At 39.1% G+C, this 922,746-nt stretch carries 755 protein-coding genes, 10 tRNA genes, 1 other RNA gene and 3 pseudogenes (1 of these 769 running past the window's edge); 409 read left to right on the forward strand and 360 right to left on the reverse strand.

All coding sequences use genetic code 11. The features are described 5' to 3' along the window. Window positions 1-1,402: 1,402 nt before the first annotated feature. The 3 genes from SJY45_RS14080 to SJY45_RS14090 all read left to right on the forward strand — a co-directional run bounded on the left by SJY45_RS14080 (window position 1,403) and on the right by SJY45_RS14090 (window position 5,684). Window positions 1,403-1,789 carry a tail fiber domain-containing protein gene (locus SJY45_RS14080; RefSeq protein WP_400074359.1) on the forward strand — a complete coding sequence of 129 codons (387 nt, stop codon included), beginning with the start codon at window positions 1,403-1,405 and terminating at the stop codon, window positions 1,787-1,789. Between the two features lie 289 nt (window positions 1,790-2,078). Further along, complete coding sequence (locus tag SJY45_RS14085) at window positions 2,079-3,065, forward strand: ribonucleotide-diphosphate reductase subunit beta (RefSeq protein ID WP_215436347.1); 987 nt, start codon at window positions 2,079-2,081, stop codon at window positions 3,063-3,065. Between the two features lie 126 nt (window positions 3,066-3,191). Continuing rightward, window positions 3,192-5,684, forward strand: a complete 2,493-nt coding sequence (locus SJY45_RS14090; protein ID WP_289038068.1) for a ribonucleoside-diphosphate reductase subunit alpha — start codon at window positions 3,192-3,194, stop codon at window positions 5,682-5,684. Window positions 5,685-6,503: 819 nt separating this feature from the next. Here SJY45_RS14090 and SJY45_RS14095 read toward each other — a convergent pair. The 3 genes from SJY45_RS14095 to SJY45_RS14105 all read right to left on the reverse strand — a co-directional run bounded on the left by SJY45_RS14095 (window position 6,504) and on the right by SJY45_RS14105 (window position 9,876). Beyond that, entirely contained in the window at window positions 6,504-7,421 is a 918-nt protein-coding gene (locus tag SJY45_RS14095; protein ID WP_215436342.1) for a hydroxypyruvate isomerase family protein, read from the reverse strand. Window positions 7,422-7,516: 95 nt separating this feature from the next. Then, entirely contained in the window at window positions 7,517-8,164 is a 648-nt protein-coding gene (locus SJY45_RS14100; protein WP_215436341.1) for a gluconate 2-dehydrogenase subunit 3 family protein, read from the reverse strand. Next, window positions 8,164-9,876: a GMC oxidoreductase gene (locus SJY45_RS14105; protein ID WP_289063611.1), complete on the reverse strand. Its 1,713-nt coding sequence runs from the start codon at window positions 9,874-9,876 to the stop codon at window positions 8,164-8,166. Before SJY45_RS14105 ends, SJY45_RS14100 begins: the two co-directional genes overlap by 1 nt. A 140-nt stretch (window positions 9,877-10,016) precedes the next feature. Here SJY45_RS14105 and SJY45_RS14110 point away from each other — a divergent pair, with 140 nt between their 5' ends. The 4 genes from SJY45_RS14110 (at window position 10,017) to SJY45_RS14125 (ending at window position 13,940) form a co-directional block, all read left to right on the forward strand. After that, window positions 10,017-11,012 (forward strand): sugar phosphate isomerase/epimerase, encoded by a 996-nt coding sequence (locus SJY45_RS14110; RefSeq protein ID WP_215436337.1) that lies wholly within the window; start codon window positions 10,017-10,019, stop codon window positions 11,010-11,012. Window positions 11,013-11,034: 22 nt separating this feature from the next. Further along, a complete protein-coding gene (locus tag SJY45_RS14115; RefSeq protein WP_289063615.1) occupies window positions 11,035-11,478 on the forward strand; it encodes a damage-inducible protein DinB in 444 nt (147 codons plus the stop codon). An 11-nt stretch (window positions 11,479-11,489) separates the two neighbouring features. After that, entirely contained in the window at window positions 11,490-12,716 is a 1,227-nt protein-coding gene (locus SJY45_RS14120; protein ID WP_400071501.1) for an MFS transporter, read from the forward strand. Window positions 12,717-12,800: 84 nt separating this feature from the next. Then, window positions 12,801-13,940: a Gfo/Idh/MocA family protein gene (locus tag SJY45_RS14125; RefSeq protein ID WP_215913296.1), complete on the forward strand. Its 1,140-nt coding sequence runs from the start codon at window positions 12,801-12,803 to the stop codon at window positions 13,938-13,940. A gap of 89 nt (window positions 13,941-14,029) precedes the next feature. On the opposite strand, the gene SJY45_RS14130 is transcribed toward SJY45_RS14125, so the two are convergent. The 3 genes from SJY45_RS14130 to SJY45_RS14140 all read right to left on the reverse strand — a co-directional run bounded on the left by SJY45_RS14130 (window position 14,030) and on the right by SJY45_RS14140 (window position 19,668). Further along, window positions 14,030-17,242 (reverse strand): glycoside hydrolase family 2 TIM barrel-domain containing protein, encoded by a 3,213-nt coding sequence (locus tag SJY45_RS14130; RefSeq protein ID WP_400071503.1) that lies wholly within the window; start codon window positions 17,240-17,242, stop codon window positions 14,030-14,032. Window positions 17,243-17,372: 130 nt separating this feature from the next. Next, entirely contained in the window at window positions 17,373-17,837 is a 465-nt protein-coding gene (locus tag SJY45_RS14135) for an ASCH domain-containing protein (protein ID WP_215436325.1), read from the reverse strand. A gap of 127 nt (window positions 17,838-17,964) precedes the next feature. After that, window positions 17,965-19,668, reverse strand: a complete 1,704-nt coding sequence (locus tag SJY45_RS14140; RefSeq protein WP_400071505.1) for a GMC oxidoreductase — start codon at window positions 19,666-19,668, stop codon at window positions 17,965-17,967. Between the two features lie 156 nt (window positions 19,669-19,824). Here SJY45_RS14140 and SJY45_RS14145 point away from each other — a divergent pair, with 156 nt between their 5' ends. After that, the gene (locus SJY45_RS14145; protein WP_215436321.1) at window positions 19,825-20,880 is read left to right on the forward strand and encodes a sugar phosphate isomerase/epimerase; all 1,056 of its coding nucleotides are present in this window, start codon (window positions 19,825-19,827) and stop codon (window positions 20,878-20,880) included. Window positions 20,881-20,976: 96 nt separating this feature from the next. Continuing rightward, window positions 20,977-21,732: a DUF1080 domain-containing protein gene (locus SJY45_RS14150; protein WP_400071507.1), complete on the forward strand. Its 756-nt coding sequence runs from the start codon at window positions 20,977-20,979 to the stop codon at window positions 21,730-21,732. 10 nt (window positions 21,733-21,742) lie between these two features. On the opposite strand, the gene SJY45_RS14155 is transcribed toward SJY45_RS14150, so the two are convergent. After that, entirely contained in the window at window positions 21,743-23,050 is a 1,308-nt protein-coding gene (locus SJY45_RS14155) for a TolC family protein (protein ID WP_400071509.1), read from the reverse strand. A gap of 410 nt (window positions 23,051-23,460) precedes the next feature. On the opposite strand from SJY45_RS14155, the gene SJY45_RS14160 reads away from it, so the two are divergent. From SJY45_RS14160 to SJY45_RS14240, 17 genes are all read left to right on the forward strand, one after another. Beyond that, a complete protein-coding gene (locus SJY45_RS14160) occupies window positions 23,461-25,281 on the forward strand; it encodes a helix-turn-helix domain-containing protein (RefSeq protein WP_400071511.1) in 1,821 nt (606 codons plus the stop codon). A gap of 472 nt (window positions 25,282-25,753) precedes the next feature. Then, window positions 25,754-25,921 (forward strand): hypothetical protein, encoded by a 168-nt coding sequence (locus SJY45_RS14165; protein WP_400071513.1) that lies wholly within the window; start codon window positions 25,754-25,756, stop codon window positions 25,919-25,921. A gap of 47 nt (window positions 25,922-25,968) precedes the next feature. After that, the gene (locus SJY45_RS14170) at window positions 25,969-26,118 is read left to right on the forward strand and encodes a hypothetical protein (RefSeq protein WP_400071515.1); all 150 of its coding nucleotides are present in this window, start codon (window positions 25,969-25,971) and stop codon (window positions 26,116-26,118) included. 54 nt (window positions 26,119-26,172) lie between these two features. After that, window positions 26,173-26,505 carry a hypothetical protein gene (locus tag SJY45_RS14175; RefSeq protein ID WP_194532979.1) on the forward strand — a complete coding sequence of 111 codons (333 nt, stop codon included), beginning with the start codon at window positions 26,173-26,175 and terminating at the stop codon, window positions 26,503-26,505. Window positions 26,506-26,839: 334 nt separating this feature from the next. Beyond that, entirely contained in the window at window positions 26,840-26,983 is a 144-nt protein-coding gene (locus tag SJY45_RS14180; protein ID WP_400071517.1) for a hypothetical protein, read from the forward strand. A 46-nt stretch (window positions 26,984-27,029) separates the two neighbouring features. Next, window positions 27,030-27,182: a hypothetical protein gene (locus tag SJY45_RS14185; protein WP_400071519.1), complete on the forward strand. Its 153-nt coding sequence runs from the start codon at window positions 27,030-27,032 to the stop codon at window positions 27,180-27,182. Window positions 27,183-27,215: 33 nt separating this feature from the next. Beyond that, entirely contained in the window at window positions 27,216-27,371 is a 156-nt protein-coding gene (locus tag SJY45_RS14190; protein ID WP_400071521.1) for a hypothetical protein, read from the forward strand. Between the two features lie 383 nt (window positions 27,372-27,754). Then, window positions 27,755-27,892, forward strand: a complete 138-nt coding sequence (locus SJY45_RS14195) for a hypothetical protein (protein WP_400071522.1) — start codon at window positions 27,755-27,757, stop codon at window positions 27,890-27,892. Between the two features lie 198 nt (window positions 27,893-28,090). Beyond that, a complete protein-coding gene (locus SJY45_RS14200) occupies window positions 28,091-28,225 on the forward strand; it encodes a hypothetical protein (protein WP_400071524.1) in 135 nt (44 codons plus the stop codon). Window positions 28,226-28,282: 57 nt separating this feature from the next. Beyond that, window positions 28,283-28,432 (forward strand): hypothetical protein, encoded by a 150-nt coding sequence (locus SJY45_RS14205; protein ID WP_400071525.1) that lies wholly within the window; start codon window positions 28,283-28,285, stop codon window positions 28,430-28,432. A gap of 522 nt (window positions 28,433-28,954) precedes the next feature. Continuing rightward, window positions 28,955-29,116, forward strand: a complete 162-nt coding sequence (locus SJY45_RS14210) for a hypothetical protein (protein ID WP_400071527.1) — start codon at window positions 28,955-28,957, stop codon at window positions 29,114-29,116. Between the two features lie 18 nt (window positions 29,117-29,134). Next, on the forward strand, window positions 29,135-29,272 hold the full coding sequence (locus tag SJY45_RS14215; protein WP_400071529.1) for a hypothetical protein: 138 nt from the start codon (window positions 29,135-29,137) through the stop codon (window positions 29,270-29,272). Beyond that, window positions 29,266-29,421, forward strand: coding sequence for a hypothetical protein (locus SJY45_RS14220; protein ID WP_400071531.1), 156 nt, complete (start codon window positions 29,266-29,268; stop codon window positions 29,419-29,421). The genes SJY45_RS14215 and SJY45_RS14220 overlap by 7 nt, the downstream gene beginning before the upstream one ends. A 446-nt stretch (window positions 29,422-29,867) precedes the next feature. Further along, window positions 29,868-30,440, forward strand: coding sequence for a hypothetical protein (locus SJY45_RS14225; RefSeq protein ID WP_400071533.1), 573 nt, complete (start codon window positions 29,868-29,870; stop codon window positions 30,438-30,440). 33 nt (window positions 30,441-30,473) lie between these two features. Beyond that, the gene (locus tag SJY45_RS14230; RefSeq protein WP_400071534.1) at window positions 30,474-31,550 is read left to right on the forward strand and encodes an HlyD family secretion protein; all 1,077 of its coding nucleotides are present in this window, start codon (window positions 30,474-30,476) and stop codon (window positions 31,548-31,550) included. Window positions 31,551-31,570: 20 nt separating this feature from the next. Then, window positions 31,571-33,727 (forward strand): peptidase domain-containing ABC transporter, encoded by a 2,157-nt coding sequence (locus SJY45_RS14235; RefSeq protein ID WP_400071536.1) that lies wholly within the window; start codon window positions 31,571-31,573, stop codon window positions 33,725-33,727. A gap of 197 nt (window positions 33,728-33,924) precedes the next feature. Continuing rightward, on the forward strand, window positions 33,925-34,305 hold the full coding sequence (locus SJY45_RS14240; protein WP_400071538.1) for a hypothetical protein: 381 nt from the start codon (window positions 33,925-33,927) through the stop codon (window positions 34,303-34,305). A gap of 40 nt (window positions 34,306-34,345) precedes the next feature. Here SJY45_RS14240 and SJY45_RS14245 read toward each other — a convergent pair whose 3' ends face one another. Continuing rightward, a complete protein-coding gene (locus SJY45_RS14245) occupies window positions 34,346-37,387 on the reverse strand; it encodes a lantibiotic dehydratase (RefSeq protein ID WP_400071540.1) in 3,042 nt (1,013 codons plus the stop codon). A 183-nt stretch (window positions 37,388-37,570) separates the two neighbouring features. Here SJY45_RS14245 and SJY45_RS14250 point away from each other — a divergent pair, with 183 nt between their 5' ends. From SJY45_RS14250 to nadD, 3 genes are read left to right on the forward strand one after another with little or no spacing between them, the layout of a single operon-like run. Then, a complete protein-coding gene (locus tag SJY45_RS14250) occupies window positions 37,571-38,428 on the forward strand; it encodes a YicC/YloC family endoribonuclease (RefSeq protein WP_303407012.1) in 858 nt (285 codons plus the stop codon). A gap of 26 nt (window positions 38,429-38,454) precedes the next feature. After that, a complete protein-coding gene (gene gmk, locus SJY45_RS14255) occupies window positions 38,455-39,042 on the forward strand; it encodes a guanylate kinase (protein WP_215436315.1) in 588 nt (195 codons plus the stop codon). A gap of 29 nt (window positions 39,043-39,071) precedes the next feature. Beyond that, window positions 39,072-39,656 (forward strand): nicotinate (nicotinamide) nucleotide adenylyltransferase, encoded by a 585-nt coding sequence (nadD, locus tag SJY45_RS14260; RefSeq protein WP_215913290.1) that lies wholly within the window; start codon window positions 39,072-39,074, stop codon window positions 39,654-39,656. A gap of 2 nt (window positions 39,657-39,658) precedes the next feature. Here nadD and SJY45_RS14265 read toward each other — a convergent pair whose 3' ends face one another. The 4 genes from SJY45_RS14265 to SJY45_RS14280 all read right to left on the reverse strand — a co-directional run bounded on the left by SJY45_RS14265 (window position 39,659) and on the right by SJY45_RS14280 (window position 44,729). Beyond that, the gene (locus SJY45_RS14265) at window positions 39,659-40,726 is read right to left on the reverse strand and encodes an amidohydrolase family protein (RefSeq protein ID WP_400071542.1); all 1,068 of its coding nucleotides are present in this window, start codon (window positions 40,724-40,726) and stop codon (window positions 39,659-39,661) included. Window positions 40,727-40,909: 183 nt separating this feature from the next. Then, window positions 40,910-41,308: a hypothetical protein gene (locus SJY45_RS14270; protein ID WP_215436307.1), complete on the reverse strand. Its 399-nt coding sequence runs from the start codon at window positions 41,306-41,308 to the stop codon at window positions 40,910-40,912. Between the two features lie 107 nt (window positions 41,309-41,415). Then, window positions 41,416-42,360 (reverse strand): CAP domain-containing protein, encoded by a 945-nt coding sequence (locus SJY45_RS14275; protein ID WP_400071544.1) that lies wholly within the window; start codon window positions 42,358-42,360, stop codon window positions 41,416-41,418. 119 nt (window positions 42,361-42,479) lie between these two features. Then, the gene (locus SJY45_RS14280) at window positions 42,480-44,729 is read right to left on the reverse strand and encodes an inorganic phosphate transporter (RefSeq protein WP_215436301.1); all 2,250 of its coding nucleotides are present in this window, start codon (window positions 44,727-44,729) and stop codon (window positions 42,480-42,482) included. A 357-nt stretch (window positions 44,730-45,086) separates the two neighbouring features. Between SJY45_RS14280 and SJY45_RS14285 the strand changes: the two genes are divergently transcribed. Beyond that, on the forward strand, window positions 45,087-45,446 hold the full coding sequence (locus tag SJY45_RS14285) for a nicotinic acid mononucleotide adenyltransferase (protein WP_215436298.1): 360 nt from the start codon (window positions 45,087-45,089) through the stop codon (window positions 45,444-45,446). Between the two features lie 84 nt (window positions 45,447-45,530). Here SJY45_RS14285 and SJY45_RS14290 read toward each other — a convergent pair whose 3' ends face one another. After that, window positions 45,531-45,920 (reverse strand): carboxypeptidase-like regulatory domain-containing protein, encoded by a 390-nt coding sequence (locus tag SJY45_RS14290; RefSeq protein ID WP_215436295.1) that lies wholly within the window; start codon window positions 45,918-45,920, stop codon window positions 45,531-45,533. A 161-nt stretch (window positions 45,921-46,081) separates the two neighbouring features. On the opposite strand from SJY45_RS14290, the gene SJY45_RS14295 reads away from it, so the two are divergent. After that, complete coding sequence (locus SJY45_RS14295; protein WP_400071547.1) at window positions 46,082-47,425, forward strand: deoxyguanosinetriphosphate triphosphohydrolase; 1,344 nt, start codon at window positions 46,082-46,084, stop codon at window positions 47,423-47,425. On the opposite strand, the gene SJY45_RS14300 is transcribed toward SJY45_RS14295, so the two are convergent. After that, window positions 47,422-48,558: a DUF3078 domain-containing protein gene (locus SJY45_RS14300; RefSeq protein WP_400071549.1), complete on the reverse strand. Its 1,137-nt coding sequence runs from the start codon at window positions 48,556-48,558 to the stop codon at window positions 47,422-47,424. The genes SJY45_RS14295 and SJY45_RS14300 overlap by 4 nt on opposite strands. Beyond that, on the reverse strand, window positions 48,551-50,326 hold the full coding sequence (locus tag SJY45_RS14305; RefSeq protein ID WP_400071551.1) for a 1-deoxy-D-xylulose-5-phosphate synthase: 1,776 nt from the start codon (window positions 50,324-50,326) through the stop codon (window positions 48,551-48,553). The genes SJY45_RS14300 and SJY45_RS14305 overlap by 8 nt, the downstream gene beginning before the upstream one ends. A 522-nt stretch (window positions 50,327-50,848) precedes the next feature. On the opposite strand from SJY45_RS14305, the gene SJY45_RS14310 reads away from it, so the two are divergent. Beyond that, complete coding sequence (locus SJY45_RS14310; RefSeq protein WP_289038157.1) at window positions 50,849-51,298, forward strand: nucleoside deaminase; 450 nt, start codon at window positions 50,849-50,851, stop codon at window positions 51,296-51,298. Window positions 51,299-51,366: 68 nt separating this feature from the next. Here SJY45_RS14310 and SJY45_RS14315 read toward each other — a convergent pair whose 3' ends face one another. The 4 genes from SJY45_RS14315 to aspS form a co-directional block, all read right to left on the reverse strand. Then, window positions 51,367-51,561, reverse strand: coding sequence for a cold-shock protein (locus SJY45_RS14315; protein WP_215436285.1), 195 nt, complete (start codon window positions 51,559-51,561; stop codon window positions 51,367-51,369). Window positions 51,562-51,647: 86 nt separating this feature from the next. Continuing rightward, complete coding sequence (locus tag SJY45_RS14320; RefSeq protein ID WP_400071553.1) at window positions 51,648-51,905, reverse strand: hypothetical protein; 258 nt, start codon at window positions 51,903-51,905, stop codon at window positions 51,648-51,650. A gap of 32 nt (window positions 51,906-51,937) precedes the next feature. After that, on the reverse strand, window positions 51,938-53,722 hold the full coding sequence (locus tag SJY45_RS14325; RefSeq protein ID WP_400071555.1) for a chloride channel protein: 1,785 nt from the start codon (window positions 53,720-53,722) through the stop codon (window positions 51,938-51,940). A 60-nt stretch (window positions 53,723-53,782) separates the two neighbouring features. Next, entirely contained in the window at window positions 53,783-55,537 is a 1,755-nt protein-coding gene (aspS, locus tag SJY45_RS14330; protein ID WP_400071557.1) for an aspartate--tRNA ligase, read from the reverse strand. Between the two features lie 193 nt (window positions 55,538-55,730). Here aspS and SJY45_RS14335 point away from each other — a divergent pair, with 193 nt between their 5' ends. Next, window positions 55,731-58,409, forward strand: coding sequence for a TonB-dependent receptor domain-containing protein (locus SJY45_RS14335; RefSeq protein ID WP_400071559.1), 2,679 nt, complete (start codon window positions 55,731-55,733; stop codon window positions 58,407-58,409). A gap of 67 nt (window positions 58,410-58,476) precedes the next feature. On the opposite strand, the gene SJY45_RS14340 is transcribed toward SJY45_RS14335, so the two are convergent. The 6 genes from SJY45_RS14340 to SJY45_RS14365 form a co-directional block, all read right to left on the reverse strand. Further along, the gene (locus SJY45_RS14340) at window positions 58,477-61,983 is read right to left on the reverse strand and encodes an efflux RND transporter permease subunit (protein WP_215436269.1); all 3,507 of its coding nucleotides are present in this window, start codon (window positions 61,981-61,983) and stop codon (window positions 58,477-58,479) included. Next, window positions 61,973-63,157 (reverse strand): efflux RND transporter periplasmic adaptor subunit, encoded by a 1,185-nt coding sequence (locus SJY45_RS14345; protein ID WP_400071561.1) that lies wholly within the window; start codon window positions 63,155-63,157, stop codon window positions 61,973-61,975. The genes SJY45_RS14340 and SJY45_RS14345 overlap by 11 nt, the downstream gene beginning before the upstream one ends. A gap of 27 nt (window positions 63,158-63,184) precedes the next feature. Beyond that, window positions 63,185-64,549 (reverse strand): TolC family protein, encoded by a 1,365-nt coding sequence (locus SJY45_RS14350; RefSeq protein WP_289038170.1) that lies wholly within the window; start codon window positions 64,547-64,549, stop codon window positions 63,185-63,187. After that, on the reverse strand, window positions 64,550-65,155 hold the full coding sequence (locus tag SJY45_RS14355; RefSeq protein WP_215913275.1) for a TetR/AcrR family transcriptional regulator: 606 nt from the start codon (window positions 65,153-65,155) through the stop codon (window positions 64,550-64,552). It abuts the gene before it with no gap. A gap of 85 nt (window positions 65,156-65,240) precedes the next feature. Then, on the reverse strand, window positions 65,241-65,663 hold the full coding sequence (locus tag SJY45_RS14360) for a hypothetical protein (protein ID WP_215913274.1): 423 nt from the start codon (window positions 65,661-65,663) through the stop codon (window positions 65,241-65,243). A gap of 13 nt (window positions 65,664-65,676) precedes the next feature. Further along, a complete protein-coding gene (locus SJY45_RS14365; protein WP_289063646.1) occupies window positions 65,677-66,219 on the reverse strand; it encodes an RNA polymerase sigma factor in 543 nt (180 codons plus the stop codon). Window positions 66,220-66,363: 144 nt separating this feature from the next. Here SJY45_RS14365 and SJY45_RS14370 point away from each other — a divergent pair, with 144 nt between their 5' ends. Beyond that, window positions 66,364-67,338: a polyprenyl synthetase family protein gene (locus tag SJY45_RS14370; protein WP_400071564.1), complete on the forward strand. Its 975-nt coding sequence runs from the start codon at window positions 66,364-66,366 to the stop codon at window positions 67,336-67,338. Here SJY45_RS14370 and SJY45_RS14375 read toward each other — a convergent pair. Together SJY45_RS14375 and SJY45_RS14380 are read right to left on the reverse strand one after the other, a co-directional pair. Beyond that, window positions 67,335-68,486 carry a lycopene cyclase family protein gene (locus tag SJY45_RS14375; RefSeq protein WP_215436252.1) on the reverse strand — a complete coding sequence of 384 codons (1,152 nt, stop codon included), beginning with the start codon at window positions 68,484-68,486 and terminating at the stop codon, window positions 67,335-67,337. The genes SJY45_RS14370 and SJY45_RS14375 overlap by 4 nt on opposite strands. A 61-nt stretch (window positions 68,487-68,547) precedes the next feature. Further along, complete coding sequence (locus tag SJY45_RS14380) at window positions 68,548-70,818, reverse strand: TonB-dependent receptor domain-containing protein (RefSeq protein WP_400071567.1); 2,271 nt, start codon at window positions 70,816-70,818, stop codon at window positions 68,548-68,550. A 78-nt stretch (window positions 70,819-70,896) separates the two neighbouring features. Here SJY45_RS14380 and SJY45_RS14385 point away from each other — a divergent pair, with 78 nt between their 5' ends. The 3 genes from SJY45_RS14385 (at window position 70,897) to SJY45_RS14395 (ending at window position 73,811) form a co-directional block, all read left to right on the forward strand. Then, window positions 70,897-71,553: a metal-dependent transcriptional regulator gene (locus SJY45_RS14385; protein WP_303407039.1), complete on the forward strand. Its 657-nt coding sequence runs from the start codon at window positions 70,897-70,899 to the stop codon at window positions 71,551-71,553. A gap of 1 nt (window position 71,554) precedes the next feature. Then, window positions 71,555-72,376: a ZIP family metal transporter gene (locus SJY45_RS14390; RefSeq protein ID WP_215436244.1), complete on the forward strand. Its 822-nt coding sequence runs from the start codon at window positions 71,555-71,557 to the stop codon at window positions 72,374-72,376. Window positions 72,377-72,581: 205 nt separating this feature from the next. Further along, window positions 72,582-73,811: an ATP-binding protein gene (locus SJY45_RS14395; RefSeq protein WP_400071569.1), complete on the forward strand. Its 1,230-nt coding sequence runs from the start codon at window positions 72,582-72,584 to the stop codon at window positions 73,809-73,811. Between the two features lie 22 nt (window positions 73,812-73,833). Here the strand turns inward: SJY45_RS14395 and SJY45_RS14400 are convergent, their stop codons facing one another. Further along, the gene (locus tag SJY45_RS14400; protein WP_400071571.1) at window positions 73,834-76,467 is read right to left on the reverse strand and encodes an MGH1-like glycoside hydrolase domain-containing protein; all 2,634 of its coding nucleotides are present in this window, start codon (window positions 76,465-76,467) and stop codon (window positions 73,834-73,836) included. A gap of 229 nt (window positions 76,468-76,696) precedes the next feature. Between SJY45_RS14400 and SJY45_RS14405 the strand changes: the two genes are divergently transcribed. The 3 genes from SJY45_RS14405 to SJY45_RS14415 all read left to right on the forward strand — a co-directional run bounded on the left by SJY45_RS14405 (window position 76,697) and on the right by SJY45_RS14415 (window position 78,097). Next, window positions 76,697-77,128, forward strand: coding sequence for a hypothetical protein (locus SJY45_RS14405; protein ID WP_289038194.1), 432 nt, complete (start codon window positions 76,697-76,699; stop codon window positions 77,126-77,128). 115 nt (window positions 77,129-77,243) lie between these two features. After that, window positions 77,244-77,612, forward strand: coding sequence for a SnoaL-like domain-containing protein (locus tag SJY45_RS14410; RefSeq protein WP_400071573.1), 369 nt, complete (start codon window positions 77,244-77,246; stop codon window positions 77,610-77,612). 98 nt (window positions 77,613-77,710) lie between these two features. Next, the gene (locus SJY45_RS14415; protein ID WP_400071575.1) at window positions 77,711-78,097 is read left to right on the forward strand and encodes a DUF423 domain-containing protein; all 387 of its coding nucleotides are present in this window, start codon (window positions 77,711-77,713) and stop codon (window positions 78,095-78,097) included. Here the strand turns inward: SJY45_RS14415 and SJY45_RS14420 are convergent. The 4 genes from SJY45_RS14420 to SJY45_RS14435 all read right to left on the reverse strand — a co-directional run bounded on the left by SJY45_RS14420 (window position 78,094) and on the right by SJY45_RS14435 (window position 83,268). After that, a complete protein-coding gene (locus SJY45_RS14420; RefSeq protein ID WP_400071577.1) occupies window positions 78,094-79,632 on the reverse strand; it encodes a carboxypeptidase-like regulatory domain-containing protein in 1,539 nt (512 codons plus the stop codon). The two genes, SJY45_RS14415 and SJY45_RS14420, sit on opposite strands and share 4 nt — an antisense overlap. A 291-nt stretch (window positions 79,633-79,923) precedes the next feature. Beyond that, window positions 79,924-82,161, reverse strand: coding sequence for a ferrous iron transport protein B (gene feoB, locus SJY45_RS14425; protein WP_400071579.1), 2,238 nt, complete (start codon window positions 82,159-82,161; stop codon window positions 79,924-79,926). Continuing rightward, the gene (locus SJY45_RS14430; RefSeq protein WP_215436224.1) at window positions 82,158-82,403 is read right to left on the reverse strand and encodes a FeoA family protein; all 246 of its coding nucleotides are present in this window, start codon (window positions 82,401-82,403) and stop codon (window positions 82,158-82,160) included. Before SJY45_RS14430 ends, feoB begins: the two co-directional genes overlap by 4 nt. 187 nt (window positions 82,404-82,590) lie before the next feature. Beyond that, complete coding sequence (locus SJY45_RS14435) at window positions 82,591-83,268, reverse strand: SCO family protein (RefSeq protein WP_400071581.1); 678 nt, start codon at window positions 83,266-83,268, stop codon at window positions 82,591-82,593. A gap of 178 nt (window positions 83,269-83,446) precedes the next feature. Here SJY45_RS14435 and rseP point away from each other — a divergent pair, with 178 nt between their 5' ends. After that, the gene (gene rseP / locus SJY45_RS14440) at window positions 83,447-84,805 is read left to right on the forward strand and encodes an RIP metalloprotease RseP (RefSeq protein ID WP_215436218.1); all 1,359 of its coding nucleotides are present in this window, start codon (window positions 83,447-83,449) and stop codon (window positions 84,803-84,805) included. A gap of 76 nt (window positions 84,806-84,881) precedes the next feature. Then, window positions 84,882-84,955 (forward strand) — tRNA-Asn (locus SJY45_RS14445). Window positions 84,956-85,167: 212 nt separating this feature from the next. Here SJY45_RS14445 and SJY45_RS14450 read toward each other — a convergent pair. Continuing rightward, the gene (locus tag SJY45_RS14450; RefSeq protein WP_400071583.1) at window positions 85,168-85,734 is read right to left on the reverse strand and encodes a VOC family protein; all 567 of its coding nucleotides are present in this window, start codon (window positions 85,732-85,734) and stop codon (window positions 85,168-85,170) included. A gap of 307 nt (window positions 85,735-86,041) precedes the next feature. Between SJY45_RS14450 and SJY45_RS14455 the strand changes: the two genes are divergently transcribed. Further along, window positions 86,042-86,941 carry a DUF1080 domain-containing protein gene (locus tag SJY45_RS14455; RefSeq protein ID WP_400071585.1) on the forward strand — a complete coding sequence of 300 codons (900 nt, stop codon included), beginning with the start codon at window positions 86,042-86,044 and terminating at the stop codon, window positions 86,939-86,941. A 29-nt stretch (window positions 86,942-86,970) separates the two neighbouring features. Beyond that, entirely contained in the window at window positions 86,971-87,969 is a 999-nt protein-coding gene (locus SJY45_RS14460) for a beta-agarase (protein ID WP_400071587.1), read from the forward strand. Between the two features lie 292 nt (window positions 87,970-88,261). Here SJY45_RS14460 and SJY45_RS14465 read toward each other — a convergent pair whose 3' ends face one another. Further along, window positions 88,262-89,506 (reverse strand): glycoside hydrolase family 117 protein, encoded by a 1,245-nt coding sequence (locus SJY45_RS14465; protein WP_400071589.1) that lies wholly within the window; start codon window positions 89,504-89,506, stop codon window positions 88,262-88,264. A gap of 167 nt (window positions 89,507-89,673) precedes the next feature. Beyond that, window positions 89,674-90,891 (reverse strand): glycoside hydrolase family 117 protein, encoded by a 1,218-nt coding sequence (locus tag SJY45_RS14470; protein WP_400071591.1) that lies wholly within the window; start codon window positions 90,889-90,891, stop codon window positions 89,674-89,676. Window positions 90,892-91,380: 489 nt separating this feature from the next. Here SJY45_RS14470 and SJY45_RS14475 point away from each other — a divergent pair, with 489 nt between their 5' ends. Next, complete coding sequence (locus SJY45_RS14475; protein ID WP_400071593.1) at window positions 91,381-92,964, forward strand: hypothetical protein; 1,584 nt, start codon at window positions 91,381-91,383, stop codon at window positions 92,962-92,964. Between the two features lie 140 nt (window positions 92,965-93,104). Here the strand turns inward: SJY45_RS14475 and SJY45_RS14480 are convergent, their stop codons facing one another. The 3 genes from SJY45_RS14480 to SJY45_RS14490 are packed head-to-tail and all read right to left on the reverse strand — an operon-like array spanning window position 93,105 to window position 99,497. Then, window positions 93,105-94,703, reverse strand: coding sequence for a hypothetical protein (locus tag SJY45_RS14480; RefSeq protein WP_400071595.1), 1,599 nt, complete (start codon window positions 94,701-94,703; stop codon window positions 93,105-93,107). 11 nt (window positions 94,704-94,714) lie between these two features. Next, complete coding sequence (locus tag SJY45_RS14485) at window positions 94,715-96,433, reverse strand: RagB/SusD family nutrient uptake outer membrane protein (RefSeq protein ID WP_400071596.1); 1,719 nt, start codon at window positions 96,431-96,433, stop codon at window positions 94,715-94,717. A 19-nt stretch (window positions 96,434-96,452) separates the two neighbouring features. Then, window positions 96,453-99,497, reverse strand: coding sequence for a SusC/RagA family TonB-linked outer membrane protein (locus SJY45_RS14490; protein WP_400071598.1), 3,045 nt, complete (start codon window positions 99,495-99,497; stop codon window positions 96,453-96,455). Window positions 99,498-100,640: 1,143 nt separating this feature from the next. On the opposite strand from SJY45_RS14490, the gene SJY45_RS14495 reads away from it, so the two are divergent. The 7 genes from SJY45_RS14495 to SJY45_RS14525 all read left to right on the forward strand — a co-directional run bounded on the left by SJY45_RS14495 (window position 100,641) and on the right by SJY45_RS14525 (window position 110,798). Further along, a complete protein-coding gene (locus SJY45_RS14495) occupies window positions 100,641-102,032 on the forward strand; it encodes an exopolysaccharide biosynthesis polyprenyl glycosylphosphotransferase (protein ID WP_400071600.1) in 1,392 nt (463 codons plus the stop codon). Window positions 102,033-102,120: 88 nt separating this feature from the next. Then, window positions 102,121-102,942, forward strand: a complete 822-nt coding sequence (locus tag SJY45_RS14500; RefSeq protein ID WP_400071602.1) for a polysaccharide biosynthesis/export family protein — start codon at window positions 102,121-102,123, stop codon at window positions 102,940-102,942. Between the two features lie 96 nt (window positions 102,943-103,038). After that, window positions 103,039-105,555, forward strand: coding sequence for a GumC family protein (locus SJY45_RS14505; protein WP_400071604.1), 2,517 nt, complete (start codon window positions 103,039-103,041; stop codon window positions 105,553-105,555). Between the two features lie 57 nt (window positions 105,556-105,612). Continuing rightward, window positions 105,613-106,986 carry an O-antigen ligase family protein gene (locus tag SJY45_RS14510; protein WP_400071606.1) on the forward strand — a complete coding sequence of 458 codons (1,374 nt, stop codon included), beginning with the start codon at window positions 105,613-105,615 and terminating at the stop codon, window positions 106,984-106,986. A 13-nt stretch (window positions 106,987-106,999) separates the two neighbouring features. Then, entirely contained in the window at window positions 107,000-108,361 is a 1,362-nt protein-coding gene (locus tag SJY45_RS14515) for a lipopolysaccharide biosynthesis protein (protein ID WP_400071608.1), read from the forward strand. 99 nt (window positions 108,362-108,460) lie between these two features. Beyond that, the gene (locus tag SJY45_RS14520) at window positions 108,461-109,339 is read left to right on the forward strand and encodes a DUF354 domain-containing protein (RefSeq protein ID WP_400071610.1); all 879 of its coding nucleotides are present in this window, start codon (window positions 108,461-108,463) and stop codon (window positions 109,337-109,339) included. Window positions 109,340-109,493: 154 nt separating this feature from the next. Continuing rightward, window positions 109,494-110,798 (forward strand): nucleotide sugar dehydrogenase, encoded by a 1,305-nt coding sequence (locus SJY45_RS14525; protein ID WP_400071612.1) that lies wholly within the window; start codon window positions 109,494-109,496, stop codon window positions 110,796-110,798. An 89-nt stretch (window positions 110,799-110,887) separates the two neighbouring features. Here the strand turns inward: SJY45_RS14525 and SJY45_RS14530 are convergent, their stop codons facing one another. Then, a complete protein-coding gene (locus SJY45_RS14530) occupies window positions 110,888-111,994 on the reverse strand; it encodes a glycosyltransferase (protein ID WP_400071614.1) in 1,107 nt (368 codons plus the stop codon). A 227-nt stretch (window positions 111,995-112,221) separates the two neighbouring features. Here SJY45_RS14530 and SJY45_RS14535 point away from each other — a divergent pair, with 227 nt between their 5' ends. Beyond that, window positions 112,222-113,412 (forward strand): glycosyltransferase, encoded by a 1,191-nt coding sequence (locus SJY45_RS14535; RefSeq protein ID WP_400071616.1) that lies wholly within the window; start codon window positions 112,222-112,224, stop codon window positions 113,410-113,412. A gap of 20 nt (window positions 113,413-113,432) precedes the next feature. Further along, window positions 113,433-113,993, forward strand: a complete 561-nt coding sequence (locus SJY45_RS14540) for a serine O-acetyltransferase (RefSeq protein ID WP_400071618.1) — start codon at window positions 113,433-113,435, stop codon at window positions 113,991-113,993. Window positions 113,994-114,037: 44 nt separating this feature from the next. On the opposite strand, the gene SJY45_RS14545 is transcribed toward SJY45_RS14540, so the two are convergent. Then, window positions 114,038-115,132 (reverse strand): glycosyltransferase family 4 protein, encoded by a 1,095-nt coding sequence (locus tag SJY45_RS14545; RefSeq protein ID WP_400071620.1) that lies wholly within the window; start codon window positions 115,130-115,132, stop codon window positions 114,038-114,040. Window position 115,133: 1 nt separating this feature from the next. Beyond that, window positions 115,134-117,134 (reverse strand): alginate lyase family protein, encoded by a 2,001-nt coding sequence (locus SJY45_RS14550; RefSeq protein WP_400071622.1) that lies wholly within the window; start codon window positions 117,132-117,134, stop codon window positions 115,134-115,136. A gap of 589 nt (window positions 117,135-117,723) precedes the next feature. On the opposite strand from SJY45_RS14550, the gene SJY45_RS14555 reads away from it, so the two are divergent. Both SJY45_RS14555 and SJY45_RS14560 read left to right on the forward strand, forming a co-directional pair. Continuing rightward, window positions 117,724-118,749: a heparin lyase I family protein gene (locus tag SJY45_RS14555; protein ID WP_400071623.1), complete on the forward strand. Its 1,026-nt coding sequence runs from the start codon at window positions 117,724-117,726 to the stop codon at window positions 118,747-118,749. Window positions 118,750-118,919: 170 nt separating this feature from the next. Then, window positions 118,920-122,354 carry a PKD domain-containing protein gene (locus SJY45_RS14560; RefSeq protein ID WP_400071625.1) on the forward strand — a complete coding sequence of 1,145 codons (3,435 nt, stop codon included), beginning with the start codon at window positions 118,920-118,922 and terminating at the stop codon, window positions 122,352-122,354. Window positions 122,355-122,875: 521 nt separating this feature from the next. Here SJY45_RS14560 and SJY45_RS14565 read toward each other — a convergent pair. The 5 genes from SJY45_RS14565 to SJY45_RS14585 all read right to left on the reverse strand — a co-directional run bounded on the left by SJY45_RS14565 (window position 122,876) and on the right by SJY45_RS14585 (window position 128,718). Beyond that, window positions 122,876-124,138 (reverse strand): ArnT family glycosyltransferase, encoded by a 1,263-nt coding sequence (locus tag SJY45_RS14565; protein ID WP_400071627.1) that lies wholly within the window; start codon window positions 124,136-124,138, stop codon window positions 122,876-122,878. A gap of 16 nt (window positions 124,139-124,154) precedes the next feature. Continuing rightward, window positions 124,155-125,219, reverse strand: a complete 1,065-nt coding sequence (locus SJY45_RS14570; protein ID WP_400071629.1) for a glycosyltransferase family 2 protein — start codon at window positions 125,217-125,219, stop codon at window positions 124,155-124,157. 193 nt (window positions 125,220-125,412) lie between these two features. Beyond that, the gene (locus SJY45_RS14575; RefSeq protein ID WP_400071631.1) at window positions 125,413-126,378 is read right to left on the reverse strand and encodes a polysaccharide deacetylase family protein; all 966 of its coding nucleotides are present in this window, start codon (window positions 126,376-126,378) and stop codon (window positions 125,413-125,415) included. 1 nt (window position 126,379) lies between these two features. After that, complete coding sequence (locus SJY45_RS14580; RefSeq protein ID WP_400071633.1) at window positions 126,380-127,714, reverse strand: NAD(P)/FAD-dependent oxidoreductase; 1,335 nt, start codon at window positions 127,712-127,714, stop codon at window positions 126,380-126,382. 5 nt (window positions 127,715-127,719) lie between these two features. Then, on the reverse strand, window positions 127,720-128,718 hold the full coding sequence (locus SJY45_RS14585; protein WP_400071635.1) for an NAD-dependent epimerase/dehydratase family protein: 999 nt from the start codon (window positions 128,716-128,718) through the stop codon (window positions 127,720-127,722). Between the two features lie 389 nt (window positions 128,719-129,107). On the opposite strand from SJY45_RS14585, the gene SJY45_RS14590 reads away from it, so the two are divergent. The 12 genes from SJY45_RS14590 (at window position 129,108) to SJY45_RS14645 (ending at window position 149,060) form a co-directional block, all read left to right on the forward strand. Then, entirely contained in the window at window positions 129,108-129,785 is a 678-nt protein-coding gene (locus SJY45_RS14590; protein ID WP_400071637.1) for an NUDIX hydrolase, read from the forward strand. A 100-nt stretch (window positions 129,786-129,885) separates the two neighbouring features. Further along, window positions 129,886-131,580, forward strand: a complete 1,695-nt coding sequence (locus SJY45_RS14595; protein WP_400071639.1) for a ribulokinase — start codon at window positions 129,886-129,888, stop codon at window positions 131,578-131,580. Continuing rightward, entirely contained in the window at window positions 131,573-132,277 is a 705-nt protein-coding gene (locus SJY45_RS14600; RefSeq protein WP_400071641.1) for an L-ribulose-5-phosphate 4-epimerase, read from the forward strand. Before SJY45_RS14595 ends, SJY45_RS14600 begins: the two co-directional genes overlap by 8 nt. Window positions 132,278-132,298: 21 nt before the next feature. Then, a complete protein-coding gene (locus SJY45_RS14605) occupies window positions 132,299-133,864 on the forward strand; it encodes a solute:sodium symporter family transporter (RefSeq protein WP_289038263.1) in 1,566 nt (521 codons plus the stop codon). A gap of 20 nt (window positions 133,865-133,884) precedes the next feature. Continuing rightward, the gene (araA, locus tag SJY45_RS14610) at window positions 133,885-135,387 is read left to right on the forward strand and encodes an L-arabinose isomerase (RefSeq protein ID WP_400071643.1); all 1,503 of its coding nucleotides are present in this window, start codon (window positions 133,885-133,887) and stop codon (window positions 135,385-135,387) included. A gap of 178 nt (window positions 135,388-135,565) precedes the next feature. Continuing rightward, on the forward strand, window positions 135,566-136,141 hold the full coding sequence (locus SJY45_RS14615; RefSeq protein WP_400071645.1) for an RNA polymerase sigma factor: 576 nt from the start codon (window positions 135,566-135,568) through the stop codon (window positions 136,139-136,141). Window positions 136,142-136,290: 149 nt separating this feature from the next. Beyond that, complete coding sequence (locus tag SJY45_RS14620; protein ID WP_400071647.1) at window positions 136,291-137,412, forward strand: FecR family protein; 1,122 nt, start codon at window positions 136,291-136,293, stop codon at window positions 137,410-137,412. Between the two features lie 166 nt (window positions 137,413-137,578). Continuing rightward, the gene (locus SJY45_RS14625) at window positions 137,579-141,040 is read left to right on the forward strand and encodes a TonB-dependent receptor (protein WP_400071649.1); all 3,462 of its coding nucleotides are present in this window, start codon (window positions 137,579-137,581) and stop codon (window positions 141,038-141,040) included. 10 nt (window positions 141,041-141,050) lie between these two features. Further along, window positions 141,051-142,781, forward strand: a complete 1,731-nt coding sequence (locus SJY45_RS14630) for a RagB/SusD family nutrient uptake outer membrane protein (RefSeq protein WP_400071651.1) — start codon at window positions 141,051-141,053, stop codon at window positions 142,779-142,781. Window positions 142,782-142,856: 75 nt separating this feature from the next. Next, window positions 142,857-145,550 carry a GH116 family glycosyl-hydrolase gene (locus SJY45_RS14635; protein WP_400071653.1) on the forward strand — a complete coding sequence of 898 codons (2,694 nt, stop codon included), beginning with the start codon at window positions 142,857-142,859 and terminating at the stop codon, window positions 145,548-145,550. Between the two features lie 99 nt (window positions 145,551-145,649). Further along, window positions 145,650-148,472 (forward strand): GH116 family glycosyl hydrolase, encoded by a 2,823-nt coding sequence (locus tag SJY45_RS14640; RefSeq protein WP_400071655.1) that lies wholly within the window; start codon window positions 145,650-145,652, stop codon window positions 148,470-148,472. Between the two features lie 6 nt (window positions 148,473-148,478). After that, window positions 148,479-149,060, forward strand: a complete 582-nt coding sequence (locus SJY45_RS14645; protein ID WP_400071657.1) for a hypothetical protein — start codon at window positions 148,479-148,481, stop codon at window positions 149,058-149,060. Window positions 149,061-149,077: 17 nt separating this feature from the next. On the opposite strand, the gene SJY45_RS14650 is transcribed toward SJY45_RS14645, so the two are convergent. Next, entirely contained in the window at window positions 149,078-150,268 is a 1,191-nt protein-coding gene (locus tag SJY45_RS14650; protein ID WP_400071659.1) for a hypothetical protein, read from the reverse strand. A gap of 116 nt (window positions 150,269-150,384) precedes the next feature. On the opposite strand from SJY45_RS14650, the gene SJY45_RS14655 reads away from it, so the two are divergent. The 9 genes from SJY45_RS14655 (at window position 150,385) to SJY45_RS14695 (ending at window position 160,579) form a co-directional block, all read left to right on the forward strand. Further along, complete coding sequence (locus SJY45_RS14655; protein ID WP_400071661.1) at window positions 150,385-153,618, forward strand: DUF1553 domain-containing protein; 3,234 nt, start codon at window positions 150,385-150,387, stop codon at window positions 153,616-153,618. 10 nt (window positions 153,619-153,628) lie between these two features. Beyond that, window positions 153,629-155,119 carry a DUF1501 domain-containing protein gene (locus tag SJY45_RS14660; protein WP_400071663.1) on the forward strand — a complete coding sequence of 497 codons (1,491 nt, stop codon included), beginning with the start codon at window positions 153,629-153,631 and terminating at the stop codon, window positions 155,117-155,119. Window positions 155,120-155,145: 26 nt separating this feature from the next. Further along, the gene (locus SJY45_RS14665) at window positions 155,146-156,192 is read left to right on the forward strand and encodes a 6-bladed beta-propeller (protein ID WP_400071665.1); all 1,047 of its coding nucleotides are present in this window, start codon (window positions 155,146-155,148) and stop codon (window positions 156,190-156,192) included. Between the two features lie 118 nt (window positions 156,193-156,310). Next, window positions 156,311-156,847: a RidA family protein gene (locus SJY45_RS14670; protein WP_400071666.1), complete on the forward strand. Its 537-nt coding sequence runs from the start codon at window positions 156,311-156,313 to the stop codon at window positions 156,845-156,847. Between the two features lie 3 nt (window positions 156,848-156,850). Then, on the forward strand, window positions 156,851-157,861 hold the full coding sequence (locus tag SJY45_RS14675; RefSeq protein WP_400071668.1) for a TRAP transporter substrate-binding protein: 1,011 nt from the start codon (window positions 156,851-156,853) through the stop codon (window positions 157,859-157,861). After that, window positions 157,851-158,315: a TRAP transporter small permease gene (locus SJY45_RS14680; RefSeq protein WP_400071670.1), complete on the forward strand. Its 465-nt coding sequence runs from the start codon at window positions 157,851-157,853 to the stop codon at window positions 158,313-158,315. Before SJY45_RS14675 ends, SJY45_RS14680 begins: the two co-directional genes overlap by 11 nt. Continuing rightward, window positions 158,312-159,586 (forward strand): TRAP transporter large permease, encoded by a 1,275-nt coding sequence (locus SJY45_RS14685; protein ID WP_215436109.1) that lies wholly within the window; start codon window positions 158,312-158,314, stop codon window positions 159,584-159,586. Before SJY45_RS14680 ends, SJY45_RS14685 begins: the two co-directional genes overlap by 4 nt. A gap of 11 nt (window positions 159,587-159,597) precedes the next feature. Continuing rightward, window positions 159,598-160,413 (forward strand): alpha/beta hydrolase, encoded by an 816-nt coding sequence (locus tag SJY45_RS14690; protein ID WP_400071671.1) that lies wholly within the window; start codon window positions 159,598-159,600, stop codon window positions 160,411-160,413. A gap of 94 nt (window positions 160,414-160,507) precedes the next feature. Then, window positions 160,508-160,579: transfer RNA gene (locus tag SJY45_RS14695), tRNA-Arg, on the forward strand. Window positions 160,580-160,831: 252 nt separating this feature from the next. On the opposite strand, the gene SJY45_RS14700 is transcribed toward SJY45_RS14695, so the two are convergent. Then, window positions 160,832-161,563, reverse strand: coding sequence for a hypothetical protein (locus tag SJY45_RS14700; RefSeq protein ID WP_400071673.1), 732 nt, complete (start codon window positions 161,561-161,563; stop codon window positions 160,832-160,834). A gap of 452 nt (window positions 161,564-162,015) precedes the next feature. On the opposite strand from SJY45_RS14700, the gene SJY45_RS14705 reads away from it, so the two are divergent. From SJY45_RS14705 to SJY45_RS14750, 10 genes are all read left to right on the forward strand, one after another. Continuing rightward, window positions 162,016-163,473, forward strand: a complete 1,458-nt coding sequence (locus SJY45_RS14705; RefSeq protein WP_400071675.1) for an arginine decarboxylase — start codon at window positions 162,016-162,018, stop codon at window positions 163,471-163,473. 16 nt (window positions 163,474-163,489) lie between these two features. Further along, a complete protein-coding gene (speB, locus tag SJY45_RS14710; protein WP_400071677.1) occupies window positions 163,490-164,431 on the forward strand; it encodes an agmatinase in 942 nt (313 codons plus the stop codon). After that, on the forward strand, window positions 164,418-165,395 hold the full coding sequence (locus tag SJY45_RS14715) for a deoxyhypusine synthase family protein (protein ID WP_303407109.1): 978 nt from the start codon (window positions 164,418-164,420) through the stop codon (window positions 165,393-165,395). Before speB ends, SJY45_RS14715 begins: the two co-directional genes overlap by 14 nt. After that, a complete protein-coding gene (locus SJY45_RS14720) occupies window positions 165,392-165,721 on the forward strand; it encodes a hypothetical protein (protein WP_215436098.1) in 330 nt (109 codons plus the stop codon). Before SJY45_RS14715 ends, SJY45_RS14720 begins: the two co-directional genes overlap by 4 nt. An 81-nt stretch (window positions 165,722-165,802) precedes the next feature. Continuing rightward, window positions 165,803-167,332, forward strand: coding sequence for a bifunctional GNAT family N-acetyltransferase/carbon-nitrogen hydrolase family protein (locus tag SJY45_RS14725; protein WP_400071679.1), 1,530 nt, complete (start codon window positions 165,803-165,805; stop codon window positions 167,330-167,332). Between the two features lies 1 nt (window position 167,333). Further along, a complete protein-coding gene (rimK, locus tag SJY45_RS14730; protein ID WP_289063726.1) occupies window positions 167,334-168,704 on the forward strand; it encodes a 30S ribosomal protein S6--L-glutamate ligase in 1,371 nt (456 codons plus the stop codon). Between the two features lie 457 nt (window positions 168,705-169,161). After that, complete coding sequence (locus tag SJY45_RS14735; RefSeq protein ID WP_289038293.1) at window positions 169,162-169,656, forward strand: CAP domain-containing protein; 495 nt, start codon at window positions 169,162-169,164, stop codon at window positions 169,654-169,656. 351 nt (window positions 169,657-170,007) lie between these two features. After that, a complete protein-coding gene (locus SJY45_RS14740; protein ID WP_400071682.1) occupies window positions 170,008-173,031 on the forward strand; it encodes a gliding motility-associated C-terminal domain-containing protein in 3,024 nt (1,007 codons plus the stop codon). Between the two features lie 42 nt (window positions 173,032-173,073). Beyond that, window positions 173,074-173,997: a type IX secretion system membrane protein PorP/SprF gene (locus tag SJY45_RS14745; protein WP_400071684.1), complete on the forward strand. Its 924-nt coding sequence runs from the start codon at window positions 173,074-173,076 to the stop codon at window positions 173,995-173,997. 12 nt (window positions 173,998-174,009) lie between these two features. After that, window positions 174,010-175,962 (forward strand): OmpA family protein, encoded by a 1,953-nt coding sequence (locus tag SJY45_RS14750; RefSeq protein ID WP_400071685.1) that lies wholly within the window; start codon window positions 174,010-174,012, stop codon window positions 175,960-175,962. Window positions 175,963-176,015: 53 nt separating this feature from the next. Here the strand turns inward: SJY45_RS14750 and SJY45_RS14755 are convergent, their stop codons facing one another. Beyond that, window positions 176,016-176,957, reverse strand: coding sequence for an NAD-dependent epimerase/dehydratase family protein (locus SJY45_RS14755; RefSeq protein ID WP_215913203.1), 942 nt, complete (start codon window positions 176,955-176,957; stop codon window positions 176,016-176,018). 63 nt (window positions 176,958-177,020) lie between these two features. Here SJY45_RS14755 and SJY45_RS14760 point away from each other — a divergent pair, with 63 nt between their 5' ends. Continuing rightward, a complete protein-coding gene (locus tag SJY45_RS14760) occupies window positions 177,021-177,515 on the forward strand; it encodes a hypothetical protein (protein WP_215436073.1) in 495 nt (164 codons plus the stop codon). A 62-nt stretch (window positions 177,516-177,577) separates the two neighbouring features. Here SJY45_RS14760 and SJY45_RS14765 read toward each other — a convergent pair whose 3' ends face one another. The 5 genes from SJY45_RS14765 to SJY45_RS14785 form a co-directional block, all read right to left on the reverse strand. After that, window positions 177,578-178,879: an esterase-like activity of phytase family protein gene (locus SJY45_RS14765; protein WP_400071688.1), complete on the reverse strand. Its 1,302-nt coding sequence runs from the start codon at window positions 178,877-178,879 to the stop codon at window positions 177,578-177,580. Between the two features lie 162 nt (window positions 178,880-179,041). Further along, window positions 179,042-179,752 (reverse strand): tetratricopeptide repeat protein, encoded by a 711-nt coding sequence (locus tag SJY45_RS14770; RefSeq protein WP_400071690.1) that lies wholly within the window; start codon window positions 179,750-179,752, stop codon window positions 179,042-179,044. A gap of 155 nt (window positions 179,753-179,907) precedes the next feature. After that, the gene (locus tag SJY45_RS14775) at window positions 179,908-180,279 is read right to left on the reverse strand and encodes a hypothetical protein (RefSeq protein WP_215436070.1); all 372 of its coding nucleotides are present in this window, start codon (window positions 180,277-180,279) and stop codon (window positions 179,908-179,910) included. Window positions 180,280-180,396: 117 nt separating this feature from the next. After that, window positions 180,397-181,200 carry an SDR family oxidoreductase gene (locus SJY45_RS14780; protein WP_215436069.1) on the reverse strand — a complete coding sequence of 268 codons (804 nt, stop codon included), beginning with the start codon at window positions 181,198-181,200 and terminating at the stop codon, window positions 180,397-180,399. Beyond that, window positions 181,193-183,478, reverse strand: coding sequence for a M28 family peptidase (locus tag SJY45_RS14785; RefSeq protein WP_400071692.1), 2,286 nt, complete (start codon window positions 183,476-183,478; stop codon window positions 181,193-181,195). Before SJY45_RS14785 ends, SJY45_RS14780 begins: the two co-directional genes overlap by 8 nt. A 206-nt stretch (window positions 183,479-183,684) precedes the next feature. On the opposite strand from SJY45_RS14785, the gene SJY45_RS14790 reads away from it, so the two are divergent. After that, entirely contained in the window at window positions 183,685-184,152 is a 468-nt protein-coding gene (locus SJY45_RS14790) for a CBS domain-containing protein (RefSeq protein ID WP_215436065.1), read from the forward strand. Between the two features lie 91 nt (window positions 184,153-184,243). Here the strand turns inward: SJY45_RS14790 and SJY45_RS14795 are convergent, their stop codons facing one another. The 4 genes from SJY45_RS14795 to SJY45_RS14810 all read right to left on the reverse strand — a co-directional run bounded on the left by SJY45_RS14795 (window position 184,244) and on the right by SJY45_RS14810 (window position 186,025). Next, window positions 184,244-184,594, reverse strand: coding sequence for a hypothetical protein (locus SJY45_RS14795; RefSeq protein ID WP_400071694.1), 351 nt, complete (start codon window positions 184,592-184,594; stop codon window positions 184,244-184,246). Between the two features lie 4 nt (window positions 184,595-184,598). Next, window positions 184,599-185,087, reverse strand: coding sequence for a DUF6265 family protein (locus tag SJY45_RS14800; protein ID WP_289038315.1), 489 nt, complete (start codon window positions 185,085-185,087; stop codon window positions 184,599-184,601). A gap of 62 nt (window positions 185,088-185,149) precedes the next feature. Further along, window positions 185,150-185,725, reverse strand: a complete 576-nt coding sequence (locus tag SJY45_RS14805) for a pentapeptide repeat-containing protein (RefSeq protein WP_400071697.1) — start codon at window positions 185,723-185,725, stop codon at window positions 185,150-185,152. Window positions 185,726-185,812: 87 nt separating this feature from the next. Then, window positions 185,813-186,025 carry a DUF2945 domain-containing protein gene (locus tag SJY45_RS14810; RefSeq protein ID WP_215436048.1) on the reverse strand — a complete coding sequence of 71 codons (213 nt, stop codon included), beginning with the start codon at window positions 186,023-186,025 and terminating at the stop codon, window positions 185,813-185,815. A 409-nt stretch (window positions 186,026-186,434) separates the two neighbouring features. On the opposite strand from SJY45_RS14810, the gene SJY45_RS14815 reads away from it, so the two are divergent. Next, window positions 186,435-186,974 (forward strand): hypothetical protein, encoded by a 540-nt coding sequence (locus SJY45_RS14815; protein WP_400071699.1) that lies wholly within the window; start codon window positions 186,435-186,437, stop codon window positions 186,972-186,974. 16 nt (window positions 186,975-186,990) lie between these two features. Here the strand turns inward: SJY45_RS14815 and SJY45_RS14820 are convergent, their stop codons facing one another. Next, complete coding sequence (locus SJY45_RS14820; RefSeq protein ID WP_400071701.1) at window positions 186,991-187,608, reverse strand: CatA-like O-acetyltransferase; 618 nt, start codon at window positions 187,606-187,608, stop codon at window positions 186,991-186,993. A gap of 128 nt (window positions 187,609-187,736) precedes the next feature. Then, window positions 187,737-188,579, reverse strand: a complete 843-nt coding sequence (locus SJY45_RS14825) for a helix-turn-helix domain-containing protein (protein WP_215436042.1) — start codon at window positions 188,577-188,579, stop codon at window positions 187,737-187,739. A 229-nt stretch (window positions 188,580-188,808) separates the two neighbouring features. On the opposite strand from SJY45_RS14825, the gene hxlB reads away from it, so the two are divergent. Both hxlB and hxlA read left to right on the forward strand, forming a co-directional pair. Further along, window positions 188,809-189,393, forward strand: a complete 585-nt coding sequence (gene hxlB, locus SJY45_RS14830; RefSeq protein WP_400071703.1) for a 6-phospho-3-hexuloisomerase — start codon at window positions 188,809-188,811, stop codon at window positions 189,391-189,393. Between the two features lie 40 nt (window positions 189,394-189,433). After that, window positions 189,434-190,063, forward strand: a complete 630-nt coding sequence (hxlA, locus tag SJY45_RS14835; RefSeq protein ID WP_215436034.1) for a 3-hexulose-6-phosphate synthase — start codon at window positions 189,434-189,436, stop codon at window positions 190,061-190,063. 155 nt (window positions 190,064-190,218) lie between these two features. On the opposite strand, the gene SJY45_RS14840 is transcribed toward hxlA, so the two are convergent. The 6 genes from SJY45_RS14840 to SJY45_RS14865 form a co-directional block, all read right to left on the reverse strand. Further along, window positions 190,219-190,962 carry a GNAT family N-acetyltransferase gene (locus SJY45_RS14840; protein WP_215436033.1) on the reverse strand — a complete coding sequence of 248 codons (744 nt, stop codon included), beginning with the start codon at window positions 190,960-190,962 and terminating at the stop codon, window positions 190,219-190,221. Further along, on the reverse strand, window positions 190,959-191,408 hold the full coding sequence (locus tag SJY45_RS14845) for a DMT family transporter (protein ID WP_400071706.1): 450 nt from the start codon (window positions 191,406-191,408) through the stop codon (window positions 190,959-190,961). The genes SJY45_RS14840 and SJY45_RS14845 overlap by 4 nt, the downstream gene beginning before the upstream one ends. After that, entirely contained in the window at window positions 191,405-192,034 is a 630-nt protein-coding gene (locus SJY45_RS14850) for an NAD(P)H-dependent oxidoreductase (RefSeq protein WP_400071708.1), read from the reverse strand. The genes SJY45_RS14845 and SJY45_RS14850 overlap by 4 nt, the downstream gene beginning before the upstream one ends. A 71-nt stretch (window positions 192,035-192,105) precedes the next feature. After that, window positions 192,106-192,705, reverse strand: a complete 600-nt coding sequence (locus SJY45_RS14855) for a Crp/Fnr family transcriptional regulator (RefSeq protein WP_289063748.1) — start codon at window positions 192,703-192,705, stop codon at window positions 192,106-192,108. 177 nt (window positions 192,706-192,882) lie between these two features. Continuing rightward, window positions 192,883-193,590, reverse strand: coding sequence for a hypothetical protein (locus tag SJY45_RS14860; RefSeq protein ID WP_400071710.1), 708 nt, complete (start codon window positions 193,588-193,590; stop codon window positions 192,883-192,885). A gap of 228 nt (window positions 193,591-193,818) precedes the next feature. Further along, a complete protein-coding gene (locus SJY45_RS14865; RefSeq protein ID WP_400071712.1) occupies window positions 193,819-194,358 on the reverse strand; it encodes a hypothetical protein in 540 nt (179 codons plus the stop codon). A 260-nt stretch (window positions 194,359-194,618) separates the two neighbouring features. Here SJY45_RS14865 and SJY45_RS14870 point away from each other — a divergent pair, with 260 nt between their 5' ends. The 3 genes from SJY45_RS14870 to SJY45_RS14880 all read left to right on the forward strand — a co-directional run bounded on the left by SJY45_RS14870 (window position 194,619) and on the right by SJY45_RS14880 (window position 197,535). Continuing rightward, window positions 194,619-194,951 carry a single-stranded DNA-binding protein gene (locus tag SJY45_RS14870; protein ID WP_038237398.1) on the forward strand — a complete coding sequence of 111 codons (333 nt, stop codon included), beginning with the start codon at window positions 194,619-194,621 and terminating at the stop codon, window positions 194,949-194,951. A 111-nt stretch (window positions 194,952-195,062) separates the two neighbouring features. Further along, the gene (gene recQ / locus SJY45_RS14875; RefSeq protein ID WP_400071714.1) at window positions 195,063-197,159 is read left to right on the forward strand and encodes a DNA helicase RecQ; all 2,097 of its coding nucleotides are present in this window, start codon (window positions 195,063-195,065) and stop codon (window positions 197,157-197,159) included. 61 nt (window positions 197,160-197,220) lie between these two features. Then, window positions 197,221-197,535 carry a GIY-YIG nuclease family protein gene (locus tag SJY45_RS14880; protein WP_289038350.1) on the forward strand — a complete coding sequence of 105 codons (315 nt, stop codon included), beginning with the start codon at window positions 197,221-197,223 and terminating at the stop codon, window positions 197,533-197,535. 80 nt (window positions 197,536-197,615) lie between these two features. On the opposite strand, the gene SJY45_RS14885 is transcribed toward SJY45_RS14880, so the two are convergent. From SJY45_RS14885 to hutH, 33 genes are all read right to left on the reverse strand, one after another. Then, entirely contained in the window at window positions 197,616-198,905 is a 1,290-nt protein-coding gene (locus tag SJY45_RS14885; protein WP_289038352.1) for a phenylacetate--CoA ligase family protein, read from the reverse strand. After that, window positions 198,905-200,581, reverse strand: coding sequence for a C45 family autoproteolytic acyltransferase/hydolase (locus SJY45_RS14890; RefSeq protein WP_400071716.1), 1,677 nt, complete (start codon window positions 200,579-200,581; stop codon window positions 198,905-198,907). The genes SJY45_RS14885 and SJY45_RS14890 overlap by 1 nt, the downstream gene beginning before the upstream one ends. 54 nt (window positions 200,582-200,635) lie before the next feature. Further along, on the reverse strand, window positions 200,636-201,517 hold the full coding sequence (locus tag SJY45_RS14895) for a cupin-like domain-containing protein (RefSeq protein ID WP_400071718.1): 882 nt from the start codon (window positions 201,515-201,517) through the stop codon (window positions 200,636-200,638). Next, window positions 201,517-203,064 (reverse strand): phytoene desaturase family protein, encoded by a 1,548-nt coding sequence (locus SJY45_RS14900; RefSeq protein WP_400071720.1) that lies wholly within the window; start codon window positions 203,062-203,064, stop codon window positions 201,517-201,519. The genes SJY45_RS14895 and SJY45_RS14900 overlap by 1 nt, the downstream gene beginning before the upstream one ends. Then, on the reverse strand, window positions 203,061-206,750 hold the full coding sequence (locus SJY45_RS14905) for a 1-acyl-sn-glycerol-3-phosphate acyltransferase (protein ID WP_400071722.1): 3,690 nt from the start codon (window positions 206,748-206,750) through the stop codon (window positions 203,061-203,063). Before SJY45_RS14905 ends, SJY45_RS14900 begins: the two co-directional genes overlap by 4 nt. Next, on the reverse strand, window positions 206,743-207,912 hold the full coding sequence (locus SJY45_RS14910; protein WP_400071724.1) for a DUF2062 domain-containing protein: 1,170 nt from the start codon (window positions 207,910-207,912) through the stop codon (window positions 206,743-206,745). The genes SJY45_RS14905 and SJY45_RS14910 overlap by 8 nt, the downstream gene beginning before the upstream one ends. Window positions 207,913-208,004: 92 nt before the next feature. Beyond that, window positions 208,005-208,508 carry a ubiquitin-like protein Pup gene (locus SJY45_RS14915; RefSeq protein WP_215913164.1) on the reverse strand — a complete coding sequence of 168 codons (504 nt, stop codon included), beginning with the start codon at window positions 208,506-208,508 and terminating at the stop codon, window positions 208,005-208,007. 5 nt (window positions 208,509-208,513) lie between these two features. Beyond that, window positions 208,514-208,882 carry a 3-hydroxyacyl-ACP dehydratase gene (locus SJY45_RS14920; RefSeq protein ID WP_400071726.1) on the reverse strand — a complete coding sequence of 123 codons (369 nt, stop codon included), beginning with the start codon at window positions 208,880-208,882 and terminating at the stop codon, window positions 208,514-208,516. Window positions 208,883-208,886: 4 nt separating this feature from the next. Next, window positions 208,887-209,474 (reverse strand): porin family protein, encoded by a 588-nt coding sequence (locus SJY45_RS14925; RefSeq protein WP_289061199.1) that lies wholly within the window; start codon window positions 209,472-209,474, stop codon window positions 208,887-208,889. Continuing rightward, a complete protein-coding gene (locus SJY45_RS14930) occupies window positions 209,471-210,082 on the reverse strand; it encodes a hypothetical protein (protein WP_400071728.1) in 612 nt (203 codons plus the stop codon). Before SJY45_RS14930 ends, SJY45_RS14925 begins: the two co-directional genes overlap by 4 nt. Then, window positions 210,063-210,680, reverse strand: a complete 618-nt coding sequence (locus tag SJY45_RS14935; protein ID WP_400071730.1) for an outer membrane lipoprotein carrier protein LolA — start codon at window positions 210,678-210,680, stop codon at window positions 210,063-210,065. The genes SJY45_RS14930 and SJY45_RS14935 overlap by 20 nt, the downstream gene beginning before the upstream one ends. After that, window positions 210,673-211,449, reverse strand: a complete 777-nt coding sequence (locus SJY45_RS14940) for a polysaccharide deacetylase family protein (RefSeq protein ID WP_400071732.1) — start codon at window positions 211,447-211,449, stop codon at window positions 210,673-210,675. Before SJY45_RS14940 ends, SJY45_RS14935 begins: the two co-directional genes overlap by 8 nt. After that, window positions 211,443-212,507 carry a beta-ketoacyl synthase N-terminal-like domain-containing protein gene (locus tag SJY45_RS14945; RefSeq protein WP_400071733.1) on the reverse strand — a complete coding sequence of 355 codons (1,065 nt, stop codon included), beginning with the start codon at window positions 212,505-212,507 and terminating at the stop codon, window positions 211,443-211,445. The genes SJY45_RS14940 and SJY45_RS14945 overlap by 7 nt, the downstream gene beginning before the upstream one ends. Then, window positions 212,504-213,709, reverse strand: a complete 1,206-nt coding sequence (locus tag SJY45_RS14950; RefSeq protein ID WP_400071734.1) for a beta-ketoacyl-[acyl-carrier-protein] synthase family protein — start codon at window positions 213,707-213,709, stop codon at window positions 212,504-212,506. Before SJY45_RS14950 ends, SJY45_RS14945 begins: the two co-directional genes overlap by 4 nt. Window positions 213,710-213,834: 125 nt before the next feature. Next, window positions 213,835-214,092, reverse strand: coding sequence for a phosphopantetheine-binding protein (locus SJY45_RS14955; protein ID WP_038237427.1), 258 nt, complete (start codon window positions 214,090-214,092; stop codon window positions 213,835-213,837). Beyond that, a complete protein-coding gene (locus tag SJY45_RS14960) occupies window positions 214,089-214,697 on the reverse strand; it encodes a 3-oxoacyl-ACP synthase (RefSeq protein ID WP_400071736.1) in 609 nt (202 codons plus the stop codon). Before SJY45_RS14960 ends, SJY45_RS14955 begins: the two co-directional genes overlap by 4 nt. Then, window positions 214,694-215,842, reverse strand: a complete 1,149-nt coding sequence (locus SJY45_RS14965) for a beta-ketoacyl-[acyl-carrier-protein] synthase family protein (RefSeq protein ID WP_400071738.1) — start codon at window positions 215,840-215,842, stop codon at window positions 214,694-214,696. Before SJY45_RS14965 ends, SJY45_RS14960 begins: the two co-directional genes overlap by 4 nt. Continuing rightward, entirely contained in the window at window positions 215,835-216,272 is a 438-nt protein-coding gene (locus SJY45_RS14970; protein ID WP_400071740.1) for an acyl-CoA thioesterase, read from the reverse strand. Before SJY45_RS14970 ends, SJY45_RS14965 begins: the two co-directional genes overlap by 8 nt. Continuing rightward, the gene (locus tag SJY45_RS14975; protein ID WP_400071742.1) at window positions 216,262-217,530 is read right to left on the reverse strand and encodes an ABC transporter permease; all 1,269 of its coding nucleotides are present in this window, start codon (window positions 217,528-217,530) and stop codon (window positions 216,262-216,264) included. The genes SJY45_RS14970 and SJY45_RS14975 overlap by 11 nt, the downstream gene beginning before the upstream one ends. Continuing rightward, on the reverse strand, window positions 217,523-218,266 hold the full coding sequence (locus SJY45_RS14980) for an ABC transporter ATP-binding protein (protein WP_400074361.1): 744 nt from the start codon (window positions 218,264-218,266) through the stop codon (window positions 217,523-217,525). The genes SJY45_RS14975 and SJY45_RS14980 overlap by 8 nt, the downstream gene beginning before the upstream one ends. A 77-nt stretch (window positions 218,267-218,343) precedes the next feature. Further along, the gene (locus SJY45_RS14985) at window positions 218,344-219,339 is read right to left on the reverse strand and encodes a BtrH N-terminal domain-containing protein (protein ID WP_400071744.1); all 996 of its coding nucleotides are present in this window, start codon (window positions 219,337-219,339) and stop codon (window positions 218,344-218,346) included. Window positions 219,340-219,347: 8 nt separating this feature from the next. Further along, complete coding sequence (locus SJY45_RS14990) at window positions 219,348-219,746, reverse strand: hypothetical protein (RefSeq protein WP_215435973.1); 399 nt, start codon at window positions 219,744-219,746, stop codon at window positions 219,348-219,350. Window positions 219,747-219,784: 38 nt separating this feature from the next. Then, window positions 219,785-220,225: an ABC transporter permease gene (locus SJY45_RS14995; protein WP_400071746.1), complete on the reverse strand. Its 441-nt coding sequence runs from the start codon at window positions 220,223-220,225 to the stop codon at window positions 219,785-219,787. A gap of 13 nt (window positions 220,226-220,238) precedes the next feature. Continuing rightward, entirely contained in the window at window positions 220,239-220,676 is a 438-nt protein-coding gene (locus SJY45_RS15000; protein WP_400071748.1) for a hypothetical protein, read from the reverse strand. 1 nt (window position 220,677) lies between these two features. Further along, window positions 220,678-221,811, reverse strand: a complete 1,134-nt coding sequence (locus SJY45_RS15005) for a beta-ketoacyl-ACP synthase III (RefSeq protein WP_400071750.1) — start codon at window positions 221,809-221,811, stop codon at window positions 220,678-220,680. Window positions 221,812-221,820: 9 nt separating this feature from the next. Continuing rightward, window positions 221,821-222,744: a dialkylrecorsinol condensing enzyme DarA gene (locus SJY45_RS15010; RefSeq protein WP_400071751.1), complete on the reverse strand. Its 924-nt coding sequence runs from the start codon at window positions 222,742-222,744 to the stop codon at window positions 221,821-221,823. Window positions 222,745-222,815: 71 nt separating this feature from the next. Then, window positions 222,816-223,175 carry a hypothetical protein gene (locus SJY45_RS15015; RefSeq protein ID WP_400071753.1) on the reverse strand — a complete coding sequence of 120 codons (360 nt, stop codon included), beginning with the start codon at window positions 223,173-223,175 and terminating at the stop codon, window positions 222,816-222,818. Continuing rightward, entirely contained in the window at window positions 223,159-223,704 is a 546-nt protein-coding gene (locus SJY45_RS15020; protein WP_400071755.1) for a hypothetical protein, read from the reverse strand. The genes SJY45_RS15015 and SJY45_RS15020 overlap by 17 nt, the downstream gene beginning before the upstream one ends. Window positions 223,705-223,727: 23 nt before the next feature. Next, complete coding sequence (locus tag SJY45_RS15025) at window positions 223,728-223,970, reverse strand: acyl carrier protein (RefSeq protein ID WP_038237449.1); 243 nt, start codon at window positions 223,968-223,970, stop codon at window positions 223,728-223,730. A 12-nt stretch (window positions 223,971-223,982) separates the two neighbouring features. After that, window positions 223,983-225,200, reverse strand: a complete 1,218-nt coding sequence (locus SJY45_RS15030; RefSeq protein WP_400071757.1) for a beta-ketoacyl-[acyl-carrier-protein] synthase family protein — start codon at window positions 225,198-225,200, stop codon at window positions 223,983-223,985. 15 nt (window positions 225,201-225,215) lie between these two features. Further along, entirely contained in the window at window positions 225,216-225,971 is a 756-nt protein-coding gene (gene fabG, locus SJY45_RS15035) for a 3-oxoacyl-ACP reductase FabG (protein ID WP_289061223.1), read from the reverse strand. 107 nt (window positions 225,972-226,078) lie between these two features. Next, a complete protein-coding gene (locus SJY45_RS15040) occupies window positions 226,079-227,206 on the reverse strand; it encodes a WG repeat-containing protein (protein ID WP_400071759.1) in 1,128 nt (375 codons plus the stop codon). Then, the gene (gene hutH / locus SJY45_RS15045) at window positions 227,203-228,741 is read right to left on the reverse strand and encodes a histidine ammonia-lyase (RefSeq protein WP_400071761.1); all 1,539 of its coding nucleotides are present in this window, start codon (window positions 228,739-228,741) and stop codon (window positions 227,203-227,205) included. The genes SJY45_RS15040 and hutH overlap by 4 nt, the downstream gene beginning before the upstream one ends. Window positions 228,742-228,949: 208 nt before the next feature. On the opposite strand from hutH, the gene SJY45_RS15050 reads away from it, so the two are divergent. Then, on the forward strand, window positions 228,950-230,203 hold the full coding sequence (locus tag SJY45_RS15050) for an NAD(P)/FAD-dependent oxidoreductase (protein ID WP_400071763.1): 1,254 nt from the start codon (window positions 228,950-228,952) through the stop codon (window positions 230,201-230,203). Window positions 230,204-230,257: 54 nt separating this feature from the next. Here the strand turns inward: SJY45_RS15050 and SJY45_RS15055 are convergent, their stop codons facing one another. Both SJY45_RS15055 and SJY45_RS15060 read right to left on the reverse strand, forming a co-directional pair. Beyond that, window positions 230,258-230,677 (reverse strand): hypothetical protein, encoded by a 420-nt coding sequence (locus tag SJY45_RS15055; RefSeq protein WP_215435943.1) that lies wholly within the window; start codon window positions 230,675-230,677, stop codon window positions 230,258-230,260. 113 nt (window positions 230,678-230,790) lie between these two features. Continuing rightward, a complete protein-coding gene (locus SJY45_RS15060; protein ID WP_252735727.1) occupies window positions 230,791-231,204 on the reverse strand; it encodes a hypothetical protein in 414 nt (137 codons plus the stop codon). 180 nt (window positions 231,205-231,384) lie between these two features. On the opposite strand from SJY45_RS15060, the gene SJY45_RS15065 reads away from it, so the two are divergent. Then, complete coding sequence (locus SJY45_RS15065; RefSeq protein WP_400071766.1) at window positions 231,385-232,257, forward strand: DMT family transporter; 873 nt, start codon at window positions 231,385-231,387, stop codon at window positions 232,255-232,257. A gap of 292 nt (window positions 232,258-232,549) precedes the next feature. Here SJY45_RS15065 and SJY45_RS15070 read toward each other — a convergent pair whose 3' ends face one another. Together SJY45_RS15070 and SJY45_RS15075 are read right to left on the reverse strand one after the other, a co-directional pair. Beyond that, window positions 232,550-234,619, reverse strand: coding sequence for a M16 family metallopeptidase (locus SJY45_RS15070; RefSeq protein WP_400071768.1), 2,070 nt, complete (start codon window positions 234,617-234,619; stop codon window positions 232,550-232,552). A gap of 73 nt (window positions 234,620-234,692) precedes the next feature. Then, window positions 234,693-236,015: a M16 family metallopeptidase gene (locus SJY45_RS15075; RefSeq protein WP_400071770.1), complete on the reverse strand. Its 1,323-nt coding sequence runs from the start codon at window positions 236,013-236,015 to the stop codon at window positions 234,693-234,695. A 168-nt stretch (window positions 236,016-236,183) separates the two neighbouring features. Here SJY45_RS15075 and SJY45_RS15080 point away from each other — a divergent pair, with 168 nt between their 5' ends. The 6 genes from SJY45_RS15080 to SJY45_RS15105 all read left to right on the forward strand — a co-directional run bounded on the left by SJY45_RS15080 (window position 236,184) and on the right by SJY45_RS15105 (window position 243,631). Then, window positions 236,184-236,648: a DUF4199 domain-containing protein gene (locus SJY45_RS15080; RefSeq protein ID WP_215435929.1), complete on the forward strand. Its 465-nt coding sequence runs from the start codon at window positions 236,184-236,186 to the stop codon at window positions 236,646-236,648. A 186-nt stretch (window positions 236,649-236,834) separates the two neighbouring features. After that, the gene (gene rplU / locus SJY45_RS15085) at window positions 236,835-237,482 is read left to right on the forward strand and encodes a 50S ribosomal protein L21 (protein ID WP_289061239.1); all 648 of its coding nucleotides are present in this window, start codon (window positions 236,835-236,837) and stop codon (window positions 237,480-237,482) included. Window positions 237,483-237,560: 78 nt separating this feature from the next. After that, a complete protein-coding gene (gene rpmA / locus SJY45_RS15090; RefSeq protein ID WP_013992723.1) occupies window positions 237,561-237,821 on the forward strand; it encodes a 50S ribosomal protein L27 in 261 nt (86 codons plus the stop codon). 141 nt (window positions 237,822-237,962) lie between these two features. Further along, window positions 237,963-239,540, forward strand: a complete 1,578-nt coding sequence (locus SJY45_RS15095; protein ID WP_400071773.1) for a tetratricopeptide repeat protein — start codon at window positions 237,963-237,965, stop codon at window positions 239,538-239,540. A gap of 155 nt (window positions 239,541-239,695) precedes the next feature. Next, window positions 239,696-242,560 (forward strand): TonB-dependent receptor, encoded by a 2,865-nt coding sequence (locus tag SJY45_RS15100; RefSeq protein WP_400071775.1) that lies wholly within the window; start codon window positions 239,696-239,698, stop codon window positions 242,558-242,560. A gap of 54 nt (window positions 242,561-242,614) precedes the next feature. Further along, window positions 242,615-243,631, forward strand: a complete 1,017-nt coding sequence (locus SJY45_RS15105) for a phytase (protein WP_400071776.1) — start codon at window positions 242,615-242,617, stop codon at window positions 243,629-243,631. Between the two features lie 150 nt (window positions 243,632-243,781). Here SJY45_RS15105 and ahcY read toward each other — a convergent pair whose 3' ends face one another. Further along, the gene (gene ahcY / locus SJY45_RS15110) at window positions 243,782-245,098 is read right to left on the reverse strand and encodes an adenosylhomocysteinase (protein WP_215435924.1); all 1,317 of its coding nucleotides are present in this window, start codon (window positions 245,096-245,098) and stop codon (window positions 243,782-243,784) included. A gap of 82 nt (window positions 245,099-245,180) precedes the next feature. Between ahcY and SJY45_RS15115 the strand changes: the two genes are divergently transcribed. The 11 genes from SJY45_RS15115 to SJY45_RS15165 all read left to right on the forward strand — a co-directional run bounded on the left by SJY45_RS15115 (window position 245,181) and on the right by SJY45_RS15165 (window position 253,134). Then, window positions 245,181-245,813, forward strand: a complete 633-nt coding sequence (locus SJY45_RS15115) for a 4'-phosphopantetheinyl transferase family protein (protein ID WP_400071779.1) — start codon at window positions 245,181-245,183, stop codon at window positions 245,811-245,813. A gap of 60 nt (window positions 245,814-245,873) precedes the next feature. Beyond that, window positions 245,874-246,134, forward strand: a complete 261-nt coding sequence (locus SJY45_RS15120) for a thiamine-binding protein (RefSeq protein ID WP_215435918.1) — start codon at window positions 245,874-245,876, stop codon at window positions 246,132-246,134. After that, entirely contained in the window at window positions 246,118-246,756 is a 639-nt protein-coding gene (gene pnuC / locus SJY45_RS15125) for a nicotinamide riboside transporter PnuC (RefSeq protein WP_215435917.1), read from the forward strand. Before SJY45_RS15120 ends, pnuC begins: the two co-directional genes overlap by 17 nt. Next, window positions 246,711-247,298 (forward strand): AAA family ATPase, encoded by a 588-nt coding sequence (locus SJY45_RS15130; protein WP_215913140.1) that lies wholly within the window; start codon window positions 246,711-246,713, stop codon window positions 247,296-247,298. Before pnuC ends, SJY45_RS15130 begins: the two co-directional genes overlap by 46 nt. Next, window positions 247,279-248,817, forward strand: a complete 1,539-nt coding sequence (locus SJY45_RS15135) for a DUF4301 family protein (RefSeq protein WP_400071782.1) — start codon at window positions 247,279-247,281, stop codon at window positions 248,815-248,817. Before SJY45_RS15130 ends, SJY45_RS15135 begins: the two co-directional genes overlap by 20 nt. Before the next feature lie 230 nt (window positions 248,818-249,047). Then, entirely contained in the window at window positions 249,048-249,353 is a 306-nt protein-coding gene (locus tag SJY45_RS15140; RefSeq protein WP_215435913.1) for a hypothetical protein, read from the forward strand. A 358-nt stretch (window positions 249,354-249,711) separates the two neighbouring features. Continuing rightward, window positions 249,712-250,017 carry a hypothetical protein gene (locus SJY45_RS15145; protein ID WP_215913138.1) on the forward strand — a complete coding sequence of 102 codons (306 nt, stop codon included), beginning with the start codon at window positions 249,712-249,714 and terminating at the stop codon, window positions 250,015-250,017. 484 nt (window positions 250,018-250,501) lie between these two features. Then, window positions 250,502-250,810, forward strand: a complete 309-nt coding sequence (locus SJY45_RS15150; protein WP_215913137.1) for a hypothetical protein — start codon at window positions 250,502-250,504, stop codon at window positions 250,808-250,810. A gap of 72 nt (window positions 250,811-250,882) precedes the next feature. Continuing rightward, window positions 250,883-251,188 carry a hypothetical protein gene (locus tag SJY45_RS15155; RefSeq protein WP_215913136.1) on the forward strand — a complete coding sequence of 102 codons (306 nt, stop codon included), beginning with the start codon at window positions 250,883-250,885 and terminating at the stop codon, window positions 251,186-251,188. A gap of 78 nt (window positions 251,189-251,266) precedes the next feature. Beyond that, window positions 251,267-251,572: a hypothetical protein gene (locus tag SJY45_RS15160; RefSeq protein WP_215438724.1), complete on the forward strand. Its 306-nt coding sequence runs from the start codon at window positions 251,267-251,269 to the stop codon at window positions 251,570-251,572. Between the two features lie 179 nt (window positions 251,573-251,751). Next, window positions 251,752-253,134: a sigma-54-dependent transcriptional regulator gene (locus SJY45_RS15165; protein ID WP_400071785.1), complete on the forward strand. Its 1,383-nt coding sequence runs from the start codon at window positions 251,752-251,754 to the stop codon at window positions 253,132-253,134. Here SJY45_RS15165 and SJY45_RS15170 read toward each other — a convergent pair. Next, complete coding sequence (locus SJY45_RS15170; protein WP_400071787.1) at window positions 253,109-255,604, reverse strand: ATP-binding protein; 2,496 nt, start codon at window positions 255,602-255,604, stop codon at window positions 253,109-253,111. The genes SJY45_RS15165 and SJY45_RS15170 overlap by 26 nt on opposite strands. A 366-nt stretch (window positions 255,605-255,970) precedes the next feature. Between SJY45_RS15170 and SJY45_RS15175 the strand changes: the two genes are divergently transcribed. From SJY45_RS15175 to SJY45_RS15190, 4 genes are all read left to right on the forward strand, one after another. After that, window positions 255,971-258,199 (forward strand): TonB-dependent receptor, encoded by a 2,229-nt coding sequence (locus SJY45_RS15175; RefSeq protein WP_400071789.1) that lies wholly within the window; start codon window positions 255,971-255,973, stop codon window positions 258,197-258,199. A 51-nt stretch (window positions 258,200-258,250) separates the two neighbouring features. Then, a complete protein-coding gene (locus SJY45_RS15180; RefSeq protein WP_400071791.1) occupies window positions 258,251-258,922 on the forward strand; it encodes a hypothetical protein in 672 nt (223 codons plus the stop codon). Between the two features lie 194 nt (window positions 258,923-259,116). Then, entirely contained in the window at window positions 259,117-260,097 is a 981-nt protein-coding gene (locus SJY45_RS15185; RefSeq protein ID WP_400071793.1) for a Gfo/Idh/MocA family protein, read from the forward strand. Between the two features lie 51 nt (window positions 260,098-260,148). Then, window positions 260,149-260,808 (forward strand): hydrolase, encoded by a 660-nt coding sequence (locus tag SJY45_RS15190; protein WP_400071795.1) that lies wholly within the window; start codon window positions 260,149-260,151, stop codon window positions 260,806-260,808. Window positions 260,809-260,814: 6 nt separating this feature from the next. Here the strand turns inward: SJY45_RS15190 and SJY45_RS15195 are convergent, their stop codons facing one another. Beyond that, window positions 260,815-261,225 (reverse strand): hypothetical protein, encoded by a 411-nt coding sequence (locus SJY45_RS15195; protein ID WP_215438718.1) that lies wholly within the window; start codon window positions 261,223-261,225, stop codon window positions 260,815-260,817. A gap of 172 nt (window positions 261,226-261,397) precedes the next feature. Here SJY45_RS15195 and greA point away from each other — a divergent pair, with 172 nt between their 5' ends. Together greA and SJY45_RS15205 are read left to right on the forward strand one after the other, a co-directional pair. Continuing rightward, on the forward strand, window positions 261,398-261,874 hold the full coding sequence (gene greA, locus SJY45_RS15200; RefSeq protein WP_215438717.1) for a transcription elongation factor GreA: 477 nt from the start codon (window positions 261,398-261,400) through the stop codon (window positions 261,872-261,874). An 11-nt stretch (window positions 261,875-261,885) separates the two neighbouring features. Next, window positions 261,886-262,278, forward strand: coding sequence for an HIT family protein (locus SJY45_RS15205; RefSeq protein WP_215913129.1), 393 nt, complete (start codon window positions 261,886-261,888; stop codon window positions 262,276-262,278). Window positions 262,279-262,281: 3 nt separating this feature from the next. Here the strand turns inward: SJY45_RS15205 and SJY45_RS15210 are convergent, their stop codons facing one another. Further along, entirely contained in the window at window positions 262,282-262,623 is a 342-nt protein-coding gene (locus SJY45_RS15210) for a hypothetical protein (RefSeq protein WP_215913128.1), read from the reverse strand. Between the two features lie 49 nt (window positions 262,624-262,672). Further along, window positions 262,673-263,821, reverse strand: a complete 1,149-nt coding sequence (locus tag SJY45_RS15215) for a sensor histidine kinase (RefSeq protein WP_400071798.1) — start codon at window positions 263,819-263,821, stop codon at window positions 262,673-262,675. 157 nt (window positions 263,822-263,978) lie between these two features. Between SJY45_RS15215 and SJY45_RS15220 the strand changes: the two genes are divergently transcribed. The 4 genes from SJY45_RS15220 (at window position 263,979) to aat (ending at window position 266,854) form a co-directional block, all read left to right on the forward strand. Beyond that, the gene (locus SJY45_RS15220; RefSeq protein WP_400074364.1) at window positions 263,979-264,851 is read left to right on the forward strand and encodes a flavin reductase family protein; all 873 of its coding nucleotides are present in this window, start codon (window positions 263,979-263,981) and stop codon (window positions 264,849-264,851) included. 86 nt (window positions 264,852-264,937) lie between these two features. Beyond that, window positions 264,938-265,348 carry a hypothetical protein gene (locus SJY45_RS15225; protein WP_400071800.1) on the forward strand — a complete coding sequence of 137 codons (411 nt, stop codon included), beginning with the start codon at window positions 264,938-264,940 and terminating at the stop codon, window positions 265,346-265,348. A 355-nt stretch (window positions 265,349-265,703) separates the two neighbouring features. Continuing rightward, entirely contained in the window at window positions 265,704-266,081 is a 378-nt protein-coding gene (locus SJY45_RS15230; protein WP_215438712.1) for a DUF3127 domain-containing protein, read from the forward strand. A gap of 92 nt (window positions 266,082-266,173) precedes the next feature. After that, the gene (gene aat / locus SJY45_RS15235; protein WP_400071802.1) at window positions 266,174-266,854 is read left to right on the forward strand and encodes a leucyl/phenylalanyl-tRNA--protein transferase; all 681 of its coding nucleotides are present in this window, start codon (window positions 266,174-266,176) and stop codon (window positions 266,852-266,854) included. Here aat and SJY45_RS15240 read toward each other — a convergent pair. Genes SJY45_RS15240 through SJY45_RS15250 form a run of 3 tightly spaced genes read right to left on the reverse strand, consistent with a single transcriptional unit; the run spans window position 266,825 to window position 268,664 of the window. After that, complete coding sequence (locus tag SJY45_RS15240; RefSeq protein ID WP_400071804.1) at window positions 266,825-267,511, reverse strand: DUF2490 domain-containing protein; 687 nt, start codon at window positions 267,509-267,511, stop codon at window positions 266,825-266,827. The two genes, aat and SJY45_RS15240, sit on opposite strands and share 30 nt — an antisense overlap. After that, window positions 267,492-268,079 carry a hypothetical protein gene (locus SJY45_RS15245; protein ID WP_400071806.1) on the reverse strand — a complete coding sequence of 196 codons (588 nt, stop codon included), beginning with the start codon at window positions 268,077-268,079 and terminating at the stop codon, window positions 267,492-267,494. Before SJY45_RS15245 ends, SJY45_RS15240 begins: the two co-directional genes overlap by 20 nt. Window positions 268,080-268,100: 21 nt before the next feature. Next, window positions 268,101-268,664: a DNA-3-methyladenine glycosylase I gene (locus SJY45_RS15250; RefSeq protein WP_400071808.1), complete on the reverse strand. Its 564-nt coding sequence runs from the start codon at window positions 268,662-268,664 to the stop codon at window positions 268,101-268,103. A 201-nt stretch (window positions 268,665-268,865) separates the two neighbouring features. Between SJY45_RS15250 and SJY45_RS15255 the strand changes: the two genes are divergently transcribed. Both SJY45_RS15255 and SJY45_RS15260 read left to right on the forward strand, forming a co-directional pair. After that, complete coding sequence (locus SJY45_RS15255; RefSeq protein ID WP_400071810.1) at window positions 268,866-272,030, forward strand: carboxypeptidase regulatory-like domain-containing protein; 3,165 nt, start codon at window positions 268,866-268,868, stop codon at window positions 272,028-272,030. Window positions 272,031-272,109: 79 nt separating this feature from the next. After that, window positions 272,110-273,468 carry an alkaline phosphatase family protein gene (locus SJY45_RS15260; RefSeq protein ID WP_400071812.1) on the forward strand — a complete coding sequence of 453 codons (1,359 nt, stop codon included), beginning with the start codon at window positions 272,110-272,112 and terminating at the stop codon, window positions 273,466-273,468. Here SJY45_RS15260 and SJY45_RS15265 read toward each other — a convergent pair. Then, window positions 273,451-274,077 carry a Crp/Fnr family transcriptional regulator gene (locus tag SJY45_RS15265; RefSeq protein ID WP_400071814.1) on the reverse strand — a complete coding sequence of 209 codons (627 nt, stop codon included), beginning with the start codon at window positions 274,075-274,077 and terminating at the stop codon, window positions 273,451-273,453. The genes SJY45_RS15260 and SJY45_RS15265 overlap by 18 nt on opposite strands. Before the next feature lie 208 nt (window positions 274,078-274,285). On the opposite strand from SJY45_RS15265, the gene SJY45_RS15270 reads away from it, so the two are divergent. Both SJY45_RS15270 and SJY45_RS15275 read left to right on the forward strand, forming a co-directional pair. Further along, on the forward strand, window positions 274,286-275,416 hold the full coding sequence (locus SJY45_RS15270) for an esterase-like activity of phytase family protein (protein WP_400071816.1): 1,131 nt from the start codon (window positions 274,286-274,288) through the stop codon (window positions 275,414-275,416). Between the two features lie 180 nt (window positions 275,417-275,596). After that, a complete protein-coding gene (locus tag SJY45_RS15275; RefSeq protein ID WP_400071818.1) occupies window positions 275,597-276,223 on the forward strand; it encodes a thioredoxin family protein in 627 nt (208 codons plus the stop codon). Here SJY45_RS15275 and SJY45_RS15280 read toward each other — a convergent pair. The 5 genes from SJY45_RS15280 to SJY45_RS15300 form a co-directional block, all read right to left on the reverse strand. Beyond that, window positions 276,200-276,883 (reverse strand): hypothetical protein, encoded by a 684-nt coding sequence (locus tag SJY45_RS15280; RefSeq protein WP_368506673.1) that lies wholly within the window; start codon window positions 276,881-276,883, stop codon window positions 276,200-276,202. The genes SJY45_RS15275 and SJY45_RS15280 overlap by 24 nt on opposite strands. A gap of 117 nt (window positions 276,884-277,000) precedes the next feature. After that, entirely contained in the window at window positions 277,001-277,714 is a 714-nt protein-coding gene (gene truB / locus SJY45_RS15285; protein WP_400071820.1) for a tRNA pseudouridine(55) synthase TruB, read from the reverse strand. Window positions 277,715-277,755: 41 nt separating this feature from the next. Further along, window positions 277,756-278,550: an undecaprenyl-diphosphate phosphatase gene (locus tag SJY45_RS15290; protein WP_400071822.1), complete on the reverse strand. Its 795-nt coding sequence runs from the start codon at window positions 278,548-278,550 to the stop codon at window positions 277,756-277,758. Window positions 278,551-278,552: 2 nt separating this feature from the next. Then, window positions 278,553-278,822, reverse strand: a complete 270-nt coding sequence (locus SJY45_RS15295; RefSeq protein ID WP_215438700.1) for a DUF3098 domain-containing protein — start codon at window positions 278,820-278,822, stop codon at window positions 278,553-278,555. An 85-nt stretch (window positions 278,823-278,907) separates the two neighbouring features. Beyond that, on the reverse strand, window positions 278,908-279,786 hold the full coding sequence (locus SJY45_RS15300; protein WP_215438699.1) for an ABC transporter permease: 879 nt from the start codon (window positions 279,784-279,786) through the stop codon (window positions 278,908-278,910). Between the two features lie 80 nt (window positions 279,787-279,866). Here SJY45_RS15300 and SJY45_RS15305 point away from each other — a divergent pair, with 80 nt between their 5' ends. From SJY45_RS15305 to SJY45_RS15315, 3 genes are all read left to right on the forward strand, one after another. After that, entirely contained in the window at window positions 279,867-282,824 is a 2,958-nt protein-coding gene (locus SJY45_RS15305; RefSeq protein WP_400071825.1) for a leucine--tRNA ligase, read from the forward strand. A gap of 29 nt (window positions 282,825-282,853) precedes the next feature. Then, window positions 282,854-283,108, forward strand: coding sequence for a SemiSWEET family sugar transporter (locus SJY45_RS15310; protein ID WP_215438697.1), 255 nt, complete (start codon window positions 282,854-282,856; stop codon window positions 283,106-283,108). Between the two features lie 214 nt (window positions 283,109-283,322). Then, the gene (locus SJY45_RS15315) at window positions 283,323-284,021 is read left to right on the forward strand and encodes a zinc metallopeptidase (protein ID WP_400071827.1); all 699 of its coding nucleotides are present in this window, start codon (window positions 283,323-283,325) and stop codon (window positions 284,019-284,021) included. 79 nt (window positions 284,022-284,100) lie between these two features. On the opposite strand, the gene SJY45_RS15320 is transcribed toward SJY45_RS15315, so the two are convergent. The 4 genes from SJY45_RS15320 to SJY45_RS15335 form a co-directional block, all read right to left on the reverse strand. Then, window positions 284,101-284,613 (reverse strand): ferritin, encoded by a 513-nt coding sequence (locus SJY45_RS15320; protein WP_215438695.1) that lies wholly within the window; start codon window positions 284,611-284,613, stop codon window positions 284,101-284,103. Window positions 284,614-284,715: 102 nt separating this feature from the next. Further along, window positions 284,716-285,042: a hypothetical protein gene (locus SJY45_RS15325; RefSeq protein ID WP_215438694.1), complete on the reverse strand. Its 327-nt coding sequence runs from the start codon at window positions 285,040-285,042 to the stop codon at window positions 284,716-284,718. Between the two features lie 40 nt (window positions 285,043-285,082). Further along, window positions 285,083-285,553, reverse strand: coding sequence for an Lrp/AsnC ligand binding domain-containing protein (locus SJY45_RS15330; protein ID WP_400071829.1), 471 nt, complete (start codon window positions 285,551-285,553; stop codon window positions 285,083-285,085). Window positions 285,554-285,646: 93 nt separating this feature from the next. After that, window positions 285,647-287,026, reverse strand: coding sequence for a saccharopine dehydrogenase family protein (locus SJY45_RS15335; RefSeq protein ID WP_400071831.1), 1,380 nt, complete (start codon window positions 287,024-287,026; stop codon window positions 285,647-285,649). Between the two features lie 81 nt (window positions 287,027-287,107). Between SJY45_RS15335 and SJY45_RS15340 the strand changes: the two genes are divergently transcribed. Then, entirely contained in the window at window positions 287,108-287,494 is a 387-nt protein-coding gene (locus SJY45_RS15340; protein ID WP_400071833.1) for a DUF423 domain-containing protein, read from the forward strand. Between the two features lie 86 nt (window positions 287,495-287,580). After that, complete coding sequence (gene pckA, locus SJY45_RS15345) at window positions 287,581-289,179, forward strand: phosphoenolpyruvate carboxykinase (ATP) (RefSeq protein ID WP_400071835.1); 1,599 nt, start codon at window positions 287,581-287,583, stop codon at window positions 289,177-289,179. An 86-nt stretch (window positions 289,180-289,265) separates the two neighbouring features. Here pckA and SJY45_RS15350 read toward each other — a convergent pair. The 6 genes and pseudogenes from SJY45_RS15350 to SJY45_RS15375 form a co-directional block, all read right to left on the reverse strand. Next, a pseudogene (locus SJY45_RS15350) lies at window positions 289,266-289,403 on the reverse strand (uroporphyrinogen-III synthase); the annotation flags it as partial. A 23-nt stretch (window positions 289,404-289,426) separates the two neighbouring features. Continuing rightward, on the reverse strand, window positions 289,427-290,347 hold the full coding sequence (locus SJY45_RS15355; protein WP_400071837.1) for a hypothetical protein: 921 nt from the start codon (window positions 290,345-290,347) through the stop codon (window positions 289,427-289,429). A 2-nt stretch (window positions 290,348-290,349) separates the two neighbouring features. Further along, complete coding sequence (locus SJY45_RS15360; RefSeq protein ID WP_400071839.1) at window positions 290,350-291,804, reverse strand: MBOAT family O-acyltransferase; 1,455 nt, start codon at window positions 291,802-291,804, stop codon at window positions 290,350-290,352. A 377-nt stretch (window positions 291,805-292,181) separates the two neighbouring features. Further along, the gene (locus tag SJY45_RS15365; RefSeq protein ID WP_289038475.1) at window positions 292,182-292,928 is read right to left on the reverse strand and encodes a uroporphyrinogen-III synthase; all 747 of its coding nucleotides are present in this window, start codon (window positions 292,926-292,928) and stop codon (window positions 292,182-292,184) included. 6 nt (window positions 292,929-292,934) lie between these two features. Continuing rightward, window positions 292,935-293,591 carry a DUF4271 domain-containing protein gene (locus tag SJY45_RS15370; protein ID WP_400071841.1) on the reverse strand — a complete coding sequence of 219 codons (657 nt, stop codon included), beginning with the start codon at window positions 293,589-293,591 and terminating at the stop codon, window positions 292,935-292,937. Beyond that, entirely contained in the window at window positions 293,591-295,258 is a 1,668-nt protein-coding gene (locus tag SJY45_RS15375; RefSeq protein ID WP_400071843.1) for an ArnT family glycosyltransferase, read from the reverse strand. The genes SJY45_RS15370 and SJY45_RS15375 overlap by 1 nt, the downstream gene beginning before the upstream one ends. Window positions 295,259-295,420: 162 nt before the next feature. Here SJY45_RS15375 and SJY45_RS15380 point away from each other — a divergent pair, with 162 nt between their 5' ends. From SJY45_RS15380 to SJY45_RS15390, 3 genes are read left to right on the forward strand one after another with little or no spacing between them, the layout of a single operon-like run. After that, window positions 295,421-296,149 (forward strand): polyprenol monophosphomannose synthase, encoded by a 729-nt coding sequence (locus SJY45_RS15380; protein ID WP_303404876.1) that lies wholly within the window; start codon window positions 295,421-295,423, stop codon window positions 296,147-296,149. Between the two features lies 1 nt (window position 296,150). Beyond that, entirely contained in the window at window positions 296,151-297,485 is a 1,335-nt protein-coding gene (locus SJY45_RS15385) for a dihydroorotase (protein ID WP_400071845.1), read from the forward strand. Between the two features lies 1 nt (window position 297,486). Next, complete coding sequence (locus tag SJY45_RS15390; protein ID WP_289061283.1) at window positions 297,487-297,906, forward strand: DUF4296 domain-containing protein; 420 nt, start codon at window positions 297,487-297,489, stop codon at window positions 297,904-297,906. Here the strand turns inward: SJY45_RS15390 and SJY45_RS15395 are convergent. Further along, entirely contained in the window at window positions 297,887-298,894 is a 1,008-nt protein-coding gene (locus SJY45_RS15395; RefSeq protein WP_400071847.1) for an NAD-dependent epimerase/dehydratase family protein, read from the reverse strand. The two genes, SJY45_RS15390 and SJY45_RS15395, sit on opposite strands and share 20 nt — an antisense overlap. A gap of 103 nt (window positions 298,895-298,997) precedes the next feature. Here SJY45_RS15395 and tyrS point away from each other — a divergent pair, with 103 nt between their 5' ends. Then, window positions 298,998-300,293, forward strand: a complete 1,296-nt coding sequence (gene tyrS / locus SJY45_RS15400; protein ID WP_400071849.1) for a tyrosine--tRNA ligase — start codon at window positions 298,998-299,000, stop codon at window positions 300,291-300,293. Window positions 300,294-300,379: 86 nt separating this feature from the next. Next, entirely contained in the window at window positions 300,380-300,910 is a 531-nt protein-coding gene (locus tag SJY45_RS15405) for a hypothetical protein (protein ID WP_400071851.1), read from the forward strand. On the opposite strand, the gene SJY45_RS15410 is transcribed toward SJY45_RS15405, so the two are convergent. Continuing rightward, the gene (locus tag SJY45_RS15410; RefSeq protein ID WP_289061292.1) at window positions 300,907-301,884 is read right to left on the reverse strand and encodes an acyl transferase; all 978 of its coding nucleotides are present in this window, start codon (window positions 301,882-301,884) and stop codon (window positions 300,907-300,909) included. The two genes, SJY45_RS15405 and SJY45_RS15410, sit on opposite strands and share 4 nt — an antisense overlap. A gap of 265 nt (window positions 301,885-302,149) precedes the next feature. On the opposite strand from SJY45_RS15410, the gene SJY45_RS15415 reads away from it, so the two are divergent. After that, window positions 302,150-302,581: a peptidylprolyl isomerase gene (locus tag SJY45_RS15415; protein WP_215438679.1), complete on the forward strand. Its 432-nt coding sequence runs from the start codon at window positions 302,150-302,152 to the stop codon at window positions 302,579-302,581. A 107-nt stretch (window positions 302,582-302,688) separates the two neighbouring features. Here SJY45_RS15415 and SJY45_RS15420 read toward each other — a convergent pair whose 3' ends face one another. After that, window positions 302,689-303,012 (reverse strand): T9SS type A sorting domain-containing protein, encoded by a 324-nt coding sequence (locus SJY45_RS15420; protein WP_215438678.1) that lies wholly within the window; start codon window positions 303,010-303,012, stop codon window positions 302,689-302,691. Between the two features lie 228 nt (window positions 303,013-303,240). Then, a complete protein-coding gene (locus tag SJY45_RS15425; RefSeq protein WP_215438677.1) occupies window positions 303,241-303,549 on the reverse strand; it encodes a T9SS type A sorting domain-containing protein in 309 nt (102 codons plus the stop codon). A 330-nt stretch (window positions 303,550-303,879) separates the two neighbouring features. Here SJY45_RS15425 and SJY45_RS15430 point away from each other — a divergent pair, with 330 nt between their 5' ends. The 4 genes from SJY45_RS15430 to SJY45_RS15445 all read left to right on the forward strand — a co-directional run bounded on the left by SJY45_RS15430 (window position 303,880) and on the right by SJY45_RS15445 (window position 310,423). Next, on the forward strand, window positions 303,880-305,811 hold the full coding sequence (locus tag SJY45_RS15430) for a hypothetical protein (protein ID WP_400071854.1): 1,932 nt from the start codon (window positions 303,880-303,882) through the stop codon (window positions 305,809-305,811). Window positions 305,812-305,823: 12 nt separating this feature from the next. Continuing rightward, window positions 305,824-306,489: a DNA-binding response regulator gene (locus SJY45_RS15435; RefSeq protein WP_400071856.1), complete on the forward strand. Its 666-nt coding sequence runs from the start codon at window positions 305,824-305,826 to the stop codon at window positions 306,487-306,489. Between the two features lie 108 nt (window positions 306,490-306,597). Further along, window positions 306,598-306,807: a hypothetical protein gene (locus SJY45_RS15440; protein ID WP_400071858.1), complete on the forward strand. Its 210-nt coding sequence runs from the start codon at window positions 306,598-306,600 to the stop codon at window positions 306,805-306,807. Between the two features lie 217 nt (window positions 306,808-307,024). Continuing rightward, window positions 307,025-310,423 (forward strand): LamG-like jellyroll fold domain-containing protein, encoded by a 3,399-nt coding sequence (locus SJY45_RS15445; RefSeq protein ID WP_400071860.1) that lies wholly within the window; start codon window positions 307,025-307,027, stop codon window positions 310,421-310,423. Window positions 310,424-310,615: 192 nt separating this feature from the next. On the opposite strand, the gene SJY45_RS15450 is transcribed toward SJY45_RS15445, so the two are convergent. The 4 genes from SJY45_RS15450 to dnaE all read right to left on the reverse strand — a co-directional run bounded on the left by SJY45_RS15450 (window position 310,616) and on the right by dnaE (window position 316,706). Further along, a tRNA-Asp gene (locus SJY45_RS15450) sits at window positions 310,616-310,689 on the reverse strand. A gap of 72 nt (window positions 310,690-310,761) precedes the next feature. Next, window positions 310,762-311,691, reverse strand: a complete 930-nt coding sequence (locus SJY45_RS15455) for a DUF58 domain-containing protein (RefSeq protein ID WP_400071862.1) — start codon at window positions 311,689-311,691, stop codon at window positions 310,762-310,764. A gap of 119 nt (window positions 311,692-311,810) precedes the next feature. Then, window positions 311,811-312,128, reverse strand: coding sequence for a thioredoxin (gene trxA / locus SJY45_RS15460; protein ID WP_038237640.1), 318 nt, complete (start codon window positions 312,126-312,128; stop codon window positions 311,811-311,813). Window positions 312,129-312,269: 141 nt separating this feature from the next. Beyond that, window positions 312,270-316,706, reverse strand: coding sequence for a DNA polymerase III subunit alpha (gene dnaE / locus SJY45_RS15465; protein WP_400071864.1), 4,437 nt, complete (start codon window positions 316,704-316,706; stop codon window positions 312,270-312,272). Between the two features lie 307 nt (window positions 316,707-317,013). On the opposite strand from dnaE, the gene SJY45_RS15470 reads away from it, so the two are divergent. Both SJY45_RS15470 and rimM read left to right on the forward strand, forming a co-directional pair. Then, window positions 317,014-317,550: a 30S ribosomal protein S16 gene (locus SJY45_RS15470; RefSeq protein WP_215438663.1), complete on the forward strand. Its 537-nt coding sequence runs from the start codon at window positions 317,014-317,016 to the stop codon at window positions 317,548-317,550. A 15-nt stretch (window positions 317,551-317,565) separates the two neighbouring features. Beyond that, complete coding sequence (gene rimM, locus SJY45_RS15475) at window positions 317,566-318,096, forward strand: ribosome maturation factor RimM (protein ID WP_400071867.1); 531 nt, start codon at window positions 317,566-317,568, stop codon at window positions 318,094-318,096. A 38-nt stretch (window positions 318,097-318,134) separates the two neighbouring features. On the opposite strand, the gene SJY45_RS15480 is transcribed toward rimM, so the two are convergent. Continuing rightward, window positions 318,135-319,178 carry a sugar phosphate isomerase/epimerase family protein gene (locus SJY45_RS15480; protein ID WP_400071869.1) on the reverse strand — a complete coding sequence of 348 codons (1,044 nt, stop codon included), beginning with the start codon at window positions 319,176-319,178 and terminating at the stop codon, window positions 318,135-318,137. A gap of 470 nt (window positions 319,179-319,648) precedes the next feature. Here SJY45_RS15480 and SJY45_RS15485 point away from each other — a divergent pair, with 470 nt between their 5' ends. The 6 genes from SJY45_RS15485 to SJY45_RS15510 are packed head-to-tail and all read left to right on the forward strand — an operon-like array spanning window position 319,649 to window position 328,878. After that, window positions 319,649-322,000: a PSD1 and planctomycete cytochrome C domain-containing protein gene (locus SJY45_RS15485; protein WP_400071871.1), complete on the forward strand. Its 2,352-nt coding sequence runs from the start codon at window positions 319,649-319,651 to the stop codon at window positions 321,998-322,000. A 2-nt stretch (window positions 322,001-322,002) separates the two neighbouring features. Beyond that, the gene (locus SJY45_RS15490) at window positions 322,003-323,496 is read left to right on the forward strand and encodes a DUF1501 domain-containing protein (protein WP_400071873.1); all 1,494 of its coding nucleotides are present in this window, start codon (window positions 322,003-322,005) and stop codon (window positions 323,494-323,496) included. After that, window positions 323,496-324,530, forward strand: coding sequence for a 6-bladed beta-propeller (locus SJY45_RS15495; RefSeq protein WP_400071875.1), 1,035 nt, complete (start codon window positions 323,496-323,498; stop codon window positions 324,528-324,530). Before SJY45_RS15490 ends, SJY45_RS15495 begins: the two co-directional genes overlap by 1 nt. Then, complete coding sequence (locus tag SJY45_RS15500) at window positions 324,527-325,333, forward strand: chitobiase/beta-hexosaminidase C-terminal domain-containing protein (RefSeq protein ID WP_400071877.1); 807 nt, start codon at window positions 324,527-324,529, stop codon at window positions 325,331-325,333. Before SJY45_RS15495 ends, SJY45_RS15500 begins: the two co-directional genes overlap by 4 nt. A 1-nt stretch (window position 325,334) precedes the next feature. After that, entirely contained in the window at window positions 325,335-327,392 is a 2,058-nt protein-coding gene (locus SJY45_RS15505) for an FN3 associated domain-containing protein (RefSeq protein ID WP_400071879.1), read from the forward strand. 52 nt (window positions 327,393-327,444) lie between these two features. Next, window positions 327,445-328,878: a sulfatase gene (locus SJY45_RS15510; RefSeq protein WP_400071881.1), complete on the forward strand. Its 1,434-nt coding sequence runs from the start codon at window positions 327,445-327,447 to the stop codon at window positions 328,876-328,878. On the opposite strand, the gene SJY45_RS15515 is transcribed toward SJY45_RS15510, so the two are convergent. The 5 genes from SJY45_RS15515 to SJY45_RS15535 all read right to left on the reverse strand — a co-directional run bounded on the left by SJY45_RS15515 (window position 328,879) and on the right by SJY45_RS15535 (window position 339,367). Beyond that, the gene (locus SJY45_RS15515) at window positions 328,879-332,217 is read right to left on the reverse strand and encodes a VCBS repeat-containing protein (protein WP_400071883.1); all 3,339 of its coding nucleotides are present in this window, start codon (window positions 332,215-332,217) and stop codon (window positions 328,879-328,881) included. It lies immediately after the preceding gene. Window positions 332,218-332,337: 120 nt separating this feature from the next. Then, window positions 332,338-333,909 (reverse strand): SusD/RagB family nutrient-binding outer membrane lipoprotein, encoded by a 1,572-nt coding sequence (locus SJY45_RS15520; RefSeq protein ID WP_400071884.1) that lies wholly within the window; start codon window positions 333,907-333,909, stop codon window positions 332,338-332,340. A gap of 9 nt (window positions 333,910-333,918) precedes the next feature. Beyond that, on the reverse strand, window positions 333,919-337,023 hold the full coding sequence (locus SJY45_RS15525; protein ID WP_400071886.1) for a SusC/RagA family TonB-linked outer membrane protein: 3,105 nt from the start codon (window positions 337,021-337,023) through the stop codon (window positions 333,919-333,921). A 147-nt stretch (window positions 337,024-337,170) separates the two neighbouring features. Continuing rightward, complete coding sequence (locus tag SJY45_RS15530; protein ID WP_400071888.1) at window positions 337,171-338,301, reverse strand: family 10 glycosylhydrolase; 1,131 nt, start codon at window positions 338,299-338,301, stop codon at window positions 337,171-337,173. After that, complete coding sequence (locus SJY45_RS15535; RefSeq protein ID WP_400071890.1) at window positions 338,285-339,367, reverse strand: carbohydrate-binding family 9-like protein; 1,083 nt, start codon at window positions 339,365-339,367, stop codon at window positions 338,285-338,287. Before SJY45_RS15535 ends, SJY45_RS15530 begins: the two co-directional genes overlap by 17 nt. A 649-nt stretch (window positions 339,368-340,016) precedes the next feature. On the opposite strand from SJY45_RS15535, the gene SJY45_RS15540 reads away from it, so the two are divergent. From SJY45_RS15540 to SJY45_RS15555, 4 genes are read left to right on the forward strand one after another with little or no spacing between them, the layout of a single operon-like run. Continuing rightward, on the forward strand, window positions 340,017-340,811 hold the full coding sequence (locus SJY45_RS15540; RefSeq protein WP_400071892.1) for a sensor histidine kinase: 795 nt from the start codon (window positions 340,017-340,019) through the stop codon (window positions 340,809-340,811). Further along, the gene (locus SJY45_RS15545; RefSeq protein WP_215438649.1) at window positions 340,808-341,515 is read left to right on the forward strand and encodes a LytTR family DNA-binding domain-containing protein; all 708 of its coding nucleotides are present in this window, start codon (window positions 340,808-340,810) and stop codon (window positions 341,513-341,515) included. Before SJY45_RS15540 ends, SJY45_RS15545 begins: the two co-directional genes overlap by 4 nt. Before the next feature lie 32 nt (window positions 341,516-341,547). After that, window positions 341,548-342,261 carry a tRNA1(Val) (adenine(37)-N6)-methyltransferase gene (locus tag SJY45_RS15550; RefSeq protein WP_400071894.1) on the forward strand — a complete coding sequence of 238 codons (714 nt, stop codon included), beginning with the start codon at window positions 341,548-341,550 and terminating at the stop codon, window positions 342,259-342,261. A gap of 55 nt (window positions 342,262-342,316) precedes the next feature. Continuing rightward, window positions 342,317-343,495, forward strand: a complete 1,179-nt coding sequence (locus tag SJY45_RS15555) for an acyl-CoA dehydrogenase family protein (protein WP_400071895.1) — start codon at window positions 342,317-342,319, stop codon at window positions 343,493-343,495. Window positions 343,496-343,819: 324 nt separating this feature from the next. Here the strand turns inward: SJY45_RS15555 and SJY45_RS15560 are convergent, their stop codons facing one another. Continuing rightward, entirely contained in the window at window positions 343,820-346,657 is a 2,838-nt protein-coding gene (locus SJY45_RS15560; RefSeq protein ID WP_400071897.1) for a glycoside hydrolase family 2 TIM barrel-domain containing protein, read from the reverse strand. A gap of 165 nt (window positions 346,658-346,822) precedes the next feature. Between SJY45_RS15560 and SJY45_RS15565 the strand changes: the two genes are divergently transcribed. Then, window positions 346,823-347,974, forward strand: coding sequence for a hypothetical protein (locus SJY45_RS15565; RefSeq protein ID WP_400071899.1), 1,152 nt, complete (start codon window positions 346,823-346,825; stop codon window positions 347,972-347,974). A 7-nt stretch (window positions 347,975-347,981) separates the two neighbouring features. On the opposite strand, the gene SJY45_RS15570 is transcribed toward SJY45_RS15565, so the two are convergent. The 3 genes from SJY45_RS15570 to SJY45_RS15580 are packed head-to-tail and all read right to left on the reverse strand — an operon-like array spanning window position 347,982 to window position 353,288. Next, complete coding sequence (locus tag SJY45_RS15570) at window positions 347,982-349,487, reverse strand: sulfatase (RefSeq protein ID WP_400071901.1); 1,506 nt, start codon at window positions 349,485-349,487, stop codon at window positions 347,982-347,984. Between the two features lie 6 nt (window positions 349,488-349,493). Continuing rightward, a complete protein-coding gene (locus tag SJY45_RS15575; RefSeq protein WP_400071903.1) occupies window positions 349,494-351,767 on the reverse strand; it encodes a sulfatase-like hydrolase/transferase in 2,274 nt (757 codons plus the stop codon). A gap of 45 nt (window positions 351,768-351,812) precedes the next feature. Next, window positions 351,813-353,288 (reverse strand): arylsulfatase, encoded by a 1,476-nt coding sequence (locus tag SJY45_RS15580; protein WP_400071905.1) that lies wholly within the window; start codon window positions 353,286-353,288, stop codon window positions 351,813-351,815. Between the two features lie 272 nt (window positions 353,289-353,560). Between SJY45_RS15580 and SJY45_RS15585 the strand changes: the two genes are divergently transcribed. Then, entirely contained in the window at window positions 353,561-356,287 is a 2,727-nt protein-coding gene (locus SJY45_RS15585; RefSeq protein ID WP_400071907.1) for an outer membrane beta-barrel protein, read from the forward strand. A gap of 70 nt (window positions 356,288-356,357) precedes the next feature. On the opposite strand, the gene SJY45_RS15590 is transcribed toward SJY45_RS15585, so the two are convergent. From SJY45_RS15590 to SJY45_RS15715, 26 genes are all read right to left on the reverse strand, one after another. After that, window positions 356,358-357,830, reverse strand: coding sequence for a sulfatase (locus SJY45_RS15590; RefSeq protein WP_400071909.1), 1,473 nt, complete (start codon window positions 357,828-357,830; stop codon window positions 356,358-356,360). Window positions 357,831-357,872: 42 nt separating this feature from the next. Further along, window positions 357,873-359,213, reverse strand: coding sequence for a sulfatase (locus SJY45_RS15595; RefSeq protein ID WP_400071911.1), 1,341 nt, complete (start codon window positions 359,211-359,213; stop codon window positions 357,873-357,875). Between the two features lie 15 nt (window positions 359,214-359,228). Continuing rightward, the gene (locus SJY45_RS15600) at window positions 359,229-361,325 is read right to left on the reverse strand and encodes a sulfatase-like hydrolase/transferase (RefSeq protein ID WP_400071913.1); all 2,097 of its coding nucleotides are present in this window, start codon (window positions 361,323-361,325) and stop codon (window positions 359,229-359,231) included. Between the two features lie 31 nt (window positions 361,326-361,356). Continuing rightward, window positions 361,357-363,240 carry a right-handed parallel beta-helix repeat-containing protein gene (locus SJY45_RS15605; protein WP_400071915.1) on the reverse strand — a complete coding sequence of 628 codons (1,884 nt, stop codon included), beginning with the start codon at window positions 363,238-363,240 and terminating at the stop codon, window positions 361,357-361,359. A gap of 161 nt (window positions 363,241-363,401) precedes the next feature. Beyond that, window positions 363,402-365,228 carry a right-handed parallel beta-helix repeat-containing protein gene (locus SJY45_RS15610; RefSeq protein ID WP_400071917.1) on the reverse strand — a complete coding sequence of 609 codons (1,827 nt, stop codon included), beginning with the start codon at window positions 365,226-365,228 and terminating at the stop codon, window positions 363,402-363,404. Window positions 365,229-365,237: 9 nt separating this feature from the next. Beyond that, window positions 365,238-366,719, reverse strand: a complete 1,482-nt coding sequence (locus SJY45_RS15615; RefSeq protein WP_400071918.1) for a sulfatase — start codon at window positions 366,717-366,719, stop codon at window positions 365,238-365,240. Window positions 366,720-366,884: 165 nt separating this feature from the next. Continuing rightward, on the reverse strand, window positions 366,885-370,268 hold the full coding sequence (locus tag SJY45_RS15620) for a VCBS repeat-containing protein (RefSeq protein ID WP_400071920.1): 3,384 nt from the start codon (window positions 370,266-370,268) through the stop codon (window positions 366,885-366,887). Window positions 370,269-370,292: 24 nt separating this feature from the next. Further along, window positions 370,293-371,819 (reverse strand): arylsulfatase, encoded by a 1,527-nt coding sequence (locus tag SJY45_RS15625; RefSeq protein ID WP_400071922.1) that lies wholly within the window; start codon window positions 371,817-371,819, stop codon window positions 370,293-370,295. Between the two features lie 154 nt (window positions 371,820-371,973). Beyond that, window positions 371,974-373,512, reverse strand: a complete 1,539-nt coding sequence (locus SJY45_RS15630; protein WP_400071924.1) for a RagB/SusD family nutrient uptake outer membrane protein — start codon at window positions 373,510-373,512, stop codon at window positions 371,974-371,976. A gap of 21 nt (window positions 373,513-373,533) precedes the next feature. Next, a complete protein-coding gene (locus SJY45_RS15635; protein WP_400071926.1) occupies window positions 373,534-376,653 on the reverse strand; it encodes a SusC/RagA family TonB-linked outer membrane protein in 3,120 nt (1,039 codons plus the stop codon). Between the two features lie 303 nt (window positions 376,654-376,956). Further along, a complete protein-coding gene (locus SJY45_RS15640; protein ID WP_400071928.1) occupies window positions 376,957-377,877 on the reverse strand; it encodes a hydroxypyruvate isomerase family protein in 921 nt (306 codons plus the stop codon). A 48-nt stretch (window positions 377,878-377,925) separates the two neighbouring features. Continuing rightward, window positions 377,926-378,489, reverse strand: a complete 564-nt coding sequence (locus SJY45_RS15645; protein WP_400071930.1) for a gluconate 2-dehydrogenase subunit 3 family protein — start codon at window positions 378,487-378,489, stop codon at window positions 377,926-377,928. A 2-nt stretch (window positions 378,490-378,491) separates the two neighbouring features. Further along, window positions 378,492-380,204 carry a GMC oxidoreductase gene (locus tag SJY45_RS15650; RefSeq protein WP_215438629.1) on the reverse strand — a complete coding sequence of 571 codons (1,713 nt, stop codon included), beginning with the start codon at window positions 380,202-380,204 and terminating at the stop codon, window positions 378,492-378,494. A 34-nt stretch (window positions 380,205-380,238) separates the two neighbouring features. Then, a complete protein-coding gene (locus tag SJY45_RS15655) occupies window positions 380,239-381,741 on the reverse strand; it encodes an alpha-L-fucosidase (protein WP_400071932.1) in 1,503 nt (500 codons plus the stop codon). Window positions 381,742-381,755: 14 nt separating this feature from the next. After that, complete coding sequence (locus SJY45_RS15660) at window positions 381,756-383,357, reverse strand: sulfatase (RefSeq protein WP_400071934.1); 1,602 nt, start codon at window positions 383,355-383,357, stop codon at window positions 381,756-381,758. An 87-nt stretch (window positions 383,358-383,444) separates the two neighbouring features. Continuing rightward, window positions 383,445-384,887, reverse strand: coding sequence for a twin-arginine translocation signal domain-containing protein (locus tag SJY45_RS15665; RefSeq protein ID WP_400071936.1), 1,443 nt, complete (start codon window positions 384,885-384,887; stop codon window positions 383,445-383,447). Window positions 384,888-384,968: 81 nt separating this feature from the next. Continuing rightward, window positions 384,969-386,477: a sulfatase gene (locus SJY45_RS15670; protein ID WP_400071938.1), complete on the reverse strand. Its 1,509-nt coding sequence runs from the start codon at window positions 386,475-386,477 to the stop codon at window positions 384,969-384,971. A gap of 12 nt (window positions 386,478-386,489) precedes the next feature. Next, window positions 386,490-388,046: a sulfatase gene (locus tag SJY45_RS15675; protein ID WP_400071940.1), complete on the reverse strand. Its 1,557-nt coding sequence runs from the start codon at window positions 388,044-388,046 to the stop codon at window positions 386,490-386,492. Between the two features lie 73 nt (window positions 388,047-388,119). After that, window positions 388,120-388,581, reverse strand: a complete 462-nt coding sequence (locus SJY45_RS15680) for a DUF5018-related domain-containing protein (protein ID WP_400071942.1) — start codon at window positions 388,579-388,581, stop codon at window positions 388,120-388,122. Window positions 388,582-388,608: 27 nt separating this feature from the next. After that, window positions 388,609-390,417, reverse strand: coding sequence for a RagB/SusD family nutrient uptake outer membrane protein (locus SJY45_RS15685; protein WP_400071944.1), 1,809 nt, complete (start codon window positions 390,415-390,417; stop codon window positions 388,609-388,611). Between the two features lie 12 nt (window positions 390,418-390,429). Further along, on the reverse strand, window positions 390,430-393,525 hold the full coding sequence (locus SJY45_RS15690; protein WP_400071945.1) for a SusC/RagA family TonB-linked outer membrane protein: 3,096 nt from the start codon (window positions 393,523-393,525) through the stop codon (window positions 390,430-390,432). A 376-nt stretch (window positions 393,526-393,901) separates the two neighbouring features. Continuing rightward, the gene (locus tag SJY45_RS15695; protein WP_400071946.1) at window positions 393,902-398,032 is read right to left on the reverse strand and encodes a two-component regulator propeller domain-containing protein; all 4,131 of its coding nucleotides are present in this window, start codon (window positions 398,030-398,032) and stop codon (window positions 393,902-393,904) included. Window positions 398,033-398,193: 161 nt separating this feature from the next. After that, entirely contained in the window at window positions 398,194-399,189 is a 996-nt protein-coding gene (locus SJY45_RS15700; RefSeq protein ID WP_400071948.1) for a phosphotransferase enzyme family protein, read from the reverse strand. A 68-nt stretch (window positions 399,190-399,257) separates the two neighbouring features. Then, the gene (locus tag SJY45_RS15705) at window positions 399,258-400,148 is read right to left on the reverse strand and encodes a sugar phosphate nucleotidyltransferase (protein WP_215438620.1); all 891 of its coding nucleotides are present in this window, start codon (window positions 400,146-400,148) and stop codon (window positions 399,258-399,260) included. 176 nt (window positions 400,149-400,324) lie between these two features. Beyond that, window positions 400,325-401,293 carry a YafY family protein gene (locus SJY45_RS15710; protein WP_215913994.1) on the reverse strand — a complete coding sequence of 323 codons (969 nt, stop codon included), beginning with the start codon at window positions 401,291-401,293 and terminating at the stop codon, window positions 400,325-400,327. A gap of 164 nt (window positions 401,294-401,457) precedes the next feature. Next, window positions 401,458-402,483 carry a LacI family DNA-binding transcriptional regulator gene (locus SJY45_RS15715; RefSeq protein ID WP_400071950.1) on the reverse strand — a complete coding sequence of 342 codons (1,026 nt, stop codon included), beginning with the start codon at window positions 402,481-402,483 and terminating at the stop codon, window positions 401,458-401,460. A gap of 194 nt (window positions 402,484-402,677) precedes the next feature. On the opposite strand from SJY45_RS15715, the gene SJY45_RS15720 reads away from it, so the two are divergent. From SJY45_RS15720 to SJY45_RS15760, 9 genes are all read left to right on the forward strand, one after another. After that, window positions 402,678-405,356: a TonB-dependent receptor domain-containing protein gene (locus tag SJY45_RS15720; RefSeq protein ID WP_289061384.1), complete on the forward strand. Its 2,679-nt coding sequence runs from the start codon at window positions 402,678-402,680 to the stop codon at window positions 405,354-405,356. Between the two features lie 100 nt (window positions 405,357-405,456). Then, on the forward strand, window positions 405,457-406,767 hold the full coding sequence (locus SJY45_RS15725) for an MGH1-like glycoside hydrolase domain-containing protein (RefSeq protein ID WP_400071953.1): 1,311 nt from the start codon (window positions 405,457-405,459) through the stop codon (window positions 406,765-406,767). Window positions 406,768-407,066: 299 nt separating this feature from the next. Continuing rightward, complete coding sequence (locus SJY45_RS15730; protein WP_400071955.1) at window positions 407,067-408,671, forward strand: sodium:solute symporter; 1,605 nt, start codon at window positions 407,067-407,069, stop codon at window positions 408,669-408,671. Between the two features lie 10 nt (window positions 408,672-408,681). Further along, window positions 408,682-409,806: a glycerate kinase gene (locus tag SJY45_RS15735; RefSeq protein ID WP_400071956.1), complete on the forward strand. Its 1,125-nt coding sequence runs from the start codon at window positions 408,682-408,684 to the stop codon at window positions 409,804-409,806. A 41-nt stretch (window positions 409,807-409,847) separates the two neighbouring features. Further along, complete coding sequence (locus SJY45_RS15740) at window positions 409,848-410,399, forward strand: hypothetical protein (RefSeq protein WP_400071958.1); 552 nt, start codon at window positions 409,848-409,850, stop codon at window positions 410,397-410,399. Between the two features lie 193 nt (window positions 410,400-410,592). After that, window positions 410,593-411,099 carry a DinB family protein gene (locus SJY45_RS15745; protein ID WP_400071960.1) on the forward strand — a complete coding sequence of 169 codons (507 nt, stop codon included), beginning with the start codon at window positions 410,593-410,595 and terminating at the stop codon, window positions 411,097-411,099. 9 nt (window positions 411,100-411,108) lie between these two features. Beyond that, window positions 411,109-411,318, forward strand: a complete 210-nt coding sequence (locus tag SJY45_RS15750) for a hypothetical protein (RefSeq protein WP_215438613.1) — start codon at window positions 411,109-411,111, stop codon at window positions 411,316-411,318. Between the two features lie 73 nt (window positions 411,319-411,391). Beyond that, window positions 411,392-412,753, forward strand: a complete 1,362-nt coding sequence (hemN, locus tag SJY45_RS15755) for an oxygen-independent coproporphyrinogen III oxidase (protein ID WP_400071962.1) — start codon at window positions 411,392-411,394, stop codon at window positions 412,751-412,753. Between the two features lie 31 nt (window positions 412,754-412,784). After that, window positions 412,785-413,606 carry a universal stress protein gene (locus SJY45_RS15760; RefSeq protein WP_400071964.1) on the forward strand — a complete coding sequence of 274 codons (822 nt, stop codon included), beginning with the start codon at window positions 412,785-412,787 and terminating at the stop codon, window positions 413,604-413,606. A 63-nt stretch (window positions 413,607-413,669) separates the two neighbouring features. On the opposite strand, the gene SJY45_RS15765 is transcribed toward SJY45_RS15760, so the two are convergent. Further along, on the reverse strand, window positions 413,670-415,061 hold the full coding sequence (locus SJY45_RS15765; RefSeq protein ID WP_400071966.1) for a Gfo/Idh/MocA family protein: 1,392 nt from the start codon (window positions 415,059-415,061) through the stop codon (window positions 413,670-413,672). A 234-nt stretch (window positions 415,062-415,295) separates the two neighbouring features. Between SJY45_RS15765 and SJY45_RS15770 the strand changes: the two genes are divergently transcribed. Beyond that, window positions 415,296-415,766, forward strand: a complete 471-nt coding sequence (locus SJY45_RS15770; RefSeq protein ID WP_400071968.1) for a pyridoxamine 5'-phosphate oxidase family protein — start codon at window positions 415,296-415,298, stop codon at window positions 415,764-415,766. Here the strand turns inward: SJY45_RS15770 and SJY45_RS15775 are convergent. The 13 genes from SJY45_RS15775 to SJY45_RS15835 form a co-directional block, all read right to left on the reverse strand. Then, window positions 415,763-416,164 (reverse strand): group III truncated hemoglobin, encoded by a 402-nt coding sequence (locus SJY45_RS15775; RefSeq protein WP_215438608.1) that lies wholly within the window; start codon window positions 416,162-416,164, stop codon window positions 415,763-415,765. The two genes, SJY45_RS15770 and SJY45_RS15775, sit on opposite strands and share 4 nt — an antisense overlap. 24 nt (window positions 416,165-416,188) lie before the next feature. Further along, complete coding sequence (locus SJY45_RS15780) at window positions 416,189-417,457, reverse strand: acetyl-CoA hydrolase/transferase family protein (RefSeq protein ID WP_215438607.1); 1,269 nt, start codon at window positions 417,455-417,457, stop codon at window positions 416,189-416,191. Window positions 417,458-417,597: 140 nt separating this feature from the next. Next, window positions 417,598-419,052 carry a vanadium-dependent haloperoxidase gene (locus SJY45_RS15785; RefSeq protein ID WP_400071970.1) on the reverse strand — a complete coding sequence of 485 codons (1,455 nt, stop codon included), beginning with the start codon at window positions 419,050-419,052 and terminating at the stop codon, window positions 417,598-417,600. Between the two features lie 66 nt (window positions 419,053-419,118). After that, entirely contained in the window at window positions 419,119-419,607 is a 489-nt protein-coding gene (locus SJY45_RS15790; protein WP_215913043.1) for a GTP-binding protein, read from the reverse strand. A 27-nt stretch (window positions 419,608-419,634) separates the two neighbouring features. Continuing rightward, window positions 419,635-420,339 (reverse strand): sulfite exporter TauE/SafE family protein, encoded by a 705-nt coding sequence (locus tag SJY45_RS15795; protein ID WP_400071973.1) that lies wholly within the window; start codon window positions 420,337-420,339, stop codon window positions 419,635-419,637. 7 nt (window positions 420,340-420,346) lie between these two features. Continuing rightward, on the reverse strand, window positions 420,347-420,793 hold the full coding sequence (locus SJY45_RS15800; protein WP_400071975.1) for a FixH family protein: 447 nt from the start codon (window positions 420,791-420,793) through the stop codon (window positions 420,347-420,349). Between the two features lie 17 nt (window positions 420,794-420,810). Beyond that, a complete protein-coding gene (gene ccoG, locus SJY45_RS15805; RefSeq protein ID WP_400071977.1) occupies window positions 420,811-422,229 on the reverse strand; it encodes a cytochrome c oxidase accessory protein CcoG in 1,419 nt (472 codons plus the stop codon). Between the two features lie 47 nt (window positions 422,230-422,276). Next, a complete protein-coding gene (locus SJY45_RS15810; protein ID WP_400071979.1) occupies window positions 422,277-423,212 on the reverse strand; it encodes a cbb3-type cytochrome c oxidase N-terminal domain-containing protein in 936 nt (311 codons plus the stop codon). Beyond that, complete coding sequence (locus SJY45_RS15815) at window positions 423,209-423,400, reverse strand: CcoQ/FixQ family Cbb3-type cytochrome c oxidase assembly chaperone (protein WP_215438600.1); 192 nt, start codon at window positions 423,398-423,400, stop codon at window positions 423,209-423,211. Before SJY45_RS15815 ends, SJY45_RS15810 begins: the two co-directional genes overlap by 4 nt. Before the next feature lie 5 nt (window positions 423,401-423,405). Next, window positions 423,406-425,610 carry a cytochrome-c oxidase, cbb3-type subunit I gene (ccoN, locus tag SJY45_RS15820; protein WP_400071981.1) on the reverse strand — a complete coding sequence of 735 codons (2,205 nt, stop codon included), beginning with the start codon at window positions 425,608-425,610 and terminating at the stop codon, window positions 423,406-423,408. 2 nt (window positions 425,611-425,612) lie between these two features. Continuing rightward, window positions 425,613-425,822 carry a cbb3-type cytochrome oxidase assembly protein CcoS gene (gene ccoS / locus SJY45_RS15825; RefSeq protein ID WP_289061415.1) on the reverse strand — a complete coding sequence of 70 codons (210 nt, stop codon included), beginning with the start codon at window positions 425,820-425,822 and terminating at the stop codon, window positions 425,613-425,615. A gap of 195 nt (window positions 425,823-426,017) precedes the next feature. Then, window positions 426,018-426,398, reverse strand: coding sequence for a doxx family protein (locus SJY45_RS15830; RefSeq protein ID WP_400071983.1), 381 nt, complete (start codon window positions 426,396-426,398; stop codon window positions 426,018-426,020). 190 nt (window positions 426,399-426,588) lie between these two features. Then, entirely contained in the window at window positions 426,589-428,985 is a 2,397-nt protein-coding gene (locus SJY45_RS15835; RefSeq protein ID WP_400071985.1) for a heavy metal translocating P-type ATPase, read from the reverse strand. A gap of 124 nt (window positions 428,986-429,109) precedes the next feature. Here SJY45_RS15835 and SJY45_RS15840 point away from each other — a divergent pair, with 124 nt between their 5' ends. From SJY45_RS15840 to SJY45_RS15850, 3 genes are all read left to right on the forward strand, one after another. Continuing rightward, window positions 429,110-429,799 (forward strand): Crp/Fnr family transcriptional regulator, encoded by a 690-nt coding sequence (locus tag SJY45_RS15840; RefSeq protein ID WP_246560369.1) that lies wholly within the window; start codon window positions 429,110-429,112, stop codon window positions 429,797-429,799. Window positions 429,800-429,889: 90 nt separating this feature from the next. Then, on the forward strand, window positions 429,890-430,792 hold the full coding sequence (locus tag SJY45_RS15845; RefSeq protein ID WP_400071987.1) for a universal stress protein: 903 nt from the start codon (window positions 429,890-429,892) through the stop codon (window positions 430,790-430,792). A gap of 125 nt (window positions 430,793-430,917) precedes the next feature. Further along, on the forward strand, window positions 430,918-432,195 hold the full coding sequence (locus SJY45_RS15850; RefSeq protein WP_400071989.1) for an NAD(P)/FAD-dependent oxidoreductase: 1,278 nt from the start codon (window positions 430,918-430,920) through the stop codon (window positions 432,193-432,195). A 233-nt stretch (window positions 432,196-432,428) separates the two neighbouring features. On the opposite strand, the gene SJY45_RS15855 is transcribed toward SJY45_RS15850, so the two are convergent. Beyond that, complete coding sequence (locus SJY45_RS15855) at window positions 432,429-432,554, reverse strand: hypothetical protein (protein ID WP_256439076.1); 126 nt, start codon at window positions 432,552-432,554, stop codon at window positions 432,429-432,431. A 280-nt stretch (window positions 432,555-432,834) separates the two neighbouring features. Here SJY45_RS15855 and SJY45_RS15860 point away from each other — a divergent pair, with 280 nt between their 5' ends. Together SJY45_RS15860 and SJY45_RS15865 are read left to right on the forward strand one after the other, a co-directional pair. Continuing rightward, window positions 432,835-433,992, forward strand: coding sequence for a homogentisate 1,2-dioxygenase (locus SJY45_RS15860; protein WP_400071992.1), 1,158 nt, complete (start codon window positions 432,835-432,837; stop codon window positions 433,990-433,992). Window positions 433,993-434,079: 87 nt separating this feature from the next. Then, window positions 434,080-434,634 (forward strand): nitroreductase, encoded by a 555-nt coding sequence (locus SJY45_RS15865; protein ID WP_215438592.1) that lies wholly within the window; start codon window positions 434,080-434,082, stop codon window positions 434,632-434,634. A 14-nt stretch (window positions 434,635-434,648) separates the two neighbouring features. Here the strand turns inward: SJY45_RS15865 and SJY45_RS15870 are convergent, their stop codons facing one another. Next, window positions 434,649-435,965 (reverse strand): serine hydrolase domain-containing protein, encoded by a 1,317-nt coding sequence (locus tag SJY45_RS15870; RefSeq protein WP_400071994.1) that lies wholly within the window; start codon window positions 435,963-435,965, stop codon window positions 434,649-434,651. 8 nt (window positions 435,966-435,973) lie between these two features. Continuing rightward, complete coding sequence (locus SJY45_RS15875; protein ID WP_400071996.1) at window positions 435,974-436,489, reverse strand: DUF456 domain-containing protein; 516 nt, start codon at window positions 436,487-436,489, stop codon at window positions 435,974-435,976. A gap of 199 nt (window positions 436,490-436,688) precedes the next feature. Between SJY45_RS15875 and SJY45_RS15880 the strand changes: the two genes are divergently transcribed. From SJY45_RS15880 to SJY45_RS15950, 15 genes are all read left to right on the forward strand, one after another. Further along, complete coding sequence (locus SJY45_RS15880; protein WP_155598441.1) at window positions 436,689-437,069, forward strand: BlaI/MecI/CopY family transcriptional regulator; 381 nt, start codon at window positions 436,689-436,691, stop codon at window positions 437,067-437,069. A gap of 11 nt (window positions 437,070-437,080) precedes the next feature. Next, window positions 437,081-439,045 carry a TonB family protein gene (locus tag SJY45_RS15885; RefSeq protein ID WP_400071998.1) on the forward strand — a complete coding sequence of 655 codons (1,965 nt, stop codon included), beginning with the start codon at window positions 437,081-437,083 and terminating at the stop codon, window positions 439,043-439,045. Window positions 439,046-439,047: 2 nt separating this feature from the next. Next, window positions 439,048-440,187, forward strand: a complete 1,140-nt coding sequence (locus SJY45_RS15890; RefSeq protein ID WP_400072000.1) for a tetratricopeptide repeat protein — start codon at window positions 439,048-439,050, stop codon at window positions 440,185-440,187. Between the two features lie 128 nt (window positions 440,188-440,315). Continuing rightward, on the forward strand, window positions 440,316-440,786 hold the full coding sequence (locus SJY45_RS15895; protein ID WP_289061430.1) for a hypothetical protein: 471 nt from the start codon (window positions 440,316-440,318) through the stop codon (window positions 440,784-440,786). Between the two features lie 10 nt (window positions 440,787-440,796). After that, window positions 440,797-441,351, forward strand: a complete 555-nt coding sequence (ruvC, locus tag SJY45_RS15900) for a crossover junction endodeoxyribonuclease RuvC (protein ID WP_215438585.1) — start codon at window positions 440,797-440,799, stop codon at window positions 441,349-441,351. A gap of 244 nt (window positions 441,352-441,595) precedes the next feature. Further along, a complete protein-coding gene (hemW, locus tag SJY45_RS15905; protein ID WP_400072003.1) occupies window positions 441,596-442,729 on the forward strand; it encodes a radical SAM family heme chaperone HemW in 1,134 nt (377 codons plus the stop codon). A gap of 99 nt (window positions 442,730-442,828) precedes the next feature. Next, entirely contained in the window at window positions 442,829-443,581 is a 753-nt protein-coding gene (locus SJY45_RS15910; protein WP_215913027.1) for a cyclase family protein, read from the forward strand. Then, complete coding sequence (locus SJY45_RS15915; RefSeq protein ID WP_400072005.1) at window positions 443,578-443,928, forward strand: DUF4260 domain-containing protein; 351 nt, start codon at window positions 443,578-443,580, stop codon at window positions 443,926-443,928. Before SJY45_RS15910 ends, SJY45_RS15915 begins: the two co-directional genes overlap by 4 nt. Before the next feature lie 2 nt (window positions 443,929-443,930). Further along, window positions 443,931-444,554: a DUF4230 domain-containing protein gene (locus SJY45_RS15920; protein ID WP_289061436.1), complete on the forward strand. Its 624-nt coding sequence runs from the start codon at window positions 443,931-443,933 to the stop codon at window positions 444,552-444,554. Window positions 444,555-444,579: 25 nt separating this feature from the next. Continuing rightward, the gene (locus tag SJY45_RS15925; protein WP_400072007.1) at window positions 444,580-444,978 is read left to right on the forward strand and encodes a Dabb family protein; all 399 of its coding nucleotides are present in this window, start codon (window positions 444,580-444,582) and stop codon (window positions 444,976-444,978) included. 5 nt (window positions 444,979-444,983) lie between these two features. Then, window positions 444,984-445,517, forward strand: coding sequence for a GNAT family N-acetyltransferase (locus tag SJY45_RS15930; RefSeq protein WP_400072009.1), 534 nt, complete (start codon window positions 444,984-444,986; stop codon window positions 445,515-445,517). Between the two features lie 16 nt (window positions 445,518-445,533). Beyond that, complete coding sequence (locus SJY45_RS15935) at window positions 445,534-445,893, forward strand: MmcQ/YjbR family DNA-binding protein (RefSeq protein ID WP_303405534.1); 360 nt, start codon at window positions 445,534-445,536, stop codon at window positions 445,891-445,893. 39 nt (window positions 445,894-445,932) lie between these two features. Then, entirely contained in the window at window positions 445,933-447,705 is a 1,773-nt protein-coding gene (locus SJY45_RS15940) for a MutS-related protein (protein WP_400072011.1), read from the forward strand. A gap of 21 nt (window positions 447,706-447,726) precedes the next feature. Then, the gene (locus SJY45_RS15945) at window positions 447,727-448,728 is read left to right on the forward strand and encodes a metal-dependent hydrolase (protein WP_400072013.1); all 1,002 of its coding nucleotides are present in this window, start codon (window positions 447,727-447,729) and stop codon (window positions 448,726-448,728) included. A 230-nt stretch (window positions 448,729-448,958) separates the two neighbouring features. Beyond that, window positions 448,959-449,309, forward strand: coding sequence for an Hpt domain-containing protein (locus SJY45_RS15950; protein WP_289038708.1), 351 nt, complete (start codon window positions 448,959-448,961; stop codon window positions 449,307-449,309). A gap of 1 nt (window position 449,310) precedes the next feature. Here the strand turns inward: SJY45_RS15950 and SJY45_RS15955 are convergent, their stop codons facing one another. The 3 genes from SJY45_RS15955 to SJY45_RS15965 form a co-directional block, all read right to left on the reverse strand. Further along, window positions 449,311-450,411, reverse strand: a complete 1,101-nt coding sequence (locus tag SJY45_RS15955) for a DUF4407 domain-containing protein (protein ID WP_400072015.1) — start codon at window positions 450,409-450,411, stop codon at window positions 449,311-449,313. 126 nt (window positions 450,412-450,537) lie between these two features. Continuing rightward, window positions 450,538-452,223: a M56 family metallopeptidase gene (locus SJY45_RS15960; protein ID WP_400072017.1), complete on the reverse strand. Its 1,686-nt coding sequence runs from the start codon at window positions 452,221-452,223 to the stop codon at window positions 450,538-450,540. A gap of 2 nt (window positions 452,224-452,225) precedes the next feature. Beyond that, a complete protein-coding gene (locus SJY45_RS15965; protein WP_215913018.1) occupies window positions 452,226-452,591 on the reverse strand; it encodes a BlaI/MecI/CopY family transcriptional regulator in 366 nt (121 codons plus the stop codon). Between the two features lie 272 nt (window positions 452,592-452,863). On the opposite strand from SJY45_RS15965, the gene SJY45_RS15970 reads away from it, so the two are divergent. Beyond that, window positions 452,864-453,442, forward strand: coding sequence for an alkylphosphonate utilization protein (locus SJY45_RS15970; protein ID WP_303405101.1), 579 nt, complete (start codon window positions 452,864-452,866; stop codon window positions 453,440-453,442). Between the two features lie 37 nt (window positions 453,443-453,479). Here the strand turns inward: SJY45_RS15970 and SJY45_RS15975 are convergent, their stop codons facing one another. Beyond that, window positions 453,480-454,868 carry a dipeptidase gene (locus SJY45_RS15975; RefSeq protein ID WP_400072020.1) on the reverse strand — a complete coding sequence of 463 codons (1,389 nt, stop codon included), beginning with the start codon at window positions 454,866-454,868 and terminating at the stop codon, window positions 453,480-453,482. Between the two features lie 113 nt (window positions 454,869-454,981). Here SJY45_RS15975 and SJY45_RS15980 point away from each other — a divergent pair. After that, window positions 454,982-455,063: transfer RNA gene (locus tag SJY45_RS15980), tRNA-Leu, on the forward strand. 69 nt (window positions 455,064-455,132) lie between these two features. Here the strand turns inward: SJY45_RS15980 and SJY45_RS15985 are convergent. From SJY45_RS15985 to SJY45_RS16015, 7 genes are all read right to left on the reverse strand, one after another. Continuing rightward, window positions 455,133-455,636 carry an SHOCT domain-containing protein gene (locus SJY45_RS15985; protein WP_400072022.1) on the reverse strand — a complete coding sequence of 168 codons (504 nt, stop codon included), beginning with the start codon at window positions 455,634-455,636 and terminating at the stop codon, window positions 455,133-455,135. Window positions 455,637-455,817: 181 nt separating this feature from the next. Continuing rightward, entirely contained in the window at window positions 455,818-456,966 is a 1,149-nt protein-coding gene (locus tag SJY45_RS15990) for a PepSY-associated TM helix domain-containing protein (protein WP_400072024.1), read from the reverse strand. A gap of 45 nt (window positions 456,967-457,011) precedes the next feature. After that, the gene (locus tag SJY45_RS15995; RefSeq protein ID WP_400072026.1) at window positions 457,012-459,435 is read right to left on the reverse strand and encodes a TonB-dependent siderophore receptor; all 2,424 of its coding nucleotides are present in this window, start codon (window positions 459,433-459,435) and stop codon (window positions 457,012-457,014) included. Window positions 459,436-459,593: 158 nt separating this feature from the next. Further along, complete coding sequence (locus SJY45_RS16000) at window positions 459,594-460,682, reverse strand: adenylate/guanylate cyclase domain-containing protein (RefSeq protein WP_400072028.1); 1,089 nt, start codon at window positions 460,680-460,682, stop codon at window positions 459,594-459,596. A 39-nt stretch (window positions 460,683-460,721) separates the two neighbouring features. Next, window positions 460,722-462,065: a TolC family protein gene (locus tag SJY45_RS16005; protein WP_400072030.1), complete on the reverse strand. Its 1,344-nt coding sequence runs from the start codon at window positions 462,063-462,065 to the stop codon at window positions 460,722-460,724. 16 nt (window positions 462,066-462,081) lie between these two features. Then, window positions 462,082-465,201 (reverse strand): efflux RND transporter permease subunit, encoded by a 3,120-nt coding sequence (locus SJY45_RS16010; protein ID WP_400072032.1) that lies wholly within the window; start codon window positions 465,199-465,201, stop codon window positions 462,082-462,084. An 8-nt stretch (window positions 465,202-465,209) separates the two neighbouring features. Beyond that, on the reverse strand, window positions 465,210-466,304 hold the full coding sequence (locus SJY45_RS16015) for an efflux RND transporter periplasmic adaptor subunit (RefSeq protein WP_400072034.1): 1,095 nt from the start codon (window positions 466,302-466,304) through the stop codon (window positions 465,210-465,212). Between the two features lie 158 nt (window positions 466,305-466,462). Here SJY45_RS16015 and SJY45_RS16020 point away from each other — a divergent pair, with 158 nt between their 5' ends. Further along, the gene (locus SJY45_RS16020; protein WP_400072036.1) at window positions 466,463-467,359 is read left to right on the forward strand and encodes a helix-turn-helix domain-containing protein; all 897 of its coding nucleotides are present in this window, start codon (window positions 466,463-466,465) and stop codon (window positions 467,357-467,359) included. A 109-nt stretch (window positions 467,360-467,468) separates the two neighbouring features. Here the strand turns inward: SJY45_RS16020 and SJY45_RS16025 are convergent, their stop codons facing one another. Both SJY45_RS16025 and SJY45_RS16030 read right to left on the reverse strand, forming a co-directional pair. After that, window positions 467,469-470,477: a TonB-dependent receptor domain-containing protein gene (locus SJY45_RS16025; RefSeq protein WP_400072038.1), complete on the reverse strand. Its 3,009-nt coding sequence runs from the start codon at window positions 470,475-470,477 to the stop codon at window positions 467,469-467,471. A gap of 61 nt (window positions 470,478-470,538) precedes the next feature. Continuing rightward, the gene (locus SJY45_RS16030) at window positions 470,539-471,711 is read right to left on the reverse strand and encodes a FecR family protein (RefSeq protein ID WP_400072040.1); all 1,173 of its coding nucleotides are present in this window, start codon (window positions 471,709-471,711) and stop codon (window positions 470,539-470,541) included. Between the two features lie 95 nt (window positions 471,712-471,806). On the opposite strand from SJY45_RS16030, the gene SJY45_RS16035 reads away from it, so the two are divergent. Further along, window positions 471,807-472,358 carry an RNA polymerase sigma factor gene (locus SJY45_RS16035; RefSeq protein WP_400072042.1) on the forward strand — a complete coding sequence of 184 codons (552 nt, stop codon included), beginning with the start codon at window positions 471,807-471,809 and terminating at the stop codon, window positions 472,356-472,358. On the opposite strand, the gene SJY45_RS16040 is transcribed toward SJY45_RS16035, so the two are convergent. Continuing rightward, window positions 472,344-473,543: a fumarylacetoacetate hydrolase family protein gene (locus tag SJY45_RS16040; protein ID WP_400072044.1), complete on the reverse strand. Its 1,200-nt coding sequence runs from the start codon at window positions 473,541-473,543 to the stop codon at window positions 472,344-472,346. The genes SJY45_RS16035 and SJY45_RS16040 overlap by 15 nt on opposite strands. A 337-nt stretch (window positions 473,544-473,880) precedes the next feature. Between SJY45_RS16040 and SJY45_RS16045 the strand changes: the two genes are divergently transcribed. After that, a complete protein-coding gene (locus SJY45_RS16045; protein ID WP_400072046.1) occupies window positions 473,881-474,093 on the forward strand; it encodes a hypothetical protein in 213 nt (70 codons plus the stop codon). 226 nt (window positions 474,094-474,319) lie between these two features. Here the strand turns inward: SJY45_RS16045 and SJY45_RS16050 are convergent, their stop codons facing one another. Further along, window positions 474,320-475,555 carry a 3-deoxy-D-manno-octulosonic acid transferase gene (locus tag SJY45_RS16050; protein ID WP_400072048.1) on the reverse strand — a complete coding sequence of 412 codons (1,236 nt, stop codon included), beginning with the start codon at window positions 475,553-475,555 and terminating at the stop codon, window positions 474,320-474,322. A gap of 91 nt (window positions 475,556-475,646) precedes the next feature. Between SJY45_RS16050 and SJY45_RS16055 the strand changes: the two genes are divergently transcribed. From SJY45_RS16055 to SJY45_RS16065, 3 genes are all read left to right on the forward strand, one after another. Beyond that, a complete protein-coding gene (locus SJY45_RS16055; protein ID WP_400072050.1) occupies window positions 475,647-476,801 on the forward strand; it encodes a DegT/DnrJ/EryC1/StrS family aminotransferase in 1,155 nt (384 codons plus the stop codon). A 102-nt stretch (window positions 476,802-476,903) separates the two neighbouring features. Further along, on the forward strand, window positions 476,904-477,920 hold the full coding sequence (gene galE / locus SJY45_RS16060; protein WP_400072052.1) for a UDP-glucose 4-epimerase GalE: 1,017 nt from the start codon (window positions 476,904-476,906) through the stop codon (window positions 477,918-477,920). A gap of 81 nt (window positions 477,921-478,001) precedes the next feature. After that, entirely contained in the window at window positions 478,002-478,355 is a 354-nt protein-coding gene (locus tag SJY45_RS16065; protein ID WP_215438556.1) for a hypothetical protein, read from the forward strand. Here SJY45_RS16065 and SJY45_RS16070 read toward each other — a convergent pair. Together SJY45_RS16070 and SJY45_RS16075 are read right to left on the reverse strand one after the other, a co-directional pair. Next, window positions 478,352-478,723, reverse strand: a complete 372-nt coding sequence (locus SJY45_RS16070) for an alpha-ketoglutarate decarboxylase (protein WP_400072054.1) — start codon at window positions 478,721-478,723, stop codon at window positions 478,352-478,354. The genes SJY45_RS16065 and SJY45_RS16070 overlap by 4 nt on opposite strands. Further along, complete coding sequence (locus SJY45_RS16075) at window positions 478,704-478,889, reverse strand: hypothetical protein (RefSeq protein ID WP_400072056.1); 186 nt, start codon at window positions 478,887-478,889, stop codon at window positions 478,704-478,706. The genes SJY45_RS16070 and SJY45_RS16075 overlap by 20 nt, the downstream gene beginning before the upstream one ends. A 97-nt stretch (window positions 478,890-478,986) precedes the next feature. Here SJY45_RS16075 and SJY45_RS16080 point away from each other — a divergent pair, with 97 nt between their 5' ends. Further along, window positions 478,987-481,800: a 2-oxoglutarate dehydrogenase E1 component gene (locus tag SJY45_RS16080; RefSeq protein ID WP_400072058.1), complete on the forward strand. Its 2,814-nt coding sequence runs from the start codon at window positions 478,987-478,989 to the stop codon at window positions 481,798-481,800. Window positions 481,801-481,848: 48 nt separating this feature from the next. Next, window positions 481,849-483,072, forward strand: coding sequence for a 2-oxoglutarate dehydrogenase complex dihydrolipoyllysine-residue succinyltransferase (odhB, locus tag SJY45_RS16085; RefSeq protein WP_400072060.1), 1,224 nt, complete (start codon window positions 481,849-481,851; stop codon window positions 483,070-483,072). A gap of 101 nt (window positions 483,073-483,173) precedes the next feature. Here the strand turns inward: odhB and SJY45_RS16090 are convergent, their stop codons facing one another. Beyond that, complete coding sequence (locus tag SJY45_RS16090; RefSeq protein ID WP_400072062.1) at window positions 483,174-483,614, reverse strand: TIGR02281 family clan AA aspartic protease; 441 nt, start codon at window positions 483,612-483,614, stop codon at window positions 483,174-483,176. Between the two features lie 37 nt (window positions 483,615-483,651). Here SJY45_RS16090 and SJY45_RS16095 point away from each other — a divergent pair, with 37 nt between their 5' ends. From SJY45_RS16095 to SJY45_RS16130, 8 genes are all read left to right on the forward strand, one after another. Beyond that, window positions 483,652-484,419, forward strand: a complete 768-nt coding sequence (locus SJY45_RS16095) for a TatD family hydrolase (RefSeq protein WP_400072064.1) — start codon at window positions 483,652-483,654, stop codon at window positions 484,417-484,419. Window positions 484,420-484,459: 40 nt separating this feature from the next. Further along, entirely contained in the window at window positions 484,460-485,494 is a 1,035-nt protein-coding gene (locus SJY45_RS16100; protein ID WP_400072066.1) for an asparaginase, read from the forward strand. Between the two features lie 111 nt (window positions 485,495-485,605). Further along, a tRNA-Ser gene (locus SJY45_RS16105) sits at window positions 485,606-485,693 on the forward strand. Between the two features lie 244 nt (window positions 485,694-485,937). Next, the gene (locus tag SJY45_RS16110; RefSeq protein ID WP_215438550.1) at window positions 485,938-486,684 is read left to right on the forward strand and encodes a MotA/TolQ/ExbB proton channel family protein; all 747 of its coding nucleotides are present in this window, start codon (window positions 485,938-485,940) and stop codon (window positions 486,682-486,684) included. A gap of 24 nt (window positions 486,685-486,708) precedes the next feature. Next, the gene (locus SJY45_RS16115) at window positions 486,709-487,149 is read left to right on the forward strand and encodes a hypothetical protein (protein WP_215438549.1); all 441 of its coding nucleotides are present in this window, start codon (window positions 486,709-486,711) and stop codon (window positions 487,147-487,149) included. Window positions 487,150-487,164: 15 nt separating this feature from the next. After that, window positions 487,165-487,791 carry a biopolymer transporter ExbD gene (locus SJY45_RS16120; RefSeq protein ID WP_215438548.1) on the forward strand — a complete coding sequence of 209 codons (627 nt, stop codon included), beginning with the start codon at window positions 487,165-487,167 and terminating at the stop codon, window positions 487,789-487,791. Window positions 487,792-487,815: 24 nt separating this feature from the next. After that, window positions 487,816-488,298 carry a biopolymer transporter ExbD gene (locus SJY45_RS16125; RefSeq protein WP_215438547.1) on the forward strand — a complete coding sequence of 161 codons (483 nt, stop codon included), beginning with the start codon at window positions 487,816-487,818 and terminating at the stop codon, window positions 488,296-488,298. A gap of 73 nt (window positions 488,299-488,371) precedes the next feature. Beyond that, window positions 488,372-489,061: a porin family protein gene (locus SJY45_RS16130; RefSeq protein WP_400072070.1), complete on the forward strand. Its 690-nt coding sequence runs from the start codon at window positions 488,372-488,374 to the stop codon at window positions 489,059-489,061. A gap of 8 nt (window positions 489,062-489,069) precedes the next feature. On the opposite strand, the gene SJY45_RS16135 is transcribed toward SJY45_RS16130, so the two are convergent. The 6 genes from SJY45_RS16135 to pyrH form a co-directional block, all read right to left on the reverse strand. After that, entirely contained in the window at window positions 489,070-489,675 is a 606-nt protein-coding gene (locus SJY45_RS16135; RefSeq protein WP_400072072.1) for a hypothetical protein, read from the reverse strand. After that, entirely contained in the window at window positions 489,675-491,135 is a 1,461-nt protein-coding gene (rpoN, locus tag SJY45_RS16140; protein WP_400072074.1) for an RNA polymerase factor sigma-54, read from the reverse strand. Before rpoN ends, SJY45_RS16135 begins: the two co-directional genes overlap by 1 nt. Window positions 491,136-491,177: 42 nt before the next feature. Then, the gene (gene asnS / locus SJY45_RS16145; RefSeq protein WP_215438543.1) at window positions 491,178-492,611 is read right to left on the reverse strand and encodes an asparagine--tRNA ligase; all 1,434 of its coding nucleotides are present in this window, start codon (window positions 492,609-492,611) and stop codon (window positions 491,178-491,180) included. Between the two features lie 77 nt (window positions 492,612-492,688). Then, window positions 492,689-495,085, reverse strand: coding sequence for an RND family transporter (locus tag SJY45_RS16150; protein ID WP_215912988.1), 2,397 nt, complete (start codon window positions 495,083-495,085; stop codon window positions 492,689-492,691). A gap of 136 nt (window positions 495,086-495,221) precedes the next feature. Beyond that, the gene (frr, locus tag SJY45_RS16155; protein ID WP_215912987.1) at window positions 495,222-495,779 is read right to left on the reverse strand and encodes a ribosome recycling factor; all 558 of its coding nucleotides are present in this window, start codon (window positions 495,777-495,779) and stop codon (window positions 495,222-495,224) included. 42 nt (window positions 495,780-495,821) lie between these two features. Further along, window positions 495,822-496,529 carry a UMP kinase gene (gene pyrH, locus SJY45_RS16160; protein ID WP_215438540.1) on the reverse strand — a complete coding sequence of 236 codons (708 nt, stop codon included), beginning with the start codon at window positions 496,527-496,529 and terminating at the stop codon, window positions 495,822-495,824. A 179-nt stretch (window positions 496,530-496,708) separates the two neighbouring features. On the opposite strand from pyrH, the gene SJY45_RS16165 reads away from it, so the two are divergent. After that, window positions 496,709-498,580 (forward strand): peptidase M61, encoded by a 1,872-nt coding sequence (locus SJY45_RS16165; protein ID WP_400072077.1) that lies wholly within the window; start codon window positions 496,709-496,711, stop codon window positions 498,578-498,580. Between the two features lie 197 nt (window positions 498,581-498,777). On the opposite strand, the gene tsf is transcribed toward SJY45_RS16165, so the two are convergent. The 8 genes from tsf to SJY45_RS16205 form a co-directional block, all read right to left on the reverse strand. Beyond that, complete coding sequence (gene tsf, locus SJY45_RS16170) at window positions 498,778-499,743, reverse strand: translation elongation factor Ts (RefSeq protein ID WP_215438538.1); 966 nt, start codon at window positions 499,741-499,743, stop codon at window positions 498,778-498,780. A 104-nt stretch (window positions 499,744-499,847) separates the two neighbouring features. Then, window positions 499,848-500,894 carry a 30S ribosomal protein S2 gene (rpsB, locus tag SJY45_RS16175; protein WP_289038765.1) on the reverse strand — a complete coding sequence of 349 codons (1,047 nt, stop codon included), beginning with the start codon at window positions 500,892-500,894 and terminating at the stop codon, window positions 499,848-499,850. A gap of 255 nt (window positions 500,895-501,149) precedes the next feature. After that, the gene (rpsI, locus tag SJY45_RS16180; protein ID WP_215438536.1) at window positions 501,150-501,536 is read right to left on the reverse strand and encodes a 30S ribosomal protein S9; all 387 of its coding nucleotides are present in this window, start codon (window positions 501,534-501,536) and stop codon (window positions 501,150-501,152) included. Continuing rightward, on the reverse strand, window positions 501,536-501,991 hold the full coding sequence (gene rplM, locus SJY45_RS16185; RefSeq protein ID WP_215438535.1) for a 50S ribosomal protein L13: 456 nt from the start codon (window positions 501,989-501,991) through the stop codon (window positions 501,536-501,538). The genes rpsI and rplM overlap by 1 nt, the downstream gene beginning before the upstream one ends. Before the next feature lie 222 nt (window positions 501,992-502,213). Further along, window positions 502,214-503,116: a hypothetical protein gene (locus SJY45_RS16190; protein ID WP_400072080.1), complete on the reverse strand. Its 903-nt coding sequence runs from the start codon at window positions 503,114-503,116 to the stop codon at window positions 502,214-502,216. A 214-nt stretch (window positions 503,117-503,330) separates the two neighbouring features. Then, window positions 503,331-503,678 carry a T9SS type A sorting domain-containing protein gene (locus tag SJY45_RS16195; RefSeq protein ID WP_215438534.1) on the reverse strand — a complete coding sequence of 116 codons (348 nt, stop codon included), beginning with the start codon at window positions 503,676-503,678 and terminating at the stop codon, window positions 503,331-503,333. A gap of 103 nt (window positions 503,679-503,781) precedes the next feature. Then, on the reverse strand, window positions 503,782-506,622 hold the full coding sequence (polA, locus tag SJY45_RS16200) for a DNA polymerase I (RefSeq protein WP_400072082.1): 2,841 nt from the start codon (window positions 506,620-506,622) through the stop codon (window positions 503,782-503,784). A gap of 58 nt (window positions 506,623-506,680) precedes the next feature. After that, window positions 506,681-507,670, reverse strand: a complete 990-nt coding sequence (locus tag SJY45_RS16205) for an isoaspartyl peptidase/L-asparaginase family protein (RefSeq protein WP_400072084.1) — start codon at window positions 507,668-507,670, stop codon at window positions 506,681-506,683. Between the two features lie 64 nt (window positions 507,671-507,734). On the opposite strand from SJY45_RS16205, the gene SJY45_RS16210 reads away from it, so the two are divergent. The 3 genes from SJY45_RS16210 to SJY45_RS16220 all read left to right on the forward strand — a co-directional run bounded on the left by SJY45_RS16210 (window position 507,735) and on the right by SJY45_RS16220 (window position 510,123). Continuing rightward, window positions 507,735-508,457: a copper homeostasis protein CutC gene (locus tag SJY45_RS16210; protein ID WP_400072086.1), complete on the forward strand. Its 723-nt coding sequence runs from the start codon at window positions 507,735-507,737 to the stop codon at window positions 508,455-508,457. A gap of 48 nt (window positions 508,458-508,505) precedes the next feature. Then, the gene (locus SJY45_RS16215; protein ID WP_400072088.1) at window positions 508,506-509,729 is read left to right on the forward strand and encodes a metallophosphoesterase; all 1,224 of its coding nucleotides are present in this window, start codon (window positions 508,506-508,508) and stop codon (window positions 509,727-509,729) included. Window positions 509,730-509,826: 97 nt separating this feature from the next. Next, entirely contained in the window at window positions 509,827-510,123 is a 297-nt protein-coding gene (locus tag SJY45_RS16220; protein ID WP_215438529.1) for a co-chaperone YbbN, read from the forward strand. 115 nt (window positions 510,124-510,238) lie between these two features. On the opposite strand, the gene SJY45_RS16225 is transcribed toward SJY45_RS16220, so the two are convergent. Beyond that, window positions 510,239-513,625, reverse strand: coding sequence for a DUF2723 domain-containing protein (locus SJY45_RS16225; protein ID WP_400072090.1), 3,387 nt, complete (start codon window positions 513,623-513,625; stop codon window positions 510,239-510,241). A 298-nt stretch (window positions 513,626-513,923) separates the two neighbouring features. On the opposite strand from SJY45_RS16225, the gene SJY45_RS16230 reads away from it, so the two are divergent. After that, a tRNA-Gln gene (locus tag SJY45_RS16230) sits at window positions 513,924-513,995 on the forward strand. Between the two features lie 53 nt (window positions 513,996-514,048). On the opposite strand, the gene SJY45_RS16235 is transcribed toward SJY45_RS16230, so the two are convergent. Then, a complete protein-coding gene (locus SJY45_RS16235) occupies window positions 514,049-515,422 on the reverse strand; it encodes a cation:proton antiporter (protein ID WP_400072092.1) in 1,374 nt (457 codons plus the stop codon). A gap of 192 nt (window positions 515,423-515,614) precedes the next feature. Between SJY45_RS16235 and rimP the strand changes: the two genes are divergently transcribed. From rimP to infB, 3 genes are all read left to right on the forward strand, one after another. After that, entirely contained in the window at window positions 515,615-516,076 is a 462-nt protein-coding gene (rimP, locus tag SJY45_RS16240; RefSeq protein ID WP_400072094.1) for a ribosome assembly cofactor RimP, read from the forward strand. Between the two features lie 16 nt (window positions 516,077-516,092). Then, window positions 516,093-517,325, forward strand: a complete 1,233-nt coding sequence (gene nusA / locus SJY45_RS16245) for a transcription termination factor NusA (RefSeq protein ID WP_215438525.1) — start codon at window positions 516,093-516,095, stop codon at window positions 517,323-517,325. 120 nt (window positions 517,326-517,445) lie between these two features. Further along, window positions 517,446-520,313 (forward strand): translation initiation factor IF-2, encoded by a 2,868-nt coding sequence (gene infB / locus SJY45_RS16250; RefSeq protein WP_400072096.1) that lies wholly within the window; start codon window positions 517,446-517,448, stop codon window positions 520,311-520,313. Window positions 520,314-520,374: 61 nt separating this feature from the next. On the opposite strand, the gene SJY45_RS16255 is transcribed toward infB, so the two are convergent. Beyond that, window positions 520,375-520,746 (reverse strand): SPOR domain-containing protein, encoded by a 372-nt coding sequence (locus tag SJY45_RS16255; RefSeq protein WP_215438523.1) that lies wholly within the window; start codon window positions 520,744-520,746, stop codon window positions 520,375-520,377. Window positions 520,747-520,980: 234 nt separating this feature from the next. Between SJY45_RS16255 and SJY45_RS16260 the strand changes: the two genes are divergently transcribed. From SJY45_RS16260 to SJY45_RS16300, 9 genes are all read left to right on the forward strand, one after another. After that, window positions 520,981-522,348, forward strand: a complete 1,368-nt coding sequence (locus SJY45_RS16260; protein ID WP_400074366.1) for a c-type cytochrome — start codon at window positions 520,981-520,983, stop codon at window positions 522,346-522,348. A 34-nt stretch (window positions 522,349-522,382) separates the two neighbouring features. Beyond that, window positions 522,383-525,541 (forward strand): TAT-variant-translocated molybdopterin oxidoreductase, encoded by a 3,159-nt coding sequence (locus SJY45_RS16265; protein WP_400072099.1) that lies wholly within the window; start codon window positions 522,383-522,385, stop codon window positions 525,539-525,541. A 37-nt stretch (window positions 525,542-525,578) separates the two neighbouring features. After that, window positions 525,579-527,330: an NrfD/PsrC family molybdoenzyme membrane anchor subunit gene (gene nrfD, locus SJY45_RS16270; RefSeq protein WP_400072101.1), complete on the forward strand. Its 1,752-nt coding sequence runs from the start codon at window positions 525,579-525,581 to the stop codon at window positions 527,328-527,330. A 2-nt stretch (window positions 527,331-527,332) separates the two neighbouring features. After that, window positions 527,333-527,863: a DUF3341 domain-containing protein gene (locus SJY45_RS16275; protein WP_215912972.1), complete on the forward strand. Its 531-nt coding sequence runs from the start codon at window positions 527,333-527,335 to the stop codon at window positions 527,861-527,863. Window positions 527,864-527,865: 2 nt separating this feature from the next. Then, window positions 527,866-528,426: a c-type cytochrome gene (locus SJY45_RS16280; RefSeq protein WP_400072103.1), complete on the forward strand. Its 561-nt coding sequence runs from the start codon at window positions 527,866-527,868 to the stop codon at window positions 528,424-528,426. A gap of 16 nt (window positions 528,427-528,442) precedes the next feature. Then, on the forward strand, window positions 528,443-529,777 hold the full coding sequence (locus SJY45_RS16285; protein WP_400072105.1) for a quinol:cytochrome C oxidoreductase: 1,335 nt from the start codon (window positions 528,443-528,445) through the stop codon (window positions 529,775-529,777). A gap of 30 nt (window positions 529,778-529,807) precedes the next feature. Further along, on the forward strand, window positions 529,808-530,911 hold the full coding sequence (locus SJY45_RS16290) for a cytochrome c oxidase subunit II (protein WP_215438517.1): 1,104 nt from the start codon (window positions 529,808-529,810) through the stop codon (window positions 530,909-530,911). A 67-nt stretch (window positions 530,912-530,978) separates the two neighbouring features. After that, a complete protein-coding gene (locus tag SJY45_RS16295; RefSeq protein ID WP_215912969.1) occupies window positions 530,979-532,805 on the forward strand; it encodes a cbb3-type cytochrome c oxidase subunit I in 1,827 nt (608 codons plus the stop codon). A gap of 158 nt (window positions 532,806-532,963) precedes the next feature. Further along, entirely contained in the window at window positions 532,964-533,785 is an 822-nt protein-coding gene (locus tag SJY45_RS16300) for a GIN domain-containing protein (RefSeq protein ID WP_400072108.1), read from the forward strand. A gap of 13 nt (window positions 533,786-533,798) precedes the next feature. On the opposite strand, the gene SJY45_RS16305 is transcribed toward SJY45_RS16300, so the two are convergent. Continuing rightward, window positions 533,799-536,063, reverse strand: a complete 2,265-nt coding sequence (locus SJY45_RS16305; RefSeq protein WP_400072110.1) for an acyl-CoA dehydrogenase — start codon at window positions 536,061-536,063, stop codon at window positions 533,799-533,801. Window positions 536,064-536,182: 119 nt separating this feature from the next. Here SJY45_RS16305 and ruvB point away from each other — a divergent pair, with 119 nt between their 5' ends. The 26 genes from ruvB (at window position 536,183) to tsaB (ending at window position 567,461) form a co-directional block, all read left to right on the forward strand. Further along, on the forward strand, window positions 536,183-537,205 hold the full coding sequence (gene ruvB, locus SJY45_RS16310; protein ID WP_215438513.1) for a Holliday junction branch migration DNA helicase RuvB: 1,023 nt from the start codon (window positions 536,183-536,185) through the stop codon (window positions 537,203-537,205). A 1-nt stretch (window position 537,206) separates the two neighbouring features. Then, window positions 537,207-538,127 carry a tRNA epoxyqueuosine(34) reductase QueG gene (gene queG / locus SJY45_RS16315; protein WP_400072112.1) on the forward strand — a complete coding sequence of 307 codons (921 nt, stop codon included), beginning with the start codon at window positions 537,207-537,209 and terminating at the stop codon, window positions 538,125-538,127. Between the two features lie 121 nt (window positions 538,128-538,248). Further along, complete coding sequence (locus SJY45_RS16320) at window positions 538,249-539,574, forward strand: MFS transporter (RefSeq protein ID WP_215438511.1); 1,326 nt, start codon at window positions 538,249-538,251, stop codon at window positions 539,572-539,574. 110 nt (window positions 539,575-539,684) lie between these two features. Continuing rightward, window positions 539,685-541,982 (forward strand): NADP-dependent malic enzyme, encoded by a 2,298-nt coding sequence (locus SJY45_RS16325; RefSeq protein WP_215438510.1) that lies wholly within the window; start codon window positions 539,685-539,687, stop codon window positions 541,980-541,982. A gap of 57 nt (window positions 541,983-542,039) precedes the next feature. Next, on the forward strand, window positions 542,040-542,621 hold the full coding sequence (gene ruvA / locus SJY45_RS16330; protein ID WP_215438509.1) for a Holliday junction branch migration protein RuvA: 582 nt from the start codon (window positions 542,040-542,042) through the stop codon (window positions 542,619-542,621). A 5-nt stretch (window positions 542,622-542,626) separates the two neighbouring features. Continuing rightward, a complete protein-coding gene (gene sprA, locus SJY45_RS16335) occupies window positions 542,627-549,823 on the forward strand; it encodes a cell surface protein SprA (RefSeq protein ID WP_400072115.1) in 7,197 nt (2,398 codons plus the stop codon). Window positions 549,824-549,979: 156 nt separating this feature from the next. Then, entirely contained in the window at window positions 549,980-550,360 is a 381-nt protein-coding gene (gene gcvH / locus SJY45_RS16340) for a glycine cleavage system protein GcvH (RefSeq protein WP_215438507.1), read from the forward strand. Next, window positions 550,332-550,754: a VanZ family protein gene (locus SJY45_RS16345; RefSeq protein ID WP_400072117.1), complete on the forward strand. Its 423-nt coding sequence runs from the start codon at window positions 550,332-550,334 to the stop codon at window positions 550,752-550,754. The genes gcvH and SJY45_RS16345 overlap by 29 nt, the downstream gene beginning before the upstream one ends. Before the next feature lie 53 nt (window positions 550,755-550,807). After that, complete coding sequence (locus tag SJY45_RS16350) at window positions 550,808-551,512, forward strand: energy transducer TonB (RefSeq protein ID WP_215438505.1); 705 nt, start codon at window positions 550,808-550,810, stop codon at window positions 551,510-551,512. Window positions 551,513-551,689: 177 nt separating this feature from the next. Continuing rightward, window positions 551,690-552,589: a heme o synthase gene (gene cyoE, locus SJY45_RS16355; RefSeq protein ID WP_400072119.1), complete on the forward strand. Its 900-nt coding sequence runs from the start codon at window positions 551,690-551,692 to the stop codon at window positions 552,587-552,589. An 8-nt stretch (window positions 552,590-552,597) separates the two neighbouring features. Then, window positions 552,598-553,179 (forward strand): cytochrome c oxidase subunit 3, encoded by a 582-nt coding sequence (locus SJY45_RS16360; RefSeq protein WP_289038815.1) that lies wholly within the window; start codon window positions 552,598-552,600, stop codon window positions 553,177-553,179. A 97-nt stretch (window positions 553,180-553,276) separates the two neighbouring features. Further along, window positions 553,277-554,266 (forward strand): cytochrome c oxidase subunit 3, encoded by a 990-nt coding sequence (locus SJY45_RS16365; protein ID WP_400072121.1) that lies wholly within the window; start codon window positions 553,277-553,279, stop codon window positions 554,264-554,266. Window positions 554,267-554,316: 50 nt separating this feature from the next. Then, entirely contained in the window at window positions 554,317-554,703 is a 387-nt protein-coding gene (locus tag SJY45_RS16370; protein ID WP_215438501.1) for a cytochrome C oxidase subunit IV family protein, read from the forward strand. Window positions 554,704-554,802: 99 nt separating this feature from the next. Continuing rightward, a complete protein-coding gene (locus tag SJY45_RS16375) occupies window positions 554,803-555,441 on the forward strand; it encodes a hypothetical protein (protein ID WP_400072124.1) in 639 nt (212 codons plus the stop codon). 25 nt (window positions 555,442-555,466) lie between these two features. Beyond that, on the forward strand, window positions 555,467-556,189 hold the full coding sequence (locus SJY45_RS16380) for an SCO family protein (protein ID WP_400072125.1): 723 nt from the start codon (window positions 555,467-555,469) through the stop codon (window positions 556,187-556,189). Next, window positions 556,190-556,723 (forward strand): DUF420 domain-containing protein, encoded by a 534-nt coding sequence (locus SJY45_RS16385; protein WP_215438498.1) that lies wholly within the window; start codon window positions 556,190-556,192, stop codon window positions 556,721-556,723. A gap of 38 nt (window positions 556,724-556,761) precedes the next feature. Further along, on the forward strand, window positions 556,762-556,995 hold the full coding sequence (locus SJY45_RS16390) for a hypothetical protein (protein ID WP_215438497.1): 234 nt from the start codon (window positions 556,762-556,764) through the stop codon (window positions 556,993-556,995). Between the two features lie 100 nt (window positions 556,996-557,095). Beyond that, complete coding sequence (locus SJY45_RS16395; RefSeq protein WP_303405185.1) at window positions 557,096-558,340, forward strand: ABC transporter permease; 1,245 nt, start codon at window positions 557,096-557,098, stop codon at window positions 558,338-558,340. 32 nt (window positions 558,341-558,372) lie between these two features. After that, window positions 558,373-559,632, forward strand: a complete 1,260-nt coding sequence (locus SJY45_RS16400; RefSeq protein ID WP_400072128.1) for an ABC transporter permease — start codon at window positions 558,373-558,375, stop codon at window positions 559,630-559,632. Between the two features lie 60 nt (window positions 559,633-559,692). Beyond that, entirely contained in the window at window positions 559,693-560,805 is a 1,113-nt protein-coding gene (locus tag SJY45_RS16405) for an efflux RND transporter periplasmic adaptor subunit (protein ID WP_215438494.1), read from the forward strand. Window positions 560,806-560,913: 108 nt separating this feature from the next. Beyond that, a complete protein-coding gene (locus tag SJY45_RS16410; RefSeq protein ID WP_215438493.1) occupies window positions 560,914-561,618 on the forward strand; it encodes an ABC transporter ATP-binding protein in 705 nt (234 codons plus the stop codon). After that, window positions 561,608-562,837 (forward strand): ABC transporter permease, encoded by a 1,230-nt coding sequence (locus SJY45_RS16415; protein ID WP_400072131.1) that lies wholly within the window; start codon window positions 561,608-561,610, stop codon window positions 562,835-562,837. Before SJY45_RS16410 ends, SJY45_RS16415 begins: the two co-directional genes overlap by 11 nt. Before the next feature lies 1 nt (window position 562,838). Next, window positions 562,839-564,101 carry an ABC transporter permease gene (locus tag SJY45_RS16420; protein ID WP_215438491.1) on the forward strand — a complete coding sequence of 421 codons (1,263 nt, stop codon included), beginning with the start codon at window positions 562,839-562,841 and terminating at the stop codon, window positions 564,099-564,101. 63 nt (window positions 564,102-564,164) lie between these two features. Further along, on the forward strand, window positions 564,165-565,304 hold the full coding sequence (locus SJY45_RS16425; RefSeq protein WP_215438490.1) for an efflux RND transporter periplasmic adaptor subunit: 1,140 nt from the start codon (window positions 564,165-564,167) through the stop codon (window positions 565,302-565,304). A gap of 31 nt (window positions 565,305-565,335) precedes the next feature. Further along, window positions 565,336-566,688 carry a TolC family protein gene (locus tag SJY45_RS16430; protein ID WP_400072133.1) on the forward strand — a complete coding sequence of 451 codons (1,353 nt, stop codon included), beginning with the start codon at window positions 565,336-565,338 and terminating at the stop codon, window positions 566,686-566,688. Between the two features lie 98 nt (window positions 566,689-566,786). Beyond that, entirely contained in the window at window positions 566,787-567,461 is a 675-nt protein-coding gene (gene tsaB, locus SJY45_RS16435) for a tRNA (adenosine(37)-N6)-threonylcarbamoyltransferase complex dimerization subunit type 1 TsaB (protein ID WP_215438488.1), read from the forward strand. A gap of 15 nt (window positions 567,462-567,476) precedes the next feature. Here tsaB and SJY45_RS16440 read toward each other — a convergent pair whose 3' ends face one another. The 3 genes from SJY45_RS16440 to SJY45_RS16450 all read right to left on the reverse strand — a co-directional run bounded on the left by SJY45_RS16440 (window position 567,477) and on the right by SJY45_RS16450 (window position 569,755). Next, window positions 567,477-568,313, reverse strand: a complete 837-nt coding sequence (locus SJY45_RS16440) for a mechanosensitive ion channel family protein (protein ID WP_215438487.1) — start codon at window positions 568,311-568,313, stop codon at window positions 567,477-567,479. Between the two features lie 243 nt (window positions 568,314-568,556). Then, window positions 568,557-568,757, reverse strand: coding sequence for a dodecin family protein (locus SJY45_RS16445; RefSeq protein WP_215438486.1), 201 nt, complete (start codon window positions 568,755-568,757; stop codon window positions 568,557-568,559). 83 nt (window positions 568,758-568,840) lie between these two features. After that, entirely contained in the window at window positions 568,841-569,755 is a 915-nt protein-coding gene (locus tag SJY45_RS16450; RefSeq protein WP_400072136.1) for a NifU family protein, read from the reverse strand. Between the two features lie 133 nt (window positions 569,756-569,888). Here SJY45_RS16450 and SJY45_RS16455 point away from each other — a divergent pair, with 133 nt between their 5' ends. After that, complete coding sequence (locus SJY45_RS16455) at window positions 569,889-570,905, forward strand: type IX secretion system membrane protein PorP/SprF (RefSeq protein WP_400072138.1); 1,017 nt, start codon at window positions 569,889-569,891, stop codon at window positions 570,903-570,905. 78 nt (window positions 570,906-570,983) lie between these two features. Here the strand turns inward: SJY45_RS16455 and SJY45_RS16460 are convergent, their stop codons facing one another. Beyond that, complete coding sequence (locus SJY45_RS16460; RefSeq protein ID WP_400072140.1) at window positions 570,984-572,171, reverse strand: VWA domain-containing protein; 1,188 nt, start codon at window positions 572,169-572,171, stop codon at window positions 570,984-570,986. Between the two features lie 245 nt (window positions 572,172-572,416). Between SJY45_RS16460 and SJY45_RS16465 the strand changes: the two genes are divergently transcribed. The 7 genes from SJY45_RS16465 (at window position 572,417) to SJY45_RS16495 (ending at window position 583,426) form a co-directional block, all read left to right on the forward strand. Beyond that, window positions 572,417-574,372 carry a histidine kinase gene (locus SJY45_RS16465; RefSeq protein ID WP_400072142.1) on the forward strand — a complete coding sequence of 652 codons (1,956 nt, stop codon included), beginning with the start codon at window positions 572,417-572,419 and terminating at the stop codon, window positions 574,370-574,372. A gap of 29 nt (window positions 574,373-574,401) precedes the next feature. Continuing rightward, window positions 574,402-575,130, forward strand: coding sequence for a LytR/AlgR family response regulator transcription factor (locus SJY45_RS16470; protein WP_400072144.1), 729 nt, complete (start codon window positions 574,402-574,404; stop codon window positions 575,128-575,130). Between the two features lie 31 nt (window positions 575,131-575,161). Then, window positions 575,162-575,671 carry a gamma carbonic anhydrase family protein gene (locus SJY45_RS16475; RefSeq protein ID WP_400072146.1) on the forward strand — a complete coding sequence of 170 codons (510 nt, stop codon included), beginning with the start codon at window positions 575,162-575,164 and terminating at the stop codon, window positions 575,669-575,671. A 69-nt stretch (window positions 575,672-575,740) separates the two neighbouring features. Then, window positions 575,741-576,628, forward strand: coding sequence for an ACP S-malonyltransferase (gene fabD, locus SJY45_RS16480; RefSeq protein WP_400072148.1), 888 nt, complete (start codon window positions 575,741-575,743; stop codon window positions 576,626-576,628). A 151-nt stretch (window positions 576,629-576,779) separates the two neighbouring features. Further along, a complete protein-coding gene (locus SJY45_RS16485; RefSeq protein ID WP_400072150.1) occupies window positions 576,780-580,487 on the forward strand; it encodes a gliding motility-associated C-terminal domain-containing protein in 3,708 nt (1,235 codons plus the stop codon). Window positions 580,488-580,495: 8 nt separating this feature from the next. Further along, window positions 580,496-581,479 (forward strand): type IX secretion system membrane protein PorP/SprF, encoded by a 984-nt coding sequence (locus tag SJY45_RS16490; protein ID WP_215913990.1) that lies wholly within the window; start codon window positions 580,496-580,498, stop codon window positions 581,477-581,479. Window positions 581,480-581,488: 9 nt separating this feature from the next. Further along, window positions 581,489-583,426, forward strand: coding sequence for an OmpA family protein (locus SJY45_RS16495; RefSeq protein ID WP_400072152.1), 1,938 nt, complete (start codon window positions 581,489-581,491; stop codon window positions 583,424-583,426). 15 nt (window positions 583,427-583,441) lie between these two features. On the opposite strand, the gene SJY45_RS16500 is transcribed toward SJY45_RS16495, so the two are convergent. The 3 genes from SJY45_RS16500 to SJY45_RS16510 are packed head-to-tail and all read right to left on the reverse strand — an operon-like array spanning window position 583,442 to window position 585,735. Beyond that, window positions 583,442-584,695 carry an NRAMP family divalent metal transporter gene (locus SJY45_RS16500; protein WP_400072154.1) on the reverse strand — a complete coding sequence of 418 codons (1,254 nt, stop codon included), beginning with the start codon at window positions 584,693-584,695 and terminating at the stop codon, window positions 583,442-583,444. Between the two features lie 51 nt (window positions 584,696-584,746). Continuing rightward, the gene (locus tag SJY45_RS16505; protein ID WP_215912940.1) at window positions 584,747-585,382 is read right to left on the reverse strand and encodes a vancomycin high temperature exclusion protein; all 636 of its coding nucleotides are present in this window, start codon (window positions 585,380-585,382) and stop codon (window positions 584,747-584,749) included. A 56-nt stretch (window positions 585,383-585,438) separates the two neighbouring features. Beyond that, window positions 585,439-585,735: a hypothetical protein gene (locus SJY45_RS16510; RefSeq protein WP_400072156.1), complete on the reverse strand. Its 297-nt coding sequence runs from the start codon at window positions 585,733-585,735 to the stop codon at window positions 585,439-585,441. A 726-nt stretch (window positions 585,736-586,461) separates the two neighbouring features. On the opposite strand from SJY45_RS16510, the gene SJY45_RS16515 reads away from it, so the two are divergent. Further along, complete coding sequence (locus tag SJY45_RS16515; protein ID WP_400072158.1) at window positions 586,462-605,085, forward strand: malectin domain-containing carbohydrate-binding protein; 18,624 nt, start codon at window positions 586,462-586,464, stop codon at window positions 605,083-605,085. Window positions 605,086-605,144: 59 nt separating this feature from the next. Here SJY45_RS16515 and ablB read toward each other — a convergent pair whose 3' ends face one another. The 8 genes from ablB to mutS form a co-directional block, all read right to left on the reverse strand. Beyond that, on the reverse strand, window positions 605,145-605,999 hold the full coding sequence (gene ablB, locus SJY45_RS16520; protein WP_400072160.1) for a putative beta-lysine N-acetyltransferase: 855 nt from the start codon (window positions 605,997-605,999) through the stop codon (window positions 605,145-605,147). Between the two features lie 31 nt (window positions 606,000-606,030). Further along, window positions 606,031-607,230 carry a glutamate-5-semialdehyde dehydrogenase gene (locus SJY45_RS16525; protein WP_400072162.1) on the reverse strand — a complete coding sequence of 400 codons (1,200 nt, stop codon included), beginning with the start codon at window positions 607,228-607,230 and terminating at the stop codon, window positions 606,031-606,033. Continuing rightward, complete coding sequence (gene proB, locus SJY45_RS16530) at window positions 607,231-608,016, reverse strand: glutamate 5-kinase (RefSeq protein ID WP_400072164.1); 786 nt, start codon at window positions 608,014-608,016, stop codon at window positions 607,231-607,233. Beyond that, a complete protein-coding gene (proC, locus tag SJY45_RS16535; protein ID WP_215438470.1) occupies window positions 608,009-608,824 on the reverse strand; it encodes a pyrroline-5-carboxylate reductase in 816 nt (271 codons plus the stop codon). The genes proB and proC overlap by 8 nt, the downstream gene beginning before the upstream one ends. 56 nt (window positions 608,825-608,880) lie before the next feature. After that, on the reverse strand, window positions 608,881-609,072 hold the full coding sequence (locus SJY45_RS16540; protein WP_215438469.1) for a hypothetical protein: 192 nt from the start codon (window positions 609,070-609,072) through the stop codon (window positions 608,881-608,883). Window positions 609,073-609,479: 407 nt separating this feature from the next. Next, window positions 609,480-609,563, reverse strand: a tRNA-Leu gene (locus tag SJY45_RS16545). A 75-nt stretch (window positions 609,564-609,638) separates the two neighbouring features. Next, window positions 609,639-609,711 (reverse strand) — tRNA-Gly (locus SJY45_RS16550). 133 nt (window positions 609,712-609,844) lie between these two features. Beyond that, window positions 609,845-612,427: a DNA mismatch repair protein MutS gene (mutS, locus tag SJY45_RS16555; RefSeq protein ID WP_400072167.1), complete on the reverse strand. Its 2,583-nt coding sequence runs from the start codon at window positions 612,425-612,427 to the stop codon at window positions 609,845-609,847. 199 nt (window positions 612,428-612,626) lie between these two features. Between mutS and SJY45_RS16560 the strand changes: the two genes are divergently transcribed. After that, the gene (locus tag SJY45_RS16560) at window positions 612,627-613,166 is read left to right on the forward strand and encodes an RNA methyltransferase (RefSeq protein ID WP_400072169.1); all 540 of its coding nucleotides are present in this window, start codon (window positions 612,627-612,629) and stop codon (window positions 613,164-613,166) included. On the opposite strand, the gene folK is transcribed toward SJY45_RS16560, so the two are convergent. Beyond that, complete coding sequence (folK, locus tag SJY45_RS16565; RefSeq protein WP_215913989.1) at window positions 613,163-614,308, reverse strand: 2-amino-4-hydroxy-6-hydroxymethyldihydropteridine diphosphokinase; 1,146 nt, start codon at window positions 614,306-614,308, stop codon at window positions 613,163-613,165. The two genes, SJY45_RS16560 and folK, sit on opposite strands and share 4 nt — an antisense overlap. Window positions 614,309-614,379: 71 nt before the next feature. On the opposite strand from folK, the gene sppA reads away from it, so the two are divergent. Then, on the forward strand, window positions 614,380-616,143 hold the full coding sequence (sppA, locus tag SJY45_RS16570; RefSeq protein WP_400072171.1) for a signal peptide peptidase SppA: 1,764 nt from the start codon (window positions 614,380-614,382) through the stop codon (window positions 616,141-616,143). A 74-nt stretch (window positions 616,144-616,217) separates the two neighbouring features. Here the strand turns inward: sppA and SJY45_RS16575 are convergent, their stop codons facing one another. Continuing rightward, entirely contained in the window at window positions 616,218-618,317 is a 2,100-nt protein-coding gene (locus SJY45_RS16575; protein WP_400072173.1) for a DUF5723 family protein, read from the reverse strand. A 106-nt stretch (window positions 618,318-618,423) separates the two neighbouring features. On the opposite strand from SJY45_RS16575, the gene SJY45_RS16580 reads away from it, so the two are divergent. Continuing rightward, window positions 618,424-619,134: a queuosine precursor transporter gene (locus SJY45_RS16580; RefSeq protein WP_215438463.1), complete on the forward strand. Its 711-nt coding sequence runs from the start codon at window positions 618,424-618,426 to the stop codon at window positions 619,132-619,134. Window positions 619,135-619,312: 178 nt separating this feature from the next. Further along, complete coding sequence (locus SJY45_RS16585) at window positions 619,313-622,033, forward strand: AsmA-like C-terminal region-containing protein (RefSeq protein WP_400072175.1); 2,721 nt, start codon at window positions 619,313-619,315, stop codon at window positions 622,031-622,033. Between the two features lie 7 nt (window positions 622,034-622,040). On the opposite strand, the gene SJY45_RS16590 is transcribed toward SJY45_RS16585, so the two are convergent. Next, window positions 622,041-622,739, reverse strand: a complete 699-nt coding sequence (locus tag SJY45_RS16590; protein ID WP_400072177.1) for a TVP38/TMEM64 family protein — start codon at window positions 622,737-622,739, stop codon at window positions 622,041-622,043. A gap of 114 nt (window positions 622,740-622,853) precedes the next feature. Beyond that, the gene (locus tag SJY45_RS16595; RefSeq protein WP_400072179.1) at window positions 622,854-623,648 is read right to left on the reverse strand and encodes a DUF2797 domain-containing protein; all 795 of its coding nucleotides are present in this window, start codon (window positions 623,646-623,648) and stop codon (window positions 622,854-622,856) included. 77 nt (window positions 623,649-623,725) lie between these two features. Here SJY45_RS16595 and SJY45_RS16600 point away from each other — a divergent pair, with 77 nt between their 5' ends. Together SJY45_RS16600 and SJY45_RS16605 are read left to right on the forward strand one after the other, a co-directional pair. Continuing rightward, window positions 623,726-625,240, forward strand: a complete 1,515-nt coding sequence (locus SJY45_RS16600; protein WP_400072181.1) for a GH3 auxin-responsive promoter family protein — start codon at window positions 623,726-623,728, stop codon at window positions 625,238-625,240. Window positions 625,241-625,312: 72 nt separating this feature from the next. Further along, window positions 625,313-625,876: a hypothetical protein gene (locus tag SJY45_RS16605; protein ID WP_400072183.1), complete on the forward strand. Its 564-nt coding sequence runs from the start codon at window positions 625,313-625,315 to the stop codon at window positions 625,874-625,876. 96 nt (window positions 625,877-625,972) lie between these two features. Here SJY45_RS16605 and clpX read toward each other — a convergent pair whose 3' ends face one another. The 6 genes from clpX to SJY45_RS16635 form a co-directional block, all read right to left on the reverse strand. Next, entirely contained in the window at window positions 625,973-627,208 is a 1,236-nt protein-coding gene (gene clpX, locus SJY45_RS16610; RefSeq protein WP_215438457.1) for an ATP-dependent Clp protease ATP-binding subunit ClpX, read from the reverse strand. A gap of 98 nt (window positions 627,209-627,306) precedes the next feature. After that, the gene (gene clpP, locus SJY45_RS16615) at window positions 627,307-627,987 is read right to left on the reverse strand and encodes an ATP-dependent Clp endopeptidase proteolytic subunit ClpP (RefSeq protein ID WP_215438456.1); all 681 of its coding nucleotides are present in this window, start codon (window positions 627,985-627,987) and stop codon (window positions 627,307-627,309) included. A gap of 104 nt (window positions 627,988-628,091) precedes the next feature. After that, window positions 628,092-629,414, reverse strand: a complete 1,323-nt coding sequence (gene tig / locus SJY45_RS16620; protein ID WP_289061586.1) for a trigger factor — start codon at window positions 629,412-629,414, stop codon at window positions 628,092-628,094. A 96-nt stretch (window positions 629,415-629,510) separates the two neighbouring features. Next, window positions 629,511-629,861, reverse strand: a complete 351-nt coding sequence (locus SJY45_RS16625; RefSeq protein ID WP_215438454.1) for a phage holin family protein — start codon at window positions 629,859-629,861, stop codon at window positions 629,511-629,513. A 133-nt stretch (window positions 629,862-629,994) separates the two neighbouring features. Next, entirely contained in the window at window positions 629,995-630,768 is a 774-nt protein-coding gene (locus SJY45_RS16630; protein WP_400072186.1) for an alpha/beta fold hydrolase, read from the reverse strand. Continuing rightward, on the reverse strand, window positions 630,765-631,481 hold the full coding sequence (locus SJY45_RS16635; protein WP_400072188.1) for a pyridoxine 5'-phosphate synthase: 717 nt from the start codon (window positions 631,479-631,481) through the stop codon (window positions 630,765-630,767). The genes SJY45_RS16630 and SJY45_RS16635 overlap by 4 nt, the downstream gene beginning before the upstream one ends. A gap of 72 nt (window positions 631,482-631,553) precedes the next feature. Between SJY45_RS16635 and SJY45_RS16640 the strand changes: the two genes are divergently transcribed. The 7 genes from SJY45_RS16640 (at window position 631,554) to SJY45_RS16670 (ending at window position 639,126) form a co-directional block, all read left to right on the forward strand. After that, complete coding sequence (locus SJY45_RS16640) at window positions 631,554-632,231, forward strand: CBS domain-containing protein (protein ID WP_317195431.1); 678 nt, start codon at window positions 631,554-631,556, stop codon at window positions 632,229-632,231. 106 nt (window positions 632,232-632,337) lie between these two features. After that, window positions 632,338-633,219 carry an NAD kinase gene (locus SJY45_RS16645; protein WP_400072190.1) on the forward strand — a complete coding sequence of 294 codons (882 nt, stop codon included), beginning with the start codon at window positions 632,338-632,340 and terminating at the stop codon, window positions 633,217-633,219. 101 nt (window positions 633,220-633,320) lie between these two features. Further along, on the forward strand, window positions 633,321-634,019 hold the full coding sequence (locus tag SJY45_RS16650) for a DUF6089 family protein (protein WP_215438450.1): 699 nt from the start codon (window positions 633,321-633,323) through the stop codon (window positions 634,017-634,019). A gap of 175 nt (window positions 634,020-634,194) precedes the next feature. Further along, window positions 634,195-634,935, forward strand: coding sequence for an isoprenyl transferase (locus SJY45_RS16655; protein ID WP_303405247.1), 741 nt, complete (start codon window positions 634,195-634,197; stop codon window positions 634,933-634,935). A gap of 4 nt (window positions 634,936-634,939) precedes the next feature. Continuing rightward, on the forward strand, window positions 634,940-637,564 hold the full coding sequence (locus SJY45_RS16660) for an outer membrane protein assembly factor (RefSeq protein WP_289061595.1): 2,625 nt from the start codon (window positions 634,940-634,942) through the stop codon (window positions 637,562-637,564). Window positions 637,565-637,655: 91 nt separating this feature from the next. Continuing rightward, on the forward strand, window positions 637,656-638,474 hold the full coding sequence (locus SJY45_RS16665; RefSeq protein WP_215438447.1) for an OmpH family outer membrane protein: 819 nt from the start codon (window positions 637,656-637,658) through the stop codon (window positions 638,472-638,474). A 142-nt stretch (window positions 638,475-638,616) separates the two neighbouring features. Continuing rightward, the gene (locus SJY45_RS16670) at window positions 638,617-639,126 is read left to right on the forward strand and encodes an OmpH family outer membrane protein (protein WP_215438446.1); all 510 of its coding nucleotides are present in this window, start codon (window positions 638,617-638,619) and stop codon (window positions 639,124-639,126) included. Between the two features lie 75 nt (window positions 639,127-639,201). Here SJY45_RS16670 and SJY45_RS16675 read toward each other — a convergent pair whose 3' ends face one another. From SJY45_RS16675 to gcvP, 4 genes are all read right to left on the reverse strand, one after another. After that, a complete protein-coding gene (locus SJY45_RS16675) occupies window positions 639,202-640,053 on the reverse strand; it encodes a glycosyltransferase (RefSeq protein ID WP_400074368.1) in 852 nt (283 codons plus the stop codon). 59 nt (window positions 640,054-640,112) lie between these two features. Beyond that, window positions 640,113-640,637 carry a methyltransferase gene (locus tag SJY45_RS16680; RefSeq protein WP_400072194.1) on the reverse strand — a complete coding sequence of 175 codons (525 nt, stop codon included), beginning with the start codon at window positions 640,635-640,637 and terminating at the stop codon, window positions 640,113-640,115. Window positions 640,638-640,682: 45 nt separating this feature from the next. Beyond that, window positions 640,683-641,738, reverse strand: coding sequence for a 3-oxoacyl-ACP synthase III family protein (locus tag SJY45_RS16685; protein WP_400072196.1), 1,056 nt, complete (start codon window positions 641,736-641,738; stop codon window positions 640,683-640,685). Between the two features lie 165 nt (window positions 641,739-641,903). Then, complete coding sequence (gene gcvP, locus SJY45_RS16690) at window positions 641,904-644,756, reverse strand: aminomethyl-transferring glycine dehydrogenase (protein ID WP_400072198.1); 2,853 nt, start codon at window positions 644,754-644,756, stop codon at window positions 641,904-641,906. Window positions 644,757-644,881: 125 nt separating this feature from the next. Between gcvP and SJY45_RS16695 the strand changes: the two genes are divergently transcribed. Next, complete coding sequence (locus tag SJY45_RS16695; RefSeq protein ID WP_303405256.1) at window positions 644,882-645,706, forward strand: hypothetical protein; 825 nt, start codon at window positions 644,882-644,884, stop codon at window positions 645,704-645,706. A 227-nt stretch (window positions 645,707-645,933) separates the two neighbouring features. Here SJY45_RS16695 and SJY45_RS16700 read toward each other — a convergent pair whose 3' ends face one another. Then, a complete protein-coding gene (locus SJY45_RS16700; RefSeq protein WP_215438731.1) occupies window positions 645,934-646,488 on the reverse strand; it encodes a sigma-70 family RNA polymerase sigma factor in 555 nt (184 codons plus the stop codon). Between the two features lie 120 nt (window positions 646,489-646,608). Between SJY45_RS16700 and SJY45_RS16705 the strand changes: the two genes are divergently transcribed. Next, complete coding sequence (locus tag SJY45_RS16705) at window positions 646,609-646,968, forward strand: rhodanese-like domain-containing protein (protein WP_215438441.1); 360 nt, start codon at window positions 646,609-646,611, stop codon at window positions 646,966-646,968. Here SJY45_RS16705 and SJY45_RS16710 read toward each other — a convergent pair. The 5 genes from SJY45_RS16710 to SJY45_RS16730 form a co-directional block, all read right to left on the reverse strand. Next, the gene (locus SJY45_RS16710) at window positions 646,965-647,486 is read right to left on the reverse strand and encodes a 5' nucleotidase, NT5C type (protein WP_215438440.1); all 522 of its coding nucleotides are present in this window, start codon (window positions 647,484-647,486) and stop codon (window positions 646,965-646,967) included. The genes SJY45_RS16705 and SJY45_RS16710 overlap by 4 nt on opposite strands. Before the next feature lie 247 nt (window positions 647,487-647,733). After that, a complete protein-coding gene (locus tag SJY45_RS16715; protein WP_400072201.1) occupies window positions 647,734-649,752 on the reverse strand; it encodes a M3 family metallopeptidase in 2,019 nt (672 codons plus the stop codon). A 22-nt stretch (window positions 649,753-649,774) separates the two neighbouring features. Further along, a complete protein-coding gene (locus tag SJY45_RS16720) occupies window positions 649,775-650,176 on the reverse strand; it encodes a hypothetical protein (protein ID WP_215438438.1) in 402 nt (133 codons plus the stop codon). 33 nt (window positions 650,177-650,209) lie between these two features. Beyond that, the gene (gene purE / locus SJY45_RS16725; RefSeq protein ID WP_215438437.1) at window positions 650,210-650,698 is read right to left on the reverse strand and encodes a 5-(carboxyamino)imidazole ribonucleotide mutase; all 489 of its coding nucleotides are present in this window, start codon (window positions 650,696-650,698) and stop codon (window positions 650,210-650,212) included. A 4-nt stretch (window positions 650,699-650,702) separates the two neighbouring features. Then, window positions 650,703-651,875: a 5-(carboxyamino)imidazole ribonucleotide synthase gene (locus SJY45_RS16730; RefSeq protein WP_400072203.1), complete on the reverse strand. Its 1,173-nt coding sequence runs from the start codon at window positions 651,873-651,875 to the stop codon at window positions 650,703-650,705. Window positions 651,876-651,985: 110 nt separating this feature from the next. Between SJY45_RS16730 and SJY45_RS16735 the strand changes: the two genes are divergently transcribed. From SJY45_RS16735 to SJY45_RS16750, 4 genes are all read left to right on the forward strand, one after another. Then, on the forward strand, window positions 651,986-653,092 hold the full coding sequence (locus SJY45_RS16735; RefSeq protein ID WP_215438435.1) for an adenylate kinase: 1,107 nt from the start codon (window positions 651,986-651,988) through the stop codon (window positions 653,090-653,092). A gap of 187 nt (window positions 653,093-653,279) precedes the next feature. Beyond that, on the forward strand, window positions 653,280-654,281 hold the full coding sequence (gene obgE, locus SJY45_RS16740; protein ID WP_289061827.1) for a GTPase ObgE: 1,002 nt from the start codon (window positions 653,280-653,282) through the stop codon (window positions 654,279-654,281). Window positions 654,282-654,384: 103 nt separating this feature from the next. Then, window positions 654,385-654,903, forward strand: a complete 519-nt coding sequence (locus SJY45_RS16745) for a DUF4136 domain-containing protein (protein WP_215912912.1) — start codon at window positions 654,385-654,387, stop codon at window positions 654,901-654,903. A 208-nt stretch (window positions 654,904-655,111) separates the two neighbouring features. Next, a complete protein-coding gene (locus tag SJY45_RS16750) occupies window positions 655,112-655,477 on the forward strand; it encodes a hypothetical protein (protein ID WP_289061610.1) in 366 nt (121 codons plus the stop codon). A gap of 19 nt (window positions 655,478-655,496) precedes the next feature. Here SJY45_RS16750 and SJY45_RS16755 read toward each other — a convergent pair whose 3' ends face one another. The 7 genes from SJY45_RS16755 to SJY45_RS16785 form a co-directional block, all read right to left on the reverse strand. Continuing rightward, window positions 655,497-661,550, reverse strand: coding sequence for an alpha-2-macroglobulin family protein (locus SJY45_RS16755; RefSeq protein WP_400072206.1), 6,054 nt, complete (start codon window positions 661,548-661,550; stop codon window positions 655,497-655,499). Between the two features lie 319 nt (window positions 661,551-661,869). Continuing rightward, window positions 661,870-662,655, reverse strand: coding sequence for an SDR family oxidoreductase (locus tag SJY45_RS16760; protein ID WP_400072208.1), 786 nt, complete (start codon window positions 662,653-662,655; stop codon window positions 661,870-661,872). Between the two features lie 35 nt (window positions 662,656-662,690). Then, entirely contained in the window at window positions 662,691-663,002 is a 312-nt protein-coding gene (locus tag SJY45_RS16765) for a cupin domain-containing protein (protein WP_215438430.1), read from the reverse strand. A gap of 147 nt (window positions 663,003-663,149) precedes the next feature. Further along, window positions 663,150-665,294: an OmpA family protein gene (locus SJY45_RS16770; RefSeq protein ID WP_400072210.1), complete on the reverse strand. Its 2,145-nt coding sequence runs from the start codon at window positions 665,292-665,294 to the stop codon at window positions 663,150-663,152. A 2-nt stretch (window positions 665,295-665,296) separates the two neighbouring features. Next, window positions 665,297-666,235 (reverse strand): type IX secretion system membrane protein PorP/SprF, encoded by a 939-nt coding sequence (locus SJY45_RS16775; RefSeq protein ID WP_400072212.1) that lies wholly within the window; start codon window positions 666,233-666,235, stop codon window positions 665,297-665,299. Window positions 666,236-666,238: 3 nt separating this feature from the next. Beyond that, window positions 666,239-667,207, reverse strand: coding sequence for a gliding motility-associated C-terminal domain-containing protein (locus SJY45_RS16780; RefSeq protein WP_400072214.1), 969 nt, complete (start codon window positions 667,205-667,207; stop codon window positions 666,239-666,241). Then, entirely contained in the window at window positions 667,194-669,107 is a 1,914-nt protein-coding gene (locus tag SJY45_RS16785; RefSeq protein ID WP_400072216.1) for a hypothetical protein, read from the reverse strand. The genes SJY45_RS16780 and SJY45_RS16785 overlap by 14 nt, the downstream gene beginning before the upstream one ends. Before the next feature lie 275 nt (window positions 669,108-669,382). Here SJY45_RS16785 and murC point away from each other — a divergent pair, with 275 nt between their 5' ends. The 7 genes from murC (at window position 669,383) to SJY45_RS16820 (ending at window position 676,577) form a co-directional block, all read left to right on the forward strand. Then, window positions 669,383-670,741 (forward strand): UDP-N-acetylmuramate--L-alanine ligase, encoded by a 1,359-nt coding sequence (murC, locus tag SJY45_RS16790; RefSeq protein ID WP_215438426.1) that lies wholly within the window; start codon window positions 669,383-669,385, stop codon window positions 670,739-670,741. A gap of 110 nt (window positions 670,742-670,851) precedes the next feature. Then, window positions 670,852-671,550: a DNA repair protein RadC gene (gene radC / locus SJY45_RS16795; RefSeq protein ID WP_289038929.1), complete on the forward strand. Its 699-nt coding sequence runs from the start codon at window positions 670,852-670,854 to the stop codon at window positions 671,548-671,550. A gap of 125 nt (window positions 671,551-671,675) precedes the next feature. Continuing rightward, window positions 671,676-672,923: a polysaccharide deacetylase family protein gene (locus tag SJY45_RS16800; RefSeq protein ID WP_400072218.1), complete on the forward strand. Its 1,248-nt coding sequence runs from the start codon at window positions 671,676-671,678 to the stop codon at window positions 672,921-672,923. Next, window positions 672,916-673,605: a YjjG family noncanonical pyrimidine nucleotidase gene (locus SJY45_RS16805; protein WP_400072219.1), complete on the forward strand. Its 690-nt coding sequence runs from the start codon at window positions 672,916-672,918 to the stop codon at window positions 673,603-673,605. Before SJY45_RS16800 ends, SJY45_RS16805 begins: the two co-directional genes overlap by 8 nt. 55 nt (window positions 673,606-673,660) lie before the next feature. Then, window positions 673,661-674,206: a hypothetical protein gene (locus SJY45_RS16810; RefSeq protein WP_400072221.1), complete on the forward strand. Its 546-nt coding sequence runs from the start codon at window positions 673,661-673,663 to the stop codon at window positions 674,204-674,206. Further along, the gene (locus SJY45_RS16815) at window positions 674,203-675,633 is read left to right on the forward strand and encodes a DUF5723 family protein (protein WP_400072223.1); all 1,431 of its coding nucleotides are present in this window, start codon (window positions 674,203-674,205) and stop codon (window positions 675,631-675,633) included. The genes SJY45_RS16810 and SJY45_RS16815 overlap by 4 nt, the downstream gene beginning before the upstream one ends. 83 nt (window positions 675,634-675,716) lie before the next feature. After that, entirely contained in the window at window positions 675,717-676,577 is an 861-nt protein-coding gene (locus SJY45_RS16820; RefSeq protein WP_400072225.1) for a hypothetical protein, read from the forward strand. Here the strand turns inward: SJY45_RS16820 and SJY45_RS16825 are convergent. Then, window positions 676,574-677,851, reverse strand: coding sequence for a replication-associated recombination protein A (locus SJY45_RS16825; RefSeq protein ID WP_400072227.1), 1,278 nt, complete (start codon window positions 677,849-677,851; stop codon window positions 676,574-676,576). The two genes, SJY45_RS16820 and SJY45_RS16825, sit on opposite strands and share 4 nt — an antisense overlap. 145 nt (window positions 677,852-677,996) lie before the next feature. Between SJY45_RS16825 and SJY45_RS16830 the strand changes: the two genes are divergently transcribed. Further along, window positions 677,997-678,740: a rhomboid family intramembrane serine protease gene (locus tag SJY45_RS16830; protein ID WP_400072229.1), complete on the forward strand. Its 744-nt coding sequence runs from the start codon at window positions 677,997-677,999 to the stop codon at window positions 678,738-678,740. A gap of 35 nt (window positions 678,741-678,775) precedes the next feature. Here SJY45_RS16830 and rlmB read toward each other — a convergent pair whose 3' ends face one another. The 6 genes from rlmB to SJY45_RS16860 form a co-directional block, all read right to left on the reverse strand. Further along, a complete protein-coding gene (gene rlmB / locus SJY45_RS16835) occupies window positions 678,776-679,522 on the reverse strand; it encodes a 23S rRNA (guanosine(2251)-2'-O)-methyltransferase RlmB (RefSeq protein ID WP_215912896.1) in 747 nt (248 codons plus the stop codon). Between the two features lie 91 nt (window positions 679,523-679,613). Continuing rightward, window positions 679,614-680,411 carry a prolyl oligopeptidase family serine peptidase gene (locus SJY45_RS16840; RefSeq protein WP_400072231.1) on the reverse strand — a complete coding sequence of 266 codons (798 nt, stop codon included), beginning with the start codon at window positions 680,409-680,411 and terminating at the stop codon, window positions 679,614-679,616. Between the two features lie 8 nt (window positions 680,412-680,419). Beyond that, window positions 680,420-683,146, reverse strand: coding sequence for a T9SS type B sorting domain-containing protein (locus SJY45_RS16845; protein WP_400072233.1), 2,727 nt, complete (start codon window positions 683,144-683,146; stop codon window positions 680,420-680,422). Between the two features lie 160 nt (window positions 683,147-683,306). Continuing rightward, window positions 683,307-684,212, reverse strand: coding sequence for a SusD/RagB family nutrient-binding outer membrane lipoprotein (locus SJY45_RS16850; protein WP_400072235.1), 906 nt, complete (start codon window positions 684,210-684,212; stop codon window positions 683,307-683,309). Then, entirely contained in the window at window positions 684,187-684,771 is a 585-nt protein-coding gene (locus tag SJY45_RS16855) for a SusD/RagB family nutrient-binding outer membrane lipoprotein (RefSeq protein WP_400072237.1), read from the reverse strand. Before SJY45_RS16855 ends, SJY45_RS16850 begins: the two co-directional genes overlap by 26 nt. Before the next feature lie 10 nt (window positions 684,772-684,781). Beyond that, the gene (locus SJY45_RS16860; RefSeq protein WP_400072239.1) at window positions 684,782-688,045 is read right to left on the reverse strand and encodes a SusC/RagA family TonB-linked outer membrane protein; all 3,264 of its coding nucleotides are present in this window, start codon (window positions 688,043-688,045) and stop codon (window positions 684,782-684,784) included. 650 nt (window positions 688,046-688,695) lie between these two features. On the opposite strand from SJY45_RS16860, the gene rpsL reads away from it, so the two are divergent. The 38 genes from rpsL to ctlX all read left to right on the forward strand — a co-directional run bounded on the left by rpsL (window position 688,696) and on the right by ctlX (window position 713,765). After that, window positions 688,696-689,070, forward strand: a complete 375-nt coding sequence (rpsL, locus tag SJY45_RS16865) for a 30S ribosomal protein S12 (RefSeq protein WP_010519393.1) — start codon at window positions 688,696-688,698, stop codon at window positions 689,068-689,070. A 74-nt stretch (window positions 689,071-689,144) separates the two neighbouring features. Beyond that, a complete protein-coding gene (gene rpsG, locus SJY45_RS16870; protein WP_013993855.1) occupies window positions 689,145-689,621 on the forward strand; it encodes a 30S ribosomal protein S7 in 477 nt (158 codons plus the stop codon). A 6-nt stretch (window positions 689,622-689,627) separates the two neighbouring features. Continuing rightward, window positions 689,628-691,763 carry an elongation factor G gene (gene fusA, locus SJY45_RS16875; protein ID WP_215438413.1) on the forward strand — a complete coding sequence of 712 codons (2,136 nt, stop codon included), beginning with the start codon at window positions 689,628-689,630 and terminating at the stop codon, window positions 691,761-691,763. A gap of 12 nt (window positions 691,764-691,775) precedes the next feature. Next, window positions 691,776-692,081 (forward strand): 30S ribosomal protein S10, encoded by a 306-nt coding sequence (rpsJ, locus tag SJY45_RS16880; RefSeq protein ID WP_007094989.1) that lies wholly within the window; start codon window positions 691,776-691,778, stop codon window positions 692,079-692,081. Window positions 692,082-692,268: 187 nt separating this feature from the next. Further along, on the forward strand, window positions 692,269-692,886 hold the full coding sequence (gene rplC, locus SJY45_RS16885) for a 50S ribosomal protein L3 (protein ID WP_215912891.1): 618 nt from the start codon (window positions 692,269-692,271) through the stop codon (window positions 692,884-692,886). Beyond that, window positions 692,886-693,515 (forward strand): 50S ribosomal protein L4, encoded by a 630-nt coding sequence (gene rplD / locus SJY45_RS16890; RefSeq protein WP_400072242.1) that lies wholly within the window; start codon window positions 692,886-692,888, stop codon window positions 693,513-693,515. The genes rplC and rplD overlap by 1 nt, the downstream gene beginning before the upstream one ends. Before the next feature lie 6 nt (window positions 693,516-693,521). Beyond that, window positions 693,522-693,812, forward strand: a complete 291-nt coding sequence (gene rplW, locus SJY45_RS16895) for a 50S ribosomal protein L23 (protein WP_215438410.1) — start codon at window positions 693,522-693,524, stop codon at window positions 693,810-693,812. A gap of 9 nt (window positions 693,813-693,821) precedes the next feature. Continuing rightward, window positions 693,822-694,646 (forward strand): 50S ribosomal protein L2, encoded by an 825-nt coding sequence (gene rplB / locus SJY45_RS16900; protein WP_215438409.1) that lies wholly within the window; start codon window positions 693,822-693,824, stop codon window positions 694,644-694,646. Window positions 694,647-694,659: 13 nt separating this feature from the next. After that, window positions 694,660-694,938, forward strand: coding sequence for a 30S ribosomal protein S19 (gene rpsS, locus SJY45_RS16905; protein ID WP_215438408.1), 279 nt, complete (start codon window positions 694,660-694,662; stop codon window positions 694,936-694,938). 3 nt (window positions 694,939-694,941) lie between these two features. Next, entirely contained in the window at window positions 694,942-695,349 is a 408-nt protein-coding gene (gene rplV, locus SJY45_RS16910) for a 50S ribosomal protein L22 (protein ID WP_215438407.1), read from the forward strand. 1 nt (window position 695,350) lies between these two features. Then, a complete protein-coding gene (gene rpsC / locus SJY45_RS16915; RefSeq protein ID WP_038238165.1) occupies window positions 695,351-696,073 on the forward strand; it encodes a 30S ribosomal protein S3 in 723 nt (240 codons plus the stop codon). A gap of 19 nt (window positions 696,074-696,092) precedes the next feature. After that, window positions 696,093-696,524 (forward strand): 50S ribosomal protein L16, encoded by a 432-nt coding sequence (rplP, locus tag SJY45_RS16920; RefSeq protein ID WP_215438406.1) that lies wholly within the window; start codon window positions 696,093-696,095, stop codon window positions 696,522-696,524. Window positions 696,525-696,532: 8 nt separating this feature from the next. Continuing rightward, window positions 696,533-696,724, forward strand: coding sequence for a 50S ribosomal protein L29 (gene rpmC / locus SJY45_RS16925; RefSeq protein ID WP_215438405.1), 192 nt, complete (start codon window positions 696,533-696,535; stop codon window positions 696,722-696,724). A gap of 13 nt (window positions 696,725-696,737) precedes the next feature. Then, complete coding sequence (gene rpsQ, locus SJY45_RS16930; protein WP_013993866.1) at window positions 696,738-696,998, forward strand: 30S ribosomal protein S17; 261 nt, start codon at window positions 696,738-696,740, stop codon at window positions 696,996-696,998. Between the two features lies 1 nt (window position 696,999). Further along, on the forward strand, window positions 697,000-697,368 hold the full coding sequence (gene rplN / locus SJY45_RS16935) for a 50S ribosomal protein L14 (RefSeq protein WP_013993867.1): 369 nt from the start codon (window positions 697,000-697,002) through the stop codon (window positions 697,366-697,368). A gap of 13 nt (window positions 697,369-697,381) precedes the next feature. Beyond that, complete coding sequence (gene rplX, locus SJY45_RS16940) at window positions 697,382-697,696, forward strand: 50S ribosomal protein L24 (RefSeq protein WP_215438404.1); 315 nt, start codon at window positions 697,382-697,384, stop codon at window positions 697,694-697,696. A gap of 3 nt (window positions 697,697-697,699) precedes the next feature. Next, complete coding sequence (gene rplE / locus SJY45_RS16945; protein WP_215438403.1) at window positions 697,700-698,251, forward strand: 50S ribosomal protein L5; 552 nt, start codon at window positions 697,700-697,702, stop codon at window positions 698,249-698,251. Between the two features lies 1 nt (window position 698,252). Continuing rightward, window positions 698,253-698,522, forward strand: coding sequence for a 30S ribosomal protein S14 (gene rpsN, locus SJY45_RS16950; protein ID WP_013305180.1), 270 nt, complete (start codon window positions 698,253-698,255; stop codon window positions 698,520-698,522). Between the two features lie 65 nt (window positions 698,523-698,587). Beyond that, the gene (rpsH, locus tag SJY45_RS16955) at window positions 698,588-698,986 is read left to right on the forward strand and encodes a 30S ribosomal protein S8 (RefSeq protein ID WP_215438402.1); all 399 of its coding nucleotides are present in this window, start codon (window positions 698,588-698,590) and stop codon (window positions 698,984-698,986) included. Window positions 698,987-699,004: 18 nt separating this feature from the next. Beyond that, complete coding sequence (gene rplF / locus SJY45_RS16960) at window positions 699,005-699,547, forward strand: 50S ribosomal protein L6 (protein WP_215438401.1); 543 nt, start codon at window positions 699,005-699,007, stop codon at window positions 699,545-699,547. A 9-nt stretch (window positions 699,548-699,556) separates the two neighbouring features. After that, on the forward strand, window positions 699,557-699,913 hold the full coding sequence (rplR, locus tag SJY45_RS16965; protein WP_215438400.1) for a 50S ribosomal protein L18: 357 nt from the start codon (window positions 699,557-699,559) through the stop codon (window positions 699,911-699,913). 8 nt (window positions 699,914-699,921) lie between these two features. After that, complete coding sequence (rpsE, locus tag SJY45_RS16970) at window positions 699,922-700,446, forward strand: 30S ribosomal protein S5 (protein ID WP_215438399.1); 525 nt, start codon at window positions 699,922-699,924, stop codon at window positions 700,444-700,446. 11 nt (window positions 700,447-700,457) lie between these two features. Continuing rightward, window positions 700,458-700,640, forward strand: a complete 183-nt coding sequence (gene rpmD / locus SJY45_RS16975; RefSeq protein WP_215438398.1) for a 50S ribosomal protein L30 — start codon at window positions 700,458-700,460, stop codon at window positions 700,638-700,640. Between the two features lie 13 nt (window positions 700,641-700,653). After that, window positions 700,654-701,106 (forward strand): 50S ribosomal protein L15, encoded by a 453-nt coding sequence (gene rplO / locus SJY45_RS16980; protein WP_215438397.1) that lies wholly within the window; start codon window positions 700,654-700,656, stop codon window positions 701,104-701,106. 12 nt (window positions 701,107-701,118) lie between these two features. Beyond that, window positions 701,119-702,462 (forward strand): preprotein translocase subunit SecY, encoded by a 1,344-nt coding sequence (gene secY / locus SJY45_RS16985; protein ID WP_215438396.1) that lies wholly within the window; start codon window positions 701,119-701,121, stop codon window positions 702,460-702,462. Between the two features lie 2 nt (window positions 702,463-702,464). Further along, window positions 702,465-702,680, forward strand: a complete 216-nt coding sequence (gene infA / locus SJY45_RS16990; RefSeq protein WP_013751343.1) for a translation initiation factor IF-1 — start codon at window positions 702,465-702,467, stop codon at window positions 702,678-702,680. A 24-nt stretch (window positions 702,681-702,704) separates the two neighbouring features. Then, window positions 702,705-702,821 carry a type B 50S ribosomal protein L36 gene (gene ykgO, locus SJY45_RS16995; protein WP_013305171.1) on the forward strand — a complete coding sequence of 39 codons (117 nt, stop codon included), beginning with the start codon at window positions 702,705-702,707 and terminating at the stop codon, window positions 702,819-702,821. A gap of 2 nt (window positions 702,822-702,823) precedes the next feature. Then, complete coding sequence (rpsM, locus tag SJY45_RS17000) at window positions 702,824-703,198, forward strand: 30S ribosomal protein S13 (RefSeq protein WP_194524636.1); 375 nt, start codon at window positions 702,824-702,826, stop codon at window positions 703,196-703,198. Window positions 703,199-703,211: 13 nt separating this feature from the next. Further along, on the forward strand, window positions 703,212-703,616 hold the full coding sequence (gene rpsK, locus SJY45_RS17005; RefSeq protein ID WP_038238201.1) for a 30S ribosomal protein S11: 405 nt from the start codon (window positions 703,212-703,214) through the stop codon (window positions 703,614-703,616). Window positions 703,617-703,702: 86 nt separating this feature from the next. Then, window positions 703,703-704,308 (forward strand): 30S ribosomal protein S4, encoded by a 606-nt coding sequence (gene rpsD, locus SJY45_RS17010; protein ID WP_215438395.1) that lies wholly within the window; start codon window positions 703,703-703,705, stop codon window positions 704,306-704,308. Window positions 704,309-704,326: 18 nt separating this feature from the next. Then, a complete protein-coding gene (locus SJY45_RS17015) occupies window positions 704,327-705,319 on the forward strand; it encodes a DNA-directed RNA polymerase subunit alpha (RefSeq protein WP_215438394.1) in 993 nt (330 codons plus the stop codon). 61 nt (window positions 705,320-705,380) lie between these two features. Then, on the forward strand, window positions 705,381-705,947 hold the full coding sequence (rplQ, locus tag SJY45_RS17020; RefSeq protein ID WP_215912888.1) for a 50S ribosomal protein L17: 567 nt from the start codon (window positions 705,381-705,383) through the stop codon (window positions 705,945-705,947). Window positions 705,948-706,040: 93 nt separating this feature from the next. Further along, window positions 706,041-707,162, forward strand: coding sequence for a glutamine-hydrolyzing carbamoyl-phosphate synthase small subunit (gene carA / locus SJY45_RS17025; RefSeq protein ID WP_400072253.1), 1,122 nt, complete (start codon window positions 706,041-706,043; stop codon window positions 707,160-707,162). Window positions 707,163-707,281: 119 nt separating this feature from the next. After that, window positions 707,282-708,574, forward strand: coding sequence for a phosphopyruvate hydratase (eno, locus tag SJY45_RS17030; protein ID WP_400072255.1), 1,293 nt, complete (start codon window positions 707,282-707,284; stop codon window positions 708,572-708,574). Between the two features lie 133 nt (window positions 708,575-708,707). Further along, the gene (locus SJY45_RS17035) at window positions 708,708-710,243 is read left to right on the forward strand and encodes a glycogen synthase (protein ID WP_400072257.1); all 1,536 of its coding nucleotides are present in this window, start codon (window positions 708,708-708,710) and stop codon (window positions 710,241-710,243) included. A gap of 130 nt (window positions 710,244-710,373) precedes the next feature. Beyond that, window positions 710,374-711,660 carry a citrate synthase gene (locus tag SJY45_RS17040; RefSeq protein ID WP_215438389.1) on the forward strand — a complete coding sequence of 429 codons (1,287 nt, stop codon included), beginning with the start codon at window positions 710,374-710,376 and terminating at the stop codon, window positions 711,658-711,660. Between the two features lie 123 nt (window positions 711,661-711,783). After that, window positions 711,784-712,698, forward strand: coding sequence for a dimethylarginine dimethylaminohydrolase family protein (locus SJY45_RS17045; RefSeq protein ID WP_400072259.1), 915 nt, complete (start codon window positions 711,784-711,786; stop codon window positions 712,696-712,698). Between the two features lie 134 nt (window positions 712,699-712,832). After that, entirely contained in the window at window positions 712,833-713,765 is a 933-nt protein-coding gene (ctlX, locus tag SJY45_RS17050) for a citrulline utilization hydrolase CtlX (protein ID WP_400072261.1), read from the forward strand. 7 nt (window positions 713,766-713,772) lie between these two features. Here the strand turns inward: ctlX and SJY45_RS17055 are convergent, their stop codons facing one another. Both SJY45_RS17055 and SJY45_RS17060 read right to left on the reverse strand, forming a co-directional pair. Continuing rightward, window positions 713,773-715,029, reverse strand: a complete 1,257-nt coding sequence (locus tag SJY45_RS17055) for an OmpP1/FadL family transporter (RefSeq protein ID WP_400072263.1) — start codon at window positions 715,027-715,029, stop codon at window positions 713,773-713,775. Next, complete coding sequence (locus SJY45_RS17060; protein ID WP_400072265.1) at window positions 715,013-716,326, reverse strand: DUF4270 family protein; 1,314 nt, start codon at window positions 716,324-716,326, stop codon at window positions 715,013-715,015. The genes SJY45_RS17055 and SJY45_RS17060 overlap by 17 nt, the downstream gene beginning before the upstream one ends. Before the next feature lie 239 nt (window positions 716,327-716,565). On the opposite strand from SJY45_RS17060, the gene SJY45_RS17065 reads away from it, so the two are divergent. The 4 genes from SJY45_RS17065 to SJY45_RS17080 all read left to right on the forward strand — a co-directional run bounded on the left by SJY45_RS17065 (window position 716,566) and on the right by SJY45_RS17080 (window position 719,744). Then, window positions 716,566-717,561 carry a Kelch repeat-containing protein gene (locus tag SJY45_RS17065; RefSeq protein ID WP_400072267.1) on the forward strand — a complete coding sequence of 332 codons (996 nt, stop codon included), beginning with the start codon at window positions 716,566-716,568 and terminating at the stop codon, window positions 717,559-717,561. A gap of 70 nt (window positions 717,562-717,631) precedes the next feature. After that, on the forward strand, window positions 717,632-717,964 hold the full coding sequence (locus SJY45_RS17070) for a DUF4907 domain-containing protein (RefSeq protein ID WP_400072269.1): 333 nt from the start codon (window positions 717,632-717,634) through the stop codon (window positions 717,962-717,964). A 4-nt stretch (window positions 717,965-717,968) separates the two neighbouring features. Continuing rightward, window positions 717,969-719,006, forward strand: a complete 1,038-nt coding sequence (locus SJY45_RS17075) for a sensor histidine kinase (protein WP_303405278.1) — start codon at window positions 717,969-717,971, stop codon at window positions 719,004-719,006. A gap of 3 nt (window positions 719,007-719,009) precedes the next feature. Then, window positions 719,010-719,744, forward strand: a complete 735-nt coding sequence (locus SJY45_RS17080) for a LytR/AlgR family response regulator transcription factor (protein WP_400072271.1) — start codon at window positions 719,010-719,012, stop codon at window positions 719,742-719,744. Between the two features lie 85 nt (window positions 719,745-719,829). On the opposite strand, the gene SJY45_RS17085 is transcribed toward SJY45_RS17080, so the two are convergent. The 5 genes from SJY45_RS17085 to SJY45_RS17105 are packed head-to-tail and all read right to left on the reverse strand — an operon-like array spanning window position 719,830 to window position 722,942. Further along, window positions 719,830-720,585, reverse strand: a complete 756-nt coding sequence (locus SJY45_RS17085) for a hypothetical protein (protein WP_400072273.1) — start codon at window positions 720,583-720,585, stop codon at window positions 719,830-719,832. Between the two features lie 6 nt (window positions 720,586-720,591). Then, a complete protein-coding gene (locus SJY45_RS17090) occupies window positions 720,592-721,269 on the reverse strand; it encodes an SCO family protein (protein ID WP_400072275.1) in 678 nt (225 codons plus the stop codon). Then, entirely contained in the window at window positions 721,247-721,816 is a 570-nt protein-coding gene (locus tag SJY45_RS17095; protein WP_400072277.1) for a toxin-antitoxin system YwqK family antitoxin, read from the reverse strand. The genes SJY45_RS17090 and SJY45_RS17095 overlap by 23 nt, the downstream gene beginning before the upstream one ends. 41 nt (window positions 721,817-721,857) lie before the next feature. Further along, window positions 721,858-722,628, reverse strand: a complete 771-nt coding sequence (locus SJY45_RS17100; RefSeq protein WP_400072279.1) for a YHYH protein — start codon at window positions 722,626-722,628, stop codon at window positions 721,858-721,860. 35 nt (window positions 722,629-722,663) lie between these two features. Then, on the reverse strand, window positions 722,664-722,942 hold the full coding sequence (locus tag SJY45_RS17105; protein ID WP_400072281.1) for an EF-hand domain-containing protein: 279 nt from the start codon (window positions 722,940-722,942) through the stop codon (window positions 722,664-722,666). Window positions 722,943-723,135: 193 nt separating this feature from the next. Here SJY45_RS17105 and SJY45_RS17110 point away from each other — a divergent pair, with 193 nt between their 5' ends. Both SJY45_RS17110 and SJY45_RS17115 read left to right on the forward strand, forming a co-directional pair. After that, the gene (locus SJY45_RS17110; protein WP_400072283.1) at window positions 723,136-724,164 is read left to right on the forward strand and encodes a sensor histidine kinase; all 1,029 of its coding nucleotides are present in this window, start codon (window positions 723,136-723,138) and stop codon (window positions 724,162-724,164) included. Then, a complete protein-coding gene (locus SJY45_RS17115) occupies window positions 724,151-724,840 on the forward strand; it encodes a LytR/AlgR family response regulator transcription factor (RefSeq protein ID WP_400072284.1) in 690 nt (229 codons plus the stop codon). Before SJY45_RS17110 ends, SJY45_RS17115 begins: the two co-directional genes overlap by 14 nt. A 136-nt stretch (window positions 724,841-724,976) precedes the next feature. Here the strand turns inward: SJY45_RS17115 and SJY45_RS17120 are convergent, their stop codons facing one another. From SJY45_RS17120 to SJY45_RS17140, 5 genes are all read right to left on the reverse strand, one after another. Next, window positions 724,977-725,126, reverse strand: a complete 150-nt coding sequence (locus SJY45_RS17120; RefSeq protein WP_289061648.1) for a hypothetical protein — start codon at window positions 725,124-725,126, stop codon at window positions 724,977-724,979. A 250-nt stretch (window positions 725,127-725,376) separates the two neighbouring features. Beyond that, window positions 725,377-726,867, reverse strand: a complete 1,491-nt coding sequence (locus SJY45_RS17125; RefSeq protein ID WP_400072286.1) for a BCCT family transporter — start codon at window positions 726,865-726,867, stop codon at window positions 725,377-725,379. A 9-nt stretch (window positions 726,868-726,876) separates the two neighbouring features. Then, on the reverse strand, window positions 726,877-727,785 hold the full coding sequence (locus SJY45_RS17130; RefSeq protein ID WP_400072288.1) for a hypothetical protein: 909 nt from the start codon (window positions 727,783-727,785) through the stop codon (window positions 726,877-726,879). Continuing rightward, on the reverse strand, window positions 727,782-729,209 hold the full coding sequence (locus SJY45_RS17135; protein ID WP_215438371.1) for an SDR family oxidoreductase: 1,428 nt from the start codon (window positions 729,207-729,209) through the stop codon (window positions 727,782-727,784). The genes SJY45_RS17130 and SJY45_RS17135 overlap by 4 nt, the downstream gene beginning before the upstream one ends. A gap of 15 nt (window positions 729,210-729,224) precedes the next feature. Further along, complete coding sequence (locus tag SJY45_RS17140) at window positions 729,225-729,650, reverse strand: hypothetical protein (protein ID WP_215438370.1); 426 nt, start codon at window positions 729,648-729,650, stop codon at window positions 729,225-729,227. 141 nt (window positions 729,651-729,791) lie between these two features. On the opposite strand from SJY45_RS17140, the gene argS reads away from it, so the two are divergent. Both argS and SJY45_RS17150 read left to right on the forward strand, forming a co-directional pair. Continuing rightward, on the forward strand, window positions 729,792-731,576 hold the full coding sequence (gene argS, locus SJY45_RS17145) for an arginine--tRNA ligase (protein WP_400072291.1): 1,785 nt from the start codon (window positions 729,792-729,794) through the stop codon (window positions 731,574-731,576). Between the two features lie 77 nt (window positions 731,577-731,653). Further along, complete coding sequence (locus SJY45_RS17150; protein ID WP_400072293.1) at window positions 731,654-732,457, forward strand: zinc-dependent peptidase; 804 nt, start codon at window positions 731,654-731,656, stop codon at window positions 732,455-732,457. 7 nt (window positions 732,458-732,464) lie between these two features. Here the strand turns inward: SJY45_RS17150 and SJY45_RS17155 are convergent, their stop codons facing one another. The 4 genes from SJY45_RS17155 to SJY45_RS17170 form a co-directional block, all read right to left on the reverse strand. Further along, the gene (locus SJY45_RS17155) at window positions 732,465-733,454 is read right to left on the reverse strand and encodes a serine/threonine dehydratase (protein ID WP_400072295.1); all 990 of its coding nucleotides are present in this window, start codon (window positions 733,452-733,454) and stop codon (window positions 732,465-732,467) included. Between the two features lie 85 nt (window positions 733,455-733,539). After that, window positions 733,540-736,059, reverse strand: a complete 2,520-nt coding sequence (locus SJY45_RS17160; protein WP_400072297.1) for a TonB-dependent receptor plug domain-containing protein — start codon at window positions 736,057-736,059, stop codon at window positions 733,540-733,542. After that, window positions 736,040-736,951 carry a FecR family protein gene (locus tag SJY45_RS17165; RefSeq protein WP_400072299.1) on the reverse strand — a complete coding sequence of 304 codons (912 nt, stop codon included), beginning with the start codon at window positions 736,949-736,951 and terminating at the stop codon, window positions 736,040-736,042. The genes SJY45_RS17160 and SJY45_RS17165 overlap by 20 nt, the downstream gene beginning before the upstream one ends. A gap of 140 nt (window positions 736,952-737,091) precedes the next feature. Next, window positions 737,092-737,604: an RNA polymerase sigma factor gene (locus SJY45_RS17170; protein WP_215438365.1), complete on the reverse strand. Its 513-nt coding sequence runs from the start codon at window positions 737,602-737,604 to the stop codon at window positions 737,092-737,094. A gap of 108 nt (window positions 737,605-737,712) precedes the next feature. On the opposite strand from SJY45_RS17170, the gene SJY45_RS17175 reads away from it, so the two are divergent. The 5 genes from SJY45_RS17175 (at window position 737,713) to SJY45_RS17195 (ending at window position 744,089) form a co-directional block, all read left to right on the forward strand. Continuing rightward, on the forward strand, window positions 737,713-739,083 hold the full coding sequence (locus SJY45_RS17175; RefSeq protein WP_400072301.1) for a hypothetical protein: 1,371 nt from the start codon (window positions 737,713-737,715) through the stop codon (window positions 739,081-739,083). A 174-nt stretch (window positions 739,084-739,257) separates the two neighbouring features. Further along, entirely contained in the window at window positions 739,258-740,595 is a 1,338-nt protein-coding gene (gene ffh / locus SJY45_RS17180; protein ID WP_400072303.1) for a signal recognition particle protein, read from the forward strand. Between the two features lie 51 nt (window positions 740,596-740,646). Next, window positions 740,647-741,528, forward strand: coding sequence for a bifunctional methylenetetrahydrofolate dehydrogenase/methenyltetrahydrofolate cyclohydrolase FolD (gene folD / locus SJY45_RS17185; RefSeq protein WP_215912861.1), 882 nt, complete (start codon window positions 740,647-740,649; stop codon window positions 741,526-741,528). A gap of 152 nt (window positions 741,529-741,680) precedes the next feature. Beyond that, the gene (locus tag SJY45_RS17190; RefSeq protein WP_400072305.1) at window positions 741,681-742,760 is read left to right on the forward strand and encodes an ATP-binding protein; all 1,080 of its coding nucleotides are present in this window, start codon (window positions 741,681-741,683) and stop codon (window positions 742,758-742,760) included. A 243-nt stretch (window positions 742,761-743,003) separates the two neighbouring features. After that, window positions 743,004-744,089: a PAS domain S-box protein gene (locus SJY45_RS17195; protein ID WP_400072307.1), complete on the forward strand. Its 1,086-nt coding sequence runs from the start codon at window positions 743,004-743,006 to the stop codon at window positions 744,087-744,089. Window positions 744,090-744,113: 24 nt separating this feature from the next. Here the strand turns inward: SJY45_RS17195 and SJY45_RS17200 are convergent, their stop codons facing one another. Continuing rightward, entirely contained in the window at window positions 744,114-744,266 is a 153-nt protein-coding gene (locus tag SJY45_RS17200) for a hypothetical protein (RefSeq protein WP_215438359.1), read from the reverse strand. A 134-nt stretch (window positions 744,267-744,400) separates the two neighbouring features. On the opposite strand from SJY45_RS17200, the gene SJY45_RS17205 reads away from it, so the two are divergent. The 6 genes from SJY45_RS17205 to SJY45_RS17230 all read left to right on the forward strand — a co-directional run bounded on the left by SJY45_RS17205 (window position 744,401) and on the right by SJY45_RS17230 (window position 750,053). Further along, window positions 744,401-745,705 carry an MFS transporter gene (locus SJY45_RS17205; protein WP_400072309.1) on the forward strand — a complete coding sequence of 435 codons (1,305 nt, stop codon included), beginning with the start codon at window positions 744,401-744,403 and terminating at the stop codon, window positions 745,703-745,705. A 236-nt stretch (window positions 745,706-745,941) separates the two neighbouring features. Continuing rightward, the gene (locus tag SJY45_RS17210; protein WP_215912858.1) at window positions 745,942-746,700 is read left to right on the forward strand and encodes a DUF1080 domain-containing protein; all 759 of its coding nucleotides are present in this window, start codon (window positions 745,942-745,944) and stop codon (window positions 746,698-746,700) included. A 41-nt stretch (window positions 746,701-746,741) separates the two neighbouring features. Next, window positions 746,742-748,163, forward strand: a complete 1,422-nt coding sequence (locus SJY45_RS17215) for a Gfo/Idh/MocA family protein (RefSeq protein WP_400072311.1) — start codon at window positions 746,742-746,744, stop codon at window positions 748,161-748,163. Window positions 748,164-748,174: 11 nt separating this feature from the next. Beyond that, window positions 748,175-749,035 carry an alpha/beta hydrolase gene (locus SJY45_RS17220; protein WP_400072313.1) on the forward strand — a complete coding sequence of 287 codons (861 nt, stop codon included), beginning with the start codon at window positions 748,175-748,177 and terminating at the stop codon, window positions 749,033-749,035. A 46-nt stretch (window positions 749,036-749,081) separates the two neighbouring features. Continuing rightward, window positions 749,082-749,777 carry an aldo/keto reductase gene (locus SJY45_RS17225; protein WP_400072315.1) on the forward strand — a complete coding sequence of 232 codons (696 nt, stop codon included), beginning with the start codon at window positions 749,082-749,084 and terminating at the stop codon, window positions 749,775-749,777. Window positions 749,778-749,858: 81 nt separating this feature from the next. After that, complete coding sequence (locus SJY45_RS17230) at window positions 749,859-750,053, forward strand: hypothetical protein (RefSeq protein WP_400072317.1); 195 nt, start codon at window positions 749,859-749,861, stop codon at window positions 750,051-750,053. Between the two features lie 46 nt (window positions 750,054-750,099). Here SJY45_RS17230 and SJY45_RS17235 read toward each other — a convergent pair whose 3' ends face one another. The 5 genes from SJY45_RS17235 to SJY45_RS17255 are packed head-to-tail and all read right to left on the reverse strand — an operon-like array spanning window position 750,100 to window position 754,500. Continuing rightward, window positions 750,100-750,525, reverse strand: a complete 426-nt coding sequence (locus tag SJY45_RS17235) for a VOC family protein (protein WP_400072319.1) — start codon at window positions 750,523-750,525, stop codon at window positions 750,100-750,102. A gap of 12 nt (window positions 750,526-750,537) precedes the next feature. Beyond that, the gene (locus SJY45_RS17240; protein WP_400072321.1) at window positions 750,538-751,377 is read right to left on the reverse strand and encodes an alpha/beta fold hydrolase; all 840 of its coding nucleotides are present in this window, start codon (window positions 751,375-751,377) and stop codon (window positions 750,538-750,540) included. A gap of 12 nt (window positions 751,378-751,389) precedes the next feature. Next, window positions 751,390-752,355, reverse strand: a complete 966-nt coding sequence (locus SJY45_RS17245) for a YitT family protein (RefSeq protein WP_215912853.1) — start codon at window positions 752,353-752,355, stop codon at window positions 751,390-751,392. 40 nt (window positions 752,356-752,395) lie between these two features. Beyond that, window positions 752,396-752,944: a hypothetical protein gene (locus SJY45_RS17250; protein ID WP_215438350.1), complete on the reverse strand. Its 549-nt coding sequence runs from the start codon at window positions 752,942-752,944 to the stop codon at window positions 752,396-752,398. 47 nt (window positions 752,945-752,991) lie between these two features. Beyond that, the gene (locus SJY45_RS17255; RefSeq protein ID WP_400072324.1) at window positions 752,992-754,500 is read right to left on the reverse strand and encodes a helicase HerA-like domain-containing protein; all 1,509 of its coding nucleotides are present in this window, start codon (window positions 754,498-754,500) and stop codon (window positions 752,992-752,994) included. Window positions 754,501-754,692: 192 nt separating this feature from the next. On the opposite strand from SJY45_RS17255, the gene SJY45_RS17260 reads away from it, so the two are divergent. After that, window positions 754,693-755,325, forward strand: a complete 633-nt coding sequence (locus SJY45_RS17260; protein WP_400072326.1) for a 7-carboxy-7-deazaguanine synthase QueE — start codon at window positions 754,693-754,695, stop codon at window positions 755,323-755,325. Between the two features lie 7 nt (window positions 755,326-755,332). On the opposite strand, the gene SJY45_RS17265 is transcribed toward SJY45_RS17260, so the two are convergent. Together SJY45_RS17265 and SJY45_RS17270 are read right to left on the reverse strand one after the other, a co-directional pair. Further along, a complete protein-coding gene (locus SJY45_RS17265) occupies window positions 755,333-756,259 on the reverse strand; it encodes a hypothetical protein (RefSeq protein ID WP_289039066.1) in 927 nt (308 codons plus the stop codon). Between the two features lie 50 nt (window positions 756,260-756,309). After that, window positions 756,310-757,017, reverse strand: coding sequence for a class I SAM-dependent methyltransferase (locus SJY45_RS17270; protein WP_400072328.1), 708 nt, complete (start codon window positions 757,015-757,017; stop codon window positions 756,310-756,312). Between the two features lie 75 nt (window positions 757,018-757,092). On the opposite strand from SJY45_RS17270, the gene SJY45_RS17275 reads away from it, so the two are divergent. From SJY45_RS17275 to SJY45_RS17285, 3 genes are read left to right on the forward strand one after another with little or no spacing between them, the layout of a single operon-like run. Next, window positions 757,093-757,587, forward strand: coding sequence for a YkgJ family cysteine cluster protein (locus tag SJY45_RS17275; RefSeq protein WP_215438345.1), 495 nt, complete (start codon window positions 757,093-757,095; stop codon window positions 757,585-757,587). Window positions 757,588-757,618: 31 nt separating this feature from the next. Further along, entirely contained in the window at window positions 757,619-758,101 is a 483-nt protein-coding gene (locus SJY45_RS17280) for a GyrI-like domain-containing protein (protein WP_400072330.1), read from the forward strand. A 52-nt stretch (window positions 758,102-758,153) separates the two neighbouring features. Further along, window positions 758,154-759,002, forward strand: a complete 849-nt coding sequence (locus SJY45_RS17285; RefSeq protein WP_400072332.1) for a sterol desaturase family protein — start codon at window positions 758,154-758,156, stop codon at window positions 759,000-759,002. 11 nt (window positions 759,003-759,013) lie between these two features. On the opposite strand, the gene SJY45_RS17290 is transcribed toward SJY45_RS17285, so the two are convergent. Then, window positions 759,014-760,276, reverse strand: coding sequence for an exo-beta-N-acetylmuramidase NamZ domain-containing protein (locus SJY45_RS17290; protein ID WP_400072334.1), 1,263 nt, complete (start codon window positions 760,274-760,276; stop codon window positions 759,014-759,016). 3 nt (window positions 760,277-760,279) lie between these two features. Between SJY45_RS17290 and SJY45_RS17295 the strand changes: the two genes are divergently transcribed. The 9 genes from SJY45_RS17295 (at window position 760,280) to SJY45_RS17335 (ending at window position 770,266) form a co-directional block, all read left to right on the forward strand. Then, window positions 760,280-761,521 (forward strand): ABC transporter permease, encoded by a 1,242-nt coding sequence (locus tag SJY45_RS17295; protein WP_400072336.1) that lies wholly within the window; start codon window positions 760,280-760,282, stop codon window positions 761,519-761,521. 78 nt (window positions 761,522-761,599) lie between these two features. Continuing rightward, window positions 761,600-762,580, forward strand: coding sequence for a PLP-dependent cysteine synthase family protein (locus SJY45_RS17300; RefSeq protein ID WP_400072338.1), 981 nt, complete (start codon window positions 761,600-761,602; stop codon window positions 762,578-762,580). Between the two features lie 59 nt (window positions 762,581-762,639). Then, window positions 762,640-763,416, forward strand: a complete 777-nt coding sequence (locus SJY45_RS17305; RefSeq protein WP_400072339.1) for an aldose 1-epimerase — start codon at window positions 762,640-762,642, stop codon at window positions 763,414-763,416. 11 nt (window positions 763,417-763,427) lie between these two features. After that, window positions 763,428-764,060, forward strand: coding sequence for a Crp/Fnr family transcriptional regulator (locus tag SJY45_RS17310; protein ID WP_215438338.1), 633 nt, complete (start codon window positions 763,428-763,430; stop codon window positions 764,058-764,060). 94 nt (window positions 764,061-764,154) lie between these two features. Next, a complete protein-coding gene (locus tag SJY45_RS17315) occupies window positions 764,155-764,706 on the forward strand; it encodes a TetR/AcrR family transcriptional regulator (protein WP_400072342.1) in 552 nt (183 codons plus the stop codon). Between the two features lie 65 nt (window positions 764,707-764,771). Then, window positions 764,772-765,632 carry an SDR family oxidoreductase gene (locus SJY45_RS17320; RefSeq protein WP_400072344.1) on the forward strand — a complete coding sequence of 287 codons (861 nt, stop codon included), beginning with the start codon at window positions 764,772-764,774 and terminating at the stop codon, window positions 765,630-765,632. A 111-nt stretch (window positions 765,633-765,743) separates the two neighbouring features. Then, complete coding sequence (locus SJY45_RS17325) at window positions 765,744-766,925, forward strand: cytochrome-c peroxidase (RefSeq protein WP_400072346.1); 1,182 nt, start codon at window positions 765,744-765,746, stop codon at window positions 766,923-766,925. Between the two features lie 76 nt (window positions 766,926-767,001). Then, a complete protein-coding gene (locus SJY45_RS17330; RefSeq protein WP_400072348.1) occupies window positions 767,002-768,732 on the forward strand; it encodes a SulP family inorganic anion transporter in 1,731 nt (576 codons plus the stop codon). 124 nt (window positions 768,733-768,856) lie between these two features. Beyond that, a complete protein-coding gene (locus tag SJY45_RS17335; protein ID WP_400072350.1) occupies window positions 768,857-770,266 on the forward strand; it encodes a rhodanese-like domain-containing protein in 1,410 nt (469 codons plus the stop codon). Between the two features lie 84 nt (window positions 770,267-770,350). Here SJY45_RS17335 and SJY45_RS17340 read toward each other — a convergent pair whose 3' ends face one another. From SJY45_RS17340 to SJY45_RS17360, 5 genes are all read right to left on the reverse strand, one after another. Then, window positions 770,351-770,779: a hypothetical protein gene (locus SJY45_RS17340; RefSeq protein WP_400072352.1), complete on the reverse strand. Its 429-nt coding sequence runs from the start codon at window positions 770,777-770,779 to the stop codon at window positions 770,351-770,353. A 22-nt stretch (window positions 770,780-770,801) separates the two neighbouring features. Beyond that, on the reverse strand, window positions 770,802-771,341 hold the full coding sequence (locus SJY45_RS17345; RefSeq protein WP_400072353.1) for an ASCH domain-containing protein: 540 nt from the start codon (window positions 771,339-771,341) through the stop codon (window positions 770,802-770,804). Between the two features lie 139 nt (window positions 771,342-771,480). Next, window positions 771,481-772,536: a hypothetical protein gene (locus SJY45_RS17350; RefSeq protein WP_400072355.1), complete on the reverse strand. Its 1,056-nt coding sequence runs from the start codon at window positions 772,534-772,536 to the stop codon at window positions 771,481-771,483. Then, a complete protein-coding gene (locus SJY45_RS17355; RefSeq protein WP_400072357.1) occupies window positions 772,536-773,894 on the reverse strand; it encodes a DNA cytosine methyltransferase in 1,359 nt (452 codons plus the stop codon). The genes SJY45_RS17350 and SJY45_RS17355 overlap by 1 nt, the downstream gene beginning before the upstream one ends. Before the next feature lie 2 nt (window positions 773,895-773,896). Further along, window positions 773,897-774,205 (reverse strand): helix-turn-helix domain-containing protein, encoded by a 309-nt coding sequence (locus SJY45_RS17360; RefSeq protein ID WP_400072359.1) that lies wholly within the window; start codon window positions 774,203-774,205, stop codon window positions 773,897-773,899. Window positions 774,206-774,550: 345 nt separating this feature from the next. Here SJY45_RS17360 and SJY45_RS17365 point away from each other — a divergent pair, with 345 nt between their 5' ends. Continuing rightward, entirely contained in the window at window positions 774,551-775,150 is a 600-nt protein-coding gene (locus SJY45_RS17365) for a hypothetical protein (RefSeq protein WP_400072361.1), read from the forward strand. Window positions 775,151-775,174: 24 nt separating this feature from the next. Here the strand turns inward: SJY45_RS17365 and SJY45_RS17370 are convergent, their stop codons facing one another. Next, the gene (locus SJY45_RS17370) at window positions 775,175-775,894 is read right to left on the reverse strand and encodes a suppressor of fused domain protein (protein WP_400072363.1); all 720 of its coding nucleotides are present in this window, start codon (window positions 775,892-775,894) and stop codon (window positions 775,175-775,177) included. 680 nt (window positions 775,895-776,574) lie between these two features. Next, complete coding sequence (locus tag SJY45_RS17375; RefSeq protein ID WP_400072365.1) at window positions 776,575-777,960, reverse strand: exonuclease domain-containing protein; 1,386 nt, start codon at window positions 777,958-777,960, stop codon at window positions 776,575-776,577. Between the two features lie 195 nt (window positions 777,961-778,155). On the opposite strand from SJY45_RS17375, the gene SJY45_RS17380 reads away from it, so the two are divergent. Continuing rightward, window positions 778,156-779,673 carry a GH3 auxin-responsive promoter family protein gene (locus SJY45_RS17380; protein WP_400072367.1) on the forward strand — a complete coding sequence of 506 codons (1,518 nt, stop codon included), beginning with the start codon at window positions 778,156-778,158 and terminating at the stop codon, window positions 779,671-779,673. A gap of 21 nt (window positions 779,674-779,694) precedes the next feature. On the opposite strand, the gene SJY45_RS17385 is transcribed toward SJY45_RS17380, so the two are convergent. Continuing rightward, a complete protein-coding gene (locus SJY45_RS17385) occupies window positions 779,695-780,273 on the reverse strand; it encodes a hypothetical protein (protein ID WP_400072369.1) in 579 nt (192 codons plus the stop codon). 213 nt (window positions 780,274-780,486) lie between these two features. On the opposite strand from SJY45_RS17385, the gene SJY45_RS17390 reads away from it, so the two are divergent. The 3 genes from SJY45_RS17390 to SJY45_RS17400 all read left to right on the forward strand — a co-directional run bounded on the left by SJY45_RS17390 (window position 780,487) and on the right by SJY45_RS17400 (window position 782,840). Further along, window positions 780,487-782,070 (forward strand): hypothetical protein, encoded by a 1,584-nt coding sequence (locus SJY45_RS17390; RefSeq protein ID WP_400072371.1) that lies wholly within the window; start codon window positions 780,487-780,489, stop codon window positions 782,068-782,070. 74 nt (window positions 782,071-782,144) lie between these two features. Continuing rightward, the gene (locus tag SJY45_RS17395) at window positions 782,145-782,555 is read left to right on the forward strand and encodes an arsenate reductase family protein (protein WP_400072373.1); all 411 of its coding nucleotides are present in this window, start codon (window positions 782,145-782,147) and stop codon (window positions 782,553-782,555) included. A gap of 99 nt (window positions 782,556-782,654) precedes the next feature. Continuing rightward, window positions 782,655-782,840 (forward strand): CsbD family protein, encoded by a 186-nt coding sequence (locus SJY45_RS17400; protein ID WP_215438324.1) that lies wholly within the window; start codon window positions 782,655-782,657, stop codon window positions 782,838-782,840. 173 nt (window positions 782,841-783,013) lie between these two features. On the opposite strand, the gene SJY45_RS17405 is transcribed toward SJY45_RS17400, so the two are convergent. The 12 genes from SJY45_RS17405 to SJY45_RS17460 form a co-directional block, all read right to left on the reverse strand. Then, window positions 783,014-783,175: a DUF1328 family protein gene (locus SJY45_RS17405; RefSeq protein WP_194524557.1), complete on the reverse strand. Its 162-nt coding sequence runs from the start codon at window positions 783,173-783,175 to the stop codon at window positions 783,014-783,016. 191 nt (window positions 783,176-783,366) lie between these two features. Next, on the reverse strand, window positions 783,367-784,635 hold the full coding sequence (locus SJY45_RS17410) for an NRAMP family divalent metal transporter (RefSeq protein WP_400072375.1): 1,269 nt from the start codon (window positions 784,633-784,635) through the stop codon (window positions 783,367-783,369). An 81-nt stretch (window positions 784,636-784,716) separates the two neighbouring features. Continuing rightward, window positions 784,717-785,934 carry a 6-phosphofructokinase gene (locus SJY45_RS17415; RefSeq protein WP_400072377.1) on the reverse strand — a complete coding sequence of 406 codons (1,218 nt, stop codon included), beginning with the start codon at window positions 785,932-785,934 and terminating at the stop codon, window positions 784,717-784,719. Window positions 785,935-785,951: 17 nt separating this feature from the next. Beyond that, the gene (locus SJY45_RS17420) at window positions 785,952-786,992 is read right to left on the reverse strand and encodes a sugar kinase (RefSeq protein WP_289061718.1); all 1,041 of its coding nucleotides are present in this window, start codon (window positions 786,990-786,992) and stop codon (window positions 785,952-785,954) included. A 55-nt stretch (window positions 786,993-787,047) separates the two neighbouring features. Next, window positions 787,048-787,803, reverse strand: coding sequence for an SDR family NAD(P)-dependent oxidoreductase (locus SJY45_RS17425; protein WP_400072379.1), 756 nt, complete (start codon window positions 787,801-787,803; stop codon window positions 787,048-787,050). Between the two features lie 37 nt (window positions 787,804-787,840). Further along, on the reverse strand, window positions 787,841-789,121 hold the full coding sequence (locus tag SJY45_RS17430) for an MFS transporter (RefSeq protein ID WP_400072381.1): 1,281 nt from the start codon (window positions 789,119-789,121) through the stop codon (window positions 787,841-787,843). Window positions 789,122-789,348: 227 nt separating this feature from the next. After that, entirely contained in the window at window positions 789,349-790,077 is a 729-nt protein-coding gene (locus SJY45_RS17435) for a FadR/GntR family transcriptional regulator (RefSeq protein WP_215438318.1), read from the reverse strand. Between the two features lie 267 nt (window positions 790,078-790,344). Then, window positions 790,345-791,682, reverse strand: coding sequence for a RagB/SusD family nutrient uptake outer membrane protein (locus SJY45_RS17440; protein ID WP_400072384.1), 1,338 nt, complete (start codon window positions 791,680-791,682; stop codon window positions 790,345-790,347). Between the two features lie 9 nt (window positions 791,683-791,691). Beyond that, window positions 791,692-794,904, reverse strand: coding sequence for a SusC/RagA family TonB-linked outer membrane protein (locus tag SJY45_RS17445; RefSeq protein ID WP_400072386.1), 3,213 nt, complete (start codon window positions 794,902-794,904; stop codon window positions 791,692-791,694). A 540-nt stretch (window positions 794,905-795,444) separates the two neighbouring features. Continuing rightward, a complete protein-coding gene (locus tag SJY45_RS17450; protein WP_303405389.1) occupies window positions 795,445-795,798 on the reverse strand; it encodes a cupin domain-containing protein in 354 nt (117 codons plus the stop codon). Between the two features lie 10 nt (window positions 795,799-795,808). After that, complete coding sequence (locus SJY45_RS17455; RefSeq protein WP_400072388.1) at window positions 795,809-798,064, reverse strand: alginate lyase family protein; 2,256 nt, start codon at window positions 798,062-798,064, stop codon at window positions 795,809-795,811. A 139-nt stretch (window positions 798,065-798,203) separates the two neighbouring features. Beyond that, window positions 798,204-798,701, reverse strand: coding sequence for a shikimate kinase (locus SJY45_RS17460; protein ID WP_400072390.1), 498 nt, complete (start codon window positions 798,699-798,701; stop codon window positions 798,204-798,206). 101 nt (window positions 798,702-798,802) lie between these two features. Here SJY45_RS17460 and SJY45_RS17465 point away from each other — a divergent pair, with 101 nt between their 5' ends. From SJY45_RS17465 to SJY45_RS17480, 4 genes are all read left to right on the forward strand, one after another. Then, entirely contained in the window at window positions 798,803-799,771 is a 969-nt protein-coding gene (locus SJY45_RS17465; protein ID WP_400072392.1) for a sugar phosphate isomerase/epimerase family protein, read from the forward strand. 21 nt (window positions 799,772-799,792) lie between these two features. Then, a complete protein-coding gene (locus SJY45_RS17470) occupies window positions 799,793-800,515 on the forward strand; it encodes a ribonuclease activity regulator RraA (RefSeq protein WP_215438309.1) in 723 nt (240 codons plus the stop codon). 412 nt (window positions 800,516-800,927) lie between these two features. Further along, window positions 800,928-810,077, forward strand: a complete 9,150-nt coding sequence (locus SJY45_RS17475) for a gliding motility-associated C-terminal domain-containing protein (RefSeq protein WP_400072394.1) — start codon at window positions 800,928-800,930, stop codon at window positions 810,075-810,077. 9 nt (window positions 810,078-810,086) lie between these two features. Continuing rightward, complete coding sequence (locus SJY45_RS17480; protein ID WP_400072396.1) at window positions 810,087-811,010, forward strand: type IX secretion system membrane protein PorP/SprF; 924 nt, start codon at window positions 810,087-810,089, stop codon at window positions 811,008-811,010. 422 nt (window positions 811,011-811,432) lie between these two features. Here the strand turns inward: SJY45_RS17480 and SJY45_RS17485 are convergent, their stop codons facing one another. Beyond that, window positions 811,433-812,326: a DMT family transporter gene (locus tag SJY45_RS17485; protein WP_400072398.1), complete on the reverse strand. Its 894-nt coding sequence runs from the start codon at window positions 812,324-812,326 to the stop codon at window positions 811,433-811,435. A gap of 87 nt (window positions 812,327-812,413) precedes the next feature. Between SJY45_RS17485 and SJY45_RS17490 the strand changes: the two genes are divergently transcribed. The 10 genes from SJY45_RS17490 (at window position 812,414) to SJY45_RS17535 (ending at window position 828,617) form a co-directional block, all read left to right on the forward strand. Beyond that, on the forward strand, window positions 812,414-812,881 hold the full coding sequence (locus SJY45_RS17490) for an Lrp/AsnC family transcriptional regulator (protein WP_400072400.1): 468 nt from the start codon (window positions 812,414-812,416) through the stop codon (window positions 812,879-812,881). Window positions 812,882-813,291: 410 nt separating this feature from the next. Next, entirely contained in the window at window positions 813,292-816,369 is a 3,078-nt protein-coding gene (locus SJY45_RS17495) for a SusC/RagA family TonB-linked outer membrane protein (protein ID WP_400072402.1), read from the forward strand. A gap of 48 nt (window positions 816,370-816,417) precedes the next feature. Further along, a complete protein-coding gene (locus SJY45_RS17500) occupies window positions 816,418-818,163 on the forward strand; it encodes a RagB/SusD family nutrient uptake outer membrane protein (protein WP_215438305.1) in 1,746 nt (581 codons plus the stop codon). Between the two features lie 118 nt (window positions 818,164-818,281). Continuing rightward, complete coding sequence (locus tag SJY45_RS17505; protein ID WP_400072404.1) at window positions 818,282-819,352, forward strand: phosphatidylinositol-specific phospholipase C1-like protein; 1,071 nt, start codon at window positions 818,282-818,284, stop codon at window positions 819,350-819,352. 6 nt (window positions 819,353-819,358) lie between these two features. Continuing rightward, entirely contained in the window at window positions 819,359-821,182 is a 1,824-nt protein-coding gene (locus SJY45_RS17510; protein ID WP_400072406.1) for a metallophosphoesterase, read from the forward strand. Window positions 821,183-821,611: 429 nt separating this feature from the next. Continuing rightward, window positions 821,612-822,367 carry a trypsin-like serine peptidase gene (locus SJY45_RS17515; RefSeq protein WP_400072408.1) on the forward strand — a complete coding sequence of 252 codons (756 nt, stop codon included), beginning with the start codon at window positions 821,612-821,614 and terminating at the stop codon, window positions 822,365-822,367. 43 nt (window positions 822,368-822,410) lie between these two features. Then, entirely contained in the window at window positions 822,411-823,427 is a 1,017-nt protein-coding gene (locus SJY45_RS17520) for a peptidoglycan-binding protein (RefSeq protein ID WP_400072410.1), read from the forward strand. A 24-nt stretch (window positions 823,428-823,451) separates the two neighbouring features. Next, entirely contained in the window at window positions 823,452-826,202 is a 2,751-nt protein-coding gene (locus tag SJY45_RS17525) for a S8 family serine peptidase (RefSeq protein ID WP_400072412.1), read from the forward strand. 10 nt (window positions 826,203-826,212) lie between these two features. After that, complete coding sequence (locus SJY45_RS17530) at window positions 826,213-828,117, forward strand: hypothetical protein (RefSeq protein ID WP_400072414.1); 1,905 nt, start codon at window positions 826,213-826,215, stop codon at window positions 828,115-828,117. Between the two features lie 11 nt (window positions 828,118-828,128). Next, window positions 828,129-828,617, forward strand: coding sequence for a hypothetical protein (locus SJY45_RS17535; RefSeq protein ID WP_400072415.1), 489 nt, complete (start codon window positions 828,129-828,131; stop codon window positions 828,615-828,617). Between the two features lie 3 nt (window positions 828,618-828,620). Here SJY45_RS17535 and SJY45_RS17540 read toward each other — a convergent pair whose 3' ends face one another. The 10 genes from SJY45_RS17540 to SJY45_RS17585 all read right to left on the reverse strand — a co-directional run bounded on the left by SJY45_RS17540 (window position 828,621) and on the right by SJY45_RS17585 (window position 842,983). Continuing rightward, complete coding sequence (locus SJY45_RS17540) at window positions 828,621-829,949, reverse strand: hypothetical protein (protein ID WP_400072417.1); 1,329 nt, start codon at window positions 829,947-829,949, stop codon at window positions 828,621-828,623. Window positions 829,950-829,980: 31 nt separating this feature from the next. Continuing rightward, complete coding sequence (locus tag SJY45_RS17545) at window positions 829,981-830,754, reverse strand: matrixin family metalloprotease (protein ID WP_400072419.1); 774 nt, start codon at window positions 830,752-830,754, stop codon at window positions 829,981-829,983. 106 nt (window positions 830,755-830,860) lie between these two features. Beyond that, window positions 830,861-835,432, reverse strand: coding sequence for a hypothetical protein (locus SJY45_RS17550; protein WP_400072421.1), 4,572 nt, complete (start codon window positions 835,430-835,432; stop codon window positions 830,861-830,863). A 325-nt stretch (window positions 835,433-835,757) separates the two neighbouring features. Further along, entirely contained in the window at window positions 835,758-836,066 is a 309-nt protein-coding gene (locus tag SJY45_RS17555; protein ID WP_215438294.1) for a hypothetical protein, read from the reverse strand. Between the two features lie 351 nt (window positions 836,067-836,417). Further along, entirely contained in the window at window positions 836,418-838,169 is a 1,752-nt protein-coding gene (locus SJY45_RS17560) for a S8 family peptidase (RefSeq protein ID WP_400072423.1), read from the reverse strand. A 117-nt stretch (window positions 838,170-838,286) separates the two neighbouring features. Continuing rightward, window positions 838,287-838,529 (reverse strand): hypothetical protein, encoded by a 243-nt coding sequence (locus SJY45_RS17565; protein WP_215438291.1) that lies wholly within the window; start codon window positions 838,527-838,529, stop codon window positions 838,287-838,289. Window positions 838,530-838,933: 404 nt separating this feature from the next. Then, complete coding sequence (locus tag SJY45_RS17570; protein WP_400072425.1) at window positions 838,934-840,571, reverse strand: FAD-binding protein; 1,638 nt, start codon at window positions 840,569-840,571, stop codon at window positions 838,934-838,936. A gap of 4 nt (window positions 840,572-840,575) precedes the next feature. Next, entirely contained in the window at window positions 840,576-840,938 is a 363-nt protein-coding gene (locus SJY45_RS17575; RefSeq protein WP_400072427.1) for a hypothetical protein, read from the reverse strand. Window positions 840,939-841,243: 305 nt separating this feature from the next. Next, window positions 841,244-841,915, reverse strand: a complete 672-nt coding sequence (locus SJY45_RS17580; RefSeq protein WP_400072429.1) for a VOC family protein — start codon at window positions 841,913-841,915, stop codon at window positions 841,244-841,246. Window positions 841,916-841,921: 6 nt separating this feature from the next. Then, complete coding sequence (locus SJY45_RS17585) at window positions 841,922-842,983, reverse strand: ATP-grasp domain-containing protein (RefSeq protein WP_400072431.1); 1,062 nt, start codon at window positions 842,981-842,983, stop codon at window positions 841,922-841,924. A gap of 391 nt (window positions 842,984-843,374) precedes the next feature. Between SJY45_RS17585 and SJY45_RS17590 the strand changes: the two genes are divergently transcribed. The 3 genes from SJY45_RS17590 to SJY45_RS17600 are packed head-to-tail and all read left to right on the forward strand — an operon-like array spanning window position 843,375 to window position 847,016. After that, entirely contained in the window at window positions 843,375-845,309 is a 1,935-nt protein-coding gene (locus SJY45_RS17590; protein WP_400072433.1) for a hypothetical protein, read from the forward strand. Between the two features lie 2 nt (window positions 845,310-845,311). Continuing rightward, window positions 845,312-846,142, forward strand: coding sequence for a DUF2490 domain-containing protein (locus SJY45_RS17595; protein ID WP_215438286.1), 831 nt, complete (start codon window positions 845,312-845,314; stop codon window positions 846,140-846,142). 31 nt (window positions 846,143-846,173) lie between these two features. Further along, window positions 846,174-847,016 (forward strand): MORN repeat-containing protein, encoded by an 843-nt coding sequence (locus SJY45_RS17600; RefSeq protein WP_400072435.1) that lies wholly within the window; start codon window positions 846,174-846,176, stop codon window positions 847,014-847,016. A 153-nt stretch (window positions 847,017-847,169) separates the two neighbouring features. On the opposite strand, the gene SJY45_RS17605 is transcribed toward SJY45_RS17600, so the two are convergent. Then, window positions 847,170-848,399, reverse strand: coding sequence for a hypothetical protein (locus SJY45_RS17605; RefSeq protein ID WP_400072437.1), 1,230 nt, complete (start codon window positions 848,397-848,399; stop codon window positions 847,170-847,172). 933 nt (window positions 848,400-849,332) lie between these two features. Here SJY45_RS17605 and SJY45_RS17610 point away from each other — a divergent pair. Next, the gene (locus SJY45_RS17610; protein WP_400072439.1) at window positions 849,333-849,929 is read left to right on the forward strand and encodes a hypothetical protein; all 597 of its coding nucleotides are present in this window, start codon (window positions 849,333-849,335) and stop codon (window positions 849,927-849,929) included. A 216-nt stretch (window positions 849,930-850,145) separates the two neighbouring features. Here the strand turns inward: SJY45_RS17610 and SJY45_RS17615 are convergent, their stop codons facing one another. After that, window positions 850,146-852,641 (reverse strand): ABC transporter permease, encoded by a 2,496-nt coding sequence (locus SJY45_RS17615; protein WP_400074371.1) that lies wholly within the window; start codon window positions 852,639-852,641, stop codon window positions 850,146-850,148. 47 nt (window positions 852,642-852,688) lie between these two features. Further along, window positions 852,689-853,378, reverse strand: coding sequence for an ABC transporter ATP-binding protein (locus tag SJY45_RS17620; protein ID WP_400072441.1), 690 nt, complete (start codon window positions 853,376-853,378; stop codon window positions 852,689-852,691). Between the two features lie 22 nt (window positions 853,379-853,400). Between SJY45_RS17620 and SJY45_RS17625 the strand changes: the two genes are divergently transcribed. Further along, window positions 853,401-854,147, forward strand: coding sequence for an arylesterase (locus SJY45_RS17625; RefSeq protein ID WP_400072443.1), 747 nt, complete (start codon window positions 853,401-853,403; stop codon window positions 854,145-854,147). Window positions 854,148-854,201: 54 nt separating this feature from the next. Here SJY45_RS17625 and ssrA read toward each other — a convergent pair. Further along, window positions 854,202-854,599, reverse strand: a transfer-messenger RNA (tmRNA) gene (gene ssrA / locus SJY45_RS17630). A 324-nt stretch (window positions 854,600-854,923) separates the two neighbouring features. On the opposite strand from ssrA, the gene SJY45_RS17635 reads away from it, so the two are divergent. Both SJY45_RS17635 and SJY45_RS17640 read left to right on the forward strand, forming a co-directional pair. Next, entirely contained in the window at window positions 854,924-856,123 is a 1,200-nt protein-coding gene (locus SJY45_RS17635) for an NAD(P)-dependent oxidoreductase (RefSeq protein WP_400072445.1), read from the forward strand. Between the two features lie 81 nt (window positions 856,124-856,204). After that, on the forward strand, window positions 856,205-856,474 hold the full coding sequence (locus tag SJY45_RS17640) for a hypothetical protein (RefSeq protein ID WP_215912793.1): 270 nt from the start codon (window positions 856,205-856,207) through the stop codon (window positions 856,472-856,474). Here the strand turns inward: SJY45_RS17640 and SJY45_RS17645 are convergent. Together SJY45_RS17645 and SJY45_RS17650 are read right to left on the reverse strand one after the other, a co-directional pair. Next, a complete protein-coding gene (locus SJY45_RS17645) occupies window positions 856,471-857,583 on the reverse strand; it encodes an Sb-PDE family phosphodiesterase (protein ID WP_400072447.1) in 1,113 nt (370 codons plus the stop codon). The two genes, SJY45_RS17640 and SJY45_RS17645, sit on opposite strands and share 4 nt — an antisense overlap. Before the next feature lie 68 nt (window positions 857,584-857,651). After that, on the reverse strand, window positions 857,652-858,323 hold the full coding sequence (locus SJY45_RS17650; protein WP_289061776.1) for a DUF1361 domain-containing protein: 672 nt from the start codon (window positions 858,321-858,323) through the stop codon (window positions 857,652-857,654). Between the two features lie 77 nt (window positions 858,324-858,400). Between SJY45_RS17650 and SJY45_RS17655 the strand changes: the two genes are divergently transcribed. Beyond that, window positions 858,401-858,760, forward strand: coding sequence for a DUF1801 domain-containing protein (locus SJY45_RS17655; RefSeq protein WP_289061777.1), 360 nt, complete (start codon window positions 858,401-858,403; stop codon window positions 858,758-858,760). A 19-nt stretch (window positions 858,761-858,779) separates the two neighbouring features. On the opposite strand, the gene SJY45_RS17660 is transcribed toward SJY45_RS17655, so the two are convergent. Together SJY45_RS17660 and kdsA are read right to left on the reverse strand one after the other, a co-directional pair. After that, window positions 858,780-860,747 (reverse strand): hypothetical protein, encoded by a 1,968-nt coding sequence (locus SJY45_RS17660; RefSeq protein ID WP_400072450.1) that lies wholly within the window; start codon window positions 860,745-860,747, stop codon window positions 858,780-858,782. A gap of 119 nt (window positions 860,748-860,866) precedes the next feature. Beyond that, window positions 860,867-861,685 (reverse strand): 3-deoxy-8-phosphooctulonate synthase, encoded by an 819-nt coding sequence (kdsA, locus tag SJY45_RS17665; protein ID WP_215912788.1) that lies wholly within the window; start codon window positions 861,683-861,685, stop codon window positions 860,867-860,869. Between the two features lie 176 nt (window positions 861,686-861,861). On the opposite strand from kdsA, the gene SJY45_RS17670 reads away from it, so the two are divergent. From SJY45_RS17670 to SJY45_RS17685, 4 genes are all read left to right on the forward strand, one after another. Next, window positions 861,862-862,335 carry a hypothetical protein gene (locus SJY45_RS17670; RefSeq protein ID WP_400072452.1) on the forward strand — a complete coding sequence of 158 codons (474 nt, stop codon included), beginning with the start codon at window positions 861,862-861,864 and terminating at the stop codon, window positions 862,333-862,335. 118 nt (window positions 862,336-862,453) lie between these two features. Further along, window positions 862,454-862,993 (forward strand): hypothetical protein, encoded by a 540-nt coding sequence (locus tag SJY45_RS17675; RefSeq protein ID WP_215438256.1) that lies wholly within the window; start codon window positions 862,454-862,456, stop codon window positions 862,991-862,993. A 191-nt stretch (window positions 862,994-863,184) separates the two neighbouring features. Next, the gene (gene typA / locus SJY45_RS17680) at window positions 863,185-864,987 is read left to right on the forward strand and encodes a translational GTPase TypA (RefSeq protein WP_215438255.1); all 1,803 of its coding nucleotides are present in this window, start codon (window positions 863,185-863,187) and stop codon (window positions 864,985-864,987) included. A gap of 100 nt (window positions 864,988-865,087) precedes the next feature. Further along, window positions 865,088-865,990, forward strand: coding sequence for a hypothetical protein (locus SJY45_RS17685; RefSeq protein ID WP_400072455.1), 903 nt, complete (start codon window positions 865,088-865,090; stop codon window positions 865,988-865,990). 49 nt (window positions 865,991-866,039) lie between these two features. Here SJY45_RS17685 and ppgK read toward each other — a convergent pair whose 3' ends face one another. From ppgK to SJY45_RS17710, 5 genes are all read right to left on the reverse strand, one after another. Beyond that, entirely contained in the window at window positions 866,040-866,789 is a 750-nt protein-coding gene (ppgK, locus tag SJY45_RS17690; RefSeq protein WP_215438253.1) for a polyphosphate--glucose phosphotransferase, read from the reverse strand. Between the two features lie 78 nt (window positions 866,790-866,867). After that, complete coding sequence (locus tag SJY45_RS17695) at window positions 866,868-868,352, reverse strand: sulfatase (RefSeq protein WP_400072457.1); 1,485 nt, start codon at window positions 868,350-868,352, stop codon at window positions 866,868-866,870. A 40-nt stretch (window positions 868,353-868,392) separates the two neighbouring features. Beyond that, on the reverse strand, window positions 868,393-869,208 hold the full coding sequence (locus tag SJY45_RS17700) for an NUDIX domain-containing protein (protein WP_400072459.1): 816 nt from the start codon (window positions 869,206-869,208) through the stop codon (window positions 868,393-868,395). Window positions 869,209-869,301: 93 nt separating this feature from the next. Then, window positions 869,302-870,375 (reverse strand): hypothetical protein, encoded by a 1,074-nt coding sequence (locus SJY45_RS17705; RefSeq protein WP_400072460.1) that lies wholly within the window; start codon window positions 870,373-870,375, stop codon window positions 869,302-869,304. Between the two features lie 161 nt (window positions 870,376-870,536). Further along, window positions 870,537-871,220, reverse strand: a complete 684-nt coding sequence (locus SJY45_RS17710) for a cell division ATP-binding protein FtsE (protein ID WP_215438249.1) — start codon at window positions 871,218-871,220, stop codon at window positions 870,537-870,539. Window positions 871,221-871,509: 289 nt separating this feature from the next. On the opposite strand from SJY45_RS17710, the gene SJY45_RS17715 reads away from it, so the two are divergent. From SJY45_RS17715 to SJY45_RS17730, 4 genes are all read left to right on the forward strand, one after another. Further along, a complete protein-coding gene (locus SJY45_RS17715) occupies window positions 871,510-874,527 on the forward strand; it encodes a tetratricopeptide repeat protein (protein ID WP_400072463.1) in 3,018 nt (1,005 codons plus the stop codon). Window positions 874,528-874,623: 96 nt separating this feature from the next. Further along, window positions 874,624-876,378, forward strand: a complete 1,755-nt coding sequence (locus tag SJY45_RS17720) for a TonB-dependent receptor (RefSeq protein ID WP_289061796.1) — start codon at window positions 874,624-874,626, stop codon at window positions 876,376-876,378. 147 nt (window positions 876,379-876,525) lie between these two features. Continuing rightward, window positions 876,526-877,971 carry a hypothetical protein gene (locus tag SJY45_RS17725; protein WP_400072465.1) on the forward strand — a complete coding sequence of 482 codons (1,446 nt, stop codon included), beginning with the start codon at window positions 876,526-876,528 and terminating at the stop codon, window positions 877,969-877,971. A gap of 106 nt (window positions 877,972-878,077) precedes the next feature. Continuing rightward, on the forward strand, window positions 878,078-879,187 hold the full coding sequence (locus SJY45_RS17730) for an OmpA family protein (protein WP_400072467.1): 1,110 nt from the start codon (window positions 878,078-878,080) through the stop codon (window positions 879,185-879,187). A 9-nt stretch (window positions 879,188-879,196) separates the two neighbouring features. On the opposite strand, the gene SJY45_RS17735 is transcribed toward SJY45_RS17730, so the two are convergent. Then, window positions 879,197-879,985, reverse strand: a complete 789-nt coding sequence (locus SJY45_RS17735) for an NIPSNAP family protein (protein ID WP_400072469.1) — start codon at window positions 879,983-879,985, stop codon at window positions 879,197-879,199. Between the two features lie 159 nt (window positions 879,986-880,144). On the opposite strand from SJY45_RS17735, the gene SJY45_RS17740 reads away from it, so the two are divergent. From SJY45_RS17740 to SJY45_RS17750, 3 genes are all read left to right on the forward strand, one after another. Beyond that, window positions 880,145-880,909, forward strand: coding sequence for an NYN domain-containing protein (locus SJY45_RS17740; RefSeq protein ID WP_215438243.1), 765 nt, complete (start codon window positions 880,145-880,147; stop codon window positions 880,907-880,909). An 88-nt stretch (window positions 880,910-880,997) separates the two neighbouring features. Beyond that, window positions 880,998-881,426 carry a hypothetical protein gene (locus SJY45_RS17745; RefSeq protein ID WP_400072471.1) on the forward strand — a complete coding sequence of 143 codons (429 nt, stop codon included), beginning with the start codon at window positions 880,998-881,000 and terminating at the stop codon, window positions 881,424-881,426. A 98-nt stretch (window positions 881,427-881,524) separates the two neighbouring features. Then, window positions 881,525-883,141: an amidohydrolase gene (locus SJY45_RS17750; protein ID WP_400072473.1), complete on the forward strand. Its 1,617-nt coding sequence runs from the start codon at window positions 881,525-881,527 to the stop codon at window positions 883,139-883,141. Between the two features lie 76 nt (window positions 883,142-883,217). Here the strand turns inward: SJY45_RS17750 and SJY45_RS17755 are convergent, their stop codons facing one another. Then, window positions 883,218-883,766, reverse strand: a complete 549-nt coding sequence (locus tag SJY45_RS17755; RefSeq protein ID WP_400072475.1) for a DUF2911 domain-containing protein — start codon at window positions 883,764-883,766, stop codon at window positions 883,218-883,220. A gap of 239 nt (window positions 883,767-884,005) precedes the next feature. Here SJY45_RS17755 and asnB point away from each other — a divergent pair, with 239 nt between their 5' ends. The 6 genes from asnB (at window position 884,006) to SJY45_RS17785 (ending at window position 891,933) form a co-directional block, all read left to right on the forward strand. Then, window positions 884,006-885,670, forward strand: a complete 1,665-nt coding sequence (gene asnB, locus SJY45_RS17760) for an asparagine synthase B (protein WP_215438239.1) — start codon at window positions 884,006-884,008, stop codon at window positions 885,668-885,670. 358 nt (window positions 885,671-886,028) lie between these two features. After that, entirely contained in the window at window positions 886,029-887,981 is a 1,953-nt protein-coding gene (gene gyrB / locus SJY45_RS17765; protein ID WP_215438238.1) for a DNA topoisomerase (ATP-hydrolyzing) subunit B, read from the forward strand. 85 nt (window positions 887,982-888,066) lie between these two features. Further along, window positions 888,067-888,819, forward strand: coding sequence for a hypothetical protein (locus SJY45_RS17770; RefSeq protein WP_289039247.1), 753 nt, complete (start codon window positions 888,067-888,069; stop codon window positions 888,817-888,819). A 164-nt stretch (window positions 888,820-888,983) separates the two neighbouring features. Further along, window positions 888,984-889,946, forward strand: a complete 963-nt coding sequence (locus tag SJY45_RS17775) for a hypothetical protein (protein WP_400072478.1) — start codon at window positions 888,984-888,986, stop codon at window positions 889,944-889,946. A 32-nt stretch (window positions 889,947-889,978) separates the two neighbouring features. Beyond that, on the forward strand, window positions 889,979-891,079 hold the full coding sequence (locus SJY45_RS17780; RefSeq protein ID WP_215438236.1) for a hypothetical protein: 1,101 nt from the start codon (window positions 889,979-889,981) through the stop codon (window positions 891,077-891,079). An 11-nt stretch (window positions 891,080-891,090) separates the two neighbouring features. Beyond that, window positions 891,091-891,933 (forward strand): universal stress protein, encoded by an 843-nt coding sequence (locus tag SJY45_RS17785; protein WP_215438235.1) that lies wholly within the window; start codon window positions 891,091-891,093, stop codon window positions 891,931-891,933. 123 nt (window positions 891,934-892,056) lie between these two features. Here the strand turns inward: SJY45_RS17785 and SJY45_RS17790 are convergent, their stop codons facing one another. Then, on the reverse strand, window positions 892,057-892,434 hold the full coding sequence (locus SJY45_RS17790; protein ID WP_215438234.1) for a hypothetical protein: 378 nt from the start codon (window positions 892,432-892,434) through the stop codon (window positions 892,057-892,059). 354 nt (window positions 892,435-892,788) lie between these two features. Here SJY45_RS17790 and SJY45_RS17795 point away from each other — a divergent pair. Next, window positions 892,789-893,716 (forward strand): annotated as a pseudogene (locus SJY45_RS17795) (malate dehydrogenase). 157 nt (window positions 893,717-893,873) lie between these two features. Next, window positions 893,874-896,870 (forward strand): protein translocase subunit SecDF, encoded by a 2,997-nt coding sequence (gene secDF, locus SJY45_RS17800; RefSeq protein WP_400072480.1) that lies wholly within the window; start codon window positions 893,874-893,876, stop codon window positions 896,868-896,870. Window positions 896,871-896,990: 120 nt separating this feature from the next. Here secDF and SJY45_RS17805 read toward each other — a convergent pair whose 3' ends face one another. Beyond that, window positions 896,991-898,232 (reverse strand): ATP-binding cassette domain-containing protein, encoded by a 1,242-nt coding sequence (locus SJY45_RS17805; protein ID WP_400072482.1) that lies wholly within the window; start codon window positions 898,230-898,232, stop codon window positions 896,991-896,993. 206 nt (window positions 898,233-898,438) lie between these two features. Between SJY45_RS17805 and SJY45_RS17810 the strand changes: the two are divergent. Next, window positions 898,439-898,872: pseudogene (locus SJY45_RS17810) on the forward strand (ATP-dependent DNA helicase RecG); the annotation flags it as partial. A gap of 70 nt (window positions 898,873-898,942) precedes the next feature. On the opposite strand, the gene SJY45_RS17815 reads toward SJY45_RS17810, so the two are convergent. Continuing rightward, window positions 898,943-901,888 (reverse strand): immunoglobulin-like domain-containing protein, encoded by a 2,946-nt coding sequence (locus tag SJY45_RS17815; RefSeq protein WP_400072483.1) that lies wholly within the window; start codon window positions 901,886-901,888, stop codon window positions 898,943-898,945. A gap of 753 nt (window positions 901,889-902,641) precedes the next feature. Between SJY45_RS17815 and SJY45_RS17820 the strand changes: the two genes are divergently transcribed. Next, window positions 902,642-902,908: a hypothetical protein gene (locus SJY45_RS17820; protein WP_400072485.1), complete on the forward strand. Its 267-nt coding sequence runs from the start codon at window positions 902,642-902,644 to the stop codon at window positions 902,906-902,908. On the opposite strand, the gene SJY45_RS17825 is transcribed toward SJY45_RS17820, so the two are convergent. The 7 genes from SJY45_RS17825 to SJY45_RS17855 form a co-directional block, all read right to left on the reverse strand. After that, window positions 902,909-903,097 carry a hypothetical protein gene (locus SJY45_RS17825; protein WP_400072487.1) on the reverse strand — a complete coding sequence of 63 codons (189 nt, stop codon included), beginning with the start codon at window positions 903,095-903,097 and terminating at the stop codon, window positions 902,909-902,911. 84 nt (window positions 903,098-903,181) lie between these two features. Further along, a complete protein-coding gene (locus SJY45_RS17830) occupies window positions 903,182-903,700 on the reverse strand; it encodes a GNAT family N-acetyltransferase (protein ID WP_400072489.1) in 519 nt (172 codons plus the stop codon). A gap of 6 nt (window positions 903,701-903,706) precedes the next feature. Beyond that, the gene (locus SJY45_RS17835; protein WP_303407792.1) at window positions 903,707-904,195 is read right to left on the reverse strand and encodes a DUF192 domain-containing protein; all 489 of its coding nucleotides are present in this window, start codon (window positions 904,193-904,195) and stop codon (window positions 903,707-903,709) included. A gap of 103 nt (window positions 904,196-904,298) precedes the next feature. Then, window positions 904,299-905,261 carry a prolipoprotein diacylglyceryl transferase gene (gene lgt / locus SJY45_RS17840; protein WP_215441350.1) on the reverse strand — a complete coding sequence of 321 codons (963 nt, stop codon included), beginning with the start codon at window positions 905,259-905,261 and terminating at the stop codon, window positions 904,299-904,301. Window positions 905,262-905,342: 81 nt separating this feature from the next. Continuing rightward, a complete protein-coding gene (yidD, locus tag SJY45_RS17845) occupies window positions 905,343-905,552 on the reverse strand; it encodes a membrane protein insertion efficiency factor YidD (protein ID WP_215912582.1) in 210 nt (69 codons plus the stop codon). Between the two features lie 157 nt (window positions 905,553-905,709). Beyond that, the gene (locus SJY45_RS17850) at window positions 905,710-906,081 is read right to left on the reverse strand and encodes a DUF779 domain-containing protein (RefSeq protein WP_215441354.1); all 372 of its coding nucleotides are present in this window, start codon (window positions 906,079-906,081) and stop codon (window positions 905,710-905,712) included. 1 nt (window position 906,082) lies between these two features. Next, window positions 906,083-907,603, reverse strand: a complete 1,521-nt coding sequence (locus SJY45_RS17855) for an aldehyde dehydrogenase family protein (protein ID WP_215441356.1) — start codon at window positions 907,601-907,603, stop codon at window positions 906,083-906,085. A 221-nt stretch (window positions 907,604-907,824) separates the two neighbouring features. Between SJY45_RS17855 and SJY45_RS17860 the strand changes: the two genes are divergently transcribed. Further along, window positions 907,825-908,748, forward strand: a complete 924-nt coding sequence (locus SJY45_RS17860) for an AraC family transcriptional regulator (RefSeq protein WP_215441358.1) — start codon at window positions 907,825-907,827, stop codon at window positions 908,746-908,748. Window positions 908,749-908,750: 2 nt separating this feature from the next. Here the strand turns inward: SJY45_RS17860 and cysS are convergent, their stop codons facing one another. Together cysS and folE are read right to left on the reverse strand one after the other, a co-directional pair. Then, window positions 908,751-910,229: a cysteine--tRNA ligase gene (cysS, locus tag SJY45_RS17865; RefSeq protein WP_400072492.1), complete on the reverse strand. Its 1,479-nt coding sequence runs from the start codon at window positions 910,227-910,229 to the stop codon at window positions 908,751-908,753. 15 nt (window positions 910,230-910,244) lie between these two features. Then, entirely contained in the window at window positions 910,245-910,925 is a 681-nt protein-coding gene (gene folE / locus SJY45_RS17870; protein ID WP_215441361.1) for a GTP cyclohydrolase I FolE, read from the reverse strand. A gap of 201 nt (window positions 910,926-911,126) precedes the next feature. Between folE and SJY45_RS17875 the strand changes: the two genes are divergently transcribed. Both SJY45_RS17875 and SJY45_RS17880 read left to right on the forward strand, forming a co-directional pair. Beyond that, window positions 911,127-912,929, forward strand: coding sequence for a T9SS type B sorting domain-containing protein (locus tag SJY45_RS17875; RefSeq protein ID WP_400072494.1), 1,803 nt, complete (start codon window positions 911,127-911,129; stop codon window positions 912,927-912,929). A 120-nt stretch (window positions 912,930-913,049) separates the two neighbouring features. Beyond that, window positions 913,050-914,474 carry a T9SS type B sorting domain-containing protein gene (locus SJY45_RS17880; protein ID WP_400072496.1) on the forward strand — a complete coding sequence of 475 codons (1,425 nt, stop codon included), beginning with the start codon at window positions 913,050-913,052 and terminating at the stop codon, window positions 914,472-914,474. A 48-nt stretch (window positions 914,475-914,522) separates the two neighbouring features. Here SJY45_RS17880 and SJY45_RS17885 read toward each other — a convergent pair whose 3' ends face one another. After that, a complete protein-coding gene (locus tag SJY45_RS17885) occupies window positions 914,523-916,040 on the reverse strand; it encodes an OmpP1/FadL family transporter (protein WP_400072498.1) in 1,518 nt (505 codons plus the stop codon). Between the two features lie 40 nt (window positions 916,041-916,080). Further along, complete coding sequence (locus SJY45_RS17890; RefSeq protein WP_400072500.1) at window positions 916,081-917,328, reverse strand: hypothetical protein; 1,248 nt, start codon at window positions 917,326-917,328, stop codon at window positions 916,081-916,083. A gap of 95 nt (window positions 917,329-917,423) precedes the next feature. Here SJY45_RS17890 and proS point away from each other — a divergent pair, with 95 nt between their 5' ends. The 4 genes from proS to rpsT all read left to right on the forward strand — a co-directional run bounded on the left by proS (window position 917,424) and on the right by rpsT (window position 919,456). Continuing rightward, window positions 917,424-918,902, forward strand: a complete 1,479-nt coding sequence (gene proS / locus SJY45_RS17895) for a proline--tRNA ligase (RefSeq protein WP_400072502.1) — start codon at window positions 917,424-917,426, stop codon at window positions 918,900-918,902. 69 nt (window positions 918,903-918,971) lie between these two features. Further along, window positions 918,972-919,043 (forward strand) — tRNA-Glu (locus tag SJY45_RS17900). Between the two features lie 38 nt (window positions 919,044-919,081). Next, window positions 919,082-919,153: transfer RNA gene (locus SJY45_RS17905), tRNA-Glu, on the forward strand. A 51-nt stretch (window positions 919,154-919,204) separates the two neighbouring features. Then, the gene (gene rpsT / locus SJY45_RS17910) at window positions 919,205-919,456 is read left to right on the forward strand and encodes a 30S ribosomal protein S20 (RefSeq protein ID WP_215441368.1); all 252 of its coding nucleotides are present in this window, start codon (window positions 919,205-919,207) and stop codon (window positions 919,454-919,456) included. A gap of 793 nt (window positions 919,457-920,249) precedes the next feature. Here the strand turns inward: rpsT and SJY45_RS17915 are convergent. Both SJY45_RS17915 and rho read right to left on the reverse strand, forming a co-directional pair. After that, window positions 920,250-920,996, reverse strand: coding sequence for a hypothetical protein (locus tag SJY45_RS17915; RefSeq protein ID WP_400072504.1), 747 nt, complete (start codon window positions 920,994-920,996; stop codon window positions 920,250-920,252). Window positions 920,997-921,272: 276 nt separating this feature from the next. Next, on the reverse strand, window positions 921,273-922,746 hold the 3' portion of the coding sequence (gene rho / locus SJY45_RS17920; RefSeq protein WP_400072506.1) for a transcription termination factor Rho. The gene runs 146 nt beyond the window's last position; the window shows 1,474 of its 1,620 coding nt (coding positions 147-1,620); its start codon lies off the right edge, out of view; it ends in the stop codon at window positions 921,273-921,275.

Consider the following 922,746-nt stretch of genomic DNA (forward strand, 5'->3'; position numbering starts at 1 on the left):
TACGGGAACGGGACTTGCAGCTGCCGATACCCAAGCGGCAATTGAGGAATTAGCTGCGGGTGGGTTGATAGATACAGATGATCAGAATTTATCACTTTCAGGAACCATGCTACAGATAGAAGATGGAACGGGTGTTGATCTTTCTACGATTATCCCACCGGGAGGAACAGATGACCAAAACGCCTCCGAAGTTCCTTTTGATAATACGGGAACGGGGCTTGCAGCTGCCGATACCCAAGCGGCAATAGAAGAATTGGCAGCTGGTGGGTTGGTAGATACGGATGATCAAGGACTTATAATGACCGGAGATGTGTTAAGCATTGAAGATGGTACGGGTTCGGTTGATTTAAATGATTATGTGGATGTTACAGGGGAAAGCGGATTGCTTTTAGGTGATGGCACGAATATAAGCGGACTTGAGGGTACGGCAGATGGTCAAGTAGCTAAATGGGATGCGGGTACAAGCAAGTGGGTGGCCGGTACTGATGAAGTTGGTGGTGGAAGTGCCTTATGGACAGATAATGCAGGTGATATTTATTTTAATAGTGGTAAGGTGGGTGTTGGTACAGATTCACCAGATACAAATTTTGAAGTATCAGGTATAGGAACTTTACGTAATAGAATGACATCTACAGATGCCGGAAGTGTTAGTTTACAATGGATGCGGACTGGAGCTGCAAATACTGATTGGGCATTTACGGCAGGAGAAGGAAGAATGGAATTAATGTATTCTTCTACAGATTTGACGGGTGGAAGTGTACATACTCGATTGCTTGATGATGGAACGTTAGATGTTGTAAAGGGAATTCGCTCAGGTGATTTGGCTGGAACGGGAGAACGCAACGTCATGGCCGATGCTGACGGAAATTTTATAATTGGGACGGGTAGTGGAGGAAGTTCTCTTTGGGAGGAAGATGAAGATAACATATATAGATCTAGTGGAAATGTAGGTGTTGGTGTTAGTAATCCTGAAAAGAAAATGCATGTTGGAGGTAATCTCTTTGTTCAGACAAATTTAGGGGGACTAATATTTGGTTTTCCAAATAACGGTAATCAATGGCGGTATAGTACCCGTTCACAAGGGGCAGATTTGCAGTTAGAAACTAAGCTAGACGGATCTAGTTCTTTTTTAACGCGCTTTAGGATGTTTCAAGGGGGGGAATTTCAGTTTGGGCCTAGTTCAAATATTTCTTCTTGGGTTCATGTTCTCAATAATTCAACGATAACCAAGCCTTTGCTCAAACTAGAGGAAGACGGAGATGATTTTTCAAGACTTGAATTCAAAAATACAGAAAGCGACGCTTTCTGGCACATAGCAGGTATTGCAAAAGACGGAGCAAATGGGGGGCAAAATAGTAGATTAAATTTTTATTTCCGAAATGATCAAGGCGCATCTAACCGAATGGCAATTACCGGTGACGGGGATGTATTTGTAAATGGATCTTTAGTCCATAATTCAGATGCTAGATTAAAGAAAAACATAAAAAATCTAGATTACGGTCTTGATGAGGTGTTAAGGCTTCAGCCAAAAAGTTATTTGTGGTTGGATGATAGAAGCTCGGGGAAAAGGTGTCTAGGTCTTATTGCGCAGGAAGTGCAGCAAATAATTCCCGAAATTATTTATGAAGAAGTAGATGCTGAAAATACCTTAAGTCTCAGTTACACCCAGTTAATACCTGTAGTTGTCACGGCTATTCAAGAACAACAACTGATAATTGAGCAACAATCAGGAAAAATTGCAAACTTGGAAGAAAGGTTGCAGAGGTTAGAGGCTATAATTACAAAATAGCCGTTTAGTTGATGTTATAATTTTTAAACCAAAAAGTATATTAAAAACATACTTTTTGGTTTAATTTTTTGTGTTCAACTTTCATGTAAAATTTACGTTAACTGTCGATCCCCGTTAACGTCAGTGTATATACAATGCGAGCATACATTTCAACAATTTGTGTTAAAAACTTTGTGACCGAAATGATCGAACAGCACGCATATTTTGGTGCTTTTTTGCCATCTTTGTTATCCCATCACAAGGGGAGAATTTTCTTCCCAATACACGAATTTTTTAAAAATAATTTGATATGTCCGCAGCTTTAGAGCCTATTTTGGAAGAAAACAACGACCGCTTTGTAATCTTTCCTATTAAACATCATGATTTATGGGAATGGTACAAGAAATGCGAAGCCTGTTTTTGGACGGCTGAGGAAATAGACCTTGGTGAAGATTTAAATGACTGGAACAATAAGTTGAGTGATGACGAGCGTTACTTCGTGAAGCATATACTTGCCTTTTTTGCAGCTTCGGACGGTATCGTAAACGAGAATTTGGCAGAGAACTTTGTTAGTGAAGTGCAATATGCCGAAGCTAAGTTTTTCTACGGGTTCCAGATTATGATGGAGAATATACACTCGGAGACCTATTCGCTTTTGATTGATACTTACGTAAAGGATGAAAAGGAAAAGAACCTTCTTTTTAGAGCAATAGAAAACTTTCCTGCCATTAAGAAAAAGGCAGATTGGGCATTGAATTGGATCGAGTCTCCAAGTTTTGCAGAAAGGTTGATAGCCTTTGCAGCTGTTGAAGGTATATTCTTCTCCGGTGCATTCTGCTCTATTTTCTGGTTAAAGAAAAGAGGTTTGATGCCAGGGCTTACTTTTTCCAATGAGTTGATCTCAAGAGATGAAGGTATGCACTGTGATTATGCGGTACACCTTCATAACAAACACTTGATCAATAAAGTTCCAAAAGAACGTATTACCGAGATTTTGACCAATGCATTGGATATTGAACGTGAGTTCATTACAGAGTCGCTTCCGGCAAGTTTAATCGGGATGAACTCAAAATTAATGACACAATACCTAGAATTTGTAACGGATAGGCTTCTTGTTGAGCTGGAGTGCGATAAAGTGTACAACGCAACCAATCCGTTTGATTTTATGGATATGATTTCCCTACAAGGAAAGACCAACTTCTTTGAAAAACGTGTTTCTGAATACCAAAAAGCGGGCGTTTTGAACAAGGATAATGATGAGGACGCACAGAAGATAAGCTTCGACGCAGATTTTTAGATAATATATAAAATAGAGGACCCTTTCTCAGAAAGGGTTTTTGTTCCCAATTTTAAAATTGTTAATTTTTTTAACAATTCAGCATAAACAAACCAACGTATCACACCCCACTAAAAAAGTATTCACATGTTTGTAGTTAAAAGAGACGGCAGAAAAGAAGTGGTCATGTTCGATAAGATCACGGCTCGAGTAAGAAAATTATGTTATGGCCTAAACGGGCTTGTAGACCCTTTAAAGGTTGCTATGCGCGTTATAGAAGGATTGTATGACGGTGTAACCACATCTGAGCTAGATAATTTAGCGGCGGAGATTGCGGCCACTATGACCACGACCCACCCGGATTATGCAAAGTTAGCAGCCCGTATTTCGGTCTCAAACTTGCACAAGAATACTAAAAAGTCGTTCTCAGAAACAATGAAGGACCTTTATGAGTATGTAAACCCACGTACGAACAAAGAGGCGCCACTTTTATCCGATGAGGTCTATAAGGTAATTTCGGAAAATTCAGAAAGGTTGGACTCCACGATTATCTATAACAGAGATTTTGGATATGACTACTTCGGTTTTAAAACACTTGAGCGTTCGTATCTTCTAAAATTGAACGGTAAGATTGCAGAGCGTCCTCAGCATATGCTTATGCGTGTTTCCGTAGGTATTCACCTAAATGATTTGGATGCGGCCATTGAGACGTACGAGCTCATGTCCAAAAAATATTTCACCCACGCTACACCTACACTTTTTAACTCAGGAACACCAAAACCACAGATGTCTTCTTGCTTCTTATTGGCAATGAAAGATGATAGTATAGATGGTATTTATGATACGTTAAAACAAACGGCTAAGATTTCTCAGTCTGCGGGTGGTATTGGTTTATCTATACATAATGTACGTGCAACAGGCTCTTATATTGCAGGAACAAATGGTACATCTAACGGTATAGTTCCTATGCTACAGGTGTTTAATGATACGGCACGTTACGTAGATCAAGGTGGTGGAAAGCGTAAAGGAAGCTTTGCTATTTACATGGAGCCATGGCATGCAGATATTTACGCATTCTTAGATTTGAAAAAGAACCATGGTAAAGAAGAAATGCGTGCACGTGATCTTTTTTATGCCATGTGGATTTCAGATTTATTCATGAAAAGGGTTGAGGCTAACGAAGATTGGACGTTAATGTGTCCTAATGAATGCCCAGGATTGTTCACCCACCATAGTGAAGAGTTTGAAGCATTATATACCAAATACGAAGCGGAAGGAAAAGGAAGAAAAACCGTTAAGGCTCGTGAACTTTGGGAAAAAATATTGGAGTCTCAAATAGAGACCGGTACACCTTACATGTTGTACAAAGATGCGGCTAACCGTAAGAGCAACCAGAAAAACTTAGGTACTATACGTTCTTCTAACTTGTGTACCGAGATTATGGAATATACCTCTCCTGATGAGGTAGCGGTGTGTAACTTGGCATCCATTGCTTTACCAATGTTCATTAAGAATGGGGCCTTTGATCATAAGGAACTGTTCAAGGTAACCAAAAGGGTAACCAGAAACTTAAACCGTGTAATCGATAGAAATTACTATCCGGTAAAAGAAGCGGAAAACTCCAACATGCGTCACAGGCCAATTGGTCTAGGAGTACAGGGGCTTGCAGATGCTTTTATTCTGTTGCGTTTGCCTTTCACAAGTGACGGTGCCAAGAAATTGAACCAAGAGATTTTTGAAACCTTATATTTTGCTGCTGTTACCGCTTCTATGGAAATGGCAAAAGAAGAAGGAGCATATTCTACTTTTGAAGGTTCGCCTATTTCTCAGGGAGATTTTCAGTTCAACCTTTGGGGTATTAAGGACGAAGAACTATCAGGAAGATGGGATTGGAACAAACTGCGTAAGGAGGTTAAGAAAAACGGAGTTCGTAACTCACTTTTAGTAGCGCCTATGCCAACAGCTTCAACGTCTCAGATTTTGGGTAACAATGAGTGTTTTGAGCCTTATACTTCTAATATTTACACGAGAAGGGTGCTTTCTGGTGAGTTTATTGTTGTGAACAAGCATCTATTGGAAGATTTGGTAAACCTAGGTCTTTGGAACGAGAACATGAAGCAAGAGTTAATGCGTGCAAACGGTTCTATCCAACATATAGAAACCATACCACAGGACATACGTGACTTGTACAAAACGGTTTGGGAGCTTAGTATGAAAGATATTATAGACATGAGCCGCCAAAGAGGATATTTCATTGATCAAAGTCAGTCTTTGAACTTGTTCATGGAAAACGCAAACTATTCTAAATTGACCTCAATGCACTTTTATGCATGGAAAAGTGGCTTAAAAACAGGTATGTATTACTTGCGTACAAAAGCTGCTGTAGATGCTATTAAATTTACATTGGATAATAGCAAGAAGAACGCTGCTCCGGTAAGTGTTGCTGCAGAAGCAGAAGCGGCCGCAACTACACCGCCAGTAGAGGCAGCTGTTGCAATGGAAGTAAACACTACTTCTAGTGCGCCACAGGCACAGGCAGAGTTGGACATTCAGCCAATGACTCCTGAAGAAATGAAAGAAATGATTGCCCGGGCCAAAGAAGGTCAAGCAGATGATGATTGCTTAATGTGCGGTTCTTAATCAAAGAAGTTTTTATACTTATAAAACCCTGTCCGTTTGGTCAGGGTTTTTTTATGCGTATTTCGGATGGATTTTAATAACCCATTAAGGATGTATGCTTTTCAATAATAGAGCAAAGTTGGCCCTAAACAGTAACGGCTTAGTCACGATAGGTTAAAGGAAAATTTTGAGAAAGTATGGCACAAAAAGGCACTACCTGAGAGGTAATGCTATATACATGGGAAATGGCTATTTCTCCAAGTACGGTCTTGCTACTACAGAAAAGATGTATGCAGCAATATAAACGATGAGTATTATAATATATTTGTCCATTGTGCCCCAATAAAACGTTGTATACTATATACGTAGTAAAATGGATGAAAAGATTACATAAAAGTGACGAAAACTTAAAAAATTGGGAGAGTTTTAAGATAAAATCGCACTTGTAAAGTAATTTTTCTGTTTTTGTGCGCAAGATAGCATCATCATGGAGTTAAGAAATTCCATTGATGCGATATTCAAAGCTTTGCCTTCAATCTAATTATTTACTTGCTTTCGTTTAAAATAATGAAACGCAAGTTTAGATAAAAGCATTAGCGATGCGTAGGCGATAAGTAGGTATATGTATGAGGTCATATAAAACTAACGCCTTCACTAGAAGGTATCTTACCTCTTTAGTATGTAGAACGTCGAAAAAGGTTAAAAAACTCGTTAAAATGCGCTATTTGCATCAATATGCCGATGAAACACCCCTTTTTTACTTTTGAAGATTGGATTTGAAGCAAAAAATAAGTCCTACTTCTTTTAAAAGTAGGACCTATCAAATAAAGACTTTATGTTTTACAGGAATGAATCCTCTTGAATATAGGCGTCAATAACGGCTTGCTCTCCTGCTTTTCCGTCTTTGGAGTTGCCATGTTCCATACCAAGTACCCCTTTAAATCCTTTTTCGTGTATCCATTTAAATACATTTTTATAATTGATTTCCCCTGTAGTGGGCTCTTTACGCCCCGGATTGTCACCAATTTGAATATAGGCTATTTCATCCCAAGTAAGGTCCATATTATGGATAAGGTGCCCTTCGGTTTTTTGCATATGGTAGATATCGAACAATATTTTACAGGCCGGACTATCAACTCCTTTACAAATCATATAGGTTTGGTCCGAGTTCTGTAAGTACAGGTCAGGTGAATCGGATAGGGGTTCCAGAACCATCGTAAGCCCATGAGGTTCTAAAATCTCGGCACCTCTTTTCAAAGCTTCAATTACATTGCCATCTTGTACACCAATAGGTAGTTTTCTTTCAAATCCACCGGGTACAACGGTCATCCATTTGGCATTGACACGTTTTGCAGTTTCCACGGCTCTTTTACATCCATCTAAAAAAATATCAATATATTCTTGTTTTCCGGCGGCTAGCGTATTTTTCATGTTGCCCCCTTTGTCTATAACAAAAACACCCATGGTCATACCTCTTTTGGCCAAGGTTTCGCCCATTTTGGTCTGTAGGGCTACATCTCGCTTCATCATACCGTTATCTTCAAAAGCGGTAAAACCTTGATCGGCCATAAAGTTGATCTGATCAATAGGGTCTTCGCCCGCTAATTCTTTGAACATACCCAAATGTGGGGCATATTTAAGATTGAACTTATGAGGTTTAACAAGATTGTTAGTTGGGCTGGAGTAGGCAAAATTGCCTCCTAGTGAAATGGCTCCACCGGTAAGGGCGGTTTTTTGAATGAAGTTTCTTCTTTTCATTGTGTATATAGGTTGGATGAGTAATCGTAAAATAGAAAAGAGCCGCAAGTAAACAGTAATTTACCAGCGACTCTTCAATAGGCTCTATTGCTTTATTAAAGCGACCAAGCTTTGCCGCCTGTCAGCTCTTGCGTGTCCGCGCAAGCAATATATTCTCCGGGAACAGGTAAGTAGGCCAGGACCTTCTCACCAACATATTCAGAAGTTTTGTAACCCCAAATAGTCATTCCTCTAAGGTTGTTTGCAAAAGCAAAGCGAGCAATACCGTCATCAAGTAGCGCTTCTTTACCCTCGGCCACAGCCTCGTTGTATTGTTTTATAGATTCAAAGTTCTGTACTTCATCCTCTTTGGTGACTTTTAAGGATTCGGCAAGAACCGGTTCTAAATCTTCGGCAGTTAAGTCTGCTCCTTTTTCTTTTCCGGAATCTTTCAACGCCTTTTCAATAAATCGGTCCATAGACATTTTAAGGAAATCTTGTTGACCTTTTTCCATAACCTGATCGGCAAACCGATCAATGAAAATATTTACTTGAGTTTCCGAAGCGGAAGGCGTATCTGTTTTAGGAAGAATGATATCAACTAATTTAGTCAATACCGCCCCTTGGTCTTTTGTAAAAAAGTCTGGGGTCCATTCAAGTACGGTCTCGTTTTTGCAACTTTGAACAATGCTGAGCAGAGTTGGGGTGGCTACGGTGTAACCCAGTGCCATACCCATATTCTTGAGTGCTTTTCTCCTATCCATTATATATTTCCTTTTTTAAGTTCGTTTACGGCGTGGTTAGCAGCTCTTGCTGTAAAGGCCATATAAGTTAAAGATGGGTTTACACAACTTGCAGAAGTCATGAACGAACCATCTGTTACGTAAACGTTTGGTACATCATGTATTTGGTTGTTGCCGTTCAATACAGATGTTCTACGGTCTCTACCCATACGTGCTGTACCCATTTCATGAATACCTAGACCTAAGCCCGTTTCGCGATCATGACCTTTAACGTCTTTTACTCCTGCTTTTTCAAGCATTTCAATAGCAGACTGCATCATGTCTTTACGCATGTTCAATTCGTTTTCCTTAAAACCGGCATCAAAAGTTACGGTTGGTAATCCCCAATCATCCAATTTATCGTAATCAAGGGTCATGCGGTTATCTTCGTAAGGAAGTACCTCTCCAAAACCACCAATACCAATGGTCCATCCGCCTGGTTTTAAAATAGCATCTTTTAGGTCTTTACCATAGGATAGTTCCGCAACTAGTTCTTCCCAATCGCCTCTACTTGCGCCACCTTGATAACCAAACCCGCGCTTGTAGTCTTTTCTATTGGTGTCTCCTCCTAAGTTTCTAAACCTTGGAATATAAACTCCGTTAGGTCTTCTACCTTTATAATATTTGTCCTGAAAACCATCAAATTTACCTGAGGCACCAACACCTAGGTGGTGGTCCATAATATTACGGCCCAATTGGTCCGAGTCATTACCCATGCCGTTAGGGAAACGGTCAGATTTTGATTGCATTAAAATTGATGTAGAAGCTATGGACGAAGCACAAAGGAAAATAACCTTTGCTTTAAATTCGTACGCCTCTTTGGTAACGCGATCTATAACTTTTACACCAGTTGCTCTTTTTGTTTCTGGGTCATAAATAACCTCATGAACAATTGAATCTGGGCGTAGCGTCATATTTCCTGTTGCTTCGGCAGCAGGTAACGTAGAAGAAAGGCTACTAAAGTAACCTCCAAAAGGACACCCTCTAATACATCTATTTCTGTATTGACATTTGGTACGCCCATCAAAGTTTTTAGTTCCTGTAATATGGGCAACTCTACCAACGGTTACGGCACGACCATCAAATTCCTCACCTACTTTTTCCTTAAAGTGCTCTTCCACACAATTAAGTTCCATTTGCGGAAGAAAGTTACTATCCGGTAGTTGTGGAAGGTTTAGCGCCTCACCACTAACACCAATGTAATCTTCAACTTTTGCATACCAGGGTTCTATATCTTTATAACGTACCGGCCAATCTACGGCAATACCATCTTTTTTATTTGCTTCAAAGTCAATGTCGCTCCAGCGGTAACTCTGCCGCCCCCATTGTAATGAACGTCCACCTACGTGATAACCTCGCATCCAGTCAAAACGCTGTATTTCGTTATACGGATGTTTGAGATCGTTTACGAACCACATTTTACTTGCGGCATTGGTGGTATAGCCGGTTCGGTTCTGTTTTTCCTGTTTTGCGATGTCCTCTTTTGTTGGTTTTCCTCCGTTAGGGAAATCCCAAGGGTCCATGTTCGCAGTTTCATAGTCTTCGATGTGCTTCACCATACGTCCGCGCTCCAGCACCAAGGTTTTTAGTCCGGCCTCGCACAGCTCTTTTGCTGCCCAGCCACCACTTATACCTGTACCCACCACAATCGCGTCGTAAGACTCTTGCTCTTCGTTGTAATAAAATTTGCTCATGTACAAAATTGTTTAGTCCATAAATTTATTAAATATTAAATTAATTTTCTACATTTATTCGCTATACATCTTGTTAAGGTGACACATTTGCAGGTGGTCTATCCTCAAATCCTTAAAATTCAATAAACTAATCTTACATAATGAAAAGAAGAAACTTTATAAGGAATAGCTCTCAGGCCGGTTTGGCACTTTCAATTCTAGGTGTTGCCGCTTGTAAAGAGACTAAAAAAAGTGAAAAAGTTGGTGATGTAGCTCCTGAAACGGAAGAGACAATGGCAGAACCTTTCTTTAAATTGTCTTTGGCGCAATGGTCTATTCATAGAATGATAAAAGAGGATGGTGTAGATCCTTATACTTTTGCGGAAAAAGCAAAGAATTGGGGTTTTTCCGGTTTGGAATATGTTAGTCAATTATATAATCCTGAATTAGCGGATGCCGGTTATTCCGATGAGGCTATGGCCGCCTTTGTTGAAAAATCCAATGCAGAGGCTAAAAAACACGGAATGCAAAATGTCTTGATCATGATCGATGGTCAAGGAAACCTTGCCGTAAGTGATGAAAAAGAAAGAAACGAAACCGTAGAAAAACATAAAAAATGGGTAGATGCAGCAGCTGCAATGGGCTGCCATTCCATTCGGGTAAACCTTAACGGCAGCAGTGAACCGGAGGAATGGAAGAAAAACTCCATAGATGGCCTTACCAAACTATCTACTTATGCCAAAACCAAGAACATAAATATTTTAGTAGAGAACCATGGTGGTCTGTCTTCCAACGGAGCCATGCATGCAGAGGTTATGAAAGCCGTGGCAATGGATAATTGCGGGACACTTCCTGATTTTGGAAACTTCTGTATTACACGCAAACAAGGAAGTCGCGATTGTGAGGTTATGTATGACAAATACAAGGGTGTAAAAGAATTAATGCCGTATGCCAAGGCGGTCAGTGCCAAAACGCATGATTTTGATGCAGATGGAAACGAAACCGACATAGACTATGTTAAAATGCTCCAAATGGTAAAGGACAATGGATATACCGGTTTTGTTGGTGTTGAGTACGAAGGCAGCATATTGAGCGAGGAAGAGGGTATCATAGCGACTAGAGAATTGCTATTGAATGCAGCAAAAGAAGTAAGTTAAATTTTAATAGATACCCGTTGCCGTGAAAGTATTTTTCAATCAACTATTCGACTATAATTTCTATTGCAACAAGAAAATAATAGAGGCCAGTACGGCACTTAATGTTGTTCCACAGAATAGCATTGCCCTGTTTTCGGATATTTTGAACATGCACCATATTTATAATGAGCGTATTGCCAAACGTGTGCCTAAATACGCATTTGGTCAATTGCACGAAGTAAGTACATGGGGCGACATTCATTATGAAAACCAGCGGAACTCTTTTGATATTACTTCTGAAAGCGAAGATTTTGAGAAGCGCATAGACTATGAAGATAGTAAAGGTCAGTTACTGATCCATACCATGCAGGACATGCTTTTTCATATCATTAATGAATCTACCCATTACAGGGCTCTAATAGACATGGACTTTAAAGCGAATGGGCTGGAGCCGCTCAGAACAAATTATATTACCTATAAACATTAGCGCAAATAGACATGACGGTAAAGATCAAGACACAGCTTTCTATAATGATGTTTTTGGAATTCTTTATCTGGGGCGGTTGGTTCGTTACTCTGGGAATTTATCTTCCAAATACCTTAGGTTCAACAGGAAGTGAAATAGCATTGGCATATTCAACACAATCATGGGGCGCAATTTTGGCGCCCTTTATTATTGGTCTTATTGCCGATAGGTATTTTAATGCCGAACGCATTTTAGGAGCCCTCCATTTAATAGGCGCGGCGCTCATGTATGTAATGTATCAAGCCACGGATTTTTTCGGATTTTTTCCATTTCTGCTGGCATATATGATTATGTATATGTCAACTTTGGCTTTGGTAAATTCGGTTTCTTTCAATCAAATGAAAGATCCAGCTAAAGAGTTTTCTCTAGTACGTGTTTTTGGAACCGTTGGATGGATAACTGCTGGACTGCTGATAAGCTTTTTTAATTGGGACTCCCAAGAAGGCATAACCCAAGGTTTTTTGAGAAATACCTTTTTAATGGCTTCGGTTTCATCGGCTATATTGGGAATCTTTAGTTTTACATTGCCCAAAACTCCGCCCACGGCAGACAAATCGCAAAAAATAAAATTAGCCGATATTTTAGGCCTTGATGCATTGGCGCTTTTAAAGAACCGTAATTTCTTGATTTTCTTTCTGGCCTCGGTGCTAATTTGTATTCCATTGGCCTTTTATTACCAACATGCCGGTCAGTTTTTAGGGGAAATAGGAGTGGCCAACCCGGCCGGAAAAATGACTATTGGACAAATTTCGGAAATTCTATTTCTATTGCTCTTGCCGTTCTTTTTTAAACGGTTCGGGTTTAAAATGACCATTGTGGCGGCTATGCTGGCATGGGGTTTAAGATATTTGATGTTCGCTTACGGAGATACCGGAGAATTGGTTTTTATGTTGTTGACCGGTATTGCTTTGCACGGTATATGCTATGATTTTTTCTTTGTTTCGGGCCAAATCTATACAGATAGTAAAGCTGGTGCAAAGTATAAAAGTGCAGCGCAAGGGTTAATTACTTTGGCTACTTATGGTGTGGGAATGCTCATTGGGTTTTGGGTGGCAGGTACCATTACCGATGCCTATGTATTAGAAGGCGGGCAACATGATTGGAGTACCATTTGGTTGTATCCATCAGCTTTTGCGTTTCTCGTGTTACTCCTGTTCGTCATTTTGTTCAAAAATGAAAAAATAGCTTATAAATCTTAGTTATTTTATTAAATTCAAACTCTTAAAAAATAAGGAACACAAAAAGACCCTAACAAGGTTTTTACTAATTAAAAGGATTACAAAATGCCAAAAAAAATCAGACTCGGAATTTTAGGAGGAGGAGGAGACTCTTTAATAGGTGTACTACATCGTGTAGCATCGCATATAAATGATAACTATCAAATTGTAGGGGCTGTTTTTAACCCGGATTTTGATCAGAATATGGCTTTCGCCAAAGAAATAGATGTGCCTACAGATCGTATCTATAAAGATTTTGATACGATGGTGGAAGAAGAAATGAAGTTGCCAAAAGATGAACGTATTCAGGTATGTTCCGTTCTTACCCCAAACTTTCTTCACTTTCCAATGGCATTAAAATTGTTGGAAAACGGTTTTAGTGTTATTTGCGAGAAACCAATGACTACTACATTGGAAGAAGCTAAAAAACTACAGGCCGCACATGAAAAGGCAGGTACTGTTTTTGCTTTAACTCACACATATACCGGTTACCCAATGGTGCGCCAAATGCGTGAAATGATAAAGAACGGAGAACTAGGCCGAATTCATAAAGTTGATGCGGTTTATTATCAAGGGTGGATCAATGAAATTATCCATGATCAGGAAAAACGTTCATCAGTTTGGCGTTTGGATCCTAAAAAAGCGGGAATCAGTTCTTGTATCGGAGATATAGGTGTGCATGCTTTTAATATGGTAGAATATACCACAGGTCTAAAGATCAAGTCTATTTTGAGCGATTTCAATTATCTGTATGAAGACAACCAGATGGATGTAGATGGAACGGTGCTTATTAGAATGAGCGATCATGTTAAAGGTGTGATTAGAAGTAGCCAAGTTGCTACAGGTGAGGAAAACGGTCTTGGGATTGCCATTTATGGTGAAAAAGGAGCTTTCAGATGGGAGCAGGAGAATCCTAACTACCTTTACGTAATGAGCGATACCAAACCTACTCAAGTGTACAAACCTGGACACGCTTACAATAGTGAGCTTTCTTTAGGCGGAACCAAACTTCCTCCAGGACACCCAGAAGGTATTTTTGATTCTATGGCTAATATCTACCTTGGTGTGGCAAAAGCTATTAGAGGAGAGCAATATGACAGCGGTGAGTATCCAACAATGACCGATGGTGTTCGTGGTATGAACTTCATTGAAGCAACAGTTGAATCCAATAAAAACGGAAATACTTGGGTAGAATTAGAGGACTAGTCTTTCTAAAGTACCTATAAAACAAAACCCCCGAAAGTATTTTACTTTCGGGGGTTTTTATTGTTAATCGATTTGGTTCATACTAACTCTTATTCCACGGGTTGTATCATAAAACTAAAGGATAGGTTACCCGGTTTAATTTGATATGCTTCGTGCGGTAAAAGCCCCCAGCTGTTGTCGCCTCCAACGCCCATTTGGCTATAATCAATATTGATGTTGATGAGGTCTCTTTGAGGAATATCATAGGTATGACGCTGTTGCTTTTCCATGCCTTCGTCAAAGTCGGAATTATATTGGTTGTGGGCACTAAACCCAAACAGTTTTGATGCCGAAACTTCAATTCCTTTGCCTTCCGCATTTAAAAATGATACGGTACGGATGTCGGTTCGGTAACCGTTTTCTTGTGGGCGTATGTATTCAAAATACAAGTCCTTCACCTTTGCATTATATACACCAACCAGTGCCGAAGTTTTTCGGTCTTGGTAATTCTCATGTGGTCCTCTACCGTACCAACTTACATTGTCATAGGCTGGGTCTATAATAAAGTTGTTACCAAAACGGGGCACGATGGGCAAACTACCCTTAATGTTGGAAAGGTCCGTACTCACTAGAATCTCTCCCTTGTTGTTGATTGCATAGGTCACCGTGGCTTCACCTTGTACGGAAGGTAAACTGTAAGTGGCCGTAAGCTGTAAATCGTTTTTTATTTTAAACGGATTCTTGCTCAATTTTACGGCGTCTATAACTTTCTTTCCATCATTGGAATTCAGCTGAAAGCTAGTTAAGTTTTGCGTTACCGTAGCCTCTTTCCATACCTGCAATAATTTTGGCATGTTGTAGCCATAGTCATTATCGGTTGGTGCTCGCCAGAAGTTTACGCTCGGTCCGTTTTTGATTAAATTTCCTTGGCCGTAATCGAGTGTGGTCAAGCTACCATCGGTACTATTAAAGCCCACTTCAAATCCATCACCTTTAATTTTTACGGTGCCATCTATATTGGTAACCGAAAGTCCACTAGTTTCAATTTCAAAAACGCTTGGGGTGTAATTGGTAAGTTGAAATTGTTCATAGGCCAACATATAATCTTGGGGTATAAGGACATCTGCATTTTTAGTAGATGCATAAACATTCAAGAAATATTCGGCTTTATCATCGGTCAATTCCGGTAGGGTAATCTGAACTTCTTTAGATCCGTAAGGAGCTATGGCAATATCAGGAATGGTTCCGGCCTGTACCTCAATGCCGTCCTTGAACAATTTCCATGTAAAATTATATTCTGAAAGGTTAGTAAAATCATACTTGTTGGTAATGGTGATTTTACCTGATTTAGGATTCTCGGATTTAAACTTTATATATTGATACACCTTTTTTACTTCGTGTAGGGCCGGGTGTGCGGAGCGATCAGGATTTACCAATCCATTTAGGCAAAAATTATTATCGTTTTGAAGATGCGATGCGCCAAAATCGCCTCCAAAGGCATAGAATTCTACGCCGTCTTCATTTTTGGTTTTTAGGCCTTGATCTACCCAATCCCAAATAAAGCCACCTTGTAACACATCATACTTTTCAATAACATCCCAGTAATCCTGAAGGTTGCCAACACTGTTTCCCATGGCATGTGCATACTCACATTGAATAAGGGGCCTTTTGGGGTTGTTTTCTGCATATTTAATCGTCTGTTCTATAGTTGCATACATGGGTGCCTGAATGTCCGTATTGGCGTATTGAGTGGCCCCTTCATATTGCACCGGGCGCGTATTGTCCTGATTTTTGAGCCAGTCATACGTGGCGAAGAAATTTTCTCCGTTACCCGCTTCATTACCTAAAGACCAAGTAACAATAGAAGTGTAGTTTTTATCACGTTCGTACATACGCTTTGTGCGGTCTAAATGCATGGCTTTCCACTCCGGTCTATAAGCTGGGTGAATTTTCTTGGCCTCCTCATCATTATCAAGACCTTGGTTGGTAGTGCCCATACCGTGAATCTCAATATTTACTTCATCAACCACATAGAAACCGTATTTGTCCGCCATGCGGTAGAAGAACTCATTTTTAGGATAATGACTGCAACGTATGGCGTTTAAGTTGTTGCGCTTCATTACCTCCATATCTTTAAGAGTTACCTCTCTACTGATAACATGACCCGTGTTTTCATCATGGTCATGAAGGTTGGCACCTTTAATAAGTACAGGTTGGCCGTTGACCAAGAACTGATTGTTCTTAATTTCAATTTTTCTGAAGCCTATTTTTGAACTTACGGCTTCGGTTACTTCTCCTTTTCTATTTTTAAGAGCGAAAAGCAAAGTGTAAAGGTTCGGTTTTTCGGCATTCCAGGTTTTTATGTTTTCCAGGTTTTTTTCAAAGTTTACCTCGGCTGATTTTCCAATGAAAACCACATCTTTTTCTTCGGAATAAAGTTCCTTGTCGCCGTCCAAAAGTTGCACGGTAACTTTATAGCCTTTGGCTTTTTTGGCTGTATTTTCAAGTTCAAGATTCACTTTTAAAAGCCCGTCCTTATAATTATTCTGCAAGTCGGCAATAGCGCGGTAGTCTTTAATGGTGGTTGCTTTGGTGGCATAGAGATAAACATCTCGGTCAATACCGCTCAGACGCCAAAAGTCTTGGTCCTCCATATAGCTGGCATCGGACCAGCGTAAAACTTGTACGGCCAAGCTGTTCTTTCCGGGCTGTATGTATTTGGTAATATTGAATTCGGCTGGGGTTTTACTGCCTTCGCTGTACCCCACTTTTTGTCCGTTTACCCAAACGTACATGGCGCCACTTACGCCTCCAAAGTGTAAATAAATGTTCTTACCGTTCCAGTCCTCCGAAATGTCAAAATCACGCTTATAACTTCCTACGGGGTTTTGATCATGAGGAATAAAAGGAGGATTCTTTGGGAATGGATATACAATATTAGTGTAGATAGGGGTTCCGTGCCCTTCAAGCTCCCAATTGGACGGTACGGGAATGGTGCTCCATGCGGAAGTGTCAAAACCTGCGTCTTGAAAATTCAGAGGTCGTGATGTTACATTATCGGCATAATTAAAAAGCCAATCTCCATTTAAGGATGCATAGAAAGGGGAGTTTTCCCAACTGTCATTTTTTAATGCATTTTGGGTGGTTTCATATCGATAAAAAGAAGCTGTTGGCGCTTCACGATTAATTTGAAATATTTCAGGATTTTCCCATTCCGGATTCTCCCATTTTGGAGCTTGACCTTGTACGGAAATACACAGAAATAAAGTAAATAAAGAAAGAGTTAAGCCTAACAGAGGCTTTTTTGGCGTTGAGATGCGCATAGTTGAGTTTGTTTACATTGATGTCGTACAAGGTAAACAAACTTTAGAATAAACCAGTGTCAAGTAATATAATATAGAATAGGCTCAATAACGGCCTATTTTATGGAAAAGTAAATTTAGATAATGGAATTTACCTATCAAAAACCTTTTCGAACTCTTGACAGACAATAATCATGCTTTCGTTGGGCTTGCGGTTAAAGGCGGCCAATTCCTTAGTGTAATAGTCCCAATGAACTTTTTTCCAGTAGGCCAAGCTCTTATCGCCCTCGCCTTCTAAACGGGCATACGCTTCATCAATACTAAAATACGGTCTTAGTTTTACGGCCGTGGTTCTAACAATGCATTGTGCTTCCCCTTCCCAGTCCGTAACAATCATAAAATCACCAATCTTTGGCAGAGGTTCTTTCATATACTGTAATCCCAATAAACTGGGAGATGTGGCACGTTTGATGCCTTTTTTTACCAGAGCGGCGCATTCGTTGGCATCCAATTCGTTATTACAAAAGTGAACTACTTTGGGAGCGTCTACAAAAGCATGTTCTAGGTGCTTATCCAAATAATCTCCCCATAAATTTCGGGCTGAAGCGTTTTCCATATAGTTATTGCGGTTAGCTAATTTTTCACGCTATACGTGAGAAACATAGTTCAACAAGATACGAACGACTAAACAATTTTAGTGATATTTTAGAATATCAGGTTGATTTATCGGTCGTTATACATCATTATGAAAATTTTCCGGCTTTAAATTGTTCTGCGGCGTGGTTGGCCGCCCTTGCAGTAAATGCCATATAGGTCAACGAAGGATTAACACAACTAGATGATGACATAAAAGCGCCATCCGTAACGTATACATTAGGCACGGTATGAACTTGATTGTTTTTATTGATAATAGAAGTTTTAGCACTGTGCCCCATACGTGCACCACCCATCTCATGGATGCCTAAACCGGGACCGGTGGTTTCATCATAAGATTGAACATCCTTAAAGCCAGCTGCTTCAAACATTTTTACAATCTCTTTTTTAATGTCTTCACGCATGTTGTACTCGTTTTCTTTAAACTCAACATCAAAATCTAATTGAGGGAGGCCCCATTTATCTTTTTTAGTTTCGCTCAAGGTTACTCTGTTGTCATCATAGGGCAAGAACTCCCCAAAACCGGTAACCCCAATTTGCCAGTGACCTGGTTTTAAAATAGATTCCTTAAGTTCCTTGCCATAACTCATTTCTGCAATGGAAGCTGACCAATCCTCCCTACTGGCGCCACCTTGATAGCCAAAACCACGCAAGTATCCTTCGCGTTTGGTCTTTTCGTTTAGATTAACAAATCTAGGAATGTAAAAACCGTTAGGTCTTCTACCTTGATAATATTTGTCTAAATGTCCGTCTACGTTAGCAGAGGCTCCCAGTTTATAATGATGGTCCATAATACCACGACCAAGTGCATCGGAGTCATTACCCAGGCCGTTGGGAAACCGTTTGCTTTTAGATTGTAAAAGAATACCAACAGATGCCATTGCGGACGCGCAAAGGAAAATCACTTTTGCTTTAAACTCCATTTTTTCGTTGGTTTCGGCATCAATAATCTTAACGCCTATAGCCTGTTTCGTAGTATCATCGTACATTACTTCATAAACGATGGAGTTGGGTCGTAACGTCACGTTTCCTGTGCGTTCTGCGGCAGGTAGTGTAGAGGAGTTGCTGCTAAAATATCCGCCAAAAGGGCAACCTCTCCAGCATCTGTTCCTGTTTTGACAAGTTCCCCTGCCTTCAAAATCGGCTTCAGGATCGGTAATATGCGCGGCGCGGCCTATGGTTATCAAACGGCCATCTTCAAATTTCTCAGCAACGGAAGCTTTAAAATCTTCCTCAACACAGTTTAAGTCCATTTTAGGCTGAAAAATACCATCAGGTAAATGCGGAAGTCCTAAATTTTCACCGCTAACCCCAATATACTTTTCAACTTTGTCATACCAAGGGGCAATATCCTTATAACGTACAGGCCAGTCAACACCAATACCTTCTTTTTTATTCGCTTCAAAATCAAGATCGCTCCAGCGGTAACTTTGTTTGCCCCAAGTCAAGGATCGGCCACCTACTTGGTAACCTCTGATCCAATCAAAACGTTTGGTCTCTACGTAAGGGTGATCAAGGTCGTTCACAAAAAAGTGCTTAACATCTTCTTTGGGGGCCCAACCTACTCTAGATTGTACATGGTATTTTTCTTTGTCTTCTTTGGAAAGTTCTCCTTTTAGTGGGTAGTCCCAAGGATCATCGTTCATAGTAGGGTAATCTACTACGTGCCGTACCATAGGGCCCCGTTCAAGTACCAAGGTTTTTAATCCGTTCTCACATAATTCCTTAGCGGCCCATCCGCCACTAATTCCGGTGCCGACAACAATAGCGTCGAATATTTCTTCTTTATTCACGGTCTTATTTCTTGTATTAAACGTGTTGTATTCCCTATATTTATAACTTCTCTAGAAGATGACATTTTGAGATGTTTACGAATTTAAATATAGGGTTTTTCTTTATAGGGAATTTAAAAAAAAGGAAGCCCAATACTAAAGACAAATAATAACAGCATGAAAACAATTAAAGGACCTGGCGTTTTTTTAGCGCAATTTGTAGACAATAAAGCTCCGTTCAATACGCTGGACGGTATGTGTAAATGGGCTGCAGATTTAGGTTACAAAGGAATTCAGATTCCTACTTGGGAGAGTTTTTTAATAGATTTGGATAAAGCTGCCGAAAGTCAAGATTATTGCGATGAGCTTAAAGGAAAAGTAAACTCATACGGTCTAGAAATCACGGAACTTTCCACTCACCTTCAGGGGCAATTGGTAGCGGTTCATCCGGCGTACGACCTCATGTTTGATAATTTTGCACCCGATGCTGTAAAGAATAACCCAAAAGCACGTACGGAGTGGGCGGTAGATGTAGTTAAAAAGGCGGCAACGGCCAGTAGAAGATTGGGACTAAACGCGCATGCTACTTTTTCAGGAGCCTTACTTTGGCATACATGGCACCCATGGCCACAAAGACCAGCAGGTCTTGTAGAAATGGGCTTTGAGGAATTGGCTAAGAGATGGATGCCGATTTTAAATCATTTTGATGAGCAAGGTGTAGATGTTTGTTACGAAATTCACCCTGGTGAAGATTTACATGATGGCGATACTTTTGAGCGTTTTCTTGCTGCAACAGGCAATCATAAGCGCGTAAATATCCTTTATGATCCAAGTCACTTTGTTTTACAACAATTAGATTATATTGAATACATAGACCATTATCATGAATTTATAAAGTCATTTCATGTTAAGGATTCTGAATTTAACCCAACCGGAAAGAAGGGTGCCTTTGGGGGGTATAATGACTGGGGCGATCGTGCCGGTAGATACCGTTCTTTGGGTGATGGTCAAATCGATTTTAAAACCATTTTCTCCAAACTTACGCAATATGGCTGCGATGTTTGGGCAGTAATGGAATGGGAGTGTTGTATTAAGAGCCCTGAGCAAGGTGCTCGCGAAGGTGCGATTTTTATCCAAGACCATATTATTGAGGCAACGGAGAAAACTTTTGATGATTTTGCAGGTGCTGCAGTAGACAAAGAAATGCTTAGAAAAATATTAGGTACTTCATAATTGAAGGAACATCATTAAGCTATAAATAATATAAAACGATTCTCTTGTTGCAAAGGCCAGGGAATCGTTTTTGTTTAATACTAAAAACAAAGACTCATGAAAAATTTACTATTAATTGTTTGTATGGCGACTGTTGTTTTCGGTTGCAAGGATAAAGCTGAGAAAACCCAGAAAGAAATGGAATCTGAGCGTATAGCCGAAGCGGAAGCGGAGAAACCACCGAAAGAGTGGACCCTTCTCTTTGACGGTTCTTCTTTTGATGGTTGGAAAGAGTATAATAAAGAAGGTGTTTCCGAGAACTGGAAGATAGAAGACGGGGCCATGGTTTTTAATCCTCCTGCGGACAGAAAAAAAGGAGATGCATTTAACCTTGTTACAAAAAAGGAGTATACAGATTTTATTCTTTCGTTGGAATGGAAAATTTCAGAAGGAGGTAATAGTGGGGTGTTTTGGGGCGTAAACGAAACCCCTGAATTATCCGAAGCGTACCAAACGGGTCCGGAGGTGCAGGTTTTGGATAACGAAAAACATCCAGATGCTAAAAATGGCACCACTCATCAAGCAGGGTCGTTGTACGATATGGTGGCGCCCTCAGAAGATGTTACCAAACCTGTTGGGCAATGGAATACCATGGTAATTACGGTAAACCATAAAGAGCAAAAAGGCAGTATTTCTTTTAACGGAACCGATATTGTAGATTTTCCTGTTGGTAATGAAATGTGGAATGTTATGGTGTCCAAATCCAAATTTGCAGATTGGGACCATTTTGGAAAATTCACTACAGGCAAGATTGGTTTGCAAGACCATGGAGATAAGGTCGCTTTTAAAAATATAAAAATTAAGGAGCTTTAGGGGTTAGAGTTTAGTTTAAGCTAAAATCGTTTCCTGCATAAAACTGAAGCACTTTAACTTTAAAGATATAATCATATTTAGATTGGGCCACGCTAGATTGAGAACTGATAAAATTATTTTTTGAAGTTTCAAAATCAAAGTTATTGACGGTACCCGTTTTAAATCGTTTTTCGGTGAAGTCTAGGGAAATTTCTCTAGACTTTAATGTTTTTAGAGAAGCTTCATATGCTTTTCTAGCATTTAGGACATCAAGATATGCCGTTTCAATATTCTGTCTAAGATTAAATTTTTCGTTTGCTAAGTCCAGCTCTGCATTTTCTATGTTTAGCTTTGCTATTTCTACATTGGTCTTATTACTGAATCCGGTAAAAATAGGAATACTTAATGATGCAGTTATAGCATGGCCTATGTTATCATCTAACTGTTTGCTAAAGTTGTCATGTTGTACTCCTTTTATGTAAGAATAAGTAGCTCCATAGCCATAACCAAGGGTTAGGCTTGGTAAATAGTTAGCTAAAACAATCTTTAAATTCTTGGAAATACTTTCTATGCCTAGCTCAGCCGCTTCAATTTCAGGTCTACTTTTCTCGGCTTCTTGATAAACAGTAGCTGGTGTTTTCACCTCTAGTTTATTAAGTAGTTTATCTGCTAAAAGCTCCGCTACGTCAAAAGGCTCTTCAACAGGAAGCTGTAATTGTTGTCTTAACAATAATAATGATGATAGGAGTGTGTTTTCCTGTTGCACTAAGGTTTGTTCATCTCTAGCTACTGTAGCCTCTACATCGTACACGTTAGCTTCTGAGGTAACACCTGATTTTAACTGCTGCTTGCTAATGTCCAATTGTCTTTTTGACAGTTCTAATTGATTTTTCGCAACATTCAGTAACTCTTTATTGAGTAGTACCTGTAAGTAGGTATTTGCAATATTAAGAGCGACGTCATTAGACAAGATTTCAATATTTTTAGAGGCAATTTCGCCATCTATAAGAGACTTTCTATAATTGTTCAAGTTTTTAAACCCGTTAAAAACCGTCCAATTTGCATCAAGGAAATTTAAGGTAGTAGAGAAATTATCTCCTCTGGTACTAACGCTTCCAAAATAGTTGTTCTGCTGGCTGGCACCGGAAGATAGAGTTGGCATTAGAGAACCTTTATTTGCTTTAATAGATTGTGTTTGGATATCTGCATTTACTCTTAATTGATTGATTGAGATGTTATTTTCAAGTGCATAAGAAATACATTCTTCTAAGCTCCATTTTTTTTGAGCACGTAATGTAACTACAGAGAGGGCTACTATTATAAAAAAAATTTTTTTCATTTGGTTTAGTTGGAACATGGAAAAAAGCGAAGATATAGTATACAATCTCCGCTTTTGGTAATAATAGTTTTACCGGATGTTTATAAAAGGGCAAATAAGTGAACTTCTATTTACAGTTGGCGGGCAATTCTTTCCTCCCCCATTTATTTCTCTCAACGAATTTTGGTTTAATTCTAAAAGTGTGTTTTTGTCGAATTTCAATAATCCATTGTCAAAATTATTTTTCTTGGTTTTCATAATGCTTGAGATATTATGTGGTTATTAATTATTTGATATCATGAAAGTATAGTGATTGGCAAGGATTTCAAAATAAGAATAACGGATATTTATAAAAATAGGTTATGTTTTATTAACTTAAACCTCTGTAATAAAAGGGTGTTGGTGTAGTTCATATTTTAAATGTATAAATTTTGCAAGAACAAGTGCTTAAGAAGATTATAACAGTGTTTCTCATTTTATTTATGATAAATTTTTCTTTTGGACAAGAAATTTCTGATGATATAAGGAAGAAAATTAATTTTATATATGAACTTTCTAGTATTAATTTAAATCAAGCTTTGGAAGAATCCTATAAGCTTGAAGATAAATTTGAACAGTATGATTCATTCAATCAAGTTAGTATTTACCTTCTAATAATTGATTTAGAGATTACTAATTCGCAATTTGAAATGGCAGTTAAACACTGTAAAGAAGCACTTGAAATCTCAGAAAAGAATAAGTTTAACCGCTATAGTCTTAATATATATTATTACTTGGCCATAGCTTATGATAATTTAAATCAAATAGAAAACGCCTTAGCAATCTATAATAGTGTGTCTTCAGAAATGGATAAAACGGATTTATCCTACATCTATAACTTGATGCAAATAGATTTTGGATTGTTAAATAAAAAATTTTTAAATAATAAAAAGGCACTTTCTATTTTTAAATCACTTTTTCGCGATAGTAATAGGATTTTTAACGGTAATATTGAGCAGCATCAGATACTATTACTGAATTTGGCTGATTTATATAATAAATTGGAAAATTCAGACTCATCTAAATTATATTTAGAAAAATTTGAAAAACTACATCTAGAGAACCCTGAAGCGGCAAACTATTATTCTCTTAAGATTAAAGGCGATATGGCTTTTGATAATAAAGAGTATAATGCTGCAATAGATTATTATAACGGGTGTATGACTATCTTAAAAGATTCTTACGATTATGATGATTTAGAGGTAATTTTGAAAAAGAGTCAATCTTTTTTCTATTTGAATAATCTAGATAGTACCATCTATTATAGAGACCATATTAGAAACGATGAAAATTTTTCTCAACAACTTTCTGCGAAGGATTTAATGGATTTTTATGAACTAAATTTGGAAATTTCTAAAAGTCAAAATAAAACGGAAGAAGCAGATTTGTTTTATAAAAAGTATTTGTCAGCTAAAGAAGATTTTAATAAGCTTAGATTTAAAACGCAAGAAGGGCTTAATGAAATTAAAACTCAGGAAATTATAGCTGAAGGTAAACAGACTGAGAAAAAATATAAAAATTATATAGTTTACATATCTTCTACATTAGGATTTTTATTAGTCGTAGGCATTATGCTATATATCATAAATAATCAAAAAAATAAGAAGAAATTTGCTCAATTAATGGCTACGGTTCAGACTTATGAAGAAAAAAAGAGTCTTGAACCGGCAAATAAAAAAGTTTCTATTGTTGAAGAACTGCCTCAAAATATAGAAAAAGAACTTATCAAAAAGGAAGTGGCTAAGAAACAGCCGGTTATAATTGTAGAAGAAAAGGAAGCTGAAAAAATAGAGAAACAATCTAATTCTTCTACCAATACAATTGATGATGATAGTACCTCTCCTATAAAGGATGAAAAAATTCAAGAGCTTTTAGATAAGTTAGATAAGCTCAAAGATAGTGGCTATTTCTTGCGTCAAGATAGTTCTTTGTATAATACGGCCAAAAAACTAAAGACCAATACTTCATACCTTTCTAGTGTAATAAATAATACTATGGATACAAATTTTAATAGATTCGTTAATGATATTAGAATGGATTATATCATCTTAGAATTAAAGAATAATAAACGTATGCGCTCGTATTCCGTAAAAGGTATTGCAGAAGAGATAGGATATAAAAGTGCAGATTCCTTTAGTAAATATTTTAAAGAAAGTACGGGTTTAACTCCATCTGCATACGTTAGAAATCTTAATAAAGAGTTCAAAGTATAGCATAAATACTTAAAAGTAGCTTTTAGAAAATTTTCTTTTAGAATTGTTTATGTGCATGTTTAACGTGCTGTAATACAGTGTTTTATTTTTATTTTTTTATTGCTTCATTTATAAAAATGGGGCTTCTTCATTTGTTTTTTACCCTTTTTCCTTCTTTTCTTTGCCGGTGAATGGCAGGTACCAATCTGCTTTCAACCTCAATTTGCTTTTTAAGATTGTGCGCTCACACAAAAGCTTGCTTGAGAGTAAAGAAAGGGGGCAAAAGGAGAAATACCTCCCCTTTCTTTTACATTAATAATTATTAGGATTTGATATTAAAATATAGCCTACTGAAGCTTAACTATAAAGACTTCTAATATAGGGCCATCAACAAAAGGAGTGGGAAAGTCTGCATAAAGTTTTTAGAACCGACCAATAAACGCCTTGCTCCTTTTGTTTTTAACCACCACGTAATCAATTAAATTATATAATTATGAAAGACAAAAATGGAACACAGCGTAATCTTCTTTTTAAGAAAAAGGAATTAACTGAACTTCAAAACCCAGAAAATGTTTTACTAAACGGAGGGCAGGCTCGCAAAGACACTCAATATTATGATTATGAGAAATTCATGAATATTAAGTTACCTGCTCCGAATTAAAAAGAGAGCATTCACAAACTTTAGATTAAACTATTAAAAACAAAAACATGAAAAATGTATCAGAATTAACACGGAAAGAATCCGTAGTACTTAATGGAGGAGTTTGGATTGGTCTTCATGGATATGGTTGCATACCCATTCCTAGAGTTCCAAAAATGCCGGTACCACTTCGGGTTCAAGAACTTCGTATAGAATAGGTGTATCTCAAAAGATGGTAATAAGTAATAAGAGATAACCTTAAAATCATAATTATGCAGCAATTAACCAAACAAATTTCTTTGATTGAGCGCATAGATCAATTGGTAAGATTACATGCTACCGGTACACCGGAAGAATTGGCAGCCAGATTAAATATATCCAGGGCCAAGTTATATAGGGTCATAGATGTAATGAAAGCATTAGAAGCTCCTATAGTGTATGATATAAGCAGGCAAAGCTTTATGTATGAAGATGAAGTACGTTTTAAATGTGGTTTTTATGTAAAATCGCTGCGTGAAAATGAAGCCATTAGTATTAATGGTGGTACAATTGTTATGTCTTCTACCATTGCCTTTTTATTCTACCACCACAGAATTAGTTGTTGAGCGCATAGCAACTTTTTAAGTCCAAAGAGCCCAAGAGAAATCTTGGGCTTTTTTTATGGAAAATTTTAAGGGTCTCAAAAAATGAGACACATCGGTGCTAGGTTTAAAACATGAAAGGGAATCAGCCCTTTAAGGATTGAAAAAGTAATTGTTTTTGGAATTTATAAAAATGTTGAAGTCTCAAAAAATGAGACAGACTAAATCTAAATTCGAATCAGTAAAAGAAATAGATAAGGGTATAAGAATAATAATTTTTTTTTAAAAAAAGTAAGGGTCTCAAAAATTGAGACAAGTCAAAACTAAGTTTGAATCAGAAACATAAACCAAAAAGAAGATGAAAAAATTAAATCTATTTACAGTTGTCGCATTACAAACTAATGAGCTTATCTCAATTGATGGAGGAGGTGTAGATCCCGATGCTTTAAAGGAGTATATAGAACATAGGTATCCAGAAGAGGCCGGCTTTGGCCCTAACTAGTAACATATATAGCGCTTCTATTTAACAAATAATAAAATTTAGAAAGATGAAAGATTCAAAAAACACAAAGAATTTAAAAGTAAAAGCATTGGCTCTTGAGATGCTTAAAAAAACAGAAGGTGGCCTTAATAGAATTGATATAGGTATTGGACAAACCTTAGGCATGATTGGGACAGGACACGACCAAATTAAATTCTAGAAATAGAGATGATTATTTAATCAATAAAAAGACATGAAAAATCAAAAAAAAAAGAACATAACCAAGGCCAATGTAAAAGAGTTGGCCCTGGATAAATTAAGAAAAACTGAAGGAGGAAGGAATATTATTGACCAAATAAAGGGAATTATTTTTTTGGGAGGATTTTTTGGGAATCCACCTTCACTCTAGTAGTCTTTAGGTAATAATCGCATTTAAATAACCTACAAAATAAAGTTATATGAAGAATTTAAAAGAAATAACAGATTTATCTCTCGATGAGATGCGAAGCATAGAAGGAGGTTCCATAAATTTTAATCCCATACATATTTACATACCAAGAGAACCTGTAATTATAAAGTGGAGTCCACTAAAGTTTAACAATATGATTTTGTGGTCTTAATCTAAAAACTGATAACATGAAGTTAGAGAATTTAAAAGACCAAGAACTTATACAAATTACTGCAGGATCATCATGTCCTAAGAGGTATTTAGATGAAGCTTATGTGAGAATTGTATTAGGCTATTTAAGTAAATAGAAACTAATTAAATAAATAATTGTAAAACTGTTCAGCATGCATAATATTAAAGAATTGACTCAATACGAAAAAAAAGATATCCAAGGAGGTGGCGGTATTATTAGCGATATACATGATGTTATTAGGGCTTATAAAAGAATTAAAGATTTTTTTAGCGGAAGACCCCAAGTTTAAATGATTGGAATTACAGCTATTATTAATTAGCAAAGAAACAATTTATGAAATTTGAAAGATTAGGATTAAACGAATTAACTAATAAAGAATCCGTTACAACCGAAGGAGGAAAAAGTGTTTTTGGGAATCCTATAATAGATTAGATATGGGAATGGCTCAAGGATTGTTTTAGGTAAAAAAATATTAAAAATTAAAGAGATGAAAAAATTTACAGAATTAAGTCAAGCAGAAGCAAAGGACTATAACGGCGGTAATCTTTGGGTAAAACTATTTAATTATCTTCTAGAAAAGAATGAAGATTATCAGGATTTTAAATATCATACTGGGCAGTAATTGTAATAAAACACAAAGAATAAAATAATAATTAACCAATTCATAAAAATCAAAATTATGATATTACAGAATTTAGAATTAGAAGAATTATCAATTAAAGAAAAGTTGAATAATCAAGGAGGGGATTGGTTGGCTGATGAATTTGCGAATCTATTTTGCGGTTGCCCTCAAAAAAGACATACTCATGGAAGAACGTATCCAAGATAATTAAAGAATAATAACTTATAAATAATAAATTATGAAAACTGAAAAATTCGAAGAGTTGACCGATAGTGAATTACGCTTAAATAATGGAGGCTTAATTCTTGCGTTCATCGCAGGTTACGTTCTAAAGGAAGCTATACATGGTGCTTACCTTGCCAGTAGTGGCAAACATTCTTGTCTATAATATCTAATTACAATACAATTGATGTGAAAAACTTAGAGCAATTAAAAATGGAAGAGATTCCTGAATATGAGAAACAACAAATTGATGGAGGTCTATGGTATCCAAGGTTTACGGGTCCTGTGATACTCTTACCACTACTAATTTATAAAGCGATTACATAATAATTTTTTTGAAGAGAAATATAGGTCTGAAACGTATTACCAAAATCATAAAACCAAATGAGAATAATCATTTGTTGCTAAAAGGGTAATCGACCAATCTTATTTAAAAGAATTATCTAGAGTGAACTTGCATCTCTTAAAAAAGCAAATAAATAATTAACCGATTTTAAAGTAAATATTATGAACTTATTCAATACTGAATTAAAGGAGTTATCATTAAGTGAAAAAATGATTGTCGAAGGAGGACAGTTGTCAGTTAATCAAGAAAGAGTTATTGCTTTTGCTTGTTTTGGACTTTTCGGATTAGCTGTGTATGAATTGAGTAGAAATCAATGTAATTAATAAGTTAAAATTAACAATATGAAAGAACTTAGTTATAAAGAAAAGGTTGGAACTGATGGGGGTATACTTTTGGCTGTTGCAGGTCTAGCTTTGGGCTGGATGGCCATTGGGGCAACAATTTGTTGGGAAATGGCCAAAGATAATAGGGAATGTTGAAATTAAACAATATGGAAGAACTTAGTTATGTAGAAAAAGTTGAAACTGCTGGAGGTATACTTTTGGCTGTTGCAGGTTTAGCTCTGGGTTGGATGGCAATTGGAGCTTACGTTTGCTGGGAAATGGCGGCGGATAATAGAGAATGTTAGTATAAAAAAAGGGGGGATATGTATCCCTTCTTTTTTTTAGTTATTCTAGTGTAATGTGTAAAAGAAATCAAAAAGCAAAAATTTTTACTTGGACTGGAATTTTTACTTCATCATTAGGTATGTTAATAGGGATAGTGCATGATGGTTTGAATTTAGTATTAACAGTATTATGCCTTGGATTAATTTTTAGTCTTATAGGGGTTGTCATAATTTTTAATTCTAAGTGAATAACATATTCTCTATCAACGCGCATAGCTTTATAATTAAATTTATATTCTACTCCGTAATATGATTATTAAACAAAATCTTTAATTCTTGCGCCAATTAAACGAAAGCACCCCGTTTTTTATAAAAACGGGGTGCTTTCGTTTGTTTGGTAGTGGTTTGATAACGTTACTTTACAAAAGTTAGAGAGCCATAATTATTCATTTATATATCAATATTATATGATTCGTATTAAGAAAAACATCGTCACCCAAAGTCAAAAAGTACAACTGGAAATTTACTTCGAAAATAATTTTTCGGTAACTATAGTTAATAATGTGCAAAAAGTACTTTTTAGAGCAGATAGTATGCAATCCTTAAGAGTGAATGAAAATCAAAAAAAGTTACTGCCGATGTCTAGTTCCTGGGAACAACTTAATCAATTAAAAGAAGTTTTAGGGGAAGTTTGGTTAGATGAAGCTTTTTCCTTACCAACAAAGTTTAGAAATCGCTCGTACCATATCACTAATAACTTTATTATGTCGTCGGCTAAATTATCAGGAGAGGTTTCTGTCTGTTCGGATGATAGACTTTTAGGTACTGTAAATAAAGCTCAAAATACTATTGAATTACAAAATCAACTTTTTGAGCTACCACTTGCTGAAAATGAAATCATTTCTCATTTAAGAACTGAGATAGAAGTTAGCGGTCAAAAAATTATTTCTGAAATGGAGGTTACCGCAATAGAAGAAGTTATTATGCCAAAAGCTTACTACGAATTTCTTAACTATACGTTTACCCCAGAAGCAGCATAATTTCAATTTACAAACTTTTAAACCAATTTAACTATGCGTATAACTTACGTAAGCACCTTAGCGTTTTTGGTAGCAGTTTTTATTGCCAGCTTTTTTATATATGTAAATGTTACTACCCAAAGTAGATCGGTAGTAAGAAGCGCGGGAGAAAATACGCAACTGGTATCTGTAGTAAGTGGTAGAATTACTTTTATAGACCTAGAGAATAATCAAGTAGTAAAAAGAGGTGATACCTTGTTACTTGTAGAAAGTGATAACCTTAACCTTCAGAACCGTTTAAAAGAAGAGCTACTAGAAAATTATTTGTCTCAGCTATCTGATTTACAAAAACTGGCAACAGGGCAGGTAAAGAACTTCAGCCAATTGGAAACAGGTATTTACCAAAAACAGTTTATTAGTTTTCAAGAACAGTTGCGTGAGCTTCGCTTAAAAGTGAACCAGGCAGAAACGGTGTATTTGAGGTATAAGGAACTTTTTGAAACAGGGGTTATCGCAGCAGTTGAATTTGACAATTATAATAGTAGTTGGGTAAACGCTAAAGCTTCTCTAAACAGTTTTAGAAATCAACAAATTAGTTCATGGCAAGCAGAAAACAGAAGCCTTGAAGATTTAATAACAAATACAACCTCCGAAAAACAGCAAATTCTAGAGGAAAAAGAGAAGTATGCCATTATTGCACCTATAAACGGTACGGTTATGAACTACAGTGGTCTTAGAGAACAGAGTTTCTTGTCGGCAGGGCAACAGATAACAGAAATATCTCCTGATGATAATTTGGTAATAGAGTCTTATGTTCTGCCCAAAGATATTGGCTTTATAAAAGAAAATCAAGATGTAAAGTTGCAGCTGGACGCCTATAATTATAACCAATGGGGTTTGGCAACCGGAAAAGTAATTCAGATTGACCGAAATATTACGATAAGTGATCAAATGTCATACTTCAGGGTATTGAGTAGTATTGATCAGAGCTATCTGGAACTAAAGAATGGTTACAAAGGAGATATCAAGAAGGGTATGACTTTAACCGCTAGATTCAAGTTAACTGAAAGAACCTTATTTCAGTTATTGTACGATGGCGTAGATGATTGGATGAATCCTAAGCGAAATTAATAACCCACCAAGACAAAAGAATGAGCATAAAAGTAAAACAGCACGATATTAGAGATTGTGGGGCAGCTTGTCTAGCATCAATATCTTCATACTACAATTTAAAGATTCCTATTGCGCGTGTGCGCCAAATGGCACATACGGACAAGAGAGGAACAAATGTTTTAGGTCTTATTAAAGGGGCAGAGGCCTTGGGTTTTGATGCGAAAGGAGTGCGTGGAGCCTTAGACGCATTACCAAATATACCGCTGCCAGCTATTGCACATATTATTGTAAATCAAAATTTGCATCATTTTGTGGTAATCTATAAGGTGACCGACAAATATGTACAAGTGATGGATCCAGGCGTAGGAAAAATGGAAAAATATACGCTAGATGATTGGGAAAAAACATGGACAGGTGTTCTGGTTCTCATGCAACCCAATAATAACTTTGAAGCAAGAGATGAGAAAACCAGTATGTTGTCTCGTTTTTGGACCTTGGTTAACCCGCATAAGTCTATTCTTTTTGAAGCTCTGTTTGGTGCCATAATATATACTATACTAGGTTTGTCTACCTCTATTTATATAGAAAAAATTACAGATTATGTTTTAGTAGATGGTAACACCAATTTATTAAACCTTATGAGTATTATTATGATACTCTTGCTACTATTTCAGATATTCATAGGTAGTGTACAGAAAATTTTTGTACTCCGAACAGGGCAGAAAATAGATGCACAGCTAATTCTTGGCTATTATAAACATCTCTTGAAATTACCGCAGCGCTTTTTTGATACCATGAAAGTAGGGGAAATAACATCTAGAATTGGAGATGCGGTAAAGATTCGAGCCTTTGTCAACGATGCTTCTATAACATTGTTTGTAAATATCTTTATTGTGATTTTTTCTTTCGCTCTAATGTACTCGTATTACTGGAAGTTAGCATTGATTATCACTTTAATTATTCCTCTTTACTTAGGAATATATTTTCTAATGGATTATCTCAATAAAAAGATTGAGCGTAAATTGATGGAAAACGCGGCAGATTTAGAATCTCAGCTGGTAGAATCTTTAAACGCGGTTAAAACGATAAAGCAGTTTGGGGTAGAAGATTTTGCGAATTTTAAAACGGAGATCCGTTTTACAAAGCTATTAAAATCTATTTACTCATCAGGTATGAACACCATTTTTAGTGGTAATTCTACTGAGTTCTTATCGCGCCTGTTCACAATTGTATTACTCTGGTCGGGATCTTATTTTGTAATAGATCAAGAAATCACCCCAGGTGAACTACTTTCTTTTTATGCCTTGATAGGATATTTTACAGGGCCTTTTACCTCCATAGTAGGTATGAACAAGACTATACAGAATGCTATGATTGCTTCTGATCGTCTTTTTGAGATTATGGATTTGGAAAGGGAAGCGGTAGAGAATAAGATGGATATTACTGCAGATGATATAGGTGATATTGCATTACGAAATATTGATTTTAGTTACGGCACCCGCGTTGATGTATTCGAAAATTTTAGCATGACTTTTAAGAAAGGTAAGGTGTCAGCTATTGTTGGGGAGAGTGGTTCTGGTAAAACAACTTTGATTTCCTTACTACAAAATTTATATCCTATAAAAGGGGGGAAGATTACTATGGGTGAATATGATATTGCACAAATTACACCTAAAAGTTTACGTGATCTTGTAGCGGTAGTTCCTCAAAAAGTAGACCTTTTCTCGGGTAACGTAATAGATAATATTGCTCTTGGCGATTACGAGCCAGATATCAAAAAAGTCATTAGTATAAGTCAAAAATTGGGTATAACAGAATTCATTCAAACTTTACCCAATGGCTTTGAAACGCATTTAGGTGAAAATGGAGCTATGTTATCCGGTGGGCAACGACAACGTATAGCTATTGCAAGGGCGTTATATAAGGAGCCAGAGGTCTTGGTTCTCGATGAAGCCACAGCTTCTCTTGATACAATTTCAGAACAGATGGTTCAGGGCACATTAAGGGCTCTTAAAAACCAAGGAAAGACATTAATAATTATTGCACATAGATTAAGCACGGTTGCTTTTGCCGACGAGATTTTTGTGCTTGAGAAAGGAAAATTAATAGAGCAAGGCTCGCATACAGATTTGCTTAAGAAGAAAGATGGGAAATATGCAGACCTATGGGGAAAACAAACTTTAGTACTAGAATAATATAAAATGAATTGAATAACCTTAAAACCTTAAAATTATGGAAAATGAAACTGAATTTGATAATGGGTACTTATTACCTGGTGAAGAAGGCAGTCCGATATGGGATGATCTTCATGAATTTTTTCAAGATCAGGATGATGAATTCCTTGAACTGTAATTTTTGACTCTATTGATTGTTTAACTCTAAAACTAGCACCATGAAAAAATTTGATTGTCCCAGCTCTCCTCCAATGCCAAACAGTAAATTGTTGGGAGTATTTAACGAAGAGACCAACCGAATGGAAATTTTGCCAGAACCTGTTCCGGTGGATGAAGATATTCGCAAAGAGTTAGAGCGGTTTGGAGATAAAACTATGAAAACCGTAAGGTTGACCAACACGTGCGCTACTAAAGCTTGTGGTCAATGGGATGGACACAAATGTACTTTAATAGGTGGTATTCTTGAAAAAATTGAGGAAAAGAAAAGAGAAAAAGGTTTACAAGACTGTAGTATCAGGCCTACATGTCGTTGGTATGCTCAAGAGAAGGAAGAAGCTTGTAAGGTCTGTACATTGGTGCAATATGACCAGGCTAGTTAACCAAAACAACGCATAGAAACAAGTAGCTATGCGTTGTTATCTACTTTTTTCTATAACTCTTTCTTTTATAGTGTTGATATAGAAGGTCATATATGATGGCTTCTTGTTCACGTTGCTTGGTAATGAAGATACGATTACAAATCATATGAATGTGGCTTCCTATAATTTGATGTCTTTTAATCTGATGTTTTTTCAGGTATTTATTGATACTACCAATAGCTTGTTTGCTTTGTGATGATCTATTCTTTACCAATTTCAACAAAGGAAAGTAGATGTGATTTGGTTCCTGCACTTCAATTATATCAGAAATCTCATTTTCATGTTCCTTAAAGAATATATTTATTTTTTTGTTTGCGGACTTGTCTTTATTGAATTCACTACCAAAACCGTCTTTCAAACTTTGCATCAAAGCCAGTTTTTCGGTATCCGTTAGCTTAAAGTCGTTTAAATAATAATCGATTGATAATAAAGAAAACAACCATCTTATTTTTTCTCCCTCATCCCCTTCAATCAAATGTAAAAATGCCAAAGTACAATCACTATCATTTTGAAAAGTAGTTTCGGTTTCTTCCATTATTTCAAAACCATATCTTTCATATTCCGGTAAATAGTTTTCAGTTTGAAATTTCCAAACTGTCTTTGAATTTTTGAAGGGTTTGATGTGATTTTGGATTATGCTAAAAACCTCAGAGTTTTTTTCGTTGTGATATAACTTAACGCGTAGCCTTAAGTGATGTCCATCGGTATCATTATATCTAATAAAGAACCATTTTTTAATAATACTTGTACTCTTTAAAATTTTAAGAGCTGGTGTTACTACTTCTTTTAAAACTTCTTCGGCTGTTGAAGGGCCACAGTAAAGCTTAAAGAAAATCCAGTCTTGATTCGTAGATGACTGATTTATGGAAATGCTATGATTTGAACGGGAGTCTACCGAATGTTTTTGTTTTACATTGTTCCCAAAAGCTAAGAATTCGTTGGCATAACCCTTTGTGTCGCTCAGATTTGACATTAGGTATTCTTGTAGAATAACTGTTTTTTTGTTTTTGAGTAAAGCCAGAAATACTTGGCAGCTCAAGTCATTTTTAAAATTGATTAAAACCTCATTGTCTCCTTCCGTAAATACTACCAGTTGGGGTAGCGTATAGTCTTTAGCGAAATTTTTGACATCTGTTTCTGTAGCGTTCTTGTTTAAAAGAAGTTTATTGATGTCTTTTTTAGTCAAATTCCATTGTGCTTTCGAAAGAATGCAGTTTTCATATTCCAGCCGGGGTAGGAAAGGGAATGACATTCCAAGTTCTCCCCAGTTAAAAGCAAATCCTGAACTGTATTGATTTTGTATATCGCACAGAAAGTTATAAACGGGTAAAGCCATAAAAGAATAATTATGGGCGTTGCCTAACCTGGGAATTACTTCTTTACCATAAGTTTTTGAATATAACTTAACCTTGTCATTTTTTACAGTAACATATAAATCTGTTATAAGAATTTGGTTTTCTAGAGGTAACGAAGATTTGGCCAAGTAAGGAATTTCATAATCACGTTGATATTTACGATACAGAATATTACCTGTTCTCGCCTCAGGTAGATGAACAATTTCAGCTATTAAGGCGTCAGAATGATTTATCTGTTCTAATTCACAAATTTCTTTTGAGATATTCAAAATATCTTCATGCAAATAACTAAAACGTCCTATTAAATTATTTGCCGATGGCCCGGATATGGACTTGATATCTATTTTTTGTTCTTCATTGTTAGTCAAAAGACTAAAAAGTACAGAAAAAGTATCTGGGTATAGCTGAATATCTTCTTTAAAAGAATCTAGTTCTTCAGACTTTAGTTTAATGCTTTTTACATTTTTTTGATAGGAGAATATAACTTTCTTGAGAAGGAATTCATCACGACTACTATAACTGATTTTTCTATTATTACTATTCTTAGCTGATAAGGGTATTTCGTTTAAAAGTGGTGTTTTCGCCTGAGAGATATTTATATAGTTTATGCCGGAATCTGGATCTAGGACGTCGCAAAGAGACATCATTTCGTGTCCATATCGATTGACAAATTCAGATTTAAACTTTTCTAATTTTTGATTTTTTGGTTTGTGATAAAGCTTATTAAGTGCGTACATCCCCTTACGTAGTTTCTTAAGGGTGTCATTACTAAGCGTGCTATTAGTTAAGTCTTTAAACGTATCGATTTGAAAAAGCCTGTTTAATTGAAGATTATTGTCTTTAATTAAATCTTTTATATTTCCAAACAGGATCGAATAATCCTGTGGTTCAGTGTTTTTGGTTTCAAGTTTTGTTAATTCAAGTTTTAAAAAATTAAGGTTGTTCCTTATTAATTCTCCTTCTGGAAAACTGAAACGAGTTTGCTCAAATGTCTTAATAATGGAATCCAAATAATCGGGACCAGTAAGAGTTATATCAAATTCACTTACCAAAAATTGAGCATCTATAATATTTAATATAAACTCGTTTGCTTCTTCAAACGATATAGAATCATCGGTTAAACTAGAGCATAACTCGTCTATCGTTGCTCCGTTTTTTGAGTTAAGTAAAATTTCATCTAGGTACTGATTGTGAGAGACCTCAGCTAGTCTATGAAACCGTTTGTCATTAGTATAATAAAACTCAACATATCTAAAATTGTCCATATTTTGATATAGAGAGTTGTTTGGAAAATATCGGAGCCGTTTTCTTATTTCCAAATTATTATTAATTTGATCATTCAGTAACCCTAGAAATAACATATCATACCTAACATGTTTTCTCATGCCTGTTTGGTCAATATCTATATTCGTTTCAGAAGATATATTAATGACTCCGACTGATGCGAAAAGCCCAAAAGGTGTACATCTGTTGCTGAATCTTGAATAATATTTATATAGGGTAAGTAGTTGTTTTTCGGTCAGGTCTTCCTTTAATAAATTGTAAAAGACTGGGGAAGCAATGAAAAGGGCTTCTTGTATTTCAGAGTTGGTTAGCTTTTTTGTGATTTTCTCATAGGTGATATCGGTTTCGCTAGGAATAAGAGGTGATCGGAGTATAACTTTGGGTAGAAATGATATGTCTTGCATGTAGTTCAATATGAGGGGTGTTAAAGTAATTTATATGTACTTAAAACACAACAGGAATTTTGTGTTCCTCTAATATTTAGTACCGTATATCTTAGTAAATTAGGAAAATGAAAACTTCATAGCTTAGGTTAGGCATAATGAAGTTTCAAATTTGACTACCTTTGCCAAAATTCATAGCAATTTATGATTCAGTCCATGACCGGTTTCGGTAAGCACGTTATTCAGCTACCGACAAAAAAGATTACCGTAGAGCTCAAATCCCTAAACAGTAAAAGTCTTGATTTAAATGCACGTATGCCATCGGCCTATCGTGAAAAGGAACTAGAACTACGTAAGACCATTGCAAGTTCTTTAATGCGTGGCAAGGTAGATTTTGGACTGTATTTGGAGCTTACCAGTGGCGAAACTTCCACAGAGGTGAACGAGTTGGCCGTAAAGAATTATATGCAGCAACTAAAGGCCATTGCAGACGGTGATGACATAAAGTTACTGGACATGGCCCTGAGAATGCCAGATTCATTAAAGACTGCCCGTGAGGATATTGATGAGACCGAATATGAGTCCATAAAACTTGCGCTTCAAGAGGCCTTAAAGGAAATAAACAACTTTCGTTCTGAGGAAGGGGAGGTTCTTGAAAAGGATTTTATAGAACGAATTCAAAACTTGCAAGCTTTACTTGATCAGGTAAAAGCTATGGATCCAGACCGTCAGTCCGATGTACGGGAACGTTTGAACAAGGCCGTTTTGGATTTGAAAACAGAATTGGATGCCAATAGGTTTGAGCAAGAATTGATTTACTATTTGGAAAAATATGATATCACGGAAGAAAAAGTACGTTTGGCAAATCACCTTGAGTATTTTGCCAGCACTTTAAAATCAGAAGATTCCAATGGTAAAAAGCTTGGTTTCATTGCTCAGGAAATAGGCCGTGAAATTAATACAATCGGTTCTAAGGCCAATTATGCCCCAATGCAACAGTTGGTGGTTCAGATGAAAGATGAACTTGAAAAGATAAAGGAACAGATGCTCAATGTTCTCTAACGTACCCATACAAATTAAGTGAACTCATGAAAGGCGGTAAACTAATTATATTTTCGGCACCCTCTGGAAGCGGTAAGACAACCATAGTGCGGCATCTTTTAAAGCAAGAGGAACTTAACCTTGCATTTTCGGTATCGGCTACCTCAAGACCCAGAAGGGCCAAGGAAAAAAACAAGGAGCATTATTACTTCATGTCTATTTCTGAGTTTAAGAATCATATAAAGCAGGATGATTTTTTGGAGTGGGAAGAAGTATACCGGGATAATTTCTACGGAACCTTAAAAACGGAAATAGAACGACTATGGGCCGAAGGAAAGAATGTTATTTTTGATATTGATGTAGCAGGTGGCTTGCGGATCAAACGAAAATTTCCGGATAAAACCTTGGCCGTTTTTGTAAAACCACCAAGTGTTGACGAGTTGAAAATAAGACTTAAAAAACGGAGTACCGAAAGTGAGGATAAAATCAATATGCGAATCGCTAAAGCTTCCGTAGAACTGGCAACAGCTCCGCAGTTTGATAAGATTATAAAGAATTATGATTTGGATACGGCCTTAAAGGAGGCTTATGATCTTGTAGCGGATTTCGTAGGAGTTGAAACTAAAGAATCATAGATAGGCAACCCAGATTAGTTTTATAGCTTATGAAAAAGGTAGGTCTCTATTTTGGTACTTTTAACCCTGTACACATAGGTCATATGATTATCGCTAACCATATGGTGGAATTCTCTAATCTGGATGAGGTTTGGTTCGTGGTAACTCCACAGAGTCCGTTCAAGACTAAAAAAACCTTACTTGCGGATAACCATAGATACCAAATGGTTTATGAGGCAACAAAGGATTATCCTAAGCTAAAACCTAGTAAAATTGAATTTGGGCTTCCACAACCCAACTATACGGTTAACACCTTGGTTCACCTGCGTGAGAAATACGGAACTGATCATGAGTTTGCATTAATTATGGGTGAGGATAATTTAAAAGGACTTCATAAATGGAAAAATTATGAGGTAATTTTAAGCGATTACAACCTTTACGTCTACCCAAGAATTTCAGAAGGTGAAATTGAACATCAGTTTAAGGGACACGCTAAAATCCATAAAGTAAACGCTCCAATTATGGAAATCTCTTCTACTTTCATCCGCAAAAACCATAAAGAGGGAAAAAATATTCGTCCGTTGTTACCTAACAGTGTTTGGAAGTATATGGATGAGATGAATTTTTATCGATAAAATCAACGCTTCAGTATTTTTTGGCCATTTTCATGATATATCTTTTTTAGGACTGCGTCGTCTAAATCCAGTCCATTCAGTGCCCAGTGATATGAAAACAAATCCCATGCATAGAAATGTTCATCTGTAGTTTCTAAAATTCTAAAGGTGGTTTGGTACATGGATGCATCCATGCCCATGTCGGTTCCATATAATAATCGGTCCTGATATTTTTCAAAAAAACTTTTGGTGCGTCTAGGAACCGTTGCTACTTCGGCATATCGTGCTGAGATATCCGCATAAAGATTTGGGTGTTCATCTAGTAATTTACCTAGAATGCTTAGGTCGTGACTGGTATTTGCTAAATGGCAGGCTATAAACGTTGTGCCCCTATTGTTTTTAACTGCGTTAGATAATGTTGTGAGTAGCTCTTTATGAGATAGGATACCTTCTTGTGAGGAATCTACTTTCCAGGTGTAAGCATTCATTAACCCATCATTTTTCTCATTCATTGGTAAGTACATCCAATAAGGGTCAGCTACATGAACGCTAATGGGCATGTCTAATTCTCCGCACCTTTTTAGAAGTGGCTGTAAACGAGGGTCGTCTATATGAAGTTCAGGGGCTTCGGAAGGTTTGGAGTAAAATAGTCCTAGTCCTTTATCTCCAAGTTCGCCTACTCCTTTGGCACCTTTGTCAATACATCTTTCTAGTTCCTTGATTGCCTTCTTTGTCCACCCCTTTTCATTGTATCCGGTATAATCAAAACCGCACCAAACCTCTATTTGATTACCATATTTGGCATACATATCGTAAATACTGTCAAAGCGTTTTCCTGTTGAATAGGTTAGAATAATGGATTTTTCTATGTTCCGCTTGCGCATCGTACTTATCCAATTTTCAATTTCCTTTTCTGATTTAGCATAGGGGTGAGAGTGAAAATCTATAGCAGGGAATTTTGCTTTAGGAACCAGTGTTTTGGTAGTATTGTAAATACTTTCCGGTCTGTAGTCTTTTAAGAGAAGGTCTTCTTGTGCAATTAGCAGATATGGTAAAGACAACAGGAGAAGAAGTGATATCCGCTTGTTCATAACAGTATGGTTTTAATTCAAAATGATTAGGTCCGTTCAGCTTAATGAAAAGATACGCTATTTTCTTAGATGTAAGAACCGTTCATAAAGCGGATAGCAGAAACGTTTGCTATTAAATGATTAGATAGATAAGAGTAGTGTAGTAGGTAAAATTAGGAACGAAAAGAGTGATTCTGTTTTGTTTTATATCTGTTGACCGGCCCATTCGTAAGCATCTTCGAGCCTATGAAAAACACCAATTGGTTTTTTAATGAACATTTTTTCTAGGGTTGCAATCATACGACGGTATTTATTGTCCGATACAATTGCCATACCCATTAGGTTAGGAAACATGTCTACTATGTCCTTATAGCCCATGGGATCCATTGAGTATGAGTTTTTTCTATTGGAGATGTATACGAATGGAGTAGATGTGCCGTATACCCGCTTTAATACCTCAATAGGACCCAGCGAATTTTCTCTAGTTACATGCACGCCTTCAGCAAACTCACCGACTAAAAAATTAGGAAAGAACCAAAATTTGGCAAAACCAAAATCTTGCTCTTCCAATAGTTTATGCTGTAATGGTAATGATGTCTCCATAGCGTATCTATGAAGGTAAGATACAATTTTAACTTACGAAAACGAACAGGTTGTTATAAAATAAACAAAATGTAACAGCTATTTGGTTTTTAAAGGTAAAGACGTTTCTACTGGTTTGGGTCAAAAATGGTTACATCATATTGAAATTCTTGTGGTTCTGAGTCAATTAGAACATTTTTAATGGTTATACTGTATGTTCTATCTTCTGTAGGGTTGTTATCAATTTCTGGTACCCAAACTATGGTATTATCTCCATAAATACCCGTAAGTTCTTCTATTTGAACCGGAATTGAATTTCCATTAGCGGCCCTCATTTCAATTTTGGTATCCGAAAAATCGGCATTAGCAATGGAGAACGACCATCTGGAGTAGACGAGATTAGCTGGCAGGTAACCTTCTGGTGGCCAAGCAATGAAATCGGGTGCGTCCTCAGGAACGTTACCTGGATTTCCTATCACCCAAATAGCATTATACCGACTAGTATTTCCTATACCTATTTCTTGTAATCTTGGCCATAGTAACCATCTTCTGTGTCCAACAGGATAGTTTTCATTGCCTTGATCACGAATATAAGAGTCTATTGATGCAGAGTTTTTTGTGGAAGTCAATAGGGCATTTGCAGCAGCTTCTTTTCCATCGTTTGTAAAGCAGTTCCAAGATTCAGGTGGAAAGTGGTTTAAAGTGCCGTTAGCGTGCATCATAAGTGCTGCTTGCTGTGATTTTTCGCTCTTAGAGATGCGTTCTTCTATGGTGTTGTTTAAACCAGCTGCTTTGCGAAAATACTGTAACCGCATTAAGATTTTTGCTTTTGTAGATTCCGGAACGGTTCCAGGGTCACAAGTTTGCTCGTCTCCAGTCCATGAAACATCTGAAGTAGTATTGCTAGAAGCTAAGTAATAGTCTTCATATAGTTTCTTGGCTTCTGCCCTTGCATTAACATCCAACTTGGTCGTTAATTCTTCTTCCTGTATGGAATCTGTGTCTTCTTTGCTACAGGATAGGAATAAGGAAATACTACATAACGTTAGTATGATATAATTCTTGAAACGCATTAGATAAAGATTTGGGTATCTTTTTACTAACGGTTAAATCTGTGGAAAGGTATTTTTTTTTCGATGAAGTGACAACGGAACTAGTGCCGTATTTAACTAGGCAATAACTCCATAGTCCATTAAACTTTAGTGTTTGCGTGTTGGTCGTAGGTTTCCAACAAATTCATGGTTGCCACTAAAAGGTCTTTGGTTTCTAACAATAGACTAAAGTATAAAGCCGTGTTTTTAGGGCTAGATTCATCACTTCGAGTACGCTCTACCTGCTTGTGAATTTTCATATCCACTTTTGCGAATAGCTCTTGTTTGTGAATAATGAGCTCGGTGAGTTTTAAGAAATCCTTCGTTTCAAAAATAGTTTCAATTTCTTTAAAAAGTTCATCTAGATAACCATCGGTTTCTTTTAAATCCTTGATTTGGTTGAACCTTAGTTTTTTATGATTGTTGTGTACATGCTTATGTCCAGCTTTAGCTATATATTCTAAGGACTGGGTCATGTCTTGCAAATAGCTCAGTATGGAAATATAGAAGTTACTAGTGCTAACACTGGATTCGTCTAGATTTTTAATAAAGTAGAAAATATTGTCCCGTAGGTCTTCTACTTCTTTATCAAACTTGCTTATACCTTTTTTACTTCTCTTAAGTGTTTCTATATCGTGCTTGGCCAAGCCATCAATACTTTGTGTATATATTTTGTTGGCTCTTCTTATAGCTAGAGAGATGTTAGCGGCACTTTCATCAATAACACCAATGATAGAATTGCTTTCCGCTCTTTCAAGCTTTTGCTCTAGCTTGGTTTCTTTCATTTTTTTGGTGTGCGAAAGGTAATTTTTTCCTATTAGGAAAAAAGCAACGATCAATAGGGCACCAATGGCCCAAATACCTCCTAAATGAATGATATATGCAATAAGTGCAGCAGCTGTAAATGCGCTTATGGCCGTAAAAAACCATCCACCAATAACATTAAGTACTCCGGCTACACGGTAAACGGCACTTTCCGCACCCCAAGCCCTATCCGCCAAAGAACTTCCCATAGCAACCATAAATGTTACGTACGTGGTAGATAACGGAAGCTTCATGGAAGTAGCCAAAGAAATAAGTACACTGGCAACCATTAGGTTAACTGAAGCACGAACCAAATCGAATGCAGGTAAATCCTGTACACGGCTTTTTGGCACGTATACGTAAGGTTTTTCAAAACGCGTGTCCATTTTTTTCAAAAGGGAGTCGGGAATAAGACCTGCTATATTTTCAGATGCCGATATGGTTAATTTTACAATCTGTCTGGATAGAAAATTAGGTTGAAAGCGCTCATCACCTTCGTCTTGTCTAGATAAGTCTACGCTGGTTTTAACCACATTCTTTGCTTTGGAGGAAAACCATAGGGTTACCACCATTATCATACCGGACAATAGTAATAGGTATTGTGGTGTTTGTACGGCAGAGGCTAATCCCTCCATTGTGTATTTATCCGCATCTATACCTGATGCACTCCATGTAGTGTAGGATTCCATAGCGGCCAACGGCACGCCAATAAAGTTTACCAAATCATTACCGGCAAAGGCCATGGCCAATGCAAATGTTCCCATTACGATAACTATGGTGTATACATTAATTTTAGTTAGTGTTGAAATCATCCAAGAAACTAAGGTCCACACCACAAAATTGCTCAAAATGAACAAGAACTGTTTGTTGGCGATCATATCTAGCACCTCTGGACTAAAAACAGAGGCACTTTTAAGACCTTTTACAAGGATAAAATAGATAATAGATGTTAGTGCAAACCCTCCAAAAATAGCACCTACCCATTTTGGCTTTTCTTGAAACTTGAAAGATATTAGAAGTCGGGAAACAAATTGAACCAAAGCTCCAATACTAAATGCGATAATTACTGAAAGGAGAATGCCAAGAATAATTTCGGTGGCTTTATCTGTGTTTATATACGTCCATAAGTCGGACACACCTCCTTCATCACCCATGATTTTAACCAAAGAAATAGCCACAGCGGCACCTAAAAGTTCAAAAACTATGGAAACCGTTGTGGAAGTGGGCATTCCCAGAGTATTGAAGAAATCCAATAATAGGATATCGGTTATCATTACCGCCATGAAAATAATCATGATTTCGGCAAAAACAAAGTGCTCAGGATTAAAAATACCCTTTCTAGCAACCTCCATCATACCGCTAGATGATATGGCTCCAAAAGCAATACCAACGCTCGCCACGATCATGACGGTCCGGAATGAAACAGCTTTAGAGCCTATAGCGGAGTTCAAAAAGTTAACAGCATCGTTACTTACCCCAACTACCAAATCGGTAATGGCAAGTACTGCCAATGCAATAATCATAAAAAGGTAAAGGTTCTCGCCCATCAAAAATAAAATGTGCACAAAAATGCTACTATAATTTATTAATTGCGTTAAAATAAGGTTATGAAGTAACTTTCTGTATCATGACCAATTCAGTAACATAATTAAATACAAGAATTTGAGTCGTTCTAAACGTAAGACGACCAAGCGTCGTATTTATCGGGTAAATTAGTGTATTTAGGGCAGTTTGGGACTGGAAAATTGTAATAAGATGAAATTTAATTGTGGTGTTTAGGCAATATTTTACAAACTACATCGTTTTCAATGTAAATTTAATGTTAAGTAATAGTGTTTTTAACGTAAATTTATTTATCTTTGAAATAACAAACAGGTACAGAATCATATTTAAAATCAACACACATGAAAAATTCAATTATACTTTTAGCCCTTTCATTAACAATGACCATAGGGTATGCCCAAAAAGAAAAGGAAGTAAAATTAAATAAGGAGACAAACTTGGTTGAAGCTACTTATTTTCATGATAATGGAGAAGTGAGCCAAAAAGGAACTTTTGATCTTGCAGGTAAATTACACGGTCAATGGATCAGCTTTGATGAAATGGGCGAGAAAGTGTCCAAAGGAAATTACAATAAAGGTATTAGAACCGGAAAGTGGTATTTTTATAATGAAGGGACTGTAAAGGAGGTGGAGTTTGATAATAACGTTATTGCTAATGTTATTAATAAGGAGAAAAAATCTGCTGTCGTTTCTAAGGACTAGTGCAATTATTGTATAAAAAAAAGGGAGTTTTCACTTAGTGAAAACTCCCTTTTTTATTTTAACGATAGGATTGGTTAAAATATGTTACTTTATACTGGTCAATGCTGTCTCTTGGTTTTGCAATGTGCCGTTATCCGTGAAGGACACGTCAGATAAGCTTAAGGTTTTCGCCTGTAATCCTTGTGTTACTTCAACTGTATTATGAGCAGTTACTTCAACCGGAATTTCATGACTTTCATATCCCAAAAAAGTTACTTTAAGAATATAGTTTCCTGGTTCTACATTTGATATTTCAAAATTACCCCTAAAATTGGTCTGCGTCTTAAATTTAGTATCCTTGATTTGAACGTCCGCAAACAAAAGAGGTTCGTTATTCATTTCCAGGTCATAAATAGTGCCTCTAATTGCTCCTTCGTCTTGGGCGAAAAGGTTTAGGGTGCATATAAATGCCAGAAAAAATAGTGTCGTTTTCATTGGTTCTTATTTTCTTGGCAAAGAAAACCGTGGTGTGTTAAGTTATGGTTACGTGAAGTTTAATTGTTGATATTTTTAAGGTTAAATAATGAGGTGTTCTTTTGGCTTTAAAATGATACTAAAATTGAAAAAATGTAACTTGCGAGACTTAAAGAACTGTTATGAACTGGGAAAATTTATTGTCTCTTAAGCGTCAAGGAGATACACACAAAAGGTTGCGGAAAGAGCAAGATGAAACGCGATTAGGATTTGAGGTAGATTATGACCGCATCATTTTTTCCAGCGCTTTTAGAAGTTTACAGGACAAGACACAAGTCATACCCCTTTCAAAGACAGATTTTGTTCATACCCGCTTAACACATAGTTTAGAGGTTTCTGTGGTTGGTAGAAGCTTAGGCCGTATTGCAGGGAAGAAAATTCTGGAAAAACATCCCTTCCTAAGTGAAACCTATGGTTATAGGTTTAATGATTTCGGGGCTATAGTTGCAGCAGCGGCTTTGGCCCATGATATTGGTAACCCACCTTTTGGACATAGTGGGGAAAAGGCTATAGGTGAATATTTTATTACGGGCAATGGCCAAAAATATCAATCGGTTTTAACTGAAAAGGAATTTCAGGATATAGTAGATTTTGAGGGAAATGCCAATGGCTTTCGTTTATTGTCACAATCTAGGGAAGGTGTTACGGGAGGTTTGCGATTAAGCTATGCCACCCTTGGGGCTTTTATGAAGTACCCCAAAGAGTCACTTCCTAAAAAGCCAACCAAACATATTGCCGATAAAAAATTCGGGTTTTTTCAAACGGAAAAGGAGGCTTTTAAAGAAATAGCGCATGATTTGGGTTTGATACAGACTAGAGACGGAGAAGATATTTCGTTTTCTAGACACCCCTTAACTTTCTTGGTAGAGGCTGCGGATGACATTTGCTATACAATAATAGACTTTGAGGATGGTATTAACCTAGGGCTTATATCTGAAGATTATGCTTTGGAATACCTCATAAAACTGGTGAAAAATTCAATAAATACCAAAAAGTATAATTCTCTAAAGTATAAGGAAGATAGGTTAAGTTACTTACGAGCGCTGGCTATAAATACATTAATAAGTGATGCTATTTCTGTATTTATTGAAAATGAAGATAAAATACTGAATGGTAGTTTTGATAGTAGTCTTCTGGACCAAAGCGCATTTAAGGCCCAAATTGAGGATATCATTTCTTTAAGTGTGGAAAAAATATATCGTTCTCAGGAGGTAATAGAGAAAGAGATTGCGGGTTATAAGATTATTTCGGACATTTTGGATGTATACATAAATGCTCTTATCCGAAAAAAGGAGAACAAGGCGTCTAATTATGATATGCTAATGCTCAAGACGCTTCCTGAGTTTTATAGGAATATGGACAGTTCTATCTACCATATACTTTTGAATACGTGCTGTTATGTAGCTAGCTTATCGGACAGTGCCGCAGTGCATATCCACAATAAAATTATGGGAAAACAACTTTAAAAGGCATAGGAAACCCCAACGCCAAGAAGTTGTTTAAACTGTATTTTGGGTCGGCCTGCATCGGTAATCGTTCCGTTGGCATCCTTTACTTCATCAAAAAGGATATCATCATCATAAATAACCTGAGTACCTATGGTGGTTATAACGTATTTATTGACCTTAAGGTCAAAATTAAGCTCCCAGTCCACATCAATATTTCCAAACTTTTGGAGGTAATCCGTGTACAAGCTTAACCGGTGTTTCAACACCATATTTTTAAATACTTCCTTTTCCAATTGGTTGGTAACCAAGAATCCAAATTCCAAAAATATTTTTTCGCCCTTTTCAACGACATTGCCATCTGCATCCAAAACCGCTTTCTTAACACCAAAAGCACCTTTATTCGCTAATTCTTCGTCCAAAACAAATGTTGCTTTTTGGGTGATAGGCGAGATGTACAGGTTAAACTTTTGGTCTTTGGTAATATATGACGTACCAGCACCTAAAAATGAGTAACCTGGTGCCATAAATCGTGAAATAGGAGATGATCTGTCCGGATATTTATAACCGTTTGAAAATTGAGTGTTGAAGTTGGCTTTCGCCGAATAATACCAATTACTAATTGTGTCTCGCTGAAGTCCGAAAGTAGAACTAAAACGAATAGCATCGTCCGTTTTTCTTAGTTTTTGCTCATCTTGAATGTTGAGGCCGTAACGCATCTCCATATAATTGTCCCATTGAATGTACCGAAACTTATAATTACGTTCAAAACGGGCGTTTCCAAGGGCAGATATGGAATTGTTACCCCCTGCGTTCCAGTTAACAAAGGCAACTTCACTAAAATTGGCACCTAGTTTATTTACTTTGGTCCAGAAGGAGGGCACTCTAAATCTGTTAGGCTTTTCATTAAGAGCCTTGGTACGTTTAAAGGAAATAACGGGATTCATTAAATCTACACTGCGAGGAACGAATTTTATCTTGTCCTGTGTTTTTCTTATCACTACGGTATCAACAATAACCGTGTCAACAACCATAGAATCAATTTCCATTTCGCGGCCTGGAGGCAACGAATCTTGGGTTTGACCAAAAATAGAGGTAATACACACGCTAAATAAAAGAATACATAAGAACGGTGTGGCTGGGGAGTTATTCATTTAATAGCATTTTTATATGTTCTGTTAAACTTATGGGGTCAATTTTAGCTTGTTGGTGCAACTGTTCTACGGTTCCGTGCTCAATAAAGGTATCGCCAATGCCTAGAATATGAATTTTATTTTTATAACCTAATTCGTTAGCAAGTTCTAGGACTGCTGATCCAAAACCACCCATTTTAGAGCCATCTTCAACCGTGATGATGTGTTTATAGCGTTTAAATATATTTATAAGTAAATCTTTATCCAACGGTTTAACAAATCGCATATCTACCTGGCCTATTTTTTCATACTCCGCAATATCGTTTATGACGTCTGCAACCGTATTGCCAATAGGTCCCAAGGTTAATACTACCAGTTCCGATCCGGTTTTTAGCTCTCTTGCCTTACCAATATCTATTTTTTCAAAAGGCATCCTCCATTCTTCTTGTACCCCTTTTCCACGAGGATACCTGATCGCTATGGAGTGCTCTAAGCCCAATTGGGCCGTGTACATCATATTACGAAGTTCACTCTCGTTCATTGGTGCAAAAATATACAGATTGGGAATGCACCTCAAATAAGCAATATCATAAACACCGTGATGAGTAGCTCCATCCTGCCCGACCATGCCGGCCCTGTCCAAGCAAAATACAACGGGAAGATCTTGTATGGCTACATCATGTATAACTTGATCGTAAGCTCTTTGTAAAAAGGTGGAATAAATGGTGCAGAATGGGATAAGCCCTTCTGAAGCCATGCCTGCTGATAGGGTTACGGCATGTTGTTCTGCGATGCCCACATCAAAAGCCCTATCCGGTAGTTGCTCCATCATATATTTTAGGGAGCTTCCTGTTGGCATAGCAGGGGTTATGCCCACAATATTTTTATTCTTTAGCGCCAGTTCTACTAATGTATGGCCAAATACATCCTGGTATTTTGCGGGTTCGTTGGCTAAGACCGGTTTTTTGTATAACTCCCCTGTAAGTTTGTTAAATTTACCGGGAGCATGGTAAGTTACCTGGTTCTCCTCGGCTTTTTTTAAGCCTTTTCCCTTGGTGGTTATGACATGTAATAATTTTGGTCCGGATACCAATTTTAAATGATTTAGTTCATCGATCAATGCCTCCGTATTATGCCCGTCTAACGGACCGGTATAATGAAAGTTGAGACATTCAAATATGTTCTCGTCCTTCGCCGTACCCTTTTTTACATTGGTCAAATATTTTTTAAGGGCACCAACACTTGGATCTATACCAATGGCATTGTCATTAAGTATTACCAATACATTGGAATTTGTAGAACCAAGATGGTTCAATGCCTCAAAAGCCATACCACTTGCTATGGACGCATCACCAATTACGGCAATATGCTGTCTGCCATTTTTGTTGTGGAGTTGCGCGGCCATGGCCATGCCTAGAATTGCTGAAATTGATGTAGAACTGTGTCCTGTGCCAAAAGCATCATATTCGCTTTCGGAACGTTTTGGGAATCCGCTTATTCCACCTAATTGCCGATTGGAGTGAAAAATCTCTTTCCTGCCCGTTAATATTTTATGTCCATAGGCTTGGTGACCCACGTCCCAAATAAGTTTGTCATCTGGCGTATTAAAGACATAATGTAGAGCAATGGTGAGCTCAACTACCCCTAAGCTTGCTCCTAAATGTCCTTCTTTGGTAGCCACAATATCAATTATAAACTCCCTTAGTTCTTGGGCAAGTTGGGGAAGTTGGTCCAATGCCAACTTGCGCAAATCTTCGGGGTAGGTAATATGGCTTAAAAGTGATTCCAAACTAGCGGTGTAAGTTGCAAAAATAGGTGTTTAGCAGTGCTAAGACAATTCTTTTTGGCACTTCAAAAAAAATCAACAAAAAAATCTTATCTTGTTGAGACCTAACCATTACCAACCAATTTATGCTTTCCCTTTACAAGGTGAGTAATCCTTTGTATAATAGTACGCAATCTAATTTTAAGCCAATTACGGTAGTACTTCTTCATGGAAACTCACAAAGTTCCGTAGTCTGGAAAAACCAATTATCCTCTGATTTGTTCGGTTCTATGCACCTAGTAGCAATGGATTTGCCAGGGCACGGAAATTCTCCTGAACCAGTCTTTGACACATTAGTATGGGTACTAAAAAGTATTAAATTTTCTTTCAAGCTTCATTTTTCTTTGATAAAAATTAATCAATATTTTTTTTCGGTCTCGTCCTTTTCGGGGGAGCTGGGCGGGACCATTTTTATAACTTCAAAATTTCATTGTTACAAGGGTTGTTCTAAAAATGGTATTTTTGGCATCAATTAAACTTTAGTACATGTTGCAACCCTTTGATGATACCTATTATATGAAAAAAGCGCTTCAAGAAGCAGAGGCGGCTTATGAAAAAGGGGAGGTGCCCATAGGGGCCGTTATCGTAGTTCAAGATCGGGTGATTGCCAGGGCCCATAACCTAACGGAACAATTAAATGATGTTACCGCTCATGCAGAAATGCAGGCCATTACGGCCGCGGCTAACTTTTTAGGGGGCAAATACCTGCAGAACTGTACGCTTTATGTAACCTTGGAGCCTTGTCAGATGTGTGCGGGAGCCCTATACTGGAGTCAAATATCTAAAATAGTATATGCGGCCAAAGACCCTCAGAGAGGTTGTGGCGTAATGGGAACTAAACTCCACCCAAAGACAGAAATAGTGGGCGGACTCCTAGAGGAAGAAGCAAGCAACCTGTTAAAGCGCTTTTTTGTTGAAAGAAGAAACCTGAATTAGAATTCCAATTTGTTTTGGGCATAAAAAAACCCTGAACTTCGTCAGGGTTGAATGTCATAGCTTATATATTAGCCTACAACTTGAACCTGTGCGGCTACAATGCCTTTTCGGCCTTCTTCTTCTGCGTATTCTACTTTATCACCTTCATTAAGAATTGTACCGTTCAATGCGGTAGCATGTACAAAAATGTCCTTTCCCGTCTCGTCGTTTGTAATAAATCCATAACCTTTGGATTCATTGAAAAATTTTACTGTGCCAATCATGATAAATTAAAATTAGTTGATAATAGTTTCCAACTAAATTATAAATTTTTTAATTAGGCGAAGTTAAAATGAACTAATATTTCCAATTAACCGTCTTGATTATCAGTCTTTTCGGGTTTGCTTGCTCTCATTTTTTTGATGTTCTCCTCGGTTAGCATATAGTCTTTCATTTTTTTGCCTTTGCTATATGTAAACAGGAATAGGGGCATTGCAACAAGAAAAAGACCAAGGGTGCCAGAGCCAATATATTTGTGGCTCAGCGCAATATTTTCCTCTTGAATGTTGAAGCCGTAAATAATGGCGGCAAAACACCCTAAAGTAATTATGGATATAAGGTATTTCATAGTAACGGTAAAATTACAAAACCTTTTAGACCTTATCTTGTAAAATTGATGAGTTCTCTACGGTAGGCGGTTAAAAGTTTGGATTTTGAAACAAACCCAATGTACTTTCCGTCTTTTATCACCGGAAGGTTCCAGGCACCACTGTTCTGAAACTTTTGCATTACTTTTTGCATAGTGTCCTTTCCATAAAAAATGTGCTCTGGGGCATTGTGCATAAAGGTTTCTACCTTGGTAGTCCCGTATAGGGAAGTATCGAACATAAACTCCCTAATATCATCCAACAGAACAATTCCCACAAGGGATTGATTTTTATCAATGACCGGAAAAATATTCCTAGCGGATTTTGCAACGGATTTGTGTAACATGTCTCCCAAAGTCATATCTGGATTTACGGTCTTAAAGTCTTTTTCAATTACATCATCTAGCTTCATCAGCGTTAATACCGATTGGTCTTTATTGTGCGTCAGCAAATCTCCGCTTTGGGCCAGTTCCCTAGTATAAATAGTGTAGTCGATAAAGTTCTTGGTAATGAGATAGGATATGGATGCGGTTATCATCAAGGGAACAAAAAGTTCATATCCGCCGGTAATTTCGGCTATCAAGAATATTGCCGTTAACGGGGCATGAAGTACTCCGGATATAAGACCGGCCATTCCAATTAAGGTGAAGTTACTCTCAGAAACGGCAAAACCTAACCCCGAATGATTTATAATTTTGGCCATAACATTGCCCAATGCACTGCCCATAACCATGGTAGGAATGAAAATTCCACCAGCGCCACCTGCCGCTAAAGTAGTGGTCATGGCCACAGCTTTAAAAATAGTAATACCGAATAATAGTGCAATAACCACCCAAATATTCTGCGTGTACTTGTCAAAGGGAGTTTTGCCCAGTGCTTTTATATGGTCTCCATGCAAAAGGTCGTTAATAAAACTGAAGCCTTCCCCATAGAGCGGTGGTATTAAATACAACATGATTCCTATGGCCAGACCGCCAACAAGAAGCTTGTATTTTGGGGTTTTTAATCTGGCAAATAGTTTTTGTATGCCAAAGTACATTCGTGTAAAATATATCGATGCAAATGCCGTGCCTATTCCCAATGCAATATAAAAGAGGGTGTCCTTTACCTCAAAATTCTGTGTTAACGTAAAGTTGAAAAGCACTTCATTGCCCAGAAAGAAATAGGAGGTAAGAACTCCGGAAATTGAAGCTAATAAAAGCGGAAGCATAGAAAGCATGGTAAAGTCCAAACTAAAGACTTCAACTGCAAAAATAATAGCTGCAATAGGGGATTGAAATATAGAGGCAATGGCTCCGGCCGAAGCACAGGCAATCAGAAGAGAGCGGGTCTTGGCATTAATATGAAAGAAACGCCCAAGGTTAGAGCTTATAGCGGCACCAGAAGCTACCGCCGGACCTAATAGCCCCGTAGAGCCACCAAAACCAATAGTAAGCGGTGCGGCAATTAATTGGGTGTAAATATGCTTCGGCTTTATAACTCCTTTTTTCTTGGAAAGCGAGAAAAGAATGGAGGAAACGGCATGTTGTAATTGTTCCTTATGTATGTATTTTACATAGAGATATACCAAGGTCAGCCCAATTATGGGCAAGATAAAATAAAGTCCGTTGTTAGAGATGAAGATTCCGCGCTCCAAGGAGACTTCTATAAAATATACAATGTTCTTTAGGGTAACCGATGCCAAACCGGCCAAAAGACCTACCAGAACGCTCATGATGTGCGTAAAGGTTTTGTTGGAGATATTTTTATATCGCCACTTTAAAAGTCGGGTAGATAGTCTTTTTAGTTTGGTGGGCATTAGAAAGGTTTGCTACCTAAAAGTATTAAAAAAATCCCGCCTATTAGCGGGATTTGGTTTCTATGCTTTGATATCTATTTTTAAGTTCAGTTCATGTAGTTGCTCTTGGTCAATAGGTGCAGGGGCATCTATCATAACATCTCGTCCGCTGTTGTTTTTTGGGAAAGCAATGAAATCCCTAATAGTTTCTTGTCCTCCAAGGATGGATACCAATCGGTCTAAACCAAAGGCGATTCCTCCGTGCGGTGGAGCTCCGTACTGAAAAGCATCCATTAGGAAACCAAATTGCGCCTGAGCTTCTTCGGGAGAAAAACCAAGATGTTTGAACATAACACTTTGCACATCCCTATCATGGATACGTATAGAACCTCCGCCTATTTCATTTCCGTTCAATACCAAGTCATAAGCATTGGCACGTACTGCACCAGGGTCTGTTTCAAGCAATTCTAATTGACCTGGTTTTGGTGATGTAAACGGGTGGTGCATGGCGTGATAGTTCCCGGTTTCTTCATCAAGTTCCAACAATGGGAAATCTATAACCCATAACGGGGCAAATTCATCAGCCTTTCTTAAGCCAAGTCTTTCGGCAAGCTCCATTCTAAGTGCACTTAATTGAGCACGTGTTTTGTTGGCATCTCCGGAAAGCACACAAATTAGGTCGCCCGGTTTGGCTTGTGTAGCTTCTGCCCACTTTGCCAAATCCTCTTGGTCATAAAATTTATCTACCGTAGACTTAAAGCTGCCGTCTTCATTATATTTTGCATAAACCATTCCCTTGGCGCCTACTTGGGGTCTCTTTACCCAATTTACCAGTGCATCCAGTTCTTTGCGAGTATAGCTTGCTGCACCCGGAACCGCAATACCAACTACCAATTCTGCGGAGTTGAATACGCCAAAATCCTTATGTTGCGCAACGGTGTTCAATTCGCCAAATTCCATTCCAAAACGAATGTCAGGTTTATCATTACCATAAATGCGCATGGCATCATCATAGGTAATTCTTGGGAAGGCGGATATCTCTACCCCCTTAATTTCTTTCAACAAGTGTTTGGTAAGACCTTCAAAAGCATCAAGGATATCTTCCTGCTCTACAAAAGCCATTTCACAATCAATCTGCGTAAATTCAGGTTGTCTGTCCGCTCTAAGGTCCTCATCGCGGAAGCACTTTACAATCTGGAAATACTTATCCATTCCCCCTACCATAAGAAGTTGCTTAAAGGTTTGGGGAGATTGAGGTAAAGCGTAAAACTGACCTTCGTTCATACGGCTGGGAACCACAAAATCTCTAGCCCCTTCTGGAGTAGATTTTATTAAGTACGGAGTCTCAACCTCTATAAAACCCTGATCGCTTAGGTACTTGCGTACTTCCATAGAAACCTTACTTCTAAAAATAAGGTTGCTTTTAACAGGATTTCTGCGGATATCCAAATACCGATATTTCATCCTAAGGTCCTCACCACCATCGGTTTCATTTTCTATGGTGAAAGGGGGTGTTTTGGATTCGTTTAGAACAATGACCTCGTCTACTAAAACCTCTATGTTGCCAGTAGCAAGGTTTAGGTTTTTTGAAGATCTTTCAATGACTTCACCCGTTACTTGAACAACAAATTCGCGTCCTAAATGTCTAGCTTGCTCCAATAATTTAGAAGAGGTACGGTCTTCATCAAAAACCAATTGGGTTATGCCGTAGCGGTCACGAAGGTCTACCCAAACAACAAACCCTTTATCACGAGTTTTTTGTACCCATCCAGATAGGGTAACTTTTGTGTTTATATGAGATTCGCGCAATTCTCCGCAAGTATGGCTTCTGTACATAAGTAAATGTTGATTTATGAAAGAGCAAATGTAAGAAGATATGATGGTATCGGCTAAAAAAATATGATGGTGAATGTTTTTGACAATAGCGGAATAGAGCGCTAATATAAATGCTAAAATTTAACACAAGTTTTAGTTTTATGATAATTCTTAACTATATTGCTTTGAAATTAACTAATTCAAAATTTTGAAAATGAAACAAACTTTACTTAGAAAGTTGTATTTCCTAGCGTTTTTGACATTGCCCATTTCGGTTTTTGCTCAAGGAACGATTTCGGGAAATATTACGGACCAAAATTCAGAACCGCTTCCTGGTGTCAATGTCGTGGTTAAAGGAACAACGAATGGTACCACCAGTGATTTTGATGGAAATTATACTATAGATGTAGCTGCGTTTCCAAGTGTTTTAATTTTCTCTTCCATTGGTTATAACACTAAAGAAGTTAAAGTCAATGAAGCTTCAACTGTTAATGTAATTTTACAGGAAGGGGTTGCTCTTGACGAGGTGATATTGGTGGGCAATAGGTCAAAACCGAGAACAATTTTGGATTCGCCTGTACCAATAGATAACATTGGGGTTTCGGAATTACGTAATACCGGTCAGCCTTCGGTTGATAAAATGTTGACGTATAAAGTACCATCCTTTAATTCAACTACTCAAACAGTATCTGATGCAACTGCGCATTTTGATCCTGCAGACCTTAGAGGCTTGGGGCCAAGTAGAACTTTAGTTCTTGTTAATGGAAAACGAAAAAACCAAAGTGCTTTGGTGTATGTTAATGATACACCAGGAAAAGGGGAAGTTGGAGTAGACCTAAAAAGTATACCAGCTGCTGCTATATCTAGAATTGAAGTTCTAAGAGATGGGGCTTCTGCACAATATGGGTCTGACGCCATTGCTGGTGTAATAAACATGGTCTTGAATAAAAATGTTGAGTTTACTACGGTTAACGTAAACTCTGGAATTACTACAGAGGGCGATGGATTTAAATTAGGAGCAGATGTTAATACCTCTGTTAATATTGGAAATAATGGCGGGTATCTTAATTTGACTGTGGGTTATTATCAGCAAGAAGAAACTAATAGGGCAGGTACGCCAGGTAATGATTTGCTTTTTGGCGTTTCAGCAGATGACCCACAATGGTCGTCTTGGTTAGCCGCTAACCCAGATTTAGGGATGACAATTGGTCAGCCTGAACTCTACAAGGGAGATATTTTCTTTAATGCTGGAGTGCCGTTTAAAAATGGAAAGGGAGAATTTTATACCTTCGGTGGCTTAACTTATCGAAAAGGGAAAAGTTTTGCTTTATACCGCGCACCTTACTGGGTTTCCGATCCGTTTAATTTATTACATGAAGAAGGTTCCGAATATCAAGGGTTTCAGCCAACATTTGAGACTGATATACGAGATAATAATGCTACAGTAGGTGTTACAAGTGAGGTCCTTGGTTTTGATTTCGACCTGAGCGGAACTTATGGAAGAAATGCAGTAGACTATGAGGTTAACAATAGTTTAAATACTGCTTTAGGAGCAAATAGTCCTACATCTTTTGACGTGGGGGCTTATTCCTTTAGTAATATGCTTGCGAATTTGGATGTTTCTCGCTCTCTAGGTCAAGTAAATATTGCTTTTGGCGCAGAGATAAAGGAGGAGCGATTTACTGCAGAAGCGGGAGAACCTGCATCCCATACTGTAGGACAATCCGAGTCCTTCCCAGGGTTACAGCCTGCTAATGCTGTTATTGCGAAGAGAAATAACTACGGTATTTATGGGGATTTAGAGTGGGAGCCAACTGAAAAACTTTTAGTAGGTGGAGCCATTAGATATGAAGACTTTAGTGATTTTGGAGATAATGTTTCTTGGAAGGTAAGCGGTAGATATTCTTTAGGAGATAAAGGAGCGATTCGAGGTTCTTATAGCACTGGCTTTAGAGCTCCTTCATTACATCAGATTTATTTGAGTAATATCCAGACATTAGTATCTGGGGGCACCGTTTCAAACCAAGGTACGTTTAACAATGTTGATCCTATCATTCGTGATGGTCTTGGTGTTCCAAAGCTTACTGCGGAAACTTCCAAAAATATATCGGCCGGTATAACTTTTGAATTAGCCCAAAACTTTACTGCTTCAGTTGATTTTTACAATGTAAAAGTAGATGATAGGGTCCTTTTTACTGGAGAGATAGGTTTAGATGGAGATGATACTACAATTAATCCGGTTGAGCAAATTCTTGAGGATAATGATGTTACCAGTATTAGGTTTTTTATTAATGCGGTAAATACCAGTACTACAGGAGCTGATATTGTTTTGAACTACAGGGGAGTTTCGCTTGGTGCGGGTTCTCTGTCAGCGACCTTGGCTGCTAACTTTAATGAAACCAAAATAAAGGGGCAAATAGACACTCCTCCTTTATTAGCAGCAAACGATTATATTATCTTCAATAGAAAAGAGCAATCTAGGATAACATCTGCTAGGCCTAAGAGCAAAGTGTTATTGGGCTTAGATTATGAAATTGGGAAGCTTAATTTGTCCTTGAACAATACTTATTTTGGTGAAGTAAGTTGGATGCATAGTAGCAATGGCCTTAATGGCGTTGATTTAGGTAATGGCCCATTGCCAACAGAAGACGAAGCTTTTGACCAGACCTTTGCGGGGAAAGTAATAACGGATTTAATCATAGGATATGATTTTACAGATAAGATTTCGGGTTCTCTTTCAGCTAATAATCTTTTTAATGTATACCCGGATGAGATAGATACCAAAGGAGATTTTGTAACAGATTTAGGTGGTAGGTTTAGATATCCATGGGAAGTAAATCAGTTTGGATTTAATGGAACCGTCATTAATGCAGGATTAACATTTAAGTTTTAGTAGAAATCGATAAAAAAATCAAAAACCCGCCAATTGGCGGGTTTTTTTATGTAATGAAGATTGGTTTTTAAACCGATGCTTCCAAATTATTTTCGGTTTGTATTGGGCGTTCCTTTTTTCTTCCCCAAACGGCAATCTTTATTCTATAGATAATATTGAATAATACCGGAACAATAATCAGGGTTAAGAAAGTAGCAACTATCAACCCAAAGATAACCGTCCATGCCAATGGTCCCCAGAAGACTACGTTATCTCCTCCCATATAGATTTTTGCGTCAAACTCAGAGAACAATGAGAAGAAGTCAATATTAAGTCCAATAGCCAAAGGAATAAGCCCTAAAACGGTAGTAATAGCCGTAAGAATTACTGGGCGTAACCTTGCCTTACCACCCTTGGTAATGATTTCAGTAACCTCTTCTAACGAGATAAGGTCTTTGTCCTCCAGTCCTAGAGTCACCTTTTTACGGTCAATAAGAATCTGTGTATAATCCAGAAGTACCACACCATTGTTCACCACAATACCGGCAAGGGAAATAATTCCCATCATGGTCATCATGATTACAAAAGACCACCCGGTAATCATTAACCCTCCAAAGACTCCAATAAAGCTTAAGAAGATGGCAATCATAATAATAAGGGGTTTTGAAATTCCTCCAAATTGGAATATCAAAATAAGCATGATCAACCCAAGTCCTGAGAAGAAGGCACCTACTAAAAATTGCATTTGCTTATTTTGCTCTTCAATCTGACCGGTAAAATCAATTTTTACGTCCGCAGGAAGTCCTTTAAAGTTTTCCATTTCTTTTTGGATTTCCGCTACAATAGCTCCTGCATCACTAAATCCTGGTTTTAACTGGGAATAAACCGTAACCACTCTCTTTTTGTCCTTGTGCTTAATAGCACTAAAACCTGAAGAATTCTGTTGTTTGGCTACTGCCGAAACAGGAATTTCCTTAATCTGGCCATTTGCAGGATCTCTAAAAATAATATTCTGATTGAACAGGGCATTTTTATTATATCTGATGTCTTCGTTAAAACGAACGTTAATATCGTAATCCTCACCATCTAGCTTATACACACCTGCTTTTTCACCAAAAAGAGAACGTCTTAACTGTAGTCCTACTTGACCCACGGAGACACCTAGTTCACCCGCTTTTTCTCGGTCTACCACAACTTGCATGGAGGGCTTACTCTTATTCACATCAATTTTTAACTCCTCAATACCAGCAATATTTTTGGTGTTGATAAAGTTTCTAACATCCTCGGCGGTACTGATCAATTCTGTATAGTCCTTACCTTCCAATTCAATGTTAATAGGGTAACCTGCTGGTGGTCCATTGGCCTCTTTTTCTACTGAAATGGCAACGCCGGGGTAAATTCCCGTAAGGGCTTCCTGTATTTCTCCACGCAATTTTTCCGTGTCACGACCTTTTCTATACTTAAACTCGCGCATAGATACAGTTACTTTTCCACGGTGAGGCATTTCCGCTGCAGAACCACCATCGGTCTGGGGATTACCCGCTCCCTCTCCTACTTGGGATACCGCTGATTCTACCAAATAGTTGTAATCACCATCGGTATATTTATCTTGATTAGCAACGGCAAAAACCCTTTCCTCTATTTCTTTGGTAAGCCTATTGGTCTTTTCAATGGCCGTACCTTGTGGGTATTCTATATACGCATATATCTCATTGGGTTTGTTGTCAGGGAAAAACTCCACTTTAGTTCGCCCACTGCCTAGTGATGCTCCAAAGGCCATGAAAACCCCGATCAATAAAAGAAAGGTGATTCCAAAATACCAATATACGTTCTTGCCCCTTAACGCATGCGAAATGCGTCTTTCATACCAGTTCTCAAAACGTACCATGGCACCGTTCTGGAAGCTAATGGCCCATTTTTTAAGAGCATATTTGTATATCCAGAACATTAAGGCGGTAATAATCATAACCGAGCCAAGGCCTCTCATGGTTCCGCCAAAAATCAGGATAAAGAGTCCAAACCCTCCCAATATGGCGCTAATACGTATCAGCTGCTTTACTGTGAGTTCTTTTTCCCCTATTTCCATAAACTGCGATACCAACATGGAGTTCATGAAAATTGCTACGAAAAGTGATGACCCCAGTACAACCGATAATGTAATAGGGAAGTAGATCATGAACTGCCCAAATATACCTGGCCATAGTCCTAACGGGACAAAGGCGGCTACGGTTGTTAAGGTTGAAATAATAATTGGAAATGCGATTTCTCCAATACCTTTCTTGGCGGCTTCGGTGCGGGACATGCCTTCGCTCATTAAGCGGTACACGTTCTCAACCACCACAATACCGTTGTCTACCATCATACCAAGACCCATAATCATACCGAACAGTATCATGGTGTTTAGAGTATAGCCCAGGTTGTTCAAAATCATAAAGGACATGAACATAGACATAGGAATGGCAAAACCAACAAAAAGGGCATTTCTAAATCCTAAGAAGAACATAAGAACGGTAACCACTAGGATAATACCAAAGATGATATTGTTTACAAGGTCATCTACTTGGTTAAGTGTTCTTCCCGAAGAATCATTGGCAATGGTAATGTTCAGATCTGCGGGGAAATAGTTTTCTTGTTCCTTTTTGACAATTTCCCTAACCTTTGTTGTGGCTTCGATCATGTTTTTGCCCGAACGTTTTTTGATGTCCAGCATTACCACGCTAGTTCCAAATTCTCGGGCATAGGTTGTCTTTTCCTCTTCGGAAAAAGTAACCTCGGCAATGTCCTTCAAATAAACTGCTCCGTTTTCGGATTTCACTACAAAATCATTCAGCTCTTTAGGGTCTTTGACTTCTCCTAAAATACGGATCGTACGCCGTTGCCCACCAGAAAGAATGTTACCTGCGGACATGGTAGAGTTTCCATTGCTTATAGCATTGATAACATCCTGAAAACTTACCTTGGAAGCCATCATTTTATAGACATCCACAGCAATTTCAACCTCCTTTTCTTGAGCTCCCCTAATGTTCACTTCCTTAACTTCGGGAAGATCTTCAATTTCATCCTGTAGATATTCGGCAAACTCCTTTAGCTTTTCAACAGGGTAATCTCCCGTGAAGTTCACGTTCATGATAGGGAACGATTCGGAAAGGTTCAGGTCAAAAACATTGGGTTCAACTTTTGCGTTGTTAAACGTGGGCCAATCTTCACTGGCCTTTTCACCATCTACTTCGTCCTTTATCTTTTGTTTGGCCTGTTCTACGGAAAGTTCTTCATCAAACTCAACGGTAATAATGGAATAATCCTCTTGAGAAGTTGAGGTTACCTCTACCACATTGCTCACGTTTTTTAAACGGTCTTCAAGCGGGTCGGTTATCAATCGTTCTACATCTTCCGCGGTGTTACCCGGGTAAACTGTACTTATGTAAATTTTTGTCTCTACAATTTCAGGAAAATCTTCCCGAGGCATAGCAAAGTATGACTTTAGCCCCAACCATAGGAATATGGCGATCATTACATAAATGACCGAAGGGTTGTCTATGGCCCAAGAAGATAGGCTAAACTCTTTATTAGCGTTTTTTTGCTGTTTACTGCTCATCGGTCTGGTCGTTTAAAATTTTAACCTTCTGGCCATCTTTCACACTTCTGGCACCTTCCTCTATAATATGGTCCCCATCGTTTATACCGGATAGTACTTCAATATGGCTTCCTTGGGTTTTTCCGGTCTTGATTATGCTCTTTTTCAAGATAGCTTCGTTCTCTCCATCAGTAGGTTCTGCAATGTAGACGTATTGATCGCCTTCGGCATTTTCAGATATGATACTTTGGGGAATAACTATAGCCTCTTCATTTGTGTAGTCGTTTATATTCACCTTTGCCGTTAGGTTAGGTTTAATATTCCCTTTTTTATTGGGAACCGAAATTTCTACAGTAAATGCTCTGTTGCTTGGATTAATGAAATTACCGGTCTGTCTAACCTTGGTGGTTACGGTATCTCCTAAAACCGGGAAATATACCTGAGCCTGTTTCCCAACTTTAATACCGGATAAGTAGGTTTCTGGAACATCTACTTCAATATACATGTCAGACAGGTTTACGATACGGAACACTTCCGATCCTGGCCCTGGTGAAACCACCGTACCTTGATCTTTTATTACATCATCTATAATACCCGAAAACGGAGCTCTTATGGATGATTTGCCCAATTGACTCTGTGTTTGTTTTACGGCATCTTCAGCAGCTTCGTAATTGGTTTTTGCGGATAAGTATTCCAATTCTGAACCAATTTTTTGTTCCCACAGGCGCTTTCTACGCTCAAAAGTGGTTTTGGCAAGCTCTGCCTGTGTTTTAAGCTGAGATAGTTGGCTGCTCATGCCTCCGTCATCAATAGTTGCTAAAATCTGCCCAGCGGCTACCCTTTGACCTTCTTTTACATATACACGCTGCAAAGTACCAGACATTTCAGGATATACAAGAACGTTCTGTTTGGTCTTGACATTACCTTGAAGTTCTAAGAAATGATCAAACTTTTCCGCCTTGGCGGTTACCGTGGTAACTAGAGGTAGTTTTTCGTCATTGCTCATAGTAGCAATGACGGAATCAAGCTTTTTAAGTTCCGATTCCAGCGATTTTTGTTTTTCCGAAAGCTCACTTTTTTTGGCTCGTATACTTTCTAAATTACCCTGTGAAATGATATCGCTAACAGATGCTTCCTTCTCGCCGCAAGCGGAAAAAAGTAAGGCAGTAGTTGCTAAGTATAGTATTTTTTTCATCGTAAAAAGTTTGTTATGTTATTTATCTTATTGCTTAAGATCAGATACGGGTTCGTTTATAATGACCTCTAATTCAGTTTTCTTGTTAATGACTTCAACCATAGATTGCAAATAGCCCTGTTGTGCATCATAGAGTTGGGTCTGTGCTTGGCGAAGGTCAAAACTAGTGGCAATACCTTCGGCGTATTTGATTTGATTTTTGTTCTCTATACGTTCTGCCAAACCTAGATTTTGTTTTGCGGTCTCGTATTCCTCAATAGATAAGATATAATCGCTTTTGGCTTTTTCAAGTTGAAGTCGTATTTGCTCTTCGGCCTCGGATAATTGGGTCTTTGCTTTTTCCATTGCAATTTTGGCCCGTGCCGTACTTGCACTACGCTTACCTGAACTGAACAATGGAATACTGAGGTCTAGGCCTAAAACGGATGAGTCAAACCAATCTTGTTCACTTTTAAAGAAAGTAAAACTGTCCGAATAAGCGGTAGAGCCATAGTTTATAAAAGTGCTAAGTGTTGGTAATGCGCGGCTTCTTGCCAATTTCCACTCAAAGAACCTTTGTTCCGTTAGATTTATGGCCAACTTATAGTCTACGTTATTTGCCATATTGAACTCGGATTCCATGAGGGCAAAATCTATCTGTGATTCGGCAAGGTCATCCAGGTCTTCTTCCAGCTTTGTAGGTGCGTCTATAGCAATGCCCATTACAAGGTTTAGCATTTGGCGCGTAATATTCTCTAGCCGAACCGTATTTTTTAATTGGCTTTCTATGGAAGACAGGGTAATCTGTAATTGTTCTACACTTTCTTCATCGCCCAGGCCGTTTTCGTACAATTTGTTCGTTTCAAAAAGATTTTTTTCCAGATTGGCTTTGTTCTTTTCTAGAATGGCTACACTTTCTTTGGCCAATAAGACGTTTCCGTAGGCTTCTACAACGGACTTCCTTACCTCTTGATCCGTTTTCTCTTCGTTATTGGCGCTATAGCTTAAGAATGATTTTGTTGCCTGTACCCCAACTATATAGGAGCCATCAAAAATTTTCTGTGTTAAAGTGGCCGTAGCCGATGCTTGGTGGGCTTGCCCAAAAACTATGGGTACAAACTCTCCCGGTGTTCCTCCGGCAAATTCAGCGGGAATTAATGAAACCGGTTGTTTTAACTGATTTTGATAGCTAACGGAACCATTTATTTGAGGCAGTCCGTCCGCAATGGTTTCCCATTTCTGTTTTCGGGCATCAACAATATCCCGACCCGCATTAATGGCGCTGTAATTATTTTCTAGCGCAAATTCTATGGCTTCCTCTAACGTAAAGCTATAGGTTTTTTCGGGTGGATCTTGAGAAATTCCGAGCACAGCGGTTAGCAATGCTAGTGAAGTCAAATATATATTTCTCATTTATTCTTGGTTTGAATTGATAATTTCATTTAACACTTTTCTTCCTTTTGGAGTAACAATACCCCGTATATGGTACTCTAGATAATTGTCCATTAAATCTTGCATGGGAAACTTTTCCATTGGAAAAAGGCGATGGTCTTTAATGCTTGTTATTCCGGAAAAATAAATTCTTGAAATAAACTCTACATTTAGGCCTTCCCTATAAATACCTTTTTCAATACCCCTATTTATATTATCCAACACACAATCTTGCATTACCTCAAATTGCTTATCCCTAAGGGTAGCATGGATTTTTGGATAGTATTTTTGCAATTGATACTGTGGAGATGATTTTTCATCTTTTAGGTTGACCATCACAAATTTTTTAATGTCATAAAGTTCTTCTATTGGGTTTTTGTTTAGGGAACAGATTTGGTTTATACCTGCTGAGATGGCACTAAAAAGATGGGCGGTACATTCCTGTACCAATGTCGTTTTATTTGCGTAATGTGTATATATAGTTTTTTTTGAGATGCCCATCTCTTGGGCAAGATCGTCCATTGTAACACTCTTGAACCCTAGGCTCAAGAACATATCTGTTGCTTTATCTAAAATTTTTTCTTTCATAGATGGCGCAAAGATAAGTTAGGAAACTTTAAAAACATTAAAAGTTTCCAAAGTTTTACAGTTATTTAACATATCCTTAGGACGCTCAAATTTCCTTTTCGTTACGCTTACGTTCAACATATTTGTCATATGCCTGTTCTCCTTCTTCTTTCCAGAATTCATCGTAGAATTTCCATTTAGAAAAATCATCATTACACATCCTGCTAAACTTGCTCTTGCCGGGCCGGTTAGATTTCCTTTTCTTTCCTTTTTTCTTACCACCACCACCTCCGTTGCCGAAGCCACCAAAGATTATTTTTGATAATAAAAGAAGTCCGGCTGCCTGCCAATAGGTTAGGGTGGTCAATCCAAATAGTTCTGGCATCAACCAATTCCATAGGTACATAAAGACGTAGGCAAATAGCAGTACAAAGGCTATTCCTGCTATGATGTAGAACAAGACCTTAACAAACTTTGTTACATATTTTTTGGTTTTGCTCTTTACTTTTTGTTCTATATAGTCTTCCATAATTCGTTTATTTTTAGTTTATATTCTGTTTTTTCAATTCCAATTGTTTTAACAATAGTGCTAGAGCTCGGTGCCGGCGCGACATTAAAGTTCCTGCAGGTATGTCTGTTTCTTTAGATAGTTCTTGATAGGTATACCCTTCAAAATCTATGGCTACAATTATACTTCTGTAATGGGGTTTAAGTTGGGCAATAGCTTTTTTAAGCTCGGTTTTCATTTCTTCGGAATATGAATTGTCTACTGACCCATAGAGGAGCTCGGTAAAGTCGGCCAACTTGTTTTCCATTTCGGATTCAATACTAACCGCCGGCTTTTGGGTTCGCATTAAATCCACAATTTTATTGCGTAGGGAATGGTAAACAAAGCCTGCAATATTGTTAATAGGCAGAGCACTATCTGAACGAGAGAATAGCTTTAAAGCAACATCTTGGACAATATCATCAGCATCTCTATCCGCTGCATTATCTATTCTAGATTTTGCATACGCCTTTAGCGAACGATATTCTTCGTCAAAGAAGGTTTTTAGGTTTTTATAGTTTTCTGTGTCCGAAGTCATTAAAATGCTTTTTGCAGCTATTCTTCACAAGTAAAGACGATGGTTTTCAAATCTATTGCATTTTTTTTAGGTTATTTTTTTACAAAAGCTTCTAAACTGGCATTCTTTATATAAATGGTCTTATTTTTGAAAAAATTTTCTTGAATGCATTCCATAGAATTTTACCGTTCAGAGTTTATTTCATTTTTAGAACAGAAGTCCGTTAAAAGAGAACCAAACAACCTTTACGCTCCTATATCCTATATTTTGGGTCTGGGGGGTAAGCGTTTAAGGCCAGTTCTTACATTGTTGTCCGCCGAATTGTTTGAAAGCGATTATAAGAAGGCTCTAGAGGCGGCCCTGGCAGTAGAGACTTTTCATAACTTCTCTTTGGTTCACGATGATATTATGGACGATGCTCCGTTGCGTAGGGGAAAAGCAACGGTACATGAAAAGTGGGATATAAATACGGGAATCCTTTCTGGGGATGCCATGTTAATCACGGCGTATCAGCTATTCGAAAACTATGAAGGGGATACCTTTAAAAACTTGGCAAAGCTTTTTAGTAAGACCGCTTTGGAAGTGTGCGAAGGTCAGCAGTATGATATAGACTTTGAGGAACGTGACGATGTAACCCTACCGGAATACCTTAAAATGATCGAGTTTAAAACGGCGGTACTCGTTGCGGCTGCTTTGCAAATGGGAGCAATTATTGCTGAAGCCTCGGAAAAGGAACAGGAAGATATTTATAATTTTGGATTGAATTTGGGTATCGCTTTTCAGTTGCAAGATGATTATTTAGATGCCTTTGGCGATCCCAAGACTTTTGGAAAACAAGTGGGGGGAGATATTATTGAAAACAAAAAAACCTATTTATACCTTAATGCTTTGGAGCTAGGTACGGCAGATCAAAAGAAAGATTTGTTGGATATGTATTCCATTCAGCCTAAAGACCCTTCAGCTAAAATTGAAACCATAAAAGAAATTTTTATAAAAAGCGGCTCTGCGGAGCATACTCAGAAGGCCATTGAGGAATATACCCAACGGTCATTTAGGCTTTTGGATGTTCTAAATATCTCATCCGATAAAAAGCAGATTCTTCAAGAGTTTGGTGAAGGGCTTATGCGCAGGAGGGTTTAGGTTATTCTCCCCAACAACGCTTTAACAAAGGGTTTTGTTGGACTGGAAGATATAAATCTGAGGTCTTCTAAGAAGGTAGTGTCCTCGTCCAAAAATTTGAGTATAAGTTGTGGAGGGCATTTTTTGAAAAGCGATTCAAATATGGAATGTCCTTTTTCATTATGTTGGGATAAGACATCTAAGAACAGTAAATCGTAAAACCAAAATCGGTTTTTAAAACTTAGTTCATTTAACGGTTTTTCGGTTTTAATAAAATCAACAAGTACAGGAATTTTCTTGGCAGTACTCATAAAAGTATAGCCCGTACTGGGTTTGGCCCATCCGCCAGCTGTACCTATATAACGAATATTTTTGGTGTGGTGCTCGCTAAAATCATACGAAGTCATGGGTATACTTCCTTGTTCTATTTCGGTTATTCTATAGGAATCACCTTTTAGAAGGTCTCCGAGATAGTTTATCAAAGCTTCTTCGTATTCTACTTTTTCCAAGCGATTTTTTGAGAATAGTGTGTATTCAACAAGAGCTTCATATTTGGAAAACGGAAGAATGTACATAAAACGGGTATTTCCTTTCTGCGGAACGGAAAAATCCATGTATGTTACTTGAAGGGGATTGAAAATCGGCTTTTCAGTCTTTACGGTCCACCCTAGAAAATGCTGTTGCAGTACTGGATATTTCTCTTGATGCGTAGCCATTTTGTAATCAAAACTACTGCTAAAGACTTTGGAAGCTGAATAGGTATTATTATCCGTAAGGACTATAACTTTAGAACCTTGATCCGCTATTTTGGTAACCTGTTCTTGTTTAAAGGTAACATTAGATTGCTGCTTTAAAGCATCAAAATAGGCCCTATAAAAATCAATGCCTTGCACCATTTTATACTGGTATGGAGCAATGGAGTAATCTTTGGAAAATTGTTTACTTCCAAAATATATACGGTCCCATTTTTTGGAAACGATGGAATCAAACTTCCCATCACCCTTTTCCCAAAAACACCATGTTCTATCATTTGTTTTTTTGGCATCTTTATCTAAAAGTAAAATGGACTTGCTCTTGAAAAAATCATCTTTGACCATGGCATTGGCAAGCATTAGACCGGCCGCTCCAGCACCAATGATGATGTAGTCAAAATGTTTTGTGTTTTCCAAGGGCTAATATAGAATCGTTACTTTTTCAAAAGTAGCGATTCTACTCGAGCGTATTTTATTTTTAATTGATGCGATACCTCAAACCAAAAAATCCTCGAATACCTTGGTTGGGGCCATATACGTAAGATGGGTCAAAAGTTAATGCATTAGGATTGTTGGGTGTTGCCACCACATTTCCGTTGGGGTCAAAGGTGACATTCTTGTCAAAAGGGTCATGGGCGCGGGCGATGATAAAGGGATTGCCGCGGTTGGGAGTCCAATCTAATAGGTTTTTGATTCCGCCATAAAATTCAAAATTTTCAAGGCCCTTCCAAGTAAACTGAATGTTTTGAATGCTCCATGTAGGCGAATAATCGCTTCTGGGGTCGCTTTTGCCAAGAGTGGGTAAACGCATGGGGCCATAAACATTTCCGGTATAATCTATTGATAGGTCTATGTTCTTAATTTCATATGATGCATTCCATGTTCCCGTGAAGCTTTCGGTTAATATTTGACGTTCCTTAACCCCGTTTTCGGTTTGACTCACATCTTGAAGCGTGGCACCCAGTAAGAACTTAAATCCACTGGGAAAAGAAAAATCAACATTGGCGCTTACTCCCTTTGAAACAGATTTTCCATTAAGGTTGTCGTAAATGATTTTATTCGGGTCCGTATCATAATCGGGTAAAATGGCATTGCTAAAATTCGTGTAAAATACCGAAGCATCTATGCTAACAAAAGTACCATTGTCCGCATATATTTTTTTAAGGTAATTTAGATTCACGTTAAATGATTGTTCGGGTTTGAGTTCTTCCGTTACGACAACATCACGGGCACCTGTTAGCGCGGCATGTTCTTCGGTAAATAGGTTCACGACCCTAAAACCTGTGCCTGCATTAAGACGTATGATATCATTATCCGTAATTTTAAATCTATAAGCTGTTCTTGGGGTGTAAATGCTGCCATGCCTCTTGTCATAATCATAGCGCATGCCCAATAAAAGGGAATGTTGTTTGGCCAATGAAATTTCGTCCTGAATGAATAAGCTAGGTATGACTACTTCGTCTACGGAAGTGGTTGCTGTGGTATTGTCATCGTAATAATTATAGCGTATGGCTGAACCAATTAGGAGGTCATGAGACCCTAAGGACTTATCCCAAGTAAACTGGCCAAAACCTATGCGCTGATCAGCAATATAGGGCGTATCTCCGTAAACGGAGTTTTGACTGTGGTCATTATATGAGAAAGAAAAAAGCACTTTTTCCTTAATAGGTAGTTGATACTTTCCTAAAACCTCCCATCTACGGGTGTAGATACTTTCCCCATAAATTTCATTGCCCTCTCTAAATTCCGGAGTCCATTGCATTTCACCGCCCCAGCGGTCTTCATAGAAAAATCGCCCTGCAAGAGAGAAAATACGGTTCTCTTTTCGTTGAAAGTTCCATTTTTGAAATACAGAAATACGATCTTGTAAAGTTAGGTCGGTAAAGTTGTCACCGTTATTATCAATTGGGTTATCGTAATTAAAGTAGTTGATGCCTAGAAGCATATCGGTCTTTTTTCCCAAGTTAATTTTGGCCCCAACATCAATGTTAAATTCACCCCAGCCGGTTACAAAGGCATCTGCGAAGAAATCAGGGGTCTCTAAGGTGTTTTTAGTGATAATATTGATTAATCCTCCCACTGCTTCACTGCCGTAAAGTGTAGAGGCAGGCCCTTTAATAATTTCAATCTGTTCTATGAGCGAATTGGGTATTCCGGAAAGACCGTAAACCGTACCTAAGCCACTAACAATAGGCATTCCGTCTATTAAAACCAAGGTGTAAGGGCCCTCAAGTCCGTTAATGTGAATATCACCCGTATTACAAACATTACAATTGATTTGCGGGCGTACGCCATTAACGTTTTGTAGAGCTTCAAAAATGCTGGCGGTGGGGTTCTTTTTTAGAAAAGTAGGACTGTAAACTTCTACAGGAACAGGGCTTTCCGATCGGCTAACTGCCTTTAGGGTTCCAGTTACCACCATTTCTTCTAATTGCTCGGAAGCCGGATTTATTGTTATGTCAAGTGTTTTATCTTCGTTGTTTTTGAAAGTAACCTTTGTGGAGAAATCTTGATATCCCAATACCGAAACCTGCAATTTGTAAGTCCCCGCAGGTATATTCTTTAAAACATAAGAGCCATCTTCTAATGTAGAAGTGCCAATTTTGGTGCCTTTTAGATAAATGTTTGCGAACGGAACGGTCTCACTGTTATCCGAAATGGTTCCGGCAATTGTATTGTTTTGGGCATATGCGAGTCCGGTTATCAGGAAACATATGAAATATAGACTCGGCTTTAAATTTATTTTCATCAGCTTAAACTAAAATTTAGACAAAACTAAATATTTGTTTTTGGATATAAAAATGTATTTTTGTGTGATTGAAATTTTATGACACTTTCAGAAGAAGATTACATAAAGGCCATTTATCACCTGGGAAAGGGTGAAAACAGCTTGGTTTCTACCAACGAGGTAGCGGAACAGATGAATACAAAACCCTCTTCCGTTACGGATATGGTGAAGAAACTTTCTGATAAGGGAGTGGCCAACTATAGGAAATACAAAGGTGTTTGCCTTACGGAATATGGCCTGAAGGTAGCACTTACCCTTGTGCGGAAGCATAGGTTGTGGGAGGTTTTTTTAGTTGAAAAGTTGAATTTTGCTTGGGACGAGGTACATGAGGTGGCTGAACAATTGGAACACATTAAAAGCGAAAAATTAACGGATAGACTGGATAAACTACTTGGTTTTCCTCAGGTTGACCCACATGGAGACCCTATTCCTTCTAAAAGTGGCGAGTTTAAGAAAGCGGTAAAAAAATTGTTAAACGAGGTACCTGTTGGTGCAAGTGGTACATGTGTTGGTGTAAAAGATTCATCAGCCCCATTTCTTAAATTTTTGGATAAAAATAAAATAGCCTTGGGAGATACCATTTTGGTAATGGAGAGGGAGGAGTTTGACGGGTCGTTGCATATTCAGGTCAAAGGAGATGATATTCGAATTTCGGACCAAATTGCAGCAAACCTGTATCTTAAAATAACAGAATAATATGCAAGAGATTATTACTTATTTTGAATCTATTGATCCCGTTTTAGCGGCTTTTTATGCTACGCTTTTTACTTGGGGCCTGACTGCAGCTGGTGCAGCTTTGGTTTTTCTTTTTAAAGGTATGAACCGTGCACTCTTGGACGGTATGTTGGGCTTTACCGGAGGGGTTATGGTGGCGGCCAGTTTTTGGAGTCTGTTGGCTCCGGGTATAGAAATGAGCCCTGGCGAGGGTTTTGTAAAAGTGATTCCCGCCGCTGTTGGGTTTCTTTTAGGTTCGTTCTTTATTTTTGGTTTAGATAAGGTGCTGCCCCATCTGCATATCAATTTTAAGGAAAGCGAAAAAGAAGGAATTAAAACCCCTTGGCACCGTACTACCTTGTTAACATTGGCAATTACACTTCATAATATTCCTGAAGGTTTGGCCGTAGGTGTATTATTTGGTGGTGTTGCCGCTGGTTTTGAAGGCGCTAGTATTGGAGGTGCCGTAGCTTTGGCCTTGGGAATAGGTCTACAAAATTTTCCTGAAGGTTTTGCGGTGGCAATGCCATTACGAAGACAGGGGCTGAGTAGGACAAAAAGCTTTATGTACGGGCAAGCTTCCGCAATTGTTGAGCCCATTGCTGCTGTTTTGGGGGCATGGGCGGTTTTAACTTTTCAACCTATATTACCGTATGCTTTGTCTTTTGCAGCCGGGGCGATGATTTTTGTTGTAGTTGAAGAGGTCATACCAGAAACCCAGCAAGATAAGTATACAGATATAGCCACAATGGGTTTTGTTGCGGGATTTATTGTTATGATGACCTTAGATGTTGGTTTGGGATAACTGCTCCGTTGATGCTTCGGTTTTTAGTTATTAGCAAAAATAAATGCTTACTTGGCGCGTACGTTTCGCATAATTATGTTAAATGTAGGAATAGTTCTACGTTTATTTTTTAACTTTAATCTTCTATAAGATTCGCGAATGAATTCCGTTTAGATTAAGGACCGTTATTCTATTCGATATCTTTGGTCCGTAAAAACTTGCAATTATGATAGCCCCCAAAAATCATGACCGTGAAGCAGAGCGTCTTGAGCTTCTTGAGTCCTATGCTATTCTGGATACACAGCTAGAGGAAGATTATGATAATTTGGTTTTACTGGCTTCCGAAATTTGCGGAACACCTATTTCTGTAATTACCCTTTTAGATAAAGATAGACAGTGGTTTAAAGCGCATCATGGTTTAGACGTAAGTGAAACGGAAAGAAAGTATTCCTTTTGCGGCCATACAATTCATGAACCGAGCAATTTATTTGTAATTGAGGACGCAAGAGCTGATGAGCGTTTTCATGATAACCCCATAGTTGTGGGCGACCCCAATGTAATTTTTTACGCCGGTGTTACCCTTAAAGGAGCTAGCGGATTACCATTAGGAACACTTTGTGTCATTGACCATGAACCAAAACAGTTAACAAAAAGCCAGCTAAGTGCTTTAAAGATACTTTCCGATCAGGTAATGAACCTGCTTAATCTTCGTAAGAAGAAAATGGAGTTGGAAAAAGCAAATAAAGATTTGCAACTCGCGAATAGAGAACTAGATAATTTTGCTGCCGTGGCGGCCCACGATTTAAAATCTCCTTTAAATAATATCATTACATTGTCTAATTGCTTAAAAGATGTGTATGCCCCTAAAATGGATGATGAGGGCAAGCAAATTATTGGATTCATAAAAAGTTCTTCGGAAACACTTAAAAAGTTGATAGAGGGCTTGTTGAGTTACAGTAAATCCGGTCAGTACAAAATGGAGGATAAGACCAACATACAATTAGCCGATTTGCAGCAAACCATTAACGAACTTTTTGGCGGTCAAAAGGAATGTTCTATAAATGTAACGAGTGAACTGACTGAAATCCGTGCCAATAAAGTTGCCGTTGAGCAAATTTTGATAAATCTAATAGCTAATGCTATCAAGTATAATGATAAGCCCAAGATTAAAATTGATTTGCTAATTAAAGAAGAGAATGGATTTTATGAATTTGCAGTAAAGGATAATGGTCCCGGTATTCATAAGGATAACCAAGAAAAAATCTTTAAGATATTTGAGGTTGTATCAGAGAAGGACAGATATGGGGAAAAAGGGACGGGAATTGGTTTGGCTACCGTAAAAAAGGTTGTAGAAGGCTTAGGAGGTAGCATACATGTTACATCCCAAGTTGGCGAAGGCGCAACTTTTACCTTTACCATTAAAAGCCCTATTGTTTTAGAGTCCTCTCTGGCTTAATTCGGTTCCTTTAATGCCTAGCTTATCTATTGATTTCTTCAATTAGGTTGGCTACCAATGCAGTCCAACCGGTTTGGTGAGATGCTCCTACACCACGACCATTATTTCCATCAAAATATTCATAGAACAAGATAAGTTCTTTAAAATGCTCATCGGTATATTTTTCTTTTTCCAATTCGTTCACGGGTCTATTTCCGTTTTCGTCCTTTCTAAAAATACCAATTAGTCTTTTACTTATTTCAAATCCTATCTCTTTCAAGTTGAGCTGGTTGCCGCTTCCTGTAGGGTAGTCAAATTTTAAATTATCCTCAAAATGATTATGATATTCCTTAAAAGAACTTATAAATAAATAGTTCATAGGCATCCATATAGGTCCGCGCCAGTTAGAGTTTCCTCCAAACAAATCTGTTGATGATTCTGCGGGCTCGTAATTTATACCGTAGGTTGAGCCATTAATCTCTATCTCATATTTGGTTTCATGAATTTTGGATAAGGACCTAATGCCATAGTCACTTAAAAATTCAGATTCATCCAATATACTGTGAATAAGTATACTTAACCGTTCTTGGGGAACTAAGGATAGCAGCACGTCCTTATCTGGGCTAAACTCCTCAATAACTTGATATTTTTGAGTTTCCATACGGTAAGTACGGTACCAGTCCATACTGGCTTTGAACCTTGGTAACTTATCCAGACATTCTTTTCTAATATTTAAAACTGCCGCTAACGACAAAAGACCTGATATGGAACGCACCTTAATTGGAATTTTTTTACCATCTGGTAGAATAAGAGTGTCATAGAAAAAACCTTCTTTTTCATCCCAAGAACTCATGGAGCCCTCGGTAATTTTGTTCAAGGCTTCGGCTATAAAAACAAAGTGCCCAAAGTATTTAAGGGCCATATCTTCAAAAGTATCATCATGAATGGCAATTTCAAGGGCCATTTCCAGCATATTCAAACAGTAAAGCGCCATCCAAGAGGTGCCATCTACCTGCTCCAAGATACCGCCACCGGGAACACCGTTACTACGGTCAAACACCCCAATATTGTCCAAACCTAGAAATCCGCCTTCAAAAACATTGTTGTTCAGGCTATCTTCCCTATTTACCCACCATGTAAAGTTTAGGGCTAATTTGTTGAACATCCGTTTTAAGAAACTCAGGTCTCCCGTTCCTGTCTTGCGCTGTTCCATCTGATATATCTGAATGGCCGCCCACGCTTGAACGGGTGGGTTAACATCGCTAAAATTCCATTCGTAGGCAGGTATCTGACCGTTTGCGGCCATGTACCATTCCTTAGTGAAAAGCAAGAGTTGTTTTTTTGCAAATTCATGGTCAACCATGGAGAACGTAACGCAGTGGAATGCTGAATCCCATGCTGCAAACCAGGGGTATTCCCAAGCATCTGGCATGGAAAGAATATCATGGTTTCTAAATGTTGTCCAAGTGCTGTTACGGCCATGTTTCCTTTCTTGAGGGGGCGTGGTGCCCGGGTCGCCGTTCAGCCATTGTTCTACTTCGTAGTTGTAATATTGTTTTGTCCAGAGTAAGCCCGCAAAAGCTTGTTTTTGAATTTCTCTTTCTTCCTGGGAAGATTTTTCGGTTATAGAATTTAAAAACTCATTGGACTCCTTTATCCTTTCCTCAAAAACCGATTCAAAGGAATCGTCAATAGGTGAGTTGATATCCTGTGTTGAAAGCCTTAATCTAATCGTTTTGGTTTCACCGGTAGCTATATTCAACTCGTACACGGGGGCACATTTGGTGCCTTTGGTATTTTTTTCGGCCAGTGAGAAATCACTATTTATCACGGCATCATGAAATAGGTCTTTTTTAAAAGGATGCTCGTTGGTGCCGTTAAAGACGCGTTCCATATTGGTTTCGTTCTCAGTAAAGAGCAGTCGGTCTGGAGCATCAAAATAGAGGTTGTACTTGCCCACGTAACTGTGGTCTATACTTAGGTGGGGAGCTTTTTTGTTTCCTTTTTTCTTGATGACCGGTTTTTCTTCCATGCCGGTAAAACTCCAAAAATTCCGTATCCAAATAGTTGGTAGAACCACAGCTAATGCTTCTTTAGGTCCACGGTTACTAACGGAAATCTTTACTAAAATATCCTCTCCTTCCGCCTTGGCATATTCGGTATGGACATCAAAATATTCATTATTGTCAAAAATTCCCGTATCCAGAAGTTCAAACTCAGTATCATGCTTGCCCCTTTTTTGGTTTTCTGCTACCAATTGATTGTAGGGAAATTCATTTTGAGGGTATTTATAGAGATGTTTCATGTACGAATGAGATGGTGTGTTCTCTAAATAATAGTAGAGTTCCTTAACATCTTCGCCATGGTTTCCCTGCGGACCGGTAAGCCCAAAGAGACGTTCCTTTAAGATGGGGTCCTTACCGTTCCAAAGCCCCACCGAAAAACAGATGTTGCAATAACGGTCAGAAATACCGGCAATACCATCTTCTCCCCAGCGGTAGGTTCTACTCCTGGCATGGTCATGTGGCAAATAGTTCCAAGCATCTCCGTTAGCACTGTAGTCTTCACGTACCGTTCCCCATTGACGTTCACTTAAGTATGGCCCCCATTTAAGCCAATCTTTTTTCTTGCTATAATGGTCTTCCAGTCTTTGGTTTTCTTTGGTATTTTGGGTCATAAACAAATAATATGAAACATGTTAATAGTCTGGGGTAGCAATTCTCTTAAACTGCTTTGAAACGATAAACTAAATTAGGTATATAAAGAGGTCTTAGCAAGTGATAAACGCTCTTGGGAATAAAATATTAAGGGCTATCCGAAATTTTCACCACTTTTGTGCGTTCATAGAGTAATTGGTACTGGTATAGAACACTTACCAAGCTACAAAATGAAAAATTACTACTGACATGCAGAAAAAAGGACATGTATTCTGGAATATTTTGGGCGTACTAACGGTGATCATTTGTCTGTTCGCCTTTGTTCTTCATTTTAAAAATTGGACCAAAACAGACGCTACCGGTTTAAGGGTCGTGTCAGGGTTTTATTGGCAAGAAGTTCCGTTTTCCGCTTTAGACAGTGTAGACCTTGTACCTAAAATTCCGCCCATGGTTCGTCTTAACGGTTTTTCGGCATTGGAAAAGGAGAAAGGGATTTTTCAGGAATTCAAGGATTCACTTACGGACAAAAAGGTGTATGTCTATGTAGATAATTTAGAAAATCAAAAAATCAAGATTGTGCACCATGATTCTTTAAAGCTCTTCATTAATCTTAAGGACTCTATAGAAACCCAGCAGTTGTTCAATTTACTTTCCAGCAAATTAGCGGTAGAACCCAACTAAATTAACGCAATTCAGCTCTTTTTTAAGATTAACATCAGTTTAAATTATTTCTAGTGTTTTGCTATTCAGAGGTCTGTGTTGTATTTTGTTGACATAATCAATAAAACAAACAGTTATGGAAACAAATGAAATAGCTTCAAAATTAGTAGCATGGTGCAATGCGGGTGATTTTGAAAAGCCGTATCAAGAATTGTACAGCGATAAAATCGTTAGTATTGAAAACGATGGAAAGGCCGAGGGCGCTTATGTTGAAGGCTTTGAAGGTATCAAGAAAAAAGGGGAGTGGTGGCAAGAAAATTTTGAGGTGCACAGTAGTAAGGCTTCAGATCCAGTGGTAGCGGATAATTGGTTTTCCGTAAAGTTTACCATGGATACGACCCATAAACCATCTGGACAACGTTCTACCATGTCCGAAATAGCCGTATATGAAGTTCAGAATGGCAAAATTGTAAAAGAGCAGTTCTTTTATGATGATAAAGGATAAATAAATATAGAAGTTTACAGGCTATAGGGCCGCTCAACTATTGGGCGGCTCTTTGTTTTTAGAAAGACCAAGACCTATCTTTGTTTTAAAATATATGTATGGTTCTATTAGCTCAGGTTCTTGGCGCGTTATATGGTCTTTTAGCAGTTATATTTGGCGCTTTTGGTGCTCACGCTTTAAAGAAATTGCTTTCTGAAGACCAGCTTAAAAGTTTTGAAACAGGGGTTAAATACCAAATATACCATGCCTTGGTACTGCTTTTAATAGGTTTCAATTTTAATATGGATGTTGTCTCTCAGCAGTATATGGTGTACTGTTTTGCTATTGGGACTTTCCTGTTTTCTTTTAGTATTTATGCTTTGGTGATCAGTTCTGCAAAAGGAAAGAAAATGCGGTTTTTGGGCCCAATTACTCCGTTGGGCGGGTTATTACTGGTCTGTGGTTGGGCACTGTTACTGTTTAGCTTTATTGGAAACCTTGTCTAATTTTCTAGTTGTACTTCCGAAGTAAATTCTTTTATGGCCTGATTGGGTTCTATAATGTCATATCCTTTCCAAAAATTAGGGTCGTAGTCTGGCATATAGGTTGGTAAAACACCGGTTTTTTCCTTAAAGGCTTCAAATTGCCCGGAATTGATTGGTTCTTCGTCAAAGACTATAAGTTCATATTGATTTATGTTCCCAAAAGCAGCATCAACTTTTAGGGCCAATTCATTCTGTTTACGTCTGCCTTTTACGTTCTTATTTTTTTCAATGATGGTCAGCGGTCTTTTAAAACCGGCCCTTATACCTTTTATAATGTTGTAGTATCGTAAATGGTACTTCTGGTCAGCTCCTTTATCGAACAGAATACTTCCTTTTGCCAAATATTCGTTCACGGAAACCCCAAGGAGTTTAAAATCCCGAAGCGATTCCGTATTCTCAAAATCCATCCGAATCAATGCAAAATCATCCGAATTGATATAGAGCACTCCACCAAATTCCGGAGAACCATCGGGTACAAACCGGATAACATAAACGGCTTGATCACCTAGGTACGTGTGGTTTTCGAGCGTTAGTTCATAGCGTCTAGGCTTAAAAATAACATTGTAATCCGTATCATCAAAAATGGGAAGATTCTCAAAAAGGTTGCCCAGTGTTTTGCGCTTGTATTCCAAGAAAAATTCACGGCGCTCCTCTTTCTTTTTCTTTTCTTCCTCAAGCTGTTTGTTTAGGGCGGCAATATCGGTAGAATCTATCTCTTCCTTAAAAATATCGCCCATGTCTTCGGCATCTACCTTGGTTCCGAACAATCCTGATTTCACTTTAAAATAAGAATCGGTTTTAATATTTTCTTTTACGATTTTGTTGAACTTTTCCTCCAAGAGTTCAACATCTAGCTCCTTACTTTTATCATAAAGCTCAGAAGCTTTTATGAGGTCTAGTTTTTGTTCATCGGCATCATCTGCACCATAGAGGTCGCCCAACATCTCAGTATAATAAATATTGTTCTTGGGAATGGTCTGAATAACACTATCCAAGAAATTCTTGTTGAAAGCTTCAATGGAAGATTTCTTAATTTCGTATTGGGTCTTGATGATATTATTCTGGTAGGTTTCCCTTAGAAAAAGTCTTTTTTTAGAAAATTGGGTGATGTAATTTTTCTGTATGTTTTCTTCTACAAATTCAATAATTTCCCTTGGGGTATAATTTTTATTGGAAACGATAACCTCCCTTAATTCTATAGCCTTTGGCCTTAAGTAAATGAGGCTGTCCGTAAATTCGGAAATGGGTTTGCCCATAGATTCGTAACCAATGCACGAAATAAAAAGTGAATCTGTGGCCTTAATACCATCCTTTAGTAGAAACTTGAACCTGCCTTCTTCATTGGTAATTATTCCTTTGTTGTTCAATTGAACCGTTGCATACGGAACAGGCTTTTTTGAAACGGAATCGACAATTACTGAAGTTAAGCTTTGTGCATGTTGCACGGTAGATGAAAAAAGAAAAAAAGCGAAGAGGTAAAAAAATGGCTTTTGCATATTCACGGCTAATGGCTATTCAAAAAAAGCAATAGCATTTGAAGTAAGCACGGTTTTTTTGATTTATTTAATACCAATTTATTCTTTTATTAACGAATAGACTTACAAAAAGGGTAAGGTACAGGAAATTTTTCTAAAAATTAATGGCAGCCACAACCATCTTGTCCGCAAGCTTTGTTGCTGCTTTTTTTACTTGAAAACAATGCTTTTGGCAAAAGGAATTTCTTAACCAAATAACCTATGGAGATTGCTAGAACAATATAAACCAATATGGGTTGAAGTACACTCATCTTATTTTAATATTTGATAGGCAACTAGAGCTACAATATAAGCAAAAGTGCTCATAAATACCAATTGTGCCGCAGGCCATTTCCAAGTATTGGTTTCGCGTTTCACCACTGCCAAGGTACTCATACATTGCATGGCGAAGGCATAGAATAGCAATAATGAAATACCAGATGCCAAATTAAATAATGGTTTCTTGGTTTTTGGGTTTATTTCTGCTGCCATTCGGTTTTGGATGGTTTCTTCCTGATCGTTTCCAACGCTGTAAATAGTGGCCAAAGTACCCACAAATACTTCGCGTGCGGCAAAGGATGTAAGTACCGCAATACCAATTTTCCAGTCGTAACCCAGTGGGTGTACAATAGGTTCTATAGCTTTCCCCATATAGCCCATATAAGAATTCTCTAGCTTGTAGCTGGATATTTCTTGGCTAAGTGCCCTCTGCTCAAGTAGGTTCTGTTTTTGGGCAAGTGAATCGGTCAGGGCGGTATTATCTATACGGTAGACATTGTTTCTTATACTGTCCTTTAAAGCTATTTTGTAAGCGGATAGGTCATTGGCAATACTAACTTGATTAAAATCCGAGAATCCTTCGGTTTTAACTCGGTTGGATACAATTTCGTCTGCATTGTTAAAATTATCGCCATAGCCATTGGAGCCTAAGAACCAAAGTACTACGGATATGGCCAAAATTATTTTACCGGCACCCAAAACAAAACTTTTGGTCTTTTCCCAAACCGTATAGGCAACGTTTTTTGGTAATGGCAGCTTATAGTTGGGCATTTCTACCACAAAAAAGGACCTACCCTTAATCTTTAAAATTTTATTAAGTATTAAAGCGGATATAATAGCTGCCCCAAAACCTAGTAGATAGAGCAACATAAGGGTCAAGGCTTTGTAACCAAAGCCCAAGAAACTACCTTCAGGTATTACTAGGGCAATAATAATAATGTAAATGGGAAGCCTTGCCGAACAGGTTGTAAATGGCGTAACAAGAATAGTTATTAATCGCTCTTTCCAATTTTCAATGGTTCGGGTGGCCATTACCGCGGGTATGGCGCATGCCGTACCGGACATTAGGGGCACAACACTTTTACCGCTTAGGCCAAAGGGGCGCATCAGACGGTCCATTAGGAACACCACACGGCTCATATAGCCCGTTTCTTCCAGCAAAGAAATGAACAGGAAAAGAAATGCGATTTGCGGAATGAACATGGCTATACCACCAATACCCGTTAGTATACCTTCTGCAATGAGGTTGGTAAATACACCGGGAGGCAAAGTGTCCTTTACCCACGAGCTGGCGGAGGCAAAAAATGTTTCGATGAGGTCTTGAGGGTAGCCACTCCAGTCGTAAATACCTTGAAATATAACCAGAAGGATGGCAAAGAAAATTATATATCCAAAAACCTTGTGGGTTAGAATCTTATCCAGCGAAGCCCTAAATCCTTTGGCTATGGCCAAATCTACTTTGTAGGTCTCTTTTAGAATGCCGTTTATAAACTGGTACCTTAAAATGGTTTCCTTCTGCTGCAAGCGCTTCAGTTCTGATTTTGATTTGGTAGCAAAAGAAGAGGCATCTTTGAACAGTTTTTTCTCAATGGGCATAAAATTTACGTCTTGCGTAATCACAAGCCACAACTTATACAGGTCCTCATTAGGAAAAGCGTCCTTTAATTTTTTAAAATACCCAGGGTCAATAACCGTAATATCTACATTTTGTTCAGTTGAAAGGTTTTTATAATCGGAAATGAGTTCTTTCAGCTTGTCAATACCAATGCCCTTTCTGGTGCTCACCAAGGCAATTTTGGTATTCAACTTTTCTTCCAAAAGCGGAATATCTACGGATATACCTTTGCGGGACATACGATCTGCCATGTTAATGACAAGAATGGCCGGTATTTTAAGGTCTTTTATTTGCGTGAATAGAAGAAGGTTTCTCTTCAGGTTTTCTACATCGGATACGACTATGGCCACATCTGGGTGGTTCTTGTCATTTTTGTTCAGTAGAAGTTCTACGGCAACACTTTCGTCCAAAGAAGTGGTGTTCAAACTATATGTTCCCGGTAAATCCAGTATATGTGCCTTTACGCCTCTGGGAAGCTTGCACACACCCTCCTTTTTTTCAACGGTGATACCTGGGTAATTACCAACTTTTTGTTTTAAACCGGTAAGTTGATTGAAAACGGAAGTTTTACCAGTATTAGGGTTTCCTATAAGGGCAACGTTAATTTGTTTGCTCATAGAACGGAAGTGTCTTCTAAAATTTCCAGCTCAATGAGCTGTGCGGTCTCACGCCTAATGGCAATATGGGAGCCGTTTACATTTACATAAATAGGGTCTTTAAAAGGAGCTATTTGGACCAATTCTATCTCGTTGCCGGGCAAACAGCCCAATTCTAACAATTTAATGGGTAGGGAATCGTCAGAGAATTCTTTGATGATTCCTTTTTGTCCTTTTTTTAGCTGTGCGACCGTTATTACCAACGTTTATTTAGATTGATTATAAGTAAGGCAAAAGTAGCATAATTTATCCTAAAAGCCGTGTGTTGAATCCCAAAAAATCATAAAACTTTAGGATGTTTGCGTGCTACAGTGGCCGATGCGGAAAATGGAGAGGCCCGTAAGTTGAATCCAAGAATATACTTTTGGGAATTTGGTAGTGCCCTGTAGTTTATTCTTCTTGGTTAGGGGTCATTAGAATTTTTAAATCGGCCATCAGTTTTTCAACCTCTTCTTCATTGGTACCATCGTAAAAGCCGCGAATGCGCTTTTTCTTGTCCACTAGAATAAAATTTTCGGTATGGATCATATCAAAAGGTCCGCCATCGCCATCGTCTTTTACGGCTAGGTATGATTTACGGGCCAACTCGTATATCTGTTTTTTATCGCCTGTAACAAGGTTCCATTTAGAATCATCTACACCTTTTTCTATTGCATATTTTTTTAGTTGTGCCACAGAATCTATCTCCGGTGTAACTGAATATGATAGCAACATTACGTCATCAAAACCCTTAATTCTTTCCTGTATACTGGCCATATTCTTGGTCATTATGGGGCATATAGTTGGGCAGGTGGTAAAAAAGAAATCGGCAATATAGATTTTGTTGTTGTAATCGGCTTGGGTTATGGTTTTTCCATTTTGGTTGATCAAGGAGAAATCTGCAATGGTATGGTATTTTCTTTTGTATTGAAGCGTACTGTCCACCAGTTCCGGGTTAACCATGGTAGGTTGGTAAATTGTTAGGATTTTGGGGGGTTGCAGGGCGTTATAAAACAAATACATGATTACCGCGGAGAGCCCCAATAACACGAGGCCAAAAAATTTATATTTGGCAAAAAATGTGCGCATAATCTTTTTGGTAAAGATACGTTAGTCAGTACAAGCATTCAAGTCTTAACTGCTAAGAGCGCTGCTAAATGTTTCTTAAAAATAAATGGCGGTTATCAGTAATTTTTTTTAAGCGGCCGTAAAAGTGTACTTTTGTCGGCTGAATTCAATAAGAGTTCATTAATTATAGAAAACATAGATGAGTCCGTTCCTTATTAAGGCCATACAATTTTTTTTAAGCCTTTCACTATTAATAGTGCTTCACGAAATGGGGCATTTTATCCCGGCAAAATTATTTAAGACCCGCGTAGAAAAGTTCTACCTATTCTTTGATGTAAAGTTCTCGCTTTTCAAAAAGAAGATAGGCGAAACCGTTTATGGTATTGGGTGGCTTCCTTTAGGAGGTTATGTAAAGATTTCCGGTATGATAGACGAAAGTATGGATACCGAGGCTATGCAAGAAGAGCCAAAGGAATGGGAATTTAGAAGTAAGCCGGCTTGGCAAAGACTTATTATTATGTTGGGCGGTGTTACCGTTAACTTTGTTTTGGCATTGGTTATCTATATTGGTATGGCCTATGCTTACGGAGATCAATATATTCCGGGAGATAGTTTAAAAGACGGTGTTCATGTAACGGAAAAGACCATTGGTGATGAACTTGGTATTGAGACCGGAGATAAAATTGTTGCTGTAGACGGCCAAAAGATAAAGGACTTTAATACGGTCTTTATGGACATTATTAATGGGAGTAGCATTACTATTGAACGAGACGGACAAACCATTGAGAAGGAAATTCCTGTTGATTTCATAGCCACTTTAATAGAAGATAAGGACCGTGCTAGGTTTTTGGGACCACGTATCCCTTTTGTTATAGCCGAAGTTTCTCCCGAGTCCTTGAATAAGGATGCCGGACTTGAGCCAAAAGATGAAATAGTTGAGATTGCCGGAAAGAAAATATCATATTTTGATGAGGTAAAGCCTATTTTGGAGCAGTATAAAGGCGAAAAAATTAACCTGACCGTTGTTCGTGACAATAGCGTTCGTAAAGTTGTACCAGTAGTAATAAATGACTCTGCCCAAATAGGAGTGCGCCCCGGTATGGTTTCTATGGACGAAATGGAAAAAAGAGGTCTTTTGCGTTTAGAGACCGAAAAATATACGTTTGCCGAATCTATTCCTGCAGGGATCAACAAAGGGGTAAATACCCTTACGGGATATCTGAAGCAATTAAAAAAGATATTTAACCCAGATACGGGAGCATACAAAGGTGTGGGTGGTTTTGCGGCCATTGGCGGACTTTTTCCTGAAACATGGAACTGGGAGGTGTTCTGGGGCACAACGGCTTTCTTGTCCATTATGTTGGCCGTTCTAAACCTATTGCCAATTCCGGCTTTAGATGGGGGTCATGTTATGTTTTTGTTGTACGAAATGGTTTCCGGGCGTAAGCCAAGCGATAAATTTTTGGAATATGCACAAATGATAGGATTCTTTATGTTGCTGGCTTTGATACTGTTTGCCAACGGAAATGACCTATATAGATACTTAATGGGAAAATAGATTGCAAAATTTATTTGGGACAATAAAAAAAACAATTATATTTGCACCCGCTTAGATAAACAAAGCGAAAATATTTTCCTCCTTAGCTCAGTTGGTTAGAGCATCTGACTGTTAATCAGAGGGTCCTTGGTTCGAGCCCAAGAGGGGGAGCAACAAAAAGCTAGTCGAAAGACTGGCTTTTTTTGTTTTAGGCCATGTTCGTTGGGTTTCAGGCCAATTAGACCGTTGGTTACTTCTCTTCTGAAAAACTAACTTGTATGTAATTATTTAATGCTTAAGGTCTAGGTAAGACGCATAAAAAAAAGGTCCTGATGTTTTTATATCATCAGAACCTTCATCTTTGTTAGGCAATTTTGTTTAAATCAATCCCAACCCGAAAGGCCAATAATTTCGCCATTTGGTCCTACAAAAAAAGTGTATTTGTCACGAGCGTAGTTTTCATTTTCCAATTCGTAACCTTCTTCTTTTAGTTTATCGCCAATTGGGACAATGTCGTTTACTTTTAGCATAAAGTGGTTGTGGTTGGTGTTTCCTATAGGACCTATTGTATCTATAAATTCAGGAGCCGTTAGTGATAGCCCAATAGTCAAATCATCGGCCTTTAGTTTCATTACAAGCATTCCTTCAAGTCCAGGACCGTGAAGTACTTCGGCATCGGCCATTTTAAAACCCAATATTTCACGGTATAACTTTAGGGTCTTTTCAAGTTCCAATACGTGCACACTAATGTACTTTAAGCCTGTAACCCTTGCTTCTTCCGTGCTAGCTGCTTCAATAGCTTTAGGAGAAGAATCTGATGTTTGTGCAAAGCCGTAATTAGTGCCTGCTAATACAAAAGCTACTAAGAAGCAGATTTTATAAAGTGAATTTAGTGAACTGTGGTTTTTTTTTGTTCTGTGACTAGTAGTAGCCTTCATAATAACTTTCATAATAAATATCGTTTTGTTAAAACTATGATATTATATCATAATCTTAACCTCAATATAGCTTAACAAAAACTGAACATTTGCAATGTTCAAGACCTGCAACCATAGACATTTTGCACTGCGCTTCAATAAAAACTGAACAATTAATTATTGGTCGGAAATTCACAGGTTATGGTAAATATTTCTTTGTAAAATTACAATACATGCATGCTTTGTGTAGCCCTAAAACCTGCTTGTCAGAATGGTTTTAACCGTTTGAATTCAGCTGAAAACTTAATAGGGTAAACGGCAATAACCAACAATAAATAATATGAAACATTTTACACTTTATTTACCACTTTTCTTTCTTGTGATTTCCTGTTATGAGGTAAAAAATGAGGAGCAAAAAAATCTTGAAGAAACATACGAGTGGGAAGAATTAATAGATAAGGATTTAACCCAGTGGGACAATTATTTGAGCTATCAGCACCAACCCGGTTACGACGGTTCCGTACCACTAGATGAAAATGGGGAAGAAATAGCTCCAATAGGTTTAAACAATAGCGACTATACCGTTTTTTCAACGGTGAAAGAGGGCGAGGAAACCATTATCAAGAATACGGGAGAATACTATGGTTGCCTGATTACTAAAAAGGAGTATAAGAATTATCATTTTCAGTTAAAGTACAAATGGGGAGATAAAAAATGGGCCTACCGAAAAGATTTACTGAAAGACTCTGGAATATTGTACCATTCCGTGGGGCCAATGGCTGTTGAGTACTGGCGTTCATGGATGCTTTCTCAAGAATTTCAGATAATGGAGGGGCATACGGGAGATTTTTGGAGCCAGGCTAATTCTGCCATAGACATTAGGGCGTACAAACCGGAATCTGTTTTGGATCCATTGGCGCATGAGTCACAGGATTATTTACCAATTGGTATGGGTAGTCCGTATAACAATTATTGTTTACGAAGCGGAAATTATGAAAAACCACATGACGAGTGGAATACGCTTGAGTTGATCTGTTATGAGGGCAAAAGTCTTCATATCGTAAACGGAGAGGTTGTTATGATTTTGAAGGACTCAAGATATATAGATGAAAACGGTAAGGAAGTGCCGTTGATCCAAGGGAAAATTCAATTGCAAAGTGAAGCTGCAGAGGTGTTTTTTAAAGATATCAAGATAAGACAGATTGATTCGCTTACACAGCAGCAAAAAGCACTTTTCTAAATTAAGGCAAATTATAAAGACAGTATCATATGAAGATTAACGTGTTTCTGGTATGTAGTATTATAAGTGCATTTATTGCGTGTTCGTCAAATTCTGACGATGATGAAGAAATGGATAAAGGTCCTGAAGACTCCATGCAAGTAGATGATAAGGAGGAAGACAAGGAAGATGAGATAGCACCTTTTCAACTTTCTGATTTGGACCCTGATTTGCCTTCGTTTGTTTCTGTAGTTGATGATACCCCGGAGGGAATGGAGTGGGTAAAGGTAGAAGCCATGTCCGATGAATTTGATTCGTGGGACGATGATAAGTGGTTTAATTCTTTTTGGAACTACGGTAACACCCCGGTTTCTATGCGAAGTGAAAACTCTAGCGTGGTAGATGGCAAACTAAATATTCAGGCCACGTTGGATGAGGGTAGTTCCCAATGGTTTCAAACGGCAAGAGTTCACTCCAAAACTAAAATAAGTTACCCTATGTACACGGAGTGTAGTATGAAAACCTCAAGTATTTCTGCGTTCAATACGTTTTGGCTGAACAATGGCGATATTGATGATAGGGATGAGATAGATATTGTTGAGAGCAATGCAAACCCAACTCCTGAGTGTAGTGATCAAACTACGAAACCAAGTAACTACCCGTGGGCTCCGTGGGATTTTCCAACGCAGATGAACTCACAGTATTTTATTGCTAAAAGTGGTGTTACGGAAAGGCATGAGGATAATTTTGATACGAGAATGTTATCGGATGCAAATCCTAACAAAGGAAAAACGTGGGATGAAACCTACCATATTGTTGGTGCTTGGTGGAAAGATGCTAGAACGGTTCAGTTTTATTTAAATGGAGAGCCAGCTGGTGTTGTTACCACTAACCAAGACTTTACAAGAGAGCTAGAGTTAATATTTGATTTATGGACTTCCGAAGAATGTTACCTAGGAGGTTTACCACAAAAAGAAGAGCTAAATGACGATTCTAAGAATACCATGCGTGTAGATTGGGTACGCACTTGGAAACTTGAAGAGAAATAGTATTACTTAACCTATTGGCATAGGATTATGTTTTAAATATAATGTGCAGAGTTTGTTTAAATTGAGTTAGTTTTCAGTTAGTTTAGTATGGGTTAGGGGCGTGGTTAAAACCAGGCCCCTTCCTTTTTTAGCTGCCTTTTGTAGTTGTATTTTGCAGATTTATTGTTGTTTGATATCAAAGGTAAAAACGAATTTACCCTATTCACTGTCCTAGTGGAAATTCAATTTCCATTTCAGGTGGTATTAAAAATCAGGTGTAGTGTTGGAGACGCAATAAGTAGGTTGGTGCCCTTTATCTGGTGCCGGTATTCAATTTGAGGTTATAGTCATAGGTGTCATTTTTCATGTAGTCTTTGACCATTTGGTATTCTTCGTTTACCCTGTTGCCTTTTTCTAAGGACAAGTCGCATTCAAAACGCACAAAATGATAATTGGGGTACAATTCGTGACTAATTCCCCACGTTATGCCTTGTCCAAGGCTTGTGTTTACATCGGTAAAATTCCCTGGTCGGTAAGCACCGCCACCCTTGGGAATGGTTAAACCTTGAATTTTTGGGTAAAAATTTACTCCGTCTTCAGAAAATAGGATGCTGTTTCTTTCAGGTCCTTCAGGCAATGTAGCGCATACACCGTTACGATAGGGCCATACCATGCTGCCATGTCCGCCCATTAAAACAGGGTTGTACTTAGATTTAATATACGGGCCTTCAGGGTTATTGGCTATTGCAACCCCTGTAGCTAAGGGTATATCGGCATGTTCTTTATTAAATTTACCCGATGATACATTGGGGGTCCATGGTAAGCGGCCATGACTTTTGTAGTATAGAAAATATTGTCCTCCCTTAACAAAAAAGGTGGGTTCGTGTATAACCTCGGCATCCCAACTTTCTTCAGAACCGGGCTTTAAAATTGGTTCGTCCAAAGATTTCCAAGGTCCCGCCGGAGTGCTGGCTACGGACATGCCAATTACGTTAGGCGTAAAATCTCCGGATGTTTTAAATTGTTTTGACCAGCGTGCATCTTCAATGCTTCTTGCTGCTTGATACACTAGATAATACTTGCCATTTGCAAACAAAATATCAGGATTAAATACACTGCGGTGGTCATAACGCCCAGCTGTGCCACGCGAAATTGCCACTCCCTGTTCTTCCCAATTTAAGCCATCGGTAGAGGTTGCGTACCAAACATCGCACAAATCCCAGTGAAAAGCTCTTAGTGAATCGGTAGCGTCATTGGGGCCTACCACTTCGCTGTTAGATAGAGGTTTTGAATACCACATGTAATATTTACCATCAGTCTCTATTACACTAGAGGGGTAATAACGTTCTGCGCCGTCTTCCAACCCCTGCAGTTTTTTAAATGTAAATTGGGTATTGAATTCGTTGTACTTTTCGTAAGAAATCTGATTTTCGCGAAAACGCTTGTAAGAGGCGCTTTCGTACGTTTCTGGTTCTTTGTGCTGGCACGAAGATAAACTTACTAGTATCAGTGCTAAAACAATGTTTGTTCCAGTTATAATTATAGCCTTTGCTGTCATAAAACAGTGGGTTTTATTATTTTCTTAGCGATATCTTTATGTTCAAATGGTGTTACATTTTTACGAAAAATGAGGTTTAAGTAATATTCAACTTATTAAAAAGGACAGTAGCTACATGTAACATACTGTCCTTGCTTAATCAAACTCAACTCAACTCAACTCGTATTTTATTCTCCTTTGGCCCTATGTTGGGTCTTTCTTTCTGATGTAAAGCTCATAATACTTTGATAATCCCAGCTATTGTACATATGAGAAAGTCCCCAACGTAATATTTCTGTAGGTTCTTTTTCATTGTCCGCAGTTCTATTTAAGCCAATGGCATGTGCAGTAACTCCGGGAATGACGGACATTATTTCAAAATTAATACCGTCAGGTGCCCATTGAATGGTGTTTTTTTCTGGCCCGTCTGTAGTAATTAAGGCCGCAACACCACCATTGTATGGCCAAACACAAATTTCATGGCCGCTATTGCTAATTGGGTTGTATGGTGATTTTATGTATGGTCCTTCAGGTTTGTCTGCAATGGCAAGACCATGACGGATTTGTCTTCCGCCAAATGTAATTTCTTCTCCCATCTGTTCACCTTTGTAGTATAGATAAAACTTGCCATCAAAAGGAATAATACAAGGGTCATGAACCTTATGGCTGTCAAAGTCGCCTTTTCTTTCAACAGCAAATCTATCTTGTTCTTCACCTTTCCAAATACCATTGTCGGCAGGACTTAATATAGGTTCTTTACTTTTCGTCCAAGGACCGTCAGGAGAATTGGACCAAGCTAGGCCAATTTGGTTTTTTACACGTACCGTATAGGGCGATTTTACGGTTTGGTAGCTCAAATAATATTTGTCTTCATGTTTCATGATTTCTACGGTAAATACCGATCTGTCATCATATTCCCCAGCTTTACCTCTAGGTACCGCTAAGCCTTCTTCTTTCCAAGTCTCTCCGTCTTCCGAAGTTGCATACCAAATGTCGCAACGGTCCCAAGGAAATACCTTGTCGTTTTCAACGTCGCCCCCAAAACCTTGTGTTGGTCCAGTACTTTTGGAATACCATACATAGAACTTACCATTTTCTTTTATGACAGCACTAGGGTCTCTACGTACAACACCTTCTTCATAGGCTAAATCTCCTTTCAACGGTTTTAAGTTAGAAAACTGAATAAACCATTCGTTTCCTAAATCTACGGGCCATTTTAAGGCCCTTTTAGAAGCGGTACTTAAATGATCTATATCTGTAATGCCCAAATGGTCTATTTGGGCCTGAGTTATCCCTAAAGAGTCTAGTTTTTTCTGGTCATATGTCGTAACCTGGGCATAGCTATGATATGAAAGCATAGCGAAAAAGAGAAACGAATATAGGATTGTTTTGGTTCTAGAAATCATTGTAATAAGCGTTATTTAATTTATATGAATTTTGATGTTTCGTTTAAAGTGGGGCCGGTAAAATAGTTGTATTTAATTTTTGCCCATGTTTTGTTTCGTAATAATACTTTTTATGAAATGTTTGGAAATAGACTAGTACGTTTATACTTGCATATTTACCTTTTCTAAGTTTTTGTTGGGTTTATTTTTATACTCACACTTAAAATCATGTGTTTAGGTTCAATTTTTTCTATTTGAGAAATCTGAACGAAAAATTGATGTATCAGTAATTTTTCCATTGTTATTTTGACAAATATTGGTTAATCGTGGGTAAAATCTTTGGTTTTCTTATGAATAAAAACTGAACATTCTTAAAAACTGGTTCAATTTTCATGAATTTCAACTAAGCAAATATTATATTGACTTTGACTAGGAAAAATAGACCCATGTTCAGTCTTGTATTTTCTAATGTTTAGTTGATTTTTAATTAGTGAGCAATAATTTTTAGATATGATGAAGCGTAGGAGTTTGCTAAAAATGCTTAGTGCTGTTATTATTTTGAGCAGTTTGTTTGTAAAGGCGCAAGAGCCTTATGGCACAAATAAGTATATAGACAAGGCAAACCAACTCACGGCAAAAAAATTAGATAGTGCTATCTATTACCTGAAAGCGGGTATTGATTATTATTCTGAACAAAAGGATACCATAAACTTAATCAACAATCTGTGTCAGTTATCTGCGGTTTATGATAATGTGTTGGATTACGGAAAATCTTATGATGGATATTGGGAAGCGTTAATTTTAGCCGATCTATCCGATGATGATATTTCAAAATCCCGTATTTATCAAGAATTGGGTTGGTTGTATACCGCCTATAGAAGGGAAGAAGAATCATTGCGTTATTTTAATATGTCCCTTAAGCTAAAAAAACAGCTTTTTAAAGAGAAAAAGATAAGTCAGGATTATCTGGTCAGTAACTACTTTGCTATTGTAAATTGTTATAGGGTAAACCATAATTATATAATGGCAAAGACGTATCTAGATAGTTGTGAGCTGTCCTTAAAAAAGATAGACCCCAATAAAAAATCATATTACGTAGAAACGGAGAAGGGCTATTTTGATGCCATTGCAGGAGATTATGAAAATGCATTGAACACGTTAAACGAATCTAAACTCTTTTTTGAAAAGAAGAGCCCTTCATACCTTACTATTGTCTATTTTTTATTAGGAGAGGTGTATAAACTAAAGGGAGATTTTGAGGAGGGAATAAAGTACTATAAGGAATCTCTTAAGTTCTCGGAAATGTATAATAAGCATTTGGGTTACAAGCTATTCAACTATGAGGTTTTGTCCGAGCTGTATTATAATCAAAACAATTTTAAAGAAGCCTTTTTCTACAATGATAAGGCACAAGAATTAAATGAAAATATTTTCGGCAGAAAAAGTAAAAATCATAAACATTTATTTGAAATAAAAGATCGTTACAGACTTCAAAAAGAAAAAGAAAAGGCACTACTTAAAGAAGTACGAATTGAAAAGCTGGAAGACCAAAAAAGAATAGGTTTCTTACAAAATATATTAATGGGCGTAATAGTGGTCTTTATGTTTTTATACGGGGTTCTTTTGTTTAGAAACCTAAGAAGAAAACACAAACTAGAAAAGCAAAAGACCAATGAGGTTATGATGTTAAAAAACAGGGAATTAACTGCGTCTGCCCTTCAACTGATCGAAAAGGAAGAATTTATTGCTAAACTAAAGCAGAATATTTCCAAAAGTGATGCCATAGACGCAAAGGCCATTCATAATATGCTCAAAGGTTTTCAAAATTCCCCAGGTGGAAATTGGAAGGAGTTTGAAGCACGGTTTACTTCTATAAACCAAAGCTTCTATGAAAAAATAAGGACAAAATATCCAGACTTGGGACAAACAGATTTAAAGCTTTGCGCTCTAGTAAAGTTAGGGTTTTCAAGTAAGGAGATGTCTTCTTTATTGGGCATTACAATAGAAAGTGTACATACTTCGAGATATAGGTTAAGAAAGAAACTTGGATTAGAAAAAGGGGAGAATCTTATAGATTTTATGTCTACAATTTAAAAGTGCTATATCTTCTAATATGTGGTATAAATAATACTTAAAAGAGTTAATACATGTCTTGCAATTAAAAATGGGCAGCCTATTTAAAGACTGCCCATTTTACTATTTAACATAGCGGTTAAGATTCGGGGGTTATACCTTTATGGTCTAACAGGTACTTCTGCTAAGAACATATCATCTATATGAAATTTAATAGCTTGTGGGTAAAACTCGTTATACCCTCTAATGAACCAACTTACTTCACCAGTAAAACCTGCATCAAATTCTTGTTTTTGATATACCCATTCTCCGGTAGGTAGGTCAGGAGTGAATACGGTAGGTATCAGTTCAAAAGCCCAGTTTGAAGGATATATCCTAATATCCGAGGATTCAGTACCTGAAGGAACACCTGATAAGTCACTTTCTATATATATCCAGTAGCCAAACTCATATCTTTTACCTTCTTCAAGGGTTATTACCACAGGATTTCCACCGGCATCTCTATGTTCAACGATCATACCACCGTTGGGTCTAAAGTTGATATCGAGGCTCTTGGTTCCGGTGCGTGTGTTAACCACACCAATATCCAAATCATATTCGCCCCAATGACCTCCCCAACCTAGGTAAGCCCAATTATCAGGAGTTGATGTTTCTAATCCATAATCATATGGGGTAGAAGGGTAAAGGTTGGCCAGTTGGTCAAAATCTGTCAAAAGAACATCGGTAAATGCTTCTGACTCCACTTCATCAACGGTTGTAAGTTTCCCGGGCGTATAGCTTACGTAAACTTGGTCATCATTATAAAGTTGTTCTCCACTTAAATCAAGAATAACAATATTGGCTTCGTTCTTGTCTATAGTCGCCGTAGATATAACAGGATTGATCAGAATAGGATTCATTTCATCTCTGTTATTTTCTATTCTAACGGTAAAATCGGCTGGATCTACCGTGCTTCCATCTATTTCTCGGCTGAATTCTAATGCGATCTTGTCTTCACGTTCGGCCACTCTATCCAAAGTTACCGGAGCGGAAGATGGTATTACTTTTATCACTTTCTCAAAAGAAAGGGTATCCGCATCCGTTGGTCTAAACCTTGAGGCAATAAATTCAAGATTCCAAGACCCTAATCTATTGAACCGCATGTCTACCTCTTCTTCTGCACCGGAGTTTATAGTGGCAGGTTTTCCTCCATCCGAAGACCATGCAATTGCTTCCGGTTCGCCTATTGCGGTGTAGGTTAAACGAACGGAGTTACTGGCTTCTATTTCATTTTCTGCTCCGTTGGACAAATTCAATTCAGCTCCTACACTTCCATCAGGGTTTACATGATAGGCCCTTAGGACAGATTTGATAGAATCAATTACAGTGATCACGATGGTGGTGTCCAACTGCTTGGTGTCGCTTGGAACCGTACTATCATCATTTCGAAAAACATTGCCCTTAAAAGTTTGGCTTAGTTTAACGTCATATACTCCGGCCTTGTTAAAAACACCTTTTACTACCTCTTTGGATGACGTATTGGCTTTCTCTCCTGAAATACGAGAGTTTTCGGGGAATGTCCATGTTCTGGTTTCAACTCCTCTAGAGATATCGCCAAAATCTATATGACCTCCAACAATTACTTTGTTTTGGAAATCCATTTCGGATGTTACGATAATTCTATGGTTCACATCGCTTATGTTCAGCTCCTCTTCTTTTTCGCAACTGAAGACAAGCAGAGCTAGGATGAAGAGTGCACTTAAGATATTATATTTTTTCATGTCTAGCGGTTTTAGTTGTTTAAATTAGGATTGTTTAATACTTCTCCAGTAGGAATAGGAAAATAGTCATGTTGCGCCGAGCGATAATTTTGTGAGGATTGAATAAAGTCCGGTCTAACTCTTCCTGATATAAATAGAGGGGCCTCACCTTGTCCGGTCACATCTAAATTAGCTTCGCGCCAAACTTCATCGGCACGTAAATCATCAAAAACCTCTTTAACAATACCCCAACGTACCAAGTCTTTATAACGGTGTCCTTCAAAGCATAATTCTATTGCTCGTTCCACACGTTGAATATGCGTTAATACAGTTTGCGCATTTGCAACTACCAAAGGATGGTCTCCATGAACTTGTTTGCTTACGTGCAGCTGTGGAAACATACCACCGTTCATATCCATATACTGTTGTAAGGTATAGACACCGGCTCTACTTCTTACCATGTCTATATATTCTATGGCAGTCATAAAGTCTCCGCTATCATTAAGTACGGCTTCGGCATACATTAATAAAACATCTGCATAACGGATATGTCTGAAATTAATACCACTACGTCCTCTTGGCGGTTCTGCATCTAGATGGTACCAGTTAGAGTGTTTTTTTAGATAGGCACTTTGTCCGCCTCCCCAACTTGCCTTTGCTTCTGCAAAAGGAGCAAGGTACCAGTCGCCTTCACCATTTCTAGGTGCAATGGTAGCATTCATTCTTCTGGACTCTAAGTTGGTGTCGTTTATAGAATTGTTGGGGTCTACTTCATCGTAAACCAACATTTCGTGCAAGTTGTAAGAAGCGATTACTGTATTAAAAGCTCCGTATTGTAGGTGCCCAACTTCTGTACTAAGGGTGGTAGATTCAGCACCCGCTCCACCATTGGTAGTATCATCTTCTGCAAAACCGCTATTACCAGGTTTTATATCAAAAGAATAATTTACTTCAAAAATAGATTCTTCATTAAATTCATTTTCGTGCCAGAAATTATCTTCAATATTTCTTGTTAAGCTATATATTCCAGAATCTATTACTTCTTTAAACAAAGTGGCTGCTTGCCCCCACTGTTCATCATAGAGGTATGTTTTACCTAATAACGAAGCTGCAGCACCCCAAGTGGCTCTACCTACATCATTAGCTTCCCAAGATTCTGGTAAATTATTCATGGCAAACTCTAAATCTGGAATAATTATTTGCGTATTTACTTCTTCCATAGTAGATATGGACTTACTCAATTCTTCAATAGATTCTGCTACTCCATCATGTATCATAGCTCCTCCATAAGTATGAACAACTTGGAAGTAAAAGAAAGCCCTTAAAAAACGAGCTTGGCCCTCTATTTGCGCTTTGGCTTCATCATCAAGAGTCTCTTCGTCTACTTCTTCTAGTTGAGAAATAATAGTGTTTGCCCTAAAAATGCCAACATACAGTTCTTCCCATTTGTTGGTTAAGTGAATTTGCCCGTTTGTATAGGTTAGATTTCTAAACGGATAAGGCCTATACCAAGATTCAGTACCAGCAATATCTCCTAACACAAATTCCTGCACTAACTCGGCACCACTAACGGAACGATATTGTAGAGCGCCATAAACCGCCGCGAGAGCAGCGTTAAAATGTCCTTCGTTTTTCCAAAAATTTGTCTCTGTAAGAGCATTTGGATTTTCTTCGTCTAAAAATGTACTTTCATTACAGCTAGCAATAATTAGTGCAAGAAGTACAAGACTTTTTGTTATTATTTTGTTCATTGATTTCATAGTTATTTTTTTAAAAACTTAATTGAACTCCTAGCATAAACTGGCGAGCAATAGGGTAGTTGCCATTGTCCACACCTCTTTGAAATAGACTATCACCACCTACTTCAGGATCATACCCCGTATAATTCGTAAAAGTGAAAGGGTTTACAGAGTTTAAATAGAGTCTTATTTTGTCTACTCCGTAGTCTTGAGTGTTTGGAATCGTATACCCTAAGGATATGGACCGGATACGTAGGTAAGTTCCGTCTTCTAAGAACCAATCTGAAAACCCTCTTACATTAGAATGCCCTTCATTTTGTCTAAATGTTGGAATATCTGAGTCTGGGTTTTGTGGTGTCCATTGGAAAACTTGATCTTGATGGCGCCCACCTATATAGGCTAAGTTTTTATTACCATTGTATACTTCAGTACCATAAGCCATATAGCTTTGTACGGATAAATCCCAATTGTTATAATCTAGATTTAGATTTAGACCGGCTTCCCATTGTGGAATACCAGAACCAGAGAATACACGGTCATTGTCATTAATAGCTCCATCTCCATTTACATCTTTAAAACGTAAATCACCTAATTGTGGAGAGCTAATAGCACTTAAATCTAACTGTTGGTATTCCGTCAATTCTTCTTCGGTTTTAATTACACCATCGTTTTGTAATAAGAAGAAAGAACCGGCCGGATTATTTAAGGCTAAGAAGGTGGTGTTATCTCTATTAATAGTTCCTCCGGACTGCCCAAGTGTTTTACCATTTAAATTGGTGATTTTATTATCATTAAGAGTCCATGTTCCTGATATGCCAAAGTTTAATTTGTCTCCTATTTTTCCTTTGTAGTTGGCAGCAAACTCCACACCTTTATTTACCATGTTACCGGCATTAAGGGCTACACTACCGTAAGTACTTTGAGCACGAGGTTGCCACAAACCGGAAGAAGGAGCGGTCTGCTCGTTAATTAACATGTCTTGTTTATCATTTTTATAGACATCGGCAGTTATATTTAATTTGTTTTGAAAGAGACCCAGCTCAAAACCAATGTTTTTAGAAACAGTTGTTTCCCATGCCACATTTGGATTGGCATATCTACGTTGAACTTGACCGTTTACTAGATTTTCGTCCGTTCCAAAAGGGTAATTAACCCCCGCTTCTATGGATGGAATAAAGGCATAATCCGGTATTCCATTAAAGCCTGTTTGGGCCCAGCTTCCTCTAATTTTTAGATTGTTAATGGCATCTACATTAAACCATTTTTCATCAGTAACATTCCAACCGGCAGAAAATCCATAGAAGTTACCATATCTTGTTTCTGGGGAGAACTTGGAAGAACCGTCACGTCTAAAACTTGCCGTTAATAAATATTTTCCATCATAGTTGTACTGTAATCTGGCCAATTTACCGGCAAGCGTATAACCGTTTTGGAATTCATTAGGGGATTTAGGGTCCGCTCCTGCATTTAATACTTGAACATCGTTTGATGCGTCATCGGCAAATACAGTTCCTACGTTAAGACTTCGCCACCTATATTTTTCATAAGAAGCGGCTCCTAAAAGATCAAAGTTGTGTAGCCCAAAAGATTTTTTATAATTTAAAATATGCTCAATGGTTTCTCTTTTGGAGAACCAATAGTTATAGTCTAATTCTGCGTTAAGGGTAGAGGCTGCAGGACTTAAATTTCCATTTCTATCTAAAGCAAGGTATTGTGGCTGAAAGAACTTTCTAAAATACTGTCCCTCATTACGACCTAAATTTAATTTATAACTTAAGCCATCAAAAACCTCATATTCTAAATTAAGAGATATACTATTGCTCTTATTTTCTCTTTCATCAATATTATCTAATTGCCTTGAAAGAAAGCCATAGAAGATTTCATTGGCAGCAGATATGAGTACGGTATTTTCACCAGTTCTATTTATTTGATCAAAAGGAGCACTATGCGGTACATTTTGTATGGCAAAACCGAATAAATTCCATGGTTCTTGTTTTCTGTTTTCAGTAGTTAAACTAGCAGAACCAAAAGCTTTAAATTTACCCTTGGTAAATTGTCCCGTAATTCTGTTTGTTAACCGGTCAAAATCAGAACTTATTAAAACCCCTTCTTGTTTGTAGTAAGTGGTGTTGAAATTATAAGTCAAATTTTCTGCACCGCCAGATAAGTTGAAAGAAACGTTTTGAATTATAGCATTGTCATTTTGAACTTCATCAACAAAATTCGTATCCCAGTCCAGTGCGTTTGCATCCAATAAAAATGTCTGTGGCTCATCTCCTCCTACTTCTGCAGTAGTTTCTCTGTTATAGAGAAAATCTACCGTATTGGATAAGGGTGTTCCTGAAGTAATGTTTTGAATCCCGGTAAAGGTATTCAGGTCTATTTTCATTTTACCTTTCTTACCTCTCTTGGTTGTAATTAGGATTACTCCACCAGCTGCACGAACCCCATAAACAGAAGCTGATGCTCCATCTTTCAGGATATCTATGGATTCTATTTGTTCTGGTGCAAGGTTAGGATTTTCTTCTTGAGGAATATTATCTACCACATAAAGGGGCTCTCCGCCATTTATAGACACCAAACCTCTAATTTGAACGTTGGCAGCTTCTCCCGGACGTCCACTAACAGCTTGAATGTTTACCCCGGAAACTTTTCCTTGAATGGCGGCTCCAATATCAGATACAGGAATTTTAACCAATTCTTCGGACGCGACTTGCGCAACGGCCCCGGTTACCTCTTTTTTCTTTTGAGTTCCATACCCTACAACAACCACCTCCTCTAGAAGTTGAGAATCCTCTTCCATAGATAGGCTTATAGTTTTGTTGTTGGCAGAAACCGAACGTTTTTCGGTTTTAAAACCTAGGTAAGAGAACACCAATGTTTCACCCGGCGAGGCGGTAATTGAATATTTACCGTCAAAATCTGTTACTGCACCCTTGCTAGTGCCATCTACAACAATAGAAACCCCTGGCAGTGGAGTTTTTTGTTGGTCTGTTACAACACCTGAAATGGTTTCTTGTGCGTACGCCCAGCTTATTCCTAACAGGAAGTAGAGCAGAAGGGCGCTCATTTTCATAAATCTTGGTTTTTGTCCTTTCATAATAATGAATTAGGTAGTTGGCATTTTAACGACAATAGTAATATGTCATTGAAATGGATTAAGTATTTAATTATTGAAAAAAATTCAAGGATAAATTTATCAGATTATGAATTTGGGTAATAAAATACGCCCTCAATAAAAACTGGACATAGCTTTTCTATTTTCAAATTATTTATTGGTTTTAACTGAACTATGAGGATATTGGGAGAGTTTTAGAACGTATTTTATAGGGGGTGAGCAATTTTTATGAAGTCTACATTTTCATTATGAAAAAGTTCTGGGGTAAATTACCTTATTCCTGTATTTTAGGTTGATTCCAAGGGGTGTTAAGAACCAAAGGAGCTTAAGGGTATTTGCTGAGATAACCAGTTTGTTCAGGTTTTGTTCAGCTCTTAAACTTAAATGAACAAGATATTTTTACCGTTCAGATATTGCTGTACAGGTAATGAATGATTATAGCATAATTCATAGAAAAAGTATGTTGATATCTATTGGGGAAATGTTAATCATGACAATTAAAGTAAATAATGGCTAAAACTTTTGGATTGTCCTTTCCATAATGCTCGGTCTATTACAAACAGTGGAGTAGTAGCCAGTTATCTTTATTGGAAAGTTATAGTCATTTTTTAGAGGCTTATAGTATTAGATAGAACTAGCGGGTTCTTGTGATTCTTGACATTTCTAAAGATGAAAATAAGATTCAAGAAAGAAAGTGAACCTTGAATATTTGCGTCTTATAAATAGCATACTGTAGAATAATACTGTAGGAACATCCTGATTTTTCATTAGTGAATTTATTTTTGGTCTAATAGTTTGATTAATAGTTAAATAAGTGTGTTAAATATGCTATCTTGTTTCGGTTGGAATTTTGCGTAGTACCCGTTCTGGAATTTAAGGAAACTGTAGTGAGATATTTGTCATGTTCGAATTCAATACACTAAATATCCATTAAAGTTTTGCCTAATAAAATGTCGATTGACTAATATTTAGGTCAATTGCCGCAGAAGATGTGATATTTGTGAAATGTTAATTATTTGATTCATATATTTGGCCGCTGTTGGATAAGATGCTAGTTATAGGATTGATTTTATAAACTATTAAAACCGACATAATCCCCCCATGAATTCAAAAAATAGATTTATTCTAATAAATTTACTTGCCTTTGAGTTTGTTCTGCTCAATGTGGTTTTGACCATATGCTTTATGTTTAAACTACCAGATTTTTCATTTAGCGATACAGCTATTCTTTGGAATATGGTTCGTTTAATGGTTATTTACAACGTTACATGGTTGGTAATCATTATGTACATACGTAATAGTGAGTTCTATTTTAATCCGGATTTTGGGTACTTTAAGAGCATTGTAACTTCCTTATTTTTCTTCGTGGGCTTTGTGATTAGTGTGGTTATCTTGTTGAAAATCAGATATTTTAATAGGTCGACATTTATTATTCCAATATTTATTTTTTCATATCTTAATCTGGTTAGTCACAAATATTTGTTGAGATATTTGAAAAGAAGGGCTTCTCATCTGTTTTCGGACACTTTGCTTATAGGTTCAGGTTATGATGAAAACAATATTCAGAGCTTTACCAATGCAATGACCCAGTATGGCTATAACATCATGGGGTACTTGGAGAATAAACAGCGGAAACCTAATAATATTTTAGATTTTAGTGTTTTTGGCAATGTTGAGGACTTAACTGAAGTGTTATCAAACAACCGTGTGGATGATATTTTCATAGCGATGGCCGGAATGAAACATGATAAAATCATGGAAACCATTCAAATAGCGGACAGTTTTGGGGTTCGGGTAAAATTGATTCCCAAAAATCCATTGCTTAAATCAAAGAATTATAAAGCGGTTACCATGGGTGACCTTGCTGTTTTTAAGCTCAGGGAGTCGCCTTTAGATCATTTTAGCACAACAATTCTAAAACGTTTATTTGATTTTTGTTTTGCTTTCATAGTGTTGGTGCTGTTGTCTCCTGTTTTCTTGATTATAGCAGCTCTTATTAAAATTGATTCAAAAGGCCCAATTTTTTATACTCCCTATAGGAAGGGTGAGGCAGGTAAGACTTTTAAATGTTACAAGTTCAGGACTATGTCCGTAACCGAGGACCCTTTACATGGAGCGAAGTCCACAGTTGTGAACGATCCGAGAATTACGCGTATAGGTAAATATTTAAGAAAGGGAGATTTGGATGAATTGCCACAATTTTACAATGTGCTTGTAGGTGAAATGAGTGTAATAGGACCACGGCCTCATAGAATAAATCTACAAAACGACTTTAGGAAAAGTGTAAACCATTATATGGTGCGGAGTTATATTAAGCCAGGTATTACAGGCTGGGCACAAGTTAATGGTTGGCGAGGGCCTACTGTAACAGATGAGCAGAAAAATCAACGGGTAAACCATGATCTATGGTATATAGAAAACTGGAGCCCTTGGTTAGATGTAAAAATTATCTTCTTAACACTTTTTGGAAGCCATCATAAAAAAGCTTTTTAGCTATAGTCTTTTCCATGTGATGTTGAACCAAGATTTACAAACATGTTAGTCCCAATTAAAAAAAATAGACAAAAGTAAACTTTGCAATATGGTAATTAAATCAAGTATAAAAAACTCAGGGCATTTCTTTTTGAAAAGTGAATATGGGGCTTTATCATTCAAGCGAATTAGTATAGCGTTAGTTGCGTTGGTTTTGACTTCTTGCTATACCTCTAAAGGTGTAAATTATATTCAAAGCCCGGATAGTGAAATGACCATAAGATTGCGTCCAACCGAATATGGTGTTCAACCAAATGATGTGTTAGATATAAAGGTTCAAAGTAGAGATCCGGATCAGGCGGCATTTTTTAATATTAGTACAGTTGAAAATAGAAATTTACAGGCAAACCCGGCGTCACTATTTTTAAATGGATATACGGTTGACAAAGAAGGTAAAATTAATTTAGCAATAGTAGGGGAGCTTGAAGTTCGTAATTTAAGAGTAGAGGAAATTAGGGATATCGTACAGAAGGAAATAGACAAATATCTGCTAAATGCTATTGTCTCGGTTAAACTAACTAGTTTTAAAGTTTCGGTCTTAGGTGATGTTAAGAATCCCGGCACCAACTATATTTATAATAATCAGGCTACCATATTTGAAGCGTTAAGTGCTGCGGGAGATTTAAATATTTCAGCAAAGAGAAAGAATGTAAAATTAATTCGTCAGAAAGGAGATAAATCAATTGTGGTTGATTTGGATTTAACAAGCCCTGAAATTATACGATCACCCTACTACTTCTTGCATCCTAATGACGTACTGTACGTAGAAACTTCTAAGGAGAATCTATTCCAGAAAAATTTAGGTGTGTTCAGTCTTGTTTTATCTGCAATTTCAACTACTATATTGGTTCTTAGTTTTAATTCAAATTAATTTTTAAAAATCTTATTGCTTGAGGTTATAATTTTGCGTAAGAAGGCGGTAGCTCATTACGGTAATTGAACCTCAGGAAAAAATAATTTTATAAAAATGAAAGAGCAAAAGAATAATATGGTTAATACTCAACAAGAGATTAACCTAAAATTATTTTTCCGTAAAATTTATAAGAACAGAATGTTCTTCATGGCAAGTATTGGTTTTTTTGTAATCTTGGCATTAATTTATATTGTACTGTCTACGCCTGTTTACGAGGTTTCTACATCTGTGTTGGTAGACTCCAAGGGCAGGAATAGAGCCTTAGGGAATAGTAAATATGTTGAGGGGGGGGTTAGTTTAATTGAGATTGAAAAAAATCTATATAATGAAATTGGGATTTTAAAATCTTTTAGTTTGATTAAGCAGACTATTGAGGATTTAAATTTCGACGTTACCTATCACAAGAAAAGTTTTTTTTCCGAAAGTGAAGAGTACGGATATTTTCCGTTTGAAGTAGAACTAAATAGGGCTAAACCTCAGCTTTTTGGAGTGCCTTTTGAAATAGAGTTGCTTACTGATTCTACTTATGAACTTAAAATTGATGCCGATGATTTTTTCGTGTCCAACCCCGTTAATGGTACAACTAGGGATGTGAAAAGGAGGTTCAGGTTTTCTGGGGAGTTTAAGTTTGGAGAGTCTGTAGAGCATGAGTTTTTTTCCTTTAGCTTAAGCAAGCCTGAGTATTCTGTAAGTTTAGAAGATTTTGATGGAGATGACCTAAGTTTTGTAATTAGTGACGTTGAAGATGTGGCCAAAAGCTACATGGATAAAATTGAAGCAAATAATATAGATATAGAGGCTAGTATATTTAAGATAGTATCTGTAGGTCCAATTGTTAGTAAAGAAGTTGATTTTTTGAAAAAATTGACAGAAAACTATGTGCAGAACGAACTTTTTTCCAGAAATGAGATTGCAGCAGGTAAAGAGGCATTTATTCGAAATCAGTTAAGGGTTATTTCGGACTCTTTAACAAAGTTCGAAGTAAAGTTAGAAGCTTTTAAAATTGATAAAAAGGCGGTAGATCTAGGGGCAACGGCTTCCAATGCTTTGGACCAAACCAATAATTTACAAGTTGAGGCGGCCAAGATTAAAATGAATATCAATTATTATAACTCCATTATTCGTAGTGTTAGGAACAATAAAAATAGTGATGAATTTATAATGCCATCGGGTATTGGCATTGAGGACCCATCAATCAATCAAAACATTTTAGAGTTAAAAGAACTTTATGCGGAAAGATCAAGGAAGAAGTTTTTTGTTACTAGCAATAACCAAGAGATGACCATTCTAAATGGTCAGATTAAGGAGTCTACGGAGATTTTGCTCAGCAATCTAAAGAGCGCGGTTCGGTCATCTCAAGCGGGATTGGCGAGTATAACTTCACAGTTATCTAGTATTGATGAAGAAATAAGCTCATTACCTACACGAGAAATACAATTATTGAACATTCAGCGTGAAAATACACTTTATGAAAATCTATACAAGTATTTGAGCCAAGAATTGGCTAAAACGGGTATAGCTAGGGCAGAAAGTACATCTGATACCAGAGTTTTGGATGAAGCTAGAATGGAGGGTAATGGTCCCATTGCACCTCAAAAATCATTGTTGTTGGTAATGGCAGTGACTTTAGGGGCTTTGGTGCCCTTGGGGAAATTGGTGTTTTTTCCTGAGGAAGAAGTTATTGAAAATGCACATCAAATTGTTGCTAATTGTGAGATGCCCATTATTGCTAGTATAGTGCATTATGATAATGGTCCTTCTAAAAAATCATATACCGTACCTTATATTAATTTTAATGCTGAGAAATGGATAAGGAAATTTAAGGGGGCGAATACGTTGTTAGATTATGTCAATGAAAGTTTTAAACCGACTGATTCTTATTTTGAGGTATCGCTTTGGAAACTTAAAGAATCTTTTCGTGATTTAAGTACAAATCTTAAGCTGGTGAACCCTAGTAATAAAGGAGTCATTGGAATAACCTCAATTATGCCTGAAGAAGGTAAAACTTACAGCGCTATTAATTTGGGAATAACACTTGCTGAAACGGGTAAAAAAACCATCATAGTAGATGCGGATTTAAGAAACCCTAGTTTGGTAGGTGAAATTAGTGAGGTAAAAGGTCAGGGCTTATCAAATTATTTAAAAGGAGAAATAGATGAGGTTAAAAAGATTATCTATTCTCATAAGACGATTGATAATTTAAAATTTATTCCTACTTCAGTAATAGAAGGTAATGTACACGAACTACTTTCGGGAGATAGAATAATTACGTTAATTCAAAATCTTAAAGAACAATATGACTATGTAATTCTTGACACTCCGGCAGTTGGTTTGGTTTCTGATTTTTTACTGCTTCTGGATGTGATGGATATTAATTTGTTTGTTGTGCGTCGTAACGTTTCTAAGATTAGCTTTTTGAGAGATTTAGAGAATTTGATTCCAAGAGAAAAAAGAAAGAAAAGTTATATAATTTTCAATGACGCGTTAACTGATAACCATAAATACGGTTATAGGTCAAAATACGGAGTAAATGATGAGGAACAGATAATTAGTAAATCTCTATCAGTGTAATTTATGGACTTTGGAATTTAATCACATAGGTGCAAAGAAATAAGATATTTATTTTCCATGAATAAATTCGAACGATATTTTAAATACGACTTCCATAGTGTTAAACTTGAGTATTTTTATCTCTATATAGCCATTGCCGCGATTGTTGCATTCGTAATCGTATTAAGAAGTGAGTCTAAGTATAAATTAGAAATGTTCTTTTTATCGTTGTATTTATTAACCGGTAGTTTGAACGTTTTGTTGAATTTTAAGATTCCTGGAATCAGTTTCTTTGAAATGCAACCTATACGAGTCGTTTATTTATTATTATTGCTACGAATTATTAGAAATAGACTTTTTTCAAAGACAAAAACAAGCTTATCGGATACAGTTAAAATACCTTGGTTTGTTTTTGCTTTAATAGGGTATATATTATTTCTAACTATATCTGTTCTATACACTCAGGTTGAAAAAGGGTATGTTACAATTATTGATTCAGTTGCTTTTATCATTCTTGTTTATGGGGTTCGGGAATTGAAAGACCAAGCATCTTATGATTTGATTGGCAAATCAATAGTTATTGGCGCGATAGTTTCTAGCGTTGTCAGTATAATTCAAATCACCATAGACCCTTATTTTCTTCGTATTGGAGATGATAGAGCAGCTTTTGGTTCTTTAATTAGATCTAATGGAATTTTTAATACTGAATATTTTAATTCTTATTATTTAATAATTGCGATATCTTGGGTGCTGGCAACTACAAAGAGAAACTCTCTTAAATTAGTTTTAGTTACACTTTTTGCTATAGGGGTAATCACTTCATTTCAACGAATGAGTTGGGTTATCCTTTTTTTAGTCTTAGTAGCGTACCTGGTGTATATACAAAAGATTTCTTTTGAAAAACTCTTCTTTGGAGTTTTTCTTGGTCTTAGCTTTATCTTGTTTGTATCGGTTTTTTATTATCAGGATATTATGAAAAGTTCGCTTGTCAAAGAACGTCTAACGGATTCTGTTGATGGTAGACAGGGATACTACTCGTTTGTGTTAAATAGTATCGGGGACAAACCCGTGCTGGGTTTTGGAGATTTACACAACGAAGTATATTATGAAAATCTTCTAAGAATTACAGGGCACAGAGAGCGTGCTACTGCTGAGGAAGGTGATTTGCATAGTGGATATTTTATGGCAATGTTTCAATATGGCATTCCCGCTTTTATTTGTTTTCTAACTTTTGTAATCTTGGCCCTGTTATATTATGCATCATTAGTAAAACAGGGTATATATTTTATGGTGCCTTTTATGGTTAGTATATTGTTTTTTATAGGGAACCTTACTAATACTTTTTTGTTCTTAAAATATCTGGCAATACTCTTTGCAATTCACATAGGTATTGGCATGGGAATTAAGCAGATACAAGTTGATCAATTAAAGAATATTAATCATACCAGTTAGGTTATTTATTTTAATGAAAGGATTAGATAGGGTCAAAGAAAAAATTTTAAGGGGAGATTCCCGCTCTGCTCGAGCTAAGAAAAATATCCTTCAAACTATTATAGTTAAGGGTCTTGGGGTTTTAATAGGTTTTCTATATTTCCCTTTGTCCTTAGATTATCTTGGGGCTGAGAAGTTTGGAATTTACCTTACACTTCTTTCAATTGTTGATTGGTTTCTGAATTTTGATGTTGGTATTGGGGCGGGTCTTAGGAATAAATTTGGAGAGTCTGTAGCCGAGGGAGATGATATTAAAGCTGTGCGGTACGTAAGTACCGCCTATTTCGTTTTAGGAATTGTTATTTCGATAGTAACGGTAATTCTTCTTGTGTTGAATTTCGCTTTACCATGGACGAATTGGATTAATATACCTCCCAATCTTAAAGAAGAGGTAGTATCGTTAAGCGCCGTAATAATAGTGGCTTTTGGGGTTAGGTTTGTGGCCCGTAATATTTATGAGATTTTCTTTGCTACCCAACAAATGGCATACGTAGAGTTTTTTACTTTTGTCACTAAGATTTCGTTTCTTATATTAATATTGATTTTACCTTATGTTGTAAAAGATTCACTTTTTTTCTTTGGTACAGCTAAGGCCTCGACCTTTGCTTTGGTTCCTCTTGGCGTGGGACTTTTTTATTTCAACAAAAAGTTTCAAAAATATAAACCTCATTTAAAGGAAGTCCGCAGGGATTATTTTAAAGATCTCTTTTCTTTGGGATCTAAGTTTTTTCTTATAAAAATAGCTATGCTTATTATTCATCAAACCAATAATATGCTTATTGCTGGTTTGGTTTCTCTTGAGGGAGTTCCCCAATATGAAGCAGCTTATAAATACCTGTCTATTTTTATGCTCTTGTTCGTTATAATGAACAATCAACTTTGGCCCTCAAATATAGAAGCTTATGCCAAAGGAGAGTTTAATTGGATGAAAAAGTCAATTAGGACTGTAATGAAGGTATGGTTGGCCACTGTGGTCTTGGCCACGGTCATGGTCTTGGTTTCGCCCTTTGTATATGGTTTTTGGTTGCAGCAAGGATTGGAGGTGCCTATGGAAATTTCAATTGTGGTAGCTGTTTCAATATGCTTTACTACATGGGTGAATATGTTCAATATTGTATTGAACGGAACCGGTAAAATTGCGTTGCAGATGTACGCTTGGCTCTTTGCGGCGTTGATTAATATTCCAGCCTCTGTTTTTTTTGTAAAAGTTCTTGATTTGGGTGTGGTGGGAATTGTTTTAGGGACTGTGGCAAGTCTTGTTCCGTTAGTTATTATTTCACCAATTCAAGTAAGTAGAATATTATCCCAAAAAGATACCGGTATATGGGCCAAATAACACCCTTTAGCTGGTATTTTTTTCAATGAATTATTGATTGAGAATAAGTAGGTTTTAGAGAAACACTATGATTAGGTTATTGAAAAAGAAAAATAAAAAATGAAAAAAGTTTTAATTGATATTTATCACTTACCCCAATATAATTTATTCAGAAACACCATAAGAAGTTTTGATCCTTCTGAAGTGGATATATGTTGTGTTAACAGGGGTAAGCTTTTGCCTATAATGAAATATGAATTGCCAGAATACAATATTATCAGCATAGGAGATTATAAACATAACAAAGGAATGTTTACAATGATCTTTAAGATTATTATTCCTAGGATTTTTACTTTGTTTAAATTAATCAAAGCTTCGAAGTATAGATATGTAATCACGGCCCATTATCAAGCAAACTTTGTAGCCAAACTTCGCGGTATTCCCAATGTTGCCTTTATAGATGATCCTAGAAGGTTTGTTTTTCCTCTTTTAAAGTTTTCGGCAGATGATGTGTACTTGCCTCCTTTTGACCAGAAATTTGAAGGGGTTAAGTATTTTAACGCATTAAAAGAATGGTCTTATTTATCCCCTAAATATTTTGAAGCAAAGATTTCTGCTTTAGATGAGTATGGCTTGAAAGCCAAAGATTACATTTTTATTAGAGAAGTGTCTACGGAGACCTCTAATTATCTGTCTCAAAATCTAGGGGCTATTTTATCCGTAGCGGATAAGTTTCCCAAAAATTTAAAAGTAGTACTTTCTTTGGAAAATAAGGAATTGATAAATCAGTTTCCCAAAAGTTGGATTATTTTAAAAGAACCCGTAGAAGATATTCATTCGTTAATGTATTTCAGTGAGGTTGTCATTTCTTCTGGAGATAGTGTAGCTAGGGAAGGGGCTATGTTAGGTGTGCCAGCAATTTATGCCGGTATTCGTGATATGCCGGCGAATGTTATAATGATTAAAAAAGATATGCTTTTTAAATTAAATCCATTCTGAAATTGTTGAGACGGTTTCAAAAATCCGTAATGGGGAAATTCGTTTTCCATTGCAAGATGTTTTTAGACAGGAGCTTCTAAACGAGTGGGATGATGTTACCACGCTTTTATTGAATAAATTAAAAAATTAGTAATTATTGAAAATTAATTTGAAAATGAAGATATCAATATTTGGATTAGGGTATGTAGGTTGTGTTAGTTTGGCCTGTTTAGCGGAAAATGGTCATAATGTGACCGGGGTTGATGTAGTGCCCCATAAGATTGACCTTATCAATAAGGGAAAGGCAACTATAATCGAAAAAGATATAGATGAGATACTTTTGGCCAATTGGGAGAAAGGGAAGATTTCTGCTACTTCAAATTTTAAGGAAGCAGTACTTAATACTGAAATATCAATTATTTGCGTAGGAACTCCCTCTGACGTAAACGGACATTTGAATCTTAATGCAATATATCAAACAGCAGAGCAGATAGGTGCGGCTTTAAAAGAAAAAGATGGATTTCATATCGCCATTATTCGTAGCACTGTTCTGCCGGGAACAAATGAAAAAATAGGAAATATTATAGCGGAGCATAGCGGTAAAAAAAGGAATGAAGGGTTTGCAGTAGTTTCTAATCCGGAATTTTTGAGAGAAGGGTCTGCGGTAAAAGATTATTACAATCCGCCAGTTACAGTCATTGGTACTGATAGTGATTTTGCGTCTCAAAAGATATCCGAAATGTACGAAGGAATCAATGCGCCAATAAAAAAGACTAATATAGAAATAGCAGAATTGATCAAGTACGTGAATAATTCCTTTCATGCGCTAAAAGTATCTTTTGCTAATGAGGTGGGTAATATTTGTAAAAAAATGAATATCGACTCCCATGAGCTTATGGATCTTTTTTGTATGGATAAGCAATTAAACTTATCTCCTTACTACTTAAAACCAGGTTTTGCGTTTGGAGGTTCTTGCTTGCCAAAAGACCTTAAAGCGTTTAAGACTATGGCTCATGATTTTTATTTAGAAAGCCCAGTTTTGAACTCAATATTGGATTCTAATGAAAGTCAAAAAAATCAAGCACTTAATTTAATTTTAAACAAAAAATCTAAGAAGGTGGGTATCTTAGGTTTAAGTTTTAAAAAGGGCACGGATGATTTGCGCTATAGTCCAGTGGTAGAATTGGCGGAGTCTTTACTTGGAAAAGGGTTTTCAGTATCAATTTATGACAGAAATGTAAATATTTCAAAAATTTCAGGAACCAATAAAGCTTATATAGATAAGCATATTCCTCATTTGTCAGAACTTATCTCAGATGATTTGGAAAAAGTAATTGAAGATTCAGAAACAATTATTATTTCTCATAACGTTCCTGAGTTTAAAGACGTTAATTTGAGGTTTTCCAATAAGCACTTTATAGATCTTGTTAAGGTAAAAGATATTGTGCCGAGTGCGAATTACGAAGGTATTTGTTGGTAATTCAGTAGATAAGTTAAAAGAGGCCGAGACATAAAGTATTTATGGCTCGGCCTCTTTTAATACAATTAATAAAACATCACTACAAATTATTAGGTATTCTGAAGGAGTTTGTTATAAACACTGAGGTAAGTATCAGTCATGTGATCTAGATTAAAGAGTTGTTCTATACGCTCTTTTCCCTTAAACCCCATCTTTTTGGATAGTTTAGGATTATCCAATACTTTGTGGATTTTATCAGCCATAATCTGTGGGGATTTTGAAGGTATGAGATATCCTGTATGTTGGTCTACGACAATTTCATCTGTTCCTCCACCTTTAGTTGCTATAACGGGCTTTGATAATGCCATATACTCTAATATAGAATTAGAAATACCTTCGCCGTGTACAGAATTGTTGGTTGAAAGTATGCCAACATCAATAATACTTACTAAAGATTCAATATCTTGAATTGCCCCGGTGAAAATTACATTATTTAATGTTTTGTTAGATATACTATTTCTTGTTTTTTCTAGGTTAGGACCATTTCCTATGGCTAGAAATGTTACATCATTTCTAGCAGATAAAACTAACTGGGCAGCTTTAATATAAGTGGCATAATCTTTCCGGTCTGCAAAAGCTGCGACCTTGGCAACAACAAAATCGGTAGTAATATTGTATTTCTTCCTAATGTAGAGAGGGTCTTTAAGATTTTTAAGCCTTTTAAAATCAAACCCGTTCTTAATAGCAATGCTTTTAGATACAGGAGCTTTGTAAGACTTTAGACCGGCGCTTGAATTACCAATTACTATATCTGAAAATATAAATGAGAACTGGGCTAAAGCAAAGTCAATATTTAATATGTTAAAATTAAGAGGAGCCTTGGCAATATTTCCGTTAACTAGTTTTATATTCAATAATTGAGCAGTTGGAATTGCAAAAATAGTGCACATGGTAGACCAAGAATGTATAATATCTGGATTAAACTGCTTGCATATAGCATAGAGTTTAAAAAAAGAGTTTGGAGAATACTTAGGTTTCCTCTTGATTATATGAACTTTTAAGTTTAATTCCTGTACAATCTTATATTCTATTTGATTTTTAAATATGACTATTTCAAAATCAATATTGTCGGTTTTTGATAACCCTTTAACGAGTTCTAACATCCGGCGTTCTTTGCCACCTTTTCTCAAATTGTCTATCAGAAAAATAACTTTCATAAATCTTTAAGTTTCGGCTAAAATATTAGTTGGGTAATGTGGGTTAAATTAGGCCTAAATATACCTATCTCTTCAATAAAAATACCTAATGATTTATAATTAAAATATAATGTCATTTTGAATTCGTTTTAGTTCAAAGAAAGACATGTATTGTAATGCTCAAATGTTAAATTAATTTAGCTTAACTGGGGCCTATCCTCTATTTTTACATCAAATTTATTTAATTGATGGAAGAAAAATCTAAACATATTATCTTCTTAGGAGAAAGCAGATTTCCATACGGATTAGCATCCGTTCAGAGAATGCTGTTAATGAGCAAAGCTTTAGTTTATACTGGAGCCAAGGTTACCGTGGTGTGTCGTAAAGGAGGCTGGAAGCAAAATCAATATCCTGACTTTGAGCCCAAGGGTAATTTCGAAGGGGTGAATTATATTTATACTTCGGAAAGTACTTTTAAACCAAAGGGTTTTGTAAATAGAAATATTCAAAAGTTAAAGGGTTTGTGGGGTGAATATCAATTTATAAAAGCAGCAGTTAAAACGCGGGGAGTTAATATGGCTATTGTGAGTGAAAGAAAGAATATTCACATTCTACGATATTACTTTTATTCTAGATTTTTTAATTTTCCTATTGTGGTTAACCTAGTTGAAATGGCTTCGTCAGTTCAAAATAAGGTTTCATTTTTCAGAAGAATAAACTACCATATTTTGGATATGTGGACGCTCAAATTATTTAGTGGAGCTTTGCCTATAAGTGATGTTTTATTAACACATTATCAAACAATCGTCCCGTCAAAACCAACTCTGAAAATACCAATATTATGTGATTATATTAAATTCGATATTCCTAAGGTAACTGAGAAACCCTATTTTTTGTATTGTGGTAGTATTAATTATATGGAAATCATCAATTTTATTTTGGAATGTTATAAAAAGCTGAACATCGAAAAGGCCAGTATGTACATGATTGTTAGTGGCGGGTCTGCAAAAAAAACCCAAGAACTACAAGATAAAATCAATTCTCAATTTGAAGGAAACCCGGTAAAACTCTTTACTAATATACCTTATAATCAACTAATTCATTTGTATAACCATGCAATAGGCTTGCTTATTCCCTTGAGACCAACTTTACAGGATACATCGAGATTTCCACATAAAATTGGTGAATATTTGGCTTCTGCGAACCCTGTAATTACGACCAATGTTGGTGAAATAAAAAGTTACTTTGTTGATAAAGAAACCGCTTTAGTTGCAAAGTGCTATGATGTTTCGGATTTTTCGGAAAGCATGAGGTATGTATTAGATTATCCTATAAAAGCCAAAGAGATTGGGCTAAAAGGGCAGGAATTGGGATTAGGAAATTTTGATTATAAAATACATGGTGAAAGATTGGTGACTTTTATGAATGATTATTTTTGATATCGTAATTTGTAATTTTGATGAGGTTAAATAATATGGGTCTTAAGAACACAATACAGTCTGATTTATACCGGTATGATAAAGAAACATCTTTGCTTAAAGGTTTATTTATACCTGGCTTCAGGTTTACATTTTTTTTTAGAAAATCTTCTGCAAGTAAAAATCCTTTTCTAGGTTTATTCTACCGATTAATCACACGTCATTTAAAAATAAAATACGGGTTTCAAATACCAGTTGGAACGGAAATTGGCAGAGGTTTATTTATGGGGCACTTTGGTTCAATTGTAATTAATAAAAAGGCCAAAATTGGAGACAATTGTAATATTGCACATACAATAACTATTGGGCAGGCAAATAGGGGTAATACTAAAGGTTGCCCTGTAATAGGTAACAATGTATGGATTGGAACAGGGTCTGTTATTGTTGGGAAAATTATTATAGGGGATAACGTATTGATAGCCCCAAACACATTCGTTAATGGTGATGTTCCTTCAAACTCTTTAGTAATCGGTAATCCCTTTAAAATAATACCAAAGGAGAACCCTACCGAGGGTTATATAAACAATATAAAAAGTGATTAGATTTTTTCAATCAATGTCTATATTGTCCATATATTTTATTGATTTCAACTATTAATTGTACTAGAATATATTTTCTCAAGTTCGTGACTCACTTTTTCAGGAGTAAATCTGTTATGGGCATAGCTTATATTATATTGTCCCATAGTTTTAATGTTATCAAGATTGTCAAGTAAAAGAGTCAATTTTTCCGTTATTTTTTCTGGATTTTTCATAGGAACTAGATAGCCCATTTTTCCGTCTTCAAAAAAGTCCTTTATACCTCCTACGTCTGTAGAAATAACAGGAAGGCCAGAGGCCATTGCTTCTAAAATTGAACAAGGAAGACCTTCGCCGTGGTAGGAAGGAAGTAGATAGATATCTGACTCATAAAATGCTTTAGCTTTACCTTCTCCGGTTATCCAACCTAATAATTCAATATTCTGCATACCTCGGGAGGAAATATATTTTTCAGCAGCAGCTAATTCACCACCTGTACCCGCTATTTTTAAATTAATATTGGGGTAGTTGATTTGTAAAGCCTCAAAACTTTCCAAAGCTTCATAAATGCCTTTTACACGCTCTATACGAGATAAAAACAATAGAGTTATTGGATTAGTGGAAATTTTCTTGGTGTCTGCATCATCAAATTTGTTTTTTAATTTAAAGAAAATAGGATCAGCTACCGTGGTTATAGGTAAAATTGGATTTTTATACCCGTAGTTTTTTAGCTGATCGGCAAATTCTTTACCAAGAACAATCATAGAATCAGCCTTGCCAAAGGTTAGACGAAAATAAGGTAAAATTCGCTGTGTAATTTTTTTTTCAAATTCCCATTGCCAGCCATGCCAAAATATTGTCATCTTAGTTCCATTTATTCTGCATATTAATGCAAAAACACTATCTCGGAAAAAAGATTTCATATTCATAGAAGGGTTTAGGTGAACCAAGTCAAACTTGTTTTTTTTAAGTTTTCGATGAAACTGCCAAAAATCTGAAATTAGTCTTGTTAAAACTTTAAATTTCCCTTCTTTTTTGCCTTGGGCTCCATAAAAGAAAAAGTCAATTTCACTGGTGAAATGATGTAATAGAGATGTAAAGTAAGTTTGTTTACCCCCAGGTGTTGAAAGATTAGGAGCGTGTATAAGTATCTTATTTTTCATTTTATGCTAGATATATGGTTGTTTCCAATTCTAAATCACCTGTGGCCTCAAATTTGCTATAGAGGACGGATGTAGGTTGTTTTTGCAAAAAGGAGGGGGAGAACCATCCTAGGATTGGATTTTCGGCACCTTTTACTACACTTGGGATTAGACGCTTATCAAATTCAATAACTACAGTCCTCTTCTCAGGATGGGAAATACTAAATTTATTTGGAGACAACTGGGCAATAATTATTTCTGGATGTAAATGTATGGGATATTCGTAATAGTGGACCTGATTATCTTGGGCACTTAATTTATCATGTATTGTAATGCAATCTTTCAACTTATTGAAGTTATAAGTTCTTACGTGCTGAACTCCTAATTTCTCATAGCCATTGTGGGATCCTTTCAGGATGGTTTCTTTGGCAGTGTCTTTTACCTCTAGTACCTTTGTGGTATAGTGGTCAACCCATAAACATGGTCCTCCATTAACTGCCTGGTCAATGCCATCTACACGAATAGTATTATGAGCCAAAGTGCCTTTGAAATAAGCTCTCCATTCAGGAAATGAATGGTAAGTATATGTGCCTGGGTCTATGATATAAGGTTTGCCATCTATATTAAGAAAGAAAGATAGGGCATCAGCATGACCATGAGCGGCTATGGATAGATATCCTAGAGGAGCAATATCTACATGTAAATACACCTCATTATTATCCTTTCTTTTTTTAATTAGAAAATGACCTTCATTTTTGTATAATTTGCTTTCAACGGTAACTTGTTTAAATGTTAATTCATTAAATCGTTTTTCTCCTTCCTCACCAAACAGCACCCTGTTTTTTAAATCAAAAATACTTTCTTTATTTTTAAATATAGGATTTTCGAAAAGTATAGCGGCAGTTGTAAGCAGTGACCTAAAATTGTCATTGTAAATATCAACATTTAATGATAGTACCTTTCCGTCATCGTCATCGCCATAATATGGTACGTTTCCTGACAAGTCCATCATATGTTTGATATAAAGAAATATCTTTTCTAAAGTCTTTGTGTAGTTTTTGTTAAAGTTGTGCCCAGAACGCTTTCCTATTAACAACGCGAGCATAAAAAAGTCAGTAATAAATTGAATGTATTCAGAAGCTTCTTCCTTATTTATGCCGTTTTCAGAATGTTGCTTTATGATTTCACGTTCTAAGATATGTTGCCCTTTCCTAATCCATTTATGTGAGTCTTTAAAAGACCAATAGCATCCTGCAATGAAAAGGCCGCTAGCCTCTGCTATTAAGTGATTGTTAGAAGAAGAATATTTTGATTCATAACGGTAGGCGTGTTGCGCATGTAACTCAATTAATGGAAGCCAAGTAATCTCTACGAAATTTTTAAAAGAATGATTTTGAGCAATGAGTTCGTTAACATTTAGAATTTCCCAACAGATAACCCAATTAATAATTCTAATGTTCACCTCAATATTAGAGTACCAGTTTACACCTTCTAAGTAAGGATTTTCTTTTTTCCAACTCTCAATTATGTTAATAAATCGGTTTAAATATTTGTCTTCTCCGCTTTCTAAGAATTTAAGACAAATATGTGTCAGGTATTGTAAACGGTTTATTTCCCAAACAATTTTTACATTACCATTTTTACCGCTTCGCGTATCAATATCAAAAGAGTAAGCCTTAGGGAAGTGTTTTTTATTTGAAATATCGTAATGCCAGTCAATAGCATTTTCGTAATTCAATGTATTTCCAAAAATGGAATAATTTTTTGGTTCAAGAATTTTTATCTCTTTAGGGATAAAAAGAAGACTCTTGGGGAGATGGTCTATCTTGCCTTTGGGTAAATATCCGATTTTAGTATGCTTATCAATTTTCTTGTTTATAGCTGTACGAACTCTATAAAAAAATTCTGGAATTGACATGGTCCGAAGCCTTCTCATGTACCATAATAAACGACTATTTTTTTTTTTATTTTTCGGCAAGGGGAATTTTTTTGGTTTGAAATATAAGACTTTATAGTTATGCAAATTTAGCGGTTAATGGCGGATTACACCTAATTTCTCAGAAGTTTCATAATGTCAATTTTTTATTTGTTATAAAGGTTTTTTGTAAATTATATTGACTTAGAAGATTGAAATCTATGAGAAAAAAACTGAAATTTTCAAATAATAATGTTATTGATACAGCGATTGTAGTAGGAATAAGTAATTCAATTATTCTATACGGTCTATATATGCCTAAAGTTTGTTTTTATAAATAATGATTTAATTCTAAGTTCCATTCAAATAATCGGAATATGCTACTTAATCTACTTGTATACGTATTTTTTGGGTTAAAAGTTTATTTATGTAGTGTTTTTGAGCTGCGAAAATTATTGTCCAAGGAAGTTTTTTTTAGTACAGAATTCTGATTATTTCTATGAAACATACCGTTTATCGATAAAAATTAAGAACTTCAATTTTTTGTGAAGGGAATGGAGTATTTCATCGAAAAAAATAAACATCTAATCGTAATTGCCGTTTGGGGTACGAATTCTTTCGTTCCTAAGCCTAGATTATGAGACATTTAACCGTAATAAATTTTAATAATAAAGTGTTTTTAGTTCTATATTTAACCATGTCGTTTTCTTGCTCTGATGAGGATTTACTATCTGATGTAGGTTTTTTAAATCAAGAGCCTTTAGAAATATCATCAAATCAAGTATCTACAGACAAACAGAAATTTGAGACTGATAAAAAATCCGAAACTGTGACAGATTATGATGAGGTGAGCAGTGGTGAGTTTCCGGCACAGCTAAGTCTTGATAAAGTAAACAATCTCCCATGCTCAACAGGTAGTACATCTGCTAGTGAAGCAGGGGCTAAGGTTTGGTGCTGGGGAGATGTTAGTATACCTAGTAATGGTTTTTTTGATGATTATAAGTTATATGTTAGTAGTCACTGTAGTTCAAATATGGTGAAGAGCGCAGGTGGTCGAGTTCATTTCAAAGTAAACCCAATTAGTCCAATAGCACCCACAGAGTGCAACTCTGATTATAATTATCGAGCAGAAATTAGAGAACATCCTTCAGATGTTGACTATCCTATTGGTACTGAACAATGGTGGGGTTTTGATTATGAATTTGGTAAGGATTATGTAGCCGATGAGCTACCTTGGATTCTCTGGCAAACGCATGGTAGTTTTAGTAATCCATCTTACCCAATGACAAATATACAGTTGGGCCCTACTAATTTTAATGGAGGCATTAATCCAGTAGGAGAATTGTTTGTAGTTAATAATGCAATTAAGAAGAATGGAAAATACACTCCTGTAGGTGTAGTGCCTAAAGCTGGGCAGACTCTCAAAATTGTAATACATCTTGTGTGGGGAGATGAAAGTAATGGGCTTTATGAGGTGTGGATTGATGGAAAAAAAATATATAGGAAACAAGAACGAACAGTTTATGTAGAGAAACCTTACGGGGGGTATTGGAAAATTGGAATTTACAAGTGGCGTTGGCAAGATGAGGAAAATGTTGCGGTTTCCAGACAGAGAGGAATTACACAAATAAATACTTCTATAGGTACTTTAAGAACAATTATGAGAAGACCGGGAGATCCTGAATATGGTGATGATTCATACGCACTTGTAGCTCCCGATTAGCTTCTCTGTATCCCTTTTTTTGGGTAATGAAGTTTTTGAGCACTAAGGTTTAAATGTTAAAATTTAATGTATTTCGTCGATTTTTGAAGCTTTTTGTCGGCTTTTTGACTGATTCTTGGCGTATGTAGTAGCGTGTTTAGTTATTCATCCCTCCCAAGAACGAGTTTTTTATGGTATTACGGCAGATTTCAACCTTAACTAATCGGCTATATTTTGTTGCGATTACTTTTTTATTAATTCTATCCTGTAACAAAGATGTTGATACATTACGTGATTCTGTATTTCAAAAAGACGTTCCAAAAATTGGAGATTCTCAAAAGGATTCAGTAGAATCAAAGGAGATTCTGGAGATGGTGAATCAAGAAGATATTCTAGATAACAAGATAGAATTTGAGAGTAGAACAGCCATTTTTAATCCTATACATGACGCATATCTACAGAACGGAAAAGGGTATAATGAACCTATTATTAGGTTAGAGGAGGAGAGGCGCACAAGCTATCTAATGTTTGATTTTAGCCCAATAGATTCTATTGGTGGTACGATTAATTCGGCAACCTTGATGTTCACGATTAATACAGATGATGGAAATGGTGAAGTGAACGTTTATAAGGGTGAGACTAGCAGTTGGTCAGAAACTGATCTGAGTGAAAAATCAGCTCCCGAGACAGGAGGTCTGTTAGGGGGTGCCAAGCAAGAATATAGAATAGGAACGGAAGTTTCAATTGATTTGGAAGTCAGGGAACTTCAGTTGGAGCCTGTTACTTTAATACTAGATCATAAGGACGGTGATGATTTGGCATTTGCATCAAAAGAACATGAAAGTCAAGCAGGAAGTAGTTTAATAGTTGAATATGAAGTGCCTATTGGTGCAGATGATATTGCATTATTTGTAACGTCTCCGAAGGAAATTGACGATGAGACTCAAAATCCGAATAGCATAGAAGAAGATAATACTACTGTAGAAGAGGCCCCAAAAGAGGTTCCTGCCGAAGAGGAGGAAGATAGTTCGGAGCAAAATGAGCCTACAACAGAAGAGGAGGAAGTAGATGTTGAAGAGGAAACACCACAGGAGGTTCCTGCTGATGCCTCTGAAAACGACCAGGGCCAAGATACTACGACAGACAATAAGGGAGAGGACGATACAGATTCTAATATTGATGCGCTTCCAAATACTCCATTTCCAAAAAATGAACCTCCTGTGGCAATAGCTAACGGTTCTCCGGTAAATGGGCAAGCTCCTTTAAAAGTTTCTTTTTCAGGTGTTGATTCTTCAGATGATAAAGCTATTGTTTCTTATAAATGGAATTTTGAGGATGGCCAGACAGGTAATATGGCGGAAATTGAACACACTTTTGATAAAGCCGGCTCTTATGAGGTTACTTTGGTAACAAAGGATGAAGAGGGAATCTCTGCTTCAGATGTAATAATGATAACCGTAGAAGAATCAAAGGGGAATACAGCTCCTGTAGCTAAGCTAAGTGCAAGCAAAACCTCTGGAACTCTTCCTTTGACGGTGGAGTTTACAGGAAGCGGATCAATTGATGATACTGGCGTCACAGCTTATTCTTGGGATTTCAAGGACGGGAATAGTTCTGATAAGTCCGATCCTTCACATACTTTTGAATCGGCAGGCTCATATGAAGTAGAGCTAACGGTTACGGATGAAGAGGGCCTTAAGAATAAGGAAACTGTTTCCATTACTGTAGAATCAAAGGAAAATAGTGCGCCTGTAGCCAAGCTAAGTGCAAGCAAAACCTCTGGAACTCTTCCTTTGACGGTGGAGTTTACAGGAAGCGGATCAACCGATGATACTGGCGTTACCGCTTATTCTTGGGATTTCAAGGATGGGAATAGTTCTGATAAGCCCGATCCTTCGCACACTTTTGAATCTGCTGGTTCATATGAAGTAGAGCTAACGGTTACGGATGCAGAAGCCCTTAAGAATAAGGAAACTGTTTCCATTATTGTAGAATCAAAGGAAAATGCAGCTCCAGTAGCTAAGCTAAGTGCGAGTAAAACCTCAGGAACACTTCCTTTGACGGTGGAGTTTACAGGAAGCGGATCAACCGATGATACTGGCGTTACCGCTTATTCTTGGGATTTCAAGGACGGGAATAGTTCGGATAAGCCCAATCCTTCACATACTTTTGAATCTGCTGGCTCATATGAAGTAGAGCTTACGGTTACGGATGCAGAAGGCCTTAAGGACACGGAAACTGTTTCCATTATTGTAGAATCAAAGGAAAATGGTGCGCCTGTAGCCAAGCTAAGTGCGAGTAAAACCTCAGGAACACTTCCTTTGACGGTGAACTTTACTGGAAGTAACTCAAGCGATGATATAGGGGTTACAGCATATATGTGGGATTTTAAGGATGGTTCAACATCTAATAAATCCAATCCGTCACATACGTTTGATTCAGCCGGTACATACGAAGTAGAACTAACAGTTGCTGATGTTGACGGACTTCAAAATAAGGAAACAATAACTGTTAATGTTCAGGAACCAGTCAATAACCCTCCGGTTGCTGTAGCACATGCTGATAAACTTTCAGGTACAGCTCCATTAACAGTAAATTTTGATGGGGGCGATTCCTCAGATGATAAGGGTATTAATAGTTATGAATGGAACTTTAGTGATGGTTTTTCATCTGATGTCAATCCTTCTCATACTTTTGATAATCCGGGTACTTATATGGTTAATTTAACTGTGGCTGACAAAGAAGGACTTCGAAATACTGTTTCTCTAAATATTGAGGTGGCTCAAAGTATAGTTGGGAATTTACCTTGTAGTACAGGAAGTGGTGCGGCTAATGAGAATGGACCGAAAGTTTGGTGTTGGCAGAATATTAGTGTTCCAGAGGAACGTTTTTTTAGTAATCACGAGCTTTTTATTAGTAGTCATTGTAATACCGGAATGGTTACTAAATCTGGTAATCGCTTGCGTTTTAAGGTTAACCCAACTACTCCTGCGGCTCCATCAACTTGTGCAGACTATAACTATAGAGCAGAAATAAGAGAACATCCTGCTGATGTTAACTATCCCGTTGGTACAGAACAATGGTGGGGATTTGATTATAAATTTGAGAACGGTTACAAAGCGGATGAATTACCATGGATTTTTTGGCAGACACACGGTACATTTAGTAACCCAAGTGACCCTATGACAAATTTACAGATAGGTCCTTCTAACTTTAATGGAAATACAAACAGTGTTGGAGAATTGTTTGTAGTTAATAATGCAGTATCTGCAAATACCGGTTCATATACTCCAACAGGTATTGTACCTAGATCTGGGCAGACTATAAAAGTGGTTATCCATATGATTTGGGGAGATGATAATTCTGGTCGTTTTGAAGTATGGGTAGATGGTGTTAAAGTTTATAGTAGAAATGAAAGAACGGTTTATTCTCAGAGACCATATGGGGGGTATTGGAAGTTAGGTATTTACAAATGGAGATGGCAAGATAAAAACAATGTTGATGCTTCTGCTTCTATGGGAGTTAGAGAAATCAATACCTCTATTGGAACTTTGCGAACCATTACACGAAGTCCTAGCGATAGTGATTATAATAAGGATTCTTATTCTTTGGTCGCTCCGGATTAGTTCTCTCAGCTATAATATTCAGTAAGATGGTTTTCTAAGCTTAGTTGTAACAAAAAGAAACAGGATGTTGGGCTTTAAGCAAATTTATAACAAAATTGTTTTTAAAGTAATTTTTTATTTCTTCCGTATCTATTGTTGAAAATATATGAACACCATAGTCGCTTAGATGAGATACATCATTAAACTTGTTTTTACCAAGAAACCTACTATTGTTATATAGGTCAATAACAAAGATGTTCTCTGTTTTAGTAACAGACTTCAATAAAGTTAAATACTTATTATTTAGAGTTTCGATTAGTACGTGCCTTAGAGATATCATTAGAATCAATTTAATGTTTGAATCTTTTGGATTTGTACGATGAAATGAAATTAGGGTCTAAAGGCGGTCGTATATGGTTTCTTATTTCCTATTGAATTTTGTGTATTAGGAACGTTTGAAATTTGACCATACTTAGGTTCAGACAAGGTGTAATACGTCCGTATTCTTCGGCAGGGTTAAATTTGGTTGCAAAATGGAGTTATTAAGATTTTTTTATTTTTAGTTTTGTGAATTCGTTTACTACAATAACAATTATAAAGAGTAATATGGGGATTGCCGGGGATAAGTGACGAACCCTTCCGTCTAATAGAATCAATCCGCCTATAAAAACAATGGATAGCAAACCTAGAAAATAAACTTCAAAGGGTATCCTTTTTAAATTTAAAGAAACCAAATAAAGTGAAAATATAACACTAAACAAAAGAAGCGTGTTTGGTATGATATATGCTAGTGATGTCACTTTTTGCGGAGTATAAGAATAAGGGTAATTGAAAAAGAGTCTTGATGTGCTGGCAACGGTGTTTTTTAGATATTTTAAAGGGTGGTTTTTAATATTTTCAATAGCCTTTTTCTTAAATAGAATATCTTGGTCCATTGGTTTCAATTGCATAATACTATCAATAAACGTCTTGTGGTTTTTTTTGAATTCGTTTAATCCAAAATACCCTGGAATATTAGTGTCGTAGACATATGTTTTATCTATCCAGTTTCCAACCTCATTTTGAAATGGTGTGGATCTAAAATATAATATACTACCGCCTTGTGTTCCCCAATAGAAGAATTTGCCTGTTAAGGAGTAAGTGTAAAATAGGAAAGGTGAACAAATGACTAGGGCTCCAGTCAATGTTAATACTGCTAATTTTGATTCTTTGGATTTTTTCCAAATGAAAAGAACAAAATAAACAATCAGGCAGAATAAAAGAACATATCCAAAAATAACTTTGGTTAATGTTGCACATCCTAGAAATATAATGGACAAAAATAGATTCGTATAATTTGTGGACTTGGACTTGTACAATTTTATGACATTGTAGATAAAGCCACATATTAAGAATAAAACTAAAGGCTCTGATAAAAGCGAAACGGAATATTTTAAGAATGGCGGATATAGTCCTAGTATATAGGAGAGAATAAATGATTTTTGAGGAGAAATATAAAGTCTAAGTGTTTTGAAAAAGAAAAAGACGGCACCGAAAAGGAGAAACGCGTTCAATAGTTTAATAAAAACTAAGGGAATGCCAAGTGAAACAAATGGTGTAATGAGAATTGGATATCCTGGACCGTTTCCTATTTCAGGATTATCTGCTTCGGTATAATACCCTTCGGCTAAATTATTGGCATATTGCATATGCCGGATTTCATCGCCAACTAATTCATTAGATGAAAAAACGGTTATTATAATCAAATAAATTGCTAAAAGTGGAACAAAAAAGAACTCTTCTCTTGAGAAAATTATTTTTTTCATTTAGTATCAATTTTGATTACAATTTTTTTGTTTTTTTAAGGATTTCAGAGTTTAGATGAAACAATTCATCAAAATACCTTTTCTTTTGGAGGGATATAAACCCAAGCCCTAATAGTTGAATAGAAATTATCATTGCGGTACCGCCTACAATAAATGAGTATGGCCTTTGGCGAAACACCTCAGAAATAGCAGCAGCAAATCTATGCCCAAAACCTTTGGTTATCTCGGCCGTCATTGGATAAAGTTGAATTGCATCAATAACAATCCATAAAATCATGTAAAAGGAAGGGAGAAAGATAAGTAGCCCTAATATCCAAAAGAACATATAGGGCCTGAACATAAAACTGTTGGCCAAACCATTAAATATGCCCATAACAATACGTAAACTTGAGGTACGTATCTTACCAAGCTTTTGTTGTTCGGACCAATCTAGATGTGCAGGTATTTCTATAACTCTGGCTCTTAAAATATATGCTTTCAATAAAATCTCAGTATTTATATCAAAAGTACTGGATTTTGTATTTAAAGAACGTATAAAATCACCATTATAGGCTCTTACCATACCCGTGAAAGTGTAGATGTTAAGCCTTGAAGCTTTTCGCATCATAAAGTTTACCGTCTTGCTTAACAATAATCTCAATTTTGGAACCGCGGTGTTTTTGCCCCCTTTCATATAAGGAGAGGCAATAACCATATCGGCCTGAGTGGTCTTTATTTCAGATAATAATTTTTCTATATGGTCTGGAGAATAACTTAGGTCAATATCCAGAACAATAACATAGTCGCCGTTGCTATGCTTGAAACCGGTTCTTAGCGCAGTTCCTAAATTTCTATTTACGATATGGTGATAGGCGCTTAAATTGGGTTTTGATTCCGCTAAAGCATCGGCTATGAATCGGGTGTTGTCCGTGCTACCATCATTTACGATAATAATTTCCCATGCGTATAGACCCTCAAGAGTTTCTAAATAGTCATAAAGGAGGGATACGTTATTTTCAAGTATTGCTTCTTCGTTAAAAGCAGGCAATATGATAGAAACAAGAGGTTGCTTTAAATCGATTTTATTGATAGTGGTTGGCATATTGGTATCTTGTTTTCAGGTAGGTACAGGCACACAATAGTATAGGTTTTACGTATGTGATAAAGGTAACAAGTTCAAAATTATGAAAAATTACTAGGGAAAGTGTACGAACACCGACAAAGAGGGGTCTCAACACGGTAAATTCTCATTATTGCTTAGAAAGAGTTATGATAATTTTTTTTTTTTTCACTTGTTAATCAGGTACTTGCTCTGTTTTTAACCCCTTTTTATCGAGTATGCTATTTACATGCCCGTTCATATCTGTCAGAGTAAAGTGTTTGCCCAATTTTTTCATTACTTTCTTAAATAAGAACACCTTTCTTTCGCTAGAAACATTCATTCCAGGGAAAAAAGCCAAACTGGTTATTTGATCACCTCCTATTAAATCTAACGGGTGCAACAAAAAGCTAGGTTGAGTCTTAGTCATCTTACAAAGGAAAATAGCTATATTCAGGTAAAGCGACATCAAATGGATTGAGATATTGCTTATGTAAATAAGATAGCTGAGGTGAAAGGGAATTCTAAATATAGGCATGGTCGTTACCGGTAATTCCAACAACCGTTGGTTTTTTTTGGTCTTCCAGTAATAAGGCTTCAGCTTTTTAAATCCATCGGAAAACTTACCAAAAATTTCTTTCCTATCCTCTTTTTCCTCCTTAGAAAGATTAGATGTGCTAAAATAGTACAGTCTGGCTAAAGGGCCTATGACGGTTGGTAATGTGGATGCATCGTATACATAACCTTTATCTGCGAGAACTTCCAGCAAAGTGGGACTCCAACTAAATCCAGGCCCTCTAAAACCCGTTGGGGCTTTTCCTGTTACTTTTTCAATAATATCATGGGCCGTATCTATTTCGGTGGTCATTTCTTCTCTAGAGTAGAGATGAAGCCAAGTTTCGTGTACAAAAGAATGGTTGCCTATGTCATGACCCGCATCTGCAATATCTCTTAAGTACTTATGATTCTTTTCAAAAGCAGCATCTTGGCCCACGATAAAAAAGGTAATCTTCAGATTTAATTCATCTAAAACTTTTAAAACGTGTGGTACAAAGATATCCAAGTATGAAGGGTAGCTTTCCCAACCCTCTTCACCATGTATCTTCATATAGGACCATTGGTTATCCATGTCCAAAGAAAGACTCGCAAAAGGTTTACTCATTTTATTGGACTATACTTTTTTCTGAATACGCTTCTATGTCACTTTTGAAATTCTTCATGAATTTATCCACGTGTGTAACTACCGAATTGTTATTTACGGACTCACTTACAAACTGCGAGGTGTTAAGAACATAAAAATCTGGATGAGGTGTATTCACCTTTGGAACAATTTCAGAGTAATTAAGCACCTGCATGGGCTGAACTTTAAAAGCTCTGTGTACATGGGAGGAAATCATATCAGCTTCATCAAAATCCGGATAAAGATATTTAACCCCATTTAGGAAATTGGCTGTAATTTCTTCATCTGATTTTGACCAAAGTTCGTTATCCTGGCCCACATATTTTGGAAAATACGTAATATGTTGGTTTGCGGTCTCTTCTAAATCTACCAAAGAACTCATACCGATTACGCCCGTAAAAGGAGTATCATTATCTCCAATATTCAGCACGTAAAATGGTGTAATGGGTTTTTTGGTAACCAAAATAAGACAAACTACACCAAGATAATCTATAGCTTTCGTGCTTTTTGAGATGTTATAGAGCTCAGGAGCGGTTACCTTTTCCATCACATTAAGTGGGGAAGTAAAAACTACTTTATCAAAATGTTCAGTAGTGCCGTTGTAGCTTATATTCATTCCTCCGTCTGGATTTGGAGATATGTTTTCAACTTTGCTGTCTAAAAGCAGATTAGAACCTTTTTGCTTTAAATTTTCTTCAAGACGGTCAAAAATAGTCTTGTATCCACCGTTAACATAGGCCATGTGCTCTTTTTTGGCTGCAGAGCTTCTGGCTTTGAACAATCTTTTAATGTAAGTCCAGATAAAAACGGCTGAAACTTTCTTGTGGTTTTCTCCTAATTTGGCGTGCAACATGGGCGCCCAAAACTTGTCGTAAGTCTTTTTGCCACCCAATTTAATGAGCCAATCGGTTACGTGAATTTTTTCAAGTGCTTTCCAATCATCAGTTCTGGAACCTTTGAGAATCGTATAACCTAACCTCATTTTATCAATAGGGCCAAGAAGGGGAAACAGTAGAAATTCAAACGAACTACTTACGGAATGAAACTTTTTGTTTTCGTAAAATCCAGTAAGTGAACGGCGCCATTGTATTTGGTCCTCTAAACCTATCTCGTTTAGAAAGTCAATTAAATCTGTGTCCGTTGGTGTAATGGCGTGATAAAACTTATCCCAAGTAAAATCTCCATAATTGTGATATGTAGAGAGCCCACCTGGTAAATTATCCTGTTCTAGTACTTTAACGGTTGCTTTGGTTGAGGAAGATATTTTCTGGGCCAATACTAGTCCCATTAACCCTCCTCCAACTATTGCTATTTTCATAAAATTTATGCTTTTTGCAAAGAAACATTTTTCTGCCAATTAAACGTAATCCGTAGCCCTTCTTCTAACGAAGTCTTCGCTTTTATGCCAAGAATCCTTTCCGCTTTGGAATTGTCGGGTACACGTCTCATTACGTCTTGATATTTTCTGCCGGCAGATATTTCGTTATACGGAATCAACTTTACCTCAGAAGTTGTTGGTTCATCAGAAATTTCTTTTAACAATTTTGCAAGGTTTAGAATGGTAATTTCTTCGTTTGCACCAATGTTAAAAATTTCGCCGTTTGCTTCGGGCTTAATGGTTGCGGCGTAAATGCCTTCAACGGTATCGTTTACAAAAGTGAATGTCCGGGTTTGCTGCCCGTCCCCATGAATAGGGATTTCTTTATTGTTCAAAATACAATCTATGAAAACAGATTGTGGGCCTCCCCACCATGATAGATTTTGATTTGGTCCGTAAGAACCAAAAAATCTAAGGATAACTACAGGAAAATCGTAATCTTCCATATAGGCCAAGGCTAAGTGCTCATCAAAAAGCTTTGAAACGGCATAGGCCCAACGGGGCACTTTTGAATCGCCTATAAGACAGTTGCCGTCTTCTTTAAACGGGATATCCGGACTCATGCCGTATACGTCTGACGTGGAGGCAAGAACAAATTTGCATTTCAGTTTTCGGGCAAACTCCAACATATTTTCACTGCCCTTGGAGTTGATTTTCAGTGTGTCAACAGCGTTACCGTATCTTGGTATTTTAAATGCCGCTAAGTGAACGATAACGTCAAAGTCATCGTCCAATCGGTTTATTAATGTGGTGTCTAAAACATCGCCCTTGATAAAATCAAAATTTTTGTGATCAAGGCTAGCTTCAATATTTTTTAGAGAACCCATAGAGAGATTGTCTATCCCTACAACACGGTGTCCTTCGTTTAACGACTTAACTAAAAAATTTGAGCCCAAAAAGCCGGCAACGCCGGTAATAAGAATTTTTTTGCTCTCAGTAATCATATGGTTAGGTTTGATTTTGTACTGTACAATCGTTTGGGGGCGCAAGATACCGTAATAAAAGAGTTTTATAAAATGGAAACTAAGCGTTTGGTAGAGAAAAAGCGGGTCCATGTCGAAAATTCACGGATAGCTAATTTCTAAAAGGCTGTTTTATGAATAATTGATTGAAAGTAGGATATTTTGACATTTTTAAAGGAATTGTATAAAAACGCTATAATGTTGATTTTCAGAACTTGATATTTTTTCTCTTTTGGTTCGTATTTGAGGAGATATTGAAGGTTTTCAAGAAGATTTTTTCAGCGGAGACCCCTGAAAAATGTCTCAGATACACTTATACAAGGATTCTTTGCGTATTTTTGAAGGAACCATTAACAATAGTTTAGAATAAAATGGATAGAACATATAAGGATATACAACAAATTACATTGGCCGTAGATTGTATCATATTCGGTTTTAATGATAATAGGCTGGAGGTACTTTTGGTGCATAGAGGTTTTGAACCTGAAAAGGACAGGTGGTCCCTTATGGGCGGTTTTGTAGGAAACCATGAAGATTTGGATGATGCGGCGCACCGGGTTTTAAAAGACCTGTCCGGTTTAGAGGATGTGTACATGGAGCAAGTGCGTACTTTTGGCAAAGCCAACCGCGACCCCTATGAGCGTGTGGTTTCCACTACCTATAGTGCATTAATTCTTAAAGAAAGATATAACCAGGAGTTGATAGAGGAGTACCGTGCAGAATGGTTCCCTATAGATGAGTTGCCAGATTTGATTTTTGACCATAAGGATATGGTAGAATCGGCCATTAGGCGTCTTCAAAGAAGGGTACGTACATTCCCGATAGTGTTTAATCTACTCCCTGAGAAATTTACCTTACCACAGCTGCAGAAGCTATATGAAGGTATTTTTCAAGTGGAAATGGATAAGCGCAACTTTAGAAAGAAACTTGCTACAATGGACTTTTTGGTGAAATTGAACGAAAAAGACATGTCGGAATCTAAAAAGGGGGCTTTTTTATATCGTTTTGACGAAAAAAAGTACAATAAAACAAAAAACTTTACAATTTAGGTATTAAGTGTTTTTGAAACACTTGTAAAAAGTTCTATATTAGTCTTTTTTACAAGGTGGCCTACTCTAAAACGCTATCTAAATTTTAAAGTTAACACACATGAGGTCACAAAACGCCTATAGCTTAGGCTTGGATTTTGGTTCGGATTCTGTCCGTGCGCTATTGGTCAACACCCAAACGGGCGAAGAACTTGCTAATGCCGTACATTATTATAAACGTTGGAAAGAGGGTAAATACTGCAATCCTTCCGAGAACCGTTTCCGTCAGCACCCGCTAGATTATATTGAAGGAATAGAATCTACCATAAAATCCGTGGTTGGAGCTGTAGGGTCTGAAATTTCCGCTCAAATCGTTAGTATAGGTGTAGATACCACGGGAAGTACTCCTGTGGCGGTAAACCGTAATGGCACCCCTTTAGCGTTGCTAGATGAATTCAAAGAGAACCCTAACGCTATGTTCGTGCTTTGGAAAGACCATACGGGTATTAGGGAGGCAAACGAAATCAATGAACTTTGTGAGAAATGGGATATAGACTATTCACAATACGAAGGGGGAATCTATTCTTCTGAATGGTTCTGGAGCAAGATATTACACGTGTCTAGAACAGATGCTGCGGTGCATAAAGCTGCCTATTCATGGGTGGAGCATTGTGATTGGATACCCTTTTTGTTGACCGGAGGTAAAGATGTTCAGGAAATGAAACGCAGTAGATGCGCCGCAGGACACAAGGCTCTTTGGCATGAAAGTTATAACGGACTGCCACCAAATGAATTTTTTGTGGCATTAGACCCGCTTTTAGACGGGTTAAGGGAACGGCTTTTTAATAAAACATATACTTCAGATATTCCTGTAGGTACCTTAAGTCCCGAATGGGCAGAACGATTGGGCATTCCCGAGAATACAGTGGTTTCCGTGGGGGCTTTTGATGCCCATATGGGCGCTGTTGGTGCAAAAATAGAACCATATTACCTAACGAAAATTATGGGTACCTCTACCTGCGATGTTTTGGTAGCTCCTATGGAAGGCGAGGAAAAATTGGTCAAGGGTATTTGCGGGCAAGTAGATGGTTCCGTCATTCCAAATATGTTGGGCCTAGAAGCTGGCCAGTCTGCTTTTGGCGATATTTACGCTTGGTATAGTAGGGTATTGGCATGGCCAATTGAAGAATTGATATCCAAGTCATCCTTAATTGATGAGGATACCAAACAAAAACTGATTAAAGAGGCACTCAATAACCTTATTCCTGAACTTAGTGATGCAGCCAGTAAAGAACTTATTGGAGCTTCGGGCGAGTTGGCATTGGATTGGATGAACGGAAGGCGTACCCCGGATGCCAATCAGAATTTAAAAGGGGTCATTGCAGGTATTAACTTGGGTAGTACATCACCTAAAATATTCAGGGCTTTAGTAGAGGCTTCTTGTTTTGGAGCAAAGAAAATAGTGGACCGGTTCCTTTCCGAAGGTATTCCCATAAAAGGGATTATAGCGCTGGGAGGCGTAGCAAAGAAATCGCCATTTATCATGCAAATGATGGCCAATGTGCTAAACATGCCTATTAAAGTAGTGGCTTCCGAACAGGCTTGTGCATTAGGTGCGGCTGTTTTTGGTGCTGTAGCTGCCAAGGTGTACAACAGCGTTCCCGAAGCCATGGAGCAAATGGGAAGCGCTTTTGAAACCATATACGAACCTGACCCTACCGATGCACGAGCATATTTAGAGGTGTATGGCGACTACAGTAGACTGTGCGAGACTATGGAACAACATATTATGAACGAAACCAATAGAAATGGGTAAGTATACAGCGTTAAAAGAAGAGGCCTTTGAGGCAAATATGCAACTTCCGGAATTAGGATTGGTCCTGTTCACGTTTGGTAATGCAAGTGCCGTAGATAGAGATAAAGGGGTTTTTGCCATTAAACCAAGTGGTGTGCCTTACGCTTCGTTAAAAGCAGAGGATATCGTTATTTGTGATTTTGACGCTAAAATTGTGGAAGGTAAAATGAGACCTTCTTCCGACACAAAAACGCATGCCGTTCTTTACAAGGAATGGGATAAAATTGGTGGAGTCGTACATACGCACTCAACTTATGGTACGGCATGGGCACAAGCAATAAAAGATATTCCTATCTTCGGAACCACTCATGCCGATCATTTAATTGCTGATATTCCGTGTGCTCCTCCTATGAAAGATGAGTATATTCAAGGCGATTATGAGTATATGACGGGTTATCAAATAATTGATTGTCTAAAAGACAGAGGCTTGGATTATAATGATATAGGCATGATACTGGTTGGTAGTCACGCTCCATTTACCTGGGGAGCAACGGCAGCCAAGGCAGTTTATAATAGCGCAGTTTGTGAGGAAGTGGCTAAAATGGCACATCTAACTTTACAGATAAATCCCAATGCTGCAACGCTAAAGGAAGCTTTAAAGAAAAAGCATTTTGAGCGCAAGCACGGTAAAGACGCTTATTACGGGCAAGGGTGTTAAGTTTTAATTGAAATATAGTTTATGGGAATAGCAACGTTCATCGGGTTTACACTTTTAGTGGCAATTATTGCCTATTTATCAACCCGAAAAACAGATGAGACCTCTTCAGACGGTTATTTTCTGGGTGGTCGTAGTCTTACCGGTCCGGTAATTGCAGGATCATTACTTCTAACAAATCTCTCTACGGAGCAGATTGTAGGTATGAACGGTATCGCATATAGCGAGGGGATTCTCATTATGGCTTACGAGGTTTTGGCCGCTATAGCTATGGTGTTTACCGCTTTGGTATTGTTGCCAAGATATTTAAAAGGGGGAATTGCTACCATTCCACAATTTCTAGAAAAACGATATGGTAAATCAACAAAAACATTGGTGTCTCTTCTGTTTTTAGGAGGTTATGCCATTTCAATGCTTCCTACCGTTCTTTATTCAGGTGCTTTGGCGATTAATACCATGTTTGATTTGCCGCAGGCAATGGGTATGGGCGAAGAAGGGGCTCTGTGGGTTACCGTCTGGGGAATAGGTATAATTGGAAGTATCTATGCCATTTTCGGTGGATTGAAAGCGGTTGCTGTATCCGATTCTATAAATGCAATAGGCTTGATTATTGGAGGCTCCCTTATACCAATTTTCGGATTGTTGTATGTAGGTGACGGAAGTCTTTTTGCCGGAATGGACGTGCTTACGACCAATTTCCCTGAAAAATTCGACATTTTAGGAGGACCCGATTCTTCGGTGCCTTTTTGGACGCTTTTCACAGGTATGGTCATTGTAAACTTCTATTATTGGGGTACCAACCAAGCGATTATTCAAAGAGCACTTGGTGCCAAGAACTTACGTGAAGGTCAAATAGGACTAAGCCTTGCCGCATTCGTAAAAATTTTAGGCCCTTTCATTGTTGTATTGCCGGGTATTATTGCTTTTCAGATTTTTAATGGCGAATTGACCAATGCAGATCAAGCGTATCCTATGGTGGTTAAAAAGGTGTTGCCAACGGCTTTTATCGGTTTCTTTGCAGCTGTCCTTTTTGGAGCTATACTTAGTTCTTTCAACAGTGCCCTAAATAGTTCTGTTACCCTTTTTGGTCTCGATTTTTATAAAGAATACATCAATAAAGAGGCTACGGAGAAACAAGTGGTAAAAGCAGGAAAGATATTCGGAATGTTCTTGGCCATAATTTCTATGATCATTGCTCCATTATTATTTGGAGTTGAAGGTGGTATTTTTAACTATCTGCAAGAATTGAACGGTTCGTACAGTGTGCCAATTTTAGCTATAATCTTAGTAGGGTATTTAACTAAAAAGGTACCGGGTATTGCTGCCAACATTGGTATTGTTTTCGCCGTTGTCACGTATTTGGTAACCCTTTATATTGTTAAGCCGGATATTAGCTTCCTGCATGTTATGGGCATATTGTTCGTTTTGGTAGTGCTTTTAATGTTCGTAATTGGCAAGTTTTGGCCAAGAGAGAATGAGTATGTTCAGGTGTATACGGAGCAAGTAGATATTACTCCATGGAAATTTGCCAAGCCCGTTGGCTTTGTAATATGTTCTATTGTAGTGGGCATGTACGTGTATTTTTCTTAAGAATTAAAGTTTAAAAAATAATGATCGATTTAAGCAAGAACGAAATTTGGTTCGTAACGGGTAGTCAACATCTATACGGGCCGGAAACTTTGGCCCAAGTAGCGGAACATTCTTCTGAAATCGCCAAATATTATAATGCAAACCCAACAATCCCTGTTAAAGTTGTTTTTAAGCCTGTGGTAAAAACCCCAGGTGAAATTAGTGCTTTGTGCAAGGAAGCGAACAATACGGATACTTGTGTAGGATTGGTTATGTGGATGCATACCTTTTCTCCAGCAAAAATGTGGATTGCTGGTCTGCAAGCACTTCAGAAACCCTTTTTGCATTTGCATACCCAATATAACCGTGATATTCCGTGGAACGCCATAGATATGGATTTTATGAATCTGAACCAGTCGGCTCACGGAGGCCGAGAATTTGGTTTCTTGGCTTCAAGGATGCGTTTGAACCGTAAGGTAATAGTTGGACATTGGAAAAGTGAGTCCGTTTTGCTAAAAGTTGGTAACTGGTGCCGTGTAGCTTGTGCCGTTGCCGATTCAAAAAATATGAAGGTGGCCCGTTTTGGAGATAATATGCGCCAGGTAGCGGTCACGGAAGGCAATAAGGTCTCTGCTCAGTTAAAATTCGGTTACGAAGTAAACGGGTACGGCGTAGGTGATTTGGTTAAATATATAGACGGAGTTGCTGAGGGCGAAATTAATGCATTGATTCAGGAGTATGAAGATTTGTATATCATTGCATCTAAAATAAAGCTTGATGGAAGCATGCGTAATTCTTTAAAGGATGCGGCCAAAATAGAATTGGGTATGCGCGCTTTTCTAGAGGAGGGCGGTTATACCGCTTTTACGGACACCTTTGAGGATTTACACGGAATGAAACAATTACCGGGTATAGCAACACAAAGATTAATGGCCAGCGGTTATGGTTTTGGTGGCGAGGGCGATTGGAAGACTGCCGCATTGGTACGCACCATGAAAGTTATGGGTTCTGGCCTTGAAGGAGGAAACAGCTTTATGGAAGATTATACCTATCATTTTGATCCTAGTAACACTACTGTTTTGGGTTCGCATATGCTGGAAATATGTCCGTCCATTGCTAAAGGAGATGTTTCTTGCGAAATCCATCCTTTGGGAATCGGAGGAAAAGAAGACCCCGTACGCTTGGTTTTTAATGCAGGCGCGGGTAATGCTTTAAATGCATCCATTGTAGATATGGGCAACCGTTTTAGAATGTTGGTCAATAAAGTAGAGGCTTTAGAAATTAAAAATGATATGCCAAACCTTCCCGTTGCTAGAGTGCTTTGGGATGCCAAACCTGACCTTCAAACGGCCGCAGCAGCTTGGATTTATGGTGGCGGGGCTCATCATACCTGTTATAGTCAGAATATCTCCGCAGAATCACTTGAGGACTTTGCTGAAATTATGGATATAGAGTTTTTATTGATTGATGAAAAAACAGACCTCTATCGCTTTAAACAAGAACTACGTTGGAACGATGCTGTGTATGGCCTAAAAGGGATTTAAAATGTATGTTTTTTACTATTTAATTTAAGGAATTTATCTGTAGTTGGTGTATTGGCGAATGATTTGTTTTGTGAATAGTAAGGTTGTGGTCATTCATTTTTGATTATTCAATAATATTTATGTACTTTTTTTCTACATTTAGAATTTGAATTTGTATTTATGCTTTTTTCGGCAAATCATGATTGATAAAAAAAACCATAGCGATGACTTATTGGTGACCCAATTTAAAGAGGGTAATAAGAGGGCATTTCAGGCCCTTTTTGAAAAGTATTGGGAAGCTATGTTCATTAAGGCCAATTCCATTCTTGGAAACAGAGCAGCAGCAGAAGATATTATTCAAGAAGTCTGGATCAATCTATGGAAGCATAGGAAAAAACGTGATATTGTAAATTTTGAAGCGTATCTCTTTAAATCTGTAAGTTATGGGTGTTTTAAATATTTAAGAGATAACAAATTTAACAATACCCAACTTAAGGTCATCAGTTCTTTGTCCCTTATTTCCGAGGCGGAGATAGAGGGCCAGCATAATTTGGCGCATGTGCAGACCATTTTAGATGCATCTTTAAATGAGCTATCTCCTAGGTGCCAACAGATATTTAGGTTGAGTCGTATGGAACATGCTACCAATGAAGAGATTGCCATGAGATTCGGCATATCAAAACGATCGGTCGAGAATCAGGTGTCTTTGGCCTTAAAGGTAATAAGACAGCATATGGCTACACTTCAGGTTATCTTTCTCTATTTTTTTGTTTAAATAGCCCCTTACTTACGGTTTTATATCTGCCTCGAAAGGTGTTTTTAGAATTACTGGCCCATTACTAAATTGTTAAAATTGTGTTAAAATCATATTTTTTGTGTGAGTTTTAATGGTTTCATGGTTCCTATTTATGGAGGAGTTTAACAATGCAAGAACAAGAATTCAGAAAACTATTGGATAAGTATTTGGAGGGTTCCATTTCGGACCAGGAAATGCAACTTTTAAAAAAGTTTAGTAGTGAGTTAGGTTTCAATATACAAAAAGAGACTTTTGAGGGTGATGCTGATCGTAGTCAAGTGAAAAATTCGCTATGGAAAAAAATTCAACCGTACACTGAAGAAAAGTCAAATAGATTTCGATTTAAGCAAGTAGTTTCCGTAGCAGCTATACTCATCGGATTTTTGTCTGCCGGATACATTTACTTTGGTGCAAGTGGAGATTATCGGAATGAAGTGCCTAAGAATGTAATAACACTAAAACTTAACGATGGTAGTGTTCGCGTCATTGAAGAAAATGCGAAAATTACCTTGACTGATGATGCGGGAAGTGTAATAGGTCATCAACAGGGAAAGGAACTGACCTATTCGGAAACTGATGAAGCCGAGGAATTAGTGTATAATACGTTAACCATTCCTTATGGTAAAACTTTTCGGGTAAGGTTATCCGATGGAACAGTTGCTCATTTAAATTCGGGGTCTTCTTTAAAATATCCTACAAGGTTTTTGAAAAAACAAGAAAGGCAAGTCTACATTACTGGAGAAGCATATCTTCAGGTAGCAAAAGATTCACTACGCCCGTTTATTGTAAATACAGAGAAATTGAATGTTCAAGTTTTAGGAACCGAATTCAATATATCTTCTTATCCGGAAGATGAAACAGCCGACGTAGTTCTCGTGGAAGGTTCGGTGAGTCTTTATGCGGAAGATAAGACCGCAACCCAGAAAAATACGGTGATACTTAAGCCAGGGTTCAAAGGAAGTTTTGATAAAAAGAAAGAAGAAATACAGCAAAGTAAAGTTTCAACAAAGTTGTATACTTCTTGGGTGAAAGGAGAACTAATTTTTCGGAACGTTACTTTTGAAAATATTATTAAAAAGTTAGAAAGACATTATAACGTTTCAATTGTCAATCATAATAAGATATTGTCTAACAAGAAATTCAATGCCAATTTCGGAAATGAGCCTATAGAAAAGGTTCTTTCTGAATTAAAGGAAAATTATGGAATTGATTATACGGTTAAAAACCCAGGAACAATTCTTATTAAATAATTTAACTGAACTATAACTTAAATAATAGCCAATGAACAGAGACTAATAAACCAAGAAAGTCGCACTGGTATTATAATATAAAAAAATCGGAAAATGCGCCAACATTTCCCGATTCAATACCTGTGATTAAATTAAAACAAATAACCACATTTAACACCTTAAAAGTATGAAAAAACTTCTTAATCGTACAAGAAGCTCCTATCCTATATTTAAATATGATTTAAAGATGAAACTCAGCACGCTGTTTATATTGGTAGCTTTCTTTTCCTTGCAAGCCAACGATACTTATTCACAGCGGATGAAAATCACTTTAAAGCTAAGTAATGTTACTATAGGAGAGCTTATAGATCAAATAGAGACAACGTCAGAATTTCAATTCGTATACAAGATCGAGGATGTTAATTTAACTCGCTCGGTTTCTATAAATGTAAAGAACGAGAAGATTGTCAAAATATTGGAACAAGTTTTTCACGATACAGAAACCGATTATAGTATAAATGGCAGGCGTATATATTTAGTTGAAAGAAAGAAAATTCCTTCGGAAATTATTAACAAGGTTACCATGTCTTCGCACGTTCAAAGAACGGAGGTCAAAGGTACGGTGACAGATTCAGAGGGCTTTCCTTTGTCCGGAGCTAACATAGTAGAAAAAGGAACTGCCAACGGTGTTACTGCAGATTTTGATGGTAATTTTTCCATATTACTAAGTAAAGCAAATGCTACTTTGCAAATATCTTATATTGGTTTTGCAACGAAAGAGATTGCTGTAAATGGGGAAAATACGCTTAATATAACATTATTGGAAAGTGCTGCTGGGCTAGATGAGGTCGTGGTCGTCGGTTTTGGAACAAGAGGAAAAAAATCTTTAACAGGAGCGATTGAAAATGTAGATGTTGGCCCCATACAAAAGAGGTCAAGTTCTAACCTTATCGTAAATTTACAGGGAGCAATCCCTGGATTAGTTGTCTCTAGAGGACAGGGTGACCCTGGAGATGAACGTGCCGACATACAAATTAGAGGAGCTTCAAGTATTAATGCTACCAAGCCTTTATTGATTATTGACGATGTGCCCTATGATAACTTATCAGTTCTGTCATCACTTAACCAAAACGACATTGCCCAATTTTCTGTTTTAAAGGATGCAGCAGCTGCTTCACTTTATGGTGCCAGAGCAGCAGGAGGGGTTATATTGGTAACTACTAAAAACGGAAAACTAGGAAAGCCTAAAATTAGCTATTCCGGTAAGTCAACTTTTGAGTTTCTCGGTCGAGAGGTACAACCAGCTACACAAGCTCAATATTTTCAAATGTATGATGAGGCTAGCGTGTTGGACGGGATTTCAAATCATCGATATAAGGCGGGAGAAGAGTTTTGGCTAAACGGTGCTCCGGGTACAGGCCCTTCACCTTTTTTTGATGCTATAGATTTTACTTACGCAGATAGAAACTTTGTAGATGAAATGTGGAAAGATTATGCGTTGGGCAAGATTCATAATCTTACTGTTTCAGGAGGCTCTGAGAAACATACATATAATTATTCATTTGGCTATATCGATACGGAAGGGTTACAGGCGCCAGCCGAAAACAGTTATAACCGCTTTAATATAAGACTAAATAATAATCTGAAGTTTTCCGATAAATTGAACTTGGGTTTGTCTTTTTATATTGAAAGAGGTGTTAAAGATCGTCCCACTTTATTGAATAGCGTTTTTCATGATGGGAATGACGTATACTGGTATACTTTACCTAACATGGCATACTTGAACTCCCAAGGAGAAAACTATGGATTTGGGGGTACTACTGATCCCATTGCTATGCTTGAATTGGGAGGAAGAACAAAAGAAGTAAGCAATAGAATGAATTCTAGGGTGAAACTGAGCTATAAGATTTTACCTAATCTTGATATAAGTGCTATCGGGGGAATAAACGTTGATAAAAACTTTAGCGATGGACTTACAAAGATTATTACCTATTATGACTGGAGCGGTGAGCAAATTAACAAAAGGAGGCCTGATAGAAATAGGGCTAGCAAGAGTTATGATCAAAGAATTTTTCAGAACTATTCGGCATTTGCTAATTATAATGAAAGCTTCGACCAAATTCATAATGTAAGTGTTTTATTAGGTGGGTCTTACGAAAAGAGCGAATTTGATGGGTTCTCAGCTTATAGAAGAGACTTGCTGACCGAAGAATTGCAGTCTCTGCAATTAGGTGATGTGGATGAACAATACAACAATAGTTCTGCCAATGCCTGGGCATTAGGGTCCTTTTTCGGAAGGTTAAATTACTCTTTTGATTCCAAATACTTGATAGAACTTACTGCTAGACGTGATGGGAGTTCACGATTTACAAAAAACAACCGTTGGGATAATTTTGGAGGAATTTCAGCAGGATGGAATATATCTGAAGAGAAGTTTTTTAACGTGAAGGCCTTAGATAGGCTAAAGGTAAGAGTCTCCTATGGAGTGGTCGGCAACCAGAGCAGTATTGGTTTGTACGACTATATTCAATCAATAAATGTAAATAGCGGCATTTATCCATTCGGCACCACACAATCAAGGAATTTAGCTGCTTCGCTAGGGGCATTGGCAAGTGAGAATAGAACATGGGAGCGAATATCTACTACCAACTTTGGTATTGACTTTGGTTTGTTCGATTCTAAGATTACAGGTTCGTTCGATTATTTTAAAAAGCGGAACAAAAATATGCTAGTGGGTATAACCCTTCCGTCGGTTTTAGGAGCGACACCGCCTACAAGTAATTTCGGTGAGTTAGAAACTACCGGGTGGGAAGCATCTTTGGTCTATAAAAACCATGATAAAGAATTTAAATATCAATTCGATGTCGGGGTAAGTGACAATAAAAACAAGATTGTCTCTTTAGCTGGGTCAAATGTGATTTCTGCTAGTAGAATGGGAGCCGTTGAAGGGTATCCAATGAATTCACTATTTGGGTATAGCCGTGAAAAACTATTGACCGGCCAAGAAGAATTAGAGGCCTATAAACAATTAGATGGTGTACCGCAAGGTCTAAGAATTGGTGATGTAAAATTCGCCGATTTAAACAACGATGGTAGAATAAGTGTTTACGACGATAATGGTAATCTAGCAGATGTTAAGTACTTGGGAAGCAACAACCCTAGATACAACTACTTTTTTAATACCAGCTTCATTTGGAAAAATTTTGATTTCTCGGCTTATTTTAGTGGATGGCTGAAGGATGATATAATCCGTACGGGTACTTCCTCTATTCCCTTTAATCAATGGTGGCATAACCAAGATTCTTATTTCTATAATAATACTTACCACTCAGAATTGAGGCCTGACAAAGAACTACCATCACTCAGCGTTAATGGAAGTATTGTTAATTGGAACTACCGCTTTGCAGATTGGAGAGTGTATAATAACAGTTTTGTTAGGTTGAAAAATATCAATTTAGGATACACCTTTCCGGACAACTTGTCTAAGCAACTACGAGCCAGTAGTATTAGAGCTTTCGTGAGTGGAGATGATTTGTTTGAATTTATTAACGCTCCTGATAAGGGGAAAGACCCTGAAAGACCTTATAACTGGTCTGGAGGTATACCTTTTACGAGAAGGGTAACGGTAGGAGTGGATATTAATTTTTAAGAAAATAGCAATGAAAAAATATAATATATATAAATACATAAAAACGTGGAGTGTTTTTATGCTCGTAGTAAGCACATGGTCTTGCAATGATGATTTAGATTTATTACCAGAAGATAGTATTTCAGATGTTTCTTTTTGGAAAAATGCCAGTGATTTTGAATTGGCCGCCAATAATTTCTATTTTTCGTTAAAGACCTATTCAAATGAACCTGATGCCAATTCAGATATAGTAACATCTTGTGAAACCTATAATACGGTAAGTGACGGTAGTTACATACCCTCCGAGCAAAGCTCGGTCTGGAACAACGCATACAATGAGATTAGGGGTGTCAATAATTTGATTGTCAAAGCTCAAGAATATGAAGGGGAGGTTTCTGAAATACAACAGTACGTAGGAGAAGCTAAATTTTTTAGGGCCTATCTGTATTTTAGGCTATTGAAGAATTTTGGGGGAGTTCCATTGATTTTGAAACCTTTGGACATTGACTCTGAAGAACTCTTTGCAAAAAGGGCGGATAGAAAAGAGGTTGTAGCCCAGTTGCTTGAAGATCTTCAAGAAGCCATAAACGTACTGCCTTCGGCAGGTAATCTGGCAGATGAAGAAGAAGGGAGAATTAGTAGCGAAGCAGCAGAGTCGTTTATGGCAAGAGTGGCCCTTTTCGAGGGTACTTGGCAGAAATTTAGAAATAATGGTTCAGACGCGGCGGAATATCTAAAAATTGCTGCTGATGCCGCCAACAATGTCATCAATAGTGGTGCCTATGGTATTTTTGATCAACTTGGAGACGATAGTTACAGGTACTTGTTTTTAATAGATAATAATGCCGTAGCAAAATCCAATCCGCTTAACCTCAACAAATCCGATATAAACGAATTTATCATTACAAGAAAGTATTCTTTTGAATTTGGCATTACCAATGGTCATTCTCATGGAGTGACACAAGAGAATGCGCCAACCAAAAAAATGGCGGATTTTTATTTGTGCTCCGATGGGCTTCCTATTGACAAATCACCTTTGTTTCAGGGTAGGGCAACATTTACATCCGAGTTTGAGAACCGTGATAATAGAATGCGTAACTCTTTGGCCATTCCAGGTATTCGTTATTACAGTTATGGTGCCCTAGGGAGAGATTTTGATAATCCTGAAAACCCTGGGGAAGGCACAGGAATCCACAAAGCTAACTTTGGAGAAAACACCTGTACCGGTTATACTTTAATTAAGTTTACTACAGAGAAAAAAGACATTAGTTTAGGGCAAGAAGAAACGGATTACCCTGTGATGCGCTATTCTGAGGTTCTCTTGATTTTTGCCGAGGCCAAATATGAGTTAAACGGTAGTATATCGGACGAAGAATTGAATAAATCGATTAACTTATTGAGAAATAGGGCCAAACTGCCCAGTTTGACGAATGCTTTCGTAGAATCAAACGGCCTTGATATGCGTGAGGAAATCAGAAGGGAACGTACAGTTGAATTATTTATGGAAGGTTTTAGGTTAGAAGATTTAAAGAGGTGGAAAACTGCCGAAACCGAATTACCAAAGTCGATTAGGGGAATTCTCTATAATGGTACGGAGTATGCGGGCGACCCTGATTACGATACACTTGAACGTTTTGATGAGAATGGGTTTTATTTATGGCAATTCTCGGGTAACAGAAGGTTTGAAGAGAAACATTATTTGTTTCCGTTACCTACGCAACAGGTAGAATTAATGGGTATAGAACAAAATCCAGGATGGTAAAATTAACCGAAGGGATAAGAACAAGTATCCTTTCCTTCTTGTTAAAACACCACAAAATCACTCAAAAAAACAACGATGAAATATAATTTTATAGCCTTAAGTGTATTGCTCTTTAGTACTACAATGGTTAGTTCTCAAAAAGACGAACAAAAGGAAGAATTAGAGCTGAACTCTGATAAAACCCATGTTGTCAAAAATTTCCCCAAAAATTTTGAATCGCAATTGCTAGAAAGAGGAGAGCCTCTTATTTATACCAAAGAAAATTCGAATAATTTTGAGTTTATAGGAATGCCGGTGGGTGGTATAGGGGCTGGGCAGCTGTATTTGGGTGGAGATGGAAAACTTTGGTTTTGGGATATTTTCAATACTAATTACAAAAAGGGACAATTAAAGGGAGAGGAAGCCTATGAATACCCATATAAAAGAATTGAGGAAGGGAAGTATGGTACGCATCAAGTTGAGCAAGGTTTTGCTGTTAAAATTAGAAAAAGTGGAGGTGAAGCAATCATAAAAAAACTCGACCGGGACCATATTTCGCATATAGAGTTTAAAGGCCAATATCCTATAGGTGAGGTGAATTACTCTGATAGTGCTTTGCCAATAAGTTTAAAAATGGAGGCTTTTTCTCCTTTTTTGCCTTTGGACTTAAAATCATCTAGCTTTCCAGCAACTGTATTTAATTTTACTATTAAGAATGAATCGGAAGATGATTTGGTTGTAGAACTTGGTGGTTGGTTGGAAAATGCTGTTTTAATTGAATCTAGGCTTAGTCAGAATATTCAACTTCAAAATAAAATAACTAAAGGAGCAGACAGAACCTTACGGCTAAATTGTAGTTCTGTAGTTGATAATGAAGTTGACTCCTTGACCGCTAAATATGACTATGGCACCATGGGTTTGACCTTGCTTGAAGGTGACGTTAATAGCTATTCGGCCAGTAATGTTGATATTGACAGATTGGGTAAGAGTCTTTTCATTGAGGACAATGAGTTGAGATTTTCGAACACATACAATCAAAAACCCATTGTAGGTGCTCTGGTTAAAAAAATGTCTTTGAAGCCTAAGGAATCAAAACAAGTCAACTTTATTTTTACCTGGCATTTTCCGAATAGCCAAGTGGCCAAAATAATTGGTAAAAAGGGGAAATCTTACAACAATCTCTTTAAAAGTGCTGATGAAGTGGCAACCCAAATAGTTGCTGATTTTCAAAGACTTTCGTCAAAAACCAAACTTTGGAGAGACACATGGTATGATTCTACTTTACCTTATTGGTTTTTAGATAGAACGTTCTTGAATACCTCCATATTGGCCAGCAGCACGAGTCATATTTTTGAGAATGGGCAATTTTATGGCTTTGAGGGGGGGTATCAAGGTTTAGGGACCTGTACTCATGTTTGGAGCTATGTACAGGCCATGGGGCGTCTATTTCCTGAATTAGAGATTAGTTTAAGAGAACATACTGATTTTTCGCCTTTTCCAGACGGCGGCTTGTTTCCCTCCGGAGTGGTTAATTTTAGAGGGCGTACCAAAATGGGTAAAGGATGGGGTAACGGTATGGCAGTGGATGGTCAGTCAGGTCTGATACAAAGGTCTCTTTTGACACATCAATCTTCTGTTGATAATAACTTTCTAAAGAAAAACTACAAGGGAATCAAAACAGTTATGGACGGACTCATAAATGCCAATGATAACAATCATGATGGCATTTTAAGTGGACCCCAACACAATACCCTAGATGCAGATTGGTTTGGAGAAATTACATGGCTTAGCTTACAATATCAATCTGCCTTAAGAGCTATGGCGGTCATGGCAAAAGAAATGGAAGATCAAGAGTATGCGGATTTTTGCATTTTGCTAGCTGATAAGGGGAAGCATTTTATTGAAAACAATTTATTTAATGGCGAGTATTTTATTCAAAGGGGAGACCCTGAACATCCTGACTCGCCTGGTGTGTATAATGGTTGTGAGTATAGCCAGCTATATGGTCAAAGTTGGGCATATCAATTGGGTCTTGGTAGTATCATTGATTCGAATAAAGTCACCGAGGCATTAAATAGCCTATGGAAATTTAATTTCACAACTGATGTAGGGCCTTATCGTAGAGTGAAACCTACCGGTAGATGGTACGCTATGCCTGGTGAAGGCGGTTTTATTGCCTGTACCTGGCCTAATGGCGGCTCGGAAGTTTTAGAAAAAGGCAACCCCAGATTTGCAGCTTACAATAATGAAAGTCAAAATGGTTATGAGTATGCTCTTTCTCATTTAATGATGTCACATAATATGCCGTTACGTTCAATGGCCCATACTTGGTATATGCAGAATAATAGATATCATGGTTCTAAAAGAAACCCTTGGTGCGAGGTAGAATGGGGAGTACATTACTCACGTTCAATGGCAAGTTACGGAGTGTTTATAGCGGCTACTGGTTTTCAATATCATGGGCCTAAGGGCTATCTTTCTTTTACACCAAAAATAACCCCTTCCAATTTTAAATCACCCTTTACTACTGCGGAAGGTTGGGGAACTTATGAGCAGAAAAGCTCTAATGACTCATTCGATGCATCCGTTACATTAAAACATGGGAAATTGGCACTTAAGACATTAGAGTTGGGTCTTCCTGTAGATTTTAAAATAAACAAAGCTTCCGTTTCTCTTAATGGCAAGAAATTAAAAAGTTCCTTCACTATGGAAAAAAATCGAGCTATCCTTCAATTGGATGGAAAAATTCGAATTTCTACTGGCCAAAGTTTAGTGGTTACTATTGATTGAAAAACTGATTAATAGTATTAATGTAAGATTGGATATCTGTCGTTCTTCCCTATTACTAATTTAGAAAGTGAGTGGCTAAATTCTTAGATTGATATATAAATGAAAAAAATACAAATGGGTCAATTTGATAAAAGAAAAGCCTTTACATATGACATACCTGAAACAGGTCAGCTATTGTTCTTACTCTTAATTTTATTTTCATTAAGTAATATTTCGGCTCAAACCTCTCGGAAAGACCCATATATTCCTATAGATAAAAATTTGGACCCTCAATGGGTCAAATCCTTATTTGAAAAAGGAGAGCAAAAGGTTTATGTTGGAGATGAACTTAGGTATTTGGCCATGCCTTGTGGTGGAATAGGTTCTGGACAGGTAAATGTAACAGGAGATGGCAGGTTGTCTTTTACGGAATCGGTATATAATGTTCAACAACAACCCAACAGTGGGCATGGTTTGTCTACTGGGTATAATTACCTGCACCCTGAGGAGCCCGTTTCGAAAGTGGAAAATGCATTTTCTATTCGTGTCAAAACCGCTGATGGTACAAATAAAGTTCTAAAATTGAACAAAGATGATTTTGATGATATTCAGTTTATAGGAGAATATCCAATGGCTGAAATCCGGTACCAACAAAAATCAGAAAAGCTTCCTGTAGAAATCAGTTCCGAGGTCTTTTCGCCATTTGTACCGCTTAATCTAAGAAACTCGGCCAATCCGGTTACAGTGGTGAGCTATTCGGTGACTAATACCAGTGATAAGTCAGTTGAAGTTTCAATATCCGGGTGGCTTAAAAATATTCAGTTTCCAGACGCATCTAAAGTGGAGCATACTAATACGGTGATGAAGTCCAAGGGTGTTAAAGGACTTTCGTTGGAAATGAAGGCGGTTAATGCTTCCGAAGAAGTAATGAAACATCCACAATTAGGAGGGTTCTCATTATCCGTTTTAGATTCAAAAGCACAAGTATATGTTTCTAATGCTTCAAACGAATCATTCCTTCAAAAATGGGGCGCGGATAACACAAGTAATCCAAGGGAGTCCAATTATAATTCACAAGAATCAACTGGTGGTAACGTTGTATCAAGCATAAAAATAGCACCCAATAGAACAAAACGGATTACTTTTTTGGTTACGTGGTATTTCCCTAATGCGTATGAAGATGGTAAACGTTACAAAGATGCCCTTAAGGAAGCTCCTGGCTGGGTTGGTCATGTCTACAATAATTGGTATTCTAATTCTTTTGATGTGGCCAAATATGTTTCTGATAACTTTTCAAACCTTTACAAAGACACAAAATTATTTGGAGATACTTATTTTGATACCTCATTACCCTACTGGCTTGCAAACCGCATAACCATGCCGGTTTCTACGCTGGCCGCAGGAAATATTTCTATTTGGGAAAATGGACGGATGTACGGATATGAAGGAATTGGTTTCTGCCAGGGAACCTGTGGTCATGTGTATAATTTTGTTGCAGCAATCTACAAACTGTTTCCAGAACTAGAGCGATCCGTACGATTACTTCAGGATTTTAATAGTACAGAGAAATACAGTGGGTTTAGTCCGTCTGGGCGAATAAATTTTAGAGGATATGGAGTAAACAAACCGAACGTGCCTCATAGTTACGCTTCGGATGCGCAAAGCGGTTATGTTTTAAAGGCCTACCGAGAGCATTTAAATTCACCTGACAATGAGTTCTTAGATACCGTTTGGGAAAAGGTGAAGATGGCAATTGGATATCATATTTTTAAAGATGGTGCTGAAATCGGACTTGAGCCGAATGGTGTACTTGAAGGTGAGCAAACGTTTTGGGACCCTATGTGGTACGGTCCAAATCCTTACAATAACACTTTATATCTAGCAGCTTTACGTGCCGCCGAAGAGATGGCAAAGATACAGGGAGAACCTGAACTGGCCGGGCGTTATCATAAGCTATTTGAATCTGGAAGAAAGTTTATGGATGAAAAGATGTGGAACGGAGAATTTTATGTACACCTCTACCCTGTGGGCCTTAACGGAAATGTGGGTGTGAAAAATGGATTTAAGCTCCCGTCGGAAATTGATGCTAATGCGGAAAGTTATATCAAGGCTTTTAATGAGGGTAGATCGGGTTATTTTCCTGGTACGGCCTGTGATGCACAGCAGTTGTTTGGGCAGAATTGGACTAATCAGCTTGGTTTAGGTAATATATTGTCCCCAGAACACTCCAAAATTGCTGCTAAAAGCATTTTTAAATATAATTGGACGCCGGATATTGCTACTATTTATGATTTTGAAAAGCCCAATGCACGAATCCTAGCGGAAAAAGGTGAAGCAGCTATGATCAATGGAGGGTGGACAAAGGAAAAACCTAGGGCTTTTGAAAACACTCATGATAAGACTAATGTTTGGACAGGCCTAGAGTATGAGGCAGCCTGTGATATGATTAATGAGGGTTTGTTGGAAGAGGCTTTGGTTTCTCTTCGTTCTATTGATGATAGATATAATGGAGCAAAACGTAATCCTTGGAACGAAGTAGAAGGTTCCAACCATTACTCCCGTGCCATGCATTCATGGAACGTATTGTTGTCTCTTAGCGGATTCACTTATGATGGTCCACAAGGGAGTATCGGTTTTAACCCCAGATTACGTCCTGATTTTTTTAAAAGTTTTTTTTCCGCTGCAGAAGGTTGGGGGAGTTTTACCCAAAGCAGAGATGTTAAGGGACAGACAAATACAATAGAACTAAGTTATGGTAAACTGAAGCTCAATACAGTTACGGTTAACGTAAATGATAAAATAAATATAAATAATATAGCGCTAAAGTTGAATGGGAAAATTATAAAATCTTCCTATGAACAGGATGGTCAAAAAATGAAAATTTTAATCGATGATGCTATTTTACTTCAGGCAAAAGACATATTAGACATCAATTTAAAGTAAATTAAAATGAAAAAATATATAGTTCTATCCCTTATGCTTTGTTTGGCTGTTGCATGTGTAGATACCAATCCTAATCCGTCAAAATTAGAGTCAATCAAGGAAAAGGGTGAAACCTGGGAAGATATTCTTCAAGATCAGATAAAGCTTTTAGGACATAGAAATTGGGTTGTAGTTGTGGATGAGGCCTACCCGTTACAGAGTAGTCCGGGTATTACCATGGTTAGAAGTACTTCCGGACATGTCAACACCTTAAAGACAGTTAAGAAAGTTATTGATGGGCAAGGGCATATAAAACCGATTGTTTATTTGGATAAGGAAATCGATTATATTGATGAAAGTATGGCCAAGGGAATAACCGAATATCGTGAATCTTTAAAACATGTAATTGGTTCGAGTGGAGCTAAAAAGGTAATTCATGAAGATATTATTGGCATGTTGGATAAAGCTTCGGAGCAATTCAATGTTATTGTGGTAAAAACTGATTTTACTATACCCTATACTTCTGTTTTTTTTCAGTTAGACTGTAAATACTGGAATGCAGAAGCCGAGAGAAAAATGAGGGATAAAATGGAGAATTTCATCCATTAAAGGTTTTATACGAACCTCTAATCCAGTTCTAGTGCCTTTACGTGAATTATTTTAGAACTAAGCTCCATCCGGTCAATGCCATTTACTTCCATGAAAACCTCAAAGAACTGGGGTACTTCCCCTAGGTCGGTTTTCATGCGAGATTCCAATTGCTTTACTAAAACAGGGTTGGTGAAGTTTTTTAGACTTTGTGATGCTCCCGTATCCCATAATCCGGCAAAAACATAGATGGCATTGTTGTTAGGGCCTGGTGCTTTAATAATTATGGCGTAATCTTTATGGTACGCTTCTGCATCTCCACTGGGGCGGTAAATAGTGTCGGACCCTTTGGGTGAAAAAGTATCGCCAAGGGGATTGTATTTCACACTACTCTTCTCAATATAGTCTTTAAATATTCCAAGGGTCTTCGCCATTCCTACAACCATAAAATCGTTTTCCGGAAGCTCTTTTGGACCAAAACGTAAAACCGTACGCACGTTAAAATCTTTGTTCTTAGAAGTAAGAACTTTGCTAATATCCTTTACCCATTCCGTACTATTTCTAATTAGAAAGCTGTATTCCATAGGCTCGTATATATAACCTTCACTACCAATTTTAGGAAGTGAATCGTAAAGTTGGTTCTCCGCGTTTATGAGCGCATTCCTAATCACTTTCTCACGATGGGAAGCAGTATCTATTTCTCTGTAAATAAAGAGGTCTCCCAAGACTAGGATCATGGGCTTTTTTGAATTGAAAATACCGTTCCAAATTACAGAATCGGAAAATTGGTTCACAGTTTTATTGTTTCTATATAGTATCCAATTTCCAATAACGGAGCTCAATAAGAGAAAGCCAAGTAGAAGTAGTATCTGTTTTCTAGATAGAAGTCTGTTGGATTCTTTCGGCGTCTTTTTTTTAGTTTCAAATTCTACTTTGTAACTGCCTTTTGGTACACGCAACAAGATGGGGTCGTTTAACCCTTCATTTTGATAATAGGCCTTGAGTTTTTTCCTTAGGTTATAGACATAGACTCGAATAAGTGTACTTTGTGAGGGGTCAAATTCTTTCTTGGCAAATATTTCTGTGGCAATGGTAGTTTCCTTGGGTACATCATCTTCCAAAGTACACTGTACAAGGTATCGCAACAGGTTGGCGTACGTAGTGGAATTGCCAAAAGACTTGCTTGAAATTATCTTGTTGACATAAGAAGTGTAATCCTTGGAATTCATTGCTTCAAAGAAGGAATTTTTTAAAGATAATTAAAATTATTAACAGTTAACGAAACAGTTTTTTAACGCATTAACAGTTAATATGCGGTTGTATATTGATGAAAATTCCAAAACCAATGCGATTTTTATCGAGACTATTTTTAGTTATCTGTTGCCTGTGTTTGAGCTGTTGCGGATGGAACGCACCCGAAGAAATTGAGGAAGCAATGGCGAAACTACCGGAACGGGTAGATTTCAATTATCACGTAAAACCCATATTATCGGATAAGTGTTTTGCTTGCCATGGTCCGGATATGGCCAACCAAAAAGCTGGACTTCGTTTGGATATTGCCAAGAGTGCTTACGAAGCATTGGAAAGCTCGGGGAAGCATCCTATTGTACCTAAAAAACCTGGAGAGAGCGAGGTGGTAACTCGAATTTTATCCGATGACCCAGAACTGAAGATGCCACCTGTAGCGTTTAATGTGGCTTTGAGCAAAAGTGAAATTGCAACGATTACCAAATGGATCGAGCAAGGTGCCGAGTACAAACCCCATTGGTCGTTTATAACGCCCAAAAAAGAAGAAGCTCCAAAAGTGACCCGCACAGAATGGCCCAAGAATACTATTGACCAATTTGTTTTGGCCAAGTTGGAGCATAAAAATTTAAACCCTTCTGAAAGGGCTACAAAAGAGCATCTTATTCGCCGGCTAAGTTTCGATATTGTAGGATTACCACCAACCTTGTTACAGGTTGAGGATTTTGTAAACGACACATCGCCGGATGCGTATGAAAAAGTAGTGAACCGCCTTTTAGCCTCTCCGGCATATGGTGAGCGTATGGCTGCCGAATGGATGGATGTGGCCCGTTATGCGGATAGCGATGGCTATTTGGATGACAAACATCGCGATTTTAGTCCGTATAGGGATTGGGTGATAAAAGCCTTTAACGAGAACATGTCCTACGAGCAATTTGTAACATGGCAGTTGGCGGGAGACCTTGTTAAAAACCCATCGCAAGAAAGTATTTTGGCAACCGCGTTTAATCGCTTGCACAAAAAGAACTCTGAGGCGGGAATTGTTTTTGAAGAATATCGGGTGGAGTATGTGGCGGATCGTACCTTGTCTGTTGGTAAAGCATTTTTAGGATTAAGTATGGAATGTGCCAGATGCCATGACCATAAGTATGACCCGATCAGCCAAAAAGACCATTATGAGCTTTTTGCCTTCTTCAATAGTACAAATGAAATTGGGACGCCAGTATACGGGCCAGGTCAAGTACCCGGACCTTCACTTTTGCTGACAAATGATGAGCAGAAAGAAGTGTTGGAGTTCATAGATAGAGATATCGATTTAACACATAAACAATTGATTTCGGTTGAAAAAGAAACACCGGATGAAATACACAATTGGTCAAGAAATCCTAAGGTTCTAGAGACTTCGCTGCAGAAAAGTTTAAAAAAGGGGTTGCAGGCCAGTTTAAATTTTGATTCGTTTTTACCTCGGGATAAGAAATCGTTCAGCACTCAAAACAACGGGGGAGACAGGCAGTCGGTAACCGTCAGGGAACCAATTATCGACAAGGGTCTAAACGGAAAAGCTGTTTTTTTTGGAGATTATACCACCATGAGAATGCCCGGAAAAGTAGGGTGGTTTGATCAATCTGATCCATTTACCATTTCCATTGCCGTAAAACCGGATAGAAACTATGAAGAGGCCGCAATTTTCACGCATTCCGAAGAAGTTAGGCAAGGATTAAAAGGCTATTCTATGTACCTAGAGGATAACAAGCTTAAGTTTATAATTGCGCGTTCCTGGCCATCCAATGCCATTCAGATAAAAACAAAGGAATCTATTCCTGAGAAAGAGTGGAGCTCCGTAACCGTGTCCTATGATGGGTTGGGCAAAGCGGATGGAATTCATATGTATTTGAATGGAAAAGAGGTGCCGGTAGAAATTGAAATAGACAACCTTTATAAGTCAATCTTATTCAAGAAAAATGCACATAATTATGCCTTTACCGGTTTTACTGTTGGCGTAAGTGGCAAATTTAAATCCTTTAAGGACGGTGGGGTGGATAATCTCAAGATTTATAACAGACAGCTGTCCCCTTTGGAAGTGCTTTACAGCATGGCTCCAAAAACGGCAATAGAAGAAGCAGGGCGTAACGGTAAGGAATTATTGACGGATTTCTATTACCTAAGTATAGACAAGGAGGCGGAAAATACAAGAATTAAGTTGAAGGAACAACGAGAAAAACAGCTTAATGAATTAGAGCCTATAAAAGAAATTATGGTATTGGGAGATTTGCCAAAGCCCAGACCTACTTATATTCTTGATCGCGGAATGTACGATGCTCCTACGGAAGAGGTGCAGCCCAATGTGCCGGAAGTTGTAATGCCCTTTGGCGATGATTTGCCCAAAAACAGGTTGGGACTTTCACAATGGCTGTTCGATAAAAATAATCCGTTAACAGCCAGGGTCTTTGTAAACCGTTTATGGCAAATGCACTTTGGTCAAGGTTTAGTGTCCACTTCGGATGATTTTGGAAACCAAGGCAGCTTGCCGTCCCATCCCGAATTATTGGATTGGCTGGCCGTAGCGTTTATGGAGTCCGGTTGGGATATCAAAAAATTACACAAGCTAATTGTTATGTCCGCCACCTATCAACAAAGCTCGGAACTTACCCCGGAATTGTTGGAAATTGATACAGACAATATCTTATTGGCGCGAGGCCCTAGTATGCGAATGACCGCAGAAATGGTAAGGGACAATGCTTTGGCTATCAGTGGGCTTTTGGTTTCTAAAATTGGAGGAGAAAGTGTTTATCCCTATCAACCGGAAGGCTTGTGGGACGAAATCAGCAACAAGCCCTGGCGCTACAGATACAAACAGGAGCATGGGGAGGGTTTGTACCGAAGAAGTCTTTATACGATATGGAAACGAACCTCGGCACCACCGTCTATGCAAATTTTTGACGGTGGAGACCGGAGTGTGTGCACCGTTAAAAGAAGGGAGACCAGCACTCCGTTACAGGCTTTGGTGCTATTGAACGACCCTCAATATATAGAAGCTTCGTACGTCCTTGCCGAAAGTTTGATTCAGGAAACCGCCTATAACCCGGAACTACTATTGCAAAAGGCGTTTCAACTAAGTACAGGTAGAAAAGCCCAAAAGGAGGAAATGGGTGTTTTGAAGAAGTTTCTTGATGATGAACTCCACCGTTTTTTGGAGCATGAAGAGGATGCCATCGCCTATTTGAATATGGGCGAAACCAAAATAAAAAACACCTCGGACCCAGTGAAGGTGGCGGCATTGGCAACGGTTATTAACGGAATTATGAATACTACCGAAGGATTCACCATACGATAAGAAGAAGATTATGAGAGATATTTATAGAGATATTCATGAACAAAAGAAGTTTGAAGATACCCGTAGGGGCTTTTTAAAGAAAGCGTCCTTGGGGTTTGGATCCATTGCACTGTCCAGTCTTTTGGGTCCAACAGAATCTTTTGCCAATGATTTGCTGGTTTCTAAAAGGCCTTCGTTGGTAAATGCTCATGGAGGCGCATTGGGCGGAACCCATTTTCCCGCTAAAGCCAAACGGATTATTTATTTGTTTCAGAGTGGTGGTCCCTCTCAAATAGAAACGTTCGATTATAAGCCTTCCTTGGCCAAATGGCATGGTCAAGAAATACCTGATTCGGTTAGGGGAACACAGCGTAATTCAGGAATGGTGACTTCACAAAGCACTTTTCCCCTGGTACAGTCCATTTTCGATTTTAAACAATACGGTCAATCCGGTGCTTGGGTGAGTGAGCTTTTTCCGCATACCGCTGGTGTTGTGGATGACCTTTGTATTATAAAGTCAATGTATACCGAAGCTATTAACCATGAACCAGCGGTTATGTTTATGCAAACAGGCTCTCAATTAAGTGGTAGGCCTTCAATTGGGTCATGGTTAAGTTATGGCCTTGGGAGCGATAATAAGGATCTGCCCAATTTTGTAGTGATGCTTTCCAAAGGAGGAGGTGCCCAACCCTTAAGTTCGGCGGCCTGGGGGAATGGGTTTTTGCCTTCCCACCATCAGGGAGTTCAATTTCGTTCGGGCAAAGATTCGGTGTTGTATTTGAATAATCCGCATGGGGTACACGATCACGACCGTAGGCGGGCGCTGGATTATATTTCGGATTTGAACAATCAGCAGTATGATATCTGGAAAGATCCGGAAATTCAATCTAAAATAAATCAATATGAAATGGCATATCGCATGCAGAATTCGGTACCGGATGCGGTAGATACTTCCAATGAGCCAGACCATGTGTATGAATTATATGGTGAGGATGCCAAAATTCCGGGCACCTATGCTGCCAATTGCTTACAGGCAAGGCGTCTAGCGGAAAAAGATGTAAAATTTATACAGCTGTACCATATGGGGTGGGACCAACATGGCGGGCTCCCCAATGGAATTAAAAGACAGGCATTGAGCACAGACCAAGCTACTGCTGGGCTTATTACTGACTTAAAACAACGCGGACTTTTAGAGGATACTTTGGTGGTTTGGGGCGGAGAGTTCGGGCGCACCAGTTTCTCGCAAGGTAGACTAACTGCTGAAAGTTATGGAAGAGACCATCACCCGGGTTGTTTTACCATGTGGATGGCAGGTGCGGGCGTCAAGGCGGGAATGGTCTATGGTGAAACTGATGATTTTAGCTATAATGTTGCCCGGAACGGGGTACATGTCCATGATTTCCAAGCCACCATAATGCACTTGTTGGGTATAGATCATGAAAAGCTTACCTTTAAACACCAAGGTAGAAGATACCGTTTGACCGATGTTCACGGTCATGTAGTAAAAGATATTTTAGCTTAATGCGCATGCCAACAAGAAGAGAATTCATGAAAAAAACAACCATGGGTACGGGAGGTATTTTAGCCATGACCACTGTGCCATTCTATATTAATAATTCAAAAGTTAACTTCAGCGAAGAGATAATTGGACATGGTGATTTTAAATACCGGGTTGAAATGGGTTGGGGAGATTTGGACCCTAAGAAACACCCTGTAAATAATTGCCATGAAATGGTGATGGATAAAAAGGGAAGGTTATTTATGCTTACAGATCATGCCAAGAACAATATGTTGGTATATGATAAATCTGGGGTATTGCTACACAGCTGGACATTAAATTTACCTGGGGCACATGGCCTTACAATTCACGAGGAAGGAGGCGCGGAGTTTCTGTACATTACCGATCCGTCTTTGGGAAGGGTAATAAAGACCGACCTAGATGGAGGTGTGGTACTAGAGATAGCATCACCTGCTTCAAAGGGTATATATGAACAAAATGCACCGTTCAAACCCACGGAAACCGCAATAGGGCCCAATGGTAATATTTATATTGCCGATGGATATGGGTCACAGTTCATTCTGCAATACGACCCCAAGGGTAATTTTATTAGAAAATTTGGGGGAGACAGTTTTCTTACGCCTGAAAAATTTAAACAGGCACATGGTGTTGCTATTGATAATAGGGATCCTTCAAACCCAACGCTACTTTGCACCGCACGTATAAAAAATTCATTCAAGAGGTTTTCCTTGGAAGGGGAGTATATAGAAGATTACTACATGCCCGGTTTGTTTGTGAGTAGACCTGTCATAGATGGTGAAAATGTATACTCGGGAGTTTGTTTTGGTATGGAAGAAGGCAATTATAATATGCAGGCCAACAAGGGTTTTGTAACCATTTTGGATAAGGATAATAAGGTAGTGTCCAACCCAGGTGGCACGGAACCTACATATGAAAACGGGAAATTAAAATTAATGCTCCAAGAAAAACCGATTTTCAAACACTGTCATGATGTATGTGTAGATAACGATAAAAATCTATACGTATGTCAATGGAATGCGGGTGGAATCTACCCATATAAGCTCCATAGAGTTTGAAACTAGTTTCATATTTGAAACAAATTATTTTTTGTTTGTTGGTTATTTTCTGTTATTCAAGGTTTTAATGAAAGTTGTAAATGTGTATCTTGGGCATTCAACAGCGAATTGAAACTTTATGAAAATCTTCTTTGTAGTTGTAGCCATTGCCCTAATTATACCTTTTATGGGTAATGCTCAAAATGATGCCGAATATAATCCAGAAGCTAAACTTGCAAAACTTGGAATTGAACTTGTAGAGCCCTCCGCTCCCATGGCCAATTATGTAAATGCGGTACGTACCGGCAATCTTATTTTTCTTGCCGGTAAAGGACCAACAAAGGCAAATGGTGAGAATATTACAGGTAAGTTGGGGCAAGACCTTACTATTAAAGAGGGTTATGAGGCTGCAAGGATAACGGGCATCAATCAAATTTCGGTCTTAAAATCGGAATTAGGTGATCTTAAAAAGGTAAAGCGTATTGTAAAAGTACGCGGTATGGTAAATGCCGTTCCGGATTTTACCGATCAACCCAAAGTCATTAATGGATATTCGGATCTAATGGTCCAAGTTTTTGGTGAACGTGGCAAACATGCACGTGCTGCAGTTGGCATGGGATCGTTACCCGGCAATATTGCCGTGGAAATAGAAATGGTGGTTGAGGTAGAAGATTAGATTATGTGCAATCAAGGAGTGTTAAGTTATATTTTAAAGAAGGTAGTGCTATGTCTTTTTGCCCTTTTGTGTTTCAATAGTTGTAAACCCGATAAACCCGAACCGGAATTTTTGTTGCGAACGGCCCTTTTGGTAAACGAAGAACATACTTGGTATAAGGCTTTTGTATATTTTGGGCAGATTCTAGAAGAACGAACCGAAGGACGAATAAAGGTAGAGATATACCCTTCCGAACAGTTGGCCAAAGAGGTTGAAGCCATTAGGCTCATTCAGGCCGATGTGATAGATATGACTACCACGGGTTCTATCCTAACCAATTGGTTTGAGGTGGCCACTTTCTGTGAGCTTCCTTTTTTAATGCAGGATTCAACGGACATGAATAGGTATATTAATGGACCAATTGGTAAGTTGATGGAAGAAGAAATGATAAACAAGGCCGGCCTACGGTCATTGGGTCATTTTGAACGTGGCCCTAGGCATTTAACGTCAAACCGTCCTATCCGGCATCCGGATGATTTAAACGGGCTCATCGTAAGAATTCCCAATGTTCCTTCTTTTGTTACGCTATGGAAAGCCCTTGGAGCAAAACCCACGCCCATGGCTTTTTCCGAAGTTTTTACCTCTTTACAGCAAGGTACTATAGAAGCACAGGAAAATCCGTTTGCATTAATCAACAATGCGGGCTTTTCCGAAGTACAGCAGTACCTGAACTTAACGAGCCATGTTGTAAGTTGGGTGTACCCCGTAGTGGGTGAAAAGCAGTTTCAAAGATTACCTCCGGACTTAAAGAAAATTTTTATGGAAGCCGCCAAAGATATGCAGGCCTATGAACACCATCTTTTTTTGGAGAACGAAAAAAGTGTTCAGGAAGAACTAAAGGCCAAGGGTATGGAATTTATAGAGGTGGATAAAGATGCTTTTCAACAAAAATGTGAGGAAGCTATTTACAAAAGCCTTTCGCCTGAAATGCAAAAAATTTACAATCAACTGAAAACAGAGAAAGATGCTTCATAAAGCTATTGGACGTATTCTAAAAGTGGGTGCGTTACTAAGTACGTGGGGGCTGATTGCCACGGTGTTATTACAAATTTTTTGCAGGTTTACTCCGCTTGCAACTCCTTCTTGGACGGAAGAAGCCTCAAGACTCTTTTTTATTTATGCTACATCTTTTGGTGCCGGTCTAGCCATGAAGAGCGAATATTACGTGCATTTAGATATGTTCTTTAGCAGGTTTCCTGTGCGTATGCAGCGTACGTTGGTTAAGGTTATTCCGGTAATAGTCTTGCTTTTGTTTTTGCTCATGGCTATTTATTCTATACAATTTGTAGTGTTGGGTATTCCTGAGAAGTCCCCCAGTTTGGGTTTTAATATGGGCATTGCGTTTTTTAGTATGTTCATTATGTCTGCTTCTATTAGTTATTACCTGTGGAAAAGGATTCAAAGAAATTATAAAAATTCTAAAGTATGATTTGGGTTCTTGTTATTGTATTTATCGTGTGTCTTGTGCTGCGTTTTCCAATAGCCTTTGCGCTTGGACTTTCTTGTTTGAGCTATATTTTGATGAAAGGTATTCCGTTGATTATCGTTCCTATGAAAATGTATGCAGGCATAGATGTATTTGTGCTTTTAAGTGTTCCCGGCTTTATTATGGCAGGAAATCTTATGAACCAGGGAGGGCTAACGGAAAAAATCATCACGTTTTGTAACCATTTGTTGGGGCATATTAGAGGAGGGCTTTCTTTAGTGAACATTGGGGCGTCAATGCTGTTTGCCGGTATTTCCGGTACGGCCATTTCAGATACGGCAAGCATGGGGTCTATTATGATTCCTGCAATGAAAAAGGAAGGTTACGATACTGGTTTTTCATGTGCGGTTACTGCGGCTTCCTCTACTATAGGGCCTATAATACCGCCAAGTGTGCCCATGATTATTGCGGCTACTTTAAGCGGACTTTCCGTTGGTAAATTGTTTCTTGCCGGTGCGCTGCCAGGATTACTTTTAGGAATAGGGTTATTATTGACCGCTTATTTCATATCAAAAAAGAAAAATTACCCCAAACATGCCCGTAGCAGTTTTAAGCAAGTGGCACGTGGTTTTGTAGATACGTTTTGGTCGCTTTTAATGACTTTCATTATTCTGTACGGCATTATCGGCGGAATTTTTACTCCTACCGAGGCTTCTATTATTGCCGTAGTGTACGCTTTAGTGATAGGTAAATTTGTTTATAAACGCTTGAATTTTAAGAACATTCAAGTGGTTTTTCTAGACAGCATGAAAACTTCGGCATCGCTTATGGTGCTGGTTGGTTTTGCCAATCTCTTCGGTTATATATTGATTACGGAGCAGATTCCACAAAGTATCTCCAATGAGATTTTAGGTTTTACGGACAATAAATACGTAGTGCTATTGCTAATCAATCTACTGCTCATAGTGGTCGGGACCTTTATGGAAACTATTGCGGCATTACTTATTCTTTTTCCCATTTTGTTAAAGGTTGCTTTGGCAGTAGATGTTGACCCTATTCATTTTGCGGTAATAGCCGTATTAAATCTAATTATTGGTTTAACCACTCCACCTGTTGGCGTTTGTCTTTTTGTGGCATCTAGTATCGGTAAAATATCTATTGGGGAGGTAAGTAAGGCGGGTATGCCGTTTTTGTTGGTCAGCTTTTTGGTACTCATTCTGGTAACCTTGTTTCCTTGGTTTTCGTTAGCTTTACCTAATCTGTTTATAGATTAAAGCTAGTGCGTATGATATTTAGGGCAAGGGTTGTTTTTTTTAGTTTATTAATGGTGGTTACTACCGCCTTTGGTCAAGAGGGGTATATCTTAAAGGAGAATATTCCCTATTACCCGGAAACCGTCCGATCCCAAAATCAATACTTAAAAGAACGTTGCAAGTTAGATGTTTACTATCCCAAAGATAGTATTAGTGCTCCCGTTGTGGTTTGGTTTCATGGTGGCGGGCTGGAAAATGGAGAGAAGAATATACCGGAGGGACTGGAGGAAAAGGGTATTATAGTGGTGGCCGTTAATTATAGGATGCATCCCAAAGTAAAACACCCCGTCTATATAGAAGATGCGGCAGCGGCAGTAGCTTGGGTTTTTAAGAATATCTCTGAGTATAATGGTAGTTCTGATAAGATTTTTGTTTCCGGTCATTCTGCCGGTGGATATTTGGCAAGTATGGTTGGGTTGGATAAATCCTACTTGGAAAAACATGGTATAGATGCCAATAAAATTGCAGGCCTAGCTCCGTTAAGCGGGCATACCATAACGCATATGACCGTTCGTAAAGAAATGGGAATAGAAGGAACCCAGCCTATTGTAGATAAATATGCGCCCCTATTCCATGTTCGTAAAGATGCTCCACCTATGTTGTTGGTAACCGGCAATCGTGAGTTGGAGCTGTTAGGACGTTATGAAGAGGTAGCTTACTTTTATAGGATGATGAAGGTTTTGGGACACCCAAATGTACAGCTCATGGAACTTGATGGTTATGGCCATATCATGGTCTATCCGGCCTTGCCGTTGATTGTTAATTTTGTAAAGGAAATAACGGAGTAAGTGTTAAAGACTTTTACCTGAAACGGTTTAAAATTAGTTGTCCGGTTGTTTCTGCACTTCTAAAAAAACTTTATTTTTGCCCTCTGGATTAATTGGCCCCGTAGTTCAATGGATAGAATAGAAGTTTCCTAAACTTTAGATGCAAGTTCGATTCCTGCCGGGGTCACTTTTCTTGGAAATGGTTTACTAGATTTTATAGACGTCAAATTTTTTCACCAACTCGTCTATCCTTTTTTTGTTTTCCTCTAGCTTTTCCTGAAGTTCTTTTATCTGTTCTTTCGTAAGGGGGTTCATACCATCATTATTATGATTGTCCGTTTATAACGGCGCATGAAGGCTTACATTGTGTTTTATTTTTATGAATTATGATATTTTTATCATAAGAATTGTTGATAACTTGTTTTAAGACCGAATAATTTCAATTTTTTCTCTTGGCCCAAATCTCATACATAGGTTCTCCTTTACTGTTCTTTCCGGTATGGTGCCAGTCCACATACTTTAGCTCATAATTAAAATTTAGGGTAGCACCAACACGGGAATTATCTTTAGAGAAAAATTCAATATGCTCAACATACTTTCCGTTTTTAGAAGAAAAGCTTCCGCCACCGGTACCAAAAAATTGCATGGTATCCGTATTGTAGGCTATCCATTGAAAACGACCGTCCTTTAGAAATTTCAGTGTTTTTCTGGGGTTTTCCTCACCCCTTCGTTCTTGTCCCGTATCTGGGCCACGGGTAGCGAAAAGCCACTTGCCGTCCAGCTCTTGTTCTAACGGGGCAATGGGTTTAAAGGTTTGTTTGGATTTCATTTCAAGGATGAGATTTTCACCTTCGGTTTTAAAGGGAATATTGAGTGTTTTTAATTGGTCCTTTCCATAATTAGAGTTGAATTCCAATTGTAATACGAGTTCGTTATCTTTTACTTGAACAAAACCACCGCGCGTAATGATAAATTGGGCCGGTTTCTTATCGTAGACGGTATGTGTAAAATAATCACCATCAATTTTGAGTTCATGGGTGATATTTTTTGCATTAACTTCTTCCTCAAAAAAGTAAGTGTTTGAAGGTATTTGCGCATATAATATGTTTGTAAGGGCCAAGAGCAAGCATAAACTAATGCTTTTGAGATGGGGTATGCTGTTTTTTTTCATTTGTCAAGGGTGTTTTAATGTCTTAAAAATAAGATAATTAGATGATATTTTTTGATATAGTTGTAGTTGTAAAAACTTTTTTTCGCGTTTTATCGTAAATTTTTTGAAAACGCTTGTTTTTACAATTTTTTTGTTTTCATTTGTCCTGTCTTTAGCGACGTAAAACTGAAGGCATTATGAGCTTTTAGCTGAACAACATGCAGTGTGTTTCTATGTTCGGGCTATGGGAGATTAGGAAGTCAAATCTCATAGCAACCCATAAGATGGGCGACCGGATTTTAAAGCTAACTTCCGATTTTTTCACTTCTATTGTGCAAAGCCAGCACAACTACTTCTTTATTCCTACTACCCAGGAACAAATTCTTATATGATACCATCGGTAACAATTTCATAACGCGTACAAACGCATTACTTAAAAAAAATATACCGATTTTCATTCACAAGAATTAAAAATGAATAATAAATATATCGATTTAATCGATCAGACTTACTTTTTCCCTCAAGAAGAGTTTACGCTTGAGAACGAGCATTTAAAATTTCACGATATTCCGCTTAAAGAGCTGGTAGAGAAATATGGTAGCCCGTTAAAATTCACTTATTTGCCTAAGATATCTGACAATATTAATAAGGCAAAAAACTGGTTTGCAAATTCTATTGAGAAGAACGCCTACAAGGGTAAATACCATTATTGCTACTGTACTAAAAGTTCCCATTTTCAACATATTCTGCACGAGGCTTTAAAGAACGATATTCATATTGAAACGTCTTCCGCTTTTGATATTAATATTGTAGAGCAGTTAAAAAGGGATGGTAAATTAAAGGACAATGCCTATGTAATCTGTAACGGTTTTAAACGTGAGCAGTACATAGAAAATATTGCTAGACTTATTAATAACGGTCATAGGAACTGTATTCCCATTATTGATAATTATGAGGAGATTGACCTGCTGTCCGAAGTAATTGATGATACCTACAAAATAGGCATCCGTATAGCTTCTGAGGAAGAACCAAAATTTGAGTTCTATACCTCTAGACTGGGCATCGGCTATAAGAATATTGTACCCTTTTACGAGAACCAGATTAAGGATAATGAAAAGGTAGAGCTAAAAATGCTTCACTTTTTTATAAACACCGGAATTCGTGATAATGCTTACTATTGGAACGAACTGCTAAAGTGTCTTAAGGTCTATACACGTCTAAAAAAGATGTGCCCGTCTTTGGATAGCTTAAATATTGGAGGTGGTTTTCCTATAAAGAATTCTTTGGCCTTTGAGTACGATTATCAATATATGATCGATGAGATTCTAAATCAGATCAATATTACATGCCAAGAGGCAGATGTACCCGTGCCTCACATTTTTACTGAGTTCGGAAGTTTTACCGTAGGCGAAAGCGGTGGTGCCATTTACGAGATTCTGTACCAAAAGCAGCAGAACGATCGTGAAAAATGGAACATGATAGATTCTTCTTTCATTACCACTTTACCGGATACTTGGGCCATTAACAAACGTTTTATCATGTTGCCTATAAACCGCTGGAACGATGAGTATGAGCGTGTTTTATTGGGTGGTTTAACGTGTGATAGCGATGATTATTACAATAGCGAACAAAACATGAACGCCATTTATCTACCTAAATACAGGCGGGACAAGCCCTTGTATATAGGGTTCTTTAACACTGGGGCTTACCAAGAAACCATTGGTGGTTACGGTGGGTTACAGCATTGTTTGATTCCGCAACCCAAACACATATTGATAGATAAGGATGCCAATGGCAACTTTACCTATGAATTGTTCAGTCCGCAACAAAAAGCAGAAGACTTGCTTAGTATATTGGGTTACGAAACCGAAAAAACCGCTAAGAACGGTAGTGTTGAGACCATTTCACAAAAAATTACATCAAACCTATAAACTTCATTTAATCAAGATGAGCACAACAAAGAATTATGCGGGAATTCCCGATAAATTCGCACAATTAGAGACGGCCAAGGTAGTTTTAATACCTGTGCCTTACGATGGAACAAGTACTTGGGGAAAAGGAGCCGATAAAGGCCCTCAAGCATTTTTAGAAGCTTCTGAGAATATGGAGCTGTATGATATTGAGACCAATACAGAGGTTTACGAGCAGGGTATTCATTTAGCCGAAGCCATTACGGAAAACAGTTCTCCGGAAGCTGTGGTAAACGCCGTGCACAAGAGAACCAAAAAATACATTAAACGCAACAAGTTCGTTACCCTTTTTGGAGGTGAGCATTCTATTTCAATAGGTACAATACGAGCATTTAACGAGTGTTTTGATAATTTAACCGTTTTGCAGATAGATGCCCATGCAGACTTACGTGAGTCTTATGAGGGTACAAAGTATAACCATGCTTGTGCGGTACATGAAGCCAGCCAGACCACGAATTTAATTCAGGTGGGTATCCGTTCTATGGATGCCATTGAGAAAACGTTCATGGATGAGGAAAAAACGTTCTTTGCGCATGATATGGCCCAAGATGAATACTGGATGGACAAGGTTATTGAAGCAATGACCGATAATGTTCTAATTACTTTTGATCTTGATGCGTTTGACCCTTCCATTATGCCTTCTACCGGTACTCCGGAACCAGGCGGTTTGTTCTGGTATGAAACATTGGAGTTCTTAAAACAGGTGTTTGACGAAAAGAACGTAGTAGGTTTTGATATTGTTGAACTTTGCCCTAACCCAGCCGAAAAATCTTCGGATTTCCTTGCCGCAAAATTGTATTATAAAATGCTTAGCTATAAATTTATGGGTGAGGCGGTAGATGATGAATATGATAATACCTATGATGTTGATAGTAAATCTGGCAATAACGGTTTAAAATTTGAAGATGACGAAGACTAAGGGAGCGATCTCAGAATTTATAGAAAAATACTATTTGCACTTTAATGCGGCTGCTTTGGTAGACGCTGCTAAAGGGTACGAAGCACAACTGGAGCAAGGCTCAAAAATGCTCGTTTCTTTGGCAGGTGCTATGAGTACCGCAGAATTAGGTAAAATATTTGCCGAAATGATCCGTCAGGACAAGGTGCAAATTATATCATGTACCGGTGCCAATCTTGAAGAGGATATCATGAATCTGGTAGCACACTCACATTACAAGCGTGTACCTAATTATAGAGATCTAACTCCAAAAGATGAATGGGAGTTATTGGAAAAGGGCCTGAACCGCGTAACGGATACTTGTATCCCAGAAGAGGAAGCTTTCAGAAGGTTGCAAGAGCATATTGTTAAGATCTGGAAGGAAGCCGAAGCTAAGGGAGAACGTTATTTACCACATGAGTACATGTACAAAATGTTACTTTCCGGTGTTCTTGAAGAGCATTATGAAATTGATTTAAAAGATTCATGGATGTACGCTGCCGCCGAGAAAAACCTACCTATTGTTTGTCCAGGTTGGGAAGACAGTACTATGGGTAACATCTTTGCGTCATACGTGCTAAAAGGAGAATTGAAGGCAAGCACCGTAAAATCAGGTATTGAGTACATGACCTTTTTGGCAGATTGGTACACTGACAATTCCGAAAACGGAATCGGGTTTTTCCAAATTGGTGGTGGTATAGCAGGAGATTTTCCTATTTGTGTAGTGCCTATGCTTTATCAAGATATGGAAAGAACGGATACACCTTTCTGGAGCTATTTCTGCCAGATTAGTGATTCTACAACAAGTTATGGGTCGTACTCCGGTGCGGTTCCCAATGAAAAAATCACTTGGGGTAAATTAGATATAGATACCCCTAAGTTTATTATTGAGAGCGATGCAACCATTGTTGCGCCATTAATTTTTGCTTATCTTCTTGACCTATGAGTAACAGAAAAGAAAATACAAATTTAAAGCGCGTTATAGTAGACTTTAAAAAGTTGACGCCTGAAGTCCTTAAGCTGTTGGTAGAGGCATACCCAGATGGGTATGATGATAGAAATATAATATCTTTCAAAAATGCCAGTGGAGAACGTATTGAGGCGGTTGAGGTTTTAACGGAAGATACTAAGTATTTGGTTAAGATCAGTGCCAAGCTTGAGTATACGATGGAGAATTATGACGAGGATGATTATGAAGATTTTGATGATGATGATCCAGAAGCGGTAGTGGAGCCTGACCCAGAAGACATGGCTCAAGACGATGAAGACTAATATCGTTAATAGGTTTATGAACCCCCTTGTTCTATTCCAAGGTTTTGTTGATAGAGATAGTAATTATATAATGTCCGTTCAATGAAAATAGAAGAAATAGAGAATATAGAGTTAAAGTTTTTGGACCTTGATGATTATCAAGAGCTCAAAACTGCAATGATATCCGCATATACCAATATGCCCGGCTCATACTGGAAAGAGAAGCACATTAAATCGCTGATCGATAAATTTCCGGAAGGTCAGGTTGTTATAAAAATTAATGGACAGTTGGCCGGTGTGGCCCTGTCCATTATTGTAGACTATGATAATTTTGATGATGAGCATACCTATGAGCAGATTACGGGTAACTATACTTTTGCCACGCATGAAGACAGTGGTGATGTTCTTTACGGAATAGAGGTTTTTATAAAGCCGCAGTTTCGTGGACTTAGGTTAGGGCGTAGATTGTATGACTACCGTAAGGAACTGTGCGAAAAGCTCAACCTTAAGAGCATAGCTTTTGGAGGTAGAATGCCCAATTACCATAAATATAAAGACGAGCTTACTCCAAAAGAATATATTGCCAAGGTACGTAGAAAGGAAATTGCAGATCCGGTGCTAAATTTCCAGATCAGTAATGATTTTCATCCTGCCAAGGTTATGAAAGGCTATTTGGAAGGAGATAAAGCGTCTAGTGATTTTGCCATTTTAATGGAATGGGACAATATTTATTACCAAAAGCCTTCCAAAAAAGCATCGGCAAAGAAAACTGTTATTCGTCTGGGGCTTATACAATGGCAGATGCGGCCGTATAAAGATTTAGAGGAATTATTACAGCAGGCAGAGTATTTTATTGATGCCGTTTCTGGCTATAGGTCGGATTTTGCGCTGTTCCCCGAGTTTTTCAATGCACCGTTAATGGCCAAGGATAACCATTTGTCCACCCCTGATGCTATTAGGGAGTTGGCAAAACATACCGGTGCTATAGTACAGAAGTTCTCGGAGTTTTCCATTTCGTACAACATCAATATCATTACAGGAAGCATGCCCGAAATGATTGATGGCCGCTTGTACAACGTTGGTTACTTGTGCAGACGTGATGGGAGTATGGAGCGCTATGAAAAGTTACACGTTACTCCAGATGAAGCCAAAGTTTGGGGTATGCAAGGGGGCAACCAATTAAAGGCTTTTGACACGGATTGTGGAAAAATCGGAATTTTAATCTGTTATGATTCGGAATTTCCGGAGTTAAGCCGTTTATTGGCCGAAGAGGGAATGGATATTTTGTTCGTTCCGTTTTTAACGGATACCCAGAACGGATACTCAAGAGTGCGGCACTGTGCGCAGGCAAGGGCAATAGAAAACGAGTGCTATGTGGCTATTGCAGGTAGCGTAGGCAACTTGCCCAATGTTCAGAATATGGACATACAGTTTGCTCAATCCATGGTATTTACACCTTGTGATTTTTCATTCCCAACAAATGGAATAAAAGCAGAGGCCACTCCTAATACCGAAATGATTTTGATTGCTGATGTAGATATAGATTTACTTCGTGAACTCAATCAATTTGGAGCCGTACGCAATTTAAAAGATAGGAGAAAAGATATTTTTGAACTTAGAAAAAAAGTATAGTTTGACTGATTTAAAGATTATAGGTAGTGAAGAATGGTGTGTGTTTGAAAATTTGGGTATTCCTGCCATTAAGGCAAGGGTAGATTCAGGGGCAAAAACATCGTCAATACAAGCAACCAACCTCAAGATAATTATGAAGGGAACTCAAGAATGGGTAAAGTTCGAGGTTAGCCCTTTGCAAGAGAACCGGAGTATAGCCATTCCTTGTCAGGCCAGATTGGTGGACCGTAGGATGGTTAAAAGTTCTTCCGGTATCTCCGAAGAGCGTTTGGTGGTACGCACACCTGTAACCATAGGAGAGGATACTTTTGAGATTGAACTTACCTTGGCCAACCGGGATACTATGGAGTTCCGTATGCTTTTGGGTAGGGAAGCCATAAATGAAAGGTATATTGTAAATCCGGCTTTAAACTATCAAGTACAGGACTTTAATGATGAGGCGGTAAACAAAATGTACGCTCCTTACTTTAAAGAAAAGTCAGGTCTTAAAATAGCTTTGTTGGCAAGCAATCCCCAGTTGTATAGCAATAAGCGCATTATAGAAGCCGCGGAAGCTCGTGGCCATGAAATTGTTTTTCTTAATGTAGAACATGCTTACATGAAGTTGGATGCCCGATCACCCGAAATACGGTATAGGGGAGGAAATATTCTTAACGCTTTTGATGCGGTCATCCCAAGAATAAAGCCGTCGGTTACCTTCTATGGTTGCGCCTTGATCAGGCAGTTTGATAATCTTGGGGTATACTGCCAAAATTCGGCGGAAGCTATTACCCAATCTAGGGACAAGCTTTTTGCCTCCCAGTTGTTCTCCAAGAACGATATTCATATTCCTATTACTGGTTTTGCAAAATCGCCAATGGATACCAAGGACCTTATTAAAATGGTTAACGGTGCCCCGTTGATCATAAAGTTGTTGGAAAGCACACAAGGTAAAGGAGTGGTGCTTGCCGAGACCAACAAGGCGGCGGAGAGTGTTATAAACGCCTTTAAAAGTGTAAATACCAATATCTTGGTGCAAGAGTTCATTAAAGAGGCCAATGGGCAGGATATTCGCTGTTTCGTGGTAAACGGGAAAGTGGTAGCTTCCATGCAACGTCAGGCAGAGAAAGGAGAGTTTAGGGCTAACATCCACCAAGGAGGAAAAGCCTCTATTATTAAAATAACTTCGGAAGAGCGTAAACTTGCTCAAAAAGCAGCCAAGGTTTTGAACCTTGCCGTAGCGGGTGTAGATATTATCCGTTCAAACAAAGGACCGTTATTATTGGAAGTTAATTCTTCTCCGGGTCTTGAAGGTATTGAGAATGCTACCGGTAAGGATATAGCCAATGAAATGATTATGGCTATTGAAAAGAAGCTGAGGTTTAGTATGTAGCGTTCAAGTAGTTAAAAAACAACTTTTTTATAAAATGCGATTGTCTCTAGATTGTATAGATGTCAGTCGCATTTTATATTTACGATAGGGAACAGAGTAAAATTTGCATCTATTGCCGGTTTCGTGATTTCAAGAGACTTTCTTTCCTACAAGTTTAGAATGCGCCATTTTTTTTGGCTAATGTGCTTTTCATCCTCATTTCCTAATACTTCGTCGGGTTTGCTAAAATTAGCCTATCGGTCAAGTAATTTCTTTTTACGATTAAGTGTTAAATCATCGGCGTAGCACATGTTTTTTCCGATATAAAACACACTTTATTTGAGTGTAACTATTTGATTAGTAGTTTTTTACACTTTAACGAGTAAAACGTACCACTTAAGAGAATTTCGTCAAGTATCCTACAATGTGCCGTTCCTAAATAGAGGAAACGAATTACAAAAATTAATTCTCTTAAGTTATGATCAGATTCAATATTTTACTTCTTATCGCTCTTGCAACTTTAATGACTTCATGTTCTACTTCTACTACAGAAGAAGATGAATTGTACAAGGTGGTTGCAACAACAAATGAAGAAGTAGAAATATCTATTATAGAGCAGGAAGTTATTGATGTTGTTAACGAGTATAGAGTTTCTGTTGGTTTAAACGAAGTAGAGTTTAACAGTGTGGCATATGGTTACGCAAATGCACACAACGAGTATATGATTTCTGAAGGAGTTATAAGTCATGATAATTTTGATAAAAGGGCTTCTAAATTATCAGTAGAAGCTAATGCGGATTTTGTTTCTGAGAACTTAGGTATGGATTTTACAAATGCTGATGATATTCTTGAAGCGTGGAAAAATAGCCCAACACATAAGAAAGTAATGGAAGGCGATTTTAATTATACAGCGGTTAGTGTAACTGCAGATGAGAATGGTATTCTTTATTTTACACAGTTGTTTTTTAAATAAAACATGAGAGTTGAATAGTCTTTAGTTACCTTATAATATAAGGCCTCCTATTTCGTATGAAGTAGGAGGCTTTTTATATGCATTAATTTTTGGGAAATCTTATTGTCCTTTTCATTAGTAATGAATAGTGCTGGGGCTATTCTTTTACAAACATTGTAAAGTGTTGTTTATCAGTATGTAAGATATTTGTAGGTTTTGGCACTCGATAAATGACACTTTTAAACTACAGCTTATCGATAAGAAATCCTTTCATCGAATAAATAAGTATTTCACCGAGGGTATACAATAGCATAAACAATAATGTTTCTCACATTTAGGTTTTTTATAAGACTTAACCTACACAGTTTGCCTATGATACGTAAAACTACGCTGAAGCAAAACTTTTTAATCTGGCTATTTTTTGTTTGTTCGGTCTCCTATGCACAGGATAGGGTTTATGCCGACGCCATTTCAAACCAAAGTTCAGTTACCCAACCAAATAACGCCATAGATTCAGATTTAGCAACCAATGCAATTGTACGGGCCGGTTCCGGAATTGTATTGGGTATTGGTAATTATAACGGTCTTTTGGAACTTAATTACCCTACTACAGTACCAGCAAACACTACCAGTTTTATAAAGATTGCTACTGAAGATGATATACTATCCAGTCTATTGGGTGGTAGCCTAGGTGGTCTACTTTCTGATATTGTTGGAACATTACTTGTTGGTAATCAAGAATTTTCTGTAGAGGCGTTCAATATTGATGATAGTGTACTTCAGACTAGTTCAGGACTTGTTAATGCGTTTTCATCAGATGAAGCGCGTGTGGTAACGGATAAGAACGGAGATTATTTTCTGGCTCTAACGCCATCTAGTCCTTATGATAGGGTTAGTATAACCAATAGTGTTGGGTCCTTAATAGGACTGGGCCAAGAACGAGACCTTAATGTGTATGGGGCCTATTATGGGGAAGGAGACACTACATGTGGTGCACCTAATTATACTTCTTTTAGTGGTGAAGGCCTAACGCTAGATCTTTTAGGTTTAGGCGGGGCCGGAGTTGCTAACCCCGAGTTTGCCATAGATGGTGATGATACTACCTCTTCTGAATTAAGTTTAGGCCTTGTTGACGCTCTAGCCGGTATTGAGCAGACTTTTTATTTTGATAGTCCGGAAGATACAGGGGATAATTATTATATAAAGATGGCAATGGACCAGTCTTTGTTGCAATTGGGTATAGCTAATTCAATTGAAGTAATTGGTCAAGATGGAGCAGGCCAATCCATATTCTCAGATAATTTATCAAGTTTATTGGATCTAGATGTATTGGGTCTGTTAGAAAGTGGCCAGGCGGCAGTAATAGGTTTTGACCCTACAACCCCTGTTGATCGGGTAACTGTACGTTTATCATCCTTGCTTGGCGCAGGTATTGATCAGGAACTTTTAATTTATGATGTGTTTAGGGCTCCTGCAAGACCAGTAATAACTTCTACTTCGGATGACCTAAATATCTGTGCCGGTTTTAGCACTAGCGTTGTTGCGGAAGTTGAGAACGACGATAATGTTGAGTTAAGGTGGTACGATGCAGAAGAAGACGGAAATCTATTGGCAACCTTAGACTCAGGTGAAGCTTTTACTACACCTATACTTAACTCGGATACTACTTATTATGTAGCAGCTGCGGAAATCGGTTGTCTTAAAGAATCACCTAGAACTGAGGTCACGATAAATGTGGAGTCTGTTCCAACAGCAGATGATATAACTGTTTTAGGAAATGAAAATCCCATTTGTTCTTCGGATAATGTGGTATTGGTTCCAACCAGTTCTGTAGATGGTACATATTCATGGTATTTTGATGCAAACAAAACCAATGAGATTACAGACGGTCTGGTTTCTGGAGGAGCTACTTATGAAATAGATTCCAATGGTGTACTGACCATTACGGGATTAACGGAAGCAGGTGGCCCATACACGTATTTTGTATCCGTTAAACATGATTTGGCGGGTTGTGAAAACGCTCCGGGCGATTTACAATCGGTTGAAGTTAATGTAGTTGATTTTACAAAAACGGTATCTATTGATTCCAACCCAATGGTTAGCCTAGATAGTCTAATAGATATATTTAACGGCAACAATTCAGTAAATGTAACAGGAACTGTTTCTGGTGATGTTACGGTTGGTGAAACTATATCCTTAAGTATAAACGGTAACCTTTTTGATGGTGTCGTTGCGGCAGATTCATCGTTCAGCATCGCAGTAGATGCTATAGATTTGGTTTCAGATATAGATAATACAATTGAAGCTTTTGTAAAAGGTGTTCTATGTACCGTATCCGAGGAGATTTCTGTAGACCTTCCAGATTTAATCATAGATGATATTTTTCAAGTTTTTTGTGCCTCTGATTTTGCTACTGTTGCAGATTTGAAAGTAGGTCTTAATGATATTGTGTTTTTTAATGACCTTACAGCAGGACTGCAATTAAATGCTAATACTCCTTTGGTTGATGGTGAAGTGTATTTTGCAGGAATTGCAGGTATACCTTCATCCGTGTTAGCTAGGGTGCAGATAACGGTACAAGTGAATGACGTTCCTATGCCCACGACAAATTCTAGCAGTCAGGTTTTTTGTGAAAGCGATGACCCTACGGTGGGAGATATTCAAGTTGATCAAACCAATGTTGTTTTTTATGATAGCCGTTTACGTGGAAACGCAATTGACCCTTCAACACCTATAGAAGATGGCCGTTGGTATTATGTTGCCGCTGTTGAAAATGGTTGCGAAAGTAGTGAGCGATTAAGAATTATGGCAAATATATTTGCTGATGGTATTTCACCTATTACAATAACCGGAGAATCTGAGGAAGTATGCCGAGGGCGTTCGTATACGTATGAAACCAATGCAGACAAAGAAGATTATGTTTGGACTGTAGCTGGTGGTACCATTACAGAAGGAGGTACTTCTACGGATAACTTTGTAATCGTTCGTTGGACGGAGTTAACCGGCACCCAAATTAGTGTTTCGTATACAGATGATTCAATATGTAGCCCAAGTAAAATGATGTCCTTAGACGTTGAGACAATCTCTTGTGGAATGGTTCTGGGCGAAGAATTTTGTTTAAAAGTCTTCAATGAATTCACTCCTAACAATGATGGTTTCAATGATTTTTTCACGGTTCAATGTATTGAAGATTACTCGAATACCGTAGAAATTTACAATCGTAATGGAAACCTTGTATATAAAACGGTAGACTACCGCAATACTTGGAACGGTCTAGCTAATGTAAAAGGTGTTCTGAACAATGGAGATCATTTGCCATCCGGAACATACTACTATTCCATTAAGATTCCTGAATTAGAAAGAAACCTTGTTGGCTGGCTTCAATTGGCTAGATAATAAGAAGTTCTTTAAACTATTCACACCAAACCTTTACCAGTTATGAAATCACTTTGCACCACTATAAAGATAGTTATGCTCTGCTATCTTGTTTTTAATATGAGCAGAATATATGGCCAACAACCGCCTCAATATACCCAATACATGTATAATACAGCGGCCTTAAATTCCGGATACTCGTCTAGAGGTATTCTAGAGGCTACGCTTTTACATCGTTCGCAATGGGTTGGAATAGATGGAGCCCCAGAGACACAATCCTTTTCAGTTCAAGGTAGATTACGGGAAAGAGTAGGAATAGGTCTTACGGCTATCAATGATAACATTGGGGCAGCTAATAATTTAGATGTAAACGGAACCTTTTCGTATGAGATTCCTACGGGCTATTTTACAAAGTTGTCTTTGGGAATCAATGCGGGTATAGATGTTTTAAAAGTAGACTGGTCCAAAGGAACCTACCAAGATGGACTGGACCCTATTTTTGCCGAAAACGTAAATAAATTACGGCCTGTATTTGGAGCAGGGGCATACTTTCATAGTGACAGGTGGTATGTTGGGGTTTCTACGCACAACTTTTTAAATTCTCAAATCTATAATGACAACGAGATAGAGGTGACTGATCGGAAAAGTCAGTATTATGTAATGGCAGGTTATGTTATGGACCTCTCCGATAATTTAAAATTCAAGCCGGCTATTCTAACAAAACATGTGGCCGGAGCGCCTATAACCGTAGATGTGTCCGGTAATTTCTTGATAAAGGAAACCTTGGCTTTGGGTTTGGCGTACCGCTATGATGATGCGGTGAGTGCATTAGTTGGGTTGCATATTTCTAAAAGCTTCTTCTTAGGATATGCCTATGATTATTCCATAACTGGTTTAGAAAGTTATAATGATGGTTCGCATGAGATTATTCTCAAATACAACTTATTTGATGCTAAGAAAAGAGCATTGTCACCCAGATTTTTCTAAAAACCGACAACCATGAAAAAAATAATACTATACCTATTTTTGGGCGCATACCTTAGCGTTTCCGCCCAAAGCAAAGAAGAAAGGGCCAATGCCTATTTTGCCGATTTCAAATTTGATAAGGCAATTGAACTATACAGCGATCTGGTAACGGAAAAAAAGAGACCTTCTTTGGAAGTTATACAACATCTTGCCGATAGTTATTTTAATATGAATAGATATCAAGAAGCTGTAAAATGGTATGAGAAGTTGTACTTGATTAAAGGCAAGAATGTTGGTGAGAGCAACATTATTAAATTGGTGCAAAGCCTTAAGGCGAGTATGAAAATAGAAAAGGCAGATCAATTGCTGAGGGATTTTTATACGGATGAAAATAGATTGAACATGATGTTGTCACAAAAAAAACATTTGGACAGCACACTTGCAGAGAAAGAGAAATACGAAACCACGAACTTGGCTTTCAATAGTAGAAAATCTGATTTTGGCCCCATGTTTTTTAATGACGGATTAATTTTTGCTTCAGCCAGGGACACCATAAAATCTAATGGGGAATTGTATCCGTGGAACAAACAGCCTTATTTAGACCTCTATATTACAAGACCTGATGACGCAAGTTATATCCCGGAAAAATATTTAGAGAATTTAGAGTCGTCGTACCATGATGCAACTTTGACGTTTTCTTGGGATGGCCAGACCGTATATTTTACAAGGAACTATCTTAAAAAGAAAAATAAGTTAAGTGCCAATGAAGATGGTCTCTCCAATATGCAAATTTTAAGGGGAACGATAAGTAACAATGAACTGATCAATGTTACCTCATTAAGCTTTAATAGTAAAGATTATTCTTGTGGACATCCAGCATTGAGTCCGGATGGGAGACATTTATATTTTACTTCTAATATGCCCGGAGGGTATGGTGAGTCGGATATTTATGTGGTTGATTTAAACAATGATGGCGATGTGCTTTCGGACCCTATGAATTTGGGGCCAGCAATAAATACACGGGGTAGGGAGATGTTTCCGTTCGTAAGCAATGAAGTATTGTATTTTTCTTCAGACAGTCATTATGGATTAGGAGGGCTGGACATTTTTGGTTCTGTAATCTCTTCAAAAACCGATTATTCCCTTCCGCTTAATATGGGTAAACCTTTGAACAGTAATATGGATGATTTTTCGTTCATTAGAGCGGATAAAAAGGGAGATGGTTATTTTGCTTCTAATCGTTCGGGAGGTAAGGGTGATGATGATATTTACCGCTTTGAAAAGGTAAAACCTACAGATTGCCTAGAATATTCAGGTTATGTGTTGAACAAGCAAACGGGCGAGCCCATTGCTAATGCCAATGTAGAACTAAAAAATGCGGTAGATGAACTTGTTTCTGTCCACAGAACGGATGAATTTGGTTATTATAACCTAATACTTCCCTGCAATATGAAAAACACGTTGGTCTTTTCCAAGGCGGGATTTTCCAAAGAAATAATTATAATTGAAACAGGAGAAAATCCTGAAGCACCATCTAAGGACAATAAGATATACTTAACTCCTTTTGATAGTTTAGTGGAAAAAGATGGAGACGTAGAGAAGATCAAGGTAGACCCAATTTATTTTGATTATGATAAGTTTGATATTACAATCAGGGCAGAAATAGAACTCGAAAAGGTGCTTTTTGCCATGGAGAAATTTCCTGAAATCAAGATTAAAATAGAGTCTCATACGGATGCCAGAGGTACCGATGATTATAATTTGGAGTTATCCGATAATCGTGCAAAGTCTACAAGACGCTACCTGATTTCAAAAGGTATTGATGCCGATAGGATTGAGAGTGCTCACGGTTACGGTGAATATCGTTTAAAAAATGAATGTGCCAATGGCGTAAAATGTAGTGCCGAAAAACATCTTGAAAACCGGAGATCCAATTTCATCATTGTTTCCAAACAAAGTAACGAAATCCGTAATTCTAAAAAATAAACTTGGACTTTATTCCGGATTTAAGTTTGTGATCATATGTTGGAAAATTTGGCTTAAGGAGCCAAGTTTTCCAACATTTCTTTTGTGGTTTTTTCTAGGTCAAATTCCGCTTGCCAACCCCAATCATTACGAGCTTCGGAATCATTAATGCTTCCGGGCCAAGAGTCCGCAATGGCTTGTCTAAAATCTGGTTCGTAAGAAATTTTAAAATCGGGAATATGTTTTTGGATGCATTTTGCCATTTGGGCAGGGGAGAAGCTCATGGCCGACAAATTGTAAGAAGAGCGCACCTTTACTTTTTCCGGTTCGGCATCCATAAGCTGTAGTGTAGCTTTAATGGCATCCTCCATAAACATCATAGGAAGTTCCGTGTCTTCTTTTAAAAAGCAGGTATAGGTGCCTTCAGATAATGCTTTGTGGTAGATTTCTACGGCATAGTCCGTTGTGCCGCCGCCCGGCATTGTTTTCCAACTTATTAGTCCTGGATAACGAATGCTCCGTACATCCACACCATATTTATGAAAATAATAATCGCACCAGCGCTCACCGGATTGTTTACTTATGCCGTACACCGTGCTGGGTTCCATAATGGTGCTTTGTAAAGTACCTTCCTTTGGAGTGTTAGGTCCAAAGACTGCGATACTGGAAGGCCAAAATATCTTATCTATTTTTTTCTCCTTTCCTAGGTTAAGTACATTAAAGAGCGAATTCATATTTAGGTTCCACGCCCGCATCGGAAATTTTTCCGCAGTTGCGCTTAACATGGCTGCCATGAGGTAAACTTCGGTAATTTCATAATAGGCCACAACCTCTTCAAGAGCATCGTAATCCGTAGCGTCTAAAATCTCGAACGGACCTGAATTCATTAAACTTTCGTTTCCTTCTCTAATATCACTGGCAATTACACTTTCGTTGCCATAAGTATCACGTAAGGACAACGTTAGCTCCGTGCCTATTTGACCGCAAGCACCTATAATCAGAATCGATTTTTCCATTAATGTCTCGTTAAATGAATTGGGAATAAAGATAGCGTTTCTTAAAATTTGTACATTCGCTTTATGAAAAGAATCTTCTTCTTTGGTTTAGCGTTGTTGACCATAATGGCGTGTAAAGAACAGAAACAGGAATTGGTTGTAGAGGATACGGCAACTTATGAAATAGGTAATGAAAAATGGCCCAAGAAGCTGCCTATAAAGCCAGAAGCGCAGGCTATTTTGAAAGACTGGATAGAGTTTGCGTCTTTTGAAACCAGTTTTGACGCCCTGCAAACGGTTGCCAATAAGGAAGATTTAAGTTTAGTGATCGAAGATATGATTACGAAACAAAACCAATTGGCGGAATCTACTTATCCTAAAGAATTTGATATTCCACAAGTAAAGAGTCGCCAGAAAATATTTAAAACCTATATGTTAAAGGTTAAGGGCGATTTGTACTATAGAACGGACCCCAATGAGTCGCTTTTACAAATGATAGAAGCTTATAATGCGTTCAGGAACCAGTTTAATGTTGTGGTAAATAATAAGCTGGATACAAATTTGATTTTGGATTTCTAAATAAAAAGCGGCCTGTCTATTATAGACAGGCCGCTTAGTATAAGAATGGTATAAAGATAGGTCTATTTAAAATTTGTCTTTACCATGTAGAGTGAGCTAGCGTCTATATTTGTAGTTCCTGGCAGTATTTTTTGCTCAATAACACCGTCTCCATCATTATCCGATACCGCAAAGTCATCATCGTTAATAAAAGCAAGTGTGTTACTGTTCATAACCCAGATGCCCTCAAGTTTATCATGGGCATAACCAAATTCTGCTACAAGGTCTACTACTAGTTCCTTTTGAACGGGAACAATTTTTGCAGCTGCCAATTCCTGAACGGTTAATTGCTCAATGGTCTTATCTCCTATCATGAGGCCGTTTTCATCTTTTGGGTTGTTGCCGCTTATATCAGTAGCCCCGTTAAGATTTATTTTGTAGATATGTTTTTGGGCCGGTCCTTCACCAGCAAATTTGCCATCGCGTTCTACCACCAAAAACTCGGTGTTGGAAATTGCGGTAATTTCTGAGTTGGAAAGGTTGGCTTTTTCCTGAACGTATACATATTGTCTGGTGTAGCCCGTTTCCAAATCAAATGTTACGATGCGCGTAATATTGGACTGAATTTTTTCTGGGTTGTACATTGTAGATTGCATAATACCCACAAGGGTCTTTTCATCTGGAGTAATAGCAAGACCTTCCATTCCCCGGTTGGCACGTCTTTTGGCAAAGACAGCAGGTAATTTTCGGTCTCCCGTACCTTCATTGACACCCATTGGGGATATGCGCTCTATTTGAACCCCATTGGCCGAATAGTGTACGATGTGTGGCCCGTATTCATCGGAAACCCAAAACGTACCGTCTTTTAATGCTACGATACCTTCGGAATCCAGACCAAAATCATCAAAAGGAATTGCATTTCCAGCGGCATCATAAGGTATTTCACCAGTAGCTCCCTTTCCTTCGGGATTGGGTATTCCGGTTATAGTTTTACCTCTTGGGTCTTTTAAAAGAATTTCATCAAGAAGTTCTATTTTTCCAGAAGAGGTAACGGTAAAGTGACCAATGCGCGGCGTGTATTCTGCAACAGGGAATTTCTTTCCATCCAAGTAGTTGGTATTCGGTCCACGGTCGGTAATGGCATAAAAATCGGCTTCTTCGGTAGGGTGAGCGGTAGCACCTGAGCCAAAACCGCCATTTCTAACTTCAACATCTCCGTTTATAGTGTTCAGGACCGTATGGGGCAATAGATATTGCGTGTTGGTTTTTAAAACTTCAGTAGGAGATACTGATTTGGGCGCGGGACCCTCACCAACAAAATCATCAATATAATCGCAAGAATTTAGCATGCAGAGACCTGCACCCAGGAGCACTAATTTTTTCATCTTTAAATATGGAATTTAGGGTTATATAGTTGGTGCTAAAGTTCCAATATTTAATAGGCCACATTGTTAAGTCAAAATGAAGAGATGGTTATCAAAAAAATACCGCACAATAGGAAAAACCTAAGTGCGGTATTGCAATGTTGTACAGTAAAGAGGAAAAACCTATTGCTTGTTTTTCGCTTCTTCCGTTGGGGAAGGATTTTTTCTAGACTGCAAGGCTTGTTTGCTTAAGCTTGCTAAATTAAAGTTAGGGTCTATGGCAAGAGCTTCATCTATTTTGGCTATTGCGGCATCAATATCGCCTTTATTGTTGTCATATATGGTAAGTGCCCTTAAATGAAGAAAAGCCGCTTTTAAAGGAACTTCGTAAGGTTGTTGTCTTTCATAAAAAGCATATTTCATATCATCTTTTGCATTGGCAATACCATACTCAATATTGGCAACGGCATCAGAATTGGCTCCCGTCTGGATTTTTAGATCGGCAAGTTCGTACGCCAAATAAGGGTTTGGTGTTCTTTTAAAAAGTTCTTCAAACTGCTCTAACGCACGTTTAGGCTGGTTCAAAGCCTTTAATGAAATAGCTTTTACCTGAACGGCCATATCTGAATCCGTTGGTTCTTTCTCAATACCAATGGTGTTCAGTGCCTGCATGTGCTGGTTGTTGTTGGCATAAACGAACGCCAAGGTGTCTTTGCGCTGTTTAGACGGAGAAATAACATTAAGGTGGGTAAGAGCGCTTATTACTCCATTAACATCTCCTTGAAGTCTCATTTCATCATAAAAGGCTTCATAGTGCTTTTGCAAATCGCTTTTGGTTTGTGCGGTGGCTGAAAAACTGATGCTCAAAAGCAATACGACAATTAATTTTTTCATGTATAACTATGTTTACGATTCTATCGTTTAGGTTGCGGTTGGCAAAATTAACAATATTATCGGTATGTAGCTGTGAATAAAAGCATAATGAAAAAGGATAAATGAAAAAAGGATGCCGTTGGGCATCCTTTTTTATGTCGGTTTGGTTGTTTGTACTAGGCAACAAGTGAAATCTCGTTGTTTTGATACGATTTTAAAAGCATGGAATAAAAAGCCACGCTTTTAGGGTCTTGATCAATACATGATACTAAAAAATCATATAAGTTTCTAAACCATAGGTTGGTGTGCAACGTTGGGATAGAGAGATTTACCTTTTTAGGGTCATAATCCTTGTCATCCATAACGATGTCCATTTCAACCCTTCGTCTATGATAATCTATAGACACTTTTGCTGCATTATAATGATTTTTTAAAATCGCTATATGCAACTTTTTCATTGATGGGGGAACTTTTTGCTCGGTACAGCTTGAAGCGATCAGATTCTCGATTTCTATCAGAATCCGGCTTCTTAAACCTGAATTTTCCATGGCAAATAGTTTTAAATTACAGACCAAAGTTACTTTTAAATCGATGAAATACAGGGTATATTAACAACTATCCCGCGAGTTTGTTGTGAAATGATACCTAGCTGTGGTGAAAATGAACTACAACGATGTAGTAAACTCAAATTTCTTAACGTTTGTAAGGGTGTAGGACTGTATTTGCTTGCCTTTTACGGCTGTGGCGTTATCATAATCAGGTAACTGTAGGCCTAGTTTTTGAGCTTGTAACGTGTAATATTCCTGCTTACTTGGGTGATATGGGAAGACGGCATTAAACAGTTCTGGTGCCCAACCTTCATGAACGGACTTAAAGAGGATTCTTATACAATCGTTTAGATGAATTAGATTGATGGGGGCATTACCGTTTTTAAGGTTTTTTTTCTTTGATAACATTGTAACCGGATTCCTATTTGGCCCGATTAATCCACCGAATCGAACAACGGTAGTTTCAAATCCGGATTCGTTTTGAAACAGTTGTTCACATTCCAAAAGTTGTTTCCCCGATTCAGTTGAGGGCTGTGGAGTAGTTTTTTCCGTAACCTCTCCATCTATAGCGCCATACACAGAAGTGCTACTTACGAATATCACTTTTTTTACGGACGAGGATTGCAGCGCAGTCCGAATCAGTTTCATTTTCTGAACGTAGTTTTCTTTGTTCTCTCCCCGTAATTTTGGAGGTACGTTTATAATAAGAACATCGGCATTGCTTAGAAATAAATTGATGTCTCCGATTATTTGGGTTTCGGAAAGTGAAATAAGGAAGGGTTGAATACCAGCAGCGGAAAGGGAGGGGAGTTTATCCGTTGATGTTGTGCTTCCGTTTATGGCATACCCATTTTCTATAAATTTTTTGGCTAACGGAAGGCCTAACCAACCGCAGCCTATAATAGCTATTGTCTTATTCAAATTTGATGGTTTTGGTAGTGATAATTGCATCGTTGAGCACAAATGGCATAGGAATGCTGTTTTCCGGTCTTTTTGGGACGCTAAAAAGCGGATGGTCCAAAAGATTGTTTGAAGCTTCTTGAAAGGTGAGTTCAAGAATACTGTCTTTGGGTATGGTTATCTCAATTTCGGTATAGGCGTTGTCCGTAATGTAATGGGTAACCAATTTGGAAGCTTTTCTACTTTCTAAATAATATGGGGAAAGCTCAAGTTGATTAATTTTTACTTTTTCAACATTCATATTTTTGGTAAAGATATCCAGTCGGTTTACATCGCGTTGTGGCGTTATGCATAACTCTATGATACGGTTATTTTCAATAATCGTATCTCTTACGGTTTCAACTTTGGGGCCATCAATTGCCTTTAGCGGAGCTTTGTCGGAACGTTTAAACAAAGTATTGTATTTACTGCTGATGAGGTGTTCGTTCAGCTTTTCGTCAATTTTATCTTCCTTTCCTAAAAAGGCCCCGTTCCATTCAATAGGTACTTGGTCGTAACTCGCCCATTGGGCCGTATTTGTATCTTCATTAAGTATGTATACGAGGCTGCTGGGTTTGCCATTTTCGGCGTCAAATCCTGAGTGTATATGGGCATACGCCATAGTACCTATAAAACCGAACAAACCTAGATAGGCCCACTTTTTTTTACGCGTGTACAAGCCAAATAGAGGCAACAAGAGCACAAACGTAAGTGTAACCAACAAAGTGCAACCAATCATCATTTTTAGGCCAAGACCCACAGGAAAACCTTTAATCAAAGGGGTATAGAGCCATATAGCTGGCAGGCCTAAAAATACCATTAGTAGTACATTGGGCATTTTTTGATTCTGAATCACGTACCAAGCCGCAAGAAGAGCAAATACGGGTACAATAAAGAAACTTGCGCCCGGCAAATATTTTGCTAGTATACCACAGATAAATAACCATAATAATAGGGGTGCTACCACCAAATCTGCTGGGGCCATTTTTCTGAACTTATGGTATACCCCAAAACAAATTGCCAAGGAAAGACAGGCAAAGGCAAATATATAGGCGTAGCCATTATACGTAAAACCGTGCAGGATATCATTGTAATTTGGGTAGGCCCATTTAAGAGCGGGCCAACTAAAATATCCTATGGCTCCATTTAGGGCTATAACAAGCAACAGCGGAACAAATCCTGTTAGAGTAGCTTTAATGCTCAGTCTTTTTTTTCTGATTCCAGAGATAAAAATCAAGAGAAACAGGAAAATGGCAAGCCCTAACATGGGCCAAATCCAATCAAACGGATAAGAAATAACCCCGAACAAGGGTATGTTGAAGTACACATAGTCATTTAGACTTGGTAGTTGATCAAGTGCAATAGAACTAAAATGGACTAAAAGCGGAGCTAAATAACTGCCTTGGTGTGCCAAGGTGTTTTTATCCAAGCGCTCATAGGAATCTTGTGCTGTGTGGTAGTCAAAATGGTCGTCAATAAAAGCAAAATTGAATCCTTGAATATCCCGAGATTCCCTAAATACGGTAAGGTCCGTATCATTAGGAAGCATTTTGTAGATGCTGTAGTAAAGGGAGTTGGCCATAGGGAATTTGGGGTTGGCCTTTATAAATTCGCTCACCAGATGTTGATTGCCCCTATTGGTTTCCATAAAGGTATAACTGGGGCCTCCGCTTCCTCTGGCCTCAAAATTAAGAACCAATCCTACATCTTTGGCCCAGTTGTGTTCGTTTACAAAAAGGTCCGCCCCGTTAAGACCAAGCTCTTCCCCATCTGTAAATAAAATAATGATGTCATTAATGGGCTCTTTACCTTTGGATAAAAAGGCCCGTACACTTTCTAAAATAGTAGCAACCCCGCTGCCTGCATCGCTGGCACCTAAAGAAGAATGGGGGTGACTGTCATAATGGGACAATAGCAGTAAAGCTTTACCGTTGCCGCTCCCCTGTATCCTGGCCAAAATATTTATAGGTTTGCTCATGTTCCCCCAATCACCTACCGAATACCCACTTTGAAGCGAAGTCTCAAGTCCCATTTCTTCTAATTGGGAGATAATATAATCCTGTACCTTTTTATGTCCCGGAAAACCAATGGCATGTGGTTCTTGGGATAACGCCTTTACATGTTCTAATGCCCGGTCTGTAGAAAAAGAGCTTTCAGGAGCGGAGATATCTTCTTCGTAAACGGGCATTGAGGTATGAAATCCCCAATAAATGGCAAATACTAAAAGCAGAAAGGAAAGTATGGAGGAAAATCTTTTCATAGGTTAAAGTTCTCAATTAAAAACATAAGATTCTAATAGATGATAGCTTTTCTTGTTTGTGTATTTTGAATGAAAATTAATATTATTTTTATTAAATAGGTGAGAATATGATGGGTGATTCATCGAATAATTGGATATTTCATTAAAAAATTCCTTATCTTTAGTAATTAACCTAATCTGCCGCTAGGCAATAAAAGCTAAACTATATGGGAATAAAAAGTTTTCAAGGCCCACGGGCAAAAGTAGATGTAAAGAAAGAATATGACGCGCCCATTCTAGTATCTGACTACATGACCAAAAAGTTGGTGACCTTTACACCGGACCAGTCTATTTTGGAGGTTATGGAGCAGTTTACCAAGTACAATATTTCAGGTGGACCCGTCATGGATGACAACGGTTTTTTAGTAGGAATTATTTCTGAGGCCGATTGTATGAAACAGATTTCTGAAAGTAGGTATTTTAATCAGCCTATTTTGGATAAAAGTGTAGAGAAGTTCATGACCAAGGAAGTTGAGACCATTCCTCACGATATCTCAATTTTTGATGCTGCCGGTATTTTTGATAGGCATAACAGAAGAAGGCTTCCGGTTATGAAAGACGGTATTCTAGTAGGCCAGATCAGTAGAAAGGATATTGTAGTGGCCGCACTAAAATTATCTGGGCATAGTTGGTAATGTCATTTATCCCCAAACGCATTACTTAAAAAAATGAACATAAGATGTCTTCCTGAATAGGGAGGCATTTTTTTTATGGTAAGCGTATTAATTACTCCCGCTTTACAATCATGTAGAAGTCATTATCCAATGGCAAATAACCTAAATCATATACAAAAAAGTACACCGTGCCCTTTTTGGTGGTGTAGAGACTAGTTATAAAATCAAAATCAAACCCTTTGTCTAATAACTTGGCTTTTGGAGTAGTGGTTTTTCCATCCTTTAGCGTAAAACTATCCAGTATTCTATAGTTCTTTCGTAAGCGGTTGTTGGTATTGCGAATAAGGTTGTTACTATCCTTATTGGCGTGGTTGTGATACGCATTTCGGCAATAATCGGAGCAGAATTTTTTGTCTGCTCTGCCTTTGATCTCGCTGCCACAGTCTAAACATTTTTTCTTCAACCTATTACTTTTTAAAATTGAATGTTACTTCTTGGGCAGACCCATCTTCATTACCTATCTGCGCATAGATGTTAATTTCATTGTCGCTTACTTTTTCAAAAGTAAAGCCTTCAAAATATACTCGGTTTGCTTCAACTTTAACCAACTTAAAAGATTGTACATCATCTTTTTCTTCCCATCCTTTTAAATCGGCATTAAAATGTTTCAGCTCGTATACCAATGTTTTATTAAGTTCTCGAATATGTCCCAGTTCATAAAATGAAACTTTGCCATCTGCCACCAGTTTAAAGGAGAACATCATGGAGCCTCCGGAAGGTGGTCCCCATATTTCTTCCGTAATTCCGCCAAAGGCCTCGCCTGACCAATTGCCTTGCATCCATGAAATATCGGACAGCGTAGCGTTGGGCGATTTTGTATTTTCCGGTAATGTTGTGGTGTTTTGAGCTTTAATGCTCAAGGAAAGGAAAAGGAAAACAAAAAGAAATCGGTTCATGGTTTACAAATTTAAATGTCAGTAAGATACTGATTTATCCGTTTGTAAACGCATTTGCCCGCTTAGGGTTCTATATTAAGGTTGTATTTCTTTAAGAGACCTATAATCCCATCTTTTGAAAAGCGAGCCTTTTTAAGGTTTGTTGTTTCCGGATCTATGACATAGTTAATGGCGGTTCTAAAATCTGTGTTTTCAAGATCGGTACGTGCAAAAATAGCGGCTTGCAAATCACAATCATCAAAAATGGCACTCTTTAAAGTTGCTTCGGTAAAGTCGGCCTCAATCAACTTACACGAAATAAATTGTTGCTTAAGAAGCGTTAGCCCGTAAAAAGACGAATAGTTTAAATTGCAATTGTTAAAACTAAAGTTCATTAAGAACGTATTGCAATCTTCAAATTTTAGTCCCATCATTTTACAATGGGAAAATGAAATTTCGTTAAAGGTGGTATGCCTAATATTGGCATTACTTAGATTACAATCTATAAACTCACAGTCCATAAAATTCTGGTTGTCCAGATAGGCATCGGCAAAATTACATCCTTCAAAAACGCAGTTTTCATAATCTCCTTTTGCCAATTTACTGCCCGTAAAATCCTGTGATGTATAAGTCTTGTCTGTAATAAAGGGCTTGCTCATAAGCGGAAAACGAATTGGTAGAATGTTACAATTTCTTGAATGGAGTTTGCAAAATCCTAAATTAAGAAAACGCTTTCACCTAACAAATTAATCTGCGCGCTCAACTTCACTCTCAAGCTTTAAGACCTTGCTTCCATCTTCTTGTTTAATGTAAAGTGCCTTATTGTCTTTTGATCCGTTACGGGTAACTTCATTACCATCAATTTTTCGGGTTACGGACTCCTCATAAGTGTTTTCTACTTTTCCCGTGGCGCTTCCTGAGCCCCATTTCCATTTTACTTCTGTTCCTTTTCTTATCATAGCTTTTTTATATAAATGTTTTAAAGCAAGTAATGAAAAAGTAAACACATCTATAGAAGCAAAAAGAAAAAAACATACCTCAATCCATAAAATTCTATAAATGATTTTTATTGGAGCCTGAATGGAACTTATCAAGTACGGATAAATTGGTGTAATTCTCTACAATCTACCGTAAATTTTAAAAAAGTAAAGTGTTTTTTGTTTGATTATGTTGTATTTAAATATTTCCAAAAGTAATTATTCAGCGTAGCGAATAGTATTTCAGGAGTCTTGTCTCTAATTTTCTTTGCTTAGTGCTAGTTCTACTCGCAAAAAGAATCTAAAGGAAATGTTAAAATTAATGGCAAAAACTTTATATTTATCCCGATAGCCTAACCATTATATCTCACACATTATGAAAATATTTAAAATGAAACAACTAAGTATACAGCTTGCATTACTAATAGGAATGCTCTTTTTTTCAATAGATACATCTGCCCAGGTCACGGATATTGCCGTAAAGGACAGTATGGATGTTGTAGATAAACGCCTGAGGTTTGGTTGCGGATTTGGTTTAAGTTTTGTGGGTGGAACAAACATAGCCCTATCTCCAAATTTAATTTATAGCGTTAGCAACAATGTAAGTATAGGTGCAGGTATTCAAGGAAGTTATACTTCTATCAAAGATTTGCAGAATACCACAACTTTTGGGGGTAATGTGCTCACGCAATATCGTCCTGTTGAGAGATTTATTATGCTCTTGGAGTTTGCTCAACTTAAGGTAAACACTAAAACAGAGGCGGTAACGGGAGACATAAAACAAGATTATTGGGATTCCGCACTGTTCATTGGCGCAGGATTGAATATTACCGATAAAATTGCTATTGGTGCAAAGTATAATGTTTTGTATGACAAAGACGAGAGTGTTTATACAAGTCCCATACTCCCTTTTGTGAACATCGTGTTTTAATAAGCAAGATTTTCGCTTACATTAATTTTTGGAGTTCTTCCATAAATTGCCCTACATGATAACCGTCTACCAGGGCATGGTGTACATGAACGGAAACGGGCATGAACAACCTGTCGCCCTCAGATGTCATTTTTCCAAAGGCAAACTTGGGGCAACTGTCAGGGCGTGCATAATGCCTAGCATGGGATATGGAAGTAAAATCTATCCAAGGAATAGCAGAACAATGTATCACGTTTTCGCCGGATTCCGAAGGCATAAGTCTGTTAGAATTACGTACTTTTTCTATGGCGGGAAGCGCTAAGTCAAGAAAGTCTTCAAAGTTTTCGCGGTACTTTAAATGAGAAAAACCAAACGTACCGTTTGCCCTGTTTATGGTGGGAGAGGGGTCAGTAGTTTCGTATTCGTACAACTTGCCATCAACAATTCTATACCTAAACTGAACCGTTCTGTTTGCGGCCACCAAAGATTTATGCAGATAGGACAGGAAAAAAGAATGGCCTTTCTCTTTTGCGGTGGTGTAGGTTTGGGTGCAATCTACTTTAGCGGTTATACCATAGAAGGGTTCATCAAACTTAGAAAAGAATTCAAAATGGTCTTTTCTGTACCAAGTTTCAATGGCTATTTCTTTACGCATAATTGGTGTTTACTGAGCGGAAATATTCGGTTTGGAAAAATAATCAATACAAAGGAAAATGGAGTACCCGGATATATTATTTTTTAGCTTAGGTATGACTAAGTTCAATAGTGTTATAAGTAAGCGTGTTAGTTATACAGGGTGTTTTCATGGGATATTACATGCTCCTTTACCTTGTTCTGAAACTCTTGGGGAGTTTGCTCTGCGTGTAGTTTAAAAAACCTACTAAAATAGGAATGATCCTTAAAATCCAGATTGTAAGCTATTTCCTTAATAGTATTCTCACTATGTATAATTTGCCTTTTCGCTTCCAGTATAAGTCGGTCGTGAATAAGCTGTACCCCGGTTTTATCCAGCTTTTCCTTTAAAATCTGATTCAGGCGTTTTGCACTTATACCCAATTTTTCTGCGTAGAACTGAGCATTTCTTTGGTTCTTGTAATTTGCTTCAAGTAAGAGCATGAATTCGTAAACACGCTTTTCATTAATATCCTGTAAGGTAAAATGTTGTTCTTTTAAGTGAATCAATTTTAAGAGAAATACCTTTAAAACAGCTTTTATCATTACCAGGTTAATGGCTTCTTGGTTATACTCTTCTTCTAAAAGCTGGAGTACGGATGCCAAGCCCTTAGAACTCTCAGTGTTAACTTGCAGGCAGGAGAATTCGCCCTGTATGTTGAACATTCGGAAAACGTCCAGTAAAAATTCCTTTAAATCACCTTCCAAGAGCTCTTGTTTAAATGAGATAAGGACCCCATTTTTTCCGGCCTTATTAAGTTGATGTACACGATAGGGCGGAATTAAATAAATCCAATCTCCTCTTAGCGTCTGAAAATCATGTTGTGGTTCATGAAGGGCGTCTTCATTTTGCAACCAAACAATTTCATAAAAATCCCGTCTTGCCGGATCGTTCAAGTATGCAGGAGGACAATTTCCCAAATCTCGGATGTACAATACTTTATCACTGAGCATAGCTGTGCTTTTTTTTAAAGGTTGAAAGGGGCGCGGTTTAAAGGCGAAAAATCGGCCGTAAAATTTCCCATTTCCAAAATGTACCACAAAAATAGCGAATAACACCACACATAAAATGCATATGGGCAGATTGTACCAGTCATCTGTCAAATAGTATCAGTGTAGAGGCTATTTGCTAGGATAACTTTGTACTCGTTAATGAATAGAAATAGTTAGAGCTGATCGAGTTATGGAAAATATACTGGAAAAAAAAGACGCAGAATTGGTTGAAAGTGCTTTGAATACCATCATAAATGAGCATATAAAACTAATTCATACCATCTCGTATTCCGAGATAGCAAAGTTGATTCCCACAATTACCAATGCAGAACACATTTTTATAATGGGAGCGGGGCGTACGGGGCTCATGATGAAGGCTGCGGCCATGCGTTTAATGCATTTGGGGTATAAAGTGCATGTAGTTGGAGAAACTACGGCACCGGCTATTGAAAAGGGAGATGTCCTTATAGCAGGTTCAGGTTCGGGTACTACAAGCGGAATTGTTAGGGCTGCGGAAACTGCTGAAAAAGTGGGTGCGGGTGTCCTATGTTTTACCACTAATGCCGATTCTCGTTTAGCGCTTTTGGCAGACCATACGGTAACCATACCTGCCGCGCAGAAACAGGAGCGAAACGAAACTATTTCCAAACAATACGCAGGTAGCTTGTTTGAGCAATCGTTACTGTTGGTGTTTGACGCACTTATACAGACGCTATGGGGTTTGGAAGGCAGTTCTGCCTCTGAGCTTTGGAAGCGACACGCAAATATGGAATAACAGATTTTGAATATAAATACATATAGATAAATAGCAAATTATGGCAAAGTTACAAGTAGCAATAGATTTATTAAAAATTGAGGATGCCATTGCATTGGCAACAAAAGTGGCACCTTACATTGATATTATTGAACTGGGTACACCGCTTATTAAAAGTGAAGGTCTATCCGGAATCAGAAAAATGAAAGATGCTTTTCCCGATAAATTGGTCTTGGCCGATTTTAAAACTGCGGATGCAGGTGAGTTGGAAGCTAATATGGCTTTTGGAGCAGGAGCGGATTATATTACCGTATTGGGAGCAACCGGAGACTCTACCATAGCAGGAGCAGTAAAAGCAGGAAAGGAACATGGTAAAGGTGTAGTGGTAGATACCATTGGAGTAAAGGATAGGGTAAAGCGTGCACAGGAAGCTATAGCTTTGGGCGCTGAGTTTGTAGAGTTACATGCCGGTTTGGACGAGCAGGCGGAAGATGGTTACTCAATTCAGGTTTTGATAGATGAAGCCGCAAGATCTGGGGTATCCGTTTCTATTGCAGGTGGTGTTAACAAAGGCAGTATAACTGCCGTTAAACAATCCGGTGTAACCGTAGCGGTAGCTGGTGCGGCCATATACGGAGCAGAAGACCCTGCAGAGGCGGCCAAGGAATTAAAGCAACTATTGGAAGCATAAGTACGCTGGGTACAAGTTAGGGCAAAAGCCAAATTGGGTTAAATGAGGCATTAAAGGAAGGCCCATTTTGGCAATTGCCTATTTCTTGAAAGTTATATGTGCTTTGGACAAAGACAAAGCAAGTACGATTGGTTTAGTATAGGCTTGCAGGATGATTACCGTTGTGCAAGCCTATAATTTTTTATTAGAAACTGCTCCTTAAAACCTAGTTTTAGATATAGGTTTAACCCCATGTTGGAAGCCTGCAGTGTTATATACTCAAATCCGTTTTTGATGATTTTGTTTATCAGCAATCTCATAATTTGGTCTGCGTAGCCTCTTCTTCTCATTTCTGGAGGTATGCCAATGGCATGGATACCCATAACCGAATTGGTTTGGTGCAGTATGGCCGTTCCCACGGCAAGCCCATCGGAATAGGCTATGTAATACTCAATTTCACTAAGTGTTTTACTAACGGTCTCCAGGCTAATTTCATATCCGAACGATTTTTGAAAGAGCACGGACCATAACTTGGCTTCGGTAGAATCCGTAACCCGTTCAATATTTACATCGCCCTGAATATCAAAAAAGTGCGAAGGTTTTAAGGACATGCCCACTTGTTCAAAAATGAAAACAAAGTCGTTGTTCTCTAAAACTGCACTTTGGTTATCATCATAAATATCCCAAACCGGTAAGGTAATAGGTGTGGCCGTTTCCCCTATTTTCTGTTTGATCAAATCAACTGTTTCTTGATTTATAGGTTGATGTAGCCATAACCTATTAGGCCATTCAGAAGCATGAATCTCGCAATATTCAAAAACCGGTGTTTTATGGTAGCTGTCAAAGGCCGCTCCGGCGGTTTCCCAGAGCGATTTTAGATTCTTTATGTTCGTATGTATTAATTCCGCCCTTGTTTTCATTTTATATTGATTAAAATAATTCCTGAAATGAGTATAACAAAACCTACCCCTCTCTTAAATGTTATGGGTTCTACAGGTAGGTTTAGCCATCCAAAGTGCCCGGCAACAATAGAAAAGGCCAATTGCCCGAACAAACCCAAAGATATCATTGTGGATATGCCCAGTTTTGGAATGGTGTAATAGTAGAGGCTTATTCCCATTACACTAAATAATCCACCGGTAAACCAAAGGTAAAGGGGTATCTGTTTTACCTCGGTCCAATTTGCGGAGCTTTTAGAACTTAAGAGTACAAAGGTCACCGCAAAAATGGTACTGCTAAAAAATGCGGCAACAGATGCCAATAGGGGATTTTTTAACAGCACGGCCAAATTGGAGTTGAAACCACCTTGCGCGGCCAAAAAAACTCCACCTAACACGGCTAGAAAAGATAATGCGGTCTGGTTCATACAGCTTCAAATAATTCTTCCAATGGTTTTCTAACCTTAGGGCGATGTTGGGTGTGGTCTTCATGGGAGCGGTAGCCAATAGTTGCAACTACAGCGGCATTCAAGCCTTTTTCGGTAAGGCCTAGAATAGCGTTGTATTTATCGGCTTCAAAACCTTCCATAGGGCAGGAGTCAATTTTTAGTTCGGCACAAGCACTGAGTAAATTGCCAAGGGCCAAATAGGTCTGCCGGACCGTCCATTGAAAAGACTCCAATGCTGTCATTGCCTTAATTTTTTCTTTCATAAAGTTGCCATAGTCACTTAGATTGTTCATTTCAATGTTCTGTGTGATGGCCGTTCGGTGTAGAAAATCATCTACGTGCGTATCTTCCACATAGGTATAATTACAAAAGACTATTAAATGCGAAGCGTCCGTAATTTGGTCTTGCCCCCAAGAAGCAGTTTTTAACTGTTCCCTTATTAACGGATCTTCAATTATAAGCACCTTGTACAACTGTAAACCGTATGATGAAGCGGATAGTTGAATGGCCTCCTTTATTTTTTCAAGATTGTCCGGAGCTATCTTTTTTGAGGCATCGAATTTTTTAGTGGCATAGCGCCATTTTAGATGGTCTATGTAATTCATGATATTCTTGTTTTAAATTGATTGGACAAAAATATCCGAACGGAAAACCTCTGGCATTTACATATGTTGATTCAGGCTCTTTTTTTTAAATCTTTACGGATTCTACTGAGCTGAGTAGGCGTTATACCTAGGTGGGAGGCCAAATGGAGTTGTTGTATTCTTTGGTCAATATTGGGGTGCTTGGCGCGCAATTTTAAATACCGTTCCGTGGCATTTTCCATAACTAGGGAAATTTCCCTTTGTTCTTTTTCTATGACCCAATTGTATTCTAGATAAGCAATATAGAAATCTTTCAGGTCGGTTTGGCGGCTAATGAATTCTCTGTACTTTTTATAATTTAGACTTATGAGAATGGTATCCTCTAAAGCTTCTAGGGTAAAATTTGAGGGCTTGCCCAAAAGGCAGGAAACCGTAGAACCGGCAAAATCGGTTTCCAAAAAAATGTTTTTATTGTAAATATTGCCTTCGGCATCCGTTACGTATGCCCGTAGTGCTCCTTTGCATACAAAATGAATGCTTTTTGCTACTTGCCCGTTTTGGAGTAGGGTTTCGTCTTTTTTCAGCTTTCTAAACGTTACTATAGACTGAATTAAAGACCAGGATTGGGCCGAAATTTGAGTATAGCTTTCAAATTTTAGTTTTAAGTCCTTTATGTATTCTTCTTCTGTCAATAGCAATAAGATTGGTTCGGTGTCAAGCCATGTATTCAGCTTACACTACCACAACCTAAAAATACGTTTTCATTTCTAATCATAAACAAAAAAAAGCCCCGTAAAGAGGCTTATATGAATCCGGTCCGTGGAGAATCAACGGCTTGTGCAACGGTTACCATTGTTAGCATAAGTACTTTACACGATTATTTTGTTTCTTGTCCATTCACATAAACTTTCGAAAAGTTCAAAAGAAATAGAATTATGGTCATCGTCCCAAGGATTCTCTTTTGTCAATGGCATATTTTTCCAATCCAAAACACACTTTTCCAGAATATTATAAAGTCCCGTATCGAGTTTTTTTAATTCGTTTAATGCTTTTGGATAATTAATATGTTGCTTAGGGTCAGCTTTTATCGCTACAAATTTTGCTATGTAAAAATCGATTGCCGTTGCGTTATAAACACCCCGCACTTTGTAAATAGCTTTTAAATCCTGTAGTTCTTTTTTTGTGCATTTGTTTTCATCATAGTCCTCAATAAATTCTTTTTTATCAAATCCTAGTTCTATAAAGGTAGGAAGCATCAAAATATGCGACATACAGTTTCCAATATGTTCGGTTAACTGCTGTGTTATTATTCCAGAAAGTTCAGGACTTTCCCTTACTAAAAGCTCGAAACTTGGGCCAAAATAAATTTCTTTTAATCTAATTTGAATATGAAGTAATTCGTGTGTAAATGAAGCAATGTTAAGGTTGTTTCTAGTAACATAGATAGTTGACTCATCATTTATTGAATATACGCCATAATGAGGTTCATCTGTAAGTTCTACGGTAATTGAATGCTCCCGATTCAGTTCTGTCCATAGATTTTCATTTCTATTGTCAATTAGTTGCTCTATGTTCAAGGTCTGTTTTATTTTTTCAGTATGTATGCTAACGGTTGAGCTAAGCGTAGTGCGGAAGTAAGCAAACTTTTCGTTTCCGTCTATGCACGAAGCTAAAGCTTATTGTTTAGTTTTATTTTTTCGTTTCCAAAGCTAAATCCATAAGATTTAGCGACATCATAAATATACACAGACCATTCGGTTTTGCCCTTAAGCCCGCATTACGTTTAGGTTTTGTTGTAAAATGTTTTATTCTTTTTGATATTCAATAATAATTTCTCCCGAGAGATGTGAGCCAAATTGAGAATTATCCAAAGTTAATTTTAAATTATCACCAGATAATTCAATTGAGGATATCGTAGAGTAAACGATACCTTCTTGGGAACTAACATCTGAGCATATTAACATTCCATCTTCAATTTTCCATTCCCCTGTATGATAACCTTCTCCATGTTCAGCATCCATAAAATTAGTGCCGCCAGATTTAGTAATTAATTTTTCTCCATCATTGATTTCATATTCGTCTACAGAGTAACGCAAAAAGCCGCTTAAATTTATCTTTTTAGGATTATCGGTAAATTCAATTCCATAATTTGTTTCTTCAAGAACTATTTTTTCTATTCTACCCTCTTGTTCTTGGATGAAAAAAGAATCATCATAATAGTTTGTCATGTTCCATTTTCCTAGAAGGCTTTCAGATAACGATAACATTTCGGGTTCTGAATTGTCATCAGAATTACAGGAAAAGATTAAAAATAAAAATAGTATTAAAAATAGTTTTTGGTTCATGTTTCAAATGTTTTACAACAATTATATAAAGCAACTAGTTGCTTTATCTCTATTTTAGACCTAATTTAATTAAATCTCTCAAACTATACTGGTTTACAACGGTTGAAGTGTCTTCTTACAGTACATTTATTCGTTTTTAAACGTTTACAAACGAAAACAATTGTTTTGTAACCGAATACAATTTGCTCCCCGTTCTATGTTTGCAGTGTTGAATCATCGTGGTTCAATAGTATGAACTGTTTAACGTAAAAATTAGTAAAATGAACGCCTTAAAAAACAAAGTACAGTTGATAGGAAACTTAGGTCAGGACCCGGAAATCGTAAACATGGATAATGGTAATAAACTGGCCAAATTTTCCATAGCTACTACAGAGAGTTATAAAAACGCACAAGGAGAGCGGGTAGACGATACCCAGTGGCACAATGTAGTGGCCTGGGGCAAGACCGCAGAAATTGTAGAAAATTATCTCACCAAGGGAAAACAGGTTGCGGTAGAGGGCAAGCTTACCCACCGCTCCTATGAAACCAAAGAGGGTGAAAAACGATACATTACAGAGGTACGTTGTAACGAACTTTTAATGTTGGGTAAATAGAATATACCGTTCTTTGCAAACCGGGCAGGGCCAAAATGTGTAATAGCGCACTTTGGTTTTGCCTCGGTTTATGGCAACGGCCCTTTGCGGGCAAGAATTTCAATACTATTCATGGCGCTTACTACAGAACAAGAACTACTTCCTCTTTTAAAAACAAATTTTGGTTACGATTCGTTTCGGCCCAACCAATGGAACATCATCAGTGATGTGCTCGCACAAAAAGATGTTTTGGCCATTATGCCAACGGGTGGCGGAAAATCGCTTTGCTTTCAACTTCCGGCCTTGGCCATGAACGGTACCGCTATTGTTATTTCCCCGTTGATCGCCCTGATGAAAGACCAGGTAGATGCCTTAACGGGAAATGGTATTTCGGCGGCCTATTTTAATAGTTCTCTGGAAGCGGAAAAAAGGGAAGCGGTAGAAACCCAATTGTATAAGGGCGAGCTCAAATTATTATACGTGGCACCGGAGAGTTTGGGGCTCTTGCAACACATTCTTACGGAAATAACCATTAGTCTCTTTGCCATAGACGAAGCGCATTGTATTTCTTCCTGGGGACATGATTTTAGGCCTGCCTATACCCAATTGGGCGGTTTAAAACAGCGGTTTCCGGAGGTTCCTATAATTGCGTTAACGGCCACTGCGGATAAAACCACTCAGGACGATATCCTGGATCAGTTGCGTATTCCACATGCGTTGCGGCATTTGGCCTCTTTCAATCGTCCTAATATTTCATTGGAAGTACGTCCGGCGCAAGACCGCATCGGTCAGATTTTGGAGTTTTTGGCAGAACGGCCCAATGAAAGCGGAATCATCTATTGTCTTAGCCGAAAAAGTACGCAGACCATTGCAGATAAGCTATTGGCATCCGGTTTCAATGCCAAATCCTACCATGCGGGACTTCCCGCAGAAGAGCGGAGCAAGGTACAAGAAGATTTTATTACCGATCGCGTACCCATTATTGTGGCAACGATCGCTTTTGGTATGGGTATAGATAAAAGTAATGTGCGTTGGGTAATTCATTACAACCTGCCCAAGAACGTGGAGGGCTATTATCAGGAGATTGGCCGTGGTGGTAGGGATAGCCTACCTGCCCACGCTTTACTTTTTTATAGTTTTGCCGATGTGGCCCAGCTTCGCAGGTTTATCGCCAATAGCGAAAATGCAGATGTGGAATACGCCAAGTTGGAGCGAATGCAGCAATTTGCCGAAGCATTAAGCTGCCGCCGGATTGCCCTGCTCAATTATTTTGGGGAGCACATGACCCAGAATTGTGGCAATTGCGACATCTGTAACCGTCCGCCCCAATATTTTGATGCTACCGTCCTCACCCAAAAAATCTGTTCCGGAGTGGCGCGTTTAAAGGAAAAGGAAGCCATGGGCATGTTGGTTGATGTACTTCGCGGCGCACAGAACGCCCAAGTGGTGGAAAAAGGGTATCAGCATATCAAAACCTATGGCGCCGTCAAGGACGTGTCTTGGCAGGATTTACAGCAGTATATCATTCAATTGCTGAACCAAGGGGTGCTTTCCATTAATTTTAGGGAAGGTGGTCGTCTTTCGCTTACGCCCCTCGCCAAAGAGGTACTATACGATGGCAAGCAAATTCAGCTGGCTATTCTGGAGAAAAAAGAAAAATCGCAAGCCAAGAAAACCGGCAAGAGCAAAACGGCCGCAACCGGATTGTTCGAGCGGCTACGGGTGTTGCGCCAACAAATTGCAACTGAGCAAAATGTTCCGGCTTACGTAGTTTTTAGCGATGCCAGTTTAAAGGATATGGAACAGAGGCTGCCCAAGAACGAAACGGAATTTATGGAAGTTTCAGGTGTAGGTCAGGCCAAATTGGAAAAGTACGCCGCTCCATTTTTAAAGGAAATAAAGGCGTTCAATCAACCGGTAAAGAAGAAGAAAAAGAATCCCAGTCATCAGCTTTCGTTTCAAATGTTGAAAGATGGTTTTTCGGTGGAAGAAATAGCAATGCAACGCGGTATACAGGAAGGTAGCGTTTACAATCACCTACAAAAAGCACATGCCGAAGGCGCAGATGTAGATTTGAGTCGGTTTATTTCCAAAGACGAAATCACAAGCATTAAAAAAGCACAGTCCAAACTTGATCAGCCCGAAGGCCTAAAAGTGTTCTTTGAATATTTTGAGGAGAAAATGCCCTACTGGAAAATTCAAATGGGCTTGTACCTGATCGGGAAGTAAAATGCTGACTTCGGCTGTGCTCAGCCATGTATTTTACATGAACATGCAAAAAAAAATTTTTATGGGACCATACTATGTTTACATCTTAGAATGTGCCGATAAAAGTTTCTATGTAGGTTTCACCAATAACGTTGAGAGAAGGTTAGAAGAACACCAAACGGGATTTTACGAGAATGCCTATACGAATAAAAGACGACCGGTGAGGTTGCTATATCACTTACAATTCACAAAAGCATATCAGGCGTTACAATTTGAGAAACAGTTAAAAGGCTGGTCTCGTGCTAAGAAAATAGCATTAATGAACGGTAAGTTCAAAACGCTTCAAATTCTTTCTGAATGCCGGAATTACTCGCATTCAAAGTATAAACCAGAGTAGGATGACATTTGCAATGTCAGCAGCACTGTATAGCTGAGTACAGCCTGCACCGTATGGTTGAGCGCAGACGAAGCCAGGTGCTACTGCCTCTTATCAATCACGCTAATAGGTTTCCTACCCAGTTTGGACATGCGTAGTTTCTGGATTTCCTCGTTAGGACAGATTTCAATATTTGGGGAAACCCGCAACTTGGACCTAAAATGGTCCTTAATGGCCTGCATCAATTTAGGGTCTGCCGAGGAGGAAGCTATCTTTATCAGGATTTCATCCGTACCAATATCGTTATGATATATCTCGAACACGTAACCGTCCACTTCCTCAAAATCGTTCAAAAGATTGTCCATTGCGGGCGGGTAGAGGGTGGTGCCCTTGTACTTTATCATTTGTTTTTTCCGGCCTACCACAGGTCCTAAACGCATAGTGTTCCTACCACAAGCACAGGGTGAGGTATGCGCAACCACAATATCTCCGGTCTTAAAACGAAGTAAAGGCATGGCTTCTACGCCCAAAGTGGTAATGGTGAGCTCTCCTTCTTCCCCATGGGCAACGGGCTGGTCGTTCTCATCTAAAATTTCCGAAATGATAAGCTCGGGATGGTGATGCCCTCCTTGCTGTTCCGAACATTCGGCAAAGGCGGTGCTCATTTCAGTGGAAGCGTAGGTGGAATACAGTTCAATATTCCATTTTTCCTTAATTTTTTGGGCAAGGACGTTCAATGAAAAATCTTGGTTTCGCAAAGATTCACCAATGCAAATGGCACCTTTTACACCAGAAGCGTTAATGTCTATTCCATGATTTTCGGCATATTGAATCAATTTCAACAAAAACGAAGGCACCACAATCAGATAGGTTGGTTGGAATTTCAGGATGGTGTCCCATTGCAATTCCGGAATACCCGCACCCACACGAATAATACCTGCTCCCAATTTTCTCACTCCTAGAAAATAGGCAAGACCGGCCATAAAGCGGCGGTCCATAGTAGTGGTCATTTGTATAATATCATCTTCACCTACTCCCGAACAGGCCAAAGAAATAGCTTCGTTATGCGCCAAGCGGTCTAAATCCTTATCGGTCTGGCCTAAAATTACAGGGTCGCCCAAAGTGCCCGATGTGGTCACAAAATCTATAATCTGCGATTTGGGCACGCAAAGAAAATCATTGTTATGTTGCTGTAACTGCTCCTTGGTGGTTACGGGCAGTTTGGCCAAGTCCTCAAGTGTATTAATGTCCGTTGGATGTATTTTATATTGACGAAAAAGACGTCTGTAGTAAGGCGATTTCTCGCTTACGTAACCTACGAGTTCTTTTAGCTTTTCTTCTTGAAACGCCTTGATTTCCGGGATGGATGCTTTTTCTATTTCTGGAATCATTATTTGAGCTTCCTTTTGGTTTTTTTAATGTACTTGTTGAGGACTTCCGTATCGGGTACTGTGGTTATTTCTTTGGAGCGTGCCGTCTCAAAAGCTTTGAGCGCTTCTTGATAGTTCTTTTCTTCATAGTGGTACTGCCCCACAAGAAAATGTACCTCCCAAAAGTCGGGATTTATGGCTACAAATTCGGACAGGACTGCAGGTTCAATTTTCTCTTCGGAAGCAATAGCAGCGGTTATCTCTCGGTTTAAATCTCTATAACGTTCATAATGCCTATAGGCCAAAGTACGCAGAAAAGGGTCCGGAGCTATATTTTTATCCGATAAAGAAATAGGTTTGGCCCCAGGGTTTTGGTCGGCATTTTTAAAGACCTCGTTTAGGTCATAAGCCACAAATTCTCCCAATTGATACGGATTGCTGGAAACCCAGACCATAAGGTCTTCCGGTTGAAAAACAATACCGTGGTGCGCCAACATTTGGTTGAGCGCCTTTTCATTCCCGTACCCGATTCGTTTGTTATCCAGTCCGTTTTTGTTCCTTAGGATGTCTACCGCGAGCTCCGGGGTAACTTTGGGAGCTTCGTCCAAAAGTTCTTCCATTCGCTCATAACGGTATTGGGAATGGCTTTCAAATATGTGTTTACGGTTCTTTTTATCATCGGCGTATGCCTCACTTTGAAAGTGATTGGAGCAAACCAGTTGGTTCCCGTTTTCTACTTCGTAAACTCCAAAGTTATGCGGCGAAACCTCAATAAGAGCGGCTTTTTTATCTTTGGCACTTCCCACAAAAATAGATTCGGAAACAAAGACTTCGCGCTTTCGTGCAATGGCTATCGCTTCCTCAATAGTTGAGGCATATTGTAGAATTTCCCGTGTTACCAATGAAATGGGAGTCTTGGCCACTAGGGGGAATTTAGATTTTCCGGCATTGATGGTTACCGTTAGTCCTTGGTCGTTCATGCCAGAGACTACGCCCACCATACCTGCCCAGGTAACGGACATGAATTTGTGGCCTTCATCCGGGGCTAGAAAAGCAATGATTTTGTTCTTGGCAAAATCATCTCCCGCATAAAAATCAAAGTTCCTGCCTATTAAAAGTTTGCCGTCCGCAGTATGGTCTCCCCAAGCAGCAAAGGAGGAACAACCTACCAATGCAAGGTCTTGCAGGGCATGGCCAATGTCATGCGCTCCATGAAAGTACATGACGCGTGGGTATGGTGCCGCTATACGGTCATAGTCTTTGGAGGCATATTGAGAAATGCCATAAATTTCTGCCTTGTACTGCTCATCTACATGCTTGTACATTTTTCGGTTGAACCAAGCCAAGAATTTCCGGAGCAGTTTCTGTTTTCCTTTTTTGGGTACGAGGTCGTCTATTTTTTCAATGAACACACGTTCCTGTTCCTGAAAAAGCTCTTGGGTAAGATTTCCTGTTTTAAGCCCCAGTTCATAAGGATTTCCGGAGACATAAAGTTCATAAAGCCCCTGTTGGTTCTTGGTCAAAAAATTAGTACCCAGTAGATATGTTGAATCTGTAAGTTGCTGCCGTTCCGTTACATTTGCTTCGTATTGGCTTATGTTGGGCAAGTCTTTTAGTGATTTAGAAACACCGCAGGACCCCAAAAGAAGGCCCAGGACCAGAAGAACGTATATTTTTGGTGCTATTTTTTTCGGCATTACATCAATCGGTAAAAGCTAATAGGAACACTTAAGAGGTAAAAGTACGCCGCCTCAACTGTTTTTTATGGTTTTCAAGTTCTTTTCTGTCCGTTTTTTTGCCCATCGGTCTTTATAATCCAACCATTTTTGTCCGCGGTACTTGCGGGTTAAATTATCTATGTGGCGCATAATCATAACATTGTAGAGCATGTTGGCAAAACGTCCGGGGTGCCTAGGTAAGGCACGTAGCGTCATAGAAAAACCACCGTTTAAATAGCGTATGCTATGCCAATAGCCACTGGGCATATAGAGGGCATCTCCGTGTTTCATTTCGGCACGAATACATTGGGCATACTGTAAGGCCGGGTATTTCTCAAAATCCGGATGGTCCATGTCTATATCTTCAATATTATGAATGGAAAAAGGCACTTTGTACAGGTATTTTGTTTGTTCGGGAGAGAAGAGGTTTACCACTTTGTCCCCATCAAAATGAAAATGCATACTGTCCGGTAAATCAATATCATAATGCATAAATACTTTAGACTTGCCACCACCAAAGAAGAGTGCCGGTAATTTTTTAAAGAATTTTAGGCCTATATCCGGGTATTCAAAGTCTTTGAGCAATTCGGGCATTTCCTTTAGGATGTTGTAAAAGAAAATCCGTAAATCGGTGGGTTCGGTTTTTAGGATTTCAATGTACTCGCTCAATTTCATTTCCTTTTTGGGCGCATAAACACTTTCCTTGTCCTTTGCAGGTTCATTGTTGTACAAGGGCACAATTTGGTCTCCGGCACGCTCTTGAATATAATCTAACTTCCATTTGGTATAGGCAGGCCAATCTTTGGTAAGCCCGGTAATTAAAACCGGCTTTTGTGGCTTGTAGTAGTTTTTAATGAAGTCCGCTTTTGAGATGTTTTCTACGCGTTCTACCGGAGTTGTTTTAAACTGTCCCATTATGCATCTATTTTTTCGTTGGTCTTTGTGTGCCCTTTGGTTATTTTTTCAAGCAAATATTCGCTGCCTAGAATTTCGGAACAGGTAACTACGCTACTAATGGTCACGCCTAAAATACCGTGCATATTAATGCTCTGTCCGGTAAAAAATAGATTTTTTATTTTGGTTTTTGGGGAGATAAAGGTCTTTAGCGGATTGTTGAAATCTTTGGCGTAACCGTACATAGAACCCTCATTGCAACCAATATAATCCCTGTAGGACAATGGTGTAGATGTATGAATTGATTGTATGCTTTCCCGTATGTTCGGAAATTTTTGCTCAAGAGCGTTCAAAAACGCATCTATTTTGGTCTGTTTGAATTCTTCGTACGTTTCGCCCCTACTATTTTTTTGTGCCACCGTATTAAAAGTTCCGGACCAAGGCTCTAGTTCTTCATAGCGCATATAGGTTATGGCCGTCAATTGATCCGCCCACTCATCTTGGTTCTTACGGGTGCCCATAGAGACCATATAAGCTTCGGGCCAGGATTCTTGGGTATAGCAATGCGAGTTCCAGACCGACTCATAATTTTTAAAGTGATAGTAATTATGGTTCAGGTATTTAAACGTTTTGGGCTTTAGTACAATGTGAATGCTAAAGGCCGAAATAGTGCTATCTATACTCTGGATGCGGTTGGCGTACGACTTTCTAAAATGTTCTTGCCCTACCATCTTAATGGTAAGCTTAGGCTCTATATTAGAAATGAAAAGGTCTCCTTTTATAACAGCACCGTTTTTTGTAGTGACCGATACTATTTGCTTGTTTTCAACATTAAACCGGTTAACCTCACTATGTTTATAGGTTTCGCCTCCGCTTTCCTTTAAACGCTTGATGAGCAATTTGGTTATTTGGCTGCCGCCATCTGCACATCTATAGGAACTTTGAATGTATGAATTAATGGATAGGGCATGCACATAGAACGGCGTTTTTCCTTCCTCACCTGCATACAATAAATTTGAGCCGGCAAGTACGGCACGTAACTTTTCGTTCTCCGTAACCGAGTCTATATATTTTTTGGCCGGTAAGGTAAAAAGTTCAGTGTCCTCATGATAGGGTTTGCCAAGTCTTAGATTGTAAAGGGGAAAACGGCTGCAGGTTTCCTGAAGTTTTTTGCAATAGGTACTAATTGCTTCTTTTTCCTCCGGAAATTCCTTAACGAGCTTGTCTTCAAAATTTTTGTAACCCTGGGCATGCGGATATTCCTTTTCGTCACCATCAAAAGTAATCAGGTCAAAGCCGTCTTCATCTAGTCTTGTAAGGGTTAAGCCGTCCAAAATATCAAGATACTCAAAGTAACGGTAAAGGTTCTGGCCTTTTTCAAGTCCTCCTAAATAATGAACGCCCGTATCAAAAATGGCCCTGTCGCGAACAAAGGTCTGTAGGTTGCCTCCGTATTGGTTGTTCTTTTCCAGAACACAGACACTTTTGCCCTCGCGTGCCATAATAATAGCAGAAACGAGACCGCCCATGCCACTACCAACTATCACAACGTCATAATGTTCTTTCATTGACCCTTTGTCTTTTTAAGTAGCCTAAAGTTATCATTTTGTTCGCTAGTAATGAAACCTAACGTTTCTAGTGGCTCCACTTCAATTTCCCGCGCATTTTTTAATAGAATCAATGTATTGAAATTGTTGTTTAGATGTTCCGCAAGCTGCTCCATTTCTAAGTGAACGTCCAGAATAAGCACATCGGCAATTGTGGTAAGCGCTTCTTCCGGACTTTGGGCAATATTAATTTTGCTGTAGTGTCGGGTTAAGAAATTATGTTGGAGCAAAGAAGTGGCTTCTTGATCCTTAAGGTGTACCGTTATTTTTCTGTCTATGGAATCTAGGGCAAGGAGCATATCTAACTGACCAAAATCCTGTGACAGATGTACGATTCTACTTTTTAAGTCAATTTTTTTCAGAAGGGAGTAGTAAGTCTCTTTATGGTTTTCTAAATCTTGTTCAACCGCTTTATATATTTGGTCACCCTTATATCTGTAATTTTCCAGCAGCGTTTTCTTCCAGTAATCTTCATTTTCAATTTCGTTTCTAAGCCTTCGGAATTCGCTTCTAAAATAGGCACCCATCTGCTTGGCGCGCTCACTATAGTTTTTTCCGTATTGGGTGTCATGTGCCTTGATTCTTGGTAGCAGCTCAATGGTTATGCTACCATCTCGGATAATAAAACTGCCCTTGGGCAATACTTCGGAATTTCCGTGAATGAGCACCGGAAGAATGTCCAACTCAAATTGTTGAGCCAAATAGAAAGCTCCTTTGTGAAATCGCTTTATTTTATTGGTGGAAGATCTAGTGCCCTCCGGAAAAGCAATAATACTAAACCCTTGGGCCACTTTTTCTTTTAAAAAAGCCTCGCCATTTTCTATGCCACCGGAAACGGGGTAAGCTCCCGCCAGTTTTGCCGCACTACCAAAAACGGGAGAATTATAGACCCAATCATTAACCATGAATATAATCTTTGGATGTAGCATGCCAATGGCCAGGATATCCAAAAAGCTGGTATGGTTGGCAATAATCATTACGGGTTTTTCAAAAGTTTCGTTAAGCGGATTTCTTATTTCCTTGGATACAAGAGGGTTGGTGTACAGTACGGAACCCATTAATTTAGAAACTGCTCTATGAAAGCCCCGGTTTTGTTTCGTACGGCTTTCCGGTGATAGTTTAAGTTTTAACCATCCGTATATGGAGTATAAAAATCCGCCTGTTCCAAAATATCCGAACGATAACACTGAATGTATAAAGTACCGTACCGAAATTGGGCGTTTATCCGCACTGCCAATAAATAACCTAAACAATAAGGGCTGCACGGTAAAGGCCACGAATGCCGCAGATAGAATGCCTATTAATGATACCGTTGAAATTGTATAGAGAACAGGATGTTTCGCAAAAATTAAAACCCCCACCCCTGCAATTGTAGTAATCACCGAAAGTAAAATAGAGGTCTTATGGGTATGCAATACGGTTTCACCTGTCCTATATTCCGTGAGTAAACCGTTAGTGATAAATATGCTATAATCAACCCCTAGCCCAAAAATAAAGCTACAGATGATGATATTAAAAATATTGAATTCAATGTGAAAAAGGCCCATTATACCCACGGTTAAAAACCAAGTGAGAAAAATAGGGATACTTGTTACTACCGTTAGCGATAGGCTGCGGTAAAATAGCAAAAGGATAAGCAGTACTACAATAAGTGAGTACCCGATTAGGCTGTTAAAATCGTTTTTAAGGTTGCCCAAAAATGTCTCGTTTACTTGCTGGCGGTCTATGAGAAGTGTATTGGGCAAATTTTCGAACTGTTTGCGCAGCGCACCAATATGGTCATCATCTACCTTTACTAAAGAGGTAATGGTGGTGCCGTTATCATCATGAACAATGTAATCGTCTAGAGAAAAAGATTTTATGGGTTCAAAATCGGTTACCTCCATCGGCTTAAAATCCGAATGTAATAAATCATAGAATTTGGAGAACGTAGTGGGTTTGAACCCAAACTGGGCACTATTCTCAATTAGATTTTCTTTAGTAGTATTAATTTTGTCCGGACTCCAAAATTGTTTCCATACCCTAATTTTTTCTTCCTGTGTTTTCTTGGAACGAATGAGTCCACCAACCGAACTAAAACTCAATATGGACTTATTTTTTTCCAAGGTTTTAAGTACGTCGTAAAGCGAGTCGTTTTGCGCTAAGACCGTTTGGGTATCATTTCCGTAAGTAGAAATGTAGATAGATTTTGAACTGATGTCAGTTAAAATTTCCAATCGTTTTCTAGCCTCGCTAAGTACTTCGGTTTCATAGTTTAGCTTGGCAATGTCCTTGTTAAAAACAACCTTGTTATAAGTGAAAATACTAATGACCGAAAATAATACCAGTACAATAATGGCCCATTTGGATCGGTGAAAATCGAAAGCCGCCACACGGTCTAAAATGGTCTTTCTTGAACTTACCGCTTTACTGGCAGAGTAAACCTGGGGAATGAACAACAGGGCAAAAACGGAAGCGCCAAGCACACTTACCGCTGCAAAAATACCAAGGTCCTGCAAAGCTTGCGACTCTAAGAAGAGAAGGCATAGAAATGCGGAAGCCGTTGTAAGGCTGCTCATAAGGATAGAAGGCGCCACCTCTTTGTAAAGGCTTTCCGCACCATTCCCGTTACGGATGTGGGTAAGGATATGCAACGCATAATCTAAAGTGACTCCCAGTAGCACCGAGCCTATACCCAAGGATATGGCCGAAATTTTCTCACGTAGTATACAGAGAAAGGCAATGGATAATAGGGCGCCAATAAGCGTAGGTAAAAATAGTATAAAGGGTAATGCCAACTTACGGTAGAACAACATTAAAATTATAATGAGCAAGGTCATGGCAATGCTTACCGTAAATTGAATATCGCTACGAATCTGTTTGGCATTGGCCACGGCAACCAGGGCCGCACCGTAATATTCACTGTGTACTTTTGTAGCGTATGCCTTATTCAACTGCTCTTGTAAGTCATAAAGTGCATTTGAAAAAGGTAGATTTTTATCCGTCTCGTTGGAACCAAAAGCAGGGGTAAGGAAAAGCAGGATGTTTTTTTCCTCTTTATCCAGAAGAAAACCGTTCTTTAATTTAAAATCGTCTCCAACGCCTAGTTCTTGGAGCCTTTTGAGGGCAATAAAAGATAGCCGCAAAGGATCTTTGATGATGGTTTTTTTGGCTACAATACCGGATGGTGAAATCAGGGTACGGTAATTTTCGGCGGTTACTGTGGCAATACTATCGGGCTCAATTTTATTTGAAATGCTCGGGTAGTCTTCAGTTTCTAAAAAGAGTGGGAGGTTATTGTAGACCAAATCCAGTGTTTTGGGAACATCATCGGAATTTACTCGGCCTTGTACACCTTTTATAAAGTTGGCTTGGTTCTTTTCCAAACTGTCCAGTATGGACTTGGCATATTTGGTAAGGTCGTCTACGGTACCTTTTTCTTCTTTTTGTATGTTGATGATAATCTTGTCCGTAAATGTTATGGACTTTAAAACTTTTTGTACCCGCTGGGCTTCTTCATTGGCGGGAATAAGAGAGGTAATATCATCTTCAAATTGAATTTTGGATACAATAAGGGAGAGCCCAATTAGGACCAATAAGAGTACCGCAGTAGAAAAGAGCCTTTTGCGGGCAATGAACTTATATGCTTTAAAGAAGAAATTACCCATTGTCTACCACCATTTTTTTCTTTCCCAAGAATAGAATTGTAAAGTAACCTACAATTCCAAAAAATAGGGCGGATAGGATAGCCAGGGCAAAACTGCCGATTAAATAGGTTTTCAAATTTTGAAGCATTCCAAAGTTTTCGGTCATGTTCTCTATTGAAAAAGAAACCTCTTCGCCGGTAATCAATACGCCTATTTTTACACTAAAATAGATAATAAAAGGTATTAAAGGAGGAAGACTAACGTTAGAAAATGCAAAGGTAATTGCTTTGTTCAGGCCAAATAGCGCTGCCAAAGCAAAAACGAGAATGGTCTGAAAACCCCAAAACGGAGCAATGCCCAAAAATACGCCCAAGGCAATGGAAAGCGCTTTGGTCTTTGGAGGGTCGTCACTACGCAGCAGGTCTTCTAAAAGGAATTTTTTAAATCCTTTTTTTTTTATTTTCCGAAGGAAGTTCCGGGGTTTGATGTATAAAATGGCTACAATTACCAACCAAGTATTGAGGATGCTTATGCGTGTAAAATCTGGTACGGTCCTAAAGTGGGACACCCTTTCCGTTTCATCGTACAGGATACGCACGGGAACATTTTTAACCAATGTTCCATCCCATGCCAACCGAACGATAACCTCAATTTCAAATTCAAATTTTGGGGTGTAAAACTTTAAATCCTTCAACTGTTTTAAAGGGTATAGGCGGTAACCGCATTGGGTGTCCTGAAGTTTGGTACCAGTTTCGAACCAAAACCAAAAATTGGAAAATTTATTACCAAAACTACTTTTGCCCGGCACGTCTTCTTGCTGCATGTTTCGTGAACCAATATACAATACATTGGGTGTTTCCTCTTTTTGCAGTTCATCTAAGAAAATAGATAGGTCTTCAGGAAAATGCTGGCCATCCGAATCTATGGTTATTGCATAATCATATCCTTGGGTAATTGCGGCTTTAAAACCCACTTGAAGCGCATTTCCTTTGCCTTTGTTTTCCGGTAAATGAATTTGTTCAAGGGTAGGGTAGTCTTTTAAAGTTTCAGCTGTGTTGTCCGTTGCGCCGTCATTAACGATGATAATGGAGTGGGTGCGTTCTAAAATACCATCAAGCACCCGTCTTAAGGTTCCACCGTTATTGTATGTGGGTACCAATACGCAGCAATTAAGTTGCTGCATAGTATTTTGGAGTGTTGGGGTAGGGGTTGACACGAGCAATTTTTTTCAAAGGGTTCAGCAGACCGGACCTGAATTTTCTACAAAGATACGTATTACGAACCTTGTAGCAATTGTCTTTCCGATTCGCTAAAAATCTCGGATTTGGAGATATATCCTTTAACGAAATCCTTGCTGTTTTTATTGGAAACGGAGTTAAAATTATCCAATATAAATTGCTTGTCTTCTTCAATGTTTTTAGTGTAGCCCGTAATCTTGGGTACATTCTCTTGTACGCTTAAACGAATGCACCGTATTTCTACATTTTTAGGCTTTGCCTCCAGAGCATATTCCAAAAGCTCCGCCCCTTCTTTAAAGTAGTTTTTCTTTTCTTTTATTCCTTTGGCGTACTTGGCCATCATAGTGATGACCGCTCCCTTATAAGCTACGAGCGTTTTGTCATCTGTCTTGGAGACGGACATTAGTTCTTCATGGAGGGTTTTTGTGGCCGCTTCACTATCCGCTGCCTCAATATAAGCCGTTCTAACTTTTGGCAAGTCTACTGGGCGTGCCATAGATAAAGCGGATACTATAAACAGAAAAACGAGCTTTAAATTCATGATGTCTAGGTTAGAACATTAAAAGTAGCACTAAGCTTTAGTGCCAATGTTTCTTCAAAGGAAGTGGTGTTTTTAACTTTTACCGTTTCATCATCCTCGGCAATGGTTAATGTAAGCTCAATAATATGATTTTTTTCAGGATTGATAATCGCCATAAACTTAATGTTTGACGCAACAGAGAGAAATAATTTTTTTTCCGTGGCCTGTTCGGTCAGCTCCTTGATAATCTGAATCATGCAAACTCCCGGCATTACGGGGTTTCCTGGAAAATGGCCTTTAAAGACCTCATGTGAGGCGTTCAGTTTAACCGTAGCCTGTACCGTTTGGTCTTCTTGTTTAAAATTTTCTACGGTGTATAAACCTTCGATCAACATGTGTTTATAGTTTAAATTTATATGCGGCACCTATCTGGAATACACCGTTAAGGTTACTTCCCGCTTCTTCGTACAGGTCATCTTCCCCAAAAAAATCAACGCTTATCGTACCCTGTTTGTAGCGTGCTTCAAGAATCAATCCAAAATCGAACTCATAACCTATTCCTCCAAAAACGGAGACGTCTACAGGTGAAATTTCGTCATCACCGTTAAAGTTGGTCAAATTAACAAAATTGTTTTCAAAGTTAATATCCAGACCTAGGCCAACTATAAAATGAATGCCACTATTTGGGCTCACAAAGAATTTATTGGGTAACCCAATGGAGATATAATTGATGTTAACGTCTCCATATTGGTCGGAGTTGGATTTTCCACCTTGATTGGAATACAATAGTTCTGGTTGTAGGGAGTAATAGTCAGAAAATGGAATGTCTACAAATGCTCCTACATAAATTCCGGATTTTGTGTCTAGGGTGGTGTTGCTAATGTTGGAGTTGTTCAATCCTAATTTTATTCCTGGGCGGGTCTGCGCGACTGCCGTTCCCGACAAGCCCAGAACCATTAGGGCAAAGAGTAGTTGTATTGTTTTCATTTCAACGCTTTTAATGCAATATGAAGTTTAAAATTATGGTGGGCTATTTCAATTTCTTTTGCAAATTGCTCTTCTATACGGGTGAATTTGAATTCTACTTTTTCTTTGTTTCGGTCTACGCGGGCAATTTTATGTAGTTGCCCATTGTTGTAATAAAAATAATGTTTTTTAGAGAGGATGTCCGTTTGTAAGACCGTATCCTGAGCTAGTTTAAAACTATTCTTTACCCTGGATTTCTCTTGTATCAAGGCTTTAAAATCCCTTTTTAATATATTAAGGAGTACTTTCTTATCCAATTCCTTTAGAACCCGATTTACCTTAAAATCATTCCCTTTAAAAGTGAAATCAAAAATGGTATTCCCTATTTCTGTGGTAAATGCAATGCGGTGGTGTCTCTCACCTAGCTTTTTCACTATGAAGAGGCCACCAAAAGATTTGTTGAAAGCATCTATTTTAGCCTTGTATACATAGTCTTTTTTGGTGTTGGAAAAATAAGGGTTCGTAGTTTTTTTCTGAAAATCCTTAGCAGGCTCAAATCCTTTTTGAGAGGGGTAAGAAGCACAGCCTACTAGAAGAAAGAGGCAAAAACTACTGAGTAAAAACCGCATCGGACACGTTTTTGTTCACGACGCGATCTGAAAATTTAATGTGCGTATAATCGTCGGAAGGTTCAATCATCTTTACCTCGGTAACATCGCCTTGGGCGTTAAACGAAAGGTGAAAAGCCTTTATAAATTTGGAGAACTGCTCATCTTTAGGGAGAAAGTAAACTAAGCTAGAATCGTTTATTTTAAAATATTTTATGTTGAATTCATCATCATTAAACATATCCCCGCGAATACTGGCGGTAATAAGTTGGTTCAATTGTTTGAATATCTTGTTGGAGCCCACATCCATATTACTTTTATTACCGTCATCGTTAATGAACAGTGTTTCATTTTTAAAGAGAACGGAATAGGCAAAAGGCTTGGTGTATTCCCACTTTACCAAATTGGGCACTTTAAAAGCCAACTTGCCCTGGGAGACGATATCATCCGAAAGGAAATCTAAATGCTTGTATTGCGTAAAATCGCTCAATACCGTGGTTGTGGCGTTTGCCCTGGTCTTTACCTTGACCTTTAAATCCGTAGCTTCCGCAGTGGTCATTTCTTTTTGGGCCACAGCGGATAAGGATATAAAAAATAAAAGAAAAAGTATCTTATGCATACGCTTCGATTTCTAGTAAACGGTCAGCAGTGACCGAACTCAGATTTTTCTCTCGCAAAAATAACAATAACTGTTCCAAAACACGTATTGTTTTTTCGCTAGTGTCGTGAAGCAGTATAATATCACCTTTTGAAACCTTTTTCGTAATGCGTTCTAATATAGTTTTTTCGGACCTAGATGTGGTGTCCAGTGAACGTACGTTCCATCCAATGGCCTTTATGTTTAGTTGATTAACGGCTTTTGCAATCTGCGGATTGGTTACCCCAAAAGCTGGGCGGTAGAGTGTCATCTCTTTTCCGGTTACTGTGTACACTGCTTTTTTTGTCCTAGTAAGTTCGTTCATTACTTTATCCAACGAAAAAAAACCGAAGGTATTGGCATGCGAGTAGGTATGGTTACCAATAGTATGCCCTTGGGCAATGATTTTTTTTAGGATTTCCGGGTGTTTTTCAATCTGTTCGCCTATGCAGAAAAAAGTTGCTTTAGCATTATATTTTTCAAGTAAATCAAGAACTTTTGGGGTGAATTCCCTATTGGGTCCGTCATCAAAAGTTATAGAAATCCAATTGTTGTTAAGGGCTTTGTTGGAGTGTAAGGCGTGTAAATGGTAGTTCCATTGGATAAAAAAAGAGCCAAATACGGTTATGGCGAACCAAACGAACAGTAATAAAAGAATAGTGTGCCAAGGCGCATGACCAAAAAAATAAAGTGTTCCCAGTAGAAACAAAAGAGCAATGGCGGCGGTATTTACCCTATTCCGCTTTAGCATTTTTGGATTAAGGTGAGGCTATGGTTTTCTCCTCGGTATTGGTTGTACACCAAGATGGTCTGTAGTTTAGCAGGCTTAATAGAATTTAGTTGAACACTGTCCGGAACGGTCTGGGTCTTTAAAATTTTATTGGCCAACCAAAAGGCAAACCCCGTTGCGGTATCATATTCTCCTGAAAGATGCTTGTAATAAGCTTGCGGTGTATTTGTTAAAAGGGAGTTGCTAAGTTGCTCGTAATAATGGTCATAATTAGCATCACCATTGTTACCAAGAATAACCACGTCTATATCCTTAACGGTCATTTTGTTGCTTTCAAGAAAAGCAATGATTTTTGACTCTACTTGTTCTTTGGCAAGTGTATTGAATGTTTTTACAGCAAGTAATTCTGCATAGCAGGAGTTTGATTTTTCCTTGGAGAGCACAAAAAAGTGAGACCCTTCGCCCATGACCATACCTTCAGTATTGGATTGCAAAAGGTCTTTTGAGGCAACAGGTTCTTTTTTAATATGCCCGATCAGACGGTGCGTTGTTACGTGATGTTCTACCAATTCATCTACTCCTCCAACTAAAACCGTATCGGACTCATTGTTCTGGAGCATCATTTTTGCATCTATAAGCGAAGACTCAAAAGAAACAGCCGAATGTACAAAAGTGAAATTATGTCCTTTACAGCCCAATCCTAGTGCAATTTGCCCAGCTACGGTATTGTGGGAAGACTGAATAAAGCGGGTAGGGGTCAAAAATTGCTCGTCGTTCTTTATGATGTCGCTAACGAAACGTTCCGAGTCTCCAATGCAACCTAGACCGGTACCTACAATAATGGCATCTACATTTTCTATTCCCGCCTCGGTAAGGGCGTTTTTAGAGCTTACAGTACTCATTTTAATACCACGGGCCATGCGTCGCGCCGCTGCCGGTGGAATGTATTCTTTGTAATTAGGGTTTATTACGTGAACCACGGAGTCCGTATACTCGGTTATTTCGTTAAGAAACTCGCTGTTGTCAAAAGTTTTCTGTGCCGAAACGGAACCTACGCTATTTATATATACTGGTTTCATTGCGCTTCTTTGGAAAAGATTAGAGTAGAACAGTTGCCGCCAAATCCGAAAGAATTGGAGAGTACATGGCGTAACTCTTTTTGTTTTACCGTGGTTTGCGGAAGCAAATTAAACTCCTTCATGGGAGTCTTGAAATTCAGGTTGGGATAAATTATGTTGTTCTGCAATGCCAAAACTGAATATATGGCCTCTATGCCACCGGCAACCGCCAATGTATGGCCTGTAAACGCTTTGGTGGAGCTGAATTCCGGTACTTGGTCTCCAAACATACGGAGCAATGCACGACCTTCGGAAAGGTCGTTGTTAGGGGTTGCGGTACCATGGGCGTTCACATAATCTATATCCGAAGGGTTTAAACCCGAAACTTTTAATGCTTTTTCCATGGCAAGAACCGCTCCATCCCCATTTTCGGAAGATGCAGTCTGGTGAAAGGCGTCATTGGCATTGCCATAACCCGTTACATAGCCCAACACTTTTTTATTGTCCCTTTTTACAATTTCGTTGGATTCTAAAACAAGATAGGCAGCGGCTTCACCAAGATTCAACCCTTTTCTTTCATCGTCAAAGGGTGTGTTATAGGTGTCGGATAAAATCATCAAGGTCTTAAATCCGTTTATGGTGAATTTACAAAGGCTATCCGTACCACCCACCACAACACGGTCTAATTGTCCTGATTTTATCATTCGTGCCCCCAGCATAATAGCATTTGCGGCAGAGGAGCAAGCGGTACTTATGGTGGAAACAAAGCTTTCCGTTAACCCTAAATGGTCTGCAAGTTTTTGGGTAGAATCCCCAGCGTGGAGTCCGTTAATATGACCCCAATGCTCATCGCTCTCCAGGTATTCAAAATAATATTTTTCGGATTGGTCCATGCCACCCACGGTGGTCCCGGAGATAAGTCCGGTTTCGCAATCGTTTATATCGGTAATTCCAGCTTGGTTTAGGGCTTCATCGGCAGCAAGCATAGCCAAAAGAGCAGTTCTTGATACCGCTGTTTCTTTGGCAATACCAAGTTTTTGCTTTAATTGGTCATTGGTCATTTCAATTTCCCCGACCATAATATCGTTCTTATGAACGGTATCTACTTTAGAAATTCTTGAAATACCAATTTTACCGGAAACCAGTGCATCGTAGTTTTCTTGCACATTGCTTCCAATGGCAGAAATAGCGCCCATGCCGGTAATTGCTATGCCCTTGCACATATTAATTTGAATATATTAATAGATATGGAATAAAAATACGAATCTTAGGCTTAAGTGCTATAGTTGTATGCGGCTAACTGTGCAGTACAACCGTGTGCTTGGCAACTTAAAAGACGATAGAACCTTTAGTTGGTTCGGTTAGCAGCTATATAAGCGGCCATTGTATCTATAGATTCAAAGATTTTACGGCCCTCTTTTGGGTCTGCCAATCTAATACCGTAATCTTTGTCTAACATTACAATTAGCTCTAGCGCATCAATTGAATCAAGGCCAAGACCTTCACCAAAAAGTGGGTCGTCGTTTGCGATTTCGTCAACGGAAACATCCTCCAAATTTAATTGTTCGATGATTTTTTCCTTCAATTCTTGTTTAAGTTCGCTCATTTTGTTCTGTATAATTTGGTAAGTTCTCCTGTATTATGGGGCAACACACCTTTTTTAGCGATAACGTATAAAAACGCATCATATTTTCCTTTGTCATAATCAACCCAGCCACATAAAACCTCTTTGGCTTTGCCTGATATCAGCAAATCATTGGCATAATCTGACAATAAATAGGGGTTAAACTCGGCAAATATAAAGAAACTATTTTCAGAATACAGTTTGTGACGAATGCTAATTTCACCCATACAGATATTCGGAAGTGTGTAAACAAAAACAGCGGGACTAGCAAATGCGCCAGATTCGTTACTGATGGCAGCTTGGTGCTTACGGTCAGTATCCAAACTTGAGGCTTTGTTTGAAAGGACAAGGGCGGTATTTTGTTCGCTGGTGTCCCGTAAAAGTACCTCGGCTCCCATAAATGCCAGTTTGCTGAGGTTGTCCATTTTAAAAAACTTTGAATAATCGGTTTCAAAGTGTTTGTATGCTGATTTTATAAAAGCGGGAAATTCTTCGGAATCATCGGAAAAGAGAACCTCTCCGTTCTTTGAGACTTTACCGTTTCTAATATGGCAGTATGATTTTATGTAATATTCAGGACTGCTCATGAATTAACTTTTTTAAAAATTGCCGCCGTATTACAACCCCCAAAACCAGAAGCGGTCTTTAGGAAAATATGACTTTCTTTTGGTGTGGTCTTGGTAATAATATTTAATGGTTGCGATACACCTAGTTCTTGGAATCCCGGCGAAGCAAAAAGGGTATTTGTATGTAAGGAGTGCATCCCGATGATGGTTTCCAATAGTCCGGAAGCCCCAAGCGTATGTCCAAAATAACCTTTTAAACTATTCAAGGGGGTGTTTTGTAAGTTGGCCCTGTTGAAGGCAATGGCTTCCATTTCATCATTGTACATGGTAGCCGTACCATGGGCCGAGATGTAATCTATAGCGTCTGCATCTACTTTTGCTTGTTCCATTGCAGAAACAATACTTCGGTATAATCCTTCCCCTGTTCTTGATGGACCCGAAATGTGGTTGGCATCGTTACAGGTGGCCTCGCCAATAATTTGCACAGATTCGTCTACAAGATAGGCTTTGTCCTTGGTAACAAGTATGCTACAGCCTACCTCCCCTATATTAATACCTGCGCGAGTTTTGCAATAAGGTCTGCAGGGAGATTCACTTAAGGCTTGAAACGAGTTAAAGCCGGTTAAAATAAATTTGCTTACCAAATCCCCTGCAACTACGAACACATGGTCATAGCGTTCTTGGTGTATCAGTCTTTTTGCTACGGCCAAGGCTAAAACTCCGGACACACAGGCGTTGGATAGCACTATGGCTTCGTTTTTAAACCCGAAAAAAGTTTCTATTTTTTTCCCTAACTCACCAAGATAGGCACGGTTTTCGTCAAACGGACTATCCGCATCCAAGACATCTATATTTCCTTTTGTGGTGGAAACGATCAAGCCTACACGTTCCGTAAGTTCTATGCCCGATTTCTTAAGCGTATCCGCCAAGGAAACCAGAAGTATTTGCTCAAGTCTTGTGTGAGCTTCCTTAGAATCTAATTTTTGAAATTCGCTTTCTAGGTTTTCCTGATGGATTAGAGAGGAGTAAAACGGATTTGGCAGAACTTTGGAATCATCTACCAATGTAAGTCCGGTTACCTCATTTTTAATGCTATCTACCGCAGAAGCACTATCAAAGCCATATGCGGAAACAATATTGTTATGTGACAGGTAAACGTTATTCATCTAAAAGGCCAACTTTTTTCTTCCAATCCGCAAAAAACTTTGGGATTACCAAGGATAATTCGCCCCCCAATTCAACAAAAACCTGAACCGTTTCTCCAGTGCAAACAACTGCCCCTTTAGGATTATAGATTTCATATTTGAAAATCATCTTTGCCGCTTGAGAGTCTATATAAGTTGTTTTTATGGTTGCAACATCTCCATAGCTTAATGGAAGCTTATGTTCACAGGAAGACTTTACGATAGGGGTTGAAAAGTTATGGTCTTTTTGGTCCAGGTACGAAATACCGTGGTGCCTACCAAAGGCCTCCCGACCATCTTCAAAATACTGAATATAATTGCCGTGCCAGACAATACCTAGAGGGTCCGTTTCTGCAAACCGTACACGGACTTCACTCGTGAAACTAATTTCTTTTTTGGTGTTAGACGGCATTTTTTCTTTCGTTATAAATTATGGCGATGAGCGTGGTGACCACAAAAAATATGAGTAAAAGGGATATTTCGGGTATAATCTCACTAAAGGTCGCGTTGCGCAAAAATACATCATAAAATGCACTTAGCCCCCAATTCATTGGAGATAGGCTAGAGAGTACTTGCATGAATTTTGGCATGGCAAAAACAGGGACCCAAACCCCGCCAATTGCGGCCAAAATCACAACAAAAGTGGCTCCAAATGGTGCGGATTGTTCTTGTGTCTTGGCAACGGTACCCAATAGGAGGCCAAGGCCAACCGCCGCTAGACCGGCAAAAAAAGCAACTACGAACAATAGGGGCAATCTGCCGGAAACATCTAGTTTAGGTAAACCGATGAGAGGGAAAAGAAAAATTCCCAATGCTAACATAAGAGCAAATTGAACTAATGATACACCTAGGAAAACAATAGTTTTACCGCCTAATACGGTAGCGTAGGAAACAGGGTTGGTTCGTAATCGTACAAATGTGCCCTGATTCTTTTCTTTCACCATATTAATGGCCAATGGCAGAATTATAAAAAATATGGCAAAGAGAGTCCAGGCAGGAATATTATGTTGTGTAGAGTTAGGTATGAGTGCTTCTTTGTGCTTACTAGGTATAATTTCCGTAAAAGTGATGAATTTTTCGGTTTCAAAAATAGCTTCTGAGGGGTCGTCCGTTAATTGCTCTTGAAAGGCCCTGTAGATGGTTTCGGTTTCTATTTTAGAAATCATCTTATCAATATTACTTCGCACGGAACTTTTGAACGATTGCTGCGTTGCAGGGTCAAAATACAGTTTCACCTCTTTGGGTTCCAATTTGGACTTTACTTCGGGAATGTTTTCTTCGCCATCACTGAACTTAGCTAGGATACCATCTACGTTCTCGTTAATTTTAATGTCTAGTTGAGAGGATAAGTCTTCAGGTATTACAATAGCCAATTGATAATCGCCCTTTAAGACTTGTTGTTTGGCTTCCGCATCCGTAGCGGCCATATCTACTTGAAACAATTTGGAATCGGCCAGACTTTTTAAAATATCTTCGGATACTTTTCCTTTGTCCATATCTACCAAAAGAATAGGTAGTTTGGTCTCTTTTATACTTTTGAATGAATTGTCCTGAATTGTGGTAATGACAATGACCAATAGCAACGGCATAAGAAATAGTACGGCCAGCCCACCAATATCTCGGGTAATGAGTAAAAACTCTTTGTATGTAGAGGCCCAAAGTTTATGCATGGTCACGTAAAGCTTTACCGGTTTTGGCCAAGAATACTTCTTCTAGATGTGCTGCATTTTCTTCTTGGGCTATAAGTTCTTTAGGTGTGCCAATGCACACCAGTGTGCCGTGGTCAATAATACCTACGCGGGTGCAAAATTGTTCGGCCTCGTTCAAGTGATGCGAAGTGTAAATAATGGTAGTACCCGCACTGTTCAATTCCTTTAGGTAAGCCATAATAACGTTCTTAGACTGTACGTCCACACCAACGGTAGGTTCGTCTAAAAATAGAACTTTTGGATTGTGTAAAATGCTGGATATTAGGTTTATGCGGCGTTTCATCCCTCCGGAAAAACTTTTAATTTTTTTATGGGCGAATTTTGATAGCCCCATAGTCTCAAGATGGGCATGGATGTCGTTTTTTAAGGACTGACCTTTAAGTCCGTACATGCTTCCAAAATAGACGAGGTTCTCATAGGCCGTTAATGACGGGTAGAGAGCGTATTCCTGAGGAACAATGCCTATTATTTGTTTTAGTCTGTTTTTATGGTCTTTGTAATTTAGCCCGTCTATAGTAAAGTGTCCTGAAGTAGGTTTTAGTAGAGAGCTAAGCATTGATATGAGAGTGGTCTTCCCAGCTCCATTTGGACCTAAGAGGCCAAAAATCTCACCTTCGGTTATGGTTAAATCCAAATCACGGACGGAAAAATCGTCGGCCCCTTTATACATCTTAGAAAGCTGGTTGATTTGGATCATGACATCAAAACTAATCGAAATTAACAAGATAAACCACGGTTTGTCTTATTAAAGACGATAAGGTTAAAAAGAGGGTTTTAAATGGCCTTTTTAAGTTTTTTAAAAAATTCCGCTTCGCTATTTGCAATAGCTTCAAGTTCATCGGCTACCTTGTTGTAGGCATCATTTTCGGGGCTACGGTTTTTGTAGATACGTGAGGCATTCAATGCAAAGTCTCGCCAGTCATCTCCAATTTTGGTCATTTCCCTTGAGAGTTCGTTTAGTTTTTCGTTATCTAGAACTTGGCTTGCCTCCTGTAGAAAAGCGGCATAGATATAACGGAAACCTCCGCCACCTGTGCCTATTTCTTCTTGCATACGTACAATCTGGCCTAAATAATGATTAGCCACTTTAGCACCTTTTTTCTTGGGCCATTTACGAATAAGCTTGGAAATGGTCTTAATGCCGTTTGTTCCTACAATAGGAAAAGGGGCGGTCATTTCGCTACAGGTCTGTTTAATACCCTTTATAATCGCACTTTTCAATTCTAATTTTTCTGGAAATGAGGTTGGGTAATAGATATGGCCTTTAGGGGCGAATGCGCCTTTGGCAAAGCGTACTTTTTCAAGCTGTTTTTCGGTTAGGGTGGTAACCTGTTCCATAACCGGGTCACTAATCAAATAGTTACCCTCTTCCTTGCCATAGACCACTAGGTTATGTGCGTTAAAGTGAAAGCGGTATTCATCCGGAAAGTACAGAAGGTTATAAACACCCACTTGTAGGCCTACGGGGTTGTTCTTGGACAGATTTTCATCCAGGCGTGATTTTGCCGCTTCCGGATTACTAAATTTTTCCCGTTTTATTTTGATACCTACTCTTTTGGCGAACCGGTTAAAAATAAAACCTGGCATAGCCCTATAGGTAACTACCGGAGCATGGTTTACTTTTAAAAAGGGAATATAACAGAACAAAAGGCCGGAACCTATGCCAAAGACCATAGGTTCGCTTACATCAAAACCATTGTGGCGCATTAGGTTACTTACCACACCGTTTTCACAGTGTGCCGATTGTTTGTGGGTAAATTCTATTTGCATGCGGATGTTTAAGAAATGTGTTTCAATTCTTCAATACTGATTTCGAAAATATCAGCATATTTTTGAAGCGTTTTTTGGTTAAGTTTTTGAAAAACCTTTGGTTTAAAATGTCGCTTTACGCGCCATTGCCAAAGTCCAACATAGCTAGATAGAATGGGGAGGTCCATTTTGTGTAGCTCCATATAATATTCAATGGGGCTGGTCTCATTGTTTTCTACCCGTTTCTTAGCCGCGGCTACGCGCTCTTCAATATCTTTTATGGCGTTGCTAAGAGCAATAGTCTTAGGGTCCCATCCAGAACTCAGTTCTGTAGTGTACTCGCCATTTTCATCAACGGCATAAGTGAGTTCTTTGGTTTGGGCAGAATCTAAAAGGCCTTTGTCCTGTGGTACTTCTTCTTTTTTCACTGGTCGTTATTTTGGGGGATTGTCACTATTTTTCCCTCTTAAACCTCATGGATCAAAAAGTTCAAAGTACAAGCTACGATTAATTCTTCATTTCTGAAAGTTTCAGAAGCTATGGTGCAGCTGCTAAAAGCTTCATTATCATATCTGGAAACGAGATTGCCTTTGGTTACAATGGTTTCGCCCACTTTAGGCAATGCGGTAATACGTACTTTTTTTACAGCACTTATATAGCCAATGACCTTACTTTTACTTCCGTCTTTATCATCATCGTCAAAAAAACTTTGACCAACAATGGCGGCGCAGGTTTGGGCCGCGTTTTCAATAAGTCCGGTTTCGGATAGGTATTCGTTGGCGACAAAAATACAGGATTCTTCTACTTTAAAATGCGTTTCAACCGAAGTTTCATCAAGATAGGGCGTTACACTTGCCATAAGCATAGGTTCTCTATGGGGCAGGAAGTTCTTGATGTCTATGTTCACGCGTGCTTCCAAATTAGTTTGCCAGTGCGGTTTTCATTTCACTTGTAGCCAGTATAATTCCTTCGCAGGTTACAGTGGCGGATACCATGGTTATGCCCATAAGATCATGAAGGATTTCTACCGTGGTTTCCAGTTCTTGGCCTACAAATGGCAAGGCATTAACGGTAGCTTTTTTTATGGCGCCTATATATCCCGTCGGAGCGGGTTTCTGGGCCAAATAGTATTTGTAACCAGTATGCAATGCCACGGTCTGTGCCATATTTTCAATAAGGCCCGGGGCCATAAACCGGTTTTCAAAAACAAACAGATTGTCTTCTGGAACAATAAGTCCGGAAACAATTTTTTTTTCTGAATACTCAAGCAATTTGCCCACCATAATAAAAGGTGGTTTTTGCGGAATAAGGTTTTGTAGAAACTCTTTATCGGTAATGGTTTCTTTCAATACATTCATGCTAGCACACAGTTAGATAGGCGTAAGTGTATGAAAAACGAGCACTTTCCGGAACATGCAACAATATTCTATCACCCTTTTTTAGCTTCCCCGAAGAAATTAATTCTTCTAGCATAAGGTATATGGATGCCGCACCTACGTTACCCACATGTTCAAGATTTAAAAACCATTTATTCCAAGGCATTTCTACGCCTTGTTCCTTCATTTCGTCATAAAGTCCCTGTTTAAAGAAGTACGAAGAAATATGGGGGAGGTAATAGTCAACATCATTGGGGCCAATACCATGTTTTTCATAAACCATTTTTAGGCAATCCACACCTTTTTTTAAGATGTTTTCACCCAGCAGTTTTACATCCTGCTTAATTGCAAAAACAGATTTTTTAGCCCAATCTTCCGGAGCAAATTCACTCCATGGTTTTAGTTCGCCGCTCTCAAGCTTCTCGCCACCGGCGTACATGCAGGTCTCCATTTCATAAGCGTATGAAAAACCTTCCATCCACTCAATTTTTATTGGCGTATCTCCTTTGGGTTCGTTTTCCACTAAGATGGCTCCTGATCCATCGGAAAGCATCCATCGTAAAAAATCTTTATCAAAGGCAATCATTGGGTTCTCTTCCAATTCCTTTAAATGCTCAATTTCTTCCTGATAGAAATCTGCTTTGGTCCAAGTAGAAACTTTTTCTGAACCGGTACATACGGCATTGTTTACCTGCCCTGTTTTAATGGCCATATAGCCATATTTTAAGGCGTTCATGCCGGAACAGCAAACACCGGAGGCCGAATTTATTTCCATATTGCCGTTTTTCAATACACCGTGTACCATGGCCGCATGAGACGGTAAAAGTTGGTCTGGTGTAGAGGTTCCGCAGGAAAGAAGTTCTATGTTTTTCTTGCTGAAATCAGAATCGCAAAGTTCTTCTATTGCTGCCGCGGTAAGCTGGGCATTATTATGGGTTACATTGCCATCTTCGTCAATGGCATAGTACCTTTTCTTGATTTTGTTGTTACGTAGAATTATGCTCTTTGCCCTAGACTTTTGTCCGTCTATAAACCCTAATTTCTCTTCAATTTGGTCGTTTTCGACAGGTGAGTTGGGCAAAAATTTAGATATTTTGGTAATGTAAGCGTTTTTCATGTGTCAGTCTTACTCCTTATAGTCTACAGAGGCGTAATATTTATTTTCCCTTTGGATTTTCCTATACATTGGGATATAAGTGAGCAAAAATACAATAAAAACTATAGGTGCGATTATCCAAATGGCAAATATCAGGTAATAGTTGAAGAAACGTAGCCATTTTTTACGGGCAGGGTCTCCTTGGTCTCCCTTCTTTTTAATAAGGTTGGCCCATTTGGAAAACAATATGTTCCCACGTTTGTCCATCTGAACCAGTAAGTTACTGATTTTGGAAGCATCCAAACGATTCAATTTTTCTTGTAGGGAAGAAAAATCAGATTTTAAAAGAGCTTCATTAATCGGATGGCCAAATTTATCTGCGGATGCAATGGTGTTGTCAGAAACTCCAGGTTTTGGAAAAACGCCCCAAAGGCGGTCCTTTTTGCCTTTTAGCATCCAATGCACAATAGTAATTACGCTAATATGATTGATGTTTTTGTCCACCAAGGCAATGTTTCCCACTAGTTTGGCATTTAATCCAATGAGCATTTTTTTCACCTTTTCCTGTGACATGGCCCACATATTGCGTACCCCAATTACGGTAATGACCGGGGTATTGTTCAAAAGGGTTTTTGCCGCATCTGATTTTAAAAAGGAATTTAAGGGTATGGAAGGGGATAGGTACCAGACTTGGTGCCCTAGAATTACCAAATCATACTTTTTGGAAAGCACCGAAGCATCAGGTTTGTTAATGGGTGTAGGAATTTGAAGGAAGGATTCCGGAAAAACATCAAAGAACCGCTCTTTCTTCCATGGGAATTCGTAAGGTTCCTCAGGAATAATTTGGTGGTAGGTGATGTTTGTTGACTCTCGGTTTAGAGGAGATAATACAGAATCTATAATTGTACGTAATTGCCCTGTTTGGGAGTAGTATACAACAAGTACTTCTTTCATTTTCATAAGGTTATGGTACAGCAGTTAGAAACATAATGATTAATAGCTGCCTTAGGGATAGACCAAATATCCTATTTATTTGTCTTATCTCCCCAAAAATCAAAATAATTAAACCATTGTAGTGGATATTTTTTAATAATCCACTCTAGGTTTTCGGTATATTTTTCCAGTAGACCTTGGGCATCACCACGTTTTACTTCTGCAGTTCGTGCGTATAGGTGGTAATGTTTTTTAGATTCTTTCATCACGTAAACGAACAAAACCGGAACATTTAATCTGGAAGCCAATAAATAAGGACCCATAGGAAATTTTGCTGTGGCTCCTAAGTATTGCTGTTCCAAGAATTTTGTGCCCTCAATGTAGCGGTCTCCCGTAAAGCATACCAACTCGCCGTTTGTTAGGGCCGTATGAATTTCAAAGATATGGGACATATCTTCTTTTATTAGAATAAGCTTGATGTTGGATTTTGAGGTAACACTTTCCATATAGGCCTTGATTTCTTCGTGCTCGTCGATCCCATGTTACCAAGTTGATCGAAGAAAAGGCATTTATATCTTGGAGAAAATGTTGTGCAACTTCAAAATTACCAATATGGGCGCTTAATAGAATACCGCCTTTTTTCTGTTCTAGAAGACTTTCAATCTTTTCAATTCCGTCAAAATCATAGGTAAACCTGTCCCTTAAACCTGCGGATATGGCCGCCTTATCTATAATTGTCTGGCCAAAGACGTAATAGTTGCGGTAGACGTTAAAGAGACTTTTTAAAGTAGAATACCCAAGTCTTTTGTGAAAATAGTAGAATATAGCCTTAGTACTCGCTACAGAAAATATACAGTAATAAAAAACTACGAAATGAAGGAGTAGGTATGAAGCACCTAGCCCTAGTTTTTTGATAAAGAAAATATAAATTCTATATCCTAAAACAGTGCCTTTGGATTTTCCTTCCCATTCTGTTGCCATATTTGGGTTTTCTCAGGGGAGTATCAGTGAAGTTTACGCTCAATAAGGTCGTAAAAATTCTGTAGGGTAGTAACGTTTATAAAGTCTTCACCTACTAGCTTTACGCCAAAATTGCTTTCTACGGCCACTACTAAATCAACAAAATCTAAGCTGTCTAAACCTAGAGTATCTTTAAGATTAGCATCGGCAGCGATTTCTTCTTCTTCGACCTCAAACTCGTCGATAAGGAAATCATCTATTTTTTGAATAATAACTTCTTTGGTCATCACCATCTTTCGCTAGCATTTTTTTAATATCAAAGCGGAGTTTGTACCACCAAACCCGAATGAATTGGACAAAAATACGTCAATTTTTTTATTTAACGTTTCTTTAACTATGTTTAATTTTGCTGCATCTTCATCAATATTTTCTAGATTGATGTTGGGTGCAACAAACGAATTTTGCATCATAAGCAGGCTGTAAATTACCTCGCTTGCACCAGCCATCCAACATTCATGTCCTGTCATAGATTTTGTTGAGCTTACCGGTGGGTTATGCTTGCCAAAAACTTCATAAATGGCTTTTGCTTCATTGGCGTCGCCTACCGGGGTAGAAGTAGCATGTGCATTCACGTAATCTATAACCGAGGCTTCTATATTGGCATCTTGCAGTGCATTTCGCATAGCACGCGAAGGTCCGTCTACATTTGGTGTAGAGATGTGTCCTCCGTTTGAAGAGAACCCATATCCTATAACCTCTGCCAAAATAGGTGCTCCTCTTTTAACTGCGGAATCATAACTCTCTAAAATTAAAGTTGCACCACCACCACTAGGTACCAAACCGTTTCTGGCTTGGTCAAAAGGTCTTGAGGCTTTTGCCGGATCACCATCTGTAGTGGCGAAAACACCAAGGCCGTCAAAACTGCCCATGGCCAGTTTATTTATTTCTTGTGCGCCACCCGTTATAATACAGTCCTGAAGACCACTTTTTATAAGGTGATAGCCCATACCAATAGAATGAGACCCACTAGCGCAAGCAGCACTAATAGTAAAGTTTACCCCTCTAAGCCTAAATATGGTAGAAAGGTTCATAGTTACGGTAGAGTTCATTGCCTTAAAAATAGCACCTGACCCTACTAATGTGGTGTCTTTTTTTTCTCGTAATATATCGGTAGATTCTACAACAGATCTTGCGGTACTGTCATTACCGTAGATGACACCAACTTCGTTTTCATCAAAAAAACTGTCTTCTATCTTGGCATTTTTAAAGGCTTCAATAGTAGCCATGTAGGCATACTGGCCTTCTTCACCAAGGCTAAGTCTTTGTCTTCTGGATAGTAATTTTTTCAGATTAGGTTCTTCAACCATTCCTGTGAGCCCAGAGCGATAACCGAAATCAAGTCGTTCTTGATCATTGACGATACCTGATTTACCTTCATACAGGGATGTTTTTACCTCGTCTAGGTTTTTGCCTATACAAGAATATATACCCATACCTGTGATTACTACTCTTTTCATTGCCCCTTCTGAAATTTAAGAATAAATACCGCCGTTGATATTAATGACTTCACCAGTAATATAACCCGATTTTTTTGAAGCTAAAAAAGATACCACATGTGCTACTTCTTCCGCTTCTCCAAACCTATTTGCCGGAATCATTCTCTTTAATTCCTTTTCGTCTAGGTCATTGGTCATATCCGTTCTAATAAAACCGGGTGCAACAGCATTTACTGTAACGTTTCTTTTGGCAATTTCTTGTGCAAGTGCTTTTGTTGCTCCAATAACTGCCCCTTTTGCGGCGGAGTAATTGGTTTGGCCGGGTGTGCCTTTAAGCCCTGAAACGGAAACCATATTAATAATCCGTCCGTATTTGTTGACCAAAAGCTTTTGGATAAGGGCGTTGGTAACATTAAAGAAACCATGAAGGCTGGTATCTATTACTTTGGACCAATCTTCATATTTCATCCACATGAACATGCCATCTTGTGTTATACCGGCATTGTTGACGATTACCTCTATAACATCGTTTTCATGTGCTTCTTGCCAAGCTTCCAAAGCGGCATTTACAGCTTCCGCATCGGTTACGTTAAAGGCCATAAGCTCACCTTTTCCGCCAGCTTCTTCTACCAATCTAAGTGTTTCGTCCGCAGCTGCTTTGTTGCTATTGTAATTTATAAGAATTTGGTAGTCCAAGTCTTTGGCCAGTTGTACACATACGGCACGTCCTATTCCTCTAGACCCTCCTGTTACCAATGCGTATTTTTTCTTTTCCGCTTTCTTTTCGTTCATCTAAGAATTGTAGATTTTATAACCCCTAAGGTTTTGGGTGTATGGTTTCCGTTCGCTAAGTCTTTGTTTAAAGCTAGTGAAATTAATAATTAAAAAAAGGAACAACCTTATTTAACGGATACAAACGGTTCTGCATTTTGAAACCACTTATCGGCCAACAATTTGCCTTGTTCGTTAAAGTAGCCCCAACCTTTTTTTGATTTTACACGGGCAAGCCCATTTACAAAGCCTTTTTCCTCGGCACCTTTTAGAAAAGCAAAGTTTCCGGAAATACCATATTCCATTGGAATAATAACTTTACCGGTAGTGTCTATAAAGCCCCAATTCTTGTCCTTAACAGGAGCAAGGCCATTTTTAGAAAATACCTCTGCATCTCTAAATTGTGGTTCAATGACCATTTCTCCCGTTTCGTTAATGTATCCCCATTTTTTACCAATTGCAACAGGGGCCAAACCGTTTGAAAAGGCTCTGGCCTTATCAAATGTAGGTTCCAGTACCCATTCTCCTTTACTATTTACAAAACCTGCTTTTTTCTCTCGGGAAGCATAGGTTAGTTTAGAGTCGCCATGAAAATTGTAAACCTTGGTGGCGTTGTCTATTGGGTTAAAGTTTCCGTTGTGTATGATTCCAAAAGTCCCATCTTTTTTACCATAAACTCCGGCCTCTTTAAAAGTGTTGCCTATTTCATCGTATTCAACGGGAATAACAACTTTCCCTGATGTATCAATCATTCCCCATAGTTCCCCTTTACTTACTTTGGCATGGCCATTTCGGAATTTTTTTATGGCATCGTAAGTCGGTTCCAGGATTAGCTTTCCATTTGTTCCTAGAAGTCCAATTTTATCTCCTGAACGGAAAAGGGCAACTCCTTCTTCAAAGTCATAATATTTTTCGCTACTTGGTGTTTCAAGTTTTTTGCCATTGGTGTCAATATATCTCCATTGGTCATCCTTAAGAACTAAGGCATAGCCTGAATTGAACATTTTTACCCTATCATATTCAGGTTTAATGGTCCATTCCCCTTTGGTGTTTATGAATCCCCAGAAATCGTTTTCCATGGCAGCGGCCAATCCGTTTGAAAAGCTATCCGCTTTGTCAAATTTTGGTTGAATAATATAGGCTCCGGTTTTGTCTATGAAGCCAAATTTTCCATCTTCTCTGACCAAAGCAAATTCCTGTGCACAAAGTGTGAATGCATTGACGAGAAGTACCAATAAAAATGCTAGTTTTTTCATTTTACTTCTTTGTTTTGATGGTTAATAATATAGTTTTTTACCTCGTTTACATAAGGGTACATAATAGTGTCATCTTTAAACGGGGGAACTATTTTACGAACCGCGTCGTACATCATTCTTGTTTTTGAGGAAACTTTGTCCTTTAAATCTAAGTATTCTATTGCTTGGACAACGGTAATCATTTCAATGGCTATCACCTCAAATCCATTTTCTATTACTTTTTTGGTAATATTGGCTGCATTGGTACCCATACTAACAATGTCTTGATTGTCATTGTTATTAGGTATACTATGTACGTACATGGGGTTTGAAAGCATTTGATTCTCTGCCGTCGTAGATGTTGCCGTAAACTGTACACCTTGCATCCCAAAGTTAAGGCCTAAGGTTCCTAGGTTTACAAAAGGAGGTAGAATGTCGTTAAGTTTTGAGTTCAGGAGGTAATTAAGTTGTCTTTCGGCCAACATGGTCATCTTGGTTACAACTAGTTTAAGCTTGTCCATTTCCAACGAGATATAGTCTCCGTGAAAATTCCCTCCGTGGTATACATGTTTCTTTTCTACATTAACAATAGGGTTGTCATTGGCAGAATTAACCTCTTCTATGAGTGTTTTTTCTACATGGTCCAAAGTGTCCAGCACTGGCCCTAAAATTTGGGGAACACAACGTAGAGAGTAATATTCTTGCACTTTTTCCTCAAAAACGGAAACGCCATTATTGTCAACATACAAATGATGTTCCCTTTTACGGGTAAGAGTGCTATCCTTTAAGTGGCTACGCATGGCCCGAGCAATTTCACGTTGGCCTTTATGCCGCTTGGTTTGGTTAAGGTCTTCCGATAAATGATCATCGTATGCCTGAACAATTTCATTTATGGCAGAGGAACAACAAATAGTCCATTCCAATAGCCTACGGGTGTATATAGCATTTACAATGCCTATACCGGTCATTACGGATGTTCCGTTTATTAGACCTAAACCTTCGCGTAATTCAACTTTAATTGGTGTTATGTTCAGTTCTTCAAAAACCTCCGGAGTAGGCCTTCTGTCTCCTTTGTAGAACACTTCGCCTTCACCTATAAGAACAAGGGCTAGATGCGCCAATTGAACCAAGTCTCCACTGGCGCCAACACCACCGTGCTCATAAATAAGCGGTGTAACATCTTTATTTATTAAGTCGGTCATTGTTTCCAAAACGGATGGATGAACCCCTGAGTTGCCCAGACTAAGTGTATTCAAACGGGCAAGCATGGCCGCCTTTACATATTTGGGAGGAATAGGATTGCCGGTGCCGGAAGCATGGCTTCGTATTAGATTATATTGTAATTGAATGGTTTCAGAGTCCTTAATTTTATACTGTGCCATGGGCCCAAAACCCGTGTTAACACCATATATAACCTTGTTCTTTGAAAACTCTTTAAGAAAATCAAAACTGTCTTGTACCGTTTTAATTACCTTGTCATCTATAGATAAAACATCTTCTTTAAAAATGATACTGTAGAACTCTTCAATTCCTAACTTTCCTTTTATTTTCGGCATCTATGGTTGATTCTATGAGGTATTTGTAATATTTTAGTGACGTCTGTAAATAAGACTTGGCAACCTAAAATTAGCGATTTTGGATTGCAAATTTATAATAATTAGTGAATCAATGTCTTAATTTAGCACACAATACAATGTTCTGGTAACAGAAACCGTTTCCGAAACCAATAGAAACCTTGGATTCTTTCATTTTAAAATCAAATAAATGCAACAAGAAAATGTTGACGTACTCATTATAGGCGCAGGGCCATCCGGTTCCGTTGCTGCTGCATATCTTCATAAACAAGGGCTTAAAATTAAGGTTGTTGAGAAGAGTAAATTTCCCCGGTTTGTAATTGGCGAAAGTTTAATTCCAAGATGTATGGACCATTTTGAAGCGGTTGGCTTGTTAGATTGTCTTAAAGCCATGAATTTTGAAGTTAAGGACGGCGCCCGTTTTATGAACAATAAAGGGGTCGTGTGTAATTTTGATTTTAGTAAGAAGCATGGAGATGGATGGGATTGGACGTGGCAAGTGCCGCGGGCAGATTTTGATGAGGCCTTAACGGACGAGTTGCAATCCTGGGGCGTGGATATTGCTTTTGAACAAGAGGTGACCGCAGTTGATTTTTCCAAAGACGGTTCCTCTAGCACAACTATAAAAGGGATAGATGGAAAAGTATCTACGGTTCACGCTAAATTTATAGTAGACTCCAGTGGTTTTGGTAGGGTGTTGCCCCGTTTGCTAGATCTGGAGAAACCATCTGAAATACCCATGCATTCTTCAATTTTTACCCATGTTGAAGATATTAAAAGACCTGAAGGTAAGGAAGGAACCATCATTACTTTTGATGTAATTGATACCGATACTTGGCTTTGGGTAATTCCTTTTTCCAACGGTTCTACAAGTATTGGGTTTGTGGGAAAGACGGATTATATGGAATCTTTTGAAGGCACGAATACAGAGAAACTTCAGCAAATGATGAAGCTTTCGTCATATTACTTTGATAGATTTGATGGTGTTGATTACACGTTTGAACCGCGAATGATCAAGAACATCGCAAAGTCCGTAAAACAACTATACGGTAAGGGTTTTGTGCTCACTGGTAATAGTGCGGAATTTTTGGATCCGGTATTTTCATCTGGGGTTACGTTTGCTGTGGAGTCGGCACATTTGGCATCTCAGTTAATAGCCAAAGAATTGAAAGGTGAAAAAGTAGATTGGCAGACCGAGTATACGGATTATATGTTGGAAGGAGTGAATGTATTTTCTACTTACGTAAAGGAGTGGTATACCGGAAATCTACAAACAATTTTCTTCCACAGTACGGAAAATCCGGTTATTAAGGAGCAGATTTGTGCTGTGCTGGCGGGTTATGTATGGGATAAGACCAATCCGTTCGTAAAGAACCATAATAGATTGGTAAAGACCGTTGCCCGTATAGCGGATATGGAAATGGAAGCCCAGGACAACTCTTAAAAATCTATTCAGGGTCTAGTTGATGTGGCCGTATAAAATTTGGTTGGGAGTATTCTAGTTGTTCAAAACGGCTTGTGCTTGAGCAAGGCTTAAGTCTATTTCTTCATCTAATTGGCTTACCTTTTTCTCCTCTTCTAACAACCATTCTTGTTTTTTAGGAGAGAGCGTCTTGCCTTTTAGCATTTCATCTGCATCAAAACGTTTTCCAAAGTTCTCCATCCAAACCATCATAGACTCGTTCGCATTTTTTAAATCTGCGATGGCGTTCTCGTATTTTGATTTTTTATACGAGGCGTTTGCTTTGGTCTGCAGCTTGTTGATTAGTTTGGAAACTAAAGGCATTTTATCCATTACCACATCATGGGATTTCATGACCTCTTCCATTTTTGTAGGCGGGGTAGTGGTGGTTTGTGCATTAATAGCAGCTGTACCCAAAACAAAAATTGTAGCAACGGTTAAAAACAAGTTTTTCATAGCAATAGGACTTTAGAAATTCTGTGCTTGGTAAAAATACGGGTTACGCAGGGCTAGAGGTTTTATTTATCTGCTAACGCATTGTTTTTTCGGTATACTACGCAATGCAATGTTTATTTTTTCAATAATTCTTCGGCATTTTGGATGCTTCCGTTTATTTGATCGCGTAAGTCCTTTACTTTTTCTTCCTCTTCATTTAACCAGATTTGCTTTTCTTTGGACAGTTCTTTGCCGTTAAGAATCTCATCTGCGGTAAAACGTGAGCCAAAGTTTTGCATCCAATCCATCATACTTTTATGCGCGGCCTGCAGTTCTTTACGGGCTTCCTTATATTTTAGGCCAACCTCTGTGCTGTCTTCCTTGCTGCTCAGTTCACCAACAAGTTTCCCCATTTTACTTATTTCCGGCATTACTTCGTCATGTATGGCCATAACGCTTTTCATCTGGGTAGTTTCTTTTTTTGAATTGCAGGAAAAGGTTAGCAAGGTAAATGCAAATGCTACAAATAGGGCTATTTTTTTCATCATTAGTTTTTTGCAAATATAATACTCCTGCAACGGTTAAAATAGCAGACGGAAATCAAAATTATGTGATAGTTGAAATTTGTGATTGTTTGGGTGTTTTGATATACAAGTACGCGTTGTGTTTTCTAAAAAAAGCCGCATCTTTACTTCTTTGTTTTAGACGCTATTCAACCCCAAGGAAATTTGAACGATTACAGTAAAAAATGGCTTTATTTAGTTCTACTATCTTTAGTGTGGGGCTCCTCGTTTATACTTATTAAAAAGGCTTTGGTGGGTCTAACACCAATGCAATTGGGAGGCTTACGAATTGTATTTGCTTCATTAGTATTGTTTTTGTTCGGTTTTAGAACTGTTCGTACTTTAAGTCTTAAAGATTGGAAATGGATAACATGGGCAGGTTTGTTAAGTTCTTTTTTTCCGCCTTTTTTGTTCGCTTTGGCGCAGACCCAGATTGATAGTGGCGTGACGTCTATATTTAATTCGGTTGTGCCGCTGTTAACTACCATTGTAGGGGTGCTTCTTTTTGGGGCAATTATTACCAAAAGGCAGGTTGCCGGGGTGTTCATTGGTTTGGCGGGTACGGTGGCGTTAATTGTTGCGGGAATGGATTTTAATCCCGATCAAAATTATTGGTACGCCATATTTATACTGCTTTCCGCTCTAGGTTATGCGCTTAATATTAATATTATAAAGAAACATTTATCACACTTAAGACCGTTGGCGGTTACAACTTCTAGTTTCGCAATAGCGTTTCTTCCAGCATTGGCCCTAGTCTTTTATTCAGGGTTTTTTAACGAGGTTTCCGGCAATGTAGAAATGCAATCTTCTTTATGGTATCTTCTTGCATTGGCTATTATTGGTACTTCTATTGCTAATATTTTCTTCAACAAACTTATAAAGTTATCAAGTCCGGTTTTTGCTGCTTCGGTAACGTACACCATTCCCTTAGTGGCCATCTTTTGGGCGGTTCTTGACGGAGAATCACTTAATGCCTATCAATTGATAGGTGGGGTTGTGATTTTGTTGGGTGTCTGGATGGTCAACAGAAAAAAATAAGATTCTTTGTGCAAGTCGTTCCAATGCAATTATGATATTGAAAGAAGTAAGTTACAGAAATCATCGCTTTGTTGAAAATTGATTATTCCAGCGCTGCCAGTATTGTGGTTACCTTTAATGATAACGACGGGGATTAAGACCTATGGTTTTACTTCACTAACCATTTTATTTATAAAACTTGGATGCGGTTGGGTAGTTTCAAAGCAACCATCTCTTTAATAAATACGGCCAAAGAATAGGGTGAATTCCCCATTGCTTTGGCCGTATAAAGAGTTCTGTTTACCTATCGTTCTTACTCAAAATCGGTTTCAGAAACTCCTTCGTTCACTTTTATTTCCGAAACAATAAATTCAAAGCGTTGAGGTCCTACGGTCTGTGCCATTATAAACGGGAACTGTATGCCGGAAACCTCTTTGTAATCCATGTAGTTTATGGTGCTGGTCATAGTTTGGCCACCCATTTCGGCTGTTGTAGTTTCTTGAACTTTAAGTCCGCTTGCCACATCGTAGAAGGCTGTTTTTTCAGCAGATATTTTAAGCTTATAGGCTTTCTTGCCATCAATATTTTCTACACCTTCTAAAGTAACAGCACTGTTAAGGTAATTGAGCTCGGGAAAAGGGGCGGCTTCATCCTTTACTTTTACAATTTCTTCCGGACCCATATCTTTTTGTTGTCCTTGCATCACCATATAGCCTTTGTCTCCATTAAATACTTGTTTGCTCATGGAGTTGCCGGCAACTTTTACATCTTGCATAAACTGGTCTTTTGCCGTTTTTTTAACTTCAAGGTTCAGTTTCATGCCTTGCATTTCCGCTTCGGCCAAAAGAAAATAGGACTCAACTCCGGCCAGTTTTTCTTTTCCTCCTATTGCTTTAATATAGTTGTTCAGAACTGTTTGCGCGGTAACATCTGCCGGCAGACTAGCGTTGTAGTCCGGTTTTTCGGTAGCATTGGCATACTTGTCAAAATATTTGACCGGAACCTTTTTGTCCTTGAACGTTACATTCTCTAGATTTTCAAGTATTTCACTGCCCTTACCGGCCACAACAATACGAATGTTGTTCGGTTTTAAGTATTTCTCTGCCGCTTGCTGTACGTCTTCTATGGTAATCGCATTTATTCTCTCAAGATAAGTCTTGTAAAAATCTTTGGGCAGGCCTTCGGTTTCAATATCCAAGGCATAATCTGCAATGGTAGAAGGGTCTTCCAATGCCATTACAAAACGGCCAGTGTATTTAGCTTTTGTATTTTCTAGTTCTTCCTTGGTAACCGGTTCGGTACGAATGCGTTCAATTTCCTTTAAAATTTCAACAACGGAACTATCCGTTACGGCATTACGGACACTGGCAGTAGCCCTAAAACGAGCAGGTACATATTTGTCATTGCCCAAACGGGAGTATGAACCGTAAGTATAGGCCTTGTCTTCACGTAGATTTAGGAACAAACGTCCTTCTCCGCCACCGCCCAAGATTTCATTGGCCATTAGTGCAGATAGGAAATCCGGGTCTTTTTTCTGTAGGCTTACCAAATTCTCTACCGTAATTTCAGATTGAACGGCATTGGGAACGTCTACAAAATTGATTTGTGTGTATTGGGCGTCCGCAGGTTTTGAGAAACCAAAAGAAGGTGGCACCGCTTTGGTCCAAGGTGTAAATTGTTCCTCTACCAAAGTTTTTACTTCATCAAACTTTATATCTCCCACAATTACCAAATAGGCATTGGCAGGAACAAAGTAGTCTTCGTAAAATTGAATAACATCCGTAAGGGTTACTTTGTTAACGCTTTCTTCGGTCATGAACTCTCCATAAGGGTGTTTTTTAGTGTAAGCCAGAGCCAAACCAACCCTACCCGAAATAGCGGAAACACTTTTTTCTTCGGATTTTAGGCCGGTTATAATTTTCTGCTTTTCCTTATCAAATTCATCTTGAGTAAAGTTTGGGTTTAAACTGGCATCTGCCATAAGCTCCAATACTCTAGGAAAATATTTGGAAAGCGAGGTAGCAAAGGCACTTTGGGAACCAAAATTAATACGTGCTCCCAGAAAATCCACCTCCTCGTTAAAGTCGTCTTTTTTGATGTTTTTAGAACCTTTGCCCAACAAACTGCCGGTTAAAACGGAAACACCTGCCTTGGCTCCTTCTAGAATAGGAGGGTTGTCTATACTTAGTTGAATGGAAACCCGTGGGAGTTTATTGTTTTCTACAACTAGGACCTTTAATCCGTTTCTGAGTTCAAATGTTTGTGGGTCTTTCAGGTTTATTTCCGGAGCCGGACCTGCTTCCGGCATTTGGCTACGGTCTATCTGAGCCTGTCCAACGAGGACAAAGGCAAGAAGGAATAGGGTTGTAAATATATTTTTCATGAATAGTGTTTTTTCTTTTGGCGAAATAATAAAAATGGAACGGCGGTTTCTTTGATCCCGCTATGCATAGTTTTTAATTGGATCGTGATTCTTCAGGAAGATAATCTATAATTACCCGTTGTTCGGGTCTTAGGTACTTGTTGGCTACTTCCATGATTTCTTCGCGGGTAATGGACCTAAAAATGTCTATTTCTTTATTGATAAGCTCTGTATCGCCATACAACAAATAGTTACGCGCCAATGAATTTGCTATGCCTTCTACGCTAGAATTTGAGTTTACGAATTGGTTCTCGAACTTGTTCAGTAGTTTTTGATGGTCTTTTTCTGAAATTAGGCTATCCCTAACTTTTGCAATTTCCTCCTCCATTTCCGTATTTAGGGTCTCAAGACTTGTTTCTCCTACGGGAAACGCATATACCAAGTACATGCCGTAGTCTTCCTGTCCTACATTAAAAGCGCCAACTTGCAGCGCCTGTTTTTGGTCGTCTACAATTTTCTTGTATAACTTGGAACTACGACCATCACTCAAATAAGTGGATATCATATCCAGAACATAGGCATCTCTTTCTTTAAAACCAGGGGTTCTATATGAAATAACAGAGGCGGGAATCTGTATGTTGGGGTCATAGGCTTTGGTCCTAACCTCCTTAAGTATTGGGTCTTCTTTGGGATAGTTACGTGTTATTTCCTCACCTTTTGGTATGGAACCAAAATAGTCTTCCACCATTTTTTTGGTGTCGGCTATATCAATGTCACCGGCAACTACCAATACCGCATTGTTAGGTACGTAGTATTTATGGTTATACGCAACAACATCATCTAGGGTTGCGGCGTCCAAATCCTTCATATAGCCAATGTTCGGGTCTTTGTAAGGGTGCTTTTTGAACAGATTTTTACCTACAACGGGAATGAGTTGGCCGTAGGGCCTGTTGTCATATCGAAGCCTTTTTTCTTCCTTGACCACTTCTTGTTGTGTGTCAATACCTTTTTGGTCAATAACGGGGTGCAACATGCGCTCGGATTCTAGCCAAAGTCCTAATTTTAGATTATTGGAAGGGAACACCTCGTAATAATAGGTGCGGTCTTGGGAAGTGTTCGCATTGTTTTTGCCTCCGTTGGAAGAAACGATTTCAAGCCATTTGCCGCGCTCTATGTTCTTGGTGCCCTCAAAAAGCAAATGTTCAAAAAAATGGGCAAAACCGGTACGCCCTTCGGTACGGTCCTTTCCGCCCACATGGTACATGACCGAGGTTGTTACTATAGGCGCTGTATTGTCTTGGTGAAGAATTACATGAAGCCCATTGTTGAGTTCGTATTCTTCATAAGTTACTTCTTGGGCCTGAAGGCAGAGCCCGGCCATAAGAAGAAAGACTCCTGTAAATAGTTTGTTTTTCATTGTGTAGTGTTTAGATATTTTGTTAGTAGTTGACCAACTGATATTGTTACACGAATATATCTGTTTTGTAAGAAAAGTTGACTCTATCGCTTTTAATTAACACCTTTTTATAGCATCGTTTTAAAATAATTATTACCTTAAAGAATTGAACTTCAAAATATTGTAAAAATGAAACAATTTGCTCAACCCATTAGATTTGGAATCGCTACGAGCGGTTGCTTGATTGCTTATTTTTTGATACTCTCATTGTTTAATTTGCACACTAATATTTTCTTTAGCCTTTTTAATGGTGTCATTACAGGCTTTGGAATTTATGAAGCAATCAAGTATTTTAAATTGAAAAACCCGGATAGTTTTGACTATGGAAAGGGGTTTACCGCTGGTTTGGTAACCGGTTTTGTAGCTACATTGGTATTCACCATATTTTTCGCCTTCTACAGTACGGAACTAAACGGTATGTTTTTGGAACAACTGTCTACTGCCTGGTTCAATGATTACAAAAGTTTTGAAGGAATAGTATTCTTTACCGTTGCTATAATGGGGTTTGCTACATCTTTGGTGTTGACTTTATCGTTTATGCAACTCTTTAAAACAAGTCGTAATCTTAAGAGAAAATTGGTCAATCATCCCTGATAAAGAGGTTGATTGAAATAATGTAAAAGCTGCAATTTTATTTTGCGGCTTTATTTTTGGGCTTTGGATCCAAAAAAATGAGGGTAAAATATATAAAAAACACTTGTGGGTTAACGATTTAGGCGTATATTTGCATCCGCTTATTGAAAAAATGGGCGGAAACAATAAACTAATATATACACAATTATGTACGCAATCGTAGAGATGGCAGGGCAGCAATTTAAAGTTGCGAAAGACCAAAAAGTGTATGTTCACCGTTTACAGACTGAAGAAGGTAAAAAGGTAACTTTTGACAATGTACTTCTTTTAGCAGACGGAACGAACATTACTGTAGGCGCCCCGGCTATAGACGGAGCCACTGTTGAGGCAAAAGTCGTTAAACACCTAAGAGGTGACAAAGTAATCGTTTTTAAGAAGAAAAGACGTAAAGGGTACCGTGTTAAGAACGGTCACCGTCAAGCTTTGACCGAAATCGTAATCGAGAGCATCGTTGCGAAAGGTGGTAAGAAAGCTGCTGCTCCTAAGAAAGAGGAGAAGCCTGCTAAAAAGGAAGCTGCACCAAAAGCTGCCGCTCCTAAGAAATCAGGAAAAGCGGACGACTTGAAAAAAGTTGAAGGAATCGGTCCGAAAATTGCCGAGACTTTAATCGCTTCAGGAATTTCTACCTTTGCCGAGTTGGCAAAGACAGATGCTGCTAAGATTTCTGAAATCATCGCAGATGTACGTGGTAACCACGTAACAGATACATGGCCTGCACAAGCTAAATTAGCCGCTGAAGGTAAGTGGGATGAGTTGAAGAAATGGCAAGACGAATTAGATGGTGGTAAAGCATAATTGCTAACCCCTTAAAGTATAATCAATATTGTGCAACCTGAAGTTTTCTAACGGAAGCACTTTTAAAAACCTAATATCATGGCACACAAAAAAGGTGTAGGTAGTTCTAAAAACGGTAGGGAATCAGAATCGAAACGCTTGGGCGTTAAGATTTTTGGTGGCCAAGCCGCTATTGCCGGAAATATCATCGTTAGACAACGTGGTACAAGACACAATCCAGGTGAGAATGTGTATGCCGGTAAAGACCATACATTGCATGCCCGTGTAGACGGACTAGTAAAGTTTGAAAAGAAAGCTGGTGGAAAATCTTATGTTTCCATAGAGCCGTTTGAGGCTTAAGAAGTATTTCTTTTATCGTATAAAAACCCTTTCCAAGCTTTTGGATAGGGTTTTTTTGTGCGCTATTTAAACGTTAAGTTAATGTTTGAATAATATTGTCACAACCTTGGCGCCGTAACTTGGTAAGTTCTTTTGCTAATCATGGTATACAAAATAAAGGCTGCATTTATTTTTTTATGTTTCTTGAGTGTTCCCACGTGGGTAATAGGTCAATCTTCAAATGACACTACCATCAGCAGTACCTTTGCTGATTTAAATGTTAACCTGAAGGAGCAGTTAGCAACAGGATTTGACAAAGATATAGCGAGAGCTCATGCAGAATTGGGTTATTACTGCCAGCGTACAGGTGTTTATACCGAAGCTTTAGACCAATACAATAAGGCTGTTGTTATACTATCGTCACAAGTTCATGATACTTTGTATGTAGACCTTCTTAATAGGATGGGTTCCATTCATATGGACCTAAAGAACTACGAAGCAGCAATTGTTCATTTTAATAAATGTATAGATGAGGCTACATTAATAGGAGCACAAAAAACTATTGCTTTAGCCAAAAGTAATTTGGGTTCTTGTTATGAAAAACAAGGATATTATGATGAAGCACTAAAATATCAGGAAGAGAGCCTACAGCTGTATGTAAAGCTTAACAATGCAGAAGGTATCTCTTTGGTGAATGAAAATATTGGCAGTATATATGAAGATTTGGAAGAGTTTGATAAGGCTAGGAGCTATTTTGAAACAGCGTTAAAGTATCAACCTGCACAAGATACAAGACGCGCGAACATTCTAAATAATTTGGGAGATGTCTATAGAAAAACGGGAGACGTAGAAAAAGGGCTCCATTTCACGTCAAAATCTTTAGAAATAGCTAAACTGACCAATTCTTATGAAGCAGCGGCCAGCGCGCATAAAGATTTGTCCAAAACTTATCACCTTTTGGGAGATGGGGATAAGGCATATATAGAGCTCACGGCCTTCTTAGAAATTGATGAACAAAATAAAGCTGCTTACAAGGCCAATCAGGCTACAGCATTACAGATAATCTACGATATAAACGAGAAACAAACCAAGATAGAGAAGCTGTTGCATGAAAGCGAAATAAACACGGCGCAAAAGTATATCCTAATTTGTATCATAGTAAGTCTGGGCATAATCGGTTTTGTTTGTTTTTTGTATTTAAAACGCAAACGTCAAGAAAGACAAAAGGAGGCTAGTTATGAAAAACGCTTGCTGGAAGCCGAATTGGAGAGTAAACGTGCTGAGGAAATTAGTTTGCAAAAAGAGGTTCAGCTCAAAAATTCGGCGCTATCAAGGTACAGTCTGCATTTGGCCCAAAAGAACAAGATGCTTTCAAGTCTTTCTCAAACGCTGAAGAATAGTTTGAATCGATCCAATATAGATTTAAAGCGAAAGCTCAATTCCGTCGTGAGTGAAATAGAGTTCAATTTGGCTCAAGAAGACGAGTGGGATGAGTTTATGGCATTCTTTAATGAAATTCATCCGGACTATTTAAAGCAGCTCAATTCAAAAGCATTGCAGACCCTGTCACCTGCCGAGTTACGTTTAAGTATTTTGTTACGCCTTAATTTATCATCAAAGGAAATTGCTTCTATTTTACGACTTACACCGGATAGTGTTCGTGTTTCAAGATACCGACTTCGGAAAAAATTACCCATAGATTCCAAAGAGGAATTAAGCAGTTTTTTAATGGGTATTTAGGGGTCTATTTAGATAAGGTTATTGCAATGTAAATTTAACATAATTGTTGCCTTCTTGTTTCTCTTGTTTTTTTCATTGTTGCCTATTTGTTTCCTTTTTAGAAACATGCTATAGGTCTGATATACATATTTTTGGGGTCATAAAACCAATTAATAATGTACTCTAAAAAAACCATGAAATTACACGCTTTTTTAGTGTTTGTTGCCTGTATAAGTTTGAATTTATCTGCGCAAACGGGAAATATAGAAGGGGTGATTTCCGATGAAAACGGAATAAACGTTCCAGGTGCTAACGTCATTATATCGGACCTTAATAAAGGTGCCATTTCTGATTTTGACGGTAGGTTCTCGCTAGTAGGTGTCCCTACAGGAAACTATACCTTACTTATTTCATATTTAGGATATGAAAGTGTGTCCCAAAATGTTGAAGTTAAAGAAAAAGAAACCACTTCGGTATCCATATTCATTACACCTAAAACTCTTGAACTAGATGGGGTAGAGGTTACCGGTTTTGGACTAGGTAGCCAAGCTAGGGCCTTAAATACCCAAAGAACAAATATGAACATTACCAATGTGGTAGCTACTGACCAGATCGGGAAATTTCCGGATGCCAACATTGGTGATGCCGTTAAACGCATACCAGGAATTACCATGCAGGTAGATCAAGGAGAAGCAAGAAATATTATCGTTCGTGGTCTTTCGCCCCAATTGAATTCCGTTTCCCTTAATGGGAGTCGGGTTCCTTCCGCCGAAGGTGACAACAGGAATGTTCAGATGGATTTGATTCCTGCCGATATGATACAAAGTATAGAGGTGAGTAAAGCGGTGACACCTGATATGGATGCCGATGCGCTTGGTGGTTCCGTTAATCTTGTCACTAGAACTTCTCCACAAGGTTTTCGCCTGTCTTCTACTTTAGGTTCAGGTATCAACTTTATAACCGACAAGCCAATTATTAACGGCTCTTTTCTTTTAGGTGATAGAAGTGATAACGGTAAGTTTGGATGGATGGTAAGTGCATCATATAACGATAATGATTTTGGTTCGGATAATGTTGAGGCCGAATGGTCCGATGAATTTGAATATTATACAGGTGTTGATGATGCTGATGGTGAGCCAATTTTGGAAGAAGTAGATGTTGATCCGTACACCAGTGCATTTGAGCAGCGTGAATATTTGGTACAAAGGATTAGACGCAGTCTTTCTGCCAACCTTGATTACAGGTTTGATGCCAATAACTCTATTTTTCTTAAAACCATCTACAACTGGCGTGATGATCGTGAAAACCGATTTGTTGTGCAAAGTGAAATATTGGATGGAGAGGATATAGAATTGGGAGATTTTACCCTGAATAATGGTAGGCTTACTCGTTTTCCTGCGGAAATTACTAGAGAAACAAAAGGAGGTATTGATAATAGCAGGAATAAGAACAGACGTCTTGAAAATCAACGAATGCAAAACTATAGTCTTGGCGGTAAGCACTTGTGGGGCAATCTAAAAGTAGATTGGATGACCTCTTTTGCAAAAGCTTCTGAAGAGCGCCTTAATGAGCGGTACATTGTATTTGCCAATGAGTATTCGGTTATAAACGACAATAGTAATTCAAGATACCCATTAATGACCGCAGAGAATAGTGCCGATGCGAATTTATCCAATTTTGAATATGATGAGGTAACCGAGGAAAATCAATTTACCAAGGAAGAGGATATCAACGTTTTCGTAAATTTTGAAGTGCCTTCCGATTTCTTTGGAAAAGGAGATGGCAGTATAAAATTTGGTGGAAGGGCACGAATAAAAACAAAACTTAGAGACAATGATTTTTTTGAATTCGATTTAGAAGATGATTTTCCTACGCTGGCAGCCGTTCCGGTAAGGGACCTTTCAGACCCTGATTTTTTAGCGGGAAGTCAGTATGTGGCTGGTTCTTTTGCAGATGAAACTTGGTTAGGGTCATTGGATCTGGTTGATGGAGAATCTGTCCCGGATGAGTTCTTAAGAGCCAATTTTAATGTGGATGAAAATGTCTTTGCAGCTTATGCCATGACCAATCAAAATATAACAGATAAATTGAGCGTACTGCTTGGGCTTCGCTTAGAAGCAACAAAAGTAACTGCGGTGGGTAATAGCATTATAGATGAAGAAGATTTAATTGGTGAAATAACAAAAGAAAGTTCATATACCAATCTCTTGCCCGGTCTTCACTTTAAATACAATCTTAGTGATGCATCAATCTTACGTTTTGCATGGACAAATACTTTGGCTAGGCCCAACTACGAAGATTTAGTACCTTCTTTGGACATTGTTTCAGGTGATGAGGAAATTTATTTAGGTAACCCAGAGTTGGATGCAACAACTTCTATGAATTTTGATGTAATGGCAGAACATTACTTTAGAAGCGTAGGTATTCTATCGGGAGGACTTTTCTATAAGAATATAGATAATTTTATATACTTGTCTAGAGGAGAAGCCACCGATGATAGTTTTGGGGCGGACACGGAAGGCTTTGAGATTTTTCAACCGCTAAATGGTGATGGAGCCAGCATTTTTGGTGCTGAATTCGCTTTTCAACGGCAACTGGATTTTCTGCCCGGTTTTGCCCGTAATTTAAGTCTTTATCTTAATTATACGTTCATCACTTCTTCTGCTGACGGTATTAAGAACGAAGATGGTGAAGACCGAGAGGATGTAGACTTGCCAAATACAACACCTAATACATTTAATGCTTCGTTGGGTTATAATGATGAAAAATTATCCGTGCGTCTGTCCACTAATTTCTCTGATTCATATTTAGACGAACTTGGTGGTAACGAGTTTGAGGATAGGTATTATGACACACAACTCTTCTTGGATTTCAACGCCAGCTACAAAATCACCAATAACTTAAGTGTTTATGCGGATTTGAATAACATTACGAATCAGCCGTTACGCTATTTTCAAGGAGTGAAAAACCGTACTCAACAAGCGGAGTTCTACGGTAGGAGATTGACCTTTGGTCTTAAATACGATTTGTTCAGAAAATAAAATATCATCTAGAAAATACACTTTTTAAGGTTCGTCCTTGTTAGTCAGTTTATTATGAAATATATACATATCCTTTTTTTACTTATTACGGTTGCGCAATCTTGTAAAACCAGCAAGTTGCCCGCTATTTCACCTGATATAATCACTGAAAAAACTATAAATGATACAGATGATCCTGCCATTTGGGTGAATCCGGAAGATGCGTCTAAAAGCATTGTTTTTGGAACGGACAAAGAAACCAACGGAGCCGTTTATGCTTTTGATCTTGAAGGTAAAATAATTGAAGACAAAACAATTAGGAATATCCGGAGACCCAACAATGTAGATATTGCTTATGGCTTTGCGTTAAACGATTCTATTGAAGTGGATGTATTGGTTTTCACTGAGCGCGAGAGAAGTCAAATCCGTTTATTTTCCATACCGGATATGACACCTTTGGATAACGGTGGGTTTCCCGTTTTTGCCGATGAGAAAAATTCAGAGCTGACTTTGCCTATGGGAGTAAGTATGTACAAGTCTCCTAAGGACCAAAGTCTATATGCGGTAGTGGGACGTAAAACCGGCCCAGCGGAGGGTTATTTATATCAATACAAATTACAACCGAACGGTAGCGGCCAAGTAAACGCTGAGCTAGTCCGTAAATTTGGCAGATTCAGCGGAAAGAAAGAGATAGAGGCCATTGCTGTGGACCATGAACTTGGGTTTGTTTATTATTCCGATGAGCAGCATTGTATAAGAAAGTATTATGCAGAACCTTCAATGGGAGATGAAGAATTAGGTTGTTTTGGCGGAGAAAACTTTAAAAGCGATATTGAAGGAATAGCTATTGCCCAATACCCAAATGGAAAAGGTTACATTATTGTTTCGGATCAACAGAAAGGACAGTTTAATATCTATTCAAGAGAAACCAATGCTTTCATAAAAGCGGTTAACTTATCTACTTTAGAAACCGATGGATGTGATGTAGTAACCGTACCCTTGAACAATACTTTTAAAAACGGACTCTTTGCGGCTATGAACGATGAAAAGAATTTTTATTTCTATGACCTAGGGAAATTAGGATTGGAATAAGTCTTTTCGTTTTAGAATAGCTGGAATGCAATAGCCTGGATTGGTATTCTTTCCAAAAAAAAACAAAAACTAGGTATTAAAACAAAAACCCCTTACAGCAGTGTAAGGGGTTTTAATTCTATATAAGAACTATGTCTTAATTACAATATTCTAGTATCTGTAATACTCAGGCTTAAATGGACCTTCAACGGTTACGCCAATATATTCGGCTTGTTCCGGATTAAGTTCCGTAAGCTCGGCACCTAAACGAGACAGGTGTAAAGCAGCTACCTTTTCGTCTAAGTGTTTAGGTAGCATATATACTTCGTTTTTATAATTAGCGCTGTTGTTCCAAAGCTCTATCTGTGCCAAAGTTTGGTTCGTGAACGAGTTACTCATTACAAAGCTTGGGTGCCCTGTAGCGCAACCTAGGTTTACCAAACGACCTTCGGCCAATACAATAATATCCTTGCCGTCAATAGTATATTTATCTACTTGAGGTTTTATGGTATCCTTGGTAGCTCCATGAGTTTTGTTCAACCAGGTCATATCGATTTCATTATCGAAATGGCCAATGTTACAAACAATGACCTTGTCTTTCATAGCCTCAAAGTGCTCTGGGCGAATGATGTCTTTATTACCTGTTGTGGTAATAACAACATCTGCGGTACCCACAACAGTTTCCAATTTTTTAACCTCAAAACCGTCCATACAGGCTTGAAGCGCACATATAGGATCAATTTCAGTAACGGTCACAATTGATCCGGCACCTCTAAAAGAAGCAGCGGTACCTTTACCAACATCACCATAACCGGCAACTACAACTTTTTTACCTGCAAGCATGGTGTCAGTAGCACGGCGGATAGCATCTACGGCACTTTCACGACATCCGTATTTATTGTCAAATTTTGATTTAGTAACCGAATCATTTACGTTAATGGCCGGCATAGGTAAAGTTCCCTTTTTTACACGTTCGTACAAACGGTGAACTCCAGTAGTGGTTTCCTCGGAAAGACCTTTAATGGCTCCTGCCAATTCTGGATAATCATCCAGCACCATATTGGTAAGGTCGCCACCATCATCTAAAATCATGTTTAGGGGCTGGCGCTCTTCACCAAAGAACAAAGTTTGTTCAATACACCAGTTAAACTCCTCTTCGGTCATACCTTTCCAAGCGTATACTGGAATTCCGGCAGCGGCAATGGCAGCGGCAGCATGGTCCTGAGTAGAGAATATATTGCAAGAGCTCCAAGTAACATCGGCACCCAAGGCTACCAAAGTTTCAATAAGCACAGCGGTTTGGATGGTCATGTGAAGACATCCGGCAATTCGGGAACCTTTTAAAGGTTGCTCTTCTCCGTACTCTTCACGTAAGGCCATAAGTCCTGGCATTTCGGCTTCTGCAAGTTCAATTTCCTTTCTTCCCCAGTCCGCCAAAGAAATATCTTTTACCTTATAAGGCACATAAGAAACAGTTTTGGTATCCATATTCTTTTTTATTTTTTACTTTCGTTATATTAGCTAAACAGCTATTTGTGGTTGCAAAGTTAAGAAAAACGTATAGAACCATATGCCTCTTTATAAGATAGTAACGGTAAATAAGGACACTAAGGTGTACATCTGGAAGGTTACCGAAACAGAACAGGAGCTTTCTAAGGGTATAGACCTGACCGCGCATTGTCAAAACCGAATGGATGGTATGAAATCCGAACTACATCGTAGAGGGTTTTTAAGTATCAGGCATTTAATGGCTGAGGCCGGTTATGTTGATAAGGACCTTTTTTATGATGAATTTGGTAAACCCCATTTAAATGATGGTAATAAGATAAGCATTACCCATTCAAACCATTTTACGGGTATCATTATAAGTAGTAAGAACGAAGTAGGTATTGATATTGAAATGCAGCGCGAAAAAATACTGCGTATTGCCCATAAATTTACTCCTATTGAAGAGTACCGTACCATTGCCAATACAGATGCCCTAATACGGAAGCTTACCATAGTTTGGGGGAGTAAAGAAGCACTTTACAAGATATATGCACAACAAGGCCTAAGTTTTATACATCATATAGATGTATCGGACTTTACTTTTGACAGTGCGGCTACCACTGCCGAAATTTTATACCACGGAGATTTATCCCACTATCAAATACGTTTCATGGAGTTTGAAGGTTTCACTTGTGTTTATGCACTAAAGAGTTGAAATCAATAGTACGAGAACTAAAAATCACGTTTATAGTACCCCTTATAATAATCTTAGAAAATGAACATATCTGTAGAGCTTACTTTTTCTCCTCTTCAAGACGATTTTGAAAAGCACATTATAAATTTCATTAAAAAACTCCGCGCTTCCGGTCTTATGGTTTTGGAAAATCCGTTGAGCACTCAAGTTTACGGGGAGTACGATCAGGTAATGGATGTTTTGAAAAATGATATAAAAGAAGCTTTTGAATTAATGGATAAAGGTCTGTTGTTTATGAAAGTAGTAAAGTCTGACAGAAGCTCGTATGAACCCCATTTTTGATTGGATTTTTGCCCAGTACGAAGGCACGCCTCTACACTTGGTAGTGCTAGAAATTATTGGGGTAATTTTTGGTTTTCTTAGTGTCTGGTTCTCAAAGAAAGAGAATATTCTGGTTTTTCCTACCGGAATTATAAGCACGGCCATCTTTGTCTATATTCTACTGGTTTTTGGACTTTTAGGAGATATGCTTATAAACGCTTACTATTTTAGTATGAGCGTATACGGGTGGTATGTATGGACAAGAAAAGTTGATGATACCCATTTTATTCCCATTACACGTACCTCTAAGAAGGAGAAACAATGGTCTGTTCTGCTGTTCGTGGGTACTATAATTTTTGTATGTCTGATTTATCTGTTTTTTGATAAATTCAATAACTGGACGGCCTATGTGGACACCTTTACTACCGCAATTTTCTTTGTGGGAATGTGGCTTATGGCCAAGAAAAAAATAGAAAATTGGGTGTATTGGATTATTGGGGATATCATTAGCGTTCCCCTTTATTGGTACAAAGGCCTTATATTTACTTCTCTGCAATATTTCTTGTTTACAATTATTGCAGTTTATGGTTATCTCGCATGGAAAAAAAGTTTGAACAAGAGCCCTCAGACATTGTTAAAGTAGTATTGTTCGGTCCGGAATCTACCGGTAAAACCACACTTTCCGATCAGTTGGCAAGGCACTATAATACCGTTTGGGTGGCAGAATACGCAAGAGAGTATCTGCAGAACAAGTGGAACAATGAACGAAAGACCTGCGAGCCTAAAGATCTTTTGCCTATTGCCGAGGGACAGATGAAGTTAGAGAACGAACTCTCCAAAAAGGCTTCGGACCTGCTCATTTGCGATACCGATTTGCTGGAGACCAAAGTATATTCAGAAGCTTATTATCTTGGGTATTGCGATCCGGTTTTGGAGAAGCATGCATTAAATAATCATTATGATTTGTATTTGCTTACCTATATAGATGTGCCTTGGGTGGGCGATGATTTAAGGGATAAGCCCAATGAGCGGGAGCGCATGTTCCTCTACTTTAAAGAAACCTTGGAAAAATATAATCGTAATTTCATTATATTGAAGGGCGATAGAAAGGAGCGCCTAGAAACCGCTGTAGAACACATAGATAAATTATTGAATAAAAGATTAGATGACACTAACAGAAAATGATTTGGCTTTATTGGCCAAAAAGGGAATTTCAGAAAAAAAGGTACACGACCAAATAGAAACCTTTAAAGAAGGTATTCCGTTTGTGCAGTTGGAAAAAGCCGTTACCGTTGGTGAAGGTCTTTCTAAGTTTACCCAGGCCGAAGAGAAGGAACTGATACAAAAATTTGATGCTTCGCAGAGTAACTTATCCTTGTTAAAGTTTGTGCCTGCATCCGGAGCAGCATCGCGTATGTTTAAGGCGTTGTTTAATTTTTTGGATGCGTATGATCCATCAAAAGAAACGTTAGATAGTTATTTTGAGCGTACAAATGACAAAGCCTTAAAAGCTTTTTCCGAGGGGATGACCAACTTTGCCTTTTATGATTTGGTAAAACAACGTATTGCGGGTAAAACTTCGTCCAAGGATGAAGAAGTGTATTTATTTGTAAAGGAAATGATGTCAGAAGATGCCTTGAACTATGGTTTTTACCCTAAAGGTCTTTTGCCGTTTCATAATTACGGAAATCATACCGCTACTCCTTTTGAGGAACATTTAAAAGAAGCGGCGGTTTATGCCAAAACTGGCGATACGGCAGAGTTGCATTTTACAATAAGTGAGCAGCATGGCGATATGTTCAATACGGAATTCAATACCGTAAAAGAGCGTGTTTCCGCGGCAACCAATACTTCTTTCAAAGTAACATATTCCAATCAAAAAACATCTACGGATACCATAGCTGTAGATATGCAAAATGAGCCATTTAGAAATGGCGATGGTTCTGTTCTGTTCAGACCAGGTGGTCATGGTGCACTTATAGAAAACTTGAACGAGCAAGAGGCGGATATCATTTTCATAAAGAATATAGACAATGTTACCGTACCAAAATTTGCAGGTGAGGTTGCAGATAGTAAAAAGGTACTGGCCGGGGTGCTTATAACGGTTCAAGAAAAAGCGTTTGACTTTGCAAAGCGTTTGGATAGTGGAGATATAACTGCACAGCAGTTAGATGAGATCAAGAGCTTTTTAGAGAACGATCTTAATGTTCGTTTTTCAGATAGTTTTTCTGGTTTTAGCATAGGTGAACAAATAGAGGTTTTAAAGGATAAAATCAATAGGCCTATACGTATCTGTGGTATGGTTAAGAATGAGGGAGAACCTGGTGGAGGTCCGTTTTGGATCAATGATAGAAAGGGTAATATATCGCTTCAGATAATAGAATCGGCTCAAATAGATATGGAAAATGGCCAACAGGCCGGTATTCTTAAGAATTCAACTCACTTTAATCCTGTTGATTTAGTGTGTGCTGTTAAAAACTACAAAGGCGAAAAGTATAACTTAATGAATTTTGTAGATGTAAAACAAGGTTTCATTACCGGTAAAACTAAAGAAGGTAGGGAGTTGAAGGCATTGGAGCTTCCTGGATTGTGGAATGGTGCCATGGCTTTTTGGAATACCATATTTGTAGAAGTACCTTCTTCTACTTTCAACCCGGTTAAAACTGTAAACGACTTGTTAAGACCTGCCCATCAGGTAAAATAGGTTGTCTTACTGGTAACTCAAATAATTGTTTACTCAAAAAGTGTGTAATTTTTACACACTTTTTTTGTTTTTTACACATGTGTATACATTGTGTCTTAAACTGGTTGCTGGTGTATTGTATTGATATTTAGGTGTTTGTGGTCTGTTTAGGTATAAAAAACACTCTTGGCATTATTTTCTCTCTATACTAAGCAGTATCAAAACAAATCAATAATTTAAACACACACAAAATGAAAAATTTAATGTTTGCTGCAGTATTGTCTTTAGGTACAATGACTGCTTTTGCTCAAGAAGAAGAAACAGTAGTAGAAGAAGTAGCAACTGAGGTTGTTGAGTCTCAAGATGCATATGCTGAAATAGCTGCGGAAGAAGTTCCTGCTGCTATCTCTGAAGCTCTAGAAGCTGCTCACCCAGGAGCAACTATCTCTAAAGCTTACATGAACGAAGAAGCTGAATATAAATTAGAAGTTGCTAAAGAAGATGGCGAAACAGCTGAATTATATGCTGACGCTGAAGGTAACTGGATTGAAAAATAAGCTAAGTAGTTAGCTATTAAGTAAAAATGTTAGTAGAAAAGCCCTGTCTCATATGAGACAGGGCTTTTCGTTTTTAGTGATTTTCAAGTTTTGTTACTTAAGTTTTCCAAGTGCTCAATTTTACTTGCTCCTCGTTCATTGTCTGTATCGATGGTAGAAGCTGTATTGCAATTGAACCATAGAAGGGCGGGTTCGTGTATAATTTACACATTACACACCTAAAAATACACACATTTACACACTCTAAATATGCTTGTAATATTATAAGTATCTAGAATACAGTTATTTGTGTTGTTCGGGGTGTTTTGGTATCATTATTTCTATATACATATCAGAATATTAAATAAAGCATACGATTATGAAAAAAATATTTATCACAGCAGTTTTCGCAATAGGAAGTCTTTCAGCTTTTGCTCAAGAAGAAGCAACAGCAGTTGAAGCAACAGCAACAGAGGCAGTAGCCGCTCAGGATGATTTTTCTGAAGTATCAGCAGATGAATTGCCAGAAGCTGTGACAGCAGCAGTTGCTAAAAACTATCCTACTGCATCTATAGACAAAGCATACGCTAACGAAGCGAAACAATACAAGCTAGAAGTATCTCTAGAAGATGGTACCGCAGGTACTTTATATGCTGACGAAAATGGTAACTGGATTGAAATGTAAATAACTTGAGTTATTTGTTTTGTATCAAGTTGGTTTGGTCAGAAAGGGGTTGCATCTGCAGCCCCTTTCTATATTTAATAAGGTTTCGGTTTTAAACTATTTTGTCCGCTATAAAGGGCTCCTCTTAATCCGAAGTGAAGTATCCGGTGTAATCTACATCCGGATTTTTTTGGGTTATCACTTTTCTGTATTTGTCATTTTATAGCTCGTTATGGGAGCCAATAGTTTTGGTGTTGCTTTCTGTAATACCATTTCGCTTTAATGGTAACTCGATAGAGCACTTAACAGGTTGGTAATCGAGTAATGTATACTGTGGAATTATTACCCAAATGAAACAGTATTTTACAATAATACACACTTTCAAAAAAGAGAAAATATTGTAAACACCTGTTGTTTAGTGTATTGTGGTTTTTTAAAATATTGGTATCATCTTTTCTATATACTAAGGGAAATCAATTATTAATAAACATAAGACCTTAATATCATGAAAAAATTATTTATCACATCTGTATTCGCATTAGGAAGTTTAACTGCATTCGCTCAAGAAGAACAAGCTGCCGAGGCTGTTGAAACTGCAGCAACCGAAGCTGTAGCTCAAGAAGAGTTTTCTGAAGTAGCTTTAGAAGAAGTTCCAGAAGCTGTAACTGCAATGGTAGAGACTAACTACCCAGGAGCAACTATCAACAAAGCACACAAAAACGAAGCTAACCAGTACAAATTGGAAGTTTCTTTGGAAGATGGTACTTCTGGTGCCCTAATCGTTGATGAAGAAGGTAACGCTATTGAGCAATAAGAATCACCTTAAAGAGTTCCCCCCAAATAAATTAATTACCACTATATATATTCACATTAAAATAAGAACAAAATGAAAAAATTATTTATCACCACCGTATTCGCATTAGGAAGTTTAACTGCATTCGCTCAAGAAGAGCAAGCAACTGAAGCTCAGGATACAGCCACTGAAGCTGTAGCTCAAGAGGAGTTTTCTGAAGTAGCTTTGGAAGAAGTTCCAGAAGCGGTAACTGCAATGGTAGAGACTAACTACCCAGGAGCAACTATCAACAAAGCCCACAAAAACGAAGCTAACCAGTACAAGTTGGAGGTTTCTTTGGAAGACGGTACTTCTGGTGCCCTAATCGTTGATGAAGAAGGAAACCCTATTCAACAATAAGAAGGATTAACTTCATTGTTCCCCCTATTACAATAACATATCACCATTAATTATTAACATATATAAAATAAGAATATCATGAAAAAATTATTTATCACCACCGTATTTGCATTAGGAAGTTTAACTGCATTCGCTCAAGAAGAGCAAGCAACTGAAGCTCAAGATACAGCCACTGAAGCTGTAGCTCAAGAGGAGTTTTCTGAAGTAGCTTTGGAAGAAGTTCCAGAAGCTGTAACTGCAATGGTAGAGACTAACTACCCAGGAGCAACTATCAACAAAGCACACAAAAACGAAGCTAACCAGTACAAGTTGGAAGTTTCTTTGGAAGACGGTACTTCTGGTGCCTTGATCGTTGATGAAGAAGGTAACGCTATTGAGCAATAAAAATAGCTAAATTGTCGGAAGAGATTCCGAACCAATTTTGAGAAAGGAACCGTGCGATAACGGTTCCTTTTTTGCGTTTTGGACCACTTCTAAAAGTATCTTTTATGATAAATTTAGAGGAGAAACAGCTTTCTTGTGCTATTTTTACGTAGATAGATACAGAACACTAGATTGCTTTTATGCCAAACCTTTTAATCATTGAAGATGATGCCGCATTTTGTCAAATGCTACAAAAGTTTTTGACCAGACACGGTTACGAAGTAGAGACCAGTTTTACTGCCCCAGATGCCAAAGATAAATTCGGGAAAACCAATTTTGATTTGATTCTGACCGATTTACGTTTGCCCGATTATGACGGTATTCAACTTCTAACGGATATCAAACAGGTAAGTCCGCAGACCCAAGTTATTGTTATGACGGGTTATGCCGAAGTCGGTACTGCCGTAAACGCCATGAAAAAGGGAGCGTTCGACTATATTTCAAAGCCTTTTACTCCAGACGAGATTGTGATGATTTTGGATAATGCCTTAAAGGTAGAATCCGCTACAGTGGTAAAAACGGCTCCAAAAACCAATGAGGGGAAAAATAGTGCCGAGCCTAAAGTTGAGAAACAGCCAAATCAAAATAGTGGCAAGAGTACTATTGTTAAAGGCATTAGTGATGCCTCTAAAAAGCTGGATGATTACATAAAGCTAGTGGCACCTACAGATATGTCCGTATTGATTACTGGTGAAAGCGGTACCGGAAAAGAAGTAACCGCCAAGGCAATTCACGATAACAGTAAGAGAAAAGATTTTAATTTCATTGCTGTAGATTGTGGTGCTATACCCAAAGAATTGGCTACAAGTGAGTTTTTTGGACATATAAAAGGAAGTTTTACCGGCGCGGTAGAGGACAAAATCGGAAATTTTGAGGCGGCCAATAAAGGAACCTTGTTTTTGGATGAGGTAGGAAACCTATCTTATGAGAACCAGATACAGTTGCTTCGGGCCCTTCAGGAACGAAAGATAAAACGTGTAGGGAGTACCAAAGAAATAAATGTTGATTTACGAATTATTACGGCAACCAATGAAGATTTAACGGAAGCCGTGGAAAAAGGAACTTTTAGAGAGGACCTTTTTCACAGATTGAACGAATTTTCTATTCAAATACCTTCGCTACAAGAACGTTCCGACGATTTAGTGCTTTTTGCGGAAAACTTCTTGAACAAGGCCAATGCTAGTTTAGATAAAAATGTAGATGGTTTTTCCGGTGAAGTTTGGGAGGCCTTTCAGGAATACCATTGGCCGGGTAACCTAAGGGAATTGCAGAACGTGGTAAAAAGAGCGGTGCTGTTAACCACAGGTGATGAGGTGCAATTGGATGCCTTGCCCAAAGAAGTACTTCAGCCGCAAGAAAAGGAAACTGCCGTAGAGAATTTTTCAAAATCGGAATTTGAAAAAGACCGAATCATCAAAGCTTTGAAGAAAACTAATTTCAACAAATCAAAAGCGGCCAAATTACTACAGGTGACCAGAAAGACGCTCTACAATAAAATTAACCATTATAATCTGGATTTGTAGCCAGGCGTTCTTCCAATTCCGTTACCAGTTTTCTAACATCGTGTTTTAGAACCGTAAATGAGCTAGAGAGCATATCCGAGTCAAAGTCTTGGGGCGTGCAGAGCTCCATTTTTTCCAAAAGTGTTACACAGTTTTCTACTTTTAATTGCCTGAACATGGGTAGCATGCGGTGTGCCAAATGGTTTACTTGTGGGTAATCATTTGCGGTTACCGTTTCTTCAAGAAGTTGCATGTTGGTTTTGGTATCGCTCAAAAATGTTCCTAATACGTCTTGGATGGCATCTTCATTTTTTCCTAAGAACGAATGGATAATATCAAGATTGTAGAGCTTAGGACCTTGATCGGAGACTTCTGTTTTTTCTTCGCTCTCTTCTTGTTTTTGGGTAGTTATGCCCAGTAGTTTTAGCGTAGCTATGAGTTCGCCTTTGGAAAAGGGTTTTTGCAAGACTTGAGAAAAACCTACTCCTATATACGCTTCGGGCCCTAAATCTCTTCTGCCTGTCATCGCAACTATAGGTTGGTTCGTGTAGTGTTTATATACCCCGGATTGCAGCTTTTTTAAGACTTCAAAACCAGTTACCTGTGGCATTTGGATATCGGTCAATACTAAATCATACGCAAGATGTGAGTCTTTTTCTATAGATAGAAAATTGGTAAAGGTATGCGCTGTAATTCCCATACTTTCGGCCAGCTCCCTTAGCATATGTAACAGGGCCGTATCGTCATCAATAATAAGCATGCGCAGTTTTGGTGCCAAATAGGGCATTTCTTGGGTGGGTTTCTCTACTGCATCTGTTATTTCCAGAGGAAGCAATAAGGTAAAGGTGCTTCCCAAGCCCAGTTTACTTTCAAGGGTTAATTTTCCTTTAAGAAGTTCTGCTAATTTTTTGGATATGGTAAGTCCCAATCCGTGACCGCCAAATTTCTTGTCGGTATTACTATCCGCTTGCGTAAATTCCTTAAATATAAGATGTTGTTTTTCTTTGGCGATACCAATACCGGTATCACTTACCTGAATACGTGCGGAAACGGCTTTGTCCTTTCCTTTTTCCGCGGTAGCGGTAATTTTAATTTGTCCTTCTTCTGTAAACTTAAAGGCATTACCCATGAGATTGGTGAGGATCTGTCTGATCCTAAAGGGGTCTCCCAATACGGTTTGCTGTAATTGAGGAGCTATTTCCAACACTAATTTTAAACCTTTGTTGGCGTGAATTGCCTGTAGGTTTTCTGCGGTTTCCTGAATAAGGTGCGCAGGTATGAAGGGTACTTTCTCAATCTTGAGCTTACCGGCCTCCAGTTTAGAAAAATCCAATAAATCATTTACCAAATTCCCCACATACTCAGATGCCGATTTTACATTTTTAATGTATCCGCTCTGCTTGCGAGATAGTTCTGTGCTTTCAAGCAATTCGCTATAACCGCTAATGGTATTTAGGGGTGTTCGTAGGTCATGGCTAACGGTAGAAATTAACTGTTCCCGACTTTTTAAAAGGGATTCCGAAAATTTCTTCTCTTTTTCCAATCGTACACGGTAGGTCTGTACTTTCCAATAATCCCTGGTAATGAGGAAAGAGAATATGCCAACAATGAGAAAACCTAGTAATGCGGCCATACCGGCAATACGCGTGGTTCTTTTTAAGGTTTCCCGTTTTACGATACTGGTATTGTAACTGCTCGTGATTATTTCTTTTTCAAATGCGGCAATGATATTTTGGAGCTGTCTAGACAGTTCAAGGTCGTTACGGTTAGCCTCAATTTCTTTTTGGGCCAAAGAGCGTTGTGATCGTGTATCCACAAATTTTGCTCTGCGCAACATGGCTTTTGAAACGTTCAAAATAGAGTCTACATAGGCAGCATTCTTTGTGTTGTCTCCGGAATTTGGTGCGTTTCTGTTAATCAAATCGGCATATTCGCGTAGTGACTGCTGTACTTTGGGGGAGAGTTGTTCAAAATTTGTAAATAGATTCTCGGCAGAGAATTTACCGAACGATTCTTCTATTTTTTCAAATTCCTTAAGTGCTTTGTCCAAAGAGTTGGCGGAATTGCTTTTGATTTTTAAACTACGTAGTTCGTTATTGTTGTTCACCTTTTGATTCAATAGAACCTGCAGGCTGTCCAAAAGTCCTTTTTGTTCTTCGCCCAGCATCAACTTCTTTAGCGTGTCAATCTCTACTTGTATGGAGTCAATTTTAAGGGCATAGGCGTCAAAGTTTATTTTTTCATCACTCTGTAGGGCCAGTTTAGAGAGGCTTTCCGCTTCGTAAAGATTGGTCATTAAAGAGCTGGTGCGCAATAATTTTTCATCGTTTACTTCGGCAGTTTCGGTAGAAATATAAGTTTGTATTTCGGTGTACACAAAATACCCCACACCCGCTGCCAATAATGCCAAAATAAGGTAGCTGGCAACAATTTTCAACGTAAACTTGTTCTTGGATTTTCTAGATGTGTTCGCCATAAGGTTCTTAGACACTAAAGGTGTTTTTAAAAATACGTATATAATGCGTGTAGGGTTTACAAATAACCGTTAATTGTTTGATCCAATTGGTAAGGAAGTATTCGCGGCAGGTCTTTTGGTTGAATTAGTTATGAAATATGGAAGTCCGTACCTATCTTTGCGCCATCTCAAAGGGGTGCAAACTCTTGTTGTATCAGATAAAACCAACCGTGTTTTGTTTGCTTCAGGATAAGCTGAGATTATACCCAATGAACCTGGGCGGGTAATGCTGCCAAGGGATAGTGATTCTATCACTTCTTGGAATTATGTATGTCCACTACCGGACGGAAATCAATCTAAAATCAGAATAACGCCCCTTTTATTCGTAGCTAATTTATACGAATGAAACACATTGTAATACTAGCGGTCTTTATAGGAATAATAGGCCCAGCTTTTGCTCAAGAAAAAGAAATTGACTCCGTAACGGGCAAGGAAATAAACCTAGATGAGGTTTTTGTTTCTGCCATAAGGGTCAACAAGGCCACTCCTGTTACTTTCTCCAATCTTAAAAAGGAAGAGTACGCCTCCCGAAACTTGGGTCAGGATATTCCTATTCTCATGAACTTTTTACCGGGTGTGGTAACTACCTCAGATGCTGGCGCAGGTGTTGGGTACACAGGTATTCGTGTGCGTGGTAGTGACAATACACGTGTAAACGTAACTATTAACGGTATACCCTACAATGATGCTGAATCTCATGGCACATTTTGGGTAAACATGCCGGATTTTGCTTCGTCTACGGAGAGTTTACAATTACAAAGAGGGGTGGGTACCTCTACCAATGGTTCAGGTGCCTTTGGTGCTAGTTTAAATTTATTGACAGATGCGGTTGCCGATGAAGCTTTTGCTCAAATTTCATCGTCTGTAGGGAGTTTTAAAACATTGCGGAACAATATAAAATTCAGCACGGGATTGCTCAATGACCATGTTGAAATTTCAGGGCGACTTTCTAGAATAACTTCGGATGGTTATGTGGATAGGGCTTCGTCAGATTTGGATTCCTATTTTTTGCAGGCCGCCTATACGGATGAAAAAACGCAGTTAAAAGCATTGCTATTTGGAGGGCATGAGGTTACTTACCAATCTTGGTTTGGATTTGACCCTTCGCCAATTAATCGCATTGGGCAAGATGGTAACATTGATTCGAATCGTTCTTTCAATATTGGGGGTGTGAAACTTGATGACAATGGCGATTTAGAAGGGTTTTATGATAAGCAGGAAGATAATTACAGGCAAAATCATGCTCAATTTCTTTGGAACGAAAAGCTTTCGGATTTATGGAGTTTTAACCTTGCTTTACATTTTACGAATGGACGTGGTTTTTTTGAAGAATATGTGGATGATTATTACTATACCAATGTTTTATATGAAGGGGATTCGCAATTAAATTTTATTGGTCGAGACAATTTCATTTTAAATGGCGAAGAAATCACTTCTACCGATTATATCCGCCGCCGTTGGTTGGATAACAAGTTTTATGGGACCGTTTTTTCTGCTAACTATACCAAAGACCGTTTGGATGTTATTTTAGGCGGAGGCTGGAACTCCTACCAAGGCGATCATTTTGGAGAAGTCATTTGGGCGCGTTATTCAAATGATAACCAGATTCGTGATCGCTATTATGAAGACGATTCCAATAAATCGGATTTCAATTTTTACACCAAGGCCAATTACGGGCTAAACGATAAGTGGAGTCTTTTTGCAGATTTACAATATAGAAGGGTCGGGTATACGGCTAATGGCGAGGAAACAGGTCTGGTAGATGATACGTTTCACTTTTTCAACCCTAAAGCCGGAGTGGTGTTTGATTTAAACCGAAACAACAATTTTTATTTCAGTTATGCGGTTGCCAATCGTGAGCCTAATAGAAATGATTATGAAAGCGGAAGCCCAAAACCTGAAAAACTAAACGATTTTGAGTTGGGTTGGCGCTATGTGTCCACATCATTTCAATTGAATGCCAATGCCTATTATATGAGGTACAAGGACCAACTGGTACTAACAGGGCAGTTAAACGATGTGGGAGCTCCGTTGCGCGCCAATGTAGGAGATAGCTACCGTGCAGGTCTTGAGTTGGATGCCAATGTGTTTTTGGGTGAAAAATGGCAAATACAACCCAATATTGCCATCAGTTCAAATAAGAATTTGGATTTCTTTTTTGAGCGAGACGGGGTGCTGCGCGACCTTGGGAATACCAATATTGCGTATTCTCCAAATGTGGTCATAGGCAATCGTTTTGCATATTCTCCGGTAAAAAATCTTCAGATTTCGGCACTGTCCAAATACGTAGGCGAGCAGTATATGGGTAATATAGATTCAGAAAATTCTATTTTGGAAGCCTATTCGCAAACAGATTTTAATGCACAGTATGTGCTTAATTTTAAGTCGGTAATAAAGCGTATCACTTTATCTGCAATGGTAAATAACATTTTTGATGAGGATATAGTCTCCAACGGATATTTCTATACGTATGATGATAATTCCTCAGGTTCGGTTCAGACTATTGAAGGAGCAGGATATTACCCTCAGGCAGGTACTAATTTCTTATTGGGAGCAACGGTTAGGTTTTAATTGTTAAACAAATTTATAGTTGATACATTTGTTACTACTCATAAATTTGATATGAAAATTGAACATATTAGTGATAGAGTTTATCAGCTAATTCAATTAGCTGATAAAGTGATTTTGACTAAACGTTATGGAGAGTATGATGTTGAAACCGTAGATTTAGAACTTTTTAAAGAATTTAGGGCTTCTACACTTTCCTTTTTTAAAAATGTTTTTGGAGAACAACATCCATTTTATAAAGAGTTTGATAAAAATGTTCGAGATACATATATCTATCATACTGAGGAGGGACGTGGAATTTTAAAGGCAGCCAAGCAGGAGGTAGATGGAGGTTGGATGTTCACAGTTAAAGGCCTTGTGTCGGCCGAAATATTTTCTGATTTTTTAGAAATGGCGGATCACTTGTTGAAAGAGGGTTATAAGGACCCGTCAGCTGTTATGATTGGAAGTGTTTTAGAGGAGCACTTAAGACAGTTATGTCTAAAAAATTCAATTCCTATTGAGAAGAGAATAAATGAAGGAAAACCTATGCCTAAAAAAGCTGATTTATTAAATTCAGAATTAGCCTCTGCAAGCATCTACAATAAACTAGATCAGAAAAGCATAACTTCTTGGTTGGATTTGAGAAATAAAGCTGCTCACGGTAAATATGAGGAATATAGTAAAGAGCAAGTTGAATTAATGTTTAATGGAGTATCTAATTTTATGACGAGAGTTAACGTCTAAGGGTTAGGTGTGGCTCAAACTGTTTAGGCCCTGAAGACTATACATAGGTGGGAATAATTTTCCTGTTAGGAGCAACAATACGGTTTTAATAATTTTATTTGATTGCGTCAAAAACTATTTGAATTAGTTTCTCTACGCTTTACAAGCTGTTTTTAAATCTGTTATTTTTACTACAGATTCAAAGTATGGACTATATGGAAGAAAGAACAAAAGTTCGTTGGGGTATTTTAGGTTGTGGAAATGTAACCGAGGTAAAAAGCGGACCTGCCTATCAAAAAACAGAAGGTTTTGAGGTTGTTGCCGTCATGCGCCGTGATGCGGAAAAAGCAGCGGATTATGCCCAAAGGCACGGTATATCCAAATATTATTCAGATGCAGAGGCATTGATAAATGATACCGAAGTGGATGCCGTCTATATTGCCACTCCTCCTGATAGCCATAAACTGTATGCATTAAAAGTTGCTGCTGCGGGAAAGCCTTGTTGTATAGAAAAGCCCATGACTCCGAGCTATGCGGATAGTCTTGAGATTCAGCAGGCGTTCACAGAGAAGAATTTACCGTTGTTCGTGGCGTATTATCGCCGGTCATTGCCTCGTTTTTTAAAGGTGAAAGAATGGTTGGATGCTAATGAAATAGGACAAGTGAGACATATTCGTTGGTTTTTGGGAAAGCCTCCCAATGCTATGGAATTAAGTGGTGCATACAATTGGCGTACGGATGCCAAAGTAGCCCCGGCAGGTTATTTTGATGATTTGGCCAGTCACGGTCTAGACCTTTTTGCTTATCTGTTGGGAGATTTTAAAAACGTTTCTGGCACTGCCTTGAACCAACAGGGGCTGTACTCGGCCAAAGATGCCGTAACAGGTCATTGGGTTCATGAAAACGGAATTACAGGTTCCGGTACTTGGAATTTTGGCACTCACCAAAGAGAGGATTTAGTGGAAATTTACGGGAGTGAAGGTAAAATCAGTTTTTCTGTTTTTGAAGAGGCCGATGTGGTCCTTGCCAATGCAAAAGGAAAAACACAATTGTTCATAGCCCACCCGGAGCATGTGCAGCAATTTCACGTAGAAAACTTGGAGGAAGACCTGTCTGGTGGAAAACGGCATCCTTCAACCGGAGAAACAGCTTTGCATACCAGTTGGGTAATGGATAGTATTTTGGGTAAGCTGTAACGGGCTAGGTCCATCGCTTTTAAAATTTCACAAAGAATTTATTCCAACTATATGAAAAAAATACCTGCTTTTGGTAGTAAGCTGCGTAAGAACATTGTGTCGGTTCCCGAGATTATAGATGAGTGCTCGGGAATACGGGTTTTTGGGCAGTTGTTGAAGTCCTTTCTGTTTAGTACGGATGTGGCCATTATTAGAAATACAAATGCCAATGCCATTATTGCCGTATATCCTTTTACTCCACAACCCACCATTTCCAATGCATTGATTTTGGCCGCGGACAAACCTATTTTTTGCGGAGTGGGCGGAGGAATTACAACCGGTAACCGTTCTGTAGAGTTGGCGGTGCATGCAGATTTTCAAGGTGCTTTGGGTGTGGTCTTGAATAAACCGGCACCTAATGATCTTATCAGACAGTTAAAGGATAGAATAGATATACCCGTAACCATTACCATAGTATCCGAGAAAGATGATATAAAAGGCAGAATAAAAGCGGGGATTGATATTTTTAATGTTTCCGGTGCAGGAAAAACGGCCGATATCATTAAGCGCATACGCGATATTGATGAAGATGTGGCTATTATAGCTACCGGAGGAAAGACAGATGAGACCATTCAATTGGCCATAGAAGCTGGTGCCAACGCCATATCATATACACCTCCAAGCTCCGGGGAATTATTTAAAGATATTATGGAGCGTTATAGGAACGAATAAGCACGTTTAGTTTGAAATCAATACAATATTGCCACTTCTTGTAGCGCGATACTCTAGCATGTCATAACGCCGTTCGTCATCCTTTGGGGCATTGGTAAGCTGGCCGGTATACAGGTTGTATTCGTAATCTTCGCAACCACAGGTAGCAACTATACCGTTTAGTACAGTTTGCGAGCAGTCGTTAGGTACATGGTTGGGGCATGAAGCCTCAAAAGCTCTGTATTGATCAATACCGGATTGAATTACGTAGACTCCCTTTAACCCAACTCCCGCATTCTCAACAAAAACAATGCTGCCAATGTTCGTGAGCTTACTATATAAGGGCAGGTTTAGGTTCATATCAAACCTAAAGCCTACTTCTTGTAGGTAGGGATTGCGAACTACACCATCATTACTGCATGAGAGTAAGAATATCATAATAAAAAAGCTTAAAAAATACTTCATGGCAGAATTATCAATTAAAATGCATGGAACAAAATTGAACAAAATTTATGTATATTTGCGTTAAATCCTCTCTAAAATAACCGTTAATGTAGCGGTGTATGTAGAGGATTTTCTTATTTTACAAGATGTTTTAAACGAGTATCATATGAGTAACGTATCTTACTATACAAAAGAAGGATTGCAAAAATTAAGGGACGAGCTTAACTATCTAAAAGATGTTGAGCGTCCTAAATCTTCTCAAGCGATTGCTGAGGCAAGGGATAAAGGAGATTTATCTGAGAATGCCGAGTACGATGCCGCAAAAGAAGCACAGGGTCTGTTGGAGCTTAAGATTTCAAAGATGGAAGAGACTTTGTCCAATGCACGCTTAATTGATGAATCACAACTAGATACCTCTAAAGTTTTGGTGCTATCAACGGTAAAGTTGAAAAACCAGACCAACGGTATGGAAATGAAATATACATTGGTTGCCGAAAGTGAAGCGGACCTTAAATCGGGTAAAATATCCGTTAATTCTCCTATTGGCAAAGGCTTGTTAGGGAAAAAAGTAGGTGAAACAGCCGAAATTACAGTGCCTAACGGTACATTAAAATTTGATATTTTAGAGATAACAAGGTCTTAAAACTATCTGCAATGGCATCTATCTTTACAAAGATTATAAACGGCGAAATTCCTTGTTATAAAATAGCCGAGGACGATAATTATTTTGCTTTTTTGGATATCAACCCCAATGCCAAAGGGCATACGTTGTGTATTCCTAAAAAAGAAGTAGACAAGATTATGGATCTTGATGAGGACTCCTACATGGGCCTTATGGCGTTTTCTAGAAAAGTTGGTAAGGCCATAGAGGCTTCCATTGAGTGCAAGAGGGTGGGTATGACCGTTATTGGTCTAGAAGTACCTCATGTACATGTGCATCTTATTCCGCTTACGAATATGCAAAATGCAACGTTTCAACATAAGGTTTCGCTGTCAGAAGAGGAATTTAAGGATACGGCCGAAAAAATTAGGGCCGCACTTCAATAGGCATTATTGAATCAGGAAATAAACTCCCGCAGCTACTACAGCTATCAATAGGAGTGAAAGTATCCAAAACAAGGAAGTAAACGTTAATGTACTACGGTCCGGGATGACCATTTTTTCATAGTATTTAAAACTTCGTTCAATATCGTCCGTCCAACTTACCGGATAAATGTCCGTACCGCATTTATTGCAGACAATTTTAGAGGTAACCTCGTTGGTAATGGAATTAAAAAGTTTCCCCGCTTTGTGTTTTTGGTAAAATGAAAGCTTTAAATCTTGATTAAAACATTCCGGACAGTTGTTTGTCAGGTCCGCTTCTTTTATCATTACTAACTTTTCCTTTGCCATTTTACTGCGTATAAGAAATATGAAATTTCACTTTTTATAGATTAGCCTTCTAACTTAGTGTCTTTAGGGTAAGTTGCATAACTGTACCCTGTTTATTCGACGAAAGTACTTTTATTTTCCCCTTATGGTATTCTTCCACTATTCTTTTAACTAGGGAAAGTCCTAGTCCCCAACCTCTTATTTTACTGGTAACCCCAGGGTTAAAAATAGCCTGGAAATCGCTTTTAGGAATCCCATGGCCGGTATCCGAAACCCTAACATGAACCTGTTTCCCTTCTTGAATAATATCAATATGGATGCTTCCTTTGCCTTTCATGGCATCAATACCGTTTTTAACCAGGTTCTCAATAGTCCAGTTAAACAATGAAACGTTCAGCATAACCTGAAGGTGGTCTACATTGGAGCTAAAAGAAAATTCAATAAGTTTTGAGCTTCGCAATTTAAGATATTCATACGCATCTCTGGTTTCTTTAACAATATCATGTGGGTCTAACTTAGGTAATGAACCAATTTTGGAAAATCTTTCGGTAATGGTTTCCAACCTAAAAATATCCTTTGCTATTTCTTTTGTAATCTCCGGGTTAATGTTTTCCGTCTTTAGAAGCTCGTTCCAGCCTAACAAAGAAGAAAGGGGCGTACCGATCTGGTGTGCCGTTTCTTTGGCCATTCCCGCCCATAGTTTATTTTGTTCGGAAGCCTTGTTAGTTTTGAAAAAGAAGAAAATAACTGCCGCAAAAAGAAATATGATGAGCAAAAGGGCAATGGGGTAGTATTTTAATTTATTCAGTACCTCGGAGTTGCCATAGTATAAAGTGGCCAAATGTTCGCCCTGTTGATCAATGGAAATGGGAATATTCTCATTCTGAAATTTTAGTATTTGATTCTGCACATAAACGGAATCTATAACCTTGTCCTTGGCCATATTATTGGTCTTGACAGACCCGTCTTTGTTTACCAGAATCATTGGAGTAGAGGTATTGTTCTGGAATACTTTAAGATGAAGGTTTCCTAGATCAGCATCTTCCGAAGATTGTTGGAATTCTGATTGCGCCGTGGCCCAAATTTCCATTTTAAGACGTTCTTCTTCTTTGAATTTTTTAAAGAAACTATTCGTATTCCAAAGTATAAGACTCACAATAGCAAAGGATGCAATGAGTAAAATAAGATTGGAAGATTTGTTCTTAGGATTAAAATTCATCCGTATAAATAGCTTTTAGAATCCGTGCGTACTTCAGTTTTGGTATAGACGGAATTCATCAAAGATAACGTAAATAAGAAGAAAATGGTGTATAGGCTATCTGGGGTCTTGCATTTAATGCAGGCAATTTTCTTACCTTTATGCCATGGCAAAAGAGATGATTTCAGTACTTCCGGAGGCGGTTTCTACCGCACAGTTACATGGTTACCTTTTAGGAGCTGTAGGGCCTAGGCCAATAGCGTTTGCGAGTACCGTAGATGAAAAAGGGCATCCTAATCTTTCTCCTTTCAGTTTTTTTAATGTTTTTAGTGCCAATCCGCCTGTGTTGATTTTTTCACCGGCAAGAAGAGTGCGGGACAATACCACCAAGCATACACTGCAGAATGTATTATTAACTATGGAGGTAGTGGTCAACATTGTTAATTACGATATGGTACAACAAATGTCCTTGTCCAGTACGGAATACGGAAAGGATGTAAATGAATTTGAAAAGGCCGGACTCACCATGGTGCCTTCCGATATTGTAAAACCGTATAGAGTGGCGGAATCGCCCGTGCAGTTTGAGTGTAAGGTTACCAAGGTTGAAGCCTTGGGACGTGAGGGAGGAGCAGGAAATTTAATTTTTGCCGAGGTAGTTAAAGTGCATATAGACCCGGATGTTTTGGATGAAAACGGTGCCATTGATCAACGAAAAATAGATCAGGTAGCCCGTATGGGCGGTAATTGGTACAGTAGGGCCAATTTGGGACTTTTTGAAGTGCCTAAACCCCTTTCTACTTTAGGTATTGGTATAGACAATATTCCAGAACACATAAGAACAAGTAGTGTGCTCACCGGAAACGATTTGGGCATGTTGGGTAATGTAGAGGAAGTTCCCGATCAGAATGCAGTACAAGAATTTGTGTCCGCACATGTAGAAATACGTTCGCTTATCAGTGGTGGGGAAAGAAAACCATTGGAATTAAAAGCTCAGGAGTTTTTGCGAAAAAACGATGTGCTTTCTGCTTGGAAGACATTATTGGCAGAGTAAAACTACTGGAAAACCGGTATTTTAGTAGGGTTTTATCAAATTAAACTGTTTCAGGGCAAAATAATAGCCACATAAATTTGCCCATAATGAAACCTTCTGTCCTTATCCTATTGCTTTGCTGTGCCATCACTTTAAAAATATTCTCCCAAGAAAATAGAGGCTCCCATCATATAGGGTCGGATTCATACATAACCGCTAACCCTTTCTCGTTGTTGGACACATATGCCCCTAGATTGCGTTTGGGGTATATTCAACATATAGAGGGGCATTGGAAAATGGATCTGGACGTGGGCTATGGTAGTAAAGGAATGGCTATTTTAAATGAAAATTTAGGCGAGAGTTATCGCTTGTGGGAAGTGAGACCTGAATTTTATTATGTACTTAACCCTAAACTAAAAACTTTAAAATATCTAGCGGCGGAGTTGTTTTATATAGATCAGTCCAATACTTTTTTAAATGGTGATTACCAGTCGGGAGGCTCAGAAAACTACACCTAGGACCAAGCGGATTTTACACGACAAAAGTATGGTTTCCACCTAAAATTTGGTTTACTGTTAAATCTGGGAAAAAAAGCGGGTATCAATTTCTACGGGGGTATTGGCCTGCGCTGGCGTACAAGTGCATATACTAATATTGTTAATCAGCAGAGTGCGGATATCTTTAGGGAGTGGTATACTTCTCTTTATGAAGATATAGGTAAAAGGTTTGGTCCAAACCCATCTTTGGGCATAAAGTTCTTTTATAAACTATAGCTCATAACCTTTAATAACTTCTGTTTGTTTTTTTAGGTGGATTATGCGATTAAAACTACTTTTATTGCTATAAAAATTAGTTCACATATAATTCATAATCATGGAAGTTCAAGGAAAAGTAAAGATGGTAGGAGAAACCCAAACGTTTGGTAACAATGGGTTTAGAAAGCGCGAGATAGTAGTAACTACAGAGGAGCAATATCCACAGCATATAATGGTAGAGTTCGTACAGGACAAAACGGACTTGTTAAACAACTTTAGTGTTGGTCAAGATGTAAAAATCAGCATCAACTTAAGAGGTAGGGAGTGGACCAACCCACAAGGTGAGGTTAAATATTTTAACTCTATACAGGGATGGAGAATTGAAGGCGTTCAGACTCAGCAAAGTGCACCGGGAATGCCTCCTGTTCCACCAGCGGAAGCTTTTCAGCCTGCCGATAACCTTAACGAAGAAGATCACGACGATTTGCCTTTCTAGGAGTCAAACGTTTTAATCGTAATGTTAAAAAGCCCCAAGGATATAAAGTCTAATGGGGCTTTTGTATTTTTGTATATCTCATAACCCCAAAAGTGCAGGACCAAGAATCCAGAAATTCTATAGTTTTTTTGTCTGAACAGTTGGCGTTTCCCGCTGTGGAGCATGCTAATTATGATGGTCTTTTGGCAGCTGGCGGAGACCTATCTGTAGAAAGTTTGTTACTGGCCTATAAAAGTGGAATTTTTCCTTGGTTCAATGATGATTCATTGGTTCTATGGTGGAGCCCGGACCCACGAATGGTTTTATTTCCCCATAAAATAAAAGTCTCCAAAAGCATGCGCAAAATACTGCGGGACGGCCGTTTTACACTAACAAAAAATACTTGTTTTAAGCAGGTAATAGAGGCGTGTTCCAGTATAAAAAGACACGATCAAGACGGTACTTGGATTACCAAAAGTATGAAGAATGCATATTTAAAAATGCATGAAAATGGGTTTGCCACTTCGTACGAAGTATGGGAAAATGATGAGCTCGTAGGAGGACTTTACGGTATAGACTTGGGTACGGTTTTTTGTGGGGAAAGTATGTTCAGTAAGGTTAGCAATGCTTCAAAATTTGCCTTTATTAATCTGGCCCATGAGTTAGAAGGTAAAAATTATAAACTTATAGATTGCCAAATACATACCGATCACTTAGAAAGCCTTGGAGCAGAAGAAATTCCGCGTAAAGAATTCATTAAAATCTTAGAGGCTGAAAATAAGAGAGGTCAATAAGAAGAAAATATGTTGTGTTTCATGGGTGTAATGCTCCGCACGATATTCTCCACCCACTTCTAATTTGGTTTCCCGGTTTAATAGCCAGCCCATATGAGAGGTAATCCTTTGGTCATAAACAGGTTTGTTGCCTTTGGCTACACTCAATAAGGATTCTGTAGATGCTGAAACATAAGGCTCGCCAATATCCAATTCTTCTCCTTTTAACGGGGCATCAATAGATAAGCGATACCTAAAACGATGAACTGTTTGTGATGGGCTTATGCGCTGTTCGGCACGTAAACGGCTCCCTACGGTTATATTTTCATAAGCATGTGAAAACTTATACTGTTCGGTTATTCTCAACTCGTTTTCTCCCAGAGTATCAAAAGAATCCCTAAATCTATATTGTACGCCTAGGGCTATACTCTGCTCAAACCCAATTTTAAAAGTTGAAAAATGAGAGAGGTCCAGTTGTCTTACTTGATATTTAAAATCGTCTTTGAAAATATAGGCCCGTTGGGCAATCTTAAAGTTATGTGAGTAATTTGGGGTTACCTTATAGTTGAGCGAAATATCGGGCTCAAAATAGCCCGTAGTATTTTCTTGACAGTAACCTAAGCTGCTTAAAAGTAGACTAAAAACAATAAAAAGCGTTCTAGTAGAGTACGTGGTCATAGTTTGGTGGTAACGCTTTTTTAATCAGTTCAAACTTGCCTTCGGCATTAAAAAGTATTTCAAATTCTTCAAAGCTTTTTTCGCGCTTTCCATCAATGATCAATTCGTATTTTATGGAAGGTAACATTAGATTTTGAAAGGCGTTTTTCAAGGTCTGGTCAATATCGTTTTCATCGGCAATATACTGCTGTTGAATTTTTTGTATTCGATATTTTTTAAAGTTGTTCTCCAAGTACGAAGTTATCTTTGCATAAGCCTCGTTAGGGATGTCTACTGAGGTTATAGTAATTTCAATATCTTCTAATTTGCCCTGTGCATCAAATTCAATACTGTATTTTAAACGGTCTTTTTTAAATTTGGCCTCATAGCTTATTTTATCACCATCTATCTCTTTGTAAAAACGAATGCGCTTGGCATTTATCAGCTTTTGATGTATGAATAGGCGTGCGTTTTCGGGAAACTGAGATTTTCTAATACGATGCTCGCGCTCATCTTTTATTTGTGCAAAGGCCATACTAGTGCAAAAAGTGAAAAATAGGACTAGAAAAGAGACGGACTTAAAATTCATAACAATTAAATTTTATACAATTTAGACTTCATCATACCTAAAGCAAGAAACTACATGGTCGTTTACCATTCCTACGGCTTGCATAAAAGCGTATACAACGGTACTGCCTACAAACTTAAAACCTCTTTTTTTTAAATCTTTGCTCAGAGCATCCGAGATCTTTGTTGTAGCGGGAGCATCTTTGTAATGTTCGTAGCTGCTTTTAAGGGGAGAGTGATTTACAAATTCCCATATATAATTGCTAAAACTTCCAAACTCCTCTTGCACGTTCATAAACGCTAAAGCATTGGAAACTGTTGCCCTAACCTTTAATTTGTTTCTAATGATGCCTGCATCCTGGAGCAAGTCCTGAATTTTATTTTCATCGTATAAAGCTATTTTCTTATAGTCAAAATTGTCAAATGCTTTTCTAAAATTCTCGCGTTTCCTTAAAATGGTAATCCAGCTTAATCCGGCTTGAAAGGTCTCTAAGACCAAAAATTCAAATAGTGTATCGTCTTCTTTTACGGGAAATCCCCATTCTTCATCATGATAAGCTTCATAAAGCGAATCTCCTTTGCACCAACCACATCTTTGTTTTTCCATGTTGAGAATTTGAGCTGTAAAAATACGCCTTTATCATCAAAAGGTTACGGCTATGACCTATACAATTGCCTATTGTCTGTTAAGTATTAAGAAACTATAAACTTAAAGTTAAGAAGAAACGCAATGTTAAAAACTAACATGGAGAGGTAGGGGTTAAGGGTAATTTTGCCGCTTTAATTTTTCAAAAACCACTACAAAGAAATGAAAACAAATTACTTAAGCTATTTAAGAATAATGACCTTGTTCCTGTTTTTTGGAGCAGTACATATGTCTTTTGGCCAAGCAACGAACGCATCTGTAAGCGGGACTATAAAGGACGTTACCGGAGAACCTTTATTAGGAGCGGAAATTATCCTTAAGAATACTTCTACAGGTTTTATATCAGGAGCTATAACCAATGAGAATGGAACCTTTAAAATATTACAATTGCCTTTGGGAGGTCCTTATGAAATAACGGCAAAATACTTAGGCTTCGCCGATGCCAAGCAAGAAGGTTTTATGCTGAATTTAGGTGATGCCCTTACGGTGCATTTTGTGCTTCAGGAATCTTCTACCGCTTTAAATGAGGTAGTAGTCTCATCTAACAGTTTGTATAAAAGAATTGAGCAAATTGGAGCTTCTACAAAAATTGGAGCGGGACAAATAAAAAAACTGGCTACGGAAGGTAGAAACTTTACAGGCTTAACCAGTTTGTCCCCATTACAAGGTGCGGGAAGTATAAATTTGGGAGGGCAACGTAGAACATCTACAAACGTTACCATAGATGGTCTAAATGCTAGAAATACCTTAACGGCCGGTGAAATTGGTCGTGGTCCATACACTATTTCACAAGAGGCTATTCGTGAATTTGAGGTCTCTACCAATGACTACAATGTTACAGAGGGTAGACAAGGTGGTGGTTCAATTTCAGCGGTAACCAAGGCGGGTACCAATGAGTTTAGCGGGAGTACGTTTTTCTATCATCGTGCAGATGGTTTACAGAGTAAGTATACCATTCAAGGTCAGGAGAGGGATGCAGATTTCTATAACTCACAATACGGTTTAAGTATTGGTGGCCCAATCGTAAAGGATAAGTTGCACTTCTTTGCCGTTTTTGAAAGACAGGATGCAGGAGAGCCCACTAGCATTGCCGAAATACAGAATGCAGATGATGAAAATAGATTAGGTATTACTTCGGGTAACTTAGAGCGCTTTTTAGATATTGGCCGCAATGTTTACGGTCTAAGCAACTCCCAACAAGTAGGACAGTTTGACCGGGAAACCGAAGCAAACAATTTGTTCCTAAGGTTAGATTGGCAGATTAACGATAAGCATCGTTTAACCGTTAGAAACTTATACAATAAATGGGAGAACCCTTTTAGTGTAAGTGACAATTCCAATATACAGGTTGCTGAATCTTATTCTGATTTTGAGTCTCAGGAAAACAGCATTATGTTGTCTCTTAGATCTATGTTGAGCTCTAAGGTAACCAATGAGTTTAAGTTTCAATACCAACATGCAGAACGTGCTTTTACCCCTAACTCCGAGCTTCCCCAATCTAATATTCCAAGGGCTATTGTTGAGGTTTCATCGGTTTTGCCAAATGGAAATACTAGAAGTAGGAGCGTACAATTGGGTGGGCAGCGATTTACTCCGGAAACCAATCAAGAAAACCAAATTCAGTTTACGAATACCACATACGTAAATGCAGGAAAGTACAACCTTACTTTTGGTACGGATAATATGATTACCAATTTGGAAACCTTACTTTCCAACGAGCAAAACGGTCGTTTTTTCTTTGATTCGTTAGATGATTTTGAAAATCAAATAGCTTCGCGTTATGCTAGGGAAGTACCTCTACAAGGCCTTCCTATTGTTAAACAGACCGTCTTAGATCTTTCATTGTTCGCTCAGTTGGAAACCGATATTACACCAGATCTAAATTTGGTTGCAGGTGTACGATGGGATGCTACCAAGTTTTTAGATGAGGCAGAGTTCAATCCTGTAGTGTTTAATGAACTGAACATTCGTACCAATGAAAAATTGGATGACTACAATAATATTCAGCCTAGATTTCAATTAACGTATAACTTAAAGGGAAAGAATACGGATATCTTTAAATTGGGGGGAGGTATTTTTTCGTCGCAGCCTCATTATTACGCACAAGTAAACAATATACAGAACAGTGGTACGCTGTTAGGTGCTATTGATGTTACCGGGGCCAGTGTTCCTACTCCGGACTTTGAATCCTACCGTAATGACCCTAGCACGGTTCCGGGTGTACCGGCGGGTGTTACTCCTTTTTCAACCATAAACGCGGTTGGTAAAGATTTTCAGGTTCCCACTATATACAAGGCCAACTTGAGTTATACGCACTTCTTTGGTGAGAGGTATAGCCTTGGTTTTAATGCACTTTATAGCCATACCAGTAATAATTATATTTATCAAGAAGCCAATCTTGTAGCGGAGCCTTACTTTGTTACGCCTCAGGGTAGGGAACTCTTTGTTCCTGCAAATACCATTTCTGAAAATGGAGGAACGGATTGGACAAATTCTAGAATTTCTGACCAAGTGGGTAGAACTTTAGTACTAACTTCTGATGGTGTTCTAGATAATGTGGCCCTTGTAATAGAAGGTACGGCACAGATTGGCCAAGATGGATACTTAAATGCGAGTATGACTTTTAACCGATCAAAAGATAACTCTTCCTATAACTGTTGTGTGGCCAATACATCAACCTTTATTCCCGTGGAAGGTGATCCAAGAGATTTGAACTATGGGTATTCAGATAATCATTTTGATACCAAAATGGTCGTAAATGGCGCTACCCCTACGTGGAAAGGGTTTACGCTTGGAGCAACAGTAATTGGCCAAGGAGGAACGCGGTATTCTTTGCATGTAGATGATAACACCAGCGCCAATGGAGATTTTAACCTAAGGAATGACATAGCCTATATTTTTGACCCGAACGACCCTAATACGCCACAGTCTATTGTAGATGGGTACAATCAAATATTGAGCGATCCGGAAACTCCTGAGAATTTCAAGGAATATTTGAGAAATAGTTATGGTGGTTTTGCGGAACGTAACGGTGGAAAAAACCCTTTTGCGGCAACTGTTGATCTACGGCTTCAAAAGAGGTTTGAGACTAAAAATAAAAAGCAAGGTCTTGAACTGTCCGTAGACGTTTTCAACTTTGCTAATTTGTTGAACAAAGAATGGGGCCGAACCCATAATTTTGGAAGAAGACGCGATTTTATGCGCATTAACGGTTTTGATCAAGCATCTCAAGCTTATGATTATTCCGTTCAAACGGGTGCCGGTACTGAGCCTATTAATGGTACGCCATGGAGGCTTCAGCTAGGGGCGAGATATACATTCAACTAATCGTATTTTTTATTTTTTCTCAATCTAGAGGGCGTCAAAATTGTTTGGCCCCTCTAGTTTTTACAATCTAATTTAGGACATGAAAAAGAGTATTTTTTTAGCATTTGCATTGGTTATGATAATCGTGCAGTATGGAAGGGCGCAAGAAGAGAGCTTGACCCAACACGTAGTTTTGGTATCGGTAGATGGTTTTAGGCCTAATTTCTATCTAGAGGATAAATGGCCTACTCCAAACCTAAAAAAGATGGTTCGCGAGGGTGCTGCTGCAATGGGGGTAAGAGGGGTATTTCCCTCTGTTACCTATCCTTCTCACACTACAATAATAACAGGTGCGTATCCTGCGGAACACGGTGTATACTACAATAGTCCGTTTGAAGAAGGTGGGCAGACAGGCCGTTGGTACTGGGAAAGTAATCTTATACAGACAGAAACGTTATGGCATGCCGTAAAAAGCGCAGGAAAGACTAGTGCTAGTTTTATTTGGCCCGTATCCGTAGGGGCTCCTATTGATTATAATATTCCGGAATACTGGTTGTTAAACGGTAAGGTGAGTAGAATAGAATCTATGCGTACCAAAGAGAATCCTAAGGGATTTTTAAAGGAAATGGAAGAAGAAGTTTTGGGAAAACTGAACGAGAAAACCTTTAATGGCGATTATTTAAATCGCGAAGATAGAACGGGTGAAATGGCGGCCTATACTTTGGAAAAATATAAACCCAATTTAATGACGCTGCATTTAATAGCTACCGATCATTTTCAACATGAGGAAGGTAGGGACGGAGAAAAGGTATTTACTGCTATTGCTGCCGTGGATCGGGCCATTGGTAAAATAATGGAAGCTGCGGAAAGAGCAGATATTCTTGATAAAACTACGTTCATTATTACGGGAGATCATGGCTTTGTTGATATTCACTCTGCTTTAAATCCAAATATCTGGTTAGTTGAGGAAGGTTTAATGGAAGACCAAAAAGACCGTGGCAACTGGAAAGCTAGTTTTCATACATCAGGAGCATCGGCATTTTTAATGTTGAAAGATAAGAGCGATAAAAAAAGTATTGCCAAGGTACGTGCAAAATTAAATGGACTACCAGCTTCGATCAAGAAATTATTTAGAGTTGTAGAAAGAGACGAACTAGATGGTATTGGTGCAGATCCCAATGCAGTGCTCGCGTTGGCGCCTATACCGGGTGTTGCCATGTCATCAAGAGCAAATGGAGACGTGTTAACGCCAAGAAGGGGCGGAACCCACGGTTTTTTTCCCGATTTCAAAGAAATAGAAACCGGTTTTATTGCCTTTGGAGCGGGAATATATAAGGGCAAAAAAATTGAAAAAATGGGATTGGAAGATATTGCACCAGTTGTTAGCGAGCTGTTGCAACTCAATTTTAAAACTAAAAACGGTGTACTTTACCCCGGAATCTTAACCAATAAAAACTGATTTTTTCTTTAGTGCATTGGCAATAGTTTGGCGGGTGGCCCCTATAAGGTCACCCTTGTCCTTTTGGGTCAGCAAGTTGTAAAGAAGGTGTTCTTCTCCGTGTATATCCAACACGGGAATATTAAAGTGGGATTTTAGGAATTCGAGCTTTTGAAAAGTGGATCTCTCGTTTACTTGTCCCAGTTTTTTTTCGGCAAGACACCATCGTTTTAAAAGGTAGGCAATGAACCATTCCGAAGTAACTGGATTTTCAATAATGGTCTTTTTAAAAAAAGCCAAATCGTAAACACGTATTTTGCTGTCTACCAGTGTTTTTGAAAACTCAAAAAACTGTCCGTTCAAGTATTTTAGGTTGCCAAAATAGTCGCCCGAGTAAATAACGTCAAAGGTGTTCTCTTCTCCGGTTTCTGAATAGCCGCCTAACTTAACAACGCCTTGTACCACCTCGTACATATAGTTTTCTGCAAAAGGCGGTTTATAGATAATTTCGTTTTTGGGAACAATTACCTCTTTAACCGATGTGAAAAAACTGGGGTTTCCGCTGTTTTTTAAATAACTATAGAAGCAAAACTCATGTTTTTTGTGTAATTGGGGTCGAATATTTTTCATAGCTCATCTACATTTATCTTTATCGGAACCCACAAATCTATTTTTGAAAAGTCAAGTTAACGTTAGGTGAATATTAAGATTAGTGGGGGTCGCGGGTGTTGCGGAATGCGGGATTTCAAAATAATACAACCTTAATCTAATCGTAATCTACAGCTAAACCGCTTCTAAAATCTATATGGCATCTTGCGGAACTAATAAAACATAAAAAATGAAAAAATTTAGTTTAGAAATAGTCGGATTGGTTATTCTTACCACTATTATATCCTGTGAACACATAGATGATTTTATAGGTCATGGCGGTTCTACTACCAATAAAATTGAGAGCATAGAATTTCTTGATGAATATGTTTTGCCAGATGGAGCGGCGTATGCCAATACAACTGTAGGTGGGCTATCTGCTATAGATTACGCAGATGGTAAATGGTATATGATCAGTGATGATCCAAAGGCGCCTATCCGTTTTTACACGGCTGATATTTCATTTGGTGAAAACCAGTTTAAGGAGGTAACCATTAATGGCGTAACGGAATTGTTGAACGGTAGTAATTTGCCTTTTTCAGATGATGAAATTGATCCTGAAGCCATCCGGATTACACCTGGGGGTAGTGTGTTATGGTCTAGCGAGGGGAACGTTAAAGGAGGTGTAGATCCTTTTGTTCGTGTTGCCGGTTTGGACGGTACCTATAAGTCTAGCATTGCTTTATCCGAAAAATTTAAAGTGTCCGGAGATGAGAATCGTGGGCCACGTCACAATGGCGTTATTGAGGGGTTATCCGTTTCCTATGATAAAAAGGGATACTGGGCTTCAATGGAATTGCCCCTTGTGCAAGACGGTCCGGAACCTGTGTTAGAGGATACGGATTCACCGGTAAGGATAGCGTACATAAATAGTTCCGGGGCATTCGGCAAAGAGTTTGCTTATGAACTGGATCCCATTGCCAGAAAGTTTGATGAATCGTCTTTTACGGTAAATGGAGTGGTTGAAATTTTAGAATATGATATGGACCGGTTTTTGGTTTTGGAGCGTTCTTTTTCTACGGGTTATGCTGATGGAGGTAACAATGTAAAAATTTATGACGTAGATGCTTCCAAAGCTACCGATGTAAGCCATATGGATAGCCTTAAGGGTGCGGATTACACAAGAGCGACCAAGAAGTTGGTGTTCGATTTTGAGACGGTCAGAAATCAATTAACGGATGGTGTGGTAGATAATATTGAGGGTATCACTTTTGGCCCCCAATTGGAAAACGGTAATCGTTCCCTAGTTTTGGTGGCCGATAATAATTTTAGTGCTTTTGGCCCGCAGTTAAATCAATTTATACTTTTGGAGGTTAAATAAACTGCAATAGTAAACTTATTAAAAGTCCGTTATGCTTTTGCATAGCGGACTTTTTCTATATGATATGCACTGTATCGGGTATTTTGTAAGTTTTTGCAATTAAGCCCTACCAATGTTACCCAAGTTACCAAGCTTGTATGTTTAACCTATTAACTTTGTTATAAATTAAAGACGAATACAATGGCAACACCTACTACCAAAACAAACGTTTCCCAACTAATAGAAAAAGCCCTTTCACAAGCGGTTTCTTATGAAGATTACCGCGCTATGGTAAATCAGCTGGCTTTAGAAGGACGCTCAACAGGTCCGGTACAAACGGAAGCATTGGCCAATTACACGATGCTTAATGACCGCCGTATGAAACGTTTTGATAAAACCGTAAAGATTAGTGCGGAAGACGAAGCTACAATTGCCAAATTGAATAAAAAAATACAGTTGATAGTCCTTACGGAAAGTTGGTGTGGTGATGCCGCTCCCGCTTTACCGGTAATCAATAAAGTGGCCCAGCTTAATGACCACGTGGATTTTAAAGTGGTTTTACGGGATGAGAATGTAGATCTCATGAACCAGTTTCTTACCAACGGCGGAATGTCTATTCCTAAATTAATTTTTTGGGATGCAGAGAATCAAGAGGTTTTGGCAGATTGGGGGCCAAGACCGGCTCCTGCGGCAAAACTAGTGGCGGATCATAAAGAAAAACATGGACAGCTATTGCCTGAGATCAAAGAGGAGATTCAACAATGGTACAATAAGGATAAAGGGCAATCTACGCTTAAAGAATTATTAGCGCGCCTTCCCTTGAAATAGATAGGTAATCGTTCCCTTCTGAACCGATTTTTCGCCGGAGCTAAATTTAGCCTTAAGGGCATAGGCAATGGCGTTGTCTATTAAACATCCGTTAGATGTGCCGGAGCTTTTTGCATTATAATCGGCATCTACAACATTACCCATTGCATCAACTTGAATGTTAATTACAACTTTTCCTCCTTCAATACAAGTGTAGATTGGGGGAGGTAATCTATAGTTGCTACGGTTTACCAATGAATAGGAAACAGATGTACGGCGTTTGGCCAAGTTGTTGGTGAATTCCTTTTTCTGGGCTTCTTTTTCGCCAAGCATTTGTTTGGCCTCTTGGCGTTTCTTTTTCAGCTCTTTTACGCGCTCTGCATATTCTGAGTCTGTAAGTTGCTCGTTAGAGTCTTCACTGTTTTCTGAAGCTAATTTTTCTTCCAAAAGCTCTTCAAGTGTTTTTAAAGGTTCTGGATTGCCATAGCTTGGTTTTGCAGTTTCGTTATAGGCCATATGGCTCTTTATCGGGTCTGCTTTTTCAATTTCTTGCTCTAACTCCTCTTTTTCTTCAAGAAGCTCTTCAATATCTTCCTCAAGCATCATTTCTACCACATAGTCGTCCTGCTCTTTATCCTGGCCCAAATGTATGTTGTACAGTGCCAACACAATAATGGACATGGAAAAGATGGTAATAAGGAACGCTAAATGTTTACGGTTCAATGTCATAGTGGTATAACCACAATTTTAAAAATATATTTTAATTATTCGTTGAACGGAAAGGCTAGGGTGTTCTTTTTATGATTCTGATGTTTTTCCTAGTAGATTTTCCGCAAATATGTTGGGGGCAATGGCTTTATTTACGTTATAGTCGCCTATTTTGGTTCTTCTTAACTCTGATAAATGCCCACCGCTTTGTAGTGCTTGCCCCAAATCATGTGCCAAAGACCTAATATAAGTGCCTTTGCTGCAAACTATCCTAAATTTAACATTTGGGAGTTTCATTTCGGTAATTTCAAAGGCTGAAACGTTTACGCTTCTCGTTTTTATTTCAACTTCCTTCCCTTCCCTGGCATACTCGTAAAGGCGTTTGCCATCTTTTTTTAAAGCCGAAAAAACGGGAGGACGTTGTTCAATATCACCTATAAATTGGGTAAGGGTCTCCTGAAGAAGTGCTTCGGTAATATGTTCGGTAGGGTAGGTTTGGTCAACTTCAGTTTCCAAATCGTAAGAAGGGGTAGTGGCCCCTAAAGTAATGGTACCCGTATATTCTTTGGCCTGCCCTTGAAGCTCGGGTATTTTTTTTGTGAATTTTCCGCAGCAGATAATCAATAGGCCGGTGGCCAAGGGGTCCAAAGTTCCTGCATGCCCAATTTTAAACTTCTTTAGTTTGAATTTTGAGCGAATGACCCATTTTAATTTGTTTACGGCCTGAAAAGAAGACCACCCAAGGGGTTTGTCTATTAGCAATATTTGTCCGGCAAGAAAATCTTCTTGGGTGCGAGAATCCATATAAAACGTATTAATCCCTGTTCAATGAAACTGAAACTGGCCTAGCTCATATAGCCGTAAACAATAGCGATCAGTCCCACAATAAGGCAGTAGATGGCAAAATAAGAAAGTTTACTCTTTTTTACCAATTGGATCATCCAGGTACAGGCGGCAAGACCCGCAACGAACGCGGCAATAAAACCAGCGCCCATGGCTACATTATTTCCTCCATCAAAATTTAGGTCGCCGCTCATAAGGTCTTTGGCAATTTTACCAAAAATAAGGGGAACTACCATTAAGAAAGAAAAACGTGCCGCTTTGGTCTTGTCCACACCCAATAGTACGGAAGTAGAAATGGTAGCGCCACTTCTAGAGATACCGGGCAGCATGGCAATGGCCTGTGAGATACCTACGACCACAGCGTTGCCAAAACTTACTTTTTTATCCGTGTCCTTGGCTTTGTCCGCAAAATACAAGAGTACAGCGGTAATCAATAGCATAAAGCCAACGAACCTAACATTGCCTCCAAAGAAGGCTTCCAGTTGTTCTTCAAAAAAGAGGCCTACAAAAACTGCAGGCAACATAGATAGAATAATTTTTACGGAGAATTGGGCTTCTTCGTTCCATTTAAAACTCAATAGGCCGCTAATGATTTCCCAGATATCCTTTCTAAAGACAACTATGGTACTTAGGGCAGTTGCAAAATGGAGTACTACGGTAAACAAAAGACTTTCTTCGGGTACGGAGTGGTCGCCTAAAATGGCTTTCCCCAACTCTAAATGTCCACTTGATGATACGGGTAAAAATTCGGTCAATCCTTGAATGATACCGAGAATGATGGCGTCTAACGTGTCCAAAATTAATTTTTCTTCTTGTGCGGATTCAACAATATGGCATATATCTCAATACCTAAACCAATAAGTACAAGGGTAGGGGCCAAACGTATTCTTCTAAAACTGTAAATGTCCTCATTAAAAACATTGGGATCATCACTACCACCTCCGCTCATAAGTATAAAACCTACCGCAATAAAGGCAAGGCCTACAAAAAAGAACGTATAGTTCTTTTTCTGAAATATAAATTCTTGCTTGGCCGGTTGGCCGTTCTGTTCTTTTTGTTTCTTACCCATGCTGCAAATTTAACGAAGTTCTACTTAAAAAAGTTTATGGTCGTAAAGGTTTATTGTTTGGAGGGTGTTTTTAGTAATTACGGGATTAATAGTACAGTTCGTCCGTTCTTAGGTTCAGGAACCGTTGCGTGGCAAAAAATGTACTGATCAAGGAAATAAAGATGCCCAGAATAAAGATGGCTCCGTACAACAGGCCCAATTGTTCAACATCTTTAAAGAGTTCTAGTTCCGGAAAATTTTTATCCAAATAATATAATGCGCCTGTAATGGCAAGTAGGGCAATTAAAGCGCCGAACATGCCCAGTTTTACATTCATCCAAATAAAGGGCCGGCGTATAAAAGTCTTAGTGGCTCCCACCATTTGCATGGTTTTGATAATAAAACGTTTGGAATAAATGCTTAACCGTATAGAGCTATTGATAAGTAAAATGGCAATGAAAGTAAGTACGCCACTGGCAATCAGGATCCAAAAACTAATGCGCTTTACATTTTCGCTCAACAGGCCAACAAGAGGTTTGTCATAGCTTACTTCTTCCACATAGGTCTTTTTGGCAAGGTTGGTAGCCAATGAATCTATTTCCTGTGGGGTTACAAAATCTGCACGTAACTGTACGTCTATGGAGTTTTTAAGCGGATTGTACCCCAAAAAATTCTGGAAATCCTCGCCAATTTCCTCGCTATGTTGTTTGGCGGCATCCTCTTTGGAAACGAACACGGCACTTTTGGTATGTTCTTCCTGTATCAGGTTTTTCTGAAGTTGGTCAATTTCTGACTCCTTGGCTTCGTCCTTTAGAAAAATAGAAATCGTGATCTGCTCCTTAAAGTGATCGGCCATTTTTTTGGTGTTGATGACCAAAAGCCCCAAAATACCCAATAAAAATAGCACCAATGCAATGCTCAGTACCACCGAAAAGTACGATGATATCAATTTTTGTTTCTGATACTGTTCAAAAGACTTGCCCATATTCGTGTATGCGACCGTAAATTTAGGAAAGTAAATTGAATAAACTTATTTTTGCGCCACATTGAAAAGAAAGATATCAGATGCACTACGATTTTAGGAAAATAGAGAAGGAATGGCAAAACTTTTGGGCCAAAAACGAAACGTTCAAGGCCAAGAACAATTCCGATAAACCAAAATACTATGTGTTGGACATGTTTCCTTACCCTTCCGGGGCCGGATTGCACGTGGGCCATCCGTTAGGATATATCGCCAGTGACATCTATGCACGCTATAAAAGACACAAGGGTTTTAATGTTTTGCATCCACAGGGCTACGATTCTTTTGGCCTTCCGGCGGAACAATATGCCATACAGACCGGACAGCATCCTGCGGTTACTACGGAAAAGAACATTGCTACTTACCGTAGACAGTTGGATCAACTTGGGTTTTCTTTTGATTGGAGCCGTGAGGTGCGTACATCGGACCCTAAATATTACAAGTGGACGCAATGGATATTCATTCAACTTTTCAATTCTTGGTATAATAAAACAACGGATAAGGCCGAATCTGTAGAGACGTTGATTGCTGTTTTTGAGGCGGAAGGAAATGCTAATGTACAAGCGGTCTGTGATGAAGATATTGCGCAATTTTCCGCAGCGGATTGGCAGTCTTTTTCGGATAAGAAAAAACAGGAAATTTTGCTGCAATACCGCTTAACGTATTTGGCGGAAAGTGAGGTAAACTGGTGTCCTGCTTTGGGAACGGTTCTGGCCAATGATGAAATTGTAAACGGTGTTTCAGAGCGCGGTGGTCATCCGGTGATCCGTAAAAAAATGACACAGTGGAGTATGCGTATCAGTGCGTATGCCCAACGTTTGTTAGACGGGTTGAATACGGTAGACTGGCCTCAGCCGCTTAAAGATTCACAGACCAATTGGATTGGTAGGAGTGAAGGTGCTTCCGTAACTTTCAAGACCGTTACCACCGATGAAGTGCAGACCTCTTATCCCATTGAAGTTTTTACTACACGGCCCGATACTATTTTTGGGGTTTCGTTTATGACCTTGGCCCCGGAGCATGATTTGGTGGCCAAGATTACTACTGCGGAACAAAAAGCTGAGGTGGAGGCCTATATAGAAGCTACGGCAAAACGTTCGGAACGTGACCGTATGGCAGATGTAAAGACCATTTCCGGTGCATTTACGGGAGCGTATACAGAGCATCCGTTTACCAAGGAACCTATTCCGGTTTGGATCGGAGATTATGTATTGGCGGGTTATGGAACCGGAGCGGTGATGTCCGTACCATGTGGGGATCAGCGCGATTATGACTTCGCGAAGCATTTCAACATTCCTATTCCCAATATTTTTGAAGGGGTTGATATTTCCGAGGAAGCTTTTTCGGATAAGGATACGACCGTTATTGCCAATTCCGATTTTCTAAACGGATTGGATTATAAAAAAGCAACTCAAAAAGCCATTGCAGAGATTGAGAAAATTGGTGCGGGTACAGGTAAGATCAACTACCGTTTGCGCGATGCCGTTTTTAGTCGTCAGCGCTATTGGGGCGAGCCTTTTCCGGTGTATTACGTAGAGGGTATGCCGCAAATGATCGCTGCGGAGCATTTGCCCATAAAATTACCTGAGGTTGATAAATACTTGCCTACCGAAACCGGGGAGCCGCCTTTGGGCAATGCTACCGTTTGGGCTTGGGATACCGTAAACAATGAAGTTGTTTCTAACGATAAGATAGACCATAAAACCGTATGGCCGCTAGAGTTGAATACCATGCCGGGTTGGGCAGGTAGTTCGCAATACTTTAACCGCTATATGGACCCGAATAACGAGGATGAAATTTTCTCAAAGGAAGCCATTGATTACTGGCAAGATGTGGACTTGTACATTGGTGGTAGCGAGCATGCTACGGGCCACTTGCTGTACAGCCGTTTCTGGCAAAAGTTTATGTTTGACCTAGGTTTGGTACCCAAAGATGAGTTTGCTAAAAAACTTATCAATCAAGGGATGATTACGGGGACAAGTGCTTTTGTAAAAAGAAATCTTTGGGGAATTAAGCCTACAAATAGTGATTTTGATGCGAATGAGAATTTTTCGAACATCCCACAAATTTTTGTTTCTGATTCCTTAAAAGATGATAAGATTATAGATCAATTACAATCTATACTCAACGATTATAATCACGGTCAATTTTCTCCAAGAGAGTTCAAGTTTTCTCCAATGCATTCTGATGTTTCTTTTGTGAATTCTTCAGATGAATTAGATGTTGAAGCTTTTAAAAATTGGCGAGAAGAATATAACAATGCTATTTTTATAACAGAAGAGGACGGTACTTTCAAAGTCTCTCGCGAGGTAGAAAAAATGTCCAAATCCAAATACAACGTGGTTAATCCCGATGCTATTTGTGAGGAGTACGGGGCAGACTCATTGCGTTTGTATGAAATGTTCTTGGGGCCTTTGGAGCAATCCAAGCCTTGGAATACGGCAGGTATTACCGGTGTGCATAGTTTCTTAAAAAAACTATGGCGTTTGTACCACTCAGGGGCAGAGGGTGCTTTTGCGGTTTCGGAAGACGAGCCTTCAAAAGACAGCTACAAGACCTTGCACAAGACTATCAAGAAAGTAGAGGAAGATATTGAGAACTTCAGTTTTAATACTTCGGTATCTACTTTTATGATTGCCGTTAATGAGCTAAGTTCACAGAAATGTTATAGCCGTGCGGTTTTGGAACCCTTAGCAGTTTTGGTATCGCCTTATGCACCACATATTGCAGAAGAACTTTGGAAGCTTTTGGGTCATGAAGGTTCTATAGCTACCGTGGCCTTTCCAAAATTTGAGGAAAAATATTTGGTGGAAAGCAGCAAGGAGTATCCGGTTTCCTTCAACGGAAAAATGCGCTTTAAACTAGAGCTTCCTTTGGATTTGAGCAAAGATGAAATTGAAGCTGCGGTAATGGCCCATGAAAAAACACAACAACAATTACAAGGGCGAACGCCTAAAAAAGTGATTGTTGTTCCAGGAAAAATAGTTAATATCGTAGGGTAGAAAATATAAAGTCGTCAACTAAATAGATTATGGATTACATTGAAATTCTTGGGTTGGCGGCCGCTATTCTCACCACGGCAGGTTACGTGCCACAAGTGTATAAAACGTGGCGCGATAAGTCTACCAAAGACATTTCGCTCACCACCTATTTGGTACTCTTTATTGGGGTTGTGTTATGGCTTACATACGGTATATTAATAAGTAGTCTGCCCGTTACACTGGCAAACGGCATAACAGCATTTCTGCTTTTATTTATGCTGATTTTAAAATTCAAGTACAAATAGCCAAAGACATTTTGGCAGCATAAAACTTCAAAACCTCGCAAAATTGATTTGGCGAGGTTTTTGCTTTTCACTAGATCAGTTAAGTATTCGTTTTGATTAGGCAACATCCAATCCGCATAGTATTATAGACAAAGTAAGCGCGGCTGAAGTGAGCGTTAACAAAATGAAAGGTTTTTGATTATCTTTAAATTCAAATCTTAATAAGAATAAAATTATGATGGGATATTATATATTGATTGGTGCCATAGCTCTGGTAAGCTGGTTGGTAAGTAGTAAGCTTAAAAGCAAGTTTAAGCACTATTCTAAAGTGCATTTGAGTAATGGCATGAGCGGAGCCGAAATCGCCGAGAAAATGTTGGCTGATCATGGTATTCGCGATGTTAAGGTCGTTTCTACGGCTGGTATGCTTACGGACCATTACAATCCAAAAAACAAGACCGTAAATTTAAGTGAAGGTGTGTATAACCAAAGAAACGCTTCCGCAGCGGCTGTAGCGGCTCACGAGTGTGGCCATGCGGTACAACACGCACAGGCCTATGAATGGTTGACCTTGCGCTCTAAATTGGTGCCTGTTGTTAGTGTTACTTCAGGATTATCTATGTGGGTTGTTTTTGGTGGACTTATGCTAGGAGCTGCCAGTGGTGCTGGTTTAGGGAGATATGTTGCAGTTGCCGGTTTAGTGATGATGGGTATGGCTACGTTATTCAGCTTAATTACTTTACCTGTGGAGTACGATGCCAGTAACCGTGCCTTAGCGTGGTTAAAAGCCAAGAATGTAGTAACACCACAAGAATACAAAGGTTCGGAAGATGCTCTTAAATGGGCGGCAAGAACGTATTTAGTAGCGGCAATTGGCTCATTGGCTACTTTGGCGTATTGGGCTATGCAAGTATTCGGTGGTAGTAGAGATTAGTTTCAAAGACGATAAAGCAATTAAAAAGGCTGTCCAAAATGAATTGGACAGCCTTTTTAATTTGAGTTAATCTAATATTTTATTCCGCTTTAATGCGCTCGTCTATAAATTTTAAGGCGATACCATCGCGACCCATAATTTCGAATAGGTCAAGAATATCACGCATTGTTTTTTCTTCTTCCAATTGTTCCGTAACGAACCACTGTAAAAAGTTCTCCACACCAAAGTCATTGTTCTTTTTGGCCGAAGCAACAATACTGTTTATAGATTTGGTTACCTCAATTTCTTGGCTCAAAGCAGTTTCAAAAATTTCTTCCAATGAAGAGAAATCGTGATTTACGTTTCCAATTTCGGGAGATAGGGCGTTACCGCCACAATCGTTCACGAACTTAAAAATCTTCATCATGTGTTCTCTTTCTTCTGCCGCTTGTGCGTACAAAAAGTCTGCGCTTCCTAAATAACCACGTTGGTCACACCATGATGCCATGGCTAAATATGATGCAGATGCTTTTCCTTCCATTTGTATTTGGGCGTTGAGCATATCCATGCTCTCTACCTTAATACTCATCTGTTGTCTTGCTATATCTTTCATTGTCTTTTTCTTTACTTAACGTAAAGTTATCAATAAAGTATGCGTATAACTAGGCCTTTAACCAATTTATAACTGGTTTTAGACTGATTAAAAATAGGATGTTTAGCCTCTTGAGGTAAGGGAAGGTGTCTGAGCTGCAATATCAAGCAAGAAAAATACACCGGTAAGCAATTCTTTAAGGTCAAGAACCTCGAGGGTATTCAAAACAAAAAGGTGCTCTTTATTACAAAGGGATAAAATTTCAAAACCATGCGGATTCTTGTCCTCATCAAAATGGTCTTCAATGTTTATGCTCCAAACCCTCTGGCGTAAGGCAAGCAGTTGGCAAAACGATAAACGCACTACCTTTTGACCCAGGTCTATATAAAAGCATCTTTCCTTATCGGATTGGAAAAATGTATAGTATTGTGATGAATGAATGCGTTCCATTGGGGACAAAAATAATCCTTATTTAGATTTAATCCAAACATTATATCTGAATTTGTCGATCAATTTGTTGGGCCAAGGAAATAAAGGTCTCAGTACGGGATACCCCTTCTATTTGTTGAATTTCTTTGTTCAATACGTGCATTAGGTGCTCATTGTCCCTGCAGAGTACTTTTATGAGGATAGACCAATTCCCCGTAGTGTAGTGACATTCAAGCACTTCTGGAATTTTTTCCAGTTGCTTGACCGCAACGGGGTTGCTCATGGCCTTATCTAGGTAAATGCCAATATAGGCCATGGTATGGTACCCCATAATTTTAGGGTTGATAACAAACTTGGACCCTGAGAGTAGGCCGGAAGACTCCAGTTTTCGTAAACGTTGGTGGATTGCGGCACCGGATATACCAATGTTTCGGGCTATTTCAAGAATGGGTTTTCTAGCATCTTCCATGAGATACCTTAGAATTTTCTTGTCAATACCGTCAATTTTAACTTTATCGTTACCTAGTTTCATGAGTTGAGTTTCAAATTGATGGTAAAAGTAGCTATTATTGTTTGAATTTTGTAGAAAGATGTTTCCTCTTCATTGTCGAAATGTGAAGGATGCCTATTCGCCATTGGACACAGAATCAGGATTATACCCTAAATACGGCACTTCATATTCCTTAAAATCGATACCATAGGTTTTGAGTTCTTTTAAAATAGGTTCATAGACCTCCTTTTTAATCGGAATTTGGACACCAGGCGTAGTGATTTTTTTGTTCAATATGGCCAAAGTGGCTATGGCAACGGGTAAGCCCACGGTCTTGGCCATGGCCGTATGAGTTCTGTTTTCTCCAATAACTACCATATTGGCATCTATTTGGTGTTTTTGGCCGTGTAGCTCATAACCGAACTTATGGTACATAACAATCATATCCTTATCGGAATCTTTTAGCGTCCAACTATCCTCAAGAATATACTGTAGCGCTTGCGCGGGTGTGGCATTCTTTAGGGGTATAGTCTTGTTCTGGTCAAAAAGGTTCAGTTCCAGTACTTTGTCCCACATACTGTCATCCTGATCTATTTTTAGGTAGTGACGTAGTTTAAGTTCTACCGAATCCGTTGGGGAATACGGCAGAAATAGGTTCGTAAATTCTCGGTAGGACATGTTCTCGGAATTCTCGAGCGTATAGCTATCATCGGTCATTCCCAATTGTACGAACATATTCCAAGCCTTGGAAAATCCGGTCCTGCGCATTGTGCCCCTATAAAGGGTAAGTGCATCTTGTAGACCGTAGGCTTCCCTGTAATTTAAAGAATCTCTATTGGCGTAGCCTTCAAAACGTCCGTAACCTTCAATGTCAAAAAACTCCGTACGACGAAACAGTTTGTGGTAAGGAACATACTTGTACGTGCCTTCTTGGATGAACTTGGCAGCACCTCCTTGGCCGGCTAGCACTACATTTCTTGGGTTCCATGTAAATTTGTAGTTCCAGAGGTTGGTGTCGCTTTCGGGGGCGACGAGTCCACCGCAAAAAGACTCGAACAATACTATTTTTCCGCCTTGATCACGAATTCTATCAATAATCTGCATGGCACTCATATGGTCTATTCCGGGGTCTAGACCAACTTCGTTCATAAAAACAAGACCTTTTTGCTTAACCTCTTCATCCAAAGCCTTTAAGGTGTCACTTACGTAAGATGCGGTTACCAAATGTTTCTTGAGGGCAACGCAGTCTGCGGCAATCTTGCTGTGTAAAAATGCGGGAAGCATAGAAACCACAATATCCGAGCGTGAAATGATGTTTTTTCTATCTTCTTCATTCTGTATGTCCAGATGGATGGCCGTACAGTTCTTGTGGTCCCGTATGTGTTGGGGCAGGTTTTCCGGATTAAGGTCGCCAATAGTAAGATGTAATTTTTCTTCTTCAGATTTTTCCAAGAAATAATCCAAAAGGTACGATGTGGATTTTCCTGCTCCGATAACAAGTATATTTCGCGACATTTAGTTTTGTACTTTTAATATGTATAACGAGAGACTAAGGTAGTGATTGTTATATTTATAAAAAAATACATCATATAAGTTATGAACAAAACAATATGTCTAACGGGAATTGCATTAGGGGTAACTGCGGTTATTTTGGGTGCGTTTGGTGCCCATGGATTGGAAAAATTAGTAGATGCCAATTCTATTCAAACTTTTGAGACGGGTGTAAAATACCAAATGTACCATGCATTGCTTTTGCTTGTTTTGGGTAGTATGAAACAGTTGCCCGAAGCTAGTAAAAAATTGATTTTCTATTTTCTCTTAGCAGGTATTATCTGTTTTTCTTTTTCAATTTATCTGTTGGCAACAAATAGTTTAAGCAGTTTTGATTTTAAGGTCATTGGGCTGGTAACGCCACTTGGTGGGACCTTGTTGATTATTGGTTGGAGTATATTTGGTTATCGACTTTTCAAACATTTTGACTAATAAATTCTCATTTTAAGGAGTGTTGAATTATTATTTTGATAATTTTGACGTCTAAAATAAACTCTCAACTAACAATTCTTTAAAAAATGGGAAAATCTATTTCTTTAAAATCGTACGGTATAACGCACGATAATTTACATTATCAGCTATCGCCATCAGAATTAGAAGCCATTACGCTAGAGCGAAAAATGGGTAAAAAAGCATCATCCGGTGCTTTGGCAGTAAACACAGGGGAGTTTACCGGAAGGTCTCCTAAAGACCGCTTTATTGTTAAGGACGCCATAACCGAAGAAAAGGTCTGGTGGGGCGATATAAATATTCCGTTTGAACCTTCTGAATTTGATGCTTTATATGATAAGGTCATTGCTTATCTAAATGAGAAAGAATTGTTTGTTAGGGACTGTTATGCTTGTGCAGACCATAATTACAGGATGGACATCAGAGTAATTAACGAGTATCCATGGTCCAATCAATTTGCATATAACATGTTCATTCGTCCTACGGAAGAAGAACTAAAGAATTTTGAACCGGAATGGACCGTAGTAAATGCCCCGGGTTTTATGGCCAATGCCGAAGTAGATGGTACAAGACAACATAATTTTGCCATTCTAAACTTTACAAGAAAAATAGCTTTAATAGGAGGAACCGGGTATACGGGAGAAATCAAAAAAGGAATATTCTCTGCTTTAAACTTTATACTCCCGGTAGAAAAGAATACCATGCCAATGCATTGTTCTGCAAATGTGGGCAAGAAAGGTGATACGGCTATCTTTTTTGGACTCTCGGGCACTGGAAAAACTACCTTGTCTACGGATGCTTCCCGAAAATTGATCGGTGACGATGAGCATGGATGGAACAATGAAAATGCCGTTTTTAATTTTGAAGGGGGATGTTATGCAAAGGTCATTAACCTATCTCAAGAGAACGAGCCGGAAATTTTTGGTGCCATAAAAAAAGGTGCAATTTTAGAGAATGTTATTATGGATGAAGCTGGCAATGTAGATTTTGCCGATACTTCCATTACTCAGAATACAAGAGTAAGTTACCCTATCTATCATATTGAGAACGTTCAAAGACCGTCCATAGGAAAGAACCCAAAAAATATTTTCTTTTTAACGGCAGATGCCTTTGGGGTGCTTCCTCCAATATCTAAACTTACGCCAAGCCAGGCGGCATATCATTTTATATCTGGCTATACTGCTAAAGTGGCCGGTACGGAAGCTGGGGTTGTAGAGCCCATACCTTCATTTTCGGCTTGTTTTGGCGCGCCATTTATGCCTTTGCACCCCGCAAAATATGCAGAAATGTTAAGCAAGAAAATGCAGGATGCCGGAGTTAACGTATGGTTGGTGAACACAGGTTGGACCGGAGGTCCTTATGGTGTTGGGACGCGCATGAAGCTAAAATATACCCGTGCTATGATAAACGCTGTCCTTAATGGCGATTTAGGTTTGTACAATTATGACGATTACCATATTCATTCCGTTTTTGGAGTGGCGCAACCAAGAGAGTGCCCTGGTGTTCCAACAAAAGTGTTGAGCCCCAGAGCTACATGGAACGATGATCAGGCCTATTATACTACAGCCTTTAAGTTAACGAACGCATTTAGGGAGAACTTTAAAAAGTTTGAAGCTTTTGCAAGTGAGGAAATACGCCGCGGCGGGCCACAGCGTTATGCATTTTAGGCCTTTTGTAGAAAGGATAAAACAAAAAGAAACCCTTTGTACAATTTGTGAACAAAGGGTTTTTTTATAGCGTAAAGCAAGTGGTCTTACTTCTTGTTTGCCGTAGTAATATATTTCTGAAGCGCCATGGTCATAGATGGTGTTTCGGGTGTTGGAGCCTTAATGTCTATCCGTAGGCCTGCGTCTGTAGCCGCATCAATAGTAGAGTTGCCAAAAACGGCAATTTATAAGAGTTAAACTCTTGCTTTCAATTGGTTGAAGTGGCTTTGAGATACCTCGAAACTTGAAAAGCTGCTTCTTTATGGCCATAACAAGTCCAATGGTGGTCGTTTTCAAATGACCATGATTTGGAATTGGGATAATTTAGTTTAACAAATTTCATCTCATTTTCTTTAAAAATATTTAGAACTTCTTCAGAAGTTTCAGGTCTTAAGATGAATACAGTTTGATTAAGATTATAATTTTTTTTGGTAAATTCTATGAGACTCAGAAATTCCTTAGAAAAGTCTGATTCTTGTTGAAGGGGAGAGGTAGAACTTTTTTTTCTTGAGAATAACTCATTTAGTGGGAATTTTGAATAGAGATAGTAAATGAACTTGAGTTTGTATAGTATTTTTTTCGCTAAGGGAGACTTTAATTCACTCGGAAGCACTTTATTTTTTTGTAAGTCAACTTGAGTTATGTCTTTTCTTCGTTTTATCAAGGATATGCTTTCGGTCAAATCATTGTCGCTAATATAAATTAAGCTCAAATGAATATTAGGTATTCTCTTCATATTGGCTTTATTTACTTCAAGAGCTTCTATAAATGATATTCCTGATCTTCCGAATTCAATAAAGTTGTAGTTTCTTACCATTTTGTTTAGAAAATATGATTGTCGGCATTCATCGGGATTCATAAAGTTTTCAATAAAAGAATCACCTATTATTAAAATTTTAGAACCATTTAGATTGATTTCTTGCCCTGGCCATCCATCATTATTTATCCTCCATTTATGTTTTCCTCCTTTCCAGTAACCAGTTTGGTGAGGTAAGTATTTTTGAATGCCATTTTTCCATATTTTTCTATTTGGTATTTCCGGGGTCAGATAGAAAAATCTACTGATGATTTCGGCTAATAAAAATATTAGAAAAGCATAAATGCTGAATTTTGTGATAAATTTTTTCATCTTTAAAATTGAAAATATATAAAAGAATTTGGAACATCATCATCATAAAAATAGAAGAAACAAAAGATTACAAGACAATAAATAAAGAAGCGGAGGTGCTTTGACTCAAAATTAAATGGTGAACGCTCATTCTTTCGAATTAGAAATTCATAAACATTGAAGCAAATAAGAAGTATAAGAATAGGGGTTAAATTTTTGTTTTGTGGATGTGTATATTCGGTATATTCAAAGTTTGAAAATATTCTCTTAATATATCCAAATGATTGGTCTAATGTACTTGATCGAAAAAATATTCTCGAAAATGAAACTATTGTGAATGTCAGACAAATCTGAAAAATTTCCTTGACGCTTGGAACACATGATTTTTCTGCAACCACACTGTTTTTATATATAGTATTTCTTCCCGTTAAAAAAACAGGTATATAAGCTAGGGCATGAAAACCGCCCCAAAAAATAAAAGTCCAATTAGCTCCATGCCAAAATCCACTTACTAGGAATATTATGCAAATATTTCTGACTGATTTTATTTTACTTACTTTAGAACCTCCTAGAGGAATGTATAAGTAGTGCCTGAACCAAGTTGATAATGAAATATGCCACCTTTGCCAATATTCTGCCACGTTTCTAGAAAAATTGGGAAATTTAAAATTTGACATAAGTTCTATGCCGAGGAGTTGCGCAGTTCCAATGGCAATGTCTGAGTATCCTGAAAAATCAGTGTAAACTTGAAAGCTGAATAGTATTATGCCTAAAATCAAAATTGGACTAGAGTAATCGTGATAATTGGAGAAAATATCATCAACAAGGGGTGCTATAGTGTCGGCAATAACTACTTTTTTGAATAGTCCATAGAGAATCAATTTTATTCCGCTTGCGCCGGCTTGATAACTGAAGACTCTTTTTTTTGAAATTTGACCTAACAAATTTGAGGCTCTCTCAATTGGTCCCGCAACTAATTGAGGAAAGAAAGCAACAAATGTAGCAAATGCGAGAAAATTTTTAGTTGGGACTATGCGTTTGTAGTAAACATCTAATGAATAGGACATTGTTTGAAAAGTGTAAAAAGATATACCGACAGGAAGTATAATATTTAACGTCCATGATTCTTGATGGGAATAGCCAAATATTGTAAATAAATCAATCCAGGATTGTATAAAAAAATTACAGTACTTGAAAAATGCAAGAAGAGAAAGGTTGAAAATTATGCTTGCCCAAAGCCACAGTTTTCTTTTTTTTGGATTGCATTCATTCTTGTGTATATTAATTCCCACAATGTAATCCACTACTGAACTTAAAAAAATTAAAGACAGAAAACGGTAATCCCATAAACCGTAAAAGAAATAACTGGCAAAAAGTAAAAATAAATTCTGAATGCTTAATCTTTTAGCAAAAATGCTCCAATAAAATATGAAAATTATGGATAGGAACAGTAGGTAAGGAATTGAATTAAATAACATATTATTTTTTTACAATTAACTCCCTTTGGTTAAGGATTGTGTGTTAATAGGGAATCTAAATATGTAATTTAAAGTTGTTGGCTCTTAATTTTATAATTGAATCAGTTGTGCGTCCCTATTTATGTTTATGTAAACATAACGACTTTGTCAAAAGTGAAAGAGATTAATTGTGTGGATGGAAACTTTTTAGTTATTGTTAGTTTGATTGATGGTGTTTTTGGTAAGATTGTCAAAAGCAATTAGTAGATTGTTGGGTATTTATCAGTTAAACCCTTCCGATTTTGACAAGAGTCTCGAATTTAGAAAGTATTAAAAGGAAGAAACCCTTTGTTCAAGTTGTGAACAAAGGGTTTTTTTATAGCTTAAAGTAAGTGGTCTTACTTCTTGTTTGCCGTAGTAATATATTTCTGAAGCGCCATGGTCATAGACGGTGTTTCTGGCGTTGGAGCCTTAATATCTATCCGTAGACCTGCATCTGTAGCCGCATCAATAGTAGAGTTGCCAAAAACGGCAATTCTTGTGTCGTTCTGCTCAAAATCAGGGAAATTCTGTAATAAGGATTCAATGCCCGAAGGGCTAAAGAATACCAAAATGTCATAGTATACATCCCTTAAATCGGACAAGTCGCTGATTACGGTTTTATAGAAAACAGCTCTCTTCCACTCAATGTCCAGACCGTCTAAAATTTCAGGTACAATAGGCTTTAATGCATCCGAAGATGGCAATAGAAATTTTTCGCCTTTATACTTTTTGAACAACGGAACCAATTCAATAAAGTTACGCTTGCCCACATAAATCTTACGCTTGCGGTAAACTACATATTTCTGTAAGTAGTAAGCTACAGCCTCCGACTGACAGAAATATTTCATGGAATCCGGTACTTTGAAGCGCATTTCTTCAGCAATTCTAAAGAAATGGTCAACAGCATTTCGGCTGGTTAAGATGATTGCCGTATAGTTCTTCAGGTCTATTTTTTGCTGTCGTACTTCTTTAGCATCTACACCTTCCACATGAATAAAAGGTCTGAAGTCAACTTTAACTTTTTCCTTATCTATCAGTTTCGAATACGGTGAGTTTTCCATCTTCGGTTCTGGTTGCGAGACCAAAATCGTCTTTACTTTCATATAAACCTATTGTTTAAGATAACTGCCAATGATAACAAACGGGGAAATTTCGAGAGCGCAAAGGTACAAAATAAAATAGAAAAAGTAGGAAGTGATAAATTTTTGGTGATTCCTTAACACTGTAACCCACCCGATTACATTTATGAGGAGGATTAAAAGTATGGCTATATAGACCACAGCTGCCGAGCCCTGCGCTACGTAAGCCAGTATTACGTTGGCCAAAAACATGATAATTCCGCTATAATTTAGGTAGGATAATTTTTTAAAAATAAGTTCTCCAATGGTCTTCCCGGAACCAAAAATGAACCCATTGCCTAGCTGTAAGATTATTTTTACGACAATAAACCCTAAAATACTGGCTAAGATTATGGGGTACATGAACGGGTATGCATCATTGGTATCACCTCTCAAAATTTGCCGCGCCATGTAAACGAATAACGAAAAATTGATAACCTGGAAAATGGTAAAGAATATATGGAACCAATTCATCAACTTTTCCTTTTTACTGTACATAAAGATGTACTTGTTGTTGAAAGGAAGTATTATGAAATTTAGAAAACGGCTATAGAACAATCCTTTTGCCAGTACTAAAAATACAATACTGCTAATGAGTATAATGGTAATCCAATCGGCAGTGCCGGCAGTTCGTAATATGGGTTCCATTATTTTAGTTTTGTGTTTCGTCCGTTAATGCCATAGTTGAGTCCGTTCTCCATTATACCTATTCTAACGTATTTTGGATCATTTAATTTTCTGGGCTTTGGAAATTTAAAGGTATAGGTAAGCGTATCCTTAGCTTTAATATGTGTAACCGAAGAATTTTTTAACTGGGCCTTAATGGGCAAACGGTCCTTTACTTTTTTAGAGGCGTTCATGTAAGCCACATTGAACCTGAGCTTATTTAGGTCTATATCAAAATCGTACGGATTGTATAGCTCAAAAGTCTGCTCCTGCTCAAAGTCAAAACTTATAGGCACTTCCAGTAGGGTTCTGAGTTTTCTAAAAGTTTCAAAATTGTCTATGTATTTGCCATACATTTTGGTGCCATCACTTTTTGTAAAGGTAAGTTCGGCATCGGAGGAGCGCTTAGATAGATACAGTATTTTTTTGTGCTGTACTTTAGATTCAGAATCATCAATAGAGTATTGATTGAGCCTGTAGCTTTCGTTATTAAGGGAATAGGTGTCATTACCGGAATAAAATGCGAACATGGGAGCGTTACGATATGAGTTCTCAAACACCAAAGGCGTGTTGCCTACCTTGTCCGTTACGTCTTTAATCAGTTCAATATTGCCATGGGTCTCATAGTAAATGGGAGACATAGGTTCATAAATAAGTCCCGCCCTTAGAAAGAGAATAATAGCGATATTTACAAGGCCCATTCTGTATATCCATTTTTTTGCAATTTCATTTTCCATCATAAAACGGAAAACAACAATTATAAGCGGAATAGAGATTACAATAATCCATTGGGTCTGAATCCTTCTATTGAAGCTGGAGATAAAGAAGAAAATAAGCACTCCAAAGATTAAAAAGAGGAGGGCTCTGGTAAACTTGTCGCTTGCTTTAGCTTTAAAAAGACCCCAGTAAATCCATGGAAAGGTAAAACCAAAGATGGCCACAAGATTTACAAAATACCCTAATGTATACTTATTAAAGCTGTAAGGGTCGTTAGGACGGTCAAAGAGATGATAGTTTATGGTAACAAATTCATTCTCGTACAACCAGATAAAATGCGGTACATAGCAGAGTAAGGCAACAATGACAGAAAGCCATGCATATTTGTTTAAAACCAATTTTAGATTGGAAAGCAGTATAAATATGATGACCAAGGCCGCATGATACTTGCTGTACATTAATCCAGCCATGGTAATGCCCATGACAATACCCCAAAAGAGGTCTGGTTTTTCAATAAACCGCTTGTAAACGTATAATAACAATGCGGTAAAGAATAGCAACGGGGTATCCGGCAGGGTCAAAAAGCCATAGGCGTTCAAAAGCGTCATGGAATAGACCAGTACAAAGAAGTGAACCACATAGTCCTTCTTTTTAGGGTGGTCTACAATGTTCCAAAGAATGAATAAAGTGGCAGACGAAAGAATACAACTCATAAATCTAACTCCCAGCTCGCCGTTAAAAAAGAAACTGCTAATTTTAATGAGAACGGCAACCATAGAAGGGTGGTCAAAATAGCCCCATGCCATGTTTTGCGCAAAATGCCAGTAATATGCCTCGTCAAAAATAAGAGGGGTAAAATAGGATTGAAGCAGGTTTAATAAAAAACCTATACCTAGTAAGATTAGAAAAATTCGTGGCAGTTTAGACTTCATTCTTTAGTTGGTGTCTCAAATAGAGGCTAGGTCTATTGTTGTTAGAACGCTCAAAATTACGAATTCTGATAGATAGCCGACCTTTAAAAATTTCACAATTCCATAGTTGGCATTTTTTGGAGACTTTTAAAATGTTATTTTTGTCAAAATTCAAGCGAATCCGTGTCAGACAGCCTAGTTATTATCCCCACTTACAACGAGATAGAGAATATAGAAGCTATTATTAGAGCGGTCTTTGGTCTCACTAAAGATTTTCATGTTCTTATAGTAGATGACAACTCGCCGGATGGCACTTCTGCAAAAGTAATAGAGTTGCAAAAGGAATTTTCCGGAAGACTTTTTTTAGAGGTCAGAAAGCAAAAATCCGGGTTGGGTACAGCTTATATACACGGTTTTAAATGGGCCATTGCAAAAGGATATGACTACATTTTTGAAATGGATGCCGATTTTTCTCATAATCCAGAAGATTTGTTAAGGCTTTATAGGGCATGTGCCAATGGTGCGGATGTAGTTGTAGGTTCACGTTATAAAAAAGGAGTGAACGTGGTAGATTGGCCTTTGTATAGGGTGTTACTTTCTTATGGTGCTTCTTTTTATGTAAAGATGATAACGGGAATGCGTGTTCATGACCCTACTGCTGGCTTTGTAGTCTACAGACGTCATGTTCTAGAAAATATAAGTCTAGATTCCGTACGGTTTATAGGGTATGCTTTTCAGATTGAAATGAAATTTAGGGCGTATCTCAAAAATTATAAGATTGAGGAAGTGTCTATCATATTTAGAGATAGAGTAAGGGGAAAATCAAAAATGTCGTCATCAATTATCAATGAAGCTATCGTTGGCGTTTTTATGATGAAAATGCGCAGTATGTTTCAAAAATCTAGATTTTAGTATGGGAAAAATATTGATTAAGAATGCCAAAATCGTAAACGAGAACTCGATTTTTGAGAGCGATGTTTTGCTTCAAGATGATATTATCATGAAAATTGAAGCTAATATTTCTGATGATACCGCTAAAATTATAGATATCGAAGGTAAATACCTTTTGCCGGGAATTATAGATGATCAGGTGCATTTTAGAGAGCCGGGCCTTACGCATAAGGGAGATATCTCCTCCGAAAGTAGAGCTGCCGTAGCTGGTGGAATCACAACTTATATGGAGCAGCCCAATACCAATCCGCAAACTACTACCATAGAAAAGTTAGAGGAAAAATTTCAAATGGGTGCCAAGTCCAGTTTTGCCAATTATTCATTTCCTTTTGGAGGTACCAATGATAATTTGGAAGAATTAAAACGACTGGATAAAAACGCCTGTTCAGGTGTAAAACTCTTTTTGGGGTCTTCCACAGGTAATATGCTGGTAGATAATGAAGAAGTAATCGAGAAGATTTTTAGAAATACAGAAATGGTAATCTCGGCACATTGTGAAGATGAGGGAACCATTAAAAGAAACCTTGCCGAGTATAAAGAGAAGTACGGAGATGATATTCCTGTAAAATACCATCCTATTATAAGAAGTGAAGAGGCTTGTTATCTTTCTTCTTCAAAGGCTGTGGCATTAGCTAAAAAAACAGGTGCCCGTCTACATGTTTTTCATTTGTCTACCGGAAAGGAAACAGATTTGTTCAGGAACGATATTCCGTTAGAGCAGAAGAAAATTACAGCAGAGGTCTGTGTGCACCATTTATGGTTCTCAGAAGCGGATTATGATACCAAGGGTACTTTGATTAAATGGAATCCTGCAGTGAAAACGGCAACGGATAGGGACCAGTTGTGGAAAGCATTATTGGATGATCGTTTGGATGTTATAGCAACGGATCACGCCCCTCATTTATTAAGTGAAAAAGATAACGTGTATACCAAAGCGCCATCGGGCGGTCCATTGGTGCAACATGCACTCACCGCTTTATTGGATAAAGTGCATGAGAATGTGATTTCCGTAGAAAAAGTGGTGCAGAAAATGTGTCATAATCCCGCTATACTATTTCAGATTGAAAAAAGAGGTTATATTAGAGAAGGCTATTTTGCAGATTTGGTAGTGGTAGATATGAACGCTCCTTACCAAGTAACAAAAGAAAATATAGCGTACAAATGCAAATGGTCTCCGTTTGAAGGTACTACCTTTAAGTCTTCTGTGACGCACACATTTGTTAACGGTCACTTGGCCTATGAAAACGGAAACTTTTCTCCAGAGCGCAATGCAAGGCGATTAACATTCAACAGATAATATGAAGAAGTTAGCAGCGGTTCTGGTATTTTTTACGATTATATCCTGTAATGAGCAGCTTTTGGAAAAGCCTGAAAACCTTATTCCAAGGGAGCAAATGGTGGCCATTCTTCAGGACTTGGCCGTAGTAAACGCTGCCAAAACAACTAATATGCAGGTGCTCAGGGACAATGATGTAGAGCCTATGGACTATATTTTTGAAAAGTACAATATAGATAGTTTGCAACTGGTAGAAAGTGATCGCTATTACGCTTCGTTACCTGTGGAATACGAAAAAATTTATAAGGAGGTAGAGGCTAACCTTGAGTCTGAGGCCAAGGTTTTGGAAGAGCAGAAAAAGGTGAACGATAGTCTTAGAGTAGCCAAGGAAAAAATAGAAAGGGAAAAAGCCAAGGCTAAAGCTAATGATACTCTTCCTTAAATTTTTCACAACATAAAGAAATGGTTTCATCCAACGCCTCAAATTCAAAGTTCAAGGCGTTTTTTATTTTTTGGTTGTTGTATATTTCTCGGTGCCTTAAGGAATGAATAGAGTTTTTGGTGATTCTCCTTCCGTTTTTAAAGAATAGGTTTTTTAGCCAATCTAACCATCTTCCTATTTCAAGTTGCCAATATTTTAGTTGCACGGATGGCGGCTTTATACCAAGCTCTGCAGTTATTTTGGTCAGAATCTCTTTGAACGTCAGATTTTCAGCTACGGCAATATAGCGTTCGTTGGTAATTTCTGAATCCATTAAGGTTACCATCATTTTAATCACGTCATGCACTGTGATAAAGCCTGTGCCGCCAGGAGGGTAAAACCGATACCCTTTTTTTGCTACGGTAAACAAATCTCCACTACCGCTATGCCAGAATCCCGGACCTATGATTACCCCGGGGTTGACCATAACTACGGGCAAGCCTTCTTGGGAACCACGCCAGACTTCCATTTCCGCTGCTTGTTTGGTAAGTCCATATACATTGGCTTCACGAGGGGTCCATGCATTTTCTTCATCTGCCATGCCACTTCCCAATGTTCTTCCTATGGCGCCAATGGTACTGGTATAACATAGCTTTTGTACACCATGGGCAATACATAGGTTTACAATATTGGCGGTTCCTTCTGTGTTTATTTTTTCTAGCGTATCAAAGTTTTGAGGGTCAAATGAAATAAGAGCTGCAGTGTGGTATACGTGGGTAATCTGGTCAAAAGCGATTTCCAAGGCGGGAATATCTATAATATCGGCCTCTACCCATTCAATTTTATCAAATAGGATTTGGGCATCATCTGTGTAATACCCAAAAATTTTGCGCACACGTTCCAGATTGCTTTGCTTTCTGTGAATGGCCCTAACGGAACTACCGCTCTGCACCAATTTCAATAAAAGATGCGAACCTACCAACCCCGTTCCTCCTGTAACCAATATCATGTTCCAAAGTTAGCGAATAGCGATGAATAATTTCCTGTATTATTCAAGGGTTGGGCGGCGATTTACTTTTATATTTGCAGCTAAATTTACAGAATAGACGGACATGACTTCAAACTTTGTAGAAGAATTAAAATGGAGAGGCATGTTGCATGACGCAATGCCGGGAACCGAGGAACATTTAATGAACGAAATGCAATCTGCCTATGTGGGTATTGACCCTACTGCAGATTCTTTGCACATTGGCCATTTGGTAGGGGTAATGATGTTACGTCATTTTCAATTGGCAGGCCATAAACCTTATGCGCTTATTGGTGGTGCTACGGGTATGATAGGTGATCCTTCCGGAAAATCAGCAGAGCGTAATCTATTGGACGAGCCTACGCTCCGTCATAACCAAGAAGCTATAAAGGAACAATTGTCGCGGTTTTTGGATTTTGATGGTGATGGGGACAATGCTGCCATCTTGGTCAATAATTATGACTGGATGAAGGATTTTTCGTTTCTGGATTTTATAAGGGACGTGGGCAAGCATATTACCGTAAACTATATGATGGCCAAGGATTCGGTTAAAAAGAGACTTTCAGCGGAATCCAAGGAAGGAATGTCCTTTACCGAGTTTACCTACCAAATGGTACAGGGGTATGATTTTCTGTACTTGTACCAAAACCATAATTGTACGTTGCAAATGGGCGGTAGTGACCAGTGGGGAAATATTACCACAGGTACGGAACTTATAAGAAGAATAGGAGGGGGTAAAGGCTATGCCCTTACCTGCCCGTTGATTACAAAAGCGGATGGTACTAAATTCGGTAAGACCGAAGGGGGTAATATTTGGCTTGATTCCGAAAGGACTTCGCCCTATAAATTTTACCAATATTGGTTGAATACCTCAGATGTAGATGCTGAGAAGTACATTAAAATATTCACGTTTCTTTCCAAAGAAGAAATAGAAGAGTTGATAAAAGAGCACCAAGAAGCACCGCACATACGTGCTTTGCAGAAGCGTTTGGCCGAAGAGATTACCGTAATGGTGCACTCACAGGAAGATTTGGAAAATGCTCAAAAGGCTAGTAACATTCTTTTTGGACGGTCTACTTCGGAAGATTTAAAAGGTTTGAACGAAAAGACTTTTTTAGATGTTTTTGACGGAGTACCGCAAGCCGAAATTTCTAAAGAGGAGCTTACTCCAGGATTGGATATGATTGGTGCACTTGCGGATAAAACGGGGTTTTTAGCATCAAACAGTGAAGCAAGAAGGGAGCTGAAACAGAATTCTATCTCTGTAAATAAAGAAAAAGTAAAAGCAGATTATCTTATTACGGATAGTGACTTAATCAACGGCAAATTTGTTTTGTTACAGCGGGGTAAAAAGAACTATTTTGTTTTAGTGGTACAATAGTTCAGCTGTTTTTTAAGATAAAAGGTAGACTAAAACGGGTTTGGAAAGCGTTATGTAGCTAGTAACATTTTTCAAACCCGAATTAGATGCGTAAATTTTTATTGATTCTTACCGTTTTTGCTACACTGACTTCTTGTGATAAGTTAGACGAGCTTACCAAATTTGATCTGGATTATACAACCCAGGTGACCATTCCATCCACAGCGGGAATAGATCTTCCTTTTGAAATCTTTACACCCGATGTAGAAACTAATTCGGAATCGGAATTTGAGGTGAATGATACGCGTAAAGATTTGATCGAGGAAATTAAACTAACTAAGTTGGAATTGGAGATTACCTCTCCGGACAATAGTGATTTTAGTTTTCTTGAATCTTTAAAAGTTTATATTTCTGCAGAAGATTTAGATGAAATTATGATAGCTTCTAAGGATGAGGTAGAAGAAGCTGTGGGTGATGTTTTAGATGTAGATGTTATAGACGTAGATCTTAAGGATTACATCAAAAAAGATAAATTCAATCTTAGATTGGAAACCGTTACGGACGAGGCAATCAGTACGGATCATGAGATTGACGTAAACTCTACATTCTTTGTTGATGCCAAAATATTGGGACTTTAAAGAACCATTAAATTACAGCCTCTAACATCGGAATGGTCAAAACGGCCCAATACTTCAAAAGTGCCGTTTTCATAGGTCTTGCCTAAATCTTGCGTAGCTATAAATGCACATGAATCAATATTTGCCAGATCTATAACATTAATACCTCCAGTTTTTTTATGGTCTTGGTAGGCTAGTGGGTCTTCCGTATCGCGGATTAGGATTTTCATCCAAGGAGGAGTTTCAAAAATACCGTTTCCTTTTGAATAGCCTTGGGATAATAGTTCTGTCATGCCATATTCAGAATGTATGACCGGTACGCCAAAGCCTTCTTTTAAGATGGAATGAAGTTCTTCGCGAATAAGTTCCTTTCGTCGGCCTTTCATGCCGCCCGTTTCCATAATTACGGTGTTCTTTAGTTTTAGCGTATTGGTTTCAACCATGTCCAAAAGGGCAAAAGAAACTCCAATAAGCAATATTTTTTGACCGTTTGCGTCTAGTTGAATCAGTTTGTTGCGTAAACCATTTAGGTCGTTAAGATAAAAGCCGCTATCCGGATGCTGGCTCTGCTTGATCATATCATCAACCATATAAATAAGAGATGAGCCTTCTCTTTCCAGATAAGAAGGTAACAGGGCCAGAACGCAAAAATCTTCAACTTTACCGTAAAATAGTTCAAATGCATGTCTGAAACTTTCCTCATACAGAGAAAGCCGGTTTACAAAATGTTTGCTGGTATTGCTTCCGGTAGTACCGCTACTTGTAAAAATTGTTTCTGGGTGCTTATCTCCGGAAATAATTTCTTTTGATTTAAAAAAGGAAATGGGTAAAAAGGGAATTGCGGAAACTTCATCAACATTTGCATCGGACTTACCTAAATAGGAACAAAATTCTTGGTACACGGCATTGGTGCGATATTGGTGCCTAAAAACTTTTAAAGCTTGGGCGTCAAATTCACTCTGTGTATTTATTTTAAATATTTCACTACCGTTCATAATGCTATTCCTTGTGCAAAAATAGTGATATCCTTTTCTGTAAAAAATAAACAAGATGGGTAAAAGTGTATAATTTTAAGGTATCTGGTTATTCATAGGTAACCATTTTTTTAATTGTTAATTCTTTTAACTAATCAGGTGTAAAATGTTAATGTTTTCTAAATACAAGGAAGGCTTGGGTTAAAGATTTTGTAGCCGTTTTTATACCTGTACCTTTACCAAAATAGCTATAAAATAGCATTTTGCTGTTTTTTAAAATGATATTATGAGTCAAATTAAAGAGAACGATAAGGTAAAAGTACATTACACAGGTAAGTTGACTACAGGTGAAGTTTTTGATAGCTCTGTTGAAAGAGGAGAGCCTATTGAATTTACTATGGGTCAGGGACAATTGATACCTGGGTTTGAAAAAGGTCTGATTGATATGAAAGTCAATGAGAAAAAAACCGTTAATATACCTAAAGAGGAAGCTTACGGAGAGCCTAAAGCAGAATTGATACAGGAAGTTCCAAAGAGTCAATTGCCACAGGATATTGAGCCTAAAGTAGGAATGGGACTTGTTTCTCAGACCCAAAGCGGGCAGGAAATTAATTTATTGGTTACTGAGGTAAAGGAAGAAAGTATTGTTGTTGACGGTAACCACCCTTTAGCAGGTAAAGACCTTGTTTTTGATTTAGAGGTAGTAGAGATATTATAAAGTTGTATCATATGAACTCCTAAAATAAAGGGAGGATATGGTAAAACATTATATATTTGTTTTTTAATTAAATTGAAATAGCTCCTGAAAGGGAGCTTTTTTTTTGGCTACTTTACAACCAGTTTTCGGTTGCTGGTTTTTTGATTTTCCGTAACCTGAAGCACATATACACCCGGTACAAGCCTAGAGATATTTAGATTGCTCTTGGAAATTTGGTCCGTAAGCACAATTTTTCCGAAGACATCGTAAACTTTAATATATTTTGATTGGTTGTCTCTGGTAATAACATTTACCACATCATTAAAAGCAGGATTGGGGTATAGCTTAAAACCGGGAATTTCTTCTTTTTTTTGATTTTGAAAATCAAATGAATCTTGGGCGGACATTCCAATGGTAAATACCATGAAAAGCATAAAGTAGGTAATGCGCATAACTATTGATTTGGGGTCAACGGTTTAAAGGTAGAAAATGGGGCGGGTGATTGTTCTGAAATGTTGTGAAAATGGCCTGGGTGTTGGTGAACGTCACATCAGTTTCCGTTCATCGCTATTTTGTTACCATTCATCGACAGGTGTTTGAAGTTTGCCGACAGGTGTCTTGGTTGTAATAAATTGAAAATAAGAGGGTTCGGAAAAGGTGTTGTTGCAAAAAGAGGAGTGCTACTTAACGATTAATTTTCTTGTAGCTACTTTATTGTTTTGGTAGACCCGTAATACATAAACACCGGCATCAAGATCAGAAAGATAGAGTTCGTTGCCGTTAATTTTGGTTTCTAGAACCTGCGTACCCAAAACATCATAAATTAGAACCTGTTTGGGTGCATTATCATTTGTGCTAATGTACACCTTGCCATTCGTAACAGGATTTGGGTAAAGTTTAAAACCCTTGATATCTCCATTACTCTGGGTTTCTTGCCCATAGGAAAACGAGATACACAAGAATGTAATAATTAGGTAAAAGTGCTTCATATAATTATGTGAGCAAATAATATACCACGAATATACGAAATCTTTGTTTTGATCGTTGCCCGAATTTATGAAATGTAGGAAAATATGTATGTAAAGCCTTATGGGAACTGTAAACGGGCAATGTTTTAGATAGTATTAAGATATTTGTCTGGCTGTAAGCATGTTATTTGCTACTTTCTAAAATAGTAAACTAATTTTGGGTTAATTAGGCAGAATAGCAAGTCCTTTTGCTGGGCTGTTTGAATAGGGCGAGTACCAATTTAATTTACTATTTTGAGCCCTGCTTTAACGCATGATTATTTAGTTCAACCTCAGAATTCCCCATTGCTTGTGAAGAAGTTACTTTTTTTAGTTTCTTTTTGTTTCATGGTTTGTTGTTCTTCAAAGAATGAACCTTCCGGTGTTCGTAGTACTGGAGTTTCGGACAGCACTTTGGTGTATTATAACCTTTCAAAAGAGAAGTCGCTTTCACTCCAGGAAAAATTACGGGCCATAAATGCATCTTACAAAAAACTAAAAGACCCCGTTGTTGATTCCCTTTATGGGTATGTGCTTGATGAAAAGAGTATGCTTCATTTTAGCTTGGGTCAATATGATAGTCTTTTGAAGTATAGTGATCTTTTGGTAAGTCAAAGGGATAAAATAGGTAAGGCATCGCTGTTAGCGGAACACTATTATTTAAGGGGGTATTATTTTGCTGAAATTGAGCACCATTATTTTAAGGCCGTTGAAAATTATTCACGTTCAAAAGAATATTATCAAAGTCTGAACGATAGTGTTGGGGTAGGGGACAACTTAATGAACATTGGTATTATTCAAAAGAACAACAACGATTTTTTTGGTAGTAAAGAAACTCTTACCGATGCCTTAAAGTTTTTAAAATCACCTGCGGATAGGGCTAATTGCTATAATACCTTGGCAACCAACCATAGAAAATTGTTGAATTTTTCCGATGCTGTAAAATATTATCAAAAGGCAATTGGTACCACACAATCAAATATTGATAAGCTCATCTATGAGAACAATCTGGCTGCAAGTTACATAGATAGTAAGGCGTATGATGATGCTATTGATTTGTTGGGTAGGATAGCAAATGACTCCACCTTAAAGAAACATCAGAAAGAATATGCTCGGGTTTTGGATAATTTGGCCTATGCAAAGTGGTTGGCAGGCTCTTCTGTCTGGGAAGATGAATTTCAAAAGCCGTTGACCATTAGAATTAATAAGGGAGATAAAAGAGGGCAAATAGCCAGTTATACGCATATGGGCGAATTTTATGGTGCTGCCAGTCTGGAAAAATCCAAAGTCTATTTTGATTCGGTCATACGCCTATCTAAATCTTTAAAAATACCGCGTGCGGAAAAAGATGCTTTAAAACAGCTGATGAAGTTATTGCCGGCAGATGTGGGAATGAAAAATAGGTATGTGTTTTTGCAAGATAGTTTGTACGAGCAAGAGTTAAAGGTAAAGACCCAATTTGCAAAATATAGGTATGATGACAGGTTTAAACAGGAGTCCATTCTACGTTTAGAAAAAGAAAATGCGGAACGCAAATTGGAAGTGGTTGAACAGCGAAATCAAAAAATTATATCCTATTCGGGCTTTGCGTTACTCTTATTCGTTTCTGTTTTTGCGGGGTTCTATTTAGTGCAACGGGCAAGGCACTTAAAACAGGAAAATAGGACAGTAAAGATAGAAGCTACATATGAGACCGAAGCTGAACTATCTAGAAAACTACATGACGATTTTGCCGGAAAACTAAATCATGCTATGGTTTTGCTCCAAAACGGAGCCCAGCGTACCGAGGTCCTAAACGTGGTTGATGGCCTTTATAACCAAAGTCGGGATTTTTCCAGGGAAATAAACGATGTGGATACGGGACCCAAATTCAAAGAAGTGCTTTTTGGTATGTTAAGTGGCTATGGCAGAAATGCGCAGTTACTAGTTACCGGAAGTTTGGAGGTAGAATGGGATAGTCTTTCTGCGTTAACGAAAAAAACCTTGTACAAAGTGCTGCAGGAGCTAATGATAAATATGCAAAAGCACAGTGGTGCTACAGTGGTGTCCATTCATTTTGAACAGTTAAAGAAAAAATTGGTAATTAGTTATACCGATAACGGTAACGGAGCAACAAAAAGTAGCTTAAATAATAAAAATGGACTCTGGAATACAGAAAAGCGTATTCAGGCAATAAAGGGAAGTCTTACTTTTGATTCAGATAAGGGCGATGGTTTTAGGGCCCAGATTGAAATTCCGAATTAAAAAGTGCAGATTATGTTCAAAAAAATACTCATTGCCGAAGATTTTCAGGACACCAATAAAGGTATAGTCAATGCCTTGGAGAACCGGTTAGAGGTAGAGGATATACAGGAAGAACTGTATTGCGATAAGGCGTACAATAGATTTAAGGTTGCTTTTCAAAACGGGGAGCCGTATGAATTGTTAATTACGGACCTCTCGTTCAAGGAAGGGCCGGTAGAACGCAAACTAACTTCCGGACAATCGCTAATTGACGCTATACGGGCGGTAGATCCCAATATAAAGATTATTGTAAATTCTATGGTAGATGACCCAGCTGAAATCAATCCTCTTTTTACCGATCAGCAAATAAACGGTTATGTCTGCAAGGGCCGTAATGGGTTGAATGAATTGATTATGGCTATACAGGAGGTATCCCAGCACCGTACCTATGTTTCTCCGCAAATTAACCTAAACGGTGGGAACGCCCTTTTTGAATTGGATAAGTATGATCTTATGATTCTACAAGATCTTGCAGAAGGTTTTACCAAAAAAGAAATCTCCGAAAAATTAAAGAGCCAGAATATTTCTCCTAACAGTGAGAGTACCATAGATAAAAAAGTAAGCAGATTGTTTGATGCTTTTGGGGCAAAGAACACCCATCACCTCATAGCCAAACTTATAAAACAAGGAAGAATCTAACACTATATTTTTCATTATATCACCCGACCAATAAATGTCAATCCCTTACGGATATCTGTAAGGGATTGTTTTGTAAAGGTGTTAGGTTTGGCAAAAGTTTTATAACCAATGACCAGATACTATGTTAACAATACGGCTCAGGCCAATGGAGACTATGATGTGCATAAAGAAGATTGTAGTTTACTGGCCTTTATTTTGAGTAAAACCGATTTAGGGGTTCATGGTTCTTCTTATTTGGCGGTAGATGCAGCTAAAAAAATTTATAAGCAGGCAAACCCTTGCCAACGTTGCGCAAAGGGCTGTTGTAGTCCATCCTAAAAGTTATAAAGAATAAGACCGGCCTGCAGAGGAGATGATTGGGGGATTGTCAAATTTGTGGGTTTGGTCTTTAATACTGATGATTCACACAATAAAAAGTTCTACTGTGCGTTAGAATCGTTAAAATGCAGAAAATATCGGTGAATGACATCTAGTGCACGTGATTCATACGTATGTGTAATGTTACAGACAAATTATTCAAAATCCCCCATTCCCCATGACTTCATTTATTGATTACTTTAAAAGTAAACCCCTTTACAAGCAAAATTTTTTACTAGTTAGAATTGTTTTATTGGTAATGCTCTTGAGCTGTACAAGTGCAAGTGTATTTGCCCAAAAAACCAATTTCTCCGTGATGGAGGTTGTTGAAATAGAATTCAACAGCCAACAACAATATAGCAACCCTTACATGGAAGTAGATGTGTGGGTTGAGCTAAAAAAAGAAGGTTCGGCCGGTGAGGCATATCGTATTCCCGTATTTTGGGATGGCGGAAATGTATTTCGTGGTCGTTTGGTGGCTACTTCGCCCGGTAACTGGTCTTGGAAAGTGCTAGACGAGACCGTTACAAAATCTGACCGTGGTTTTATTGGTAAAAGCGGAACGTTTAGTGCATCTATTGCAGACGTGAGTAGCAATCCCAATAATCGCGGATTTATCAGGGTGGCCCCTAACAAACGAACTTTAGAGTATGCAGATGGTACTCCCTTCTTTTTCACAGCCGATACGTCTTGGTCCGCATTGACTGCAGTATTTGGTTTTGATCGTGCTAATGACATTTCCGGTATATCGTTTAAGGATTATATTTCAGCAAGAAAAAAACAAGGCTTCAACGGGCTTAACGTTATTGCAAGTTTTCCGGATGATACCTATTTGGAACAGTTAGGAAGAAATTTGGATCGCCCGGGTAAAGAAAGCGGATTGTGGGCCAGTGAGACTTGGGGTGAGAAAATTGCACCTAATGGTGAGACTCCTTTTGAATTGAAGACTAGAGGGCAATCCATAACCGATAAACTTCCGGAAGCGGATTATCAAAAAATTGACCCAAAATATTGGCAGTCCGTAGACCAGCGGATGCAATTCCTGTCAGAGCAAGGATTTGTAACCTTGTTCGAATCCATAAGAAGACATGAACGATGGCCATTTCGTTCTCAGGTAGAGAAAAATGCGTTTTACAATTATATCCGCTATCTGTGGGCGCGATATGGATGTTACAATATGATTTTTAGTTGGGTGCACCATGATACCAACTCGGGAAATGTATATCCAGAGTGGTTAAAATTGGTCAAACACGCAAATAGTGAACTTAACAAAAAAATTGGAGGGTATAAAATGCCCTATGGTCAGCCTAGGACCGCAATGTCATACAATACAACATTAAAGAATTGGGAACGGGATATACCTACTGCACTTGATATTCAAAATGTGAGTAATGCCGAGAGGGATGAGACCATGCACTCTTGGTTGCGGGATATTTATCACGGAAGAACAACTAAACCTGCCTTAAATTTAGAACCGTTTTATCCAGGTTGGGGTCTGCATTCCATGAACGAAATCAATCCGGGAATGGATGACACCAGCATGGCGCAAATGCAAATGTACGGTTCCGTGCTAAGTGGTGGTCTGGCGGGCCATGCTTGGGGAGATGCGTGGTACGCTGGTGCGGCAAGTTCTACCTCAAGGTCTGGAGGAGCTACCGTTGTGCCTGTTAATGAGCCTCAGGTTAGCGCGCTTAACGCGTTTGAATCCCAGTCTATGGGGCATTTAAAAGATTTTGTATTGGACAAGGGGCATGATTACAGTCAATTGGTGCCTGCTGCGGATACTCATTTAAGTGATAGTCAGGACTACTTGCACACCTTATCTGTGTCCAAGGACAAATCGTTCGCACTTGGTTTTTTTACGGCAGACTCTAGAAAGAACGCTAAAGCGCTGCCCACATTAAAGAACTTACAACCGTCAAAGACCTATCAGTTTCAATGGTGGGATGTGAACAATGGAGGTTGGATTTCCTCGGAGAATATCACAACAAATAGTTCTGGGGCTATGAAAACACCAACTGTACCCAATAATGACCGGACCAAAGGTTGGGCGTATAGAATTAGAACAGAAAATCTTGTTGATGAGGATGATGTAGATACTGATGAGACGGATACGGATACTGATACCGATTCGGATATCAATTTTGCCCTTCGCATCAACTCTGGTGGGCAGGCAACAACTTACAAAGGAGATACGTTCTTGGCAGATACTTACTATGATGAAGGCTTTACGTTGAATAGACCTCAAACCGGTCTTGATGATCCGTTCAAAAAATTCAGATTTAGTCGTTCCCAGGTAATGAGTTATAATATTCCATTGAAAAACGGAGACTATACGGTAAAGCTTCATTTTGCCGAGTTGTGGTTTGGTGCTACCGGAGGAGGTTCCGGAGGTGTGGGTAAAAGAGTTTTTGATGTAAACCTAGAAGGAGTATTGGTAGAGGATAACCTGGACGTTTTTGCCCAAGTTGGAGCGGAGACCGTGCTTACTAAGGCGTACACGGTAAATGTTTCCGATGGACAATTAGAGATAGATTTTTCTTCACTGCCATTAGATGGGGGTGTTAGGCATCCTATTATTAATGCCATTGAAATTTTAGAGACGCAAGAAGAGGTAGAGGTTCCACCTGTTGCCGATAGTGAAGATGAAAGTATACCTGATTTAGTGGGGCATTGGCCGCTGGATGAATTGAACGGGGTGAGTGCGGGTGATACGAGCGGACTTGGACGTACAGGTGTGCTTCAGGACGGATTAACTTTTGATAAGGATAAAGTAAGTGGTCAAATAGAAGGAGCTTTGTGGTTTGATGGTAGTGATGACCACATTCGTCTGCCAAATCTAGATGATAATTTACAGGAGGGCTTTTCGGTTTCGGCTTGGGTAAATCCTAGCAATGCAGAAGGTGGCTACCAAGGAATCGTAGGTAGTACTACTTCTGGAGGATTTATGATGTTCGTTAACCGGGGTAAACTTGGTTTTAAGGTAACTACACAGGAGAACCGAAGAAAATTAATAAGTAAGGGAATTATTAAAAATGATGTGTGGCAAATGGTTACCTGTACTTATGATGGTAGTGATATGCGTTGGTATATAAACGGAGAAAACGTGCACAGTGAGGCGCTCTCAGGTACTTTAAAAGATAGGAATGTAGCTTGGATAGGATGGTCCGGGTGGGGCAAAGAATATTTTAAAGGCGGTATTGATGCGGTGCGGTTGTTCAGTACGGCACTTACCAAGCAGCAAGTACTGTCCTTGTTTGAAGAAGAAAGTGCGGCAACGGGCTCTGGAGATTTGGCTTCCAAGTTGGATGTATCAATGGATAATAATGTGAGGGCTAGAGTTACTCAGCCTGCATACGTTCATCCTAATCCAACTGTTGGTAACTTTAGGATAACCGGAATTGTAGAAGGTGAAAAAGATATTGTTGTGGCCGATTTTTCTGGACATGTATTACTCTCCTTAAAAACGGATGACGCAGAGCCCGAGTTAGACCTTTCGGCATATCCTGATGCTATCTATATAGTTAAAGTGCTTCAAAATGAGCTCGAATGGAGTTTTAAAATAATAAAGGAATAGGTGTAACTAATAAAACATGTTTCTTTTAAGACGTATAAGAATAGACCATGGCATTTTTGTTGTGGTCTTTTTTTTGTTTGAAACCCAATAAAGTTGTCGCTTTACTTTTTGAGGAAAGACTATTTTAGGAGGAGAAAGGAGAGGTGATAGTTGAAATTAAAAAAGCCTCCAACTTGCGTTGAAGGCTTTTCGCGGTCTGGACGGGACTCGAACCCGCGACCCCCTGCGTGACAGGCAGGTATTCTAACCAACTGAACTACCAGACCGTGGCGTTTAGCGAGTGCAAATATACACCGCATTTTCAATTGCACAAACAATTTTCAATAAATTTTTCAGCTTTATATGAATTTCTTTCGTTCCGTTAAATAGGTGTTGAGTATTTGGGAGAAGTTGCCCTTTACATCAATTTCCACATATTTAATTTTGTATTGAGCGCATTTTAATTTTAAATCTTCAAAATAGGAGCGAACACTACGTTCGTAGGATTCTTTTATGTTACTGGAATACAAATCTATATGTTCTCCGGTCTCCACATCTAAAAAGCGTTTTGGAGTATTGTCAAAATCAAAATGGTATTCTTTAGACTTGTCCATGAGGTGAAATAACACCACTTCGTGCTTGTTGTATTTTAAATGTCTAAGGGCTTCAAAAATTTTTTCGTCGTCTTCAGAAGTTTGGAACATATCCGTAAAAAGAAAAATTAGGCTTCTTCTCTTAATGTTCTCCGCTATTTGGTGTAAATAGGTGTAGGTTTCTGTCTGCTGTGCGGGTTTGGTGTCTTGGCTCAGTTCACTTAGTTTGGCCAATAACATTTGGTGGTGCCGTTCACTACCCTTTTCCGGGGCATAAAAATTATAGTTGTCCGAATAAACACTTAGCCCAACAGCGTCTCTTTGCCTTTTAAGGATGTTCATGAGCGCCGCTATGGCCAATACCCCAAAACTTATTTTGTTCAAATTTGTAACCGACAGGTCCTTTGTCTGCGGATAGTACATAGAGGCCGAGCTATCCAAAATCATATGGCATCTCAAATTGGTCTCTTCTTCGTATCGTTTGGTGTACAGTTTATCTGTCTTGGCGAAAAGTTTCCAATCTATATGTTTTGTGCTTTCGCCGGCGTTATAGATTTTATGCTCTGCAAACTCTGCCGAAAAACCATGAAACGGACTTCTGTGAATGCCACTTATGAAGCCTTCCACAACCTGATTGGCCAGAAGCTCTAGATTTTGGAAAAGTGATGTTTTGTTTAATTCGGATTGCAGGTTCATGTTACTAAGATAGGCATTAAACCGGAACTTTATCAGGACGGGAACTTGGGTTTAGGGTATAAAAAAATCCCGCTAAAAGCAGGATTTTTTTATTGTTCTCCTCAATAGAGAGGAATATATTATAAAGCAGCGTCAATCGCGTCTGTATATACTTTCTTAGGAGATACACCAACTTGACGGTTAATGATCTCACCATTTTTGAATACCAATACAGTTGGAATGTTACGTACACCGTATTTGGCGGCAAATTCTTGATTTGCATCAACATCAACTTTACCAACAACGGCTTTGCCTTCGTATTCAGAGCTAACTTCTTCAATGATAGGTCCTACCATTCTACATGGTCCACACCATGCTGCCCAAAAATCAACTACTACAGGTTTATCGCTTTTTAATACTACTTCATCAAAAGTAGCGTCTGTTATTTCTAATGCCATGATTTTATGTTTTTATATATTATGCAAAGTTAGTCAAATATCTAACGGTTTCCTTACTAACGATACATTGGTTTTAGCTATTGTGTTATCAATCTAATTTATAGGGTCCAGAATTCATATTCTGGGAGGTAGTACACTGGTCTAATTGAGTTTATAATGTACATCATTCTTCATTAAATCCGCCAATAGCTCACTATTGATCTGTACTTTTTGTTTTCGGCAAGTGAGGCTTACTTTAATTTCTTCTTGCATTTCGTAAACAATAAAGTTAAGCGGATGGTTGCCCGGATAAGCGGTAAGGGTGTCCCTAAGTTGAATTACATCTTTCTCTTTAAGGTCATCTATATTCAGTTTAATGGTGAGTTTCTTGGCGTAAGCTTCCATCACCTCCTGTAAGAGCATAAAACTATTGAACTGAATACGCGGGTCTCCTTTTTTGCCGGTTTCTCGGTTGGTCCATCCATCTTTTACGAATACCTTGATATAGGCGAAGGAATTGATCATTAAGAAATGTCTGAACTTAAGGTATTCTTCTCCAAATATCCTGAACTCGTACGATTCCGAATAATCCTCAACAGTAAATGCGGCCCAGCCTTTTCCGTTTTTGGATACGCGGTGCTGTACGTCAGTAATAACACCCGCAAAAGCCAACTCCCGATTTACAACGTTTTGCAGATCGCTCAAATCTGAAAGGGAGGCGTTGCAAAAGGCATCTATTTCAGTTTTAAAATCATCTAACGGGTGACCTGAAATGTAAATACCCACCACTTCTTTTTCCCTGCGGAGTTTTTCCATGGTGCCCCATTCCTCACATGGAGGAACTACGGGTTCCGGTATCTGTACTTCGCTGGCATCACCAAAAAGACTAACCTGACTTGAGTTTTCGCTTTCTTGAAACTTGGCACCATATTTTATGGTTTTTTCCAGAAAGGTAACCCCATCACCCTCATCATGAAAGTACTGAGCCCTGTGGGTGTCTCCAAAAGAATCAAATCCGCCGGCAACGGCTAAACTTTCAAACGCCTTTTTATTGGCAGCACGTAAATCTATTCGCTTTGCGAAATCAAAAACCGACTTAAACGGGCCTTCTTCTTTTCTGTTCTCTACAATGGTTTCCACAGCGCCACGGCCAACACCTTTTACCGCACCCATACCAAAACGCACAGCACCGGCATCGTTTACGGCAAATTTGTAGTAAGATTCGTTTACATCTGGTCCAAGTACATCTAAGCCCATACGCTTACATTCTTCCATGAAAAATGTAACCTGTTTAATATCGTTCATGTTGTTACTCAATACCGCGGCCATATATTCGGCAGGGTAGTGGGCCTTGCAATAGGCAGTTTGGTACGCAATCCAAGCGTAACAGGTAGAGTGCGATTTGTTAAAGGCGTAGGCAGCAAAGGCTTCCCAGTCTTTCCAAATTTTTTCCAATTTGTCTACGGCATGCCCTTTTGCTGAAGCTTGTTCAATGAACTTGGGCTTCATTTTATCCAGAACGTGCTTTTGCTTTTTACCCATGGCTTTACGCAAAACATCGGCCTCACCTTTGGTAAAGTCGGCCAATTTTTGAGAAAGGAGCATCACCTGCTCTTGGTACACGGTAATTCCGTAGGTTTCCGCCAGATACTCTTCACAAGCATCCAAATCATATACAATTTCTTCTGTACCGTGTTTACGGGCAATGAAGCTAGGTATATATTCCATTGGGCCTGGGCGGTACAGGGCGTTCATGGCAATTAGATCAGCAAAAACCGTTGGCTTTAATGAGCGCATGTGTTTTTGCATACCGGGGGATTCGTATTGGAACACACCAACTGTTTCCCCTCGTTGAAAGAGCTCGTATGTTTTTACATCGTCAAGCGGAAAATTCTCTGGGTCTAGCTCAATACCATGTTTTGCCTTTACGATTTTAACGGTGTCCTTGATCAAGGTCAGCGTTTTTAATCCCAAGAAATCCATTTTTAGCAATCCCGCATCTTCCACAACGGAGTTGTCAAACTGGGTACAGTACATGTCCGAATCTTTGGCCAAAGCCACAGGTACGAACTTGGTAATATCATCTGGGGTAATAATCACCCCACAGGCATGAATTCCGGTATTACGAACTGAACCCTCTAAGATATATGCTTGGTTCAAGGTTTCGGATTCTAGCCCGTCCCCTTCGGAAATATTAAGAAGTTCGTTTATTTTTTCGAGCTCTTCGCTATTGAATTTGCTGCGAAGCACTTTTTCGTCAATCCCAATAATTTTTTTCAGTTTGGACATGTTGGGGATCAACTTTGCCATACGATCCGCATCGCCCAGAGGTAAATCCAACGCCCTTGCCGTATCTCTAATGGAAGACTTGGCGGCCATGGTACCGTAGGTGATAATTTGTGCCACCTGATTGGATCCGTACTTGTCAATTACATAGTCCATTACCCGGCTACGGCCCTCATCATCAAAATCAATATCAATATCGGGCATACTTACACGATCCGGATTCAGGAAACGCTCAAAAAGCAGGTCGTACTTAATGGGGTCTAAATTCGTAATCCATAAACAATACGCAACGGCGGAACCTGCAGCCGAGCCACGACCAGGACCAACCGATACGTCCATACTACGTGCGGCCCTAATGAAATCCTCTACGATCAAAAAGTAACCTGGGTAGCCTGTCTTTTCAATTACTTGAAGCTCAAAATCCAGCCTTTCGTCAATTTCAGGTGTGATTTCGCCATACCTTTTCTTGGCACCTTCATAGGTGATATGGCGTAAGTATTTGTTTTCCCCCCTTTTGCCACCGTCCAGTTTATCTTCTTCAAACTGAAACTCCTCGGGAATGTCAAAAGCAGGTAATAGTACATCCCGGGCCAAGGTGAACGTCTCTACCTTGTCCACAATTTCCTGAATGTTGATTATGGCTTCCGGAATGTCCTTAAAAAGTTCTTTCATCTCGTCCGAAGACTTGAAGTAGTACTCCTGGTTTGGCAATCCGTATCTGTACCCACGACCACGGCCTATAGGCGTGGCTTGTTTTTCGCCGTCTTTAACGCATAAAAGAATATCATGCGCATGTGCATTTTCCTTAGCGGCATAGTAGGTGTTGTTGGTGGCTACGAGTTTAACATTGTGCTTTTTGGCAAACTGTGTCAGAACTTGGTTTACCCGGTCTTCATCTTCTTGACCGTGGCGCATAATTTCTATGTAGAGATCATCGCCAAAGGTTTCTTTCCACCAAAGCAATGCCTCTTCAGCCTGATTTTCACCAACGTTCAGTACTTTACTTGGTACCTCGCCGTATAAGTTTCCGGTAAGCACCATAACGTCTTCTTTGTACTGCTCTATAATTTTTTTATCGATTCGAGGTACATAGTATTTTCCGTCCACAAAGGCAATGGAAGACATTTTTGCCAAGTTTAGGTATCCTTTTTTGCTCTTGGCGAGCATAACAATTTGATACCCGTTGTCTTTTTGAGATTTGTTGGTGTGGTCTTCACAGACCTGAAATTCGCAACCTATAATCGGGGTAATTTCCAATTCCGGTTCCGGTAATTCGTTCAACGGTTCTTGTCCTTCTTCAAGTGTACCGTTTTGTGTTGCTTCGTAGCGCTTTAAATTGGCCTCGTTTCTTGCAACAACCCCTTTGTTGTGGTTGAGTACGCCATTTACAAAATGGAATGCACCCATCATATTGGCGTGGTCGGTCATTGCCACCGCTGGCATTTTTGCCTTTGCCGTGTTGGCAATCAAATCCGGAATACTGGTGGTAGATTGCAGAATGGAGAACTGGGTGTGGTTGTGCAAATGAGCAAAACTGGCCGACTCCAATGTAGCCAGATTTTCCTCAATTTCTTCTTGGGAAACGCCACCAGTGTCCTTTTCCCAAAGTGCGTCGGCTATTTTTTTAGAGGCCTTTTTAAGGTTAATGTGTTTTAAGCCGATAAGTTGAATTTCCTGAGGATTGGCCTTGTTGAAATTCTTGAAATAATCGGGCTGAACATCTAATTGTTCAGTAGTATACTGATGCTTGCGAATAAGCTCCAAAAAGCAACGTGTAGTTGCTTCAACATCTGCAGTGGCATTATGCGCTTCGCCAAAAGGTTCGCCAAACAGGTGTTGGTGTAGTTCCGTAAGCGTGGGGAGCTTAAATTTACCACCACGACCACCGGGAATTTGGCAAAGCTGTGCCGTATGCTCCGTACAGGTATCTAGAACCGGAAGTTCCTGCAATGGGTTTTCAACACCTAAACGGTGAAATTCCGCCCCCATAATATTTACATCAAAACCAACATTTTGCCCAACAATAAACTTTGTTTTGGACATGGCTATGTTGAACTTCTCTAGAACCTCCGAAAGGGAAACACCTTGTTGTTCGGCCAATTCGGTAGAAATACCGTGAATTTGCTCGGCGTCATAAGGTATGTTGAATCCGTCTGGGCGCACCAAATAATCTTGATGTTCAATACAATTACCCATTTCATCATGCAACTGCCAAGCTATCTGTATACAACGTGGCCAGTTGTCCGTATCGGTAATTGGGGCGTCCCAGCGCTTGGGAAGTCCGGTGGTTTCCGTATCAAAAATGAGGTACATAAGAGTTCGTGTTTCAGCTTAAAAAAGAGACTATAAAATTAAGCAAAAAGAACGCTCTTAGAACGAATGACTTGTTAAGAGTTATTAACGGATCTGAAGTTTTAAGGGTTCTTGTAAGCAAAGGGTTTAAAGCGAGTGCGTTAGGTTGTAATTGTCACGGCTCGGAAAAAAGACAGGCAATGCATCATTTTTATTAAAATTGAGTAGGTGTACATCAAAAAGAAATTCTATATTTGCAGCCCTTTAAAAGGGAAGATTTTAAAATGAATTAATAACAAGGGTCGGGCACCCTACAAATTAATGTGATATGCCAGTTAAAATTAGATTACAGAGACACGGTAAAAAAGGAAAACCATTTTATTGGATCGTTGCTGCGGATAGCCGTGCGAAAAGAGATGGTAAATTCTTGGAAAAATTGGGAATCTACAACCCAAACACCAACCCTGCTACTATTGAATTGAACATTGATAATTCAGTACAATGGTTACAAAACGGTGCACAACCAACAGATACAGCTAAAGCTATTCTTTCTTATAGAGGAGTACTTTTAAAGCACCACTTATTAGGAGGTGTTCGCAAAGGTGCTTTGACCGAAGAGCAAGCAGAAGAGAAATTTAAAGCTTGGTTAGAGGAAAAGGAAAGTAAGATTGCTTCTAAAGTTGATGGTCTTGACAAAGAAAAAGAGCAAGCCAGAGCAGAAGCTTTGAAAGCTGAAAAAGAAGTAAACGAGAAGCGTGCTGCTGAAGCTGCCGCTGCTGCATTGCCAGAAGCTCCTGAAGCTGAAGAGGCAGACGCAGAAGAAGCTCCGGCCGTAGAAGCTGAAGCATCTAAAGAAGAAGAATAAATAATTTAGGAACGAATGCGTAAGGAAGATTGTTTCTACCTCGGTAAAATCGTTTCTAAATATAGTTTTAAGGGTGAGGTACTGGTGAAGCTAGATGCCGATGAACCCGAAGTATACGAAAACATGGAATCAGTTTTTGTCTTGATGAAAGACAATGCACTGGTTCCATTTTTTATTGATAGATGTCGCTTACATAAATCGGCCTTACTGCGCATAGATTTTGAAGAAGTAAAGGACGAAGCTGCTGCAGACCGTATCATGGGGCACGAGCTCTATTTGCCCTTATCCGCTCTTCCCAAATTAGAGGGTGATAAATTTTACTTTCATGAGGTCATAGGGTTTGATGTATTGGATGAGACGCACGGCAACATTGGAAAAATAACCGGGGTTAACGATACTACTTCCCAAGCTATTTTTGAAATAGAAAAAGACGGTAAAGAAATTTTAGTGCCTATCATTGATCAAATCGTAAAGAAAGTTGATAGGGATAATAAGACCGTTCACGTAAGCACACCGGAAGGTCTTGTAGACTTGTATTTAGGGTAAACCAGGCTTGTTAGGCCCGGTCTACCTTTTTTTGGTGCTTATTTCAGTGCTTTCTTGCAAAACTCCACACATTTTTGGACTTCCGCCACGGCATTAGAGCCTTGTGGGATATCATACTCAAGTTCTATAGTTCCCGGGAAGGTATAGTTTTTGTCCTTCATTAACTCTAACGCACCTGCCAACGGAGTGTCACCACTGCCCCAAACTAGATTTCCTTTCCCGTGTTCCGGTGTCTGTCTGTCCTTTAAGTGCATACTCTTAATATGCTCATGTTTGGTTTTTATGATATCTAGAGGGGCGGTATTACCTGCAGCAACAAAATGGCCCAGGTCTAAATTTAAGGCATTATATTTTGATTGCTCCAAAGCTGTATCCCAAAGGGTGGGTGTCTGTTGTTCGTGGCCATGGTAAGCAATATAAATTCCATGCTTTTTAGCAAAGTTTCCTAGTCTAAGTGTAGTAGCATCGTTACTTGGATGCTCTACGGTAACGTGGCTGGCACCTAAAACTTTTGCTGTTTTCATACCCCAATCAATATCTGCATCAGAATTGTTTTTACCAAAGGTGTTTCTTGGCTTAAATGCGTATATCTGCACTCCGGCATCGTTGTACATTTTTCTGAACTTCTCAAACTTTTTCATATCGGCATTCTTTCGCCATTCCGTTACTTTGGCATTGTAGACTGCTTGTTCAGCTTGTATCTCAGCTAGCTCCTTTGCTTCGTTATCCGAAATGGCTCCGCTTTTTTTCTTTTTCATCAACCCAAAGTATACACTTCTGTCCAATGTGTTTTCTGGTCTTCCCGCGAAAGTCTCGGCAGGGTCGCCAATCAATTCAATAGCATTTATGCCGCAGTCCAAGATATATTTTAAAGTAGCTTCAGCACTTTGATCTTCCATGCTCCTAAAGGAATAGGTAATAACCCCTATCTGTACTCCATTAAATTTGGAATTGGGTTTATTGAAATTTTTTAATATGGACGGAGCGCCAAACAAAGATGGGGTAATGAGACTTGACCCTGCGGCTAACGTTAAGGTATTTCTTAAAAATTTGCGTCTTCCGGATTTTGAGTTGTTTTGCATTTTGGTATAATTTGGTTAAAAGTGTACGTGAGTTTTATAATTGTTTATTGCTACAGGCAAGCTGAAATTATAATTTTTAAAGGGTAATTTCTATCAAGGAAATTAAGTATTTTCAATTCTAGGAACAAGTATTACAAACACTATAACAAAAAGAAAGACTGTTAGGTGTATTTGTAAATTAAGGCAATTCGATTATATAAATTAACCAATTCATTCAGGTAGGATGGATCAAGTTCAGGGCTTTATGGGAAGTTGTATTTGACGTAACTTCTTGTTCCTTTTTGTATATAGGAGGGAGGTTGGGGGTGCCGTGTCTGCTGCCAAGGCGACTTTTGTTAAAATGGCAGTATTTGGCATTCTGTTTTGAAATTTTGTTAGTATTTAGCTCTTTTGCTTTGTTATTGGTCGAATTTTAACGGTTATTAAATGGTAAAGTTTGTAAGTTCATTACAGATTTAAAACCACCATCAATGACCAAGAATGTAATGAGCCAATTGTTCAGCATTGCTGCTTTTGTTTTTGCAAGCTGTATATTATGCAGTTGTGCTTCTGAAGCTGATAAGACAATTGCACTGGAAGATGGCAATAAAGAAACGGCCATACCCGAAAAAATCGATTTCACTTTTCATGTAAAGCCTATTCTATCGGACCGATGTTTTATATGTCACGGTCCGGATAAGAATGCCGTTGAAGGTGATCTATCCCTTCACTCCGCCGAAGAAGCATACAGGGCTTTAGGCGAACTTAAAGACCATGCGGCCATTGTGCCCGGTAATGCATCTAAAAGTAGTTTGGTAGAGCGTATTTTCAGTGATGATCCTAATTTGATCATGCCACCACCGGAATCTAACCTGGTTTTAGAGGATTTTGAAAAGGCTATTCTAGAAAAATGGATAGCACAAGGTGCCGAGTATAAAACGCATTGGGCATTTATACCACCTACTCTGCAAGAAGTGCCGGAAAATGTTGGTGCTAAAGTTTGGGGCAGTAATGAAATAGATGCTTTTATCTTGAATAAATTGACCGAAAAAGGGTTGAGCCCTAGTCCTCGGGCAAGTAGTGAAAAACTATTGCGCAGAATTACTTTTGACTTAACCGGATTGCCACCCACTTTAGAGCAAATAGAAAAATTCGCGGCAAATCCTTCACAGGAAAAATATGAAGAGGTTATAGATTCATTGCTGTTATCGGTAGATTATGCCGAAAATATGGCTGCAGAATGGATGGATATTGCCAGATATGCGGATACACATGGCTATCAAGATGATTTTGAACGTACCATGTGGCCTTGGCGAGATTGGGTTATTCACGCTTTTAAGGAGAATATGCCATATGACCAGTTCGTAACCTATCAATTAGCGGGTGATCTAATGCCAAATGCCAATCTAGAACAAATATTAGCTACCGGTTTTAACAGGAATCACAAGATAACTGCCGAAGGAGGGGTGATTCCTGAAGAATACCGGGTTGAATACGTAGAGGATAGAAATACCACGCTGGGTACGGCGTTTTTGGGGCTTACCTTAGAATGTGCAAGATGTCATGACCATAAGTATGATCCCATTAGTCAAAAAGATCACTTTCAGTTTTATAGCTTCTTCAATACAATACCAGAAAAAGGCTTGTTGGATAATGCTGCAGATTTGCCTGAACCTTACATTAAAGTGACGCAGAAAGAGGTGAACGATATTCTAGGATTCATCAACCTAGAGAAAAGTGAGATGAAAGAGGTGCCGGTGATGGTGATGAAAGAAATGGATCAGCCTAGATCTTCATTTATATTAAAAAGAGGTATTTATGATCAATATGGCGATGAGGTATTTCCTGATACTCCGGAATCCATTTTACCTTTTGATAACTATCCGAAGAACAGATTAGGATTGGCAAAATGGTTGTTTGATGATGAGCACCCACTTACGGCAAGGGTTGCGGTGAACAGATTATGGCAGCGAATGTTCGGTAGTGGTATTGTAGCATCTTCTTTCGACTTTGGTAATCAAGGTTCGTTGCCTACACACCCGGAATTGTTGGATTATCTGGCTATCAAATACAAAACTGAAGGTTGGGATACCAGAAAAATGTTGAAGTACATTGCAATGTCCGAGGCATATCAGCAAGATACAAAGGCTAGTCCCGAGAAGTTGGAGCAAGATCCTGAAAATAAATATTTGGCGCGCGCCTCTCGTTTACGACTTTCTTCCGAGGCTATTCGTGATCAAGCCTTGGCGTTTAGCGGATTACTGAATAGGGAAGTGGGCGGTCCTAGTGTTAAGCCCTATCAGCCAGAAGGTATCTGGGAAGAAACTACGGGTGGCGGTGGTGGTAGTACGGCTTCCTATACCTTAAGTGAGGGTGAAGATGTGTATAGAAAAAGTATATATACGTTTTGGAAACGTACCGTTCCACCACCAAGTATGATGACTTTTGACAGTAGCTCAAGAGATTATTGTTCGGTTAAAAGGCAAGAGACTAATACCCCGTTACAAGCTTTGGTATTATTGAACGATCCACAAATAGTTGAAGCCGCAAGGGTTGCCGCCGTAGGTGAGATGGAGGCAAACCCCAATGCGGAGAGCGAGCAAATAAAAACCCTGTTTTACAAAGCGACCTCTCGTATGCCCAATGAGACGGAGATACAGTCTTTGACCGATTACTATACTGAAATGCTGTCGAAAGTTGAGAACGGTGAAATTTCTACAAGCGAGTATTTAAGTATTGGCAGAAGTGAAGTACCTACGGGTTTGGACAAAGAAAAGTTAGTGGCAATGACCTTAACGGCACACACAATTTTGAATTTAGACGAAACTATAAATAGAGGCTGATTATGAGCGAAAAGAAAATAGTTGAAGAGCGGTCGCTAATTCTAAACAGGCGATCTTTTTTAGGAAAGGCTGCATTGGGAGTTGGTGGAATTGGATTGGCTTCTTTATTGGGTACAAACTTATTTAGAAAAGGTGAAAACGGATTATATACGGCAGATAGCGGACCTACTGGGGTAAAGGGGGTGTTGGATTCGCTACATCATCCATCCAAAATTAAAAGAGTCATTTATTTATTTCAAAGTGGTGGTCCTTCGCAATTGGAGCTGTTTGATTATAAGCCGCTTTTAAACAAACGTAGAGGTGAAGATCTGCCGGAATCTATTCGTAACGGACAACGATTAACGGGTATGACTTCCGGTCAAGATAGATTTCCTTTGGTGGGCTCTAATTTCGGATTTCGGCAGTATGGTAAAAATGGCACCTATATTAGTGACCTTTTGCCTTATACCGCCAAAATTGTAGATGATATCTGTATTGTTAAATCAATGTACACGGAAGCTATTAACCATGATCCTGCGGTAACATTTTTTCAAACGGGATCACAGCAACCGGGTAGACCAAGTATTGGCTCGTGGTTAAGTTACGGGCTGGGTAGCGAGAATGAAAATTTACCCGCTTTTACAGTGCTTCTGTCAAGAGGTTCGGGTAGACCTAACGGGCAACCGTTGTATACGAGACTTTGGGGTAACGGGTTTTTACATTCCCTTCATCAAGGAGTACAATTCAGAGCGGCAAAAGATCCTGTTTTATATTTGAATGACCCTAAAGGAACTACGGCAGATGTTAAAAGATCTATGCTTGATAAATTGGCAGAACTCAATGATCAACATTACCAAGAATCTAACGATCCGGAAATTCAAAGTAGAATTGCCCAGTATGAAATGGCATATAGAATGCAAACTTCTGTACCAGATGTCATGAATACGGATGGTGAGCCAGATTATATTTATAAGATGTATGGTTCGGATGCTAAAATTCCAGGGACTTTTGCAGCTAATTGTCTTTTAGCGAGACGATTGGCAGAGAAAGATGTTCGTTTTATACAATTGTACCACATGGGCTGGGATCAGCATGATAATCTTCCTGGAGCAATAGAAAAACAGGCTAAAGATGTGGATCAAGCATCGGCGGCTCTGGTGGCAGATCTTAAACAGCGTGGTATGTTAGAAGATACTTTGGTGGTTTGGGGAGGAGAATTCGGTAGAACCAATTACTCCCAAGGCTTGCTTACAGATACCAATTACGGTAGAGATCACCACCCAAGATGTTTTACCATGTGGATGGCAGGTGGTGGTATTAAACCGGGTATTGTCTATGGTGAAACCGATGATTTTGGGTATAACATAACCAAGAACCCGGTGCATGTTCACGATTTTCAGGCTACTATGTTGCATCAGTTGGGTATTGATCATGAGAAATTCACCTATAAATATCAAGGTAGACGATTTAGGCTTACCGATGTTGAAGGTCATGTGGTTAAAGATATTTTATCGTAATGCAGAGAAGAACATTTATAAAAAATACCGCCGCAGCCTCAGCGGGACTTTTAACTTGCTCTTCTTTTGGCGCAAGTATATTGGAATATAAAGATGCGGTTATAGGTCATGGCAGTCACCAGTATAAAATAGATTTGAACTGGGGTGCATTGAATTCTAATTACCATCCGGTGAACGATTGCCATGAAATGGTGCAAGATTCCAAGGGCAGGATTTTATTGTTAACCAACCATACCAAGAACAATGTTATTGTTTATGACCGTTCTGGTAAATTGTTGGAAACTTGGGGAACGGATTATCCCGGTGCGCACGGTTTAACATTGAATGTTGAAAATGGTGAGGACTTTCTGTACATAGCGGATAACAATAGGCATGAGGTGATTAAGACTACCATAGACGGTAAGGTGATACAAGTTTTTTCGTATCCCAAGGAATCGGGAAAATATACTGCCAAGGAGCAATACATACCTACAGAAACGGCTATTGCTGAAAATGGCGATGTATATATTGCCGATGGTTATGGGTCTCAATACATTATGCGGTACAATGCCAAAGGGGAGTTGTTACAGACTTTTGGCGGTAAAGGCGATGCAGAACACCTTTTTAATAATGCCCACGGTATTTGTATAGATACCAGAGGCGGGAAGTCTCCCGAACTTTTAATAACAGCAAGACAGCAAAATAAGTTGAAACGGTTTACCATGGATGGGGAATTTATAGCAAGTATAGATTTGCCCGGAGCATATATTTGTAGACCGGTAATTAAGGGTGATACCATTTATTTGGCAACTATCTGGTCTGGTGATGGGTCTGATGGTACCGGATTTATCTCCATATTGGATAAACATAATAAACTTATATCCGCACCTGGCGGATGCACACCCGTTTATGGGGAAAATGGTTTGGAGCCCATGTATCAATCCATCAAAATATTTACGCATCCGCATGATGTATGTGTAGATGATGAAGATAATTTATATGTTGCTCAGTGGAATTCAGGGAAGACGTATCCTATAAAATTGAATAGAATATGATCAAACGAATTTTCTATTCAATAGCTATAGTTCTACTATTGTGCCAAGCCTGTATTTCTCAAAATACGGAACATGCACCAACAGCCTTATTTCAATTATCCAACCCTCGTGTTCAAGTGTCGTCCATATTTTTCGATTCGTATACTATGCTCAATTTCAGCATAGATATGCCAAATTCAATAATAAAATATACCTTGGATGGTAGCTCGGTAAATCAAAATGCAAAGGTGTTTTCTGGACCATTGAAAATACAGGAAAGTGCCGTAATCAAGGCTAAAATGTTTCATCCGGATTATAAAGAAAGTGATGAAGTTGTATTAGAAGTGGTAAAGATTGCCAAGAACAGTGCTATTAAGCAGGTAGCAATTAAACCGGACCCTAGTGAGAAATATTCAGGTAAGGGTGCTATGGGATTATCGGATTTGAAAAAAGGAAGTGCCCAATTTGCAGGGGATAAACAGTTTATGGGTTTTCAAACGGAGAAGATAACGGCATCACTTCAGCTTGAAAAGAATAGCACGGTCAATAAAATAGTGGTCAGTGTATTGACCAATCAATCCAACTGGATATTCGCACCTGGTAAAATTGAAGTTTTTAATGAGGGGGAATTAATAGGAGAAAGGACATTTGCAAAGAGTGAACAAGAAACACCTAATAGTTCCACATTTTTACATGTACCGGTAAGTACAGGAATGTACAATACGTTGAATGTGGTAATACATCCACTAAGCGAAATTCCAGCATGGCACCAAGGAAAAGGAACAACGCCTTGGGTTTTTATAGATGAAATAATTATACAATAGCATGATTCAATTAGGAATACAAATAGGACACCTGCACCCGCTTTTTGTTCACCTGCCCATAGGTATCATCATGCTTGCCTTTATTTTAGAGGTTTATGGTAGATTAAAGTCAAAAGAATCTTTTGCTGAGGTAGTAGAATTTACACTTTTGGTAGCGGGTATTACGGCAATATTTTCACTGGGTACCGGGTGGTTGCTCGGAGAGGAAAGTGGTTATGATGAAGATTCCCTTTTTCTACATAGGTGGATGGCTGTTGCGTTTACCGTGACAACAGTACTTCTCTATTTGGTAAAACGAAGTAAAATTGGGTGGGTTAGAAAAACCTATATTCCAACGTTTTTATTGGTATTGGCATTAATTAGCCTTACCGGTCACTTTGGCGGTAATATGACCCATGGAGAAGATTATTTATTTGTAGATGAAAAAGAAGCTATTGTCATTACAAATATTGAAGAGGCTCAGGTTTACGCCCAAGTCATACAACCTATTTTTGACGCTAAATGTGTAAGCTGCCATAATGAAAGCAAGGCTAAAGGTGGTTTGCTAATGGGTTCACCTAATGATATTATTAAGGGTGGTGATACGGGTAGTCTTTTAGATACTATTTCAGGTCAAGAAAAATCTTTGTTCTTGGAAAGGGTGCATCTGCCTTTAGATCATGATGAACATATGCCTCCAAAAGGTAAGGTGCAATTGACCGATAATGAAAAGGCTTTGCTTGAATGGTGGATGGAAAATAACAATTGCTTTGAGTGTAAAGTAAATGAACTGACTAGGGAAGGAAATATAGCAGGAATATTAACTTCATTGGAACAAGATACTTCTGTAATTGCCGTATTAACGAAAGAAGCAATGGAAGTGCCGCAAGAATGGTTGCAAAATGTTAGGCGCGCCGGTATATCGGTTCAAACCTTATCTGGTGAGAATCACTTGCTCTCTGTGAATATGGCAAGTATGGATTCTATTACTGACGATACGTTAGAAGTGCTTGAAGAATATGCATCCAACATTGTGGAACTAGATTTAGGGTTCAGCAACTTTAACGATGATCTAATGTCGGAATTAAAACCGTTTAAAAATCTGTTGAAATTAAAGTTACAGCATACTAAAGTAACCGATGCTATTGGGAAATATCTTAGTGATCTTGAGCTGTTAGAGTCATTAAATTTATATGGTACCGCTGTTACCGATAAGATTGTTCTTGATTTAAAGGAAAACAAAAAGCTTCGTAATATTTATTTATGGAAAACTGATGTTTCCGAAGACGGACTGGTACAATTACAGCAGAATTTACCGGGAGTGACCATTCAGCAAATTGGGGCAGATGTATTTAAGGCAACCGTTTTAGATCCGCCCACCATTATAAGTGACCGTAGTTTTTTTAGTGATAGTTTAACCATAGCTATTGAAAGCCTATTTGATGGTACTGAGATTTACTATACGCTTGATGGCTCTGAGCCCGCGGAATCTTCCTTGAAGTATGATGGTGCGATCACATTAGAGACAACGGCAAATGTGAAAGCGATTGCTGCAAAAAAAGAATGGGAGCCAAGCAACATTACCGAACGAACGTTTATTAAGAACAATATAGCCTATGCCGATGTAGATTTATTAACGGTGCCCAATGATAAGTATCAAGGAAAAAAAGGTAAAACTTTAATGGATCAAAAGCGTGGGTCTACCAATTTTGTAGATGGTAACTGGTTGGGTTTTGAAGGAAAGCACTTGAATGCCGTGGTAGAGCTGAAAGAGCAGAACGCCATTTCAAAAGTGTCTATTGGTGCATTGTCCGCACCTGCAAGTTGGATTTTTTACCCTACATCTTTCGTGGTGTCGGTTTCCAATGATGGTACCAACTTTAAGGAAGTAGGGAGAAAAGATATGGGAGAAGAGAAACCCAATGCCGAGGTGAAACTCACTTTTTTCGATTTAGATATACCTACCACCCAAGCAAAGTATGTAAAACTATCCATTAAGAGTCCCTTGAAAAACCCTGATTGGCACACTGATCCTGGTGGTAAAAGCTGGATTTTTATTGATGAAGTAGTGCTGAATTAAAAAGTGGAAACGGGATTGAAAAATGTCCATTAATGGAGTCAAAATAATTGTTATGAGTTTAAGATCAATTTACTTTATAGCATTCATTTTGGTTACGGGTCAGCGTCTTTTGGCTCAGAAAACCGGAGTTGCTGCAAATGATAGACCAAATGTTATTTTAATTTTTACGGATGACCAAGGTTACAATGATGTGGGCGTTTTTGGTGCTGACGACATAGATACTCCCAATTTGAACCAAATGGCTAAAGATGGTGCAATGCTTACCCATTTTTACGCTGCTCAAGCTGTGTGTTCCGCCTCAAGGGCAGGTATATTAACGGGGACATATCCTAATAGGATCGGTATTCATAACGCTTTTATGCCCAATAGTAAAGTAGGTTTGAATCCTGATGAAACTACCCTCGCCGAATTATTGAAAGCAGAAGGGTATGCTACGGCTATTTTTGGAAAATGGCATTTGGGAGATACAAAAGAATTTATGCCCAATAATCAAGGGTTTGATGAATATTATGGCATACCTTATTCCAATGATATGTGGCCGTTACATCCGCAGCAAGGTCCTATTTTTAATTTTGGTCCCTTGCCTCTTTATGAGAATGAAAAGGTATTGGATACATTAACGGATCAAACGAATTTGACTACTGAGATTACAGAGCGTAGTGTTGACTTCATTAATCGTAATAAAGAAACCCCATTCTTTTTGTATGTACCGCATCCTCAGCCCCACGTACCTTTATTTGTGTCCGATAAGTTTAAAGGAAAGTCTAAAAGAGGATTGTACGGTGACGTAATTATGGAATTGGATTGGTCCGTAGGTGAAATTATAAAGGCTGTTGATAAGAATGGATTAACCCAAAATACCATTATTATTTTTACTTCTGATAATGGACCATGGTTGGCATACGGAAATCACTCCGGAAGTGCTTTGCCTTTTAGAGAGGGTAAGGGCACCGGGTGGGAAGGTGGCCAACGTGAACCGTTCATCATTAAATATCCGAAAGAAATAAAAGCGGGAATTACTATTGAGGCACCTGTTATGGCAATAGATATTTTACCTTCAATAGCAGAGGTTATCAATGCCTCTTTGCCAGAGAAAGAGATAGACGGTAAAAGCGCATGGTCTTTATTTACAGGCAAAACAGATGAGAGTCCGCAAGAAGCCTATTTCTTTTATTATCGTGTAAATGAGCTATTTGGGGTGCGGTATGGGAAATGGAAGCTTTATTTTCCTCACAAGTACAGAACTATGAACGGACAAACCCCTGGTAAAGATGGATTGCCCGGGGTGTATAAAATGATTGATCTAGAGCAAATTGAACTCTATGATTTAGAACAGGATGAAAGCGAAACTACCGATGTAGCAGCAGCTTATCCAGAAGTGGTAAAGACCATACAAAAATTGGCGGATGATATGCGAGCCAAATTGGGCGATTCCCTTTTGGACATAAAGGGTAGTGAAACCCGGTCTCCCGGGCGTATTGATTAATTAATTTTTCTGTAATTCAAAAATCTGTAAGACATCATCATTATTGCCCACCAAGAAATAGTCATTTTGAACATTGCTTAGGGTAACCAGTTTTTTGGCGTCCCTATCTGCAAAGAACCCTATCTCTGACCCTCTTTTAGCAGAAAAGCTCCCGTTACCATCTCCCAATAACAGTAGTCCTGTTCCAGCGTCGTTTCTAGGGGTTTCTATCTCTGAAACGTATAAGTTACCTACGGCAAGAACATCTAATGCGCCATCGCCGTTAAAATCCCTAACAAGCATATCATTAAGATTAGATAGTTGAGCTACATTGGGCAAGTCCGTTATTTTAAATTGACCATTGCCTAGATTTTCAATGTATACCGATGCAAAAGTGTCTGCGCTGTAATGCAGGGAGTTTTTCAGTTTTTCTTCACCATATACATCCTTTAGCTCCATAGAGGCAAAGGCATCATACTTTACTATTTTTTTCTTTAGGGCAGGAATTTGTTCCGATGAACATGAAAACCCTCTTAATGGATAGTGTTTTTCCTTGTTGTAATATCCTAAAACAATATCTGCATTACCATTGGCGTCAAAGTCATTATAATATACATCAAAAGGTTTGTCAGAGCTGGTTTTATACTTGTAGTTAAGACCTAAATTACCCGCTATATAATCCATATCTCCATCATTGTCAAAATCGCCTTGCTCTATGCTGAACCACCAGCCGTAGCTAGATGTAAAGTTTTCATTCTCAACCTTTGCTAGGTTACCATTATTGTTTTCAAAAATGGTAATAGGCATCCATTCGCCTACAATCATTAAATCCAAATCTTGGTCATTGTCATAATCGCTCCAAATGGCATCGGTAATCATTCCTATTTGCAACAATTGCGGGGATAATGATTCTGTTTGGTTCACCAATTGCCCATTGTCGTTTACCAATAACATGCTAGAAGATGGGTTTGGGTATTGTTGCGGAGTATGTCTGCCACCAACAAAAAGGTCCATATCGCCATCACCGTCATAATCGGCGGATTTTACTACAGAGCCACTAATTCTGTTAGCATTTAAAATGGCTCCTTTTTTAAAGGTCGCATTACCTTGGTTTAGGTAGATTCTATCGGTATAGTGAAAATCGTTTTTTGGATATTCATTACCACCACTTACTACGTACAAATCTTTTAATCCGTCATTGTTGATGTCCACAAATAAGGCATCTACATCTTCATAACCAGCTTCTTTTTGCCAAAATACAACCTGACTTTCTTCAAAATTGCCATCTTTTTGTTGAATGAATAGGGTAGGTGCTTGGTTGGCGGCACCGCCAATATAGAAATCATCCAATCCGTCATCGTTGATATCTCCCGCGGTCAGTGCTGGTCCAAATTGAGAAAGCTTATGTGGCAACAGTATTTGTTTCTCAAAATCATCGAATTGATTTTCTTGATGTTTAAATTTTGCAGGAAAAACATCGGTCATATCTGCAAAAAGAGTCTTATCCGTTCCTTCATTTTTAACGTCTAAAATTTCAGATTCGTCAGATGAAATTTCTAACAATTGATTTGCCGAGATGTCTCTTTTTACAGTACTTTTTCCATTAGGCCAAACAACCGTTAGACTGTCTACTTGTGTCAAATTCTTTAATCCAAAATGTAGCGTAGGTTCACTGGTAGAATAAATACCACGTACGTTTGTGGTCTCTAAGGTTTGTACACCATTTTGAGTGTATATGTTTACCCTAGTTCCAAATGTTGGTCTGTTGTTTTTATCGACCAATTGTATTCTTAGATAGTTACTGTTTGGTTTTGCTTCCGAATTATTTCTGTAAATAAATGCCTCACTGTTGATGTTATTGACCACCAAATCTAGATCACCATCGTTATCTAAATCGGCATATGCTGATCCGTTGGAGAAAGATTCATTGTCCAAACCCCATTCAGTGGAAGTATTTTTAAATTCCAAATCGCCCAAATTTTGATAGGCGTAGTTTTTTAAAGGTTGGGACGGGACCATGCTAACCGCTTTTTCAAGGTCTACGATATCCCATATGCTTTTTACGTTTTGGGCATTGGGATTGCTCTGTAGCCATTGTGCTCTAGTGGTATTTATATAATGGGCTACATTTTTATCCGCATCTGTATTTCTAATATCACGCAATAATCCGTTGGTGACATACGTGTCTTTTAGACCATCATTGTCAAAATCGGCTATAAGATTAGACCAGCTCCAATCTGTTGCGGACATACCGGTAAATTGCGCAATGTTACTGAAGGTTTCATTACCGTTATTTAGCTGTAGTGTATTGTACATGTATTGATATCCGCCACCGTCTTCTACTACCTTCCAAAAAGCACCAATGTTCATACCGCTCATGTTAGATTTTAATCTGAAATTATCTTCAGACACCATATCCAATACAAATACATCTAAATTTTGGTCATTATTGATATCGGCTACATCTACACCCATACTATAGTAAGACGTTTGTTTTAAAGCGTTTTTTTCAATACTTGTGAACGTACCGTCTTGATTATTAAGAAATAGAAAATCTGGTGCGTAAAAGTCATTGGCGACATAGAGGTCTGGCCATCCATCATTATTTAAGTCACTTGCCGATACGGCATTTGGAAAACCGGTACGGTCTATACCTGCAGCTTTTGATACGTCTTTGAACGTAGTACCATTGTTTTTGTACAGTTTTAGTGCATATTCTGGTATGAGTAAATTGTCCGCACTGTGATATTGAGAAAGGCTCCCCGGATTTGGTGGTTGGGTCAATAGAAAAAGATCTAATAGTCCGTCTTTATCAAAATCTAAAAAAGTAGCATGTCTTGTTCTTTCGGTATTTGCAATGGACAACTCTTTGGCTTTTTCTGTAAAAGTGCCATCTCCATTGTTAATGTACACCAAATTTCTGCGCCACTCCGGGTTTTCATCATACAGTTCTCTGCTTACATAAATATCTTGGTGTCCATCATTGTTGATATCTGCAATGGTGACCCCGGTAGACCATCCATCAAAATTTTTGATGCCAGCTTTTATGGTAACATCTTCAAAAACCAAATTTCCTTTGTTCAGATATAATTTATCAGGAACCATATTCCCTGCAAAAAAGATGTCTTGCAGTCCATCATTATTAAAGTCGCCCACACCAACACCTGCCCCGCCATAAAAATTGGCATAGGCAAAAATGTTTTTATCCTTATCATCTTTAATGATGTTATTGAAATCAATTCCTGTCTCATTAGAATTGAGAAGTGTAAATAATTTTGGTGTTGCTTTGGTCTCTTCAGGAGCATTTTCGCAACATAAAACTAGTAGTGAGCAGAAGTATATTAAATGCCTGATTTTCATAATTACAAGATACTATTTTATGCAAAAAAAGGAGAGTTTCCTCTCCTTTTCGATCTCAATAAAAAAATTAACTCAAAACTATTATGAGAGGTTTCTCTCTAAAACCAATCTTAATGGATGTTATTCAACATCCCACCACACTCTAGTGGTAAGAACATCTGGACCTTGAGCTGCAATTGCAGCGGCATAGTTATCCGGATTAACACTTTGTTCGCTTTCAGAATATGTTAATCTTCTTGGTATGGTGCCGTTGGTAACATTACCTGGGTAGTTAACTGGTGTAAGTACCGGGTAGCCAGTTCTTCTCCAATTTGAGAACGTTTCATACTCATTCAAAAAAGTAGCAGCCCAATATTGTGTGTTTATCTGTTCTAGGGCATTAGCAGCATCGTAAGGGTTAGCGGCTAGATAATCTGCGATATCACCATCTGCAATGACACCTCCTTCGCCATAAAGCGATAAATGTTTCATGGCGGCAGTTACACCGTTGTTGTAATGCGTTTCGGCATCACCGGCAAGCCCCCATCTTACATTTGCTTCTGCAAGCATAAATTCTACCTCTGCATAGGTTTGGAATATCATTGGAGCTGTTTCTGAAGTAATTAATAACCTGTTTGGTTCAGAATAGTCGTTTAGATTACTGAATAAATTGTCTAAATCAACATTTTCCTCTTCTAGCATAGGAACATCCTTACCATTGACTAAACCTCTTTGGGCATCTGGGTTTAGTCTTTCCTCTTCAGTTCTGTCCTCTCTGCTGTCTTCTATGAACTGACCAGGGTTTTCAGGGTCTTCTTTGAAAATTATTCTTTCTGCAGGTAACGATGCCAATACGGTTAACCTTGGATCGTTATTGTCTTTAAGAAAGTTGATGAATGTGGCACTCATTCTTGGGTTGCCATCAGCCGTAAAGACCTCACCAATACCGTTCTTATTGTCAGCATCGTGTTGTAGGTAAAAAATATCTTCGTTTGAAGTCATTACGCCGCCCGCTATAGCTTTTGTGACCCACGCTTGAGAAGCTGTAGGGTCAACTTTTATCAACCTTAGACCTAAACGTAACATCAAGGAATTTGCCAATCTTTTCCATTTTGCTTGATCGCCATTATAGATAACATCTGCAGGGCCAAATTCTGAAATTCCAGAGCCTAATGCAGAGGAAGCCTCTTCCAGTTCGTTTAATAAATCTGGGTAGATTTCGCTTTGAGCATCGTATTTGGGAAGAAAAATCCCTTCAATAACTGCCTTTCCAGCCTCACTATATGGAATATCGCCATAGAGGTCTGTAAGTCTGGAATAGGTGAAAACACGTAAAATTCTCACGATAGCTTTCATCTCTTCCGGAGCACCTTCATCTTCTAGTTGTACTTGTAAATCTTCAATAGATTTTACCGCATTTCCATAATATCTATCTAATAGAGAGGAAGCATAGCCTTTGTTCCAAGTGTATTTGTCTCCACTCCAATAACCTGCAGTTGTTGCTACATGTTGCATCATTGTGGATTGGTAAATCATGCCGGCCCTCCAGTTATCATACCTTTCACTAGAGATAAATTTCATTATGGCAGTTAACTTGTTGCTAGCAGCAACTTGAGTTGGCTTGGTAGGGTTGACATTTAATTCTTCAAAGCCATCGTCACATGCACCTACAGATAGTAGTGCGAACATTAATATATATATTGATTTTTTCATAGTTCTCTATTAAAACTTTACATTGATAGTTAGACCGTAACTCCTTGAGGATGGAACTCCAAAATATTCCAAACCCTGTGAATTTCCTACAGTATACGCGCTTTCTGGGTCAATATTGTCTACACTTCTTTTAAGGTAGAATAAGTTTGAAGCAATTAGGGATACATTTACGTTTGTCAAGAAAACATTTTCTAAGGCTTTCTTTGGTAAGGAATACCCTAAGCTTAATTGTCTGAACTTAATATAATCAGAATCTTCAACGAATTCCTCTGCGATATCGGCAATTTCACTATAATACGTAGATAGGTTTTCTGGAGCAATAGTAGTAGTAAATGCCTGACCTGTTGCTTGATCGGTGCCAGATACGGTTAAACCATTTTCTCTTCCTTCCAAAGTATTCTTATGAAGACCGTTACTATAAAGTATGGTGTTGGTACCAGAAAATATCTGACCACCGAACTTACCATCTATTAAAAAGTTAAGGTTGAAATTTTTGTAGGTAAATGAATTGCTGAAACCTAAGGTTAAAGGCGGTACACCCTCTCCTAAAATTTTGCGCTCACCTTCAACAGCTCTAGGAACTCCTTCGCCGTCTATTTCGTAAATAATTGTTCCATTTTCATCACGTTCGTATGGTACACCCACAATAGTTCCGTAAGCTTCACCCACAATATGGGTTATACGAACATTTTGGGTTCTTGGTTCATCTAAATTTACATCAGAGTCTACATCGTCCGTTGCTACAACCATACCTTCGTTATAGGCACCGTTTACTGTTACATTCCAAGAAAAGTTATCTGTTCTAATAGGTGAGCCGCTTACTAAGAACTCAACACCTTTGTTACTTACCTTACCTAGATTGGCGCTTGCGCCAGAATACCCGGAGTATGATGATGTTGATACATCTACAATGTCATTGGTTGTTTCATTGCTGTAGTATGCAACATCAAAGGATAATCTATTGTTAAAGAACCTCATATCCAAACCAATTTCTGTTTCACTTTTGCTAAAAGCAACTAAATTGGCATTTGGAACTGTACTACCGGAAACTCTGCCTAAAGGTTGCCCGTTAATAGGGTTTCCAAAAATCTCGTAGTTCAAGGCAAGCGAATAAGGATCTTGAGCACCGCCAGCTACTTCTGAGTAACCTCCTCTTAATTTTAGAAAGCTAACAAAAGAAGGCATGTTAAAAGCATCCGATAGAATTAAACTACCATTAATTGAAGGGTAGAAATCATCATTGGGGGTAGTTTTTCCAGGGAAAGACAGGGTTGAAAACCAGTCATTTCTTCCAGTAAATGTTACATATGCCCAGCTGTCATAAGACAGTTCTAAAGACCCATAAACCGACCCAATTTTTCTCTCTGAATATTCTCTTCTCCTAGACTGGCTAACTGTATTTCCTATATCTTCTAGACCAGCAACAATAAAATCGTTACCCCCTAAGAACAGGTTTTCAGATTTAACATGGTTGGTATTGGCACCTATTAAGCCAGAAATTGCGAATTTATCAGTAATGTCTTTCTCTGCGGCCAAAATTAAATCAGCATCTACCTGATTGTATCTTCTTTCTTCTTCATTAATGCCTCCCAGCGGTTTGTAAGCCGTGCCAAACGGTTCTGCAGACGTTCTTCTAATGATGTCATTGTCAATACCTATTCTACCAGTTAGGGAAAGCCAATCTAGAATGTCATACCTGAGTGAAGTAGAGGCAATGATTCTATTTCTTACATCTTCATTGTTGAAGTTGTATGCCGCAAAATATGGATTGGTAGAAAATGTGTTATTTGAAAATTGTCTTTCCGATCCATCGGGATTGGTAGATGGTTGTAACGAGGTAACATCTATATTACCGGGAAGTAAAGCAACTGAAAAGTTGGCGTTACCTGGGGAATCTGAAAGTCTTGGTCTGTTCTTAACTTTTTCAATAATGTATTTCGCATTTACGCTACTGGTAAATTTTTCGCCCAGAACAGCGCTTGAATTAAGAGAGAACGATTTTCTGTTCAATCCTGCATTTGGTAAAACATCTTCATTTGTAAGGTCTGATGCGGACAATCTATAACTCATGTTTTCCGACCCATTGGTTATAGCTACCGTATTAATTAAGGTAGAGCCCGTTCTGTAAAACTTATCTACATTGTTTCCAATGTAGGAGTAAGGTTTTGAAGCACCATCAAATTGGACGGTGTTTGCTCCGTCAAAAGCCTCGCCCCAAGAAGAACTGCCCGCATCCAATGCCGCACTTTGCGAAGATGGTCGTACACCTCTAACCCCTTGTCCATACTCAGTTTGGAAGTCCTGTAATGAGGTGTCTACTTTGTCAAAAGTTACTGAGCTGCTAACTTCTATTCCAAAACCGTCTTGTCCTTTTCCGGATTTAGTGGTAACGATAATAACACCACCTGCAGCACGAGAACCGTACAGTGCAGAAGCGGCACCACCTTTAAGTACCGAAATAGATTCTATATCATCTGGGTTTAAACTGGAGATGCCATCTCCACCATCGGAGCCTCCCCACAAACTGGCGGAGCCATTATTACCGTTTCCGATAGGAATACCGTCCACTACATAAAGTGGTTGGTTGTTACCGGATAATGAACTTGCACCTCTAATTACTACTCTACTAGATCCAGCGGCACCAGTAGCATTTTGAGAGATATTAACACCTGCGATCTTACCCTGTAAAGAGTTAATTGCATTTGGAGTTTTAATGGTCGCAATTTCTTCAGCGTCAACTTCAGTTAGAGAGTATCCTAGTGCTTTGGTTTCTTTTCGAATACCTAAAGCGGTTACTACCACTTCATCTAACTCACTGGCATCTTCAGTGATCGAAGTATTGATTGTAGATTGACCATTAACACTTACTTCTTTAGTCTTATACCCTAAAGAAGAGAAAACCAAAGTTGCATTTGCATCAACGCTAATTGTGTAGTTTCCGTCAAAATCGGTAGACGTTCCGTTAGATGTGCCTTTTTCAACTACGTTTACCCCTGGCAGAGGTATACCTGTGTCGTCTGTGACTACACCAGATACGTTCTTGTCTTGACCTATTGCAGCTTGTAAAAAAAGCAGTAGGGCAACAGTCAAAAAACTAGAGAATTTTTTGTTCATAAATTATTGAGTTTAGTTAGTTTGTATAAAATACTGCATTAAGGTGATTTATATTTAGTTTAATCATGAAAAATTTCGACAAATAACAATTGTGAAAAGCTTAACAACATGTTAAGAAAAAGTAAAGTTTTATGAATAAAACAATAATCACGGTTTTTGTGAAGCTTTTATAACTTGCCATTGCTCTTGTGTAATAGCTGGTCCATCAAAGAAAGAAACCCCTTTAGCTCCATTGCTTCTTGCTTGATGCATAGCCTCCTTTAATTGTTGAGGAGTCATTTCCGGTACATAGATTCCTGTGTGTAGTTCAGTGTTTTTTCCTTCTAGATCAGCAACTCCCTGTTTTGTAGCATAACCGATCCAATCTATTTCTTCATTGTAAAATACATTGTAAATCATAGGTAAAACGGCATCTACATTCCATTTGTCCCAACGCTGGCGTACCATGTGGTCTGCCATTTCTGGATAAGGAAATACCGCTGCAGTCAGATTTTTACCATTTGCATGGGTAATTTTATATGCCTCGTCTACAATGGCTTTTACTTTGTTTAAACGAAAGTTTTTCCATTCCATATCTATTGCGGGATTACTAAAATCGTTTGGATTTTTATGGTGTTCTTTTTCAAATTCTGAAGTACAGACATCACAATAACAAAAATCATATCTGGGTAATTCTGTCTCTTGTTTTAAGTTGTATTTGGGAAGTAGGCCAATAGGTAAAAAAATATCTGAGTATCTAATATAATCTAAGTGAAAACTTGCTACGCCCTCTACTTTTGATAGTCCTTCAATTAAACTAAGTATGTGCTCCCGAGATTCTTTTCTAGTGGGGCAGAGCCATTTGTAATACCCTACATATGGTGGTTCGTCATAGCAAGACTTGCCATCCCTACTTACTGCGTACCATTCTGGATGCTGTTCCGCTACTTTGTCACCAGGGCGGTTCATGGTAAACATCCAAGCATGAACTTCTAAGTTATATTTTTTGGCAATTGGTACCAACCGAGCCAGTAATTCTGGATCACCGTATGTATTTATTAGAACAGCATTAATGCCATTTTCTCCATATTTTTTAAACTCTTCGTAAAAGGATTCATCCGTTCTAGATTTTTCAGCGGTTATCCAAGTCCATAGTTTAAATGATTCTGTTTTTGATGGAAAATCGGAAGTGGTGAGTAAACTTTCCTGTTTCTCTCTTTTTTTATTCGTTTCACATGAAACATGAAGAGTAATAAGTGTAAGAAGTAAAAATTGTAAAAATTTAGTTGGTTTGGTCATAGTCAGTTGTAAATTTTCCGTCAGTATGTATAATTAATCTATTATTCGTGAATGGACTTTTTGTCCAGATGTAAAAACCAAAGCTGTTCTTTTCTAAAACAGCAACTACAGGCTTGCCATGTATTAAATTGGCCTCTTTTTCAAGTAGACCATTTTTATTTGTCCAACCTTTTTCACCGTGTTTTTTATAGTTTCTGTACAGTTCGTACAAATACCATTTTATATACTCGTCTTTGGGAATTGAATATTCCGTTGCATCGGAATTTTTATTGAAAAAAACATAGCCCCAGTGTTCTGGCTCGTGCATATTAATAACCCCTTGCGGAGACCAGACCCAGTTGTATTCCGGTAGAAATTTTCCGGACCTATCTTTTTTTCTATTATAATGACCGTTTTCTATGTCAAAATCCCAATTGACCCGCGAAAAATTTATTCTCCATGACTCACCCTCGGGAACCTTTGTGGTTCCGCCTGGAGCAGTGGTAAAAGACCAAGGTATGGCAATTTCAATGTTCCATCCCTTATCAATATCGGAAAAATTGTTCAAAGTACCATTTACCGTCACAGCAGTCTTTACACCCTTAAAATCCCAAGAATCGGTAACGTGACCATTATTTCTGTAGGGTTTTGATAGGTAAAGGTCCCAAATGGTGTTTAAGGCGTTTATCTCAAATTCATAATAGTTATGGGTGTCTCCATCAGGGTCTAAAAAAATTTCAAAGTCGTTGTTATAGAAGATAATGGTATCTTTTTGTTTTAAGGTACCCCAAACATGTGGTTCCTTTAACTCTGCAAAAAAATAGATGTACTCATCATCCCATATCATTTTGAACCTTGTGTCATATTTAGGTTTCTTTATCCCGTCGATATCTATAAATTTATGGGACCAACCAGTATTCTCCCATGATTTTTCGTTCATTTTGCCATCAATATGAATTGTATCATTGGTGTATTGAGCTACATATGTGCGGGGTGTTTTTTGGGCTGCTAATGAAATTGTGATAAAGAGTAAAGAGTTTAATAAAAGGACTATTGTTTTTAACTGTAATACTTTAGTTATTATCATAACCTTGCTTTTTGGTCTGTTTTTATTTCTTAATGAACCACATTATTTGAATTAAAGGTAACAAGGATTAATTTGGACGTTAGTTTATTTCTGTTTTGTTCAAGTTTATTTTGAGAAATCCACTAAAATTGTATGCCCGAACATCTTGTAACTTCAAAGCGGATTGTAAAACGCGGTCAAGCTATTAATGTTTTTAAGTACATTTAACATCAGAGGAGCTTTTTTTAAGCTACTTTACAACGTTGAGTTGAATATTTCTAAAATTTTGTTTAGTCAGAAAATTTTTAGCTTAACAACTACGCATCAATGCCCAACGTTAATTAGGGGAAAGAATAAATATCGTTTTTAGTGAATGGGTATGAGTTTTAAATTGAGGAAGTTTTTAAGCAGTCCCAATTTGCACGGTACAAGTGATATTAAGCCTTGGCATCACATATTATTTTGGTCGGTTTATTTTATCTTCAATACTTTTCGATGGACATTTATCCATGATGACTTTTTACTTTCTCTACGGACCAATTTAATTGGTTTTCCTATTCACATGTTATTGGCATATGTAAATGCATACTATTTAATGCCCCGGTTTATATATACTAAAAAGTATTTTCAGTACACCGTATATATATTATTGGCACTATTAATAATGCTAATGGTAAAGTATAACTTAACCTATTATCTGGTAAGTACGGATGTCATGCCAGAAGGCCCAAAGGTTATTAATACATTAACCATTGGTTATGCAGTTCAGACCATGATAGGGGAAGTCTATGTCATTTCATTCTTTACAGCTATTAAATTAACTATTGATTGGTTAAGGGAAAATAGCAAGATTCATGATTTGGAAAGGCGCCAGTTGAAGACAGAACTTAGGTTTTTAAGGTCGCAGGTCTCTCCACACTTTTTTTTTAACACTTTAAACAATATATACTCTTTAACTTTAGAAAAATCTGATCAAGCACCGGAAGTGATATTGAAGTTGTCTGAGCTTATGCGTTATTTGTTATACGCAACAAAGAAGCAACAACAAGATTTGTCCAGTGAAATTAATTGTATAAGAAATTATATAGATTTGGAACGTATTCGGTTTGATGATTCTCTGAAGATAGATATGAATATCTCAGGTAATTTTGGCAATTGTAAAATACCTCCAATGTTGCTGATTCCCCTTGTTGAAAATTGCTTTAAGCATGGAGCAAGTATGAATATAGGTGAGATGAGAATTAAAATTGACATTAAGGTTGAAGACGGTTTCATGGATTTCAGAATATCTAATTCTATACCTCTCGTAAACAAAGAATATGTTTACCCTGTAAAAAAAGGAGGTATAGGGCTCTCCAATGTTAAAAAGCGTCTGGAGCTGGGGTATGCAAAAAATGAATATGATTTAAGAATTTTTGAAGAAGATAAAATGTTCAATGTGTTTTTAAAGCTAAAGGTAAAATGATTTTGAAAGTAATTGTGGTAGATGATGAGCCTTTGGCGGTGAACGTAATTAAGAACTATGTTAATAGGGTCAAGGAATTGCGGCTAGAAGCTACTTTTTCAAATGCTCTTGATGTATCAACTTTTTTAAGGGATAACGAGGTAGATATTATGTTCTTGGATATTAATATGCCTTTTCTTGACGGATTGGAATTTTTAAGTACCCTACATAAGAAGCCTTTTGTTATCATGACTACGGCACACGAAGAGCATGCGTTAAAGAGTTTTGAATTGGAGGCTATTGATTATTTGGTAAAACCCATTTCCTTACCAAGATTCTTTAAATCTGTAAACCGGGTTATAGGGTTAAAAAAAATTGGAGGTGTGCCGGATAAAGAAGACAGGCCCTCTATTTTTGTAAAAGTGGATAAGAAGAAACTACAGAAGATATATCTTGATGATATTTTGGTGATAGAAAGTCTTAAGGATTATATCAGAATTATTACACCAACAGCAAAGTATATAATACATAGAACACTTAGCAGTTTTACGGAAGAGTTACCGGGAGATAACTTCATTAGAATTCACAGGTCCTATACTATTGCAGTAGACAAAGTAAGTGTTGTTGAAGGTAACAGTGTTGAGGTAGGCGGTATTAGATATACCGTTGGAAGAAGTTATTTGGCGGATGCAAAAAGCAGAATTCTTAACAACCTAACGGATTAATAAGTCCTTTTTATTATCAAAAGCAGTTTATTTTGAGCGAGCTATTTAAATTCAAACAATTCAATATCAATCAAGACCAATGTGCCATGAAAGTAGGTACAGATGGGGTGTTGTTAGGGGCTTGGGCATCCATTGAAAATAACCCGGAGTCTATTTTGGATATTGGGGCCGGCACAGGAGTAATAGCTTTAATGCTGGCCCAGCGTGGTCTTGCGGATACTATTGATGCTTTGGAAATAGATGAGGGTGCGTATGAACAGTGCGTATCTAACTTTGAAATGTCGGATTGGGGTGATCGCTTATTTTGTTACCATGCCGGTCTTGATGAATTTGTGAAAGAATGGGAAGATCCGTATGATTTAATTGTTTCTAACCCCCCTTTTTATGCAGAGGATGTCTCAAGTGGCAACGCTTCTAGGGATAAAGCCAGACAAAATCAATCGTTGCCTTTTGATGAGTTGCTGGAAGGTGTATCAAAATTAATGGCTAAGCAAGGGGCGTTTGCCACTATAATTCCATTTAAAGAAGAGAACGCTTTTCTCAAAATGGCAGCCGGTTATGGTTTATACCCAAACCGAATTACCCATGTAAAAGGAAGTTCTACCGCTAAAATAAAACGCAGTTTATTGCAGTTTGGTTTTGAGAAAGTAGCGCCGGAGACCAATGAACTTACCATTGAAACAAGCAGGCATGAGTACACCAACGAATACATTGCGCTGACCAAAGATTTTTATTTAAAAATGTAACAATTTGTATTCGTAATGTTACGTTTCATCAGTATATTTGATTAAAATTCACCTTATGAAACCTGATTTGTTCGAAGCTCCAGACTATTTTAACCTTGATGACCTTCTTTCCGAAGAACATAAATTAGTGCGTGATGCAGCACGTCAATGGGTAAAAAGGGATATTTCGCCCATTATTGAGGAGTATGCCCAAAAAGCGGAATTCCCGAAACAAATTATAGGTGGATTGGCAGAAATAGGAGCATTCGGACCTTATATTCCTGAGGAATATGGTGGAGCGGGATTGGACCAAATTAGCTACGGACTAATTATGCAGGAGATAGAACGTGGGGATAGCGGTGTGCGTTCAACGGCTTCTGTACAGTCGTCTTTGGTCATGTATCCAATTTACACTTATGGCACCGAAGAACAACGAAAAAAATATTTACCCAAGCTAGCTTCGGGTGAAATGATGGGGTGTTTTGGACTTACAGAACCCAATCATGGTTCCAACCCAAGTGGTATGGAAACAAAATTCAAGGATATGGGCGACCATTATTTGTTGAACGGGGCCAAACTATGGATTTCCAATTCGCCTTTTGCCGATATTGCTGTGGTATGGGCCAAGAACGAAGAGGGCCGTATTCACGGACTTATAGTTGAGCGGGGAATGGAAGGGTTTTCAACACCGGAAACACACAGTAAATGGTCTTTAAGGGCTTCTGCTACCGGAGAGCTTATTTTTGACAACGTTAAGGTGCCAAAGGAAAATCTGTTGCCCAATAAATCTGGACTAGGGGCTCCTTTAGGTTGTTTGGATTCTGCCCGTTATGGTATTTCTTGGGGGGCGATCGGTGCGGCTATGGATTGTTATGATACCGCTTTGAGGTACGCTAAAGAACGTGTGCAATTTGGTAAACCTATAGCAGCTACCCAATTACAGCAGAAAAAGTTGGCCGAGATGATAACGGAAATCACCAAAGCACAATTATTGGCGTTTCGTTTAGGGCAATTAAGGAATGAGGGTAGGGCTACTTCTGCACAGATTTCTATGGCCAAGCGTAATAATGTAGATATGGCTATCAAGATAGCCAGAGAGGCTCGGCAGGTGCTGGGGGGAATGGGAATTACAGGAGAATATAGCATTATGCGCCATATGATGAACCTAGAGAGTGTAATTACTTACGAAGGCACCCATGACATTCATTTGTTGATTACAGGAGCCGATATTACCGGGTTTCCAGCCTTTCAATAACAAAACTTACCGAAATTTATAGCTTTAGCTAAAATAGGGTTCCTCATATTTTAGATTCTTTTTCGTGTTTTAACTTGAAAAAGCCCAGTCCTATGTTGGATAAATATGGGGGTATTTTGAGTGGAATTACAAGAAAAGACGTTTTCACAACAGAAATCGGCCACTTCACATCATATTTTTTCAAAATGCGTAGGACCACCGTAAGTTTACAGTGTTAATCAAACAGAATTAAATTTTTTCATTTTCATATAGTGTTCTCGTAAAAGAGTCTTGTCGAAACCGATGAGACTCTTTTTAGTTTATGGCGTTTCGTAACTTTTCAGTCTAAAATTCAAAGGTCAGGTCTATACTGATGGGCTCATCATCATTTCCAAAATAATTTTCTGAATTTCCTTGGGGACCCATTTTATCCCCGGTTTGGAACTTGGTTCCTATGGCCGGAATATTTTTGACGAAAGAAATATCGCCTTCCGGAAAATCTACGGAAACTCTATGATTGGGGTCTTCTTTTGGTTGTTGCGGGGTTAGCATGCGTAGGAAAGTGTTTTCGGAATTACAGTATACTGTAAAAGCAGTATTGTTTTTACTTTTTACCTGCACCCAATACAAACTGGAAAAGAAGCCTTTAAATTCTGGATACACAAAACCAGATTCACCCGTAACGGTGTTGTTGTAATCGTTTTCCCAAACTTTTAGTTTGGTGCCTTTCATGCGGTTTCTCCAAACCCGGTAAGGACCGTCTCCCAGCCATTTCATGCCGGCAACCTCGGATTCCGGAAAAGAAAAGGTAATGCCTTTAAACCCTTCCACTATTTTTTTGCCTTTAATTTCAACATGCAAGTCCAATAGGCCGTTGGAGTGAACTGTCCATTTAATTACATCGGAACTATATTCTTTGTGGCTGGCCCAACTGGGAGATTTGTCGGACGCCTCAAAAACGATAACTATCTCTACTTGATCTTTAAGCTCGTTTACTTTTAAAGATTCTATTTTGTCCCTGTGGTCAAAAATTAGCGGTCCATTTTTGAATGGAATAACTTTACCCTCTTTCTTAACTTCTTGCAACAAACTTGTTTTTTCGGAAAATGTATATTGGATTCCGCTGGCTATAACTGTAATGTTTCCAGCATCAATATGTGTGGTAATCGTTCCTTTTTCTGAGCGATTAATGTTGCGATTGTTCGTGACCTTTGGTGTTTGTACAGGGTAGCTCCAAGTAAATATTTCTAATCCGCTGGGGTCTGTGGCGGTCAAATATAGCGCGTCCGATGATTGCCAGTTTTCCGGTAAATCTACTTTAAAGGTTCCTGTGCTCTCAGGCTCTAAACTGGGAAGCTGTACCGTGGCCTCGGATAGGGTTTTAAGCTTGTCCGTTCCTTTGGGGCCATCAAATTGTACCCATTGGGCTACCATTTTAATATCGGCTAAATTGGTGTAGTGATATCTGTTCTGTACCCTGAAAATTCCGTTGAAATCAGGTTTTATAAACCGGTCCTCAATATGAACGGGAGACCAAATTTCCTTTATACTGAAGTAACTGCCCTCTTTTTCGGCATAAGGTCCAACAATACCATCGGCAGCGTGATTGCCATCTGTATCCAGTATGCCGTTTTTGTCCGTTCTAACAACGGCCTCGTCCGCAAAATCCCAAAGAAAACCTCCAGCGGATAGTGGCATATTCCACATCTGTTTCCAGTAATCCTCTAATCCGGCACCGTGGCCACCATCATATAGACCATGTAAAAATTCAGTAGGGAAATAGATTTTATCCTTGGCGTAGGTATCATAAGCAAAAATATGATAGCTAGGATAGTGCATGGTGTTGGTTTTGTTAAAGATATTCCAAGGATGAATGACCTCTCTTTTCTGAATGTCCCACTTGGCATAATCATCGTCTAACTCCGTATTCCAACCTGTTTCGTTACCATTGGCCCAAAGAAGAATAGATGGGTGGTTTACATCTCTAACTACAGTTTCTTTAACTATTTTCTCGCCTACTTTTGTGTCCAAGTGTGGAGAGTGCCATGTGCAGACTTCGTCTATGACAAAAAGACCAAGAGAATCCGCTGCATTTAGAAAGTGGGTGTCAGGAGGATAGTGAGACATGCGAACGGCATTCATGTTCATGTCTTTCATCATTTTTGCATGTTCTATGCTAAGTGCTTTGGAAGTGGTCCTTCCCGAGGAGGGATAAAATGAATGACGGTTTACACCTTTGAACTTAATTCGTTGTCCGTTTACATAGATTCCGTCCGCCTCACGAACTTCAACCGTCCTAAAGCCAATGCGTTCCATAGTTTTATGGAGCACTTCACCCTTTTTACCCAAGAGTTCTATATTCAGGAAATAGAGCTGTGGTGATTCCGGATTCCATGATTTTATGTCCTTTGCCTTTGAAACAAAATTCCACTTTCCGTTTTCTTTAGTAATGCTGGTGGCCGGTAGGTCTTGCAATTTATTGTGGTTAATATCCAATAATGAAATGCGGAGCGATTGTGCTTTTTTAGATGTTGTGAAAATATCGGCTTCAAGACTTCCATCCGCTTTGGCGTCAATAGCTACGCGTTCTATATTTTCTTTTGAAAAAGCCTGTAAATAAACCGGTCTGTAAATGCCGCCAAAAATCCAGAAATCGGCTTGTCTTTCCGCATGGTTAATGGACATATTGGAGGAAGCTTTATTGACTTTAACCTCCAGTAAATTTTTTTCGCCGTACTTCAGGAGTTTGGTAATGTTGTACTTGAATTCGTAAAACGCACCCTGGTGTATTGCACCGGCAAGTTTTCCGTTAATCTTGACTTCGGCATCCGTCATAACACCTTCAAAGACAATTTTCACCTCTTTTTGTTTCCAGTCTTTGGGAACATTAAATTGATGTTTGTAAAGCCCATATTCGTTCTTACGCACGTCAAAGTCATCCTTTCCATAGTTGTAATTTCCAAAACCCTGTAGCTCCCAGCAAGATGGTACGCCAATAGTTGACCATTTACCGCTGTTCATACCATCGGAACAAAAGAATTCCCAGTCTACCATATCATCTTTACTTGTTCCTGAGAGGTAAACTTTTTGTGTTTCCACATCTGTTGATGGTGCGTTGCTCTGCATGGCACTCGCTCCCAAAATGGATAGTAGCAGTAGGATAAAGGTAGAAGTGATTTTCATTTGTCGTTTTTTAGAATGGTATTCGGGCATGTTTTCTGGAATGGAAATAAAATTGATACTAGCAAATGTATGTTCCACACTTTATTATTAGTACTTTAACCTCTCTTTAACGGTAGCTATAACGGTTAAAGTTGAACGGGATGCACCCATTTTACTGTATTCTATATGCAACTGACGAAAAAAATAGAACAAGAGGTAGTTTCTAAAATTAGGGATAGTGAAACTTTTAAAAATGCGCCTACAAGTAGGGGGTTGCTACAATATCTTTATGAGGCTACCAAACGAGGGGAGCATCTAAAAGAGACCGTAATAGAGCTTGAGTTCTTTAAGAATAGCCAAACGGATGAAAAAAGTAATCCAAGGGTGAGGGTTAATATTTACAACCTTAGAAAAAAGTTGGCCACCTACTATGCAAGCGAAGGCAGTACTGATGCATGGCAATTGAAAATTGATAAAGGCCAGTATAAAGTAAGGTTTGTAAAGAAGCAGGTGCCGGCAGGTTGGGTCCAAAAATTGAGTTGGACGCAAATTTTACCCTATGCTTTATTGCTCATAGCCTTGATATTGTTATTGGTGAATAAAATGCCATTAAAGAAACCGTTGTTATGGGAGTCTTTTTTGGATTCGGATACTTCTACTAACGTTATTTTGGGAGATCACTTTGGTGCCATGGGTAAAACCATGACCGGTGGTAGGGGCTGGACCAGAGATTTTCAAATAAACAGTGTTGATGAGTTTTATGACCTTTTGAAGAGGAAACCAGAGCTGCAAGGGGTGCTACGCCCTGCAAATTATAGCTATACTACGCGTATGGCGGCTATGGCAACCCAACATTTGCAACAATTTTTTCAAACCTATGACCAACAATTCTCCATCCGTTTTTCTACACAAATTACTTTGCCGGAAATAAAGGAAGGCAATGCCGTTTATGCGGGGCCAGTAAAGAACGATAATCAATTCATCGGATTTTTTAATGACGCCAATCCTTACTTTAAATTATCTGGACAAATGTTGGAGCTGTCCGGTCATCCTACTAAGAAGGATAGTTCGTTTGCCTTTGGAACTTCTTCTGTTGACCAAGAATATGCCATAGTTTCAAAATACCCGGGTATTGGTGCTACGGAGCATTTTGTTTTCTTTTCGGAACACGATATAGGGGTGAGTGCCACCGTTGAATACTTTACCAATGTGGATAGCCTCAAGACCTTTGAAACTAAATATTTAAAGGGTAAAAAATATTTTACGGCACTTTTTAGAGTTAGGGGAAACAATAGAGTGGACACCGATTTGAAAATGGAAACAGTGGTCGGTTTTTAAAGGGTATCTACTTTTTCATGGCCCTGATAATTTTCTCCATTTCCACTTTTGAAGGTCGAGGTCTTTTTCTGAATGAGTTGGATTTTCCTGTCTCGCGATCAAATTCATCCGGTGTTCTAAAATCCGGAAGACTATCGTTTGAAGCTTTACGGATGCTATTCATTTCTTTACGAAGCGCCTCAAGCGTACTTTGATGCGCTGGGTCTTGTGCCAAGTTTTTTAGCTCGTAAGGGTCATTAACAACATCGTACAACTCCTCTTCTTGGCGCGGTGTTATAAAACAAGCTAACTGCGCTTGGTTGAGTTCCCCTTTTTTATTTAGCTCTTGCATAGATTTAAATGTACCTCCAACAAAAGCATCCGCAGATGGGGTGTTGGGTAAATCCGTATAGAAATTGCGGATGTATTTGTATTCTTCCGAGCGTACCGCACGGGTGTAATCTTCGTAATCATGCCAATGGTCTTCGGCATAAATAAGGTCTCTTACTTTTGTTTTGGTGTTTTCTAATAGCGGTGAGAAGTCCTCACCTTCAAAACTGGACAAAGGCTCCAAATTTGCTAGTTTCAGGAAGGTGGGTGCTATGTCTATTGAGCTTACCAAGTTAGAATTAACAGAATTGGATTCTACTTCATTAGGCCACTTTACGATCCATGGTGTTTTTATGCCGCCGTCATAAAGAGTGGTCTTATCACGAGGAAAAGGCCTGCCGTTATCGCTAATAAATAGAATCATAGTGTTATCCGAAATGCCCTGTTTATCCAATTCCGCCACTACTTTACCTACGTAATTATCAAGACGAGTAATCTCGTTGTAATAGTGGGCAAAGTCTTTGCGAACCTCTTTGGTATCCGGGAAATACGTGGGTAAAATTATATCTTCTAAAGCATGAGGGTTATCTATAATATCTTCTGTGTAAGGTCTGTGCGGGTCAACTGCCGCCAACCACAGAAAGAAAGGTTGGTCTTCCGGTCTTTGTTGAAGTACGGGTACCCATTCTTCGCAACCGCTACCATCACCCGTTTGTTTTGTTTTTTCACCTGTTGGCGATAACTGAAAACCTTGTGTACCTACGTCCTTTACAAGGTCAAAGCGGTCTTTGATGGAGTCGCCCAAATGCCATTTGCCCGCTTGTGCTGTCCAATAGCCAGATTTTTTAAGCTCCTCCACAAAAGTCACTCTATCCGATGGTAACGGCCAATGGAGTTGTTCGGCATCCGTATTATGAGGGTATAGGCCGGTAATAATACTGGTTCTGCTGGGACTGCATGAACTGGCGGTCAAAAAGGCATTGTCAAAACGCATTCCATCTTGTGCCAGTTGGTCTATATTGGGTGTTTTTATATTGGGATGGCCATAGGCACCACTATCGTCCCAAGCCATATCATCGGCAATGATGAGAATTATATTGGGACGTTCTTGGGTAACTTTCGCCTCTTCTTTTTTCTTTTCTGCACAGGAAGAAAGAAGTAGAAGACCTATTGAAAGAATAGATAAAGTATAGTTTTTGTACATGGCGGTTTATTTGGAATAGGGCCTTAGATTTACTCTTAAAAGATAATCGTCCGCAGTAATGAACAGGTACCTACCATTATCACTAAACTCACAATTTCCAGTGTTTTTATCGGTTCTAATGGTTCCCAAATGCTTTCCAGAGGGAGAAATAACTAAAACCCCGTCAGGACCGGCTAGGAAAATATTCCCCTCTTTATCAATTTTCATACCATCAGGAGACTGTTTACTAATACTGGCTTTGTGAAGTTGGGTAGCATCAAAGAATATTCTTTTATTGGCCACTTTTCCGTCACTTACTATATTATACGCGAGGATTTTGGGTTGATCTTTAAAAGAGTCCGCAACGTAAAGGGTTTTGTTATCATTAGATACGGCAATGCCGTTAGGGGCTTTTATAGAATCATCTAAGAGAACTAATTTGTTATTCTTGCTCAAGAAATAAACACCGTTAAAACCAATGGCACTTTTACCATTACCTAAACCAAAAGCAGGGTCCGTAAAGTAAAGGTTTCCGTTAGCGTCATAATCCAGGTCATTGGGGGAGTTGAATATTTTTCCTTTATAATCGGTTACAATAGGGGTGAACTTTGGATGAAGCGAATCCTGCAAACTTGCAAGTCTACTTATTCTGCGGTCTCCTACTTGGCAAATAACTAAATCTCCCTGAGGGTCAAGAATAAGTCCGTTAGACCCCTTTCCTGTATTGCCATTTGCAATTCCCGTACCTCCCGAAGGAGACATGTACAAGCTGAGCCCGTCTAAATTATGCCATTGGTAAATTTTGTTCTCGGGAACGTCGGAAAAAATGAGCTTTTGCTCCTTTGGTAACCATACCGGGCCTTCGGACCAGTTGAAACCTTCGGCAACCAGTTCAATACGGGCATGTTTTGACACTAGCGAATCAAACTCTGGAGCTAAACGTTCTATCCACCCGTAAGTGGGGTATTTTTTTAATGAGTCTAAAACCTTTTGAAATTTCCCTTTAAGGTGTTTTTCCTGTGTAGAGAGTTTACTGGATGGCAACGAATCTTTTTCCAGTACATCATTTTTTGTGTTATAGAACTTGCCGTCTCCGTATAGCTTATAGTTGGCGTTCAGTACAAATTCCGCTGGGGCAAATTGTTTTTTGTCCCAACCCGGTTTAGGGTCGTAGCTCATAAATACCCAGTCTCTACGCTCCACAGGCTCCCCTTTCAAGACCGGTAAAAAACTCTCCCCGTCTGGCTCAAAACCGGCAGGGGTCGGGGTGTTTGTAGCTTCAAGAATAGTGGGCATAAAATCTATGGCATCAATAAACTCATTTGATGCGCTGCCTTCTTTTATATGACCCGGCCAGTTAGCGATAAAAGGGACTTTAATACCTGCTTCGGTAGTTAAACCTTTCCCACCTTGAACCGTTAGGTCTCCCATCTTGGAAAAAATGGTTTGGTGTGTGCCATTATCGGAATACAACATTAAAAGCGTGTTTTCGCGTAGGCCTTTCTTTTCCAGATTAGTTACGATATTCCCGATAATTTTATCCAAATACTCTACCATATCCTTAAAGTATACGGTTTCGTCATCCAATCTTTTTTCAGCATATTTCCAATCGGAACTATCTGGTGTTGGGTTAAAGGGACCGTGCGTTAAAGCCATAGGGTAATACACGAAAAATGGTTTATCCGCTTGACGGCTAACAAAATCGTTTAAATATTCCGAGAAAATGTCAGGGCCATATTTACCATCTGTTTCCTTTAGGAATTCTCCGTTTTGATAAATTGTGGGATTGGCAAACCGGGAACCTTTGTCTTCTGTGTGAAAGGCGTGAAACATGCTGTATTCATCAAAGCCCGCATCTTCTACTTTCATGCCAATACCTCTTCTGTGTTCACCTCCTGGGTAGCCTGGAGGGTCATAACTTTGTAGTTGCCATTTGCCCACCATACAGGTAGCATAACCTGCATCTTTCATAATATGGCCAAACGTTTTTTGTTTAGGATTTAAAATTCCAAAAGCTTCCCAATTACGAAAGTTATATTGCCCCGTCATAAGTTTTACACGTGTAGGAGTACATAGCGGCTGTGCATACGCCTGATTGAACTGCATACCGGTAGCAGCAAGTTTATCTATGTTTGGGGTATTATAAGATGTACCTCCATAACCGCCAATTCCTTCGTACCCAAGGTCATCAACCATAATCAGGATTACGTTGGGACGCTTTTCTGAATTAGTATTGTTCGGCTTCTGGGCGTAACAGGAAACCCATAAAATAAGGCTTAGAAGAAAATAAATGGTTTTCATAGGATATGCAATGGTTTAATTTTTGGTTGATTTTTAAATCGAAAACTACTCAAAAGGGAACAGTTCTGATGCCTCACTTTCGCTTTCCATGATTTGCCTCATCTCCTTTTCTATTTCTGGATGTTCATTGGCAACATTCTTGGTTTCAGATGGATCATCGGCTAGGTTATAAAGCTCAAATTGGCCTTGGGGTTTTTTGGTAAAATTGTAAATAACACCTTTCCAGTCCCCTTTTCTAACTGCTTTTCGTCCTTTTTTAATAGGGAATTCCCAATACAGGTGGTCATGTTCTTTTTGGCCTTCTTTGCCTAACAGGGTGGGAAGGAATGAAATACCGTCACTAGCGGCCGGAACGTCTGTATTAGTGATTTCGGCCAATGTAGGCATTACATCCCAGAATGCAGAAACATGATCGGAGGTTGAGCCAGGTTTAATTTTATTGGGCCATGTAACAATAAACGGAGAGCGTATACCACCTTCGTACAAGTCTCTTTTAATGCCCCTTAGTCCTCCAGAACTATTGAAAAATTCAGGGTCTGCACCACCTTCGGCATGTGGGCCGTTATCACTTGCGAACATAACAATGGTGTTTTCCGCAATGCCCAGTTCGTCCAGTTTATCTAATATTTGCCCTACATACACATCCATACGGTATACCATAGATGCAAAGGCAGCGCGCGGCTTAAGTTGGGGTGCATATTCCATATGAACAATGTCAGGACCATAGTCCGAGGTAAAATCGTTTTCCGCCGTAAAGGGTGTTTCCTCAAATTTGTCCTTATACTTATCAAAAATGGAGTCTTTGGGAGAAATTAATTCTGCATGAGGCAAAACAAAAGGAACGTAGGCGAAAAAGGGCTTTTCTTTATTGGCTTCTATAAATGCCAAAGTTGCTTCCTGAATTTTATCCGGTGCGTAGGTTTCGGTTTTTGTCCAGTCATTGCCATCAAGTAAGATTTTGTCTTCATTGTGCCATAAATGGGGAGGGTAATACCTGTGCGCCATACGCTGGCAATTGTATCCGTAGAATTCGTCAAACCCTTGTGCAACTGGGTCACCTTCGCTGCCAATAAAACCTAATCCCCATTTGCCAAAAGCTCCTGTGGTATAGCCTGCTTTTTTCATGATTTCGGCTACGGTAACCGCATTGCCAGGCAGGGCCGTTTGACCCTCGCCTTCAAGTTCTTTATTGCCCCTAATAGGAGTGTGGCCCGTATGTTGTCCCGTCATTAAGGATGAGCGGGCGGGAGCGCAAACGGGAGCTCCGCTGTAATGCTGTGTAAACTGTATGCCTCTAGCCGCCAATTCATCAATACGGGGCGTTTCAAACTTTGTTTGACCGTATGAGCTTAAATCCCCATAGCCAAGGTCATCCGCTAGAATGTAAATTACATTGGGCTGCTTTTCTTTTTGTGGAACCGTTTTTTGTTCCGTTTTTGCTTCTTCTTTGCAGGAGCCTAAACTCAATAGGGAAGAAATAGAAAAAAGGAAAAATAGGAAATGGGCAATACGTAATCTCATAGTTGTAAAGTTTTTTTGACTTTGATAGTGGTTATAACAAGAGTGAAACAAATTTAATGGCCTATAAGATAAAGCACTAAGCAATGTACTTATTTTACTTGTTATAGTTTGTGCCATTGATCATTTGTTGCATTATTAGAGCAAATTGATCATACCGATCATAGAATGTGTACTCAACAATACATTTCTTGTATTCTTATGTACATCTGTTTATTTGCTTCATTTTATCTTTAGGCATTGCTCTTTTAGCGCTATAATTCAATTAAGGTTTAATGGTAAATTTTCAAAAAGGAAAGACGGCTCTGTGTTTTCTCTTCTTTATATTTTTCTGCTCAATACAAGCTCAGTCACCCGAGTCTATTTCGGGAACTGTACTTTCTGAAAGCAACGAACCCTTGGAAGCCGTTGCGGTTGTCTTGTTGAGTACAAAAGATTCTACCTACGTAGATTATACCATTACCGATGTAAATGGCGAGTTTAAAATAGCCGAAACCCAAAAAGGAGATTATATTTTAAATGTTTCTTCCTTGGGCTATATCTCCTTATACAAGAACATTACTTATACGGGAAAGGCCCTAGACTTTGGAAAACTGACACTGATTGAAGATACGTACGAACTTGAGGGGGTTACGCTAACTGCAGTGGTGCCTGTGCAGATTAAACAAGACACCATAGCTTTTAGTACCAGCGCCTTTAAAGTGGATCCAGATGATAATTTAGAGGAGCTGTTGAATAAAATTCCAGGAATGGAAATAGATTCTGATGGAAAGGTGAACGCCCAGGGGAACCAAGTGACTAAAATCATGATCGATGGAAAGGAATTCTTTGGCGGCGATCCCTCTATTGTACTCAAAAATTTATCCGCAGACGCCATAGGTAATGTAGAGATTATTGATAAAAAGAGTGATGAGTCCGAACTTACCGGTGTAGCGGACGGAAATAAGGAGGTGGTCATTAATTTTACCTTAAAAGAATCAAGAAAGAATAACGGCTTTGGAAAAGCTTCGGCAGGTCTGGGGCTTGATAATCGTTATTTTGGCAACCTCAATTACAACAAGTTTACCTCTAAAACCCAGTTTTCGGTCATTGGTAAAATTAACAACATAAATATAACGGGTTCAAATATTCAGGATTTTTTAAAGAATTCCGATGGAGTTGATGGCGATGATGAGGAAGAAGAACAGAACTCTGCACAAAAGACCAAAAGCTTAAGTGGGTATTTAAACACGGGTGTGGCCGGGATAAATGTGGGGCATGAATTTAAGGAGAAAGAATCCTTGAACGGAGATTATTTCTATAACTATTCTAAAAACGACGGTACTTCCGTATCTAAAAGAATCACCTTTTCCAACGCTAATAATTTTGACTACGTTGCCGAGAACGAATACGTAAACACCAAGAACGATCACAATCTTAATTTGGATTACAGGAACAAATCCAACCCTAATAATAGTTTGATTATTAAAGGGCAAATGATTTCAGATGTAGTCAATAGCTATTCCAACCGTATGGGACGCTATTTTAAAGAAGAAGAACTAAATACAGCAAATGATAATGTGTCTACTGTAGATCGGGATAGGAAAAGAGCCAATTTGGGACTTAATTTCTATCAAAAATTGCGCAAAAAGGGGAGGAGCTTGGCAACAGGATTAAATACGACTTTTAATCGGTCTACTATGAAGAACGATCAAAATACATTGATCACTAGGCGTATAAATACCCCTAAGGAATCTGTTAGGGAACTGAATACTATACGGGAACAAGAACTCAATACGTCATTGGTCAATTTTAATTTTAAATATACAGAACCCCTTGGGAGCAATCATTATATGAAGTTGGAGTCCTATATGGGCAATAAAATAGATAATGAAAATGTCTATCAGAATAAGATAACCGTAAATGCGAAGAACAAAGAGGAAATCCTAAAATACGATTATGACCATAATGAGAATAACTACCAAACCAGGTTGGCGCATAGCTACACCACGGGAAAAATCAATACCTATGCGGCCTTGGAGCTACAAGATATCGTAAGGAGGTTCGGGGTTGTAAACGAAGCGGCCACGGTAACGGACAGGTTGTTCGTTAATCCTCTGGCCACGGTGCAATACGTGCCCAAAAGAGGTAGAAAATACAGGTTGAGCTATAAAAAGAATATTCGCACGCCAAGACCTTTTGAAAGTTCTACGGTAATCAACGATTTGAACCCGTTTTCTATACGTAAGGGAAATCCGGATTTGGTTGCCGAAAGGATGGATGCCCTGATCGTGTCCGCCATTGTGCATGATTTTAAATCGTCCTTTAGTTTTAATTCGCGAGTTCAATTTCAATATTCAAAAGATGCTATAATTAAGAGTGTTGATGTAGATGATGACTATGTTAGAACCCTGAGTTACGAGAATAACGGAATCAAACGAAGATTGAATACTATACTCGGGTTTAGCCAGAAGATAAAAAGTTTAGGGTTGCGCTACTCTTTCCGAAATAGGAACCTCTTTAATACCAATAACGCCATTATAAATTTTCAGCTTAATGAAGTTACTTCCCAAGATTTTCTCGTGAGTGCAACGCTGGAGAATAGTAACAAAAGTGTTGTGGATCTTAAAGCGGGAGCTACCTATAGCGTAAACAACACATCCTTTTCAATAGAGCGTGATTTAGATCGTAAGTACACTAAACAGCAATATTTTTCTATGTTGGATTGCGATTTAAGTGCCAAAGTGAACTTTAATACCCAGTTTGATTATTTTATTTATACGGATAATGCTTTTGCTTCAAACGAGAACATTCCCCTATGGAACGCTACGGTATCCTATGCTTTTTCCAAAGAGAAAAGCCATGTCCTAAAACTGGTTTTGATAGATTTACTCGATAAGAATATTGATATCTACAGGCGCAGTACTACCAATTATTTTGAAGAAACCACCTCTGATAGTTTGGGGCGTTATTTTATTGTAAGTTATATGCACAAGCTTAATAGTAAACCAAGAAAGGGCTAGCCCGATAGGGCATAAAAAAAGCCTCCGGAAACTCGTAATCCGGAGACTTAAAACAAACTAACTAACACAACTATTTTAAACTTTCTTTGTATCCTTGAACGGCTTTTTTAAAGCCAATTTCTTCTCCGTCTAACATTCTTTGGTAATCTTCGGGCCGCTCTTCTTTTACCCATTTTAGGGCATCTACAGAAATAGCGTGCTCAGGATGGTATATGGTGTTTACGGGTTTCATTTCTATATCATAGGCCTCGGTCTTGGCTCGCATTTTTTGCAATATATCTGCATATTTTGGGTCTTCTGCCAAATTGTGGAGCTCTTGAGGGTCTGTAGTAAGATGGTATAACTCTTCTTTGTCCTTGTTGGGGGCAAAGAACAGCTTTTGGCTTTCGTTTAATTTACCTTCGGCCTTTAGGGCGCGCATTCGGTGCACGGCAGGGCGATAAAATTCTAAATACGCCTGTCCTGCGTCAAAAGGAACTTCGGGTTTGTCATTTCTAATATATTTCCATTCTCCCGAGGTAATGGCGCGGGATTTTTCTTCTATCTCGTCCCAAAGGTCACGTGCTCCGTAGACAAACTCACGTTTAAAATTAGAATCGAATATAGGTTTTCCGGTCATGTATTCGGGAATGTCTACTTGGGCAAAATCCAATACGGTTGCGGTAATATCCGTAGCAGAAACCACATCTTTTCTAACTTGACCGGCCTTTATATCTTTGGGGTAATAAACGAGAAGTGGAATGTGCAAGCCCGGGTCTTGTAAATACCCTTTTCCACGAATATTACAACGGCCATTGTCACCTATAAAAATAACAACGGTATTATCGGCCATTCCTTTGTCTTCCAATTCTTTAAAAATCATGCCTACTTCATTGTCCAAAAACTCAATTTGGTCCAAATACTTGGCCCAATCCAGACGAATGATTGGGTCGTCGGCCATAAATTCGGGCAATTCTACGTTTGAAGGATCTACAGGGTGTTTTGAGTTTTCACGAACCTCATCCCACCAATCACCTCTATGACTAGCTACCAATTGTATCTGGGCAAAAAACGGTTGGTCTTCTTTCTCAAAAGTATCGTACTTATCAAAAATTCCGAACTGAGTTTTTCCATCCCAAGGACCAATGGGTTCATGTTTAAAATTAGCATCTATTTTGCGCCCTTTTCCCATTACACCATGGTGGCCTAAAATAGTTGTGTAACCGGCTTCTCTTAACCAATAGGTAAAAGGTTTAAACCGCTCATCCAATGGAACGTCTCTATTGCTTCGGTGATGGTGCGCGTTTATTTTTACTTGGTGTGTACCCGTTAGCATTGCAGAACGACTGGGCGAGCAAATGGGGTTGGTTACAAAGCAATTTTCAAATTTAGCGCCTTCTTGCGCCATCTTGTTCAGATGGGGTGTTTTAACACCTTTCATACCGTAGCACTCTAAGTCAATGCTCATATCTTCGGCCATGAGCCAAATAATATTCGGTCTTTCTTGAGCAAAAGTTAAACAGGTAAATAGCAAATAAATACCAGTCGTTATTATTTTATTCATTGATTCAATTTTCATTTTATACAGGCCTTCAGAGATGAACGGTTAAAACTCGGGAACAGCTTCTTTTTCCCATTTTACTAACTGTTTCTTCATTTTTTTTGCTTGATCAACTTCTATATTGATGAGGTTTTTAGATTCGCTTTGGTCCTCTTTTATATTGAATAAGTCATGTCTGCCACTGTGGTATTTTACCATTTTCCAATCTCCGTTCATTATAGCAGTGTATTGATCTTCATAACTACGGAAGAAAAACAGGTTGCGTTTTTTGAACTCCTTGCCCTGGAGCAAAGGCATCAAACTTTTTCCTTGAATGTTCTTGTTCTTGGATTTTTTGCCTGAAGCTATCTCAACCAGAGTAGGAAACACATCAATAGATTGCACGGGAACATCGCATGAAATGCCCGGCATAGTAACTCCCGGGTAAGAAATAATGAATGGAACTCGGGCACCACCCTCGCCTAAAGTGTTACCACCTGTTTTTCCTCCGGATAACGGAGCGTTACTAAAATAACCTCCTTGGTCGGATAGAAGGATAACTACCGTGTTCTTAGCTATGCCTTTTTTATCTAGTGCTTTTCTAACTTTCCCTACGGATTCGTCCATTGCACTCACCATGGCAGCATATTCTGCGTCTTTGCCTGTTAAACCTTCTTTTTTATAGCGTTCTATCCAGTCCGTACGGCCAATATGTGGCCCGTGTACATTATAGTACCAGAGCGATAGCATAAAGGGTTGCTCTTTTTCGTATTCCGTAATAAATTTTTCCGCACCTTCTGTTAGTACATCGGTTAAATAAGTGCCTTCCGGAGAATCAGGTAATGGATTTCCTGCTTTAAAGAACGGCGCATAATAATTTCCGGGATGTCCATGGTCTCCTGTGCCATATTGGGCATCAAATCCTTGATGTACCGGATGGTATTTTTCACTACCTAAATGCCATTTGCCAATGAACATATTGTAATAGCCAAATTCTTTTAGCCGCTCTGCATAGGTAACTTCCTCCAATGGCAACCAATTTCTGGAGGGCATTTGTACGGGGTCTGTAGGCCATAAATTGAACTTTCCTCCGGGCATATTATTTTTAGCGGCCTTTTCCTTGCCATCAATAATATGGCGTACCATTTGAAAACGTACCGGTTCTTTCCCGGTCAGTAGCGAAGCCCTGCTAGGACTGCAGGTAGGTGTGGCAATATAAGCACGGTTAAAGTTGAATCCATCTTTTTTTAGTTGGTCAATATTTGGTGTGTGGAATTTGGAATTCCTAAAACCAACATCGGCCCAGCCATAATCATCTACAAAGAGCAAAACAATGTTAGGCTTCTCCTGGGCCAAGCCTTTACCTAAGCCGATTAGCATTACTGCTAAAAGAATAATATTTTTCATTTGACTATCTCTTTTCTAGTTAACCACGAAAAATGCCGATTCGGGAATTGTGCTTTTTTCAATTGTAGGACCGCTCCATTGTAAGTCAAGCTTAGGAGTTGCTCCGGGTTTCTTTTTATAATATATGCGTATAGGGTGGTATCCCGCTTTTAAGTTCATCGTGCCTTTTTTCTCTGAACCCGTTTCATAACCGTAATCGGCATCAATGACACTCGCTTCATGAATACGGACAAACGTACTGTTGGAAGACTTTAAAGAGAAGGTATAACTGCCTTCCATAGGGATTTGAATAAAACCTTCAAATAGAAAAACATCGCCTTTCTCTTTTACCTGAGCCATATTAGGTGTGCCGATTTTGCCACTTGCTACAGGGGTTAAACCATCCACTTTGGGCAACCAAGGTGCATTGTTTTTGAATGCGCTCCAATTCAATCCACTGTTTGGATTATGTAATGAAACAGCAGGAACTGCAGCGTTGTCATAAGGTCTTGCAGCATTCGTATCGGGCATGCGTACTTGAAGCACTCGTTCTTTCATCTGTACTTGTAGTGCCTCCAAATTTGGTAGGGTGGCCAAGTTTAGGGTTTGGTGCGTGTCCTCAACAATATTGTAGAATTCAAAATCGTCATCCGCACTTTGAATGTTGTAGCGTAGGCCAACAATATCTCCATCGCGCATCATTTGCATTTGTTTTCGCACTCTGCCGCGATTGTTGGGTGCAAATTCTTCGTATTCCGGTGTTTTTCCACTTTGGTTGTACTCTACATAAATAAGGCTTTCTTGTTGCTTTCCGTTTCCGGTTAAAATAGGCAGTAGAGAAACCCCATCACTATTTACGGGTGCAGTATAACCCGCAGCTTCAGTAAACGTTGGGAGCCAGTCATAGGCAATGCTCGGGGACTTTATAACTCGGTCAGCCGGAATTTTAGTGGGCCAACGCGCAATTAAAGGAGTACGTTCCCCACCTTCAAGCACATCTCTTTTGATACCGTCAAAAGGTCCAAAACTGTTAAAAAAATCGGCCGCATATTCTTCTTCTAAATAAGACTCCATAGAAGGGCCATTATCCGAATTAAAAACAACTAAAGTGTTTTCATCAATATTAAGGTCTTTTAGCAATTGCAATAAATCGCCTACCTCACTGTCTATTCTACGGGTGCTAGTAGCATAACGTTTGTAGACGTCCGGCCAAGCCACCTCTGGCGTGCTTGGATTTTTATCATGGTCGTAAGTAACATTGGCATAGTCAGGATGAATGTACGAATCTACTTTCCCCGAAGCCGTATTTATCATGTTCCCCGGTTTTCCTAACCATTGTAACCCACCGTGAAACCCGCCTCCTTGTGGATAGGCCTGTGTGGGTAGTTCAAGAACGGCATGTGGCGTGTCAAAAGCTAGGTACATAAAGAAAGGTTGCTCGTTTTCTTTTCTCTTTACCTGTTCTACGATCCATTTTTTGGCAACGGCCGTCCATAAATCGCCCGTATAACACTTGTCCAGTCCTTTACTTACCTCATTTTTGTTTTCGTAGACTTCCTTTTTTCCGCGATACACACCTTCAACGGGATAATGTTCATGACCATCTCTATGCCGTATATAGCCATAGTAATAATCAAAACCTCTATTGTTGGGGTGTGCGGGCCAAGAATCTCCGTTTTCTGACCATCTATTTGAACCTTGTAGCCCCCATTTACCAATTGCCGCCGTTTTGTAGCCTGCTTTTTGCAATACGTTGCCCAGTGTGTGGTTATCTGCCAAAGCCTTATCAAACTGGCCATCGCGGACATTGGCATGCCCTTGGCTAACCCCCAATAGTACAGACGATCGTGATGGTGCGCATACCGGAGCTGCCGTATAATGATTGGTAAGCATAACCCCTTCAGATGCCATTTTGTCCAATTGTGGGGTTAATGCATAAGGCTCGCTACGATCATTTGTTTCCTTTCTTTGGTTTTGAAAAAACGCTCCAATGTCTCCATACCCCAAATCATCCGTGAGAATATAGATGATATTCGGTTTTTTTATCAATTTAGCTTCTTGTGCAAAGGAAGAATAACCCATGCCAAAAAGAAGTAGTGTTAAAAATCGTAAGGCAGCTCTTGAATGTACCATGGAATGTTTTATGGTTTGCTAAAGTGTTTGGTTAACGGAATTTTAGTTTGGACATAATATCATCGGTCTCTAAAATATTTTTGGCCTTTCCTTTATATCGGTTTTTCTTAAAAACTATATTTTTTGACGCTTTTACTTCAATGGCGGGATTATCTGGGTGCAACATTGGAAAAGTTCCTGAATTGGTAATGGTATTTCCCTCAAATAATAGTCCGTCTACATTGGAAATTTCCAATATCATATTATCAAACTGATTAAATTCGTTATCAATTATCCGAATATTTTTAAAGGCGATGTTGTCATTGTCGTCATCTGTAACAAAACGGATTACACCTCTATCAAATCCGCTATGCTGGTTGTCCTGAAACGTGTTGTTTCTAATAGTGAGATTGGCAGCGTTGCCCGATTCAAACCAATGGCTGCTCTCAACAGGAACTAAGATAGCTTCCATTTCTGTACTGAAAAAATTATTCTCTATTAAGGTGTTTTTAGGATTGGATATCAAGAGGCCACGAGCCCTATTTCGGCTAATATTACAGTTCTGTACCACTAAATCCGGGTAGCCTTCTAAATTTTCGATGAGGTCGCCAGTCTTTAAAGTAGGAGGTATGTTTTCATTGAATGTAATAATCTGGTATCGCCCATTTATAGGGGTAATGCTTTTTAGCGTAAGATGATCGTAACCAAAAAATGATTTTTGAAGATCTACCAACCCAATGGTATCGTTTTTCTTTCCTATGGCAAAGCCTTGTTGTTGTGCATGGCCCATACGCACACCAATGCTGTTATCACCTAAAATATCTATTACCTCTTGGTAGGTGCCGTGAACATTAGTGGCATCATCCAATTGATTGTTGAACGTACAATTTTTAAGGACAACCTTACCGCGGCAACCTACAAAATGTGTGGCATCTGCAAATGTAGAAACCATTCTGCCGTGAGAGGGTTTTACATGAAAGCCATCTAAAATAAGATCGGAAGAATTTTCGGCAATCAAGCCCATACCACCAGCGTGGTGTACGGTAACGTTGTTGGCGTTGAAACCGTCCGTGCCCGTTATTCTAAATGCTGGGGCCAAACGATTTAAGCTTTGGTCTCCCTTGCAGACCATAATCATACCTGCGGGAGGTAATTTTTTCTTATGGTTGTATATCCTAACGGTGCCCGGCTTTATTTCTTCAACCTTTAAATTGTTTTCCTTGCCTCTAACTTTTTCTACTTTGGAACGTGGGTCTACTTTGTATTTGTATTTTATTTTATCGAAGTTGTGCTGCACTTTTGAGTTTCGAACAGTGGTAATGGACGTATACGATTCAGTGTCAAAAGCAATTGCTTGTCTTTTGGGGTCGTAGAGAATAGATTGTCCAAGATCATGCTCATAGTATTCCTTTAGGAAAATTAGTTGCTCGTTCCTGATTTCATAAGGGTACTCATCTGAAAATTGAACATCAAAAGTGTTGTTTTTTTCATCGTTGGCCACAATGGTTCCTTCGCTATGGAAGGGCATGGCCCAATCTATAGTTACGTTCTGTACCGTGATATTTTGCGAACCTTCAATCAGAAAAGGAATCATTCTGCCATGGTAAATAAAGGTAGAACCTTGGCCGTTTATAATCAGCTCTTTAAAACCAAGAAGAGGTAAGGCCGTTTTGGCCATAACATCATCATGGTTAGAAATACGGGTAAAGCGCTCGTATGCCTTATCCGGATAAAAATGATAGGTTCCTTTTTCAAATTTTATTTCTGAAATGGGCTCTTTATCCGCACGCAGTATGCGGGCCAATACTGCTGGTGTGGCATCATCAGAGATAGATGTATTGAAAAGCACTTGCTCACCAACGGTATTTTGAGCATAAATATTTGTGGAAATTAGGGCAAATATAAAAACGGACCAACGGGCTATAATTTTCGGCATAGGTTTCTCGTGTTTAATAAAAGTGTTTGTTCTAGGCCAAATTATAGGCTTAGCGTGTTTTCTTTGTCTTTAGGGGTAAATATTATGTCTTTGGTCATTCAAGTCCCTGTTTATAGGCCAAAATCCAGTTGTAGATTAAGGTTTTACAAGAATGAACATTGCTATTTCTTATATTTTGCAAACCCTTTGTTTCGCTTAAATTTTAAGTTTTTGGAGGATGATTCATCTGATGAAAGCACCTTCTCCGCTTCTCCTGTGTAGGTGTTGTTGTAAATCTCAACATGGTCACAATTCTTAAAATCGAATTGATGTGCGTTTGGATATAGCGGAGCGGAACCGGACACTTGTTCAATTACGTTATCGGAAATAGTGAGTCCGTCTACCCGGTCTGCCCATACAATCCTATTATCAAAAGTTTTGATGGTGTTGTTAATAAAGCGGATGTTACGATCATATGTTTGGGTCTGGTCAAAAGTCTTTCCTAGACGAGGTGTTATGTTTAAAATGGCATGTTCCATTCCGCTATAGGCACAATGGTCAAAATTGTTATTCTGGATCAGGACATCTTCTACCGCACCGGATTCATACCAAAAATAAGTTTCCCCCCTAAAGAATATGGAGGACATCATAGAAGAAAAATTGTTGTTTTCTATAACTGTTTTTAAGGGTGTTTTAAGGACTATATTCCTTGCTCTATGGTCTTTTATAGTACAACCACGCATTGTAAAAGTGGGGTTCCATGTTTTGTTTTCTAGGATATCGCCTTCGGCTAAATTATCTGGAAGTTTATTTTTAAAGCTGATGTCCGAATATTTATCGTTAACGACTGAAACACTGGCTACCGTATTTTCTGAGGCTCTTTTAGGGTTGGGCTGCTGAATGAACCAGATTTCATCGCCCGAAGCGGCAAATTCAAAGCCCATTTGTTCAAAATGTTGAAGGGATACGCGAACGGTATGATCATCCAAAACCTTATCTACAACTACATAGGTGCCATGTACGTTAGTACCATCATCTAACATATGTTTAAAGGTGGAGTCCTCAATGAGAATGTCGCCTTTGCAATTGGCAAAATGCGTAGCATCTGCAATGGTAGAAACCACCCGGTCCGAACCGTCACGTACATAAATATCGGAATTGCTAATGGTAATATTTTCAGTTCGTTCAAAAAGAAAACCCATTCCCAATGCGTGGTGAATAGTTATATCTTCCAAATGAACATCTTTGGAAGACGTAATTTGAAAAGCAGGGGCATAACGGTTGTGGTCATGGTCTCCCTTTGAGTTTAGAATTGAGCCTACAGCTGGGTATTGTTTTAAATGTTCATGAAAACGTAGGACGCCATTGGGGCGTTTTTCTACCCAACGTGGTCTACTGCTCATATCCCATGCACCGTGGGCCACCCGCTTATGTTGTGCATCAAAGGCAAGGGTGCTTCCCAATTCGGGAAAAGTAAAGCCATCTATGTTGGGGAACAAAATGCGTTCTTTCTTTAGTTCCCATGAAAAACCTTCGGTAAATGGTTTAATGTCCCGCCAGCCTTCGGTTTCATTAACAGCAAGAACTTCACCTTGAAATAAGAATGGGATATCCCAATCCATTTTTAGATTTTTAACCGTGAGTTTTTTGCAATTTTTAATTTGAAAAGGGGCAACCTGACCATGAAAAATAAATTCGGCACCATTACCTTCTATGGTAACGGAATCAAAATCTTCCAATAAGAAAATGATGTTCTTGAGTCCATTACCATGATTGGTGATGTAGGAATAGCGCTGAGTGGCGTAATCCAGTAAAAATTTATAAATCCCTTTATCAAAAACCAAAGTCAGGTTTTTGTCCGTTGCATTCTCTAGTGCTTTGCGGATCAAAGGCGTCATGTCCTCGGCCTGGGCTTGAATATGAATGGTCTGCTGTGCAGATAATGTATACATGCCTAAACACAAAATAGTGCTCAGGTATAGTGTTTTTATAGATTGAAAGTGAGTCATATGTATTTTTTAGAGGTTTACACCGGTGCCTTGAAGCGAATTATCATGGTCCCAAGTAATGAGCCATGGGTCTTTGGTCTCTTTTTGGAAAGTTTTCATTTTGGTCTTTAGGGCCTCTAGTACATTGGTGTAGTTTGGGTCGGTGGCCAAATTGATGCTTTCTTCCGGGTCTTTTGATAGGTCGAACAACTCAAACTCAGGCCTGAAGAGGTAATCTTTAACTTTGCGTTGTCCGTAGTATTCTTTTTCGTTTCGGTATACCTCTTGCCATGTAGATGCCGCCCAAAGGTCCGAAGCAAAGGGGTATTCTTGTCGCCATGCGATATTCCGAATAAGCTTGTAGTTTTTATCCCTTACGACTCGCATAGGGTAATACATTGTAATTTCATGAAAGGTATGCGAAGCATAAACTTCATCCCACCCTTTTGGGTTTTCTTGGCTCATTATTTTCTTGAACGATTTGCCATGAAAATCATTGGAATCATAGGAGATTTCCGCCATGTCCAAAATAGTAGGGGTAAGGTCTGTCCATGAAATAAGGGCATTGTTTACGGAGCCACCTTTTACATCGGACAAAGGGTCTTTTATGATACATGGGAGTTTAATACCTGGTTCATAAACCGTAGTCTTGGCACCGGGGAAGGCCATTCCGTTATCCGAAATATAAATGACGATGGTGTTTTTATCCTTGCCCGTATCTTTTAGCATTTTCATGAGTTTGCCAAAGCCTTGGTCTATTCTAGATACACTTTGGTAATATTGGGCTATTTCCTCACGACTCTCTTTACTGTCCGGAAGGAAACTTGGAACTACAACATCTTTTGGGTCATAGGTAATCGTTTCAACTCCTTCATAACCTTCTTTCTTGTTCCCGAAACTATTTGGTACGTTCCAAGGGTGCGACTCAAAAGGAGCGCCACGGTGTGGATCGTCCGTACAGAAATAAAGAAAGAATGGTTTATCTGAATTAAGCACTTCTTTACATTGTTCGGCCATTTCAACAGTATTTCTGGGATCGGCTTCCAGGACCTTTTGAAAATGATAGACAGATTCCGGTGCAACGTGGTATTTACCAATTCTTGCCGTTTCATAACCTGAGTTTTCAAGAAGAACGGGGAGAGATTTTATGTTATCGTAACTGCTAAAATGATGATAATCATGAACGTGCCCATAAGAGCCTGTCGCATGTCCGTAAAGACCGGTAAGTATAACGGACCTACTAGCGGCGCAGCTGGCGCTGGTACAATAGGCATTATCAAAACGTACACCTTCTGCGGCAAGTTGGTCCAAGTTAGGTGTTTTGATTACTTCGTTGCCATAGGCGCCAATAGCATCGGTGCCGTGATCATCAGAAACGAATAGAATAATGTTTGGGGAATTACTAACCTGGGCGCTTTCCTTTTCCTTGGTTTTTTTTTGCTCGTTGGAGCAGCTTGTAAGGGTAATTAAAACAAGTAAAATGGAGAAACTATACTTTAAAATCGTTTTCATGCGGATTACTTTTCGGTTTTTTGCATAATGAGATACAAAGAAGGGTTTTATTTCATAAAGCTGTGTGCCTTGCAGTTCACGAAATGTATTTGTTAGTACAAAATGTGCGCTAACACAGTACTGTAAGTGATTTACAACTAAATTAAGCCTCTAGTAAAAGCAGCCTCATTGAGCTGAAGTTCTATAAAACTGCAGACTGTCATTGTTGTTACTTATGATCAATAACTCCCCGTACTTTTTACTGCTCAAGCTTTTGATGTGTCTGGTTTGCTTATCTAGTAACAATCCTGATGTAGAAATGGGTGTTTCTTTAAAATTACTGTTTCCCATATTTTTTAACAGTGTTCCATAGCCGGCGTCGTACCGTCCTAGCTCTGTGTTGGCATCATGGAAGTTTTCTCCCAGCAATAGGTCCAATCTCCCGTCTTGGTCAAAATCTAGCGTATGAATAGCATTTACCGTAGAGAATTGAGCTGGGGTAGGTAACGGTCTAAGTTTGAATTTTTTGTTTCCAAGATTTTCAATGAAACAACTCCTGAATTCGTGAGTCTTTAAAATTTCTGCATTTTTTAACTCTTCTGGTGTAAAAATAGCCTTGAAGTCCGCTTGGGCAAAAGCACTGTATGTGGGGAATTTTTTGCGGAGATATACCATTTGTTTTTCAAGAAGGCTTTTTGAGGAGAAAACATGTTCCTTTCCTTCAATGAAATGTGTAGTAACTCCTTCGGGCCAACCGTTCTTGTCAAAATCCGAATAGTACATTTGTACCGGTTCTTTTTCCGTTGCCCTTAATTTTGAGTTTAGTCCAAGATTGCCCGCTACCAAATCAATGTCGCCATCATTATCATAATCTCCGTATGCTAGGGAGTTCCACCAACCGTTTGAAAACTGTAGGGAGTTGGCCTCTGGGTTAGCTTCGTTAAGACTCCCGTTTGAATTGTAGTACACTTTAATAGGCATCCATTCACCTACCAATACAAGGTCTTGCCAATCATCACCATTTAAATCCACCCATTTTGCAGAATTGACCATTCCGCATTTTTCAAAAAGTTTTTGGGATGATGTATCCATGGAAAAACTGCCTTTTCCATCGTTTTTAAGAAGATATGAATCTGGAGAAGAACCGTATTTACCGGGTACAGAGCGAGAGGATATAAAAACATCATTGTCTCCATCTTTGTCAAAATCGGCTGTTGCCAAGTCTGAAACCGTTGTATAGATTTCAGGAAAATTATCTTGTCTTGTAAAGTTGCCCTTACCATTGTTTATATATAGTCGGGTAAGACTTTTAGGGTCTGGTTTTATTTCTTGGTTACTGCCGCTACCCACAATTAAGTCCAAATGACCGTCTCCATTAACATCTACAAAATTGGCTGCAGTATCTTCAGAAGCTGCATCCGTTTGTAGTGCTTTTGATGATGATGAGATAAACTTACCATTAAATCGCTGCAAGTAGATTTTAGAAGGTTGGTTTAGTGCCCCACCAACGAAAAAATCATCTAAACCATCATTGTTGAGGTCTCCTACAGCAATAGGAGGTCCCCAAGTGGAATTCATATGCGGAATTAAATGTTCCCTATTAAATTCGTAAAACCGATTTTCTTGGTGCCGATAATCAATATCTAATTCACTATTGTTTAAAAGGGTAAAAAGGGATTTAGGTGTTTTTTTGGTCTCTAATGATATGGTAGAAGCATTTTCTTGGGCAATGCTCAGCACTTGACCTGAATTCACATTTGTTAAAACGGTTTGCTCCTTGTTTGGCCATTGTACCAAGACGGTATCTACAACAGTGTTTTTGCCAACTGCAAAATTTAAATAGGGAGGGGTAGATGATAGATATCCGCGAACATTCAATAATTCCTGATATTGTTTTTGACCTTTGTTCTTTAAAATGACCTTAGCGCCAATTCCGTAATCGTTTCCGGCTAGACCTTTCAACTTTATTTTTAAATAATCCTTGGTTAAACTGTCATTCTCTATGGTGGTGTTTTTCAAGATGGATGCTTTTGCATTAAGGTTGTTAATTACCAAATCTAGGTCGCCGTCATTATCAAGGTCTGAGTAAGTAGCACCGTTTGAAAAGCCTTTTTTTGTGCCGCCCCATTCAGAGGAAGTATTGGTGAAAGTAAGGTTGTTATTATTTTTAAAGAAGAAATTCTGCAAAGGATAACTTGGCATTTTATCCGTAAGGGCTTTGCTATAGTCATAATTACCGGAACGCAATTGTTTTTGAACCTCATTTCCTGAAAGGAACTGCATATAATCCATATCATTACTGCGCCTAAAAATACCGTTGGTAATGAAAAGGTCTTTTTGACCGTCTAGGTCATAATCGCTTGCCAAAACGGACCAGCTCCAATCTGTGGCTTCAATTCCTGATAATCTTGCTATTTCGCTAAAGTGCTCTCCGTCTCTATTCAGTTGAAAGGTGTTGTGTGCATACTGGTGTTGGTACCCAAAGGATAGTTTGTAATTGAAAATGGCATATGAATCCTCACCATGCGATGCTTTTAAGATTTCGGGCTCGTACGCCTGCATATCCAGAGACAGGATATCCGGTAGGGCATCATTGTTCAAATCGGCAATATCATTGCCCATAGAAAACCGACTGGTGTGTTTTATACGGGACTCTAAATCCTCCGTAAATGTACCATCTCCGTTATTAATGTACAGGTAATCATCTTCATAGAAGTCGTTCCCAATATAAATATCCGGATAACCATCTTTGTTAATGTCTGCCGTGCTAATACCCAATCCAAACCCTAATGGACTGCTATAGATACCGGATTCTTTGGTGACATCGGTAAACTTACCTCCATTGTTTCGGAATAACTTATCGCCATACGGACTGGAAATGAGTCGTTTTTCGGCACGGGGGAGAACACCGTCGTTAAAATTGGAGTGCGTCATAATATACGCATCTAGGTCTCCATCTAAATCATAATCAAAAAATGCGGTTTGCGTGGTTGCACCTTTTACTGTTAGGCCAAATTCAATTGCACTTTCTTTAAATTTTGGAATACCTTTCTCGTCATTGCCTTGGTTGATAAAGAGGAGGTTGTGCCCATTAGTTCCTGAAATTTTTCCAATCTGACTTACATAAATATCCAATGTGCCATCCCCATTTACATCTGCAAGACTAACCCCTGTGTACCATGAATTTGAATCGCCGCCAGTACCAGTTTGCTCGGTAATATCTTTAAAGTTGAAATTGCCCGTGTTGAGGTATAATCTGTTTTGAACTTGATTTCCTGTGAAATATAGGTCATCAAGACCATCCCCGTTTAAATCGCCCGCAGCAACCCCACCGCCATTGTAAAAGTACATGTAGGAGAATAAGTTTAGCGTTTTGGAAGCTTTTACAGAATTGTCAAAATTTACGCCTGTAGTTTCGCTGGAAACCTCTTGAAAAAGAGTGTTTTTCCCAACTTGTGTTCCTGGTTGTTCTTTTTCTTGACAGGATACCAATAGCAATGCAAACGAAGCCAATAACTTCAACCGTGTGATTGGTAAGATAGAATAACGTCCAAAAGAAAGTGCAGGCATAGGTTTAATTTACGAGGCTATTTTTTATCGTTTTACCGAATATCCTTGTTCGCGATACGTCTCTAAAATAGTGGACATTTCTTGTACAACATCAGGGTGTACTTCAACAATATTATTTCTTTGCTCAGGATCCTTTTCCATATTGAATAAAAGGGCGGGTGTATCAAAATCTTTGTAACCTCTCAACTTTTTAAAAGAATCGGGCATTTTTGAATGTTGCCCAGAAGGTTTGTTAATGTATAGCCACTTCCCTTTTCGCAAACCCCAAATGCCGTTGTATGTATTGTGTACGGTTGCTTCCCGTAATGGAGTGCTGTATTTTTCACCTTTTAGAAGGTCTAGTAAATTATAACTATCCGGTGCCGCATTTTCAGGAATTGTAGCGTTTGTGATTTCTGCCAGAGTAGCCATGATATCTACTTGAGAAATGACTTCCTTTGAAACGGTTCCAGCTTTAATTTGTTCTGGCCATTTAACGATGAAAGGCACGTGATGACCGCCTTCCCAGACGTCACGTTTTAGGCCTCTAAAATCTCCCATACTAAAATGCTCGTATTTTTCTGCGCGCTCAAAAGCATATTTTTCAGGACCGTTATCCGCAGTGAAAATTACGATAGTGTTTTTATCTAACCCTTTATCTTTTAAAGCTTTTATCACTTGACCCGCAACCCAATCAGTTTGAAACATATAATCGCCATATGGACCTGCTTCAGATTTGCCAACAAACTCTTCGTTAGGGATTATTGGTGCATGGGGAGAGGGTAGAGCCATGTAAAGGAAGAACGGTTTATCTGCTTCTTGTTGGTTGATGTAGGCTACTGTTTTTTTGGTAAGGGTAGGAAGTACCTCATATGGGTTCCAACCCTCAACTTTTGGGCCTGGCCTAAACTCCCATTCGCCTTCATTAACATTGAAACCTACATTATGAACGTCCATAACTGCTTTTGGAAGTTCAATAAATTGGTCGTTTTCAATCCATGCGTAAGGAGGAAAGTTAATGGTTCCATCACCAAAATAATAGTCAAAACCTTGATCTAACGGCCCGCCCGTGAGGGGTCCGCTCCAATCAATATCTTCCGGTCTGTAGAACTTACGTTTTTTGTTCCACTGAAAAACTTCGCCTGAAGGTTCGTTCTTGAATTTCCAATTCCACCCTAAATGCCATTTTCCGATAGCTGCAGTTTTGTAGCCATTGGTCTTCAGGAGTTCAGGAAGTGTAACATCCGATTCATTAAAAAATGGAGGGCCAAAAGAATTTACAATATCATGCTGTCTTCGCCAGTGATAGGTTCCTGTAAGTAACGCGTATCTACTAGGAGAGCAAATACCCGAAGAACTATGGGCATCAGTAAAACGAATGCCTTCCGACGCCAGTTGGTTTAGATTGGGAGTGGGTATTTTAGAATCCTTGTTCTGGCATTGTAGATCTCCATAGCCCATGTCATCTGCATAGATAATTACAATGTTGGGTTGTTGAGCATAAGTTTGGAAGGTTACCGCGAATGCAAAGAGTGTAGTAAGCGTAACTAGTCTTCTTTTTAGAATTCTCATGGGTTAACTATTAAAGAGAGATTGAAAATACTATTAATTAATGGAAACGATATAAAAAAGCCAGTTGACAAAATGGTCAACTGGCTTTAGGATAAAACTAACTCAACAATTTTAATAAAAACAGATGTCTTACTGTTCTCATGTTTATAGACTATTAATAATCAGGATTCTGCTCAAGAGCATCATTCTTGTCAATTGCACTTTGTGGCAACGGCCATTTATAATGTTTTGGAAGGAATACTCTATTGGCATCTACATGCGGATCATAAAAACCATTTAATTCTTCTTCTGCTATGCCCCAACGCTTAAGGTCAAAATAGCGTAAACCTTCAAAACCGAATTCGTATCTACGCTCGTTACGAACGGCTTCACGGAGTTCACCCGGATCTGTAGTGGTTATTGCTGGATAAGAACCTGTATCTCCTACAGCCACACCATATGCTCTTGCTCTTACCTCATTTATGGCATCAAGAACAGAGGTGTCAATACTGCCGGATTCTATTTTACCTTCAGCATACATCAACAAAACATCGGCATATCGAATGTGGATATAGTCTGTACCTTCTGTAAAATTCTGTACTAGGGAAGCCCTTGTTTGTGGGGTTGTCCATTTTAACAAACCAAAACCTGATAAGGTTTTTTGCTCAATTTCAGGATTCCATTCCCCTACTTGTACTATTTTACTTAGTCGAGGGTCACGGTTTTCCAAAGGATTAGCTTCATCATAAAGAGGAGATTCATCTATTGGTAGACCATCAGTAGCTTCAAAAGAATTCACAAAATCTTCAGTTGGTTTAAGAGTTCCCCAAAAGCCTATCATGATTTCACTACCTCTATCTTGGAATTCGCCAGGAGCACTTGAGTATTTTGTAGAGAAAATAATTTCAGGGTTGTCAACTTGTCCTGCATCTACAAAAAGGTCTTCGTAATTAGTAGATAGCGAAAAACTACCACCGTCCATTACGGCCTTTGCCGCTACAGCTGCTTCGGCATATTTTTCTTGGTACAAGTAAGTTCGGGCTAATAAAGCATTTGCCGAACCTTTAACAACATAACCATCTCCGTAAGGAGCTTCTGGTAAGTTGGCAGCAGCAAATATTAGGTCCTTTTCAATTTGAGCGAATATTTCTGACTCAGGAGCTTTTGGTAAATCTTGATTTTCCAAAGTAGTTGGTTCTATTCTAAGAGGAACCTCGCCATAAGTAGTAACTAAGTTATAATAGAAAAATGCACGTAGAGTGCTTACTTGACCTTTCCATCCATTTAATTTATCAGCCTCAATATTCTCAACCTGATCAATGTTTGCTAAAAAGAAATTACAGGTTTGAATTCCTTTATAACATACATTGTAAAGTTGTGCGATTGCACCGTTATTACCGCCAGAGGTAGGACTTGCCGTTCCATCAATCAATTCTCTAAAACCATAATTGAATGTTTGGTAACAATCATCTGTTAGGGCGTCCCAGTTGGGTTTAATTGTTGGAGGCCACCCACCATCTGCACGTATTGCCAACATGTTCTGTTGTAAATTACTATATACTCCGGTCAATGCTAGTTCTGCATCTTGCTCAGTCTGCCAAAAAGTTTCTGAAGGCAGTTGAGAAGAAGGCTGCTTGTCTAAAAAGTCGTCCTCGCACGAACTTATTGTAATCCCCAGAAAGGATAGAGCGAGTAATAAGATTGTCTTTTTCATTTATATAATATTTTTGATTGACTAAAATGTCATGTTTACACCTAATGTTAATGTTTTTCTAAATGGATAGGCATCTACACCATTAGCTTCCGGATCTACATCAATAGGGTAGTCTTTTTGAAAGGTAAGGTAGTTTTCTGCTGCAAAATAGAATCGTAATCTGTTGAACGGTGTCTTGTCCAATACGTCAGTAGGTAGAGAATACCCCAAGGTAACATTCCTTAATCGCAGATAAGACGTGTCCCATAACCAGAAAGAATTGTTATATACTGTAGCTCTACGTGTTTCTGCAGTTTCGTAATATACAGCAGGCAATCTAGAGTTTCTGTTATCGGGCGTCCATGCTTCGGTTAACCAAGCTTTATCCGTACCGCCATCTTGTCTGAAAGGGTCACGGGCAATATAGTTTTTAGTACCTTCTACACCTTCCCAAAACATTCTAAAATCTAAGTTTTTGTAGTTCAAAGAAAGATTTAACCCGTAAACAAAAGCAGGATATCTACCGTCTATATGGATACGGTCATCTCCATCAATAACACCATTATTGTCTTGGTCTTTCAATTTAATGAAACCTACCTTACCAGGTTGAGGTTGAGTAGCCGAACTTGCAATTTCCGCTTCATCTTGGAAGTAGCCATCGGCTTCCCACATGTACCAATCTTCAAAAGCATAACCTTCTTCATTTATGTTCCTGTCCTGTATCTCTGGGTCTCCAAAAGTTTTTAGACGGTTTTTGAACCATGAAACGTTTCCGTTTATGCTGTATCGTAAATCCTCGTTTATGCTATTGTCATGACCAATAACAATGTCCCAACCTTTGTTGGTCATTGCACCTTGGTTAACTACAGGAGCATTCAATCCACTACTTTCATCAACTTGTAGTTGTCTTAATATATCTACGGTTTCTTTTACGTAGTAATCGGCAGAACCATATAGTTTTCTATTAAATAGATTAAAGTCTACTCCAAAATCCGTTACCGTTGTAGTTTCCCATGTAATATCAGAATCAACTAGGCTTCTTAAGCCGACTCCTGCAAGAACACTACTTCCAAAAGGATAGCCAAATTGGTCAAAAGATAGGGTAGATTGGTAAGGGTATATACCAGAATTTAATTCATCATCCTGTACATTAATACCAATATTTTGGTTACCCAATTGCCCCCATGAACCTCTAAGTTTTAGTTCGCTTACTGCTTCAATATCTTGAAAGAAATCTTCTTTGTCCAATCTCCAACCAGCAGATACCGATGGGAAAACACCTAATCTGTTTCCTTTAGCAAAACGTGAGCTGATATCTCCTCTTACGTTTGCTTCAAGAAGGTACTTTTCTTTGTAGTTATAGTTGGCTCTACCAAAGAAACTCTGAATAGCCCAACTTTCAGAAAAACCGGTTGTAAATTGATTTTCAGAATTTACACCTTCTAAATCAGTGATTTTTCTATTTGGAATGCCAGTTCTTTGTGATCTAGTGAAATTACGATCAAAACCTTCTTGACTATACCCTCCTAAAACTTTAAAGTCATGGTCGCCAATCAATTTTGAATACGTCAGCGTAGAGAATAACGTAGTTTGCTTACTCCACGTATTATCAATAGTTAATTGTGAAGCATCACGAGTTGTTCTTAGGTATTCGCCTGTTCTATAATTGTATTCGTCATATTGAATACGTTGATTTTTATAGTAGTCATAATCAAACTTATAAGCTCCTTTTGTACTCCAAACCAAATCGTCTGAAAGCTTAACATCAAAAAAGAGGTTTCCGTTAAAGTTATATTGATTTAAAACCTCTCCATCCTGAACTTCAAGCTCAGCTATAGGGTTGTTTCTAGTAAATCCTTCATCAAAACCAGGAAATTCTGTATCAGTTCCAGAGAATGCTTTACCTGAATAATGTCCTGTGCCATCTAAGGTATACACACCCCAAGTTGGCCTAACTCTAAATAAATTGAATAAGCCGGATTCTGTGCCTGCCTGCTGAGGACCACTTGTTTTTGAAGCTACGCCAGATACGGTACCTCCTACGGTAATCTTTTCTCCTATATCTGATTTTACACTCATAAAGAAGTTATTCTTCTTAAACCCTGAAGAGCGAATAATACCCGGCTGATCCCAGTTACCCATAGAAATATTATAGCTGGTGCCATCAATTGCACCACTAGCCGTTACAACATGACGTTGTACGATTGGGGTTCTGGAGGCTTCATCAAACCAATTTGTATTAGGAAAAGCTGGATTGCCTTGATTGTTTCGGTAAGCATCTATCACTTCTTGAGGATACGGATTGGCAGATGCTCCAGGTGTATTTATTAATGCCTGGTTCATTAAAGTCATATAATCTGCCGAATTGGATATCATTTGCGGTACCTTGGTAAAGGTCTCCGTTGACACACTACCGCTGTATTCAATCTTAAAGTTGTTGTTACCGCCACTCTTGGTAGTCACCAAGATGACACCGTTTGCAGCCCTAGAACCGTAGATAGCTGCTGAAGAAGCATCTTTTAGTACAGAAATGGAACTAATTACAGAGGGGTCTAAATCTTGTAGATTACCTTCTACACCGTCAATCAATACTAATGGAGAGTTGTTACTACCAAAAGAGTTAAGACCACGTATTTTAATGTTAAGGCCTTCATTACCCGGAGCTCCACTATTTTGTGAAATTTGTAGACCGGCCGCTTGTCCTTGAAGTGCTTGAAACGCATTTTGTACGTTTCTGTCTTCCAAAGCTTCTTCATCTACAGCGGTTACCGAACCGGTAAGGTTTACTCTTTTTTGTTGGCCGTAACCTACAACGACAACTTCATCTAGCTTACTTGCATCTTCCGACAAAGTAACATTTAACGTGGATTCACCATTTACTGGTACTTCTTGAGTTGAAAAACCAATGTAGCTAAACACTAAAATAGCATCATTGGAGGCGGAAATTGTATAATTCCCATCAAAATCGGTTTGGGTTCCTGTTGTGGTTCCCTTTACCAATACGTTTGCACCGGGCAAAGGCATTCCAGTGTCATCTGAAACCGTACCATTAATAGTGTCATCTTGGGCGTGTAGTTGCATGGTAGCTAAAAGGAGTCCTAAAAAGGATAATCCCAGCCGGAGCAACAAAGGTTTTTTGGTCGATTGTTTTTTGTGTTTCATAAGATCATTTGAGAGTTTTGAGTTATTAGGCGAATATAGTTTTGAAGTTAATTTTGATGTATAACAAATGGTTTCAATAGGGTGACATATGGTCTGAGTATAATAGTTGTGAAGTCTGTTTTTTACTAGTATTTGCGCATAATCAATTAGTCCAAACGGTTTGGGTCTGTTCAAATGTGCACTTAGATTATTGGTAAAATGTCTCCTTCCGTAAATAGAATGTCTCTCTCTGTCAAGAGTTTGAGAAGAAGTAGTTCATAGATGCCAAGAGATTATTAAATAACTATATAATGAAAAGTAATTTTAATGCGCGAATGAATCTACTTTTTTATACGCATTTATAACCGCTTGCTCACCTTCTTTATCAGGTCTTGAGTTACCGTGTTCCATGCCCAGAATGCCGTTGTAGCCTTTCTCTTTAATGAATTTTAGAACATTCCAATAATTGATTTCTCCTGTGGTAGGTTCTTTTCTTCCCGGATTGTCACCAATCTGTATGTAGCCAATTTCATTCCAGCAGGCTTCCATGTTGGGTATGAGATTGCCTTCTTGGATTTGTTGATGATATATATCAAAGAGAATTTTACATGAAGGAGAGTCTACGGCCTTACAGATTTCATAGGCCTGTGGCGAGTCTGTTAGGAATGCTCCCGGATGATTAAAAAAGTTTAGAGGTTCAAGCACCATTGTAAGATTGTGTGGCTCAAAAATTGCCGAAGCTTGTTTGAGTGTTTCAATAACATTAGCTCTTTGGTAACCTTCTTTTATTTTAGGAGCAACGTTACCGGGTACAACGGTCATCCATTTGGCATTCACTCGCTTTGCTACTTCTACGGATTCTTTGCAGTATTCTAAAAAAGCCTTTCTTTTTTCCGGGTCTCCAGAAGCTACATGGCCCTCTTTTAGAAAAACAGCTACAAATACACCCATTTCAATACCCCTTTTTTGCATGGTCTGGGCCATTTTCTCTTGCAGGACTACATCTCGGGTACGCATCTTATTATCCTCAAAAGCGGTAAAGCCTTGATCTGCCATAAAATTTAGCTGGTCAATAGGGTCCTTGCCCGCATGATTTTCAAACATTCCCAAATGCGGAGCATACTTAAGATTGAATTTATAGGGATCTTTTGGTGAAGCTAGGGTAGCGGCATATGATAGGCCCGAACCCATTGAAATTGCTCCTGTAGATAATGCTGTTTTTTGGATAAAGTTGCGTCTTTTCATGGCAGGTTCTTGGTTATCTATAAAATGGTTATGATGATTGGTTTCACGTTAAATAGACCAAGCTTTTCCCCCAGTAAGTTCATCCAGATCTCCGCAGGCAATATATTTACCGGGAATAGAATCATATGCCAGCACTTCTTCACCAACATATTCCGTGCACTTGTAGCCCCAAATGGTCAGGTCTCTGATTTTTTTGGCAAAAGGAACGCCTTCGGCCTTTTTATCCGTCAATGCTTTTAATACCTCAGGTGCAAGATCGGCTTCAGTAAGGTCACTTATGTTCTCTTTGTTTGAACTTTCTAGGGCGTTCACGGCCAATTGGTTCAAGGTAGCCTTGAATTGGTCGCGCTGAGCAGGAGGCATTACCTCGTTTGCAAAACTGTCCAAAAAGATATGTACGTTAACTTCCGAGGCCGATAATGTATCGGTTTTGGGCAGTATACTATCTATAACGTCTATAAGTACCGTACCTTGGTCTTCATTGAGAAACTGAGGTACCCACGTAGTGGTTTTAGTATCGTTACAGCTTTGTAAAACGCTCATGAATGTGGGTGCGGCTACTACGTAACCCATAGACATTCCTATTTGCATTAATGCTTTTCTTCTATCCATGGTTATATATTTCCTTTTTTAAGTTCTTCTGCTGCATGATTGGCGGCCCTTGCCGAAAACGCCATATATGTCAATGACGGGTTTACACAACTTGATGAGGCCATAAAAGCACCATCTGTAACGTAAACATTGGGTACTTCATGTATTTGGTTATGACCGTTTAAAACCGATGTCTTTGGGTCTCTTCCCATACGGGCGGTTCCCATTTCGTGAATGCCGTGACCAATATTATACGAGCTGTTGTGGGTGTTGATGTCTCTTGCTCCGGCCTTTTTTAGCATTTCTGCCGCTTGCACTACGATATCTTCACGCATTTTTAACTCGTTGTCACGTATTTCTGCATCAAAGGTTACGGTAGGTAGGCCCCAACCATCTAGATTGTCATAATCTAGGGTCATACGGTTGTCTTGGTACGGAAGTATTTCCCCAAAACCACCTACGCCCATAGTCCATCCACCAGGTTTTAAGATTGCTTCTTTAAGTTCGGCACCCATTGAAAGTTCGGCAACGGCATCTTTCCAGTTTTTACGGCTTGCGCCTCCTTGATATCCAAATCCGCGTAGGTAATCTTTGCTTTGAGATTTGGCGTCTATATTTTTAAATCGAGGAATGTACACACCTCCAGGTCTTCGGCCTTTATAATATTTATCGTCGTAACCATCAAATTTTCCATTAGCCCCTGCACCTAAATGGTGATCCATTATATTTCTACCCAATTGATCGGAATCATTACCCATTCCGTTAGGAAAACGGTCTGATTTGGATTGCATCAAGATGGAAGCCGATGCTATGGCCGAAGCACACAAAAAAATAACCTTGGCGTTGAATACCAGTTCTTCTTTGGTCAATCGGTCAATGACCTTAACTCCTGTTGCTTTTTTGGTATCCGGGTCATAAATGACTTCGGTAACGATTGAATCCGGCCTTAGGGTTAGGTTCCCTGTTCGTTCCGCAGCTGGAAGCGTGGACGAGTTACTGCTAAAGTAGCCCCCAAAAGGACACCCTCTTGAACAACGGTTCCTGAACTGGCATTTGGTACGTCCCTCAAATTCTTTGTCACCCGTAATATGTGCTATACGGCCGGAGGTAACGACCCTTCCGTCTAGGTTTTCATAGACTTTATCCCTAAAATGCTGCTCTACACAGTTTAATTCCATCATTGGAAGGAATTGGCCATCGGGTAGTTGTCTCAGTCCCATTTTTTCACCGGATACGCCAATGTAGCTTTCTACCTTATCGTACCAAGGAGCAATATCTTTATAACGAACGGGCCAATCTACACCATGGCCATCAATTTTATTTGCTTCAAAGTCAATTTCGCTCCAGCGGTAACTATGCCTTCCCCAAGTAATGGATCGTCCACCTACATGGTATCCCCGCATCCAATTAAAGGGTTTGGTCTCATTGTAGGGGTGTTCCAAATCGTTTACGAACCATTTGTACGAATCTGCGCTTTTGCCTTTGTTGGTCCGGCTTTGCTTGGGACGTTTTGCCTTTTCTTCAATTGAAAGCTCCATGCCGTGTTTAAAGTCCCAGTCATCCATATGGGCAGTGGTGTAATCTTTTATGTGTTCCACCATTCTGCCTCTTTCGAGCATTAAGGTCTTTAGTCCGTTTTCGCACAATTCCTTGGCGGCCCAGCCTCCGCTAACACCGGTGCCTACTACAATGGCATCATAGGAACTTTGTTCTTCGTTAAAATAAAATTTGCTCATTTGTTACGTTTTGAAAAATAGGTTTTGATATGTTTTATTCCAATAGAATACGAAAAACGTAGGCTGCTTCGCAAGGCTTTTGGCCGTCAACTGATATGGAAAGACCTTTGGAGGACTGTTTCCACTTTATGTTGTTCTTACCGCTTATGAATTCTACAGATTTAATTCGTTTTGATGTATTGGGATTATTTTTTGAAAGTGATTTTATTGTGAATTTGCCATCTTGTGGCCAGCCCAATGCCGTTGCATAAAGGGTTTTTCCTTTGGTAGTAAAACGAAAGTCTTCCGGACCGGATTCCTTATTTTTCTTTTCGGAATGATGACCTGTTTCTACTTTTGTAGGGCCTTCGCCAAAGATGGTCCAAGGTCGTGTGTCATAAATTGCTTCGCCATTAAGACTTAGCCATTGGCCCATTTCGTTCAGTATTTCTTTTGCTTCTGAGGGAATGGTTCCATCGGCTTTAGGGCCTATATTCAATAATAAACATCCGTTTTTGCTTACGATGTCTATCAATTCATCCAATAGGTAATTGGAAGTTTTGTATTCTTCATTGGTTACATAGCCCCAAGAGATTTTTCCTATTGAAGTATCTGTTTGCCAAGGGTATTTGTAAATGCCATCCATACGGCCACGTTCAATATCTAACACAATAAGGTCTTCAGGAAAGGATTTGTTTCTCATGTTCTTGTCCTGAAAAACAACACCCTTGTTCCATTCTTCACCTTTGTTATAGTAGTAGGCGAGTATTTTTTTGTGCATGACCTCAAAACCGGGTTTGTCCAACCCAAAATCGAACCAGAGCAAGTCCGGCTCATAATTATCTATAATATCCGTGGTACGATTCCACCATAGGTTTAGGAATTTTTTGGTGGGTAACGTATCATTACCTACCGGCTCACCGTACAGGTCGTAAAATTCAGGATTGTTGGTGTCCCAAGTTGGGTCGTCTTTTTCATAATAAACCCTGTGTAACGCAAAATGGGATGATGCTCCAAACTTCATCCCTTTGGCTTTGACCGCATCGGACAATAGGCGCATAACATCTTTTTTAGGTCCTGTATCCTTCACGTTCCAGCGGGTGTGGTTAGAAGCGTACATGGCGTAGCCGTCATGATGTTCCGCAACAGGTACTACGTAACGGGCACCGGCATTTTTGAACAGAGTAGCCCATTCATTGGCATCAAACTTTTCGGCCTTAAATTCAGGTATGAAGTCTTTATACCCAAATTTTGAAGGGTCTCCATAATGTTCACGGTGATAGGTGTAAGGCTTTTTACCACCTTTGGACCATTTGGGGTCATATATGCCTTTTGGATATTTTTCACTACTGTATGCGGGTACGGCGTAAGGGCCCCAATGTAAAAAAATACCGAATTTGGCATCTTTGAACCATTCTGGAATCTCATATCCGGCTCTTATAGATTCCCATTCTGGCTGGAATTTTTTTGGTTTTATTTGAGCGTGCAATGCGGTTATCCCCATAAATAAAAAAAGGACGATCGCTACTTTTTGTGCAAATTTGGTTTTTGTTGTCATTCTGAATTTTGGCTTTAATTCTTTTTCGTTTTCTTTTTGGTGATAATGCCAATTTCAGGACGAGGTATATCTTCGGTTGCGCTTCTCATAACATAGGGTTCCCATTTGTCACGGGCCTTTTGCCATTCTTGAAGTGTTTTAGTAGGATACCATGACGGCCAGCCTATACGGTTAAAATCATAATTTTTTTGGTTTTTGGCTACCCATTCGTCCACTGTTGAAAATGGATTCTTATCGGGAAAAACGCCAAGGGCCTTAAACTCTTCACTTACACCTTTATCTTTAATAACATGGGTGCGCCAGTTCTGCAGTTGGGCCAACAGCTCTTTTTTCACAGAGCTATATTCGGGGTTATCGGCTACATTGTCTACCTCAAATGTGTCTTTTTGTAGGTCATATAGCTCAATTTGCGGTTTTACGGGGGCAAAGAAGGCGGCTTGCTCGGGAGTAAGCTCTCCTTTTAGGTACATAATGCTCATTTCGGCCAATACCGGGTAAGCGTTTTCCTTGTATTGGTTATACTGTAAATATGGTCTTTCGGGCATTAAATTAAGAATGAGCTTATAATCTTTTGACCGTATGGAGCGCATGGCATCATGGGTTTCGTCCATTTTATCACGGGCGGCAAAAACGTACTTTCTGTTTTTTACCTCATCACCTAAGAGGTTTTTTCCGTGTAGGGGAACTGGCGGTGTAACATGGGCGGCATCAAGTATGGTAGCATCAATATCCAAAGACATGACCAAGTCGTCATTTACTTGCCCAGGTTCTACTTGGCCCGGCCACCGCATAATCATGGGAATGCGGGTCCCACCATCATACAAAAATTGTTTGCCTCGTATGTGACAACGGCCATGATCACCAATAAAGAAAACAATAGTGTTATTGGCCAACCCTTCGTCTTCAAGTCGTTTTAATAAACTGCCTATTTCCCGATCTACCAATTGCATTTGTTCAAGGCCATTGGCCCAATCGCGACGAACAAAGGGAGTATCTGCATAATAAGGTGGAAGCTCAACATCACTTATATTAATAGGTCTTTGGGGGTCTCGGTTCCAGGAGCGGTGCGTACCTCCAAAAGTGATTCTGGCAAAGAAGGGTTGTCCCGGTTTGCGGTCTGCCCAATCATTGGTATTCATAAAGAGCTCTTCCTTAGTGTCCGGTAAAAAGTTCATATCGGTTTTCCAACTCATTAGAGTGGTGAAATATCCGGCTTCTTCCAAGAGTTTAGGAATGGGCTTTATACCATGGGGTAGGGGTTGTTTGTTATATTCACGATGTTGATTGGCTCCAATGTAATTTTGATGAAAACCGGTCATCATTGCCGAGCGTGAGGTAGAACAGACGGGAGAGGTGGTAAAGGCGTTATTGTAACGAATACCCTCCGAGGCCAATTTATCTACGTTTGGTGTATGTATACCCTTTGTGCCATAACAGGATAGGTCCGGGCTCCAGTCTTCAATAGTAATCCAAAGAATATTAGGGCGGTTATCATTGGTTTCCTTTTGAGATGTTTTGGGAGTCTCTCCGCACGAGACGAGCATAAGAACACAGAAAAATAAAACTAGAGATACGTGTTTCTTTATCAAAAGCGTCATAAGGGCAATGATTTCCATAGTCCAAATGAAATAGAAATAAGGTAAACTTGTGTATGTACTAGTTTATCTATTGTCTCTCTCGGTACATTAAGGTAAATTTTGTCTTTAGGAATAAAAATCGGAAATAATGTGTCTAGGTCCTTTTTCATAATCCCATAAATAATCACCGGTAGCTTCAACGCACTTCTGGCTGATATGGTGTGGAAGTACCGAAACCAATGGGTATCCAATTTTGGATTTGAACATTTCCAAATGTCTTAGGTATTTCTCCTCGGTAATATCTTTTTCGGCATTCCCCCCAATATGGTCTAGGTTAATGCCCCGGCCTGGTGAGGATTTAAAGGAAATTTCATAATGGGTCTTTACACGGGCGGGCCAGTCATATTTATCGTTTAGCCATACATCATTGGTACGGGTAACATCGGTAAATTTGGTAAAGAAAATATCCGGAACGTGAAATTCCATTTCAATGGTAGGGTCAATGCCTTTTGCTGCTTTGTACAATTCCTTATGGATGTGTAACATATCAGATTTAGTGTTGTAAGACATATCGATTTTAAATTTGCGCACCCCCATTTTATAAAAGCGGTGGATCGTCTCCGAAGCGTACTCAAAAATATCTGCCTTGGGGTTCAGCCATCGCACACCCTTGTCGTACTCCGTTTTGCCTTGCGCTCTGTAAGCCCCCAAAAGATTAGGGTTGTTCTGGGCAGCAATACTGGAGCCATGTATTTTAGGAAATGCTATCCATAGGCCGGGCGTAAACCCTTTTTCGTTGATAAGGTCCATGGTTTTTCTGAAATCTGGAAACTTTTTGGAGTCCGGATGCCACGAGCCGTAACCAGAGTTTAAACTACCGTCCGGAAATTGGCCCCAGCCATGGTCCAAGGTCATTTTTCCCTTAGGATATCCGTATTCGATAATTTTATCCAAATACTTCGCTACAAAGTCGTGATTCAGTAGATTAAAGTGCCCTTTGGGAACATTGGATTGTATTTTCTGCTCTACCCAAGTACAATATTCTACATCTGCCCAAAAGTGAGGGAATACTTTGTAGGGCTGAATGTTCAGGCGCTGCATCATCTGGGTATTGTAGGCTTTCCAAGCATCATCGCCATTACCGCTTTCATCAACAAAAAGTTCCTGTCCCTCAGGAACGTTTATGGTAAGGGTTTCTTTTCCATCAAAACTGAAAGTAGAATTTTCAAAACCAAAAGTGGTCATAAAACCAACGAATTTACCGGCGGCATCGCGGATAATAGGGGAACCGCTCATTCCACTAGCTGGAACCGTAAACGGATTATGGGTAAATGCATCGCTTAAGAAATAGTAGGCATCACCACCTTTTTGAGCAGGGGTGCCATCACTGTTGTACGGGCAGAATAGGGGTTTGGTAACCTTTATTTTTACTTGTTCTCCTTGGGTTGGGTCTTTTTTGCTTGCTACCTCATAATGTGTAGAAGCAGCTTTTACCGCCATTGGGCCGGTAACCCCGGCTAGGGCAACACCCATGCCAGCTTTTTTTATAAAATTTCTTCGGTTGTTCATGTTGTACTATTCTTGGAGCGTGAGTGTTTTGGTGAAATTTACCGGTTGGCCACCTTTAGGTAAAATGGTACTTTTTTTGACTTACTTGGTGAGAATGGAATTTGGCGGTAACGGCACTTTGTTTGAAGCCCGCCATGCTACCAGCTCATCAAGTAATTTTTGTGTTGTTTTGGTATGGTCTTGGGCCAAGTTCTTGGTTTCTTTAGGGTCTGTCTTTAGATTGTAAAGTTCTAGTTTTCCATCTGCCAAGAATTGGATCAGCTTGTAATCTCCTTTTCGGATTACGGAACATGTGCCGTGTTTATATTGGCTAGCCATGTGCCAGAACAAGGGGCGTTGCTTAAAATCAGAGTTGTCTTTTTTAAATAGGGGAGTAAGGGATTTTCCATCTAATTGACCTTTATACGCAATGTTGGCCACATCCATTAGGGTGGGGAAATAATCCATAACTGAAATAGGGATTTCAGTTCTTCTGGCTCTTATCTTGCCGGGCCAGTGAATTAGTGCTGGCACTTTTATTCCGCCTTCATAAATTTCTCCTTTGGCACCTCTCAACTTTAGATTCTCGGAGGCTATGGGGTGATAGCCATTATCTGAGGTAATAATTAAAATGGTGTTCTCTTCTAGCTTATTCTTTTTAAGGTACGCCATGATTTTACCAATGTTCTCATCCATAGATTCTACCATGGTGGGGTAGCTGGCCATCCGTTCTTTATTCTTGCCTATTCCTTGCCCCGTTACGGGGTCCCCAGGCTTGCTCATGTATTTGTTAAAAAGTGCGTCGTTCCTGTTTTTTATAGGACGATGAACCGCGTAAAAATGGAGGTTGACCAAAAATGGGTCGGTTTTATGGTGGTCTATAAACTCAATGGCGTCGTCAGCCAATCTATCCGTAAGCCATTCGTCATTGGATTTTGGAGTTATAAACGGGTTGCTGAACGGAGCGCGATACCCTCCGCGTTCACTTTTGTACCCACCTTCTTCTAGGGCGGGGTCGCCTCTAAAGGTGCCGCCCACATTTTCAATAAAGCCCCTTCCTTCAGGATAGTATTGTTTTACGGTTGAGGTCTTATGGTTTTCTACCCAGGTAAAATCTCCCGCTTGGGGTTGGTCCAATCGTTGTTGAATAGGCCATTTCATGGCCAGTTCTTTTTCTGGATAAGGACCTACAATATGCCATTTTCCCAAATGAATAGACTTGTATCCGATTTCGGCAAGGGGTTTGGCGTAAATGGGATGTTCCTTTTCAACCGTCCATCTAGAGAATATATTTTCTTGAGCATCTCCTTTCTCCAATACAGGAACCGTGTACACTCCCGTTCGGAAGGATTGTTTTCCTGTAAAAAGTGCGGACCTTGAGGGCGAACAAGTAGGATACATATAGGCATTGTCAAAAACCAGGCTTTCTTTGGCCAAAGCATCTAATGCCGGAGTTTCAAAATAAGTAGAGCCATTAAAACCAACATCGGCATAACCAAGGTCATCCACAAGGACAAAAATAATATTGGGTTGTTTTTCTTGGGCCCAGTTGTACCCGAACGAGGCAAGGAATAACAATACAAAATAAAAAGACCTTGGTTTTAGATGCATAGGGCTAAATTTTTATTCGGGTTTTTTTATGTACTTGAGTGGGGCGATACGTTTTCCGGTTTTGTAATCCAATCGCTTACCGTAATAGATATAATTATCAAATATGTCCCCTTTGCCCAGTGTTCTAGGGTCGCCCTGAGCAATAAGTTCCGTCTCCATTTGGGTACGAAGCTTTTTGATGACCGTTGCATTTTCCGGTTTATTGGCCAGATTATGGATGCAGTGCGGGTCTTTCTCAATATTATAAAGTTCGTGTTCCGGTCTCTTATCAAAATTCATCTCAAAGAAAGGGTACTCCTCATCTTCCGGTTTAAGGGAGGTTAGGTAATTTTTGGTAGGAGAACCATCCGTATTCATAAAGCCATATTCTGGGTTGCCCACGGGCCATCGCTCGGGTTTTATATTGTGAACATATAAGAGCGAGTCGTTCCTGATGGCCCTTACCGGATAGGCTAGGTCGGTTCCGTCTTCATTGGCGCGTCCTATATCATGCCGTTCTTTGCCTAAAAGCACATGGTCCCGATTTTTATCTATCCTACCGGATTCCGAAGAAAAAAGTTGTTTTGTAAGACTGCTTCCCGTCATTTGTTCGGGAGGCGTTTCACCCACTACCTCCATAAAAGTAGGGGCCAAATCAGAAAAGCTAACGAAATCGCTTACCGTACGGCCGGAAACAATTTTTCCTTTCCAATAAGCAATCAACGGAATATGGAAACCTTCTTCATAAATCTGGCCTTTTACCCTTGGGAACGGCATACCATGGTCAGACGTTATGAGGACCAATGTGTTTTTTAGCAGCCCTTTTTTCTCAAGAGCTTTAATTGCTTTACCCACATGGGTATCAAACCACTCTACTTCGTTTGCATAATCCAATAGATCACCACGAACCACTTCATTATCTGGATAGAAGGGCGGTACATTGGCTTCTTCTAACCTTCGGCCCGCTTTCTTCCAAGAATCCAATTCGTAAAAACGATGGGGTTCTTTGGTTCCCAACCAAAAACAAAACGGGGTATCCGTAGGGTTTTCATTGAGAAAAGCCTCAAAATTAGCGGCATAGTCAACATCCGTAATTCCTTTATACGGCGGTTCTAGTTTTATGGTGTTGTATTCCGGCCCTGCGGGGTTGTCCTTAGTGTCATACACACCAGGACCCCAACCTTTGCCAGTATACCCCACACGATAGCCCTTTTTAGCCAATAAATGCGGATAGGTTTTAAATTCCAGAGGAAAACGTCCGTTATGGTCCGCGGCTTCCTTTAGCTGCCAGCTGTACTTGCCTGTTAAAATACAGGCCCGGGCCGGTGAGCATTTAGGGTTGCCGTTATATGCATTTTGAAATACCAATCCATCCTTGGCCAGTTGGTCTATTTCCGGCGTATTGATGAAAGTATCTCCATAAGGACCAAAACTCTTCATTGAAGCGTCATCCGCAATACAGAACAGAATATTAGGGCGCTCTGTTTTTGTTACTGTATTTTCACTGGTAGGAATGTTCAAAAAGGCCAACACGCCTACCATACCGAATTTTAAAAGGGACTGAAAAGTTGGAAAAGCATATGTTATCATAATCTTGATTTTTACAAGAAAGTTACAAATTGTTTGTGCAACGTAAACTAGGAGTAGGGATACATACCTTGCCCTATTTATTGAATTCCGTAATGGTTAAACCCCAAGTAAGTTTGGTGCCATCTGCCGCTATAACTTCGTAACTGATAGGGTTGGTGCTAAAATCGCCAATCTCACCAAGGGCAGGGGCTCCGTTTGCCGGGGCCAACGTAGCTGCCGTAGAAATATCTGCGTAGCCCACTATTTCCGAAAGGCTTACCTGTGACCGTACTTCCTCCGGAAAATCGCCATTGGCAGGCGGCACAGTTATGGCGCAGGCTACCTTTTGATTAACCGTGTCTATGGTCGTTTCTACATTCAATTGAACCACTTGTAGGCGGTTAAAGTCTTGTGTGTCATCAATCCATCTATATTCGAATCTGAAATTGGTAATTTCGGCCTCGTTGAATGTGGGCAGCTCTTCTAAATCTGATTTCAGGCAAGAGGTCATTGTAATGCCTACGAGCAAGAATAGTAAGTATGTTATATTTTTCATTTTATACGAATTTTGTTGTGCGTTAGTTTACCAGCCTGGATTTTGATCTAGTTTTTCATTTAGGATACGCTCGTTTTCAGGAACAGGAAATAAGTAGCGTCTTGTAGAAAAGCGTTTTTTCTGATTGCCCGGTTTTAATATTACGGGTACGCTTTCAAAGCCTTTGCCATCTGCTGCAATTTCAAAGAAGGTATATTCTTTGTCGTTTAATTCCGAAATGATACCTCCGCCTTCTTCTTTACCCCATCTTAAAAGGGACCAATATCTATCGTTCTCAAAAAACAATTCTACGCGACGTTCAATTTTGTACCATTCCCAAACTTGATCTAAGGTCATGCCTGCCATAAGCTCCGGTAGTTTGCCATGCTCAACCCTGGTTTTGTTGATGTATTGAACCGCTGTTTCTGCATCGTTTAGGCGCAGCATAACTTCAGCATAGTTCAAATAGGCACGGCCTAATCTGGTAATGACCTGATGGTAATTTGTGAAGTTTACCGCTTTGTATCCTTCAATATCAGGATAAATACCCTTTCTTATAAAATAGCCGGATATAGTGGATGCTTCAGTACCCTTCGTACTTTGTACATAATGCATATTGCCACCAACTCTAGTGGTAATGGTATTGGTAAAAAGTTTTGAGGAATCCTGTACAATAGAAGCAAAGAAACGGGCGTCGCGATGTTCGTTATATATAGCATCGGAAAGAAACCCTCCGTTAGTCTCAAAATCTTGATAGTATGAGGTTTCGTTCCACCTTTTTGCTACTCCGTCCGTATCGGTTACCAAATAATCATCAACCAAATCGGCAGAAGGCATGGCGGTAGTCCACCCTAAAAATGATTCGTTCAGTTTTGGGGTACCTTCCGTTTTGGCAACCTCCATATTAGGAACAATACGTTGCATTGGAGTCAATACACAGAGCGTAGCATCTATATTGGTGTATAGCCCTAATATGATTTCCGATGAATTTAATGCATTGGTGTAATTGTTGAACAATTCTCCGTAATTAGGGTCTAGACTGTACCCTAGCGCAAATAAGTCTTCGCTTGCTTTTTTGGAAATGTTGTAATAGTCTTCTTTTCCACTTTCAACATATGCAGCGCCGTGCAATGCAATTTCTGCCAACATAGCATATGCGGCACCTTTTGTAAGTTCGCCAGTCTCTACATTGCTAGAAACGGGTAAATCTAGAGCTGCTTCCTGTAAGTCTTTGATGATAAAATCATAGGTCTCTTTTATCGTTTCCGATCGTGGTAACTTTAAATCGTCTTCAGGGGTAAGCACCTTATCTACAATTACGTATTTACCGAACAAACGTGCCTTTGAGTAATAGATTAAAGCACGTAACATCTTGCCCTGTGCAATCAATTTAGGTTTGATGTTTTCCTGGATGCCTTCCGAAGCGGCCACTTTTTCAATGATCAAGTTACAGTCCCTGATGACTTCAAAAGAATTTTGTTTTATAGGGGATTTTAACCCTAATGGAGCCCTTCCGTAGAAATAATAAGAGTTGTTTTTGGCCCAACCGGCGTCATAAAATTGATCGATCAGGTCTAAGGCCACTTTGTTGGCATTTACCAAAACGGTATTATCGGTAAAATCGTCATTACCGGCGCCACCTCCTTTTGGGTCTGGATCTTCCGGGTTGACCAATAATTCAGGCAATACCGAATTATAGGTGTTATAAATAAAACCTTGGGCAAGATTAGCATCGCTCCACACATCTTGTTCAGTGTACTTGTCTAAGGGTTTGGTATCTAAAAGGTCGTCGCTACATGAGAAGCTCATGAGGGCGATCAAAACAGAAAACAGGGTTATATATAAGTTCTTCATCATTATTTTTTTGAATTAAAATCCTAGGTTTACACCAAATGAATACGTGCGTTGTACTGGGTAGCCGTAGCTGTTTATCCCGTTGTTGGCACTTTGCACTTGTTCTGGGTCAAAAAAGTCTTTTACCGGAGAAATGGTAAACAGGTTGGTACCACTTGCAAATATTTTACAGGAAGAAATCCAGTTGTTATCCGCTAAAAACGTTTTCTTTAGGTCATAACCCAGCTGAATATTCTTTAACCTGAAATATTTGGCGTTCTTTAAAAAGTAATCCGAAGGGTTGCTTACAATATCATTATTGCCTCCGTTCACGGCTACTGAAGTAACCGGTCTAGGGTAGGATGCACCCGGGTTTTCCGGTGTCCAATAGTCCAATTGATAGATATACGTTAAGCGTTTGGCTTCTGCGGCAATAAACCGATCAAAACCAATATAACGGTTTCCGGCACCTTGAAAGAGACCGTTCATGAACCATCCTTTGTAGCTCATATTAAAATCTATACCGTAGGTAAGGCGTGGTTGAGAAGGAAGGCCTAGCAAGCGTTTATCCTGCTCGTCCACTTTACCGTCTCCGTTAGAATCCACATAGCGGATATCCCCACCTTGAGTTTCCGTAGAACTTAGCAAACGTGGGGTGTTTAAGATATCATTGTCATTTTGGTATAATCCGTCAGTAACAAATACTTTTCCACCTTGCCAGTAATCGGTCCTATGGGTTTCCCTTGTGTATGGGTTTTTGAGTGTAGCTTGGTCTTCGGTATCCAGTTGTTCCCATAATTGATTGAAATAAGAAACGTTACCGCCTAACCCAAATCTAAACTCGTTGATGTTTCCTTTGTAACGTAGCGAAACTTCATAACCGGCTCTACGTTGTTTAGAACCTGAGCGAATTTGAGGCAAAGGTTTGCCCAAAGGTTGGGAGTACACATTTTGTGGACTTACCAAAAACCCTGTGGTTAAGTAGTAGAAATACTCTAGGGTACCGCTAAATTTATCTCCGAATGTAGAGAAATCCAATCCGTAGTTGAACGATTCCCTATTGTACCAAGTGAGTTCGTCCGGATTTACCAAATTGCCTTCTGAGTAACCGTTTGCCAAGGCATTACCAATAGTATAAACGCCAGATTCAAGATTGTATACGGGGATATAACCAAATCTGTTTACCCCTTCCGAGACACCTGTTTTACCATAAGAACTTCTAAGTTTTAAGGAGTTGATGATATTATCCTCTTTAAGCTTTTGCATAAAATTTTCCTCGGCAATATTCCATGCAAATGACATGGCAGGAAAGAATCCCCATCTTTTTTTAGGGGCAAAATTGTCATTACCATCATAACGACCACTAAGCTCAATGATATATTTGTAGTCAAAGTCATATTTCAAACGGAAAACATAACCTGCATTGGCGGCTTCCTGTTCGCTACCGTCATTGTCTTTACCCACGGCCGGACCGGCAAAAAGTTGGTCTACGGCACCGGACAGGTAATTTCTTCTTGAAGCTCCTAAATCTGCATATTTGCTGGTAGTCTGGTTGTACACAAAGGTAGCATCAAGACCGTGCATGCCAAAGGTGCGGGAGTAAGAAGCACTAGATTCAAAATACAATCTATTACTGTAGTATGAATTTAAGCTCAAGGCCGGTGGTGTTTGTGGTGTCAGTGAGCCGTCCTGCATGTAGAGCGGAACATTGTATTCCCATAATTTACCCCAACCATCACCATCACGGTAGTTGGCCATTACCCCTAATTTAAAACCTTCTATGTTGGGAACTTGCCATTTTACGTCTAGCTGTGCATTAATGAACTTATCCCGGGTCTTGTTATAACCCGCGTCCTTATCCGTTAAGGCAAGTGGATTGTCTCCGTTGCCGCCCCCGGCCAGTGTGCCGTCTAGATTATAACCTCTGTAAAGTGGGTCGGTATTTTGGTTTACAGCTCGCCAAACACCAAACATACCCGCAGAGGGTTCTTCGTAGTTTTCAATACTGGAGTTGAGGTTTACGCCAACCTCAAGACCTATTTTATCAAACTTGGTGGTAACATTACTTCTAATGTTGAACCTGGTATAGTTTACTACATCTTGTTTAAGCAGACTTCCTTCATCAATATACCCCATAGAAACAAAGTAGTTGGTTTTTTTGTCTCCTCCGGAAAGTGAAAGATTGTGCCTTTGCTCGGGAGCAAATTCCTTAAGGGTCAGGTCTGGCCAGTTATTGTCCGGATACGTGTCCAAGTCTGCGTGGGTCCTGATGGTTTCTAATTGCTCCGGGGAATACGGAACCGGTATGCCTTCATAGGCACTTGCAGCATTTTGAACCTGTGCAAATTCATAGGAATTCATCATTTCCGGTAATATAGTGGGTTGGCTCATTTGGTAATTGTAGGAGTAATTGACGTTTATTTTTCCGTCTTTGCCTCTTTTGGTCGTTACCAAAACAATACCGTTACCCGCTCTTGAACCATATACAGCGGTTGCCGCAGCATCTTTAAGAAAACTGATGCTTTCAATATCATTGGAGTTAATGGTTTGAAAATCTTGTTGTTCTGTAATGACCCCGTCAATCACGTATAAAGGGGAGCCACCACCACGAATGGAGATAGCCGGAGAGCTACCGGGAGCACCACCACTGTTTTCTACAATAAGACCGGATACTTGTCCTTGCAAGGCCTCGCCAACATTGTTGAAAGGGGTTTGTTCCAATTTTTCGGGTGCTAACGTGGTAACCGCTCCAACCATTTTTCGTTTGGTAGATGTACCGTAACCAATAACTACCACCTCGTCTAATTTGGCAGAATCCGTGTCTAATGAAATGTCTATTGTGGTTTTTCCATCAATAGTAACTTCTTGGGTGCTGTACCCAATATAGCTGAATACTAAAATGTCCGAGCCAGCAGGAACATCAATAGAATAATTACCGTCAAAATCGGTAACAATTCCAATACTGGTTCCTTTTACCAAGACATTGGCACCGGGAAGCGGCATACCGTCTTCGGTACTTATTACCGTTCCGTTAACTGTTGTTTGTGCAAAAGAGAAGCTGCATATGAGCAACATCATTAAGCAAAGCGAAAACAACCAACGCTGTGGAATTTTAGGTCTGTTTTTTTTCATGTTTGAGTTGAGTTATAAAAAATTTAAGTTGAGTGAAAGGCGCTATTTGGAATGTTAATTTTTTAACAATAGCGAGAAACAAAGGTATTTTTCAAGCAAAAAATGATGTATTCAAGCGTAAATTTTATGTCTCTTTAAATTCAAACTGATGGCTATTAAAATTTTAGGGCAGACCAGCAGAAGGTTTTCTTTTGTAGTGTTTTAGAGGTGGTTAACAGTAGCTAAAGACCCTTTGTGGAAGGGGTTTGTAGATGTAAGGTCAAGAGTGATCCCTTGAAACAAATGAGTTTTGAGGCGTAAAATCGCCTAAGATATTCAAGGCTATGACTTCGGAAATTTTAGTAGTAGGAGAGCGGTTAGTTCTGTGCGCTTGGCGTTATGAAGAAGTATTTTTATTCTGAGCTGAATATTTACCCGGTGTGGTATTGTACATTTCTTTGAAAAGTTTGCTGAAATGCGTTCGGCTTTTAAATCCGGTCATCGTATAAACTTCGTTTACGGATAAGTCCGGTTGCTGTACCAATAATTCCGCTGCTTTTTTCAGACGGTACATTTTTAGCATTTCAAACGGAGTTTTATCCGTTAATGCCTTCACTTTTTGATAAAAATGTGTCCGGTTAAGATAAAGTTGACGTGCAATTTGGTCCATATCTAGATTTTGATTGTCCAGGTTCTGGGCCATAAGATGGTATAGCTTTTCAAGAAATGCGTTGTCGTTTCTAATGTTTAGGTTATTGTCCTTCGTAAGCGGAATACCAATTTTAAAACGCTCCCGTAATCGTTTTTTGTTTTCCAACAATGCTTCGGTGCGGGCAACCAACCGGCGGGCATCAAATGGTTTTTTAATGTACGCGTCCGCTCCATCCTTAATACCCTGAATCTGATTTTCTATATCGTTCAATGCTGTAAGCAGAATTACCGGAATATGGCTTGTCTTAATATCGGCCTTTATACGTTTACAAAGTTCAAGTCCGTTCATGACGGGCATTTGAATATCACTGATTACCAGATCTGGCCATTGGTCTTCCATAGCATCCAAACACTCCCTGCCATTGGTAAAGGTTTTTACCTCAAAGAATTTAGAGAGTACTTTTGACACATATAGCCGCATATCCAAGACATCTTCTACATAGAAAATCAAGTGGTCCGTGTAATCTCCGCTGGTTTTTATCTTGGAAATTTCGGTCTTTGCTATCGTAGTTTCGGCATTGGAAACTTTGTTTTCGGCAGATATTATGGCTTTTTCCTTTAGGGCCTGGTCATCCGCAGATTCTTTTTTAACCACCGGTAGGCGTACCGTTATGGTTGTGCCTACCCCTATTTCGCTAAATGCTTCTAAATAGCCGTAATGCATTTCCACTAATTTTTTGGAAAAAGCAAGACCTATACCTGAACCTGTTGAATGTACACTTTCTCTTTTTCGTGATTGGTAAAACCTTTCAAAAATGTGGGGCAGGTCATCATCATCTATACCTCTTCCGGTATCCGTTACGGAAACAAGTAGGTCTTTATCTTCACTAACATACTTTATGGTAATGACATCATTGGCAACTGTATATTTAAAAGCATTGCTTAAGAGGTTATTGAAAACTTTCTCTAGCTTATCGCGATCTGCAGATACTACTATGTTGGAATCATCGGAAATAACCTGTAACCTTTTATGGCTATTATAGGCCAGGAAATGAAAATCTGGGACTATACTTTCTATAAACTCATCAAAATAGAATCTTGAATAGTCCATCTCCATTAAGTTGGCATCTACACGTTCAAAATCATGAATCTGGTCTATGAGCTGCCCTATTTTTTTGGATTGCCTAGCAATGATGTTCAACTTTTCTTGAGAATCTATATTGTCTCTATACCGTTCCGATAGAAGTTTTACCGGACTGGAAATAAGATTGAGCGGTGTTTTAAGCTCATGGGATATATTGGCGAAAAAACGAAGTTTGGCCGCATTAACCTCCTTTACTTTATCTTTTTCTATTTGTTCTAGTTGAATATTGTAGCGCAGCGACTGTACTTTGAAAATATTGTATAGAATGACACCTAGAATTAGAAGGAAGGCCAAGGTATAGAGAATATAGGCCAAGGGAGTTTTCCAAAACGGAGGAGAAATAATTATGTTCAATGTCTTAGGCGCAGTCCACTCTCCAATAGAATTTGATGCCGCTACTTCTAAGGAATAGGTTCCGGGTTGTAGACCATTGTAATTGATCATCCGTTGGTCCGAAGTGGTCTGAAACCAATTTTGATCTACAGGTAATAATCTGTATTTTAAAAAATGATTTTCAGTTGATGCAAAATGTAGGGACAATGCTTCTACACTAAAGACATTCTCATTGTATTTGAGATCTAAGGTCTGCCCGCTATGGAGCCGTTCGGATAGTAAGACCCTTTTATTAATGGTGTCTTGTGGGAATATAGTCTGATTGAAAATCTTAAAGTTTCCAAAGTGCAGTACCGGTAAAGGCTCCGCATCCATTATAGATTTGGGCTTAAAGAAAGAAAAGCCTTCCAGACCGGCCAAGACCAAAGTACCGTTGTTCAGATAGCCCGAAGCATACCAGAAATCTTCAAAGGGCAAACCGTCTTCTTTTCCAAACTTTCTGAACTTTTTTTCCTCAGGGTAAAATTTATTCAGGCCAACGTTGGTGGCTATCCACAAATTACCTTGGCTATCTACGTTTATACTTTTAACAACGTTGTTGGAAAGGCCGTCTTTCTCGGAGTAGGGAATGAATATAGGTTCGTTTTCACTGTTTTCTACTTTGCAGATTCCGGCACCTTCCGTTCCTATCCACAGGTTTCCGCTTGGGGACCTGATTATGGCCGATACAAAATTATTGGGTAGCCCGCCCTCTTTTTTGTCCATCCGTAGATGTTTGACCTCTGCGTCTTTTAGCAATGGGTCATCTTCAATATCTATTCTAAAGAGGCCGTCTTCTGCGGTGCCCACCCAGATAAGATCATACTTTGGGTCTGCATATACGTAACGGGCCAAGATCATTTTAGAATCTTCAAAATAGGGGTTGTCGTTCAAGGCTTCTATTCGGGTAACAGAACCTTCTTCGTCTATGGTCAACTTATAGACGCCTATTCTAGTTCCCAGCCAGATGTTTCCCTTCTTGTCTTCTGTGATTTTATAAGAATCAATTTCCGAAAATTCGGGCAGGGAACTTGTATTGATAGGTTGTGGCCTTTTCTCTCCTGGATTCAGCCTAAAATAGCCCTTATTGGCTACTTTCATCCATGTTCGTTTTTTAGAATCTACGTAAACCGAAGAAATCTGCGATTCGTTTTTTTCGTCAAACGTAAAGGGCAAGGGTTTAAATTTTGCTTCCTTGGTATTGAACAAGGCAAGACCTCCTTGGTTTTTTGTGAGGTATACGTTTTGGTTGTCCAGTGGGGCTATGTGAATTAAATGGCGGTCACTTACCCCAAATTCATAAGGACTTTTGCCTTTAAATTCCTTAAACGGATTTTTTTTGAGGTCAAATCTAAAAAGACCTTTGTCAAAAGAACCTACCCAAAACCTGTTGTTGGATGTAGCTTTAAAGCAACTGATACGAAGCTGTTTGTTTTGGAATTTAAAAAGCGAATAGTCTATGGTGGAATCATACTTTAGGCTATCCGTAGTGTTGATGCGAACCGCACCATTGTTAAGCGTTCCCAACCAAAGATTGTTTTGATGATCAAAGCCCGAACTATTAAAGCTTTCTGTGGCTAAGAGGTTATTCTTTACTATTTTATAAACATACTTATTGTTCTTTTTTTCATATGCTAGAATAGCAAATCCTTTTTTAAGCGTAACTAAAAAAGAAGTTTCGTCCATACGCATTACAGACTCGCTATTATCAATAGTATTCTCGGCTACTTTAGTGAATTGTTGATTTTTCAGGTTGAATGAAAGCAACCCAGCAGAAGTAGCATAAAGAGAAATAGTATCATCAATAGAAATAGAGTTATAGAATTCTACTGCTCCGTTACTATAGAAAGCGGTAGGTACATACTCTTCCTTTAAGGTATAATCTTCGTTAAAGACCAAAATGCCGTACTTCTCCGTAGCACAGCGTACGGTTCCGTTATTCTGATCAATGACAATATCCCTGACCACGGGCCCTTTAACTCCTTTCTTGGCAAGTTGATTGGAGTAAATATTCGTGAATTTTTCTAGGTTGTAATCATATATAGATATTCCTTCGTCCGTACCGATCCATATGTTCCCTTTGGAATCTTCTTTTAAAGACCTGATACGGTTACTTACAAAGACATCATCGTTTAGGGTGTTTTTAAAAGTCTTGAATTCGTATCCATCATAACGGTTGAGGCCTTCAAAGGTGCCTACCCAAATATAACCTCTTGAATCTTCAAGAATGGAGGTTACCCCGTTATGTGCCAACCCGTTGGAAATCGTGTAATTTTGCGAAAACTTAAGGTCGCCCTCTTGCGCCGAAAGGCACAGGAAGAAGAACAGGCATACAAGTATGGAGTAAACTTTTTTGGACATAAAACCAGAAACCGATTTAGTACCTATATGATATTGGAAATATATTTTCAAGGTAGTAAAAATACTATAGTTGATGTTTAATCTAGCTTTTATTCCAGGTTTGTTGGAGCTAAAATAAATAATAAGTGCCCGTGCGCATTTGGCACAGGGGTGTATTCAATTTAAGACAACTTTTCGTTTACCACCTTTTCCATATAGCTCATACGGTCCAATGCTTTTTTTGTAAAATTATATAGGCTTAGGCTACGGTCCAAATTTTGATTTTCGTAAGCTACCTTATAATAGATGTTGTCTTTCAGGTAATCCGTTAATGCTCGTATACCGTGCAGAAAGGGCATGAGAACAGCACCCCATGGTAACGTTTGAATTTCTGTCTTGGTTAAGAAGGAACTGTTTTTTGCAAGGCCGTCTATGAAAGCTTCAAATAGAGCTTCGTTAAAAACAATTTTACTGTGGTCTTTTTCGTCCTCTGCGGCGGTATTGGCTATAGTTCGTACGGCATCGCCAAAATCGTAAAGGAAATAGCCTTTCATAAGCGTGTCCAAATCAATAAGACAAAGCGCTTTGTTGCTCTCTTTTGAAAAGAGAATGTTATTTAGTTTGGTGTCATTATGACAAACCCTAAGCGGTAACTTCGTTAAATCTAATATGGAAAATTTTTTTAAGACCGCCTTGGTAAAAGCTATGGCCTCTTGGGCAGTTTCCAATTTATTTGAAGCAGCAGATTTAAGGGCAGATTTAAATTGGTCTTCCCTTAATGCTATATCATGAAACTGAGGTATAGTATCTACATAATCATTTAAATCCGCTTGTTGTAAAAGTAAATTGAACTTGGAAATTATCCTTCCCGCTTCAAAAGCAATATTAGTGTCTTCCGTAGTATTGTATGCCGTGCTACCATCAATAAACGTCATTAGACGCCAATGGTTTCCTATTGGGGAGATATAATGGCTGTTTCCGTTTTGTGGCGGTACCAAGGTTATTTTACTGTAGTCGTGGTCCTGTAAATAGATAAAGGCCTGTTGAATGTTGTTCATGACCCCTTTTACATCTGTAAAAACTAGATGGTTTACACGTTGTAATATGTAGAGTGGGGTAGGACCATCAAAAACCAAAAAAGTATCATTGATCAAACCGTCTGTTAACGGTTTGATCAAGTACTTTGTTCGGGGCACCGAAAAGTGCCCTAATAGTTCATTAAGGTGTTCTATGGAATACCTACTCATTATTGTTTTGGCCAAAGCGGAGAAGGGTACTTGCCCGCATCTGTTTTGCCTTGAAGGTTGGCAACGGCTTTTTCACGGTCACTGGCGTACGTTACACCAAACCAATCACCGCCAGAAGGTACTACCTTTACTTTTATTTCTCCCGCCTGTAGCATTTCTTGAACCGTTTTAGGAATGTATAGTTCGCTAGTTGTAGCTAGGTTATCATCAGCTAGGAACGTTCTGAACTCACTTTCGATTTTATCGAAGATAGAAGGTTGGCAAACCCAAAAGTTCATGCTCACCTGCTCTTCACCGGTATATTCGTTGCCAGAATCAAGATCCAGTACTTTACCATCTTTAGGTTCAAGTTTTAAGCGCTCATCAACAGAGATCAAATCGTCTCCGTTCACTTGGCAAACTCCCCTTGATACGGAACCATGTTCGGACAAGGTATTCTTTAAGGTATACCCAACTAGGGCAAATGTATTATCATTATTGTGCTCTCGGGCAAAATTAGCCGCGTTTTCATAAGCGGATTGACCATAAAAATCATCTGCGTTTAAAACTGCAAAAGGACCATTGATCACGTTTCTAGCAGTCCAAACGGCATGCGCCGTACCCCAAGGTTTTTTACGCTCCCCTGAGAATGAACATCCTTCCGGTAAATCTGTAATTTCTTGAGCCAAAACATCTAGTTTAATGTTGGCGGGTAATTTTGGTCTTAAATGATTTTCAGCCAAAGAAACATTTTCCTTCTTAGTAATGAGAACAATATGGTCAAAGCCGTTTTTTAGGGCGTCATAGATGCCAAACTCCATTAAGAATTCGCCGTTAGGGCCTAAATCGTCAAATTGTTTTAGTTTTCCGTATCTACTACCGCTACCAGCGGCCATTAATAATAAGGTCATGTCTTTCTTTTTTTTGAGAGCCGCTAAAATAAGGTTTTAACCTGAAAACTTGTAGGTCATTTCTATTTACATAACAATTTTTTGACATCTTGTGGATTGCTAAGGATTGATGGTTTGGCTGATAATGGGTGCATTTTTTAGAGTTTGTAAATTGAAATAAAGGCGCGGCAGGTCTTTTAAATATTTTGTGCGAGTCGGTTTTGGGCCTCCTTCAGAATTTCGATAACTCGGTTTTTTAAACTTTTAGGTTCTAGAATTTCGGCGTAATCACAAAACATAAGATACCACCTGGGGAAGCCATTTATAATGTCCGAAGTCATAAAGGTCATAAGAACTTTGTCCTTTTTCACCTCTTCAGATACAAAACCATATTGTTTTCTTCCAGCCGAAATGTACCGAGCAATAGTTTTGTCTATAGAAATCACAACCTTGGTTTTTTTCCTTTCGGGCTGTTTGTTCAAGTGCTCGTCCAATAAGCCATGTTCTAATGTAAAAGGATGGTGGCTTCTGCCAATACGCAGCATTCGGTCCGTTCTAAATTGTCTGTAATCCTTTCTTATGTGGCAATAGCCAAGCACGTACCAAAAATTATTCTCGTGAAAAAGCCCTACAGGTTCAATAAAACGATCGGATGGTTTTTCCGCATTCAAAGAATGATATTTTAGAGATACCTGTTTTTTATCCGCTATACTTTCAAATAGGATTTCCAGTGCGTTGGGTATGTTTTCATCAAAAGGAGTTAGGGACGGGTCTATTAAAATTTGTGCTTCCAGCGTAGATACCCAATCTTTCTCTTTTCCCCTTAAAACCGACTTTACCTTATACATGGCCGATTTGTGATGGGTGCCCAATGAGGTGTCCGTAAACTTTTGCATCAATTTTTCTGCGGCAACAAAACTACAGGCTTCTTCTCTTGTAAACATAATAGGGGGGAGACGGTACCCTTCCATAATTGAATACCCTACACCGGCTTCACTTGAAATGGGTACCCCGGATGCTTCTAAAGAGCGAATATCTCTGTAAATGGTGCGGAGGCTTACATCAAAACGATCGGCCAATTCTTGTGCTTTTACAATTCGTTTTGATTGCAGTTGAATTAATATGGCTACTATGCGGTCAAATCTGTTAATGGTATCCAATCCCATAAGAGTGCGGTATATATTCCAAAGATAAAACTTCAGAGACTGACCTGAATAATTTCGGAATTTCATTTTTTAGCTGTTCACGTACCTTGCGTACATTTTGTAAGCACAAAGAAAATGGGAGAAGGTGACAACAGCTTGTCAGCATTACCAAAAAAGAGCTGAAATTAAGCACGTAGGGAAGAATCTCGGACTACCAGTGTGGTTTTAATCTCAACTGTTTTAGTGATGACGTCTTGGGACGGGTTTTCAATTTCCTCTATAAGATACTTAACAGAGGTGCGACCAATTTTGTCACCTGGTTGGTCTACGGTAGTTAGTTCCGGTTGAATAATTTTGGAATTTGCGGAGTTACTAAAGCCTACTACCGCAATTTCTTCAGGAATTTTTACCTTAAATTTATTGAGCGCCTTTATGGCTCCAATGGCGGCATTGTCCGTAATGGCAAAAATGGCATCCGGCCTTTTTTTCATACTTAGAAGAATGTTGGTAAGGCGCCTACCGTGAATAAGTGAGATATCTTCCGTACTTAAAATAATCTTTTCGCGAATTTTGATGCCGTGGTGTTCCAAAGCGCGAAGGTAACCTGCATAGCGCTTTTCGGAATTGTATGAATTCTCCGTTTCCTTTATAATGGCTATGCGTTCTTTTCCTAACTCAATTAGGTGCTCCACGGCATTAAACGCTGCTTGTTCTTCATCAATAACAATCTGGGTACACGGTATTTTTTGGGAAACTTTGTCAAACAGGACAACAGGTACCCGATTCAAAGTTTGTAGGAGGTCGTCTATTTTTTCAATTTTTCTGGTGAGCGACATTAATATACCATCAACTCCAAACTGGGTCATGGTATTGAGCATTTCCGTCTGTTTGACTTCGCTGTTATTAGATTCTGATATAATTATTCGGTAACCCTGTTTTTCGGCTTCCTCCAATATGCCCTTAAGAACCGTAGAAGTGAAGTAGTGAGAAATGTTGGGGACGACTACCCCTATGATGTTCGTTTTCTGAGACCGGAAACTTCGTGCGAACAAGTTGGGCGAATAGTTCATTTTTCGCGCCAAGTCTTTTACATTTTGCTTTGTGTTTGTATTTATATCCGGATGGTCGTTTAAGGCACGCGAAACGGTTGATACGGAAAGATTTAATTCTTCTGCAAGTTCCTTTAAAGTGGTGTTGTGTCTTTTGCTCATTTTATAAAACCCTATTGATTTTCAGCGTAATGCAAATTTATTTGGCATAAAATTAAGAATTGCAAACGATTGCGGGAACGTTTGCATATCAAATTTGCAATTTTTTTGTCGAAATAATATGATATTCAAATAGTTTTGGCTGTGTATTATGAAATTAACAATAACTCAAGTTCACTCAATTTAAAACTATAATTATGAAAAAGGTAATTTTTGCGGTTGTCGGTCTCCTACTCAGTACTGGTGCTTTTGCCCAGACAGGAATATCCGGAACCATTACGGATAGTGCTGGGGAACCCATTCCAGGAGCGAATATTATACTAGTTGGTAGTACTTCTGGTACCACATCAGATTTTGATGGCAACTATACGTTTACAACAGATTTAGAAGGTAGCCAAGTCCTAAGAACTTCATATTTAGGATTCACTACGCTTGACAAGCAAGTGGAATTAAATGGAGCGGATATAACCGTAAATTTTGTGCTACAAGAAGGAGGGCAACAATTAGATGAGGTGGTTTTGACCGCGTCCAGTACGTTCAGGTCTCAAAAGCAAGCTCCATTGTCCATTAGCTCTGTAAAAATGAAAGAAATCACGAAACTATCGGCCAATAGCCAGGCAGATATTTTGCGAAGTGTGCCTGGTATTACTGCAGAAGGTGGTGGTGGTGAAACGGCAACTAATGTATTTGTTAGAGGTCTGCCTTCTGGTGGTCAGTATGTATTCAATCCTCTACAATATGATGGTATGCCTTTAATGAGCACATTTGGTTTAAATTCTTCCGCGCATGATGTATACGCAAGACCGGATATTGGTTTTAAAGGGGTGGAATTTGTACGTGGTGGTTCTGCCATCTTATATGGTGCAGGTTCTGTGGCCGGTATCATTAACTATACAAGTAAAACGGGAGATACCAATCCTGGTAATATTATAAACCTAGAAGTTGCCAATATGGGACGGTTAAAAACCGACTTTTACAGCGGTGGCCAATTGGGTGGAGAAGATTCCAATACCTACTATGCTTTTACCGGATTTGTAAGACATGATCGTGGACCCATAGATACGGGGTTGCCTACAAAAGGGGTGCAGTTCAGAGCCAATATTAAGAAGAAATTTGATAAAGGTTCGTTTACCGTACATGGTCAGTTTATTAACGATAAGGCCCAGTTCTACCTTCCGTTACCTTTGTCCGGTGGAAGTAGAGAGCGTTTGGCCGGAAATGACGGTGAGCCAGTAGAACAGTTATTGACCGGTGAACTGGCCAATACTTCTTTCCTTACCCCAGGAGGGACTTACAATAGCCCTATTGCCGATGGTGTTTCTACCACAGGTGGTTACCTTTTAGCGGATTTTGACTATAGATTGGAAGATGACCTAAGATTTAAGTCTAAAGTAAAATACGCCAACTATAAACATAATTTTGCCCTTTATGTTGGTGGAAACGGAGATAATGGTAATCCTATTACGTTGGATAACTACGTGGCAAGCATTGCTCCTGGCAATCTAGGGTACACCGCACAGTACCAAGGAGGAAATCCTAATTCTCAAATAAACGGTTCAGATTTGGTAATAGACAACCTTCACGTAGACCGTTTACGACCAATGACGGATTATTCCGGAGAGGCTTCGTTGACAAAATCCATTGAAACCATGAACGGCGGTAGCCACAACATAACCTTAGGTACTTTTATAGCACGTACAGAGGCAGAGGATGTAAATTACCAGTATCGTGTTTTGTCCGAGTTTAACAATGCCCCTAGATTGGTAAATCTAAACTATACGGATGGAACCGGAGATAATGTAGTTTATTCGGAAGGCGGTTTGTACAACCGTATCGGTCAGACCTCAAATAACTTCCTATCCCAGAATAGAATGGCTTTTTATCTAACCGATGAGATGATTTTTGATAGATGGCGTTTTGATGTAGGCTTCAGATATGAGCATACAGATGGTGAGAACGCTAAGGGCGGAATAACAAGTGCAACGGTTTATGACAACCCCGAGTTGACTACAGCATTGAGCGATGTGCAAACTGCAGATGGAAGCTTCATTAGGTCTTCTATTAAAGCTTCAGGTTGGGCGGTTTCTTTTGCCGGTCTTTATGAGTTGAGCGATGCAACGAACCTTTATGCTAACTTCTCAAAAGGGTATTTCTTCCCTCAAATAAGGGGTTTTGCACCAGTAGCGGGTATTTCTGAAAATCCGTACGACCCAGAAAATATTATTCAGTTTGAGGCCGGTGCCAAGTTTGGTACGCCTAAGTTCTCGGGGTCGGTTGCCGCTTACTATGTGGCTTTAAAGGACAGGGTTAAAATACAGCAAGCTATTGTTGGCGGACAGTTAATTGATGAAACCCGTTCTGAGCAAGATACTAGAACCATTGGTTTGGAGGCTACAGGTGATTATGAAGTGGCGAGTAATTTTAACCTAAGGGGAACAGTAACCTACCAAGGTCATGAAATTACTAAAAACACAGACTTTGATTTGGTGAACGGCACCTCTACAGAAGCCAACGTAGGAAATAAATTAGCAAGACAACCTAACTTTTTAGGGTCTTTGGGAGCTTATTATGACAACAATAAATTTGATGCCAACTTTGGTGTGAATTACACGGGCAGTAAATATGCTTCTGATGTTAATGACATAGAACTAGATGCTATTCCAATTGGTAGATTGGGTGCAGGTTACACTTTTGGTAAACCGGAAGAAAACCAATCCGTACGTTTAGGTTTTTCCATCTTCAACTTGTTTGATAGTGATGGTATTACGGAAGGTAACCCGAGGGCAGGTGCCGCTGGCCAGAGCGAAACAGAGTTTTTTGTAGGTCGTCCCATACTTCCAAGAAGGTTCTTCTTGACGGCCACTTTCAACTTCTAAAAACCATTAGAGTTTAGTTTGAGTTTAGTTTAGTCAGTTTTTAATTCAAAGACACATTGGTGGTGGCTTGCTGCCAATGTGTTTTATCCTTATGCACGTTATGAAAGAAAATATAATCAATAGGGCAATTAGCGTTTTAGACGCCAATTTTCAAGAAGGGGGTTTTACTATCCCTAGTAAAGGACTCTATCCATTTCAATGGAAGTGGGATAGCGGTTTTATTGCCGTAGGTTTGGCCCATTATAATACAGATCACGCAAAAAAAGAAATAGAGACCTTGCTGAACGCACAATGGGATAATGGCTTTATACCGCACATTGTTTTTCATACAGATGACGATTCTTATTTTCCAGGTCACGATTTTCACCGGTCAGATTTGCATCCTCTTTCTTCAAAGCAATATAAATCTACAGGAATGACCCAGCCTCCGGTTACAGGGTTTATTCTACAGGATATGCTAAATATTGTAGATGATAAGGAAGATATGCTCAACTTTATTAAAGGGCAGATAGATAAGGTATATGATAACCATGTATATTTCTATGAAAACCGAGACCCACAAAATGAAGGTCTGGTTTATATCTACCACAATTGGGAATCGGGAACGGATAACTCTCCTGTTTGGGACGATATTTGGGATACGATGAACCCGCCGGAATATACTTTTGAACGAAAGGATACTACCCATGTTGATGCTTCGGAAAGACCATCCAAGAGAGAGTACGACCATTATTTATACATCATTGATATTGCAAAAGAGAACAACTATGATGATACTAAAATAGCCGAACTTTCCCCGTTTTTGGTGCAAGATCCACTGTTCAATGCCATGCTCATTAAATCAAATCAGGCTTTAATAGAGCTTTATGAAATGATAGAAGGTAATGAAGATAAAATAGCCTACCTGCGTAAAAACCAGGAAAAGAGTATTGCATCTTTCAATAAAAAACTATGGAATACGGAATTGGGCGCTTATGTTCATTATGATTTAAGGAATGAAAAGCCGATCAGGCACGTCTCCTCATCTTCCTTTTCTCCATTGTTCGCTGTAATTCCCAGTAAAGAAAGAGCTGTGGAATTAGTACATACCATGATGGATCGCTTTGGTGGAGATGACAAATACCTTTGTGCATCCTTTGATCCTACTGATGATCGTTTTAACCCAAGAAAATACTGGAGAGGACCTGTGTGGATCAATATGAATTGGATGTTGTACCGCGGATTAAAGGATTATGGTTACAATGATATTGCAAATCGCGTTAAGCAAGATTCCATAGAACTTATTGAGAGAGACGGCTTTTTTGAATATTTCGATTGTAGGAAAGATACCGGAGAGGAAAAAAGAAAAGGATATGGTGGTGATAACTTCTCGTGGAGTGCAGCACTGGTAATAGACTTGTTAAAGAGTTAAAAGTACTCTGTTGTAATCTAGATTGAGGATAGGAGGCAAGTCTATGTATGCGTATAACCTGGGCGGTTATCGTAGACTGGTTGCTAGTTGTTGAGCGTCTCTTGTTCTCATGAGACTCAAAATGGCGGTAAATTGTTAATTGAATACAATTTCCGCCATGGAGAGTCAATTATATTAAAATGTAAGATATTTCTGCTGTATTTTTAGAATTCTAAAATAATTGTATGGCAAATGTTTATCATATTCTGAGTGTTGAACAGAATAAAGAATAGGACACCAAACCAAAAGTATTTGTACTCATGAATTATTTAGACTATATCATAATCGTTCTTTACCTAGTAGCCTTTTTGGGGCTGGGCTTTTTGTTCAAGGAAAATAATTCCGGGGGCGATTATTTCCTAGGGGGGAGAAAAACATCTTGGTTGCCCTTAAGCCTTTCGGCTATGGCTACACAACTTTCGGCTATCAGTTTTATATCTGCACCGGCCTTTGTTGGGCTAAAAGATGGTGGAGGTATGCAATGGCTGGCCTATGAATTAGGAGTTCCTCTGGCAATGGCTTTTTTACTGATTGCAGTACTGCCAACTTTATATAAATCTGGAATTGTAAGTGTTTATGAATATTTGGAAAAACGTTTTGATGCTTCATCTCGTTTGCTTATCAGTTTTGTCTTTCAAATAAGTAGGTCGGTAGCAACAGGTGTAATGGTCTATACCATGGCATTGATTCTACAAGCAACCATACAGTTGGATTTTTGGATATCCATTTTGATCATAGGTTTGATTACCATGGTTTACTCCTACCAAGGGGGAATGAAAGCGGTTATTTGGGGAGATGTTATCCAAATGAGTATTCTTTTCATTGGTATTATTATCTGTCTTTTCTACGGGTTTAGTGAGTTGGGCGGCATAGATAATTTTCTGACCCATGTGGATAGGGACCGTGTTACGGCTATTGATTTTAGCAAATGGGGTTTTTCAAATGCAGAGGGTAATGACGAATTTGGTTTCTGGCCCATGGTAATTGGGGGCTTTTTTCTATATGCTTCCTACTATGGAACAGATCAGACCCAGTCACAACGGTTGTTGTCTTCAAGCAGCATGTCCAATCTTAAAAAGTTAATGATGGCCAATGGCCTGCTCAGGTTTCCCTTTACGTTAACTTATTGTATTATGGGACTTGTATTGGGTACCCTCTTGGTTCAGGATGCAAGTTTTCAGGAACAGATGGATGTGGTTTATCAAGCCAATATTTCGTCCTTGGAAGGAAAAAAGGCAGATTTAATGGTGCCGGTTTTCATTATAAAATATTTGCCAAATGGTGTTATAGGTATACTTATCGTTGCCATCATGTCTGCGGCTATGTCTACTTTAAGTTCTACCGTAAATTCCCTTTCCGCAGTTACTATGGAGGATTTTGTGAAACGGTTTAACCCCAATATGGCTGACAAAAAATATATGACCTACTCAAAGCTGTTATCTATCTTTTGGGGACTTGTGTGTCTGTTTTTTGCTTTTTTTGCGGGAAATATAGAAGGTACGGTCATAGAGGTCATTAATAAAATAAGTTCCGTTTTTTACGGACCTATATTGGCGGCATTTATTCTGGCAATTCTTACCAAGAGAACACATGCCCTTGGAGCTAATATTGGAATTGTGGTTGGGGTGTTTTTTAATATCTATCTTTGGTTATATGTGCCCCAAATCTTCTGGTTCTGGTGGAACGCCCTAGGATGTTTGGTTACTGTTTTGGTAGCTCTTGCGGTCAGTTATACGGTTAAGAGGGAAGTTAATGAAGGCTTGGAGGTGGTTTACTATTCCGGGAAGAAAGAGGTGGCTATTTTATTAGCCTATTTTACCGCTATAGTAATGTTCAGCATTTCGTTGCCTAGTATTTTGAACTAAAATCACATCTATGAAATTTATAATAGCACCGGATAAATTTAAAGGTTCCCTTACTGGATTTGAGTTTTGTGACGCTTTAGAGGAGGGTTTAAAGAAGGTGTTTAATGATGCCGAAATCTTAAAAATGCCCTTGGCCGATGGTGGGGACGGCACTATTGATGTGGTTAAACATTATATACAGGGGGAGAAGGTTGCCATAACGGTAAACGACCCATTATTCAGGCCTATAAACGCCTCATATTTATATGCGGCTGAAACTCATATTGCGTATATAGAAATGGCGGAAGCATCCGGACTAAAATTATTAGAGGATGCGGATAGAAACTGTATGCACACCACTACTTTTGGAACAGGAGAGCTTATTGCGGACGCGCTAGAAAGGGGAGCAAAAGAAATTATTTTGGGAATAGGTGGAAGCGCCACGAACGATGGCGGTATGGGTATGGCCAATGCCTTAGGGTATCGTTTTTTAGGTGACTTCAGTAAGGAGTTAGAGCCTATAGGAAATAGTCTAAATAGAGTAAAAAGTATTGATGCTTCACAGGTGCATCCGTTGTTGGCCAATGCAAAATTCAAAATTGCTTGCGATGTTTCCAATCCATTTTATGGTAAAAATGGTGCGGCAATGATATACGGGGCGCAAAAAGGAGCTTCCGCAGAGGAAATTGAAATTCTGGATAAAGGCTTAAAGAGTTTTGCCAAAGTAGCGTTGGATACCTACGATATAAATCTTCAAAAAATAAAAGGTTCAGGTGCCGCTGGTGGAATTGGGGGTGGGGCTATCCTTTTTCTAAGGGGAGAGCTGACTTCCGGTATAGATTTGGTAAAGGAACTGGCTCATTTTGATGACGCAATTGCAGATGCCGATTGGATTATTACGGGTGAAGGCCAACTAGATGAGCAGACCTTATCCGGTAAAACTATTAATGGAGTGGTCAATTCTGCCCAGAAAAGTAACATTCCGGTTGCTGCGCTTTGTGGTTCGGTTTCTATATCCATAGAACAGCAAGAAAAGTTTGGTTTGGCCTATGTAAATTCAATCGTAAGGGGAGTTTCTACATTACCCCAGGCTATGGCTTCCAGTTATTCAAATTTGGTAAACGCCAGTTATAATTTCGCCCGATTAATAAAATGAAGTTTATCTGTTATCTCTAATTTTGCCTTAAATTCAACCAAATGAAAGATGAGGAGTTTAAGTATCAATATGTCAAAAAGGGTATTGTACAAGAATTGCAGTTTCTTCAATGGCTTCATAGTTTGTTTATACTTAATGTCGAGATAAATAAAGAATACAATCATAATTCAGCAGAGTTATTTATAGTTAAATTGGTGCAGTTTTTAAAGGAGGGAGATGAATATTGCCAAAATATTATTCCTAAGATACCCACATCAGATATATTCAAGATTCAGTTATTTCAACGTATTTTGAAATTTATTGAAGATTTTAAAGAAAACATTCCATTGGCTGAATTTGATTTTTTGGAATACAAAAGACATACTATTTGTCACATTTTCCAGAATGGGTATGAACCAGTCCAACGCAATTTGAAGGTTAAAACACTGTTGAAAAATCGAGAGTTGTCGGAAATAGATAATAATTTGAAGGACATAATCAGTTCGGAAAAAAGTGAAATGGGTGTTCAAAAAAAACTTTTTAAAAAGTATTATGTCTTAATTGAAGATTTGAGAACTGATTTGGTATACATTGAAAAACAACGTGACAATTAAAGAATGATGGATTTGGAAGACATAAAACCTATATCTGATGAGTTCATCTTACTAATGTGTTCTAAAATGCAACTTATCTTATATCAATCTTTCTAAAAATATAGCATTTCAATTTTACTACTGACAAACTGCTGTCACTGCCCCCTTTTACATTTGTTCTTGTAATACAATACGAACCTTAAAAATGTAAATTATGAACACAGCAATTTCTCCTAACGAACAAGTAGCACAAGTAATTCTTCCTGCCGAACTATTGGCCCATTGGCAAGGGCATAGAGCTTTGACCAGAAAGGTAATTGAAGCTTTTCCAGAGAAAGATTATTTTGATTTCTCCATTGGCGGGATGCGCCCGTTTTCAAAAATGGTTGATGAAGTGTTAAGCATTGCGGGGCCGGGTATTCAGGAAATAGTGACAGGTAAGGCGGTGCCTTTTACGGAAGAGGTAGCTCACGGAAACAGTAAAAGCAAGGTGTTGGAGCTTTGGGATAAAACTACAGAAGAAATCAATGCCAACTGGTCTAAGATAGGAATTGAAAAATTTAAGGAGACCATTAAATTGTTTGGGGAGTATGAAGGTACTATCATTTCATCTATTCAATATTTTATAGATAATGAAATACACCACAGAGGTCAGGGGTATGTGTATTTACGGGCCTTGGGTATTGAGCCGCCCATGTTTTATGATAGATCGGAAGCTTAAATCTTGGGTATGACCGTTCTAGTTTTTAAAACAACTGTAGGAAAACGAAAGGAAATAAGGTATTTAAAGCCCTTTTTAAATCGTATGGTAGAACCCGAAGGTAGATGGAATTTTGACTTGGAGGATTGTGACAATATCCTCCGGGTCGAAACCTGTCAGCATTCCTCTAAGGTAGCCTCATTGTTACAAGAGCAAGGTTTTGCCTGTGAGGAGCTATAATCTTCGCACCTGATAAATATCATATTTTAAGTATTGTAACTGGACTAAGTTTGTATCAAACAAGATATAATTTATGTGTAGTTTAGTTCAGAAGTATAACGTAGCCGGACCTAGATATACCAGCTACCCCACTGTTCCATACTGGAATATGGATAATTTTTCGGTTAAGAAATGGAAATCCAGTTTAATCCAAAGTTTTGAAGAAAGCAACGCAGAAGAAGGCATAAGTTTATATATACATTTACCGTTTTGCGAAAGCATGTGCACGTTTTGTGGCTGTCACAAACGTATTACGCAGAGGCATGAGGTAGAGGAACCGTACATCCGGTCCGTATTAAAGGAATGGAAACTGTATTGTGACTTATTCTCGGAGCGCCCAATTATAAAAGAACTGCATTTGGGAGGTGGTACACCTACTTTTTTCTCTCCTGAGCACCTAAAAAACTTGATCAAAGGCATTTTTAGCCTAGCCAAAAGAGCGGAAGATTATGAGTTTAGTTTTGAGGGGCACCCCAATAATACAACTAAAGAACATTTACAGGCGCTATATGAGGTTGGTTTTAGGCGCGTAAGTTTTGGTGTACAAGATTACAATGTTAAAGTACAGCAAGCCATACACCGGATACAGCCGTTTGCCAACGTAAAAAATGTTACGGAGTGGGCTAGGCAGATTGGCTACACATCCATAGGTCATGATATTATTTTTGGTCTCCCATTTCAAAAAGAAGAGCATGTTCGCGAAACTATTTTACGCACAAAAGAATTACGACCAGACCGTTTGGCTTTTTATAGTTATGCTCATGTGCCTTGGTTAAAAGGAAATGGCCAAAGAGGTTATAAAGATGCCGATTTGCCAACGGCCGAAGAGAAACGCCAACAGTACGAGACCGGTAAGGCCCTGTTAGCAGAAGTCGGTTATCATGAAATTGGTATGGACCACTTTGCTCTTTCAACAGATTCACTTTACAAATCCATGGAGTCTGGTAGTTTACACAGAAATTTTATGGGGTATACCGCATCTAAGACCCAAGCCATGATTGGTTTGGGAGCTTCGAGCATTAGTGATAGTTGGTACGGTTTTGCCCAGAACGTAAAAGGTATTGAAGAATACCAACATTTGGTTGAAAATGGAGTTATTCCGGTTTATAGAGGTCATATCTTAACGGATGAAGATCGCGTAATTAGGAAGCATATCCTAAATTTAATGTGCGGTTTTAAAACCTCATGGGGTTTGTTCAGTCAACGTTTTGAAAGGATAGATGAGGTTGTGGAAAGGCTGCGTGTTATGGAAGAGGATAAATTGGTAAATATAGGCTGCTCAGGTATAGAGGTAACCGAAAAAGGACGCCCTTTCATCAGGAATATATGTATGGCGTTTGATGTGCTGTTACATAAAAAAGAGCCCCAAAGAAGGTTATTTTCTATGACCGTTTAATGTTGCCCTAATCGTTAAAAATAGTTGTACCATGAAAAAAATAATTGTACCCTTAGATTTCTCCCAACAGTCAGAATATGCCCTAAAAGTGGCGGTATCATTAGCCAAAAAGCACGGCTCCGAAATTTTGGCACTGCATATGTTGGAGCTGAACCAGGCCATGATAACTTCTACGGAGGGATTTCACCCTGAGCAAACTGTTTTTCTAATAAAATTGGCCGAGAAAAGATTTAACGAGTTTCTTAATAAACCTTATTTAAAAGGCCTAAAGGTTACCTCTATAATTAAACATTATAAAGTATTTAGTGAGGTGAATGAAATTGCCGCAGATCATAATGCAGAACTCATTGTTATGGGTTCTCACGGCACGGATGGTCTAGAAGAAATTTTTATTGGTTCCAATGCTGAAAAAGTCGTGCGAAATGCTGATATTCCCGTATTGGTTATCAAAAATGAGATTGCGGATTTTACTATTAACCGTTTTGTCTTCGCATCCGACTTTAAGGAGGAAAGCATTGCAGGTTTTGAAAAGGCAAAAGCTTTTGCAACTATGCTTAACGCAGAATTGGATTTAGTGTATATTAATACGCCAGGCGATAATTTTATGAGTTCCAATGATATTTATACGCGTATAAATAACTTCATTGGTAAGGTAAACCAAGCGTTGCAAGTTGAAATATATAATGATTATAGTGTAGAGCGCGGTGTTCTAAACTACAGTAAAAATAATAGTGCCGATGCCATTGGTATTTCTACCCATGGCCGTAAAGGATTGGCCCATTTCTTTATGGGAAGTATTGGCGAAGATGTTGTAAACCACTCTAATATTCCGGTGGTGACCTTTAAAATATAGATGCACTTAAACTACGCAACTATGGGCGGTACGTTTTATACGGGCCGCCCTTTTTATTGTAACCTATTTTAATTTCATTTCTGTAGGATTCCATTGTACAGGCTCCTTTTTGTAATAACTTTCGTTGGCCAGTAACGCTGCTCCGGCGGCTCGTAATCCAAAAGTTGGGTCTTGTATGACTTTTCCGTTTTCTCTTATGGCGGTAAAGAAATTATAGAAATGGTCGTGATGGCCACCTTTGTAATCTTTTGGTGCTTGCCATTTGGTAGTTCCGGTTTTTAAAGCGGAGGCTCTGGTCTCCAGATTTTGCTGGGCATATCCGTTTTTGATTTGTTCTTGCATAGCTTCGGGAAAAGAAATAAGAGAGTAACCACCGGGAACCAAACTAAGTTTGGAGCGTTTTAGGGAAACGGAATTTTGGCCGATTTCCATTTCTCCTTCGGTGCCGATCAGTTTAAAACCACTACCACCGCCGCTTCCGGCAATAAAGTTGATACGAAACGCAGCGTTGAAAGCGGAATGGGTTTCAGTTTTTGGATAATCGTAAAGCGTAATGCTAACATCAGGCACATCCCTGCCGTCTTTCCAGTATCGCAATCCTCCTGTAGCCATGGCTCGGTCAGGACCGTGGGAATCAATTACGTGGTTCAAAGTGGAAAAGGCATGAACAAAGAGGTCACCTGCAACACCGGTTCCATAGTCTCTATAATTTCTCCAATTAAAGAATCGTTTGGGCTCAAAAGAAACTTTGGGGGCTTTCCCAAGAAATGTGTCAAAATCAACATTCTTTTTGCTGGCATTTGGTGGAATGGGATATTGCCAAGCACCTTCCGCTGAATAACGGTCATTGTAGAAGTCCAACATTACAATATCGCCAATGGCACCTTCCTTGTATAATTGCTTGGCTTTTTCATTTCCTAAGGACGACATTCCTTGGCTACCTACTTGACATATTTTCCCGGATGCTTTTTGGGCAGAAATAATAGCTTGGCCTTCTTCCCACTGCTGAACCATAGGCTTTTCGCAATAAACGTGTTTACCGACCTGTAGGGCATCTATCACTATTTTCTGGTGCCAATGGTCAGGAGTGGCGATGATAACGGCATCAATATCTTTTCTATTTAAAATTTCTCTATAATCCCGGGTCGTAAAAATTGCTTCGCCCCATAATTCTTTGGCCCTTTCCAGCCTACTGGTGTAGAGGTCGCATGCGGCAACCAGTTTTACACCGGAAACGGTAAGTGCCGCTTGGGTATCAAAAATGCCTTGGATACCGGTTCCGATTAGGGCAAGGTTTATTTGGTCGTTAGACGTGAATACACTGGTTTCATATGCACGTTGCATTAGGAGGCTTTCATCTTTAGATGCCGATAAAATAAATGGGGCAGAGGTTACTGCAGCTGAACCTAAAGCGGCTTTTTTAAGAAAATATCTTCGTGAGGAATTTTGTTTCATGTTTTGAGGACGATTACTAATTAGGTGGTTTGGAAGTGTAATTTAGACAATTGTTATCGCTACTGCAAATCATGGATATTGCCAAAATGAGCATTCTAGACGTATGTGGCTTTATATAAAAGAACTATTAAAACGGATTACTTTCCGTAAACTGATAATTATCATAGCATTCCATTTGCAAACTTTTTATATTTACTAGTAAGAAACAGTTATGGCAATCAAAACAAAACAGTTATGGCAAAATTAGTTAGTGAAATGAAACAGGATGATTGCATGCAATTTTTAAGTGGTCATTGCATAGGTCATTTGGCGTATGTGGCAGGTAGGAGTCCGCATATTGTTCCGGTTACCTATTTTTATGATAGGGAAAATAAATGTTTGATAAGTTACTCAGGGGAGGGCCATAAAGTTGAATCTATGCGGAACTATTCTCAAGTGGCATTACAAGTTGATGATATTGAGGCCTTTCATAATTGGCGTTCCGTAAAGGTTAATGGTACGTTTGAAGAATTAAAAGGACCTACGGCTAAAAAATACCTTCACACCTTTGCTAATGGTGTGCACGAGCTTTTAAATAGAAATGAAGAAACTAAGGTGGATTTTATTGGCGATTTTTCAAGTAAAATTGAATCCAAGGAAGCACCTGTAGTGTATTGCATCCATATTTCGGATATAGTAGGTAAATATAGAAACGAAACCACTTAAGCGTTTGGTTTTGTCTGCCGGTGCTGATACATTTGCATGAAGAGCATGGTGCTCATTTTTTGAGCTCTGTTTTTGGCAATCCAAGCTCTTTCTCCTTCAAAAAGCTCATCTAAGGTGGCAAACCAATGATTCAACCAAATACCGAAGTGTTCGGAAGTTATTGTACCATGGGTTTTATCATCTACTTCTTGATGGGCGGTAACGGGGTTGCCATTGTATTTGCGCTGCAGAAAAAGTTGGGTTTCCCAGAAGTCGGTCAAAAGCTTTAGGTGCGCTTCCCAATCAGAAATGATTCCATTAAAAATAGGGCCAAGGGTTTCATCTTCCCGTATTTTTCCATAGAAGGTTTCAACAAGTAGCTTTACATCGTCTCTGCTTTTAATTTCCTTTTTTCCCATTACATCAAAAATACACTATTAGGCTTAGTTCTTAAAGCGTTCGTAAGTGGCCTGCTCAAGTTCTTGTCTAAAGTCAGGATGGGCTATGGCAATTAAAGCTTTGGCTCTTTCTTTTAGGTTTTTTCCAAAAAGATGCGCTACGCCATACTCTGTTACCACATAATGAACATGTGCTCTTGTTGTAGTTACCCCGGCTCCTTGTTTTAAGAAGGGGGTTATTTTAGAGATACCTTTTGCAGTAAGCGATGGCATGGCAAAAATTGGTTTTCCTCCTTTTGAAAGTGATGCACCACGGATAAAGTCCATTTGCCCTCCCACACCGGAATACTGTCTGCTGCCAATGGTATCGGCACAAATTTGACCTGTAAGGTCTATTTCAATAGCACTATTAATTGCCGTTACTTTTGGATTTTTTCTTATAATGGAGGTGTCATTGGTATAGGCAGCTTCCTTAAAGTGTACCGAAGGATTGTCATCCACAAAATCATATAATTTCTGTGACCCTACGGCAAAGCAGGTAACAATTTTTCCGGTTTTTATCTGTTTGTCCTCCCCTGTTACTACTCCCTGTTCTATTAAAGGCAGTATCCCGTCTGAGAACATTTCGGTATGGATACCTAGCCGTTTATGGTTGCCTAAATTGTTCAATACTGCGTTAGGTATGCTTCCAATACCCATTTGTAAGGTGGCACCATCTTCTATCAGTTCGGCTACGTTTTTGCCTATCTGGGCTTCAACGGGAGATATGGATAGGATATCATGTACATGTATAGGGCAATCTACCTCTATGGCACAGTCAATATTATTAATGTGAATGATGCCATCTCCATGGGTTCTGGGTACGGAAGGGTTAATCTGTGCGATTACTTTTTTCGCCATTTGAATTGCCGGTAGCGTAACATCTACCGAAACACCAAGTGAGCAATATCCATGTTTATCGGGAGGAGAAACTTGTACCACGGCTACATCTATAGGTAAGATGCCTTGTCTGAACAATAGATGGATTTCACTTAAGAAAATAGGGATATAATCCCCCAAGTTACTATTGACCATGTTCCTAATATTACTGCCCACAAAACAGCTATTCATTCTAAAGCTTTTGTTGTAAGGTGCTCGGGAATATTTGGCATCGCCTTCGGTATGAATAGATATAATTTCTACATCTTTCAACTCTTCATACCTATCGCATAAGGCGTCTATAAGAACATTAGGGGTCATTGCGGCCCCTTGAAAAAATACACGGTCTCCGGATTTTACAGATGCTGCGGCCTCGGCTTTGGAAACAATTTTCATAACAATCTATTTTGTCATGCAAATATCTATACTAGAGGCTCTTTAAAACATGAACAATATCATATTTTGGCTAGTGCCATTATAAAAAATGGGAACCCTTTAGGATTCCCATTTTTGCTTTTTGTACAACTATGTTTTGCTTATTTGCCCAAATGCTTGTTGTAAAACTTCCAAGCTTGAGAAGCTACATCCCGTCCTAGTTGTAGACCAGCTATATTATCGGCTTGAATATGATACCCGCCCATAACGCGAGAGATACCTGCCATGTTTGCGGTTTCGGTAAATGTTGGAAAGTGTATGGTAACCGGTTTTCCAAAATGAACTGAATCCAGTTCGGTTAGGGAACCAGGAATAAGTTCTACGGATTCCCCAAAATGTTCATCGCCTGTAAAAAGGCGAAGCGCCTCGGCACAACCACCACTAATAGTACTATGTCCCGAAGTGTAACTAGGGAAAGGTGGGCATAGAAAAATATCTGGCGAGTAAGGTCTCCATTCCTGTCCTTTCATTTCAACTATTCCCTTACCGGGTCCACCCCAAGCTTTAATGGTTTGGTCTTTGTAATACTCATGAACTAAGGCATACGGTCTGGCGTAATCATAGAACATTTTTGAATCCCACGAAGCTATAAAAGCGTCCATAGCCGTAATTTCCGTTAGGAAATACATTTTTACATCTTGATCTAAAGTATGGTTGTCACGACGAGAAACGTCTTGGGCAAACTTAAGCCAATGACCGGCCTGCTGAACGGACTGCGGTCCGTCTCTCATAAATTCAACCAACGCAATTTCTTCATCCGAAAGATTGGCTTGTAGGTCTACAACTTCCTTAACTTCTTTCTTTAATTGTTCGGAGCCAACCATTGGGGGAGGCCCCGGTCTAAATTGATCCGCTGAAGTTAAGGTAATTGGGGTTACCTTTTGCCAGTAAGGGGTAAGGCAACCTGGGGCATATTGCCCTCCTTTTCCATCGGAGAAATACTTGGGTTGCCAACGGTTAATATCCGTATTTTCATCTGCGGTGTTCACGGGATTGTAATTGGTATAATCAAAATAGGGTTCTCCGTTAGAGCCTGTAACCTCTCCATATTGATTACTACCATCATTTTTTCTAGCTTCAATAGTGGCCTTTGCGGCCAAATTCCCAACCCCTTCGGGAGTGTTTGGGTCCATTGAAGTATTATCTGGGTCAAGCCCTAAGTCAACCATAAATTTCCGGAACATTTCCGTATCTGAATAATAGTATTCCTTCATGGCTCCAAAAGCGGCATAGCTAATGGCAATCTCTTTGTTTTTTAGATTTTGCTCATCTGCGGGCCTACGGTCTACGCCTTTCAGATAAACAGGTATAGCGTTTTTGTCATATCTAGACCATGCGTCAAAAATAGAAACGAAAATGAGACCTAGGTAACGGGAGGTTATGGTGGGCCTAGGTTTAAATTTTTCGGTGTCCGAAGCTGTTGCATCCAATGCCATTTTGCCCCACTTATAGGCTATGTTTTTCGTTCCTCTTGGTTCTTCTTGATTTTTTTGGGCGAATGCTACGCCGGAGTATAATAACCCTACGGTAAGGGTTAGCATTAAAATACGTTTCATTTGATTGATTGTTAGGTTGTTGTTAACTTTCAAATATAAGGAAGGCCTTAAAATCTCAAAAATTTATCACGTAAGAACTTTCGTCATAAAGGCATATAATTCTTTCATTTGGGGTTTTCCTTTTTGTTTGCCGCCCCTTCCGAAAAAATATAGAGCGAACCATAGCACTATCAATGTTATCATTAGCCCTAACTGTAAATGATAAGGTTTGTCTAAGGAAGAGCTTGAATAGGCCCAAATTCCCAAAATGATGAATAAACAGGCTATTATAAAATGTACGAACATAAAGAAGGTCCATAAGGTTGGGTTTGGGCCAAAAACACCGTAGATACGACAATTGGTTTCATCTAATTCATCTATCTGTAAATGGAGTTGAGGCGACCAAAAATGATTGTTTTTAAAATCAAATTTGATAAAAACATGTTCGTCAAGCCTTTTAACTAGAAAAGGAGGGTATGCGGCGGTCTCAAATTTTTGGAGTACCAACTCTTTGGTTTCGGACACATCCAATTGAAACCTTGGGCGAAGTATAATTTCGTTGGGTAGCGGTTTCATAAGAGAATGGTTTTATGGCCGAGGCCCTTAATTATGGCATTCTATAGCACTTGAAGCTAATTGAGTTACAGGAGCAGGGGATACGTATGGAATACCCAGTCCAAGACCTCTAAGGATAAAAAGTAAACCTATGACCACTACAAAAACGGGAATAGCTTTTTGTACTTTTTGACGTACGCTTCCTTTTAGTAAACCACTAAAATAGATTGCCGTTGTCATAAGAGGAATAGTTCCTAGTCCAAATAACATCATGTAAAGACCACCTTGTAAAGTGTTGCCCATGGCAATTGCTCCAAAAAGTGCCATATAGACCAGACCACAAGGTAAAAATCCGTTTAAGAATCCAATAGTCAAAAAGGTATCTGCCGATTTTTTCTTCAGTTCTTTTCCAAGTTGGTTCTTAACCTTTGATATGACTTTGTAAATGGGTTTGGATAAATTGTATTTATTGAATGTTTTATAGGGAATCAATACAAGCAAAATCATTAAAACACCTATGGCAATAGAGAGTTTCTGTTGGGCGCCAAAGATGGACAGGCCTTTTCCAACAAGGCCAAAAACAAGTCCTATGATGGCATAGGCCATAAGCCTACCAAAATGATAAATAAAGATCTGGCCGAGTTTTTTGAAGTTGTTGGTTCTATCTACAGGAAGCATAAAGGCAATGGGCCCGCACATGCCTACGCAGTGCAAACTTCCCATAAGTCCTAATATGAGTGCAGATAGAATCATATGCTTCTTAAAAGGTTATGCTTTCTTTGTATTGAAAATCCTTTCCTTGGTGTTTCCAAGTAACTTTTATATCCCAACGACCATCCAACAAGCGTTTGTCAGGTATGAGCAAATGTGAATTGGACAGACTAATGGGTAAGTCAAAATCCAAGTGCTTATTGGACGGTCTGTAAAGGGATACAATACCGGATACCGTAGTGTTTGAATATGTTTTGGGAAAAATCACCAACAATCCGTCGGCGGTTTTTTTCAATTGAATTTGTTCATGGGAGTCAATGGCATTTTGCTCCGCGTCTATTTCTTTCTGATAACCAAGTTCGGCTTTATAATATTCTTCGGTTACCAAATCATGATTGGCATCATGGCTGGTAGTCATCTTGACCACAAAAAACATGATAAAACTGATAAATGCGATGATAGCTATGACAATACCTGTACCCCAATTAATTTTCATGATTTTTTATTTAGGTTCTATTTGTAACTACGTGGCGCCAAAAAGCGGGCCGTGGTAGTTTCTATTAATTTGTCTTTACTGTACACCCCAATTTTTAGGTTGTTCTTGTCTCCGCTTAAAGCGGATGCATTAATTTCTATGAACAAGGTACCTTCTGCCAAAGCTTCTGGCTGTACATCAAAATTTTCGTGGCGCACCAGTTTAATTTTCCCTTTTGGGGATATCAATTTAAAGTGAACATCTTCAACCGTCTTGGTGGTTTTATTCAACAATTTATAGGTGTACACGTTGCTGATAATATTACCTTCTTTATGTTCGTAAAGCTGTCCCGGTAATCTTAGAATATTGGCTTCAAGGTCATTTCTTAAGAACATCATACCAATTAGTACTCCGGTTAATATGACCAATACCGCCGTATACCCCTTTAAGCGAGGCGTAAACTTGAACCTTTCTTTTTTGGTTATTTCGTCTTCGCTGGCATAACGGATCAAACCTTTTGGAAGGTTTACTTTTTCCATAATGGTATCGCACTCATCTATACAAGCAGTGCAATTAACACACTCCAACTGTGTTCCGTTTCTAATGTCAATCCCGGTTGGGCAAACATTTACACATTGAAAGCAGTCTATACAATCACCATGACCTAGCGCTTCACGGTCCTCGTTCTTACGCCATTTTTTTCTGCCGTTTTCGGCCTCTCCACGTTTATGGTCATACGCCACAACAATAGACTTGTTATCTAAAAGTACCCCTTGCATGCGGCCATAAGGACACGCAATAATACACACCTGTTCCCTGAACCAAGCAAAGACAAAATAAAATACCGCAGTAAAAATCAGTAGCGAAACCATGGTGCTTATATGCTGCCCCGGTCCATCCGTAATGTATTGTATCAATCTGTCGCTACCGATTAAATAGGCAAGAAACACGTTGGCTATTATAAATGATATGACAAAGAAAATGAACCATTTTAATGCCCGTTTCCGAATTTTTTCGGCATTCCATTCTTGTCTATCCAAACGCATTTGGGCACCGCGGTCACCATCTATCCAATATTCTATCCTACGGAAAACCATTTCCATAAAGATGGTCTGTGGACACATCCATCCGCAGAAAATACGACCAAAAGCAACGGTAAATAAGGCAATGAAAACCACCCCAATGATCATAGATATAACGAAAAGGTGAAAATCTTGCGGATAAAAAGGAAAACCAAAGATGTTGAAACGTCTTTCCAACACGTTGAACATTAAAAACTGATTGCCGTTTATTTTTATAAAAGGCGATAAAATCAGAAATGCAAGGAGCACGTAGCTAACATATTTACGGTATTTGTAAAATTTGCCACTAGGTTTTTTGGGATATACCCATGCCCTTTTCCCATCTTCTTTGATGGTGCCAATTGAATCTCTAAAATTATCTTGGTCTTGTGCCATTTTCTTTTCGCTTTATCAGCTAACAGGGTATATGAACCCTGCATTAATCAGTTTACGGAAACCGAAGCAGAATCTATTTCTACTTCTGGTGCAGCTTGTTCAGGCGCATTGGGGTCTACCCAAACATCACCTTCGGGAGCTTTTGGGTTTGCCGGAGTGGTACCTTCAAAACTTAGTACATAACTTGCTACCTGTGCAATCTCTGCAGGTTTTAAGTTTTGTTTCCATGCAATCATACCTTTGCCATCACGACCACCTTCGGATATGGTATGGAATACGTTTTTGATGCCTCCACCAAGAATCCAGTTTTGATCCGTAAGGTTGGGACCAATACCACCGCCACCATCGATCATATGGCAGGCTACACAATTGCTTTCAAAAATAGTTTGACCAGCCTTTAGGTCTCCTGCATCTGTGAGCAGTTCAACGGTATTGGCGTCAACAAGATCTTTTGCATTTTTCTTATACTCCTCTATTTCCAATTGGGCTGCGGCAACTTCTTGCTCATACTCTTGATCCTGATCATAGTCATTGAACACATGAAAACGGGCCATGTACACTACGGCAAAAACAATGGAAGCATAGAAAAGATACACCCACCATGGAGGTAAGTTGTTATCTAGTTCCCGTATACCGTCATAGTTGTGGTCTAGTATAATTTCGCCTTCTTTTTCAATTGGCTTGGAACCCAACATTTTTTGGTAGACTCTTTGTCCCCATTCCCACTCAAAGGTTTTATTTTTGGCCGCTAGATAACGTTCTTGTCCTTCTTTTGAAAGTGTTTGGAACATTACATTTTCAATGGCCCTGGTAATTACCGCAATTGCGATAAGCAAAAACAGGATAAAAACCAGGAACACCTGTACCATAGGGTATTTTATAAAGGCCGGCATTTCACCGGAATCAACGAAAAACTCCGTTAACCCGAATATTAAAAAGAATATGAGCGGTATCTTGATCCACCATGTAGATGTATTTTTCATAGGTCTAGGTTTTGTTGGTTATCTTCTTCTAAAGGCAATTCGCTAACTTCCTTTATATATGATTTTGAGGCTGTGATTACCCACCAGAACAGCAATGTGAAGAACACAAAAAAGATGAGTAATGATATCATGGGGTAGGTTGCTACACCATCTATAGTTTCCATGTAACCTTTTACAAATTTGAACATGATTTCTAATTTTTGTTGTCAGATAATAATTCCCCGGTTTCTTTCACCTTAATATCAGTGCCTAAACGTTGTAAGTAAGCAATTAGAGCTACAATCTCACGATCTCTCATTTCTACGAATTCCTCACCGTTTTCGGCGGCATAGGCTTTATCGGCCTCATAGCTTTTTGCAAAATCAGGGTCTGTGTACAGGTTTTTTTCAAGTTTTTCTGCCTGCTCATCCATTAGGGCATCGGCATTTGCAATATCGTCTTCGGTATAAGGCACGCCAAGGGTTACCATGGCTTCCATTTTAGTTTGAATATTGCTTCGGTCATGCTCGTTTCTAATAAGCCAAGCGTAGGCAGGCATTATTGAACCGGATGAGGTACTTTGTGGGTCGTACATGTGGTTCAGGTGCCAGTTATCGGAGTATTTTCCTCCAACCCTTAATAGGTCTGGCCCTGTACGTTTACTACCCCAAAGGAATGGGTGGTCATATACGAATTCACCTGCCTTTGCATATTCGCCATAACGCTCTACCTCACTTCTAAAAGGACGAACCATTTGTGAGTGACAGCTAACACAACCTTCTCGAATATACAGGTCACGACCTTCAAGTTCCAAAGGCGTATAAGGTTTTACACTGGTAATCGTGGGTATGTTAGATTTCACCAATATGGTCGGCACAATCTGTATAATGCCGCCAATCAAAATAGCAACAGTTGCTAAAATTGTTAATTGAATAGGCTTACGCTCTAACCATGTATGGAAAGTTTCACCAGCTGTTCTATGTTTTGAAACACGAGTAAGTGCTGCAGCTTCGGCCAATTCGTCTTCAATAACGCTACCGGATTTTATAGTACGAACAACGTTATAGATCATGACTATTGCTCCAAAAATATAGAGGCTGCCCCCAATAGCACGCATCCAGTACATAGGCATAATTTCTACTACGGTTTCTAAGAAGTTACCGTAAACCAAAGTGCCATCTGGGTTAAAGTCTTTCCACATTAAGGCCTGTGTAAACCCGGCAACATACATGGGCAATGCATATAAAATGATACCCAAGGTTCCGATCCAAAAGTGAAAGTTTGCCAAGCCGGTAGAAAATAACTTGTTCTTGGTCATTTTAGGAACCAACCAATAGATCATACCAAATGTCAAGAATCCGTTCCACGCCAAAGCACCAACGTGTACGTGGGCAATAATCCAGTCGCTAAAATGGGCAATGGCGTTCACGTTTTTAAGCGAAAGCATTGGACCTTCAAAAGTGGCCATACCATAACCGGTAATGGCAACCACCATAAATTTTAGAACGGGATCGGTACGTACTTTGTCCCAAGCCCCACGCAAGGTTAATAGTCCGTTGATCATACCACCCCAAGAAGGAGCCAAAAGCATAATCGAGAAAGCAACCCCTAAGTTCTGTGCCCAATCCGGTAAAGCAGAATATAATAGGTGGTGCGGACCTGCCCAGATGTAAATGAAAATTAGAGACCAGAAGTGAACTATAGAAAGTCTATAAGAATATACCGGTCTGTTGGCCGCTTTTGGAACAAAATAGTACATAAGCCCCAAGAAAGGGGTAGTCAAGAAAAAAGCTACCGCATTATGGCCGTACCACCATTGTACCAATGCATCTTGAACTCCTGCGTAAACCGAGTAGCTTTTTAAGGCACTTACGGGCAATTCAATATTATTGAAAATATGAAGTACGGCAACCGTTACGAACGTAGCCAGGTAAAACCAAATAGCTACATATAGATGGCGTTGCCTTCTTTTGATCATGGTACCAATTAGGTTAGCCCCAAAAGCCACCCAAACCAAAGCAATGGCAATATCTATAGGCCATTCAAGTTCAGCATATTCTTTAGAGCTAGTATACCCCAAAGGGAGTGTTATGGCCGCCGCAACAATAATAAGTTGCCAACCCCAGAAATTAAACTTGCTCAGAAAATCACTGTACATACGTGCTTTAAGCAAACGCTGAGTGGAGTAGTAAACCCCGGCGTAAATGGCATTTCCTACAAATGCAAAAATTACCGCGTTGGTATGCAACGGGCGTAAGCGACCAAAACTTAACCATGAAATACCATCGGTTAAATTGGGGAACATGAACATAAAGGCCAATAATAAGCCCACAGACATACCTACAATACCCCAAAACATGGTTGCATAGAGGAAATTTTTCACGATTTTGTTATCGTAATAAAACTGCTGAACTTCCATAATTATACTTGTTTATTTAGTTGGATTTTCTCTTTCTCTACTTTTTTAGTGACCGTCTTTTTAGGCAAGACCAATTCATCTTCAAAAAGCATGCGTACAGAAGGGGTGTACGAATCATCATACTGACCACTTCTAACTGAAACGATAAATGCTATGAAAAATAGGACCGCAACAAGAATGCTGATAGCCAATAACACATAAATTACACTCATACCTACCTGAATTATGGTGTAAAACTACGGTACGGTTTCGCCATTAAATATGACTTATATCAGGTTTTGATAAATACCTTGAAGATTATTTGTGTGCGTGTTAATTGTCTGTTATTGTGTGTGTTGCGTAACTGTTTGTGAGGAAAAAGTGAAAACAGATTTTGAGTTGCATGAAAGTGGGCCTATAGCAGAAGTTTAGGCTTTTTTGGTGTTCTGGTAAATGGAAATTAAAGCCGCAATTATAATCAAGTTTTTGATTACGTACTGGCCAAGGAGAGTAGGGGCAAAAGGGCTAGAAGTAAACGATATCTCACTTAAAAGTAAAAGAGAGGTAAAGGTGCAGACCATATGGGAAAGGGTTATGATTACCGTTTGCTTTCTATAGATATCCAGAAGCAGGAAAATACCGATTCCCGCTTCTAAAATTGCCAAAAGAATGATAGAGGTTTCCCTAGGGATAAGTCCCATCGTGAGCACACTAATGGTGTCTTTGGCCATTTCTTCGGCCGGGCTGGCATCACTAAAGAATTTTAAACTCCCAAACCATAGGTAAACGACACCTATTGAGATTTGCAAGAGTGAAATTTTCTTAAAATGAGTGTATAGCAAAGCTGTCTTTGAAGAAGGCATGTATTGTTTAGTCTAGTTGAGTTGGTTTTTGAACCTTACAAACCTAACTTTTTATAGCATTCGGATTGGTTTTTTAACAGTTAAGTTTTCCGGTTGCATTCAATTTCTTCTCCTTTGTAAGAATAGCCTTTAGAGGTTATTTTAATTCTCTTCCTATTACATTGGTAGCCACCGTTGCGAACGCCACTACGCTTATAGAACTTAAAGGCATTAAAATGGCTGCGATTACAGGCTCCAGTTGTCCTGTAATGGCAAAGTATAGACCAATAATATTATACATTAAGGATAAGAGAAAGCATAATTTTATAATTTTCATAGCTTTTTTGGAAGCCATGATATACTTGTTCAACTGTTGAAATTTGGAAGCGTCCATAATTCCATCACTAGCAGGAGAAAAAACATTAATGTTTTCGGAAATGGCAAGTCCTACTTCGGCTTGGGCCAGTGCTCCGGCGTCATTTAGTCCATCGCCTACCATGAGCACTTTTTTACCTTGTTCTTGCAAGGATTTTATAAACTCCAGTTTGTGCTGTGGTTTTTGGTTGAAGTAAAGAGGCGTAAGCTTGGGCAGCAATTTTTCCAATCGTGGTTTTTCTCCTTCGTTATCTCCTGATAGGATAGCCAATCCAAAATTTTTGGACATTTCTTGAAATACTTCAGAAACCCCATCACGGTATTGATTGTGAAAAACGTAGCGGCCTTTATAGGTGTCATTACTGCTAACATGTACCGAAGTCGTAAGTGCATCGGCAGTTTCTGTGTTGCCTACAAAAGTGGCGGAACCTGCTTTTATGTGGGTGTTGTCCTTTATGCCCTCCACACCTTTGCCAATATGCTCTTCGTATTCATCTAGGGTAATAATGTTTTGCTCGGCCAACAGGTTATAAAGGGTTCTACTTAGTGGGTGGTTAGAGCCTCGCAAGGTATTTTTAAGCAAAGAAGCTTCAGCTTCCGAGAGGGGCATTCCCTCATAGGTGGCGGTACTTTTTTTAGAAGTAGTAATGGTGCCTGTTTTATCAAAAATAGCGGTATCTATTTGTGCGAGCTGTTCTATGGTCCTAGTATCTTTCAGGTAAATTTTTTTCCTGCCAAAAATACGTAGCATATTACCAAGGGTAAAGGGTGAGGCCAAAGCAATCGCACATGGGCAAGCAATTATTAAGACAGCCGTAAAAACGTTCATAGCTTTGCTTGGGTCATATACAAGCCAGAACAGTGCGGATAAAAAAGCAATGGAAAGCACCGCAATGGTGAATCTTCTTCCAATGCTATCGGTCAAGGTCTGAAACTTAGTGGCTTTATCCTCTTGAAAAACACTGTTGCCCCACAATTGGGTAAGATAACTCTGTGAAACTGATTTTAAGGCCTCCATCTCTATAGCACCCTGAAGCTGTTTTCCGCCGGCAAAGACTTTGTCTCCGGATTCTTTTTTAACCGGTTCGGATTCACCGGTAACAAAACTATAATCAATACGGGCTTGTCCGTTTATCAGTATACCATCAACAGGAATCAATTCTTCGTTTCTAATCAATAAGCGGTCGCCTTTTTTTATGTCGTGCACTTGAGCGGTTTCTTCTTTGCCTTCTTTGGAAATTCGGGTTATGGCAATAGGGAAATAGGATTTATAATCACGTTCAAACGATAAAAAAGAATAGGTTTTTTGCTGAAAGAATTTTCCAAGGAGCAAGAAGAATACCAGGCCGGTTAAGGAGTCAAAAAATCCGCTTCCCCAACCAAATGTAATTTCTAGCGTGCTGCGCAGAAAGAGTACCAAAATTCCTAGGGCAATGGGTACGTCTATATTCAATAGGTTACTTCGTAGTCCTTTATAGGCCGATATAAAATAATCCCTGCCCGCATAGAGGAGGACAGGCAATGAAAACAGGAACATGAGCCAATGAAATACCGGTTCATATCTGTTGAGCCAGAACTCACCGCCCGATGCATCACTGGACGAGAGGTCAAAATAATCCGGAAAAGAAAGAAACATGACATTGCCAAAAGCAAAACCTGCAACCCCAAGTTTATAAATTAAGCTACGATTAGTACCTTTCTTTTTGTTATCAAAATCATCTAATGATATACTAGGCTCATAACCAATCCTTGCTAATAGGGTAACTACTTCTTTCAATGAAACATCAGCACTGTTGTATGTAATACGGACCGTCTTCTTAGGGAAATTTACTTGCGTACTTTTTATAGACGCGTTTAGTTTGTTAAGGTTTTCAAGCACCCAGATACAGGAACTGCAATGAATGTGTGGAATATGGAGGTTAACAATTTGGATGTCTCCATCATTGAATTCAATAAGGCGTTCAGTAATTGCTGTTGAATCTAAAAAAGCGTATCTTCCATCAATAGCTTTTGGGGTTGCCCCTGCAGCCGATTGTATATCATAATAGTAGTTTAAATCATTGCTAGATAGAATTTCATAAACGGTCTTGCAGCCGTTACAACAGAAATTTTTATCATCTAAGACTATGGCATTGGATTCACAGTCATTACCGCAATGGAAACAATTATTAGAATTCATCTTTACACTTGCTAATACCTGTTACAAAGGTGCGGGTTATAGATGTTTAAAAACATGACAATTGTCAGGTTTTGTGTAGATTACGAACGGTACCTTTGTAGTGTCAGGTATAAATAATAGAGTTATGAATAGTAGATGTGAAAATTGTATAATACGGCAATTCAATTCGTTACGGGCCATGAGCAAAGAAGAATTGAAGAAAGTGTCCGATTCCAAAATCTCCAAGACTCTTAAAAAAGGTGAAGCCCTTTTTCACGAAGGCCAACAATTAGATGGTGTTTTTTGTGTTAGGGACGGGGTGTCCAAAATGTCTAAACTTAGTGCCAACGGAAAGGATCAAATAGTGAAGTTGGCCAGTAAGGGTGCTGTAATGGGGCAACGTTCCGTAATTGCGGAAGAGGTAACGAACCTGAGTGCTATTGCGGTGAGTGATATGGAGGTGTGTTTTATACCCAAAGATGTTATTTCAAATACGCTTGACTGTAACCCGAATTTTGCGGTTGAGGTATTACGCCATATGGCCCACGATTTAAAGGAGGCAGATGATGTTATTGTAAATATGTCCCAGAAAACCGTGAAGCAACGAATGGCCGAAGCCTTTTTATACCTCAAAAAGAATTACGGAGAGGATGATGAAGGATTCTTGAAATTAACCTTGTCCAGAGAAGATTATTCCAATGTGGTGGGCACCGCTACCGAATCCTGTATCCGGATTATTTCCGAATTTAAGAAAAAGGGATTAATCAAGACTTCCGGAAAACGGATTGGGGTGGTTGAGGAACGTAAACTTTTAGACCTGATTGAAGGTTTCTAAAAGCGCACTTCTCAAAAACTGATATATGTCATAGTTTGCTTATGGGTTTGGTTCTACTTTTACCCTTGAAGATTTCAATAAAAAAAGTAGATGAAAAATATTTTACTTCCCACAGATTTTTCGGCAAATGCATGGAATGCGGCGCGTTACGCCATAGAGCTTTTTGAAAATGAAGCTTGTAACTTTTATGTGCTAAATACCTATACGCCCCATATTGCACACAGTAGGTTCATGGCTGCCAATGTTTCTGACGGACAAATAGAGGATTCGGCACGAAGGCAATCAGAAGAAGGGTTAACTAACTTCATTTCAGGAATACAGGCCCAGTTCCAAAACCCTAAGCATAAATTCACGGCCATATCTTCTTTTTCAATGTTGGTAGACGAGATACGGGAAGTGGTGGATGATTATAACATAGATTTGGTCATTGCCGGAACCAAAGGGGCATCTAGTCTAGATGAGGTCTTTATGGGTAGTAACACGGTACGAATAATAAAGGCGGTAAAGAGATGCCCGGTACTTGCCGTTCCTCAACATTTTAAATTTAAAACACCGGATGAAATAGCTTTTGCAACAGATTTCAATCGTTTTTATACGGAGTCGGAGCTTAAGCCTCTTTTGGATATGGCCCTTACCTTTAACGCTGTAATTAGGATAGTGCACGTACAGCACAAAATTTCGGCCTTAACGGAACTTCAGAAGTTTAATTTAGGTATGCTGCGCAAATATCTAAATGGTGCGGAGCATTACGTACATACGGTTTCGGAACTGAATTCCATTTCCAAAACGCTTGAGGTGTTTAGCAATGAGTTGGATATTCACCTGTTGGCCATGCTCCATTACCAACATAGTTATATGGAAAATATAACTAGGGAGCTTGTGGTGAAACGTGTGGCTTTTCACACGCAGATACCTTTGTTGGTTATACCGGAACTGGGTATGTGCAGTTCTTTAAAGAGCCGGAAAGAGGAGAGTTCTTTAGTTTCTGAGTAATCAATTTTTACAATAGCGGGTCAATACAATCTTAGTTTTTTTATTGCGATAATATTATATGTTATATTTCTCAAAATAAAAAAGATACTCTAGGGGTTCTTCTTAATTTTGTAAAAAAATTAGCGATGAACCTTCCTAATACAGGTCAGAAGAGATTAGTAATCATTGGTGGCGGTTTTGCCGGAATATCACTAGCAAAAAAACTCAGTGAAATAGACTTACAGATTGTTTTACTGGATAAGCATAACTACCATACATTTCAACCCTTATTATATCAAGTTTCAACCAGCGGTCTTGAGCCGGATTCCATTGCGTACCCTATTCGCAAAGTGCTAAAACACTTGGAGAATTTTCACTTTAGACTGGCCAATGTTGAGCGTATTGACCCCGAACAAAAACTGATTTTTACAGATACGGGAAACCTAGACTATGATTATCTGGTTTTAGCAACAGGTACAAAGACCAACTACTTTGGAAACCAGCAGATTGCCGAGTACTCCATGTCTATGAAAAGTGTGCCGCAGGCGTTGGATATTAGAAGTCTAATGTTGCAGAATTTTGAAAAGGCAGATGATTCCCAAGACCCTATAGAGCGCAAGGCCTTACTTAATTTTTGCATTGTGGGAGCGGGACCAACGGGAGTTGAGCTTGCTGGGGCATTTGCAGAATTAAAGAATAATGTATTTCCAAAGGATTATAGGCACCTGAATGTAGATGAAATGGAAATCAACCTGTTCGAAGGCGGCCCTAGGGTTTTACCTCCAATGAGTGAGCACGCCTCTAAAAAAGCCACGGAATTTTTAAAGGAATTGGGTGTGCGCGTACATCTAAATGCTATTGCCAGTAATTATGATGGAGAACAGGTTACCTTAAAGGACGGAAGCACGCTACGTACTAAAAACTTTATTTGGACGGCGGGCGTAACGGGTGCTGCAATTGAGGGTTTTGCACCCCATATATTGGTAGAACGATTGAATAGGTATAAAGTAAACCGGTTCAATCAAGTAGAGGGGTATGATTCGGTTTTTGCTATTGGGGATATTGCTTATATGGAAACAGAGGCTTTTCCCAAAGGACACCCACAAGTGGCGCAACCCGCAATCCAACAAGGGGAGCTCTTGGCCAAAAATTTGGAGAAGTTGCTAGAGGGTAAGGAAATGAAACCTTTTACATATGTAGATAAAGGAACCATGGCTACTGTAGGAAGAAATAAGGCCGTAGCCGACATCAAAAAACTAAAATTTGGAGGTTTTTTCGCATGGTTCATATGGATGTTCGTGCACTTAATGGCGCTTGTTGGTTTTAGGAACAAGGTGATTGTATTTTTTAACTGGGCCTACAATTACATCAATTATGATAAAGCGGCAAGGCTTATTCTTAGGCGTTTTACTCCTAGGACATAGTTTAGCGGTACAGATAGCAATTAATTAAAATGCTTTAGTATCTTTGCCATGTTGTGTTGTGACCCAGAGCCTGTATAGGTTTGGGCCAATGAAAGGCTTTCCATGTTGGAAGGCTTTTTTTGTGCGCTGTTTGCAGGTGGTTTCCCTTTTAGGGTAGCGATCGGGCACATGAAATCATCGGGCTACCTTTAGGAATTAATAGGTAGACCTAATGATATTCTGACTCTAAAAACTTAGATTTTTTGCAGTTGGCGTTCAAGAAGATTTTCTTGGTTGCGTTTAGAAGTTACTTTGTTCTGGATGGATAACCATGCTTTTTTTGCCTTTTCCGCTTTTAACTGATATTGTGTTTTTTGCATGATACGAGGTTTAAGGTTTTGGTTTTTTACTGGTTTTTTAAAACTGGTCAAAAGACTTGAATCTTTTCAGTTTTACATCGCTCATTCTCATCAACTTAACAACACTTCAAACTTACGGCAAATAGATTTGTTTTCATCGATGAAACACGTTAATAAAACGTTTTTTCCATTTTAAGAATTTTGTCCTGTTCTAATAATTTCATCCATTTATAAAAAGGGCCAAATATGCGATATCGATAAAAAAGCCGTATTTTTAAACTAGATTTTTAAAGAAAAAACGATGCCTTTATATCATAAACTAGGAAAGTTTCCGCAAAAGCGACATACCATTTTCAAAAAAGACGATGGCACTTTGCACTACGAACAATTGTTCGGCACCATTGGTTTTGATGGCATGTCTTCTTTACTATATCATTTACATAGGCCTACCCAAGTAAAAGAAGTGGGCAAAACTTTAGATATTGCTCCAAGGGCCGCTGTAGAATACAATATAAAATCTAGGTTGCTCAAAGGGTTTCAGGTTGCTCCGGAAGATGACTATTTACAGAGCCGTAAAACCGTTCTTTTTAACAATGATGTTCACGTAGGGCTTGCGGCACCAAGAAAATCGTTAACGGAGTACTTTTATAAGAATACAGATGCAGATGAGCTTTTGTTCGTTCATAAGGGTTCGGGAACGTTAAAGACCTTGTTAGGAGAAATTCCTTTTGAATATGGGGACTATTTGGTGATTCCCAGAGGTATGATATATCAGATTGAATTTGATAACGAAGACAACCGTTTGTTGATAACCGAAAGCTATCATCCTATTTATACTCCTAAAAGATATCGTAACTGGTTTGGACAACACTTGGAGCATTCGCCTTTTTGCGAGCGTGATTTTAAGTTGCCCCAAAATCTCCAGACTTTTGATGAAAAGGGCGAGTTTTTAATTAAAGTGAAGAAGCAAGGGCAATTGCACCATATGATTTATGCTACACATCCCTTTGATGTTGTGGGCTGGGACGGATATAATTTTCCGTATGGGTTCTCAATTCATAATTTTGAACCTATTACGGGTCGCGTACACCAACCGCCACCAGTACACCAGACGTTTGAGACCAGTGCCTTTGTAGTATGCTCGTTCTGTCCTAGGTTGTACGATTATCACCCGCAGTCCATTCCCGCACCGTACAATCATTCCAATATAGATTCGGATGAAGTGCTCTATTATGTGGATGGTGATTTTATGAGTAGAAAAGGTATTGATGAAGGGTACATCTCCTTACATCCTGCAGGTATTCCTCATGGTCCGCATCCAGGCACCTATGAAGCCAGTATAGGAAAAAGCAAGACCGAGGAACTTGCGGTTATGATAGACACGTTTAAGCCGCTAAAACTTACCCAACAGGCCATGGATATAGATGATGGCAAATATTATAAAAGTTGGTTGGAGTAGATCTATAAGAGGTCTGTTATCTTTTTGCTAAAGCCCATGCTAGGCTCTCGCTTTTTGGATACTTTTGAAAAAGAAAATAAGAGATAAGTGATATTAGATTTAATAAAAAATAGACGTTCTGTCTTTCCGGCGCAATACAATGACAAGCCAATAGCCAAGGCCGATATTGAGAAAATATTGGAAGCGGCCAATTGGGCACCCACCCACAAGAAAACCGAACCGTGGAGGTTTCGAGTTTTACAGGGCGAGTCCCAAGAAAAATTGGGATTATTCCTTTCTCTGAAATATTTGGAGAATGAACCGAACCCAAAAGAATTCAAAGCTAAAAAACTGATTGAAAATCCTAAACGTGCCGGTGCAATTATTGCTATTTGTATGCAAAGGGACCCCGCTCAAAGTATTCCTGAATGGGAAGAAGTAGCTGCTACGGCAATGGCGGTCCAGAACATGTGGCTCTGCTGTACGGATATGGGTATAGGTTGCTATTGGAGCTCACCGGGACTCGTTAAGCACATGAACGATTTCTTTGAAATGAACCAAGGCGAAGCTTGTTTGGGTTTTTTCTATATGGGCTATACGGATGAGGCCATCCAAGAGGGGCAACGAACCCCAATTGCGGATAAAGTAGTTTGGATGGATTAAGGCCCGTCCAAAGCCTATTCCCTGGTGTACGTATACGTGCTTCCTCCTTGTTTTAGTAGCATGGTCTTTTCTTCTGGGTTAAATTCCAGACGTACGCCTGCTTGGTGAAACTCAAAAGCATGCTCTTCTACAGCTTCCAACGGGAATGAGGGCTGACCGGTAGCTTGTGCTATTAAGTTTCCTTCACTCTGGGTAATAGTAAGTTTTAAGTGCAGTTGTTTGCTTCCATAAATGCCTAAATATTTTTCTAAATCTTCTGCCGTAACCTCAATGGTTTTAAAATTGGGTAGGTTAAAAGACTTGTCATAATATGCCGCTAAAACTGCAATGAGAATATCATTGTTGCTATAACGAGTACCATTGGATGTGAGTGCCACGGAAATATGGTCCTTGGGAAATGTAGCTAGTTGAGAAGTAAAACCGTCTATACCACCATTGTGTCCAAATCCTTTTTTAGTAAAATAAGGCATTTCAAACAATCCCATGCCGTAACCATCTTCAAAAGTCTTCATTTGTTTTAGACTTTCTTTGGTAATAAGTTTTCCTTCATATAGAGCGGTGGAAAAGGTATTAAGGTCAGTAGGAGTAGAGACTATGGCCCCAGCTCCTATTGGGATGGACATATGGGTTTCAAAAGATTTGTTCCAGCGGGTGTCATAATTATATGAAAAAGCCTCATTGTTGTTGGTATCTATGGTGCTCCCCATATAGGTGTTTTTCAATTGCAGGGGCTCAGTTATTTTTGTTTTAATGAGATTGGCGTAACTGTCCTTTAACACGTCTTCCAGAATAAAAGTCAATAGCTGATAATTGGAGTTGCTGTATTCCCCTTTACTATTAGGTTCAAAAATGCTACCCCCTTGTTCTATTAGTTTCAGTAGTTGCTGTCTTGTTTTGGGTTGCGTATTCCACAGAAGGTAATCCGGTCTGCTGGTAACATTGGCAATACCGCTTCGGTGATTAAGCAAATTACCAATAGTAATATTAGAGGCATTTTTAATGTTAGGAAAAAAGTTGGCTATAGGTTGGTCCAGTGTTATTTTTCCTTCTTCAATGGCCATAAAAGTAAGTACGGAAGTAAACATTTTAGTAATGGAACCCACTCTGAATTTTGTGTTTACATCTACTTTCTTTTCGGTTTCCATATCGGCATAACCAATAGTCTTGGTGTAAATGGTCTTTCCATTATGCGAAAGGGCTACACTTCCCATAAAACGGTCATGTTTTTCCAGAGCGGTAAATAGGCTGTCTAGCTTTGGGGAACTGAAATTTTGCGAAAAAAGAGAAAGACTAATGAGGGTAAAACCAAGTAAGCAGATTATCTTTTTCATGAGATGTATTAGTTAAGAAATGGAAATAATTCTAGCCGGTAGTTCCATGCTTTGGAGATAAAGAGTCCTAAATAGATTATAGCAATCAAGAACTTCATAAAAGTTCCGGTCAAAAAGCCTAAGAACGATCCAAATGCGGCTTTAGTGGCTGTTTTTCCATCGGCTTTGTTCAGTAATTCGCCAACTAAGGCACCAACAAATGGCCAAATTATAATTCCAAACGGACCCAAAATTGGAAAGAAAAGGGCAACCAAAAGACCAAGAGTGGTACCAATAACACCATATTTTGTACCCCCGAATTTCTTTGTCCCCATGGCCGGAATTATATAGTCCAAGCCAAAAACCAACAGGGCCAGAGCGGCTGTAATTCCCAAGAACAAATTGTCTTGGGGGACCGCCTGAGTAAGGTGTAATAACAATAGGCCTACCCAACTAATAGGAGGTCCGGGTAGAACCGGTAGGAAACTTCCCAGAATGCCAATGAGCATAAAGATGAAGCCTAAAATGAGTAATACAATGTCCATTTTATCAATTTTCTGTTTGACGAAGATAACCTCATTTTGTTACACCCTAAAAGGATATGAATTTAATTACTTACTGTTTTGTTTGATGTTCAGTTAGTTAGTATCCGTTAATTTGATTTTTATTTTTTAAACTAAAATTTTAGTTTAAACTATATTTTTAGTTATATTTGTTTTGTAGATGAACTAAATACTTAGTTAAATGAAGCAATTAACAAAAGCAGAAGAAGAGGTGATGCAGCAGTTATGGCAACTGGAAAAATGCAATGTTGCCGCTATTATTGAACAGTTGCCAGAACCCAAACCGGCATACAACACGGTATCCACAATTGTAAGGATTTTAGAAAGCAAAGGTTTTGTAGACCATGAAAAAGAAGGGAAGGGGTATCTGTATTTTCCCATCGTAAAGAAGTCAGATTATAGCAATCAGAGTATTAACAAGCTGGTAGACGGGTATTTTCAGGGTTCCTTTAAAAGTATGGTCTCTTTCTTTATGAAGAAGAACGATATGAGTCTCTCGGAATTGGAGTCCATTTTAAAGGATATTAAAAAACCTGACGAGACAAATAAAAAGAATAATTAAAATCTGTTTTGATGATACAGTACATCCTAGAGTGCATCGCTTTTCAATTGGTTTTTCTTGTTATTTATGATTTTTTCTTAAAACGGGAGACCTTTTTTCAATGGAACCGCTTTTATCTTTTGAGCACATTTTTGCTGTCTTTAGTGCTGCCCTTTATAAAAATAGAAGCTTTTAAAACCACAGTGGAACAGCCCTATATTGAATATGGCGAGGAATTTTGGGGGGTAAATAATGCCCTTGTAGTTGGGGTTCAGGAGCCTACGGCAATAGACATTTCATGGCAAATGGTATTATTTGTATCTGGAGCACTAGTAGCTACGTTGTTATTGGTTTATAAGCTGCGCCAGCTGTATCTTTTGAGTACAAAAGGAGACAGGATTAGTTTCAAGGAGTTTACGCAAATATTGATTCCGAATAGCAACATGGCTTTCTCCTTCTTTAAATCAATTTTTATTGGGGATAAAGTTTCAAAAACGGATTACACCAATATCATAGCCCATGAATTGGTTCATATAAAACAAGGGCACTCGTGGGATTTGCTCTTCTTTGAGCTCATGCGCATTGTTGGCTGGTTTAATCCGCTGGTCTATGTCTACCAAAATAGAATTTCGGAATTGCACGAGTTCATCGCCGATGCAAAAGTTGCGAAAAACAATAAAAACGAGCAATATCAATTGTTGCTTTCCCAAGTATTCCAAACTCAAAATATATCGTTCATCAATCATTTTTTTAAATCATCATTAATCAAAAAACGAATTGTCATGTTACAAAAATCACAATCAAAATCGGTTTTCAAATTAAAGTATTTGGCATTGGTGCCCTTGATTTTGGGGATGTTGTTTTATACTTCGTGCGAAAACGATGATGAAAACAGTCTGGAGGATAATGAAAATATCATAACCGTAAGTAGCGTAGATAACCTCTCTGAAGAAGAGGAAACTAAGGTGTATGCAAGATTGAGGTCGCTAGCCGATTCTGAAGAAGCCTGGAGCTTAAAGGTTGAAGATTCTGAAAATTCTTTGAAGTTCGAAAGTACAAAGGATGACGTATTTGTTTCGGGGATTAACAATGAGCCAATTCGGGCTAAAATGACTATTGATAACAATGGCTCGCCAAAGTACTTTAAAAACTTTATAGCTTCTGCAGGCGAACCGTACGATTGGAAAAAGATTTATAGGGAAGAAAATCTAGTGCCTTTTATCTATGCTGACGAAGTTCCTGTTTTTCCGGGTTGTGAAAATGAAAATGATTTAAAAGCTTGCTTTCAACAAAATATCCAGAAACATATTAGTAAACATTTTAATTATCCCGAAGAAGCTCAGAGAAAGGGAATTCAAGGCAGGGTAAGTATTATGTTTACTATTGATGAAGATGGTTCAATTGTAGATATTCGGAAAAGAGGTACCCATGAATCATTAGAAGCTGAAGCAGTCCGTATTATTGAGAAATTGCCGCGTATGACACCGGGTTCTTACGAGGGTAAAACAGTTAAAGTTCCATTTTCAATTCCTATCAGTTTTAAATTAGAACAGGCAGGGTTTAGTCCGTCTAGTACTGACGATATTTATGCGCAAATGCAAAAGGAAGAAATAGCTAAATTATCCGCTGAGGCCCAAATAGCTTATGGGAATTCCGTGGCTTTTAAAGAAGTAGAAATCCCCCCTGTTTTTCCGGGTTGTGAAAATGCGGATAATATACAAGACTGTTTTCAGAAAAGTGTAAATCGGCATATTTCCAAGAATTTCAGATATCCGCAGGATGCACAAGAAAGAGGGATTCAAGGTAGGGTTCTGGTAATTTTCCTAATGGATACCTCAGGAAACATTACTCATATTTCTACAAGAGGCCCGGATAAATCTTTAGAAGAGGAAGCGGAACGTATTATTTCTAAATTACCTAAAATGTCCCCGGGTAAACATAACGGTAAAAATGTAAATGTACCATATTCAGTTCCTATCACTTTTAAACTTAGATAAACTTGAGAGTCATAGTTAGTATCTTTTTGTTAGTTTTCTGTGTTACATCAGAAGCCCAAATAGCAACAGCCTCCGTAGCAGATAGTCTCTTCGCTACAGGTAACTACATAAAGGCGATTAACCATTATGCCGAAGATGGTTCCATTACTTCTACTTTACAGATTGCTAGGGCCTATAACGCTATTGGCAATTATGAAAAAGCAATTGCGCAGTATCAGAATGTGCTGTCTCAAGATGCAACGCTTCAAATTGCAAAATTTGAACTGGGAAAGCTGTATCTGAAAACAAAAGACTTTACGAATGCGGAGGCCCTATTTTTAGAACTGACGCATGCTGCAAGTAACAACCCCGAGTATCATTTTTATTTGGGAGAGACTTTTCGTGAAGAAAAAAAGACGGAGCGTGGTCTGGCGTCTTACAAAAATGGAGTGGTAATTGATAGTACACATTTAAGAAGTCTGTTTCAATTAGGGAAATATTATGTGGGCCAGAGAGAAAAAGATTCGGCCTTAACATTTATTGATAAGGGACTTCATTTCTATGAAAATGATGTGGCGATGCTCAACTTAAAAGCATTGGCGTATTATAACAATGATGAATACACTAAAGCGCGTCCGTATTTTGAAAAGTTAATAGCATTGGGCGAGCATAAGGAGTATATCTACGATAAATTGGCCTACTGTTATTTTAAAGAATGGGAGTTTGAGCCGGCAAAGATAAATTATAGAAAGGTGCTGGAGTTGAATGATGAAAATGCCGATGCTTATTTCAATTTGGGTCAGGTGTTTTGGAAAGATCGGCAAGTAGATAGCGCTCAATACTATATTGAGGAATCCATTGCTGTTCAAAAGCCTTTTTTATTAAGAGAGTATGTTGCCTTAGCGGGATTAGCAAGAAACAAAGACGATATGAAAACGGCTTTGAAATACTACAAACTGGCACATCAAGAAGACCCGGATGATGCACTGGTCTATCACAATGTTTGTACAGTGGCGGATCAGTATTACAAAGACCCTAAAATCAAATTAACGTATTATGAAAAATTTGACGAGAGATTTGGTGATAAAAACGACTATATGTCCAAAATGGTAAACAAGCGTATTTCTGAATTAAAAGAGGAAATCCATTATGATGTAAAATAACCACTATCGTTTTTCAATTCCATTTTTTAATTGAAAACTGCCATTTTGGAGTATTTTCCTTTCGTGAATAGCGATTCATAGCACAAACCTCCACAAAAAATCGTAATTTCCGCCTAGAATTTAGGGCAATGCGAAACCTCACAATTTTATGTTTTTTGTTCTTGCTTACCGCATGCAATTGGTCGGCGTCAAAGGAAGAGAAGACCCAAGAATTGGTCAATAAAGAGATATTGAGCATAGATTGGGAAGATGTGGACCAATACCCTCTTTTTGCCGATTGTGATGAAATTGCTTCTAAACAAGAGCAAAAGCAATGCTTTATGGCAACGCTTTTGAAACATTTTTCCAAAACGCTAGAAGAATCGGACTTTGTGGTTGAAGAAGCCGTAAAAGACACTATTTTTGTAGACTTTTTAATGGAGGCTTCAGGGGCCATATCCCTTTTACATATTGATAAAGGTAATATAACCGAAGACCAGCTTCCAGGTTTTGATCAACAAATAGAAAAAAGCCTGAACAGTTTGCCCAAAATTGAACCCGCACTTAAAAGAGGCATTCCGGTTAGGGCTAAATTTAGAATTCCCATAGTGCTTCAATAAATTAAAATATTTGGCAACAGAAAAAATTATACTCGGTATTGATCCAGGTACTACCATTATGGGCTTTGGTCTTATAAAAGTGGTAGGAAAAAAAATGGAGTTCATCCAAATGAACGAATTGATGCTCAAAAAGTATGACGATCACTACACCAAACTTAAACTCATTTTTGAGCGTACCATAGAACTGATAGATACCTATCACCCAGACGAAATTGCCATTGAGGCGCCTTTCTTTGGGAAAAACGTACAATCTATGCTTAAGCTAGGCCGTGCACAGGGTGTGGCTATGGCTGCCGGACTTTCACGCGAAATTCCCATTACCGAATATTTGCCAAAAAAAATAAAAATGGCGATTACCGGAAACGGAAACGCCAGTAAAGAACAAGTTGCTAAAATGCTGCAAAGTGTGTTGAAGTTAAAAACCCTACCCAAGAATTTGGATAGTACGGATGGTCTAGCCGCTGCGGTATGCCATTTCTATAATGAAGGAAGGGTAGAAGTTGGTAAAAGTTACAGCGGGTGGGACGCTTTTGTAAAGCAGAATGCAAAAAGGGTGAAGAAGTAGGGTAGGGATTAGTGGTTAGTAGTTAGTACTGAGTATGGAGTAAAGAGTACTGAGTAATGGGATTTCAACGATGAAATATATAAATAGGAGGAAGTTAGAAGTAGAGGTAAAGGATAGTTAAACGAAAAAAATCTTGTGTAAAGCATTTCCTGATGGACGTTTTTTAACTTCTACTAACTACTAACTACTAACTACTAACTACTAACTACTAACTACTCAGTACTTAATACTATTACTAAAAAACATGAGCGGCATCTACATTCATATTCCTTTTTGCAAACAGGCTTGTCATTATTGCGACTTCCATTTTTCTACTTCAATGGGGAAGAAAGAGGCTATGGTCCAAGCTTTACAGAAAGAGCTTTCCTTGAGAAAGGATGAGTTTAAGGATGAGGTTGTAGAAACTATTTATTTTGGGGGCGGCACGCCTAGTGTATTGAAAACTGAAGAAATCCAGTCCATAATTGATTCGGTTTATGAGCACTATTCGGTTTCGGAGCATCCGGAAATTACCTTAGAAGCCAACCCGGATGATTTATCCACGGAGAAAATAATATCTCTTTCCAAGAGTCCTATCAATCGTTTAAGTATAGGGATTCAATCTTTCTTTGAGGCGGATTTAAAGTTGATGAACCGGGCGCACAACGCCAGCGAAGCCGAAAATTGTATAAGGGAAGCCACCACATATTTTGATAATATTTCTATCGATTTAATTTACGGCATTCCGGATATGACCAACGAACGGTGGAGGGAAAACATAGAAAAAGCTCTTTCCTTCGGAGTTCCACATATCTCCAGCTATGCCCTCACTGTTGAGCCACAAACTGCCCTTGCCAACTTTATTAAAAAGGGCTTGGTAAAGAATGTAGATGATGAGGTGGCACAGGCACATTTTCATATTTTGTCCGAAACTTTGGAAGCCGCCGGTTTTGAAAGCTACGAGATATCCAATTTTGGGAAGCCCGGATATTTTTCGCGGAACAATACAGCATACTGGCAACAGAAGAAGTACTTGGGTATTGGCCCGTCTGCCCATTCCTATGATGGGGTTAGTAGGGGCTGGAACATCAATAATAACCCAAAATATTTGAAGTTCATTGAAAAAGGGGAGCTCCCTATGGAAACTGAAACATTATCAATGACCGATACCTATAATGAATATGTAATGACAGGCTTGCGAACCATTTGGGGTGTATCGCTTTCTAGAATTGCATCTGATTTTGGTGAAAAATATCGTGAGTACGCTTTAATGCAGGCCGAAAAACATCTTAAGGATAACTTACTTCATATTAATGGAGACACACTACTGACCACTAAAAAAGGTCGTTTTTTGGCAGATGGTCTCGCATCCGACCTTTTTATGGTAAATTTGGGGTAAATATGAAAGTGAAAATAAGTGCTGTTTTACAGTACGGAAAAGGATAACCGCTTTTAAGATTTTTAACACAAGGATTGTCCTAAAAACAGAATATTTTTTATGATTGCTACTATAAAACATAGAACAAGAAACTACCCCATAGACCTTACCAAACCCTTGGATATTTCAATAGCCATTAAGGGTGGTGAGCAAAATGTAAGTGCATGGTATGTGGCCCCGCCAACAATTGAGCCGCACGAAGAAAAAGGGTATGTTGGTAAAGTGTCAGAAGGGGCTTCCATCAATTTTAATGATATTTCTTTCAACCCGCATGCCCACGGCACACACACGGAATGTGTAGGTCATATTACAGAAGATTTTCATTCTATCAATAAAAACTTAAAACAATTTTTCTTTCTGGCGGAAGTCATTACCATTGCTCCGGAAATGGTAGATAACGACTTTGTGGTTTCAAAAAAGCAGCTTAAATATGCTTTGGGGAACAAAAAGAGAGAGGCCGTGGTTATACGTACCCTGCCTAATATGAAACAGAAAAAGTCCCGCCAATATTCACATTCAAACCCTCCTTACCTCACAGAAGAGGCTGCCGAGTTTCTTGTAGAAAAAGGTGTGGAGCATTTGTTGGTAGACTTACCTTCCGTAGATAAAGAAAAGGATGATGGAGCACTGGTGGCCCATAAAGCTTTTTGGAATTTTGGAGGTAAACTTAGAAAGAAAGCCACTATTACGGAGTTTATTTATGTGTCCAATTCTATTGAAGATGGCACGTATCTGTTAAATATTCAGGTGGCTCCTTTTGAAAATGATGCCAGCCCCAGTAGACCTGTACTTTATAGAATTATACAAAAATGACCAAGTGGCTAAAGGTAGAGGAGTTGGGTATGTTCTTGTTTGGAATATACATGTTCAGTCTTTTGCCATATGCCTGGTGGTGGTTCGTAGTGTTGCTGTTAACTCCAGATTTTAGTATGTTGGGCTATCTTTTGGGGAATAAATGGGGTGCCGTTTTCTATAATATTTTTCATCACAAAGGAATTGCTCTTGCCATCTATATAATTGGGATGTATCTTTCGGCACCCGTATTGCAATTGGTAGGGATTATCTTATTTTCGCATGCGGCAATGGATCGTGTTTTTGGCTATGGTCTAAAATATGATAAAGGTTTTAAGTTTACCCACTTGGGGGAAATAGGAAAATAAGAATGGATAATATTTTCGATACTTTTTTAGGTCTTATTCTAGGTGCTATCCTAATGTATTGGGTGTATTCTTATTTTAGGAAGCAAAAAAGTAAAGAACTTACCAAGCACCAATCCACAGTATTGGTAGAGAAAATACAGAGCGTTTGTAAGTTGGTTTCGGTAGAAGGCGATTTTGCAGAAATCTACAGGTACGAGAATATAAAGGAACGCTTCATGAGTTTGGTAAGCAGCAAGAAAAAAGCGCTGCTGGTCATCAATGCCAAGGCCCACATTGGTTATGATTTAAAAAAAGTAAGGATAAAGGCCGATAACGAAAATAAAAAAATTATCCTGACCCATTTTCCGGAACCAGAGATTCTATCCATAGAGCCGGATATTCAGTTTTATGATATTCAGAGTGGTATGTTCAATTTTTTTTCTTCGGATGATTTAACCCTATTGAACAAAGAGGCCAAACAACACATAAGAGAAAAGATTCCGCAGAGTGGACTGATGCAAACTGCCAGGAAAGAGGCTATTCAAGCTGTTTTATTAATTGAAAAGATAGTAGAGACCATTGGTTGGAAACTAGATTACACGGCTTTGGAGATTACGGAAAAACAAAAAGAAATGCTCGAAGATTAATTTACATATATTAAAAACAACAGACATGAGAACACTTACTATTTCAATAATATTTTTAACACTTGCCGTTACCTCTAATGGCCAAACAAAGAATGACATGAGAGAATTTGACCCTAATTTTGCCCATACCGTATACTTTTGGTTTAAAAACCCGGATAGCAAAGAAGACCGAGCTACATTTGAGAAGTCGCTTCAGAAATTTTTGGATAATTCGGCCTATGCCAAAACCAGTTTTATAGGCGTTCCGCCAAAGGCTAGTAGAGATGTGGTAGATGGTTCGTTTACCTACTCGTTAATTGTAACTTTTGAATCTGCTGAAGCGCAGCAGAACTATCAGGACGAAGCTCCTCATAAGGTATTTATAGAGGAATCTAGCGCATTATGGGAAAAGGTAATCGTTTACGATTCTAAGGGTATACAGTAAGTTTTATGGTCGTTTATAAGTATGCCACGCTGGAAGATGCATTGGCAATAGCCCAGTTACATACTAAAAGTTGGCAAGAGAATTACCGAGGAGTCTTTAGCGATAATTACTTGGATGAATTGGCTCTTGCCGACCGCCAAAAAGTATGGCGGGATAGACTTGGTACCCCAAGTTTGGACCAAAAGGTAATCTTGGCGGAGAAAGACGGAGTTATGCTTGGTTTTGCGTGCGTATTTTTGAACCAAGACCCCACCTACGGTGCCCTATTGGATAATTTGCATGTTTCAGCAGAGACCCAAGGCCTTGGTGTTGGAAGAAATCTAATGGAGCGCGTTGCAGATGAGGTAGAAAAAAGTACTTCTGATAAGGGCGTGTATTTGTGGGTGCTTGAGGGTAACAAATCGGCACAAGGGTTTTACGACTCTCGCGGAGGAAAACGATTGGAGACCGTAGAAGGGAACGATATTGGGGATACGCCTATCATGAAAGTAAGATACCATTGGTTGTCCTTGGAAAAACTGAAAGTACCCCAACAGTAAAGTACCTTAAGAAATGATGAACGTTGAAGTATTTCGGGAGTATTGCATTGCCAAGAAAGGAGTAACAGAGGAATTTCCGTTTGACGAGAAGACCCTGGTATTTAAGGTTATGGGTAAAATGTTCGCTCTTTGTGCTCTGGAAAGGCTTCCACCTCAGGTGAATCTAAAGTGTGATCCAGATAGGGCAATAACACTTCGGGAAGAGTTTGATGGTCATATCATACCTGGCTACCACATGAGCAAAGTTCATTGGAATACGCTTTTGTTGGACAACCTACCTCCAAAACTAATCACGGAATTGGTAGACCATTCCTATGATTTGGTTATTTCCAAATTTACCAAAAAGCTCAAGGCGGAGTATGATGCTCTTTCTTAGAAAACGTCATCACTTATTTAAAAAATCCGTGTAGGATATATGCAGCAACTAGAATCTTTTTATAACGGTGAGATTGAAAAATACACCAAGGAGTTAGCGCAAATAAAGAAGCTGTTATTTGCTTCGAGCATGCTGCGTTTGGCCATATTTTGTATTGCTGGATTTGGCGTTTATCTAACTATGGGAGACGCCAAATGGGTTATGGCCGTAGTGTTGGTAACCATTGTACTTTTTCTTTTTTTGGTAACCAGACATGCTGGACTTCAGTACAAACGAGATAGGCTGTTGGCGCTGCTGGATATTAACCGGACCGAATTAAAAGTATTGCACCGTGACTTTCATGACCTACCGGAAGGCGATGAATTTAAGGACCCGTCGCATTATTTCAGTCAGGATATAGACCTGTTCGGTAGGGGCTCATTTTTTCAGTATGCCAACCGTACCGCTTTAAAACAAGGGGCGGAAACCTTTGCTGCTCTTTTCAAGGCTAACGAGATAGACGGAATTCCTAAGAAACAGGAAGCTATACAGGAACTCGCCAAAATGCCGGAATGGCGACAAAACTTTTCGGCAACGGCTTCTTTGGCCAAAACCGAGGGCAAAACGGATGCTATTGTAAAATGGTTGGCGGGCTACGAAGCTTTTGTTCCTAAAATAATGCGGTATGTGCCAATGGTGTTTTCCGTAGTTTCCGTGTTATTGTTCGCGCTTTATTTTTTTGATTTTGCTCCGGAATCGGTTTTAATACTCTGGCTTGTCCTAGGTATGGGCATCACGGGAATCTATACTAAAAAAATCACCAAGCTTGGAGGGGATGCTTCCCAGGTACAGAGCATTTTTCAACAGTACAACAAATTACTAACGTTGATCGAGGATACGGAATTTACTTCCGATTATCTAAAGCAGTTGAAGGGTAATGTGCTTCGGGATAAAGAAAAGACTTCTTTGATCATAGCACAGTTTTCCAAACAGCTCAATAGTTTGGACAAGAACAATAACATTATTTACCTCTTCTTTGGGAACGGTTTTTTTCTTCGCACCTTAACACACTGCTATGAGATTGAAAAATGGATTGGAAAGCATGGTGCTTTTGTAGAAAAATGGTTTGATACTATCGCAATTTTTGACGCGTATAACAGTCTGGGCAATTTTGGGTTCAATCATCCGCAGTACAATTATCCTACCGTTACTAAGGATGGAGTGGTGCTAAAGTCCACTGGAGCAGGGCATCCATTGCTTAATCCGGAAAAGAGCGTCCTAAATGACTTTCAAATAGATCGGGAACAGTTCTTTATCGTTACCGGAGCTAACATGGCCGGGAAAAGTACTTTTTTACGTACCGTTTCATTACAGATCGTTATGGCTAATGTAGGGCTTCCGCTTTGTGCTAAAGAGGTGGTGTATTCTCCCATAAAATTGATTACCAGCATGCGTACTACGGATTCGTTAACGGATGACGAGTCTTACTTCTTTTCGGAATTAAAACGATTGAAATTCATTGTAGACGAAATTCAGGAAGATCGTTATTTTATTGTCTTGGATGAAATTTTGAAAGGAACCAATAGTACGGATAAGGCCGAAGGTAGCCGGAAATTCGTGGAGCGTTTGGTAGCTTCAAAGTCTACCGGAATTATTGCTACGCATGATTTAAGCCTTTGCGAGGTGGCCGATACATTGCCTCAGGTTGAGAACCATTATTTTGACGCTGAAATCATTAATGATGAACTTCATTTTGATTATAAGTTTAAGGACGGAATTTGCCAGAATATGAACGCTTCGTTCTTGTTGAAGAAAATGGAAATTGTAGAATAGCTAGTCAACTAACAATCAAAAATGGACTCGTTAACCCAGATAGTTTTAGGAGCCGCCGTAGGTGAAGCCGTTTTAGGTAAAAAGGTTGGGAACAAGGCTATGCTCTATGGGGCTATTGCCGGCACTATTCCAGATTTGGACGTCACGGCACGTTTTCTTTTTGATACGGTTACTGCGACTGAAATCCATAGGGGTTTTAGCCATTCCATCTTCTTTTCTTTACTGTTTGCGCCCTTATTTGGATGGTTTATCTCCAAGATAGAAAAGAAAAGCGAAGCTACTTTTAAAGATTGGTCTTGGTTAATGTTTTGGGGTATGTTTACACACCCTATATTGGACACCTTTACCACGTGGGGCACCCAGTTGTTCTGGCCCTTTAAAATCCGATTGGCATTTCAGAATATTTTTGTCATAGACCCATTGTACACGGTTCCGTTTATCATATTCTTGATAATGGCCATGCGGCAAAAAAGGACATCGCCCAAACGAAAAAGGTATAATAGGTTGGGGTTAACGGTAAGTACGGCCTATCTGTTGACTACCTTAATTTTAAAATGGGTTGCCTATAAAGAGTTTCTTTATAATTTAGAAATACAAAGCATATCTTATGAAGCCATAGATACCCGGCCTATGCCGTTCAATTCTCTTTTGTGGACGGCCAATGTAGACGCTGGTGATTCCTACTTGATAGGGTATTATTCTTTTTTTGATACCCAAGAAATTAAATTCACCTCTTATCCCAAGAACCATGAACTTCTGGGAGACTTAAAATCCGATGATAAAGTAGAACGACTTATTGCTATAACCAATGGTTGGTATACGATAACCGAGAAGGCCGGTAAATTATATTTTAATGACCTAAGGTTTGGGCTTATTAGTATAGACCCTAAAGAGTCTAAGTTTGCTTTCAGCTATGAGCTTAAAAGAGATAGTGCCGGGTTAACTGTTCAAGAAATGCCCAAGTACCGCGCAGATGCCAATCGACTGTTAAGTGCGCTTTGGGAGCGTATATGGGGCAACTAGTTTCTTAGAGTGCTGTGCCTGAGTGTAGATAGATTTTTTAAACTGTTCATTTGCTGCGAAAATGATATCATTCGGCACTTTTTTCTAATCGTTAACATCTTTTTTTTAGGGAGTAACGTATTTTTTTGACGGTTTCACAACAAACAAGAAAATTGAGGTAGTATAATTCTTACCTTTAGTTTATCTTGAAGAAATGACGGATTGAAGAGCTTAAAAGAGAGATAGGTTTTATGGAGGATTTTGTGGGATATAGGGATGAAAGACCAAGTTTAAACTACGTGGAGAACCTCGTAGGTGCTCGTGATTTAGAATTTGAACGCAAATTCGTAACCCTTCTTAAATCCGAATTTTCATGGGACCTTGGTAAATATCTTTACCACATAAAGTTAGATGAACCCAGGGCCGCTGCAGAAATCGTACACAAATTAAAATATAAGATTAGCGTGCTAGGCATGGAAAAGACCTTTGCCTTTGCAGAGGAGCATAAGGAAAGGTTGCATGCGGGAGACGCAGCTTTGGATGAGGACTTTAAAAAAGTACTCAAAAAAATAAATGTTTTTTTAGATCTACTGGATTACTAACCTATAATTGCTTCACCTGAAGGTCTCTAAAGGCATCTGCCTGTAATTTTAAAAGTTCTTCGGCTTTTTTCTTTTTGTACGCGTAAACTTCCTCTTCCCGTTTTATCTCATTGTAGATTTTCTCGTTCAGAGCCGTGTCCGCTAAAAGTATTTGTTCTCGTTGTTGTATTTTTTGACGTGCCCATGTATGAACCATACTTTCTTCTTCCTCAAATTTTATATCGTAAGTTCCTTTTGGGGATAACAGTTTGGCAATAATAGGGGAGGTTTCAATAGCAAGGAACAGTAAAAATATAAAGAAAGAGGGCCACCACGGAAGCTCATTAAGAGCATTGATCCGGGCCATTAGGCCATCAAAACCATCTATTACAGGTTGGGAATTTTTAACCACTTCTGCATATTCTGCATTTAAAGCTGAAATTTCGTTTTCTATTCCCGTTATCTTTTGGGCATTGGTTTCTTTTAGAACATTCAACTCCGCCAAAGCGGCATCGTGTTTTTCACGTTTCTCTTCATAAACTGGGCCTTTGCCCAATTTTAATGTTCCGGAAGTCCCTTCTGCTTCGGTTATATAGGTGTTGTACAAAGCATCCGTTTCAGCTGTTTTGGTTAAAATTTCTTCCTTTAATTGAGTAATATCAGCATTTAGTTTTTCAATGGTTGGGGTGTACTGTAAGGCTAGCTGATTTTTATTGGCCAGTGTCATCTCATTCTTTTGTTCCAATAACACTTGATTGATTTCCTTTTCAAAAATTTTCATTTCCAACGGCTTTGAAATAACTACGGCAATGATAATTGCCAGTAGCAGACGCGGTGCAGCTTGCAAAAGTTCGTTGCCAAAACTATCCCGTTTTTTAATGGTGGAGACAATAAAGCGATCTAGATTAAAAATCAAGAGTCCCCAAATGAGACCAAAGAAAACAGCCGTGTATACATTATCAAAAACAGTATAGAGAGCATAACTACTGGCAATAAAGGCCATGAGTGCGGTAAAGAATACAGTAGCGCCAATACCGGCATATTTGTTCTGTTCGCCTTTAGAACAGGTTTTTAGAATGGAGGTGTCCGCCCCCGAGCAGAGGATAAAAAATTGCTGTACCATGATGTCCGATTTTTTTTGATGATACCCATTGCTGGGCAGATTGATGATGAATTAGACGTAAGTTACGTTTTTTGTTACAAAAAAAGCCTTCTGTTTAGAAGGCTTTAAGACACAAATGGGTTACGGTCAGTTGTTAATTATAATTGGCTTAACGGATAATTTTACCTTGGGTGGTTGATTGTTGCTTGTGCGTGTGTCTATATTTATGCTTTTGTTTTTCTTTAGTAATTGAATGGCCTTTTTAGAACTTATTTCCTTTTCGTCCAAATAGAATACGGCATCTTTCGTGGCCATTTCCTTAACATGCTCCAGAGGCGTTTTTGGTTTTGGTGGACTTTCAGGTCTTACAATGTGAATTCTGTGTTCAAACTTCTCCTCATTAAAAGTAAGGTCTGTAAGCTCTGAAATATGTACATCTTCAAAAGCAACTATTTCTTCCAGTGCGTTTTCCACGGCATGTTCCACAAGTTTCTCAATTTCAATTTTTGCTTCAGGAGGGGTAGGTGGAGTAGGGGGTTCCGGCGGCTCGGGTATATTTGGAAAAGGCTGAGCACTGGAGCGTTGTTTTGTGCTCATTTGGGCATAGAGGTAAGCCATACGGTCTAATTCTGCCTTTTGGATACGAATGCCTTTGCCCTTGGCCAACATTTTATTGTACTTTTTGGCCAATCCATTATATTCAGAAATCTCTTCTGCACAAGCTCCTTTTTTATCGCTTTTGTTTTCAGGGCATTCAGGAAATGGCTGAGCTTCGGTTTGCTGTTTTTTGGACATTTTACCATAAATAAGCTCCAAAGTCTTTATATCTTCTAGGGATACATTTCTCTTTTCCCTTGGGATAGCATTGTACTTTTTGGCCAATGCGTTATAACGGGCCACTTCCTGCTCAGTGGCTTCGCTTTGATAGGCTTGTACGGCAGAGGTTTCTTTAGGTACGGTAATCTGTTCGCTAAAGCTGAATAGGAGCATGGTAATCAAAGGCAGAACGGCGACGCTTCTTAAGACCACCGATTCTTTTGAGGTTGTTTTTTTCATGACTGTAAAACGTTTTTTGATTGATGAATAATTGATGGCGTTAGCCAGACTCGACTGATAATCTTTACCGTTTGTTGATGAGGCAAACGCTAAAAGTATATTTTGATATTTAGGGGTTGGAGTACCTTGGTTAAGAACTGCCTGATCGGCAAGGAATTCATGATTTAGTTTGATCCAGTTTTTTATGATGTATACCAGTGGGTTAAACCAAAAGATAATTTGCAATAGTTCTATAAACAGAATGTCCAAACTGTGCTTTTGTTGGGCATGCGCAGCCTCATGCAGCAGTACTTCTTGGGGAATTTCCCTTGCTTCAAATTCTTGTTTGTTCAGGAAAATGTAATTGAAAAAGGTATGGGGTACAGTAATATCACTAAGCAAAACATTAATAAAGGATTGCATCCGTAATTTTGGATTGTTGCGGATGTTAATCAGGATATGTCCTAAATTTTTAAAAAACCGAAAGGAAAAAAGTAGCACCCCTAACGAGTATATGAATAGTAAGAGGGTGGTGGTATCCAAACTAACGGACTTTTCTTCGCCTGCAGGCATTGCCATTTGGTTTGATGCCGTTGTAATGTGGTCTATTTCATGGGTCAAAGAAGGAACTTCTACATACTCCACAAACGTTATTGACGGAATTACAATGGACAGTACTAAGGCCAGAAGAAGATATATGCGTTTAAAACCGTGCATACGCTCATTCTCTAAAACTAACTTATAGAAAGCCATAAATAGGGCCAAGCAAGCGGTAGATTTTAGTAGGAAGAGAACCATGGTTATCGCTTTTTAATTTCGTTGTCTATGAGATTTCTTAAATCTTCAAGCTCCTTTCTGCTCAAGTCCGTTTCTTTGGTAAAGAAAGAAGCAAATTGCCCCGGACTATCATTAAAAAAGTTTTTAATGAGTCCGTTTACGTGTTTGGAGAAGTAGTCTTTTTTTCTGACCAATGGATAGTATTCACGGGATCGCCCTAAACTTTTGTAGGCCACAAAACCCTTGTCCGTCATTCTTTTTAAAAGGGTTGCTACAGTTGTAGTAGCGGGTTTTGGCTCAGGATATGCATCCAATAGGTCTTTCATGAAAGCTTTCTTTTGCTTCCATAAAATATTCATAAGTTCTTCTTCTGTTTTGGATAATTGCATAATACGCTGCATTTGTATTCTACAAACATAGAACATAAAATTTTATTCTACAAACGTAGAGTTGTTAATTGTTAGTTAATGTAATTTTGAACATGCGTTAGGGATAGTAATGGAAAGCCCGCATTAGCTTTTTTGCTAAGCGTACTTGTAAAGTATAGCCCGGCCCGCTTTTTAGCGGGAACGTCCTTCTTGGGATTTAAGGGATAAAAAGGGCAGTACTGTGGGACGTATTAGGGTTGAAAACTTTACATTTGGCCCCATATTTAAACGTTATGAGTGTACTTGAAGAATTAAAGGGTAGAAGTGGCAATACCTGTGAACTATGTGGTGCCACCAATGAACTTAGTGTGTACGAGGTGCCACCTGTTTCTACGGGTGGGATTGATGGTAGCCTACTGGCGTGTGCTACGTGCACTGGCCAGATTGAAAATCCTGATACTACGGATGCCAACCATTGGCGCTGTTTGAACGATAGCATGTGGAGCGAGTACGATGCTGTAAAGGTGGTGGCCTGGCGTATGCTTTCCCGTTTAAAAGCGGAGGGTTGGCCTAAAGACTTGTTGGATATGATGTATCTAGAAGATGCAACTTTGGAATGGGCGAAAGCTACTGGAGAAGGCTTGTCCGAAGCCGAAAAAATCATTCACCGGGATGTGAACGGGGTTATCTTGGAGAACGGCGATAATGTTGTGCTCGTGAAGGACCTTAAGGTAAAAGGTTCTAGTATGGTGGCCAAGCAAGGAACACCGGTACGCAGGATTTCCTTAGATCGTGAAAATGCCGAATATATTGAAGGTAAGGTTGATGGTCAACAAATTGTGATCATTACCAAATACGTAAAGAAAACATAGGAAAAAGGGAATCGGTTTTAGGCCGATTCCCTTTTTTTTACTTATTCATTTGGGTAAAGTGATGATAGAAATAAGGTATGGTCTCTATACCTTTTAGATAGTTCCAAACTCCAAAATGTTCATTGGGCGAATGAATGGCATCGCTATCCAACCCAAAGCCCATAAGAATGGTTTTACTGTTCAGTTCTTTTTCGAACAGGGCTACAATAGGAATACTACCGCCACTACGCTGTGGAATAGGCTTTTTGCCAAAAGTGGTTTCGTAGGCTTTGGAAGCCGCTTGATAGCCAATTGTGTCAATTGGTGTAACATACCCTTGTCCACCATGGTGCGGTTTTACCTTTACGGTAACCCCTTTTGGGGCAATGCTTTCAAAATGGGTTTTGAACAATTGGGTGATTTCCTGCCAATCTTGGTTGGGTACCAAACGCATGGATATTTTGGCGTAGGCCTTACTGGCTATGACTGTTTTTGCACCTTCACCGGTGTAACCGCCCCAAATACCGTTTACATCTAGCGTGGGTCGTATGCTGTTTCGTTCATTGGTGCTGTAGCCGTTTTCGCCGTCTACGGAAGTAATATCCAATGCTTTTTCATAGGCTTCTAAACTGAACGGAGCCTTGGCCATTTCTGCGCGTTCTTCTAAAGATAAGTTTTCCACCTTATCATAAAAACCGGGAATGGTAATATGGTTGTTCTCATCATGGAGCGAAGCGATCATTTTGGTAAGCGCGTTTATAGGATTGGCAACGGCACCACCGTACAGCCCAGAATGCAGGTCTCTGTTAGGTCCGGTAACCTCTACCTCTACATAACTTAGTCCGCGTAATCCTGTGGTAATGGAAGGAACATCGTTTGCGATCATTCCGGTATCGGAAATCAATATAATGTCGTTGGCAAGCTTTTCACGATTGTTAGCTACAAAAACCGCTAAGTTGTTACTGCCCACTTCTTCCTCTCCCTCGATCATAAATTTCACGTTGCAGGGCAGTTGGTCGGTTTTTACCATAAATTCCAATGCCTTAACGTGCATATACATCTGGCCTTTATCATCACAGGCTCCACGGGCGAAAATAGCGCCTTCTGGGTGTAGTTCCGTTTCCTTGATTATGGGTTCGAATGGAGGGGAGTTCCAAAGGTCTATTGGGTCCGGCGGTTGCACATCATAATGACCATAGACAAGAACCGTTGGAAGGTTGGGGTCTATTATTTTTTCGCCATAGACGATGGGATAACCATCCGTCTCACATATTTCTACCGTATCGCACCCGGCATTTTCCAGCGCGGTCTTTACTGCTTCCGAGGTGTCAAAAACATCTTGGGAGAAGGCAGAATCCGCGCTTACTGACGGAATACGAAGGAGTTGTATAAGTTCATCTAAGAACCTTTGCTTATGATTTGAAATGTATTCTTGTACGTTTTGCATGTAGCAAATTTAGAGTGTAAATTAAAAATACGAAAAAGAACGTTTTTAAGTGGTGGAAAATTTAGAGAATTAAAATTTTGCATTATATTTGCATCCCAATTTGATTGGGAGATGCAGGCGTGGTGGAATTGGTAGACACGCTAGACTTAGGATCTAGTGCCGCAAGGTGTGAGAGTTCGAGTCTCTCCGCCTGTACAAGTACAAAACCTCAACTATCTATACATTAGAATGTTGAGGTTTTTTGTATAGTAATATTTCTTAACCTTATTTTTCGGACGCTAGAATTTTTTGTTTTTCTGCTTCGTATTCATCCTTATTTATTACACCATCGTCATACAGGTCTTTTAGTTTTTTAAGTTTATCATACTTGTCAGACTCATTAATAACTACAGGAGGAGTAGAAGATTTTTGAGTACATGGTGTAACCTCACAAGTTCTAATGGCATTAATTATGTCAATATGAACTAATAGCAATCCTTTTCTTGCAACAAACTTTACACCAGTTCGTCTCTTTCCATCGTATTTTTCAATTCCGATAATTTTAAAAACTCTATTAGCTAAATGTCTGCCACCACTTTTGCTGTCATCTTGAGACATTGGTGTAGTTACATAATTAAATGAGGCGTTTGTGTCTGAACCTACATTTAGGTGTATTTCATCTTTAAGGCGATAAGTCACTCCGTTGTCTGCTTTATAAATACCTATTTGCTTTTTTTGCGCATTTCCAGAAACTACGAATAGTAAAAAAATAAATACTAAATTCCTCATTGCTAAATGGTTTGGTTTACAAAAGCAATATTACAATTAATCCAAAGTAAAAACTTACAGAATTGCGTAAATAACAAAAGTCTGTTGTCTAAAAAAAGTAGATTATAGTGAGAAAATAAAATGGACATTGTCATAGGTAAACTCTCAAAAAGTTTTTTTGAGCTTTTAGATTTACCCAAACCTAGCTTTGTGCCGATGCCACTCTAAGTTTTTTAGTTTTCTTGTACGTACGTCCATACCACAATAGTACACCGGTAACTGGTAAACTAGCGGTGAGAAGTCCAACAATAAAAACAATAATTTTGCCCACAATGCCTCCAATGGCGCCAATGTGAATATCATAGTTCATCCGGAGAATTTTATCCGAAACGTCCGCATTGCTGTATTTCCCATAAATACTAGGGGTTTCAATCTCTTCTAACGTATTCTGGTCAAAGAACCGAAAATCGGAATCATAAAAAAGACCATCACTGTTGGATACTTCTATATATACACTGGATTTTTCGGAATCCGGATAATGCAATTCAAAGCTTTTGGCTTCAGGAGATTCTTTTTGGAGCTTTACGATTAGCCTGTCTATTGGTAGTACATCGCTATTAGCGGCAAGGGCTTCGCTATTATTTTCGGGAATGATAAAACGGGCTTCTTTTTCGCCTCCTACCATCTTGTACATTCCGTATTGGAGCCAACCGTAAGAAAGAATGGAGCCGGTCAAGGCCAGGACAAAAGCTAAGGAACAGATATAGAATCCAATAATGGAATGTAGGTCAAAGTTTTTACGCTTCCATCGTGTGGTTTCTTTCCAATCAAACTTTAGCCTTTGTTTTAGGTTTTTACGCTTTTTGGGTATCCATAAAATTACTCCGGAAATTATGATGAGCATAAAAAGTAGAATAGAAACCCCAACCACTTGTTCGCCAATAGCCTTGGGTAGCCACAAGCGCATATGTCCTTTTAGAATAAAGGCAAAAAATCCTGCAAGATGGTTGTCCACCTGAATAAGTTCTCCCGTGTACGGATTTAGAAAAACACTTTGGTAAAATTCTGGTTCGGCATCGTAAAAAATAACCTCAATGGCATCATCTTTTTGTCCAAAGACAGTACCATGTACATGGTTGTCCGGAAAAATTTCCTTGGCCAATGCCCTTGCTTTTGTAGGAGTTAGCATTGCGGCCTCTTGGGGCGTAACCTTTTTATATCCGTCATACAGACTTTCAATTTCTTCCCTAAAGGTCCAACAACATCCGGTTACGGCAACAATAAAAACCACCAGACCCGTAGCCAGACCAATAACTTTGTGAAGTGTAAGAATTGAATTTCTATATTTCATAATACTGTTTATATAAATAGATTATCACCCGTTGCTCGCCAAATATTAAAAAGTATAGGTGAAATTGGCATAAAGCGCCCTTGGGGTTTGCGGTGTAATGGTGGTCCACCCCTTATAATATTCTTTGTTGAATACGTTGTTCAATTTCAAACCAATACGATATTTGTCCGCTTGATAGAAGACAGAAGCATTCGCAATGGTATAACTTGGTAATATGAACTCTCCTGTTGATGCGTAGTTAATGGCAAAACGTTCACTGGCGCCATTAAAACCAAATCCAAGCCCAAAACCGTCTAGAGAACCATTCTGAAATTCGTAATTGGCCCATAGGTTGTATACGGTTTCCGGCCCTGCTTCCAAAGGTCTTCGGTTAAGTATTTCGGCATTGTCGGATACTGTGGTCTCACTGTCGTTATTGCTGTAACCGGCCCTAATACTTAAGCCGTTAACAGGGTTGGCGTTAACTTCTATCTCAAAGCCTTTGCTTTCAACTTCGCCTCCTTGGATTTTATTAAATGGCGATGCTGGATCCGTAATTACCCTGTCTTTTACGTTTATGTCATAATAACTAATTGTAGCGTTGAGACGGTTGTTGAAAAGGTTGGTCTTTATGCCGAATTCTAGCTGATTGGCTTGCTCAGGGTCAAAGGTTTTTAAGGTTTGTGGGCCTGCATTTACATCGCCAACTAAAGCAGGTGCTACATTGGTAAAGCCGTTTTGGTAATTGGCAAAGACCGATAATTTGTCCTGGATCGGTTGGTACAACAAGCCAAATTTAGGAGAGAAAGCCGTTTGGTCAAAATCATCTTCCAATGTGGCCAAATCACCTTCATTATCAAAAACATCCAAACGCAAACCTACCATAGCCGATAACGAAGGGGTAATGTTCAATACATCTGCGGCGTAAGCGCTGTAGATGTGCGATTTGGATTTTATATTACTTACACCCTGTGAAGCAAGTGCGGCATCTACCCCGGCCGTGGACAAAGGGAAGAGGTCTTCTTCTACCTCTGGCGTAAACGGATTGTCTCCGTTTGAGCCACCTTCGGGAGTGATATTGCCATAGAAAGCATACCCTGTACTATTGTCCGTTTGGGTAGAGTTGTAGTAATCAATACCAAAAACAAGTTTATTCTGCATACAGGCCAGTTTAAAGTTTCCGATAAAATTTTGCTGAATATCCGTAGTTTGGGTATTTGCATTTTGCTTGCTTATGTACCGGGTAAAAGTGTCGTTGCCTAGCACACCAAAATCGAATAAATAAGAATAGTAACCACGGGTTGAAGTAGAACTTTTGGAAAGAATGGTCTGTGATTGCCAAGAATCCGATAGTTTATAATCCATTTCTATACGGTAGTTCTGGGTGGGATTTTCCAGAGAAAGGTCGTTGCTTGTAAAGGACAATTTATTGTTGTACCCTAGTTCTTCTAGATTGGCCGATTCTGTTGGAGCGCTCCGGTTTAGGAACAAGAACATGGGGTTGGTTTGTTCTGCCTGTGAAATTTCTCCGTAGAATGAAAATGATAGTTTATTATTTACGCGATAGGAGAGGGATGGAGCCACAAAGAAAGACTTTCTAAATCCGGCGTCCTGAAAACTTTGTTCCGTGGCATAGGAGGTATTCAATCTAAAATAAATATTGTTGGCCTTATCTAGCGGGGTGTTGAAATCACCACTAATTTGATTAAAGCCATAGGTGCCCGAGGTAAAGGACAATTCGCCGCCCGTACCTACATACGGTTTTTTGGTAACAACATTTATTAGACCGCCATAGGAAGTTACGGCATTACCGAAAAGCGTTGCCGATGGGCCTTTTATAACTTCTATGCGCTCAATGTTGGCGGCATTGATGGTTCCGTTGGTAAGACCTGGCAATCCATTTACCAACTGGGGTTGCACAGAAAATCCGCGAAGCGAATAATAACCGGCACCGTCACCACCACGGCCTGTGGAAGTCCATAGTTTTTCAACACCTACGGCACTCTTTAGGGCATCTTCAAAGGTTGTAGTAACTTGGGATTTTAATAAATCTGTAGTTATGGTGCTATACACCTGTGTATTTTCTAGGTCTTTAAGAGGCAGTTTGGCCACGTAGGCCGTTTCTTTTCTAGAAAACTTGTTGCGCCTTTCTCCTTTTACGACCACTTCACTTAATATTTCATTTCCCTCATAGAGCGTAATGCTTCCTAGGTCTTTGGTTTCGTTTGCAATAACGGTTAGAGTCAATTCTTTGGTCTTAAAACCAAGGTAGGATATGGTCAATATATGCTCTCCGGTGCTGATGTCTTGAATTTCAAAACTGCCGTCTTCATTGGTATACGCTCCCACGTTGCTGTTCTTGATTGATACGTTCACCCCCATAAGAGGGGTTTGGGAGTTATCTGTAATGATTCCTTCAATTTTACCGACTTGAGCGAACGATGAGGTTAAGGAGGAAAAAACAAGAATTACCGTAAGTAGTTGTCTCATGCTTATTTAGACTAAATATGAATAATTGATTTCGGCAAAAGTAATTTTTTGCGTAAAACCTACAAAAATTATTTAGATTTAATTTAAATAAAGGGTTTCTTGAGTGGAAAATTATATTTTATACAGCGGTGCAGGTACAACTAAATGTTGATAGATATTTACATTGCAAAAGTATGAGTATAGCTTGAGTCTTGCCGATGGGAAAGTTTATAGACTTTTTCTAGTGTACGCCTTCCGTTTAGCATATAGTCACCCACATAATCCAGATGATGTTTGTTTTCATTTAGTAATATATTGAAATCAGATGAGAAAAGTACATCCTCTTCAATTTCCTTACATAGCTGACATAACCTTGCGCCTGTATTCAGAACGGTACCGTGAAAGGCAATGTCTCTTTTGTAATCGCCAACTTCGGCAATGGCAACGCAGCCATAGCTAACACCAACCTTAAATTTGGGGACAATTCCGTAATTTCTTAAGAAACTGTCCTGAGCATTGAGCAGCGAATTATGAAAATCTAAATACAGATCAATGCATTTTTGAGCAGCATTGGGGTCAGAGATTCTCCATGTAAGAACAGCCTCGTCGCCCACATATTGATAGACTTCGGCATTATAATTCTCGATATGGCTAGTCAGTTTTACAAAACACTCCTGAATAAGCCTGCTGTACTTTAAATGTCCAATTTCTTCAGCTATAGTGGTTGACTTGTTAAGGTCTAAAAACATAAAAATTCGTTTGTCTTCCTTGGGTTTGAAATACGTACCCATTATGATGTCATACAGATTGGTAGATCCAAATTTTCTAGACACCTGAAAGTATACACTAAAATGAAAACTTACTACAAAGAAGTATATCGTATAGACTAAGTTAAGGGATGTGGTCAAGTAACTATAATGTTTATTTACAGCTTCATTAGGACTTAAGGGCAGTAGTTCTCTTATAAAATAGGAACTGCCCAAATGAAGTATAAAGATGACCGTGAACTGTAAAACGGTTTTAAATAGTACAACGATGGCAAATGGATAGTCACGAATCATTGTCCGCATGAACAAAACTTCACTTATGCCAATGGTTAAGCAATACAAAGTTGTGATAGGAACAATTACCGAAAAAGTGTACTCTAGATACGGTAGCCAATCTCCTTTTTCAAAAACCTTGATGTTAAGAACAACATCAAATGCTATGATAGCAAAAAGCCACATCAGAGCTAGTGTTAATACCCTGATGATTTGTTTTTTCTTCATATGGAGTTAGGCAATGACCTGATTAAAATGCAAATCTTTTTATTCTTTTAAACTCTCTACAGTTGGAACTACCAATTGATCGGTTCTGTACAGATAAGTGGTTTCTTTATTTTCATAATTTGCATAGGCGTCTATCAATGTAGATTGGGCATTCTGCGCCATGGCTTGTGCATCTAATAAATCGGTTAAATTACTTAAGCCGTTATCATAATTGTCTCTGTTCACTTTTAAGTTTTCTTCTGCCAATTGCTTGTTTTCCAATGCATATTGAATTTGTTCGTGTGCATTCAATAAATCATACCAACTTTGGGTAATAGCCACTTTTAATTGGTCTATACCATCCATTCGGTTGTTCTGGGCTATTTCTTCTTGTATTCTTTCTTGCTTAAGTCTTTGCTTACCGCCGCCCCACCAATCTGAAATGGGGATACTTAAAGAACCAAAGGCAAAGCCGGTAAACTGGCTATCCAAATCATCATCAAAAGCACCAAATTCAACGGCACTCACTCCTACCGCTAAAGAAGGTAACATATCTGCTTTTGCCATTTTAGTCTGTAGGCTACTTGCCGTTATAGACTTTTCAAGAAGTTCATAATTACTGTTACCAGTAAGATCCATATCTGGCTCGGTATACATAAAATCAGGAACCAACGTTTGATCAAAATCTGCAGCGGCTTTCATGTTTGGTGAATATGCCACGCCTACATAAAGAGAAAAATCCAGCAATGCGAGTTTGCGCATATTCTCCAATCTACTTTTATTTAAAAGCAATTCGCTACGGTTGACCTTTACCTGTAACAATTGATTTTTGGCAATAAGACCCGCTTCCAATAGATCCTGCTGTTGCTTTAAAAGTTCATCTAGATAAATCTCATTGGTCTCTACCACTTTTTGTTGCTCTTGTATTTGTACCAATTGCCAAAACTTATTTTCGGTTACCAACAAAACGCTATCTACCGCTTGTTCCGCCCTAATTTGAGAAGTCTCCAGTTGTATATCTGCCAATGCATTGGAGTTTCTAATTTTTCCGCCTGCATAAATTACTTCGGTTGCCGTTGCACTGGCATTATATAAGTTATCTATACCATTGGGAAGAAAACCCTCTATAGGACCAATGAGATCATTAGGCGCATATAGCCCAAGTGCACTAGCCTCTACATTAGGAAAATAGTTTGCCACCATTTCCCGTTTAAAGGCTTCTGATTTCTCTATGGTCAGCAAACCGTTCTTAATGGCATTACTATGCTTTAAAGCGGCTTCTTTACTTTCTTCCAATGAAATTTGTTGGGCAAAAACATTTCCTAATATAGCTACGAAACAAAATATCGTTAAAAAGCTACGTGATTTACCAACCTTGGATAAATAAGTATTTATGTGTTTCATTACTTAAATTCTACTATTAAACATTAGTGTTGACCACTTCTTCCGTGGTAGTCTCGTTATCCTCTTTTCTAAAGAACAACCAATACAGCACGGGAAGAACAAATAAAGTAAGTACCATGGAGAACATGAGTCCGAATGCAATTACGGTACCCAACGGTCCCCATAAACTAGAGCGACTAACGATCATAGGTATTACCCCAACAGCTGCTGCGGAGGATGTCAAGAAAATGGGGCGCATACGCCTTTCCGCTGCCAGAATAGCGGCTTTTTTAACACTGTAGCCATGTTCATGCCTTAACTCATCAGCATAATCAATTAATATAATTCCGTTTCTTACTACAATACCACATAGCGCCAAAAGACCAAGAAATGAGGTAAATCCAAAAGGATACTGCATCAATATCAATCCTAAAGCCGCACCAAAAATGCTCAATGGCATGGTGATAAAACTTAAAAGTGCGTGCATAAAGTTTTTAAAGTGCCATAGCAGTATCAAGAAAATCAATACCACACTAAGCATAAGGGAAAGTCCCATTGGTTTATTGTTCTCTATTTGCAGCTCATACTCACCACCATACTCTATTCTGATATCCTCCGGAAAGGTGATCTCATCAATATGAGGTATCATTTCTGCGAGTACCTCATTGGCAACCGCATCTTTGGTAATATCTACACGAACGGTAAGGCAACGGTTTCCATTTCTATTGGTAATTTGTTCTTGAGACCATTGCGGAGTAATCTCTGCTACTTGTCGTAAAGGAACCTTTGCTTGTTTCTGAGCAGAAATTATGGATAGCTGACGCAGATCCGATACATTTTGGCGATGCTGATTCTCACTTTTGATCTTCACATCTATAGTATACTCCTCATCCCAAACCTCGGTAGCTTTTAAACCCGTAGTGTTCACTGCAACGGCATTGGCAATATCCCTGTTGTTTAGACCTAGCCTTGCAGCTTCATTCTGCTTAACATCCATTTTAACAGCTTCTTTCATACTGCCAAAGTCAGTTCTGCTCCAAAGTGTTTTTGGTGTATTACGTGCAATATTGATTATGGTATCGCCATACTTTTTAAGCTGATCAACTTCAGTACCATACAACCTTACCTCTATAGGCGCGTTTGCACCTGCCATATCCAATTGCTTCATTCTTAAATATGCATTTGGATACATATCCGCATATTTTTCATCATACTCGTTCAAAACCTCAACCGTAGCATCGTCAGATATGGTGGTTACCAAAATTTGCGCATAGTTTTTTGCTGGCAGGTTTGGTGCATACAGCGTATGGAAACGAGGAGAACTTTGACCAATAAAACTGGTGTAAAATGCTACACGTTCATCGGCTTTTAATACTTTCTCCAATCCGTTTACCACCTTGGTAGTTTCATCTAGACTACTCCCTGGGTTTAAATTGATCTCTATTGAGAATTGATTACGTTCCACTTTTGGAAATAACTGCTGGCTAATGCCTCCAAAAAGCAATACACCTACCACTACTGCCGCAATACCTAAACCAATGGTCAATTTATAACGCTCCATGGCTTTGTTGACCGCATTATCAAAAAAGGACTGCAGTCTGTCCAACATAGATTTTTTATCATCTTGTCCTTTTTCTTGAGGGTTATCATGTAATCCCTTTTTTATGAAAAGTGAATTAATGAAAGGCACCAATAAAATAGATATGATCAAGGATAATGTAAGCGCAATAATTATAACGTACGGAAATGCACTAATAAAATCTGATGCTACACCTTCCATGAAGAACAACAACGGATAAAATGTTGCCGAGATAGCCAATGTTGCGGTAAATACAGATGGAAAAAGCTCTTTGGCGCTACTAACGGCAGCTTCAGGTATTGACATACCCTCATCAAGTTTCTCTACATAATTATCTATAATTACAATAGGATCATCTACCACAATACCCAGCACCACAATAAGCGCCGCTAACGTTACCGTATTCAGTTCTATTCCCATAAAATACATTATGGCAAGTGTTGCAGAAATGGTAATAGGTATGGTTGCTGCCGCTACCGATGCCACCCTGAACGGAAGCAATATTAGGGTAACGATGATTACACCGATCAAGGCATAACCAAACTCTTTCATAAAATGGCTTATAGAATGATCCACCACTTCTGGCTGATTCGCAATTTTTGTAATGGTAATATCACTTGGCAATTCACTGATCACCTTTTCTAATCGCTCATCTATTTCTTCACCAAATTGAACAATGTTGCCTTTCTTCGCCATTTCTAAAGTAATGATCATACCCTTAGAGCCGCTTATGGTCAAATAAGAATCTGGATCATCATATTCACGAACAACACGGGCAACATCTCGTACACGTATGATATTTCCGTTTTCTTCCGTTTTTATGGATTGATTGGCAATATCGGCTTCGGTCTTCAAAGAAGTTTCAAGATAGATAGGTCTTTCCCTTTCCGAATTTTCCAAGGTACCCGCACTAACCACGGCACCTTGATTTTGTAAACTGTTGGAAATACTGCTAGGCGTTATGCCATAACTAGCCAATTTATCTTGATCCACATACACGGCAATTTGCTCTGTAAGTCCGCCAGAATGCGAAATTTTAGCCATGTTATCTATCTGTCGTAATTCATCTTCAATATCCTCTACATGGCGTTGTAGATCTTTGTAAGGTCTGGTATCTGATTGTACACCAAGAATTAAGGCTGCCGTACTACCAAAATCACTGTTCACCATAACACCCTGAACTTCTCTAGGAAGCTCAAGCTGTTGAAAGATCAACACCTCTGACTTTAGCTTATTCCAAAACTGTTCAGTAGCATTATGGTCTATTTTGTCCGATATCTCTACATAGATGTACATTAGACCATCTTTAGAATACGAATAGGTCTTGGTCTTGTCAACCTCATTGTACCCAAATAAAAACTCTTCTACTTTTGAGGTCAATTCTTGCTCTACCTTTTCAGAAGAGGCACCCGGATACGACCCAATAATAAGACCTTGTCTTATGGTAAAGTCGGGGAATTCGTTTCTAGGCATGTTAAAAAGCCCATAAGCACCCATTAGTACCAAGCATAACGCAAGTACTATAGGAAATGTAGAATGTTTAAAGGCCCAATCTATGGCTCCGCTTTTTTTCTTCATCTTAAAAACTACTTAGCGTCATTAACAATTTCTACCGGTGTACTCTGTGTTAGTTTGTGATAACCAGATATAATAAGATGATCTCCTTTGGCAAGTCCCTTTTTAACCACTATACCACTATCATACAATTCGCCAGTTTCTATATACTTTCTTTCCGCGATACCATTGTCAACTATATATACATACTGTTTACCATCTTCGGTAACCGCAATACTTTCTGAAGGAATTACGATAACCTCTTTTACATTTTTATTCTGGTCTACCTTATCCTGTAAACGCACATTACAGGTCATACCAGGTTTTATCTGTTTATCGGGATTGTTCAATTTTACATATGCCGTATACACAGGTGAGCCTTGATTGGATTGTATGGAAACTTCATCCACAATTCCTATAACTGATTTATCCAATGTTGGGAGATTTACATTTGCAGAATCACCTTTTGTTATGGAATTGATTTCTCCATCAGGTATTGGAAATACAGCTTTTACGGCATTGATATTCACGATCTCCACTACCGGTTGACCAGGTTGCGCCAAATCACCAACATCCATCATTTTGTCACTTACATACCCGTCCATTGGGGCATAAAGTTTTGCATGGCGTACATTTTCATAGGTCATTTTTGCAGCTGCCTGTGCCTGTTCATATTGTGATCTAGCTTCTAACATTCTTATCTCTGCAATACTTCCTTTTTGGAAAACATTATTGATACGCTCGTAATTTTCTTTTGCCAAACGCACCTGGGCAAGTTGTTGTTCATATTGACTAGAGTAAATAGTAGCATCAATTTGCGCGATCAATTGGTTCTTCTTTACAAAGTCGCCAATAGATACAGGAACATGTACTACATTACCAGATACTTGAAAACTAGACTTTATAGCTACATCTGCTTCTATTGTACCATTATAAGCTACTTTACTTTGAGAATTATTGGTATTGAGACCAACGTTCATAACCTCCACCTTAATAGTTTTATTCACCTTGGGTTTTTCTTCGTTACCACAGCTTATAGTTAATAGTACCAAAAAAACAATTGAAAGACTTTTTGGTAGATACCACAGGTATTTTTTCTTCATACCAAATTCAGATTTACGCATCATATTAGAATTATCTATTTTGAGGCGCAAAGTTAACGTAGCATCTAATCGCAAAAATGGTAATTAAATATCCTATTATGGTATTATTAGAACATTATAACATAAAAAAGCACTATTTAGCTCATAAAATGGTAGTTTTAAATAAATAAATACCATTTTTTATGGAAGATATACCACAAATTGGAATACCGGAACTGTATGCTGATTACGCAAATCAAAAGAGTAGCACACAGCCGAAATTTATTTTACTGAAGCCTGAAAATATGCCCGAATACATAAAAAGTGGCAATCCGTTTAGAAACGTTAACTACGGTATCTCATTTTTTGTGGAAAGCAATAGTGAACTAAATATTGATTTCAATAGTTACAAACCCAAAAAAAACACGGTTTATTTTGGAAGCCCCGGGCAAGTATTCGCCATTAACGGTGAGTTTACAGAAGGTATTGGCGTACTCTTTCAAGCAGACTTTATATTAAGACATGGAGCACAACAATGGTTACAATCCTTACCCATTTTCAATAGATTTTTAAGTGAGCCTTTTATTGAATTATCAGAAGAAGATTTACTGATGTTTCAACGACTTATAAATGAAATGGACACAGAATATGTGAATGATGATTTTTTAAAGTATGAAATGCTTGAAGCTCAACTCACCCAAGTCCTCGTAAAACTATCAAGACTTTACCGAGCATCAAAAGAAAGTAAAATAAGTGTTGACACCCAGCATATGATGACCTTAGAATCTTTAATAAACAAACAGTTTAAAAACAATAGAAGTGTGGTAGATTATGCCGCACAATTATATATGACGCCCCAAAACCTTAACCGCATTACCAAAAAGGCTATGGGCAAGAGCGTAAGTGAACTGATCAATGAAAAGTTGATCATAGAAATAAAAAGGTATCTAGTATATACCGATATGAGTAGCGAAGAAATTGCCCATTTCTTCAATTTTTATGACAATTCATACTTTACAAAAACATTTAAAAAAGCTGTAGGCGAAACCCCTAAAGCCTTTAGAAAGAAGCAGAAGGAACTACTAAATGTAGATGGTTAATTTATTATTTCTTATTGTGATTGTAAATAGGGTCGAAAAATAAAAAAGCCACTCAACATACAATTGAGTGGCTTTTGGCACTTGGCTAAAACAAATATAAGTGCTTGTTTTAGAAGGTAAATGCGAGTCTTGCATAGTAATAAGAACCTGCAAAGCCCATTTGTACGGCATCCCAGTACCCGCCTGAATCAGACCAGTCATCTTGTTGGTCAGGATACACATTAAACAGATTGTTACCACCTACACTTAGTTTTAAACTTTCAGATAGTTCAAACCCAAAATTTAGATCGGTAACTATTTTTGCACTATACCTATCGGTTGCTCCATCTAATAAATCGGCTTGCGAAGAATAACCTAAATCAGCAAAATCCTCGAAAATCTGGTAGTCAATGAGTTCTATTTCACTAAAACGGGTAAAGCTTAGTGCAGCATCAAACCAACCTTTTGTGTAGTTTAGGTTTAAGTTCAATTTACTATCAGGTGCAGAGGCCAATAAGAAACCTTTGTCACGCTCACCAAAGAAAGTGCTTTCATCCAAACTTCCGTTATTTACATTATCAATCTTCATATCATTGAAGTTGGCCAAAAAGGTTACGCCAAATGAACTATCTTCCGAAAGCGTGTTTTTGTAAGCCAAAATAACATCAAGACCTGAAGTTTGAGTATCTACACCGTTTACAAAGAATTGAGCCGAATTTACATTGGGTATCTGCGGTGCAGGGAAATCTCCCGTAAGTACAATACGGTCTTTAATTTTTATATAGTAACCATCTACCGTTGCGGTAAAGTTACCGGCTTTGGCGGTGAAGCCTAGTGCGGCATTAAATGCTTTTTCTTCTTTTAATGGCCCTATACCGAAAGAAGCGGTAACCGGACTGTTATTTGGAGAAAGAAGCGATTCCGAAGCTACACCACCAATAAAGTTCGTGAACTTAAGGTTGTAGTAGATTTGCGCTAATGAAGGTGCTCTAAAACCTGAACTAACGGAACCTCTTATGTTAATGTTCTCGGATGCTTTTAATCTTGCCGCCAACTTACCGTTAGTGGTACTACCAAAATCACTAAAATACTCAAAACGAGCGGCACCACTTACCAAGAATTTTTCGGTAACGTCCAGTTCTAAATCTCCATAAAGTGAAACGTTGCTTCTGCTTCGGTCTACTTCGTTGGCAGGACTATAACCAGGGAAACCTTGTGAGCCTCCAGGTCTTTGATTGCCCGTTATCGGATCCGTAGGAATGGTCTGTGTGGCAGGGTTTGTAATTAGCACACCATCTACATCAAAAGTTCCGTATGACGAGGCCTCACCTGCAAAAATCTCAAAATTCTCGGTTTTGTACTCTGCACCAAAGGCTAGGTTCATACCAGACATGATATCTTCATAAAACTTAGAAACATCCAAGTTGGTTACGTTTTGGCTAAGGCTGTGTCCACCAGCGTCGAAATCTGTAGGTGACGTTTCTTCAAGAGAAGCATTTAAAGAACCTTTAATGAAGTAATGGAACAAATTCTTTCCGAAAGTGTTACTTATATCTACGTTCCAACCGTTTTCCATTTCAGTTCGTACCCCAACAGCAACAGAGTTATCAATAATGTTAGAAGTGATACGCGGTGTAAAAGCATTAGGGTAAATACTTACTACATTACGTTCCGTGGGATTGTTCCGGGTAAAGGCAAAGGCATCTGTATCTCTATAGTTCCTGCCTCCAAAAGCGTAGATTTCCGTATTATCCGTAACCGGAATGTTTATGTTTCCAAAGAAATTAAACCCATCTATAGCAGCCTCGCCAAAGCCCCTTCTAAAATCAAAACCAGGTCTTAGAATTTTATTTTTGGCTATGTACTCCGTAGTAAAGTTGGCGTAACCTTCTTCACCGATCTTAACACCATAATTAGCAGCGAATTTTATAGACCCACCGTCAAAGTTTTGATCGTCACCTATGGCGTTTCCATCTCTTTCCGTGTCTAGTCGGTTACCGTCTGTGTTGGGTGTCCCATCAGGGAAATCTCCTTGGGCATTGGTACTATAGGCACCATAGCTAATAGACCCGGAAAGTTCATCCGTTCTATCTTTTAGTACAATATTAATAACACCGGCAATGGCATCCGAGCCATACTGTGCAGATGCACCGTCCCTTAAGATTTCTATTCTTTTAATTGCAGACGATGGAATGGCATTAAGATCGGTACCCGTGTTGCCTCTACCACGTGTTCCAAATACGTTGATCAATGAAGATTGGTGTCTTCTTTTCCCGTTGATCAGAACCAAGGTTTGGTCAGGACCCAGACCACGTAAAGAAGCGGGGTCAATATGATCTGCTCCATCGGATCCGGACTGTTTGTTCGCATTAAAAGAGGGTGCCGCATATTGTAATAATTGGTTTACCTCAATTTTACCCGTTTTGGAAACCACATCCTCCATAGGAATTACGTCAACTGCGGTAGCTGTCTCCGTAGAAGTCCTGTTGGGGTTTCTTGAGCCCACAATAACCACATTGTCTAACTGGGCTGCAGCTTCGTTCAAGGTAATGTTAAAAGAACTTTTTCCGGCAATGGCCACTTCCAAGGTTTCGTACCCAATATAAGATACAACAAGAAGAGCGGTGTCATCTGGAGCGGTAATGGTAAAATTACCGTCAAAGTCGGTTTGTGCTCCTGTTGTGGTCCCTTTGATTACGACACTCGCTCCGGAGAGGGGTTCGCCGGATGCATCCTTAACGGTACCTTGAATCTCCCTTTGGGGTAAACTGGGGGCTTCTGTTTTCTTGGTGAGTACAATTTGCTTTCCGTTTATCTTAAAATCGAAATTGGCCTTTTTAGAAAGCTTGGTCAATACCTGTTCAAGTGCTTCCTCTTTGGCGTGAAACGAAATCTTTCTGGTATCGTCTATCTCTTTTGTATTGTAGAAAAAACGATATTGGGTTTGCGTTTTTATTTCGTTCAAGATGTTTTTTAGCGGCGTATTCTCATAATCCAACTCAATCTTTTTTTGAGATGTTGTGCCCGCGCTCACCTGAAAAACAATAAAGAACAGCGAAAACAAATTGAGCATGGTCTTTAGATTTAGTTGCTTGAGGCGCTTGGTGGCCCGAGCACTGTGTTTTTGGTTTTTTTTCATGATCATTGTGAATTTGATAGTTACTAATTAGTTGTTTTTGTTTATAAATGAGAGTGTTACATTAGCTTTTGCTTTTTATGGTTATTGTGTTTTGATTTATTGTATAATTAAATGGAGTGCTAAGTGAAATTGTATTGAGTATAGACTCTATGCTTTCGTTTTCAAATTCGCCTTTAAAGACTTCATTGTTTAGATGTTGTGCGTTATTTTGAAATTTTACTTGATGAATCCTTTCAAGTTTGACCAGGATTTCGGAAAACTTAAGGTTATCAATAATTAGTTTGTTCTGCATCCAGGCGGTATAAAGCTCTGTCTGCACTTTTGCTTTGCTAAAGTTACTTTCGGACTTTTTGTAATTGGCCTGGAAACTTGGGGTCAGGTTTATTTCGTTGCTAGGAGCGTTAGATTCGTTAATACTGACTTTGCCTTCTACTAATGTAGTAGCAATGGTTTCTTCGTTTTGGTATGACGAAACATTAAATTGTGTGCCTAGCACTTTAACGGTAAGACCTTGGGTCTTTACCAAAAATGGCTTTTTCTTGTTTTCGGTAACATCAAAAAAGCCTTCGCCCTCAAGAAAAACAGTTCTGTTTACTAAAGAATCATTATTAAAATTGGTAGGAAACTTTAGCCTGGAACCAGCGTTTAACCAAACAGAAGTGCCATCGGACAGTTTAAGTTTAAAGGTCTGTCCGTAGGGAATATAAATTTCGTTATAAACCACCGGCATAGATCTATTCTGGCTTTTAGACTGAAAGCTAAGTTCGCCTCTGTTTTTGTCGGCAATTATGTTTCCGTCCGCATCCGTCAATACCTCAGAACCATTACTGGATAGAATTTTGGTGCTGCCGTCTGCCAAAGTAATGGTTATGTGCTCAATGGGTTCTTGATCAGTATCAATGCCCGATACAATGGGTTCTGCCTTATTTGTTGAGAATGGAGGGTTCAGGAGCTCTAAGCCTCCCAGTACCAACAGTATGCCTAGAGTAGCAAAGGATAGGCCGTAAAGAAGCCGTTTTCTGTTGCGTTTTTTTGCTGAAATTCTAGCGTTAAAGGTTGAAAAGCCTTTTTCAAAATCAAAAGTTGAAGCGGTTTCTTTATTGTATTCCCTAATTCTCTTTTTAAAGATGCTTAAATTGACCTCATTTGCAGATACCCAGGTCTTTAGGTGTGTTTTCTCTTCGGAAGAAATAGTCCCGTCCAGCCATTTAGAAATTAGTTCGTGGTAATTCATAAATATTTACACCTTTTGACTTAATGATGCATAATTGTCAAAAAACCCCTACTTATGAATGATTTTTATTTAAATTTGAAAGAATACTATAAAGAATGAACGAACAGAAACTGGTCAAAAAGATGCAGAGCGGCAATGCCGAAGCGTACCGGTATTTGTTTTCCGAATACTATGATTGGTTGTGTAACTACATTTTTAAAATGTGTAACAATCGCTATTTAGCAGAGGATATTGTTCAGGATACTTTGGTGCATTTATGGGAAAAACGAGCTCAGTTACATATTAATGGTTCGGTAAAGAATTATTTGTTCAAATGTTGTTACAATCAATTTTTACAACACGTTAGAACAAAGAAAATAAACTTTGATACCTTGGATAAAATCAAATGGGAAGTTATTGCCGATACCGCTTTTGAGCGGGACAGGGTAGATGAGAAGCTAGAAAATCTAAACGTTCTTATTTCGCAGCTGCCACCACGGTGTAAAGAAGTTTTCGTGCAAAATAAGTTGGAAAAAAAGAAATACAAGCAGATTGCATTGGATATGGGTATTTCCATTAAGACGGTAGAAAACCAAATGTCTAAAGCGCTGCACTTTTTAAGACAGCATGCTACTACTTTCTTATTACTGAGTCTAACTTTTCTTTAAATTTCTTTTTAAGACATAGCTTGTATAAGCTCCAATGCCAAATTTCCATTTGGGTATTTTATCGCAAGTATTTACCCAATTGATAAGTGTTCCTAAATGAGCTGAGGAAATGTTTACTTGATCCCCTTTTTTATGAGTGAAGCCCAATCCTTTTTTACCACGATCCTCCGTAGGGGCGAACATGGTGCCTAAAAAGAGAACAAGGCCATCTGGGTATTGGTGGTTCTTGCCTATCACCTGAGAAACCAGATTTTCAGGAGTGCGACTGATCTCTTTCATTTTATTGCTTCCAGAGGTGGTAAAACCATCTTTTCCTTCCATGGCAAATTCCACATCGCAATTTTTAACATCATCTAGAGAGAAAGTGTCATCAAACAAACGGAACATAGGGCCTATGGCACAAGAACCATTCTGGTCTTTGGCCTCGCCCAGTAAAAGGGCGCTCCTGCCCTCATAATCACGAAGATTTACGTCATTACCCAATGTGGCGCCCACTATTTTCCCGGAAGAGGATACCGCAAGTACAATTTCCGGTTCGGGATTGTTCCATTTAGAACTTTTTAAAACACCTATTTCCGCACCAAAACCAACGGCGGATAACGGTTGGGCTTTTGTGAAAACCTCTGCGTCATTTCCTATACCTACTTCAAGATATTGAGACCAAAGACCTTTTTTTTGTAATTCTTCCTTGAGCTTCTCGGTCTCGGGAGAACCGGCTACTACTTTACTTAAATCATTGCCTAATGTGGCGTATATGGTCTGGCGGATGTCATTGGCCGCATGGGCATCTCCTTTGGCTCTTTCTTCAATGACTCTTTCCAGTAGGCTTTTGATAAAAGTAACACCACAAGCCTTTATAGCCTGAATATCATTTGGAGCAATGAAATATGGAATCTTGGGATTTCTATTGAAATACAGAGAGTTCTTAAGAATGTCCGTTACTTTACCAAGTTTGGGCAAATTGGTCAATGACTTTAATTTGGTGACGGGGTCTTTACTATTGATTAATTCGCTGGTAGAATTGTAATGTGCAGAAAGATCATAAACGTTTCCTTTTCTGGCTAGAACTACGTGGGGTCCGGCCACTCCATTATATGCTTTTTTTGATGGTACAGCGCATCTGCCTATCCATGTACCTGTTTCCGCCAATTGGGGGATAAGGGTGTTCAAGTCAATGTATTTCATTTTGTAGTATTGGTGGTCTTAGAAAATACGTAAATAAAGCTAGTTTGGATGTTTGTGCTTTTGGATGAAAACTAGGGCTTTCATTAAGATAGGTCTATTGAACAATAGAAAGATTACACGTATTATAGGAATTTAGAGATTGAGTACGAACTGCTCTAAATTCTAAATATAAATTGAAGCTCCTGCTGGGGACTGCGATAATTATGAAAGATGCAGGCTTTAGCGTGAGATTGACTATTAATGAAACTTTAGTTTAGAAAAACCTGGGAGCACATCAGGAAATCTCCGTGGATATGGTATGTTGAATAGGTTATGCTATAAACCTACTTGCAATTTTATGAAAATTAAATGGCCCTTCTACAGGGCCATATTTATGTTCGGTCAATCCAATGTTTTAGGGTTCTATAAGATTCCTATCATATCTAAAACGAGTGCCACCGGTACCGCTAATAAGATAAATACCAGACAGGCAATCATAATTCTAAGAAATCCATTGAGCATTTTTACTCCAAAAGTTAGCTCTTGTTCCATAAGTGTTAGATTTCTTTAAATTTAAGAAATTAATAAATATGAAGTTTAATTTTTGCGAATTATTTGACTTAACTGACTTATGTTTAGTATGTTTCTTGGTTGAAGTGTGTAATAAAAACGGTGAAACGTATCTTGGTTAAATGGAAATACCGATTATTCAGGTAATTTGCATCACTTTTTTAGAGGGAATCACAAGCTTATGAAAACCTGGATTCTTGCAAAAGGGGTAAATTTTAAATAGAAATTTACAGGAGCTTTCGAATGTGGTTCATGATTTCCGAGCTGGCCCCTTTATTTTTAGAAATGTAGCCTGCATTTATTTCGCCTGTCTTTTTTCGGAATTCGGGACTATCTAAGAATTTTTTCAACAGTTCGCCAAATGTCCATTGGTCTTTTATGGTGTAAATACCCTTCCGGTCTACTAAATCTTCCGCTTCTTTAAACCCTTCATAATGAGGTCCAATAATAACCGGTATCCCAAAAACAGCGGGTTCTAAGGTATTGTGCAATCCGGTAGAAAAAGCTCCGCCAACGTAGGCGATATCGGCATAACTATAAATTTTTGTGAGCATCCCTATATTGTCAATAATTAACACATCATAATCGCGAAGATTGTTGTTGTCAATTTTTGAGTAGAGTGTGGTTTTTTTTGTAAATGCACCGGCAAGGCCCAAAATTTTATCCTTTTTTATAGTATGTGGGGCTAGTACGTACTTTAAGTTTTTAGGAGCATGGTTGATGTGGTCTATTAATATGGTTTCATCTTCGGGCCAAGTGCTTCCGGCAACAAAACATAGTTTGTCGTTTTTAAAGACTTCCATAAAATCCAAGGTGTTATCTCTATCCAAAATTTCGGAAACACGATCTAAGCGAGTGTCCCCACTAGTTTCGGTATTGGTTATTCCAATGGATTTCAATAGTTTTTTTGAATTTTCGTCCTGAACAAAATAGGCCGAGAATTTTTTTAGTGTATTTCTCATAAATCCACCGTAAGGCTTAAAGTAAACTTGGCTTTTTTTGAACAAGGCAGAAATTAAAATGGTCGGGACTTTGTTGGCTTCCAATGCCCTTACATAGTTAGGCCAAATCTCATATTTTATAAAAATGGCCAAGTCCGGATGTACGGATTTTATGAAGCGAGATGCATTTTTTTTGGTGTCCATGGGCAAGTAGGCCACAACATCTGCTGCTGAAGTATTCTTTTTTACCTCGTATCCTGATGGAGAAAAAAAGGTGAGTACAATTTTATGGGTAGGGTATTCTTTTTTTAGCTTTTCTATAATAGGTAGCCCTTGCTCAAATTCACCTAGTGAAGCGGCGTGTACCCAAAGTGTTTTGTCTTCTTTGGAAATAGCGTTGTCCAGTAGGTAAAAGGAATGCTTTCGGCCGTTTACGAACAACTTTAATTTAGAATTGAAATGGGCCAGAATTTTCAGGAAGAACCAAGAAATCTGAACAATCACATTATAGATGCTATGCACTGATTCATATTTTGGGCTAAATTACACTTCTTTACATAAAATTGTACTGCTTGGTTTCGTATTTTTGCACAGATTTATATAATTCATGGCAATGAAAAAAATTCAAATGGTCGACTTGGGAGGCCAGTACGAAGGAATAAAAGAACAGGTAAATTCGGCTATAGCTACTATAATGGAAACTTCGGCCTTTATAAACGGTCCGGAAGTACAGTCGTTTCAAAAGGAGTTGGAAGAATACTTAGGTGTAAAACACGTTATTCCCTGTGCCAATGGTACGGATGCTTTGCAGATTGCCATGATGGGCTTGGGGCTCCAGCCTGGAGATGAGGTAATTACTGCAGACTTTACTTTTGCTGCCACCGTAGAGGTAATTGCCCTTTTGCAATTAACACCGGTGTTGGTAGATGTGGAGCCAGATTCGTTCAATATAGATATTACGGCTGTTGAAAAGGCCATAACGCCTAAAACCAAAGCTATTGTTCCGGTTCATTTGTTTGGGCAGTGTGCCAATATGGATGCTATTATGCAATTGGCGGAACAACATAACCTATATGTTATAGAAGATAATGCACAAGCTATTGGGGCTGATTATTTGTTCGATAATGGGGGTAAACAAAAAGCTGGAACCATAGGTCATGTGGGTGCTACTTCTTTCTTTCCCTCAAAGAATTTAGGGGCATATGGAGATGGAGGAGCAATCTTTACCAATGATGATGAATTGGCGCATACATTAAGAGGTGTTGTAAACCATGGTATGTATGAGCGCTACCATCATGATGTGGTAGGGGTCAATTCTAGATTGGATTCTATACAGGCTGCGGTGCTTCGTGCAAAACTGCCAAAGTTAGATGAGTACTGTGACCGCAGGAGACAAGCGGCCAGAAGTTATAATTCCGCTTTTAAGGGGCAAGAACATATTATTACGCCTGTAACGACCAAGTGTAAAAATGAGATTTGCCAAGATTGTACCTGTCACGTATTTCATCAGTATACATTAAGGGTCACCAACGGAAAACGAGATGCTTTGGTAAAGCATTTGGCCGAGAACGATATTCCTTGCGGGGTTTATTACCCTATTCCCTTACACAAGCAAAAAGCCTATGCGGATGAGCGTTATAATGAAGCAGATTTTCAGGTGACGAACCAATTGGTGAAAGAAGTTATTTCATTGCCTATGCATACAGAGCTGGATGATGAGCAAATAGATTTTATTACAACAACAGTTTTAAATTTTGTAAATGGTTAAGAGTGCTTTCGCTTCTTAATCATGGATTTTTAAAAACGAATTAGATTATAAATTACAGAAGGAACCGAATAGGTGTTTTATAGGTTTCGAAAAAATTGAACTATGAAAATATTAGTGACCGGCGGGCTCGGCTTTATTGGATCGCATACAGTTGTAGAACTTCAGAACAAGGGGTTTGAGGTGATAATAATAGATGATTGTTCTAATTCATCCGAAAAAGTATTGGAGGGTATTTCTTCAATAACCGGTAAAATGCCACTTTTTGAAAAAATAGACTTAAAGGAAAAGGCAAAGGTTGAAGATTTTTTCAGAAGACATCAGGATATTGAAGGGGTAATTCACTTTGCAGCCTCAAAAGCAGTTGGTGAAAGTGTTGAGAAGCCTCTTCTGTATTACGAAAACAATATTGGTACACTGGTATACCTATTAAAAGAACTGTCTAAGAAAGACAATTCCAATTTTATATTTAGCTCTTCTTGTACGGTTTACGGTCAAGCCGATGAAATGCCTATTAGTGAGAAGGCACCGGTAAAACCGGCAGAATCTCCTTATGGTAATACCAAGCAGATGGGCGAAGAGATAATTCGCGATACCTGCGCTATTACGCCTGCATTGAATGCTATAGCGTTGCGCTATTTTAATCCTATGGGAGCGCACCCGAGCGCTAAAATTGGGGAGTTGCCTATTGGTGTGCCGCAAAATCTAGTGCCGTTTATTACGCAGACTGGTGTGGGCCTAAGAGAGCAATTATCTGTTTTTGGAGACGATTACCCTACTGAAGATGGCACTTGTGTTCGTGACTATATTTATGTAGTAGATTTAGCTCAAGCACACGTACAGGCACTACAACGGTTGTTGGATAATAAAAATGAAGATAACTACGAAGTCTTTAATCTAGGTACTGGAAAAGGAAGTTCAGTGTTAGAGGTAATACACAGTTTTGAAAAAGTTTCAGGAAAAAAGCTGAATTATAAAATTGTAGATAGAAGACCTGGTGATGTTATATCTGCTTATGCGGATACAAAGAAAGCAAATGAAGTTTTGGGCTGGAAAGCTCAATATACATTAGATGAAGCAATGAAATCCGCTTGGGAGTGGGAACAAAAAATTAGGGCTTAACCTAATTGTCTTGTGTTTTCTGTAACTAGAGTTTTTTTGTAAATCCAAAACCAACGTTACACTCAACAACGTAGTTAATATATGGTTTTGAATTTTTCCAATAGTACAGAATTGCTTGCAAATGCAGAAAAGAATGACCTTTATAAAAAGTTGGTTGCCCAATTGATAAAGGATTTTGGTCTTGCCAATATTCATATTGGCCTTAGTCCAGATGTACATCCGGAGGGTTTAAAAAGTGTCCTAAAGGAGAAAATATATCACCTTATCATGGAACGTTTTTCTGAATACCTCAATTTGCTCTACATTGTAGATGTTCCGGAGAAGGCCTTTAAAGAAATAACCGTCACCGATGTAGTTGAGGTAGCGGATCAAGTGGCCTTTCTCATATTAAAAAGAGAACTACAAAAGGTATGGCTTAAAAGTAAGTACTCCTAAAAGTAGACCCTCACAAAAGGAAGCCAGGCATTTGCATAGATACTCTTATTGTCATCATAGAGCAGGTTGTAGCTAATTCCAAGCGTAAAATTCCGGTCTGTATATCCCAGTCCTAGGAATAGTGCCGGAGACCAATAATTGTCTTCAATATCAGGAAAACCGTTAATAGAAATTGATCGGTTAATTCGTAATTGCTCTAATTCAGCAGAAATTTGAAGAAATGGTAAAGGGTTGTACAAAGAAAGGATGCTGCCGCCATAAGCGTACCTTTTGTCATTGTTCAATTTGGCATAGTTGAACGTTAAACTAACGCCACTGGAAAATTGATCGTTAAATTGATATATGGCACTAGGTGAGACAGAATGCATTAAAGCCACCATTGGTGAGTCCAAAACCTAGCCCGCCTCCAAATTTTACGTTATTCCAGAAGTCTGAAGGTGCAGAAGTGTTCTGTGCGGAACAATTTAATGCAGAAACGATAAGAAATAACCCTAAAAAAGTACTTTTTGGGATCTTATAAAGTTTTTTAATCATTATCTTTATTTTTTCAAAATTGCATACTAAGATACATCCCAGAAATGGGAAATATTGTATTTTTGTACCCATTTATTTGCATGACAGAGAATCTTCTATGGACAAATATTCCTTTCTAAATACCGCTCATACTTCTTTTTTTGCGGAATTATACGACAAGTATCTTATCAATCCCGACAGTGTAGAGCCTAGTTGGCGTGCCTTTTTTCAAGGTTTCGATTTTGGAACCGAATCTGCTCTTGATGGGTTGGATGTTGAGGCTTTAATAGCTGAGAATGGCGCACAGGGCGGTGCTGTACAGCAAATGCCGGAGTCGCTTCAAAAGGAGTTTCAGGTTATTCGCTTGATTGATGGTTACCGTAGCCGAGGACATTTGTTTACTAAAACAAACCCTGTTCGCGAACGTAGACAATATGAGCCTACACTGGATATTGAGAACTTTGGACTCTCACAAGGTGATATGGATACGGTTTTCAATGCTGGTGAGATTATTGGTATTGGAGCAAGTAGTCTAAAAGAAATTATTGATCATTTACAACATATTTATTGCGATGCCATTGGTGTTGAATATATGTATATACGTAAACCGGAGCGTGTTGAGTGGATTCAGAATTGGTTGAACGTAAATGACAATCACCCAAAATTTGATGCCGAGCACAAAAGACGGATTCTGAAAAAATTGAATCAGGCTGTTTCGTTCGAAGGTTTTTTGCATACTAAATATGTAGGTCAGAAACGATTTTCCCTAGAAGGTAATGAGTCATTGATTCCTGCTTTGGATGCTGTAGTGGAGCGTGCTGCCGAGCTTGGTGTAGAGCAGTTTGTTATGGGAATGGCCCACAGGGGGAGACTTAATGTACTTACCAATATTTTTGGAAAAGCCGCAAAGGATATCTTTAGCGAGTTTGATGGTAAGGATTATGAGCAAGAGATTTTTGATGGTGATGTAAAATACCATTTAGGCTGGACGTCCGAACGTAAAACGGATAACGGTAACAGAATAAAAATGAACATTGCACCCAATCCATCGCATTTGGAAACCGTTGGTGCCGTTGTAGAGGGTATAGCTCGTGCAAAACAAGATGCTCATTTTCCGGATGACTTTTCAAAAGTATTGCCAATAGTTGTGCATGGCGATGCGGCTATTGCAGGCCAAGGTCTTGTGTACGAGTTGGTTCAGATGGCTAATTTGGATGGCTATAAGACCAACGGAACTATTCATATGGTGGTCAATAACCAAATAGGTTTTACCACAAACTATTTAGATGCACGTACGTCTACCTACTGTACGGATGTGGGTAAAGTTACTTTAAGTCCTGTTCTGCATGTAAATGCAAATGATGCAGAAGCTGTGGTGCATGCCTCACTTTTTGCTCTGGAATACCGTATGCGTTTTAATAGAGATGTGTTTATTGATTTGCTAGGGTATAGGAAGTATGGTCATAATGAAGGTGATGAGCCTCGTTTTACACAACCTAAATTGTACAAGGCTATAGCTAAGCATCAAAATCCGCGTGATATATATGCGGAAAGATTGTTGGCGGAAGGAATTATAGAGGCCGACTATGTAAAAAAATTAGAAGAGGAATACAAGGCTTCTTTGGAAGAAGAGCTTGTAGATTCCCGTAAAGAAGATAAAACGGAAATCACTCCCTTTATGGCGGACGAATGGAAAGGTTTTTCCAATGTTCGTGAGTGGGAGATGATGGAGAAAGTAGATACCACTGTTGATAAGGAGGAGCTTACCAAGGTGGCAAAGGTAATCACACAACTGCCAAAGGATAAGAAATTCTTGCGTAAGGTAGAGAAATTGGTGAGAGACCGTAAAAACATGTTCTTCGAGACCGATAAGCTAGATTGGGCCATGGGCGAGTTATTAGCTTATGGTACTTTGTTGCAAGAGGGCTATGGTGTGCGTATGTCCGGTCAAGATGTGGAGCGTGGTACTTTTTCGCATAGACATGCCGTAATGAAGGTAGAGGAGAGTGAAGAAGAGGTAATGTTGTTAAATCATCTTAGTGACAAGCAAGCTAAGTTTCAGATTTACAACTCATTATTGTCCGAGTATGGTGTAGTTGGTTTTGATTATGGTTATGCCATGGCAAGTCCCAATACATTAACTATTTGGGAGGCGCAGTTTGGGGATTTTAGTAATGGTGCCCAAATTATGATAGACCAGTATATCTCTGCGGCAGAAGATAAGTGGAAACTACAGAACGGATTGGTAATGTTGCTTCCACATGGTTATGAAGGTCAAGGAGCGGAACATTCCTCTGCTCGTATGGAAAGATATTTGCAGCTTTGTGCAAGGGACAATATGTACATAGCAAATGTTTCAACTCCGGCTCAGATGTTCCATATTTTAAGAAGGCAGATGAAAGTTAATTTCAGAAAACCTCTTATCATATTTACGCCAAAAAGTTTATTGAGGCATCCAAAGGCAGTTTCGTCCGTAGATGAATTGGCAACCGGTAGTTTTCAAGAAGTTATAGATGATGCTTCCGTAACTGTAGAAAAGGTAAAGACTCTTGTGTTCTGTACCGGTAAATTTTATTATGATTTATTGGCGGTTAAAGAAGAGCAGAATAGGGAAGATGTGGCATTGGTTCGTGTAGAGCAATTGTTTCCGCTTCCGGCTGAAAAAATGAAAGAGATTATTGCAAAATATGACAAGGCGGACGATTTGGTGTGGGCACAGGAAGAGCCAAGAAACATGGGGGCTTGGAGTCATATGATGATGCATTTTAGTGATTCGCACAAATTCAGGGTAGCTTCAAGAAGATTTTATGCTTCTCCAGCGGCCGGTAGTGCGGTGCGTTCAAAAATGAGACATCAGCAAGTAATTGATTATGTATTCGATAAGTCAAAGAATAATATGTCAAAACCAATACCTAAACCTACTAACGATTAAGGTTTAGGCGATTTTAATAGTAAAGATAACACAGCAAATAAGTATAGCATGATATTAGAAATGAAAGTCCCATCTCCGGGTGAATCTATCACCGAAGTAGAAATTGCGGAATGGTTGGTAGAAGATGGTGATTACGTTGAAAAAGACCAGGCCATTGCCGAGGTGGATTCAGACAAGGCTACATTAGAACTTCCTGCTGAAGAAAGTGGGGTTATTACGCTAAAGGCCGAAGTTGGTGATGCTGTTGCCGTTGGTGCCGTAGTTTGTTTAATTGATACAGATGCTGCAAAACCAGAAGGGGCTGCTGCGGAAAAGGATTTAGCTGAAGATAAAAAAGCGGAGCCTAAAAAGGAAGAGGCAAAAGCGCCGCAACCTGCACAGGCAAAAGAAACGTATGCTTCAGGAGTAGCTTCTCCTGCTGCTAGAAAAATATTGAGTGAAAAAGGTATCGATTCTTCTGCTGTAAAAGGAAGCGGAAAAGATGGGCGTATCACTAAGGATGATGCTGTAAACGCTGTTCCTTCTATGGGTACACCTACCGGAGGAAGTAGGGGGGAGACGCGTTCAAAACTGTCCATGCTGCGCAGAAAAGTTGCGGAGCGTTTGGTTTCCGCTAAGAACGAAACAGCAATGCTTACCACCTTTAACGAGGTTGATATGTCTGCTATTTTTGAACTTAGAAAGCAATATAAAGATGATTTTAAAGCCAAGCATGGTGTAGGTTTAGGTTTTATGTCCTTTTTTACAAGAGCCGTAGTTCGTGCATTGGAAATGTATCCAGCGGTAAATTCAATGATCGATGGGAAGGAAATGGTTTCCTATGATTTCTGTGATATTAGTATTGCGGTTTCAGGTCCTAAAGGATTGATGGTTCCGGTAATTAGAAATGCAGAGAACCTTACTTTTAGGGGGGTTGAATCGGAAGTAAAAAGATTGGCTATTCGTGCCCGCGAAGGTGAAATCACTGTAGATGAAATGACCGGAGGTACATTTACTATTACTAATGGAGGTGTTTTTGGGTCAATGTTGTCCACACCAATTATCAATCCACCGCAAAGTGCCATTTTAGGAATGCACAACATTGTGGAAAGACCTATTGTTAGAGATGGGGCTATTGCTATTGCGCCTATAATGTATGTGGCCGTATCTTATGACCACCGTATTATTGATGGAAAAGAATCTGTAGGATTCTTGGTAGCGATTAAGGAAGCATTGGAAAATCCAGAAGAATTATTAATGGATGGTAATGTTAAGAAGGCTTTGGAAATGTAGAAAATACTATTCTTTATAATATATAACCCTAAAACTCTTAAATCTGTTAAAGAGTTTTAGGGTTTTTTCTTGTTGCGTAATTACGTTTTTGGGTACGTTGCCTACATTCTTAGATATACACAATATTTGTCATAATCAATGACTGCTTTTGCTTTCTTTAGGACATCTGCGCCTATGATTCCGTCTACCGGAAAACTGTTGTGTGCAGTTAGGGCTTGGTTTACATGAACTAAATCAAAAAGTACAATTTTTAATGTTTTCGCTTTCCAGTTGCCTATTTGAATTTTGTTTTTGTCAGATATAAGGGTTTCCATATCCGTGGCTCCCGCTCCTGCGGCTTTAATTTCAGACGCTTCGGAGGCAAGTCCAAATTGCTTTATTTTATCAATGCCAATACAGGTATTTGATGCTCCAGTGTCTAAAATGAACATTCCGGTAATGCCATTTATTTTGGCTGAAATTTCAAAGTGATCGGTTTTAGTGAGTTTTAACGGGATTTGGGTATACTTTTTTTTTCGTAGGAATCTTTTCAAAGAGGACATGTATTCTTTTTGTCAAAGATAAGGCTATTTTTGCGGCATGATACTAACGGATACCCACACACATTTATACAGTGAAGCTTTTGATGAGGATAGGGAAATTGCTATTGATAGGGCAATTGCCATTGGTGTAAAACGGTTTTTTATACCAGCTATTGATTCAACTTATACAAGTGCTATGTTGGCGCTAGAGAAATCATACCCGGAACATATTTTTTTGATGATGGGCTTGCATCCAACTCATGTAAAAGAGAATTACAAGGAAGAGTTGGGCCATGTAGAGGAGATGCTTGAACAACGAAATTTTTATGCCGTTGGTGAAATTGGCATTGATTTGTTTTGGGATAAAACCTTTTTAAAGGAGCAACAAGATGCTTTTAGGGTGCAGATTCAGTTGGCAAAAAAGTATAAATTGCCCATTGTTATCCATTGTCGTGATGCTTTTGATGAGGTTTTTGAGGTTTTGGAGAGTGAGAAAGGAGATGATTTGCATGGAATTTTCCATTGTTTTACGGGAAATTTGAAACAGGCCCAAAAAGCAATATCCTATAATATGAAGCTGGGTATTGGTGGTGTGGTTACTTTCAAAAATGGAAAAATAGATACATTTTTGGCTGAAATTCCACTGGAGCATATCGTTCTGGAGACCGATTCGCCTTACCTGGCTCCGGTGCCTTATCGTGGAAAACGAAACGAAAGTGCATACCTTATGAACGTGCTTGAAAAACTGGCCGATGTTTATAATGTGTCTACGGAGCTAATAGCAGATGTCACTACAGAAAATTCAAAGCAGGTATTTGGGGTTTAAAGCGTCCTGTTTATTCAGTATAAAAATAAATATGTAGGGTTTGGGAGATAAAAGTAACATCCTTTTAATATACACGGGCGGTACTATAGGTATGGTCAAGGATTATGAGTCGGGGGCGCTTAAGGCATTTAATTTTGATAAATTACTAAAGAATATACCCGAGTTAAAGCAGTTGGATTGTACCATTGATTCCGTTTCTTTTGAGGAACCGATAGATTCTTCCAATATGAACCCAAAGCATTGGGCAGAGATAGCTTCTATTGTAGAGGGTCATTATGATTCCCATGATGGGTTTGTGGTACTTCATGGTAGTGATACTATGAGTTATACAGCTTCTGCATTAAGTTTCATGTTGGAAAATTTGGCCAAGCCGGTCATTTTTACCGGATCGCAATTGCCCATTGGGGATTTGCGTACAGATGCAAAGGAAAATTTGATTACGTCCATTCAAATAGCGGCTTTGCAGCGAAAAAAAAGGCCTGTAGTGCAAGAGGTAGGCCTTTATTTTGAATATAAATTGTACAGGGCCAATCGTACCACCAAAATAAATGCGGAGCATTTTCAGGCGTTCGCATCATTAAATTACCCTGAATTGATTGAGTCCGGTGTTCATTTAAAGGTAAGTGAAGAATATTTGCTACCTTATGTGAGGCGCAAAAGGTTCAAGGTCCATAAAAATATGGATACCAATGTTGTGGTTTTGAAGCTTTTTCCAGGTATTGGGCCTGCTGTTTTGGAAAGTGTGGTGGCTATTCCGGGATTAAAAGGTTTAATTTTGGAAACATATGGAGCCGGAAATGCGCCAAATGAGCCTTGGGTCATAGATATTTTAGAAAAGGCAAAAGAAAATAATATTCATATTATAAATGTTACACAATGCTCGGGAGGTAGTGTTTCTATGGGGCGTTATGAAACAAGTAAACAGTTGGAGCGGCTGCAAGTTATTAATGGTAAAGACATTACGACCGAAGCTGCAATTGCCAAGTTAATGTACCTTTTGGGTAATAATGTATCGCCAAAATTGTTCAAGAGTATATTTGAGACTTCGCTACGTGGAGAGATTCAAGAAAATTAATAGTTTTAATTTCATCAACTAATATTTTTTTTGTTATTTGGGCACCCCTTAAAAAGGGTGATCTTGTCTGGTCTGTTTTTGTAAAAAGGTAGAAAGTGACAGGTTTAAAATAGAGAGGTGGCCGAGTGGTCGAAGGCGCACGCCTGGAAAGTGTGTATACACCAAAAGTGTATCGAGGGTTCGAATCCCTTCCTCTCTGCAGAACAAAAAGATTTTTCAGTTTAAATTAGTTTGAACTGGAAATATTTGTAAGTTTAATTTTTATATGCAAAATGGAGGTCTATGCTTGATTTGTTCGGGCACGGACACGGGTGTGAAAACCTGTTTCAATGTCTTGCTCAGTATTTGGCAACCACTTCCCCGATGCAACGAAGTTTTACTTTTTTTATTGTGATTTTTTTTTATCTTTAACCCTATTAAATAACTAATTTAAGTTTGAACAAATGAAAAAATTATCCTCTATCCTAGCCGTGGGCGGGTTGTTTGTAATGAGTACAAATACTGTTAATGCAATGGCTAATACAGCAATGATGCTGCAAGATGCCCCGGCTGAAGCTGAAAAAGGTTTCACCCAAGTGTTGAAAGAAATGTTTATACAAGGTGGTGCCGGCTTTATGGGTATTGTTCTTTTGTGTTTGATTCTTGGTCTTGCGGTAGCGATCGAAAGAATCATCTATTTGAACATGGCAACTACAAATACTGCCAAACTAAGACAACAAGTAGAAGATGCATTGGCATCGGGTGGTGTTGAAGCTGCTAAAGAAGTTTGTAGAAACACTAAAGGACCTGTTGCTTCCATTTACTACCAAGGTTTGGATAGAGCTGGAGAAAGTGTGGAGTCTGCTGAGAAGGCTGTTGTGGCTTATGGTGGTGTTCAAATGGGTCAATTGGAGAAAAACGTTTCTTGGTTGTCTTTATTTATCGCTATTGCTCCAATGCTTGGTTTCATGGGTACGGTAATTGGTATGATTCAGGCCTTCCAGAAAATTAGTGCTGTTGGTAACTTAAGTGCATCTCTTATTGCAGGTGATATCCAAGTAGCATTATTAACAACGGTATTTGGTCTTATTACTGCTATTATCCTTCAAATTTTCTATAACTATATCATTGCAAAAATTGATAGTATCGTTAATGATATGGAAGATTCATCTATCGTTTTGATAGATATGTTGGTGGATCACAAAAAATAAGTCGCACACGTAATACCTTAAATTATGCACAAAATTGTAAAGATTATATTGGTTGTTGTGGGCTTGATAGGCGCTGCCTTGTGGTTCATGCTTCCAGAGTCTGAAATGCCGGCTGCCGAGGCTGTCGACAACGGAGCTCTTAATGCAATGTTCGCTATTACATGGTTGCTATTAGGCATAGCGGTAGTGTTCAGTCTTGTATTTGCTCTTAAAAACCTATTTTCTAATCCAGCTAATTTGAAGAAAACACTATTTGTAGTTGTTGGATTCCTTTTAGTTGTTGGGATTGGCTTTGTAATGGCTAGCGGAACAGATGTTAGCATTGAAAAAATGGCCGAAAGAGGTATAGTTACCGATGAATCTGAAATAAAGCAAATCGGAGCGGGCATAAATGTATTTTTCATATTAACTCTTGTAGCTATAGGATCTATGCTTTGGGGTGGTGTGAGAAAAATGATTAAATAAATAAAGAACTAAATTATGTCTAGAAGAGGAGGACCAGCAGAGGTAAACGCCGGATCAATGGCAGACATAGCATTCTTGCTACTAATATTTTTCTTGGTTACCACAACCATTGAAACGGATGCAGGTTTGGATCGTATGTTGCCACCTATTGAGCCGCCTACGGAAGAGCCACCGGTAATTAAGGAAAAGAACATCTTTACCGTTAACATAAACCGTAATGGTCAATTGTTAGTAGAAGATGAGCTTACCGATATTAAAAAGTTAAGAGAAAAGGCTGTTGCTTTCTTGGACAACGGCGGTGCACCATCAGGTTCTCCTGAATATTGTAGTTACTGCCAAGGAAAGAGGCTCGCTGAGTCATCTGATAACCCGGCAAAAGCTATTATTTCTTTAAAGAACGATCGTGAGACAAAGTATAGCACTTATATAACGGTTCAAAACGAATTGGTAGGGGCTTACAACGATTTAAGAAACCGTGAGGCTCAACGTCTTTATAAGAGAGATTTTACTGATATGGAAGCTGAATATTTGAATCCAGAAACTGATTCCGGTAGAAAAGAGGATCTAAAGGAGAAGGTTAAAAGGATACAAGATTTATTTCCACAGAAGTTGTCTGAGGCAGAGACCGGATCATCCAATTAATTTAAGAGTATAAAAGAATAATATATGTCAAAGTTTAAAAAGAAAAAGGACGGAGGTTTACCAGCGGTAAATACTGCTGCGTTACCTGATATTGTATTTATGCTTTTATTCTTTTTTATGACCGTAACGGTTATGAAAGATAACACATTGAAAGTAGAGAATACTTTGCCTAACGCTAGTGAGACCAAGAAATTGGAAAAGAAGGACCGGGTAATATATATTTACGTAGGTGAGCCAACGTCTCAGTATGTAGCTCAATTTGGAAAGGAAGCTAGAATTCAATTGAACGACAAGTTTTCTTCTCCTTCTGACGTAGGTGATTATATTCTACAAGAAAGAGCAAAGAAGCCACAGGAACTTCAAAATGTTTTGACAACGGCTTTAAAAGTAGATAAGAATGCTAACATGGGTTTAATATCTGATATTAAACAACAGTTAAGAGAGGTAAATGCATTGAAAGTTAACTATACAACTTACGATGGAGATGCTTTTAATAACTTGCAGTAGCATTTCTTAAACTTATATGACAAGCGCCTCAGAATTTTTTCTGAGGCGCTTTTTATTTGCTTAATTTTGAGGTATGATTCGTTATGTTGTTATTCTGTTTTTTATGTGCTGCTTTGGCATGTATGGTCAAGTGGTAGGAGATTCAACAGTCGTTGATTCTAGATATTTTGAAGATCAATTTTACATTGGTATAACCTATAACTTTCTTTTAAATCAGCCAGAAGGTGTAAGTCAGCGAAACCTGTCTTATGGTTTACAGGCGGGTTTTATAAAGGATATCCCTTTAAATCATAGCCGTACTACCGCATTAGGGCTTGGGTTTGGTTATGGGGTATATTCGTATTATTCCAATCTTAAAGCAGAGGAAACAGCTTCAGGAATTTTGTATAGCATACTTGAGAGTGATAATGACTTTAAGCGTAATAAAATTGAAACTCATATGTTGGAGGTGCCTTTTGAGGTGCGTTGGAGAAACTCTACAGCCTCTGAGTATAAGTTTTGGAGGTTGTATGCTGGGATGAAATTTGGCTATGTTTTTTGGGGAAGGTCCAAGTTAGTGCCTGTGGATACTGGTAAAATATCTTTTTATAATGAAGATATTCGTGACTTTCAATATGGACTTACCTTAAACTTTGGGTATAATACCTTCAACTTGCATGCCTATTATTCCTTAACTGGTGTTTTTAACGATAATGTGGTAGTGGGAAACGAGAGCTTAAATACCAAGCCACTTAGAATTGGGCTTATTTTCTACATCTTATAGACCAAAGTTTAAAGCCAGAAGCGTATAATCATTAGTTGAGAAAGAAAGCCGACTAAAAATCCTAGTATTATCTCTGCTCTTGTGTGTGCCTTGAGATATAGTCTGGAAGTAGCCACCAGTCCCGTTAGCAATGTAAATATGCTCAGCCCTAAGGTTATGTTTACTTCAAAGTGAATGCTTAGTGCCGTTAGAAACATAACCAAGCTCCCCATACCCATGAGGTGCATACTTATTTTTAATTTAAAAAATAACGTAATTAGGCTGGTTAGAGACGCGATTATGAGTCCAACAAAGTAAAAGTGTAATTCAGCAATATTGGTGTTGGGAATAACCTTGTAAACCACGAATAGCAGTAAGGTAGTGTGAATGTATATCGGATATCTACGCTCCCTGGCAGAAGACATAAAAATACTCGTTACCAAACCTAAGTTCTTTAGTATAAAATAGACGATTATAGGAATGATTACCGTTAAGATAAATATGGGTAAGACATTCGCACTTTGAATGGCTATAGGGCTATATTTTGGCGTAATTAGAAAGTAGGCTAAAGTTCCTGCTACCGGAATAAACAATGGGTGAAAAACGTAGGATATAGCCTTTAAGAAAACCTTCATTAAATTTGTTTGCGCAATCGTGCTACGGGAATGTCTAGCTGCTCTCTATATTTGGCAACCGTTCTACGAGCTATAGGGTAGCCTTTCTCTTTTAAAATTGCCGCTAGTTTATCGTCTGTAAGGGGTTTTTTCTTGGATTCTTTGCCAATAACCGTTTCAAGAATTTTCTTGATTTCCTTGGTAGAAACATCCTCACCTTGGTCGTTTTTCATTGACTCCGAGAAAAACTCTTTAATCAATTTGGTGCCGTAAGGGGTGTCAACATACTTGCTGTTGGCAACTCGGGATACGGTAGATACATCCATTTCTATTTCATCTGCAATATCCTTTAGTATCATAGGGCGAAGGTTGCGCTCGTCTCCGGTAAGAAAGTACTCGGATTGGTAGTGCATGATAGAGTTCATGGTAATGAAAAGCGTCTGTTGCCGTTGTCTAATGGCGTCTATGAACCATTTGGCAGCGTCTAATTTTTGCTTTATGAATAGGACCGTATCTTTTTGCGATTTTGATTTTTTCTTGGCGTCTTTATAGCCTTTAAGCATGTTGTTGTATTCCCTAGAAACATGTAGCTCCGGTGCATTTCTGCCGTTTAGGGTAAGTTCTAGTTCCCCATCAACAATGCGAATGGAGAAATCGGGGACGACATGCTCTATCATCCTGTTGTTTCCGGAATAAGAGCCCCCAGGTTTTGGGTTTAGTTTCTCAATTTCGGAAATAGCATTTCTAAGCTGTTCTTCAGAAATATTGTACTTCTGAATAAGCTTCTTGTAATGCTTTTTGGTGAACTGCTCAAAAGACTTCTCAAGAATAGTGATGGCCAGTTCTACACTGGGAGTAGTTTCTTTTCGTTTTAGTTGAATGATGAGGCATTCTTCAAGCGAACGGGCCGCAACGCCCGGAGGGTCTAGTTTTTGAACCAACTTTAAAACCCTTTCAATTGTTTCTTCGTCAGTATAGATATTCTGGGTGAACGCTAGGTCGTCCGTAATATCGGCTATCGGTCTGCGGATGTAGCCACTTTCATCTACACTCCCAACTAAAAATTCGGCAATACTCCATTCTTCATCATTTAAGTAAACCGTGTTAAGTTGATTTAGTAAATATTGATTGAATGAAGTGCCCGCCGCGTAGGGAACATTTTTTTCCTCGTCGTCCGAGCTATAGTTGTTGGCTTTGGTTCGGTAGTCCGGTATTTCATCATCACTTAAGTAATCATCAATATTGATGTCTTCCGCGGAAATGATTTCACTATCCGAATCTTCATTTTCGTAAGTGTCCGCAAACTCATCGTCCATTGCGTCTAAATCTTCCTTGCCGCTTTCCAATGCAGGGTTTTCCTCTAGCTCTTGCTTTAGCCGTTGTTCAAAAGCCTGAGTAGGCAACTGAATCAACTTCATTAGCTGTATCTGCTGAGGAGATAGCTTCTGCGATAATTTAAATTGTAAGTGTTGTTTTAGCATTTAGGACTAATATAGCTTGCCTTCTAAGATAACTATTTCTAACTAAAATTCTGCATTTTGGGGAGTTCGTGGAAAAGGAATTACATCACGAATATTACCCATGCCCGTAGCAAAAAGTACCAAACGCTCAAATCCAAGACCAAAACCACTATGAACGGCACTACCAAACTTTCTAAGGTCTAGATACCACCATAGTTCTTCCTCATCTATCCCTAGAGCGGCCATTTTTTCTTTTAGGACGTCTAGGCGCTCTTCACGTTGAGAACCACCTACAATTTCGCCAATTCCGGGAAAAAGTATATCCATGGCACGTACGGTCTTGCCATCTTCGTTTAAGCGCATGTAGAACGCTTTTATTTTGGCAGGATAATCAAATAAGATAACCGGGCACTTAAAGTGTTTCTCTACCAAGAAACGTTCATGTTCACTTTGTAGATCGGCACCCCATTCGTTTATAGGATATTGAAATTTTTTCTTCTTGTTGGGTTTGCTGTTTCTTAGAATATCTATGGCTTCGGTATAGCTTACGCGTTTGAAGCTGTTCTCCGAAACAAATTTCAATTTTTCAATCAGTGGCATTTCGCTTCGTTCTGCCTGTGGTTTGGTTTTCTCTTCGTCTAAAAGACGTTTTTCCAAAAATTCAAGGTCGTCTTGGCAGTTTTCCAAAACGTATTTAATAACGTTTTTTATAAAATCTTCGGCAAGATCCATGTTGTCGTTAAGGTCAAAGAAAGCCATTTCCGGCTCTATCATCCAAAATTCTGCCAAATGTCTAGATGTGTTACTGTTCTCTGCGCGAAAAGTGGGTCCAAAAGTATATACCTTGCCCAATGCCATGGCATACGTTTCCGCTTCAAGCTGTCCGGAAACCGTTAAATTGGTTTCCTTTCCAAAGAAATCCTCTTTATAATTGATTTCGCCATCTTCGGTCAATGGTGGTTTCTTGCTATCTAGAGTTGTTACTTTAAACATTTCTCCCGCACCTTCGGCATCGGAACCTGTTATGATTGGCGCATGAAAATAGTTGAATCCGTTTTGCTGAAAATACTGATGAATGGCAAAAGACAATGCGGAACGAACCCTCATTATGGCAGCAAACGTATTGGTACGTATGCGCAAATGTGCTTTTTCCCTCAAAAACTCTAATGAGTGCTTTTTAGGTTGAATAGGATAGGTTTCGGGGTCTGCGGCACCAAGAACGGCTAGGTCGCTTACCTGAATTTCAACTTTCTGGCCTTTTCCTTGACTTTCCACCAAAGTACCCGTAATCTTTACAGCTGCTCCGGTGTTAATTTGTTTTAAGACGCTCTCGTCAAACGATTCAAAATCTACAACACATTGCAGGTTGTTAATAGTAGACCCATCGTTCAGGGCTATAAAGCGATTGCTTCGGAATGCTTTTACCCATCCGTTTATAGTTACTTCTTGTAGTAAGAGGTTTTCTGAAAGTAGTTCTTTTACGCTATACGAGTTCATCTAAGTCACTTGAAAATTGAAGCGCAAAGATAAGTTTTTGAGAAAAGAATCAATACTTCTAACGGTTTAAATCAACCTCAATTTTTAGTTACATCGTCTTCGCCTTGCGGAAGAATGTCTATTTGGGGCTTTTTCAAGATTTTTTTACTCGCAATATTCCTTTCCAGAGACAATAATAGGGAAGGAAGGAGGATAAGGTTAGCTAACATAGCGAACATTAACGTGGCAGAAACTAATGCGCCCAAAGCTACGGTTCCACCAAAGTTTGAAATGATAAAAACCGAAAACCCAAAGAAAAGTACGATGGATGTATAGAACATACTTACTCCAGTTTCACGTAAGGCCGCGTATACTGATTTTTTAATCTGCCATCTATTGGCTATCAACTCTTGCCTGTATTTGGCCAAGAAGTGAATGGTGTCATCCACGGAAATACCAAAAGCAATGCTAAATACCAGTATGGTAGAAGGTTTGATAGGTACACCTACAAAACCCATAATACCGGCGGTCACGACCAACGGCAGTAGGTTGGGAATGAGTGAAATAACAATCATCCGGAACGACCTAAAAAGATAGGCCATAAATAAGGCAATCAAGAAAATCGCGAATGCCAGGGATAGAATTAGGTTTTTCACGAGATATTTTGTGCCTTTTAAGAATAGCAATGCGCTTCCCGTCATATAAACGTTATAGCGGTCTGCAGGGAAAAATTTGTTGATATTCTCGTTTAGTCTTTCTTCAATTTGCTCCATGCGGTCCGTTTTTACGTCTTGCATAAAGGTGGTGATACGAGCGGTTTGCCCTGTGCTGTCCACAAAGTTTTTTAATAAGTTCCCATTTCCGTCGGAATTTTGGGCAACTTTCATTATAAAGTTGTTCTCCTGTGAAGTAGGTAACTGATAATATTTTGGAATGCCATTGTAAAAGGCCTGTTTTGAATATTTGACCAAATTTACTACTGAGATGGGCTTTGAAAGTTCCGGAATTTCAGTAATTACCTCACTTAATTGGTCTATGCGCTTTAGGTTGGCTGGTTTTAAAACTCCTTTTGGCCTTTTAGTATCCACTACGATTTCAACGGGCATGATACCGTCAAACTCCTTTTCAAAAAAACGAATATCCTTAAAAAATTGAGCGTTTTTAGGCATGTCCTCTATGGGGCTTCCCGAAATTTCAATTTGATAAATTCCAATTATACTGGTAATAAGAAGAATCAAAGAAACGATGTAAACCGCAATTCTACGTTCCCTAACAATGCGTTCCATCCAATTTACAAAAGCATCTATCCAGCGCTTGTTAAGGTGTTTTAAGTGCCTTGTTTTTGGCAGAGATAAAAAGCTGTAAATAATGGGGATGATTAGAAGCGATAATATAAAAATACCAATGATGTTGATGGATGCTACAATACCAAATTCCTTTAGCAACTTACTGTCCGTTATAATGAACGTTGCAAAACCGGACGCAGTGGTCATATTGGTCATTAGAGTGGCGTTACCGATCTTGGATATAACGCGCTGCAATGATAAGGCTTGGTTACCGTGTTTTTTGACTTCTTGCTGATATTTGTTGATTAAGAAAATACAGTTAGGTATACCTATAACGATAATCAGTGGTGGGATTAAAGCGGTAAGTACGGTTATCTCATACTGTAAAAGGCCTAAAATACCAAAGGCCCACATTACCCCAATTATAACCACGCACATAGAAATGAAAGTTGCCCGGAAACTTCTAAAGAAGAAAAAGAAGATTAGTGAGGTAACACCTAGGGCGGCCAGGATAAATTTCCCAATTTCATCTATGATGTTTTGGGAGTTCATGGTCCTAATATAGGGCATACCTGAAACACGAACATCCAGTCCGGTCTCAGATTCAAAGTTTTCTATCAGGTGGTTAAGGTCTTCAAGGATAAAATCTTTTCGGACACTCGTATTTACAATATCCCCATCTAAGTTTGCTATGGTTCTGACAGTACCGCTCTCTTTGTTAAAGAGTAAATTGTCATAGAAAGGTAGGTCGTTAAACAGGTGGTTTTTTATACTATCTATTTCTTTTTTGGTCTTAACCTTGGAGCTAATGAGCGGCTCAAGAACAAACTTTTGATTTTCGTTGTCCTTTTTTAGTTCTTGAAGGTTATCTAAGGAGAGTACAAAATCTATCTCGGGAAATGCAGCAAGCTGTTTGCTGAATTTGTTCCATCTGTTTATGTTGGTAGGGGTAAAGAGGGTAGAATCGTGAATGGCAAAAACTATGGCGTTGCCTTCTTCACCAAACTGTTTAAGGAAATCACGATACTCCAAGTTAACAGGGTGGTCATCCGGAAGAAGGTTGGCCTGAGTGTTGCTGAAGCGCATATTCTTCCATTGCATACCCAAGAAAACCGTAAATGCAACGATTAAAATAAGTATCAAAATACGATTTCGGAGAATTATACTTGCTGTCTTCTCCCAAAAACCTTGTTTAAGTTTGGCTGCCATCGTTCGATTTTTCCGAGCGCAAAGGTATAGAATGATTAGGTCTGTTCCTAAAATGTAATATTTAATTAACGTATGGGGCTAAATTAAAAAAGCAGCCACTAAGGCTGCTTTTTTAATTCTATTGGAAATTGGGAGGTTAAACCTTCATAATTTCCGCTTCTTTTACAACTAAAAAGGCATCTACCTTTTTTATGTACTTGTCTGTAAGTGTTTGAACATCAACTTCTGCGTTTTTCTGTAAGTCTTCAGAAACATCGCTCAAATCACGAATTTCCTTATTGGCATCTTGGCGAGCGCTACGGATACCTACTTTAGCATCTTCCGCTTCGGCTTTGGCCTGTTTTGTTAATTGAATTCTTCGTTCCTCGGTTAATGGCGGTACATTAATGATTACAAAGTCGCCATTGTTCATAGGGTTGAAGCCTAGGTTGGAGTTCATAATGGCTTTTTCAATTTCCTGTAGCATATTCTTTTCCCAAGGTTGCACAGAAATAGTACGTCCATCGGGAGTATTTATGTTGGCTACTTGAGAAAGTGGTGTCTGAGAACCATAGTATTCTACCATTACGGAAGAAAGCATAGCCGGACTTGCCTTTCCAGCTCGTATCTTCATAAATTCTTTTTCCAAATGCCTCATGGCAGCATCCATACTTTCCTTGGCGGAGTCTAGTATAAACTGTATATCTTCATTCATAATTCAAATATAATATAAGCGGCAAATAAAACTAAATTAAGGCTAAAGATTTACAACAGTACCAATATTTTCGCCTTCTACTAATTTAATTAGATTGCCCTTTTTGTTCATGTCAAAAACTACAATAGGCAGTTCGTTCTCTTGGCTTAACGTAAACGCAGTGGTGTCCATTACTTTAAGGCCTTTTAAAAGTACGTCTGCAAAAGAGATGGTGTCAAACTTGGTTGCATTTTTGTCTTTTTCAGGGTCGGATGTATAGATACCGTCTACACGGGTGCCTTTTAAAATTACATCAGCCTCAATTTCTATAGCACGCAAAACGGCAGCGGAGTCAGTTGTGAAATAAGGGTTTCCCGTTCCGCCTCCAAAAATTACTACGCGGCCCTTTTCTAAGTGTCGCATGGCACGTCTTCTGATAAAAGGCTCGGCCACTTCGTTAATTTGAATGGCAGATTGTAGTCGTGTTTGTACGCCCTGCATTTCTAAGGCGCTTTGCAGTGCAAGCCCGTTTATAACCGTAGCTAGCATGCCCATATGGTCGCCTTGTACCCGATCCATCCCGGTTGCGGCTCCCGTAAGTCCTCTAAAAATGTTTCCTCCACCAATTACTATGGCAATTTCTACACCTTTCTGTGCTACTTCTTTAATTTCTTCTGCATATTCGGCTAGACGTTTAGAGTCTATTCCGTATTGCTTTTCACCCATTAGGGCTTCACCGCTAAGTTTTAAGAGAATTCTTTTGTATTGCATGGCTAGTATTTCGTTGTGGCAAAAATAATCAAAAAATCTTAGGGTTGGTTTTTGAAGCGGTAGATAAAGTGAAGCTTAATTATTTCCTAATAATGGTGCAGGATTCTAGTAAATTTTATATTCTTGTAATCCTCTAAAAATAGGGGTATTACTTACATATAAGTGTTAAAATATATACGATGAGAAAATTAAGTTTACTGGCCGTAACTATACTATTGGCCGGTTGTGGGGCAACAAAGAATGTACTTACTGCGGATAAGACTCCGGTTTTGGCGGTTTTGGATTTAAAGAACGTGGTTGATGATAAAGTTGCTGTTACGGTAGATGCTGGTGCTTTCACCACAGATGAAGTGTCTTTTTTTATACCAAAAACCGTTCCTGGTACCTATAGTACGGATAATTATGGGCAATATATTGAAGGCTTCAAGGCTTTGGATTACGATGGAAAGGAGTTGGCTTTCTCTAAAAAGGATGATAACACATGGACGATTTCCAACGGAAGAAACTTGGATAAAGTTACGTATTATGTAAATGATACCTATGATACGGAAGGGGAGGTAAAGGATAAGGTTTTTTCTCCTTCCGGAACAAATATTATAGCGGGTAAAACCTTTATGCTCAACCTACACGGTTTTGTTGGTTATTTTGGTGGACTTAAGGAGGTACCTTATGAATTGTCTGTTTCAAGGCCAGAAGCACTGCAGGCTACAACGTCTTTAACTCCCAAGAAACTGGAGTCTCCAGTTGCAAATGTTGATGTTTTTACGGCGGATAGGTATTTTGATGTAATTGACAACCCTATTCTTTATGCCAAACCAAATACGGAGACTTTTGAGATAAATGGTATAACGGTTACATTAAGTGTTTACTCTCCAAGCGGAATTTATTCTGCATTGAGCCTAAGAGATCGTATGGAGAAAATGATGGGAGCCCAGAAGACATTTTTGGGAGAGATCAATGGAACCAAAATTTATAACATCCTATTGTATTTGTCAACTATGGAAGCTGATGATGCTTCCGGTTTTGGGGCATTGGAGCACCATACCTCTACGGTGGTTGTTTTGCCTGAAGCAATGACAAAGGATAGATTGGAGCAGGCAATGGTTGATGTGGTTTCTCACGAGTTTTTTCACATCGTTACACCGTTAAATGTGCACTCCGAAGAGGTGCAATATTTTGACTTCAACGACCCTAAAATGTCTCAGCATTTATGGATGTATGAGGGAACCACGGAATACTTCGCCAATCTTTTTCAGATTCAACAAGGGCTTATTGATGAGGCGGATTTCTATGAGCGTATGATGGGTAAGATAAATAATGCAAAAGCTTATGATGATGATATGTCTTTTACCGAAATGAGTAAGAACATTCTGGTAGAGCCCTATGATAAGAACTATGCGAATGTTTATGAAAAGGGTACTTTGATTAACATGGCGTTGGATATTCAGTTGAGGGAGCTTAATAATGGAGAGAAAGGTGTGTTATGGTTGATGAAGGAGTTAACTAAGAAGTATGGTAACAACACGCCGTTTAAAGATGATGAGCTTATAGATGAAATTGTAGCTATGACCTATCCTGAAATCCGTGATTTTTTTGATACCCATGTTATTGGTAATACCCCGATTAATTACAACGATTACTTGAAAAAAGTTGGGCTAAAAACTGCTTTGGTTGAGCAGGAGACCGGATATTTTTTAGATGGGGATAATCCTTTTATTGATGTTGAGCAAGGCGATGAAAATGTAGTTTTTATACGAAAAGGAATACAGTTAAATAGCTTCTTTAATGACTTACAGGCTCAGGGAGGCGATGTTATAAAGAGTATTAACGGTACGCCAATTACTTTAGCGTCCATAAGGTCTATTATAGGACAGAGTTTTGCGTGGTCTCCGGATACTGAGATTAAAATGACGGTTAAACGAGGAGAAGAAGAACTTGAGTTAGAAGGTAAGGTTGGTAATCCAACTTTAAGTATTGAAACTATAACTCCAATTGCAGATGCTAGTGCAGATGCCGTTAAGCTAAGGGAGATTTGGATGAAAGGGAAATAAGGTGGTTTTTCAATAAGTATAAACAAAGAGCGCTACTTTCTCAGTAGCGCTCTTTTTGTTTTAAAACGGACTTTGTAATTGATGGGAAGTTGTCTGTAACTTTTGTGCGTGTACAAGAGAAATAGATTAGGAAAAAAAAGAAACCCGATCTAACATAATTCGTAAGACCGGGTTTTATATAAGATTTAATCTCTGATTTATCCTACTGTTGCACGCTTAAAGCCTGTAACATGAACATCTCCGTAAGATTCAACATACTTTGCAACGCTTATTTTTTCATCTTTAATGAAATTTTGATCTAATAAACATTGTTCTTGATCTAAAGTAGTGTTATCCGAAACAAATCTTTCCATTTTACCTGGAAGGATTTTATCCCAAATTTGCTCTGGTTTGCCTTCAGCTTTAAGTTGAGCTTTAGCATCTTCTTCTGCTTTGGCTATAACTTCATCGGTTAATTGAGACATTGAAATGAACTGAGGAACGTTTTTAAGGGTTTTACCTAAACGGCCTAATTCTTCATTGTCCTTTTCTATAACGGCAATTCTAGCTTCTGTTTCTGCAGCAACAAATGCAGGGTCAAAATCTTTGTAAGATAATGTAGTAGCTCCCATTGAAGCAACTTGCATAGAAAGGTCTTTTGCCAACACGTCTGCAGACTCTACTTTGGCGGATAGGCCAACTAAAGCAGCAATCTTGTTAATGTGAACATATGTTCCAACGTAAGGAGCCTCTAGTTTTTCAAAAGCAGTGATTTCTAGCTTTTCACCAATAACTCCTGTTTGCTCAACTAATTTATCGGCAACGCTCATTCCTCCAAAATCCGCATCTAAAAGAGCTTCTTTAGAGTCATAGTTTAAAGCTATTTCCGCAAGTTGGTTTGCTAAAGCTAGGAAGTTTTCGTTTTTTCCAACAAAATCAGTTTCACAACCTAGAACGATTGCTACACCAGCGGTTTGATCTGCATTCAATTTAGAAACAGCAGCACCTTCCGATGATTCTCTGTCGGCTCTTTTTGCGGCTACTTTTTGACCTTTCTTACGAAGAACGTCAATTGCCTTGTCAAAATCTCCATCAGCTTCAACCAAAGCGTTTTTGCAGTCCATCATTCCTGCGCCAGTTGCTTTTCTTAATTTGTTTACTTCTGCGGCTGTAATTTTTGCCATTTTCTGTGCTATTTTTCAATTTGCTCTAAGATAGAGTGTAATTTCAGCTCTATCTTAAAGCAAATGTTATGTTATTATTATTGTTTGCAATAAGGTGGCAGAACTTATTCTACGCCTCCTTTAACACTGTCTTGCCATTCTTTAAGCTCGTCCCATTTACCGTCAGCAGCCATTTGAGCTTGCTTTGGCCATGAAGTTGGGTCAAGGTGGGCCATTCTAGAGCTAGCCTCTGTAAGGATTTCCTTGATTTTTTCAGGGTCACCTTCGGCTAATTTAGCGTAAGAGTCAAAACCGGCGTTTACCAAAGCTTCGGCAGCTTTTGGTCCTACACCTTCAATTTTTGTAAGATCAACAGATTCTGTAGCAGCTGGAGCTTCTGCTTTAGGAGCTTCTTTTGCTACTTCTTTCTTTGGTTGCTCTTTTTTGGTTTCTTCAGCACCTTCTTTACCTGATTGTTTTTCAGATTTACGCTCAGCAAGACCTTCTGCGATTGCATTGGTTACTTGAGTCATAATAATATCGATAGATTTTGAAGCATCATCGTTAGATGGAATCAAATAATCAACATCTCTTGGGTCTGAGTTTGTATCAACCATTGCAAAAATAGGAATGTTCAATTTTTGAGCTTCCTTAACGGCAATGTGCTCACGCATAGTATCAACAATGAACAATGCACCAGGTAGACGTGTCATGTCAGAAATAGAACCTAAGTTCTTTTCTAGTTTAGCACGAAGACGGTCTACTTGAAGACGCTCCTTTTTAGATAATGTCATGAACGTACCGTCTTTTTTCATACGATCGATAGATGCCATTTTCTTTACCGCTTTACGAATGGTAACGAAATTGGTCAACATACCACCAGGCCATCTTTCTGTGATGAAAGGCATGTTTACGTTCGCTACTTTCTCCGCAACAATGTCTTTAGCTTGTTTTTTTGTTGCAACGAAAAGAATTTTTCGTCCAGATGCAGCAATTTTTTGAAGAGCCTCGTTGGCTTCGTCTAATTTTGCAACTGTTTTGTAAAGGTTGATAACGTGAATCCCGTTACGCTCCATGTAGATGTAGGGCGCCATGTTAGGGTTCCACTTTCGTGTAAGGTGGCCAAAATGCACACCAGCTTCCAATAATTGTTTTACTTCGACTTTCGCCATTTGAATTTAGTTTACGTTCTTTTGAATAGGCAATGCCTGAGTGGTATGTCTATAAATAGACAAGCCTCGAGCATTTAGATGCTAAACTAACGGTGCCTTTGAGCATCAGATGCTCTTGGGTCTCCCGAATAACTATCTTGTGAAAAATAGTTTTTAATTTATTCGCTTTAAGCGAACTTTCAATGAACTTTGATTAAAGAAAAAATATAAAAAAAGGTATCCATCGTGAAATGGATACCGTAATAATCTTGAATATTAACGTTTAGAGAACTGGAATTTCTTACGAGCTTTCTTCTGTCCAAATTTCTTACGTTCTACCATTCTTGGGTCACGAGTTAATAAACCTTCTGGTTTAAGAGTTAGTCTATTTTCTTCGTCAACTTCACACATAGCTCTAGAAAGGGCTAAACGTATAGCTTCTGCTTGACCGGTAATACCGCCACCGTATACATTAATACTTACATCGTAAGCATCTTCGTTTTCAGTAAGTGCAAAAGGTTGTTTAACCTTGTACTGAAGAGTTGCCGTTGGAAAATAGTCATTAAGGTCTCTTTGGTTTACAGTAATATTTCCTGTACCTGCTGAAACGTATACACGGGCAACCGCTGTTTTTCTTCTGCCGATTTTGTGAATGGTCTCCATTACTTGAATTCTTTTAAGTTGATAACCTGTGGTTTTTGAGCTTCATGATTATGAGCCGTACCTACAAAAACCTTAAGGTTTCTGAAAAGGTCCGCACCTAATCTGTTCTTTGGAAGCATGCCTTTAACCGCTTTTTCTACAATTTGCTCAGGTTTTTTGGCCAAAAGCTCTTTTACAGATGTAGAACGCTGACCACCAGGATAACCTGTGTAACGCAAATAGGTCTTATCGTCCCATTTGTTACCTGTTAAATTGATTTTCTCAGCATTGATAACAATCACGTTATCACCACAATCAACATGAGGGGTGAAACTTGGCTTATGTTTTCCTCTAAGCATTTTGGCAACTTTAGAAGCCAATCGGCCTAAAGTCTCTCCTTCTGCATCAACTAATAGCCACTGTTTGTCCACAGTTGTTTTATTGGCAGAAACGGTCTTATAACTTAATGTATCCACTACGGTTACTTTTTAATTAAACACTTCAATCCCGTCAAACGGGCTGCAAATGTACACTAATTCTATTGAAAAACAAGCGCTGTTTTCGGAATATTTTTAGTTAAAAACACTCTTTTTCAATTTCTTAATCATTTTTATGATAAAAAAACAGATCCTAGGTGTTCAAGAATCTGTTTTTTTTAAGGAGTACTTTGGCAAGTTACCCGATATAGGGTGTTGGATTTACAAATTTAAGGTTAATCCAACATTGTAATATTTGTTTTTGCCAATATTTCTCCCATCTATAATTGTAGCGCCTCCAATACTAGCTCCAATAAATTTTGTAAAGGGAACAAAAACGGTTCCTCCCAGTTTTGAGTAGTTCACGATTGTTTCCGGAAAATTTCCGGCAAAACCGGGACCCATTATGTCAACCCCGTTCAATGACGATTGTGAATCTAGGAATGCGTCTAGGTAAAAATGCTTACCGGCATAACCTAACTTTAAGACTGCATTAACCACATCAGGAGCGTCAAAATCACTACCGTTACCCAAGTTAAAATTGTTGTCCGCTTTGCCTCTATGTCCATAGCCTCCCATGACCATGGCAAAAAGGCCGTTATTGTTCTTGTATTGTAAGCCTACTTTGGCATCTATACCTGGTGCGCCGGATCCCAATGATAAGATTCCGCTAGGTTCATAGCCTAAGGGTACGGACCCGCCCAAGGCGACAATATAGGTCATTGATCCATTCTCTAGGTTTTTGGTAAATGGAGCCCATTTTAAGAAGATACTTAGGTCCTGAAAATCTGACTGCTCCGTTGTGCCGTTGATTGGGTCAGCTACACCGTTACCCTCTTTTTTTATGTATGGTAAATTTGCAATTGCGGTTAAATTGTCCGTAACGGCGTAAGTGGCATGTAGGCTATAGATGGTCTGGTCTATTTCATTATGTGCGGGTACAGGACTTACCTCTTGGCCACCTACATAGAACTTATCATAATTACCTGATAAATAGGATAAGGAAATACTTGTTTTTCCTTTCTTGCTAAAGAAACCATCAATAGGGCCTTGAGCGTTCAGATTACTTGTAAAAAGCAAGGTTGCGATAAAAATCTGGAGTAAAACTGTAATTCTGTTTTTCATAGTTATAGGGTTCTAAAATTTACAGTTTTGTACGGCACTTTATGTTTGCCTTACATATTAAATGTTAAAATTTAGTTTGACCTATAGGAGTAGTGGGGTATATGTAATGTCTAAGATGATATTAAGTAGTTGATTTAAAGGCGGGAGAAGTGTCCTGAGCGATTGAAGTAAGAGTATAATTCCGTACTGAAAAGAAAACAAAATCTTTAAATGATTATTGCTTGTAGAATTTAGTGCAGATCTTTTCTTCGTTAGAGTGTACATTAATAATATAAGCCCCGGCATCTAGAGAGGAAACAGGTATGCTAATGGCATTTCTTCGGATTTCCCATTGATGGGATAATACAGTGTTTCCATAAATATCCATGACGGATATATTAGCCTTTGCGGTATTTTTTAAGCCTAAAATATTAACTACGTTGCTAGCGGGGTTAGGAAAGACCTTTACTTTCTTTTTGGTGGTTATGTTCGTGCTATGGCCAGTTTTGTGCATTGGTGTATCTTGCGCATGGCTATTGCACACTAAAAAGAGAATGGTAAAAAGGGTCGCTAACGTTTTCATTTTAAATTTAACTTGGCCTATTGTATTTGGAATAGGACTGTAAAAGTAAAACTGAAAAGCCCTTTACACGAAAAAATGTTGTGAAAGGGCAGGTTTTGTATGTCTAATGCGCTACCAACCAATTATCACCCAAACCAACTTCTACATCTAGCGGTACTTCTAGTTTATAGGCGTTCTCCATTTCGGATTGTATCAATCCGCTTAATTCATCCAATTCCGGTTTGTATATATCAAATACCAATTCATCATGTACCTGTAAGAGCATTTTAGATTTGTAGTTGCCCTCCGATAATTTCTTGTGAATGTTGATCATGGCAATTTTAATAATATCTGCAGCGCTACCTTGAATAGGGGCGTTAACGGCATTCCGCTCTGCAGCACCGCGTACAATGGCATTACTTCCGTTAATATCTTTTAAATACCGTCTTCGCCCTAGGACCGTTTGTACATAGCCATTGTCACGGGCAAAATCTACCTGCTCGCTCATGTAATTTCTGAGCTTTGGGTAGGTTTTGTAATAGGTGTCTATCAGTTCTTTGGCTTCGGAACGGGATAAATCGGTTTGGTTGCTCAATCCAAAGGCGGAAACCCCGTAAATAATCCCAAAATTAACGGTTTTGGCATTGCTTCTTTGCTCACGGGTTACTTCTTCAATAGGCACATTAAATACTTTTGATGCCGTGGAAGCATGAATGTCTTCTCCGTGCTTAAACGCTTCTATCATCGTAGTCTCTTCGCTCAACGCGGCAATGATGCGCAGTTCTATCTGAGAATAATCCGCGGCCAATAAAATATAGTCTTCGTTGCGAGGTACAAAGGCTTTACGAACTTGGCGGCCTCTTTCCGTACGGATAGGGATGTTCTGTAAATTAGGATTATTACTGCTCAAACGGCCAGTAGCTGCAACGGTTTGCATATAATCTGTGTGGACTCTTCCCGTTGTGGGTTCTACTTGTTCCGGTAAAGCATCAACGTAGGTGCTTTTGAGTTTTGCCAACCCACGGTAATCCAATACGTTTTGAATAATTTCATGGTCCTTGGCCAAATAGGAAAGAACATCTTCCGCGGTAGAGAATTGACCTGTCTTTGTTTTTTTAGGTTTGTCTACCAATTTCATTTTACTGAAAAGAATTTCACCTAGTTGCTTTGGTGAACCAATGTTGAATTCTTCTCCTGCAGCTTCGTAAATTTTTTCTTCAAGATTTTTAATATCGTTGTTCAGGTCTTCAGAAAGGCTGTTCAAAAATTTCTCGTCCAGGTTGATGCCTTCCAGTTCCATGTCGGCCAGAACACGTAGTAGCGGAATTTCAATATCCTTAAAAAGAATATCGGTTTTGGCCTCGGCCAGTTCCGGTCTAAAATGCTGTGCCAGTTGAAATGTAATGTCAGCATCCTCTACAGCATATTCCGTTTGCTTGTCTAAAGGAACATCTCGCATATTCAGCTGGTTTTTTCCTTTCTTGCCTATAAGTTCAGTAATGGAAATAGGGGTGTAGTTCAAATAGGTTTCGGAAAGCACATCCATATTATGTCGCATATCCGGGTTTATAAGGTAGTGCGCCAACATGGTGTCAAAGAATATGCCTTTAACCTTAATGTTATACTTATTCAATACCTTAATATCATATTTAAGGTTTTGACCTATTTTTTCAATGGTTTCCGATTCAAAGAAAGGGCGGAGGATTTCTATGAGTTCCTGTGCTTCCTCTTTGTTTTCGGGGAATGGAATATAGTATCCTTTAGTGGCTTCCCACGAAAATGCGATACCTACAAGCTGGGCTTCCAGCGGATTTAATGAAGTAGTTTCCGTATCAAAACAAACAGAGGTTTGTTTCATTAGGTTTTGGACAAACAGCTTCATGGCCATACCCGGTGCCACGCTTTGGTAAACATGGGGAATATCCTTAATGGTCTTTCTGCTAGAGCTGTCCGCTATGGTTGCTGCAGATGCGCCATCGCCACCAAACAAAGAAAATTGCCCGCTTCCGGCAGATGAGGAAGTTGATGTCTGCTTTTTTGCCGTTTCGGTATTGCTTACTTGTGTTTGGGGTTCTGTTTCCCCAGAGAATATTTTAATAAACTGGTCTTTTAACCTTCTAAATTCCAGTTCCTCAAAAATCTCTTGCACTTTTTCACTGTCGGGGACTGAGAGTTCGTAATCTTCGGCGTTAAAAGTAACATCGCAATCTATACAGATGGTCGCCAGTTTTTTAGAGAGCAGCCCCAACTCTTTATTTGCCTCTACCTTTTCTTTCATTTTACCTTTTAGCTTATCCGTGTTTTCTAAAAGGCCTTCCATAGAACCAAATTGCTCGATGAATTTTTTTGCGGTTTTGTCTCCAACGCCAGGTAGTCCAGGTATGTTGTCACTGGCATCGCCCATCATTCCTAAGTAGTCTATAACCTGTTCTGGCCGTTCAACTCCAAAACGTTTTTGTATTTCGGGAATGCCCCAAATTTCTATTCCGTTACCCATTCTTGCCGGACGGTACATAAAGATATTTTCGGAGACCAACTGGCCAAAATCCTTATCCGGTGTAACCATAAAAACCTTGTAATCTTCTTTTTCGGCTTGTTTTGCAAGGGTTCCAATAATATCGTCCGCTTCCCAACCTTCAAGAATTACCGAGGGTATGTGCATTGCTTTAAGAATGTCCTGGATATAAGGAATGGCAGTACGGATAGCATCGGGGGTTTCATCTCTATTGGCTTTATACTCCGGGAACAGTTCGGTACGTTCGGCACTTCCTCCTTTATCAAAGCAGACGGCCAAATGGTCCGGTTTTTCACGTTTAATCACATCAAAAAGCGAATTCATGAACCCCATAATGGCAGAGGTGTCCATGCCCTTGGAATTGATTCTAGGATTTTTTATAAGTGCATAGTAGCCACGAAAAATAAGTGCGTAGGCGTCTAGTAAGAAGAGTCGTTTTTGTTCTGGCATTTTATAGTTTTTCAAAAGGATTCAAAGCTAATCAAGTTTTTGAATTCTTTTAAGTGTTTTAAGATTTGATATAAGTTTCCGATGGATTATTTACATGTCCAGCTTCAGAATAAGACCGATAGGTAAATCCCGGGTGAATGCAATAACTTCCGGTTTCGCCTGCTTTGTTAACAGCTATAAAACCTATTTGAAAATCATTCCGCCCTTTATTTTTAGCCATGATTCGCTCAACACCTTCTTTGCAAGCTTCTTGGGGAGATTTTCCTTGGCGCATTAATTCTACGATAAGAAAGCTACCTACCGTGCGCACTACTTCCTCTCCTACACCTGTTGCTGTGGCTCCGCCAATTTCATTATCAACAAACAGCCCAGCGCCAATAATTGGAGAGTCACCAACACGACCCGCCATTTTATACCCCATGCCACTTGTGGTACAAGCGCCGGAAATATCGCCGTTGGCATCTATGGCAAGCATACCAATGGTGTCATGGTTTTCAATATTTATAATAGGCTTGTATTGCGAAGTTTTCTTCCATTCTATCCACTCTTGCTTTGATTTTTCGGTAAGGAGGTTGGTTTTCTTGAATCCCATTTCGTAAGCAAATTGCTCAGCTCCTTTTCCGGCAAGCATAACGTGGGGTGTTTCTTCCATTACTTTACGTGCAACCAAAATAGGATTCGCAATATTTTGCATGGCCAGCACCGCACCGCAATTCCCATCTTTATCCATAATACAGGAGTCCAATGTAACATTTCCGTCTCGGTCGGGTCTGCCGCCAACACCCACCGTCTGGTTGTTTACATCGTTTTCTTCAACCATTACACCTTGGGTTACGGCATCAAGAGAAGTACCGCCTTCTTTTAGGACTTCCCATGCTTTGGAAGAAGCTTTGTGAAAATCCCAAGTACATATAACTATAGGCTTTATAGCTGCGGAATTATCTGTAACTCGGTCTGTAGGCGGGGGAGTTTTGCCGGCCATTAGAGGGGCTGAAATTAAACCGGCCGTGGCGGCGGTCGAATTTTTTAGGAACTTTCTTCTTTGCATGGGTTTAAGATTTCTATTTTAGGAGTAGTTTTAAAATGCCACTTGGGCATTAAATATAAGTAAAATGCTAGTAGAAGTCTGTGCCAATTCATTGCAATCTGCATTAAATGCCCAAAAGGGTGGTGCGCATCGCATAGAACTTTGTTCTGAACTTGCCGTAGGAGGAATCACTCCCTCATACGGACTGTTGAAAAGCGTTCGTGAGCAAATTTCTATTCCCGTTCATGTGTTGATTCGCCCTAGAAGCGGTGATTTTACCTATACCCCCGATGAATTGAAAATTATGATGCGGGATATTGAATTATGTGTTAATCTGGGGTTTGAAGGCATCGTTTCCGGTGTTTTAAATGCTGATTTTACAGTAGACAGGGACAGAACCCGAGCGCTGATTGAAGCTTCAGCAGGTTTGAAGTTTACGTTTCACCGCGCGTTTGATTGGGTAAAAGACCCAATGGTCGCACTAGCACAACTGGAAGATTTGGGTGTAGATTATATATTAACATCAGGACAGCGGAAATCCGCCCCTGAAGGGCTGGAGCTCTTGAATAAGCTTCGTGAAAAATCTACAACCTGTGCCATTATGCCGGGAGGTGGTGTGAGGCCGGATAATGTAATGGGTTTTAAGGAGTCCGGATTTAAGGCGGTTCACCTTTCGGGTACTAAACTGTTAAGGACATTGCCCGAAACGGACCGGGTATCTATGAATTCTCCATCGTTTTTAAGCGATTCCGAAATTACTGTAACCCACTCAGGTACAATTGCAACTATCGTAAATAGGGTTAAATAAAATCTAAATGAGGCAATACCCGTCTCAGTTTAAAATATCTTTGTAGCTATGCTACGTTGGATTATTTTTATTGCCGTTTATATTGTTATGGGCCTCTATACTTTACAGGCCTTGAAAACCGTAACCCGATACCCTTGGGTGTACTATCTCTTTATTGCGATTGCCGTATTGGTACTGGGTAATTTTATTTATCAATTTACACTTGGTGAAGAGGAGGGTAGGGTCCTGAGCAGGTCTAAAAGCTATGCTTTTGGATTTTTATTGACCGTATTGGCTTTTCAGTTGGTGACTATTCTTTTTCTTTTTTCCGAAGATATTTTTAGGGTCGTATCCAGTGGGTATCAAAAGTTTTTTGGTCAGTCTAAAGAGTTTACCTTGCCAGAACGCAGAAAATTTTTGAGCATATTGGGTCTGGGCTTGGCGGCTATTCCTTTTGGCGCGTTGCTCTACGGAATGTATAAGGGGAAGTACAATTTTAAAGTATTAAGGTATACTTTGGAGTTTGATGATTTGCCCGCTGGTTTCCATGATTATCAAATCACTCAGATATCCGATGTGCATAGTGGTAGTTTTGATGATAGGAAGAAGATAGAGTATGCTGTAGACCTGATTAATAAACAAAATAGCGATGTTATCCTTTTTACAGGTGATATGGTGAATAACATGGCTACCGAAATGGAGCCGTGGGCAGAACTTTTTACCACTCTTGAGGCCAAGGACGGTAAGTTCTCAGTCTTGGGAAATCATGACTATGGCGATTATGTAGAGTGGGAAACGGAAGAAGCCAAACATCAGAATTTGGAGGATTTAAAGAACCTGCAAAGAAACATGGGCTTTGATTTGTTGTTGAATGAAAATCGGTTTTTACAAAAAGGAGCCGATAAGATTGCCTTGGTTGGAGTTGAAAACTGGGGACGTGGTGGTTTTAAAAAAGCCGGAGACCTTAAAAAGGCGGTAGCCAATGTAGATAAAGATGATTTTAAGATACTCATGAGCCATGACCCTTCTCATTGGGAAGATGTGGTTTTGCATGATGCGTACCATTACCACCTTACCTTAAGTGGCCACACACATGGAATGCAGTTTGGTATAGAAATTCCTGGTTGGATCAAGTGGAGTCCTGTAAAATGGCGCTATAAATACTGGGCGGGCATCTATCAAGAGCTTGGGCAATATATAAACGTGAATAGGGGTTTTGGTTTTTTAGGGTATCCGGGTAGGGTAGGAATTTGGCCTGAAATAACCGTAATCACGCTTAAAAAGAAAGCTTAACACGATTTTAACGCCACCTAAAGTCTATAAAATTGGGGGTATAGGTGGCAATTTAACATTTTTTCTTACATTTGGCTCCTAACCCAATGAACTACGTATGTCAAAGTTTGGTGAACTTATAGATTTAAGAATCCCTGTTCTTTTGGATTTTTATGCGGATTGGAACGAGCAATCGAATGCGATGCACGCCGTTTTGCGTGATGTAGCCGCGGCTTTGGGTGATAAAGGCAAGGTTATTAAAATCGATGTAGATAAAAATAAAGAGCTTGCTCAGGCACTTCGTGTTAAAGGGCTTCCTACACTTATGATCTATAAAAAAGGTGAAATGGTATGGCGCCAAAGTGGTGAGCAAGATGCCAATACACTTATTGGAATCCTAAACGAATACCTATAATAATAAATACTTGCTGCTAAAGCGCTTTTTCTTTGAGCGGTATAGATGGAATAATAAAAAAAATGCCCTTTAGCAATGAAGGGCATTTTTTTATTTCTGTATAGAGTAAGCTAACTTAGTTAGTGGCCGGGACTAATGTAGTGTCCACGGGGTTTTCTCCTGCCGTAGCTGCGTCTATTGCCGTAGTGTCAGAAACAGGAACTGTATCCTCTAAGTCAGGATTCTGACCAGGTTCTAAATCATCTTCTTGTAAAATATTGTCCCTGTAGAAATGCTGAAACTTATCTATATATTCATTGAATATTAGAGTTTCCTTTTCTGCCATCTCACGGTCGTTGTTTCCGATCAGAATATCAATATTTCTACGGTACCCTTCCATATCGGCAATGATATCGTCTATCTTGTCATATTGCTCTTCAAGAGGTATGCTGGCATAATATTCCAAACGGTCTTGATAAATATATTTCAATTTTCCGAAAAGCTCGCGAGCTTTGGTTGTTTCGCCTACTTTGTAATATCCATCTACAAAAGGCTCAACAAAAGTATAGTAGCCAAAGTATTCAACAGGAAGGTTTTTAATAGTAAGGTCTATAATATCCTTGGCCTTTTCTATTTTGTCTTCTTTTAGCAATTGTTCTAAAAGTCTTGCTAAGTTACTACGGTAAGACAAGCCTTGAATACGGGTTTGAGGGTCATGGTAGATGTCCGAGCTTCCAGAGTTGCCCCAGTCCCAATTCATAACTACATCGTACATCAGGTCGGAATCAATTCGTCCCATTTCAAAAGAGTTTCTGCGTTCGGTCTTGATGGGTACTAATTTGTACGCCATTCCATCTAATTGTAAATAGTCTTTCATCCAAATAAATTCGGCATCATCAAAACTTCCTCCTGAGAAATAGATAGGGCGTTTCCAGTCATTGTTGGCAATAATATCCAACATCATCATGCTTTTCTTGGTAATGGCACTTTTTGGAAGGTCTATATCAATATAGTCTACGATCAAGGCCGAATCCTTTTCTTTTACCAGACCTGTATCCAAGACGTTTTTCTTGTTTACCGGTATGCGTAATTTGTTGGTAGGGTAGTACACGATATTTTGGCTGCTTTCAGAATAAGCATCTATATCAATATTCTCCTGTCTTTCAAGGATGTACTTCAGCTTTGTTTGTGGGTTGTCACTATCTACCCACTTTATAAAATCTTGAATGGACCAACGGCTTTCTGATATTTTCTTGTTGAAAAGTGGGTCTACGGTTTGATAGTATAGCACGTCACGAGTTCCCCAACGATACTTCTCATGGGCAATTTGTGATGGAATGGCTTCACTTTCGTATGCCTTCCTTTTCATTTGGTCAATATACCAATCCGTTTCAAAAAGGCTGGTACAGACAATACGAACATCGGTACGGTAGCCTTCTATTTCTTGGGCGTACCATAACGGGAAGGTGTCATTATCCCCAATGGTAAAGAGTATGGCCCCTGCATCTTTTTGGCAGGAGTCTAAATAGGCTTTTGCCGATGAATTTGCGGTAAACCGATTAGATCGGTCATGGTCATCCCAGTTTTGTACTGCCATAACAGTAGGAACCGCTAAAAGACAGATGACGGTTACGGCCGGAGCCAGTATTTTAGGGGTGAGGTATTTCTTGAGTTCATCAAAAAGTCCGTATACGCCAAGGCCTATCCATATTCCAAAGATATAGAACGAACCTACAAGGGAGTAATCTCTTTCACGAGGTTGAAAAATATATGGATTGGTGTAAAACTGAATAGCCAAACCTGTGAACAAAAAGAAGATTAAAAGTACCCAGAACTGTTTTGGGTTTTTACTTATTTGAAACAATATGCCTACTATGCCTAGAATTAAGGGGAGTAAGAAATAGGTGTTTCGGGCCTTGTCGTTCTTAACTTCGTCCGGAAGATTACTTTGACTTCCTAGACGTGGACTATCAACTAACCCAATGCCACTTAGCCATTCTCCGTTTCCGTTGTAACGGCCCTGAACATCATTGTTCTTCCCGGAGAAATTCCACATAAAGTAACGCCAGTACATGTATCCGAATTGAAACTGTACCATGTATTTAATGTTCTGCCAAACGGATGGAGGTTGAACCTCAATATAATCGCCAAACCTTCTTAGGAAACTAATGTATTGTTCGGCATCTATTTCGCCATTGGCAAAGCCTTCTTTTACTTGGGTAACCGCTTTTCTCAACTCCTCGTTGGATTGTGTCATCTTAAAATCCAAGGGCCCAAAATAGCGCATGTAGTTTTCTGCGTTCTGACCACTCCACATTCTTGGTAAGAAGCCTATATGTTTAGGGTCGTCTCCAGGTACGGCGCCTTTGTAATAATTTACGATTACATATTTCCCTAGCTTTTCGTCCTTTTCGTATTTAGGTGCTTCGTCCTTGTCCTCGCCACCAACCCCAAAAGTGTTGGAGTAATATGTCCCGTAAAACGGACTATCAACACCGGGGTACTGCTCACGGTTATAATAGGCCAATAAAGCACGGGCATCTTCCGGATTGTTTTCGTTGATGACCACTCTTGCATTTGCGCGAATAGGAAGCATCATCCATGAAGAGAAACCTAAAAATAAGAACATTAAGCACAGGACAATGGTGTTGGCCGTTTTGTAACTGTTCTTTCTAGTGTAGTTAAGTGCAAAATAGAATGCGCCAATGAATATGAGCCCCATAATGATGGTGCCCGAATTAAACGGAAGGCCAATACTATTAATGAAAAATACTTCGCTCCAACCAAAAAGTTTAAGAACATAGGTTAAAGAGAATTTGTAAACCAGCATCAATACTGCAATCACAGCAATATTGGCCAACAAAAAGTTCTTTACCGTTGTTTTTTTGTATGTTTTGAAATAGTAGAGTAAACCTATTGACGGTATGGCCAAGAAGCCCATGAACTGAACCCCAAAAGTAAGGCCAACCACAAATGAGATAAGCACGATCCATTTGTTTCCTCGTGGGTTTTCAAGGTCGTCCGTCCACTTTAGGCCAAGCCAAAGTAATAATGCCATTAGGAGACTTGCTGTGGAATATACCTCGGTCTCTACTGCGTTGAACCAAAAGCTATCCGAAAAAGTAAAAGCAAGGGAGCCAACAATTCCAGAGCCAAAAATAGCAATAGCCTTGCTGTTGGTTATAACATCATCTTTTTGTTTTATGAGTTTTTGGGTAAGGTTGGTAATGGTCCAAAACATAAACAGAATGGTAAATGCACTGGAAACACCAGAAACGTAATTTACCATACGAGCCACTTGGTCAGATTCAAAAGCGAACATGGCAAAAAAGGCCCCGATCATTTGGAGCAGTGGTGCTCCGGGAGGGTGACCCACTTGGAGTTTTGCAGATGTGGCAATGTATTCACCGGCATCCCAAAAACTGTTCGTGGGTTCAACGGTTATTGCGTAAGTAATTAGGGCAATAAAAAAGACGGACCATCCAAGAAGATTGTCCCATTTTTCGAAGTTCTTTGAAAACATGTACTACGTGGTTTAACCAATGCGGCGAATTTACTAATTAATATAGATATGGAAGGTCATTTTTGATAAACCTTTAACAAGCTATTTGTAAGGTGAATATAGAAAGAATTGTAGTCAAAGGCTTGTTGGCGGAGGTTAAGCGTATAAAAATGAATCAAATTAGTAATTTTATGGTGCTGAAAATCTGTAAGTTGTGTAGATTTGGAATTATTGTAGCAGAAAATGTTTGTGCAAACCAAACTTTGTTTTAAATTTGCACGCTCAAATGCTGAACTTGTTTCGGCAGAAATTACGGTAATGGCCTATGGTGTAATTGGCAACACAGCTGGTTTTGGTCCAGTCGTTCTAGGTTCGAGTCCTAGTAGGCCAACAGAGTTAAAAAGCCCGATATGGAAAAGTATCGGGCTTTTTTTTTGGAATTTTTCATATAGGACGATTGTCATGCTCTGTATCCTCGGGATGTTCGGGAGAGTTGTCTTCCGTATCTAGGTTTTCATTGCTTGCTTCCTGTTCCGTCATTTCTTCGTTATGCTCGTTAAGTTGGTCCTCTGCTTCGTTCCGTGCCAAAATCTCTTCGTCTATCTCATCTAGCATAGTGCCCATTTTCTTTTTGTCCTTTATCATGGCCCAGGTCATAACCAGACTGGTGGCAATAATTACGAACAAAAGAATTCCCGATTCAAAACCGGCAACCTCTGCTTCCGTAGGAATGGCGTAGAAAAGAAGTATAGTTATCAATCCCCTTGGGGCAATAAAGGCTTGTGGTAGGATGTCTTTACCGATAAAAACCCGCAAAACAAGAAAACGGATTACGTAAATAGAGGCTATAATTAGAATGCTTACCATAGCAACATTTAGGCTCATTAAAGAAGCAAGTACAATGGTAACTCCAAAAATCACGAAGAAAAACGTGCGGACAACAAAAGCCGTTTCTAGGGTTATGATGTGCAGTTCATGATAAATTTGGTGCATTTTTTCCTTTTCAAGAAAAATAGCCGTCTTTCCGGGAAAGAACAATTTAACGTTTGCAATGACCAACCCAAATATGAGGATTATAATCAATGACGATAAATGCATCTTTTTACCAATAGCGTACAATAGTAGCAGTACGGCAATCAATAAAAATTGCTTGGCTTGGCTTTTTATCTTTTGGAAAATCAGAACCAAGGCGTAACTGGCAATAATGGCAATAACAATGGTCAGAACAATATTGCCGGCAAAAGCAACGGGGCTAGAATCGGTTTCGGGATCCAATCCTCCGGTAAGAAAATAGAACATCATGATACCCATTATGTCCGAAAAGGTGCTTTCATAAATGTGAAACTCCTTTTTGTCCTCTCTAAGACCGGTAACACTGGGTATGATTATGGCGCTAGATAAAATAGACAAAGGGGTAGCGTACAGCCAGGCGGACTGCATGGTCATACCTTCTATAAATTGGTAGAGAATTAATGCGGCTACCCATGCGGAAGCTACAAGCCCGAGTAGGGCAATGGCCATGGATTTGAGAATGGGTATGAGTTTTTCTCTTTTCAGTTCAAGCTCTAGGGCGGCTTCTAATACAATCATGATCAGTCCTACCGTTCCGATTATTTCTAAGGTGCCGCGCAGGTTTTTTTCAAAATCTATTTCGGTTCCAATAATGTATTTCAGGGCAAATTGTAAAGCAACACCCAGAACTATTAGCATAAGTACGGATGGAATATTGGTTTTTTTAGAAATGCCATTAAACCAGAAAGAGATGATGACTATGGCAGAAGCGCCAATAATCATATTGTAAGAAGAGAGTATTTCCATGGTTGTTAATTTGGTTGGGATATTTTAAAAGTACTATTAAATCGTTAATTTTAGATGAAATGATATGATATAAAACTCTTTAAATGAATCGGATATTGCGGGAAACAAAAAAATCGTATATTTGCAACACTGAAAGGATATAAAAGTATTCATGAGGGGACAATTTAGTCCTCTTTTTTATTTCTAAATGTTATGTTGAAGAGTAAAGTCGAAGCCCTTTTAAAAGATGTCCTAGAGGAAGATGGGTCTTTGTTTTTAATAGATTTTTCGATGTCTGCAGACAATACCATTAAGGTGGTTTTGGATGGAGATGAAGGCGTAACCGTGCAGGACTGTATGAAAATTAGTCGTGCCATAGAGCATAATATAGACCGTGATGAACATGATTTTTCGTTAGAGGTCGCTTCTGCTGGGGCGGCATCGCCGTTGGTAATGCCAAGACAGTACAATAAAAATGTGGGAAGAAAGCTTGCCGTACGAACGGAGGCCGAAACCTATGAGGGAAATTTAACCGAAACTACCCATGATGGTATTGTTCTTGAATGGAAAGCACGGGAACCCAAACCCATTGGAAAAGGGAAAGTTACAGTTCAGAAGAAGGAGCTAATCAATTTTTCTGATATAAAAGAAGCAAAAGTCATTTTAAAATTTTAAAGGTAATAGTAGCATAATGGAAAATATTGCACTGATTGAGTCTTTTTCGGAATTTAAAGACGACAAATTTATAGATAGGGTAACCCTAATGGCCATTTTGGAAGATGTATTCCGTAGTGCGCTTAAGAAGAAATTTGGTTCCGATGATAATTTTGATATTATTATCAACCCGGATAAAGGCGATTTGGAAATCTGGAGAAATCGTATAGTTGTTGAAGATGGTGAGGTTGAGGAACCAAATGAAGAGATATCACTTTCGGAAGCGCGTAAAATTGAGCCGGATTTTGAAGTTGGTGAAGATGTTTCGGAAGAGGTAAAGCTTATAGATTTAGGTAGAAGGGCCATCTTGGCGCTTCGTCAAAACTTGATTTCAAAAATTCACGAGCACGACAATACAACCATTTACAAGCACTTTAAAGATCTTGAGGGTGAAATTTACACCGCAGAGGTGCACCACATTCGTCACAAGGCAATTATTTTGTTGGACGATGAAGGTAATGAGATTATTTTGCCAAAAGATAGGCAGATACCATCTGACTTCTTTAGAAAAGGAGATAATGTTCGTGGGGTAATAGAAAGTGTGGAGCTAAAAGGTAGTAAGCCTACTATTATTATGTCTAGAAGCTCCCCTAAATTCTTGGAACAATTGTTTTTCCAAGAAATTCCGGAAGTTTACGATGGCCTAATTACCATTAAAAAGGCGGTTCGTATTCCTGGTGAGAAAGCAAAGGTTGCTGTAGATTCGTATGATGATCGTATTGATCCGGTTGGTGCCTGTGTAGGTATGAAAGGATCAAGAATTCACGGTATAGTTCGTGAGTTGGGCAATGAAAACATTGATGTTATCAATTGGACGGCTAACCCACAATTAATGGTGACGAGAGCATTGAGTCCGGCTAGAGTTTCTTCTGTGAAGTTAGATGATGAGAAGATGACGGCGCAGGTTTACTTAAGACCGGAAGAAGTTTCTAAGGCAATTGGTCGTGGCGGACATAATATTCGTTTGGCCGGGCAATTAACTGGTTATGAGATTGATGTGTTTAGAGAAGGTGTTGAGGAAGATGTTGAGTTAACAGAGTTTACAGATGAGATTGATGCTTGGATTATAGAAGAATTCAAGAAAATAGGATTGGATACAGCTCGTAGTATTTTAGAGCAAGATGTAGCCGATTTGGTGAAACGTACGGACTTGGAAGAGGAAACTATTTCCGAAGTTGTGCGTATTCTTAAAGAAGAATTGGAAGATTAGCTATGAACTCGTCATGGGTTTTAATACTTTAGCGGAAAATACTGCTAATGTGTTGGAATGTAAAACCCTTTTGAGTTCTGTATATTAGCAAGGATTAAAGAGAATTAGGAGAAAGTATTTATGGCAGACATTGCAAAAATTAGGCTTAACAAGGTCCTCAAAGAGTTTAATATTTCTTTGGATAGGGCGGTTGATTTCCTTGCCTCTAAAGGGCATGAGATTGATGCGCGACCTACTACAAAGATTTCCGATGAGGTTTATGAAGTGCTTCAAGGAGAATTTCAGACCGATAAAAGCAAAAAAGTCGCCTCTAAAGAAGTAGGCGAAGAAAAGCGTAAGGAAAAAGAGGCTTTGCGATTGCAGTTGGAGCAAGAGCAAGAGGAACGACGTTTAGCTAGAGAAAAGCGTGCAGCTGCGGCAGAAGAAAAAACTTTGACAGGTAAAGTTGAGCTTCAGGGTCCCAAAACTGTTGGTAAAATAGACTTGGATGCCGGTAAGAAGCTTAAAGAAACTCCTGCTCCTGTAGAGAAAAAAGAAGAAAAGGTTGAAAAAGAGGTTGTTGCTGAGGTTGAAAAACCAAAAGAAGTAGAGCAGCCTAAAAAGGTAGAAGAAGAGAAGCCTAAGGTTGAAGAGAAACCAACTAGGACCATACTTCAGAAACCTAAAATTGTTGGTAAGCTTGAGGAAAAGAAACCGGAAGCTCCAAAAGAACCTAAAGCTAAGGTAGAAGAAAAAGCTCCTGAAAAAGTAGAAGAGACCAAAGCGGAGGCTGATTCTGAAAATTCAGAGGAGAAAAAAGACGATGGTGTCTTAACTACAAAGTATAAGAAGCTTACCGGTCCAAAGATTACGGCTAAAATTGATCTTTCTCAGTTCAACAAGCCTAAGAAGAAAAAAGAGGAGCCTAAAACAGGTGATGCTGCCGGTGATCGTAAAAAACGTAGAAGACGTATAGTTAGTAGTCCTGGTAGTGGCGGCGGTAATAAGAGCAATGCTCCAAGACAACGCGGTACAGGTCCAGCGGCTAGAAAAGGCGGCGGTGGAAATCCAAGATACGGTGCTCCTAAAGTTGAGCCTACTGAAGAAGATGTACAAAAACAGATTAGAGAGACCTTGGAGAAATTACAGGGGAAATCTAAGAAGGGAAAAGGTGCTAAATATAGAAGGGATAAGAGGGATCAACACCGTCAACAAACGGAGAAAGACCTTGAGCAGCAAGAATTAGAGAGCAAAGTATTGAAGGTTACGGAGTTTGTAACCGTAGGTGAAGTTGCTACCATGATGGGTGTAGGTACTACTGAAATTATTTCGGCTTGTATGTCACTTGGTATTATGGTTACGATGAACCAACGTCTTGATGCTGAAACCTTGTCTATTGTTGCAGATGAGTTTGGTTACGAAGTTGAATTCGTTACTGCTGATTTGGAAGAATCAATAGAAGTTGAGGCAGATGCTCCTGAAGATCTAGAACCGAGAGCTCCTATTGTTACCGTAATGGGGCATGTGGATCACGGTAAAACATCTTTGTTGGATTATGTTAGACAAGCTAATGTAATTGCAGGTGAAAGTGGTGGTATTACGCAGCATATTGGTGCGTATGGTGTAACCTTGGAAGGTGGTCAGAAAATTACTTTCTTAGATACACCGGGTCACGAAGCCTTTACCGCGATGAGAGCAAGGGGTGCGCAAGTAACGGATATTGCGGTTATTGTTATTGCTGCGGATGATGCTATCATGCCTCAAACAAAAGAAGCAATAAGTCACGCTCAAGCAGCTGGAGTACCAATTGTTTTTGCTATAAATAAAGTGGATAGGCCAACGGCAAACCCTGAGAAAATTAAGGATGGGTTGGCTCAAATGAATTTATTGGTCGAAGATTGGGGCGGTAAGATACAGTCTCATGATATTTCGGCCAAGACAGGTCAAGGTGTAAAGGAATTGCTTGAAAAAGTATTGCTTGAAGCCGAACTGTTAGAGCTTAAGGCCAATCCTAATAAGATGGCCAATGGTACTGTAGTGGAAGCCTTTTTGGATAAGGGACGTGGTTACGTTTCTACCATATTAGTACAGGGTGGAACCCTTAAAATTGGGGATTATGTATTGGCAGGTACCAATAGTGGTAAGGTTAAGGCTATGCAGGATGAACGTGGAAAAAGTGTTCAAAAAGCTGGTCCGGCCACGCCAATTTCTATTCTAGGTTTGGATGGAGCGCCACAAGCAGGTGATAAATTCCACGTATTGGAAGATGAAAGAGAGGCTAAGCAGATTGCTACTAAGCGTTCGCAATTGCAGCGTGAGCAGTCTGTTAGAACACAGCGTCACATTACGTTGGATGAAATCGGAAGACGTATTGCTTTGGGTGACTTTAAGGAACTTAACATTATCTTGAAGGGTGATGTTGATGGTTCTGTGGAAGCCTTAACGGATTCGTTCCAAAAATTGTCTACTGAAGAAATTCAAGTGAATATTATACACAAAGGAGTTGGTGCTATTACGGAATCCGATGTGTTGTTAGCTTCGGCATCCGATGCTATTATTATTGGTTTTAACGTAAGGCCAATGGGTAATGCAAGAGATGTTGCGGAGAAAGAAGAAATTGATATTAGAATGTACTCTATTATCTATGATGCGATCAATGATCTTAAGGATGCTATGGAGGGAATGCTTTCTCCTGAAATCAAAGAAGAGATTACGGGTACCGCAGAGATTAGAGAGACCTTTAAGATATCTAAAGTTGGTACGATTGCCGGTTGTATGGTAACGAATGGTAAGATTTTCCGTAATGCAGGTATACGTCTTATACGAGATGGTGTAGTTGTTTATACAGGAGAGTTGACATCCTTAAAACGTTTCAAAGACGATGTTAAGGAAGTGGCCAAAGGGTATGATTGTGGTCTGCAGCTTAAGAACTATAATGATATAGTTGAAGGAGATATTGTAGAGGCTTTCAAAGAGGTAGAGGTTAAGAAGAAATTAAAATCTAAATAGACTTCTTGAGAATATACATATCACTGTTAAATGAGACAGTATAGAGCAAAAAAAATCGACCTTAACGGGTCGATTTTTTTGGTTTTAATAACATAGCATCCGGATATTTCTGTCGGACTTCTTTAAACTTTCGTTCGGCGTCTAGCTTGTTCTGGAATCTTCCTACCCTTACTCGGTATGTAGGTGAATCAAAGTCTATTTTTGAGGGTAGGTCCGGGAAATCTTGCTCAACGTTAGCTTGAATACTTTGAGCCTTATTATAGGAGCCGAAGCCTACTTGAATGCGGTAATATTCCGAACTTTCGTTGGAGGTTTTATATATTTCTATTAAATCAGTGATTTTTTGGTCTTGTTCAATGTTAATTTGGCCTTGTTGGGCATATCCAAATGTTAAAGACGCAAGGGAGAAACTGAGTGCAAAAATTGTCTTCATTGTAGTGAAATAATTGGGTTTTAATAATTTATACAAAAGTAGCGTATTCCTCGGCATTGTAAAGGATGGCATATTATTTAGAATAGATATAAATTAGGAATTATCAATCCGTTAACATTTTCAAAATAAAGTCTATTACGTATTTTTGCCTTCGATTTTAGCACTGATAAGAATAACACAAGTTTTCTATAAATGAAATTATCGTGCCAAGATGTCGATAGAAATAAGATTCATATGAAAAAGGTTCCGTACCGCCATTCGATTTCTAAGGTTTTAGGTTTAACTCTATTTGTTTTCCTTTTATTTTCCGTTTCTATATCTGCTCAAGATGGTGGAAGTGAAGATGGGGCTTCTTCCGAAGCTGCTGCATCTGGTGATACTGCGGGAGATCCGGCTAAAGGTAAAGCGTTGTTCAATCAGAATTGTGCAGCTTGCCACTCTTTAAATCGTAAAATGACAGGTCCAGCTCTGGCTAATGTAGAGACTAGATTGTCAGATGACGAAGGTTTAAGTCGTGATTGGTTGTATCAATGGATTAAGAATAGTCCTGGGCTTATCGCTTCAGGTGATTCTTATGCTAATAAGATTTATGCTGAGTACAATCAGGCGGCAATGACTCCGTTTCCAACCTTGTCTAACGAGGATATTGATAATATTTTGGCTTATACGGCTGCTCCTCCAAAAACCGCTGCTCCTGCGGCTGCGGCTGGTGGTGAAGCTGCTGGTGGCTCTGGTGGTGCTTCCGATGGAATTTCAAATGAAATAGTTCTAGGTGCTCTGGCGCTTGTCTTTGGTCTTTTGGTGGTGATGTTGTTCTTAGTGAACAAAACATTGAAAAGGATAGCTGAGGCTAATGGGGTTGTTTTGGAAAGTGAAGCATCCGAAAAGAGATTGCCGCTTTGGAAAGCGTTTGCTAAAAATCAATTTTTGGTATTGGTATCGGTGATTTTCCTTTTGTTGGGTAGTGCATATTTTGCTTACGGATGGATGATGCAGGTAGGTGTTGATCAAGGGTATCAGCCAATTCAGCCAATACATTACTCACACCGTATCCATGCTGGGGATAATAAAATTGAATGTAAGTATTGTCACTCCTCTGCACGTGTTTCCAAGACTTCTGGAATTCCTTCCTTGAACGTGTGTATGAACTGTCATAAATCAATTTACCAAGTTGCTGATGAAACTTTGGAAGAAGGTAAGCGTGAGTATGGTGTTGATTATAACAAAGAAATCAAAAAGCTTTATGCCGCTGTAGGTTGGGATGAGGAAAATCAGAAATATACTGGTGAGAGTCAGCCTGTAGAATGGGTGCGTATTCATAATTTGCCTGATTTTGCATACTTCAATCACTCTCAGCACGTAAGTGTTGCTGGTATTGAGTGTCAGCAATGTCACGGTCCTGTTGAGGAAATGGAGATTATGTATCAATTCTCGCCTCTAACAATGGGATGGTGTGTTAACTGTCATAGAGAAACTGAAATTAAGGTAGAAGGTAATGCTTACTACGAAAAAATTCATACCGAGCTTTCCAAGAAATATGGTGTTGAAAAGTTAACGGCTGCGCAAATGGGCGGGCTGGAATGTGGAAAGTGTCATTATTAATCGAATCTAGAAAGTAGCTAATTACATAGAAAGTATGGCATCAAACAAAAAATATTGGAAGAACGAGGCGGAATTAAATCCGAACGATTCCATTGTTGAGACGCTAAGACAGAACGAGTTTGTTGAGCAAATTCCAGTAGATGATTTTTTGGGAGATAAGGAAAGTCTATCTGCTACATCTACCAATAGAAGGGATTTTCTTAAGTACGTTGGTTTTAGTACCGCGGCGGCTTCATTGGCTGCTTGTGAAGGACCTGTGCATAAATCTATTCCTTATGTTGTTCAGCCAGAAAATATTGTTCCGGGTGTTGCTAATTATTATGCTACAACTATAGCGAACGGTTTTGACTTTGCAAGTATCCTTATTAAAACAAGGGAAGGTCGTCCTATTAAGGTTGAAAATAATAAAGATGCCAAGGTTGCCGGTTCTGCCAATGCAAGAGTTCAGGCATCTGTACTTTCCTTATATGATAGTACGCGCTTACAGGGGCCAATGGCAAATGGAGAGCCTACTGAGTGGTCTGTTTTGGATGCTGCTGTAAAAGCAAAATTAGGAAGTCTTAAAGGTTCTGGTCAGCAAATCGCATTGTTGACACAAACATATGCTAGTCCGTCTACGGATAGATTGATAGGTGAATTAAAAGCTGAGTATGGTAATGTAAACCATGTGGTTTATGATGCTATTGCCGAAGATGCCGCAGCTAGTGCTTATGAAGCTAAATACGGTGAGCGTGCTTTGGCGGATTATGATTTTGAAAAGGCGGACCTTATAGTTTCTTTTGGAGCGGATTTCTTAGGAGATTGGCAAGGAGGAAGCTATGATGGAGGGTATGCAAAAGGTAGGGTGCCTAAAAATGGCAAGATGTCGCGCCATGTACAGTTTGAGGCAAACATGACCTTGAGTGGTGCTAATGCGGATAAGCGTATTCCTTTAACGCCAATGCAACAGAAAATAGCTTTGGCTCAGTTGTATGCTAAGTTGAACGGTACAAGTGTTGGTGGTGAACTTTCTGAAAATGTTCAGAGGACCATAGATGATGTGGCCGCTCATATAAGAAAGAATAAAAGTAAGGCCGTAGTAGTTACGGGTCTTGATGATATACATGCTCAAACGGTTGTACTTGCAATTAATGAAATGTTGGGTAGTAAGGCTTTTGATCCTGCTTCTCCTCGTTATGTAAGACAAGGAAATGTTAAGGCGGTACAGAAGTTGATTGCGGATATGAAGGCGGGCAAAGTTGGCGCGTTGATCGTAGACGGTGTTAACCCTATGTATACGCTTCCTAATGCAGCTGACTTTAAAGAAGGTGTTGAGAAAGTTGGTCTTTCTGTTGTGTTCTCCAATAATTGGAATGAAACTACAGAAGTAGCGCAGTATACTGCAGCAGCTAATCATTTTTTGGAGTCTTGGGGAGATACCCAAATCAAGAAAGGGCAATACAGTTTGATGCAACCTACCATTAAAGAACTTTTTGATACAAGACAGTTTCAGACTGCATTGTTAAAGTGGTTAGGTAGTGATAAAACATATTACGAATATGTAAAGGAAACCTGGTCTCAGTCAATATTGGCCGGAAATGATTGGAATAAAGCATTGCATGATGGTGTTTATTCTGCGGCAGGTATGACTTTAAGCTCTGATGCGGACCCAGAAAATGCGGTTTCCGAAGAAGAAGATAAAGAAATAGCAAGTGCCAATGTAATTGAGGAGGTGGCTGCTCAAGCCGGTATTCCTATTGCTACGGCCATTAATAGCTTGGTAAATGCTACCAGCGGAGGCGGTGTTGAGCTTACTCTTTACTCTAAAACGGGTATGGGTGCAGGTCAGCAGGCTAACAATCCGTGGTTACAGGAGTTTCCTGATCCAATTACTAGAGTTTCTTGGGATAACTATGTTACCGTTTCCAAGGCAGATGCTGAGCGTTTAGGTTTTGTAAACGAGCACGTTGCCAATGGAGGTTTGGACGGTAGTTATGCCAACGTTACCGTAAATGGAGTTGTACTAAATAACGTTCCGGTAATTATTCAGCCAGGTCAAGCCATTGGTTCTATTGGTCTTTCCTTAGGTTATGGAAGAAAAGTAGGAATGAAATCTGAGATGCAGACAGGTGTTAATGCTTATCCGTTGTATCAGAATTTCACCAATGTTCAGGCAGCTACTATTGAGAAAGCTTCGGGAATGCATGAGTTTGCATGTATTCAGCTGCATAAGACCTTAATGGGTAGAGGTGATATCATTAAGGAGACTACCTTGGAGATATTCAATACAAAGGATCACGCTGAGTGGAACGAAGTTCCGGTGGTTTCTTTGGATCACCAAGAGGTTCCGGCTACATCTGTTGATTTGTGGGATAGTTTTGATCGTACTATAGGTCATCACTTTAACATGTCTATAGATTTAAATGCGTGTACCGGTTGTGGTGCATGTGTTATTGCTTGTCATGCAGAGAACAATGTTCCTGTAGTAGGTAAGGAAGAAGTTAGAAAGAGTAGGGATATGCACTGGTTGCGTATCGATAGATATTATTCTTCGGAAGATACTTTTGAGGGAGACAATATTAAGAAGGATGAGTTTGATGGTCTTTCAGGTGATAATGGTTCTTTAGGTGGTTTTGGTGAGTTGGAGCATCCAGCGGCTAATCCTCAAGTGGCATTTCAGCCTGTAATGTGTCAGCACTGTAACCACGCGCCATGTGAAACTGTTTGTCCGGTTGCGGCAACATCTCATAGTCGTCAAGGTCAAAACCATATGGCATATAACCGTTGTGTGGGTACTAGATATTGTGCAAACAACTGTCCGTACAAAGTTCGTAGATTCAACTGGTTCTTGTATAATAACAATGACGAGTTTGATTACCATATGAACAATGACTTGGGTAAAATGGTATTGAATCCTGATGTAAATGTTCGTTCAAGAGGGGTTATAGAAAAATGTTCTATGTGTATTCAGATGACTCAGAAGTCTATCTTGGATGCGAAAAGAGATGGTCGTCCTGTAAAAGATGAGGAATTCCAAACAGCTTGTTCATCTGCATGTAGTACAGGAGCTATAATCTTTGGTGATGTTAATGATAAGGAAAGTGAAGTTTCCAAATTGGCAGAAAGTGATCGTATGTACCATTTATTAGAGCATGTGGGAACTAAACCAAATGTATTCTACCATGTTAAGGTTAGGAATACGAACGAAGCATAAAAAACCGTATTTAAGTAAACAACTATAATAGATTTATATGGCGTCGCATTACGAAGCACCTATACGAAAGCCCTTGGTTATTGGGGATAAAGGCTACCACGATGTAAGTGTGGATATAGCCGCTCCGGTTGAGGGTAGGGCCAATAAGCATTGGTGGATTGTGTTTTCCATTGCCTTAGTGGCATTTCTTTGGGGTGTTGGTTGTATTATTTATACAGTCTCTACCGGTATTGGAACATGGGGTTTGAACAAGACCGTTAACTGGGCTTGGGATATTACAAACTTTGTTTGGTGGGTAGGTATTGGTCACGCGGGTACTTTGATATCTGCCGTACTTTTGCTTTTCCGTCAGAAATGGAGAATGGCCATTAACCGTTCTGCGGAGGCTATGACAATATTTTCTGTTGTTCAGGCGGGTCTTTTCCCAATCATTCACATGGGTCGTCCTTGGTTGGCATACTGGGTATTGCCAATTCCTAACCAATTTGGTTCGTTATGGGTAAACTTTAACTCACCGCTACTTTGGGATGTATTTGCAATATCTACATACCTTTCAGTTTCTTTGGTATTCTGGTGGACAGGTCTACTTCCTGATTTTGCGATGTTACGTGATAGGGCTATTCTTCCTTTTCAAAAGAAAATATATAGTCTGTTAAGTTTTGGTTGGAGTGGTCGTGCTAAAGATTGGCAACGTTTTGAAGAAGTGTCATTGGTTTTGGCAGGTTTGGCTACACCACTTGTACTTTCTGTACATACCATTGTATCTTTTGACTTTGCTACATCGGTAATACCGGGTTGGCATACAACCATCTTCCCTCCATACTTTGTGGCTGGTGCAATTTTCTCTGGATTTGCAATGGTGAATACACTTTTGATTATCATGCGTAAAGTGTGTCACTTGGAAGATTATATCACTGTTCAGCATATTGAGTTAATGAACATTGTTATTATGTTAACCGGTTCTATTGTAGGGTGTGCATATATAACAGAGCTTTTCATGGCTTGGTATTCAGGTGTGGAATACGAACAATATGCTTTCTTGAACAGAGCTACTGGACCTTACTGGTGGGCTTACTGGTCAATGATGACTTGTAATGTGTTCTCTCCTCAGTTCATGTGGTTCAAAAAATTGAGAACTAGTATTATGTTTTCTTTCGCTATATCTATTGTAGTGAACATAGGAATGTGGTTTGAGCGTTTCGTAATTATCGTAACATCGTTGCATAGAGATTACCTTCCATCTTCATGGACTATGTTCTCACCAACATTTGTAGATATCGGAATCTTTGTAGGTACTATTGGATTCTTCTTCGTGTTGTTCCTTCTTTACGCTAGAACATTCCCTGTAATCGCTCAAGCGGAGGTTAAATCTATCTTGAAGTCATCTGGAAGTAAGTATAAAAAACTAAGAGATGCGGGTCAGCCATTATATCAGATAACTAAATTGTCTGCTGCTGATACTATGGAAGAAGTTATTACAGATGATGTGCTTATGGGAGAAGTTGTGCCGCAACAAGATACCAGCGAGAGCGTTTCTGAACTTTTGAGTACTATTGGTAAGTTTGATGCAACAAAAGAGACTGCTGATGACCTTAAACAAATTAAAGGTGTAGGTCCTCAAATGGAAGCAACACTTAATGAAATTGGAATATTCACTTTTGCCCAAGTGGGTAGAATGACCAATAGGGAGTATGATTTGTTGGATTCAATAACAGAATCTTTCCCAGGTAGAGCGCAAAGAGACGATTGGGCCGGTCAGGCAAGATTATTAAATAATAAGAAACAATAGCTATGGCATCTAAAGCGATACATGCATATTATGATGATGATGACGTGCTAATGCTTGCCGTTAAGAAGGTAAAGGCAGCCAAGCATCACATCGAAGAAGTATATTGTCCATTTCCTGTTCATGGCTTAGACAAAGCTATGGGTTTGGCTCCAACACGTATTGCCATTACGTCGTTCATTTACGGCTGTATAGGTCTTAGTGTAGCTACGCTTATGATGAACTACATCATGATCGAGGATTGGCCTCAGGATATTGGTGGGAAGCCTAGTTTTAGTTATATAGAGAACATGCCGGCATTTGTGCCTATTATGTTTGAGTTAACTGTATTTTTTGCGGCTCACTTAATGGTGATAACTTTTTATATGAGAAGCCGTTTATGGCCTTTCAAAAAAGCGGAAAATCCAGATGTACGTACTACGGATGATCATTTCTTAATGGAGATAGATATTCATGGTAACGAAAAAGAGTTAAAAGATCTGTTGTTGGATACAGGGGCAGTGGAGATAAACATAGTTGAAAAAACCAGTCATTAAATATGAACAGTTTTAGCAAAATAGGAATCGTTTTTGGGTTGCTACTGTGTGTTGCGGCTTGTGCCGATAAGAACAGTCCCAACTATCAATATATGCCGAATATGTACGAGCCAGTAGGTTACGAGGCATATGGTGAGGTAGATTTTCTTCCTAATCGTCAGGAGGCAATGGTTCCACCGGCAAATACTATTTCTCGTGGCTGGATTCCTTACGGATATGAAAATACACCGGAAGGTAAAGAGTTGGCAAGAGTTCAAAAAAGTCCATTGGATTCAGTGAACATTGAAAAGGATTTAGCTGCGGGTGGTCAATTATATACCATTTATTGTGCTATTTGCCATGGTGATAAAGGTGATGGTCAAGGTACGCTTGTAAAAAGAGAAAAGATTTTGGGTGTTCCAACATATGCGGATGAAGCTCGAAACATTACAGTAGGTACAGCTTACCATACCATTCATTACGGATTGAACTCTATGGGTTCTTATGCATCTCAGATGAATACAAAAGAGATGTGGCAAGTTTCGGAGTACGTGATGAAATTGAAACAAGACTTAACGAAATAATACTTAGAAAAGGGATATGTATACGTTTTCAAACAAATTAAAGATCGGTTCCTTTATTTTAATGGCTCTTGGGATACTTGGTATTGCTATCGGATTTATATCGGCACCAAGTACTGTAGAAGAGGCAAAAGCTATAGTGGCCAGTCATGATGGACATGGAGATGCCCATGGTGCGGTAGAAGCACATGGCGCTGTTGCAGAAGGACACGGTGATGCTGTTGAGGCTCACGGTGAGGAACATGATTCTTCTCACGACGAACACCTTTTACATCAATTACAGAATAAGCCATGGGCCGCTTTATATGTAGCCGCATTCTTTTTCTTTATGATTGCTTTGGGGGTTTTGGCTTTCTATGCAATACAACGTGCAGCGCAGGCCGGTTGGTCTCCGTTACTTTTTAGGGTTATGGAAGGTATTACGGCATATATAGTTCCTGGTGGAATTATCGTTTTTGTAATACTAGTTCTGTCGGTTTTACACATGAACCACCTCTTTGTGTGGATGGATGCCGATGTAGTTGCGCATGATCACCTTTTACAAGGTAAGGCCGGTTATTTAAACCCTACTTTCTTCTTAATACGTGCCGCTATATTTTTGGCAGGTTGGATATTTTACAGAGAGTATTCTAGAAAACTTTCACTAAGACAGGATGAGTCTAACGACAATGCCAATTTTAAGTTGAACTTTAAATGGTCTGCTGCATTCTTGGTATTTTACTTAGTATCGGAATCTATCATGTCTTGGGATTGGATTATGAGTGTTGATCCGCACTGGTTCAGTACTTTGTTCGGATGGTATGTTTTTGCTAGTATGTTCGTATCAGGTATTACCGTAATAGCTATGGTAACCGTGTATCTGAAGTCTAGAGGTTACTTGCCAGATGTGAACAATAGTCACATACATGATTTAGCCAAGTTTATGTTCGGTATTAGTATATTCTGGACATACCTATGGTTCTCTCAATTTATGCTTATATGGTACTCTAACATACCAGAAGAGGTTACTTACTATGTAACGCGTATTGCAGATTATAGATTACCATTCTTTGGAATGATAGTAATGAACTTTTTGTTCCCTGTGTTGCTTCTTATGAATAGCGATTTCAAACGTATGAACTGGTTTGTGGTTCTAACAGGTATCGTTATTTTAGGTGGGCACTATATGGATATATTCAATATGATTATGCCATCAACTGTAGGTGATCAATGGTTTATAGGTATACCTGAAATTGGGGCTGTTCTTTTCTTTGCCGGCTTATTCATTTTCTGGGTGTTCCGTGCATTGTCAACTGCACCTTTACAGCCTAAACGTAACCCGTTTATTGAGGAGAGCAGACATTTTCATTATTAGTATTTTTAACGTATAATAGTAGAACATACGATGACTACATTATTGACTTTAGTGGTTTTAGCCTTGGTGGCAATTGCGATATGGCAGATGACGAAGATATTTGAATTGTCTCAGCTCAAAGCCGAAAATTCTCAAATAGCCAACGATTCGGATAACAAAACAAACGGATACCTTCTGTTCGCGTTTCTTATCTTTATTTACGGTATTACAATTTTTAGTTTCTGGAAATATTCTAAGTTTTTACTTCCGGAAGCTGCATCTGCTCACGGTGGGGAGTATGACTCTTTAATGTTGGTTTCCTTCATTATCATTTTCATTGTGCAGACCCTTACACAGGCTTTGTTACACTACTTTGGTTACAAGTATCGTGGTGTTGAAGGTAAAAAGGCCCTTTTCTTTGCGGACAGTGATCGTCTAGAGTTTATATGGACTATAATTCCTGTAATAGTACTTTCTGGACTTATCCTTTGGGGATTATACACTTGGACTACTATTATGGATGTTAATGACGAAGACGATCCATTAATTGTGGAGCTTTATGCACAACAATTTAGTTGGACGGCTAGATATGGTGGTGAGGATAACGTATTAGGTAAGGCTAACGTTAGAATGATTGATATCAATAAGGCCAACGTACTTGGTTTGGATGAGTCTGACAGCTACGCCGCAGATGATATCATCGTTAAAGAATTACACCTTCCTGTAGGTAGAAAGGTTAATTTTAAAATGCGTTCGCAAGATGTGCTTCATTCTGCATACATGCCGCATTTTAGGGCTCAAATGAACTGTGTTCCGGGTATGATTACTGAATTTTCTTTCACTCCAATTTATACTACGGAAGAAATGCGTCAGAATCCTGATGTGGCTGATAAAGTAAAACGTACAAACGAGATTAGATCGGAAAGAGCGGCTAATGGAGAGGAAAATTCCGACCCATGGGAGTTCGATTATATTTTACTTTGTAATAAGATATGTGGAAAGTCTCACTACAATATGCAAATGAAGATTATTGTAGAGACTCAAGAAGAGTATGATGCGTGGATAGCCGAGCAAAAAACCTTTGGGCAGAATGTAATGGGTCAAGCATCTACAGATGAATTCAAGAACATTGAAACTGCAACGGCTAGTCACTAATACGAGTTTTCGTAAGGTATAGTCTAAGAGCGCTTTAAAAGAAAATTAAAATTAAAGAATAACAAATATGTCAGTTACTGCAAATGCACAGTTAGATGACCATGCACATGACGATCATGAGCATCACCACAAGCAAACTTTTGTAACCAAATATATATTTAGTCAAGATCATAAAATGATCTCTAGACAGTATTTGATTACTGGTTTGATAATGGGAGCGCTAGGCATCGCAATGTCAATTATGTTCCGTATGCAATTGGCATGGCCAGGGGAATCCTTTGGTATCTTCGAGACCTTTTTAGGAAAATGGGCTCCAGATGGAGTTATGGATGCAGATGTTTATTTGGCATTGGTAACTATTCACGGTACGTTAATGGTATTCTTTGTTCTTACACAGGGTCTGAGTGGTACATTTAGTAACTTACTTATTCCGTTGCAAATTGGTGCTAGGGATATGGCTTCGGGCTTTTTGAACATGCTTTCGTATTGGTTGTTTTTCTTGTCTTCCATAATAATGATTTCCTCTTTATTCGTTGAAGCAGGACCAGCGGCTGCAGGGTGGACTATTTATCCTCCGCTAAGTGCATTGCCAATGGCTCAGCCTGGTTCAGGAATGGGTATGACATTGTGGTTGGTTTCTATGGCTATTTTCATTGCTTCATCTCTTATGGGATCGTTGAATTATGTAGTAACCGTAATCAACCTTCGTACAAAAGGAATGTCTATGACAAGATTGCCACTAACAATTTGGGCATTCTTTGTAACGGCCATTATCGGTATTATATCGTTCCCGGTACTATTATCTGCAGCTTTGTTGTTGATAATGGATAGAAGCTTTGGTACCTCATTCTTCTTGTCGGATATATTTATACAAGGTGAGGTATTGCACTACCAAGGTGGTTCACCGGTATTATATGAGCACCTTTTCTGGTTCTTAGGTCACCCTGAGGTATATATTGTAATCTTACCTGCCATGGGTATTGTATCTGAAGTAATGGCGGTAAATGCTAGAAAACCTATTTTTGGTTATCGTGCAATGATTGCTTCAATTTTGGCGATTGCATTCTTGTCTACAATTGTATGGGGTCACCATATGTTTATTTCGGGTATGAATCCGTTCTTAGGTTCTGTATTTACATTTACAACGCTTTTGATTGCTATTCCATCTGCAGTAAAAGCCTTTAACTGGATTACTACACTTTGGAAAGGTAACTTACAGTTAAACCCTGCCATGTTGTTTTCAATAGGTATGGTGTCAACTTTCATAACAGGTGGTCTTACAGGTATTATCTTAGGGGATAGTACATTGGATATTAACGTACATGATACATATTTTGTTATTGCTCACTTTCACTTGGTAATGGGTATTTCTGCACTATACGGTATGTTCGCAGGTATTTATCACTGGTTCCCTACTATGTTTGAAGGTAAGATGATGAACAAGAACTTAGGTTATATCCACTTCTGGGTTACCGCAGTTGGTTCGTATGGTATTTTCTTCCCAATGCATTTTGTAGGTATGGCCGGTGTGCCAAGAAGATACTATGAGAATACTGCTTTCCCAATGTTTGATGAATTAACGGATATTCAAGTATTGATGACCGTATTTGCAATTATCACTGCAGGTGTTCAACTTATATTCGTATTTAACTTTGTAAGGAGTATTTTCTATGGTAAAATAGGTCCTAAGAATCCTTGGAAGGCAACAACCTTAGAATGGACAACACCTCAGGAGCATATTCACGGTAACTGGCCAGGAGCCATTCCTGAAGTTCACCGTTGGGCTTATGACTATAGTAAGGTAGATGAAAACGGAGAGTACATTCTTCCAGGTCAGGATTTTGTTCCTCAGACCGTACCTTTGCAAAAAGATGAAGAAGAGCTTCAACATTAAAATACTAGACTAACTCAAATTAAAATGCCCGACTTTTATAGTTGGGCATTTTTTTTTGATACTTTTATTTAACATTCTTGTTGCGTAAGAACAATAAGAGATACATTTGCAAATTATAATAGAAGGGTCTAATCAACTGATGTCAAAGGGACTGTAGTATGAGAAATTTTATTTTTTTAATTGTTTTATTATTTACTTTTCAGGCTTTTGGCCAACGTAAACCCAAAATAAAGGGGAATAAGGTTGTGATAGATGTTTATCAAGAATTGCCTGCTTTCCATGCAATTGAACTGCGCGATGACCTTGATATTAGGCTACATGATTCTACTGAGGAAGGCGTTGCTATCACTGCTGATGACAACCTAATAGACGTTTTAAGGTTTAAGGTTCAAGATAGCGTGCTTCAGATTAGCTCCTTCTATAACATCACCCGTAAAAAGAAACTGGAGATCACGGTCAACTATATTTACCTGGAGGCCATTACAATGTATGATGGGAAAATTGAAATGGACGGAGCGGTTAATGCAAAGGATCTTTATGTAGATCTACATGAATCCGCAAAATTGGATTTAAATGCTGATGCCGAAGTTTTTAATATCAATATGGAAGGTAACAGTTCAGGGGAATTCAACTTAAAAGGACAAGAAATAAATTTGGTTTTAAAAGACAGGGTTGATGTAAAGGTATTTGGCACAAGTGATTTAAGTAATGTAAAGTTGTACAAAAACGCTACCGCTATTTTGGAAGGAACCACATTTGAATTGTATGCCAACCTTTTTGAAAATTCCAATCTAAAAGCTGAAAAATTAGAGTCAGAAGCTGTTTATCTTACTGTAGAGGAGTCCGCTACTGCGGATATAAATAGTACCAAAATCTTACAACTTTCTTCAAGTGGTAATGCCAGGACCCATTTGTATGGGGAGGGCAAGGTAGAGATAATAGACTTTCTAGATACTTCTGAGTTACATAAGGAGAAATAGTTAGAACAACGTCTTATTTGGCAATAGGGGCGCTCATACAATGCTCCGGTATGCCAAACCCATCTACTAGGACTCCTATATGGGGTCTTAATTCACTTGATAACCGTTCTACACGTTGGCGGATGGCCTTAGATTTTGTCCCACCAATATAACCTTGTTCTAAGTACCATTCCGCATCTTGTCTTATAGTATAAATTGCGTGTAACGTTCCTAGTTTCTGAAACAAAGCTTTGTTCTTGGCGTCGGATATGGTTTCTACAAAATCATTGTAAGTAGAATAGGCTAGTTCATTGCTATAGGCTTTGCCCAATGCCAGCAAGTGGCTTTGTACTTTAAGAAACGCTTGGTAAGAAGGTATTCCCGTTTTAATATAATCTCTAATTCGCATAGCCAGGGTGTAGGTCAACCGTCTGGTACGGTATTCAAAAGCATGCTTGTGGAATTTAGGATTGTACAAATGATCCTTATCTACTTTGTTACTGTAAATAGGATTGATCGTGGTTAGTTTGTCATTGATCTGTATGCCCAATATTTTTAGTACTGCGGAAAATCCTGCGCTATTAAACTCCGATTTAAAGTCTGATAGAACCCCCTTGGCGGCCAATAATAACAGTACGGTATTATCACCCTCAAAAGTGGTGAAGATATCTACATCGCCTTTTAAGTCGGCTATACGGTTTTCTAAAAGGTAGCCTTTTCCGCCACAAGCTTCGCGGCATTCTTGAATGGTGTCATTCGCATACCAGGTGATGATAGATTTTAAGCCCGCCACTTGGGTTTCTATCTTTCGCTTGTCTGGTTGGGATGGGTCACAATATTGTTGCATCATCTTATCAAGGGTTATGTGATAGACGTAAGCGCTAGCCACTAGAGGCGTTAGACGCAACTGGTGCGTTGGGTAGTCCATTAAAAGGTCTTCCTGTACCTTTATACTGTCATTAAATTGTCTGCGCTTTAAGGCATGTTTAATGGCAACGGTTAAAGCAAATTTAGCACCTCCCAAACCTGCTCGGGCCACACAAATTCTTCCGCCCACCAAGGTGCCCAACATGGTAAAAAACCGTTTGTTTGGGTTTTTTATATCAGAGTGGTAAGTCCCATCTTCTTTAATGTCCCCATATTTATTAAGTAGATTTTCTCTGGGTACGGCAACTTGATTAAACCAAATTTTACCGTTATCAACTCCGTTCAGACCTAGTTTGTAGCCATTGTCTTCTACATTTATTCCGGGTAAAAGTTCGTGCTTTTCATTTCTAAGCGGAACCAGAATGGCGTGCACACCTTCGTTTTTTCCATTTACGATGAGTTGCGCAAATACAGATGCCATCTTGGAGTGCAATGCATTTCCAATATATTCTTTATTATCGTTTTTCCCCGGAGTGTGAATTACAAGTTGGTCTGTTTCGTTGTTGTAAGTCGCCGTAGTTTTTATTCCCCGTACGTTGGACCCATGGCCTGTTTCGGTCATGGCAAAACAACCTAAAAGCTCTGCTTTTCCTGTTTTTGAGAGGTACAGGTCATGATGTTTTTTAGTTCCTAACTTTTGGATACTTCCTCCAAAAAGACCAAACTGCACTCCAAATTTTATAGAAAGGCTGCCATCGGCAAACATCATATTTTCAAACATGTAAGCATAACCTTCCATATCATCGGTTCCGCCATATGCTTCTGGATAGGCCATGGCTCCATATCCCTTAATGGTTAAGAATTTAACTTGGTTCAGAACAACATTTCTGAAATCGTCTTTGTTTCGGTGCACTTCCCACTTAAAAATAGGGTCGGCCAATACTTCCCTGAAATCATCCACCAGTTTGGCATGCTTCCCTTTTAAAATCGTATCGATCTCTTTGGAATCATAAAATTCCGAGGTAGTTTCATGAATTACATCAACATCAAAGAGGTGATTGTAATGATTGGGTTGAATACCCAGTTGTATTTCAATATGTTTTAATTGTTCGTTAAATGGACATTCATCTTTATAGTGGCACACTACCTTTTGGCTAAATGTGGCTAATGGGTAAGTTTCACTTTCAATTAATTTAACTCCTGAATTGGAAATAGTCTGTTTCCATTTTTTTAATTCTGTATTCGCAGGCGGATTTTGTGTATTAAGCCACGTAAGTAATTGTGCCCTGCTTTTTTCGGATAGGGTTTTATCTGCGTCTATCGCATTTTGTACAACATTAATTTCGGATGCTGTGAGCAGGTCATCGGACCAAATAACATAGTAAAATGGGATGTACTGAAGAATTTCTGAGGAATAAGTGGAGTCTTGCATAGAATGAAATTACGAAAATTATCTTCAAAATAATGCGGCCTATGGCCATATAGAAAACGGTAGATTAGGGGTGTGAAGTATAGTGGGCTTGTTTCTTTTTCTGCTATCTTTGTTTTAATATGAATGAGTACTTAGACGCCGAAGGAGAGAATTTTACCCCTGAGGAATTTGATATAGAAAGAGCTTTGCGCCCCATAAGTTTTGATGACTTTACGGGTCAGGAGCAGGTATTGGAGAATTTAAAGGTTTTTGTGGAGGCCGCCAATCAACGAGGGGAGGCATTGGATCACACCTTGTTTCACGGCCCTCCAGGACTGGGTAAGACCACTTTGGCCCACATTCTTGCGAGTGAACTAGGGGTAAGTATCAAGATTACTTCCGGACCGGTTTTGGATAAACCGGGCGATCTTGCAGGTCTGCTTACCAATTTGGATGAGCGCGATGTACTCTTTATTGATGAAATTCACCGTTTGAGCCCAATAGTAGAGGAGTATCTGTACTCCGCTATGGAAGATTATAAAATTGATATTATGATCGAGTCGGGTCCTAATGCGCGATCCGTACAGATAAACCTGAATCCGTTTACACTGATCGGGGCTACCACCCGCTCGGGATTGTTAACGGCACCCATGCGTGCCCGTTTTGGTATTCAGAGCCGCTTACAATATTATTCTACGGAATTACTTTCAACCATAGTTGAGCGTAGTGCAGAAATACTAAAAGTTCCTATTTCCCAAGAAGCTGCAATTGAGATTGCAGGTAGGAGTAGGGGTACACCTAGAATTTGTAATGCTCTTTTAAGAAGGGTGCGGGATTTTGCTCAAATCAAAGGTAATGGTAGCATAGATATTGATATTTCAAAATTTAGTCTAAAGGCATTGAACGTAGATGCTCACGGATTGGATGAAATGGATAATAAGATTCTTACTACCATTATAGATAAATTTAAGGGAGGCCCCGTAGGTATTACCACATTGGCAACAGCGGTTTCCGAAAGTGCCGAAACCATAGAGGAAGTATATGAACCTTTCTTGATTCAGCAGGGTTTTATTATGCGAACACCGCGTGGCCGTGAAGTAACGGATTTGGCGTATAAACACTTGGGGAAGCTCAAAGGAGGAGTGCAACCAGGATTGTTTTAAGATGAATTCTAAAGAGAAATATTCCGAACTTATAAAAACCGAAGCCAAACGCCTCGGTTTTTTGTCTTGTGGTATTTCCAAAGCGGATTTTTTGGAGGAGGAAGCTCCTAGATTGGAGAAATGGCTCAATAACAATATGCATGGCGAAATGTCGTACATGGCCAATCATTTTGATAAACGTTTAGACCCACGTCTTTTGGTAGACGGGGCTAAATCCGTCATTTCATTACTGCTGAATTATTATCCCGAAAACGCACAAGAGGAAAACACATATAAAATATCTAAATACGCTTACGGGCAAGATTACCACCATGTCATTAAATCCAAATTGCGTGAGCTGCAAAATTTTATTTCTGAAAATATAGGTGAAGTTGGGGGTAGGGCTTTTGTTGATTCCGCGCCCGTTCTGGATAAGGCTTGGGCCGCTAAAAGTGGCCTAGGGTGGATAGGGAAGCACAGCAACCTCCTCACCCAAAGGGTAGGTTCTTTTTATTTTATTGCCGAGCTTATTGTTGATTTGGATTTGGAGTATGATTCTAGGGTTACGGATCATTGCGGAACCTGTACTGCTTGTATAGATGCATGCCCCACGGAAGCTATTGTGGAGCCCTATGTGGTTGACGGGAGTAAGTGTATTTCTTATTTTACCATTGAGCTCAAAAATGAAATTCCAACGGAATTTGAGGGTAAATTTGATGATTGGGCCTTTGGGTGTGACGTTTGTCAAGATGTATGCCCGTGGAACCGGTTTTCAAAACCTCACCAAGAACCCTTGTTCAATCCACATCCGGAATTATTATCCATGTCCAAAAAGGATTGGGAAGAAATTACCGAAGATGTTTTCCGAAAAGTTTTTCGGAAGTCGGCAGTAAAAAGGACTAAATTCTCAGGTTTACAGCGCAATATCAAATTTCTAAAATAAAGCAGCGAACTACGAAAACGTTAGAGTTTGCTATCTTTTATATTTTCTAGGTAAGTTCTTTCAGGTCGAGGATTTATTGTGCTATCTTGTTTGGTAGTTTTTATACCAAAACCAACTTCAAATGAGCTTTATTAAAAAACCGAGTTTAAGTTTTTGGCAGATTTTCAATATGAATGTCGGCTTTTTGGGCATCCAATTCAGTTTTGGACTTCAGCAAACCGCAATCAATCCTGTTTTTTTGTTTTTGGGAGCATCGGAAGATATGTTGCCTATTCTTAATATAGCTGGACCTGTAACGGGTTTGATCGTTCAGCCTATTATCGGAGCTATATCGGATAAAACTTGGTCGCCCCGTTTTGGTAGGCGTAAACCGTTTTTTCTGATTGGAGCTATTATTGGTAGTCTTTGCCTTTTTGCATTTCCGTTAAGTCCCGCCTTGTGGTTTGCAGTAGGGTTACTTTGGATTTTAGATGTGGGGAACAATATGGCAATGGAGCCTTACCGTGCTTTTGTAGGGGATAAGTTGCCTGAAAAGCAATTGAGTTTGGGGTATCAAATGCAAAGTCTATTTGTTGGTGCCGGTATTGTTTTAGCCAACGCATCCATATTTTTGTTCCAAGATTGGTTTGGGGGCGGAGATGTTGCGGATGTAGCCGGTTCCATACCTAAGTGGTTGTATTACTCCTTTTTTATAGGAGCCTTTTTGTCTGTATCAACCATTCTTTGGTCCGTATTAAAAACTCCCGAAATTCCACCTACAGAAGAAGAAATGGAAGAAATCAAAGCTCATAAAGCCCTTTCTTTTGGGGAACGTTTTAATATGCCTTTCATAGAGATTGCCAAAGCGGTAAAAGAAATGCCTTCTTTTATGTGGAAACTCTCCGCTGTCTATCTTTTTCAATGGTACGCCCTATTTGTGTATTGGCAGTTTATAACACCTTTGTTCATGAGTACTATGGGGTTTGATTTGTCCGGAGCTGCCGCGCAATCGGCAAAAATGAGCACTACTTACAATATTACCACTATGGTCGTAGCATTGGCATTGGTGCCATTGGCGCTAAAATTTGGAAGTAAAAAAGTCTACGCGGCAAGTTTATTGGGTACGGGGCTAGCACTTTTCACAATTCCATATATTTCCGATCCTATTACCGTGTTGTTTCCTATGGTCTTGTTCGGTATAGGTTGGGCGGCTATGATGGGTATACCTTATACCATGGTTTCCAAGATTGTACCTCAGGATAGACGAGGCGTGTACATGGGTATTTTAAATATGATGATCGTCATTCCCATGGGGATAGAGACGCTTACTTTTGGACCTATTTTTAAGAACCTTCTTGGTGGTAATGCCGTTAACGCTATATTGTTCGCTGGGGTGTTTTTTGTTCTTGCTGCGGTTCTTTCTTTACGGTTGAACGTAAAGGAGGCCAAAAAGGAGAATGTGGGCTAGTTGGGTTTTATACCTGTAAATCGCGTAAATTCTTGGAAATTTATCCTCTAAACGGGCTACACATATCCGAAGAATACCCTTAAATTTGTTTTCTTAAATCTAATATTCCTATGGGCAATCAAAAACAGAGAAGGGAAGCATTGATATATCATGCTAAACCGCAACCTGGCAAAATAAAAATCGTTCCTACAAAACCTTATTCAACCCAGCGAGATTTGGCTTTGGCCTATTCGCCAGGTGTAGCAGAACCTTGCTTGGAAATTGCTAAGGATAAGGATAATGCCTATAAATATACCTCTAAAGGAAATCTGGTGGCCGTTATATCCAATGGTACGGCCGTATTGGGGCTTGGTAATATTGGTCCGGAGGCCTCAAAGCCAGTTATGGAAGGGAAAGGATTGCTGTTCAAAATTTTTGCGGATATAGATGGAATAGATATTGAAGTTGATACGGAGGATGTTGATAAATTCGTGGAGACCGTAAAAATGATCGCTCCTACTTTTGGCGGCATCAATTTGGAGGATATAAAAGCACCCGAAGCTTTTGAAATAGAAAGAAGGCTTAAAGAAGAGCTTGATATTCCGGTAATGCATGATGATCAACACGGAACGGCCATTATCTCTGCTGCAGCTTTGTTAAATGCGTTGGAACTGTCCGAAAAGAAAATAGAAGAAGTCCGCATTGTTATTAGTGGTGCTGGTGCTGCCGCTGTTTCCTGTACAAAGCTGTATAAGGCTTTTGGTGCAAAGGCCGAAAATATTGTGATGTTGGACAGTAAAGGGGTTATCAGAAAAGATGCCGAAAATCTATCTGCTTCCAAAGCGGAATTTGCTACGGATAGAAAAATTGATACTCTTTCCGAAGCAATGGTAGATGCCGATGTTTTTATCGGACTTTCCATAGCCGATATCGTAACACCGGATATGTTAAATTCAATGGCGGAAAACCCTATTGTTTTTGCCATGGCAAACCCTAATCCTGAAGTAGATTACGACTTGGCCATAAAGACCAGGAAAGATATCATTATGGCTACAGGGCGTTCCGATCATCCTAATCAGGTGAATAATGTACTTGGTTTCCCTTTTATTTTTAGAGGGGCCCTTGATGTACGTGCTACTGCTATTAATGAAGAAATGAAAATGGCCGCCGTTAAGGCATTGGCCGAACTTACCAAACAACCCGTGCCGGAACAGGTAAACATTGCTTATGGGGAAACGCGATTAACGTTCGGTAAAGAATATATAATTCCCAAACCTTTTGATCAACGTCTTATTTCTGAAATTCCACCGGCCGTGGCCAAAGCTGCCATGGATAGTGGCGTGGCCAAAAGCCCTATTGATGACTGGGACCGGTATAAAGAAGAACTGCTACAACGTTCCGGGAACGATAACAAAGTAGTGCGCTTATTGCACAACAGGGCAAAAATGAACAAAAAACGTATTGTTTTTGCCGAAGCCGACCATCTTGATGTGTTGAAGGCCGCTCAAATCGTACATGAAGAGGGTATTGCTGAGCCTATTCTTTTAGGTAGAAAAGAGATTATTTTAGAATTGAAAAAGGAATTGGATTTTGATGCCGAGATAGATATTTTGGATCCAACTTCCAAAGAGTTTGATGAGAAACATATACGCTACGCAACCAAGTTCTGGGAAAGTAGAAAGCGCAGCGGTACTACACTTTACAGTGCGAAAATAAGAATGCGCGAGCGCAATTATTTTGGAGCTATGATGGTGCTTGAAGGTGATGCAGATGGTATGATATCTGGATATTCAAGAGCGTACCCAACGGTTGTAAAACCAATTTTGGAAGTTATTGGTAGAGCGTCAAATGTAAAGAAGGTATCTACGGTAAACATTATGATTACGGATAGAGGTCCATTATTTTTGGCGGATACTTCTATCAATATAGATCCAAATGCAGAAGAAATTGCAGAAATAGCTCAAAATGCCGCAAATGTGGCTTCAACTTTTGGATTTGACCCTGTATTGGCTTTACTGTCTTACGCAAACTTTGGGTCTTCTAACCATCCGCATGCAAAAAAAGTAAGGGAAGCGGTTCGTATTTTACATGAAAGCAACCCAAGTCTTGTGGTAGATGGTGAAATTCAAACAGATTTTGCCCTGAATAAAGAATTGTTACAGAGTCAGTTCCCATTCTCCAAACTGGCGGGTAAAAAGGTAAATACCCTAATTTTTCCAAACTTGGAATCGGCGAACATTACTTATAAGCTATTAAAAGAACTAAACCAAGCAGATAGTATAGGTCCTATTATGGTTGGTCTAAGAAGGTCTGTTCACATCCTTCAATTAGGTGCAAGCGTAGATGAAATGGTAAATATGACGGCGGTTGCTGTTATAGATGCACAAGAAAGAGAAAAAAGAAAAAAGGCCAAAACAGAGGCCAAGTAATAGTAATTGCCCGGTTCTAATTACCGGGCAAAATAATTCCCCAAAACAACCCCGGATATGATTACCCATCTTAAAGGAAAACTTGTAGAGAAAAACCCAACCTATGTAGTGATAGAATGTGCTGGAGTTGGTTATTTTGTAAATATTTCCTTGAACACTTTTTCTAAGATAGGCGATTCGGAAAATATTAGTTTATTTACTCATCTTCAAGTAAAGGAAGACTCACATACGCTTTTTGGTTTTGCCGAAAGATCTGAGCGCGAGATTTTCCGTCTTTTACTATCGGTTTCAGGTATTGGTTCAAGTACGGCCAGAACCATGCTTTCTTCATTGGAACCTGCCCAAATTAGAGATGCAATTGCCAATGGAGACGTGGCTACAATTCAGTCCATTAAAGGTATAGGAGCCAAAACGGCCCAACGTGTAATTCTAGACCTTAGGGATAAGATTTTAAAAGTTTACGATATAGGCGAAGTTTCCGCTCCTACGAACAATACAAATAAAGAAGAAGCGTTATCTGCTTTAGAGGTTCTTGGCTTTGTAAGAAGATCCGCCGAAAAGGTAGTTGACAAAGTACTTATCCAAGACCCCTCGCTCAGCGTAGAGAACATTATTAAACTTGCGCTTAAAAATTTATAACAAGTTTGAAAACAGGGGCCAAACTATTTCTTAAATCACCATTTAAGCTTACACTCCTATTTTTATTTTTGCTCGTTTCCTCCGGTGTATCGTATGCCCAAGAAACAGAAAATGAAGATAGGGAAGAGCAGGAAGTGGATTCCGTAAAGACCGGTTTTTCTTTGGGTAAGCTCAAAATGGAAAACCCGGAAAGTATTGTCTCTAAATACGAATACGATCCAAATCTAAATATGTACATCTACTCTGAAAAGGTAGGTGATTTTGATATTGGATACCCGGTGATACTTACTCCCGAGCAATATTATGAGCTGGTACGCCAAGAAGGAATAAAGGACTACTTTAAAGAAAAATCCGATGCCTATGCCGGAAAAAAAGAAGGTAGTGAAGAAGCAAGAAAAAACTTACTCCCCAATTTTTACGTAAACAACAGTTTTTTTCAATCCATTTTTGGTGGTAACACTATAGAGGTAATCCCACAGGGATCCGTGGCTATGGATCTAGGGGTTATCTGGCAAAAAAATGACAACCCCTCTTTATCCCCAAGAAACCGTACCAATCTATCTTTTGATTTTGATCAGCGTATAAGTCTAAGTATGCTTGGTAAAATAGGCGAAAGATTACAGGTTACGGCCAATTATGACACCGAGGCTACTTTTGATTTTCAGAACATTGTTAAACTGGATTATACACCTACGGAGGACGATATCATTCAGTCAATAGAGGTAGGTAACGTAAACATGCCGCTCAACAGCTCCCTTATAACGGGGGCGCAGAGTCTTTTTGGGGTAAAAACTCAGCTTCAATTTGGTAAGACCACGGTTACCGCAGTTTTCTCGGAACAGCGTTCTCAAAATAATACAGTTGTAGCACAGGGCGGTGGTACGGTAAATGAATTTTCTGTTTCGGCACTTCAATATGATGAGGATAAGCATTTCTTCCTGGCCCAGTATTTTAGGGATAATTATGATGCAGCTTTGGTTAACTACCCCTATATCAGGAGCCAAGTACAGATAACCCGTTTAGAAGTTTGGGTTACCAATCGTAGTCAGCAAACCTTAAACGTTCGTAATATAGTTGGTATTCAGGATTTGGGAGAATATGACCCATTGTTAGCAGGTGAAAATAAGACTAGAATCTCAGGGAATGCCCCTGCAGGATTTTTCAATGTAAATTCAGGACAACCTAACCAGTTGCCACGTAACGATGCAAATGATTACAATCCTGCGTTAATTGGTCAAGGAGGAGCGCTTACCCAGAGTATTCGTGATGTGGCTACCATTGAGCAAGGTTTCAATGTTTCAGGCTACCAACCTAACCAAGGGTTTGATTACGCTTATCTTGAAAACGCAAGAAAGTTGGAGCAGGGCAGGGATTTTCAATTTAACACCCAATTGGGCTACATTTCTTTAAACCAACGTTTAAGCAATGACGAGGTATTGGCGGTAGCCTTTCAATATACCTATAACGGAAAAGTGTATCAGGTTGGTGAATTTGCCAATGGCGGGGTAGATGCAACAACGGTTTCCGGATCTTTAGAAAACCCTATTATAGATAATAATACTTTGGTCCTGAAATTACTGAAAAGTAATATTACCAATGTGTCCGATCCTATTTGGGATTTGATGATGAAGAATATTTATGCCACCGGTGCTTTTAGGTTGAGTCAGGAAGATTTTAAAATGAATATCCTTTACTCTAACCCAACACCAAGGAACTATATTACTCCGGTTGAAGATTTTCCTGCCCAAACAGATGGAGGAAAACCTTTGCAAGAGCGCATATTGTTAGATGTCTTTAATTTTGATAGACTTAACGCCTACAATGATGTGCAACCTGGTGGTGATGGTTTTTTTGATTTTGTTCCGGGCATAACCGTAGATACGCAGAACGGCCAAATTATATTTACGAAAGTTGAGCCTTTTGGGGAATATCTTTTTGAACGTTTAGGTGGTGGGGATTATAATACCGAAAGCGGATATAACGCCAACCAAGAGAAATATGTATTTAGGGATATGTATGAGCTTACTAAATCTGCGGCCTTACAAAACCCGGAAAAAGATAAGTTCTTATTAAAAGGTAGATACAAGTCAGAGGGAAGTAATGGCATTCCGATCGGAGCGTTTAACGTGCCCAGGGGTTCTGTGCGTGTTACCGCTGGAGGAAGACAGTTGCAGGAAGGTATAGACTATACGGTAAACTATCAGGCAGGTACGGTTCAGATTCTTGATCCAAGTTTGGAGGCATCCAATACCCCAATTAATATTTCAGTAGAAAATAATGCCGTATTCGGTCAGCAAACCCGTCGTTTTACTGGCGTAAACGTAGAGCATCAATTCAACAAGAATTTTGTTTTAGGGGCCACTTTATTAAACCTAAATGAAAGGCCATTAACGCAAAAGTCTAACTTTGGCGTAGAGCCTGTGAATAATACCGTATTCGGAATCAATGGAAATTTCTCAACAGAAGTTCCTTTCTTGACCCGTTTGGTCAATAAACTACCTAATATAGATACGGACGTTCCGTCTAATCTTTCGGTTAGGGGAGAAGTTGCTTGGTTAAAGCCTAGTTCACCTAAAAATGCCGACTTTCAAGGGGAAACAACAACATACTTAGATGATTTTGAAGGGGCCCAGGCTCTAATTGATATCCGCTCTTCTTTGGGTTGGGCACTGGCAAGTACACCGGTGGAATTTTTGGATTCACCCACTCAAAAAGGTTTGGAAACCGGTTTCGGTAGGGCAAAAATGGCTTGGTATTCTATTGACCCTGTCTTTTATACCAACCAAAGGCCTGCGAGTATCAGTGATAATGATATTTCAACAAACGCTACAAGAAGGATATTTATAGATGAGGTTTTTCCTCAGGTTGAAGTAGCTCAAGGGCAGACGCGTCAACAGACTACATTAGATTTAGCGTATTACCCTGAGTTAAAAGGCCCGTATAACGCAAATGCTAATTTTGGAACGGAATCTCCCAATGATAAATGGGGTGGTATCATGCGGTCTTTGAGCAGCACCAATTTTGAGCAGGCCAATGTTGAGTTTGTTCAGTTTTGGGTGATGGACCCTTATTTAGAAGGAACTGCAACAAGCCAAGGAGAATTAGTGTTTAACCTAGGTAATATTTCCGAAGATATTTTGGCGGATGGCCTTAAGCAATACGAAAACGGACTACCAGTTAACGGTGAGGGAAGTGTAAAACCGGAAAATCCTACGTGGGGTCCGGTTCCGGCAACCCAGGCCTTAGTGTATGCCTTTGATGTTAATGAGGGTAGCCGCTCACAACAAGATCTTGGCTTTGATGGTCTTAATGACGGAGCCGAAGCCGCAATTTATGGGAACGATAATCCAGAAGATCCAGCTTTGGATAACTACGAATACTTCTTGCAACGTGATGGTGGGATACTTAATAGGTATTTGAACTTCAACAACCCGCAAGGAAACTCGCCGGTTGAGGTAACTAATGATAATAGAGGGTCTACCACATTGCCGGATGTAGAGGATATTGATCGTGATTTGACCATGAATACGGTAAACAGTTACTATGAATACCGAATTCCTATTAAACCCAACACGACCATTAACGATAAATATGTAACCGACATTCGTGATTCATTAGTGCTTTCAGGAAATAGAATTCCTAATGAAAGTACAGTGCGTACCCGATGGATCCAGTATAAAATTCCGTTAAGTGATTTTACCGAAGCAGTAGGCGGCATCAATGATTTTCGCTCTATAAGCTCATTGCGTATGTACATGACCGGCTTCTCTAGTGATGTGCTTTTGCGTTTTGCTACGTTAGATCTTGTACGTGGAGATTGGAGAACCTATACTAAGTCTCTTGATGTAGATGACCCAAATACGGCAGATGATGCCACTACCTTAGACGTTAATGCGGTTAACATTCAGGAAAACGAAAGTAGAAGCCCTATTCCTTATGTGCTGCCTCCAGGTGTTCTTCGTGAGCAATTGAACAATAACAATACCATTATACAACAGAATGAGCAATCTCTTTCTTTGGTGGTGGAAAATTTGGAGTCTCAAGATTCTAGAGGTGTATTTAAGAGTCTTGATATTGATGTGCGTCAGTATGAAAAATTAAAAATGTTCATACATGCCGAGAAAATTTTAGAGACGGATATTTATGATGTTGATCAACCCTTGGTAGGTTTCCTTAGAATAGGAACCGATTTCTCCGAGAACTTTTATCAGTTGGAAATTCCGTTGGAGTTCACCTCTTTTGGGGCTACTTCGGAAGAAGCTATTTGGCCGGATAATAACCAGATGGAAATTGTGCTGGCAGACCTTAATAAGGTAAAGTCGGTTTGGATTTCGGGAACGGACTTAAGTGAAATCAGATATTTTGAAGTGATAGACGGGGAAGTGGTTTCCGTGGATCCGCTTTCAGCAAGAACTCCCGGTAGATTACGTATTGGAATACAGGGTAACCCTTCTTTAGGGAGTATCCGTAGTATGATGGTAGGGGTAAAGAATGTAAGTAGAACCCCGGCAAGAGGAGAGGTTTGGTTCAATGAACTTCGTTTGGCAGGTTTGGATAATGAAGGAGGTTGGGCCGCATTGGCCGCCGTAGATGCAAACTTCGCAGATTTTGCGAATGTATCCGCAACCGGTAGTACCAGTACTTCAGGTTTTGGGGCCATTGATCAGATGCCCAATGAACGTGCTCGTGAAGACGCGCTTTCCTATGATGTGGTTACCAATGTAAATCTTGGTCAGCTACTTCCTAATAAATGGGGTATTCAACTTCCGTTCAACTACGGTATATCGGAACAAATGATTACGCCTGAGTTTGATCCGGTATATGATGATTTAAAGTTACAGGACAGAATTGATGCTGCAGATAACCCTGAAGATGCAAAGGCCATTGAACAGCAGGCAGAAGACTATACCAAACGTACCAGTATAAACTTTATAGGGGTCCGCAAAGATAGAGGAGAAGAGGCCGATGCCAATTTTTACGATGTAGAGAACTTTACTTTTAACTATTCGTACAACGAAACCAATCATAGAGATTTTGAAATTGCTTCTTTAGAGGATAAAAACGTTGCTGCAGGCTTGGTTTATAACCATAATTTTAAGCCTGTAGAAGTGGCGCCTTTTATGAAAAACGACTCGCTGTTTACTAGTCGGTATTGGAGGTGGTTAAAAGAATTGAACTTAAGTCTGTTGCCAACCAGTATTTCGGTTAACTCTAATATAGATAGGCAATTCAACCAACAACGTTTTAGGGATGTTGTGGAAGAAGGGGTAGATAAATTGGAGCTGCCAACGTTGCAACAAAGAAATTATCAGTTTAATTGGCAGTATGCGGTAAATTATAGCCTTACCAAATCACTCCGTTTAAATATGACTGCCAGTAACAACCACATCGTTAGAAATTATTATGAAGATTTTGTAAATGGTACTGGGGATGAAGACCAACGTATAGATGAGACATTGGGACTTTGGGACGGTTTTTGGGATTTGGGAGAGCCCAATAGGCATGCCCAACAGTTAGAATTAAACTACGACCTGCCTTTTAGTAAAATTCCTGTACTGGATTTTATAAATGCACAATACAGCTATACCAGTAATTTTGATTGGCAGCGTGGTGGCGATGCACTTAGGGAAGTAGCGTTGGAAGATATTAATACAGTACAAAACGCTAGTACGCACAATCTAACTGCTAATCTTACCATGCAGAAGTTCTATGACATGATAGGGCTAAAAAAACGAAGTGGAAAATCTGCGGCCAATAGGGCTCCGGTGCGAAGGGATAAAGCGGGTAACCCGGCCTCGGGCAGTGAAAAGACAGAAAAGAAAACTAGTGGTCTTTTCAATACGGCGGTAGATATCCTCACTATGGTAAAACGGTTGAACCTTAATTATAATGAAAGCAGAGGTAAAGTGCTGCCAGGGTATACGCAATCCGTTGGTTTCGTAGGTTCGTTAAAGCCTTCGTTCGGTTTTGTTTTTGGTAGTCAGGCAGATGTGCGTTTTGATGCTGCAAGAAAAGGATGGTTGACCGGTTTTGACGAGTTTAACGAGCAGTACATTCAGAATATCAACAAACAATTGAATATTACGGCCACGGCTCAGCCCATTAAAGATTTAACGATAGATTTATCTGCGGATAGACAGTTTTCTAATAGTTATCAGGAGAATTTTAGTGTTATACGTAATACGGACGGTTCGTTGGAGTATAATAATCTTTTAGGTAACGAATACGGGAACTTTAGTATTTCTACAGTAATGCTCGGTACGATTTTCAATAAAAGTGACGAGTTTGATTCTAAAACGTTTGAACAGTTTAAGCAAAACCGTATTATCATCGCCAATCGTTTAGTAGCGGATAGGGGAGAAGTGGCAAACATAAATCCAGAAACAGGTTTTCCTGAAAAGTACAGTAAAACTCAGCAAGATGTGTTGTTGCCGGCTTTCTTTGCTGCATATACAGGGCAGGATGCGGAGCGTGTAAATTTGGATACTTTCCGTGATATCCCAATTCCTAACTGGAATTTGAAGTTTACAGGTCTTATGCGTAACAAGTGGTTCAAGAAAAGGTTTCAGCGTTTTTCTGTGAGTCATGGGTATCGTGCAGCGTATAGTATCAACTCATTTCAGACTAATCTCGAAAAAGTGCAGTTTAAAAAGGAAAATGAGGGTATTGATGCTGTTGATTCTGATGGGGATTTAATGCCAGACCTTATTTTAAACAACGTGGTATTGAACGATGAGTTCAACCCGTTGGTGCGTATGGATTTTGAAATGAAAAACTCCGTAAGTGTTCTAGCCGAAATGAGAACCAGTAGAACCTTGGCGCTTAGCTTTGATAATAACCTTATGACCGAAATGAACGGTAAGGAATACACCGTAGGTCTTGGGTATAGGTTTAAGGATGTTAAGTTTGTTACCAACATTGGCGGAAACAAGACGCGTTTAAAGGGAGATTTGAACTTAAAGGCAGATGTTACGCTTAGAGACAACATCACTATCATTAGAAATTTAGATATTGACAATAACCAGATTACATCAGGTCAAAACTTATTGTCCATTAAATTTACTGCGGATTATGCGCTAAGCAAAAACCTGAATGCACTGTTCTTCTACGATCATTCATTCTCGCAGTTTGCTGTATCTACTGCTTTTCCTCAGACTACAATCAATTCAGGATTTACTATTAGGTATAATTTTGGTAATTAATGAGCTTTCCAACGGGTTGCAGAGGTGTAAATCGTGCGCTATACCTGAGTCTAATATTAAGTTAGGGTAATTTTTGGCTTTTGCCCATTAACTTGGTCTTGTTTTTTTGAAAACTCTTTCAGAAAACAATACATTTGTTTTCATAAAAATTAGACCATGAATATACCTGCAGAATTAAAGTATACAAAGGATCACGAGTGGATCAAATTAGATGGCGATGTAGCTACCGTTGGCATTACGGATTTTGCTCAGAGTGAATTAGGCGATATTGTATATGTGGAAGTAGAGACCGTAGATGAAACCTTGGATAGAGAAGAGGTTTTTGGAACGGTTGAAGCGGTAAAAACTGTATCCGATTTGTTTCAGCCTTTGAGTGGAGAGATCATAGAATTCAACGAAGCTCTGGAAGATGCTCCCGAAAAAGTGAATTCTGACCCTTACGGCGATGGTTGGATGGTGAAAATTAAAATTAGTGACGCCTCTGAAGTAGACGATCTTTTGTCTGCGGATGATTACAAATCACTTATTGGTGCTTAAAAACAACAAGTATACGATTGCGTTTTTAGGCTGGATGGTATTTGTTACCTTTTTTAGCCTAGTTTCTTTCTCTGATACTGAAGCTGACAATATAGATATACCCAACCTTGATAAGGTAGTTCATTTTTCTTTTTACTTTGGGGCCGCTTTTTTGGCAGTGCTATTTATCAAGGAAAGGACAAAAGGAGGTGTGGAGCTACGCAAGGCTGTGTTATATGCCGTAGTAGGGGCTATTATTTATGGTATAATTATTGAGGTATTACAGTATAGTTTTACAACAGATCGTCATGGCGATATCCTAGATGCATTGGCAAATAGTGTGGGTGCAATCTTTGGGTCATTGGCCGTTAAATCCCTTTTTTCCAAGGAAAGGTGGTTAAAATGGAAAAATTAGTTGCTTGTTAAAGGAATATTTAATTAAATTAGCAAACATTAAAACACAAAATTATGGAACCGAAAAAGAATCCGAAAGCAGATATAGGCCGCAATAGCGGACTCTATTTTGTTATTGGTCTGGCACTTACAATGGCATTGGTATATGGTGCGCTAGAGTGGAAAACGTACGATAAGACAAATGACTACGATATTTCAATGAATGTAGATGATGAATTGGACGAAGAAGTTCCTATGACGGAGCAGATTAAGACGCCACCGCCACCACCGCCACCAGCGGCTCCTGAAATTATTGAAGTTGTTGAAGATGAAGAAGAGGTTGAGGAAACTGTAATTGAATCTACTGAGACAAGTCAGGAAGAAGAGATTATTGAAGTTGAAGATGTAATTGTTGAAGAAGAGGTAGAAGATGTAGATGTGCCTTTTGCAGTTATTGAAGATGTACCTATTTTTCCGGGTTGTGAAAGTGAGTCTGATAAAAGGGCTTGTTTCCAGAAGATGATGCAAAAGCACATCGGGAAAAACTTTAGATACCCAGAAATTGCCCAGGAAATGGGGGTTCAAGGTAGGGTTAGTGTAATGTTTACCATTCAAAAAGATGGTAGTATTGGTAACGTTAGAATGCGTGGACCGGACAAAAACCTAGAAAAAGAAGCTGCTCGTATCATTAGTAAGCTTCCTAAAATGACACCAGGTAAGCAACGTGGTAGAGCTGTAAGGGTTCCATTCAGTATTCCTATTACATTTAAATTGCAATAAGCATCGCTTACAAAATATATTCAAGGCCTGTCTACAACGTAGACAGGCTTTTTTTTGTTGATTAACCTTATAATCGCTCTTTAATTTTTGATGGCTTTGTACGGTATAATATAAAGATGTCCAATTGGTTGCAGAAATAGAGGTTGAAAGCTATCTTTGCGGTTCGAAAAAAGATGAATGAAGACAGCGGTGAATACGGCAACAACTCCTTCTCTGGCGTTGGCAATGGCGGATTTTAAGGAGATTACCAAAGCCAGACTGGCAATTAGTGTGGTTTTTTCTTCTTTGGCCGGTTATTTACTGGGAGCCGATCAGATTAACTTTGTTTCACTTTTGTTATTGGCGTTTGGCGGCTATTGTATGGTTGGAGCATCCAATGCTTACAATCAGATTATTGAAAAAGATTTGGATGCGTTAATGAAACGTACCCAGAACAGGCCTATTCCTTCTGGTAGGATGTCTGTTGGCAAAGCACTGTTTATTGCTATTTTACTTACCGTTCTAGGGGTAGTTTCCCTTTATGTGCTGAACCCTAAGACCGCAATGTTCGGGGCTATTTCCATTTTTCTCTATACAAGTTGTTATACACCATTAAAAACCAAGACTCCTTTGGCGGTTTTTGTGGGGGCTTTTCCTGGGGCAATTCCTTTTATGCTGGGTTGGGTAGCTGCTACTAATGAATTTGGTATTGAGCCGGGTACATTATTTATGATTCAGTTTTTCTGGCAATTTCCTCATTTTTGGGCTTTAGGTTGGATGTTGGATGATGATTATAAAAGAGGAGGTTTTAAAATGTTACCTACTGGAAAAAAGGACAAAGGCACAGCATTACAGATTATAATGTATACCATTTGGATGTTGGTTATTTCCATCGTTCCCGTATTTGGTTTTACAGGTAGGTTAGAACTTTCCATTCCTGCAGCGATTATTATATTTTTAATGGGAATGGTCATGTTGGTCTTCGCTTTTCTTTTGTACGAAAAACGGGATAACGTTACCGCACGAAAATTAATGTTGGCCAGTGTTAGTTATATTACATTAATGCAGGTGGTTTACGTAGTAGATAAGTTTATTTAAATATAATCATGGATTTAACAAGAGGAACGGGGAAAGAAAAGAACGATAGGGCTAAAAAAATGATGCTCTGGTTTGGTATTGTAAGCCTTATCATGGGTTTTGCCGGGTGGACCAGTGCTTATATTGTAAGTAGCTCTCGTGAAGATTGGATCAGTGACCTTCATTTGCCAAGTTCGTTCTTTGTGAGTACGGCATTGATCATAGCTAGTAGTCTAACGTATATTATGGCCAAAAAAGCCATAAAAAGTGGTAGCGCTACTGTAGGGACACGTTGGTTGTTGGCTACATTGGGTTTGGGTATTGCCTTCGTTGCGTTTCAGTTCAACGGATTTTCCCAAATGATAGCCACAGGATACTATTTCACGGGTCCAACAAGTAACATTAAATTATCGTATGTTTTCTTGATTGCTATGGTGCATATTGTGCACGTAGCGGCAGGTCTTATATCCTTATTAGTGGTCTTATACAATCAGGTAAAGGGTAAATACTCCCCTCAAGAGCATTTAGGAGTAGATTTAGGAGCAACTTTTTGGCATTTTTTAGACCTGTTATGGGTTTATTTACTGGCATTTATGTACTTCGTAGGGTAATAAAATTAAATAAAGTTGGTTTTTCATGTGTATAGCGCTTTCACGATACATAAGAAAACTATAAATTTGTGCAAAATCTAACCATACTACAAAATATATGGATACAACGGTAACAACTGGTACGGCAGAAGAAAACGTGTGGGGTGGCGGAAATAGTCCCCTAGGAGCATCATACGGAAAAATGATGATGTGGTTCTTTATCGTTTCTGATGCTTTAACTTTCTCAGGTTTTTTAGCTGCTTACGGCTTTTCAAGATTTAAGTTTATAGAAACGTGGCCAATAGCGGATGAGGTCTTTACCCACGTTCCTTTCTTTCATGGTAATTACCCCATGATTTATGTGGCTTTCATGACGTTCATACTTATTATGTCTTCCGTAACTATGGTTTTGGCTGTGGATGCAGGACATAAAATGAAGAAAAACGCCGTAATCTGGTATATGTTCCTTACCATTATTGGTGGTGCTATATTCGTAGGTTCTCAGGCTTGGGAATGGGGTACGTTTATAAAAGGTGATTATGGTGCGGTTGAGACTAAAGGTGGTCGTATTCTACAATTTGTAAATGCCGAAACGGGCGAGCGTGCTGCAATTCGTGATTTTGCAAAGACTATACCTACGGAGCGTACGGAACATGAGCGTAAGAACGGAGTGTGGTTTTTTGATGAAGGATATATGCCTAGTTATTCGTTTAACGAGGTAATGGAAGGCTTTAAGGCTAACCCGAACATCCTTATCCGAACTGAGGCTATAGTACAGGAAGGCGAACACGAAGGGCATAAAACTTTACTCAATAGAGAGGAGTCTCTTAAGAAAATAAAGGACGGTCAATTAGTTGTTGAAGGCGCTAACTTAATTCGTAATGAATATGGTAGTCGTTTATTTGCAGATTTCTTCTTCTTTATAACAGGTTTTCACGGTTTTCACGTTTTCTCAGGTGTGATAATCAATGTAATCATATTCTTTAATGTGATTTTAGGAACCTATGAGCGAAGAGGACATTATGAAATGGTTGAAAAAGTTGGTCTGTACTGGCACTTTGTAGATTTGGTATGGGTATTTGTATTTACCTTTTTCTACTTGGTATAATTTATTCTTCCTGAAAAAACGATATATAACGCATTTGAGATTTATATAATATGGCACAACACGCACACAAACTAGAAATTTTTAGAGGACTGTTGAAGTTTAAGTCCAACACCCAGAAAATTTGGGGAGTACTTATATTTCTTTCTCTTATTACAGCGGTTGAAGTAGTATTGGGTATTGTAAAACCAAGATCATTAACACATTCCTACTTTATTGGGATGAAGTTATTGAACTGGATATTCATAATCCTTACTTTGGTAAAGGCGTACTATATTGCTTGGGATTTTATGCACTTACGTGATGAAAAGAGTTCTTTGAGAAGAGCAATTGTATGGACGCCTATTTTTCTAGTAGCTTATCTATTGTTCATTCTTCTTTTTGAAGCGGACTATGTTTATAACGTATATAAAGATGGTTTCATACAGTGGAATTTCTAAAATAATATCTTAATAAATTAACAGCATACTAAGACGGTTTCACAACCGTCTTTTTTATTTTTGTGGTTTACTAAATTTGGTGTTCGGCACTCTTTTGTTATGCAGGTAAAAAAGTATTCGGTCTTAGTGGTATTGTTTATTTTGCCTATAGTGGCATATCTCTTTTTTGCTTCAGGGGTAACTAACTTTGGGAAGCTATCGGTTTTGACAGAAGGGGTGGATGACGTAACGCACATGGATCCCAATGTTAGTCTTAAAGACAATATTACCGTGGTAGGTTTCTTGGGGAAAAATCCCGATAAAAAAAATGGTAACGCTTTCAATCTTAATCAAAAAATATACAAGCGTTTTTATCAGTTTAAAGACTTTCAGTTTGTCATGGTAATGCCAAAGGGAACCGAGGCACAGGCCGATGAGTTAAAGAAGGAGTTGGGGCATTTAGTAGATATGAAAAAATGGAACTTTGTTTTTGGCAATGACCAGCAAGTAACCGATTTTTTCAATTCGCTGAATACGGATATAGAGCTTGAAAGTGATTTAAGCACGCCCTATGCCTTTATTATAGACAAAGATTTGAGTCTTAGGGGCCGAACGGAAGATGATAAGGAAGGTACGCTATACGGTTTTGATGCTTCATCGGTTTCCGAACTTAATAATAAGATGGAAGATGATGTAAAGATTATATTGGCGGAATATCGTATGGCCCTAAAAAAGAATAGCGCCGATAGGCAAAAGTAGTAACGGTTTAGATTTAAATGCTGCAATGAAAAAGTATACGTACGTTTGGGTGTCTTTGGTAATACTGGTTTTTGGAATCATCTTCGTACCAAAAATTGTAAATCGTATTTCTAGTGGAACCATTGTAGAGAACGACCGTTTGAATGTAGAAAATGCAAAGAGTACTTTGTCCTACATCACCTTAAATGGAGAAAAGAAAAGGGTGCCTTCTTTTAATCTTATCAATCAAGATAGCTTGGCCATATCCAATTCGGATTATAAGGGTAAAGTGTTTGTTGTGGAGTTTTTCTTTACGAGCTGCCCTTCTATTTGTCCTATTATGACCCAAAATCTGGTTGAAATACAAAACCAATTCAAGGGTAATGACCAATTTGGAATAGCTTCATTTTCTATAACTCCGGATTTTGATACTCCTACGGTATTAAAAGCATATGCCGAAAAGAATGGAATTACAGATTTGGACTGGCATTTAATGACCGGCGATAAAGAACAGATTTACGATTTGGCCAATAACGGTTTCAATATATTTGCTTCTGAAATGCCGGATGCACCAGGTGGTTTTGAACATTCCGGTCTGTTTGCCTTAGTGGATAAGGAAGGATATTTAAGGTCAAGAAAAGACGATTTTGGAAACCCTATTATTTACTATCGTGGCGCCATTACTGAGAAACAAAGTGAAAATGACCACGGTGAAAAGGAGCAGATTTCAATCTTAAAAGAAGATATCAAACGTTTATTAGCAGAATAGATGGAGGAGACGCTAGCCAAGGAAAAAAAGTTCAATAAGTTAATTACGGTAGTTTCTATAATTGTACCGGTAGTGGTGGCTATATTATTTGGGGTTAAAATACCAAATGTAGAAAGACTTGGTTTCTTGCCTCCAATTTATGCTTCAATAAACGGACTTACGGCCGTGCTGTTGATTGTGGCTGTTTGGGCCATAAAAAACGGTAAAAAGAAACTACACCAGAACATAATGACCAGTTGTATTGGATTGTCTCTGTTATTTCTGGTAATGTATATTGCGTATCATATGACTTCAGAATCTACATCCTACGGTGGTGAAGGAGGTATGCGCTATGTCTATTTCTTTATTCTGATTTCGCATATTGTTCTTTCAATCGCTATCATACCTATGGTCTTAAAAACCTATGCTTTTGCTTATTTGGAAAAGTTTGAAAGCCACAGAAAATGGGCAAAGGTTACGTTTCCAATATGGTTGTATGTTGCGGTTACGGGTGTTGTGGTGTACATTATGATTTCACCTTACTATATAAGTTAGAAGAAAATAGGAAGAAGATAATTGTTTAATACATGAGAATGAAAAAGAGCCTGTTTGCCTTACTTTTTTTAGCTAGTTTAATGATTCCTCAAGATATGGAGGCGCAATGTGCTATGTGTCGTGCCGCTTTGGAAAGTAGTGGTAACGTTGATGCAGCGGAAGGTATAAACAACGGCATTGTATACCTTATGGCTTTGCCCTATATTCTTGTAGGAGGACTCTTTTATTTCGTATACAAAAAGATGAAAAATAGGTCCCCAGAAGAAGTTTAACATTTCTTTTGGTAATTTAGTGTAACAAAAAGTGCCCTTCATAGTCTTGTAGTTGTGCGATATCCCCCATCGTGCTCATCAATCAATCAAAATCAACTACATGTTCGACATCGAAAGGTGGCAGGAAATTTTTGATACGATTCGCAAAAATAAATTGCGAACCTTCCTTACCGGTTTATCCGTGGCCTCGGGTATATTTATTCTCGTTATTTTATTAGGTTTTGGCGAAGGCTTTCGCAATGGTATTGCCCATGAGTTTGAACAAGATGCGGCAACCAGTGTTTGGGTGTGGCCGGGTACTACTACAAAAAAGTATAAGGGGCTCAACCCCGGCCGAAATATTCAGTTAACCAATGCCAACTACGAGTTTTCGGCAAAGTTGCTCGAAGATGATATTCAATTTAAATCACCTAGAATTTTTGTTCGGAATGTATCGGTTACCTACGGTAATGAAGCATTGGTGTACCAGGTACAGGGAGTTTCGTCCCAATTTCAATTAATAGAGAATGCAAATATGTCCGGGGGTAGATTTCTAAATCCCCAGGATGAAAAGGATAGGGCTAAAGTAGCGATAATAGGAAAGAAAATAGCAGATGATGTTTTTTCTAAAGTTGATAACCCGGTTGGGGAATTTATTAAGATTTCAGGACTGCCTTTTAAGATTGTTGGCATATTCAATGAAACCGAGGACAGGGAAGAGGAGCGCATTTACATACCCATGACCACGGCCCAAAGCACTTTTAACGGTGGGGATAGATTAAATAACCTAGCATATACTTTACCGCCAGCAGATAATTTTGAAGAAGTAGTTTCCCGATCCATAAAGTTCAAAAACAGTCTTCAGTCGTATTTGCAACAAGCTCATACTGTTGCTCCGGATGACACCAATGCTATATTCGTATGGAGTGCTATGGAAGAAGCCAAAAGGTACTATAGTCTAACGGATAATATTGCTTTGTTTTTCTGGTTCGTTGGCATATGTACCATAATAGCTGGTGTGGTTGGGGTGAGTAATATTATGCTGATCGTGGTAAGGGAAAGAACGAAAGAAATTGGTATACGAAAGGCACTTGGAGCCAAGCCATGGTCTATAGTTGGGATGATTTTACACGAATCTATTTTCATTACGGCCATTTCTGGCTTTGCTGGACTCATTTTTAGTATGGGACTCTTGGAGTTTGTTGGCCCTCATATAGAGGTGGACTACGTTTTAAACCCCTCCGTAAATTTTACGGTAGCTATTTCAACTGTTTTTGTACTAGTATTGGCGGGGGCAGTGGCAGGGTTCTTTCCTGCTTGGAGGGCGGCCAATATTCATACCATTGATGCATTACGAGATGAATAAAAAAATATCTGAACCAATTTTATTTCACAAATATGTTCAATAAAGACCGTTGGAAAGAAATTTTAGAAGTACTTACCGGTAACTGGTTCCGAACCGTATTAACGGCCTTTGGAGTATTCTGGGGTATTTTCATCTTAATCCTGTTGCTTTCGGCAGGAAAAGGGCTGGAGAACGGCATTATGCAAGACTTTGGAGACATTGCTACCAATACCATGTTCATGTGGTCTAGAAGTACTACTAAGCCCTATAAGGGTCTTCCAAAAAATAGAAGCTTTCTTTTTAAAGTTGAAGACGTTCAGGCGATAAGGGATAAGGTGCCCAACTTAAGATTTATATCTCCAAGAAACCAACTTGGCGGGTTTAATGGAGCCAACAATGTAGTCCGAGGGATTAAGACCGGAGCCTATAATGTGTACGGTGATTATCCTGAAATTAGCAAGCAAGACCCTATGACCATGACTTCCGGGCGGTTTTTGAACTATAATGATATAAAGGAAAAACGAAAGATTGCAATAATAGGAGAGGGAGTACGAGCAGGGCTTTACGATAAAGATGAAGAAGTACTGGGTTCGTTTATAAAGATTCAGGGAGTGAATTTTATGGTGGTCGGAACTTATAAAAAGAAGAGCAACGATGGCGATGGCGAGGAAGCGCAAAAGGAAATTTTCGTGCCCTTTACCACATTCTCCCAAGCCTTTAATAGGGGGAATGATGTGGGGTGGATGGCCATAACTGCAAACGATGGTACTTCTATCACTAGTCTAAAGGATAAGATTATGGGCGTGGTTAAAGAAAACCATAAAGTGCACCCGGATGATCAACGTGCCGTCGGGCATTTTGATTTATATGAACAATTTCAGCGCGTTCAGAGTTTATTTGGGGCGTTGCGTTTTATCGCCTATTTCGTAGGGATTCTAGTGTTGCTTTCTGGAATAATTGGGGTAAGTAACATTATGCTTATTGTGGTAAAGGAAAGAACCAAGGAAATAGGAATACGTAGGGCTTTAGGAGAAGACCCTTGGTCCATTAAATTACAGATTTTAATGGAATCTATCTTTTTGACCATTATATCGGGTATGGCAGGGATTACTTTAGGTGCATTGTTTATCTATGGGGTAAATGTGCTTTTAGATATGAACGGTCCGGTAGATATGTTCGCTAATCCCAGTGTAAGCTTAGGAGTAGTTGTAGTGGCTCTGTTCATTCTTATTTTTTCAGGTCTCTTAGCTGGTTTTATTCCGGCACAGAGTGCAATAAAAGTAAGGCCTATAGATGCACTCAGAACCGAGTAGACTGAGAATCAATTTTATAAAAACAACAAACGAATAACGTAACATCAATCAATCATAAAAATGAAAAAGTCAGTAACCAGAATCATCCTTTTGCTTATAGTCGTGGCCTTTGGCGGATCAATGTATTACCTATACCAAAAAAACGCTGAAGACCCTGTAGTGTATGAAACGGAACAGGCATCTAAAAAGACTATTGTAAAGAAAACGGTAGCCACGGGAAGCATACTTCCTTTGGAGGAAGTACTCATTAAGCCTAATATTTCTGGGGTAATAGAAGAGGTGTTTGTTGAAGGTGGTGATTATGTAAAGTCGGGAGATTTGCTTTGTAGGATTAAGGTGGTGCCCAATCTAAATGCGCTTAACGATGCGCGAAATACAATTGATGAGGCCAAGATTAATTTAGATGACCAGCTTAGAAACCTGGAGCGTCAAAAGGGGTTGTTCGCTAAAGGGGTGATATCAAAAGTAGACTTGGAACGTGCGGAAGTTACTTATGACCAAGCTAAACAAGGGTATGCTGCGGCCAACAAGCGTTATGATATTGTAAAAACAGGTACTACAAAAGGGTATGGAAATGCCGCGAATACTCAAATTAGGGCAACCGTTAGCGGAATGGTACTTGAGGTGCCCGTGGAAGTGGGTAATCAGGTAATAGAGAGTAACAATTTTAACGAAGGAACTACCATTGCCGCCATTGCAGATGTAGATAAAATGATTTTTGAAGGAAAGGTAGACGAAAGTGAAGTAGGTAAAATTAAAGAGAATTTGCCTCTTGAAATTACTGTTGGGGCTTTAGAGGGAAAGGTATTTGATGCAGTTCTGGATTATATAGCTCCTAAGGGAAAAGAAGAGAACGGTGCCATTCAGTTTGAAATTAAAGGAACTATGAAAAAGCAGGATTCCGTTTTTATCAGGGCGGGGCTAAGTGCCAATGCATCGGTAATACTAGGTAAGGCAGATAGTGTTTTGGCTATTAAGGAAGCTTTGGTGCAGTTTGATGATAAAACAAAGTCGCCTTATGTAGAAGTCTCAAGTGGGGATCAAAGCTTTGAACGCAAGGATATTGAGCTGGGTATCAGCGATGGTATTTTTGTTGAAGTAAAATCCGGACTTACAGAAACGGATAAAATCAAAGTCTGGAATGCCATTGAAAAGGAGGAAGAAAAAGGATAATTTTATTATTTAACACAAAATTTGGAGTCCATCTTGTAACAATTGGGCAACTTACAAGTCCTATTGTCATATTGTTCAAGAATTCCAAATACAATTAACAATACTACCATGATTGAAATTAAAGATCTGCATAAATCCTACAAAATGGGTAGCAATTCGTTGCATGTTTTAAAAGGGTTGAATTTTAGTATTGAAGAAGGAGAACTTGTGGCTATTATGGGCTCGTCCGGATCGGGAAAATCAACTTTATTGAACATTTTGGGAATGTTAGATGAGGCAGATTCCGGATCATATACGTTAGACGGAGTTCCTATTAAGAATTTGAACGAGACCAAAGCGGCTAAATATAGAAATAAGTTCTTAGGTTTTATATTTCAGTCGTTTAACCTTATAAACTATAAAAGTGCTATGGAAAATGTGGCACTTCCATTATACTATCAAAAAGTGCCTAGAAAGGAAAGGGAGGAAAAAGCCCTTAAATACTTGGCTCAGGTGGGGCTTAAAGAATGGGCAACCCATTTGCCAAATGAACTTTCCGGGGGGCAAAAGCAACGTGTGGCAATAGCAAGAGCTATGGCGGCAGAACCAAAAGTGCTTTTGGCCGATGAGCCTACCGGTGCATTGGATAGTAAGACATCGTACGAAGTAATGGATCTTATTCAGAATATAAATGATGAGGGCAATACCATTCTTGTCGTTACGCATGAAGAAGACATTGCCCATATGTGTAAGCGTATTGTGCATTTAAAGGATGGAGTAATCGTGGAAGATAAAAAAGTAGAACAGGTTAGGGCTGCTCAATATGTTAAGTAGAGACAACTGGAAAGAAATTTTCGAGACTATTCAAAAAAACAAACTTCGTACATTTTTGTCGGGGTTTACCGTGGCTTTGGGTATTCTTATTTTTGTTGTGCTTTTCGGATTTGGCAACGGCCTCATCAATACTTTTGATGATTTTTTTGGTGATGATGCCACCAATGTGTTCTATATATTTCCTGGTAGGACAACTATGCCCTATAAAGGTTATAAATCCAATAGGGCCATTGAGTTCGATAATAGTGATTTGGCAGATATTGAGAAAAACTTCCCCTTGTTCCTTGATTATATTTCACCAAGATTAACACGCCAGGATACGGTTAGCTACAAAAACGAGTCCAATAGTTATAGAACACAAGCAGTAGGGCCTGCACACCAGTACAATGAAATGACCATTATGATGAAGGGGCGTTACTTAAACGACCTGGATATAAAAAACAAGACCAAATATGCTGTGATTGGTAGGTTGGTGGAGCAAGACCTTTTTGGGGCTAAAAATTCAATGGGTAAATATATAGATGTAGGTGGTAGCTCTTTTAAAGTTATTGGAGTTTTTCAAGATGATGGAGGAGATAATGAAGAGCGCGTGGTTTATATTCCGTATACCACCCGACAGTTGATTGAAAAGAACACGGATAAGATCAATCAGATTGTTGTAGGGTTTAAACCGGAGATTGGTTATGCAGGGGCTATGGCCTTTGAAAAGAGTTTGGATAAGTTTATCCGCTCAAAAAAATACATCAATCCTAAGGATCAAAACGGAATATTCATCAGGAACGTGGCCGATCAATTAAAACAGAATCAGCAATTTGCCAGGGTGTTACAGATCATTGTAGGTTTCGTAGCCTTTGGGACTATAATAGCAGGTATTATCGGGATCAGTAACATTATGGTCTTTGTGGTCAAGGAACGAACAAAGGAATTGGGTATACGCAAGGCACTAGGCGCTACGCCCAAAGCGGTAATTGGAACTATTTTATTGGAATCCGTATTTATAACTACGGTTTCCGGTTTTGTTGGGATGCTCGTTGGTGTGGCCATTTTAAGTTCAATGGGTGAAAAGCTAAAGGACTTTTTTATTACCAACCCATATATAGATACAAGTATAGCGGTTTCGGCTACTATAGTACTGATTATTTTTGGTGCCATTGCAGGGTATGTTCCCGCAAGGCGTGCCGCACGTATTAAACCCATTGTAGCCCTAAGAGACGAATAATATGAGCTTTATATTCGATAGAAATACATGGCAAGAGATTTTCGGTTCGATCAGTAAGAACAAGATTAGGACCGTCATTACGGTTGTTGGGGTTTTATGGGGCATCTTTATTTACATAGCGCTTTCCGGTGCGGCCAAGGGCATGGACAATGGTTTTGAGAGCATGTTCCAGACCATTGCCAGGAACAGTATGTTCGTATGGGGGCAAAGCACAAGCATGCCCAATGAGGGGTACAAGACCGGAAGGCAGATGCAATTAAAAATCGAAGATGCGGTAATGATAGAAAATCGTATACCGGAAGTAGAATATATTGCCCCACGAAACGTACGTGGATTTTTTGGGTCGCCCCCTGCCAACATTGGCCGTAAGAACAAAACGGGTAGTTATTCTTTGTTTGGGGATTATCCGGCTTTTACCAAAATAGCTCCCAAGAAAATTTATGATGGCGGTCGTTTTATTAATGATGAGGATATTGAGCAGTCCCGTAAAGTGGCGGTAATTGGTGAGCGTACACAAAAAGAGCTGTTTGATAAGGATGAGAATCCCATTGGTGGATATTTTAAAATTGACAATGTATATTTTCAAGTAATAGGAGTCCATAAATTTGAGCCTAGTGGTGGTTTTGGTGGTGATGGCGATATTTTTATTCCTTTTACCACCTTCAAAAAATTGTACAATACAGGCGAAAATGTAGGATGGTTTTCCATTGCGGCCTATGATGATGCAGATGTTATAAAAGTAGAGGAGAATATAAAGGACTTGTTAAAGAACCTGCATAACGTACATCCGGATGATGACCGTGCTTTTGGGTCGTTCAATTTGGGGGAACAGTTCAATAAAATCGTTGGTTTTGCCAACGGAATTACGTTTCTGTCCCTTATTGTTGGTATTGCTACAATTTTGGCAGGGGTTATAGGTATTGGTAACATTTTGCTTATTTCGGTAAAGGAAAGAACCAAGGAACTTGGCGTACGAAGGGCGCTTGGCGCCACACCTGCGGAAGTGCGTAACCAGATTATTTTAGAATCCGTTTTTCTTACCGTCATAGCGGGTATCATGGGTATTATTTTGGGTGCCATGACTTTGGCGGGTATCGCTAGTTTAACAAAAGATATTGATTTCCCTTATACAAACCCAACAGTGCCTATACCCTATGTGTTAGGGGCGTTGGCCATTATGGTGGTATTAGGAACCTTAATTGGGCTTATACCTGCCCAACGTGCCGTTAGTATTAAGCCTATTGACGCGCTACGTGAAGAATAATAAGCTATTTTGTAACAAATCGGAAGACAACAGAACCAATAGACAATAAACACATCTGAAAAAATGAACAAAATCGTAAAATATATCTTAATTGGTATTTTGATATTAGGTGCCCTATGGGCCGCAGCTTTTTTCGTGAAATCAAACAGTAAAGATGCTGTTACGTATGAGACGTCAAACCCTTTCATTTCTAATATAGAAAAGAAAACCGTGGCCACAGGAAAAGTAATTCCAGAGGATGAGGTAGAAATAAAACCTCAGATTTCGGGTATCATCCAAAAAATATACTTGGAGGAAGGTCAGAAGGTTAAATCGGGAGATTTAATAGCAACAATTAAGGTGGTGCCAAACGAACAGGCCCTAAACCAATCTAGAGGTAGGGTAAGGAATGCGGAACTGGCACTTAATAATATAAAAATTGAATACAACAGGAACAAGACCTTGTTCGATAAAGGTGTGATTTCTAGCCAGGATTTTAATACCCTTCAACTACAGAACGATCAAGCGGTACAGGAGCTTGAAAATGCAAAAGCCGACTATCAGATTATTCGTCAAGGGTCGGCCGGAGGTTCCAGCAGTGCCAATACGAACATACGCGCTACGGTAGACGGGACTATTTTGGAAATACCGGTAGAAGAAGGTGATCAGGTTATTGAGAGTAACAATTTTAATGATGGTACAACCATTGCTTCCATTGCCGATTTAAGCAAGATGATTTTTGAAGGAAAGGTTGATGAAGGCGAGGTTGCCAAATTGGAAGTAGGGACACCTTTAAAAATTAGTTTGGGTGCAATAGAAGGAACCGAGCTGGATGCAAAATTACGTTTTATTGCGCCAAAGGGAATAGAGGAAACAGGTGCGGTACAGTTTAAGATTGAAGGTGATGTTGAGGTAAAAGATGATATTTTTATACGAGCTGGATATAGTGCCAATGCATCATTGGTTCTTGAGAAAAAAGACGACGTACTGGTTATTCCCGAAGCGCTGTTGCAGTTTGATAAAAAGACCGATAAACCATACGTAGAGATTGAAACTGGCGATCAGCAGTTTGAAAGAAGGGATATTGAGATAGGAATTTCGGATGGGGTTAACGTTGAAATCGTATCAGGATTAACGGAATCGGACAAAGTGAAGATTTGGAACAAGACCGAGCCTATCAAAAAAGGAGAAGACGAAGAGGAAGAAGAAGCTAAAGAAGAGTAAAAATCATCAATCATAATCAAATAATCAAAACATGAATTTTAAACTAACAGCATTACTGCTCTTATTTTCTATTGGGACCGTTAGCGCCCAGCAGAAAAAATGGACGCTGCAGGAGTGTGTAGACTATGCGGTTGAACATAACCTTTCCGTAGAACAGTATGAGTTGGATCTGCAAAATGCACAAATAGATAAATCGGACGCGGTGGGAGCAATGTTACCTGCGGTGAATTCTAGTGCAAGCGTAACTGGTAGTACAGGTCTTTCGTTTGACCCAACCACCAATCAGCCGGTAACAACAACAATTTTATCTGCCAATGGAGGGTTGACATCGTCTTTGACACTTTTTGACGGTTTGCGAAATCTACACCGTTTAAATCGGGCTAAACTGAACGCATTATCCAATCAATACCGTTTGGATGATCTTAAGGACGATATTCGCTTGAGTGTAGCCAATGCCTACTTGCAGATACTCTCAAATAAGGAAACATTAAAGGTTTTTGAAGCCCAGTTTGCTGTGTCCGAACAGGATTTAAAAAGGTCTAAGGAATTGGTGGATGCCGGTGTTATTCCCAAGGGAGATTTATTGGAAATAGAGGCAACTGCCGCAAACCTTGAACAACAAATCGTAAATACGCAGAACCAAGTGTTGATTTCCCGTATCAATCTGGCGCAATTGCTTCAGATAACGGATTATGAAAATTTTGATGTCTTGGATGCCGATTTTGAGGTTCCTCCATCCGAGGTGCAGTCAAAATCACCAAAAGAAATTTTTGCAGAGGCCTTAACTTTTAGAAACGACATTAAATTTTCGCAATCCAATATAGATTTGGCCAAGAAAGATTTGGATATCGCAAAGGGCGCTATTTACCCGACCTTGGGGGCTTTCTTTAATTACAATACCAGATATTCAGATCAAGGCGGATTTGATAGTGCTACGGGAAGGCTGGTTCCTGCAGAGAGTTTTGTAAACCAATTATGGATTAATGACGGTATTTCTTATGGAGCTAGGTTGGATATTCCAATCTTTAATGGTTTTGCCGTAAAGAACAATATAAAGCGCTCTAAAATTAATGTTGAGAAGGCCAAATTGCAGTTGGAACAGGATAAATTGGATTTGGAGACTAGCATCAATCAAGCATATGTAGATGTCAAGAGTTTTTCAAAGGCCTATGATGCGGCCCAAAAAACGTTGGATGCAAGACGTCTTGCCTACGATTATTCAAAAGAACGTTATGATGTTGGCCTTATGAATGCTTTTGACTTTAGTCAGGCACAATCAAGGGTAGATAATGCAGAAGCTGAATTGATCCGTACCAAGTATGACTATATTTTTAGACTTAAGGTATTGGAGTTCTATTTTGGACTGCCTTTGGAGTTGAAATAAGATTCTAATTACCAAAAACTGAAGACCTGCTTAGTGTAATACTGGGCGGGTCTTTTTTTGTATGTAAATTAAACCTTCTCGTGTATCTTTGCAGCCGTATGGGCATAATATTAAACTTAGAAACGGCTACTACCAATTGTTCGGTAAGTATAGCTAAAGAGGGGCGTGTTTTAGTCATTAAAGAGCACGATACGCCTAATTATTCACATGCTGAACAGTTGCATGTTTTTATTCAAGAGGTGCTCAAGGAGGTAAATATGGATGCTTCTGAATTGGATGCCATTGCAGTCAGTAAAGGTCCGGGTTCATACACGGGTCTTCGTATTGGGGTTTCTGCGGCTAAAGGATTATGTTTTGCTTTGGATATACCTTTAATTTCAATTGCCACTCTAGAGAGTATGGCAGAGCAAGTATCTTCCAAGGAAATAGATTTTGTAATTCCCGTATTGGATGCGCGGCGTATGGAGGTGTACTCATCCGTTTTTGACAAGGATAAAAACGAGGTAAGACCCACCGAAGCCGAAATTATTGATGAAGATTCATTCGCTGAATTTATGAAAAAAGGTAAGGTTCTATTGGTGGGTAATGGCGCCGAAAAGTGTAAATCCGTGCTCTCAAACACTAATTTAAGTTTTGATACTTCCGTAGTACCTTCGGCAAATGAAATGGCCCGCTTGTCCTATAAAAAGTTCAAAGCAGGCCACTTTGAAGATGTAGCCTACTTTGAGCCTTATTATTTAAAAGATTTTATCCTTCAACAGAAAAAGAAATAATTCTGTTGCTTTGATTTAAGCTTTTAAGGATTCACCCTTTACATGAACATCACGTTGTGGGAACGGAATTTCAATTTCTGCTTCATCAAACCTTCTTTTTACTTCTTCAATAATAAAGAAGTGAGCTGCCCAAAAGACGGAATTCTCTGCCCAGAACCTTAATGTTAGATTTACGGAGCTATCGCCCAAACTATCTACATACACTTCTGGCATGGGGTCTTTAAGTACGTTCTCGTTTTTTTGACAAATGTCTAGCATGATATCTTTAGCGGTTTTGATATTGGAGCTATAGCCAATACCCACCTTTATATTATCGCGTCTTGTTGGCATCGCACTATAATTTACCACGTTGTTATTGGATAATTGTCCGTTTGGTATGATAGCCAATTGGTTGCCAAAGGTGTTTACCTTGGTGTAGAAAATAGTAATTTCCTTTACGGAGCCATCAACCCCCTGAGCTGAAATCCAATCGCCTATTTTAAAAGGTTTGAACAGTAGGATAAGTACGCCACCGGCAAAATTGGAAAGCGAACCCTGTAGGGCCAAACCAATAGCAAGACCGGCAGCACCAATAATAGCAATAAGTGATGACGATTTAACTCCCAATTGGGTTATGACCAAAACAAAAAGTAAGACTTTGAGTGCTATACTTATAAAACTCTGTAGAAAACTTTCTAAGGCTAGGTCATAGTCTTTCTTTTCGAAGAACTTACGGACCATTTTATTCAAAAATCGAATCACCCATAATCCGGCTACCAGAATAATGAGGGCCATAACAACATCGGGCAAGACCTCCCATATCCAATCTATAGCTTTATCAATATGTTCTTGGTAATCTGCAAATTTTTCCATGTACTATTTTTTTTAAGGGAGCAACATACTAAAATCAAAGGCTTCAATCAAACTCAGTTAATTAAACTATTGTTAATCCGGAGTGCAAAAATTAAATGCGTTAATAGTTTGTTTATATGTGCCCAAATTGACTGTGTATCTAGCCTGTGTTTCTGTTGATATACAACTAATCTTAGGGATTCAAGCAATAAAAAAAAGCGTTGTAATAGGATTACAACGCTTTTTTTAGTTTTGGTTTCCGTACTAATTTACCTCAAAGGTAATTTTTACGTTTACTCGATAATTATCCATTTTACCATCTTTAACTGTAGCGCTTTGCTCGTTAATGTAAACGGATTTAATATTCTTTACTGATTTAGATGCTTGGGCAACCGCTTGTTTGGCTGCATCTTCCCAACTTTTATCGGAATTTGCCAATACTTCTATAACTTTTAAAACTGCCATAATACTCTGTTTTTTATGATTCGTTTCAAATTACGAAATTATTGAACAGGATTCTTGATTCTAAACCTATAAAAATTAGTCCATTAGCCATTAATGGCCACTACCTCGTTTACTTTGTCACCCATCATATTTTTCAACATGGTTTCAATTCCATTTTTTAAAGTGAAGGTAGAGGAAGGACAACCGCTACAGGCCCCTTGCAGTATAACATTTACCGTTTTGCTATCTTCTTCATAGGATTGAAAAAGAATATTTCCACCATCGCTGGCAACAGCAGGTTTTACGTACTCTTCTAGGATGTCTACTATTTGTTGAGAAGTGTCATCCAATTCTGCTACAGGTTGATTAGGTGATGAACTATCCTGAGCAGCTTCTTTTGTCTTGGCTATTGCACTTTCGGACACGGCCTCGTTACCATCAGCAAGGTACTCTCGTATGTGCTCGCGCAATTGCATGGTAACATCTTCCCACTCCGCTACATCATATTTGCTAACGGAAACATAGTTAAGGTCAAAGAAAACTTCCTTTACAAATGGAAAATTAAATAGCTGTTTGGCCAATTCCGAATTTTTAGCCTCGTCTATATTTTTGAATTCAAATGCTGCTGGAACAATAGGTTTGTTAGCAACAAATTTCATTACAGATGGGTTAGGAGTAACCTCTGCATAAACCGTAATGGCTACTTTTTTAGTGGTTTCCTCAACTTCGTTTACAACCGGCTCGCCAGCGTTAAGGTACTCTACCAATTGCTGGGCCACTTCATCCTTTACATCTTCCCAGTCTACAATATCATACCGCTCTAGGCCAATAAAGTTTCCCGAGATATATACGGTTTTGATAAATGGAAGATAAAAAAGTTGTTGTGCCAAAGGTGAATTCTTGGCCTCGTCTATATTCTTGAACTCGTAGTTCTTGCTTTTAGTTAAAAAATGATTCGTCTCAAATTTTAGAATCGCTGGGTTGTTGGTTTTAACAACCGTAATTGTGTACTCCTTCATGGTGTCAAAATTTTTGTAAAAATACAACCTATTTTTGAACAGTTCGTATGGAATTGCCTATATAATAATGTTACGTTTCATCCGTTATATCTTATATTTAACCGATCAATCAATCATCCTCTATATCAAACAGATGAAATATCGTTTACTGCTCTTGCTTGCATCCCTATCCTTTGCATTTCAATCTAACGCTCAAGAGGGTATTCCCGTTTATTTTGATTATTTATCCGATAATTATTATTTGGTTTACCCGTCAATGGCCGGTATTACCGAGGGAGGAAAGATAAGAGCTACGGCAAGAATGCAGTGGTTTGATGTTGATGACGCTCCTAATTTACAGACCATAAATGCCAATTTTAGAATTGGGGAAAGTAATAGTGGGGTGGGAGCCATTGTTTTTAATGACGCCAACGGTTATCACGCTCAGACCGGCGTAAAACTGACCTATGCGCATCATTTAAAGCTTGGTGGAGATGGCCGTACTTTAAACCAGTTGTCTTTTGGATTGAGCCCAACGTATTTACAAAGCAGCTTGGATGAAACCGAATTTCGTTCGGCACAACCTGATAATGCTTTGATAGGTAGTAAAATAAGCGAAGGTTACTTTAATGTTGATTTGGGCTTCTCCTATAATTTTATGGAGTTTTACGCCCATTTTGCGGTAAACAATCTGTTAAGTAGTAAGCGTAATTTATATCGTTTTGGCCGACAGGATCCTGCAAATGTGCCCGTAATTGATAATTTACGAAGGTATTTATTTTCTGTAGGATACATTTTTGGTAAGCAAGAATGGCAGCTAGAGCCTTCTATTTTGTTTCAGATGAGTGAATTTACAGAGGAGAAATCTATAGATTTAAATGCCAAAGTATATAAGGATGTAGATTTTGGACGTATCTGGGGCGGACTTTCATACCGTAGAAGTTTTGAAGGCGCCCAGTTTGCAACCGCAGATAGCTTTGGTGAACAGCGATTACAATTGTTTACGCCTATTGTGGGTGCTAATGTTGGAAATTTTATGGTGTCCTATAATTATTCCTATCAATCAGGAAGTGTTGTTTTTGATAATGGGGGATTTCACCAAATAACCTTAGGTTACGATTTTGGTCAAAAAGAACGTAAGTACGATTGTTATTGTCCTGCGGCACAGTAAAGTCATAAATATAACTAGATATAATACAAAAGCATCCCGGTATATCGGGATGCTTTTTTGCTTTAAGATGTAGGAGGTTTATTCTTCCCACTTATAATTTTTCTGAGCTGCTTGCTTTTTAATCGCCTCTAACATTGCATTTTCTAGCTCTCCCTTTTCGCCTTCTTTGTGTTGTTCAGCAATGAATTTTTCACGTTTAGCATTTAATTCTTGAATCTCATTTTTGATTTTACTTCGTTCGTTCTTCTTTTCTTGAACATAAGCTTCCATTTCGGTTTTTGACTTCCCTTTTAGTTCCTTTGGTAGTTCGGTTTCTTCAAGCATGGCAATATCAAAAGACTCATCTTCTAGGGCATCAACTAAATCCCAGTTCTTGTTGTTGTAAAGTCTGGAGCTTTTACTTACGGCTCTTTTTACCGCTACGGCTTCTTCCAGTTCATAAGCGTTGGAGTCTTGAGTACGTTGTTTTTCCATTTTGACACTTCCCATAGCACCGTACGAAATATAGGTCTGGTTTAGTTTGGAATTCAATTGTATAATAACATCGTCGTAAGGTGTATCAATATGAACGACTTTTCTATTGTGGTCAATAGCAATATATTCACCTCCGGTTAAAGTGGCGCCGTTTTTCCAATCGGAGTTAATACCTTGCTCATAGTTCCCGCAGAAAATGGTGTTGACTACAATGTCTTTTTCTTTGGCATTGGTGACCGCGTCCTTATAGTTTAATTTTCCTTGGGTAAACGGCTCGTTACCTGCAATGAAAATCATTTTAAGATTATCGGGATTATCGCCCCAATTCAATTGTTTTAAAGAAGTGTGGATAACCTCGCCGCAATATTCTTCGCCTCCATTGGTGGTCAATGAGAATAGCTTTTCTGAAATCTCGTCCAAGTCTCCACTAAAATTCAATACTTGCTGAATATACCCTTCCCTAGAGGATAGGTTGTCGTTTCCGTATTGATAAAGGGCAATTTGTAATTCCGGGCGTTGCTCGTTGCCACACTTAGCATAGGTGAACTTGTTTACAATGTCCCAAAGTTGAGACTTAGCTTGGTTGATGAGTCCATCCATACTATTGCTAGTATCCAATAAAAGGGCAATTTTAACGGTATTGCTTTTAGGCCTGTCATTTGTATCTGGTAAGAAAACCTGGGCCAATACAGGTTTTGTTGTTTCTTTTTTGGTTTTTAGCTCGCAGCCGTACATGCTTGTTAAAGCAAGTGACATAAAAGCCAATCCTAGAATCTGTCTAATGTTTTTCATAATTTAATTTTTTGAACTCTATTAAGAGGGGATTAATGTTTTTGTAAGTGTTATTGATGAGGTAAAAGTAGAAGCAACTTAATTCTTGTAAAACCTGTTTTGAGTGAAGTGGCCTTTTGGAAGAGGGAACGTTCCTTTTGGGTATGTGAAGCCTTTAAAACAATTCATTTTTCGCCCATTTAGTGACAGATGACGTTTTTTAATGACGCATAATTCAACTAAGTTTACGTTGTACAAATAATCAAATGCAAACAGTTCGCTACATATTGTTTTTCCTTTTTATTGGGTGCTCCACAATGAACTCTTGGGCGCAAAAAGAGGTGCGCAGTAGCAAAATGGCTCAGCCGCAAAGTAGTCTTCATAAAGTATATTTGGATTCTGCCAACTCCTACAAGCAAAGTGATATTAAAAGAAGCATAGATTATATCACCAATTCCATTGCCGTTCTTGGGAAGCAAGCTGATAAAAAATCGCTTTCGGAATCATTGGTCGCTCTGGGTGAAGTATATCAATATCATAAACAATATGACTTGGCCATTACCAATTATAAGGATGCTCTGGAAGCCCACAAATCTACCCGGACCACCTTGCTCTTGGGTGAAGCCTATATTTTGAACAAACAATTTTCTGAAGCGGAAAAAGAACTGCAGCCTTTACTGAAAATAGAAAACCTTAAGCCCGATCAAAAGGTGAGCTTGAACGAAAACTTGGGCGATGCTTACCGTGGATTAGATTTGGCAGATAAAGCCGTAGCTTTTTATGAGGAAGGGTTAATCGTGGCTAGAAAGAACCAGATATCTCCAAAAGTGGCCGATTTAAATTCAAAAATCGCCGATACGTATGCTCAAGATGATAAGTTGGTTGAGGCAGGTGCGTACTACAATAGTTCCTTGCAATTAACCGAAGGTCTGGAGCCCAAGCGAGCAGTACAGGAAAAAGAAAAAGTAGCCGATTTCTACAATCAAAAAAGTCAATATGGTGCTGAAATTGAACTTCGTAAAAAAAGCCTTAACGAATTAAAGACCCTACCTAAGGGAAGAACTACTAAAAAAGAGGCTCGAGGGGATTTTGATTCTATTACCTCGCAACGTATCAATTACAAAATTGCCAGTGCATACATTGCTCAGGACAAGTATGATGAGGCTATTCCATACCTTAAAGAGAGTATAGAAGAGGCAGGTTCGGAGAATGACCTAGTGGTGCAAAAAGATGCAACACGCAAACTTTCCGAGGTGTTTGAATATAAGGGAGACTATCCAAAGGCTTTTGAAACCTATCGTAATTATGTGTCCTTGGTAGATAGTCTGTATGTACAAAAGGAACAGGAAATCTCTAGGGCGGCACTTTTCAATCGTGAAATAGCTTCTAAGCAAAACCGTATTTCTGGTTTGGAGCAAGAAAGAGAGTTGTCTCAAAGCAAATATGACTTAGCGGTAACGGGCCAGCAGCTCATTCAGGAGAGTAATAAGCGCCAAAAGTGGATTATTTATTCCCTGATATTCGGGATGATTTTATTAGGTCTGGCCGCATTTTTCTTTTATCGTAGCAATCAACAACAGAAATTAGCGAACAATCTCTTGGCACTGAAATCGCTACGTTCGCAGATGAATCCACATTTTATTTTTAATGCCCTCAACTCCGTCAACAACTACATCGCAAAGAGTGATGAGCGTAGTGCCAATCGGTTTTTAAGTGAATTTTCAACCTTAATGCGTTCGGTTTTGGAAAATTCCGAAGAAGATTTTATTCCCCTGTCCAAGGAATTGGAATTATTGGAGCTCTATGTAAAGTTAGAGCATTCCCGTTTTCCGGAAAAGTTCAGTTATGAGTTAAATGTAGATAAGGGGCTAGATGTTTCGGCTTTTGAAATTCCGCCTATGTTGCTTCAGCCTTATATAGAAAATGCTATTTGGCACGGGCTTAGATATAAAGATGAAAAGGGGCTTTTAAAAATCGATGTAAAACCAAAAGGGGCAACATCCCTAGAAATAACCATTACTGATAATGGGATAGGTAGAAAAAAATCATCTCAACTGAAAACCCAGAACCAAAAGAAACAAAAATCCAAGGGAATGGGAAACATCAAAAAACGTATTGCCATTCTGAACGATATGTATAAAAATAAGGTAGATGTTGCTATTTCTGACCTTACCAAAGAGGGCTCGGGAACCAAGGTGGTATTCGTTTTACGAAAAGATTGATAAGCTGCTTGTTCAATTAAAATTCCAATATGAAATTAAACGCCATACTTGTAGAGGACGAAGCCAATAGCCGTGAAATATTACGGAACTATCTAGGAAAATACTGTGTTGATGTCAATTTGGTTGGGGAGGCTGCATCTATTCAAGAAGGATTGGAGCTTATACAAAAGCATGAATTGGACCTTGTGTTCTTAGATGTTGAAATGCCTTTTGGCAATGCCTTTGATTTACTGGACCAGTTGCCTAACCGTACGTTTGAGACCGTATTTGTAACAGCCTACAACCAATATGCCATGGATGCCTTGAACAGCCATGCGGCCTATTATCTTATGAAGCCCATAAATATTGATGAATTGATAAAGGCGGTGGAGTATGTTCAAGAAATTAAACAAAAAGAAATTGAGCTGGCGGATACGGTATTACAACCTAAATTGAAATCCGTAGAAGGGAAGATAACCCTCCCGCAGCAAGACGGTTTTCAGGTGCTTAATGTTGCTGATATTCTTTATTGCAAAGCCGATGATAATTATACCGAAATCTATCTAGAGAATAAAAAGATTTTGGTCAGCAAGACCCTAAAGTATTTTGAGGATGCCTTGGCCGGCTTTTCATTTGCTCGCATTCATAAATCATATCTAGTGAATGTTAATGAGGTGGTGAAGTATAGGAAGGGAAAGGGAGGTAGTGTGGTAGTTTCAAACGGAAAAGAGTTATTGGTTTCGGCCTCTAAGAAAAAAGAGTTTTTGGCGTATTTTTAGAACATATAGAATTAGGGTAAAGGAAATTAGGATGATAAAAACGATTAAAGGGAAAACCCCACAATTTGGAGCGGACTGTTTTATTGCCGAGAATGCAACCATTGTTGGTGATGTAACTATGGGAGACCAATGTAGTATTTGGTATAATGCCGTACTTAGGGGAGATGTGCATTTTATAAAAATGGGTAATAAGGTTAATGTACAGGATGGAGCTATAGTGCACTGTACTTATCAAAAATCGCCGACAACAATCGGTAATAACGTTTCAATAGGTCATAACGCCATTGTTCACGGGTGTACTTTAAAAGATAATGTGCTTGTAGGTATGGGAAGTATCATTATGGATGATTGTATTGTAGAGAGCAATAGTATTATAGCGGCAGGAGCTGTGGTTACAAAAGGCACGCATATTCCCTCGGGAAGTGTATTTGCGGGTACACCCGCAAAAAAGATAAAGGACATAAGTCCTGAACTAAGTTCAGGGGAAATAGACCGTATAGCCAATAATTATGTTATGTACAGTAGTTGGTTTAAGGAGTAAGAACAGTGCCCTGTACTTGGGACTTGTACTTAATTTGCTATTTTTGCACGCACTAAAAAATTAAAAAGAATGAACGCATATATATTTCCCGGACAAGGAGCACAGTTTGTAGGTATGGGCTTGGACCTTTATGAAAAATATCCACTGGCTCAAGAACTGTTTGAGCAGGCAAATGAAATTCTTGGTTTTTCCATTACCGATACTATGTTTCAAGGTACCCCGGAAGACCTAAAACAGACCAAAGTTACCCAGCCGGCCATTTTTTTACATTCGGTAATTCTTAGTAAGGTAATGGGTGACAGTTTTAAGCCGGATATGGTTGCCGGTCATTCTTTGGGAGAGTTTTCTGCTTTGGTAGCCAACGGAACGCTAGGTTTTGAAGATGGATTAAAATTGGTTTCGCAGCGTGCTTTGGCCATGCAAAAAGCATGTGAGCTTAAACCGAGCACTATGGCGGCTGTTTTAGGGTTGGAAGATGCTATAGTAGAAAAAATATGTGCAGAGACACCGGGTGTTGTAGTTGCCGCTAATTACAACTGCCCAGGTCAATTGGTGATTTCCGGAGAGGTAGAAGCCATAGAAGCAGCTTGTGTAAGTATGAAAGAAGCAGGAGCAAGAAGGGCTTTGGTACTTCCTGTAGGAGGCGCATTTCATTCACCCTTAATGGAGCCTGCACGAGAAGAATTGGCATCGGCAATAGAAAATACCACTTTTGCAACGCCAAAATGTCCTGTTTATCAAAATGTTACTACCGTAGCGGTAAGTGACTCCACTGAAATTCAAAAGAACCTTATTTCACAATTGACCGCTCCTGTAAAATGGACACAAAGTGTGCAGAATATGGTAAGCGATGGAGCCTCCCTGTTTATAGAGGTTGGCCCAGGTAAAGTGTTGCAAGGGTTGGTTAGAAAAATCGCTCCAGGAGCAGAAAGTCAGTCGGCAGATATCCCAAGTTGATGTTTCATCCGTATATGATGTAGTTCATCCATTAAACCTTGATTTAACCCCAAATTTACGGTTGTGGATGATTTTTTTAGTAATATTGATGCCCATTTAGCCAGGACCTACTTTATTCGCTGTGAATTGAATTTTTGTTCAAAGGACAGTTATGAAATTGAAAAAGAAAAAAGCTCGCTTTGCCCGTAGTTTGAGAGCACATGGCAAAACCGTTCTATTGTTGCTTTTATTTTTAGGTGTTGGCTCCTTGGCCAGTGCTCAAGAGATATCAATTACACGTACAGCCACTGAACCTGCTGAAGGTGGTCCTGCCGGGTCTTTTACGGTTCAGATGACCGGAGGGGGGTTCTTCGCTGCGAGTGCAGTAACTTTAGCGGTTACCGGCACGGCTAATAGCGGGGCTGATTTTCAGGCACTAACTACCTCTTATACCTTCAATTCAGGAAATAGATCGGAACAAGTAGATGTTAATATTAATGATGATCAGCTAGTAGAGCTCGGTGAAACCATTGTTGTTTCTATTGCAAGTGCTACTAATGGGGCTGCAATTAGTGCTACGGACAACAGTGTCAGTTTTACTATTGCGGACAATGATACAGGTACTTTTACCTTAAGCAGAACGCCGGCTACATTAGCTGAAGATGGTGCGGCTACCGCAACCTATACGCTTTCTCTTGATAAGGTAAATGCCACAGGAGCGGCCGTTACCGTTCCCTATAATTTTAATGCGGCGGGAGCAAATCAAGGTACTGCAACATACGGTACGGATTATACAGCTCCTGGTCCTGCAAGTGGTCAATTGGTTTTTCCTAATGGCGGGAATGCCCCGCAGACAATAGTCGTAGACCCTACACCTGATACGGACCCTGAAGCCAACGAAACTATAATCTTAACACTCGGAAACCCAAGTAACACTACACAATTTTCGTACACTCAAATGCCTGTTGCGCAACGCACGGTAACAATTATTGATAATGATTGTGCCGCAGGAGATACCCCACCAACCATAAATGGAAGGGCAAATGCGGTTTGTAACCCTCCTACTGCTACTGTTAATTTAAATACGTACGTAACCGGAGGTGCAAATAGTGCTCCAGCGGGTAGTTCATTACGATGGAGTAATAATGCAAATCCAACTACAGTAGGGGCTCTATTACCTAGCCCTAATATAACTGCTATTGGAACTTATCATGCCGTTTATTGGGCAGATGATAATTCTTGTTTTACGGCCAGTAGCCCTGTTACCATAACTTTTAACACACCACCGTCCGTAGGCACGGTAACTACTCCGTCAAACGCATGTAATAATGCCAATGATGATTTTGGGCCAACTCGTATTCCATTAAATTCATTAATTACAGGTAACGATGCAGGTACATGGACCTATACTTCAGGACCAGCAACGGTTAATCCTACGGGAGCCAATAATCAAGTTAACTTTAGAGGGCAGCCTGCAGGCGCTTATGTTTATACGTTTACAACAACAGGTGCTGAGGCACCTTGTACTAATGATTCTATATCGGTAACTATAAATGTTGATGATTGTGACCCTTGTACCGCTGGAAACGCAGCTCCGGTTCTAGATACGAGTATACAGAGAACTTTTTGTGATGACATAACCACTGGTCTAAACGATTATGCGCCTAATAGTGGGCCTAACGGTACCGTATTGCGTTGGGCAACCGATGATGCGGACCCCACGGGTAGCTTTGTTCCTAATAACAGGCTAAATGATCCTTTGCCAGGTACATATTATGGATTTTATTACGATGCGGTAAACGATTGCGCCAGCCCTTTGTTAACATTAACGCTGGCTCAGAGTGAAACACCGGAAATTACAAGTTCAGCGGGCGACAGTAGATGTGGTCCGGGAAGGGTGGTGCTTAGGGCTACGGCAACCCAAAACGCTACGATTAATTGGTTTACACGTGCTACGGGTGGTTCACCAGTGGGTACAGGAGCTAGTTTTGCCGTTAACAATTTAGCAAGTACAACTACCTATTATGTGGAAGCAGAAGCCAATGGGTGTAAATCATCGCCAAGGGTACAGGTTGAGGCGGTTATTTTTCCTCCTGTTACTGCAGGAGCTCCAGAGGACGCATCTTCTTGTAATGATTCCAACTTTGGAACAACCACATTGGATTTAGATACTACTTTCTCGGAAGCAGCAAGTGCGGGTACATGGGCATGGGCCTCTGGTCCGGCTACTCCTGCTATAAATGGAGAAAATGTAGTAGATTTTCAAGGTTTGCCCAATGGTACATATGTTTTTGAATATACAACCACGGGAGCGCAGGCGCCTTGCGAAAATGAAACAGCGGAGCTTACAATTTCAGTGAGCAGTTGTGATACGGATGACGATGGAGACGGGTTGTTGGGTGGATTAGAATCTACTTTGGGAACCGATCCAAACAATCCGGATTCGGATGATGATGGAATAAACGACGGAGACGAAGTTGGTGATGATTTTGATAACCCTTTAGATGAAGATGGTGATGGTATTATAGATGCGTTGGATTCTAATGTTTTGGATTCGGATTTAGATGGTGTTGTTGATCAGTTAGATCCAGCCAACAATAATGCCTGTATTCCGGATAACTCCAACGGACTTTGTGATACGGACGGAGATGGAATTACCGATGGTCAAGAGGAGGCAGACGGTACCAATCCTCTAGATGCTTGTGATCCCGATATCAATAATGGAAATTGCGATCCTACACCAATAGATCTTCAGGTTGTAAAAACGGTTGATAAGGTCGAAGCCATAGCGGGAGATGAGGTTATTTTTTCCATAGCGGTAAATAATTTGTCCGATAGGGTAGCGAGAAATGTTACTATTGGTGAAATGCTAGAAACCGGCTTTGAGTATAAATCACATACGGCTACAGAAGGAAGTTACATAGTAGCTACTGGTGAATGGACAATTGCCGAGATTCCGGCTAATGGAACAGTAACTTTAAGTATAACTGTTGATGTTCTAGATGGCGGACCATATACCAATGTTGCCGAATTGTTGCAGTCTTTTCCCGTTGATGAAAATCCGGATAATGACAGCTCAGAGGTGACTTTAAATATTGATTTGCCCGAGGGTATTGATTTGGTATTGGAAAAGTTTGCAAGAATAGTTGACCCAGAGGATGCTTTCAGTATAAAAAATAATCTAAGTGAAGTAAACCCTTTAATTGGTGAGGAGGTTGTCTTTACTATAAAGGTTACCAATGAGTCCGAAATTGATGCAGTTTCCGGTATTCAAGTTTTAGATGTCATTGCCGAGGAAAGCGAAAGTGGCTTTGATTATATAGACCATGTAGCTGATAAAGGAGAATATAGTCTTCAAACCGGTTTGTGGACTATTCCTGAACTTATACATAGGGAGGTGGCTACTCTGGAAATAAGGGTTTTGGTTCCTTTAGAAGGAGAATTTATTAATCAAGCTGAAATAATAAGGTCTTCACCTGTAGATAGTGAAGGCAAGTACGAGAATAATATTGATTCGGTACGTGTTAGGGTCTCAAGAAAATCCGATTTAGATCTTGGATTGATTTTTAATCAATTTTCGCCAAATAATGACGGTGTAAATGATGAATTAAAAATCAATAAGTATCAGAGAAATGAAGATGGTACTTTCAATTCAACCCCGGTAGACCTTGTTTACGATATTAAAATTTTCAATAGATATGGAAAAGTGGTTTTCGAGGGCGATCAGATGACCGAGGAAATTATTTGGGACGGAATGTGGGAAGGTAAAGAGGCCCCAGACGGTACTTACTTCTACGTTTTGAATTTAACCTTACAAGAAGAAGTAGAAGGTTTTGATACCAATACCACTAAAAAAGGCTGGATACAGCTCATAAGATAATTTGGATAATGCAGTATAGAACATTAAAATCCTTTTACGGTTACATCTGCTTTGCTATAGGTGTATTGTTCATTTCGGCAAACGGTTTTGCCCAAAAAGAACCACAGTATACGCAGTATATGTACAATATTGGTAGCTTCAACCCTGGTTATGTGGGGTCGGTTCAGAATCCTGAAATAGCAGCTGCCTATAGAGCTCAATGGTTAGATGTAGATGGGTCTCCCCGTACGATTCGCTTAGGTACCAACATACCATTTGCCAATGAAAGAACAGGCATGGGGTTCAATATTATAAGCGACCAATTGGGGCCATCAACTCAGACATATGTAGAGTTGGCTTATTCCTATCAATTTAATGTATCGGATAAAGCAAAGCTTTCTTTTGGTATGGATGCCGGTGGTTCATTCTTAAATGTAGATTTTTCAAAGGGTACGTTCGAAAACCCCGGAGAACCTATCCTAGGGCGTGAGACCATTTCAAAATTTTACCCGACTATTGGGGCTGGTTTCTTCTTGTATGAAGATGATATTTGGTATTTAGGAGCGTCTATTCCCAATTTTTTAACTGATGGGATTTATAATGATGATGTCGCCACGATTATAGAGGATAAAATGCAATTCAATTTTATTGGGGGGTACGTTTTTGATGTTTCGGAAACATTAAAGTTCAAACCCGCTTTTTTATTGAATTATATTAACGGAGCTCCGTTGAACACCAATCTTAGTGCTAACTTTTTGTTTAATGATCGGTTTACAATGGGCGCATCCTATCGTTTGGGGAGTGCCGTTAGCGGTTTAGTTGGCTTTCAGATTACGAGCGGTAGCTTTATTGGTTATTCTTATGATTACAACACAAACCCACTAGGAGAGTTTAGTAGTGGTTCCCATGAAGTTATTCTTAAGTTCTTCTTGGGTAAGGGTGATGGTTCTGGAGGAAGCAACAAGAGCTTAAAAGGAAAACCAAAACAAATAGATACGCCAAGATTTTTCTAATATTAGACTATGAAATTCAAAATCTTCATATTACTTTTTACGTTGACCGTGGTACCTTCGTTCGGTCAAGAAATGACATCTAAGGGCGATAAGTATTTTTATAGTTATGCGTATGAAGATGCTATTTTAGAATATAACAAACAAATGCAAGAGGGTAAGTTCATTACCAACCATCAACTCTTGAATTTGGCCGATTCCTATTTTAAAACGGGAGAATATAATAAAGCATCTAAATTATATTTAGATATTAATAAGAACGATACTATCATGTCTGCACATCGGTTTAATAAGATGTTGCAGAGCTTGGCTAAAATCTCGGAACAGGAAAGAGTAAAGGCCTTTTTGAAGTCCAAAAGCAATGTTCTTGAAAGTGAATTGGTAGAAAATGCTGACTTCAATTATTTACTACAGGATAACAAAGAAACGGAATCTGCAGGGTTCTTTATTTTTACATTGAACGGTAATAGTGAATTTTCCGATTTTTCACCTGCTTTTCACGAAGACAAGTTGCTGTTTAGTAGTGGTAGAAAGAACAAGTCAAAACGTATTTATGGGCCATCTGGGGAGTCGTACTTGGATATTTATGAGGCCGATATAGAAAAGGGTGGAAACATCAGCAATGTTAATGTATACAAAGGCGTGCCAGATTCCCCTTTTCATAAATCAACACCTTTCTACTCCAGTATTACAGGAGGAACGTACTATGTACTTTCCAATGCTAACGGAAAACAACTTTCGTTTGATGAGAAAGGAAAAAATGCACTGGCAATTGGTATGGCATATGAAGGCGGACTTTTTCGGTTTTTGCTAAAAGACTTAAGTACGTCTTTTTATTATCCTTTCTACGATGCGGCAAGCGAAAGATTATATTTTGCTGCAAATTTTGATGATAGTTATGGAGGAACCGACCTTTATTATGTTGTAACCAATAACGGTCAGGTTATGTCCGAACCCATCAACATGGGGCCTAGAGTCAATACTCCTGGAAATGAAATTGCTCCTTTTGTCTACGATAATAGCCTCTTTTTTTCTTCCGATGTTTTTTATGGACATGGGGGTATGGATGTATACCGAAGCAATATTCAGCCAGATAACACCTTAAGTATTCCTGTAAATCTAGGAGAAGGAATCAATACAAAATATGATGAATTTGGCTTTATCATTCGCCCAAGCGAAGGACATGAGCTAATGGGATATTTTTCGTCTAATAGACCAGGAGGTAAAGGTAATGATGATATTTACGGCTTTAAGATAGCAAGTAAACCAGGGCCACGCACACTTATATTTAAGGGTACGGTAGTGAAACCTCCCTACGATACCCCTATAGCTAATGTGGGCGTAACGGTTTTTGATAAGGATGGTGCTGTACTCAGTCAAATGGTTACTAATGCCAATGGTGCCTATCAAGTAGAGATACCCTATACAGATGTGGTTTCCATGGAGATTTCCAAAGATGGTTATTCAACATTTAAAGAGAAATACAATCCAAAGGAATTAGAAGAATTACAGAAGGCGCCATCTCAAATACAGTTGGTCTCTTTAGAGGATATTGTTAGGGAGAAAGAAGGAAAGAATGTGCTAAGCCTGAATAATTTCTATTTTGAGACAGGCAAGAGTAATGTAACCTTGGCCATGACACCGGAATTGGACAAGGTAGTAGATGCCATAAAAAAATTCCCTAAACTTAAAATTTCAATAGAGACCCATACGGATAGTAGAGGAGGTAGCAGTTCTAACAAACGTATATCTGAAAAACGTTCTGCAGCAATAAAAGCGTATTTATTGGCGAACGGAGTGCCAAATGAAAACATTACCAAGGCCGTTGGTTATGGCGAGGAAAAAATCACCAATAACTGTACAAATGGCGTGTACTGTTTAGACTTTTTACATAAGCAAAACCTTAGAACGCTATTTGTTATCGAGAATTATGAGGAACTAAGTAAGTAAGCTTGGTTACTACGGTTAATTGAAGACTACAATATAAAAGTAGTATACGGAAAAGAACGATAGAAAGAGAATACCTAAGTAGGTCAGTAGTTGCAATGGTTTATTCGGTTTATTTGCTTCCGGTATTTCTTCGCTCATTACATTTTTTAAATTCATATACCCTACAATAGGTGCTACAACAAAGGAAACAAAAGTTGCCAAGGCCACTAATTGCCCCATGTTGGATTTAAAGACACTTACAACGGTAAAGTTTATACATGCCAAGGCAAGTACGCCAAATGCGAAAATCCGTTTATTTCCGGACAATTTCAAGTTAGAAAATAGTAGGTCTATAATATCTAGGCTAACCCTGGCCAAGGCGTCATGTGCCGTCATACACGTACTGAACATGGTTGCGAAGGCAGATATGGCAATAAGAATATAGGCCCATGGTCCAATATGGGTAGTGAATAATTGTACGATTTGATCCGCGAAGGTTACTGCATTTCCACTTAACGCAGTGTTGGTGCCATAGAGGGTCATACATCCGATTATCAGAAAGAAAATTGCCAATAACGATGTTGTAAAATACCCCACCTTAAATTCCTGTAGAGATTCCCTTAAGGAAGGTTTGGGTTGGGTCTTCCATTTTTCTACACTCCATAGACTTACCCAGCTAGAAGCCTCTACGGTAGTGGGCATCCACCCCATTAAACTAATGAGAAAAAGAATTCCCATGCTATCAAAAATTGGTGGTGAGGTAAAGTCTGAAACCGGTACTACGGGGCCTTTAAGTAGAACAACAATCGTGGTGACCAAAAGGGCAAGGAATAAAATGGAAACCACAAATTTTAGGGATACCTCCATAAATCTATATTTGCCAATAATAAGTAAGAGACTGATAAAGGCAAAAAGGGCAAGAGAAATATAATTAATGTAAGTTTCAGATATCTGAAAAAGATTAATGAACAACCCGGCGGTTACCGTATATAAAGCCGCTAGAATGGTAAAAGTGGTTATTAGGGTAATAATGGCATAAAACCACAAATAACCTCTACCTCGGTTGAGGTAACCTTCCGTAAGCGTTTTTCCTGTAACATTGGTGTAGCGCACCCCAAACTCAAAAAAAGGATATTTAAAAATGTTGGCCAAGAGGATAGGGATTGCCATTACCCATCCGTATTGGGCACCAGCTTTTGTAGAAAGAACCAAGTGAGACGTGCCTATTGCCATACTGGCAAACAGCAGACCCGGCCCAAGATTTTTTAAAAGCACTTTTAATTTTGACACCTTAAAATGAATTTAGGCAACCAAAATAGGTTTTTTAAATGAAAGGGAGGTTTATTTTATTTCAACACGTTCGCCAAAAAACTTGGGTTGTGTGTTGAAAAGTAAATCTAGAAATACCTTAACTCGCGCTAGATATTCCCGTAGGTGAACTTTTAGACCTTCTTTGCCACTAATGCCTGTTGCGTTGTAGCCAATAGCCTTTAACCCCTTTTTCTCGGCCAAGTAAATGGCTCTTTGGTTGTGGAATTCTTGAGATATAACAGTAACGTTATCTAATCCGAATACTTCTTTGGCACGAACCATTGAATCCAAAGTTCTAAATCCGGCAAAGTCCAGAAATATTTTTTCAGGAGGTATTCCGTTGGCCATTAAATCTTTTTTGAACGTATTGGGTTCGTTGTAATAGCGAGTACCGTTATCGCCGCTTACCAATACAAAGTCAATTTTTTGGGCATTATAAAGCTCAACCGTAGCTTTTATGCGGTAAGTATAGTACGGGTTGGGAAGACCTCCAATCAATTTTTTAGAAGTTCCTAGTACCAACCCGACCCTGTTTTTAGTGATTTCATTTGAATCCGAAAAGGTCTTGCCTTCTGCAGATGAACTTATTATGTAGTCACATAACAGGATAAAGAGAAAAAGGACTATAATAAGTAATCCACCAATTTTGTAGAGCCTTTTTCTCATATAGATATTAAGTATGATATAAATATAGGCAAAAGAAAGCCTAGGAGCGCTTTCTTTTAAATAAGCTCGTTCAAATCCTTTTCTAGTTGTTGAATTTCCGATTGTATGCTTAGATACCCTCTTTTGGGAGCTAAATTTAACTTTGAGGTCAGTGTATTTGCCTCAAAAATAATGTTGCTCAATCTAATATTAAAATTACGAGCTTTCTCATACTTTCTGCCATCGGAATTACCATAGTAATTAGATTGAAACCTGAGTTTTATTTGTTGAAGTTTTGTAATCAATTTTTCCGTTGGGTGCTCAAATTTTGGCTGTTGTAAATTGATTGATGTTTGTGTAGAGTTCGAGGCCATATTGCTATAAATTTAGATGAAGGCTAAAACTAATCCTAGCCTAATATTGTTAATATTATGATTTCGAGGTATAGAGGTTAACGTTAAAAATTATGAGTTACATTGATTTTTTCGATGAGTGGTAGGATTTTGTTCATTAATTTAAAATGATTCTGTCAACTTTTTGAAAATATAGATTTCACCTTTTTCAAAAATATCTATATAAAAAGGCAAATGTTATCATTTCTAAAAAGAAACACTGAAGTTTTAGAGCTGCGATTTTTTTCCTGGAAGTGTGAAAAATCTGTGTTTTTCATATTTTTTCAAGTGGTTTTTTGTGAAAGCGAAAACGTTATAGTGTATTTCATCGATAAATATGGTAGAACAGCTATTTTAAATTTTCCGGAACTCTATTATCAAAATAGATTTCTTAGGTTTAATAAAATTAACCCCACAAATTCTTACTGTAATTTTACTCGCTTTTCTTGGATTTTAGTAGTTGTTTGACCAAACCAACCTATTAAAAATGAAGCACACCAAACCAAGTGTCTGGAATGACGTTTTTTGTCATTTTGGAACGTTACCGATTACCCTAGTATCTTCCCCCATTAATTTTATCCGGTCCATAGGCCGGACGAGTAGTTATACTCATTTCTCTCCCCCAATCATTTTTCTCCCCCTTAATAAAGAAACTTTCCTGATTTACAATCAAATTATTAACACCAAGCCAGCCTTATACATTCGCGTATGAAAAAAATTACTATCCTAACCGTATTGGTTCTTTTTACAACTTTTTGTTTTGGACAAACATCATGTTTTCCCATAAGTACATTGAACTGCACAGAAATAGCTTCTGAACTACCATTTAACCTAACTTTTAATGGTTCTGGGGCGGGAATACTTAACACGGGATTTACCATGGTGGACCCTCCCTCTTCCAGATTGGCTGCTGATAATTTAGACGCAGATCCAAACGTAACCGGCCTCTTGCCCAACAATCTTTCTATTGTTGGAGGTAGGTTGAACGTTATGGCTACTAATGGGATAAATTATAGTCAACCTTCTGGGTCTCCACAAAGTACGTTAACTAATTCTCAGATGAATGCCCTTGGTACCGGCTTTTCAATAGGAGCTAATCCTGTTGAAGTTTCAGCTACCATGATTCAACCAGACTTTACCGGTACAGCAGGTAACAAATCACAACAAGCTGGTATATGGTTGGGATTGAACGAAAACAACTTCGTCAAATTGGTGGTTGTAAAAAACTCGGCCACAGAGCAAAAAATACAAATGCTCTTGGAACAAACGAATCCTGGAAATTCAGCTAATTTAATTTTAGAAGAGTATAACACCTCTAATTTTTTGAGCGGTACAGTAACTTCTATTGAGTTCAAACTAGTAGTTGATCCATCGGATAATTCTGTAAGAGGCTATTACAGCCTAGACGGAGGAGAAATGCTCCAAGTAACAGGGGCAACTGATTCTATGACTGCGCCAAATTCATTTTTCATTGGTGCTGACCACGACGCGGACACGGCTACAGAAGCTTTGACCTACGCAGGAATCATGACATCAACAAGACGTGCTACTTCTGGAAGTATGGTAGTTTCGTATGATGATTTTTCAGTTGAAGAGATTGTTGCGGCCAGTTCGGAAACGGATGTTTTAACTTTTGTGCTGGTGTCTGAAACTGGGGGAGCGGTTATAGATGCAGGGGCACATACCGTAAACATAGAAGTAGAAAGTACTTCAGATTTAACCGCTTTGGCTCCTCAGATTACACTTTCCTCAGGAGCGGAAAGTATTCCGGCATCCGGCGAGTTCTCTGATTTTAGTAATGGTCCCGTTACTTATTCTGTAACGGCAGAAGATGGTGTTACTACCCAAGATTGGTCGGTGATAGTGGTTAAGGAAGAGCTTCCTTTTGAGGCATATATAAATTTTCAGAATAACCCTACTAATCCCACTACACCTACAATTCCGCCAGCGGGGTATTTGGCTGATTATGGTAAAGCTTTTGGTAATGCTGCTGTGATCCTAAATGGAAACAGCTATAATTATGGTTGGAAACTAGCGTCTTCAGGTAATCCTTTTGATGCTTCGGATGACGTTGCGGGCAATTCCAATGGGGTTGGTCGTATGCGCCTTGGAAACATATCCAATTATAATGCAGCCTCACTTCAGGAAAAATTAGAAGGGACTTTGGTCCATTTTCAGGGCGATAATATTGCTGGCTGGGGCAATGGTCAACCTCGAAAGAACGAACTATTTTGGGAAATAGAAGTTCCCAATGGCACCTATGAGGTAACCATTGGTCTTGGGGATAAGGCTACCGGAAATACAGATAGTAGGCATAGTGCCACTGTTGAAGGGTATTCTATAATTGCCGCTTTTGCTCCTGTAGAACAAGAAGTGCGTACCTCTTCTATGATAATAGAGGTGTTGGACGGCCTGTTGACCATTGATGGAAATGGAGGGTTCAATTCAAAAATCACGCATATTGATGTTGTGGAATCAACAGAAAGTCCCGTAAACGGCTTATTGAACTTTACTCCGGCTATTACAAATCAATCCGTGGAAGCAGGGGCAAATACAGAATTTTCTGCTTTATTAGCGGGTGCCGGAGCAGTTAACATAGGGTTGGTAATTGATGATAATATAAATGAAACAATTAGTAATGATTGGCTCACTGTTCCGGAAAAAACTGATGTAGGATCTTATGATTTTGTTTTGGACGGAACCTCTCTTTTGGAAGGTGATGTTCATAGTGCAAGGGTTATTGCTACGGCAAAAGGTTTTGTTCCAGCCCTATTGGATATAGAGTTGACGGCTACGCCCGCAGCGCCTTCATCATTTTCATTTTTGGATGATTTTGATGCATATACTTTAGGTAATTTACATGAGGTTGCACCCACGCAATGGCTTAAGGAGAAGCCCGGTGATGTGGCTATTCCGGTTTTGGACGAGGCCATCAGTCCTAACCTAACCCATTCCCTTGATTTTTCCAATGGTCCACATACCCACGATTTGACTCCTTTAACTGATGCTCCAGTAACATTGGAGGCCGATCAGCCGTTTTATTTTAATACCTATTTTAAAGTGGGTAGCGTAAGCAATAGGGTTCGTACGGCTATTCGCATCGCAGATGATGTGGCCGGAGATCAATGGGTAAGAGAACAGGTAGCTAGCAATGGCAGCGGTGGTCTTATGGCAAGAATAGGATTGGGCGGTCCTGCTTCCGATAACGGAAATATACCCGTAGATTCCGATAAGACATTCCAGTTTGTGGTAAAAGGCGAATGGGATGGAATAGGAGCCATTAGTTATTCATGGACTATAGATCCAAAACTCGATTTAACTCAGACGGTATGGACTTCTGCAGGATCTCATACTGTGGTAGGAACTCCAAAAATTGATCGTTTATTTATTAGTTCTGTTGGTACTAATGATGCCAAAATTGGAGGTGTACGCCTTGCTTCAGATTATGATGTGGTTGTAACCGAAGTGTTGAATATAGCTCCTGTTGTGGAGGACCAGATATTCGGTATTGCGGAGGACGTTTCAGTGGGAACTTCTATAGGTTACGTACAGGCATCGGATGTTGATTCGGACCCATTAACGTACGCTATTACTGCAGGGAACGATAACGGGACCTTTGCCATAGATTCTAATAGTGGGGAACTAACTACTTTAATTCCATTAGATGCCGAAACTGTGCCTCAGTACATACTTACGGTAGAGATAGGGGATGGTGTGAATGCGGTTTCTGCCCAAATCACGGTCAATGTTGACGATGTGGTTGAAGTTCAACCTTGTAGCCCATTAAGTGCATTGCCCTGTGATCAATTGCAAACTTCACTACCCTTATCTCTAGATTTCACGACAACGAATGGAAAGCTATCGGATTCAGGTTTTACCATGGTTTTAGAGCCTAGTGCCAGGTTGGCTTCAGATGATGCCATCGCAGATGAAAATATACCGGGATACGCCCCCAGTCTTGTAGTACGAGATGTTTCTGGACTTTCAATAACAAGTACCAAAGGTATTTTTTACAGTCAGTTGCCTTCTCAGGGTACACCCAGTAGTACAGAGACCAATTCACAAATGAATGCTTTGGGAGTTGGGTTGCCAGTGCCTTCAACCGTATTTAGTGTATCTACAACTCTTGAGAATCCGGATTTTTCGGTTAGTGCCGGAAATAATTCTCAACAAGCAGGTGTTTGGTATGGGCTAGATGAGGATCATATTGTAAAATTGGTAGTCTCAAAAACGGGGAATACCAGTAAAAAAGTCCAATTGCAGGTTGAGAACATGGATCGGACTACATCGGAAACAGCATATCTGGAATTGAATACTGCCAATATAGCTTCAAGTACTGGAGTTATTAATTTACGTTTGGAACTTAATCCTGTAAATAATACGGTTTCAGGGTATTACTCGCTTGATGGGGGAACTGAGGTTTTGGTCTCCCAAGGAGGAGTAAACAGTTTGTCCGTGCCGTCCAGTTATTTTTCAGGAAGTATGTACGATGCGGAGAACCCAACGCAGTTATTGAACTTTGCAGGCGTATTCACCACACAGCGAAGAGCGGATGTAGACCAAAACGTTACTGTATTATTCAAAGATTTTGTTGTAGCGGAGGCGGCAGAGCCTTTAGTTATTTCGTTTGATGTTGATGAACTCAATTTTAGTGGGGAACAAGGTGCGGATATTGAAAAACAAAGTGTTACGGTTTCCGCCAGCTCAGGTAATCCTACTTTTGTACTTTCTGATGACCCTGATTCGGAATCATGGTTGATTTTACCTACTGAACCGGTACTGGGCGAAATAGAATTTGGAGTTCGTTCGGATATACCGGTAGGTTCTTATGGTACTACAATCTTTGCTAGCGACCTACCTGACATGGGCTATGCCAATGCAGAAATGACTATCAACTTGGAAATTACCGAAGCGATAAATGATTTTTCGGTAAATATTAATTTTTCGGATCAAGCTACAGCAGCTCCTGCTGGTTATGAAAAAGACGGTGGTGATGCCTATGCGGATAGGGACAACGGTTTTGTATATGGGTGGTTGGATGCAAATACATCACAACCCGCTGATTTATCCAAAAATGGAAGAAATAGGGCCGTTTCAGGAGTAAGTGAGTTAAATAACACCTTGGTGCACATGCAGTATGGGGATGTTTCTTCCAATGCTTCCAATGGCTATTTAGCAGATGCCAAATGGGAAATTGCAGTTCCCAACGGTGATTATTTGGTAACGGTTTTTGTAGGTGACCCCGATGTTGATACACCTGCAGTCAACACCCCTGCGCATAGGATAAATGCGGAAGGAGTGAATTTGGTAAACGACTATGTACCTACAGGTACGGCTGGTGCAAGCTCCCGATTTACATCAGAAAGCGCCATAGTTAATGTAAGTGATAATAGATTGACTCTTGATCCGTTAGGGGGATCCGGTAAGAATACAAAAATTAATAGTGTACAAATCGTAGCTGCTTCCGTGGGTGTACAGACTCCAAAGGTAGTAGCAATATCTCCAGCTGATGGAGCTACGGGGGTGTCGGTTAACAGCAGTGTTTCCGCCAATAATCTTTTCTTGCCAAACTCTGATACCAATGGTAATGCAGGGGTTGATAATACGACCATCACCAATACTACGGTACGTTTGTTTAAGCAGGGAAGTACTGCACAAATTGGGGCCAGTGTAAATGGAACCGGTGGTGGAGATGCCATTAATTTGGTTCCAAACCTTCCTTTAGAGGCCAATACAGTTTATGTATTTGAAATTGATGGGGTGTTGGACTTGGTAGGGGAGCCTTTTGAATTTTTTACTTCTTCATTTACTACAGGTGATGGAAATACAGGGCCGGTTACGGATTTGGATAACGTTTCATTTACCAATGCGGGAGTTGTGGGTTCAAACGGAAAATATTCCACCCTTACCATTGGTCCAGATGATAAGCTGTACGGATTAAAAATCTCTGGAGATATTCACCGATGGAATATTGATTCGGACGGGACGCTGTCCGGTGAAGAAGTACTTACCACTTGGAAAAATGCTTATGGAGGAAGTAGGACTTCCGTGGGGCTCGTCTTTGATCCTTCGGCTACTTCGTCTAATCTGATTGCATATGTTTCCCATAATTCAGGAGGTTTAAACAGTGCTCCGGACTGGGATGGGAAAATTTCAAGACTCACTGGAGCCAATCTAGAAAACGAAGAATTATTGGTAACCGAATTACCTAGGTCTACTAAAGATCATTTGACGAATAGTCTAACCTTTAGGCCAGGTGAACCCAATGTAATCTATTTTAATCAAGGAAGTAACAGTGCGGCTGGTAAACCGGATGGTTCGTGGGGCAATAGGGAGGAGAGCTTATTGACGGCCGCTACCCTAAGATTGGATCTTTCTCTTTTACCAAGTACCTTACCACTTAATGTGCGTACTACAAGAAATGCTATGGCAATTAATGCGGTAGATGTGAATTCTCCAACTTTGGACGGATTGTACAATCCATATTATATCAATGCCCCTTTAACGTTGTTCGCTACAGGTATTCGTAATGCCTATGATTTGGTTTGGCACTCCAACGGACAATTATACGTGCCAACTAATGGAACGGCTGGTGGCAGTAATGCCCCAGCATCTATTAACGGGACAAGAAGACCGGATGGTACAATATATGACCATAGCAATCCTTTGTACCCTGTTGTTCCTTTTTCGGACGGAAACAATGTGCAGCGGGATTGGTTGTTCAGGATTGACCCCAATACTGATATGGGGTATTACGGACATCCTAATCCCTATCGAGGAGAGTTTGTGTTGAATCGTGGTGATGCCGATGTAAGTAAATCAGCTTATGACGGGGTGCACCCTGATGAAAATTATAGGGGGGCGGCCTTTGATTTTGAATTCAATAAATCGCCCAACGGGGTTATCGAATATCGGAGTAATGCCGAAAACGGAAACTTAAAAGGTGCCTTATTGGTCGTTCGCTACAGTGGGGGAAGTGATATCATCGCCTTGGTGCCCGACGGACCAGGAGGGGATATATCGACCTTTAAGGAGGGAATACCTGGATTTACAGGTTTTCAAGATCCCCTAGATTTAGTAGAGGATACCTCTAACGGAAATATATATGTATCGGACTATGGAAAAAGCCAAATCGTATTGCTGAAACCTAGTAATCAGGCTTCGCCTACACCACTTATCGTATTGGATACGGAAAAGGTAACAGGTGATGCTATTTCCAATTCGGGATCTTTCACGAGCGAGATTTTGTTGTCCAATTTAGGAAATGCCAGTTTGATGGATGTCCAGGCCCAAATTTCGGGGGCAGACCAAGATCAGTTTTCGATTGTCGGATTGCCCACTTCGATAAATGCCCAGAATTCGGCCTCGTTCCAGGTGGTGTTTACACCCACATCGAACGGACCTAAATCGGCGGAATTGACCTTGACGGGCACCAATGCCGAACCCGTAGCCGTGTCATTGAACGGTCTGGGTAAAACGGGACTGGGAGGAAATAATGAGCCTTCATTGCAGTGGATATTGGATACCCATTTGGGCGATGGTGTCGTAAATGTGGGAGATACCGATCCGACGACCAACCTTATCAATTTGCCGAATGGCAGCGGTTATAACGATATTTTAGGTGATGAGATGGCCGTTCAAAAATTTGAAAGGGCCGTTGATGCCCCGGTAACCGTAGAGTTGTTGAGTGTGTACGGCCCTACCAATACCACTCCGGTAGTGGCATTTGGGTGGTACAACAGTGGCGATGCCAATACTACGTCGGAATTATTTACGGTTTCCAATAGTCCCGCGAGTAACGGACAGACACTTAACGCCCCAATCGTGGGGGCAACCGAGTTTGACCCAGGAGCGGTGAGTTTTGGTTTCTATAGTCGATGGCCATTCTTTGGCGACCGACATTTGTTTAGCGAAGATGCCCTCAATACATTCGCCGATGCCATTCCGCATCATGTGCGGGTATATGAGCTTCCTGGGGAAGAGAATGCCTATATTATCGCTACGGAGGAACATATTTCCGGGTTTGACTACCAAGATATTGTCGTCATTGTCAGAAATATCAAACCCTTTGACGATGCACCTAGCCTAGCTTGTTCCCCTATTAGTATTTTAGATTGTGACGAGCTTGAGGTAAGCTTGCCCTTCTCTTTGAATTTTGATGGGACCGAAGGCGGATTGGCCAATACAGGCTTTACCATGGTCGATAATCCCTCGGCAAGGCTTGCGGTAGATGGTACCGCTTTCAATCCAAATGTTCCAGGGTATGAACCCGGTAGGATAAGCTTGTCCAATGGCAATCTGGTTCTAAATGCCGCGAATGGTATCGCCTATCTGCGTAATGGTCCAGGTGCCGGAACGAGCACAGATGTAAATTCACAGATCAATACCTTGGGGGTAGCCGTCGATGCCGATAGCTACGGAAGTTTTAGTATAGAAACCTCCTTGGTGAATCCGTATAGCGATGGCTCCAATAATTCCGAGCAGGCCGGATTGTGGTTCGGTCTCGATGAGGATAACTATGTAAAGTTGGTGGCTTCCAATGGAAATAGGGTAGAGTTACTGTCCGAATTGGATGGTCTTTCCCCAATTTCACAATCTTTAAAGGCCGATGGTATTACAGATTTACATACAAGTAACGTAGGCCTAAGAATATTTGTAGATGTTGAAAACAATCTACTTGTTGGGTACTATACCTTGAACGGTGGAACCGAGGTTGAAGTGGGGTCTTTACAACTGCCTTTAGGTTTTATTACGGGGAATTCTTCTTATGACAACTTATCTTTTGCCGGTATCTTTAATACGAAACGAAGAGAGGCTACGGCCAATGTTAATCATACTTTCCAACATTTTAGAATAGTTTCAGATGATGTAGTGGCCTTTGAACCGGTTAGTATCAATTTTTCACTTCCAGATGACGTACCGCCTTCGGGATATCTTGTAGATTCTGGTTTGGCCTACGCCGATCGTGGTAATGGATATAGCTATGGTTGGTTGGCTACTGATGGTGCAACGGGCTTGGACCTCTCCGAAAGGGTTCGTAATAGAGGAGTTGCGGGGGTAGACATATTACAAAATACCCTAGTACATATGCAGTATCAAAATGTAAAGCCTGAAGGGCAAGAGGGTATTTGGGAAATGGAAATACCCAATGGAAATTACATGGTTGCTGTAGGGGTAGGTGATCCTAATATTGATGGTCAGGCAGGTACGGAACCTTTTCACACCATAAACATTGAAGGTGTTAATGCCATAAATAGGTATTCGCCCACTGGGGTCGAGGGCGCTTCTACCAGATTTTCATCGGGAGTGGCCAATGTAACGGTTACCGACGGTAGACTTACCATAGATGCTTCCGGTGGTTTTAATACAAAGATTAACGCTTTGGAAATAACCCAAGGCAGTGGAGTTGTTCAGCCATATTTCGCTAATGTTAATCCCGCTGATAACACCAACGATGTGAGAATTGAAGATTTTCAGATCAACGTTGAGGTTATAGTTCCTGACGATTATGAGATAGATAATAATACCCTTGCGGGCAATATCAACTTATTTGAGGTTACTGCGGGCGGAGATGTCTTGGTGCCTTCCAACTCCAATGATACAGGAGGGGGAGATGCCATTACGTTGACTCCGATACAAGATTTAAAGGAATTTACGACCTATCGCTTTGTGCTTACTAGTGACATAGAGGCAAACCGAAGGGGCGATTTAAATGATAGAATACCTTTCCGTGCTTTTGAATCTACATTTGAAACGGGAGAACTTGATGATGGAAGCACGCCTATACGGGATTTAACAGGGGTTGAATTCACCAAGGTGTCAGGTGTAGCCAATTTAGGTCCTGGTGTTGATAATCAACGTTTTTCAAGTTTGGTAATCGGACCTGATGGTAAGCTTTACGCAAGTACTATTGGTAACTTTAATTCAGATGGCCAAATTTATAGATGGGAAATGGCCTTGGACGGAACTTTAAGTAATTTGGAAATATTAAACCCACCGTTACAAGGTTCCCTTCATCCAGAAACCAATGCAGGGGGGAACGATGATAGATTGATTATTGGTCTGGTATTTGACCCCGCATCTACTGCCGATAATTTAATCGCCTATGTAACCCATAGTGAGGCCTCTATTTCGGGCGGTCCGGAATGGGATGGTAAGCTATCGCGTTTGACCGGTCCGGATTTGTCTACAGTAGAAGACCTTGTTATCCATTTACCTAGATCTGTAAACGATCATTTAACTAACAGTATAGCTTTTGATGACCAAGGAGATCTTTATATTACGCAAGGGAGTAACTCGGCAGGAGGTAGTCCAGATGGTAATTGGGGCAATAGGCCCGAAAGACTTTTGGCTGCTGCTATTTTAAAGTTGGAGTTAGATAAATTACCAAATAGTCTTCCCTTAAGTGTTTATACTACGGATGATATTTCGGTAATAAATACAGCGCCAAATGGTAGTTTGCAAATGAGTGATGCTACCTACAATCCCTATGCTGCCAATTCACCATTAACAATATTTGCATCAGGTATTCGTAATGCCTATGATTTGGTATGGCATTCCAATGGTTGGCTATATGTGCCTACCAACGGTACTGCGGGCAACAATAATAGTTCGCCCAATTCGCCTTCAACTTCGGATTATACACTGGCAAGACGTATTGATGGGTTGACCTCAATTCCCAATGTTCCAAAATTACTAGGAGGGGAAACACAAAAAGACTGGTTGTTCAAGACCAAAGGCGGGTCGTATCACGGTCATCCCAATCCTTACAGGGGAGAGTTCGTATTGAATCATGGAGGTATTTCATACAGTGGGTTGCCGGGTCAGGTAGAATCTTCTTATACAGATGTGGGCAAATACCCCGATGATTTGGCACCAGATCCAAATTATCGCGAACCTGCATTTGATTTTGGAAAGAACAAATCACCCAATGGGGCCATAGAATATAAGAGTGATGCTTTTGAAGGGAAATTACAAGGTCTTCTTATGGTAGTCCGTTTTAGCGGACAGGACGACTTGTTGGTATTAGACCCTAAATCCAGCGGGGATATTGCCGAAGCCTATAGTAGTATTCCAGGGCTTAGTGGTTTTGATGATCCATTGGATGTGGTGGAAGACCCTACAACTGGGAATATCTATATTTCGGAATACGATCGCGACAATAACGGAACCGCTCGATTGACACTACTAAGGGCGGGCACCCCGGCAAGTATGGGGCCATCCATAGTGGCAACTCCCGAGGAGCTCATTTTTGAAGCAACAACAAATAACGAAGGAAGCAATACTGATGAAAAAACGGTAGAGGTAAGCAATGATGGCAGTGCCGTGCTGAATATTTTGAATGCAAGCCTAACAGGTGATTTCGCAAGTCAATTCAGTGCTGTTCAACCTTCGGGCCCAGTAACGCTAAACCCAGGAGAAAGTCAAATATATATTTTGACCTATACGCCTAGTTTAGACGGAACGGACTTAGGTTACCAAGATGCTGTACTTACTTTAGAAAGTGATGATACGGATAATCCCAGCCTTGAAATAGGATTGCATGCCTTGAAAAAATCTGGTTTTGAAGGAGGTCAGGAACCTGCCTTGCAAGATGTTGTAGATGCTTTGGGTATTGGTATATCCGTAGGATGGACCTCCTTGTCCAGCTCCACGGATCCTTCTCCCGTAGGTGATGAGGTAGAAGTGGAAAGATGGGTGAAGGCATCCGACCAACCCATAAAAATTACTCCCGTTGGACGCTATTCCCCAAGGGAAGAATTGCCTTTCGGCTGGTATACCAACGATGGAACTGTGGTCACCCATGAGGTAGGGGTGCTAGCAGATGATATAGCAAATGCACAGACCTTGTTTCCCCCAATTACTTCAGGTACTGATACCTTTGACCCTCAAGGAGCGGTATTTGGATTTTATGTTGAATCGCAATCTTTCGGTAGGTTCAATTATACCGAAGATGCAATTAACACAGGAGGAGTGGCCCATAGGGTTAGGATATATCCTGTAAATGATAGAGAAGGAAATGCTGTTGAAAATAGCTACCTCATAGCTTTTGAGGATGCCTCCAATGGCGATTATCAAGACTATATGTTTATCATTGATAATGTAATTCCGTTCGAAAGTGGCGTACTAGCCTTAGATTTTGATAAAGAGAATATGAGTTTCTTTACTTCGATTAACCAAGAGAACGTGCCGCTACAATCGTTGACATTAAACGGTAACGGAGGGATTACCTCATCAGAAATAAACTTACAAAGCACCGAAGAATGGGTTGTCCTTCCTGAAACCTTTGAAATGGGTACGGCATTTGAAGTGGGCGTCGATGTTTCAGGTTTGTCCATTGGTTCGTACGAGGCCACGATTAGTGCTTCGGCAGTAAACTATGAAGGAGCCACGGTGCAAATAGCCTTGGAAGTTACGAATGAGTTGGTTTATACCTATCAGTTCAATTTTCAGGACCCAGATGAAATAGAGGTATCCCCTAAGGGGTATATTAATGATGTTGGTTTGCCTTACGGAACACAAAATACCGTTCTCGGAGACCTTAACTATGGATGGGTCGTGCCAGGTACGCTTACTCCGGCCGATGCCGCCGCCAATGCAAGGAATAGAAATACAGGTACGAACGACGATGCCTTGGTAAAAACCTTTTCCATTATAGGCCATAGGTCGGCCAATACCTATCCGCTTCGTGATTGGATAGTAGAGGTGCCTAATGGTATATATTCTGTAAACATTAGTGTTGCGGGTGATCCTGATTATGCGGATAGCAACCATGTCTTAGATGTAAATGGAGTTGTTGTAGTAGATTATGATCAAGAAAGTATCGTTCCCGAAAATTTTGATAGTTTCCAAAATACCAAGCAGGTAGAGGTAACCGATGGTTTGTTGCGACTGTCTTTGGCTCCTTCCGGAGATAATGCCAAGGTAAGTTACATTAGATTGGCTCCTATAGACAGTTCTCTATTACCACCTACTATAATCGCTACATTTAACGGAAATGAAAGTGCCCCGGATGTATATAGGGGAGCTGTAAATATCGCTCTAGAGGCTAAGGATGAAAGTGAAAGTGGTGGAATTGCTCACATAGAATATGTACTTGACGGAGGTACGGTAGAAAATTATACTGATGCATTCGATTTAACCGACGAAGGAACCCACACTCTTGTAGTGACAGCTGAGGATAACAATGGCAACAGTTCTGTTAGAACATTCAACTTTACCATAGAAACCCCAACAGGAGCTTTGTTGGCCATAGAGAATATGACCAAGGTGCCTGGTACGGATAGAGGGTTTCCAGCCGATGATTATTATACGTTCTACCGGTTGGGTACCCCTGGTTCTGCTCAATTTCATGATACAAATGTCATGCGGTTGAATAATACCGGTACGGGTGATTTATTGGTGACGGAAGTAAATATCTCCGACGTTAACGACTATGCTTTTGAGTTACTTGATTCCAATGGAAGTCCAGTGCAATTACCTATTATAATTCCAACGGGAGGTTATGCAGATGTAGACATCACATTTATAGCTACTACCGGAAATGGTAATAATGGTATTTTTGTAGAAGATATTGAAATTGTTTCCAATGCGGACAATGCGTTGAATAACAAAGCTGTGCTTCACGGTGGGTATGCGCCCCAGCCAGAGGGAGGGGATGAAATCCATGCACAAGAGGTGTTTGATGCTTTTGGTTTTCAATCTAGTATGCTGAGTATCGTAAATGATTCGGGAACTATTACTCCGCCCAATAATCTTACCTATAGACCAAGTTCTAATTTTCCTTTAGAGGCAAATATAGAAGCGGGTTATGAAGGAGATCTTATTTTAAGTGATGCTTTTGTTCAAGCAGATCCAAATCAACCGGTCATCGGTATTCAATTATCGGCCTTACACGGTACGGGCTCAAACGGAGCTAGATTTGTAGAGGTAGACGGTACGGAAACTGTTGGAGGAATTAGTTTTTCCCATACGGGAAGCAATTACCAGACCTTGCTACCAAAGAATAATTCAGGGGTTATCAATTTTGATACAAGTAATGTGGTTTCCGAGCCCTTTAGAATTGCCGTAGCCAATTATTTGACAACCGGTGGAAATAACATTTCAGGGCGTAGACCTGACTTGTTGGGAGCTAGGGTTTATAAGGTAATTGATCATAATGGGAACATTGTTCCAAACGAATATATTGTTTTACAGGATTTTGTGCAGAACGGTTGTGGTGCGGGATCGGCAAATTGTGATTGGAACGATAATACTTTTTATTTCATAAACATCCGGCCTCAAGCCGTACCTACGGCGCAGCCCGATCAAGAGTACTTGGCCAATGTAGGGGAGGAATTCAATATAGATATCGCTTCGTATTTTGACAAAGGATATGCGGGTAATGAGTTGACCGTAACAGCTACGGTAAACGGAGGAAACCTTCCAGCTTGGATGACTTATGATAATCACTCCGCTACAGTGTCGGGTACAGCTCCTATAGATGCTACGGGTAGTGTGCCGGTAGTGTTTAACGCGGTCGATATCAATGGTCTTACAGCAACTACGACTTTGACAGTCTCAATTAACGAAGCTCCGGTTGCGGTAGATGATGAGGTAGAAACCACTCAAGATACGGCCATGCTTATAGAAAACTTGCTGGCAAACGATACGGAACCTAATGGTCAGGTCATTACGATTGTTACCGTAGATACACCTCAAAATGGTGAAGCCGTGCTTCAAGAAGATGGGCTCTCTGTTTTGTATACACCTGATGTAGGCTATGTTGGTTCTGATAGTTTTGAGTACACTATTGAAGATGAAACGGGACTTTCAGCTACGGCCACGGTTTCCATAACGGTTACCCCTGAGAATCAAGCTCCGGTAGCGCTTCTTCAAGCAAGTGTACAAGTAGGAGAAGTAGCCTTGTATGTTGAGTTTGTTGGTAGCGGGTCAACTGATGAAAATCCGACTACGTTACGATACGAATGGAATTTTGGAGATGGAACGGCAAATAGTACCGATCCTGATACGAGTCACACCTTTACTTCGGTTGGTATTTACACAGTCGTCCTTACCGTTATAGATGATGAGAATTTAATAGGAACGGCATCAACGACAATTACAGTTTCGGCACCACCTAATACGGCGCCAAACGCTATAGCTACGGTTACACCGTTGAACGGGGCCAACTCTTTATCGTTTAATTTTGACGGTAGTGCGTCTAGTGATTCTGAAGGATCGCTAAGCTATCTCTGGAATTTTGGTGATGGAAATACGGCTACTACTGCTGTTGCTAATCATTCTTATGCCTTGGCGGGTGTTTATGACGCTTCCTTAACGGTTACCGATGAGGGTAATTTGGAAGATGTAATTACGGTTCAGGTAGAAGCTGAGGCTCCTGTAATGTCAGACTTTGCCCTGAGAATCAATGTGGGTGGTCCAGAACTTGTTTATGAAGGGGAAACTTTTGAACAAGATCAGAGCTTCGTTGGTGGTAAAGTATACGAAAATACAAATGCATTGGTCCCTGAGTTATATCAAACTGAGCGTAGTGCTACACCACCTATTTTTAACTATAATATTCCTTTGGATAATGGTACTTATGAAGTTACGTTGCACTTTGCCGAAATTTATTGGGGAGCCACAGGCGGTGGAGCTGGAGGTTCCGGCAAACGTGTTTTTGATGTTTCTTTAGAAGAAAATGAAGTGCTGACTGATTTTGATATAACCCTAGTGTCAGGTTCAGAAACTCCCGTTGTGAGGACCTTTGAGGTTATAGTGCAAGACGGCATTTTAAATATGCATTTTGATGCAGGTGGTGCCAATGGTGTTGATCAACCTAAACTATCAGGTATTGAGATAGTAAGTAAAGATGATATCGTTGTGCCTTGTGCATTACCTGAAGGATGGGTCAATAATGATATAGGTTCTGTTCAAATAGAAGGAGAAACCTGTTTTGAAAACGGTAGGTATGAAGTGAGTGCTTCAGGAGCGGATATATGGAACAATGCAGATGAATTTCATTACGTATACAGAGAGTTGACCGGTGACGGTGAAATCGTTGCACAAGTAATGAGTTTGGAGGCTACAAGTGTCTGGTCCAAGGCTGGGGTCATGATGAGGAATGATCTGGATGCCAATTCAGTTCTTGCTCAAATGATTATTTCGCCAAATCCCAACAACTTGGGAGGTGTAGGGCATAGTTTCCAAGATCGTCCTGTAAAGGGTGCTGCAATGGGTAGTGCAAACTTTACAACGCCACAATCTGTTCCGGGAGGCTTCCCGCACTATGTTCGATTGGTGCGTTCGGGCAATACCTTTACCGGATATGTTTCTGAAACAAATGGAAATTGGACTCTTGTTGGATCTAAGGTGCTACCTATGAATGAAACCATTTTTGTAGGTCTAGCTACTACTTCCCATAACGATGATCAGCTTACAGATGCAGCGTTCGAGAATGTAAGTGTTCAAGAAGAAACACAACAGAATGAGGTTCCGGAAGCAGCCATAGTAACAAATATCTCTACAGGCACGGCTCCGTTGGTTGTAAGCTTTAACGGAAACGGTTCAAGTGATGATAAAGACATTGTAAGTTATACTTGGAACTTTGGAGATGGAACGGCAAACGGTACAGGAGCCCTTGTTGAACATACCTTTACTAATGCCGGAAGTTTTGATGTTTCTCTCACGGTTGCTGATGAGGAGGGTGAGGTTGATGTAGATACAGTTACGATTGTCGTTGAAGCACCGAACGAGGCGCCTGTGGCAGTGGCAGTGGCCACACCTTTAAATGGTGAAGCTCCTTTAGAGGTAAGCTTTACAGGAAGTAACTCTACTGATGACGATGGTACGGAAAACCTAAATTTCGCATGGTCGTTCGGAAATGGTGATACCTCTTCCTTAGCGGATCCAGTCTATACATACAATACAGAGGGAACGTATACCGTAACCTTAACGGTAACGGATTCAGAAGGACTTACAGATCAGGAATACCTAACTGTAGTGGTAGAGGAGCAGGTGGTAGTAGGTGATTTTGCCCTGCGTATTAATGCCGGAGGGCCAGAATTGACCCATAACGGTCAAGTGTACATGGCAGATCATAATTTTGTAGGAGGTAAATCTTATACGAATACTAGTGCTGAGGTACCTGAATTATATAAGACGGAACGTAGTGCGATGCCTCCTAACTTTGACTACGAAATTCCATTGGCAAATGGTGAGTATCAAGTAACCTTACATTTTGCTGAGATTTTCTGGGGTGCTACAGGAGGAAGAGCCGGTGCCGCTGGAAGGCGTATTTTTGATGTGGTCATGGAAGGCAATACCATTTTGGAAGATTATGATATCATAGCGGATGTGGGAACGCAAACCGTAGTGACCCATACGTTCAATACTACTATTGTTGATGGTGTGTTAAATCTTGGGTTTGATGCTAATGCACCAGATGGGCGAAACGAGCCCAAGTTGTCGGCAATTGAAATAGTTAGTGTAGGTGAAGTCAATGAGGCACCCGTAGCTTTTGCTAGTGCAACGCCATTAAATGGTGTAGCTCCGTTAGAAGTAAACTTTAATGGTAGTAACTCAATAGATGATGAAGAAGTGGTCTCTTATATATGGGATTTCAAAGATGGTAGTAGCTCAACTCAAATAAATCCGGTGCATACTTTTGTGAGTCCTGGTGAATATGAGGTGAGTCTGACCGTTGCCGATGCGCAAGGAGAAACAGATACACATTCGGTAACTGTTCTGGTAGAAGAGCCTGTAGTAAATGACTTCGCTCTACGAATCAATGCGGGTGGGCCTGAAATGATCCATAACGGTCAGGTTTTTCTAGCTGACCAATACTTTGCAGGAGGTAAGTCATATACCAATACCAGCGCCAATGTATCACCATTATATAAAACTGAACGAAGTGCTTTGCCACCGGTTTTTAGCTATGATATTCCTGTTCCTAACGGGGAGTATCAAGTGGTGTTACATTTTGCAGAGATTTTCTGGAACGCTCAAGGAGGAATCCCGGGAACCGCAGGTAGGCGTGTCTTTGATGTAGAAATGGAAGGAGATAAAATACTGGATGATTTTGATATGCTTTCGGAAGCAGTTTCGGAAACGATTATAATAAAAAGCTTCAATACTAATATCCAAGATGGTCAGTTGAATTTAGTATTCGATGCGGAAGGTAGTGATGGTAAAAATGAACCTAAACTATCGGCCATAGAGATAATTGGTAATGGTTCGGTAATTCAATTTGATCCTATAGCCATTGCCGGTGAGGATATTGAAATCAATTTGTCAACTAGCGAAGTTAGCTTGGTCGGAAACGGTTATGATCCAGATGGTGGAAATGTTAGTTACCAATGGTCTCAAGTTTCAGGACCGGATACGGCCATTATGTCCAATAGCAACACCCCGGAATTAAATGCGGTATTCTTGGTTGACGGTACATATGTGCTGAGACTTACGGTTACCGATAATGAAGACCGGTCCGCTTTTGATGATGTCACCGTCACGGTTAACAATGATGCTCAAGAAGAAGTGTGGTTAGAGGCAGAATGTGGTGTGATCGGTACGGGTTGGACGGTTGTAGAGGATGCTTCCAGATCGGGAGGAAAGTACGTTGTGCCTCCCACAGGATTTAATTCTTCATCAGGAAATATAGGGGAAGCGGTATTGACCTATAATGTATCTGTAAGTGAGGGTACTTATGCAATATTTGGACTTGTAAGAACTCCTTCAGGAATTAATGATAGTTTCTGGATACGGGTTAATAATGGAGCTTGGGTACGTTGGAACAGTATTCCTGCCAGTAATGAATTTGTATGGCATAGAGTACATCTTAATGAACAATTGAGCAAACCACGAAGTTTTGAGCTTGTAGATGGAATCAATAAGATTGAAATAGGACATAGGGAAGACGGTTTAGGTCTAGATAAATTGTTTTTGACCAAAACTGGAGATTTACCTTCTGGCCTTGGAGGTTCAGCATCAAATTGTGGAGGCAGTGGAAAAACTATTGATGAAAAAGTCATTGCTGATAACATACAGCCAGAGGCAATTGCTGATGTAGTATTCTACAGTGAAAAGGTTCCAAATGGAGTTGATTTGTATCCTAACCCAGCTTCGGTGGAAACAAAAATTAGACTTCAGAACCCGGAAGTTCAAGTAAATCGGGTCCATGTACACGATGTTGCGGGTCGTTTGATAGCAGTGTATGATGGGCAAGAATTAAGAACAGCTGAAGGCGAGTACTCACTTAATGTTTCTCACCTTACGAATGGCATGTATTTGTTGCGTATAGGTATTAGTGATGGAGATGTTTTTGATAGGAAATTGATAGTGAATCATAGATAGGGTTCAGCTGAATGTAGTGTAAATTAAAAGAGGAGCGATTCAATCGCTCCTCTTTTTTATTATGCCTCACTTAGATTACAATACCAAACATTCATACTTTCTAAGTTTCCTCTAATTACCGTATTGTTCATCAAGGTACCACCAAGAATAAAACCGTGTTTACTAAAGGTAATGTTTAGACCATATGAGGTAGCACGAACCAAAGCGTATAAAGTTTTGTACTTGTTGCTTGAAACACGTTGCTTAATCTCCTGAACTAAATAGTAGTTCAGATTTTGCCCGTTGTAATTGGGATGTGTGGCAAAATCCATGATTTCTACGCTAGATTCATTCTCCTGAATTTTTAGGATAGCGGAAACCAAAAGAGCATCATTTTCAAAGAGGCCATAAAATTCATGGTTTTCATGTAGTAGCTGCTTTAGATACTCTGGATCATGAATAGGAAACGGATAGGACTGAAATGCCATTACGTGCAAACGAATGATAGATGGTAAATCTTTTTCACCAAGTTTACGTATCTCAAGATGATCAGGCAAAGCAAAGAACGCATCTTCCGAAGAACTATTGGCCGCGAGAGCAATTGTCTTTACCGAAGTAATGGTTTTCTTTACCTGACTAGGACTGTTGGCACGTTCGGTGCTGAGGTAATCGGCTAAAAAATAACCGGCTTGCTCTCCGTTGTATAGTTTGGGTATTTTAGCCTCTACAGTATATCCCTTAGATTTAAAAACTTCGATAGCCTCTTCTGGAACTCGACTCAGAATTTTGTCGTATTCCTTTTTATGCGCTATGGATTTCATGTTCTCTATGAGCAAATCCCAGTTGTACTGTTCCGTATCCATAAGGTATACGCGATTATGTGCGCGACCATGTTGTAAGGTGGCCCCATTAATTTTCTCTAGGGTATCGAACATTTATCTATTTGATTTGTGTTTTTAATTGTATTTATGCTCTGATCTGACCTTCGCCAAAAATGTAGTACTTGTTAGTTACAAGTTCATTTAATCCCAAAGGCCCACGGTGATGCAATTTGTCCGTGCTAATGGCCAACTCGGCCCCAACGCCCATTTGGCCGCCATCCGTGAAGCGAGTGGAAGCATTTTGATAGACCGCAGCACAATCTACCTGTTCCATAAAATGCTGGGCAGTATCCTTGTTTGTGGTCATAATTGTGGCCGAATGCCCACCGGAATGCTCGTTTATGGTAGCTATGGCCTCATCTGTTTTATTAACCGTACCTATACAACATTTCATGGCTAGAAATTCTTCTTTCCAAACGGATGGGTCCGGAATCAGAGGTGCGTCCTTTAGTACCTTTTTGGCATCTTCATCAACCAAAAGACTTACACCATTGGTTTTGAGAATATTTGCCAAGTCCACCATTTTCTGCGAGTAATCCTCAATATCAGTATGAATCAAAATCTTATCCAATGCGTTACATGCAGATATTTTTGCGGTCTTTGCATTCAATATTACTTTCAGGCTCATCTCCCAATCCGCATTTTCATCAACATATAGAAAATTATTGCCTCTCCCGCTTACTAGAACAGCACATTTGGCGTGTTCTTTTACAAAAGCAATCAATCTTTCACCACCTCTGGGTACAATTAAGTCTAACTTTTGCTCAGGATTCTTTAAAAAGGCTTGGGTTTCTTCACGGTTCATGTTCAATAGTTGAATATAATCCGTAGGTAAATTGCTTTCCTCTAGTGCCCTATGCCAAAAATCAACGAGAACCGTATTGCTATGCAACGCTTCTTTACCTCCTTTTAGTAGGATGGTATTGTTCGCTTTAAAAGCAAGAACGGCAGCTTCGATGGTTACGTCCGGTCGGGATTCGTAAATGATCATAATGGTGCCAAATGGAGCCGTTTTATTGGTTACGTGAAGTCCGTTAGGTAAATCCTGAGTTGAAATTTCTTTGCCAACTGGATCTTCTTGCGAGCGCACCTTGTTTACGGCAGCGATCATCTCGTCAATTTTTTTGTCATCAACGATCAGACGCTCATAGAGTGCCTGGTCATCTTTATTAAAAAGGTCTAAGTCCTTTGTATTGGCTTGGAGCAATTCTGTCCGGTTTTCGTTCAGAATACGGACCATAGAATCCAATACGTTGTTCTTTATATCTGTTGTAAGTAGTTTCATTTATGCTTCTTGTTTTTCTAAGGCAACTCTAGTGCCCACATCTTTTCCGTCTATAATATCTATTATCGTGCGGTCTTTTTTACCGTTAGCAATATAAGTAGGTATGCTATTGGCTGCTGCTTGTTGGGCGTAATCCAGTTTGGAGCCCATACCGCCGCGTCCTTCGCCAGCAGCTTTATTACTGTCTTTTATGTATTTGTTGAAATCGTCCTCTGGTCCTACGTGTGAAATAAGGTCACTGTCATCAGCATTTGGGTGCCCCGTGTAAAGTCCGTCAATATCGGTTAGGATAATAAGTTTATCGGCATTCATTAGTTGAGCTATCAAACTGGCCAACTCATCGTTATCCGAAAACATGGACATGGTAACGGACACTGCATCATCTTCATTGGCAATAGGTATTACCCCCTCTGAAAGCAATCCTTCACAACATTTAATCATATTCTGGCGGTGTACACCTGGACTAAAATCGCGTTTGGTGGGAAGTACTTGAGCACATTTCATACCGTAATCATGGAATATGTTGTAGTACAACCGCATCATTCTAGGCTGGCCAATGGCGGAATATACCTGTCGTCTTTGCGTATCGTTCTCAATACTGGAATTGCCCAAAACTTCCTTTCCGGCAATTACCGATCCGGACGAAACCAAAATGGTAATAATACCAAGCTCATAGAGTTCCGCAATCTGTTCTACCAACCTGCGCAAGACCGGACGTACAATACGGTTGTCCTTATTGGTCATTACGTTGGTGCCAACTTTTATTACTATAAGTTCCTTATGCATAATGTTCTTCTTTACCAAGTTCAACAGCACGGTCAAAAGCCGCGAATGCCGCTTCTTTTATAAGTTCACTTACATTATTGTCATCCATAGAATCTAGAGCGGCCTGCGTTGTGCCACCTTTACTAGCTACGCGGTCCATCCAAGAATTAGGACTTAGGTTGTTCTGGTTAAAAAGTTCAATGGCGCCCGTAAAGGTTTCGCTCACCAAAACAGTGGATACTTTTTTGGAAAAGCCCATTTGTAGCGCCGCCTCCATCATACTTTGCATAAAATAGAACACATAGGCAGGGCCACTTCCGGAAATTCCGGTAGAGGCATCAATAAAGTTCTCATCGCTTACACGGATAGATTTGCCCGTAGTATCCAAGAGACTTTCTACGGTTAAAAGTTCAATTCGTGAAACCTCGCTTGAAGAGGTGTAGGAGGTAAGTCCTTTTCCAATTTTGGCCGGCAAGTTGGGCATGGCGCGTACAATCTTACTTAAGCCGGATTGCTCTTTCATGGTTTCTATGGTAATACCTGCCATGATGGAGATTAAAATCTGTTCCGAATTGACCATAGGCTTTATGGTCTCGAACAATTTTGTGGCATGGTACGGCTTTACGGCAATGAAAATAATATCCGCTTGCGGTACACATTCCTCTAAGGTTTTAAAAGCGTCAAAATGCGCTATTTCATTCAGTTCTTTCAGTTTCTCTTCGGAACTGTCCAATACCATAATGTTCTTTTTTTTGAGCAATTTAGATTTAGACATGCCTTCTGCATAGGTCAATCCCATATTTCCGGCTCCGATTACTAGTACTTTCATGAATTTGTTTTAAAAGATTACTATTGAATATTTAAAGTAAAGTGTTGAGGTTGGTTTTAGATAAAGAGTTGACATTCATCATAGTTCTTTATTTTTCCGTAATAGGTTTTACGGTATTTCTGAAGGGTGTTGATAGGTAGCCCTAAAAAGTAGCGCTTAATGGAAGTTACCCTTGTGGTTAAGGGCCCCATTTTCGCGCTATAGTGCTTTTCTGTTTTTGTTTTTCTTCTGATATATAATAGCCTCATAAAATTTATTTAGCTTGTAACATATCATAATAGATAGCTATCGCAAGTATATGGTGTTAAGGTTTTGTTATTGTAGTCCAAATGGGTTACTATCTTACTTAAAATGTAAGGTATTTCAATATACGTGTAGTTGTTTTATGGGGAATCCTAAGAAACCGAAATAATGTGAAGAATAATAAATACAATGGATTTGTGAAAAAATATAAGAATTTATGACGTAATTGTTTTGTAAGAAACAATCTTACAAAATTTACAGTTGTGATATGTCTTGTATTATAACTCAATTTGGAGAGGTACTCTAAAAATAATTGATAGGGTGTGAGGAGGATATTTTAAATAGGAGGCTACACACAAACCTGTAAAAACCAAAAAACCCTCGAAAATCAGAAGATTAACAAGGGTTTAAGTACTCGAGACGGGACTTGAACCCGTACGGACTAATGTCCATTGGATTTTAAGTCCAACGTGTCTACCAATTCCACCACTCGAGCCGCTATTGGTAAAGTCTTTAACAAAAAAACGCTGTCATGCAGCGTTCAATTCGTTGAGCGGTATTTTGCTCTTAGAGCGAAAAACGGGATTCGAACCCGCGACCTCCACCTTGGCAAGGTGGCGCTCTACCAGCTGAGCTATTTTCGCGTTTTGTATTAAGGTAAAGAACGTGACATCTTTCACAGATGCGGATGCAAATTTAATACAATTCTCTAAAACGCAAAGAAATTTTTTATGAAATCTGAAAAATAAAAAAACAACGGTTTTTAGGACTAAAAAATCAAGAGGTGGCCTTCTTGTTTTTGGTGAGCAACCGCTTAATTTCATTCAATTTCATAAGGGCTTCAACGGGTGTTAAGGTGTTGATATCTAGATAGGTGATTTCTTCCTTTATTTGTTCCAGTAGGGGGTCGTCCAAATTAAAGAAACTCAATTGCATTTCGTCTTGAGCACTTTGTAATTTGTCCGTTAGCTCTTCACTGGAGTGCGATTTCTCCAATTTTTTGAGAATTTTGTTCGCTTTGTGAATGACTTGGGAGGGCATTCCCGCCATTTTTGCCACGTGAATACCAAAACTATGCTCGCTTCCACCTTCGGTTAATTTACGCAAGAAAAGTACGTTGTCCTTCAACTCTTTCACGGATACGTTAAAGTTTTTGATGCGTTCAAAAGTGTTGCACATTTCATTAAGCTCATGGTAATGTGTGGCAAAAAGTGTTTTTGCTCTTGCAGGATGTTCATGCAGGTACTCGCTAATGGCCCACGCAATGGAAATACCGTCATAAGTACTGGTTCCACGGCCTATCTCATCTAAAAGAACCAAGCTGCGTTCTGATAGGTTGTTTAGAATAGAGGCTGTTTCGTTCATCTCTACCATAAAGGTGGATTCACCCATGGAAATATTATCACTCGCACCAACTCGCGTAAAAATCTTATCTACATAACCAATTTCGGCAGCTTCCGCAGGTACAAAGGAGCCCATTTGTGCAAGAAGTACGATTAGCGCCGTTTGTCTTAAAATGGCTGACTTACCACTCATGTTAGGTCCGGTAATCATGATGATTTGCTGTTCGTCCCGATTTAGGATTACATCATTGGCAATGTACGCCTCGCCTAGGGGCAATTGTTTTTCTATGACCGGGTGCCTACCATTTTTAATATTGATTTCGGTAGAGTCGTTAATGACCGGCTTGGCATAGTTGTTCTCTTTGGCCAGTTGTGCAAATCCGCAAAGACAATCCAATTGCGCAATTTGCTGTGCATTGTTCTGTACAGGTGCAATATATTCCTGTGCCCAAACTACCAATTGGGAAAACAGCTGTTGTTCCAAGTTGAGAATACGTTCTTCCGCACCCAGGATTTTTGCTTCGTATTCTTTAAGCTCTTCCGTAATGTAGCGTTCGGCATTTACCAAGGTCTGTTTGCGTATCCACTCTTCCGGTACCTTGTCTTTATGTGTATTTCGGACCTCAATGTAATAACCAAAAACGTTATTGGAGGCTATTTTAAGGGAAGTAATTCCGGTGCGCTCGGTTTCCCTGGCCAACATTTTGTCCAAATAATCCTTGCCCGAAAAAGCTAGTCCGCGCAATTCGTCCAGCTCGTCCGAGTATCCATCTGCAATGGTTTTACCTTTTGGAATATGAACAGGAGCTTCCTCATTGATCATTTCTTTGATCTTGCTACGAAGCATATCGCAAGCATGTAGCTGGTCTGATATGAGCTGAAGCGACTCGTCCTCACTCTGTGCCGTAAGTTGTTTTATGGGGATAATGGCCTCAAGTGAATTCTTGAGCTGTACGATTTCTTTTGGATTTACCTTTCCCGTAGCTACTTTGGAAATAAGGCGTTCCAAATCGCCCATTTGCTTAATGCGTTGCTGTATTTTCAGTAAAGTATCATCGTTGCCGTGCAAATGGGAAACCACTTGATGCCTTCGGCTTATTTTCTCTGTATTTTTTAAAGGTAAGGCCAACCACCGCTTCAACATTCGCCCTCCCATAGGGGACAAGGTTTTGTCTATAATACTTAAAAGGGTTACCGCATTTTGATTATAGGAATGGTAAAGTTCCAGATTTTTGATCGTAAAGCGGTCCATCCAAATATGCTCTTCTTCCGCAATACGTTTTAAACTGTTTATGTGTTGTAATTGGCGGTGCTGGGTCTCGGATAGATAATGCAATACCACCCCGGAAGCAATAATACCGTGTGCCAGATGGTCTACGCCAAACCCTTTAAGGGTGCTGGTCTTAAAATGATTGGTTAGGGTTTCTTGCGCATAATCGTTTTGAAAGACCCAATCTTCCATATAGAAGGTGTGAAACTGCTTCCCAAAAACATCTAGAAATTCTTTTTTGTGCTTTTTGGAAACCAAAACCTCGTTTGGGGCAAAGTTCTGTAGGAGTTTGTCTATCTGTTCTTCGGTACCCTCGGAAGTTAAAAATTCGCCTGTAGAAATATCAACAAAGGATACACCTAATAATTTTCTGCCAAAATGAACGGCACAAAGAAAGTTGTTGGTCTTTGCGCTTAAAATATCGTCGTTCATGGCAACGCCGGGAGTAACCAATTCCGTAACGCCCCGTTTTACGATGGTCTTGGTCATTTTGGGGTCTTCCAACTGATCACAAATGGCCACCCGTTCACCGGCTTTTACCAGTTTAGGTAAATAGGTGTTCAGGGAGTGGTGCGGAAAACCGGCCAACTCGGTGCGGTCACCACCATTGTTACGGTGAGTGAGTATAATGCCCAGAATTTTGGATGCTATTACGGCATCCTCACCAAATGTTTCGTAGAAATCGCCTACACGGAACAATAACAGGGCATCAGGATATTTGGTCTTGATGGTGTTGTATTGCTTCATTAAAGGCGTTACCTTTTTTGTTTTTTGCGATTTTCCCAAAGCGATAAGAATAGTTTAATTTTACGGCGAAAGTCAGTAAAACGAAAGTACTATTTTTTAAAGGGATGATAAACCATTGTTGATATTTCAGGATAAGTTTATCTTCAGCGTTTTACCTTATATGTAACCATAAAAATAACCCGTTTGGGGAAATCTTAGCATGCGCAAACTTAAGAATGAAGAATTGAACCGATTGGATGTAGAAGCTTTTAAAAAGGCCGAAAAATCGCCTATTGTTATTGTTTTGGATAACATACGAAGCTTGAATAACATAGGTTCTGTCTTTAGGACCGCGGATGCATTTCTAATAGAAAAAATATACCTCTGTGGCATTACAGCGCAGCCTCCGCACAAAGACATAAGAAAAACGGCTTTGGGCGCTACCGAGAGTGTAGTCTGGGAATATCGTGAAAACACGGTTGACTTGGTAAATTTCTTGACATCTGACGGTTATACGGTTTTGGCTATTGAGCAGGCTGAAAATGCGGTAATGCTTAATGAGCTTATTGTAGATGCGGATAAAAAGTATGCGCTAGTATTCGGTAACGAGGTAAAAGGGGTTTCGCAAGAAGTGGTGAACGCCAGCCATGCGGTAGTGGAAATTCCGCAATACGGCACCAAGCATTCATTGAATATTTCGGTGAGTGCAGGTGTGGTTGTTTGGGACCTCTGGTCTAAATGGAATGCCTTAAAATCTTAGTTGGGCAACCGAACGGCAAATTTGGTGATCTTATCAATAATGGTATTGTAGTCGTCTTTATTTTCTACAAAATCCATATCTCCCAATTCAATGATCAAGTTGTTCTGTTCCGGATATCCTTTTATGAACTCAAAATATCCCTTGTTAATCTTTTTAAGATAGTCAGGGGCTATTTTTTGTTCGTAATCTCTGCCTCTTTGCTTAATGTTATCCAGCAAACGTTCCGTAGTTTGGTAGAGGTAGACGTATACTTTAGGTTTTTTTACCTCTTTGTACATCAAATGAAAAAGCTTTCGATACAGTTCAAATTCTTCCGTCTGCAACGTAATTCGGGCAAAAATAAGGGACTTGTAAATATCGTAATCGCTCACCATGAACTTTTTGAAAAGGTCATATTGCGAGGTGTCATCTGTAAACTGTTGGTATCTATCCGCAAGGAATGACATCTCCAAAGGAAAGGCATAACGGCTTTGGTCCTCATAAAATTTGGGTAGGAAGGCGTTATCCGCAAAACGCTCCAATACCAGTTTTCCGTTAAAATCTTCCGATATTTTGTTGGCCAAGGTAGTTTTACCTGCTCCAATGTTACCTTCAATAGCAATGAAGTTTAAATGGGCAAATAGGTCGGCTCTGTTGCGATGCAGCTTGAAGGCTGTACGTTCTAATTTACCTTTGTCCCTACATTCTTGAATAAGGTTTCGCGTGTCCTTGTTCACTATCGGATGATAAAATTGCGGTGCAATATCGGATAAAGGTTTAAGCACGAATTTCCTGTACGTCAGTTCTGGATGGGGAATAACCAAGTTTTCAGAAATTAGAACCTCCCTTTCGTAATACAGAATGTCAATATCAATAGGTCTGGGTTGGTAGCCTTCTTCCGTAAATCGTCTTCTTCCTAATTGCGTTTCTATTTTTAAAAGGGTACGCAACAGCTCTTGTGGAGCCATGGTGGTTTTTAACGACAGACAAATATTCATGAAGTCGCTAGATTCAAAACCCCAAGAGCTTGTCTGATACACATGAGATATCTTCTGGACTTCTCCGGCGGTGCTGTTTATAGCGAATACTGCGTCTTGCAGGTTATTTAAAGTGTCACCAAGATTACTTCCTAGTGATAGGTAAACTGTTTTGGGGTTGCTCATAATATATAGCAAAGTAACAAAAAGTAGAGGTGAGTTCATTATCTTTGGGTAAAAATACTAACCCAATTTTCATGAAATTTTTAAGAAATCTTCTGGCGGCCATAATTGGCTGCTTGATTGCTTTTGGAGTTATTTTCATAATGACCATTATTTTTATTGGCATTGCAGGTAGTTCCGAAGAAACCGTCTCCATAAAAAAGAACTCCATTTTGGAGCTACAATTAAAGTTGCCTATTAGTGATTATGTGGGTAACAATGATATGGATCCCTTTACTGGGGCATTTATGGAACAATCCCAAGGGTTGGATGAAATTCTGCATGCTATTACCGTAGCAAAAGATGATGATGATATTAAGGGTATAAGCATCAACAATAACTTTATGATGGCCGGTCTGGCGCAAACACAGGCGGTAAGAAAGGCATTGGAAGATTTTAAGGCTTCGGGTAAATTTATTTATACTTATGGCGATTTTTACATGCAAAAAGATTACTACTTGGCCAGTGTGGCGGATTCTATTTTTTTGAATCCGGTAGGTGGATTGGATTTTCGTGGATTGTCTACCGAAGTTCTATTTTTTAAGGATTTACAGGAGAAGACCGGTGTAAAGATGGAGGTTATTCGCCATGGAAAATATAAGAGTGCCGTAGAGCCTTTTATCTCTAATGAAATGAGTGAGGCCAATAGAACCCAGATTGAAGAATTAATGGGTTCGCTTTGGAATTCAATGATTGAGGACATCTCTAAAGGAAGAGGTATTTCGCATATCGATCTTAACATTATTGCAGATACTTTAGGAGGAAGAACCCCGGAATATGCTAAAGCAAGCGGCCTCTTAGATGATGTTATTTTCTTTGATCAATATGAAGAAAAACTAAGAAATGCCATTAATCTAAAAAAAGAAGACGATTTAAATATTGTAGCCTTAGAGGACTATGTAATTCGTTCCAACAAGAAAGTGCTTAAAAAAGGTAAGGATAAGATTGCCGTTGTTTTTGCGCAAGGCGAAATACTTTATGGCGAAGGTGGCCCTGATGTAATTGGTCAAGGTATTATAAACGAAGCCATTATTAAAGCGAAGGAAGATGAAGATGTAAAAGCAATAGTTCTTAGGGTGAATTCTCCCGGTGGAAGTGCGCTGACTTCAGATATCATTTGGCGAGAAATAGAATTGGCCAAAGAGGTGAAGCCTGTTATAGTCTCTATGGGTAACGTTGCCGCATCCGGTGGGTATTATATTGCGGTTGGTGCGAACAAGATTTTTGCTGAACCTACAACGGTTACCGGGTCTATAGGAGTTTTTGGAACCGTGCCCAATATGACCGAGTTGGCCGCGGATATAGGTATAAATGCAGAACAGGTGGGGACAAACAAAAATTCTCTGGAATATTCGTTTTTTGAGCCTATGACCAGTGAGTTTAGAGGATACGTTCAGGAAAGTATTGAACATACATATGACACCTTCTTGCAAAGGGTTTCTCAGGGGAGGAATATTAGTATGGCAGAAGCGGATAGCTTGGCACAGGGTAGAGTATGGAGTGGGGTAGATGCAAAGCGTATAGGCCTCATAGATGAACTGGGTAATTTAGAGGATGCTATTGCCGAAGCCGCCCGTATGGCCGAATTGAGTGATTATGGAATAAAAAAGTTTCCGAAATATAAAACCGGTCTGGAACGTATCTTAGAAGATTTAGGAGGTGCCAGCGCAAAGGTGAAACAAGAGTTTATAGAAGAGGAAATAGGTATGGAAGCATATTCTATACTAAAGCAAGTAAAGTCCGCTATGAATCAAGAAGGCGTTCAGGCGCGCATGCCTTTTGTGTTGGACATAAAATAACAAAAATCAGTTGTTTAAAATAGAAAGAGCCAGCGTGTAGCTGGCTCTTTTGGTATATAATTGATTTTGATGTTCTATTTTACAAGGTTGATTTCTACTCTTCTGTTTTGGGCACGACCATCTTTGTACATGTTAGAGGCAATAGGTTTGCTTTCGCCATAACCAACAGCGGTTAATCGGGAGCTGTCTATACCTTTTTCTACCAAGAAATCTTTTACGGACGTAGCTCTGGACTCTGATAATCTTTGGTTGGTAGCTTCGCTTCCTACACTATCCGTGTGTCCTTCTACGGTAAATTTGGCATCCGGGTATTCTTTAAGAATAGTAATGATGTCTACCATAACACTTGTAGACTCCGCTTTAATACTCGCTTTTCCAGAATTAAAAAGAATAGTTTTGGCGTAATCGTTCAATTGCTTCTGTACTTCTTCGGTAACTTCAGGTGCTTCTGGGCAACCGTTGTTGGCAACCGTTCCCGCTTCATTAGGGCAGTCATCATTTTTATCCAGTACACCGTCGCCATCAGTGTCAGGCCATGGGCATCCTTCATTTTCGGCAGCACCCGCTTCATTTGGGCACTTATCATCTTCGTCCATAACATCATCACCGTCCGAATCTACCAAGGGGCAACCATCGTTTAAAACTTCACCTGCTTCTTCAGGGCACTTATCGTCTTTGTCAACTACGGTATCACCATCAGTATCAGGCCATGGGCAACCATTGTTTTCCGCTGGTCCAAATTCATCGGGGCAATCGTCTTTTCTGTTTACTATTCCATCACCATCTCGATCTTTAGGTTTTCCTTGGTATACCGGTATTTTTAACCCTGCATATACATCTGCAGCTTTGGAATTGTCACTTAACAATAAGGTCATAACAGACCCGGAACCAATATACAAAGGTCCTGCTCTAAAACCGGCACCCCATTGCGCTCCGGAACCTTGGGTAAGGCTTACGGGCATATAAAAACTGAACCATTTACTTTCAAAACGTGGAGTTAAGGACACCATAGTAGGTATTCTATTCGAGTTTACCTTGCTGTTGGAACGTAATGAGAAATCCGTGTTTAAATTCAGGTAAAACCTTTGGTTCAAGCTATAGTCCACATTAAAATGAAGAGCTGTAGGTAAAGCGAATTTTTCAGAAGACCCTGTTCCTGTCTGGGTGTATAAATTATCTAGGATATCCTCTAGATTGTCTTCGTTTTCAAAATCGTCTTCATTTACCGTTCCCGTAATATCATAATTGTTCTGTGTACCATTTTTATAGTTAATGGAACCTATATCACTAATGGCAAGGGCAAATTTCAGTTTATATTTATTCTGATGTTTAAAAGTGTTAGAACCGTCTTTTGAAGAATAGGAAGCGTAATCCGGTCTCCATTCGTATACGGCTCCTAAGTCTACGCCAAAACCTGTGGCGCCATCAACGATTTCAACATCAAAATCTTCAAAGTTGTCATCAATATTATCACTATGTCCATAGTTTACTTCACCAACGGACTCAATACTTCCTGTAGTTCGTCCTCCGGGAAGGGGAATGCCATCGGCATCATAATCTATGGTAATGTTTTTACCGCTGGCGTAGGCATTGCCCATACCTTGTAGGTATTTTAATGAGATACCTCCTTTTAAGAAATGCTGGTCTTTGTTCATGAGGACCTGCGCATAGGTAACCCCAACTTCTGCCCATGCATTTGCAGTTAGGTACACATCGTCTTCATCGATCAAAAGATCATCGTTCTCATCAAAATCGTTGGAGATGCTTTCAAAGGTATTTCCGTTTATTTTATTTACGTTGTAACCTACTCTTCCCCGGGTAAAAATGGCCAAGGAGCTTTTTGGGGTAAGGTTGAACATAAAGGAGGGGCCTAGCACATCTGCATTTCCAAAAAAGTTGTTGCTGTCCTTTGGATATTTTGTGCCGTCCGTATCAAAGTCAAAATCGGATGTAACTACATCTCCCAATTTCAATCCGTAGTAATCATTACTGAAGAAAGTACTTGCGCCTACAATGTTTATATCTGTTTTAAATCTGGAATCGGTAATGTTTGCAGGGTTGGCAATTAAGCTGTGTACACCGCTGTAGTTGTCTGTCAGGAAACCGACATACGATTGTGCTTTGGCACTTAATCCGCCTAAAACAAGTAATGATGTAAGTATCGTTTTTTTCATGCTTGGTATTTTTTAAGCTATTTTTGGTTTTTAGGTAGTGATGCAATAACGAACGACCATCGGCGAAATTGTACCGTTCACCGATGTTTTTAATAAGAAATTACATATGAATGTGAGAGATAGCCGTTTGGCATATCAGATATACCTGTATTTGGGAGCCCTTTTTATTACCTCATTGGTGGTTTCCAATCTTATTTTTCAGAAGTTTTTCTATTGGAACCCGTTTGGTGATTTTACTATTTTTGGCGTATCCTTGTTTGAGGTATCCGTTGGAATCCTACCTTACCCCATTACTTTTTTGATCACGGACTTGATTTCTGAAATTTACGGAAGAAAAAAGGCTAACCAGATAGTTACGGCCGGCATTTTTGCAAGTTTGTTCTCTATGGGGATAATTCTTGTGGCAGAGGTGGCCCCTGCCATACCATCTTCTCCGGTAGATGATAGTACGTTTACCAATGTTTTTGCACTTTCTCCCATAGCGGTTTTGGCATCCATGATCGCTTATCTTTTTGCACAATACATAGATATTGCTATTTACCACTTTTGGAAAAAGCTTACTAAAGGCAAGTATCTTTGGGTGCGTAATAATTTTTCTACTTTTCTTTCTCAGTTTGTAGATACCTTCACCGTGGTAGGGCTGCTTTGTGTTTTTGGAATTCTGCCATGGCACCTATTTTTTGGCTTAGTGGTAAGTGGATTCATTTTTAAGATTTTTATAGCATTTCTAGATACTCCTTTTTTGTATTTGCTCGTATATATCATGAGAAAACGGTTCAAATTGGCCGTGGGCGAAGAAATAGCCTTAGAGGTATAATATTCAATGCTTTTTTGAGTTGTATCCGATAGGGTTAAGAATCTTGATTTAAGAGCTAAAAAGACCGCTCCACTTTTGTTAGGTTGAGGTTTGTTTAATGGCGATTTTAAGGTTTGGATGAACGCATGCCTATTTTGTTCCGTTAAATTTTATTTGAATCAGTATTTGAATTAGAAATATGAAAAAGAAAATAATCAGGATTATAGGAGTAATAGTACTACTTATAGTGGGTGTGTTGATTGCGGCTCCTTTCTTTCTAGAATCCAAAATTGGAGATATTATTAAGAATAACGTAAACAATAATGTGAACGCTACACTTGATTTTTCGGAAGCCGATTTAAGCCTTTTTAGTAGTTTTCCCAATGCAGAAGTAAGTCTGGAAGATGTAGTTCTGTTGAATAAAGCACCATTTGAAGGCGATACGCTTTTTGCTTCTAAAAAAGTAGCGCTTTCCATGGGTATTGGAGAGTTGTTTAAAGGGCAGGATGAGCCTATAGGGGTTAAAAGTCTAACCGTAGATGGTGCCCTCGTTAATGTTACTATTGATAAGGAAGAAAATGCCAGTTTTGACATAGCTATACCTTCTGATGAGCCCAATGCACCTGCCGAAACAGAAAGCACGGATGGTTTTAACCTTGACCTGCAATCGTATGCCATTACGGACACCAAAATTGTATATGATGACCGATCTACCGGAATGCGTTTGGAGATTTCGGAGATGCAACACAATGGTAAAGGCGACCTTTCTTTGGAGAAATCAGAGTTGGATACGTTTACGGAAGCTTTGGTTTCTTTTGAAATGGACAGTACCAATTACTTGAACAAGAATAAAATTCAGTTAGATGCCCTTATTGGTGTTGACTTAAAGGAAAGTAAATACACTTTCTTGAAAAATGAGGCCCTAATCAATCAGTTGGCTTTAGTATTTGATGGTTTTATTAAAGTGAATGAGGATAACCAAGAAATCGATATTTCGTTCAAGACCCCATCTTCCGACTTTAAAAACTTTTTGGCGGTTATTCCACAGGAGTATTCAAAAAATATAGAGAACGTTAAAACTACCGGAAACTTTATGTTAGAAGGTAAGTTTAACGGTATTGTAGATGAGGAGCATATTCCTAAGTTCAATATTAAGATCAATTCAGAAAATGCATCTTTTAAATATCCCGATTTACCAAAATCCGTTAGAAACGTCTTTATAGATACGGAGATTAACAATACCACTGGTATTGCAGAGGATACGTATGTAGATATAGATAAGTTGTCTTTTATGATTGATGAGGACAAGTTTAATATGACCGCTAATATTAAGGAGTTAATGGGTAATACCAAGGTAAAGGCCCATATAGATGGTAAAATGAATTTGGCCAATCTTAAGAAGGCATATCCTGTTCCTGCCGATTTAGATTTAAAAGGCCTTCTAGTGGCAGATGTTAGTACGGCATTTGATATGGCTTCCATAGAGAAGGAGCAATATGAGAAGACCACCACAAACGGAAAAATTAGTATTAGCGATTTTGAATACAAGTCCGCTGAAATACCAAACCCCGTAAAACTTAAGACCACAAGTTTAACCTTTAACCCTTCTACGGTTACCCTTAATGAATTGAGCGGTACTACCGGAAAAACCGATTTTAGTGCCAAAGGAACCATTAAGAACCTGTTGGGCTTTATGTTCAATGACGAAAAGGTAGAGGGAGATTTTGACCTTTCTTCAAACACTTTTGCATTAAGCGATTTTATGGTTGAGGAGACGGAACCCGAAGCATCCGGAAACAAAACTGAAGAAAGCAAAACAGCAGGTACTACCGAGGAGAAAATTAAGATTCCATCTTTCTTGGATGCTAATATAAATGCATCGGCAAATACGGTTCTGTATGACAATCTTACGTTAAAAGATGTAAAAGGTAATTTGAAGATTAAGGATGAAAAGGCTACGCTTTCTAATATGACCTCTTCTATTTTTAATGGTAAAATGGCCTTTAATGGCGAGGTTTCAACAAAAGAGGAGACCCCAAGATTTGCCATGAATTTAGATATGAAGCAGTTGGGGATAAGTGAAACTTTTAAGTCTCTTGAGCTTTTTAAGGCAGTTGCGCCAATTGCTCAGATTTTAAAGGGAACGCTAGATTCGGATATTAAACTGTCCGGTAGTCTAACAGATGATTTGGTGCCGGACCTGTTGACTTTGACCGGTGATATCTTTGCGGATATCATGACAAAGGAAATTGATTCGGAAAGTGCTCCGTTGCTTACCGCCCTAGATAGTAAGTTAAATTTTATTGACCTAAAGCAGCTAAATCTAGACGACCTGAAAACTAAACTTACTTTTGAAAATGGTCTGGTAAACGTGAAGCCTTTTACCGTGAAATATAAGGATATAGCCATCAATATTGGGGGTAGCCACACTTTTGATAAAAAAATGGATTACAAGGCTACTATGGAGGTGCCTGCTAAATATTTAGGTAGTGATATAGGTAAGTTGATCGCTCAGATAGGTGAGGATGACCTTAAAGATTTGAAGATTCCCGTGGTTGCCAATATTGGGGGTAATTATGAAAACCCAAGTGTAAGTACGGATTTGACCTCTGGAGTAAAGACCTTAACCAATCAATTGGTAGAGATTCAGAAACAAAAATTGGTCAATAAAGGTAAGGATAAGGCAAAAGATTTAATCGGTAATGTTTTAGGTGGAAATTCATCTAAAACCGATTCTACCAAAACATCTACTAAAGATGATGTAAAAGAAGTTTTAGGTGGTCTTTTAGGAGGTAGCAAAAAAGATACGACCACGGTTAAAACGGACACTGCGGCACCAAAGAAGAAGGAAGAAGATGTGGTTAAAGAGAAAGCCAAAAATATTTTAGGAGGTCTGTTGGGCAAGAAAAAGGAGAAGTAGAGCCAGTTCAGGCATTTTGCTTATGTTTTTTATCGTACCAAATGTAGCCTAAAAATATAGCCAGGCTAATTAGAGAACCCCACAGTAGACCGGTTTTCATGCTATTGGTGCTTTTACCAAGAATGGCAATAAAAAGAGTAAGTGGGGCAATTCCGATAAGGGTTGCCCCTATAAATTTCCAGTAGCCCATTCGTAGAATGCTGCCAACAAAGCTTATGGCGTCATTGGATAAAAATGGATTTAAGCGGGTTACTATTACTGCCCAAAACCCATAATCCTCTAAAAAAGCGGTTACCTTTTCCTCTGTTTTCTTGCCTATGATACGTTCTACTTGGTCTTTGCCTAAAAGTTTGCCAATGGCGTAGCCCACGGAGGAAGCCAAGAACACTGCTCCAAAAATGATAATACTGCCCCAAATTGGTCCGTAGGCAAGAACCGAGGCTACCATAAGTACTATAGATGGTACTACTATCATGAACATTTGTGCTACCATTGCTGCAATTAAAACAATGGGGCCCCAAGCTCCAAACTGTGACACCCAGTTTTCAACCTCTTTTCTATTGCCGCTAGTTAAAACTTGCCAAGCTTCGTTAAAAAAAGATTCAAGAGAGGGTACCGTAAAATAACCGGCAACAAGAATACTTACCAAGGTGAGGGATAAGTATACGGGCCATTTGCTTTTGCTTTTTGAATCTTCTAGCGTCATAAAGGTCTATTTTCTTCTGGCTACAAGATACCTGTGCTGGAGGAGGAGGAATAGTCCTAAACGTACAATTTTTGGTTCAAAAGTATTAGCTAGAGGTTTATGGTGTTTATGTGATTAGCTAATTTGAAGCGATACATAGTAGCCTTCGTTGCTACGAACGTTAAAAACGGTATTGTCGTCAAAAATAAAATATTGGCCTTTAATCCCTTTTAAAATCCCTTTGTAATTGGGGGTTTTGGTCAAATTGAGGCTTTTTACTTTTTCCGGGTATTTAAGGACGGGAAACTCAAGGTTGGTTTCGGCATTATCGGCAATATAGTACTCTTGGGCTTCATCCGGAATGTATTGTTTTAGCTTATTTCGCCATTCAACCAGATTTTCGTCCTCAACGTTATTGGTCAGCATTTTTCGCCAGTTGGTTTTGTCGCCTACGTGGTCTTTTAGGGCAACTTCGGTTATTCCGGCTAAATATCTATTGGGAACTTCTACGATTTCAATAGCTTCATGCGCCCCTTGGTCTATCCATCGTGTAGGTACTTGGGCTTTACGTGTAACCCCTACTTTAATATTGCTTGAATTGGCCAAATAAACAATATGAGGTTGTAATTGTGCTTTTTTCTCATATTCAAGATCACGGTCTTCTTTGTCCAAGTGGGCAGTGCTCAATTCGGGTCGCATAATCCAATCACCTGCAGAAGGGGTTTCGTAAAAGCAGGTCTTACAGAAACCTTGACGAAAAATGGGACGGTCCCTACCACAATTTAAACATTGGAATTTTATAAAATTGATTTCAAGCGCTTTGTCCAAGATTTGATTTACATTTAAAAAATCATTTTCAAAAACCATGTAGTATTGAATGGGGTTTCCTATTTCGGTCTGCATTTTTCTTAGAACGCCTTCGTACTGCATAAAAAAGTATGATTTAAAATGTATTTGAAAATGATAAGTATTAAAGCTAAATTTAGCGAATTCAAAGATACCCAAAAATGCCGATTACCTTATTCAATTCTATTGCTTCTTGGTTGCTGAAAAAGCGATATCACCAGATAGAACTTTTTTTGAAATACCCGGAAGAGGTTCAGGAAGAAGTGCTTCATCAACTTATTGAAATTGCCGAAGACACAGAAATTGGTAGAAAGTATGACTTTGAGTCCATCAATAGCTATGAAACTTTTAGGGAGCGGGTTCCTATTTCTTCTTATGAAGAGATTGAACCCATTATAGAACGTACACGCCGTGGTGAACAGAATATATTTTGGCCAACATCTATTAAATGGTTCGCCAAGAGTAGTGGTACCACTAATGCCAAGAGCAAGTTTATTCCTGTAAGCGAAGAAGCGCTTGAAGATTGTCATTATAAATCGGGCAAAGATCTACTTTGTCTGTATTTGAACAATAATGAAAACTCTCAGTTATTTACGGGAAAGAGTCTCAGGTTAGGGGGGAGTAAGGAGTTGTACGAGGACAACGGTTCCTATTTTGGGGATTTGTCCGCAATACTTATTGATAATATGCCGTTGTGGGCAGAATTCAGCAGTACGCCAAGTAGTAAGGTGTCTTTAATGAGCGAGTGGGAGAGCAAGTTAAAGGCCATTATAAAAGAAAGTACCCAAGAAAATGTAACCAGTTTGGCAGGAGTGCCTTCTTGGATGTTGGTGCTTCTTAATAAGGTGCTACAAGAAACGGGTAAGGACAATTTGTTCCAGGTGTGGGAAAACCTTGAGGTCTATTTTCATGGTGGAGTAAGCTTTAACCCTTATGAGGAACAGTATAAGAAGCTGCTGCCGCGAAAAAGCTTTAAGTACTATGAAATTTATAACGCCTCCGAAGGTTTTTTTGCCATTCAGGACCGTAATAATGCAGATGATTTATTGCTAATGCTGGATTATGGAATATTTTATGAGTTTATTCCAATGAGTGAGTATGGCACGGAAGGGCAAATGGCCATTCCGTTGTGGGAGGTGAAAAAGAATACCAATTATGCGATTATAATTACCACGAATTCCGGGTTATGGCGCTATAAGATTGGCGACACTATTAAATTTACATCTACCAGTCCCTATAGAATCAAAGTTACCGGCCGCACAAAACACCATATCAATGTCTTTGGAGAGGAGTTGATTATTGAAAATGCCGAAGAAGCGCTTAAAAATATTTGCCTTAAGACCGGTGCTGAAATTAAGGATTATACCGCTGGCCCAATTTTTATGGTAGAGAAAGAAAAAGGGGCGCATGAGTGGGTTATTGAGTTCAGGAACCCGCCAGATGATATAAACGTATTTACGGAATATCTGGACAATGCTTTAAAGGCTTTAAACTCAGATTATGAGGCCAAACGCTATAACAATATTACGTTGAATATGCCTACCATTCATATTGCCCGAGAAAATCTTTTTTATGATTGGTTAAAGCTAAAAGGGAAGTTGGGCGGACAGCATAAGATACCTAGATTATCCAATAAAAGGGACTATATCGAAGAATTGCTTCAAATGAACAATTAAAAGTGGTATTTGCCCGTTTAATATTGAAATTGATTCCCAAAACTAACCTAAAGGCAAATTAAATTTAATATTATGGCAGAAAGACTTGTAATCATATCCGACATGTGGGGAGCTAAAAAGGGGCTCTGGATTACTTCATACCTAGGATATCTTCAGCAGTATTTTAATATTACTTTTTATGATTGCCAGCAATTGGGAAATATAGATGTTAAAGTAAACTCAGAGGAGAATATTCATCAAGCTTTCGTTAATGGAGGTATAGAAACGGCAGTAGCACATCTTCTAAAAAAAGAAAAAGAACCGGCACACTACCTTTGTTTTAGTATTGGCGGAGCTATAGCTTGGAAAGCAGCGCTTTCCGGTTTGCCTATGAAATCATTATACGCGGTCTCTTCTACCAGGGTACGCTCGGAAGTAGAAAAACCAGAAGTACCAATGAGACTTTTATTTGGCGATGCCGATGTGTATAGGCCCAAAGCTTCTTGGTACAAAGAAGTTGGAGTAGAAGGAGAGCTTGTAAAAGGGTTTAGCCATAATATGTACACTGATGAAAAGATAATTAAAAAGGTTTGTCTTGACTTGCTGAATACGGCTACGCAGGTTTCAGGAAAAACGAATAAGCAAAAAGTGATATAAAGAGTAAAGAGGTTTTAAACTAACACTCAAGAAAATAAAAAAAAGCGGAATCAAAAATATTTTGATTCCGCTTTTTGTTGCTTTATAACCAGAGGTTTAAGAAACTGCTTTCAGTTTTTTAATGGTCTCGTAAGATAATTTATTTTCGGCGTAAGGCTTGGTAACTTTAAATTCCGTTTCATCGTTACTAGGCATTTCAAACATAGCATCGGTAAAAATAGCCTCGCACAACGATCTAAGACCCCTGGCGCCCAATTTGTACTCAATAGCTTTTTGAACAATGTAATCCAAAGCCTGGTCCGTAATGGAAAAAGTAATATCATCCATAGCGAACAGCTTTTCATACTGTTTGATAATTGCATTTTTGGGTTCTGTAAGAATAGCTCTTAAGGTCTTCTCATCCAACGGATTCATATGTGTAAGTACCGGAAGTCTTCCTATAATCTCAGGAATTAGGCCAAACTCTTTTAAGTCTTTTGGAATTATATATTGAAGAATATTCTCCAAATCCAAGGCATCATCACTTTTAGCTGCGCTATATCCTATGGCCTGCATGTTCAACCTTTTGGTAATGGCGCGTTCAATTCCGTCAAAAGCACCACCAGCTATAAAGAGAATGTTCTCGGTATTTACCTCAATAAACTTTTGGTCCGGATGTTTTCTTCCTCCTTTTGGCGGAACATTTACAACCGTACCTTCAAGTAATTTAAGTAAGCCTTGCTGAACTCCTTCCCCGGATACATCTCGGGTAATGGACGGGTTATCGCTTTTACGCGCTATTTTATCAATTTCATCAATAAAAACAATACCGCGCTCCGCTTTTTCCAAATTGTAATCTGCGGCCTGCAACAATCGGGTAAGGATACTTTCTACATCTTCTCCAACATAACCAGCCTCCGTCAAAACCGTAGCATCTACAATGGCCAAAGGAACATTTAGCATCTTTGCAATGGTCTTTGCGATAAGGGTTTTTCCCGTACCTGTTTGACCCACCATTATAATGTTACTTTTCTGAATCTCTATATCGTCTTCCTTTGACTTGGGCTGCAAAAGCCTTTTGTAGTGATTGTAAACAGCAACGGACATTACTTTTTTGGTACGCTCTTGACCAATAACGTAAGTGTCTAAAAATGATTTAATATCAATAGGTTTCTTCAGGGTAAGTTCTGAAGAAAGGTCATTAGTTTTGGTCTGTCTAGATTCTTCGGTAACAATACCATGGGCTTGCTCTATACATCGATCGCATATGTGTGCATCAAGACCTGCAATCAAAAGATTGGTCTCAGGCTTTTTTCTTCCACAAAACGAACATTCTAAATTTTCTTTAGCCATATTAATGTGTACTTTCTTTGAAAAATAAACGCAAATAAATGCGTTTTGGTTCATCGTTTTGCTCGAAAAACCAATTAGTTATGAGCATTTGGTCGAAATTATTCTTTCCCCCTTACCAAAATTTCATCAATCATACCATAGGACTTAGCTTCCTCGGCTTTCATCCAATAATCACGGTCACTATCTTCGTTAACCTTGTCTATAGTCTGGCCTGAATGCTTGGCTATGATTTCGTATAATTCTGATTTTAGCTTCAAGATTTCACGTGCGGTAATTTCAATATCGCTTGCTTGGCCCTGAGCACCGCCCATAGGTTGGTGAATCATTACTCTAGAGTGGGTTAAACCACTTCGTTTACCTTTTTCGCCTGCACAAAGAAGCACGGCGCCCATTGAGGCGGCCATTCCGGTACAAATGGTGGCAACGTCCGGAGCAATGAACTGCATAGTGTCATAGATTCCTAGGCCGGCATACACGCTTCCACCTGGTGAGTTAATATAAATCTGAATATCTTTTTGTGCATCCGTACTGGCCAAAAACAATAATTGTGCCTGTACAATGTTTGCTACCTGATCATTAATACCGGTTCCCAAGAAGATGATACGGTCCATCATTAATCTTGAAAATACGTCCATGGCAACGGCGTTCATTTGACGTTCTTCAATAATGTTGGGGGTAAGACCAACGGGATACATGCTCGTTAAGATCGAATCGTAATAGGTACTGCTAATACCTTGGTGATTTATAGCGTAGTTCTTGAATTCTTTTCCGTAATCCATATTTTTCTGTTCGATGTTTAAGTACCCTGGGGCATGAAATAAAAAAAAGGTGCCGAAAATCACATTTTCGGCACCGTAAAGATACTTATAATTTTTTGGAAATATTACCCGTATACTTCCTTCACAAAGTTTTCGTAAGTAACTTCTTTGGTCTTAAGGTTTACTTTCTCTTTGTAAAGGGTAAGTAATTTTTGGCTCATTAGTTGTTCGGACAGACGCTTAACTTCGTCTTGGTTGCCCAATACACGAGCAGCTATATTATCCAATTCTTCTTCTTGAGGGTTTAATTGGCCAAATTGTGCCATTTGAGATTTAATGAAACCTTTGGCAAATTCTTTCAACTCGTCAAACTGAAGTTCAATATTGTTATCTTTAATGACCTTGCCTTCAATTAGCTGGTAACGAAGTCCTTTTTCGGATTTTTCATACTCCTCATTGGCTTCTTCTTCCGTTAACGGGTTTTCACCGGTCATCTGAATCCACTTGGTCAAGAACTCTGTTGGAAGTTCAAACTTGGTGTTTTCTATAAAATATTCAGTAATGTCATTCAATAACTTCTGATCGGACTGTTGCTCAAATTGTTTTTCTGAATCGTCCTTGATACGTTGTTTCAAGTCTTTTTCAGATTTAACTTCGCCTTCACCAAAAAGCTTATCAAAAAGCTCTTGATTTAAAGCAGCAGGCTCTCTTTCGTTAATTTCTTCAATGGTAAAGGTAGCTTCAACATCTAAGTCTGCAGCTTTATCTTGAGAAACACCAAAAACACTGGAAAGCAAGTAGTCTTCTTTAAAAAGACCTTTAGATTTTAGTGTAACCACATCACCTACTTTTTTGCCTTTTAAAGCGTCCAAAGCTTTTTTGCTCTTGATTTTGTCAAGTTCTAAAGTGGCTTTATTGTCTATTTCCGCTTCCTCGTTTTTGAAAGTACCGGTTACTTCGTTGTTTTTTTCAACGGCATCTTTGCTGATAAGTTTTCCGTATTGTTTTTGAATACGTTCTACTTGCTCGTTTACCATTTTATCATCGGCAACGATTTTATAGTGGGTGATAGGTTTCTTTGTTTTTAAAGGAACCTCAAACTCAGGAGCCAGACCTAACTCAAATTCAAAAGCCAATTCTTCATTGTCCCAGTCAAAATTATCTTGTTGCTTAGGAAGTGGGTTGCCAAGAACATCTAATTTTTCTTCGGTAAGGTATTTGTTAAGGTTATCTTGAAGAAGTTTGTTTACTTCGTCTACCAAAACGGCCTTTCCGTATTGCTTTTTTATTAGCCCCATTGGTACGTGGCCTTTTCTAAAACCAGGTACATTGGCCTGCTTTCTATAGTCACTTAGAATACTGTCTACCTTTTCTTGGTAATCTTCTTTGGTGATGGCCACTTTAACGACGGCATTTAGATCGTCGATCTGCTCTTTTGTAATATTCATCTAAATCTTCTTTTTTGTTTCCATAAAATGGGATGCAAAAGTACTACAATTAATGTACCCTAGCAAGTTTTTAAATCGTTGAGATTCAAACAATCGTTACGATTTTTTATCCTCTTTCAAAAGAGAAAACAATATAGATTGAAGAAAGGATAATAATAGGCTGAAAATTATGGCCCATAAAATACCGTCTACGTTAAAGCCATCTATGAGATTGTCTGCAAGGAAAATGATTATTGCATTGATTATGAGTAGGAACAGACCTAGCGTTAGTACAGTAACCGGCAGTGTAAGTATCACTAAAATAGGTTTTACTATAAAATTTAAAAGGCTGAGTACGATGGCTACTATAACCGCTGTCATATAGCTATCTACGGAGACGTGTGGTAAAATTTTTGAAAGTATAACTACGGCAAGAGCACTTAGGAGAACACGTAAAATGAGTTTCATAATTGAAAGGTGTTTTTTAGTTAGGGGCAAATAATTATGCCACCCTTAAAGATAAAGAAAAGATTTTGTTGTTTTTAGTATTGCGCACGGTCCTCTCTAGACGTCTTTGTTAAGAAAAATAGTTAAGGCGTGGTTATGATTTTAAGAACCGAATAGATTTTTCAAAAAACTGTTTTGGATTTTCCGCATGTAGCCAATGGCCCGCGTTATCTATGGTTTGTAATTCAGAATTTGGAAAATGCGTTTCAATAACTTCAAGATCACTTTGCATTATATATTCCGACCGGTCTCCGCGAAGAAAAAGGGTTGGGCCGCTATAAGAGTCGGTAGTACCTATGTTCTCGCCAATTTCGTTCATTTTCTCACTTAGGACTTTAAGGTTGAATCTAAAACCTAATTGTCCCTTTTCCACCCAGTAAAGGTTCTTGAGCAAGAATTGTCTTGTTCCAAAATCCGTAATGTATTTCCCGAGTTCGGAATCGGCCTCGTTTCTTGATGAAATGGTGCTTAGGTCTATAGCGTTCAATCCATCAAGAATGGGTTGATGGTGCGGCGGGTAGAATTTAGGCCCAATATCTGCAACAATCATTTTGCTTACGAGATTAGGGTAGTTGCAAGCAAATTGCATAGCGGTCTTACCACCCATGGAATGGCCAATGATCATGGCATTTTCCAATTGATTGGTTTCCATATAGGTTTTGAGGTCTTCGCTAAGAAGGTCGTAATCAAAATCATTGGACCAAAAACTTTTGCCATGGTTCCGCTGATCAATGAGGTGTACCTCAAAACCTTCTTTAGCATACTGGTTGCCTAGTGTTTTCCAGTTATCGGACATTCCTAGGAACCCATGCAGAATCAATAGGGGAGTACCGGTTCCTAATATTTTGGAGTGTAGGGTTTCGGTCATTTTAATTTATTCAGGTACATATTTACAACGTTCTCCAAGCCAAGGTAAAGCGACTCGCAGATTAGGGCATGCCCTATAGAGACTTCCAATAAATGCGGTACATTTTCCTTAAAGTACTTTATATTGTCCAAGCTTAGGTCGTGTCCGGCATTGATGCCTAAGTTACATTGATGTGCAACTTTGGCAGCTTCGGTAAACGGACTCACCCCTTGGCTATGATTTCCTTTGGCGTACTGTTCCGCGTAACTTTCTGTATATAGCTCAATACGGTCTGTACCGGTTTTGGCAGCTCCTTCAACCATTTTGGCATCGGCATCAACAAAAATAGAAGTTCTGATTCCTGCATCCTTAAAAGTTTGGATAACTTCTATTAAAAAAGCTTGGTGCTTAACAGTGTCCCATCCTGCATTAGAGGTAATGGCGTCTACGGCGTCCGGCACAAGTGTAACTTGTGTAGGGCGTACTTCCAAAACTAGATCTACGAATTGTCCAATAGGATTTCCTTCTATGTTATATTCCGTGGTGACCAAGTTTTTTAGGTCTCGGGCATCTTGGTAACGAATGTGTCTTTCGTCAGGCCTAGGGTGTATGGTAATACCCTCGGCGCCAAAAGACTCTATATCCGCTGCGGTTTTTAATAAATCCGGCATATTGCCGCCCCTGGCGTTTCTTAGAGTTGCAATCTTGTTTATGTTTACGCTTAGTTTTGTCATTTACCGATAGAATTAACCATTTGGTACAAAAATACAAATTAGGCATACCTTTTGATATTTTTAATTAGTATTTTGCGTTTAGTAGAAAGAGTTATGCATATTCAAGACCACATAGTAACGAACATTCCGTCCTATAAAATAGGGGATTCACTATTAGAGATAATCACCTTTTTTAAGGATACCACGTACTCGCACGTTGCAGTTACCGAGAACGGGGCTTATCTTGGTGTGTTAAGTGAAAATGACCTAGAAAATTTTGATACCAATAAAAAGGTAGAGCAATATCGTTATGATTTGGAGACCTTTTTTGTTCGGAAAGAAACCAGTTGGTTAGATGTTTTGGAGGTTTTTGCTAGAAATGAGGCCAATCTTGTGCCTATAATTGATGAAAAAGGTAGAATTGATGGTTATTATGACCTTACGGATATAGTAAGCGTTTTTATAGATACCCCATTTTTTACGGAACCAGGTGGTATTATAGTTGTGGCCAAGGGTATTAAGGATTACTCGTTTAGTGAAATTGCACAAATTGTTGAAAGTAATAACACCAAGTTGATAGGTGGCTTTATTACCGATTCTAAGAATGATGTTGTGCAGATAACTATTAAAATTGCCTCTTCAAATTTAAACGACATTCTGCAGACATTCCGCCGTTATAACTACAATGTGTTGTTCGGGAATACAGATGACCAGTTCTTGGAAGATTTAAAGGAACGGTCCGATTATCTGGATAAATATCTCAACGTATAGAATTTCTTGCGATTATCTTTGAAAAGGGTAATTAGTCAAGGGTACAATCCTTATTTTTGTCGCATAAGGTCAAAAAGGCCTTAGTAATAAAGATAAAAATTAAGGGATGAAAGTTGCTATTTACAGTCAAATGTATCAAGAGGACACCTTGCAATATGTAATGGAGTTGCTTGATGAGCTTGAAAAAGCACGTGCCGTAATAGCCATTGAAAAGGAATTTCACGATTTTCTCTCCGAAAAACATGCATCAGATGGGTATCAGGTATTCACGGATACTGAAGGGTTAGACGGTTCTTTTGATATGTTCGTTAGTTTTGGTGGTGACGGTACTATTTTAAGAGCAACTACTTTTGTAAGGGATTTGGGAATACCCATTGTTGGGGTAAACACGGGCCGTCTCGGTTTTCTTTCTACGTTTAGTAAGGAGGAAGTGCGTAAAGTAGTGCAAGAATTTAACAGGGGGGCTTATACTGTTGTAGAACGTAGTTTGGTTGAAGTTGATAATGGGGATGAGATTTCGGAATTGAACGAACTGTATTTTGCTTTAAACGAGATTACGGTAAGTAGAAAGGATACTACTTCTATGATTACGGTTGAAACCTATTTGAACAATGAATACCTTACGTCTTATTGGGCAGATGGACTTATTATTTCTACGCCCACGGGTTCTACAGGGTATTCTTTAAGTTGTGGTGGGCCGGTCATTGAACCCACGGCAAAATCTTTGGTACTTACCCCAATTGCACCGCATAACCTAAATGCTAGGCCGTTGGTTATTTCAGATGATACACAAATAAGGTTAAAGGTTTCGGGAAGGGAAGATAACCATCTTATTTCTCTGGATTCTAGAATAGCATCTGTGGAGAATGGAAAGGAAATTCGTATAAAAAAAGCCGGCTTCACAATTAAAATGATAGAATATACATCGGAGAGCTTTTTAAAAACACTTCGGAATAAACTATTGTGGGGAGAAGATCGGCGTAATTGAATCTTGAGCGGGCAATAAAAAACCGCAAATCCTGTTTATCATGTGAGAACATTAATATAATAGTTGGGTGCAATTGTTATATTCGCAAACTAATACTATTTATGAAGCAATTCATTATCATAGTCTTGCTGTGCACTTTTGGAAGTGTTGGAGCTCAAACCTATGAAGCCGGTATTTTTGCCGGAGGCGCCAATGCCATTGGAGATGTAGGCCGGACTAATTATATTTTACCTTCGGATATTGCCCTTGGGGGTATATTTAAATGGAATATAGCTAAGCGGTATGCATGGCGTGCCAGTGTAATCTACGGTAAATTTACGGCAGATGATACCAAGTCTAACGATCCTTCTAGACAGCAGAGAGGATACGTTATGGATAATTCTTTATTAGAAGCTTCTGCCGGTCTGGAATTTAACTTTGTAGAGTATAACTTGCATAGGTTAGGGCCTGCATTTACGCCATATTTATATACGGGTCTTACCTATTTTAGATATGACTATAACTATTTTGATGCCGGTCAGTTTTTAGATGTCTCTCAAAGAGATGGTTCCTTTGCTATTCCAATGACCGTTGGGGCAAAGATTCGTTTAAACCAGTTCCTTATTTTAGGTGCGGAAATAGGTGCCCGTTATACTTTTACGGACAACCTAGATGGTAGCAATCCAGAAAAACTTAATGTTAGCCGTCAATTGAACGACCTTAGGTTCGGGAACGTTTTTAGTGATGACTGGTACGTGTTCTCTGGTTTTACCTTAACCTATACCTTTGGTAGAAAGCCATGTATGGAGTGTTTTGAATAGTTTAAACTCAGGTAACACGGCATTTTTCCTTTCTTCATTAGGTCTTTACTATGTATAATTCAAATTTATAGGCTATTTTTGCCGTGCGCTCAAAAAAAACATCATTTTGTGAACTGGAAAATGAAATTTACTCCAGATAAATGAATGTGTATTAGAGTGGTATGATCAATTCCTTATGGTTAATCTAGAAGAATTAGACGAAAACAAAATGCCTAGCCACCTCGCCATAATTATGGACGGAAATGGTAGATGGGCTAAAAAACAAGGTAAACTTCGTGTGTTTGGGCATGAAAATGGAGTTAAGACGGTGCGTGCCACAGTTGAAAACTGTGTTAAACTAAAGCTTAAGTACCTAACCTTGTATACCTTTTCTACGGAGAATTGGAAAAGACCCAAGATTGAAATTGATACTTTAATGAAACTTTTAGTGTCTTCCCTAAAGAAAGAATTAAAGACTTTTTCCGAGAACAACATTAGATTAAATGCTATTGGAGATATTGAGTCTTTACCTAAAAAAGCCAATAAGGAGCTAAAAGAGGTCATGGAAAAAACGAGGGGAAATACAGGAATGACCCTTACTTTGGCTTTAAGTTATGGTGCACGGGAAGAGCTGAAAAGTGCAGTAAAACAAATAAGTGCCAAAGTTAAAAATAATATAATTTCAATTGAAAACATTGACGAAACCATTATTAATAACCATCTTTACACGCATGATTTGCCAGATGTAGATTTGCTTATCCGTACTAGTGGTGAGCATCGTATCAGCAATTTTTTGTTGTGGCAAATCGCCTATGCGGAATTATATTTCGTAGATGTATTTTGGCCCGATTTTAGTAGTCAACATTTGGCAGAAGCCATAAAAAGTTATCAGAACAGAGAACGAAGATTTGGAAAAACCAGCGAACAACTCAATTAGCGATATGAAAAGGTTCATATCCTTCGAACCTTTTATTACACTCCTATTAATTTTTGCAACCACATTTTGCGCCGCACAAGAGCTTTCTTTTGAGGACGGTAAAAAATACATTTTAGGTGGGTTAGAGGTTACTGGGCTGCAAAGTTATAACGAGCAGACCGTAAAAACGTACACCGGCTTACGTGTGGGGCAACCTATTACGCTTCCAGGAGAGGAAATTAGCGGAATCATCAATAAACTCTGGGGCCTTGAGCTTTTTAAAAATATCGATTTCTATATAACTAATATAGAAGGGGATAAGGTTTTTCTTGAATTGAACATTATTGAGAGACCAACTCTTTCAGGGGTTACTATAAATGGTGTTAAACCTAGAAAGGTTGATGATCTTCTTAAGGATACCGATCTAAAAAAGGGTAAGAAAATTACCGAAAGTTTAATTGCCAACACCAAGAATTACCTTGATAATAAGTATAAAAAACAAGGTTTTCTGAATGCCAAAACTTCCATTATTGTTGCAAAGGATACTTCTGAGACCAATGCCCAGAAAATGGTCATCAATATCAATAAGGGAGATAAGGTAAAAATCAAAAAAATGATTTTTGAGGGTAACGAGCAGTTGTCCGATAAAAAACTTAAAGGTGCTTTTAAGAAAACAAAAGAAAAACGTTTCTGGCGTTTCTGGAAGAAATCCAAATTTATAGAAGAGGATTATGAGAATGATTTGGAACTATTGTCCGATAAGTACGCAGAGAACGGTTATCGTGATGCCCGTATCATTTCCGACTCTTTAATCAAAGTAGATGAAAACAATATCATCTTAAAATATCAAATAGAAGAAGGTAACAAATATTACTTTGGAGATATTGATTTTGTGGGTAACAGTGTGTATACAGACCGTCAATTGGCCGCGGTTTTAGGTATCAAAAAAGGAGATACTTACAATGGGGTTTTATTAAGGGAACGTATTGCAGATGATTCTAAACCGGAACCTAATGATGTAACCAGTTTGTACCAGAATAACGGGTATTTATTTTCAAGTATTAATCCGGTGGAGGTTTCTGCGGAGAATGATACCATTAATTTTGAAATACGTGTTATAGAAGGTAAAGAGACCTTTCTTAACCATATAGATGTGGTTGGTAACGATCGTACAAACGATCATGTAATCTATCGTGAATTAAGAACGCGTCCCGGTCAGAAATACAATAAAAGTGATATTATCCGTACCATTCGTGAGCTTCAACAGCTAGGTTATTTTGATGCGGAACAAATTAAGCCGGATATTCTTAACCCTAATCCAAACGAGGGTACGGTAGATATTAAGTACAACTTGGTAGAATCCGGTTCCAGTCAGATAGAATTACAAGGTGGTTACGGCGGCGGTGGCTTTATTGGTACATTGGGGCTTTCCTTTAATAACTTTTCTATAAAAAATATATTTAAGGGCGAGGAGTATAAACCGGTTCCTATGGGAGACGGACAGACTTTTGCCATGCGGGTACAGGCCAGTAGAACCTTTAGGGTGTACAGTCTAAACTTTGCGGAGCCTTGGTTAGGAGGTAGAAAACCCGTTCAATTTAGTTTAAACCTTTCTAGAACGCAGCAATTTGGGGTAGATTACAATAATTCCTCCAGGAGTAGAATAGAGGTTGATAAAGATCGTGGTTTTGCTATAACGGGTATATCTGCAGGTTTGGCTAAGCGTGTGCAATGGCCTGATGATTATTTTACAATATCTCACTCGTTAAGTTACCAATTGTATGAATTCAATAACTATGATATAGGATTGTTCAATTTTGGAAACGGAAAATCCAACTCTTTTGCCTATACTTTGGGAATTTCAAGAAATGCCACCGCTGGTGGACGTATTTTCCCAAGAGGAGGTTCTAATTTTGAAGTAACGGCCAAATTTACACCTCCTTACTCCCTCTTTAGCAATAAAGACTTTGAGTCCTTACGTGATCGTAGTGAAGAGTTGTCCCAATTAGAAGCTGATCGTAGACTTCTGGGCCAAACCTTAACAGCTTCGGAAAATGCAGAGTTAGAGGATATCGATCAACAACGTTTTAGATGGTTAGAGTACTATAAAGTAAAGTTTAAAGGAGACTGGTATACAACTTTGGTAGGTGATTTGGTTATGCGTACCAATGCAGAGTTCGGTTTCTTGGGCAACTATAACAATGATGTAGGAGATGTTCCTTTTGAGCGTTTCTTTGTAGGTGGTGATGGTCTTGGTAACTTTACTTTAGATGGAAGGGATGTAGTACAGTTAAGAGGGTATGAGAACCAATCCTTAACGCCTATAGACCCTCTTACAGGCCAGCAAGAAGGTGGTTTGGTTTACAATAAATTCTCTCTAGAACTACGTTATCCGTTAACTTTAAAACCTTCAGCTTCCATTTATATGCTTGCATTTATGGAAGGAGGTAACGCCTTCAACAATTTTCAGGAATTTAATCCGTTTCAAATAAAACGATCGGCCGGAGTGGGGCTGCGCATTTTCATGCCGGCATTCGGGTTGTTAGGTATTGATTTTGGTTACGGGTTTGACGAAGACCTTAGACCACAGTCTATCGGAAACGGACCTAGTGGACTTCAAACACACTTCATTATCGGCCAGCAGTTTTAATTTAAAGAATCGGTCACTATGCTAAACCACTCATTTTAAAAGTTTTAGTAATTTTGGCACGATATTTTCTATTGGATAAAACGATAAAGAAATGAAAACAAAATCAAACGTTCTTTTTGTATTGGTGCTAACCTTGTGTTCTGCCTATACTTTTGCTCAGCGTGGTGTACGTATTGCTTACGTAGATATGGAATATATCTTGGAGAACGTAGAGGAGTACAGAGATGCAAATAAGCAATTAGCGGATAAGGTCCAGAAATGGAAGATAGATATAGAGCAAAAGCAAAGTCAGTTAGAGGCGGTAAAAAAAGACCTAATGGCGGAAAGGGTGCTCTTAACAGATGAGTTAATTGCAGAACGTGAAGAAGATATCCAGATTCTTGAAAAAGAGATGGTAGAGTATCAGCAAGACCGTTTTGGCCCTCAGGGCGACTTGGTTTTGCAAAAAAGACGCTTGATCCAGCCTATACAAGATCAGGTTTTTAATGAAGTACAGAAAATAGGTGCCAACAAGAAGTATGATTTTATTTTTGATAAATCTGCCGATGTGGTTATGTTGTACTCAGAAAATAGGCATGATATTAGTGATTTGGTGCTAAGAGGCATTTCTAGAACACGTAAGATAAGTAAGCCCAAAAAGGATAGTAGAAGTAAGTTTGATGACGAAGAGGCCGAAGAAGAGATGAGCGATGCGCTTAAAGAGCGAAAAGAAAATGCCGAAAAGGCGCAACAAGAAAGAGAGAAAACAGCAGAAGAGAAACGTGCAGAGCAGTTAAAGCTAAGAGAAGAGCGTAAAAAAGCGTATGAAGCACGCAGAAAAAAGTTGTTAGAAGAACGGGAAGCAAAGAGAAAAGAAAAGTTAGAAGAACGCCAAGGAGGCGGGCAAGATGACGAAGAAACTGAAGAGTAAGACGGTTTACTGAACAAAGTCTCGCAATCATCTGCTAAATAGACATAATTTTAATACATTGCGGCGATTTGCTTAGCAAATGTGAAACGAGAAATATACATTAACCAGAAATTAACACTCAATTATTTTAACTAGAATTATCATGAAACACTTAAAGAAAATAGCAGTAGCCTTAGTATTGTTTGTAGCCACTACAAGTTTTGTTAACGCACAGAGCAAAGTAGCACATATTGATGTTACCCAATTATTAAGTGCAATGCCGGAGATGAAAAGTGCAGAAGCAGAGCTTAAAAAATTGTCTGAGACTTATAATGCGGATATAGAAAGTTCAATGACCGAGTTTCAGAACAAAGCTACTTTGTACCAAAATGAGGCGCCTTCTAAATCAAAAGAAGAGAACGAAAAAAGAGCAATAGAGCTTCAAGGAGTTCAAAAGAATATTGGTGAAGCGCAACAAGCTGCACAGAGAGAACTTCAAAAGAAGCAAGGAGAACTTTTTGCTCCTATCTCGGATAAAGCTAAAGCTGCAATTGAAAAAGTAGCTGCCGCTCAAGGTTTTGATTACGTAATTGATGCACAAGCCGGTGGAGGTTTGATCGTAGCTAAGGGTAAAGACCTTTTGGCAGACGTAAAGAAAGAGTTGGGTATATAATATATCAAAACACTCAAACAAAAAATGCCCGCTGTTACAGTGGGCATTTTTTGTTTAATACTTATTCTTTTTGTGTTAGAAGAGTTTTCTTTTAATATTTCGCCAGCGTAATCTTCTAATGAATTCGCCCTCGGTTTTAGAGACTAGAAACTGTTTCTTTTCTTTTTGAGCTTCAAAAAATCCATACATGTTATCTGCAAAGGCTTTTGGTTTTCTTTGCTTTACAGCCATTTTTAATGAGGCGATTATGGTAATGACCAAACCATATCTCATGGTGTACATGGCTTTTCCTTGTAGAAGTTTGGCCTTGGGGTTATAGGCATTCCCGGTAGGTCTTAGATGTTTTACCTTTAGGCCGTCGTCCGTGTAGATTTCATGTCCATGATATTGGGCAAGCAATTCATCAATGGTATCCCATCCCATAGCGTTCCTTAAACCTCCAATGGCTTTAAAGCATTTTTTAGTATAGGCTTTAAATGCCCCCCTTACGTGGTTTTTATCCATGGGGTGGTTTAGCTTCCACTGCCCGTTTTCGGTCTGTTCGTAAATGAAACCTCCGGCAATGCCCACTTTAGGTTGTCCTCTAAAGATATAGACTATTTTTTCAAAATAGTTATCGGGTAGGATGATATCGGCATCTAGTTTTACGATAAAGTCATAATCGTTATCAAGTATTTCTAAACCTTTATTGAACGCGTTTACAACTTTGCTGCCTGGCATATGTTCCGTAGAGGATACGGTGTTTAATTTTGTAAAAATAGGACTCAGGCTTAAGAACTGGTCAATAATGGCCTCTGTATTGTCTGTAGAATTATCGTTCACTACAACGACTCTTTTGGGCTGCAGCGACTGTCTTAGGATGGAATTCAAGGTGTCCGCTAAGAAGCCTTCTTCATTATGTGCGGGAACAATTACATAGTAGTGCATGGCCATAAAACATTAATGGGTCAGAAGCTATGAATTTGAATTGAGATTAGAAGCCTAATTTATCTGTTTTTTTCCGCGTAAACAATATAATAGCGCGGTGTAAAACTGCGTAATAACGGGCGTAAACCTATTTTTTTAACAGGGTTGGTCCATTTTTCCCTATCCTTTATTTCCCAGCCGGCTTTTTCTAAAAGCCAGTCAAATTGCCAATCTTCAAATTCATGATAATGTCTGTCCCAAGGGTCTGTTTTACTGCGGTAAGCAGGAGAAAACCATAGTTTTAGGGGAATGCTGGCCACCAATTTGTTCGCCTTAATTTCTCTAAGGGGATTAAAAGGTGCCAATAAATGCTCAAAAATTTCAAAGGCCGTAACCACGTCTGCATTTGAACTGACCAATGAGGAATAGTCAATATCCAAGTCTTCACCTTTGGTATTTTCAACAGAGTAACCTTCCTCTTTCATTATTTTTGAAAACGGATTGGCCACGCCAAGGTCCAAAATAGTTTCTTCTGGAGTTACATGTTTCTTTAGGAAATCTAGGGTATGCTGAAAACGTTTACTCGGATAGGTCTTCTCGTACATTTGAACAGGTTGCAAGTTTCATGGTTTGCGTTTCTACCGGTTCAATCATATCCGGTAGACTACGGCATTGATATTCATGCCTGCGCCAACACTGGCAAAGATAATAACATCTCCCTTTTGAACCTCTTGATTTTCTATTTTTCCGTTGCGTACCAAATCGTACAGGGTAGGCACTGTTGCTACGGAACTGTTGCCTAGTTTTCCTATACTCATAGGCATAATATTTTCGGGCACCTCGCGGTTGTAAAGTCCGTAGAACCGCTTTATAATGGCTTCGTCCATTTTTTCATTGGCCTGATGTATGAATATTTTATTAAGGTCGTCTATGGCAACACCACTTTCGTCCAAACAGTCTTTCATTGCTTGGGGTACATGGGTTACGGCAAATTCGTAAATTCTACGGCCAAACATTTTTATGTATTTTGTATCGTCCTTTAGTTTGTTGTACGATTCTCCAAAGAATAAAAAATAAGCTTCCTCTTGGGTGTATGATGCACTGGCATGTGCCAGTATTCCTCCGGATTCCTCTGTTTTTTCTATAATAGTAGCTCCCGCTCCATCGGAATAAATCATAGAGTCCCTGTCATGTGGGTCTATTATACGAGATAGGGTTTCAGCACCAATAACCAAACATTTTTTGGCAATACCACTTTTAATGAATGCGTTGGCCTGAATAACACCCTGTATCCATCCTGGGCAACCAAAAATAAGATCATAAGCAACACAAGAAGGGTTTTTAATACGTAAATGCTGCTTTACCCGTGTTGCTAAACTGGGCAACATATCACTTTGTACATTGTTGGGTGAGACGTCTCCAAAATTATGGGCAAAGATGATATAGTCTAATGTTTCTTTGTCTATTCCTGAATTGGTAATTGCCTTTTCAGCAGCAAGAAAACCAATGTCTGAGGCATTTAGATTGTTTTCGGCATAGCGTCTTTCTTTTATTCCGGTGATACCTTTAAATTTTTGAATAATAACGGCATTGTCATGCGCAAAAGGGGAGCCATCCGAGTTTAAAAAATTATGACCTTCAAAGTTATCGTTAGGTACTACCAACGAGGGTATATAACTTCCTGTTCCTGTAATCTCAATCGCCATAATGCAAATTATTTTATCACCTAACAAGGTACGGAAGAACGGCTTCATTATTATGCATGCATAATAATTATTACGATGTTCAAGACGTTTTTAAGAATGTACGTAGAAAAGGAAAAGCCTTTTCAATCATTTGAAAAGGCTTGTATTTGTTGGGTTTATACCATTTTATTCCGCTTCTGCGTATGCTTCTATGGGTGCGCAGGTGCATATTAAATTACGGTCTCCATAGGCATCGTCTACACGCCTAACCGAAGGCCAAAATTTGTTTTCTTGAATATAGGAAAGTGGAAATGCCGCTTTTTGTCTGCTGTACGGAAAGTTCCATTCGTCTCCGGTCAACATTTCAAGTGTATGCGGCGCATTTTTAAGAACGTTGTTGTGGTCATCTGCGGATGCCTCTTTAATTTCATTTCTAATAGACAGCATGGCTTCACAAAAACGGTCTAGTTCGGCCAAGCTTTCGCTTTCTGTGGGCTCGATCATTATGGTTCCCGCAACAGGGAATGAGACGGTTGGTGCGTGAAAACCATAGTCCATTAGTCTTTTTGCAATGTCAGTGACCTCAATGCCATTCTTTTTAAACGGTCTACAATCTATAATCATTTCATGGGCTGCACGACCTTTTTCCCCGGTATAGAGAACATCGTATGCTCCACTTAATTTGTGTTTGATGTAATTGGCGTTCAAGATGGCAATTTCGGTAGAATGCCTTAATCCTTGTTCACCAAGCATTTTAATATAACCATAGGAAATTAAGCACACCAAAGAACTACCCCAAGGCGCCGCGGATATTGCAGTTATGGCATTATCTCCACCAGTTTCTATCACGGGGTTACCGGGAAGAAAAGGAACCAATTGTTCCGCAACACAAATTGGGCCAACACCCGGACCTCCGCCTCCATGAGGTATGGCAAAGGTTTTGTGAAGGTTTAGATGGCAAACATCCGCACCAATAATTGCGGGATTAGTAAGGCCGACTTGAGCGTTCATATTGGCGCCATCCATATATACTTGCCCGCCATTATCATGTATTAGTTGGGTAATGTGCTTAATAGAAGACTCAAAAACACCGTGCGTAGAAGGGTAGGTAACCATTAAGGCTGCAAGGTTTTCCGAATGTTCAGAAACTTTGTCCTCTAGGTCGGATACGTCTATGTTTCCTTTTTCATCTGTTTTTGTAACCACTACTTTCATGCCTGCCATTACCGCGGAAGCAGGATTAGTGCCGTGTGCCGAGGCAGGTATGATACAAACATCCCTATGTCCTTCGTTTCTGGACTCATGGTATGCTCTAATGACCATAAGGCCTGCGTATTCGCCTTGAGCCCCGGAATTGGGTTGAAGCGATGTAGCGGCAAAACCGGTTATAGTGGATAAATCTTTTGCCAGTTCCTTTAATATAAACTGATAACCTTTGGCTTGTTCAATTGGTACGAACGGATGAACATTTGCCCAACGGGCCATGCTCAACGGTAACATTTCTGAAGCTGCGTTTAACTTCATGGTGCAGGAACCAAGAGAAATCATAGAGTGGTTTAGAGAAAGGTCTTTGCGCTCTAGCTTTTTGACATAGCGCATGAGTTCTGTTTCGGAATGGTACCTATTGAAAACTTCGTTCTGTAAAAAAGCAGACTGGCGCTGTATGGTTGAACTGATAGCGGATTTGTCTAAAAGAGTATTCGTTTCCTGCCCATTTTTTCCAAGGGCTTTAGCGAAAATTGAAATAATTTGGTTAAGGTCTTGTAATGATGTAGCCTCATTTACCGCTATGGAAATAGTTTCATCATCAATATAAAGGAAGTTAACCGCATTTTCTTCAGCTACTTTTCTCACCTTCTTGGCATCGGCCTTAATGGTAATAGTATCAAAATAGGACGAATTGGTTTGGTATAATCCTAATTTTTCTAGGGCATCCGCTAAGGTTACTGCCGTGCGATGTACCTTGTTCGCAATATATTTTAAGCCTTCCGGGCCATGGTATACAGCATACATTCCTGCCATAACAGCCAATAAAACTTGGGCGGTACATATATTTGAAGTAGCCTTGTCTCTTTTAATATGTTGTTCTCTGGTCTGTAGGGCCATTCTAAGGGCCGTTTTACCGTCAGTATCTTTGGTAACTCCAATAATCCGTCCGGGAATATTTCTTTTATAAGCCTCTTTTGTGGCAAAGAATGCGGCATGTGGCCCCCCGTAGCCTAACGGAATACCAAATCTTTGCGTGGTTCCTACAACAACGTCTACCCCAAATTCACCAGGAGGGGTAAGAAGGGTTAAACTAAGGATATCTGCGGCAACAGCCACTTTCATATCATTTTCCTTGGCTTTGGTTACAAAATCGGAATAGTCATTTACCTGTCCGTATTTGCCTGGATATTGTAATAGAGCACCGTAAAAATCCTGGCCAAAAGTAAATTCCTCGTGATTGCCAATAACTAGTTCAATACCCAAAGGGGTAGAGCGGGTTTTTAAAAGCGATAAGGTTTGTGGTAGTATTTCTTCTGAAACGAAAAATTTTAACACCCCGTTTTTCTTTTGGTCACGGCTACGAACATCGAATAACATGGTCATTGCCTCTGCAGCTGCAGTACTTTCATCCAATAGGGATGCATTTGCCAGTTCCATTCCCGTGAGGTCCGTTACCACCGTTTGGAAATTTAACAGGGCTTCCAATCTGCCTTGGGCGATTTCAGCCTGATAAGGAGTATAGGCCGTGTACCAACCTGGGTTTTCAAGAATATTTCTCTTGATTACCGAAGGGGTTAAACTTTCGTGATATCCTAAGCCAATGTATGTGCGAAAAACTTCATTTTGCTCCGATAATTCTTGAATATGGGCCAGAAATTTATGCTCGCTCATGGCGGCACTAAGTTCTAACGGTTTTTTTAATCGGATATCATCAGGAATGGTCTCGTATATGAGCTGGTCTAAGGTTTCTGTACCTACAGTTTTGAGCATGTGCTCTTGATTTTCTTCCTTAATGCCTATATGGCGTAAAGCAAATACATCTGTTTTCATAGCTTAAAATAAAAGTGGCGTAAAATTAGGCATTTAATCCCTTAAAAAAATCACATAATTGTTTATCAAGGTGAAAGTTTTTAACTAAAAAGGAGGGTTATGAACAGTTTGGTTAGTTTTGTAATATGAAGGTCTTGAACCGTATATTCGACTTTTACCTAGACGCTAGTATTCATGTGGCGCTTGGTGTTTTTGCGTTGGTACATGTCACGGATATTACATTAGGTTATGGAGTAGACCAGCATCTGGCGTGGTTTCTATTTTTTGGTTCCGTTGCTTGCTACAATTTTGTGAAATATGGGGTAGAAGCCAAAAAATATATTTTGGTGGCCAGTAGGTATCATAAGAACATCCAATTTGCCAGTTTTATAGCGTTGGCCATTGCCTTATATCATGGTTGGTTCCTTAAATTGGAAGTTTGGATTGGAGTAGGGGGGCTAGTGGCACTTACGGGACTATATGCCTTGCCTCTATTGCCGCATACCAGGAACTTAAGGAGTTGGGGCGGACTTAAAATTTTTATTGTGGCATTGGTTTGGGCGGGAGCAACGGTCGTTCTTCCTGTACTATCGGAAGGGGGGACTTTTGAAAAGGATGTGTGGATAGAGGTTGTACAGCGCTTTTTATTCGTTCTTATTTTGTTGATTCCCTTTGAAATCCGTGATTTAGCGTATGACAGTCCGGAATTAAAAACATTGCCACAACGTTATGGAGTGGCCAACACCAAGATTTTTGGGGCATTTGGTACGCTACCTTTTTTCTTTTTGATTCTTTTAAAAAATAACGCAAGCCTTGAGGAGGCAATAGCTGGTGGTGTCCTATTTATAATGTTAGGAAGTTTGATGTTCATTACAAAACGAAATCAACATAAATATTTTTCCTCTTTTTGGGTAGAAGGAATATCTATTTTGTGGTGGGGACTGTTAGTGGCAATTTCAGCTATTTTTTAGTCTCCCTTCTCTAAAATTTGCTTCATTTTTAGCTTTTCCTGCTCGGTTAAGCTATGAAGATCGGCCTTTTGGCATAAGGTTGTTAATTGCGTATTCTGCTTGGTTGCTTTAGAACAGGCTTTACACATTAACAGGTGGTAACGCAATTTTAATTTTTCCATAAAAGTTGCTTCCCTGTATTGGGTTTTATTGCAAATTATGGCGGCTTTTTCGCAAGAAATCATAAGTTAAAACCAATTTTGATTAAGGCAACCCATAAGAGCTGTTCTAGCTCTATGGATCATTACCCACAGGTTAGACGGATTAATGTCAAGCTCATTACAAATATCTTCTGTACTAATTCCTTGAATGGTCTTCATGGTAAATACCAAAGCTTGTTTTTTTGGTAATTTTGAAATGCATGACTGTATAGCAAGTCCTAATTCCTCGTTCTCTATGTCACTGTTTTCAAAGGAACTAAACGGGTCTGCAACTTGTTCTTCTAGCCAATCGCCCTCGGCATCGGTTTGAGAACTGTAGTTCATTCTTACTTCCGCTTTTCCCTTTTTTGAATTGATTTTTCTGTAATGATCAATTACTTTTCGTTTTAAAATAGCAATGAGCCAAGTGCGTTCGGCGGCATCTCCCTTGTAATTTTTAGCGGATTTTAAACCCGCCATAAAGGTTTCTTGAACAAGGTCTTTTGCTACCTCGGCATCGCTAATACGGCCTATTGCGTAGTTAAAAAGATAATCAGCATATAAGTCTACCCATGTCTCTGGGTTTAGTTGATGTTCTGCCATACGTATCGTGTCATTATCAAAAGTAATAGAATTAGATGTAATGACCTTCAATTTTTTTTCATTCCTTCCAATATAATTTAATGCCGCCATAATTCGTATTTTTGATTAAACTTAAAAAACATGAAATTCCACTATTTGCTTCTAATGTTGAGCGTTATCTGTGTGGGTTGTGCTCAAAGTAAAGGAAAACGTATCACAGAATTTTCACAGAATGATATAGATTCCGGTATTTTAGTAGATGTACGTACTCCTGAGGAATATTCAAGCGGCCATTTGGATAATGCGGTGAACATTAATTGGTTTGATACCGACTTTGTAAAAAAAGTAGACACCATACAGAGGAACAAACCTATATACGTCTACTGTAAAAAAGGAGGTCGTAGTGCAAAAGCGGCCCATGTTCTGGATTCACTGGGCTTTAAGAAAGTTATTGACCTAGAAGGGGGCTATGATGCCTATATGGCCAATAAGAAAGATTAAAGCAGTTTTTCCGCCACTTCTAGCCAGTTGTTTACACGTTCAAAACCAGTAGTATTTACGTTATGCGGTGATGTAAATAAAAGTGATCTACCTTCAAAAGTTTCTAGGTTGTAACTGCGGTCGTCAATGAGAACGTCACCACGTAAAATGTGTTTGTGCCCGCAAAGTATACGGTTCTGCCATGGTATGAACGAGAAATGCTCATCTAACCACTCTGATTTTTCTTCAAGCGAATTTGGAAACTGCATTGCAGCAGATGCAATGTACACTTCGTGCTTCTCGTTTAATTTTTTTAGAACGCTCTGGCCATTGGCTATAGGCTTCAGATTACGAAAAAAGCCGCGGTTTCTGGCATGGTCACGTACGCTTTGTTGTCTGTCTACAGGAACTTTATGCCAAGCTTCACTGCCATGAAACAAGTCTAATGTTAGATTTTCATTAAAATCTTTATTGTAAACTTCTATGTGCGCTCCGTAGGTGTCTGCTATCACCTCGTCCATATCAACAAATATAACCATGTGTATTTTTTTTGCGAAGTTCTAAAAACCGTTGGAAATGATGGACCGAATTGAAAAAAAATAGTAATTATTTAACCTAAAAGATGTTTTGGTTTTTGGGCATAAAAAAAGAGGGCGTCCCCACACCCTCTTTTAAAACCGTTAAAAAAATTACTTTAGATATAACCTTTTCAACCTACTTATGTTTAGTAAATATATAAGAAAAAACTTACAAAACATAATCTCGGTATATTTTTTTACTTTTTTTTTAGTTCAGTAGCCCGGCTCTTTCCAACAGGGCCTCTACTTTGGGTTCTGCTCCCCTGAAGCGTTTGTACAGCGTCATTGGGTTTTCCGTACCTCCTTTGGATAGTACATTATCCTTGAATTTAGTAGCAACTTCTTTGTTAAAGATACCCTTTTCTTTAAAATAAGCAAAAGCATCGGCATCTAAAACTTCCGCCCATTTGTAGCTGTAGTACCCAGAAGAGTATCCTCCTTGAAAAATATGGGAAAAGGCTGTACTCATACATGTTTCCCCAGTTTCTGGATATAGGTTTGTACCCTTAAATGCTTCGCTTTCGTGCTGTTTTACATTGGTGATGCCCGTTGGGTCCACTCCATGCCATGACATATCCAGCAATCCAAAACTAAGTTGGCGTAAGGTCTGCATACCTTCTTGGAAAGTAGCGGATTCTTTAATTTTCTGGACCAGTTCCATTGGGATTACTTCACCTGTTTCGTAGTGCGTGGCAAAAAGTTCAAGAGCTTCTTGTTCATAACACCAGTTCTCCATGACTTGGCTGGGAAGTTCTACAAAATCCCAAAAAACAGATGTTCCCGAAAGGCTAGGGTACGTAGTGTTAGCCAACATACCGTGCAATCCGTGGCCAAACTCATGAAATAGGGTAGTTACCTCATTAAATGTTAAAAGAGATGGCTTGCTTGGTGTGGAACGTGTAAAATTACAAACATTGGATATGTGTGGACGCACATTGTCTCCGTTACGTCTGTATTGTGGTTTGTAGGAAGTCATCCAAGCACCACCACGCTTTCCTTTTCTGGGGTGAAAATCTGCGTAGAATACGGAGATGAAGTTATTGGAAGTATCGTAAACCTTATAGGTCTTTACTTCTTCGTGATATTTATCAATATCCGTTACTTCTTCAAACTTAAGGTCAAATAACTTTTCGGCCACCTTAAAAACTCCGGAGATTACATTCTCTAGTTTAAAATATGGTTTTAGTTTCTCGTCATCTAAATTGAACAACTTTTGTTTTAGCTTCTCAGAATAGTAACTACCGTCCCATTTTTCTAATTGGTCTATGCTATCAAGTTCTTTTGCAAAATCTTCCAGTTGGTCAAATTCCTTTTGGGCAGCTGGTTTTGCCTTAACCAGTAGCTCATTTAGAAACCCATGTACTTTTTCCGGTGTTTCTGCCATTCGCTCTTCTAAGACAAAGTGAGCATGGGTTTTGTATCCTAAAAGATTTGCCCTTTCGTAACGCAAATTGGCTATGGAAAGTACGTTTTCCTGATTGTCAAGCTCATCACCATGAAAAGCCTTACTACCAAATGCGAGCGCCAACTTTTTTCTAAGTTCACGGTTTTTGGCATATTTCATAAAAGGAATATAACTTGGGTAGTCTAAAGTGACTAACCAACCTTCCTTGTCCTTAGCTTTTGCCATTTGGGAGGCAGCTTCTTTTTCGCCTTCGGGCAGACCGTCCAAATCGTTTTCATTGGTAAGGTGCATTTCGTACTTGTTGGTTTCGGCCAGTACGTTTTCACCAAACTTTAATTTTAGTTTTGATAGTTGGGCATCAATTTCACGAAGACGCTTCTTTTTATCTTCGTCCAGATTAGCGCCATTTCTACTGAAACTTTTATATTTTTTATCAAGTAATGTTTGCTGTTCTACCGATAGATCTAATGAATTTTTTTGGTCATAAACATTTTTTATGCGCTTGAACAAGGCCTCGTTTAATGTAATATCATTACTGAATTCCGATAATAACGGAGAAACTTCCTGGGCTATTTTTTGAATTTCCTCATTAGTTTCGGCGGAGTTTAAATTGAAAAATACACTGGAAATACGGTCTAATTGCTGCCCGGAAAACTCCAAAGCCTCTATGGTGTTTTCAAAAGAAGGAACTTCTTCATTAGTCGTAATTTGGTCTATTTCGGCTCTAGCCTCTTCCATGGCCTGTAGAAAAGCAGGTTTAAAGTGCGAATTTTCAATTTTTGAAAAGGGCGCAGTGTCAAATGGGGTCAATAAAGGGTTCATATAGCGCAAGATTTTTGTTAGTTTAAGATTTTATGGGGTTGTTCTTTAGTTGCATCCAGGTATTTACAAAATCCAATATTAGTGCAAGACCTGCCAATAAAAAGGATAGTGCGGCACCGGTTACAAATGCAAAATTACGGTCTGCTCCGGTCATTACCTTGTCCCTAACAAACCTATATTGATCTGTATATTCCGTAAGACTTATACTGCCATCTCCATTAAGGTCAAAAGAGTCCAGTTGCATTTCGTAATATTTCCACCTTATGAAAACAAGTGTCAAAATTAAAATATACATAGAAAAGAAGAACAAAGAGCATCTCCAAAGGCTTTTAATATAGGGGTTTTTAACTTTTTTCTCTACGAAAGCCAGAACAATAATAGCCAGTACACCAAGAATAAAACCAACAAGTGATGGGTAATTCATGAATTGTATTTTTTTTGATGTTTTAGGGGTTGTTTACTTGGTGCTAACGGATTTTGCACCATCTATAACCTTTTGCTTTAAGCCTTCTTTGTAAACGATGATTTTGTCCAGAACGCATTTGTCCGAACTTCCTATAATCTGAGCTGCTAAAATTCCAGCATTTTTTGCTCCGTTCAAAGCAACGGTTGCCACGGGAACACCACCCGGCATTTGAAGAATGGAAAGTACGGAATCCCAACCATCTATAGAATTACTGCTCTTTACGGGAACGCCAATTACGGGTAGAGGAGACATAGATGCCACCATTCCTGGTAAATGAGCTGCACCACCGGCACCCGCAATTATTACGTTGTAGCCATTGGTGTGCGCGTTTTTACTAAAATCAAAAAGTTTTTCCGGGGTTCTGTGGGCAGAAACGATATCTACATCTACCTCAATGTCAAATCCCTTTAAAATATCTATGGCGTCTTGCATTACGGGCAGGTCACTAGTGCTGCCCATTACTACGGCTACTTTACTCATATGGCTATTTGCTTATAACTTTAATGGTTTCCTTTACTTGCTGCGCAATTTTACGCGCCTCGGAAATTGATTCATTTACTATGGTTACATGTCCCATTTTTCTAAAGGGGCGGGTTTGTTTCTTGCCGTAAATATGAGGAGTTACTCCCTCCATTCCTAGAATTTCGGACATATTTTTGTACACCACCTCACCAGTGTAGCCTTCGGCGCCCACTAAATTCACCATTATACCGGCCACTTTACTTTTGGTATCACCTAAGGGCAAATCCAAAATGGCCCGTATATGCTGCTCAAACTGGTTGGTGTAGCTGGCTTCAATGCTATAATGACCGCTATTATGGGGTCTGGGAGCAACTTCATTGACTATGACTTCATCATCTTTGGTCTGAAATAGTTCAACGGCCAAAAGACCTACATGCTGTATTTTTTCAGAAACCTTTAATGCGATTTCTTGCGCTTTGTTAGCTACCGTTTCATTAATTCGGGCGGGACAGATAACATATTCTACCTGGTTGGCTTCCGGATGAAATTCCATTTCTACCACTGGGTAGGTTTTTACTTTGCCACTTGCGCTTCGGCTTACAATAACTGCAAGTTCGTTTTTAAAGTCGATCATCTTTTCGGCAATACATTCGCTGGCCGGTAAACTGTCTAAATCTTCAATCTTGCGAACTACCTTTACACCTTGGCCATCATACCCAAATTGGGCCGCTTTCCAGATAAAGGGAAAGTTTAGACCGCCATTTATGACACTATCTTCAATCTCACTTTTATAGGCGAATCTTTGAAAATCAGCTGTGGGTATGTTGTTATCCACATAAAAAAGCTTCTGTTTCGCTTTATTTTGAATAATCCTAAGGGCTTTGGTTGGAGGAAAAACCTTTAACCCTTCTTTCTCCAATTTTTCAAGTGCAGAAACATTTACGTTTTCAATTTCAATGGTGAGTACATCTACCTGTTTCCCAAAATTGTAGACGGCATCAAAATCCATAAGGTCTCCCAGAATAAATTCGTTGCACGCTATTTTTGAGGGTGCTTCCTCCGAAGCGTCCATAACTACGGTATGGATGTCAAATTTTCGGGTTTCGTAAAGTAGCATTTTTCCAAGTTGGCCACCGCCTAGGATTCCCAGTTTAAAAGGTGATGAAAAGTACTCCGATGAATTTTCTGTAGACATGCAATTGATTTATAACTGATGCAAAAATACATCGAATTCTTAAAACGCAAGGTGTGTACTTAAAAAAGCAAAATCAAAGTGTTATATTAGCCGTTCTTTAAAAATGCGATGTGATAAAGCTACACGATAAACATTTTAAACCGTTCTTGAGCGAAGCGCAAATAAAGGCTGCCGTTAAAAAAGTGGCCGATGAAGTTGCAGCCGATTATAAGGACGAGACGCCCATTTTTGTGGGGGTACTTAATGGGGCATTCATGTTTATTTCGGATTTTTTAAAGGAATACCAACATCCTTGCGAAGTTTCTTTTGTAAAACTTAGCTCTTATCAGGGCTTGACCTCTACAGGTATTGTAGAAACACTTTTGGATGTCTCCGAAAATATTGAGGGGCGCAGTGTTATTATTCTGGAAGATATTATAGATACAGGGCGCACCCTTAAAAAATTAGTGCATCTTTTTTCAAAGGCAAACGTAAAGGAATTTAGGATTGCCAGTCTTTTTTATAAATCTGAAGTATACAATGGTGAGTACACCATTGATTATGTGGGTATAGATATACCCGATAAATTTATTGTGGGTTACGGTCTGGATTACAATGAACTTGGACGTAACCTTAGGGAAGTTTACCAATTAAACCAAAAACATATGATCAATCTCGTGCTGTTCGGGAAACCGGGTGCCGGAAAAGGAACCCAAGCGGAATTTTTAAAAGAAAAGTACAACCTGAAACATATTTCTACAGGAGACCTTTTCCGTTATAACATGAAAAATGATACCGAGTTGGGCAAACTGGCAAAATCATACATTGATCGTGGTGATTTAGTACCGGATGAGGTAACTATAAAAATGTTACAGGATGCAGTAGAGAAAAACCCAGAAGCAAGCGGTTTCATTTTTGATGGTTTTCCGCGAACAACTGCCCAAGCGGAAGCTTTGGATACCTTTTTGGCAACAAAAGACATGAAAATAGATGCAACCATTGCTCTAGAAGCTAATGATGAAGTATTGATTCAACGTTTGTTGGAACGCGGTAAGGTAAGTGGCCGTAGTGATGACCAAGACGAGTCCAAAATACGTAACCGTTTTGATGAGTATAATGAGAAAACCGCACCTCTTAAAGATTTTTATGAGGAGCAGAATAAATTCCATAGCGTAAACGGTATTGGTGCTATAGACGAGATAACCCATCGTTTGGGTAAGGTTATAGAAGAGCTTTAACAGCTAAATAACCAGCATTGAATAAGGAGAGTTGAAAAGGGGATAAACTTCGGTTTTTGTCCGTTTCAACTCTCTTTTGGCTTTATGAGGCTAACTTCTAAATGCATAGCATGGCAATGCTTCATGCGAAATGCGTATTTTTACAGAAATATTGGCTATCGTCCAATATGTAAATCACAATATTTTTATGACCGAGGGCAATTTTGTAGACTACGTTAAGATTTATGCGGAATCTGGTAAAGGAGGAAAAGGCTCCGTGCATTTGCACAGGGAGAAATACATTACCAAAGGGGGTCCTGATGGAGGTGATGGTGGCCGTGGAGGGCATGTAATCTTACGTGGCAATCAAAATCTATGGACGCTTGTTACCTTCAAGTTCAAAAAACATTTTAAATCCGGTCATGGAGCACACGGTAGTAAGTCCCGTAGTACCGGTGCTGATGGAGAAGACGTGTATTTAGATGTACCTCTTGGAACAGTGGTTAAAGACCCTGAAACGGCTGAAGTATTGTTTGAGATAACCGAGCATGGAGAGGAAAAAATATTAGCGGAAGGCGGAATGGGTGGTAGAGGTAATTGGCATTTTAAGACCAGTACCAATCAGACTCCTAGATATGCCCAACCTGGTGTTCCCGGACAAGAAGTAGAAGTAATTCTTGAATTAAAGGTATTGGCAGATGTTGGTCTTGTAGGCTTTCCTAACGCCGGTAAATCTACATTGCTGTCCGTAATTACATCAGCAAAGCCTAAGATTGCCGATTATGAATTTACGACCCTTAAACCCAATTTAGGTATTGTTGAATATCGCGATTTTCAGAGTTTTGTTATGGCGGATATTCCCGGGATTATAGAAGGGGCTGCCGAAGGAAAAGGTTTAGGGCACTATTTTTTAAGACATATTGAGCGTAACGCTACACTATTATTTTTGATTCCTGCCGATAGTAAAGATATTGGAAAGGAATACAGAATTCTTCTTGATGAACTACGAAGGTATAATCCGGAATTGTTGGATAAGGAGCGTTTGGTGGCCATTTCTAAAAGCGATATGCTAGATCAAGAGCTTATGGCAGAAATGAGTGTGGAATTGGACAAAGATTTGGAGCAGGTGCCGTATATGTTCATTTCTTCCGTTGCACAGCAGGGTATTACGGAATTGAAAGATAAACTTTGGACTATGTTGAATAGTTAAACAGTAGCGTAAGAGCAGCAGGTTTTTATCCGATTTATATTCTTTATATTTACTAGAGTACAGATTTGATTACGCTAAAGGTCGTTTCCTTTAAAATGAGACTATGAGAAGTATCCTTACTATACTAGTTATTTTGTTTCTAGCCTCGTGCAATACCATTCGTGTGAACTACGATTATGACAAAAACACGGACTTTACCAATTACAGCACGTACAACTATTATCCTGATATGGATACGGGTCTAAGTGCGCTTGATGCTAAACGCTTGTTGGATGCCGTAAATGAAGAAATGCAGTTAAAAGGAATCCGCTTTTCAGAAGACCCTGATTTTTTTATCAACATAGAAAGTAACTCTTTTCAAGCGCCAAGGAACAACACGGTTGGTGTTGGTTTGGGAGGTACAGGTCGCAGCGTTGGCGGTGGTGTTTCCGTGGGTATTCCTGTAGGGCAACCCAAAATGGAACGAGAAATTCGTTTTGACTTTGTTGATGCCAAGAAGGACGAGCTGTTTTGGCAAGGCCAAGGCTTGAGCAACTTTAAGGAAAATGTGTCTCCGGAGGTACGTGAAGAAAAATTACATGCTCTAGCGGCAAAGGTTTTTTCTAAGTATCCGCCCAAATAGTTCAATTAGGACTATTTATCTTCATCTCTTATGAAAAGAAGCGCCTAAATGGTTGTGTTTGTAGTGTTAAAAACTTTCCTGTGTAGGTAATTTATTATTCCATATTTTCGAATAACCTTTTGTATTTAATCATTCCAATTGTCTAAATAAGGTGATGAAAAATGCTTAAGGCAATTTATCTCTTCAATAAACTTAATAGTCTTTTCCAATGCCCAAGAGTGCACTGTATTATATTGATAATCATAAAATAGAAGTGGTCAATACATTCTTTGGAAAGGAAAAAGTTCTTTTGAACGATAGAACTGTTTCCAAAAAAATAACCAAACTACGTGCGGAACACACTTTTACTATTGGGGAAAACAGATATTGGATTGCACGTCGTGATTCCTCTCACGGTGAAAAAATCAACAAATTTGAGGTTCGTAAAAACGGTTCGCCCATTTCTTTGGTAAATATATTATCTCAAAAATCTTCCAATCAGATGTTCGCCGTTGTTATTCTCTGCGGTTTAGGCTCTGGTTTTATTTTGGGAGTTATTATCTATAAACTTCTTTGGCCTACCGTAAGCTTGTAGGTTGTTATTCTACGCGGTTTTAATCCCCAACCTCCACACGAACACCTTCTGAATGACTGGAAAACTCCGGGGCATACATACTTTGGATAGTGGTTATACCATTACTGAAGTTACCGGCATTGTTCACACGAACGTCATATTCAAAAACATATACCCCTTTTGGTAAATGGTCAAAAAAGAAATTAGTGCTAGCGTCTTTTGTGCTTTCGTAATAGCCTAGACCATCTTGCCATTTGTATCTGGAAATTACGTTTACGGGTTCAAAACCGGCCGCTCTCATATCTTTCATGTGAATGAACTCCATATCGCGATCAGAACGCAGTTCTATTCGTACACGGACTAAATCGCCCACTTTTAAGTTTGTGGTTTTGGTAATTTCTGAAATTTTTTCACCGGTGTCCGTATTCTTTTTTAAGAACAGTTTTTTCTTAAGTTGTAAGGGTGTTTTTGCAGATGTAATTTTATCCAAATCCTCAAAATACTGCCAATACAAAGCACCCCACGCGATACCATTTCCTTTTTTCTCTAGACGTACCTCTGCCATTTTGGGTTGTATTTCATTAGTGTTCCATGAGGTTTTGAAATACCCTGTTCCGGCTTCAACTTGAGTGTTTTTCAATTTTTTCGGAGCAATGGATTGGCCTCCTATGGTAACGTTTGCGGCATCGGAAACCGAAAGCCAATCGCTACCTTGTAATAATAGGGCATAAACTGCTTCGGCAGTTGACTTGGTAGTGGACCATTGGTTGGTTTGTTTGTGCTTTAGGAGCCATACTTTTAGGTTGTCTATAGTCTTTGTGTCATTTTCTATTTCACCAAAAGCTTCTATTAGAAGCGCCTGTGTCTCAATTGGGGCTTGATACCAATACCACGATGCTGTATTTTCTTTCCAGTACATGCCCAACTCTTCTGAAACAATGCTATTCTCTCTTAAGGACTTTAAAATCTTTTTTGAAGTGGCTACTTCGTTAGCTCTATGCAAGGTTAAGGCCAACATGCCTTTTGCATACAAGCCTTTCTTGGTCCAGTATTTTTTTGCTTGGCCTAAGTAGTATTCGGTAATTTTATCAATTTTCTTTGAAGTTTTTACATCCTCAAAGAAGCTTCTCATATATAGATAATGAATCTGCATTTGACTCAGTTGGTCATTGTTCAAGTTAGAACTGAACTTTTTCATTTGTTCGTATTCTTCAATAAACTCGGCATCTAAATAGGCAATCGCTTTTTCTGTTAGCTCTTTTAAGGAAGATTGATTTTCAGACGAAGCTGGCAACGCGTTCAACTGTTTTAAATGACCTATGCCCGTTACAATATGTTGCGTAATGTATCGGTTTTCCGGCCCACCATTGAACCAAGCCCAGGCTCCAGAGTATTTCTGATTGTTCTTTAATTTATCAAGAGCACGGATTTCCTCGTTCTTCATTTTATTAAGGTCGAACAACAACGCAATTCGCTTTTTCTGTTCCGTTTCGGATTGAGCATCGCGTAACCAAGGGGTTTCTTGAATTAAAAGTGATTTTAGTTCTTGGTTCTTTTCAAGGTTGCTCAATAAAGCATCAGAATTGGCCCATTGGTCAAATACCGCTCGTATTCTTTCGTTGGAATTGGCTATATGGCTCGCCAAACGGTTCGCGTAATAACGGGAAAAGGTTTGTTCGTTACAATCGTAAGGGTACTCCATAAGATAGGGGAGTGCCTGTACGGCATACCACGCAGGGTTAGAAGTAATCTCTAAAGTAAGTTTGTGATTTTTTAATGTAGTTGAGGTGTTGTCCTTCAATTTATCCAAGACAAAAGTTTTGTTCTGGTTGCTCCGTACCCATAACGGTAGGGTTTCGGTAATCAACTTGCGGTTGGTCAATACGGGTAGTACACTTTGTTCCCCATCACTGAAACCTTCTGCTTTGGCCAATACCGTGTATTGAACGGCCTGTAAATTTTCGGGTATTTGTAATCGCCAAGAAACTTGGGTGTTCCCTAGGGCATCTACAGTGAACGTATTTTGACCCTTGCCAATAAATAACTGTTCGGAAATGTCCTTTCCGGATAGGGCATCCACAAGAACTAGTTTAGCTTCGCCCGATAATTTTTTATCGGTTAGATTGGCAATTTTAGTGCTAATATTGATTTCATCGCCTTCTCTTAAAAAACGTGGTGCATTGGGTATGACCATTAGTTCTTTTTGGGTAACGGTTTGAAGGGTTTTTACGGCACTCTGTAAAGATTTGGTATGTGCCAACAGCTGTAGTTTCCATTTGGTGAGGGCTTCAGGTGTAGTAAAGCTGAAAGAAACCGTGCCGTCTTTATCCGTTTTCAATTCAGGAAAGAAAAAAGCAGTTTCTTGCAGGTTTTTCCGGATTTGAACCGTTTCTGAATCCTTCTCGCTGGGGTTTGCTTGTTCGGGACTTGGGTTGCTCATACCCATTTCACTTTCCTTAGGAGCTTCGGAGGAGGTAATAACAACTTCTTCCAGAGCTGTGTCGTCATCAGCCATCATTTCTAAAGTTGCGGCCTCGCTACGTGACATTTTTCGCGTTAAACTACTGCGGTAGTGGTTTGCATAGCCAAAGTGCAACCCGAACCAATTAAAAGAGTCGTAGCCTTGTGGTGTATGGTTGTAGCCCTTGTTCTCCAAATATGTTCTAAAGGAATTTGTTCCATAACTGGTATGTGCGTTAGCGTAAATTGTAGAATAATAAGAGCCTTTTGCAAGGGGGTTAAAACTCCAGTTATGCGGCCTAAAGGTGTCTAATGAGGCATCATACATACTGGCCAATAGTTCTGCCGATGTTTTTTCACCTTCGGGTCCTTTTATTTTGAAGGACCAAGTTTCGTCCGTGCCCGGTTGCAGCTTGTCCCTAAATGTAGAAGTTTCAATTTCAAGGTTCGTATTAGGGTAGGGCACAGAAATGGACATGGTGCCGGATTGAAATGAGTTGTAGGCTGAAAACGTGTAATTGATGGCAAAACCACCTAAATCTTCTTCTGTTATTGGAACGGAAAGGGATCTTGAGTTTCTACTCAGGTGAACTTTACGGGTGTCAATTATTTTTTGCTCTTTTTCAACAAATACGGTCACCACAAGGTCTTCTGAATTGGAGTAAACGGTAACTTCAGCCTTGTCTCCAACGCTATATTCTGCTTTGTCCGTTTTAATATCGAACAAACGGTTGTCCGGTAATTGCTTGTCGTCTTCACTCGTAAGTTCGGTTATAGCTTTTTCCTTGACGAGTTGACCAAATTTATCCTTGGTTTCCAGTTCAACTATATATTTGCCCGATGCCCATTTTTTAAGGTTTTTAATGCTGAATTCTTTCGATTTTTCGGTGTCGAAATTTACCTGCCAAACCAGTTTGCCTTTTTTCCAGTTTATTGTCTTGTCCTCTTTGTCATAAGCTTCATGCGGAAACAGATTGTTGTATTCTTCTTGGCTCCAGTATTTATAATCCGGCGCAGGCCATGCACGGGTTCTGAGTACGTGTTTAGGCGCCTGTAATTTGTACATTTTTAATGTTCCCTTAGCTGGTATGGGCTGTCCGTTAAGGTTAGAGGTAGAAATATGTATTTTATCCTCATTTTTATCTTTATCCCATTGCTCAGGTACGGATACGTTAGCTATAACGGAATGATAGCCTACGGATACAAAAGCAGTAGTGCTATGGGTTTCTCCGTTAATGTCCGTTACATCTGCCGTAATTTCATAACTGAAGGTGGGCAGATTTTCTTTTGACACACTGCTGTCCGGAATGGCTTTAAAGGTAATGTTGTAATTGCCCGAAGCATCCGTTGTGGTTTCACCGTGTGCTATTTCTTGGGGAGAATTGTTGTAATACGGCATGCGCCAATAGTACCAACGGGGAAAATAAACTGCCCTTTTTACACGGTAACTTACCTTTGCATCAGTAATATTACTTCCGGCGTAAGCCGTAGCAACACCTGTTACCTTTATGCTATCATTTACTTTATACGTTTCGGTTACAGGTTTAAAGGAGGTTTCAAATTTTGGGCGTTTATACTCCTCTACGGAAAAATATTGAGTGGTATTTGCGTTAACGGATAGCGCATCTGCTTCAATAGAAAACTCACCTGTTAAACCGGAATTAGGCAATATAAATTCTCCGTTAAAAGAACCGTATTCATTGGTCGTAAACTCAAGTTCGGTTATTTCTTGGCCGTTTACGTCATACAGGGTTACGGATACACTTTCCTCTGGCTGTACCTCAGATTTTCCTTCTACAGTCTCCATAAGAATACCTTTAAAGTAAACCGGTTGCCCCGGCCTGTAGATGCTTCGGTCCGTAAATAGAAAAACACGATTAGAAACAGTGTTGCGGTCTGTTTGATTTCGCTTTTCGTTTACATAGTAGTTTCCAAAAAAGGCTTTCTCACCTTTATGGTCAACTTCAATAGTTACATCGTTCCAATTTTCATCGGTTAGGGGAATAGTAACGAACCCTGTTCTATCCGTTGTTTCGTTTCGTTTTAGGTATGGCTTGTTGTAATTCTTGGTATAGGAAAAAGTTAAATTGGCACCTGTTATGGGCTCTCCGGAGTTTCTGTCTATTATTTGGTAACGCTGTTCCAGATTACCCTTGGTTTCTACCAAGGCCATGTTCGTTACCTGAATCTCACTAAAAGCAAAATCATTATTGTTTTTGGTTTCTGGGGAAGCTAGAATAATGTACTGCCCGTTTTCCAAAGAAGGAAGCAACACCTCAATACCATGTTGCTGGTAGTCTTTTTCATTTTTAAGAGGGGCGTTCCAACTTTTTACTTCCTTTAATTTCTTTATAAAAGCAAGTTGTTTTTTCTGCGGATAAAGACGGTTCAGTTCCTTTATTTGTCCCTCGTAGACCCTGTAGGCAGTTAGTTGCAAAGAGGTCAAGTTCTTATAATTTACCAGTAATTTTGAAGGTTTGTTTACTGGAATTTGTCGTTCGGTAATAATAGATATGCTTGGGGCAACAATCTGCGAACGTAATGACTTGCATTTTTCCGCTCCCATACTGTCCGGGAACCGAGCAATAACCGCATCACATAGGGCCAAAGCCTCTTTGAGCTTCCAACGGGTTTCTCCGGCAGCTTCAGGATTGAATGTTTGTCCCAAGTTTTGATAGAGCTTGGCAAGCTCGTAATTGTAAAGTGAGGAAAGCTCGCTATGCTTTAGGCTTTCTGCTGAATTCTTTAAAGTTTCTTCGTAATAGGTTTCTTTATTTGTAAAAGTGGCGTTCTGGTATACAAAGTTTAAACGCTCAATATCTGCCATGACCAAGGGTTCTAGCTCTGGTTCATCAAAATGAAACGTAATCAATTCTTGATATACATTTAGCGCTTTGGCCTGCAACGAAGTATCATCGTCCGTAGTTAGGTCATGATGAATAAATTGATACGCCTCACATAGGGTTTCCGGGTCGTTTATCTCATATTTATCCGCAGGGCGCGTAATGGAGTTTTCATTGGTTTTATAGAATTGAAGCGCCGTATGTGCGAGCAGGTCGTATAGAGTAGGGCGAAATTTCTCCGAGTCTTTTTGTTGGTTTAATAATTCGTCAACTGTCTTTACGTTGGTTTTTTGAAGCTCTTTTTCATTTTCTAAAGATGCTTTAAAATGAATATCTATTTCGTGAAACAAAGTGGTAAGGTCCCAAGTCCTGAAATCTACACTGTCTACCTTGGTTTCGGTTGCAGTCCTGTTATAAAATTGATAGCGGTTTTGCTGAAAATATTGCCAGTATAGATTGGCCAAGTAGCTTTCCAGAACGTTTTTTGTTGGGGTCTCCGCTTTGTCTATTTCTTCTTTAAATCGATTAATAATATGCAATTGCGCATCTTCTTCCAAGGTCATCGCATATTTGGATACGAATAACAATGATTTTACAATCTGCTCTGAATTTTTTTCTTTCTCAGCTTTTGCCGATATGGTTTCAACCAACTTTAAAGCAGATTTGGTCAATGCTTCGCGCTCTAGTTTTTGGACTTGTTCCCAAAGCGATGTATAGGAGTCTCCGTTATTTTGAGCTGTTAGCATTTGCGAAAAAAGGATTACGGTGAATATGAGGGAGAATCTTTTCATAGTATAAAATTACGAACAAAACTGTGCAAAATCGGTGCCAATAAAAACTATAAATGAGTGAACGCTACCATCCGGTTAGGGAATAGGTTTTTAAGTTTGTGGGAAATAGCCTGCAAGAGGAGCTTTTAAGGTGCGTATGAGATAAATAATATGTTTTTAGGGCTCACCCTGCCTATGTCATCAAGCTATTTTTGAATGAACTAAAACCTATATGATGGATAATAATTTTATTGATAGTTGGGCTTCATCCCTAAAATCTACATTTGTACTATTCTTTGTTCTGATTGTTTTATTGATAATAGCCTCATAAACCATCCGCTTACAGACTCTTTAAAAGTCCCCCGTCTATTGGTATTTGAGTGCCTGTAATGTAAGCCGCATGATCAGACGCCAAAAAGGTTGCCAGATACCCATATTCTTTTGGGTCTCCAATGCGTTTTACGGGAACTCTTGATTCCATGTCGGCAAGTACTTCACCTTCAGAAATACCTAATTGTTCTGCTTTCTTGGCGTTTAATTGTTCTATACGCTCCGTGTCAAAATAACCCGTAAGAATGCTGTTTACGGTAATATGATATTGCCCAACGTCATTGGCTAGAGATTTGGCCCAAGTTACAACGGCTGCCCTGATTGTATTTGACAGTGCCAAATAGGACAAAGGTTCTTTTACGGAAACCGAAGCTACATTGATAATTCTTCCCCACTTATTGGTTTTCATGTGTTCCAGGGCCAATTCCGTGGTATACGAAACGGTCTTAAACAATAAATCAAAAGCTTCTTGATAATCGGAAGTCTGTTTTTCCAGGGCACTACCGGCCGAAGGACCTTGCGTATTGTTGACTAGAATATCTACACTGTTCGTTTGAAAGTAATTGTAAATCGTTTCACGATAGCTATGGAAATCTGAAAAGTCCACGACCAGATAATTATGTACTTGGTCTTGATCTGTAGGCAGGTTGCTCACAATTTTCTGTAACTTTTCTTCACTGCGGGACATTAGCGTTACACTTGCTCCACTTTCGGCCAATTGTTGTGCTATTGCTTTTCCTATTCCGCCTGAGCTACCGCCAACCAATGCTTTTTTGCCTTTTAAAGTGATGTTCATAAGATACGATTTATGGGTGTTTGTACTTTTATTTTCTATTTGTATTCCTCTCTTGCCGGACTAAAAACATCAATAAGTTTGCACGGTGTAAGTGCCTTGCCACTATGCGGACTATGGGGAGGTATAATTACAATGTCATTGGCTTCATAGATTTTTGTATTGCCATCAAGCGTAAACTCAAAACGGCCTTCTTGTACGTGCATAATTTGCTCGTTCATGTGCGAGTGTTCGGGTACTACGGCACCTTCTTCAACGGTCCAAAAAGCAATGGACATATTTTCGGAATGTACCAGTTTACCGTGGTAACCCGGCATAATTTCTTTTGATGGGATAGTGGATAAATTCATAAACCATAATTTCTTTAACGAAGATAAAAAGAATAGCAACAGAAATGAAAAGCCCCGAACCCTATTTAGGTATTCGGGGCAAAGTTTAGGATGGGTAATTATCGTTTAAGTGAATTCTAATTTCTTTGTCTGATCATTGTATGGCAGCTATTCCCATTTTACGACTACCAATTCGCATCTCCTGTTCCACTCATGGTCCTCTTCGGAGCAGCTTTCTTCGGTCTCACACTTTACGATGGGTTGAGATTCTCCGTACCCTTTAGCGATAATGCGTTTTTCTTCAATACCGTTTTTCACCATGAACTCTTTGGCGGAGTCGGCGCGTTTTTGCGATAGGTTTCGGTTGTATTCGGAGTTACCTCTAATATCAGTATGGGTGCCAATTTCAATCACCATTCCAGGGTTGTTTTTCATTATAGCAACTACTTTTGACAAACGTTCCCTGGCTTCGCGTCTTACGTACCAAAGACTATAATCAAAGTGAATTTCTTCGGTTTTGATAATGATGCGCTCATTTTCTTTAACAATGGCATCCTCTTTAGCTATCGCAGTTTCAATTTTCTTTAAACGCTCTATTTCTTCTTTCTCTTGTGTAGCCTTTTCTTGTAGGGCCACTTCTTTTTCTTTTTGAATGCGTTCAATTTCGGTAGCCTTTTCCCGCTCTTTTCTTTTGGCTTCTTGGACTAAGGCCAATTTTTCGGCTTCTTCTTTTTTAGCTAAAAGTTCTTTTGCCTTTTGGGCTTCTCTTTCCGCTACCGAGAACAAGGTTAAGGAACCGTCTTTTATGGCATTTCTTTCCGTATCTGAAACTACGGACTTGGAATTATCCTCATAGCCTTCTTTTCTTGCTTTTATAAGATATTCTTGGCTACATTCAATTTGAAATTTAAAGGAAGCATCGGTTGAGGTGGTTATCATTTCAAGGCGGTTGCCGTTAGCGTCCAAAAGTTCTATTGTTGCGTTAGGCAATGGAATTCGGGTGGTTTTGTCCGTTAGGATTCCGGCAAGAAACTGTTTGCAACCTTCTATAAGTAGGGGCTTGGTTTCAGCAAAGGAATAGATGTCATCACTACCTTTTCCGCCAGGACGATTAGATGAAAAATATCCCGTATTGCCGTTAGAGTCCAGTGATAATGAAAAATCATCATAACCGCTGTTTACCGGCAAACCAAGGTTGTTCGGTTTCCCAAAGTCTCCGTTGTTTTCCTTTGAAATAAAAACATCTAAAAGTCCAAAACCGGGATGACCGTTTGAGGCAAAATAAAGGTTGCCTTGGTTGTCCAGAAAAGGAAATTGTTCTTTTTTATCCGTGTTGATGGTCTTTCCCAAGTTTACCGGAGTACCAAAGAATCCGTCTTTTTGAATGGTTACCGAATAGAGGTCAAAAGACCCAAAACCACCTTCACGGTCGGATGAAAAATAAAGTTTGGTTTCATCCGGACTTAATGCGGGGTGTTCCGTTGAAAAATCATCACTGTTAAAAGGAAGCGTGATGATGTTTTTCCATTCGCCATCTACAAAATCCGCACGATAGATTTTTAGGTTACTGATTTTATCTTCTTCCGTTTTCTTTTTACTGTTTCGGGTAAAATAAATGGTTTTTCGGTCTTTGGTAATGGCAAAAGTACCCTCGTGCATCTTGGAGTTGATAACAGAGCTTAATGGAGTACTTAAGCTGTCTCCTGCCCTAATCTCTTTAATCGGGTGGGTGTAAAGATCCAGATAATTTTCATTGTTCCATCGGTACAATTTAGGTAATCCGGAAGACCGCTTTCTGGAAGCGCTGTACACTAAATTAGAATCTATGCGTGCCGCGCCAAATTCTGATGTGGTGGTGTTAATATTGAGATTTTCAATATTAAAACGTTCCCCAATAGCACCTACGTTTTCAATATAGGTGTAGTTGTTTTCAATTTGGGTGGTCTTATCGTTTTGTGCTTGCTCGGTATAAAAATCAACGAGGACATTTTTAGCTTTTTCGTATTCACCAATCGCCTTTAAAGACTGGTTCAATTTAAAATGATAGCTCTCGTCTACGTTGCTACCGTAGTTGGAAATAAGATATCCGTACCAACGGGCGGCAGCTTTCATAACAAAAGTGTGGTAATAACTGTCGGCTAGGTTTTTTATAAGTTTTGAGCTCTTGTTTCGGGGTAATAACTGCTCGTATAACGGAATAGCATCACTGTAATACGCCCGTTCAAAGTAAGTATCTGCACGCTTTAATTCCTGTTGGCCATAGGTCGGTAAGGTTAGACCCAGAATAAACCATATGAAGAGTATCTTTTTCATGTTTAGTAGAATCTAGGGGATTTGTCGTATCCTTTGCCGAGGCCCAGTAAATCGAGATTAAATAGAACAAAAATTTCATGTGAACCAGAACTGTAGGTACTTAGATTGGATAATGTATAATCATAAGCATAACCTATACGCAACGCTGGTGTTGCGGCTATATTGAACATGGCACTAACGGAATCTTCCAGACGATAGGATAGTCCGCCTTCAAACCGATTTAAGAAAAGGGCATTAAGCGAGACATCTACGGTTAAAGGGGCACCCTGTACCATTTTGGCAAGTGCCGAAGGTTTCAATTTTATATCCGGACTCAATTCATACACATAACCAGATGTGAGAAAAAGGTGAATTTTCTCCGAACCAATACGGTTGATGCCATCTTTATTTTCTAGATGTTTTGAGGTTAAAAGATTTGGTGCGGAAACACCTGCATAAAAATTCTGCCTGTGGTAAAAGGCACCCACACCAATATTGGGAAAAGTACTGTTCAAGTTTTCGTTAAAAGCAGGGTCATCTTGAAATTCAGGAAGTCTAAAACCGTTAAAGTTGGTCTCAAAAGTGGTAAAGCCTCCTTTAAGGCCTAATGAAATATTGCTTTTGTCATCTAACTTCAGAATATAGGCAAAGTCTGCATAGATATTATTTTCCTTTAAAGCGCCATCACCAATATTATCGGTAATAAAAGAGATTCCCATTTCAATTTTATCGCTCATGGGGGCATGAGCAAAAAAAGTGAGCGTTGTAGGGCTTCCAACCGCATTTTTCCATTGGGAACGGTATAGTGCCCCAAAATTGAGCATTCCCAGCTCATTGGTCGTGTACGCCGGATTAACGACGCTCATATTGTACATGTACTGTGTGTACTGGGGGTCTTGTTGTCCATGGGCCGCAGCACATACCAACATCAGGAAAATAAAATAGCGTTTTATTTCTTTCATGGTCTAGCGGTTGAGGTACAATCTGCCTTGTACAGGGTTATGACCTTCTTTATTAAAGTCTATGATATAGAAGTACACACCGTTGGGCGCGGTACTGCTTCCGTTATTTCCGTACCAAGCAGGGTTTTTGCGGTCTCCTTTAAACAAGCTGGTTCCGTATCTATTTAGGATTTCCAAGGTGAAATCTGGAAAGATGACCTCTATATTAGGAACAAAGAAGGAGTCGTTCCTACCATCTCCGTTGGGTGAGAATCCGTCAGGAATGAAAAAATCATAGGCTTCAGGTTCACAGTTGGTAAGGTCTACGGTAATGGCCATCCGGTCAGGGTTCATACAGCCGGTGTCCGGGTTAAAGCTTTCCGCATAATAAGTGGTTTCGGAGACCAATAGCACATCTTCTTCCAAAGGAATTCCATTTTCCGGAGTATCGTACCAAAGCACAACATAAGAAGAACTGCTCTCAGCATCCCGTAAGTCTGCTATTGTGGGATTGTCCAACCCGCAAAGGGCCAAGGTGGAAAATGCCAATGTGGCCGGCTCAAGTTCATAAATGGTTGGGATAACTTCTGTGCGGATAGAGCTTTGACATTTATCGTCTACTTCAGTAGCAGCATAATAACTTTTTCCGTCAACAAGGGCGGTGGTATTATCCAGGACCGTACCACCAGTTTCAGTTTCATACCAAACAATGGAATTGCTGCTGGCAACGCTCATATTTAAATTATCAACCGTTGGGCTTTCTGATCCGCAAAAAGCGGGATTTCCAACAAATAACATGGGCATTTCGGGATCGGAAAGAATGACCGTAACCTGAACTCTGTCCGATCCTTCGCAATTATTGTTGGGGTCTATATTGGAGATAAAATAATCCTCGCCATCTACAAGTTCGGTTTCTAACGGGAGAATATCCATATCCGTAGCCGTATCGTAAAACATAATCTGGCCGTTCGCAGTTACCTCAATATCCTGCAATGTAGGTACGGATGATGGGAAAGCGGCAAGACAGAATGGTTTGTACGGCTTCGGCTTCCGGTAAAGCGGGGATGCCTTCAATGGCGAAATTTTCATTCACCTCAAAATCGAATATCGTTCTACAAGGGGTGGTATCATTTTGAGTGCTTTTTACGGTAACCGTATAGTTTCCTTGAGAAAGTGTAGCTACATCAATTTGATAATCTGCCGTTCCTCCGGTAAAATTGATGGTATTATCAATCAAAACAGTATTGGTTTCTTGGGAGACTACTTCGTAAGTAACTATGTAGGCCCCATCGTCTAAAGTAGGTGCGTTAACAAGAACATCAATACTGGTAGCGTTGCAAGAATTGTCTACTGCAAGATTTAAATCTATGGCTTCTGGAGTGGCTGTAATTGTGGCGGTGCCCGTAATTTCACAATCTAAAGGAAAACTATTGTCTACTTCAAAATTAAAACTATGCTCGCCAGCTTCTGTAATTTGAGCGGCAGGTATCACTAAGTTGGCATTGCCTGAATTAAAAGTCACGTCATTTGCAATATGTACGGTTTCTGTTCCACTGGGAGAAGTAATTGTGTAGCTAACATCATAAGTTCCGTTGGCAGGTGAGAACGAAGGGTCAAAAATTGAACTCAAAGAAACAGATAAGTCTTCGTTTTCACAGGTATCCGTTACAGATACGTTGGGGTCGCTGATTACTAAGGAAATAGGGTCAACTTCAATAGTAGGGCAAACACTTTCTCCTAATGAGGTAATGGTTAAAGTTGTATTCTCATTTAAAGTGATGAGGTTCGCATCAATCTCAAAGAAACCGGTTCTATCGGGGTTAAGTACCAGTTGGTCCCCACCTGTTTCTGTTCCGCTGGCAGAAGTCAGCAAATAGGAAATGTTATAAGTGCCATCGGCGATTAAAATATCATTATAATCTGTGATGTCTATTCTATATTTTAAAGCGCCCGAGCAGTAATTTGGCGATTCCATAGTGCCTTGTAAAACGGGCAGGATTATTACCTCTACATCTGTGGTATGGATGTCACAAACGGCATGAGAAGGATAAACCGTATATCGAAATGTAAATGAGCCATACATATGCCGATCACGGATGGCCTGTATGTCTATAAATCGATCGGTAAGATCCTCTAGTTGATCGGTATTGGCACCTTCGGACCAAGTACCGTTTATGTCTTCGTCTTCCAATAGACTGTTAAGGTCAAAATTGGTATAAGTAGATAAGTCATCTGTAGTACATACAACTAAATTGGAGCCAATTCCGGAATTGGCAGGTCTCTGTACTTCAAGCAGTAAGGTTACTTCTCTACTGGGACAAGAACCTACGGCAGGCACGGTGTGTGTAAATTCATAAATTCCCGTTCCAGCAGATTCCGCATCAAAAAAGTTTGTTGATAAATGTGGTGCGGCAGCCGGTGTAACCGCATCCCAAGTACCATTAAAATCTTGAAATTTGCCTTCTGTTTCGTCTCCTATAAAACTGTGGAGGTTAACTCTTGGATCATCACCACAGGCATCTGCGGAACCATCTATATTGTCTTCGCCAGGATATCCTCCCAGAATTATGGTTATTATTGCGGTTTCGGTAGTGCCGCTACAGTCATTGGTGTAGGTAAATTCATGAAACCCTGAGTTTTTTACTTCCCAAAGATTAACAATGCCCGTGTTCCGATCAAGGGCGTAATAGTTGGCCGGGTCATTGGTAGACCACGTGCCTCCAAGAGTTGGGGCTCCACCTAGTTCTGCAAATAGGTCAAACGTCTTATTGGCCTCATCGGCATCTTTTGTACATACGGTTACGGTATTGTCTGTACCTGCACATTGTGCCGTTGCATTTACGGAAAAGAGAAACAAGCAAAAGGACAGAGCCAATTGCAGAATGGTTCTCATGTAAGTCTGGTTGGTCATTTTGTATTGTTAGGGGGCAGAATACATATTGCTCCAAGACAAATGTAGTTTGCCGATGAGCCCTTTGGGAATAAATGTTGTCAAAGCTCTTATTTGAAGGGTGAATCTTATTAAATACGTAGAAAGGAGTGGTGAAAAGTGTGCATTTTGTCGGTGTTTTTGAATCTTCATCGGATTTTTTAATCTATTAATTGTAGCAGGTTTAGATGTTTTTTTTCGGCAAATCAATGCCTATATTTGCCATAAATACAGCGTTTATGCAGATTCATTTTATTGCAATTGGTGGTAGTGCCATGCACAATTTAGCTTTGGCCTTAGCACACAAAGGAGATGTCGTAACAGGAAGTGACGATGTAATTTTTGAACCTTCCAAATCTCGATTGGAGGCACAAGGACTGCTTCCTGAAAGTTTTGGCTGGTATCCTGAAAAAATAATTGAAAACTTAGATGCTGTAATTCTTGGAATGCACGCAAAGGAAGATAATCCTGAATTGTTAAAGGCTCAAGAGTTGGGTTTGAAAATATATTCGTACCCAGAGTTTCTGTATGAACATGCCAAAGATAAAACGCGAGTAGTAATTGGTGGAAGCCACGGAAAAACTACGATAACTTCCATGATTCTTCACGTGCTGAACTATCACGATAGGGAGGTGGATTTTATGGTGGGTGCACAGTTGGAAGGTTTTGAGCGCATGGTGCATTTAACGGATGATAACGATTTCATGATTTTGGAAGGAGACGAATATCTTTCTTCGCCTATAGATAGAAGACCAAAATTTCACCTGTATAAACCTAATATTGCCTTATTGAGTGGGATAGCTTGGGATCATATTAATGTTTTTCCAACGTTTGATAATTATGTGGAGCAGTTCCAGATTTTTGTGGACAGCATAGTTAAAGGAGGTAGTATTACTTATAATGAAGAGGATATAGAAGTTAAAAAGGTGGTTGAAGCATCGGAAAATGCCATTAGAAAATTACCGTACACCACCCCGGAGTATAGCATTGAAGATGGTACCACTCTTTTGGAAACCCCAGAAGGACCCATGCCTATTGAAGTTTTTGGGAAGCATAATCTGAGCAATTTGGCCGGTGCTAAGTGGATATGCCAAAACATGGGAGTAGATGAAGACGATTTCTATGAAGCTATTGCAACGTTCTCCGGAGCATCCAAACGTTTGGAAAAAATTGCAGAAGGAAAAACTTCCGTAGCCTATAAAGATTTTGCGCATTCGCCCAGTAAAGTGGCTGCAACTACCAAAGCCGTAAAAGAACAGTACGCTAACCGCAAATTAATTGCTTGTTTGGAATTGCATACGTACAGCAGTTTTAATCCTGAATTTTTGAAAGAGTACAAAGGAGCATTGGATGCTGCAGATGAAGCGGTCATTTTCTACTTGCCGGAGTCCGTGGCAATCAAAAAATTAAAAGAGGTTACGCCCGAACAAATTTCAGAAGCATTTGAACGTAAGGATCTTAATATTTTTACCAATGCGGAAAGTTTTAAGGACTTTGTTTTCAACCAGAATTATGACAACTCTGTTTTACTATTAATGAGCTCGGGAAATTACGGAGGACTAGATCTTGTTAAATTAAAAGAAAAGTTCCCCGCATAGTATTTGGGGTCAATGGGTAAGGTTTGGAAGCAAAGTGCTCTTGGCGAGTGGTTTGTTTATTTCATCGGTGATTGAACTCTTTAAAATTAAGAGTTTGCTATATTTATATCATGCATGAAAAACCAACCTCGTTTTCGATTAAAAATTGGTCGGACGATGATAAACCACGAGAGAAACTAGTCCATAAAGGAAGGTCGGTATTATCCGATGCCGAATTAATCGCAATTCTCATTGGCTCGGGAAGCAGAAACGAAAGTGCAGTTGAACTAGCAAAAAGGATTCTTGCTTCCGTAAACAATAACCTTAACGAATTAGGTAAACTTTCCATCAAACAACTCATGGCTTTTAAGGGCATTGGAGAGGCTAAAGCAGTAAGCATAGCGGCTGCTTTGGAAGTAGGGAGGAGAAGACGTGGTGAGGAAGCGCAGAAAATCAGTAAGATTAATAGCAGCAAGGATGTTTTTGATTTGTTGCAACCACAGATTGGAGAGCTACAACATGAAGAATTTTGGATTCTTTACCTAAGTAACGCCAATAAGGTATTGCACCGTGCCCAATTGAGTAAAGGTGGCTTAACGGGAACTTTGGTTGACGTGCGGATTGTAATGCGTCAGGCACTGGAGCAAGGTGCCGTTGGCTTAATCTTGTCGCACAATCATCCTTCCGGAACGCTAAGGCCAAGTGAGGAGGACCGTAAGGTAACGCAGAAACTAAAAAGGGCCGCTGCGGCATTGGATATAAAAGTTTTGGATCATTTGATAATTACCCAAAAGGATTATTATAGTTTTGCTGATGAAGGTATTCTGTAAATTTGTAGTCTAATGTATAGCGGACACTCAAAAGTACATGCCAGATTAGAGAACAAAAATTGAATCATTAGCAGGTTATGTTACTTATTTATACCCATAAGATTACGTCGCGTTTCAGGTACACCATGAAACAGGTCTTTACGCGCATATTGGGTATTGAGGTTTCATTTACCACTAAAGTAGAGGATTTTATAAAACACTCGGGAGCAAAGATTACGTATACCAAGCAGCCTTTGCAGAACGAGTTTTTTGTTAGGAGTAATGACCTTCTTTTTGAGCAAGGTATAAACGATCTTCAGATATCCGTTAGCGATTGGGATGGTGTTCCGTGCTTTTTTAAAGCAGGGGAGCGTAGTAATCTGCCTTTTGATATATTTTCTGCCAGTTTTTATTTGTTGAGTAGGTATGAAGAGTATTTGCCTCATGTAAAGGATATACACGAGAGGTTTCCCGTTAAGGATAGCTTGGCTTATAAACACAAATTTTTAAGGTCTCCCGTAGTTGATATTTGGGCGTACCGATTGCTGGAAGAACTGAAGCTTAAGTTTCCCGATTTAGAATACAAACCTAAGAAGTACCGTTACGTTTCGGCCATAGATGTTACAACGTCACATTGTTTCGCTTATAGGGGTGTGGTGCGGAGTATTGCCGGGTTTTTCTATGATCTAGGTTCTTTAAAATTCAAAAGAGTAGCACAGCGTGTAAGAGTGTGGTTCAATGCCCATGAGGATCCCTATGATAATTTTTCATTCTTGGTAGGCCTTCATAAAAAATATGGGGTAAAGGATATATTCTTTTTTCAGTTTGCAGATTATTCTACTTTTGATAAAAACGTTTCCCCGGATAATAATAAATTTCGATTTCTTATAAAATCCATCGCAGATTATAGTAAGGTAGCTCTGGCCGCGTCTTACAGCTCGTTTAATGAGATAGACCTTTTAAAAAAGGAAAAGAAAAAATTAACGGGTGTTATCAACAAGCCTATAAATGCTTCGCGTTTGCGGTACAATAGGGTAGACCTTCCTCATACCTATAGAAATTTGGTGGAAGCAGAGTTCGTAGATGATTACACCATGGGCTACACACATGAAATTGGTTTTCGTGCCAGTACGTGTACCCCTTTTTACTTTTATGATATTAACCTAGAGGTGCAACAGCCTATTAGAATTCATTCGTTCGCCTTTCATGATTATGCCTTTTCTAATTATACAAGTGATGACGGTATTCTGAATCAAGTACGTATAATTTGTGATGAGGTAAGGGCCGTTAACGGAGAGTTTGTCTCGGTTTTTTCCAATGAACTTTTAGGTGGTGAAGAAAAAATGGATTGGAAGAAATTTTACGAAACCGTATTACAACAGTGCCATGTTTAAGGATATAATTACAGATGTTTTTTTTGATTTAGACCACACCCTCTGGGATTTTGAAAAAAACTCCGCTCTTACCTTTGGTAAAATTTTTAAGGAAAACCATATAGAAGTTGCTCTGCCCGATTTTTTAGAAGTATACATTCCGGCTAATTTTGCTTTTTGGAAACTGTATAGGGAAGGGAGAATAACTAAGGAAGCGCTAAGGTATCAACGTTTAAAATCGGTTTTTGATGATTTAAAGTATGGGGTTTCGGATGAAACCATCAATAGATTATCGGAAGAGTATATTGTCCATTTATCATCCTTTAATCACTTGTTTCCCAATACCATTTCCATTCTGGATTATTTAAAACCCAAATATAAACTTCATATCATCACCAATGGGTTTCAGGAAGTTCAAGGAAGAAAACTAAGAAACTCTAACATTCATGCATATTTTGACCAGATTATTGATTCTGAAATGGCAGGTGTTAAGAAACCGGACCCTATTATTTTTAATCTGGCTTTGGAAAGGGCAAAAACAAGGCCCGAGACTTCCTTAATGATCGGAGATAATCTAGAAGCAGATATTTTGGGAGCGCAGGATGCAGGCTACCATGCCCTGCACTTTAATGCACATCAAGAACCAAAACACGATTTTTGTGAAATCATTGAGGATTTACACGAAATAAAAATCTATTTATAGAGTTATATAGGTAACGCCATAATTGCGCCAACTAAGGCCTGTATTAGGTATTACCATGATAAAATTACTTAAATCCATTTTACTTTGTACGGTTTGTTCCCTCACACTGTTTTCGTGTATAGAGGAGCAAGATTTTAACCAGTATGATGAGGTAGGGGTTACACCTACCTTGGAGGCGAGCATTCTTTATGTAGAAGCCCCTGAAGATTTGGTTAATGCAGCAAGTGGAGGGAATGTTTTTTCTCGGAATTTTAATTTTGATGCCTTTAGCTCGGACGTTTTTTCAAAACGGGTACTGGATGGAACCATAACCTATATTGTTGAAAATACGACGAGTAAGGAGCTAGAGGTTACTATAGAATTGCTTGATGCGGATGAGAACGTTCTTGATACTGAAATAATTCCTGTAGACCCAGCGCCATCTTCTTTGCAGCGCGATGTGGCTTACGGAACCGCAGGACGTAGTATAGATATTATCAAAAATACATCAAGCATTCGCGTAACGGCCAATAATTTGGGCGATACTACTAGTACTTCAAGTGAACCCGATCCCAAGGTTATTCTTAAATCTAGCGGAAAATTCAGAGTAGAAATAGAATGAGAGCCCCTAAACTACTTTTTATAGTCCTTTTTTGGACATGCTTTACTATGTTCGGGCAGAACAAACAGCTGTTGTACGATTTTGTTGAGATTCCGCAATCTGCTATGGTTAACCCAGGTGTAGACACGGATTTTCAGTGGTATGCAGGGGTGCCGTTATTGTCAGGGTTATCACTTCAGGCGGGTTCTAGCGGTCTTTCAGTAAATGATATTTTTGCGGATGACGGTCTTGATATCAATGATAAAATAAGAGAGCGTGCCATTTATGGTATGAACGCTCGTGACGAATTGAGCGGAACATTTCAGATTGAACTTTTAAACTTTGGTTTTAGAGGCAAAAATCCTGATAATTTCTACACTTCAGGAATGTATATTGAAGGTGATGCCATTGGGTATTGGTTTCAAGATTATGCCATACTGGCTTTTGAAGGAAATGCGGACAGACTCAATCAACCTTTTGATCTTGGGCACCTGAAGACAAGAGGAGAGCTAATGAATGTGTTTCATATTGGCTTGAACAAAAAAATAGATAATGAACTTACCATTGGGGTCAGGGGTAAACTTTACTCAAGTATTTTCGATTTCAATTCTACTAAAAACAAAGGTACTTTTATAACTAAAGAGGGCGTAAACAATATCTACAGCAGTACTGTAGAGGCGGATATGCAATTACGTACTTCAGGACTTAACGGGTTAAAAGATGCTGTAGATGATGGAACTATTGGAAGTACCATTACAAAACGGGCATTCTTGGGAGGTAATCTTGGGGTTGGTGTAGATTTGGGCTTCACTTACCAACTTAATGACCAAACCGTCCTTACGGGAAGTCTCTTGGATCTAGGTTTTATATATCATTCCAAAGATATCCGAAGTTATACGTTAAACGGAAGAGCAACTATAGAGGGCATTGAGATAATTTTGCCGGAAGCAGCGGCAGACCCCAATGCCGATTTTTGGCAAAACCTTGTTGATGATGTAGAGGATTTTGTCCCTTTTGAAGACAATACAGACAGTTACATAGCTTTTAGGCCAACAAAGCTATACGGTTCTTTGCGCTATAACTTTGGAGAGCATGTAGACAACCGGGCAAATTGTGCCTGTGGTGTAAATGCCTCTAGTAACCGTGCACGGGCCAAATATGTTAATAGTGTTGGTGGGCAATTGTATGTTATAAGTAGGCCGAGGGGCCCGCAGATGGCGCTAACCGGATTTTACCAAAGAAGGTTTGGTAACTTTATGAGTGTAAAGACCACTTATACCGTAGATAAATTTTCATATTCCAACATAGGTCTAGGCCTTTCCATACAAGCGGGGCCTGTAAATATTTATGCCATTGCAGATAATTTGTTATCGTATCGCAATTTGGCAGATAGTAATTATGCTTCTTTTCAGTTAGGATTAAATATCATATCTTGGGGCAAGAAATGATATTGTAGTGCCAATAATGATCAACTTCAAGGTTTGGCACGCTTTTTTCATCTTCCTATTTACAAATATTAAATATAAAGATTGTGAAGCATATATTCCTGACCTGTTTTTTCATGGTAAGTCTCATTGGTATGGCCCAAGAACAACTTAATGACTACAAGTACATAATTGTTCCAAAGAAGTTTGATGGTTTTAAAAAAGTAAATCAGTATCAAACCAGTACTTTGGTGAAATTTTTATTTACCGAAGAAGGGTTCCAAACTGTCTATGAAGACGAGCTGCCCAATGAACTGAACAACAATAGGTGTCTGGGGCTAACCGCAAACCTTATTGATGATTCATCTATGTTTACAACCAAGGCCGGTGTGGTCTTGGAAAATTGCAACGGACAAGAAGTTTTTGCAACACCTGTAGGTAAAAGTAAGGAGAAGGACTATAAATTGGCTTATGGGGAGGCCTTAAGGAATGCTTTTAAGGCGTTCAACACTATTAGCTACAAGTATAACGGTAAAGCGGATAAGACCGAACCTGTAACCGTGAGCATGAAAAATGATGTAAAGCAAATAGAGGAAAAAACGAGCTATGAGCCAAAAAATAAGCAACCAATGGTTCAGCAGGTGGCAACTCGTGAAAACCAAAGTTATAAAGATAATAGGCCGCAGCCATCCCATGTAAAAAAATCGGTTCAAGCGCCTAGTGTTGCTATAAAGGCTGAAGTGTCCGCAATGGGTACGTTATATGCCCAAGAAATTGCTAACGGATTTCAGTTGGTAGACAGTACTCCTAAAATTCAGTTAAAAATCTTTAAAAGTTCATTGCCCGATTATTTCTTAGCTGAAGGCGAAGGAAAAAATGGAGTTGTTTTTCAACAAAACGGAAAATGGTATTTTGAGCAATATGTAGATGGAGCGCTTAAAACGGAAGAATTGACCATTAAATTTTAATGGTCATACTTACCCTTCCACCTGTTTTTTAAAAAATCTTTAATTGCGTTTTCTCGGGAATTGTTTCCTGGCTGATAGAAAGAGGTACCGGATAACTCCTCGGGAAGGAACTCTACATTTACAAAGTTATTTTCATAATCATGCGCGTATTGGTATTCGGCACCATATCCTAAATCTTTCATTAACTTGGTAGGAGCGTTGCGTAAGGGTAGGGGAACGGACAGATTTCCGGTTTCCCTGACTTTTTGCTGAGCTTTTTTAATCGCTATGTAGCTAGCATTGCTTTTTGGGGAAGTAGCCAAGTATACTGCGCATTGGCTAAGGATAATACTAGCTTCCGGATATCCTATTGTATTAACGGCCTGAAAAGCATTGTTTGCTATGACCAATGCGGTAGGATTGGCAAGACCAATATCTTCTGAAGCGGAAATAAGAAGTCTCCTGGCAATGAATTTTATATCTTCACCACCCTCGATCATTCTTGCGAGCCAATAGACCGCACCGTTGGGATCGCTTCCGCGGATGGATTTTATAAATGCCGAAACAATATCATAGTGTTGCTCCCCAGTTTTGTCATATAATACCGTATTTTTTTGAACTTTGCTCATAACGAGCGTATCCGTAACTTCTATAGTATCCCCAGGCTCGGAGTTTACAACTAGTTCAAAAATATTCAGTAATTTTCTTCCGTCACCACCGGACAATCGCATGAGGGCTTCGGTCTCCTTTAAATTTATTTTTTTTGACTTCAGGTATTTGTCCTCTTTAATGGCTCTTTTAAGAAGGTTGTTTAGGTCTTCTTTTCCAAAAGCATTCAATATATAAACCTGACAACGAGATAGTAATGCGGGAATTACTTCAAAACTAGGGTTTTCCGTAGTGGCGCCAATTAGGGTGACCCAACCTTTTTCAACCGCTGCCAAGAGCGAATCTTGTTGCGATTTACTGAAACGATGAATCTCGTCTATAAATAAAATAGGATTTTTTGCAGTGAACAGCCCTCCACTTTTTTTTGCCTTTTCTATGACCTCGCGTATATCCTTAACCCCACTGTTAATGGCACTAAGGACGTAGAAAGGACGCTCGCTTTCCGTTGCTATGATATTGGCCAGGGTTGTTTTTCCTGTACCGGGAGGTCCCCACAGGATAAGGGAAGGTATAATGCCTCTCTTGATTTGGTTGGTTAGAGAGCCTTCTTTCCCTACCAAATGGTTCTGGCTAATATAATCTTCTAAGCTTTTGGGGCGAATGCGTTCCGCTAAAGGTTCGTTCATAATACAAAAGTATAATAAAGATGTTAGAAGATGGTTTCTATAAAAAGGCAAACGAACTTTTTTAAGCACAGAAAGACTGTCATTCGTAAATGACGATTTAGCAGTCTGTAAGCAGTTGGCTAACTTATTGCTAAATTTATACTATATGTCCGATAACACTTATTTTAAATTCACTAACAGTGTAATAATTGCCCCATTATTGGCGGTGATTTCTATTTGGACGGTGTTTTGGGTGGAATTACGCTTTAAAATCAACCTAAATGATTATGGTATATACCCGCAACGAGTTTCGGGCTTAAAAGGCATCTTATTTAGCCCTTTTATTCATGGTTCGTTGGAGCACCTTTATAATAATACTTTTCCCTTAGTGGTCTTAAGCGCTTCACTATTTTATTTTTATAGACGTATCGCATTACGGGTACTGTTTATCGGAATCTTAATTTCCGGATTATTTACGTGGGGGATAGGGAGACCGTCATATCATATTGGGGCCAGTGGTGTTATATATCTTTTGGCAAGTTTTATTTTTTTTAAAGGGATATTTACCAAACATTATCGTCTAGTTGCCTTATCCCTAATTGTGGTTTTTATATACGGGAGTATGCTTTGGTATATTTTTCCTGTGGAAGACAGAATATCTTGGGAAGGACATTTGGGGGGATTTCTTGGGGGATTACTGCTGGCATTTGTACTAAAGACAGAAACACCACCTATAAAAAAATATGCTTGGGAAGAGGATGATTATGATGAAGAAGCCGATGCATTTTTACGTCAATTTGATGAAAACGGTAATTTTATAGAGAGTCCACCTGAAGAAATCAAACCAGAAGAAACAGTACAAATTACCTATCACTATAAAGAAAACAAAGAAACCGACTCTTTGGAATAAATCTGTAAAAATTGAACCTAGGTCTTACTTAGCTCCTATGATTTGGAGGAAGTTCTTTGTCTAACCGTTTCGTATAAAAATACGGCACAAGCAACGGATACATTTAGGGACTCAATTTCTCCTAACAAAGGTAGTTTGGCCAAATGATTAGCAGCTTTTAAAGTGGACGGTGAAATACCCCTGTCTTCAGACCCCATAATTATAGCCGAGGGTCCGGTAAAGTTAATATCGTAAATGGAGGTATCTGTTTTTTCGGTAGCACCTACCACACTAATGCCACTTGCCTGAAGGTAATAAACGGCATCCTTAATATGGTCTACTTTAGCTATTGGTACGTTAAAAGCGGCACCGGCAGAAGTCTTTATCGTATCTGCAGTTACAGGAGCGGCTCCTTTTTTCTGAATAATGATGCCATCTACACCGGTACATTCCGCAGTTCTGATTATTGCTCCAAAATTACGTACATCAGAAAGTTGGTCAAGTAGCAGAAATAACGGGGCTTTTTTATCCGCAATGACAGACTCAACAAGTTCCTCTAGCTCGTAGAAGGTAATTGGGGAGATATTGGCGACAACACCTTGGTGGTTGTTTTGTGTTAACCGGTTGAGCTTTTCAATAGGTACATAAGAAGTGTTGATGCCATTTTTTCGAATTAAACCCTCCAATTCACGGGACAGATCACCTTTGAGACCTTTTTGTACAAATACCTTGTCTATAGGTTCGTTAGCATTTATAGCTTCAATGACTGCGCGTATACCGTAAATTTGAGTTGTTTTATCCATGGGTGCAAATATAGGGTGTTAGAATACCAAATTATTAGATTCTGTTGTAAGAATAGTTAGTTAGGTTGAAAAAATAACATTCGTGATAGTCTTATTCCCAGATTGAGGTCGTGACCCATAAAACAGCATCATCAAAGTATGGGGAATATTGACAAAGTTCGTTATGTGTTAGTCCGTTTGCTACCACAAATTCAATTTCGCTTCCCACTTCAACTGACTGTTCTACCCATGTCTGGGTTTGGGATAAAGGAAAGAGTTCATCATCTTCACCATGAATTACATATAAAGGCGAGTCAATTTTTCGGGCTTCACCATTTGTATTGGTTGTATTGTAGGAGCTAGCTAGTGGTATGCCTGCGCTAAACACTTCTGGTTGGGTTTCTGCAAAGAACCAGCTTCCTATGCCTCCGTTACTGTAGCCTGTTACAACGACTTTGTTTGAATCAATATTCCAATATTTTAATGCAAGGGTTACTATGCCCATAACTTGTGATTGATTAATAGGTTCAAACCACTGATATGTGCCGCCATTTGGACTGACAACAAAAGCATTGATTGATGATGTTGCACTTTCTAAATAACAGGAAGTGTTTTTGTGAGCATCAGGGCTGCCACCTGCGGCACCATGAAGGTTGATGAAAAGAGGTTTCTTTTCTTCGGAAGGCTTAGGAGCCGTTACTCGAAAATTCCAAAAAAGCCCATTTGGGACTTCTAATCTGAAGTCATTATTGCCTTCTTTGATTTGTAACTCGGAAAAGCTCTTATCAACGTTTTCGAAAGTGATTTCTTTAGGTTGAGGGGTGTCATCACTCGAATCTGAGCTACAAGACAAGAAAAGACCTGAGGCTAGTGTAATGATTAGAAGTTTGAATATCTTTGATAATTTCATAAGTTTTTTTAACGTTTAAGTGTAAAATGTCCTCTAATAACGCGGCCATTTGAAAGGGTTAAACTGAACCAATAATCAGAAGATTCTAAGGTGCGTCCGTTATAGCTGCCATCCCAACCCCGTGAGGTTGGCTCAATTTGAGCAAGGAGGCTTCCGTACCTATCAAAAATGGAGATGAGATCTTTTGGTAGTTGGGAGGAATCGAAACCTTGTATTTGCCAATAATCATTGTTTGAGTCGCCGTTTGGGGTGAAAAATTTTGGATAAGCCAAAACGGAAACTTTTTGCGAGCTAAGTCCGCATCCATTTATATTTCTCACGTATATTGTATGGGTTCCTGTCGGGACATTTTTGAAAATATTGCTGACTTGATAGTTGTTTTCATCGTCTAGACTGTATTCAAACGGCCTGTTTCCATTAATTATAATTTCGACAGTATCATTTGATACATTAACATTTTGTATGTTGGGTAGTTCTGTTTTTGTGACGGTAATAGAACTAGTTGCAGAACACCCCGTGTCATTGGTTACTCTTACTGAATAGATGCCATCTTCGGTAACCTTAATGGTTTCTGTAGTCTCGCCTGTAGACCATTCGAACGTGTAGTTGGCGTTTGGGTTATTTGTAATACCGGAAGATAGAATTGTTTCTTTACCATCTGTGCCACAGAGTAGTATGTCTTGGGTAGGTGCTATGTCGAATTCTTCAATTCGGATATTAAATTTTCCAGACCCATAACAAATATTTTCGTTTTCTACTCGAACATAAATAGTGTTATTCCTTGAAACAAAGTTATCGGGTAGATAGTCGTTAGAACCAAGGAGGGCTTTGTTTTCGGTAAGGTAAAACTGAATGTTACTATCTTTCGAAAGGTTTAATTGTGTCCGTATGGATTCCCTTTTTAAATCAAGATGAAACTCAGCAGTCGCATCTCCTAAGGCACATCCACTAAGGTCCATAATGTCTAAAGTTAGGGCTTGTTTCACCTTTAATTTGACCTTGGCATAACTGTAGCATAAGCTGATTGGGTTTATTACCTTGGCTATCAATACCTCGTCAGGAACCGTATTTCTATATTCAAAAGGAAGTGCGTTGAGATTACTTGTGTCCATTTCTGCACTTTGTAAATCCTTGTAATAAAACACGTTTATAATTTGATTGGTATCTAGACTTACGGAAGAATTAATATTAGCAAGATTAAACTTCTCAATGCCGTTATTGTTTGGTGTATTGGTACATTGGTAATATTCAATTGTATTTGATGGCGTTTTTGGAGCGTCATAGATAGTGACGGTTTTTGTAATTGGATCGGATAAGGTGCCACCTATTGTTTTGGTTAGCGTAACTGTATATTCCCCGGGTTGGGTGTAAACATGTTTTGGAGATTCTACGTTTGATGTATGACCGTCACCAAAATCCCATGATACTGAATCGAATGGGGCATCACCTTGAATGGTAAATTGGGTTTCGTCGCGAAGGCAAACATTTTGAAATTCAAACTTCAGAAGAAACAAAGATTGAACATAGGGAGGGAGGCCTAACGCGGAAAATCTGCCGCCAAGAGAAATAGTGTTTGCTATATAATTGCAAGCAGTTCCTAGGGCTTCGGGGTTATTGATAACTGATAGGCTAGTGCCAGATGCACCTATCGCATATCCTGCACGATATATTTTTTCGTCAATAGCCAGTTGAAGGGCTCCAGCTACATTAGAAGAAGTGTTTACGTCTATGATAGATTGCCTGATGTTACTTGAAGATAGGTCAAATTGGTACAAAGAACTTCCTAAGGGACTGCCATCATCCTTGTAGTTGTTAACTGTGGTATATAACTTGGATGATTTTGGAGAAAACTCAATTCCGTAGGGTATCTTGTTGCTTAATAAAACTTGCTCATTGCTTACCTTTCCAGTATTGGTGTCAAAATCGTATAAGAGGATTTTTCCTGTTTGTTTCTGTCTGTCAGGTGTTTTTGGCCCCGTTATGGTGCTGAAATTGGTCTGGCTATGGGCGATGCCAACTTTTTTCCCGTCTGGGGATATTTTTAGGTAACCAATTCCATTTTGTTTGTATCCACTAGGGAAGGCCTCTACTTCGGTCATACTCTTAACCGGGCTTTCATGAACACCGTCTTTATCGATTTTAAATGAATAAAAATAGCTGCCGAAGTGGGTTAAAACCCACGTGGATGTACCGTTTTCGTGCTGGACTGCGGTCAGTTTTTCCGAACATTTAAGATGTGATTCTGTTGGGTCGTTTGGATTGTAAGTGATAAGATGTATGTTTTTTTTAGATATTACAACGTCACCATATCCGTTGTTGAGGCTTAAATCCACAAGGGTGTAATTTAATCCGTAATTGATATCATCTTTTGGTTCAGGTTCGTTTACCGTGAATACATAATATTCCGTATGAGATCCGGTTTTTGGGACAATCAAAGCCGATTGTGTGCTCGATTCATGACCTAAGAGGCCTTGCCCATTTGGCATAATCTGATGAGTTTTGTCCCAAACTGTTATACCATCGGTGTAAAATAGGAGATTGCCGTTTCTGTCCGAAATGGTGGCACACCCTTCATGTGTCATTAGTTTGCCGTCCAATAAAGGGGAGGGGTTACCTTCATTAAAATTTAAGCCGGCATTCTCCCCAAAATACCACCTGCTGGCTTCTCTTTGTGCAAAGACGCTATGAGAGCTGTATAGTGAAAGAAAGAATACCAATAATCTTAAATACCACATTAGTACAATGTTGATTAATAAAAATAGTAAAAATTAATGAGCTAAAATATAATTAAGCAAAGGAAAATCATGGGGAAAAGTTGGTCTTAATAGGTGTGCATTGGTAAAAAAAAACCTGCTTATATATAAGCAGGTTTCTTTAATAAATTTTAGAATATGATTATTCTACATCCCAAAAAATTCGGGAAGCTTTAGTATCTCCACCCATTGCTTCTGAAGCAGCAGCATAACTTCCGCCATTTACAGAAGGCTCATCAATTGGATAGGTATATCTTCTAGGAACGTCTTCTCCAGAAATTTCTGGAACGTTCATGGTAGGATAACCGTATAATCTGTAAGTAGTCCATGCTTCAAATCCTCTATTGAATAAATGAATCCATTTTTGCACGGCAATTTTTTCTTGCCAAGACGTGGCTGCGGTAGCGTAAGCTACTTCTGGCTTACTCAAATAAGCAGTTGCAACGGCAGTAGGGGACAACTCTTGAACTTCGTCACCGGCGTTCCAGAAAACAAATGAACCTATGATGGCATTATTGTAGTGCACTTCAGCATCTGCAGGAGTTCCAACTAACCTAAGTTCTGCTGCTTCTGCTAATAAAAACTCAACTTCGGGATAATCCAATAGGATGCCTGGAGTTTCAGGTTGGTGAAATATAGACCCTAAATGGGTGTAATTTCTATACGGGGAATTTGATCCGTAAATACCTCCAATATAATCTCCATCCAAGTTGTCATCATAATATATCTTTCTTCTAGGATCTTCTAGGGAATTCATTATGTCAACATTTGTGTTTGCAGGTATAAAATCCTGGCGTCCACTTTGAACCAAATCAACCCAAACAGGATTCGTATTGGGGTCTGCGGACAAGTACTGGAAACTTGCGTTATCTGAGTTTGATTCAAAAACTCCTCCAGCAACGGCTTCTGTTGCCATAGTTGCAGCCTTACTTGGATTTACTTTTGCAATTCTGAGAGCTAACCTTAACTTTAAAGAATTTGCAAATTTTACCCAGGCAGAAACATCACCTCCATAAATTAAATCAGAATGAGCCAAAAGATTCTTCACCTACAGTTAACATGGTCAAGGCAACGTCTAAGTCTTCAATGATGGCGTTATAAATTTCTTCATCATCATCATATGTAGGAAGAACATTGTCAATATTAATAGCATCAGTAAATGGAACATTTCCAAAGGTGTCTACTAAAACATGATATGTAAAAACTTCTAGTATTGAAATTATAGCTAGTTGATTATCAACGACTGCAGGCGGTGTTAGTCCGGTGTCGTCTAAGTTAATCAGACGGCGAGATTCGTCAAAATCTCTCAATACATCCCTATACAGTTCATTCCAATGCGTCCCTGGTTGATCTCGAGTAATTAAATTGTAATTGGTTTCATCTGTATATGTGGTCTCCGTCCAATGTTGGGCAAAAAGCCGGAATATATTTCGGTTAACACTTGTGCTTGTCATTTGGTCGCTAAGTTGCTTGGTTGCTACAGCAAACAAAGTCTCAGGTGGAGCTTCGCCGATTTTAGCTTCTTTGGGATCTTGGTTTAAATCTCCAAAATCAGAACAAGAAGTCAGAAGTCCAACCGCTGTGATTAAAAACAAATATTTTTTCATAGTTTATTTTTTAAAATTGAAATTTCAAGTTAAATCCGTATTCCTTTTGAGCTGGATGAGCACCAGATTGATAACCTTGAATGTTACCGCTACTTAAACCAGCTTCTGGATCGGAATAAGGCATGTTCTTGTCAATAATCCAAAGATTTCTTCCAACAACAGACATTGAAATACCATTAAATGGTAATTTGTCTATAAGCTTTTTAGGAAGATTATATGATAAGGTAACCTCTCTAAGCTTAACATAACTGGCATCGTATACATGCAATGCATTTGGCGCACGAACATATCCAAGAGCATTAGCATACGTGTCCATACTAGTTCTAGTTGTATTTGTATTTCCATCGGGATTCACACCTTCAAGTATAATACCGCCACCATCAGCAACCGGATCGCGTTTTGGGTTGCCCAATTCGTTTGTTCCGGCAGTTATATCATATATCCCTGTAGCATAACCGTACCAAGTATCTAAGGAGAATACATCTCCGCCTTTTTGAATGTCTATTAAAAAGCTAAAAGAAAAATCTTTGTATGTCAATCTATTTGTGATACCACCTTTCCAATCAGGGTTGATGTCACCTATCGGTTGCGGTGCGCTATCCACAACATAACGTCCATTATCCGGATCGATAACTTTTTCGCCATTAAGATAGGTAAAGTTAGACCCCCATATACTTCCATAAGGTTGTCCTACTGTTGCGTTAATGGAAACACCACCTTGTAAAGAAGCCATTTGAAGATTGGTCACTTCTTCACCCGTGGCTGGATTTTCGAAGAGAGATACTACTTCACTTTCATTTTTTGCCCAAGTACCGGAAATGGCCCACTCAAAATCCTCTGTTCTTACAGGAGAAACGAAAGCAGATAACTCAATACCGCTATTGTCTATTTGACCTGAGTTGACAACTACGGATTGATATCCTGTTGCCCTACTGACAGCTACTGGATATATCTGGTTTGTGGATTGAGTATTATAATAAGCTACGTCAAATCCTAACCGTTTATTGAAAAAACTTGTTTCCAATCCTACTTCGTAACTCTTCGTAAGCTCATTAACAAAATCTGGATTGGATTTTTGGTTACTAACAGAAAAGAAAGGAACTGTAAAGTTTGTTGGATTTGCGTAACTATCGTATACCCTATAAGGATTTGTGCTGTTACCCACTTCAGCATAGTTAGCTCTTAATTTGGCAAAAGTCAACCAATCTGCATCTATTAGTTGTGAAAATACAAAGGAGGTTGAAACTGCTGGATAGAAGAAACCATTATTTTCTTCAGGTAGAGTAGACGATATGTCATAACGACCCGAAATATCTAGATAAAGCAGATTGTTGTAACCGAAAGAAGCATTTGCATAGAAACCATAATCTTTTAATTTACCTAGGTATTCCGTAGGTGGATTTAAGAGATTGACTGAGTTTCCTAAAGCATATAATCTAGGAACAGCCAGACCACCGCTGGTCTTAGCCCTTATGGATTCTATTCTTTGCTGCCTTGCTGTGGCACCTACAACTCCATCCAAACTCAGCTTCTCACTTAAATCAAAGTTGTAGTTGAATAAAAGGTCGTAATTTATTTCAGTAAAAGTTCTGTTGAATCTGCTGTATTCGGAGACATCTACACTTCCAACTGCAATACGTTCTTCCTGTAATTCTGAGTAGGTGTCAAGTGAAGTTCTTCCTGTAATACTTAACCAATCCTTAGCTTTGTATGTTAGGTTAACGTTTCCAAATAATCTATTTCTAGTATCGGTTTCGTAGCTTTCATATAGAACGAAGTAGGGATTGTTGAAGAAAATAGGTTTTCTGCCACCCTCGGTTAAGGGGTCTCCACCATAGTTCCAGCTTACATTTCTACCTGTCGTTAGATATGCTTGCTCTTGTGCGGCGATATCAACGTTGGTTTGGTACCATTGCCTGTAGCTTTGTGCTATGTTTTTTCCGTCATAGCCGGTACCGCTACGTCCTTTACCATCAGTTTTTGTAAATGTAGCTTTAACGCCAACAGTAAATTTATCTGATAAATCTTGCGAACCGTTAAAATCAATCGAATTTCGCTGCAATTGACTATTTGGGTAGATACCTGTCTGATCTAAATTCGTATATCCCAATCTAAAAGACCCCGTGTCACTGCCAGCAGAAACAGAAATGCTATTATTTAGTGTAACACCTGTATTGAAGATTTGGGAAAAGTCATTCTTCCCGGCTACATAAGGAGTTGCTTGAAGATAATTAGGTGATTCAGGGTAAAAAGCGTCCCATTGATATACTAACAGACTTGGGTCAAAGGCAGCACCAAATGAAGCGTCTTCGGTAAAAACAGTAGTTAGGTCATCCAATCCATCTCCATCTATATCTTGTTCAAAGAAATATCCCCCAGGACCATCGTAATAAGGACCGTAACCTGCACCATATTCGGTCTGGTATTTAGGAAAAGTATCTTTGTCATAATTGCTAAAAGTTATTCCGGAATTTACCGTAAAGCCTAGACCTTTCTTCCTTTTCCCCGTTTTAGTGGTAATAATGATAACTCCATTGGCTGCTCGGTAACCGTAAAGGTTGGATGCTGCGGCCCCTTTCAGAACGTTGATTGTTTCAATATCTTCAGGATTGATGTCCATTGCGGCATTACCGAAATCATAACCGCCCCTTCCAGAGGTTTGGTCATTAGTTGCAGTGTCGAAACTAGACGAACTAGAATTGCTCAAATTGCTCACAGGGGTTCCGTCAATTACAAACAACGGTTGGTTGTTTCCGGTAATAGATGTGTAGCCTCTAAGGACAATATTGGATGACCCCCCTAAAGTGTTACTTTTCTTAATATCCAGACCTGCAACCTTACCCGAAAGCGAGTTTACGAAGTTCGTTTCTTTTGCGGTGTTAACCTCATCGCCCCCAACGTTGGTTGTCGCGTAACCAAGAGCTTTTTTCTCCCTTTTGATACCCAAAGCGGTTACCACAACCTCGTCAAGTGCCTGGGCATCCTCGGACATTTGAAGGTTGATAGTGTTTGAGGTTCCAACAGCACGGGTTTCATTTTTGTATCCTATATACGAGAATACTAATGACTGACCTTCACTAGCCGAAATAGCATAGTTACCGTCAAAATCTGTTTGGGTACCATTTGTTGTACCTTGAACAACAATGTTAACTCCCGGCAGTGGTAGACCGTCTTGGTCGGATACCGTACCGGTAATCGATTTGTTTTGTGCAAATGAAATCTGCACAATTAACGCCAAAAACAGCGTTAACAATCCTTTTTGTTTTGCTCTCATTTTATAATTATTTGAATTAGCTAGCGCCAAAAATCATAAATTCACGTTAATAATCCAATTTTTTTTAACTCTAAATTATGCATGCATAGGTTTTTAGGTGTGATATTATGAGGTTTTAGTCTATATATTTAGTAAAATGACACAGTTTGTTAAGTTAAAGTTATAGAAAAAACGATTTTTAAGTTCCTTTGATGAAAAGGGTTGTTGGTTTGTGTTAAAAAAATTAGAATTATTCAATTATGTCGATATTTAGCTATTTTTGGCAAAATACGATTGATTTAAGATTAATTTAACAGGAATAATCCTAACAAATATGAATTTCATAGGTTTATCTGTCATTTCTAACTTGTTTTAAATCCATGGGAACATTTTCTTATTGGTGTGGCTGTCTTTGATATTGATGGATGGTTATCTTGTTTTTCTATGATGATGATTATAGTTGAATTGTCAAAATTTGGTAATTGTTTATTATTTATTTTATGGTGCTTTTTGTGGGATGAATATGGTTTCGGTTACTGTCTTAAAACTTTATGAAAAATTGGAGGAAATAAAAATCTTGAAAATTAATCCCAAACTATTTGAATTTCTGCGAAATAGTCTTACATTTGCCGACCCTTAAACAAGGGGTTATTTATACATATATAATTAGTATGCCAACAATTTCACAATTAGTACGAAAAGGAAGGTCCACGATTACTAAGAAGAGTAAATCGGCGGCTTTGGATTCGTGTCCTCAAAGAAGAGGTGTTTGTACTCGTGTTTATACGACTACACCTAAGAAGCCAAACTCAGCTATGAGAAAAGTAGCAAGGGTTAGGTTGACCAATGGTAAGGAAGTAAACGCTTACATACCTGGAGAAGGACATAACCTCCAAGAGCACTCGATAGTATTAGTAAGGGGCGGAAGGGTAAAGGATTTGCCAGGTGTTAGATATCACATCGTTAGAGGTGCTTTGGATACTGCAGGTGTTGCAGGAAGAACTCAACGTAGATCTAAGTATGGTGCAAAACGCCCTAAGAAGTAAATGAACAAAGAGTTATGGGTGAATGTTGAGATGTAAGTTTCAATTATAGATTCCAAGCTCTAAATTATTAAGTAATGAGAAAAAGACAGGCAAAGAAAAGACCACTTTTACCAGATCCAAGATTTAACGATCAATTGGTGACACGTTTTGTTAATATGATGATGTGGGACGGTAAAAAGTCAATCGCTTTCAGTGTTTTCTATGATGCAATGGATATCGTAGAAGAAAAAAAGACCGATGACGAAAAAACTGCTTTAGAGCTTTGGAAGGATGCCCTTTCAAATGTTATGCCTCATGTTGAGGTTAGAAGTAGAAGAGTAGGTGGTGCTACATTTCAAATTCCAATGCAAATTAGACCTGATCGTAAGATTTCCACTGCGATGAAATGGTTGATTAGCTTCGCTAGAAAGCGTAATGAAAAAGGAATGGCACAAAAATTAGCAGCTGAAGTTCTTGCCGCTTCGAAAGAAGAAGGTGCAGCGGTTAAAAAGAGAGTAGATACACATAAAATGGCAGAGGCTAATAAAGCTTTTTCACACTTTAGATTCTAATCAGAAATGGCAAGAGATTTAAAATTTACAAGAAACATAGGTATTGCTGCTCATATTGATGCTGGTAAAACAACAACAACTGAGCGTATACTTTTTTATACAGGTGTTAGTCATAAAATAGGTGAGGTGCATGATGGTGCGGCTACTATGGACTGGATGGAGCAGGAGCAAGAGCGTGGTATTACCATTACTTCTGCTGCAACAACATGTACATGGAAATTTCCAATGGAAAACGCAAAACCATTGCCTGATACCAAAGATTATCACTTTAATATAATAGATACTCCGGGACACGTTGATTTTACGGTTGAAGTTAACCGTTCTCTACGTGTTTTGGATGGTTTGGTTTTTCTTTTTAGTGCAGTCGATGGTGTAGAGCCTCAGTCTGAGACTAACTGGAGGTTGGCCGATAACTATAAAGTGCCTCGTATTGGTTTTGTTAACAAAATGGATCGTCAAGGTTCTAACTTTTTGAACGTGTGTAAGCAGGTTAAGGAGATGTTAGGGTCAAATGCTGTTCCAATTGTATTGCCTATTGGTGATGAAGCTGACTTTAGAGGTATTGTCGATTTGGCTAAAAACAGAGCAATAGTTTGGCACGAAGAAGGTTTTGGGTCAACTTTTGATGTTGTTGATATTCCAGAGGAAATGAAAGCTGAGGTTAAGGAGTATAGAGCTGCCTTGATCGAAGCGGTTGCGGAGTATGATGAGGAGTTGATGGAAAAATTCTTTGAAGATGAGGATTCTATCACGGAAGAGGAAGTTCATGCTGCATTAAGAGCTGCTGTAATGGATAGGGCTATTATCCCTATGGTCTGTGGTTCTTCATTTAAAAATAAAGGTGTTCAATTCTTGTTGGATGCTGTTTGTAGATATTTGCCTTCTCCTGTAGATAAGGATGCTATTGTTGGTGTAAATCCTGAAACTGGACAAGAAGAGTCTAGAAAACCTAGTGTAAAGGAGCCTTTCGCGGCTTTAGCTTTTAAAATTGCTACGGATCCATTTGTTGGTAGATTGGCGTTCTTTAGAACGTATTCTGGTCGTTTGGATGCTGGTTCTTATATATTGAACAATCGTTCAGGTAAAAAAGAACGTATTTCACGTATTTATCAAATGCATTCCAATAAACAAAATGCTATCGATTTTATCGAAGCTGGGGATATTGGGGCTGCGGTAGGTTTTAAGGATATTAAAACAGGTGATACAATGTCTGCTGAAAAGCATCCTATTGTATTGGAGAGTATGGACTTTCCTGATCCTGTAATTGGTATTGCTGTTGAGCCAAAAACTAAGGTTGATGTAGATAAGTTGGGTATGGCTTTGGCTAAATTAGCTGAAGAAGATCCTACATTCCAAGTGAAAACAGATGAGGCTTCAGGTCAGACAATTATTTCTGGTATGGGTGAGCTTCACTTGGATATTATTGTTGACCGTTTGAAACGTGAGTTCAAAGTAGAGGTAAACCAAGGTGAGCCACAGGTTGAGTACAAAGAGGCGCTTACTAAAATGGCTGCGCACAGAGAAACTTATAAGAAGCAATCTGGTGGTCGTGGTAAGTTTGGTGATATTGTATTTGAAATGAGTCCTGCAGATGAGGATTTCGAAGGAGAAGGGTTGCAGTTTGTTGATGAGATAAAAGGTGGTCGTATTCCTAAGGAATTTATTCCTTCTGTTGAAAAAGGATTTGCAGCTGCAATGCTTAATGGTCCATTAGCCGGATTTGAAATGGATTCAATGAAGGTTGTCTTAAAGGATGGTTCTTTCCACCCTGTGGATTCTGATGCACTTTCTTTTGAGCTTGCTGCAAAAATGGGATATAAAGCTGCAGGTAAAGCTGCTGGTGCCGTAATTATGGAGCCAATCATGAAAATCGAGGTGTTAACACCAGAAGAGAACATGGGTGATATAGTTGGTGATTTGAACCGTAGAAGAGGAACTATCTCTAGTATGAGTGATAGAGCTGGAGCTAAAGTTATTAAAGGTGAGGTGCCATTATCGGAAATGTTCGGTTATGTTACTTCTCTAAGAACACTTTCTTCGGGTAGAGCAACCTCTACAATGGAATTCTCTCACTATGCTGAGACTCCATCAAATATTTCAGAACAGGTTATTAAGGCAGCAAAAGGTGTTACAACCGCTTAATTTTTTAGAAAGATGAGCCAGAAAATAAGGATAAAATTAAAATCTTACGATCACAATTTGGTGGATAAGTCTGCTGAAAAAATCGTAAAAACGGTAAAAACTACCGGAGCTGTGGTAACTGGACCTATTCCTTTGCCAACGCATAAGAAAATATTTACAGTATTGCGTTCGCCGCACGTAAATAAGAAGTCTAGAGAGCAATTCCAACTTAGTTCTTATAAGAGATTGTTGGATATCTATAGTTCTTCATCAAAAACTATTGATGCCCTTATGAAGTTAGAGCTTCCTAGTGGTGTTGAGGTTGAGATAAAAGTATAGTTTTAACCCGTCCGGTTAGGATGGGGGACATGTCCCGAGCTGCGTGCGAGGGAAAAACGGAGAAAAACAATCAGGGTTGAATTGTTTTGACCCTGTTTTTTTGTCCCATAGTTAATGAGTATTTAATAAGTATATATAAACGGAAGGCGGGTTTGTGAAAATCTGAATTCCATAATCTAAAATCAGTATGTCTGGGTTAATTGGAAAAAAAGTAGGCATGACCAGCATCTTTGACGAGAACGGGAAGAACATTCCTTGTACTGTTATAGAAGCAGGACCATGTGTAGTTACCCAAGTCAGAACCGAAGAGGTTGATGGGTATAGTGCTCTTCAACTTGGTTTCGATGACAAGGCAGATAAGCGTGCTAATAAGGCCGAAGCGGGTCATTTTAAAAAGGCAGGTACATCTCCTAAGAAGAAAGTCGTTGAATTTCAAGGTTTTGATGAAGGTTACAAATTGGGTGACACAGTAGGTGTTGACGTATTTGTAGAAGGAGAATTTGTAGATGTTATTGGTACGTCTAAGGGTAAAGGTTTTCAAGGTGTTGTAAAGCGCCACGGATTTGGTGGTGTAGGTCAAGCTACCCACGGTCAGCATAACCGTTTGAGAGCTCCTGGTTCCATTGGTGCCGCATCTTATCCTGCTAGAGTTTTTAAAGGAATGAAAATGGCCGGAAGAATGGGTGGTGATAGAGTTACCGTTCAGAACCTTAGAGTGTTAAAGGTAGTGCCGGAGAAGAATCTTTTAGTTGTAAAAGGTGCGGTTCCAGGTCATAAGAATGCTTACGTAACTATCGAGAAGTAATGAAGGTAGCAGTTTTAGATATCAAAGGAAAAGAAACAGGTAGAAAGGCAGACCTTTCTGATGCTGTTTTTGCAATAGAGCCAAATGATCACGCCGTGTACCTGGATGTTAAGCAATACTTGGCACACCAGAGACAAGGTACGCACAAATCTAAGGAGCGTGCGGAAATTGCGGGTAGTACTCGTAAGATCAAAAAGCAAAAAGGAACTGGTACAGCGCGTGCCGGTAGTATTAAATCTCCTATTTTTAGAGGTGGTGGTAGAATTTTTGGACCAAGACCAAAGGATTACGGACAAAAGTTGAACAAAAACGTTAAGCGTTTGGCTCGTAAATCTGCTTTGAGTATTAAGTCTAAGGAGCAAGCAATTTTAGTTGTTGAAGACTTTAATTTTGATACACCAAAGACTAAGGATTTTAAAGGTGTTTTGAAGTCCTTAGGGCTTGAAAACAAAAAATCGTTGTTTGTCTTGGGTGATTCAAATAATAGCGTATATTTGTCTTCGCGAAATTTGAAAGGTTCCGAAGTTGTAACTTCCTCAGAAATAAGCACTTATAAAATTCTTAATGCAAACAGTATCGTATTGTTTGAGGGTGCTTTAGAAGGATTGGAGTCAAACTTAACAAAATAGAAAGCCATGAGTGTGTTGATAAAACCAATAATAACGGAAAAAATGACCGCCGAGAGCGAGTTGTACAATCGTTATGGTTTCATAGTTGATCCAAGGGCCAACAAGATTCAGATTAAAGACGCGGTAGAGGCAACTTACGGTGTTTCGGTTAAGAGTGTACGTACCATGAATTATGGTCCGTCTAGAAAAACGCGTTTCACCAAGACTGGAGTACAGCATGGTAAGACTAATGCAATTAAAAAAGCAATAGTTGATGTGGTTGAAGGTGATGCTATTGATTTTTACAGTAATCTATAAAGACAAGAAATGTCAGTTAGAAAATTAAAACCCATAACCCCCGGACAGCGTTTTAGAGTAGTAAATGGTTTTGATGCCATTACTGCTGATAAGCCGGAGAAGAGCTTGCTCGCTCCGTTAAAAAAATCGGGAGGAAGAAACAGTCAAGGAAAAATGACCATTCGCCATAGAGGTGGTGGGCATAAGAGAAGGTATCGTGTAATTGATTTCAAGAGGGATAAGCAAGATGTTGCTGCTACTGTTGAGTCAATTCAGTACGATCCAAACAGAACGGCTTTTATTGCATTGTTGAAGTATGCTGATGGTGAGAAAAGATACATCATTGCTCAAAACGGATTGCAAGTAGGTCAAGAGGTTGCTTCTGGTAGTAATGTTGCTCCTGAAATTGGAAATGCATTGCCAATAAGCGAGATACCGTTAGGTACTATTATTTCTTGTATAGAATTACGACCTGGTCAAGGAGCTGTTATGGCTAGAAGTGCAGGTACTTTTGCTCAGTTAATGGCAAAAGACGGTAAGTTCGTTACGGTTAAAATGCCTTCAGGTGAAACTAGGTTGATTTTGTCTACGTGTATGGCTACGATTGGAGCTATTTCAAACTCCGATCATCAGTTATTGGTGTCTGGTAAAGCGGGTAGAAGTAGATGGTTGGGTAGAAGACCTAGAACTAGACCTGTAGCTATGAACCCTGTTGATCACCCAATGGGTGGTGGTGAAGGTAGGGCTTCTGGTGGTCATCCAAGATCAAGAAACGGAATTCCGGCTAAAGGTTATAGAACGCGTACTAGAACCAAGAAGACGAATAAGTATATTCTAGAACGTAGAAAGAAATAAAAAGTAAGAAACAATGGCACGATCGTTAAAAAAAGGACCTTACGTTCATTATAGTTTGGATAAAAAAATCCAACAAAGCGTTTCTTCTGGAAAGAAGAGCGTTATAAAAACGTGGTCAAGAGCATCGATGATAACACCTGATTTTGTAGGTCAGACAATAGCTGTGCACAACGGAAGGCAGTTTGTTCCTGTTTTCGTTACAGAGAATATGGTAGGTCATAAATTAGGCGAATTTTCTCCAACAAGATCTTTTAGAGGTCATGCAGGAGCCAAGAACAAAGGAAAAAAGTAAGCTATGGGAGTTCGAAAAAAACAAATGGCCGAAAGAATTAAGGCTGAGAAAAAGCAGATAGCGTTCGCTAAATTGAACAACTGTCCTACGTCTCCTAGAAAAATGCGCTTGGTTGCGGATTTGGTTAGAGGTGTAAAAGTAGAGCAAGCATTGGCAATACTACGTTTTAATCCAAAGGAAGCTTCTCGTAAATTAGAGAAATTGTTGCTTTCTGCCTTGGCAAACTGGCAATCTAAGAATGAGGATGCTAGTGTAGAGGATGCGGATCTTTTTGTAAAGGAAATTCGTGTTGATGGTGGTAGTATGTTGAAAAGATTGCGTCCGGCCCCACAGGGTAGAGCGCATAGAATTAGAAAACGTTCCAACCATGTTACATTGGTATTGGGGTCTAATAATAATATAGAAAGCTAGAATGGGACAGAAAACAAATCCGATAGGGAATCGTCTAGGAATTATCAGAGGATGGGAATCTAACTGGTACGGTGGAAACGATTATGGAGATAAACTAGCTGAAGACGATAAAATACGTAAATATATTCATGCGCGTTTGGCCAAGGCTAGCGTTTCTAGAGTAATTATAGAGCGTACTTTAAAGTTGATTACAATAACTGTGACTACTGCAAGACCTGGTATTATTATCGGTAAAGGTGGTCAAGAGGTGGATAAGCTTAAAGAAGAGCTTAAGAAAATCACCAATAAAGAGGTTCAGATCAATATTTATGAGATTAAGAGGCCTGAGTTGGATGCAAATTTGGTAGCAGCTAGTGTTGCTCGTCAAATTGAAAGCAGAATTTCTTTTAGAAGAGCTATTAAAATGGCTATTGCTGCGGCAATGAGAATGAATGCTGAAGGAATCAAAATTCAGATTTCTGGTCGTTTGAACGGTGCTGAGATGGCGCGTTCGGAGTCTTATAAAGATGGTCGTATTCCATTATCTACTTTCCGTGCAGATATCGATTATGCTTTGCATGAAGCACAAACGACTTACGGTAAATTGGGTATCAAGGTTTGGATCATGAAAGGTGAAGTGTACGGCAAGCGTGAATTGTCTCCGTTAGTGGGTATGACTAAAGGTCAGTCTTCAAAAGGTGGTGATAAACGTGAAGGCGGAAGAAAGCAACGTCGTAGAAAGTAATTTTTTAAAGAAGTAAACAATGTTACAACCTAAAAGAACCAAGTTTCGTAAGATGCAAAAGGGCCGCATGAAAGGCAATGCGGGTAGAGGTTTCCAATTGTCTAATGGAATGTTCGGCATCAAAACTTTGGATTCAAAATTTATAACGTCACGTCAGATCGAGGCAGCTCGTATCGCGGCTACTAGATATATGAAAAGGCAAGGCCAGTTATGGATAAAAATATTTCCAGACAAGCCTATTACCAAAAAACCTCTTGAGGTTCGTATGGGTAAAGGTAAAGGTGCTCCTGAGTATTTTGTAGCGGTCGTTAAGCCTGGAAGAGTTTTATTTGAAGTTGCTGGTGTACCTATGGATGTTGCTAAGGAAGCATTGAGGTTGGCGGCACAAAAGTTACCTGTTAAGACAAAATTTATTGTGGCACGTGACTACGTTGATCAAGATTTAATCTAAGTTGTACCATGAAAAACAAAGAAATTAAAGAATTGTCTGTAGAAGAGCTTAAGCAAAAGCTGGCTGAGTTTAAAAAGGAGACTGCGAATCTTAAAATTGCGCATTATGTGACGCCTCTTGAGAATCCGCTTCAAATCAGAAAGGCAAGAAGAACGGTAGCTAGATTAGCAACGGAATTAACTAATAGGGAAAACCAATAACTGGTTCGGCTTTATGGAAGAAAAAAGAAACTTAAGAAAAGAGAGGATAGGGGTTGTAACCAGTAACAAAATGGAGAAATCCATTGTTGTGGCCGAGGTAAAGCGAGTAAAGCACCCTATGTACGGTAAGTTCGTTTTAAAGACGAAAAAATACGTTGCTCATGATGAAAAGAATGATTGTAACGAAGGTGATACCGTTAAGATAATGGAGACACGCCCGTTAAGCAAGACTAAAACTTGGCGTTTAGTAGAAATCTTAGAAAGAGCTAAATAATATGTTACAGCAAGAATCAAGATTAAAGGTAGCGGATAACACAGGGGCAAAAGAAGTTTTGACCATTCGTGTACTTGGTGGTACCAAGAGAAGATACGCTAGCATCGGAGATAAAATCGTTGTTACGGTTAAGGAAGCTACGCCAAACGGAGGTATCAAAAAAGGTGCTGTTTCTACGGCGGTAGTTGTTAGAACAAAGAAAGAAGTTAGAAGACCTGATGGTTCATATATTCGTTTCGATGACAATGCTTGTGTATTGTTGAATCCAACGGGAGAAATGAGAGGAACCCGTGTTTTTGGTCCGGTTGCCCGCGAGTTACGCGACAAGCAATTCATGAAAATTGTTTCATTGGCCCCAGAGGTACTATAATATTATAGCAAGCATGAAAAAGTTAAAAATTAAAACAGGAGATACGGTTCGTATCGTTGCTGGGGACCATAAAGGAACCGAAGGCAAGGTAATGAGCGTAGATCTTGAAAAGAACAAAGCCATCGTAGAAGGTGCTAACATGGTTTCTAAGCATCAGAAGCCTAGTGCGCAAAACCCTCAGGGTGGTATCGTTAAAAAAGAAGCTCCTATCCATATTTCCAATCTTGCCCTTATTGATGCAAAATCAGGTGAGACAACAAGAGTAGGGTACGAGGTTAGAGACGGAAAGAAAGTCCGGTTTTCTAAGAAATCCAATGAAGTAATATAAGTTATGGCTTACGTTTCGAGGTTAAAAAAAGAATATGGTGAGCGTATAGTAGATGCGCTTAAAGAAGAGTTTGGTTACAAGAATGTAATGCAGGTGCCAAAACTTGAGAAGATAGTTGTTAGTAGAGGTGTAGGAGCCGCTGTTGCAGATAAGAAACTTATCGATCATGCAGTAGAGGAGTTGACCAATATTACAGGACAAAGAGCTGTGGCTACTCTATCTAAGAAGGATGTTGCTGCGTTTAAGTTGCGTAAGGGTATGCCTATTGGCGCCAAAGTAACTTTACGTGGTGAGCGTATGTACGAATTTTTGGATCGTTTGATTACAAGTGCATTGCCGCGTGTTCGTGATTTTCAAGGTATTAAAGCTACTGGTTTTGATGGTCGTGGAAATTATAGCCTTGGTGTAACGGAGCAAATAATCTTTCCTGAAATCAATATTGATAAAATCAATAGAATTGACGGAATGGATATTACCTTTGTTACTTCTGCTGAAACGGACAAAGAAGCAAAATCATTATTAACAGAATTAGGATTACCTTTTAAAAAGAACTAGTATGGCTAAAGAATCAATGAAAGCCCGTGAGCGCAAAAGGGCAAAGACTGTTGCTAAATATGCCGAGAAAAGAAAAGCTTTGAAAGAAGCTGGAGATTACGAAGCATTGCAAAAGTTGCCAAAGAATGCATCACCTGTTCGTATGCACAATCGTTGCAAGTTAACAGGTAGGCCAAAAGGTTACATGAGAACTTTTGGTATCTCTAGGGTTACCTTCAGAGAAATGGCCAACCAAGGTCTTATACCAGGTGTTAAAAAGGCAAGCTGGTAGAATTATTGAATAACTGGTTTCAGGTTCGTTAATAAAGACGAAAACCGTTACCGAATTATATACAGATGGTTACAGATACTATAGCAGATTACCTAACGAGAGTTAGAAATGCCAGCAGAGCTGGTCACAGAGTGGTAGAGATACCTTCTTCCAAGGTGAAGAAAGAGATGACTAAAATATTGTTCGATCAGGGCTATATTTTAAGTTACAAGTTTGAGGAAGATAAAGTTCAGGGTACTATTAAGATTGCCTTGAAATATGACAAGGCAACAAAGGAGCCTGTTATTAAGAAAATACAAAGAGTTAGTAAGCCAGGTTTACGTAAGTATGCAGGAGCTGAAAACTTACCAAGAGTCTTGAACGGCTTAGGGATAGCGATAGTATCGACCTCTCATGGGGTTATGACTAGCAAGCAGGCAAAAAATGAGAATGTAGGTGGCGAGGTGCTTTGCTACGTATATTAATAGGATAAATAGTAAGAAATGTCAAGAATTGGTAATAATCCGGTAGCTATTCCTGAAGGGGTTACTGTTGAGGTAAAGGAAAACGAGGTTGTCGTAAAAGGCAAGTTGGGTGAGCTTACTCAAGAGTTTTCTGCCGTCGAGATAAAAATTGAAGAGAACCAGGTTTGGGTAACTAGACCGTCAGATTCTAAAGAGCATAAGGCAAAGCATGGTCTTTACCGTTCGCTAGTTAGAAATATGATCGAAGGTGTTTCTAAAGGTTGGACAAAAGAATTAGAACTTGTAGGTGTGGGTTACCGTGCCAGTAATCAAGGTCAGAAATTAGATATCGCCTTAGGATTTTCACACAATATAGTAATAGACATAGCTCCAGAAGTTAAGGTTGAAACTGTATCTGAGAAAGGAAAGAATCCAATTGTAAAATTGACATCTTTCGACAAACAATTGGTGGGTCAGATTGCCGCTAAAATACGAGGCTTCCGTAAGCCTGAGCCTTACAAAGGAAAAGGTGTTAAGTTTGTTGGCGAGCAATTAAGAAGAAAAGCAGGTAAATCAGCTTAATAGTATATCATGGGATTATCAACAAGCGAAAGAAAACAGAGAATACGGAGAAGAATCAGAAAGGTTTCCAATGGAACAGCGGAAAGACCTAGATTATCCGTTTTTAGAAGTAATAAAGAAATTTATGCTCAAGTTATAGACGATACAAAAGGGGCTACATTAGCTTTCGTATCTTCTAGAGATAAAGATTTGGCAAAAGAAAAAGGTACTAAAATTGAAATTGCAAACCTTGTTGGCAAGGCTATAGCTGCTAAGTGTAAAGAAGCAGGTATTGAAAAAGTTGCTTTTGATAGAGGTGGTAACCTTTACCACGGAAGAGTGAAATCTTTAGCTGAAGGCGCAAGGGAAGCAGGACTTAATTTTTAAATAGTAGTATGTACCAGAAATATAAAAACGTAGAGACCGTAAAACCCGGTGGGTTGGAACTTAAAGATAGATTGGTAGGCATACAACGTGTTACCAAAGTTACTAAAGGTGGTAGAGCTTTTGGTTTTTCAGCTATAGTTGTTGTAGGTGATGAAAACGGAGTTGTTGGTCACGGTTTAGGAAAATCTAAAGAAGTAGCAACTGCTATTGCCAAGGCTATTGAAGATGCAAAAAAGAATTTGATCCGTATTCCTTTGAACAAGGCAACATTGCCTCATGAACAAAAAGGGAAATTTGGTGGAGCTCGTGTATATATCCAACCGGCATCTCATGGTACCGGAGTTATTGCAGGTGGTGCGGTAAGAGCGGTATTGGAAGCTGTTGGCGTACAAGATGTATTGTCTAAGTCACAAGGTTCTTCTAACCCTCACAATGTGGTTAAAGCTACTTTTGATGCACTCTTACAATTAAGGGATGCTAGAACTGTAGCTGGTCAAAGAGGAGTTTCTCTTGAAAAAGTTTTTAAAGGATAAGTAGAAATATTATGGCAAAGAAAATTCTGGTAAAACAGTTAAAGAGTAGCATCAAAAGACCACAGAACCAAAAGCGTACATTGTCCGCTTTAGGTCTTAAGAAAATTGGTCAAGTAGTAGAGCATGATGCCACGCCGAATATACTCGGTATGATAGCAAAAGTTGAACATTTGGTTTCCACTGAGGAAGCTTAAATAGCATATTATAATGAATTTAAGTAATCTAAAGCCGGCAGATGGTTCTACCAATAGAGCTGGCAAGAGAATAGGTAGAGGTCAGGGATCTGGTAAAGGTGGGACTGCTGCAAGAGGACACAAAGGTGCTAAGTCTAGATCTGGTTACTCTAAGAAAATAGGTTTTGAAGGTGGTCAGATGCCATTACAAAGACGTGTGCCTAAATTTGGTTTTACTAATATAAACCGAGTGGAGTACCAAGGAATCAATATTGAGAAATTACAAGAGTTGGTCGATAACAAAAAGGTTAAAGACGCTGTAACTTTTGAAATGTTGGTGGAAAACGGTTTGGCCAAAAGTAAGGACCTTGTAAAAATATTAGGTGGTGGAGAGTTAAAAGCTTCACTTAAGGTTTCAGCGCATAAATTTACGGCAAGTGCCAAAGCGGCCATTGAAGCGGCTGGTGGAGAAGCAATAAATTTATAAGCATAACTGACCATGAAGAAATTTTTCGAGACCATATCCAATATTTGGAAGATAGACGAGCTAAGGAATAGGATTATGCTAACCCTTGGTTTGTTGTTGGTATACCGTTTTGGTTGTCAAATTGTTCTTCCGGGTATTGATTCTACACAATTAGCGGAATTAGCTTCAGGTACCGATTCTGGTATATTTGGGCTTTTGAATGCCTTTACTGGTGGTGCTTTTGCAAATGCATCAATTTTTGCCTTAGGTATTATGCCTTATATATCGGCATCTATTGTTGTTCAGCTTATGAGTATTGCTATACCTTATTTACAGAAGTTGGATAAAGAAGGTGAAAGTGGTAGAAAAACGAAGAATCAAATTACTCGTTGGTTAACTATTGGTATCTGTGTAGTTCAGGCCCCAGCTTATTTATACGGTCTGGAAGCTTTTGGAGTTCAAGATAGTGCCTTTGTTTTAGGTAAAGGATTGGATTTCATGGTTCCTGCAGTGATTATTTTGGTAACCGGTTGTGTTTTTGCAATGTGGTTGGGAGAGAAGATTACTGATAAGGGTATTGGTAATGGTATATCGCTTTTGATTATGATCGGTATTATTGCCACTATGCCTCAATCTTTTGTTCAAGAATTCATTTCTAGAACTGTAGATAACAATGGTGGTCTTATGTTTATCCTTATTGAAATTATACTTTGGTTCTTGGTGATCTTGGCCAGTATTCTTTTGGTAATGGCTACGCGTCAGATACCGGTGCAATATGCAAGAAGGACTGCTTCTGGTGGTTATGAGAAGAATATAATGGGGTCTAGGCAGTATATTCCGTTGAAGTTGAATGCTTCTGGAGTTATGCCTATTATCTTTGCTCAGGCTATAATGTTCGCTCCTAGTTTAATAGGAAAAACGTTCAACAACACCGCTGTGGGTCAGTGGATGGAAGTTCAGTTTCAGGATATATTTGGTCTAGCGTACAACGTATTGTTCGGTTTATTGATAATTATTTTCACGTATTTCTATACAGCTATTACAGTTCCGACCAATAAAATGGCAGATGATTTGAAAAGAAGTGGTGGTTTTATACCTGGAATTAGACCAGGAAAAGAGACAGGAGACTTCTTAGATAAAATAATGTCTTTGATTACATTGCCAGGTTCCGTATTTTTGGCGCTTTTAGCAGTATTACCTGCTATAGTAGTTAAATTAATGGATATTCAAGCGGGTTGGGCTTTATTCTATGGTGGTACATCACTTTTAATTATGGTGGGTGTGGCAATAGATACAGTACAACAAGTAAATGCATATTTGCTAAATAGACATTATGACGGGTTGATGAAAACTGGGAAAAATAGAAAAGTCGCATAAGTATGGCTAAACAAGCAGCAATAGAACAAGACGGGTCTATAATTGAAGCATTGTCAAACGCAATGTTTAGAGTAGAGTTAGAGAACGGTCATGTAGTAACGGCTCACATTTCAGGAAAGATGCGTATGCATTATATTAAGTTACTTCCTGGAGATAAAGTGAAATTGGAGATGAGTCCTTATGATTTATCCAAGGCCAGAATTACATATAGATATTAGTAATACGATAGAAGAATAAGAACGATGAAAGTAAGAGCATCAGTTAAGAAAAGAAGTGCCGACTGCAAGATTGTACGCAGAAAGGGCAGGTTGTACGTAATCAACAAAAAGAATCCTAGATTTAAACAAAGACAAGGATAGTTATGGCAAGAATTGCAGGTGTAGACATACCAAAACAGAAGAGGGGCGTAATTGCATTGACCTATATTTTTGGTGTCGGTAGAAGTAGGGCTAAAGAGATTTTGGAAATAGCCCAAGTAAGTGAGGATACGAAAGTGTCTGATTGGAACGATGATGAGATTGGTCGTATCAGGGATGCGGTTTCTTCTTTTACTATAGAAGGTGAGTTACGTTCTGAAACACAGCTTAATATTAAGCGTTTGATGGATATAGGTTGTTACCGTGGTATTCGTCACAGATCAGGTCTTCCCCTTAGAGGACAACGTACAAAGAATAACTCTAGGACGAGAAAAGGAAAAAGAAAAACGGTAGCCAACAAGAAGAAGGCAACTAAATAATAAGTAGGTTATTATGGCAAAGGCAACTACAAAATCAGGTGCAAAAGCGGCAAAGAAGCGTAAAGTAATCGTTGACTCGGTTGGAGAAGCTCACGTAACTGCATCTTTTAATAATATTATAATTTCCCTTACCAATAAAAAAGGAGATGTCATTTCTTGGTCATCTGCTGGAAAAATGGGTTTTAGAGGGTCTAAGAAAAACACTCCTTATGCTGCGCAGGTAGCTGCAGAAGAGTGTTCTAAAACTGCTCATGAGGCTGGTTTAAGAAAAGTAAAGGTCTATGTTAAAGGACCTGGTAACGGAAGAGAATCTGCAATTCGTGCCGTTCATAATTCTGGTATAGAAGTTACCGAAATTATTGATGTTACACCGATGCCGCATAACGGTTGTCGTCCTCCAAAAAGAAGAAGAGTTTAATTAATTACTAATATTTCACAGAAGTGTTTTTTACGATTATCGAAGGATAAGCCTTAATTCATAATCACACTTCTTAATTTAAGAAAATGGCAAGATATACAGGACCTAAGAGTAAAATCGCCCGTAAGTTTGGCGAAGCAATTTTCGGAGATGACAAATCTTTCGAAAAAAAGAATTATCCTCCAGGACAACATGGTAACGCAAGACGTAGAGGTAAAAAGTCTGAGTACGCGGTACAGTTAATGGAGAAGCAAAAAGCTAAGTATACCTACGGTATCTTAGAAAAGCAGTTTAGAAACATTTTTGCTACTGCTAAAAGAAAAGAAGGTGTTACCGGTGAGGTATTACTTCAATTATGTGAGTCACGTTTGGACAATGTAGTTTTCCGTATGGGAATCTCTCCATCAAGAAGAGGAGCAAGACAATTGGTTTCGCACAGACATATTACCGTAAATGGTGAGTTGGTGAACATACCATCTTATTCTTTAAAGCCAGGTGATGTTGTTGGTGTACGTGAAAAATCTAAATCTTTACAGGCCATACAAGATTCACTTGCTGCTAACAGTAAAGTGTACGAATGGATAACTTGGAATTCAGAAAAGAAAGAAGGTGCTTTTGTAACCGTTCCTGAAAGACTTCAAATTCCAGAGAATATCAAAGAACAATTAATAGTTGAGCTTTACTCTAAATAATAAAGAACACTAAGTCATATGGCATTATTTAATTTTCAGAAACCCGATAAAGTAATAATGATCGATTCTTCGGATTTCGAAGGGAAGTTCGAATTTCGTCCTTTGGAGCCCGGTTATGGGTTAACTGTAGGGAACGCACTAAGAAGAGTGTTGCTTTCATCATTAGAAGGCCATGCGATTACCTCTGTGAGAATGGATGGTGTGGAACATGAATTTTCGGTTGTTTCTGGCATAGTAGAAGATGTTACGGAAATAATATTGAATCTTAAACAAGTTCGTTTTAAGAAGCAGATAGAAGATTCTGAAGCAGAAGTAGTTTCAATTTCCGTAAGTGGAAAAGAGCAATTGACTGCTGGTGATTTCCAGAAATTTATTTCGGGTTACCAAGTGTTGAATCCGGATTTGGTTATCTGTAATATGGATTCTAAAGTGAACATCAACATGGAAATAGTTATAGACAAAGGTCGTGGCTATGTTCCTGCAGATGAGAATAAGAAATCCAATGCTGCTTTAGGTACGATTGCTATTGACTCTATATTTACTCCTATAAAAAATGTAAAATATAGTATTGAGAACTTTCGTGTAGAGCAAAAGACAGATTACGAAAAATTGGTTTTCGAAATTGTTACAGATGGTTCTATTCATCCTAAAGATGCTTTAACAGAAGGAGCTAAGGTTTTGATTCATCACTTTATGTTGTTTTCTGATGAGCGTATCACTTTGGAAGCAGATGAGATTGCCCAAACAGAGACTTATGATGAGGAATCACTTCACATGCGTCAGTTGTTGAAAACTAAATTGGTAGATATGGATCTTTCCGTTCGTGCCTTGAATTGTTTGAAGGCCGCTGAAGTAGATACTTTAGGAGATTTAGTTTCTTTCAATAAGAATGACTTGATGAAATTTAGAAATTTCGGTAAGAAGTCATTAACAGAGTTAGAAGAATTGGTTATCAATAAGGGGCTTAGCTTCGGGATGGACCTTTCAAAATATAAATTAGATAAAGATTAATCGATATTTCTTACACGAAGGGAAATTCCCTGGGATTGGAGAAATACATTAGAACAAAATAATGAGACACGGTAAAAAAGTCAATCATTTAGGACGTAAAACAGCGCACAGAAAAGCGATGTTGGCCAACATGGCATGTTCCTTGATCGAGCACAAAAGAATTAATACAACCGTAGCTAAGGCTAAGGCGTTAAAGCAATTTGTTGAGCCTTTGATTACAAAATCAAAAGCAGAAAACAATCTAACTGCAGAAAAGGGAACTCATAACAGACGTATCGTTTTCAAAAACCTAAGAGATAAGTATGCGGTTACTGAATTGTTCAGTACTGTTGCAGAGAAGGTTGCTGATAGACCAGGTGGTTACACAAGAATTATTAAACTTGGTAATCGTTTAGGAGATAACGCTGATATGGCTATGATAGAGTTGGTTGATTTTAACGAACTTTACAATGCTGGTAAAGCCAAGAAGAAAACTACTAGAAGAAGTAGAAGAAGTGGTGGTAAAGGCGAAGAAGAAGCTGCTAAGGTAGAGGCTAAGGAAACTAAAACTCCACCAGTAGTTGCTGAAGATTCTGAAAAGGGGTCTCAGAAAGATATTGAAGCTAAAGCAGACGATTCAGAAGAATAAGATGTTGATATTTAATAATATTTGGAAAAGGATAAACTTAATAGTTTATCCTTTTTTTATGTTTATTTGTGAAATTAAAAAAAATACAGACGTATGAAGTATCAATCCCGAAAGAAAGCATTGTTATTGTTGGCCGATGGAACCATTTTTTATGGAAAATCAGTAGGCGATAAAGAGGGGACTGCATTTGGAGAGGTTTGTTTTAATACTGGAATGACGGGGTATCAAGAGATATTTACCGATCCATCATATTTCGGTCAAATAATGGTAACCACAAATGCCCATATTGGTAATTATGGTACCGTTGCCGAAGAAGTAGAGTCAGATTCAGTTAAGATATCTGGTTTGGTTTGTAGAAATTTCAGTTACAACTATTCAAGACCAAGAGCGGACAAGAGTTTAGAGAGTTTCTTAGATGAAAATGAACTTTTTGCTATATCCGATGTAGACACCCGTGCATTGGTGAGCTATATTAGAGATAATGGAGCTATGAACGCCGTAATATCTACAGATGTAGATAATATTGAAGAATTAAAGGAGAAATTGGCCAAAGTGCCAAGTATGGAAGGGCTGGAACTAGCATCTAGTGTGTCAACCTCTGAGCCTTATTTTTATGGAGATGACAATGCACCTCTTAAAATTGCGGCATTGGATATAGGAATTAAAAAGAATATTCTAAGAAACCTAGCCAAAAGAGGAGGTTACATAAAGGTTTTCCCTTACAACACTTCTTTTAAGGAAATGGAAGCATGGGGAGCGGATGGATATTTTATTTCAAACGGTCCTGGCGATCCGGAACCTTTGTCTGATGCTATAGAGACAGCTAAAGGTATGATTTCTAGCGGTAAACCTGTTTTTGGAATATGTCTAGGACACCAAGTTATTGCTTTGGCAAACGGGGTTTCTACTTATAAAATGCATAATGGCCACAGGGGAATTAATCATCCTATCTTGAACCTGCTCAGTGGAAAAGGGGAAATTACCTCGCAGAACCATGGTTTTGCCGTGAATAGAGAAGAAACCGAGGCTAATACTAATTTAGAGATTACACATATACATCTAAATGACCAAACTGTTGCCGGTATTCGTATGAAGGACAAAGACGTGTTTTCGGTGCAATATCACCCGGAAGCTAGTGCTGGTCCACATGATGCAGAATATTTATTTGATCAATTCTTTGAAATGATCGAGAAAAATTCAGTAGCTCTGGCTTAAGGTTAAGTAATTGTTATAATATCGGTAATATAGTTGCGCCGTACAATACATTACTTACGCGGTTTTGTATATTTGCAGCTAGCTAAATTTAATAGAATTCGAAACATAAAATTATATTTATGAGTATCATATTAAGTGTACATGCACGTCAGATTTTAGATTCAAGAGGAAACCCGACCGTAGAGGTAGATGTAATTACCGAGAACGGTGTAATGGGTAGGGCTGCAGTACCATCTGGAGCATCAACAGGAGAACATGAGGCTGTAGAGCTTCGTGATGGAGGAAAAACCTTTATGGGTAAAAGTGTTCTTAAAGCGGTAGAGAATGTAAATACAGTTATTGCCGAAGAAATTTTGGGAATGTCCGTTTTTGAGCAAAATCTTCTTGATCAAGTAATGATCGACTTAGATGGTACTCTAAATAAATCAAAATTAGGGGCCAACGCTATTTTAGGTGTTTCTTTAGCGGCAGCTAAGGCAGCGGCCAATGAGTTGGGCATGTCTTTGTTCCGTTATGTGGGTGGTGTAAGTGCGAACACATTACCAGTGCCAATGATGAATATCATCAATGGCGGTTCGCATTCAGATGCACCTATCGCTTTTCAGGAATTTATGGTTATGCCGGTAAAGGCAAAGAGCTTTTCTCATGCCATGCAAATGGGTACTGAAATCTTCCACAACCTTAAAAAGGTACTTCATGATAGAGGTCTAAGTACGGCTGTAGGTGATGAAGGTGGTTTTGCTCCTAACTTGGCAGGAGGTACTGAAGATGCATTGGATACCATTGCAAAAGCGGTTGAGAATGCAGGTTATAAATTAGGTGATGAAATCATGATCGCTTTGGATTGTGCTTCTGCTGAATTCTATGTAGACGGTAAATATGACTACACTAAATTTGAGGGCGATAAAGGAGTGGTAAGAACTTCTGAAGAGCAAGCTCAGTACTTGGCAGATTTAAGTGCTAAATATCCTATCATTTCAATTGAAGATGGTATGGATGAAAATGATTGGGACGGTTGGAAATCTTTGACCGAAAAAATAGGAGATAAAGTACAGTTGGTAGGAGATGATCTTTTTGTAACCAATGTTGAGCGTTTATCTAAAGGTATCGAAAATGGCATTGCTAACTCAATTTTGATTAAAGTAAACCAAATAGGTACATTAACTGAGACTATTGCAGCGGTTAATATGGCTAAAAATGCTGGATATACTTCTGTTATGAGCCACAGATCTGGTGAAACAGAGGATAATACCATAGCAGATTTGGCTGTAGCGTTAAATACGGGTCAGATTAAAACTGGTTCAGCTTCTAGGTCGGATCGTATGGCCAAGTATAACCAATTGCTTCGTATTGAGGAAGAATTAGGAGATACGGCCTATTATCCTCAGGATAAAGCGTTTAAGATTAAGTAGTGATTTAAGACAGCTAAATGTAATTTAAAAAAAAGCCTTTCTTTTCGATATATTTCGAACTAGAAAGGCTTTTTTTTTGGACTAATGACAAAGTTTGCCTACCTTTTTAACAAACTTCTAACCAGAACTTCGCATGAATAACTTTCTATTTGTTGCTGCTGAAAATGATGCTATACCTAATTGTAAAGCAGGGGGCATGGGCGATGTTGTGCGAGATGTACCAAGGCACATATCCAAACGTGGAGATAAGGTACAGGTTGTTGTACCATCGTACTCCAGGCTTCACCTAAACGGAACATTTAGAACAAACCTTAATTTTCAGTTAAGGGGAACTACATACAGTGCCGAGCTCTATGAGGTAGTTGGGAAAAAAGAATGCCCCAATATCGTTCATTATGTCATTCATCACCCGGAGATTCAAGAAGGTGGTATAGCCCATATTTATCATGATGACCCCACAGAACCTTTCTTTACTGATTTTATAAAATACATTATTTTCTGCACCGCCGTCGCGGAAGCAATAAAAATGGGAGCTTTTGGAGAGCTAGATGTTGTTCATATGCATGATTGGCATGCAAGCGCATTATTATTTCTAAAAACTTATCACCCAAGGTACAAGGAGTTGAAGAAAATGAGATATGTCTACAGCATTCACAACTTGGCTATACAGGGTATACGACCATTTTATGATAATTATGCATCTGTACATAACTGGTTTCCGGAACTGCAGTTGGATCATGAGGCCTTAAAAGATCCAAGATATGAAGATTGTATTAACCTTATGGCGGTGGGTATTCGCCTTGCGGATTCGGTGCATACCGTGTCACCATCGTATAAGGAAGATGTAATGTTGCCTAGTGCCAGGCCCGAATTTGTAGGTGGAGAGAGTTTGGAGAAAGATTTGCAGCAAGCAAATAATGAAGGACGCTTAATAGGAATTCTAAACGCTTCAAACTATAATAACATCAGAAAGGCCGAGAAAGGGTTGCTATACCGCAATACGATTAAAGCACTTTTTGGGTGGTTACAGGATGAATCAAAAAAATACAAAGCGGATTTCTTGGCCCATACCGGCGAAAAAATCATGCAACATGTAGATGAAAAGCCTAAGTTCATTGTCTCTAGTGTAGCTAGGCTAACGGAGCAAAAGTTTTATTTTTTTAAACGATCGCCGGAAGCCTTTGAACAAATGCTGGAAAGACTACAAAAAGTAGACGGAATCTTTATGCTTTTAGGGACTGGAGATCCAGATTACGAAGAGTTTTTCCGTAGCATGAGTTACAAACACCATAACTTTGTTTTTACCAATGGTCAATCAGAAGATTTAATAGATTCCATCTACTTGGAATCGGATTTGTATTGTATGCCTAGTCTTTTTGAACCTTGTGGTATTAGCCAAATGTTGGCTATGCGTAATGGTAACCCTTGTTTTGTTCATCATACAGGAGGGTTAAAAGATACGGTTGAACATCATGTTACGGGTTTTGCCTTTGACGGAAAGACCTATGATGAAAAAATAAAAAATATGGTCAAGAACTTTAGCGAGGCCATAGATGTCTGGGAGAACGATAAGGCCAAGTGGAAAAAAATTAAGGGTAATGCAGAAAAGGTTCGTTTTACCTGGGAAAAATCTTTGGATGAATACTATGAGAAACTGTATGTTCTCTAGTAAAAATCTATTATTCTACAACAACCAATTAAATCATTGTTAATTATTAACTAAAGAAAAAAACATCATTGTTAAGATGTTACATTTTCCGTAAATTTACATCCACTTCAATTTTAAGTAAAATTCAAAAATGTCAGATAAAGCTACTTTAGAGTATAACGGTAAGAAATACGATTTTCCAGTAATAAAGGGCACCGAAGATGAGCTCGCCATAGATATCAAGAGTTTACGAGCGTCCACAAACGGTATAATAACTATAGATCCAGGCTATAAGAACACAGGTTCTTGTGAAAGTGCCATAACTTTCTTAGATGGTGAGAAGGGAATTTTAAGATATAGAGGGTATTCTATAGAAGAGCTTGCCGAAAAAGCAGATTTTTTAGAGGTTGCCTACCTTTTGATTTTTGGAGAATTACCGAATAAAGTAGAATTAGAAAAATTTCATGCAGATATAAGAGATGAATCTCATGTAGATGAAGAAATGAAAAAGATTTTGGACGGATTTCCAAAATCTGCACATCCCATGGGCGTACTATCGTCTTTGACCAGTGCGCTTATAGCATTTAATCCATCTACCGTAGATGTTTCTTCTGATAAGGACATGTACCATGCCATTGTACGTATTTTAGCTAAGTTCCCGGTTCTTGTGGCTTGGACACTTAGAAAGAAAAAAGGTTTGCCTTTGGATTATGGCGATGATACTTTAGGTTACGTGGAGAACATTCATAAAATGATGTTCAAAAAACCAAATCAAGTGTACCAAAAGAACGATTTGGTTATAGATGCTTTGGATAAATTATTGATTTTACACGCAGATCATGAGCAGAACTGTTCTACATCAACCGTGAGAATAGTAGGTTCTTCGCATGCAGGTTTGTTCGCTTCGCTTTCGGCAGGAATCTCTGCTCTTTGGGGACCGTTGCACGGTGGTGCCAATCAAGCGGTTTTAGAAATGCTTGAGGCCATTGAGAAAGATGGGGGAGATACAAAGAAATATATGGCGAAGGCCAAGGATAAGTCAGATCCGTTTAGATTAATGGGCTTTGGCCATAGGGTTTATAAAAACTTTGATCCACGCGCAAAAATTATTAAAAAAGCAGCGGATGATGTATTGGGTAATTTAGGTATTGAAGATCCTATTTTAGAAATCGCTAAAGGTCTTGAAAAAGAAGCTTTGGAGGACCAGTATTTCGTAGATAGAAAATTATATCCTAACGTAGATTTTTATTCAGGTATAATCTATCGTGCTTTAGGTATACCTACTGAAATGTTTACCGTTATGTTCGCTTTAGGCCGTTTGCCAGGGTGGATTGCTCAATGGAGAGAAATGCGTTTAAGAGGAGAGCCGATAGGAAGACCAAGACAAGTTTATATTGGGGCTACTTTACGTCCTTTTGTAGATGTAGATTTAAGATAGATTATAATAACTATTTATAGAAGTGTACATTTTTGAGAATCTCAAGAGTGGACACTTTTTTTATTTCGGGAATGTGTATTGCCCGTCATTTCGTTCTCTTATCTTTGGCAAAAAAAATAGTATATGCTAAAGCTTCATGTTAACGACGAGATTTCTAGGTTAAGGGCCGTAGTTTTGGGTACTGCCAAGAGTAATGGTCCCGTTCCAAAGCCAGAAGAGGCGTATGACCCTAAATCATTGGAACATATTTTGGCGGGAACCTATCCAAAGGAAGAGGATATGGTTTTGGAGATGGAAGCCTTTGCCAAGGTATTCCAAAAATATGATGTACAGGTTTTTAGACCTGAGGTTCTACAGGACTGTAATCAGATTTTTTCAAGGGATATAGCATTTGTTATAGAGGATAAACTTATCATAGCCAATATTTTGCCGGATAGGGAAAAAGAGGTAGAAGCCATTCTTCATGTTTTAGATAAAATTGAAGACCAGAATATTTTACATCCACCGGTTGAAGTCCATGTAGAAGGTGGTGATGTCATGCCTTGGCAAGATTATATTTTTATTGGCACTTATACCGCAGATGATTATCCCATTTATATTACGGCCAGAACAAATCAAGCGGCCGTAGATTATATTACGGAACAATTTCCGAATAAAAAGGTCAAATCGTTTCAGTTGCGTAAGTCCAATACTGATGCAAAGCAGAATGCACTTCATTTAGATTGCTGTTTTCAGCCCTTGGGAAAAGGAAAGGCAATTTTGCATAAAAATGGATTTTTGATAGAAGAGGAGTACCAATGGTTGGTAGACTTCTTTGGAAAAGAAAACATATTTGAAATTTCGGCAGATGAAATGTACCAAATGTTTAGCAACGTATTCTCTATTTCACCGGAAGTAATAGTTTCTGAAAAGAATTTTACACGACTCAACACTTGGTTGCGTGAACAAGGCTTTACGGTGGAGGAAATCCCGTATGCTCAAATTGCAAAACAGGAAGGCCTTTTACGTTGCAGTACCCTACCGTTAATTAGGGACTAATGCCACTTTCAGGATATTTTAGGGGTATTGTTAGGTGTTTTGTTTTAACAATATTGTCCTCTTATTTTTCTATTCTACACTAGGCTACACAGATTTAAAAGCACTAATTTTGCTTCAACTTAATTGAATTTATTATGCAGATTACGAACACTATACTCATGATTCGTCCGGTTAATTTTAGGATGAACGAGCAGACTGCGGTCAACAATTACTTTCAAGAAGATATTGATATTCAAAATACTACTATTAACGAAAAGGCTCAACAGGAATTTGATGCTTTTGTAACCGTTTTACGAAGTAAGGGTGTAAACGTAGTTGTAGTTGAGGACACGAAAGAACCCGATACTCCGGATTCTATTTTCCCAAATAATTGGATATCCTTTCATGCGAATGGTACCGTAGGTCTGTACCCTATGTTTGCGGAAAATAGACGTAATGAAAGACGAGAGGATATTCTGGAAACTCTTGAGGAAAACGGGTTTCAGATAGAAAATATTGTAGATTATACATCTGCTGAAGCCGAAGGTGTTTTTCTTGAGGCCACAGGAAGTATGGCTTTGGACCGTGTAAATAAAAAGGCGTACTGCGCTCTATCCAGTAGGGCAGATGAGGATTTGTTTATCGAGTTCTGCGAAGATTTTGAATATTCACCGGTCATCTTTACGGCAAACCAATCTGTAGATGGTAAGAGAATGCCTATATATCATACCAATGTAATGATGTGTTTGGCCGAAGATTTTTCGGTTATCTGTTTGGATACTATAGATGATAAGAAGGAACGTAAAAATGTTATTGGTCATCTAAAAGAAGATGGTAAGGAAGTTATTGCCATTACTGAGCAGCAAATGCACCATTTTGCAGGAAATATGCTTCAAGTTTCAGGTAGTGATGACAAGAGATATTTGGTAATGAGTTCCTCGGCATACCATAGTTTAACTCCAGCACAAGTTGAAGCTATTGAAAAGCATTGCGAGATTATCCATAGTTCTTTGGAAACCATAGAGACCTGTGGTGGAGGGAGTGCACGCTGTATGATGGCCGAAGTTTTTCTGCCGCGTTCAAAATAAGGATTTTTTAGTTGATTTTTCGTTTTTGGAACCAGAGGTCTTCCAAACTTAAGTTTAAGGTAAGTAGGTGAAAGTTTTCTTTTATTAGGATGTTCTGGATCTGACCTTTAGAGCCGTAGCTATAAGAGAGGTTCATCATAGATCTTTGTCCTTGGCCAATGGGTATTCCTATTCCGGCAGTTATGTTATAGCCCTCTACCTTTTTGCCATTAATGGAAAGATACCCGTTGTCATAGTTAAACCCGGTCCGGTAACGAATACGGTCTGTGTACTTGTAACCCGTAGGGTTTTTTACATACTCAAGGCCAATGCCGTAAATGTCCTGATCGGAATAGCTGCCCAAGCTTTCTGTCTGTCCTGTGGCATTCCAGTAATTTTTCTTGTAGTCGGCACTTAGGGTAAAGGAATCCATGATGTTCGTGCTTAACCCTATGCCGAGTTCTAAAGGCATATTAAAATCGGAAGAAGAATCACTTTCTCCATCTTCAACGGTAATTTCCGTACCATCCAGACTCTTGGTTACGGAGCGTTTAATAGCGCCTTTTAGACTGGTGGGAAATTGTATCGTACTACCCAATGTGAAATTCTCGGTAACGTCAAACTGCATTCCTAAACCAAACCGAATACCGGAATAGTTAGTGGTTTCCGTAGCACTAAATGTACTTTGGTTGATGATGAAATTTTCATTCTCCTCTATGTTTCCAAAGAGAATGGATGCATTGGCTCCAAACCTAAGATTGGGCAGAACAGTATATCCTAAATTAAATTTGAGTTCACTTAAGCCTCCAATTCCATTTACATTACTGATAAAAGTTTCATCGGTTCCTTCAATATTGGTATTTATACCTATCAATGAATATCCCATTTCGCTATATGGTACAAGAGAAATTCCCGCGCCTAGTCCCTCCGCTATTCTAAAGGCAAGTGCAAGGTTAGAAAAATTAATGGTGGTCTTTGTTTCACTATCCGCTTTATTACTGTACTGGTTGTATTCACCTTTTATTCCTATATCATAAAAAAATGAGCTTTGGGGAATTAAAGCAAAATTTGCCGGGTTCAGGTTGTTTATTTGATTGGAGGTCTTAAGGCCTATTCCTGTATACCCCATACCGTTGGTTCGTCCAATACTGCTCTGGTTTATTGCACCTAAACCGTATAGGGAGTAGGGAGAACTGGTTAAACCTTCGGATTGGGCCTGTGCCGCATAAAGGGCAAACAAAAATAGGGTGATAAAAAAGTGTAACTTTTTATTCATCTTCATCATAAATCGCATAAGTAAGTTCAAGTGTGGTACCTGTGGTGTTTATATTTGTGTTGAGTACAAAACGGTCTACTGTAGAATTGTAGTTGCTGGGGAGTATAATAAGGGCGTCCGATGATTCTATGTCTACAGAGAGTAAACCTTCCAAATATCCACTTAAAGGCAATTCATAATAGATATCGTTAAACTCCTGATCATTTCGGTTTAAAATGGCTAGTGCGGCCGAACCATCCGTAGCGTATAATTGGCCGGAGAGTTCATTGTTTTGATCTACGATAAATACGGATAGGGTATCTCTCAGCATCAGTAAGTCATTATAAGAACCAACTGTTGGAGCAATTTTAAGGGAAGCATCTAACAGTGTGCCCTGCCCTTGTATGTTAAAAACTGATTTTATATGTGGAAATTCTATACGGGTGGCTATGCCTATGCCAGATTGTATAAAGCTTTGGTATTCAGTTTCAGAACTATACAGGTTGGTTTCTTGGTCCGTCAATGCGGTTAGATATGTATTGGGTTCTTCTGCGGTAATTTGGTTGAAAAATGGAATAGGAGAGCTGGCGATGTTGAGGCTAAAGTCAGTGTAATATTGGACACGTTCATTTTCCCCAGCTATACTATAGTAAAGCCGCATGTTGGAGGCCAATGAAAAACCTTGGATGGAGGCATTGTTGTTCTCATCCGGTTGAACGGTAATACCATGAAAGTAATTTTTAAATTCATCATAAGTACTAATGTTTTGTTGCTGTAGATTGTCAAAAAGTGCTTGGCCAAAAGTGTTATTGATTTTTATTTCCAGAGAATCGGTAGATAAGGGTCTGGGGGTATAAGTCAGGCTGCCCAAGTTTTCTTGGTCATAGTTTATGACACTCGTATTGTAAAAATTGATGCCGTCTGCTGGTTTAAGACTTTCGTTTACTTGTTTTATAAGAAGGGTGCTTGTTTGTAACGTGTCATTATAGAAATAACCATCTGGTCTTAGTAAAAACGTAATGCTGTCATATTCCGCATCGGTATCAATAGAATAACTGCTAGGAACCAATTCCATAAAGCTGGCCGTTTTGACCGTTCCAAAAACAGGGTCGTTATATTTCCCGACTAGCATGCGTGCTGATTGTGACGTATCTATACTGTCAAATTTCATGGTTGAAAAGTCTACCGTCATGGTGTCTAGTTGAATCACCCGTATATCGCTATCGGTAAAAGTGTCTCCCGCCTCAAAATCTGAACCGTTAAGGGTGTCCGAACTACAGGAGGTTAAAAGGATCAGGAAAACAAAAACGACCAAGGCATTTTTCATACACATTTATTTTTAGGGTAAATGTATCGTGCCCTTTAGCGCTTAAAAACAGCAATAGACCAACCCCAATAGTTATAAGACCAATGCCTGTATTTCTACTATTAAAAAGAAAATAGATTTGGTAGATTAAAATCACCTGTTCATGTGTTAAATAAAGGGCTTCATCTATTTGGGTTTCATGGGTGGGGACCGTGCTCTAGTTTTGACGAAAATTAACTGGCTAACAAAACAGAAAGCAAATGAAAGGATTCAAGCACTATATAGGTACCGTAACAATTTTTAGCATCATAACCTGTACACTGGCGAGTTGCTCTAATGATGACGATGATGAATATCTGGGGAATTGGGTAGACAGGTCGGTTTTTGATGGAAGCCCACGTAGTGGAACTGCTAGTTTTACCATAGGTAATATAGGGTATACGGGAGTAGGTTATGATGGCGATGATTACCTAACTTCTTTCTGGTCATATGATATGGAGGGAGATTTTTGGTCTCAAAAAGCGGATTTTATTGGTACGGCAAGAAATGCCGCTGTAGGCTTTGAAGTTAACGGTACCGGATACATAGGCTCTGGGTATGATGGTCTAGATGAATTGGCAGACTTTTATGCGTACGATCCAAATTCTAACTCATGGCAGGCTATTGCAACTTTGCCTACATCAGGAAGGCGTAGTGCCGTTGCTTTTGGTGTGAACGGGTTTGGTTATTTTGGAACGGGCTATGACGGAGAAAACGATCGTAAGGATTTTTGGAGATACGACCCTAGTACAGATTCATGGTCCGAATTAGTTGGGTTTGGAGGCGATAAAAGAAGAGCGGCTACCACTTTTACTATTGGCGATAAAGTATACTTGGGTACAGGGGTTTCCAATGGTATTTATCTTGATGATTTTTGGGTATTTGATGCCTCTACGGAAACTTGGGACAAAAAACTGGATTTGGATGAAGAAGATGACTATGCCATTACAAGAAGCAATGCCGTAGGCTTTACCCTTAATGGATATGGATATATAGCATGTGGTCTATCTAGCGGCACTTTAGGTTCCGTTTGGGAATATGATCCAAGTACGGATGATTGGGAAGTAAAAACCGGTTTTGAAGGAACCACTAGGCAAGATGGCGTTGTTTTCTCCAACGGAACTAAAGCGGTCGTAGGACTGGGTAGGACGGGAAGCCTTTATCTAGACGATTTGTATGAGTTTTTTCCTTTTGATGAGTATGAAGAGGAAGATTAGTAGAATTATTTGAGTGAGCTATGGGACGGCACCACTTTTGGCGCTGTCCCTTTTTTCTAATTACCTACCTATGAAAATAACAAAAATTCACTTTTTATTGGCAATCTTGACTGTTGTTGTTGTGTATATTACGCTCAATTATAGAGCAGTAGAAACAAAGGGAGCGAGGCCACGCTTAGAAACAATAGCGGTTGGTAAAGGTTATGGCTATCAAATTTTATACAAAGAGAAAGTTTTGGTCAAACAAGATTTTATTCCCGCCGTTCAAGGAGATAGGATCTTTGTTTCAAAAAAAGAAGCTAAAAGGGTAGGAAATGAGGTTTTAAGGAGAATCATAAAAGGGGAAGCTCCGTTCGTAACTATTTCCCAGCTCAGAGATTTGAACATATCCAATATAGATTGACCAAATGAAGGCAACTAAAAGAAAATACTTCCCACAATGGTTGGTGCATGTCTTCTTATGGTGTGCCCTTTATGGGTTAATAGTCTATCCTTTTTTATTGGAAACAAGGTCCGTGCCTCCTCATATCCTGATAAAATTGGTAATGGCCGCAGCCTTATTTTACTTCAACTATTATTATTTAGTTCCTAGGTTTCTTTTAAAGAATCAGAAGAAGGCATATATAATTATTTCCATCCTGTTATTGTTGGTAATCGCTTACGGGGTTCATTTATTATTTCCGCCTGAAATACCAAAGAATTTTGGCCCCTTAGCGGAATATATGAAAGAAAACAGAGGGAATAGGATTCCGTTTCGGGGATCCTTTATGCCCTTGGTTACGTTTGCGGTGCCGTATTGTTTTGCTATAATGCTTAGGGTTTATAATGAGTTGCAAAAAAACGAGAACCTACGTAAAACGGTAGAAAAAGAAAAGGTTCAATCTGAACTTCAATTTTTAAAGACACAATTAAATCCACATTTTCTATTTAACTCCCTCAATACTATCTATTCACTGTCGGTTAAAAAATCACCCGACACCTCTGAAGCTATTATAAACTTATCGGAATTAATGCGCTACATGATATATGAAGCGGATAAAGATCTTGTGCCTTTAAACAAGGAGATTGAATACATTAAGAGTTATGTGGCATTACAAAGGTTAAGATTGGCCAATAGCGAAAATGTATTCTTAAAAATTTCGGGTGACGATTCAGGAAAGATAATACCGTCTTTATTGTTCATCTCCTTTATTGAAAACGCCTTTAAATACGGCACCGATTACCAAGGTAAAACCATGGTTAAAATAAACCTTTTGATAAAAGAGAGGTCTATACAGTTGTACGTGCTGAACAAAATTGGCAAGCATAGGGTAAAAACTGAAAACAGTGGAGTTGGCCTGCAAAACGTTAAAAACAGGTTGAATTTTCTATATCCAAATTCCCATTTCCTGGAAATAGAAGATGACGGTGTTAATTACGAAGTTAATTTAATTTTAAACCTATAGATTATGAACTGTATATTAATTGACGATGAACCGTTGGCCATAGAGATATTGGTAGACTATTGTATAAAAGTAGGTTTTGTTGAGGTGGTGGGTACATTCACGAACCCCCTTGAAGCTATTCCGGCCATAAATGAAAAGAAAGTAGATGTTATTTTCTGTGATATTGAAATGCCACAGATAAACGGTCTTGATTTTATTAGTGCACTGGAAAATCGTCCACTTTTTATATTTACCACTGCATATTCTCAGTACGCAGTAGAAGGTTTTGAGCTTAATGCGGTAGATTATCTGGTAAAACCCATTCCGTATCAAAGGTTTATTAAAGCGGTTTTAAGGGCTAAAGAGCTGTTGTCAAGAAAAGAAGCACCTGCTGCTTTAGTTTCTGCCAATGTGTTCCCGTCCAATGGAGATGGAAATGAAAGCCAGAAGTTCATTTTTGTAAAATCTGAACATGAAAGTGTCAAGATTAATTTAGATGATATACAGTACGTGCAAGGCCTAAAAGATTATCTAAAAATTCATGTAGTGGGAAGTAATAGAGCTATTTTAACCTTACTCAGTTTTAAGGATATTTTAGAGAAATTACCTCAAAACCAGTTTATAAGAGTACATAAATCCTTTGTGGTAAATGTAAACTTTATCAAGACCATACAACGCAATAGAATTGTTATAGATGATATTCGTATACCTATAGGGGAGAGTCATAAATCCCAGTTTTTCTCAATGTTGGGATTGTAATAAATACGAGGAGTTTCGGGTAAAATGGGGGTTTTTGGGCTCTTTGGGTCTATGAAAATTCTTTTCGGGACGGAAGCCATGTAACCTAGAGGGTATACCCCAATTCTTCTTTTAATTTAATGGACATTACCTGGGTTCTGTTCCTAAGTTTTTTGGCACTGGTAAGTAAGTTCTGGGTTTGTAAAAGACGGTCTACTAAACTATTTTGGTATTCTTTACTACGTAACAATGTCTGGTAATCAGAAGTCTCGCCAAAAGATTTTATACGTGTGTATTTTGGGTTGTCCTTAGAAAGCATATCCTTTAGGGCCAAGTGTTTCTCAAGGGTAGGTTGTAACCTGCCCAAAATAATGTCCCTAATTTTTAAATCTATCGATTTTAATTTCTGGATTTCACCGGGATAATTGGTAATCAAACTCTTTAAGGAATCACTTTCAATAAACTCAAATTTAGTAGTGCTTATAACCGAGTTTACGGCACCGTCCAGTAGGTTTATCTGCGAGTAGTTTATATGTACAATGGTGTCCTTTGCGCCCTGGCTAATTTCATCGGAAGAAAGACCTATATAGTTCATTGTGTCTTCCAGTGTTTTTGTGGTGTTGGAATAGCGGTCAATAGAACTGTTCAGGTTTTTTAGGTTGGTGTTTAGCTCGTCGTACAGGCTTTCGTAGATTTTGAGCTCTACAATTCTGTTTTTTCGGATCTCATTTAGATCGTTAATTTTCCAAGCAATTAAAATACCTATGACAATAAGAAAAATTTCCCCAAAGGCATAAACCAAATAGCTTTTGAGTTTGCCCGAACTCAAGAGCTTTTTTCGTATTTTTCTAAAGACTGTCATAGGTGACTATTCTTTTTTTAAGGCTTTGATATCTGTAATCAATTGTGCGATTGAGGCTCGGTTCAACCCATTATAAATGCCTCTAATATGTTTGTTTTTATCAATGAGCAAGAAGTTCTCTGTGTGTAAAAAGTCATTTATGTCTTTAGGAATACCTAAGTCGTTTTCAACAAAATATTGATTTCTCCCCAAATCATATATTTCCATTTTATCACCGGTAACCAAATGCCACTTGTTGTTTAGGATGCCATTTTTTTGCGCATATGATTTAAGTTGAGGAATAGAATCTATTGTGGGGGTCACCGAATGTGATAACAATAGTACCTCTGGGTCATTTTTAAAAGCAGCCTGTACTTTTTGCATATTTCCTGTCATTTTTAAACAAATACCAGGGCAAGTCGTAAAGAAAAAGTCCGTTACATAAATTTTATCTTCAAATGTACGAGGGGTAATGCTATCTCCCATTTGGTCCACAAGGGCGTAGCTGCCAATTTTGTGAAATGCCTTTTCTTCTGGTGAGCCTGGTTCTAGCCAATGGGGCGTAAACGATTTGTCTTCATAGTAGGGAAGATATTCAACTCTACTGGTTCCCGCTTGGTTCTTTTTCTCTTTGCTACCTGTAAAAAGTGTAAGAGCCAAAAGGAGTGTAAGGGTGATATTTTTAGTTTCTAACAACAACTTCATCTTCTAATTGATAACAAGAGTTAGCTCTTCGCATGCCAAAAATCCGTCCATTTTTAGCTTCATAATTAACGTATAGTTTTCCATTTTGCAGCCAAGCTTTTTGTAACCCTTTTTCCTTGCCATTTGAGAGTTTTCTTTCTTTGGCGAGAACGCCATTGGCGTACCACATTTTTTGGGTTCCTTCCAATGCTCCGTCTACATAGGTAGATTCTTCGGCCAGTTCGCCATTTGGCCACCAAACTTTATAATTGCCTACAAGCCGGTTCTGTTTATAGTAAGATTGTATGCGCAACGCACCATTGGCTTCCCATCTTTTGGCAATGCCTTCTCTTTTGCCGTTTAGATACCCCAGTTTCTCACTTAGGTTACCATTTGGGTGGTATGCTATGGAATACCCATTAAAGGGTTCGTCTTTATAGTACCACTTGCCTTCATTTGGGTTGAGCGTTAAATGCTTTTTTTGTAGTTCAAAATTATTGATGACAATGGTTTTTTCGGCAACGGGTTCTACTGCCGAGCTCTCCTTACAACTAGAAATAAAGAGCATTGACAATAGCATACAACAAAAAAGTGATTTCGGCATAATGTCTAGTATCCTTGGTAAGGTCCTGCAAAGGCTAAATAAGAACCTGTTGTAGAATACACCTCATTAATAATATGGTAGTGGTACTCTTCTTTACCATCGGTATACTGGGTAGTGGAAACATGCCCTCCCGAAGCGTCAAGGTCTGTGGGGTATGTTCCCGTGGCATTACACTTTCTTCCGTATAGAAAGACGCCGTCTAAAAGTATGCCCACTAACTTATCATCATCATCTGAAAATGCTTTAGGCTCTAGGTGATAGTGGTACACTCCCGGCCCGATGTGGGCGCCGGTCCAATCCAAACTGGCAGCAGCTTGGTCCAATGGTCCGCCTCCTTCTTGATCATTAAATATAGAGGAGCCGCTCACGGCAATGCCAATGGTGTTAAAATCAGTCTCTACGGTATTACCGGTCAGTTTTGGCGTAGCGTCTACGCGTATAGTGGTTGCATTGTTGTTGCTTGTCATGATGCTGGGCGTCAATGCCACATCCGGTTCTTCTTTGTAGAGGGTGCTACCTTCGCCCCAGTATACGGTTTCGTGATTAGGTAGGCCGGTAGTTTCAATAACCACTTGGGAACCATCTAAATAGATAGTGGTAGCATCGGTATTGAAAGCAGCAAAGGCAGCATGCAGTTCTGTTACGATTTCTTCTTCGGAATCTTCGTTTAGGTCAGAATCCGTTACGCGATCGGAGCTACAGGCAATTAATCCAATACATATTAATACAGGGGCAAAACCAAATGGAATGATTTTTTTTAGGGCTTCTTTTTTCATAATATTTGTTTAATTAGATAGATTTTTAGGTCTTTCTATTGCTTTTTTCCTCTTTTGGGTTTTGGCGCTTTTTTGAGTTCATCCAGAGAAAGGTATCCGTCTTCGTCCGTATCTATTTTTGCAAAGTCGTTTTTTAGAGGGCCTTTTACCTCTTTTTCGGAAAGTTTACCGTCCTCATCTGCATCCATCTGTTTTATCAATTCGGTGGCCGATGGTGGTTCTTGACCTCGTTTTTCTTGGGCAGATGAGGTTTGAACTGCGATAAGGGTAAAAGCTGCGGTAGCAACTACTGTGTAAAATGATTTTTTGTTCATTGTATTTATTTTTTAATTATTTCTATTTGTGATGACAAAGGTGGGCAAAGGTTAGATGCGGAATGACGGTAATCTGTAAGTGATGGAAGGTTTTCAGTGAATGCCGGTTTATACTCTGTAAACTGTATGGTTTTAGCCGTTTAGAATGGTGTTTTTAGGGTTCTGACGAGAAATAATTACTTTAATTTGCAGCATGAAACAAACACATCGTTTTCTTTTTCATGTTTTTTTATGGATGGCCATTTGGTTTATGGCTTGGTTGTTACTTAATGAAAATGCGCGGTTTTTAAACAAAAACGTATCTTCCTTTATCATGCAGATCGTGGTTATAGCCGCATTAATTTATCTAACTGCCCCAGCCTTACTTTTCAAGAAAAAGTATGTTCTTTTTGGAGTAGTGTCCTTTATTATATTGATTAGTTGTTCGTTTCTGATTTCTGAAAATTTAATGTTTCCTGAGAATAGTATGAGACCTCCGCCGGGAGCTCGTAGAGGTGGTCCGCCAATGGCTCCTCCCCAAATTTTAATTCAGTTCTTAATACTTTCCATTGCCTACGTGTTGGCCACATTTGTGGAAACTTTTTTGTTCGCCCAAAATAAAGAAGAGGAGACCATTAGAAACAAAAATGAAAACCTTCAGATGGAATTGAAGTTTTTAAAGTCTCAGATTAACCCACATTTTTTGTTCAATTCGCTTAATAATATTTATGCCCTTTCGGTAATTGATTCCGGCCGTACTCAAGAGAGTATAGGAACTTTGTCCAATATGCTTAGGTACGTACTGTACGAGTGTGAACAGCCTATGGTTTCCGTTAAAAAGGAGATTGCTTATATTAGTAATTATCTGGATTTATTTCGTTTAAAAAGCAGTAAACCTTTTCCGATAAAAACCGATTTTCAATTGTCCAATTCCAATGCGATTATAGCGCCAATGCTATTTATACCATTTGTTGAAAATGCCCTAAAGCACGGAAATGTAGACCATGCAGCAGATGGATATTTGGAAATAAAAGTACGTTCGGATAACCAAAAGATAGATTTTTATGTGTCCAATAGTGTTTCGGAAACGCCCGCTCAAAAAGACGCCGTTGGTGGTATAGGATTGGAGAATGTTAAAAAACGATTAGAAATTCTTTATCCGCATAAACACAAATTAATTATTGAACAGACCCCTAAAAGTTATACCGTAAATCTTAGCATCAATTTAGATGGAACCCATTAAATGTATTGTAGTAGACGATGAAGAACTGGCGCGAGGCCTATTAAAAGCCTATATAGAACGGTTGGATTTTTTAAAGCTCGTGGCCGAAGTTGCCAACCCTTTGGAAGCCCTGAACATTATGAAAAGTGAGCGGGTAGACTTACTTTTTCTAGATATTCAGATGCCAGAAATAAAAGGTACGGATTTGGCTAAGCTGGTCCCGGATTATACACAGGTCATATTTACCACGGCCTATTCCGAATACGCTTTGGAGGGGTTTGAGCTTAGTGCACTGGATTACTTGTTGAAACCCATTAGTTTTGAACGTTTTTTATCGGCAGTAAATAAAGCAAAACCTAATAAAGAAGTACCTACTAAAGACAAGGACTCTGCGGATAGTATTACCATTAAGTCGGGTTATGACCTTCACAAGCTTAAGTATGAAGACATTCTCTATATTGAAAGTGATAGCGAGTACGTTAATTTTTATTTGGGCGATAAAAAGTTCATGAGCTTGCAGTCGCTAAAGAAATTGATAGAACTATTGCCTACAGACCAATTTATGCGGGTACACCGTTCTTTTATTGTAAACCGTAAAAAAGTAAGCTCTTTAAAAGGGCGTGATATTTATATAGGTAATAAAGAGATTCCCGTGAGTGCCCAATATTTTGATGCAGTAAAGGAGGAATTGTTCTAAGCAGCTTTAATTCGTCTGCTATACGAGTAAAAAAAAGGACCTAGATATTTCTAGGCCCTTTTTGCATTTTAAGTAGGTATGTTCTAGGTGAAAACAGATAGGCTTTTGGGAAACCTAAATAGTTTTCAAAATATTATTAGTTCAATCCCTCTTGGGTTGAATTTTGTTCTATTGTTACTTCTGCAACAGCATTATCCGCCTCATGGTTCTTATTGTCATTGTCATAAATGATAATTGCAGTTACAAAACTTGCAAAATAAAGTAGGCTTTTTAATTTCTTGTTCATAACGGTGGGGGTTTTGATTTCTGAAGCTAATTTACGGCGACTATGGACTTAAAAAACCCGATTGTTGCCAAATGAGCTTTTTCTGATGTCAAACTAAAGTATAATGTTGAATACCATTTTTGCTTAACGATGTTTTTTATCACTTCATCGGAGGTGCCGTTTTTACAGCTGTTTTGAGAAGCTTATTAAATTTGGTTTTTGAGGTTTAATCAGGTCTTATTAGACAGGTACAATGATAAAGAGTGGTATGTTAGTCGTGTTTTTGCTTCTTAAAACCAACTTCCCAAACAAAAGCTCCGGCCATATAGACCATGAAAAGGGCAAAAGGTAACGAGGTTACGATCAATAACTTCTGAACTGCCGTTAGCACATCTATATCCGGTTTGGCGTTTCCTAAAAGAAGTAGGGACATGGTGGCCAATAAAATAAAAACGGCCCAGATAAGTCTGTGTTTTTTGCTGGGGTTCTTTCTCCCGTGATCCGTAAACATGCTCAGAACGAAAACGGCAGAATCTACAGAGGTCACCAAAAAACTAATAAGTAAAAAAATGGTAGTAAAATTTAGGAGCGTTGCCATGGGGTAATTTTCAAAGAATACAAAAATGGAGGAAAAGACATCTCCAAATTCATTTTTGTAGGTACCCCAAGAGGTAATAAGTTCAAAAGCCGAAGTTCCAAAAACCGAAAACCAAAAAAATGTCCCCAAAGACGGAATGATCAAAACGCCCAAAAGTAATTGGCGTAGGGTGCGCCCTTTTGATATACGCGCAATGAAGATTCCTGTAAACGGAGCCCAAGCCAACCAAAAGGCCCAATAATAGAAAGTCCAATCGGTTAGAAAGGTCATTCCGGGGTTATAGTTCCCGTATGCTAGACTCATAGGTGCAAAATCAATAAGGTAGTGAAAGGTAGCCATGGCAAAGAACATTACTATTCCTGGGACATCACTCATCAAAAAAATGAACAGAAGTAGAAGGGTTGTAATCAGAATATTCACTTTTGAAATAATCTTTATGCCCTTATTGACCCCTTGCCAAGCGGAATAGAATGCGATTGCCGAGATGAGAACGGCCAAAAGTAACGTAGTGGTTATACCAAAATTGGTAGTAAAAACATGATTAAGACCGCCGTTTATTTGTGTTGTACCTAAACCTATTGCAGCTATGAGTCCAAAAACAGTGGTAATAATCGTCATAATATCAATTCCACTTTTGGCCAAAGGATTGGAAATAGTATCCGCTATGGTAGAGCTTACCCTTACTTTCTTTTTCTTTACGAAGAGTGCATAGCCTACAACCATGGCAAACAGTCCGTAAAAGGCCCAAGCTGTAAACCCCCATTGATAGAAAGTGAATTCCAATGCTAAAATTTCGGGTTGTAAGTTAGAAGTGTAGGGCGGGTGCTGTTGCATAAAAACAGGTTCCTGTACGGCACGGAGCAAAATTCCTGAGCCCATTCCTGCACTGTAAAGCATAGCCGTCCAAGCCCAAAGGGAGTGTTCGGGTTTTGAATTTTTCTTGCCCAATTTAATTTTTCCGAAAGGCGAAAAGGCGATTGCCAATAGAAAAAGCACGCATCCCAACCCTAGATAAAGGTAGAAGAACCCAAAATAATTCCTGACCCAGACCGAAGCCGTTTCAATAGCTTCATAGCTGGTTTCCGTGGCAAAGAAAACGACAAGGGTAAACAGGAAAATTATACCGATGGAAACGGAAAGTAAAGGGTTTTTAAGGTGCCGCATGCTCGGTAATTAGGGTTCAGGTTTTTGGTAAACAAGCGTAAAATAAGAACTTTGACCCAAATCCGACTCCAATACTGCCATAAACTCTTCTTTTTTTGTCTGTATAAGAATGGCCGCGGTGTTCGGGGCTACTTCACCTAAATTTTCGGCATGTAGGGTAATCGTATTTTTCCCGGGCTGTAATGTGAGATTGAAAAATTGCTTTTTACGCTTCAATTTTACATGTTGAATAGCAACTGCCCCATTCAAGTAAATGGTCACGATATCATCATCTATTCTGCGGTGGTCGTAAAGTGCCAAGCGCACTCTTTTTTCAAGAACTGTATAAGTTTTTTTACTGTCTATTAAGATGCGGTCCGCAATTTTATCAGGTGGATTCGTATGGGTTACACCTTCTTTTTTTAGAAGTCCGGTTTTGTCCTTTGGTCGGGAAGGGAGGGCTTTTACAGCAATGCCCGTAACGGTAATGTCTTTGTTAAAATCGATTAATAAAGATTGTTTGCTCTCAATTTTAAGGGCTATGGTTACATGGTCATAAACCTTGTCAGGACGAATAATAAAAGTGAAATAACCCCGGGAAGTATAGGATGGAGGCGGATGAACAGTTAATTCAGGCTCGGATTGAACCGCATCTACACTATCCAAAACATTTGCATTGATTGTGCCATGGTCCGATGGAAATATGGCTATAGGATACGAATAACTTTGGTCTGGCAATTGTCTTCCAAAAATCCAAAACCCAATTTCATATGCTTTACCTAACTGCAAAGGTTCTTTAAGCTTTACGGTTACAATTGATTCATAGCCCAAGGGAGCCCCTTGTGGCATCTCCAATTCATTTGAAGCAGAAGCCTGACCGTGAACAAAGTTCAACGTTGCAAGACCCAATAGTAAAATGAATATGTGCAGTTGGTTCATTTTGCTCTGGCAATATTGCGAATCATACCACCAAAGATGAAATAATGAAAAGGTACAATACTGTACCAGTATAATCGTCCTTTGAGACCCCTAGGTCTGAACGTTGCCGTTTGGTGCAGTACATTGTTTTCGTCAATTTTAAATTCTAGCCAAGCTTCTCCGGGTAGTTTCATTTCGGCAAAAAGTAATAGGCGTTTTGCTTTTTTATCGGCTAGAAGAACCCGCCAAAAATCCAGTGAGTCGCCGGCATAAATTTTATCGGGGTGCGTTCGTCCACGTCTTAATCCCACCCCGCCTGAAAATTTATCGATTATTCCCCTTATTTTCCAAAGCCAGTTTCCATAGTACCAACCGGTTTCTCCACCAATTCTCCAAATGTTGCGCAAGACCTGTTCCGGATTATCTACTTTTATTTTTTTCTCGTCTTTCAGAACGCCATACTTAGGAACTTGAATATACTTTTCTAAGTTCTTTTTAAAGCGGCCGCTTACCATACTATCCTTCCAGCTGCTGACCACCAGGTTTTGTTCTATTTTCTTAAAGGCTAAATCAATCGCTTCTTTATAGGAATGAGGTTTTAAACCTAAAAGCTTTTGTAACCTTTGATCTTTGGCAATAACTTCAATTTTCATACTATCAACAAGGTTCAATGCCAATTTGTACGATGTTGAGGTAACAAAATAGAGCCAGTAGCTAGATAGCTTTGGCGTCATTACGGGCACGGTAAAAATATAATTCTTAAAACCGCGTACTTCCGCATACTGCTCTAGCATTTGTTTATAGGTGAGTACGTCCGGACCGGCAATATCAAAAGAATCGTTATAGGTTTTTTCATTACCCATAACACCGGTCAAAAAAGCCAGAATATCCCGGATGGCTATAGGTTGTGTTTTGGTCAATACCCATTTTGGAGTAATCATTACGGGTAATTTTTCGCATAAATCACGAATAATTTCAAACGAAGAACTTCCTGAGCCTACAATAATTCCAGCTCTTAAAACGGTAAGTTCAAAAGAACCTTCATAGAGAATGCGCTCCACATTTTTCCGGGACCAGAGGTGCTTGGAAAGATTCTCTTCGTTCACGATACCACTCAAATAAATGACTTGCTTTACTTGGGTTTCACTTAAATAAGCATTAAAATTTTCTGCGGTCTTGGCCTCTAAGGTGTCAAAATCCTGTGTAGACGAACTCATAGAATGAATCAAAAAATAGGCTACATCTATGTCTTTTGGGACCACTCCTTTTTGCATGTCCTTTAAAAAATCTATTTCTAGGACCTGTATCTGAGCCCGCATTTCTTTTTCAATAGAAAATCGGGTTTCATCTCGTACTGTGCATACCACCTCATGGTCCAATTCCAATAATTGGGGTAGCAATCGCATTCCTATATAACCGTTAGCGCCCGTTAAGAGAATTTTCATAAGCTTTTTGGATGTTTATAAGTCTTCGATGGAAGTAGGGGCATTATCAGCTTTAAAGTTCTGAATTTTGATAAAAAACTTCTGAATCGCTTTGGTATCGGCCTTTACCTTAATAAAATAATGGTCTCGATATATGGAGTAAATACCAATGTCACCTTTGTATAAAGTGAGTTTGTAAAACGGAATAACTAAAGCAAAGGTTTCTAATAAAGACCTGAAACGAACAATAATACCTTTGGGCCTTAGCTCAATGTTACATTGATCGCGATTGTTATCCAAAATGAGCAAGTTTCTAATTTCAATGCTCGTTTCGGTAATGAACAATCTAGGCGAGCCAATACCGCCCATGTTCCAGCGTTCCCTTAATGGAAAGGGTTTACCTACCGCTTCATCTATTTTTTTTGTAACCTGTTTATCGGTATATGATACGTTCAAAAGCATATATGGTCCTATTTACAAATTGGATTGTTGCGCTCAGGGGCTGCATTTCTATAAAGTTAAAGAAAAGCGAGGCCAATACCGCCTGTCTTAGGGTAAAAGCGCAAAAAATGATTAGTTTTGCAGCCTGAAACGAAACATGATATGGGTATTCAAGCAATTTTAGAAACCAAGGTAAAGGAAGCGGTCGCAGCTATTTTTGAAAAAGAACTGCCGTCGGTAGAATTTCAGCCAACACGCAAGGATTTTGAAGGTGATGTTACGGTGGTTGTATTCCCCATGCTTCGTGTAGTTAAAGGAAATCCAGTTCAGATAGGTGAGCAAATTGGAGCTTACTTGGAAAAAGAGGTTGCTGAAGTTACCGGTTTTAACGTCATAAAAGGTTTTTTGAACCTGGTGATCGGAGATGGTTTTTATCTTGATTTCTTTAATGGAGTAAAAAATGATGCCACATACGGTCATGTACCCCAAGAGGACAATAATGCCATAATGGTAGAGTATTCTTCGCCAAATACCAATAAGCCGTTGCACTTGGGGCATATTAGAAATAACCTCTTAGGATATTCTGTAGCCGAGATTTTAAAGGCCTCGGGGAAAAAAGTGTATAAAACCCAAATTATCAATGACCGTGGAATACATATTTGTAAAAGTATGTTGGCATGGAGGCGTTTTGGAAATGGCGGAACCCCGGAAAGTACAGGGTTAAAGGGTGATAAGCTTGTAGGTAACTATTACGTAGCTTTTGATAAGGCCTATAAGGCCGAAATTGCCGAAATGGTTGCTAATGGAACAGATAAAAAAGTTGCGGAAAAGGAAGCTCCAATTCTATTAGAAGCCCAAGAAATGCTTCAAAAATGGGAGGCTGGTGATGAAGAAGTTGTAGCGCTTTGGAAAGAAATGAACGGCTGGGTCTACAAAGGTTTTGATGTTACTTACAAAAATCTTGGGGTAGATTTTGATACGCTGTACTATGAAAGCAATACATATTTGCTAGGTAAGGACGTTGTGGCCGGCGGATTGGAAAAGGGTATTTTCTATAAAAAGGAAGATGGTAGTGTTTGGATAGATTTAACTGATGAAGGTCTTGATGAAAAAATAGTGCTCCGTTCCGATGGTACTGCGGTTTATATGACCCAGGATATAGGTACTGCTATACAAAGGGTTAAGGATTATCCAGATGTGGGTGGTATGGTATACACGGTTGGTAATGAACAGGATTACCATTTTAAAGTGTTGTTTCTGATTTTGAAAAAGCTAGGCTTTTCATGGTCTGAAAACCTACACCATTTAAGTTACGGAATGGTAGATTTACCTAGTGGAAAAATGAAGAGTAGGGAAGGTACCGTTGTGGATGCAGATGATCTAATGAACGATATGACCAGTACGGCAGCTCAAATATCCGAAGAGCTTGGAAAGCTGGAGGGGTATTCTGAAGAAGAGAAAAACTCCCTCTATAAATTGATAGGCTTAGGCGCCTTAAAATATTACATTCTAAAAGTAGATCCTAAAAAGACAATTCTGTTTAATCCGGAAGAGTCAGTGGATTTTCAAGGGAATACAGGGCCGTTCATCCAATATACCTATGCACGTATCCAGTCTATTTTAAGAAAAGCCAATTTTGATACCGCTACGGATATAGAAATTACAGCTCTTGGTGGTTTGCACCCCAAAGAAAAAGAACTTATTAAACAGTTGCAGTTGTACCCTGAGACCGTACAATTGGCAGCGGAGAACTATAGCCCGGCACTTATTGCCAATTACACGTACGATTTGGTGAAGGAATTTAACTCCTTCTATCAGCAGGTTTCAATTCTTGGGGAAACGGACGAAAACAAAAAAGTACTTCGTGTACAGCTATCCCAAAAAGTGAGTGAGGTAATTGCATCCGCCTTTAAACTTTTGGGGATTAATGTTCCCGATCGTATGTAAGCCCAAGCGGCTTTACGCAATTTAAATCCGTTTTTGGAGTTGTAGAGGATATGCTAACAGAGTACAATTTCAAGATTTTGGCAGTAGCATTTCTTTGCATTCAGGCGCTTTATATAGTGTACTATACGTTGGGGCTTTATGCCTTGAATCCGTTTGTGAGGACCAAACCTCTTACGGATAAAGAAAAAAGGTTTCTTACGGATAATTTTGCGGTGTATTCTAAGCTTAACCCTTCCCTAAAGGCAAAATGTGATAAACGGATTATATGGTTCAGGAGTAGAAAAAAGTTCATTTTCTATGGAAAAGTGGATAAAAAGAAGGAGTTAACGTTACTTTTAAGTGCATCCGTGGTTCTAATGACTTTGGGTCTTAAGAGCTATAAAATGCGTAAATCACTGTTGCGTATTGTTATTTATCCCTCAAAATATTATTCCCGCATTAACAGAAGGCACCATCTAGGGGAGTACAATCCTCGTTTTAAAACGGTAATTTTTTCTGCGGATACCATTTGGGAAGGATTCCGTATTGCCGATGATAATGTAAACTTGGCCTTACATGAATTTGCACATGCGCTAAGTTTTGAAATGATTAAACAGAGCTCATGGGAAGCTCGGAAGTTTAGAGTGGGACTTAAGAAAATAAAAGAACTTTTTCTTAGGGAGGGCTATGCCCAGAAGTTAGTGGATTCCAATTATTTTAGGGATTACGGTATGACCAACCTACAGGAATTCTTCTCTGTTGCCGTTGAAAATTATGCCGAGACACCGCACCTATTTTTAGCTGATTTTCCGGAGTTGTACGGTATTATTCAAAAAATGTTAGGTTTTGATTTTCAAGTGCTTCCTAATGAATCGTTAGGTGGGGTAGCCATGGAAACGTAATAATGTCTTACATAGCCAAGCTAGGTCTAGTGTCCAAATGGTTGGTGTGCCATATTTTAAGCTGATTGGTATGGTCTATGTTCCCTCCGGATAAAATTACCATCACCCTTTTTTTGTTAGGGCTGTTTTTTAGCCATTGCATTACGCCTTCCATTGCCATGGCACTTGTAGGCTCAACGTGCAATTTTAATAAATGGGTCAGCCATTGGGTCCAGTAAATTAACTTGGCTTCTGCAACCTCGTACATGCCATCTAACCGTTTTAGGTACTCAAATGTAATGTCTCCTACTGCCATGGTCATTGCACCATCTGCTAGTGTGTCCGGTGTGGCCTGTAATCTCTGAATTTGGTTGGTTCGCAATGATTCTGCTGCATCATTGGCGTTTAAAGGTTCAACACCAAAAACTTTGGTATTTGGAGATAAGGCATTGGTTGCGATTACGGTACCGGATAAAAGTCCGCCTCCACCACATGGGGCAAAAACGGCATCTATACCTGAAACCTGCTCAAGTGCCTCACATACGGCCGTTCCTTGCCCGGCTATGACTTGGTTATGGTTATATGGCGGTATCCAATACGTTCCTTCTTCTTTGGAAGCGGAGAGTACACTTTCATCGGCAATGTTTCTATTTTCGCAAAGTGCTACCTTGGCACCGTAGGATTGAGTAGCCTGTATCTTAATTTTTGATGCGTATACGGGCATATAAATAGTAGCGGGAATGTTGAATTGGCGTGCGGCCCAAGCAACCGCCTGCGAATGGTTACCGGAACTATTGGCAATGATATGTTTTGGTTTTTTATTGTTTTCTAAGAGCCAGGCAATTGTATTGCAGGCACCTCTGGCTTTGAATGCTCCTATTTTTTGAAGACATTCCGCTTTAAAGTAAATTTCATGCCCGAGCCAATCATTTAATAAACAGGAGGTGAAAATTGGGGTCTGGAGCACATAATTGTCAATGCGTTTTCTGGCATTTTTAATATCTTCTATTGTAGGCATAAATGGAAGGTTTCTCAGAAGTGAATGAAATAATTAATCCTTTAAAATTAATTATAATTAATGGGGGAGAGCTCTTGAATTCCTATTAAAATCGCACTCTAAAACTAACATTGGGCGTAAGACCTAAGGAAACGTTTTCAACTTTTTCTATCTCATTGTCTTCATTCAGGCGATAGTAACTGTTTAAAATGTTCTTTCTACTAGTAAAATTCAAAACGGAAATACCTGCGGATGCTTTCAATTTTTCTGTAAGGTTGAAATTGTAAATGGCGGAAGCATCGGCGCGTAAATATTCGGGTAGCCGGTTACTATTGGGGTCTTGGTAATTAATTCTGTTAGGAAAAAAAGAAGTGTCCAATGGTTCATCCGGATCTGGCTCCGTATAGGGTTTTCCCGTACGATAGTTTAGTCCAATACCCAATTTAAAGTTCTCCAGCGTATAGGTCCCGGCAAAGGTAGCGGCATGTCTTATATCTAGGTTGTTCGGGAAATTGGGGGGTAGAACTTCGGAGAAATTGTAATTGTTGAAATTGTAGGTGTAGCTGGCCCAAACACTATAGTTATCGGTCTTTTTGTTGATTAGAAATTCAACGCCTTTTACATCGTACTTTCCTATTTCCCCATTAAATTGATTCTGGTTCTGAAAGCCCTGTGTTGAGGTGCTAATGCCATCCACTTCTTTATAAAAGGCCTCAAGTCCCACATAAAAATTTTCATGGTCATAGTTGATACCTATAGAGCCTTGTTTACTCTTGGTAATAGGCAGGCTTTCTCCGTCCGATACTATCCAACGCCGTTTTTCTATACCCAGAAAATTTTGCTCCAAATCAATAATCTGGTTGATAGCTTGACTCTTGAATTCGCCCAGTGCCTGAACTTTTAAGTGCCTTGTAAAAGCATAGTTAAAACTTAATCTTGGTTCTAGAATATACTCCTTAAAAGTGTCCGGGTTTTCTAAATAGTTCAATCTAAGTCCGCCTCTTGCATAGATTTTTTTATCGGTTGATGTAAAGGTGAGTTCAGAAAAAAGAGCGTGACTCTTAATAACGTTTCGGGCGTTACTCTCAAAAGGTGGTTGTGTTACCGATGTTTCATTGGCAATACCCGTATCTGTAAATTGATAGCCGTTAAGCCAGTTGAAATTATCATTGGGCATAAAATTGGTACTGAGCTTTAAGGCCGTTTCTTCAACTTCATTATTCTGAAAAAGTATCTGCTCCGCATTAGCGGAAATATTCCGGGCGTCTAATTGGTACTGTGTACTGTAGAGGTTGATATACGTAGCGAATTTTTCGGTCCAGTCACTACTTAGGCTTGCTCCAAGAGATAAGTTGGTTTGGTTTAAGGCGCTGTGTATTTCATTGGTATCGGACATGTCACGTTCTGTGTAGTCCAATAGATTATTAATGTTTATAAAGCTAAAACGAAACTTGTGCCGGTCATTAATATCATACAAAACCTTACCCGTAAAATCATAGAAATAGAAATTTCCCTCTTGAGTTACTTGACTGTCATCAAAAACGCGAGTAAAGAATTTATCATAGGTAGGGGTGTCAATAAGGTCTGTAAGGGAGCGTCTGGCCGAAAATTGAACAGCAACCTTATCCGTAATGGGTAGATGTCCGTAAACGTCACCGCCAATAAGATTGAAACCTGCACCTGCAAAAAAAGTGTCTGCAATGGCATCTTTGCTACGCATATCTATAATGCCACTTACGCCATCGCCATATTGACTTCCAGTGCCATTTTTTATTAAGGTTACTTTGTCTGTCAAATAAGGATTAAACGCCGATATCAACCCAAAAAAGTGTCCAGATTGGTACATTTTTATACCATCCCAAAGAATAAGGTTTTGGTCATTGCTTCCCCCGCGTATGTTAATGTTGGACACGGTTTCGTCCGTACTCTCTATGCCGGGCAATGCTTGAACGGTCTGTAAAACATCAGGTTCTATAAGTCCCGGTAGGATGCCAAATTCCTCACTGTTCATTTGAAAGCTTCCATCGGTTTGTTTTACAAGGCCTTTGGTAAGGAATTCATAAACAACCACTTCTTCTAGTTGTTGGTAAAACTGGGCGAGCAAAAGGGTTTTACAAGGTGCTTTTTTAATGAGCTCATCAGCGTTAACAAAAAGGGTTTTATAGCCTAAGTGCTTAATTTGGACAGAGGCACTTCTGGGAACGTTGTGCAATACAAATGTGCCGGTCTCATCAATAAAAGTGGTAATGTTGGTTCCCAAGACCTTTACACTGGCACCGTAGAGGGTGTTCATCTTAAAATTATCCAGAACCGTGGCGCAGATAGAAATAAAATTACTTTTGGTAAGGGTGTAATACCGCTCGTTAATTTTTTCTAGCTCAACTTGGGTCTGGGTCTCAATATCATCTAAAATGATGGGCAATGAAGTTTCTTGCGGGACATAAATTTCAAGGCCAAGTACTTCACTATCCGCATAAGAGAATTTAATATCAAATTCTTGCTCTAGCTGTTGCAAAAAAGTAGACAGCGCTATTTTTTCACCAGTTTGTGCTATAGTATCGTGTGAGGTTATAAAACACGTAAAACCTAAAATAAAAAGAAGAAGTTTACGGATTTTTATCGCCATAGAAGAGCACTTTGCTGCCCTCAAATTTAAACTTTATTTGCGAGGGTGCGCTTATGCTCTTTAACGCAACATCCACATCCGTATTGTTAAAAGTTCCGGTGAACAATTGTTCTGTGTCTATATCCTTTGTTTCAACCGTAATATTATGCTGTCTTTCAAATTCACTAAGGACATATTTAAGCGGAACACTTTTGAAAGTACTTTCATTATTGATCCAAGACGGATGTTCCGTTTTAGATACCGGTACCTGGGTAATTTTACCATCTATGACCAAAAAGGAATTTCCGGCGGGCAACTTGGTTTCTTTATCGTTAAAAGTAACACTTACCAATCCTTCAAAACAGGTAACTTCAAAAAAGCCCGGTCTGTTTTCTACATTAAATTGAGTTCCTAAAACAGCAACTACGCCATCTTTTGTTTCAACGGTAAAACGCTCGCCCTTGGCCACTTTAAAAAACGCCTCACCTTTAAGTTCAACATTTCGTTCTTTGCTCCATTTACGTTCACTAAAAGAGAGTTCGGAATCTGCATTTAGTTGTACTTTGGAATTATCGGGAAGGGTAATTTCTTTGTTTTCGGCATATTCGGTAACAATGTTTTCATCTAAAGAGTTGAGATAAAAATACGAACCGAACATAATAACGGCCGCCGCTGCCGCAATACGTAAAAATTTCTTGAAAGGATGCAGCTGTACAACCTTGGTGTCCATTAAAGTACGTTGGTTCTTTAAGGCCATAAGGGCTTCGTTAGCGTCAAAGGCGGGAGCTTGTAGCTGGCCCGAAGCGGCAATAATGCGCTCATAGGAAGCATATTCCGCAGACTTTTTAAACTCTGCGAGCTCGGCCTCGGTGAGGTCATTGTTCAACCATTTTGCTAAGTGATTTTCTTGCATCAATTCTAGCTTTATGCCTTAGTAACAATTCATTACGTAAATACCCTACTTTTTATTTTTGATATATGGTAGCTATGTATTAAAAACTATTTTAACCACTAACCACTAACCACTAACCACTAACCACTAACCACTAACCACTATATCCCATCAATCTTTTCTCGAAGCGATTTCAATGCCAAATGCATTCTTTTTTCAATAGCCTTTACGCTTACTCCTTCCATTTCGGCTATCTCTGCATATTTCTTTCCATCAATTCGATTTAATAGAAAAGTGGTCCGTTGGTTTTCCGGAAGGCTGTCCAAGGCACGGTTCAATCTCTGTTTGAATTCGTCTTCCTCCATCAAGAATTCGGGCGATTCATGGGTAACCTTTAAGGTCTTGTCCGCATACTTTAAACGTACCTTCTCGGCTTTTATCACATTAAGGTACAAATTGTTGGCAACGGTGTAAACAAACGATTTGGCTTTTTCCGGAGAAACCTTGGCACAGTTCTCCCAAAGTTTTACAAATGCCTCTTGAACGGCATCATGGGCTTTCTCCTCATTGCCAAACTTATAATATATATAGTTGAAAACCGTTTTAGAATTAGCTTTGAAAATTGTATCAAAGACTTGCTCTTCGCAAACATTGCCTGTATTTTTGGTTTCCAATTAGGGTATTTTTTTTCAAAGGTATTTGAAAAAAATGAATTTGCTCAGGTAGGGTATTTCAAAAATGGGTTGTTTCAATTTCAAAGTACCCCTAAATTCCAAATCAGTATGAAGAAGTGTTTTAAATTTTCATTAGTAGCTTTCCTACTGGCTCTGCTAATGGCCTTGACCGCATGTCAAGATGAAGAGCCCTTTGAGGAGTCTATAGATGCTGAAAAAACTTTAACTGTTGATTCCGCCACTTTAGAACTTCTAAAAGAAGCGGTTTCCAATGATGGTTCGTATGACAATATTGTAGATGGTGCCAGTTGTTTTGATATTCAATTTCCCTATACGGTTGTAGTGAACGATGAAAGGCTAACAATTGATTCTATGGAGGGCCTACAGGTTCTGGAAGAATTTTTAGATGCTTTAGAAGGTTTCAATAGTACTATGGTTATTGTTTTTCCAGTAACCGTTACTATGGCAGATTACACGGAAGTTACCGTAGGTTCTAGAGCCGATTTGGAAAAACTTGTGACTCAATGCGTTGAAGGAGGTGCGGATGCGGATATTGAGTGCGTAGACTTGGTCTATCCTGCCACCGTATTTACCTATAATCCTGATTTTCAACAAACGGCTTCTGTAACCGTTGCCCATGATGCAGAGTTAAGAAGATTTTTTGCTGGTCTTGAAGATACGGATTTGGTGAGTTTTGATTATCCGGTCACCTTAATATATTTAAATGGCACCGAGGTTGTGGTTAACTCAAATACAGAGATATCCAGTATTTTGGAACAGGCCAAAAAGGCATGTGATGAAGATGATGATAACGATTACAATGATGATGATTTTACAAAGCCCCAATTAGACAATGTGTTAATTGATTGCCCTTGGAATCTAATTCAAGTACAAACAAAAGCTGAAAACCAATCTGAACAATACAATAGTTATGCGTTGTCCTTTATGGAAGACGGAAAGGTCACGGCCTATGATAAGTATGGCTACGGAATAGACGGTGATTGGAGTACGTTCGTTGAGGAGTATAGAGTTGTTGTGAAAATTAATTTTGAAGCAAACGATTATTTTACCAATACTTGGAAAGTATACGAAATTAAAGAAGGTAAGATAAAAATGTTCGTAGAGGATGACTCTATGGTGTTAGAAAAGAATTGCGACTATCAACCGGAAATATGTAATAAGGAAACCATTGTTGAACGATTGGGAGTATGTAACTGGAGACTGGCGGATGAAAAAGGTGAGTTTTTTGAGGAACAGAACGTAAAATTCGCAGAACAAGGTCTTCTGGTTTATGACCCCAATGGTGAAGTGGTAGATGAAGGAAGTTGGGACGTTACGGAAAATGTGTTGATTTTAAAAGGTCTTACCGAGAATTTAGAAAGTTACATTGGCGAATGGCAGGTGCTTGAATGCGGCCAGGAGTACATGAAAATAAAGAGAAAAGAAGAAGTTGTTGCACTGAGCAAAGTTTGCAACTAACTTTTAATAATTAAGGATTAGAGTAACCGAATACCTATTTTTGCCCCACAGATTTTTAAAGAGCACCCTTCGTGAGAGGGGTGCTTTTTTTTTGATATCATATTTTTTTCTTTACGCCCCGTTCTTTAGCGTAGTTATTATTAAATTTGCCTTTCTTCAAAAGCAAGTAAGACGATGTTTGACAATTTAAGTGATAAGCTAGATAAAGCCCTCCACACCCTACGGGGCCATGGGCAGATTACAGAAATTAACGTTGCCGAGACCACTAAAGAAGTACGTAGGGCTTTATTGGATGCGGATGTTAACTTCAGGATAGCCAAAGAATTTACCAATAAGGTCAAAGAAAAAGCTTTGGGTCAAGATGTATTGACCACTTTGCAACCTGGCCAATTAATGGTAAAGATTGTTAAGGATGAGCTTACGGAGCTTATGGGCGGGGAAACAGAAGGGATTAACCTCTCCGGAACTCCTTCCATAATTTTAATGTCCGGTTTACAAGGTTCGGGTAAAACTACCTTTTCAGGTAAATTGGCCAACTTCCTAAAAACCAAAAAAACAAAGAAGCCTTTATTGGTGGCGTGTGATGTGTACCGTCCTGCGGCAATAGATCAGCTGCACGTAGTTGGGGAGCAAATTGGGGTTGAGGTATATTCCGATCGTGATGAGAAGAACCCGGTAAAGATTGCACAGGCCGGTATTGCCAAAGCAAAATCAGAAGGCTACAACGTAGTTATTATAGATACCGCGGGTCGTTTGGCGGTAGATGAGGAGATGATGAACGAAATCTCTGAAATCCATAAAACCATACAACCTCAAGAAACGCTTTTTGTAGTAGATTCTATGACGGGTCAAGATGCTGTAAACACGGCAAAGGCCTTTAATGATATTTTAAATTTTGACGGGGTAGTACTTACCAAGTTAGATGGTGATACCCGTGGTGGAGCTGCTATTTCAATTAAATCGGTAGTAGATAAGCCTATAAAATTCATCGGTACAGGTGAAAAAATGGAAGCTATTGATGTTTTCCACCCTTCACGTATGGCCGAGCGTATTCTGGGCATGGGTGATGTTATTTCTTTAGTTGAACGTGCCCAAGAGCAGTTTGATGAAGAAGAGGCCCGTAAAATCCAGAAGAAAATTGCCAAAAACAAGTTTGGCTTTGATGATTTCCTTTCCCAGATACAGCAAATCAAAAAGATGGGTAACATCAAGGATTTAATGGGGATGATTCCTGGAGCAGGAAAAGCACTTAAAGGATTGGATATAGATGATGATGCCTTTAAGCACATTGAAGCCATTATACATAGTATGACGCCAGATGAGCGTTCAAACCCTTCCAAATTGAACATGAGCCGTAAAAAGCGTATCGCCAAAGGAAGTGGAAGACAAGTGCAAGAAGTAAACCAACTTTTGAAGCAGTTTGACCAGATGAGCAAAATGATGAAAATGATGCAAGGCGGTGGCGGTAAAAAGATGATGCAGATGATGGGAAACATGCGTGGCATGAAATAAAACCAAGTTTTTAAAAAAAATACAGGACCAGTTAAGACCTAACCGAATATTATGACATTACTAGACGGAAAAAAAGTTTCCAACGAGATAAAGGACGAGATTACCTTAGAGGTAGCGAAGATGAAAGAACGCGGTGAGAAAGTACCCCATTTGGCAGCCGTTCTGGTAGGTAATGACGGAGCAAGTCTAACGTATGTAGGTAGCAAAGTACGCTCGTGCAAGAAAATTGGTTTTGAATCTACTTTAATTCACTTGCCTAGTGAAACTACAGAAGAAGAGCTGTTAAATAAAGTTCATGAGCTTAACGCCAACGCGGATATTGACGGGTATATTGTACAACTACCTTTGCCAAAGCATATAGACGAGGAAAAGGTTTTAATGGCTGTTGATCCGGATAAAGATGTAGACGGATTCCACCCTGCAAACTTCGGAAAAATGGCATTGGATATGGAAACTTTCATATCTGCCACTCCTTTTGGTATTATGGAACTTCTTAAGCGTTATAAGGTAGATACTCAAGGTAAACATGCCGTTGTTATTGGCCGTAGTCATATTGTAGGTAGACCCATTAGTATTTTAATGAGCCAGAAAGGAGAAGCTGCAAACTGTACGGTTACCTTAGCTCATAGTAGAACTCAGAATATTAAGGAATTGACCTTGCAGGCAGATATAATTGTATCTGCGTTGGGTGTTCCACACTTTTTAAAAGGCGATATGGTCAAAGAGGGTGCGGTTATCATAGATGTTGGTATTACCAGGGTTTCCGATGAAACCAAGGAAAAAGGATATTATATTACCGGTGATGTTGATTTTGAAGAGGTTAGCCCTAAAGCTTCATTTATAACTCCTGTTCCAGGCGGTGTTGGACCAATGACCATTGCTATGCTTCTCAAAAATACCCTTTTAGCCAGAGAAAGACATAGAAATAACTAGAGGCGGGTTAGAATTTTTATTGATTTTTTGAGTCGGTAAAATTGGGTTTTGCGGCTATGGGTTTTTTATAGCTTTAATTCTTTTCTGTTTTCTCGTTTAAGTGCAACAATTGTTTAGTTTTGAGCGTTAGCGCTTTATAAACCAACCATCTTATGTTAGAAGCACTTGCCTCTGCCGATATTCAATTGGATCCTTTCTTTGATTTATCCATGGATTATCTTTGTGTTGCTGGATACGATGGATATTTTAGAAAAATAAATCCTGCGTTTATTGAATTGTTGGGGTATTCTAAAGAGGAGCTGTTTTCTTCCCTTATTTGTGAATTTATTTATGAGGAAGACCGTGAACTGACCGCCTCCCACAGAAAAAGTCTTATAAATAATAAGCCTTTAGTCAATTTTGAGAATCGGTATATCTGTAAATCCGGAGAATTGGTATGGCTGCATTGGACATCTATCCCCATGCCGGACAAGCAATTGGTCTATGCCATAGCCAAAAACATAACCCACAAAAAGAACTTGGAGTCGGAACGTATCTCTCATGTGGCTCATTTATCAAAAATAAACCAACAACTTAAACAGCTAAATTACACTACTTCACATGATTTAAGGTCTCCGGTCAACAACTTACTTTATCTGGCGGATATTCTGGGGTCTAACAATAATAGTGATGAGGATAATGAAAAAATACTTGAATATATAAAGCAATCTGCACAAGGCCTTAAAACTTCATTGAACTCTTATGTAGATGCGTTAAAGGAAAATGAAGAATCTAATGTTAGGGTAGAGGAAGTGTATTTTGAAACTATTTTTCAAAAAGTACAGAACTCTATCAGTTCTTTGATCAAGGACTCAAAAGCAAAATTTTATGCGGACTTTTCCGGAATGGAAAGTGTAGAGTTCAATACGTCTTACATGGAGAGTATTTTTCTTAATCTTATTACCAACTCAATCAAATACGCTAGGCCGGACAGCTTCCCTGAAATTAAGATTACCACAACCGAAAATAACGGTGAAAAGACATTTACTTTTTCTGATAACGGACTTGGTTTTGACATGGGAAAAGTGGGGCACCTAATCTTTAACCTAAATCAAAGATTTCACAATACTAAAGACAGTAAAGGAGTGGGATTATATTTAGTGCATAACCATATAACCAGTCTAGGAGGTAGTATAAGTGTAGAAAGTAAAGTAAACGAGGGTAGTACTTTTACCATTAAATTTAAATCTTGATCGGTGCCAATTTTTAACGGGATTCTAATTTTAATCCTTCCGTACATTGATTATCCGCTTCTCGTATGGCTCGTATTTTAAGACATCCGGTTAGTAGTTTGTAATTTGTTTAGGGTTTTTTATAAAAATCCAAACAAACGTTTTGCTGAAGAAAAAATTGTTCATTCGATGAAAATAATTGGAGATTAAGCAACAATTGTCTTATACTTAGCGTTTTAAATTCGTTATACCTTACCAAAACCAATGAGACAGTTAATAGAAACCGAAAACTTTAAGCTAGATCCGTTTTTTAACTTATCAACAGATAATCTTTGTATCACAGATTTTGAAGGTTTCTTTAAGAAAGTAAATCCTGCCTTTACAAAACTTTTGGGGTATACGGATAAGGAACTGTATTCAAAGCCCATAACGGAGTTTATTTATGAGGAAGACCGCGAGTTAACGGCCCGGCATGGTCAGAACTTGATCAATAACATTCCTTTGTGCAATTTTGAAAATAGATACGTTTCTAAAACTGGGGAGTTGGTATGGCTGTACTGGACGGCTAGCCCGTCCGTAGATGAAGGCTTGGTCTATGCCATAGCCAAGGATATAACACATAAAAAAGAATTGGAGAATGAGCGCATTTCTCTTGTAAGTGACTTAGTGGAAACAAATGAAAAGCTCAAACAGTTAAACCATATTACTTCCCATGATTTAAGGTCGCCCGTAAATAATTTGGTCTATCTCGTAGAAATGCTGGATACCAACAAAATCAATGATGACACCACCTTACAGATTTTAGAGCACGTAAAACGCTCTGCAGATGGATTGAAGGAATCATTAAACGCTTATGTTGACGCAGTAACGGAAAGCGAAAGCGTTGCAAAGGCACTGGATGACGTTTATTTCAATGAGGTATTTCAAGAGGTTACACAATCCATTGGTACGTTGCTGAGCGGTTCCAATGTAGAGTTTATTACTGATTTTTCCGAGGCGGAATTCGTTCCGTTCAATGGAGAATATATGAAGAGTATTTTTCTAAACTTGATTTCCAATTCAACCAAATATGCAAGGCCTGGCGTCGCACCTATTATTTCTATCAAGACTCAAATGGATAGGGGCCGGAAAAAGTTAATTTATAGTGATAACGGCTTGGGGTTTGATATGGAAAAATATGGACACCTTATTTTTGAACTCAGTCAAAAGTTTCATAATGCCAACGGTAGCAAGGGACTTGGCCTATACTTGGTAAAAAAGCATATAACCAGTTTAGGCGGAAGTATACAGGTGGATAGCAAAATAAATCAAGGAACCACCTTTACCATTGTATTTGAAGAATGGTCGTAAGAAGTAATAGTGGGTTCCAAACGCCTAGTTTAGAAATTTCTTTTCCTTTAAAACCTTTCCTGTAATTACGGTATCTCCGGGTTTTATAACTTCAATATCATTGCTGTCATCAATACTGCAACTACTTATTACGATGATTACCGTAAGAAGGAACAATACAAACGCGAACTTTTTCATAGGTCAAGTAAAAATAGATTTGAATGTACATAACGTTTAAAACAGCGTTTTATGTATAAATTTTGCATAATCTTTACACGTTGAAATGCAGGTGCTAAGGCAAAACCTTTACTTTTGCGGCTTTTGCATATTCCATGGCCAATACAAACCGTTTTTCTTTCGTAGACCCTGCTAAAAGTCCAATTTTTTACGGTTATATTATTTTGGTAATCGGTACCATTGGTATTTACTGTAGTATTCCTGGCCAAACCATTGGTGTATCTGTATTTACGGATCCCGTAAAGGATGCTTTAGGTTTGAGCAGGAACCAGTTTAGTAATGCGTATATGATAGGTACTATATGTAGTTCTTTGGTTATTGGTCGTGCCGGGGTTTGGTTTGATAAGTATGGGGCTCGCTACGTGGCATTTTTTGCTGCGATTACATTGGCAGTGGCTCTTATGCTCTGTTCTTGGTCCGTACAAATGAGTACGTTCGTAAAAAGCTTGTTAAACGTTGATACGTGGCTTGTTCCCTTTGTTATAATGGCTTCCCTCTTTTTTGTTCTAAGGTTTTCTGGCCAAGGAGTACTTACTATGGCTTCCCGTAATGTTATCATGATTTGGTTCGATAAGAATAGGGGTAAGGTCAATGCAATTAGCAGTGTGGCCATATCGTTTGGTTTTTCATCTTCACCGCTCTGGGTAAATGCACTCATTGAAAGTTATAGTTGGCAGGTTACATGGCAAATATTGGCTGCGGCACTAGTGGTTTTCTCAATTTGTATCTTACAGTTTTATAAGAATAAACCGGAAGAGCACGGTCTATTACCGGATGGCGAAGTTTTGGTGAATCAAGAAGAGTCCAAGAACATACCCTTGGCAAAACAGTATACGGTAAAAGAAGCACAACAGACCCGAGCATTTTGGATGTATGCGTTGATCTTATCTTTTAATAGTTTTTTTATTACCGGGTTAACTTTTCACGTAGTATCCGTTTTTGCCAGTGAAGGATTTCCGAAAGATGATGCCATATCCATATTTTTGCCGGCATCCGTCGTAGCAGTAACCATTTCTCTAATTTTTAATTTTTTAAGCGATTACCTGCATCTTAAACTTTATTTGTATTTGATGATTTTAGGAGGGATTATGGCTTCAGTTGGTTTTTTGTTCCTGTCCTCTTCTTTTGGTATTCCCATGCTAATTGGTGGCTTCGGAGTTTTAGGCGGCTTTTTTGCTGTACTCAACGCTATTGTATGGCCTCGTTTCTTTGGCCGTACACATTTAGGGGCCATAACGGGTAAGGTGATGTCATTTTTAATTTTGGGAAGCGCTCTTGCACCACCCATTTTCAGTCTTTGTTTCAGTACGTTTGGGTCGTATAGGTTACTTGGGTATCTAGGACTTGTTTTTCTACTTTTTTTGGCTATAGGTTCGGTTAAGGCAAATAATCCGCAGTAATCATAATTTGATTTATTATTACAATTAGATAGCTTTCTATTTTGGTTTTTTCAGACTTCTCTGGGTTCTAAATCCCTTTCTAAACCCTAGAAGAGGCATAGTTTGTTCTTTGATAGGCAGCTGGTAAAGTTGCATTTTGATTCTTGCGCTATTGTTCCTAGATTTAGATGTTTTAGCAATGTACCTCAATTTTGCTATGATGATGGAATTAACGAAAACCTAAACAACCTATTAAAATGAAAAAAACGGCCCTGGCGCTATCTCTTGTGGTAGCCCTTGTCTCATGTAAAACCGAGACAAAAAAAGACGAAGTGACAAAAGCGGCTTCCACGGCCGAAACCACCCCGGAAGCAGATGAATGGATTTACCTTTTTGACGGGACTACTACAGAAGGCTGGCGTGCCTATAACGGAGATGATTTGCCGCCGCAATGGGTAGTTAAGGACGGAGCCCTAACTTTTGATACCGAAAAACGAACCGAAGCAAATAGAAAAGGCGGTAAGGATATTATCTATGCGGCCCAAGAGTTCGATAATTTTGAACTGTATTGGGAATGGAAAATACCGGAAGGAGGTAATAGCGGATTGTTGTATCATATTCAAGAAGGGGATTGGAGCATACCCGAAGTTTCTCCCGAATATCAGATGCTGGATGACCTTAAATGGGAAGAAATTAATAATGCCAAGTTAGAAGAATGGCAAAAAACAGGTGCGGATTACGCCATGCACTTACCGGATGTAAGTCAAAAAATAGTCAAGCCTGCGGGAGAGTGGAATACGTCACGCATCATTTTTACTCCAGAAAATGTAGAGCATTGGCTTAACGGAAAAAAGCTATTGTCTTTTGTGCCTTGGTCAGAAGACTGGAAAGAACGTAAGGCCAAAGGAAAATGGAAAGATGCTCCTAAATACGGATCTTTTAAAAAAGGTTATATCGGTTTTCAGGACCATGATAGTCCACTTTGGCTTAAAAATGTAAAAATCAAACAACTTTAGAATACTAAACTACATACTCAAACAATCCAAATTACTTGAAAATGAATAAAAGAGAATTTTTAAAAAGCGCGGCGGCCGTATCTTCGTTCGCTTTGTTGCCCAATGCGGCGTGGGCTTTCCAAAATGGAAAAAGACTTAGAACGGCCCATATTGGTGTGGGTAATATGGGAGCTGAAGATTTGAACGCAATTGCTTCTCATGGTTCTGTAGATGTTGTTGCGTTATGCGATGTAGATTCCGTCAACTTGGCAAAAGCACATAAACTGCACCCAGGGGCACGTGTGTTTTTTGATTATAGGGCTATGCTAAATGAAATGGGAGATGAGATTGATGCCGTAGTCGTTTCTACACCGGACCATACCCATGCGCCTGCTTCCTTAATGGCTATGGAAATGAACAAGCCCGTGTACTGTCAGAAGCCATTGACTCATTATGTAGATGAATCAAGAAAAATGATGCAGTTGGCCAAAGAAAAGAATTTGGTGACCCAGATGGGCATTCAGGTGCATTCGTTTTATGATTACCGCTTGGCTACCCTTTTAATTCAAAGTGGTATCATAGGCAAGGTACATACTGTACATGCCTGGTCTCCCAAATCATGGGGTTACAACGGAGATGAACCTCAAGGGGAAGACCCGGTGCCGGACCAATTGGATTGGAACCTTTGGTTAGGTACGTCCAAAGAACGCCCTTATAAAGAGGGGTACTACCATCCCGGTAAATGGAGAAGGCTGTTAGATTATGGTTGCGGTACATTGGGTGATATGGGGGTGCATATTTTTGATACACCTTATAATGCCCTTAATTTAGATGTGCCTTTAACTATTAAAAATGAATGTCGTGAGCCCAACGGGTATGGTTTTCCAGAGAACAATACCGTAACCTATGAATTCCCTGGAACCGAATACACTACAAAAAACCTTAAATGGATTTGGTATGACGGCCCTGGAATGCCACCGGAGCATGAAGATTTAATATTACCGGACAGTAAAGGTGCGGGCAAACAACAAAAAAATGGCGCAGGTCAAAAAAATGACATATCGTTAGATGCAGGTGTAGCCGGAGCGGGTCAATTACCTGATCAAGGTGCTATGTTCATTGGTAAAAAGGGACGTTTGTTACTACCTCATTTTATGCAATTGCCAAAGAAAATCGTAAAGGGTAAATATGTGGATATCTCTAAAGAAATTGCTGAGGTTTCCAAAGCCAATAATTTAGGAGAGCCTATTCGCAATTATGATACAGAAGGTCCAAAGCATTATCATCAGTTTGTTGATGCATGCTTGGGTAAAGGGCAGACTACGGCTCCTTTTTCGTACGCGGGACGTTTAACGGAGACTATTTTGCTTGGTGTAATTGCAGGCCGTTTTCCTAATCAGACCTTGCATTGGGATGCGCAGAGTGCTAAATTTTCTAAGGATGAAGCCAATCAATTTTTAGGTGGTGATTACCGAGAGTTTTAATAAGACGGATTATGAATAGATTAATTACTACAATTTTCATCGGTCTTTTTCTAAATGTTTCCCTTTTCGGTCAAACAGGAATGGTATTTGACGAATTGACCGTAAAAAGCGAAATCTTAAAAGGGGAACGCAAGTATGCGGTATACCTGCCTCCGGATTACGAAACCTCACAACGTTCCTATCCCGTTCTTTATTTGTTGCACGGCGCGGGTGACGACCAAACAGGTTGGGTACAGTTTGGAGAGGTTCTACGCATTACTGATAACGCGATAAAAGCGGGTACGGCCACACCAATGATAATTGTTATGCCCGATGCCAATACAGGTAAACGTGGTTATTTTAATCAAGGAAAGGATTGGCGTTATGAAGATTTCTTTTTTGAGGAATTTATGCCCCATATAGAAAAGAAGTACCGCATTAAGGCCGAAAAACGTTACAGGGCTATTTCCGGACTTTCCATGGGGGGAGGAGGAACCTTTATGTATGCAATGCACCGGCCTGAACTCTTTTCTTCGGCTTGTCCATTAAGTGCTTATGTTGGACCGTTAACTATTGCCGATTTTAAAGAGCGGTTAAAGAAAAGCGATGTAAAGTATAGTGAATCTGAAATAAAGGAATATTTCATAAAGCATAATGCTTTGGAGTTGTTAAAGACAGTACCGGAGGAAGAAGTTAAATCCATTAGGTGGTATATAGATTGTGGTGATGATGATTTCTTGTTCGAGGGCAATAGTTTAGTGCATATTGCCATGACGAAAAAGAAAATTCCACATGAATACCGTGTGCGCGATGGCGGCCATACTTGGACGTATTGGCGGGAATCACTACCGACGGTTCTTGGTTTTGTGTCCGATGCTTTTCATCAGCATTAGTGGTAAATATCCGTTTTGAGGGAATAAATAAAATTAAAAATATAGAATGATTTACAGAAGATTCGGGAGAACCGGTTGGCAAGTTAGTGAAGTAGGGTACGGTATGTGGGGAATGGCCGGTTGGACACAATCAGATGATGAACAGTCTGCCAAATCGTTGGATTTAGCGGTTGAAAACGGGGTTAATTTTTTTGATACCGCATGGGGTTATGGTGAGGGGCATAGTGAGGAGTTGCTAGGGGAACTTATCCGTAGGCATCCCAAAACCAAATTGTATTCCGCAAGTAAGATTCCGCCTAAAAATTTTAACTGGCCGGCAAGACCGGAATATGCATTTGAGGATTCCTATCCTACAAATCACATTATTGAGTATACAGAGAAAACCTTGACCAATTTAGGCATGGAACGTATAGATTTAATGCAGTTTCATACTTGGGACGATGGGTGGTCTCACCGTGAGGAATGGCAACGGGCTATTGAAGACTTAAAGAAGTCCGGCAAGATTGGCGCCATGGGCATAAGTGTAAACAGGTGGGAGCCCGAAAACGGTATCAAGGCCTTAAAAACAGGTTTGATAGATGCCGTACAGGTCATTTATAATATTTTTGACCAAAATCCCGAAGACGTACTTTTTCCTTTGTGTGAGGAGATGGACATTGCCGTAATTGCACGTGTTCCTTTTGATGAAGGTACTTTGACCGGTAACCTTACCAAGGAAACCACCTTTCCAGAGGGAGATTGACGAGGTACCTATTTTGTTCCAGAAAACTTAAATTCTAGTGTAGAACATGCAGAAGCGTTAAGACCATTAATTCCAGAAGGAATGACCATAGCCGAAATGGCACTGCGATTTATATTGGAGAACAAGACTATTGGTACGACCATACCGGGTATGCGAAAAGAACGTAACGTTTTGGCCAATACCGCAACCAGTGACGGAAACGGATTGCCAAAGGAACTCATAGAAGAATTGAAAAAACACCGTTGGGTAAGAAAGCCCACCGAGTGGTCACAATAGAATACTACTGTACCACTCTGAGCGCAGTCAAAGAGTGGTACGGTTTTTACTTGGCAAATAACTGTCCCATATCCTTAAATGCTTTAAACTCTAAAGCGTTTCCCGCAGGGTCTAAAAAGAACATCGTAGCCTGTTCACCGGTCTGGCCCTTAAAACGTACGTAAGGTTCAATTACGAACCTGACTCCTTTTTCTTTAAGTTCTTGCGAGAAGGACTCAAAAACGTCCCAAGGTAAAACAACACCATAATGCGGGACAGGTACATTCTTGCCATCTACTGGGTTGCTATGGATACCTTCGGTCTCTGTTTTTGGCTTGTAGTGGATTACCAATTGATGTCCAAATAGGTTGAAATCTACCCAATGGTCACTACTACGGCCTTCTTCACAGTTTAACGTTTCTCTGTAGAATGTTCGGCATTCATCTAGATTATGAACAGGTATAGCAATATGAAAAGGGGTTACGGTTTGCATATTTTTTGGGAATTAATGATCTAAAAAATCTACGATTTGGTCATTTATATGTTCTTGGTGCATAGAGTGTCCAAGGCCCTTTGTACGAACAAAAATACTATTTTTCCAGTGGGCATGAACAGCTTCGGAAGCATGAAAAGGAGCTAGTTTATCTTCTTCATCATGAAACAAAAGTCCTTTTTTGGTATTCTTTTCAGCAAAGCGTGAAGACGAAAATTCAGCTACGGTAAAACCAAAACGTTTCAGGACAAGTGCTTCTAACGCTTTGCGGACCGTATTGTTAAAGTTTAGCAGCCGCTGATAGTGGTCCATGATTTCATAAAACTCGGAAGGTGAGCCAATGGTAACCATTTTTTGAACATTTGGATTTTGGTGATAAAATTCATTGTACATCAAGGTCATACCACCAACCGAATGTCCTATTAGGTATTTTGGATTGTGCTTTTGAATCATGGCCTGCACTCCATCCGAATATAGGGGTACGTTTAAACATTTCCCGGAAGAATACCCGTGTGCAGGAGCATCAAACGCCACAATATTGTAATCTGCCTCACGAAGCTTGGCTATGAGATTACGCCATCTAAACGTGTTGCTTTCCCACCCATGAACCAAAAGAACGGTCTCTTTATTTCCTGGCCAGTGATAAGTCTGTAACGTATGCTTTTTAACATCAATAGTGTCACCTTTTGCTTGGTCTAGATATTCCTTTTGATTAGGGAGTACCCTGCCTTTTCGTACGGTACAGAAAACATAAAAAGCTTTCTTAGCGGCTTTTTTCTTGGACACTCTTGCGAGCATATTAAAATAGCGCCCATAGACTTTGGGGAGCATTTTGTTCAGGGTTTTTTGCATAGGTTTTGAGAACTATTTTAGGGGCTTCTTTTTAATCATCCCTCCTTTAATATCTTTTACAACCCCCATTACTATAAAGGCGTTTTTGTCTATTTTATCTATTTCCGTACTTAACCGGGCCAGTTCCAAACGGGTCATTACCGTATAGATAATTTCTGTTGAAACCCGGGAATTGCCATCTTTGGTATATCCTCCTTTTCCATTATAAACCGTACATGCCCTGCCCATTTTTTCGGTGAGCATTATTCGTATCTCTTCATTTTTAGGAGAAATTACCGTAACGCCAATATACTCTTCTACACCATCAACCACGTAGTTTACGGTCTTTGCGGCTACTAAGTAGGTGAGAATAGCATATAGCGCCGTTTCAATACTTAAAAGATAAGCACCTGCGGAAAAAATGACAATATTAATAAGGAGAAGCACATCACCAATGGTCAAATGCCATTTTCTACTAAGATAGATGGCCAGTACCTCGGTACCATCAATAACGCTACCACCTCGCATGGCCATACCAATACCTAGACCTAAGAAAAATCCCCCAAAAACGGCAATCAACAGCTTATCACTAGTGATAATAGGGTAGGGGACAAAATGAACCACAATGGCGAGTGCTATAATGGCAAAAATGCTTCGTATGGCAAATTTTCTATTGATGGTCTTGGCGCCAAGAAGAATAAACGGCATATTCACCAATACCAATAAAATGCCCAATGAGATATTGGATTTTACCTGGATCAATAGAGAAACCCCAGTGGCCCCACCATCAATAAAATGATTGGGCAGTAAAAAACCTTTAAGGCCAAAACCTGCAGCGCCTACACCAATTGCAATAAAAAGTATTTCTTTTATGGCATGGACAAACTCTACTTGGCCCAACCTGATTTCTTTAACAAGTTGTCTTTTGGCAATTGCCTTTTCGCCCTTTAATTTGGCTTTGGCGCGTTGTACCAAGAGATATTGCAAAATTGAATTCATGGTACGGTTTTAAATTATAATATGTGACTACGGGGAAAACCTAGTCCCAAGCAACCATCATATATTTGATTTTGGCATCATCCGGAATTTGGACAGCTTCTATATTTACACTTGAGGCATACCGCAAACTAGAAGGTAGCTCCTCTTTACTTATGGTAAAATAGACATCGCTATCTTTTAGAAGAATAACCACGTTGTTCATAGATGTAATGACCTTGCGAATAGTATAATTGTCCTTAATATCCTTAAAAGTACTACCTAGGCCAACACCTTTATCCGTAGTAAAACGTGGGTCTTCTATGCGAATATTCTCAATAGTGGGTATGCTATCCGAGTTTGGAGTAAGGGTCAATAAGGGTTTCCCCCCTTTTTCGAACACCTTAACTTTTTTACTGTTGTTAGCGCTATTAATGCTGGTGCTATCCTTTACGATAGAATCGTTTTCGTATATAATTTTTAAGTCGCGTACCAGACTAATACGGTCCAATTTGCCTACACGGTCTTTTATAATAGAGAAGGACGTGTCCTTTTCTTCATTACAACTTGCGAGACATAGGATTAGGCAGATGCTAATTAGTATACTTTTCATGTATTTGTGTAGATTGTTCGTTGCTATCTGAAAAATTGCGTTTTACTTTATCGAATTACTTTTTTCAAAACCCCTAAAACACCACGAATAAAAGTGGCACTGGTCAATACCTTTATAACCGGATTCTGGCGTGTGCTTGTGCTTCGTCTTCTAGATGTGGTTTTTGGTTTAGCCTTTTCCTTTGCTGCTTCTGTTTCTGCCTTTTCTATCTTTTCGTTCAAGATCTCATAAGCGCTTTCACGGTCTATAACCTCACCATATTTTGTGACCAACTTAGAATTTTTTATCACAGTTTTCAGCTCGCTTTCCGTTAATACATCCATACGGCTCATGGGGGCGCGAAGCAATGTGGCGGCAAGTGGAGTAGGCCTTCCTTTTTCATCCAAAGCGGAAATCAAGGCTTCTCCAATACCCAGGGAGGTTAAGACTTCTTTAGTGTTGTAATATTCGGAAATAGGGTAGTTTTCAGCCGTAAGTTTAATCGCTTTTCGGTCTCTGGCGGTAAAGGCACGTAGCGCATGCTGAACTTTTAGCCCCAGCTGCGAAAGAACCTCATTGGGAACATCGGCAGGGTTTTGGGTAACAAAGTAAAGCCCTATTCCTTTTGAGCGTATCAACTTTACAATACTTTCAATTTGGTCCAATAGTGCTTTTGAAGCTTCGTTGAAAATTAGGTGGGCTTCGTCTATAAACAGGATTAATTCAGGTCTGTCACTATCGCCTTGCTCAGGAAATGTACTGTAGATTTCCGCCAGTAGGCTCAACATAAAAGTAGAGAACAGTTTTGGGCGGTCTTGAATATCCGTCAAGCGTAAAATGTTAATGTAGCCCCTTCCATTTTCATCAACTCGGGTTAAATCGTCTACATCAAATGATTTTTCGCCAAAAAACAAATCGGCACCCTGCTGCTCTAGCTCTATAATTTTTCTAAGAATGGCGCCAGTTGAACTAGAGGAAATTCTACCGTAATCTTTGGTGAATTCCGCTTTGCCCGATCCGGTTGCGTATTGTAGTACTTTCTTAAAATCTTTCAAGTCCAACAGTGGCAATTTGTTGTCATCACAGTATTTAAAGACCACGGCCACAATACCTTCTTGTGTTTCGGTAAGGTCTAGGATACGTGATAGGAGCACTGGTCCAAATTCTGAAACTGTGGCCCTAAGTTTTACCCCGTCTTGTTCGGAAAGGGATAGAATCTCTACTGGAAACGACTTTGCTTCAAACGGAAGATTGCCTATCATGGCATGACGCTCGTCTATTTTTGGATGACCGGGACTTGGCTGTGCAAGTCCACTTAAATCACCTTTAAGGTCCATTAACAGAACCGGAATGCCTTTGTCCGACAAATTTTCGGCCAGTACCTGAAGTGTTTTTGTTTTACCTGTTCCCGTTGCTCCTGCAATAAGTCCGTGACGGTTCAACGTCTTTAAGGGCACTTTTACATGGGCATTGGTAACCGCTTCACCATTGAGCATGGCGGCACCCATAACTATATAATCACCTTTGGTGGTATAACCGGTTTCTATATGTTCTACAAATTTGTCTTTAGTTGGCATACGGCGTATTTTGAAGTAAAAATAAGGGAATTTTTACTGTTTAGCCGAGACTTTTAGAGAAGTTTGGGTTTGAACAAAGCTGAATAGGGGCCGTAGGCAATGAAAATTACAGACTTAGCGGATTATTATGCACGCACATAATTTAAGTTTGAGAATTTGGGTTTTGGTATTTTCAACGCGTATCTTTGCACGATGGTTAAAAAGGAAGTTTTACAGGAAGTTGATAAAGGGAACATGTTGCCCTTAATGGAAGAATTTTATACCATACAGGGAGAAGGTTTCCATAAAGGTACAGCAGCATATTTTATTCGTGTTGGTGGTTGCGATGTAGGATGCCATTGGTGCGATGTTAAGGAAAGCTGGAATGCAGAAACCCATCCGCCAACGGCTATTGAGCAGATTACCGAGAACGCCGCTAAGTATTCCGATACTATTGTTATTACAGGTGGGGAACCCCTAACTTGGAATATGCAACCTTTAACCGATGCCCTAAAGGCCAAGAACTTAAAGACCCATATTGAAACTTCCGGTGCTTATCCTTTGACCGGTACGTGGGACTGGATTTGTCTCTCGCCAAAAAAGAACAAATTGCCCATGGGTAAGGTATATGACGAAGCCCATGAGCTAAAGGTTATAGTATACAATAAGCACGACTTAATTTTTGCGGAACAGGAAGCGGCAAAAACGAATAATGATTGCATTTTGTACCTACAACCAGAATGGAGCGTTCGGGACAAAGTGGTGCCTATGATCGTAGACTATGTTATGCAAAACCCAAAATGGAAGGTAAGCTTGCAGACGCATAAGTATTTGAATATTCCGTAATTCTTCTTTAGCGCCCTCCTATAGAGCGTAGATCTAGAAGGCACTCTGCGTCTAAACTAGGAGGTTCCGGTAGAATACCTTTGGAAGTTTTTGCTTCCAGCATTCTAAGCACATCTTTTCCGCTAAGGCGGCACGCAGCCGTAATGGTACCGTTATCCGTTGCACTTTTGGCAGATTTGCCGCTAAAACCACCAAATTGAAGTTCGGCTCGCATCAAGCAACCTTCAACTGAACAGTGGTTGTTGCCTTTTGTATTGCCTTCTTCGTCCAAAACGGGTTTTCCGTCTTCATCACGTTCAATATCCTCATGGTCGTTAACGGGTTGTGTCCCTAGGTTTACAAGCCCGAACAGATGGCCAAATTCATGGTTCAATGTAGAATTTTCAACATCGGCATCCGTAATGAAAAAACTTCGGTCTGCTAGTTTACGAATGGTTACTTCGTGTAGGATCATAGAAGTATTCCGGTATACCGCACCTAGGGTAACCAATCCTTCTTCGTCATCATCGCCTTCGGCAGGAGCATCTGCAAAGTAAATGTATAGGCCAAGGGTAGAACCTTCATTGTAAACCGTTCTGTTTTCGGATTCTAGTTTGGCTATTTCTTCCAAAGTCAGATTTTCTTCGTCCGGAGATTCTAGTTTGGTGTATTTTAATTCAATATCTTCTTTGAATGTTCTTTGTTTTAAATAGGATACAAAACCTTCCATGGCCTCTTCGGTTGGCTTAAACCCGTCTACGTAGGCAATCTCTATTAAAAGCTTGGTAAAGTTGTCGTTAGATAAAAGGTCTGTTGCCGAAGCCCCGGCACTTTTAAGGCTAGCTTCTTTGGCCTGGGCAGTTTCTCTTTCCTGAGTTTGTACGGAATCATCTTTGGAACATCCTATAAAAAAGATAAGAGTTAAAACTGCTGGAAGTATTCGTAATTTGTTCATCCTTGTATTTTAGGGGCCTTCATTAAGAACAAAAATGGCGAAAAATACTGTTATTTAAGCCATAATTTAGCCAAATAGTCGTAATGTTCGCCGTTTCTTACAAGTTTACAGTTAAAACCGTTGGCCTCAGCGGCCATTTCTAAGGTGTTGTAATCCAGGTACAACCAGAAAAAAGAATCGCTTTTTTGGTCTTTGTATTTCATTTGGAATTCAATTTCACCATAGTAAGAACCGGTATCCGGTACCCAAACACCACCATCTTCGTCCTCTTCAAACATGTAAATGATATCGCTGGAATCCAATAAAATTTGTGCACCTGGGTTCATTAGGGTTTTTAAGTGTTTCAAGAATTTGGACATATGGTTTAATTTGCCCACAATGCCAATACCGTTCATTAATAATAACAACGTATCGAACTTTTGGTCTTTAAAACTGTAGATATCCGAATACACCACGTTTTGTAACCCGCGTAACTTACATGTTTTGGTGGCTCCTTCGGAATAATCAAGGGCGGTCACCTCCAGACCTTTTTCCTGTAAATACAGACTGTGGCTTCCGGCGCCGCAGCCAACATCCAAAACCAATCCCTTACAAAGCTGTAGCGCCTCTTGTTCCAACTTTGGCATTTCTTTGAAGTTTCTGAACAAATAGGGCACAGGAATAACATCTTCTTCATCCAAAGAGGAGAAGGTAATAATGTCTTCCGTGTAGTTGTCTTTTTGAAAATCTAATATGGCACGGCCAAATACGTCTATCATAGGAGAAGTGGTTTGTTTGGCAAAATTGGACTTTTTAAGTATTTCTTGTTTAGTTTTGGTCAGATTTTTAAGAGGATGGAGCAAATTTTAAAGGAACTTCCCAAGAAAGCGAAGGATAAGCACAATGAAAACCGCAAATTTTTTGCCAAGCTTAAAAAGCGGCCACCCAAGAATTTGGATTATGTAATGCAAGAATTACATGATGATGAATTTGAGCGAACCGATTGTTTGGAATGTGCCAATTGCTGTAAAACAACAGGCCCGTTATTTACGAAAGCCGATGTAGAGCGTATTGCTAAATATTTTAGGCTAAAGCCCCAAAAATTCATAGAGCAATATTTACGTGTTGATGAGGAGAACGATTATGTGTTACAGCAAGTTCCCTGCACTTTTTTAGGGGCGGATAACTATTGCTCAATTTATGACGTACGGCCAAAGGCCTGCCGGGAGTTTCCGCATACGGACCGTAAAAAGTTTCAGCAGATCTCTAACCTAACTTTAAAAAACGTGGCCATTTGCCCTGCGGCATTCAATATCGTAGAGAAAATGAAGAAAGCCATTGGTAACTGATTTTTTTTAGAACCTTAATTGAACACGCTGTATGGAGCCCAGAATAGTTGAGCTTGAAGAAAAGAAACTGGTAGGACATGCTTTAAAAATGAGTCTGGCCAATAATCGCACGTTTGAGCTATGGAGCGGTTTTATGCCGCTTAAAAAGCATATTACAAATAGTATAGGTTCAGATTTATATTCTTTACAAGTGTATGATACCTTCCCGGACGAGGTAGGGTTTAATCCAACTACGGAGTTTACAAAGTGGGCGGTCATAGAAGTGAGTGGATATGGTGCGTATGCCAAAGATTTCAAAACCTTAGATTTACATGGGGGATTATACGCAGTGTTCATTCACAAGGGGCCCTCTAGTGAATTTGCTAAAACCATGAATTTTATTTTTAAGGAATGGATACCAAGTTCCAAGTATGAATTGGACCGCAGGCCTCATTTTGAAATTTTAGGAGAGAAATACAAAAACAACCAACCTGATTCCGAAGAAGAGGTTTGGATACCGATAAAATTAAAATAGCAGTTATAGTGCCCTTTGTTTTGTAATACTTTAAATTTTCTATATTTAAAGTATGGAATTCATAATCGATTATTTTGAAACTATCCCTTCTTTACACCGTTCGCTTATCTTGGTGGGAGGGATTACTTTTTTTTGGGTGTTAGAAGGCATTGTGCCCCTCTTTGGTTTTACTTATAAGAAATGGGAGCATGCTTTGCCCAATCTCTTTTTCACGTTTACAACGGTAATCGTAAATTTTGTACTGGCCTTTTTGTTACTTAAAACCGCAGATTTTACCGTGACCGAGAATTTTGGAATCATCAACTGGTTGCCGGAAATGCCCTTATGGTTGTATGTAATTGTGGGTCTTTTACTTTTGGATTTGATCGGGGCGTACCTGGCACATCTTGTTGAGCATAAAGTAAAGCTTTTGTGGCGAGTTCATTTGGTGCACCATACCGATCACAATGTAGATACCACTACGGCCAACCGCCATCACCCATTAGAAAGCATGATACGTTTTGTCTTTACATTGTTCGGGGTGTTAATTGTGGGTACTCCTATTGGTATTGTTATGTTGTACCAATCACTTTCTCTAGTGGCTACCCAGTTTAATCATGCCAATATTAAAATGCCCAGAAAGCTAGATGAGGTTTTAAGCTGGGTCATTGCTTCACCGGATATGCATAAAGTACATCATCATTATAAATTACCATATACAGATAGTAATTATGGAAATATATTTTCTATTTGGGACCGTCTTTTTGGAACTTTTAAGAAGTTTGATAGAGAAAGTATCATTTACGGGGTAGATACGTTTCCTGATGAGGTTGAAAACGCAAGCATAAAAGGATTGCTAAAACAGCCCTTTCACAAATCTAGAAAGCCCACCACTTGGTCCGAAACGGAAAGTAGTTTGTAATCATTCTGGGGCTATGGATAAAGTAAATATTTCTTTCTTACTTTTTTGAATTTAATCAAATCAGGTTGCCAGCTCTCTTTTATGGTTTCCTCGGTTTCACCGCTTTCTATTTGTTTTTGTAGTTTTTGTGTACCTGCATGTTTTGTGAATCCACTTGTGATGAACACTTTGGATTTGTCCTTGGAGTTGGTGTAGGCATCTATAAGCCATTGAACGGATACCCCGCTCATTTTAGGAAACTCGGATAAATCCTTTCCAAAGCAAATTTTTCCTTTCTCTTTTGGATTTTTGGAACCAAAATTAGGCATTGGCGTATACCTGAAGCTATATTGGGTGCTATCTAAAAATGAAGCTCCATAACATTGGAACTGTAGTTCTGTTCCTCTTCCGGCATTAACATTGGTGCCTTCAAAAAGACCTAAACTGGGGTAGAGATTAATGGCAATATCGTTGGGTAAATTGGGAGAAGGTCTAACGGCCAAGCTATACTCCGTTTCGTGTGTCCAATTTTCTAAGGATATTACGGTAAGGTTTGCTTTTTTCTCACCTTCTATCCATTGTTCTTCATTGATCATTTGAGCATATTCGCCAATGGTCATTCCATAGACCAATGGTATTTCCGTCATTCCCAAGAAGCCGGTGTGGGCTTTTTCCATAGTAGGCCCATCAATATAATGCGCATTGGGGTTAGGACGATCAAGAACGATCAGAGGTATGTTTTCTGCCGCGCAAGCTTCCATTACCAATTGCAACGTGGCAATATAGGTATAGAACCTAACGCCCACATCTTGAATGTCAAAAAGCACAACATCAATATCCTTTAACTGTGCGGCAGAAGGTTTTCTGTTTTTTCCGTATAGCGAAATGAGCGGAAGTCCGGTTTTACTGTCAACTCCGTCTTTCACCTTTTCGCCGGCATCAACACTGCCTCTAAACCCGTGTTCGGGAGCAAAAACTTTTTTGATATCAACATTCAGGGCCAGTAAAGAATCCACTAGGTGAACGTAGGGGGCGGAAGACTCCGTGTCCGCTTTGGTCGTTTTAAAAATAATGGTAGTCTGGTTTCCTACAACGGCCACTTTCTTTCCTTTTAATAAGGGTAAATAGGCATCGGTCCTATTTGCTGCAACTATAACGGGCTTTTCAAAAATAGTATCGTTGGGCACCAAAATTGGTTCTGAACCAGGTTTCTCGGCTTTAGGCGTGTTTCCGCAGGCTATAATAAGCAAAAACCAAATGAAAAATGTACTTTTGAAACAGTTTAAAAACGCCATAGATTGAATTTTGAATATTTTTTGGCCAAGCGGCTCATCAAAGGTGAGGCGCATAAAATTAGTATTTCCGCTCCAATAATAAAAATAGCAATTGCAGCTATTGCCTTGGGGGTTGTAATGATGCTCATTGCTATCGCTACCGGAGTGGGGCTTAAGCATAAAATTCGCGAGAAAGTGGCCGCTTTTAATGGTCATATCCAAATCTCTAGTTACGATAATAATGCTTCGGACGTTTCCGTAATGCCGGTATCGTTAGAACAGGATTTTTATCCGGAATTTAAGGGCGTCGATGGTATAGCCCATGTACAGGCAGTAGCTAGCAAAGCGGGTATCATTAGAACCGAAACTACTTTTGAAGGCATCATTGCCAAGGGGGTAGGTAGTGATTATAATTGGTCTGCTTTTCAAGAGTATTTGGTAGACGGTAAATTGCCCTATTATACGGGCGAGCTAAATGAGGAAGTTCTCATGTCTACGCTCATGGCCAACCGTTTGCACTTAAAAACCGGAGATACATTCTATGCTTTTTTCTTAAAGGATGGCGATGTTTCAAAATTGCCCAACCAACGGAAATTTAAGATTACCGGACTTTACGATAGCGGCTTTGAGGAGTTTGACGGACTTTATCTCTTTACGGATATACGCCATATTCAGCGTATGAACAAATGGGGCAATGATCAAGTGGGGAACTTTGAAATTTTCTTGAATAGTTTTGATGATATAGATGAGAAGAGCAGGGAGATTTATGGTAAAACCCTGTCCACGTTAGATACGCAGACTATTATAGATAAGTATTACAAGATTTTTGAATGGATAAGCCTGTTCGATTTTAATATTATTTTGATCATAGGCATCGTAATTATCGTAAGCGGATTTAATATGATTACCGCTTTATTAGTGTTGATTTTAGAGCGGACCCAGATGATTGGAATATTAAAGGCTTTAGGGTCCGCCAACTGGAGCATACGTAAAGTGTTTTTGTACAACGCCAGCTACCTCATTGGTATAGGCCTTGTTTGGGGTAATGTCATTGGTCTGGGGGCCATCTTTATTCAGGATAAATTTCAGGTATTAAAATTCCCAAACCCCAAAGAGTATTACATAGATTATGTGCCGGTACATATAGATTTTATTACCGTAGTGGCCTTAAATATTGGCGTGCTGGTACTTTGTGTTATTATGCTTTTGGTGCCGTCCTATATCATCACCAAAATTACTCCCGTTAAGGCAATTAAGTTCGAATAGGGGCACATAGATATGGCCTCTTTTTATATGTAGGACGTTCTTCGTATTTTCCCTATATATAAACCGAACAGTTAGCTCATGAAATACGCGGAAAATATTCTGGACACCATTGGTAATACGCCCTTAGTGAAATTAAACCGACTAACTTCTGAGTTGCCCTGCATGGTTTTGGCCAAGTACGAAACTTTTAACCCCGGAAATTCCGTCAAGGACCGCATGGCCTTGCAGATGATTAAGGACGCCGAGACTTCCGGTGTATTGAAACCTGAAGGGACTATTATTGAGGCTACTTCAGGAAATACAGGTATGGGTCTGGCATTGGCGGCAACGGTAAAGGGGTACAAGCTTATTTGTGTTATAAGTGATAAACAGTCCAAGGAAAAAATAGATATTCTAAGGGCTATGGGGAGCGAGGTGCACGTTTGTCCTACAGATGTAAAACCTAGTGATTCACGTAGTTATTACTCCACGGCAAAAAGATTGGCAAAAGAGGTACCTAATTCATGGTACGTTAACCAGTATGATAACCCTAGTAACTCCAAGGCCCACTTTTTGACTACCGGGCCTGAAATATGGGAGCAGACCAATGGCAAGGTTACCCATTTTGTAGTGGGCGTGGGTACGGGCGGAACAATCTCCGGTGTGGGCAGGTTTTTAAAATCAAAGAACCCCAATATTAAAATTTGGGGTGTAGATACCTATGGTTCGGTGTTTAAAAAGTATCATGAAACCGGAGTATTCGACCCCAAAGAAATTTATCCATATACCACCGAAGGTATAGGGGAGGACATTCTACCGGAAAATGTAGATTTTGATGTCATTGACGGATTTACAAAAGTTACGGATAAGGATGCAGCGGTTTACACCCAACGTTTGGCTAAAGAAGAGGCTATGTTTTTGGGCAATTCTGCCGGAGCGGCCATAAAAGGGGTGTTGCAATTAAAGGAACATTTTAAAAAAGATGACCTGGTTGTAGTACTTTTTCATGACCATGGGAGCCGGTATGTTGGAAAAATGTTCAATGATGATTGGATGCGTGAAAAAGGGTTTTTAGATTAGCTTTGTAAGACAGGATAAGAAAAACGACTTCTTGTTAAACAGCTATAAAATTTAGTGAGATGATAGAATTAAAGCTTGAAAATCAAAAAGTAAATATAGATGCCGGAGAATTGGTGGGGTATACGGTAGATGGGTATGAATATATTCACCAAAAAGGGAGTCCGGGGTGGCGTAGTTCGGATACCGAAATGTTTCCTATTATTGGGCCTACGGCCGATGCCAAGTTTCAAGTGCAGACCCCAAGGGATATAGCTATCCAAGATCAGCATGGTCTTCTTCGCGAGATGGCGTACGAGATAGTTTCCACTACGGACACAGAAGCTGTTCTGGAAAAAAAGTATACGGCGGGTACGCGAATAAAAAACTCAAAATTCCCGAATAAATCCAATAAGGAGTGGTTGTTCTGGACGTATGATTTCAGCTTAAAAAAAACCTTCCGTTTAACCCAGACGGGGCTTGAAGTTGTTTTTACGGTTTCGGGGGAACGGGATATGCCGTTTATGTTGGGGTATCATCCGGCTTTTAAACTCTATGCGGACAGTCCAACAGTATTGGCCGGTGAAAAAGAAATCACCCTTAAGGAAATTATGGATGTGGGCAGTAGGGCGCTACAAGTGCCTAATTGTTCTGAAATCATCTTAAAAGACCAGAAAGAACTTCGTATTCGTACGGAAGGCTTTGGTAATTTTATGTTGTGGACAGAAGTTCCAAATATGGTTTGCATAGAGCCTATTACATTTTATCCGTATGCAGTAGAGCAAACAAAACTTCACGAAGGGTTTGAATACCTTCAGAATACCGATCGGGAATATAAGGTTTCCATTAGCGCCATATAATCTCCAGATATATGAAAGAAGGTCTTTTACAAAACTATGGCTATCTCTTTGAGGATGCTCTCCTAGAAGAAATGCAAACCGTAGGAATGTTGAAAAAATTTAAGCAGGGTACCGTAATTATGGATATTGGTGAAACCATATCTCATATGCCCTTGTTACTGAGTGGCGCCATTAAAATCCTGCGCGAAGATGAGAACGGAGACGAGCTTTTATTGTATTTTTTGGAAAGGGGAGATACGTGTGCCATGACCTTTTCATGTTGCGTGGGTACCCATAAAAGTGAGATACGTGCGGTAGCCGAAAGTGACACGGAACTCATTATGATTCCCGTGGAAAAGATGGAAGTTTGGATGGCGAAATACGCTACATGGCGACAATTTATCTTGGACAGCTACCATACCCGAATGACCGAGCTATTGGAGACGGTAGACACCTTGGCTTTTCTACGGATGGATGAAAGATTACTGAAACACCTTCAGGACAAGGCTATGGTAAACCATGATGAATTTGTGCAGACTACACATCAAGATATAGCTTACGATCTAAATACTTCTCGTGTAGTGATTTCAAGGTTGTTGAAAAAACTGGAAAAAGAAGGAAGGATTGAGATGCAACGCAACCGGATTAAGGTGGTAGATTTATAGATTTTCTTTAACTTTCTTAGAACCGTAAAAGCCTCAAATTTAAAGTTTAGTTAAAAAATTGGAATGTTTATTCCAAAAAGAATACATTTGCCCTGTGAATAAGAAAGAAAACATCTTACGGTCCGCTTTGGAACTTTTGGTAACAAAGGGTGTGCACAATACACCTATGTCGGCTATTGCAAAAAATGCCGGAACGGGTATGGGAACGATATACAATTATTTCCCTACTAAGGATGAATTGATCAACGAACTCTATGTAAGCATTAAGGAGCAGGAGAATACCGCTTTTCCTGATTTTGATGAAACCCAACCTATTAAATCCCAGTTTGAAGGATATTTTAAAGACATAATCCTGTTTTTTATTGATAATGCTCAGTATTTTATGTTCATGGAGCAGATTAGGGCTTCACCTATCATTACTGAGGAAAGTAAGAAAAAAGGGTTGGCAACGGTACTCCCGGTCTATGATTTGCTCAACAAGGGAAAAGAATTGCTGATTATAAAGAATATAGAAACAGATGAGCTTATCCAGTTTATGGGTGGGGCAGTGGTTTCCTATTTAAGATGGTACCATTCACAGGAAAGTGTACCGTCAAATTCTATTCAAAATCAAGTGAACATGGTTTGGGATGGAATAAAGGGCTAAAAAAATTTAATCATAAATTGGAGTGAATGTTCATTCCAAAATACATATTTTAAAACTAAGATAAAATGAAAAGAAACGTATTAATAACAGGAACATCATCAGGAGTAGGGCTAGAGGCCTCATTACTTTTTGCACAAAAAGGGTATAAAGTGTACGCTTCAATGCGAAACTTGGCTAAGGCAACTGCATTAAAGGAAAAAATTGATGAAGCCCATTTGGATATTGAAATTTTGGAACTGGACGTTACCAAAGTTGATTCCATTAAAAAGGCTGTGGAAACTATTATAGAGAAAGACGGGCAGATAGATGTTTTGGTCAATAATGCCGGAGCGGGTTTTGCCAAAACTACGGAACAGGCTAGCGAAGAGGAAATCAGATGGGTTACGGATGTAAATTACCACGGGGTGGTATTCTGTACACAGGCCGTTTTACCGTATATGCGTAAGCAAAGGTCCGGGCAGGTAATTAGTATTACCTCTGTTGGTGGCTTGGTGGGCCAACCTTTTAACGAGCTGTATTGTGGGGCAAAATTTGGAGTAGAAGGGTATATGGAAGGTTTGGCCAGTTATCTTGGCGATGCTTTTAATATTAAATTTAGCTGTGTTGAGCCTGGCGGCATCTCTACGGAATTCATGACTTCTGCTGTTGAGAAAACTGCGGTTGATGGTCAATTGGCTACGGGAGAATATTTACCAATTTTTCAGCAATATTTAAAAAAGAACCAAGAGCGAGCGAGCGAGGGTGCCGCGCAAATTTACCAAACAGGTCAGGAAGTGGCTGCCGTAATCATGAACATTGCAGAAAACGAGCACCCACCAATGCGCATTCGTACGTCTAAATGGGCAGAAGAGTTATGTGAGTTGAAGACAAAAGCTGACCCGGACGGAACTAAATTGGTGAATGAGATTAAGACTAGGTTCCTATAAGAAAAAACGGGGCTGTCAGCTAAGCTGGTTTTCAATGGGCTAGCTGACAAAAATCATATTTCTTTTGTCTTTTATTGCTTATTTTTACTGTTCTATTGCGTAGTTATTTTTATGTCTGGAATAGGAAAGAAGCTGTTGTTTATTGCGTTGCCAATGTTTTTCATTGGTTGTGGTGACAATGGTAAAAAGCAAGAAAAGACCCAGAATACAACACGGGTCGTAACTACGTATACGGCGTTGCCCAAAACGGTAAAATCTCCAGCAGACAATCCCTCTACACCGGAAAAGGAAGCGCTGGGCAAATTACTTTTTTACGACCCTATTCTTTCCGGAAATAAAGATGTGGCTTGCGCCACCTGCCATCATCCGGATAATGGATATGCAGAATTTTTGGATATCAGTATCGGTCCTAACGCCAGTGGTTTGGGCAGTAAGCGTAAGTTTAATGCGTCCAATGATATTCCCTTTGTAAAAAGAAATGCGCCTACTATTATTAATTCGGCATATAATGGAATGGATGCTTTTGGTAATTATGAACCTTCTGAGGCAACCATGTTTTGGGACGACCGTGTAAAAAGTCTTGAAAAACAGGCTTTGGAACCTATAAAGGCTTTTGAGGAAATGCGGGGGCACGGTATTGCCGAAGACAATATTCTCCAGACAGTAGTAGACCGCGTGAAAAATATTCCTGAGTACCAAAAGTTGTTTGCGGATGCTTTTGGGGAACCCAACGCGGTATCCGTAGAAAATCTGGCTAAGGCTATAGCAGCTTTTGAAAGGTCGCTAGTAACCAATAACTCCAGGTTTGATCAATATATGCGGGGCGATCAGGATGCTATCTTGATTTCGGAAAAGGAGGGTTTTGAGCTTTTTAAATCGGTTGGCTGCGTCAACTGTCATAACGGCCCTATGTTTTCGGATTACAAAATGCATGTCCTGGGCACGCCGGAGAACGAAAAATTAGTACAACCGGATGCAGGTTTTAAAGACACCTTTGCTTTTCGGACGCCTACACTACGAAACTTACGTTTTACGCCGCCTTATATGCACAACGGCAGTTTAACTACCCTTAAAAAGGTGCTGGAATTTTATGAGGATATTGCCAATGGTAAGGAACGGAACAAACATGTGCCGGTTAAAAAGTACGATCCGTTCGTTAGGGAACTGAAATTGTCCGTTAAGGAAATGTCCCAGATCATTTCGTTTTTAAATACGCTTAACGATACCAATTTTGATACGAGTTTACCGGAAAGTGTGCCCAGTGGTCTACCAGTAGGCGGTAATATTCAATAAGATTTTCTTTTGGTTTCTTTACGTTGGTGTAACACAGGTAACACAGCCATTTTAGATTTAATGGTACATTTGTCCCATGCGAAGAATTCTTCCTTTTTTGGAGTGGATTACGGACTATAATAAGAGTTGGTTTTCCAAAGATCTCATAGCCGGACTTACCGTTGGCATTATTCTTATTCCCCAAGGTATGGCTTATGCCATGATTGCCGGTTTACCACCGGTTTATGGGCTTTACGCTTCTTTGGTGCCTATGATTGCCTATACGTTTTTTGGTACTTCTAGACAGTTGGCCGTAGGGCCTGTGGCAATGGATTCCCTTTTGGTGGCAGCAGGTTTGGGAACTTTGGCCATTACCTCTACGGACAATTATATTGCCATGGCATTGCTCTTGGCTTTTTCCGTTGGTACGGTGCAATTGATTTTAGGGGTTCTGCGGATGGGTTTTTTGGTGAATTTCTTGTCCAAGCCGGTTATAAGCGGTTTTACTTCGGCGGCGGCACTTATAATCATGTTCAGTCAGTTAAAGCATCTTTTAGGAGTGGATATTGCGCGTAGCAACCGGTTTGACCTGTTGCTAATGAACGCCTTTGAAAAATTATCCGAAACCAATCTGTATGATTTTGCAATCGGGTTTATAGGAATCTTAATAATCGTAGGTTTAAAGAAATGGGATAAGCGTATACCGGGTGTGCTTTTTGTGGTTATTATTGGTATTCTGGTGGTTTATTTTTTACAGCTTCCGGCTGTGGGTGTTAATATAGTTGGGGAGATTCCCACGGGGCTTCCTTCTTTTACCATGCCACAATTAAAGGTAGATACTATACTGGAATTGGCGCCCATTGCGGTAACAATGGCCCTTATTGGGTATCTAGAAGCTATTTCCATCGGTAAATCTATGGAGGAACAAACAGGGGAGGAGACCATAGATGCCAATAAAGAACTTATAGCTTTGGGCAGTTCTAATATGTTGGGATCTCTGTTCCAATCGTATGTGGTAACGGGAAGTTTTTCTCGCTCGGCCATAAATGGTCAGGCAGGTGCAAAAACACCTATGGCCTTATTGTTCAGTGCAATTGTAGTGGCCGTAACCCTTTTGTTCCTAACACCACTTTTTTATTATTTGCCCAAGGCGGTACTGGCAAGTATTATTATGGTTTCCGTCTACGGACTTATTGATATTGCCTATCCTAAAAGCCTTTGGGAATACCGTAAGGATGAACTTTTTGTGCTGTTAACCACTTTTTTGATAACCCTATTTGTTGGTATTTCCGAGGGGATTTTAATAGGTGTATTGTTATCCTTGCTGTTAATGGTTTACAAGAGCTCAAAACCACATTTTGCCGTGTTGGGTAGAATAGACGGTTCTGATTATTATAAAAATATAGACCGGTTTGGACAAAATGTTCTGGTACGGGAAGACTTGCTTATCGTTCGGTTTGATTCCCAATTGTATTTTGGTAATAAGAATTTCTTTAAAAAGGAACTGTTCAGGAATGTAGACGCCAAAGGCGATAGTCTAAAAGGGGTCATCCTTAATGCGGAGGCCATTAGTTATATAGATTCCAGTGCAGCTCAAATGCTTATTCGTGTAATAGACGAACTACATGACAGAGGGCTTCAGTTTTATATTTCGGGAGCTACGGGACCCACTAGGGACACCATTTTTAGCAGTGGAATTATAGAAGCCTTGCACAAGCAATATTTATTCGTACAGACTAAAGAAGCGGTAGATTATTTTGATAATATGACGCCCTTATCGGTATTGAGCGAAAAAGTTGCCTACCAGAATCGTCGTAACCGTAACTAATGTTACTTACTAATTTAGGCGATAGCCGTATTTTTGAAGAGAAGAAGTAAAGGTTATCCTTTTTAGGAGGGCCATTTAGAAATGTATAATTTTTCCAATTTAGGAAATTTAAAAATATGTCATCATGAAAATAGAGCAAATTTATACCGGATGCCTGGCACAGGGTGCCTACTATATTGAAAGTAAAGGAGAGGTGGCTATAATAGACCCATTGCGCGAGGTTCATCCTTATATGGAAAGAGCGGAAAAAGCAGGGGCAAAAATTAAGTATATTTTTGAGACCCATTTTCATGCGGATTTCGTTAGCGGTCATGTTACCCTTGCCAAAGAAACGGGCGCCACAATTGTGTACGGTCCTAATGCCAACCCTTCTTTTGAAGCATTGATCGCAACGGACGGTCAAGAATTTAAGCTGGGCGATATTACCATAAAAACATTGCATACCCCTGGGCATACCATGGAAAGTACTACCTATTTGTTAAAAGACGAAAACGGTAAGGACCATGCTATTTTCTCCGGAGATACTTTGTTTTTGGGCGATGTAGGCCGACCTGACCTTGCTCAAAAAGCGGCAAATATGACCCAAGAAGACTTGGCGGGTATCTTGTTCGATAGTTTAAGGAACAAAATCATGCCTTTGTCCGATGATGTTATTGTGTACCCCGCACACGGTGCAGGTTCTGCATGTGGGAAGAATATGATGAAGGAAACGGTAGATACCCTGGGTAACCAGAAGAAAGTAAACTATGCGTTGCGAGCGGATATGACCAAGGACGAATTTATTAAAGAAGTTACGGACGGTCTGATGCCGCCACCCAAATATTTTCCTTTGAACGTACAGATGAATAAAGAAGGATATGAAGATATTGCAGATGTTCTTGACCGTGGTACCACGGCTCTAGATCCAGATGCTTTTGAACTGATTGCTAACGAATCCGGAGCGGTGGTTTTGGATGTAAGACATCAAAAAGATTATATAAAAGGTCACATTCCACGGTCTATATTTATTGGCCTTAATGGCGATTTTGCCCCATGGGTAGGTGCCCTTATCGCAGACACTAAACAACCCCTTTTGTTGGTAACGCCAGAAGATATGGAAGAGGAAGCGGTAACCCGTTTGTCCCGTGTAGGTTTTGATGCTACCATAGGATTCTTGAAAGGCGGATTCAACGCTTGGAAAGCATCGGGTAAGGATTACGATACCATCACCTCTATTTCTGCGGAAGAGGCAAAACCAAAAATTGAGGGTAAAGAAGCTGAGGTGTTTGATGTGCGCAAGGAAAGTGAATTCCTTTCCGAGCATGTAATAGATGCGGAGAACACGCCTTTAGATAGCTTGAACGATTACCTGAACGAATTTCCTAAGGACAAGACCTTTTTGGTACACTGTGCCGGTGGCTACCGTTCCGTGATAGCGGAATCTATTTTAAAGAGCCGCGGTATTCACAACTTTATTGATATAGCAGGTGGTTTTGGAGCTCTTAAAAAGGCCGAAGTTCCTGCAACGGACTATGTTTGTCCTACTACCTTGTAAGTACGTACAAACAGATAAAATCCCCATTGTTTTAGAGGAGCAATGGGGGTTTTTGTTTTCTGGATTTTAGATAATCTTGGGGTGCTATTTGGCATTGGCACTATGTATTTGCATTCGGTTTTCAATATCGGTCCAGTGGTCTTTTCGCATGGAGAACAAAAAATAATCGTAAAACTGGTTCTTATACTTAAACCAGCGGTTCTCTCTTTTTAAATAACTCTTGGTGCATTCTTCGTTCAACCATTGCTCGTCAAAACCTCTCCATTCGCCAAAGATGTTCAATAGGTTAGCTTTGAGTACGGGAAAAACTTCGTGGCGGTCAATTGCTTTTAATTCCTCTAGAGAAAAGCCGGAGTTAATAAAAGTGCGGGTTATGGTGTCGTAATTATAATCTTGTAGCTCCGTATCCAAGTAGAGTTCCGAAATGGAATTCCATACCGGAAATCTTTGCTCCAATTCCATCTGCATGGTTGTTGGAACCGATTCATTAGACTTCTTTTGGTCTGGCTTCATGAGTGAAACAAGTGTTTTGAGCTTAGGGCCATACGGTTTCAAACCACTCGCAAACAATAAGCATATCTTTTGTTGGTTTTTTTCCACCTTCTTTTATTGCGCTAGAAAAGAAATCCCAATGGGCTTTTTTCCACTTATTGAGAGGGTCATCCGTTGTTCCCATATCCAGCGCAGCATATGCTTCTGATATTTCATTAAAGGGAATGGTATCTACTTTTGTTACTTTAATTATAGCTTGTGCTTTTCCGTCAAAATTGGTGATGATGTGTTGGGTGCCTACGGAGGGCAAATCTGCGTTGGCTTCTTCGTACCAAGCATACAGTCCGGAACCTGCTTGCTTTTTGCCTGTTGAGACCAATTTTGCGAGCCGATCGGCATCTGCTTTATTGTTATGAAAAAACCAAGATTCTGGTTGTTCTTCACCCTTGAACTCTGGATGGGATGTTATAAAATCCTCCCACATTTCCGGAACGGATGGGTCTACAGCAACCTCTTGCTCCGTTTTAGTTTCGCCTTTACAGCTGGCCAAAATTAGAAAGACGATTAGGATGAGGTGTTTCATATTGCTAAATGGGTAACTATTGGTATGTGAAAATATTAGGTTTAGAGGGGATAATTTTCAAGATAAGTTTAGGTCTAAATTTGAGCTTGAGAGAAAACTTATGAGAAGAGAAAATATGTAAAGCTTCTAAATAAATAAATCAGTTAGTTAATTCCGATAACATCTGTTTTATGTCTAAATGCTTTGCTCCTTGAACTGACTTTGAGTTCATTCCAACCAACTCAATCCAATCCATAATTTTTTTCTTTTCGGTCGTTTTTTCATTCCAATATTCTGTTAGTTCAATTGTAGAAGTGTTAATTAAAATTTCTAAAACAGATTGTATATTATCAAATAACTTAATAAATACTCTAGGAATGTTATTATACGTTTTATTTTTAATCAAATAATCAGCTTTTCCTCCAGCAGTAAATAAATCCCTCACATTCGGACAAACAACAGCTTCTCGTGTTACAAGCCATATTGCAAGTCGAGCAAATTTATCTCCACGATTACTAAAAACTTCTGGAAAATAAACCATTGCTCTGTTTTTAATCTCTTGCTTTTCTTTTAAGCTTAAGTTGTTCCAAATATTTATAACTAGATTACTTGCTTGTTCTGTGTCTTGAATCCACCACAAATCTTGACCAGGTTTTAACTTGCTTTTGTAGTAGTCTGTTATTGGTTTAATCGGATTTTTCTTTTGACGCAAAGTATCGTAAGGTGTATTGATTTTGTCAAAAATGGTTTTTCCCTTTTCCAAGTTCATATCGATTAAATACCTTGGCGAATGTGTGACAACAACCTCTGATAAACATTCTTCATAAGCTCGACACCTAAATTCAATAGGTTTTCCAAGTTTACCAAAAAGCATAAATATTCGTTCGACATCTTCAACTCTTGTTGATTCAAGGACACTATTTCCTGTTGTTTTCCAATGATTTTGTGTAGTAGTTTTAACTTCAATACCATAAAATTTCTTGGCTACAATGTCAGGGAATTTTTGTCCGCCAATTACTTTTATTGAATTTTCAAATGGTGTTCCTATTGCCAATTCTGACATCACTCCACCAGCATAATTTTCAAGCTTTGTTCCTTTTAGCTTTTCTATTTCGATTGGTGATTTTATTGCATCCGCATTAAGCACATCGATTGTTGAATTAAGCAATGTGTAGAATTCGTTTTTGTGCGGTTCAGGATTAACAGAGACTACCATTATTTCTTAAAATATAAATCCCAAACATTTTCTATTCTTTTAGCCAAATTATAGGCGAGTAGTGGTGGAACAGCATTGCCAATTACTTTATAAGCCTTTGATGGACTAACCAAATATGAACCTTTGCGTCCGTTTTTATTTGGTATTACAAATTCATAATCAGGTGGAAAAGTTTGAATTAAAGCACATTCTCTAGGTGTCAAACGCCTTTCTTTAAGACCTTTCGAAAGTTCTTCGGTTAAAACCCCTCCATTTTTTTTAGATAGCCTTCTAAACTCTATGTTTCCGTGATGTTCTGCTCTAATTGTTGGGCTAATTCCATCTGGCCTTATCTCTATTTGTCCTTGACAATGCTTACCCATAAATTTTGCTTTCGAGTAAAATTGTTGAGATAAATCTTTTGATTTTTCAGGTTCCTTTACGTTTGCGAAAAGTTCTTTTAAATCTACGTGGCGTTTTAAATCCTCTCCGTCAGTTGTGTAAGCGTGAGTTGGTCTAGGATACGGATTGTATTTATCCGAAATGTCTTCTTTTTCTAATTGTTCGAGAGCGGATTTTTTTAATGCAGATTTTTTTATACCAATAAAGAAAACTCGTTCTCTTGATTGCGGAACACCATAATCGGCTGCGTGTAAAACACGAGGATTTAAAACTAGATATCCATTATCTCCTGCAGAAGAGAAATCATTTTGAATAATGTCCTTGACGTTTGAAAGATTTACTAAACCTTTTACATTTTCTGCAATGAAAATTTTTGGTTGAGTTATTTCGATAACTTGTTTCATCCACATATAAAGCTGACCACGAGTTTCTTCTGTTGCACAAGTTTCTGTGTTTAGTTCTCCTTTGTGATTTTTATGTGAATTAAGTCCGTTTCTTTTTCCAGCAACACTAAAATCTTGACAAGGGAAACCACCAGTTACAATGTCAATGTTTTTCGGGAAAACCTTTGTTCCGTTTTGATGTAGCTTTACCAAATCGACTATGCTATCTGTTTGGTAATTTTCTGCATTATGTCCTCTTTTTGAAAAGTAGTTTACCCAAGCATTTCTTGCGTCCTTTAAAATATCGTTTGCAAAAACTGTTTTAAAACGTGTTTTTGAAAGATTTACGAAGTTGTTTTCCAGTTCTTTGTTTATGAAGTTAGGATTTAAAACTTCGTTTACAGAAGATTTTAAAACTGAAAAATCTCCCTCAAAACCTAAATCCATTCCTCCACAACCAGAAAATAAAGAAAGCATATTTAAGGTCGATTTTCCCTTTTGTTCTTTTTTTTCTGTTTTAGGATAAAATTTTACTGCCAATTGAGGTTCTTCAACTATGCTGGTATTTTCTGTATCGGTTGTTAATGTTCGCATAGTTAGTTTTGTATTGGGTGTGATTTTAAATATTTGATTTTTTTCTCCGCAACTTTTAGTACTTTACTTGCACAATCTTCGTCTGCTATTTCATATGCAATTTTATCGCTTATAAATTGTACTAAAAGCTCGTCTTTATCAAGTTTTAAGATTTCAGCAAGTTTCTCCAACATTTCTTTTGTGGGTTTTCGCTCATTTCTTTCGATTTTACTCAATATTGCTTGGTCAATATCGACATAGGCCGAAACTTGTCTTAAAAGAAGTCCGAGGCCTTGTCTTTTATTCCGTAAAATTTGTCCGATTGTTTCCATTTGAAAAATATAACTTGACAATATATGTCAAATATAGTTCGTGAAATTTTGGAAAGCAAGAAATTGAGATTTGTATTTAGTATTTTAATGGGCAAATGTTAATTTCGGCCTTTTTAGGTTTTTAAGGACGAGGTAAGACCGTAAAAAAAACACTTGCAGTCAGTATGAGAAATGTATAAGATGGTTTAAGACATTAGCGATGAATTTTTCTCCCGTTTTCTTCCCTTCTCGACATATCTTCAATGTTTTAGAGCTATAGCCAACCTGTATTTTTTACGGTTTTTATTTATGATTTTGAATGGAATAAATAATTACATTTACTCAATTTTTAACGTAAAATCTTACATGAAGAAACTAGCTCTCTTTGTTATTATTTGTGCCTTTTATTCTTGTGGTAGTGCCAAATACGATTATTTTTTTGATACAGGAAAGGAGTTGGATTTCAGTACAGGAAAATGGATTATGAATAGAACCGTATCCAACTCAAAAAAGTTTGATAACAAATTGTATTACAACTCGGTTGAGGATTTCAAAAAAATACTGGGCGATTCATTAATTGAGATACATACGTTAAGAGCGTCAAAATTAATAGCTCCTGAAATTAAGTTCAACTTATCGGACGTAGAGCTAGAAGACCTAAAAACAGCTACCGATTGTGACTATATTATTAACGTAGGGGGTAATGTAATTAGTGATGGTGCTGGCTCCATCAGTTTTGAAGGGGAGACCTCAAGCAACAGGGCTTCGGTTTCCATATCAATTTATGATTTGAATTCGGGAGAACTTATTTCTTCTTCTCAAGTGTACGGAAAAACACTCCCCAACCAAGAGCCCATTTTCCCAGATGATAAAAGCATACCTTCAATAAATCCAAGTTCACATATGATTATGCTCAAAGGAGCTAGGAAACTCATTCAAAAATACCAAAAAAATAGGCTCAATTAAATACCTTGATTAGGGATTGTATCTTTAAAACAACCCGAACAGTTTTTTCTTTTTGACCGTATTTGGTCTATCAATTTGGAGAATATCCGTTACTTGAAACTTGTCGAATCCATCAAAAAGTGCTTCAACCCCTTTTTTCATTTTCAAATTTACTTCATCAGTATATATGGGAATCAACGAATAAAAATTAATTGATTTATTCTGAAGCTTTAGCGTATGGAAATTTTCTCCCAATACAATGGTCGGTAACAACATCATTGTATTTAAGCCCGTGTTCTCTGCAAAAGGTTCTGCGGGATTTCCGTTGGGTATAGTGTGCCCATAACTTAACCAGGTGTTATATTCATGAGGAAATCTGGCAAGATATTTTAACCATCGGATAGGCCAGTAATTTTTTTCATCCTTAAAGTCCTCATCGGATATTTTCCATTCTTCGGGGAGACAGATACTTAGTTCGGCATAATCACAACCTTCAACTCCATCAGGTGTGTTCATGGGTTTATCACTCATCCCCGATGTAACCAAAGTATGAAAAGGTCTTTCCTTTGTTGGCTTCACCCAGTGTACATCAATATGTACCTGATCAGAAACTAGTTCATGGAATACCATGTGAATTTCACCAATGTTTTTTTCTATATGATTTGATATCTCCTCTATTGATGGTTCCCCAGATGCACCTTCAAACTTTTTTTTATCGGTTTCTTTATAATGGTATATGGGGGAACCTGATTCTGATTTTTCCATCTTTGAATACTTAATACAACTAAATTTATACGATTGCAGATCAGGTTAATAGATACATTACATGATTTGCTAAACGAAAAATACTAGAAATTTCTGACAAATTCAATTACGGAATTGTGTTCTATTTTCTAAAAACCGGCTACCCTGACAATTATCATAGTTTGGGTAGTAGGTCTACTATAGATTTGTGGAGTTATAAATAATTGACCTATGATTTCACAAAATTTACCTCTCGTTAACTATAGCAACGGTATTGTTATGATCGCCATTTTTGCTTTGGTATGTATAGCTCTGGTGGTTATGATTATTCTTTTTATAAATAGTGGCAGAAAATAGTAACCGTATCTTATTGATTTTGTGCATTTAAGTTACTTTTTGTTGCGAATAAGACAGGCTTAGCGCTTTTTTCTTGCAATTTTTGCAAATGTTAAGACAATCATAAAGCTAATGAGATGTTTTTACATCTTATTACTTATCTTTAGTAGGAATTGGATTACAAATTGATTGACTTTTTTTAAGCCAATATTTTTAGTCCGTTAAAGCCGCCAAACTGTTGTACCAACTGAAACCAAACTTATGGATGCTATATGGATATATACCACTGTTGTAATCGTCATATTTAGTGTATGGTTGTTGTTCGTAATTCTTATGTACAGGAAACTGAATAAATAGCCTAAGCGCTAGCTGCCCTGATGTTCACTTTTTAACACCATAATCTTACCCGGATTTTTACTGATATAGGACTTGATTATACTCTCCGTTTCTAGAGTGTTGTTCTGTTGTACTAGAAAAGTTTCCAATTCATGGTCCGTAGTAATTGTTTCTTCCCCGCCTATAAAACCGTACCCCATGTATGTACTGTTCTTTACCAGAACAAAAGCCTGTTCTTCCGGATTCCGCCCTTTTTCCTTAATGACAAAATCTTCTTTCTGCGCTTTAATATGGTGCAAGGCCAATTGTACTTTTTCGTTGTATAGAGCAATATCTTCTTCCTCTCTACAAATGCCATCACAGCTTTCTAACCGGTAATGGTTGCAGCTTTTAACGTTCTCCTGTAAGTGGCAGTATTTAGGGCATAGCCTAAAACTTTTACAGATTTCCTCTATGAACAAACGGCAGTCCGTTGGGCCGTAGAGCGTCAACACAGAATTGGGTGCCATTTTCAGTTTATTGAACGCCAGGTGCATAATGCCGTTCCGGTCTTCATAACTGAATATACCATACGGCTGAATCTTTCTTTTCTGAGCGCGGTTAAATTCCGGATAATGGTGTTTTATAGCTTCTGATTCCATTAAGAGTGCTAAAAGCTCGCTTCCGGAAAGTTCAAAATCAATATCCGCGGTTGCTTGGCAAAGGGCTATTTCTTTGGAAGATTTATCGTAAAAATGGCTGAGTACACGTTTTTTGACGTTTATGGCCTTGCCTACGTAAATGATTTTTCCTTTTCCGTTCTTAAAGTAGTACACACCAGGTGCCGTAGGCAACTTTTCAAAAGCTTCCTTGGGTAATGCCGAAGGTAAAGTGGCTTCTTGGGAGCGGGCGTTTAGAAAGGTTTTAAAAACTTGTGCGGCACCATCTGCACGCAAGAGTTTTTTAAAAAGTAGGGTAGTGGCATGGGCATCTCCACGGGCACGGTGCCTATCCGTCAAAGGTATATTTAACGAAGAACATAATTTGCCTAGGCTATAGGAATGGTAGCCGGGCAAAAGTTTACGGGATAGACGAACCGTACAGAGTTTCTTTCGTATAAAATCCAACCCTAAGAGTTTCAGCTCGTTTTTAATTACGTTGTAGTCAAAATTAACGCTGTGGGCCACAAAAATGGTATTCTCGGTAATTTTTAGAATGTCTTCCGCAATTTCGTCAAGCGTAGGGGCATCACGGACCATGTCATTATCAATTCCCGTTAATCGTGTTATGAAATAGGGAATTTCAGATTGCGGATTTACCAAAGAGGTAAACTCATTTACAATCTCATGACCGTCAAATATAAATATGGAAATCTCGGTAATCTTGTTACCCTTAATACCGTTGCCGGTAGTCTCTATGTCTACTATGCTGTACAAATGTATGTGTGGTGGAATTGGACCATAAAATTACACAAACTTCTTTCGGCTTTAAAAAGTTTAACGTTATGGCCAAAAGGGGACAGGAGTTCAACAAAAAAATAGGGGTAAAAAGCGGTCGTTTGGGTTAATCAAACATTGCATAAAGAACAGTCTCCAATCCGTTTAGGATTATTTTTACACAAAACGATTCACATGCCGATCATAGGACATATTATAAAAGGATTTATTGATGCAAGGGATAAGCTCACAGGAACTAAAAACCCGGTTGAGGAACAGGAAGCCGTACTTGAAGCGCTTTTAAAAAAGGCCGAAAACACTGCTTTTGGAAAGCATTACAATTTTAAGGCTATCCGCGAATCCAGAAGTCCTGCGGATGCTTTTGCTGCATCTGTTCCCTATTTTGATTATAACCGAATCAATAAGGAATGGTGGCAAAAACTACACGAAGGAGAAGAGGATGTAACTTGGCCGGGAACACCGGATTACTTCGCCTTAAGTTCTGGCACTACAGGAAAAACCAGTAAAAGAATTCCGGTTACGAATGATATGATAGATGCGATCCGGAGTACAGGGGTAGAGCAGGTTTTTGCCTTGAGCAATTTTGACTTACCTCCTGATTTTTTTGAGCTCGGAATTCTAATGTTGGGCAGTTCTACGGATTTGAACAAGGTAGAAGGTCACGAAGAAGGGGAAATCAGTGGCATAAGTGCCAGTAACATACCAACTTGGTTCAGGGGTTATTATAAGCCAGGCGAAGAAATTGCCGAAATCGATGATTGGGACGAGCGGGTGCAAAAAATAGCGGAAGAAGCTCCCAATTGGGATATCGGCGCATTAAGCGGTATTCCCTCTTGGATAGAGTTGATGCTACAGAAAGTTATTGACTATCATGGTTTGCAACATATTCACGAGATTTGGCCCAATCTGCAGGTCTATACCTCGGGCGGGGTGGCTTTTGGGCCGTATAAAAAGAGTTTTAACGCGTTGCTGGGCAAACCCGTAACCGTAATAGATACCTATTTGGCTTCGGAAGGATTTATAGCATTTCAAGCCCGACCCGAAACTGATGCCATGCAACTTTCTACGGATTCCGGTATCTATTTTGAATTTGTTCCTTTTGAGCCGGAATACATTCAGCCAGATGGTTCGTTAAGTGATGATGCGCCCTCCTTAAAACTTTCCGAAGTTAAAGAAGGTCAGGATTACGTACTAATCATAAGCACCGTATCCGGAGCGTGGCGCTACCTAATAGGGGACACCATTGAATTTACGAATGTAGAACGCGCAGAAATAAAAATAACGGGTAGAACTAAGTTCTTCCTGAATACGGTGGGTTCTCAATTATCAGTAAATAAAATGGATGCCGGAGTGCAGGAGTTGGAAGAAAAATTCAGTATCCGTATCCCGGAATATACCTTATGCGCCAAACGAATAGATGGTGAGTTTTATCACTGCTGGTATCTGGGCACGGAAGACAAAGCAGATGCTATTGAATTGGCCAATGCGTTGGACGAATCTCTTAAAAATGCCAACAAGAACTATAAAGTGGCACGTTCCAAAGCTTTAAAGGGGGTAAAGGTCGTAACCGTGCCGCCATCCGTTTTTCATGACTGGAACGGAAAGAATAAAAAGAAAGGTGGACAAGTAAAAATGGAGCGTGTTATGGGCGAGGAGAAATTTAAGGAATGGGAAGCTTTTGTGAATCCATAGGGGCGAGCTATAACAGTGAGATTAGGGTTTCTTTTCAGTAGTCTCCCTTTCTTTTACAATGGCCATAATCTCTTCGGGAGACAAGTAATAACGTCTTATACGTTCTTTGTACTTTTCTTCAATTTCGGCATGATCCAGAATAAAATGTTTCGTTTTTAGAATATAATCGTGCATTCCGTGGGCAACGGCAAAAGTATCCGCCGCACGTTCGGCTTCTTTAATATATGAGCCGGAAAATGAATATTTAAGGCCAAACCAAATAAGATTTAGGGTACTGCGGTTCCTGTAATCCATTACATGCCCCAGTTCATGCCCCAACCAACCGATCATAATGGCACTTGGTACATCTTTGGTGAAAAAGACGGTATCGGAAATCTTTATTTTTTCACTTATTAGAATAACATAGGCACGCTTCTTTCGTCCTCTAAAAAGACTGTTGAATTTGGGCTGCGCCTGCATGGTAGATTGCTTGATCTTCTTTACGATTTTAAAAGTTATGGGTGTTTGTTCCAATTCTGGATAGTGCGATAGCGCAATCCGGGCCTCATTTTTTATGACATCGGGAACTGTATGTTGTGCATTTAATTGGACAAAAGCCATGAAGAATATGAATAGTTTAAATTGATACAAAACCTAAATTATACGTGTTTACATTAATGAGACATAATATATAAAACCCTGCTGTAGATTAAAACCCTTTTACCTAACCGGTTAATTATAAATTGGAAAGCACACTCATTTTAAGGTTTAAAGAGGGAATTTTAAAATTGGGGAGGATGCCTAAGGGTTTCGTTGCCAAATTAAACTTGAACAATGCATAAGAAGCGAACCATAAAAATTATTTCCCGTATCATTTTGGTATTACTGGTACTCGTGGCCCTGGCCTTACTTGGGGCCCAGCTTTTAGCAAAGGATGCCATCGCGAATTTTTTAAAGACCAAATTGCCACCACATATTCAATTGGCATATGAAGACATAGATGTAAACGTTTTGACCGGAACGGCAAAACTGAATACTATTGATTTGAACATTGGAATTTCGGATTCTATCAGGCCTAGGGCATCCGCAAAAATAGAAGCATTGGAGGTTGTGGGGTTGGGCTATTGGCAGTTTCTTTTCAACAAGAAAATAACGCTCACTAATATCAATGTAGATAAGCCGGTTTTAAAACACTATTTAAAAGGAAAAGAAGACAAGGCCACAAAATCAAAAAATGATAGTATAGGGCTTAAAAAGTCCATTCATATAGACCACATCAACATCAAGAATGGTTCTGTAACCCTGTTTAAGAACCCAGAAGATAGTGTGGCTATGAAATTGGACTCGGTTTTTTTTGAAATGGATGAGGTTGTTACAGATAGGAGTCGTATTAATTCCAAGATTCCCGTTGCTTATTCCGATGTAAAATTTAATGGGAATTCGCTTTACGCGGATTTAGGTCCTTACGAGGCGCTAAACGTAAATGAAATTCATTTGGACCAAGGTCATCTCCGGGTAACGGACTTAAAACTAAAATCAAAATATAGTAAGGCCAAGCTGTCTGCGCACTTGCGAAAAGAACATGACTATATAGATTTAAAAATTCCCCAAGTAGATTTTGATGAGATTGCTTTTGGTTATGCCGATGCTAGATATTGGGTGCGTACGGGAAAGGGGACTTTGCAGGGACCCAATTTAGAAATGTACAGAGATAAGCTAGTGGCCGATGATTTAGAGAGAAAGAAAATGTACAGCGAAGCCATTCGTAAACTGCCTATACAGCTAGATGTTCCCGAAATAGAGATACAGGATGGCGCAATTACTTATAGTGAGCGAGTGAATAGGGAAACGACTCCCGGTAAAATTGTTTTTGGTGATGTAAATGCTAAAATCCTTCACATTCAAAATGTACCGGAACGAAAGGAGAAAACGAGTGTTGCCGCCAAAGCTTTGCTCATGGGCGAAGCCCCAATAACCTTAAACTGGTCGTTTGACGCTAAAAATACCAGAGATGCATTTTTGGCTTCCGGTACCGTAAAAAGTTTTAATTCAAAGAACATCAATCCTTTTTTAGAATCCAATTTACGGGTACGTGCCAAAGGCGAAATTCAAGAACTCTACTTTACCATAAGCGGAGATGCGGTTTCGTCCGCAGGCGATATGAAAATGAAGTATGAAGATTTTGAATTTTCTATCTTAAAAAAAGACCGTCTGCGCATAAATAAAGTATTGACGGCAATAGGAAGAATATTTGTAAACGACGGCTCCAATACCGATGAAAACGGATACAGATATGGCGGTATTGAAGCAGAAAGAGACCCCACAAAGTCCTTTTTTAATTATCTGTGGTTAAATGTTAATAACGGCTTGACTTCTACTATTATAGGTAACGGAAAAAATAAAAGGAGAAAAAATTAATTTTTTAGAGGTAATCTACAAGGCAGGGAAAAAGTACTTTGAAGAAGGTAATTTAGAAACTAAAATTCAAGGATATGGGAGTCATTTCAAAAGATAAAAAGAAGATAACGCTATATTATAATTCAGAAAATTCAATCGGTAAACAAACGTATGCTTACGTAGAATCTGCAGATGAAGATATTCTGGCTATAGATATTTCAAAAACAAATGTAACGGGTACCCAATGGGCGGAAATTGCACATAATATGAACGTACCTGTGGGAAAATTGGTAAATCAGAATCATCCTGATTTTAAAGAAAAATATGGGAACGAGAAGGTAGATTTGGATGAGCATGATTGGTTGCGTATTCTGGAGAAATCCCCATCAACTTTAGCTTTTCCGGTAGTTATAAAAGGAGAACGATTTATTCCTATTCACAATCCTTCGGATTTTGTAAAGTTTATGGATGATGACAGTGCTGCGCTAGACAAGCCTTATAATTAATAAGATTAAGAATCTATTCTTTTGTATTACTTGTTGGCAATTTTCATTGCTAATTTTAAGTACAGTTAAGTTGAAGTTTAATCACATAAAATAATAAAGATGAATCAAGAACAATTAGAAGGAAAGTGGAACCAAGTAAAGGGAAAACTCAAACAGAAATACGGAAACCTTACCGATGACGACGTAACCTATTCCGAAGGCAAATTTGATGAAATGCTCGGAAGGGTACAGGAAAAAGTTGGAAAAGGAAAAGAAGAATTGAAAGCAGAAATTGCAAGCTGGTAATACAGTTGTAGTTTAAAAAGTAAGAAGGCCCGGGCATTTACGCTCGGGCCTTTTTGTATGTTATTTTTAGATATATTTAAAATTGAAGGAACAGGAAGTTGTTCAGCGTTCTTGCAAAAAAAAAGGATGGCCAAAAGCTATCCTTTAATCCTTAGTGTATGAGTTATTGGTCTCTAAATCTTTTTACGTCCCATAATCAAGCTGATTATAAAAAGTACGATAAAGATGAAAAATAAAATCTTGGCAATACTAGCGGCACCTGCAGCGATTCCTCCAAATCCGAATACTCCTGCGATAATGGCTAATATGATAAATATAACTGTCCAACGTAACATATCTTGTGGTTTTTATGATTAGTAATAAATTGTTTTTTTGATACAATTTGTAGTTTGTATCATTTAAGGTAAAGGTCTTAAAATGAAGTGGATGACCTTGACTGTATGCAATTTAAAACTAACTGTATTTCCGTAGGGACTCAGCAACATTGATAATAAAATGGGACGCTGGAACAGCATTCAATACCATTTTAGAAATAGTCCAAAAGGGCTATAGCTCCGTTATAAGAGATTACAATAGAGAAGAATAGCGCGGCAAAAAGCCCAATGTTAAGAAGAAGTCCGGCTTTATGTGTGTGCATCAATTTGGAGTTGTTACACAGTAGTATAATTCCCAAGATTACCAACGGTAGGACAAAAACATTAAAAACCTGAGAAACAATCTGCATTTCAATAGGGTTGGCACCAAATACGGGCACTATTAGAGCGAATAGACAGGCAATGGCAGTAATGGTCTTAAATTGCTTAGAACTTGTGTCCAATTCGCCGGATTGATAATCCGCAAGGAGAATAGGAGCGATAAGTAAACAGGGGAAAATAGAGGAAAGACCGGCGCTTAACGTGCCAAAAAAGAAAAGGGTAAGCGCAAACTTTCCGGCAACGGGTTCCAAGGTGTTTACCATATCCAAAACTTTGGTAACGGGCCGGCCTTGGTGAAATAGGGCTCCACAGGCTACGGCCATTACGGCTGCACTGATTACGAATACAAGTGAGGCCGCTATTATGGCATCCTTTTTTTGTTGTTTAAGGTGTGCAATGGTCCATTTTTTTCCCTTAACGAATAAAGGACGAGACAAGAAGGTTGCTGCTGCCATAGTGGTGCCCACAAAAGCGGCAACCATCATTCCTCCTCCTTCTACTTTTGGAACAGTTGGGATAAGCCCTTTGGCTACTTCTAAAGGTAAGGGGTAGACCATAAAAAGGGAAACAAAGAAAGAGAGTCCCATAATCGTAACGAAAATCACCAATATTTTCTCGAAGAAAACATACTTTCCTATTAACAGAAAACGATACATAATAGCAATAACCAAGATAGCAATGGTCAAAACCAACTCATATTGATAATCGGCCAATGAGGGGAAGTAAATCAAAAATATCTCAAAGATGATATTTGCCGAAATACCAAGTATTCCCATAAGTGAGTTCCACTGCCCGAACGAAACGCCCAGAATGATTAAAATGGCAATGGGTTTTCCCCATTTTAGATGTTTTTTAAACGCGTATAGGGCCGTTTCTCCAGTTACCAATGCATAATTTCCATAGGCGTACATCAGCATTCCAGAGAAAATACAACTCAATACCAAAACCCATAACAACTGCATACCATAGGTGCTGCCCGCTACGATCATAGAGGTTACACTTCCGGTTCCAATAGTATACCCAATAGCAAAAATACCCGGACCAAAAGCAAGTGCCAAGGCGATTATTTTTTTCCAAAAACTAGTCTTTTGTTCTGCCATGTTGGGATACTTTTTGGTGATATAAAACTTTTTGGGGAAGAGGTAAAATGTAAGTTGTATTCAACTTAATGACTACGCCAATTAAGCTAGGATTTTATTGAAATCATAGCGTTCAGGGTCTGGTAAATAGGCTTTTGTAGCTTCATAATCGGCCTCCTCAATAAAGTGCATGTTCTGAAAACAAAGTCGAGCAAATTCCGAATCTATGTCCACTAGACGAGGAGCAATTTTACCATCTTCGCCTTGTAAATCTTCTAAAAATAACGGCGTTACTTCACCTTTGGAATTTGCGGTAACAATACAACCACTAACACCTTGGTCAAATAGTTTTTTTACGCCAAGCCCCAGGAGTGTACAAAGAGTTAGGTCAAACCCTATAGGTCTGCAACATCTAAGCTCGTAGCCAAGTTCTACAGGTCTACTTTTTATATTTATACCCAGTTCTTTCAATTTTGATTGGACCAGCATGTTAAAGATGTGAGACTTGCTTACATTGCCCAATTCCGGATGGCCGTGATCATCATAGGTAAAGTTAATGCCGCAATGGTCCAGTTCGCTATCCGGCATAATGTGAAAAACACCTTCGCTAACCAGTGCTACACCATAATTAATGTTCAGTGTTTTTCGCTTTATGATGGATGAAATAATCAAGCGAACCACCTTATCAAAAGTGATGGAAGTCTTGTTGAACATTTCGGGAATGACCATCATGGGAAAATGACAGCTGGTGGCTATACCAAATGCCAAATGTCCGGCAGAACGACCCATGGTAGACATAACGAACCAGTTTTGACTGGTACGGGCGTCCTCATAAGTGGTATTGCCTATACGAACACCTTCGTCCTTGGCCGAATGAAATCCAAAAGTTGGATTCCGGTCGGGTAGGGGTAAATCATTATCAATTGTTTTGGGTACGTGAATGTTTGAAATAAAGATGTTTTCTTTGGACAGATACCCTGTAATTCTATTGGCCGTAGAGGCGGTGTCATCACCGCCAATACTGACCAATAGTTTTACATTATTATCTGAAAAAAGCTTCGTGTTTATTTTTTCATCGCTGGGTTTGAATCTACTCATAATAAGAGTAGAACCACCTCGACTAAAAATACGGTCTGCATGAGGAAAATCGAATTCCTTTATTTGGGGTTCCTCGGAAAAAATTCCCTTAAAACCTTCGTGAAGTCCCAGTACGCGATAGCCATCTTTCAGAAAAATTTTGGCTACTGTGCTTATTACAGCGTTAATGCCCGGAGCAGGGCCTCCACCACAAATAATCAATATCGATTTTTTAGAAGCCATGTTTCAAGTTTTAAATATTAGCGGGCAACTCTTCCCGAAGCGTCACCGCCCATTAGCTTTTCTACTTCACTTACGGTAACCAAGTTGGCATCACCTTTTATAGTATGCTTTAAACAGGATGCCGCTACGGCAAAGTCTAGAGCATTCTGGTCATCTTCTGGGTATTTCAATAATCCGTAAATCAATCCGCCCATAAAAGAATCACCACCACCAACACGATCCACAATATCCGTAATTTGGTACTGACGTGTTTCGTACATTTTGGAACCATCCCATAATACACCTGCCCACGTATTGTGAGAAGCAGAAATAGAGCCCCTTAACGTTGTAATTACCTTTTTGGCTTTTGGGAATTTTTTCATCATTTGCTTACAGACTGATAAGAACGCTTCCGCTTTAACATCGGCACCATCCTTATGAACATCAAGACCTTCAGGGTGAATACCAAAGTGTTTCTCTGCATCTTCTTCGTTCCCTAAAATAATATCACAGTAAGAAGTAAGTTCGGTCATGATAGCTTCTCTATCACCTCCATAGTTCCAAAGCTTGGCTCTGTAATTTAAATCGGTTGAAATAGTTATGCCTTTTGCACTGGCAGCTTTCACGGCTTCCAAACAAACATCTGCAGCACCTTGTGAGATAGCTGGTGTAATACCTGTCCAGTGAAACCACTCCACACCCTCAAAAACAGAATCCCAGTCTATCATACCGGATTCTATCTCAGAAATAGCGGAATGAGCGCGGTCATAAACCACTTTAGACCCACGGGAAACGGCACCCGTTTCTAGAAAATAAATTCCTAGACGGTCGCCACCATAGACAATCTTATCCGTTCCTACACCTCTTTTTCGCATTTCCATAAGTGCGCATTCCCCAATATCGTTCTTTGGTAAACGCGTCACAAAATCTACGGGAACGCCATAATTGGCGAGCGATACGGCTACGTTAGACTCGCCTCCGCCATAAACAACATCAAAAGTATTGGCTTGTGAAAATCTTAAAAATCCCGGAGGAGCTAAACGCAACATTATTTCTCCAAAGGTTACTACTTTTTTCATTTCAAATTGTGTTACTGTATTACTGTTCTTAAGTGCTAGTTTTAGATATATACCGTTAGATTCCTAAAGCTTGCCCGCCACCAATTTGGATGGTTTCTGCGGTAATGAATTTAGCGTCGCTGCTCGCTAGGAAAGATACCACACCGGCTACATCTTCAGGCTGGCCTAATCTACCCAACATAATGCTGTTGGCCCATGAAGCAAAAACTTCTGGTTTTGTAGCTTTGATCTGTGCATGAAAAGGGGTGTCTATAGTACCTGGAGATACCGCGTTTACCCTAATACCGTATTCGGCCAAATCTTTTGCCAAAGCTTTGGTAATGGTGTGAACACCTGCTTTTGAAGTTCCATAGATACCAGCTCCTGGTCCGCCAGCGGTCCAAGCTGCGTTTGAGGTATAGTTGATAATGGATGCATCTTCTCCTTTTTTAAGGAAAGGTATAGCTGCTCTTGATGCGAAAAATGTAGAATCTAGATTTAACGCCATAACAGATCTATAAAATTCCGTGGTCATTTCTTCAAATCTAGATCGGCCACCTAGACCACCTGCGTTGTTTACAAGGGTATCTATTTTTCCATACTTTTCGCCAATTGCCTTTATGTTTTTGGTTACGGCTTCTTCATTGGTTACATCAAAACCGTAATATTCCGCATCAATGCCCTCTGCAGTTAGTTCTTTTACTCTCTGCGCACCGGCTTCATTGTCTATGCCGTTAAGGATAACGGTATACCCATCTTGCCCTAATCTTTTTGCCACGGCGAAACCTATTCCACCTGTTGCTCCTGTTATTACTGCTACTTTTCCTTTCATTTCTATGTTAGTTACTGTTAGTGAATTTTTATATGTATTAAACCGACTCGAATTCTACGGGTCGTATTCTCTTTATTAATCCAAATATTGATAGTACTGCAAGAGGAGATAGTACCGCGATGACAATAAATGCGGGGGTATATGATACAGATGCTATCATAGGAATCAATGAGTTCATTATGATAACCGATACTGCCGCAACGGTACCTGCCAAACCGGCCAAGGTACCCACAGATGGTCCGCGGAAAAGATCACTTGAAATAGTTTGAATATTACCGATGGCAAATTGAAAGCCAAAGAGTACCACTGCCACGATATAAATAAACGTCATAGGGTTCTTTTCCGTTACTAAGAAAATTATTCCGAGTAGACCCATGAAAATCAATGCGCCGCCAATGGTTATCGTAATCTTTCTTGCCGCATCTACAGTTTTGGTCTCCATGAGTTTACCGCAATACCAGCCTCCTATGATGCTGCCCGCCATACCGCCTAGATAGGAAATCCAAATAGTAGACCCTATTTCCTCAATGCTAAAACCAAATTTAGAGTTGAGGTAAAGTGGCATCCAACCAACGAACAACCACCAAATAGGCTCTATAAAAAAGCGGGACAAAAGTACTCCCCATGATTCTTTGTAGCTTAGGATTTTTGCCACGGAAAGGCCTTTTTCCTTTTCCTCCGTTGAAGGGCCTAAAGCAATTTTATCGGCAAGAATCAATTTTTGTTCTTCTTCTGTTATCCATGGGTGTTTCTCCGGTTTGGCCTTGTTGATGAACAACCACGGAATGACCCACAACAACCCAATGGCTCCAATGATGATAAAGGTGGAACGCCATCCGAAATGACCATATAAATAAGCGATCAGTACGGGTGCTATTACACTTCCCAATGATGCACCTGCATTAAAAATACCTTGTGCAATGGCCCTTTGCTTAACGGGAAACCATTCGCCATTGCTTTTAACCGCACCTGGCCAGTTACCTGCTTCGCCTAAACCTAGCATAGCCCTAAAAAGTGTTAGGGAAATTAGGCCTCTGGCAAAAGCGTGTAATATTGACGCTACGGACCACACTACTATGGAAACGACAAACCCCATACGGGTACCTATCATATCGTAAAGCTTACCGGACAGAAACTTTCCGGCAGCATAGGTAATCATGAAAACATTGAGCATAATGGCATAATCCGACTCATCCATTCCCAAATCTTTGCCCATCTCTGGCCACATAACACCAAAAGCGGTACGGTCTATATAATTAATGACCGTTGCCAAACAAATTAGGGCTATAACCCACCATCTTAAACCTTTGACTTTCATCTTCGTTCTTTTAAATTATTCTTTATAATTGGATACACGAATGGCTGTCCTAGTTCTATGGGATAGGAGAATTATTAGTTCTAAAAGCCTGTATTTAAGATGTTTAAATACGTGTTGTGTAATAGGATTGGTATGTTCGACTTTAGCCGTTTACCTTCATTGGATAAGCTTTTTTAGTATTAGTTTCCCTTCAGTATATGAATTGTAAAAAGATAAATCGTGCACTTTTATCCTTCTAGTATTTTTACTTTTCTGTCTTCGCCATAAATGTAATCGTACAATTTGGCAAAGTGTAATTTCATTGTTTCTTTGGCTCTTTGCGGGTTTTGTTCCAATATGGACAAATAGATGTCTTCGTGCTTTTTTACTTCTGCCAATGCAACATCTCCATCACAGACACGGTCTTTGTCATATGCAACGATAATCTCTGGGGTTATCAATAGCATAAGGGTATTCATTGTACTATTTTTACTTGCCGAAGCTATGGCAAGGTGAAAGAGCAAATCCTCTTCCAAACAATCTTCGCCAGCTATCATCTTGGTCTTGTAAGCATCAAAAGCAGATTTTAGGCGTTCTAGGTCTTCATCGGTTCTTCTTAAAGCAGCCAATTTAACCGTTTTTAGTTCCAGTAAAATCCTGGTTTCAACCAATGATTTGAAATCTTGATCTTCCAAACTCAAAATATCATCTATCATACCGTTCATGGCAATTTGACCAATCTCGGCAATGAACGTTCCGCTCTGCGGTTTTGAGTTTAAAATACCGTAGAACTCAAGCTTTTGAATGGCCTCGCGAACGTTACTTCTACTTACACCAAACTTTTCGGAAAGTACACGTTCTGCAGGCAACTTATCACCTGGTTCTAGATTTTTGTAATTGATTAAATCACGAATATTAGAAATGATTGCATTTTGAACTTCTTTGTTCTCATGTTTTGTAAGTATTTCTAACTTCATATTTGATGTATATTATAAATTGGTTAACCAGATTGGTTTGTTAAAATTATAAAATTCTAAACTACAAAAAAAGTATTTCTTGAATTAAAAAAGTTACGATTTTAGGGGTGTTCTAAGCGTTTTTTGAATTTTACCGACCCGTGGTGAGCGAGTCGGCAAAATTACTCTCAATCTAACTCAAAACAACAATTCTACTATTCTTTATTTGTATTTATTACGAATGTTTTTAGACGTTCGTTATCAGTTCATTAACCTTTGATACTGTAATTAGTAACCAGGGTTTTGGGTGATAACACCACCACTTGCCAATACTTCTGAGATTGGAATTGGGAATAAATGGTAATTGCTATTAATTGTTTCTCCCATTTCGGCATCTACAGACCCTGTTCTTACCAAATCAAACCATCTTTGTCCTTCAAAGGCCAACTCTAATCTTCTTTCATCAAGAATGGCTTGCCTCACATCTGCTTGTGTGGTTATGGTTCCGGTTAAGCTGGTTAAACCGGCTCGTGATCTTATATCGTCCAATAGGGGTAGTACGGTTGTAGCGGGAGCACCATTTTCGTTTAATGTTTCAGCATATAATAAAATAACATCAGCTAACCTTAGTTCAATCCAGTCATGATCACCACCTAAACCTCCTTCTTTTGGGAATTTTATGGCAGTAGTACCCAATGAGTCAAGCGTTACTGCTTTTCTTAAGTCTGTACCACCACCGTTAGCACCACTTTCATCAAATGCGGCAACTAGGTCCGGGTCAACCGGGAAATCAGCTTTTGAATCGTCTCCCACAAACCAGTTCCAGAAGCGAGAAGCAAATGAATATTCGTCTGTAATAGAACTTTCTATTCGCGAAGAAAATATTATTTCAGAATTCTCTACCTCATTGGCGGCACCAAAAACTTCGTTAAAATTATCTTTGAGGCTTATTCCGGCAGCTGCAGCTCCGTTTACAACGGCGGCCAAATGAGGTTCGGCACTGGAATAATCGCCCATAGTGGCATATACTTTTCCCAACAATCCTTGAGCGGCATATTTAGAGGCTCTTCCGTTTACAATTTCAATGTCCAAAGCGGCAATTGCATCCTTCAAATCAGGAATGATTACGTTATTATAAACATTAGTAGCGGGTTGTCTTTCTAAAATAGATGAATCCGTTAGGCTAGGTGCTGCGGACAAGTTTACAGGAACATCACCAAAAACTTGAACCAACTTAAAGTAAGATAAGGCTCTAAGAAATTTTGCTTCGGCTATATCTGTAACATTCGTTGAGTTTTCTATTACATTGTTTGCACTCAATATGGATTTGTACAAAGCGGTATAGAAAGGGCCAAAGAATTGGTCTTCCATAGCGGTTATTCCTCCGTTATAGGTATCGAACTCGGTATAAGGTGCTTCATCCATAAAAGCGTTGTCCGCTCTAAATTCACCCATTACTGCCATTGGCGTAGTGGTACCAAGTTGATAATAATATGCCGCATTTAAAACACCATCAAAATCTGTTAAAGAGTCTGAACTGGCAATATTTGGCGGAACTTGATCTAGATCACTATCACATGCGGTTATGATTAGCAACAATCCCAATAAATTATATATGTTTTTCATTTCTTTTATTTAAAAGTTAACATTTAAACCGATAGTAAAGCTTCTTACAATTGGACTTGCACCTACTTGAGCACCGTAAGTTGTTGGTCCTAAGTAATCACTACCTGCAGTCTGTACACCTTCTGGGTTATATGAAGTATAATTATCTGCCCATAAGTACAATAAGTTAGTTGCGGCGGCATATAATCTAACGGAGTTTATACCTATTTGACTCGTTACATCAGAATCTAATGTGTAACCAATAGTTAAGTTTCTCAAGGCTACATAAGAAGCATCTTGTATTACGGCATCTGTTTGGTTTCTGTTAGCTGTATAGAACTCACCGTTGTGATCGGCAATACCATCACCTTTTGGTGTTACGCCATCATCTTCAAAAGCTCCAACGGCATCAAAAGTGCTTACTAATCTTCCGCCCCATTGCGATTCGTAGTATAAAGGGTCTATATTGTAAACTTCCGCTCCATGAGATCCTTGAAGTTGAAAGGACATATCAAAAGATTTGTAATTAAGATTATGAGACATACCCCAGTAAAAATCAGGTGTATTCTGTCCTATTTTCACTAAATCTCCACCATCTTCAACACTCTTTGTGTTGTCTATAACGCCATCACCGTTTTGATCTACAATATAGGATTCCCCGGATTGATTGTTTGGGTGTCTTGTTCCATCTGCTAAATATCTCATTTCAACATCTCCAATGGTTTCTAATCCCCACATTTCACCAATTTCTCCACCTACATAGTTTCTAAATACAGGGCCTCTACCACTTTGTCCGTAGATGGCTTGAGGTAGTTCGTCCAAACCTCCCAAATCTGTAATTTCGGTTTCAACTGTAGATAGGTTGGCTCCAAAACTCCAAGAGAAATTATCTGATTGTATAACGCTCGCATTCAATTCAAATTCTAAACCGGAACTTCTAACATCTCCGGAATTGAGAACAATTGAAGTGGTTCCCAATACTTCGGAAACACTTTGGTTAATTAAGATATCCTCAATATCGGAAGTGTAATAATCCACACCCAATCTAATTCTGTTGTTAAACAAACCTAAATCAACACCATAGTTGGTCTCCGTGTTGGTCTGCCACGTTAAATCTGCATTTGCTACGTTGTCAGGAATTAGAAAACCAGTTCCGTAAACTGTTGCTTGAGGGTCTAAAAGGCTTAAGGCATCATAAGAACCTAAGAAAGAAGTTGTACCTAGGGAACCTGTGCTGAACCTTAGTTTGAACTGACTTAAAGTTTCACTGTTTTCTAAGAAGGCTTCATTATGAATGTTCCATCCTAAAGATAGGGCTGGGAAAGTTTCATATCTCTTATTGGCTCCAAAACGAGAATCACCATCTCTTCTAACTGAAGCAGATATTAGGAAACGATCGTCATAGGCATAGTTAACTCTTCCGAAAACACTTTCTCTTACTCTAGTTTCGTCTCTTTCGGTCACGGTTATGTCCGCAGGGGTAAATAGGTTGTAATTAAGAATATCGCCTTCTGGTACATTTGCACCGTCTAAAGCAGTTCCTTTAAAAGTTGTGGTTTGAAATTCAAGACCAGCAACTCCAGAAATATCGTGTTTACCTATTACCTTGGCATAGTTAAGCGTAGTTTCACTTAATACAGAAGATACTTTTAAATCTGTTTGATCTCTGAAAGTTTGAGAATCTCTTGCCCTGGAGTCAAATCCAAGTAATCTGTGTTGATAAGCTTGGGTATCTCTAAGGTCTCCACCTAGTACCGTTTTTATGTTCAATCCGTCTATAATACTGTACTGTAAGTAACCACTAACATTTCCAAAAAATGTCTTTTCCCAACTATCTGTATTGTCAAGCTTAGCGGCAGGACCTGCATCACCGGAACCACCAATACCATTGTTAGCTCTACCATAATGCCAATCTTGTGCGGCCATTCCTGGTTCTAGAGTGTAGATGCTATTCGCTTCGTAACCAGAACCTCTATAACCATTGTCAAATGGTGCCAGTCCTAAGGCTTGAGCTTGAGCGTCTAATTGTTGAACAAAAGCAATGGATTCATTAGTATGATAAACTGGATGTACACCATAGGATCTTAATAAATCTCTCATATCGTGACCTAAAATGTCTCTATGAGAAGTAAAACCATTGAAATTTAATCCGGTTTTAAATTTCTCTCCTAATTTGGCGTCAATATTTAAACGTGCGTTGAGTCTTTCATAGCCTTGTGTTCTAACAACACCTTCGGCATTTTGATAGCCTATAGAAGCAAAATAATTTACATCATCTGTTCCTCCGCTCATACTAAAATCGTGGCTTACGGTGCTTCCATTTTGAAAAAGCCAATCTTCTGGGCTTATTGCTCCTGGAGAATTTTCATAAGCATTTAATCTATATTCCAAGAAAGCAGGATCATTAGTCTCTACCGTACCGGCCCAGTTACCCGCAGCAATCTCAGCTCGTGAATGCTCCGCCCATTCAGGTCCTGAAACTAGTATGTTGTCTCTGTATTTGCTGGAAAAACTGGTGTAAGCGTTATAGCTAAAAGTAGCTTTGCCCGACCTACCTTTTTTAGTGGTAATCAGGATTACACCGTTAGCTCCCCTAGAGCCATAAATTGCAGCAGAAGCAGCATCTTTTAAAACCTCTAAGCTTTGAATATCGTTAGGGTTAACTGTGGCCAGACTTCCTGAAATTGGGTAGCCGTCTACAACGATTAATGGGCTGGAATCTCCTGAGATAGATGAAGCAGCCCTTACCTGAATCTTTGGATCTGCACCTGGTGCACCATCTTGATTTTGGATTAATACACCTGGTAATTTACCGGCCAATGCATCATCTACACGGGCCGCTTGAATAGCGGCTACTTCGTCACCGCCTACTTTTGAAACAGCTCCGGTTAGGTGCGATTTTTTTCGCGTACCATAACCCACTACTACAACTTCTTCCAATAGGGCGGCATCTTCAACCATGGTTATGTTTATGGTTGACTGACTGCCTACGGTTTTGTTTTGAGTTACATAACCAATGTAGGAAAATTGAAGAATATCTCCGCTGGAAGCGTTAATAGAATAAATTCCATCAAAGTCTGTGGAAGTACCTGTTGTAGTTCTCGTTATAATTACGTTTACACCGGGAATAGGTACATTGGCCTCGTCTACGATCGTACCGGTTATGGCAGATCCATCTTGGGCAAATAGCGATATGTTGAGACACAATAAAGCTATAAGTGTTAGTTGAGTTTTTAAATTCATTTGAATAATGTTAAGTTAGTAATGTTCATCGGTTTAAGGCTAGAGCCCCAAATGAGGATGATCAGCATCATCTCATTCAATCTTCAACTTACTAATGCACGAAACTCATTAAGATCCCTGAATTTTTGTATTTTTGTAATGAGCGTGTATAGTAAAATGTACATGTTCTTAGTATTACTTCCCTTCAGAATGAAGTAATTTCAGTTTAAAAGGATGGGCGTGCACCCATCCTTTTTTTATTGGGTACCTTATACTTTCATGAATTGTTTCTTTAATTAATATTAGCCTAAATTTTATAGTTTAATTGGTTTTCCATTTTGGTTAACCAATTTGGTTTACCAAATATAACTTAATAGTTTGTTAAATAAAAATTAATATCAAGAAAAGTTGGTGTTAAAATTGGCTATCTACTATTTTAAAGAACTACATTTTGTTAAAATGATAATTAAATACCATTTAAACCGTCTTTGTGGAAAGGGAGTACGGCAGTAGTTGTGGTGCTACCACTTGCACAAATGACTCCCTTGTTTAATCTCTGGCTTACTTTTTAGCCATAAAATCTTCTCTTATTGGACTGAAGACGTCTATTAATACCCCTGCTTCTTGGCATGTTGTCCCGTGCATAACATGAGGTGGAATATAGAAAGAGTCGCCTCCTTTAAGGATTTTTGTTTCTTCTCCTATGGTCATTTCAAACTTTCCGCTAACTACATAGGTTACTTGTGAATGATAGTGTTCATGCATTGGCCCAATTCCGCCTTTGTCAAATTTTACGTTTACAAGCATAATTTTATCATCATACCCCATAATCTGACGCTGAACACCTTCGCCTACAGTCTCCCACGGGATATCTTCTCCTATTAAAAATTCTTTACTTGCTCCAAAAGTTTCCATAATCTATAATTTATTTGATTTTGATAAATATATAAGGACCCGTCCAGCGGTACTCCTTGTTCTTAATTTTTATAGTATGTTCTTTGTCCGGATCTTTATCATTGTTGGCCATTACGAGCATTAGTTTTTCTCCATTAGCCTTGATTTGTATTATTACGGACGTGTATTCTTTTGTATCTGACACAAGTTCTATTTTAGATATTGCACTATTTGAGTTAACCGAAAACTCAGAAACCGGACTATAGTTTCCGTGCGATTCTATTACCGAAACAAATGTGGTATTCTGTGTATTTTTTCTTCTGATGATAAGGCCTGCATCCCTCCTTAAATTAAATTCAGGATCGTTGGCTCCAATACGAACAAATTGTAGTTCATCTTCTTTTTGGCTGGCAGTGGTCAATGTGTAGAACTTTCCATTTTCAAGCCAACTTAGTTTGCTGTTGTCTGCATTGGGATGGCCCAAACCTTCCGACCAAATATGTTGATAGCCGTTTTCACCTCCCAAAGGTTCTACTATCTTAGGGAAACTAAAGTCAAAATTGGTCTGTATAACTTGTCCCATGAAATAGAAGGGGAGGTCATATTGATTTTTTGTTTGCGACGCAACTTTTAAAATGTCCAGAACAAAAGGCCTTTCAAAATCATCAATTTTAATAAGTGCCATGGTTCTTTGCATTTCCGTTCCGGGATAGGCGTTACTTTCTTTGGCACTAACGATTTTTAGATTGGTGTCCGAAGCATCAAAAAAGTAAAGTTCTGAGTGGTGCTTACTGCCAATTTCATAGGTTCCATTAAAGTGCGAGGTCTGGTTTTGCACCAAGGTATTGTGGGCAATGGTTTGTTTGGCCCAAGTTTTATTTTCTTTTAAATAATTGCCGCCTCCTTTTTGTTCTATATTTACAAAACGCGCCAAACCGTAATCCTGAACTATTTCTGTTCCTTTTTCATAGAGCGAAAAGGATAGTTTGTCATAGTGGCCATGACTTAAACCTTGTGCGGCATATTTATAGACTAGCGCCATGTCTTCATTACCATATCTAAGGATAGCTACACCTCCTTCGTTTCCATTGGCACCATCTGTAAGATTGATGGACTTTTTTTGGAATTTTGTGGATTCACCATTTCTAATACCCAGTGCCACGGCTAGCCCGGAGTCATCCAATAAAACTTGGCCTTGTTCATTGGCAATACTCAGTAGTTGTGGGTTGTGCCCTCCGTATTGGTAGGCTATATCTACAGCGGTAACCACTTCACGTGATTTATAGGACATTCCTTTTTGCGCATCGTTCAACGGAAAAAACTCTCCATCCGCATCAGAAAGGTTGAGAAGTACATTTACTGATTTTAGGAGTACGCTGTCCTTATGTTCAAAAATCTTTACTTCGGGCCTTACGTTGTGCAGTGCTTGAGCAAAAATTAAAAATGGGTACATGGCATATCTTTGGTAATAGGGGCCTTCAGTATAATAACCGTCCGGAGAAAAAGGTTCGTTTACATTGGCAAGAAAACCTACCTCTTGGCCTTCCTTTTTTATAAATCCTCCGTCATTATCTTTTGCACCTATAGGTAATCCGTCATCTTCAATACCATATAGGGCACGGTGTACCAATTCATCATCACCCATTACTAAACCGATCATGCCTACGGCGGCGTTTCCCCAGGTACTGTGATTATGAACACGGTTATAGAATTGGGGATTATCTATGGATATAAAATTGGCAAAAGGTCTAAAAAGGTTTTTCTCCAACTGCTTGCGCTCTTTTTGAGTAAGGTAATTGTAAACGCAATCGTACGCTTGGCTAACATACACTAACCAGTTGGAGTCGTTCAGGCATTGCCAGAATAGTTTGCCACGGGCATAGGAGCGCGTTTGCGGATGTACGGGCAAATTTTTATACATGGCCTCGTACTGAAACAACATTGCTTTTACGTATTCAGCGTACTTTTCATCGTCTAAAATTTGATAAAGTACACCAGCTTTTTGGAGGGTTAGAAAATTGCGTTTGTGACGTTCATGCGTGTACCCCCCGGAGTAATCTTTTGGAATTGGCGTATCTATACCCAAGGCGATTTCCGCATCTACTTCAGCTTTTACGTGTTCTAAAGAAGCATCAAAAAGAGGCACATTACCTAATTCTTTCCTTATTTTCTGAACTCCGTCTTTTGTTAATATAAGACTAGGGTGCTCTTGGGTGTATCCATTAAAGGATACAAACCATAAGAAGGTTAGAATTTGTAAAGTAATTTTAAATTGGCTCTTTATCATGTTCGTGTATTAGACCAAAATCAGATAATTAAATTGGTTAACCAGTTTGGTTTACCAAAAATAGAAATATTTTTTTGTTGAGCAAATTATTGGGGTATTATATCTTGAATTTTAACGGTTTACTGTTTTTAACAACTTTTCAACCGTATTTACGTGCTAGATATTTTAGGATGGTATCTACAATTTCCTGTTCCGAAAAAGAAATATCTACGGTCAAAGCCCGCTTAGGAATCTCTAAAAGTTGAAAGTCGGACTCTAGTGAAGATTCAGTTTGTCGTTGAGTACCACTTGTTTCTATGCGTTGGTTTATAGCTTCGTAGGTACCGCTCATAAAAATCCAATCAATTTCATGGCCTAGATTCTCAGAAAGTTGTAGTCGTTGCTCTTTCTTTAATATGGAGCAAGAAACTACGCAGCCCTTTTTTGAGAACTCTTCTTCAATAAGGTTTGTAATGGCAGATAACCATTTGGAGTTGGTATTATTATTTTTCTTATCTTCCTGTAATTCAGGGTGAAGAACAACATCGGCATCAAAAAAGGGGATTTCTAGTTTTTGTGCAATTTTCTGACCGGCAATGCTCTTTCCGGTACCGCAAAGGCCTACTAGAATAACAATAAAATTTTCTTTTTTCTTCATCTGTTAAAAAAAATTGGTTAACCAATTTGGTTTACCAAATATAACTATATTTGGCTATTAACAAAATGTTAAGTAAAAAAATATACCTTAAATAGCTAATTATGAGTAATTCTGAACGTACGAAGGACCGTAGAAACTTCTTGAAAAAATCTGGTTTTGGACTTTTGGCAATACCTGTTTTGCCGCTGGTAAGTTCGTTTTCATCAGGACCCTATGAATCCGATAATGAGCTTCAGATTTATTTGTTTTCAAAACACTTGCAATTTCTAGGGTATGAAGGAATGTCTGAAGTAGCTTCCAAAATAGGATTTAATGGTTTGGATTTAACCGTGAGGCCCAAGGGACATATTCTTCCGGAAAATGTGGAGCGCGACTTGCCTAAGGCTATTGAGGCCATGAAAAAGTATGGGCTTAGTCCAAAAATGATGACAACCAATGTTCTCGAATTTAAAACGGATGTTGACAAAAAAGTACTGAAAACAGCTAGTAAGTTGGGTATAACACATTATAGGACCGGGTGGCTCAGTTATCCTGATGACCAAAGTATAGAGGATTGTCAACGAACTTACCAGAAACTTTTTAAGGAACTAGAGATGGTAAACGGTAATCTAGATTTGATAGGGTGTTATCAGAATCACGCAGGAAACCATGTTGGGGCTCCTATTTGGGACATGCCTCCTTTATTACCATCTGCTGAGAGTAGGTATTTGGGTTGCCAATATGATATACGCCATGCAGTTGTAGAGGGAGGTATGAGTTGGGAATTGGATTTGCGGCGTATTGCTCCGTATATAAGGTCAATAGTTATAAAAGATTTTAAATGGGGAAAGGTCAATGGCCAATGGAAGCCGGTAAATACACCTTTAGGGGAAGGCATGGTAGATTTTAATCGCTATTTTTCTTTATTAAAAAAATATAAGATAAACGTACCTGTATCGCTACACCTAGAATATGATCTTGGAGGTGCTGAACACGGTGCAAAAAAAATTACCATGGATAAGGACCAAGTATATGCCAAAATGAAAAAGGACCTTACCTTTCTAAAAGAGACATGGGCAAAAGCAGAATAATAAAACCTAAACAACCTGAACATGGCAGAAAAAAGTGAAACTACAACGGACAAACTTAGAAAGGTAAGCACAGCTACTATTGCTACCTGTTTGTTCAAAAAAGGATTAAAGAACCAGTTTATACAGGATGTGAAGCCGGTGAAGAGCGGAAAACCTACCATGGTGGGTAAAGCCTATACACTCCGTTATATTCCTGCTAGGGAAGACTTAAATCCTATTACGGTATTTCAAAATCCTAGACATTTGCAACGTGTTGCCGTAGAAGAATGCCCTAAAGGATATGTTCTGGTCATTGATAGTAGAAAGGATGCCCGAGCGGCATCTGCAGGTTCTATATTGGCTACACGCTTAATGGTACGTGGGGTTGAGGGTATGGTTACGGATGGTGGGTTCAGAGACGCGGGCGAAATTGCCGACCTTAATTTTGCATCTTACCACAACAGACCTACCGCCCCAACCAATTTGACTTTGCACCAAGCTATTGCCGTTAATGAGCCCATTGGTTGTGGTGATGTTGCTGTTTTTCCCGGTGATTTTATCGTAGGAGATGATGATGGCGTTATGGTCATTCCCTCGGAAATTGCAGATATAGTAGCCGATGAATGTTTACAAATGACACAGTTTGAAAGTTATGTAATGAGTGAAGTTCAAAAAGGGAGGTCTATTGTAGGTCTATACCCGCTAACGGATAAAGCATATAGCGCACAATTTAAGCAATGGATGTTTTTGAAGAATAAATTATGAATGAGGTATAAGGTGGTACGCCTATAGTTGGATTGTATCCTTTAACGGATAAAACACATAACAACGGGTACCAGAAATGGTAAAAAAAACAGTAGTTGATCTCGGCAATATTTTAAGTAAAATTTGATGTGCAGATTATCGATAATTGCATAACTGGTACTGCCTTCGGTTCTATATACCCTAGGGTATATTTGTGGCTGAATACCTACTTTTTAAATCACTGTTTTTTAAGTTTTTATCATTTTATTAAATAATATAACCTTGTTAAAAGTCATGCACACAACAAATTGTTAATTATTCACAACAATTTTGGCATTTACAAATATTAGGATGCGGAATTTGCGTTATGTATAACTACATATGCTCAAGATTGAATAAAATCTAGGGCATGTCTTGAAGTTTTACATAAATTATGCGAAACCTACCAAAAGTGTTCTTTGCTATCTTGCTTCTGGCAAGCTTATCAAGTTTTTCTACGAATATTGAATTTGTAGAGAAAATTCCCGTTCCCGATACCGAAGCTTTTTTTCCTAATGAAGTTTCAGTCGATGCACCTCCAACGTTTTCTAATTGTCCGCCTTCTGATGTTGTAGTAACCTATACAACCGATGAGTGTAGCGCTGTAGTAACATGGACACCCCCCACAGCTTCTGCAGATGCAGTGAGCGTTACCAGCAATTATAGTCCGGGAGATTCTTTTCTGCCGGGAACTACTGCTGTTATTTATAGGGCCGAAGATGCGGGAGGGAATGTTTCTACTTGTTCTTTTAATGTAATGGTAGATGATAACCAAGATCCCGTTTTTGATACTTTCCCTACTGATGTAACTTTAACCGCAGACCCTAACACATGTACTGCCCCACATACTTGGGCAGAACCAACGGCTTCGGATAACTGTCCTCCTGGAGAAGGAGAAGCTCCCGTACTTCAGGATTTTGAAGCGGCTATTAACCAATGTTATACGTTTGTGCGTTCATCCATTACTAATGGCGGCCAAATAAATGGTTCCCGTAATCTAGTTTCCACTGGAATATCTAGTAATGCCTTTTTTGCAAGTTCAATGACAACGCCGGTTTTTTACTTCAATGGCTTTGGAGAAATTACTTTTTCTCATAGTATATCTGCAGTCACGAACTCTCCTTCTATTCATTTGGATATATTGGATGAGGATGGAAATACGGTTACTACTAATTTTTTTAGTAAGACTTACACGACAACAGGGGTTCAACAAGAAATTATTCCTTTTAACTTAATCGGAAATTATCAATTAAGGATTAGATATTCATCTTCCTCATTGTTCAACTCTGGTATGGAAGCTTATTTAGATGATTTGTTGATTCCTGGAACCGTTGTTACAAATATTAATGATACGAGTTGCGAATTAGCAGATTATGTAATTTTCAGAACGGATGGAACCGGACTTAATAGCGGTGATCAATTTGATATTGGTACTACTACTATTAGATATACTGTAAGAGATGCTTCTGGTAATTTTTCAGAAAGGTCTTTTAATATCACTGTAGAGAATGATGTAGACCCACCATCAGGTTCAACGGAATACATATATTGCGAAGGAGATACTCCTCCTGAGATGTCTGTAACTGTAGATGTTGCGGGTGGTGAAACAGCTAATTGGTATGACGCGAATGGAAATTTGGTAGCGAATGGTGTTACGACCTACACAGCACCAGCTTCTACTGATTTTTTTAGAAATTATACGGTGTATTCCCAAAATTCTAATGGGTGTACTAGTGAAAATTTCTTATCAATAGATCTTTACCAAATACCAAGACCCGCTCCACCAGCAGCGGATAGCCCTATAGAATATTGTGTAGGGGAAACCGCAACACCATTGGTGGCAACGGCGCTTTCAAATCATACCTTACAATGGTACACGGTAGCAACAGGGGGAACAGCTAGTGCAACAGCGCCAACACCAAGTACTGCCGTTGCAGGAACTACTTCTTATTATGTAAGTCAAATAGATGATTCTACCACATGTGAAAGTGAACGAACGCAAATAGATGTAATAGTTTATGCCATACCAATGGCACCCACGGTGAATTCACCAGTTGATTATTGTATCGGTGATGCTTCCGCACAATTAGACTCGCATGCAACCGGAACGAATTTAAGATGGTACGATGCGGCAACGGGTGGTAACGAAATTCCAGGAACGACTACTCCTGATACGTCAACAGCGGGACAACAATCTTTTTGGGTAACACAATCAAGTGTAAACGGAAGTGCTACTTGTGAAGGAGGAAGAACAAGATTAAATGTCAATGTGTATGATGCACCTACCATAACCACGCAGCCTACAAATGAAGCTGTTTGTGAAGGCGGTACAGTTACTTTTAACGTAGCGGCTTCTGGGTCAGGTGTTATTCAATGGCAGCTTTTTGATGGCACTAATTGGAATGATTTAAACAATACAGCACCACATAGTGGAGTAACTACAAACACACTTACCGTAACGAATGTAACCCTCACCATGAGCGGTAATAGATATCGTGCAATAGCCACAAGTCCAGCTGCAAGCTGTTCGGATGCTACCTCAGACGAGGCGGTTTTAACGGTAAATACAGCTCCGCCAGTTCCGACAAGTGGAGGCGACCAAACGGAATGTGAAGAAGACCCGATACAAACTTTGACCGCTACGGCAATACCTCCATCAGGGGCAAGCATCATATGGTACGATGCTTTAACTGGCGGAAATGTTGTAGCAAGCCCGACTTTAAATACAGTAGGAACGATAACCTATTATGCGGAAAGTAATGATACCGTAAACGGATGCCCAAGTGTGGGTAGAACTGCAGTAACCTTAACTATTCAACCTGCACCCGTAGCACCAACAAGTGGTGGTGACCAAACAGAATGTGAAGAAAACCCTATTCAAACGTTAACGGCTACCGCAACTGCACCGGCTGGTTCAACTTTAGTATGGTATGATGCGGCTTCCGGTGGTAACGTAGTCGCCAATCCGGATTGGAGTTCTGTCGGAACTGAAATTTTTTATGCTGAAAGTCAAGATAATAGTACAGGTTGTCCTAGTTTAACACGAACAGCTGTTTCTCTTACTATTCAACCTGCGCCAGCTCCACCAACAAGTGGAGGTGACCAAACGGAATGTGAGCAAAATCCTATTCAAACTTTAACCGCAACGGCAACGGTACCTTCAGGTTTTACATTGACTTGGTATGATGCTCCTACTGCGGGTAATGTTGTGGCTAGTCCAGAATGGAGTTCGGTCGGTTCGGTTACCTATTACGCCGAAAGTCAAAACAATACTACAAATTGTATTTCACTTTCAAGAACAGCGGTAACGTTGACAATTGATGCTATTCCGGCTGCTCCAGCAAGTGGTGGTGACCAGGTAGAATGTGAAGTGAATCCTACGCAAACCATGACAGCTACAGCAACTGCACCTGCAGGTGCCACGGTCATGTGGTATACAGCCGCTACAGGTGGTAGTGCGGTAAGCCCAACTTTAAATGCTGTCGGAACTGTAACTTATTACGCGGAAAGTAGAACTACAAGTAGTGGTTGTGTGAGCGAAACAAGAACAGCGGTAACCTTAACAATGCATCCCAATCCAACCATTTCGGTTACGCCTAGTTCGCAAACCTGTTCTGCAGACCTATCTACGTATTCGGTTTCTGTAGATGTGGATAGAGGTACGGTAACTTCAAGTGAAGGAACGGTAACCGATAACGGAGGAAATAACTGGACGATTTCAGCTATACCTTCCGGAAATAATATAACAGTGACCGTAACGGATGCAAATTCGTGTACGGATGTTATCAACATCAATGCACCTAATTGTGCTTGCCCAACAGTAAACGCTCCAACAAGTGGAGGTGACCAAACGGAATGTGAGCAAAATCCAATTCAGACATTAACGGCTACGGCAACAGCTCCTACAGGTGCAAGTGTAGTGTGGTATGATGCTGCTTCTAACGGAAACGTAGTAGCAAGCCCCACATGGAGTACGGTTGGTTCAACTACCTATTATGCTGAAAGTGTTGATGATGTAAATGGATGTACAAGTACAACAAGAACGGCTATAAACCTAACGATTCAAGCGGCTCCTGCGGCACCAACAAGTGGAGGTGATCAAACGGAATGTGAGGTAACACCAACCCAAACACTTACTGCAACTGCTTCAAGTGCACCAGGAACTTCCATTACTTGGTACGATGCTGCAACTGGTGGAAACATAGTTGCAAGCCCAACTTTAAATGCTGTGGGTACGGTAACATATTATGCGGAAAGTGAAAATATTAGCACCAGTTGTGTTAGCCATGTGCGAACAGCGGTCAGCTTAACAATTGAACCGAATCCAGTTGCACCAACAAGTGGAGGCAACCAAACGGAATGTGAAGCAACACCTATTCAAACTTTAACGGCAACAGCCACGGCACCAGCTGGGTCTAGTGTAGTTTGGTATACTGCTGCTACGGGTGGAACTGTAGTTGCTAGTCCAACTCTAAATTCCGTAGGAACGGTAACGTATTATGCGGAGAGTGAAAATAATACAACATCTTGTGTGAGTGACAACAGAACAGCTGTGGTACTTACTATTCAAGATACGCCTACCATTACAGAAAGCACTGGAGGTGCTACTTGTTCCGCAGACCTTTCAACTTATTCGGTATCCGTAGATGTGAGTAACGGAACCGTAACATCCACAGAAGGAACGGTAACGGATAACGGAGGTAACAACTGGACAATCTCCAATATCCCTGCAGGAAACAATATCACGGTAACCACAACAGCGGCAAATTCTTGTTCGGAATCTATAACCATTACAGCACCAAATTGTAGCTGCCCGGTAGTAGCTGCCCCAACAAGTGGAGGAGACCAAACGGAATGTGAGCAAAATCCGATTCAAACATTAACGGCTACCGCAACACCACCTGCTAATGCAACTGTAGTTTGGTACGATGCGCCAACGGGTGGAAACGTGGTAGGAAGTCCAACAAGAAATACAGTAGGTACAATAACCTATTATGCGGAAAGCGTACAAAACGTAACCAATTGTGTGAGTGCTACACGTACCGCTGTGGTTTTGACAATAAATGAAACACCAAATGCACCAACAAGTGGGGGTGACCAAACGGAATGTGAGGCTACACCTATTCAAACTTTGATCGCTACGGCAACTGCACCTGCAGGTTCAAGTGTGGTTTGGTATGACGCTGCAACTGGTGGAAACGTAGTTGCTAGTCCAACTTTAAATGCGGTTGGTACGGTAACCTATTTTGCGGAAAGTAGCAACAACTCAAGTTCTTGTGCAAGTTTCACTAGAATACCAGTAAGTTTGACCATTCAAGATACACCGGATATTTCGGTTTCAACTGCGGCAACCTGTGCTGCCGATTTATTGACCTATTCGGTTTCTGTTGATGTGAGCGAGGGCACAGTGACTTCTACCGAAGGTACGGTAGTAGATAACGGAGGGAATAACTGGACCATTTTGGATATCACTTCCGGAACTGATATTACGTTGACGGTTACGGCAGCAAATGCATGTACACGAACTTTAGATATTACGGCTCCGGACTGTAGTTGTCCAGTGGTGGCAGCTCCAACAAGTGGAGGTGACCAAACGGAATGTGAGCAAAATCCTATTCAAACATTAACGGCTACCGCAACACCACCTGCAGATGCTACTGTAGTTTGGTATGATGCGCCAACTGGTGGCAGTGTAATTGCGGACCCTTCTTTAAATATAACAGGGTCGGTAACGTATTATGCGGAGAGCCGTGATAACGTGACCAACTGTGTGAGTAGCACCAGAACGGCAATTGTTTTAACTATTGATGCGGCACCAACTGCACCAACAAGCGGAGGTGACCAAACGGAATGTGAGCAAAACCCGATTCAAACTTTGACCGCTACGGCAACTGTGCCATCAGGTTCAACGGTAGTTTGGTACGATGCCCCTTCAGGTGGAAATATCGTTGCTAGCCCAACCCGTAACACTGTAGGAACTTCAACGTACTTTGCACAAAGCGAAAATAGTACGACTTCATGTACGAGTTTAACGAGAACTGCCGTTTCGCTAACTATTGAGGCTGCACCAAGTGTACCCGTTAGCGGAGGAGACCAAACGGAATGTGAGCAAAGCCCAATTCAAACATTGACTGCTACGGCAACTGCACCTGCAGGTTCAAGCGTGGTTTGGTACGATGCGGCGACTGGCGGAAACGTTGTGGCCAGCCCAACATTGAATACGGTTGGTTCTGTTACGTACTTTGCGGAGAGTGAAAACAATTCAACTTCTTGTACCAGTTTTACCAGAACTCCGGTAAACTTAACGATTCAAGATACACCAGATATTTCTATTGCAACGGCGGCGGCTTGTGCGCCGGACTTATTGACTTATTCGGTTTCTGTTGATGTGAGCCAAGGAACGGTAACTTCTACAGAGGGTACAGTAGTAGATAATGGTGGAAATAACTGGACGATTTCAGGAGTTCCTGCCGGAAACAATATTACGTTAACGGTTACGGCACCAAATGCCTGTACACAGACTTTGGCTATTACGGCTCCGGATTGTAGTTGTCCGGTTGTAGATGCGCCAACAAGTGGAGGTGACCAAACGGAATGTGAGCAAAACCCTATTCAAACGTTGACTGCTACGGCTACGCCACCTGCAGATGCAACCATAGTTTGGTATGATGCGCCAACAGGCGGTAGTGTGGTTGCCGACCCATCTTTATCTACTGTGGGAACAGCTATTTTCTATGCGGAAAGTGTAGAGAATGTGACGAACTGTATCAGTAGCACCAGAACGGCTGTTACACTTACGATAGATGCAACTCCGGCCGACCCGATTAGCGGTGGTGATCAGGTAGAATGTGATGCCAACCCAACACAAACGTTGACCGCTGCGGCAACGGCGCCTGCGGGAGCAAGTATAGTTTGGTATGATGCCGCAACTGGTGGAAATGTAGTTGCCAACCCAATTCTTGATACCGTGGGTAACGTAACCTATTATGCAGAAAGCAGTGATGATACTTCGTCTTGTACAAGTTTCAATAGAACAGCGGTTACTTTAACGATCTATCCGTTGCCAAATGTGGTTGCGAATGCCACTACCACAACCATAAATGCAGGAGAACCGGTAACTCTAACAGGCTCTGGAGCTACTTCATATGTGTGGGATAATGGCGTAACTGATGGAGATACGGTCTATCCGCTAGTAACAACAACATATACCGTAATCGGTACGGATGGTAATACTTGTGAAAATACAGATAGCGTTACGATTACTGTGAATGCAACTTCTGATATTCGAATTGAAAAAATTGTAGATGATGCAGCGCCTAATGTGGGCGATACGGTAACCTTTACTTTAACGGCCTATAACGACGGTCCTAGTGATGATATTGGAGGAACAGTTATAAATGATCTACTTCCTACGGGATATACCATCACAGGTGATACTAGTGGCGCTGGTAATGGAACCTATAATGCGGTTTCGGGAGATTGGACTTTGCCTGCATTGACCAATGGGAATTCAGTTGCTATCGATATTTCTGCAACGGTAAATGCTCCAACAGCTACACCGAACGAATTTTTGAATATTGCGCAGGTGATTTCGGCTACGAATTATGATTCCGATTCCGCTCCGAATAATGATGATGGCGACCAAAGTGAAGATGACGAAGCTTCTGCTGAGGTAATTCCACAAGTGGCGGATCTAGAAGTAACGAATACCATTTCTCAGCCTAGCGGAAATCCTGGTGATATAGTGGTGCTGACGGTAACCGTTCAAAATAACGGTCCGGATGATGCTACGAACGTATTCCTAGAAAATATTGTTCCTGTCGGCTTTACGATAACTACGGTGAACGATGCCGGTACGCAAAGCGGAAATACCATCACTTGGTCAGGGTTGACCATTCCGAATGGAACAACGACAACATTGACTTATGATGCGACCGTAAATAATCCCACGAACGTAGCAGATGAATATTTAAACACGGTTCAGGTAACCACCGTTGATCAGTATGATTCAGATTCTGTGCCTAATAATGAGGATGGTGATCAGAGTGAAGATGATGAGGATGCCGTTTCTATGCGACTGCAGTCTTCGGATTTGGAAATCGTAAATACGGTGAACCCGGATTCGGGTAACCCGGGTGATACATTAACGTTCTCCATTGAGATTATTAATAACAGTACGGATGATGCCACGGGTATTGCACTTGAAAATTATGTACCTACCGGATTTACGGTAACGACTATTAACGATGGCGGAACCCAAACCGGAAATACTATCAGCTGGAACGGACTTACGGTACTTGGCGGTACGAGCCAAACAATAACTTTTGAGGTAACTATCAACGTGCCTACAAATACTGATGGTGAGTATTTCAACACGGTTCAAGTTACGGCAGTTGACCAATTGGACCCGGATTCTAGTCCGAATAATGACGATGGCGATCAAAGCGAAGATGACGAGGACAATGCTGAAATTGTATTGATTCCAGCAGACTTAAGTCTATCTAAAAATTTGAGCGCGGCATCCAATCCAACACCAAATGCAGGTGATACGGTAACTTTTGAAGTGACGGTTACCAATGACGGTCCGGGTATCGCAACCAACGTATCGGTAGAAGATGTGCTGCCAATCGGTTATACCTTGGGTACGGTAAATAATGGAGGCGTTGTTTCCGGAAATACCATCACTTGGTCTATGGCCACAGTAGGTGTCGGAAGCCAAACCGTGAGTTATGAAGTAACCTTGAATGCACCAACAAATGCAATTGGTGAATATGACAATACTGCACAGATTACGGCAATGGACCAGTTTGATCCTGATTCTAGTCCGAATAATGATGATGGCGACCAAAGCGAAGACGATGAGGTTTTACACATCATAAATGCACCTAGTGTAGATTTGGAAATCAGTAAAATGGTAGACAAGTCGCAGACGTTCTATGGTGATACGGTAGTGTTTAGAGTGATTGTAGGCAATAATGATGCATACGAAGCTACGAACATTGGTATTGAAGATGTCTTGCCTTCTGGATATGTTTTAGTGAGCCATACGGCGGATTACGGTGCGTATAACGAAACCACGTCCACTTGGGAAATTCCTTCCTTGCCTGTGGATACTGAAGCGAATTTAGAAATGACGGTAACGGTTACGGATGTTGATGATTATACCAATGTGGCCGAATTGATTTACGTAGATCAAATCGATTTAAACATGGATAACGATAGGGCAGAGGCTACGCCAAATGTAACCCAATCCAGCTGTTTAACGGTGTACAATGAATTTTCACCTAACGGTGATGGTGCCAACGATATTTTCTTTATCGAATGCATAGAAGAATATCCGGATAACGTGCTAACGGTCTATAACCGATGGGGAACCATGGTCTTCACCACAATAGGTTACGACAATACCTGGGATGGAAGGTCATTGGACAGAGCAAAATTAGGAGATTCGGATCAGCTTCCTGTAGGAACGTATTATTACACCTTAGAACTGGGTGACGGCACAACATCACCAAAATCAGGTTGGTTATATATCAGTAGATAAAAAGACAAAATGAAAGTAAATCATTTATTTAAAATATGCATTTGCCTGTGGTTCGTTACGGGTTGCGTTTGGGGTCAGCAAGATCCGCAGTATACGCAATACCAATACAATCCGCTGAGTGTAAATGCGGGTTATGCAGGTTCAAGGGGGCATTTGACCTTGTTGACTTTGTACAGAACCCAATGGGCAGGTATTGAAGGTGCGCCTAAAACCATAACCTTTGGTATGGATACCCCTGTGGGAAAGTTTGACGGATTGGGCCTTTCTTTGATTCAAGATGAATTGGGGCCAGCTACGGAAACGTATGTAGATGGTAACTATGCCCACCAATTGGTAATCAACCAAAGGGGTGACCGACTCGGATTAGGACTGAAAGCGGGAGTTCGGGTATTTAATTTGGACTTTTCCCGTGGTATACGAAGAGATGCAGATGATGTTCAATTTAATGAAAATATAAAAGGTAAATTGTTTCCGTCTATTGGTGTCGGTGCATTCTATTATAGCGAAAAGGCCTATTTTGGTTTTTCGGTACCGAATCTATTTCCTTCGGAGCATTACGATAATGAAATTGAGCAGACCACTGATGAAGAGGTTCATTTTAACTTCATTGGAGGCTATGTGATGGATTTGAACGATCAAATAAAATTCAAGCCTTCTTTCTTCGTAAAACAGGTAATAGGAGCGCCAGTTTCGGTAGATGTATCTGCGAATTTTATGTTCTACGAAAAATTCACTTTAGGGGTCAACTATAGATGGGACGACTCTCTGGCCGGTGTTTTCGGTTTACAGATTTCGCCACAGTTCAACATTGGTTACGCGTACGATTACACCACTAGTGGTCTGGGGAATTACAATACGGGTACACACGAAATATTCCTGCGTTACCAATGGATTTCTCGATTGAACCGATTAAAGTCACCTCGTTTCTTCTAAGGCTATATGTAGATGTTAGCTACCTTGTTTTGTGGTTCTAACTTTTAAAAACAATAAAGTCGATACAAAGCACATAATTTTAGATAATGTAAATGGGTGGTAAACCTTAACCCCTTACACGCCCCGTTTATCGATTTTCTGCCTGTACGCAATTAATTAGAAAGAACTTTGTAGAAAGTTATGTAGTATGAAAGCATTGTATACAAAGTTGATACGTGGCGTTGCGAATGAAGATATTTTAGCGGGAATAGTATGCCTGGTCATCTCATTGACCGTCTTTTTCATTACCCGGGTATTGAATCATGAAATACCGCTGTAGATATATTTTATTGATTTAATTTTCAATTTTACTCCAAACCAAATTGGTTATTGGGTAATCAAATAATCTTGTGTTCTTCTTACTTTGTTTTCCGTACGGTCGCTTATTTCAGCTGTGGCTTTTTATCCTTTTTGGATAGAATAAGAATTGTGAAAACAATACAAATACCTCCTATCATATCAATCAGTAAAAAGTCCGTTCCTAACCAAGTAATAGCTAGTAGTACAACAATTAGTGGTTCGGCAGAGGCTAATAAACTTGTTTTTTGGGCTCCGATTAACTTGGTTGAGCTCAGGTATAAATAAAAAGCGGCAAACGACCCAAATAGAATAATAAAAACTATTCCGTAAAATTCTTCCATATCAATGGTGTGTTCTAATTGCCATGGTGCTTTTACAAAACTAAAAATGATTCCACCAACCAGCATTCCCCATCCAATAACAACGGTACCATTATATTTTTCCAACAACTCCTTGGGTTGAACAGTATAAATGGCCAAAGTTATGGCAGAAGAGATACCTAATAATAAGGCTAATGGCGTTATGGTCAAACTAGAAACATTACCATGGGTGACGACTAAGAATACACCGTTCATGGCTAAAAGAATAGCTATGATTTCATTCTTAAGCGGTGCTTTTTTATTTCGGATTACAAAATAGATGGCTATAATAATGGGTGCTAAATACTGTAATATGGTGGCAGTAGCCGCATTAGAATGTTTAATAGCTGCAAAGTAGGTGTACTGAACCCCCAATACCCCAAAAAAGCTAAATATAATTAGTTGTAGTGCATATTTCCGATTTTTCCAAATTGAGAAAATGTTTTCTTTTTTAAAGAGGGCTATGGCTAAAAGTAATATACCGGAAACCAAAAGGCGTACAGTTATTAACCATTCTAGATTAATATCTTTCTCTTGAAATAAAAACTGACCAACAGCTCCGGTAATGCCCCAAAAAAATGCTGCAGTAATACCCAATAAAAATCCTTTTCCGTTCATGCTTTTTAGTTTAGGATGCAAATTTATTGCAAATGATGGGGAGTATTTTATTATATTTAAGTGATTATTTGCAATTTTGTTTCGTCTATGGATAACTTGGATATTAATATTTTAAAGATTTTACAGAAGAATAATCTAACCCCACAGCGTGATATAGGTCACGCTATAGGTCTGTCGGCCCCTGCGGTACAAAGACGTATGAAAAGAATGAGGGAAACAGGAGTCATTAAAAATGATGTTTCCGTTATTGATCAAGACGCTTTAGGGACCTATGTTACCATTCTTGTTGAGGTTTTCTTAGATCGAGAGAACAAAGGAACTACCGAAGCGGTTAGAAAAGAATTAGAAGCTGTTCTAGAGGTGCAACAGTGTTTTTACGTAAGTGGGGAGTCAGATTTTTTCTTGATTATTGTTGTTCCCTCTATGAAAGCGTACGAGATGCTCACTAGAAGAATCTTTCTTGAAAATGAGAATATTAGGCGCTTCCGTACCATTGTTGTTATGGATACCATTAAAAGTTCTTTGAAAATACCTTTGGATACTAAATTGGTTTGATCTATTTCCAGTAGGATGGGTTTTTAACGCTTCATTATTTAAACCATTTGCCATTTCCGATAAACATCAATCTCCAAAATTATAAAAGGAACCACTTTTAAAGACTTTAAAAAAACCAAATCTTCTCCTGATAGTGATAGCTAGGTTTGTATTTACTTCAGAAAAAAACCGTAGGATATTTCAACTTTATGTATTTAACAAAGACTACGCAATTTATTCGCTTTAGTAAGTCCTACAAAAAAGGTAACAATCTGCTAACATTAAGTCAAAACGTTAGAGGGTAGTTAATATATTCCTAAAGGTGTCTTAACAATACCGGTCTTCAAATAAAATAGTTTTGCGCCAAGAAAGGACCTATTAAACTAGGCTCTGAAATGTAGAGCAATCTAAATAATTCAACACTTTAATTTATGTATTTAAAAATTCGATTTTCAAAAATCGTCTGTGCTTCGGTATGGTTCGTAACGTGGGCGGGGTTCAGTACCAGTCCATCCGATTCGTTAGCTATTAAAAGTAAAGAAATTACGGTAGTTTCAACTAACAATAGCTTAGAGCCTCTACAACAAGCTATTTCCGGTGTTATTACAGACGAAACTGGGACACCGTTACCGGGTGCGACCGTACTTGAAAAAGGTACTACCAACGGAACTACTACCGATTTTGATGGTAACTATACCATCAACGCTTCTCAAAATGCCGTGCTTGTTGTTTCTTATTTAGGATATTCAACTAAAGAGGTATCCGTAAACGGCCAATCTAATTTAAACGTACAACTTGATCCAGATGCTACACAATTAGAAGATGTGGTGGTAGTAGGTTACGGTACACAAAAGAGGTCGGATATTACAGGTGCCATCGCTTCCGTAAAAAGTGAAGATTTTAACCAAGGTGTAGTTGCCAATCCGGGCGAACTTTTACAAGGTAAAATGGCTGGTGTAAATATTGCTGCCACAAGTGGTGAGCCTGGTGCTTCTCAAAATGTCATTATTAGGGGTATTGGGAGTTTACGATCAGGTACGCAGCCATTGTATGTTGTAGATGGGTTTTTATTGGATAATTCCTCTACAGGTGTTGCCACCAACCCATTGAATTTTTTGAATCCCAATGATATTGAAAGTATCGATGTTTTAAAGGATGCCAGTGCCACTGCAGTTTATGGTTCAAGAGCTTCAAATGGGGTTGTGGTTATTACGACCAAAAGAGGAAAATCAGGGAAAACCGAAATAAACTTTTCTGTGTCTTCGGCAATGTCTTCTATGGCAAATACGATAGATGTTTTTGGTGCCGATGATTTTAGGAGAGAGGTGGTTGCCGCTGGCGGAACGCTTGAAGATTTTGGAGCGAACACCGATTGGCAAGATGAATTGACCCAAACCGGACTTTCGCAAAACGTGAACTTTTCAATGAGCGGAGCTACAAGTGAGAAGTTTTCATATTTCGCATCCGCAGGGTATCAAGATCAAGAAGGTATTTTGAAAAACAGTGATTTAAAAAGATACTCGGGAAAACTGAACATGAATCAAAAAGCATTTGGTGGTCGGTTAAACGTAGATTATAATATTACCGCATCCCACACCGAAAACTTGAGGCCGGATATCAATTCTACCATTAGCGATATGTTGAGCTTAAACCCAACCATTGCCCCATACACCAACGGTGAACCAACCTTGTTGAACACCAACGCTTTGAATCCAGTTGCGCGTTATGAACTTTATAGCGATACTTCTGTGAACAACCGTATTTTAGCAAGTATTTCTCCATCTGTAACTCTAGTAGATGGCTTTGTGTACAAACTAAACCTTGGCGTTGATTACTCCGCTACTAATAGAGACAAACAATATAGGCCATTTCCATCTGTTGTGAACGAGTCTAATGTTTCGGACGGGTCGCTGGAAAGTGAAATCAGTACCAATACCAATCAACTGGTTGAAAATACACTTACTTACACTTGGGAAAATGATGTGCACAACCTAATTGTTCTAGCGGGGCATTCATACCAGAAGTTCGAAGATGAGACTAGAACATTTTCATATAGAGGTTTTGCGAATAACAATATAGAACCTAAATACCAAGATCAGACAAGTACGGATGAATACCCTACCTCAGTAAGTTCTGCAGCTGAAAAAAATGAATTGCAGTCTTATTTCGGAAGGTTGAACTACACCTATGATGATAGGTATTTAGCTACGGCTACTTTTCGTGCGGATGGTTCTTCAAAATTTGGAGAGAACAACAAGTACGGATATTTTCCATCATTTGCTCTGGGTTGGAATATTAGCAATGAAGCTTTTATGGCTAACTCAATGTTCGATAATTTAAAAATTCGTGCTAGTTGGGGTAAAACGGGTAACCAAGAAATTCCTTCAAAAATTACAAAAGCCAGTTTTGCAGAAGATAGATTGGTAACGGGTGGCGAGAGTTTAAGCACTTATCCAATCGATACCGATGCCACTTCTATAGATGGGTATCCATACGGAATTGTATTTACACGTTTGGCTAATCCAGATTTACAATGGGAGGTTTCTACTCAAATAGATTTGGGTATAGATTTTGCACTTTTCAATTATCGATTGACCGGTACCTTGGATTACTTCAATAAAAAGTCTACCAATATTTTGTTGGAAGTTGTTCCTGCAGACCCGGTAGAACCTACATCTACCTATTGGAGCAATATTAAGGATATGGAAATCCACAACTCAGGTATAGAATTTGGCTTGGATTACAATAGTGATGCTACACGAGATTTCTCGTATAACATTGGAGGTAACATTACCTACATTCAAAATGAGGTAAAAGATTCACCATATTCGGTATTGACCACGGGCGCCGCTCAAGGTTCTGGTCAAACGGATGCTACCATTAACGGTTACATCAACAATGAGTCTATTGGTGCTTTCTACATGTTAACATTTGATGGTATTGGGGAAGATGGTCTAAACAAGTTTAAAGACATCAATGGAGATGGAGAAGTTTTAGATGATGACCGTAGTGTTGTAGGTAGTGCTATTCCTGATTTAATCTATGCTTTTTACATGAACTTTAAGTATAAAGAACTAGACCTTGGTTTGAATTTTAACGGGGTTTCCGGTAACGAGATTTACAATCATACCACTATGACCCTTTTTAGCAAGGCACAATTGTCTAGATCCAATAACAGTACTGATTTTGCTACGGAGTTTCCAAGTGAGTCTCCTAATAACTCTAATACTGTATCTACACGTTACTTGGAGGATGGTTCCTTCTTAAGGTTGAACAATGCGACTTTGGGCTACAATCTTAATCCGGATAAAATCGGATTTGGAGATGCCGTACAGAATATCCGTTTTTCGGTTACCGGTCAAAACCTTTTTGTAATCACAAATTATTCAGGGTTTGATCCAGAAGTAAATACAGGTACAACAGATAGCGGAATTCAAACTTTCGGAATTGATCGTTTTACATATCCAAGGGCAAGAACGTTCATGGTAGGTCTTAACGTAACGTTCTAAAAGGAATACAATAGATAACTTTTATACCACTTAGAAAAACACAATAAAATGAAAAATAGAATAGTTTATAGAATATGGGCGATAGCTATAATGATGCTCCCATTTCTGGGCTGTACGGATTTAGAAGAAGAGATTCTTGACGAGTCGTTGACCGGAACCGGTGAGGCCGAAGTCGTTAGTGGGTCCATTGCTCCAGTATATGGTATGCTTAGAAATGTATGGTTGCACACCGTTAATTTTGGACTGCAGGAAGTAGCTTCGGATGAAGGTATACTTCCGTATCGTGGTGGAACGGATTGGTTTGACGGTGGTAAATTTATTGCGGTTCACCAACACCTTATGACGCCCGGTAATGGCTTGGTATCCGATGCTTGGACAAATATTACTTTGACCATTTCCAGAGCGGTTTTAGCAGAAGAAAGGTTGCGTCCAGAAGCGGAAGCTGGTGATGCCGAAGCACAAGCGGCATTGTACGAAATGATTGCCATGAAAGCGTATTTAAACATGCTTACTTTAGATAATTGGGGTCTTGTTTTTAAGAAAACCAGTTCAGAGGAAATCTCTGAAATTTTAAGAGGGCAAGATGCTATAGATTATATAGAAGGTGAACTTTTATCCGTTGTTGATGTTATCAGTACGGAAAAAGGCCCAGGCCGTTTGAATAAAGATGCCGTTAGTGCTTTATTGGCCCGTTTGTATTTGAATGCTGCCGTTTATCGCGACCCTTACGGAACACCAAATTTCACCACTGAGGATATGGATAAGGTTATTGAGTATACGAGCGATATCATTTCCGGACCTTATTCGTTATCCGCTGAATATTTTGAATTGTTCAATGACGATAACAACACCAATCCTGAGCTTATTTTTGCGCTGGATCAAAGAGGGGTTTTACAAACGGAGCATAGCCGTTGGGCCTACTGGTCAATGTCCGGGGATCAGATTCCGAGACCTGAATTCCCAAGTACACGTGGTACAGATGCGGTAGCGGCTACTTCTGATTTTTATCAAACATGGGTAGATGCTTACGGCGATGTTGATCCAGCGGATGCCGATGCCCGTTTCTCGCAAACGAATACTATCATTCCAGAGGAACTTCAAGATTTAACGGGAGTGAACCCTACTAACGATTCTGAGCACTATTACTGTGTGGAAGCACAAGATTTTGAAGTAGACCGTGGTATCATCCGTGGTATTATTTGGGGACCTAGAAAAGATGAAGGTGGCAATGTTTTAACTTGTGATGACGGTACGGTAAGAATTTACCCTGTTATCAACAAAAGAAGTAGTGGTGCGGACATTCGTTATGTAGATCATAATCTAGAAGTTGATTTTTCTGATGAAGGTAGTTTGCACAACACAGGTTACCGTTTCTCAAAATACCAGTTCAGTCATACCGCACCAAACTGTTGTACGAACAGTAGCGTAGACTTGGTTTTGATTCGTTTAGGTGAAATTTATTTGATGCGTGCCGAAGCAAAATTGAGAAATGGCGATAATGCAGGTGCATTGGCGGATATCAATACTTTAAGAACATCAAGAACTGCGCGCCCAGAGCAGATTCCACAGCCTTTGGATGCCATTGATTTGGATATCTTGTTCCGTGAAACCGGATTTGAATTGTATTGGGAAGGTTTCAGAAGAAATTACCAAATACGTTTCGGTAAATATGAAGATAGTTGGACAGGTAAGACCGATACCGATGTAAACAAGAGATTGTTTCCTATTCCTCAAAAAGCTATGGATGGAGCTTCAAGTGAACAGGGCTTTTTGGTGCAAAATCCTGGTTATTAATTTCATTTATAAGAATAAAGAAGATGCGGCAAGAAATAAACTTTCTTGCCGCTTTTTTTCACACTAAATTCAAGATTTAAAAAATAATTTAAAGAGATCACACCTTAATCCAGTCTATATGAAAACTATTTACCTTCTAATCTTATTGGTATTGACGGCATTTTTCGTAAAAAAAACATTGCCGGAACAAAAAGGGAACCTTAAGATGACAGATATTCAGGTCATTGGTAGCCACAACAGCTATAAGGTGGCCATTGAAAAACCGTTGTTTGAGTATTTGTTGCAAAAGAATCCTGCTATGTCCGGATTGGAGTATGAGCATATTACTCTTTCGGAACAATTAGAATTAGGTTTGCGCAGTTTGGAACTAGATGTTTTTCATGATCCGGAAGGTGGGTATTATTCTAACCCAAAGGGATTGGAAATCGTGAAAGCTGCCGGTGCCGAACCAAAGCCTTTTGATGAGGAGAAAAAGCTACAAACACCTGGTCTCAAAGTTTTTCATGTGCAGGAAATTGACTTTAGAAGCCATCAATTGGTGTTTAAGGAAGCTTTAGAGGAGCTAAAATCGTGGTCCGATGCCAATGAAGGGCACAACCCTATTATCATAACTATCAATACAAAAGATGGTGAAATACCAAACACCAGAAAACCACTACCGTTTGATGTGGAAGCTTTAAAAAATTTGAATGCGGAAATCTTAGCGGTTTTTTCCTCAGAACGGTTGGTGACCCCAGATTTGGTACGGGGTGGTTTTGATACCTTGGAAGAAGCAGTTTTAGAACAAGGTTGGCCGTTATTGAGCAAAGTACGTAATCGATTTTTATTTGTTTTGGATGAAGGTGGGAAAAAAATGGAAACCTATTTGTCCAGTTACCCCAATTTAAAGGGAGCTGCTTTGTTCGTCAATCAAGAAGAAGGAAACCCAACTGCTGCTTTTCGGATTCTAAATGACCCAATTGAGAGTTTTGAGCAAATTAAAAAATTGGTGAGTTTGGGGTACATGGTGCGCACACGTGCAGATGCCAATACTCAAGAAGCTAGGGATAATGATTACAATCGGTTTGAAAAAGCAAAAGCATCGGGTGCACAAATAATCACTACGGATTATTACTTGCCCAGCACGCTTTTTAAGTCCGATTTTAAAGTTAGTTTTGAAAACGACAGTTACGAAAGAATCCGAGAGTAAAAAAGAATGTTTAGAAAAGTAATGCCCTACCTGTTAGTTTTCGCTTTTTGCGGATGCAAAACAGAGCCATCTCAAAAGGAGAATTCACAGAAGGAAATTAAAGTTGCTTTTATGGCGGATATACATTTTGCCGATGTCTATCCCAACCTAGACGAGAGCGACTTTAAAGGTATTTACGATAGTGTGCAAAACCGAAGTTTGTTACTGAGAACTATGAATGCGCAACTGCATTCTACCCGACTTTTCAACGAGAACTATTTTGCTTTTTTTGCCGCTTTGGATGATGCGGTGGCCAAAGGTATCAAAACCATTGCTTTGCCAGGTGATTTTAGTGATGATGGTCAGCCATTACACATAAAAGGTCTAAGAAAAATATTGGACCGCTACGCTGCCGAATATGATATAGAATTCTTTCTTATTAATGGAAATCACGAGCCAACCACTCCTTTTGGTGATGAAGGAGGGAAGTCCGATTTTTTAGGTGCGAACGGGAAAGCCCAGCCACTTATGAGTGAGAGGGGAAAATACAGGGCCAATGAGGAATATCAAAACCCAACCCAAGTGGTGGCCGATTTACAAGAGTGGGGCTATGCAGATATGGTGCAAGAGCTGCGTAACCATGGCTTTTTTCCAAAAGAGAACTATCTTTTTTGGTCCACTCCGTTTTCTGAATATTCGGTTGAAGAGTATACTTTTGAAAAAGCTAAAACGGCTTCTGATTTGGCGCGTAGAAAATACCGTTTAGAGACGTCTGAGGTGCTTCTGCCAGATGTAAGTTATGTGGTGGAGCCTGTAGAAGGGCTTTGGTTATTGGCTTTAGATGCCAATGTATACGTTCCAAAAGAAAATGGTGGTTTTAGTAATGCCGGAATTGGTTACAACGAAGTTTTAAAACAAAAAAAACATCTTATCCGCTGGACGGAAAAAGTAGTCAAAGAAGCAAACAGACTGGGAAAAACCCTTATCGCATATAGTCATTACCCTATGGTGGATTTTAACGATGGTGCTTCCAAAGACATCGCAGCCTTATTTGGTGAAAAGGCCTTTCAAGCGCACCGTATTCCGTCGGATTTGGTAGGGGAGACCTTTGCCAATATTGGCCTAAAAGTGCATATGGGCGGTCATATGCATTTGAACGATACAGGGGTGTTCACTACAAAAAGGGGAAATACGTTGGTGAACATTCAGAGTCCGTCTTTGGCGGCCTACGTACCCGCGTATAAAATTCTTACGATTAAGAACCCGAAACATATGGAGGTTGAAACCGTGGTTCTGAATGAGGTAAAAGGGTATGATACCTTCTTTGATGCGTATGAAAGGGAACATGTTTTTTTAGCCTCTCATTTTGCCGATGAGGTATGGGAAAAGGATATCCTTTCCACGACTTCGTATTTAGACTATACCAAAACGCACTTGCAAGAATTGGTACGCCTACGATTCTTACCTAGCGATTGGCCGGAAGAACTCGTTCAGCAGTTGCTCAACCGAAATGGTTGGGAGCTTTTGACCGCTTCAAAATCCGAAGAGAAAATTAAAGCCGAGCTTCAAAAAGAAGAATTGACCATAGAAGATTTCTCATCTTGGCAAGGAATGGACCTTATTGTTGACTTTTACAAGTTTAGAAACGGAGACGAACTTGCTAAAAGAGACATTGATGCTACACAGTTAAAAGCGTATGAGTTTTTATTGGACCAATGGTCCCAAGAAAACAAAAATGATGAGCAACTTTTACTTAAGCAATTCGCATCAATATTTAAAAAGCAAATGGTAGGAGAGCCCTCAGAAAATTTTAGTGTAAACGTAAGAACCGGAGAGTTGAGTCCGTATTAACTCATAATTATAGATTCTATTTTTTTTGAATAAGGCCTTCTAGTATCACTAAAATTAGCAAGAGCTCGTTAAGAGAAATTCGCCATTTGTACGTAAATTCATACCATTCATACATTTTGAAATTCCGTGTAAACATTTGATTATTAAATTTATGTAAGTAACGTGGCTTGCTTGAAGCGAGGTTACTATTTGCACTTTATTACATATATGATCATGTGTGGCTATTGACCTGTACTAACGGGAAATGAAATCATATTCTTCCTTTTAAAAGTTCAAATCACACATATTTATATCAGTTAGAGTATCCATTTGTTCCTAGTCTCTAATTGGTATTTAGGATAATTCCCCCCTGTAAAAACTATAGAATGTTTTTGATGTTCTCATCTCTGAGCATATCATAATCAACTTTTATCAATAATTTTTATAAACATGGGAGATGTAATCACCACCGAATTAGAAAAGGAGCTTGTTTTTCATAAACTGGTTGACGAAAATCAGCAAATAAACGAGAAAGAAATCACCCTACAATCATGGATAGAGCGTGACGAAGATTTATCGAACGAATCCGTCTGTGGAATTGATCAACGTCAAAAAGTTTTGGCAACCTTGCAAATGCCGTATATGGCCATTTGCAAATTGTACATGAAAGCCAAAAACGGACTTAATTATGTAGGTTCTGGTTGGTTAGTAGCGGGAGACCGTTTGTACACTGCCGGGCATTGTGTTTACAATAAAGGCACAGGTGGGTGGAAAACATCAATTATTGTTATACCCGGTAAATGTGGATATTCAGAACCCTACGGTAGATACGAAGCAACGGAACTTATGGCTACTCAAGGATGGATAGATGGTGCCTCGCCAAGATATGATATGGGCGCTATTAAGATTGATAGACCAGTATGCCATAACAGTTTTATTACCCCAGCTATGGAAGACCCCAATATTGCCGAAATCTGTGGGTATCCTGCGGATCGGGACAATGGTATTTTTCAATATAAAATGTCGGACAACTTGGTAAAAGAGCACGGCCGGTTTCTATATCAAGCGGATACTTTCGGTGGGCAAAGTGGGAGCCCGCTTTTGAGGAACAGATGTATTGGCGTAGGTATTCACAATTATGGAGGTTGCCCTAACAAGTCCTCGGATTTATATCAAGAATTTATTGACGGGGTTGCCAATTGGTAAAATCGTATGCATAGCACAGTTCTAACCTCAAAAACAAAAAGTAATGAAAACATTGCGTAAAGGCAGTTTTGATTCCTCCGTTTCATTCTTAAAAAAACTATTGGGACGGTCAGGGTATCCACTGGAAATTTCTTCGGATTTTGATGCGCTTACACATGAAAAAGTGGTACACTTTCAACGTGCCAATTTTCTTGGTGTAGATGGGATTGTAGGCAAAAACACCTGGCAGAAATTAATGCTTACTGGCTATGATTTTGGATGGGGCACTACAGATTATATTCTTGAAGATGATGAGTGGATGCATGATTACACGGAGAAGGACACCATCTATTTACACCATACGGCAGGACTGCACAGACCCGATTATACTATTGGTTGGTGGGAAAACGATAATAAACCGGGAACTTTAAATAGAGTAGGCACCTCTTTTGTTATTGGTAGAAAGTCATTGGAAGGTGATGACATGTTTGATGGGGTAACTTACAGGGCTTTTAATGAAATGTTCTGGGCACATCATTTAGGTACAAAATTAAAAAACAATACACTCCTCAACCAAAAATCTATCGGTATTGAAATATGCTCGTTGGGGCATTTGAAAAAAAGTAGTGATGGTCAGTTTTATTTTCAGAGTAACTCCAAGAAAATAGCCGTGCCAGAATCTGAGGTTTGTCAGTTGAACACGCCGTGGAGAGGGCATCAATATTTTCAAAAATATACCGATAAACAAATCAAGGAATGTGAGCGATTGATACTCACACTGGCTACAATTTTTGACATTCCCGTAAAAAACCTCAAATACGATAGTTCTTGGTTTGATATAAACGAAGAAGCCCAAAACGGAGAACCTGGAATATGGACACACTGTAATGTGAGAACCGATAAAACGGATTGCTTTCCGCAACCGGAGTTTATAGAAATGCTGAACGGACTCCATACCGCATACCAAAATTTTGAATTGAATTATGCCGAGTTGGAATCTGCGACTATGGGAGCTCCCCATGAGTTGAATAAAGCCGTATTGGAAAATTATGCAGAGGATTTAGAATTGATTGACAATTAATAACCACTTGTAACGCTGTAGATTATGGATGATAAACTAAGGGAGTTAGCTGAAGAATCGTATTCAAATTATGCGAGTGTCTTAAATGACATAGATCGCATAAAAACGGATATAACCCATGTACGCCAGGGGAAAGTAGAACTGTCTGAAATTCAAACCGATACTGAGCGATTATCCAATCGTATTTCGCGAGAAGGAACAGCGGAACTTCAGGCATTAGAACGCATTAACGGGGAGGCCAATTTTCAGGATATCCGTATCATTCAGCGTATCGTAGAATTGTCTCGGGCCGTGGGTAGGATCACCACCAATTCCAGGTTGGGCAACACAGGTTACGGTACCGGTTTTTTGATTGCTCCAAACCTCATTCTTACCAATAACCATGTGTTAGGCACGGCGGAGACGGCAAGAAATTCTACCATTCAATTCAACTACGAGTTAGATCAATTTGGCAATCCTAATAAATCTGAAAGTTTCAATTTATTGCCGGATGAATTCTTTATGACTTCGCATTATAAAAAAGATGCCGGTGACCCCTATAGTGGCCTGGATTTTACCATTGTTGCTGTAGAGAAAGTGTCTAATGAAGGCACGCCAATCAGTAATTTTCCTGTCGCCCGATTGGATAAAAAATTGGGTAAGATAATTGATGGCGAAAACTGTGCGATCGTACAGCATCCGAAAGGAGATTATAAGAAAATAGTCATGAAAGACATTCGCATGCTGGTACTCAAGGGTGATTTTCTCATTTATGAATCGGACACGCTTCCCGGTTCGTCCGGTAGCATGGTCCTTGGTTTGGGAACTGGCGAAGTAGTGGCCCTTCACCATAGTGCCGTACCTAGAAAAAACAGACATGGGCAATGGCTGAGAAAAGATGGCTCTGTAGTACAGCCCGGAGACCCGGATAATATGATAGACTGGATGGGGAACGAAGGCATTCGCATTAGCAGTATTCTGAATACGATTGCGAAAATTCCCGTCAGCAAAACAATGGAAAAATACAGGTCGTCTTTGGTGGGTATCGTAGGTGCAAATACAAATTCAACTCCTGTTCATACCGAAAATAGAACCGCACCGTCAAAACCGTATGTTATGAATCGATCAGAGAGTACAAATAACAAAACCCTGTTCTTTGAAGTACAATTATCTCAAGTAAAAAATATGCGAGATGATTGGAAGGTAAATGCAGAAAACTTGGTTCCCGGCTTGGTACTTAACGAACCACTTTATCCCATGTCCACAGAGAAAGCACACAGAGATTTTTATTATATACATATAGAATCAGATAAGAACCCTTGGGAAATTGCTGCAGAATTAGAGGGATTACCACAAATTGAGACTTGCACACCCGATTTAGAAATGTTGACAGATATAAAACCAGGTCATTACGGCCGATGGTCAGGGAATGAAAGTCTAGAGTCATTAGATGATGGAACAGCCGACTGGTCTAAGAGTGAAAGTGATTTTAAAATCCGCTGGGCGAATGCCAGTTTGGTAAAGGAGTTTATTCCAAAAGGGCAGAGTGGCGAATATAGAAAATGGAATCTAAATGCGACAAATGCTAACAACCTTAAAGATGTTGAAGAATATGACAGATTAAAAGCAAATGCCGATAAAATAAGATTGGTACAGTTAGACACTGGATATACTGATCATTCCAAGGTTTTAGGTGGGTACAATTTACTACAGGATGAAGATTTTATAGATGGCGAAGATGCACGTGATGAAATGAGCGTAGGGATTTTAAAACAACCTGGTCATGGTACCCGAACTGCCAGTATAATTATGGGGAATACACCCAACGGCAAAATTGATAATGATGGCAATCAGGGAGTTGCCGTTGCAGAAAAAGAATCATTACTAAAGGTAATTCCGTACCGGATTTCTAAATCGGTTATCTTGATTGGTAGGGGGCGGAATTTGTTTAATGCCGTCTCTCAGGCCATTAACGCGGAAGCGGATGTTGTTTTTATGTGTATGGGCAGTTATCCTCGCCCTATGATTTATAGTATTGCGAAGACAGCCTATGAACGTGGAATCATTTGGGTTTGTGCGGCAGGTAATATGGTAGAGTCGGTTATTGCTCCGGCAGTATATCCGGGTACGATTGCGGTGGCTGCATCGAACCCTAATAACGATCCGTGGAAATATACGTCCTATGGTGCGGCGGTGGATATTTCTGCACCCGGTGAAGATGTGTATGTTCCTTTCAAAAACAAAAAACACGAAGATATTATGGTCTTTGGTTCGGGAACCAGCTATGCTACACCACATGTGGCTTCAGCGGCCGCTCTATGGAAAGCACAAAATTATGAAGCTTTAAAAAGTATTAAAGAGCCATGGCGTATTGTAGAGCTTTTTAGAAAACATTTAAAAGATTCTGCTTGTATAAAACATGTACCAGAGCAAAAAATTAAATGGTACAAAAAACGTTTTGGAGCCGGTATTCTAAATATTAAAAAGTTGCTAAATCAAAAAGTAACTCAAAGTGATATTGATTCCTTGGTTAACGCTTATGCCGGTAAAGAGAATATTAAAGAATGGGATTTAGGTGTACGAGAAACAGTTCATTTTCTATGGAACACCGCTAGAAGAAAATTAACTCCTGGTTTTGAAAGCACCCAAGTGGGAGAGGCGTTGACCGAAAGAGCACGAATAAGCGTGGCCGCTATGACCGGTAGACCGGTGAACAAGGTGTTTGAAAGTTATGGTCAGTTCGATAATGACCAAACCGATAAGTTGTTAAAAGTATATTTTGAAAGTTTCAACTAAAACCACAAAGATGAGTACAAAAACTACACAATTACGTGCGTATTTCGATTTGAATATCCATCCTTTAGCCAAAAATCAACTTTCTTCAAATTCAAATGAAAATTTAGAAAAGCCGATAGTTTTATCGAAAGATTTTAGGGACTATACTAATGAAGTAGTTCTTCGTAGGTTAGAAAGTCAGGGCAGTATTAACCAAATGAAACAAGGTAGAGTTTTAAATGGGGTTGCCTCCATTGGTTCGGTAGAATATGGTGTCGCCTCAAGCAAAGGTTTTTTAAATAATGTTCTGAAAAGTAAGTTTAACAAACCTGTAGACGAGAAATATTTTGAGTCTATTCGAGAAGGGGAGGTATCGTATTTTAGGCTTTTTTTGAAAAATATACAGCAATACTTTAATCTTAAGGAAGAAGAAAAAATAAATCTTTTAAATCGAATAAACTTCGAGGGTATAAAAAGTGATAATGTGAAGTTGTTTTTTGCCATTGATGGAGGCTATAACCTTTGTATGAAGAAGATTGGAAACGCATTAATAGAAGACGTGTTTAAAAAACCAGAAGAAAATAAGAAAGATGATAATGCAAAAAATGCAGAGAAGGACAATTCAGGAAAAGAACAAGCTAAGATAGAAAAAGAAGCAGAGGAAAAGGAAAAAGTAGAAAAGGAGAAAGACGAAAATTTACTATTTAACCCATCTGATATGGAGTCAAAATGTCCCTCTAATGTTTTAGAAAGATTAGTAGGTGAAATAAGGGGTAAAGATGGAGAAGTACTTTACCTCACATTAGCTCAATTAACACACATTCCCGAACAGCATTTAGCTACTCATGCTTACGGTGCCAAGATTTTAAAACACCCCTCCTTTTTTCCATGTGGTCATGGCTTGACGGAACTTGGAAAAAAAGTGATTGAGAAAGCCTATACTCTTACGGCAAATGCAGAGCCAAATAATGAGTCAAAGGATAATGCAGAACCAACAGGTAAGAAAAGCAAATTAGCACCTGTTTACATAGATATAACTCACTTAAGTCTAAAATCACGCGAAGATTTATATGATTTTCGAATCAATGGTAATATTAACTTTAGTGATAAACCTTTAATAGCGTCTCATGTTTCCGTAACAGGTTATTCTATTAAAGATTGGAAAGACAATCTTATAGTTGAAAAATGTCAGAACCATATAGAACAAGGTATTAAAACGGTCAAGATTTATACTCGTCCAAAGGTAGCGGCGTATTGGGGAGGGGGAACAAAGCAGGAATTTGCATTTAATCCTTCCACAATCAATTTAATGGACGAAGATATTATAGAAATTGCAAAAAGCGGTGGTCTTATAGGTTTAAGTTTTGATGTAAGTTTATTAGGAAATACTACTGAATCATTAAACGAAGAAGAAACATGTGAGTTTCTGTCTACTGCTGATTTTACACATTATTTTCCTTACTCAAGTGTTAAAACAATGGATTATACAAATAGGGAACAGTTGCGGGCCGAAGAGTCTTGGCTTTTGCCAAATAAGAAAGAGACTCATCCATTAAATCTTTGCTTGAATGTAATTCATATAGTAGCCGTAATTAATTTGAAAGCAGATGGTAAAACGAAGGAAAGAGCTGAAAAAACTATTTGTATTGGAAGTAATTTCGATGGCCTAATTGAGCCTTTAAGAGCTTGTGAAAATAGTATTGATTTTAAAAATTTGAAAGCCTGTCTAATGAGGTGGTTGCCCGTAGCCGCTAAAAGATATTTAAAAGTTAATGGAGGAACAAAGGATTCATTCAAGTTTGTAAATACAATTGAAAGACTAGAAACATTTGTAGACGGAATCTTGATAAAGAATGCATTTGAGTTTATTGCAAATCATTTTCCTTATAAAGATTCTTCAAAAGAAACGTCTGGCGTAGCTACCACATCAGCATAGAAATAAACACAATGAGTGCTCAAAATAAAAGTTTTAAGAATATCAAAAAACTGAATAGGGAAAATTTGGGATGGAGTTCTGTATCTCTTTTTCTTGTGGCTTTGGGTATATTAATTGCCTACGGCTTCTTTATCTATTTTTTAATTGGAAAGGTAGATAGTGGCGACCCAAGTTGGAGCCGGTTAATTTATTTGTTTTCCGGGGTAGAGGCCATTGTTTTTGCTGCGGTGGGGTTTCTATTCGGAAAAGAAGTGAACAGACAACGAGCTGAAAAAGCGGAAATCGAAAAGAAACAGGTAGAGGAACAAAAGGAAAAAATCAAAGACGAGAAAGTAGCGGAGCACAATAAGGGACTCGTTCTTGGTGCAATGATTATGCAAGCGGAAGGCAGTCAAAATAAGTCAATGGAAAATAGGGGTCTGGAAATGGAAATATCCTCGAGTGAATTGCAGAGCATTGCAGAAAAAGCAAAGCAATTGTATCCTGAGCTGGATAAGTAGTTTTTATTTTTTTCGCTCTCGGGTAAGATTATAGGTAAGTCCAACATAGATGCCCCATTTGGATTTTTTATAGGTGGGGGCTGCGGCAAGTTCTGCGGGAACGTACAAATTTCCGTTCTCGCTTTCCACACTATTTGAGAGTACATCTAATCGCGCTAACGAAGCTCCGGCGTTTATGCCTATGAGCTGCTCTCTGCCGATTAATACACCGGCTCCAAAAAGATATCGGGTAATGCCATCCAAAGGAGATACCGCAGCGCCGGCATTCAGTCCACCTCGTAGGCCCGCTTTAAACTGATAACTGAAATGAGCCAATGCTCCTATGGCAACATCAAAATTACTTCCGTTTTCTTGTAGTATTCGGTTTCGTCCATCATCCTGACTTTCTAAATAATATGATTTTTCGTTGAGGTTGTTATAAAAGAATCCTGTTGAAAAATCGAACTTAAAACCACCTTTCTTTATGAAAAAGTCGATTTTTTTAGTAAAAATCGTGTCGTTCGTAAATGTATTGATAAGCGTTATTTTTGCTTCCATAACATCTTTGGATGCCTTTAGCAGTTCAGGAAATTGCTTGTAGTTTTTCATCTCTGTAGAACCCACAAGAAAATCAAAATACCTTAAGCTGGTTTCTAAATCTATAGCTTCACTCAACACCTCCAAATAAGAAGAATACAGAATTAATTCATTAACTACACGAGAATCTATACGCAGGTCAGAATTCTCAATTAGCCTCTTATAATAGTGTTTAGCACTTTGGATGTAATGGTATGATTGAGCCACACTGTTTCTCAATACATCATAATCTACTTCTTTTGGTTTTAGGATATCCGGAGTACTATTAAAAACCTGGTTGAGTTCACGTAAATGAAACTTTGCTTTCTTTTGAATGCCTTTGACCATATCCAGCGTTCTAAACTCAGCATTGTCATTGGAGACCTCGTACAGTGCATTGGCACGCTCCGTAAGTGAATCGAGTTTTTTAACGTGCTCTAGGGATTGGTTGTAAACAAGGTTATACTGTGGGCCAGCGCTTTCTTGAGACATGAAACCCAAAATACCCGAATCTGGAATTTTAAGTAAAAGCGACTTTAGAATACCCGGCGTGCTTGAGGTTAGACTGTAATCGTTCGTTTCAACTACGATATCAACAAAAGCGGTATTGACTCCTAGTATTTTTAAATCGTAAAACTGATTCGCTTTTAAATCGTCCGTGGCTACATGCTCTAATTCTTTTTTTTCTAAATCGGCTTTGAACGTAATGGTTTCCTGTGCCTCTATTGAACAACAAAAGAGGCAGGAAAACCATACTAATGGAACTATTTTTTTCATAAGGGGTTCTTTTAATATAGAGTTTAAGTTGTTATACAACAGCAGCGGTATTTATGGTATGAAAGGGCATTACTAAATGTATGGGTGTACCATTAATATCCACAATACATTTGTTCCAGGCCATTTCATAGAGCTTTTTTAAATCCCTTTTATCTTCTTCGGTCATGACACTTTTTGCACCATAATTCATAATGGAAAAAGGTTTGTGCTCCCCAAATATTTCCGATGGCCAAGCCTGCTCGCTGATTTTCGCAAAAAAATGGCGAAGCCCAAAAATGTGTCCCAATTCGTGCATCATAGTCTCTAACTGTTCTTGTTTCGTTTGCTCGAACATCTTCGGATAAATCACCAATTGATGCCGTCCACTATCGGGAAAAAAGGCACTTGCCAGAACGCATCCGTGAGCGTTACAATTATCGGACGGCGATACATGTATCTGAAAATCGGAATTGTCCGCATTCTCATTAAAACGAACTGGAACTGCATCGCCCCACCCTAATAGGGCTTCGCCCAACAATTCCCGAACGTAGTTTTTTATACCTTCAGGGTTCTGATAGTAATACAGGGCAGTTTCGTCAAATGTCCAACGTAGAACCTGATGTTGTGCCCAAAGGGGAATAAACCCTTCACTGGCATCCACCAAAATTTCAAGTGGAGACCGGTCTCCAGGCGTGGAATGTCCTGAGCGGTCCGTGGCACAAATAAAGTTATCGCCGTATCTGTGTACGCCAAATTGCTCGTTTTTCATTAATTCTTCTTTGCTTTTTTGAGCGAATAGCTCTTTTGAATTTGTTTTCTTTCCCATGATGTTCTTTTTTAGATATTATTCAAAAAATGTTCCTTTAAAGTGAGTGCTAATTTTTGTTTCAAAGCGTAAACGGTCCATATTTGGACGGGTTATGAGGTTATCACTATTTTTGGCCACCGGAGGCCAGCATTCTACTTAATAATGGAATAACAACTCCCAGTCCGCCAAAAGCGGTTAAGAGCGATTCAAAATCTTTAATGAACTCTGGGTTTCCTAGTCCTATAAAGACAATGATTACCACAATGACCAAATACAATAAGATGCGGGTATTCGCCCAACTACCTTTGCCTCGGTTTTTGTTCTCTAGTCGTAGCGCTTCATTTAAAGAAACCGAAGTGGCTATAAAATTTCTGAAGCTATTATTAAATATTCTAGGCCGGTCTCGCCAAACAATTAGTCCTTTTTTCATTAGTGAGAATAGGCTATTGCGATTTTTTATGTTCATAAAACCATCTTTAGCAAGATCATAAAGCATATATCGTTCGCGAGTGGGTAAGGTGTTCCAGATATCATTGTAATAGCCATGGGCTAAGTTCTGAATATGCATAACCAAACGTTGGCGATTTAGGCCTGATTTTTTTGTGTCAACCAGAGATTTTGAAACTACTATAGGAGCCAAATTGGGCAGAAAGTTGCTGTAACCCAATTCCCCTAATAAGAATTGAGCATCTTTTGCATTCGGCTTTTCGTCCTTTTCTAGATTAAAGGCACATCTCAGTTTTATTTTCTCCGGGTTTTTTGTAATACTTATTAACACTTGGGGAAAGGCACCAAGAATATTTCTCCAAGAATTAAAGTCATCCTCTATACTGCCCCAAGGTAAATCTAAGTTTTCTGGCGGATTTTCATACATCGCAAAAATTTGACTTGGGTAAACCTCAGATAATAATATAATCCGCTTACCTGAAGCAATGAGAAATAAAATAATTTTGAGTTTAAGATGATTTGATTGATAAGACTTAATGTTGTGCTCTAGATGGTCAATTATAAAAGCTTCATGATTATCTAAATCGTATGGCTTTTGTTTTTCAATTTTTGTAGAAAGAGCAGGTATAAGTTTTGTCATTTCGGTATCAACATTGATAGTGTTTAGTTTCAACATTGAGAGCGTGTCCGGGTTTTTGTATTCGGCTTTTCTAAGAATTTTATCAGCAAAACGTTTCTTGCCACTAAAGGGTGGTCCAATTAAAAGTAAACCGGAATTGCTATCCTCATCATAGATGACATTTTTAAACTTATTGAGATAATTGGCTTTTGGGTTGATGTCAAAATCCGCAGCACTAAGGTGGTTAAATCTAAAGGCATAGAATCGGTCTGTAAAGAATAGTATTAATGAAAATAGTCCGGCCATAATAATTAATAACCCCATAATGTACAATGCGAGAAACGAATACTCATTCGATTTATCCGGGAAGTTTGAAATTGAACTTAAAGCTTTTTTATTATTGTTTAGACTTTGTAATACAAGACCATTTGAACTGGTAGAATCATCTTTTTTAGTATCTACTGTCCACCAACTTGTATCATCAGCATTTTTCTTAACTAGCGATTGAAAGTTTTTGGTGTCTTCGTGAAACTGAGGTCTAATGGCCCAAAGAAAATCAGTTAAGTAGTTTTTTTTATGATTTGACGAGATGTTGTCGTTAGGATATTCTCCAACATAAGATGTTATTGCTAATCCATGATGGTGATATTGTCCGCTGTCTAAATGCATTTTGTGTATTTCTTTAAATTCATCCGTTGTACCCTTGAAAGCTGGTAAGTTTTGTTCTAGAACTAATTCTTTTTTTAGATATTTCTCAGCCATATTAAACTGGTCAATTTTAAGCCATATTGTATCATTAATTTCTTTAGCATTTTTAAATATTAAAAATGAAGGATAAATAGAAGCCAAGGCCAACCATATAAACATAAAGAGAGCGTACCAATACTTGTAAGAGAGTTTCAATTGATTATTTCGTTTAGCAATCTTTTTTAGAATTGTTTTTTTTAGGGCGAACCACCAAGTTTGTTTTGCTGTATCATTGATTTTTTTCTTTTTGTAAGTCCGTTTTTTGTATATGATATAGAGTATATACAAAGACTGAACACAGACACTTATAATAAACTCTCTTGACCAATTTGAATCATTGGTTATATAGAACAGCACGTATAATAAAATTATACTGGATAATAGAATTAAGTCTCTTATGCAATATTTAGTATCTGGTTTATACCCTTGTGGGTGAAGAGTGTAAAATATGATAAGATAAGAGTTGATGGATAATAATAAACATAGAAAGAATATTTCTGTGGGATTTAAACATTTGGCCACCGTTGCAAGAGAAATTAAGGATATAAGAAGTAGTACGGAAAGTACAAAGTAGCTATGTCTTAATTTTTTTTTGGGAGTTAGAAAATCGAAACGAAACGTATTGTATTTGTATAAACCTAATTTGGGATTTCTGATAATGAGGGAGAGAATAGTAATAGTAACAACTATTAAAAGAGCCAATAGCAAAACAATACAAGACATGGTTAACACCTCTGAAATTTGCGTGCGCAATAAGTCAATATCAAAAAAGGTGATAACACTCAGATCAGTTCCTTCTATTGATTGTATATGGTATAAATGCCCCTGTTCTCGATAAACAAATTTTCCATGAGTACTAACTCTTTTGGCAACTGCAGCGAAAAGTTTATCATGTTCTCTACTAACATTTTCTAAGTTTTCTAAAGTAGCCCGTCTTTTTTCTGAATGAAACCATACATCTCCCTCTTTATTGATAATGGCAAATTGATAACCAAATGGTAGAATCGCTTCATGAACAGAGGATAGTTGCGCCGCTCCAATTCTATAACCAGTGGTATAATCAAATTTATTTTCTAAAACATAAACGAGTTCTTCTTTTTGACCGTCGTCTTCTATTGAAACTACTGGGTTCATGGAATATTTTATAGGGCTTTTTTTTGCCTCTACCGAGTCATTTAGAACATTGAACCCTTTTGTTATAAAGTCTAGCGTTTCAACTGCGCTTTCTGTTTTTTCAAAAATTGTGGTGTCGCCTTTTTTATGTAGATATTTGGTTAATGTATTTAAAAAGCTTTTAGTTATTGGTAGGGAGTCTGTATGGTTGGAAATGTTGCTTATAGAATCAAGCCTATCTTTTAGTTGCGTTATAAAATGTTTAGTATTTTTTTCAACAGACCAGATGTTTTTAAAATCATTATAAGCTTTAAAATAAGGCCTTGTCTGTAGATTATTAATTTCTTCAATTCCATTGTTGAAAATAAGTTTGATGTAATAATCAACTTTACCTATACTATCTACTTTTGCAATAAATTTGAAGTTTTTTGAATAGAATGCGTTCTCGGGGTAAAATGAAGCTGTTTTGGTTTTATGACTATACTTGTTGTCTTCCTCGATTAAGTTTATAGCATATAAACTATTTACCATATTTTTGTTCTCTTTTTCAAAGCGTTCTTTTAGTTCTGTACCTAGCTTCTCAAGATTATCAGGAACACGTTGGCTGTAGTTATAATAATATTCCATCAAAGAGAAAAAAACCAAAATAAGAACTGGAGCTCCAACAATAATGGAGATGCCAGATAGGATAACATCATTACTTGATACTCTTTCATCTTCGGCAATAAATAGCATTTTAAAGTAGGGTAGACCAAAAATAACTAGAAGGAGAAATAAGGACATTATAGCAATTATCCAAGCATCTAATTTTCTATTGGCAGAATTGTAGTGTTCAGTTTCTATAAAACCGACCATTGAAATTTCATATTTACCATCTTTATTTTCATAGTTGTAGGTGTAATTTTTTGAAAAGAGTTGGTATTGTTTATTTTTTTTAGGAATTGCAAGAGTCGCTCCGATATTGTAAGGGTCAATTTTTTTTAGACTATCGAGAATAGGTTTAACTACCGCTCCTTTTAAGGAAGTTATTATGATTGGTTGCTTATGGACAGGTATTGGATTGTTTTTTTCTTTGTTTATTTCTGAATCATTAGAATTTTTGGATTGATTGCTTTTTACGATAAAAATTATTTGTTCGTCGAAGGTTTGAGTAAATTGGTGGGGGATATTTACTTCACTTTCTAATAAAGGGATGCTGTCGATTCTGGAATTAATTGTTTCTTGAATAATAGTATTTTTCGTCTCTACAAATTTTTCATACAGATTATATATTTCATTAATATCTACATTAGGATTTCTTTTTATCGACTTTAAATAATTGTCTAGCGAATCACTATTGTTTTTTTCAAAATTGTCGTCTAAATCCTCATATATCTTTAGTAGTTTAGTTTCTTCGTTTTCATCTATTTCTTTGTTATTTTTTCTTTCTTCTATTTTTTCTTTTTCACCACTAATATATTGGGTAAATCCTGTTACATTCTTTGCTTCATTATTAATAGTCTCGTTGAGAAATAGATTTTTGTAATCTGTGTTTTTAGCGAATAATTCTTGGTATTTATTATCAAGCTGTTTTTTAATAATTTCAAAATTGGCATCAAGACTCCGAAATCGGCTTTCCTGATAGTGATATTCATTATGTTTTATATAAGAATAGTAAAGGCCAAAGAATACAGCGATAATGGCAATGGCAATGCTTAGCATAGTAAACATGCGCTTCCTTGCCGTGAAAGTTTTATTTATTGAATTACCTAGGTTAGATGTGTTTGGCATGGTCTCTAGAATTAGGTAGTGTTAGCTTCTCGTAGTTCTTGTTTTCTACATTCCTAAACTGAATTAAACCATGACAAGATGAAATTGTCAAGGTTTGGATTTGCGCAAAACTGGAGGGGGTTATAAATATTTACCTATTTAAATAGTAAGTAAAAACCTAATTTATTTAATTTTTCAATTATCTATTTCAAATTTGTATAGATGGTATCATACGTTGTATGATTGGTATTTACATTAGTCTAAAAGAGATAGCTGTTTTCGTTTTCCCAAAAACAAAAAACCCGCACAGTTTATACCGTACGGGCCTAGAATTCTAAATTGTAAATTAGTCCAGTTCCGGACTGGTTCCACCATCGTCCATCTCTTCATTGGTAGCGGCGGTTACATCGTCTACTTCGGACGTCTCGGATATGGCTTGAAGGAGCCATTCTGGTGGACCTCCAATATCTACGTGCCCGTCTTCTGTTGAAGCAGTTATATTCGTAAAATCTGTGTCATGTCCATCTGCGGAATCAACAGCAATATCAGAGGGTGGAAGCCCTGCATCTGCTACGGGATTTGAAGTTTCCATGGTATCTACAGTTTTGTCATTTGTAGCATCAGATGAATCGTTTATATTAATATTTATGTTCATAGTTCATATATTTTTAGTGTTACCAAATAAATTTATCGGTTCATAATAGCATACCGTGCTTCAAATTGTAATGTTGAGCCCGTAAGATTTTTAGCCTCAATGAAATACTTGATTTTGGTACTACTTTGCCTACATACCTTAATTTTCCATTCTAATTGCGCGCCCCCATCCCTAATCGGGCTTTTTGCAACACAATTCCATACCACATGCCAAGCCTCAGGCCAGCTATGGGTAAACCATCGTCTTGTACTATTTGCAGGTAAACTGCCAGTAAATTGAACACCTACTCTCATAATTTTTTAGATTTTTGGGAGGGACTTTTTTTGGTCCTTCCAGATTAATGATTTTCGTTTAAGATGCAATTACACAGTACCGCGCTTGTACGTTTACCGTATAATTTTTGAGATTTTTTATCTCTATGTAATATTTGATAAGACCAAAAGCCTGTCTCGTAGTTTTTACTTTAAATTCTATTTGTGCAGAACCGTCAATTGCCGGCGCTGTTGGAACTACCGTCCAGATTACATGGTAATGGTCCGGCCAGCTATGGGTGAACCATCTACGGGTTGCATTACGTGGTACACTACCGTTAAATTGAACCCCGCACCAAGGTCTACGCGAAGCGGTAGCTCTAACCAGTGCCCTTAGGTCCGGACGTCTGCCAATACGCTGAGATACCGGGTTAGCTCCTGCTTGTTGTGCGGAACCTGTGCTTCTCAACAATTGACGGGCTCTACGAGGCGTAAGCATAGCCCTTCCTGCTGCTTTTTGAATTCCCTGTAAACAGGCTACAGCACCTGTAACGATAGGCGAAGCACTACTGGTGCCATTAAACCGTGTGGTATACCATTCATTTTTGTTATTTGGGTTTGTTCCGGTTATTCTACCATATCCGCAAGTAGTTACCCCTTGGCCCCAACCTTGGGTATCAACACAAGAGCCGTAATTACTAAAACCTAAACGGCTACGGTCAGCACCCCAATTTCCTCCATTAGTACCAGGAGGTGGTGCACCTGCACCCACAATAACACAGCCGCTATCGTGACCTGCGGTTCTACGGAAAGGATTTCGCCAACTAGATGGGAACCCATTTGGTCTAGTATTATAGATTGCGGCATCAAGATTTTGAGACCCATTTCCAGCTGCTTCTATGACTATGATGCCTTTGTTGGTGGCATATTGTAACGCTGCTAAATCATCTGGCCACCATTCAATGGCTATAAAGCCCATTTGTGTATTACCACCTGGGTAGTTAGGCCCACCTCTATGCAGTTCAATTAGCATAAGATCTCCCGCTCTAAGGTTATCAGCAGCTCTTCTAATAGCATTGGCGGTACCAACACCAAATATGGAATAGGCCCTGACATTAGCGCTAGGGCAGATTCCGGTTACCCCAAAGCTATTTCGGTCTCCGGTCATTTCTCCAAAAACCGCCGTACCGTGATTGTGCCAACGTAGGTCGCTCGTATTGTTGTTTCCACCAAGGAGGCCGCCCACATTAACCCGTAGATCTTCATGGTTAAAGTTCCACCCGCCTTCAATGTCTATTATACGAACACCGTTGCCACGGCCGCCGGGTAGAGTCCAGGCGTAGCGTGCATCTACACCTTGTGGTGCCGCATTTAAATACCCTTGGGTGCTCGTGAGATTTTGGGCAATGGGCGGAGCATCATCACTTGGAGCGTCTTCCATACCATCTTCACCAAAATAAACGGGAGGTAAACAACCTGGTTTTACATACGCACCATCCACTTCGTCCAGTTCGTTCAATGAGGCTGCAATACTTTCCAGGTCTTCTCCTTCCGGTGCTGCTAGTTTATAAAACTGCCGCATTTTTGAAAGGTCCTCGGCACCTTCTTCTTGATTTGATTTTGAAACCAGTTCTGCCACTTCTGCATCTGTGTCTGCGAATAACGGAACAAGTTGCAGTTTTTTTTCCACTACAAAACCCGCTAGGGTGTTTGTAGATGGTTTGGATTTCGATTTTGCAGCGGTGAGGGCTTCCTCTGCATGAGGGGCCTCAACGCTTTTTGAGACGACAATGAGTTCTGGTGGTGAACCCGATGGCGAATCGATAACTACTTTACTTTTTTTTGTTGCCATAAAATTGAATTTATAGGTCGACCTTTTTATTGGTATCGACCAAGGTTAATAATGAGTTCCTAATAAGATCGGGGGTATTTAAAATCGGATAACAGTTTCATCTAATGATTGAAGCTGCTACATTGGAGGGAAGTCTAGGGGTTTTTGGTAGGAAGCTGTAATTCCCTTGATTTGCATCAATTGATCAATAAGTTCCTGAAACGGAGCATGGTCATCTATCCTAACATAATGATAGCATTTGTCATTCAAACAAAGTGCTTCTCCGGAAATTACCGGATGGTAGGGGTGGAGTACGGTTTTTACCTTTGGAATTTTCCATAGGTCCTTCTCTTGTCTCCCGGTTTGAATTACCAATTCCATACCAATTCTGTATCTAAATACGGATTACAATTTCAATTTTGAAACTGGAATCAAGTTTAGTTTTAAAGGGAGAATGTGTCTTTTTATTACATGACAAACGTACCGAATTAGGCCACTTTAAAAAACCTAATTTGTATAGTTTGATGGAAATTCATTATAATTTGCGGTGTTTGTTGCTTGTGTCTCAAGTAGTTGTATTTCAATATGTTGAATTGATATTAGGTTAAGTTTAATTTGAAGGTGCTCAACATTTTGAACTAATTTTTATTGTTGATTATCACCGTTTTGCCAGTGTTAAAAATCGATAAAAAGTACAGAAAAGAAGAAGCCTCATCAAAATTGGAATGAACCAAGTGATGAGGCGTTATCGGTATGATCAGAAAGTATGGTTTTGTGGTTTTGGCTTATGCAATTAAATGCAATGGCTGCCCGCTTTTATCCAAAGATTCAATAAAATCATTAGGTACATTTTGATATGCTTCCAATCCTAATGTGGTAATAAATTCGTTGGAAAATATGTTCGCCATTTTTTCGGAAAGTAGCCAGCTTCTACATTTCATCCATTTTTCAACATTATTGCCGTACATGTGGTTGGCTAAATTAGGAAACGCATAATCCATACTTTTGCCCCAATGCACGGTAAACGGAATGTTTTCAGCTTGCATTGCCTCGATCATAAAAGTGCCATATTCTTTCAAGCTGGGGATTTTATCGGATTTGTTCCATTGAATACCATCAATTTCAATAACGCAGGTTTTATGGAATTTGGTAAAAGCCAATGTACCCTCGGATTTATTTACATAACGCATCGCAAAAATCCCTGGAATAGGGTACGCTTTAGTCATTTTTACTAGGGCGTTCAGCGCTCTCTCAGAATCTTCAATGGCCACTCCCATAGAGCAGGCAAAAGCGGGGCCTTTGTAGCCGGCATCCCAAAAAGTTTCGTACAGTGTAGCCCTAATTTTTTCTTCGTCCTTGGTAATTTCCGGAAGAATACTTTTCTGCAAACTTTTTATAAACCACGGAATACTTTTTGGGAATTTTTCACTGAATTTAATGAGTAAATAAATAAGGTCTTTATAGAGCGATTTTTCAATTTTAGTAAACGGGTCTGGATAGGCTAGGGTATATTTTTTCTTGTACATGGCCTCAACTACATACTGATCTTCATCTACATACGGGTTAATGAAAACTTTGTAATGGTACGGACGGCTGGGCTTTCCGTTTTCATCTATCTCGTTATCAATTTTAAACTCTGAATTCTTAAAATCTAAAGTTTTGGATAAGGACAAGGCCAGGTCCTTATCAATTCGTCTCACATATCTATCCAACAAAAAAAGGTCTTCTGCCTCTAAGGCTACGCCATGAATGAACCCAAAACTGCCCAAACCGACCAAAGCAGCATTGAAAAGCTCATCATTTCTAATGACCCTGGCATTTATGCTATGTGCAAAAGCATCATTTAGACTGGGTTTTGTATGCCGTTCCAAATACACGTTATCAGTGGCGTTTGGTCCGGTAATTATATTAAGGCCAACCACATAATCTTGAACGGCACCTATATCAAAAGCGGACCCATGTACGCCTGTGGAAATACACCCGGCAATGGTTTGCCCGTTACTGGCACCTGTGGTTTTTAAAGATTTACCGTATTCGTTCAATTTTTGCGAAATACGTTTTATGGTATTTCCGCATTCAAAAAAGAAGGTGTTTTCATGCTTGTATTCAGAATCGGGGTGCATATCGCCTTCCTCTATTTCAAGGTCTAGATACATCAAATTGTTTTGATGCATATTATCTTTCTGATGCGCAATTTTGGACATGGACCAACGCGAACCGTACGCCCGGAAACCCTCGTTTTCCGTTTCACATTTTTTAATCAAGCGCTGAATTTCTTCCGCAGCATCGTTATAGCGCAGCACCCTGCTGGGCATAGTGGCTTTGTGTTCGTGACGGGTAATATATTGACGCTTCAGGTCAAAAGCCCCGTTCTCGTGCAGCGTATCCCATTTTTCAACTAATAATTCACTTGTCTTGGCCATAATTTTAAAGATCAGGTAGCATACATACATATTTTATCTTCACTTTTCTACGGCTTCCAAAAGTTACTAAGTACAAAAGGTTGCCTCCAAAAGTGTCCGTGAATTCAACCGAAAATAGTTTTCCGGATTCACATTTGTCTTTGGGTACTTTGATCATCATACCATCTGTAAGTACAGAAGTTTTTACTACTACCGTATATTCTCCGTACATTTTATCGCGGTACCAATCTTGGCCTTCCATAGTTTCGGGAGGCATGGGCACGCCGTGTGTGCTTACCAACCGAGTGGTGTAACAAGATTGTAGGGATAGCGCAGCAAGAAGTAAAATTGCGCTAATGATATAGACTCTACGTAGCTTAATATCCATTTTTAGAAGTAATTAAATTGTGAAGTAAAATTTCACAAAACGTTACATGATGATATTCGGTAGAGGGAATAGATGTTCTAATTTACATAGAATGGACAGGTGTCTACAGGTAATTTGTATGGACTAACCTATATTTTGTATAAGTGGTATTTTTTGAAGAATTGAAATGGCCTAAAACTGTAAAAATTTTAAAAACTGACTAAAACCTAGTAGAATCAAAATCGGTTAACTTGTTTTAGCAAAGGATTTTAACTCTAATATCGAGGTTGTTTTTAATTTCATTGAGATACCCAGGATTTAATAAATCATCCTTCAATCATCTGTATTTTTTCATTCTTATAGGCAATTTGGTAGGTTTTACCTTTCTCGGTTAGTTTAATTTCAAAATCGGAAGAAAAGGCCTTGTCATTAGTGGGGAACCAATCTTTTATTGTTTTGTTGATGCATATAAAAAGTCCGTTTTCGTCACCAATAGCGCAGAATCGGTCAAAATCACCATCGTATATTTCAATGCCTGTACTATTGTTTAGCTGAATGAATTCTTTTTCAATGTCTTTGGTTGGCAAACCTATCTCTGAAATTTCAATTAACTGATTAGTGTCAAATTTTTGTTCTGAAGAATTGCTCAAATTTTTTCGCGCAATAAGCTCAACTATATTTTGATCGCTATCATAAAAGTAAATGGCCTTGGCATTCCAAAATTCAAAATCCTGTATTTCTTGGCTGCCATTCATCAATATATCCACTTTTGATTTTACCCAATGTAACGCTTCAATTTCCTTGTTTGAAGGAATATTTATAGCAAAATGGTAGGGTGTTGTTTTTGGTTTGTACTCTATGTTGAGCATTGATTTGCCCATTTGAAAGACAACATTATTTTCAGTATGCTTTACTACGGTTAACCCTAAAACATAAGTGTAAAAGTGGGTTTGTTCTTTAAGATGCGAACTGTATATTTTTAATTCTTTGATCTGCATAGTTAATTATAGTCGGCTATGGGGTTTCCAAGCTTGTTTAAGCATATTTCTCAATAAATCTATATAACTCCAACCTATTTTTCGTGCGGCCAGTAAAGTCAAACTATCCTGATTTTGTCTGCTGGGTCTTGAAGGTCCGGTCATATTGGGTTTCATATTCAAATCAAATAAAAAATAATTCCCCTTTATATCCGCACGGCAATCTATTCGTATGGGAGCTTTAATATTTAATAGTTCGCCTGCTTTTACACATTGCTCGTATGCCCTTTGAATTTCTTCTGAATTCAACTCATCCTCTTTCAGAACGCTACTGTTTGTCATTACTGCAACCGTCCCGTTATAGGGGGCAATACCGTCTTTATGGTTAAATCTTTTAACGGCCGGAAGACACCATGGATTCTTGTAATTTACTTCCTGGTTATTGATGGTATAAGTGCCTTGAGGCATTACCGTTACCGTAATTTCCTGACCATTTAAAAATTCTTCTACATACACAAGCTTGCCATATTCTTCGTCTGAGAAAATCTCGTTAAGTTTTAGGTCCAGTTCTTTAGGGTCTTTTACTAGAGATACACCTTGACTGCCCCTGCCACGTAGGGGTTTAACGACCAGAGGAAAATCCATTTCAAGGGAATAATCCGTTAAATTTTCACTTGAAATCAATTGGGTCTTCGGAATGGCGATGTTGTTTTTCCTTAAAATTTCGTTCGTGAAAAATTTATCATCATACATATCTACCTCCTCAGGTAGCTGTCCTACAAACTTGATATTCCGACTAAAAAAGTGTGTTACATCATGGTCTTTGTATAAAACGGTATTCAGCCAAAATGTGTTGGCACCCTTATCCAGAGCTTTTTGAATACCCTCCTTAGTGTCGGGAAAAACCCAATCCAAATCGGTTTCTATGTTGGGTCGGTGTACAGGCGTTACAATTTCCACACCATTTTTATATAGCTCACAAGCAATATCTGCCCCACTATCTGAATAGCCGCCAGGCTTCATGGGTTTCTGTACGCCATCTTTAACTGGGGGGAGTTTGGCTTGATATAAAATAGCTATTTTCTGCATGATGTTTTCTTTTAAAATGTTGGTAAACTCACTGCCCTGTATGTTTCAATTGGTATAGTTCTTTTGTTGAAAAAGTAAAAATACCGGCTAGGGCAGTTTAGAAAGATAAAGGTAAAAAAAGGAATTAACAGAATTATTCGGGCTTGATAATAATCTTAAGAAAGAGGTCCTTATTAAGTGTTTAAGTGTGATTGATGTTTTTTTGCATCCGTTTGAAACTAAGCAAGTTTACTCTGTTTTCTAACGGAAGTGGTTGAATATCTGATGAATCCATAAAAATAGACGTTCTCCCTTCCGTATTTGTCAAAAAGGCCGTGACTAGACATCCATAAGGCGGTAAGCTCCGTATTTTACCCTGAAGACTAACCAATAAAATACCTAATTACGCCGGATGACTTATTTAAAAAAACGGCTTGTTCTTTTTATTTTCCTAGGTTTCCTGTACCAGTCTTATGGTCAAGAGAAGCAGCAGTACAGTGGCCCACTGCAAGTGGGAAGCTATGAGGGGAAAGCAAACTACTCTTATGTAGTACAGGAACAAGACACCCTTTACAATGGTACGTTTCAGCTCCAAAGTAGCAATCTTGGAGCTTTAGTTGAAAAAGAAGATACTTCTTTTCTTATTGATGGAAATTTTGACAAGGGCACGCCCAATGGTCCTTGGCATTTTCAGTTTGGGGAGTTTCAAACAGAGAGTGAAAGCAAACTGGTAGGGTACGAGTACCGGGTATTGATAAGTGGCCGTCAAGAAGAATCTAAAGGGAAGCTTGTAAATGGGAAACCTAACGATAAATGGACGTATGAGGTAAACCAAATAAAATCTTCGGAGGTTGAAAAGACTCTTTTTAAAAGTGTAATCAATTTTCAAAACGGAATACCCCAGCAAAGCTTTCAGATTGAAAATGATAGTACCGTACTTATAGGTCGGTTTTTACGTAACGGACTGGCACATGACGAGTGGACCTCCTACGCTGCCAATGCCATAGATGATACGGAAAACTGGATTTTTGAAGAAGGCGTGTTAAAAGAAATTGTAACCGTAACGGATGGTTTAACAAATCGGATTCCAGTTTTTGGAACGGACAAGACGCATAAGATCGTAGCCTTAAATCCTGGTTATTTAGAGCTGTTGAAAGCTACAATTTCTTCAAATGGATCAGTAGACTTTTCTGGTGGGGTTTCCGAACTTTTGTCCAAGAACAATGGTTATTACAAAAAGCTGAATGATATCCTGAATGAAATGGGGCCAGCCAGTGTTACTCCCAATTTTAAGGTAAAAGTTCCGTTTTATGCGTTGGACTCTTTGCAGATGAAGACCATAAATCAAATAGCAAGAGACTACAAAGCTGCTCAAGCAATAAGTGATACCCTTTTAAATAACAGTCACTTGAATATTGTACGTCGCTCCGATGCCGATGCACAATACAGGTATGAAGTGGTCAAAAAAATAAATGCCGATTTTCTGCAACCGCTCAGCACTTTTGTACAGTACAAGGAGGAAGATATTCTGGAATATATGGAGCTTCCTAAATTGATGCAGCAATTGTGGCCCTCCGGAAAACCCAATACGAAAATTGAAGTTGTAATGGATACGGCCCAAAACCTAAGAACTTTTGTGCTTGCCAATACAGGTGAATTCAATTTTAACGGGAACTCCACTAAAACGGTCTCGGCAATTGCCGAATATGCGAAACTCAGCCTGCAAGAGCTTATGGAGTCCTTATCCGATAGATTAACCAATGAAGCGCGCCTACAAGCACTGAACGGACTAGAAAAGGATTTGATTGCGGCTAATGACAGTTTGGTTCAAAAAATAGATTCATTGCAACCGGAACTTACTCTGGATTATAAAGCTCCTTTGAAAAATTTGAAGAATCTAGCAGATGGATTGCTTGGGGATTATGCTTTGTTGAAAAACCCTGAGAAGAAATTGGCTTTTGGAAACAAGTTAAAGGTATGCCTGGCCGAATTACACGAACTGACAGGTGTTTTGGGAGAGCTTCCCCATACATCCCTAGAAATAGAAGAGCTCTACCAGGATGCCATTTGGAATCCGTTTATGGCCACGGTTATGCAAGAAGGTGTAAAGAAACGTATTACCTCTGCCTATAACGAAATATTGATACCCCATTTTTTAGAAGAAGCTACAGCAGCAAATTGTGAAAAGGTAAAACCACTTACGGAGCAAATAACCCATACCAATAAGCGTATGGTAAAGCTTAGGGAGGGAGATACCAAAAAATTAGAACGCAAGTTGCGTAAGGAGAAGAATCCGCAGGAAGTTATGAAACTGCTCCATGAGCAATCAATCGCCAAAGAAAAATAGAAATGGAAAGTAGAAAATTCAATTTTATTTGGCTCGTACTTATTCTATTGGTCGTAACCAATAGTGTAGTCGCTCAGGAAGAGGAAAAAGTAGAATTACCTGCGTATTCAAAATATAAGGACCCAACCACCAAAGTTTGGGTGAATACGTATGGTAAAATCCGAATAGGGAAACGTTTGTTTTGGGATGCACAGACCCATTTTCGTTTTCAAGAAACCGAGGATACACCGTTTATTGGCCAAATTGGTCAGATTTATAACCGTCATGCCATTGGGTATATCTATTCTAAAAAAGTGAATTTTAGTTTGGGTGGGGTAGTGCGTATTAATTTTAATACGGATGAGGATTCTGAAGATAGAAACGTAGTTCCCGAGTGGCGTATTTGGCACCAATACCAATTTGCCATGCCGTTATATTCGGCAATGATCTATCACCGTATCAGAATTGAGCATCGCTGGACACAGGGTTTCGAAGAAAATAGCGAATACATCTTTAGAAACCGATGGCGTTATATGTTTCGGGCCAAAGTACCGTTGAACAGTCACAAACTTAAACCCAAAACGTTTTACGTTTCCCCGGAAGCGGAATTGATTATGCAAAGTGGAAAAGAAGTTGTGGGCAGCCCCATGGAAGACCTGCGATTAACCACCACCTTTGGGTACATTGCCACACCAAGGTTAACATTTGCAGCGGGATTAATGTACTCGCAAGGGCAGGATTTTACCAATGCTGGATATTACAAGCAGGCTTGGACCTTACGTTTTCACATGTACTATTCGCCTGATTTTAGAAGGGTTAAAAACAAATTACCAGAAATCCATTTGGACGATTGATGCGTATCTAAAACGTAAAATGAAGAAAACCATGAAAAAGAATATCATTCTCTATTTGATTCTGGCGGTAACTATTGGTAGTTCCGTGTTCTATTTTACCAAGTCTAGTTCTCTAAGTAAGCAACTGGATGAAATGCAGGAACAACAAGGCCAGATTTCCGAGGAACTTGGCGAGTATGAAAAATTGGCGTTGATAGATTCCATGCTTCTGGCGGGTAACTACGATACGGCAATAGAATCTTATACCGCTTCTTTAAAAGTGAAGGAAGAAAATAAAATGGGAATCCCGTTACGCATTGCATTGGCACAGAAATTGGCGCAAGCGAAGTCCGGAGCTCAACCAAAAGAAGATTCTTTAAAAGCGGAATTGGACAGTCTGCCGAAACCAGCGATAGCTTCGGCAAATGAGGTTCGTAAATACGATTCCCTAAATTTTACGTTGGAAAAAACAAAGGTACAATTGGCCCGTCTAAAGCGCCAAATGAAGGATAGGTCTTTTGGGGAATATCTAAAATTTAAAAGTGCCAAGGGCAATTTTATGCACTACGTAGGAAAAGTAAAAAACGGAAAAGCCAATGGCTACGGTATTGCTCTTTTAGATAGTGGAAGCAGGTATGAAGGGCAGTGGGTAAATAATAACCGTGAGGGCGAAGGTACTTTTTACTGGCCTGACGGCGAATACTATATTGGTACATACAAGCATGACAAACGTAGTGGTTTTGGAACGTACTATTGGCCCAATGGTGAAAAATATGCTGGTCAATGGAAAGAGGACAAGCGCAGCGGAACAGGCAAATTCTTTGACTCCCATGGCGATTTAGTCGCCGGTGGCGAATGGAGTGATGATAAGTTGGTTGAAATAAACGATAGATAATCCGTACATAACACATTCACTTAAAATATATAAAACCCCGTGGGCCATTAGCTCACGGGGTTTGTTTTTGTCTCTCCTTTTTGATCGTTAGATTCCTAAAAGACAAATACGGCCGGGCAAAGACCCGGTTTAAGCCGTAACGTATTTTAGTTCTTAGTGTTCCAAATCGTAGGCTAAGACCTTAAACTGGTAAGGAGTAATGGACAGCTCAAATTCATTTTCCACTTCCATTTCATCTAAGTGATATTGAACTATTTTATTAGAAGATGGTACTGAAATATATAGAAAATCCTCAAAATAATCGATAGCACTTGTTACCGAACCATGACCTGAAGATTCCGTATCCATGGCCACACTTAAGGTTCCGCTATACGAAGTTTCCTTGGTTTCCACATCAATTATCACAAACTCACCATTTTTGGCCACTACAACCACTTCCTCTCCATCTTTGGATGCCATGCATTTAAATAAATCGGAAGTTTCAAATATCGGGGTAATTTCTTCACTATCTATATCTATAAAATAAGCGCCCTTACTTCCCGTATAACCTACAAAAATGTCTGATTCATCCGTAGCTAATAAACTTCCGAACCATACGTCTTCCTCAAAATCAGCCGGATAATCAATAAGCTTTTGTTCGCCATCGTCCTTCACTACCAAGATACCCGTGTTAGAGCCAAAAATGGCCGTATCATCATTACCGGCACTTCCATGAATTCCCGATGTACTCAAACTCTGCCCTTCTTCGGAAATTACCTCCCCTTGTTGATTGATGATATGAACTTTTTCCGGTAACCCGGCTCCAGCTCCAAGATTTGTGACGGCAATATTGCCATTTTTAAAAATTACCATGGCGCCATGATGTGCTGTAGTTCCGGTTGCAATAGTTTCTACGGCTGTGGAGCTATCTATTGTATTTTCATTGAAGATACTTAGGCTAGCATCGCCGTCATTGTATACCGCTACCAGACCTTGTTCAGATTTGAAATGGGTAGGCTTTTGGCTTTCAAAACTCACCGCGGCCAAGCCTGTTTCGCCCAAATCATGACTGTGGTCTCCATGATCGATTTCGCCGCCTAAATTAAACGTCTCCGTAAAATTGTGGTCCCTATGCGTAATGACCCCATACCTTCCAGATTCGGTGGCATAGACACTTCCTTTGGCATGTGATGCCTCAAAGGTTTTAACCTCTTCACTAAAAGGGTTTATATAGTTCAAAGTGGTTGAATTTACATCGGAAATCAATAAGGAAACGTTCTCAAACTCCTCGTCATCGTGGTCATGGCCGGCATCAGGTTCATTATCAATGCCATTATCATCATTGGAACATGAGGCCAAAAGCAGAAAGGCAATTGCCGTAGGTAAAAGACTAATTTTTTTCATTTGTATTCTTAGGTTATTTATTGGGCGTAAAAATAAAAAAAGTTTATTTAAATGCAACTGGGTTGCATTTAAATATTGAAACAATACGTCTAGAAGCGGTAAAATTGTTCCACAGGACTGATTGTTATATATTTTAAGGGAAAAGTAATTTTTTGAAGGTGTTTTCTACTGTAACCCCTTTATGGAAGGAAACGATGCAGCGGTGAACAAATTAGGTATAGTACTAGATAATTGAGCAAAGCAGACCGTAGCCCTTTATAAGACAATTAATGTTATAAATAATTAGGAGCTATTAGCTAAATAAATGGAGTAATGAACACACTGAGATAAAGTTTTTTTTTTGGAACCTTCCCTAAATTACGGTTTCAGAACTATCAATTGTAAAAAACGGGTAAGACCGTAATCTGTTTTAATTTTATTTTTTAAACATATATGGTGAGTTCTAACACTTTGTTTTAAGGTTATTTGATCACATGTCTTAATATCTTTCTAAATATAGAGAACTTCTTTCAAAGTTTTATCCTAATAGAATTATGATGCTCATAAGCATAAAAACAGATGGGTTAGGAGTAAAGCAGTCTTAATAAAATTGTCAACGATTCTGTCAACATAGAAATAAAAATCCCCGTGAACATAGTGTTCACGGGGATTTAATTTTTAGCATTCGAAATTGCTGAAATTTATATGGTTAGTAAATTTATTTTGAAGTGTAAATAAGATTTTCTTCAACTAAAATTGGAATGGTAATTTTTGACTTAAAGGTTATAAAACAGAAGACACCTCCTTATACGGAATAAAATGATATAATTACAACTTATACTTAAAACTAGGTCAACTATACAAATTATAATTATTATCAAAAACTTTTCATTTTACTTTGAACCCGAACTAGTTATAATATTTCTAATTTTTATACCCGTAATTGTTTTGATTATGAGAAAATTGTTTTGTAGTACAAAAATTGTTTTGGTGACTTTTTTTACCATAAGTCTTCTTGCTTGTACAGGAGAAGATGGTGAGGATGGGGCTATTGGGCCCATAGGGCCAGCAGGTGCCAATGGTACTGACGGTATTAATGGTGCGGATGGAGTAGATGGGAATGCCAATGTGCAAACATATTTATTTGACATATCGAATGAGACAGGTCCAAATTTTGCTGTAGATGTACCACAATTGACACAAGATGTTATCGATAATGATTTGGTAGTAGGTTATTTAAAAACTTTGGAGGGTACTTATATCCCTATTCCCGCACCAAGATACCTTGATTCAGGTTTTGGTAGTAATTTTATGGATGTTGGAGTGGAAATCGCTTTAGGTCGATTTTGGGTGTATTTGTACCAACCAGGAAGTAATGCAGGTGCCACGGTTACTGCTGGTAATATGACAAAACTTAAAGTTCTTATTGTTGAATCAAACAGTACTACTGGGAAGTCTGGGGATTCTGATTTGAGAAAACAATTGAAAGAGGATGGATTAGATTTAAATGATTATGATGCGGTAATGGATTATTTTTCATTAGAGCATTAAATATTGATTTATTATTTTGGAAGCCAATGAATTTTTAAGCCTAAATATTAGTTTTGGTTTCAGACGGAGATTTAGTAGCCGGTGGCGAATGGAGCGATGACAAGCTGGTAGAAATAAATGATAGGTAGGAAAAGACTGTTGTTTTGAAAAATATATGAAACCCCGTAAGCAATTTGCTTACGGGGTTTTTGTTTTTATCACGAGGTATTTAGTTTTTTATGCTTCCCTTCTCAAAACCTCCAAAGGCGAACTGCGCAATACCGTTTGAATATTGCTGAGGCCAATAATTAGGACAAGCAATGTAATTCCCGGCAAGAACACCATAAACGGAACCAAAGAGGGTACAAAAGGTTCCTTGAAGACAAATACGGCCAAACAGAGGCTGCTTAGTAAGGCAAGTACAATTCCTACAAGACTTCCTAATAAGCCTAAGAAAACATATTCTAAAGCGGATATTCTTAAAATCTGTTTGTTCTTGGCACCCAAAGTACGAAGGAGTACACTTTCTTTAATTCGCTGGTATTTGCTAGTTCTTACGGAGCCGATTAGTACAATAATACCCGTAAAGATGCTAAAGAAGGCCATAAAGTTAATGACCCACGACACCTGGTCCAGTATGTCCTCTATTAAAGTAGAAACCTGTCGTAAATCGATAATGGTTACGTTCGGGAATTTTTCCACCAAATCCCGTTGCAATAAAGCCGAACCTTTTTCGTCCGGAACATTGCTTGTAAACACATTGAATTGTGGTGCCTGTTCCAAAACCCCTTTAGGAAACAACACGGAAAAATTAAGCTGCATCTGGGCCCAATCCACTTCTCGGATACTGCCAACGGTGGTTTCCATTAGTACCCCTTGCACGTTAAAAACCACAGGGTCGCCAACACTCAATTTGGCGTCTCTGGCCAGATTATCCGAAATAGAAATAGAGATGGTTTCACCCTCTTTTATTTCTGGAGTCCAAGTGCCTTCTAGCAGATTCTCAGAAGGTGTGAGCGAATCGCGGTACGTGGTTCTGAATTCATGATTCAATATCCAACGGCGAATTTGCTTTGTGGTATCTTTTCGCAGCTCATTTACCGAAACACCATTAATTTTTTGCATCCGCATGGTCACCAGCGGAATATTGTTGAGTACCGGAAAGCCTTTGTCACTTATCGTTTTAGCAATTGAGTCACGCTGTTCTGGTTGAATATCCAAAATAATCATATTGGCCGCTTCAGAAGTGTCCCCAAGTTCTGCTTTTGCCAACAAAATATCTTTGGTAAAATATAAGGTGCTGATCAAGAACGTTCCCAAACCTATAGCCACCACCAATACCACCGTTTGGTTATTAGGCCTGAACAGGTTGAGCAAACTTTGCCGTGCCGTAAAGCTCCAGTTCTTCGGAAAAAAACGTTTGACCATTTTTCTAAATAGTGAAGCTACAAGTCCTAAAACAGTAAACGTTACAAGGGTTCCGGCAACAAATGCCAAAGCAAATTTAGCATCTCTTATCAACCAATAAGAAAATAAAAATAAGAATACCAGAATAGCCCCAAATACCATTAACCGTATGGATTGCGGTTCTTGCGATGAATTTTCATCTACACGCAGTACATCTAATGGCGATACGTACCAAGTTCTCAATAAAGGCAAAAGCGCAAACAGAACGGACATAAATAGCCCGAGCAACACACCAATAATTAGTGGTTGTGCGGTAATGGTAATTTCAAGGTCAAAAGGTAAAAATTCCTTAAGCAGGTAAGGAAATAGCTCTTGAACACCAATACCTATCAAGGAGCCAATAAGACCTCCAACGATACCTATTCCGCCTATCTGAATTAAGAAAATCAGAAAACTTTGAAGTCTTGAAGCCCCCATGCATTTTAAAACGGCGATGGCCTTTAATTTCTCTTTGATATAGATGTGAACGGAACTGGCAATACCAATACACCCTAAAAGCAAGGCGATAAAGGCTGCTAGGTTCAAGAATTTGCCCACGTTGTCATAACGCCGGCCTAAACGGTTGGTAGTACTGGTATGCGTGTCCAGGTCCGCATTTTCTAGCTCCAGTTCAGGTTCCAGTTGGTCTTGAAGTCGCTTTAAGTTGACCGTATCTTGTACCTTGTAGTAATATTGATATTCCTTTCGGCTTCCAAATTGCAACAGATTTGTCGCTTCAATATAGCGATAGGGAATGATTACCGGTGGTGCCACAGAACTTGAAATGGCCGTGCTTCCGGGAATAGCTTTTAATGCCCCTGCAATAGGAATGGTCAGTTCGCCAATTTTTATGGAATCCCCGGGGTGTACATCAAACTGAAGCATTAATGTAGCATCTACTAATGCGCCGCCCGACTTTTGGTAAGTTTCTTCAGCTGTTATCGGTTCGGTATCAATGTCTCCGTAAAAGGGAAAATTACCGTCTAAGCCCTGTACCTTTACCAATTTGGTGCCACCATTTTTCGGAAAAACCACCATGGATACAAAGTTGACCTCATAAGCACCGGGCCGTAACGAATCTATAATGGCCTGAGCCCGTTCCGTAGGAATTTGTTTTGAGTCTATTTTAAAATCGGCACCCATCAGCGCTTTTGATTGGCGCTGTATATTATCCTTTAAATTGGTGCTGAACAATTGTATGGAAACGACCGCTGCAATGCCCAGAATAATCGAAGCCATAAATAGTAGCAGGCGCACTTTGCTGGCTTTGGCATCTCGCCAAGCCATTTTAAAAAGCCAGGGTGTCCGTAAACTTTCGTTAGATTTAGAATTCATCAAATTGAAGCAGTAGGTTGATTGGTTACTATTTTTCCGCCTTTAAGCCGCAATATTTGTTGCGTACGATTGGCTAATTCTAAATCGTGGGTAATGATGACCAAAGTGGTTCCATTTTCCTTGTTCAGGTCCAACAACAACTGAATGACCTTCTCACCGGTTTCCGTATCTAGATTTCCTGTAGGCTCATCAGCAAATAAGATGGAAGGCGAATTGGCAAAAGCTCTTGCCAATGCTACCCGTTGCTGCTCACCCCCGGATAATTGAAAAGGGTAATGGTGTAAGCGGTCTTTTAAGCCCACTTTTTCCAATAAGTTCTTGCTTTTTTCTGTTGCGTCCTTGGCGCCTTGAAGTTCTAGTGGAACGCTCACATTTTCCAGAGCGGTCAATGTGGGTAACAACTGAAAATTCTGAAATATAAAACCGACTTCCTTATTACGTAACTGGGCGCGTTCGTCTTCATTTAAGGTATTTAAATCCTGTCCGCATAACTCTACTGAACCTGCATTTGGCGCATCTAAACCCGCACATAAACCCAGTAAGGTTGTTTTGCCACTTCCCGAGGGTCCTACGATTGAAAAAGTCTGTCCTTTCTCAACATCAAAAGTAATGTCGTGCAAAACTGTTAATTGCTTGTTACCGCTGGTGTAGGTTCTCTCCAAACCGGTAATCTTTAATATCTTTGACATGATCTTAATTTAAATACCATTTATGTTCAAGCCGCATAATAAAGATTTCCGTTCTAAATTGCCAATGTCATTGGAGCGGAAACTCATAAAGTTTAGTTATTTTTTTATAGCCCTGTTTCTACTTTCTTGTGGTGATGCAAAAAAGGAAAAGACGGCTGAGGTAGGGAATACTTCGGAAGCAGTAGAAGAAACCATAACGGCAGATACCGAAACAAAGCGCATTCTGTTTTTCGGTGATAGTATAACAGCGGGTTATGGGCTTGATGATAGCAATGATGCCTATCCTGGAGTGGTGCAGCAAAAGATTGATTCCTTAAACTTGGATTATACCGTAATCAATTCAGGGGTGAGTGGAGAAACTACCGCTGGAGGCAGAAGCCGAATTGATTGGGTCATAAAGCAGGATATAGATATTTTTGTTTTGGAACTGGGAGCCAATGACGGCCTACGCGGAGTAGACTTATCCGAAACACGAGCCAACCTACAAGGCATAATAGATGTAGTGCGAGAGAAAAGTCCCGATACCAAAATCATTTTGGCCGGTATGCAGTTGCCCCCAAATATGGGAGAAAAATACACCACGGAATTCAGGCAGCTTTTTATAGATATAGCTGATAAAAATGATATAGGTTTTATTCCTTTTATTTTGAAAGATGTAGGTGGTGTTGCTGCGTTAAATCAGCCCGATGGAATCCATCCTACCATTGAAGGTCATAAAATTGTGGCCAATACGGTATGGGAGACTTTGCAGCCTTTGCTTAAAAGTTAGATGTTGCACCTGCGATAAAATTAAAAAACCACCTAAAAAGGTGGTTTTTTAATTTTGTGGAGCCGGAGGGAGTCGAACCCTCGTCCAAACAAGCAATAATACTGCTTTCTACATGTTTAGTTTCCGCTTGGTTTTCGATGCATACCTGACCGGAAACGGCCTAATATACACTTAGCTTCTTAAAGTTTTGGTGCCGCTATCAAAGCACTAGCGGCCTTATGTTGACTTTTCTGGTGCCTCTAAATGAACCGCCGCCAACAAGGGCTGTTCAGAGACATCTCGCTTTCCGACCTTGTCGGAACGAGGCAAATCTTACTATAATTCAGATTATGCGGCAAGAGCGTAATTGTTTTCGCCAATTAAAAGTGTGAAGTATGATATTAATGAGCTGTACCCCAGCGCTCAACATGCTTACAATACCATTGGTCTCGCTGTCAAAACCAGTCGGCCCCGTAATGAGCAGGTAAGTTTTTCGTTTACCTTATCCCATTTTATTTTCAAAGAACTGCCTCACATTATTATAGAAAGGCATAATCGTAATCTGTGCGTTCGAGCGGGCTATCCGCTTTTACTCCTCGGCCCAATTTGCGAAAAAAGCAAATTCGTCCTGTGGGGTAACCGCTACTATCCCTAACGCCAAAATCCTTTAGTACCCTAAAAAGTACTGCGGTCGGCAAAGATACCCCAAAAAGTATTCCAAAAAAAGTTTTGATTGGCTGCATTCAAAAGGTACTTTTGAATAGTAAGAATTTGTATCAGTTAAAAAGCCCAGTACCATGAAGTTCGGAATCATAAGGGAACGTAAAAATCCACCTGATAGGCGGGTAGTATTGTCGCCAGAAGCCTGCCAAAAAGTCTTGGCCAATCAACCCAAGGCAGAAATAATTGTGGAGCCTTCCCCAATCAGGGTTTTTTCGGATGAATCATATTCCGCAAAAGGCCTGACCGTTGCATCCAAAATGGAGGAATGCGATGTGCTTTTAGGCGTAAAGGAAGTGCCCATTACAAGTTTGATTCCCAATAAAAAATACTTTTTCTTTTCCCATACTATAAAAGAACAGCCATATAATCGTGACTTGTTACGTGCCGTATTGGAAAAGAATATAGAACTATATGATCACGAGGTAATAACCAATAATAAAGAACAGCGTTTAGTAGCTTTCGGGCGCTATGCGGGTATTGTTGGGGCATATAACGGACTGCGCACCTACGGTTTAAAATACGAGTTGTATGATTTGCCAAAGGCAGAGAACCTGGCCAATCAGCAAGAGTTGATTGCCGAGCTCCAAAAAATAGAGCTTCCCAATATAAAGATTATACTTACCGGGAGAGGAAGGGTTGGCAACGGAGCGCGGGAAATGCTGGATGCCATGAATATCAAAAAAGTAAATGTAACCCAATACCTGGAGAAAGATTTTAACGAGCCCGTATATTGCCAAATAGATGCCTCCGATTATAATAAGAGAAAAGACGGCGTAAGAGGTAATAAGGCCGACTTTTTTGCCAACCCAGAAGAGTACAGAAGCAATTTTTTCCGTTTCACCCAAGTGTCGGACTTTTTTATCGCGGGCCATTTTTATGGGCAGGGAGCCCCATATCTTTTTACTCGGGAAGATGCTAAAAAAGAAGATTTTAAAATAAAGGTGGTGGCAGATGTAAGTTGCGATATAGATGGTCCTGTGGCAACCACCATACGTCCTTCTACAATTGCGGACCCTATTTATGGGTATGACCCTAAAACAGAATCTGAAACCAATTTTAAAAATGATACGGCCATAGCGGTTATGGCGGTAGATAATTTACCTTGCGAAATTCCTCAAGATGCTAGTGAAGGGTTTGGGCAGGCATTTGTTAAAAATGTTATACCTGCTTTTTTTAATGGAGATAAGGATGGAGTGTTAGAACGAGCAAGAATGACCAAAAATGGTAAGCTTACACCACGTTACCAGTATTTATCGGACTATGTGGAGTCATAATGTAAGGTAAATAAATAGTTTTTTTATTGTTAAGGTATTGTTAATAATTGTTATATTGTGATGCTCTTAAAACAAGAACCTATGACATTCAATTGGATTGCTGGTCGTGAAATAGATGAGAAATTACATCGTCTATGTATAGAACTTGAATACGAGTTTCGACCAAAAATCATTAAGTTTTTGATTGCACATTTTGATATGGAATGCTGTTCGGATTTTTCATGTTTTCATTTTAATGTAGATCTTGTCTCTAAGAAAGTAACCTTGTCAGATGATACTCCGCTTCTGTATCTACAGCAGATTAAACCGGATTTTAATAAGAAAATGGAGATGGCATTGGCCAGCCACTAGTTTACGGATATTTTCCAATCAATAATGGGCTGTTGCCTAGGTGCGGTAAAACAGCCAAGCGCTTTTAATTTTAGTAGTATTTCAGTTTTGGTTTCCAACGTCTTGACCAGTAATTGTTTTGTGTCTCCAGCCGGTATTTCAAATACGGGAGAACTGTCATAGAAAGTATATTCCATTTCATTTTCAAACAACAGATCGCTGCTGGTTATGTTTTTTAACTGTATTTCCAGTATTTGGGATTTTGGTCTGTATTTGGCCTTTACCACCTCTAAACTATTTTGCAATAGAGGTTTTAAGAATTCGGCCTTGCCTACCATTAAATCATTGTAAACGGCCACGGTCCTGCCTGTAAAAAGGGCTTCTTGCAAGCTTTGCATATTTTTCTCCTTGGCGAACACCAAGGTAATGGGGCGGTGATTTCCTTTTTCGGTATAATCCCAGTCAATAAGTCCGTGAATATCACTTGTACCCATTATCGTCAAATTATTTTCTAACGCCAAGGTTAGTGCCTCTTCAGAATAGTCAACAGAATTTATGACCTCAATGCCGTGCAACTCTCCTTTTTTAATGCGTTTTTTCTGAAAATCTGTTAGAATGGGAGTGCCTTTAGGGCTTTGAGCGTACCAGGCCGGGTGATTCCAGAAGACAAAGGCGTTCTGTTTTTTGGCTTCCGAGAACGCTTTTTCGGCTTTATCAACATTCAATAAATTAGCATCTTGAATAAAAATCGCGTTATTATGGCCCACAGGCGCCGAACGTGTAATTTCCGAACCGTGAACAATTAGAAGATTGTGTTCTTTGGCTTCGGCCAGGGCAAGGTCATAGGAACGGTTGCGGTTAGGATGTGGAATATCCGCTTCATGAGGCTGGTACTCTAGATGCTCAGTAAGGGAGATGGCATCAAGATTTTCCCGTAATGCTTCTTGCACACGAATGGTGGGCCAAACATTCCCGTCCGAAAAAACGGTGTGCTGGTGTAAATCCGTTTTTAAGGTTTTGTACCCGTCAATATCAGGGTAGGTCATAGGTTGCGCTCCACTATGGGAGTGTGTTTGTGAAAAGGTGTGCTGTAGCGTAAGGAATACGACTAAAAAGGCTAAATTTTTCATGAGGTTGGTTTATGTTGCTAAAATATACAACAACAATTTCAACCTTTATTAAACCGTATTAAGTAAAGTTAAATTTTTGAACTATCTAAAGACGTTGTACCGTGTCCTCGTAAGAACGGTTTAAGTGCCCAAAAAGACACCCAAATAAAACTTCCGAAACCAAAAATCCACAACCATGCGTCAACTAAGAACAAGGAGTCAAAAAGACTTTGAGCTAAAGTCAAAGGTTTCGTTACAATATCCCACGAATTAAAACGTAAGAAACGACCAAGAAAAACACCATAACCGCTCAATAAACTTACAAATAGCAAAATAGCATTGGCCAAGACAGGATGGTTTCGTTTTCTAAGGTAGCTAAAGACATCCATCATAGAGAGGACACCTAAAATTAATCCGTTCAGAGAAAAAACGAAGAATAACAAAAGATCCAGCCAAAAAGTGGGTCTTGAGCCATCTAAATGAACAAAATCTGTAATAATATAAGGACTGTTGGGTAAAAAGAGTATCCACAACATTAGGATTACAATACGTAATGTCCGCGATTTTCCAACTTGAACATTGAATAAAAATTGCTTGGAAAGAAAGAGCGGGATAAGCGCCAAAAACAGATTCCAGAGTAAAAAAGTAAAATCTATGGATTGTGTTAAATATACCCGTAACGCTAGAAGTATGGTGCCCAATGCAGTGAGCAACAGTAATCTCTTATGAAATAAATTGTTTTTTAAAGCGCTGATAATCATGAAAAAACTGAAGATTTAGTCTATAAAGTAGAACGGGAGGTGGTTATATTTGTTGTTGTTGAACTTAACTTTTGCCAATGAACCCAGCAGAACATTATATTCTTGATAAGCCTGAGCCTTTTAGAAGTATCTTATTGCATTTGCAATCGGTTATAGAACGAGCGGTTCCCGATGTTGATTTAAAGTTCAAATATAGAATTCCATTTTATTATATCAATGGGAAACCTTTTTGTTATTTAAACCAGAGCAAAAATTATGTTGATCTAGGTTTTTGGAAAGCGGCCCACCTGACCGTACACCAAGAGCATATGGTTACCCAAGGGCGCAAAGTTATGAAATCTTTGCGCTATACTTCCTTGGAAGATATAAACGATAGAGTCCTTAAAGACTTGCTGAAAGAGGCATATGCTGTGCGGGATGCGAAGTTTTATAAGTAAACCAAGAAAACATCAGATATTATATTTTTTTTAATACTATAAGCGAATTGTTCTGTATATCCGTTACATGCTTAAAGACGGCCTTTAGATTTTCATAATCATCTGCGCCTATATGTGGGGAGTTGATAGAAAGCTCAAATAGAATAGTTATATGATTACTGTTACTTTGTGTTTGAAAATTCATTCTGACCAAGTTTTCTCCCATTTGTACGGTTTTGGAATTTGGAAGTTCATGAACTAGGTAACCTTCAGGAATGGTAATGGCCATTAGATAATTGAATTTACGGGCGTAACCAAAATCTACAGGGTAAGCCCTTTTCTCAAGCAAAAATGGGTTTTTTGGGAAAAAGCGTACTAAAAAGGGATTGAAATAGACCATTTCTCCATTCAAGGCATTGGGCATTTCAAAACCTAGGCGTTCCGATGTTTTTTTATCACTTTGTTTTTCCTCTTTCTGCTCATAGGAGGTAATTCTAAAATCTCCTTCAAAGCTTTCTTCTATGCTGTCTAAATACTCATCATTGGTTTGAGTGTCAATATTCTTGCGAGTGCTAATGGCATTGTATCCTGTATTGGATATGTCTAATAGACCCATTGCTTTTTTTTCTTCCGTATCAAAATCTAATTGAATACGTATTTTATGTTGGTTGTCACTTTCGGCCTCTATGGTGTGCCAGTAACTATCATTCTTAAAATCCATTACCCTGCCATAATAATTCAAGGCTCTATAAGGTAACATTCCAAATTCTAAGTACTTATCGGTAGCGTCTAGCAAGTATGTTTTACCATCAATATCCAATTTGGCAATGCAGTAGTTGAAATCGCTCATTACCGGATGGGATTTTTTGGGCAGACCGCTTTTACGGGTAGACATCAACATTAGGTTAGTTTTAATATTGGCCGCATTTAAAAGGTTTATTAAAGACATGTTTATTTCGGAAACACTCCCACGACCCTCATCAAAAGCTTCTTTGACCCGGGCTTTTCCGTAAATTCCATATTCTTCGTTCCAGCTAAAATGGTTCTGGACAAATGCATAAATGTTTTTAGCACGTTGTAGTTTATCCGGTTCGCTCAATAGGGTTTCCGGTACATGGTTTTCAAAGAATCCTTTTTTGGTAAGTTGTCTTCCTATGTTCTTATCGGTGCGGAACTCTTGGTCAACGTCTTTCCAGCTTTTGGTATAACGGTCAACTACGCCATCTATTCTTCTATGTTCGGAAAGTTCAAAATCAATACGTGAAATATAATTGGAAGGTGCAAGCATAAATTCTTCCGCTACTTCAAATGCCGGAATATCCTTCATTGCATAGGTCAATACTTCGCAATCGGCACTTTGAGAATACCCTTCAATGTGAAAACAATTCTTTTTAATATCCGATTCGTTTATGTCTAATTCCAAATTTCCTATCATAGCCCTATTATAGAAGTAGTTTCCTGGAATTTTAGCTTTAAACTCACTAAATATTTTAGGAATATCGGATTGAAACTTCCATCCTTTAAAATTATAAATAAACGGAGATATCAATTTGTATTTGTACTCAAGAATACTTCCTTTCTTTAGATTGGGAAAAGTAAAGGTCTTTTCCGTAGCAAATTCATGCCGGTCTTTTGTAAATATATCTTTGGAAAGTACTTGGGTTTGGTTGGCTCCGTTATGTGTAATAGCTTTTATTTCCTCTAATTTTTCCGAAGACTTTTTATTTTTCCTTAAAGGAATTGAAATAGTGGCTTGGTCATAGCCTTTTTCATTAAAAACTTTAATTTTTACATGGTACTCCTTTACAATTTGAATTCTATCATTAATAACCTCAAAGTAATTGTTGCCACTTTCGTAAAGCACAACCGCATTAGCTGTGGAATCATTGGGGTAGACCGTCATTTTAAATTCGTCCGGTTTTATTGATCCGAATGTCTCATCGTGTTGAGCTCGTAAAATACTGGTCAAAGCGAAAAAAAGAACATAAAAAGTGTATCGAATACGCATATTGATGGTTTAATCAATTCGATAACCCTTTTAAGAAGTAATTATTGTGAAGTTTTGTCGTTGAACAGATTTTTTTCGATAATCTATCAACTACATGACATGTTCTTATGAAATGACTATTACAAATCGTTAATAGTTTTTCTAATAGCTGTCAAATCAGTCAACAATTTTTTCATTAACCCTAAATCTAGCATGTTGGCACCATCACTTTTTGCATTGGCACAATCAAAATGTGTTTCTATAAAAAGCCCGTCTACGCCAGCTGCAATTCCTGCTCTTGCCATAGTGCCTATTAATGAAGGTCTGCCACCTGTTACTCCTGAAGATTGATTTGGTTGTTGTAACGAATGGGTTACATCCAGCACAACAGGAGCAAATTGTTTCATGGTAGGTACGCCTCTAAAATCAACTATCATATCTTGATAGCCAAACATGGTGCCACGATCGGTAATAATTGCTTGTTGGTTACCCGTTTCGGTAACTTTATTAACCGCATGTTTCATGCTTTCCGGACTCATGAATTGTCCTTTTTTGATGTTCACGGTTTTCCCTGTATTTGCAGCAGCAACTACTAAATCCGTTTGTCGTGCTAAAAAAGCCGGAATTTGTAATACATCTACATATTCCGCAGCCATAACGGCATCTTGTTCTGTATGAATATCGGTTACCGTAGGTACTTTAAAAGTTTCGGAAACTTTCCTTAATATCCTTAGCGCTTTTTCATCGCCAATACCTGTAAAAGAGTCAAGCCTGCTTCTATTTGCTTTTTTGAAACTACCTTTAAATACATATGGTATTTTTAAATCACTGGTAATTGTAACAACATGTTCTGCAATGCGCAGCGCCATATCTTCACCTTCTATGGCACAAGGGCCAGCAAGTAGAAAAAAGTTATTGCTATCGGTATGTTTTATTTGAGGAATTAAGGATAAGTCCATTCGTCGAAAATTTTTGAGCAAAGATACTATTTTATGAGGCTAACTGTTGTCTTTACATAAGATTGTATAAAAACCAGATCTACATGTACTTTAAACAATGCCTGCCCTTGTTTTTACTATTGTTACTAGTTTGCCAAGTAAATGCGCAATTTGGTAAAAATTGTGAGTTGAGACAAATGAAAGTCAATCTCTTAAACCCTGGTTTTGAGTATGAAATGGCACTTGGCACGAACACTACTTTTGATGTAAAGGCAGGAATGCAATTGGGTTTAGATCCGTTACGGTCTAATATTTACGAAGAACTAGGTTTTTTCCCTGCTGTTGCTGGTCAGTATCGGTATTACTACAACTTTGAAAAAAGGCAACAAAATAGAAGACAGATTTATGGTAATTCCGCAAATTATGTAGCACCTGCTGTAGCGGTTTTTTTTCCTGGTTCTAGAACAATTAATGGAGAAGAAGTAAAAGGGGCTTTTGGTTATGCGGGTTTGGTAACAGGATTGCAGCGCAGTTATGATTCCGGTTTTAATTTTTCTGTAGATGTTGGTGCAGCCTACTATTCAGGGCAGTTTAAAGGTGGGGTTTATCCTGTAGCCAATTTAAGTATTGGCTGGATTATTAGTGAAAAACGATGGTGTGTTGGGCGTTAATGTGTTTTTTAATTGAAAATAAATCGAGTTATTTTTTCTTACAATTTGTTTGGGAAAAATGAATTTTAGGCTTGATATTTGATGATTGTTTAGACTCAATTAATAGCTGAACCATTATATGAAAAATACCAATATCTTACTCGTTTTTTTTGTTTTTACAATTTTTGCAAATGCACAGAACCAAAAAAATGTAGAGGAACATCAAGTTCAGTTAGGATTGCCCATGCCCGCTATTCTTTATGAGAAAGGATTGGGCAGGAATACAACAGCTACTGTGGAGTTTGTTTCTGGCTTTGGTTTAAGAGGTTGTACCGGTTGCGAGACCGAATTTGGTATTTATCCCATTCTAAGAGGGCAGTTGCGTTACTATTACAATATGGACAGGCGGCTGGATAAAGGGAAAAATATTTCCGGTAATTCAGGAAACTATATTGCCATATTAATGGCGTATCAAGACCAAAAACCTTTTATTGGCGATTTAACCTTGTCCGAAAGTATTCTTGCCGTTGGCCCGGTTTATGGAATTCAACGTACCTATAGACGAGGGTTTTTCTATCGTTTGGAAGGTGGTTTGGGGTATTCTGAAACTCAGAATGAAAATGGTTTGGCCTTGTTATTGGCTGCACGTATAGGCTGGGCATTCGGAAAACGTCGTTAAGCCTCTGACACATATTTTTCCGCGCAGTTTACGGGAGAAAATAAGCTTAGTTCAAAGTTGTCTACTACAATTGTAGCGAACTCTCTAAAAATCAACAACATAAAAATAACATAAGTTTGTGTTACTGCTAGAAAAATAGCAGTATCTTTGCACGCTTAAAATAGCGGCGGATTGCTATTAAATAATTTCATATGTCAACAACAACTAAGAACATCGCGATCATTGCGCACGTAGACCACGGTAAAACAACCTTGGTAGATAAAATTATGTATCACTGTCAATTGTTTCGTGAGAACCAGAACACAGGAGATTTAATTTTGGATAATAACGATTTGGAACGGGAGAGAGGTATTACCATTACTTCAAAGAACGTATCCGTTGTTTATAAAGGTACCAAGATAAATATCATTGATACTCCTGGTCACGCCGATTTTGGTGGTGAAGTAGAGCGTGTATTGAACATGGCCGATGGGGTTCTGTTGTTGGTAGATGCTTTTGAAGGTCCTATGCCTCAGACGCGTTTTGTACTTCAAAAAGCAATTGATTTAGGTTTGAAACCTTGTGTGGTTATCAATAAAGTAGATAAAGAAAACTGTACTCCTGAAGAAGTTCATGAGAAGGTTTTTGATTTGATGTTCGAGTTGGGTGCTGAAGAGTGGCAGTTAGACTTCCCTACCGTTTACGGTTCGGCAAAGAACAACTGGATGAGCGATGATTGGCAGAACGAAACAGAGAACATTGAGCCTCTTTTGGATATGGTTATTGAGCATATTCCAACTTTTGAGCCAAAAGAGGGTAATACACAAATGTTGATTACTTCTTTGGATTTCTCTTCTTTTACAGGTCGTATTGCAATTGGTAGACTGCAAAGAGGAACATTAAAAGAAGGACAACAAATTTCTTTGGTAAAAAGAGACGGTTCTATAGTAAAATCCAAAATCAAGGAACTTTTTACTTTTGAAGGTCTGGGAAGGCTAAAAGTACAAGAAGTAGCTACTGGAGATATTTGTGCTATTACCGGAATTGAAGGTTTTGAAATTGGAGATACTATTGCCGATATAGAAAATCCGGAAGGTCTTAAGACTATTGCAATAGATGAACCAACTATGAGTATGTTGTTCACTATTAATGATAGTCCGTTTTTTGGAAAAGACGGTAAGTTCGTTACCTCTAGACATATTAATGAGAGATTACAGAAAGAACTTGAAAAGAACTTGGCGTTACGCGTAAGCGAAACGGATAGTGCGGATAAGTTTTTGGTCTTTGGTCGTGGTGTTTTGCACCTTTCCGTATTGATCGAGACTATGCGTCGTGAGGGGTATGAGCTTCAAATTGGTCAGCCTCAGGTTATTATTAAGGAGATAGACGGGGTTAAATGTGAGCCTGTTGAATCTCTTACTATAGATTTACCGGAAGCAGTTTCTGGAAAAGCTGTAGAAATGGTTTCTATGCGTAAAGGTGAAATGACCAGTATGGAAGCTAAAGGCGAACGTATGGTCTGTGAATTCTTGATTCCATCAAGAGGTATCATCGGTCTTCGTAACCAATTGTTGACGGCTACTGCAGGTGAGGCTATTATGGCACACCGTTTCTTGGAATACCAACCTATGAAAGGAGATATCCCACAGCGTCAGAACGGTTCTTTGGTTTCTATGGAAACCGGAAAAGCCATTCCTTATTCTATAGATAAATTACAGGATAGAGGTAAGTTCTTTGTAGATCCAGGTGAAGATATTTATGAAGGTCAGGTAATTGGTGAAAACTCTCGTGGTGATGACATGACTGTGAACATCACTAAAACCAAAAAACTTTCTAACGTACGTTCTTCAGGGGCGGATGATAAGGCTAAAATTGTTCCTGCAATTAAATTCTCATTAGAGGAAGCATTGGAATATATTCAGAAAGATGAGTATGTGGAGGTTACTCCAAACCATCTTAGACTTAGAAAGATATATCTAAAAGAAGTTGACCGAAAAAGGTATAAAATAGCATAATTTAAAAGCCCTGAATTTCTCTTCAGGGCTTTTTTTTTGCCTTCTATTGAAAGGTATACCAAACGGATTCGACTACACAGTTTAACCTAAAAACAAGTCTATGAAAATTAACGTACAAATAGCTGGTTTCTTATTGATTGGCACCTTGCTATCCTCGTGCAACGAGCAGCCTAAAAGCAAAAAATCAGAAACTACAGCTGTTGTTCAAGAACAAGCTCAGGATTACGTGATACCTGAATCTTGGGTAAATAACCGCGTAGAAAAAGCTAAAGATAAACTAGAACAATCAGAAGCAGGTAAGATTGTGTGGGCAGCTATGGAGGCCCATGGAGGTCTTAAAAATTGGTATGGGAACGGAGCGTTGTCTTTTCGTTTTAATTATCAGCCGTTGGACGGTAGTACACAACGTGATAGCTATCAAGTGGTAGATGTTTGGCGTAATAAAGCGGTGCATACCAGTGCTACGGATAGTACGGCAAGGTTTGGTTGGGATGGAAAAACGGCTTGGGTACAGGCCAAGGATTCTACAGCATTCGCGTATGATACCAAGTTTTGGGCCTTGACGCCATTATATTTAATGGGGCACCCTTTTATTTTGGATGGAGAAGGTGTGAACTTGGAATTATTGCCTGAAGCAACTTATAAGGGTAAAGCCAATGATGTGGTAAAAGTAACTTTTGCTGCAGGTACCGGAGATGCTCCGGATGATTACTATATTCTGCAGTTGGATAAGGAAAGCCATTTGTTGACGGCTACGCGTTACATAGTTTCTTATCCTGAATATTTTAAGGATGGAGGTCATAATCCTGAAAAATTCATGGAAGTTGGTGAGTTACTGGATGTAAGCGGTGTATTATTGCCTAAAGAACTGAAAACCCACTGGACTACCAAAGACGGTAAACAGGGAGAGTATATTACTCAAATAGATATTTCGGATATCCACTTTGTAAAGGATATTGACAAAGATTTCTTTGCAGTTCCGGATAATGCGGAAATTAAATAGAAAAAAAGGCCTTAATCTAGTTAAGGCCTTTTTTTTGTTCTATAGTTTTTTAATGGTATGATATGTTGTGGAAAGCTGCTGCGGCAGCACCTACAATACCTGCGTGGTTCTGAAGACCTGCCGGTATAACAGGAGTTTCTATGGTAATGTAGTCTTTAAATTGATCAAAGTCTTTTGAGGCACCACCACCTATGAGTATAGTATCCGGTGAAACGATAAGTTCAACTAATTTTAAAAATTTATTGAAACGTTTGCCCCATTTTTTATAGGATAACCCTTCTCTGTCTTTAGCGGAACCCGCCGCCCAGAGCTCAATTTTTTTGTATTCTTTATAAGGAATTTGACCTAGCTCAAAATTAGGGATCAATTTACCATCTAGAAAAGCACCACTTCCAAGACCGGTGCCAATTGTAATCATTACCACAAGGCCCTCCATGTCTTTACCCGTGCCATAATTCATAGAAGCATAGCCGGCAATATCGGCATCGTTTACCACGGTAACGTCAAGACCCGTTTTTTTGCCAAAAAGCTCTTCTACATTGGTGTTCTGCCAGCTTTTATGAAGGTTTCCAGGGGATTTACAGACGCCTCTTTTAATAACCGTTGGAAATCCAACACCAACTTTTCCCTTATAATCAAAATGCTCAACGATTTGGGCAATTACATTGGCCATATCCTTGGGTTTGCGAGATGCGGGCGTAGGTATACGATGACGTTCCGAAACCAATTTTCCGGTTTCAATATTTACAAGGGCACCTTTCATGCCAGAACCTCCTACATCTATACCTAAAACTTCCATTATTCCTTTTTAAAATTTGTTGGGGCAAAGTAACAAAAACTTTTCAGAGTAATCCAATGTTATGGACTTGCGAACATTTTATTCGGTTACTGTGAAAATGCCGGTATCACCTTTTTCAAAAAGTGGCATTAACTCTTTTATTGTCTCAGGGTTTTCTTTTGCTATGTTTTTATTCTCCATTGCATTGTCTTTATGATGGTCATAAAGTTCAATTACGGGTTGGTCTTTTCTAAAGTATTTGGTTAACCTATAATTTTTGGTTCGCATTGAAATTCCGTTTCTAAAATAGCTATATGCAACTTCCTCAGTATCCGGAATGTTGTATTTTACATGTTTTTCAAAGCTTTCTCCATCGGTAGGTTTTATTTGGTCTATACCGCACATATCCAGTAGAGTGGGGTAGATATCCACACTTTCCACAATAGCCCGTACTTTTTTTGCTTTGTGTTGCGGATAGGGTGAATTGATAATTAGCGCGCTTTTTAAGGCATTTTCAAAAAGGGTGTGTTTTCCCCAAACGCGTTGGTCTCCCAAATGCCAGCCATGGTCTCCCCAAATGACAACGATGGTGCTTTTGTCCAATTCCAAATCTTTTAATTCTTGATATAGTTTGCCAATTTGCGCGTCTATGTAGCTGATTGAAGCCAAATAGCCATGCCTTAATTTTCTGGCATAAGCATCCGATACTTGAGTGTCAAGACCAGCCTTTTCTTCCCCTAAAGCGTATTGGTTGAACTCGCCGCTGGTATGTAGGCTCTTTAAACTTATGTTTTCGGGGATATTTGGATTTGGTGAAACCGGTATTTTCTCCTCGTCATACAGGTCCCAGTATTTCTTAGGGGCATTAAAGGGAAGGTGGGGTTTAAAGAAACCAACACCCATAAAAAACGGTTCTCCATTTTTCTTCAGCTCCTTTAATTTTGAAATAGCAAGATTGGTCGTTAGACCATCAGGATAACCTTGGTCATCGGTTTCTCCTGCTTCGTACGGCTTTACTTGTTTTTTAAGGCTTTGTCTGTTTTCTCCATTAGCGTATGCAAAAAAGGCGTTCCAACCGGTTTTCCATTTGCCCCGGTCAAAAAGCATTTCGTTCCAGCTATAAGGAAGCTCCTTTTTTGTAGAGGGTTGTTCTTCGTAGCCATATACAAATCCATCCGCCGAATGGCTTATTTTTCCAATGCCTACTGTGTGATATCCGTCTTGTTTAAAACGATGGATGAATGTTTCCGGCACGGATTTTTCAGGCTGATTGGAAATTTCTTCAACTATGGCATTATTGGATATATGAATAGGTTTTGAAGGGCGCATACCTGTAAGGATAGCATGCCTTGAGGCACCACACGTGGGCACTTGAACATAATGATTGGTGAACAGCGCTCCGCTTTTTGCCAAGGCATCTATATGGGGCGATTTTACATAGTGTTTTCCATAAGCACCTAGCTCCGTACGGAGGTCGTCTACACAAATGAACAGGACATTGGGTTTTTCTCGGTTTTGGGCCAATAGCTGGTTATTGTTGCTAAGGCCTACTATGAGTAATAGCGCGGCAAAATGTTTGAGCATCTTAGTTGGGTTTGGTAAGTAAAAACTAAAGATACAGATTTTAAGGAAGCTCACCGTTTTGGTACAAAACATCAAAAATAAGTTGGTCTACCTCACTTAAATTCTCTTTGTCTTCATAAGATAACCAGGCTATTTCATGAATTTGGGAGTCGGGTTGTAGTGTGCCGCTGTGTTTGGCGGTATAGCAGGTCATGCGGGATAGAATTCCCGGTTTTTTGCCATGTGCCTGCGCTTCAAAAATACCCACGAACTCCATAGTTGGGATATCAATATCTATATTAAAGTTTTTCTTGGTGCTTTGAGCGAGGGTTTGTGCATCGGTTTCGCCCTTGATGCGAATTCCTTTGGGGATAAAATAGAAGTCTTTATTCGTATTTTTTAAGCAAAGTATTTGTTCGTCCTTAATAAGTATCCATGCCAAATGATCTATAATATCCTCGGAAGGCTCCACATAATAATCAATGGAATTTAAGGAGTGGTCAGGGTCTATGATATCTAAAATTTTGTCCATTAATCTTCCTGCGGCCGTGAGGGTTCCCAACTTTTTGTTTCGGCCTAAAGCACTTGAAATAGTCTCATCCCTATTTCCGAATTTATAACCGTTTCTAGTCGTCCACAAGATGTTCATTAAATGCTGCATCATTACATTGCCTAATTGGTCTACAGAAATAGCAATTTTTAATAGATACTCCCCAATGCCTTTTACACCTCTGGTAAACAGACTATGGAAAATACCATATACAAAGCCGAGGGGACCTGTAATGAGTAAAAGAACAATAGAGATCAGAAAGAGGAGTGCACCAATAAAAGGATTTACGGGTTTGTCCGGTCTGTAGGTTCGTTTTTTTAAAATCATGATGTAGGCTTGAGGCTGCCGTAACAGCAAATCTTTTATAGGATTTTAAAGATAGCCGTTTCAATTTGTAGAACCATTGTTTTTGGTGGGTAATCAGTAACTAAGTTTCAATTTTAGCGGCAAGTGGTCCGAGTATCCTTTGGGACTTGAAGATTTGTATTTAAAAGATCTGGGCCTTCCACTGGAGGTGGCCAAAACAGGGTCGTCAACAATGTCAAAAGTTTCTATTTGGGCTTCTACGCCGTTACCGGAAAGGAATCCGCGGGTAACCACAAGTTGGTCTAGCATTTGATAGCGGTTGGCAAAAACGGTACCGTCATACAATCCGCTTAAGAAGTAAGTACCCGTATTACCGGTGGCGGATTTGTTCATGATAGACGTACTTAAATTATAGAGAAAGATTTCTCGTGCACGGTATTTTGAAGTGTGAACGAATTTGTCAAAATCATTGGTGCCTCCCGTTACCTTGTCCAGGTCTCTGGATGCTTTTAAATGTTGAACGATACTGCGGTCAAAAGGCTCATCATTAAAATCACCAACTACCAAAACCTTACTCTCCCATTTAGATTGGATGGCTGCAAGATCATTATTGGCCTGTAGCTCTTCATAGGTAGTAGATTCTACTTTGGTATGCGCATCCACTAGAAAGGAAATATGTTCGGCAACGGCAATGCGTAAAGGTTCCGAATGGTATTGACCTCTGCTACGCGAAGGCCAATGCGATGCAATTACTACAAATTCTTCTCCGGTATCATTGATTCTAAAAGTCACTTCAAAAATATCTCTGGTACGATATCTTAGGTGAACCAGGTGAGATGCCCTTGAAACCACGGTAAGCTTACTGGGGTTGTAGGCCATGGCTACGTCAATTCCCCTTAAATCGCTTGTGCCGGAAGCATCAAAAACCACGCTAAGGTGGTTCATGCCCGCCTCGTCCAATAAATCTTGTAAGAGGGTGTCTTTTTCTATTTCACAAACGGTCAACAGATCAATTTGCTCGTTGGGCCAAATAAGATTTAGGCCTTCCGCCAGATTTTCTTTTTTCTTGTTGAAAACACTTTCTGTCCAACCTTCCGCAGGTGTAAAACTGAAGTCGTTGGAAATTGGGTCATCATCCGTATCAAAAAAGTTTTGGAGATTCCACCAAGCAAAGTTAATGTGGGACATAACGTTTTATATTTAGAAAATTACATTACCTAACAAGGTTCTGCCCGGCATTTTAAAAAATGCTTAAAGCCTATACCTGTCTAAAGTTATGAAAATTACTGGCCTTCTATGTTATGCTTTTGTAGGGATACGGTTATTTTATGTGTAAGTGGGGCAATACGCTACACGGCTCGCTGTACGACCTCAAAAATTTTGTTTCCGTCGCACTTCAATGTTTTTGAAGGGTATTTTAATATTAAGGCGTAATCATGTGTTGCCATTAAAATAGACCGGCCGGATTTATGGATTTCCTGCAAGACCTTCATTACCTCTACACTGGTTTGCGGATCTAGGTTTCCAGTGGGTTCATCGGCTAGAATAAGCTCAGGGTCGTTTAAAAGGGCCCGCGCAATGGCTACACGTTGTTGTTCCCCTCCCGAAAGCTGATGCGGGAATTTGAACCCCTTGGTCTTCATACCCACTTTGTTCAGGACCTCTTCTATTTTCTGGTTCATTTTGTGGGTATCCTTCCAGCCCGTTGCCTTGAGTACAAAATAGAGGTTTTTATTAATATTACGATCGGGCAACAATTTAAAATCTTGAAAAACAATACCAATTTTCCGTCGTAAAAACGGAATGTCCTTTTCCCGTAATTTGGTGAGGTCAAAATCTACAATACGCCCGCTACCTTGCTTTAGGGGAAGGTCTCCATAGAGCGTTTTCATAAAGCTACTTTTGCCACTTCCCGTTTTACCTATCAAATAAACGAATTCGCCTTTAAGTACATCAAGTGTTACCTCGTTTAAAACAAGACTATCCTTTTGGAAAATTGCTGCATCCTTTAGCTCTAAAATCGTTTCGGACATGTTTAGCGGTAGTGGGTTTAAGGTTAATTTGTTAATCAATCGTTAAAGGTAGGGCGCAGTTTTACTTTGTGATCGCCAAATCTCGAACTTTGATTCGTAATATTGATATAAAAGTAATAAGTTAAAAACTAACGTACGGCAGGCACGGACAAAATCTTTTCGCTTTTTTGCAAGATTGTTCAGAGTGTGTAATTATTAAAATGAAAACACCGCTTGCCATATACTTAGATGCAATATTCAACGTTATTAAAATTAATTAACGGTAATACATATTTCTAGTTAGAACACTATGCTAAAAAAAATCACCGCGCTTATCCCTATTTTCTTGGGGATGGTTTCTATGGGAATTGCTCAAGAAACTGAAATTTATACCCACGATCAAAAACAATATCAAGATGCCTTGGCGCTCTATAACAATGAGCAATACCAAGCGGCACAGTCTATTTTTGCAAAGGTCAAGGACAATACCAATAATTTGGAGACCAAGGCCAATAGTGCATACTATGAGGCAAATGCTGCCGTAAGGCTCAACCAGTTGGGCGCGGATAGGCTCATGGAGGATTTTGTGACCAATTATCCAACTTCTACCAAAAGGAATTCCGCTTATGTAGATGTAGCCGAATACTATTTTGAGACGGGAAAGTATCCGTATGCTTTAAAATGGTACAATAAGGTTGAGCAAAGCGCCTTGTCTCGTAAGGAGATGGACAAGTTTAATTTTAACTATGGATATTCGCTCTTTTCTTCGGGAAAACAAAAGCAGGCCGAAAGCTACCTTCAAAAGGTAGAAAATTCTCCGGTTTATGGCTCTCAGGCCAAATATTACATGGGGTACATAGCTTATCAGCAAGATGATTACGATACGGCAAACCAACGATTTGACCAGATAAAGGATCCTGAAATTCTTGAAGAAAAGATGGATTATTACCAAGCTGATATGAATTTTAAGCTGGGTAAGTTTGATCAGGCCATAGCTTTGGCAAAGAAGCAAATGGCAAAAGGAGACCGAAAAGAGAAATCCGAACTCAGTAAAATTATTGGGGAAAGTTATTTTAACTTGAACGAATATGCCAATGCTATTCCTTACCTAGAGGATTACCAAGGTAAAAAAGGCAAGTGGAGCAATACGGATTACTACCTTTTGGGATATTCATACTACAAGCAAGGAGATTATGCCAATGCGGTACAGCAATTCAATAAAATTATAGGAGGAACCAACAGTGTTTCGCAAAATGCTTATTACCATTTAGCGGAATGTTATTTAAAGTTGGACAAAAAGCAAGAGGCATTGAACGCTTTTAGAAATGCTTCGCAAATGGACTTCTCACAGGAGATTCAAAAGGATGCCTATTTAAACTATGCCCGTTTAAGTTATGAGGTGGGTAATGCCTATGATCCGGTACCACAGGTTATTTCGGATTATTTGGCCAAATATCCGGATAGTGCCAATACAGAAGAAATGCAAGAACTGTTGGTAGATTCCTATATCACTTCCAAAAATTTTGCAGGGGCTATGGAACTTCTGGAAAAGAACAAAAATTATGCTAGTAAATCTACCTATCAGAAAGTGGCCTACTATCGTGGTATAGAACTGTTCATGAACGGTGACTATCAAGGAGCCGTTGAAAATTTAGGAAAGTCATTAGGTAGTGCAGAGAGCAATCTTTTTAAGGCGAAAGCCAATTATTGGAAAGCAGAAGCGGAATATGCGCTCAATGATCACGGAGATGCATTGGTAGATTATATTCAGTTTCAGCAAAATCCATCGGCTAAATCTACAGAGGAATATAAAGAGCTGGATTACAACTTGGCATATACTTATTTTAAGTTGAAGGATTATAGTAATGCCATATCGTATTTTGGTAATTTCACCAATGCAGGGTCTAACGATACACAGAAATTATACGACGGTTACTTGCGTTTGGGAGATAGTTACTTTGTAACCAGTAAATATTGGCCGGCCATTGAAACCTATAACAAGGCACTTACCCTGTCCGGACCGGAGAAAGACTATGCGGCTTACCAAAAGGCCATCAGTTATGGTTTTGTAGATAGACGCGATACCAAAATAGAAGAGTTAAGAACCTTTGTGTCGGCCTATCCAAAATCCAGTTTAAAGGACGATGCCCTTTTTGAGTTGGCCAATACCTTAATTTCTACAGGACAGGAGCAACAGGGGCTTCAGACCTATCAAAGGATGATTACGGAATATAAAGCCAGTTCATTGGTGCCACAGGCTATGATGCGCCAAGGTTTGGTGCACTATAATGCCAGCCGAAACGAACAAGCCTTAAAGGAGTTTAAAGCGGTGGTCCATAATTTTCCTAATACACAAGAAGCTATTCAGGCAGTTTCTACGGCAAAATTAATTTATGTTGATTTAGGCCGGGTTGATGAGTATGCAGAATGGGTTCAGAAACTAGACTTTGTAGAGGTTACGGATAGCGAGCTGGATAATGCCACTTTTGAATCTGCGGATAAGCAAAATATGGAGGGCAAAAAAGATGCTGCCATTAAAGGGTACGAAAATTACATAAAGCAGTTCCCTAACGGATTAAATGCGGTCAAGGCCAATTTCAACTTGGCGCAATTATATTTTGCAAAAGGAGAAAAGGAACAGGCATTGCCAAATTATAAATTCGTTGCGGATAAAATGGGGAGCGAGTATGCAGAGCAGGCGCTGACACGGGTTTGTGAAATCTATTTGGGCAAAGAAGATTATGCTTCGGCATTGCCTTATTTACAGCGATTGGAAAATCAAGCGGATATTCAGCAAAACAGAACTTTTGCCCAGTCTAACTTAATGAAAGGTTACTACAAGCAAAAAGATTACGGTAAGACGTTGGCCTATGCCGAAAAAGTTTTGGCCACACCTATTATAGATAATCGTATTAAAAGTGATGCTCAAATAATGATTGCCCGTTCTGCAATTGCTACGGGAGATGAAGCAAAAGCGGAGAAAGCCTATGCAGATGTTTTGAAAATAGCATCAGGTTCTACTGCGGCGGAAGCACTATACTATGATGCGTATTTTAAGAGTAAGGCGCAGGACTATGAAAACTCCAATATTGCGGTACAGAAACTGGCAAAGGATTATTCCGGTTATAAAGAATGGGGAGGAAAAGGGCTGATTTTGATGGCCAAAAATTTCTATGCTTTGGGAGATGCATATCAAGCTACTTATATTTTGGATAGTGTGATAAGTAACTTCGGTCAGTTTGATGAGATCGTTTCAGAGGCCAAAGCTGAACTTTCCATTATTAAGGCTAAGGAAGCACAGAGCAACTCATCTGTGCGAACGGACTAACATTGAAATAGATTAACAAGATTGAAAAAATTGAATCCGAGTGGGGTCTTAGAACCGGCTTCGCTTTTAAGGTGTAAATTCAAAAAAGAACACAGAATGCACAAACATATAAAGCTTACTCTTATTTTTCTTACGGGTGTTTTTCAGTTAGCCATAGCGCAAGAAGAAGAAAAAGATGATATAGGTACGGAAACCGTTACCGTAACCAAGGCCTATACGCCAACGATCAATGATGCTTTTAAGATTAAGACCATGCCTAATCTTAATGATTCTATCGTATTGCAAAAGAAGAAAATCAATTATAGTATTTTTTCCGTTCCGGTAGCGTCAACATTTACACCTGCCAAGGGCAAGGCTTCGGCCGTAAAGAAAACCCCGCCACCAGTACTGTATAACTCATATGCTTCTGCGGGTATTGGTAATCCCGCCAATTTAATGGGTAAGTTTTATACGAGCAGAACTATTGATCGTGAATCCGGATACACCCTTGGTTTGGGACATAATTCCTCTCGTGGGGATATTGATGGTGTAGCGTTGGATAATATTTACTCGAACACGGAATTAAATGCCAGTTACACCAAAAGGGATAGTGATTTTGACTGGGGAGTAGATGTAGGTGCTCAACATCAACTTTACAATTGGTACGGTATTCCAGATGCTACCTTTACGGAGGAAACCGTAGATGGTATTGATGAGCGTCAGAATTATTATATGGCAGAAGCATCGGGTCACATAAATGTTGAGGATTCTTATTTTGAGAACGCAAAACTAGAATACAGAAGATTTTGGGATGCTGTTAAATCCGGTGAAAATAGGGCTGTTTTTAAAACTGGCTTTTCGTTTCCGGTGGCAGATGAAGATTTTAAGGTCAAAGCAAAAGTGGATTACGTAAGCGGTAGTTTTGAAAACTCCAGTCTTAATAACCCAACTAATACACCGGGAATAGATTATAGCAATTTACAAGTAGGTATTAACCCTACCCTGGTATTGGTAAATGAAGATTTATCGTTGAATTTAGGGGTAAACCTTGTGTATGGTCTGGATACCCAAAACAGCGATAGTAATTTTTATATTTATCCAGCGGTTACCGCATCTTACAGGTTGTTAGATGACATGGCCATCGTTTACGGTGGGGTAGAGGGTGATTTAATGCAAAATTCCTACTACGGTTTTGTAGAGGACAACCCGTACGTATCTCCAACATTGACCATTGTTCCTACGGATAAGAAGTACGATGCCTATGTGGGTCTTAAAGGGCAAATCTTGCCTAATTTAAGCTATAACGCCAAAGTAAGTTATACCACGGAAGATAGAAAGGCATTGTATAAACTTAATGCTAGAAATGACTCAAGGACCGATGAAAAAGGCTATTACTATGGTAACTCTTTTGAGGTGTTTTATGACGATGTAAAAACTATTGGAGCTTTTGGAGAGTTGAATGTAGATGTAAACCGGAATTTTAGTTTGGGAGTAAATGTGGAGTACTTTAATTACAATACCGAAACGGATAACCCGGCTTGGAATTTGCCAAACTTAACAAGTTCATTGTTCATGGATTATCAAATAGGGGAAAAGTGGTATGCTGGAGCCAACCTTTTTTATGTGGGTGAAAGAGATGATGTGGCCACTATTGCCAGCGCAAGCGGAAACCCGGCAGATTTCTTTGCTACGCCAATAACTTTAGATGGTTATTTTGATGCTAATTTTCATGTGGGCTACCGGTGGAACGATCAACTTTCTTTCTTCTTAAAAGTAGCGAATATCGCTAATAACAATTACCAGCGCTTTGCGAACTATCCGGTTCAGGGCTTGCAGGTTATGGGCGGGTTAACCTATAAGTTTGATCTTTAGGTTTGAAGTAAAAATAAATAGGGTGTATTCAACCGATTTTTATAGGGTCTTATCTATACGGATGTAAGATTCATGGTAGAATACGTATTTTTGTAGCTATTGCTATAAAGAAAATGTATCATGTTTTATAAGAATAAAAAGGCTTGTGTGAGCCTCGGTAATTACGGGTTCCTTTTAGGGCAAAAAGTGCTTGGCGCCATTTTTTTAGTATCAATGGTTCTGTTTGTTGCCTGTGGTTCCGATGATTCCGGTACGCCATCTACATCTGATATGGATACGGACGGCGACGGTATTCTTGACTCTAAGGAAGTGTTGGATGGTACAAGTAAGACCAATCCGTGCGATCCTAAACAAAATAGTGGTTATACAGGTTATGATGTTGATAATGTCATTTGGCTAGGAGCCGATTGTGATACGGATGGAGTTACCAATTCCGAAGAACTTGCCAATGGTACGGACCCTTATCTAAACGAAATTAAAGATTCTGACGGGGATGGTATTCCTGATTTCCAGGAAGATGCGGATGGTACTGATAAAGAGAATCCGTGTGATCCCGTGCAAGATGAAAATTATACAGGATATAACGCTGCGAACAACATTTGGAAAAGTGCAGATTGTGATGCGGATGGTGTAAATAATGGCGATGAGGTAACCGCAGGAAGCAATCCATATTTGGATGATACGGTTTATGCCGTTGCCCAGTTCCTTCCTAAATTGGCCGATCTTAAAATATTTAGAGGAAATCCATCGGATTTAATTCCTAATACAACTTCGCATGAATATAGTCTAAGTACACCTCTTTATAGTGATTATGCTCAAAAATTCAGAACGATATCCCTTCCTGAAGGTGCGCAAATGACTTATAATGGCGAAGGCCTTTTACAGTTTCCGGATAACACGGTTATTAGCAAAACATTCTTTTATTACAATGATGAAAGAGACCCGTCAAAGGGAAAAAAACTACTTGAAACCCGAATTTTGATAAAGACCAACGGTACGTGGGATATGGGGAACTACCTTTGGAATGAAGATCAGACCGAAGCGGAACTTAGTAACGAGGCACCGGTAATCCAAGTAAACTGGGTAGATAGCTCGGGAAGTGGTCAATCTGTAGGATATAAGGTTCCGTTTAGCGTTAACTGTACGCAGTGCCATGACGTTAACAATACCACCATTCCTATTGGACCCAAGGCAAGAAATTTAAATTTTTTCTATAATGGCAAAAATCAACTTCAATATTTTATTGATAAAGGGTTACTTTCCGGTGCGCCTGCCATTTTGGAGATTGAACGCCTACCGGATTGGTTGGATGATTCTTTTACGTTAACCGAACGTGCCAAAGCCTATATGGATGTGAACTGTGCCCACTGCCACCAACCTAGCGGTTATCATAATTCCAACCAAGGTGTCCGTCCGGATTTTAGATATGAAACCTCGTATGCGGATAGTAATGTAGAGGATTTTAAAGCCGATATTAGGTTAAGAGTAGAAACAGATCCAGCTTACGGCCCATCTATGCCACTTGTTGGCATTACGCAGCTACATACAGAAGGTGTAGATTTAATTCAAGCGTATATTGATTCTTTGGATTAACGTTCGAAAATACTTTTCAATTTTCATGTAGAAGTAGCTGTATAGACTGAAATACAGGAACATCGCCTTAATTTACTTATTTTAGAGTCAGTTTAAACGCTCTATGATGACCAAATTTTCACTGAGGGATTTTGTATTTCTTTTGTTGGGGCTTTGTTTTTTACTTCGCATGGAGTCGCAAAACCTAGTTGAAAACCCCAGTTTTGAAGACTTTGTACATTGTCCTGAACATTTGGGCAATTTTAGTACAGATGTAAAAGGTTGGTCAACACCTACCGAGGGTTCTACCGATTACTTTAATGGGTGTAGTACGGAAATGGGTACACCAAAAAACTTCAATGGTTCGCAACCGGCAGATTTTGGTCAGGGTTATGCTGGGTTGTATCTGTTGGCGCCAGATGACTACAGAGAATATTTTCAGACCAAATTGTTACGACCTTTAACGAAAGGGGTTACCTATAAAGTATCTTTTTTTGTGAGTTTGGCTGAACGTTCAGATTTTGCCATAAAGGAATTTGGGGTGTTGTTCGCTAAGAATAAATTAAGCGTACCCATAAAGAAAGCCCTATCAAAAAAGCAGTTGTATCAACAGAAAAATAATGTTTACAATTATTTGGAAATTGGGTATTCAAACTTCTATTCGGATACCCAAGATTGGATATTGGTGCACACCCAATTTGTAGCAAAAGGTTCTGAGGAATATTTAATTATTGGTAATTTTAAGAGTAATGCGCGTACACGTCTTTTTAAGACAAAGCGAAATGCCAAGCAAGGCGCATATTACTATGTGGATATGGTTGAGGTGTCCGAAGCTATGGGCAATAAAACTATCTCACCCAAGGGAAAACCGCGCACGTTTGAACTCAATAAAACTCATGTTTTTGAAGATGTACTCTTTGCTTTTGATAAAGCGGTCATACTCCAAACGGCAAAACAGGAGCTTCATGAAATCTATTCTTACTTATCTGAAAACCCAACGCTCAAAATTTCAATAAATGGATATACGGATTCTGTTGGAAGCAAGAAATATAATGAATCATTGTCCAAAAAAAGGGCAAAAGCGGTATCGGATTATTTGGTTCATTTAGGGTTGAACAAAAATCGGATAGTTTGGAAAGGTCATGGAGGCCAAAAACCCATTGCGGACAACGGTACTTCTGAAGGTAGGAGAAAAAATAGAAGGGTGGAGTTTATGATTAGCAAACCCGCACCCTAACTTTATGTTTTAGTAATCTGAATAATCAGTAGGGTAAAGCAGCATGATGTCCGCTTTGCTTACATTGTTTTGATAATTAGGGTCGGCCTTTAGTTTCAACCACTTTGGGGCGGTTCTAAAAGCGTCCCAATGAGCATCTCTAGATTCCATATTCTTAAAAGTGGTCATGTACATGAGATTGGGCATACGGTCACCGGATAGGACTTCGGCATAAAAAACAGCATTAAAACCTAGGGATTCAAAAAGTTCTACTTCGCCTCCCGCATTAAACATATCTACTTTATTCTGGTAAATTGCTTCGGTGGCAGATTCATAACTACGTAGTTCATAAACGCGATCTTTTCTCGGGCCTTCTACTTTTGAAGCCTCCATTGTTGGCATTTCTGAAAAAGCTTTCATTAAAGTGGAACTTATTCTTTCGTACGGTGCATCGTCATATTTTGCATTTATATAATTGGAGCCTGCGGAAACATAACTTTTATCCTGAGACAGCATATGGTCCAAGGTCAAGAATTGTTCAAACGACTTAAAGGGTAGGAGCACATAAATTTTAAGTTCTTCACTATCTTCCTCCGGAATAGGTTTGAACACGCCTACGTGCTCTATTCCGGCCCGTTTTAATGCGGGTAGGTAAGCATTTTCCAAATAACTGTCCACAGCCGTTTCTTGATTTTTATCTTTGAGAAAATAGGTTTTTAGCTGGTAAAATTCACGTTCTTGAGTTTGTGCATTTGCAGAAAAACCAATGGCGAAAATCAAAAGTAGTGTTGTAAAGTAACTCTGAATACAATTTTTCATATGAAATATAGGGTTTGGTAAAATCAAACTTAACAAAGAACCCTGTTAAAACCTAAAATAACCAAGGATAAGGTGATTGTGCGATAGCGTTGAATTATGAATTTATATAGCTTATTATTTCTGGAAGAATCAACGTAACTTGCAAGAAAGAAGAATAACATGGATTTAAATCTTGCGGTACTTATTGATGGTGATAATATTCCCTCAGCATATGTAAAAGAAATGATGGAGGAAATTGCTAAATATGGCAACCCTACCATAAAACGAATTTATGGCGACTGGACCAATCCACGTTTGGGTAAATGGAAAAATGTCCTACTGGAAAATGCCATTACCCCAATACAGCAATACGGGTACACTCAAGGTAAGAATGCCACGGATTCTGCTATGATTATTGATGCTATGGATATTTTGTATTCTGGCAAAGTAAACGGTTTCTGTCTTGTGAGTAGTGATAGTGATTTTACCCGTTTGGCAACTCGTTTACGGGAAGCCGGTATGCAAGTTTTTGGTATAGGAGAGAAGAAAACTCCAAATCCGTTTATCGTAGCTTGTGATAAGTTTATTTATATAGAAATCCTTAAGAAGGAAGATGAGGAGGAAGAGAATGCCGTGAGCAATAAAACCGCAAAAGTTGCTAAGAACAATGTAGATAGGATTACGGCCAAGGATATTAGGCTAATAGCTTCAACAATAGATGATGTGGCCGATGATGATGGTTGGGCCTTTCTGGGCGATGTAGGGAGTCTTTTGCAGAAAAAACAACCTAATTTTGATTCTAGGAACTACGGTTTTCAAAAACTTACCCCGCTTATAAATTCAATAAAATCAATTGAGGTAGACCGGCGCGAGGATTCTAAAGGGCGCAAAAAATTGGTGTACGTTAAAATGGCGGAAAAGCCAAAATCCCGTTCTACAAAATAATAAGGGTCTTATGTTCGTTTTAAATAGATGGTCTCATTTTTCAATGAAAAATGTACCGGAAATTAGTACGAATTAATTTGTTGAATACATGAAAACTTTCAAAAAGAATTCATCCGCCTTATTTGCAGCTTTTTTAATGAGTGTAACATTTAGTAGCGCCATAGATACCCCGGTCATAAATGTTGATGTAGAAGATTATAAGGCCTCAAAACCTGCCGAAAGTGAGTTGCTGGGAAGTTGGGAATACGCTGCCGAAAATGCACCGGATAAGTACAAAGTAGGAGCGCTTTCTATCTTTCATGAAAATGGAGAAAATAATGTCTTCGTTCAATTAGATGAAAGGGAAATCTTAGGAACAAAAGTTAATTTGGTAGGCAATACCATCAGTTTTGAAGTAACCTTGGAAGGAACTGTTTTTGCCGTTAAGCTTACAGCCAAGGGTGAGGCTCTAACGGGTACGTACACCTCTGCGGACGGTACGTTTCAAATAAAAGGTGCACGTGTAAAAATCATGTAAGACCAGAATTGGGGAAAAACACTTTTTTTCTCAAAAGTTAGTAGTAAGGGAGTAGTACAATATTTATGTACTTTTGGAAAGCTTCAAATTCTCTTACTATGAAAAAAATACTTCCTTTATTAGTACTCTTCCTTACGGGTTGTGAATACCTGAAGGAAAAAGTAGATTTGGTTATTGTGAACGCAAATGTCTACACGGTAGACGCCGAGTTTTCTAAAGCGGAAGCCTTTGCCGTTCATAAAGGTAAATTTATTGCAGTAGGTACTACCGAAGAAATTAGGGATAAATATACCTCGAACCAGTTGGTAGATGCAGATGGCCGTACTATAACCCCAGGACTTATTGATGCCCATTGCCATTTCTTCGGCTTGGGACTTAAACAACAAACGGTAGACCTGGTAGGTGCCAAAAGCTTTGAGGAAGTTCTGGAACGTGTTCAGGCTTTTCAAAGCGAGAATCCTAAAGAATTCATATTGGGAGATGGTTGGGACCAGAATGATTGGGAGGTAAAAGAATATCCCACCCGTAAAGAATTAGATCAACTTTTTCCGGATACCCCAGTGGTCTTAAGTCGCATTGATGGTCATGCGTTGTTAGTTAATAAAGCTGCTTTGGATTTGGCGGGTATCGATTGGAGTACAAAAGTAGAGGGAGGAGAAATTGTAAAAGGTGCAATGGGTATTACCGGAGTATTGGTAGACAACCCAATGGATTTGGTGTATTCTAAAATTCCAATGCCAGACTTGGATGCTCAAGTGAAGGCATTAAAAGATGCAGAAAGAATTTGTTTGAATAATGGATTAACTACCGTTGATGATGCAGGATTAAATCGTGCTACTATAGAGCTAATAGATAGTTTGCAACAAACCGGAGAACTTTCGATTAAGGTATATGCCATGGTGAGTAATAATCCAGAAGACGTAGACTATTTTATCTATAAAGGGCCTATAAAAACCGAAAGACTAAACGTACGTTCCGTTAAGGTGTATGGAGACGGGGCACTTGGTTCTCGCGGAGCGGCTTTAAAAAAACCTTATTCTGATAAATGGGGGCATTATGGCGCCATGGTTACACCTATAGATGAAATAGAGGATTTGGCGCGGCGTTTGGCAATTTCGGAATATCAAATGAATACTCATGCCATTGGCGATTCTGCCAATGCAGTGGTACTAAGAACTTACGAAGAAGTATTAAAGGACAGGCCCGATCGCCGTTGGAGGGTAGAACATGCCCAGATTATAGATTCGTTGGACTTTGATTATTTTGCGAATGGGGTAATACCTTCTGTGCAGCCTACTCATGCTACGAGTGATATGTATTGGGCCGAAGACCGTTTAGGAGAGGACCGTGTGAAAGGAGCGTACGCATTTAAAAAGCTTTTGGATAAGGCAGGAACACTTGCTTTAGGTACAGATTTTCCGGTAGAACAGGTAAGTCCGTTTTTAACATTTTATGCTGCAGTAACCAGAAAGGATGTTGAGGGCTACCCTGAAGGCGGTTTTCAAATGCAGGATGCACTCACGCGCGAAGAAGCGTTAAAGGGCATGACTATTTGGGCGGCGTATTCTAATTTTGAAGAAGATGAGAAGGGTAGTATAGAGGCTGGGAAGTTTGCGGATTTTGTTATCTATGATAAGGATATGATGACGGTTCCCGTTGCTGAGATTCCAACCATTATGGCAGAACAAACCTTTATAAACGGTAAGACAAGATAGTGGGCAAGAGTTCATAAAATAAAAAAAACCGAAGCCCTAAAGCTTCGGTTTTTCTAATTATAGATTTCAGGATAAATTACATTTTTGCAGCGGTAATAGGAACGGCAATTCTTGTTTTGTCCCATCCCATAACCATTTTAAATCCAGCGCCATCTTCTTTGAAAGCAATAGAAAATTCCTCTAATGAATTGGAATCTTCTGAACTTGGTACGTTTACACGTGCAACATTTGCGCTTTCATCATAAGAATAAGCACCCCACTGGTTAAGATTTTTGTTCAATACTACGGTCCATTCACTTTTACCTGGAATAGTAAAGATAGAATAGGTTCCGGCTTTAATTTCTTTACCACCAAAATTTACGTCTGAATAGAATGTAATCTCAGCGGCTTCATTGGCACCGGTACGCCATACTTTTCCTGCCGGAGCCAGTTCGGATAGCGAACGACCTTTTAATTGTGGGCGACTATAAATAATACGAGCGGTTTTTGTAGATACCTTGTAATCGGTAGGGAATGCGGCCATATCCATAGGGCTTTTATCCAACCCGCTAAATTTCTGGGCTAATGCATCTGTAGAAAAGGTCATGGCAAAGGCCATTAAAGCAATAAAAAGTACTTTTTTCATAATTGTGTTTGTTTTGCTATAAAACTAATTAGTATTCAATGTAAAATCTACTAAAAAGTCGTTAATTTTTATACTACTTACAGAACGTATTATTTTTAATGAAAAAAAACAAAAATAACAATATATTGATGTTTTTAAATTGTTTTATATTTCGATATGAAATCAATAAAGACATTTGTGTTTTATAATTGAAAGTTTAGTTGCAATTTTGATTTCAAATTAGAAATAAACAAAGAGTTATGTGTGGAATTGTATGTGCATTTGATTTAAAAGAAAGTTCAGATGTTTTAAGACCCCAATTATTGGAGATGTCTAAGAAAATACGTCACCGTGGTCCGGATTGGAGTGGTATCTATGCCGATGAAAAAGCCATCTTAGCGCATGAGCGTTTGGCTATTGTTGATCCAGCTTCCGGAACCCAGCCGTTGTACAGTGAGGATAAAAAATTGGTTTTGGCCGCAAACGGCGAAATCTATAACCATAGAGAGTTACGCAAGCAATTTGAAGGAAAATATAATTTCCAGACCGAATCTGATTGCGAAGTTATTTTGGCCCTTTACCAAGAAAAAGGAGCTGGTTTTTTGGATGAGATGAACGGTATTTTTGGTTTTGCTATATATGATACGGAGAACGATTCTTATTTTGTGGCACGTGACCATATGGGTATTATACCTTTATATGTAGGATGGGATCAAAACGGGACGTTCTATGTAGCTTCTGAATTGAAGGCTTTGGAAGGAACCTGTACAAAAATTCAACTTTTTCCTCCAGGACACTATTTGAGCAGTGAAGATGGCGAGTTCAAAAAATGGTATTCTAGAGATTGGATGGAGTACGATGCCGTGAAGGAAAACGAAACGAGCATAAAGGAAATTAAAGAGGCGTTGGAAGCTGCCGTACACCGTCAGTTAATGTCAGATGTACCTTATGGTGTATTGCTTTCAGGAGGTTTGGATTCTTCCGTTACATCGGCGATAGCAAAAAAATATGCACAAAAACGTATAGAGTCAGGTGATACTACAGATGCTTGGTGGCCTCAGTTACACTCTTTCTCGGTAGGTCTTGAAGGTTCTCCTGATTTAGCGGCCGCTCAAAAGGTGGCAGACCATATTGGTACGGTACATCATGAAATTAAGTTTACCATTCAAGAAGGTTTAGATGCTATTAAGGATGTGGTTTACAACTTAGAAACGTATGATATAACTACCATTAGAGCTTCCACCCCTATGTACCTTATGGCAAGGGTAATTAAGTCTATGGGTATTAAAATGGTACTTTCCGGAGAAGGTGCAGATGAACTTTTTGGAGGATATCTATACTTTCATAAAGCACCTAACGATAAGGAATTTCATGAAGAGACTGTTCGTAAGTTGAGCAAGTTGCATATGTACGATTGTTTACGTGCCAATAAGTCCTTGGCGGCTTGGGGTATTGAAGGTCGTGTGCCGTTCTTGGATAAAGAATTTATGGATGTGGCTATGCGCATCAACCCAAAAGATAAAATGATCAATGGGGAGCGTATGGAGAAATGGGTAGTGCGTAAAGCATTTGAAGATATGTTGCCCGAAAGCGTAGCATGGAGACAGAAAGAACAATTTTCCGATGGTGTAGGATACAGCTGGATTGATACTTTAAAGGAGATTGTAAATGAAGAAGTATCTGATGAGCAATTGGCAAACGCAAAATTCCGTTTCCCAATTCAAACACCAACATCAAAAGAAGAATTTTACTATCGTTCTATATTTGAATCTCATTTCCCATCGGATGCTGCAGCATTATGTGTGCCTCAAGAAGCATCGGTTGCTTGTAGTACGCAAATAGCTTTGGAGTGGGATGAGGCGTTCAAGAACATGAACGATCCATCTGGTAGAGCCGTGGCAAACGTTCACGATGACGCCTATTAGAAGTATTTAACCATTCTTTTATAGAATTAGCTAAGAAATGACCTGTTGTGCAATAGAAGCCAACAGGTTTTTTCGTTTGTGCCTTAGATGGAAGGAGATGCTTTTGAGTTTCTATAAATCATAAAAGTTGTTTTGGTATTGCCATTCTGTTTTTTGAAAGCAGAGGTTTTATAAGTTGAAATTGAGTGATTTAGGAGTTGGTTATGTGTAGATTTCCTATGTTGCCCTGTAGTTGTAATTTTCCACAATTTTTGTTGATAACTTAGAGGTATCACTATTCTCAAAACCCTATATTCCATGGGGTTTTGCGTATATTTGTGAGATTGCCAAAAATTAAGTCTAACAACTAGTTAATTTTATGAGCGAAGAAGCAAATAAAGAAGAAAACAAAAAACAATATTCAGCGGACAGTATCCAGGCCCTTGAGGGTATGGAACACGTACGTATGCGCCCTTCCATGTATATTGGAGATGTTGGTGTAAGAGGTCTTCACCACTTGGTGTACGAGGTGGTGGATAACTCCATAGATGAGGCTATGGGTGGTTATTGTGATACGATCAGTGTTACGATAAACGAGGATAACTCCATAACTACACAAGATAACGGTAGGGGTATTCCTGTAGACTTACATAAAAAAGAAGGTATATCCGCTCTAGAAGTGGTTATGACCAAAATTGGTGCCGGTGGTAAGTTTGATAAGGATTCCTATAAGGTTTCCGGTGGACTTCACGGGGTTGGTGTTTCTTGTGTGAACGCACTTTCAAATCACCTAAAAGCTACCGTTTACCGCGATGGTAAAATTTGGGAGCAGGAGTACGAAAGAGGTAAATCTCTTTATCCTGTAAAAAGTGTAGGGGAGACCGATAAGCGGGGAACCGTGGTGACCTTTATACCGGATGATACAATTTTTAAGCAAACTACGGAGTATAGTTATGAGACTTTATCCAATCGTATGCGTGAGCTTTCCTTTTTGAACAAAGGGGTAAGCATTACTATTACGGATAAACGTCAAAAAGACGAAAATGGGGAGTTTGTTAGTGAACGTTTTTATTCCGATCAAGGATTAAAAGAGTTTGTTAAGTTCCTTGATGGAAACCGTGAGCCACTAATCCAGAATGTAATTTCTATGGAAGGCGAGAAAAACGATATTCCTGTTGAGGTTGCAATGATTTATAATACGAGCTATACGGAAAACCTGCACTCGTACGTAAACAATATTAATACGCATGAAGGGGGGACACACCTTTCCGGTTTTAGGAGAGGGCTTACAACTACCTTGAAAAAGTATGCCGATGCTTCTGGTATGCTTGAAAAATTGAAATTTGAGGTTCAGGGAGATGACTTTAGAGAAGGTCTAACGGCCATTGTTTCCGTTAAAGTTGCAGAACCACAATTTGAAGGACAGACCAAAACCAAATTGGGTAACCGTGAGGTTTCTTCTGCAGTTTCACAGGCAGTTTCAGAAATGTTGTCGGATTATTTGGAGGAACATCCGGATGATGCCAAGATCATAGTTCAGAAAGTAATTCTTGCCGCTCAAGCACGTCATGCCGCTACTAAGGCCCGTGAAATGGTTCAGCGTAAAACCGTAATGAGCATTGGTGGTCTTCCTGGGAAATTGTCGGATTGTTCGGAGCAGGATCCTGCACAATGTGAAGTTTTCCTTGTTGAGGGTGATTCTGCGGGTGGTACGGCCAAGATGGGCCGTGACCGTAAGTTTCAGGCAATTCTTCCGTTGCGAGGTAAGATTTTGAACGTGGAGAAAGCTATGCAACACAAGGTTTTTGAAAACGAGGAAATTAAAAACATCTATACGGCCTTAGGGGTTACCATTGGTACCGAAGAGGATAGTAAAGCTTTGAACTTGGAAAAGTTGCGTTATCATAAAGTAGTGATCATGTGTGATGCCGATGTTGATGGTAGCCATATAGAGACACTTATTTTAACCTTCTTCTTTAGATATATGCGCGAGCTTATTGAAAGCGGGCACGTTTATATAGCCACACCACCGTTATATTTGGTGAAAAAAGGATCTAAAAAACGTTACGCTTGGTCAGATAAGGAACGTGATGAAATCGCGGATAGCTATAGTGGTGGCGTTAGTATACAACGTTACAAAGGTCTGGGTGAGATGAATGCCGAGCAGTTGTGGGATACCACCATGAACCCGGAATTCAGAACATTACGTCAGATACAGATAGATAATGCTACCGAAACGGATCGGGTATTCTCTATGTTAATGGGTGATGAAGTACCGCCACGAAGAGAATTTATAGAGAAGAATGCTGTTTATGCGAACATTGATGCATAACAATTAGCTTTTTTACAACAAATATTCGTCCGCCACTTGGCGGACGAACTATTTTAGGGGGATACAATAATTCAAAACCCCTATTATGAAAGTACAATTAGTATCAATGGTTTTATTTATGTCCAGCGTAGTTTGCTTTGGACAGGAGAATCTAAAAGAAAGAGAAAAACAGGCGGCCTTTGATCCGGCCTACACATCTTATTCTAGAAAAAAACCAGCCTACGTTACGCTTAAAGATGGAGCCAAGATAGAGGCGGACATCAAAGATGTTGACCGTAAAAAAGGTCAGATCAATGAAATTAAATTCATTAAGCCAGATGGTAAAAAGCTACGTGTAAAGGCAGAAGAAATTGTAGATCTGTATATGGCTCCTTCTGGGCTTGAAAAATTGAACAATCAGAGTAATTTCTTGAACGATGCTACCAAATGGGGTAAAACCGATGCTTCAAAATATATGAACAAAGGCTATACCATGTACACCAATCAAATGGTTTCCTTAAAAAACAAAAAGAAGGAAGCGGAATATTTGATGCAGGTTATCAATCCAAAATTCAGTCAGGTTATTCAAGTGTATTCTGATCCATGGGCTAAGCAGACCGCTAGTTTTGGAGTTGGAGGTATGAAGTTGGCGGGAGGAATCGCTAAGTCGTATTATATTAAAAAAGGTGATGAAAAAGTGCTGTGGTTGACCAAGAAAGACTTTGATGAGCATTTTGAATCTTTGTTTATGGATAACGAAAAATTCAAAGCTAAGTACGGAGGGGAGAAATTTAAATGGAGTCTGTTAGGCGTATACATTTTGGATTACACAGAGTTTGTTCTGGAAGATAACATGTAGTATACTACATAGATCAACTCATAATTTTAAAAAGGCCGCAATCATACTGATTGCGGCCTTTTTGTTTTAAGTTGTCAATTATTTAAATATTTAATAATCTGTAAGCCAACTTCCTCTGGTTTAAAATGTTCTTTATTTACCACATAATATAAAACCAGAGCACATTGGATTTTTCAGTTGTAGTTATGTATTTGGGCTTCATCTTGGCCGCTTACTCCGTAGTAGGAAACGATACCATACAGACATTGGGTACTTTTTTAAGTTCTAACGAGCGGAAAAAATGGTGGGTTCTGTGGTTGTTTGCGGGCGGTATTTTGGCGGCGACCTTAATTTTTGGATACGTAACCCACGGTGGGGATGTTTCTTATGGGAGATTGGCAAAGTATCCCATGCCCCAACCGTTTGCTTGGTATTATTTATTGCCTCCCATTATCCTTATGTTGTTAACACGAACAGGTATTCCTGTGAGTACATCATTTTTGATTCTTACTTTCTTCAACGAGAAAAATTTGAGCAGTATGGTCATTAAATCGCTCTCTGGCTACGGAGTGGCGTTTGCAGCGGCTATTGTGCTCTATTTGGCTATATCCAGATTGGTGGAAAAACGGTTCATAGAACGGTCTATAACAGCAAAGGAGGAAAGGCTCTGGACAATCTTGCAATGGTGTTCTACCGGTTTTTTATGGTCACAGTGGCTTATTCAGGATTTTGCTAATATTTACGTTTATTTGCCACGCGAATTGGATGTTTATTCAATGATTTTCTCCTTGGTGGTTATTTTGGGCTTATTGGCCTTTATCATTGCGTCCAAAGGTGGGGCAATTCAAAGTATAATCAAATCAAAGACAAATACGGTAGACATTAGATCTGCAACGATCATAGATTTCGTCTACGGTATTGTGCTCTTTTATTTCAAAGAAATGAATAACGTACCTATGAGCACCACATGGGTCTTTATTGGTATTCTGGCAGGTCGTGAAATAGCGTTGAACTATATGTTAAGGAAAAACGAGCCCAGGGCAAAAATGTTTAAATCGTTGGGTATGGATTTAGTAAAGGTGGTTATAGGTCTTGTTGTTAGTATCGTCTTGGTATTCGCTGTAAAATATTTGGCAACGTCTATTTAATTTTATTTAAAATGAAGCTTGGGTTTGTGTTTATGTCTGTCTTTTTACTGTGTAGCAATGCTATTGCGCAAGATGAGGATGAAAGAAAGGGCATAAATATAGCTGACTTGGTAGAGATGTCCGGAGATTGGTTTATTGCTTACCGAGACGGAATAAAACAGGTTCAGGCAGACGAGACCGTACCTGTTGAAAATGAGCATACAAGTAGTTTTGTTTTAAAGCGAAGTTATTTTACGCTAAAGAAAGAACTGAATGATGTTTTTTCGGTTAGGTATACTATGGATCTTACTATAGATACGGAAGGCGATGATGCGGGTAATGTTGAAACACGCTTAAAGTACCTTTACCTAATGACCAAGCCTAGAATTAATAGTAAGGTGTTTACCGGTACCGGAATAGAGGTAGGAATGGTACATAGGCCTTGGTTGGACTATGAGCAAAAAATAAACACCTATAGAGTTCAGGATAACATGTTTATAGAGCGAAACAGGATATTCAACTCTGCAGATTTTGGTGTAACGGTTACGGGTAACATAGGGCCTAAAATGGATGAGGAATTCCTGAAAAACGTAAACGGTGTTATGAAAGGTAAATATGCCAGTTATTCATTGGGAATATATAATGGAGGGGGCTATTCCGGAATAGAAAATAATAATAATAAAGTGGTGGCCGGTCGTTTAACTGTACGCCCTTTGGCCAATAGGTTGCCGCAATTGCAATTAAGTGGTTATTTTAATAGAGGGAAAGGAAACAGTGAGTTTTCTCCGGATTTTAATCAGGTTTTAGGTTTTTTGGCCTTTACGGAGAAGCAGTTTAGAATAACGGCTCAATTTCATGATGGTGTGGGGGATTTTAGAGCCAGATATGTAGATGCGGAAGACCCATCGCATGCTTTGGCCAATCATGGGTATAGCTTCTTTGGTGAGTATAAATTTGGCAAATCCCCTTTTTCCATTTGGGGGCGTTTTGATGAATTTACAGTAGAGGAGATAAATGAAGAGACCCAGCGCGTCATTGGAGGGTTTACATATAAGGTGAATAAAATGATTCGGCTCATTTTAAATACCGAACATACCACGGTAGATGGTAATACAGAAGATATCTACGAACTTAACCTAGAAATATCATTTTAAAAACAATAGCTATGGAGAGTATACTTTTTCCCACAGATTTTTCCGAAGTTTCAATGAATGCCTTTTTGTATGCTGTTGACTATGCAAAAAAAACAGAAAAGAAAATCATTGTTTTTCATGCGTATAATTTAGAAACCGAAACTTCGGAGGTAGAGCAAGCGTTGTACGAAAAACTGGATATTCAGAATTTCAGGAATAAAAAAGAAACCTTTCCGCCTTTTGAAAAAATACTCAGAGAAAGGCAAATAGATAGCCTAAAGGTTAAATACGTGGTTCGTGAAGGAAATTTTATAGAAACGTTTACCCATTATATTGATAAAAGGGAAGATAAGATTGATCTTGTAGTGATGGGGACACAAATTAGCAAGAGTGGCCTTTTTCAGTTGTTTACGGAGACCAGTACATTAAAGATCCTGGATGAAATTAATAAACCCGTTATTGTAGTTCCGGGCAACGCAAAGTTTGATGGCAACTTAGATAATATTCTTTTTTTGGTAGATTATCATGAAGATGAGAAAGAACCTTTGGAAGATTTAATAAATGAATCTAAAGGGTTTAACGCAAAACTTCATGTAGTTCATTTTGATTTGGCTCATGGAGATTCCATTGTGCCGCTAATGGATAGGTTCAAGGCTTCTCTAAAGAATTTTGACATAAGTAACGTTACGTTTGAAACTATAGATTCCATAGACATTAAAAAGTCGCTATTAGACTACTGTATTCAGCATGAGATAGATATTGTTTGTCTGATCAACCATAAGCGTAATTTTTATCAAAGATTGTTTACCTATAGTTTAACCGAGGATTTAATAAGGAATATTAATACACCCGTAATGGCCATTTATAGGGATTGATTTGTGAAAGAAATATTCACCAGCTCGTTAAAGAAAACGGGTTAATGAGAATTTGTTCTATTTTAAAACCCCATATTCAATAAAGAATATGGGGTTTAGCGTATTTGAAACCTAGTAAAATTTTTACTCCCGTAAGGCCATGGTGTTGCCTTGTGAGTCGGATAGAATACTTCCTTCCGTAGACGCTTTCATGGAGACAATTTCGTCTGCCATATCGGTTCCGGGGTATGATATTATGTAAGTGTCATTCTCATGACTCCATGTAAAATCGGTTTTAAAAGTAATTTTCCCATTATTCTTTTGATGGTATCTTCCTAAATAGGCATCGTTAAATATCCATTCTTTACGGATGGTACTCCCTCCTTTGGATGTCTGACTTGCTGCTGTTACTTCTACGTCTGACCAAATGCCGATAACGGGGTCATTGTTTTCGGGAATTTCGGTACAGTTGCTTACCAGTACTATGGCAATTATCGCTAAAAATGAAAAGACTTTTTTCATTGTCGTAGGTTTTAGTTGATTGGGGGTTTTCTTTAAATTAGAACGCCTGTTTTTAAATTCCTATTGCTACAATTCGATGTACGGCAACAAATCCCTTTTATCTTCGTTAAAGCGCAATTTTTTTTAACAGGAGTGTATTTCAACGAGTAGTTTATCGGTTAAATTTCTCCCATTTAACCCAATTTTCACCGTAGTTTTCCTTTCAGATTGTTTATTTTTGGGAACCCTTTTCAAAAAAATGATTTTTAATAAGAACAAAGCTTGCCAGGTTAAGTAGGGCCGAGTAAGATTTATTAAGGTCAAAAAAGGGCGTTTTTTTAAGAAAAGTCTTTAATAACAAATAAATAATAACAAATGAAAGTTACCGTAGTAGGGGCAGGAGCAGTAGGAGCAAGCTGTGCCGAGTATATTGCCATAAAGAATTTTGCATCTGAGGTAGTCTTGTTGGATATCAAAGAAGGTTATGCCGAAGGGAAAGCCATGGACTTGATGCAAACTGCATCATTGAACGGCTTTGATACTAAGATAACAGGTGTAACCAATGATTACTCTAAAACTGCTAATAGTGATATTGCCGTAATTACTTCTGGTATTCCAAGAAAACCGGGTATGACCCGTGAGGAGTTAATAGGTATTAATGCGGGTATCGTAAAAACGGTATCGGCTAGTCTTGTAGAGCACTCGCCAAATGTAACCCTTATCATAGTAAGTAACCCAATGGATACTATGACGTATTTAGTGCACAAAACTACAAGTTTGCCTAAGCATAAGATTATAGGTATGGGCGGTGCTTTGGATAGTGCACGTTTTAAGTACCGTTTGGCCGAAGCTCTTGAGGCTCCAATATCAGAATGTAGATGGTATGGTAATAGGTGGCCATAGTGATACCGGTATGGTACCTTTAACATCTCATGCTACAAGAAACAGTATTCGAGTATCGGAATTTTTATCGGAGGACCGCTTAGAGCAAGTGGCTGCAGATACTAAAGTAGGTGGTGCTACACTAACTAAATTATTGGGAACAAGTGCATGGTACGCGCCAGGTGCTGCGGTTTCAGGTTTGGTGCAAGCTATCGCTTGCGATCAGAAAAAGATTTTCCCATGTTCTACTTTACTAGAAGGTGAGTATGATTTAAACGATATCTGTATAGGTGTTCCGGTTGTTTTAGGTAAAAACGGAATCGAAAAAATAGTTGATATTCCACTTAGCGATGCCGAAAAAGCTAAAATGCAAGAAAGCGCTGCAGGAGTGAAAAAGACCAACGGTCTACTAGAATTATAGTAGTTGGTTCAATAATAAATAAGAACATCTGTTCCGGAAATATTTCTGGGGCAGATGTTTCCGTTTTACAATAACTCCAAATATATTGCCAATTCCTATGGGAAAATCATATATTTGCACGCTGTTATAAAAAGCACGCAATTAATTCACATAACCAATGCAGAATAAAGGACTTATTAAGCTTTTTGCCCTACTCTTTGGGCTAGTAAGTATCTACCAACTATCCTATACTTTTATAGGTGGTAAAGTAGAAAACGAAGCTAAATCGTATGCGGAAAGCCGTATTTCAGAGGCAGAAGAGAACTACGTTTCTAAACGTGAAGAATTAGAGACTAGGTATTTAGACTCCATAGGAGACAATTCTATTTTAGGTTTTACAAATTATAATGAAGCCAAAAAGAAAGAATTGAACAAAGGTCTTGACCTTAAGGGTGGTATTAACGTTACCCTTCAGATTTCCGTAAAGGATATCTTAAAAGGATTGGCCAATAATACCAAAAACCCTGTTTTTAATAAAGCCTTGGCAGATGCCGATGCCGCTTCAAAAAATAGCGATGACACGTATATAGAGCTTTTTTTTAATGCTTTTGATGAAATAAAAGGAGATACTAAACTAGCTTCTCCGGATATTTTTGCTAATAAAGGCCTTAGTGGAGAAATTAATTTTCAGATGTCAGATGATGAGGTTAAGCCTATCATCCGTACAAAAATTGACGAATCCATTGTTTCTGCTTTTGAAGTACTTCGTGAGCGTATAGATGGTTTTGGTGTAACACAGCCAAATATCCAACGTGAAGGTAACTCAGGCCGTATCTTGGTTGAATTGCCAGGAGCAAGGGATATTGCCCGTGCGCAGAGCCTATTGTCAAGTACCGCTCAATTGGAGTTCTGGGAAACTTATGAGCCTAATAATCCTGAATTACAAGGTTTCTTTTTTCAGGCCAATGAAAAGTTGAAGTCGCTTGTAGATATGGGTGATGATGAAGAGCCGGTAAAGAAAGAGTCGGAATTGGATTCTTTGCTTTCTGATGTATCTACAGATTCATTGGATATTGCCGGACAGAGGAACCCATTGTTTGATAAATTTCAATTAGGGGCTCCTAGTTATGCAGTTGGTGTTGCAGCTGTTCAAGATACTGCGGAGATAGGTTCTTACCTAAGAATGAAAGAAGTTAAGAGATTGCTTCCTGCAAGTATGCAGTTCGTGAAATTCTTATGGGAGAGACCATCTGAAGGTTCGGAGATAGCTGAGCTTTATGCATTAAAATCTAATCGTGACAATACACCAAGAATTAGTGGTGATGTTGTTAGTGATGCTCGTGACGAGTTTGTAAACGGTAAACCTGCCGTAACCATGAGCATGAATACCAAAGGAGCTAAGGAATGGGAAAAGCTTACTGGTGATGCTTATAATAATAGAACTGGTATTGCTATTGTACTTGATAATAAAGTGTACACTGCTCCAGGGGTTTCGTCGGGACCTATTTCCGGTGGACGTTCAGAGATTACCGGTACTTTCACGGTCAACGAAACAAAAGATATTTCAAACGTATTGCGTGCGGGTAAATTACCGGCGTCCGCAGAAATCATTCAATCAGAAGTTGTAGGTCCATCTTTGGGACAAGAAGCTATTGATAGTGGTTTTATGTCGTTTATGATCGCTATGGCCATTGTATTGGTCTGGATGATTTTCTATTATGGTAAAGCAGGTGCTTTCGCAGATGTTGCGTTGCTGTTGAATATTCTTTTGATATTTGGGGTGTTGACCAGCTTAAGTGCTGTTTTAACTTTGCCAGGTATTGCAGGTATCGTTCTAACCATTGGTATGTCCGTAGATGCGAACGTACTTATTTTTGAACGTATAAAGGAAGAATTAGCAAAAGGAAAAGGAAAATCATTAGCGGTAGCGGATGGTTTTAGTAATGCGCTTTCGTCTATTCTTGATGCGAATATAACAACAGGTCTTACGGCGATTATTCTCTTTATTTTTGGGTCGGGTCCTATTAAAGGTTTCGCAACAACCTTACTTATAGGTATTGTAACGTCTTTATTTACTGCAATCTTTATTACACGGCTATTGGTAGATTGGTATATTGAAGGAAAAGGTCGTTCGTTGGATTTCTCAACAGCACTTACAAAGAACCTTTTCAAAAATGTAAATATCAATTTTCTTTCAAAAAGAAAGTTTGCCTATATACTATCTGCAATTTTAGTAGGTATAGGTGTTTTCTCTTTAGCAACCAACGGATTGCAACAAGGGGTTGATTTTATAGGAGGACGCTCATATCAAGTTCGTTTTGAGCAGTCTGTTAATCCATCTGAGATAGCTTCCGAGCTAAATGATGTATTTGGTAGTGGAACTAACGTAAAAACGTTTGGAGATGCCAACCAGATCAAGATTACTACGCCATATAAGGTAGATGTAGAAGGTATAGAGGTTGATAATGAGATTCAGAACAAATTATATACCTCGTTACAGAAATACCTTCCAGACGGTATTAGTGAAGAAAACTTTAAAGCAGGAGGTTCAGGCGATAAATCAATAGGTATATTACAATCTGTTAAGGTTGGACCTACCATTGCGGATGATATTAAGAACAACGCGTTCTTGGCAATTTTAGGATCGCTTGCAGTGGTATTCTTGTATATATTGTTCCGTTTCCGTAAATGGCAATTCTCTTTAGGTGCTGTAGTGGCGGTTTTCCATGATGTTATGATTGTATTGGGAATATTCTCTTTGTTCGGTACTATTATGCCGTTCAACATGGAAATAGATCAGGCTTTTATAGCGGCAATACTTACGGTAATCGGATACTCATTGAACGATACCGTGGTTGTTTTTGACCGTATTCGTGAGATAATTGGCGAGCGTGGTTGGCGCGGTGGTGAAAACATCAACTTGGCACTTAACAGTACATTAAGCCGTACATTAAATACGTCTTTAACAACATTTGTGGTATTGCTGGCTATCTTTATTTTTGGAGGGGAATCGTTAAGAGGATTTATGTTTGCTATGATAGTGGGTGTTGTAGTAGGAACTTACTCATCTCTATTTATTGCAACCCCGGTAATGTTCGATACCTTGAACAAGTCTTCTAGAGCTGGTGACCTAATAAAGGATACAGCTAAACAAGAAACTGAGGAAGTAAAATAAATTTCTCTATATTTGAAGAGTTAAGAACTAACTAACTCAATTAATTACAAAAAGCCGTTTGCATTTGCAAACGGCTTTTTTTTGTCCGGTGTTTTTGGGCTTAAAAAAAACGACTGTCGTTTAGGAGGACAATACTTTTCCAGTTGAGCCCGTATCGGATTTTTCTAGTTGATAGATGAACTCAGCTTCAAGGCCAGGTTCTTTTCTATGGGATACAAAAATAACGGTAGTATTGCTTTGAGAGGCAAATTTGTTGACCAAGGCTACAAAAAGAGCTGCGCTGTCATCATCCAGTCCTGCTGTGGGTTCGTCAAGAATAAGCAATGGAGGGTGTTTTATCATGGCTCTTGCACACATAATCAGTCGTTTCTGCCCCATGGAAAGGTCATGAAAAAGTTTATCTTTCATACCCCATAGGCCAATAAGTTGAAGCCATTCTTTTGCCAACCTCAATTGTGCTTCGGTAGGATGTATGTACAGTCCAACGGAGTCATAGAATCCGGAAATAATCATATGACTAACCGAATGATAGCCTGTAAATTTATCCGTCATTGAAGGCGTAAAATAGCCTATTCGTTTTTTTATTTCCCATACGCTTTCTCCGGTACCTTTTTTACGGCCAAAAATATAGAGTTCTTGGCCATAACCCTTAGGGTTTTCACCAGTTATCATAGAAAGTATGGTTGTCTTTCCACTGCCGTTTCTACCTCTTAATTCCCAAAACTCACCTCTTTTAATATGCCAGGAGATATCACGTAGAATAGGCTTTTCATTGTAGGATACGCCTACGCCTTTTAATTCTATTAATGTCTCTCCTTCAAATTCATAAATGTGTATAGGTTGGGGGATGTCATTTTTAAACAGTTCCTTTTTGGTCTGATTGGAAAAACCATCTGGCGTACCTGTGGCAACTAAATCTTTACCCTCTAGCTTGTAAAACGTGTTCGCAAAGGGCATTACATCTGCTTTGCGACTTAATATTTGTACCATGGGGGTATGAACCGAAACTTTCTGAAGTGTATTCTTCAGGTCTTCTTGGGCGTCGGTGTCCAGATTATCAAATGGGTTGTCCAGAACAATAAAATCTGGCTGGCTGCTAAGGATATATTTTAATAACGCTTTTTTTTGCTCCCCGCTAGACATTGATTTTAAACTTTGTTTGGTATCTGATGTAATAACCTTGCTATCATGGCGGTCTTCTCTGTCAATAAAGCGCTCAACGGCCAATTTGGACATTAGGGCACCCTTTAAGTTTTTCAGCTCATAAAAACCTTCGGGAAGTGGTCCTTGTAAAAGTGCTGTTATTAGTTCCCCTTTTTGTGAAGTATTCGCCGTAAACACGGCCCAATGTTTTGGTGTCATAAAAGAACTCTAAATATATGTACGGTATTGTTATGATATGTAGTGGTCTTGTCTAAATGCATATCATTGTTCAAATCCATTTTTTTTTGAGAAGATATGACGTTTGTATGAATTATAGAAATTATTAACCTGATAAGCTAGTGTTTCTGGACATAAGTTTTATAAGCAATTACATCTCGCTAGATTAACCTTGAAGTCAATATTAAGTAAGTGTAAATGTTCCTAACGCTTCGGTAATGATCATTGGGAGTGCGAAACGATTTGGATTTTCGCAACTACATCAGCTTCGCGGTCGTGTAATTAGAGTTGCTGATCAGAGTTTTTGTATCTTCTGACAAGTCACAAACTTTCTTTCGAAGCAAAAATCCGACTGCAGACCATGGTACAAACCAATGATGGTTTTGAGATTGCAGAAGTCGATTTAAAACTAAGGGGTCCAGGAGATATTATGGGAACCAAACAAAGTGGCTTGCTCAATTTAAAAATTGTAAAAGACAATGATATTTTAAAGACTGCCCGTTACCACGCCATGCAACTTTTAAAAGAAGACCCCTCGCTCGAAAAACCGGAAAACTTGGTTATAAGACATGCGTATTCTCAACTTGTGAGGTATAAGAATATTTGGAATTATATAAGTTGATTTTATCAAACAACAAAATGGGAGGAAGATTAACTGCCAGATAAATTATGCCCCTACAATTCCAAAAAAATTATGGGATACCTCCATTTTTTTCTACAGTAAAACCTTCCGCCCCTCCTTGATTATTAGTTATAGTAACTCTAGAATCCGAATCGCCAAATATTTCTCTATGATTGGATGAGAAAGTTACACTTCCACTTGGCGGCATTGTAAATTCATAAGAATCAATTTCGCTAAATTCGTCAGTATCATTTCGTCCGTTCCACGAAGTACTTGCTGAACCACCACCTCCTGATACAGTCGCATTTCCTTTACCAGCACCTTGTGACCTAAGTGTAACCATAACTCTTGACCCAGCTGGTGCTGTGTATACTCCGGTAGTTGAATTATATGTTATTGTTACTTGTGGAGCAGTTACATTTACTCTTCTAGTTTTCTGAGGTGCTGGATTTCCAGCTACATCACTCACATTATAGGTAACAGTATAGCTGCCGACTACACTCATATTCGGAAGACCTGAAACTACCACATTTGCTGTTATATCACCATCTATATTATCCGTTGCCGAATAGCCCGGATCAACATAGGTGCCTCCCCGCGTTTGGCTAACCGTTCCTCCGACCAAAGTAATTTCAGGAGCCGTTTCATCAAGAGCAGCTATTACATTTACCGTCCTTGTTTTTTGAGGTGCTGGATTACCTGCTTGGTCGCTAACATCATAAGTAACAGTGTAGCTATTCGCTACGTTCATATTCGGAAGACCTGAAACAATTACATTATCTGTAATATCCCCATCTACATCATCTATGGCGTAATAACCTAAATCTACATAAGTATCGCCCACCATAAGGTTCATGGTTCCCCCAAATAAATTTATTTCAGGATTCGTATCATCTACAGGGGACCTTACTTCAATGATTCTAGTTTTCTGAATTGCCGGATTACCTGCAATATCATTTACGTCATAGGTCACTACATAATCCCCTGGCACACCCGTATTTACTACACCCCCAACTATAACGCTTCCCGTGATGTCACCGTCCACATTGTCCGTTGCGGAATATCCGGGATCTACATAGGTGTCCCCTACGGTCAGGTTCACCTCGCCCCCGGTAAGGGCGATCACCGGCGGGGTCGTGTCGGGGGCGGCACTTACGTTTACCGTCCTGGTTACCTGTGTAGCCGCATTTCCCGCCGCGTCGCTCACGTTATAGGTGACCGTGTAGGTGCCGGCAACGTTCATATTTACAGCAGTGGCGTCGCTGATCACGTTTGCGGAAATATCACCGTCAACATTATCGGTTGCCGTAGCCCCAAGTTCGTTATAGGTTCCCCCCAAGGTCAGTTCCTGAGGATTTGATCCTGCCAGAGTAATTACGGGGGGCGTATCGTCAGGGCTTAACGTAACGTTTACTTGCCACGTTTTTTCATTGCCGTTCTCGGCCGTAACTACATATGTTACAGTGGAAGAAAAATCCTGAACGGTAGTTGTTGCCGGAGAAACACTGGCACTTGGGGATACGTTAAAAATACTTGGAGTTATATTCAATGGGACTCCCGTATCTACATTCACTGAAATAATATTGTTGTCCGTATCGATTGTCGAAGAATTTTGAAGTGGTAGTTCAAAGGCCACAATATCATTCTCCGCACTCCCCGTGGGCTGGGATACGGTCACGTTCACGGTCCAGACCTGCGGCGTTCCGTTTTCCGCGGTAACGGTATAGAGCACCTGTCCGCTAAAATCCTGTACGGCACCTATCGCGGGCAAGACCGTGGCCCCGGGCGAGACCCCTAGGACCTGTGGGGCGACGTTCAGGTCCGTTCCGTCGGGTACGTTCACCGTTACCGTATTGGTACCCGGGTCGATATCCGCACTGTTCTGGACCGGAAGCCCGAACGCGGTTATGTCGTTGGCCCCGCTCCCCGTAGGCGGCAATACGGTGGTATTGACCGTCCACTCCTGTGTATCGCCATTTTCCGCGGTGACCGTATAGGTAACGGCACCGGAAAAATCCTGAAGGACGGTCCTTGCCGGGGATACCGTGGCGTCCGCCGATATGTCCAGTACCGAAGGGGCACCGGTCAAGTCGGTACCATCGGGTACCGTAACGTTTATGGTAAATGTGGTAGCGTTTATGTCCGCGCCTGTCTGGCCGGGAAGTTCGAATGCCGTTATGGCGTTCTCCCCACTCCCCGTGGGCTGGGATACGGTCACGTTCACCGTCCATACCTGCGGCGTTCCCGTCTCGGGGGTCACCGTATAGGCAACGGCCCCGGAGAAGTCCCGGACCTGGCCGATGGCCGGTGCCACGCTCGCCCCTGGGGAGACCTCAAGTATTTCCGGGGCTATATTAAGGTCGGTTCCGTCGGGTACGTTGACGGTTATCGTATGGTTCCCGGTATCGATGTCGGAACCGTTCTGGCCCGGAAGTCCGAAGGCCGTGATATCGGTATCCCCCGCAACGGGCAGTACCAGTACCTTGGCCGTTACCGTCCAGACCTGCCCGGTACCGTTGCCGGATGTGACGGTATATTGCACAGGGGAAGTGAAATCGCGTACCTGCAAGAGGGCGGGTGATAGGGTGGCGCCTTCCGAGACTATCAACAGTACGGGGGCCACGTTCAGCGCCGTGCCCTCGGGAACGGTCACCGAAACGGTATGGGCCTGCGTATCTATGGTTGCCGTCTCTATCTGGCCGTTCAGCGCGAAGGCCTCTATATCGTTCGCCGATTGTAGCGATACCCCCGTGATCTCGACAAGGACGCTTCCGCTGACCTCCGGGTCGGAGACCGAGGTGGCCGTTATCGTGACCGTTCCCGCGGAAAGACCGGTCAAAAGACCGTTTTCGTCCACGGTCGCTATGGTATCGTCGGCAGAGGACCAGGTCACACTTGGGTCCGTCGCGTTCTCGGGGAGGACCGTTGCCGCCAGTTGGCGCTGCGCTCCCGTGGCACCGGGGTCCGCCTGTGAAACGGAAATGCCCGTTACCGGTACCCTGTCCGGGGGGATCACCTCTACGGTGACCGTATCGCTGGCATCGGGATTGGAAACGGAGGTTACGGTAACCTCCGCCGTGCCCAGCCCTACCGCGATACAGACATTGTTTTCGTCTATGAGAACGACATCGGGGTCACTGGAGACCACCGTTACCTCCTGATCGGTAGCATTGGGCGGGTCGAAGGTAAACGCAGGGGGTATCTCGTCCCCGAGCTTCATCTTGATCGTATCCTGGCTCGAAAGGGTTATCGATATCACCTCTATAAATTCCACCACGTTGAAGTCCACACCGGCCTCGATCTCCTGTCCGTTGCTGTCGCGCAGGGTGAAGACCAGTTGCTGCGGGCCTATCTCCGAAGGGGTGAAGACGAGCGGGTAGGTACCGGGGACGATAGGGCCGTATTCCCCCTTTGGGGCGTAACCGTTCTCCTCCGAGGGCCCCAGGCTTCCCGCGCCCGAACCGAGCCCGTATACGGCTTGGTAGCCGACCTCCAGATCGGTGTCCAGCCTTTCGAACACCAGCGAAACGTCCACCGGTTTTTCCAGTTCGAGCTCCGAGAGCTCGCTGGAGGCCTCCCAGACCACCGGTACATCGGAGAGCTCGTAGGAGACCTCTATATCCTGTGAGATCCCGAAGTTGTCCGCCCCGGTTATTTTTACCCTGTGCCCGCCGGTCTTTGAACCCATGTACACCAAGGGTGCGGAAAGGCCCTCGGATACGGGCCACCCCTTCCCGGGTTCCACGCGGTTGCCCTCCATGTCCTCGAAATGGCCCTCGCCGTCGAGTATCTCATAGGTGATGGTATATTCGTAGTTCTCCAGTACCTCCTCGGGAACGATGGTAAAGGTGCTGGGAAGCCCCTGGTTCACATAGCCCTCGGCGGTGTGCTGCTCGCTGAGCTCGAACTCCACCTCGGTGATGAGCCCTACCTCCTTGGTACAGGCAAGGGCCAACAAAAAAAGACAAAAAAAGGATATCGGGATCTTTATGTAGTTCTTCATTTTTCCAGTATGGGGACCAACGACTTTTTTTAACTATCCGTAAACAATAAAACTCTCGCTTTTAAAAGAAAGTCCTACAAGATATGCAATCCGTTCCAACCCTGCATAACCAAGGAACTTTTTTGATCGAAACTCTGGACCAAATGCAGGATTATTGGATAAGATGGAATTATTGGATATTGAATTTGTGATTACTTCACTTATGGCTATTATCCATAACATTCAGTAATTTTATTTGAATAGGTGAAAGCTTATGGAAAGAAAGGAGTGCTTTCAATTAACTCTTTAAAATTAGAAGTATTTGTGTCATAATAGGACTCTAAATATATGTACGGTATTGTTATGATATGTAGTGGTCTTGTCTAAATACATTCCGTTGGTTAGGGCTACCTTTTGAGATGGAATATTATCTACTTGAATTATAGAAATCAAGGAATCGGTTAATTGTGAGTGCTTAGTGTACGTTTTACATGCTAGAGCAGCTTCACTAGCATAACCCTGTCGCCAATATTTTGGTAGGATGGAATAGCCTATTTCCAATTCTTCAATACCGTCTACGGTTTGTTTAAGTAGGCCGCATAAACCAATAAATTCTCCAGTTGATTTTGAAATTAAGGCATTCATGCCGCCTAAATTGTTTTCATACCGCTCAAATATGTAATCAAATTGTTGCTGGCAGGCAATTTTTGGGTCCTTGGGTAATCCTTCCCAAAATTGGTTGGACCGCTTATCTTCATGAAAAGGTAGCCATAAGTCAAAATCAGATGGAATTACTTTTCGGAATAGCAGACGCTGGGTTTCTTTTCCTTCTAAAAGCAAATCCATTTGAGATTATAATTTGGTGAACGCGACACTATCACCCGGTTGTAAACCAAAGTTTTGAACGAGCCCGGCATTTAGCTCCAAAACATATTGCACCGGACCGGCAGAAGGTAAGCTAGACTCATTTAAAGGTTGCGCATTCTCATGAAAATTGGCAATGGTCATATCTTCTTTAATGAAAATAAGGTCTAAAGGAAATTCAGTATTCTTCATATAAAAGGAGTGTGCTGCCACATCAGGAAAAATGAAAAGCATGCCACGGTTGGTCTTCATGCTTTTGCGGTACATAAGCCCAGTTTGGGTTTCGTACTCACTATCGGCGATTTCAATCTCAAAAGAAGTGATTAAACTATCAGTTTTCTGTTTGAAAATAGAAAGCTCCCCCTCTTTTTTAAAGACTACAGGTTCTGCTTTAATTACTTTTTTAGGCTCTTCTTTGCATGCCGTGAACAAGAGTGCAGCAATGCTTAGATATAAATATGTTTTGAAGTATTTCATTTTAATATCGCTTATGCTTAAAAGCCGATGATAAATGAGGTGCTTTACTCATAGACAAAACACTGATTTTAGTTTCTAGTCTTAAAAAAAAAATCAATATAAATTATGATTTAGTAGCTTTTGGCCTGAACATAAAATAAAGACCAATTAGAATGAACGGAATACTCAACCACTGTCCGGTTGAAAGTAAACCTAAACTTTCTTCAAAGCCACCTTGACTTTTCTTAACGAACTCCACAAAGAAACGAATTGTCCAAAGTAAGACCAGAAACAACCCAAAAAGGTATCCCGTACTATTCTTTTTGTCCGTGTTCCAGTAGAGGTAATACAGAAGTATAAAAACAAAAATATAGGCTATTCCTTCATACAACTGCGCTGGATGACGAAACGGAATCTGTGCCAATTGGTCAGCAAATTGTGGATTGTTCTCTATGGCGCTATAGGCCGCATTCACAGTTTTTTCCTGCGTTATGGCCAATGCTTTTGATGGATGAAGATCATCTGAGTCTCTAAGGAACTTAGTGGCAAAAATAAACGATTCGTCGGTTACCTTTCCATTGATTTCCGAATTGAAAAAATTACCTAATCGTACGCAAAAGGCACCTATGGCAAATGGTATGACCATACGGTCTAACAACCAAAGGGTTTTCATATCCGGGTATTTCTTTTGATATAGGTAGGTGCCAATAAGAACACCTATAATTGCACCGTGACTGGCAAGCCCCGTAAAACCGGTAAACTCGTAGCCGTTGATAAAACCAAAGAGTTGGCCGGAAGCACTCTCCCGTATTGGAAGTAATATTTCTAATAGGTGGTTTTTGTAATAGGGCCAGTCGTAAAAGAACACGTGCCCTAGACGCGCGCCCAACATAGTGGCAAGAACGGTGTGGATAAAAAGAGAGTCTAATTGCTCAACCGTTTTATTTTCGTTAGTGAAAATACGCTTCATAATGTACCAACCAAGGGCAAAAGCGGTAATCCAAAGTAAGTTGTAATATTTAATCTGTAACGGGCCGAGTGTGAAAAGTGTTTCGTTCGGATTCCAGATGATACCTAAAAAGTACATGTTAAGGTGTTTTAAGGGCACTAAGATAATAAAATAGATAGCCGTTAGGCTTTACTGTATCTTAAATCGACGTTATAAATTTTAAGGTACCGGGTCGTAGCCTTTTCCTCCCCAAGGGTTGCAACTAAAAATTCGTTTTACGGACAACCAGCCTCCTTTAAAAAGACCGTGTTTTTTTAGGGCTTCCAAAGTGTATTGTGAGCAAGTAGGGGAGTAGCGACACGTTGCCGGTGTATACGGTGAGATGGCAAGTTGATAGAACCTGACCAAAAATACAAAAGGGGCTATCATTATTTTTTTTAGGGATAGAGCCAAGACATTGTGTTTAGAGTAGTAAAAGTACGATAAATTGATTAATTGTTTATAGGGAGTATAAGGATGTCCCAAATAAAAAAATCCGCATTTTGATATGCGGATTTTTAGCTATGATTACAGATTTTAATCGGTTTTATGCATGGTGTACCGGTTCCAAATCAAGTGTTTCTTCTTCGGTAAACAACCTTGATTTTATAACAAACCGAACTCCTAATGGAATTTCCAAGGAAAAGCTGGCCCCTCTTCCTTGAGTAACATCAATAGTTAATTGGGTATGTTTCCAATATTCAAACTGATCTTTGGACATGTAAAAGTCACAGTCCGCAATATTGCCTAACCAAATATCTGTCTCGTTCAGCATGAGTTCCCCTTCATTAAAACACATAGGTGAGGAGCCATCGCAACATCCACCACTCTGGTGGAACATGAGCTTACCGTGTGTTTCTTTCAATTGTTGGATAATCTCCTTTGCTTCATCTGAAACTAAAACTCTTTGCGTTTTCATCTTAAAAGAAGCCCATAGCCTTTTTATCGTATGAAATCAACATGTTTTTGGTCTGTCTGTAGTGCGCCAACATCATTTTATGATTTTCACGGCCTATTCCAGACTTTTTATAGCCGCCAAACGGAGCGTGGGCAGGGTATAGGTGATAGCAGTTTACCCAAACTCTACCCGCTTGTACCGCTCTGGATATTTGGTAAGCCTGATGCGTATCTCTAGTCCAAACCCCGGCGCCTAGCCCATATAAAGTGTCATTGGCAATTTCAATAGCTTCGGCTTCATCTTTAAAGGTGGTAACACAGACTACAGGTCCAAAAATTTCTTCTTGAAAAACTCTCATTTTATTGTTGCCTTTAAGTATGGTAGGCTGAATGTAGTAGCCGCCTTCAAGGCCTTCGTTGTATGCGGCTTCACCTCCCGTTAAAACTTCACAACCTTCATCTTTTCCAATGTTGATATAGTTTAAAATTTTCTCGTATTGGTCGTTGGAGGCCTGTGCACCCATCATGGTAGTAGGATCTAGCGGATGACCTAGTTTAATTGCCTTTGTACGTTCAATTACCCTTTCCATAAAACGGTCATAGATACTTTCTTGTACTAACATTCTTGAAGGACAAGTACAGACTTCTCCTTGGTTAAGCGCGAACATAACGGCACCTTCTAGACACTTGTCAAAAAAGTCGTCATCGGCATCAATAATACTTTCAAAGAAAATGTTGGGAGATTTTCCGCCCAATTCTAAAGTTACCGGCGTAATATTCTTAGAAGCATATTGCATGATAAGCTGACCTGTAGTGGTTTCTCCGGTAAAGGCAACTTTGTTTATTCTAGGGCTTGAAGCTAGTGGTTTTCCCGCTTCTGCACCAAAACCGTTTACAACGTTCAGTACACCATCTGGCAGTATACCTTCAATAAGTTCCATAAGTACCATGATACCAACAGGTGTTTGTTCCGCAGGTTTTAGCACAACACAGTTACCTGCCGCCAACGCTGGCGCTAATTTCCAAGTGGCCATTAGTATGGGGAAGTTCCAAGGGATGATTTGCCCTACAACGCCCAAAGGTTCCGTTACGTTCAAGGCTACGGTATTGGAGTCCAGTTCACTTACGGAACCTTCTTCCGCTCTAATAACGCCTGCAAAATATCTGAAATGGTCTATGGCCAATGGAATATCCGCAGCCATAGTTTCACGAATGGCTTTGCCATTATCCCAAGTTTCGGCCCTTGCCAATGTTTCTAGGTTACGTTCCATAACATCTGCAATTTTCAAGAGCATATTACTTCTTGTAGTGGCAGAAGAGGAATTCCATTCCGGAGCGGCTTTCCAAGCGGCATCAATGGCCAATTCAATATCTTCCGATGTGGAGCGTGCTATTTTTGTAAAAGCATTCCCGTCTACGGGTGATAAATTTTCAAAATATTCTCCTTTTTTAGGAGCGGTCCATTTTCCTCCAATATAATTTTCATACTGGCTCTTAAACTTAGGCTTTTGTAGAACGTCTTTTTCAACTGTTTGTGTGCTCATAACTAAGGGTGTTAAATTAATAGAATGTTCTTGATTATATATCTGTATATCAGTTATATATAAATGGTTTTCTAAATGTAGTGGAGTTAGAATCAAATTATCTGACCATTTCTACCATTAGTATGACCAATACTATCATTCTTCGTTAAATTGGTATTTTACTGATGCTTATTTTGTATATTTCTTAGTAATTATTGAGTTGAATTGATACTTGTTCTGTTATGATTGGATTATCGGATAAATTTCTTTCGAACCGAAAGTTGGAAACATTAGTTGAGAATCAAACCTCCTATACCTTAAATAATGCAGCGTTGCATGTATTTGAAACACACCAACAGGCAGAAAGGGTATTGCTAAAGTTTGATCAGCCAGTTTTGGCGAGTATGATAGAGGGAAAGAAAATTATGCACCTTAGGGATTACGAGTCCTTTGATTTTTTGCCGGGAGAGTCTTTAGTGCTGCCTTCTAATGAAACTATGTGCATAGATTTTCCGGAGGCCATGAAAAGGAACCCTACCCGATGTTTGGCACTGGCTATTTCCGAGGATAAAATTAATCGGGTGCTACAACTCATGAACGAAAATATGCCAAAGCACGACAATAGGGAATGGGGCTTAATGGACTACAATTTTCATTTTGTAAACGATGCGGGTATTTTTCAAATTTTACAACGACTCTTATTTTTATTCAGTGAAAATCACCCATCTAAAGATTTTTTTGTGGACAATATGCTACGGGAACTGATTATTCGCATTTTACAGACCAATGAACGTAAAATTTATTCAAATTCAACATTACAATTAGATGCTAGCAGTAGGCTGGCTACGGTAATACGATATATTCGGGAGCATTTACACGAGCCTTTAAACGTTGAGGAGCTAAGTAACAAAGCTTGTTTGAGTCCCTCACATTTTCATAGGGTCTTTAAGACCGAACTGGGAATTTCTCCAATTGAGTTCATTAATAATGAAAGAATCAAGCTTGCTGTGGGTTTACTTCAAGACCCCAAACGAAGTATAAAAGATGTGTACCTGCAATGTGGTTTTGAAAGCCGCTCGTATTTTAACCGGGTGTTTAAGGCGCACCAGCAACTTTCACCAAGTGATTATCAAGCAAAAACATTGAATTTTAGAAATCAGATGTAAATTTAGATGCTAAAAGTGGTACCTTCCTTACCGTCTTTTAGTTGAATACCAAGTTCTGCCAACTGGTCGCGAATCTTATCGGAGGTCGCAAAATCCTTGTTTTCACGAGCTTCCTTTCGGAGTTTTATTAATAGTTCTATAACTCCTGAAAGTTTTCCTGCATCCTCAGAAGTACCTCCCTTTTGTTCCAAGCCCAAAATATCAAATATAAAGGCATTTAAGGTATGGGTGAGAGTATCCTTATCGGCTACAGTAATCTTTTCTTTGCCTTCTTTAATAAGGTTTATGTGCTTGACTCCTTCAAAAAGATGCGCAATTAAAATAGGTGTATTGAAATCGTCGTTCATGGCATGATAGCATTGCTGCTTCCATGCCTCAACATCAAAATCACTACTGGAACCAGTTTCTAACCCATCTAAAATGGAAAGGGAATCCATTAGGCGGCTAAACCCTTTTTCAGAAGCTAGAAGTGCATCGTTGCTCAAATCTAGGATACTTGTATAATGCGCTTGCATCATAAAAAACCGAACTACTGAGGGTGAAAAGGCTTTACTCAGAATATCATTCTCTCCGGTAAAAATTTCGCCGGGAAGTATATTGTTTCCTGTAGATTTGGCCATCTTCTTGCCATTCATGGTCAGCATATTGGCATGCATCCAGTATCTTACGGGAGAATGTCCGTAGCACGCTTCGGCTTGGGCTATTTCGCATTCGTGGTGCGGGAATTTAAGGTCCATACCGCCACCGTGAATATCAAAAGTTTCGCCCAGGTATTTGGTACTCATTGCCGTACATTCCAAGTGCCAACCGGGAAAACCATCGCCCCAGGGCGAAGGCCAGCGCATAATGTGTTGTGGTTCTGCTTTTTTCCAAAGTGCAAAATCCTGTGGACTATTTTTCTCGTCTTGAGCGGCCAATTCTCGGGTATTGGCAATCATGTCCTCTAATTTTCTTCCACTTAACTTACCGTACTCATGGCTGTCGTTAAATTTTGAAACATCAAAGTATACCGATCCGTTTACTTCGTAGGCAAAACCTTTGTTAAGAATTTCCTTTATGATTTCAATCTGCTCAATAATATGGCCCGTAGCGGTTGGCTCAATACTTGGGGGGAGAAAATTGAACTGCTCTAGAATGTTGTGAAAATCTATAGTGTAACGCTGTACCACTTCCATAGGTTCCAGCTGTTCCAATCTTGCTTTTTTTGCAATTTTGTCTTCGCCGTCCTCCGCATCATCTACCAAGTGTCCAGCATCCGTAATGTTACGTACATAACGCACTTTGTAACCTAAATGCTTAAGGTACCTAAAAATCATGTCAAAGGACATAAAAGTACGGCAGTTGCCCAAATGGACGTTGCTGTAAACCGTAGGTCCGCAGACGTACATGCCTATATGGCCTTCGTTTAAAGGTTCAAATATTTCTTTTTTACCGGAAAGGGAATTGTAAATCTTTAACTTCTGGTTCAGGTACAATTGCATGTTATGCTAGAGCTATTAAAAAGTAGTATCTAAATTAATGTAATCTAAAAATTCGCGGCGCACGGCTTCTTCTTTGAACTTGCCTCCGTATTCTGCAGTAACAGTGCTGCTTTCTATGTCGCGTATACCTCTTGAATTTACGCAAAGGTGCTTGGCGTCAATTACACAGGCAACATCATCTGTACCCAAAACTTTCTGAAGTTCGCGTACAATTTGGATGTTCAAACGTTCCTGTACTTGAGGTCTTCTAGCAAAATAATCTACTACACGGTTCATTTTGGAAAGACCAACAACCGTTCCGTTAGAGATGTAGGCAATGTGGGCACGGCCTACGATGGGTAGAAGATGGTGCTCACAAGTAGAATAAAGCGTAATGTTCTTTTCAACTAACATTTCGCCATATTTATATTTATTGCTGAACGTAGAGGCTTTTGGTTTTCTGTCCGGGTGAAGCCCGCCAAAAATCTCTTTTACGAACATTTTAGCAACTCTATTGGGTGTGCCTTTTAGGCTGTCATCATCAAGATCAAGACCTAAAGTGAGCAATACCTCCCTTATGTTATCCTGTATTCTTTCAATCTTTTCATCATCGCTCAACACGAATGCATCTTTACGTAAAGGGGTGTCTTCTGATGTGGAAACGTGATCGTCTCCTAAATCTTCAAATTGCTTTTCCAAAGTACTATCAATTTTCATCTGCTTATATCTATTGGCATTTCTAATGCCCAATTCGTCTTAAAAAGTTTCAATACATTACACTTCGTGCCGAGTAAAACGAACAGCAAAGATATACATAATATGGCACTTTATGTTCTATATGTCCTGATACACAACATAAATTGCTGTTAAGAAAAGGAACAAGTTACTTTTATGGTATATCAAGGTGTAATTTGTTAAATGAATCGTTTTACGATCTTATGGGCCATGTTGCTCTTTCTGGGAATAGGTGCTGTGCAAGCACAGGTTTCCCTAGATTGTAGCAATGCTATACCCATTTGTAACAATACCCCGGTTAACGGAGGTACAACAGGTTTTGGTATAGATGATTTTAACGGTGCGTCTGTTAGTGGTTGTTTAGAACAAACCTTGACCGGTGCTATTGAGTCTAATTCTGCTTGGTACCGATTTAGAACAGGGGCTTCGGGGCAATTGGGTTTTAATATTGGAATAGATACTCTGGAAGATTGGGATTTTGCACTTTACCGATCTAATGACTGCAGTAATTTAGGGGAGCCTGTACGATGCAACTTTTTTGATAATCAGGATGAGAATACATTTATTGGAGTGGGAGAGGACCCTACCGGAAATGCGGAGAATGTTCAATATGAAGCTTGGTTGGATGTAGAGCCAGGAGAAGACTATTATTTACTCATTAACAATTTCAGTAATAATAACTCTGGATTTTCCATACAGTTCTCAGGTTATATTTTTGTGACCAATCCTTTTGATGCTTTGGATTGTTCTATAATCAATAACCTTCTTGGGCCACCAATAGCTGCCTGTGAAAATGAGACGGTTATTTTGGACGGTACTACCTCGGGAGCATCCTTATATAGGTGGTTTGCAGATACTGGTAGTGGATTTACGGAAGTAATTGGCGAAAATGGCCCTACGTATGAAGTGAGTACTTCGGCAAATTATAGGATAGAAGTTATTCGTCCTTCGGAAACTATTATTAGTGATGTTCAGGTGTTTTTTACGGATATGCCAGTGGCTCAGACCGTCACGGACGATGCTTTGTGTGGAGGCTTGGCCATGTATGACCTTTCTCAGAAAGATTCGGAAGTTTTGGGAGTTCAAAGCCCTAATGAGTTTTTAGTAACCTACCATGCCACTATGACCGATGCGGTTAGTGGTGCAAATGCTTTGCCTAAACAGTACCAAACTCAGTCTGGTTCTCAAACCATTTTTGTACGGGTTACTTCCATAGGTAATTCAAGATGTTATGATGCTTCACAGCAATTTCAATTGACCAACATAGAAGCACCTGTTTTGGATTTTCCGTCGGAAGTGTTTTTATGTGAAGCGAATACTGGGGTACGTATCGGTTTGGAAAATACCAACCCTAACTATAGTTATCAATGGAGTTCTGGTGAGACGAGTCCCAATATATTGGTGTCCGCAGAAGGTAATTACGAACTAACGGTTACTCACTCACAGTCGGGTTTGAGTTGTAGTGATTCCAGAACGGTAACGGTTTTAACATCCAGACCGCCTGAGATTATTGATATTGAAATTGAAGATTTACAGAATAATAATACGGTAACCGTGTTAACGGATGCTTCTGTGGAATATGAATACCGCTTGGACAACGGAGCATATCAAACCGGAAATAAATTTTATCAAGTTGAACCGGGAATGCATACGGTTACGGTAAATAATCCGCAGGGATGCGGAGATGTGTCCGAACAAATTGTGGTGATAGGCTTTCCTAAATTTTTTACTCCTAACGGAGATGGTTCCAATGAATTCTGGAGCATTACCGGAGCGGATTTATTGGATTCTCCTATACTTACCATTTATAACCGTTTTGGAAAACTATTGGCTCAATTGGATCCTAGCAATTCGCAATGGGACGGTTCTTTTGACGGGAAACCGTTACCGGAAACGGATTATTGGTTCAAGCTTACCTATACGGCAGCCGATGGCCAGACCGTGACGGCCAAATACATCAATAATCATTTTTCTTTGAAGCGATAGGTCTCTGGAATCTACTTTTAGATTGGGTATTTTATCGATAAACCGTCTATTATTTCTGCTTAAGCATACTAAAATTACTGTCTTTGAGTTATTTAATAGTATTGTTTTAGCCCCATACCTATGCGCTTTTTACTATCTGTTACTTGTGCGGTTTTTTTTCTTTGTACAGAAATTCAAGCCCAAAACTCAGCTGATTGTCGGACGGCCATTCCCGTATGTGCCGATGCTCCCATTATGGGATATGCAGACGGTACGGGCGTGATAGATGATTTTGATCCGGAAGTAATTACTGAAACAGGTTGTCTTGAGAAGGGTAGCGTTAGTAATGCTAATATTGAGAACAATACATCTTGGTTTGTTTTTAGGGCGGGCACCGAAGGCCAAGTTGGGTTTGATTTGGAAGCATTGCCCGTGAGTGGTTCTGGTACGCCAACGGCGGAATGGGATTTTGCTGTTTACGGTCCTGATGTAGATTGTACGGCTATAGGTACCGGAGCAGTGGAGCCTATACGGTGTAATTACGAAGTGAACAATACTAGGTTTACGGGCTTAGGTGTTAATCCTGAAAATGGTCAAGCGGGGTCACCTTCTGTTACTCAGAATTTGAATACCTATGATGAGTATTTAGATGTATTACCAGGAGAGGTGTATTACATTTTAATCAATAATTTTAATACGAATTTTGATGACGAGCGAGAGCCATTTATGCTCACCTTTACAGGAAGTTCCGTAGCGGCCGATCAGAATACGGCCTTGGACTGTACCTTAAGGGATGAATTTTTAGGCTTGGATATAGCAGCTTGCGAAGGTGACCCGGACATTACATTGAGTGCTTTGAATTCACCGGCAGGACCGGATATTTCCAATATAGCGTGGTCTGTTGATTATGATGATGATGGTACCATAGATGCGCCGTTAGGGTCGGGTCCATCTGCCACCCAAATCTCTGTTTCCAGTCCGGATACGGGAAGGTATTTTGTGGATATAACTACGGATGCCGGTGGACATATTTTAGACGATATTCTTATCACCTATTATGGAATACCCGTTCTTGATCGTGTTGAGATCCTAAACTCCAACTTGTCCTTAGACCCGAATTTGAACAACATTGAAATTTTTGTTGATGGCGATGGTGATTATGAATACGCCATTAACGAAGGTGAATTTCAGGATGAAGCCGTTTTTAACGATGTTCCTCCCGGTATAAACACTTTGGTAATCAATGATAAAAATGGGTGCGGAACAACAGAACCTATTGAATTTTTAGTGGTAGGCTATCCTAAATTTTTCACCCCTAATAATGATGGAGCCAATGATACATGGAACATCAAAGGAATAGAGACGTTACCTGATCCTATAGTATTTGTTTTTGATCGTTATGGAAAATTGCTGGCACAACTAGGGGTAAATTCAAGTTGGGACGGAACTCTAAACGGTAACCCTTTGCCTTCCTCTACCTATTGGTTTAAATTGGAGTACGGGGAGCAAGAAAATAACGTTCAAGTAGCAAAAACTACAAAGGCGCACTTTGCCCTAAAAAGATAAAAGTCCGGCGGTTGCCAGACTTTTAAGAACATATATAGTTGTATTCTTCTAGAAATTTAAAGTGTAACCAATAGTAACATTGGTATTCACTTTGTTTAAAAGAGCGGGAGTATTTATTCCTGTATCAAAGAAATATTGGAGTACGTCTTGCTCGGTACGGTTTACCGCTAAATCCAATCGGCTTCTACCAAAATTATATCCAAGTCCACCGGAAACCCCATTTAGGTCTCCAATAATATTTCCACTTTCATAAGGGCTCTGCTCATAACGGTATCCAGCTCTTAAGCTAACTCGTTGTATACGATATTCGCCTCCAATCCGGATAGACGATACCGCACCTAGGCTTTCGGAGATAAATTCATTTTCATCTGCAAAACCAGAATCGCTTGTAGGTCTTAACTCTGCGTTAGACATGTCTTGATAGCCGTAATCAACACTTAAAAGTCCGCTTTTACCAAAAATAGCAGAAATACTTCCTGTTACTTTTCCGGGTGTTTTAATTTGATAATCGAAAATATTAATGTAATTCAAGTCAAAAAAATTGAAATTATTTTCTTTGTTAGGATAGTTAGAGTCTATTCCTTGCGAAAAATTATCGGTCAAACGGTACCAAGTTGGTGACTGGTAGCTAGCTCCCAATCTAATAACGTCATTTACTTTTGCAATTGCACCAAGGCTGAGCGAAAAGCCTGTACCTTCCGTAACCAACAAATTGTCAAAAGCTACGGTCCTTATTTCTTGGGTGTCGGTATCCGTAAGAGATTCGTCATATCTGTCCAAACGATCATATTGAATAGTGTGAAAGTTAAGGGAAGCTCCAAAATAGAAATTCTCACCATACTGCGTGGCTGCATTAACCGTAAACTTGCTGTTATATCCTGATATCGTTTGTCTAAAATCTTGGTTAACGTTCTGATAATTTGCGTTGGAAAAGTAACTTGTATTATCGTCGTCATCAACGGTTGGTTCAATAATACCCGCTTGAAACCCTAAAAAGGCTTGTTGTCCAAAAAAACCAAGACCATTGGTTGCGCCTATATCCAGGTAAGCTTCACCAATAGTTTCGTTCTGCTGTAATTTTAAGGGTTGAAGGCGTATGCCATCCACATAGTCAAGAAAGTAATTGTCTATAGCTTCGTTACTACTGCCCAAAGTTGTAATTCGGTCGTCAAAATTTTGGACAACGTCATAATTCACCGCAAGGGATAATTTCCTCCATTTGCTATCTGGATCGGTAGATTTAAATACAAATGCACCACCCACTTGGTTAATGTCAAAATTGTTGTTTCGGGTGCTGTTTAAAGTTCCGTTATAATCGGAATCCGTATTTCTGGAATAGTTAGTTCCGGATATAGAAAATAGTCCGTTGTTAAAAACTGCACTACCGGCAGGGTTAATGTTCAGGGCCGATAAATCTCCGCCTAGAGAACCAAAAGCTCCTCCCATAGCTTGAAAACGTGCCGAACCTTGAAGGTTTTCGGTACTGTAGCGCAAAACATCATTTATAGTCTGGGCACTTGTAATGGCACATGCAAATAGCCCTATGAATGTTATATATTTTCTCATTCCTAGCAATTTTAAAGTAAGTTACTTCTTGATTTTGGACTTAGTTTCTTCTACTTGATGATGACCTTGATCCAGAAGATCTAGAGCTTGACCCCGATGAAGACCTGCTTGAACTTCCTGAGCTTCTGTAAGAGCCCGAGCTACTTGAAGAGCGGCCAGAACTTCTATAGGTGCTTCCGCTGGAACTGCTTCTGCTTGTTCCCGAAGATCTATAGGAGCTGCTTCTAGGAGAAGTGCTTCTATATGTATTGTTACCGCTAGTTCTAGTTCCTGAACTTCTGTATGTAGAGGTTCTTCGCGGTGTAGTTGCGCTGCTTCTAGAAGTGCTGGTTCTTGATGAACTGTTGTATTTGGGAGTAGCTCTTGTGCTTCTGCTTGTTCTATAAGAGTTATTCCTGTCAACGCCTACGGTTCTTCTAGATGCGGACGAGCGATTGCTGCTGTAGCTTCTTGAAGTTCCGGAAGCGGAACTTCTGTTGGTGCTGGTCCTTCTTGAGTTAGTAGCAGAGTATCTTGGTGTTGACCTACTGCTGCGATTTACGTTGGAACTACGTGAAACATATCTTGAGTTGCCTCCAACAATAGCATTGGTGTTATGTTGGTAACCCCTTCTGCTGCGATTGTAGGCGTAGTTTCGGTTTCGGTAGGAGTAGTTGTTGAAACCATTGTAATAGCCATATGGAGGGCACCAAGTTCCGTAACCGCCCCAGCCATAATATCCGCCATAGAAACCACCGTATCCGTAGCCTCCCCATCCCCAAGGGCTGTATCTGTATCTCCAAGGATTATAGAAACCACCATATCCGTAACCTCCCCAACCATAGCCGTTATATAGCCAAGGTGAAGCCCAGCCAAAACCGCCAAAATTGTTCCATCCGTTATCGTAAATATTGATGTTTACACCAGTTGCATTATCACCCCATCCTGCATATCCGGCGTAATCATTGTTGTTATTGTAATAATCTGTAAGTTGCCCGTCTGAAATACTGTCTTGGGCAGTGTCACTGGAGTATGAATCTATATCCGTAAATATTTCACCTTCCAGCATTTGGTCATATTGACCCGCTTGTTGTCCAAAATAATCGGAATAGGGTTCTCCATTATCCTGCTTTTTTGTCTGTTGAGGTCTAGTCTGGCGCTCTACGCTAACTTGGTTGTCGCTAGAATAAATTCCATCATTATCATAATATGAGGCAGACTGGTACGAGCCGCAAGACGCTGCAACAATGCCGGTTAAGGTACAAAGTGCAACAAGCCGAATTTTACTGCTGGGTGGTAAATGTATCATGGGTGCAATTTTTATTGTTGAACATAGTAAAAATAAGTAGTTTTACCCAATTATTTTGCTAACATAAGCACAAGTTTTGTGCCAAACTAAATATAATGGGTAAGAATTTGACAAAGCGCAGCGAGGACTATTCCAAATGGTATAATGAACTCGTGGTAAAAGCCGATTTAGCTGAAAATTCAGCTGTAAGAGGTTGTATGGTAATCAAACCATACGGTTTTGCTATCTGGGAAAAAATGCAAGCAGAGCTAGATAAGAGGTTTAAGGAAACGGGACATGAAAATGCGTATTTCCCACTTTTTGTACCTAAAAGTTTGTTTGAGGCCGAAGAAAAAAATGCAGAAGGTTTTGCCAAGGAATGTGCCGTAGTTACTCATTATAGGCTCCAAAATGATCCGGACGCACCTGGAAAATTGAGAGTTGACCCTAATGCAAAATTAGAAGAAGAGTTAGTGGTGCGCCCCACTAGTGAGGCTATCATATGGAATACCTATAAAGGATGGATTCAATCATATAGAGATTTACCTTTGTTGATCAACCAATGGGCCAATGTAGTTCGTTGGGAAATGCGTACACGCCTATTTCTTAGAACTGCAGAGTTTCTTTGGCAAGAGGGGCATACGGCCCATGCTACTGAAGCGGAAGCTGTACAAGAGGCGGAAACAATGAATGGAGTGTATGCGGCATTTGCTGAAGAACACATGGCAATGCCCGTTATACAGGGACTAAAGACAGAAAGTGAGCGTTTTGCCGGAGCAGTAGAAACGTATTGTATTGAAGCGCTTATGCAAGATGGTAAGGCTTTACAGGCAGGAACATCACACTTTTTAGGTCAGAACTTTGCTAAAGCTTTTGACGTGAAGTTTGCCACAAAAGAAGGTAAGCAAGAATACGTTTGGGCTACTTCATGGGGGGTGTCTACACGCCTTATGGGAGCTTTGATTATGACCCATAGTGATGATAATGGATTGGTTTTACCACCAAAATTAGCGCCAATACAAGTGGTAATTGTGCCAATTTATAAAGGAACCGATCAGTTGGATGCTATCTCAGATAGGGTTGCACCTTTGGTAAAAGAATTAAGGGCCAAAGGTATTTCTGTTAAGTTTGATAATAGAGATACCCATAAACCAGGTTTCAAGTTTAACGAATATGAGTTAAAGGGTGTTCCCGTTCGTTTGGCAATTGGTCAGAGAGATTTAGAAAACGGTACGTATGAAGTTGCTCGAAGGGATACTTTGGAAAAAGAGACAGTGCCAGCGGAAGATGTAGTTGCTAAAATTGAATTTCTTTTGGACGATATTCAAAAAAATATTTATCAAAAAGCGCATTCATTTAGAGAAGAGCATATTACCGAAGTTGCTACGTACAAGGAATTTAAGAAAGTTTTGGAAGAAAAAGGAGGGTTTATTTCTGCCCATTGGGACGGAACTAATGAAACCGAAGAAAAAATAAAGGAAGAGACCAAAGCAACTATTAGATGTATCCCGTTAGATGCCGAAAACACTGATGGTAAGTGCATGGTAACAGGAGAACCTTCTGCAAAAAGAGTACTTTTTGCAAAAGCTTATTAAAAAAATTAAGTTAACTATTGCGTTAGTAAAAAATAATTGTATTTTTGCATCCGCAATTGCGCAAAGTATGGTCCGTTCGTCTAGGGGTTAGGACGCCAGGTTTTCATCCTGGTAACAGGGGTTCGATTCCCCTACGGACTACAAAAGTAAATTGGGTGTTATCCCTAAATTAGATTAATGGTCCGTTCGTCTAGGGGTTAGGACGCCAGGTTTTCATCCTGGTAACAGGGGTTCGATTCCCCTACGGACTACAAAAGGTTCTAGAAGGAATTTTTAAAAAAATTATAACAAGTTAGAAGAAGATGGCAAATCACAAGTCAGCATTAAAAAGAATCAGAAGAAACGAAGCAGTACGTCTTCGTAACAGATATCAGCATAAAACTACGCGTAATGCTATCAAAAAGTTGCGTGGTGAAGAGAACAAGAAAGATGCTGAAGCTTTGTTGCCTAGCATTGTTAGTATGATCGATAAATTGGCTAAGCGTAATATTATCCATAATAACAAAGCGGCTAACTTAAAAAGTAAATTAGCAAAGCACGTTGCTGCATTGTAAGATTTATATGATTTATTCAAAAAAGCCCTGATGCAATGCATCAGGGCTTTTTTTGTGCTCTATTTGTTTGGTTTTAGCTGCGCAGTCTTCGTCTCATTCTTATGAAGCCTATAACAAAACAGAGGTAGCTTACGATGATTAGCGTTAGATGAATTCTTTTTACTATCGGTGGAGTTGGTGTTTCTTGAATTGAATGAATGTATCTAATGACTTTGATTGGCAGGTAGCCTGCGTAAAAAATAATTAAGCCAGTGCTTAACCAGAACAAAAGGTTTTCCTTGGTTGGGAAAATTTTATCTATTGCAAAGAATTTTTTTAAGTACAATGTACAGGTGTAAATAAGAACTATGCCGCCAGCTAGATAGGAATATACCTGAGGGAGTCTACTAAAGTCATCAATAAAGGCGTTTATTAAACAGATGAACAAGAAGAAAATGGCCCCATATAGTATATTCTGCTTTTGTTTTGAATCGTCAATATAAAATCTAAAAATATAATAGAAGTAGAGATAAAATATCAGCATATAGATATTGTAAATCACCATGTTGTTGTTACGATAAGTGTTTGCAGAAATTAAACTGAATTCTTCGTAGTTGTTTATAAGGTAGCCAAGGAACTCATTTAACAAGGTGTAAAAGAATATTATAGGCAGGTATTTAAGTTTTGAATCAAAATACTTTGGGTACCTAAATAAAGCCAATCCCAATGTAATTACATACATTGGGATTAGCGAATTTTTCAAAAAGTAATCTAGATCTATCAAAAGATAAATATTAATTTAAAATACTGGCTATTAATCGCTTGAGTGCCCTTCGTTCTTTGTAGTGCTTTTAGGGGCAAAGTATGGCTTGGGAGCAGAGAACAGGTTAGGTAAAAATGAAGCTTCATTTTTGCTGTTCGGAGTCATTTGGTCTCCTTTGCCGTGCATGTCATTGAAGTTGTCCTTTAAGAGAACAATTCTGTCTCTTCCTTTTTTAGAATCGTCAATATAAAATATATGGTTGCCACCATCTCTTTTTACTGTAGGAGACATCATAACCGTATTTTGTCTTGGATGCTTTACCGGTTTGCCATCTTCAAATTTCTTTTCGTTGGCATAATTGGCAAAGTAAAAGCGTAAGGTGGTTAATTTTTCTCCAGAGAGTTCGGCTTCGTTTTCAATATAGGCCATGTATTTTTTAAGGTCTTCATATTCATAGGAGACATAGCGCGCTACTTTAAATTTTCCCGGGTTAGCGGTGTCATCATTGCCACTTTCGGTACTTTGTGATTTTTTGTCGTACTGCTGTTTAGGATCTTTGTTATTGTGGTCTATGGCATCTTCATAATCTTGAATAAGGTCTACGCGTCTATCTTTATAGTTCACGTATAGTTTGTGGGCCTTTTCAGGCATGATAATACCGTTGCTGTAAGCAGTGTCTACAGCAGTTTCACCAGGGCATTCCGGACAAGGTTTGCTATTTTTTTCAACACAACCGGTAACCATTAAAAAAAGAAATAATGTTGCGCAAGCCAGCGCTGGTTTTAACGAATTTTTCATGACATAAGTTTTTAAAGTTCTACTTGTTATACATGCAAAATTCGGGGGAAGAAAAATTTTTGCTCCATAAAGATATCCGAAAAAACGGATATTTCGGGTTTAGGCTACAGAATTCCGTAATTTTTGGGTGATTATATAGATGGAAAAATGTAGGGTTTTGGTTCTTCTTTGAAGATAGGTGTTAAGAATTTTGTCCATAAAAAAATCCTGAATTCCCATTTTTTAATTGGGAACCCAGGATTCTATTGTTTGATATTTCAGTAAATGAATCTGTGTTTATTGATTCATTGTAAGCAAAAATTCTTCGTTGTTTTTGGTCTGTTTAATACGTTGTTCAATAAATTCCATAGCTTCTACAGGATTCATATCTGCCAAGTATTTTCTTAAGATCCACATGCGCTGTATTGTACTTTCGTCCAACAACAAATCATCACGTCTGGTACTTGAAGAAGTAAGGTCTATTGCAGGGAAAATTCTTCTGTTAGAAATCTTACGGTCTAACTGAAGTTCCATGTTACCTGTTCCTTTGAATTCTTCAAAAATAACCTCGTCCATTTTTGAACCAGTCTCTGTTAGTGCGGTTGCTATGATAGAAAGTGATCCACCACCTTCTATATTTCTTGCAGCACCAAAGAATCTTTTAGGCTTATGAAGTGCATTGGCATCTACACCACCACTCAATACCTTACCGGATGCCGGTTGTACCGTGTTGTAGGCTCTGGCCAAACGGGTTATGGAGTCTAAAAGGATAACAACATCATGGCCACATTCTACCAAACGTTTTGCTTTTTCCAAAACAATATTGGCCACACGTACATGTTCCGTAGCTTCTTTATCAAAAGTAGAGGCTACAACTTCGCCACGTACGTTACGTTGCATGTCCGTTACCTCTTCAGGACGTTCGTCAATAAGTAATATAATTTGGTAAACCTCAGGGTGATTAGCGGCAATTGCGTTAGCAACAGCTTTTAATAACATGGTTTTACCCGTTTTTGGTTGGGATACGATCATACCTCTTTGTCCTTTTCCTATAGGAGAGAACAAATCAATAATTCTAGTAGAGATATTACTTTGCCTGTCGGCCAAGTTAAATTTTTCTTGAGGGAAAAGAGGAGTCAAATGCTCAAAGGACACACGGTCTCTAACGATTTGAGGGTCTATCCCGTTTATTTTGTTCACCTTGATCAGCGGAAAATACTTTTCGCCTTCCTTTGGAGGTCTTACGTTACCTAAAACGGTATCTCCTGTTTTAAGACCAAAAAGTCTAATCTGTGATTGTGATACATAAATATCATCTGGAGACGAAAGGTAATTGTAATCAGAAGAACGTAAGAAGCCATAACCATCTTGCATGATGTCCAAAACACCTTCACTTTCTATGATACTGTCAAACTCAAATTCTGGTTCTTTGTATCGATTTTTCAAGTCCTTATCAAAGTTACTCTTGTCGTAAGTAGACTTTTGGTGACGTTGATTTTTATTGTTGGAATTGTTGTTGCCGTTGGAAGTGTTCTGGTTTTTGTGTTGAGGGTTGTTCTTAGGTTCCCTTTTAACAGGTCTTGGGCGGGGTTTTTTTACTTCTGCTTGTGTTGGTGTAGATTCTTTGGTTTCCGGATTTTCCTTTGGAGCGGGAGCAGCGGTTTTAGTTTCGGGTTTCTTGGCTTCAGGAGCTATCCTAGGCTTACGCGCTCTTGGTTTTGGCTTAGGTTTAGGTTTTTCCTCAGTTTTTGGGGCGGTTACCTCTGCTACA

The sequence above is a fragment of the Zobellia russellii genome (assembly GCF_044597075.1).
GTDB classification, from domain to species: domain Bacteria; phylum Bacteroidota; class Bacteroidia; order Flavobacteriales; family Flavobacteriaceae; genus Zobellia; species Zobellia russellii.

Bases quoted from the DNA above. Each gene is read 5' to 3' on its own strand.
- SJY45_RS17110 (WP_400072283.1), top strand. From the start codon at position 723,136: ATGAAACAAACACATCGTTTTCTTTTTCATGTTTTTTTATGGATGGCC.
- SJY45_RS14390 (WP_215436244.1), top strand. From the start codon at position 71,555: ATGCAAGAGATTATTACTTATTTTGAATCTATTGATCCCGTTTTAGCG.
- SJY45_RS17915 (WP_400072504.1), bottom strand. From the start codon at position 920,996: ATGAAAAATTCGTTAAAACCAGCGCTGGCTTGCGCAACATTATTTCTT.
- SJY45_RS14235 (WP_400071536.1), top strand. From the start codon at position 31,571: ATGAGCATAAAAGTAAAACAGCACGATATTAGAGATTGTGGGGCAGCT.
- SJY45_RS15155 (WP_215913136.1), top strand. From the start codon at position 250,883: ATGAAAAAATTATTTATCACCACCGTATTCGCATTAGGAAGTTTAACT.
- SJY45_RS14920 (WP_400071726.1), bottom strand. From the start codon at position 208,882: ATGTTGATCGAAGGTTTATACACCGTAGAAAATTTTAAACAAGAAGAC.
- cyoE (WP_400072119.1), top strand. From the start codon at position 551,690: ATGAAGACAGCGGTGAATACGGCAACAACTCCTTCTCTGGCGTTGGCA.
- SJY45_RS14720 (WP_215436098.1), top strand. From the start codon at position 165,392: ATGAGTAACAGAAAAGAAAATACAAATTTAAAGCGCGTTATAGTAGAC.
- SJY45_RS14690 (WP_400071671.1), top strand. From the start codon at position 159,598: ATGATATTTAGGGCAAGGGTTGTTTTTTTTAGTTTATTAATGGTGGTT.
- SJY45_RS14510 (WP_400071606.1), top strand. From the start codon at position 105,613: ATGAATAAATTCGAACGATATTTTAAATACGACTTCCATAGTGTTAAA.
- rplX (WP_215438404.1), top strand. From the start codon at position 697,382: ATGAAAAAGTTAAAAATTAAAACAGGAGATACGGTTCGTATCGTTGCT.
- SJY45_RS15145 (WP_215913138.1), top strand. From the start codon at position 249,712: ATGAAAAAAATATTTATCACAGCAGTTTTCGCAATAGGAAGTCTTTCA.
- SJY45_RS15265 (WP_400071814.1), bottom strand. From the start codon at position 274,077: ATGAAAAATATTCGACCCCAATTACACAAAAAACATGAGTTTTGCTTC.
- rlmB (WP_215912896.1), bottom strand. From the start codon at position 679,522: ATGGATAAAACAACTCAAATTTACGGTATACGCGCAGTCATTGAAGCT.
- SJY45_RS16525 (WP_400072162.1), bottom strand. From the start codon at position 607,230: ATGAAACTACTTACAACAGATATAAAGAACAACGTATTGGATTCTATG.
- SJY45_RS14670 (WP_400071666.1), top strand. From the start codon at position 156,311: ATGAAAATCTTCTTTGTAGTTGTAGCCATTGCCCTAATTATACCTTTT.
- SJY45_RS15675 (WP_400071940.1), bottom strand. From the start codon at position 388,046: ATGATAACATATGCTTTTCCAACTTTTCAGTCCCTTTTAAAATTCGGT.
- ccoG (WP_400071977.1), bottom strand. From the start codon at position 422,229: ATGGCACAAGACCAAGATAATTTTAGAGATTCAATTGGCACCATCAAA.
- SJY45_RS17165 (WP_400072299.1), bottom strand. From the start codon at position 736,951: ATGCAAGAAAATCACTTAGCAAAATGGTTGAACAATGACCTCACCGAG.
- trxA (WP_038237640.1), bottom strand. From the start codon at position 312,128: ATGGCATTAGAAATAACAGACGCTACTTTTGATGAAGTAGTATTAAAA.
- SJY45_RS14665 (WP_400071665.1), top strand. From the start codon at position 155,146: ATGAAAAAAACAACCATGGGTACGGGAGGTATTTTAGCCATGACCACT.
- ctlX (WP_400072261.1), top strand. From the start codon at position 712,833: ATGCAGATTACGAACACTATACTCATGATTCGTCCGGTTAATTTTAGG.
- SJY45_RS14560 (WP_400071625.1), top strand. From the start codon at position 118,920: ATGGTATTACGGCAGATTTCAACCTTAACTAATCGGCTATATTTTGTT.
- SJY45_RS17330 (WP_400072348.1), top strand. From the start codon at position 767,002: ATGCGAAGAATTCTTCCTTTTTTGGAGTGGATTACGGACTATAATAAG.
- tsf (WP_215438538.1), bottom strand. From the start codon at position 499,743: ATGGCAAAAATTACAGCCGCAGAAGTAAACAAATTAAGAAAAGCAACT.
- SJY45_RS17660 (WP_400072450.1), bottom strand. From the start codon at position 860,747: ATGCGTATTCGATACACTTTTTATGTTCTTTTTTTCGCTTTGACCAGT.
- SJY45_RS15985 (WP_400072022.1), bottom strand. From the start codon at position 455,636: ATGAGGAATTTAGTATTTATTTTTTTACTATTCGTAGTTTCTGGAAAT.
- SJY45_RS17495 (WP_400072402.1), top strand. From the start codon at position 813,292: ATGTATTTAAAAATTCGATTTTCAAAAATCGTCTGTGCTTCGGTATGG.
- SJY45_RS14420 (WP_400071577.1), bottom strand. From the start codon at position 79,632: ATGCAAAAGCCATTTTTTTACCTCTTCGCTTTTTTTCTTTTTTCATCT.
- infA (WP_013751343.1), top strand. From the start codon at position 702,465: ATGGCTAAACAAGCAGCAATAGAACAAGACGGGTCTATAATTGAAGCA.
- SJY45_RS17530 (WP_400072414.1), top strand. From the start codon at position 826,213: ATGAGTACAAAAACTACACAATTACGTGCGTATTTCGATTTGAATATC.
- rpsS (WP_215438408.1), top strand. From the start codon at position 694,660: ATGGCACGATCGTTAAAAAAAGGACCTTACGTTCATTATAGTTTGGAT.
- SJY45_RS17545 (WP_400072419.1), bottom strand. From the start codon at position 830,754: ATGGGAAAGAAAACAAATTCAAAAGAGCTATTCGCTCAAAAAAGCAAA.
- SJY45_RS15600 (WP_400071913.1), bottom strand. From the start codon at position 361,325: ATGGTACATTCAAGAGCTGCCTTACGATTTTTAACACTACTTCTTTTT.
- ccoS (WP_289061415.1), bottom strand. From the start codon at position 425,822: ATGAGTGTAATTTATGTGTTATTGGCTATCAGCATTCTTGTTGCGGTC.
- SJY45_RS15645 (WP_400071930.1), bottom strand. From the start codon at position 378,489: ATGGATAGAAGAAAAGCATTAATGCAAATAGGAATGTCTATGGGTTAC.
- rpsT (WP_215441368.1), top strand. From the start codon at position 919,205: ATGGCAAATCACAAGTCAGCATTAAAAAGAATCAGAAGAAACGAAGCA.
- SJY45_RS15445 (WP_400071860.1), top strand. From the start codon at position 307,025: ATGACTTCATTTATTGATTACTTTAAAAGTAAACCCCTTTACAAGCAA.
- SJY45_RS17560 (WP_400072423.1), bottom strand. From the start codon at position 838,169: ATGGCAACAAAAAAAAGTAAAGTAGTTATCGATTCGCCATCGGGTTCA.
- SJY45_RS14125 (WP_215913296.1), top strand. From the start codon at position 12,801: ATGCCAAAAAAAATCAGACTCGGAATTTTAGGAGGAGGAGGAGACTCT.
- SJY45_RS14505 (WP_400071604.1), top strand. From the start codon at position 103,039: ATGAAAGAGCAAAAGAATAATATGGTTAATACTCAACAAGAGATTAAC.
- SJY45_RS17270 (WP_400072328.1), bottom strand. From the start codon at position 757,017: ATGATAGACGTATTTGGCCGTGCCATATTAGATTTTCAAAAAGACAAC.
- SJY45_RS16345 (WP_400072117.1), top strand. From the start codon at position 550,332: ATGATTACAAATCACTTATTGGTGCTTAAAAACAACAAGTATACGATT.
- SJY45_RS14775 (WP_215436070.1), bottom strand. From the start codon at position 180,279: ATGGAAAATTCAGGTTTAAGAAGCCGGATTCTGATAGAAATCGAGAAT.
- rpsG (WP_013993855.1), top strand. From the start codon at position 689,145: ATGAGAAAAAGACAGGCAAAGAAAAGACCACTTTTACCAGATCCAAGA.
- SJY45_RS17685 (WP_400072455.1), top strand. From the start codon at position 865,088: ATGAAAATTAACGTACAAATAGCTGGTTTCTTATTGATTGGCACCTTG.
- SJY45_RS15185 (WP_400071793.1), top strand. From the start codon at position 259,117: ATGGAAGAAAGAACAAAAGTTCGTTGGGGTATTTTAGGTTGTGGAAAT.
- SJY45_RS16045 (WP_400072046.1), top strand. From the start codon at position 473,881: ATGAAAATTAAATGGCCCTTCTACAGGGCCATATTTATGTTCGGTCAA.
- dnaE (WP_400071864.1), bottom strand. From the start codon at position 316,706: ATGTACCTCATTTTTGATACGGAAACCACCGGACTTCCCAAGCGCTGG.
- rpmA (WP_013992723.1), top strand. From the start codon at position 237,561: ATGGCACACAAAAAAGGTGTAGGTAGTTCTAAAAACGGTAGGGAATCA.
- SJY45_RS17070 (WP_400072269.1), top strand. From the start codon at position 717,632: ATGAAAATAACAAAAATTCACTTTTTATTGGCAATCTTGACTGTTGTT.
- SJY45_RS14100 (WP_215436341.1), bottom strand. From the start codon at position 8,164: ATGGATAGGAGAAAAGCACTCAAGAATATGGGTATGGCACTGGGTTAC.
- SJY45_RS17325 (WP_400072346.1), top strand. From the start codon at position 765,744: ATGTCTGGAATAGGAAAGAAGCTGTTGTTTATTGCGTTGCCAATGTTT.
- SJY45_RS14210 (WP_400071527.1), top strand. From the start codon at position 28,955: ATGAACTTATTCAATACTGAATTAAAGGAGTTATCATTAAGTGAAAAA.
- SJY45_RS15485 (WP_400071871.1), top strand. From the start codon at position 319,649: ATGACCAAGAATGTAATGAGCCAATTGTTCAGCATTGCTGCTTTTGTT.
- rplU (WP_289061239.1), top strand. From the start codon at position 236,835: ATGTACGCAATCGTAGAGATGGCAGGGCAGCAATTTAAAGTTGCGAAA.
- SJY45_RS15505 (WP_400071879.1), top strand. From the start codon at position 325,335: ATGATTCAATTAGGAATACAAATAGGACACCTGCACCCGCTTTTTGTT.
- SJY45_RS15530 (WP_400071888.1), bottom strand. From the start codon at position 338,301: ATGACCAAACCAACTAAATTTTTACAATTTTTACTTCTTACACTTATT.
- SJY45_RS17475 (WP_400072394.1), top strand. From the start codon at position 800,928: ATGCGAAACCTACCAAAAGTGTTCTTTGCTATCTTGCTTCTGGCAAGC.
- SJY45_RS16650 (WP_215438450.1), top strand. From the start codon at position 633,321: ATGAAGCAATTCATTATCATAGTCTTGCTGTGCACTTTTGGAAGTGTT.
- SJY45_RS17615 (WP_400074371.1), bottom strand. From the start codon at position 852,641: ATGGCTTGGCGAGATGCCAAAGCCAGCAAAGTGCGCCTGCTACTATTT.
- SJY45_RS15425 (WP_215438677.1), bottom strand. From the start codon at position 303,549: ATGAAGCACTTTTACCTAATTATTACATTCTTGTGTATCTCGTTTTCC.
- SJY45_RS17040 (WP_215438389.1), top strand. From the start codon at position 710,374: ATGTCAGATAAAGCTACTTTAGAGTATAACGGTAAGAAATACGATTTT.
- SJY45_RS15785 (WP_400071970.1), bottom strand. From the start codon at position 419,052: ATGAAACGTATTTTAATGCTAACCCTTACCGTAGGGTTATTATACTCC.
- SJY45_RS15415 (WP_215438679.1), top strand. From the start codon at position 302,150: ATGAGTCAAATTAAAGAGAACGATAAGGTAAAAGTACATTACACAGGT.
- rpsN (WP_013305180.1), top strand. From the start codon at position 698,253: ATGGCTAAAGAATCAATGAAAGCCCGTGAGCGCAAAAGGGCAAAGACT.
- SJY45_RS17620 (WP_400072441.1), bottom strand. From the start codon at position 853,378: ATGTCAAAGATATTAAAGATTACCGGTTTGGAGAGAACCTACACCAGC.
- pyrH (WP_215438540.1), bottom strand. From the start codon at position 496,529: ATGCAATACAAAAGAATTCTCTTAAAACTTAGCGGTGAAGCCCTAATG.
- SJY45_RS14455 (WP_400071585.1), top strand. From the start codon at position 86,042: ATGAAACATTTTACACTTTATTTACCACTTTTCTTTCTTGTGATTTCC.
- SJY45_RS17280 (WP_400072330.1), top strand. From the start codon at position 757,619: ATGGAGCCCAGAATAGTTGAGCTTGAAGAAAAGAAACTGGTAGGACAT.
- SJY45_RS16385 (WP_215438498.1), top strand. From the start codon at position 556,190: ATGGAGGAGACGCTAGCCAAGGAAAAAAAGTTCAATAAGTTAATTACG.
- speB (WP_400071677.1), top strand. From the start codon at position 163,490: ATGAGCACAACAAAGAATTATGCGGGAATTCCCGATAAATTCGCACAA.
- SJY45_RS15725 (WP_400071953.1), top strand. From the start codon at position 405,457: ATGAAAGAAAATATAATCAATAGGGCAATTAGCGTTTTAGACGCCAAT.
- SJY45_RS16035 (WP_400072042.1), top strand. From the start codon at position 471,807: ATGAACGAACAGAAACTGGTCAAAAAGATGCAGAGCGGCAATGCCGAA.
- SJY45_RS15375 (WP_400071843.1), bottom strand. From the start codon at position 295,258: ATGAAGTCTAAACTGCCACGAATTTTTCTAATCTTACTAGGTATAGGT.
- SJY45_RS15240 (WP_400071804.1), bottom strand. From the start codon at position 267,511: ATGACCACGTACTCTACTAGAACGCTTTTTATTGTTTTTAGTCTACTT.
- SJY45_RS17065 (WP_400072267.1), top strand. From the start codon at position 716,566: ATGAAAGGATTCAAGCACTATATAGGTACCGTAACAATTTTTAGCATC.
- SJY45_RS14080 (WP_400074359.1), top strand. From the start codon at position 1,403: ATGGCAATTACCGGTGACGGGGATGTATTTGTAAATGGATCTTTAGTC.
- SJY45_RS16605 (WP_400072183.1), top strand. From the start codon at position 625,313: ATGGCAGAAAGACTTGTAATCATATCCGACATGTGGGGAGCTAAAAAG.
- rplN (WP_013993867.1), top strand. From the start codon at position 697,000: ATGTTACAGCAAGAATCAAGATTAAAGGTAGCGGATAACACAGGGGCA.
- SJY45_RS16810 (WP_400072221.1), top strand. From the start codon at position 673,661: ATGATAAAATTACTTAAATCCATTTTACTTTGTACGGTTTGTTCCCTC.
- SJY45_RS16705 (WP_215438441.1), top strand. From the start codon at position 646,609: ATGAAATTCCACTATTTGCTTCTAATGTTGAGCGTTATCTGTGTGGGT.
- SJY45_RS14230 (WP_400071534.1), top strand. From the start codon at position 30,474: ATGCGTATAACTTACGTAAGCACCTTAGCGTTTTTGGTAGCAGTTTTT.
- SJY45_RS15365 (WP_289038475.1), bottom strand. From the start codon at position 292,928: ATGAAAGTAAAGACGATTTTGGTCTCGCAACCAGAACCGAAGATGGAA.
- SJY45_RS17710 (WP_215438249.1), bottom strand. From the start codon at position 871,220: ATGTCCGAAACGATTTTAGAGCTAAAGGATGCAGCAATTTTCCAAAAG.
- SJY45_RS14640 (WP_400071655.1), top strand. From the start codon at position 145,650: ATGAAAAAAATACAAATGGGTCAATTTGATAAAAGAAAAGCCTTTACA.
- SJY45_RS17360 (WP_400072359.1), bottom strand. From the start codon at position 774,205: ATGGAAACAATCGGACAAATTTTACGGAATAAAAGACAAGGCCTCGGA.
- SJY45_RS16745 (WP_215912912.1), top strand. From the start codon at position 654,385: ATGAGAAGTATCCTTACTATACTAGTTATTTTGTTTCTAGCCTCGTGC.
- SJY45_RS17715 (WP_400072463.1), top strand. From the start codon at position 871,510: ATGCTAAAAAAAATCACCGCGCTTATCCCTATTTTCTTGGGGATGGTT.
- SJY45_RS15050 (WP_400071763.1), top strand. From the start codon at position 228,950: ATGCAACAAGAAAATGTTGACGTACTCATTATAGGCGCAGGGCCATCC.
- eno (WP_400072255.1), top strand. From the start codon at position 707,282: ATGAGTATCATATTAAGTGTACATGCACGTCAGATTTTAGATTCAAGA.
- SJY45_RS15390 (WP_289061283.1), top strand. From the start codon at position 297,487: ATGAAGAAGTTAGCAGCGGTTCTGGTATTTTTTACGATTATATCCTGT.
- SJY45_RS15320 (WP_215438695.1), bottom strand. From the start codon at position 284,613: ATGAAAGATATAGCAAGACAACAGATGAGTATTAAGGTAGAGAGCATG.
- SJY45_RS15060 (WP_252735727.1), bottom strand. From the start codon at position 231,204: ATGATGAAAAAAATAGCCCTATTTGTAGCATTTGCATTTACCTTGCTA.
- SJY45_RS16420 (WP_215438491.1), top strand. From the start codon at position 562,839: ATGAGCTTTATATTCGATAGAAATACATGGCAAGAGATTTTCGGTTCG.
- carA (WP_400072253.1), top strand. From the start codon at position 706,041: ATGAAGTATCAATCCCGAAAGAAAGCATTGTTATTGTTGGCCGATGGA.
- SJY45_RS14250 (WP_303407012.1), top strand. From the start codon at position 37,571: ATGATTCAGTCCATGACCGGTTTCGGTAAGCACGTTATTCAGCTACCG.
- SJY45_RS15215 (WP_400071798.1), bottom strand. From the start codon at position 263,821: ATGAATTTTAATCCTAAGAACAAATCTTCCAATCTTATTTTACTCATT.
- SJY45_RS14635 (WP_400071653.1), top strand. From the start codon at position 142,857: ATGAAATATAATTTTATAGCCTTAAGTGTATTGCTCTTTAGTACTACA.
- SJY45_RS16395 (WP_303405185.1), top strand. From the start codon at position 557,096: ATGTTCGACATCGAAAGGTGGCAGGAAATTTTTGATACGATTCGCAAA.
- SJY45_RS17510 (WP_400072406.1), top strand. From the start codon at position 819,359: ATGTTTAGAAAAGTAATGCCCTACCTGTTAGTTTTCGCTTTTTGCGGA.
- SJY45_RS15160 (WP_215438724.1), top strand. From the start codon at position 251,267: ATGAAAAAATTATTTATCACCACCGTATTTGCATTAGGAAGTTTAACT.
- SJY45_RS16585 (WP_400072175.1), top strand. From the start codon at position 619,313: ATGAAAAAGAAAATAATCAGGATTATAGGAGTAATAGTACTACTTATA.
- SJY45_RS17245 (WP_215912853.1), bottom strand. From the start codon at position 752,355: ATGAATTCAATTTTGCAATATCTCTTGGTACAACGCGCCAAAGCCAAA.
- SJY45_RS14585 (WP_400071635.1), bottom strand. From the start codon at position 128,718: ATGATTACTGAGAGCAAAAAAATTCTTATTACCGGCGTTGCCGGCTTT.
- SJY45_RS16295 (WP_215912969.1), top strand. From the start codon at position 530,979: ATGTCAGTTACTGCAAATGCACAGTTAGATGACCATGCACATGACGAT.
- SJY45_RS14800 (WP_289038315.1), bottom strand. From the start codon at position 185,087: ATGAACCGATTTCTTTTTGTTTTCCTTTTCCTTTCCTTGAGCATTAAA.
- rpsC (WP_038238165.1), top strand. From the start codon at position 695,351: ATGGGACAGAAAACAAATCCGATAGGGAATCGTCTAGGAATTATCAGA.
- SJY45_RS14620 (WP_400071647.1), top strand. From the start codon at position 136,291: ATGCAAGAACAAGAATTCAGAAAACTATTGGATAAGTATTTGGAGGGT.
- clpP (WP_215438456.1), bottom strand. From the start codon at position 627,987: ATGGATTACGGAAAAGAATTCAAGAACTACGCTATAAATCACCAAGGT.
- SJY45_RS14820 (WP_400071701.1), bottom strand. From the start codon at position 187,608: ATGCGTAAAGAAATAGCCATTGAAACTTGGTACAGAAAAGACCATTTT.
- SJY45_RS16445 (WP_215438486.1), bottom strand. From the start codon at position 568,757: ATGGCAGTTTTAAAAGTTATAGAAGTATTGGCAAATTCCGATAAAAGT.
- SJY45_RS15695 (WP_400071946.1), bottom strand. From the start codon at position 398,032: ATGTCCAAAAAAGTTTACTCCATACTTGTATGCCTGTTCTTCTTCCTG.
- SJY45_RS17240 (WP_400072321.1), bottom strand. From the start codon at position 751,377: ATGCAAAAAACCCTGAACAAAATGCTCCCCAAAGTCTATGGGCGCTAT.
- fabG (WP_289061223.1), bottom strand. From the start codon at position 225,971: ATGAACGAAAAGAAAGCGGAAAAGAAAAAATACGCATTGGTAACAGGA.
- SJY45_RS14955 (WP_038237427.1), bottom strand. From the start codon at position 214,092: ATGAGCGAACTTAAACAAGAATTGAAGGAAAAAATCATCGAACAATTA.
- SJY45_RS15965 (WP_215913018.1), bottom strand. From the start codon at position 452,591: ATGCAATTATCCAAAACAGAAGAAGAACTTATGAATATTTTATGGAAG.
- fusA (WP_215438413.1), top strand. From the start codon at position 689,628: ATGGCAAGAGATTTAAAATTTACAAGAAACATAGGTATTGCTGCTCAT.
- folK (WP_215913989.1), bottom strand. From the start codon at position 614,308: ATGAGCAACCCCAAAACAGTTTACCTATCACTAGGAAGTAATCTTGGT.
- SJY45_RS14145 (WP_215436321.1), top strand. From the start codon at position 19,825: ATGAAAACAATTAAAGGACCTGGCGTTTTTTTAGCGCAATTTGTAGAC.
- SJY45_RS14245 (WP_400071540.1), bottom strand. From the start codon at position 37,387: ATGCAAGACATATCATTTCTACCCAAAGTTATACTCCGATCACCTCTT.
- SJY45_RS17190 (WP_400072305.1), top strand. From the start codon at position 741,681: ATGTTAGAAGCACTTGCCTCTGCCGATATTCAATTGGATCCTTTCTTT.
- SJY45_RS16475 (WP_400072146.1), top strand. From the start codon at position 575,162: ATGATAAAAACGATTAAAGGGAAAACCCCACAATTTGGAGCGGACTGT.
- SJY45_RS14485 (WP_400071596.1), bottom strand. From the start codon at position 96,433: ATGAACAAAATAATAACAAAAAGTCTTGTACTTCTTGCACTAATTATT.
- SJY45_RS15885 (WP_400071998.1), top strand. From the start codon at position 437,081: ATGATACAGTACATCCTAGAGTGCATCGCTTTTCAATTGGTTTTTCTT.
- SJY45_RS16505 (WP_215912940.1), bottom strand. From the start codon at position 585,382: ATGAGAAAAAGGCTCTACAAAATTGGTGGATTACTTATTATAGTCCTT.
- proC (WP_215438470.1), bottom strand. From the start codon at position 608,824: ATGAAAGTACTAGTAATCGGAGCCGGAAATATGGGATTGACCTATGCA.
- SJY45_RS15800 (WP_400071975.1), bottom strand. From the start codon at position 420,793: ATGAAAATTAATTGGGGTACAGGTATTGTCATAGCTATCATCGCATTT.
- SJY45_RS15120 (WP_215435918.1), top strand. From the start codon at position 245,874: ATGAACATATCTGTAGAGCTTACTTTTTCTCCTCTTCAAGACGATTTT.
- SJY45_RS16120 (WP_215438548.1), top strand. From the start codon at position 487,165: ATGTCTAGAAGAGGAGGACCAGCAGAGGTAAACGCCGGATCAATGGCA.
- SJY45_RS17605 (WP_400072437.1), bottom strand. From the start codon at position 848,399: ATGAAAAAAATTAGTCTTTTACCTACGGCAATTGCCTTTCTGCTTTTG.
- SJY45_RS14790 (WP_215436065.1), top strand. From the start codon at position 183,685: ATGGGAATAAAAAGTTTTCAAGGCCCACGGGCAAAAGTAGATGTAAAG.
- SJY45_RS14700 (WP_400071673.1), bottom strand. From the start codon at position 161,563: ATGAAAAAAAACAGCATACCCCATCTCAAAAGCATTAGTTTATGCTTG.
- SJY45_RS14630 (WP_400071651.1), top strand. From the start codon at position 141,051: ATGAAAAAATATAATATATATAAATACATAAAAACGTGGAGTGTTTTT.
- SJY45_RS16290 (WP_215438517.1), top strand. From the start codon at position 529,808: ATGACTACATTATTGACTTTAGTGGTTTTAGCCTTGGTGGCAATTGCG.
- SJY45_RS15230 (WP_215438712.1), top strand. From the start codon at position 265,704: ATGGAAGTTCAAGGAAAAGTAAAGATGGTAGGAGAAACCCAAACGTTT.
- SJY45_RS16195 (WP_215438534.1), bottom strand. From the start codon at position 503,678: ATGAAAACGTTAGCGACCCTTTTTACCATTCTCTTTTTAGTGTGCAAT.
- SJY45_RS15335 (WP_400071831.1), bottom strand. From the start codon at position 287,026: ATGTCGCGAAATATACTTGTTATCGGAGCAGGAAAATCCACATCGTAC.
- SJY45_RS15470 (WP_215438663.1), top strand. From the start codon at position 317,014: ATGCCAGTTAAAATTAGATTACAGAGACACGGTAAAAAAGGAAAACCA.
- SJY45_RS16075 (WP_400072056.1), bottom strand. From the start codon at position 478,889: ATGATTAAAAAACTTTATAAGATCCCAAAAAGTACTTTTTTAGGGTTA.
- SJY45_RS14095 (WP_215436342.1), bottom strand. From the start codon at position 7,421: ATGAAAAGAAGAAACTTCATTCAAAAAACCGCCCTTACCGGTGGAGCC.
- SJY45_RS14515 (WP_400071608.1), top strand. From the start codon at position 107,000: ATGAAAGGATTAGATAGGGTCAAAGAAAAAATTTTAAGGGGAGATTCC.
- SJY45_RS17875 (WP_400072494.1), top strand. From the start codon at position 911,127: ATGAATCGTTTTACGATCTTATGGGCCATGTTGCTCTTTCTGGGAATA.
- ruvA (WP_215438509.1), top strand. From the start codon at position 542,040: ATGATTACCCATCTTAAAGGAAAACTTGTAGAGAAAAACCCAACCTAT.
- SJY45_RS15735 (WP_400071956.1), top strand. From the start codon at position 408,682: ATGAAATTTATAATAGCACCGGATAAATTTAAAGGTTCCCTTACTGGA.
- SJY45_RS16235 (WP_400072092.1), bottom strand. From the start codon at position 515,422: ATGGAAATACTCTCTTCTTACAATATGATTATTGGCGCTTCTGCCATA.
- SJY45_RS14655 (WP_400071661.1), top strand. From the start codon at position 150,385: ATGCGATTTTTATCGAGACTATTTTTAGTTATCTGTTGCCTGTGTTTG.
- SJY45_RS16375 (WP_400072124.1), top strand. From the start codon at position 554,803: ATGCAGGTAAAAAAGTATTCGGTCTTAGTGGTATTGTTTATTTTGCCT.
- SJY45_RS14290 (WP_215436295.1), bottom strand. From the start codon at position 45,920: ATGAAAACGACACTATTTTTTCTGGCATTTATATGCACCCTAAACCTT.
- SJY45_RS17460 (WP_400072390.1), bottom strand. From the start codon at position 798,701: ATGAAGAAAAAAGAAAATTTTATTGTTATTCTAGTAGGCCTTTGCGGT.
- SJY45_RS14120 (WP_400071501.1), top strand. From the start codon at position 11,490: ATGACGGTAAAGATCAAGACACAGCTTTCTATAATGATGTTTTTGGAA.
- SJY45_RS17385 (WP_400072369.1), bottom strand. From the start codon at position 780,273: ATGGCTTTTGTCCAATTAAATGCACAACATACAGTTCCCGATGTCATA.
- SJY45_RS15420 (WP_215438678.1), bottom strand. From the start codon at position 303,012: ATGCGCATTACCTACTTTATGCTTTTCATGGTATTTACCATTGGAATG.
- SJY45_RS15480 (WP_400071869.1), bottom strand. From the start codon at position 319,178: ATGCAAAACAACTCAAAATCCGGAAGACGCAAATTTTTAAGAAATACC.
- SJY45_RS16670 (WP_215438446.1), top strand. From the start codon at position 638,617: ATGAAACACTTAAAGAAAATAGCAGTAGCCTTAGTATTGTTTGTAGCC.
- SJY45_RS17745 (WP_400072471.1), top strand. From the start codon at position 880,998: ATGAAAACTTTCAAAAAGAATTCATCCGCCTTATTTGCAGCTTTTTTA.
- argS (WP_400072291.1), top strand. From the start codon at position 729,792: ATGGGTATTCAAGCAATTTTAGAAACCAAGGTAAAGGAAGCGGTCGCA.
- SJY45_RS17635 (WP_400072445.1), top strand. From the start codon at position 854,924: ATGAAGTTCGGAATCATAAGGGAACGTAAAAATCCACCTGATAGGCGG.
- rimM (WP_400071867.1), top strand. From the start codon at position 317,566: ATGCGTAAGGAAGATTGTTTCTACCTCGGTAAAATCGTTTCTAAATAT.
- rpsM (WP_194524636.1), top strand. From the start codon at position 702,824: ATGGCAAGAATTGCAGGTGTAGACATACCAAAACAGAAGAGGGGCGTA.
- SJY45_RS15370 (WP_400071841.1), bottom strand. From the start codon at position 293,591: ATGGAACCCATATTACGAACTGCCGGCACTGCCGATTGGATTACCATT.
- SJY45_RS14085 (WP_215436347.1), top strand. From the start codon at position 2,079: ATGTCCGCAGCTTTAGAGCCTATTTTGGAAGAAAACAACGACCGCTTT.
- rplW (WP_215438410.1), top strand. From the start codon at position 693,522: ATGAGTGTGTTGATAAAACCAATAATAACGGAAAAAATGACCGCCGAG.
- SJY45_RS17835 (WP_303407792.1), bottom strand. From the start codon at position 904,195: ATGAAATACTTCAAAACATATTTATATCTAAGCATTGCTGCACTCTTG.
- SJY45_RS17290 (WP_400072334.1), bottom strand. From the start codon at position 760,276: ATGGCGTTTTTAAACTGTTTCAAAAGTACATTTTTCATTTGGTTTTTG.
- SJY45_RS17540 (WP_400072417.1), bottom strand. From the start codon at position 829,949: ATGAAAAAAATAGTTCCATTAGTATGGTTTTCCTGCCTCTTTTGTTGT.
- SJY45_RS17675 (WP_215438256.1), top strand. From the start codon at position 862,454: ATGAAAAATACCAATATCTTACTCGTTTTTTTTGTTTTTACAATTTTT.
- rplP (WP_215438406.1), top strand. From the start codon at position 696,093: ATGTTACAACCTAAAAGAACCAAGTTTCGTAAGATGCAAAAGGGCCGC.
- SJY45_RS16225 (WP_400072090.1), bottom strand. From the start codon at position 513,625: ATGTTTTCAAAGAACTTCGAAAAATGGGACAATCTTCTTGGATGGTCC.
- rseP (WP_215436218.1), top strand. From the start codon at position 83,447: ATGAGTCCGTTCCTTATTAAGGCCATACAATTTTTTTTAAGCCTTTCA.
- secY (WP_215438396.1), top strand. From the start codon at position 701,119: ATGAAGAAATTTTTCGAGACCATATCCAATATTTGGAAGATAGACGAG.
- rpsK (WP_038238201.1), top strand. From the start codon at position 703,212: ATGGCAAAGGCAACTACAAAATCAGGTGCAAAAGCGGCAAAGAAGCGT.
- SJY45_RS14685 (WP_215436109.1), top strand. From the start codon at position 158,312: ATGATTTGGGTTCTTGTTATTGTATTTATCGTGTGTCTTGTGCTGCGT.
- SJY45_RS17555 (WP_215438294.1), bottom strand. From the start codon at position 836,066: ATGAACATAAATATTAATATAAACGATTCATCTGATGCTACAAATGAC.
- SJY45_RS17410 (WP_400072375.1), bottom strand. From the start codon at position 784,635: ATGGCAGAACAAAAGACTAGTTTTTGGAAAAAAATAATCGCCTTGGCA.
- SJY45_RS16000 (WP_400072028.1), bottom strand. From the start codon at position 460,682: ATGAAGAAAAAACAAATCATCAGGGTATTAACACTAGCTCTGATGTGG.
- SJY45_RS15930 (WP_400072009.1), top strand. From the start codon at position 444,984: ATGGTCGTTTATAAGTATGCCACGCTGGAAGATGCATTGGCAATAGCC.
- SJY45_RS17735 (WP_400072469.1), bottom strand. From the start codon at position 879,985: ATGAAAAATTGTATTCAGAGTTACTTTACAACACTACTTTTGATTTTC.
- SJY45_RS15855 (WP_256439076.1), bottom strand. From the start codon at position 432,554: ATGCAAAAAACACAATATCAGTTAAAAGCGGAAAAGGCAAAAAAAGCA.
- SJY45_RS15765 (WP_400071966.1), bottom strand. From the start codon at position 415,061: ATGAAACAAAATTCCTCACGAAGATATTTTCTTAAAAAAGCCGCTTTA.
- SJY45_RS17085 (WP_400072273.1), bottom strand. From the start codon at position 720,585: ATGACAGTCTTTAGAAAAATACGAAAAAAGCTCTTGAGTTCGGGCAAA.
- SJY45_RS15315 (WP_400071827.1), top strand. From the start codon at position 283,323: ATGATGGGATATTATATATTGATTGGTGCCATAGCTCTGGTAAGCTGG.
- SJY45_RS16095 (WP_400072064.1), top strand. From the start codon at position 483,652: ATGATACTAACGGATACCCACACACATTTATACAGTGAAGCTTTTGAT.
- SJY45_RS14530 (WP_400071614.1), bottom strand. From the start codon at position 111,994: ATGAAAGTTATTTTTCTGATAGACAATTTGAGAAAAGGTGGCAAAGAA.
- SJY45_RS15860 (WP_400071992.1), top strand. From the start codon at position 432,835: ATGCCTTTATATCATAAACTAGGAAAGTTTCCGCAAAAGCGACATACC.
- SJY45_RS14660 (WP_400071663.1), top strand. From the start codon at position 153,629: ATGAGAGATATTTATAGAGATATTCATGAACAAAAGAAGTTTGAAGAT.
- rpmC (WP_215438405.1), top strand. From the start codon at position 696,533: ATGAAAAACAAAGAAATTAAAGAATTGTCTGTAGAAGAGCTTAAGCAA.
- SJY45_RS14740 (WP_400071682.1), top strand. From the start codon at position 170,008: ATGATACGTAAAACTACGCTGAAGCAAAACTTTTTAATCTGGCTATTT.
- SJY45_RS16730 (WP_400072203.1), bottom strand. From the start codon at position 651,875: ATGTCTACAGAAAATTCATCGGAGTACTTTTCATCACCTTTTAAACTG.
- rplC (WP_215912891.1), top strand. From the start codon at position 692,269: ATGTCTGGGTTAATTGGAAAAAAAGTAGGCATGACCAGCATCTTTGAC.
- hxlA (WP_215436034.1), top strand. From the start codon at position 189,434: ATGGCAAAGTTACAAGTAGCAATAGATTTATTAAAAATTGAGGATGCC.
- SJY45_RS14850 (WP_400071708.1), bottom strand. From the start codon at position 192,034: ATGAATTACATAGACCATCTAAAATGGCGCTATGCCACTAAAAAATTC.
- SJY45_RS16405 (WP_215438494.1), top strand. From the start codon at position 559,693: ATGAAAAAGTCAGTAACCAGAATCATCCTTTTGCTTATAGTCGTGGCC.
- SJY45_RS17670 (WP_400072452.1), top strand. From the start codon at position 861,862: ATGAAAGTCAATCTCTTAAACCCTGGTTTTGAGTATGAAATGGCACTT.
- SJY45_RS15560 (WP_400071897.1), bottom strand. From the start codon at position 346,657: ATGAAAATCACTTCTACCTTTATCCTACTGCTACTATCCATTTTGGGA.
- SJY45_RS17645 (WP_400072447.1), bottom strand. From the start codon at position 857,583: ATGAAAAATTTAGCCTTTTTAGTCGTATTCCTTACGCTACAGCACACC.
- SJY45_RS15610 (WP_400071917.1), bottom strand. From the start codon at position 365,228: ATGACTCACTTTCAATCTATAAAAACACTATACCTGAGCACTATTTTG.
- SJY45_RS16220 (WP_215438529.1), top strand. From the start codon at position 509,827: ATGTCAAAGTTTGGTGAACTTATAGATTTAAGAATCCCTGTTCTTTTG.
- SJY45_RS17380 (WP_400072367.1), top strand. From the start codon at position 778,156: ATGCCGATCATAGGACATATTATAAAAGGATTTATTGATGCAAGGGAT.
- SJY45_RS14380 (WP_400071567.1), bottom strand. From the start codon at position 70,818: ATGAAAATAAATTTAAAGCCGAGTCTATATTTCATATGTTTCCTGATA.
- SJY45_RS16455 (WP_400072138.1), top strand. From the start codon at position 569,889: ATGAAATATCGTTTACTGCTCTTGCTTGCATCCCTATCCTTTGCATTT.
- SJY45_RS14495 (WP_400071600.1), top strand. From the start codon at position 100,641: ATGAATTCAAAAAATAGATTTATTCTAATAAATTTACTTGCCTTTGAG.
- SJY45_RS14465 (WP_400071589.1), bottom strand. From the start codon at position 89,506: ATGACAGCAAAGGCTATAATTATAACTGGAACAAACATTGTTTTAGCA.
- SJY45_RS17610 (WP_400072439.1), top strand. From the start codon at position 849,333: ATGAGAAAATTGTTTTGTAGTACAAAAATTGTTTTGGTGACTTTTTTT.
- SJY45_RS15015 (WP_400071753.1), bottom strand. From the start codon at position 223,175: ATGTCCCATATCTTTGAAATTCATACGGCCCTAACAAACGGCGAGTTG.
- SJY45_RS16510 (WP_400072156.1), bottom strand. From the start codon at position 585,735: ATGGCCTCGAACTCTACACAAACATCAATCAATTTACAACAGCCAAAA.
- SJY45_RS14895 (WP_400071718.1), bottom strand. From the start codon at position 201,517: ATGGGACAGTTTAAAACAACTCCGGTAGAACGCGTAGAAAACATCTCA.
- SJY45_RS14470 (WP_400071591.1), bottom strand. From the start codon at position 90,891: ATGATTTCTAGAACCAAAACAATCCTATATTCGTTTCTCTTTTTCGCT.
- SJY45_RS17565 (WP_215438291.1), bottom strand. From the start codon at position 838,529: ATGGAATTGGTAATTCAAACCGGGAGACAAGAGAAGGACCTATGGAAA.
- hemW (WP_400072003.1), top strand. From the start codon at position 441,596: ATGAGCGGCATCTACATTCATATTCCTTTTTGCAAACAGGCTTGTCAT.
- SJY45_RS15810 (WP_400071979.1), bottom strand. From the start codon at position 423,212: ATGAAAAATACATCTACATGGTGGATCAAGATACCGCTCATATTCTTT.
- SJY45_RS17285 (WP_400072332.1), top strand. From the start codon at position 758,154: ATGGAATTCATAATCGATTATTTTGAAACTATCCCTTCTTTACACCGT.
- SJY45_RS17770 (WP_289039247.1), top strand. From the start codon at position 888,067: ATGAAAGTACAATTAGTATCAATGGTTTTATTTATGTCCAGCGTAGTT.
- SJY45_RS17440 (WP_400072384.1), bottom strand. From the start codon at position 791,682: ATGAAAAACATATATAATTTATTGGGATTGTTGCTAATCATAACCGCA.
- SJY45_RS15020 (WP_400071755.1), bottom strand. From the start codon at position 223,704: ATGGCAACAGAATGGGAAGGAAAATCCAAAGGCACTGTTTTAGGATAT.
- SJY45_RS17355 (WP_400072357.1), bottom strand. From the start codon at position 773,894: ATGCGAACATTAACAACCGATACAGAAAATACCAGCATAGTTGAAGAA.
- SJY45_RS14315 (WP_215436285.1), bottom strand. From the start codon at position 51,561: ATGATTGGCACAGTAAAATTTTTCAATGAATCCAAAGGTTATGGATTT.
- SJY45_RS15385 (WP_400071845.1), top strand. From the start codon at position 296,151: ATGGGAAAAATATTGATTAAGAATGCCAAAATCGTAAACGAGAACTCG.
- SJY45_RS16860 (WP_400072239.1), bottom strand. From the start codon at position 688,045: ATGAGAGCAAAACAAAAAGGATTGTTAACGCTGTTTTTGGCGTTAATT.
- SJY45_RS17100 (WP_400072279.1), bottom strand. From the start codon at position 722,628: ATGAAAAAAGAAGCCCTAAAAAAAATCATTCCATTTGGTTTTGCCCCT.
- SJY45_RS14520 (WP_400071610.1), top strand. From the start codon at position 108,461: ATGAAAAAAGTTTTAATTGATATTTATCACTTACCCCAATATAATTTA.
- SJY45_RS17730 (WP_400072467.1), top strand. From the start codon at position 878,078: ATGACCAAATTTTCACTGAGGGATTTTGTATTTCTTTTGTTGGGGCTT.
- SJY45_RS15440 (WP_400071858.1), top strand. From the start codon at position 306,598: ATGACCAGATACTATGTTAACAATACGGCTCAGGCCAATGGAGACTAT.
- ahcY (WP_215435924.1), bottom strand. From the start codon at position 245,098: ATGGATACCAAAACTGTTTCTTATGTGCCTTATAAGGTAAAAGATATT.
- SJY45_RS16015 (WP_400072034.1), bottom strand. From the start codon at position 466,304: ATGATGCGTAAATCTGAATTTGGTATGAAGAAAAAATACCTGTGGTAT.
- SJY45_RS16040 (WP_400072044.1), bottom strand. From the start codon at position 473,543: ATGAAATACATTGACTTGAACACCCTTATCCCCCAATTGGCGGAAACA.
- SJY45_RS17625 (WP_400072443.1), top strand. From the start codon at position 853,401: ATGTTCAAGCCGCATAATAAAGATTTCCGTTCTAAATTGCCAATGTCA.
- hutH (WP_400071761.1), bottom strand. From the start codon at position 228,741: ATGCCGAAAATAAAAGGAAAGTTAGGAATTGAAGAGTTCTACAGTATC.
- SJY45_RS14295 (WP_400071547.1), top strand. From the start codon at position 46,082: ATGAACTGGGAAAATTTATTGTCTCTTAAGCGTCAAGGAGATACACAC.
- SJY45_RS15995 (WP_400072026.1), bottom strand. From the start codon at position 459,435: ATGAGACAACTACTTACGGTAATTCTTGTTTTTTCCTCCTTAACCTCA.
- SJY45_RS14205 (WP_400071525.1), top strand. From the start codon at position 28,283: ATGATATTACAGAATTTAGAATTAGAAGAATTATCAATTAAAGAAAAG.
- SJY45_RS14190 (WP_400071521.1), top strand. From the start codon at position 27,216: ATGAAAAATCAAAAAAAAAAGAACATAACCAAGGCCAATGTAAAAGAG.
- SJY45_RS15730 (WP_400071955.1), top strand. From the start codon at position 407,067: ATGAATTATTTAGACTATATCATAATCGTTCTTTACCTAGTAGCCTTT.
- rpsL (WP_010519393.1), top strand. From the start codon at position 688,696: ATGCCAACAATTTCACAATTAGTACGAAAAGGAAGGTCCACGATTACT.
- SJY45_RS14810 (WP_215436048.1), bottom strand. From the start codon at position 186,025: ATGATAAGAAAAGGAACAGAAGTAAAATGGAAATGGGGCTCAGGAAGC.
- SJY45_RS15175 (WP_400071789.1), top strand. From the start codon at position 255,971: ATGAAACACATTGTAATACTAGCGGTCTTTATAGGAATAATAGGCCCA.
- SJY45_RS16630 (WP_400072186.1), bottom strand. From the start codon at position 630,768: ATGACCGAAACCCTACACTCCAAAATATTAGGAACCGGTACTCCCCTA.
- SJY45_RS15255 (WP_400071810.1), top strand. From the start codon at position 268,866: ATGAAAACAAATTACTTAAGCTATTTAAGAATAATGACCTTGTTCCTG.
- SJY45_RS17215 (WP_400072311.1), top strand. From the start codon at position 746,742: ATGAATAAAAGAGAATTTTTAAAAAGCGCGGCGGCCGTATCTTCGTTC.
- SJY45_RS15840 (WP_246560369.1), top strand. From the start codon at position 429,110: ATGAATAGTAGATGTGAAAATTGTATAATACGGCAATTCAATTCGTTA.
- SJY45_RS14975 (WP_400071742.1), bottom strand. From the start codon at position 217,530: ATGCATAAACTTTGGGCCTCTACATACAAAGAGTTTTTACTCATTACC.
- hemN (WP_400071962.1), top strand. From the start codon at position 411,392: ATGTGTAGTTTAGTTCAGAAGTATAACGTAGCCGGACCTAGATATACC.
- SJY45_RS15605 (WP_400071915.1), bottom strand. From the start codon at position 363,240: ATGCCGAAAATTATAGCCCGTTGGTCCGTTTTTATATTTGCCCTAATT.
- pckA (WP_400071835.1), top strand. From the start codon at position 287,581: ATGGGAAAATCTATTTCTTTAAAATCGTACGGTATAACGCACGATAAT.
- SJY45_RS16470 (WP_400072144.1), top strand. From the start codon at position 574,402: ATGAAATTAAACGCCATACTTGTAGAGGACGAAGCCAATAGCCGTGAA.
- ykgO (WP_013305171.1), top strand. From the start codon at position 702,705: ATGAAAGTAAGAGCATCAGTTAAGAAAAGAAGTGCCGACTGCAAGATT.
- SJY45_RS14395 (WP_400071569.1), top strand. From the start codon at position 72,582: ATGATAGCCCCCAAAAATCATGACCGTGAAGCAGAGCGTCTTGAGCTT.
- SJY45_RS16070 (WP_400072054.1), bottom strand. From the start codon at position 478,723: ATGCATTCTGTCTCACCTAGTGCCATATATCAATTTAACGATCAATTT.
- asnB (WP_215438239.1), top strand. From the start codon at position 884,006: ATGTGTGGAATTGTATGTGCATTTGATTTAAAAGAAAGTTCAGATGTT.
- SJY45_RS15940 (WP_400072011.1), top strand. From the start codon at position 445,933: ATGCAGCAACTAGAATCTTTTTATAACGGTGAGATTGAAAAATACACC.
- SJY45_RS16490 (WP_215913990.1), top strand. From the start codon at position 580,496: ATGCAGTATAGAACATTAAAATCCTTTTACGGTTACATCTGCTTTGCT.
- SJY45_RS16135 (WP_400072072.1), bottom strand. From the start codon at position 489,675: ATGAAGGTTTTCTTAAAGGCTATATCCTACGTTTTTCACCCATTGTTT.
- SJY45_RS14765 (WP_400071688.1), bottom strand. From the start codon at position 178,879: ATGAAAAAATTAGTGCTCCTGGGTGCAGGTCTCTGCATGCTAAATTCT.
- SJY45_RS16390 (WP_215438497.1), top strand. From the start codon at position 556,762: ATGAAAAAGAGCCTGTTTGCCTTACTTTTTTTAGCTAGTTTAATGATT.
- SJY45_RS14705 (WP_400071675.1), top strand. From the start codon at position 162,016: ATGAATAATAAATATATCGATTTAATCGATCAGACTTACTTTTTCCCT.
- folD (WP_215912861.1), top strand. From the start codon at position 740,647: ATGACATTACTAGACGGAAAAAAAGTTTCCAACGAGATAAAGGACGAG.
- typA (WP_215438255.1), top strand. From the start codon at position 863,185: ATGTCAACAACAACTAAGAACATCGCGATCATTGCGCACGTAGACCAC.
- SJY45_RS15760 (WP_400071964.1), top strand. From the start codon at position 412,785: ATGAAAAAAATAATTGTACCCTTAGATTTCTCCCAACAGTCAGAATAT.
- tsaB (WP_215438488.1), top strand. From the start codon at position 566,787: ATGGGCATAATATTAAACTTAGAAACGGCTACTACCAATTGTTCGGTA.
- SJY45_RS17135 (WP_215438371.1), bottom strand. From the start codon at position 729,209: ATGAAAATTCTCTTAACGGGCGCTAACGGTTATATAGGAATGCGATTG.
- SJY45_RS15270 (WP_400071816.1), top strand. From the start codon at position 274,286: ATGAAAAAATTTAGTTTAGAAATAGTCGGATTGGTTATTCTTACCACT.
- SJY45_RS17750 (WP_400072473.1), top strand. From the start codon at position 881,525: ATGAAAAAAATACTTCCTTTATTAGTACTCTTCCTTACGGGTTGTGAA.
- ffh (WP_400072303.1), top strand. From the start codon at position 739,258: ATGTTTGACAATTTAAGTGATAAGCTAGATAAAGCCCTCCACACCCTA.
- SJY45_RS17720 (WP_289061796.1), top strand. From the start codon at position 874,624: ATGCACAAACATATAAAGCTTACTCTTATTTTTCTTACGGGTGTTTTT.
- SJY45_RS15070 (WP_400071768.1), bottom strand. From the start codon at position 234,619: ATGAAAAATATATTTACAACCCTATTCCTTCTTGCCTTTGTCCTCGTT.
- SJY45_RS15715 (WP_400071950.1), bottom strand. From the start codon at position 402,483: ATGAGCAAAAGACACAACACCACTTTAAAGGAACTTGCAGAAGAATTA.
- SJY45_RS14545 (WP_400071620.1), bottom strand. From the start codon at position 115,132: ATGAAAAATAAGATACTTATACACGCTCCTAATCTTTCAACACCTGGG.
- SJY45_RS15780 (WP_215438607.1), bottom strand. From the start codon at position 417,457: ATGAAAATTGTTTCCAAAGCCGAGGCCGCAGCATCTGTAAAATCCGGA.
- SJY45_RS16775 (WP_400072212.1), bottom strand. From the start codon at position 666,235: ATGAAAGAAATAAAACGCTATTTTATTTTCCTGATGTTGGTATGTGCT.
- SJY45_RS15585 (WP_400071907.1), top strand. From the start codon at position 353,561: ATGGTAAATTTTCAAAAAGGAAAGACGGCTCTGTGTTTTCTCTTCTTT.
- SJY45_RS15395 (WP_400071847.1), bottom strand. From the start codon at position 298,894: ATGATATTGGTTACAGGAGGAACGGGGTTGGTAGGTTCGCATCTTTTA.
- SJY45_RS17485 (WP_400072398.1), bottom strand. From the start codon at position 812,326: ATGAACGGAAAAGGATTTTTATTGGGTATTACTGCAGCATTTTTTTGG.
- SJY45_RS17340 (WP_400072352.1), bottom strand. From the start codon at position 770,779: ATGAAGCCAGACCAAAAGAAGTCTAATGAATCGGTTCCAACAACCATG.
- SJY45_RS14360 (WP_215913274.1), bottom strand. From the start codon at position 65,663: ATGGAAGACTATATAGAACAAAAAGTAAAGAGCAAAACCAAAAAATAT.
- SJY45_RS14900 (WP_400071720.1), bottom strand. From the start codon at position 203,064: ATGAAAGAACATTATGACGTTGTGATAGTTGGTAGTGGCATGGGCGGT.
- feoB (WP_400071579.1), bottom strand. From the start codon at position 82,161: ATGAGCAAACAAATTAACGTTGCCCTTATAGGAAACCCTAATACTGGT.
- rplO (WP_215438397.1), top strand. From the start codon at position 700,654: ATGAATTTAAGTAATCTAAAGCCGGCAGATGGTTCTACCAATAGAGCT.
- SJY45_RS15990 (WP_400072024.1), bottom strand. From the start codon at position 456,966: ATGAAATATAGAAATTCAATTCTTACACTTCACAAAGTTATTGGTCTG.
- ablB (WP_400072160.1), bottom strand. From the start codon at position 605,999: ATGTTCGATACCCTAGAGAAAATTAATGGGGCCACCTTACAACATGGT.
- SJY45_RS14755 (WP_215913203.1), bottom strand. From the start codon at position 176,957: ATGGAAAAATCGATTCTGATTATAGGTGCTTGCGGTCAAATAGGCACG.
- SJY45_RS16855 (WP_400072237.1), bottom strand. From the start codon at position 684,771: ATGAAAAAATATTTGTTTTTAATCACAGCGGTTGGACTTCTGACTTCT.
- SJY45_RS17425 (WP_400072379.1), bottom strand. From the start codon at position 787,803: ATGAAAGGAAAAGTAGCAGTAATAACAGGAGCAACAGGTGGAATAGGT.
- recQ (WP_400071714.1), top strand. From the start codon at position 195,063: ATGGCGCTTACTACAGAACAAGAACTACTTCCTCTTTTAAAAACAAAT.
- rpsI (WP_215438536.1), bottom strand. From the start codon at position 501,536: ATGGAGACCATTCACAAAATCGGCAGAAGAAAAACAGCGGTTGCCCGT.
- SJY45_RS16600 (WP_400072181.1), top strand. From the start codon at position 623,726: ATGCCGATTACCTTATTCAATTCTATTGCTTCTTGGTTGCTGAAAAAG.
- SJY45_RS15970 (WP_303405101.1), top strand. From the start codon at position 452,864: ATGAGTGTACTTGAAGAATTAAAGGGTAGAAGTGGCAATACCTGTGAA.
- SJY45_RS16150 (WP_215912988.1), bottom strand. From the start codon at position 495,085: ATGGCAGCCAAACTTAAACAAGGTTTTTGGGAGAAGACAGCAAGTATA.
- SJY45_RS16765 (WP_215438430.1), bottom strand. From the start codon at position 663,002: ATGAATTTATCCACTATCCCATCAAAAGAAATTATGCCGGGTTACCAC.
- SJY45_RS17535 (WP_400072415.1), top strand. From the start codon at position 828,129: ATGAGTGCTCAAAATAAAAGTTTTAAGAATATCAAAAAACTGAATAGG.
- SJY45_RS16410 (WP_215438493.1), top strand. From the start codon at position 560,914: ATGATTGAAATTAAAGATCTGCATAAATCCTACAAAATGGGTAGCAAT.
- SJY45_RS15030 (WP_400071757.1), bottom strand. From the start codon at position 225,200: ATGAAAAGAGTAGTAATCACAGGTATGGGTATATATTCTTGTATAGGC.
- SJY45_RS15515 (WP_400071883.1), bottom strand. From the start codon at position 332,217: ATGAAAATCAGGCATTTAATATACTTCTGCTCACTACTAGTTTTATGT.
- SJY45_RS16010 (WP_400072032.1), bottom strand. From the start codon at position 465,201: ATGAAGAAAAAAAGCGGAGCCATAGATTGGGCCTTTAAACATTCTACA.
- SJY45_RS14475 (WP_400071593.1), top strand. From the start codon at position 91,381: ATGATGAAGCGTAGGAGTTTGCTAAAAATGCTTAGTGCTGTTATTATT.
- SJY45_RS14105 (WP_289063611.1), bottom strand. From the start codon at position 9,876: ATGAGCAAATTTTATTACAACGAAGAGCAAGAGTCTTACGACGCGATT.
- SJY45_RS14275 (WP_400071544.1), bottom strand. From the start codon at position 42,360: ATGCGTTTCAAGAATTATATCATACTAACGTTATGTAGTATTTCCTTA.
- SJY45_RS17430 (WP_400072381.1), bottom strand. From the start codon at position 789,121: ATGAAAGTCAAAGGTTTAAGATGGTGGGTTATAGCCCTAATTTGTTTG.
- SJY45_RS16280 (WP_400072103.1), top strand. From the start codon at position 527,866: ATGAACAGTTTTAGCAAAATAGGAATCGTTTTTGGGTTGCTACTGTGT.
- SJY45_RS14770 (WP_400071690.1), bottom strand. From the start codon at position 179,752: ATGAAAAAATTAATTGTCGTATTGCTTTTGAGCATCAGTTTTTCAGCC.
- SJY45_RS15005 (WP_400071750.1), bottom strand. From the start codon at position 221,811: ATGAAAAACGCTTACATTACCAAAATATCTAAATTTTTGCCCAACTCA.
- SJY45_RS16760 (WP_400072208.1), bottom strand. From the start codon at position 662,655: ATGAACATCACTTTAAAAGGCAAAAAAGCATTGGTTGGCGGTAGCTCA.
- SJY45_RS15685 (WP_400071944.1), bottom strand. From the start codon at position 390,417: ATGATGAAGAACTTATATATAACCCTGTTTTCTGTTTTGATCGCCCTC.
- radC (WP_289038929.1), top strand. From the start codon at position 670,852: ATGCATGAAAAACCAACCTCGTTTTCGATTAAAAATTGGTCGGACGAT.
- SJY45_RS17805 (WP_400072482.1), bottom strand. From the start codon at position 898,232: ATGACACCAAAACATTGGGCCGTGTTTACGGCGAATACTTCACAAAAA.
- SJY45_RS16430 (WP_400072133.1), top strand. From the start codon at position 565,336: ATGAATTTTAAACTAACAGCATTACTGCTCTTATTTTCTATTGGGACC.
- SJY45_RS15195 (WP_215438718.1), bottom strand. From the start codon at position 261,225: ATGATATTCTTACTCTCATGCAGTAATGATGGTGTAGTTCGCAATCCC.
- SJY45_RS17785 (WP_215438235.1), top strand. From the start codon at position 891,091: ATGGAGAGTATACTTTTTCCCACAGATTTTTCCGAAGTTTCAATGAAT.
- purE (WP_215438437.1), bottom strand. From the start codon at position 650,698: ATGAGTAAAGTAGCCGTAGTAATGGGCAGCACTAGTGACCTGCCCGTA.
- SJY45_RS14265 (WP_400071542.1), bottom strand. From the start codon at position 40,726: ATGAACAAGCGGATATCACTTCTTCTCCTGTTGTCTTTACCATATCTG.
- obgE (WP_289061827.1), top strand. From the start codon at position 653,280: ATGACCGAGGGCAATTTTGTAGACTACGTTAAGATTTATGCGGAATCT.
- SJY45_RS15340 (WP_400071833.1), top strand. From the start codon at position 287,108: ATGAACAAAACAATATGTCTAACGGGAATTGCATTAGGGGTAACTGCG.
- SJY45_RS16815 (WP_400072223.1), top strand. From the start codon at position 674,203: ATGAGAGCCCCTAAACTACTTTTTATAGTCCTTTTTTGGACATGCTTT.
- SJY45_RS16305 (WP_400072110.1), bottom strand. From the start codon at position 536,063: ATGCAAGACTCCACTTATTCCTCAGAAATTCTTCAGTACATCCCATTT.
- SJY45_RS14615 (WP_400071645.1), top strand. From the start codon at position 135,566: ATGATTGATAAAAAAAACCATAGCGATGACTTATTGGTGACCCAATTT.
- SJY45_RS17300 (WP_400072338.1), top strand. From the start codon at position 761,600: ATGAAATACGCGGAAAATATTCTGGACACCATTGGTAATACGCCCTTA.
- SJY45_RS15960 (WP_400072017.1), bottom strand. From the start codon at position 452,223: ATGGTTCTCTTCCTACTAAAATCTACCGCTTGCTTGGCCCTATTTATG.
- SJY45_RS16255 (WP_215438523.1), bottom strand. From the start codon at position 520,746: ATGAAGACAATTTTTGCACTCAGTTTCTCCCTTGCGTCTTTAACATTT.
- SJY45_RS14460 (WP_400071587.1), top strand. From the start codon at position 86,971: ATGAAGATTAACGTGTTTCTGGTATGTAGTATTATAAGTGCATTTATT.
- SJY45_RS14970 (WP_400071740.1), bottom strand. From the start codon at position 216,272: ATGCCGTCTAACACCAAAAAAGAAATTAGTTTCACGAGTGAAGTCCGT.
- SJY45_RS14645 (WP_400071657.1), top strand. From the start codon at position 148,479: ATGAAAAAATATATAGTTCTATCCCTTATGCTTTGTTTGGCTGTTGCA.
- rplQ (WP_215912888.1), top strand. From the start codon at position 705,381: ATGAGACACGGTAAAAAAGTCAATCATTTAGGACGTAAAACAGCGCAC.
- SJY45_RS16540 (WP_215438469.1), bottom strand. From the start codon at position 609,072: ATGAGGCTATTATATATCAGAAGAAAAACAAAAACAGAAAAGCACTAT.
- SJY45_RS16655 (WP_303405247.1), top strand. From the start codon at position 634,195: ATGGTTAATCTAGAAGAATTAGACGAAAACAAAATGCCTAGCCACCTC.
- SJY45_RS17140 (WP_215438370.1), bottom strand. From the start codon at position 729,650: ATGCTTTTGAACGTATCATATACCGATAAACAGGTTACAAAAAAAATA.
- SJY45_RS17500 (WP_215438305.1), top strand. From the start codon at position 816,418: ATGAAAAATAGAATAGTTTATAGAATATGGGCGATAGCTATAATGATG.
- SJY45_RS15495 (WP_400071875.1), top strand. From the start codon at position 323,496: ATGCAGAGAAGAACATTTATAAAAAATACCGCCGCAGCCTCAGCGGGA.
- SJY45_RS15080 (WP_215435929.1), top strand. From the start codon at position 236,184: ATGAAACAATTTGCTCAACCCATTAGATTTGGAATCGCTACGAGCGGT.
- yidD (WP_215912582.1), bottom strand. From the start codon at position 905,552: ATGATAGCCCCTTTTGTATTTTTGGTCAGGTTCTATCAACTTGCCATC.
- SJY45_RS15210 (WP_215913128.1), bottom strand. From the start codon at position 262,623: ATGGCAAAGGAAAAGTTAGTAATGATAAAAGAAGCGGACCTGACAAAC.
- SJY45_RS15055 (WP_215435943.1), bottom strand. From the start codon at position 230,677: ATGAAAAACTTGTTTTTAACCGTTGCTACAATTTTTGTTTTGGGTACA.
- SJY45_RS16285 (WP_400072105.1), top strand. From the start codon at position 528,443: ATGTATACGTTTTCAAACAAATTAAAGATCGGTTCCTTTATTTTAATG.
- SJY45_RS17350 (WP_400072355.1), bottom strand. From the start codon at position 772,536: ATGGTAGTCTCTGTTAATCCTGAACCGCACAAAAACGAATTCTACACA.
- SJY45_RS16415 (WP_400072131.1), top strand. From the start codon at position 561,608: ATGTTAAGTAGAGACAACTGGAAAGAAATTTTCGAGACTATTCAAAAA.
- SJY45_RS16320 (WP_215438511.1), top strand. From the start codon at position 538,249: ATGAGCTTTATTAAAAAACCGAGTTTAAGTTTTTGGCAGATTTTCAAT.
- SJY45_RS16770 (WP_400072210.1), bottom strand. From the start codon at position 665,294: ATGAAAAAGATACTCTTCATATGGTTTATTCTGGGTCTAACCTTACCG.
- SJY45_RS14185 (WP_400071519.1), top strand. From the start codon at position 27,030: ATGAAAGATTCAAAAAACACAAAGAATTTAAAAGTAAAAGCATTGGCT.
- SJY45_RS15690 (WP_400071945.1), bottom strand. From the start codon at position 393,525: ATGAAAAAAAACAGACCTAAAATTCCACAGCGTTGGTTGTTTTCGCTT.
- SJY45_RS14840 (WP_215436033.1), bottom strand. From the start codon at position 190,962: ATGAAAACAAGGGCGGAATTAATACATACGAACATAAAGAATCTAAAA.
- SJY45_RS16675 (WP_400074368.1), bottom strand. From the start codon at position 640,053: ATGCACTACTATGTAATTGTTCCCGCACATAATGAAGAAGGCTTCTTA.
- SJY45_RS14410 (WP_400071573.1), top strand. From the start codon at position 77,244: ATGGAAACAAATGAAATAGCTTCAAAATTAGTAGCATGGTGCAATGCG.
- odhB (WP_400072060.1), top strand. From the start codon at position 481,849: ATGATATTAGAAATGAAAGTCCCATCTCCGGGTGAATCTATCACCGAA.
- SJY45_RS14930 (WP_400071728.1), bottom strand. From the start codon at position 210,082: ATGCGGTTTTTACTCAGTAGTTTTTGCCTCTTTCTTCTAGTAGGCTGT.
- SJY45_RS17230 (WP_400072317.1), top strand. From the start codon at position 749,859: ATGACCATAGCCGAAATGGCACTGCGATTTATATTGGAGAACAAGACT.
- SJY45_RS15935 (WP_303405534.1), top strand. From the start codon at position 445,534: ATGAACGTTGAAGTATTTCGGGAGTATTGCATTGCCAAGAAAGGAGTA.
- SJY45_RS15295 (WP_215438700.1), bottom strand. From the start codon at position 278,822: ATGGGTAAGAAACAAAAAGAACAGAACGGCCAACCGGCCAAGCAAGAA.
- SJY45_RS17890 (WP_400072500.1), bottom strand. From the start codon at position 917,328: ATGATACATTTACCACCCAGCAGTAAAATTCGGCTTGTTGCACTTTGT.
- SJY45_RS14270 (WP_215436307.1), bottom strand. From the start codon at position 41,308: ATGGAGACATCATTACCATTACAGCATAAACTATTGGAAGAGCAAGAT.
- SJY45_RS14595 (WP_400071639.1), top strand. From the start codon at position 129,886: ATGAGGTCACAAAACGCCTATAGCTTAGGCTTGGATTTTGGTTCGGAT.
- SJY45_RS14310 (WP_289038157.1), top strand. From the start codon at position 50,849: ATGTTGCAACCCTTTGATGATACCTATTATATGAAAAAAGCGCTTCAA.
- SJY45_RS14945 (WP_400071733.1), bottom strand. From the start codon at position 212,507: ATGAAACCAGTATATATAAATAGCGTAGGTTCCGTTTCGGCACAGAAA.
- SJY45_RS16635 (WP_400072188.1), bottom strand. From the start codon at position 631,481: ATGACAAAACTAAGCGTAAACATAAACAAGATTGCAACTCTAAGAAAC.
- SJY45_RS15095 (WP_400071773.1), top strand. From the start codon at position 237,963: ATGGTATACAAAATAAAGGCTGCATTTATTTTTTTATGTTTCTTGAGT.
- rpsD (WP_215438395.1), top strand. From the start codon at position 703,703: ATGGCAAGATATACAGGACCTAAGAGTAAAATCGCCCGTAAGTTTGGC.
- SJY45_RS16425 (WP_215438490.1), top strand. From the start codon at position 564,165: ATGAACAAAATCGTAAAATATATCTTAATTGGTATTTTGATATTAGGT.
- SJY45_RS15580 (WP_400071905.1), bottom strand. From the start codon at position 353,288: ATGAGATTACGTATTGCCCATTTCCTATTTTTCCTTTTTTCTATTTCT.
- SJY45_RS14130 (WP_400071503.1), bottom strand. From the start codon at position 17,242: ATGCGCATCTCAACGCCAAAAAAGCCTCTGTTAGGCTTAACTCTTTCT.
- SJY45_RS16025 (WP_400072038.1), bottom strand. From the start codon at position 470,477: ATGAAAAAAAACCAAAAACACAGTGCTCGGGCCACCAAGCGCCTCAAG.
- SJY45_RS16840 (WP_400072231.1), bottom strand. From the start codon at position 680,411: ATGAAATTATCAAAGATATTCAAACTTCTAATCATTACACTAGCCTCA.
- SJY45_RS15845 (WP_400071987.1), top strand. From the start codon at position 429,890: ATGAAAAATATTTTACTTCCCACAGATTTTTCGGCAAATGCATGGAAT.
- gcvH (WP_215438507.1), top strand. From the start codon at position 549,980: ATGAATATACCTGCAGAATTAAAGTATACAAAGGATCACGAGTGGATC.
- SJY45_RS15640 (WP_400071928.1), bottom strand. From the start codon at position 377,877: ATGAAAAGACGCAACTTTATCCAAAAAACAGCATTATCTACAGGAGCA.
- SJY45_RS17125 (WP_400072286.1), bottom strand. From the start codon at position 726,867: ATGCGGCACCTTAAAAACCCTTTACTTTCCGTTTCCATCGGTATAATT.
- SJY45_RS15630 (WP_400071924.1), bottom strand. From the start codon at position 373,512: ATGAAAAAGACAATCTTATTACTCGCTCTATCCTTTCTGGGGATTACA.
- SJY45_RS16715 (WP_400072201.1), bottom strand. From the start codon at position 649,752: ATGAACCCTTTATTGACCCCATTTGACACTGCGCCCTTTTCAAAAATT.
- SJY45_RS15625 (WP_400071922.1), bottom strand. From the start codon at position 371,819: ATGAGAATTCTAAAAAGAAGACTAGTTACGCTTACTACACTCTTTGCA.
- SJY45_RS17210 (WP_215912858.1), top strand. From the start codon at position 745,942: ATGAAAAAAACGGCCCTGGCGCTATCTCTTGTGGTAGCCCTTGTCTCA.
- SJY45_RS15925 (WP_400072007.1), top strand. From the start codon at position 444,580: ATGAGAACACTTACTATTTCAATAATATTTTTAACACTTGCCGTTACC.
- SJY45_RS15565 (WP_400071899.1), top strand. From the start codon at position 346,823: ATGCAACTGACGAAAAAAATAGAACAAGAGGTAGTTTCTAAAATTAGG.
- SJY45_RS14575 (WP_400071631.1), bottom strand. From the start codon at position 126,378: ATGAGTAAACCTTTTGCGAGTCTTTCTTTGGACATGGATAACCAATGG.
- SJY45_RS14415 (WP_400071575.1), top strand. From the start codon at position 77,711: ATGGTTCTATTAGCTCAGGTTCTTGGCGCGTTATATGGTCTTTTAGCA.
- SJY45_RS14540 (WP_400071618.1), top strand. From the start codon at position 113,433: ATGAGGTTAAATAATATGGGTCTTAAGAACACAATACAGTCTGATTTA.
- SJY45_RS17310 (WP_215438338.1), top strand. From the start codon at position 763,428: ATGAAAGAAGGTCTTTTACAAAACTATGGCTATCTCTTTGAGGATGCT.
- SJY45_RS14885 (WP_289038352.1), bottom strand. From the start codon at position 198,905: ATGATTCCAGAAATAGAAAAAGCATCCATCCCGGAAATCAAGGCGTTT.
- SJY45_RS17365 (WP_400072361.1), top strand. From the start codon at position 774,551: ATGAAGAAACTAGCTCTCTTTGTTATTATTTGTGCCTTTTATTCTTGT.
- rplV (WP_215438407.1), top strand. From the start codon at position 694,942: ATGGGAGTTCGAAAAAAACAAATGGCCGAAAGAATTAAGGCTGAGAAA.
- SJY45_RS14580 (WP_400071633.1), bottom strand. From the start codon at position 127,714: ATGAAAATAGCAATAGTTGGAGGAGGGTTAATGGGACTAGTATTGGCC.
- SJY45_RS15975 (WP_400072020.1), bottom strand. From the start codon at position 454,868: ATGCAAAACGTACAAGAATACATTTCAAATCATAAGCAAAGGTTCTTA.
- rpmD (WP_215438398.1), top strand. From the start codon at position 700,458: ATGGCAAAGAAAATTCTGGTAAAACAGTTAAAGAGTAGCATCAAAAGA.
- proS (WP_400072502.1), top strand. From the start codon at position 917,424: ATGGGTAAGAATTTGACAAAGCGCAGCGAGGACTATTCCAAATGGTAT.
- SJY45_RS16785 (WP_400072216.1), bottom strand. From the start codon at position 669,107: ATGAGAACCATTCTGCAATTGGCTCTGTCCTTTTGCTTGTTTCTCTTT.
- SJY45_RS14905 (WP_400071722.1), bottom strand. From the start codon at position 206,750: ATGGGTAATTTCTTCTTTAAAGCATATAAGTTCATTGCCCGCAAAAGG.
- SJY45_RS16275 (WP_215912972.1), top strand. From the start codon at position 527,333: ATGGCATCTAAAGCGATACATGCATATTATGATGATGATGACGTGCTA.
- SJY45_RS17755 (WP_400072475.1), bottom strand. From the start codon at position 883,766: ATGAAAAAAGTACTTTTTATTGCTTTAATGGCCTTTGCCATGACCTTT.
- SJY45_RS15745 (WP_400071960.1), top strand. From the start codon at position 410,593: ATGAACACAGCAATTTCTCCTAACGAACAAGTAGCACAAGTAATTCTT.
- pnuC (WP_215435917.1), top strand. From the start codon at position 246,118: ATGAACCCCATTTTTGATTGGATTTTTGCCCAGTACGAAGGCACGCCT.
- SJY45_RS14225 (WP_400071533.1), top strand. From the start codon at position 29,868: ATGATTCGTATTAAGAAAAACATCGTCACCCAAAGTCAAAAAGTACAA.
- SJY45_RS16580 (WP_215438463.1), top strand. From the start codon at position 618,424: ATGAATGTGAGAGATAGCCGTTTGGCATATCAGATATACCTGTATTTG.
- SJY45_RS15150 (WP_215913137.1), top strand. From the start codon at position 250,502: ATGAAAAAATTATTTATCACATCTGTATTCGCATTAGGAAGTTTAACT.
- SJY45_RS16400 (WP_400072128.1), top strand. From the start codon at position 558,373: ATGTTCAATAAAGACCGTTGGAAAGAAATTTTAGAAGTACTTACCGGT.
- SJY45_RS14890 (WP_400071716.1), bottom strand. From the start codon at position 200,581: ATGCCGAAAAAAATAGCACCAAAAATATACGTTCTTCTGGTCCTGGGC.
- SJY45_RS15595 (WP_400071911.1), bottom strand. From the start codon at position 359,213: ATGAAAAATATTATTCTTTTAGCAGTAATGCTAATCGGCTTAGGTAAA.
- SJY45_RS17265 (WP_289039066.1), bottom strand. From the start codon at position 756,259: ATGAACAAATTACGAATACTTCCAGCAGTTTTAACTCTTATCTTTTTT.
- SJY45_RS14650 (WP_400071659.1), bottom strand. From the start codon at position 150,268: ATGAATTCCAAGGATTACACTTCTTATGTCAACAAGATAATTTCAAGC.
- queG (WP_400072112.1), top strand. From the start codon at position 537,207: ATGAATTCTAAAGAGAAATATTCCGAACTTATAAAAACCGAAGCCAAA.
- SJY45_RS17035 (WP_400072257.1), top strand. From the start codon at position 708,708: ATGAATAACTTTCTATTTGTTGCTGCTGAAAATGATGCTATACCTAAT.
- SJY45_RS16110 (WP_215438550.1), top strand. From the start codon at position 485,938: ATGAAAAAATTATCCTCTATCCTAGCCGTGGGCGGGTTGTTTGTAATG.
- SJY45_RS14325 (WP_400071555.1), bottom strand. From the start codon at position 53,722: ATGCCCACCAAACTAAAAAGACTATCTACCCGACTTTTAAAGTGGCGA.
- SJY45_RS17550 (WP_400072421.1), bottom strand. From the start codon at position 835,432: ATGCCAAACACATCTAACCTAGGTAATTCAATAAATAAAACTTTCACG.
- SJY45_RS14535 (WP_400071616.1), top strand. From the start codon at position 112,222: ATGGAAGAAAAATCTAAACATATTATCTTCTTAGGAGAAAGCAGATTT.
- SJY45_RS16265 (WP_400072099.1), top strand. From the start codon at position 522,383: ATGGCATCAAACAAAAAATATTGGAAGAACGAGGCGGAATTAAATCCG.
- truB (WP_400071820.1), bottom strand. From the start codon at position 277,714: ATGGATTCTCGCACCCAAGAAGATTTTCTTGCCGGACAAATATTGCTA.
- SJY45_RS14605 (WP_289038263.1), top strand. From the start codon at position 132,299: ATGGGAATAGCAACGTTCATCGGGTTTACACTTTTAGTGGCAATTATT.
- SJY45_RS16210 (WP_400072086.1), top strand. From the start codon at position 507,735: ATGCTAGTAGAAGTCTGTGCCAATTCATTGCAATCTGCATTAAATGCC.
- SJY45_RS15790 (WP_215913043.1), bottom strand. From the start codon at position 419,607: ATGAAACCGCTACCCAACGAAATTATACTTCGCCCAAGGTTTCAATTG.
- SJY45_RS16625 (WP_215438454.1), bottom strand. From the start codon at position 629,861: ATGAAACTCATTTTACGTGTTCTCCTAAGTGCTCTTGCCGTAGTTATA.
- SJY45_RS15775 (WP_215438608.1), bottom strand. From the start codon at position 416,164: ATGGGAAAAAAGGAAATTAAAAGCAGAGACGATGTAAAGCTACTTGTT.
- SJY45_RS15660 (WP_400071934.1), bottom strand. From the start codon at position 383,357: ATGGAAATCATTGCCCTTATGACGCTTTTGATAAAGAAACACGTATCT.
- SJY45_RS16485 (WP_400072150.1), top strand. From the start codon at position 576,780: ATGAAATTGAAAAAGAAAAAAGCTCGCTTTGCCCGTAGTTTGAGAGCA.
- SJY45_RS17345 (WP_400072353.1), bottom strand. From the start codon at position 771,341: ATGAAACACCTCATCCTAATCGTCTTTCTAATTTTGGCCAGCTGTAAA.
- rpoN (WP_400072074.1), bottom strand. From the start codon at position 491,135: ATGCTAAAACAACACTTACAATTTAAATTATCGCAGAAGCTATCTCCT.
- SJY45_RS16260 (WP_400074366.1), top strand. From the start codon at position 520,981: ATGAAAAAGGTTCCGTACCGCCATTCGATTTCTAAGGTTTTAGGTTTA.
- SJY45_RS15130 (WP_215913140.1), top strand. From the start codon at position 246,711: ATGGAAAAAAAGTTTGAACAAGAGCCCTCAGACATTGTTAAAGTAGTA.
- SJY45_RS17505 (WP_400072404.1), top strand. From the start codon at position 818,282: ATGAAAACTATTTACCTTCTAATCTTATTGGTATTGACGGCATTTTTC.
- SJY45_RS14600 (WP_400071641.1), top strand. From the start codon at position 131,573: ATGGGTAAGTATACAGCGTTAAAAGAAGAGGCCTTTGAGGCAAATATG.
- rimP (WP_400072094.1), top strand. From the start codon at position 515,615: ATGTTGAAGAGTAAAGTCGAAGCCCTTTTAAAAGATGTCCTAGAGGAA.
- SJY45_RS17590 (WP_400072433.1), top strand. From the start codon at position 843,375: ATGACTTATTTAAAAAAACGGCTTGTTCTTTTTATTTTCCTAGGTTTC.
- SJY45_RS17390 (WP_400072371.1), top strand. From the start codon at position 780,487: ATGCATAAGAAGCGAACCATAAAAATTATTTCCCGTATCATTTTGGTA.
- SJY45_RS16030 (WP_400072040.1), bottom strand. From the start codon at position 471,711: ATGAATTACCACGAACTAATTTCTAAATGGCTGGACGGGACTATTTCT.
- SJY45_RS17885 (WP_400072498.1), bottom strand. From the start codon at position 916,040: ATGAGAAAATATATAACATTCATAGGGCTATTTGCATGTGCCATTACA.
- SJY45_RS15655 (WP_400071932.1), bottom strand. From the start codon at position 381,741: ATGACAACAAAAACCAAATTTGCACAAAAAGTAGCGATCGTCCTTTTT.
- SJY45_RS17455 (WP_400072388.1), bottom strand. From the start codon at position 798,064: ATGATAAAGAGCCAATTTAAAATTACTTTACAAATTCTAACCTTCTTA.
- tig (WP_289061586.1), bottom strand. From the start codon at position 629,414: ATGAATATTACAAAAGAGCAGATCGACGATCTAAATGCCGTCGTTAAA.
- SJY45_RS15115 (WP_400071779.1), top strand. From the start codon at position 245,181: ATGCCTCTTTATAAGATAGTAACGGTAAATAAGGACACTAAGGTGTAC.
- SJY45_RS15355 (WP_400071837.1), bottom strand. From the start codon at position 290,347: ATGAAAAAATTTATCACAAAATTCAGCATTTATGCTTTTCTAATATTT.
- SJY45_RS17490 (WP_400072400.1), top strand. From the start codon at position 812,414: ATGGATAACTTGGATATTAATATTTTAAAGATTTTACAGAAGAATAAT.
- SJY45_RS16165 (WP_400072077.1), top strand. From the start codon at position 496,709: ATGAGAAAATTAAGTTTACTGGCCGTAACTATACTATTGGCCGGTTGT.
- SJY45_RS14555 (WP_400071623.1), top strand. From the start codon at position 117,724: ATGTCGTTTTCTTGCTCTGATGAGGATTTACTATCTGATGTAGGTTTT.
- SJY45_RS14340 (WP_215436269.1), bottom strand. From the start codon at position 61,983: ATGAGCAGTAAACAGCAAAAAAACGCTAATAAAGAGTTTAGCCTATCT.
- SJY45_RS17335 (WP_400072350.1), top strand. From the start codon at position 768,857: ATGAAAATAGAGCAAATTTATACCGGATGCCTGGCACAGGGTGCCTAC.
- SJY45_RS17205 (WP_400072309.1), top strand. From the start codon at position 744,401: ATGGCCAATACAAACCGTTTTTCTTTCGTAGACCCTGCTAAAAGTCCA.
- SJY45_RS17780 (WP_215438236.1), top strand. From the start codon at position 889,979: ATGTCTGTCTTTTTACTGTGTAGCAATGCTATTGCGCAAGATGAGGAT.
- SJY45_RS14500 (WP_400071602.1), top strand. From the start codon at position 102,121: ATGGTAATTAAATCAAGTATAAAAAACTCAGGGCATTTCTTTTTGAAA.
- SJY45_RS16830 (WP_400072229.1), top strand. From the start codon at position 677,997: ATGTCCGATAACACTTATTTTAAATTCACTAACAGTGTAATAATTGCC.
- SJY45_RS15310 (WP_215438697.1), top strand. From the start codon at position 282,854: ATGGATTACATTGAAATTCTTGGGTTGGCGGCCGCTATTCTCACCACG.
- SJY45_RS17585 (WP_400072431.1), bottom strand. From the start codon at position 842,983: ATGCAGAAAATAGCTATTTTATATCAAGCCAAACTCCCCCCAGTTAAA.
- SJY45_RS15705 (WP_215438620.1), bottom strand. From the start codon at position 400,148: ATGACCTTATTATTAATGGCCGCTGGTAGCGGTAGTAGATACGGAAAA.
- SJY45_RS16560 (WP_400072169.1), top strand. From the start codon at position 612,627: ATGCGCAAACTTAAGAATGAAGAATTGAACCGATTGGATGTAGAAGCT.
- SJY45_RS14435 (WP_400071581.1), bottom strand. From the start codon at position 83,268: ATGCGCACATTTTTTGCCAAATATAAATTTTTTGGCCTCGTGTTATTG.
- SJY45_RS14450 (WP_400071583.1), bottom strand. From the start codon at position 85,734: ATGAAAGTTATTATGAAGGCTACTACTAGTCACAGAACAAAAAAAAAC.
- SJY45_RS17695 (WP_400072457.1), bottom strand. From the start codon at position 868,352: ATGCTCAAACATTTTGCCGCGCTATTACTCATAGTAGGCCTTAGCAAC.
- SJY45_RS14915 (WP_215913164.1), bottom strand. From the start codon at position 208,508: ATGAATTTAAAGCTCGTTTTTCTGTTTATAGTATCCGCTTTATCTATG.
- SJY45_RS14910 (WP_400071724.1), bottom strand. From the start codon at position 207,912: ATGCAGCAACTTAATTGCTGCGTATTGGTACCCACATACAATAACGGT.
- SJY45_RS16440 (WP_215438487.1), bottom strand. From the start codon at position 568,313: ATGGAAAAATTTGCAGATTACCAAGAACATATTGATAAAGCTATAGAT.
- SJY45_RS15510 (WP_400071881.1), top strand. From the start codon at position 327,445: ATGAGTTTAAGATCAATTTACTTTATAGCATTCATTTTGGTTACGGGT.
- SJY45_RS17470 (WP_215438309.1), top strand. From the start codon at position 799,793: ATGGCAGAAAAAAGTGAAACTACAACGGACAAACTTAGAAAGGTAAGC.
- SJY45_RS14675 (WP_400071668.1), top strand. From the start codon at position 156,851: ATGTGCAATCAAGGAGTGTTAAGTTATATTTTAAAGAAGGTAGTGCTA.
- SJY45_RS15665 (WP_400071936.1), bottom strand. From the start codon at position 384,887: ATGAACAACCGAAGAAATTTTATAAAAAAAGCTGGCATGGGTGTTGCC.
- rpsE (WP_215438399.1), top strand. From the start codon at position 699,922: ATGTACCAGAAATATAAAAACGTAGAGACCGTAAAACCCGGTGGGTTG.
- SJY45_RS14385 (WP_303407039.1), top strand. From the start codon at position 70,897: ATGACACTTTCAGAAGAAGATTACATAAAGGCCATTTATCACCTGGGA.
- SJY45_RS16825 (WP_400072227.1), bottom strand. From the start codon at position 677,851: ATGAACGAACCTTTAGCGGAACGCATTCGCCCCAAAAGCTTAGAAGAT.
- SJY45_RS15360 (WP_400071839.1), bottom strand. From the start codon at position 291,804: ATGTTATTTAATTCAATTCCTTACCTACTGTTCCTATCCATAATTTTC.
- SJY45_RS15750 (WP_215438613.1), top strand. From the start codon at position 411,109: ATGACCGTTCTAGTTTTTAAAACAACTGTAGGAAAACGAAAGGAAATA.
- SJY45_RS17250 (WP_215438350.1), bottom strand. From the start codon at position 752,944: ATGAAAAGTATACTAATTAGCATCTGCCTAATCCTATGTCTCGCAAGT.
- SJY45_RS14565 (WP_400071627.1), bottom strand. From the start codon at position 124,138: ATGAAAAAAATAATTTTCTCAAGAGAAGAGTTCTTTTTTGTTCCACTT.
- rpsH (WP_215438402.1), top strand. From the start codon at position 698,588: ATGGTTACAGATACTATAGCAGATTACCTAACGAGAGTTAGAAATGCC.
- SJY45_RS17055 (WP_400072263.1), bottom strand. From the start codon at position 715,029: ATGATGAAGATGAATAAAAAGTTACACTTTTTTATCACCCTATTTTTG.
- SJY45_RS17860 (WP_215441358.1), top strand. From the start codon at position 907,825: ATGATTGGATTATCGGATAAATTTCTTTCGAACCGAAAGTTGGAAACA.
- SJY45_RS17405 (WP_194524557.1), bottom strand. From the start codon at position 783,175: ATGTTACGTTGGACAGTTATATTTATCATATTAGCCATTATCGCAGGA.
- SJY45_RS15895 (WP_289061430.1), top strand. From the start codon at position 440,316: ATGCGAAACCTCACAATTTTATGTTTTTTGTTCTTGCTTACCGCATGC.
- SJY45_RS14725 (WP_400071679.1), top strand. From the start codon at position 165,803: ATGAAAATAGAAGAAATAGAGAATATAGAGTTAAAGTTTTTGGACCTT.
- SJY45_RS14175 (WP_194532979.1), top strand. From the start codon at position 26,173: ATGCAGCAATTAACCAAACAAATTTCTTTGATTGAGCGCATAGATCAA.
- SJY45_RS14355 (WP_215913275.1), bottom strand. From the start codon at position 65,155: ATGAAAGAAAAAATTTTAGATAAAGCAACAGATATGTTCTTGAGCCTA.
- SJY45_RS15635 (WP_400071926.1), bottom strand. From the start codon at position 376,653: ATGAAACACAAAAAACAATCGACCAAAAAACCTTTGTTGCTCCGGCTG.
- SJY45_RS14715 (WP_303407109.1), top strand. From the start codon at position 164,418: ATGACGAAGACTAAGGGAGCGATCTCAGAATTTATAGAAAAATACTAT.
- SJY45_RS14180 (WP_400071517.1), top strand. From the start codon at position 26,840: ATGAAAAAATTAAATCTATTTACAGTTGTCGCATTACAAACTAATGAG.
- SJY45_RS16695 (WP_303405256.1), top strand. From the start codon at position 644,882: ATGAAGGTCTTGAACCGTATATTCGACTTTTACCTAGACGCTAGTATT.
- SJY45_RS15220 (WP_400074364.1), top strand. From the start codon at position 263,979: ATGATTTCAGTACTTCCGGAGGCGGTTTCTACCGCACAGTTACATGGT.
- SJY45_RS16660 (WP_289061595.1), top strand. From the start codon at position 634,940: ATGAAAAGGTTCATATCCTTCGAACCTTTTATTACACTCCTATTAATT.
- SJY45_RS15680 (WP_400071942.1), bottom strand. From the start codon at position 388,581: ATGAAAAATATAACATACTTACTATTCTTGCTCGTAGGCATTACAATG.
- SJY45_RS17015 (WP_215438394.1), top strand. From the start codon at position 704,327: ATGGCATTATTTAATTTTCAGAAACCCGATAAAGTAATAATGATCGAT.
- secDF (WP_400072480.1), top strand. From the start codon at position 893,874: ATGCAGAATAAAGGACTTATTAAGCTTTTTGCCCTACTCTTTGGGCTA.
- tyrS (WP_400071849.1), top strand. From the start codon at position 298,998: ATGACTTCAAACTTTGTAGAAGAATTAAAATGGAGAGGCATGTTGCAT.
- SJY45_RS16800 (WP_400072218.1), top strand. From the start codon at position 671,676: ATGAAACAGGTCTTTACGCGCATATTGGGTATTGAGGTTTCATTTACC.
- SJY45_RS14985 (WP_400071744.1), bottom strand. From the start codon at position 219,339: ATGCAAATAGAATTTACCCACAAACAATCGGCACACTGTGAAAACGGT.
- SJY45_RS16325 (WP_215438510.1), top strand. From the start codon at position 539,685: ATGGGCAATCAAAAACAGAGAAGGGAAGCATTGATATATCATGCTAAA.
- SJY45_RS14365 (WP_289063646.1), bottom strand. From the start codon at position 66,219: ATGACTTCGGACACAGAAAACTATAAAAACCTAAAAACCTTCTTTGAC.
- SJY45_RS17105 (WP_400072281.1), bottom strand. From the start codon at position 722,942: ATGAACAAAAAATCATTTTACACAGTAGTTGCTACCGCAGCTTTTACC.
- SJY45_RS15740 (WP_400071958.1), top strand. From the start codon at position 409,848: ATGAAAGATGAGGAGTTTAAGTATCAATATGTCAAAAAGGGTATTGTA.
- SJY45_RS17095 (WP_400072277.1), bottom strand. From the start codon at position 721,816: ATGCTCTTTATTTCTAGTTGTAAGGAGAGCTCGGCAGTAGAACCCGTT.
- SJY45_RS14220 (WP_400071531.1), top strand. From the start codon at position 29,266: ATGTTGAAATTAAACAATATGGAAGAACTTAGTTATGTAGAAAAAGTT.
- SJY45_RS17115 (WP_400072284.1), top strand. From the start codon at position 724,151: ATGGAACCCATTAAATGTATTGTAGTAGACGATGAAGAACTGGCGCGA.
- SJY45_RS15710 (WP_215913994.1), bottom strand. From the start codon at position 401,293: ATGGGATTGGATACCATTAACAGATTTGACCGCATAGTAGCCATATTA.
- SJY45_RS15650 (WP_215438629.1), bottom strand. From the start codon at position 380,204: ATGAGCAAATTTTATTTTAACGAAGAACAAAGTTCCTATGATGCCATT.
- SJY45_RS15520 (WP_400071884.1), bottom strand. From the start codon at position 333,909: ATGAAAAAATCAATATATATATTAATGTTCGCACTACTATCTGTAGGT.
- SJY45_RS15500 (WP_400071877.1), top strand. From the start codon at position 324,527: ATGATCAAACGAATTTTCTATTCAATAGCTATAGTTCTACTATTGTGC.
- SJY45_RS15225 (WP_400071800.1), top strand. From the start codon at position 264,938: ATGAAACCTTCTGTCCTTATCCTATTGCTTTGCTGTGCCATCACTTTA.
- SJY45_RS17080 (WP_400072271.1), top strand. From the start codon at position 719,010: ATGAACTGTATATTAATTGACGATGAACCGTTGGCCATAGAGATATTG.
- SJY45_RS14925 (WP_289061199.1), bottom strand. From the start codon at position 209,474: ATGAAAACAATACAACTACTCTTTGCCCTAATGGTTCTGGGCTTGTCG.
- SJY45_RS15835 (WP_400071985.1), bottom strand. From the start codon at position 428,985: ATGAATTCTAATAATTGTTTCCATTGCGGTAATGACTGTGAATCCAAT.
- SJY45_RS17515 (WP_400072408.1), top strand. From the start codon at position 821,612: ATGGGAGATGTAATCACCACCGAATTAGAAAAGGAGCTTGTTTTTCAT.
- SJY45_RS14750 (WP_400071685.1), top strand. From the start codon at position 174,010: ATGAAAAAAATAATACTATACCTATTTTTGGGCGCATACCTTAGCGTT.
- rplB (WP_215438409.1), top strand. From the start codon at position 693,822: ATGTCAGTTAGAAAATTAAAACCCATAACCCCCGGACAGCGTTTTAGA.
- galE (WP_400072052.1), top strand. From the start codon at position 476,904: ATGAAAATATTAGTGACCGGCGGGCTCGGCTTTATTGGATCGCATACA.
- SJY45_RS14200 (WP_400071524.1), top strand. From the start codon at position 28,091: ATGAAAAAATTTACAGAATTAAGTCAAGCAGAAGCAAAGGACTATAAC.
- SJY45_RS15135 (WP_400071782.1), top strand. From the start codon at position 247,279: ATGACACTAACAGAAAATGATTTGGCTTTATTGGCCAAAAAGGGAATT.
- SJY45_RS15250 (WP_400071808.1), bottom strand. From the start codon at position 268,664: ATGGAAAAACAAAGATGTGGTTGGTGCAAAGGAGATTCGCTTTATGAA.
- SJY45_RS14805 (WP_400071697.1), bottom strand. From the start codon at position 185,725: ATGAGCAAGCCCTTTATTACAGACAAGACTTATACATCACAGGATTTT.
- gcvP (WP_400072198.1), bottom strand. From the start codon at position 644,756: ATGAAAACAGATGTATTTGCTTTACGCCATATAGGCATTAAGGAAGAA.
- SJY45_RS14745 (WP_400071684.1), top strand. From the start codon at position 173,074: ATGAAATCACTTTGCACCACTATAAAGATAGTTATGCTCTGCTATCTT.
- SJY45_RS17830 (WP_400072489.1), bottom strand. From the start codon at position 903,700: ATGGATTTGCTTTTAGAAGGAAAAGAAACCCAGCGTCTGCTATTCCGA.
- hxlB (WP_400071703.1), top strand. From the start codon at position 188,809: ATGGAAAATATACTGGAAAAAAAAGACGCAGAATTGGTTGAAAGTGCT.
- SJY45_RS14680 (WP_400071670.1), top strand. From the start codon at position 157,851: ATGCTTCATAAAGCTATTGGACGTATTCTAAAAGTGGGTGCGTTACTA.
- SJY45_RS17880 (WP_400072496.1), top strand. From the start codon at position 913,050: ATGCGCTTTTTACTATCTGTTACTTGTGCGGTTTTTTTTCTTTGTACA.
- aspS (WP_400071557.1), bottom strand. From the start codon at position 55,537: ATGTACAGAAGCCATACTTGCGGAGAATTGCGCGAATCTCATATAAAC.
- SJY45_RS14135 (WP_215436325.1), bottom strand. From the start codon at position 17,837: ATGGAAAACGCTTCAGCCCGAAATTTATGGGGAGATTATTTGGATAAG.
- nrfD (WP_400072101.1), top strand. From the start codon at position 525,579: ATGGCGTCGCATTACGAAGCACCTATACGAAAGCCCTTGGTTATTGGG.
- SJY45_RS15325 (WP_215438694.1), bottom strand. From the start codon at position 285,042: ATGGAACGCATTCATTCATCACAATACTATACATTTTTCCAATCCGAT.
- SJY45_RS17420 (WP_289061718.1), bottom strand. From the start codon at position 786,992: ATGAAAAAAGTAGTAACCTTTGGAGAAATAATGTTGCGTTTAGCTCCT.
- rpsQ (WP_013993866.1), top strand. From the start codon at position 696,738: ATGGAAGAAAAAAGAAACTTAAGAAAAGAGAGGATAGGGGTTGTAACC.
- SJY45_RS15300 (WP_215438699.1), bottom strand. From the start codon at position 279,786: ATGGGCAAGTCTTTTGAACAGTATCAGAAACAAAAATTGATATCATCG.
- SJY45_RS17060 (WP_400072265.1), bottom strand. From the start codon at position 716,326: ATGAAAAATGCCTTGGTCGTTTTTGTTTTCCTGATCCTTTTAACCTCC.
- SJY45_RS14590 (WP_400071637.1), top strand. From the start codon at position 129,108: ATGGATAGAACATATAAGGATATACAACAAATTACATTGGCCGTAGAT.
- SJY45_RS14110 (WP_215436337.1), top strand. From the start codon at position 10,017: ATGAAAAGAAGAAACTTTATAAGGAATAGCTCTCAGGCCGGTTTGGCA.
- SJY45_RS15280 (WP_368506673.1), bottom strand. From the start codon at position 276,883: ATGTCCATTATTGTGTTGGCACTGTACAACATACATTTGGGCCAGGAT.
- SJY45_RS14825 (WP_215436042.1), bottom strand. From the start codon at position 188,579: ATGCTCAGTGATAAAGTATTGTACATCCGAGATTTGGGAAATTGTCCT.
- SJY45_RS15910 (WP_215913027.1), top strand. From the start codon at position 442,829: ATGATTGCTACTATAAAACATAGAACAAGAAACTACCCCATAGACCTT.
- SJY45_RS17570 (WP_400072425.1), bottom strand. From the start codon at position 840,571: ATGGCCAAGACAAGTGAATTATTAGTTGAAAAATGGGATACGCTGCAC.
- SJY45_RS17520 (WP_400072410.1), top strand. From the start codon at position 822,411: ATGAAAACATTGCGTAAAGGCAGTTTTGATTCCTCCGTTTCATTCTTA.
- SJY45_RS14480 (WP_400071595.1), bottom strand. From the start codon at position 94,703: ATGAAAAAATATAATATCTTAAGTGCACTCTTCATCCTAGCTCTGCTT.
- SJY45_RS17855 (WP_215441356.1), bottom strand. From the start codon at position 907,603: ATGAGCACACAAACAGTTGAAAAAGACGTTCTACAAAAGCCTAAGTTT.
- SJY45_RS17820 (WP_400072485.1), top strand. From the start codon at position 902,642: ATGGCCCTCGCCGTCGAGTATCTCATAGGTGATGGTATATTCGTAGTT.
- ruvB (WP_215438513.1), top strand. From the start codon at position 536,183: ATGAATGAGTACTTAGACGCCGAAGGAGAGAATTTTACCCCTGAGGAA.
- SJY45_RS17320 (WP_400072344.1), top strand. From the start codon at position 764,772: ATGAAAAGAAACGTATTAATAACAGGAACATCATCAGGAGTAGGGCTA.
- SJY45_RS15795 (WP_400071973.1), bottom strand. From the start codon at position 420,339: ATGATTCTATCTGCACTCATATTAGGACTTATGGGAAGTTTGCACTGC.
- SJY45_RS17700 (WP_400072459.1), bottom strand. From the start codon at position 869,208: ATGATTTTAAAAAAACGAACCTACAGACCGGACAAACCCGTAAATCCT.
- SJY45_RS17575 (WP_400072427.1), bottom strand. From the start codon at position 840,938: ATGGATATTAAGCTACGTAGAGTCTATATCATTAGCGCAATTTTACTT.
- SJY45_RS17640 (WP_215912793.1), top strand. From the start codon at position 856,205: ATGACATTCAATTGGATTGCTGGTCGTGAAATAGATGAGAAATTACAT.
- SJY45_RS16515 (WP_400072158.1), top strand. From the start codon at position 586,462: ATGAAAAAAATTACTATCCTAACCGTATTGGTTCTTTTTACAACTTTT.
- SJY45_RS17445 (WP_400072386.1), bottom strand. From the start codon at position 794,904: ATGAATTTAAAAACTCAACTAACACTTATAGCTTTATTGTGTCTCAAC.
- SJY45_RS15140 (WP_215435913.1), top strand. From the start codon at position 249,048: ATGAAAAATTTAATGTTTGCTGCAGTATTGTCTTTAGGTACAATGACT.
- SJY45_RS14345 (WP_400071561.1), bottom strand. From the start codon at position 63,157: ATGAAAAAAATACTATACTTAGCAACTACTGCCTTACTTTTTTCCGCT.
- SJY45_RS16300 (WP_400072108.1), top strand. From the start codon at position 532,964: ATGAGAAATTTTATTTTTTTAATTGTTTTATTATTTACTTTTCAGGCT.
- SJY45_RS16115 (WP_215438549.1), top strand. From the start codon at position 486,709: ATGCACAAAATTGTAAAGATTATATTGGTTGTTGTGGGCTTGATAGGC.
- SJY45_RS17740 (WP_215438243.1), top strand. From the start codon at position 880,145: ATGGATTTAAATCTTGCGGTACTTATTGATGGTGATAATATTCCCTCA.
- SJY45_RS17075 (WP_303405278.1), top strand. From the start codon at position 717,969: ATGAAGGCAACTAAAAGAAAATACTTCCCACAATGGTTGGTGCATGTC.
- SJY45_RS14525 (WP_400071612.1), top strand. From the start codon at position 109,494: ATGAAGATATCAATATTTGGATTAGGGTATGTAGGTTGTGTTAGTTTG.
- SJY45_RS15615 (WP_400071918.1), bottom strand. From the start codon at position 366,719: ATGAAAACGATTTTAAAGTATAGTTTCTCCATTTTACTTGTTTTAATT.
- SJY45_RS16215 (WP_400072088.1), top strand. From the start codon at position 508,506: ATGCTACGTTGGATTATTTTTATTGCCGTTTATATTGTTATGGGCCTC.
- folE (WP_215441361.1), bottom strand. From the start codon at position 910,925: ATGAAAATTGATAGTACTTTGGAAAAGCAATTTGAAGATTTAGGAGAC.
- SJY45_RS16130 (WP_400072070.1), top strand. From the start codon at position 488,372: ATGATTCGTTATGTTGTTATTCTGTTTTTTATGTGCTGCTTTGGCATG.
- SJY45_RS17260 (WP_400072326.1), top strand. From the start codon at position 754,693: ATGGTTAAAAAGGAAGTTTTACAGGAAGTTGATAAAGGGAACATGTTG.
- SJY45_RS14350 (WP_289038170.1), bottom strand. From the start codon at position 64,549: ATGAGAAATATATATTTGACTTCACTAGCATTGCTAACCGCTGTGCTC.
- SJY45_RS15575 (WP_400071903.1), bottom strand. From the start codon at position 351,767: ATGAAAACCATTTATTTTCTTCTAAGCCTTATTTTATGGGTTTCCTGT.
- SJY45_RS15025 (WP_038237449.1), bottom strand. From the start codon at position 223,970: ATGACCAAAGAAGTTATTATTCAAAAAATAGATGATTTCCTTATCGAC.
- SJY45_RS16205 (WP_400072084.1), bottom strand. From the start codon at position 507,670: ATGCAAAGAAGAAAGTTCCTAAAAAATTCGACCGCCGCCACGGCCGGT.
- araA (WP_400071643.1), top strand. From the start codon at position 133,885: ATGATCGATTTAAGCAAGAACGAAATTTGGTTCGTAACGGGTAGTCAA.
- SJY45_RS15590 (WP_400071909.1), bottom strand. From the start codon at position 357,830: ATGAATAAAATAATAACGACTGGTATTTATTTGCTATTTACCTGTTTA.
- SJY45_RS17850 (WP_215441354.1), bottom strand. From the start codon at position 906,081: ATGAAAACGCAAAGAGTTTTAGTTTCAGATGAAGCAAAGGAGATTATC.
- SJY45_RS14570 (WP_400071629.1), bottom strand. From the start codon at position 125,219: ATGCCAACCACTATCAATAAAATCGATTTAAAGCAACCTCTTGTTTCT.
- SJY45_RS15540 (WP_400071892.1), top strand. From the start codon at position 340,017: ATGGTAAAGTATAACTTAACCTATTATCTGGTAAGTACGGATGTCATG.
- SJY45_RS16190 (WP_400072080.1), bottom strand. From the start codon at position 503,116: ATGAAAAACAGAATTACAGTTTTACTCCAGATTTTTATCGCAACCTTG.
- SJY45_RS17305 (WP_400072339.1), top strand. From the start codon at position 762,640: ATGATAGAATTAAAGCTTGAAAATCAAAAAGTAAATATAGATGCCGGA.
- SJY45_RS15260 (WP_400071812.1), top strand. From the start codon at position 272,110: ATGAAAAAGAGTATTTTTTTAGCATTTGCATTGGTTATGATAATCGTG.
- SJY45_RS16380 (WP_400072125.1), top strand. From the start codon at position 555,467: ATGAAAAAGTATACGTACGTTTGGGTGTCTTTGGTAATACTGGTTTTT.
- SJY45_RS15920 (WP_289061436.1), top strand. From the start codon at position 443,931: ATGGATAATATTTTCGATACTTTTTTAGGTCTTATTCTAGGTGCTATC.
- SJY45_RS15190 (WP_400071795.1), top strand. From the start codon at position 260,149: ATGAAAAAAATACCTGCTTTTGGTAGTAAGCTGCGTAAGAACATTGTG.
- SJY45_RS15205 (WP_215913129.1), top strand. From the start codon at position 261,886: ATGGCATCTATCTTTACAAAGATTATAAACGGCGAAATTCCTTGTTAT.
- SJY45_RS15870 (WP_400071994.1), bottom strand. From the start codon at position 435,965: ATGAAAAAGATAATCTGCTTACTTGGTTTTACCCTCATTAGTCTTTCT.
- SJY45_RS16365 (WP_400072121.1), top strand. From the start codon at position 553,277: ATGGATACAACGGTAACAACTGGTACGGCAGAAGAAAACGTGTGGGGT.
- polA (WP_400072082.1), bottom strand. From the start codon at position 506,622: ATGCCAGAACAAAAACGACTCTTCTTACTAGACGCCTACGCACTTATT.
- SJY45_RS16125 (WP_215438547.1), top strand. From the start codon at position 487,816: ATGTCAAAGTTTAAAAAGAAAAAGGACGGAGGTTTACCAGCGGTAAAT.
- infB (WP_400072096.1), top strand. From the start codon at position 517,446: ATGGCAGACATTGCAAAAATTAGGCTTAACAAGGTCCTCAAAGAGTTT.
- SJY45_RS14370 (WP_400071564.1), top strand. From the start codon at position 66,364: ATGCATTCCATAGAATTTTACCGTTCAGAGTTTATTTCATTTTTAGAA.
- SJY45_RS15670 (WP_400071938.1), bottom strand. From the start codon at position 386,477: ATGCATCTAAAACCAAGGTCTTTTTATTTTGTATTGTTATTCCTTGCC.
- SJY45_RS15880 (WP_155598441.1), top strand. From the start codon at position 436,689: ATGAAGCAATTAACAAAAGCAGAAGAAGAGGTGATGCAGCAGTTATGG.
- SJY45_RS17655 (WP_289061777.1), top strand. From the start codon at position 858,401: ATGAACCCAGCAGAACATTATATTCTTGATAAGCCTGAGCCTTTTAGA.
- SJY45_RS15040 (WP_400071759.1), bottom strand. From the start codon at position 227,206: ATGAAAAAACTAGCATTTTTATTGGTACTTCTCGTCAATGCATTCACA.
- greA (WP_215438717.1), top strand. From the start codon at position 261,398: ATGAGTAACGTATCTTACTATACAAAAGAAGGATTGCAAAAATTAAGG.
- SJY45_RS17370 (WP_400072363.1), bottom strand. From the start codon at position 775,894: ATGGAAAAATCAGAATCAGGTTCCCCCATATACCATTATAAAGAAACC.
- SJY45_RS14950 (WP_400071734.1), bottom strand. From the start codon at position 213,709: ATGTGCAAGGGCATAGCAATTACCGGCATGGGCGCTATTTCTGCCATT.
- rplE (WP_215438403.1), top strand. From the start codon at position 697,700: ATGGCTTACGTTTCGAGGTTAAAAAAAGAATATGGTGAGCGTATAGTA.
- SJY45_RS15180 (WP_400071791.1), top strand. From the start codon at position 258,251: ATGAAAATTGAACATATTAGTGATAGAGTTTATCAGCTAATTCAATTA.
- SJY45_RS16495 (WP_400072152.1), top strand. From the start codon at position 581,489: ATGAAATTCAAAATCTTCATATTACTTTTTACGTTGACCGTGGTACCT.
- SJY45_RS17235 (WP_400072319.1), bottom strand. From the start codon at position 750,525: ATGCAAACCGTAACCCCTTTTCATATTGCTATACCTGTTCATAATCTA.
- SJY45_RS16750 (WP_289061610.1), top strand. From the start codon at position 655,112: ATGCCCAAGAGTGCACTGTATTATATTGATAATCATAAAATAGAAGTG.
- kdsA (WP_215912788.1), bottom strand. From the start codon at position 861,685: ATGGACTTATCCTTAATTCCTCAAATAAAACATACCGATAGCAATAAC.
- SJY45_RS16465 (WP_400072142.1), top strand. From the start codon at position 572,417: ATGCAAACAGTTCGCTACATATTGTTTTTCCTTTTTATTGGGTGCTCC.
- SJY45_RS15455 (WP_400071862.1), bottom strand. From the start codon at position 311,691: ATGAACCTGCAATCCGAATTAAACAAAACATCACTTTTCCAAAATCTA.
- fabD (WP_400072148.1), top strand. From the start codon at position 575,741: ATGAACGCATATATATTTCCCGGACAAGGAGCACAGTTTGTAGGTATG.
- SJY45_RS14845 (WP_400071706.1), bottom strand. From the start codon at position 191,408: ATGAACCAGACCGCATTATCTTTTCTAGCCGTGTTAGGTGGAGTTTTT.
- SJY45_RS15010 (WP_400071751.1), bottom strand. From the start codon at position 222,744: ATGAAAGAAGTACTTGTTGTATACTACTCCCAAACAGGGCAATTACGT.
- SJY45_RS17155 (WP_400072295.1), bottom strand. From the start codon at position 733,454: ATGCCTACAATAGAAGATATTAAAAATGCCAGAAAACGCATTGACAAT.
- rpsB (WP_289038765.1), bottom strand. From the start codon at position 500,894: ATGGCGAAAGTCGAAGTAAAACAATTATTGGAAGCTGGTGTGCATTTT.
- SJY45_RS17395 (WP_400072373.1), top strand. From the start codon at position 782,145: ATGGGAGTCATTTCAAAAGATAAAAAGAAGATAACGCTATATTATAAT.
- SJY45_RS17650 (WP_289061776.1), bottom strand. From the start codon at position 858,323: ATGATTATCAGCGCTTTAAAAAACAATTTATTTCATAAGAGATTACTG.
- mutS (WP_400072167.1), bottom strand. From the start codon at position 612,427: ATGAAGCAATACAACACCATCAAGACCAAATATCCTGATGCCCTGTTA.
- rplR (WP_215438400.1), top strand. From the start codon at position 699,557: ATGGGATTATCAACAAGCGAAAGAAAACAGAGAATACGGAGAAGAATC.
- SJY45_RS14760 (WP_215436073.1), top strand. From the start codon at position 177,021: ATGAAAAGAATCTTCTTCTTTGGTTTAGCGTTGTTGACCATAATGGCG.
- SJY45_RS17195 (WP_400072307.1), top strand. From the start codon at position 743,004: ATGAGACAGTTAATAGAAACCGAAAACTTTAAGCTAGATCCGTTTTTT.
- clpX (WP_215438457.1), bottom strand. From the start codon at position 627,208: ATGGCTAAAGAAAATTTAGAATGTTCGTTTTGTGGAAGAAAAAAGCCT.
- sppA (WP_400072171.1), top strand. From the start codon at position 614,380: ATGAAATTTTTAAGAAATCTTCTGGCGGCCATAATTGGCTGCTTGATT.
- SJY45_RS17255 (WP_400072324.1), bottom strand. From the start codon at position 754,500: ATGCCAACTAAAGACAAATTTGTAGAACATATAGAAACCGGTTATACC.
- ccoN (WP_400071981.1), bottom strand. From the start codon at position 425,610: ATGGAAGTTCAGCAGTTTTATTACGATAACAAAATCGTGAAAAATTTC.
- SJY45_RS15545 (WP_215438649.1), top strand. From the start codon at position 340,808: ATGATTTTGAAAGTAATTGTGGTAGATGATGAGCCTTTGGCGGTGAAC.
- lgt (WP_215441350.1), bottom strand. From the start codon at position 905,261: ATGTACTTTTTAGGTATCATCTGGAATCCGAACGAAACACTTTTCACA.
- SJY45_RS15950 (WP_289038708.1), top strand. From the start codon at position 448,959: ATGGAGGATTTTGTGGGATATAGGGATGAAAGACCAAGTTTAAACTAC.
- SJY45_RS14285 (WP_215436298.1), top strand. From the start codon at position 45,087: ATGAAAAATTCAATTATACTTTTAGCCCTTTCATTAACAATGACCATA.
- SJY45_RS17090 (WP_400072275.1), bottom strand. From the start codon at position 721,269: ATGAAGTTGTTGTTAGAAACTAAAAATATCACCCTTACACTCCTTTTG.
- SJY45_RS15815 (WP_215438600.1), bottom strand. From the start codon at position 423,400: ATGTTCAAATTTGTAAAAGGTTACATGGAAACTATAGATGGTGTAGCA.
- SJY45_RS17465 (WP_400072392.1), top strand. From the start codon at position 798,803: ATGAGTAATTCTGAACGTACGAAGGACCGTAGAAACTTCTTGAAAAAA.
- SJY45_RS17415 (WP_400072377.1), bottom strand. From the start codon at position 785,934: ATGGCTTCTAAAAAATCGATATTGATTATTTGTGGTGGAGGCCCTGCT.
- rplF (WP_215438401.1), top strand. From the start codon at position 699,005: ATGTCAAGAATTGGTAATAATCCGGTAGCTATTCCTGAAGGGGTTACT.
- SJY45_RS14215 (WP_400071529.1), top strand. From the start codon at position 29,135: ATGAAAGAACTTAGTTATAAAGAAAAGGTTGGAACTGATGGGGGTATA.
- SJY45_RS15165 (WP_400071785.1), top strand. From the start codon at position 251,752: ATGCCAAACCTTTTAATCATTGAAGATGATGCCGCATTTTGTCAAATG.
- SJY45_RS15075 (WP_400071770.1), bottom strand. From the start codon at position 236,015: ATGAAAAACAAACTATTTACAGGAGTCTTTCTTCTTATGGCCGGGCTC.
- SJY45_RS14240 (WP_400071538.1), top strand. From the start codon at position 33,925: ATGAAAAAATTTGATTGTCCCAGCTCTCCTCCAATGCCAAACAGTAAA.
- SJY45_RS14960 (WP_400071736.1), bottom strand. From the start codon at position 214,697: ATGAGCAGTCCTGAATATTACATAAAATCATACTGCCATATTAGAAAC.
- SJY45_RS14935 (WP_400071730.1), bottom strand. From the start codon at position 210,680: ATGCATAAGATACTTTTTCTTTTATTTTTTATATCCTTATCCGCTGTG.
- ppgK (WP_215438253.1), bottom strand. From the start codon at position 866,789: ATGGAAGTTTTAGGTATAGATGTAGGAGGTTCTGGCATGAAAGGTGCC.
- SJY45_RS16685 (WP_400072196.1), bottom strand. From the start codon at position 641,738: ATGGCGATTGAGATTACAGGAACAGGAAGTTATATACCCTCGTTGGTA.
- SJY45_RS14400 (WP_400071571.1), bottom strand. From the start codon at position 76,467: ATGACCCAAAATACCAAAGAAAACCAAAGACTGGAAGACCATTATAGC.
- SJY45_RS17595 (WP_215438286.1), top strand. From the start codon at position 845,312: ATGGAAAGTAGAAAATTCAATTTTATTTGGCTCGTACTTATTCTATTG.
- SJY45_RS14980 (WP_400074361.1), bottom strand. From the start codon at position 218,266: ATGATCCAAATCAACCAGCTTTCTAAGATGTATAAAGGGGCCGACGAT.
- SJY45_RS14155 (WP_400071509.1), bottom strand. From the start codon at position 23,050: ATGAAAAAAATTTTTTTTATAATAGTAGCCCTCTCTGTAGTTACATTA.
- SJY45_RS17200 (WP_215438359.1), bottom strand. From the start codon at position 744,266: ATGAAAAAGTTCGCGTTTGTATTGTTCCTTCTTACGGTAATCATCGTA.
- SJY45_RS17480 (WP_400072396.1), top strand. From the start codon at position 810,087: ATGAAAGTAAATCATTTATTTAAAATATGCATTTGCCTGTGGTTCGTT.
- murC (WP_215438426.1), top strand. From the start codon at position 669,383: ATGCAGATTCATTTTATTGCAATTGGTGGTAGTGCCATGCACAATTTA.
- SJY45_RS17600 (WP_400072435.1), top strand. From the start codon at position 846,174: ATGAAAAAGAATATCATTCTCTATTTGATTCTGGCGGTAACTATTGGT.
- SJY45_RS16710 (WP_215438440.1), bottom strand. From the start codon at position 647,486: ATGGTTATATTTGTTGATATGGACGAGGTGATAGCAGACACCTACGGA.
- SJY45_RS14940 (WP_400071732.1), bottom strand. From the start codon at position 211,449: ATGCTAAAGCGGAATAGGGTAAATACCGCCGCCATTGCTCTTTTGTTT.
- SJY45_RS16590 (WP_400072177.1), bottom strand. From the start codon at position 622,739: ATGACGCTAGAAGATTCAAAAAGCAAAAGCAAATGGCCCGTATACTTA.
- SJY45_RS15000 (WP_400071748.1), bottom strand. From the start codon at position 220,676: ATGAATGTATTGAAAGAAACCATTACCGATAAAGAGTTTCTACAAAAC.
- SJY45_RS14165 (WP_400071513.1), top strand. From the start codon at position 25,754: ATGAAAGACAAAAATGGAACACAGCGTAATCTTCTTTTTAAGAAAAAG.
- nusA (WP_215438525.1), top strand. From the start codon at position 516,093: ATGGAAAATATTGCACTGATTGAGTCTTTTTCGGAATTTAAAGACGAC.
- SJY45_RS17160 (WP_400072297.1), bottom strand. From the start codon at position 736,059: ATGGCGATAAAAATCCGTAAACTTCTTCTTTTTATTTTAGGTTTTACG.
- SJY45_RS14490 (WP_400071598.1), bottom strand. From the start codon at position 99,497: ATGAAAATGAGCGCCCTTCTGCTCTACTTCCTGTTAGGAATAAGCTGG.
- SJY45_RS14865 (WP_400071712.1), bottom strand. From the start codon at position 194,358: ATGAACCAAAAACTATTTTTAATACTATTTTTATTTTTAATCTTTTCC.
- SJY45_RS16350 (WP_215438505.1), top strand. From the start codon at position 550,808: ATGGAACCGAAAAAGAATCCGAAAGCAGATATAGGCCGCAATAGCGGA.
- SJY45_RS15245 (WP_400071806.1), bottom strand. From the start codon at position 268,079: ATGAATTTTAAGTCCGTCTCTTTTCTAGTCCTATTTTTCACTTTTTGC.
- SJY45_RS17705 (WP_400072460.1), bottom strand. From the start codon at position 870,375: ATGTCCCACATTAACTTTGCTTGGTGGAATCTCCAAAACTTTTTTGAT.
- SJY45_RS16845 (WP_400072233.1), bottom strand. From the start codon at position 683,146: ATGTGGTATTTAAGATTATTGGTATTCTTTCTTTCACTATACAGCTCT.
- SJY45_RS16370 (WP_215438501.1), top strand. From the start codon at position 554,317: ATGGCACAACACGCACACAAACTAGAAATTTTTAGAGGACTGTTGAAG.
- SJY45_RS14195 (WP_400071522.1), top strand. From the start codon at position 27,755: ATGCATAATATTAAAGAATTGACTCAATACGAAAAAAAAGATATCCAA.
- SJY45_RS15490 (WP_400071873.1), top strand. From the start codon at position 322,003: ATGAGCGAAAAGAAAATAGTTGAAGAGCGGTCGCTAATTCTAAACAGG.
- SJY45_RS15525 (WP_400071886.1), bottom strand. From the start codon at position 337,023: ATGAACAAAAAATTCTCTAGTTTTTTGACTGTTGCCCTACTGCTTTTT.
- SJY45_RS15555 (WP_400071895.1), top strand. From the start codon at position 342,317: ATGAAACCTGATTTGTTCGAAGCTCCAGACTATTTTAACCTTGATGAC.
- asnS (WP_215438543.1), bottom strand. From the start codon at position 492,611: ATGAACTCGTATAGCGTAAAAGAACTACTTTCAGAAAACCTCTTACTA.
- gmk (WP_215436315.1), top strand. From the start codon at position 38,455: ATGAAAGGCGGTAAACTAATTATATTTTCGGCACCCTCTGGAAGCGGT.
- SJY45_RS15945 (WP_400072013.1), top strand. From the start codon at position 447,727: ATGGACTCGTTAACCCAGATAGTTTTAGGAGCCGCCGTAGGTGAAGCC.
- SJY45_RS15435 (WP_400071856.1), top strand. From the start codon at position 305,824: ATGTTCAAAAAAATACTCATTGCCGAAGATTTTCAGGACACCAATAAA.
- SJY45_RS15955 (WP_400072015.1), bottom strand. From the start codon at position 450,411: ATGGTACAGCAATTTTTTATCCTCTGCTCGGGGGCGGACACCTCCATT.
- SJY45_RS15570 (WP_400071901.1), bottom strand. From the start codon at position 349,487: ATGTACAAAAACTATACTTTATCTATTCTTTCAATAGGTCTTCTACTT.
- SJY45_RS14280 (WP_215436301.1), bottom strand. From the start codon at position 44,729: ATGGGCGAGAACCTTTACCTTTTTATGATTATTGCATTGGCAGTACTT.
- SJY45_RS16080 (WP_400072058.1), top strand. From the start codon at position 478,987: ATGGACAAATATTCCTTTCTAAATACCGCTCATACTTCTTTTTTTGCG.
- SJY45_RS16065 (WP_215438556.1), top strand. From the start codon at position 478,002: ATGGTTTTGAATTTTTCCAATAGTACAGAATTGCTTGCAAATGCAGAA.
- SJY45_RS16360 (WP_289038815.1), top strand. From the start codon at position 552,598: ATGGATTTAACAAGAGGAACGGGGAAAGAAAAGAACGATAGGGCTAAA.
- SJY45_RS15100 (WP_400071775.1), top strand. From the start codon at position 239,696: ATGTACTCTAAAAAAACCATGAAATTACACGCTTTTTTAGTGTTTGTT.
- SJY45_RS17400 (WP_215438324.1), top strand. From the start codon at position 782,655: ATGAATCAAGAACAATTAGAAGGAAAGTGGAACCAAGTAAAGGGAAAA.
- SJY45_RS17435 (WP_215438318.1), bottom strand. From the start codon at position 790,077: ATGAAGTTAGAAATACTTACAAAACATGAGAACAAAGAAGTTCAAAAT.
- SJY45_RS14170 (WP_400071515.1), top strand. From the start codon at position 25,969: ATGAAAAATGTATCAGAATTAACACGGAAAGAATCCGTAGTACTTAAT.
- SJY45_RS16665 (WP_215438447.1), top strand. From the start codon at position 637,656: ATGAAAACAAAATCAAACGTTCTTTTTGTATTGGTGCTAACCTTGTGT.
- SJY45_RS16575 (WP_400072173.1), bottom strand. From the start codon at position 618,317: ATGAAAAAAACGATACTTACATCATTACTTGTTTTAGGCGGATTAAGT.
- SJY45_RS14815 (WP_400071699.1), top strand. From the start codon at position 186,435: ATGAAACAACTAAGTATACAGCTTGCATTACTAATAGGAATGCTCTTT.
- nadD (WP_215913290.1), top strand. From the start codon at position 39,072: ATGAAAAAGGTAGGTCTCTATTTTGGTACTTTTAACCCTGTACACATA.
- SJY45_RS15850 (WP_400071989.1), top strand. From the start codon at position 430,918: ATGAACCTTCCTAATACAGGTCAGAAGAGATTAGTAATCATTGGTGGC.
- SJY45_RS15405 (WP_400071851.1), top strand. From the start codon at position 300,380: ATGCGTAAATTTTTATTGATTCTTACCGTTTTTGCTACACTGACTTCT.
- SJY45_RS16450 (WP_400072136.1), bottom strand. From the start codon at position 569,755: ATGAAGGAGTACACAATTACGGTTGTTAAAACCAACAACCCAGCGATT.
- SJY45_RS16005 (WP_400072030.1), bottom strand. From the start codon at position 462,065: ATGAAACACATAAATACTTATTTATCCAAGGTTGGTAAATCACGTAGC.
- cysS (WP_400072492.1), bottom strand. From the start codon at position 910,229: ATGCAATTGTACCTGAACCAGAAGTTAAAGATTTACAATTCCCTTTCC.
- SJY45_RS16720 (WP_215438438.1), bottom strand. From the start codon at position 650,176: ATGAATTACCCATCACTTGTTGGTTTTATTCTTGGTGTACTGGCTATT.
- SJY45_RS14405 (WP_289038194.1), top strand. From the start codon at position 76,697: ATGCAGAAAAAAGGACATGTATTCTGGAATATTTTGGGCGTACTAACG.
- SJY45_RS14870 (WP_038237398.1), top strand. From the start codon at position 194,619: ATGAACGCCTTAAAAAACAAAGTACAGTTGATAGGAAACTTAGGTCAG.
- SJY45_RS17790 (WP_215438234.1), bottom strand. From the start codon at position 892,434: ATGAAAAAAGTCTTTTCATTTTTAGCGATAATTGCCATAGTACTGGTA.
- SJY45_RS16700 (WP_215438731.1), bottom strand. From the start codon at position 646,488: ATGGCAGAACATCAACTAAACCCAGAGACATGGGTAGACTTATATGCT.
- SJY45_RS16090 (WP_400072062.1), bottom strand. From the start codon at position 483,614: ATGTCCTCTTTGAAAAGATTCCTACGAAAAAAAAAGTATACCCAAATC.
- SJY45_RS15105 (WP_400071776.1), top strand. From the start codon at position 242,615: ATGAAATATATACATATCCTTTTTTTACTTATTACGGTTGCGCAATCT.
- gyrB (WP_215438238.1), top strand. From the start codon at position 886,029: ATGAGCGAAGAAGCAAATAAAGAAGAAAACAAAAAACAATATTCAGCG.
- SJY45_RS14300 (WP_400071549.1), bottom strand. From the start codon at position 48,558: ATGAATAACTCCCCAGCCACACCGTTCTTATGTATTCTTTTATTTAGC.
- SJY45_RS15410 (WP_289061292.1), bottom strand. From the start codon at position 301,884: ATGAACGGTAGTGAAATATTTAAAATAAATACACAGAGTGAATTTGAC.
- SJY45_RS15770 (WP_400071968.1), top strand. From the start codon at position 415,296: ATGGCAAAATTAGTTAGTGAAATGAAACAGGATGATTGCATGCAATTT.
- SJY45_RS17275 (WP_215438345.1), top strand. From the start codon at position 757,093: ATGGAGCAAATTTTAAAGGAACTTCCCAAGAAAGCGAAGGATAAGCAC.
- SJY45_RS15275 (WP_400071818.1), top strand. From the start codon at position 275,597: ATGGCAACACCTACTACCAAAACAAACGTTTCCCAACTAATAGAAAAA.
- SJY45_RS16020 (WP_400072036.1), top strand. From the start codon at position 466,463: ATGGAAGATATACCACAAATTGGAATACCGGAACTGTATGCTGATTAC.
- SJY45_RS17525 (WP_400072412.1), top strand. From the start codon at position 823,452: ATGGATGATAAACTAAGGGAGTTAGCTGAAGAATCGTATTCAAATTAT.
- SJY45_RS14880 (WP_289038350.1), top strand. From the start codon at position 197,221: ATGGGACCATACTATGTTTACATCTTAGAATGTGCCGATAAAAGTTTC.
- SJY45_RS16460 (WP_400072140.1), bottom strand. From the start codon at position 572,171: ATGAAAAACATTAGACAGATTCTAGGATTGGCTTTTATGTCACTTGCT.
- rpsJ (WP_007094989.1), top strand. From the start codon at position 691,776: ATGAGCCAGAAAATAAGGATAAAATTAAAATCTTACGATCACAATTTG.
- SJY45_RS14785 (WP_400071692.1), bottom strand. From the start codon at position 183,478: ATGAAAAGATTTTCCTCCATACTTTCCTTTCTGCTTTTAGTATTTGCC.
- SJY45_RS14735 (WP_289038293.1), top strand. From the start codon at position 169,162: ATGATCAGATTCAATATTTTACTTCTTATCGCTCTTGCAACTTTAATG.
- SJY45_RS16595 (WP_400072179.1), bottom strand. From the start codon at position 623,648: ATGCAGTACGAAGGCGTTCTAAGAAAAATGCAGACCGAAATAGGAAAC.
- SJY45_RS17450 (WP_303405389.1), bottom strand. From the start codon at position 795,798: ATGGAAACTTTTGGAGCAAGTAAAGAATTTTTAATAGGAGAAGATATC.
- SJY45_RS16645 (WP_400072190.1), top strand. From the start codon at position 632,338: ATGAAAGTTGCTATTTACAGTCAAATGTATCAAGAGGACACCTTGCAA.
- SJY45_RS15330 (WP_400071829.1), bottom strand. From the start codon at position 285,553: ATGAAACTAGGTAACGATAAAGTTAAAATTGACGGTATTGACAAGAAA.
- SJY45_RS14625 (WP_400071649.1), top strand. From the start codon at position 137,579: ATGAAAAAACTTCTTAATCGTACAAGAAGCTCCTATCCTATATTTAAA.
- SJY45_RS17130 (WP_400072288.1), bottom strand. From the start codon at position 727,785: ATGAACCAACTGCACATATTCATTTTACTATTGGGTCTTGCAACGTTG.
- SJY45_RS16805 (WP_400072219.1), top strand. From the start codon at position 672,916: ATGTTTAAGGATATAATTACAGATGTTTTTTTTGATTTAGACCACACC.
- SJY45_RS17825 (WP_400072487.1), bottom strand. From the start codon at position 903,097: ATGTTATGGATAATAGCCATAAGTGAAGTAATCACAAATTCAATATCC.
- proB (WP_400072164.1), bottom strand. From the start codon at position 608,016: ATGCATAAGGAACTTATAGTAATAAAAGTTGGCACCAACGTAATGACC.
- SJY45_RS14090 (WP_289038068.1), top strand. From the start codon at position 3,192: ATGTTTGTAGTTAAAAGAGACGGCAGAAAAGAAGTGGTCATGTTCGAT.
- rplD (WP_400072242.1), top strand. From the start codon at position 692,886: ATGAAGGTAGCAGTTTTAGATATCAAAGGAAAAGAAACAGGTAGAAAG.
- frr (WP_215912987.1), bottom strand. From the start codon at position 495,779: ATGAATGAAGATATACAGTTTATACTAGACTCCGCCAAGGAAAGTATG.
- SJY45_RS17175 (WP_400072301.1), top strand. From the start codon at position 737,713: ATGAAGAAGTGTTTTAAATTTTCATTAGTAGCTTTCCTACTGGCTCTG.
- SJY45_RS15875 (WP_400071996.1), bottom strand. From the start codon at position 436,489: ATGGACATTGTATTACTCATTTTAGGCTTCATCTTTATGCTCATTGGC.
- SJY45_RS16680 (WP_400072194.1), bottom strand. From the start codon at position 640,637: ATGTACGAGAAGACCTATCCGAGTAAACGTTTTCAGCATACCCTAGAT.
- SJY45_RS17045 (WP_400072259.1), top strand. From the start codon at position 711,784: ATGCTAAAGCTTCATGTTAACGACGAGATTTCTAGGTTAAGGGCCGTA.
- SJY45_RS14965 (WP_400071738.1), bottom strand. From the start codon at position 215,842: ATGAATAACGTTTACCTGTCACATAACAATATTGTTTCCGCATATGGC.
- SJY45_RS16055 (WP_400072050.1), top strand. From the start codon at position 475,647: ATGAAAAAAATTCAAATGGTCGACTTGGGAGGCCAGTACGAAGGAATA.
- SJY45_RS17225 (WP_400072315.1), top strand. From the start codon at position 749,082: ATGATTTACAGAAGATTCGGGAGAACCGGTTGGCAAGTTAGTGAAGTA.
- SJY45_RS15305 (WP_400071825.1), top strand. From the start codon at position 279,867: ATGCACTACGATTTTAGGAAAATAGAGAAGGAATGGCAAAACTTTTGG.
- SJY45_RS17120 (WP_289061648.1), bottom strand. From the start codon at position 725,126: ATGAACAAGAAATTAAAAAGCCTACTTTATTTTGCAAGTTTTGTAACT.
- SJY45_RS17580 (WP_400072429.1), bottom strand. From the start codon at position 841,915: ATGCAGATCAAAGAATTAAAAATATACAGTTCGCATCTTAAAGAACAA.
- SJY45_RS17220 (WP_400072313.1), top strand. From the start codon at position 748,175: ATGAATAGATTAATTACTACAATTTTCATCGGTCTTTTTCTAAATGTT.
- SJY45_RS14335 (WP_400071559.1), top strand. From the start codon at position 55,731: ATGAAACAAACTTTACTTAGAAAGTTGTATTTCCTAGCGTTTTTGACA.
- SJY45_RS14320 (WP_400071553.1), bottom strand. From the start codon at position 51,905: ATGAAATACCTTATATCCATAATTACTTTAGGGTGTTTTGCCGCCATT.
- SJY45_RS15620 (WP_400071920.1), bottom strand. From the start codon at position 370,268: ATGCCTGCACTTTCTTTTGGACGTTATTCTATCTTACCAATCACACGG.
- SJY45_RS16755 (WP_400072206.1), bottom strand. From the start codon at position 661,550: ATGAAAAGATTCTCCCTCATATTCACCGTAATCCTTTTTTCGCAAATG.
- SJY45_RS15915 (WP_400072005.1), top strand. From the start codon at position 443,578: ATGACCAAGTGGCTAAAGGTAGAGGAGTTGGGTATGTTCTTGTTTGGA.
- SJY45_RS15535 (WP_400071890.1), bottom strand. From the start codon at position 339,367: ATGATAATAACTAAAGTATTACAGTTAAAAACAATAGTCCTTTTATTA.
- SJY45_RS15720 (WP_289061384.1), top strand. From the start codon at position 402,678: ATGAAAAAGGTAATTTTTGCGGTTGTCGGTCTCCTACTCAGTACTGGT.
- SJY45_RS14150 (WP_400071507.1), top strand. From the start codon at position 20,977: ATGAAAAATTTACTATTAATTGTTTGTATGGCGACTGTTGTTTTCGGT.